Below are 919,792 nucleotides of genomic sequence, written 5' to 3'. Positions count from 1 at the left end.
CCTCCACAAGGGCAGAACCAACAAGGAAATTGCCGAAATCCTCGACCTGAACCCAGCGACCGCGCTGCACCACGTGCGGACCCTGCTGGCCACCGAGTTCCTCGCCGCAGAAGAGCCCCGTACCGGTAACCGTGGAGCGAAGGAAATCCCCTACCGCGCGACAGGTTTGTCGTGGCGCAGCAGGATTCCCAATGCCGCACCGGTGCTGGTGGAAACGTTCCTGCAGGAGATTGACGGTCTGAACCCGTCCGAAATTGATGTCTGGCGCCTCGGAGTACGACTCAACGAGGACAATCGCACCGAGATGATGCGCAGGATCCGCGAAATCCTCGAAGAATACGCGGTGCGTGACTCCGACACCGACGGCACCGCAACCTCGATCATGCTGGCCCACCACCTGGACCGCAGCGCCGACTAGGCAAAAGCTACACGGCGCGAAGCCTGTTTGGGCGCCGGGGACGCAGCGCCCACCAGGACACCAGGGTCGCCAGGAGCGTGGCGACGGCCACTCCAAAAACCCAGACACTTCCGGCGATTGCCGCTGGCAGCGCCGGATCCGCTCCCGTATCGGTCAGGACCAGGGGATAGGTCTCGACGGCGGCAAACCACCCCACCACGAGGTACGCCACCCCGCCGACCACGGGGCTCAAATACACGTTCCGGGCACACACCGCAGCGAAAACAGCAGTGCTTCCCACCAGGACGATAGCGGCCAGGGCCCCGAGGGGCACGGTCAACCCAGCCAGATCCCATCCCCGGGCGTGCAGCGCGGTCCCCAGGATGGCTGCGGCCACCCCAGCAGCGACCGAACCTGCCAGCGAAAGCCAGCGGGACGCGGGACGCCGCGCAGAGTTCCCCCGATTACGGTCACCAGGGGTACTGCCCCCCGAACGACCGACGACGACGGCGGCAGGGCGCCGCGCGTCGTCGTCAGTCAGTCCCGGAGGAGGATCCTGCAACGTCAGCGACCCTAGACGCGGGCGCGTGAACGAGCCGCACGCATCCGCTCGTTGGCGTCGAGGATCAGCTTGCGGATCCTGATCGACTCAGGGGTCACCTCGACACACTCGTCTTCGCGGGCGAATTCCAGCGACTCCTCCAGCGTGAGCTTGCGGGGAGGGGTCAGGTTCTCGAAGGTGTCAGAGGAGGCCGCACGCATGTTGGTGAGCTTCTTTTCCTTGGTGATGTTCACGTCCATGTCGTCGGCGCGTGAGTTCTCGCCGACAATCATGCCCTGGTACACCTCGGAGGTGGGCTCCACGAAGAATGAGCCGCGCTCCTGCAGGTTGATCATGGCGAACGGGGTGACAACTCCGGCACGGTCAGCGATCATCGAACCGTTGGTGCGGTACTCGATGTCACCGGCCCACGGCTCGTAGCCCTCTGAGTACGAGGAAGCGATGCCGGCGCCGCGCGTGTCGGTGAGGAACTTGGTGCGGAAGCCGATGAGGCCGCGGGCGGGAACGATGAATTCCATCCGCACCCAGCCGGTGCCGTGGTTGGACATGTTGATCATCCGGCCCTTGCGGGTTGCCAGGATCTGGGTGACGGCGCCGAGGTACTCCTCAGGGACGTCGATGGTCATGTGCTCCATCGGCTCGTGGACCTTGCCGTCAACCATCCGGGTAACAACCTGTGGCTTTCCGACGGTCAGTTCGAACCCTTCGCGGCGCATCTGCTCCACCAGGATGGCAAGAGCGAGCTCGCCACGGCCCTGGACTTCCCAGGCGTCGGGACGCTCGGTGGGAAGAACCTTCAGGGAGACGTTGCCGATCAGTTCACGGTCCAGGCGATCTTTCACCTGGCGCGCGGTGACCTTGGCCCCCTTGACCCGGCCCGCGAGGGGCGAGGTGTTGATACCGATGGTGACCGAGATGGCCGGATCGTCGACGGTGATCAGCGGCAGTGGCTGAGGGTTGTCAATGTCGGTCAGTGTCTCACCGATGGTGATGTCTTCGATGCCGGCGACGGCGACGATCTCGCCCGGTCCGGCAGAATCGGTGGGCACACGATCGAGGGCGCGGGTAGCTAACAGCTCGGTGATCTTGACTGACTTCATTTCACCGTTGTGACGCGCCCAGGCAACGGTCTGGCCCTTGCGCAGGGTGCCGTTGAAGATACGCAGCAGGGCGAGACGGCCGAGGAACGGTGAGGCGTCCAGGTTGGTCACGTGGGCCTGCAGCACGCCCTCCGGGTTGTACCGTGGCGCTGGGATGTGATCGATGATGGTCTTGAACAATGGCTCAAGGTTGTCATTCGACGGAACCGTTCCATCGGCGGGCTGCTCAAGCGAGGCTGCGCCTTCGCGGGCTGCCGCATACACCACGGGAACGTTCAGCACCGAATCGAGGTCCAGGTCAGGAACTTCGTCGGACAGGTCTGACGCGAGGCCCAGGAGGAGGTCCATGGATTCGCTGACCACTTCGTCGATCCGCGAGTCGGGGCGGTCGGTCTTGTTGACCAGCAGCACCACGGGGAGCTTCGCGGCCAGCGCCTTACGCAGGACGAAACGGGTCTGGGGAAGAGGGCCTTCCGAGGCATCAACCAGCAGAACGACGCCGTCAACCATCGACAGGCCGCGTTCCACCTCGCCGCCGAAGTCGGCGTGGCCGGGGGTGTCAATCACGTTGATCGTGATGGTCTCACCGTTAGCCGACGGGCCGTCGTAAAAGACGGTGGTGTTCTTGGCGAGAATGGTGATGCCCTTTTCGCGCTCAAGGTCGCCCGAGTCCATGACCCGGTCTGCCACGTCGCCGTGGGCTGCGAAGGAATTGGTCTGCCGGAGCATGGCATCAACCAAGGTGGTCTTTCCGTGGTCAACGTGGGCCACGATGGCAACGTTGCGGAGGTCGCTGCGAACAGCTGTGTTGCCTGTGGTTTCAGACATGCGTAATGACTCAATTCAGTAATCTTGAGGGGAATCTAGCGTTATGAGGACGGCGCCTGCTTGTACCAGTCTAAGCTCTCAGGAAAAAATGGCCTAACGCAGGGACCATTTCGGGTCAAAATCACAGCCCTACCGGGCGTCACCGCGACGCACGACGGCGGCCCACCCCCAGGGAGCGAGCCGCCGTCGGACCGGTCGGTGACCAGCAGTTGGCGCTAGGCGGCGTCCGGTGGCAGCACCAGTCCGGCCCCGGGAATCGCGTCGAGCAGCGCCCGCGTGTAGGGGGTCTGCGGGTGGTCGAAGACGTCGTCGGTCGCCCCCTGTTCCACCAGCTTCCCCTTCTCCATGACGCACACGTGGTCGGCGATCTGACGGACCACGGCCAGGTCGTGGGTGATGAACAGGTAGCTCAGCCCCAGCTCGGCCTGCAGGTCCGCGAGGAGGTTCAGGATCTGTGCCTGAACCAGGACATCGAGGGCTGACACGGCTTCATCACAAATCACCACCTCCGGGTCGAGGGCCAGCGCCCGCGCAATGGCAACCCGCTGCCGCTGCCCCCCGGAGAGCTCGTTGGGAAACCGGCGCATCATCGATGCGGGCAGTGCCACCTGTTCCAGCAGGTCCCTGACCTTGCGCTCCCGGGACTTCGCGTCGCCGATCCCGTGCACCCTCAAAGGCTCCTCAATGGTTCTGAAGATGTTGTACATGGGATCCAGCGACCCGTACGGGTCCTGAAAGATCGGCTGCACCCGGCGCCGGAAGTCGAACATCTTCTTCCGGCTCAGGGTGGTGATGTCCACCCCGTCGAAGTCGATGCTGCCCCCTGTCGCAGGTTCGAGTCCCAGCACCATCCGCGCGACAGTCGACTTGCCGGAGCCGGACTCGCCGACCACCGCCGTCGTCGTCCCGCGTGCGATGGAGAAGGACACCCCGTCGACCGCCTTGAAGTCGGTCGACTTGCCCCAGCTGCCACGGATCTTGAAGACCTTGGTCAAGTCCTTGACTTCGATGATCTTGTCGACGGCGCCACCGACCGCGGTTGGCTCCTCGGGTGCGAGCACCTCGGTGGTTGCCACGCCCAGCTTCTTGGCGGATTCAATCCGCCGGGAAGCCAGGGACGGCGCCGACGCAACCAGTTTCTGCGTGTAGGCGTGCCGCGGGTTGGTGAGCAGTTCCATCGCTGGGCCGGCTTCCACCACCTTCCCCTTGTACATGACGATCACCTTGTGGGCCCGTTCTGCGGCCAGTCCCAGGTCGTGGGTGATCAACAGCACCGCCGTCCCCAGGTCCCTGGTCATGGTGTCCAGGTGGTCGAGGATCTGCCGTTGAACGGTCACGTCCAGGGCCGACGTCGGCTCGTCAGCAATCAGCAGGCGGGGCCTGCAGGACAAGCCGATGGCAATCAGTGCGCGTTGCCGCATACCGCCCGAGAACTCGTGGGGGTACTGGTTGGCGCGTGATTCGGCGTCGGGGAGGCCAGCCTCCGCAAGCACCTGCGCTACGTCCTTCTTGCCGTGGGGCAGGCCATTGGCCCGCAACGTTTCCTTGACCTGGAACCCAATCTTCCAGACTGGGTTCAGGTTGGACATGGGGTCCTGCGGGACCATTCCGATGGACGATCCACGCAGTTCCACGATCCGCTTCTCGTCCGCATGGGTGATGTCCTCGCCGTCGAACAGTACCTGTCCGCCGGACACGCGGCCGTTCGCCGGCAGCAGGCCGATCGCCGCGAGGGCCGTGGTCGACTTGCCGGACCCCGACTCCCCAACAATGGCGACGGTCTCGCCGGGCATGATGGTCAGCCGGGCGTTCTTGACTGCCTCCACGTCCCCCTGCGAGGTGGTGAAGGTGATCGCGAGGTCGCGCAGCTCAAGGAGCGGGGGCGCCGGCGTGGTTTCCGCAGTGGTGTTCTCTGGAGTGTGTGTCATCGCTTCCGGGCCTTTGGATCGAGTGCGTCCCGCAGCGCGTCGCCCAGCATGATGAAGCTGAGGACCGTCAGGGAGAGCGCGAGGGCTGGCCAGAACAACGGCATGGGGTTGGTCCGCACCGTGGGTTCCGCCGAGAAGATGTCATTTCCCCAGGACATGACGTCGGGTGGCAAGCCAATGCCCAGGAAGGACAGCGTCGATTCGGCGACGATGAACGTCCCGAGCGAAATCGTGGTGATCACGATCACCGGAGCCAGCGAGTTGGGGATCACGTGTTTCAGCAGAGCCGAGAACCGTGAAACACCCAGCGAGCGTGCCGCGGTGACGAAGTCGGCGTTCCTCACCGAAATCACAGACGCCCTGGTGATACGGGCAATCTGCGGCCAACCGAAGGTCACCAGAATCACCACCAGCGTCCACACGCTGCGGTTCTCCCGGAAGAAGGGCAACTGCACGACGACGATGGCCCCCAGGATCAGGGGCAGTGCGAAGAAAATGTCTCCCAGCCGGGCGAGGATGGCGTCGATCCAGCCACCGTAGAATCCAGCGATGGCACCGATGGCGCCGCCGATCAGGAGGACGCCCAGGGTGGAGAACATTCCCACCATGAGCGACGACTGGGTTCCGTAAACCACCCTCGACAGCACATCACAGCCCTGCTGGGTGAAACCCAGCGGATGCCCGGGAGCGGGACCGCCACCGGAATTGGCCAGCAGGCAGTTCTCGTTGGGTGGTTCGTTGGTGAAGATCCCCGGGAACAGGGCGACGAAAATGACCGCCAGGATGAGGATGCCGCTCAGAATGAAGAGCGGTTGACGACGTAGGTTGCGCCACGCCTCGCTCCACTGGCTCCGCGGTGCATCGTCGGTGGTTGCACTGTCGGTGGCGACGACAGGGGTGTCCTCGGCGTCGGCCACGAAGTGCTCGATGGGGTATGCGGCCTGCTTGGGTGCGACCACGCGTTTGGGTGTGTTTTCCATATCAGGCATATCGAATCCTCGGGTCAAGCCATGCGTACAGCAGATCCACCACCAGATTGGCGATGCAGAATATCAGGATCAAAACGGTGACGATTGCCACCACCACCGGGGCTTCACCGTTGAGGACGGCGCGGTACAAGGTGTTGCCCACTCCGTTTACGTTGAAGATGCCCTCGGTGACGATCGCGCCACCCATCAGGGCGCCCAGGTCCGCACCCAGGAAGGTGATGACGGGGATCATCGAGTTGCGCAGGATGTGCACCGTGACCACGCGGCGCCGTGAAAGACCCTTGGCGGTGGCGGTGCGCACATAATCGGCGTTCACGTTTTCGATGATGCTGGTGCGGGTCAGCCTCAGCACGTAGGCGAAGGACACCAGTCCCAGCACGACGGCGGGCAGGATCAGTTCGTTGAAAGGCGCCGCACCGCTCACTGTGGGGCTGGCCCACCCGAGCTTGACGCCGACAATGAACTGCATGAGGAACCCGAGAACGAAGATGGGAACCGCGATGACAATCAGGGAGACCACCAGGATGGTCGAGTCGAAGATCTTTCCCTTCCGCAGGCCGGCGATGAGGCCGAACAGGATGCCGAAGACGGCCTCGAACACGAGGGCCATGATGGCGAGCCGGGCGGTCGTGGGGAAGACTTCGGCAATGATCGTCGCGATCTCCCGACCCGCGAAGTTGACGCCCAGGTCAAAGGTGAGAACACCCTTGATGAAGAGGAAGTATTGCACCCAGAACGGCTGGTCCAGGTTGTATTGCTCCCGCAACGCCGCCTCGACGGCTGGGGTGCAGCCCCGCTCGCCGCAGATGGCGGCGGTGGGATCACCGGGAAGGCTGAAGACCAGGAAGTAGACCAGCAGGGTGGCACCGAGAAAGACGGGAATCAGTTGCAGAACACGCCGGATGATGTACCAGGCCATCAGGCAACACCCCCGGCGTAAAGCGTCCCCAAGGAACGCTGTTGAAGCTTATTCATCTGTTGTGGACCTTTGGATTTGGAGCAAACTGATGGGGCCCTCCGGAGAGGACCCCATCAGTTGTTCGGTGTTACTTGGTGGTGATGGCGTTGTACAGGGGAACGCCATTCCAGCCGAACTCGACGTTGTCGACGTTCTGGCTCCAGCCGCCCTGGGCAACCTGGTACCACAGCGGGATGGAGGGGAGGTCCTCAAGGAGCGTCTCCTGCGCCTTGTTCATGGCCTCGGCTCCCGCCTCGACGGAGTCCGCCGCGAGGCCATCGGAAAGGGCCTGGTCGAACTCGGGGTTCTCGTACACGGAGTCGTTGGATCCGGCGCCGGTGGCGTGGATGGGTCCAAGGAAGTTGTACAGGGACGGGTAGTCTGCCTGCCAGCCGGTGCGGATGGCACCGGTCAGCGTCTTGTCGGTGGCGTTGGTGCGCAACTCGGCGAACGTGGAGAACGGCAGACCGCTGACCTCGAGGTCCAGGTTGTTCTTCAGCCCGTTCACGACTGCCTCCACCCAGGTGCGGTGGTCGCCGGCGTCGGCGTTGTAGGCGATGGTCAGTGGCTCGGAGTCGTCGTAGGGCTCGATAGCTTCTGCCTCTTCCCACAGCTCGACCGCGCGCTCCGGGTTGAACTCAAGGTTCTCGCTGCCGGGCAGGCTGTCGTTGTAGCCTTCGAGCACGGGGGCCGTGAATTCCGTGGCTGGGGTGCGGCCGTTGTTGAAGATCACCGTGGTGATCTCTTCCCGGTCAATCGCCATGGAGATTGCCTGGCGGCGAAGCTTGCCGTCCTCGCCGTCCCAGTTTTCCAGGTAGTAAGGGATGGAGATGGTCTGGTTGCCCGCATAGGGGGATTCCAGCCAGCGGTCGTCAAGGTCATTCTTGAAGTTCTGCACGTCGGACGTAGGGACCGTCTTAAGAACATCAAGGTTGTCCGAGATGAGGTCCTGGTAGGCGGTGCTGCCGTTCTGGTACATCTTGAAGGTAACGCCAGCGTTCTGCGCGGCCTGGGGGCCGTCGTAGTCCTCGTTCGGGACGAGGGCGATCTGCTGGTTGTGCTCCCAGGCACCCTCGGCTGCGAACTTGTAGGGTCCGTTGCCGATCGGGTTCTCGCCGAAGGCTTCGAAATCCTCGAAGGCAACCTCGGGCAGTGGGGAGAACGCGCTGTAGCCAAGACGGAGCGGCCAGTCCGACTCGGGCTGGCTCAGGGCGACCGTGAAGGTGCGCTCGTCTACAACGGTGAGGCCTGACATTTCCTCGAGGTCGGAGCCTTCGGCGCTGACCTCGTCGTAGCCTTCGATGCTCTCGAAGAAGTAGCTGGACAACTGGGCGTTCTTCGCCGCCGCGCCATAGTTCCAGGCGTCGACGAAGGACTGGGCCGTGACTGGCTCCCCGTTGGTGAAGGTTTTGCCCTCGGCCAGCGTGATCGTGTAGTTCTGGGCGTCCTCGGTCTCGATGGACTCCGCCATCTCGTTCTGGGATACGCCATCAGCGTCGTAGCTGACCAGACCGGAGAAGATCAGGTCGACCACTGCTCCGCCGCCTACCTCATTGGTGCTGGTGGGGATCAGTGGGTTCTGTGGTTCAACGCCGTCAACCACGATGGGCCGCTCGGTGTTCGACGCAGCGTCCTCGCCACTGCCGCCACACGCACTTAGTGCCAGCGTCGCAGTCAATGCAACGCCGACAACCTTGGAATACGCGCTAAACGCATTCCGCCTCCTTGTGTAATTTGATAGACCGGATCGATGTTTCCGCCCGGATTTGAGACAGGACGCTGTTGTACATGTCCTGGCTCACAGTGGACAAGCTTAGGCCTCTAAAGTTGCCTGACGAAACCGAACGTCCGGGGGCACACAAAAGCGGCCCGTCCCAGAGGGACGGACCGCCGTTGCTTCCTGCGCTACCTCAGGCCGCAGGACGTGTTCGGAGAAGTCTAGGACCTCTTCGAGCGGGAGAGCTTCCAGCGCCGGGTGGAGTTGGTGCCCGCCGAACCTGAGGCTTCCTCGAGATGGTAATCCGCAAGCTGGTCCTGGATCTGCTGATCCATCCGATCGGACATGTGCTCGTTGACCTGGTCCGTGACCTGATCGGCGAGGGCGTTGCGGGCCTGGCGTCGCTGGGCACGCAGGAACTGCTGGTGCTCGTCGTGGAAGGCCTTCGCTGTCGCAATGCACATGAAGATCATCACCACGCTGAACGGCAGGGCCGTGAGGATCGCGGCGGTCTGGATCGAGGCCAGCCCGTCGTCCCCCACGAGCAGGAGCGCGATCGCCACTGATGCTGCAGCAACGGCCCAGAACGCACGGATCCAGTTCTTCGGATCCGGGTGTCCGCCCGTGGAGATCATGCTCATCACCAGCGCGCCGGAGTCCGCGGAGGTGATGAAGAAGATGGCGATCAGGATGATCGCGCCGATCAACAGGATCGGCCCACCGGGAAGCTCGGTGAGCAGCCCGAACAGGGCGTTGTTGGTGTCCACCGCTCCGTCTTCGCCCACGAGGCCGCCCTGACCGAACAGTTCGCGGTAGAGGGCTGATCCGCCGAGCACCGAGAACCACAGGAAGGTGAGCATGGTGGGTACCAGTAGCACGCCGGCAACGAACTCGCGCACGGTGCGGCCCTTGGAGATGCGGGCAATGAAGATACCTACGAACGGGGCCCAGGAAATCCACCAACCCCAGTAGAAGGTGGTCCAGGCGGACTGCCAGGCTTCGCCGTCGGCCCCGGCGAACGCTAGGGTGTCGAAGGTCAGTCCGATGACGTTCTGCAGGTAGTTACCGATCGACTGAACGAATTCGCGCAGCAGGAACAGGGTGGGACCAGTGAAGAGGACGAACAGCAAGAGGACGCCGGCCAGCACCAGGTTGGTGTTGGAGAGCCACTTCATGCCCTTGCCGACGCCGGAAATCACCGAGACCAGGGTCAGCGCCGTGATGCAAAGGATCAGGCCCACCTGGGTGAACTTGGTTGCCTCGACAATGTTGGCGGTATCTAGACCGGCGGACATCTGGAGTACTCCCAATCCGAGGGAGGTGGCGACACCGAAGAGCGTACCGACGAGGGCGACGACGTCGATCGCGTCGCCCCATTTGCCCTTGACCTTGTCGCCCAGCAGCGGCTCAAGGGTCCAGCGGATGGAGATCGGGCGGCCGCGGCGGTGTACGGCGTAGGCAATGGCGAGGCCCACCACCACGTAGATGCTCCAGGCGTGCAGTCCCCAGTGGAGGAAGGTCTGGGTGAGGGCCTGCTGGGCCAGCTCGATGCCAGTGCCTTCAGTGCCGGGAGGCGGAGCGGCGAAGTGGTTCAGCGGCTCGGCGACACCCCAGAACACCAGGCCGATGCCCATGCCAGCGGCGAAAAGCAGCGCAAACCAGGACATCAGTGAGAACTCGGGACGATCCTCGTCCTTACCGAGCCGGATATCCCCGAAGCGGCTCAGGCCGACCCAGAGGGAGAACGCAACGAACATGGCGACGATTGCCACGTAGTACCAGCCGAACCCGCTGATGACGTTCGTCTGGATGGCGCCAAACACCTCTGCGGCCGTGGAGGGGAAGATGAGGGCGAAGCCCACGAACACCACGATGAGGGCGGCGGCCGGAATGAACACCGCTTTGGACAGCCGTGAGGCTGGCTGCGGTTTTCTTTCCGTGGGGTGGCCGTCTGGCTCGCCGGGTGGACTATCGGTTGCCGGATTTCCGGACCTGAGGGACATTCGAGTTACTCCTCGTACGTTTCGATTTAAGGTGAGAATGACTATTGACACGCTGCTGCACAGGCAGTAAGGCCTACCCCACCCTACAGAAGTATGGGACTCTATGCATAAGGTCCCCCCTTAACCTACGAACGACGGCGGCCCATCCCGGCAGGGACAGGACGCCGTCGTTCGTGGCGGTTTCGTGCGGAACTACTCGGCTGACGCCAGGAGTTTCGCCCGCAGTTCGCGGCGTTCGCGCTGCTTCTCCGGGTTGGGCAACGGCACCGCTGCCAGCAGGCGCTGGGTGTACGGGTCCTGTGGTCGCCGGAGAATCTGGTCCCGGGTGCCCTGCTCCACAATCTTGCCGCGCCGCATCACGCAGATGCGGTCGGACATGAGGTCGACGACGGCGAGATCGTGGGTGACGAAGAGACAGGCGAAGCCCAACTCCTGCTGCAGGTTCTTCAGCAACTCCAGCACGGTGGCCTGCACCGAAACGTCGAGCGCCGACGTCGGCTCATCGGCGACCAGCAGCTTGGGCTTCAGGGACAGCGCCCGGGCAATACCTACCCGCTGTTTCTGGCCGCCGGACAGCTCATGGGGGTACCGGTTGCGGTAGGCGCGCGGCAGTTCCACCTGATCCAGAAGGGTTTCGATCCGCTTCTGCAGGTCCGCCCCCTTGGCTACCTTGGCGAGAAACATGGGCTCGCCGATGCTTTCACCCAGAGGAAGGCGAGGGTTCAGTGATGAGGAGGGATCCTGGAAAACCATTCCTACATTGCGTCGCAGCTCGAAGAGTTCCTTGCGGGTGGCGTTGGAAATTTCCTTGCCTGTGACGGTCAGGGAGCCTGCGGCGACGGGCAGAAGACCAACCGCTGCACGGCCGATCGTGGTTTTTCCTGACCCCGACTCCCCCACCAGGCCGAGGATCTCCCCCGGATAAATTGCCAGGTTCGCTCCTTCCACTGCGCGGAAGGCTGGCACCCGGCCCTGTTTGGGATATTCGATCGCCACGTCCGTCAGCTTGAGGACTGCCTCACCCCGCGAGGTATCGGCCGCCCGTTCCTTCTCCTCCAGGCGGGCCTGGTTCTCGCGTTCGCGGCGCATCAGTTCGTCGTGGTCCACCCCGCGCAGCTCGGTGGACGTGGCGGCGGCCAGCGCCGCGGTGATGTCCACCTCATCGGTGCCTTCGCCGCCCTGCCCGAGGTGGGGCACGGCTGCGAGCAGCTTACGCGTGTACTCGTGCTGCGGGTTGTGGAAGATCTGTTCGGCGGTGCCAGCCTCGACGATCCTGCCCTTGCTCATGACCACAATGTGATCGGAGAGGTCGGCGACGACCCCCATGTCATGGGTGATCAGCACGATGGCACTGTTGAGCTTGCTGCGAAGGTTGCGCATCAGATCGAGGATTTCTGCCTGGACCGTCACATCGAGGGCGGTGGTTGGCTCGTCAGCGATCAGCAGTTTCGGGTCGCAGGAGAGCGACTGGGCGATCATGGCGCGCTGCCGTTGCCCACCCGACAACTGGTGCGGATAGGATTTGAAGGCCTTGTCCGGATCCGGCAGTTCGACCATCTCCAGCAACTTCAGGGCGCGCTCTTTCGCCTCTTCAGGTGAAATCTCGTTGTGCAGCCGGATCGTCTCAACGATCTGGAAGCCGATCGTGTAGACCGGGTTCATCGCCGTCATCGGCTCCTGGAAGATCACGGCGACGTCGCGGCCGCGGATCTGCCGAAGCTTGCTCCCCGTCAGGCCCAGGATTTCCTTGCCATTAAGCTTGACGCTGCCGGAGGTGCGGCTGTTTTCGGGCAACAGCCCCAGCAGCGACATCGAGCTGGCGCTTTTGCCGGAACCGGACTCACCGACGATTGCGAGTACCTCACCGGCCCTGACCTCGTAGTTGAGGTCGATGGCGGCAGGCACCCAGACCTTGTCCACCCCATAGTCAACGCTGAGGCCCCTGACCTCCAGCACTGGCACGTCGCTTCGTGGTGTCTGCCCTGGGTCCGAGTTGATGATGACGCCGTCGGTCATGATTCTGCTTTCCTTCCGCCCGTGGCCTGCCACATTCTGGTGATTAGTGGCCTGGCCCGGAATCCTGAAACTATATGGGTATGAGTCGCCCGAATGATGCCGCCAGCCCCGTTGTGTTCAAACCCCGGTTCGGCAAGTGGTTTGCGTCCCTGACCTGGGTGCTGGCGGGGATCGGCATTGTGCTGTCGGTCTTCAGCGATGGCGTCGAGGGCCTGGTGTCCGCGTGGCCCCTGCTCGCCCTGGCCTACTTTGGCTGGTTGCTGTTCTGGTATCCCTCGGTGGTTGTTGCCGACGATGCTGTCACGCTGAATAACCCGGTGCGGTCCATCTCCGTCCCGTGGGCGGCGCTCATCCATGTCGACACAAAGTTCGCGCTCACCCTGGTCACCGTCCGTGGCAGCCATACCGCGTGGGCAGCACCGGCGCCCGGGGTGTGGGGCACGCACCGGGGGAAGCCCGAGCATGTCCAGGGGCTCCCCGAATCCAGTTACGGTCCTGCCCAGTCGATCCGGCCGGGAGACCTGAAGAACACCGACTCGGGTGCGGCAGCCTTCCTGGTGCGAACCCACTGGGCGACGCTCGTCGACGGCGGCCTGATTGACGCTGACGCCACTGAAACGACCACTGTGACGTCCCGCTTCCACTGGATTGCTATCGGTTGCGCTGTTGCACTGATCGCCGCCAATGTGATCGCCTTCTCCATGGTCTAACCGGTGGCCGCGGCGCAACTGCACCGCTGCCACACCCACCGGATGAACCCTGCGCCTCGGCATCTTAGGCCTCGGGACGGCTGGGATCGGAGATGTCGCCCGAGTGCACTGCCTTCTTGGCATTGAACTTCTTCTGCCGCGGGTCAAACGCATCCCGGAGACCGTCACCAATGAAGTTGATCGACAGACAGATCAGGATGATGAAAAGCCCCGGCCACCAGAACAGCCAGGGGCGGGTGTTGAATGCCTGCTGGTTATCGCTGATCAGGCTGCCCAGGGAAATGTCCGGAGCCCTCACACCGAGCCCCAGGAAGGACAGCGCGGATTCGAGCAGGATTGCCGAAGCCATCACCAGGGTGGTGTTGACGATAATGACGCCGACGGCGTTCGGCAGGATGTGCTTGAAGATGATCCGGGTGTCGGATGCGCCGGCGATCCGGGCAGCATCAACGAACTCGCGCTCTCGCAGGGAGAGGAATTCGCCGCGGACCAAACGTGCGAGTCCGGTCCAGATGATGAGACCCACAAAGACGCCCAGCAGAATCACTCCGGCGCTGCCGCCCATAATGGTCCGCAGGAAGGTGCCGTTCCCGGTGAGGTTGTTGCCCACGCTGCCCAGTACGGCAGCGAGGATGATCAGGGGGATCACGATGATGACGTCGGTGAACCTCATCAGCACTGCTTCGACCCAACCGCGGAAGTACCCGGAGACACCACCAATGATTACTCCGAGGATGCCTCCGAGGATGCCGATGATGAACATGATGATCAGGGACAGCTGGGTCCCACGCATGGTCATCGCAAACAGGTCACGACCAACGCGGTCCTGACCGAAGGGGTGGTCACCGAAGTCGAACGGCAGGACCCAGGTGGGAGCCCCGTTCGGCGTCGCCAAAGGAAGCGTCTGGACGTAGTTCCACTTCCACCAGCCGGGGATACCTGCGTACCCAATCGAGGTGAAGGCCATGATCACCACGAAGACGAAGACAACCATACTGACGACGGCAGCGGAGTTGCCAAAGAACCGTTTACGGACGATCTGACCCTGGCTCAGACCGATCGAGTCGTCCTTCGCCGGGGTGGGCTTTCTCTTGTTCTCTGCTCTCGTGCTCATGCTTTTACCCTCACTCGTGGGTCAAGTACCGAGTAGACCAGGTCAGCAACCAGGTTGAAGACCAGGGCCAGAATGCCGGTAATCAGGAAGACTCCCATGATGGGATTTGGATCAACGCGTCCTAGGGCACCGATGAACAGTTGGCCCATGCCACTGAAGGCAAAGACTTGCTCGGTAATGATGGCGCCGCCAATCAGACCGCCGATATCGAACGCCACGAGGGTGGCCAGCGGAATGAGCGCGTTGCGGAAGGCGTGACGCATGACCACTGTGCGCTCCCCTAGGCCCTTGGCCCGGGCGGTGCGGATGTAGTCCTGATTCATGATCTCCAGCATTGACGCGCGGGAGTAGCGGCTGTAACCAGCCAGGGAGATCAGCATGAGGGCGATGGTTGGGAGCAGCAGGTGGGTGAACGTGTCGATGCCCATGATCCAAAAGTCGCCGTCAAGATTCGGGGTTGACGAACCGAGGGTAGCGATTGGCCTGCCACGGATGCGGTTGTTGTCCGAGTACAGCGGCCAGGACTGCATGAAGCGATCGAGCAGGATAGTGAACCCCATGAGGAACGCTGTCAGCCCGGCTGCATTCATGCTCTGACGCCGGTCGTAGCCGCCCATGAAGTAGCCGACCGCAACGCCGACCAGGACAGTGACGATGGCCAGTAGGACGATCATGAGCGGGGTGGCCAGATCCAGGAGTGGCTGGACCGCAAAGTAGGCGATGAGACCGATTCCCACGGTGATCAGGGAGGAGTAAAGGGCCTTACGGTTTTTGAGCCCGGCAGTCAGCAGGGTGATCCCGTAGGCGATGCCAACGCCGGCGATTGCGATCACTACTGGGCCGAAGCCTGGCGAACTGAACCACTGCGTGATGTCAAGGAAGAACAGGATGGCAGCCGCAAAGGCGAACCCTGCGGCGGCTGCGATGAGTCGCTTCTTCAATGTTCCACGTGCCACCAGATACCAGATGAACGCACTCGCCAGGCTGGTAATGAGGATGGCTGTGAGAGAGATATTCGGATCGGCGAGGAACGTATTGAAGCTGATGGCTCCGTATTCCTTGAGGAGAACCGCCACCCAGAAGATGGGGAGAGAGAAGAAGAGGAATGCCATGAAGGTCACGCCGTAGTCCAGCCCGCTGTACTGCCGGAGGGCGGTGATGATTCCCAGCGAGATACCGATGAGGATCGCGAGGACGGTGGCACCGGTCACCAGGAGAATGGTTTGTCCCATTGCCCGGCCCAGGAGCTGGGTCACCTCGATGCCGGCGATGCTGCTGCCGAGGTCGCAGGTAGCGGCGAAGGGGATGAGGCAGCTTGCGGCGCCACCCAGCCATTCGAAGTAGCGGATAGGGGCGGGGACGTCCAGACTCAGGAGGTCTGTCCGCAGCTGGATGAGCGTGTCCCGGTTGGGGACGTTACTCTCGCGCAAGTCCCTCAACGGATCGCCTGATGCTGCGGTCAGCATGTAGACGATGAAGGATGCGCCCAGCAGGATGAGTACGGCAGCAACTAAGCGCCGGACGATGTAGGTCACCATAGTGTTTATAACCTCAATGTTAAGGTTCCGGGGATCACCCGGCGTTGTGGCAAAAGTGTAATGCACCTAATAGGCAGCCGATATTTGGGAGATCCCAATCGCTTTCCTGGGCACGTCTTCGGGTACTTCAGGCACTAGAAAAGCGCTGGGGCCAGTGGTCCGGCCCCAGCGCTTTCAGATCTAGCACATTAGGTCGTGGGTGTGGCCGAATTACTCAGCAACGTTCCATTCCCAGAAGTTCCACCAGATTCCTTCTTGGGTCGGGCTGAAGCCGACGCCTTCGATGGAGTCGCTGGCGGCATTGATGCCGATCGACTGGAACAGTGGCAGGCCGTAGCCGGTGTCGAACAGACGGGTGTCGACGATGGTCTGCAGTTCCTGCTGCTCAGCTTCATCAGTGGTGACGATCAGCTCATCCATAGCGGCCTGAGCTTCCTCATCGCAGAATCCGCTGAAGTTGGATGCCGAACCACAACCGTACAGCTGCGGAACGCCGGTGACGCCGACGCCGGTGCTGACCCAGCCAAAGATGGTCGCGTCATAGGTGCCGGTTCCGAGGGCAGAACCCCACTCGTTACCGGGGAGACCGCCGTCAACAACTACGAAGCCTGCCTGCTCGGCGCTCTCAGCGATGAGGGTGTAGGCGTCAACACGGTTGGGGTTGTCGACGCTGTACATGATGCGGACCTCTGGGGTAGCACCGTCAAGCAGCTCGGTGGCTCCTTCGATGTCTACCTCGTCGTACATATCCGAACCGTTTTCAGGCACTGCGGCTTCGTAGCCGGGGGTGCCGACGTCGAAGATGTGGGAGTTCCTGTGATCTGCTTCGGGGTCGAGCTGACGGATGGTTGACTCAACAATCGCATCGCGAGGGATCGTCATCATGAACGCCTTGCGGACGTTCTCATCTTCGAAGACACCGCTGTAGTTGAGGTCAAGGTGATCGAAGGAGAGTTCGTCACCTTCGAAGATGTTGACGCCATCGAGGGCTTCGAGTGAAGCCAGCGTGTCGGCGGATGCCTGCGGCTGGATGACGTCGACGTCGCCGTTCTGCAGGCCCTGGACCTGGGCAGTGGCGTCACCGATGTAGCGGATGGTGATTTCGTCGAGCTGGGTCTCGGGGCCCCAGTTGTAGTCCTCGTTCTTGACGAGGGTCATCGACTGGTCGGGCGTCATTGCGTCAACGATGTACGGTCCGCTGGACAGGTACATGGCTGGATCGTCAGGAAGGGTGGTGGTGTCGAACGCGGTGTTCCAGATGTCGGCAACAGGCTGCAGATCGGGACGCTCCTGGGGATCCTCCGGGTCACCCTCAGGGGTGTTCTGGATGAGCTCAATCAGTGCATCTTCGTCAGCCAGACCAGCCTGGGTGGCGACCACGTGCGCTGGGGTGTCGATCACGCCGTAGGCGATTTCCCAGTCGGCGTAGGGCTCGGTGTATTCGATGGTGATGGAACGGCCATCTTCACCCAGTTCGGGGAGGAGGGACAGATCCAGGCCAGCGGTGCTCGCAGCAGTGAAGTACGTAGTGCCGGTTTCTGCTTCGGCGTCTGCATCATCGAAGTAGCCGGAGCTGACGGCCCAGGAGAACAGGAGGTCCCCACCGTCGATGGGCTCGCCGTCGGACCAGGCGACACCCTCGTTCACGGTGTAGGTGACCGTCAGGGGATCCTCGGAGACGACTTCGTAGGATCCGAACTCTTCCCGGGGAACAACCTCGAGCTGGTCGTTGATGTAGTTGAACCCCGACTTGGTCAGGTAGCTGACCTTGCCGTTGATGTCCACGTTGCCTGTGGCGCTGTCTGAGTTGAACGAGGTAAACGGGTTTACCTCGGCAACGCTGACGACGCCGCCACTTGAGGCTCCGGTGTCACCGCTTGCGTCTGGGTCAGAATTGCCGTCGCCGCTGTCAGTGCTGGCGCAGGCGCTGAGTGCAAGTGCAGCGATTGCTGCGACTCCAACAGCTTTGGAAGTACGTCCGAAACGCATTCCGCCTCCTATTTCATGTTCTGGAAATAGCTCAATGTGGTTTTACAAAGAGCTGACACGCCCCCTCGAGAGGAGTGGCGTGCCTCACATGAGTAGAAGCCTAAATGCTAATTGTTGCGGCGAGGTGTCATAACCCCCGGCGCGTCCGGGTTGTTACCGAGATGCAACCAAATTTATTTACAGCCATCGCACAGCTGATTCCCAGCCGTTTGGCGCAGCTGAGCGGAGGTGATCGGCGGCGGTTCATTTAAATCACAACGGGGCTAATTGACCCCTTATATAAGGACTCAGACAGCCCATCCCTAGAACTCCTATAAGGGGGCTAGGGACCGGTCAATCATTCGGTTGCCGCCACGGGCCCCATTGCTCGACACCAGGCACATCGCCGCGGGTCCACCACTGGGTCCGGTACACCCTGTCCTCGAAGACCACGCGGCGGCCCTCGGTGTACACCTCGTTTTCGTCCCACGGAACGGGTGCAACGTCCGCTGCCCCATCGACAGACAGTGACGGGTCGGAGTCCGCCGCACCCTGGGTGGCCGAGTCCTGGGCAGCGGTCGGCGTACCGGGTGCCGACGTCGGGCTGGATGGCTGGACTGTTGGCTCGGGCATCACCCGGTCACGGGCGGGGCCCGTCGGAGCCTCGCGCAGTTGATCGGACAGCACAGCAAAGAGCGAGCCGTCCCGGTTGCCGGCCAGGTCCCACCACATTCCACCGCCCAGTCCACGCTCCAGGATGTAGTCACTCTTGAGGCGCACGGTTTCGGGGTTGTCGTAGCTCCACCACTGATCGCCGTCGAACCGCCAGGCCGTACCCAGGGTCGAGTCGGTGAACTCCTCGCCAACCTCAAGCAGTTCGTCGTAGTCCTCAAGGCCGGGTTCTTCCCCACCCGGTGCGGGCCCGGTGGCCGTACCCCAGGGCTCTGCGGAGTCAGCGCCGGACCACCCCCTACCGAACGCCGCGAGGCCGAGCCCGAGCTGGGCGGGATCGATCCCTGCATCGAGATAGGCACTCACGGTCCGGTCGACCGAAAAACGTTCACCATCTTCACGAGGATCGTCCGGATCGTCGAAGAGGTTCACCTGGTGTCCGGTGAGGTTCGGCCCCCAGGTTCCCCATAGGTCGTAGCCCTGGATGTTTCCAAAGTCCAGGTACTCGAACAAGGCAGGGTCGTTCCACCCGCCAGCCTCGATGACTACTGGATTTGCGGGCAGGAAGGCGCTCAGGGAGTAGGACGCACCGGTGGTTGAACCGTAGGCGTCGAGCTGTGTCCGAAACTCCTGCAACAGCAACCGGAAGTTCTCGGCGTCGTTCTCGGTGTCCACACCGTTCCCTTCGAGACCCTTGTCGGTGCCCGGCCACTCCCAGTCGATGTCGATGCCGTCGAACAGGCCGGCAGCGGCGCCGTCCCCTCCCCTGCCCTCAATAACCGGAAGGTTTCCCTTGATGTACAGGTCGATGCAGGAGGCCACCAGGGCTTTCCGGGTTTCATCGGTGGCGGCGGCACGAGAAAAGTTTTTCGACCAGGTCCATCCACCGAGCGAGATTACGGCGCGCAACCCGGGGTTGGCTGCTTTCAACTGCCGCAGCTGGTTGAACGATCCGGCCAGCGGTTGCTCAGCCGTGTCCGGCGTACCGGCAATCGAACCGGCGGCGTCGTAGGTCATGCCGTAGTCCGCCCAGGCATCGGATGCGCCGTCCGAGCCATCCGGTCCGCTTTCCTGGGCCTTGTTTGCCTGGAAGCAGGTGAGGGTCTCGTGGTGGATGTTGCCGAAGGCATAGTTGATGTGGCTCAGGTTGCCCGCCGCGCCCGAGTCCTGAAAGTCCTTCATTGTGTATTGGCGTCCGTAGACCCCCCACTGGGGGAAATAGCCAACGCTCCGGTAGCCGTTGATGAGAGCAGGAGTGGTGGCTGCGTCGTCGGGACTCTTTCCCTCCGAGGAACCATCGAAGGAACAGGCGGCGATGCCGCTGATTCCCAGTAGGGCGACGACGGCCAGGACGACGATCCGTTGGGATCGGCGCGGGCGCACTCGTTTCATTCTTTCCTCCGGCATGTGAGACCAGCACCGGCAGGCAGCGGCTCTTCTAGGCTACTGGATGAAGCTTGCTGGCTAACGCGCCCGGCTAGAGGAGACGAGAATACTGGCCAAGTGGCAGAGTTCCGGCAGACCGGGGCGCGGTTTCGTGCCCTATTTCTGGCTGAGCACCTCGTCGATCGGGCGACCGTTGACAAACACCCGAGCATTCGTTGCTCCGGCAGCGGTCATGGCGGTGTATTCCAGCTGCGCCTCTGCTCGCGGTATGTCGCAGACACCCCCGAGCATGAACTGCCCGGTGAGCCAGATGGTGACAGTACTGCCGTTCAGCTCGCCGCCAACGTACGTGAGACCGGACTGGTACAAGACGTTTACGAGCCCCGACATGCCCACGTCGCGGCTCTTGTTGGCGAGCAGAGTCTTCATGCTAGGGCCAACCTGGTCCGTGAATCGGACAGGAGCCGTGGTCGTAGCGACAAGGCTGTCGCCGCAGCCGATCACAGGTCCTGAAACACCGTTATTGTCGACGGCAACATAGTAGATGGTCAGCGGAGCAACCTGCTCAGGAAGTCCCGTGGGCGTTGGTTCCGCAGTCTCGGGCGCGCTTGCGGGGGCAGTAGAAGGCGATACTGCTGGTGAGGTAGGAGAGGCCGACGGAGTGATCGGCGCAGGAGGGCTCGGCGCGGGAGGGGTCGCGGTCGTCACGGACTCGCTCACTGTCGTGGTTGGAGCGGCTTGATTGCTTGTCGGTGCGGCGGCCGGTGGGCCGAAACACCCTGTGAGCACGATCAGGCTGGAAAGCCCCAGAATCCTGGCTACCGAAGATCTGCTCATGGCGCTCCCCTTGGTGCGGCCCCGCCCCGTTGCGAGACCGCACTTTCAAGCTACGCCCGCCGGTTCCTGAGAAACAGGGACTTTAGTCCGGTGTCGGCGGGCACATCCCTTATGGCACCAGCCTCCCGGCCTGGGGTCAATGACGCAATGACCAGGCTGATGCCCGGAGGGTTCGTCAATCTGGGATCAGCAAGAAGTCGCGTTCTATCCGTCAGCCAGGTGGGATAGTCGGGCGTGCCGACACTCCCTCGGCGCGGACAGACAGCGTCTTGTCGCCCTGGAGCAGGGCGCGGAGCAACCGCCGCGCTTCCCGCGGGAGCCAACGATGCGCCTGGCCGCGACGCAACACCATTCCCCCGTTTGGAGCCGCGTACCGCTTCCGGAGATTGTCCAGCTCTCCAGCTTGCAACAACGCGACGGTGCTTCCCGCCGCCGAGTCGATGAGGCGGGCCAGCGCGGACGGCCCCGTCAGATCGGTGGCGACGACGCGTTGACCACTGGCGGTGAGAATCGCCTTCTGCGCTGCACGAGTGACCACCAGCGGACGTGACGGACCATCCAGCGTGTTGGCCAGCACGTTCGCTGCAGCCTCAGGGCGACCGATTCTCCGCGCGGCCGCCTGCATCCGCTGGAGCCGACCCGGCTCGCGCAGCACCTCGTCGATCTTCCAACCGATTGTCGCGGCGGTGTTGCAGCGGACGGCTGCCCCCTGCTCCATCAGGTAATCGCCGTTGCGAACCTCCTGCCCCGGGATGGGGTTCACCAGCACCATGGGGAGCCCGGCGGCCATGCATTCCGACGCCGATAGCCCACCTGGTTTGCCCACGAACAGATCAGCACGCTGCAACAGCTGCGGCATTTCCTCCGTAAATCCGAGCACGCGGTAGCGGTCCCCAGCGGGCGCTACCAGCTCCTCGATGCGCTGCCGCAGTGCATCGTTGTGTCCGCAGACGATCGTGGCGGTGAAGGACGAACGCATGTGCATCGTCTGCCGCACCACCGAGACCGTATAGTCGCCGCCGGTCGCGCCCGCCGAGATCAGGAGCATCGGGGGCTTGGTGCTATCGCGCAGCGGCGCAGGCGCGACGTCGAGTGGTTTGGCGATCGGGATGCCCGAGGCGACGACCCGATCGGGAGGTAGACCGAGCGCCAGCAGCTCCACCCGTGCCTCCTCCCGGGCCACGAACAGGGTGTGAAACGCGCTCGGAAGCCACAGGCCCTGGAAATCGTAGTCCGTCGTCACGACAGCGGTTCTCGCCTCAGTCACACCCCGGAGGAGCAGCGACGCCAGGAGCTGGGCTGGCAGGAAATGCGTGCACACGATCGCGGTCGGCCGGAATCGCTTGATTGCGCTAATGACCGGAACAGCGTTCGCCCGTGTCCAAGGGTCGATGGGGCCGCGGCGTCGGAAAGGCGGGTCGCTCATGTCATAGCCCCAGTCAACCAGCCAGGGTAGGCCCTCAACCAGGACGAAGTAACCCTTTCCAAGGAGTGCGCGATAGAGCACGCTGCTCACCTCCAACACGTCCAACACCTGCACCTCGGCGATGTCGGAACGCCTGGCGCACTCCTGCTGGATCGCCGCCGCAGCGCTGTTATGCCCCGCCCCCACCCCGGCGGACAGGATCAGGACCCGCTCCCCTCCTTCGGGGCGGTGTCCACGTGCCGACGACTTACGCATGAAGAGAGGCTAGCAGCCGCTATCGCACCGCACCCGGGGTCCCGACGGAACAGCGCCTAGGAAGCAATCAGACATTGAACCTAAATTCCACCACGTCGCCGTCGGTCATGACATATTCCTTGCCTTCGATCCGCACCTTGCCACGGGACTTGGCCTCGGCCATCGATCCGGCGTCAACCAGATCGGAGAATGAGACCACCTCGGCCTTGATGAAGCCGCGCTGGAAGTCAGTGTGAATGACTCCCGCAGCTTCGGGGGCGGTAGCACCCTTGGTGATTGTCCACGCCCGCGTTTCCTTGGGGCCGGCCGTCAGATAGGTCTGCAGTCCAAGGGTGTGGAAACCGACGTGTGCCAGCTGATCGAGACCGGATTCACTTTGGCCATTCATTTCGAGCATCTCGCGGGCTTCTTCCTCATCCAGCTCCACCAGATCGGATTCGAGCTTGGCGTCCAGGAAGATGCAGTCGGCGGGGGCAACGAGTTCGCGGAGCGCTGCCTCCTTCTCCTCATTGCCCAGCACCGAATCGTCGGCGTTGAACACGTAGATGAATGGCTTGGCGGTGAGCAGGCTCAACTCCCGCAGGTGCTCCATTTCCAGCTTGTCCTTCGCCACCGACGCGAAGATGGTGTCGCCGCGTTCCAGCACCGACTGGGCCGCGATCATGGCGGCCAGCTGCGCGGGCTCCCGCTTCTTGATCTTGACTTCCTTCTCGACCCGGGGAATGGCCTTCTCGAGGGTCTGGAGGTCGGCAAGAATCAGTTCGGTGTTGATGGTCTCCATGTCGGAGCGTGCATCGACCTTGCCATCCACGTGGATCACATCGGGGTCATCGAACACGCGGATGACCTGGGCGATGGCCTCGGCCTCCCGGATGTTGGCCAGGAATTGGTTGCCCAGCCCTTCTCCCTCCGATGCACCCTTGACGATTCCCGCAATATCCACGAAGGAGACGGTGGCTGGCAGGATGCGCTGTGACCCATGGATCTCCGCCAGCTGGCCGAGACGCGCGTCCGGCAGACTGACCACCCCCACGTTCGGCTCGATCGTTGCGAACGGATAGTTCGCCGCGAGCACGTTGTTGCGGGTTAGCGCGTTGAAAAGGGTTGATTTGCCGACGTTGGGCAGTCCGACGATGCCAATAGTAAGAGCCACGGGAATAGAGTCTACCGTTTGCCCCGGCTTCCACCGCGCCGCCACCGGATCCACAAAATGTCGGTGCCAACTGTCAGGGTAGTGCCATGGATGGATTCATTGTGGTTCTGATCGTATTAGCACTCCTGGTGGGGGCAATCTTGGGCGCCGCCGGCATGGGATGGGGGGCTCGCCAGCGGGTTCAGCGGCTCGCGGAGGAGCTGGACGACGTCGGCGGCCGCCTGGGCAGCACCACCGCGGCCCTGGCGACGGCGACGGCGGAGAACCGGATGCTGGTGGCCCAGAACCGGGAACTCACCAATCGATCAGTCGGCGACCAATCGGTGCTGCGCGCGTTGGCCCCTGTGGCGGACAAGCTGAACCACCTGCAGTCCCAGGTGGGGGTTCTGGAACGCGACCGGGTGGAACAGTTTGGCCAGCTCGCGGAGCAGCTTCGCGAGGCGAGGCACTCGGATGCACAGCTGCTGTCCACGACGCATTCCCTGACCGCAGCGCTCCGCAGCAACAGCGCGCGCGGACAGTGGGGTGAAGTGCAGTTGCGCCGGGTGGTGGAGGCCTCCGGGATGCTGGCCCGCGTCGACTTCCTGGAACAAGCGACCATCACCCTCAACGCCGGCGCAAAAGATACTGCTGCCCGGCCGGACATGATCGTGCAGTTGCCCGGCGGCAAGCAACTGGTGGTCGATGCGAAAGTGCCGCTGGCCGCCTTCCTTGACGCCCATGAACTACCGGAGGGATCCGAGACCGCAGAGGGGAGCGTACTAGGCCAGCGGGACCTGCTCCTGCAACAGCATGCGAAGGCTCTCCGCGCCCACATTGATGCCCTGGCCCGCAAAAGGTACTGGCTCGGAGTGGAGAACACCCCCGAACTGGTGGTGTGTTTCATCCCGGTGGAGTCGGTGCTCTCGTCCGCTCTCCGTGCTGATCCGGGACTCCTCGACTACGCCTTCACCCGCAATGTCGCACTGGCATCACCGGTGTCGCTCCTGACCATTCTCAAGGGTGCGGCGTACAGCTGGCGGCAGGATGTGCTGACCGAGCACGCGAAGGAGCTTTTTGATCTGTCCCGGCAGCTGTATGACCGTCTCGGAACGATGGGCGAGCACGTCACGAAGCTTGGCAACTCGTTGAAGTCCTCGGTGGAGAAGTACAACTCGTTTGTGGGTACCCTCGAGACCCGGGTGCTGCCGACAGCACGCCGGATCAACGACTTCGACTCGGCGTCGCTGGGCGCCTCATCCCAGCCAGAGGAGAAATCCGGGCCCCTGCGGGTGTCCCCAGTGGAATCGACGCCCCGGCTCCTGGGCGCCGCCGAACTACTGAACGAGAACACCTCCGACAGCGACGGCGACCGCCGCAGCGCCTAGGGACGGCGGCGGAAAAGCTGGTGATCGAAGCTCAGCGCTTCGGCCGGGGCCCTCTGCCACCGATCCCGCTGGTGGAGTCCCCCATCGCCTTCAGCGTGGCGCGGATCTCCTTGGGCAACGAGAAAATAATGTCCTCCTCGGCAGTCACCACTTCCTCGACGTCGCCGTACCCGTAGTCTGCCAGCAGACGTAAAACGTCCTGAACCAGATTATCGGGCACTGACGCACCCGAGGTCACGCCGATCGTCGAGACACCCTCGAACCAGGTCTCGTCGACCTCGTTGGCGAAGTCGACCCGGTAGGAAGCCTTGGCACCGTACTCAAGGGCCACTTCCACCAGCCGCACAGAGTTCGACGAGTTGGCCGATCCCACAACTATCACCAGGTCAGAACTGGGCGATATCTTCTTGATCGCGGCCTGGCGGTTGGAGGTTGCATAACAAATGTCGTCGCTGGGGGGATCCTGCAGGGTGGGGAACCGCTCCTTCAGGAGGTTCACGGTCAGCATGGTCTCATCGACGCTCAGCGTGGTCTGGGACAACCAGATCACCCGCTCAGGATCGCGAACCGTCACCTTGTCCACATCTTCGGGCCCATTGACGATCTGGATGTGGTCCGGAGCCTCCCCCGCAGTTCCTTCCACTTCCTCGTGCCCCTCATGGCCGATCAGCAGGATGTCGAAATCATCGCGAGCGAAACGGACAGCTTCCTTGTGCACTTTGGTGACCAGCGGGCAGGTGGCATCAATGGTTCGCAGTCCGCGGTCCTCGGCCGACTGGATCACGGCCGGCGACACTCCGTGGGCGGAAAAGACCACCAGTTCACCCTCGGGCACTTCCTCGTTCTCTTCAACGAAGATGGCACCCTTGGCCTCCAGCGTGGTGACGACATGCAGATTGTGGACAATCTGCTTACGGACATACACGGGGGCACCGTAGTGTTCCAGAGCCTTCTCGACGGCGATCACGGCTCGGTCCACTCCCGCGCAGTAGCCGCGTGGAGCGGCAAGCAGGACTTTGCGTCCCCCATCGACGGGCTGCGCGGCCTCGATCTCGGCAGGCGAACGCCGCCTCCGAGGAACCGAAGGCATGGGCACTGAGACTGCTGTGCTGGTCATCCCTCAATGCTAACGGCTCGAAGCCGCACTACCCGAAGCCGCCAGCCGTGATCCGCTCAGAGCTAATCTGGCTAGGCAAATCCGGCCGGGTGAACTCGGCCGGGCCAACTCGGCCGGGTTCATCCGCAGAGGCTAGTCCTGCTGGGTCCGAGTCCGTCCACCTGCAAGGAGTCTCGCCGCCACACCCATCACGCACAGCACCACACCCAATCCAAAGACCGCCAGACTCAGCGGTTGGGCATCCTCGACCGCCCTCGCTACCAGGCCCTCCCTGAACAGTGCAGCAATGGGGCTTTCAGCGTCGGCGTTCTGCGCGCGGAGCTGTTCAGCGCCCCCCGGCGCGGCGCCGGAAGCCAGCCAGTAGATCCCGCCGAGGACAGCGATTCCGACGCCAAGCAGCGCCAGTGTAGTGCCACGCCTGCGCGCAAGGACCAGTGCGAGCAGCGCGGTCATCCCGGCCGCGGTCAGCAGAAAGGGCCAGAGGCCGGAGATTGCCGCCAACTGCCCCAGTGCCACCTGCTGTTCGGCCGGACCGATCTCGATGAGAGTCTCTGCGGGTTCCGGAACCTCGATACCTATACCCGAGCCGACCTCCTGGAGCGCAAGGGACACCACAGGCGTCAGGTCGAGCCTCAGGGGTTGTGGCGACTCCACGCCGGTGCTCACATTCACTTCGGTGGGAACGCTCAGGTCATGGGAACGGCGCAGCGTATCGTCCCAGGCTGCGGGGTACCCCGGCAGGGCAGCGACGGTGGCTGCCGCGTCGGCTATCAAGGGCTCGATGATGCCTGCGAACGCTGGCGGAAGCTCGGCAGCAGCGGTCGCCTCAGTAGCGAGGGCATCGGTCAGTCGGGCCTGGAAGTCGGGATCAGCACCGAGCGGCCCAGCTAGTTCCACAAAACCATCAGCCTGCACGAGGTTTCGTTCAATCCACGCACCCGGCAGGGCGACGCCCGCCAGTATCAACGCGATCAGCACCAAGAGCGCTGCACCAACTGTCCGCATGTGTTGTCCCTGGCTTGTAGTGGCAGAAGTATCGATTATGCACTTCCCGCTGCACTATTCCTCCACACCGACCCGGTGTGGACACTCAGAGGGGGCGCAAGCTGATAGACATTAGGAGAACAGGCGTGGGGTCAGAAGGTCTACTACCCGTTCCCGCCACGAGCGTTGGGAGTGTCAACTGATGAAGAACGAAGGCGCGGCGCAGCCGCCGAACTTCGCTGCGGGCGCGGCAACAGGGACGCCGCCGCTGGTTGACGCCAGGCAGGGCGGGCCGACGACGCTGCCCGCCACCGCCGCTGAAACTACCGCCGAACGCCCCTGGCCACTCCACCTTCTGTCCGAGAAACTCAAGGCGCACCTCGAGCGGGCCCCCGCGGCGTGGGTCGAGGGACAGGTGATCGAGGTCAACCGCCGGTCAAACATGTGTTTCGTGACGCTGCGGGATGTCGACGCCGAGGTGTCCCTGCCCCTGACCATCCGGGGCAATGTGCTCTCCCGGCTGGAACTTCCACTGGAGCACGGTTCACGCGTGGTGGCCCAGCTCAAACCCGATTTTTGGTTGAAGACCGGACGGTTGTCCATGCAGACCTGGCAGATCCGGCAGGTGGGACTGGGCGACCTGCTGGCCAGGATCGAACGGCTTCGCCACTTGCTGGCCGCGGAGGGCCTCTTCGCCGCGCGGCTGCGCAAACCCTTGCCGCTGCTGCCCCATCGGATCGGCTTGATCACCGGGCGGGGGTCGGATGCCATGAAGGATGTCCTGCGCAATGCCAGCCTCCGTTGGCCAGCCGTAGAGTTCGAGGTCCGGGAAGTCGCGGTCCAGGGGGTTGGGTGTGTGGGGCAGGTGACCGCTGCGTTGGCAGAGCTCGACGCCCTACCCAGCGTCGACGTCATCATCATCACCCGCGGCGGCGGGTCGCTGGAGGACCTCCTGCCCTTCAGCAGCGAGGAAATGGTCAGGGCCGTCGCCGCCACCCGCACCCCGGTCGTCAGCGCGATCGGGCATGAGGCCGACCGGCCGCTGATTGATGAAGCTGCGGATCTGCGCGCTTCCACCCCCACCGACGCCGCGAAGCGTGTGGTTCCCGACGTCGCCGAGGAGTTCCAGCGGATCCGCCAGTCGCGGGCACAGTTGTCCCGCGCCATCGACACCCTGGTCTCCCGGGAAACGGAGCGGCTCAATCACCTGCGATCGCGTCCTGTCCTGGCCCAGCCCGAAGGCATGGTGTCGGTGCGCTCGGACGACGTCGAACGGCTGCGTGGGCGGGCCCGTCAGGCGGCGACCTCGGCAGTGGCGCGCGACGTCGATAGGGTGCACCACCTCCGCTCACAGGTAAGAGCCCTGTCACCGCAAAACACCCTCGACCGAGGGTACGCGGTGGTCCAGCTGGCCGACGGATCCATCGCCCGGGATGCTGCAAACGTCTCCCCCGGGACACTGCTCAAAATCCGGCTGGCACGCGGCGACCTGGCCGCGTCAGCGCTCGCCCCCAGCCCCGATTCCCCATCCACCGAAACGAAAGACATCCCATGAGCCAAACCACAGGACCTTCGACCGGCGACACCGGACCGGAGGCAGAAGTCAGCGGCCTCTCCTACGAACAGGCACGGGAACAGCTTGTCGCCGTCGTCAGCCAACTGGAGGCCGGCGGGGTGACGCTCGAGCGATCACTCGCCCTCTGGGAACGCGGTGAGGCGCTGGCAGATCACTGTGAATCCTGGCTCGAAGGCGCCAAGAAGCGTCTCGCCGCTGCACGGGACAAAGCTGAACAGTCGGGCTGAACGGTCGAACTGAACCGGAGTGTCACAGCGCCACGCTGAACCGTGGCATGGAGGGACGCAGCTGACCTGGCGGGCGGATCCTGGTCAGGACTTGGCCAGCCGCGCCTTCTCTGCTTTGACGTCGAAATCCGCACGTGGCCAGCTCAGCTGCATGTCCTGCAGCGCATCGATGATCAGCTGTTGCACCGCAATACGCGCGTACCATTTGCGGTCCGCAGGGATCACGTACCACGGGGCGTCGGGGGTCGCTGTCCGTTCGATGGCCACCTGGTACGCCGCCTGGTACTGGTCCCACAGCTGACGCTCGTCGAGGTCACCGGTGTTGTATTTCCAGTGCTTGTCCTTGCGCTTCAGCCGTTCGGTCAGGCGTTCCTTCTGCTCCCGGGGGCTGATGTGCAGCATCACCTTGATGATGCGGGTCCCGGACTCCGTTAGCTCGGCCTCGAAGTCCCGGATGATGCCGTACCGCTCCTCGATCGTTGCGGGCTCCGCCATCCCACGGACCCGCTGGATCAGCACGTCCTCATAGTGGGACCGGTCGAAAACGCCGATCATTCCCGGCCCGGGAAGCTGTTTCCTGATCCGCCACAGGAAGTCGTGGCGCTTCTCGGCCCGGGTGGGGGCTTTGAAGGCATAATGATTCACACCCTGCGGGTCAACGGCCCCCACCACGTGGCGGACGATCCCGCCCTTGCCTGCCGTGTCCATAGCCTGCAAGACCACCAGTAGGGAGATTTCGCTGCCGAACCTGCTCTCGGCGAACAGTTTCTCCTGCAGCTCCGAGAGCTGGGCGCTTCCCGCAGCAAGTTTGGCTTTGCCCTTCTTCTTGCCACCGGAAAACCCCGGGGTGGAGCGCGGGCGGATCGAAGCCAGGTCCACATCCGGCCCCACCATCAGGGACTGGGTGGGGCTTGTCTTGAACGCGGGAGCAGACGACATGGTGATCCTTCCGAAGGCGGACTAGGGCTTGTAGGTACTCAGGAATTCGGCGAGCCGACCGATGGCGTCCTCAAGATCATCAACATTGGGCAGGGTCACCATGCGGAAGTGGTCGGGGTTGACCCAGTTGAACGCCCGGCCGTGGGAGATCAGGATCTTCTGCTGTTTGAGCAGGTCGAGGGCAAACTGCTCGTCGTCCTTGATCGGGTAGACCTCAGGGTCCAGCCGCGGGAACAGGTAGAGGGCCCCCTGGGCCAGTTCACAACTGACCCCGGGTATCTCGTTCAACAGCTGGTAGGCCTTGTCGCGCTGCTGCTTCAGCCGGCCCCCAGGCAAGATGAGGTCATTGATGCTTTGGTGGCCGCCGAGCGCCGTCTGGATCGCATGCTGGGCCGGCACATTGGCGCACAGCCTCATGTTCGCGAGGAGGTTGATGCCCTCGATATAGTCGGCGGCCTGGTGCTTGGGCCCGGTGATGGCCATCCAACCGCTGCGGAATCCGGCAATCCGGTAGGCCTTCGACAGGCCGCTAAAGGTCAGGCACAGGACGTCGTCGCCGGTAACGGTGGCAGCGTTGATGTGGACGGCGTCGTCGTACAGGATCTTCTCGTAGATCTCGTCAGCGAAAATGATGAGATCGTGTTCACGCGCCAGCTTTACCATGCCCTCGATGATCGAACGGGGGTAAACGGCACCGGTTGGGTTGTTGGGGTTGATCAGCACAATCCCCTTGGTGCGGCTGGTGATCTTTGCGGCCACATCCTCCAGATCGGGCCACCAGTGATTCTCCTCGTCACAGAGGTAGTGCACAGCGGTTCCCCCGGCAAGGCTCGCTGAGGCAGTCCAGAGGGGGTAATCGGGTGTGGGCACCAGAATCTCGTCGCCGTTATTCAGCAGCGCCTGGAGTGAAAGAGTAATGAGTTCGCTGACCCCGTTGCCCAGGTAGACGTCGTCGACGTCCATATGGGTGAGCCCGCGGCTCTGGTAGTACTGCACCACAGCGGTCCGGGCTGAGAAGATGCCCCGGGAATCGCTGTAGCCCTGGGCCTTCGGGAGGTGACGGATCATATCGACCAGAATGGCTTCCGGAGCCTCGAATCCGAATGGTGCTGGATTCCCAATGTTGAGCTTCAGGATCCGGTGCCCCTCCGCCTCCATGAACTTGGCATGGTCGAGCAGCGGCCCCCTAATGTCGTAGAGAACGTTGTGGAGCTTGGTCGACTGCTTGAATTCTGCCATTTACACAGGATGCCACAGTGACACCGTGGGACACATGATTCTCGCCCCCGCCACCGAAAGGCTTTAGGTCTGCCGGAACCGGTTGCGGTGGTCCTTGGCCATCGCAGACTCCTTCGCCTGCTGGTGTGATCCGCGACCTCGGGCACGTCTGGCGTCGGTCTGACGCAGGTGAAGAATCGCCAGCTCCTGCGCCATTTTCTGGTAGCTCAGCCAGCGCCGCTCCTCGAGCACCCCACCGGCGAGGGCCTCCTGGACAGCGCACCCGGGTTCAGGTCCGTGGCGACAGTCGGCGAACCGGCAGCCGGCGAAAAGTTCCTCAATGTCTCCGAACACCTCGTCCAGGCCGTCGGTGGCGTCCCACAGGGCAAACCCACGCACCCCCGGCGTGTCCATCAGGACCGCACCTCCCGGTAGGGGAATCAGCTCCCTCGACGTGGTGGTGTGTCTTCCTCTTCCATCGCCAGCCCTCACCGACCCGGTGTTCTGCACGGCCCTGCCAAACAGTGCGTTGACCAGGCTGGACTTCCCCGCGCCGGAGGGGCCCAGCAGCACAGCTGTGACGCCGGGAACAAGACGCGACAGCAGTTCATCCAGGCCATCGCCGGTATCCGCTGAGGTGGTGAGCACCTCAGCCGCTCCGGCTCGTTCGACAGTCTGGGCGACGACCTCATCGAAACGGGTACTCAGGTCCGCTTTCGTGAGAATCACGAGGGGAACCGCACCCGAATCCCAGGCAGCCACCAGGGTGCGCTCCAGCCGGTTGGACGAGATCGGGCGATCGAGGGGGACCACCACGCCGACCAGGTCGACGTTCACCGCAAGCACCTGAACCTCAGCAAGCGGATCATGGGCCTTCTTGCGGTGCAGGACCGAGTACCGGGGCATCACCCCCACGATGGCGGAGTGCGTGGGGTCGGCACCCGCCAAGGCCACCCAGTCACCCGTCGCGACGTCGGGACGTGCGTCATGCGGTTCAATGCCTCGCGCCGTCGCGACCAGCATCCGGCTGCGGTCAACCCTGACCACGCGCCCCGGCCCGATCCGCCCGTCCGGGAAAGCACCCGCGAAGAGCACGCTAATCCGGTCGGTCAGGCCATACTGCTGCAGCGCGTCCATCGGCGGGCCTCAACCCTGGTTGACCATCGTCAGAGCGATATCGACCAGTCCCACCCGGTTCAGGGTGGGCAGATCGGCGAGATCCACCCAGGCAGCCCTATCGGTGGACCCGTTAGTCTCGTGCCGAAGGACTCCGCTGGTGGTGTGTGCACGGTAAACAATTCGCAGGGCGTGCATCGGCCGGCCCGACCCGTTGTGCCGTGAGGCTCCGGGAATGTGCAGGCTATCCACACCGAGAAGGTCCTCCAGCAGCGCCGTGTACCCGGTTTCCTCCTCAATCTCGCGGACGGCCGCGGTCGGCGCGTCTTCTCCCTCCTCCAGTCCCCCACCCGGGAGGGTCCATCCGGTAGAGCCGCCCTCATTCCAATGTGCCAGCAGTATCTTTGACTCCTTGATGATCAGGCCATAGGCCCCAACCCGCGTGTCCCATTCAGCACTCATGGCGGCAAGTCTAGCCAGATCGTGAAGAATCGCTCCCCGACATACTTGACGTGGACCCGAAAACGTTAACTACTTAACGGTATGGATCTTCGACAGTCGACGGTGTTCAAGCTGCACCGTGCAACTTCACTAGTGAACCGCGTCTCGGATGAGTATCTCCTTGCCCGCCACGGCATCCACTACGCCCCGTTTCTGGTGCTGCTCGCCGTGCGGATTGCCGGGCCTTCCTCCCAGCAGAAAATAGCCCAGGCCCTGGATGTGAGCCGCGCATCGGTCACGCAGCGGATCCAGCAGTTGACGGGACGAGGATTGGTGGATGTCACGATCAGCACCTCGGACTCCCGTGCGAACGTGGTCACTCTGACGATTCCCGGCCGGCGACTGACCGATGCTGCCTGGCATGGGCTCGAAGCGGCGTTGGACGCCGTCGACCACGGGGTCGACGACGCCGTCCTGCGTAGCCAACTGGATCGCTTGATCACCAACTGCACCACGGCACTGAACGCGGACGACTCGTGAGCGCTAGGGTGGAGACAACCGCAGTAGCTCATCAGGAAGTGGCTTGCCCATGGCACACGATGCCGCACCCGAACCATCAGGAACCCCCGCGCGGCCCAGGGACCCGATGACGCTCGACCACACCGACAGACTGATCCTGCGCGAGTTGGTGGCTGATGCCCGGATAACCAATGCCCAGCTGGCCGAGCGCATCGGGGTAGCACCATCCACCGCCCTGCTGAGGACAAGGCAATTGGTGGACCGCGGGGTCATCAGTGGCTACCACGCCCAGCTCGACTTCGCGTCCGTCGGCCGGGCGGTGCAGGCGATGGTGTCGGTACAGCTCAAGGGTCACAACCGGGAGGAGATCGACCGGTTTACCGCCAGGGTCCCCCTGTTGCCCGAGGTGGTGTCCACCTTCCATGTGGCCGGGTCGGTGGACTACCTGTTGCATCTGGCGGTCCCCAGCACCGAGGTCTTGCGGGACTGGGTACTCGATCACCTGACGACTGATCCGGTAGTGGGCCATACCGAAACAACCCTGGTGTTCAACCATCTGCCCGGTAATTCTGGGGTACTCCCTTAGCTCCAGCTGATCAGGAACCTACGCGCGGAGGTCAGCCCTAGGGCAGCAGACCTGAATGATGCTGCGCCAAAAGATCCCGACGCCGTTCATCGTGGGCCACCACCGCCTCGCTGTGGCGGGCATGGTTGACGGCCATCCGCTCGCCGGCGGAAATCAAGCGGTGGCCGATGCGGATCAGGAGAGCTTCGAAGCCTGTTGGACGTATTGAGGGCACAGAGGTAACAAAGGTGGTGGTCATGGCTGCATCTTTCTAATTCTTCGTTGCGGTTCAGTAAGGGTTATCCCGTTGCACTGGTGTGTCGAACTGCCCCTGCAGGATCGGGAACGCGTTGAAGTGCATTTGTACGGCGCGGGCGTTCGGATCGGTGGTGCCGCTGACGCGGTATTTTTCGAGAAGCGTCCTGGCATGGCCGAGCATCTCCTCGGTGATTTCGGTAAGTTGTTCGGCTGTCAGGCGGGCATTCATGGTGGCGATGACCGACCCGTTGAACCAGTTCTCTGGAAGAAACTCGTACCCCTGCTCCATGAAGTCCTGCAGGAGGACGGCCCGGTGGTGCTCGAATTCCCGGTTCACGATCTTCGAGGCGTGCAATGCTGCTGGATCTGCTGCAAGATTCTTGGAGAACAGCGTGAGAGCCCCCGGAGGTCGTTCCCACCACCGCTCCCGGGCGGACCCCCGTCCCTCTACCTCCCGGACCAGCGAATGCTTGGCGAGCTGGCGAAGGTGATAGCTGGTGGCACCGCTGGACTCCCCCAGACTGGCGGCGAGCGAACTCGCCGTCTGCGGACCACGTTGCGACAACTGTTCAAGAAGCTGGATTCTCAGCGGATGGGACAGTGCTTTTAGCCCCGCCAGATCAAGAGTGCGGTCGTCTGAGCGGTCCGTTGGCTCGTCTCGAGGATTCATCTCTCAAGGATAGATCTGCAAAGGTTTCTTTGCAAGCAATTCTTTGCAAATTAATCTTTGTGTTTGTGAACCTGAAACGCAGGGCCGATCAGTCCACCGGCCGTGAGCGCAGAGTCCGCAGAAGGCTAACGGTAGCCAGCAAGAGACTGGCGAACGCAATCACTGCCGCAAATCCCAGGACTGCCCGGTCCAGTCCCCACCGTTCCACCGCAGCCCCCAACCCCACCACCGGGGCGGCGCTGCCGAGATAAGTCAACACGTAGAGCGTGCTGATGATCTGGGAATGCTGGGACGGCTCGACCTGGAGGGCAACCTCGTTGAAGACGGTGCGAAAAGCGATTCCCTGGCCCGCCCCGGCCAGGAAGCAGGCCAAGACCAGCAGAGCGACGCTGTCCAGCGCACCTGCGACCGGAATCAGTGCCACGCCAAGGCCCAGAGCCGTCAATCCGACTGCGACGACATGCCTGCCCCGCACCCGCATTAATTGGCTAACCGCCGACGATCCCAAAACCAGAGCTGCCAGGAGACCAATTAGTGGGCGGAAGTCGGTACCGGCCAGGGACGCGAAGTAGGTCGGGGCGAGGCTCAGCGTGAAACCGAAGACCGCGAAGCTCAGGAATCCGACGGCCGATGCATTCCAGAAGGCACGCCCAGCAGCCCGCGAGACAACGGGCCGGCGGGGCCTGAGCGCCTTGAAAGGCGACGAGGCATCGGCGGCACGGATTGCCGGCCGAGCCTTCAAGGTCAGGAGAGGCAGCAGCAGGGCAGCCAGAACCAGTGAGTACAGTGCGAAGGGCGTCCGGGTGGGATCCGGCAGGAGGGACAGCAGCCCGCCGATGACGGGGCCGGCCGCAACCCCTCCTGCCGACGCAAGGAGCGTGAATCGAGAGGCCCAGTCGGGTCTATGCGGCAGGAGATCGCGCAGGGCCGCGGAACTGGCTCCTGTTGCGAGAGCGACAGATGCGCCCTGGAGACACCGCCCCAGGACCAACATGGGCAACGACGACGCCGCTCCAAAGACGCCAGCCCCAGCGAAGCCGATCACAATGGCCAGGACAAGGGCCGCCCGTCTCCCGACGTGATCCGACCAATGCCCCACCATCAGCAGGCCCACCACCAGCGTCACCACATAGGCCGAGAAGGCCACCGTGACCTCGAACGAAGTGATATCCAACTCGGCCTGCAGCAGCGGGTACAGGGGAGTCGCCAGATTGGCGCCAATGAGCAGGGTGGAAATGACCACCGCCGCAAGGACCAGCCTCGCCCTCACCGACGCATCCCAGCCCCAGCGCACCTTCTCCGGCGGCTTCATCCGCAGCTCGCTCAGCACGCTCACAACTTCTCCATACAGTAGAACAAACAGCACATCTCCCCTATATTCTCCGGGCCACAGGATTATTGGGAACATATTTGTCGTTAGACTTGATCAAAATCATCAGTTTTGAGCCATCCAACTGATTGGAAGTGCACGTCGTGAGCAAATTGGACCTGGTCGATATCCGTCTCCTCCTGGAGCTGGTCCGGGACCCCCGAGCCCAGATCGGTGAGCTGAGCGAACACCTCGGAGTGGCCCGCAACACCGCACAGTCGCGGATTCGACGGCTGCTCCGATCCGGCACCCTGCGCGCCAGCGGGCGTGAGCTCGATCTGGAGGCCCTCAACTACGATGTCGCGGCATTCGTAACCATCGAGGTCTCCCACCGCGAACTTGATGGGGTGATCAGTGGGCTACGCCGTCTCCATCAGGTACTGGAGGTTCACGAGATCTCCGGTCGAGGGGATGTCTGGTGCCGCGTGACGGCCAAGGACACCCACCACCTCCAGTCAGCACTCCGGTCGATTCTGCGGATCAAGGGAGTCATTCGTACCGAGACAGTCCTCGCCCTACACGAGCACATTCCCTACCGGACCGAACCGCTACTGCGGACCCTCGCGGACGAACAATGACCTGACGGACTCTCATGTGCATCTCATCTTTTGTCGGGATACTTAACCCATGAAGTCTTCGGAGCTCCATACCTGGGTGGTGGGTGTGGCCTGCGCGGGTGGAGTGGTTGCGGCGGCGATAGGGATTATCGGTTCGCTGGCAGATCCCGTGCCCGCGGACCTCGGCTCCTCGTTCACAGATACCGCAACCCGAACGCCCGGATCCCCACCGTCTTCCCCCGGATCGGCACCGTCCACCCCGGCGTCCACGCCGTCTCCGTCCGACGCGTCGCCGTCGGATCCCACTACCGAGCCAACCGGTCTGGCGGTCGAGGTGGTGCCTCCCCCACCACCCATCCCGGGAGACACCGATGACAACTCCGATCCTGGCGGAGGTGACGACGACGGCGACGACGTAGGAGACGACGACGACGACGCTGACGACGACGCGGGCGACGACGGCGACGACCTCGACGATGGTGAGGACGTAGGAGACGACGGGGATGACGGGGATGACGGGGATGACGGGGATGATTAAACCGCAAGGCCGCCCGACCACCGAGGTGCTGCGTTCCGCCCATTCCCGCGGGCCTGATGGCGCGCCCCACACCCAGCCCACCCGCTCCCCCACCAGGCCTGCGGTAGTACCGCAACTCGATCCTGCTGCTACGAACCTCTCCGGGACGGCTGACGAACCAGCCCCGGGTGCTTCCGGAAAGCGGCGGTCGATCTGGCGGCGGCTTTCCACCGCGTTGCGCGGCAGTTGGACCGTCCGGACCCGGGTGCTCGGAGCTGTTCTTGCCCTGTCAGCGTTGGGGTTGCTGGTCGCCGGATCGGCAGCCTACGCGCTGCAACGCAGCGACATTAACTCGGATACGGACAATTCGCTGGAACGAAACTTTCTGGAGTTCGAGTCCCTCCTCGACAACGGAATTGACCCGACAACCCGTGAGGACTTCACTGAAGCCCAGGAACTTGTTTTCGTTGCCATGCAACGCACCCTCCCCGCGTCCAACGAGGGGATGCTGGGCATGCGCGACGGCGAGGTTGTCCTGCTCGCCAATCCGGCAGTGCAACTGCGGTTGGAGGACGATGCGGAGCTGGTCGAATTCGTGGCCACCCAGGCCGATCCCAGCCGGGTCAGCATTTCGAGTATCGCGACGTCCATGACCACCTATCGCGCGCTGGTTGTCCCCGTGCAACTGTCCGCCGACACGACCCCCACCCAGTATGTGCTGGCGTACGACGCCCGCGCCGAGCATGGGCAGCTCAACCAGACCTTTGCGGCGTTCGCCCTGATCAGCTTCGGGACACTGGTCTTCATTGGCGTGGTCGGCTGGCTGTTGGTGGGCAATCTCCTCGCGCCGATCCGCCTACTGCGGAACACCGCCCAGCACATCGGGGACTCTGACCTCTCTGAACGGATTCCGGTCTCCGGGAATGACGACCTGTCGGACCTCACCCGTACTGTCAATGCAATGCTCGAACGGCTGGAGGGGGCCTTCACCTCCCAACGCCAGCTGCTCGACGACGTCGGGCATGAACTGCGGACACCCATCACCATTGTGCAGGGGCACCTCGAGCTCCAGGATTCGACCGACCCGGCTGATGTCACAGCAGTGCGTGGTATCGCCCTCGATGAACTGGACCGGATGCGGCTCCTCGTGGACGACCTGGTGACCCTCGCCGGAATCACCCGCCCTGGGTTTGTCCGGCAAGAGACGGTCGACGTCGGCCGGCTGACCGATGACGTGCTGGACAAATCCCGTCCGCTGGGTACCCGGCGCTGGACCATCGATGCGCGGGCAGAAGCCTCCTGGCTGCTGGATCCCCGCCGGATCACCCAGGCCTGGCTGCAACTGGTAGTCAATGCGGTGAAATTTTCCGACGAAGGGTCGACGATCGCCGTAGGCTCCCGGTTGGACCCCGGGGGGTTGCTGCTGTGGGTCCGCGACGAAGGTATTGGAATTCCAGGTGGGGACCAGGAGCGCATCTTCGACAGGTTTGCCCGCGGCACCCATGGACGCCGCACAGAGGGCTCGGGTCTCGGCCTGACGATTGTCAATGCGATCGTTGGAGCCCACGGAGGTACGGTTCATCTGGTCTCCACCCTCGGCCGAGGGTCGACATTCACCATGGTGCTGCCGCTCGACGCGCGCACACCTGACACATCAGAGGAAGTACGAGATTGAGCCAGATCCTAATTGTCGAGGATGAGGACCGCATCAGTTCGTTCGTTGCCAAGGGACTGCGGTCCGCAGGCTATGTCCCGACCGTCGCCGACAATGGTAGAGACGGGTACCACCTGGCCCAGACGGGTGACTTTGAGCTGATCGTCCTTGATCTCGGGTTGCCCGACCAGGATGGGTTCACGGTCCTGCGTCGCCTCCGCGAGTCCAGGAATACGACCCCGGTCATCATCCTGTCCGCCAGAAGTTCCATCGACGACACGGTGGCCGGTCTGGAGGGTGGCGCCGACGACTACATGGCCAAGCCCTTCCGATTCGAGGAGCTTCTGGCCCGTGTTCGGCTCCGGCTCCGGCAGGACACACCCACCGCCGACAGCTCGGTCCTGAACCACCAGAACCTGCAGCTCGACCTGAGAACCCGCCGGGCGGCGGTCAACGGCAGGGAAGTGGACCTGTCGGCGCGCGAGTTCGCACTGGCCGAGGCCTTTCTGAGAAACCCCGGCCAGGTGCTGAGCCGTGAACAACTTCTCTCCCGGGTGTGGGGTTACGATTTCGACCCGGGGTCCAACGTGGTGGACGTCTACGTGCGCTATCTGCGCAACAAGCTCGGAGCCGAGCGGTTCACCACCGTCCGCGGCATGGGGTACAGGCTCTCCTCTGACGAGTCCTGAACGCCGCTTACTGGCGGGATCCACCGCTGCGAGGGCGGAGTAGGGCCGCGGGGAGGATGGTGTCAACGCGTCCGGGAGGAAGATGGCCGGGCGGGTTGGGATTCCGGAATGCTGGGGGAACACTCCGGAATCCCGCCATAGGGCGTTGGATCCACCCTCTGGGCGGCACCAACGCTCGAATCTGTCAGCCGCCGCTGGAAGCGCTCGGTGCGGACACCCCGCTTGGCGCCGAATAGCCCGAATCCACTGACCCGACCGGCGGTGGGACCGGGGCGGGTGCCGGGACCACTACTGGGGCTGGTGCGGGAGCGGGAGCCGGGGCGGGCGCCGGTGCGGGTGCTGGGGCTGGGGCAGGAGCGGGCGCCGGGGCAGGTGCGGGTGCTGGGGCTGGGGCAGGAGCGGGTGCTGCAGGTGTTACCGCCGACGGAGCACTTGCCGCGGTCGGCGCCGTGGGCTCCGCGCTCCGGGGCTCAGTGGTTGGCGATGGTGTGCGGCTGCCCGCCGAACCGTCGTCGTCACCGACCTGTTCACGGTTCAGGTTGGACTCATTGCGTGAGCCATCGGGACTGTCTGTTCCGCCACTGTTGCTGGCGTCATCAGTGCCGGTGGCGACGTCGTCACTGGACCTGTTGATGCTGGAGCCGAGGTCCCGGGGGTCGTGGGTACTATCGGCGACTGCAACGCCCAGACCGAGGGCCATCACGCTGAGAGAGCCGGTGGCGATCCAGATGTTTCGCTTGTGCACGGTAGGTTTCCTTTCCCGATCGGCGGTGTGGGCCATGTGTACAACAGTGCACGGCGAATGTGAGACGAAGAGGAACTGAAGATGAGAGACCTCTCATCTTCAGTTAGCTGCGGCGGGCCAGGGCCGCGTCGGCCAGCGACTCGGCAATCGTCAGTCGTCTGAGTGCGTCAGCGTGCCAGGCATCAGGGTCGGCCGGTGATGCCCTGTGCTTCGCCCCCGCCACCAGCGTGAGGGCAACGCCAGCCGCACGACCGCGGAGTGCCGAGGGTTCGACGGCGCGATCAAAAGCCGCCAGGAACCGGTCCAAGGCTGCCGGGATGTGGATGTAGCGGCTATCCAGGGAGGGTAGGACCGCCAGGTGACCGATGAAACAGGCGAGGTCGTCCACCAGGTGGCCGGGACCCAGTGCATCAACATCCAGGAGTCCCGAGATGCTATCGCCCGTGACCAAAAGGTTCGCCTCATAGAAATCCCCGTGGGAGGGCACCTTCGGACCGGCGTCGACCGTGGCCACGAGATGGTGCACCTTGTCGGCCAATGCTGTGATCCGCGCCTGCTCCTCCGGCAGGACAGCTGCCGCGCCCATGGCGTAGTCGCGCACGCGCGCAGCCCAGGCGGGGCGCTCCGGTAGCCTCATCGACTCGGGCGGGAGCTTTTGCAGCAGGTCGATGAGGGCGCCCGGCTGCATCGACTGTGCGCCGTCTCTCATCAGCCGTTCGGCCAGGGGCGCCCCAGGAGCTCGATGCATGGCCAGCACGTCCGGTGCTGGCACCTCGATCAGTTCTGGGGCTGGAATTCCGGCCCGGGTGAGCAGGAGGTGGCGTTCAGCGAGACGCCCTGCTTGTCCATGACGCAGGACCTTCAGGTACCGGCGTTCCCCGAGGTACTCGGCGGTCAGGACGGCTCTCCGCAGCGGTCGATAGCTGACGGTTGCCAGTTCAGGCACGGCGCTGTCGGTTTTGCTACCCGTCCGGAGGCCAAAGAGTGCGGCCCCGACCTTCGCCGAGTCACAGGCCCAGGGCAGACCCGGCAGCAGCGGGTCATGGGGATGACGCCACACGGTCAGGGCCAGGCCGTCCGCCCCTGTCAGCTTCACGGTGCCATCCGCTGGGGCGGTCAGGGCTGCCGTACTGATGCAGAGGAATTCGGTGGTCACCCGGTCGTCACTGGCTACGACGTCCACCTGATAGATCCCGGTGGCGCCAGCGCCGGGACGGTGATGGACCTGGACGAGCGACCAAGTGGACGCACGGCAACCAAGCGTCTCCAGCGCGAGTCGGAGGGGTTCGGCCGCACCAACGCCTTCCAGCAGGCGCAGCTGGGCGGTTTCTGCTCCCGGTTCCGGTGAAGGGGCGTTAGGCCCGGCGACGCTGCAGGACGTCATCCAGGTTCAACCTGCCGGTCGGCGGTGCAGTGGTGGCGTTATCAACTGTTGGCTGCTCTGAAATTTCGACGACGGGCGGGACAGCGCCTTGTTTCAGGCTGGTCTTGGCCTGGGCCTTGGGAGCGTCGGGAAGCTCAAGCGGTACCGGCGCCTGCCGTTCGGCTTTGGCGGCTGCAACGTACATGGGCTTGGGTACCTCAACTGGCTCCCAGGTGGCGCCACCCGGGTGGACCGCGGGGGTAGAGCCTGCGGGTGCTGTGGGGCCGGTGGGAGCCGCCTCACCCGCTGCGCCACCATCCGCACCGGAAGCTACCGCAAGCGCCGCCTGGCGCAGCTCGGTAGCGGTCAGGGGCGCCGCCGCAGCCGGCCGATGCTCCTCAGCCACTGAATTCTCTCCGGTAAGGCTGCTGGAGGTTTCGGCGTCGAACAGGCTCGTCTCCCGTCGGGGAGCATGGAGGACCAAGGGGGTGGGCTGGGCTGTCACGGTGGGAGCGTACATTGCCTCGGCAAAGGCCGCGTTGACCCGACGGCGACGGTCTCTAACGGCGAGGAGGCGGAGACCAGCAACCGAAAGCAGGAACAGGAGGAACGCAGCCGAAGGTGCCAGGGCTGGAACAACGGAAAGGATAGCCAAGGGAAGGCAGACAATTGCCGCGAGCAGTGACACTATGCCGACCACTGCGATGGCGGTTCGGGCGGGTCGGATCACGAACCGTTGCTGGCTCGATGCGGATCGCGGGGAGAACCCTGCTGGCCGTTGCTCGGCAGCATCGCTACTGTGACCGGAGCTACTGTGACCGGACATTTCCATAATGCTCCCCTGAGAGACGCTGCTCTCGGCTGTTACGGGTGGGACAAGGGCTGACGGGGCGGCCGTTTCGGCCAGCAGTGCTGGCCTGCGGATACGCAGTACAAAGGGGGCAACCCAGATCAGCCACAGACCAACGATCGCGACAAGCACCACCGAGCTGTTCATAGAGAAGTCCACGTCTAAAACGGTAGGTCGTACACCCTCGTCACGAGTGTATTGATGGCGGTGTGTCGCCTCCGGGTTGGCGAATGCCGCCATCCTGGCCCCGTCGGCGTTGCGACTGCCAGCGGGCTAACAGGCCGCCGGGCACTTCGTCCCCGGTGAGAGCGAAGCTTCGATGGTCCGTCCACTCCCCTGCGATGTGGAGGTAACCCTTACGGAAGCCCTCGTCTCGGAAGCCAAGTTTCTCAACGACCCGAAGGCTGGCCGAGTTCTCGGGGCGGATGTTGATCTCCATCCGGTGCAGTCCGAGGCTCTTGAAGCAGTAGTCGGTCACCAGCGCGACGGCGGTCGGCGCGATCCCCTGCCCCGCACGGTCGCGGTCCACCCAGTAGCCGAGCGTCGCTGTCATCGCCGAACCCCAGACAATGGTCGACACCGTCAGTTGACCGACAATCGCAGGTTGCCTGAGGTGCCCGGTCCGCTCGGTGATCAGGAACGGAAGGCCGGTCGCCGCCCGGGCCTGCTTCCGCAGCGACCGGACCATCTCGGGGTAGCTGGGCAGGTATCCCCCCGGCGCCGGGTTGGATGCCTCCCAGGGCGCGAGCCATTCGGCGTTGCGTTCCCGAACAGCCGACCATTCCTTCCGGTCACGCAGCCGTACCGGCCTCAAGACGAGAGTGTCGGTCTCGAGGGTCACCGGCCAGGCGAACTGCCCGCTCACGGGACTGTGCTAGCCGTTCAGGTTTTGGGTGAAGCTCTTCAACCAGTCCTGGAGGTCCGGTCCCAGATCCTCGCGCTCTGAGGCCAGGGTCACGACTGCCTTGATGTAGCTGAGCTTATCGCCGGTGTCGTAACGACGGCCACGGAACACGACGCCGTATACGCCCGATCCTTCGCCCTCTGCTGAGGCGAGAGTCTGCAAGGCGTCGGTGAGCTGGATTTCGCCGCCCCGGCCTGGGCCGGTGGTTTCCAGGACATCAAAAACGCGTGGGTGCAGGACGTACCGGCCGATGACGGCAAGGTTGGAGGGGGCCTCGTCGATGGCTGGCTTCTCCACCAGTTCGCTGACCCTGACATAGTCCTCGCCGTCAATGGCCGAGATGTCCGCGCACCCGTAGGCGCTGATCTGGTCCGGATCGACCTCGATCAGTGCGATAACTGATCCGCCGGTCTTCTCCTGTACTTCGATCATGGTCTGCAGCAGGACATCGCGCTCGTCGATGAGGTCGTCGCCGAGGAGAACGGCGAACGGCTCTTTGCCGACGTGGAGCTTTGCGCGGAGGACGGCGTGGCCGAGTCCCTTCGGATCCCCCTGCCGGAGATAGTGGATGTCACCCAGCTCGGACGGACGGCGGACGGCGGCCAGCTTCTCATGGTCGCCCTTCGCCTCGAGGGTCTGCTCGATGAAGGGCACCCGGTCGAAGTGGTCCTCGAGCGAACGCTTGTTTCGCCCAGTGATCATCAAGATGTCGGTCATTCCGGCGTTGACTGCCTCTTCGACCACGTACTGGATCGCAGGCTTGTCGACTACTGGAAGCATTTCCTTGGGCATCGCCTTCGTGGCGGGGAGAAACCGCGTGCCAAGTCCCGCAGCGGGGATAACGGCCTTATTCACTCGTGAGGTCATGCCACCACCCTACATAACGACAGTGGCCTTTCTATGCAAGCCTGCAGTCGCCCGGAACCGTCGGGTCCCACAGCTGGGGGTGCGGGACTCGGTAAACTATGCCGATATGGGACCCCAATCGCCTGCAACCGGCAAGGATGCTGCCCGGCAACACTTCCGGGCGGCCCGGCTGGCGATGGCCCCCGAGGAGCGGGCTAAAGCCTCCGCCGGGCTCCGGCAGCAGGTTGAGGGGTGGCTTCTGCCGGGCTCCGACCGTCCCGGTCTGATCGCCGCCTACCTGTCGGTGGACCCAGAGCCAGGGACCCTTGATCTCCTGGCATCGCTGGCCGGGAGTGGCTACGAGGTGGTGGTGCCGATTTGCGAGTCCGCCTACCAGCTTTCCTGGTGCAGCTGGTCGGCGGGAGTCGAACTGCGACGCAGCCCCCGCGCACCCGTGCTGGAGCCGGTGGGGGAACGCCGGCATTTCACCGGGCTGCTCACTGGTGGGCGCTCGGTGTCGCTCCTGCTGGTCCCGGCACTAGCGGTGGACCGCAGCGGCAGCCGGCTCGGCCAGGGCGGCGGCTACTATGACCGGTTTCTCGCGCAACTTCGGGCAGTCGATCCGGCCGTCCCCACCCTCGGGTATGTGTACGACCACGAACTGCTGCCGGCCGGAACGCTGGCTGCCACGCCACTGGACATGCCCCTCGCCGGCGCCTTCACGCCGTCGGCCTGCCACCGCCTGGAGACGCGTCGGGACGCGGTGTAGGCGAGACGTCGCCGCGACATCGTCTGGTCACCGGCAGTGTAGACTTGGCACTCGGACCACTAGAGTGCCAGCCGAATCGGGTTGGTGATCCAGTTCCGGGAATCACGCTCGTCCAGGAGGATTTGCTTTGCCAACCTACGCATACGCCTGCAAAGACTGCGACCATGCCTTCGATATCCATCAGGCCTTTTCTGACAACTCACTCACCGAGTGCCCCGAATGCGAGGGATCGCTGAGGAAGAAGTTCAACAGCGTGGGTGTGGTGTTCAAGGGGTCGGGTTTTTACCGTAACGACTCGCGCGACAGCAAGAAGTCGGTTGACCCGGGAACGAGCAGTAGCAGCCCGTCATCCGGCACCTCCTCCGATCAGTCCTCCCCGGGGTCCGGCGCGGCCAAGACCAGCCCGGGCAAGGATGCTTCGACGACAGTGAAAAAACCTTCGGAGAGCTCCAAAACGACTGCCGCCGCGAGCTAGGCGCGGTTAGCTGGCACGACCCGTCCTCCACCCCCCCCCGTTACCTTTCTTATAGCCCCTAAACGAGCAAGAATCGGGGTTGCTGGCCTGTCGGTCCTGGCATGATTGAGTCCCCCAGTCGAATGTATGATCCGGGGGTGTTGTCACCGGGGTTCGATAGGCGCCAGAGGATCGCTAATGGGGACCGGACCAGCTGCAGACACCATCGTGGTAGGTCGGCCGTAACGTGGATGCCGAGCTCTGGGGCCGCAGGACAGACCAGCACGGTCTCATTGGGTTTCACCTCTGGAGGTAGTAGTGATTAAGGATCACGAACTCGTCGATGTGTTTATCGGCGTCGATGTCGGTAAGTCCAACCACCACGCGGTGGCGTTGGACAGGAACGGCAAGAAACTGCTCGATAAGGCACTGCCGCAAGACGAGGCGAAACTGCGGGCGATCATCGACAGTCTCACCAAGCACGGCACGCTTTTACTCGTCGTGGACCAGCCGGCCACCATCGGTGCACTGCCGGTCGCTGTGGCGCAGGCCGCCGGTATCCTCGTCGGTTACCTGCCGGGCCTGGCGATGCGCCGCATCGCTGACCTGCACCCCGGTGAGGCCAAGACGGATGCCCGAGACGCTTACATCATTGCTGAGGCCGCCCGGAGCATGCCGCACACGCTGCGCTCGATTGCCGTCGCCGATGAACAGGCCGCAGAGCTGTCAATGCTCTGCGGTTTCGACGACGACCTGGCCAAGCAGGCCACCGCCGCCTCGAACCGGATCCGCGGGCTCCTCACGCAGATCCACCCGGCCCTGGAACGGGCCATCGGCCCGCACCTGGACCACCCCGTAATGGCCGAACTGCTGCGGAAATACCCTGCCCCTGAGGCTCTGCGCCGGGCTGGCCAGAGCCGGGTCGCCGCGTTCATGGCCAAGTCCGCGCCGCGGGCCGGCAGGCGCTGGGCAGAAGAGATCTTCACCGCTCTGGGTGAGCAGAGCGTAGTCGTGGCCGGCACTGGCGCCGCCGGCGTCGTGTTGCCCCAACTCGCCGCGCAGCTGACCCAACTACGCACCTCTCGTGCCGAGGTTCTGACCCAGGTTGAAGCCATCGTGGAGGCCCACCCTCTTCACGAACTCCTGACGTCCCTACCGGCGGTCGGCGTCAGGACGGCAGCACGGATCATTACCGAGGTTGCAGGCAAGGAATTCAAGACCGCCGGGCATCTGGGATCCTACGCCGGACTCGCGCCGGTGACGTGGCGATCCGGTACCTCGATCCGAGGAGACCACTCCTCAAAAAAGGGCAACAAGATCCTCAAACGGGCGTTCTTCCTCTCCGCATTCGCGGCCCTGAAAGACCCCGTCTCACGGGCGTACTACGACCGCAAACGAGCCCAAGGCAAACGGCATAATCAGGCCCTGATCGCCCTCGCCAGACGCCGCCGCGATGTACTGTTCGCGATGCTGCGCGACGGAGTGCTATACGAGGCACCCGCAGTCAAAGCCGCCTAAACAACCAGCCCAGCAGCCGGCCGACCACGCGCCACCGGCCACTCCCTCCTGCCCAAAAACCCGGCAAACCCCAATCTCCGAAAACCACCCAACCAGCTTGACAAAAAACATAGGGACACCCCGTTACCTTTTTAGTAGCCCCTTGTTGAGTAAGAATTGGGGTTGCTGGCCTGTCGGTCCTGGCATGATTTTTGCCCCCAGTCGTTGATGATCCGGGGGGTGTTGTCACCAGGTGCCGATAGGTGTCAGGTGATCGCTGATGGGGACAAGACCAGTCGCGTTTTTAGGGCGACAAGTCAGCCGTAACGTGGATGCCGACGCTTGCCACCGCAGGACAGACCAGCACCTTTTTACTGGAGTTCTAAAGGCTGGAGGTTTGCGGTGATCAAGGGTTATGAGAGCGTCGACGTCTTCATCGGAGTCGACGTCGGTAAGAGTGACCACCACGCGGTGGCACTGGATAAGTCAGGTAAGAAGCTCCTCGATAAGACGCTGCCCAATGACGAGGCGAAACTACGCGCAATCATCGGCTCCCTGACCATTCATGGGAACCTGTTGTTGGTCGTGGATCAGCCGGCCACCATCGGCGCGTTACCGGTCGCTGTTGCCCAGTCCGCTGGAATCCTGGTCGGCTACCTGCCCGGCCTCGCCATGCGAAGGATCGCTGACCTGCACCCCGGCGAGGCGAAAACTGACGCCCGCGACGCCTACATCATTGCTGAGGCGGCGCGGACCATGCCGCACACGCTGCGTTCCATTGTCGTGGCCGATGAACAGGGCGCTGAGCTGTCCATGCTCTGTGGTTTCGACGACGATCTGGCCGCCCAGGCCACCGCGACATCCAACCGGATTCGGGGCCTACTGACGCAGATCCACCCCGCGCTGGAACGGGTCATCGGCGGGCATCTGGACCACCGAGCCATGGCCGAGCTATTGCGCAAATACCCGACACCCGCGGCCTTGGCGGCCGCCGGCAGAACTCGGGTGGGCACCTTCTTAACCAAATTCGCTCCACGGGCCGGCAACCGGTGGGCGGAGGAGATTTTCGCCGCCCTGGGTGAACAAACCGTCGTGGTAGCCGGCACCAAAGCCGCCGGGACCGTGCTCCCACAACTGGCCGGGATGCTCCTCGGCCTGCGCGACGCCCGCGCCGAAATCTATGCCCAGGTAGAGGCCCTCGTGGAGGCCCACCCTCTTCACCTCGTCCTGACGTCAACACCGGCGGTCGGCGTGAGGACAGAAGCCCGCATCCTGACCGAAATTGTTGGCAAGGATTTCGCCACCGCCGGCCACCTGGCCTCATACGCCGGACTGGCCCCAGTAACGTGGCGGTCAGGGACATCGATCCGCGGCGACCACCCCTCACGGAAAGGCAACAAGATCCTCAAACGCGCCCTGTTCCTCTCCGCGTTCGCCGCGCTGAAAGACCCGGTATCCAGGACCTACTACGACCGGAAACGCGCCGAAGGCAAACGCCACAATCAGGCCCTCATAGCCCTCGCGCGCCGCCGCACCGACACGCTCTTCGCCATGCTCAGAGACATGACTCTCTACGAGGAAAAACTCCCCAAACCAGCTTGACAAAGAACATAGGGACACCCCCCCCGGGCTGTTGGTCTTGTCCACATTCCGGGTCAATCGTTTCCGTTGGGTGCAGGACCTCCCTAGCGTTGGTGAATGGCCAACGGCAAGAGCCCCTCACGACGTACCGGGTTCCCCCTGGGCGTCCGGAGGCTTGTCTTCCGCCATCGCCGGTTTCTCGCTGCACTATTGTTCTGCCTTGCCGCAGCGGTAATTGTCGAAGCCCTCATTCCGCCGGAGCAATCACTTTCCCGGGTGGTAGCGGCGGCCGAGGATCTTCCAGTGGGCACCGTGCTCACCCCCGCCCACCTCACCACTATCGATCTGCCGCCGGAGGCAATCCCGTTCCGGTCGTTCACCGAGATCCCGGCCGTGGTCGGGGAACAGCTGGCCACTCCCCTGCATCGCGGCAGCGTCCTGGCAGAGACCTTTTTGGTGGGCACCGGGCTACTCACCGGTTCCCCACCGGGATCGGTCGCGGTCCCCCTGCGCCCCGCCGATGAAACCACCGTCCAGTTGCTCTCCCCCGGGCAGCATGTGGATGTGGTTCTCAGCACCGGAAACGGCTTCGAGGTCCCGGCAACTACCAGCGTGCTCGTCCGGGCGGCACCGGTGCTGTGGACATCAGGCTCCTCCGCCGGATCCGCCACCGGATGGCCCAACGCCACGGACGCCGAGGGGCTGGTGGTGATAGCGGCCGATCCATCCGACGCCGCCGCCCTCGCCGGCGCGTCGAGCACAGGAAAGGTTCATCTGGTGCTTACCGGCGCACCTCCGGTAGACCAGTAGAACGGTTCAAGCAATCCTCGTATGCCGCTGAACCGTGCTCACCTCACCCGGGGCCTGGCCCTGAAAGCGCCTCAGTCCCAGTGCGGTGGACGCTGGTCTTTCAGCCACTCCTCGTGCGAATCCTCAGCGTCGCCCCAGGACCTGCCCTCGTCTTCGGCAGCGTGCTTCGGGAGGACACCTCCGGTGGACGCCGCTCCGCTGGCAGGCAGAACGCTGGCCGAAGCACCGTCGTCGGGGGCCCCCTGGGGAGGCCTTTTGACCTGCGTTCGAGCATCCTCGACGATTGCTTCGCTCGTTCGACCCAGCCGTGAAGCGGGACCCGTCACAGGGCGGCGCCCAGCTGCTGGCGTGTCGGGGAGTCCGAGGTAGCTGCTCACCAGGTCTGCGCATCCATTAGGGTCGGTGAAAACTTCGATGGTCCAGAGCGGCATGTACCGCCACCCCATGCGTTCCAGCAGCTGCGGGCGGAGTCTGCTGCGTTCCCTGACGGTCATGGTCCGGTACCGCTCCGTGCCATCCGATTCAATCGCCATCGGCGGAATCTGGGCACTGCTGGCCGGGTCCTTGGACGTGTCCGCGGCGCGGACACTCCCCGTCGCAACAATGTCGAGGACCCCATCGTAGTGGTCAAGGACATGGGCGCCCCGTTCACGGAGCCGGCTCACCAGGTCAGCGACCAGCGGATCCGGGTTCGGTGCCTCATCCGATGACCCTTGTCCGGGTGCTGCGTCGGGTACCCGTTCGCCCAGTTCGCGTTCCAGCAGCCCATAGAAATCAAGGGCACCGTGCTCGAGCCGGTCGGGATCGAGGTCGCTGGGAAGGAAGCAGGTCACCACATGCAGCCGTTGACGTGCCCGGGTCATAGCGGTCACAAACCGCCCCCGGCCGTCCGCTCCGGAGAGCTGGCCAAAGTTGTGGAGCGCCCTGCCGTGCGGGGTCCTGCCGAACCCGAGGGAGAAGATCACGCAGTCGCGCGTGATGCCGGCTGCCCGCTCGACCGGGACCACCCGAAAGGATTCCCGTCCGGGGGCGAAGAAATCGGCAGACCACGGGAGATCGGTCATCCGCTGTCTAATTGCCTGGCCGATGCGGCCGGCGTGGCGGGGGCTGGCGGTGACGACGGCCAGCGAGCTGCTGGGCCGGAGCCGGATGTGCTCAAACACCAGGTCGGCGACGCGCGCCACCTCGGCGTCGACACTCTCCACGCCAGCCTGGTCGGCGCTGGGCATACCCGTGCCGTCCGGCAGATACTCCACCGTGAGCGCGCGACCGGCGCCAGTTATTTCCGAGCCGTGGGGGAGGCGTGAGAGCCTGCCCTCGTAGAAGGTGTCGCTGAGGTAGCTGGTCAGCGCCTTGTCGACACATCGATAGACCACGCTGAGGTCGACCGTCGGGAAGATGGTCGCGAGGGCGGAGGAGGCACTCGTCAGCTGGTTGGCTTCCGGCGTCGCAGCAGCGGTTGACCCAACGCTGAACCCCTGGGGGCCGCCCAGCCGGTCGTCACCGAAGGCGATGACCTGGCGGGCGCGTGCGATCGCCGGGATAGCCGACTGCAGGGAGATCGACTCGGCGTCGAGAATGATCACCGCGTCGAAGGTCTTACCTGCCGGCAGCACCATGGGCAGCATCAGAGGACTCGCGGCCCATACAGGCATGAGCGCTGTCACCAGCTCGTCGTTCTGGGCACTGAGCCCCGGAAGATCCAGGGTGCCGGTGCGCAGCAGATCACGCAGCTTCTGAGATTCGTCAGGCTGCGAGGCAACTGCCGACCGCCACCGTTCCGCCAGGGCAAACCGGAGCCTGCCCGGCCCGGAGGCGATGTGCGCGTTGTCCGCCAAGCGGTAGTCGGCCTCCAACCGCCGGAGACTGCCGCCGTCCGACATGGCCAGGTAGTCGTCGCCGCTGATCATGGCGTCGAGGGCGGACTGCCACCAAGCCAGTTCCAGCTCGGAGCCAACCTGTTCCGGGCCCACCTCGCGGCTCGCCAGGTCGTCGAGAAGGTCGCCCAGGCCGTGCTCACGCATTTCATCCAGCAGCAGGGTGCGTTCCGGCAGGGTCGCGAGAGTCTCTTCGTCCCTGGCCAGTCCGGCCAGTCGGCGACCGAGGTCGTCCAGCGGCATGTCCGCCAGGTCAATGTGGCCAGGCGTGGTGGCGAGCACGCGGTTGAGCTCATCCAGCTGCAGGCTGATTCTCTGGTGGAAGCTGTTGATCTCGGCGAGACCGGTGGGGACCGCGGGGTGCCGTTCGGTGGTCGCGTAACGGGTCCAGCGCGTGCGCTGCTGCTGCACTTCCACCAGCGATGCATGGAGATCCGCGATGTGGACCCCGGGACGCACGTATTCCTTGGCTACCCTGCGGAGCCGTGAGCGGGTCATCGAGCTCATTTCGATGGCCCGTTCGCGGCGCCACGACGACGGCGCGGTGGCCGAGATGAGGTCGGTGACCGGCCGGTCGAAGATGTCCGGCGTGAACTTGTCCAGACTCCCGCGGACCGCTGCGAGGAGGTCCAGCTGCTCGCCCCACTCAGTGAAGGAACCACCGAGCCGGATCTGCGAATAGTCTGCGACCCGCAACACCTTTTCCCGAAGCAGCGGAGTATCCCGTGCCAGCTCAACGGCAAGCTCGTGAGCGCGCTCGGTTTCCTTGCGGTTAAGCAGTTTCGCCCCGAACCAGGGACTATCAACCGCTGACGCGCTGAAGCTGCCCAGTTCGGCAGCCCGGCGAAGCCGCCCGGTGAGTTCGGCGCGGTCAGAGATGCTGTCCATGACGCTACGGAGCAGCCGCACGGTGGTGGCGGGGGCCGGGTTCAGCGCGGTCAGCTCAGCCAGCGACTGCATCGCCTGGTAGGGCGAGCAGCCCCAGCGGCTTCGTACATTGTGCAGAGACTTGACGTGATCCTGCAGCTGATGGCGGTTCTCCACCAGGGTCTGATGCAGGCCAGCAAGTTCGGGCTGGGTAGCCTTCTCATTTCTCACAATGGCGCGGATCAGTTGGTCCTTCAACTGCTGCTCATTGATGTTGGCGTTGAGCTGCAGCACCAGGGACCCGAGGTTGAGCGTGTCGAGTTCCTCCACCAGTTCGTTGAGGGTTCCGCGGCGTTCGGCAACAACCAGAACGCTCTTACCCTGTTCGGTGAGCCCCGCGATAGCGTTCAGCGCCGTCTGGGTCTGTCCTGATCCCGGCGGTGAGGAAACCACCAGCGAGTGTCCCTGGCCGATCTGGTCCAGGACCTCCTGTTGCGTTGAGTCCGCGTCCCGGATGAGCACCTCTTCCGCGGGGTGGCGCTCGTCAACAGGTGTGACCCGGTCGGTGAGATCGGTGGGGCCGGACGACGGCGCGGCCTGGCCATCGCGTGCCGCCTCCATCAGGGCGGCCAGAACCGGGTGTTCGCCCCGGATGGCGGCGTCGTCGGCAAGGTCGCCGAGATCCGCGAACGTAGACACCAGGAGGTGATGCTCGATCGCCATTCCGCGGACACCCTCGGTGACCGCACGGAGACGGTCCAGCACGGGGAGCGGATCGAAACGGGCGGTACCGTAGGCAAGCCGTGCAATGGCCTCGGCGTCGAGTGGAATGCCCTGAACGCCCCGCAGGTGCCGGACCAGTGCCGGGTTCAGCCGTGCGTGCTCGGTCAGTTGCAGCTCGTAGTCGTCCTGGGAGGCGTGAACGGTCAGCGAGACAGCCGTCAACATCACGGGCGCAGTCAACGCTTCAGTCCTGCCGTCGTCGTCAACGCTGCGCCAGGCAGCGGTGCCCGCCGCCAGGTATCCGACGTCGATCCCCCGTTCGGTGCCCAGCTCGTAGATCTTGGCGCGCAACACCTGGGCCGTTTTCATCGCCGCGGCGTACTGCGCCGGGTCACGCAGGAGCGTGGACAGGCGGGTACGACGACCGGCGAGCAGCTGCGCTAGACCGGAGGGGTGTGCGTGGGTGAGATCGATGCTGTTGGTCGAGGCAGGCGAGAAGTGCAGCAGGGTGTCCGTCCCGGCGTGGGCTCCGAGCTGTTGGAGCCACGGCAACAGTGAAGTCCCAGCGGAGTCCCCTGGTTCCTGCACTGACACGGCGGTCTCCTTTTCTACGGTTATTTTCGACGGTCTGGACCAGAGGGGCATGTCTTCCAAGCTATCCGACTAGGGCGCTGCGGCGGGGCCGCAACACCGGGGGCGGGAAAATACCCGTTCCCTTGAGGGAGGGGCTACTCCCATTCGATGGTGCCGGGCGGCTTGCTGGTGATGTCCAGCACCACCCGGTTGACGCCCTCAACCTCGTTGGTGATCCGGTTAGAGATGCGGGCCAGGAGATCGTAGGGAAGCCGTGACCAGTCAGCGGTCATCGCATCCTCGCTGGATACCGGACGCAGCACAATCGGGTGGCCGTAGGTGCGGCCGTCACCCTGAACCCCGACGCTGCGGACGTCGGCGAGCAGGACCACCGGCATCTGCCACACCTCGTTGTCCAGTCCTGCGGCGGTAAGCTCAGCGCGGGCGATAGCGTCGGCGCGGCGGAGCAGGTCCAACCGCTCCTGGGTGACGTCGCCGACAATCCTGATGCCCAGCCCGGGGCCGGGGAACGGCTGACGACCAACAATTTCGGCGGGCAGGCCCAATTGGGCTCCGACTGCCCGGACCTCATCCTTGAACAGCGCCCGGAGGGGCTCGACCAGTTCAAACTGCAGGTCTTCGGGGAGCCCTCCCACGTTGTGGTGGCTCTTGATGTTCGCCGCGCCCTCGCCACCGCCGGATTCTACGACGTCGGGGTAGAGGGTGCCTTGCACGAGGAACCGGATTTTCTCGCCGTGGGCTTGCGCCTGGGCGATGATCGCCCGCTCGGCCTCTTCAAAAGCGCGGATGAATTCACGGCCGATAATCTTGCGCTTGGTTTCCGGGTCGCTGACGCCGGCGAGCGCCTCCAGGAAGCGCCTCTGCTCATTGGCCACGTAGAGGTTGACGCCGGTGGCCGCGACGAAGTCCCGTTCCACCTGCTCGGCTTCCCCTTCGCGGAGCAGCCCGTGGTCCACAAAGACGCAGGTCAACTGATCTCCGACCGCCCGCTGCACCAGGGCGGCAGCGACCGCCGAATCCACGCCGCCGGAGAGCCCGCAGATCACGCGGGCGTCTCCCACCTGCTCGCGGATGCGTTCCACCTGCTCCTCGACGATGTTGCCGGTGGTCCAGTTCGCATCCAGGCGGGCGCCCTTGAAGAGGAAGTTCTCCAGCACCTGCTGCCCATGATCCGAGTGCTTCACCTCGGGGTGCCACTGCACGCCGTAGAGGCGCCGTGACTCGTCCGCAAAGGCGGCAACCGGTGCGCCAGCCGTACTGGCGAGGACCTCGAAGCCATCAGGGGCAGCCTGCACGCTGTCGCCGTGGCTCATCCAGGCGTTCTGGTGCTCGGGGATCCCGTCCAGCAGCGATCCGGTGCTGGACGTCGCGGCGACGTCGGTCGATCCGTACTCGCGGAGGCCGGTCTTCGCAACGGTTCCGCCGAGAGCCGAGGCCATCGCCTGGAAGCCGTAGCAGATTCCCAGGACGGGCACCCCAGCGGTGAACAGCTCCGGGTCAACCCGGGGCGCGCCCTCCGCGTAGACACTCGAGGGTCCACCGGAGAGGATGATCGCGACCGGGTTCTTCGCCAGCAGATCAGCAGTGTTCAGGGTGTGGGGAACCACCTCCGAGTACACATCCGCGTCGCGGACCCGCCGGGCGATCAGCTGGGCGTATTGCGCGCCGTAGTCCACCACCAGCACCGGCCGGTGGCTGGTTTCGCTGGTCCCCTCAGGGGAGTCGGGGGTGGAGTCGGCATGGCCAGAAATTCCGGGTCCGGGTGCGGGAATAGTCACGCGTCAACAATAGTCGCCACGGGCACCCGATCGCACATCACTACGGCCGGGTACCCGGCTAGTACCGGGAGGCTGCTTCGGGGTGTGCTTCCAGCTCCTGCTCCACCTGCCGGTGGATCCGGCGCTCGACAATGAAGGACAGGAGCGGCACCACCCCTCCCAGGGCCATCACGATGAACTGCTTGAACGGCCACCGCATCATCTGCCAGAGCCGGAAATCTGCGATCAGGTAGACCACGTACATCCACCCGTGGACGATCAGGACAGTGGTGGAGAAGTTGAATCCCGCGGCGGTCTCGGAAAAGTTCTTGTCCGTCAGCGAGAAGAGCCCTTCGGGTCCGCCGATCATGATGTGGGATCCCATCCCGTAGGCCGCGATCATTTCCACGACCACCAACATCAGCATGATGCCGGTGGCGTAGGCGAGCACCTTGTAGAAGGTCAGCGCCGAAAGGATCTGCGCATGGGTACCGCCGAACCGCCGCTTGGGCTTCCGGGCAGCACCGGGGGTGCCACTTCCTGGCGCCGGTCCATTCACTTTGGGTGTACTCACTGTCGTGCCTCACTCGTTGTTGGGCCCTGCGCTGCGGGGTCAGGGTGACCCGTACTGCCATCGTCGTCGTCGTCGTCGTCGTTTAAGTTGTCCGCCTCCGCGGCGCTGTCCTCCGCCTCTTCGAGGGTCCTCCGATGGTCGTCGGCGACCAGTCGCCACCAGAGGAAGAAAGCGAACCCGGCGAAGACGAACCATTCCACCGCGTAGAAGATATTCAGCCAGTTGAGCGGGGTTTCCTGCGGCTGGGGCCCTACCGTGACGGCCTCCAGCGGAGCTTCGGGGAGCCAGTCCAGCCCGCCCACGGCGGTGGTGGTGGAAACCACGAAACCCGCGTAGATGGGACGGTCCCAGCGGTTGGTGAGCTCGGCAGTGGCGAGGGTGGGGATCTGGTCGGCAACCGACCGTTCGGCGACCGGGCCTTCGGCGGGCAGCAGTCGCCCCACCACCGACGCGGAGTCGACGGGTTCGCGCACCTCGGCGGCTGCCTGCGCATCCGGGATCCAGCCATGCACCACCGGGATCACGGGCGGACCGGCCGGATCGTCTGCTGCGCCCTCGGGGACGCCGTCGACGGCGAACGCCGAGATCAACCAGAAGCCCTGGCTGTCACCCTGCAGGCGGTCCTGCACCAGCACCGTCGTGTCCGCCAGGAATTCCCCGTCCATGGTGACCATCTGGTCGGCGACAGGTGCGGTCATGGGGACACCGGGACTGAACACGTCAGTCAGTGCACGCTCCCTCTCGGTAGTGCTTTCCGGCGGCGGCGCGTTACCGGTCGAGCTGGAGAACTGCCACTGGCTCAGGAGCACGAAGACCGCCGCAATCACCATGGCAAGGATCAGCGAAAGGATCCAGCGGGGCTTCAGGGCGGTTTTGAGCACATGTTAACGGTACTTCGTCATCGTGTAGAAAACCGAATGCCCGCCCAGCAACCTTGATCACGGCACGCCTCAACACAAGTGATTGGGAAATGTCTATCACTTTTGCGTCCTGCGGACTAGGATGGTTGATCGTGCGCTCTTATCCCTACCCTGATCCCGGAACACCGGATCTCCGCTCCCCCTCCCGCTACCTGCTCTGGCTGGCATCGAAGCAGAAAGCCACCCTCCTCGCGGGGGTGGTTTTCGGCACCGCCTGGATGGTCGCGCAGGCGGTGATGCCCTTCGTCCTGGGCCGGGCCATTGACGAGGGGATCGTTGCGGGAGAGTTCGACCGGCTCCTCCTCTGGGCCGGAGTCCTGATCGGGCTGACCGTGCTCCAGGCCGCCGCCGGCACCCTGGAGCACCGGACCGCGATCAGCGGCTGGCTGCAGGCGGCCTTCCACTCCATCCGGTTGATCGGCTACAAGATCACGCGGACCGGAGACGCGCTACCCCGGAAGCTCTCCACCGGTGAAGTGGTATCCACGGCCGCCTCGGATGCCACCCGGCTGGGTGAGATTTACGCAGTATCCGCCCGGCTAGCCGGATCGGTGATGGCCTGGCTGGTGGTGTGCGTGCTGATCTCCCAGACGTCGCTGCTTCTCGGGATCATCGTCCTCGTGGGGGTACCAGCCTGTTGTGGACTGCTGCTCTTCGTGGTTCGCCCCCTGCAGGCCCGCCAGCGTGAGCAGCGCGAGGCGTCGGGCAAGATGACGGCCGTCGGCGCGGACACCGTCGCGGGACTGCGTGTCCTCAGGGGTATCGGTGGGGAACACATCTTCGTCAACCGCTATCGGGAGCGTTCAGTAAAAACCCGGGATTCGGGTATCCGGGTAGCCTATTCGCTCGCCGATCTTGAAGCGTCCCAGGTGTTTATTGCCGGCGCCTTCAGCGTCTTGTTCACCTGGGTAGGGGCAAACCTGGCCCTCGCAGGAGAAATCGAACCCGGCCAGTTGGTCGCACTCTATGGCTACTCAATCTTCCTGATGACCCCGATCCGCGCCGCAGCTGACAGCGTGGCCCGGTTCATCAGGGCCCATGTCGGCGCACGCAAGATCATCGCAGTGCTCAGCGTCGACCCCGATGTTGCCGACCGGGCGTCCACCCTGTCTGCCCCGCCACCGGGGTCCCTGTTGCGCGATGCCCGGACCGGAACCGTCATCCAGCCGGGCCGAATCACCGCCGTCGTCTCGGTGGACACCTCGGCCTCGGCCGACCTGGCGACGCGGCTGGGGCGCTTCGAGGATGAGGTCCTCGAAACCGCTGAAGTCCGCTGGGGAACGGGCTCCCTGCAGCACATTGCCCTCCGCGACATCCGGCAACGCATCGTGGTCAGCGAGGCGAATCCCCAGCTTTTCACTGGCTCCCTGCGATCCCAGCTGGACCCCCGGTCCCGGCATAGCGATTCTGGAATCCTTGCGGCACTCGACGCCTCCAGCGCCCTGGACATTCTCGACGGCGTCGACGACGGCCTGGACCATGAGGTCACCGAGCGCGGGCGCAGCTTCTCCGGCGGCCAGCGACAGCGTCTTGTCCTGGCCCGCGCCCTCCTGACCGAGGCCGAGACCCTGGTGCTCATTGAACCGACCAGCGCCGTTGACGCACACACGGAATCCCGTATTGCCGCCCGCCTGAAGGGAATGCGGGGCGGCACGGACCAGACCACCGTGGTGGTGACAGCCAGCCCCCTCATGCTCGGCGTGATGGATCACGTCGTGTACCTCGAAGATGGCCAGGTCGCCGCCGAGGGAACCCATCAGGAACTGTTGTCTTCTCAGCCCGCCTACCGAAATGTGGTCATCCGAAGTGAGTGAAACAGCAGCTGGCACCGACACCTCCGGGAAGCTTCCGGTCGCCGAGCCGGCCCAGGTCCGTGCCGAGGCCGCGCGGCTGATCAGGCATCACCGCGGCGGGCTCTCCCGCGTCGTGGCCCTCTACGTGGGGTCGGCTATCGCCGGCCTGGTGGGGCCGGTTCTGCTCGGGCGCGTGGTGGACGCGGTGGTGGAGGGAACCACCTCGAACTACATCGCCATCGTCTCCCTGATCATGCTGGCCTTCCTGATTGTGCAGTCGCTCCTGCGGCGACTGGCGGTACGCGCCGGAATGGTCTTCGGCGAGACCGTGTTCGCCGAGCTGCGGGAGGACTTCATGGAGCAGGTCACCTCCCTGCCGCTGTCGACGGTGGAGAAGGCAGGGACGGGAGACCTGGTCTCCCGCACCACCAACGACGTCGACGCCGTCTCCCACACCGTGCGGTTTGGCGTCCCGCAGGTGGTGGTCTCAATTGTCACCATCCTCCTGACGATCGGAGCAGCAGTCATCACGTCCCCGGTGCTTGCGCTGGCACTACTGGTTGGGGTCCCGGTGCTGTACCCCGTGACCCGGTGGTACCTGAAGCGGAGTTCAGCCGGTTACCAGAAGGAACGGGAAACCTACGCGGTAGTCAACGGATCGATCACCGAGACCATCGAGGGTGCCCGAACGGTGGACGCCCTGGGGCTGGGTGCCCTGCGCCGCGGGCGGATCGACTCGGCCCTGACCGGCAGCTACCGCGCCGAACGGTACACGCTCTGGCTCCGGACAGTGCTTTTCCCCGCCGCCGATTTCGCGTTCTGGCTACCGGTGGCCGGCGTACTGCTCTGGGGCGGCTGGCTGGCCTCCCTGGACGTGGTCACGCCCGGCGTGGTGGCAACAGTCGCACTGTTTGCAGTGCGACTGATTGACCCGGTCGACCTGCTCATCATGTGGACCGATGAGATCCAGGTGGGAGCTGCTTCCCTGGCACGCATCGTCGGCATCAAGGAGGTGCAACCTGACCGGCACGCCACCGACCATGAGCCCCTGAACGAGGACATCCTCGTCTCCAAGGCGAGGTACGCGTATCGTCCTGGCCACGATGTGCTCCACGGCGTGGACCTGGAACTCCGCCGCGGCGAACGGCTCGCGATGGTGGGACCCTCCGGTGCGGGCAAGTCCACGCTGGGCCGACTCATCGCCGGTATCCATCCTCCGACCGCAGGCACGGTCACCGTGGGCGATGTGCCGCTGGTTGACCGTCCACTGAACGCACTCCGGCGGGAGGTCGCCCTGGTCACCCAGGAGCACCACGTCTTCGTGGGATCGCTGGCCGACAATATCCGGCTCGGAAAGGACGACGCGACGGAAGCCGAGCTGATTCAGGCCCTGGACGACGTCGGCGCCCTCGGCTGGGCCCTCGGGCTCCCGGAAGGCCTCCGGACGGAGGTCGGTTCGGGCGCGCATGAGCTCACTCCGGCGCAGGCGCAGGAGCTAGCGCTGGCGCGGCTGGTGCTCGCCGATCCACACACTCTGGTGCTCGATGAGGCGACGTCCCTCATTGACCCGCAGGCGGCCCGCGACCTGGAACGCTCCCTCAATGCGGTGCTGGAGGGACGCACAGTGGTCGCCATTGCCCACCGGTTACATACGGCGCACGACGCCGACCGGGTGGCCGTGGTGGAAGGCGGGAACATCACCGAGCTGGGGTCCCACGACGAGCTTCTGGCGCTGGACGGCTCCTACGCTGCCCTGTGGAAGTCCTGGCGCTCGGAGTAGCGCAGCGAGCTACCCTACTGGTCGACAAGCGTAAATCTCACGTTGACGCTTACCGACCGTCAATCTAGCATTTACAAATGATTGGCAGTGGGTGTCCCCGCGGGCAGAATGGGGGGATGTCGCCGGCCGGGGCTGATTCATACCCCTGATACAACGGGAAAACCGGGCGCTTCGCGGGCATGCTGATCCTTGATCTGGACTCTGAGCGGGTGTCCATCGTACTCAGGAGCGCCTCGGGTCCGGTGGATGAACCAGGCATGGGCCTGGTGGCGGGAGTGGAGCAGCGATCGCTCTGGTGGCCCGTTCCCTGACCGCCGCCGGCTGGCTGGTCTTCGGCGCCATCCTGACCCGCTTCACTGTGGCGGCACCAGCGCTGTGGAATCTGGCGGCAGCCTTCGTCCTGGCGGGCACCATCACGCTCGCAGTGCGGCGGCATTCCCTCCGGGACCGGACGGCCGCAGTGACCCGCCGCGGCTGGACCCCCTCGCCGTCACCCTTGTCGGCGCCGCCGCGCTCCTGGCCGTTCGCCTAACATAGCTACTGTGTCTGCCCCCGATCCTCCGTCTGACGACCGCGACCACCATGGTCAGCCCTCCCCTGAGGCAAACGAACCGGGAACCGCCGAGGCCCTCCGGATCGTCGAGACCCGCGCGGAGACGGTGCGCGACCTCCTGGGTTACGAACCTTTTGGGCTGACCGCCCCCGATGCGCTGCGGGCCATCGTTGAACTGAACGACGGCGTTGATCACCTGCTCCGCGAAACGGTCCACCAGGCACGCCGCCATGGCACCACCTGGCAGGACATCGGCGCGGTGCTGGGCATCAGCAGGCAGGCAGCATTCCAGCGCTTCGGCCAGCCCGCCGGCCACGCACCTGCCACCGGGAAGACCCAGCGCCGCAGCATGGCCGCCCTGATCGGCGTCGCAGAACGCATTTTCGCCCAGTGCGCCGACGAAAACTGGCCTGCAGTGAGGGAACACTTTGCTCCGGTCATGCTGGAGGCGGTGACTGTTGAGGGGCTTTCCTCGGTGTGGAGCTCGGTAGTCGAGGCTGTTGGCCAGTATGAGCTTCCGGGCAAGGTGACCACCAGGAAAAACGGAGTGCTGCAGATCGTTGACCTGGAACTGATCTTCGAGGCTGGTGAAATGGCCGGTCGGATAGCGTTCGACGGCGACGGCCGGGTGGCGGGCATGCTGATCCTCGACCCCAGCATGCTCCCCGGCTGACGTACTCCAGAAGAACCTCAGTGGTCGAAAAACACCAGCGTCGAGTTGATGAGCTCGGCGATCACCTCGGTGTCGTGAGCCCGCCTGAGCGATTCCCTGAAATTCTCCTTGAACAGTGACCTCGCCAGTGTTGCCAGCACCTCGAGGTGCTCGGAGAAGGACTGCGACGGGGTGGCAATCAGCAGAATGAGCGTCGCCGGTCCGTCCACTGCACCAAAGTCGAGGCTATGTCCGTACTTGGTGATCCCCACCGCAATGCTGGTCTGGGTGACATAGTCGCTGCGCGCGTGGGGCAGCCCCACGCCACCGGGAAGCCCGGTGGCCATCTGGTGTTCGCGGGAGTTGACCTGCGCCAGGAAACCATCGAGGTCGGAAATCCTCCCTGCCTCGAACAGTCTGGTGGCCAGCTGCGCCGCCGCGTCTTCCTTGTCGGCGGCGACCATTTCGAGGACCACCAGCTCAGGGGTAGTCAGGATGGCGTCATGAAATTCCAGGGATCGCTCGGTCACGGTAGACCTCTCGCGGGTTGCGTTGGACAGGCGGTGCGGCGTCCAGACCGCGATCCTAGCTTAGCGGCACAATATCCTCGACTCCCATCCGGGCGCTGTCCGCCAGGATATCGTCGGGCTGCTCCTGGCTAAGCCGTTCCGCTTTGACCCTCGCCAGGTAGTGCTTGACCTCGCGGTCCACCTGCGCGTCACTCCACTCCAGGAAGGGCGCCATCAGCGCGGCGACGGCGGGCGCCGCCGACACCCCCCGGTCCCACGACTCAATGGAAATCCTGGTGCGCCGGGTGAGTACATCGTCGATGTGGCGCGCGTTCTCGTGGGTGACCGCGTACACCACTTCAGCGCCGAGGTAGTCGTCTGCACCGGGCAGCGGCTCGCCGAGGGACCGATCCTCGCGGATCAGCGAGAGGACATCCTCGGCGTGGCTGCCGTAACGCTGCAGGAGATGCTCCACCCGTGCCACATGCACGCCCGAGCTTTCGGCCATCCTCGCCCGCTTGTTCCAGGCGGCCTTGTACCCCTCGGCGCCTAACAGAGGGACGGTTTCGGTGCAGCTGGCGGGAACCCGCTCGTCCAGTGCGCGGGTGGCTTCATCGACAGCGTCCTTGGCCATCACGCGGTAGGTGGTCCATTTGCCACCGGCGACCACCACCAGCCCGGGGACCGGGTGCGCGACGACATGCTCCCGGGAGAGTTTCGCCGTGGAGTCGCTCTCACCGGCCAGCAGGGGGCGCAGCCCGGCATAGACGCCCTCCACGTCCTCGCGGGTCAACGGGCGCCTGAGCACCTTGTTGACGTTCTCAAGAATGTAGTCGATGTCCTTGGACGATGCGGCAGGGTGGGCCTTGTCCAGGTCCCAGTCGGTGTCGGTGGTTCCGATGATCCAGTGCCGGCCCCAGGGGATGACGAACAGGACTGATTTCTCGGTCCGCAGGATGAGCCCGACCGTTGACTGGAAGCGGTCGCGCGGCACCACCAGGTGAATGCCCTTGGACGCCCTGACTTTCATTTGGCCCCGGTCGGTGACCATTGCCTGGGTTTCGTCGGTCCAGACGCCGGTCGCATTGATGACCTGCTTCGCACGGATATCGAACTGCTCCCCGGTTTCCTGGTCCTTGACGCGGGCGCCCACCACGCGTTCGCCTTCGCGCAGGAAGTCGACGACGGTGACCCGGTTGGCGACCTTGGCACCGTAGTGCCCGGCGGTGCGCACCATGTTGACGACATACCGGGCATCGTCCACCTGGGCGTCGTAGTAGCGGATCGAGCCCACCATCGCGTCGTCCTTCAGGCTGGGCGCAGCGCGCAGGGTGCCACGCCGGGACAGGTGCTTGTGCAGAGGGACTCCGCGTGAATTACCTGAGGTCATCCCCATCGTGTCGTACAGCAGGATCCCGGCGCCAACGTAAGGGCGCTCAAAGAACCTCTTGGTGAGCGGGTAGAGGAAAGGCACGGGTCGGACTAGGTGCGGGGCAATCCGCTGGATCAACAGCCCCCGTTCCTTCAGTGCCTCCTGCACCAGGGCGAAGTCCAGCATTTCGAGGTACCGCAACCCGCCGTGGATCAGCTTCGAGGAGCGTGAAGAAGTGCCGGAGGCCCAGTCGCGGGCCTCAACCATCCCCACGTCGAGGCCCCGGGTCACCGCGTCGAGCGCCGATCCGGCGCCGACGACGCCTCCGCCGACGATCAGAATGTCCAGCTCCTTGCCGGCTTCCGAGGTGGCTTTCAGCGCTGCTAGCGCGTCTTCACGGTTTTTCGGGCTGAGTGCTCCTGATGACATGGCGGCGATCCTTCGTCGGGTTCGATACTACGTCCCTCAACCTTAGCAATCAGCCGTTGGAAAGGTAGGGGGAAAGGACCACTTCCACCCGCTGGAACTCCTTGAGATCCGAGTAGCCGGTGGTGGCCATGGCCCGCCGCAGGGCGCCGATCAGGTTGGAGGTTCCATTGGTGTGGTGGGACGGCCCCCACAGCACCTCCTTGAGCGGACCAACCGTGCCGATGTTTACCCTGTCGCCGCGGGGCAGCTCATCGTGGTGGGCCTCCTGGCCCCAGTGCCAGCCCTGACCGGGTGCTTCTTCTGCCCGGGCGAGTGCCGATCCCAGCATCACGGCGTCGGCACCCATCGCGATGGCCTTGACGATGTCGCCGCTGGCGCCCATCCCGCCATCGGCAATGACGTGGACATAGCGTCCGCCCGACTCGTCCATGTAGTCACGGCGGGCCGCCGCCACGTCGGAAATTGCGGAGGCCAGGGGTGAGTGGATGCCCAGTGCGCGGCGGGTCGTGGTGGTCGCTCCTCCGCCGAATCCGACCAACACCCCGGCTGCGCCGGTACGCATCAGATGGAGGGCTGGGGTGTAGCCGGCGGCGCCGCCCACAATGACCGGGACATCTAGTTCGTAGATGAACTGCTTCAGGTTCAACGGTTGATCATTCTTCGAAACGTGCTCGGCCGAGACGGTGGTGCCTCGGATCACGAAGATATCGACCCCCGCCGCCAGCACGGTCTTGTAGAACTGCTGGGTGCGCTGGGGTGTCAGCGAACCAGCGACGGTGACACCAGCCTCGCGGATTTCGGCCAGGCGGCTGGTGATCAGGCCCTCCTGGATGGGGGCGTTGTAGATTTCCTGCATCCTGCGGGTGGCCGCCGGGCTGAAGGCTTCGTTGCCCAGATGGGCAATTTCGTCCAGGACGGGCTGTGGATCCTCGTATCGGGTCCACAGGCCTTCCAGGTTGAGCACTCCCAGCCCGCCGAGGCGGCCCATCGCGATCGCGGTTGCCGGCGACATCGCCGAGTCCATCGGAGCAGCGATGACCGGCATCTCGAACTGGTAGGCGTCGATCTGCCATTGCACTGACACATCGTGTGGGTCCCGGGTCCGACGGGAGGGGACCACCGCCACGTCATCGAGCGAATACGCCCTGCGTCCGCGCTTGCCTCGGCCAATCTCAATCTCGTTAGTCACTCACCAAGGTTATCCCAGCGCGGCCAGCAAGGACTCCGCAGCGTCCTGTTCAGCCTGGGCGAGCAGGTCCTGACCGTCAGCAAAGATCGCGAAGTGGCTGCTGCGGGTAGCCATCGGACAGGGGGCGAGCGCTGGAATGCGCCGGTTTTCCAGCATATTACCCAGACGGCATACTTCGCCAGGGCAAGACAAATAGGCGGTGGAGTTTCAACGAAGTCCGCCAACAGGTGCTAAGCGTGCTTTCCTTTCCGGCGGTGAGGAGGCTAGGGTGGATGGCATCCCGGAAGCGGAGCCCGAACGGTCTGAGTCCACCGATCCCACCACTGAAGGAAGTGTCGACATGCAGGAGTTGGAGCAATGGCCCACCGGGAGGCTATTGACCACCGCGGCGCGTCTGGTCGACCATGCGTGGAATGCGGGCCTGGTCGATCTGGGCCTCACCCATGCTGGCTACACCGCCTTACGGGTCCTGCAGGATCAGGGCCCCATCAACCAGACAAAGCTGGCCCTACTGATTCGGGTGCAAAACCAGACAATGGGTAAGACGATCGAAAAGCTGCAGGCGAACGGGTATGTCAACCGCACCAGGGGTGCGGTCGATCAGCGGATCCAGATGGTGTCGGTGTCCGACTCCGGCCAGCGAGCCCTCGCCAGTGCCGAGAAGATCGAGCAGTCCCTCATCGCTGGAGGCGGGTTGCTGTCGGAGACCCTCCGCGCCGAGCTCCGGAACCTGATCGAAGAGTTGGGTGCGGGCCGGAACTCCGGATCCCGGGCCGCTGGCTAACACAGGCCCCCATTGGACGTAGACTGCCTGTGCGAAAAGTTTTCGAACACCATTGGCGAAAGGGCAGGCTATGGGCGACAAGAGCAGGCTTTCTCCGGAGCAACCGTTCCCGGTTGACCTGGCACCGCTGGAGGACAGCCAGGTCGAGATTCTCAACAGCAAAATTCACCGTCAGTTGGATCGTGAATACACGGTAGATCATGAACCGGACCCCGAGACTGAATTCCGGCATGAGGAGCTGAAGGCGGAGCTGGATTTCCGTGCCGCCGAGGACCACCAGCCGCCCGAGGATGTCAGCGCGGTGCAGGCCGTGGTGCAGCCCGTGGTGCCGCCCGAACCCAAGGCATCAACGCCCGCGCCACAGGCCGCCGCACCCGATCCCAAGGACAAGGCTCCCGCCTGAGCAGTGCGGCTAGTGGCCGGTAGTACCCGAGTCTGGCTCCGGATCGCGAGGCTCCGGATCGAGTCCCAGCTGGCTCTCGAACATCCTGAAGTACCGTCCCCGGAGATTGACCAGTTCCTCATGGGTGCCCGACTCGGCCACCTCCCCTGCCTCCATCATGTAGATGACGTCGGCCTTCTCGATGGTCGCCAGCCGGTGGCTGATGGCAATGATCGTGTGGTCCTTGTCGGCAAAGAGACGGCTGAAGATGCGATGCTCGGCGAGGGCATCGATCGCCGACGTCGGCTCATCCATGACAATGAACGGCGCCCCGCGATAGAAGTTGCGGGCCATCGCGAGCCGCTGCCACTGTCCCCCGGACAGCCCACTTCCCTTGCGGCCCCGCGGATCTTCCATCCAGTTGCTGACATGACTCTCGAATCCGTTCGGCAAGCGATCAATGAAGTCGGTGGCCTCGGCGTCCGCAGCGGCGCGCTCCACCCGCGGGTCTTCTCTGGGAAGCGAGACGTCCCCGAAGTAGATGTTGTTGGCTGCCGTCGCAAACTCGTATTTCAGGAAGTCCTGTGACATCACGGCCAGAGGCCGGTGCCAGGAGGCAATGTCGAGGGTCCGGAGGTTCTGCCCGTCCAGCAGGACCCGGCCGGACTCGGGCTGGTACAGGCCGGCCAGAATGCGGATCAGCGTCGATTTCCCCGCGCCGTTCTCCCCCACGATCGCAATGTGTTGACCCGCTCTGATGGTCAGGGAGACGCCTTTGAGGACCTGGGTGCTCCCCGACGTATACGTGTAGGTGATGTCTTCGAGCCGGACTTCGGCGGGCGGCCCTGTCAGGGGTTTCCCGCCGCCGACCGCCGTCGGGAACTTCATGAACTCTTCGTAGTCCTTCAGATTGGCGAGATCCTCGTCGATGGAACTGAGCGAAGTCACCAGCTGATTTGCCGTGGATAGGGCGCGGCTGACGATCTGCTGAATATAGAGGAACTGCCCAACCGGCTGGGCCCGGGCGATAATCTGCCCCACCACCCAGATCAGCGCCACCACCTCGGCACCGTACTGGAGCGCATCGGCGAGCAGTTGCTTGGGGATATATCGTTTCTGGAACTCAAGACGGCGCAGTTCGTCGGCGTCGCGCAGCCGGGAGCGCAGGTCCATCAAGTACTTCACGACGCCGTACAGCCGCATCTCGGCGATGTGTTGCGGGCGGATGAGGTTCGTTTCGATCAACCGCCGCTGCCGGCGGGAGTCCCCCTGGGTGTTCCAGTGGGCCATCTGCTCGCGGGAGAGCTTGAACTGGAGGTACACGCTCGGGATGATCGCGATCAGGACGATCAGGGCCACCCACCAACTGACCAGCAACAGCGCCCCGATAGCAAGGATCACCGACATCAGCTGCGTGAAGATCGCGGCGATCCGGTCGAGCACGCGGGCGTAGGAGTCCGAGAACCTTTTGGCCCGGTCGTAGAGGTCGACGGTGTCCTTGTCGTCGTACCGCCAGAACTCGAGGGCCAGAAAGCGCTCATACATCAGGTCCCCCACCACGGCGCCGACCCTGAAACTCATCACCTGCTGGATATATCGGTCCACACTGGTGAATGCACCCCAGAGCAGTCCCAGCCCCGCGGTGATCAGCACGTAGACCACCGCTTGCCGCCCCGCGTCGGGATTGCCCGCGTACGCCTCCGCCAGCGCGGTGGTGGTGAGCGCCGCAAAGTAGGTGGTCACCAAGGGGAGCACCGCGGCAATCAGCGATCCGAGCACCTTCATGACGACGGCGCCCGGAGAAGCCATGAAGCTCACCCGCAGGACCTGTCCCACGGCCCGAGCGTACGGGCCGAGGGACAGCCGAGACCGGGGATCCCGGGCCGGACGAAGCTCACTGTCGGTCATGACTCACCGCTCTTCATCCTGGCTGAAGGCGCCGAGCACAGCCCGCAATACCCGCTGCCCGTCACGACGTGCCTCAGTCATGGAGTCCAGCTATTGCCTTCCCATGGGACGGGACGGCTACTTGGAGCCGTAGTTCGGCGCCTCAACGGTCATCTGGATGTCATGCGGGTGCGACTCCTTCAGCCCGGCCGAGGTAACGCGGACAAATTTGCCCTTCGACTTCAGCTCGTCGATGGTGCGGGCGCCCGTGTAGAACATCGTCTGGCGGAGCCCCCCAACCAGCTGATAGGCGACTGAGGCCAGCGGGCCGCGGTAGGCTACCCGCCCCTCCACTCCCTCGGGGATCAGCTTGTCGTCGCCCGTAACGTCTGCCTGGAAATAGCGGTCCTTGGAATAGGAGGTGTTTTTCCCGCGGGTCTGCATGGCACCCAGGGACCCCATCCCGCGGTAGGTCTTGTACTGCTTGCCGTTGACGAAGATCAGCTCGCCCGGGGCTTCGGCGGAACCCGCCAGCAGCGACCCGAGCATGACGGTGTCCGCGCCTGCCACCAGAGCCTTGCCGATGTCCCCCGAGTACTGCAGGCCACCGTCGGCAATGACTGGCACGCCAGCCGGAATGGCCGCTTTCGCCGATTCGTAGATGGCAGTCACCTGAGGTACTCCCACCCCCGCGACCACGCGGGTGGTGCAAATGGATCCAGGGCCTACTCCCACTTTGATGCCGTCGGCTCCGGCGTCGATCAGGGCCTGGGCGCCGTCGCGGGTGGCAGCCTGGCCGCCGATGATGTCGACGTGGGCCAGCGACTTTTCGGCCTTGAGCCTGGCGATAATGTCGAGCACCCCAGCGCTGTGACCATTGGCTGTATCGACGAACAATGCATCAACACCGGCATCGACCAGGGCCATGGCGCGTTCCCAGCCGTCCCCGAAGAAACCGATCGCGGCGCCGACCCGCAGGCGACCCTCCTCGTCCTTGGTGGAGAGCGGATACTGCTCGGCTTTTGTAAAGTCCTTAACGGTTATCAGTCCCCGCAGGACGCCGTCGTCGTCGACCAGGGGAAGCTTTTCGATCTTGTTCGTGGCCAACAGGCCGATCGCGTCCTCACCGCTGATCCCAACCCGGCCGGTCACCAGGGGCATGGGGGTCATGACGGCGCGGACCAGGCGATGCGGCCACTCGTGCTCGGAAACAAAGCGGGTGTCGCGGTTCGTGACAATGCCCAGCAGGTGGCCAGCATCGTCGACCACGGGGAGGCCGGAGACACGGTAGTGTCCGCACAACTCATCGAGCTCGGACAGGGTGGCATCAGGTCCGATGGTCACCGGGTGGGTGATCATCCCGGACTCGCTGCGCTTCACCCTGTCAACCTGTTCGGCCTGGTCCTGGATGGAGAGGTTGCGGTGGATTACCCCGAGACCGCCCTGGCGGGCCATTGCGACGGCCATTCGCGCCTCGGTGACCGTGTCCATGGCCGAGGAAAGCAACGGGGTCCGGACGGTGATCCGCTTTGAAACACGCGAACTCGTGTCAGCTTCGGACGGGATCACGTCGGTCAGGCCGGGCAGGAGCAGGACGTCGTCGTACGTCAGGCCAACGAATCCGAACGGGTCGTGGGTTTCGTTACGCGGGGACGGGTAGCTCACTGCGTCGCCTCTTTCTCAGATGGTCTGTTGGTAGAAGCTGGCCCTTGGATGATCAGAGCGCCAGACTCTCATCCTAAAACCATTGCCGGGCGCGCCCTATTCCGCTGCCCTTCGGACGAGCGTGAAGTCGCTCACTGGTCCGTCGGCTAATCCGGGCCCACGCCTGCTGCATTCTGTTCAGCCGTCACCCAGGCGGGCCGCATGAACCGCGGTAGCCAGGCGGTGCTCAGCAGCCATACCAGGATGCCGGTCATCGCCAGCCCAGCGTACGACGACACCCCCGGTCGAAGAACCGGGGGTGTCGACGTTACTCAATGGCGCTGCGCCCCTGGTGGGACGCGAGGCCGGTATTACTAGTGGCTGTGACCTTCTTCGTCGTCGGTCTCTGGCTTCTCGACCACGAGGGTTTCGGTGGTGAGAATCAGAGCCGCGATGGACGCCGCGTTCCGCAGTGCTGAACGGGTGACCTTGACGGGGTCGATGATGCCGGCGTCGACGAGGTTCTCGTAGTCGCCAGTGACGGCGTTGAAGCCGTGACCTGGCTCGAGTTCCTCGACGCGGTGCACCACAACGTAGCCTTCGTGGCCAGCGTTTTCGGCGATCCAGCGCAGCGGCTGGGCCAGGGCGCGGCGCACCAGGTTGATGGCCGTGGCTGCATCGCCCTCGAGGGCGAGGACGGCTGGATCGGTGTCCAGAGCCTTCGACGCGTGGATCAGCGCAGCGCCGCCACCGGCGACGATGCCCTCGTCGAGAGCCGCACGTGTCGCTGACACGGCGTCCTCGATGCGGTGCTTCTTTTCCTTGAGCTCAACCTCGGTGGCTGCGCCGACCTTGATGACTCCGATGCCGCCGGCCAGCTTGGCCAGGCGTTCCTGAAGCTTCTCGCGGTCCCAGTCAGAATCGGTGCGCTCGACCTCGGCGCGGATCTGGGCAACGCGGTCAGCAACGTCGGACTCGGTGCCAATGCCATCGACGATGGTGGTGGTGTCCTTGGTGACGGTGATCCGGCGAGCCGAACCCAGCACCTCGAGGCCTACCTGGTCCAGCTTGAGGCCGAGGTCAGGCGAAACGACCTGCGCACCGGTCAGCGTCGCGATGTCCTGCAGCATGGCCTTGCGACGGTCGCCGAAGCCAGGTGCCTTCACAGCGACCACGTTCAGGGTGCCGCGGATCTTGTTCACCACGAGGGTGGACAGCGCTTCGCCGTCGATGTCCTCGGCGATGATGAACAGGGGCTTGCCTGCCTGCAGCGCCTTCTCCAGCAGCGGCAGGAATTCCTGCAGCGAGGAGATCTTGCCGGAGTTGATCAGGATGAGTGCGTCTTCGAGCACTGCTTCCTGACGCTCGGCGTCGGTGATGAAGTACGGGCTGAGGAAACCTTTGTCGAACTGCATGCCCTCGGTGAGGACCAGTTCGGTCTGGGTGCTGGAGGATTCCTCGATGGTGATGACGCCATCCTTGCCGACCTTCTCGAAGGCTTCAGCGATGAGTTCGCCGACCTCGGAGCTCTGCGCTGAGATGGAGGCTACGCTGGCGGTCTGCTGACCGACAACCTCGCGGGCGTTCTCGAGCAGACGGGTGGCAACGGCTTCGATGGAAACCTCGATGCCACGCTTCAGCTGCGAAGGGGCAGCCCCAGCCGCGACGTTGCGCAGGCCTTCGCTGACCAGTGCCTGAGCCAGGACGGTCGCGGTGGTGGTGCCGTCACCGGCGATGTCGTTGGTCTTGGTGGCCACTTCCTTGGCGAACTGCGCGCCAAGGTTCTCGAACGGGTCGTCCAGTTCGATCTCGCGGGCGATGGTCACGCCGTCGTTGGTGATGGTGGGGGCGCCCCACTTTTTGTCCAGCACGACGTTGCGGCCGCGGGGGCCGAGCGTCACCTTGACGGTGTCAGCCAACTTGTTGACTCCCGCTTCCAGCGCGCGGCGTGCAGCGTCGTCAAACTTCAACTGCTTTGCCATGATGTGTTTCCTCTTCCATTGTGCAAAATACTGCTTGTGCAAATCCTGGTACTGCCAGATGGTTCCTGGTGCGGCTACGCGCACCGACGAGAGAACCCCGGCCTGTGCGGCCGGGGCTCTCTCGGGGAAAAACTACTTAACGACGATCGCCAGAACGTCGCGGGCGGAGAGTACGAGGTACTCGGCGCCGCCGTGCTTGACTTCGGTTCCGCCGTACTTGGAGTAGATGACAATGTCGCCTTCGGCTACATCGACAGGTACGCGGTTTCCGTTGTCATCGACGCGGCCTGGGCCTACTGCAACAACTTCACCCTCCTGGGGCTTTTCCTTGGCAGTATCCGGGATGACCAGACCCGAAGCAGTGGTCTGCTCGGCTTCCAGTGGGCGGACAACAATACGATCCTCAAGAGGCTTAATAGAGACCGACACTCGGACCTCTCCTTCGCTTGGGTGACAAATGGAAATAAAGGGCCTTCGGATGGCGCTGACCGTCGTCGCGGTGCCGGCTCACGCGTCCCTGAAGGAATTAGCACCCTCATGGTGAGAGTGCCAAGTCCGACTTTATGCATTGGTTAGCACTCGGTCAAGGCGAGTGCTAAATTGCGCTCCCAGCGCAGCCCAATGTCCGGCCCAGATCACTCAGGGATTCACGTTGCGGATGATCGCCGCACGGCCTACCCCTGCAGAGATCCCGACGACGACGGCGAGGATGGCAGGGAACGTTGAGCCCGTCCCCGGTAGCACCAGGACGGTGGTGGCAGCCGCCAGGCCAGCGAAGACCACGGCGAAGGCCGCCACGTGGACCCACTGATTCAAAACACGCCGCAACAGCACGCTCAGGATCAGTGCCAGCGGTGCCGCGATCACGATCGCGACCAAAAGGCTGACCACCATGGCGATGCCCCAGAACGTTACAGCGCCAGAGTTCGGGCCAATGATCTCGCTGAGCGTGCTGAAGACAAGGGTGGAGAGGCCCCAGACTCCAAAAGTCACGATCCACCCCTTGAGGAAGGCATGCGGCCCGAGGACCACGCGTCCGCCGTCGAGCCCGGGCTTCCGGCCATACCGCCGCCCCATGCCGGCAGGAGTGCCGGGCTGGTGGTTGTCGGGCTGGTGGTCCTGGTACTGCTCTCCCCCGGGTCGCATCCCTGAACCCTAGCGCCTCCTGCCTGTTCCTTGAAGCGCCCGCAAATCTGCCTCGGCTAGACTGGGGAGCTGGCTTACCCATCGCCAATCCACTCTCTTTCGAAAGCAGTTTCGTGACCCAGCAGGTACAGGCCACCGCCCGGAGCAACAGCGGCATTGTCCAGGAGGCTTCCCGCCGTCGGACCTTCGCGGTCATCTCGCACCCCGACGCCGGCAAGTCGACCCTGACCGAGGCCCTGGCCCTGCATGCCCGGGTGATCGGGACGGCCGGTGCCACCAATGGCAAGGAGAACCGTCGGGAGACCGTCTCTGACTGGATGCAGATGGAGAAGGACCGCGGCATTTCGATCAGTTCCACGGCCCTGCAGTTCTCCTACCGGGACACCGTCATCAATCTGTTGGACACCCCCGGCCACTCCGACTTCTCCGAAGACACCTACCGTGTGCTCGCCGCAGTGGATTGCGCGGTCATGCTGATTGACGCCGCCAAGGGCCTCGAAACACAAACCATGAAACTGTTCGAGGTCTGTCGCCAGCGGAATATCCCCATCATCACCGTGATCAACAAGTGGGACCGGCCCGGGCTCGACACCCTGGCACTGATGGACGAGATCACCGAGCGCACCGGCCTGATTCCCATGCCCCTCACCTGGGCGGTCGGCATTGCCGGTGACTTCCGCGGCGTCTGGGACCTGAAGCGTAACGAGTTTGTCCGTTTCACCCGGAAAAACGCCGGCGCCTCCCTCGCCACGGAGGAGCATCTCACCCCTGAGGAGGCGCTGGCCCAGGAGGGTGACGCCTGGACCGATGCTCTCGATGAGGCCTCGTTGGTGATCGAATCGAACCAGCCGTTCGATAAGGAAAGCTTCCACGCCGGAACCGGCACTCCGGTGCTGTTCTCCTCAGCAGTCCTGAACTTCGGCGTCCAGCACATCCTCGACACCCTGGTTAACCTGGCGCCCGCCGCCTCACCCCGCAAGGACATCGACGGCAACCCCCGCCCCGTGGATGCCCCGTTCTCGGGCTTCGTCTTCAAGGTGCAGGCCGGCATGAACCGCGCCCACCGCGACCACGTGGCCTTCATCAGGGTCTGCTCCGGCGTCTTCGAGCGCGGCATGGTGGTCACCCACGCCAACTCGGGCAAGACCTTCGCCACCAAATACGCGCAGCAGCTGTTCGGTCGCGAACGCGAAGTGATCGACGAAGCCTGGCCGGGCGACGTCGTCGGGCTGGTCAACGCCTCTGCCCTGCGGATGGGCGACAGCCTCTACGTCGAGGAGCCGGTCGAATACCCGCCGATCCCCCTGTTCAGCCCCGAACACTTCCGGGTGGCCCGGTCCAAGGACCCCAGCCGGTTCAAGCAGTTCCGGCGCGGGATCGAACAGCTCGGCCACGAGGGAATCATCCAGGTGCTCCGCTCGGACCTCCGCGGAGACCAGGCACCGGTGCTGGCCGCCGTTGGACCCATGCAGTTCGAGGTGGTCGCAGACCGGATGGAACATGACTTCAGCGCACCGATGCGCATGGAACCCCTGCAGTATTCGTTGGCCCGGCTTACCACCCACGACGCCCAGGCCGCGCTCAGCGCCATCCGCGGCACCGAGGTGCTGATCCGGTCCGACGGCGAATACCTGGCCCTGTTCAACGACATCTGGGCGCTTCGCCGGGTCGAGAAGAATTCCCCCGAGATAACGCTGAGCACCATCGGCACCGATGCCGGGGACGCCCGAGGTTACTGAGATGGCCTCCAATGCCGCAGCCGCGGCTGCTTCCCCGGATCCCATCGCGCCGCTCCTGACCCCTGCCGGTTGGGAACTCTTGAATTCCTTGGCTCCGTACAACGAAGCCGACACGATGCGTCTGAGCACTTCACTGCGCCGGGCGGGGCATGACCCGGTGGTGATCTCGGCCGCTCTCACCCAGTCCCGGTTGCGCGCCAAGGCGGAAACGAAGTTTGGGCCCTTTGCTGCCCGTATGCTGTTCACCGCCGCCGGTTTGGAACAGGCCACCCGCCTCGGGGTGGCTGCCCGTCATGCTGAACGCTATGTCACGGCTGGCCTCGAACGGGTCGCCGATCTGGGCTGCGGGATTGGTGCTGACGCGATCGCCCTGGCCAGCCTGGACCGCCAGGTCACTGCTGTGGAGATCGACGAGACGACCGCCGCCGCAGCGACCATGAACCTGATGCCCTGGCCCAATGCCACTGTGGTGGGTGGCGACGCCGAGTCGTTCGACCTCACCGGCTACGACGGCGTGTGGCTGGACCCGGCCCGCCGGACCACCAGCACCTCCGGCACCACGCGGATCTTCGACCCGGAAGCCTTTTCCCCTCCCCTCTCGTTCGTGGAACGGCTGGCAGGGAGCGGCACCCCCGTCGGGGTGAAGCTAGGACCGGGCATCCCGCACGAGGCGGTGCCTGCCGGGTGCGAGGCGCAATGGGTCTCGGTGGATGGGGACGTCACCGAGGTGACACTCTGGTTCAACTCCCTGAAGCGCCCTGAGGTGCGCCGTTCCGCGCTGGTGATCAGCTCCCATGGTGCCGCCGAGCTCACCAGCGCCTCCGACTTCGACGCCGACGGCCGGCCGCCTCTCGGCGCCCCCGAAGGCTACCTGTACGAACCGGACGGCGCGGTGATCCGCGCCGGACTGGTGGCCGACGTCGCACGTCAACTGGATGGCCATCTGCTGGACCCGCGGATCGCCTACATCTGCGCCCCGACTTTGCAGGACACGCCGTTTGCCCGTGCGTACAAGGTGATCGACGTGATGCCGTACAACGTCAAGGCACTAAAGGCGTGGGTCCGCGAGCAGGGAATCGGCGTGCTGGACATCAAAAAGCGCGGTACCTCGGTGACCCCGGAGGAGTTGCGGAAGCAGCTCTTTGCCGGGTCGGGGAAGGCCCGCAAATCAGCCGGGAAGAAGAAGGCAACCCTGGTCCTCACCCGGATCGGCGAAGACCGGGTGGCGATCGTTGTCGACCCGGTCACCGGCTGACGGCGGCACCTGCCCCCACTCCCCTCCATTTGGTGAGCAATCTGGACATCGGTGGGCAAGATCTCGCCCACGGATGCCCAGGTTGACCCCGCCGGTCCAGGTTGCTCACCAAAACGGGCTCCTGCGGTGCCCAATCCCGTCGACGGCCCAGTCCCGTCGTCGGCGCCGCCCCATCTCCTCCGTAAACTGTCGGTGCCGGATGGGACAGTTGGGCATGGAAACGGACATTCCCCGTATCGATGTCATTCTGCGAACGTTCCTCGAGGACGTCAGCGCGGGTCGGAGCAACTCAGTCGGCGCGCGGTATTACCGGGTAATGGTGCACCTGTACTGCTATCTGGAGTCAGTCGACGCCGACGCAGTGCTGGGCACTGCAGCTGGGACCCTGCTCGCCGCGGAGCGTGAGTTCCACCCAAGCGGTGCCTTCCTCCGGCTGTTCACGGCCCACGATCTGGTGTTCTGCCTACCCGGCTTCCTCGACAACCGGTGGCTGATGCAGGATCCGGCTGATGCGCGGACCCAGGTCAGCCTGACGGACCGGTTGCTGCGGTGGATCAGGCACCGGTACCCACGGGACCTTTACTACTGCTCCAGCGGAATCCACGAGTGCACCGTGGCAATCAGGCAGGCCCGACGGCGACTGCGGAGATAGTGCCCTGCCACCTCGCTAGGCCGAACCCCGCCACATCACTGAGGTCTCAAGCACTTGTGCCGGGCTGGGCAGGCCCCGAATCTGGGCGAGCACCAGCTCCGCCGCGCGCTCCCCGAGGAGGTCGGCGGGCTGCCTGACCGTGGAGAGCTGAGGCCTGCACCGCAAAGCCCAGCTGCTGTCGTCAAAACCGACGATCCCCACGTCCCCCGGGATCTGACGGCCGGTTTCCTGTAACGCCGTCATTGCGCCCGCCGCCACGGCGTCCGAGGCGGCGAACACACCATCCAGGTCAGGGCGGCGCCGCAACAGCTCCTGCATCCCTTCCAGGCCAAACCCGTAGGTGTATAGCGGATATTCCACCACCAGCGACGGGTCAAACAGCTCACCCATCGCCGCCTTGAACCCCGCAAGCCGGTCCTGGCCGGAGTCTCGGTCCAGCGCGCACGCGATCATCCCCACCCGGGTTCGCCCCGTGCCGACGAGGCGGGACGTGATGGCCTCGGCCGCGGCCACGTTGTCGATCGCCACATAGGGGATATCCGGGATGCCCGGCGGGTGGCCCACAAAAGCCGCTGGAACTCCCAGGTTCCTGACAGCCAACGCAATCGGGTCCGATTCCCTGGCTGACACGATCACCGCGCCGTCCACCAGGCCGCCCTGAAGATAGTCAGCAACGCGCCGACTGTCCCGCGCGGAATCGATGATCAGGGTGACCAATTGGAAGTCGGCGGCGGAGAGCACCGCGTTGGCACCCAACAGGATCGACCCGATATTGGGGTCCTCGAACAGCAGCGAGTGGGGTTCGTGGATGATCAACCCGATGGCACCCGACTCCTGCCGAACGAGGTTCCGGGCCATCGAGTTCCGGACATAACCCACCCTCAAGATTGCTTCCTCCACGGCGAGCTTCGCATCCTCGGACACGTAGCGTTCCCCGTTGACCACCCGGGAGACCGTTCCACGGGACAGCCCCGCCGCCGAGGCGACATCATTGATGGTCGCCCTTCTGGTGCGCGTGCGAGTCGACTCCATACCTGTACTTTAGCCGAGCAATCCCTTGGCCCGCGGTGCGATGATCCGTACGTCCCGCCGTGGCAGTGCGTCCCTTTCCGTTGACAACCAAATGTGACGTGCCTTACTCTGGGAACGTTCACAGATTATCTCGATGGCGAGCTTTCCACTCGGGTCTGGGAGCGTTCACAGAATGCTTCCCGATACGCTGCCTGCCCTCGGCATGAACATCCATGCATGACTACGAGGAGCCGGGTTGAAACCGAGCACGATGACCGTCACTGACCTCTCCGGCACCGGAGACCTGGTCTTCGGCTGTGACTACAATCCGGAGCAGTGGGACCCATCCGTGTGGACCGAGGACGTCCGGTTGATGAAAGAGGCGGGCGTCAACTTCGTCGCCATCAATATTTTCGGTTGGGCGGAGCTCGAACCCTCTGAAGGGAGCTTCGAGGTGGACCGCCTCGATGAGGTCATCAACCTCCTGCACGCCAACGGCATCTCGGTGAACCTGGGCACCGGCACCTCGTCCCCGCCGCCCTGGCTGACCACCCTGCACCCGGACATCCTTCCGCAGATGGCCGACGGCACCCGCCGGTGGCCGGGCGGGCGCCAGGCCTGGTGCCCCAGTTCGCCGGTGTTCCGCGAGCGCGCACTGCGGCTCGTGGAACAGGTGGCACGGCGGTACGGAAGCCACCCGGCCGTCAGGCTCTGGCATGTGTCGAACGAACTCGGCTGCCATAACGCCCTGTGCTACTGCGACGCGTCCGCCGCTGCGTTCCGTCTCTGGCTGCAGGACCGCTACGCCACCATGGAGGCGCTCAACCAGGCCTGGGGCACCTCCTTCTGGAGCCAGCGGTACTCCGACTGGTCCCAAATCCTCCCCCCACGGGCCACCATCTCGGCGCACAACCCCACCCAGGTACTCGATTTCCACCGGTTCAGCTCCGATGAGCTGCTGGAGTACTACCGGGCCGAGGCCGCTGTGATCCGGAACCACAGCTCCATCCCCGTGACCACCAACTTCATGGTCACCGCCCACATCCGCAACCAGGACTATTGGACCTGGGCCCCCGAGATGGACGTCATCGCCAACGACCACTACCTTGACCACCGGCTCGATGCGCCGCTGGCCGAGCTGGCTTTTGCCGCCGACACCACGCGGGGTCTCGCCCAGGGGAACCCGTGGCTACTGATGGAGCATTCCACGGGCGCAGTGAACTGGCAGCCTCGGAACATTGCGAAAGGTCACGGGGAGATGATCCGCAACTCCCTCGCCCACCTCGCCCGCGGGGCGGACGGACTCTGCTTCTTCCAGTGGCGCGCATCGCTGCAGGGCAGCGAGAAGTTTCACTCGGCCATGCTGCCGCACGCCGGCACCGATTCACAGACCTGGCGTAACGTCGTCGAGCTCGGCGCATGCCTCCGGAAGCTGCGCGAGGTCGCGGGTACCACGGTGCAGGCGGAGGTCGCGATCATCTTCAGCTGGGAAGCATGGTGGGCACACGACCAGGAGTCACACCCCTCCGGTGACATCAGCTACCTGGGCCAGGTCCATGCTGTGTACCAGGCACTCTGGGAGTCGGGGCTCACGGTCGATGTGGTGGCCCCCGGCGCGGACCTCGCTGGCTACCGGATGGTGGTGGTGCCCAACCTGTACCTGGTGCGCGATGAGCACGCGGCGGTCATCAGCGACTACGTCGACGGCGGCGGATCCGCCGTCGTCACCTTCTTCAGCGGGATCGTCGACGAGAACGAGAGGGTACGCCCCGGCGGCTACCCGGGCGCGTTCAAGGACCTGCTGGGAGTCCGCACCGAGGAATTCTTCCCCCTCGACCCGGCACACCCGCTCACGCTGGACAACGGCTCCCCCGCCGCCCTGTGGTCAGAGGCGCTGCGCCTCACCACAGCCGAGGCGTACCTCAGCTACGCGGCCGGCACCCATGAGGGGACGCCCGCGGTGACCCGCAACCGGTTCGGCGCTGGCGTTGCCTGGTACGCAGCGACCGTGCTGGACCCTGGTGTCCTGAAGGACCTGCTGCTCCGCGCGGCTGTGGGAGCGGGAATCCTCCTCCCCGATGCGCAGACCGGCCTCGAAGCGGTCACCCGCCACGGGAACGGTCACGAGTACCTCTTCCTCATCAATCACTCCGCCGAGGATCGCAAGCATCGGGTCACCGGCATCGAGCTTCTCACCGCTGAGCCGGTGAACGGCGTCGTTGTCGTTCCCGCTGGTGCGGTCCGCGTCATTCGCACTACCCCAGAGATCCCCGACACCGACGGCCCCACCCCGGGCCGAAAGGATGCAGGCAATGACAGTCCCTAGCACGTCGGCCGAGGCCCCGAAAGCGCCCCAGGTCGCGAGGAAGACCCGTTCGGCGAGAGCGCAGCGCCGCGCTGTGGCCCTGTTCATCGCGCCGTTCGCGGTGCTTTTCCTCGCCTTTTACGCCATCCCGATCGTCTACGCGGTCGTACAGTCGCTGCTCACCGTCGAGCGTGAGGGTACGTTCGGCGCCCCCCGCCAGGTCTTCGGTGGCCTGGTGCAGTACGAGCAGGTCTTCCAGGACAACGCATTCTGGGCCTCGGTGGGCCGGGTCCTGCTCTTCGGCGCGGTACAGGTGCCGATTATGCTCGGTCTCGCACTTCTGTTTGCGCTGCTCCTGGATTCGCCGCTGCTCAAAGGCAAGAAGTTCTTCCGGCTGGCGTTCTTCGCCCCCTATGCCGTGCCCGGTGTCATCGCCGCCATCATGTGGGGGTTCCTCTACTCACCGTCGCTGTCCCCCTTCAGCGCCGTAACGTCGAACGTTGAATTCCTTTCGGCCGAACTCGTGCTCTGGGCGATCGCCAACATCGTGACCTGGGTCTACGTCGGGTACAACATGCTCATCATCTACGCCTCGCTGCTCGCTATCCCGACAGAGATCTACGAGGCCGCACGGCTCGACGGTGCTAACAACGTCCAGATCGCCTGGCGCATCAAGATCCCCCTCGTGGTCCCGGCAATCATCCTCACGGCCGTCTTCTCGATCATCGGCACCCTGCAGTTGCTCGCCGAACCGCAGACCCTCCGCAGCTTCAGCTCGGCGATCAACAGCACCTTCACCCCCAACCTTGCCGTCTACACCACCGCTTCGGTCCCGAACTACAACCTCGCCGCTGCGTTCTCGGTGGTCCTGGCACTCGCCACGTTCATCCTCTCCTTCGTCTTCCTGAAGTCGACCCAGCGGAAGGTTACCCAGTGATGTCTTCCCCCACCACCGCCCCCAGGCGCCCACGCGGAGCGGGTCCCACCGAACCGGATGGCGCCGTGGACCACGGTCGCGGGCCACGCCAGAGCATCATGTCGCGCAGCGCCGCAATGCTGGTCATGGGCGTCTTCACCCTCTACTTCCTGACCCCCATCTGGTGGCTCCTCACCACATCGACGAAAACGGGCGGCGAGATCACCTCGACCGTGCCCCTGTGGTTCACCGCCAATTCCTTCGGGACGTTCTTCGACAACCTGGCGCGTCTGTTCACCTACGGGGACGGGCTCTTCGGACGATGGCTCATCAACTCGGCGATCTACGCCGGCGTCGGGGCGCTGATCGGCACGATCGTGGCCGCAATGTGCGGGTATGCACTCGCCAAGTACGAGTTCAAGGGTCGCGAGGCGATCTTCAACATCGTGCTCAGCGGCGTCCTCGTTCCCGCCACCGCACTGGCCCTGCCGCTGTTCCTGATCTTCAGCCAGGCCAACCTGACGAACACCATGTGGGCGGTGTTTCTACCCAGCCTGGTGAGCCCGTTCGGCGTCTACCTGGCGCGGATCTACGCGGCGGCCAGTGTCCCCGGTGAACTCCTCGAAGCCGCGAGGCTTGACGGTTCGGGAGAGATCCGCACCTTCTTCACCGTGTCGACCCGCCTGATGGCACCCGCTCTGGTGACCATCTTCCTGTTCCAGTTCGTGGCGATCTGGAACAACTTCTTCCTGCCGCTCATCATGCTCCGCGACCAGGCGCTCTTCCCGGTGACGCTGGGGCTCTACGCCTGGAACAGCCAGATCAGCCAGATCCCCGAACTCCGCATCCTGGTGATCGTTGGAGCACTCGTCTCCATCGTGCCCCTCATCATCGCGTTCCTCGCGCTCCAGCGTTTCTGGAGCAGCGGGCTCGGCGCAGGCGGCGTGAAGTAACACCCACAAATTCATATGACCAGCACCACTGGTGCGGGAGCGTCCGCTTCCGCACTGCACTACCACCGATAGGAAAGACAATGCGCGCGCATTACGGAAAAGTCACCGCGGCCTTTGCCATCTCTGCGCTGGCTCTCACCGGCTGCTCAGCCGGCGGGGACAGCACCGACGCCGGAGCCGAGGCAGCAGCCTGCGAAGCCTCCGAAGGCCCGGTCGAGCTGACCTTCACCACCTGGGTTCCGGGAATGGACCAGGTCGTCGAGCTGTGGAATGAGGAGAACCCGGACATCCAGGTGACGGTGCAGACCGGCCCCAACGGCAACTCCGGCACCTACCAGAACTTCTTCAACCAGATCCAGGCGGGCAACGCCCCCGATTTGGGCCAGATCGAGTACGACGCACTGCCCAACTTCCGTGTCCAGGACGGTCTGGAGAACATCGCCGAGTGCGAGAACGTCGCGGGGTCCGCGGACCAGTTTGTGGACTGGACGTGGGGACAGGTGACCTTCGGTGAAGAAGGCTCCGTCTATGCCATCCCGCAGGACAGCGGCCCCATGGCCATGTACTACCGTGCCGACCTCTTCGAGGAGGCAGGCATCGAGGTCCCCACCACGTGGGAGGAATACGCTGCCGCCGCCGAGCAGATCAAGGCCGAGGGCGCCTACATCACCAACTTCCCGAAGACCGACGTCAACTGGTTTGCCGGAATGGTCTGGCAGAACGGTGGCCAGTGGTTCGCCAACGACGGCGAGAGCTGGGACGTCAACCTGACCACCCCCGAGTCGGAAGAGGTCGCCACCTACTGGCAGGACCTGCTCTCCGAGGACCTGGTCTCCACCCTGCCGTCCTTCTCGGATGAGTGGAACGCCTCCTTCAACGAGGGAGAGCAGTGGACCTGGGTCTCAGCAGTGTGGGGTGCCACGACCCTCTCCGATGGTGCGCCCGACACCGCCGGCAAGTGGGCTGTCGCCCCGATGCCGCAGTGGGAAGCCGACACTCAGAACGCCGGCAACTGGGGTGGGTCGTCCACCGCAGTGCTGAAGGGCTCTGAGCACCCGGCTGAGGCCGCCCAGTTCGCCCTGTGGCTGAACACCGACCCGGAGGCCCTCGCACTGGCCAACGAGCTCGGCGGACTGTACCCGGCAGCGAAGTCGGCAGCCGATCTTGACGCCTTCGCCGGTGGAGTGGAGTTCTACGGTGGACAGGAAATCTACGATGTCTTCGCTGAAGCGTCGGCCAATGTGGACCCGAACTTCACCTGGGGCCCCACCATGACGCAGACCTACACCGACGTCTCTGACGGTTTCGGTGCAGCAATCGGCGGGTCCGGCACGCTGATGGATGCACTCGCCGATGGCCAGCAGAAGACCATCGACGCCCTGAAGGCCCAGTCAATCCCGGTCAACGAGTAGCACACGCCGGCTAACCGCTGAGGACGAGACCTGGAGGGGCATGATCGCCGCCCCGCCAGGTCTCGTCGTCGTTAACCGGCAGGTTGCAGGAAATCGGTCGTGACACGGGCGAGGGCGAGGCGGGCAGCCTCGTCGGAAATGGTTGGGTCACCGTCGCCGAAGATGGAGCTGTAGGCACCGAACTGGCTGTGTTCCATACCGTTGATCTCGACCAGGTCGGCGCTGATCCCGGCATCGGCGAGGCGCTCCCTGACCACCCGGGTGGGAACGATGCCGTCCCTGCTGCCCGTGACCGCCAGCACCTCACGGCCGGCGGCACCGGTAAGAACCACCTCGTCGTCGGGAAACGCGGCCCACAGCAGCAGCCCCTCAAACTCCGGATGGGTGTCGAAATAGTGGGCCGCGGTGATCCCGCCGAGCGAGTGACCACCGATCCACCACGAGGTGACGTCCGGTTCGGCGGCGAGAATCCCCGCTGCCGCGTCGTCGCGTAGCGACGCGAATCCGAACGGCATGTCGGCGAGGTACACCGCGACTCCCGTCGCCTCGACGATCGGGGCCCACGACGCCAGATACGCCTCAGGAGTGGTTCGTGCGCCCGGGTAGAAGACGATCCCCGTTCCCGTCGTCGTGCCGACCGGCAGCAACGCCAGGTATCCGTCCCGATCGAGGACCTGCACCGCCGGGTTGTTCCGGACCGCTGCCGCCGCGTCCTCCTCGGCCGGCGACGGGGTGAGCACCACCGCCGCTGCGGTGACCACCACTGCCAGGAACAGGAGAACGAGCACCAGCAGTACCCGTCGGATTAGCCGCCACTTCGTCTTCCGCGCAGGCGGGTTCCGCACGGGTGGCGGCGCATCGGCTGGCATGATCCAAGGGTACGCGCGACGGTTTCGGGCTAGCGGCTCAGCATCCGGTGCCGGCGTCATACCCGGCCGTCGCGACGGGCAGCCGTCCGGGGGCGGCCGCCGCACCCGTGAGCACATCCAGCACCGCGGCGAAGGCGCCCGGCGTGTTGGAGTACGCGGCGATCTCCACCGGAGCGTCAACCGCATCCAGTGACCACGGCGCATCCAGTGCAACCGCGATGTCCGCCGCAGCACCCGCACCGTCCGGACCCACGAGGGCGACGGTGGTGCCACCGGCACCCACAATGACCCCGCGATCGGCTGCGGCCGCGGTGAAGCGTTCGACGTCGGCGGCGGTACCTCCGATGATCGACGCGGTCCCGTTCAGCAGATCCCCCTCGCACGCTCCGGTCAGGACGGTGATTCCCGCCGCGGAGGCAGCCTCACTGGCCGGTCCATGTTCCCCGGGTGAAGCGGTCTCGGCGTCGTCGGCGAGCTCGGCCTGCCACATCATCAGGGTGACCACCCGGGTGGCGGCTTCGGCCAGTCGTTCGCTGGGCAGGGTTCCGTCCTGGATTGCGGCAACGATCCCCGCGTGGGCCGCGTAGGCGTCGGTGGGCATCAGCAGCAGGTCGGCGCCGGCCGCCAGGGCCCGTGCCGCCGCCTGGCCACCCGGGTAGAGCTGCTCCACCGCTGCCATGTTCAGGGCGTCGGTGACCACCACCCCCTCGAAGCCCAGATCGCGCAGCGCGTCGTAGTTGGGTGCCGACACGGAGGACGGCACCCCGGGGTCGAGGGCTTCCACCGCGATGTGGCCCATCATCATCACCGGCACCCCGGCCTCGGCCGCAGCCCTGAACGGTGCCCAGTCACGGTCCTCAAGCTCCGTGAGCGAAGCGGTCTGCACCGGTAGTTCCAGGTGGGAGTCGGCGGGGACCGAACCGTGCCCGGGGAAATGTTTGACGCTGGGCAGGATTCCCGAGGCGAGCATCCCGGTCACGGCCGCGGGGCCCAACTCGGCCACCAGCTCCGGGTCGTCCGAGTAGGCGCGGGCCCCGATGGTGGGGTCGTCGGCGCCGGTGGTGACATCCACCGACGGGGCGTGGTTCATGGTGAAGCCGAGACCTGCCAGCTCGGAATTCATCGCGGTCATCGAGGTTTCAAGCAGGGCTGGGTCAGCTGCCGCACCGTAGGTCATGGGGGTGGGCCAGGACGTGAGCGGGGAGCCCAACCGTGCGACCTGACCGCCCTCCTGGTCCACCGACACCACCGCCGGCCAGGTCCTGCCATCCGCGGCCACCGCCTCCGTGAAGCCCCGGGTCACTGCGGTCATGGCCACCGGGTCAACCGCCCCGTCGGCGGTGAGCGGCACGTTGTCGCCCATCACGATGCTGCCGGCAAGGTGCAGATCACGGATCGCCTGCTCCTGTGACGCAGGGTCGGTGCCCGCGTAAAAGCCGACCATCACCTGGCCAGCCAGCTCCTCGGTGGTCATGTCCGCGACGGCCGCGACGGCGTCGTCGTAATGCTGGGTGCTGGGGCCCCAGGACAGCCGGGCACCGGCGGTCGCCGTTGGCTCGGCGGTCGCAGGCTGGGAGGCTGGCGGGCCCGACGACGACGTCGGGGGCGTCGCGGAGGGGGCGCCGGCGCCACCCCCACCGGGGGTGCACGCCGACACGAGCAGGAGGGTCAGGACCGCCAATCCCAGGTGGCGTGAGCCCCGACGGCGTGGCTGATCCCCGGTGTTCGCCCGATGGGCTGCGCTTTTCACCCTATCGATGCTACTCCTGCACTAATATTGGGACAGTTCTCTTCCGCGGATGCCGCGCTACCGAGGCACATTTCCCTTTACAGTCCGGTACCGGTCAGGAGCCAGCTAGATGAAGATCGAATTCGCGCAGTCAGCGCAGTCCACGCTCGGAGTGGAGTGGGAGCTGGCGTTGGTGGACCGCTACAACGGTGACCTGGTGTCGGTGGCCAACCAGGTGTTGCGGGGGGTGGCAGCCAACCATCCGGAGCTCCAGGAGGATGAGGAGCACCCGCACATCAAGCAGGAGCTGCTCCTGAACACGGTGGAGCTCGTCACCGGAATCTGCCATACGGTCGCCGATGCTAAGGCGGACCTGTCCCGCTCGCTGGCCGCGGTCCGTGAAGTGACCGACCCGATGGGTGTGGAACTGTTCTCGGCCGGGTCGCACCCGTTCAGTGTGCCCCGTTCGCAGCCGGTAACCGACAAGGAACGCTACTTCAAACTCATCGACCGCACCCAGTGGTGGGGCCAGCAGATGGTCATCTACGGCGTGCACGTTCACGTGGGACTGGACCGCCGGGACAAGGCGATGCCGGTGCTCGACGGGCTCGTCAACTATGTGCCGCACTTCCAGGCACTGTCAGCGTCGTCGCCGTTCTGGGGTGGCGACGACACGGGCTATGCCTCGCAGCGCTCCCTGATGTTCCAGCAGTTACCCACCGCCGGGCTTCCCTTCCAGTTCCCCTCCTGGGCCGAGTACGAGTCCTACGTGCAGGACATGTTCGCCACCGGAGTGATCGACGCGGTGAACGAGATCCGCTGGGATATCCGACCCGTCGCCAACCTGGGGACCATCGAGATGCGGGTGTGCGACGGCCTGTCGACCCTTCAGGACGTCGGGGCGATTGCAGCGCTGACCCAGTGCCTCGTCGACGAGTTCTCGACCACCCTCGACAACGGTGGGACCATCCCCACCATGCCGCCGTGGCACGTGCAGGAAAACAAGTGGCGCGCCGCCCGGTATGGGATGGAAGCCATCATCATCCTCGATGCGCAGGGCAACGAGCAGCTGGTCACCGATCACCTGGTCGAGGTGCTGGACCGGCTGCAGCCGGTGGCGAAGAAGCTGGGCTGCGTCGAGGAGCTCGGTGACGTGGAGAAAATCCTCGCCCGGGGCGCTGGCTACCAGCGGCAGCGCCGGATTGCCGCCGAAAACGACGGCGACCTGAGCGCCGTCGTCCTCGACATGGTGGCGCAGCTCCGGGAGTAGCCAGCCCCTATCCCCCGGGTCATGGAAAACGGGGGTCAGGCGTAGACGCTGGTCACCGGGAGCGAGGAGTCGGTGGCGAACCCCAGCCCGGTGGGCTCCCCACCGCCCATCACGATCTGCGCGCCCAGGGCGGCCACCATGGCGCCGTTGTCGGTGCAGAGGGACAGCGGCGGAACGGTGAGCGTGATCCCGGCGGCGGCACAACGCTGGTTGGTCAGGGTCCTCAGCCGGGAGTTGGCGGCCACCCCACCGCCGAGCAGCAGACTGGTGATCCCGTGTTCGCGACACGCCAGCACCGCCTTGGACGTGATGACGTCCACCACCGCCTCCTGGAAGGACGCGGCAATATCCGCCACGGGGGGCTGGACGCCGTCGGCCTCGTACTGCTCGACGCAGCGGGCGACGGCGGTCTTCAAACCGCTGAAGGAAAAGTCGTACCGGTGCGGGCCGGGCTGCTCCGCCGTGCCGAGGTACTTCGGTTGGGTCAGGCCGCGGGGGAAGCGGATCGCCTGGGGATTCCCGTCGGCCGCGATCCGGTCGATCGCCGGACCACCCGGGTAACCGAGACCGAGGATGCGCGCCACCTTGTCGTACGCTTCTCCGGCGGCGTCGTCGATGGTGCAGCCCAGCAGCTCGACGTCGGAGGCGAGACTGTTGACCCTCAGGATTTCCGTGTGGCCTCCCGAGACCAGCAGCGCACCGAGGTTCGGTGGCAGTCCCTCCGGGAATGCCGCGTCAAGCACCCCCACACCCACGTGCGCGACCAGGTGGTTGACCGCGTAGAGGGGTTTCCCGGTGGCCAGGGCCAGGGCCTTCGCAGCGGAGACACCCACCATCAGCGCGCCGGAGAGCCCCGGACCGGAGGTCACAGCAATCGCATCAAGGTCCGCGAGGGTGACGCCAGCTTCGGCGAGCGCCTGCCGCAGGGTGGGTACGAAGGCGTCGAGGTGTGCCCGGGAGGCGATCTCGGGGATCACTCCCCCGAACCTGACGTGTTCGTCCATCGAGGAGGACACAGTGTTGGCGAGCAGCTGCGTGCCGCGCACGATTCCGACGCCGGTTTCGTCGCAGGAGGACTCGATCCCCAGGACCAGCGGATTGTCCCGGTTCACAGGATCAGCCTCATTACCCAGGCGTCGACGCCGTCGCGGTAGTACTTCCGGCGGGTGTGGATGTGCTCAAACCCGTTGCGCACGTACAGCTCCTGTGCCCGGGGGTTGTCGGCCCGCACTTCCAGCAGGACTTCAGCGGCGCCCCGCCGTCGTGCCTCGGCGAGCAGTTCGGTCAGCATGGCGCTGCCGATGCCCCGGCCCTCGCACTCGGGGAGGACGCCGATCGTCTGAATGTCGGCGGTTGTTGCCACGACCATGACCCCGGCGTAGCCGACCATGCGGCCGTCAACCTCGGCCACGAGGTAGCGGCGTGTTTGCGTCTGTGACACCTCGTCGAGGAAGAGCTCCAGCGGCCAGGCATCCACGGGGAACAGCTCCAGCTCGAGCTGGGCCACGGCGGGCACATCCTGCAGCAGCAGGTCGCGCAGTGAAAAAGTCATGCGGTGGCTCTCTTCCGGGGGCCGGGGACCCGCGCGTCGGACTCCCTGAGGTACAGCGGCGAGGTGTCGAGGAGGTCCAGCCCGGCCGTCAGCCGGCGGTAGGCCGAGCGGCCGAGGGCGGCGGCCGACGGGTGGACATCGGTGAATCCGTCCACTCCGGCGAGCGCCCCGGGGTAGAGTCCGGCGCCCTTCCCGTAGGCGGGGAGCGATGGCAGGGACGACGGCGCGCCCACCGCGGGGCCGGCCAGCAGCTCCGGGAGGCCGTCGGCGGCGCGGTAGCGGGCCCAGTAGACCTCTTTCCGGCGGGCGTCGGTGGCGACGAGGAACTCGCCGGACCCGAGGTGGGCTGCAGCGTCCTCGGCGATCGAGTCGAGGCTCATCACACCGTGCAGGGGTACATCCCAGACGTAGGCGAGGGTCCGGGCCGTGGCCAGTCCTGCCCGCAGCCCGGTGAAGGGTCCGGGCCCCACACCCACCACGATCGCGTCCAGGGCCGCTCCGGCGATCCCCTCCCGGGTCAACAGCCCGGCGACGGCGGGGGCCAGCACTTCCGCGTGGCTCCGGGTGTCCTCGGTCGCAAAATTCCCGGTCACGACGCCGTCCCGCACCAGTGCGGCACTCGCCGCGGCGGAGGTATCGAGGGACAAGATCAGCATCCTGCCAGCCTAATCGAGCCGGCTGGCGGCGGGCGGCGTATTCGCCCAGCGCTGACCGAAGGCCGTGATGAGCACCCGGCGGGGTTCGTCGTCGTCGTTGTCGGTCCCGGGGGATTCATGGGGGACGGTCTCGGACCCCACCGGCCGCTCCAGACGGATCTCCAGACGGCTGGCGGCCAGGTGCTCCACCCGCCCGGCGCCCCATTCCACCACGGTGACGCTGGTGTCCATCGTCGATTCCAGGTCGAGGTCGTCAATATCGGCGGCGGATTCCAGCCGGTAGGCATCTGCATGCACCAGGGCCGGTCCGTCGGAGAGCGGCGGGTGCACCCGGACCAGCACGAAGGTCGGCGAAATAATGCCGGGACGGACCCCCAACCCCCGCCCAAGCCCCTGGGTGAAGGTGGTCTTGCCTGCGCCCAGTCCGCCGGTCAGGATCACCAGGTCACCCGAGGCGAGGTCGCCGCCGAGATCGGCCGCGAAGCGCTGCAGTTCGGCCGCCGAGTGAACGGTAAGGGTCCTGGTCCACTGCTGGCCTTCCACTCCGTTACTGACCTGCACTGGCGTCCGCTCCGTTGAGATAGATGCGCTGGACGCGTGCGCTGATCCGGGTCACGATCTCGTAGTTGATGGAACTGCTGGCGTCGGCCCAGTCATCGGCCGACGGTTCACCGGCGTCCCCGCCGAACAGGACTGCCGGAAGCCCGAGGACGCTTTGCCCGGTTCCGGCGATCCCGGTGGCCTGCAGATCGATCACCAGTTGGTCCATGGCGATCTTGCCCACCACCGGATAGGTGCGACCGCCCACCAGGACCGGGGCGCCGGTCGCCACCCGGGGGACGCCGTCGGCGTAGCCCACCGGGATCAGCGCGAGGGTGGTGGGCCGGGTGGTGCGGTAGGTGAGCCCGTAGGAGACCCCCTGTCCGGCGGGAACCTCCTTGCAGCTGGCCACCGATGTCACGAACCGCATGGCGGGGCGCAAGCCGAGCCCGGCGGAGTTCTGACCGTGGAACGGCGACAGTCCGTAGATGCCGAGACCCACCCGCACCAGGTCGAAGTGGGTGTCGGGGCGGGACAGGGCGCCGGGCGTGTTGGCGAGGTGCCGGAGTTCCACGTCGATGCCACCGTTCTCAGCGGCGGCGACGGCCTCGCGGAACCGGCGGACCTGCTCATCGGTTTCGTGTCGGTCCGGTTCGTCGGCGACGGCCAGGTGGGAGAAGATTCCGACCACGCGCAGCAGGCCCTCTTCCTGGTACTGCAGGGCAAGGCTGACGAGCGCCCCCCACTGCTCGGGCGGGCACCCGTTGCGGCCCAGACCGGTGTCAATCTTCAGGTGGACGCGGGCTGGCCTTTCCTCGCGCCGGGCGGCTTCCGCCACGTGCCCCAACTCCCACCCGGAGACGCCGATATCGATGCTGTCCCGGATGGCTGCACCGAAGTCGGACTCGACGGTGTGCAGCCAGGCGAGGATGGGGGCCTCGATGCCCGCCTCCCGCAGCTGGAGCGCCTCGGTGATGTGGGCGACCCCCAGCCAGGTGGCGCCCGACTGGAGTGCCGCGCGGGCAACGGGGAGCGCCCCGTGCCCATAACCGTCGGCTTTGACGACCGCCATCACCTTCGCGGGACTGACGACGTCGGCGATGTGCCTGACGTTGTGGCGCACCGCGGACAAATCGATCTCCACCCGGCGTTCAACAGGCGGGGGAACAGTAGAGAAACTCACTGGTCCATTCTGTCATTCCCGCCGCACACGGGACGCAGCCTGGCCCGCGCGCTGACCCGGGAGCGCAGGTCAGGCGTCAGATTGGTGGGCGATGGTCGCCGAGGCTCGCCGGACGGCCCCCGGCGGGACCCCTGCGATCATTTCCTCAAGGAACTCGTAGCGCCGAAGCCATTGTTTCCGCACCTTCTCCCGGGAGGCGCTCATCCGGTGCCACCAGTCGGCGATATCGCCCCACCCGGGCGCTGCCAGGGAACCCCCGACCTCCTGGACGGAGAGCGCGGCGCACAGGTTCGCGAACCGGAGCCGGTCCGCCAGCGAGAACCCGGCGAGGTCCCCCATCACGAAGGCCGCGCCGAAGCAGTCACCCGCACCGGTCGGGTCGTACGCCTTCACCGGCAGGGCGGGCACCCACTCCTCCTCCCCCGTGATCGAGTCGATGGCGATCGCGCCCTGCTGCCCCACGGTGACCACTGCCACCGGCACCCGGTCGGCGAGCGCGTACAGCGCCGCCCACGGGTCGTCGGTGCGGGTGTAGGCCATCGCCTCAAGGTCGTTGGGCATGAACGCGTGAAAGTACTGCAGGGTGTCCAGGGCACTGCCCGCCCACTGGCCGGTCGGATCCCAACCCACATCACCGAAGAGTCGGGTCCCGCTGGACTGGGCCGCCAGGGCCCAGGGGGCCAGCTCCGGTTCAACGCTCACGACGGCGGCACGGCAGCGAGGGGGCGGGTCACCGATCAGGTCGGTGGCGGACATTGGCGACGGGTGGCCGTGGGTCACCATCGAGCGGTCACGCTGGACGGACAAGGACACGGTGACCGGTGAGTGCCAGTTCTCGAACGTCCTCGACCGGGACAGGTCAACATGCTCCTGGTCGCGGAGGATGCCCTTGTTGTAGTCGCCGTAGCCGTCGTCACCGAACGCGGCCGACAGGGTGGTGCGTAACCCGAGCCGGCTCGCAGCGATCGCCTGGTTTGCGACGCCGCCTGGGCAGGATCCCATCCCGTCCGCCCATACCTCGGTGCCGGGGGACGGCAGGTGTTCGAGGCCCGTGAAGACAATGTCGAGGAACACCGACCCGCTCAGGAGCAGGTCAAATTCCGGGTCGGCCGCGGTGCGGCTGTCGGCCAGTGGATCGAAACGATGCGCGGTGCCCATGTACGGCACAATACTCTTAGGCTCACCGCACCCGGCAACCGGAGCGGACCCGGCCTGACCGAAGGGAACACCGACAGCGTGGAGGGTGAATGAAACTGGTCATTGTGGGTGGCGGCGGGTTCAGGGTGCCCCTGGTGTACCGGGCTTTGTCCGCGGGGCGGTTCGCCGGGCTCATCGACCAGGTGGTGCTGCACGATTCGGAGCCCACCCGGTTGGACGCAATCGTCCGGGTTTTGCACACCATGCCGTTGCCTGCCGGCTCCACCCGCCCCCACCTCGCGACCGAGACCCGGCTCGACGTGGCGCTGGCCGGGGCGGACATCGTGTTCGCCGCCATCCGCAGCGGTGGTGCTGCGGGACGCGTGATCGACGAGCGGGTGGCGCTGGCTGAGGGGCTGCTGGGCCAGGAGACGGTCGGGGCGGGCGGGATTTCCTATGCGCTGCGGTCAGTGCCACAGATGCTCACTGTTGCCCAGTCCATGCGGCGGGTCTGCCCGGACGCGTGGCTGATCAACTTCACCAACCCGGCGGGCATGGTGACCCGGGCCGTGCAGGGGGTGCTTGGCGACACAGTGATCGGGATCTGCGATTCGGCCTCCGGGCTGGTGTCGCGGGCCGCCCACGCCGCGGGGGTGCCACTGACGGAGGGGTCGCTCGCCGGGGTGGACTATGTGGGGCTGAACCACCTGGGCTGGCTGAGGGGACTGACACTTGACGGCACCGACCGACTGCCAGCCCTGCTGGCCGACCCGCAGCGTCTCGCGTCCTTCGAGGAGGGCCGGGTCTTCGGCCCGGACCTGCCTGGGCTCCTGGGTGCCATCCCGAACGAGTATCTGTTCTACTACTACTTCCACCGCGAGGCCGTACGCTCGCTCGCCGGCTCGGCGGAAACGCGGGGCGCGTTCCTGCACCGCCAGCAGGAGGGGCTCTACACCGAGCTGTTGTCCGCTCCTGAGCCCTACGCGGTGTGGGAGGGTGCGCGCCTCGCGCGGGAGGAGGGTTATCTGGCGGAAGCCCGCCCGGACACAGCCGTGCGGGACGAAGCCGACCTCGCCGGAGGAGGCTACGAACGGATTGCCCTCGCGGCGATGCGGGCCCTGCTCACCGGACACCCCGCCGAGCTGATCGTGAATGTTCGCAATAACGGTGCGCTGTCCACGCTACCGGCGGACGCCGTCGTCGAGGTCCCGGCACGCCTGGACCGGACGGGTGCGACGCCGCTGCCTTCCAAACCCCTGGCCCCGCATCAGCTGGGCCTGATGGCACAGGTGCTGGCCGTCGAGGAAGCGGTGGTGGAAGCGGCGGTGCACGCGGACCGCGACGCGGCGCTGCGGGCCTTCCTGCTGCATCCACTGATCGATTCGGCACACGCTGCCACCCGGCTGTTGAAGGGGTACGAGCGGGAATTCCCCGCACTGGCCGCCTTCTGGAAGTAGGCGGCCACCGGCGTGGAGTACCCCGGGGAGGTCAGAGGTCGCGGAACATGATGTGCAGGCCGACGAACCCCGCCACCGGGTGCCTGAACGCCCCGGGCACCGTGGTGAGGATCCTGAAGCCGAGGGACTCCCACAGGCGAACCGCCCGGGTGTTGGTCGCCACGACCGCGTTGAACTGCATGGCGCGGTACCCCTGCACCCGGGCCTGCGCGAGGACATGTGCAGCAAGTGCCCGGCCGACCCCCAGGCCGCCGGCGTCGCCGGCCACCAGGAAACTGGCGTTGGCCACGTGTGCCCCGCCTCCGCCCCGGTTCGCGTGCAGCTGCGCGGTCCCGACGACGGCGCGGTGTCCGTCGGCTCCTCGGGTGGACTGGTCAGTCACGGTGGAGGCCCCGGTGAACACTTCGGCCACGTAGACCCGCATCGTCGGGTCGGCGGGAGCCAGCCATTCGATCCGGGCCTGGGCTTCCGACAGGCCGGTGTCCCAGCAGTAGGTTTCCCCCGCCCGCGCCACCGGTTCCATGATGGCCCAGAGATCGGGCCAGTCCGCCTCGGTGGCAGGGCGGAGGTGCAGCGCACCCGGGGTGGACATCAGCGGCGCTGCTTAGGCGTCGAGGGCCTTGGCCCACAGGTTGATGTCCGATTCGACAGCGAACTCGTCGATGCTGGTGAGCTCGTCGTGGCTGAACTCGAGGTTCTTCACGGCGGCGAGGCTGTTCTCCAGCTGCTTCACGCTGGACGCGCCGATCAGCGCCGAGGTGATGGCACTGCCCTTCGACTGCTCCCGCAGAATCCAGGCGATCGCCAGCTGGGCGAGCGACTGGCCGCGGCCCTTCGCAATCTCGTTCAGGCCGCGAACCCGGCGCAGGTTGTCCTCTGACAGGTGGTCTTCCGACAGCGACTTGTTGGACGCCGCACGGGAGCCCTCGGGGATGCCGTCGAGGTAGCGGTCGGTCAGGAGCCCCTGGGCCAGCGGCGAGAAGGCGATCGAGCCGACGCCTTCCTGCTCCAGCACCTCGGGGAGGTTGGGGGTACCGTTCTCCACCCAGCGGTTCAGCATTGAGTAGGAGGGCTGGTGGATCAGGAGCGGGGTGCCGAGGTCCAGCAGGATCGCTGCCGCCTCAGCCGTCTTCTCGGGTGAGTAGGAGGAGATGCCCGCGTACAGGGCACGCCCGGAGCGTACGGCGGTGTCGAGGGCGCCCATGGTCTCCTCGAGCGGCGTGTTTGGATCGGGACGGTGGCTGTAGAAGATGTCCACGTAGTCCAGGCCCATCCGGTTCAGGGACTGGTCGAGACTCGCGAGCAGGTACTTGCGTGAACCCCATTCGCCGTACGGGCCGGGCCACATGTCGTAGCCGGCCTTGCTGGAGATGACCAGTTCGTCGCGGAACGGCGTGAAGTCGTCCTTGAGGTGCCGACCGAAGTTGGTTTCGGCGCTTCCCGCGGGTGGCCCGTAGTTGTTGGCCAGGTCAAAGTGGGTCACCCCCAGGTCGAAGGCGCGTCGCAGGATGGCACGCTGGTCAGCGAACGGCTTGTCATCCCCGAAGTTGTGCCACAGGCCCAAAGACACCGCGGGCAGCTGCAGGCCGCTGCGTCCCACTCTGCGGTAGGGCATGGAATCGTACCGGTCATCGGCGGGGTGATACGTCATGAATGGCTCCTGGGTCTGGGGAAATGGGGGCGGGGGCGCGAACTGGAGGAATCAGCTGAGGATCGCTGACCCGCGGGCGGGCAGGGACAGCCGTCCGGCGTCGAGCCTCTCGCCCGGGACGGTGGACAGCAGCACCTGCGCCGCGTCGACGGGGAGGGTGCGTTCCTCATCGGCAAGATTGACGACGACGACGGTCCCTCCGCGGCGCAGGGCCAACCACTTCTCTGCCTCGCTGAATTCGACCGACACGGCGGTGAAATCCGGGTTCATCAGGTCGGGGGTGTCCCGGCGCAGCCGGATCAGTCGGCGGTACAGGTCCAGCAGGCGGGTGTGGTCGCCCGTCTGAACCTCCGCCCAGTCAAGCTTCGCCGAGGCGAAAGTAGCCTCGTCCTGGGGGTTGGGCACCGTGTCGGCGTCCCAGCCCATCCGTTCAAACTCGCGGAGGCGGCCTTCGGCGGTGGCCTTGCCCAGTTCCGGTTCGGGGTGGGAGGTGAAGAACGGCCAGGGGGTGGATGCACCGTACTCCTCGCCCATGAACAGCATCGGGGTGTAGGGACCGGCCAGGTTCAGGACGGCCGCCTGCGCCAGCTGGGCGTAACCCACCGTGGCGCCCATCCGGTCGCCGGCAGCACGGTTGCCGATCTGGTCATGGTTCTGGGTGCAGACCACCAGCTGGTGGGTGGACACCTGGGCCGGATCGATGGGTCGCCCGTGAACGCGTTCCCTGAACGACGAGTAGGTTCCGTTGTGGAAGAACCCGTGTTCGAGCACTTTGGCCAGCGCGGCGACGGAGCCGAAGTCCTCGTAGTAGCCATCGGTTTCACCGGTGACGTTGACGTGGACCGCGTGGTGGAAGTCGTCGCTCCACTGGCCAGCGAGCCCGTAGCCACCGGCGGTCCGCGCCGTGATCAGCCGCGGATTGTTGAGGTCGGATTCGGCGATCAGGAACAGGGGCTTGCCCAGCTCCTCGGCGCACGCGTCCGTTTCGGCCGCGAATTCTTCGAGAATGTGGACGGCCCGCTCGTCGTGCAGTGCGTGCACCGCGTCCAGGCGCAGGCCGTCGATGTGGAAGTCCCTGAAGAACATCGCGATGTTGTCGAGCACATACCGGCGGACCTCGTCCGAGAAGGGTCCGTCGAGGTTGAGGGAGTCCCCCCAGGTGTTGGCCTTGCCCTCCGTGAGGTAGGGCGCGAACTGGCCCAGATAGTTGCCGCTGGGTCCCAGATGGTTGTGCACCACATCCTGGATAACGCCGAGGCCGCGCTGGTGGGTCGCGTCGACGAACCGCTGGTATCCGGCGGGTCCCCCGTAGGTTTCCTGCACGGCGTGCCAGAGGACGCCGTCGTAACCCCAGTTGTGGGTGCCGTTGAAGGCGTTGACCGGGAGTAGCTCAACATACTGCACACCCAGATCCGCCAGGTAGTCCAGCTTCCCGATGGCCGCGTCGAAGGTGCCCTCGGGAGTGAAGGTCCCGATGTGCAGTTCATAGATGGCCCCGCCGGCCAGACCGGGTGAGACCCAGGAGCTGTCCTGCCAGGTGTGCGCGCCGGGATCGAACGTCCGGGAGAGCCCGTGCACGCCGTCGGGCTGGCGACGCGAGCGGGGATCCGGGATTGGCGACTCGGCACCGTCCACCAGATAGCCGTAGTCGATGTCCCCGGTACCCGTGGGTGCGGTGTCGGCGGTCCACCAGCCGTCGTCGCCCCTGGTCATCGTGGTGGTGGTGCCCGCCGCCGTCAGCGACAGGGTGGTGGCCTTGGGTGCCCAGACGTCGAATGGTTTCCTCATGATGCGTCCTCCCGGATCAGCAGTGCTACGGGGTAGGTTTCGAAGATGGTTCCGGCGGGCACGGCGCCCCCGGAAAAGGTTGCCCCGGTGATGGCGCAGCTGTACTGGCCCTCCGGCAGGACGACGGCGGTGTCCTGCCAGCCGCCGCGTCGCTGAAGCCCCAGCGGGAGCCGGGTGAGAAGGGCGACGGCTCCCCCGCGGTCGAAGCCGAAGACGTGATCGGCCGCCGCACCGGTTGCCGGGACGGCCGCGTAGCCGTCGAAGAGTTCCGGCCGGTCGCGGCGGAGTTTCAGTGCGCGGGAGACGACGAGCAGCTTGGCCACCGCGCCGTCGTCGACGGCGGGCAGCGCACCGAAGGCGAGGTCCACCAGGGACTGCTTCCGCGCCTCGAAGTCCACCGGGCGGCGGTTGTCCGGGTCAACCAGCGAGTCTTCCCAGAATTCGGAGCCCTGGTACACGTCCGGGACACCGGGCATGGTCAGCTGCAAAAGCTTGGCACCGAGCGAGTTGGACCAGCCGTAGCCCTTGATCTTTTCCACCAGGTCGGTGACCAGCGCGTTGACCGCCGGGGTGTCGTAGGCGGCGTCCACTGCAGCGTGCATCCGCTCCTCGAAGGCCTCGTTGGGTGCCGTCCAGTGGGTGCTGGAGTCCGCTTCGCGGGACGCCTTTTCCACGTAGGCGTGCGCCCGCTCGCGGCTCAACGGCCAGGCACCAATCATGGCCTGCCACAGCAGCGACGAGAAGGCCGGGTCACCGAGGGGCGCAGCGTCGTCGAGCTGGCCGAGCACGATGGCCCAGTCGTCAGCCATTTCGGACAGGACGCTGATCCGGGCCCGGGTGTCCTCGCTGCGTTTGGTGTCGTGGGTGCTGAGCGCCGTCATCGAGAGTGGGTTGTCGCGCTGGCGGCGCAGGAGGCGGTTGTGCATTTCCACCCGGTCGATGGCGAAGATCGACGGGTCGGCGCCCACCTCGTTGAGGGAGGTCAGCCGGTTGTACCGGTAGAACGCCGTGTCTTCGACGCCCTTGGCCATCACCATACCCGAGGTCTGCTGGAACCGGGTAGCCAGCTCGGTCATGGGGGTGTCAGCGTCGGCGGCGTCAGGATCAGCCAGGTAGGGGTTGAGCAGGGGGTGCAATGCCTTCAGGGTGTCGGCGAGGTCCGGCCGGTGCACCTGGGCCGCGACGACGGCGTCGTCGAGGTAGTCGGCCCCGCCGGGAAGGTAGCTCCGGTAGACCGGGAAGCAGGCGAGCAGTTCGGCGATGGCGTCGGCGGCCCGCTCGTGGTCAAGACCAGCGTCGGAAGGTACTAACCGGGTGAGGCGGAGCACTTCGGACCGGAGGATGCCATCGGCGATGCCGCGTTTCGTGCCGTGGATCATCGAGTGGAAGTCCTCGGCCGGTGCCACCTGTTCCAGGGTGGCCTGTCCTGCCGGGTCCACGAACAGGCGGTCGATGTCGGCCAACGCGTCGTAGCCGGTGGTTCCTTCGCTGGCCCAGTCGGCGGGGAGGGTCTCCCCCGGCTCGAGAATCTTTTCCACGAGCACGTAGGCCCCGCCGGTGAGCTCGCGCAGCCGGTCAAGGTAGCCGGCGGGGTCGGCGAGCCCGTCCGGGTGGTCAATTCGGAGCCCGTCCACCAGGGATTCCTCGAACCAGGTCCGGATTTCGCTGTGGGATTCGTCGAACACCCGCGGCACTTCAACACGCAGGCCGGCCAGGGTGTTGACGCCGAAGAAGCGGCGGTAGTTCAGTTCGCTGTCCGCCCGGCGCCAGTTCACCAGCTCATAGTGCTGGCGGGCGTGCACCGCCTGGGCGGTGTCACCGGTTTCGTAGCTGCCGTCCGCGATGGGGAACCTGTGGTCGTAGTAGCGCAGCTCCCCGCCGTCGAGCTCCAGGGCGGCAAGCTCGTCCCCGCCGTCGCCGAGCACCGGCAGCCGGATCTTCCCGCCCGCGGCTTCCCAGTCGACGTCGAACGCCTCGGCGTAGGGCGAATCCTGACCGCCCTTGAGCAGTGAAGACCACCAGGGGTTCTGGGCGGGGGTCTGCACTCCCAGGTGATTGGGCACAATATCCACGAGGACGCCGAGGCCTGCGGCATGCGCGGCGTCCGAGAGCGCCACAAACGCGTCACGTCCGCCACGCTCAGGGTCGATTGCGGTGGGGTTGGTGACGTCGTAGCCGTGACCGGATCCCTGTTCAGCGGTCAGCACTGGCGACAGGTACACCCAGTCCACGCCAAGATCCCGCAGGTAGGGAACCACCGCAGCGGCATCCCTGAGATCGAATTCGGATCGGATCTGCAACCGGTAGGTCGACTTCGGGGTCCTCATGCATGTACTCCTGAACTGGGATGCTGCGGTTGTGCGGGGTGAGCCGGCTGACCCCGGCGGGGCCGGGGTCAGCCGGATGGAACCTTGGGCCAGCAGTGGTTAGGCGCCGCCGGGCTGGTGCGAGTTTGCCAGTGCGGCCAATGATGCCGCGACCGAGTGATCGAGATCCTCGGTTTCGGTGTGGGCGCGCAGGACCACCATTGATTTGGCTTCCAGCGTGATCGTGGCTTCCGAGGGAATGGAATCCGAGTCGGCGAACTTGCCGGCGGTGTCGATCACTTCGTCCCAGGCCGGAGCGTACTCCCGCGGTGGGAGGGTGAAGTCGACCGGCTCGTCGCTGGCGTTGAACAACAGCAGGAAGTTCTGGTCGGTGATCCGCTGCCCACGGGCGTCGCGGCCGGAGATGCCCTGCCCGTTCAGGAAGACGCCGATGGAGCGGCCGAACCCGGTGTCCCAGTCCTCCGGCGCCATGACGGTGCCGTCGGTGCCCAGCCACACGATGTCCGGCAGGGCTTCGCCCTCGCCGCGTCGCACGGGCCGTCCGTCGAAGAACCGGCGACGCCGGAACGTGGGGTGCTCGGAGCGCAGCCGGTTCACTGCGGCGGTGAACTCCAGCAGCGGCTGGTCCACCTGGTCCCAGTGAATCCAGCTCAGTTCGGAGTCCTGCGCGTAGGTGTTGTTGTTGCCCTGCTGGGTGCGGCCCACCTCGTCGCCGTGCAGCAGCATCGGGACGCCCTGCGAGAGCAGCAGCGTCGCGATGAAGTTCCGCTGCTGGCGGACCCTGAGGGTATTCACCTCGGGGTTCTCGGAGGGACCTTCCTCGCCGCAGTTCCAGGACCGGTTGTGGGATTCGCCGTCGTTGTTGTCTTCACCGTTGGCATCGTTGTGCTTCTCGTTGTAGGACACGAGGTCGCGGATGGTGAAGCCATCGTGTGCGGTGACGAAGTTGATCGACGCGACCGGACGGCGGGCCGACTGCTCGTACAGGTCCGCTGAGCCGGTCAGGCGAGACGCAAACTCGCCCAGGGTCGACGCTTCTCCACGCCAGAAGTCGCGCACCGTGTCGCGGTACTTGCCGTTCCACTCGGTCCACTGTGGCGGGAAGTTGCCCACCTGGTAGCCGCCAGGACCCACGTCCCACGGCTCCGCGATGAGCTTGACCTGGGAGACTATGGGGTCCTGCTGGACCAGTTCGAAGAAGGCCGACAGGCGGTCGACGTCGTAGAACTCGCGGGCCAGCGTGGACGCCAGGTCAAAGCGGAAGCCGTCAACGTGCATTTCAGTGACCCAGTAGCGCAGCGAGTCCATCAGCAGCTGCAGGGAGTGCGGGTTGCCGACGTTGAGGGAGTTACCGGTACCGGTGTAGTCCATGTAGTACTTCTTGTCGTCTTCGACGAGCCGGTAGTAGGCCGAGTTGTCGATGCCACGCATCGACAGGGTGGGGCCCATGTGGTTGCCCTCGGCGGTGTGGTTGTAGACCACGTCGAGGATCACTTCGATGCCGGCGAGGTGGAGTTCACGCACCATCGCCTTGAATTCCTGAACCTGCTCGCCGGTGTCACCGGCGGAGCCGTAGGTGTTGTGCGGTGCGAAGAACCCGATGGTGTTGTAGCCCCAGTAGTTGGTGAGGCCCTGTTCCTGCAGAGTGCTGTCGTTGACGAACTGGTGCACGGGCATCAGTTCGATGGCGGTGATGCCAAGCTTCTGCAGGTGCGAGATGACCGCGGGGTGGGCGACACCGGCGTAGGTGCCGCGCTGGTCCTCAGGGACCTCGGGGTGCAGCTGGGTGAGACCCTTCACGTGGGCTTCGTAGATGACTGACTGGTGGTACGGGATGCGTGGTTTGCGGTCGCCGTCCCAGTCGAAGAACGGGTTCACGACGACGCCGAGCATCATGTGGGGTGCCGAATCATCGTTGTTGATCGAGTTTTCGTCACCGAAGTTGTAACCGAAGAGGGCTGGATCCCAGTCGATCTGCCCGTGAACTGCCTTGGCGTAGGGATCCAGGAGCAGCTTGTTCGGGTTGCAGCGGTGGCCCTCCTCCGGTGCGTTGGGGCCGTGCACGCGGTAGCCGTACTTCTGGCCGGGCACGATCTGCGGCAGGTACCCGTGCCAGACGTAACCATCGACTTCGTGGAGTTCAATGCGGGTCTCGACGCCGTCGTCGTCGAGCAGGCAGAGCTCTACCTTGTCAGCAATCTCGCTGTACAGCGCAAAGTTGGTGCCGGTGCCATCATAGGTGGCGCCCAAGGGGTACGCTTCGCCGGGCCAGAGTTCCATGTATTCTCCTGAAAAGTGGGTAAATCGTGGGTCGAAAAGTAAACGGTCCAGCTACCTTCATAGCGCAACCAGGTGACTATTTGGTGAATTGTGTCCTATCGGGCGGTCCCGTCAGCAGGTCCGCGAGGACCGCACCGACATGCTTCGGCAGGTCCGAGACGACCACGGGCCCGAAGGCGGCCGCCCTCGTCCCGGCGAGGCCATGCAGCAGGGCTGCCGCCGCCGCGACGGCGGCCCAGGTGTCGGCCTCGGGCACCCCGAGGCGGCCAGCGGCCGCACCGTCGTCGTCCTCGGCAAGTGTCGCCGCGAGGGCTCCAAGGATGCCGGCCAGGGTGTCACCTGATCCGGCAGTGGCGAGCCACGGCGTTGCGGCGGCCTGGCTGAAGAGCGCGCCCGACGGCGAGGCGACCACCGTGACGGCACCCTTGAGCAGCACCGTCGCACCGGTGAGCTCCGCGGCCTTGCGGGCGTAGTCGGCGGGCGCCGACTCAATGTCCTGCCGGGTTACCCGGACCTTGCGGCTGGCCAGGACCGTCTGCAGCTCACCGGCATGGGGGGTCAGGATGACATGAGGTCCCAGCCTGCGCGGCAGCAGGGGCAGCGCTCCGGCGTCGACCACCGTGGGCAGACCCGAGGACATGGCGTCGCGGGCCCGCCGTCGCTGGTCCGCGTCGTCTTCGGCGCCGGGTCCGACCAGCCAGGCCTGGACCTGGGATGACCTGACGGATTCCTGGGAGCAGACGGCTGCCGGGTGGCTCCGGTTGATCAGACTGGCGACGGGCTCCGGTCCCAGGTACCGCACCATGCCCAGGCCGGTAGCCAGGGCAGCACCGGTGGCCAGCACCGCGGCCCCCGGGTACTTCACGGAGCCGGCGGCGATCCCGAGTACCCCGCGGGTGTACTTGTGATCGCTGGCGCGCGGCTGTCGGTAGAGTGCCGCGAGGTCGGCCGGCTCCAGCCGGCGGATAGCCGGTTCGGGGAGCGTCGCGCCGAGCCCGATGTCGATGACCGTGACCCGTCCTGCTGCGCGGGCACCCGCACCGGTGAGGAGCCCGGCCTTCAGCGCGCCGAACGTCACGGTCAGATCGGCGGGGAGCACCGGTTCGTGGACCATCCCGGTGGTGGCATCCAGCCCGCTGGGCAGATCGCAGGCGATGACCGTTCCCGTTGCGGCGGTGGCGAGCTCGCGGACGAGACTCGCTGCCGGTTCGCGCAATCCGCCGGATCCGCCGATTCCCAGGATGCCGTCAATGATCAGGTCCGCAGCCGCGCACAGTTGCACGAGCCGGTGGAGGATTTCCTCGGAAAGCCGCTCGACGCGGCCGCCCGCGCGTTCAAACGCCGCCAGCGCGGCGGGGTGGGTGGTCCCGGCGGTGAGCACCGCGGTGGTGCGTACTCCCCTGCCGGCCAGGCGGGCCGCCGCGAAGAGGGCGTCACCGGCGTTGTTGCCGCTGCCCGCGAGGACAAAAGCGTTGCGCCCGTAGCAGCCTCCCCGGGAGGCAAGGAGCTCGGTGGTCGCGGCGGTGTAGAGGCCATAGGCCGCGTGTTGCATCAGGGCGTCGCTGTGCCCGGCCGTGAGGAGGGGGGCTTCAGCCGAACGGATCGCACTGCCCGAATAGGCGCTAAGCATACTTAGGAGTCTATCCCGCCAGAAAGCGATGCCGGTGCACCTTCGCCGGCTACGCCCTCTCCCACCACCATGGCGGTGGCTACCCCGCCGTCATGGCTGAGGGACAGATGCCAGCGGCGCACGCCCTTGAGAGCCGCTGCAGCAGCGACCGTCCCCTTGACCTCGATCGACGGGCTACCGGCAGTGTCGACACCGATCCAGCAGTCCTGCCAGTTCATCCCCGCGGGTGCTCCCAGCACCTTGGCTACCGCCTCCTTGGCAGCAAACCGAGCAGCCAGGGAGCGCAGGTTGAGCACCCGCTCGGCGGGCACGAACAACCTGTCCCGCAGTCCGGGGGTGCGCTCCAGCTGGCGGCCGAACCGCTCGATGTCGACGACGTCGACGCCGATACCCACGATCACCGGCGACTACTCAACGGTGACTGACTTGGCCAGGTTGCGGGGCTGATCGACGTCGTACCCCTTCGCAGAGGCCAGCTCGCAGGCGAAAATCTGGAGCGGGACGGTCGTCAGCAGCGGCGCAAGCAGGGTGGGGGTCTGCGGCACATAGAAGACGTGCTCGGCGTACGCCTCGACCGAGGTGTCCCCCTCCTCGGCGATGACGATGGTGATGGCACCGCGGGCGCGAATCTCCTGGATGTTGGAGACCACCTTGGCGTGCAGCGAATCCCTGCCGTGCGGTGACGGGACAACGACAACGACAGGCTGGCCGTCCTCGATCAGCGCGATCGGGCCGTGCTTGAGCTCTCCTGCCGCGAATCCTTCGGCGTGGATGTAGGCCAGTTCCTTCAGCTTCAGCGCACCCTCCATCGCGACAGGGAAACCGACGTGCCGGCCCAGGAAGAGCACCGACTTGGCGTCGGACATGTCGCGGGCGAGCTTCTTGACCTTGTCAGCGTTGTCCAGGATGTTCTGGATCTTCGCCGGCATTTCGGCCAGGTCGGCGAGGACCGCAGCGATTTCGTCGCCGAACTTGTTGCCGCGCAGCTGGGCGAGGTACAGGCCCAGCAGGTAGGCGGCGGTGATCTGCGCCAGGAACGCCTTCGTCGAGGCGACGGCGATTTCGGGGCCGGCGTGGGTGTAGAGGACGGCGTCGGATTCGCGCGGGATGGTGGAGCCGTTAGTGTTACAGATCGCGACCACCTTGGCGCCCTGCTCGCGGGCGTACCGCACCGCCATCAGGGTATCCATGGTTTCCCCGGACTGGGAGATGGCGACCACCAGGGTCTTCTCGTTGACGATCGGATCCCGGTACCGGAACTCGTGGGACAGCTCCACCTCGGTGGGGATCCTGCACCAGTGCTCGATGGCGTACTTCGCCACCTGCCCCGCGTAGGCCGACGTGCCACAGGCGAGAACCACAATCTTGTCGACCGAGCGCAGGATCGACTCGTCGATGCGCAGCTCGTCGAGCACCAGGCGGCCCTGGGCGTCGGAACGCCCGAGCAGGGTCTGGCCGACGGCGTCGGGCTGGTCATTGATTTCCTTCTCCATGAAGGACGGGTAACCGCCCTTCTCGGCTGCCGCCGCATCCCAGTCGACGTGGAATTCCTTGCCGACGGCGGGAGCCCCGAAGAAGTCGGTGATGATGACCTCGTCGGGGGTGATAGTGACAACCTGGTCCTGCCCGAGTTCGACGGCGCGCCGGGTGAAGTCGATGAAGCCTGACACGTCGGAGCCGAGGAAGTTCTCTCCGTCACCGAGACCGACGACGAGCGGCGAATTGCGCCGGGCGGCGACGACGACGCCCGGGGAATCCTCGTGCACGGCGAGCAGGGTGAAAGCACCCTCCAGGCGCTGGCTGGCCTGACGCATGGCATTGCTCAGTGGGTCGGTGTCACCGGCGAGCGCGAGCTCCCGGTAAATGCTGCCCAGCAGGGTAGCCGCCACTTCGGTGTCGGTCTCCGAGAGGAACGTTTCGCCCTGCTCCAGCAGAGTTGCCTTCAGTTCAGCAAAGTTCTCGATGATGCCGTTGTGGATGACGGCCAGTCGCCCGTTGTCGGCGAGGTGCGGGTGGGCATTGAGGTCGTTCGGTGCCCCGTGGGTGGCCCAGCGGGTATGGCCAATCCCGGTCATCGACGCTGGCAGGGGGCTGGCCTCCAGCTCGCCGATCAGGTTGCTGAGCTTGCCTGCCTTCTTCCGTGATGCGATACCGGAAGGAGTCAGTACTGCTACCCCAGCCGAGTCATACCCCCGGTATTCGAGACGCCGCAGCCCCTCCATGACAACGTCCAGCGCGCCATGCGTCGCTGCTGTTCCGTCGGATGACACTGATGACCGGCCTACGTAGCCTACGATTCCACACATGGGTTTAAGAGTACCGTCAGCGGCGAGGTAACAGCTGCAGCCGGGCCCGCGCGGGGCCCCCGGGTAAGGAGTAAGTTCGCTTATGGCCGCACCAACAGGCACAATTCCTATGGTGAACGAATCAAATGCCGGGGAGGCCGCAACCAATGGTGCGGAGAGCAATTTCACACCGTTTGTCGAACTCGACCGGCAGACCTGGGCCCGGCTTTCCAACGAAATCACCTCACCTCTGGGCCTGGAAGACATCCTGCGGCTGAAAGGCTTGGGCGATGAGCTCAACCTCGACGAGGTACGTGAGGTCTATCTTCCCCTCTCCCGGCTCCTCTACCTGTACGTCGCCGCCGCAGGGGAACTGCATGCCGCGACCACCACCTTCCTGGGCGAGCAACGCACCCGCACCCCCTTTGTCATCGGCGTGGCCGGCTCGGTCGCCGTCGGCAAATCAACCACCGCCCGCGTGCTCCGGGAACTGCTCAGCCGCTGGCCGGACACCCCCAATGTGGAGCTGGTGACCACCGACGGGTTCCTGTACCCCAATGCCGAGCTGCAACGACGCGGTTTGATGCAGCGGAAGGGTTTCCCCGAGTCCTACGACCGGCGGCGCCTGCTCAGGTTCGTCAGCGAGGTCAAGAGCGGTGCCGAGGAAGTGCGGGCACCGTGGTACTCCCACCTTTCGTACGACATTGTCCCGGACCGGGAGGTGGTGGTCCGGCGGCCGGATGTCCTGATCGTCGAGGGCCTGAACGTGCTCGCCCCCGCCCGCACCCGGGCGGATGGCCGGTCCGGCCTGGCGCTCAGCGACTTTTTCGACTTTTCCATCTATGTGGACGCCAAGACCTCCTACATTGAGCAGTGGTATGTGCAGCGGTTCCAGTCCCTGAGGACCGGCGCGTTCGCCAATCCGCAGTCGTACTTCCACCGGTACGCGTCGCTGACCGACGATGAGGCGAAGGAAACCGCCCTCGGGATCTGGAAGCGGATCAATGAGCCCAACCTGATGGACAATGTGCTCCCCACCCGCGGGCGGGCGCAACTGGTCCTCACCAAGGAAGCCGACCACTCGGTGCGGCGAATGCTGCTGCGGAAGACGTGAGCCAGTCCCGGCGGCCCGTGCGAGGGCTCCTGGCAGCCGCCATCGTCCTTGCCGCCGTCCTGTCCGGCTGCGGGGCAACCGACCCGGACCCTGCAACGTCGGAGATCCCCAGCCTTACCGTCGGGGAGATCCCCGCGCCCGCCCAACGGGCGCCGTCGTCTGCGGGCCCTGCCCCCTCCGCTCCCGCGACCAACTCCGTCCCGTCTGTCGTGGCGGACGCGTTCGCCGACCCCGCCGCCGTGACCGTCGTCGTCAACAAGCGCCGTCCCCTTGACCCGATCGACTACGTACCCGACGATCTGGTCCTGCCCGCGGTGGCCCTCGCCGTCGACCAGGCAAATGCCACGTTGCGCCCCGACGCCGCGCAGGCGGTGGAGGAGATGTACGCAGCGGCAGCCGCCGACGACGTCGGACTCACCCTCGTGAGCGGTTACCGCTCCTATCCGGTGCAGGTGGATACCTATAACTACTGGGTGAGCCTTAATGGCAGTGCTGAGAACGCCGACAACTACTCGGCCCGCCCCGGTTTCTCGGAACACCAGACCGGGCTGGCCTTCGACATCGGGCAGGACGACGGCGCCTGTACCCTCCGATCATGTTTTGCGGAGACAGCCGCAGCAGCCTGGGCAGCGGAGAACGCCCACAGGTTCGGCTTCATCCTGCGGTACCCGGAGGGTCGCCAGGACACCACCGGGTTTCTCGCCGAGTCATGGCACTACCGGTTCGTTGGAGCGGAGACCTCTACCTCCATGTGGGATGACGGGGTCCAGACCCTCGAGGAGTACTTCGGGCTGCCCGATGCGCCCGACTACGGCTAGCGAAGATATCCTTGGCGGATGCTCAACGGATTCAAGACATTCATCATGAAGGGAAACGTCGTCGACCTGGCCGTCGCCGTCGTTCTCGGCTCTGCCTTCGGCGCTGTGGTCACCGCACTCGTCGATTCGGTTCTCATGCCGCTGATCTCGGCATTGGTGGGATCCCCGAACTTCGATGATTTCGCGAAGGTCACCATCGATGGGAACGACATCATGTTCGGGGTACTCCTGACCGGAATCGTCAACTTCCTGCTCGTAGCGGCAGCAATCTACCTCGTCGTCGTGCTGCCCATGAACAAGATGATCGCGCGCCGCAATCGGACCCTTGGCATCGTGCAGGAGGAGCCTGCCGTGGACCCGCAGATCGCCCTGCTGACGGAGATCCGGGACAGTCTGGCGACCCGCCCCTAAGGGGCAGATATTCCAGGCTGGCCGCTGTCTGCTGCGGACCCTGGGGCCCGAACCTACGCTGAGGCCAGAGCCAGCCGGAGCGAGACCGTCTCGGCGAGGCGGTCGGCGGTCAGCTGGGCGGTTGCCATGTCGGCTGCCTCCACCATGACCCGCACCACGGGCTCGGTGCCGGATGGTCGCAGGAGCACCCGACCGGTCTCCCCCAGCACGTCCTGCGCTTCGAGGACTGCCTGCTGGACATGCTCGTTGGTGGTCACGGCGCCCTTGTCGACGCCCTTGACGTTGATCAGCACCTGGGGAAGCTTGTTCATGATCTGGGACAGCTCCTTGAGCGTCCGTCCGGTCCGCGCGACCTGGGCCGCCAGTTGCAGACCGGTCAGGACGCCATCACCGGTAGTGGCGTACTCGGCAAAAATGACGTGACCCGACTGCTCGCCGCCGAGGCTGTAGCCGCCGTCGCGCATTCCCTCAAGCACATACCTGTCGCCAACACCAGTTTCCCTGAGGCTGATGCCAGCCTCGCGGAGAGCGAGCTTCAGACCGAGGTTGCTCATCACCGTGGCGACCAGGGTGTTGTCCTTGAGTGTGCCGGCAGCGTTCATCGCCACGGCCATGATCGCCATGATCTGGTCGCCATCAACGATGTTTCCTTCGTGGTCGACGGCAAGGCACCGGTCGGCATCGCCGTCGTGGGCAATACCCAGATCCGCGCCATGCTCAAGCACCGCCGCCTGCAGGGGGCCGAGGTGGGTGGACCCGCACCCGTCATTGATGTTGATCCCGTCGGGGTCGGCACCAATCACCACAATCTCGGCGCCCGCATCGGCGAAGACCTGGGGCGAGCAACCGCTGGCGGCTCCGTTGGCGCAGTCGAGCACCACTTTGACTCCCTCCAGCCGGTTGGGGAGGGTCTGGAGCAGATGGACCACATAGCGGTCCTCGGCATCGGCGAAGCGCTGGATCCGTCCGACATCACCCCCGGTGGGCCGAAGGGCTGGGCGGGTCAGCTCCAGCTCGATGGCGTCCTCGATCCTGTCATCGAGCTTCTTGCCTCCGCGGGCGAGGAACTTGATGCCATTGTCGGGCGCCGCGTTGTGGGAAGCGGAGATCATGACACCGAAATCGGCGTCCAGGTCCGCCACGAGGAACGCTGCGGCAGGCGTGGGGAGAATTCCGGCGTCGAAAACGTCAACGCCCGCCCCGGCCAGGCCGGCCTCCACTGCTGCGGCAATGAAGTCGCCGCTGATGCGGGGGTCACGGGCGATGACGGCGGTGGGCCGTCTGCCATTGGTAAAGCGGTGCCCCAGCACCACTGCCGCCGCCTGTGCCAGCTGCATTGCCAGCTCGGGCGTGATCAGTTCATTTGCCAGTCCGCGGACCCCATCGGTCCCAAATAATCTACTCATCGATGTACATCCTAGTTCAGGGGGAAACGATCCCGATCTTAAACAGCCAACGCCCGTCCGGAACCCGGACGGGCGTTGGGAAGCACACAGGACCAGTCACGCTTGAGGAAGCGGGCCGATCCACGCGGTGCTCTAGCGCTTGGAGTACTGAGGTGCCTTGCGAGCCTTCTTCAGACCAGCCTTCTTACGCTCGATCACTCGTGCGTCGCGGGTCAGGAAGCCGGCCTTCTTGAGGATGGCGCGGTTGTTCTCGCGGTCAATCTCGTTCAGGGCACGGGCGACGCCGAGGCGAAGCGCACCAGCCTGGCCGGATGGGCCACCACCGTGGATACGGGCGATGACGTCGTAGGAGCCGAGAAGTTCAAGGATCTTGAACGGATCGTTGACTTCCTGCTGGTGCAGCTTGTTCGGGAAGTAATCGGCCAGTTCGCGGCCATTGACGACCCACTTGCCGGTACCGGGGACGAGCCGGACCCGTGCAACTGCTTCCTTGCGACGGCCGACGGCTCCGCCGCCGACGGTCAGGGCGGGACGTTCCTTGGCGGTTGCCTCGGTGGTCTCGCCGGTTTCTGAGGTGTAGCTCGTAAGCTCCTCAGTTGGTTCATTCAGCTCTTCAGTGTTCTGAGCCACGGTTCTCCTTGAATTAATTTCTTAGTGTGTGGTGGCCAGGACTACTGGGCGACCTGGGTAATTTCGAAGGTCTTGGGCTGCTGGGCAGCGTGAGGGTGCTCGGCACCGCGGTAGACCTTCAGTTTCCCGATCTGCTGGGCAGCCAGGGAAGTCTTGGGAAGCATGCCTCGGATGGCCTTCTCCACAGCGCGGACCGGATTCTGTTCCAGCAGCTCTGCGTAGTTGACTGACGAGAGGCCACCCGGGAAACCGGAGTGGCGGTATGCACGCTTCTGCTCGAGCTTGGCGCCGGTGAGGGCTACCTTCTCGGCGTTGATGATGATGACGAAATCGCCCATATCCATATGGGGTGCAAAGGTCGGCTTGTGCTTTCCGCGCAGCAGTGTTGCGGTCTGGCTGGCAAGTCGGCCTAGGACAACGTCGGTGGCGTCAATGACGTGCCACTGGCGGTTGATGTCGCCTGGCTTCGGGGTGTACGTACGCACGGTTTTTGCCTTCGTTTCTTGTTCGGTGACGCCTCCACGAGAGGAAAATGATTCCCACGCGAAAGCTCAGCTTATGCATGCGCTACCGGAACTTCAGGTGAGGGCTGAAAGCCAGTGATCCCGGGTATCTCGGCCATCCCCGCGGGCCAGGTGACTCTGCAACCGAGTCGCCACGCGGGCATGGACGTATCGAGGAGGGATACGCACAACGACTACCAAGATTAGCGCGAAGCTGTGCCTCAGGTCAAAGCGGGATCAACCGGCAGAAAATTGGACGACGCCGGCCGTACCTGGGCTTGGACCTGCTCCAGACACTCGGGGTGTGGATGACCGGCGACTTTTCCGGCATCCTGAGGGGCCGCTACGAGCTGCTCTGGGTTGCGTTCGCCATGACGGTCATCGCCTACCTGGCAGCCAACAGATTCACCGTTGCCGGGCTCGGCCAGCAGTTCACGGCGAACGCGGGGCTTAACTATGGACGCCTCCTCACGTTCGGGCTGGTGATCGTTTCGGTTGTGAGCGCCGTGGTGGTGGTGACGGCCGGCGTCGTCCCGTTCCTGGGCCTCGTCGTCCCCAATGTGGTGAGTCTCATGGTGGGCGACAACGTCCGGAAGTCCATGCCCTGGGTGGCTGTGCTGGGAGCTGGATTCGTGCTTCTCTGCGACATGATCGGACGCCTGGTGCGCTTTCCCTACGAAATCCCGCTGGGTGTCGTGGTCGGTGTAGTGGGCGCCGCGATCTTCCTGTACCTCCTGCTCAGGAGCCCCAGCCGTGTCCACTAATCTGTCGACATCCTCATTAGTGACTGCCCGACGACGGCGATTCACCCGCCCTGCGATGGTCCTCGTGGTCCTCTGCGCGGTGGCACTCGGCAGCATCATCTGCTTCCTCACCGTCGGCATTACCGGGAGCTGGGACTTCGCTGTGCCGTTCCGGGCCCGCAAAGTAGCAGCGATGGTCCTGGTTGCCATTGCCGTGGGAGTATCGACGGTGCTTTTCCAGACCATCACCAACAACCGGATCCTGACGCCGTCCATCATGGGATTCGATGCCCTTTATGTGCTGATTCAGACGGTAATCGTTTTCGGCTTTGGAGCACTGACCCTGTCGACGTTCGACGACCGCCTGAAATGGCTTCTCGAGGTGGGTGCAATGGTGCTCTTCTCCACCCTCCTCTTCAGCTGGCTCTTCTTCGGTGCACGGCGCAGCCTGCACCTGATGATCCTGGTGGGCATTATCCTCGGCGTCCTCTTTCGCAGCATCTCCGGTTTCCTCCAGCGCATGCTGGACCCCGCCGCCTTCGCCGTCCTGCAGGACTCGTTCTTCGCCAGCTTCAACGCCGTCAACGAAGACCTCATTGTCATCTCGGCTATTGCCGTACTAGTTTGCGTGCTGGTCGGCGCACGGTTGATGTCCGTGTTCGACGTCCTGGGCCTAGGCGAGCACCACTCGGTGGGACTGGGGGTCAATTACCGCCGAACAGTTCTCGGCATTCTGGTGCTCATTGCGGTGCTGGTGTCGGTATCGACCGCCCTGGTAGGTCCAATCACCTTCTTCGGCCTGATCGTCGCCAACCTGGCCTATGGCCTCACCGGAACCAGCCGCCACCTGGTGGTGCTTCCTGCGACTGTCCTGCTGGGAATTATCGCTCTCGTCGGTGGACAGTTCGTTCTTGAGCAGGTCTTCGGGTTCAACACCGCCTTGAGCATCATCATCGAATCTGTCGGTGGCATCCTGTTTGTCGTTCTTCTGATCAGAAAGGGACCCCGATGATCACTCTGCGAGGGGTAACAAAAACGTACGGGTCGGTCCCTGTGGTCGACAGTGTCGATCTGGATCTCGGCCGAATCGGGGTGACCTCGATCATCGGACCCAATGGGGCTGGCAAGTCCACGGTGCTCTCAATCATCGGCCGGCTGCTCACCATGGATGCGGGCGCTGTCGAGATTGACGGGCTGAACACCAGGACGACGTCGGGCCGGATCCTGGCGAAGAAGGTTGCCCTGCTGCATCAGGACAACTTCCTCACGGCCCGGCTGACGGTCGGCGAATTGGTAGCTTTCGGACGCTACCCCCACTCCCGGGACCGGCTGACAGTGGATGACAAGTCGCGGATAGCCAATGCCTTGGCGTACCTCGACCTGACGGAGCTCCAGACCCGTTTTCTTGATGAGCTTTCGGGTGGGCAAAGACAGCGGGCATTCATCGCGATGGTGCTGGCGCAGGACACTGACTATGTCCTCCTCGATGAGCCGCTGAACAACCTCGATCTTCGGCATGCCGTCGAGATTATGCGGCTCCTCCGCCGCGCCGCCGATGAGATGGGAAAACGCGTGGTCCTCGTCATGCACGACATCAACTTCGCCTCGGTCTATTCGGACGAGATTGTGGCGATGAGCAACGGCCGGATCGTCCGGCAGGGGCCGGTCGACGACATCATGCAGCCGGAAGTACTGTCGTCGATCTACGAGACGCCCATCGATGTGCAAAGCATCAATGGAAACCGGATCAGCTTCCACTACACCTGAGCCCGATCTGAGCCCTTGACCGCCCGTATGGGTCGGAACAGTGCGGAATCTGCGAAGGATTGGCGCATCAATACGGGCCAAACCGCAGTGTTTGCACAGGATAGGAATCACGCCCGTATTTGGCCGATTGCTAATGCTACTTTCTATTCAGCGGCGGAATTGATCCCCCGCTTCCGTTCACTCACATTTTCCAGGAGCATCCCATGGTCTCTCTCTTTGCCACCCTCCACGTCCTCGGCCTCAAGGCCACCGAACGCCTTCGCCGCGAAGAAACCGGTGCCACCGCAGTTGAATACGGCCTGCTGGTCGGCCTGATCGCAGTAGTTATTACCGGTCTCATGGTGGTCTTCGGTCCACAGCTTCAGGATGCATTCACGGACATCCTCCCGGCTGTCGACTAACTTCACTCAACTACAACTGGCTTTGGTCCTCCCGGCCCGCTGGGGAGGTCGGGATACAGATCGAAGCAGCGGCGTACAGCACCGCTGCTTCGATCTGCTTAACAGCGGAACTAGATTCAAGGAAAGAACCCCATGAGACGATTGCGTTCCGAATCCGGAGCGGCTGCGGTCGAATTCGCGCTCGTGGTGCCCATTCTCCTTCTGGTCCTGTTTGGAATCGTCGAATTCGGGCGGGTCTACAACGCCCAGCTTCAGGTGACCTCGGCTGCCCGTGAGGCGGTCCGGGTGATGGCCATCCAGAAGGACTCTGATGTCGCCGTGGCCGCAGCGATTCTCTCGGCACCTGGCCTCCAACCCGCTTTGTCTTCAGGACAGGTCACGGTCACGCCCTGCGAAAGCGCTACTGAAACGACGGTTACGGTGACCTACTCGGTCGATCTGCTGTCCGGACTATTCGCCGATGCAGTATCCGTCACTGGAAGGGGAGTGATGCGATGCGGCGGCTGATGAAGAACGAGGACGGCGCGGTGGCGGTCATGGCGTCGCTCCTGATGGTGCTGGTACTGGGAATGGCCGCGCTGGTCATCGATGTCGGAATTGTCTTCGCCGAACGCGCCCAGTTGCAGAACGGTGCAGACGCCGCGGCTCTCGCCATTGCCCAGGAGTGCGCATATAAGGACTTGTGCGATCCAGGAGTGTCAGCTGTGACCGCAGCAACTCTTGCCAGCGCCAACGCCAATGACGGCCGCGCGAGCGCAGTCGTCGACTTGTCAGTTTCCAACACGGTCACCGTCACCACCAATACCCTCACCATCGATGGCAAATCGGCGGTCCAGTTCTGGTTTGCGCCGGTGCTGGGCATCGAGTCGTCGGCTGTACAGGCCAAAGCACGGGCGTCTTGGGGCAGCCCCTCCAAAGCGACTGTCTTTCCTTTCACCGCACCGAAGTGTCTCTTCGATCAGACCCCCACTGACGAAGAGATCTGGATAACCGTCGACTCCAGTTGCACGGGTACGGACGGCAAGTCTCTACCGGGAGCTTTCGGCTGGCTCGATACGCTCGACAAGAAGAGCTGTAGCGCAACAGTCGATGTCGACGAGATCATTGCAGGGGATCCAGGAAAGAGTGGCCCCCAGAATTGCGATATCGATGGGAAAACCATCTTATTGCCTGTTTACGTGGCGAAGTCAGGCAACGGCAATAACGTTAACTACGTGATTGACGGTTTTGCTGCGTTCTACACCACAAAACACAGCTGGCCCGGTGAATCCATCAAGGAGACCGGCTGCAACAACTGCGCCGGAATCAAGGGCAAATTCATTACCCTGGTCTCCCTCGAAGACCTCGAGTCCTTCGGCGTCGAAGAGCTCGGCGGAGACGAGTTAAACGCCTTCTTTGTCACGCTAAGCCAGTAAGGGAATTTCCAGTGAAAAGCCGAATCATCGGTGCGATAGCCGCCGTCGTCCTTGCAGTGATCGGCGCCGTGCTCCTGGTGCAATACGTCAGCGCCTCCGAGCAGCGGGCTCTGGCTGGCACCGAAACCCAGACAGTCCTGGTGGTCCGGAACGGAATCTCAATCCCCGAGGGCACTACTGCCGAGGGCATAGTCGAGCTGGTGAGCGAGGAGGCAGTCCCCGCCAAAGTGGTACCCGCAGACGCAATCGTGAGCCTTGATCAGGTCGCCGGCCTGGTAACCAGTGTGGAGTTGGTAGCTGGTGAGCAGGTGTTGAGCAGCCGGTTTGTTGACCCGGCGGAGCTCAGTGAAGACTCAGTGGTCGAGGTGCCCGAGGGCATGCAGGAAGTCACCATTCTTCTGGAGCCCCAGCGTGCCGTTGGTGGCCAGATACGTCCCGGGGACACGGTCGGCGTCTTTATATCGCTGGAAGGCGGCGGTGAAGAAAATCCGCTGGCTGTAAGCCACCTCACCCTGCATAAAGTACTGGTCACAAACGTTCAGGGCTTGCCAGAGCAGGTGGAGGAATCGAATGTTCCAGGCTCCACCCCAATTCCTGCCGGAAGCGTCTTGGTGACGGTAGCCCGCCCAGCACCTGACGCCGAGAAAGTCGTCTATGGGCAAGAATTTGGCAGGATCTGGCTTTCAAAAGAACCGGCGACAGCCACCGAGGACGGCACCCGGCCGATCACTGCAGATGAGATTTACGAATGAGCCGCTACGCGATAGTCACCGCAGCTCCTGACTTTCTCCAGCGACTCACGGAAGCGGCGTCGGGAGTACTCGAGGGAGAAATACATTCCTGGCCGGGCTCGGCTTTTCCGACGGGTGCGCAGGAGCTGGTTGCCCAGCTTCCAGATCCCCGGCTTCTCGACGTACTGATGCTCGGGCCAGGGGTTCCCCTCGATGACGCACTGCAGCTTGCCGACGAGTTTGAGGTGCAGTTCCCCGAAGTCAGCGTTCTTCTCGCCACCACCCCCACCCCCAGTGTGGTGCTCAGCGCCATGCGCGCCGGGATCCGGGACGTCGTTGAACCCGAGGCCGAGGTTGCCGACCTGAGCGTGCTCCTTCATCGGGCCACCCGCAGCGCGGCCATTCGACGACGCTCAGCCAGCCTCTCGTCCGGCGATACCGCTGGCACTGCCAACGGTCGGGTAATCGCAGTGGTTTCTCCCAAGGGGGGAGCCGGAAAAACTACTGTTGCAAGCAACCTGGCGGTCGGACTGGCTGCATCAGCTCCCCACGCCACGGTACTGGTCGATCTCGACCTGCAGTTCGGGGACGTGGCGAGTGCATTGACAATTTCCCCGGACCACTCGGTGACCGATGCGGTTCATGGTCCAGCCCGCCGCGACACCATGGTGTTGAAATCTTTTCTCAGCGCCCATCCAACCGGGCTATTTGCCCTGTGCGCCCCCGATCTTCCCGATTCGGTGGATCAGGTCTCCGGCGAAGACGTATCGCATCTACTGGACCAGCTGGCAAGCCAGTACCGCTACGTGGTGGTCGACACCTCCCCCGGGCTGTCCGAGCACACCCTCGCCGCACTGGACAAGGCAACCGACTATGTCTTTGTCAGCGGCATGGACGTACCCAGCGTGCGGGGGTTGCGCAAGGAACTCGATGTGCTGCGGGAGCTGGCACTCATTCCGATCACCCGTCATATTGTGCTCAACAATGCTGACCAAAGGGACGGCCTGACCCTCGCCGACGTCGAGAAGGCACTCAGCGTCAAGGTCGACATCGTCATCCCGTCCTCCCGCGCCGTTCGGCTTTCCACCAACCAGGGGGCACCCCTGCTCGAGAACAAGCGACGGGATCCCGCGAGCAAGGCGCTGCGGAAGCTGTTGCTCCGCTTCGCACCGCCCGTCGTCGCCGTGAAAGCCAAGGGTCATGGACGTCATCGGGGAGGAAAGCAGTGAATCTTGCCGAGCGTCTGGAAGCCGCCCGTCGATCGTCAGGAACAGGGTCCTCTCAACCAGCAGCGCAGGACGCGCCTGTGCTGGCCGCCGCTCCTCAGCAGAAACAGTCATTACAGCCGCGCACGAGGGAAGGGCAGCCGCCGCGAACTCCCAAGCCGTCGGCGTCAGCCCCGCCACCAGCTCGCGACGCCTTGGCCAAGCTGAAAGACAGGGCCGGCACCATTCTCTTCGAACGGCTCGGAAACCGGCTACTCGATTCAGCCCTGACCGAGGATCAGCTGCACGCCCTGGTACAGGAAGAACTCACCCAGGTGGTCGAGGAAGAGGAGGTGCCCCTTTCCAAAGATGAACGTCAGCGGCTGATCCGTGGTGTCAGCGATGATGTTTTGGGCTACGGTCCGTTGCAGCACCTGCTCGACGACGAAAGCGTCACCGAAATTATGGTGAATGGTCCGAACATGATCTATGTGGAGCAGCACGGCAAGCTGACCCGCAGCGGGGTCCGGTTTGCGTCAGAGGAACACCTCCGGAAGGTAATTGAACGCATCGTGTCCCGGGTGGGCCGACGGATTGACGAGTCGTCCCCGCTGGTGGATGCTCGTTTGGCCGACGGTTCCCGCGTGAACGCCGTGATTCCGCCCTTGGCGGTGAATGGATCCTCCTTGACCATTCGAAAGTTCGCCACCGACCCGTTTCAGGTTCACGACCTGATCGGCTTCGGGACCCTATCCCCCGACATGGCTGAGCTGTTGGATGCCTGCGTCAAGGCCCGGTTGAATATCATCGTGTCCGGCGGCACTGGCACAGGGAAGACCACTCTCCTGAATGTCCTCTCCTCCTTCATCCCGGAGGGCGAGAGGATCGTTACTATCGAGGATGCGGTGGAACTGCAGCTCCAGCAGGACCACGTGGTGCGGTTGGAGAGCAGGCCCAGCAACATCGAGGGCAAGGGTGAGATCACCATACGGGATCTGGTCCGCAACTCCCTCCGTATGCGGCCCGACCGCATAGTGGTGGGGGAGGTCCGCGGGGGCGAGACCCTGGACATGCTGCAGGCCATGAACACTGGCCACGACGGATCCCTCTCCACCGTCCACTCCAACTCACCCCGCGACGCAATTGCCCGGCTGGAAACTCTCGTTCTGATGGCTGGGATGGACCTTCCGCTCCGTGCGGTCCGTGAGCAGCTCGCTGCTGCAGTGGACGTCATTGTGCAGCTCACCCGTCTGCGTGATGGTACCCGTCGGGTCACCCATGTGACCGAGGTCCAGGGCATGGAGGGCGAGATCGTGACCCTGCAGGATGCCTTCGTCTTTGACTACAGCGCGGGCGTCGACTCCAACGGCCGGTTCCTTGGCGTTCCGGTGGCAACCGGAGTACGCCCGAAGTTCACCGACCGGTTCCGGGACCTCGGCATTGAACTCTCCCCCAGCGTTTTCGGGTCCCCTGTCAACGGGAGGAGTGAACGATGACGCCTGAACCACCGGTTATCCAGCTCCTCCTTGGAATCGTCGCCTGTTTCGCCGCACTGGGCGCCGCCATCTTGCTCGTACTCATCCCCCGTCCCCAACGGAATTCGCTAAACCGCGCCAAGTCGGCTGCCCCACCCTCCCCTATCCAGCTGACCCAATTGGCGAGCGTGACCATCAGCCTGGTCGACAGGCTCCTCAAGAGACGCAACCTGATGGCGGGAACAGCTGCGAGACTTGAAAGCGCTGGCGTGACGATCCGACCAGCCGACTTCGTTGTGCTGACCGGCATCGTCACTGTGCTCGCCGCCTGTGTGGGGCTGATCCTTGCCGGACCGTTCTTCGCCATCATTCTGGCTATTGCTGCCCCGCTTCTCGTCAAGGTGACCCTCGGCATCCTGACGTCCCGCCGTCAGAAACAGTTTGCAGAGCAACTCGACGACACCCTGCAATTGCTGGCAGGAGGTTTGCGTGCCGGGCACAGCCTGCTGCGCGCAATCGACGCCGTTTCAGCCGATTCGGAAGCTCCGACCACCGAGGAGTTCACCCGTATCATCAACGAAACCCGGCTCGGTCGTGACCTGGGTGACGCACTGGATGACGCCGCCGATCGGATGCAATCCGAGGACTTTTCCTGGGTGGCGCAAGCTATTGCCATCCATCGTGAAGTGGGTGGCAACCTGGCCAAAGTGCTCGATCAGGTGGGTCAAACCATTCGTGAACGCAACCAGATTCGTCGGCAGGTAGACACGTTGAGCGCTGAAGGCAAGCTGTCGGCCTACATCCTGATGGGTTTGCCGTTCGCCATGGGTGCAATTCTGATGGTGGTCAGTCCCGGGTATATGGATCCGATGTTTCAGCACCCCATCGGCTACCTGCTGATCGGGGTTTCACTGATACTACTTCTGGTGGGTGGGGTGTGGATGAAGAAGGTGGTCTCGTTCAAGTTCTAGCCCACTGTCAATCGGGTCGGCCCCCTGGAAGGAGGATCGCATGCCGCCATTGGTAACACTCAGCATTCTGGCCATCGTGGCTGCCATCCCGCTCTTTGCATGGTCGATCGTTGGGCATCGGGCGCCGGGACGAACCCAGATCCAGCACAATCTGACCCGCGGTCTCCCCAATGAGACAAAGGCGAAGCAGCGTAACGGCTCCTCGCTCGAAACCTTCGCCAGCCGCTTCACCCCTGACCGTCTGGTCGCGAAGCTCGATCGGCGCCTCGCACTGGCAGGACGCCCAGCGGGATGGCCACTGAAACGACTTGTCACCGCCAAAATCCTCCTGGCTATCGCAGCCGCGGTTCTGGGAGTTCTTTACGTCGGCGGCGCACCGGGGGCCCGGAGCGTCCTGCTCGCATTGGCCCTCACCGGGATTGCCTATTTCGTGCCTGATCTTCTCGTCTACAGCAAGGGCACCGAACGTCAGGCTGCCATTGCACTCGAATTGCCAGACACCCTCGACCAGATGACCATCGCTGTGGAAGCCGGGCTCGGCTTCGACTCCGCCATGGCGCGTGCCGGCCAAAATGGGAAGGGCCCACTCTCGGCCGAGCTGGTCCGGACCCTCCAGGACATGCAGTTGGGGATGGCACGCCGTGAAGCCTATGCGGCCCTACTTTCCCGCACCAATGCGCCGGATCTGCGTAAGTTCGTCAACGCCATAGTCCAGGCCGACCGGTACGGCATCTCGATTTCCAGTGTTCTTCGAGTGCAGGCAAGTGAGATGAGACTTAAACGCAGGCAACGGGCCGAAGAAAAAGCTATGCAGATTCCCGTGAAGGTCTTGTTCCCACTAATGGTCTGCATCCTCCCGGTGTTATTCATTGTGGTGATGGGACCAGCAGCAATCCAGCTTGTGGAGACGCTAGGGTAACGACCGCTCAGCGGCGCCTACCTGATGCGCCGCGAACCATCCGGGCACCTCGTCGGCCGGCAACGCTGGCGACCACAGGTAACCCTGGGCAAATTGGACCTCCATGCGGGACAGTTCCCTGAGCTGCTCAACGGTTTCCACCCCCTCGGCGACCACCCGTAACCCAAGCGCCCGCCCCATGGCGGTTATGGCCTCCACAATGGGGCCAGCGTGCGCATCGCTTCCCCCAAGCCCCTCGGTAAAGGAGCGGTCAATCTTCAGCGAGGTGACGGGGAAGCGCCGGAGATAGCTCAGCGACGAGTACCCGGTTCCAAAGTCGTCAATGGCTATCCCGATGCCCAGGCCCCGCAGTTTCGTCAGGGTCCTCAACGATTGGTCGGCGTCGCCCATCAGCACCGACTCGGTGATTTCCAGTACCAGGGCGGCCGCGTCGATCCCTGCCGTCCGGATCGCCTCAGCCACTGCGGCGGGCAGTCCTGGGTCCTGGAGTTGCCGCGCGGACAGGTTCACCGAGATCCGCCAGTTGGCTGCGCCGGGCACTTCGGATTTCCAGAGTTGCGCCTGCTTCAGTGTCTGGTTCAGGACCCACAGGCCAATCGGCACTATTTGGCCAGTCTCCTCGGCCACCGGAATGAACGAGTCAGGACCAATCAGCCCATGCTCCGGGTGCTGCCATCGCAGCAGCGCCTCAAATCCGATCGGCTCACCGCCGGCAACGTCCACCACCGGCTGATAGTGAATCTTCAGTTGATCCCGTTCAATGGCGCGGGGCAATTCCGATTCCACCGCCAGGCGCAGTTCAGCCCGCCGATGCATCGCCTCGTCAAAGAGAACTGCCTTCTTCCTGCCACTCCCCTTCGCCCGGTACATCGCGGCGTCCGAGTTGCGCAGGAGTGATCCAGGGGTGTCGTCCGCGTCCGAGATCGCGATCCCGATACTCACATCGACAAACACCTCCCGTTCCAGCAATTCGAACGGCAGCTGCACCGCGGTCCGGATGCGGCGGGCGAGCTGCGTCGCACTTTCTTCGGTCAGGTCCGTACACACGATCACAAACTCGTCACCGGCAAAGCGGGCCAGGGTGTCGTCGGGGCGCACCGCGTGCTGTAAGCGGGCAGCCAGCTGGACCAGAAGACTGTCGCCCGCCGCATGGCCCAGACCGTCATTGATCACCTTGAACCGGTCGACGTCGAGGAAGAGCAATCCCACCCGGGTACCCCGGAGGGCACAGTGGGAGAGCGCCCTGTCGATGCTCTCAGTGAGCAGCGCACGGTTCGCGAGCCCGGTGAGCGGGTCACGGAAAGCCAGCCGCTCGAGCGCCTGTTCGCTCAGCTTGCGCTCGGTAATGTCCATCGCGGTTCCCAGCATTTTGACCGGCCCGCCGTCGCTGTTCCTCTCCAGGGTGCCGCGGGCGAACACCCACCGCGTTTCCCCTTCGGGCGTCCTGACCCGATAGGTGAAGTCGACCGGCCCCCCGCGGGCAATCAATTCATCCCAGATCTGGACCACGCGTCGGCGGTCGGCAGGATGGACGGCTTGTACCAGTGGTACCCGCGCACCTGCGGACGTTACCGGGATCCCATGGATCCGGCAGTACTCGTCGGACCACCAGACACGACCCGAGCCTGCATCCCATTCGATCGAGCCCACATGGGCCATCTCCTGGGCAGCGGCCAGCCTGTCCCGCTCCAGTTCGGAGGCCGCACGCAGATTGTTCAGCTCCGTAACATCACGGGCAATCGCCGACGATCCGATCAGCTGACCCGACGCGTCATACATGGGCGACAACGTCAGGGAAACATCCATCAGCGTGCCGTCCTTGCGCATTCCCCGGACGTACTGGCCCATGACCGCTTCGCCACGGCGCAGCCGGTCGCGCAGCTCCTCATCCGCTCTGGAACGCTCCACCGGGGACAACATCGCGACGCTCTTCCCGATGGCCTCCTTCGACGAGTAGCCGTACATCTTCTCGGCCCCGGAGTTCCAACTGGTGATGATACCGTCGAGAGTGGCACCGTTGATTGCATCATTCGACGATTCGACGAGGCTGGACAGGCGACCCATTTCTGCCTCGGCTTGCTGGGACTCGGTGGTGTCAGTGGACACATCGATCACCGCGATCACTTCGCCCCGGGAGCCATACAGCGGCGTGACAGTGGAGTAAACCGACAACCGGCGCCCGCTGCGGTGCTTCGTCCAGTGCTCGCCTGACCAAGTCCCGCCGGCGGCGACCTGGGAGATGATCGCTGCCGCCTTGGATCCGCTCTCAAAGAGGGCGAGATCGGCAAAGTGTCGGCCCACCGCCTCCCCTGCATTCCAGCCCAGCATCCCCACTGAGGCATCGTTCCAGAAGGAAATCCTGCCATCCAGATCAATGGCAATCACTGACTGCCCGACCGCGTTCAGCAGCGACGCCTGAAAGGATATTTCCTGCTGCCCAAGCATCTGCCGCGAAATGTCGATATGGGTGACGAGCAGTCCGCCGCCGTCGATCCCGCAGATCCGGGTCCGAATCCAGCGTTCACCGCCGCGCGTTGGATACTCCAGGGCCAGGTTCTGTTCGTCCCCGGCTAAGACCGTGCGCAGGCCGCGGGAGACCGCTATCGCCGCATCATCCCCGCGTACTGCGGCATCGTCGCACGCCGCGGTGTAGGACTCACCCGCTCCGTGGACCCCTCCGATCTCATCGAAGGGCTGAGGAAATCTTTCCCACTCCCGATTGACTTCGGTGATCACACCGTGTGCCGAGAGGAGGGCCACAGCCACCGGCAGAGCATCCAGGGTCTCGCTCAACCTCGGCTCTGCCCGAGTCAGCGGCTTGCCCCCGGGCGAGACCGGGGGACGGTGCGTGCTCATCATCACAGCCTATGCCACCGCACCAGTAGATAATGGGGGAATGAAGCGGCAACGGGACACTAAATCGGGGCGCGTGGTCCTGCCGCGATCGGTGCTGGACCTTCCCCCTGCGGTGAGGCAATGGACTGGTCTGATAACCGCTGTGTTGTGCGCGACGGTGTTCTGGCGGCTCGGGTGGTCCCCCGCCACCCCGGCCTTTCTGGCACTCCCTGTTTTCTCGGTGGTGCTGGGGGTCGTGGATCTCCGCACCCGTCTTTTGCCGAACGCGCTTCTGCTGCCCTTCGGCGTTACCGCACTGGTCCTGTTCACGCTCGCCAGCCTCGTGTCAGGCGAATGGGACCGGTTAGCGGGGGCGATCGTCGGCAGTGCCGCCATGTTCGCCCTCTATCTGGTCCTGGCCCTGGTCTCCCCCGGGGGCCTCGGTATGGGCGACGTGAAACTCGCCGCAGTCCTGGGACTCTACGGTGGCTATGCAGGTATGACCGCGTGGACGGTGACGGTGCTGGGGGGTTTTGTGCTCGGGGCTCTGATCGGCGTGTTCCTGCTCCTTGCACAGAAGGCGTCCCGCCGCTCGGTATTCCCGTTCGGGCCACCAATGCTCATGGCCTGCTTCGCCGGGGTCGTGGGATTCGCCTGACCACTCGTGCAGGTCCTCTGGTGGAGCTTCACGACGGCGTGCTGGTTCGCGATCAGGACCTGTCCCCACGCTAAGAGCGGTGGTGGATACGCACCATCTGTAGGAATGGCGAAGCTTTTGCGCAGGGTCTGGGCACTGCCATCCCCAACGGGCACTTCGAACGTATTCTAATGAAATGTTGAAGACAGAATACGCCGGGCGTCAGGCGGTGATCATGGTAATTTCGGTGGCTGCGTCTGCGGCGGATTCCGCGAAATGCGTGTGGTGACCGTCCCGGAGCGTGAAGAACTACCCTTGGTTGATCGCCAGATCCTCGCTCTCCTCGGAGATCACATCGACAACCCCACGGCTCTGAAATCGTTTGTACTCGACTTCGTCGACGCCTGGGACGACAGGTACCTGCGCCTGACCACCGATCTTGAGGACCACAGTGGCGTAGCCGCCGTGGATGCCATCCTCAGTATCAAGACGACGGCGACCATGGTGGGAGCCTCCCGGCTCGCCGACCTCGCAGCTGACCTGGAAAACCTGATCAGAGTCGACGAGTACCCCGCGGCTGCCGCATTGTTGCCTCGCCTACATTCCTGCGCGCTCCAAACCATCGAGGCTCTTCTCCGGGAGGCTGAAACCAACGGCTAGGTCCGGGACGCCCCTGAAGATCTTCCCGTCAGTCAGTCTTGGCTGGGCGCGAGACGGTAGCCAACGCCACGCACGGTGAGCAACCACTTTGGTTCCCGCGAATCCTCGCCAAGTTTCCGGCGCAGATTTCCCATGTGGACTTCCACCGCCCGCTCGTCTGCGTCACTGATGAAGGCATCGTCCCGGTAGTGGTGTCCGCGTACCACCCTCACCAGGTTGGCCTTGGTACGAACCGCTCCACCACTGCGCAGCAGGTCGTGCAACAAATCGAATTCGCTTCGGGTCAGGCTGAGTGTGGTGCCGGGGAGGCTTGCCGTCCGCGTCTCATGGTTGAGGGTCAGCCCGTTGTGTTTGAGGAGCCCCGATTCACTGTCGAGAGTTTCCTGGGGCGCCGCTCCCATGCCGACCGGTCCCTGGTCACGTGGACGGCGAAGCATCGCGGCTATTCGGGCCCTCAACTCCCGCGGGCGGAACGGCTTGGTGATGAAATCGTCAGCCCCGGATTGCAGTGCCGTGAGGGTATCGAGTTCGTCGGTGCGGGCGGTGAGCATCAGCACGTAACAGTCGCTGGTGGCCCGGATGCGCCGCAGCACCTCGTACCCGTCAATGTCCGGAAGCCCTACGTCGAGAGTGACGATGGTGGCGCCGTGTTGTGAGACAAGCTCAACCCCGTCGCGCCCGAGGCCGGCCGAGTGAACCTCAAAACCTGACTGCGTGAGAACCGCATCGAGCAGGTTCCTCACATCATCATCGTCCTCGATGACAACTGCTACTCCGGGATCGCTCATATGTCATCCCCTCGTCTTCACTCGAACCTGGCCTGTGGTGGTAGTGCGTCACTTATGACGTACCTTGCATTTCACAATACTCATCTTTGGCTCCCAACACACTCGTTCGCACTTGAAACTAATCCTCCAAGGTGGCTATCGCTCTGCGTATCGGGGAGGATAATAGGCCTATGCATCGCCTACGGCCCGGGGACGCCGCAATTGTGCCAGAGCAGAAACTTTTCAGCGAGCCTAAAACGACAGAGCCCTTTTGGCTCCTTGGTGACGGAAAGTTCGAGCGCCATCTTAGCCTGCGCGGGAAGACCGCGCTCTACCAATTGCCACTAACGTTATGTGTAGTTCTGATCGCTGGCACGGCACCGCTATTGAATCCAGGAATTCTTCAAAGCGAACCTTTTCTCGCTGGCCTTGTGATGATTGTGCTGCTCTTCGCTGCATGCCTGGTGACGCCCTGGGAACGTCTGCCAGTCTGGTCCGTGCTCGCTGTCCCGTTCCTCGATTTCGTCGCCATCGGACTATGCAGGAACGGCGCCTACGAGGATCTGCCGGGTCTGGGCACACTGGCTGTTTTTCCCGTGATCTGGCTTGCCGCATCCGGACGTATTACCTTTGTCGCCGCTGTCATGAGCTTCGTTGCGCCCTATCTCATCATTCATTTCCCACAGCTCGCCACCTTTTCCATGACAAGTTCCCGCGCCGTTGAGACTCTGCTTCTTCCGACAATGATGTTGGCCACCTTCCTCACCATGCACATCCTCAGCATGCGCGTCATCCGGCAAAGGGTGGAGCTGGACCGGAAAAACCAGGCGGTCAGTGTTCTGGAGGCTGAGAGCGGGAATCGCGAACGGCTGCTCGCCACGATCCTGGACACGGTTGGCGTCGGGGTGGTCGCGGTCGATGCGGAGGGTAGGATGCTCCTTTCGAACCGGCAACAACAGCTATTCCACCAGGTAGCGGACCCGTCGGACTCGACGGACGAGGACGTGCTCCCGTTCTCGGGCAGCAAGGGTGCTGCCCGGCTGCCCGGCTCCAGGCATCCGATCCGCCGCGCAGTCAACGGCGAGTCGTTCTCCAACAACCTGCTCTGGCTCGGCGAAGGGGAAGCCCAGCGGGCAGTCTCGACTGCTGCACGACCAATGACCGATACGAACGGTAATCTCGTCGGATCCGTCATCGTCTTCAACGATGTGACTGAACTGGTTGGCTTACTCACGGTCAAGGAAGACTTTGTTGCGAATGTGACCCACGAGTTCAGTACCCCCCTAACCTCGGTCATCGGCCACCTGGATCTGGTCCTGGAATCCCAAGAGTGCCTGTCTCCGTCGGCGCATCAGTCACTCGTGGTCGCCCGGAGGAACGCCCAAAGGTTGTCGGTGCTCGTGTCCGATCTCCTCTCATCCACCACCGCCGCCATGAGTATCCATCCGCAATCCACCGAACTGTCAGAGCTCATCTCCACCAGGCTGCGTTCCGCCCGCGCCCATGCCGACGTCGCTGGGGTGACTCTGGTGACTGAGCTCCCCGACCGGCTGTGGGTCATCGCCGACCCGCTGAGATTGGGCCAGGTCATGGATAACCTGCTCTCCAACGCGATCAAATACTCCCCCGGTGGCGGCGAAATCGTTATCCGTGCCCACGCAGGTGAGGACACCATCCAGGTTGAAGTTCAGGACAACGGCATTGGAATGACGCAGCGTGAGGCCGGCCTCGTCTGCGGCCGCTTCTTCCGCGCCCGGAGCGCCCGCGAGGCAGCCATTCCCGGCGTAGGGCTGGGGCTGGCGGTGACCAAGGCGATCGTCGAGGGACATGGCGGGACTATCAGGTGCTCCAGCTCCCCAGGCGTCGGGACCACGTTCACCGTCACCCTACCCACCACTGTCGCTAACACTGCGACGGCCGCCGCCTCGCATTCCTGAGCCCCTCGGTGCATCAGCGATCAGGAAAAACGACCACTGTGCCGGCACGCCGGGCGCGGGTCTCTTCGGCCCGTAGCCCGATAACGGCGTCGTCGGGATAGCGGACCTCTTCGAGGATCAACGGGTGGGGAGCGGCAAGCACCGAGCGGGCTTCCTTGCTGCGTGCGTTCAGCCGTTCAAGGAGCCAGGACGGCTCCTTCTCTCCGGCGCCCACACGCAAGGCCGATCCGATCAATCCACGCACCATGTTGTGACAGAACGCGTCGGCCTGGATGGCAACGGTGATGATTCCGTCCTCGACTCGTTCGAAATCGAATCGCTGCAGTTCACGGACTGTCGTCGCCCCGGGTCGGGGTTTCACAAAGGACCGGAAGTCCTGCAGCCCAAGAAGCTGCCGTGCGCCGTCGTTCAGTCTCTGAACCTGTTGTTCTTCGGGGTGCCAGAGGGTGACCCCGCGGACCAACGGGTCCCGCAGCTCGGGCCGGTCGGCGATCCGGTAACTGTAGCGGCGCCACAGCGCTGAGAACCGGGCATCAAATCCGGGAGGGGCAAGGGAGACCTTCCGGACGACGACGGCCGGAACCTGGTGACGCTGCCGGTCCGATTTTTCCAGTTCGCGGCTGATTGTAGCGCCAAGCCGCCGCAGCATTGCGGTTTCCGGTGTCATCTCCTTGCCCCTGCTGAGTCCGTGCCACTCCTCAGGCGTGAGATCCACGTGCGCCACCTGGCCCCGGGCGTGGACGCCGGTGTCGGTGCGTCCCGCGACGGTCAGCCGTCCGGGTCTGCGTAGCAGGGTCTGAAGCCCAGCCTCGATCACTCCCTGAACGGTGGGCAACCCGGGCTGTACCGCCCACCCAGAGAAGTGCGCCCCGTCGTAGGCCAGGTCTAGCCGGACACGCAAAAGCCCGCCATCCACAGCAGGGACAGCGGGCTTTTGCTCAATCACGGTACTTACCAAGCGGCGGAAGAATTACTTCTTGCCGTCGTCCTCGGTGGTGCCTTCTTCAACGACGACAACCTCGTCGGCGCCGGCCTCGGCGCTGACGTTCGTGTCTTCAGCGGCGACCTCTTCGGCCGACGGTGCTGATTCGGCTGACTCAGGTGAATCCGGAGAGTCGGCTGACTCAGGTGAATCCGGAGAGTCGGCTGACTCAGGTGAATCCGGGGAGTCGGCTGACTCAGGCGAGTCGGCCTTCACCGGTGCGGCAGTAGCTGCGTTGGCTTTGGACTGCTCAGCTTCTGCAACGACTGACTGCTTCGCTGACATTGGCTCAAGAACCAGTTCGATGACAGCCATCGGAGCGTTGTCGCCCTTGCGGTTGCCGATCTTGGTGATGCGGGTGTAGCCACCTTCGCGCTCGGCAACGGCCGGAGCGATGTCCGTGAACAGCTCGTGGACGATGCTCTTGCTGCTGATGACGCCAAGGACGCGACGACGTGAGGCGAGATCGCCCTTCTTCGCGAAGGTGATCAGGCGCTCGGCGTAGGGACGAAGCCTCTTCGCCTTGGTCACCGTGGTGGTGATGCGCTTGTGCTCGAACAGTGAGGCGGCCAAGTTGGCGAGCATCAGGCGTTCGTGCGCCGGACCGCCTCCGAGACGTGGGCCCTTTGTTGGTGTGGGCATGATTGTTTCTCCTCTAAGTGGTCCTGTCCGCCGCTAGGAGCGGCGGACAGGTCGTTCTAAATTGTTAGAGCTCTTCGTCGCTGTACGCGGCGTCGTCCTCTTCAATGGCTGCTGCGCGAGCCGCGAGGTCGAACCCTGGAGGGGAATCCTTCAGGGACAGGCCCAGCTCAACGAGCTTGGCCTTGACCTCGTCGATGGACTTCGCACCGAAGTTACGGATATCCATCAGATCTGCCTCGGAGCGGGCAACGAGCTCACCCACGGTGTGGATACCCTCGCGCTTGAGGCAGTTGTACGAACGAACAGTCAGCTCAAGATCTTCGATCGGGAGCGCCATGTCGGCTGCCAGGGCAGCGTCAGTAGGCGACGGGCCGATCTCAATGCCTTCAGCGGCGGTGTTAAGCTCGCGGGCCAGACCGAACAGTTCCACCAGGGTGGTACCGGCCGAAGCGACGGCATCGCGGGGGGCGATGGCGTCCTTGGTTTCGACGTCGACAATCAGGCGGTCGAAGTCGGTGCGCTGCTCAACACGGGTTGCTTCAACCCGGAAGGTGACCTTCAGGACTGGTGAGTAGATCGAATCGACCGGGATGCGGCCGATCTCGGAGTCACCGGACTTGTTCTGGGACGCCGACACATAACCGCGTCCACGCTCAATGGTCAGTTCGAGCTCGAACTTCCCCTTTGAGTTCAGGGTGGCAATGTGCAGATCCGGGTTGTGGAATTCGACACCTGCTGGAGGCGCGATGTCCGCTGCCGTGACGACGCCGGGGCCCTGCTTGCGCAGGTAGGCAACGACTGGCTCGTCGTGCTCGGAGGACACAGCCAGATTCTTGATGTTCAGGATGATCTCAGTGACATCTTCCTTGACACCCGGAACCGTGGTGAACTCGTGCAGCACACCGTCGATGCGGATGCTGGTGACAGCTGCACCCGGGATCGATGAGAGCAGGGTGCGGCGGAGTGAGTTTCCGAGGGTGTAGCCGAAACCGGGCTCAAGCGGCTCGATGACGAACCGCGAGCGGTTGTCGGCGACGACTTCTTCAGTCAGGGTGGGGCGCTGTGCAATAAGCACTTACATTTCCTTTCAGGGAGCATCCGCTATATGACGCAACACAAATGGTGGAAAGGGACAGCTAGCAAGCAACGCTTATTAGCTTAAGGATCGGTGTCGAACGCCGCCCCGGAATGATCCCGGGACCGGGATCACCCTCAGAGCGGCATTCGACGCCGGAAAAGCTAATTAGACGCGGCGACGCTTCGGAGGCCGGCAACCGTTGTGGGCGCTGGGGGTGACGTCCTGGATGGAGCCAACCTCCAGGCCGGTGGCCTGCAGCGAGCGGATAGCCGTTTCGCGACCTGAGCCTGGGCCCTTGACGAAAACGTCGACCTTCTTGACGCCGTGTTCCTGCGCACGCTTTGCAGCAGCCTCGGCTGCCATCTGCGCGGCGAACGGCGTCGACTTACGAGAGCCCTTGAATCCAACTTCACCAGCGGAGGCCCAGGAAATGACTGCTCCTGACGGGTCCGTGATGGACACGATGGTGTTGTTGAAGGTGCTCTTGATGTGCGCCTGTCCAAGCGCGATATTCTTCTTGTCCTTGCGACGCGGCTTACGTACCGCTCCACGAGTCTTGGGGGGCATTGCTTCTCCTACGAAAGGTGATGGGTGAGGTGCCGGGACCTGAAGGTCTGGCGAGCAAGCGGCTGGCTAGAACCATAAGCCCCTACAACAGGGGCCTCCGCTGGCGAGGGTTCCCTGGCCGGACGAGCGCTAGCGAGTCAGGTTAGGGAGCCAGTGGGGAACTAGCGCGCGGCCTTCTTCTTGCCGGCTACAGTGCGCTTGGGGCCCTTACGGGTACGCGCGTTGGTCTTCGTGCGCTGTCCGCGCACTGGAAGACCGCGGCGGTGCCGGATGCCTTCATAGCTTCCGATTTCCACCTTCCGGCGGATGTCGGCAGCTACCTCACGGCGGAGGTCACCTTCGACCTTGTAGTTGACTTCGATGTAGTCACGAAGCTGCAGCAGCTCCGCGTCAGTGAGGTCCTTGACACGCGTATTCGGGCTGATCCCGGTTTCTGCGAGCGTCTGGTCTGCACGGGTCTTGCCCACGCCATAGATATAGGTAAGCGCTATCACTACCCGCTTTTCGCGGGGAATGTCTACGCCAGCGAGACGTGCCATAGTGGCGGTTCTCCTTTGGTGATACTGGAGGTCTGAAACAGAGCGGCCTGCTGAGGTTTTCAGCTCCCCGGCCTCCGTGCCCGGGGGTGTGCTCCCCTCAAGCGAGGGGAACTGCTCTGCCTTTATGGATGTACTGCTGCTGCGTGCGGGGCTCTTCTCGAAAGGAGAAGAACTATCCCTGACGCTGCTTGTGGCGCGGGTTTTCGCAGATCACGAGTACGTTGCCCTTGCGGCGAACCACCTGGCACTTATCGCAGATCCGCTTGACGCTCGGCTGGACCTTCATGGTTTTCCTTTGCGTTGTTTGCAGATTGTGCTGTAACTACACTCCCTACCCTGAGGCAGGATGGGAGAATTCCTTATTTGTAGCGGTAGACAATACGACCTCGGGTGAGGTCGTAGGGGCTAAGCTCCACTACCACCCGGTCCTCAGGGAGGATCCGGATATAGTGCTGACGCATCTTGCCCGAGATGTGGGCAAGGACAATGTGACCGTTGGCCAGCTCAACGCGGAACATCGCGTTGGGCAGAGCCTCGTTCACAGTGCCTTCAATCTCAATGACACCGTCTTTCTTGGCCATATCCTCCGCTAACGTCTATGCCCACCGCTTGCACGATGAACGAATGGAATGGTAATTGTTGGCTTACTTCCGCCTCAGCACCAGAACCGGACTTCCCGATTTGTGCAGGCGTGGGCGCCCGAAATGGGCACACGAGTAGAGACAACCAACAGGCAACTCTACGCTACCGCTGGGGAAATGTTAAATCTGCGACCGGCGGCTGAACCACTAGGACAGCGGAACGGGTGTGACCCCCAGCGGCTCAAGCTTTGCAGCACCACCGTCGGCTGCGCTGAGAACCCAAATGCCACGGTCATGCACCGCCACCGTGTGCTCCCATTGGCAGGAGCGGCGGCCATCTGTCGTGACGACCGTCCAATCGTCGTCGAGCAGGGTTGTCTCGAGGCTACCGAGGACCAGCATCGGTTCAATCGCAAGGCACAGCCCGGGTCTGATTTTAGGGCCCCGGTGTCCGCTTCGGTAGTTCAGAACGTCAGGCGCCTGGTGCATCTGGGTGCCGATCCCGTGTCCCACATAGTCCTGCAGGATACCCAGTGGTGCGCCCTCAAGCCCGCTCACGTAGTCATCGATCGCATTGCCGACGTCGCCGACGTTGCGCCCACTGGCCAGAGCAGCGATGCCGTGCCACATGGCGGACTCAGTGGCGTCGGAGAGACGCTGATCTTCGGGCCGGGGCTGACCGACGATAACCGATCGTGCGGAATCCGAATGCCAGCCGTCCACTACTGCGCCACCGTCGATGGAGAGGATGTCGCCATCCTGAAGCGCATAGTCCCCGGGGATACCGTGGACCACTTCATGATTGACGGAGGCGCAGATGGACGCCGGGAAACCGTGGTAGCCAAGAAAATTGGAGGTGGCACCAGCCGACTTGAGAACGTCCGCGAAGACTGCGTTCAGTTCACCGGTAGTGACACCTACCGCTGCCGCGCCGATAGCTTCGTCCAGAGCCGCCGAAAGAACCAGTCCCGCCTTGCGCATGGTGAGGATCTGCTGGTTGCTCTTGTACTCAACCTTAGGCTGGCGGAACATCGACAAGTTACCGCGAACCGTTCAGTGCGCTGACCACGCGCTCGGTAACCGTGTCGATCTCCCCGATGCCGTCGACACGCCTGACGATGCCGCGTCCTTCATACTGCGACACCACACCCTCCGTCTGCCCGTGGTAGAGGTCCAGGCGGTGACGGATGACGGCCTCGTTGTCGTCGCTGCGTCCATCGAGCTGCGCACGATTGGTAAGCCGGCGGACCAGTTCCTCGTCAGGAGCTGTCAACTGCAGGACCGCATCCAGGGCCACTTCGTTCTGCTGCAGGATGTCGTCGAGCTCGGTCACCTGCGCGGCAGTCCGGGGGTAGCCATCGAGCAGGAACCCGTCACGGACGTCAGCCTGTTTCAACCGATCGCGGACCATTGAGTTGGTGACACTGTCGGGGACGAAATCTCCGGCATCCATGAACTTCTTGGCTTCCAGCCCCAGTGGTGTTTCGCGCTTGACGTTGTCCCGGAAGATGTCTCCCGTGGAGATTGCTACGACCCCGAGCCGTTCGGAGATCCGCGCCGCCTGTGTGCCTTTACCGGATCCGGGAGGACCGATTATGAGCATGCGTGTCATCGCAACAACCCTTCGTAGTGACGCTGCTGTAGCTGAGCGTCGATCTGCTTCACCGTCTCGAGTCCAACGCCCACCATGATGAGAATTGAGACGCCGCCGAACGGGAAGTTCTGGTTGGCGTTGATCAGCACCAGGGCGATCAACGGGATCAGTGCTACCAGGCCGAGGTAGAGGGCGCCGGGGAGGGTGATCCGGGACAGCACATACTGCAGATACTCGGCCGTCGGCCGGCCAGCCCGGATGCCCGGGATGAACCCGCCGTACTTCTTCATGTTCTCGGAGACCTCGTCCGGGTTGAACGTGATCGCTACGTAGAAGTAGGTGAAGAACACGATCATGGCGAAGTACAGGGCCATGTAAAGCGGGTGGTCCCCGTTTGCCAGGTAGGTGGTAATAAAGTTGACCCATTCCGGTGGCGGTGTCTGCCCATCGGTTGGCGTATTGAACTGCGCAATCAGGCTGGGCAGGTACAGCATCGACGAAGCGAAGATGACCGGGATAACCCCGGCCATGTTGACCTTGATGGGAATGTAAGTGCTGCTGCCGCCGAGGGTGCGCCGGCCGACCATACGCTTCGCGTACTGCACCGGGATTCTCCGCTGCGACTGCTCGACGAAGATCACCAGGGCGACGACGACCAACCCGATGGCGATGACTGCCACAAAGACGGTCCAGCCCTGGGTCCGGAGGATTTCGCCCAGCGAGGTGGGGAAGCCTGCAGCGATGGCGGTGAAGATCAGCAGGGACATGCCGTTGCCGACACCGCGTTCGGTGATGAGTTCACCCATCCACATGATCAGGCCTGTGCCAGCGGTCAGGGTGAGGATCAGCAGCAGGATGGTAATGATGCTGTCATCAGGAATGATCGGCACCGGACAGTCGCCCAGCAGCGCACCGGATCGCGCCAGGGAAACCAGGGTGGTCGCATTCAACAGGGCCAGTGCAATCGTCAGGTAACGCGTGTACTGGGTCAGAGTGGACTGGCCCTGCGCGCCTTCCTGATGCAGTTCCTGGAAACGCGGGATCACCACGCGGAGCAGCTGGGTGATGATGCTCGCGGTGATGTAGGGCATGATGCCCAGAGCAAAAATGGATACCTGGAGGAGTGCGCCACCACTGAAAAGGTTCACGAACTCGTAGAGCCCGCCCTCGGTGTTCCCAAGTTGCAAACACTGCTGGACGTTGCCGTAGTCAACACCGGGCGCGGGGATGAAAGCACCCAGGCGGAAAATTGTGATGATTCCCAGCGTGAACAACAGCTTGCGCCGTAAGTCTGGCGTCCGGAAAGCCCGGCCAATAGCGCTAAGCAAGCGTCCTCCTGAAGGTCTTGGTGTCCATGGCGGACAGATACTCAACAACCGAGTCTAACGGTTGAAACCCGGTGCATTGGACCCGGGGGCAACTCCGTGCGGCAATATGGCCGTAAAAAAACTCTTGGTGGGCCGGAATCTTCCGGCCCACCAAGAGTCTAGTTGCTAGATCGGGTAGATCACAGCAGATCTACCTAAAGTCCGGTGACCGAACCGCCAGCTGCAGTGATCTTCTCTGCAGCGCTAGCTGAGTAGGCGTGCACCGTGACATCAACCTTGACGGTGATCTCTCCGGTGCCCAGTACCTTCACGGGCTGGTTCTTGCGAACCGCACCGTTGGCAACCAGGCTCTCGACTGACACCTCGCCACCGTTGGGGTACAGCTCCGAGATCTTGTCCAGGTTGACAACCTGGAATTCGACCCGGAAGGGGTTCTTGAAACCGCGCAGCTTGGGAAGGCGCATGTGCAGGGGAAGCTGTCCACCTGCGAAGCCTGCCTTGACCTGGTAGCGGGCCTTCGTGCCCTTCATACCGCGACCTGCGGTCTTACCCTTGGAACCTTCGCCACGGCCCACACGGGTCTTGGCGGTCTTGGCTCCGGGAGCTGGACGCAGATGGTGGACCTTGAGCGCGTGAACGCGCTCCGAGTCCGCAGTAACCGTGGCTGCTGCCACATTCTTCTCTGCCATTAGTTGGCCTCCTCAACCTTCACGAGGTGCGGAACCGTGTTGACCATGCCAACGGTAACGGCGTCGGCGGTACGGACAACGGTGTGTCCGATACGCTTCAGGCCGAGGGACCGCAGCGTGTCACGCTGGTTCTGCTTGCCGCCAATGGCGGACTTGGTTTGGGTGATCTGAAGCTGCGCTGAGCTTACTAACACGCGCTTGGGAGTTGCCATTACGCACCTGCCTTTTGTTCCTGCATTGCGCGCAGCATCGACGAGGAAGCGACCTGGTCCAGTGGCAACCCGCGACGGGCGGCTACTGCCTGGGGCTCTTCCAACCGCTTCAGGGCGTCAACGGTTGCGTGAACAATGTTGATGGCGTTCGAGGAGCCGAGTGACTTCGACAGCACGTCGTGGATACCGACGCACTCCAGTACGGCGCGCACCGGGCCACCGGCGATAACACCGGTACCTGGGGAGGCCGGGCGAAGCAGGACTACGCCTGCAGCCGCTTCACCCTGTACCAGGTGAGGAACGGTGCCGCCGATGCGGGGGACCTTGAAGAAGGACTTTTTGGCCTCTTCAACGCCCTTGGCGATGGCTGATGGAACTTCCTTAGCCTTGCCGTAACCGACGCCGACCATACCGTTACCGTCACCAACGACAACCAGGGCGGTGAAGCTGAAGCGCCGTCCACCCTTGACCACCTTGGATACACGGTTGATGGCGACGACGCGCTCGACGAACTTGTCCTTGTCGTCACCACGACCGCCGTCACGGCCACCACGGCCACCGTCGCGACCGCCACGGCCTCCGTCGCGGCCACCGGCGCCGCTGTTGCGGCCACCGCGTTCTCCGCGGGCACCACCCTTGCGGTCGTCGGCAGTTGCCGTTGCGGGTGCCTCTGCAGCCGGAGCTGTAGCAGCAGGCTGTTCAGTACCTGTACTCAATTCAGGTTCCTTTGCGTTGTTTTCCTCGGTCACAGTGCCAACCCACCTTCGCGGGCGCCATCTGCGATGGCGGCAATGCGGCCGTGGTACTTGTTGCCGCCGCGGTCGAAGACGACTGCTTCGATACCAGCGGCCTTGGCACGCTCTGCAACGAGGTTGCCCACGCGCTTGGCCTTGGCGGTCTTGTCACCGTCGAATGCACGGAGATCCGCTTCGAGGGTGGATGCCGAAGCAACCGTGACGCCCAGTCCGTCGTCGACAACCTGAACGAACATGTGCCGTGCGGACCGGTTGACTACCAGACGCGGGCGGACCGCTGTTCCGGTGATGCGCTTACGCACACGGAGGTGGCGGCGTCCACGCTGGGCGGACTTGCTCTTGGAGCTTCGCTTCTTGTTAATGCTGATAGCCATGATTATTTACCAGACTTTCCGACTTTACGGCGAACAACTTCGCCTGCGTAGCGCACGCCCTTGCCCTTATAGGGGTCCGGCTTCCGCAGCTTGCGGATGTTTGCGGCGACTTCGCCGACCTGCTGCTTGCTGATGCCGGAGACGGAAACCTTGGTAGGTCCCTCAACGGTCAGAGTGATGCCCTCCGGTGCCTTGACGGCTACCGGGTGGCTGAAGCCCAGTGCGAACTCCAGATCGGAACCCTTTGCCTGCACACGGTAACCGGTGCCGACAATTTCGAGGTTCTTCTTGTAACCGTCGGTGACACCAATGATCATGTTGGAGATCAGCGTGCGCGTCAGGCCGTGGAGCGAACGCGATTCGCGCTCGTCGTTCGGCCGGGTGACGGTCAGGGTGTTCTCGTCGAGATCAACCAGGATCGGGCTGGGCACAGTGTGGCTCAGCTCCCCCTTGGCTCCCTTGACGGACACCAGGTTACCGGTGACTTTTACCTCAACACCCGCGGGAACGGAGATGGGGAGACGTCCAATACGTGACATGTGTTTACTCCTTCTCTGTTCCGGCTACCAGACGTAGGCGAGGACTTCCCCACCCACGCCCTTCTTGGATGCCTGGCGGTCTGTCAGCAGTCCGGAGGACGTGGACAGGATTGCGATACCAAGTCCACCCAGTACGTGCGGCAGGTTGGTGGACTTCGCGTAAACGCGCAGTCCCGGCTTGGAGATGCGGCGGATGCCGGCGATTGAACGCTGGCGCTCAGGACCGAACTTGAGGTCGATGGTCAGCTTCTTGCCGACCTCCGCTTCCTCTTCCTTCCAGCCCGCGATGTAGCCTTCAGCCTTCAGGATGTCGGCGACGCGAGCTTTGAGCTTGCTGTATGGCATGCTCACGGTGTCGTGGTATGCGGAGTTTGCATTGCGCAGACGTGTCAGCATGTCTGCCACAGGATCTGTCATTGTCATGTGGGCTCTTGCCCTTCCTCGTAACGGTTTCCGGGGCCCGGTTTAGGGTGTTGGACTTGCGCCCTGCCCTGCCCGGTACGGACCTGGAACGTAGTTAGATTAATCTTCGGATTTGAACGGGAAGCCAAGCGCCTTGAGCAGCGCGCGGCCTTCGTCGTCGGTCTTTGCGGTGGTGACAACGGTGATGTCCATGCCACGTACGCGGTCGATCTTGTCCTGGTCGATCTCGTGGAACATTGACTGTTCCGTGAGTCCGAAGGTGTAGTTGCCGTTCCCGTCGAACTGGCGGCCGCTGAGGCCGCGGAAGTCGCGGATACGGGGAAGGGCAAGCGAGACCAGGCGGTCAACGAATTCCCACATGCGGTCTCCACGCAGAGTCGTGTGGCAGCCGATGGGCATTCCCTCGCGCAGTTTGAACTGTGCGATGGATTTGCGGGCCTTCGTGACCTGAGGCTTCTGACCGGTGATCTGAGTCATGTCCCGGACAGCGCCGTCGATGAGCTTGGAGTCCTTGGCGGCATCTCCAACACCCATGTTGACAACAACCTTCACCAGGCGTGGAACCTGGTTGACGTTGGTGTAACCAAATTCTTCCTGCAGTCCCGACTTGATTTCAGCGGCGTAGCGCGTCTTCAGGCGCGGGGAGATCTTAGTCTCTACGGCTTCGGTAGTCATGAGAGATCCTTCCCTGATGCCTTGGCGACGCGGATCCGGACTGTGCGCTCTTTACCGTCTTTTTCGACGGTATCGATGCGGTAGCCGACGCGGGTCGGCTTGTTGGTCTCGGGGTCAACCACTGCAACATTGCTGATATGGATGGGGGCTTCAATGACCTCGATGCCGCCGGTCTTGGAGCCGCGCTGCGACTGTCCAACCTTGGTGTGGCGAGTAACGCGGTTGATTCCTTCAACGAGGACCCGGTTGTTCTCCCGGAATACCTTCAGAACCTTGCCTTGCTTGCCGCGGTCTCCGCCGCGCTCCTGCTTGGCTCCACTGATGACCTGAACCAGGTCACCCTTCTTGATCTTGAACTTCACTGCTTTGTTCGCTCCCATGGGTTAGAGCACCTCCGGCGCCAGCGAGATGATCTTCATGAAGCGCTTGTCGCGAAGTTCGCGACCGACGGGACCGAAGATACGCGTACCGCGTGGGTCGCCGTCTGTCTTCAAGATCACCGCAGCGTTCTCATCAAACTTGATGTAGGAACCATCCGCACGGCGGCGTTCCTTTTTAGTGCGGACGATAACCGCCTTGACGACGTCGCCCTTCTTGACGTTGCCGCCGGGGATTGCGTCCTTGACGGTGGCGACGATCACGTCGCCGATGCCTGCGTAGCGGCGTCCAGATCCACCGAGAACGCGGATGGTCAAGATTTCCTTGGCACCCGTGTTGTCGGCGACCTTAAGCCGCGACTCCTGCTGAATCACTGATTACTCCTGTCGTCGCGCTGGTTCTCTCTGCGAGCCTTGCGGAACGGATATGGGTTGGCCCCGTAATACTGGTCCTCAGCCTGTGCAGGCACGCGAACACGCCGGCACAAAGAAGCTGAACAAGATTATCGGGCTTTTGTCTCAATCGCCGGTGTGGAAGCTAATACCTCTAACCCACCGGACAGACAAGATTTTCATCTTATCGCGAAAGCGCCCCGGACGCGAAATCGCTGCTGCGATATCACGTCCGGGGCGCAATTCGTAAAGTGCTTGGTTATCCTTGCAGCCTACTTGGCGCGCTCGATAACCTCGACCAGGCGCCACCGCTTGGTAGCGGACAGCGGCCGGGTCTCGCTGATGAGAACGTGATCGCCGATGCCGGCGGTGTTCTCTTCATCGTGGACCTTCACCTTGGTGCTGCGGCGAAGAACCTTGCCGTAAAGCGCGTGCTTCACGCGGTCTTCAACCTGCACCGTAATGGTCTTGTTCATCTTGTCCGAAACTACATACCCACGACGGGTTTTGCGGTAGCCGCGGGCGAGATCGTCCGACATCGTTGCTTCACTCTTCTGTTCACTCACTTGGCGTCCTCCTTAGATGCCTCGGTGCCCGCATCCGGGGCGTCTTTGGTGGAGGCCTTCTTGGACTTCTTGGCCTTTTCAGGCTTTGCTTCCTCAACGGGAGCAACGTAGTCAGGCCGAATGCCGAGCTCACGCTCACGCATCACCGTGTACAGGCGTGCGATATCGCGCTTCACTGAGCGCAGACGCCCGTGATTTTCCAACTGACCCGTAGCGGACTGGAAGCGGAGGTTGAACAACTCTTCCTTGCCCTTCCGGAGTTCCTCGACCAGGCGATCACGATCGAAACCGTCCAGCTGCTCGGATGTCAGTTCCTTTGAACCTATAGCCATGTCTATTCACCACCCTCACGACGCACAATGCGTGCCTTCAACGGCAGCTTGTGGATTGCTAGGCGCAGGGCTTCGCGGGCTACCTCTTCTGATACACCGGAGAGTTCGAAAAGAACCCGGCCCGGCTTGACGTTCGAAACCCACCACTCGGGGGAACCCTTACCGGAACCCATGCGGGTTTCGGCAGGCTTCTTGGTCAGTGGGCGGTCAGGATAAATGTTGATCCAGACCTTGCCGCCACGCTTGATGTGGCGGGTCATGGCAATACGAGCAGCTTCAATCTGACGGTTGGTGACGTATGCCGGGCTCAGCGCCTGGATACCCCATTCACCGAAGCTGACCTCAGTGCCACCGGTTGCAGCGCCGGAACGACCCGGGTGGTGCTGCTTACGGAACTTGACTCGACGTGGGATAAGCATTTAAGCCTGTCCTCCTTCCGCTGCTGCCGGAGCTGCAGCTTCAGCCGGAGCGGCAGTTGCCTGCGACTCGGCGGGAGCGGAACCGGCCGGGTTACGACGACGACGGTCTGCACCGCGGTCACCGCCACGGTCAGCTCCTGCTGGTCCACGGCTCGGGCGGTCGCTTCCGCCGCCACGTCCACGCGACGGTGCTGCTGCAGCCTGCGCCGCGAGCTCCTTCGCGGTGATGTCGCCCTTGTAGATCCAGACCTTGACGCCGATGCGGCCGAAGGTGGTCTTCGCTTCAAAGAAACCGTAATCGATGTTCGCTCGGAGGGTGTGCAGGGGCACACGGCCTTCACGGTAGAACTCGGAACGGCTCATTTCAGCGCCACCCAGACGACCGGAGCACTGGACACGGATGCCCTTGGCACCGGCCCGCTGTGCCGACTGCATTGCCTTCTTCATTGCGCGGCGGAAAGCCACACGTGAGGAGAGCTGCTCAGCAACGCCCTGAGCGACAAGCTGAGCTTCCATCTCGGGGTTCTTGACCTCGAGGATGTTCAGCTGAACCTGCTTGCCCGTCAGTTTTTCCAGCTCGCCGCGGATGCGGTCTGCTTCGGCGCCGCGGCGGCCGATCACAATGCCGGGACGTGCGGTGTGGATATCCACACGAACACGGTCACGGGTGCGCTCGATCTCTACCTTGGCGATACCGGCGCGGTCCATGCCCGTAGCCATGAGCTGACGGATCTTGATGTCCTCGCGGACATAGTCCTTGTACCGCTGTCCGGGCTTGTTGCTGTCGGCAAACCAGTGCGAACGGTGGTCCGTGGTGATACCGAGCCTGAACCCATGCGGGTTTACTTTCTGTCCCACTAGCGGACCTGCGCTTTCTCAGGGGTTGCTACTACAACTGTGATGTGACTGGTCCGCTTCAAGATGCGGAACGCACGGCCCTGAGCGCGCGGCCGGAACCGCTTCATCGTGGGGCCTTCATCAACAAATGCCTCGCTGATGATCAGGTTATCTTCGTCGAATGCGATGCCGTCCCGGTCCGCGAGGACCCGGGCGTTGGCGACCGCCGACTGTACTACCTTGAATACCGGCTCTGAAGCTGCCTGTGGGGCGAACTTCAGTATTGCCAGAGCCTCATTCGTCTGCTTGCCACGAACCAGGTTGACGACGCGCCGGGCCTTCATAGGCGTGACACGCGAAAAACGCGCAACTGCCTTGGCTTCCATTGCTTTCCTTCTCTCGTCTTCTGCCGCTACGAGCAGCGCCTAGCGGCGCTTGCCCTTGCGGTCGTCCTTTACATGGCCGCGGAAGGTCCGCGTCGCAGCGAATTCGCCGAGCTTGTGCCCGACCATTGACTCTGTGACAAACACCGGGATGTGCTTGCGCCCGTCGTGCACGGCGATCGTGTGCCCCAGCATGTCGGGGATGATCATTGAGCGGCGGGACCACGTCTTGATGACGTTCTTGGTGCCCTTGTCGTTTTCACGAGCTACCTTTACAAAAAGGTGCTGATCGACGAAGGGGCCTTTCTTCAGGCTGCGTGGCATGTCTCCAGGCTCCTATCGCTTGTTCTTGCCGGAACGACGGCGACGCACAATCAGTGAATCGCTCTCTTTGTTTGGACGGCGGGTACGGCCTTCGGCCTTACCGTTCGGGTTCACCGGGTGACGGCCACCAGAGGTCTTACCTTCACCACCACCGTGTGGGTGGTCAACCGGGTTCATGGCAACGCCACGAACGGTTGGGCGGACGCCCTTCCAGCGCATACGGCCGGCCTTGCCCCAGTTGATGTTGGACTGTTCTGCGTTTCCAACTTCACCAATGGTGGCCCGGCAGCGTACGTCGACGTTGCGGATTTCACCGGAGGGGAGGCGGAGCTGCGCGAAGCGGCCCTCTTTCGCAACCAGCTGGACCGACGCACCGGCTGAACGGGCCATCTTGGCCCCGCCGCCTGGACGAAGTTCCACAGCGTGGATCACGGTACCAACCGGGATGTTCCGCAGTGGCAGGTTGTTGCCTGGCTTGATGTCAGCGCCGGCTCCGGCTTCCACCATGTCGCCCTGCTTCAGGCGGTTAGGTGCAACGATGTAGCGCTTGGTGCCGTCAACGTAGTGGAGCAGCGCGATGCGGGCCGTGCGGTTGGGATCGTATTCGATCTCAGCTACACGAGCGTCAACGCCGTCCTTGTCGTGGCGACGGAAGTCAATCAGGCGGTACTGGCGCTTGTGGCCACCACCCTTGTGACGGGTCGTGATCTTACCGGTGTTGTTACGACCACCCTTTTTAGGGAGGGGACGTACCAGGGACTTCTCCGGTGTCGACCGAGTGATTTCTGCGAAGTCAGCAACGCTGGAGCCGCGGCGGCCAGGCGTTGTTGGCTTGTATTTACGAATAGCCATGTGTCATTTCCTCGTTAAAGTGGTCTCCGCCCTAACCGAGCGGACCGCCGAAGATGTCGATCGTTCCTTCTTTGAGGGTCACGATGGCACGCTTGGTGCCCTTCCGCTGACCCCATCCGAAGCGGGTGCGCTTGCGCTTACCCGAACGATTGAGTGTGTTGATCGAGTCGACCTTGACGGAGAAAATCTTCTCCACCGCCAACTTGATCTCTGTCTTGTTCGAGCGAGGGTCGACCAGGAAGGTGTACTTACCTTCGTCGATCAGGCCATAGCTCTTTTCCGAGACGACCGGCGCAAGGACGACGTCGCGGGGATCTTTGGAGATGGTCGCGCTCACTTGGCGTCCTCCGTAGCTGTTGTGCTCTCGTCAGCATCTACGGTCGTGTCGGCTGAGCCGATAAACGTGTCGTAAGCGGCCTTCGTGAAGATCACGTCGTCCGAAACCAGCACGTCATAGGTGTTGAGCTGGTCAACATAGAGGACGTGTACTTCCGGGACGTTCCGCACGGACAGTGCCGTGAGATCGTTGGCGCGCTCGATAACGATGAGCAAGTTGGGACGCTCCGAGATGCTGCGAAGCGCTTCGATTGCACCCTTGGTGGACGGCTTGTCGCCGGATACCAAGGACTCGAGGACGTGGATACGGCCGTTGCGCGCCCGGTCAGAGAGGGCACCGCGCAGGGCGGCAGCCTTCATCTTCTTGGGGGTGCGCTGGCTGTAGTCGCGGGGGGTAGGTCCGTGGACGACGCCGCCACCGGTCATGTGAGGAGCACGGATCGAACCCTGACGGGCGCGACCAGTTCCCTTCTGCTTGAACGGCTTGCGGCCTGCGCCGGATACCTCGGCACGGGTCTTCGTCTTGTGCGTACCCTGGCGGGCAGCAGCAAGCTGTGCCACGACGACCTGGTGCAGCAGGGGCACGTTGGTCTGCGTGTCGAAGATCTCTGCGGGGAGATCGACCTTTACGGTGTTGACAGCTGAGTTGGTGACCATTCTGGTCATGCTCCCTTCACGGCAGTGCGTACAAGTACGACCTGGCCGCGGGCGCCGGGGACGGCACCCTTGATCAGCAGCAGCGACTTCTCGGCATCCACGCCGTGAACCGTGAGGTTCAGGGTGGTCTGACGAACGGCACCCATACGGCCTGCCATTTTCATACCCTTGAAGACGCGGCTAGGGGTGGACGCGCCACCGATCGAGCCGGGCTTGCGGTGGTTCTTGTGGGCACCGTGGGATGCGCCGACGCCGTGGAAGCCGTGACGCTTCATGACACCTGCGAAGCCCTTACCCTTGGTGGTGCCGATGACGTCGACCTTCTGGCCGGCTTCGAAGATCTCAACAGAGAGCTCCTGGCCCAGCGAGTAGGTGTCAGCATCGGAGGTACGCAGCTCAACCACGTGGCGGCGAGGCGTGACGCCTGCCTTTTCGAAGTGACCGGCCAGAGGCTTGGTCACCTTGCGGGGATCGATCTGGCCGAAGCCGATCTGGACGGCACTGTAGCCATCCTGGTCCGCTGAGCGGAGCTGGGTAATGACGTTGGAGTCAGCCTGGACGACAGTAACCGGCACCAGCAGGTTGTTCTCGTCCCAGACCTGGGTCATGCCGAGCTTGGTGCCCAGAAGACCCTTTACCTGACGCGTAAGTGAAGTAGACATTATGATCCGCTCTCCCTTACAGCTTGATTTCGATGTTCACGTCCGCAGGCAGGTCGAGACGCATCAGCGAATCAACGGCCTTGGGCGTGGGGTCAATGATGTCGATCAGACGCTTGTGCGTGCGCATTTCGAAGTGCTCGCGGCTGTCCTTGTACTTGTGCGGTGAGCGGATAACGCAGTAAACGTTCTTCTCCGTCGGCAGGGGCACTGGGCCAACTACCGTAGCGCCTGCGCGCGTCACCGTCTCAACGATCTTCCGTGCTGATACGTCGATGACCTCGTGGTCATACGACTTCAGCCGGATGCGGATTTTTTGTCCCGCCATGGCGTCTCGACTCTCTCTCTCAAGAATTCTTGAATATCTGTCAGTTCCTGCACGTGCTGCGCCCGTTGCACTGGCGCTCCTCCCACAGACTGAATCCGGATAGTTCCGGGTTCCTCACCCTGTGGAGGTACCGACCCCCGCGCTCGGGCGTGTCGCGGATTCTTCGCAAACTAATCCATCGGTTTGCATCCACGTTTCCAGCCGAACTGAAATGAGGGTGGCTATATTTGGGCTAACCGCCCGGTGAACACTGACCCTGCATCAGGCATTATCCTGATCGGGACGGTATCTCAAACCGCGCGCGCAAGCGCTTGAACAACTTGTCCAGTTTGCCAGATATCAGGGCATAAGGCTAATTGGAGGCCCGACACGCCTTCGGTGTGATGAACATTGCCCCGCCCACTCCCCTGCGATCTGACATCCGCCGCCAGGAAAGTGCCGCCGGCGCAGAACCGCTGTGTCCCCACCACGTTTCTGCGGGTAGCCCACTTTTTTGCACGCGTCCCTGGCTGACATTGACCCAAAAGGAAAGGCCCCGCTGCAGTGCAGCGGGGCCTCTCCTCAGTGACTCGTGAAGAGTTACTTGATGATCTTGGTAACGCGTCCTGAACCTACGGTCCGGCCGCCTTCGCGGATAGCGAAGCCGAGGCCCTCTTCCATAGCGATTGGCTGGATGAGCGCAACGGTCATCTCAGTGTTGTCGCCAGGCATAACCATTTCAGTGCCCTCGGGGAGGGTAATGACACCGGTTACGTCAGTGGTGCGGAAGTAGAACTGCGGGCGGTAGTTGGAGTAGAACGGGTTGTGACGCCCGCCTTCGTCCTTTGCCAGGATGTAGACGTTGGCATCGAAATCAGTGTGCGGGGTGATTGAACCCGGCTTGACGATAACCTGTCCACGCTCAACATCTTCGCGCTTGATTCCGCGGAGCAGGAGACCACAGTTCTCGCCTGCCCATGCTTCGTCGAGCTGCTTGTGGAACATCTCGATACCAGTGACCGTGGTCTTCTGGACCGGACGGATGCCGACGATCTCGATTTCCGAGTTGATCTTCAGGGTTCCACGCTCGGCGCGGCCCGTTACAACGGTGCCACGGCCGGTGATGGTGAAGACGTCTTCAACAGGCATCAGGAACGGCTTGTCCTTGTCGCGCACGGGGTCCGGAACGCTGTTGTCGACTGCGTCCATCAGGTCCTCGACGGACTTGACCCACTCGGCGTCGCCCTCAAGTGCCTTCAGGCCGGAGACGCGCACCACTGGTGCCTCGTCGCCGTCGAAGCCCTGCGCGCTGAGGAGCTCGCGGACCTCCATCTCGACCAGGTCAAGCAGTTCCTCATCGTCGACCATGTCGGACTTGTTCAGCGCGACCAACAGGTAGGGAACACCAACCTGGCGGGCAAGCAGAACGTGCTCGCGGGTCTGAGCCATCGGGCCGTCGGTTGCAGCAACCACGAGGATTGCTCCGTCCATCTGAGCAGCACCGGTGATCATGTTCTTGATGTAGTCAGCGTGACCGGGGGCGTCTACGTGTGCGTAGTGGCGCTTCTCGGTCTGGTACTCAACATGCGAGATGTTGATGGTGATGCCGCGCTGCTTCTCCTCGGGGGCCGAGTCGATGGACGCGAAGTCGCGTGCCTCGTTGAGATTGGGGTACTTGTCGTACAGCACCTTCGAAATGGCAGCCGTCAACGTCGTCTTTCCATGGTCAACGTGACCGATGGTTCCGATGTTAACGTGCGGCTTAGTCCGCTCGAACTTTGCCTTCGCCACGGGTTCCTCCTAGAACGTTTTGAGAAGATTTGCTTCCCAGCCGCGCTGTTCGCGGCTGAAACTGTTGCAAGTCTACTGGGGGCTTTTACTTTGATGAAATTACTGCATGCTTCAGGAGCCGGATGGCTCCATCAGCTGGTCTGCGGAAAAGTTATTCGCCGCGGGTCTTCTGGATGATCTCGTCGGCAACTGCCTTCGGAACCTCCGAGTAGCTGTCGAACTTCATCGAGTACACCGCGCGGCCCTGGGTCTTCGACCGCAGGTCACCGATGTAGCCGAACATCCCCGACAGGGGCACCATGGCCTTGATGACCTTGACGCCGCTGGCATCCTCCATGGACTGCATCTGGCCACGGCGGGAGTTGAGGTCACCAATAACTTCACCCATGTATTCCTCAGGGGTGCGGACTTCAACTTCCATCAGCGGTTCGAGCAGGACAGGGTTAGCCATCCGCGCGGCTTCCTTGAACGCCATCCGGCCGGCAATCTTGAATGCCATTTCGGATGAGTCAACGTCGTGGTAGGCGCCGTCAAGGAGTACTGCCTTGATGCCGACAACCGGGTAGCCGGCGAGCACGCCGTCGTTGAGGGCATCCTGGATGCCCGCATCAACGCTCGGGATGTATTCGCGAGGGATACGTCCACCGGTGACTTTGTTGTCGAACGCGTACAGGACGCCATCTTCAACTTCCATCGGCTCGATGGCGATCTGGATCTTCGCGAACTGGCCGGACCCACCCGTCTGCTTCTTGTGGGTGTAATCGTGCTTGGCCACGGCGCGCTTGATGGTTTCGCGGTAAGCAACCTGAGGCTTGCCCACGTTGGCTTCGACGCGGAACTCGCGACGCATGCGGTCCACGAGGATGTCCAGGTGGAGCTCGCCCATGCCGGCGATGATGGTCTGACCGGTGTCAACGTTGAGGGAGACCTGGAAGGTCGGGTCCTCAGCGGAGAGTTTCTGGATAGCCGTGGACAGCTTCTCCTGGTCACCCTTGGTCTTCGGTTCAATAGCAACCGAGATCACGGGATCAGGGAAGCTCATCGACTCGAGGACGATCTGGTTGGCACTGTCGGAGAGGGTATCGCCGGTGGTGGTGTCCTTCAGACCAATAGCTGCGTAGATGTGGCCAGCACGTGCTTCCTCAACGGGAATTTCCTTGTTGGCGTGCATCTGGAACAGCTTGCCGATCCGCTCCTTCTTGTTCTTCGTGGAGTTGGTCACCTGCGTGCCAGCCGAGATATGGCCGGAGTAGACGCGGATGAACGTCAGCTGTCCGAAGAACGGGTGGGTGGCAACCTTGAACGCCAGGGCCGAGAACGGCTCTTCGGTGCTCGGCTTGCGAGTCAGCTCGATCTCCTCGTCCCGGGGATCGTGACCGATCATCGGGGGAACATCGAGCGGGTTCGGCAGGTAATCGACAACAGCATCAAGCATCGGCTGGACACCGCGGTTCTTGAACGCCGAGCCGCAGAGGACCGGGTAGATCTCCGAAGCGATGGTGAGCTTACGGATACCGGCCTTGATCTCCGCAGTGGAAGGCTCTTCGCCAGCAAGGTACTTCTCCATGAGCTCATCGTCAGCTTCGGCGACGGCCTCGAGCAGGCTTGCCCGGTACTCGTTCGCGCGATCCACGAGGTCAGCAGGGATCTCTTCGATCTCGTACTTGGCACCCATGGTGACGTCACCCTTGGAGTCGCCACGCCAGGTCAGCGCGCGCATTTCCACGAGGTCGACGACGCCTTCGAAGTCGTTCTCAGCACCGATAGGCAGCTGGATAACCAGGGGCTTGGCGCCGAGACGGCTGATGATGGTGTCGACGGTGAAGTAGAAGTCAGCGCCCAGCTTGTCCATCTTGTTGACGAAACAGATGCGGGGGACTTCGTACTTGTCGGCCTGGCGCCAGACGGTCTCGGACTGAGGCTCTACGCCTTCCTTGCCGTCAAACACTGCGACGGCACCGTCGAGGACGCGCAGTGAGCGCTCAACCTCAACGGTGAAGTCGACGTGACCGGGGGTGTCGATGATGTTGATCTGGTTGTCGTTCCAGAAGCAGGTCACGGCGGCGCTCGTGATGGTGATGCCGCGTTCCTTTTCCTGTTCCATCCAGTCGGTGGTCGAGGCGCCGTCGTGCGTCTCACCAATCTTGTGGTTTACACCCGTATAGAACAGGATGCGCTCGGTAGTAGTGGTCTTGCCGGCATCAATGTGGGCCATGATGCCGATATTGCGGACCTTGTTAAGGTCGGTAAGCACGTCCTGTGCCACGGTGTCTCCCTTATTCTTGGGTTTCTAGAAGTCGGAGTCTGGTTACCAGCGGTAGTGTGCGAAGGCCTTGTTCGACTCGGCCATCTTGTGCGTGTCCTCGCGGCGCTTCACCGCTGCTCCGAGACCGTTCGAGGCATCCAGGATTTCGTTCATCAGACGCTCGGTCATGGTCTTCTCGCGGCGAGCCTTCGAGTAGCCAACGAGCCACCGCAGGGCAAGAGCCATGGAGCGGCCGGGCTTGACCTCGACGGGTACCTGGTAGGTCGCGCCGCCGACTCGGCGGGAGCGAACCTCGAGGGAAGGCTTGACGTTGTCCATCGCCTTCTTGAGTGCTGCGACGGGGTCGCCACCACTCTTGGCACGGGCACCCTCAAGTGCGCCGTAGACAATGCGTTCTGCTGTGGACTTCTTGCCGTCGACGAGCACCTTGTTGATCAGCTGAGTGACCAGGGGTGAACCGTAAACGGGATCTACAACGAGCGGCCGCTTCGGGGCCGGGCCCTTACGTGGCATTACTTCTTCTCCATCTTCGCGCCGTAGCGGCTGCGAGCCTGCTTGCGGTTCTTGACACCCTGGGTATCAAGCGCACCACGGACGATCTTGTAGCGGACACCGGGCAGATCCTTCACACGACCACCGCGCACCAGCACGATGGAGTGTTCCTGAAGGTTGTGACCGACGCCTGGGATGTAAGCGGTAACTTCGATGCCGCCGTTGAGGCGCACACGTGCGACCTTACGGAGCGCCGAGTTCGGCTTCTTGGGGGTGGTCGTGTAAACGCGGGTGCAAACGCCGCGCTTCATGGGGCTGCCCTTCAATGCGGGCGCCTTGGTCTTGACGACCTTAGGTGTCCGGCCCTTACGGACCAGCTGGTTGATAGTAGGCACTTCTGCGTTCTCCGTAATGTCTAGAGATATTGACTGTCGTTTGCGCCGAACCCACAGGGGGAAGCCGAAACGACTTGACCGTAGGCGTGCGAAAATGTGGCATTCGTTGTACAAGTTCCCTACAACGCGGAGATACGTCCGCTAGGACGCCGATCCTCTGCCACACAAACAATTACCTCTACTCTAGCAGAGATCGGGCGGGGCCCCGATTCGGTGGTACCCCCGCCCCTCCCCCGCTGTCGGGCCCTTGCACGGACCCCTTGCACGGTCCGGTTGCACGGTCCGGTTGAGGGGACGCGGTTAACGCGGTCGGCCCCGCACATCCGAAGGTGTGCGGGGCCGACCGGAATAGGTCCGTTTAGCGGAACTCGGAACCCATGTCGTAGTCATCCAGAGGGATGGCGTGGAACTCGGGAGTCATCGAGCCCTCGACACCTGCGTAGTCGAAGTCGCTGAACGCGCTAGGACCGGTGAACAGGTTGGCCTTCGCTTCCTCAGTCGGCTCCACGGTGATCTTCGTGTAGCGATCCAGGCCGGTACCGGCCGGGATCAGCTTGCCGATGATCACGTTTTCCTTCAGACCCAACAGAGGATCGCTCTTGCCTTCCATGGCGGCCTGCGTAAGAACACGCGTGGTCTCCTGGAACGATGCGGCCGAAAGCCACGACTCGGTGGCGAGCGACGCCTTGGTGATACCCATGAGCTCGGGACGGCCTGAAGCCGGCTTCTTGCCCTCGGACACCACGCGACGGTTCTCGTCCTCGAAGCGGCGGCGTTCTGCCAGCTCTCCGGGAAGGAGGTTCGACTCGCCGGACTCGATCACCGTGACGCGGCGAAGCATCTGGCGGACGATAACCTCGACGTGCTTGTCGTGGATACCCACACCCTGGCTGCGGTACACGGTCTGTACCTCATCGACCAGGAATTCCTGGGCCTTACGGGGGCCGAGGATCCGGAGGATCTGCTTCGGATCGACAGCACCAAAGACCAGCTGCTGTCCCACCTCAACGTGCTCGCCGTCCGTGACCAGCAGGCGCGCACGCCGCAGGACAGGGTAGGCGATCTCTTCGGAACCATCGTCGGGGGTGACAACCAGCCGAAGCTGCTTCTCGCCGTCCTCGATGTTGACGCGACCCGCAACCTCGGAGATCGGAGCGACACCCTTGGGGGTACGCGCTTCGAAGAGCTCCTGGATACGAGGCAGACCCTGGGTGATGTCCTCCGCCGACGCGATACCGCCGGTGTGGAACGTACGCATGGTCAGCTGTGTGCCCGGCTCACCGATCGACTGTGCAGCGATGATGCCAACGGCCTCACCGATGTCGACGGTCTTGCCGGTGGCCAGCGAGCGGCCGTAGCAGAGGGCACAGGTGCCGACGCTCGACTCGCAGGTCAGCACGGAGCGCACCTTGATGTCGGTGACCCCTGCGGCAAACAGCTCGCCGATCAGGACATCGCCGACGTCGGAGCCCGCCGGAGCGAGCACCTTGCCCTTGGCGTCAACAACTTCGCTGGCCAGGGTGCGTGCGTAGGCCGAGTTCTCGACCTCTTCGTGCAGGACCAACTCGCCGTCGCTGTTCGGCACCGCAATGGTGACGTTCAGTCCACGCTCGGTGCCACAGTCGTCTTCGCGAACGATGACGTCCTGCGACACATCCACCAGACGACGGGTCAGGTAACCCGAGTTGGCGGTACGCAGCGCGGTATCGGCCAGGCCCTTACGGGCACCGTGGGTTGCGATGAAGTACTCCAGCACCGACAAGCCTTCACGGTACGAGGACTTGATCGGTCGAGGGATGATCTCGCCCTTGGGGTTCGCTACCAGACCACGGATACCCGCGATCTGACGGACCTGGAGCCAGTTACCACGTGCGCCGGAGGACACCATGCGGTTGATGGTGTTGTCCTTCGGCATCGCGCCGCGCATGGACTCGGCTACCTCGTTGGTGGCCTTGTTCCAGATGTCGATCAGTTCCTGACGACGTTCCTCATCAGCGATGAGGCCCTTGTCGAACTGGGACTGAACCTTGGCGGCCTGCTTTTCGTAGACCTCCATGATTCCGGCCTTGTTGATCGGGGCGGAGATGTCCGAGATCGCCACGGTGACACCTGAGCGGGTTGCCCAGTAGAAGCCGGCATCCTTCAGGTTATCCAGCGTTGCAGCGGTGACCACCTTCGGGTACCGCTCGGCGAGATCGTTGACGATCGTGGACAGCTGTCCCTTGTCGGCAACCTTCTCAACCCATGGGTAGTCGGCAGGCAGCGTGTCGTTGAACAGAACCTGCCCAAGGGAGGTTTCGATCAACGCCGGCGTTCCTTCTTCCCAGCCTTCGGGCGCAGCGATATCAGCGCTGGGCACGAAGTGTGGGATGCGGATCCGGACAACCGAGTTCAGGTGCAGGACACCCATGTCGAAGGCCATGATGGCTTCGGCCGGGGTGCTGAATACGCGGCCTTCGCCTGCTGAGCCCTCACGCTTGGTGGTGAGGTGGTGCAGGCCGATGATCATATCCTGCGAAGGCAGGGTCACCGGACGGCCGTCCGAAGGCTTCAGGATGTTGTTCGAGGAGAGCATCAGGATGCGCGCCTCAGCCTGGGCCTCAGGGCTCAGCGGCAGGTGGACTGCCATCTGGTCGCCGTCGAAGTCGGCGTTGAACGCACCACAAACCAGTGGGTGCAGCTGAAGGGCCTTACCTTCAACCAGCTGCGGTTCGAACGCCTGGATGCCCAAACGGTGCAGGGTAGGTGCACGGTTGAGTAGCACTGGGTGCTCGGTGATGATCTCTTCGAGAACATCCCAGACCTGCGGGCGGTAACGCTCGACCATCCGCTTGGCGCTCTTGATGTTCTGCGCGTGGTTGAGATCAACCAGACGCTTCATCACGAACGGCTTGAAGAGTTCCAGCGCCATCTGCTTGGGCAGACCACACTGATGCAGCTTCAGCTGAGGACCAACAACGATCACCGAACGACCCGAGTAGTCAACGCGCTTACCCAGAAGGTTCTGGCGGAAACGACCCTGCTTGCCCTTGAGCATGTCGGAGAGCGACTTCAACGGACGGTTGCCCGGCCCGGTGACGGGGCGGCCACGACGACCGTTGTCGAACAGGGAGTCAACTGCTTCCTGGAGCATCCGCTTTTCGTTGTTCACGATGATCTCGGGCGCACCGAGATCGAGCAGGCGCTTCAGCCGGTTGTTGCGGTTGATCACGCGGCGGTACAGGTCGTTGAGGTCGGAGGTCGCGAAGCGGCCACCGTCCAGCTGGACCATCGGGCGCAGTTCCGGCGGAATCACGGGAACGGCGTCAAGCACCATGCCGAGGGGGCTGTTGGTGGTGGTGAGGAACGCGTTGACAACCTTCAGGCGCTTCAGGGCACGCGTCTTGCGCTGGCCCTTGCCGTTCTGGATGATGTCGCGGAGCATCTCGGCCTCGGCTGGCATGTCGAAGTTCTCAAGACGCTTCTTGATCGCTTCGGCGCCCATTGAGCCCTCGAAGTACAGTCCGTAACGGTCGCGCAGTTCGCGGTAAAGGCCCTCGTCACCTTCAAGGTCAGCAACCTTGAGGCTCTTGAACCGGTCCCAGACCTGCTCGAAGCGCTCGATCTCGATGTCGGCGCGCTTACGCACGTTCGCCATCTGGCGATCGGCCGAGTCACGTGCCTTCTTCTTCTCGGCAGCCTTCGCGCCTTCGCCTTCAAGCCGTGCAACCTCATCCTCAAGGTCCTTGGCGATCGTGGCGATGTCGGAGTCGCGCTGGTCGATCATCTGCTTCTTCTCGAGGTCGTGCTCGGCCTGGAGGTTCGGCAGTTCGGCGTGACGGTTTTCCTCGTCGACGGCGGTGATCATGTAGGCAGCGAAGTAGATGACCTTCTCGAGGTCCTTCGGTGCCAGGTCCAGCAGGTAGCCCAAGCGCGAAGGGACGCCCTTGAAGTACCAGATGTGGGTGACGGGAGCAGCAAGCTCGATGTGTCCCATGCGCTCACGGCGTACCTTGGCGCGGGTCACTTCTACACCACAGCGCTCACAGATAATGCCCTTGAAACGGACGCGCTTGTACTTGCCGCAGTAGCATTCCCAGTCGCGGGAAGGTCCGAAGATCTTCTCGCAGAAGAGGCCGTCCTTCTCAGGCTTGAGGGTACGGTAATTGATGGTTTCCGGCTTCTTGACCTCGCCAAAAGACCAACCACGGATTTCGTCCGCAGTGGCAAGGCCGATTCGCATGAGGCCGAAGGAGGATTCGCTGGACATATGGTCCCTGTTCTCTCTTTGTTCTCTAAATTCTTGAAGTCTTCATAAGGGGCGGGGAGGGAGCGGGCGGTTCCGGCGCCCGCTCCGGTACCTGGAACGGCGGCAACGAAATTTCTTCGGCCGCGGACGGCCTCTGAAATATTAAAGCCGCCTTACTCCAGGCACCGGAGTGGGCTAAATCCGAAGGTCGCCTTAGACTTCCTCGACAGAACTTGGCTCGGCCCGTGACAGGTCGATGCCCAGTTCCTCCGCGGCCCGGAAGACTTCTTCATCCGAGTCACGCATCTCTATCGTGGTTCCGTCGGTGGAGAGTACTTCCACGTTCAGACACAGCGACTGCATTTCCTTGATCAGCACCTTGAAGGATTCGGGGACACCCGGCTCTGGGATGTTCTCGCCCTTCACGATCGCTTCGTAGACCTTCACGCGGCCGTGGATATCATCCGACTTGATCGTCAGAAGTTCCTGCAGCGTGTAGGCCGCGCCGTAAGCCTCGAGGGCCCAGACTTCCATTTCACCGAAGCGCTGTCCGCCGAACTGTGCCTTACCACCCAGCGGCTGCTGGGTAATCATGGAGTACGGCCCGGTGGAGCGTGCGTGGATCTTGTCGTCCACCAGGTGGTGCAGCTTCAGGATGTACATGTAGCCGACCGAAATGGGGTCCGGGAACGGCTCGCCGGAGCGGCCGTCAAAGAGCAACGCCTTGCCGGAACCGCCGATGAGGCGCTTTCCGTCGCGGGTTTCCCGGGTGGAGTTCATCAGACCAACGATTTCGTCCTCGGTTGCGCCGTCGAAGACGGGGGTCGCAACCGTGGTCGAACCGCTTTCGCGGGGCAGGTTCGGGAGGTTCTTCAACCATTCCGGCTCGCCATCGATCTTCCAGCCCTGCTTGGCCACCCAACCGAGGTGGATTTCCAGAACCTGGCCCACGTTCATGCGGCCTGGGACACCCAGCGGGTTCAGCACGATGTCGACGGGGGTGCCGTCTTCCATGAACGGCATGTCCTCGATCGGAAGGATCTTGGAGATGACGCCCTTGTTGCCGTGACGCCCTGCGAGCTTGTCGCCGTCGGTGATCTTACGCTTCTGTGCCACGTAGACGCGGACCAGCTGGTTCACGCCGGGGGGCAGTTCGTCGTCGTTGTCGCGGTCGAAGATGCGAACGCCGATGACCGTACCGGACTCACCGTGGGGAACCTTCAGTGACGTGTCGCGGACTTCGCGGCTCTTCTCACCGAAGATGGCCCGTAGGAGACGTTCCTCGGGGGTCAGCTCGGTCTCACCCTTGGGTGTGACACGGCCAACCAGGATGTCGCCTGCTTCAACCTCGGCACCGATGTGGATGATGCCGCGCTCGTCCAAGGCCCCCAGGACCTCTTCGGAGACGTTCGGGATGTCGCGGGTGATTTCCTCGGCACCAAGCTTGGTGTCGCGGGCGTCAACCTCGTGCTCCTCGATGTGGATCGAGGTCAGGACATCGTCGGAGACGATGCGCTGGGAGAGGATGATCGCGTCCTCGAAGTTGTGGCCTTCCCAGGACATGAACGCGACGAGCATGTTCTTGCCCAGCGCGAGTTCGCCCTGGTCGGTTGAGGGACCGTCGGCGATGATCGTGTTGTATTCAACGCGGTCACCGTCTGCAACCAGCACGCGCTGGTTGTAGGCGTTGCCCTGGTTGGAACGGGCGAACTTCATGATCGGGTAGTTCGTTTCGGTGCCGTCGTCGTTGAGGATGCTCACCATGTCGGCTGAAACTTCCTTGACCACGCCAGCCTTGACAGCGGTGACTGCGTCGCCGGCGTCGACAGCGGCATTCTTCTCCATACCGGTGCCCACCAGGGGGCGCTCGGAGCGGAGCAGCGGGACAGCCTGACGCTGCATGTTCGCACCCATGAGCGCACGGTTCGCGTCATCGTGTTCCAGGAACGGAATCATGGCCGTAGCGACCGACACCATCTGGCGCGGTGAGACGTCCATGTACTCGACCTCGATGGCCTCGACCAGAACAGGCTCGCCTGAACCACCGCGGGTACGCACCAGAACCGTAGGTTCGATGAAGTTGCCCTTGTCGTCGAGCGGGGCGTTCGCCTGGGCAATCAGGCGCTCCACCTCGTCGTCGGCGGTGAGGTAGTCGATCTGCTCGGTGACGATGCCGCCAACTACCTTGCGGTAGGGGGTTTCGATGAAGCCGAAGGTGTTGATGCGTCCGTAGGATGCCAACGAGCCGATCAGACCAATGTTCGGGCCTTCAGGGGTTTCGATGGGGCACATACGGCCGTAGTGGGACGGGTGGACGTCTCGAACTTCCATGCCTGCACGGTCACGGGACAAACCGCCCGGGCCCAGCGCTGACAGGCGACGTTTGTGCGTCAGACCGGCCAGTGGGTTGTTCTGGTCCATAAACTGCGACAGCTGGGACGTTCCGAAGAACTCCTTGATCGCAGCGACGACCGGGCGGATGTTGATCAGGGTCTGAGGCGTGATGGCCTCAACATCCTGGGTGGTCATCCGCTCCCGGACCACGCGCTCCATCCGGGACAGGCCGGTGCGGACCTGGTTCTCGATGAGCTCGCCAACCGCACGGATACGACGGTTGCCGAAGTGGTCAATGTCGTCGACCTCGACGCGCAGTTCGACGTCGCCGCCGTCGCGCTTGCCGGTGAGGGTCTTCTCATTGGCGTGCAGGGCAACCAGGAACTTGATCATCGCGACGATGTCGTCGATGTTCAGGACCGAGGCGTCCTTATCGTCAAGGTTTTTGTCGATGCCGAGCTTGCGGTTGATCTTGTAACGACCAACCTTGGCCAGGTCGTAGCGCTTGGGGTTGAAATACAGGTTGTCGAGCAGCGTCTTGGCGGCCTCGACCGTGGGTGGCTCTCCCGGGCGAAGCTTCCGGTAGATGTCCAGCAACGCGTCTTCCTGCGTTTCGGTGGTGTCCTTCTCCATGGTGGCGCGGATGGAGTCGTACTCACCGAAGGTCTCGAGGATCTGGCCCTCGGTCCATCCCAGTGCCTTCAACAGGACCGTGACCGACTGCTTGCGCTTGCGGTCAAGGCGAACGCCGACCTGATCACGCTTGTCGATTTCGAGTTCGAACCAGGCGCCACGTGACGGGATGATCTTCGCGCTGAAGATGTCCTTGTCACTGGTCTTGTCGGCGGTGCGCTCGAAGTAGGCGCCCGGCGAACGAACCAGCTGTGACACGACGACACGCTCGGTGCCGTTGATCACAAACGTGCCCTTCTCCGTCATCAACGGGAAGTCGCCCATGAACACTGTCTGCTGCTTGATCTCGCCAGTGTTGTTGTTCATGAACTCGGCCTTGACGTACAGCGGGGCCGCGTACGTAGCGTCGCGGTCCTTGCACTCGGCCATGGTGTACTTCGGATCGGCGAACTCCGGCTCCGAGAAGCTCAGGGACATGGTGCCCTGGAAGTCCTCGATCGGGGAGATCTCTTCGAAGATGTCAGCGAGACCGGATGTGGAGGCCACACCCTGGAGCTTCTGTTCCAGAGCTTCCTGCACGCGCGCCTTCCAGCGATCGTTTCCTACCAGCCAGTCGAAACTGTCGGTTTGGAGCGCGAGGAGGTTAGGAACGTCCAGCGGTTCGTGAATCTTTGCGAATGAAAGCCGGGGGGCGACGCCGTCGGCGTCGACCTGGCTGGTAGCGGTTGCATTATTAGAGGTGCTCGAGGCGACCAAGAGGGATCCTTCCACAGACCTTCGGCTTGTTCAGCTATATCCGCCCTCTTTGCACTGCCGCCGCGTATCAACGCGGGGATTGTGTGTGCGAACCAATTGCCTGCGGTCATACCGGACAGTGAATCTGCCGTTAAATGACTAACGCAAAACAAAGCCCACCGCTATATGAAGGCCGAGGTTAAGAGGAAAGACGCAAATATCTACTGTACTGCAGAGCGCCCGCCCTGTCCAGCCGGGGTGTGGTATACGTGATCCGGGTCAGCCCGGCCCGGTCAACCTGCCTGGGTCACCCAGATCAGGAGCATGGTCACCAGGAACCCGGTGAGGAAGTTCAGCCTGATGAAACGCCGCCACCCCTGGTTGGCGCTTTCGCAGTCCTCGTCGCGGAGATCGGCGAAAGGCAGGATGCTCAGGATGTACGGCAGGGCCAGCAGTCCACCGAGCATTGCCGGCCAGGGCGTCATCAGCATCAGCAGTCCGCTCAGCAGGTAGGCGAAGACGGCGAAGCGCACGACGGTGCGTGCCCCGAGGACCGTCGCAATCGAGGCGATGCCACCTTCACGATCGGCCTGGATGTCCTGCACCGCACCAAAGGCCTGGCTGGCGACGCCCCAGAGGAAGAACGCCCCCAGCACCGCCCAGAGGCCGACGTCGAAGGTGGCGCCTGCAAGCACCAGCCCGAATACGGCCGGACTGACGAAGTGGGTGCTGGAGGTGACCGAATCGAGGAAGGGTCGCTCCTTGAACCGGAGTCCGGGAGCGCTGTAGGCGATCACCGCGAACACGCTCACCGCGAGCACCAGCGCAGACAGCGGGTTGCCCAGCAGCAGCAGTGCCACCAGGAACGGGACATTCGTCAGCACTGCAGCCCACAGGGTGACGCGGTGGAAGCTGCGGTCCAGGACGGCACCTTCCACCCCGCCCTTGCGGGGATTCCGGAGATCCGACTCGTAGTCGAAGACGTCGTTGATGCCGTACATGGCCAGGTTGTAGGGGATCAGGAAGTACAGCGTCCCGAGAACAAACGCCAGATCGATGGACCCGGTGGTGAGGAAGTACGCGGCCGCGAAGGGGAACGCCGTGTTCACCCAGGACACGGGGCGGGAGGACACCAGCAGCATCTTCGCGGTCCCGGACAGGCCGGTCCTGGCGTCGGCGCTCATGCGCGGTTCCGTTCAGCCCGCGCCGTAGCGGCCAACAGTATGACCAGGTAGGGGGCAGGAATCATTGCCCGTCCTTGCCCACGGCGGCCTCTGGAACGCCCGCCCGGGCAACCAGGGGCTCCGCCAGCGGACCGGTGCTGGTGTCGGAGCGCAGCCGTTTGATCAGCAGTTCGGCGCTGATCAGGCACATGGGGATGCCGATGCCCGGAATGGTTGAGCTGCCCGCATAGTAGAGCCCCTCGACCTTGCGGCTCTTGTTGCGGCCCCTGAAGAACGCGCTCTGCCTGAGCACGTGCGCCGGGCCCAACGAGGTGCCCTGCCAGGCGTTGAAGTCCCCGACGAAGTCCTGCGGCCCATAGGTGCGGCGGACGACAATGCGGTCCGCGAGATCGGGGATATCCGCCCACTTGCTGATCTGGTCGATCACTGTGTCGGCGAGGCTCTCAATGCCGGGATCGCCCGCGCCGTCGATCCCGCCAGCTCCCAGCCCGGGGTCAGCAGGCACTGGCACCAGCACGAACACGTTCTCATGGCCTTCAGGGGCCACACCGGGGTCGGTGGCACTCGGCCGGCACACGTACAGCGACGCGGGGGTCGGCACCGAGGTGGTCTTACCGAAAATCCGCGAGAAATTGTCTTCCCAATCAGCGGTGAACAAGAGGGTGTGGTGTTCCAGTTCGGGCAGTCCGCCCTTGACGCCCAGGTACAGCAGCAGAGCACTGGGGCCAGCCGTCCGGCTGGACCAGTATTTCTCCGGGTAGGTCTGGTCCGCGGGTTGCAGGAGCTGCGTTTCGGCGTGGTGCAAGTCGTTGGCTGCGATCACCGTGTCCGCAGCGGTAGTGTGCACGGCGCCGTCGGCCGCGACCCAACGGACGCCGGTCACCCGCGCCTTCTGGGACCGCCCATCGCCGGGCAGGGTCAGGATTTGATCCACCCGCGCTCCGGTGATGATCTCCACGTTCCGGCTCCGGGCCTGCGAGTGGATGGCTTCGGTCAGCCGGGTAAACCCACCCATCGGGTACAGGACACCGTCGTCGAGGTCCAGGTGGCTCATCAGGTGGTACATGCTGGGTGCCTCGAAGGGGGAGGTACCGAGGAAGACCGCCGGGTACCCCAGAATCTGGCGCAGCCGGTTATCAGTCACCGTTGCGGCGGCGAGCCTGGACAGCGGTTGCAGCAGCAGGCGAACCAGCTTGGGGACTCGGCTGAGGACATCCGGGCGTAGGAACGGCAGGAACGACTGGAAGGTGGTGTAGAGGAAACGCCGGGTAGCCATGGTGTAAGTTTCACTCGCCGAGTCCAGATACTTCTCCAGGGCCTCCCCCGCCCCTGGTTCGATGTCGTTGAACAACTTCACGACGTCGGCGCGCTCAGCGGGAACGTTGATGGGCTGGGTGTGCCCCTCCGAGTACACCCGGTACCCCGGATCGAGTTTGACCAGGTCCAGCTGCGCGGTGGCGCTGGTGCCGAGCAGCTTGAAGAAGTGATCGATCACCTCGGGCATCAGGTACCAGGACGGGCCGGTGTCGAACCTGAACCCATCCTGTTCCCAGAGGCCCGCCCGCCCGCCCGTGGCTGCCTGCTTCTCCAGCACGGTGACCTCGTGGCCCTCCTCGGCGAGCAGGGCAGCCGAGGCGAGGCCAGCGATTCCGCCGCCGATGACTATCACCTTCCGACGTGGGCCGTTCACTGGGCTGTTCAGGGGTGCGTGGGAGTTCATGGCAGCCTTCCGGTGGTCATCAGGGTGTTTCATCAGGCTGCGGGACACGGCCCGCCAGTGCCCGGGCGGCAATTCGGAGTTTCACCGGGTTAGGCACCCGGACCCGCGACGTCAGGAGTTCTTCAGCAGGGGTGTCGCGTAGCCGCGCGGAAAGCTCGGCGAAGAGCCCCTGGGCCAGAGCGACGGCGCGACGGCTGGAACCCGGCAGCTCCCGAAGTGCCTCGGCAGACACGGCCAGGTCAGCTGCAATGTCATCGAGGAGCCGGTGCTTGTCGGCTTCGCCGAAGTTTCCGGGCCTGATACCGGGAAAGTAGCTGCGCCCCAGCGACTTGAAGTCGTCGGCAAGGTCGCGCAGGAAATTGATTTTCTGGAAGGCAGCTCCCAGTCGGCGGGCTCCGTCGACGAACTTTTGTTCCTGGGCGGCGCTTGGCTTGGTTACCTCTTGGTACAGGAAGCATTTCAGGCACATCAGGCCCACCACCTCGGCCGAGCCGTAGACGTACTCGTCGAAGGACTCCTGCGTGTGCTCGGTCCGTTCCAGGTCGGCACGCATCGAGGCGAAGAAGGGTCGGGTCAGCTCGGCGGTGATTCCGGTTTCCCGTGCGGTGTTGGCAAAGGCGTGAACCACCGGGTTGGCGCTGTACCCGGTAGCCATGGCCCGCTCGGTTTCGCTCTCCAGGTCATCGAGTACCTCCCGCGTCTGATCGGGGTTGAGCCCCGCTGCGGCAGCCGCGCCGTCGACCACCTCGTCGGCAACCCGGACCAGGGCATAGACCGTCTCAACGTGCTGGCGGACGTCACCACCCAATAGCCGGGAGGCCAGCCCAAACGAGGTGGAGTAGGACTTGATCACCACGGCCGAGGTGCGGTGGGTGACATCGGTGTAGAAGGCAAGGGCGTCGTGTGGCTGCATGGGCTAACGCACCCTCGCCAGGACGGCCGTGGCGACGTGGGCCAGCCCGTCGCGCAGTTCAGCCGGGATATGCGCGGCACCCAGATGCTCCTGTGCCCGCTGCGCATAGTCTCCTGCCAGCGACACCACGTGATCCAGTGCCCCGCTGGACCTCAGGACTCCGCGGATCTTCTCGGCCCCGGCGGCCGAGAGCTCCGGCGATCCGACCAGTGATGAAATCTGCTCCCATTCGGCCCGCTGGGCGACGTACGAGATCAGGGCGGTCCGCTTGCCCTCCCGCAGGTCCCCCCAGGTGGTCTTTCCGGTGGTCTTCTCGTCCCCGAAAACGCCGAGGATATCATCGGCCAGCTGGTAGGCGATCCCCACATCCCTGCCGAAATCACCGAGGGAATCGATGATGGCTTCATCGGCACCCGCCAGGACGGCACCGGCCTTGAGCGGGCTTTCGAACGAGTACACAGCCGTTTTCAGCCGCGCCATCTGGAGGGTTTCCTCGGACGATGCCACGTCGGAGGTTGAAGCGTCGACGTCGAGCAGTTCCCCCGCCGCGGAGGCGAACACTGCGTCATCAAGGAGCTCACCGAGCCGTTCCCGCGTGGCGGGGTCGGTGCGGACGCCATCGAGCAGGCGGTGGGCACTGGAGAGGGCCAGGTCCCCGGCAATGAGTCCCATGGACAGTCCGCGGTGCGCGGCGTCGTCGGGTGCGAGGCCTGCGTCTTCGGCCAGCAGCCGGTAGGTACCCGACACGTTGGGGATGCCCCGCCTGACGAAATCCCGGTCGATCACGTCGTCGTGAACGATCAGTGCCGTGTGGAGCATTTCGAAGGACGCTGCCACCAGAGCTGCGTTGTCCCGGTCGGTCCCGGCGAGGCAGTCGTAAGCGGTCATGACCATGCGCGGACGAAAACGCTTGCCGCCAGCGGCGCAGTTCTCGAGTGTTTCCCACAGGTGGTGGTACGTAGGACCAAGGGTCGCCGCACGGGCCTTCGAGCGGGCAAAACTGTTTGAGAGGACACTTTCCACCTGCTCCAAGCCGCGGGAGTCGACCAGCAAGGTTTCCATGTCCATAGGTAAAGTAAACACTGACCTCACATTCTTTAGCTAAACGACTCAGGTCAGGGAGCAGTCAGACAGTGCTTGAAGCAGACGGCGGTTCGGGATCCGGTACTGAACTGGTGGTCCTCGTTGACGAATCCGGGGCACCCACCGGCACCCAGGACAAGGCGGAGGTGCACCACACCTCGACGCCGCTGCACCTGGCCTTCTCCACCCACGTGTTCGACGACGACGGGCGGATCCTCGTCACCCGCCGGGCGCTGTCCAAGCGCACCTGGCCGGGCGTCTGGACCAACTCGTTCTGCGGGCACCCAGGACCGGGCGAATCCACCGTCGACGCGATTGCGCGGAGGGCCGGCTACGAACTGGGGATTGCCGTGACTGACCTTTCCCTCGCGCTCCCCGATTTCAGGTACCGGGCCGTGGACTTCTCCGGGGTGGTCGAAAACGAGATCTGCCCCGTCTACACCGCCCGTTGCGTTGGCGAGCTATCCCCACGGGACTCGGAGGTCAGCCAGTGGGAGTGGGTAGAACCCCACCAGCTGGTCGAATCGGTCCGGCTCACCCCCTGGGCGTTCAGCCCCTGGCTGACGCTCCAGCTTCCGCTGCTCTACCCCGCCGGGTAGTCCCCGAGGCACAGCCGGTCGTCGCGCTATCTGGCCGCCGGGCGGTAACGGCCCGCCCACCGCTCCCACGGTGGCGAAACCCTCCAGTGCAGCGCAATCGTGCGAAACGCACGGACGAAGCGGCGTCGCAGGTCGGCTCCCCCGATGAGCGCCCGGGGCGAAATCCCGACCCGAAGCGAGAAATCGCACGCCGTTCGATGCCCCGGGGCCAGTGCAAACGCGAGGTCGACGTCGTCGTGCACCTCGGGGTCGGTTGAATGCACCCGGGTACGCACCGCTTCCCACACCTCGGAGCGGAAGGCCATATTGGAGCCGAACAGTGGCCAGTGCGCCATGGCCGCACCCATGAGGACAAGGTAGGCCCGCATGTACAGCAGGTCCGCGGCGGCGCCCCGCCACCGGGAAACATCGTAGAACTGTCCGGGTCCCGTGAGCGCTGCGAGCCCGACGTCGTCGGCGAAGCGGGTGGCGATCTTCTCCAGCCAGTCCCCGGACGGCACCGAGTCGGCGTCGCATCGGACAATGATGGTGCCCTGGGCAGCGTTGTAGCCAGCTGCTGCGGCTGCCCCGATCCCGATCACCGGTTCGGTGACCACCCGCGCCCCGTGCGCCTCGGCAATCGCAACTGTCGAATCGGTCGAACCATTGTCGACGACTATCACCTCCAGCGGGGGCCGGGTCTGGGCGCCCAGAGCCTGCAGGCAAAGGGCCAGGAGGTCACCGTCGTTGCGGCACGGGATGACCACTGAAAGTGTTGGGGGCATGCCATTGATACTAGGGTGTTTTACATGATTGACGATCTACTTCGACCTGCGTCAACCCCCTGGGCGGTGACGGCCGACGTGATCCGAACGGCTGCCTTGCTCAGCGTCATCGCTGTGTTGCTCTGGTGGGGGCCCGTTGAATTCGCAGTGCTGTTCCTTGTGCTCGGTGGCGTCCTTGTGTCCCGGATGGTTCGCGTTGATCCCCGGGTCGATGCCGCCTACGGAGCTACCCTGCTTGTTGCGGGGTGGAGCGCCGTCATCGACCTGTACGAGCTCATCTCGTGGTGGGATCTTGCCGTCCATACGCTTGCCACCGCGGCCATTGCCCTCATCGCCTACCTGCTGCTCCTGCGGATGCGCTATCTCCCTCGACCTGCGCCCGGCCGTCGGACCGCAACCGGGGTCACCATCATCACCCTTGCCCTGGGTCTGAGCCTGAGCGTCGTGTGGGAGTTTGCCGAGTGGGCGGGGAGCAAGTACATCACCCATGAAATCAATGTGGGCTATGAAGACACCTTGAGCGATATAGCTGCCGGTGGAGTCGGTTCGTTGGTGGCTGGGGTGCTGCTGGCAGCCACGCTCTCGCGGAGTCGGCAACCCATTTCAGTTAATGTTCACTAGCTGAGCTGGACCGGACAGAGTAGCCTTGACGCAACTGCTTCAAAGACGAAAGTGAGCGTTCCCCTCGATGAACACTGAAGAAAAGTCCCCGACCGACGTCGTCATTGTCGGGGGTGCGCGAACCCCGCACGGCCGCCTCAACGGGCAACTGTCCTCCTTCACGGCTGTCGACCTGGGTGCCATGGCAATCGCCGGCGCGCTGGACAAGGCAGGGGTCGACGCCGGCTCGGTACAGGCAGTGATCATGGGCCATGTCATCCAGGCAGGCTGCGGCCAGAACCCCGCAAGGCAAACCGCGCTCAAGGCCGGTATCGGCTGGGATGTCCCCACCGTCACCCTTAACAAGGTCTGCCTCTCAGGCCTCACCGCTGTCATCGATGCCGCCCGGTTGATCCGTAGCGGCGAGGCGACGGTGGTCATCGCCGGCGGCCAGGAGTCAATGACCCGCGGACCGCACCTCCTGCCGGGATCGCGGCAGGGTTGGACGTACGGCAACATCCAGGCAATCGACTCGGTAGCCAACGACGGCCTCACCGACGCCTTCGACAACGAATCGATGGGCGCCTCGACCGAACGGGGCAACACCGGGCTGGGGATCAGCCGCGAAGATCAGGACGCCGTGGCCGCGGCTTCGCATCAGCGGGCAGCCGCTGCCATGGAGTCGGGCGTATTCGACGTCGAAATCGTCCCGGTCACTGTCCCCCAGCGGAAGGGTGAGCCGGTGGTGCTGACCCAGGACGAGGGTGTCCGCCCCACGACGACCGTGGAGTCCCTGGCCGGGCTGCGGCCCGCGTTTGATAAGGCAGGATCGATTACCGCTGGCAACTCGTCCCCACTCTCCGATGGAGCCGCAGCGCTCGTGCTGACCACCCGTGCCCACGCCGAGGAGAAGTCGTTGACCATCCTCGCGGTGGTGGGGCAGCCGGGTCAGGTGGCCGGGCCCGACAACTCCCTGCACTCGCAGCCGTCGCGCGCGATCGAACAGGCGCTGGACCGCGCCGGCTGGCAGAGCTCCGATCTGGACTTCATCGAGATCAATGAGGCGTTCGGCTCGGTTGCTTGCCAGTCACTGCAGGACCTGGACTACCCGCTGGAGAACTGCAACATCCATGGCGGGGCAATCGCCCTGGGCCATCCCATCGGCGCCTCGGGTGCACGCCTCGCGTTGCACGCTGCGCATGAGTTGGGGCGGCGCGGCGCTGGCCGGGCGGCCGTGTCGCTGTGCGGTGGCGGCGGTCAGGGCGAGGCGCTGCTGCTTTACCTGAACTAGGCGGCGTGGGGAATCACCCCGGGCCCATCAGCTCGGGGTGATCGACCGCCCCCGGACACAAAGAAGCCCCGGACTCGTGGAGTCCGGGGCTTCTTTGAATAGCTGAAAGAGCCTACTTCAGGGTTACCGTCGCGCCAGCGGCCTCGAGGGATTCCTTGGCCTTCTCGGCAGCATCCTTGGTTGCGCCTTCCAGCACAGCCTTGGGGGCGCTGTCGACAACGTCCTTTGCTTCCTTCAGACCCAGTGAAGTCAGGGCACGAACTTCCTTGATCACTGCAATCTTCTTGTCGCCTGCTGCTTCGAGGATAACGTCGAAGGAATCCTTCTCCTCTTCAGCAGCTTCGCCTGCGCCGCCGCCGGCAGGTGCAGCTGCAACTGCAGCAGCGGTGACGTCGAAGGTCTCTTCGAACAGCTTGACGAACTCGGAGAGTTCGATGATGGTCAGTTCCTTGAAAGCTTCAATGAGCTCTTCGTTGGTGAGCTTCGCCATGGCGAGAGCCTTCCTTCCTATAGTGGTGCCGTGCATCGAATGTGATGCTGGGTACCGGAGTTTGGTGGATGAAGAAAATTACTTTTCTTCAGGCGCTGCAGCAGCTTCGGGAGCCGCCTCTGACTCGGCGGCTGCGGGTGCAGCTGCTTCCTCTGCAGCAGGAGCGTCAGCGGCTGGCGTCTCTGCTGCTGCAGGCGCTCCACTTTCCTCCTCTTGCTTGATGCGCAGTGCATCAAGGGTGCGGGCAAGTGCTGCCATGGGTGCTTGCAGCACTCCGGCAACGCGGGCCAGCTGAAGTTCGCGCGACTCAAGAGCAGCGAGAGCCTTGACACCGGCTGCGTCGAGGGCTTTACCCTCGAAGACGCCGGTCTTGATGATGAGCTGTGGGTTGGACTTCGCGAAATCCGTGAGGCTCTTTGCCGCCGCGATGGCGTCACCCTTGATGAAGGCGATTGCAGTTGGTCCGGCAAGCTGGCTTTCGAACGCGTCGATGCCGGCTTCCTTGGCTGCAATGCCCGTCAGGGTGTTCTTGACGACAGCGTATTTGGTGTCCTGGCCGAGTGAACGGCGCAGTTCCTTGAGCTGTGCGACGGTGAGCCCGCGGTATTCGGTTAGGACTGCAGCATTTGAGTCTTTGAAATCGGTGACGATTTCCTCAACTGCGCTTACCTTGATTGCGGTTGCCATAACCCTCCTTCCGGGGAATTGATGCCGGCTGCGACTGCCCCAATAAAAAACGCCCCGCGCAGATGCACGGGGCTTGATTCAAAACTACGGCTGGGCCGTCTATTCCGAGAAGCTTCGTTCACCTGCGCTGGCCGCCCTGTTACGGGAACCTTCAGACGCACACCCCGAACCTCACACCACAGAAAAATCCTGCGAGCTAAGGGTGGGATACGCATCGACCGACGGTCTTTGGTTCTTCAAGGGTACGTCACGGTCCGGAAGGTAGCCAAATCCCCCTTCCGCACGGCTCCCCGATGCGACCGCAGACGAGAAAAGTGGTTCAGCAGCAGGATAGTGGTCAGGTAACCACTATTCTGCAGCTGAACCACTCGCCTGTGACCCGAAGGGGACAGACGGGACCGGACGGGCACTACACCTGGTGCTGGGCCACGCCGTCGTCACTCTGGTGCTGAGTCACGCCGTCGTCGTCGGCCTTCTTCTGCCACGCGGCGGTGTATCCGGCTGGCACAAATCCCATTGACACGTTCACGGCAAGCATGTGGGCGTTCTCCTCGGCGTTCCAGGTATAGACCCGCAGGGCCTCGGGCCACACCGCCGGCACATCCAGGAGGTTCGCCGCCTTGAGCCACATGCCCAGCCGCCGGCCACGGTGCGCCCGGAGGACCAGAGTGTCGTCCTGTGAGACCACTTCAGGCCTTGCTGGCTGGTATTCGAGGATGGTGTGGCCGGCAAGCAACCCGGTGGGTCGATGGCGGACCGCCCTGACCAGGGAGAATCCACCGGTCCGCAGCAGCCTCTCCTCCCCCTCACGGATTCGGGCGGCGTCCCAGACCTCTTCCTCCCAGTCAAGGTCCCCCATCGGCACATCCGTGCTCATCGTTTGGCGCAGGAGCGCGTACTGCTCCACCAGGTCATCCGGGCAGCGATTTTGCCATCGCACCAGTTCATAGTCCGGCCCTGCTGCATCCTGGGCGGCCTGGGCCAGGGCGCCAGCCTGTGGCAGTGATGTCGCGAGATCCAGCACACTGCACCTATCGATCTGCGCCAGCTGAAATCCGTTCCGCAGGGCCAGCGCCGTCGTCGCGCTGTTCCGGGGGAATGCTCCGGCGCCCGTAGCGGGGACCAGGACGTTGCCCGGGTCCAGGTCAAACCCGGCGGGCTCGTCGGCCCACGCCATAATGGTCGACCGGCCGATCCCCGCCGCGTGACCCTCCAGTGCGCGGTACAACCCGGTACCGATTCCCTGCCCGCGATAGTCAGGATGCACGGCAACGAACACGTAGCAGGTGCCCAGATTGTCGGTCAGCGGAATATCGACGACGCCCTTCCCCACGACACTGCCGCCGTCCCGCGCCACGAACATCACGCGCTCCTCGTAGTCGCTGGGCTGCGAGGACTCGTGCCGCGCCTGGGGGCTGTAATAGTGGTCATCATTCCCCCAGAGGTCCCGTTCCACGAGGTTGCTCAGTTCAGCGGCAGCGATGAAATCCGCACCGCCCGGCAGGTCCAGGGATGACGGGCGGGGCAGGACGTCGATGGTGACGGCTGAGGTTTTCATAGCTGAAGTCTAACCGAGTGATTGGTAACTGCCAATCACTAATTCTCCTGATGCTTCTGACTATCTGTCCCCATCCCTTACACCGCGAAGGGCCGCAGCTCTGTGCTGCGACCCTTCACTTATTCAGCAGTGATGCTGCGCCCGACGGCGGATAGAACCCTATGCGTCGGCAAGAACCTTGGTGACGCTTGGGTCCACGGTGATGCCGGGACCGAAGGTGGTGGAGACAGTTGCCTTCTGGATGTAGCGACCCTTCGAAGCGGAAGGCTTCAGGCGCAGGACCTCTTCCAGTGCCACCGCGTAGTTCTCGGCGAGCTTCTGCACATCAAACGACACCTTGCCGATGATGAAGTGCAGGTTGGAGTGCTTGTCCACGCGGAAGTCGATCTTTCCGCCCTTGATGTCGGTGACAGCCTTGGTGACGTCGGCGGTAACCGTGCCGGTCTTCGGGTTCGGCATGAGGTTACGGGGACCCAGTACCTTACCCAGACGGCCAACCTTACCCATGAGGTCAGGGGTGGCGACGGCGGCGTCGAAGTCGACCCAGCCGGCTGCAACCTTTTCGATCATGTCATCGGAGCCAACGAAGTCAGCGCCGGCAGCGATTGCCGCTTCAGCCTTTTCGCCGGTTGCAAAGACCAGGACGCGCTTGGTCTTGCCGGTGCCGTGAGGAAGGTTGACGGTGCCGCGGACCATCTGGTCGGCCTTACGTGGGTCAACACCCAACCGGAACGCTACCTCGACGGTCGCGTCGAAGCTGGAAGGGTTGGTTTCCTTGGCCAGAACTACTGCCTCGAGCGGGGCGTACTGCTTGTCTGCCTCGATCTTGGCTTCGGCCGCCTTATATGCTTTGCTGCGCTTTGCCATCTGCTTTTTCTCCTTATGCAGTTGTGGTCAGCGGACCGCGCGGGCCCTGCCACACTCCGACGTCCGATCCCGCCTGATTGGCGGCCCTGACGTCTACGTTTTGTTGTTTGGGGTGCACGGTGAATTGCTCAGCCGTGCGGTGGGTGGAAAGGGTTAGCTTTCTACCGTGATGCCCATTGAGCGGGCGGTGCCAGCGATGATCTTGGCAGCAGCCTCGATGTTGTTGGCGTTGAGGTCTTCCATTTTCATGGTGGCGATCTCGTTGACCTGGTCCTTGGTCAGCTTGGCAACCTTGACGGTGTGCGGCGTGGCCGAACCCTTGGCAACTCCGGCAGCCTTCTTGATAAGCTCGGCAGCTGGAGGAGTCTTGGTGATGAACGTGAATGAGCGATCCTCATACACAGTGATTTCAACGGGGATGACGTTTCCGCGCTGTGATTCTGTCGCAGCGTTGTACGCCTTGCAGAATTCCATGATGTTGACGCCGTGCTGGCCAAGTGCTGGACCAATGGGGGGCGCTGGGTTGGCAGCGCCTGCATTGATCTGCAGCTTGATCAGGCCGGAGACCTTTTTCTTGGGGGCCATGAAGGGTCCTTCTTTCACATTACGTCCATAGGACAGGAGCGTCCCATGGGTTGTTGGTCACCATGGCGTGATGACCTACCGCACCACCTGAGCTAAGCCGGCCCTGGTGGTACGAAGCTTGATTACTGCAGCTTGGTGACCTGGCTGAACGAAAGCGTCACAGGAGTTTCGCGTTCGAAGATCGATACCAGGACAACGAGCTGCTGGGACTCCGGCTTGATCTCGGAGATGGTGGCCTGCAGCGTCTCGAACGGGCCCTCGTTGACCGTGACCGGCTCGCCGACCTCGAAGTTGACCGTTGCTGGAGTCAGCTGGTTCTTCGCTGGCTTGCCGGACTCTGGGTCGGTGTGGACCACCGTGTGCTCAAGCATGGAGAACACTTCACCCAGACTCAGCGGGACGGGGTTGTGGGCGTTGCCCACAAAACCGGTGACGCCCGGGGTGTGCCGGACGGCGCCCCACGATGCGTCGGTGAGGTCCATACGCACCAGGACATAGCCCGGGATCCGGACCCGGTTGACGATCTTCCGGGTGGTGTTCTTGATCTCCACCACTTCTTCCATCGGCACCTGGATCTCGAAGATGTGCTCTTCCATGTCCAGGGTCTGGATACGGGTTTCGAGGTTCGCCTTGACCCGGTTCTCGTAGCCGGCGTAGGAGTGGATGACATACCAGTCACCCTCCTGGCGGCGGAGCTTGGCCTTGAACAGTGCGACGGGATCTTCAGCCGGAGCCGCATCCTCGTCGTCGCCTTCAACGGCGTCGTCGCTGTCGGTTGATTCGGCATCCTCGGACATTTCGTCATCCGTGGAAACCTGGTCGTTGGCCTCTACCTCGACATCGCCCGTTTCGGGCTCTGCTGCAGTCTCGGGCTCGCTATCTGCCGGGGCGTCACTGTCAGCCGGGGTCGTTTCGACACCGGAATCAGCTACCTGATCCTCGTTCTCCAGATCATCCTCAACAGAAGTGATCTGCCGTTCGAGTTCTTGCTCGGACACCTAGCCGCCTGCTTTCTAAGATTCATCAGCTTCGTTTACTGCATTACCGCGCGGGTCCAGCTATGCGCCGCCGAAGACCCACACCGCAGCCGTCCCGAACAGGAAGTCCAGGGCGGTCACGATCAGCATCATGATGATCACGAAGACCATCACGGTGATGGTGTACCGCACGAGTTCCTTGCGGGTCGGTACAACTACCTTCTGGAGTTCAGAGATAACCTGCCGCACGAAGAGGAAGATCCGACCGAAGAAGCCCCGCTTGGGAGCCTTCTTGTCGGAAGGGCTACCCTGTGAGCTGCCCGCAGCCGTTTCGGTCACCTTCAACCTCTTCCATCTGTGTCGGTTTCTGAAGTCCGCAAGGACTTTTTGTTTACGCCTAATGCGCAGGGCAGACAGGACTCGAACCTGCAACCTGCGGTTTTGGAGACCGCTGCGCTACCAATTGCGCCACTACCCTATGGAGAGAATCCGCCGATCCCGCTGCGCTGGCGCAGGCATGGACCATCATGGCGATTTCAACACCGAGGAACAAGTCTACGCAATCACTGCCCCAACGTCGAACCGGCGTGCCCTGGCTTCCGGAGCGGGCCCAGATCGCGGCAACGGCCTAAGCTGGGATGACGTCCCAGTCCACCGCACATCGACCCTAAGGGAACACTATGGCTGCCACCTCCGACGCCACCTCACCGGACTCCTTCACCCCTCCCTCGCGGCGAATCTCGCAGCGGATCGCTGCGATCGCGGAGTCGGCCACGCTGGCGGTCGATGCCAAGGCCAAGGCACTCAAGGCCGCGGGGCGACCGGTCATCGGGTTCGGTGCCGGTGAACCGGATTTCCCGACCCCCGACTACATTGTCCAGGCAGCGATCGACGCCGCCCGGCAGCCACGCTTCCATCGGTATTCCCCGGCCGGGGGCCTCCCGGAACTGAAGCAAGCCATTGCCGAGAAGACTCTCCGGGACTCGGGTTACGCAATCGATCAGTCCCAGGTGCTGGTGACCAACGGTGGCAAGCAGGCCGTGTATGAATCGTTTGCCACCCTCCTCGACCCGAATGATGAGGTACTGGTGCCCACCCCCTTCTGGACCACCTACCCCGAGGCCATCCGGCTGGCAGGCGGTGTTCCGGTAGAGGTCTTCGCCGGACCGGAGCAGTCCTACCTGGTCACCGTCGACCAGCTTGAGGCCGCACTGACCCCGCGCACCAAAATTCTCCTGTTCGTCTCCCCCTCCAATCCCACGGGTGCGGTTTACAGCCCGGAGCAGGTCAAGGAGATCGGTGACTGGGCTGCCGAACGTGGGCTGTGGGTGGTGACCGACGAGATTTACGAGCACCTCACGTACGACGGCGTCCCCTTCACCTCGATTGCCACCGCCTCCCCCGCAATCGGGGATCGGATGGTGATCCTCAACGGGGTCGCCAAGACGTATGCCATGACCGGCTGGCGGGTGGGCTGGATGATCGGACCGAAGGACGTGGTCAAGGCGGCCACCAACCTGCAGTCCCACGCCACCTCCAATGTGTCCAACGTGCCCCAGATGGCAGCGCTGGCCGCCGTCGCCGGCCCGCTGACCGCGGTGCATGAGATGAAGGTGGCGTTCGACCGGCGCCGCAAGGCGATGGTCGAGGGCCTGAACGCGATCGACGGCATCGAGTGCCCCGTCCCGAAGGGCGCCTTCTACGCCTACGCCGACGTGCGCTCCCTGCTGGGTCGGGAGCTCGCAGGTGTCCGCCCGGTGACGTCAGCGGAACTCGCGGCTTTGATCCTGGACAAGGTCGAGGTTGCGGTGGTTCCGGGTGAGGCCTTCGGACCCAGCGGCTACCTGCGCCTCTCCTATGCGCTGGGCGACGCCGACCTTGCCACCGGCGTCGGCAGGTTACAGGAGTTCCTGGCAACGGCGCGGTAGCTCGCGACAGCTGTCGAACGTCGCTGTTACAGCAGGCGCCGTTCCGCCGCCCACCGGGTGAGCTCATGGCGGGAAGACAGCTGCAGCTTGCGAAGCACCGCCGAGACATGGGTCTCGACCGTCTTGATGGAGATGAACAGTTCCTTGGCCACCTCCTTGTAGCTGTACCCGCGGGCAATCAGGCGCATCACCTCGAGCTCGCGGGCGGAGAGGCGGTCGAGTTCGCTGTCGACCGACGCCACCGCCGCGGTGCCGAAGGCGTCGAGCACAAATCCGGCCAGGCGTGGCGAGAACACAGCATCACCTGAGGCAACCCGGAGAACGGCGTCGGAGATTTCGGCGCCGGAGATGGTCTTGGTGACATAACCGCGGGCACCAACCCGGATGACGGTGACCACGTCCTCGGCTGCGTCCGAGACGCTCAACGCCAGGAACTGCGTTCCGGCCAGCAGCGCCGTGCACCCGGCGATCACTTCGGCTCCACCTCCGCCGGAGCCACCGGGTAGATGCACGTCGAGCAAGACAACCTGTGGCCGGTGCTCATGAATCATCGCTATCGCCTCGACCACCCCCGCGGCTTCGGCCAGCACAGCGATTCGACTGTCCAGGTCAGCACGCAGCCCGGAACGGAAGATGGCATGGTCGTCGACCACCACCACGGTGACTGGATCCTGAGTAGTATTCACTGCGCTCCATCCGCGGGACTTTCGGGCATGAACAGTTTAACCTCGGTGCCGTCGGCGTTGCTCCTGATGGAGACGTCGCCGCCGTGACGGTGCATCCTGCTGTACAGGGAGACGCGGATCCCCATCCGGTCGGCAGGAACCGCATCCGGGTCGAAGCCACGTCCACGGTCCCTGACGAAGATGGTGGAACTGGTGGGGCTCGCCTCAAGGTAGACGGAAATGCTGCCGCCGGCGTGCTTGGCGGCATTCAGTACGGCTTCCCGGGCCGCCTGGGCCAGAACCTCCTGCTGCGCCGACAACTCCGTATCACCCACCACCACCACGTTGATCGGGGTACCGTAGCTGTCCTCGATCTCGGCCGCCAGGGCACGGATCCGTGCGGCAAGGTTCCCGGACTGGTGGGTGGCGTCGGCATACAGCCAGCTCCGCAGCTCCCGCTCCTGAGCACGGGCCAACCGGATGACGTCCTGTTCGGAGCCGGCCCGGTTCTGGATCAGCGCGAGGGTCTGCAGCACCGAATCATGGAGATGGGCGGCTATCTCCGCCCGCTCGGTCTCCCGGGCCCGCCCCGACCGCTCGGTTTCGAGATCCCGCCAGAACTTCAGCCCCCAGGGTGCCAGCACCAGGAAGACACCGGCCAGGACCGCCCCCGTCGCAATCAAGGTGGACCACGTGATCTCCCAGGCAATGGAACCGGAGACCAGAATCAGCACCCCAACGGTGACCAGCAGCAGACCCGCGACGAGGCGGGCCAGTCCACCCGCCTGCGAGGCCCCGGCGCGGTTCATCAGGCCGGCGCGGCGGCTCTCATCCAACTGGGTCCAGGCCAGGACGGCGCCAGCCGCGACCACCCCGACCGGGAGCAGCGTATCCAGTGGCAGGTTGGCGCCCAGCTGCTGGGCAATCGCCACCGCCGCCACCAGCAGGAGCGCCGTGCCCAGCAGTACCTCACGTTTGCCAATCCAGGACTGGGCGCTGCTTCGGGGACCAGCCCACTGGTCCGCCGTCGGACCGCCAGCGGAACGCCCACCGGTGTCCGGGCGTCCGCTGATGCCTTCCGCCTGTCCTGAGGACTTGGGGAAGGCAAGGCGCGGACCCACCAAGGTGGGCCCTTTGCGGAGCTGTTCCTCCTGGGTAGGAACCAGCACCCACAACCACCCGTACAGGAAGATCCCGGCCCCGCCAGCGAGCGCCAGACCCACCATGCCGATCCGTGCCACGTTCACGGTGATGCCGAGGTGGGCGGCAAGGCCCGCGCAGACACCAGCGATCATCGCGTCGTTGGAACGGAGCAGGGCTGGTCGCATACCCCCATCCAAACACGATCATGGCTGGGTCGGGGTGGGATTCAGGGAAAGACCCGCACCGTTCAGGGGTAGGTCAGGGGAGGCCCCGATAGCGACTTCCCTTCCCGGTGGACAGGATTGAGGTATGAACCCGCATCAGGAACCGAACGACCCCCGGCCGGAGCCGGCGCCGGAAACCCCGCAGGACCCAGGTGAGTCCACCTCCGGGGAAGCACCGGCCTCGCCCGAGAGGAATGAGGACGACGCTGCTCCTCCGACCCGCCCCGCTGACCAGACCCCGCCCCCGACCCCGGCCCCGACCCCGACCCCGACCACCGAACAACTGCCACCGCAGGGCGCCCGTGCGTCGTCGTCTTCATCCTCGTCCCCGTCGTCTTCGTCTGCGCCGTCGTCCTCGTCTGCGTCTGCGCAGTCATCGTCGTCGTCGTCATCCGCTGGCACCAACTTCTTCGGCTGGCTCCGCGGCCTCGGCGTGGTCAGGGGCCAGGACCGCTGGATCGGCGGGGTCGCGAGCGGCGTCGCCGCCAGGACCGGACTGGACCCGGTCCTGATCCGCGGCGGGTTCGTGCTGCTGGCCATTTTCGGCGGAGTAGGGATCCTGCTGTATGGCCTTGCCTGGGCGCTGCTCCCCGAACCTGACGGACGGATCCACCTTGAATCCGCGACCCAGGGGAGCTGGACCTCGGGAATGACCGGCGCGCTGATCCTGACCATTGCGGGGATCGGGCGCCCCAACTTCCCGTTCTTCGTCGGCGACGGCGCGTTCTTCTGGACCCTTTTCTGGGTCGGAGCAATCGTCTTCGGGATTTATGTCGTGGTCGCGGTGTCGAACAGGAAATCGGATGATTCCTCCCCCACCAGTGCCACCCACGCCGGCGCTGCTCACACAGTAGCCACCGACAAACCGGGACAGGTACCTCGCGCGAGCACACTCACCCCACCTCCGCTCTACAGCGAGCTTCCGCCGCTTCCTGCACCACGGAACAGCCCACCCGTCCCGCGCAAACCTCCCATCCCCAAACCAAGCGGCGCCGAGTTGGCCCTTTATCTGGGTGGCGCGCTCATCGCCGTTGGCGCGGTCCTCGCCCTCGATTACACCGGGGTCTTCAACCTTGGCAACGCCGCAATCCCCGTGGCAATCGCCGCTGGCCTGATCCTCCTGGGGGTAGGCATCGTTGTACTGGGACTGCGTGGCCGCACCTCGGGCTCCCTCGGGTTCATGGCAGCGGTTGGCGTGGTGGCGGCGGTCGTGACCAGTTCCACCTTCGCTACCGGAGCACTCACCATCGGCAGCAGTGCCGTCTGGACCGCCGCCACGCAGGGACCGGCCAGCGAGGGGTACACAGTGGTAGCTGGCCAGGGCACGATCGATCTCAGCAACCTCACCGATCTCGACGAGGACATCGTGGTCCCGGTGAACTCGCTCGCGGGGAACGTCGGCATTCTGATTCCCGACGACGTGCCGGTCGAGGTTCGCTCCTCGATCGCCCTGGGAGCCCTCAGCACCGTGGACAACGGCCAGGAGGCGACGGCCGGCGGCATGTGGCACCCGGCTGAAATCGACCTCAACCAGAACGCCTCAGGACCCTCGATCATCCTCGAGATCCGCGGCGCGATGAGCCACACCACCGTTGCTGCCAGCCAGACCGAACTTGAAAACGTAGGAGGCATCTCGCGATGAGCACACCCGAGCACACCGTAAAGAACGACGACGGCGGCAGGCCAGTCCGCGCCGGAACCGTGGTCTGGGGGCTGATAGCGATCACCGTGGGCATCTTGGTGCTGCTGGCGCAGCTCGTCGACATCAACCTGGACACCGGTCTGGTGCTGATGGGTCTCCTGGTCGGCACCGGCATCGCCCTGGTGGTCGGCGGCCTCGTCTCGATGGCCGGCCGTAAGTAGCTCCGGCCGAATACCAGCCCCGCACCACCCCAGCAGCTTTCAACCTCTCACTCCTCAACCGCTGAAACGGGTTAACCTAAACCATGGACAAATTCTTCGAAATCCTCCGCAAGTCCCCTATCAAGCGCGCACCGGGCGGCTGGCTCGGCGGGATTGCCTCGGGCATCGCCGCCCAGTTCAACTGGCCGGTGGCCTACGTCCGGATTGGCATCCTCCTCAGCTTCCTCCTCCCGTTCATCAGCATCCCCATGTACTTCGTGCTGTGGCTGCTCCTGCCCAAGACCGATGGCACCATCGCCCTGCAGAAAATGATCGCGAGCAACTAACCCGCGCCGGTGGTTCCACCGCCCGCCCCCGCCGAGTCATTCTTCGGCGGGGGCGGCGCTCGTTAAACCCTCGGGTGCCTGTCCTGCTTCAGCAGTACAGGCACACTCAATCTGCCGGACCTTCTCCCCCGCCCCGATGGGTGCCACGCTAGGGGTATGAAACAGCCAGCCACCACCCACAGCACCGCAGCACCCGCCGCATCCGCTGCTCCAGCACCAGCGTCGCCGCTGGGCGATCCACGGCCGGACGCCGTCGTCGTCGATTCTCTGACGAAGTCCTACCGGCAGCCGAAGAAGGAAGACCTCCTCGCCGTCGACCACTTGTCCCTGACCATCCGCGCCGGCGAAACCTATGCCCTGCTGGGTCCCAACGGTGCCGGGAAAAGCACCACCATCGAGATACTGGAGGGACACCGCAAGCCAAGCTCGGGCACCGTTTCCGTCCTGGGCCAGAACCCGTACCAGGCGACAGCCCACTTCCGGTCGCGCATCGGCATCGTGCTGCAGGAAGCCACCGACATGGGCACCCTCAAGGTCTCCGAGGCACTCAAGGACGCCGCCGCTTTCTATCCCAACCCGCGCAGCGTCGAGGAGGTCATGAGCGCTGTGGGGATCGAGGAGAAGGCCGGATCGCTCATCAAGTCGCTGTCCGGTGGGCAACGCCGGCGGGTCGACGTCGCCCTGGGAATGATCGGTAACCCGGAGCTCCTCTTCCTGGACGAGCCCACCACGGGCTTCGACCCGGCCGCCCGACGCCGGTTCTGGGACCTGATCCGCGGCCTCGGGCAGGACGGCACCACCATCGTGCTGACCACCCACTACCTGGATGAGGCCCAGCACCTGTCGGACCGGCTCGGTATCATCGCGTCCGGGCGGCTGATCGCCTCCGGTACAGCCGATACCGTCGGCGGGCCCGATCTGAGGATTCCCCGCGTGCGGTGGACCGACGACGCCGGTCGGCATGAGGAAGCAACAACGTCCCCCGGCGCACTCGTCCACAGGCTGACAAACGGTGGCACGCGTGAGCCGGTCAATCTGGAGGTTATCCGGCCGAGTCTCGAGGACGTCTACCTCGAGCTCCTGCGACGTCACGACGACGGCACAACAGTGAACCCCGTGACCGACACGGTCACACCCCGTGAAGGAGCCCAGGCATGACCACCATCGAGACGGGCCGGCAGGCCGGTCCAGCCCAGAACGCTACCTGGCGTCCGAGCATCCTCGCCCTGGGAGCCCGCAGGGCGGTCACGGAGATCAAGGCGTTCAACCGGGACGGGCTCTCCCTGATCCTCATTCTGTTCTTCCCGATCGTGATGATGGCCCTGTTCGGTACGGTGTTTGGCAGCGACCCGTCGGTCGGACCACCGGGCTCCCAGGTCACCATGGCGCAGTACTACTTCCCGGGCATGGTGGCCCTGGGCACCATCCTGAGCGGTTTCCAGAATCTCAGCGGCTACGTCGCCGCTGACCGGTTCAATGGCGGCATCAAACGGCTCGCCGGTACGCCGCTGCCCATGCTGTCCTACTTCATCGGCAAAATGGGCGTCACCCTGTACCTGATAGTCGGACAGACCACCATCCTGATGGTGGGTAGTTCCCTGTTCCTCGGCGTCGACCTTCCCACTTCCTGGAGCGATTGGCTCACCATCACGTGGCTGTTGCTGGGTGCGACGGCGGCCTGGGCTGTCGCCGGCACCGCGTTCGCCTGCCTCGCGAAATCGACTGAAAGTGCGACGACGCTGGCCGTCCTTCCGGTGCTCATCCTCTCCTTCATCTCAGGGGTCTATTTCCAGTTCACCGGCCTGCCCGAATGGCTGCAGTCGGTCGCGAACGTGACACCCCTCCGTTGGACCGCCAGCGGCATGCGGAGTGTGTTCCTGCCCGAACAGTTCGAAATGGCCGAACCGGGTCAAACATGGGCACTGGGAATGTCGGCGATGGTCATCGCGATCTGGCTGGTCGCTGGCCTGATCCTGACGCGGGTGACCTTCAAGTGGCCACCCCAGAAGTAGGGGAAAAGGAAGTGACGACTCATCTGACGCGGCAGCTCCGGAGCCGTAGGGTGTTGGCATGAGCACGAACCCCGACCGGGCCGACCGGCTCCTACCCGAGAACTCGGTGTGGATCCACGGGATGAAGTGGTGGCACATCGGTTTCTATACCGCACTTGCAGCGGTAGTGATAGTTGTTCTCAACGGCGAACCCAACCCCAGCGTCAGGGCGATGATCCTCGGAGCGATGGCACTCCTCGCCGCTGCCTACCCCTTCCTGACCCGCCAGCGTTACCTGGACACGTGGCGCCCGGTGGCCTACGTGGTGCTGCTGGTCCTGGTTGTGGGATTCCTCGCCTTCCTGCCGGGCTCGGGGGCTGTCCTTCTCTTCGTGGCATTCCCGCAGATCTGGATGTTCTCAGCCACCGCCCGCGCGGGTCTGATCAGTACCGCGGCAATCTGTGTCGCGGTGGCCCTCGGGCAGCTCTCCCGATTTAGCGGAGCCTCCGAAGACCTGGTGGGGATCGGTCTGCAGGCTGGCCTGTCGTTCCTGGCCTCGACCATGCTGGGGCTGTGGATCTACAAGATCATCGACCAGAGTGAAGACCGCGCCCAGCTGCTCGCCGAGCTCAATGCCGCCCGGGCGGAACTCCAGCTCGCCGACCAGCGGCAGGGAGCCATGGCCGAGCGGGAACGGATGTCCCGCGAGATCCATGACACTCTGGCGCAGGGCTTCACCTCAGTGGTGATGCTGTCGGAAGCAGCACTGGCACAATTGCGGACGGCTCGACCGGAAACTGGTGCGCGGCAGGACCTGACCACCCGGCTGGAAACCATCAACGCCACCGCCCGGGACAATCTGCAGGAGGCCCGCGCCCTGATTGCCTCGACAGGCCCCTCACAGCTTCAGGGCGGTGACCTGTTGGGCGCTCTGGAGCGGCTCGCTGCTGCGGCCACCCAGGGAGGGATCGAAACATCCTGCACCCTCCCCGAGAAACTGCCGAATCTCACCTCCAATCAGCAGATCGCCCTGCTCCGCTCCGCCCAGGAAGGGCTCACCAACATTCGCAAACACGCCGCCGCCTCCCGGGCTCATCTCACCCTGGACCGCGCCGGGACCGAGCTCCACCTGACGGTCACCGATGACGGAGTGGGCTTCGACCCCGGCCTGGACACCTCCGGCTATGGCCTGCAGTCCATCAGCGCCCGACTCGGCGAGATCGGCGGACAGCTCACCATCCACACGGCTGTGGGTGCCGGAACCACTCTTGGGATGGTGGTGCCAGTGACCGAGAACGGCACCACTCCTGGGCCCCGCCCGGCCCCGGAGACAACTGCCTTTGGGGAACCACACCAGGAAGAGGCGGCGCACAGGGAAAGCAAGATCAGGTCAGCACAGGTGACAACCCCTGAGGCGAAAGCGCGGGCGGAAGCTTGATGACCGTCCCCTCGGCGGGGAACAGTTCCCCGAACGCGGACACAGTGCGGCTGCTGGTCGTCGACGACCACCCGGTGGTGCGCGCCGGGTTGATCAACCTGCTCTCCACCGATCCCCGCATTGTGGTGGTGGCCATGGAGCGTGGGGACCTGTTTGGTCACGGACGTCACTGAGGATAGGGGGTCCCGGGAAAAGTGTGTTTAGAATCATAGCTGGGCTCAATGGGGCGCTCTGACCTATCAATACTCCCCACAATGCAAGGACTCAGTTCCACATGAAAATCGGAATCCTCACCAGCGGCGGCGACTGCCCTGGGCTCAACGCCGTGATCCGTGGAGCGGTCCTCAACGGCATCAAAACCCACGACCTGGAATTCGTGGGCTTCCGGGACGGGTGGCGCGGCGTCGTCGACGGCGACATCATCGACCTTCCCCGCAGTGCCGTCCGCGGCATTTCCAAGCAGGGTGGCACCATTCTGGGCACCTCGCGCACCAACCCGTTCGAGGGCAACGGCGGACCCGATGCAATCAAGGCCGTCCTGGAGCGGCTGGGCATCGACGCGATGATCGTGATCGGCGGCGAGGGAACCCTCGCCGCGGCGAAGCGGCTCACCGATGCTGGCCTGAAAATTGTTGGCGTCCCCAAGACCGTCGACAATGACCTCGACGCCACCGACTACACCTTCGGCTTCGACACGGCCGTCCAGATCGCCACCGAAGCGATCGACAGGCTCCGCACCACCGGTGAATCCCACAGCCGCTGCATGGTCGCCGAGGTGATGGGACGCCACGTGGGCTGGATCGCCCTGCACGCCGGGATGGCGTCCGGCGCCCACGCCATCCTCATCCCCGAACAGCAGACCAGCCTGGAACAAATCTCCGAGTGGGTTACCGAAGCCAATCACCGTGGCCGCGCCCCCCTCGTGGTGGTGGCGGAGGGCTTCGTCCCGGCCCATCTCGACCAGGCCCACTCCGAGCGGGGCCTCGACACCTTCGGACGGCCACGCCTCGGCGGGATCGCCGATCAGCTGGCACCGGAGATTGAATCCCGCACCGGCATCGAGACCCGCGCCACGGTGCTGGGCCATATCCAGCGTGGCGGAGTTCCTTCGGCCTTTGACCGGGTCCTCGCGACGCGCCTCGGCATGGCGGCCGTGGACTCGGCGATCGACGAGGCCTGGGGCACCATGGTGTCGCTCAAGGGAACAGAAATTGCGCGGGTCGGCTTTGAATCCGCCCTGGGCAATCTCAAGGTGGTCCCCCAGCACCGGTATGACGAGGCGGCCATCCTCTTCGGCTAACGTTGTCGGGATGGAACTGGATTCAGGCACCGTCTCAATCATCCAACTCGGCTGGTCCCGGCTGTTGAAGCTGGACGACACCGCGTTCGCCGAGGCTGCCGGCGAACGGATTTACCACCGGGACGACGACGCCGAGCTGGTCACCTTTGTGCGGCTGTTCGGTGCGGAAGCGATTGTGGGTCCCGGCTGGGCCCTCGACGCGGCAGCGGAGCTCGACGGCGACAACCTTGCCCACCACTCGACCCTGCTGCAGCTCACCAGGGACCAGGGCGGCCGCGGTCTGGGCGCGGCGAACCTGTACTTCTGCGACAGCCTGCCCGCCCTCAACCCGCGTGACGATGCGGCCGTCAGCGATGACCACGCGTTCGCCGTCGCCCTGGAACGGCTCTGTCCACCGGACGATACCGCCGAGGTGGGGCTGAGCGACCTCGAACACCGCGCCATCCTCGTGGACGACGCACAGGCTCCGCCAGCACCCTTCGCCGGCGCCGGCTATGCCATCTGGAGCGGTATCCTCGCGCACATGGGAGTCCTCACAGCGCCGGACCACCGGGGTCAGGGGCATGCCACCTACATTGCCAAAGTGGCTGTGGAGGAGGCGATGGCGGCGGGGCTGATTCCCCAGTGGCGCGCACGAACCGACAACACAGCGTCCATCAGGACGGCCCTCAGCGCCGGCTTCGTTGAATGCGGGAGCCAGACCAGCGTCCTGCTGTCGAAGTAACCTCCGGCGGGTGGAGGCTAGGCCGCGCCGAACAGCTCGAGCAGATCCTGGCGCTTGAACATCTGAGCTGTTTCCGTCGCAGTGGGCCGACCCCGATCCGGATCGGCTCCGGCCCCGATCAGCACCTCGGCCACCTCGGCGTACCCCTTGAAGGCCACGCCAGCCAGCGGCGTCTGGCCCTTGTCATTGACGGCGTTGACGTCGACACCACGGCCTGCAAGGTCAGCGACGATGCCTGCGTGCCCGTGGTAGGCGGCGAGCATCAGCAGGCTGTCGCCACCACTGTTGGTCAGGGTGGCGGGGACTCCCGCATCGAGGTAGCGGGTCAGGGTTGCGCCGTCGCCGGTACGCGCTGCGTCGAACAGCTGGTGCGCCAGCGCAACAGCCTGCTCCGCGCCCGCCTGCTCGGCGTCTTTCCCGTCAGTGATGCCCGGGTTGTCGTCGGTGGAGTCGGTCATGGTTATCTGCGTCCTTTCAGGAAGCCCGTGGCCCGGCCCACCACCTGGCCCGCGTCGGGCGCCACAATGATTTCCTGGGCTGCGGCGTAGATCTCGTCGCCATCCTGCACCACCAGCTCACCCAGCGGGTCGACGGAGCGTTTGATGATGGCCAGCGCCACCGCTCCCATTTCGTAGTGCTGCGCAACTGACGTCACAGTGCCGACCGTGCGTCCACCGGCGACGACTGCGCTTCCCACGGCAGGCAGGGTGTGCTGGCTGCCATCGAGCTGCAGAAAGACGAGACGACGTGGCGGATGGCCCAGGTTGTGGACCCGCGCGACGGTTTCCTGGCCCTTGTAGCAGCCCTTGGACAGATGGACCGCGGTACGCATGAGGTCCAGTTCGTGGGGGATGGTTTTCTCGTCTGTCTCCGCGCCGGAGCGTGGGCGCCACGCGGCCACCCGCAGCGCTTCTGAGGCCATTGCACCGGCAAGGCTGAGGCCCTGCTCCGCCAGGTCAGCGACGATGGTGGCGAGGTCAGCCTGCGGCACCAGGTACTCGAACCAGGGCCTCTCCAGCCCGGGGTGATCGTCCTCGGTCACCACCGAATAGGCGTAGCCCCCCTCGGCGACCCGCGGCCACGGATCGACCCACACAGTGCGGTCGGCGAAAGACTCGATGGGCTTGACCGAGCCCAGGACCGCCCACGAATCGGATACATCGGCGACCTCCACGCGGAGCATGAACTTCATCCGGTCCAGCCAGGCGGCCAAGCCTTCGGCTTCGGGGCCCTCAACGATCAACCAGGTAGTGACTCCGTCATCAACCACCCGGGCGTTGTAGTCAATCCTGCCCTGCACGGTCAACAGGAGGGTTTCCGAGCTGCTGCCGGGTTGCAGCCCGAGGAGCAGCTGGGAGGAAAGGGTGTTCAGCCAGCTCAACCGGTCGGGCCCGGTCACGGTGACCACGCCCCGGTGGGACAGGTCAACGACGGCGGTTCCCCGCGCGAGGGCCCGCTGTTCCTTGAAGGGGTCACCGTAATGGGAAGCGGTACCCAAATCGGGTGCACCGGAGGCGACGGCGCCGGGCAGGGACAGCAGCGGGCTGAGATAGGTCATGGTGGTATCAACGCTTCCTGAGGCTAGGCGTATTCCTTGACCCTATGATCAGGCCCCGGTTTGGGTCAGGACTCTTTCTTCAGAATCCCTGACGCGTGGGCCTCCAGCGAGCGGCCGTCAGCGGCGACGTCCCAGCGCCAGTACAGGTCGCCGTCCACCAGGCCGTACAGCCTCGTGGCCGCGGTGTACTCCTTCGAGTTCTGCCCGCGCATCACCAGGTCGGTGCTGAGCTGTATCTGCGGCCCCTTGATGACACCGTAATACAGCTCTGCGATCCCCCCGGGGTGCACGATCGTGGCGGTGATATCGAAGCCGTCCTCGGCGTTGCGGAGTTGTTCCACCTCGTCGGCACTCTTCAACGCCGGCACGATATCGGCTGGGGAAAGCCCCGGGCCGCCGTCGGCGTCGTTGAGTTTGCGGTCCAGCGCCCAGAAGCCCGTCTCGACCGAGAGGGGGCGCAACCGGGTGCCCTGCTCGTCGGTCAGCCAGGTCTCCGCCGTGTACTGCAGGTAAGGCAGCCCATTCTGGGTGAAGGTGACTCGCTGTTCGAAGTGTTCCGACTCAGCTGAGCCCTCACCCAGTCTGCCGGAACCCTTCCAGGCCCCGAGGAGCCAGGACAGGGGGACCAACTCGGGCGTGAGGTCGGTAGGAATTTCGAAAGACATGGTGAGGTGAAGCCTTACCGCTGGCCCTTGTAGAGGCGGCTAATGACCAGCCACGCCACTCCGGCCATGGCCAGCGAAGCGAGCACCAGCAGTCCGATGAAGAAGATTTCAAGCGCAAGAATCGACATGCGTCCATCCTAACGCGACCTCTCAGTAGCTCTGAACCCCGCCGCGGCCAACCCGGCGTGCTAACCGGTGAACAGTTTGCCCAGAAAGTAGGTGAGTGAGCCGATGACGAGGATGGGAGCTGCCCCGATGGATAGGGCAGCGGGCACGTTCAGGGGTGCGTCCCTGGTCAGGAACAACCTCCGGGCGGCAACGATCACCGCGCCGCTTGCAGCGCCGATGAAGCCCGCCGCCAGCCCCGGGACATCGGTGAAGAGGATGGCGCCCAGTGGTCCGGCGGTGGTCGCGAGTGCAATTCCCAGCGGCGCGACGAACCGGTCTGGCCAGGGCAACAGGGATGCCGCCAGTGCGATCAGCACGCTGATTCCGGTGACCAGCATCATCGAGGTGTTTCCCGCGTCGATGGCCAGCCGGTCGGCCGCCACCCAGCCGGACGCGAGACAGGCCAGCAGCACACCCACCCCCGCTCCGAGCGTCGATTCCAGCCGGTGGCTCTGGCCGGTGCCCCGGAACAGCTGGATGAGGAACACCGCGCCCAGGCCGAGGGCGGTGGTCACCGGCATCCATGTCATGAAATCGGTATCGGTCGCGGTGAGAGCGGCGCCGGTCGCGGCCAGGCCACTGAGGGCGATCACGGCGGACTGACTCTTCTTTGCGGGGACACCGAGCATGTGGGGCCAGCCGATAGCGGCCACCAGGATCAGGACGGAGGTAACGGCCGCGACGGCGGTCACAGAAAGGTAGGAAGCGGCCACTACTGAGCTGACGGCTGCTGCCGCCGCGACGGCCACAATCCTTACTCTCACCCCAGCAATACTGCCCTACCGGTTCGGCATGTGAAAACTTGGCGCTCCGGGTGCGGCGCATCACACCCGGTATACTGGATCAAACCTGCAAGGGCTTCGGACGGGATCAGCTGGCCTCTGACCTGGCCTGGTTGCCCGACCCAGCCGCCCGATGATGCGCGTCCAAATTTATGGAGGACACATGCCGCACATCCTGATGTTGACCAATAGCCCCGGTTCGTCGGTGGGTGTCCTTCCCGCGCTCGAATTGCTCAACCACAAGGTCCATATTCTGCCCGCCGAGCCCACGGCGCTCCTCGAGACAGAACCGTGCGACGTGGTGATGGTGGACGCGCGCAAGGATATGGTCGGCGCACGGTCCCTGACCCAACTGCTTAAGGCCACCGGCCTGAGCGCCCCTTTGATGCTGGTGCTCACCGAGGGCGGCATGGCTGCAGTGGCTGCCAACTGGCTGGCGGACGAAGTCGTCCTCGACTCGGCGGGGCCCGCCGAGGTGGAAGCGCGGTTGCGGTTGGTCATCGCGCGGTCCAGTGCCGCCGAAACGGAAACCAGCAACGAGATCCGCGCGTCGGGCGTGGTGATCGACGAGACCAGCTATACGGCACGGGTCGGCGGGGAGCCCCTGAACCTGACCTACAAGGAATTTGAGCTGCTGAAGTACCTGGCGCAGCACCCGGGCAGGGTGTTCACCCGGGACCAGTTGCTGCACGAGGTTTGGGGCTACGACTATTACGGGGGAACCCGCACCGTCGATGTGCATGTCCGTCGCCTGCGGGCCAAGCTCGGCGCCGACCACGAGCAGCTGATCGGGACGGTGCGCAACGTGGGCTACCGGTTCACACTGAACCGGGCCACCGAGGACCGCCCGGCGGTCGACGCGTAACCCTGCCGTCCGTCAGTAGTCGGCTACCCTCCGGTTAACCGCGAAAAGTCCCTCCGCCACAGTCGTGGTTTCGGGACTTTTCGGGTCTTACTCGTGGAGGACATACGGGTCGAACGTATCGCGGGCACCCCACTGGTGCATCCCCCCTGAACGATCTTTTACACTACCCCACCCGCCGGAGTGTGCCAAAACGGAGCCCGGCAGAATCTTCTCCCGTTCGCCTGGTCCGGAGGGTTAGGCTGGCACCATGACCACAGCCCACGTCCCCACCTGGCCCATCCTCCGCACCACAGGCGCCCCCGAGCCCCGGCTCCTGCAGGACATCCTCGACCTGGCGGCAGCCGCCGCTGAGGCTGACGGGAACCCGCCCCTGTCCGAGCAGACCCTGGTCAACCTCAGGGCCGCCGACGCCCACCCGGACTCTCTTCTGGTCTTCGCGACCTACGCCGTCGACGGCGATTCCCCGGCTGTGTCCACCGGTGACCCGGCTAGCGCCTCAGGCGACGCCGAGGAGCTCGCGGGGGTAGCGGTGGTCAGCCTGCCCCGCGACGAAGCCGCGGGCGAATCCGATGCGGGGGTCCTCGAACTGGTGGTCCGGCCGACCTACCGCAGCCAGGGCGTCGGGACGGCGCTGGCCGGTGCCGTCACCGCCCACAGCCTCCCCGCCCTGCGTGCCTGGTCCCACGGCAACCACGCGGCAGCGGTCAGCCTGGCCGCGAAGAACGGCTTTGAACCGGTCCGGGAACTGTGGCGGATGCGTCAGACCCGTGCCGCACTGGAGGCTTCCGTGCTGGCTCCGGCGTCCGACCAGGTCACCCTGCCCGACGGCGTCGTGCTGCGTGCCTTCCAGCCGGGCGTCGACGAACAGGCCTGGCTCGCCGCCAACCGGGCAGCGTTCATCGACCACGCCGAGCAGGGAGCCACCACCCTCGAGGACCTGCAGGCCAGGATGGCCGAGGACTGGTTCGACCCCGCCGGGTTCCTGCTGGCCGTGCGGGAGTCCGACGGCCAACTACTCGGGTTCCATTGGACCAAGGTGCATCCCCGGTCAGGCAGCCACCCCGCAATGGGTGAGGTCTACGTGGTCGGCGTGACCCCCGAGGCACAGGGCATGGGGTTGGGGAAGGCTCTGACCATCGCCGGCATCGAGCACCTCCATGCCCTGGGATTGCAGGCAATCATGCTGTACGTCGACGCCGACAATACCGCCGCGGTGGCCCTCTACCGCAAGTTGGGCTTCACCCGGTGGGACGTTGACGTCATGTACGCGCCGCAGGTTGCCGGGGCAAGCTTGTAAGGTGGATCCTGATGCCGTAATACCCGCACTTTCCGGGATGAAAAACGGCAACCCACCCGCCGTCAGGAGACACCATGGAATCCGAAATCGCAGCACGCGTTCCGGCGCGGTACGGCTCATCCGAGGTGGCACCAGCGCGTGCCACCCAGGACCGTATCGATATCCCGGAATTCGCACCCAGCCTGCTTCCCTCGGGTGCCATCACCCCTGACCGGTTCCTTGACCGGGAATCGAGCTGGCTCGACTTCAACGCCCGTGTCCTTGAACTGGCCGAGGACCCGGATCTGTACCTGTTGGAACGGGTCAGCTTCCTCTCGATCTTCGCGTCCAACCTGGACGAGTTCTTCATGGTGCGCGTCGCCGGGCTGAAGCGCCGCATCGCGACCGGGCTCGCCGTCCCATCCGCTGCGGGGCTGAGCCCCATTGAGCAGCTCGAACAGATCATGGCTGACGGCTACAAGCTGCAGCAGCGCCACGCAGCGGTCTTCGCCGAGAACATCCGGCCAGCCCTGGCCGAAGAGAACATTCACCTGACCACCTGGGATGAACTCGACGACACCGCCCGCGCCGAACTGACGACCCTGTTCGCGGAGAAGGTCTTCCCCATCCTGACGCCCCTGGCGGTGGATCCCGCGCACCCCTTCCCCTACATCTCGGGGCTCTCCCTGAACCTCGCCGTCGTCGTCCGCAACCCGGTCAGCGAGAAGGAGCTCTTCGCCCGCGTCAAGGTGCCCGACCAGCTCCCCCGCCTGATCTCCGTGGATGGGCCCCGCGCGGGGAATGTCACCGGTCGGACCGCCCGGTTCATCCCGCTGGAAGAGGTCATTGCGGTGCACCTGGACCAGCTGTTCCCGGGAATGGAAGTACTTGAGCACCACACCTTCCGGGTGACCCGGAACGAGGATCTGGAGGTCGAGGAGGACGACGCCGAGAACCTGCTGCAGGCCCTGGAGAAGGAACTGCTGCGCCGCCGGTTTGGCCCACCTGTCCGCCTGGAAGTCACCACCGACATCAATCCCAGCATCCGCGCCCTGCTTTCCCGCGAACTTGGTGTGGAAGAGGACGAGGTCTACGGACTGCCCGCGCCTCTAGACCTGCGGGGCCTCAGCGTGATTGGCAGCATCGACCGGGGCGAGCTCCGGTACCCCAAGCACGTCCCGCACACCAACCGGGACCTGAAGGAAAGCGAAACCTCGAAGGCGGCCAACGTTTTCGCTGCCATGCGCCGCCGCGACATTTTGCTGCACCACCCGTACGACTCGTTCTCCACGTCGGTCCAGGCGTTCCTCGAGCAGGCTGCCGCGGACCCGAAGGTGCAGGCAATCAAGCAGACGCTGTACCGGACGTCCGGCGATTCACCGATCGTTGATGCACTGATCGACGCTGCCGAGTCCGGCAAGCAGGTGCTGGCCCTGGTGGAGATCAAGGCACGCTTCGACGAGCAGGCCAACATTTCCTGGGCCCGCAAGCTGGAACAGGCGGGCGTCCACGTGGTGTACGGCATCGTGGGACTGAAAACCCACTGCAAGCTGTCCCTCGTGGTCCGGCAAGAAATCGACGGCCTCCGCCGGTACTGCCATATCGGCACCGGAAACTACCACCCGCGGACCGCCCGCTACTACGAGGATTTCGGGTTGCTGACCGCCAACGAGCAGGTTGGCCAGGACCTGTCCCGGTTGTTCAACCAGCTGTCAGGGTACGCACCGAAGTCCACGTTCAAGCGCCTGCTGGTTGCCCCGCGTTCGGTGCGCTCCGGCCTGATCGACCGGGTTGAACGGGAGATTGCCAACCAGAAGGCTGGCCTGGCGGCCCGCGTGGTGGTGAAGGTCAATTCGATCGTCGACGAAGCCGTGATCGATGCTCTCTACCGGGCATCACAGGCTGGTGTGAAGGTGGACGTGATCGTCAGGGGTATCTGCTCGGTCAGGCCGGGTGTGCCGGGACTCAGCGAGAACATCACCGTCCGGTCGGTGCTGGGCCGCTTCCTCGAACATTCCCGGGTCTTTGCCTTCGCCAATGGCGGGGATCCGGCGGTCTTCATCGGCTCGGCCGACATGATGCACCGGAACCTCGACCGCAGGGTGGAAACCCTCGTCCAGTTGAGCGCACCGGAAGACATTGGCTACCTCATGTCACTGCTCGACCGTTATATGGATGAGGGCACCGCGAGCTGGCACCTGGATCGCGACGGCGGGTGGACCCGGCATCACAAGGACGCCGAGGGCGGCCCCCTGAGCGATGTCCAGAGCTACCTGCTGGCGTCCCGTGCGCGCAACCGGTCAGCGATTCGCCGCTGATGGCCACGACCGACGAGGCTGTCTCCACTGCAACCCGGGACACGGAACCCGCGGTTGTTGCCGCGGGTGCCATCTGCTGGCGGAAGGAGCAGGGCCAGCTCGAGGTGCTGCTCATCCACCGCCCCCGTTACACGGACTGGTCCTGGCCCAAGGGAAAGATCGACCCCGGCGAGACCACCCCCGAGTGCGCCATCAGAGAGGTCGAGGAAGAGGTTGGCATCAGGGTTTCACTGGGAATCCCTCTGGCCTCCACCCGCTATCCCGTCGGATCGGGCATGAAACTGGTGCACTACTGGGCAGCACGTACCGAGCGCATGGTGGTGCGGCCGGATGGCAAGGAAGTGGACAAGTTCCTCTGGGTCTCCCCCGCCCGCGCGTCCGAGCTCCTAACCAACCCCACGGACCGGGAACCCCTCGAATCACTGATAGCGGCGTACAAGGCCGATCAGCTGGCCACCTGGCCCCTGATTGTCGTCCGCCATGCCAAGGCGAAGCCTCGGTCCTCGTGGACCCGGGCCGAGGGTGAACGCCCCCTGGCCGCGACCGGCCGCCGCCAGGCGGTGGCGGTGAGCCGGCTTCTCGAGGCCTGGCATCCGTCCTGGGTGGTGAGCAGCCCGTGGGAGCGGTGTATCCAGACGGTCGCGCCCTATCTCACGTCTAAGGACATCAAGCTCAAGCTCGCCGATTCGATCACCGAGCGCAACGCTGGCCGCAAACCGGACAAGGCCTCCGCCACTGTCGAGAAGCTTTTCGACAAGCGTCGCCCGGTGGCGCTCTGCACCCACCGCCCCGTCTTACCAGTAGTTTTCGGCGTCCTCCGGCGCCACATGACGAAGGAGCTGGCCGCAGCCCTACCGGTCGATGACCCTTTCCTGGCCCCCGGCGAGGTGCTTATCAGCCATGTCAGCAGCACGGTCCCCGGCCGCATCGTCGCCGTTGAACAGTTCAGGGCCTACGACGACTAAACCGGACCAGCCGTTGAGCGTTACTGCGCGGAGATTCAAACTCTTCCCTGTTTGAGACCTTCAGGACAATTCGTCGCGGATGAATTCCTCGTTTTCCGGGGCGGCGACGCGTGAGTAGAGGTAGCCGATCACGAGGACGACGAACGGCAGGGCAATCAGGACCCAGCCCAACGGGCTCAGCCCCCACGGCGTCACCGAGGGATCCACGCCCTCGGCGGTTGTCCCGGCCAGCAGACCGAAGCGGGACATGAGGAGATATTCGCCGATCAGGAGTCCTACGAATGCCACAATCGGGGCAATGATCGTTACGAAGATACCCTCCGTGCCTTTGTTCTTGCGGAAGAACGCGATGACAGCGAGACAGACCATCGCTTCGATCAGCACAATTGCTACCACTGCCAGGCCGCTGAACCAGTAGAACATGTTCAGGATGGGCTCGAGTTGGAACAGAGTGAAGAGCAGGATCACTATCCCCGTGACGGCGGACGTCGTCACGGAAGCGCTTTGGGGAGCACCTTTGACATTGACCCGTGCCAGTGGGCGGGGCAGCACTCCGCCACGGCCGAGGGCAAAAACGTAGCGGCTGGCCGCATTCTGAAATGCGAGGAGTCCTGCAAACAGGCTCGAGAGTACGAGCACACTCATCACCGTGGCCATCCACCCGCCCACGTATTCGGTGGCCAGGGAGAAGAGCACGGCGGCTGGGTCGGCTAGCGGAACGCCGTCCACCGTCGAATACTCCACCGTGGCTTCGACCACCCGCGACGCTCCCATCCCCGTCACCAGCGCGAATGCGGTGACAGCGAACAGGACCGTGATCAATCCCACCGCCAGGTAGGTGGCGCGCGGCACAATCCGCTTCGGGTCCTTGGATTCCTCGCCATAGATCGCTGTTGCTTCAAATCCGATGAACGACGCGAAAGCAAAGGCGAAGGCGATCCCGGCAGAGCCTGCAAGTCCACCAACCAGGATGGCCTGGGGCGAGAAGGAGGCCACGAAGTCGTAACCCTCGGGGCCACCGTCGATCAGGATGGCAACGGCGGTGATCGCCAGGGCGAGCACCTCGAGCAGCATCAACGCTCCGAGCACCTTCGCACCCACATCGACGCTTGCCATCGACAGGACAGTGACGAGCGCCCACGCGCTCAGCGTCCACAACCACCATGGCAGTTCAAGGCCGAGCGCACCCATCTGTCCAGCCATCAACCCGCCGAAGAAACCAAAGATCGCGAGCTGGATGGCCACGTAGGCGATCAGGGATACAAACGCGGACCCGAGGCCGACGTTCGGTCCCAGACCACGCCCAATGTAGGCGAAGAAGGCGCCAGCATTGGTGACACGCTGACTCATCGCTGAATACCCAACGCTGAAGAGCAACAGCGTCAGGCCAACCACCAGGTAGGCTCCGGGTGCGGCTGCGCCGTTTCCCAGCACAATCGCAATCGGGACGGCGCCGGTCATGCCAACCAGTGGCGCCGCGGCGGCGACGACGAAGAATACGACGCCGATGACTCCCAGCCTGCCGCGGCGCAGCATGGTCCGTGATCCATCGATGGCGCTTGATCCGCCGTCGGAGGCCGTAACGGGTCTGTTCATGGTCTATCTCCTCAATGAGCTGTCCCGACGATGCGGAACCCTTTCCGGAAGCTTCCTCCTGCGCACGAGTACTTTTCTGCTGCTCTCTTGGAAGCAAATTTGTGTGATGCAGTTGCCGGTTGACCAGTGAGTCAGTCTTACCCGTTGATGACCTGCGGGACTGCCACGCCCTTCAGCCCTTCGACACCGAACTCCAGCCCGTACCCGGACTGCTTGATGCCGCCGAACGGGATGCGGGGGTCCACGGCGCCGTGCTTGTTGATCCACACTGTGCCAGCTTCGATCCGCGCGGCTACTTCGCGTGCAGCTGTGACATCCGACGACCAGACGGAGGCGCCGAGACCAACTTCCAGACCGTTTGCTTTCGCAATGGCCTCATCGATCGTGCTGTATTTAATGATCGGCAGGGCAGGGCCGAACTGCTCCTCGGCAACGAGCGGGTTGTCGTTGTCGATGTCAGCGATAAGCGTTGTCGGGTAGAAATATCCCGGCTGATCCGGATCAGGGTTGCCACCGGTCAACACGCGGGCTCCGGATTCCTTCGCGGCATCCACCAGGCGAGCCACGATGTCGTACTGCGGCTTGTTCTGGAGCGGTCCAAGGAGGTTAGCTTCGTCGAGCCCAACTCCCATGGGCATTGCCTCGGCGACTGCGGTCAGGGCTTCGCAGACAGCGTCGTAAATATCCTCGTGCACGTAAAGGCGCTTCAGTGCGGCACAGGTCTGGCCGGTGTTGATAAAGGCGCCCCAGAAAAGTCCCTCGGCGATTGCTTTGGGGTCCGCATCGGGCAGAACGATGCCGGCATCGTTTCCGCCCAGCTCAAGGGTGAGCCGCTTGACGCTGTCAGCGGAGGACTTGATGATCGCCTTGCCCGTGGCGGTGGATCCGGTGAACATGATTTTCCCGATCGCCGGGTGCTCCACCATGCGGCTACCCACCTCGCCATCACCACAGACAGCGGCCAGCAGGCCGTCCGGCAGTTCCTGATTGAGCACGTGAATCAGCGCAAGAACGCTCAGCGGGGTGTACTCCGACGGCTTCACGACGACGGCGTTCCCCATCCTGAGAGCGGGAGCGATCTGCCAGATTGTGATCATCATGGGCCAGTTCCAGGGTCCGATGGCCCCGATCACGCCGATGGGGCGGTAGTGAATCTGCGCGAAGGTCTCGCCGTCGTCGGCTACAGTTTCCGGCTCGAGGACCGCGGTGGCGGCGGCGCGGAGCCATGCCGAACACGCGCCGACCTCGAAGCGCGCGTTGGGGCCGTTGAGTGGCTTGCCCTGTTCCCGGGAGAGCAGGATGGCGAGCTCCTCGGCTGAGCGGTCGATCGCGTCGGCAGCCTTCAACAGCATGTCGGTGCGCGCTGCATGGCCGAGCGAAGCCCATTCCGGCTGGGCGGCTGAGGCTGCCGCGATCGCAGCCTCCAGATCGGCGACGGTGTGTTCCGGTGCCTCGCCGACGGTTTCACCCGTCGCGGGGTCCTGGATAGCCCTCGTGGGCCCGGATGCCGGGGTAATTGATTTCAGTAGCGCGTCGTAGGTTTCCATGAATACTCCCCTTTGAGTAGTTGGGCCAGGTGTCCCTGACAGCGACCCGGAGGCTGTGGTCCCCCCGTGAAATGTGTTCTGCAACACATTGGCTACAGAGTAGACCCGGCGACCCTCATTCGTCACCTTTTTTCGACAGCGGGCGAATTTCCGTTACGACAGATTCTTCAGAAACCCATCCAATTGGTCGGTATAGGCGGGGAGATTGTCCTCGGGCAGTGATAGGGCTGCCGTGATCTGCGCACCCAGGAACAGGTTCATGAGTTGCTCGCTGATGACGGCGTCCGGCACCGCGCTAGTAATCGCACCCACCTGCCGCGCCTCCCCGAGATGGCGCTTCAGCGCAACCCGCCACTGCTCCATCGACTCGCGGTGAATCGCCATCTTGAATTCATCCGTGACGGCCTTCTGCCAGAACGGAATGACAACGCGCGCCTCGCTGATTTTCTCTTCATCGATGGGGAGAACTTCCATCCCCAAGGCACGTATAGCGTCAAGCCCGGTCTGGTTGAAGGTAGTCAGGGCAATCCGGTTATTCGTGCGATTGAAGACATGTCGGAACGCAAAGGTGAGCAGATCATCCTTCGTGGGGAAGTAGGGCTTCAGTGCACCGTTCGAGAATCCGGCCTCGAGGGCGATGTCGCGCATCGTCGCGCCCTCGATCCCGTGCCGCGCAATGATCCGCCAGGTCGCATCCACCAGCTCCAGTCGCCGCTGGTCATGATCAACAATCTTTGGCACTGCGCAATTCTCCTTCGAGGATCTCTTGTGATCCATCTTACCTTCGGCATAGTCTACAAACAGAGAAAAACCCCTGACTGAGGATTCCCATGACAACGTCACCCACAGCGACTGCCAATTCCTACGCGCTGGCCACAGCGGACGAAATCCTCGAGGTCAGGCGCGTCCTGCAGGATCGGGGCCTTCTCGGTTCAACGAGAAGGATCGCGTATCTCGGACTCGTTGATCCCAGCCGTTCATCGGGTGCGGGCGAGGAGGGCCGCCGGTTCCGCGTGTTCCTGCACGACACCTCGGGTTCCGCGCCGCTGGATGTTGTCGTTTCGACGACCACATCAGCGGTGTTGTCCAGCGTGGAACTGGATACGGCGGTGACCGGTGAGCTCCCGGTACTTGAGGAGGAGTTTGCGGCCGTGGAGGAACTGCTGTCGACCGACGAGCGATGGCTTGCCGCCCTTGCCGCCAGAAACCTTGACGTCGCCAGTGTACGCGTTGCACCCTTGTCAGCCGGTGTGTACGAGTACCCCGAAGAAAGGGGGCGCCGCATCCTCCGCGGGCTCGCCTTCGTCCAGGAGCACGAAACGGACAGCGCGTGGGCGCACCCGATCGACGGGCTGGTGGCGTACGTCGACGTCGTCAGCAAGGAGGTCACGCAGGTCATCGATCTAGGCGCGGTGCCGATACCCAGGGAACACGGCAACTACACCGATCCCGAGCTAACGGGGCCGCTGCGCACCTCGCAGAAGCCGATCAGCATCACCCAGCCCGAGGGGCCCAGCTTCACCCTCACCGGGGGTAATCACCTGGACTGGGAGAACTGGAGTGTGGACGTTGGCTTCGATGTCCGTGAGGGCGTGGTGCTCCACAACCTCTCCTTCAACGACAAGGGCCGGGTTCGGCCCATCATCAAGCGGGCATCCATCGCTGAAATGGTGGTGCCCTACGGTGACCCCTCCCCTGTTCGGTCGTGGCAGAACTACTTCGACACCGGAGAGTATCTGGTCGGTCAGTACGCCAACTCACTGGAACTCGGTTGTGACTGTCTGGGTGACATCACCTACCTCAGTCCCGCGGTCAGCGATGCCGCCGGGAATCCGCGGGAAATCCGAAACGCAGTGTGCATCCACGAGGAAGACTGGGGTGTCCTCGCCAAACACAGCGACCTATGGTCGGAGATCAACTACACACGGCGCAACCGTCGCCTCGTGATTTCGTTCTTCACCACGGTGGGCAACTACGACTACGGATTCTTCTGGTACCTCTATCTCGACGGCACCATCGAGTTCGAGGCCAAAGCCACAGGCGTTGTTTTCACCAGCGCCTATCCGGAGGACGGGTCGCCGAACATGTCACAGTTGGCGCCGGGGCTTGGAGCACCATTCCACCAGCACCTCTTCAGCGCCCGCCTCGACATGGCCATCGATGGTTTCACCAACCGGGTGGAAGAAGAAGACATCGTCCGGCAGGCCATCGGACCAGAGAACCCGCGCGGCAACGCGTTCTCCCGCAAGCGGACGGTGCTGGCCAGGGAGTCCGAGAGCGTGCGGGAAGGAAATCCGCAAAGTGGTCGCACCTGGGTGATCTCCAACCCGGAGTCCCGTAATCGCCTCGGCGAGCCGGTGGGGTACAAGCTGCACTCGGAGGGCCAGCCCACCCTGTTGGCGGATCCGGAGTCCTCCATCGCGCGTCGTGCGGCTTTCGCCACCAAGGATCTGTGGGTGACGCGGTTCGCTGAGGATGAGAAATACCCCACCGGTGACTTCGTCAACCAGCATGGCGGCGGCGGTGGACTTCCGGAGTATGTGGCTCAGGACCGCGATCTCGACGGGCAGGACCTTGTGGTGTGGCATACCTTCGGACTGACGCACTTCCCCCGGATTGAGGATTGGCCGATCATGCCGGTGGACACCGTGGGTTTCAAGCTCCGCCCGGAGGGCTTCTTCGACCGTAGCCCGGTCCTGGACGTCCCACCGAGCGCGCCGGCTGCTGGCGGGCACTGTCACAGCTGACCGCGCGCCTTTTGAGGTGTAACACGCCCACCACTAGAGTGGTGGGCGTGAGTTCACAACCCATCCACACACCGTACGAAGATCTCCTGCGCGATGTGATGGCCAACGGAGTGGTCAAAACCGACCGTACCGGCACCGGAACGCGCAGCGTGTTCGGACGCCAACTGCGCTTTGACCTCGCCGATTCCTTCCCCCTTGTCACCACCAAGCGCGTGCACTTCAAATCGGTCGCCCTGGAACTGCTGTGGTTCCTCCGCGGCGACTCCAATGTGTCCTGGCTGCAGGAGCGCGGAGTGAAGATCTGGAACGAGTGGGCCGCCGACGACGGCGAACTTGGCCCGGTTTACGGCGTCCAGTGGCGCTCGTGGCCCACACCGGACGGCGGGCATATCGACCAGATCGCCCAGGTAGTGCAGGACCTTAAGGACAACCCCGACTCACGGCGCCACCTCGTCTCGGCCTGGAATGTCTCCGAACTGCACAACATGGCCCTGCCACCGTGCCACGCGTTCTTCCAGTTCTACGTGGCGGACGGCAAGCTGTCCTGCCAGCTCTACCAGCGCTCGGCCGACACCTTCCTCGGTGTCCCGTTCAATATTGCCTCCTACGCGCTGCTGACCCTGATGGTCGCCCAGCAGGTGGGCCTGGAGCCGGGGGAACTCATCTGGACGGGCGGGGACGTGCACATTTACGACAATCATGTCGAGCAGGTGAACGAACAACTGAACCGGCAGCCCTACCCAAGCCCGCAATTGCTGGTCAACCGTAAACCCGAGAGCATCTTCGATTACACGCTGGAGGACTTTGACGTGGTGAATTACCAACACCATCCCACCATCAAGGCGCCGATCGCCGTATGAGCTCCCAGAATCGCGGCATCATCGACGCCATAGGCCGGGAACCATTCATCGGCATGATCTGGGCCCAGACCGAGAACGGGGTCATCGGCAAGGACGGCGGCATGCCATGGCGCCTCCCCGAGGACATGGAACACTTCAAGCGAACCACGCTGGGCCACCCGGTAATCATGGGCCGGCATACCTGGCAGTCGTTCCCGGCCAAGTACCGCCCGTTGCCGGACCGGACCAACATCGTGGTGAGCAAGCACGGACTTGAGGCGGGCGAGCTGGCGGGCGCCGTCGTCGTCGACTCCCTGGACGATGCATTCGTGGAGGCCCGGCGCAGCCCTGGTGCGGAGCAGATCTGGGTCATCGGCGGCGGGCAGATCTATGAGGCGGCGCTGCCGGTTGCCCAGGCTGCGGTGGTCACGGTCATCGAGTCGACCACCAAGGGCGACACGTTCGCCCCTACGCTCGGCCCGGACTGGCAACTCGACGGGGTGACCCCGCAGCAGGGGTGGCTCTCCGGAGCCAACGGCACCCGTTACCGGATCAGCCTCTGGACCAAGGGCACCGACTAGCGGCTCCTGTCACGGTCGCTTCGTAACCCAATCGGAGCTCGTGGACCCGCTCGCCTAGACTTGCAGCATGACTACAGCAGTAAACAGTTCATCGTCCCTGCCCAGCGTCGGTTTTGTGGGCTGGCGCGGCATGGTGGGATCGGTCCTGATGCAGCGGATGCAGGACGAGGGCGACTTCCGCCTGATCAACCCCGTGTTCTTCTCCACCTCCAACGCGGGAGGCGCCGCGCCGTCGTTCGCTGAGGGCGCCCCTGCCCTTCAGGACGCGTACGACGTCGATGCGCTGGCGAAGCTGTCCACCATCGTGACTGCCCAGGGCGGTGACTACACCGCCGAGGTGTACCCGAAACTACGCGACAGTGGCTGGGACGGCCTGTGGATCGACGCCGCGTCGACGCTGCGGATGGAGTCCAGCTCAATCATCGTGCTCGATCCGGTCAACCGTGATGTCATCGACGCGGGGCTCTCCCGCGGTGTACGTGATTTCGTGGGCGGGAACTGCACCGTCTCCTGCATGCTGATGGGTCTCGGCGGACTGTTCCGCAACGGCCTGGTCGAGTGGGGCACCTCGATGACCTACCAGGCGGCTTCCGGCGGCGGTGCCCGCCACATGCGCGAGCTTCTGAACCAGTTTGGTGCCATCCATGGCTCGGTGGCCGCCAACCTTGAGGATCCGGCGTCGGCCATCCTGGCCATCGACCAGGCGGTCCTCGCCCAACAGCGCAACCCGGGGATGGATGCCTCACAGTTCGGGGTACCGCTCGCCGGTTCGGTGCTGCCCTGGATTGACGCCGATCTGGGCAACGGCGTGTCCCGCGAGGAGTGGAAGGCCGGCGCCGAAACGAACAAGATCCTGGGCACCGATGGCGCCGGGGGTGCACGGATCCCGTTTGACGGCCTCTGCGTCCGGGTGGGTGCCATGCGTTCCCACTCCCAGGCGCTGACCCTGAAGCTCACCGAAGACATTCCGCTCGCTGAGATTGAGCGACTGATCGACCAGGACAACGAGTGGGCCACGGTCATCCCGAACACCAAAGAGGCAACACTGTCCCACCTCACCCCCGTCGCGGCGACCGGTTCCCTGACGGTTCCTGTGGGCAGGCTCCGAAAGATGGAGATGGGGCCGCAGTACCTCAGCGCCTTCACTGTGGGCGATCAGCTGCTGTGGGGAGCCGCCGAACCCCTGCGCCGGATGCTCCTCATCAGCACGGGAAACCTCTAGGGCTGGAGCGCGCAGCCGATCAGCAGCGGCTCGGGGTGGAGGCGGATCCCGAACTGGTGGTCGACGCCGTCAGCTACCAGAGCGGCGATGGCCAGGAGATCTGCAGCCGAGGCGCCGCCGCGGTTGGTGACGGCGAGGGTGTGCTTGGTCGACAGGGATGCCCTGCCACCAGCGGCCGCGAACCCGTCGTCCCCTGCCAGTCCAAAGCCCTTCCCAAAGCCGGCCTGGTCGATCAGCCAGGCCGCCGAGAGTTTCACCTGACCGTCTTTCGCGGTGGGATACCGCGGGGCGTTCTCGGGCAGCGTCGCCGCTGTCCCCGCATCCACGATGGGGTTGGTAAAGAAGGATCCGGTACTAAACGTGTCCCGGTCCGCCGGGTCGAGCACCATCCCCTTGGCGGCGCGCAACTTCAGAACTGCCCGCCGGACGTCATTGGCATAAGCCCGCTCGCCGATGTTCACACCGACCTCCCGCGCCAGCTCGGCGTACTTGACCGGGGCGCTCATCCGTCCAAGCGCCAGCTGGAATTCAACGGTCAACACCACGTAGCGGGGCGAACCGTCAACGGTGGTGTGCTTCAACAGCGAGTCCCGGTACCCAAACTTCAATTCATAGTTTGTAAAGGACTTAACAGTTTTGGTCTCGCGGTCCCAGGTGCGGACCGTCGCGAGAGTCTGCGAGACGTCGGAACCATAGGCCCCGACATTTTGCACCGGGGTCGCTCCGGTGGACCCGGGAATCCCTGACAGCGCCTCCAGCCCGGAAAAGGCGTGCAGCACGGTGTACTCCACCAGGGCATCCCAGTTCTGGCCAGCCTCCGCCGTGACCATGACACCGCCACAGGTGGCGTTGTCGTCGTTCACCGTAAATCCGGTGGATGCCAGCCGCACCACGGTGCCGGCAAAGCCGTCGTCGGCGATGATCAGGTTGGACCCACCGGCGATGATCAGTAGCGGCTCGCCGGAATTATCGGCGGACCGGACGGCGTCGATGATCTCCGCTTCGGAGCGGGCCTCCACGTAGGTGCGGGCGGGACCGCCCACCCCTGCTGTGGTCAGCGATGCAAGCGAGGTCACCAGATGTGCACCACTGCCTGCGCCTTGACCAGCACCTTCAGCCCGGCCGACAACACAGTGAGGTCCACGCGGACGGTCGAATTGTCAAGATCGATGGCACCGATTTTGCCGGCCACCTCGATTACCGCGCCGGGAGTGCCCGCAGCGGTGGTGTCTTCGACGATGACCGGCTTGGTGAACCGCGTCTGGTAGTCGACGACGGCGGTGGGGTCGCCCACCCAGTCGGTGACCAACTGGACGGCGGCGCCCATGGTGAACATGCCGTGGGCGATCACGCCCGGCAGGCCAACACCCTGCGCGAAGTCGGCATTCCAGTGGATCGGATTGAAGTCACCCGAGGCTCCCGCATATTTCACCAGGTCCTGCCGGGTGACCTCGACGGTGGCGGAGCCGATCTCCTGGCCGACGGTGAGGTCGGCGATAGCAATACCCATTACTGTTCCTCCCCGCGCACCAGCAGCGACGACGTCGTGGTGGCGGTCTTTTCGCCGTCGGTAGTCGAGATCTCGGCGCGGGTAGTGATCATTGCGCCGCCTCCCATGGCCCTGACCGTATCAACGTGGAGTTCGGCGACCAGTTCGTCGCCCGCCACGATGGCGCGGTGGTGGATGAACCGCTGGTCGGCATGCACGACTCGGGAAAAATCGATGCCCGCATCCGGATCGGAGACCAGCTGGGCATCGGCCAGCTGGGCGACAATGATCGCGAAGGTCGGCGGTGCCACCAGGTCGCGGTGGCCCAGCTCGCGGGCGGCGTCGACGTCGTAGTGCGACGGGTGGGTAGCCTTCACCGCCCGCGCGAATTCGCGGATCTTCTCGCGGCCCACCGTATAGACGGCGCCTGCTGGATAGCTGCGGCCCTGCAGCTCGGGATTAATGGTCATGGTGCTCCTGCCGGATGCGATCGACGTTCGTATCCCAGCCTAGTGCAGGGCAGGTTACTTCTTTGGAGCGCGGGCCTGATGCCGGCGTCTGGCATCCCGTGTCCTGACCACGAGGCCAGCAAGGTGGGTGATGAGACCTGCAGCCAGCACGGGGATTCCGGTGAACACCGTCGCATTGCTACCGGTGACGGCGCCGAGCACGGCAATCAGGATTCCCGCGCCGGTCAGCACCAGGGCAGCGATCACCAGCCGACGGTACAGATCCGATCCGGTGTCCCAGGGGGTGTTCAACATGAGATTCAGTTTACTGGGGATAGGCGTCCGCCCCGCATAGGCGGAGGCATCGGGAGCCAATCCGTGGTCACCACCAGCCTGCTCGCGGCACTTCCCGCTTCATTCACCGTGGCTAGGCCCGGATTCACTGGGGGGTTCAGGGGTGGAGCTTCGGGACGTGCCAAGAAATCCACGGAGCAGCGAGGCTGTTCCCTGCAAATGATCCTCGGTAGCCTCATACGCTTCCTCGGAGTTACCGCTCAGGATGGCATCGACAATTCTCTGGTGCTGCTTGTTGGAATGCTCAAGATTAGGCTCCAGCAGGGGTATACAGTCCAAAAGATCGCTGACTCTCGCACGGGCATCAGCCACGGCAGTTGCCAGGCTCCGCGAGCCGGCTACTTCCGCGATGGCCACGTGGAATCTCGCATCCTTGGGCCGATAGGCATTAGCCGACGCCCCTGCCACCTCCGCCAAGGTATCGAGTAGGTGCCGACGCTGGGGAGGGGACAACCTCGCCCTGGCGGCAAGGGAAGCCGCGGCCGGCTCCAGCACACCGCGGAGGATCAGCACATCCTCAACCTCCTCGGGGCTGATGTTCGGATATGCTTCCGGCCCCGGAAGGCGGTTCTGTGCGATGTAGGTGCCACCGTAGCGGCCGCGTTTGACCTCGACATATCCGGCTTTGTGCAATTCGGCGAGGGCCTCTCGGAGGGTGGCACGTGACACCCCCAGCAAATCGGCAAGCTCACGCTCGGGGGGAAGCTTGTCGCCGGCCGCAAGAATTCCCAGTTTGATGTTCCGCAAGAGTCGCTCGATCGTTTCTTCAAAGGCGTTCCCCTGCCTGACCGGTCGAAGGAACCGAGCCGCTCCCTCAAATGATTCGGCTTCCATGCCACCATCCTATTCAGGTCTGCAACTAAAACGATTGCTATCGGAGCCTGATCGGACGTAGGCGGAAACCATTGACGAACTTCGTGATTTAGCTCACACTGGGATCAACTTCATGGACTAATAAAAGACCATTAAGATCGAAGAGAGGGACCGGCATGGCATCGAAACAGCCAGACTCCGAAAAAACATACCTTCAGCACCGCCAACTCAAACGTGGGGCCGCCGGGTGGGTGCTGTTAGCCGGTCTCGGGGTGGCGTACGTTATCTCAGGGGACTTCGCGGGATGGAATCTAGGCCTCGCGCAAGGAGGCTGGGGTGGGCTCCTCATCGCCTTTGTACTGATGGGAATCATGTACACATGCATGGTTTTCGGTCTGGCCGAACTATCGTCCACATTGCCTGCCGCTGGCGCAGGATACGGGTTCGCGCGGCGCGCGCTGGGGCCCATGGGAGGATTCGCCACCGGGATGGCCGTGCTGATCGAGTATGCAGTTGCCCCAGCGGCCATTGCAATCTTCATCGGTGGTTACGTCGAAGCCCTAGGACTCTTCGGTCTGACAAACTCCTGGCCCGTTTATCTGGTGACGTACGCGATTTTTGTGGGAATCCATCTCCGGGGCGTGGGCGAGGCCCTTCGGCTGATCTTTGCGATCACGGCTATCGCCGTCGTGGCGTTGGCGGCCACGGTAATTGGCCTACTCCCACACGTCAGTGCGGCGAACCTTTTCGACATCGTTCCGGATGGTTCCCCCGCTTCCAGCGCATTTTTGCCGATGGGAATCAGCGGCGTCGTGGGCGCCCTCGTCTATGGGATCTGGTTCTTTCTGGCGATCGAAGGTGTTCCACTAGCCGCCGAGGAAACGGCGGACCCGAAGAAGGACATGCCGCGCGGAATCATAGCCGCCATGCTGATCCTTGTGGTTTTCGGCGCGCTGATGCTTGTTCTGGTACCGGGAGCAGGCGGGTCGGAGGCCATGAGTACCTCCGACAACCCCCTCCCGGAAGCTCTGCGACATGTCTACGGTGAAAACTCAGTCCTCGCCGAATTCGTCAACTATGCGGGCCTTGCGGGTCTTGTGGCCAGCTTCTTCTCGATCATCTACGCCTACTCACGCCAGTTGTTCGCCCTGTCCCGTGCCGGGTACCTTCCCCGGTGGCTGTCGCTCACGGGCAGCCGACGCACGCCCTACTGGGCGCTGATCATCCCCGGCACCGTGGGATTCATCCTGGCCGCCGCCACGGGTAACGGCGGACTCCTGATCAACATCGCAGTATTCGGCGCCACCGTGTCCTACGTCCTGCTCAACCTTTCCCACATTGTGCTGCGGAAGAAAGAACCTGACCTTCCCCGTGGCTACCGAACCCCCGGAGGCGTTGTGACGACCTCCATTGCACTGGCGCTGGCCGCCGTCGCTGTCGTTGCCACCTTCGTTGTCGATGTGCTCGCGGCATCGATAACGGCAGGAATCTTTGGTGCGGCCCTGCTGTACTACTGGTTCTACAGCCGCCACCACATTGTCGCCGGCGCTCCCGAAGAGGAATTCGCCCGGCTGGCCGCGGCCGAGGCGGAGCTAAAGAACTGAGCACCGCGTCACCCAGCTTTCACCCCACCCATCCCCGAACCAAGTCGAAGCGACGGATAACAGATGACCGATCAGGCAATTGGCACACAGGCACAACTGAGCATCGATGAGTTAAGGGAGCAGGTCGCCGCCGGAAAGATCGATACCGTAGTGGTGGCCATCACCGATTCTCTGGGCCGCCTTCAGGGTAAACGCTGCGGCGCCCGTTCCTTCCTCGAGGACGTACTCGGGCACGGGGCAGAGGGCTGCAACTATCTGCTATCCGTCGACGTGGAAATGAACACCATCGACGGTTACGCGATGTCTTCCTGGGAGAACGGCTATGGGGACATGGTCATGCGACCCGATGTCTCCACGCTACGGCTTGTCCCCTGGCTGCCGGGTACGGCGATGATCCAGTGCGACATTCTCTGGCCAGACGGCCGTCCGGTGAGTCAGTCCCCCCGGCAAATCCTCAGGGCGCAGATCGAACGGCTCGAAGCGATGGGCTACCGCGCCCATATCGGCACTGAGCTTGAGTTCATCATGTTCGATGACACCTACGAGGAAGCCTGGAAGACAAACTACGAAGGCCTGACCCCTTCCACCCGGTACAACATCGACTATTCCCTTCTCGCAACGGCAAAGCTGGAACCAGTCATCCGAAGTATCCGCACAGGTATGGAGAAGGCTGGCCTGATCGTCGAATCTTCCAAGGGCGAATGCAACTACGGCCAACAGGAAATCACTTTCCGGTATGCGCAGGCTCTAACCGCTTGCGATAACCACGCGTTTTACAAGAACGGTGCCAAAGAGATTGCTGCCCAGCAGGGCAAAAGCATCACCTTCATGGCAAAGTACAACGAACGGGAAGGCAATTCCTGCCACATTCACTTCAGCCTTACTGACCTCGATGGGAAACCCGTCCTAGCTGGCGACCGCGAGCACGGCTTCAGCCCCGTCATGGAACACTTCATCGCGGGCCAGTTGGCCTCTCTGAAGGAGATGGCCTATTTCGTAGCCCCTAACATCAACTCCTACAAACGGTTCGTTGAAGGCAGCTTCGCGCCCACCGCAATTGCATGGGGCCTAGACAACCGCAGTTGTGCGCTGCGAGTGGTCGGGCACGGAGCTGGCCTGCGGGTGGAAAACCGGGTGGGCGGTGGAGATGTCAACCCCTACCTCGCCGCCGCTGCACTTATCGCTGCGGCCATCCATGGCATCGAAAATGAGCTCACGCTGGAGGCAGTTACCCAAGGCAGCGCTTACCAGTCGGAGGCCGACCGGATTCCCACAAACCTGCGCGACTCCCGTGAACTGCTGGCAGCCAGTGAGATTGCCCGGAAATCCTTCGGCGACGAGGTTGTTGACCACTATGTGCACGCCGCCGGCGTGGAGCTGAAGGCCTACGACAGCGCTGTTACGGATTGGGAGAGGAGGCGTGTCTTTGAGCGCCTCTAAGCCCTACCGCCCGCGTATCGGGCTGACTACCTACTACCAGGAGGCCGCATGGGGAGTGTGGACTGCGAACGCCGCCCTCCTCCCGGGCACCTACGTCGACGCGGTTGTGGCAGCGGGGGGAACACCTGTGCTCCTGCCGCCCATCGGCTCCGACCCCTCTATTATCGATCTGCTAGACGGGTTGATCATTGCTGGCGGCACCGATGTCGGCCCTGAACACTATGGCGCCCGACCACATGCGCTGACCTTTGCGCAACCCCACCGGGACAGCCATGACCTCTCCCTGACCCGCGCGGCTATGGCGGCGGACCTACCACTGTTTTCCATCTGCCGTGGTGCCCAGATCCTCAACGTCGCCCTGGGCGGATCGCTCATTCAACATGTCCCTGATGTGTTGCCTGACTCGCGATATCAACCCGCGCCCGGCGTCTTCGGAACTGTCGAGTTCACGACCACACCCGGCAGTATATGCGCATCCCTGCTGGGGCCGCGGGCCACAGCCCCCTGCTATCACCATCAGGCTCTCGACCGGGTTGCCGCCGAGCTCCATGTCACCGCAAAGGCGGCTGACGGAACCATCGAAGCCGTCGAAACGACCTCAGGAGGATGGGTCCTTGGCGTGCAGTTCCACCCCGAACAGGGCCCTGAAGATCTCCGGCTGTTTGAGGGATTCATTGAAGCCGCCCGCGCCTACTCCAGAACACGAACGGAGAGAACCATCAATGTCGACCACCACATTTGACGTCCTGAACCCGGCCACCGAGGAGATCATCGACACCGTTTCCTTGGCCAGCCTGCAGGACACCGACCATGCGATAGCCAAGGCGGCGACGGCCTTCGAGGCCTGGCGACACGTTGCCCCGGCCGACCGCGGAATGCTCTTGCGCCGTTTTGCCGCGGCCGTGGACGACGACCTTGAAACCCTCGCCCAGCTGGAAGTCCGGAACGCCGGACACACCATCGGCAATGCGCGGTGGGAAGCAGGCAACGTTCGAGATGTGCTGAACTACTACTCCGCCGCCCCGGAACGCCACCTTGGCCAACAGATTCCAGTACACGGCGGCATCAACGTCACCTTTCACGAACCTCTCGGTGTCGTTGGCGTGATTGTGCCCTGGAACTTCCCGATGCCCATTGCAGCCTGGGGATTCGCTCCCGCGCTTGCCGCTGGAAATACTGTTGTCCTGAAGCCCGCCGAGGTGACCCCGCTGACCGCACTACGGATCGGACGGCTCGCTCTGGAAGCTGGTCTTCCCGAGGGAGTGCTGCAAATTATCCCGGGCAAGGGTTCTGTGGTGGGAGAGCGATTCGTCACCCACCCGTCGGTCCGGAAGGTGGTGTTCACCGGGTCGACCACGGTTGGCAAGCGAATCATGGCCGGCTGCGCCGAGCAGGTCAAACCGGTCACTCTTGAACTCGGGGGTAAAAGCGCCAACATCATCTTCGGCGACGCCGATCTCGAGGAGGCAGTCGCCGCTGCGCCCGGCGCGGCCTTCGACAATGCTGGCCAGGACTGCTGCGCCCGCTCCCGAATCCTTGTACAAGACACTGTGTACGAGAAGTTCCTTGAACTTTTGGAACCACTGGTGAAGTCGCTGAAGGTCGGAGACCCCCGCGAGGCGAACTCGTTCATGGGTCCGCTGATCTCCGCCGCACAGCGCCAGACGGTTTCCGGCTTCGTTCCTTCCGGCACCGCCATCGCCTTCCAGGGGACCGCGCCGCACGGTGAGGGCTTTTGGTTTCCACCAACGGTGCTGACTCCTTCCCGGGATGACCGGGTAATGCGCGAGGAGATTTTCGGGCCGATCGTGGCGGTTGTTCCCTTCACCGATGAATCCGATGCCCTCCGCCTTGCCAACGATTCCATTTACGGGCTTTCGGGGTCCATCTGGACCAGGGACATTGGCCGTGCTCTGCGGATGGCGCGCGGTCTGGATTCCGGAAACCTTTCGGTGAATTCCCATTCCTCAGTCCGGTACTCCACGCCCTTTGGGGGCTTCAAGCAATCAGGACTCGGCCGCGAGCTCGGCCCCGATGCCCTAGATGCCTTCACCGAAACCAAGAACGTCTTCATTGCCACTCACCCGTGACTCCGACATCAACACTAGGGAGCAAGAAATGACCCAGCAGATCATCTCCAGCCGCCTCGAGGGCCGCAGCGCCGTAATCACTGGTGGCGCTAGTGGCATCGGTTTGGCGACCGCCCGCAGATTCGCCGCTGAAGGAGCTCATGTCGTCATCGCCGACGTCGACCCGACCGCCGGCCTGCGTGCCGCAGAACAAGTCGGTGGTCTCTTCGTCAAGGTCGACGTGACAAACGAAGAGGAGGTCAAGAACCTTTACGCCATCACGAATGAAACCTATGGGCGTGTGGACATCTCCTTTAACAACGCCGGCATTTCCCCTGCCGCGGACGGTTCAATTCTGGAGACCGGTATCGATGCTTGGCGTAAGGTGCAGGAGGTGAATCTCACCTCGGTGTTTTACTGCTGCAAATACGCCATCCCCTACATGCAGACCCAAGGCAAGGGCTCGATCATCAACACGGCATCGTTCGTCGCCGTCATGGGTGCAGCAACATCCCAGATATCCTACAGCGCATCCAAGGGAGGGGTCCTAGCCATGAGCCGAGAGCTCGGCGTCGAATTTGCGCGTCAGGGCATCCGAATCAATGCACTATGCCCCGGTCCGGTCAACACGCCGCTCCTGAAAGAACTCTTCGCTAAGGACCCCGAGAAAGCCGCCCGCCGGCTGATTCATGTCCCGCTGGGCCGCTTCGCTGAACCGGAAGAACTCGCCGCTGCGGTAGCGTTCCTCGCCAGCGACGATTCCTCCTTCATCACAGCATCGACCTTCCTCGTAGACGGAGGTATTAGCGGCGCGTACGTAACACCCGAGTGAGACTTGCTCGTCAGAACGACGCCTCCTGGACTTCGGGAACCACCGATTGATACCTTCCCAACTCGATCCGTTGCCCCTTCAATCGGGCCAGGTCGACGAGGAACGGCACCTCCGACCCCCGAATCAGAACCAGCGCGGCGGCGCCGACCATGGCCTCGACCTGAAATCCGTGCTCACCGGCGGCGAGACTGTGCGGGTAAAGCTGCGGTCCGGTACTGGCAAGCAACCGGGACCACGACGACGGCGCCACCCACTTTTCATCGATCACCCGAAACCCTGATAAGTCCAGCCCGTCGCGGAGCAGTGCCCTGACACTTCCAGCGAACTCCGCGTTGATCCCGTCGAGGGTTGCCCCGTCACGCGGCAAAGCCAGGGCAGCGGTCTTCGCCGCCGACCGCACGGCCTGAGCCAACCCGACAGCGCGGGTCACCGCGTCTTCCAGGACGCGAACGATCTGCCCGTCGTCGGCGGAGGCCACATAGCGCGCGACGACGGCGCCCTGTTCAGCGAGCCGATGCCATTTACGGAGGTCCGCGGCCGTTCCGACCTTGGAGGCGCCGTCTGCGAACGTTGCGACGTACAGCCAGTGGTTCTGGGCAAGGTAGCTGAGCAGGCCCGCCGGCGCCACTCCGGACCGGTGCACGTCGTGCATGAACCGCAGGTCGTCGCGGGCGAAGCAGGGTCCGCACTGGTACCCCCGGGCGGCTGTGTCCTGCCGTGGGCAGGGCGTGTGCTCCCGCGCGTCGGGCCCGTAGACCCGGTGGAACCCCAGACAGTACCGTTCCCCGAATTGACTCAGGATCCGGAACCCCAGGTCCACGCCGCCCGGGCCGGCCGCGGCTGCCTGATCCAGGCTCAGTTCCTGGGCGGTCCCCTCCGGAGTGGCAAGCGACAGCACCGGCCCTTCCCGATGCCAGCTCACCCCCCGGCACAGGAAAAGTTCGGCAGCCATGCCTCTACTGTAGACACCCAGGGGACGGGCCCGGACATGCTGAAGGACCGGCGGTTTCCCACCGGTCCTTCAGTCAAACGCTGTGTACTCGGTCAAACACTGTGTCCTCGTTTAAACACTGCGTCCTCGGTTAAACACTGTGCAAAAGGTTACCTAGGCGGTCTGGCCTTCGTGCTCGCCTTCGGCGATCTCTTCGAGCATCTTGTCGTTGAAGGCGGGAAGGTCGTCCGGGGTGCGGCTGGTGACGAAGCCCTGGTCGGTGACCACTTCGTCGTCGATCCAGTTGGCGCCAGCGTTGCGGAGGTCAGTCTGCAGCGTGTGGTACGAGGTCAGGTCGCGGCCGCTGACCACCCCCGCATCGATGAGCAGCCACGGTGCGTGGCAGATCGCTGCCACCGGCTTGTGCTGGGCGAAGAACGCGCGGGCGAACTCCTGGGCGTCCTTGTCGACGCGTAGGTGGTCCGCGTTGATGACGCCGCCGGGGAGCACCAATGCGTGGAAGTCCTCGGCTGAGGCGTCCGCTACCGACAGATCAATGGTGAAGGTGTCACCCTTGTCGGTGCCGTTGAAACCCTGCAGGGTGCCGCTGCCTGGCGCAACGAGGACTGGTTCGCCGCCAGCCTGCTTGACGGCATCCCAGGGGCTGGTTAGCTCGATCTGCTCCACGCCGTCGGTGAGTAGGAAGGCAACTTTTTTGCCGGAAAGATTATGGGGGGACATGGTTCCTCCTGTGTCAGAACGTCGATGTCGTACCAATCAACCCTATGAAGCCCGCGGGTGATAAGCAAGCTGCCTAGTTTTCGGTGTGAGGGAGGGAACAAAAAAGCAGGCCAGCGGCTCGGGGCCTCTGACCTGCTGTATCTGTAGCGGTGCCGGGACTCGATCCCGGGACCTCACGATTATGAGTCGTGCGCTCTAACCAGCTGAGCTACACCGCCACAAATGAGTGTGCCCGCAGCCGGACCATTTGGCCTGCTTACGGGACTCCCATTTGAGAGCCCCCCACCGGAATCGATCCGGTGACCTCGTTCTTACCAAGAACGCGCTCTACCACTGAGCTAGGGGGGCAACAGCAAAAAACTTTACCAGCTTCTGCCATCAAGGCGAAATCAGGATCCGGCCGCTGCGGCCGGGTGCTGATTCCACCGTCGGATCCCTGTTCTACCAGGGATCCGACGGGGTTATTCAGTTACAAAATTACCACTTTTCGCGGCGTCCACCGGCACCTGCTCCGGCACCTTTACCGTGACGTTCCTTACGGTCCCCGCCGCCACCGCCGGCGCTGTGGCCGGAGGAGCGGAAGCCGCCCTCGTGCCCGCGGTCCTTGTTGAAGCCGCCACCCTCGCCTTCACGCTTTTTAAACGGCTTCTTGAAGCCGTCGCGGTCACCTGTTGGCTTGCGGCCCTTGTCCAGCTCGAGGTGGATCAGCTCGCCGCCGATGCGGGTCTTGGACAGGGCACGCCACTGGTCCTTCGACAGGTCAGCGGGCAGTTCCACGAGCGTGTGATCGGCGCGGATATCGATGCCGCCGATCTGCGCGGAGGACAGGCCACCCTCGTTGGCAATGGCGCCAACGATTGAGCCCGGCATGACCCGCTGGCGCCGTCCCACCGCGATGCGGTAGGTGGCGTTCCCCTCGGTGAGGCTGCGTGTTGGTCCGCGTGACCCGAAACCATCCTTGCGCCCCGCCGCGCGTTCCTTCTGCCCTGCCGGGGCTACCGGGATGTCCTTGACGAGGATCGGGTTGCTGCCCTGTGCCATGACGGCGAGGGCTGCAGCGATCTCGTTGGCGGGCACGTTGTGCTCGGTCTCGTAGCTGGTGATCAGGTCACGGAAGATTGAGACATCCTCGGTGGCCAGGGTCTCGGTGATCCGCTCGGCGAACTTGTTCATCCGCAACGCGTTGACGGCGTCGGAGGATGGCAGGTGCATCTGCTCGACAGGCTGGCGGGTGGCCTTCTCGATCGAGCGCAGCAGGTACTTCTCCCGCGGCGTGATGAAAAGGATCGCGTCACCTGAACGGCCAGCGCGGCCGGTACGGCCGATGCGGTGGACGTAGGACTCGGTGTCGTGAGGGATGTCGTAGTTGACCACGAGCGAGATGCGCTCGACGTCGAGCCCGCGGGCCGCGACGTCGGTGGCCACGAGGATGTCGAACTTGCCGTCGCGGAGACCTTCAATGGTCCGCTCACGCTGCTGCTGGGGAATGTCACCGTTGATTGCTGCGGCCTGGAAGCCCCGTGAACGCAACTTGTCCGCCAGGTCTTCGGTCGCCATCTTGGTGCGCACGAACGCGATGATCCCATCGAAGTCTTCGACCTCGAGGATGCGCGTCAGGGCGTCCAGCTTGTGCGGGCCCATGACCTGCAGGAAGCGCTGGCGCGTGTTGGTGCCGGTCGAGGTTTTGCCCTTGACAGTGATTTCGGCGGGGTTGTTGAGGTACTTCGACGCAATGCGGCGAATGGCGCTAGGCATCGTTGCCGAGAACAGCGCCACCTGCTTGTCGTCAGGTGTTCCGGAGAGGATCTGCTCGACGTCGTCGGCAAAGCCCATGCGCAGCATCTCGTCGGCCTCGTCCAGTACCAGGTACTGAAGGTTGGACAGGTCGAGTGAACCCTTGGAGATGTGGTCGATCACGCGACCCGGGGTACCCACAACTACCTGTGCGCCGCGGCGCAGGCCGGCCAGCTGGGGGCCGTAAGGAGCTCCACCGTAAACGGGTAGCACCGTGAAGTTGTCGATGTGCTTGGCGTAGGAGGCGAATGCCTCGGCAACCTGAAGCGCCAGTTCGCGGGTTGGTGCGAGCACCAGGATCTGCGTGAACTTGCTGGGACCGTTGAGATCGGCGAGCTCGGCCATCCGGGACAGCGCGGGGATAGCGAATGCTGCTGTCTTACCGGTACCCGTCTGCGCCAGGCCGACGACGTCGCGCCCTTCCAGCAGCACCGGAATGGTGGCGGACTGGATGGGAGAGGGCTTTTCATAGCCGACGTCACTCAGGGCCGCGAGAACGCGACCGTCGAGGCCGAAGTCGGTGAACTTGATTTCGTCTGCCTCGGGAGCTTCGACATTCTGAGGAGCGTCGACGGCGTCAGGAGGAATGACGGTTTCGGGAGTGTTATTTTCAGGCATGGAGGGATTGACCTTCAGGTAGATGCCGGACAGCTGGAACAAAAGGGGAATTCCAGCCCATGAACATAGAAATCCGGCACTGTTTCAATCCCGCGGCAGGATTTCGCGTCATAACTGGCGGCCGCTATCTCAGCGGTCTGTATGACGTTTTCTTCTAGCCGGCGCTCCCTGATGAATCTGCCCGCATGCTTACTCTGCGAGCCCCAACACAACCTATCCAGCCCAGCAAAATGGGCGGAATTTTAAGGGAATACCGGTGTGGGGGATGTTTCAAGTGTACTGCATGGCTTCACTGGGCCGCACCTATCCGGGCGACGACGGCGCGTGAGCCTGCGCACATCCCCGTGTGACGGGATGGGTCAGTGGTGCTACGCCCGGCGCAGGATGGCGGCAACCACCTTGTGGATCTCGGGGCTGAGCCTCACACCCTGTTTTTCGGCGGAGAGGAGCCGCTGGGCGGCGTCGGCGTCGAGCCCCGCGAACACATCGTGGCCCGTAATGCCGTGCTCCGGGCGGTTGACTACGGTGACGGTGTCCCCCGCCGTGATCTGTCCCTTACTGATCACACGAAGGTAGGTACCAACCCGGTTCTCCTCGGCGAAACGTTTCACCCAGCGCGGCTCCTTGAGGAACCGGGCGAAGTTAACGCAGGGGGTGCGCGGCGCTGTCACTTCGAGGACGACGTCGTCGCCCACCTGCCAGCGTTCGCCGATGACGGCGCGGCTCGCGTCGATTCCTGCCACCCTGAGGTTCTCCCCGAATTTGCCCGGGCTCATGTCCCGCCCCAGTTCTTCATCCCAGTAGTCGGCGTCCTGTTGGGAGTAGGCGTAGAGGGCCTTGGATTCGCCACCGTGGTGTTTCCGGCTGGCCTGGATGTCGCCGGTGAGACCCAGTTTATGGACGGCGACCGGGCCGTCGACGGGCCGCTTGTCGATGGCGGTGACCCCGGTCGAGTCCTGCGTGGGCAGCAGGGCATGGACGCGGCACACGGCGAGTAGGGAACCTGTTGTCATAGCGTCCATCCTAGGGATCCTCAGGGTTCAAAGCGGTACCCCATGCCGCTTTCGGTGATGAAGTACCGGGGTTGGGTGGGATCCGGTTCGAGTTTCTTCCGCAGCTGGTTCAGGTAGACCCGCAGATACTGCAGTTCCTTCGCGTAGGCGGGACCCCACACCTCCAGCAGCAGTTGCCCCTGCGTGATCAGCCGGCCCGGGTGGGCCACCAGTTGGTCGATGATCTTCCACTCGGTGGGTGTCAGCCGTACCTCCGTGGTGCCGCGGAACGCTTGCCGCGCACCGGTGTCGAGCCTGAAATCGGCGGTCTGCACCACTGTCGCGGCGGGTGCCGTCGCCCGACGGCTGGCTGCTCGGAGTCTCGCCAGGAGTTCATCCAGGCCGAACGGCTTGGTCACATAGTCGTCGGCGCCGGCGTCGAGGGCGTCGACGACGTCGTCGGAGCCGTGGCGGGCGGACAACACGATGATCGGGGTTTGGGTCCACTTCCGCAGTGCAGTGATCACGTCCATGCCGTCCATATCCGGCAGGCCCAGGTCGAGCACCACGATCTCCGGGCGGTGCTCGGCTGCCACGGCGAGCGCCGTCGTCCCGTCGACAGCGGTGATCGGCCGGTAGCCGTGGGCGCGGAGGTTGATCTGCAGGGCGCGGAGGAGCAGCGGCTCGTCGTCGACAATCAGGACCGATGTCATGGTGAACCGTGACCCACCATCGGGTGCGGGGTTACCGTGCTGCCTGGCTCGCCGTCGCGCAACCCTGTTGCCAACGGCAGCCGGATGCGCAGGGTCAGCCCGCCGCCCGGCGTCGCCTCTGCAATGAGCTGTCCGCCCATCACCTCGGTGAACCCCTTTGCGACGGCGAGGCCGAGGCCCACTCCTGCACCGGCGGGGGCGTCGCTGGCGCGCTGGAATGGCTGGAAGATGGTGTCGGCGTCGTCCGCTGTGACTCCCCGCCCGTGGTCGACCACCCGCAACTCACCGGCTGGCACGCCGTCGTCGACGTGACCGACAATCCCCTCAACCGACCCGCTGATGACAATGTCCTCGCCGCCCGCGTACTTGTCGGCGTTCTCGACCAGGTTGGCGATGACGCGTTCCAGCATTCCGGGGTCGGCGACGACCGGCGGCAGGTTCCCGGGGATCTCGACCCGGACCCGCTGCGGCGGGAGTCCGATCAGGGCGCCTGGAAGCACATCGGCCCAGTGCACGGCGCGGAGGTGCGGTGTCACGGCGTCGCCCGTCAACCGGGACATGTCCAGAAGGTTGTTGATCAGGGCGTCCAGCCGGTCAGCGTAGTCCTCGATGGTTTCGAGGAGTTCCTTCTGTTCATCGACGGGTAGTTGGACCGCCTCGTGGCGCAGGCTGCTGACGGCGAGCTTGATGCCCGCCAGGGGCGTCCGCAGGTCATGCGAGACGGCCCGCAGGATCGCCGTCCGCATGACGTTGCCCTCGGTCAGGCGCCGGTTGGCCTGGGAGCTGACAACCAGTTCCTGGCGCTGCCGCATCGCGGTGAGCTGGGAGCCGAAAGCGGTGAGGAGGCTCCGCTCCCTCGTGTTCAGGGCCCTCCCGTAGAGGGCGAGGACCAGCTCGTCCGGGAGGTTTTCGGTGGTGTCAGCTGCGAACAGGTCGTCGATTGGGGCGCCCAGCGAAACATCACCCGGCGTCGGGTGGTCGGGCGAGGCATTATCGGGGGCGACGTCACTGGCAAGCAGTACCGGTGGGGGTCCGCCCCGGGCGTCCCGGGTGAACAGACCTACTGCGTCGACCTGGAAGTGGGTGCGCACGTGGGCGAGGAAACCCTGGAGGGTGTCCTCGGCCGCCAGCACGCCGCGGGCCAGTTCCCCAAGCGTCGCCGCTTCAGCGCTCGCCGCCGCGGCCTCCCGGGAGCGGCGGGCAGCCAGGCCCACCACCAGTGACACCGCCACTGCCACGGCGATGAAGATGACCAGCGTCAGAAGATTCTGCGGGTCCGTGATCTCCAGCGAACCGACTGGGTCGGTCGAGTAGTAGTTAAGGACCAGGGTGCTGAATACGGCGGCCAGCAGCGCGGGCCACATCCCACCCACCAGCGCGACGGCGATCACACCCGCCAGCTGCACCAGCACGTCCACGGCGAGGAAGTCGCTGCCCACTGTGACCATTCCCCATTCGAGGAGGGGCGGGAGCAGCAACGCAAGGGCGAATCCGGTGCCCACCCGGGCGAGGCCCAGGTTGCTCATGAAGGTAGAGGCCATGCCAGCATTCTGTCAGTGTAGGCGGTGGTTGGGGGTCAGCTGTCAGGCGGAGAATCCGCCGTCGGCCTTGACCAATTGGCCATTGACCCAGCGGCCGTCCTGGGACAGCAGGAACGCGACGACCCCGCCGATATCTGCCGGAGTGCCCAGACGGCCAGTTGGTTGGCGCTGGGTGAGGTCCCGCCGCACCTCCTCGGTCATCCAGCCGGTGTCGACCGGTCCCGGGTTCAGCGCATTGGAGCTGATACCGCGCTCGCCAAGTTCCCGTGCCGCGGCGATCACAATCCGGTCCAGTGCCCCTTTGGAGGCGCCGTAGGGCAGGTTGCCCGCCGTGTGGTCACTGGTGAGGGCAACGATCGCTCCCCCGCCGTCATTGCACTGCAGTGCAAACGCGTTGATAAGTTGCCAGGAGGCGCGGACGTTGACCGCAAAATGCCTGTCGAAGCTTTTCAGCGAAGTGGTCAGCAGCCCGGAGTCGACGCTTTCGGTGTGGGAGAGCACCAGCCCGCTGAGCGTGCCGAGTTCGGTCCGGGCGGCAGCGACCAGTTCCCCGGGCGTCTTGGAATCCTCGAGGTCCCCGGGCAGCGCGATCACCCGTGACCCGAGTGCCTCCAGCTCCGGTATCAGCTCCTGCACCTCGGACGCCGGGTTGGCGGTGCCGTTGACCCGCTGGTCGTAGGGGTGCCAGTAACTCAGGGCCAGATCCCAGCCGTCGACGGCGAGGCGGCGGGCAATCCCGGCGCCCAACCCCACCGTTCGTCCAACCCCGGTGATGAGTGCGGATTTCCTTGCCATTGCCTGTTGTCCTTCCCATGCCCGATCGGTTTTCAGTCTAGGCGGCTCACTCGCCCTGCCAGGGAAGCTGACCCCTCACAGGGCGAAGAAGGTAGGTTGGAGATCACATCATTCCCTGTCGAAAGGTCACCACCCATGACTGTCACAGCAATCATCAACGCCCACGTTGTCCCCATCGAGGGCACGCCCTTCGACGGGTCGGTGCTCCTGGAGGACGGAAAGATCGCGGCGCTCGGCGCCGACATCACCATCCCAGAGGGCGCCGAGATCCACGACGCCGGGGGCCAGTGGTTGCTGCCAGGTCTGATCGACGCCCATGTGCACCTCGGCACCCATGAAGAAGGCGAAGGCTGGGCCGGGGACGACACCAACGAAATGACTGATCCCGTCACCGCCGGCGTCCGCGCAATCGACGCCGTGAACCCCTACGACCCCGGGTTCGACGACGCTCTGGCCGGCGGTATCACTGCCGTGAACGTCAACCCCGGATCGGGCAACCCCATTGGCGGCCTCGCCGTCGCTATCCACACCCACGGCCGTTACATCGAAGAGATGGTGCTTCGCTCCCCCAGCGGCCTGAAGTCAGCGCTCGGCGAGAACCCCAAGCGGGTCTACGGCGACAAGAAGCAGACCCCTTCCACCCGGTTGGGCACCGCAATGATCATCCGCAAGGCGTTCATGGATGCGCAGAACTACATGGGCAAGGCCGATGAAAACGCCCGGGACCCCAAGCTTGAGGCCCTCGCCATGGTGCTGCGCCGGGAAATCCCCTGGCGCCAGCACGCGCATCGGGCCGACGATATCGCCACCGCGATCCGGCTCGCCGACGAGTTCGGCTACGAACTGGTCCTGGACCACGGCACCGAGGCCCACCTGCTGGCCGACGTCCTGGCCGAACGCGGGATCCCCGTGCTGATCGGGCCGCTGTTCACCACCAAATCCAAGGTGGAACTGCGGGGGCGCTCAATCGCCAACCCGGGCAAGCTGGCGGCGGCCGGCGTCGAGATCTCCATCATCACCGACCACCCGGTCATCCCGATCAACTTCCTGATCCACCAGGCGACGTTCGCCATCAAGGAGGGTCTGGACCGCGAAACGGCCCTGCGCTCGATCACGATCAACCCGGCGAAGGTGCTGGGGCTGGCCGACCGGATGGGCTCGCTCGAGGTAGGCAAGGACGCCGACGTCGTCCTCTGGAGCGGAGACCCGCTGGACGTCATGCAGCGGGCCCTGACCGTATGGATTGGCGGACGCGCCGTGTACACGTACGACGACGAGACGCGGGCCGGCGTCGTCGTCCCCCGCGGCTAGCATGGCCCGTCCCCCGCGGGTTGCCCGGCCGCCACTGCCGTGGACCCTGAAACTGGCCGTGATTGTGTGGCTGGTGGTGGCGGTCCTGTTCCTGGTGGCGGCCGGCTCGTTCCTGGGGTCTGCCCAACTGCAGGACCAGGACCGCGCCGGTCTGGTGGGGCTCGGCGTCGTGCTCGGAGTGCTGGCGCTGCTGCAGTTCTTCCTGGTGTTCCGGCTGCGACGGGGTAGGCGCAGTGCGCGGGAGTTGCTCACCACCATCGGGATCATCGTCGGGCTGCCGGTCCTGCTGCGCGGCACCCCGGGGCTCTCGGTGGTGGCCGTCGTGATGCTGCTGGCGATCGTGCCCCTGTGGCTGCCGCCCAGCGCCGAATGGTTCGCGACGGTGGACCCGAAGCCGGAGAACAAGTGGGTCCGGCTCGTCCGGCGGACCCTGAGTCCTTTCAGGCGTTAGCTTTCTTAACGACAAACGCGCCCGCAGTATGAATACTGCCGGCGCGTTTTCCGTTGAGGGCTTGTTGTCTGTCTGAGACTCCTAGAGGGTGCTGAAGGCCTGTTCCAGATCGGCGATGAGGTCCTGCACATCCTCGATGCCGACGGAGAGCCGGATCAGGTTCTCGGGAACCGCTAGGTCCGTGCCAGCCACCGAGGCGTGGGTCATGGCCGACGGGTAGTTCATCAGCGACTCGATGCCGCCGAGTGATTCGGCGAGGGTGAACACGTGGGTGGACTCGGCGACCTTCCGCGCCGCCGCCTCCCCGCCCGTGAACGACACGGAGATCATGCCGCCGAAGTCCTTCATCTGGGCTGCGGCGAGATCGTGGCCGGGGTGCCCGGGCAGGCCAGGGTAGAAGACCTGCTCCACCTCGGGACGGCCCTGCAACCACTCGGCGATCGCCCGGGCGTTGGAGCTGTGCCGGTCCATCCGCACGCCGAGGGTCTTGAGCCCGCGCGTGGTCAGCCAGGCTTCCATCGGTGCCGAGACGGCGCCGACGGCGAACTGGATGAAGCCCACCTTCTCCGCGATCTCCTCATTGCTGGTGATCACTGCACCGCCGCTGGCATCGGAGTGTCCGCCGATGTACTTGGTGGTGGAGTGGACCACGACGTCGGCCCCGAACGAGAGCGGCTGCTGCAGGTACGGCGTCGCGAAGGTGTTGTCGACCACGAGAACGGCACCGGCGTCGTGGGCGATGGTGGCGATCGCGGCGATGTCCGAGATCTTCATCATCGGGTTCGACGGCGTCTCGACCCACACCATGGCGGTGTTGTCGCCGACGGCGGCCCTGACGGCGTCGAGGTCCGACATGTCGACGGCAGCATTGCTGATGCCCCACGGTGAGAGCACCCGGTCGATCAGGCGGTAGGTGCCGCCGTACACGTCGTTGCCCATGACGATCCGGTCACCCGGCGCCAGCAGCGCACGGATCAGGGAATCCTCGGCAGCGAGACCGGACGAGAAGCTGAACCCGTGGGTTGCCCCTTCGAGCGCGGCGAGCTGAGTCTGCAGCGAGTCACGGGTCGGGTTGGTGCCGCGGCCGTACTCGTAGCCGTTGCGCAGCTGCCCAATCCCGTCCTGGGCAAACGTGGTGGTCTGGTACAGCGGGGGAATGACGGAGCCCGTGGTGGGATCCGGCGTCTGGCCGGCGTGGATGGCCCGGGTGTTGAAGCCCTGGTTCTCGTGGTGCGTCATGGTGCTCCTTAGAAGGGAAGTCAGATACTCATATACGTCAGCAAGTCATGGCGCGTCAGAATTCCCACCGGTGACCCAACGAACGTCACCATCAGCGTGTCGCTGTCCACCAGACGCTCCCGCGCCGTGGCCACTGACTCCAGCGAACCGATCAGTTGGAGCTTGTCGTTCATGTGCAGGGAGATCTTGTCGGTGAGCTTCGCTTCGCCGTGGAAGAGCTTGTCGGTGAGCAGGCGTTCGTCGACGGAGCCCAGCACCTCGCCCATTTTGACCGGGGGTTCCTGTGACAGGACCGGGATGTTGGAAACGCCGTACTCGTTCATGATGTGAATGACGTCGCGGACCGTCTCGGTGGGGTGTGTGTGCACCAGGTCCGGCATGTTGCCGTTCTTGGTGCGCAGGATCTCGCCGACCGTCGCCTCGTCGCCGCTCTCCATGAAGCCGTACGACTTCATCCAGTCGTCGCTGAAGATCTTGCCGAGGTAACCGCGGCCGCCGTCGGGCAGAATGACGACGACGACGTCGTCCGCCGTCAGGTCCTTGGCCACCCGAAGGGCCGCCACCACAGCCATGCCGCACGAGCCGCCGACCAGGAGGCCCTCCTCGCGGGCGAGGCGGCGGGTCATGGCGAAGCTTTCGGCGTCGGTGACGGCCAGGATGTCGTCGGCGACGGTCTTGTCGTAGGCGTCGGGCCACATGTCCTCGCCCACGCCCTCCACGAAGTACGGGCGTCCGGTGCCGCCGGAGTAGATGGAGCCCTCCGGATCGGCGCCGATCACGCGGACCGGCCCGCTGGCGCGGTCAGCGGAGACGTCCTTCAGATAGCGGCCGGTGCCGCTGATGGTGCCGCCGGTGCCAACGCCCGTCACGAGGTGGGTGATCAAACCGTCGGTGTCGTTCCAGATTTCGGGACCGGTGGTCTCGTAGTGGCTGCGCGGACCGTTGGGGTTGGAGAACTGGTCCGGCTTGAACGCGCCGGGGATCTCGCGGGTGAGCCGATCGGAGACGCCGTAGTAGGACTGCGGGCTATCGGGTGCCACGGCGGTTGGAGTGACCACCACCTCGGCACCGTAGGCGGCCAGCACGTTGCGCTTGTCCTCGCCCACCTTGTCCGGCACCACGAAGACACACCGGTAGCCGCGCTGCTGGGCAACCAATGCCAGCCCGACGCCGGTGTTCCCCGAGGTCGGCTCGACGATGGTGCCGCCGGGCAGGAGCTTACCCTCGGCTTCGGCTGCGTCGATGATCTTGACGGCAATACGGTCCTTGATCGAGCCGCCGGGGTTCAGGTATTCCACCTTCGCCAGGACGGTCGCGGCGATTCCCTCGGTCACGCTGTTCAGTTTGACCAGCGGGGTGTTGCCGATCAGGTCCACTACGGAGTTCACATACTTCATACCTACAAAGTTACCGCGAAGTCCTCTTGTTCCCGGACTCCGCCGAGTCGCCGGGTACCTCGATGGGCCTCGACCACCGGCCGGAAAGGCTGCCTGGAAGCGCCCTTACCTGCTGCCCCAGCCTGCTGCCGGGCAAGCTGTGCTGATGGTGGTCCCTACCCACACCGGACTGGCCGAGCTGTGGGAACTCACACATTGCTGAATGTGACGGTGGGGACCGTCCAGGTGGTTCCCTGCGAACCCGCCACCGTTTTCGTGAGCAACCTAGACATCCGATAGCGACATCTTCCTCACCGTTGTCCATCTTGCTGCGCGCTGTCCAGGTTGCTCACCGGATTGATGTCGGCCTGCCGTGACACCATTGAGGTATGACCGTTTCAGCTGCCAAGAGTGACGATCCTGGGTTGGGCGCAGAGCCCAGCGCTGGTCCGGCAGCCGCACCCGAACGGGGTGCCGGGTCCGGCGCGCACTCGCTGGTGTGGGAACCCGGGGGTCCTTACAGCCTTGTCCGTACCGTGGGGTCGCTGCAGTGCGGTGCGCATGATCCGGCATTCATCCACCACCTGGGTGGCATCTGGCTGGCTTTCCGGAACGACGATGGCGCCGCAACCGTCCGGCTGGAGCAGCGCGGAGCGTTGAACGATGCCCGTGTCCACGCGACGGCTTGGGGCCCCGGGGCATCCGCCGCGATCGAGTCGGTGCCCGTCCTGCTTGGCGCCGACGACGACTGGAGCCACTTCGACACCCCGGGGTTCCAGGCATCCCTGCCAGAGCTCGCCCGGAAGGGCAGGTACCTGTCTCCCGGTTTGCGGCTTCCGTCCACGGGCCGAATGCTGGACGCCGTCGCGCGCGTCATCCTGGAACAGAAGGTGACGGGGATCGAGGCGAAGCGTGCGTGGCGCTGGCTACTGGTGCGGCACGGCGACGAAGCGCCCCGGCCGCAGGGGGCACCGGCTGGCCTGCGGTTGCCGCCCACCGCTGCTCAGTGGCGTCGGGTCCCGTCCTGGGATTGGCACCGGGCGGGTGTGGATGCCCACCGGTCGGAGACCATTCTGAAGGCGGCGTCGCTGGCCTCGGGGCTGGAGCGCCTGGCGGCCATCCAGTCAGCCAGCCAGGTCACTGCCGCGCTGTGTTCGGTGTCGGGGATCGGCCCGTGGACGGCTGCTGAAGTCTTGCAGCGAACGCACGGCTGCCCCGATTCGATCTCGGTGGGTGACTATCATCTGGCGGCCTACGTGGGTGCCGCCCTGACTGGCCGCCGGACCGACGACGCCGGGATGCTTGAGCTGCTGGCGCCCTGGAGCGGGAATCGGCAGCGGGTGGTGCGAATGCTGTATTCAAGCGGGTTCCGTAAACCCACCTATGGTCCACGGCTTGCGCCCGAGGATCATCGCCAGCGGTAGGCTGAATGTCATGAGTGAACCACTTGACGTGACTGCTGTATTTCTCCCCAATCCAGGTGAGGTGTTCCGGGTGAAACTGGCCCTGGACATCGCCATCGAACAGGTGGTCAACGAGCCGGGGTGCATCCGCTACGAAATTACCGACGTAACTGAGGACCGGATCCTCCTGACGGAACGCTGGGAGTCAGAGGAATTGCTGGAAAAGCATTCGCGCGGCTCAGCGGTGCAGGATCTCAACGAGTCGCTCAGCGGCCTGCTGTCCGAGCCGGTGCAGATTACCAAGAGCAACTAACTAGATACTGACTGCACACGAAACCCCCGGTCCTTGAAGGACCGGGGGTTTCGTTGGGTCTAGCTGGTGCCTGAGTCGAAGACTAGTTGGTCTTCTGCTCGCCCTGCACCGGGGCGTCCGCTGCTGGAGCGTCGGTTGGCGCACCCGCCTGAGCGGCTGCCTGCTGCTGGGCTACCTGCTCGTGGACCTCTTTCATGTCGAGGCCCTTGACTGCATCAACCAGTTCGCCGAACTGGGTAGCGTTCATCGCACCGGGCTGGGAAAACACCAGCACTTTTTCGCGGAAGGCCATCAGCGTGGGGATCGAGGTGATCCCGGCTGCTGCCGCGAGGGACTGCTCGGCCTCGGTGTCCACCTTCGCGAAGGTGATGTCGTCGTGCTTCTGCGAAACGGCGTCGTACACGGGAGCAAACTGCTTGCACGGGCCACACCATTCAGCCCAGAAGTCGACGAACACAATATCGTTCGTTTCGATGGTCTCGGGGAAAGTTGCCTCGGTTACTTCAATAGTTGCCATACCTTTAACGCTAACGAGTTTGCCCGCAGATGTCTCCCCGTGTTCGCTCTCAATGAAGAGGGGGCGGAAGTTATGTCATCGGCGGAGGGCGTTCCGGCCTGCCCCTATCGGGTGAACAATGGGTCCTGCAGGGCAGCTGCCTGGGCACGCCAGAAGGTTCTGGAGACGTGTTTGTTGGAGAACAAGGCATCGAAGCCGTGGAACGCCCCGTCAACAATTTCCAGCTCGGTAGGCGGCGTCGAGGACTACGGGCGACTTGTGCTCCGGCGAGAGGCGATATTCGACTGATGCCACGGTGATTCCCAGGGTGCGGGCAATCCTGGCTGTTGCTACCGATGACCATTTCGCCGACATACAGCCAGAGGACCGCCGGCGCGTTACCCCGCAGCGTCTTTGGGCGGATTAGTCGCAGTCCCACGTCGGGCGCACCGGCGGGGCCGGGAATCACGAGGTCATCAACGAGCAGATCCGGGTCGCGGGATCCGCAACCTGTCGCCTAGGAAGTAAAAGGGCAAAAAAGTAGCCCGCCTGGATCTTGGCGAAGATCCTGACGGGCTACTTTCCCGGTATACCGGCGATGTGGCAGATACTGGATTCGAACCAGTGAAGGCGATGCCAGCTGATTTACAGTCAGCCCCCTTTGGCCGCTCGGGTAATCTGCCAAACGTCCTCAAATATGAGGTTCGCCCACGGTAACCGCGGGCAAGACAACTTTACAGAAAATCGGGGCAAGAATCGAATCGCCTCCGGAGGTGCGGTCCCGGGCCTAGAGTCCGGCGTGCACGCGGCGTTCAATCTGGGCATAGAAGGCATCCGCCTGCGCGGTCGTCACCGAGCCGAAGGCGACGGCGTCGTCCAACTCGGATCGCACTCCCGCCAACCGCTCGGCACCGGCCGACGCCTCGTAGGAGACCTCGACCGACGACGACGCCCCGGCCGCCACCGCTGGCGTTGGCGACAGGCCGGTAATCGACACCGCCGATGATGCAACGAGGAAAGTTCCGGCCACCACATGCCGGACTCGAACCTGGTACCGGACACGCGGTTTGTCAGTCATGGCCCTCTCCTGATGGGTTGATCGCTGGACCCAAGACTTTCACCGGCATTTGTGAGTGGACACCGCACTCCCTGTAGATCGGCTGTGAGTCTTAGCCTCAAGCCGATCCATGGAGAACCGATTAGGCTGGGAGCAGTTCCTTCTCACTACCCCTTAGGAGACATTGTGGCGAGCGAATCCACTTTCGATGTTGTTAGCAAAGTAGACAAGCAGGAGGTTGCCAACGCGTTGCACCAGGCGCAAAAGGAAATCGTCCAGCGCTACGACTTCAAGGGCATTGGCGCTGAGGTGGACTTTAGCGGGGAGATGATTCTCATGAAGGCCAACTCGGAGGAGCGCGTCCTGGCGGTCCTCGACGTTCTGCAGTCCAAGATGATCAAGCGTGGCATCTCCCTGAAGTCCTTGGATACCGGCGAGCCCTATGCTTCGGGCAAGGAGTTCCGCCTGGAAACGACTATCAAAGAGGGCATTGCCCAGGACGTTGCGAAGAAGATCAACAAGCTGATCCGCGACGAGGCGCCCAAGGGCGTGAAGTCCACCATCCAGGGCGACGAACTGCGTGTCAGCTCAAAGTCCCGCGACGATTTGCAGGCCACCATGGCACTGCTGAAGAACTTCGACGAGGCCGATCTGCAGTTCGTGAACATGCGTTAGAGCCTCATCCGAGGTCAGGTGGCGTTCCCCTACGGGAGCGCCACCTTTTTTGTACCGCCTGCTTCCCCATCGACATTTGCGGCAGTAAATTTGGTGAATCCTTTGACATTGTTAGCTGTGTCACTCAAACTTTGAAAACAAAAGTTGTCTGTCAGGCTACAAGACGAGTTCGCCGTCGTCGACCTTTCGAAGAAGGACCACACCCTATGACCGATCACACTGGTCTGACCCGGCACGAGGTTGAGACGGCTGCTTCGCGCGTCGTCACGGCGTTCTCCCAGACGGATACCGAAGCATACTTCGCGGCTTTCAGCGAGGACGCGACCTTCATCTTTCATACCGAGGCCGAGCGTCTCCCAAGCCGCAAGGACTACGAAGAGTTGTGGGATTCGTGGCTTGCGGAGGGCTGGCGGGTGACCGACTGCGTGAGCAGCAACCCGTCCATCCAGCTCCTCGGGGAAAGCGCCGTGTTCAGCCACGATGTCATGACCACCATCAACACCGGTGAGACGACCCTTGAGCGCGAGACCATCATTTTCCACCGGAACGCCACCGGCGCAGTGCAAGCTATTCACGAACATCTCTCACCACTCCCACCAGTTGACCCCTCCGACTCCCCCGAAATCAGGTAGCGCCATGACGACCTCCAAACGTACCGGCCCCTCGTCCGGGTCAGCCTTCTCCCGGCTATCCGACCACCTCGAGAAAAACTCCGAGGGCTTCGGCCCGATCCGTGGGACGCTCGGCGCCGGGCGGATGGGCATGATCTGGCTTGCCGCCAACCTGGTGGTCACCACCCTGCTCACCGGAACACTCTTTGTTCCCGGCGTGAGCTGGCCGCTCGCCGTCGGACTCATCATCCTCGGCACCCTGATTGGCGGCGCGGTTCTGGTGCTCGTCGGCAACATGGGCACCCGCACCGGCCTTCCCACCATGTCCCTGACCAAGGGGTCGTTCGGGCTCCGCGGCTCATTCCTTCCGGTCGCCGCCAACGTGGTGATCCTGATGGGCTGGAGCTGGGTGCAGGCGATGCTGGCAGGCGTCACCGTGAATTTCCTCGTGGAGCAGGCGACCGGGTTCTCCAACCCCATCCTGTTCTCAGTGCTATGCCAACTGCTGGTCGTCTGCCTGGCGATCTTCGGTCACGCCGGCATCGCCCGGGTTGAGCCCTGGCTCGCTCTGGTGATTCTCGCGTTCATGGCGTACATCTTCGTCAGCGCGTTCACTGCCTTTGCGCCGTCTGAGTTCATTGACCTGCCCGCCGATCCTGAGCTTGGCTGGTCAGGAGTGGTAGTGCTCGACGTCGTCATCGCCACCGCGATTTCCTGGACAGTCCTGTCGGCGGAGTTCAACCGCCTGGCGAAGTCCCAGGCAGCGGGGATGATCGGCTCGGGCGTCGGCTACACCCTGTCCACCGTGCTCGCAATGGTGCTCGGCGCCACCACCGTGGCGTACCTGGTGCTCGACGGCGGTGAGGCTGTGGCGTTTGATCCCACCGCCATTGTTGCTGCCTTCGGAACACCGCTCGCGGTCGTCATTTTCCTGTCGGTCATGGCGACCAACACCATGGTGGTGTACGGGATGGTCTCATCGGTGGTGAACATGGTTCCGTCCAGCAAGGTCAAGTTCCTGCCGACGGCGCTGGTCCTCGGCGCGATCTCCATCATTGGCTCCACCTGGTTGGCGCTGCTGGACCAGTTCACCTCCTTCCTGGTTCTTATCGGATCACTGTTCATTCCGGTGTTCGCGGTCATGCTGGTGGACTACTACATCGTCCGGAAACGCCATTACAACAAAGACATCCTTCGCGGATCCGGTGGTGACTACTGGTACTTCAAGGGCGTCAACCTGGCAGCTGTTGCCGTATGGGTAATCGGCGCCACAGCGTCACTGATCCTGACGTACTCGGTGCCGAGCCCTATCGGGGCAACCATCCCCACCTTCATCATTTCCGCTGGCCTGTACCTGCTGTGGGCGATTGTGGCTCGGCGGATCGTTTCCGGTACCCCCACCCACGCGCACCTCAGCGATAGCGCTCCCGAAGCCGACAATCTCAGCCATGCGGGTCGTTGATCTCTCGCATCCCATTGTTTCCGGGATGCAAGTCTTTCCTGGTGACCCGGAGGTGACGATCACGGTTGCAGCCGAGATCGCCGCCGACGGGTTCCAGGTGGCCGAGGTGCACGCGGGCACCCACACCGGAACCCATCTGGACGCGCCGCTGCACACGGTGGAGGGGGGCGCATCGGTGGATCAGATCAACCTCGAGCGGCTGGTTGGACCCGCCCGGATCGTCCGGCTTCCCGCCGTCGGGCCGGGTCACGTCTACGGCTGGCACGACGTCGAGGCACAGCTGGCGGATGTTGGATCAGTCGCGATGGTGTTGTTTCAGACGGGCTGGTCGAAACATTTCGGTACTGAGCTCTATCTGCGCCATCCAGCGTTCGACGGCGATATCGCCCGACGCCTCCTGGATCGAGGAGTTTCGGTGGTTGGGGTGGATACCCTCAATCCGGATCCCACCGACCTGTCAGGGGCCGAGGTCGATCTGCCGTTCCACCGTGAGCTGCTGGGCGCGGATGGCGTGATCATCGAGAACCTGACCAATCTTGGCTCAGTCGATTGGGCCGATCCGTGGGTCTCGGTGCTGCCCTTGCCTTTCCTCGGGATGGACGGGTCACCCGTTCGCGCTGTCGCTATCCAGCAGACCGCCCCCGCCGGAGAGTGAAATCTGGCGGGTCCGGCGCGTCCAGACCCGCCAGATTTCGCCGCGCGGCGGGGTATACGATCGCCTAGCGGCAGGGTCAAACCCTAGGTCGATGAGACACTCGCGGTTAGGCCACAGGGGCCTACCGCCCACAATATGAGCTCTATTTATAGCCTCCAAAAATAGTTGAAAAAGTTTGTTGAGCACCCCTCATTTCCCCCTTATTTTGTCAGTGCCGGGTGATGGAATTGAGGTATGGAAAGCAGTGAAGCTTCTTCTACCGGACCGGGATCATCCCCCGATTCTGGCGCGGATTCCGCTTCCGATAGCGGGACTGCGGATACTTCCACGGATATTCCCACAGAGACGGCTGGGGAGACGTCCGCGGATACGTCCGCAGGGGCTTCCTCAGGGTCTTCCTCGGATACGTCCGCAGGGGCTTCCGCAGGGTCTTCCGCGGGGTATGGGCCGGCTGGTCCGTTGGGTGTCGAGTCGGTGTGGACGGCCCCCGTCATCGAGGCGCCGGTGCCCACCGCCGCCACGGACCCCGCCGGGTACGACGCTGATCCGAACCAAGGGGAGACTGCCGGGTCCGATTCAACAGAGCCAGAATCGACGGAGTCAGATTCGGCTGGGTCGGATTCAACTGAACCTGATTCGGGGTGGTTGTTCTCTGAATCGTGGGGTTCCTTTCACCTGGGAGGCGACCCGGATGAACGGGTCCGCTCCAGTAGTGCACCTCCCGCACTGACTGGGCAGCTTCAACTGGCGGCGGTGGGTGGTTTGGATGCCTGTCAGGCGTTGGACACGTTGAAAGACATCGACGAAGCACGGTCCTGGCTCGACGCCCAGGAAGCCAAGATTGTTACCCGGGTCCTTGACCTGCAAACCGAACAGACCCGCCACGACCCCCGCGGTTGGGGTTACGAAACAACCCTCACCGCTAGTGAGGTTGGGGCGGCGTTGCACCTGCCGGACCGGACGGCGGGGTTCCTGGTCGAGCACAGCACGTTGCTGACCCGGTACTACCCGGCCACCCTGGAAGCATTGGAGGCCGGGAAACTCAGCCGGCGGCACGCCTGGGCCGTGGTGGAGGAAGCGACCAGCATCCCCGACACCGACCCCACAGCGACAGCCGAGTTCGAGGCTCGGCTTATTGAGGTGGCGTCCCGGACGACCGTGGTGAAGTTTCGCCAGCAAGCGAACCGGCTCCGGGAACAACTCCACCCCGAAACGATCACTACCAGGCACCGTAAAGCGGTGAAGGAGCGCGGGGTGTACTTGACCCCGAGCTATGACGGGATGGCGTGGCTCGAAGCCTATCTCCCGGTTGATCAGGCTGCCGGGATCTTCCACCGCGTCGACACCGCCGCCCGCGCATTACAAGGCCCCGACGAACCCCGGACCCTCACCCAGTTACGCGCCGACGTCCTCGCCGATGTCCTCACCAGCGCCGGCGCCACCGGGCACATGAGCGTAAGCCCCGATGGCCCCGCCACCGGAGAACCCGCCGACGAGGCCGCGAGCGGAGCCGCAACCGGCGACGGCGCCAGCGAACCGGATGGTCAAGATAGCCCGGATACACCGGATGGAACAGGTGTGCCGGATGGCACGGGTGAGCTGGTGGGCCGTGGCGATGCAACTGCCTACTGGGGTGTTCAGGCGAAGGTCTTCGTTACTGTCCCCGTGATGACCCTCCTCGGCGGGGACACCCCGGGCGAACTCGAAGGGTACGGGCCGATCGACCCCGACACCGCCAGGAAACTCGCCGGACACGCCCAGTCGTTCACCAGGATCCTCACCCACCCGTTCACCGGTGCCAGACTCGGCGCCGACGCCACCACCTATCGGGTCCCCCAGGACCTCAAGGATGCGGTCCGGGTCAGAGACCGAACCTGCAGGCATCCGGGGTGTAACCGGTTGGCAGTGTTCTGCGAACTCGACCACACAAAACCCTGGTCACAAGGCGGGAAAACCAGCTACGGCAACCTGGCAGCACTGTGTAAACGCCACCACAAACTCAAATCCGAAGGCTACTGGCACTACCAACAACCCGAACCCGGAATGATCATCGCCATCTCACCCATGGGCGAAACCTACCTCACCAAACCAGACCCACCACCGGCACCACGGGACGACCCGCCACCCTTCTAACCACGCACGGAGCGCGCCAAAAGCGAGGCTTGCTTGAAGATCAATGGTCGAGCTGGCCTGCCACCTCCACGCTGAACAACCATCAAGCCCAAGCCCAAGCCCAAGGCGCTCAAGCCCAAGACGCTTATACCCAAGACACTTATGGTCAAGAAACCTGCGATCGATGCCACCCGCCAAAGCGCCAAGACTGGCGGGTCGGGCCCTCGCTGACCAGCCAGAAGTCACCGCGCAGCGGAGTGTCTCAGGCACCCCGGCGCGACACTTCAACGCATCAGATGACCTCCCGGCACGCCGATCTAAAACTAGACAGCATACTTCCTAAAACCGCGAAAAAGCGCGTCCGCAGAGTGTGATGCCTATCACTTTATTAGCGAATGGCGCTCGTCTTTGGCATAGTCGACGGCTGCACCCAGCAAATTCCAAGCAAAATATGAGAGGACCTCGTCATGCCCGACCAGACATTCCAAATCATCGCAATGGTGATCTATATGAGCGCCATGCTCGGAATCGGATGGTATGCCTTCAAGAGAACCTCGGACCTCGACGACTACATGCTCGCCGGCCGTGGACTCAAGCCGGGCGTGGCAGCCCTTAGCGCCGGAGCCTCCGACATGTCGGGATGGCTTCTCCTCGGACTGCCCGGAGCCATCTACGTCTCCGGTCTGATCGAGGTCTGGATAGCGATCGGCCTCACCATCGGAGCCTGGCTCAACTGGAAATTCGTTGCTCCACGGTTGCGCAGCTACACCGAGGTGTCGAACAATTCGATTACTGTGCCGAGCTTCCTCGAGAACCGGCTGAAAGACAAGAGCCGCATCCTGCGGATCGTTTCCGGAATCATCATCCTGGTGTTCTTCACCTTCTACGTTTCCTCCGGCATGGTGGCCGGCGGCCTCTTCTTCGAAAGCTCGTTTAACTCCAACTACACCGTCGGCATGATCATCGTTGCCACCATCACCATCGCCTACACCCTCTTCGGCGGCTTCATGGGCGCTACCTTCACCGATGTGGCCCAGGGCTTGCTCATGCTGGTCGCGCTGATCATGGTGCCGATCATCGGCCTGATACAGGTGGGCGGGTTCGACGGCCTCACCACATCCATCCGCGAGGTCGATCCGTCGTTCCTGAACATCGTCGCCGGCGGCTCCACGGTAGCCATCATCTCGGCTGCCTCCTGGGGCCTCGGCTACTTCGGCCAGCCGCACATCATCGTCCGCTTCATGGCCATGCGCACCCCGCAGGATGCCGTTGCCGGACGACGGATCGGTGTGGGCTGGATGGTCATCACTGTCATCGGCGCCATCTCGACAGCACTGGTCGGTATTGCCTACTTCCAGCAAAACCCGGACCTGTCCCTGACCGACCCCGAAGCCGTGTTCCTGGACCTGTCGCAAGCCTTCTTCCACCCCTTCGTCGCCGGCATCATCCTTGCGGCGGTCCTCGCAGCGGTCATGAGCACCATCTCCTCGCAGCTGGTGGTCTGCTCCTCAGCCCTCGTTGAGGATCTCTACAACATGGTCTCCAAGCGCACCCTGACCAACAAGCAGGGTGTCATCCTTGGCCGCCTGGGCGTTCTGGTGGTCGCGATCGTCGCCATCATTCTTGCCTCGGGACGCAGCGAATCGATCCTCTCGCTGGTCGCGTTCGCCTGGGCTGGCTTCGGCGCCGCCTTCGGACCCACCGTCCTTCTGGCTCTTTACTGGAAGAAGCTCACCATGCCTGGCGCCCTCGCCGGAATGGTTTCGGGCGCTGTCGTCGTCTTCACCTGGGGCAACTCGCCCCTGGCCGACACGATGTACGAGATTGTCCCCGGTTTCTTCCTCAACCTGATCGTCGCCATCGTCGTCAGCAAACTCACCTGGAAGTCCAACTCCGAGATCGAAGCCGAGTTCGATCTTGCCGTCAAGGGCACCCGCTCCTTCAAGCGAATCGCTGCTGAAAAGGCCGCCGACGACAGAATCACCACCGCCTAGGTCAGCACCAGAACACCACCACGCACGACGACGGCGGCGCCTCCCAGCCAGGGTGGCGCCGCCGTCGTCAGTGGCCTACAAAGTCAGTGGCCTACCAAGTCGTTTGCATGCTGAGGGACCGGGTTCTTAGCGGAGAGGCTGACCAGCCATCCGCTCCAGCCGCTGGATCCGATCACCCATGGGTGGGTGGCTCGCGAACATTTTCTGCACCCCGCCACCCTTGAACGGGTTGGCGATCATCAGGTGCGACGTATTGACGAGCTGCTGGCTCTGCGGCAACGGAGCCTGCTGGGTTCCCCGTTCAAGCTTGCGCAGCGCGGAGGCCAGCGCCAGGGGGTCGCCGGTCAGCTTGGCGCCATCCTCGTCGGCGTCGTACTCGCGGGTCCGGCCGATGGCCGAGCGCACCAGTACCGCAGCGAAGGGCGCGAGAACGGCCAGCAGGATTGCCGCGATCGGGTTGCCGCCCGAATTGCGGTTGCCGCCCATCATCCCGGTGAAGGCGAACATCTGCGCCACCGACGTGATCACACCCGCTACTGCAGCCGCCATGGAGCTGAGAAGGATGTCCCGATTGTAGACATGCATCAGTTCGTGTCCCAGCACCCCGCGCAATTCCCGCTCATTGAGCAGGGACAGGATGCCCTGGGTGCAGCATACGGCTGAATTCTCCGGGTTACGGCCGGTCGCAAACGCGTTCGGCGCCATCGTGGGTGACACGTACAGGCGCGGCATCGGCTTGTTGGCTTTGGTACTGAGCTCCCGCACAATCCGGTACATGGCCGGCGCCTGCTGCTCGGTCACCGGGACCGCCTTCATCGCGCGGATCGCCAGCTTGTCGCTGTTCCAGTAGCTGTAGGCGACCGATCCGACGCCGATCAGGGCGAAGATCCAGATGAATGACGAGCTGCCAGTGGCCCCGGCAATAACCGCACCGAAAACCAAGAAGATGCCCATGAGGGCACCGAACAACATCACTGTCTTGGGTCCGTTGAAATGATTGTGCACTGAAACTGACAACTCCTTGGGTAACGGTCAATCACCGAGTACAACGCGCCACGTTGCACCGCTGTTCCACACACTCAGCCGGTTCTGCCCTTGACTACGGTTCAGGGTTACGTGAATCGTACTGCGCGAACCGGGGCTGACGCTTCATCAGAATAATCACCAACAGAATGCAAAGGAGCCCGCCGAACACCGCCGTCCAGCCCTCCCCCAGCCACTCCGCGTTGCCGCCAGCCACCATGTCACCCAGCCGCGGACCGCCCGCCACCACCACGATGAACACGCCCTGCAGACGGCCACGCATTGCGTCAGGGGTGGCGGACTGCAGGATCGTGCTGCGGAACACCCCGCTGACCGAGTCGGAGATGCCGGCGAACACCAGGCAGATAGCCGCCGGGATGATCCAGGGGGACAGTTCATCGGACGCGGCGGCCTGAGAGGAACCGGCCATTACCACCACCAGGCCAAACGCACTCACTGAAGCACCCCACCCGATCACAGCCCACATCACCGCCAGACCCTGCCGATGGATGTGCCCCAGCGGGCCCGAGAACAATCCGGCAAGCACCGCTCCGACAGCGACCGACGCCAGCAGTATCCCGACCGTCAGCTCACCGCCACCGATCAGCACCGCGCCGATGGCCGGGAGCAGCGCCCTCGGCTGCGCCATCACCATTGCCGCGAGGTCAATCAGGAAGGTCATCCGGATGTTGGGCCGGGTACCCAGATACCTGAACCCTTCCAGCACCGTCGCCAGTCCCGCCCGCCGCACCTTGCCCTCGGGAGGCAACGGCGGCAGCTTGAACAGCGCCCACAGGGCAGCCGTGAAGGTCACAACATCAACGGTGTAGGTCCAGCCATAGCCCACCTGGGCCACGAGCAGCCCGGCAAACAGCGGGCCCACGGTCATCGCCAGCCCGAAGGTGATCATGCTCAGCGCGTTGGCGGCGGGAAGAAGCTCGGGGCGGACCAGCCGGGGGATGATGGCCGTCCGGGTGGGCTGGTTGATGCCTGCTGCACCGGAGTGGACCGCGACCAGCGCATACAACAGCCAGACATTCTCGATCCCGGCCCACGCCTGTGCAGCGATCGCCATGGTGCTGCCCCACAGGAACACCCCGGAGACCAGGGCTACCTTCCGCCGGTCGTGCGCGTCAGCGATCGCGCCTCCGTAGAGTCCCGCCACCACCAGCGGCACCAGCGCGAACAACCCGAGCAGCCCGACACTGAGGCTGGACTCGGTCAGGCTGTAGACCTGCAGGCTCACCGCGACCAAGGTCAGCTGGGTGCCGACTGCCGACAGCGCCATCCCGAAGAACAGTCTCCTGAACGCGGGACTCTCTTTGAGCGGCGTGATATCAGCTAGAAGTTTGGGCACTCATGAAGTGTAGCGGCGAAGTGGTTTCCTCCAGCAACCACCGATCCCCAGGGTGAGCGGCACTCCGGGAATCACCGTTCAGGCAGTGTGGGGCCCATAGTCGGCGATCGCCCGATCCACGGCCTCGAGCAACCGCCGGTCACCGATGACCCGAAAGTGACCCATTGTTTCCAGCTCAACGTTCTCCGCGCCGGGAAGCTGGCTGCCTTCAGGGATATGGGGGTCGAACCGGCTGTAGACGGAGGTGATCCGTGCGTTGGATCCGATGTTGGCGAGTTGCGTCCGCAGGAACGTGTTCCGAGGCGAGAAGGCCCTGATGCTCGGCAGCACAAAGAAGTTGGCGTAGATCGAACCGGAGAACGGCGTATTCACGGCGATCAGTTGACGTACCCGGTCGCCGCCGTCGGGCTGGGTCATGACGTATTTGCCAATCAAACCACCCTTGCTATGGGCCACCAGGACGACGTCGGTGAGATTGTGCCTGCCGAGGTACTCGGCCACGAGCGCAGCCATGGACTGGACGGTGCCCCGGTTGTAGCCGAGTTGCTGGACCACGTGCACAGGGTGGCCAGCGGCTGACAGATGCGCCGCGACCGGCCGCATGAACTGCCAGGTCTCGTAGATTCCCGGGATGAGCAGCACCGGCGGGCCCGGCTGCTCCGATGGCCCAATCTCCGGGGTCAGGTACTGAGAGGGATCCTCACGGAAAAGGAAGCCATGCACCTGCCAGAAACCCACGTAGACATAGTCCAGGACCCAGGACCATCCGCGCCTAGCGAGCAGCATGTGAGGTTTCACCACTAAAGAATCGGGCGGTGGCCTCGGGCGACCGATACATCATGACGTGTGGCTCGCCGGGGACTTCTCCGGTGGTCACGTCGTTCCCCGCCTCAGCGAGGCGGTGCATCCAGTCGGCAGGAACAATAGGGTCACGGCTGCCGCGAACCAGCGTGACCGGGCAGGTGATCGTGGGCAGAGCGTCCTCCAACCGGTGGCGGAGCATCGACGGGAGGGTTTTGAGATACCACCTCATCCCGGCACGGAAATAGTCGGAAACAACAATGTAGTTGGCCGCCGGGGACTCACGCAGCGTGTCCTGCGCGAGCCGCATCATCTGCGTCGCCACCGTCCGTTCCCGGTCGTTGATGGTCGGGGCCAGCAGGACCAGGCTTGACACCAGATCGGGGGCCGCGCGCACCGCCTCGGCAGCAACCTGGGACCCCATTGAGTGTCCGACGACGACGGCGTCCCGCACCCCCAGGACCCGCATCACCTCAGCAGCAATGCCCCCGAATTCCTTCACGGTGAGTCGGCGACGCGGCGCCGGTAGCGCGGCGAATCCTGGGAGTTCAATGGCGCGCACGGTGCAGGTCCTGGCCAGGTGGGCGGCCATAGGCTCGAAGTAGCGGGCTGAGACCCCTATTCCGTGGATCAGGATCACCTCGCGGCTGCCCGCCCCGACCGTTCGCACAGCACAGGACACCTCACCTACGACGACGGTTTGGGAGTGCTCCCACATGGTCCGGCCCACTGCAACCTCTTTCATCTATTTCCTCAACGGTACCCAACCCCGACCTACCCGACAGCCACGGGCGCGCCTATTATGAGTTTGTCAGAATAGATGGTTGACTGAGGTCATGACCGACATCGCGACACCACCGAGCGCAGCTGTTGCGCAATGGGCAACAGCCCTGCGCGCTCACGGCCGCCGGGTGACGCGTCAACGCCTGGCGGTTCTGGCAGCGGTCGAACTCTCTCCCCATTCCACCACCGAGGATATCGCCGCGAGCGTCCGCGTCGACCTGCCGGAGATCACCGTGCAGTCCGTGTATGTGGTGGTTGCCGATCTTACGGCCCTGGGATTGCTGCGCCGGATCGAAACACCCCACTCCCCCGCCCGGTATGAGACCCGCGTCGATGACAACCACCATCACGCGGTGTGCACCGGCTGCGGTCGTATCGAGGACGTCGATTGCGCCGTCGGTCACGCGCCCTGCCTGACCCCGCAGTGGCCAGCAGGCAGCAGCCCGATGACCATCCAGATTGCGGATGTCGTCTATCAGGGCCTTTGCGCTGACTGCCGCTAAGCCCCCCTCAACCACCCCCATTCCTAACCACAGCAACAAAAGGAGCCAGATGTCTTCGAACTTCAGCACTACCCAATCCGGAGCACCAGTCATTGATGACGCCAACTCGTCCAGCCTCGGCCGCGACGGCGCTATCCCCCTGACCGATCACTACCTGATCGAGAAGCTCGCGCAGTTCAACCGCGAGCGTGTCCCCGAGCGTGTGGTCCACGCCAAGGGTGGTGGCGCATTCGGTACCTTCGAGGTCACCTCGGACGTCAGCGAATACACCAAGGCATCCATGTTCCAGCCAGGCGCGGTCACCGAGACGCTCCTGCGGTTCTCGTCGGTTGCCGGCGAGCAGGGTTCACCCGACACCTGGCGCGACCCCCGCGGCTTCGCCCTGAAGTTCTACACCGACGAGGGCAACTACGACCTGGTCGGCAACAACACCCCCGTCTTCTTCATCCGCGACGGCATCAAGTTCCCCGACTTCATCCACTCCCAGAAGCGCCTGCCGGGAACCAACCTGCGCGATGCCGACATGCAGTGGGACTTCTGGACCCTCAGCCCCGAGTCAGCACACCAGGTGACCTGGCTGATGGGTGACCGCGGACTCCCCAACTCATGGCGCACCATGAACGGCTACGGATCGCACACCTTCATGTGGATCAACGAGGCCGGCGTGAAATCCTGGGTCAAATACCACTTCAAGTCCAACCAGGGCCACGAGGTACTGACCGGAGACCAGGCCGAGGCGCTTGCCGGGTCGGACGCCGATCACCACCTGCGCGACCTCTCCGAGAACATCGCTGCCGGCAACTTCCCGAGCTGGGACCTCAAGGTCCAGATCATGCCGTACGACGACGCCAAGGACTACCGCTTCAACCCGTTCGACCTCACCAAGGTCTGGCCTCAGGGCGACTACCCTCTGATCCCCGTCGGCAAGCTCACCCTGAACCGGAACCCGGAGAACTACTTCGCGCAGATCGAGCAGGCTGCATTCGCGCCGTCGAACTTCGTCCCCGGCATCGCGGCCAGCCCTGACCGGATGCTGCAGGCACGGATCTTCTCCTACGCCGACGCACACCGCTACCGCGTGGGCACCAACCACGCACAGCTGCCCGTGAACGCGCCGAAGAACGAGGTCCGTAACTACTCCAAGGACGGAGCGGCACGGTACGACTTTAACTCGCCGTCCACTCCGGTCTACGCTCCGAACTCGGTGGGCGGTCCGGCCGCTGACCCGGCACAGTACGGCCCTCATGGCGGCTGGGAGAACGACGGCGATCTGGTGCGCGCCGCACACTCCCTCCACACTGAGGACGACGACTTCGGTCAGGCAGGCACCCTGTACCGCGAGGTCTTCTCCGACGGCGAGCGGGCCCGCTTCCTCGACACCATCACCGGTGCCGTGGGCGGCGTGACCATCGACGCCATCCGGGAAAGGGCCATCCAGTACTGGACCAACGTCGACGTCGAACTCGGCGCCAAGCTGCGTGCGGCCCTCGGCGCTGACGCCTCCGGCGGAAACAGCCAGGCCGAAGCCGCCAACAAGGTCTAACCGCTTGGTCTCAACGGATACTAGCCCCTAGCGGGCAACAAAAAAGGCGGGTCCCGGTGGGGCCCGCCTTTCTTGTTGCCTCGAATCTTTGGTGTCCGGCACAGGTACGGAGTGGATCAGTCAGGCCCGCCGCTGTTCCGGCTCGGTTACCCGGTCAAGGTAGTCCAAGAAATAGTCAAGCATCAGCAGCAGCGCGGCTTCCGTCGCCGACCGGTCGCGGTTGACCACGAAGTCATACTGCAGGCCGTAGGTCCCCGACAGGTGCATCCGCGCCGCCGTGTCTGCCAAATCGGAGGGCATGCCCTGAGACAACAGCCAGTCCCTGATAAAGCCATGCCAGTACTCGTACTTCGCCGCCGCGCTCTCGCGTGGTGAATCGCTGACCGCATCGTGAAGGGACGCTTCGAACTCCAGCCTTTGCAGTTGCCGGTTGCGTTCGATCTGCGTCCACCGCCAGGTTGCCAGGGACCACTCCCGGAAGTCCTCGCGGCTGAGATCTTCCGGGCGGGGCACCTTCACCGAATCGTGGCGACGCTCGATATGGGTGACGATCTGGTTGACCAGTTCCTCACGATTGCCGAAATGGTAAACCAGCACGTAACTGCTGATGCCAAGACCATCCGCCAGTGTCCGGAAACTCAGGCCTGCAAGAGTCTTGTCCAGCAGGTGGTCGAGGATCTGGTCAAGCAGTTCTGTCTTGCGTTCCGGGTTCGGTGGTCGCGCCATACTTTGCATAGTACGTTGGCTTATCGATCGGGCCAACACGTACAACGTTTGAGTAACGTTCTGCCTAATTCTTGATGCTCACCCGGTCGGAGCGGCCCTCGTCTGCGCCGTCGGCGACGGGTTCGGTGCGCGACAAACGAGCGCCTTCGACGTCGACGTCGGGCAGGATGCGGTCCAGCCATTTCGGCAGCCACCAGGCGTGTCGGCCCAGCAAATACATCGCGGCGGGCACCAGGGTCATCCTGACCACAAACGCGTCGACCAGCACCCCGAAGGCCAGGCCGAAGCCGATGGGCCGGACCATGGTCAGGTGGGAGAACACGAACCCGGCGAAGACCGCCACCATGATGATCGCCGCAGCGGTCACCACCCGTGCGCCGTGGCTGAACCCCACGCGGACGGCGCTCTTCGCGCTGCCACCGTGAACCCATGCTTCGCGCATCCCCGACACCAGGAACATCTGGTAGTCCATCGCCAGCCCAAACAGGACACCGATCAGGATGATCGGCAGAAAGCTCAGGATGGGCCCCGGGTTGGTCACACCAAAGATGTCACCGAACCAGCCCCACTGGTAGATGGCGACCGTTGCACCGAAGCTGGCCAGCAGTGACAGCAGGAAGCCGGCGGTGGCGATCAGCGGTACCAGGATCGAACGGAACACCAGGAGCAACAGCACCAAGGAAAGGCCGACGACGATCCCCAGGTACAGGGGCATCGCCTCCATGAGCTTCTCGGAGACGTCGATGTTGGCAGCTGTCTGGCCGGTCACCGAGATCAGCACACCGGTGTCCGACTCGATGGCCGATGCCGAACTCCGCAGTTCGCGGACCAGCTCTTCGGTACTCTCGCTGGCGGGTCCCTCGGTGGGGATCACCTGAAAAATGCCCGTACGTCCGTCGTCGCTCACGCCGGCCGGCACGGCGGCAGCAGCGTTGTCGACGGTGGCCAGCCGGTCGGCGACCTCAAGCTGCAGTTCGCTCAGTTCCGCGTCGGTATCGGTAGCCGGAAGATTCGCTACCACCAGCAGTGGACCGCTGGTTCCCTCGCCGAAGTACTCTCCGGCCAGTTCGTAGGCCTGGAAGGCGGTCGAGTCGGCTGGTTCCGAGCCGCCGTCGGGCAGGCCCACCCTCAGATCGAGGGCCGGCAGCGCGATCACAGCCAGGGCTGCAACGCCCGCAATCAGGGTGAGGATCGGTTTCCGGGTGGCAAACCCACCCCAACCACGTCCGCTGGCTGCCTTCCGGTCCTCTTCCGCCTGGACCTGTTCGTGGGAGGCGTCGAGATCGGATTCGGCCTCGGCTTTGGCCCACCGCCGGCGGGAAATGACCTTACGGCCCATGAATCCCAGCAACGCCGGGGTCAGGGTCAGCGCCACGAGGACGGCGACGGCAACGGTGCCCGCGGCGGACAGACCCAGCAGGGTGAGGAACGGCAGCCCGGGGACGGCCAGCGCGGCGAGGGCAATGATCACGGTAATGCCCGCAAACAGGACGGCGTTACCAGCGGTTCCGGTGGCCCTGCCAATCGATTCCTGCATGCCCATTCCCCGAAGCAGCTGGGTTCGATGCCTGTTCACGATGAACAGGGAGTAGTCGATGCCAACAGCGAGGCCCAGCATCAACGCCAGGACCGGGGTGATGGAACTCATCGAGATGACGCCGGTCAGAGCGAAGGTCACGCCCACACCGACCCCAACGCCAACGATGGCCATCAGCAGCGGCAGTCCGGCAGCAACCAGCGTTCCCAGCATGACGATCAGCACGATGACGGCGACCAGCAGCCCCACTATCTCGGCGATCCCGAAGATCTCCGAGATGTCCTGGACGATCTCCTTGCTGTAGAACACGTTGACGCCGGCGTCGGTGACGGTGTCCGCCGCGGCCTGAACCGCTTCGCGGGTTTCCAGCGTGACGGCGTCTACCGCAGAATCGAACTGGACGCTGGCAACCGCTGCGGAGCCGTCGTCGGACACGAACTGGATTCCCGACGACGCATCGAGAGTGCGCTCGGCAAGGTCAATCTCGGCGCTGCCTTCCTCCAGCTGGCTCCGGCCATCCTCAATCTCGGAGAGGGAGGCATCGAGTTGCGCCTGACCTTCGTCAAGCTGGGCTTCGATGGCTGCCGCCTGTTCGGGCGGGAGCAACTCCCGGCTGGCTTCGAACTCTGCGCGCTGGGCATCGAGATCGGCCTGGCCCGCTGCCGCCTGCTCTGCGCCGGCCTCCAGCTCGACGGTGCCCTGCTCGAGCTCCGCCCGGCCTTCATCGATTCCGGCCCTGCCCTCGTCGAGCTGTCGGGAGACGTCGAAGGGATTGATGACCGCTTCGACTCCCTCAACCTGTTCCAGGTCGGCGAGCGCCTCCTCAACGGAGGACTGCTGCTCCTCGGTGATGACCCCATCGGAGTTCTCGAACACGATGGTGCCCATGCCTCCGATGGCTTCGGGCATGGTCTCCCGCAGCTCGTCGAGCACACGCTGTGACTCGGTGCCCGGGATGGTGAAGTTGTTGCTCAGCGTGCCCGAGAACGCGGCCGCTGATCCGCCGACGGCCAGCAGGATGGCAAGCCAGGCTGACACGATCCACCAGCGCTGTCGTGATGCAAACTTGCCTAAGCGGTACAGCAGGTGTGCCATGAAAAGTTCCTCGGTTCGTTCGGTGGGTGGAGGCTATAAAAGCTGGGTGGGGCTGGTCGGCGATGACCGGCGGGCTTAAATGGTGAGCATCGGGCTTAGATGGGGTTGTTGAAGCCGTCGCGCAGCATTGTCAACGCGTCGACAATCTGTTCCTCCAGATCATCGGCCGAGTCGTTGAGCGATTCGTTCGCGGAGGCGGCCCAGACCTGCATGGCTGCTTTGACGCAGGAGAGGACGGCACCGACAAAGGCGAGCAGGTACAGCGGGTCCAGGTTGCCGCCTGTGCGTTCGTCGACTACCTGGCGGATCCGGGCTTCAGCCCGCTCCCAGGAGTGCAGTTGGCTGCGCATCAACTCGGGGCTGCCCTCGGCCATCCGGAAAAGCTCGCCACAGACACCCAGGTTGTCGGTCTTCGAGATAGCTGCCAGCGCGGCGATCATGGCGTCCAGCAGGGGCTCAGCAGTGGGCCGGGCCATGAATTCTGCCGCGGCCAGCTCCAGAAACGCGTCGGTGGAGGTGGTGAGGGCTTCCTCAGCACTGTGGAAATAGTTGAAGAAGGTGCGGCGGGAGACTCCGGCCTCCGCTGCGACCTGGTCCACAGTAAATTTGCCCAGCCCGTGGGTGCGGGCGAGATCGAGGGCTGAGCCCGCGATGGCCCGACGCGTGTCGAGCTTGTTCTGCTCCCGGCGTCCTGGCGCAGTGGCCGCGCCGGAGGTGGTTGCACCGGAGGTGGCCCCGCCGGAAGAGGTGGCCCCGCCGGAAGTGACGGTGTCGGAGGTGCCAGTGCCGGAGGTGGCCGCAGCGGAGGAGCCGGCGTCGGACGTGGTTGCACCGGACGGGTCGCTCGTAGCAGGCATGAGGGCAGGGCCCGTCGCCGTCACTGGACTATTCATATAGTTACACTAAGTGCAAGTTTGCATGCTGTGCAACCATATGACGTGTGCCTCTGCTCACGTTTCGTCACATCCGCCCAACACAGTCGCCGTCGCCGTCGCCGACGCGGTCGCAGTTGCCGTCGAAACCAGCGAACGTTGCAGAACCGGCAGACGCTCCAGAAACCGGCGGACGCTGACCAAACCGGCGGACGCTCCCTGAGTATCGGGCGCGTCCGCCGGTTTCGGCAGCGAGATCGGACCAGCAGCTAGAACATCAGGCGGGAGCGGATGAGGAACCGCTTCCCCTCCGGAGCCTCGACCGAGAAGCCGCTCCCCCGTCCCACCACCACGTCCACCGTCAGATGGGTGTGTTTCCAGTACTCGAACTGCTCACGGGACATCCAGAACTCGATGAGTTGCGTCTCCCCAGGGGTTCCGCCACTGATGTCCAGCACACCCAGCAGGACGTCGGCCTCCGCGGTGATGAACTCCCCCGCCGGGTAGCACATCGGCGAGGAGCCATCGCAGCAGCCGCCCGACTGGTGGAACATCAACGGGCCATGGATTTCCCATAGTTTCCGCAGCAACTCCACGGCTGGCTCGGTCAGTGCTACCCGTGAGAAATCCTCACCGGGTAGGACAATGCTGGCCTCGATGCTCACACCCGCTCCTTAAAAGAAACCCAGCCTGTCTTCGCTGTAGCTGACCAACAGGTTCTTGGTCTGCTGGTAGTGGTCCAGCATCATCGTGTGGTTCTCGCGACCGATGCCCGATGATTTGTAGCCGCCGAACGCCGCACCCGCCGGGTAGGCGTGATAGTTGTTCACCCAGACCCGGCCGGCCTGGATTTCCCGGCCTGCTCGGTAGGCCACATTGCCGTTGCGGGACCAGACGCCGGCGCCCAGCCCATAGAGGGTGTCGTTAGCGATCTGTAGCGCTTCGTCGTAGTCACTGAACCGGGTCACGGACACCACGGGGCCGAAGATCTCCTCCTGGAACACCCGCATGGAGTTGGTTCCCTCAAAGATCGTGGGCTTGACGTAGAAGCCCTCGGAGAGGTCGCCGTCGAGCGTGATCCGCTCGCCGCCAATGAGGATCTTCGCCCCTTCCTGCCTGCCGATGTCGAAGTAGGAGAGAATCTTCTCCAACTGGTCGTTGGACGCCTGCGCACCCACCTGGGTGTCGGTGTCCAATGGGTTGCCCTGGATCATCTTCTCGGTCCGGGCGACCGCGTCCGCCATGAAGGAGTCGTACATGGAGTCCTGCACCAGCGCTCGCGACGGGCAGGTGCACACCTCGCCCTGGTTGAACGCGAACAGCGCGAAGCCCTCCAGCGCCTTGTCGTAGAACGCATCATTCTTGTCCGCGACATCGCCGAAGAAGATGTTGGGGCTCTTCCCGCCAAGCTCAAGGGTGACGGGGATGAGGTTCTGGCTCGCGTACTGGCTGATCAACCGTCCGGTGGTGGTTTCACCAGTGAAGGCGATCTTCCGGATCCGCTTCGAGGATGCCAGCGGCTTACCTGCCTCCACACCAAACCCGTTCACCACATTCAGCACGCCCGGCGGGAGGATGTCGCTGAGGAGCTCCATCAGGACCAGGATCGAGGTGGGAGTCTGCTCCGCCGGCTTGAGGACGACGGCGTTGCCTGCTGCGAGCGCAGGCGCCAGCTTCCAGGTGGCCATCAGGATCGGGAAGTTCCAGGGGATGATCTGGCCCACCACGCCGAGGGGCTCGTGGTAGTGATAGGCGGTCATGTCCTCATCCAGCTGGGACAGGCGTCCCTCCTGGGCGCGGACGGCGCTGGCAAAGTAGCGGAAATGGTCGGCGGCGAGGGGCAGATCCGCCGCAAGGACCTCTCTGATGGGTTTTCCGTTGTCCCAGGTCTCGGCGACCGCCAGCATTTCCAGATTTTCTTCGATCCGGTCCGCGACCCGGTTGAGAATCGCCGCTCGTTCTGCCACCGACGTCTTGCCCCACGCGGGGGCGGCTTTGTGGGCGGCGTCGAGGGCCAGTTCGATGTCCTCGGCGGTACCCCGGGCTACCTCGCAGAAAGCCTTGCCATTGACGGGTGAAATGTTCTCGAAGTACTGGCCCTTGATCGGGGCAACCCATTCGCCGCCGATCCAGTTCTCGTACCGCGGCTTGAAAGTGATCTTGGATCCGTCATGGCCGGGCTGGGCGTACACAGTCATTGTTTGACTCCTTGGGTTCCGAAAGGGACGTCGTCGTCCTTCCTCCGAACTGTAGGCGGGCACCGGTTGCACGGGGGTTGCACCGGCAGTCGCGGACCCGGCACCGGGACGCATGGCGGTGCCGCACCGCGGGAGCGACCGGTGAAGTGTCAGCGAGGCGTCAGCGCAGGCTCAGCTCGGCTTCCAGCCGTTCGACATGCGCGACGACGGCGGCCCGGCGCGGCGAACGTGGAGGCAGCACCTTCAGTGCGGCCGTCCACGCCTGGACGTCGTCCTGCGCTTCAGCGAGCTGCAGGTACTGCAGGACGGCGTCGGCAGCCCCGTCGTTGAGTACCGCCTCGCGGAGCAGGAAGCTGACCTCGGTGCGCAGCCGCACGATCGACGGCGCCTCGGACCGGGGCAGCACGGGGCCGCGGTACAGGTTGAGCGCCATCCGGTGTGCTCCCCGCTGCAGGTAATCAAGCACCTGTGACGCGTCGACCGTCAGCTCGCGCGGCAGGCGGTACGGCCGCGACCATGGCACCAGGGACGGTAGCTGGTGAGCAAGCACCCGTCGCAGGCGCAGCATCTCGGCCCGCACGGTGGTAACCGAGACATGCTCGGGATAGGCCATCGCCGCGAGCTGATCGGCGCTCAGACCGCCGGGGTGGAGGGCAAGCAGAGCGACAAGCTCGGCATGCCGGGCGCTGAGCTCCACCGACCGTCGGCCCAGCTGGATGACCCCGTGATCACGTCCCAGAATCTGCAGCCCGTCCCGGTAGACGGAGTGCGTTTTCGCCGCGGCCCGCTTCCGTGCCGGCTGGCTGGCCCGCAGTCGATGCAGGCTGAGATGTGCTTCCGCTGCCGCGACGGTTGCTTCGATGAGGGAGAGGGTGTGGACTGCCACCGCGTCATCGGTACCGGTAATGTCCACCACGCCCAGCACGATCCCCGTGTCAGGATCATGGACGGGGACGGCGGTGCAGCTCCACGGATGCACCTGGGGGCTGAAATGCTCGGCCCCGGCAATCTGTACGCTGCGTCCGAGCGCCAGTGCGGTACCCGGAGCGCAGGTTCCGACAACCGACTCCGACCAGTCCGAGCCGGCGACGAACATCATCTCCTCCGCGCGACGGCGGAGCTGGCGGTCTCCCTCCACCCAGAGCAGCCGCCCGTCCGCGTCACCCACCGCGACCAGCAGGCCACTGTCGAGACTGGGTTGGACCAGAAGCTTGCGGATGATGGGCAGGACCACCGCGAGGGGGTGCCCCCGGCGGTAAGCTTCGAGCTCCTCGTCCGTGTAGAACAGGGGCGCCCGGGCGGCGTCGGGGCTGGGTAGATGCTGCAGCGACCGGAGCCAGGAGTCCCTGACGAGCGAGCGCACACCGGAAGGAGGAGCGCTACCGAGCCGTTCGTGTGCACGGTGGGCGTACTGCTGCAGGGTTCTCGACGTGAGTCCCCCCGGAATCGGCAGTTGCTGCTGCGTCATCGACACTCCGCTTCATGGTCTCCCCGCCGGTGGGGTTGCATCAGTCTAGTGCCGGCGGAGTCCCGCTGTCGCGGGTGTCTCACGCTTTTTCTTGCACCGGCCGCTGGGGCTGGCTGACCCTGGGGCTGGGTGATCCCGGAAAGGCTAGAGCGCGTCCCCTGGAAGGACCTGCCAGGCCGCCCAGCGTGGGGAATCGTCGCAGGCATCGGGGATCGACAGGTCGGCGTCGTCGCCGCCCCATTCGCTACCACCCAGGCCTACTGTCTCATCACCTGAATACTCCTCACCGTCGAAGATGAGGGTCCCGTCACGCCACTCGGGTTCTGCTTCGGCGCGGAAAACCGGCACCCACCGCTCGGAGAACTCGGGGCTGGTCAGGTAGACGCACCCCTCCTCCAGCACCAGCCGGCCGGAGATCCCCGCTGCATCACCGGCGTCGTCGGGGTCGCTGTAGGTGGCGAGCGGTTGGGTGCCGAGGTCGGGTTCGGCCTCGGCACCGCTGCACCCGACGGTAAGCGCCGCCCCGGCGAGGACGAAAGCTAGCTGCATGTGCCTGCGTGTCATGGACCCAGTCTAGGTCTGCCGACAGCGCACCGACGACGCTCCTGCGCCGATGCACCGGGCGGTACCGGCTTGGGTTGGCAGGCTACTCGTCGCGGGAAATGGCGATCATCTCGTCGCGGGGAACCACCTTCACACGTTCCCTGACCAGCTCGGCATTGGTGCCGCCGTCGGGCACGAAGTTGGCACCGAGCTTCAGCTCATGGGCGTCGAGCTTGAGCCAGCCTTCCCAGGTGGTGTACCGGATGCCGCGTTCGGTGAGGAGGTCGATGATGGCGTCTTCGGACGGGTCCTGGGCCGGGGGAAGGTTCAACCGGTCCTCAAGAAGGAACCCGATGGTCTCCAGCGCGTCGCCCTTGGTATGGCCGATGAGCCCCACCGGGCCGCGCTTGATCCAGCCCGTGGCGTAAATGCCGGGGACCGGGGTGCCCTCCTGGTCGATGACCCTGCCTCCCTCGTTGGGGATGACGCCGCGCTGGCTGTCGAATCCGACCTCGGGCAGCTCCGACCCGAAGTAGCCGATGGCACGGTAGACCGCCTGCACCGGGTAGTCGATGAACTCGCCTGTCCCCCGGACGGTCCCCTCGCCGGTCAGCGCGGTGCGCTCGAACCGGATGTTGGCGACCTTGCCTGGTGTTTCCGGGGAGTCAGTGATCTCGACGGGTGAGTGGAGGAAGTGAAGGTGCAACCGGCGGGAAGCGCCGGTTGGTTCGTCGTCGACCAGCCAGTTGGTGAGGGTCTTGACCATCGTCTTGGTCTGGTTGTTGCTGGCGATTTGCTGTTCGGAGGCTTCATCGAAGTCGAAGTCCTCCGGGTACAGCACAATATCCACGTCGCGGGAGTGCGAGAGTTCACGCAGTTCCAGCGGAGTGAACTTCACTTGCGCCGGGCCGCGGCGGCCGAAGACGTGCACGTCAGTGACCGGGGACGCCTTCAATCCGGCGTAGACGTTGTCAGGGATCTCGGTCGCGAGCAGATCATCGGCGTGCTTGGACAGCACCCGGGCGACGTCAAGGGCAACGTTTCCGTTCCCGATGACGGCAATCTCCTGGGCGTCCAGGGGCCAGTCACGCGGCACATCGGGGTGGCCGTCATACCAGGAAACGAACTCGGCTCCGCCGAAGGAACCCTCCAGGTCGACTCCAGGGATGGCCAGTTCAGCGTCCTTGATCGCACCGGTCGAGAAGATGACGGCGTCGTAGAACTTGCGGAAGTCAGACAGCGTGAGGTCCCGGCCATAGTTAATATTCCCCAGAAAGCGGATGTCGCCACGGTCCAGCACCTTATGCAGGGCGTTGACTATTCCCTTGATACGCGGGTGATCGGGGGCCACGCCGTAGCGGATCAATCCGTAGGGGGCAGGGTGCTGATCGAAGAGATCGATGCTGACCTGGAAGTCACCACCCTGGACTTCCTGGGACTTCGTCAGGATGTCGGCGGCGTACACGCCTGCCGGACCGGCACCGATGATCGCTACCCGCAGCGGTCGCCCCGCAGCTGAGGTGGACACTGATTGGCCTTCTTCCTAGTGGACAAACCGAGACGCACATTTAGCGCACAGTTTCCTATTCTAAATGCCCTGCCGGGGTGTCGTCTAAACCGGTGATACCCGTCTCATAGCAGGATCATTGGTTCGCCGGGAATAAATCACGACCCGTGAGCGCTGGAGCCGACGTGACTCCTACCGAAACCGCTCGCCAGCGTCAGCCCCGAAGCGAAAATTCGACGGGCATCCTCTACGGAATCGGCGCCTACGGCCTCTGGGGGCTGCTGCCGCTGTACTTCATGATCCTGCTGCCGGCGACGGCCATCGAAATTGTCGCCAACCGGGTCCTCTGGTCACTGGTGTTCTGCGCCCTGCTCCTGACCGTGATGCGTTCCTGGCGGACTGTCTGGGCCGCGGCGTCCAATCCACGGATCCTCGGCACCCTGGCCATCGCCGCACTGCTGATCGCCGTGAACTGGTTCGTCTACACGTACGGCGTGACCACTGGCCACGCGATCGAAGCCGCCCTCGGCTACTTCATCAACCCGATTGTTTCGGTACTTCTGGGGGTACTGGTCCTGCGGGAGAAACTGCGGAGGCTGCAGTGGGCAGCGGTCGGCATGGGCATCATCGCGGTGGTGGTCCTGGCCATCGGCTACGGCAACGTGCCCTGGATTGCCCTGACGCTAGCCTTCTCGTTCGGCTTCTACGGTTTCGTGAAGAAGCGGGTCGGGTCCAGGGTGGATGCACTGTCGAGCCTCAGCATCGAAACCGCCGTCCTGACCCCGATTGCCGCCGTGGTCATGATCTGGCTGACCTTTTCCGGGGCTGCGACAGTCCTGACCGAGGGGCCGGGACATTTCTGGATCATGGCGGCCGCTGGAGTCATCACCGCCGTTCCACTGCTCTTCTTCGGCGCCGCCGCACGTCGGCTGCCCCTGACCACGATCGGCCTCCTGCAATACCTGGCACCGGTCCTGCAGTTCCTGTTGGCCCTGTTCGTGTTCAAGGAAGAGATGCCGCTGGAACGCTGGATCGGATTTGGTCTGGTCTGGGTTGCCCTCGCGATGCTCACCATCGACATGTTGCGCACTGTCCGAAAGAACTCCCGCCCCCGCCGCACCCGCGCCGCCGCAGTGGTTGAGGAGACCGCGAAGGTCTGACCGGGAAGCTCTGCTGGTATTGCTGGGCGCGGTGCCGCTAGGCGGCCGGCAGGTTCCAGTCCCGTGGAACGACGATCATCGGGATAGGCAGCGCACGCAGCATTTTGTTGGCAGTGGAGCCCAGGAAAAGTTGGCTCCGCTTGGCCAGCCGGCTCGAGCCGACAAAGACAATCTCTCCCGGATCCCACTCGATGTCATCGATGGCCTGCTCGATAGTCCGGCCGTGAGCCACGGTGATAGTCGTTTCGTGGCCTTCCGGCAGCTGTGCCCCCGCACGGGCCAGCACCGTATTGGCGTGCTGGTGCGCCAGATTGATTGCTTCCCCGGTATCAGCCTGCTCGTTGATGTCCAGTGCCACCAGGGAGATCAGGCGCAACGGCATGCCCCGGCGAGCTGCCGAGTCGACCGCCACGTCCAGAACAGCTTCCGCACCCGCGCGGGTACCGACGGCGCAGGACAGCCGGGTCATCCGGTCGCGGTGACGGTAGCCGCGGGGAGCCAGCCCCACCGGGACAGGGGACGAATGCAGAACTGCATTGGCCACGCTGCCCACGGTGAACCGGCGCAGCAAACCATTGCTGGCCGCGCCAATCACAATCAGCCCAGCTTCCAGTTCCGCGGCAACCTCCAGCAGGCCTTCGGCAAACGAGTCGGCGAGCTTCACGTGGGGAACCACTTCGACGCCGCCGGGGATCCCCTGGATGGCTTCCTCGAGGGCGGCCATCGCACGGCCCGTACCTGCCCCGACGCTGCCGTCCTGCGGACGGTCCAGCACCGTCACCAGGTCGATACTCGCACCCTGCGTGCGCGCAAGCGACGTCGCCAGAGCCAGGGCATCACGGCCACGATCATTGTTGGTGAAACCCACTACATAACGCATACGGCGCCTTCCGGTTCGGATTCTGACCGGCGCCTTTGATCACCGCCGCAGATCTGCTCTACCCTATCGCGGCTGTAGAGAGTGATTTGATCAGGTGGCGGACCGTGGGGTGTTCTACCGCTAGACGTCGGCCGGGGCGCTTCCCTTCCGCAGGGTGTCGCCCTTGAAGAACGCTGGGTTGACCCGGTACATCACCACCATGAGCACCGCCCCGAGGAGGATCACTCCGGTACCCAGGATGAACACCAGTCCAATTCCAGCAATCGACGAACCGGACCCGTAGTCGGGGTCCATCGAGTCGGTGGCCGTCTTCACGAACATCACCAGCAGGATCACGCCGCCGAGCAGCGGTGCGAGGAACTTCAGCAGGAAGCTGCGGGCGTTATTGAATGCGATAGTCCTGAAGTACCAGACGCAGGCCATGGCGGTGATCCCGTAGTAGAAGCAGATCATCATGCCGAGCGCGGTGATGGTGTCATACAGAGCGTTCTCCGAGACAATGCGGGTGACCACGTAGAACCCGGATGCGGCGACCGCCGCAGCGATGGTCGCGTAGCTCGGGGACTTGTAGGTGGGGCTGATCTTCCCGTAGCTTGCCGGCAGGGCCCGGTAGTGGCCCATCGCGAGCAGGGTGCGGGCCGGTGAAACGAAGGTCGACTGCAGGGACGCTGCTGAACTGCTCAACACAGTCAGGGACATCAGAATGGCGAACGGGCCCATCACCGGTCCAGCCAGCACGGCGAAGATACTCCCCTGGTTGTCGACGTTGCCGGCACCGAATTCGCCGTCGCCAATCCCTGCATAGGACAGGGTCGCGAGGGCTACCGTCAGGTAGATCACCACGATGACCAGCACGGTCAGAGTGGCGGCCCGGCCGGGTGTCCGCTCCGGGTCCTTCGTTTCCTCGTTCATGGTGAGGGTGACGTCCCAGCCCCAGTAGACAAAGATCGACAGGGACACCCCGGCGGCGAAGGCCGAGAAGGATTCGACGGCAAACGGATTGAACCATTCAGGGCTGATGGCGGTCGCATCGAAAGCAGTGCCGCCTGCGACGTGCGCAAAGGCGGCGATAGCGAACCAGCCCAAGACCAGCAGCTGGAAACCGACCAGTACGTACTGCACCGCCTTGGTTGTTTCCATCCCGCGGTAGGACACCCAGCAGGCGAGCGCGACAAAGGCCAGTGTGGTGGCGATGTTCAGCGGCAGGTTCAGGGTGAGGTCGGCCAGCGACTCGTTCCCGGTCAGCTGGGCGAGCATGAGATAGAAGAAGTCGACGGCGACGGCCGCCAGATTGGACAGCACGATCACCGTGGCGGCGATCAACCCCCACCCACCCATCCAGCCGATCCACGGGCCGAACGCCCGCGTCGCCCAGGTGAAGGAGGTACCGGCGTCGGGCATCGCATTGTTCAGCTCCCGGTAGCCGAGGGCCACCAGCAGCATCGGGATGAATCCGACGAGGAAGATCGCTGGAAGCTGCACCCCCACCTCGGCGACGGTGGGGCCGAGCGCCGCGGTCAGCGTGTAGGCGGGGGCGATGCAGGAGACTCCGATGACGACGGCGCCCAGCAGCCCGACCGACCCGGAGCTCAGGCCCTTTTTGCTCAGCCCGGTGGACGAATCCTGTGTAGTGCTCACTGTGACACCTCGGTAGGTTGGACGTCCCTGCCCTCACCGGCATCGGAGCGCTTCGTGACAGATCGCTCCGGTTGGAGCGACTGGTTATCGTCGGATCTGTAGTCGCGTGGCACCACAACCATTGGCACGGTCAGGGCCCGCAGGATCTTGTTGGCGGTCACGCCGAGGAATAGTCTGCTGTGCTGGGCCAGCCGGCTCGACCCGACCAGGAGGATCTCGCCCTCATCCCACGCGAGCGCGCCGATGGCTTCCTCGACGGTTGACCCGCTCACCACCTCGACGCTGACCTGGCCTCCCGCTGCGAGCGAGGCGGCCGCCTGGGCCAACCGGGTGTTGGCGTGCTCGTGGGCGGCCTCCACCGCCGCAGTATCGGCTCCGTCAGCGCCTGACGACGGGTCCAGGGCTACCAGCGAAACCAGCCGCAAGGGCAGTTTCCGCCGGGCTGCGGAGTCGACGGCGACGGCGATGACCTCGTCGGCGCCGACCCTCGTCCCCACGGCACAGGTGAGCCGGGTGATTGGGTCAAGCCGCCGGTAGCCCTGTGGCGCCAGGGCCACCGGAACCGGGGATGCGTGCAGCAGCGTCCCCGCGACGCTGCCCACGTTGAACCGCTTGCGCAGCCCACGGGAACTTGCACCGATGATGATCAGCGAGGCACCCGAGTCCACTGCTGCGTCGATCAGGCCGCCTGCCTGCGAATCAGCGCTGATGACGTGCGCACGGGCGGTGACGTCGTCGGGAATCATGGCCAGACCCTCCGCCAGCCATTCCTGCAGCTGTGCGGACAGGATGCTCTCGAAGCCGCGCTCGGGAGGGTAGACGGCGTTGAAGGGTGAGTGTTCGGGCATCACCATGACGAGCTGCAGCTTCGCGTCCTGGCGGCGGGCGAGGGCGACGGCGAGGCTCACGGCGTCGCGGCCGCGCTCGTCAGCCGTGTACCCGACGATGTAGTCCATGCGCCTTATGCTCCTTCGGCTGGTGTGAGGCTCAGGATGTTGCGGGCAGTCGCTTGACCCATTCTGATTGCTCCCTCTACGTGTTGGTAGCCCTCGGCCGCGAGATCCGAACACGACCAGTGGATGGGGCCCACCGGGGTGAGCTGGTCGGGTCCGTAGCGGTGGAGGCCGCCGAGGTCGTAGCTGGTGGCATACGCTCCCCTGGTCCATTCCTCAGAGCCCCAGTCCGACTCGTAGTAGACCTCAGGGGTCAGCGCCTGCGGTCCGAGAAAGCCTGCGATTGATTCGAGGATGGTCCGCTGGCGCTCCGCCGGGTCCAGCCGGAACATGGCGTCGGCCTTTTCATCCGAGATGAACCCCACCAGGGTGCCGCGGGAATCCTCGTGGCTGGTGTTGTCGTACACCTCCTGCACGATCGAGGAGGCGCTGAACCCGGTGCCGGAGAGGCCGTCCGCGCGCCAGAACGGCGTCGCGTACACGGCGTGCACCTTGATGACCAGGCCCAGGGACTGGTGCTGGTGCATCTGGTGCTGGCGGCGCGGCAGGGGCGGCTCGTACGACACCCGTGAATAAAGGTTCGGTGGGACGGCCATGATCGCGTGGCGGGCCTTGACGGTGACGGTGTCCGAGACGGCCGTGACGTGGCCTCCGTCGGTGGTGCCGTCGTCGTTCGAGCCGCCGTACCACCGCAGGGTACGGACCGGGCTGGACAGGACGACGTCGTCACCCAGGCGCCCAGCGAGGCGCTCCGAGACCTGCTGCATGCCGCCGACAACCCGTTTGTCGAGGATGAAGTTTTCGTCCACCAGATTGGAGAAGGACCCGGCCGACGCGGCCATGAGCACGGCCTGCAGGGCAGAGAACGCGTGAGCGGGTTTGGTGAGCATACCGCCGGCGATGAAGAGGCCAATGTTGTTGCAGGCTTCCTCATCGCTGGACTGTTCGCGGAGCCAATGGTGGAAGGAAATCGTGTCCAGCGCCCTGGCCTCCGGGTGGGTCCATGGTGTCTCGGGGCCAGCCTCGGCGGCCAGCCGGTCCAGCAACTCAATCAGGCGGTTCATCTCCGCCTCGGTGTCCGCGGAGACCGGGAACATGTCGCCGGTGTAGCGGGTGCGGGTGCCATCAGCGGCGATGTAGACGGAGTCGCCGTCGCGATACCGCTCGTAGGTCTCCAGTCCGAGCTCAGTCAGCAGGTCCTTGAGGGCGGTCTGGTCCGGGGAGACCCACTGGCCGCCGATCTCCAGCACCGCGCCGTCGACCGTGTCGGTCCAGGTGCGTCCACCCACCCGGTCCCGCGCTTCCAGGACGGCGACGCTCAGTCCCGCCCTGCTCAGCTCCCAGGCGGCGGTGAGACCCGATGGCCCCGCACCCACGATGACTACGTCGCGTTCCAACTGCTTCACAACTACCCCTCACGAACGGTATGGTCCAGACCACAAAATGAACGTCATTCATTTATTGGGGATACTGTAGCGATAATCGTCCGGTTTGGAAAGGGGCCAGCCTGCACTCCTACCGAGTCGACAACGGGTTGGGCGCCGGACCCGCGTGTTTGCCGATGGCGATCCCGGGCAGCAATGATGCCCAGCGGCGGGGATGATCGTCAGAGCGCACAGTATAATGAACGCGCAACAGGGACGGTAAAGGGGCGGTCATGGGAAGTGTAGGAACGCCGGTCGGCCGTCGGCGGGCGGGTCGCCCGCCCCGCGGGCTACTCTCCCGCGACCTCATCACCGATGCGGCGCTGAGCTTGATAGCCTCCCACGGCTACGACGGCCTCACCATGTCTGCCCTGGCACAACAGCTACGAGTGGCGCCATCGGCCCTGTATAACCACGCCGAGTCCAAGCAGGAAGTGCTGCGCTGGGTGGAGGACCAGGTGATGGCGCAGGTGGACTTCAGCGCCTTTGCCGTGGCGCCGTGGGATGAGGCAGTCCGCGCGTGGGCCTGGTCCTACCGCGAGGTTTTCGCTGCGCACACCCCGCTAATCTCGGTGATCGCTGTCCTGCCAGTAACTGGTGCACCTGAAACTCTGGCAATGTACGAGGCTGTCTCCGCCGGCTTCCTCGACGCCGGATGGCCAGAGGACCGCATCATTCCCGCCATTGTGGCCCTGGAGTCCTTCATCTTCGGGTCCGCTTTCGACGTCGCCGCACCGGAGGACATCTTCGAGTCCGGCAGCCTGGGACCCGACTACCCCCGGTTCACTGCGGCCGTGCGGGTGCGAGGCGGCTTGCAGGCCGACTCGGCCGATGCGGCCTTCGCCCTGGGCCTCGAGGCGCTCATCGTGGGCCTGCAGGCGCAGCTCGCAAGCTAACGCCGTTTCACCCGGCCGAACAGACAAAAAGCGGCCACCGCACCAGATACTTCTGGTGCGGTGGCCGGTTCCCTTAGCGCTGAACGGAATAGACGGCGAATGCGAAGCCGACAACGTGTCGGCAACGAGTGCCCGCGTCGAGCGTAGGACTACTTCGCGGCGCGGATTGCCGCCTCAAGAACGTCCAGGCCGTCGTTTAGCAGCTCGTCGCCGATCACAAGTGGGGGCAGCAGCCGAACCACGTTGCCGTAGGTGCCACAGGTCAGGATGATGACACCCTCCTGCAGGCAGGCCGCGGCGATGGCTTTGGTGGCCTCCGGGTTGGGTGTCTTGGTGCCGGGCTTCACGAACTCGAGTGCCAGCATCGCGCCACGACCACGGATCTCGCCGATAATCGACTCGGCACCCAGGTCGTCCTGCAACGCACTCAGACGCGATGTAGCCAGCTCTTCGATCGCCTGAGCGCGCGAGATCAGGTCCTGCTCCTGCATCGTCTCGATGGCGGCCAGTGCGGCTGCGCACGCCACCGGGTTACCACCGAAGGTGCCGCCGAGCCCACCGGGATGGACGGCGTCGAGCAGGTCCGCCCGGCCGGTGATGGCCGACAGGGGCATCCCGCCGGCGATGCCCTTGGCCATCGTGATGATGTCGGGCACCACACCCTCATGGTCGACGGCAAACCAGGCGCCGGTGCGGCAGAAGCCCGACTGCACCTCGTCAGCGATGAAGACCACACCGTTCTCCTTGGCCCACGCGGCCAGGGTCGGCAGGAAGCCTTCGGCGGGAACGATGAAGCCGCCCTCGCCCTGGATCGGTTCGATGATAATGGCGGCCAGTGAGCTGGCCCCAATCTGCTTCTCCATCATCGTGATGGCGCGCTGGGCAGCCTCAACACCGGAGATCGAGGGGTTTTCCTCGCGGAACGGGTAGCTCATCGGCAGCCGGTACACCTCTGACGCGAAGGGCCCGAAGTCGCCAGCAGGTCCGCCCTTGTAGGGCAGGGACTTGGCGGTCAGTGCCATCGTTAGGTTGGTGCGGCCGTGATACGCATGATCGAAAGCCGCGACGGCGGTGCGGCCGGTTGCCAGACGCGCCACCTTGATCGCATTCTCGACAGCCTCGGCACCCGAGTTGAACAGCACGGTGCGCTTCTCGAAATCGCCCGGCGTCAGTTCGGCCAGCTTCTCGGCGACCGCAATGTAGCCCTCGTAGGGGGTGACCATGAAGCAGGTGTGGGTGAAGTGCTCCACCTGTTCCTTGACGGCCCCGACGACGGCGGGATCCGATGCCCCGACGCTGGTCACCGCGATGCCCGAGCCGAGGTCGATGAAGGAGTTGCCGTCGACGTCGTGCACGATGCCACCGTCGGCGTCGGCAACGTACACCGGGACGCCGGAGGCGACACCCTTGGCGACGACCGCAGCGCGCCGGGCGGCCAGCTCAGTGGACTTGGGTCCGGGGAAGTCGGCGATGATCTTGCGTTTTTGCTCGAGCCGGAACTGCGGCTGGGTTACTTGGGTGGTCATAGGGAAACTGCCTTTCTAGACATCCAGCGCGCTCATCACGTGCTTGATCCGGGTGTAGTCCTCAACGCCATACATCGAGAGGTCCTTGCCGTAACCGGAGCTTTTGAAGCCCCCGTGCGGCATCTCAGCGGTGAGAAGAATGTGGGTGTTGATCCAGACGGCCCCGAAATCGAGGTCGCGGGAGACGCGCATGGCCGTGCCGTGATCGGTGGTCCAGATACTGGAGGCGAGGGCGTACTCGACGTCGTTCGCCAGTTCCACTGCCTCGTCCTCGGTGGTGAACTTCTGCACGGTGATGACCGGGCCGAAGGTTTCCTTCTGCACAATGTCGTCGTCCTGGCGGGCACCGGTGATGATGGTGGCCTCGTAAAAGTACCCCTTGTCGCCGGAGCGCTTCCCGCCGATCTCGACCCTGCAGTGTTCCGGCAGGGCATCCATCACGGCGTTGACCGCGTTGAAGTGGTTGATGTTGTTCAGCGGACCGAAGTAGTTCTCCGAGTCGTCAGCGTTGCCGGTCTTGAGCGTCTCGGTGTGCGCCACCATGGCGGCTACCAGGTCATCGTGTACCGAATCCTGGACCAGGACCCGGGTAATCGCCGTGCAGTCCTGGCCGGCGTTGAAGAAGGAGAACTCGGCGATGGCCGCTGCGGTCTTCTTGATATCGGCATCAGCGAAGACGACGGCGGGTGCTTTTCCTCCCAGTTCAAGGTGGGCACGCTTGAGGGTCTTGGCGGCACCGGTGGCGACGGCGATACCGGCGCGGACCGATCCTGTGATCGAGACCAGTCCGGGAACCGGGTGGTCCACCATCGCGGCACCCGTCTGGCCGGTCCCCAGGATCACGTTCAGCACACCGGCGGGCAGGATGCCCTGGGTCAGCTTCGCCAGCACCAGCGTTGACTCGGGCGTTGTGTCGCTGGGCTTGAGGACCACAGTGTTGCCTGCGGCGAGCGCGGGGCCGATCTTCCAGATCGCCATCAGGAGCGGGTAGTTCCAGGGTGCCACCTGGGCGACTACGCCGATCGGTTCGCGGCGGATGTAGGAGGTGTGCCCTTCGACGTATTCACCGGCGGACTTGCCCTCCATCAGGCGTGCTGCGCCGGCGAAGAAGCGCAGCTGGTCGGCACCGACCGCCACTTCCTCAGCGGCGATCAGGTCGCGTACCTGTCCGGTATTGCGGTGCTGCGCTTCGACGAGTTCGTCGCTCGCGGCCTCCAACGCGTCAGCCAGCTTCAACAGCATGAGCTGCCGCTGACCAGGGGTAACGTGCTTGAAGGTGGTGAAAGCTTGCGCCGCCGCTGTCATGGCGGAGTCGACGTCCGACTGCAGCGAAACAGGCGCCTTCGCCACGACCTCGCCGTTGGTCGGATTAACTATGTCCAGCAACTCGGTGCCGGCCGGCGTCACGAACTCGCCGTTGATAAAGTTCTGGAGGGTGGTTACCACGGTATTCATCCCTTTTCTATGATGGGCTGACGGGTCAAATCGGACCCGTCGCAGCGTAAATCCACTGCCGACCCTACGCCTTCACGCGATCCGTGGCCTAGGGTGATGCGCACAACAACTTAGGCTGACTGTGATGCAACCGCACAGTGTCCCCGCTCTATAGTTGAGCCATGGCCATCACGCTCCCCGCCCTCCTCGCCGCCGCTGGCCTCGATCTCCATCCGGTCGGGATGACCCCCGCAGTCGACCTCCCGATCCAGTGGGTTGCGGTGACCGAACTCGAGGACCCGCTCCCCTTCCTTAGCGGCGGCGAGATCGTACTGACCACCGGGGCGCGGCAAAAGACGACGACGCAGCAGCGGGCGTTTGTGCGCCGGGTCCACGAGTCGGGAGCACTCGGCATCGGTTTCGGCACCGGGCTGGGGCACAAGCAGGTCCCGGCCGCCCTGATCGCCGAAGCCAACACCCTGGGGCTCCCCGTCTTCCGGGTCCCCTACGAGACCCCATTCATCGCCATCGGGAAGATCGTTGCCGATTCGCTCTCCGCCGACCACTACTCGCGGCTCGAGAATCTGCTCAAGGGCCACCAGATCCTGGCATCAGCGCTTCTCGGCGAGGGCGGCCTTCATCAGTTGCTGCGAGAACTGAGGGCGATGCTGGGGGCCGACGTCGCGCTGTCCCAGTACGGGACCCGCCTGTTCGGCACCGGACCCACCGGTCCGCCGTCGGGCCACTGGCACCGCCTGCCGGTGGCGACAGGACTGAAGGACCGGTGCACCCTCGCCATCGCCGAGCCCTACACACCCAACGCCATCGTGGCCTACGCGCAGAGCCTGATCAGCGTTGAGCTGAGCAACCAGGCCAGACGACGCGCGAGCGAGCGAGCGGTCATGGGGCAACTCTTCCAGGATGTGGTGAGGGGAACCCTGGCGGGTCCCGACGCCGTCGCACGCCTCGGCGGCGCCGGGATCGACCCCGGGCTGCGCCAGGTGGTGGTGATCGTGGAGGTTGCCTCCGGCCAGCGCCGCGCCCTGCGCACGCTGCCGACCCCTGCGGGATTCGAAGCGGGGGTGGCGGCGCTGGTCGATGAACGCCTGGTGATCGCCGTGCCCGACGCCGACGGCCCCGCCCTGAGCCAGTCGATGGGCGCTTACCTGCATGGGGCGGGGCTGACCGCGAAGGTCGGCTTCGGTGGAGCCTACGCTCAGGCCAGCGGTTTCCGCTGGAGCTACTTTGAGGCCCGCGAGTCACTGACCAGGGGCCAACCGGTCAATGCCCCCGACCGGCTATCCCTGACCTCGCTCCTGATGGCCAGCGAGGACGTGCCGCTCGCCGACCTGGCCGCGGAGGCGCTGGATCCGGTGGCGGCGTTCGACCAGCGCCACCATTCCGAGCTGATGGTGACCCTGGACCGGTACCTCGCCCTCAACGGATCGGTCGCCGCCGTGGCTGAAGCCCTCCAATTACACCGGAACACGGTGCGGTACCGGCTGCAGCAAATCCAGGACCTCAGCGGGTACGACCCGGGCGTCACCGCTGACCGGGTTCACCTGTACCTCGCCCTGAATGTGAGGGGATTAAGGTAACCGTTCGACGAGGTTGATGACAGTTCGAAGATATTTCGAGATTACTCAAAGAATTGCTGGCATTTCGTCAGTCCGCGTGGTCAAATTACTTCAGCCGCACAGCAAACCGCACCCAGCGACGCGCATCCGGCGGATGCCGCTCAAGGGGGACTTGAGGGCCCATTTCGGGGAAAAGACATGCTCTCATGACACACCGTAATCGCTTGCTGACTTTTAGCTCCTGTGCCGCGCTTATCGCCGGCTCAGCGTTCATCACCGCAACTCCCGCTGCGGCGGCGCCGAACTCTGAGTCGTGCGTCACCGCGCAGGTAGCCCTCGCGGGCGTCCTGGACTCCGCGTCGGTGGATATCGCCCTGGCATACGAGCTGAAGGCCGCGCTCACCGCGGTGGAAGCGGCTTCGCTTGCTCTCGACGAGGCATGGATGGCCGCCGACGCTGCCGCCGCCGAGGAATACGCGGCCTACGAGGTGGCAATCGAGGCCTACGAATCCGCCATCGTCGCGATCGAAGCCACCCAGGTGGCACTGGATGCCGCTCAGACCATCAAGATCCTCGCAGACGATCGGGTGATCGCTGCCGAGCTGGCGCTCGCCGCGGTGGCGGACGGGGACGACGATGCTCGTCTGGCAGCCGAAGCGGAACTCGCGGCGGCCCTGATCGCCCAGGCCGACGCTACCGCAGCTCTCTCCGCACGGCAGGCAGAGCGCGACGCCGCTCCCGCCGCTTTTGATGCAGCCGACGCCGCCCTGATGGACGCTCAGACGGCCCTCGACAACGCTCTGTACACCGAGGCTGTGCTTACCGCGGAGAACAATTACTTTGCTGCCATCGAAGTGATCGAGGGCGTGCTCTCAGCCCTGGGCGGCCCGGGCACCAGCGTCGAGGAGGTCCAGGTACTGGTCAACGCCGCGATTGCCGCCTGCGCCGCGACCGGTGCCGGGACGGGACAGGAAATTGAAGTGCCCGTCGTCAATATCGTGCCCAGCACCCCCGCCGCACCCGGTACCGCCGCCCCAGCGGCCGGGCGGGGTCTGAACGTCCAGACCGCAGCAGCTGAAACATCGGCGACCGACGGTGGGGCACTGGCGATCGGCGGACTGGCGACAGGAGCGTTGCTGCTCCTGTCGGGTGCCGCAGTATGGCTGCGCCGATCCACACGGGCATAACGGTGACCGGCCGACGGCGTCGCGCTGCCCGCTGGACGGGACTGGCGCTGTCGGCCGCACTGATCGTTACCGTTTCCTCGGTGGCTGGTGCAGCATCTTCGGCGCCAGCCACGTTCGAGCGGCAGGCGGTGGCAGTCGCCTACGCTCCGGCTCAGCCTGCTGCCCCCGAACCGATTGTCACTCCACCCGCCTCAGATGCCACCCCCGCGGCATCCCCGCCGGGGTGGTTGACGGTTGAAGCGGCCGGAATCGACCAGTCGATCCTTCCGCTCACGCCGTCGTCTGAGGATTTCGCCTCCCAGTCAATAGTTCCGCCCCTGACCGAGGACGCCTACTGGTTGACTTCGTTCGGGTCTCCGGGCAGCGGCTCCGAGGACACCACCTACCTCACCGGACACAGTTGGGAAGGCAAGGACGCTCCCTTCAACCGGCTCAGCACCGACGCGGAGGTGGGTGACTCCATTCAGCTGACCACCGAGACCGGTGTCCTTGACTACGTCATCGATTCGATCACCACCCTCGACAAGGACACGCTCAAGGACAGCGAGATCTGGGACATCGTGCCCAACCGCCTGGTGGTGATCAGCTGCTACACCGAGGACATCTGGGGTAAGAACGTGGTGATCACTGCTACCCCCGAGGAGTAGCAGGAGCACGGGGTGAAACGCACCTTGCCCCGCCGGCGACCGCGAGAGTCAGGGCCGCTTCATCAACGAGCGCTCGACGACGCGTGCCCAATACAGAACGCGGTCCATGGCCGGGCGTCGAGCCTCCCCACGGCAATGGGATCCCCGCAGACCGCGCACCGACCGTAGGTGCCGATGTCGAGCCTTTCCAATGCCGCCTGGATTTCGGCGGCGCGGGCGGTGGCGGCCCGCGAGAGCACCGACATCTGGGACAGTTCGGATACGATAGTGGTTCCCTCAGGATCGTGTTCGTCGTCGACGTTCGAATTGTCCCGGGCGGCGCTCACCGAGCGGCTCTCCGCGGCAAGCGCCGCCGAGCTGGCACGTGCACGCTGCAATTCCTCGAGGAGCAGCGGACGATACCGCTGCAGCCCATCCTCTGTTGCCATCCAGCCATGCTACGGCTCTTCCCCTACCCCACCCTGGACGACACCACCGTCAGATTCGTGGACCGACCCTCGACCTTCTGACCGGCGCGGGATGGGTTGTGAGAAGCCCGCCCGGGATATGGCTGAAGCCGTTTACAGATAGGTGCGCTGCCAGCCGGTTCGGTGGCTGGGGGAAATGACCGAACCGGCTGACAGCGCAAGTTGTCAGGTTGCCATCAGCGCCGATGTACCTCATCGACTACCGACCGCGGTTTAGCTGCCATATGTTCTCCCTCTAAGAGTCGTTCGACCGTCTCAGACTTCATATTTCATCTACTTACCCAGATCCGACGATGCTGAGGATCCGCCCTGCTGCCAGCAAATGGAGCGCCGTAATCGGCTCAGCAGGAACCCTCCGCCTGGCAAAGAAACATCAGGTCCGGGGACAGAGAAATACCCCAACCAATTTGCTTCCGCGGAATGCACATAATCAACACGGTGCCGGGGTCTGGGGCAGTACACCAATCGTAATCCTCCAGGGCTGTTGCGTCTACGGTTGGGGCTTTTCTTCTCCCAGCGATCTTTTCGCCTGCATTGTCTCGGCAATATCAGCGAACACCGCGCGCGATTCGCGGAGCCACGGCAAGCCGACAAACACGTGGAATGCCCCGGCAAAACGGTGCAGCACCACGTCGCCTCCGGCATCGATCATTTTTCTTTGAAAAGCGAGTGCATCCGCCATGCAGATATCCCGGGTGCCCTGATAGATGGAAGTCGGCGGTAGCTCGGCCAGCGCGGTGGGAGGGGCGAAGACCGGGCTGACTGATGGGTGCCGCGGATCCGCTTCTCCTGCCCACCACCTGCCAGCCTCGACAGCACCCGGCACCCCCAGCATCGGGTCCACCCGATCGTACTGCGGAATATCCGGGTTGGTACCTGTGACGTCCAGCCACGGGGAGAACAGTACCAGCTGGCCGGGTCGCGGCAGATCCACAGCGGCGAAGTGCAGGGCCTGGCCCACCGCCAATCCAGCGCCCGCCGAATCGCCCGCCAGGCAGACGTCGTCGGAGGCGGTGGTTTCGAGCACCCGTTCGTAGACGGCGGTGAGATAGCAGTAGGCCTCAGCGAACGTGTGCTCAGGTGCCAGCCGGTACAGCGGCACCGTCACCGTGGCACCGGTGGACCTGATCAGCGCTGCGATGATCCACCAGTGGGGAGTGGTCAGTTCGTTAATGTATGTGCCGCCGTGGGTGTAGATGATGTGCCGTCCCGAGCCGCCGGACCGCGGCCGCAGCGTCACTGTGCGCACGCCGTCGAGAAGGTAGTCCTCGACGCTGCACAGCCGGCGCAGTGCCCGGGTCAGCGACGCGGGGCTGGGATAGGTGCGCTGCAAATACTGTCCCCGCATCCAGTCGACCGAGTTGTAGTGCCCCTTGGTGGGCGTCAGGCGCAAAGCGGCGCTGGCGAATCGCAGGGGCATGCTCGGACGATCGGGGGTGGTCCGGTTGGTCGGGGTCATGGGCTTAACTCTAGGGGCCTAGCGGAGGCGGGCGCCGCTGCCTAAGGTGAGAGGATGGCAAACCCAGCACACACCAGCCTCCAGCACAGCTGGCAGGGCGAGGACGATCCCTCCCGGATCGACACGGCAACGATCAACCTTGAAACCGACCGCCTCACCGCGCACGGCACCTCCAGGACTGCCGACTACGCGATCAGCTGGGCACTCGGGACGACGTCGGGCTGGGTCACCCAGCGGCTCACCGTGACGGTCCATGGGCAGGGGTGGAGCCGCCACCTTGAGCTGGACCGGACCGAAGCGGGTGAATGGTCCTGCGTTGCCCAGAGTTCCGGGGATTCCTCCCTTCCCGAGCCCGGGATCGCTGATCCTGACGCCTTGGCTGGCGCATTGGATTGCGATCTGGGCCTGTGCCCGGTCACCAATACGATGCCGATCCTGCGTCTGGACCTCCTGACGGGGGACGCTGCCCCGGTCGATGAAACCGAGCTGACCATGGCCTGGGTTGAGGTCCCCAGCCTGCGCGTGATCCCCAGCCGTCAGGTGTACAGCCAGGTGCGATCGGCACGTGAGGATAGTCCTGCCATGGTGTTGTTCAGTTCGGGCAACGGCGGCTTTACGGCTGAACTCACTGTTGACGACGACGGCGTCGTGCTCGACTATCCCGGACTCGCCCGACGGATCGGCTAGCGCCCGGCCGCCTGCGGTAGCCCGCACTGGGTAAACTCGTGCAGGCCGGTAATGCATCTGGCGCAGACCAACCACGTGCAACCCGGACGGCGAGGAATCCATGACCAACGCGGTAGACGTTGCCCTGATGATCGACCTGTTGGGGGTCTTTTTCTTCGCCGTTTCCGGCTCCCTGCTGGCAGCTCGGAAGGGGTTCGACCTGGTGGGGTCCCTGCTGTTGGCCTCGCTCGCCGGACTGGGCGGTGGTGTGGCACGGGACCTCATCATCGACACGGTCCCCGCGGCATTCTCGAATCCCGCCTACCTGATTCCCCCCGTGCTCGCCACCCTCCTGGTGTATTTCCTGTTCTCCGGGGTGGAACGGGTCAGCAACCTACTGGTGGTCTTTGACGCCGCCGGCCTGGGGCTGTTCTGCATCACCGGCACGGTCAAGGCGCTGGAGTTCGGGTTGCACCCGGTGGCGGGGATCCTGCTCGGGGTGACCACCGCCGTCGGCGGCGGATTACTCCGCGACGTCGTCGCGAATGAGATACCCCAACTGTTTGACCCACGGGACATCTACGCCCTACCCGCGATGCTGGGCGCCGGGCTGACCACCCTGCTGGTAGGCACTGGAGGGTTCAACGTGGTGACCGGAGCCGTCGTCGCGACGCTGGTGTTCGCGCTACGGGTCCTCGCCTGGCGCTTCAGCTGGCGTGCACCCCTCGCGGTGCTCGGCTGGAAGCGTTCAGGCACTGCGTAGCCGACCCGGCGGCGGGGGCTAGGATGGAAGTATCCCCCACCCCCACCCCTGGAGTTCCAAGTGACTGAGCTATTCCTGGACAAATTCCGTGCGCTTGTCCCGGCGTACTTCGACGACCAGTGGTCGGCGGAGGATGGACTGTCGAAGGAAGAGCTCCAGGACCTCATGGAGGACCAGGACTTCGACCTCCCACTTGCCCTGCGCGACTTCTACCTCGCTGTTGGCGCCGTCGAGGACATCATGGAGGCCTACCACTTCTTCTGGGATCCCGACGAGCTGACCATCGAAGACGGCCACCTCCTTTTCCTCGAGGATGAAGAGGAAAAGTACACCTGGGGAATCCGCGTGGACCAGCTGGATGTCCCGGACCCCATTATCTGGCGTCGCAACAATGCCCGCGGAACATGGAAGAGCGAAGAGGGCACGTTCAGCGAGTACGTCCTCGACATGTTCGAGTGGGTGTTCGAGGAAGACACGGACGAGCAGTGACCGAGTGGGTGCGGCACGCGCCTGACGGTTACCAGTGCCCGTTCTGCGACTTTGCTGCCGGGGATTTCGGTGCCCCCAAGAACCTGTGCCGGCCAGGCGATCTGATCTACTCGGACGATCTGGTGCTGGCCTTCATTGCCTCCCACGGATTCGAACCGCACCCCGGCCATGTGCTGGTGACCCCGCGCGCGCACTTCGAGTTGTTGTACGAACTGCCCGACGACGTCGCCGCCCGCATCATGACCGTCACCCGTGACATGGCCGTCGCCATCAAACGGGCCTGGTCCCCGGACGGTATCTCCACCCGCCAACACAACGAACCTGCAGGCAGCCAGCACGTCTGGCACTACCACCAGCATGTCCTCCCCCGCTGGCACAACGACGGCTTCTACTTCACCCCGAAGCGCCCCGTCGTGGACCCCGCGGTCCGGGCGCGGAAGGCCGACGAACTCCGCGCCGTCCTGTAACCCGGCCTGCGGGGTCTGGCCTCGCGGGCTGACCCGTGGCTGTGGAGGTAAAGCCGGGCGGAAGCCGTGCAGGTTTCCCCAGGTTGTGGGCGTCACACCGCGTGTCGGCGCGCGCCACCCCGATGACGTGGGAGTTGGGGCGTGGAACCTGGGGAGAGTTGCACCCGGTCAGCGGATGACGCGGCCGGAAAGGACCTGTCGGATCTCCCGGAGCACTTCCTCTGGATGGAACATGATGTCCTCATAGCTGTAGCGCAGCACCAGGTACCCGCCGACAATGGCCCCATTGTTTCGCCGGAGATCCCGACGGAGGGCACGCCGGTCGGAGTGAAAGGCGGCACCATCCACCTCGACCACCAGAAAGCCCTCAAGCAGGAAGTCAACCCTCCCGACGCCGGCCAGTGGCACCTGAGTCTCAACGTGGAATCCTGCGTTGATGAACAGGACCCGTGCCACCACCTCCAAGGGAGACTCGGCGGCGCACGTCACCAGACCCACCGCCGCGCGGGCGGGGGCATTCCGTTCCCCGGGTAACCGATCCAGCAGAAAGCTACGAATCGTGTCACCCCGACGGAGCGCACACTCGACCATGACGGCGGCTTCAAGTGGCGGAAGACATCTCAGCGCGTGGACCAGCACATCCACCAGTCCCACCAGCGGCAACCGCGGATGGGGAGGGACGGTGCGTTCCCGATGGTTGGTGTAGCCGGCGCCATGCCCATGCAGGCAACTCAGATGCAGGGAGTTTGCTGGCGTTACCGTCCACAGGTCGTACGTCGCGGCTGCTGAAACACAAGTCAGGCGACCGTTGTTGAGGACGGCGGCCACATAGTCGGGACGCGCGTCGGGCAGTGAAATCACCCCCGTACGGAGTCGGAGTATCTCACCGCGTGCCACGTGGCGATCAATCTGGCGGCGGGTCGGACCTCGTTTCAACACCTCGCAGCAGCGGGCGACCGACCCCAGACCCCTGAGGGTGGTGATGGCATCCATCTGGCCAGTGCAGCCGATCCTGGCCCGTTCCGGTCTTCGGTGCGGCCCTATGTGGGCAGGCGCAGCGACAAACGGCCGCGGGATAGGCCTGTGGAGGTAAAGCCGGGCGGAAGCCGTGCAGGTTTCCCCGGGTGCTGGGCATTCAACCCCGTGGCGACGGGCAACACGCCGTCTAAGGGAACCTTGCGGCGGAGAACCTGGGGAGACGTGCACACCAGCGAAAGGCTGAGACGGGAACCTGTTGGGACTAGACGTCCCGGGTGACTACTGCCTGGGCAAACGCGGTCAGCGCCTGCTTGACGGTGCTCTCGGGCAGGGGCTCAAGGGCGGCGACGGCGTCGTCAGCCCACTGGTGCGCTACCGCCCAGGCCTCCTGGGTGGCCGGGTGGCCGCTGACCGCGGCGACGGCCGTGGCGAGCGCCTCGTCCGAGGTGAGGTCCCCATCCACCAGATCCAGCACCGCTACGGCCGAGGCGTCCCCCCGCGCGGCAGCCTGACGGATCAGGAGGACAGGCAAGGTTGCCACGCCTTCGCGCAAATCGGTGCCGGGCGATTTGCCCGAGGTGACCTTGACGCCGGTGACGTCGATGACGTCGTCGGCCAATTGGAAGGCCACTCCGACCCGCTCACCGTAGGCAAGCATCACGTCGATCGCCGCCTGGGGTGCGTCACCGAACAACGCACCCAACTGCCCGGATGCAGCCACTAGCGATCCGGTCTTGTCCGCGATGACCGAGAGGTAGTGCTCCACGGGGTCCTCGTCGTCGCGGGGGCCCACCGTCTCGTGCAGCTGTCCCAGGCAGAGCCGCTCGAAGGTCCGCGCCTGGATACCGAGCGCCTGACCACCCAGCTCCGACACCAGGATTGAGGCACGGGCGAAAATCAGGTCACCGGTCAGGATGGCCACCGAGTTCCCCCACACCTCGTGCGCTGTCGGGGCGCCGCGGCGGTAGGGCGCAGAGTCCATGACGTCGTCATGATAGAGCGTGGCCAGGTGGGTGAGCTCGACGACGACGGCGGCCTGCACCACCTCGGGGCGGCTCGAGTCGCCCAGGTGCGCGGCGAGGATCGTGAGCAGCGGCCGGATCCGTTTGCCGCCCGCTTCGACAAGGTGGCGGCTGGTGGCGTCTGCCAGTGGGTCGGAACTGGAGATGGCTTCTCGCAGTTGCTTCTCCACCTCGGCGAGGCAGGAGGAGACGGCAGGACCCAGATCGGGATCATCGGCAATCAGGGCGAACCCAGGGGGAAGCTTCAGACCGGTGGCAATGGCTCCGATGGCAGTATCGAGCTCGGCGCCGTCGGAGCGCGGGTGCCCAGCGCTGGTCCAGCCGGGGTTCGCAGATTCTGTCACTGTCTAAGACTAACCAGTAGAGCGCGCGGAGCTGGCATGGGTCCGGGTGCGTGGATGGGATTGGTTGCTGACGGCGGGTACCAGCTGCTCCAGCAAGTGAATGACGCGGTCCTCGAAACCCTTGCCACCGGTGTCGGTCAGGTTGGCGAGCATGCGCACCACGAAGCGCATCAGCACCGGAATGGGCATGCCGGTCCGCAGCGCCAGGCGCAGGATCGCTGGCTTACCGATAAGCTGCGCGAAAATGGTACCTAGCGTGAAGTGGCTGCCCCACAGTCCCCGAAGGTGCGGTGCATAACCGGCCAGCACCTGGTCGCGGCCCAGCGGCGACCGGACCTGTTCGGCGTTGATGATGAACTCGGCAGCGTAGCGTGCCGACTCCATTGCGTAGGAGATACCTTCCCCGTTGAACGGGGAGACCATTCCGCCGGCGTCGCCGAGCAGCAGCATTCCGGGACTGTAGTGGGGTGTCCTGTTAAACCCCATCGGCAGGGCGGCGCCACGGATCTCGCCCACCTGCTGCTCGGGCACAAAACCCCACTCCGGGGGCATCCCGGCAGTCCAATCCTTCAGGACCTGCTTGTAGTCGATCTTCCCGAACTCGGCCGACGAGTTGAGAATCCCCAGGCCCACGTTGGAGGTCCCATCCCCCACGCCGAACACCCAGCCATAACCGGGGAGCGGACGGCCGGAGGCATCGGGCAACTCAAGCCACCCTTCCATCCACGGGTCCTCGTGACGCGGGGACGTGAAGTAGGTGCGCACCGCGACGCCGAGCGGGCGGTCATCGCGCTTCGCCAGGCCCAGGCTGACGGCGGTCCGGGTCGAATTGCCGTCGGCTGCCAGGACGGTGTCGGCGTGGAACTGCCGGGTCTCACCCGTTTTCCGACCGGCTGCGTCAAGGATATTGACGACGACGCCCTTCACCCGTCCGGCGTCGTCCCGGATTGCGGAGGTGACTGAGTGGCCTTCAAGGATGACCGCTCCGGCGGCGCGGGCGTGCTCGGCAAGTTCCTCATCGAATCCGAGCCGGGTGCGGACCAGGCCGTAGTCGGGAAAGTCGGTGAGCTCTGGCCAGGGCACCTCGACCGTTCGCCCGCCAGCCCGGAGCCGCAGGCCGACGTTGCGGCGCCATCCTGCCGTTTCCTCGTGGGGTAGCCCGAGCAACTGAATCTCCCGCACCGCGCGGGGGGTGAACCCGTCGCCGCAGACTTTTTCCCGGGGGAAGACCGATTTTTCGACGACGGTCACGTCCACCCCGGCACGGGCCAGGTAATAGGCAGCTGTCGATCCCGCGGGGCCAGCCCCGACTATCAGTACCGACATCTAGTTGGCGGGCCGTGCGCTGCGGCGGCCAGCACGCGCCTTGACCGGTGTTGTCGCTGGAGAGCCCAGTGGCTTGGTGGCCCGGTGGATGGCCACGATACCGCCGTTCAGGTTGCGGTAGGCCACGCTTTCCCAGCCGGCGTCGGCGAGCCACCCGGCTAGAGCATCCTGGTCGGGCCAGGCCCTGATGGACTCGGCAAGGTACACGTAGGCGGTGGGGTTCGAGCTGACCTTGGTGGCGATGGCGGGGAGGGCCCGCATCAGGTACTCCGTGTACATGGTGCGCCACAGCGGGACGGTCGGCTGGGAGAACTCGGCAATGACCAGTTTGCCGCCTGGTTTGGTGACCCGGAGCATCTCGGCGAGCGCCAACTGCGGGCGGTGCACATTGCGCAAGCCGAAGGAGATGGTTGTCGCGTCGAAGGAGTCATCGGCGAATGGAAGGTCGGTGGCGTCGCCGGCAATGAAGTCGATGTCCGGGCGGCGGCGCTTCCCCACCCGCAGCATGCCGAGCGAGAAATCACACGCCACCACGTACACGCCGTTGTCGGCGAACGGCTCGCTGGATGTGCCGGTGCCTGCCGCGAGGTCGAGGACCCGCTGGCCCTTCACGGCACCCACTGCCTCCACCACAATGCGCCGCCAGCGGTGGGTCTGCCCAAGGGACAGGACGTCGTTGACCACGTCGTATTTGGGCGCCACGTCGTCAAACATGGCTGCTACTTCTTCGGGACGCTTTTCCAGTGATGCACGGTTCACCCCTCCATTGTCTCAAACAATTGACAGGTCCCTAATCGATCGTTCACCGACCGGCTGCCATCGGCGCCTGCAGTGCCCCTGACACACCCGCTCCGAAGGCAAGAGTAGGCTTGGAAATCATGAGCACCCCGTCCCCCATCGCGGTCGCGCCGCCGCTGACATCAGCGCACGGCCTCCGCAGTATTACGATCGAGCGGGGACAGCTCGACGACAGCACCGGACTCCTCGACTACGTGGCGCGCAACGACGTTCATACCTGGGTCCGCCGCGGCGACGGACTGGTTGCCTTTGGCGAGACCACCCGATTTACCGCGACGGGACCAGACCGGTTCGCCGACGCCCAGGAATGGTGGCGGACCGAGTTGGCGGCCGCCGACGTCGTCAATCCGCTCAGTGTTCCCGGCTCCGGGCTGGTGGCCTTCGGCTCATTCGCGTTCTCGAAGACCTCCGGGCACCCGTCCCGGCTGATCGTTCCGCGGATCGTGGTCGGTTGCCGAGACGGCCATAGCTGGCTCACCTACATCACCGACGACGCCGACGCGGAGCTGAGCGGGGCCGCAGCCGAGGCTGCACTGGCCGGGTATCTCGACGAGACAGCTGTCGAACGGGTACCCAACGCTGGAGACAGGCTCACCTCGGGGATCCTCTCCGAAGAGCAGTGGATGACCGCGGTGGAGCGGGGGATCGAGCACATCAGGTCCGGAGAGCTGAGCAAGCTGGTGCTCGCCCGCGACGTGGTGGCCGAACTGGGATCCCCGGTGGCCACGGCCCAGGTGCTGCGCGAGTTGGCTGTCAGGTATTCCGATTGCTGGACCTATTCGGTGGACGGGCTGATTGGCTCGACGCCGGAAATGCTGATCAAGGTGGAGAAGTCGACGGCGCGCGCCCGGGTCCTGGCAGGCACGCTGGACCGCAACAACGCTCCCGCGGACGACCCGGACTACGCACAGCGGGTCCTGGCCGGCTCGGAGAAACAACTCCATGAGCACCAGATCGCTATCGACTCGCTGACCCAGCAGCTTGAACCGTTCACCAGCTCGATGACCTCGCATAGTGAGCCCTTCGTGTTGGAACTGCCGAATGTCTGGCACCTGGCCTCCGATGTCACAGCTCAGTTGGAACCCGGGGCTGATGGAAGCGTGCCGACGTCGTTGGCCCTGGTCGGCGCGCTGCACCCCACTGCCGCCGTCTGCGGCACTCCCACCACGGTGGCAGGCGCCCTGATCCGCGAACTGGAACACCTGGAGCGCGGACCCTATGCCGGACCCGTCGGCTGGATGGACGCCCGCGGCAACGGGGAATGGGGAATCGCGTTACGGGGAGCTGTGATCGAAAGCCCCACCCGGGTGCGGATGTACGCGGGGTGCGGGATCGTTGCGGCCTCGAATGCCGCCGCCGAGCTGGCGGAATCCTGGAGCAAGTTCCGGCCCATGATCGAGGCTTTGGGGATTCGCCGCTAACGAGAGCTTCCTCCTACATCACACTCCGCGCGGGCGCGAAACCTGATGGTTACCTATACGCAATAGCTGTAGCCTGTGATGCACATCTCGATACGACTACACTGTGAAACGAAGTTTTCCCCGTCCACAAAAGAGGTAGCTGTATGTTTGCCAAGCGCTCAACCGTTCCCAAGACCCTCGCCATCGCGGCCATCGGCGCGCTCGCGCTCAGCGCCTGCGGTGGCTCCGACGAGCCAGCCGCCGAGGAATCGGGTCTCGGCCTGGTCGCCGAGGGTGCCCTCACCGTGTGCTCGGACATCCCTTTCGCACCCTTCGAATATGAGGAAGACGGCGAGTACGTCGGCTTCGACATGGACCTGATGCGGGCCATCGCCACCGGCATGGACCTTGAGCTCGAGGTGGTCGACGTTGGCTTCGACGGCCTCGCCAGCGGTGCGGTACTTGCAGCCGGCCAGTGCGACATCGGCGCGAGCGCCATCACCATCACCGAGGAGCGCTCGGAGAATCTAGCATTCACGGAGCCGTACTACGACTCCCTGCAGTCGCTGCTGGTCCCTGTCGATTCCGACGTTGCCTCAATCGACGATCTGGCCGGCGAGTCCGTCGGGGTGCAGGCTGGCACCACCGGCGAGACCTACACCCGCGAGAACGTCCCCGAGGACACCGAGGTGGTGGCCTTCCCCAGCGACGCTGAACTGTACTCGGCGCTTCAGGCCGGCAACGTTGCCGCGATCCTGCAGGACCTCCCGGTGAACCTCGTCCACACCGAGGACGGCACCTACACGATCGCCGCAGAGTTCGAGACCGATGAGCAGTACGGTTTCGCCACCACGAAGGATGGCAGCGAGGATCTCCTCGCAGCCGTCAACGAGCAGCTCGCCGAGTTGCGGGACAATGGCGAGTACGACGAGATCTACAACACCTACTTCTCGGAGTAGAAACCCCTCGTCCGGAACCCGCCACGGCAGGACTTATCCTGCGCAGCCATGGCGGGTTCCGGGCCGTATGTCTTCTGAGAGAGATTGGCCCCCGTGAAACGCTCAACCCGCAGACGCCTGACCCGCGGCGCCCTGTACGCAGTCTTTATCCTCGCCGTCGTCGTCATCGTCTCGCTGGCTGACTGGGGGGCAATCCGAAGCAATTTCTTCGATGTGGACGTAGCCATCCAGGCCTTCCCGGAGATCCTGACAGTGGCGGCGAAGAACACCGTCCTGTATACGGCCATCGCCTTTGTCGGCGGACTTCTCCTAGGGTTGATCCTCGCCCTGATGAAGCTCTCCCCCGTGTTGCCATACCGCTGGGCAGCGACCGCCTACATTGAGCTCTTCCGCGGGCTACCAGCACTGCTGGTGATCTTTGGCTTCGCCTTCGCTGTACCGATTGCGTTCGGTTGGCGGCCGCCCGGTGGCAGCGCCGGAGCGGGCCTGATTGCTCTGATCATTGTCTCTTCGGCCTACATTGCCGAAACCATCAGGGCTGGAATTGAAGCAGTCCCGCCGGGTCAGGTAGAGGCTGCCCGGTCGCTGGGAATGCACCCTTCCTGGACCATGATCTCCGTCGTGCTCCCTCAGGCATTCAGGATCATCACCCCGCCGCTGACCAACGAGCTGGTGATCCTGATCAAGGACACCTCGCTGTTGTTCATCGCGGGAATGGCCCTGGGCGACCGCGAACTGACCACGTTCGCCCGCGACATGGTCTCCTCTTCCGCCAACGCGACCCCGCTGGTCCTCGCCGCCCTGCTGTACCTGATCATCACTCTGCCGCTCACCCAGCTGGTGGCCAAGCTCGAACGACACAACAAGAGAGGGCGGTGAGCGAAGTGACTGAACCAACGCTCCGCACAGGCGTGCCTGCCATTGAGGTCCGGAACCTGCACAAGAATTTCGGCGACAACGAGGTCCTGAAGGGCATCGATTTCCATGTTGACCGAGGCGAGGTGGTTTGCGTGATCGGGCCGTCGGGCTCCGGGAAATCCACCCTCCTGCGCTGCGTGAACCGGCTGGAGGAACCCACCAGCGGCACCATCATGGTGGAGGGCGTCGACATCACGGACGACGAGACGGACCTGGACAAGGTACGCACCCGCATCGGCATGGTGTTCCAGCAGTTCAACCTTTTCCCGCACCTCAACGTGACCCGCAACCTTACCCTGGCGCAGATCCGGGCAAAGAAGCGCAGCAAGTCCGAGGCAGGCGAGGTCGCGGCCCGCAACCTCGCCAAGGTGGGGCTCGAGGACAAGGCGACGGCGTTCCCGGCCCAGCTCTCCGGCGGTCAGCAGCAGCGGGTGGCCATTGCCCGCGCGCTGTCGATGGATCCGGACATGATGCTGTTCGACGAACCCACGAGCGCCCTGGATCCCGAGTTGGTCGGTGACGTGCTGGACGTGATGAAGCAGCTTGCCAAGGACGGCATGACCATGATGGTGGTGACCCACGAAATGGGGTTCGCCCGTGAGGTGGGGGATCGGGTGGTGTTCATGGACGGCGGAGTGGTGGTCGAGCAGGGCAAACCCGAGGACGTCCTCGGCAACCCGCAGCACGAACGTACCCGCGAGTTCCTCTCCAAGGTCCTGTAGCTCGACGGTCCTGTAGCTCGACGGTCCTGTGGCTCAACAGTGCTGTAGCTCAACCCCGCGCCGGGCCCTAGCGGCAGGCCCGAACGCGTGGGACGATCAGTCCACCTGACCAACCAACCGCGGGAATCCTCATGCCCTCACCCACCCAGCCCGCAAGGCTTCGCGCCCGACTGATCAGCGTCGTCGCCCTCTGCTGTGCCCTTCTGGGCGGGATGCTCACAGCCCAGCCTGCGACCGCGGCCCTTCCGGTGGGCGACGCCAACAGTTATCACGTGCTGGTGACCAAGTCCCGGCCCTTGAACCCGCTGAACTACATCGCTCCGGATCTGGTCTACTTCCCGGGCACCAACTATGTGATGCGCAGCGCCGTCTCCGCGAACCTCACGAACCTCTTCGCCGGTGCCCGCAACGCCGGGGCGCCGCTGAGCGTGGTGAGTGCCTATCGTTCCTACGACGAGCAGGCGGCCCTCTACAACTACTACGTATCGACCTACGGCCAGGCGGTCGCGGACTCCCTCTCGGCGCGGCCCGGGCACAGCGAGCACCAGACGGGACTCGCTGTCGACGTCGGGAACGCCAACGGTTCGTGTGGACTGGGATCCTGCTTCGGTGACACTCCGGGCGGTCGGTGGGTGGCGGCCAATGCGTACAAGTACGGCTTCATCATTCGCTACCCGGACGGCTACCAGTCCACCACCGGCTACACCTACGAGCCCTGGCACCTGCGGTATGTCGGACGCCCCCTGGCCACCGAAATGAAGACCCGTGGCTTCCCTACCCTTGAACACTATTTCAACGGTTCCAACCCAACGATCAAGAGCTCCACGGACCTCACCGCGGTGGACTCGGCGGGAGTGCTGTGGAACTACCCGCCGACCTGGTCCGGGGGGCTGTCCAAACGCTCCCGGGTGGGGAGTGGCTGGGGTGGTCTGAAGGCCGGATTCGCCACCGACTGGAACGCTGACGGCGTCCAGGACATCCTTGCCCAGTGGCAGGACGGCAGGCTGACCCTCTACCGCGGACTCCGCGGGGGCGGCTTCCAGACACCAATCCGGATCGGGAGCGGATGGGCCAACCACGAAATCACCGTGGGTACCTGGTGGCGTGGAAGCAAATATCCCTCGGTTGTCACCAAGGACGGTGCGGGACGGCTCTGGCACTATGCCAACAACACCGGCGGCGCCCTGTCCTCTCAGGCGCGTGGGCAGATCGGGTCGGGTTGGCAGAACCTGCGGATCACCCTCGCCGACTACGACCGGGACGGCAACCAGGACGTCCTGGGAACCCGTGCCAGCGGCGAGCTCGTGCTCTACCGGTCGAACGGTCTGGCCCGCTTCATTCCGGAAAGCCGCAGAACCATCGGTTCCGGCTGGCAGCACATCGAGAGCACACGGGCTGTCTCGGGATTCCAGGGTCCGGGCTCCTACGGGCTGACCGCCCGCACCAGCTCGGGCCTCCTCAAGCACTATCCGATCACCTCCAGCGGGTGGGGCAGCTCGTTCACCATTGGCACCGGTTGGCAGGACTACCGGTTGTTCCGGTAGTTCCGGTCCGACAGAAAAGGATCCAGGCTCCGGCCGGGCGTCTTCGGGCGGCCGGCCGGGCTATTCGGCAGGCCGCCAGGGCTGGCCGGGCGCCTTGGGTAGGCCGGGTAGGGCCAGCAGGCCGTCACCAACCTCTGTGGTCGATACCGCTAGACGACCCGGGAAACGCTCGCCTTGATCGATGTGTGAAGTGCACGGAGACCGGCGCGATCCGCCCGGACTTCGATGATGGAGCGGCCCTCGATGGCAGGTTCCAGAGCCGCCTCCAGTGCGGGGGCCGAGTCGACGAGGGTATGCCGAACGCAGTAGCCGCGGGCCAGCGCGCCGAGATCGGCTGCGTGAGGGGTTCCGAAGAGCCGTTCGACCACCCCACGATGGCGTTCCAGGTTTTCCTCCGCGCCGTGTTCGAGTAGCCCAAATATTCCTCCCCCTGAGTCGTTGAGGACCACAATCTGCAGGTCCGCTTCCTCCTCGCCCGGCCCGAGAAGCAGCCCCCCGGCGTCGTGCAGGAACGTCAGGTCTCCCACGAGCAGCCGCGTCGGGATCCCGGTGGCGAGCGCCACTCCGGCGGCGGTCGACAGTGTCCCGTCGATGCCCGCGAGACCACGGTTGGCGTACACCTCGAGCGGGTGCCAGCCTGGGGAGGCGATCAGGTCGGCGTCCCGGATGGGGTTGGAGGATCCCAGGACCAGGTTGCCGTCGGTGTGTTCCCAGACAGCATCCGCAACATGCAGACCGTTCAGGGCCCTGCGCTCCGCGAGCAGTGAACGGACAGCGGCGTCGGCGTGTGTTCCGGCGACCTGCCAGCGTTCCAACCAGCCGGGTTCGCCCGTCCCGGCGAACTGCAGCAGGTCATCAAGGGTGGTGATGATCTCCTCCCGGCGTCGTCCTTCCTCGAACCAGGCCACCGGTCCGGGAAGGTAGAGGGCCTGTGCCACGTCGGTCCGTGACAGCAGTGCCGCCACCGGCCGGGAGAGCGTGGGGCGCCCGAAGACGACCACCCGTTCGATGTCAGCCCCCAGATGCTCGAGGAGTAGCCGGTACTGGGCGACGGCGTTCGGTCCGAAACGGGCGTTCGAGGAGGGCTCGGCGAGGAGCGGGAGGCGCAGGTGCTGCGCGACGACGGCGGCCAGCTCGCCTGCACCGTGTCCGGCAACCACCACGGTGCGGGCCTGCGATGTCGGGGTTGGCTGGGTCCGGCGCGGGAGGACTCGTTCGGCTGGCACCACCGGACCGCCGTCGTGCACGGCGCCACCGGAAAGGGAAGCCGCGGCAGGGTCCGGTGCAGCAGAAAGGAGAGCCGCAGCAGGATCCGGTGCAGCAGAAACGAGAGCCGCAGCAGGATCCAGTGCCGCAGCGGGGCCGGGGATCAGTGGGTCGCGGAAGGCGAGATTCAGCTGGACCGGCCCCCGCGGCCCGGACGCGCCCCGAGCCTCGGCGAGGGCCCGGGCCACGAACGGGGAGGGATCAGTACCGGCCGGAACATCGAGTGCGCACCGGACGTGAACACCGTAGAGGTCGATCTGGTTGGTGGTCTGATTGGCCCCGCTCCCCCTGAGCTCCGCGGGGCGGTCCGCGGACAACACCACCAGCGGCACGGCGGCGTGATTGGCCTCCATCACGGCGGGTAGCAGCTCCCCCACTGCGGTGCCCGACGTCGTCAGGACCGCCACCGGCGCCTGCGATCCCAGGGCGAGGCCAAGTGCGGTGAACCCGCCCACCCGTTCATCAATCCTGACGTGCAACCGGACGGCACCGGCCGCTTCCGCCTCGGCGAGCGCGTACGCCATCGGTGCGCTGCGCGACCCGGGCGCGACAACGACGTGACGCACACCCGCGGCCGTCAGCGAGGCTACCGCCAGCCGGGCGGCGTCGATGGAGTTCAGCTGCTGGTTCACGCCTCCATCCTCACACAACCCAGCGGGCGCCCTGGCCTTCCGGACCGGGATGGCATGAAGCTACGGTGAGGCGTTGCTATGAGAGGCCCTTCGCGTCCCGACCGCCCCGGTGGTGGTCCCGGCGCGGCCTCCCGTCTCCCCGACCCCGGCCCCGCGGTTTGTCATTGCCGGGGAACACCTGCACCACTGAGGGCCGGGGCACTGCCGCGTCCCCTCGACGGGGTGCGCTGCCCGCTGCGACATAGTCCGGGAAAAGGGAGGTCTGGTTTCCCCAGACCCCGTTTTCCCCGGGATGCTGGACGGCAACGAACACATGCTTGTCCTTGTCCCTGATAATCGGCCCACAGGTTTCGCTGTCCCTTGGGACAGCCAGGAACTGCTCAACCTTGCCGCGGTCCTCACCGTCAAGCGTGACCTGAAACAGTCCGTCGCAATACCCGATGGTGCCGGGTTGCCCGTCGGTGGAGATCCACAGATTGCCAACCGAGTCGAACGCCAGGTTATCGGGGCACGAGATGGGCGACACCTTGTTCGCCGGAAAACCGCTGAAGTACACGGTGGGGTCGTTCGCTGGGTCGCCGCAGACCAGGAGCAGGTTCCAGGTGAAACGGGTTGCAGTCTGGTCTCCCCCGCGCTCGATGATCTCGATGACGTGCCCGGTCCGGTTGCCGGTCCGGGGATTGGCTTCGTCGGCAACGGCATTGGCTCCGACCCCGCGGTTGGTGTTGTTGGTGCACGCAACGTACACCTTGCCGGTCAGCGGGTTCGGTTCCACATCCTCGGCACGGTCCATCTTGGTGGGACCCACCTTGTCTGCCGCCAGCCGGGTATAGACGGCTACCTCCGCGGCGCTCATCCCGGGCACCGCCGACTTGTTGTTCACGATCAGCGGCAGCCATTCGCCGACGCCGTCGAACGCCCCATCGGTGGGCACGGTGCCCGAACCATCAATCTCGGGTGTCGAATTGCCCTGAAACCGGGCCACATAGAGCGACCCTTCGGACAGCAGCGTCATGTTCCTTCGTCGGGCGGCCGGCGTGCCTGCCGTGTCCATCCGGTTCTTGGACACGAACTTGTACAGGTAGTCGAAACGCTCGTCGTCGCCGGAGTACGCGACCACCCGGCCGTCGTCGGCCACTGAAACGTTCGCGCCCTCGTGCTTGAACCGGCCCAGCATTGAGTGTTTCTTCGGCGTCGAGGTTTTGTCGAACGGGTCCACCTCAACGATGTAGCCGAAGCGGTTGGCTTCGTTCCCGTAGCCGGCGTTGCGGGTGTCCAGCCGCGGTTCGTCAATTTCCCAGCCGCGGGCGGTCGGCGCCGCGGTGAGACCGTAGCGCCGGTCTGATGCGCTGGTTCCAGGGCTGACGAAATAGCCATTGAAGTTCTCCTCCCCCGACAGGATGGTCCCCCAGGGGGTGGTACCGCCCGCACAGTTGCCCAGGGTTCCGCGGATGGTGCGGCCTGCGGGATCGTCGACGGTTTTGACCAGGTCGGATCCGGCGGCGGGACCGGTGAGCTCGTAGGGGGTAGCCAGCAGGAAGCGACGGTTCAACGGTGCTCCCTGGACGTATTTCCAGGGCTTGGACGCGTTCTGCCGTTCCAGTTCGACAACCGTCAGCCCGTGCGCTGCGCGGCCGATGCCACGCACCTCAGCGGCGGGCATGCTGGGCGGAACCATGATGGGTTCGTTGGTGTACTCGTGGTTCACGAACATGACGGCCCGCTTCCCCTTGCTGCCGGGCAGGTCAAGGATCTCCGTGTAGTCGCAGTTGTAACCGAACTGGAGCTCCTGCGCGGCTTCGGACTGGTTGAAGACATCAAACGCCGGGGAGCTGCGGAACAGTGGGTCGCCCCAGCGAATGATCGGCCGCCAGGTGAATCCCTGGGGCACAGTGAAGTCATCTACCAAATCGTCTACCGGGCGGATCGGCGAATATTTGAGGTTACTGCGTGGGCCGCGCCGCTGGACCGCGACGGCAGGTGCCAACGGTTGACCGGGCGCCTGCAGTGCGGTGCCCGCCTGGCCGCCGACGATCAGCGCCAACGCCCCGACTGCGCCCACCCCGAGCATGTTCCGGCGTGAAAATTCGGACGAGGCAATGTCCCGGAAGTAGCTGTTGTCGGTGGTGTTGCAGACAGCCGAGGCGCAGGCGTTGTCACACTTCAGCGCACAGGTCACCGGGCTGCGCTTCCCGTTGGTGTGGCCCAGCATGGGCAGGAAACGCTTTTTCGTGTCAGTCATGGGGTGCCTTCCAGCAGCGGAGGGGAGAGAGCCGCTCCTACCCTGTCCCGCCCAGGCAAACTCCGCGGGCCATCAAGATGGCCGGCGGGTGAACTTCTTCCAGGATCGGTTCAACAGGGGTTTTGGCTGAGGATCGAGGTCACCCGGTCCAGCCGGTCCAGCCACCAGGCCGTCCGCTGCGGATCGGCGGCGTACCGGTCCAGCAACTCCTCGGACACGTCCACCAGCCCCACGGGCAGCCATCCGCGGTCGGGCACCAGCGACTCCGCCGTGATGTCCCCGTTCATGAGGGTCACGGTGCCCAGTCCGCAGGCATAGGGAAGCTCCGGGAGCGCCGCCGCTAGGGCTACGCCGGCGCTGATGCCCACCGACGTATCCAGCGCCGAACTGACGACGGCGGGAAGCCCCGCCTGCGCAACGATATCGAGCGCCCGCCGCACCCCGCCCAGGGGTGCCACCTTGATCACCAGCAGATCGGCTGCGTCCTCCCGTGCGACGCGAAGCGGGTCGGTTTCCTTGCGGACTGATTCATCCGCGGCAATCAACACCGGGGCACCGCGACGGCGCAGTTCAAGCCTGACCTCCCGCAAACCAGCGATATCCATCACCGGTTGCTCAGCATATTCAAGGGTGTGCTCGGCGAGGGCTGTGAGCGCGGTGATCGCAGCCGGGACAGTCCAGCCGCCGTTCGCGTCGACCCGCAGCCCCGCGGCGGGGAGCAGTCTGCGCACCTCAGCCACCCGGGACAGATCGTCGGCGAGACTCTGGCCCTTCTCCGCGACCTTGACCTTGACGGCGGTGACCGGCCCAAAACGGGCCAGCACCGATTCCACCTCCCCAGCGGATACAGCGGGGACGGTGGCGTTGACCGCCACCCGGTCCCGCACCGGTTCGGGGAAGCCCTCCCAACCAGCTTCAATGGCGGCCCGGAGCCAGGGGGCCGCTTCCGCGTCGTCGTACTCGGGGAAGGGGCAGAACTCTCCCCAGCCGACAGGACCCCGCACCAGCACGGCCTCGCGGTGGCTGACCCCGCGGAACTTCACCCGCATGGGAATCGACACCACCCGGGCGGAAGAGCGGAGATCGGAGGCTGGGACGAGTGTGCTCACGCGTTCAGATTACGCGACGGATCGGCGGCCGCCGGATGGGAGCGACAGGGTTAGGAGACGGGCCGCAGGGCCGACTGCACCACTATCAGGTCCGGGCCGTATTGGAGGTTGTAACGTTCCTGGAGAGTTCCGTCGTCGTACGCCACGGTGACGAACAGGTAGCCGTTGACCACCGAGGAGGTCAGCATCAGCGGTTCGGCCTCAAACAGCTCCGCCTGGAGTTGCTCCAGCTCCGCCTCCTCACCGCCCCCGGGGTTGGCCGGATCCAGCCGGGGATCAATGTCGGCAATGGGGTCGTAGAGGGACAGCGGGATCGGGTCGCCGGTGCGGGTAAAAGCGGCGCCGTCCCACGTCCCCTGCACCGCGTAGGTTCCCCAGGTCACCCCGGCAGCGGTTTCGGACTGCTCCACCGCCAGCCAATCCCAGCCGAGGAGCTCCGGTCCGGAACACTGCGGCGGGTAGGACTCGGCCACGCCGCCGAGGCACAGTTGTGGCGGAGCCTCACCCTGCTGAAGGACGGCGCCCTGCGCTAACACCTCACCCGGGGCTGGGATACCCCGCGCGTCGCCCGCCGAAGGCACGGCCGACCACGGAGAGGTCGGCGCTAGGGAGGTACCCGGGGAGTTCGCAACGGGAGAATCCGGACTGGTCGACCCTGGACTGGTCGACCCCGGAACTCCCACTGCCCCGCATCCGGCCAGAACCACGGCGACCAGAGCCGTCGCGGCAAACAACAATGTCGTCGTCGCTGACGACGTCGGCCGGAGCGCGCGGTGCCGTGTCATTGACTCATTGTCCCGGCTCCCCCTCGCGGCAGGATCCACGCAAGATCACAATTGGATTACAGAAGTGCGGCGCGCATGTGGAAGTCTTGCAGGGTGAGCTCCAGGCAATCCACGAACCCGTACACGCGGCGACCCCCCGCCGCGCGCAACCCAGCCTTATTCCTGCTGGGTTCGCTCCTGTGCGCCGTGGCTCTGGGCTGGACCTACTGGGCATTTGTCCGCACCAGTACCGGGCAGTTCGCCGATGAATCCGCCTGGCGGGAGGCGGGTTTCGCCGCACCCGACTCGCAGCAACCCTTCCTGCGGTTCCTGGACAGCTTGCCCGCACTGTCGGTCCTGATTGCGGCCGGGGTGATCCTCTTCGTCACCCTGCGCCGGGGCCGGTGGCCGGCTGCGGTGATCGCGCTGGGGACAATCGCCGGAGCCAATCTGACCACCCAGCTCCTGAAGAATTTCCTGCTGGACCGCCCGGACCGTGGCGTGCCAACCCTCGATTTCAACTCGCTTCCCTCCGGGCACACCACCCTCGCCGCGTCAGCTGCCGCCGCCATCTTCCTCGTGGTCACCCCGCGGTGGCGGCCGTTGGCTGCTGCGGCCGGAGGCACCTACGCGGTGGCTGCGGGCGCAGCGACCTTCCTCAACCTCTGGCATCGCCCGGCGGACGTGGTCGCCGCCTTCCTGGTAGTCGGCGCGTGGACCCTCCTGGGAGGACTGCTGACCATGCGGTTCGGCAACGACTGGAACGTCTGGGACGGGTTCGGAGGGCACTGGGCGGCGTCGAAACTGTGGCTGACCTTCTGCTGGGCGGCAGGGGTGGCGGGCCTCGCCCTCGGCGTGATTCTCTACCTGTACGTGCAGATGATTGGCCCTGCCCCGGTCCCGGGGACAGCGAGCATTCCCCTCTTCTTCTGGTCGGGGCTGTCGATGATTGTGGGGGTCGGATTCACGCTCAGCGCCGCTGCCGGATGCCTGTTCGGCCACCAGGCACGACGACGCCAAGCCTGAGCCGGACCACGGCCCGCCTCCTCAGAGGTTCTGCCACCGAGTCCCCCGTTCAGCTGTGCGGGGTCATCACCGTTCGTTCCTCGCGAGTGCTGTCGGCCGGTGCGGCGGTATCCAGAACCAGAGGACCACAGCAGCGAGCACACCGAGACCGCCTGTGGCCCAGATACCCGCCGACAGGGTCGCGACGACGGTCACCCCCGCGAGGATCCCGGGACCGGTCATGGTGCCGATGTCGCTGAGCAGCCGCCAGATCCCCAGGAACTGCGGGCGGCCGGGGTTCGGGGAGAAATCGGCACCGAGGGTCATGACAATGACCGACCCTATTCCGTTGCCGAACCCGATGAGCAGCGCTACCAGCAGCAGCCCGACGGCGTCAGCCGTGAAGGGGAGCAGGATCAGGGCGACCCCCATGATCAACATGCAGGGCACGGCGACCCAGCGGCGTCCCTTGACGTCCATCAGTTTCCCAGCGGGGTAGAAGATCAGCATGTCGATGCCCCCCGACAGTCCGTAGATCAGGGCCGTCGTGGTGACGTCGAGCCCAATGTCCTGGGCCCAGAGTGGGAGCACTGCCTGCCGGGTGGCCCGGATCGCAGCGATCAGCAGGACACCAATGCCCACGGTGGCGAAGACCCGGCGATGAGAACGCAGGATTGACCGGACGGTCGGCGCGGGCTGTGGTTGGCCCGCCGTCCCTTCGATCCCTGTCGACCCGGCCATTGCCAGCCGACCGGGTGCAGCCAGTTCCGGGACTCTGCTGCTCAGCATCGCGGCCAGGAGGGCCGCCCCGGCGCCCACCCAGTAGGCGCCAGCGAGACCGGCAGAACTCATCGCCAGGGCTGCCCCAAACGGACCAAGGAACACCCCGATCCGTGTCACGCCGCCCAGGGTGGAGAGGGCACGGGCCCGGAAATGGAGGTGAACCACTTCCGTGAGGTAGCTCTGGCGCGCCAGGCCAAACACTGCGCCGGCCATTCCGACCATGAAAATGGCTGCCGCGAACACGGCGAGGTTTGGGGCCAGCAGCCCCAGCACCATCGCGGCCGAACACCAGAGTGATGCACCCACCAGCGACCACCGTTCGCCGAACCGGGTAGCTATCAACGTGGCGGGGACGTTGGTGACCAGCGAACCGATACCGGTCAGCGTGATTACTAGGGCAGCGGTGGCAATGTCGGCTCCCAGACTGCGCGCCGACAGCGCGATGACCGGCAGGATGGCACCCGTCGCCACTCCGTAGAGGAGGGATGGACCATACGCGCCGACGGCGATCGATTTCAGGTTGAACGATTCGGCCGGCACGGTTCTACTGTAGTCACCGGCTCGCTGGTCCCCGGCACCGGTGACTGCCAGGACAGCAACCATCGGAAGGGTGCCAGCATGGCAGGGCCAGCGCTGGAGTGCCAGCGCAGGCCTAGGGCGTGTCTCCTAATTCGTTGAGCCAGATGGTTATCGCGCGGAGCAGGACTCCTCCGCGGTAGGTGAGTGCGAGTTTGTCGTAGCGGGTCGCGAGACCGCGCCATTGCTTGAATGTGTTGAATGAACGTTCAACGACGTTTCGGCGCTTGTACGCCTCTTTGTCGAGGCCGATGGGTCTGCCGCCGTTGCGGCCACGGCGTTTCCGGTTTGCTTCCTGGTCCGAGCGTTCCGGGATAACTGCCTGGATACCACGGCTGCGCAGCAGTTCCCGGTTCGCCTTGGAGGAGTATGCTTTATCGCCCAGCGCGCGGTCCGGCCGCGAGCGGGCTCTGCCCGGGCCGATCCGGGGAACATGGAGTGAATCGATCAGGTGCAAGAACATCGGGGAATCACCGCCCTGCCCCGGCCCGATCAGCATGACCAGTGGCCGCATTTTCCCATCGCACAGGTGGTGGATCTTCGTGGTCAGTCCGCCTCTGGAGCGCCCGACCGCATGGTCAGGGGGTTCGTCGAGCAGATTCGTGTAATTCGATAGCTCCCCCTGTGGTGCGGGGAAGGTTGGTTCCGTGCTGGTGGGCGCGGTTCACCGTGGAGTCCACGGAGACCTCCCAATCGATCATCCCGGCCGCGTCGGCCTCGGCCAGAAGCCGGGTGTGGATCTTGTCCCAAGTGCCATCGCCGCTGAAGCGGCGGTGCCGCTTCCATACTGTTTTCCACGGTCCGAAACACCCGGGCAGATCCCGCCAGGGCACCCCGACACGAAACCGGTAGATGATGCCCTCAACGATCAGCCGGTGGTCACCGAACGGTCGCCCGCGGCATCCATCCGAACTCGGCATCAAGGGTTCAATCCGAGCCCATTGGGCATCGGTCAACGTGGCTGTGCGCGACATCCCTCCAGCATTCCAAAAAGATCAGAAACCATTTGGGAGACACGCCCTAGCCCTCCCGGGTACTCCGCCCCAGGAGGAAGAACGCCACGAGGGCGAGGATTCCAGCTAAGCCCTCAGCGACCGCGCTCAGGGTTTTTTCGAAGAACCAGATCGGCTCATACATCGCGGGAATGGGACCGATGGCGGGAAGCTGTACGTACGCCGACACCACCACGGCCACGAATGCTGATAAAGCCACTACCGCGGCAATGAGGTAGGACAACCTGCTGCCTCGGAGGAGGACGTAGAAAGCCGCCAGCACCGCTGCGGCCGCCTGTAGCCAGAACAGCGTGCCACCGCCCATCCCACCTGGATACGCGATCTGATAGTTGGCGGCGAGCTGCACATGGACGAAGGCATCGATCGCCAGTCCGATGGCGATGGCTACGCGAAGACCGACCAGCACCGGGCGGTTGCGTGGGAGTACCCGGTTGCTCACCCTTCGACGACCAGTGTGCTAATCATGGCCGGGTGCGGCATGCAGAAGAAGGAGTACTCGCCGGCGTCCTCGGGAGCCGTGAAGGTGACAGTTTCGGTCGGCCCGACGGGCGTGTCGAACACGCCTTCCTCATCCGAGGTGACAGTGTGGCCGACTGCATCATTGTTGATGACAGTCACTTCGGCGCCCGGAGCGACCGGTCCGGAAACTTCGAACTCAAAGTCTGTGATGGTGATGACCACTTCTTCGGCCGCCTCGGCCGGGGCCTCAGCTGACTCGGTGGTCTCGGCCGGCGCGGCAGCTGGACTGGAGGCGGCCGGGGTGCTGGTGGCTACCGGAGGTGCGCTCGGCCCCTCCGTCTCGGTGCTCCCCGAGTCCTCAGCGGTCCCACAGCCGACAAGCCCGACCAATGCTGCGGTCAACATTATTCCTGTGATGCTCTGACGGATTTTCATGGCTGTCCTCCGAAGAATTGCAGTCGGAACGCGGATGAACCCGGGTCCCGGCTGGTTTGTGGATCATAGTGTCATATGGTCTTCGTCACAGCCGGGCCTGCGGATTGTCCTCCGGCTGCCTGAGGGTGAACCCAGTGGGCGGACAGGGACCAGCCAGGATCAGGGGGTGGCGGTCTTGTGCCACTTCCAGTGCGCGAGGGTCCGCAGCCGGATCAGCAGGGCCCGGGACTGTTCGGGACCGTAGGGCAGGATGGGGATTGCCTTCGTCATGTCCACCGATGCCTCGTCCATGGCCACCTTGGTGACCCGGACAGCGGTTCTCATCTTGTACAGCTGGGCGGTGACAAACTCCACCCCCACCGGATTGCCGTGGCCCGGGACAAACACCTCATAGAGGTCTTCCAGCGCCGCGATCTTTCCTAGCGTGCGAATCCAGTCCGCCGGATAGGAGTCCTCGAATCCAGGGTCCGCTCCCTCTTCGACCAGATCGCCCGTGAACAGCACATTGCCAGCACCCACGAGTAGATCGTTGTCAGTGTGGCCACGCCCCAGATGGAACAGGGTCACGGAGATTCCGCCCAGATCCAGGTCCACGGGGCTGCCCTCCACCAACCGGTTGGCCGGATGAATGGCCGTGTGCGGGCCGGCGTCGTTGGCCATGTCCGGCTCAAGGTCGGCCACAAGCCCCCGCTGTTGATCACCCGTCTGGGCGAGGTCCTCGGCACACCGCACCGTTGCCCAGATGTCTTCGACACCGTGGGCCGCAAAATAGGCGTTGCCGAACACATGGTCGAAGTGCGAGTGGGTGTTGACGGCGGTCACCGGGAGGTCCGTCAGCTCGCGGACAGCGTCGAGGATGCGAACCGCCTGGCCGGGACCAGCGCCAGTATCGATGACCAGGGCACGCTCCGTACCAATCACCAGCCCGGGGTTGATTCCGTAGCCAGCATCCCGCAGGATCCACGTCTGGGGACCCACGCTCCGCCATCGGGAGTCTGGATCAACTTCATGCGTGTCGGACATGGATTCCTCTCAACTGCTGTCGCTGCGCAGTACCTCGTGCGGGCATTTACGAGCCGGTGCGGCCACCGGGTATCAGGACTGCCTGCACCGGCGCGTGATCGGACGGCCACGCACCACCGTACCGGGTGACATTGATTCCTGCTCGCTGCACGCTGAAGTCGGGGGTGGCAAGGATCCAGTCGATGCGTTTAGTGCCCCGCTGCGGTTTCCCATAGTGGGGAAACGTGCCCCACTGCTCGGTGAGCTGACGGTTCGCCGCTCTCCAGGTGTCCACCAACCGGCCACCCTGGGTGAGAACGTCGTAGGCACCGGAGGGTGCATCGACGTTGAAATCGCCCGTCACGATCCCCGGCCGTTTTGTGTCCTGCACCAGGTGACGCAGGGTATCGGCTGAATAGAGGCGGGAACGCTTCGAAAGATGGTCAAGGTGTGTGTTGATGACCGTGAACTCCTGCCCGGAACCGACGTCGCTGAACACGGCGCGGACCGCGATCCGGGGGATCCGGTTGCCCCACGAGGTGGACCCGGGAACGTTCGGCGTGTTTGAGAGCGCCAACTGCTCCCACTCCAGCAGGGAAAGCCTGGTCCGGTCGTAGAACAGCGGGCACTGTTCACCCATTCCGTCGGCGTTCCGCCCGTGACCGATCCCCGTGTAGGCGGACCCCAGCCCTGACTGGACTGCATCCAGCTGGGTGGGGAGAGCCTCCTGCACACCGAGCAGGGTTGGCTGCTCATCCCGGAGCAGGCGTGTCACCAGTGGCGAGCGGACAGCCCAGGAGTCACGATGCCCGGGCAGCAAATGCGGCATTGACCGTCGGATATTGAAGGTCATCACATGGTATTCAGGGGCCGCCACCGGACCGATCAGCGGTGTGGTCGCCGCCCGACGGTGAGCTTCAGAGGTCCGCAAGCACTGTGCCTGGATTCTCAATCGCATCCGCAACATACCGAAGGAAGCCACCGGCCACCCCGCCGTCGCACACCCGGTGGTCGAAGGTCAGGGTGAGTTCGGTGATCTTCCGGACGGCCAGCTCGCCGCCGACCACCCACGGGCGGTCGATGATCCGCCCGATGCCCAGGATCGCGGCCTCCGGGTGATTGATGATCGCGGCGCTGCCGTCCACACCAAACACGCCGTAGTTGTTCAGGGTGAAGGTGCCCGAGGTCAGTTCGGCGGGGGTCGCCTTTCCTTCCCTGACGACGGCGGTAAGCCGCCGGATCTCGGTGTCCAGCCCGCGCGCGCTCAGGGCATCGGCCCGCTGCACACAGGGCACCATCAGCCCGCGAGGGGTCTGGGCTGCAATCCCGAGGTTCACCCCATCAAACCCGAGGATTTCCTGGCTCCCTCCCTCGTCGGTGATGATCCTGGTGTTCAACTCCGGGTACTTCGCCAGCCCGGCCGTCACGAACCGCGCTACGAAGGCCAACAGACCGGGAGTGCCGTCCGGATCGGTGCTTTTGAGCGAAGCGCGCAGGTCCATCAGTGCCGTGGCGTCGACGTCCACCCAGACCGTTGCCTCGGGTATTTCGCGCCGGCTGCGCGACATGTTGTCGGCGACCGTCTTCCGCACTCCCTTCACGGGCGTGCGGGTGGAGATGCCCAGGCCGGATTTGCGATCGGTCGAGGATTCCGCGGAGGGAACGCCCGGAGCTGCGGTTGCCGGAACGTCGGTTGCCGGAACGGCGGGCGCGGAAACAGCCGCGGTGGCTTCGCCGTCGGACGGCGGCTGGGCGGCGGACCGGCCGAGGTGCAACTCCACGTCCCGGCGCAGGACCATGCCGTCGGGGCCCGAACCGGTGAGGTCGACTGCCCGCAGGCCCGCATCCCGCGCGAGTTTGCGGACCAGCGGGGAGATAAACAGGGGTGCCTGGCGAGTGGACACCTCACTGGCGGCGGCGTGGGGGGTGACGGCGACCTGCTGCGGGTTTGCGGCCGCACCCTGATGCTTGGGACGTCGCCGCCTCCCGGAGGCGAGCCCGCCGGGGGTGCCGTAGCCGATCAGGACATTTCCGGACCCCTCGTCGGGCGCAGGTGCGGCCACGGGTTCGCGGTCCTGGGGCGGGGTGATCCCGGCACGCTCTTCTTGCCGGTAGGTCTCTTCGGCCGCCGAAGGCGACGTGACTCCAGCCTGGTCCGCGGGGCGGACTGAGATGAGCGGCTTCCCGACGTCGATTGTCTCTCCCGCGCTGCCGTGGAGTTTCTCGACCACCCCCGCGAACGGCGACGGCACCTCCACGACGGACTTCGCGGTCTCCACCTCTGCGATGGCCTGGTCCACCACGACGACGTCGCCCTCGGCGACCAGCCAGTTCACCAGTTCCGCCTCGGTCAGGCCTTCGCCCAGGTCGGGGAGATTAAAGACCTGCATCCCAGTGGCCGGCGCCGGTGCGCTGGCAGTTGTAGCGCTCACGCCTGATCCTCCCACTGCAGTTCGTCGACGGTGTCAAGGATACGGTCAACGCTGGGCAGGAAGAAGTGTTCCAGCTTCGGTGACGGATACGGCACGTCGAATCCGGTCACCCGGCGCACAGGCGCCGCCAGCGAATGGAAGCAGCGCTCCTGGATGCGGGCCACGATCTCGGACGCGACGGACGCGAACCCGGGCGCTTCAGCGATCACCACAGCCCGTCCCGTCTTGCGCACGCTCGCGCAGACTGTTTCGTCATCGAACGGGACGATCGACCGCACATCGATCACCTCGAGCGACCGGCCTTCCTCAGCCGCTGCGGCAGCGGCGGCCATCGCGGTGGGTACCGACGGCCCATACGCGACCAGGGTCGCATCAGTGCCGGCGCGGGCCACTACGGCCCGGCCGATGCTCGGCGCCGCGGTGCTGGCTTCGAAGGTTTCCCTCAGTTCCGCCAGGTCCAGCACTTCCTTGGACCAGTACAGCTTTTTCGGTTCCAGGAAGACCACCGGATCCGGGTAGCTGATCGCCTCGCGCAACATGGTGTAGGCGTCCCGGACCGTTGCCGGCGCAAGGACTGTCAGACCAGGGGTGTGGGCGTAGTAGGACTCAGAGGAGTCACAGTGGTGCTCGACCCCGCCGATGCCGCCAGCGTAGGGGATGCGGATGACTATCGGCAGTTTGACCTTGCCCTTGGTGCGGTTCGGCATCTTGGCGACGTGGCTGACCACCTGCTCGAAGGCCGGGTAGGCGAACGCGTCGAACTGCATCTCGACCACGGGCCGGATCCCGTTCATCGCCATCCCGACTGCCATCCCCATGATCCCCGCCTCCGCGAGCGGAGTGTCGAAGCAGCGGCTGGTGCCGAACCGTGCGGTGAGCCCGTCGGTAATCCTGAACACGCCCCCCAGTGCGCCGACGTCTTCACCGAACATGACCACCGAACTGTCGGCTTCCATGGCATCGGCCAGTGCTGCGTTCAGGGCCTTGGCGAAAGTGACTGGCCCAGCGATGCGCGCCTCGGCCTGCCCCGGCTCGTTCAGCTCTCCGGCCTGCGGCGCGTCGGGCAGCTCCGCCGCAGCGTCGATCACCCGTTCGGTTGTATCGGTCATGGTGTCACTTCCTCGGAGGACTCTTCGCGGCTAAGTTCCCCGCGCAGGAGATCCGCCTGTTCGCGCAGCTGGCTGGTCTTTTCGGTGAAGACGAAGTTGAACAGGTCCTCGGGGTTCACCACTGGGTCAGTATTCAGGCCGTTCCTCAGGCTCGCAGCCATCTCCTCGGCGGCCGCGGCAATGCGGGCCTCGCCGTCGTCATCAAGTACTGCCAGTTCCCGCAGATAGGTACGCATGCGGCTGAGCGGGTCCTTGGGAATCCACTTTTCCACATCGTCCTGGGAGCGGTAGCGCGACGGATCGTCGGCATTGGTGTGGGCCTGCATCCGGTACGTATGGGCCTCGACCAGCGTCGGTCCGCCACCGTCGCGTGCCCGTGTCACTGCCTTCCCGAGAACGGAGAGGAGGGCGGCGAGATCGTTGCCGTCCACCCGCTCGCCCGGCATTCCGTACCCGATCGCCTTGTGGGCGAGCGACGGTGCGACGGTCTGCGACTTCAGCGGGACCGATATGGCGTACTCGTTGTTCTGGATGAGGAAGACCACCGGGACGTGGAATACTGCGGCGAAATTCAGCGCCTCATGGAAGTCCCCTTCGCTGGTGGCACCATCGCCGCAGAGAGCCAGTACCACGGTGTCCTCGCCTTTGAGCTTCGCCGCGTGGGCCACCCCAACAGCGTGGAGCAGCTGAGTGGCCAGCGGGGTGGCCTGGGTGGCTACCTTGTGTTCCAGGGGGTCATACCCCGAATGCCAGTCGCCGCGCAGGAGCGTCAGCACCTCCATCGGGTCCACCCCCCGGGTGATGACTGCGACGGTGTCCCGGTACGTGGGGAACAGCCAGTCCTGGCGATCAAGGACGACGGCGGCAGCCACCTGGCAGGCTTCCTGGCCATGGGAGGAGGGGTAGACGGCCATCCGGCCCTGCCGCACCAAGGCGTTCGCCTGATCATTGATCCGCCGTCCGACCACGAGCTTGCGATACGCGGCCAGGAGGCTCCCGCCGTCCGGCAGCGGATAGTCCGCGTGCGGGGTGTGGGTTCCGTTGGGGTCCACCAGTTGCACCGGTGTCGCCGAGGGAAGCATGGCTGCTTCAGCCGATTCCGGCTGCTCCGATGTCTTTGCGGTGCCGGGTGCCCTGTTGGTACCGGTCGAGATGGTCATGTCCGCCTCCGTCGCACCGCCCCGGTAGGGCGGTTGTTCTCCTGATCCGAGGGGCCCAGAAGATGCCGGGCACTGGATGCTGTGTAGTCCAATTATGGTCTGGGGTAGCTATTCGTATCTACCAACGGGCACATCTCTGGACTTCTACCAGATAGAGGCATAATATTGTGGACGAATTGCTATTGTGAGCTGCGTTACGTAGGAAGGTGTGGACAAATAATGGACCAGCCCTTGGACGAAGTGGACCGGCGTATTCTTGCCGAGCTCACCAGGGATGGGAGGCTATCCGTTACCGCGGTTGCGGAGAATGTCCACATTTCCCGTGCACACGCCTACTCCCGTATTGCCCGCCTCACCGAATCAGGTGTTCTGACCAAATTCACGGCCCTCATTGACCCCATCAAAGCCGGTCTTCGGTCCTCTGCCTACGTCACCCTGAAGGTGCAGCAGCACGCGTGGCGGGAACTCCGCGAACAACTCAGACTGGTTCCCGAGATCCATCACATTGCCCTGGTCGGCGGGGACTTCGACGTCATCCTGTTAGTGCGGGCCGAAGATAACGTGGGCCTCCGGCGCGTCATTTTCGATCAACTCCAGTCCATGCCCGGAGTGATGGATACGCAGACCTTCCTGGTATTCGAGGACATTGACACTCGGTGATCTGCGGGGCGGCTGCGGGACCTCAGGTGATTTGGTGTGACCAAGGGGCGATCCTGACTGGTGGTGACATCCCGTTCTGAATGTCACCCTCCCCCATGAGACGCTGCGGAACCGCCCCTTGGCCACACCACCAGTAAAAGTCATTGCCTAGGTAAAATACTTTGAAAGTAGGCTTTCATCGGGAATATTCTCCCAAAAGTTATAAACAATTGAATCCGTTAGACGCCGGACGGGCCCGGCTGAGACTACGGGTATGATGGATACCTGAGCTCGGTCCTCAGCCGGTGAAAACCGGCTTGCGCTTCTCCTGGAAGGCCGTGAAACCCTCGGCATAGTCCTCGCTGCTGCACAGGACCCCCTGGGCGGTGTTTTCCTCAGTGATCGAATCCCAGAGGCCGAGCCGACGGTCGCGGATACTTGCCACCAGAGCTTTCGACGCGCGGAACGCCCCGGTGGCGCCCGAGGCCACCCGCTGCGCCGTCTCTCGGGTGCGCGGCAGGAGTTCCTCCGCCGGCATCACCCTGCTGAACAGGCCAGCGGCGACGGCGTCGGCGCCGGTCATCAGCTCGGCTGTGTAGATCAGGTCGAGGGTGCGGTGGGCGCCCAGCCGCTCGGTGAACAGCCAGTGCCCTCCGGAATCGAGGGTCGCCCCGAGATTGGCGAAAGGAGATCCCAGTTTCGCCGTGTCGGCGACATAGACCACATCCGTCGCGACCAGCAGTCCCAGTCCGACGCCGAGGCACGCCCCGTGTGCCGCTGCGAACGTGGGCGCCGGGAAGTCCGCCATTTTCCGGAGCAGGGGTGTGACGAGGCCGTCCAGGTAGGCGACGGCGTCGTCCGTTGCCGGTTCCACCCCCGAGATGTCGCGACCGGCGCAGAACGCCCTCCCCTCCCCGCGCAGGACCAGCGACCGGACAGCTCCGGTGGCGGCCTTGGACGCCGCCTCGTCGTAGGCGCGTGACAGCTCGGCAATGCCTGCTTCGTCCAGGGAGTTCAGTTTTGTAGGGGCATTGAGCACTATCTCGGCGACATTGTTCTGATAGGTCAGGTCAATCATGGTCGGGGCCTTCCGGTCGGGTGGATTCCAGCCTAGCGGGGACCGCACGCGCAGCGTCCTGCCGGGACGCTGCGCCCACACCGGGAAACCCGCCCAGAAGGGCATCCACCCGCCGGTTCGGGCCTGGTGGGTCCCTAGCTTGCCGAGGCGGACAGGGTGCCGCGGAGCACGCTGACGCCTGAATGCACCGGATCGCCGTCGAGCGGTTCATCCGAGACGTCCACGATGGGGAAAGCCGCCAGGTCAACGCTGTCCGGGATGGTGAAGGAGCTGGTACCGGCCCCGACCACCCCGAGGCTGTACATCTGCTGCAGGTCCGGCGCGATCAGCCACACCTCCTGGTAGCCAGCAACCTGGTCGTCGGTCACGGTGATTTCCAGCGTGCCGGCGCCGTCGTCATCGGCGTAGACGGTGGCGCTGCCCTGCGCGGTGAAGCCTTCCAAAGGATCCAGTTCACTCTGTGCCACCACGGCGGGGGCGGATTCCGCGCCCAACTGCTGCGCTGCCCAGACCGCTGCCGCACCGGTGAGGACTCCGACGGTCACTGCGGCGACCAGAAATCGTGAGGTGAACGTCCGCCGTCCGGCCCGCGGCTTGAGGGCCACCACGGTCGTATCGGGCTCCGCAGGATCGGCCGCGGTGGTTTCGGTGATTGGGTGTCCGGGCACTGTCGTGCTGGCCTGCGGGGTATTGCTGAGCGGGTCAGGGAGGAGGGAAGACTGCAGGCCCAGTTCCTGGTGGATCGCGGCCCACACCTGTGCGTCCGGCGATTCCAGCGGGGCTCCGATCACATCCCCCCGGGCGGCGAGGACCACACTGTTCAACTCCAGCACCTCGCCGGCGCAGGTATCACAGCGGTTCAGGTGACCCTGCGCCGCTGCGTCCAGGGGTTCGTCGAGGGCAGCCATACTGATGGTTCCCGGGTCAAGGTGCTGCATTCCAGGTCTCCAATCGGCTGCGTAGTTAGGTGAGGCTTCGGCGAATATGGCTCTTGACGGTTCCGAGGGGCAGATCCAGCCGTGAAGATATTTGTTGATGTGTTAAGTCTTCGTAGAAGGCGCGCCGAAGGATTGATTGCTGGGGTTCACCCAACAGCGAGAGTTCGGAATCGAGCACCTCCCGATTGGCCGACTCTCGATCTCGTCCGCACCCTGTTCGCTCACCCGGTGCTCTCCCACGGTGTGGGCCCGCTGCACAATTTTCTCGCTCTTCTAGCGAGCACCCTGCGCATCGGACACCACATTGCGGCTGATACCGAGCAACCACGCGGGCAGGCTCCCCGCCTCCGGGCTGTACCCGGAGCGGAACCGCCACGCCCTGACAAACACTTCCTGGGTAACATCGGACGCCGCCGCTCGGTCACCGAGCGAACGGAGAGCTACGGTGAAGATCAGCGGGGAGAAACTCTTGTAGGCGAGAGCCAACGCGTGTTCATCACCCGCCGAAAATTCGACATCGCGCTGCCGTGTCCAGTCATGGCCTGGAGGTGTCAAACTACTCTCCTTACGGCGCGGCCGCGTCTCTGGTGCCCTCTGAAATGGCATCCACGCTACTGGCCGGTCGCTCGTGCACGGACCGTTCAGAGCGGGGAGGCCGTCAGCACAACATTATCCTCATAATCATCTTTGTCTGCTAGCCAGTCCCCTCCGCAGGTGAGGATCATCAGCTGGTGCTCGCCGTCCCGCTGGAAGATCTGCGAAGTATCGAGGGTTGCCTTCGGTACATGCCTGACGTCGGTGACCTGGTACTGGACTGGCTCAGCGTTCTCGCGTCCGACGGTGATGATCGTGCCCATCGGCACGTCTTTCAGCTGGGTGAACGGCATCATTTCCGTCCCGATGTCTATGTGCGCGGCGAGAACAGCGTTCCCCGCGTCGGCACCCGGCACGGGGCCGTACCGGTACCACCCCGCCTCGTAGAAGCTGTCGGGAATTTCCATTTCGTTGTCACTCGCGATGCCTACGTCGATGACATCGACGGTGATGTCGGTGCCCGCAATATCAAGCGAAACAGGACGGGGCAAGGCTTCCGCCAGGGCTCCGGTGGCAGGGCGGATGTCGACACCAGCGGTGTCGACGTCTGCTTCAGGAGTGGCCGGAGCCTTCGTTTCCGGCAGTGCCGGCCCACTGGTTTCGCTCTCCGGGCGATCGCTCGCCTCGATGGTCGCCAGAGGTGTCGACCGTTCGACGGTGGTCGCGGGTTCGGCTTGGCCTGCGGGGTTGGCGCATCCACCAGCGAATAGTCCACATGACGTGGCGAGAACCATTGCAGTGAGGCGGAGGGACTTGTGCGGCAAGAGCTGGGGCTTTCGTGAGGGAGAGGTGGACAGGCGGGCAGGGTAAGGAGCGAGAGGGAGCCCCAACCCTGCCCACACTGGTTTACTTGCCGGCGCGGGCGGTACGCACCCGGGCGGCGACAGCTGCTCCCGACAGGAGCACGAGGCCGAGGGATCCCGCTCCGAGGATGGCTGCGGTATTGTCCTGCGCTGGACCGGCCTGTGCGCCGGGGACCGCCGCAGGGTCGGAGTGCAGTCCCTCGATCACCTGGGTGGCGAGGGCGAGATTGCCGTCCTCGAGGCTTCCCCAGGCGTAAACGATGGTCGCGGTGCCTTCACCGAGGGTCAGGTCTGCCGGGCCGATCACGGGGTCGGTGGTCCCGGTGGCCGCCACGGAGGCGGAAATGGTGCCGGGACGGTGGTCAGGGTTGCCTCGTCGGGATTGCTGAGGTTCTCCACCACCGCGGCATCGCCGGCGAGGACGTCGACCGCTGGCGCAGCGGCGGTGTGGCGGACGGTGAGCCGGGGCTGGCCGGCTTCCACAGCCGAAACGTCGTTCGTGCAGAAGTTAGCTGTGGGGGCGCCCTCAGCATCGAGGTTGGCGGTGGCGGTGTAGTTGCCACCCGCTGCCAGCGTCACTGCGACAGGGCCGATCACGGGTTCACTGGCGTCAGCGGCGTCGGACGCCGTCACTGCCAGTTCGTAATCCCCAGCTGGAAGTTCGAGGGGTCCAGCCAGCTCTCCGGGGGTGAAGTCGTCGAGGGTCAGGTCACCGTTGACGTAGACGTCGACCGTCAGGTCGGGGACAGCGTGAAGGACTGACAATGAGGCCGTGTCACCGGTTTCGGCGGCTACAGCCGGTGCTGCGACGGACGCAGCGCCGAGAACTGCTACTGCTCCTACTGCGTAAAGACTCTTTCGCATTTCTTGCTCCTCACTCGGGCCCAGAGGGCCTCCAACTGATGCTTACACCGGTACTACCGTCGGTGGCGGCTCTTTGGATGCAGAAACATGAAAGTTTATGAAATAGCTCAGGCGTCGTAGTCCACCGAGACTGCGTCGCTGGTGGGTCGGGACTGGCAGGTGAGCACGTAGCCCTTCTCGATTTCGTCCGCCTCCAGCGCGTAGTTCTCTTCCATCTCCACGGTGCCGGAGACGAGTTTCGCGCGGCAGGTGCCGCAGACACCGCCGGCGCAGGCGAACGGCACATCAGGGCGCACCCGGAGCGCCGCGTTGAGAATTGACTCCCGGGCATGGGTGGGGCTGGCCACCTTGCCCTGCAACCCGTCGAGGTTGAAGGAGATGGTGTAATTGTCACCGCTATCGTCGGCGCGGACCGGACGGCCGATCTGCCCTTCCGGCCGGGTAGGCTCGCCGGTCGAAAAGAGCTCGAACCGGATCTTTTCGGGCGCCACACCCCGCTCCCCGAGAGTGTCTCGACACAGCTGGACGAGTTCAAAGGGCCCGCAGAGGAACCACTCGTCAACATCGTCGGTCCGGATTACCGTGCCCAGCAGCTTCTCCAGTTTGTCCGCGTCGATCCGTCCACTGAGCAACGGCGAAATCCGTTGTTCGCGGGACAGCACATGGTGCAGGGCAAACCGTGCCGGGTAGCGGTCTTTGAGGTCAGCGAGTTCTTCCAGGAACATCACGTCCATCGCTGCCTTGTTGGCATAGATCAAATCGAAGCGCACAAAATCGTTGGCGGCCAGGACCGTCCGGGCGATAGCGATCACCGGTGTGATGCCGGACCCGGCAGCCACGGCAACAAAGGTCGACTCCCCAGCGACGGTGAGGTTCTGCTGGAGGTGCTCGGGCCGGTTGAGCTCGTTCATTTCATGCTTGGAGATGAACTGCCCCATCGGGCTCATGACGTCGAGCCGGTCGCCAGCCTTCAGCGATTCGTTCGCCCAGCTGGAAAACACGCCGCCAAGGTCTTTCTTGATCGCCACCCGGATTTCCCCAGGCACCGGTTCGGCGCAGATGGAATAGCTACGGCGCACTTCGACGGGTGAGCCGTCGAGATCGAGGGTGGTGCGCAAGGCAACGTACTGGCCCGGCAGGTAGTTGTACTTGTCGGTCAGATGGTCGGGGACGGCGAAGGTGACCTCGATGGCGTCGCCGGTGAGCCGTCTAACCTCGGCGACGGTGAGTTCGTTGAAGGCCGTGCGGCGCTGGGTGGACGGGGCGAGCTTGACTGCCATCTAGAGCACCTTGAAATAGTCGAAAGGTTCCTTGCAGTCCTGGCAGACATAGAGCGCCTTGCAGGAAGTGGAACCGAAGCGGGTGAGTTCGCGGGTATTGAGGGAGGAACACTGGGGGCACTTCACGCTGAGTCCCACCCGGATGGGTCCCGCCGCAGCGAGGCCGGTGGGCGGGGCAATGCCGTACTCGTCCAGTTTGGCTTTGCCGGCACTGGTCATCCAGTCGGTGGTCCAGGCCGGAGCGAGCGTGAGCCGCACCCGGACATCGCTGTACCCGTGTCCGGCGAGCGCACTCGTGACGTCATCCCGGATCGCGTCCATGGCGGGGCAGCCCGAATAGGTGGGCGTAATGGTTACGGTGACGGCGCCGTCGTCGTCGACCGTTGCCTGGCGCAGGATGCCCAGATCCTCGATGGTGAGGACCGGGATCTCGGGGTCCACCACGGTGGCGGCGATGTCCCAGACACGGGCGGTCTCGGCGTCGACGGGGCGATGCGCGGTGTTGGTACTGCCAGTGTTGGTGCTGCCAGTGTTGGTGCTGCTGATCTCAATGCTCATGGCTGTAGCCTCCGTTACCAGGTGGCGCCGGGGTGCTCGCGGGCGAGCACCTGCATTTCGGCGAGCAGGTAGCCGAGGTGTTCGCTGTGCTTGCCGGCGCGGCCGCCACCAACCGCAGCAGGTACCTGGGGGATGTCCAGTTCGGCCTCGGCGAACAGTGAACCGATGAGGGAGTCGAACGGCGCGCGGAGGGTGCTCGGGCGGACCGCCGCGTCACCGAGGGTGTCGATGAGCTGGTCGTCGACGAACAGTTCCTCGACGTAGGGCCAGGTCAGTTTCAGCCCGGCGATCATGCGGCGGCGGGACTCGTCGGTGCCCAGGGCAAGGCGCAGCACCCACTGGGTGCTGTGGTCGCGGTGGTAATCCACTTCCTTGACGGCCTTCGCGGCGATAGCCGCCAGGGTGGCGTCGGACGAATGCATCAGCCGGGAGTACAGCTCGAACTGGTAGTGCGAAACCACCAACTGGCGGGCGATGGTGCGGGCGAAATCGCCGTTCGGCTGCACAAACAGGTGCGCGCAGCGGAACTGAGGTTCGCGGCGGAAGTAGGCCAGATCGTCCTCGGTCTTGTCGAGGCCATGGCCTGCATAGCTGAGGAAGGACCGGGCGTGGCCAATCAGGTCCAGGGCAATGTTGCCCAGTGCCACGTCCTCTTCCAGTTCCGGTGCCCGTGAGATCCACCAGCCGAGCCGTTGGGCGAGGATCAGCGAGTCGTCACCGAGGCGCAGCGCATACTCGGCGACGTCGGTACTCGGCCGCAGGTCCGCGGCGGCGATATCCTCGGGGCGCAAGGCGTTCCCCGGGGTGATCCGGGTGGCGCTGGTGTTGGATTCATTCACAGGTGCTTCACCCCATCGCTCTTCGTGTAATAGGTCGCATGCCGGTAGTCCTTGCCCTGCGGGGATTCGAAGAACTGGCCCTTGGCGTCGGGATCGCTGGTGATGATCGACGACGCCGGCACCACCCACAGACTGACGCCCTCGTTGCGCCGGGTGTACAGGTCCCGTGCGTTCCTGACGGCCATTTCGGCGTCGGGGGCGTGCAGGGAGCCAGCGTGAACGTGCGACAGACCGCGGGAGGATCTGACGAAGACCTCCCATAGCGGCCAGGGCTGGCGCTTCTCGGGAGCTACCGGGGCTGGTGCTACCGAACCGTCGTCGCCTGTGGTTGAACCGCCGGTCATCTAGGCCGCCTTCTGCTGTGTTGCCGCTGCAGCTCGTTTGTCGGCGTAGGCCGCCGCTGCTTCGCGCACCCAGGCGCCATCTTCGTGGGCTTCACGACGGCGTTCCATCCGCTGGGCGTTGCAGGGACCCCTGCCGGCGAGAACTTCCTTAAACTCGTCCCAGTCGAGTGGGGCGTGCTCCCACTGCTGGGTGTCCTCGTTGAACCGGATCTGGTCATCAGGGAGGGTCAGGCCGAGGACCTTGACCTGCTCCACCATCATGCCCACAAAGCGTGAGCGGAGTTCGTCGTTGGAGAACCGCTTGATGTTCCAGGCCATCGACTGCTTGGAGTTGGGCGAATCGTCGTCGGGCGGGCCGAACATCATCAGCGAGGGGGCATACCAGCGGTTGACGGCGTCCTGGGCCATTTCCTTCTGGGCCGGGGTGCCGTTCGCGAGTTCCAGCAGGATCTCGAAGCCCTGGCGCTGATGGAAAGATTCTTCCTTGCAGATCCTCACCATGGCGCGGCCGTAGGGGCCGTAGGAGGCCCGGCAGAGCGGCACCTGGTTGGCGATCGCGGCGCCGTCGACCAGCCAGCCGATGGCACCCATGTCCGCCCAGGTGACGGCGGGGTAGTTGAAGATGCTTGAGTAGCGGGCCTTACCCGCGATCAGATCCTCGGTCATCTTGTCCCGGGGCGTGCCCAGGGTTTCGGCGGCCGAGTAGAGGTACAGGCCGTGGCCAGCCTCGTCCTGTACCTTGGCCATGAGGATGGCCTTGCGCTTGAGCGAGGGAGCGCGGGAGATCCAGTTGGCCTCGGGCTGCATGCCGATGATCTCGGAGTGTGCGTGCTGGGAGATCTGCCGCGCAAGGGTCTTCCGGTAGGCCTCGGGCATCCAGTCGCGGGGCTCGATCCGTGAGTCCTCGCTGATGAGTCGCTCGAACTGTTCCCGTCCGGCGCGCTCGTCTTCGGTCTCGTTGGCTGATTCGGCCGGCGTCTGGCCAACTGCTGGTGCTGTTGCCATGGTGGTCACCTCACTGTGAGCGTCAAAAGTACGCGATGTCGGCCGCAGGGTAATTACCGACCGTTCGTTCAGGATATCGGGACGGCCACCGGACAGTCAACAGTCAGTGAAGTTATCCTCGAACTAGGTAGACAGCCTGACTAGTTAGTGCAACTATATAGCCGTGACTGACAAACACGTGACTGACAAACAATGGCCCAGCGAGTGGATGCGGGGCGTACTCGGCATGAGTGTGCTCAAGGTCCTCGACGGCGGACCCACCTACGGCTACGCGATTGCCGCCGCCCTGGCGGAAGCGGGGTTGGGCTCGATCAAGGGCGGCACCCTGTATCCCCTGCTGACCCGATTCGAAGCGGCACAGCTGGTCACCACCGAGTGGCGAGCCGGGGACGGCGGCCCGGGCCGCAAGTACTTCTCGCTCACCGACGCCGGCCGCGCCGAGCTGGCTCAGCAAGCCACCGACTGGCGGGCCTTCACCGCCCAGACACTGACCCACCTGAACGGAGACACCCAGTGAACGACACCAAAAAGGACCAGCAGTGGTTGACGGATTTTGTTCTTGAGCTTTCCCACCGGGGAGTCAACGGCCGGGATATTGGTGATGCCAAGGCATCAGTCGAATCCCATCTGGCCGATAGTGGGGAATCTGCTGCGGAGTCCTTCGGGGACCCGGTGGCCTATGCGCAGGCCCTCGAGCTGCCCACCACACCGGAGCCAGGTTTCCCCCGGATACTCATCCCCGCGTTGCTGGGCATCTTCGGACTGCTAATCTACCTCCCCTCGATCTCGGCTGCAACCCAGGGCGAACCGGTGAGCTTCAGCGGGGTCGAGTTCGCCGTGTTCCTGGTTCTCGGGATCGCCATGCTCCTGATTGCGAGGAACATTTTCACGATGGTGAGGAAGTGGTGGGTGCTGCTTGCGATCTGGCTGGCGGTCGTGGGCTTTGGCGTCCTGGCATCGGTCCTGCCGGGACTTCTCGGTCTTCCACTGTGGGAAGCCCCGGCCGTTCCCGCGTCCATCCTGTCGGGCGCAATAATCATCGGCGCTGGATTCTGGACCCGTGCGTCGGTCAATAGCAGCGAGGGAATCGTCCGCCCGGCCAATGCTGGCGTTCCGGAACAGGAAACGGCCGTGGAACGAGCGGTGGTTGCAGCCGTGCCTTGGCTGATGGCCATCGGCGCGGGCATTTTCACCGCTGGCGCCTTCCTGTCCGCCTGAGCCGCAACCCCCGGCTCTCTGACACCCCACCAGGGCGTACCGGATCCCCCAGGTGCTGCCGCCGTCGTCGGCCATTGACCGGCGCGTCGCAGCCCGCCACGCGGTGTGGGCCGCAGAACCTGGGGAAACCTGCACGCCGGAGTCTCTGGCAGGATGGATTCCATGACTGCAGAGACGCATTTTCCCGCCCCGCCCGTCGCCAAGAAGGTTCCGACGGAGCGCGTGCACCATTCGGACACCTTCGTGGATGAGTATGAGTGGCTGCGGGAAAAGGAAAGCCCCGAGGTGGTTGCCCACCTCACCGCCGAGAACGAGTACACCCAGGCCGTGACCGCTGGCCAGGAGAAGCTCCGGCAGGACATCTTCACCGAGATCAAGAACCGCACGCAGGAGACCGACCTGTCGGTTCCCTCCCGCAAACGGGGCTGGTGGTATTACGCCCGCACCGAGGAGGGCAAACAGTATGCCATCAACTGCCGGGTCGCTGCCGCTGACACCGGGGACCTCAACAGGGACTGGACCCCACCGGAAATAGTCCCGGGCCAGCCGATCGACGGCGAACAGATCATGCTGGACGGCAACGCCGAGGCCGAGGGAAAGCCGTTCTTCTCTCTCGGCGGGCTGGCTGTCACCGAGGACGGGCACCTGCTGGCCTACTGCGAGGACAACGCCGGCGACGAGCGATTCACCCTGCGGATCAAGGACCTGCGCACCGGCGAACTGCTTCCCGACGTAGTGCCCCACATCTTCTACGGCCTGGCATTCTCCCCTGATGGCACCCAGGTGTTCTACACGGTGGTCGACGACTCGTGGCGCCCGTACCAAATCAAGTCCCACACCCTCGGCACCCCGGTGGAACAGGACGCTGTGGTGTACCAGGAGGACGACGTCGCGATGTGGACCGGTTTCGACCTGTCCGCCGACCGCTCGCAGCTCATCATCGGCATCGGCTGCTCCGAGTACAGCGAGTACCGCGTGCTCGACCTGGCCAACCCGTCCGCCGGTCTCCTCACGCTGATCCCGCGCAGCGAGAAGGTGCTCTACGAGGCGGATCCAGTGACGATCGACGGCGAGCGCCACTACGTGCTGACCCACAACCGGAACGCCAAGAACTCGATGGTCAGCCTCGCCGCCGAATCCGAGTTCAGGAAGCCGCTCGCCGACCAGCAGTGGCGGACCGTGGTGGAGCACGACGACGCCGTCCGCGTCGGTGGCGTCGCCGTCACCTCCACACACCTCGTCGTCTCTGTCCGCAAGGACACCATCGAGCGGGTCCAGGTGCTCCCGCTCGAGGGGCTCGGGACCACCACCCAGCCCGTCCCCGAGGAACCAGCATTCGATGAGGAGCTGTTCACCTGTCACCTGGCCGACGCGGAGTTCGACTCACCGATCATCAGGCTCTCCTACACCTCGTTCTTCACTCCCCCACGCGTTTACGACTATGTGCTCGACACCGGCAGCCTGCTGCTCCGCAAGCAGACCGAGGTGCGCGGCGGATACCGGCCGGAGGACTACGTGGCCGAGCGGCAATGGGCCACCGCCACCGACGGTACCCTGGTGCCGCTCTCGGTGCTGCGGCGAGCTGACCTTCCTGCGAATGGCAGCAACCCGGCGCTGGTGTACGCCTACGGCAGCTACGAGATCAGCATGGATCCCGGCTTCTCCATCTCGCGGCTTTCGCTCCTGGACCGCGGCGTGGTCTTCGTCGTCGCGCACATCAGGGGTGGTGGCGAGATGGGCCGTACCTGGTATGAGGGCGGCAAGAAGCTCACCAAGAAGAACACGTTCACCGACTTCGTGGACGCCACCCGCCACGTGGCGGCGTCACCCTTCGTTGATCCGGCCCGGATCGCCGCCATGGGCGGGTCGGCGGGTGGCCTGCTGATGGGCGCCATCACCAACCTTGCACCCGAAATGTACCGGGCGGTCGTGGCCCAGGTGCCGTTCGTCGACGCGCTGACCACCATCCTCGATCCCGAGCTGCCGTTGTCGGCCCTGGAATGGGAAGAATGGGGCAACCCCATCACCGACCCCGAGGTGTACCGGTACATGAAGGAATACACCCCCTACGAGAACATCCAGTCGACCGCCTACCCCCGGATTGCCGCGGTAACCAGCTTCAACGACACGCGGGTGCTGTACGTGGAGCCCGCCAAGTGGGTGGCTAAACTCCGTGAAACGACCACCGGCAGCGAACCGATCCTCCTGAAGACCGAGATGGACGGCGGACACGGCGGCGCCAGTGGCCGGTACGAGAAATGGAAGGACGTTGCCTGGGACTACGCCTTTGTGGCCGCCGCACTGGGCGCCGAGGAGCGCCTCACCACCAGTTCAGCGGGATAGATGACCGGATCAGGGTGGGTGCCAGGCGCTTCGATTTCCTCGAGGAGCATGGCACCCGCCTTTGCTGCCATCTCCGCCATCGGTTGGGTGATGGTGGACAGGGTCGGGTTGGCCAAGGCTGAAATGCTGTGGTTGTCGTAACCCAGGAGCGCTACATCGCCGGGCACCTGCAGGCCACGATCGCGAAGCACCTCGAGCGCTCCCACGGCCATCAGGTCAGAAGCAGCAAAAATGGCGTCGGTTCCGGGCACAGCATCCATCAGCCGCCGGGTTGCTGCTGCTGCCCCCACCGTGGTGAAGTCAGCGAACTCGACGGGGCTCGGCGCCAGGCCTGCCTCGCGTAGCCCGGCCTGCCAACCGCGAAGTCGGTCCACTGCTGCGGTCATATCGGCGGGGCCCGCGATAGTGGCGGGGCGCTTACTTCCCGCCGCGATCAGATGACGCGCCGCCTGGATGCCTCCCCCGTAATTGTCGGTGTCGACATAGGTCAGGCCCGGACCGCTCTGCCATGGCCTGCCGATGAAAATCATCGGCAGGCCACTTTCTGCAAGTGGACCAACCCAACTGTCACCCTGATGGTGAGAGACCACGATTGCCCCGTCCACGTGACCACCGCGCAAATAGCGGACGGTCCTCGCGGAATCGTCGCTGCGCGACATCAGCAGGACCATCTGCACATCGGTATCTCTGAGTGATTCGGTAACACCGGTAATCACCATCGCAAAGAACGGGTCCATCATGACCCGCATGTCAGGTTCGGGAATCACCAGCGCTATGGAGGAGGTACGCCGGGTGACCAGCGACCGGGCGGCGCGGTTGGGCGTGTAGGCGAGGGCGACAACAGCAGCGTCAACCGCCGCCTGGGCCTCGGGGCTCACCCTGCTCCCACCATTGATGGCGCGCGACGCCGTCGACCGGGACACGCCGGCGGCCGCCGCCAAATCCTCAAGAGTGGGAGTGGACTTGGCAGCCAACGGCTGGGCAAGTCCGAGACGCTCTGTTCGTCGCTGCTGATCTTCCATCATTTAGAGGATACGACACGATGGCCGCCGGTGAAGCTCACCGGGGGACGGTTGCCATGACCTCCCCCGGCCCTGCCGCCCCCTCCATGGAGGCACTATCGATGGAGCGCGCTGAGGGCGGTAGCGCGTTTGTCTTAGCTACCTGCGAAAACCACAGGGCACTTGCTTTGGGGATCCGCTGTTGGGTGTCATAGTCAACCCGGACCAGACCGAAACGCTGGTGATAGCCCCAGGCCCACTCGAAGTTGTCGAGGAAGGACCAGGCAAGATATCCGCGGACATCGGCACCATCGTTGATCGCCTCCTTCACGGCGCGCAGGTGCGCCTCGAAATAGGCCAAGCGGTCCTGGTCGTCCACATAACCGAGGTCATCGGGCAGGTCGTCGTAAGCAGCCCCGTTCTCGGTGATATAGACCGGGATCCCGGCAGGACCGGTGTATTCCCGGTGGACGCGTCCCAGGAGCCGTCGCAGCCCCTCGGGTTGCACCTCCCAGCCCATCCCGGTGACGGGGAGACCCCGCGGAATCGAACGGATCCCGTCGGCCGCCACGTACGGTGACGAGACAGGCCGCCCCTCCGGTGCTTGACTGCCGCCATCGGCTGGGTCTGCTGACGCTGTGACTGCCTCGCCGTGGTAGTAGTTCACTCCCAAAAGGTCGAGAGGCTCGGCAATGATGGCCAGATCACCGCTCTGAATGAAGTCGTCCAGACCGAGGTGGCGGACGTCGTCGAGCACATCCTCGGGGTATTCTCCCCGGAACACCGGATCAAGGAAGATCCGGTTGAACTGGCCATCGATGCGGCGAGCGGCATCGACGTCGGCATCACTGGCTGGATCCACAGGATCCGGCACCGTGAGATTCAGGGTAAGACCCAGCTCTACGGATGGGTCGCGGCGACGTAGCTCCTGCGCGGCCAGGCCGTGTCCCAGGAGCAGGTGGTGCGCGGCCGCCAGTGCCGCACGCGGTTCCTGACGTCCCGGCGCGTGGATTCCCCCTGCATAGCCCAGGAATGCGGAGCACCACGGCTCGTTCAGTGTGGTCCAGATACGGACCCGGTCGCCAAGGGCCTCATGCATTACCGCGGCATACTCGGCGAACCGGTAGGCGGTTTCACGATTAGCCCACCCACCCTGGGCTTCCAGAGCTTGCGGCAGGTCCCAGTGGTACAACGTCAGCCAGGGCTTGATCCCTGCGGCGACGAGCTGGTCCACCAGCCGTGAATAGAACTCGATTCCCTCGACGTTGGGAGTCACACCGTCCGGCATGCACCTGGCCCAGGAGGTCGAGAAGCGATAGGCCTGAAGGTTGAGCTGTTTCATCAGAGCAACGTCCTCAGCCGACCGGTGGTAGTGGTCGCAGGCGATGTCACCGTTGTGCGCATCGGCCACCGCGCCGGGCTCCCGAGAAAACACGTCCCAGATGGAATCCTGCCGGCCGCCCTCGTGGGCCGCCCCTTCGATCTGGTAGGCAGCCGTGGCTGCACCCCAGAGGAAACCCTCTGGAAAGGTGATGGGTGTAGTGGTCATCCTTTAACTGCTCCTTGCATGATTCCTGAAACGAGTTGGCGTCCTGCAATAACGAATACCAGCAGGAGCGGAATGGTCGAAAGCACTGCACCTGCGAGAACCACTGAGTAGTCGACGAAGTGTGCTGCCTGCAGTAGCTGCAGTGCCACCGGAAGGGTGGGGTTACTGGGATCGAGCACAATGAACGGCCAGAAGAAGTTGGTCCACGTGGCCATGAAGGTGAAGAGGGCCAGCATGGCGGCGGCGGGCCGCGCGGCCGGAAGGCCCACATGCCAGAACGCCCTGATCATTGACGCGCCGTCCACCCGCACCGCCTCGATCAGCTCATCGGGCAGGGCTTCCCTGATGTACTGGGTCATCCAGAACACACCGAACGCCGTCACGAGGGCCGGGATGATGACCGCCCACAGAGACCCGGTCCAACCGAACCTGGACATGACGATGAACAATGGCACCACACCGAGCTGGGTCGGCACAGCCATGGTGGCAATGACGAACACCAGCAGCCATTTGCTGCCCCTGAACTTCAGTTTCGCGAAGGCAAACCCCGCCAGCGTGGAGAAAAACACCACCGAAAACGCCGTGACGGTGGACACCACCAGGGAGTTGCCTAGCGCTTGCCAGAACGGGATGCTATCCATCACTTCTGCCGCGTTGGCCAGGAAGTTGCCTCCCGGGATTAAGGGGATCCCTCTCGAGAGAACAGTGCTGTCGTGACTGCCGACGAGGAACGACCAGTACAGCGGAAACAACGAACCCAGCAGGACTGCGCCGAGGAAGCCGTAGGTGATGAAACCCGGACGCCGGCCGGTCCCCCCTGGACCCGGGCGCCGTCGGCGGCCGCCCTTACGGGCGGCAGCCTTCGCCGCTCCCTTGCCGGCTGTCTGTGCGATCAACGGTATGGAACTCACTTGGCACCTCCCTGGTTAGCGATGCGACGGGTGATGAAGAAGTTCAGCACAGCGATCAGCACGATGATGAGGAACAGCAGCCAGGCAACGGCTGACGCGCGTCCAAAGTTGCGTTGCCCCCACCCGAGTTCCCAGATGTACATGGTGAGGGTCTGCCACTGTCGGTCTGACCCGCCCAGCCCATACTGGTCGAAGACGCGTGGCTCATCAAAGATTTGAAGTCCGCCAATGGTGGAGGTGATCACCACAAAGATTACTGTGGGTCGCAGCATTGGGACCGTGAGGGAAAAGAACTGGCGCAGCCGGCCCGCACCATCGATCGCTGCTGACTCATAGACGTCCCTGGGAATCGCCTGCATAGCGGCGAGGAAGATCAGGGTGTTGTATCCGGTCCAGCGGAAGTTCACCATGGTGGCAATGGCCACATGGCTGGCAGTGGCATCAGAATGCCACCGGATTCCCTCAAACCCGAGAAACCGCAGGATTTCGTTGACCAGTCCAAATTGGTCAGCAAAGAGATTGTTGAAGATCAGACCAACAGCAACGGGCGCGACGACGAAGGGAATCAGGACCCCCATCCGCCAGAACGTTTTTGCCCTGAGGTTGGCGTCAAGGAAAGCCGCAATGACCAGCGCCGCCACCACCTGAGGCACCGAGGACAGCAGGAAGATACTGAAGGTATTGCCCACTGCATTCCAGAAGAACGGCTGGGACAGGACGAACGAGTAGTTTTCCAATCCGGTGAACTCCCCCTGCCCGCCGATCAGGTTCCAGTTATGAATGGAAACCCAGGCCGTGTATCCCAGGGGGAAGAGACCGGTGATGGCGAACAGGAGGAAGAACGGCGAGATGTAGAGGTAGGGGGAGAACTTCACATCCCAGTGGGAGAGCCGATGGGAGAAAGCTATTCGCCGGACCCTCCTTGACTCTGGTGGGCGCCGGGGCGGGGCTGGTTTCAGCCCGCGGTCAGTGATGGCCATGATGTTAGAGAGCGTTGACCGCGGTGACGAACTTGTCCCAGGAGGATGCCTCGTCGTCTGTCTGATCGACATCGACTCGCGTCAGGGCCTGCTGCATCGCATCATTGATCGGGAAATACTTCGGCCCCTTGAAGGGGGTGACATCCACGGCCAAAGCCCTTTCGGCAAGGATTTCGCCGGTGGGTGCTTCGTTGAAGAATTCGTTGGTTGCGCTCAGCAGATCCGGGCTTTCGAGAGCATCAACCTGGCTTGGGAAGGTTCCCTTCGAGGTGAACGCCTTGATCTGTTGCTCGGGTGCGGTGAGCCAGTCCGCCAGTTTCTTGGCCTCGGCCTGGTTTTCACCCTGTACCGGAACCGTCAGATAGGATCCTCCCCAGTTGCCGCCGCCGCCGGGAAAGACGTTGGCGATGTCCCATCCCTCTACGCCGTCGGCATTGCCTTCAATCACACCGAGCATCCAGCCGGGACACAGCATGGTGGCAAACGCATCCGACTGGAATCCTGCGGTCCAGTCTTCGCTCCACTGGCCCAGGTGTGCCGAAAGATTGTCGTCAACGGAGGCAGCGAGAACCGTTTCGTAGATCTCCTTAACCTCAGCGTTGTCGGCGGCGATGATGGTGCCGTCCTCAGTTTCGTAGGCGTTTTCGACCTGATTGATCATGCCCTGGTAGGTGGCTCCCGCCGAATCGAACCACGCGACTCCGTCGCTTGCGGCGACGAAGTCCCGGCCAGCCTCGAAGTAGCTATCCCAGGTACCGCCGAGCATCGTTGCGACTTCCTCCCTGTCGGTGGGCAGACCGGCTTCCTCAAAGAGGTCGGACCGGTAGCAAACAGCTTGGGGGCCAACGTCGGTGCCATACCCAATGAGCTTGCCGTCGGGGGTAGTGGCGGCCTCGGTTTTCCAGTCCAGCCAGCGGCCGTCGACTGCCGGGTCGGCGAGGTCAGCGAACTGGTCGGGGAATTCCATCAGTTCGGCCAGCCAGTCAACCTCGATGGCTTCGACGTCGGACAAACCTGATCCTGCGGCGAGGCGGGTCGTGAGATTATCACGGGCCTCGTTGGAGGTCGCCGCTTTCTTGTGTTCGATGGTGACGTTGTCGTTGAGTTCTTCATATTCGGTGAAGAGGTCCTCGTACCCGAACTCGTTGAAGGTGGCAACGGTGAGGGTGACGTCTGACTCGCCGGTAGCGTCGTCGATATTGCCCGCCGGGGCTGAATTGGAACCGCAGGCTGAGACGGCGAGGGCCAGGCAAACTGCGCTGGCTGATAGTGCGGTGAATCTTGCTCGATTGTGCACGGGGTGACTCCTTTGTCGGGTGTTGACCTAAATCGTCATGGGAGCGCTCTCACGTTCTTGATTCATCTTTGAGTGACCTGCGTCTCATGTCAAGTGGGAGCGCTTCCACGGATCCATTTCGGGATCACTTCGAACCAAAGCTCCTAGTCAGACGAGCGTGCTCGAATCGGCCGTAATCAAATCGTTATGCGCCATGGAACGCGTCCGGCCACGCGGGTGCGCCATCGACCCGTCCGCTAGTGCGTCATCTCTTGACACCGTCCCGCCCGCGGGATTATCTGAATGAACATTCGGTCACTAAAATGAATCACCTATCAGCGATACCTAAGTGAGGCTCCAATGGCGGACACCGGCGTCCAACCCACGCATCCGATTCTCGAACGGGACCACGCCTCGCGCTGGCTCGGGATCGACGTCGTTGCCCTCGACGACGGTTACGCGGTGATCACCATGACGCTCCGCCACGAAATGCTGAACGGGTTCGGGATAGCTCACGGCGGGATGGTGTTTGCGTTCGCCGACTCGGCGTTCGCCCTGGCCTGCAACCCGGTCGGTAAGACCGAAACTGCCACGGTGGCCTCGGGCGCGGACATCACCTTCCTCGCATCCGCGCAGCCCGGCGACCGACTGACTGCCACCGCCACCCGCCGCGCGTCGGCGGGGCGCAGCGGTCTCTACGACATTTCGGTGACCGCCGAGAACAGCGAGGGCACGCGTGCGATTGCCGAGTTCCGTGGGCGGTCCCGCACCATCCCGAATCCGCAACGCATCATGCCCAACAACGCAACCTCCGACAGCTCCACCGGCACCAGGACAGAAAAGAGCCTCCCATGACCAGCACGGCACTCAAGGCCACCGCCGCGGATCCCGCAACCCTCGACGCCGAGGAGCTGATGTCCCGCGATCAGATCGAGGCTCTTCAGCTAACCCGCCTGAAGCACACCGTGCAGTACGCCTACGAAAACGTGCCGCTGTACCGGGACAAGTTCGATGCGGCGGGGGTGCACCCCACCGACCTCAAGGAACTCAGCGACCTCTCGGCCTTCCCGTACACCACCAAGGAGGACCTGCGGCGAACCTACCCTTTTGGGATGTTCGCCGTCCCCCAGAACCGGGTGGCGCGGATCCACGCGTCGTCGGGCACCACTGGCCGCCCGACGGTCGTCGGCTACACCACCGGTGATCTTGACCGCTGGGCCACGCTGGTGGCCCGGTCGCTCCGCGCGTCGGGCGTCAAGAAGGGCGACAAGGTCCACAACGCGTACGGCTACGGGCTTTTCACCGGAGGCCTCGGGGCCCACTTCGGGGCCGAGAAGCTCGGTTGCACCGTGATCCCCATTTCGGGCGGGCAGACCGAGCGACAGGTCCAGCTGATCTCCGACTTCGAACCCGACGCGATCCTGGCGACCCCCACCTATTTGCTCACCATCCTTGACGCGATGGCTGCCGCGGGCATCGACCCCGCCAGCACGTCCCTGAAGACTGCTGTGCTCGGCGCCGAGCCCTGGACCGAGGAGATGCGCCACGAACTGGAGAGCCGGATGGGGTTCGATGCCTGTGACATCTACGGCCTGTCCGAGGTGATGGGCCCCGGTGTGGCAGGTGAATGCGTCGAAAGTAAGGACGGCTCCCACATCTGGGAGGACCACTTCCGGCCCGAGATCATCGACCCGTTCACCGACAAGGTGCTCGACGACGGCGAGCACGGAGAACTGGTGTTCACCTCCCTCACCAAGGAGGCGCTACCCATCATCAGGTACCGCACCCACGACCTGACCCGACTGCTTCCCGGCACCGCGCGGCCCGGCATGCGCCGGATGGGTCGCATCACCGGACGCAGCGACGACATGATCATCCTCCGCGGGGTCAACCTCTTCCCTACCCAGATCGAGGAGATCGCGCTTCGCATCCCGGCGCTCAGCCCGCATTTCCAGCTGGAGATCACCCGTCCGGAAGGCCAGCGGATGGATGCCATGACCGTCAAGATTGAACCACGGGAAGGGGTTTCAGCGCACGACGCCGAAACAGCGGCCAGCCACCTCAGCGAGCAGATCAAGATCCACATCGGGTCCAGCTGCGCGGTCACCGTCGCTGAGCCGGGTTCACTGGCCCGGTCGAGCGGCAAACTCCGCCGCATCTATGACCTGCGACCCAAGGGCGGCAGCTGATGCCGACCGCTTCCCCGCAGACGGGCAACCGCCGCGGGCGGCCCGGCTACGACCAGCAGACCGTCCTGACGATCGCCGTCGACGTGTTCAACCGACACGGCTATGAGGCAACGTCGATGGGCATCCTCGCCGAGAACCTGGGGATCAGCAAGTCCGCCATCTACCACCATGTCCCCTCCAAGGGGGACCTGCTCCGCCTCGCGCTCGATCACGCACTCGGCGGGCTGGAAGCCGTGCTGACCGATCCAGCCGCCACCTCGGGCAAGGCAGACGCCCGGCTGGAGTTCGTGTTGAGGGGCACCATCGCCGTGCTGATCGAGCGGCTCCCGTTCGTGACCCTGCTGTTGAGGCTTCGGGGGAATACCGAGGTGGAGCGCGGCGCCCTGGAACGTCGCCGGGCCTTCGACCATCAGGTGGCGGCACTGGTGGACGCCGCGCGCACCGAGGGGTCCCTGCGCTCCGATATCGACCCACGCACCACCACCCGCTTGCTGTTCGGCACCATCAACTCGATTGTCGAGTGGTACAAACCCGGCGGCGCGGTGTCACCGGATCAGCTGGCCGACGACGTCATCACGATGGTCTTCGACGGGCTCCACAGCACCTGATCAGCTGCATCGAGGACCCGGCCAACCCCGTCCCCCGAACGGTGAGATCTGGTGGGCCAGGAACCCCCGGACCCACCAGATCTGGCTCCTCGGCGCAGTGGTGCTACCCCCGATTGGGGTCGGTTCGCAGGTAGCGGCCTACTTCTCGACGAGGGTCAGGACGTCGTAGGTGGCGACGATCTCGTCGTTCTGGTTGTGCAGCACCGCATCCCAGGCGACCTCGCCGTATTCTTCGTCTTCACGCGGGGTGATCCGCTTGGACGTCAGGGTGACGCGGATCGAATCACCGGCGGCCACCGGGGTGATGAACCGCAGGTTCTCCAGCCCATAGTTGGCGAGCACCGGACCCGGAGCGGGGTCGACGAACAATCCCGCACCCCAGGACAGCAACAGGTACCCGTGCGCCACGATGCCGGGGAAAAACGGGTTGGCCGCCGCGGCTTCCTCGTTGGTATGCGCGTAGAAAGTGTCCCCCGTGCTGTTCGCGAACGCGGTGATGTCCTCGAGGGTCACCTGTCGCAGCTCCGAGCGGACGGCGTCCCCAATCCGGAGGGTGGCCAGATTTTTCCGGAACGGGTGGGCGTCATCGAACCGCTGGTCGGCCCCGGTATGCCACACACCGGTCACCGCGGTGAGCATGTTCGGCGATCCCTGGATCGCAGTGCGCTGCATGTGGTGCAGGACCGAGCGGATACCACCGAGTTCCTCGCCGCCGCCGGCACGCCCCGGCCCGCCATGGACCAGGTGAGGCACGGGTGAGCCGTGGCCGGTGGAGCTGCGGGCATCTTCCCGGTTGAGCATCAGTACCCGGCCGTGGTGGGCGGAGATACCCAGGACCAGTTCGCGGGCGACGGCGGGGTCGTTGGTGCAGACCGTCGCCACCAGTGACCCGGCGCCGAGGGCGGCGAGCCGGACGGCGTGGGCGGCGTCGTCGTACCCGATCACCGACGCCACCGGACCGAATGCCTCAACAGTGTGCAGTTCGATCGCCTCGGCGTTTTCCCAGGTCAGGAGAACCGGGGACATAAAAGCACCGTCGGTGACGGTGTCCACCGTGCCGTCGGCGCGGGTGACGCGGGGAGCATCAAGGGTGCCGTAGGCCAGCTCACCGCCGGCCGCGATCATCGTCTCGACGGCACTTCTGACATCCCTGAGCTGGTCCAGCGATGCGAGGGCGCCCATGGTGACACCCTCGGCCCGCGGGTCGCCGAGGACGACGCGCTGCTCAATGCGCTCCTTCGCCGCCGCGACGACGTCGTTCACCAGCGCCTTGGGCACGATGGTGCGGCGGATGCTCGTGCACTTCTGTCCAGCCTTGACGGTGATCTCGGTGACCAGCGACTTGATGAACGCGTCGAATTCGGGTGTGCCCGGGACGGCGTCCTCACCGAGGATCGCGGCGTTGAGGGAATCGGTTTCGGAGGTGAAGCGGACTCCCCCGTGCACCACGTTGTCGTGGGACTTCAGCTTGTTGGCGGTCGACGCCGATCCGGTGAAGGACACCAGGTCCCGGTAGTCCAGGTAATCCAGCAGGTCACGAGCGGACCCGGAGATCAGCTGGAGCGCCCCCTTCGGCAGGATGTTGGACTCGATGATGAACTTCACGACGGCGGCAGTCAAGTATCCGGTGGGCGTAGCCGGTTTGACGATGGTCGGCACTCCGGCCAGGAAGGCAGGAGCCAGCTTCTCCAGCATGCCCCAGACAGGGAAGTTGAAGGCGTTGATCTGGACGGCTGCACCGGGGATCCGGGTGTAGATGTGCTCGCCAAGGAAGGTGCCATCCTTCGAGAGAATCTCCGGCGGCCCGTCCACCACCACGTTCGAGTTCGGCAGCTCGCGGCGACCCTTGGACCCGAAGGTGAAGAGCACCCCGATCCCGCCGTCGATATCCACCATCGAGTCAATTTTCGTGGCACCGGTCCGGGCCGACAGTTCGTACAGCGAGGTGCGCTGGTCGTTGAGGAACTGCGCCAGCGCCTTGAGCATCAGCGCGCGCTGGTGGATCGTGAATTCGCCCAGCGTCCGCTGACCGGTGGTGCGCGCGTAGTCGACCACCCGGGCGACGTCGAGGCCCTCGGTGCTGACTACCGCGAGTGTTTCGCCGGTGCTGGCATCCCTGACATCCGCACTGTTGCGGTCGGTCAGGGAGCTGGTGTCGGGCGTCCACCAGGCATCCTCGATAAAACTGGGAACCGTCTGAACGCGTACCGCTGTTGAAGTCATCGTCGACTTACCTTTCGCCTCTGGGTGTCTCAAGCGCCCGCCGCCCCCTGAAGGAGGATAACTGAACGGACGTTCGGTAATATGTCCAGCGTACATTAGTCGACATTTTCCGCACCCGTTTCTTTCCTCCCTAAGGAGCCCTCCGTGACCCATCAGGTCTGGCAGATTCAGCTTGGCGAACTCGACGAGAAGATGGGCGTGAAAATTCTTGAGCAGTCGGTTCAGCGGGTGGTAGCCACCATGCCGGTGGAGGGCAACCGGCAGTCGTTCGGTCTGCTGCACGGCGGTGCTTCCCTCGCCGTGGGCGAGGCTGTGGGGTCCTGGGCAGCCGTGATCCATGCGAGCACCATGGGGAAGACAGCCGTGGGCGTGGATGTCTCAGCCACCCACCACAAGTCTGCCCGCGAGGGTCTGGTCACGATCACCGCCACCCCGATCCACCTGGGCGGCACCCTCACCACCCACGAGGTGGTCCTCACCAACGACGACGGCGCCCGCCTGTGCAGCCTGAGGATCACCAACCTGATCATCGACCGCCGCTAGGTCATCCGCTAGCGCTTCCTTGCCAGCCGGTAGGTGAGCCCCGCCAACACCTGCGGCCACTCGGCCGCGACGATCGAGAACACGACGGTGTCCCGAAGACTTCCGTCGGGCCCCCGCCGGTGGGCTCGTAACACGCCGTCCTGTTTGGCCCCGAGCCGGGCGATCGCATCCCGCGACTGATGGTTCATCCAGTGGGTGCGGAATTCGACGGCGGTGCACCCGATCTGGTCGAAGGCGTGGGCCAGGAGCAGCCACTTGCTTTCGGGGTTCGTTCCTGTGCCCTGGATGGAGGCACGGTTCCAGGTGTAGCCGATCTCGACCCGCGGGGTGTCGGCATCGATGTTGCAGTACGTGGTCATGCCGAGAACCTGGCCGTTGTCATTCCGGCGGAGGGTGAAGGGCAGCATGGCGCCCTGGGCCTGGAGCGCCAGCCGCCGGTCGGTCTCCGCTGCCATCGTCTCGGGGGTGGGGACCGAGGTGTACCAGAGATTCCACAGCTCGCCGTCCCGGACGGCATCGACCAGCCCGTCATGGTGCTCAGTCGAGAGCGGCTCCAGGGTGATTGTTGGGCCGGTCAGCGTTACGGGCAGCAGTGCGGTCATGGGCTCATTCAACCACGCGATCCATCCTCCCGGGGGCTGCGCTGAGGAACCACTGGCTGGGTAGGTCAGCCGGCCAGGCTAGCCGGTCAGCCGGGCCCTCAACGCTGCCAGTTCCGCCGCGGTGAGGCCCGCATCCAGGAGATACCGCTCGGCGTCGAAGACATCCAGCAGCTCCCGCAGATGGGCGACCGCACCGTCAAGACGCTCCACCAGCTCAGTTTCGGACAGCGGAACCTCTCGGGGAGTCTCCTGCGTGGAGTGGAACTCGTTGATCCCCCGGACGCCCCTGGCATAATCCTGGACAATCTCGTCGGTAGGGACCCCCGCGGCTGACAGCATCACCGTCACCACGAGGCCAGTGCGGTCGCGGCCCGCCGAACAGTGGACCACGACTCCGCCGTCAGGTGCGTTGATCACAGCCCTCACCACTGCGACGATCTTTTCCGGCCAGCGCCGCAAATTCTCCAGATAGTACTTCGGTGAGCTCAGGTACGGGCCGACCAGCTCCATGAACTCAGCGTCGGACTGGTCCTCTGTGGGGCGGTTGACGATGAAGAAACGGCCCATGGCTTCATCGGCAACCGCCGGGTCGCTGTCCCGCCGGCCAAACTCGCCGGGATTCCGCAGGTCGACGACGGTGCGGACGCCGTCGTCGTGCGCGTGCTGCCAGCCGTCAGCGGTGATCCACTCGTGGCGGCCCATCCGGTAGATCCGGCCCGGTTGAATGAGGCCGCCTAAGCCGCCAAGATCGCGGGCGTTGACCGCGCCGTCCCACCCGACAATTCCCGCGCGGGAGGGGTCGGTGGCCTGGTCTGGGTGCGGGGTCATGCCCCACCCTAACAAGTGTCGGCCGGGTAGCGGGTTCTTCCCGCTACCCGTATCCAGGAAGCCCTTTGCAGGAGTACCTTGAATCCATGAAAACTCCCGTCTGGTCCCTATTGGGACGCGGCACTGCCGCCACACTTCTCGCTTTTGGCCTGGTCGCCGGCACCGTCGCCGGCCCCACCTCGGCCACCACCCCCGACCGCCACCGGGTGTCGGCCGACTATGTTGCGCTGGGGGACTCCTACGCCGCGGGATTCGGTGCAGGCTCCTATGTCAACGCCTGCGGACAATCACCGCTGGGGCTGCCTGGTCTCCTCGATGAGCGGCGGGGGATCGAACTGACCTTTAATGCCTCCTGCAGCGGAGCGAAGGCTTCCGCCGACCGTACTGACGCCGTCCCTGACCTTCCCGAGCAGTTGGAGCAACTCGTCGGCGCCAGGTTGATCGGACAGGGCACCGATCTGGTCACCCTTTCCGCGGGAGGCAACGATCTCAACTTCGGCTCGGTGGTGGGCGCGTGTGCCTCTCAACCACTCGCCGTCTGCGAGCAGGTCATTGATTCCCGCACGCTCCAGGCTCAGACCACCCTCGCCGCCGCCCTGGATGACCTGTATGGGGACCTCCGCGCCGCCGCGCCGACGGCGGAGATTGTGGTCACCGGCTACCCTCACCTGTTCTCGCCACGATCGGGCTCCGAAGTACTCCTCAGCACGGAGGCGCAACGATTGTTCAATGACGGCACTGATGCGCTCAATGAGGTCATCCGCCACAACGCCCAGGCCAACCGTCTGCAGTACGTGGACGTGGTCCAGAAGTTCAAGGGACACGGCATCGGGACCAGGGACCCCTGGATCACCTATACCGGTTTCACCGCAATCGACGATCTGCACCCGAACGCCAGGGGGTATGAGCGGGGCTACTTCAAGGCGGTCCGCAGCATGGTCAACCTGTCCACCCTGGCGCGCTGAACGGGACCCGGCACCGAACGGCTCCGGCGCTGGGTGAGACACGGCTATCGGAGCAGCTCGTAGAACCGCCAGAAACCGAAGTCCTCGATCGGTAGCGTCCTGATGCCGGCAAACCCGGCCGCCACCGCGTACGCGTGCAGGACGTCGCGGCGCATCACCGTCCCGGTGGCGGTGCTGAGTTTGTGCGACATGCCATCAGGCAGGCAGACGAGCAGGCTGACTCCGTACATGAGCCGCTCCAATTCATCCCCCGGTGCGGTGAAAGTGTCGGCGACAGCCTCGTCCATGACAATCACGGTGCCATGCGGGGCGAGCGCCTGCCGGGCCGCGGCGAGGACCTCCACGGGGTGGGGCAGGTCGTGGATGCACTCGAAGGCGAACACGGCGTCGTAGGACGCTGCGGGGAGCGCCTTGGCGTCCGCCTCCCAGAAGCTGACCCGGTCCTGCATGCCCGCATGGGTGGCATTGACTGTCGCCAGTTTCACTGATGCGGGGTCGACGTCGAAGCCCTCCACCGTGGCGTTCGGATAGGCGCGGGCCAGGGCGATGCTCGACCATCCTCCCCCGGCGCCCACATCGGCTATCCGGGCCCCGGGGAGGCGCAACCGCGCATCAAGGTGTTCGATCCCCCGCAACGCGCCAGGCAGGACCGACTCGAACCAGGGCCGGTTCATATCAGCTTGCGACTCCCGGGCGTCAGCGCCGAAGTCTGACCATCCCACGCCGCCTCCGGTCCGATAGGCGTCCAGCAGGGATGGCAGTTGTACCGCGGCGCCCGCAAACATCCTGGCCAGCGGGGCGAGGTAGTTCAGGCTGCCCTCATCGGTGAGCGCCTCCACCGCGCCCGGGGGGATGCTGAATCGCCGCTCGCGCGCTGCGGCGTCTACACCGTCCGCCGGTCCGGAAGCGACGGACAGGATTCCGGTGACCGCCTGCTGCTCCAGCCATTCCCGGGTATACCGCTCGTTCGTCCCGGATCGCTGGGCCAGCTCAGCTGCTGTCGCGGGTCCGCCATCCCGCAACTGCCGGTACCACCCCAGCCGGTCTCCCAGATGGATGGCCAGCGCGTCGACCATGCCAAGGGACGCATCGAGCACACGCTGTGCCACCGCCTCCGCGGTTGGGGTCGTGTGCTCGTGATCCTGTGATTGTTGGCTGGGCTGGCTCAAAGGGTGCCTCCTGGAACACCTCACCGGGTGTGGCGGCTCCTCAACCAAAGCCGTCGGTGGATTGCCACTATGGCCCACCTTGCGGTCGCTGGCAAGGCCTTCGCCCTGGCTGGTGGAAACCAGTCGACCAACTTCAGCAATCCTCGACCCTCCCCTGGTTTACTCGGTCCAGTCAAAGAAGCCTTTGCCCGACTTTCGGCCCAGCTCTCCGCGGGCCACCTTGTCCCGCAGCAGCTGAGGCGGCGCGAACCGCTCCCCCAGCGTCGACTCCAGGTACTCGGCAATGCCGAGCCGGACGTCGAGACCCACCAGGTCGGTGGTCCGCAGCGGGCCGACCGGGTGCTTGTAGCCCAGTACCATTGCGGTGTCGATATCCTCGGCCGAGGCAACACCGTCCTCGACCATCCTCATGGCCTCGAGCGCGATCGCAACGCCCAACCGCGAGCTCGCAAACCCAGGCGCATCCTTCACGACGACGGGGGTCTTCCCCAGCTGCTGCACCCACCCGCGCGCTGCGACGGCCAGCTCGTCCGATGTCTGCCGTGCCAGGACCACCTCGATGAGCGTTGAGGCGGGCACCGGGTTGAAGAAGTGGAGCCCGCAGAAGCGATCGGGACGCTGCAGTCTCTCGGCCAGGTCGCTGACGGACAGGGACGAGGTGTTGGTCGCCAGCCACGCGGTGGGAGCCAGCCGTTCCTCGACGGCGGTGAGGGCGGCTGACTTGAGGTCTGTATCCTCAGGAACCGCCTCGACCACCAACCCGCATGACTCGAACGCTGCGTAGTCAACGGAGACGGACACCCGTGCCGAAAGGGTGTCGAGGGTCTCTGTCGTCGTCCCGCGCTGCACGCTTTTTCCGAGTGCGTCGAGGACGCGTTGGAGGGCTGCCTCGGCGGCGTCGCCGTCGCGCTCGACGACCACAACGGTGGCACCCGCCGTGCAGAACGCATGGGCGATACCCGCCCCCATCCGGCCGCCGCCCAGGACGCCGACGAGGTCGGGGATAGGAACCGTGTCAGGGGTTTCCGGTGATGGTGTCATTTGTTCTTCCTGTCGAGGAATGCCTGCATCCGGTCGAACTTCGCCTCGGATTCGAACAGTATTCCCTGGGCCAACTGGTCGATGACCGGGTGGGCTTCGGGCGGGGCATGGAACACGGACTTGGTGATCCGGACGGCCAGCGGGTCCTGCCGTCCGATCCGGACGGCCAGCGCGTTGGCGGCGGGGAGCAAGGCGTCTGGCTCATGGATCTCGGTGATGAGCCTGGCGGCGAGCGCCTCGTCAGCCCCCAGGATCCGGCCCGCGAGCAGGATCTCCTTGGCGAGCGGCTCGCCGACCAGCTCACGCAGCCGCCACGTTGCACCGGCCGCGGCGAGGATGCCAAGGCCGGTCTCGGGATTGCCGATCTTCAGGCTGGGCGTACCGATCCTGAAATCTGCTGCGTAGGCAAGCTCAGCACCTCCCCCGAGCGCGTACCCGTCGAGCGCGGCGATCACCGGCATGGGCAGCCGGGCGATCCGGGCGAACAGGGTGGAGTTGATACCAGCAAGGGCATCGTCCCGGCGTCGCTCGCGCAGTTGCGCGATATCCGCCCCTGAGGCAAAGACGCCGTTGCTCCCGGCGAGGATCAGGACCCGGGGCTCTTTCTCCAGAAGGACGCACACTGCATGCAGTTCATCGACCATTGTCTGGTCAATGGCGTTGCGAACCTCCGGCCGGTGCAGCTGGACCGTGAGGCGGTCGCCGTCGTCGCGCACCTTCAGCGTGGTGAACCCAGCCACTAGACGCGCTCCAGCAGCATTGCGGTGCCCTGGCCGACGCCGACGCACATGGTCGCCAGTCCGATCGCCCGTCCCTCGCCGCGTGCCTCACGTTCGAGGCGGCCCAGCAGGGTGATGGCGAGGCGCGATCCGGAGGAGCCGAGGGGATGTCCGAGGGCAATCGCGCCGCCATCCCGGTTCACCACTTCCTCATCGAGTCCCAGCCTGCGGATGCAGGCGATCGACTGGGTGGCGAAGGCTTCGTTAAGTTCGACGGCGGTGAGGTCGCCGATGCCCAGGCCGGTGCGCTGAAGCACCTTCTGGGTGGCGGGGACCGGGCCGATGCCCATGATCGCCGGCGGCACGCCCGCCGATGCGCCATCGAGAATGCGGGCGCGGGCTGCGAGTCCCAGTCGGTTTACCGCCGCTTCTGAAGCGACGATGATAGCGGAGGCGCCGTCGTTCAGGGAACTGGAGTTGCCGGCCGTGACCACCCCGTCGCGTTTGACGACCGGGCGGAGACCCGCGAGTACGTCGAGCGTGGTGTCAGCGCGAGGACCCTCATCGGTGTCGACGAGGACCTCCCGCTTGCCTGCACGGGTGGGCACCGGCACGATCTCGTCGCGGAAGTGGCCCGCCTCGATGGCGGCGAGGGCCCGTTGATGGGACCGCAGGGCGAAGGCGTCGGCTTCGTCACGGGTGATCCCGTCGACCGATGCGAGCTCCTCGGCCGTCTCAGGCATGGAGTAGGTGGTCTTGTGCTGCGCCGCGAAGATCGGGTTGGTGAAGCGCCACCCAATGGAGGTGTCGAAGACATCGCCCGGCTTAGCGAAGGCCTTGGCGGGTTTCTCCATTACCCAGGGGGCACGGCTCATGGATTCCACGCCGCCGGCGACGACGATATCTGCTGCCCCGGACTTGATCATGTGGGAGGCCATAATGATTGCTGACAGGCCTGACGCGCAGAGCCGGTTAACGGTGATGCCGGGAACCGTCTCCGGCAGGCCGGCGAGCAGGGACGCCATCCGGGCGACGTTGCGGTTTTCCTCACCGGCTCCGTTGGCGTTGCCGAAGATTACCTCGTCAATTTCCCCGGGGTCGATTCCCGCGCGGGTTACGGCTTCGCGGATCGCCAGCGCCGCCAGATCGTCGGGCCTGACTCCTGAAAGGGCCCCGCCGTAGCGTCCTACCGGGGTGCGAACCCCGCCGACCAGAAATGCCTCGGCCATGCCTGCCTCCAGAATCATCAGCGATTTTGTTAGTCCTTCGGCCAGCTCAATTACTGACCGTTCGTTCTATATTACAGACGTGCCCAAAAAAGTGGCGCTACTGCACAGGCGTTGTTGCCACACCACTCGCCTGCTGGTGAGGCACTTTCCCTGGGCGGCCCGGGTCTAGCTGGGCGATCCTGCGACCCGTCCGGATTCCAGCCGCAGCTCACGCCCCGTGGGGAGGGTCGAGAACCACCGCCGCAGCTCGCGGTCGTGACTGGCGATCACCAGCGTCCCTCCGTAGCCAGCCAAGGCCTCCTCGAGTTCCCCTACCAGGACGGGCGCCAGATGGTTGGTCGGCTCATCGAACAGGATGACGTCGTAGCGCCCCACCAGCAGGCGGGCCAGTGCGAGCCTCCGATACTGCCCGGCGGACAGCGATCCCACAGGCACCAGGAGATCAGCGGTGCGGAACAGGCCCAGGTTCAGCAGGCGATCCGCATGCTCCTCCAGATCCCCGATGAGCCCGGAGGCAAAGGCTGGCAGCAGGCGCATTGACGGTTTCCGGTGTGGACGCAGTTCCTGCGGAAGGTACCCCAGGTGTCCGCGCTGGGCTAGGGTGCCCCGGTCCACGGGACACACCCCGGCCATGACCTCGAGAAGGGTGGTTTTGCCCGCCCCGTTGGGTCCGGTGACCAGGAGGTTGTCCCCCGCTCCGACAGCCAGGGCCTCCACGGCGAGTCGGTCGGCTACCGCCGCGCCGTCCAGTTCCAGGACTGTACCAGTGAGCGACTGGCCCCCGAACTGTGCTGAGAGTGTCAGTGGCTGCGGTGGCCGGTCCACCGGGTGTTCCTGGAGTCGGCGCAGGCGTTCCAGGGCGTTGCGTTTCTGGCTGGTGATTGCTTCCTGGACCGTTCCCTGCTTGAAGTCGTAGCCCATCTTGTCCCCGTCGCGTCGCCGACCGTAACCCATCCGGCCCTCGACCGCCGCGGCCTTGGCCCGTTCAGCTTCCTTGGCGTCCATCCACTGCTGGTAGTCCTGTTCCCAGCGGCGCCGCTCGGCGGCCTTGGCCTGCAGATACCCGTTGTACCCGTCACCGTAGCGGCGCAGCTCCCGTCGGTCGCCATCGACCTCGATGATTGTCGTGGCGAAGGTGCGCAGGAACGAACGATCGTGGGAGATGGCAACGACCGCGCCCCGGTGGGCGGCCAGCTCGCGCTCCAGCCAGGCGACGGCGTTGTCGTCGAGGTGGTTGGTCGGTTCATCCAGCAGCAGGATGGCGGCGGGATCCGCGAGCAGGCAGGCCAGCGCCAGACGTTCCTGCTCCCCACCGGACAGTGTGTCGAGGGTGCGGTTCCGCTGCAGACCACCCAGGCGGAGCTGGCTGAGTGCAGCATCGACCCGAGAATCGACGGCGTAGCCATCATGGAGGTCGTACGCGGATTGGGCCGCGCCATAGCGTTCAAGCTCGTCGGAGTCAGCGACAGCCAACGCGGCCTCCCGGGTCCGCAGCTCCGCCTCGATGGAGCGGATCCTGGCCAACGCCGTATCGATGACCGTCTGCACCGTGTCGGTCGGAGCATGGTCGAGGGTCTGCGGCAGGTGACCGACTGCCCCGTGCACGGAGACCTGACCGCCGTCGGGAGACTCCAGCCCCGCGATGAGCCGCAGGAGGGTGGACTTCCCGGCACCGTTTTCACCGACCACTGCTACCCGTTCGCCGCTGCCGATTCTCAGGTTGACGTGATCCAGCAGCAGGCGATCGCCGTAACCATGGGACACCTCGGATAGCTCTATGTGTTCGCTCACGGGGGTTCCTCGTACTGTGGAAGGGGGCACCGGTGGGACGGCGCGTCATTGTCACGGCGCACGGTGGGCACCGACGGGACGGGCGGGGCGGCTAATTCCACATGCCCCTAGCGTGCCCCGGGACGGTGGGCCCGTCAACCCGCTGGTGTGACGGGGAGCCCAGCTATCGGATCCAGTGTGACCACCCCAGGGCTTGTTGCCAGCCCTGTGAGGCCCTACCCTAGTCCCATCCCTCGGGGACAGCGATGGAATCGGCACGTCAGGAACTCCTCTCCCGCAGGAGTGATGCCTGAGACACCACTTTGCTTTCCCACTACTGATGAAACTGGCGTTCCGGCCGGGAATTGCTCGCACCCTCCTAGGAGTTCACATGACCGACCCCGTTCCCAGTCTCCCCAGCCGAGTGTGGGCATTTGCCACGGGCGACCCATCCCGGCGCGTGCTCACGTGTGCGGCCGCTGCCGCCCAGGTCCTCTTGCCAACGGTCTACGGTCCACGCTTCAACGGGGAGAACGCTCCACCCAACGTGATTCAACCGGCCCCTTACACCTTTACCGTTTGGTTCCCCATCTTCGCCTCGTCCATCGCCTACGCGGTCCATCAGGCCCTCGGCCCGGCCCGGAACCTGGACATCTCGCGTGCAGTGGGCTGGCCTCTCGCCGGGGCGTTCGCCGCCACCGGTATCTGGGCGCCACTCGTGCGATCCGGCAAGTTCTGGAGCGCCCAGGGAGCGCTGGTCACAATCGCTGTGCTCGCAGAGTTGGGACGCCGCCGAATCGCTCATGCAGAGCTCAAGGGCGATCTGACCACCGCAGAAGTGGCTGCGGCCGCCCCCGCAGCGGGAATGCTCGCGGCCTGGGGTCAGGCAGCATGCGGAGTCAACCTGGCAGCCATGCTCGTCAGCAACAACATTGTCCCCGCCGGGCCGAAAGCCGCCACCGCAGGAGCGGCGCTCCTCGCGGGGCTCGGTGTGCTCGGCACCAGAGCTGCGGCCATGCCGGAACGCACCAGCGTCTCCTCCCGTTTCTACATCGGCACTCTCCTCTGGGCATTCGCCGGTGTGATCATCGGGCAACGCGGTCGTTCCCGGTCCGCAGTTGCAGTGGCGGCCGGAGCGGCCGCCACTATATTGACCGTCACTGTATGCGGGCCCACCGGGAAGCGGTCGGGACGGAAACTGGAACCGTTCAGCAGCCCGACGTAGCGGCCAATCATCATCGTAGGTATTGATGAGTCAACGCGTTGTCTTGCCACTATCCTCGGACGAGCGTAAGTTGCCGTCCATGGCAAAGGATCCCGTCGAGACAAATCCTGAGAACTACCGCGTTGTATTCGAAAATGAGCGAGTCCGTGTTCTCGAATACACGGACGAACCGGGGAACGTCACCACAGAACATCATCACCCGGATAGCGTAATGATCACTGCCAGCGATTTCCGCCGTCGTATCTCTGCCAATGGAAAGTCAGTGGAGGTTGACCTTCCCGCCGGGGTTGTCCGCTGGTTGCCCGCCCAGGATCACGTAGGGGACAATATCGGGCAGTCGAACACTCATTCATTCTTCGTAGAGTTGAAGGAACTTACACCCGCAGCACCTGACGGGTCTGACGCCATTCTCGGGCCCGCCTCCGCCTGGAAGGGCTGAACAGTCCCAGAAGCGAACAGCGTCGCTACTCACTCGGGCGGGGCGCGTGTTGTCCGGAGTCCATCAGGAGACCTTCGGTCTGAACCATCCATAGTGCTGATTCCCCCGAACAGTCCGGTCGGGGTCAAGCCCGGATAGGGGTGACTGATCCCGAGATCAGGGCGGTGGTGGCGAGGAGTTCCACGTTGATGTGGCTGCGGCGTCCCATTTCGACTCCTTGGGTGATCGTCAATGTGTCACCGGTTGTGGCACGGCCAAGCTTTGCAAGGTAACCGGCGAAGGCTGCTGCCGCTGCACCTGTGGCTGGGTCTTCGATGACTCCGCCCCACGGAAACGGGTTCCGTGAGTGCCATTGCCCAGCCCCGGTGGGGGTGATGAGCTGGACGGTCACCCAGTTTTGCGCCAAACAGAGGGCCCGGAGTTTCTCAAAGTCATAGTTGAGCAGCGCAAGCCGCGATGTGTTGCAGGCGACGAGCACCGGGTGATGGTTGCCGCCGAATCCGATCGCCGGCGGGAAATCCGGATGCAGGTCTGTGCCGTCCCACCCGAGATGGTGGAGGACATCTTTGAGCTGACCAGCAGTTATGGGTGCGCTTGAGATGGTGGGGCTCTGGAATGCGCCGCTGGTCCCTGCGTCAGTGGTGGTGGCTGACGCAAAACGTTTCCCACCCTGGTATCCAGTGTGAAATCCCCGAAACCTAGTTCATGTCCCAGCGCGACAGCAGTGGAGATGGTCGCATGACCACAGAAATCGACCTCGCCCCCGGGTGCGAAATAGCGGACTGTCAGCGCGGTGTTGCGCTGGAGGGAAGAGATCACGAACGCGGTTTCGCTATCTCCCACATCGGCCGCGATGCGCTGCATGTCCTCGACGCTCAGATGCTGTGCGTCGAGGACAACTCCGGCGGGGTTTCCACAGTCGGCCCGGTCCGAGAAAGCGGCATACCGGCCGATCTGAGGAGCAGGCATGATGGTCAAGGGGTCTCCAATCATTCGGCGAGGCCCCGTTGTGGACACCATCACTATTCCACCCTTTCAGGCACCGTCACCGGAAACGAAGCATCCACCGCCCTGTAACACGCAGGGTTACAGTCGCAGGGCTACAGCTCAGACTTTCGCTAGCCCTCTTATCAGGACTCCTCGATTTCGAGACTGAAGGCTAGCTTGAGCGCTTTGCCGTCGCCACGGCGTGGTCGTCCTTGTCATCGGCTCCGCGGGTTTTGAGCAGACTCGCGACGGTCGCCACAGCGATGGTTGCGGTGATGAAGAGCAGCGAGAACCAGATGGGGATTTCTGGTACCCAGAGGAGCGGTTCCCCGCCGTTAACGAAGGGAAGCTCGTTGACATGCAGTGCGTGGAAGACGAGCTTCACGCCGATGAAGCCAAGGATAACGGCCAGACCCTGGGCAAGGTAGACCAGGCGCTCAAGCAGCCCTCCGATGAGGAAAAACAGTTGACGCAGACCCATCAATGCGAACGCGTTGGCGGTGAAAACGATGTAGGCCTCGTTGGTCAGACCATAGATGGCGGGAATCGAATCGACAGCGAATATGAGGTCCACAAAGCCAATCGCGATGATTGTCAACAGCATGGGCGTGACGAACCGCTTCCCGCCCTGCTTCACAGTGAGTTTGTCCTCGTGGTACTCATCCGTGACCGGCAGGAACCGGCGTACCAGTGCCATGAACTTACCGTTAGCCGGATTGGATTCGTGGCTGCCAAATGCTTGCCGGTACGCCAAGACAAGCAGCAGAGCGCCGAAAATATAAAAAACCCAGGAGAAGTTCTCGATCAGGGCCGCCCCGATGGCGATGAACCCGCCACGCAGGATCAGGGCAATGATGATCCCGATCATCAGCACCTTCTGCTGGTACTTCTTTGGCACAGCAAATCCGGTCATCACGATGAGGAAGACGAATAAATTGTCGATCGAGAGTGCCTTCTCGGTGAGGTACCCGGCGAAGTACTCGCCACCGAACCTCCAGCCGGAGACCACTCCGATTCCGACGCCGAACAGTAGCGCTAGTCCGATATAGAACGCGGACCAGCGCGCCGATTCTCCGATGGAGGGTTCGTGGGGTTTACGCACGTGGGCGAAAAACTCGTACACGAAGAACAGGATCGTCACAGCGATTGTGATGAGCCAAATCTGAGGGGTGATTTGCATGAGGAGACTCCCAGGGGTTTAGGCGTTGAACAAATACGCCAAGGTCTCCTCCGCCCGGACGGCACCGGTACTGACGACCCGGGATGCTTCAGTGCATCCGTATTGACGGGCCAATCACAGACGGGAGTACTCCCCTTGATAAGAAGATTCTAGCTCACCGAAAACCATCCTCTCAACTGCCAGTAACCGGTACCTCCCGGGCCAGCACAGTGGTGGAAGTAGCTGCTGCCAGGGACGGCCCACTCCCACGGACAAATGCTGTCCGCTATGGGGTGGTTGCCGCAGCCGTACTTCCCTAGTGTCGGTGCATGACCTACAACATTCAGATCACTTTCGACTGCACCGATACTCACCAGCAGGCGGATTGGTGGGCTGAAACGCTTGGCTGGGTAGTGGAGCCCACGAACCAGGCCTTCATCGATGACGTGCTTGCCAAAGGCTGGGCTCAACCTGACGAACTGGTGGTGCACAACGGGGTGCGGGTCTGGCGGGACGGCGCAGCTATCTGCCGTCCCGGCGAGGAGGGCACCCCGGGCCGGTTGCGCATACTCTTTCAACCGGTCCCCGAACCGAAAACCGCAAAAAACCGCTGCCATCTGGACATCAACCTCGAAAGCGACGACAAGGACCAACTCCGGTCCCGGCTTGAGGGACGGGGCACCCGGTTCCTCTACCAGGCGAACCAGGGGCCGCACATCTGGTACACGATGGCCGACCCCGAGGGCAACGAGTTCTGCATTGGCTGACGCTGGCTAAACGTCCCGCCTCCGCAACACCACGCCCGCTGCTGCAAGGCTGAGAGCCCCAGCGGCGGCTCCCGCGATCGTGGCCGTCACCCCGGGCAGAACGGGGGGCGTGGACACCCCCGTGTCGACCCCTCCCACGGGCAGCTGACCCACCTGCGGTGCGGGGTCCGGCGTGGGCGACGCAAAATCGATGAAGCAGGGGTAGGTTCCATCCGGGAACACAATGGAACCGGGGTTGACGGCACACAGATTGTTTCCGTTGGCGTCAAGCAGGCCCCCGGTCACGAAGGTGACGGTGTTCGGGTCGATCACCGTCGCCTCGTCAAAGGGAACGAACACAATCTCATCGGGAGCTCCGAGGGCCGCCGGGGCGCCCGTGAGAGCGATCACAGCCGAGGCCGCCGCGATGGTGAGGATTTTAGTGAGTCTCATGACTCCCCCTTGATGTCGGCTGCCCCTCTTGGCCAGCTCTCACGCGCCAGCTAACCAAACACCAAGAAAAACCGCCAGCCCTCGTGGTTTCCCTCTTCCGGCCGATCCCAGCAGACCGACCTGATCACATGAAGGGCCCGCCGCGAAGTTACACTCGATGGGTGACTATCGACCTTCCCCCACAGGTTTCAGACCTCTTCGACCCTGCCCGCTGGCGACTCGTCTCCGGGTTTGGTGACCTCCAGGACATCACCTACCACCGGCAGGTTGAGCGGGCCGTGGATGGGAAGACGCGGGATCTCCCCACCGTGAGAATTGCCTTCAACCGGCCCGAGGTCCGCAACGCCTTCCGCCCCGGGACCGTCGATGAGCTGTACCGGACCATGGATCATGCCCGGATGACCTCCGACGTGGCCACCGTGCTGCTTACCGGAAACGGTCCGTCGCCCAAGGACGGCGGTCACTCCTTCTGCTCCGGCGGTGACCAGCGGATCCGCGGGCGCGACGGCTACCGCTACGCCGACGGCGAGACCAGCGAAAGCGTCGATCCGGCCCGTGCGGGACGGCTCCACATCCTGGAGGTGCAGCGACTGATGCGCACCATGCCCAAGGTGGTCATCGCCGTCGTCAACGGGTGGGCAGCCGGCGGTGGGCACAGCCTGCACGTGGTGGCGGACCTCACGATCGCGTCCCGCGAACACGGCAAGTTCAAACAGACCGATGCCACGGTGGGCAGTTTCGACGCCGGTTACGGGTCTGCCCTGCTGGCCCGGCAGATCGGCCAGAAGAAGGCCCGCGAGATCTTCTTCCTCGCCCGCGAATACTCAGCGGATGAGATGGTTGCCATGGGCGCCGTGAACGAGGCGGTGGACCACGCGGAACTGGAGACCACTGCGCTGCAGTACGCCGCAGACATCGCGCGGCAGAGTCCACAGGCTATCCGGATGCTGAAGTTTGCGTTCAACCTGGCCGACGACGGCCTCGCCGGCCAGCAGGTCTTCGCTGGCGAAGCCACCCGGATGGCCTACATGACCAATGAGGCGGTCGAAGGCAAGGAAGCCTTCCTGGAAAAACGGGCACCAGACTGGTCCGCCTACCCCTACTACTTCTAGGCCACCATGGAACTGCTCCCACTTCACACCCCGCCCGGATCCGACCCCCATGCCCTCCTCACTCCGTTGGCTGCTGCCCTCGCCGGTGAAGGCCCAGCCATTGCTCCCCATCTGGATCAGGGGCAGACCTTCGATGGTGAACTGCCCAACGACGAGATAGCCGCCGTCCTCAGCACCTCCGGCTCGACCGGGACGCCCAAGCAAACCATGCTCAGCGTCGACGCGCTCGCCGCCTCGGCGATGGGCACAGCCCTGGCACTGAAGGCCGAGGGCCAGTGGCTTCTCACCCTTCCCGTGCACTACGTGGCAGGGTTCCAGGTCCTGGTCCGATCGCTGTACGCTGGCACCCGCCCCTGGGCCATGGACCTGGCGGCACCGTTCAGCGCCGAATCGTTCACCGCAGCCGCTGGCGAGCTCACCGACAAGGTTCGATTCACCTCGCTGGTACCCACCCAACTGCACCGGTTGCTCCAGGATCCCCGTCCGGAAACACTCCAAGCGTTGCGCCGGTTCAACGCGATCCTCCTCGGTGGCGCGCCCGCATCGGCGAGCCTCCGTGAGGAAGCGCGACGGCAGGGGCTGAACCTGGTGCTCACCTACGGGATGAGCGAGACCTGCGGCGGCTGCGTCTACGACGGCGTCCCGCTGGAGGGAGTTGACCTGATCAACGAGGACGGCCGGCTGTGGATCAGCGGTCCGGTCCTGGCCGACGGCTATCTGGGACAGCCCGAGCTCAGCGCCGACCGGTTCAGGTTCAACTCGGGCCGCCGCTGGTTCAGAACCGATGACACCGGTGACCTTACCGGCGGGAAACTGTCAGTCTCCGGCCGGATCGACGACGTCATCGTTACCGGGGGCGTCAAGGTGTCTGCCACCGCCGTCGCCTCCGCCATCGAGTCGATGCCCGGGGTGCAGTCGGCTCTTGTGCTGGGCATCGAGAGCGCCGAGTGGGGCTCGGAGGTGGCGGCCGCCGTCGTCGGCCAGGTAAGCCCTGACGACGTGCGCCGGCATACGAAGGCTGCCCTCGGCGCGCACGCCACGCCGCACACCATCCTCACCCTCGCATCGCTGCCGGTGCTGCCCAACGGCAAACCCGACCGGCTCGCCGTGCTGGCCCTGCTCGAACGCGCCGGCGCCTAGACCTCCCGCCCCGAAACAAAGGACAACACCGTGGCTACTGCCGCACAATGGCTTGAGGGCGCCCGCCCGCGAACTCTCCCGATGGCTATCGCACCGGTAATCGTGGGCTGTGCCGCCGCCTTCGACCTCGGGGCCTTCAAACCCGTCAACGCTGCCCTGGCGGCCTTCGTCGCCATCCTGCTGCAGATCGGCGTCAACTACGCCAACGATTACTCCGACGGCGTCAGGGGCACCGACGCGGACCGGGTCGGCCCGCTACGCCTCACAGGATCCGGGGCCGCGCGGCCGGAACAGGTGAAGCGGGCAGCCTTCGCGTGCTTCGCGCTCGCGATGATCGCCGGCGGTGGGCTGGTCGTACTGTCCCAGGCCTGGTTCCTGCTGCTCGTGGGAGTGGGCTGCATCGCGGCGGCCTGGGGCTACACCGGCGGCAGGAAGCCGTATGGGTACCTGGGTCTGGGCGATGTCTTTGTGTTCGTCTTCTTCGGGCTGGTCGCGACACTCGGCACCACCTACACGCAAGCCGGTCAGCTGAGCGCTGCGGCGTGGATCGGCGCGATCAGCACCGGCCTCATCGCGATGGCGCTCCTGATGGCCAACAACGTCCGGGACATCCCGACCGACCGTGAGGCGGGGAAGATCACCCTGGCTGTCCGACTTGGTGACACCACGGCGCGGATCACCTACGTGATGATGCTTGCCGTCGCGCTGCTGCTTCCGGTGCTCCTGGTCTTCAACCACCCGTGGGTGCTACTGGTGCTGCTACTCGTCCCGGCCTGCCTGATGCCGAGCCGGTTGATACTCAAGGGTGAGCAACGTAGCAGCCTGATCCCGGTGCTCAAGCAGACCGGCCTGATCAACCTCGGGTTCAGCGTCCTCTACGGGGCCGGCCTTATCCTGACGACTATCATCGTGTCCTGACGCTTCCTACCCTGGGGACCCCGGGGCCTAAGGGCTGGGTTTGCGGTCGGGGTTCACCGCTGCGTTGGGGTCGTACGCGTCCTCAGCGGCGGCGTCGTCGAGCTCGGCAGGGTTGCGCTGCGGCGGCGCTCCGTCCCGGAACCGGCGTTGCAGGGAGGCTGCGGCGGCGTCCCGCTGGGAGCGGAAAAACAGGTAGGTCACGCACCAGGCAAGGATTGCTGCTGCGACGGCCGAGAAGATGGCGCCAAGGCCGAGCCAATAGGCAATAACGAAGAACACCACGACGAGGCCGAGGCGGAGGGCAGTGAATTTGAAGAAGGGCACTCATCAAGTTTACTCGCCTACAATTGATAGATGCCTCGCCTGTTGTTGTTTCTCATCCTCGTTGCAGTTGCCGTTATCGTCTACGCTCTGATCGACTGCATCATGACCAAGGCGCACTCGGTGCGCAGCATCTCCAAACCCGCGTGGATCCTCACCATTGCCCTGGTACCGCTTCTCGGTGCGGGACTGTGGTTCCTCTTCGGTCGTCCCCGGCCCAGTGGCACCCGCGGACGCACCCGCCCCGCTCCCCGCCATCCCACCGCACCCGACGACGATCCCCAGTTCCTCCGGAACCTTGAGGCAAAGCGTCGGCAGCAGGCCCGCGAGAAGGAAATCCGGCGCAAGGAGCAGGAGCTGCGCGCAGCCCAGGAGAAGAAGGCCCGCGAGGAACAACAGAAGAAAGACGGGGAAACCGACCCCGAACCGGGTAGCCAGACCGCCTGATTCCTTCGCCGTCACGCACCTCCCGGCTACGTCGTGGCGGACCTCCCTGCGGCGCCGTCGTTGTCGGATTGGTGACACCTGAGGCCCACCGACCGCCCGAGACAAAAAGTGCAGCCACTCCGTAAGGGGTGGCTGCACTTTTCTGACTGGTCGGTTGCCTCGCTAGGCGTAGCTGTGAAGGCCCGAGAAGTAGATGTTCACGATCGTGAAGTTGAACACGATGCACAGGTACCCGATGATGCACAGCCAGGCGGCGCGGATGCCGGTCCAGCCACGGGTGGCCCGGGCGTGCAGGTACCCGGCGAAGACGACCCAGATGACGAAGGTCCAGACTTCCTTCACGTCCCAGCCCCAGTAACGGCCCCAGGCCTCTTCAGCCCAGATGGCGCCGGCCATCAGGGTGAAGGTCCACATCACGAAGGCGAAAGCGTTGATCCGGTAGGAGAGGTTCTCAAGGCTCAGAGCCGACGGAACCAACCGCATGAACGGGGCGCGGTCCACACCGCCGGCGGCAAGCTTGCGGATCCGGCTCGTCTGGATGAGCTGCAGGACTGACATGGCAAAGGTCAGGGTGAACAGCGCCGAGGCGGCTACCGCCACCGAGACGTGAATAATGAGCCAGTAGCTCTGCAGGGCGGGAACCACGTTGCCGGCCGGGGTGAAGAAGCCGATGGTCGCAGCGCAGAGCATCACCAGGGTCAGACCGACCACGAACGTGCCGAGGAACCGGAGGTCCTTCCGAATCAGCGCGATGAGGAAGACGAGCACCACCACGAGGGCGCCGGTGGTACAAAACTCGTACATGTTGCCCCAGGGGACCCGGTTGGTTGCCAGCCCGCGGGAGATCACCCCGGCCGCGTGGATCAGAGCGGCGATGACAGTGAGGACGACGGCGATGCGCGCCAGTTTCCGCCGGCCCGAGTAATCCATCGAATCGTCGGCGGTGGTGTCAGCTTCGAGACGGGCAGCGCCGCCACGTGCCGAGGGGCCACCGGTACGGTCCGCCCCCACCAGCACCTTCTGCTCGGCCTGCTGGGATGCGGCGAGATTCTCCTCCACCGCGCGGATTCGCTTACTGCTCTTTACAAGGTCAAGCGTGAAGACAATGAAGGCGACCGTGTAGGTGAGCGCAGCGAGCAGCATGAAGCGCTCACTGAACTCCCCCAGGGTCTGGCTGATTGGTGGCATTAGCTTTCCTTACCGGTTTCTTGCCTGGTGTGACGCGTGTTCGATGTTCGTGCTGCCTGGTGCGCCAAGCTTCCCATTTTGCTCCTCAACGGGCTCGTCCACCAGCCACTGCGCTCGGAGCGCCTTCTCGATCGCAGCTCCCTCACCGGTCAGCCTGTGGTCCTCGCCCCGCGCGAGTAGTCCGTACTCGAGCATGGTGCGGCCATCGGCGTGGGTGCCGGTTCGCACCCAGACCCGCCGCCGTCCGATAAACAGCGATGCCGTCAGCCCGGCCAACGCGAGGGAGGAGAACACGAGGGCGCCCAGCTGCCCGGGATCGTGGCGGATGTCGACGGCGATGTAGCGGTCCAGCCCATCGAAGGAGATCGAGCCCTTGCCCTCGGGAAGATCGTAGGTCTGTCCGGCGCCAAGGACAATCCCACCCTCATCGCTGGTGCGGCTGTTCAGCTCGGTCAGGTCCTCGGTGTCGAGGACGTAGACGCTGCGCGGTTCGCCGTCGTCGAGACCGAGGTCACCGTAGTAGGAGTTGAGGTTCAGCTGGGGGTTGAACGGGTCAGGATCACGGGAGAAGGCTACGCCGTCCTCGCCCACAAAGGCTGTGGGAAGGAAGAATCCGACGAAGCCCAGCTGGTCTGGTGCGGCGTCCGGGGCCTTGACCACGACAAGGGAGGTGAAGAGTCCGTCCTGCGGGATGGTCACCACCGGACCCTGCATGGCGATGTCGCCGTTGCCGTCGCGGACGGTGACCACCGGCGCGTAACCGTTGCCCACCAGGTAGATGCCGGTACCGCCGATGCTCAGCGGCGAGTTTACCTTGAGGACCTGTTCTTCCTCGTCGGCGTCCGGCCCGTCCTTGGTGGTGACGTTGGCGGTGAAGTCGAGGGGCTGCCCGTAGTGGGTTTCCTGGCGGTCGAACTGCACGTCGAAATTGTCGAGGCGCAACGAGTAGGGCTCCAGCTGGCCGGCGGTGAAGTTGGCTCCGGGGGTGAACGTGTCGTAGCCGACGAGCGTATTGACGAAACTGTCACCCTCGACGATGATTTTCTGCCCGCTGTAGCCAAAAAGACCGCCAACTGCCACTGAGACCAGCACGCCGATCAGCGAGAAGTGGAATACCAGGTTGCCGACTTCCTTGAGGAAGCCGCGTTCGGCGCCGACGGAGGGCTGCGCGGAGGCGGCATCCCGGAGGTCCACCCGGTAGCCGCGCTTTTTCAGCATCGCTGCGGCGTCAGCGGCAGCGGACGCCGCAGTGATCGGGGAGCCGCCGAACTGTGTGGAGGCAGGAAGGACCAGGGTGCCGTAGATCGGCATCCTCGAGAGCTTTCGGGGTGTCCGGGGTGGCTTTGATTTCATGGCCCGGCCGTGGGCGAGAGCCCGCGGGATGACGCAACCGATCAGGGACACGAAGAGCAGCAGGTAGATCGCCGAGAACCAGACCGAGGAGTAGACATCGAACAGCTGGAACCAGTCGAGGATCGGCCCGGTGTCCGGGTTGTCCTGAATGTACTGGGTGACTACTGCCGGGTTGGCTGGACGCTGAGGGAACAACGATCCGGGCACCGCTGCGACCGCAAGGAGCAGCAGCAGAAACAGTGCGGTGCGCATGCTGGTGAGCTGGGTCCAGCCCCAGCGCAGGCTGCCGAGGAAGCCGAGGGCCGGTAGAGCGACGTCGGGTTTACCGCCGTCGGGAGTGTCGGGGGTCATTGTCTGCCCCCTTTCAAAGTGGTCAGAAGTCATTAGATGGGAAGGGTCACCCCGCCGAGCCAGTTCTGCAGTTCATTGATCCAGAGCGTCCAGACGCCGGTTGCCATGAGCAGGCCAACCACCACCAGCATCCCGCCTCCGAACCGTTGCAGGGCCAGGCGGTGCTTCCGGAAGAACGCCATGGCGCCCATGCCGCGCCGCACCCCTAGCGCAATGAGCAGAAACGGCAGGCCCAGTCCGAGGCAATATACGAAGGTGAGGGCGGCGCCCTTCGCGGCGCTGGCGTCGTCGTTCGAGAAGGCGAGCAGCTGCACCGCCGACAGGGTGGGCCCGATGCAGGGTGCCCAGCCCAGCCCAAAGGTCAGACCCAGCAGGGGCGCACCCCAGAGTCCGGTCGGTACTTTGGTGTGGAGCTTCTTCTCGGTCTGGAACCAGGAAAAACCTCCCATGAAGATCAGGCCCATGAGCACTACCACCACACCCAGCACCGGGATGAGCCAACTCTCCGACCCGACCATCCAGGCGCCCAGCTGGCCGAACAGGGCGCCGTACGCCATGAAGACCAACGAGAACCCGAGCACAAAGAGGGCGATCCCGGTCAACATCCGGCCGCGCTTCTGCTGTTCAAGATCGACGCCGGTCAACCCTGTGACATATCCCAGGTAGCCCGGGACGAGCGGCAGGACGCACGGTGAGGCGAACGACACCAGGCCAGCCAGCAGGGCCACAGGGAGCGCCAGAAGCATCGACCCGTTCAGCACGGTGTCGGCGAACGCGTTGGAGGTAGCCGTCGGAAGTGAACCCCCGACGGCGGCATTGAGGTGCAGCTGAAAAGTCACTTGTGTCTTACTCGGCCAACGCGGCGTCGATGAGAGCGGCCAGCGTGCTCTTGTCGGCCAACCCGAGGATCCGCGCTGAGACACGGCCTTCCTTGTCGATCACCAGCGTGGTGGGGACCGCCTGCGGGGGCACATAGCTGGTCATTGCCAGCAGTACCCCACCATCCTGGTCGTCCAGGCTTGGGTAGGGAATGTCAAAGCTGCGCTCGAAAGCCTCGGCTGTGCGCTGCGTATCGCGGATATTGACCCCGTAGAACTCGGTGCCAGCCGACGCGTATTCGTCATGCAATGCCACCAGGTCGGGCGCCTCCTCGCGGCAAGGCGCACAAGCCGCGTACCAGAAATTCACCACCGTGACCTGGCCGGCCCACTCCTCAGAATCCACTACCGTGCCGTCGTACTGCGTGCCGGTGATGGCGAGCGGCTCACCGCGGTCACTGGCAGCGTATTCGGTCACCGATCCGTCGCCAGCAATGTAGTTCTTGTTGTCCCCGACGGCGGCTTGCTGCGCGAGGGGGTCGTCAGCGGCGCACGCCGAAAGGGCGAGTGAGGCAGCCAGCCCAAGGGCCAACGCGGCACCCAGCTTTTTCAGGCGCCCGGCAGATCGGTCAGATTTCTTCACAGCTTCTTCCACAGTTCTACAACGTGTAGTAATTCTATTATGCTCCCGGCAGGTTCGCCGCACCGGGCAGCAGATCCGCGCACGGCTCGTGGTAGCGCACCCCGGTCAACCGCTCGCCATCAAAATCCAAAGACGTGACGGAGGTGAGGGTGCACTCGCGGTCACGGGGGTCGTGCCAGAGCCGACGATCCTCAGCGGCCAGGCGGGAAACCCAAATCGGCAGCTGGTGGCTGACCACGATCGCCTCGGCCGGGCCGGAGGTTCCGGCAGCTTCTGCCAGCGTGACAGCGCTCCTCCGCGCGTCATCCACGGCCGACTTCATCCGCGCGACCTGCTGGCGATAGGGCTCCCCCCAGGATGGCCGGAAGGGATTTGCAAGGAGCGGCCAGTAGCGGGGGTGCTTGAGCTGACGGACTACCTGCGACATGCCCTCGAAACGGCTGAACGCCTCAATCACACGCCCATCCGTCCGCACTTCCAGGCCAAGCCGTTCAGCGATCGGAGCAGCGGTTTCCTGCGCACGTGTCAATGGTGATGCCACGATTCGCACGATGTTTGCACCCTCGGCGGCGCTTTGCGCGAAATGCCCGGCAACCCGGGCTGCCATCTCATGCCCCAACTCGGAGAGGTGAAATTCGGGCAGCCGTCCATAGAGGACGCGGTCGGGATTATGGACCTCACCGTGGCGCACGAGGTGAACGGTAGCTAGGGACATGCCTCTAGTTTCTCAGAGTTCGCTCATGCCTCGAAATCCGTGCCGGGTGTAGCTCAGGAACCATTTATTTGAACATTCAAGTAACTTGAGGAATAATCAATGCAAATGCATGCTTATTCTGAGTAGCGGCCTCCCGGCAGCGACAGCAGCATCACCTAGACGGCACCACGATCAGGAGAACTACCATGGCAATTCCCACCGGACTGAACAACGGCACCTGGACCCTCGATGGCTCGCACAGCGAGGTCGGCTTTACCGTGCGGCACGCTGGCATCAGCAAGGTGCGCGGCAACTTCGACACCGTCGATGCAGCCATGCAGGTGGGCTCCTCGCTGAGCGATTCCAAGATCACCGCGACCATCAAGACCGCATCCTTCAACTCCAACGACGAGAACCGCGACGCCCACGTGCGTGGCGAGGACTTCTTCGACGTCGAGCGTTTCCCCGAGATGACCTTTGAGTCGACCTCCATCGACGGCTCCGGCGAGACCTACAAGCTCTCAGGCAACCTGACCATCCGCGACACCACCCTTCCCGTAGTCTTCGAGACCGAGTTCAACGGAGTTGCAGTGGATCCCTTCGGTGCAACCCGCGCCGGCTTCTCCGGCAAGACCGTGATCTCCCGTAAGGACTTCGGCCTCACCTGGAACGCAGCGCTCGAAGCAGGCGGCGTCCTGGTCGGCGACAAGGTCACCATCAACCTCGATGCAGCGTTTGTAGCACCAGCAGCCTAAGCATCCCTCTCAGTGGCTGCCCTTCCCCATGGGAAGGGCAGCCACTGTTGTTTCATGCTGCCTCTTGTCTAATGCTGCCGACGCTCGGCCCTCCGGGCTAGGGTTGATTTTGGGACCCCGCAGGGTCTGCACCAGTCAGTCTCAAGTGAAGAGGAAACGGCAATGAGCACACCTCCCAACGACCCCAACTACGGCCAGGATCAAATGCCGCGCGATCCCTCGGCGGGACAGTCCGCCCCAGGCCAGAACGCGGCGGGCCACACTTCGTCGCCGTACGGATCGCCCAGCAATCCGCCCGCCAGCTACAACTACCCGGGGAACATGAGTCAGGTCGCCATGACGGAAAAGGGCCCGGCCCCCCAGGAAGTGAAGCGGGCTTTCTGGTTGATCATTGCTGCGGGCGCGCTCAGCCTGATCTCCAGCATCCTCAGCGCAACGTCAACGCAGCTGGAGGGCCTCGGTGCCGGCGCGGCAACCGCGATTACCGTGGTCTTCGCCGCCATCGCGACCGGCATCTACATCCTGCTGGCGATCTTCATCCGCAAGGGTCACAACTGGGCGCGGATCACCGCGGCGGTGCTGGCCGTTCTCTCGGTGCTGAGCTACCTCTTTGGCCTGCTGTCGGCATCAATCCTTGAGGGCAGTGAGCTGTTGCAAGGCCAGGAGATGGTCACACCAGGGCCGCTGCAGACCATCCTGAACATCGCTGTGCTGCTGCTCGGGATCGCCGGCGTCGCGATGACCTTCCTGAAGCCGGCCCGGCCGTACTTCCAGAAGCAGACCGCTCCCGGCCAGTATTAGATAGGCCCGAGCGGGAAACCGACTGCGCGAAACCTTCAGGCCTGAAACCTGCTGGGCCGAAACCTACTGGGCCTGAGACCTACTGGGCCGAACGGGCGCGGGAGCCATCTGTGATCTCCGGCTCCTGCGCCCGCTGTGCGTGATAGGCAAGGATTTGCAGCTCAGTGGCCATGTCGACCTTGCGCAGCTGAACCCCATCTGGCACCTGCAGCACCACCGGGGCGAAACTCAGAATGCTCGTGATTCCTGCCGCGACCAACCGGTCACATAGCGATTGCGCCACCGCCGCCGGCACGGCGAGGACCGCCATGTTGGCCCGGGTCCGTTCCAGCACCTGCTCCAGGTCGGTAACCGGGCTGACCCGCAGCCAGCCCACCTCCGCTCCGACAATGAGCTGGTCGGCGTCAAAGAGGGAAACAATCTCGAATCCCCGGGACTCAAACCCGGAGTAACCGGCGAGCGCCCGGCCCAGGTTGCCCGCCCCCAGGATGGCTACCCGCCAGTCATGGGTCAGGCCGAGCGCCGCCGAGATCTGCCGGTTCAGATATTGCACGTCATAGCCGACACCCCGTGTGCCGTAGGAGCCTAGGTAGGACAGGTCCTTGCGCAGGATCGGAGAGTTGACACCAGCGGCCTCCGCCAGGCGATCGGAAGACACCCGTTCCGTGCCTTCCGCCAGAAAGGAATTCAGGGCGCGTAAGTAAATGGTCAGGCGCGTCAGGGAGGCGCTCGGGATCTGGCGTGCGGCGTTGCCGCTCATCGACAGTCTCAGCTCGGGTACTTCCGGCGTCGTCACTTTCCATCGCTCCGTTGCTATCCACCAGCCGCTCAGGCGGCAGGGTTGCACGACGCCGGACTAGCCGATGCCGTGGGTAACTCCACTGTAGGGTGCCGAGTGGACCGCACAAAGCTGGCAGTGGCCGACCGAACAGTCACGGGGTCAGCAGCGACCGAAGTCGCCGTTCGTCAATCTTCCAGAAGTCCCGCTGCACACCATCAATGAACAGCACCGGGATCTCCTCGGCAAACTGGTCGAGCAGATCCGCCCTCTCCGCCGTCGACAGTTCCCGCCAGGGCATACCTAGATCGCCGCATACCAACTCGACCACGGCCCGGGCATCGGTGCACAGATGGCAGTCGGGCCGGGTGAGCAGCTCCACACGGCGTGCGGGTGCCCCGTTCCCTGGCGAGCCGGACTGGTGTGTTGGGATCATGCCACCAAGTTACCGCCTCTCCGATCACCGCGCGGCATCGGACCGGGCCCAGACTCAAGTGATTTAGACTCAGAGCATGTCCGTTGCCAGCACCGGACCCCTGCGCGTGATCCCAGGGGTAGCCGACACCCTCCCCGGCCCAGGAGGAGATGCCGCTTTCTTCGACGTCGACAACACCATGATGCGCGGCGCCAGCCTTTTCCACGTGGGACGGAAGATGTATCAGCGCAGGGCATTCACCCTCCGGTTCGCTACCGGGCTGGCGTGGAAACAACTCCGCTTTGTCATGCGTGGCGAGAACATGACCGACATCAATTCAGTGCGTGATGCGGCATTGGCCTTCGCCATCGGCATTGCCCATGAAGATGTGAAGGCTCTGGGCGAAGAGGTCTACGACGAGATGATCGCCTCCAAGATCTGGCCCGGCGCCCGCGCCCTGGCCGAACAGCACCTCAAGTCAGGGCGACGCGTCTGGCTTGTCACCGGGACACCCGTGGAGGTGGCCAGCGTGATCGCCAACCGGCTGGGTCTGACCGGCGCGCTGGGCACGGTAGGAGAAGTGGCTGATGGCCTGTACACCGGGAAGCTCGTGGGCGAGTTTCTCCACGGGCCGGCCAAGGCGGTTGCAGTTCGCGCCCTGGCGGAGAAGGAGGGCCTCAATCTGCGGCGGTGCTGGGGATACTCAGATTCTTTCAATGACATTCCACTGCTGAGCATCGTGGGGCATCCGGTAGCGATCAACCCGGACCGCAAACTGCGGCGGCATGCCCGCGAGAACAACTGGCCAATCTACGACTTCCGCAGTGGCCGCCGGGCCGCAACCCTGGGGCTGAAGGCGGCCACGGGCGCGGGGGCGGTCTACGGACTCTGGCGCGGGTTCACCAGGATGCGCGGGAACTAGGCAGCGCCCGGTTAACGCTCAAGGGCCCGTCACCGAAGTGACGGGCCCTTGAGCAAAACTGAAACTACTTCTTGTTGCGACGCTGGTGACGGGTCTTACGAAGCAGCTTGCGGTGCTTCTTCTTGGCCATACGCTTGCGGCGCTTCTTAATTACTGAACCCATAAAGTCCTCACAAACTGATCTTCGATTTCCGACCCGGCCCGGGTGGGGCCAAGGACCGGATTCTGACAATAACGCAACTACCTACGCGGATCGGCCTTCCCGCAAGGCGGGCACACAGCCAACAGCGCGTAAAACGCTCCTTAACAGGGTACCGCTAATTGTGACCTCTCCCGACCGGGCCTACATCGTGCGCATCGGGCACCTGGGCACCCGAGGACAACTAGCCAGTTTCGGAGTGATCGTCCACTACCGCGCCCCGGACGAACTGTTCGACCGCCGATTCCGGGACCCGGTAGGACCGGCCGAAGCGTACTGCTGGCATTTCACCGGCGTGAATCAGGCGATAAACGGTCATTTTGGAGACCCGCATCATGTCGGCCACCTCGGCTACGGTCACAAACCGCACATCCGAGAAGTTGCTCACTTCTACCATCACACCTTGCTCCTAAAAACTGAGGCTTGCACCCCCAACGTGTGCAGTCTGAGGCGTGCCTTGTGGCAGACCAAACGGCGTTTCACCACGTGAAGGGAAGATTCCGCCACCTAATATTCTAGTGGCTGATGTGACTAAAGTGAAAGTGCCATTGGACCCTGTAGGGCGAGGCGGGAGCCGCCGTGTCAGTCGCGTCGACGCCGCAGTTTCGGCAGTTGCGCGAAGAGATCAGCAGCGCGTTCGGCCGCCCTCCCCACGGTGCGCCCGAACGCCTGCTGACCGGCTAGATCGGTGGCAGGGTCAACGGCGGTCGCCAGCACCGTTGACGGGCGGGGAGCAACTCCGGCCAGTTCAGGCTCCGCTGGCGTCCGGGCCGGGAGGTCGAACGAACCCAGCCAAAGTTCTATCTCTCGCAGAGGCGCGGGGTTCAGTGAATAATAACGGCGCTGTCCCTGGGCCCGCATGGACACCAGGCCTGCAACGCGCAACACCTTCAGGTGCTTAGATACTGTCGGCTGGCTGACCTCGAGCTCGTCGACCAGCTCGCCAACCGCCTTGTCCCCCGCGCGGAGCGACCCGAGGATCTCCCGGCGGGTACCTTCGGCGACGACGGCGAAAACATCCTCAATGACCATTCCATTACCCTAGCGGCATATATGCGGTCGATGCTAGTCAAACCACGGATCAAGCCCGTGCAGCGGAAAAATTGCCTTGCGGGTGGCCATCACCGTGCGGTCCAGCTCATCATTCGGATCGTAGCCGACCTCCCAGGAACGCCACCAGGTATCAGCGCCGTCACCCATCAGCAGGGGCACGGTCGCCCCGTACTGCTCGAGCACGTATGAACGCCAGGCCTCGGGCACCGGGGTATGGGGACCGATTGACGCACCGGCGGCCACCGCGACCAGTGTTGACCAGACGCGGGGCACCACGCTGGTGAGGTTGTAGCCACCTCCGCCGGTGGCGATCCACCGCCCCTCGCAGATCCGTGCTGCCAGGTCACTGATACTGACCATCAGGTCGCGTTGGGCATCAACACTGATTCTGAGGTTGGTCAGCGGGTCGTCAACATGGCTGTCGCAGCCGTGCTGGCTCAGGATCACCTCGGGCTGGAATGCCTCTGTGAGCGGCGGAACCACCGCGTGGAACGCCCGGAGGAGGGCGCCATCGCCGGCCAGCGTCGGAAGCGCGACATTGACCGCGTATCCTTCGGCCCGCGGCCCTCCGATTTCGTTGGCAAACCCGGTCCCCGGGAACAGGGACATGCCTGTCTCATGCAGTGAAATGGTCATCACCCGCGGGTCATTCCAGAAGATACTCTGGGTTCCGTCACCGTGATGGGCGTCGACGTCGACATAGAGGACCCGTTGTGTCCCTGAGTCGAGCAGCCGCTGGATGGCGGCGGCGGCGTCGTTATAGATACAGAAGCCACTGGCCAGTGAACGGCCGGCGTGATGCATCCCGCCACCGAAGTTCACCGCGTGCACTGCGCGCCCAGCGACGATTGCGTCGGCGGCGGCGAGTGATCCCCCGACCAGCCGCGCGCTGGCCTCGTGCATGCCGACAAACGCAGGATTGTCCGCGGTGCCCAGGCCCATGGCCTGATCCGCCTGCCCGGGATCCACTCCGGCTGTCCGCACGGCGTCGATGTAGTCGTCGTCGTGCACGGTCGCCAACTCGGTGTCGCTGGCCACGAACGGTGGGGTGAGGGTGACGGCCTGATGGTCGAAGAGCCCCAGGTCAGAGGAAAGCCGTGCCGTGAGCGCCAGCCGCTGCGGGTTCATCGGGTGCGTCGGGCCAAAGTTGTAGGCCAGCATTGAGTCGTCCCAGACAACGCTGGTGGGGAACGACGCGGATTCGCTACTCATCACTGACAGGGTACGTGATGTGCGGGATGTCTGGACACGCTGGCCCCCCGAAAGTGGTTTACTACTCGGAGGACATCTGGTGTAATCCAGCCGAAGTCGAGACCGCGGAACCGGGGCAAAGCGAACGCTATGGCAAGACAACAGCCGTCCTGGCTGCGGGAAGAGCAGAGCGTGTACCTGCGGCTGCTGGCTCGCATCCGGGATTTCGTCGACGGGGTGGCGAACAGTTCACCCGCCCGCGTCGCGCTGATCATCTTCTTTAGCGTTATCCTCATTTTCACCGCCCTTCTCAGCCTGCCGATAGCGACCGCCGGCGGCGAGGCCGCCCCCCTGCACGATGCGATGTTCACAGCGGTATCGGCGGTCTGCGTGGTGGGGCTGACCGTGGTCTCCACTGCGGCGTACTGGTCCTTCTTCGGCCAGCTGGTAATCCTGATTGCCATTTTCGTGGGCGGCCTGGGCACCCTGACCCTTGCCTCGCTGCTCGCGCTGATGGTGAGCAAGCGGCTCGGCGTGCGCGGCAAGCTTCTGGCGCAGTCGGCCCTTAATAACGCCAGCCGGCTTGGCGAGGTGGGAACACTGCTGCGGATCGTGATCACCACGTCGGTGGTGGTGGAGATCGTGCTCGCCCTGATGCTGATCCCACGGTTCATGGTGTTGGGGGAACCGTTCTGGCTCGCCGTCTGGCACGGCGTGTTCTACTCCATTTCCGCTTTCAACAATGCGGGTTTCACGCCGCACTCGGACGGGCTGGTTCCCTACGAGACAGACCTGTTCATACTGGTCCCGATCATGCTCGGAGTGTTCCTGGGTAGCCTCGGGTTCCCGGTGATCCTGGTCCTGATCCAGTACCGCCACCGGGTCCGTAAGTGGACCCTCCACACCAAGCTGACGATCAACGTTTCGGTGATCCTCCTGGTTTTGGGTGCGCTCGCGTGGGGGGCGATGGAATGGTCCAACGACCGGACCATCGGGGCGTTTAGCGGCAGTGACAAGGTGATCCATGCCCTCTTCGCCTCGGTGATGACCCGCTCCGGCGGGTTCAACCTGGTGGACCAGTCGGAGATGGGCTCGGCGACGATGCTGCTCACCGACGCGCTGATGTTCGCCGGCGGCGGGTCGGCCTCCACCGCGGGCGGAATCAAGGTGACCACGATCGCCGTCATGTTCCTTGCCATCGTGGCTGAAGCCCGCGGCAACTCGGATGTCAAGGCCTACGGCCGCAAGATCCCCGAGGGTGTGATGAGGGTTGCCATCTCGGTCATCTTCATGGGCGCAACCCTGGTGCTGGTTGGCTGTGGAATCCTGCTCTGGATGACCGAGGAGGACCTCAACAGGGTGCTCTTTGAGGTGATCTCGGCGTTTGCCACCTGCGGGCTGAGCACCAACCTCAGCGCCGAGCTGCCACCGGAGGGCAAGTATGTCCTGTCCGCGCTGATGTTTGCTGGCCGGATGGGAACCATCACGCTCGCCTCCGCGCTTGCCCTGCGGCAACGCAGTACCCTGTATCACTACCCCGAAGAGAGGCCAATCATTGGCTGAAAGACCAGCACATAACGCACCGGTCCTGGTGATCGGACTCGGCCGCTTCGGCTCAGCCACCGCCGACCAACTGGTGAAGCAGGGCCGCGAGGTCCTGGCAATTGAACGCGACACCCAGCTCGTCCAGAAATGGTCGGGGGTCCTCACCCATGTGGTCGAAGCCGACGCGACCAACATCGACGCGCTCCGCCAGCTGGGGGCGCAGGAGTTCACCGCCGCCGTCGTGGGCGTGGGAACGTCAATCGAGTCCAGCGTCCTGATCACGGCGAACCTGGTGGACCTGGGCATCGACCATCTGTGGGTCAAGGCGATCACCCCTGCGCATGGCAAGATCCTGAAACGGATCGGTGCCAACCACGTCATCTACCCCGAGGCGGACGCCGGGGTGCGGGCGGCCCACCTGGTGGGCGGACGCATGCTGGACTTCATCGAGTTCGACGACGGCTTCGCGATCGTGAAGATGTACCCACCCAAGGAGACCCAGGGGTTCACCCTCGGCGAGTCAGCGGTGCGGTCCAAGTACGGAGTCACGGTGGTCGGCGTGAAATCGCCGGGCGAGGACTTCACCTACGCGCGTCCGGACACGAAGGTGACCAGCCGGGACATGCTGATTGTCTCGGGCCACGTGGACCTTTTGGAGCGCTTCGCCGCCCGCCCCTAGCCCGGGAGCACCCGGAGGGGCGGGGCAGTGTCAGCTGTCCAGCTCCTCGCTGATCGCCTTCGCACGGTTGCTGGCAGACCGGGCTCCCGCGGCAACGATCACGGGCAGGTCCAGCCGGTCGAAGGTGGCGATCGCCTGCTCGGTGGTGCCATTGGGGCTGGTCACTGCCCGCCGAAGCGCGATGGGATCGGCCCCCGGCTCCGCCAGCATCAGACCGGCCCCGGCCACCGTCTCGGTGGCCAGGACCTTGGCCAGGTCGGGATCCAGGCCCAGCTCCACGCCGGCCGCCGCCATGGCCTCAGCGAGGTAGAACACGTATGCGGGGCCGGAGCCGCTGACCGCTGACAGGGCGTCGACCTGGCTCTCCGGAATATCCACCACCGTTCCGGCCGAGCCAAGGATCTCCCGCGCCTGCGACATCAGGGCCGTATCAGCGTGTGTTCCCGCCGAAATGGAGAGAACCCCCCGGCCGAGCCGGGACGGCGTGTTGGGCATCGATCGGATGACCGGCTGGCCGTCCGGGAGCGCAGCCTCCAGCATCGCAAGGGAGATGGCGGCGGCGACGCTCAGGACGGTGGTGGTCGGTTTCAGTACCGGCCCGATCTCGCGGGCGAGGTCGATCGTTCCCACTGGCTTGACACCCATGATGACGACGTCGGCTCCCGCGGCCGCCACACGGTTGGCCTCCGGGTCTTCCGACGTGGCGAGCACCGTAATGCCATGTGTGCTGCGCAGCTCTGCCGCCCGTTCCGCGCCCCGAACCGTCGCTGTCACCCGCTCGGGTGGGAGTCCGCCGGCGAGTAATCCCCGCAAAATTGCCTCGTTCATGGAGCCGCAGCCGAGGAAGGAAATCGTGGGTTCAGGGGTGTTTTTCATGAATCCATCCTGCCACGGAGAAATTCACAGCGATATCCCAGCCTTTTCGGGGTAATCCGCGAGGCAATAACAGTACACTCGTTATTGCCTCATAAAGGTGCGAGTGATGACGGATCGGACCCTCGTGGTCTGATCCGTCTCAGGTGCCGGTGAGCGACTCAGGCTTGCCCCCCACTTGCCTGGACAGCTTGCCGGCACCGTTTCTTTTAAGCCCAACACTCAGGTACCTCACGGCTAACACACAAATAGCGGTCCTAGTGTGGGTAACACCTCCTTGAGGTGCGAGTGATATCAGTCAGGCTTCCTTGGCCTGACCCAGGTGCCGTCGAGCAAAAGCAAGTGTTTCACCCAACCACTTGTCCCGCTCGTCGGCACCTTTCGCTTTTCTGGTACTGACCTCCACCGCCACCACACCGGTGAATCCCGAATCAGCGAGGAACTGCAGTGACTCGGCGCAGCGTTGTGTGCCCTGCCCGGGCAACAAATGCTCGTCCCTTCCATTGGGCGTGCCGTCGGTCAGGTGTACATGCGACAGCCGGTCGCCCAGCGTCCGCATCTCGTCGAGCGAATCCATCCCGGAGATCGCCGCGTGGGAAAAGTCCCAGGTGACGGCGTCATAGGCCTGCGGCACCGGGTTCCAGTGCGGCAGGTAGGCCTTCGCCTCACGCCCGCGGACCCGCCATGGATACATGTTCTCGACGGCGACCGTAACTCCGTACTCCGCGGTGATGCGGAGCACTCCCTCCGCGAAATTCTCCGCGTAGCCGCTTTGCCATCGAAATGGGGGGTGCACCACCACCGTGTCGGCGCCCACCTCCACAGCCATCGCAGCGGACATTTCCACCTTGGTCCACGCTTTGCCCCACACCTGCTGGGTGAGCAGGAGAGTCGGCGCATGGATCGCCACAATCGGCTGGTCGTACTGCCGGCTGAGAGCACTGAGCATGTCCGGGTTCTGGCTCACATGATTGTTGGTGACCATTACCTCCACGCCGTCGTATCCCAGGCTCCGGGAGACCGCAAAAGCCTCATGCACCGCGAGGGGGTAGACGGACGCGCTGGAGAGAGCGATCCGCACCCCGTTCCGCTCCGGTGCAGACTCCCCGCTCACAGCGCCGCGCGCCCTGCCCACGGGGTGTCTTGGAGGGCAGAGTTGAGTTGCACGTGACCCACGCCGACAGCAGGCATCGGTTCCTGGGCTTCGAACATCAGGGTGTCGAACCTTCGGAGCAGTAACCCTTCCCGCAGCGCCCACGGGCAGATCTTGATGCTGTCCACCCTGAACGCCTTGAGGGCTGCCTCGGCCACCAACGCACCCGCCAGCACCTGCGCCGCCCGGGCCTCAGAAACACCGTCAAGGTTGACCCGGTCCTTCACGGACATGGCTGCCAACCGCTTGGTCCACAGGGACAGGTCCTCAAGGCGGAGTTCCCTGCCCACAAACGGCCCCGCCGCCGACGGCGCAGCCCCGGCCAGCCTGGCCAGCGAACGAAACGTTTTCGATGTCCCCGCCACCAGATGTGGTTCACCGAGGGCGGCGAACTCGGTAGCCGCTTCCTTCATGGTGCCGCGGATGTACCTCCGGACGTCCTTGACGCTCTTCGCACTCGGCGGGTCCTCGGCCAGCCAGTCCCGGGTGAGCCGCCCGGCTCCCAGGGGCACTGAGATAGCGACCTCGGGCAGCTCGTCGGCTCCCATGGCCATTTCGAAGGAGCCACCACCGATGTCAAGGTTGAGAATTGAACCGGCGCTCCAGCCGTACCAGCGACGGACGGCCTGGAACGTCATGGCCGCCTCCTGGTCTCCACTGAGCTCCTGAAGCGCTACGGCCGTCTCCTCTTTGACCCGCTGCAGCACTGCGGCGCCGTTCGCCGACTCCCGGATCGCTGAGGTGCAGAACGCGAGGAAGTCCTCAGCTCCGTGCCGATCGGCAAATTTCCTGGCCTCCCGGACAAAACTGATCAGCTCGACCTGACCCTGATCGGTGATGGCGCCGTCGGCGTCCAGGTGCGCCACCAACTGGAGTGAACGCTTGTGGGATGCGAAGGGCACCGGTCGCGCCCCGGCATGTGCATCAACCAGGAGCAGGTGCACGGTATTTGACCCGATATCGAGGACGCCTAGACGCATGGTTCCATTATGTCTCGTTAGCTACTTTCGTTGACGACGCGCCCCCACGACATCCTGTGACTGATCCAGACCTACCCAGTGGCGCACGCCACCAAACCCCTACTTCCGCGCAGCAACCTTACGCTTGGCGGGGGCACGGCTGGCCGTCTTCTTCTTCGGCGCCGGCCCCTTAGCGCGCTTCTCTGCAAGCAGGTCCAGCGCCATCTCACGGGTCAGCTCCTCGATGGCCATCGACCGCGGAACGGTGATGTTGGTGACGCCATCGGTGATGTACGGGCCGAAGCGACCGTCCTTGACCACTACCGGCTTCTCGGAGACCGGGTCATCGCCAAACTCGGCGAGCGGCGGGGCAGCCACCCGTCCCCCACGCTGCTTCGGCTGCGAGTAGATCTCCAGTGCCTGCTCGAGGGTGATGGTGAAGATTTCCTCTTCCGACCCGATGGATCGCGAATCGGTCCCCTTCTTCAGGTAGGGACCGAATCGCCCGTTCTGGACAGTGATCTCCTTGTCCTCGTCGGTTCCGAGGACCCGGGGAAGGTTCATCAGCTTCAGGGCATCCTCGAGCGTAACCGTCTCCAGGGACATCGAAGCAAACAGGGACCCTGTCCGCGGCTTTTCCTTCACCGGCTTCTTGGGCGGCTTCGGCTTGCCGTTCTTGTAGTACTCGACCGGCTGTTTGGCCAGTTCCTCCTCGGTGACCTCCGGGATCAGTTCGATCACATAGGGTCCGTACCGGCCGTCGCGAGCCACGATCGAGCGCCCCGTCTCGGGATCCTCCCCGAGAACGCGTTCTTCGGTGCCGGACGAGTTCATCAACTCGATGGCCTTCTCGACGGTCAGCTCATCGGGGGCGAGGTCCTCCGGAACATTCGCGCGTTGCGGCTCGGTGCCTTCCTCGGCGTCAGGGTCGAGCGGCTTCTCCAGGTAGGGGCCGAACTTGCCGACCCGCAGGGTAATGCCCTCGGCGATCTCGATGGAGTTGATCTTGCGTGCATCGATTTCGCCCAGGTCGTTCACGATGGTGTGCAGCCCGGTGACCTTGCGGTCCCCGTAGTAGAAGTGGTTCAGCCAGTCGACCCGGCCGGCCTCGCCGCGGGCAATGCGGTCCAGATCCTCTTCCAGTTCGGCGGTGAAGTCGTAGTCGACGTAATCGTGGAAATGCTCCTCCAGCAACCGGACCACCGAGAAGGCAATCCAGCTGGGGACCAGGGCCTGGCCCCGGGTGCGCACATACCCGCGGTCCATGATGGTCGAAATGGTCGCGGCGTAGGTGGAGGGACGGCCGATGCCGAGCTCCTCCAGCACCTTGACGAGGGACGCTTCGGTGTAGCGCGGCGGCGGCGAGGTTTCGTGTCCGACCGCGGTGACTTCCTCGGCGCCCAACTTGTCCCCCGCCGTGAGGTTCGGGAGCCGTGCTCCCTGCCCACCGTCGTCGGCCGTGTCCTGTTCGTTGCGGCTGGCGTCCTTGCCCTCCTCGTAGGCGGCCATGAAGCCGCGGAAGGTGATCACGGTTCCGGAAGCCGAGAACTCAGCGTCGCGCGTCTTGCCGTCCGGTCCGGTCGCCAGCGCTCCCAGCCGGAGGGTCGCCGTCGACCCCTTGGCGTCCGCCATCTGGGATGCGACGGTGCGCTTCCAGATGAGCTCGTACAGCCGGAACTCGTCGCCACGGAGCTGCCCCGCCACCTGGGCGGGGGTGCGGAAGGAGTCCCCCGCCGGACGGATGGCCTCGTGGGCCTCCTGCGCGTTCTTCGACTTGCCCTTGTATACCCGGCGGGCGTCCGGTACATATTCGGCGCCGTACAGTTCGGACGCCTGGCGGCGGGCAGCGTTGACTGCCTGGTCCGACAGGGCTGGCGAGTCGGTTCGCATGTAGGTGATGTAGCCGTTTTCGTACAGCCGCTGCGCCACCTGCATGGTCACCCGGGAGGAGAAGCGGAGCTTCCGCGCCGCTTCCTGCTGCAGGGTCGACGTCGTGAACGGCGCCGCCGGGCGGCGGGTGTAGGGCTTGGTGTCCACTGAGCGGACCGCAAACTCTGAAGTCTGGAGTTCGGTCGCCAAGGATTCGGCGGTCTCCGCGTCGAGCCGTGCCACTGTCGACGACTTCAGCTCACCCAGGTCGGTGAAGTCCTTGCCGGTGGCCACGCGTGCACCGTCGAGGCTGACCAGTTTGGCGCCGAACGATTGCCGCTCCCCACCACTCAACGGTGAGAATGTTCCGGTCAAATCCCAGTAGGAGGCGGCGCGGAACGCCATCCGCTCACGTTCGCGTTCCACCACGAGCCGGGTGGCGACGGACTGTACCCTGCCGGCGGAGAGACCGCGGGCAACCTTGCGCCAGAGCACGGGGGAGATTTCGTACCCGTACAGGCGGTCCAGGATGCGACGGGTCTCCTGGGCATCGACCATGGGGGTGTCGAGTTCACGCATTTCCAGCAGCGCTCGCTGGATGGCTTCCTTGGTGATTTCGGGGAAGGTCAGCCGGTACACGGGAACCTTGGGCTTGAGGACCTCCAGCAGGTGCCAGGCAATCGCTTCACCTTCACGGTCACCGTCAGTTGCGAGATAGAGGGCTTCGGCGCCTTTGAGTGCTGCCTTGAGTTCCGCAACGGTTTTTTTCTTGTTGGCGGACACCACGTAGTAGGGCTCGAAGTCATTGTCCACATCCACCGCGAACTTGCCTACACTGGTCTTCTTCAACTCAGCGGGAAGGTCGGAGGGCTGGGGAAGATCCCGGATGTGCCCCATGGACGCCGTGACCTCAAAGCCCTCGCCAAGATAACCCGCAATGGTCTTGCTCTTCGCGGGTGACTCAACGATGACGAGCTTGCGGCCGGGCTTCTTGTCCGTTGCCTTAGTGGGCACTTCTCTCCTATATATAGGTCGCTGATTTTGGTGGTGATTCAGCGTGGTTCGTGACGGGACGCCACTGGTTCTCTGGCCCCATACCCTTCACAGTATGCGGTATGCCTTCTTGCAATAGGGTAACGGCTCCTGTGTAGGGGTGGTCACAAAAGCGCAATAACTGTGTACAACCTCTCGTCGCCGGAAGCCCCGCGGGGGTGGCCACCGCAGGCCCTGGACGGACGCATCCTGACCCTATTGATCGTCGGCCGGGATGAGGAAGCCGTCGAGGAGGATTTCCCGCACCTCGGCGAGAAGCGCGTCCCGGAAGGCCGCGTCGTCCTGGCCGAGGAGGGCACCGAGTGCCATCGTGATCTGACCGGCGGAGAGCTCGCCGTCGCAAGCGGAGACAAAACCAGCCAGTTCCGTGCTGAGGAGGTTGGTGCGCCGGAATCCGGCACCCTGCCGCAGCAGGATCACGCCGGGATGTTCCGCGCCGGGGCGCTGGTGCCGTTCCTCGGTAACATCATCAGCCACCATCAGGTGCTGTTCGGCGAGGTCCTCGGCGTGCGCCGTCGACCAGTCCTGCCGCCGCAGGGCAGCACCGATGTGGGGGCCGATGGGTTGCTCCAGGGGGTGGGTGATCTCCTCGAACCGGCGCAGCGGTGCGGTCACCGCCTGGCCGACGCTGCGCGGTGAGTGCGCCCGGAGCACTACCGAGCCGAAACCGATGGATTGAACGTCCCGGGTGGCGAAGTCAGCGAGATACGCGGAATAGCGGTCAGCAAACCGGTGTGGGTCGCGGGTTTCTGCGGCGTCCCGCAGCCAGGTCAGGGCATATCCCGACGGCGTGAGCTGTTCCCGCTGGATTACCCAGCCGTCCACTCCGGCCGGAATCCAGGACTCAATCCGCTCGTACCATGCGCCGCCGCCGGACGTGATCTCCCAGTTGCCCAGAAGCTGGGCGGTTCCACCATCGGTGAGTAGCCCCGGGAGGTCCCTGACCAGGGTGGAGACAATGTCGTCTCCCGGCAGACCGCCGTCGCGGTAGGTGAACTGGTTGTCGGCGGTTTCACCGGGCAGGCGCGGGGTAATGACAAATGGTGGGTTGGAGACGATCAGGTCGAAGGTCTCCCCCGCCACGGGATCGAGCAGGCTGCCCTGCCTGAGGGTGACCCGGGCGCCGAGATCCGTGGGGTCGAGGTGGAGACCCTCAGCGTTCAGGAGCAGGTTGAACCGGGTGAAAGCGAGAGCTCGTGCCGAGATGTCGGTGGCGGTGACGTGCCGTGCGTGATCAAGAAGGTGAAAGGTCTGGATTCCGCAGCCGGTGCCCAGGTCCAGGGCACGGTCGACGGTCGGCCGGATGGTCAGTTGGGCGAGGTTCAACGAGGCTTGACCGATTCCGAGGACATGATCGCGTCGGAGGACGCCAGGCCGCTGGTGCTGCCCGAGGTCGCTGGCAACCCACAGGTCCCCGCTCGTGTCCGAGGTATAGGGCCGAAGGTCGAGAGCTGCATGCCATTCGTCTTCGTCAGACGGCTCAGCCAGTCCCAGGCGGTGCAGTCCGGCCGGTTCCGTGCGGGGGAAGGCTTTACCCAGTTGTTCGTCCGATACCCGCTCGCCGAGCATCCAGAGCAGGACAGGGACTGCCAGCTGGCCACCGGTGGTCTCCGAGTGCTGGCAGGCGAGCAGCGCCGGGATGAGCTGGTCCTTCTCCAACGCCTGCCAGGCCTCGATGCCGACCAGGTCAGCGACGCCGTCGACCGTGTAGTTCAATGCCAGAAGGTCAGCGGCCAGCTGCCTGAGCAGCGCCTGGTCGTTGCTGGCCGGTGCGTCGGGGACGTCGGCCGTGAAGTCCGGAGGGGTCACGCGGCACCCGCTGCGGTGGCCTCGGACTCGTCGGATTCGCAGCCCTGCGGGCAGCGCAGGGTCGAAGGAGAGGCCGCGCAGTCGGCGCAGTAGAGCGTGAGGTTCCGGCAGGCAAGGTTGGAACAGTTCTCGAACTTGTTGGTGGGTGTTTCGCAGCGGACACACTTGCCGATGGTCTTCGCGTCCTTGGAAAACTCGACGTGCATGCGTTTGTCGAACACGTACAGCGACCCTTCCCACAGGCCTGAGTCACCGTATTCCTCGCCGTACCGCACAATCCCGCCGTCCAGCTGGTACACCTCGGTGAAACCACGGTTGATCATCAGGCTGGACAGCACCTCGCAGCGGATCCCCCCGGTGCAGTAGGTGACCACGGGTTTGTCCTTGAGGTCGTCATACCGGCCGGAGTCCAGTTCGTTGACGAAGTCCTGGGTCGTGGCCACGTTGGGCACAATGGCGTTCCTGAACCGCCCGATCTGCGCCTCGAGGGCGTTGCGGCCGTCGAAGAAGACGACTTCCTCCCCGTTGGCCTTCTTCGAGTCCACCAGCCGGTGCAGGTCAGCCGGCTTGAGGTGGGTACCGCCTCCTACCACCCCCGAGTCGTTGACTTTGAGTTCGTTCGGGGCACCGAAGGACACGATCTCGTCCCTGACCTTTACGCTGAGGCGTGGGAAGTCGTTCGCGCCACCATCCGACCATTTGATGTCCATCTTCTTGAAAGCCGGGTATTCGCGGGTGGCTTTCACATACTGTTTCATCGCGTTGAGCTCACCGCCCACTGTGCCGTTGATACCGTCTTTTGACAGCAGGATGCGTCCCCGCAGCCCGAGCTTCTCGCAGAGGGCGCGCTGCCACAGGCGGACGGCTTCCGGATCGGGCAACGGGGTGAAGGCGTAATAGAGCACAATGCGGTTCATGGACACGCATTTAAGCATAACGGCCCCTGTCATGGCAGGTCTCAAATGCGCTACGGCCGGGTAATTCTATGTTCAATATCTCTCGTACAAACTATGGTCATTGCATGAGCGCAACCCTCTCTGAAGATTTGATGAAAACGTGGATTTCCGGTTGGTCCGCCTGCCGGGGTTATCAACCGCATGACGATGGCCGGACGGTGTCCGTTTTGCTGACCGACACCGGTAACCAGCTCGAACACTTCGTCTATGAACCATCCGATGAGGAGGCGCTGGCGCTCGCCACCGAAACGAAGGCCGATCCGAACCGTCTCCTGACAGTGGTCACCACCAGAATGAATGATCTGTTGACGACGCTGCGTCCCCTCGGGCTGCGCGTGATCGACAACCGTCAGGCACTGATGACCGTCAATATGGACGGCCAGGATGTGGAGGAGCCACGGGTGCCGGACGAGGTGTTCTCCCTGACCCACCTGCGTGAACCATCGTGTCGGCGGGTGATGGTGACAGCCAATGGTGAGGAAGCCGCCCGCGGCTCGGTCGCCGTCGAACAGGAGTTCGCGGTCTACGACCGCATCATCACCAACGAGGCGTACCGGCGACGGGGGCTCGGCAGCTTCGTCATGCGGGCGCTCACCTCGGCGGTCCTCGAGGATGACGTGCAGGACGGGCTACTGATGGCCTCAGCAGATGGCCAGCAGCTGTACCAGTTCCTGGGCTGGACCCATCTGGCCGACGTGTTTGTGATTCGCGCCTGATCGCTCCGCCCGGGCGGAGCGGACCCGCGCTCCCCGCGGGTGGGGGGCAGCCGGAGTGACACAATGGCACCGTGGCCCAACATGACTCCCTCATCCCCCTGCTTGGTGGGGGCGCCGAACCGGAGCAGCTGGTCCACGTCCGGCAGATCCCGGCCCGGCAGGCCGTCACCGAGCCATGGCCGGCCTGGGCGCACCCCGACGTTGTCGCCGCCTACGGCGCACTGGGGGTTCCCACGCCGTGGCGGCACCAGGTCACCGCGGCCAACGCCGCCCATAGCGGGCAGCACACCATTGTGGCCACCGGAACGGCATCCGGAAAGTCACTCTGTTATCAGTTACCGGTCCTCGACGAGATCCACCGGACGGCACTCGGAGACCAGGTTTCCTTACAGCCCACCGGCTCGGTGGCCCTGTACCTCGCCCCGACCAAAGCCCTCGCCGCCGACCAGCTGGCCGCCGTCAAGGCTCTGAACATTCCAACGGTGCGGGCGGAAACCTACGACGGCGACACGGATCCCACCGCCCGCCGCTGGATCCGGGATCACGCGAACCTGGTGCTGGCCAACCCTGACATGCTGCACTACGGGATCCTCCCCAACCATGCCTGGTGGGCCAGGTACTTCCGACGGCTGAAGTACGTGATCATCGACGAGGCGCACAGCTACCGGGGAGTCTTCGGGTCCCATGTGGCGAACCTCCTGCGGCGGCTGCGCCGGGTCTGCGAATACTACGGCGCCTCCCCCGTCTTCATTGGGGCCTCCGCCACCTCGGCCGACCCCGGGGCCTCCTTCGGGAAGCTGATCGGCGGCGAGGCGACCCCCGTTGTTGAGGACAGCTCGCCCCACGGGTCCACCACAGTGGCCTTCTGGGAACCTGAGCTCACCGAGCTCCGCGGGGAGAACGGCGCCCCCAAGCGCCGGACCGTCATCGCCGAGACGTCTGACCTGTTGACGAACCTGGTCTCCGCGCAGGTGCGGACGATCGCGTTCATCAAGTCGCGACGGGGCGCCGAGAGCATCGCGGCGATGTCGAAACGGTTGCTCCACGAGGTCCATCCGAGCCTGCCTTCCCGGGTTGCGGCCTACCGGTCGGGTTATTTACCCGAAGAGCGCAGGGAACTGGAGGCGGCGCTCCGCAGCGGGCAACTCCTTGGCGTTGCGAGCACCCCCGCCCTGGAACTGGGCATCGACATCTCAGGGCTGGACGCGGTGCTGGTGGCTGGCTGGCCGGGCACGCGGGCGTCGCTCCTGCAGCAAATCGGGCGGGCCGGGCGTTCCGGTCAGGATGCCCTCGCCGCTTTCGTCGCGAGCGACGACCCACTGGACACGTACCTGGTGCACCACCCGGAGGCGGTGTTCGACGTTGGGGTGGAAGCCACCGTGTTCGACCCGACCAACCCGTATGTGCTGGGCCCTCACCTGTGTGCGGCGGCGGCGGAGCTTCCGCTGACCCCCTCCGAGTTGCCCCTTTTCGGGGTGGGTGTCGAAGCCCTGCTGGGCAAACTGGTGGCGCAGGGGTATCTCCGGCAGCGACCCGCGGGCTGGTTCTGGACCCATCCGCAGAGTGCAGCCGCGATGGTGAACCTTCGCGCGGACGGCGGTGGACCCATCAGCATCGTCGAAACCGGGACCGGCACGATGCTCGGCACCATGGATTCGCCGCAGAGCCACTACCAGGCGCACGCCGGCGCGATCTATGTGCACCAGGGGCAGACCTATGTGGTGGACGAACTCAACGAGCAGGATCATTGCGCGATGGTGACCCGCTCGAACCCTGACTACTACACCCAGGCCAGGGACATCACCGAGATCGAGGTGATCGGGACTGACCGCACCCAGGACTGGGGTGGAGTCCAGATCCGGTTCGGTGAGGTGCTGGTCACCACCCAGGTAGTCTCCTTCCAGCGGAAGGCCTTCGTCTCCAACGAGATCCTCGGTGAGGAACCATTGGAGCTGGGCGCGCGTGACCTCCACACGAAGGGGGTCTGGTTTGAATTCGACCAGCGGTTGCTGGAGGCCAACGGCCTGACGGCAGCCGATCTGCCGGGAGCCCTACACGCCGCCGAACACGCCGCGATCGGCCTGCTACCTCTCGTGGCGTCAAGCGACCGCTGGGACATCGGCGGAGTGTCGACCGCCCTGCACGCCGACACCATGGTGCCGACCATCTTCGTCTACGACGGCCACCCGGGTGGGGCAGGCTTCGCCGAACGGGGGTACGACGCCGTCAGGATCTGGATCAAGGCGACCCTCGATGCGATTCGCGCCTGCGAGTGCGACACCGGGTGCCCCTCCTGTGTGCAGTCACCCAAGTGCGGGAACCGGAATAACCCGCTGAGCAAGTCAGGTGCCACCACCCTGCTTGCCCTCCTGCTGGCCCAGGACCCGGGCGGCAACCCCAGCAATCCTGGTATCCCGGGCTAGGGCGTGTCTCCTTATTGTTCGGTGAGGTCTTTGGGATGCTGGTGGTATGTCACGTACTGCTGTTTTGTCGGATGCTCAGTGGGCTCGGATTGAGCCGTTGATGCCAAGCTCGGACGGAAGCCCGGGCCGCCCCTTCAACAATCACAGGCTGGTCGTTGAGGGCATCGTTTATCGGTTCCGGGCAGGAATCCCGTGGCGGGATCTGCCGGAGTGTTTCGGGTCGTGGAAGACGGTGTGGAAACGCCACCGCCGGTTCAGCAGCGATGGCACCTGGGACAGGATCCACACCCAGTTGCTGGCAGAAGCTGACGCGGCAGGGATGATCGATTGGGAGGTTTCCGTGGACTCGACAGTGAACCGGGCTCACCAACACGCAACCAACCTTCCGCGCACCACAGGGGGACCTGTCGAATTACATGAAACTGCGCGAGGAGCCTCCTGACCACGCGATCGGCCGCTCCCGTGGCGGGTTGACGACGAAAATCCATCATCTCTGCGACGGGAAAATGCGGCCGTTGGTGATGCTCATCGGACCGGGCCAGGGCGGGGACTCACCAATGTTTCCGCTCTTGCTCGATGCGTTGCACGTCCCGCGGATAGGCAAAGGCAGGGCTCGGACCAGGCCGGACCGGGCGTTGGGAGATAAGGCGTATTCTTCCAAAGCTAACCGGAACCTCCTGCGTTCCCGCGGGATCCAGGCGGTCATCCCGGAACGCTCCGACCAGCAAGCGAACCGTAAACGCCGCGGCCGCAGTGGTGGAAGACCCGTCGGTCTCGACAGGGAAGCCTACAAACGGCGCAACGTCGTTGAACGTTCCTTCAACACCTTCAAACAATGGCGCGGTCTGGCCACCCGGTACGACAAACTCGCCCTCACCTACCGCGGAGGAGTCGTACTCCGAGCCATCACTATTTGGCTCAAAGAATTAGGAGACACGCCCTAGGCGGATCAGGGCGGCCATCCCCAGGTTGACGGGTCAGGGCGGCGATCCCCAGGTTGGCAGATCAGGGCGGCCACCCCCAGGTTGGCGGGTCAGGGCGGCGGCCCGGCACGCGCCCGGCCGGTCGCGTCCGGGACCAGCGCGAACCAGTGGGCCGCTGGGCCCACCCTGACAGAGGTGCGCACCTCCACGACGGTGCCACCCGGTCCGTCCCTGCTGCAGGACTGCAGGGTTGCCCCATGTGCCGCTGCGGTTTCGGCGGCCACCGTACAGGGGTCGCCGGGAAGCAGTCCGCGGGACGCGTCCGCGGCGGCCAGCGCTGCCAGATCGGCAGCAGTGGCTGCCCGGGACGCCGTAGCGCCTGCCTGGGCCAGCAGAACCACCGCGGCAATCAGGGACATGAGCAGCACTGCGAGCCCGCAGGTCAACACTGTCCCGGCTCCCACCTCCGCGCCAGCGCCACGGCGCCGCCGCTGCGTCCACCCCCTCATCAGGCGTGCACCGCGGGTACCTGACAGGGCGTTGCCGGGCAACCACCCCGACGGCTACCGGGGTCGGGACGGCTACCGGGGCCGGGAGAGCAAGCGGGGCCCGGAGGACAAGCGGTGCCGAAAGGGCGAGCGGTTGAGTCATTACCTGCGACTGACGCAACCGGATCCGGCGTCCGGGGGGCTTGCTCCTGGAGTTCGGCCCGGGCCGTGGCGGACGCCGACAGGTCCCATCCCAGAAAATCCATCCCGGGCAGGGAGACACTCGACCCGACGGTCACCGTGGTCCAGACACCCTGCTCCGCCACTTCCAGCCGCGACTGCGGGCCCGCGAGCCTGCGCACCGTTGCCTCCACCTGATCCGCTGGCTCTCCCCGGACCACTTCCCGGGCGCCCGCCCGGGCCGCCTCTTCCAATCTGAGCTGGGTCAGTCCAGCCGTGGCGGCGCCTAGAAGCAGTGCCAGAAGCAGGATCAAGGACGGCAGTGCCACCGCCACTTCCGCCGTCACCGCCCCGCACTGGGATTCGGGCCGTCGCGGGCACTGTGCTGGCTCACGGCGGGGCACCAGACCGGTCCCGCGCCGAGGCCGACGTCTCATTGGGTGGGGGTGGGGGGACACCGTGGGCTACCCGAAGCTGAGGGCCGAGCTGATCAGGTTCATCAGCATGCCCCTGACCTCACCGCTGGACAGAATCGCCACCAGCAGGGCAGCGAACCCCACCGCAGCCAGGGTGGCAATGGCGTACTCCGCGGTTGCCATCCCCGCCTCTGACCTGCCCAGACGACGTACCTCCCTGGCCAGGCGCCGGCCGCTGCTTGAAACGAATACCTTGATTGACGACATATCTTCCTCCGTGTGATCCATCTGGTGAGAGCCCCGCCCCTCGGGGTCTCGATCGGCTAGGACGCTGCTGTGTCCTGCTGAGACTCTGCCCGTTCACGCGGGGCTGCGGTTCGCCCGCACTCGTTATGTGGATAAGTCGCCGACAGTCGGCCACCCGAGCGACTGCCACCGTCATGACGATCGCCACGCTCACGGTCATGGCAACGGCAAACGCCCACGGCAACGGCAACGGCAACGTTGACACTGCGTTTACTGGACTGCCGGTGCTGGCCCTGCCCCGGGTCACGCCCAGCGCGGAAGCAGCGCCAGGACCACTGGAAGCACCCCCAGGCAGATGAAGGCCGGCAGATAGCACAGCCCCAGGGGAACTACCAGGCGAACACCGAGGGTCGCGGCACGCCGTTCTGCCTCACCATTTCTCCGGCGCCGCAACAGTGCGGCGTAGGAGTGAACCATCCCGGCCGAGGATGCACCGGTCAGCGCGGAGAATCGCAGCGCATCCCTCAGTTCCGCCAGCACCCGACGGGTGGGGCGATCTGCTTGCGACAGCGCTGAGTTCCAGGCCGCGTCCCAGTCCGCTCCGAGGGTGAGAGCCCCCGTTACGCACCGGAGCCCCCACGCCAGGGGCGGCGGGCAGGAACTGGCAAGCGCTCCCAGCGCATCCCCAACCGGCGCACCCGCAACCAGCATTGCCCCCAGCAGGTCGATCATCACGGCCGGGTCGAGCGGATGGACCGCTTCCTCCGGATGATCGCGGTCGCGGAATGGGTGCCACCCCTGTCGCCGACCGGTACGCGGCGGATTGAACTCCACGCCTGAGACACCGCCGGAGTACCAACCTTCGGAGTCCAACGCCGCGATCCGGAAGCGAAATGAGCTGGCCAGCAGCCAGAAACCGGTGAAGGCCAGGAGAAAGACCACCACACCGGTCATCCCGACTCCTTTCCGGCCGCGGCGACCAGCCGTCCGGACCAGAACCGCCCCAGCAGCATCAGCAAGACTCCCGCACACAACACCGTTACCCCGGCAGCCGATCCAAAGAGGACGGCGAGCGGCTGAAGCCCGGTCAGATAGCCCAGCCCGAGTCCGACCATGGGTAGCCAACCGAGCAACCTGGCCGTCGCCGTCGGACCCGCCAGGGCGGTCGCACGGGCTGATGCCGAGTCGAGTGCAAGGTCGAGCTGGGACGCGTATCGACTGAGGACCTCGGTCAGCGGTGCGCCGCTCCGTTCTGAAACCTCCAGACACACTGCCAAATCCCGCCATAGGCCGGCGCACACCGAGGGTGGCGTTCGCGCCCGGCCTGGCCTGAAGCCGCTGGACCTGGGTGGCTCGGCGGCCGCGGTCCGAAGCACCTCCGGGACACCCGCGCCGATGGCTGCCGCCTGCTGGGCGGCCCTCAGCACGGGTGCCGCGAAGTGGGCGAAGCCGGCTGCAGCCCTTCGCCCGTTGCCGTCGTCGGTCGCCGGGTAGAGCAGGGCAATGTCCTGCCACAGTTGGTGCGGTGACCTCCCGACCTGCAGCAGGGTGGTGAGTTGATGCACGAACAACGGCAACTCTGCCGGATCGACGGCGGCTGGCCGCGCGGAGCGCCTCCAGCCGATGACCCCGCTGGTCCGCCGAGGAACCAGACCGTCGCCACCGTCGGAGGGGAGGGCAAGGATCAGGAAGCTCGCCAACAGGAGAGCGCCGACCATGGTCCCGGTCATCGGGACGGCCCGTGCCCGAGCAGGTTTTCCAGCCGGGGCCAGCCGGGTGCCCTGTCGCACCCGCCGGCACTCCGGAGCAGAGCCGGCCGCACCACCAGGTGGCTCGCCTCGTCCAGTTCCACGAGGCCGATTGCTGCGACCCGGCGGCCACTGATGGTGCGGACCAGATGCACGACGACGTCGAGGGCACTGGCCGCCTGCAGGGTGACGGCTTCGCGGCTCAATCCCGCCAGCGATCCCAGCGCCGTCAGACGCCCCGGGACTGTTTCAGCCGAGTTGGAGTGAATCGTTCCGCCGGCTCCCGAATGGCCGGTATTCATCGCGGCCAGCAGTTCCCGGACCTCGGCTCCACGGCACTCGCCGACAATCAACCGGTCCGGTCGCATCCGGAGCGCCTGCCGGACCAGCTCTGCCAGGTCCACGGTTCCGGCGCCCTCCACATTGCCGTGACGACACTGCAGCGGCACCGTGTGGGGATGCCGCGGGGTCAACTCCGCCGAATCCTCGACGGTGATCAGCCGTTCGGTAGGGGCGCTCAGCGCCAGCAGAGTCGACAGAAGGGTGGTCTTGCCGGTGCCGGTGGCGCCGCTGATCAGAAAGTTGAGGCGCTGTTCCACCACCGCGCGCAGCACCTCCGACATTTCCGTCTCGAGGGTGCCGGACCGGGTCAGCTCCCCCAGAGTGAACTCGCGGGGGCGCTGGATGCGGATGGACAGCAGCGTTCCGCGATTGGAGACGGGGGTGAGGACAGCGTGCACCCGGAACGTCCTGAACCGGACGTCGGCGCAGGGGTTGCCGTCGTCGAGCCGCCGCCCACCCGCCGAAATGAGTCGAACGGCCAGCGACCGTACCTCGGCGTCCGCGTCGAAGCTCACCGCGGCACGCCTCAGACCGTCGGCGCCGTCCACCCACACCTCGTCGGGCCCGTTGACCAGGATGTCGGTGACCATGGGGTCAGCGAGAAGATGCTGCAACGGCCCTAAACCCTGCAGCTCGGCCTGCACCCGGTCCACGGTGCGGAGGGTCCCCGCGGACCCCAGCAGCTTGCCGGTCGACTGGACCGCCGCTGCCAGGCGGGCACCGGTCAGTGGGAGCTGATCCGCCAGGACGGCCCGGCGCACTTCGCTGACCATTGACCTTCCGACGTCGCCAGGTAGGCGGTCGCCACGGCGGATCGCCGGCCGGTCGCTCATCTCCGTGTCCGCCCAGCCACGTCCGGCAGCGAGTCAAGGAGGGCGGACGTGAGCCGCCGGAGAGCCCGCTGGGACCCGAGTTCCAGCAGCCGCCCCTGATGTTCGGCGGTGTACACGCCGCGCAGCTGGGGAAGGTAGCCAGCCAGCGGTAGCCCAGTGAGCTCAGCCACCCGGTGTGGGTCCAGCCCCGAAACCAGCGGGCCGCGGGCGACTACCGAGCCAGGCAGGTGCTGGGTCTGGTGCGCCAGGGAGCGGGCTGCCGCAATTGATCTGGCACGGCCCGGAACCAGCAGCACTACCGCGTCGCAGACCTGCAGCAGCGGCCCGCCTGCCGGCCAGCCCGACGGCAGATCGACAACGGTCAGCGTGAAGGCGGTGCGGACGGCATCCACCACCGACGGCGCGGCCGGGGAGGCAAGGATGTCGGACTCGGCTGCACCGGCTCCGCTCATGGACAGGATTGAGACACCCGACACCGTGGGCAAGGCGCCGACCAGCTGATCGGGATTGAGCGTGCCGCTGACTTCACCCAGGTCCTCCCACCGCACACGCGGCCCCCGCCCGGCCCCCAGCGCCAGATCCAGCCCTCCCCCACCCGGATCACCATCGAGGAGCAGGGTGGATCGGCCGGAGCGGGCGGCGGCGAGCGCCAGCCAGCAGCTGAGGGAACTTGCCCCTGCCCCGCCCGTGCTGCCCAGCACTCCCAGCAGATGACCTGCCGGACCCCGGGTCCGTAGTGCAGCGAACCTCCCGGCCAGCCAAGGTGCCGCGGCCGGTAGCAGTGCGACCTGTGACGCGCAGATCCGTGACGCCACTTCCCACGCGCTGGTCTCCTCTCCCTGCAGCCCCACCAGGATCAGGTCACTGTCCGACGTCGGCCCAGTCGCGCCGATGTCGGTTCCCACCAGCAGGACTGCTGGCCGCTGCATCCGTGCCTCAGACAGCGTCCCGGTGACCGTCAGCTCAAGACCCGCGGCAGCTGCCACCCGTGCCGTCTCGTCGCGGATGCGTTGCGAGCCAGTCACAAGCGCCGCACCCCCGTCGTCGGGTGCCGGGAGCCACGGTTGGCCAGTTGTCATGCCCTTAGCGTGCCGCGGGAAGCAGCGCTTACCCTGACTGCTCACTGCCAATGTGGACAAAGCGTCCGACGTCGCATCCGGTGGAGGAGGAGTGCCAACGGCTGCCCCTGCCTGTGCAGGAGGTAGGGCTTCGCAGGGGAGAATGTAGCCATGTATGTAGTTGTCTCAGCCCCATCCCCTCGCGGGGCCGAGGCAGCCCCATCGCCGGGACCTCCGGAAGCCGCGTCAGCTGTGCAGATGGCGGTGTTGCAACCCGCCGATGGGACAGGGGCCCCCGCGGGTGACGCAATCGCCGTCGGACAGGGCGACTTCCCCGCGGCGGTCCGCCACTTCGAGGGACAGAGCGTGCGGTGGGTGTGGGAGTCCACCCGCGCCTGGTACCCGGCCCTGCTGGCGGCGGGGATCAGTGTTGAACGCTGCCATGATCTGAGCCTGTCCCGGGAGATCCTCCGCAACTCCAGCTTCAGCGCCGACCTGCCCTACGTGACGGACCTGCGGGACCGAGCGGACGCACCGGACCAGCAGCCCGCCCGGCAGCTTCCGCCGCTCCCTGAACAGGCCGGCCAGTTCAGCCTCTTCGACACACCCAGCGCCCCCAGCGGTCCCGGCCCCGAGGCTGTCCTCGCAGAGTTCCGCCAGCAACAACAGGCAGTGTCCACCGGCAGCCAGCCCCAGCGGCTGGCGTTGCTGCTCGCCGCCGAGTCCGCCGGTGCACTGCTGGCCGCGGAGATGGAGGCGGCGGGGATCCCCTGGCGCCGCGACCTGCACGAAAAACTGCTGGAATCCGAGCTGGGTCCCCGACCCCGCGAGGGCACACGACCACGCGAGTTGGAGCGGATAGCGGGCGAGTTGCGCGGTCATCTGAACAATCCCGGGTTCAACCCTGATTCACCGCAGGAGCTGCTACGGGCACTCCACCGGGCCGGCATCGAGGTGACCAGCACCAAATCCTGGGAGTTGGAGCAGCACCACCATCCCGCGATCGAACCGCTGCTGCGCTACAAGAAGCTCTCCCGACTACTGACCGCCAATGGCTGGACCTGGCTTGACGCCTGGGTACAGGACGGCCGCTTTCGGCCCGAGTACGTCGTCGGAGGCGTGGTGTCCGGCCGGTGGGCCTCACGGGGCGGCGGGGCGCTACAAATCCCCAAACAGATCCGCGACGCCGTCCGCCCGGACCCCGGTCACCGGTTTGTGGTTGCCGACGCCGCCCAGCTCGAACCGCGGGTACTGGCCGCGCTGGGCCGCGACTCGGCGCTGGCGACGGCCGCCCGGGGGAAGGACCTGTATCAGGGGATTGCCGAGCAGGGCTTCGGCGACCGGGCGAAGGCGAAACTCGCCATGCTCGGGGCCATGTACGGAGCGACCACCGGCGAATCAGGACGTCTGATGCCGCAGCTGGCCCGCACCTACCCCCAGGCGATACAGGTGGTGGAGGGTGCAGCGCGCATTGGCGAAGCGGGCGGCGTGGTGACCAGTTATCTGGGCCGGGGCTGTCCCCCCGCGACGGATGCGTGGGTGGCCGCCCAGCAGACCGCCAGCGCCGATGAGCAACGCCGGGCGGACAACCTGGCCAGGTCGCGCGGCCGGTTCACCCGTAATTTCGTGGTGCAGGCCACCGCTGCGGAATGGGCGCTGTGCTGGCTGGCCGAGCTCCGCCGCGAGCTGCGCGCGGCGGCAGTGCCCGCTCCGGTGGACCAACTGGTGTTCTTCCTTCACGACGAGGTGATGCTCCATATCCCCGAAGCACAGGTCGACGAGGTCTGCCGCCTCGTGACGGCGGCGGCCCAGTCGGCGACCCGGCTCATGTTCGGCGACATCCCGATCGAGTTCGCCGTCAACGTGATGGTGGTGGACTCCTACGCCGATGCCAAGTGACAGCCCCTGGTTAGAGCGGCGCCGGAATCACGGCGGAGGCGTCCCAGGGAATGGTCCACCCGAGGTCATCGAACAGGCCGTCCAGCAGCATCGCGGTGAAACCCCACACCGTGACGTCACCGACCAGAAAAGCCGGGGTCGTCCACCTCACGCCGTTCCTGCTTCCGACGACCGACCGTCGACCCGCAGGATCAAGAAGGTCTGCGACCGGGAGGCGGAACACGTGTTCGGACTCCGCCTCGTCGACGGCGGTGACCGGTGATTGCCGGGTCCACCACGCCAGCACCGGGGTGACCAGAAAATTGCTGACCGGGAGCCCGGATTCCGGGAGCGGCCCGAGCACTTCGATGCCGCCCGGGTCGACGCCGGTTTCCTCCCGGGCCTCGCGGAGGGCTGCCGCAACCGGGCCGTCGTCGTCGTCATCGATCCGTCCACCGGGGAAAGCCACCTGGCCGGGATGATCGGTGAGCGACCCGGACCGCAACACCAGCAGGATGTCGAGGTCCTCCGGCACGGCTGACGCCTGGAACTGCGCGGGCCGGTCGTCGAGTGCACCAAACAGGATCAGGACGGCAGCGTGGCGCGCCGACGCCGGGTCGACGCCGCGCAGAGTCCCGCACAGGTCAGTGGACCGTGCCGCGAGGTCCAGCAGTTGTTCCCGGGCGCTCATGGTCCGAGGCTGTAGCCGGCGGCCTGCAGTTCGCGTCGCGTTGCGCCATCCTTCATGAGGCGCAGCAATTCTTCCCTGTCGGGTGCCAACTCGTATTTAAGCGCTTTGGTGGCCTTGACCGGGTCCACCTCGCCCTCGCCGTAGGCGGGGCAGAGCGTCGCCAGCGGACAGGCGCCGCACGCGGGCTTCCGTGCGTGGCAGACACGCCGGCCGTGGAAGACCACGTGGTGGGACAACTGGGTCCAGTCCTGCGGCTCGAACAGGCGGGCGACGTCGGCCTCCACCTTGACGGCGTCGTCGGAATCGGTCCACCGGAAACGCCGCGCCAGCCGCCCGAAATGGGTATCGACGGTTATCCCCGGGATGCCGAACGCATTGCCCAGCACCACATTCGCCGTTTTCCGCCCCACCCCGGGGAGAGTTACCAAATCCTCCAGCCGCGCCGGCACGACGCCATCAAACTCGTCGACCAACCGGGTGGACAGCGCCAGCAGACTCCTCGCCTTGGCACGGAAGAACCCGGTGGGCTTGATCAGCTCCTGCAGGAGTGTTTCGTCGGCTTCCGCCAGGCTGCGCGCGTCAGGGTAACGGGCGAACAGTGCGGGCGTGGTGAGGTTCACCCGCACATCGGTGGTCTGGGCTGAGAGCACTGTCGCGATGAGTAACTCGAACGGGTTCGTGAAGTCGAGCTCCGGGACGGCGTACGGGTATTCCTCCGCCAACCGCCGGTGGATCCGACGTGCGCGCCGCTTGACCGCCAGCGGCGAAAGGTCCGCCCCGACCGCGGGAGTCCTGCTGACCACCGCGCCTAGCCGTCGCTCGGGGCGCGCTCGATGTTGCTCAGGTCCCGCATGACTCCGACACGGCCGGTGCGCTTGTCCTGTACCAGGAATTCCTCACCGCGATCCTCGATACCCACTTCCCAGTCACCCGGGCGCAGGACGAACAGTTCCACCCCTGAGGCCTCGTCAACCACGGGGCGGGGGGTTCCTACCGCGAACCAGAACGCTTCGACGACGGGCCCCTCGTCCTCCGACTTGGTGGCCGAGATGGACTCGTGGTTTCCGCTGCCGCGGTGCTCCACCACCGGCTGCGCGGTGGTCGCTGCGGCTGCAGCGGCGGTGCCAGCGGCTGCTGCAGCGCCGGCTGCAGCGCCGGTGCTGGCGGCGGATCCGCCGGCGGTTCCGCCGGAGACGGCGTCCTGCCGGCCGGTGTCCGCCGAGGCCTGCTCCGCTGGGCGGGATCCGGCGTTCGTTCCGGTACCCCGGTCGGCGTCGCGCTCTGCGCGCTGGTCCCCGGTGGATTCCCGCTGTTCGGTGGAGTCCCGCTGCCCGGTGGAGTCCCGCTGCCCGGTGGAGTCCCGCTGCTCGGTGGATTCCCGCTGAGCAGTGGCCGCGTCATCGTTTCCGGCATTCGTCGGTCCGGTTGGGGTGGCCGCCCCGGTTGGAGTGGCCGTCCCGGCTGGTGCTGCTGAACGAGCTGGTTCCTCTTTGTCGGAGGACGACGTCGCCCCGGCAAGCTTCACTGAATCCGGCGACTTCGCCGAATCGGCCGACGTGGCGTAGGGGGCGAAGTCCTCGTCGGCGAACCGGGGGTAGCCCGAGGAGTCGGCGTCGGAAATTTCCTTGTCCTGGACCCCGGGAACCGCAGCGACCGAACTGTCGAGGTGGGCGTCGGGGGTGCTGCGGGATGGATCCGTGGCTGATGCTTTGGCAGCAGCTCCGAACCCGAGCTTGTTGCGCAGCGCACTGCCGGGCTTCTTCGGGGTCCCCGGCTGGCGGCCTTCCGCTGATGATCCCGCGGGTGACCCGGCGGCGGCGCCGGCAGCAGCGGCAGCACCTGTCCTTCCGGCTCCATCGCTCCACTGGGTGACCTCTTCGGCCGATTCCGACTGGGTAGCCGTGTCCGTGGGTGCCTTCGGTGCTTTGGGCGCTTTGGGCTTGGCCGGCAATACCTTCCGCGCCATGACATGGGCCTCGGCGGACGGACGACCGGCGAAGTCGACCGCAAAACCGGGCAGATGCGGTCCACCGACCGTCGCCGCCAGCATCCCGAGCGAACCGATCAGGCAGATGAGGGGACCGTAATGGAAGGAGGTGACGGTCTGCAGGAAGAAGAAGGCGGTGGCCAGCACGGCGACCACTGAGGCGAACTGGTCGACCGACAGGGAACCGACCCGCGTGTCCGTGCCGAGCCGCCGAGCCGTCAGCAGGCCTGCGGTGGCGATCGGCAGCACAATCCCAATGGCCAGGAAGAACAGCGAGGACGAGTTCCAGAGGTTGCCGAACCGCCCCATGGCTTCGAAGAAGGGCAGAACAGAGCCAATGAAGATGACCAGGACCGACCCCCCGATCACCGTTTCGCGGAGCGTGAACGGCCCCGCCACCGCCTCGCCGCCGGTCCTCCCGGTCTCGACGCGGGTGCTGCCACTGGTGCCGGAACTCCGGCCGGTCTGCGGATCTGTCATGTCGAAATTCCATTCGTCGCGGCGGCCGGGCAGGCCGCAGTCGCCAGCGTTCTCTTCTCGCACCAGCCTAGCCACCCCACCCCTCCTTCACTAGCCATTCGGCGGTGCGCCGACCCCGCGTCCCGCCGCTCACCGCAGAATCTCTGCCTTTCACATCTGGGAGTGTGAGCGCGCGCACATTTCCACCGCATCCCCGGTTAGTCTGATCAGCAGTATCGCGGTGCGGCGTGCCGGTTCGAACCGTCTGGCTCACCGCCCCAGAGAGATCATCGGCAGAAGAAGGGCAGAACATGTCGGAGAACACCCAGACCACCACCCAGGGCGACGCATTCGAGAACCTCCTCCTGGAGGAGCGCAGCTTCCCTCCGACCGAGGAATTCGCCGCCAACGCGGTGGCACAGCCGTCCCTGTACGAGGAGGGCAAGGCCGGCCCGGAGTTCTGGGCCGCCCAGGCGAGGGCACTACTGAGCTGGGATGAGGACTTCACCGAAGCCCTCGACTTCTCGGACGCACCGTTCGCCAAGTGGTTTGTCGGTGGCCGGGTCAACGCCGCCTACAACGCGCTGGACCGCCACGTCGAGGCGGGACGCGGAGACCGCGTGGCCATCCACTTTGAGGGCGAGCCGGGCGACACCCGCTCCTACACGTATGCGGAGCTCACCGAAGAGGTCAAGAAGGCCTCCAACGCCTTCCTGTCGCTCGGCGTGGAAAAAGGCGACCGGGTGGCGGTGTATCTGCCAATGATTCCCGAAGCAGTCATCACGATGCTCGCCTGCGCCCGGATCGGCGCCGTCCACTCGGTGGTCTTCGGCGGCTTCTCCGCCGACGCGCTCCGCAGCCGGATCGACGACGCGGAAGCAAAACTGGTGGTCACCGCGGACGGCACCTACCGTCGCGGCAAGCCCAGCTCGCTGAAGCCCGCCGTCGATGGCTCCCTGGAACGTGAGGGCCATACGGTCACCAACGTGGTGGTCGTCAAGCGCAACGGTGAGCCGGTCGAGTGGACCGAGGGCCGGGATGTGTGGTGGGACGACGTCGTCGGCACCGCCTCCCCCGATCACACCGCAGAGGGCCACGACTCGGAGCACCCGCTGTTCATCCTGTACACCTCGGGTACCACCGGGAAGCCCAAGGGGATCCTGCACACCACCGGCGGTTACCTGACCCAGACGGCCTTCACCCACAAGAACACGTTCGACCTCCGGCCGGAGACCGACGTGTTCTGGTGCACGGCCGACGTCGGCTGGGTCACCGGGCACAGCTACGTCGCCTATGCGCCGCTCGTCAACGGCGCCACCCAGCTCATGTACGAGGGCACACCCGACACCCCGCACCAGGGCCGCTGGTGGGAGTTGGTCGAGAAATACAAGGTGTCGATCCTGTACACCGCGCCGACAGCTATCCGGACCTTCATGAAGTGGGGCCGCGACATCCCGAAGAAGTACGACCTCAGCTCCATCCGGGTCCTCGGCTCCGTCGGCGAACCCATTAACCCCGAGGCGTGGATGTGGTACCGCGAAATGATCGGCGGCGGCAGCGCACCGATCGTGGATACGTGGTGGCAGACCGAGACCGGCGCGCACATGATCGCCCCGATGCCGGGTGTCACCCACACCAAGCCGGGCTCCGCTCAGGTGGCGGTGCCGGGCATCTCGGTGGACGTCGTGGATGAGATGGGGCAGTCGGTCCCCAACGGTTCGGGCGGGTACCTGGTGGTCCGCGAACCGTGGCCGTCAATGCTCCGTGGCATCTGGGGCGACCCGCAGAGGTTCAAGGACACCTACTGGTCCCGCTTCGACAACATGTACTTCGCCGGCGACGGCGCGAAACGCGACAAGGACGGCGACATCTGGCTGCTGGGCCGGGTGGACGACGTCATGAACATCTCCGGTCACCGGCTCTCGACCACGGAGATCGAATCGGCACTGGTAAGCCACCCCTCGGTGGCGGAGGCCGCCGTCGTGGGCGCGTCCGATGAGATGACCGGTGAGGCAGTGGTGGCGTTCGTGATCCTGCGTGGCTCCGCCGTCGACGACGACGACATCGTCACCACCCTGCGCAACCACGTGGGCAAGGAGATCGGTCCGATCGCCAAGCCACGCAACATCCTCGTGGTGCCGGAACTGCCGAAAACCCGCTCGGGCAAGATCATGCGCCGCCTGCTCAAGGACGTCGCCGAGGGCCGCGAGGTCGGCGACTCGTCGACCCTGTCCGACCCGACGATCATGGCCCAGATCGCGCAGTCCCTCAGGAAGTAGCCCCCCCGGCCCCACCCTTGACCGGGCACCCGGTGACGCGCCTGCAGGCGCCTCACCGGGTCTAGGGGACCGATCTGCCGGACCCACCCCCAGGGGAGGCCGGCGCGGGATGTGACCTGCATCCCGGTGGCGTGTGATCTTGTCCGGAATAGATGGCGTAGCCCCTCGGCCGCCGAGGACAATTTCCAAGCGTGTCTACTACTACTGCCCCCGCGATCCCCGGGCCGCCGCCAGCCGCCAACCGCAAGATGGCCAGGAAGTCCGCGGCCGCCTCGTTTGTTGGCACCACCCTTGAGTCCTACGACTTCTACGTCTTCGGAACGGCCGCCGCCCTGGTATTCAACCAGGTGTTCTTCACCTCCCAGGACCCGCTGGCCGGAACCCTGTCGGCGTTTCTGATCTTTGCGATGGGTTTTGTGGCCCGCCCGCTGGGTGCCATCCTGTTTGGACACCTCGGCGACCGGATCGGCCGCAAGAAGACCCTGATCTGGACCATCGTGCTGATGGGGCTGGCCACCGGTTCCGTGGGGTTGCTCCCGGACTACAGTGTGATCGGCGTGTGGGCTCCGATCCTCCTGACCGTCCTGCGGCTCCTGCAGGGGCTGTCCCTCGGCGGTGAGTGGGGCGGATCCATCCTGATCGCCACCGAACACGCCGAGCCGCGTAAACGGGCGCTCTACGCCTCAATCCCCCAGCTCGGCTCCCCGGTGGGCACCATGCTCATCTCGCTTGTGTTCCTGATCCTTGCGGTGGCTGCACCGGACGTCATGACCACCTGGGGCTGGCGCATCCCGTTCCTGCTCGCGTTCCCCTTCCTGGGTATCGCGCTCTACCTGCGGCTCGCCATCGACGAGACACCCGTGTTCAAGTCGACGGTGCAGACCCAGTCGCGCGCCAGCATCCCGTTCTTCGAGGTGATTCGCCGCCAGCCGGCAGCGATCGCCGTTGCCGCCGCCGCAGCCGTGCTCGGCATTGGCTCCTACTTCCTGATGGTGTCCTATACGCAGGCCTACGGTACCGAACGGTTGGGGCTGGAGCAGGCGACCGTCCTGAACGCCGCACTGATCGGCTCGCTGCTGCAACTGGCGACCATCCCCGCCTTCGGCTACCTCGCAATGAAGATCGGCTCAGCCAAGGTGGTGGCCGGTGGTGCGATCGGCACCGCTCTGATCGCGTTCCCGCTGTACTGGGTGATCAGCATCGCTGACGCGCCCACCTATACCGCCGCCATTCTGCTGGGCGGCATTCTGCCCACGGCAAGCTGGGCCGCGCTGGGCGGGTTGATGGCGGATCTCTTCGAGCCGCGCACCGGCTTCACGGCCCTCTCGTTCGCGTACAGCCTGGCAGCCATCGTCGCCGGTTTCGCACCCTCGATCACCCAGCTCCTCGGACAGGCCACCGACGGCGCCTGGTGGCATCCCGGTATTGTGCTCGCGGTAATGAGCCTGGTGACGGTAGCCGGCGCGCTCGCGGCGGTCCGCTTGCGCCGGAAGTCCCAGGGGGTTGAGCCTGCCGCCACCGTTGCGGCAGACATTAGCCACTAACCCCGCCCCGTGTCGGGCAGCCCGGGGGCGTGGGGCATAGTTAAGCCATGCCGAAGACCACCACGCTCCTGATCATCAACGGACCCAACCTCAACCTGCTGGGCACCCGTGAGCCGGCCACGTATGGGACCGCCACGCTGGCCGACGTCGAGGCCGTCGCCGCCGACGCCGCCGGACGGCACGGCTGGGCTGTGACCTGTGTGCAGTCCAACCACGAGGGTGAGCTGGTCGACGCCATCCACGCCGCCGCCGGCACCGCTGACGGCATCGTCCTGAACGCCGGGGCCTACACCCACACCTCGGTCGCACTCCGCGACGCGATCGCCGCCGTCGGCCTCCCGATGGTCGAGGTCCACCTCAGCAACGTCCACCGGCGCGAGGAGTTCCGGCACCACTCCTACCTCTCAGGCGTTGCCGAGGCGGTCATCGTCGGCGCCGGGATCAGCGGCTACCGGTTCGCCGTCGACCTGCTGATCGAGAAACTCTCGTCCGGATCCGCTGGTTAGAGCCCGATATAGGGGACGATAGGACCATGATCGACATCACACCCATTGACGGCGACCCGTTCGACGCCCCGCTCCTTGAGGTCAAAGACCTTGCCGTAACCTTCAGTACCACCTACGGTGACGTGACAGCGGTGGAGAACGCCAGCTTTACCCTGCGGCGCGGCAAGACCCTGGCGATTGTCGGTGAATCGGGATCCGGCAAGTCGACGACGGCGATGGCATGCATCGGCCTGCTGCCCTCGAACGGCCGCGTCACCGGCGGGAGCATCCAGTTCGAGGGACAGAACCTCGTGACGCTGCCCGAAGCCAAAATGCGCGCGATCCGCGGGCGGGCCATTGGACTGGTCCCCCAGGACCCGATGTCGAACCTCAACCCGGTCACCAAAATCGGCACCCAGGTGGCCGAGACCCTTCTGGTCCACGGAATGGCGACCAAGAAAAACGTGAAGGACCGCGTCATTGAGGTGCTCACGGCCGCCGGATTGCCGGACGCCGGCGACCGGGCCAAACAGTACCCCCATGAGTTTTCCGGCGGCATGCGCCAGCGCGCCCTGATCGCCATCGGAATGGCATGCCAGCCGCGGCTGCTGATCGCCGACGAGCCGACCAGCGCTCTCGACGTCACGGTGCAGCGGACCATCCTCGACCAGATCGACCAGATGACCGAGCAGTTGGGCACCTCAGTGCTGCTGATCACCCACGACCTCGGCTTGGCGGCTGAACGGGCCTCCGATCTCGTGGTGATGCACCGCGGCCGGGTGGTGGAGACCGGTCCGGCGCAACAGCTCCTCACCGACCCCCAGCACCCCTACACCCAGTCACTGGTCCGCGCGGCGCCCAGCGTGGCAGCCGTCCGCCTCCAGCCGGGAACGTACCACGCCGACGCTGCCCAGCGGGTCGAAGCCGCGGGCGCTGCGTTCGCCGAACACCAGACCGAGGCACCCACGGAAATCGCCGCAGCTGCGACAGCGGGCCGGAACATCGTAGAGATCCGCGACCTGACCAAGGTGTACAAGCGGCGAGGCAGTTCCGAGGACTTCTACGCCGCGAAGAACGTCACCCTGGATGTGCCCCGCGGCCAGACCGTCGCCATCGTTGGTGAATCAGGATCCGGGAAGACGACGACGGCGAGGATGCTCCTGAAGCTCATCGAGCCGACGTCGGGCACCATGACCTTCGACGGGATGGACGTGGGGACGCTGGATAAGGCGCAACTCGCGGACTTCCGGCAGCGGGTTCAGCCCATCTTCCAGGACCCCTATTCCTCGCTGAACCCGATGTTCACCATCGAGCGGATCGTCGAGGAACCCCTGAACGCTTACAAGCGGGGATCCAAGAGTGAGCGGCGGGCCCGGGTCCGCGAGCTGATGGACCAGGTGTCGCTGCCGCAGGCCGCGCTGCGCCGGTACCCGTCGGAGCTCTCCGGTGGGCAGCGGCAGCGTGTCGCCATTGCCCGTGCGCTGGCGCTGAAGCCCGAGCTGATCATCTGCGACGAGCCGGTCTCCGCGCTCGACGTCCTGGTGCAGGCCCAGATCCTGAAACTGCTCGGCGATCTGCAGGCTGAGCTCGGCCTGAGCTACCTGTTCATCTCGCACGACCTGGCTGTGGTCCGTCTGATCTCGGACTACGTCTGCGTGATGAAGGACGGCGAGCTGGTCGAGGCGGCGAGCTCCGAGGAAGTGTTCCAGAACCCGCGCCACCCGTACACGAGGAAGCTGCTCGCATCGATCCCCGGCAACGAACTGAACATCGCCTAGAACTGCCCTGATCAGCGCAAGACCCCCGGCACCGATGGTGCCGGGGGTCTTGCGCTCCCTTTCCGTCCCGCTACTTTTTCCGGGTCTTGGGATCCAAAGACTCGCGCAGCGATTCGCCCAGGAGGGTAAAGCCCAGGGCTGTGACGGCAATACAGATACCCGGCAGGAAGGCGAGCTGCGGCGAATTCGCCAGTTCAGCCTGCGCGTAGGTGAGCATCCGCCCCCACTCGGCCGTTTGCGGTCTGCCACCGCCCAGACCAAGGAATGACAGCGCTGCGGCATCAATCACCGCGGTGGCGAGGGTCAGGGTCGCCTGGACAATCACCGGCCCCACACTGTTGGGCAACAGGTGGCTCATGGTGATGGTGGAGCGGCTCAGTCCAAGCGTCTGGGCGGCAAGGATGTAATCCGAGCCCCGCTGGGAGAGCATCGACGCCCGAAGTAGCCGCGCAAAGATGGGCACCTGTGAGACACCGATCGCGATCATCACCGCGTAGGGTCCCTGGCCGAGGATCGCCGCGATACTGACCGCGAGCAGAAGGTTCGGCACCGAGAGCAGGATGTCCACGAACCGCATGATGACGCTGTCCACCCAGCCACCGAGGCCGCCAGCAAGCAGCCCCAGGATCATGCCGCCCACGAGGCCGAGCGCGGTCGAGACGACGCCGATCAGCAGGGACGCCTGCGCGCCCCAGATCAGCTTGCTGAGCAGGTCACCACCGAACCGGTCGAGCCCCAGCGGGTAGGCGTCAAGCTCACCGGGCCCAGGGATGTTGGTGGGGGTGATTTCCGTCCGGCCCGGCAGTTCGTCACCGCCAAACGGGGCTAGCACCGGCGCCAGAATAGCGACCAGCAGGAAGAGTCCCACAATGACGGCCCCAGCGATGGCCTGCGGGTTCTTCTTCAGCCGCCGGAAGGCGTCTTTCCAGAGGCCGGTCCCGGCGCCGTCGGGAATCGTCGGTTCGGCGGGTGTCGGCCCACCGCCGGCGGACGGAGGCAATGTTGTACTCAACTCACACGCACCCTTGGGTCGATGATGCTGTAGGAAATGTCAACGATGAGGTTGATCACCGCGTACAGGATGGCAATGATGATGATGAATCCCTGGAGGACCGGATAGTCGAGGCCGAAGATCGCGTCACGCAGGAACCTGCCGATCCCGTTGAAGGCGAAGACCGTCTCGGTGAGCACTGCACCGGAAATCAGCAGACCCACCTGCAGTCCGATAGTCGTGACCACCGGGAGCATCGCGTTGCGGAGGATGAAACGGTTCCGGATGGTCTTCTCCATCAGGCCCTTGGCGCGGGCGGTACGGACGTAATCGGCGTTCTGGACCTCGAGGACCGATGCCCGGGTGATCCGCACAATGATCGCGAGCGGAATGGTGCCCAGGGCGATGCCCGGCAGGATGAGGTGCTGAAACGCATCCCAGGCCGCATCCCATTCACCGGTAAGGATGCCATCCAGTACATAGAAGTCGGTCACATGGGTGGCGTCCATCCGGGGATCCTGGCGTCCGTCCGGAGGGAGGATGGGCCATTGGATGGCGAAGAGGTACTTCAGGATGAAAGCCAGGAAGAAGACGGGGACGGTGATACCGAGCAGGCTGAGGACAACAGAACCGTGATCCACGAACCGGCCGTAGTAACGGGCGGCCACGTATCCCAGCGGGATACCGATGCCGATCGCGAAAATCAGGGCAACGATGGTGAGTTCGACGGTGCCGGGGAACCGGGTGGCGAATTCCTCGAGCACGGGGCGACCGGTGTTGATCGAGGTACCGAAGTCACCCTGCAGCAGCTTGCCCATATAGGTGAAGTACTGGGAGATGATCGGCTCATTGAAGCCGTAGAGCTCATTGACCCTTTCCACCGCTTCAGGGGTGGCCCGTTCGCCCAGCAGTGCGGTGGCCGGACCGCCGGGAAGATTGCGTACCCAGAGGAACAACAGGATCGACAGGCCGATCAGAGTGGGTACCAGCAGCGCAAGGCGCTTACCAATGACGCGTAGCACGGGGTCCTTTCAGGAACGGATCAAACACTTGTCCAACGAACAACAGGAGAGCCGGGCCTTGTCGGCCAGGCTCTCCTGTCATCAATAAGTGTTACTCGTTGAGTTCGATCATGTTGAAGACCTCGTCATTGACGGGGCTTGCCGGGTACGAGTCAACACGTGGGGCGAAAGCCAGCGAGGGTGCGGGGTGGGCCAACGGGATCGCCGGGTTGAACTCGGCAATCTGTTCGTTGATCTCCTCGTACGCCGTCGTCTGTGCTTCGCGGTCGGTCATACCGCGTGCCTCGTCCAGTGCCGCGAACAGCTCGGGATTGTCGAAGCCGAACTCGAGCTTCTCCTGGCCGAAGAACACACCGATGAAGTTGTCCGTGTCGTTGTAGTCACCGGTCCAACCGAGCAGGTGGATCCCATGATCGGTAGTGCCCTGGATCTTGTCCAGATAATCGGGGGTCCACACATCAGGAGCAGGCGTGGCAGTGATGCCGACAGCTGAGAGCTGATCGGTCAGGTTGGTGAAGACCTGCTCGGGGGTTGGCATGTACGGCCGCGACACGTTCGTCGGGTAGTTGAACTCGACCTCGAAGCCGTCAGGGTAGCCTGCCTCTTCCAGCAGTTCGATGGCTCGCTCGGGATCGTACTCGTAGGTGGTCACCTCGTCGTTGTAACCGTCAACAACGTCAGGAATGAACTGGGTGGCCAGCTGCGTTCCTTCGGGAAGCGTCTGGTCGATCAGTGCCTGCTTGTCGATGGCGTGGTGGATCGCCTCGCGGACCAGAGGATCGCTGAGTTCCTCGACCTCATGGTTCAGGCCCAGGTAGAGGATCGTGAACGGATCGCGGGGGACAATCATGAATCCCTCGTCTTCAAGGGTGGGGATGTCAGCAGGCGAGACGAGGTCGAACCCGTCGACCGTGCCGGCCTGCAGCGCCTGCGTGCGCGCCTGAGGGTCATCGATCACGCGGAAGATGATGGTCTGCACATCCCCCTGATCGCCCCAGTAGTCCTCGTAGGCGGACAGCTGCAGCTGCTCGCCGACATCCCAGGAATCGAATTTGAACGGCCCGGTTCCCACCGGGTTGTTCTCGGCGTACTCGCTGAGAGCTGGCGCTTCGGCGGAGCCGCCAATGTCATCGGCAGCGAACTCCTCGAGCGCCGTCGGGCTCTGCATGGCGAACGCCGGCAGGGACAGTGCGGGGACGAACCCGGCGAACGGCTGCGCGAGCGTCACGGTCGCCTCAAGGTCACCGTTTACTTCACAGGATTCGTAGACCGCTGCATCAGGTGAATCAGCGAACCCGCGGAACAGGTTGTTGTAGTAGTACGACACCGACGGCGCCTGGGCAACCCCGGTCCAGTTGTACCAGCGGTCGAAGTTGAAGCAGACGGCCTCGGCGTTGAACTCGGTGCCGTCATGGAACGTGACGCCTTCCCTCAGCGCGAAGGTGGTCGACAAGCCGTCCTCGGAGGTTTCCCAGGACTCGGCGAGCAGTGGCGCGGGGTCGGCGGTGCCGGGCTCGACGCCTACGAGGCCCTCAAAGAGTTGACGGCTGACCCGGAAGGTCTCGCCGTCGCTGGCAAATGCGGGGTCGAGGGACGCGGGATCGGACGACGCAGCGAACACGAACGTCGAATCGACAGTCGCCTCACCGCCGTCGGCGGTCTCGTCGTCCCGCTGGCTTTCGACGCAACCGGAAAGCAACAGCGCACCGATTGCCAATCCAGCCGTGACCACAGCGGCCCGCTTTTTCGCGGGGCGTGAGCTGCGCGGCGGTGTGGCGCTTTCTTGCATGTTGAGCTCCTCATGTACGAGTGGGGAGGCAGTGCACGTGACGTGATGCCCTGACGGCTCCGCGCGAGCGGAGCAATCTGTGGAATGAGCCTATCCCTGAGGAAGGTCCCTGATGGGATTTACATCACAGATGAGGTTACGATTTGGTCACGCGTTGGCGCCTGCACACAAGGGCGCAGATTGGCTGGGTGGCTGTTCACCCAGCACTGGCGGAGGGACTGGCATGGTGGAGAAACTCGACACGGCGGGATGGTATCGGCGTTTCGCGCTCGTCGAGACCCGTGGATACTCCCCGACCTATGACCGGTGGTGCACTGGAATCAGCGAGGACCCGCGCCTCCTCGCCCTGCTCGAGGACCTGCCGGCCGCCAAACGGCAACCCAACCTCCTGCTCGGCGCCGCCCGGTTCCATGGGGCCCCTGCGACGCCCTACCCCCAGTTCCGCGCGTTCCTTCTGGACCACTGGTCGCAGCTCAGGGAGACGATGCTCACCCGCAGCACCCAGACCAATGAGGCGGGCCGCTGCGCGGTCCTGCTCCCGGCGCTCGCGAGGATCGCGGCCGCCGAGGGACGCCCGCTGGCGTTGCTTGAGGTGGGCGCTTCCGCCGGACTGTGCCTGTACCCGGACCGGTATGGCTTCGCGTACGACGGCGGCCCGGTCCTGTCCGCCCGCGCAGTCCCGGATGCGCTGGTCATGGATTGCGCCACGACAGGCCACCCGCCCCTGCCGGCGTCGCTGCCCCGGGTGAGCTTCCGTGCGGGCATCGACCTGAATCCGCTGCAGGTGGGGAACGATGACGACGTCGCCTGGCTGGAAGCACTTGTCTGGCCTGAACACACCCGACGACGGGACCGGCTCCGCGCCGCCATCGAGGAGGCCCGCCGGGAGCCGCCACTGCTGGTCCGGGGCGACCTGACGGTCGACCTGCAAGCCCTGATCCAGCGGGCCCCGGCGGACGCCGTCGTCGTCGTGTTTCACAGCGCGGTGCTGGCGTACGTCGAGGAATCCGGCCGGGAGGCGTTCCGGGACACCATGCTCAGGCTGACGGCCGACCGGAGCCGGCCAGTGCATTGGCTGTCCAACGAGGGCTACGGGGTGCTGCCCGGCGTCGAGGGGGCGCTACAGAAGGCTGACGGTGAGGTTGATCGACTGTTTGTGCTCGCACACAATGGCCAGGCAGTCGCACGGACCGGAGGGCATGGCCAGTCGCTTCACTGGCTGGGGTGAGCCGCAGATCGCGGTTGCACTGCCCGAATGTCAGCGGCGGTTGCACTGCCCGGCGGAAACGGTATCGGTGAACACCCCGGCCTGTTCTGCGATCGGGCGCAACTCCCCGAGCGTCAGTGCGTATCCGACGGGAGCATCCTGGGTCGATTTCGCGAAGATGACACCGGCGACCCGGCCCTGCAGATCCAGCAACGGCCCGCCGGAGTTCCCCTGCTGGACGTTCGCCGCGAGGCTGTACACGTTCACCGGGGACGGGTCGGCGCCGTAGATGTTCGCTACCAGAACGTCGCTGCGGTTCTGGATGCTTGCCGGCTGGATCTGGAAGGGTCCTCCCGCGGGGAACCCCGCAAACGCGGCGGTGTCGCCGATCGAGAGGTCCTCCCCGAGCGGCAGTGCCGCCCGGTCCAGTCCGTCCACGGCGAGGACAGCGAGGTCGCGGACGGCGTCGAAGTGGACAATCCGGCCGGGCAACGCTCCCCCACCGGGGATCTCCACGACCGGCTCGTTCACCCCGGCGACGACGTGGGCGTTGGTCACCACCCGACCGGGGGCGATGATGAAGCCCGAACCGGTCTGGTTCTGACCGCACTGGAACGCCGTCCCGGCAATCCGGAGCACCGATTCGGAGGCAACGGCCAGCTCGGGGGTATCAACCGCCGCGTCCGGCACCGGCGCCGGAGCAGCAGGAGCGACACTTTCGAGAAGGGTGGGGATACCGTCGTCGACGGCGATGGTGCGCAACTCGGCCATCCAGGTACGCACGGGGGCAGGAGTGAGGTTATCGATCGTGCGAATGACCTGGGAGGAAGCGATGGACTGGGAGAGGAACGGCACCCCGAGGGTGCCGATGCTGAAGGCGAGCATCGACATCACCAGCGCCGCTACCACCACGTTCATTGCCCCGCCCAGCAGGCGGTCGACTGTCCTGATGGGGCGGAAATCGAGGGCCCGCCGGATGCCGGAGCCGATCCGCGATCCGATTGCCTGGCCCACCACCACCAACACCAGGGCGGTAAAGATGATTGCGGGGAGCCGCCAGGCGTCGTCGGGTACCCACTCGCTGACCAGGGGGATGGCGAAGAAAGCCGCGACTGCCCCGGCCACGAAACCAGCGATTCCCCCGAGTGTCACCAGAAAGCCATTCCGGAGCCCAGCGACAAGGTATCCCAGCAGCGCGAGCACCAGCAGGATGTCCAAGATGGTGAAGTCCGGCACGTACGCTCCCTGATCCTTGAGAGGCGCTCCGCCTCCGTTCTACAGGCGAGTCTATCGGGCGGTGCTGACAGTCCCCTGAGCGGGAAGGCCCCACTGTGTGACTCTGCTGTTTCCGGTCAGCAAACCCTCCGTTGACCCCAAATGGCAGGCAAATCGGCTATTCCGACGGCGAACACGCGTGTAGCAGGTGTCACAAGTTCGTTATGTACGGCAAGATGGAATGAGCCGACAACTATCAGGAGAATTCATGGATATCGAGGTACTGCGCCGCGCGCCACTCTTCGCTTCGCTGGGCGACGACGTCTTCGCCGCGCTCACCGATGAGCTGACCGAAGTGGATCTCTCACGCGGGGCATCGGTCTTCCGCGAAGGCGATCAGGGCGACCAGCTGTATTTCATCGTGTCCGGCAAAATCAAGCTCGGCCGCACCGCCCAGGACGGCCGCGAGAATCTGCTGGCCATCCTCGGCCCGGGCGAACTGTTCGGTGAGATGGCCCTGTTTGATCCGAGCCCACGAACCGCGACGGCCACTGCTGTTTCCGAGACGCGCCTCGCCGGGTTGAAGAACGAGAATCTGCGTACCCTGCTGGAAACGCGTCCCGAGGTCTCCGCCCAGCTGCTGCAGGCCCTCGCCCGCAGGCTGCGCCGCACCAACGAGTCCCTGGCCGACCTGGTGTTCTCCGACGTTCCGGGCCGTGTCGCCAAGGCCCTGCTGGATCTGGCCGACCGGTTCGGCCGGCCGGCAACGGATGGGATTTTGGTTGCGCACGAGCTGACCCAGGAAGAGCTAGCCCAACTGGTCGGCGCCTCCCGCGAGACGGTCAACAAGGCGTTGGCCGAGTTTGTGCAGCGGGGATGGCTGCGCCTGGAAGCACGCGCCGTCGTCATCCTGGACATCCAGCGCCTGCGGCAGCGCAGCCGCTAACACCACCTCCTTCAGGACGTCGTGATCCAGACGCTCACCTTTGCTTGAAATAACCCTTGGCTGGAGATTCTACAGAGCGTAGAATTCTTCCACGCACTGTGCGGAACGGGATGATTTCCATCATCCGCCGCCATGCAGGGTTTACCTCATGTGCAAAGGAGCACAACCATGATTCCTGATGACCTGACCCAGAGCCAGTTCGACACTGTCTACAACTTGCTCTCGCTGGTTATTGCTTCACAGCTCTTCACGGCCGTCTTCCTCATTCTTGTGCTGCCGCGCGTCCTTCCCCGGTACCGGCAGGCAATTGTCATTGCGGCAATAGTCTGCGGCATTGCCGCATACCACTACTTCCGGATCTTTGACTCATTCAAGGACGCTTTCATCACGGACGCCGTCGGCGGTCGTGGAACATATTTACAGGCCGAGGGCGCGTCGTTCAACGAGGGATACCGGTATGTTGACTGGTTACTCACCGTGCCGCTGCTGCTGGTAGAGCTGATTGCTGTTTTGGCTCTCGCACGAAAAGTGCAGACCAGCCTGCTGTGGAAACTGGTTCCCGCTGCCACTCTGATGATCCTGCTCGGGTATCCAGGAGAAATCAGCACCTCTGACGGAACGCGCGTCCTGTGGGGGATCCTCTCCACCATTCCCTTTATTTTCATTCTGTACGTATTGTTCGTCGAGTTGACGAAGTCGCTTGATCGCCAGCCCCCGCAGGTTCGGGCGCTGATCAGCCGTCTCCGGATCCTGCTCCTGGCAAGTTGGATCGTCTACCCGCTCGCCTATGCGTTGCCACTTCTTGGCATCTCGGGCGCCGACGCCTGGGTCCTGAAGCAGGGCGGGTACTCCATCGCGGATATTGCAGCCAAAGCGGTATATGCCCTGATCATTTATCGCATCGCGAGGCTGAAGTCCTACGCTGACGACCCCGAATTCGCGAGGATCGAAGAAGGACATGAGCCCATCGGGGAACCGGAGGTGTCCCGCGAGCCGCGCTAGGGTGTCCTGCTCCGGGCCGGAACTGGTCGCGGTGGACGTGGGTTCGGGCTAGCGGCCGCGCTGGCCCGAACCGCCCTCGGTGGCCACGGAGCAGGCGACTTCGAGCATCGGGTCGGCAGATTCATCGGGCGTGACCAGGTGCGGGTAGTACACCTTCATGGGTCGCTTGTGCGTCAGGTAGGCGATACAGCCCTTGGAAGACCCGATCTTCTCGAGCATGAGCTCGACGGCGGGGACGGCGATCTCATCAAGGGTGCGTCCCACCGAGTTGGGCTGGCCCACCTCGTCGCCCAGCGCAATGCTGTCGGCCCGGGCAACTTCCCTCGCTGCGCAGCGCCATTCCCCCCAGATTCCCTTGCTGGCGAGGATGGTGGCTTCCTGGCCGGTAGGCTGCGCGGCGGCGAAGTAATGGGTGTCGAACCGGCGGTGGGCGAAGTCCGGGCTCAGCCAGTGCGCGAGCGGCTTCAGTAGATCTGTCCGGAGCCCCAGACCGCGGCGGGTCAGGATCTCGGTGAAGGAGCGCTCCTGCGTATTGATGTCCTCGCGGGCCTTCATCCACTCAGGACTCCGGCTACCGTCGACGAGCGACACTGCGTCCGGGCCGGCCAGCAGGACACCAGTTTCCTCGAATAGCTCCCTGATCGCCCCCACCACATGCCGCCGTGCCACGAATAGGTCATCAATGCCCATGGCCTTGGCCCACTGGGCGGGCGAGGGTCCAAACCAGGCGACGTCGTCGTCGTCGGACTCCTCGATACTGCCGCCGGGAAAGGCGACAATACCCAGCGGGGACTCGCCACGCCGGTAGGAAAGGTAGGTTTCGGTGCCACCGGGGGCATCACGGATCAACACGACCGACGACGCCGGACGCGGTTTCACCGGCGTTCGTTCGCCATGCTCCACCCAGCTTCGCGCTGCGCCAAGCTGGTCTTCCGGAACCGGGAAATGACGGTTAGTAATACGGCCCACAGAAATCAGACAAACTCCGCAATAATTTCGATTTCCACGGGCGCATCCCGGGGAAGTACGGCGACACCGACGGCGGAGCGGGCATGTGTTCCCGCGTCGCCGAGGACCTGACCGAGGAGGTCTGATGCGCCGTTGATGACCTGGGGTTGGCCGGTGAAACTGGGATCGGAGGCGACGAATCCCACCACCTTGACGATTCGGCTGATCCGGTCCAGATCGCCGATTTGCGATTTGATCGCGGCCAGGGCGTTCACGGCGCAGGTGGCCGCATACTCCTTGGCAGCTTCGGGGGTGACCTCGGCGCCCACCTTGCCCAAAGCTGGGAGTTCCCCGTTAATCAGGGGAAGCTGCCCAGCGGTAAAGACGTAGTTACCGGAGACCACCGCGGGGACATAGGACGCCAGCGGCTGCGCCACCTCCGGCAGGGCAATCCCGAGGTCCTGTAACCGGCGTTCGACAGCCGAGGCGGGCGCGTCGGCGCTGGTCACGACTGGTTCTTCTCTCGTTTCAGGTAGGCAACGAGGCCCTTGCCGTCCGGCCCGGGAACTACCTGCACCAGTTCCCAGCCGTCTTCTCCCCACTGGTCCAGAATCTGCTTCGTGGCGTGGATGATGAGCGGAATTGTCGAGTACTCCCATTTGGTCATGGTTCACAGACTAGCGCGTGCTTGTAAACTGGAGTAATGGCTGCTCGTAAATCACCGATCTTTGACACAGCAACCACCCTGGGGAAGTTGATTGCGTTTCTCGGAATCAGTGCTCTGAGCGGTGTGCTTGCTGCGGGTTTACTGGTCCCTGTCGCTGCGGCGGCGGGCACCGGTGCTTCCGCCTCAATTCAGTTCTTTGAGGAACTGCCTGCGGAGCTGGAACGGGGTGCACTCGCTCAGCCGTCCACCATCCTCGCCGCCGACGGTTCAGTGATCGCCACCCTCTATGAGGAAAACCGGCAGCCAGTGACCCTGGACGAGATCAACCCCACTATGGTGAACGCACTGCTGGCCATTGAGGACGCCCGGTTCTACGAGCACGGCGGCGTCGATTTGCAGGGCATCATGAGCGCCGTGGTCAGCAACGTCAGCAGCGACACGACCCGCGGCGCCTCCACCATCACCCAGCAGTACGTGAACAACGTCCTGATCGACGCCAGCCTGCAGGCCGGCGACGGGTCGGTGACGTTCAGTGGCGGGAAAACCCTCGGAGACAAGCTTCGCGAAGCCAAGCTGGCCATCGCCGTGGAGAAGGAACTCAGCAAGGACGAAATCCTTGAGGGCTACCTCAACATCGTGCCGTTCACCGGCACTACCTACGGGGTCCAGGCGGCGTCGAGGTACTTCTTCGATGTTGCGGCCGCCGACCTGAACATCCAGCAGGCAGCGCTGCTCGCCGGCGTCGTCAACGGCCCCACCTTCTACAGCCCTGAACTTAACCCCGAGCGTGCGCTGGAACGCCGCAATTTGGTGATCGGCGCCATGCTCTCGAACAACCACATCACCCAGGAGGAGTACGACGCCGCCGTCGCCTCCGACTTGGGGCTCAATATCACCCCCACCTACAGCGGCTGCGTCGGCGCCGCCCAGGCACCCTATTTCTGTGACTATGTCACCCACCTGATCCTCAACGATCCGGCCTATGGTGAGACGCTTGAGGATCGGACCGATACGCTGTACCGCGCTGGACTCACGATCAAGACCACCCTCGATCCCGTGGCGCAGACCGCCGCGCAGACCGCCATCCAGGAGACCGCCGATCGCGCGACGACTGATCCGTCAGTGGGACACTCAATGGTCAGCATTGAGCCGGGGACCGGAGACATCCTGGTGATGGCCCAGAACACGCGCTACATGCCAGGAACCGAAGCGGGCGATTCAGTGCTCAACTTCAACGTCGATCTCTATCAGGACGGCGACCCCGCCCAACCACTCGGTGGAGTGGGCGGGTTCCAACCCGGATCCACGTTCAAGCCGTTCACCGTCGGAGCCTGGCTCGAGGACGGCAAAGCGCTGAACACCGTGATCAACGGCGCGAAGAGGCTTTACCCCCAGGGTGACGAGTGGGAAGCAAGCTGTTTCCCCGACGGAGCCTACGTGCTGCCCGACGAGGATGGCTACGAGCCCCAGAACTACGGCGACATCAACTACGGCAACTACACCGTCCTTGAGGGGCTGGCACAGTCCTACAACACGATCACCATGGAAACCGCGAGGCAGGTTGACCTGTGCAAGCCGTTCGAGATCGCAGCGGACCTCGGCCTCCACGATGCCAAGAGCGCGGAGGGCGGTTATACGCCGCTGCAGGTGTCTCCTTCAGCCTTGATCGGCGGCGGCACCGAAGTGTCCCCGCTGTCCCAGGCCACGGCCTACGCAGCACTGGGAGCGGAAGGCCTGACCTGCGAGCCTCGGGCACTGACCGAGGTAGTCGCCGTCGATGGCACCAGCTTCCCCGTTCCTGAACAGACCTGCGAGCAAGTAATTCCCAAGGAACTGGCGCGCGGGATGAACTACGCCACCGAGGAAGTCATGGAACGCGGCTCGGGCCAGCTCCTGGAATACGGCGACGTCCCCATGGCCGGGAAAACCGGAACCAACGATGACCGGTCACAGACCTGGTTCATGGGGTACAACTCGGGGATGGCTACCGCCACCTGGCTCGGAAACTGGAAAGAGAACAGCGTAGGCCTCGGCGGGCTGCAGATCGGCGGTCAGGTGTACCCCGAAATCGATGGTTCCTTCGTGGCGGCGCCCTCCTGGGAACGGTTTATGCAGCAGATCCCGGACCGCTATCCCGCCGAGGAGTTCGTGAACCCACCGCAGCGGATGCTCACCGCACAGCGCTCCCCCACCCAGATGACTCCTGGCGAAGATAATCGGGTCGAACAGCTCGACTTCGACAACAACGAAGACGACGACAACGAAGACGAAGGCTAACCCTTGAGTTCATCGAAGCTGCTCGACGCCACGACGATCGCGTTGGGAGGTACAGCCGCGGTAGCCGTCGCCGGTCTGGGCTACGCCTCACTGGTGGAACGGAATCTGTTCCAGCTCCGCGAGGAGAACCTGCCGATCCTTCCGCCAGGGAGCCGGCCGCTGCGGATCCTGCATCTGTCCGACATCCACATGGCACCCCACCAGGCAGCCAAGACCCAGTGGCTGAAGGGGCTCGCCCGGTTAGAACCCGACCTCGTGGTGAACACCGGCGACAACCTGAGCCACCGCAAGGGTGTTGAGCCGTTGCTGGAGGCCTTGGGCCCGCTGCTGCAGTTCCCCGGGGTGTTTGTTCCGGGGTCCAACGACTACTACGCACCGGTCCTCAACAACCCGCTGAGGTACTTTTCGGGTCCGTCGAAGCACCGCAGCGACCGCCAGCCCAAGGCGCTCCCCTGGGCCGAAATGTTCAGAAGCTTCGGGAATGCTGGCTGGATCGACCTGTCCAACCGGTCCCAGTCGGTTGCGATGGGCAACCTGCGTCTCGACTTCACCGGCGTGGACGACCCCCACATCGACCGGGATAACTATGCAGGCTATCCGGCCGGGAGCAGTACCTCCCCCGACGCGCGTCACTTGCGGATCGCTGTCGCGCACGCCCCCTACCAGCGGGTGCTGGACTACTTCACCGCCGACGGCGCCCACCTCATCCTCGCGGGCCACACTCACGGCGGACAGGTTTGCATCCCGGGCTACGGCGCGTTGGTCAGCAACTGCGACCTTCCCACCTGGCGGGCACGAGGCCTGACCGATTGGGAACACGAGGGACGCAGCATCCCGCTCAACGTGTCAGCCGGGATCGGTACCTCACGGTTTGCGCCGGTACGGTTCGCCTGCCGGCCCGAGGCTGTCCTCCTGTCGCTGACAGCACGGTAAGAGCCGCGGAACCAGCGGCACCCCTCGGCCGCTCGGGACAGCGGTTGAGCTCTGACATAGGATAGTTGCTACGGGACACAAAGTGTCCGCTCCTGCCAGATCCGCCTTCCAGTGTCAAGACAGAAGTATGCAGACTCAAACCACTCTGTGGGAATCGCTCGGGCGACTGTACCCACACATCAAGCCCATCCTGCCGCGGCTGATCCTGGGCCTTGTCTGCGCGCTGGGCGCCAGCCTGATGGCCCTTGCCATCCCGCAGGTGTTCCGCGTGCTCATCAACGATGCCCTCGCCATCGGCGGGGCATCGTCGACCGTGTGGATTGCTGCCGGTGTGGTGCTGCTACTCGGCGTCCTGGAGGCAACGTTCGTCGCCCTGCGCCGCCAGTTTGTCATCGCCCCGGCGACGACCGTAGAGACGAACATGCGGACGTCCTTCTACCGCCACCTGCAGGACCTCACCGTCGCCTTCCATGACCGGTGGGGCAGCGGGCAGCTACTGTCCCGTGCAATGACCGACCTGAACCTGATGCGCCGCTGGATGGCGTTCGGGCTGATCATGCTGGTGGTCACGTCGCTGACCGTGGTGATCGGCGTCGTCATCATGTTCCTCACCTCCTGGGCACTGGCCCTGATTTTCCTGGCCGCCGCGCTGCCGATCATGATCTACGGATTCCGGTTCCGCACCTCCTACAGCAAGGTGTCCCGCAAGAGCCAGGACCAGGCCGGGGACCTGGCCACCACCGTCGAGGAATCCGTCCATGGCATCCGGGTCCTGAAGGCCTTCGGCCGAAGCCGTGAGGCGCTGGAGGGGTTCAACCTGCAGGCCGAGGAACTGCGGCAAACCGAAATCTACAAGGCCCGCTCGCTGGCCAACTTTTCCCTGATCGTCACCCTGCTGCCCGAGCTGGCGCTCGGCGCCTCGCTGGTGGTGGGTGTCCTCTTCGCCGCCAACGGGGACCTGTCCATCGGCGCCCTGGTTGCCTTCTTCGCCACCGCCGCGGTGGTCGCGACACCCGTCGAGTTCATCGGGCCGCTCCTGGCCATGACCTTCACCGCCAAGACCGCCATCGACCGGCACTACGAAGTGATGGAATCGGTCAACACGATTACCGATCCGGAGGAGCCGGTCCGGCTGATCGATCCCCGCGGTGACGTGACCCTCACCGACGTGCACTTCCGCTACCCGGACGCCGAGGAAGGCACCACCGATGTGCTCAACGGCATCAACCTCACCCTGCGGGCGGGTGAGACGATGGCGCTGGTCGGGGTGACCGGGTGCGGCAAAAGCACTCTCCTGCAACTGGTCCCCCGCCTGTACGAGGTGACCGGCGGATCCATCAGGATCGATGGCACCGACCTGCGCGACATTTCCCTCACCGACCTGCGGACCCACGTGTCGGTCGCCTTCGAGGACACCACGCTGTTTTCCAGTTCGGTCCGCGAGAACGTCCTGATGGGCGCCGAACCACGCGACGACAAACACGCCGCGGAAATCCTGGAGGAGGCGCTCGACGTCGCTCAGGCCCACTTCGCGTACTCGCTGCCCGACGGCGTCGACACCCTGATCGGCGAGGAAGGACTGAGCCTCTCCGGCGGCCAGCGGCAGCGGATCGCGTTGGCCCGCTCCATCGCGTCGAAGCCCCGGGTCCTGGTGCTCGACGATCCATTGTCCGCGCTCGACGTCCGGACCGAGGAACTGGTGGAGGAGGGCCTGCGGAACGTACTCGACCAGACCACCACACTGATCGTCGCGCACCGGCCGTCGACGGTCGCCCTCGCTGACCGGGTGGCGTTGCTCGAGGACGGGCGGGTGACCGACGTCGGCACCCACACCGAACTGCTGGCCCGGAACACCCACTACCGGTATGTGATCGCCAGCCTGCCGGACGGGCCCACCGATCTGGACTCCGAGCTCGAAGACCTGAAGAACGACGACGAGGGGGCGCTCGCGTGAGCACATCACCACAGCCGGAGCACGGATCCGCGCCCGGCAAAGGAACACCGGCTGGCGCTACCTCATCGGGCACCACCAACGAGGACGATGTCCTTCTCTCCAAGGCCCAGAACAAGTCAGTCCGCTCCCGCTCCTTCCGGCTGCTCGGCTCGCTGATCCGCCCCAACCGGCGCCAGTTCATCTGGACCATCTCCCTGGTGGTCGGATCCCAGGCAGCGCGCGTCGCCGGTCCGGCGATCATCGCCTACGGCATCGACAATGCCCTGCCCGCGCTGCTCGACGGCGACCCGACCTTCCTGTGGCTGGCCGGGATCACCTACCTGATTGCCGCCGTCCTCACCGCCTTCCTGACCGCGGGCTACGTGCGGGCGACGGCACTGCTCAGCCAGGCGATGCTGCTGGACCTGCGGTTGCGGGTCTTCCGGCACACCCAGCGGCTCAGTCTTGAATTCCATGAAAAATACACGTCGGGGCGAATCATTTCCCGGCAGACCTCCGATCTGGAGGCACTGCGCGAACTGCTGGACTCCGGGGTCAGCTCCCTTGCCTCGGGCGTCATGTACATGCTGTTCACCGCGATCACCATCTTCGTTCTGGACTGGCGGACCGGGCTGCTGATCCTGGTTGCCGCGGTACCCATGTTCTTCCTGGCCCGCTGGTACCAGAAGCACTCCCAGATCGCGTTCCGTTCCTCTCGGGTGGTGTCGGCACGGTTGATCGTGCACTTCATCGAGACGATGACCGGCATCCGCGCGGTCAAGGCCTTCCGCCGCGAAGAAGCCAACGCTGCGAAGTACGACGAGCTGGCCGAAGATTACCGCCGGGTCACCGTCCGCTCGATCAACCTCAACGGCATCTTCCAGCCAGGCCTGGTGCTGATCGGTAACGTGACAGTGGCAGTGGTGCTGCTGGTCGGTGGCTTCCGGGTGCTCGACGGTACCCTGGCGGTCGGCGCCCTCCTTGCCCTCCTGCTCTACAGCAAGCGGTTCTTCCAGCCGGTCGACCAGATGGCCATGTTCTACAACTCGTTCCAGTCGGCGTCGGCCGCGCTGGAGAAGGTGTCGGGGCTGCTTGAGGAGGTGCCGACCGTCCGCCCGCCAAAGCACCCCGTGCCGTTGAAGGATCCCCGCGGCGAGATTAACTTCGACGGCGTCGAGTTCCGTTATGGGGACGGCCCCCTCATCCTGCCCACCATGGACCTGCGCATCCCGGCCGGTCAGACGATTGCCCTCGTCGGTCAGACCGGTGCCGGCAAGTCCACCCTGGCAAAAGTCATTGCCCGCTTCTACGACGTCTCCGCCGGAAGCATCACCCTCGACGGCGTCGACATCCGCCAGGTCGACCCGCGGGACCTGCGTCGCGCCATCGTCATGGTCACGCAGGAAGCGTTTCTCTTCAGCGGTTCGGTGGCGGACAACATCGCCCTCGGCAAGCCCGAGGCCAGCCGGGAGGAGATCGAGGAGGCGGCGCGTTCGGTGGGGGCCGACGAGTTCATCAGGTCGCTCCCCGATGGCTACGACACCGACGTGAACAAGCGCGGCGGCCGGGTGTCCTCCGGCCAGCGGCAGCTGATCAGCTTCGCCCGTGCCTTCCTCGCCAACCCCGCGGTGCTGATCCTGGACGAGGCCACCTCCTCCCTGGATATTCCCAGCGAACGGCTGGTGCAGGAGGGGCTCCAGAAGCTGCTCGGCAACCGGACGGCGCTGATCATCGCGCACCGGCTGTCGACGGTCGCGATCGCCGACCGGGTGCTCGTCGTGCACGACGGCGAGGTGGTGGAGGACGGCACCCCGGCGGAACTGATCGGTGGGGACGGGCGCTTCGCGACTCTGCACGCCGCCTGGCAGCAGACCCTGGTGTAGCTTTACTTCCCCGGGTGCTCGGGTAGTCTTGAGAGGTTGCTCTGGCTTCCGCTTCGTGCGGTCGCTCGGGCGCATCGGGGTGTGGCGCAGCTTGGTAGCGCGCGTCGTTCGGGACGACGAGGTCGCAGGTTCAATTCCTGTCACCCCGACCAGTTTCAGGGTCCTGCGGTTCAGTTGAACGCAGGGCCCTTTTTCATGCCTGCTCCATGCCCTGTCCGATACAGCTGCTCACCAGGGTGAAGGAGCCAGCGAGCATGAGCGTTTATGCCCGGTAGGGCTGGCAGGTGGGTGAGCATTCGTGCACCAGAGACCCGCAATCGCGGCCGCTCCGCCAGGAAAACCCACCGGTCGGGCGCGTTCACTGGGATAGTCCAGACAATCCCACTGACGGATACCGGCCGGTGGGAAATTGCGTGGCGGGACAGCCCCAAACAGGCTCAGGCGAAGGTAAGGCCCGTCAGCCGCTCGTAGGCCTCGATGTACCGGGCACGGGTTTTCTCGACAATCTCAAGAGGCAGCTCGGGCGGGTTCGAGGTCTTGTCCCACCCGGACGCGTCCGAGGTGAGCCAGTCACGGACAAACTGCTTGTCGAAGGAGGGCTGCGCCTGACCCGGCGCGTACAGTGAGGCATCCCAGAACCGTGACGAGTCAGGGGTCAGCACTTCGTCGCCCAGGGTGATCTCCCCGTCACCCGACAGTCCGAACTCCACCTTCGTGTCCGCCAGGATGATCCCCCGGGACCGGGCAATCTCCTCGGCGCGGCCATAGATCGCCAGGGTCAACCGCTGCAGCTCCGACGCGACGGACTCGCCGACGGTGGCGACGACGTCGTCGTACGCAATGTTTTCATCGTGCTCCCCCACGGCAGCCTTGGCTGACGGTGTAAACACGGCCGGCTCCAACCGGGACCCATCCACCAGCCCGGGCGGCAGCGGAAGCGAACAGACAGTTCCCGACGAGCGGTACTCCAGGAGGCCGGACCCGGTCAGGTAACCGCGGGCAATGCACTCCACTGGGAACATCTCGAGCTTCCGGCAGATCATCGCCCGGCCAGCGACCGCGTCGGGCACCTCGGTCGAGAGCACATGGTTGGGCACCTCGGCAAGCTGGTCAAACCACCACAGGCTCAGCTGGGTCAGCACCCGGCCCTTGTCGGGAATCTCGGAGGTCAACACGTGGTCGTACGCGCTGATCCGGTCGCTCGCCACCACGAGCACCCGATCGTCAGGCCCGGTCAGGGGCAAGTACAGGTCCCGCACCTTCCCCGAATAGACGTGCTTCCAGCCCGGAACCTCCACGAATGATGGGGCGAAGACCACGCTCACTCCCCGGCTGGGGTGGAGGCGGACCCGGCGGAGAACGCCGTGACGGGCGAAGGTGCCGGTGAGGCCACGACGATCCCGCCCTGCGCAGCAACCAGGGCGATGTCGCTCCGGTACTGCCCGCCCTTCAGCTTCACTTCGGCCAGGCCGCTGTAGGCCTTGGCCCGGGCGGCCGCGAGGTCGTCGCCGAGCCCGACGACGGCGAGCACCCTGCCCCCGGCGGAAACCACCTTGCCGAGCTTCCTGGCGGTTCCCGCGTGCAACACCTGCACGCCGTCGATTGCCTCGGCCTTCTTCAGCCCGCGCACCCGGTCGCCGGTTCGGGGAGCATCGGGGTAGTTCGCCGACGCGAGGACCACCGACACCGCCGTCTGGGGCGACCAGTGCAGCCGTTCCACCCGGTCCAGTTCGCCCTTCGCCGCGGCCAGCAGCACCCCGCCCAGCGGCGTCTTCAACCGGGCCAGGACGGCCTGGGTCTCGGGGTCGCCGAAGCGGGCATTGAATTCAATGACCCGCAGACCGCGCGTGGTCAACGCCAAACCAACGTAGAGGACTCCCACGAACGGGGTTCCGCGGTGGGCCATCTCGTCGATGGTGGGCTGCGCTACCCGGGCGATGACCTCATCGACCAGTCCAGGCGGCGCCCACTCCAGCGGCGAATAGGCGCCCATGCCGCCGGTGTTCGGGCCCTGGTCGCCGTCGTGAATGCGTTTGAAATCCTGGGCGGGCGCGAGGGGCAGCACGTTCAGGCCGTCCGAGAGGACGAAGAGGGAAACCTCGGGTCCGTCGAGGAACTCCTCGATCACCACCGTTCCGCCCGCGTCGAAGCAGGCCTGCGCGTGGGCGAGGGCCTCGGCCCGATCCGCGGTGACCACCACTCCCTTGCCCGCAGCCAGCCCGTCATCCTTGACGACGTAGGGGGCTCCGAAGATATCGAGCGCGTCGGCCGCCTGCTCGGCAGTTGAGGCTACCCGGGCCATCCCGGTGGGAACGTTGGCCGCCGCCATGATCTGCTTGGCGAACGCCTTGGAGGCCTCCAGTTGCGCGGCCTCCCGGGACGGACCGAAGACCGGGATACCGGCGGCCCGCAGCGCGTCGGCAACCCCGGCGGCGAGCGGCGCTTCCGGGCCGATCACCACCAGGTCGGAGCCTAGCGACTCGGCCAGGGCTGTCACGGCGGCGGGGTCGACGGCGTCGACCGGGTGGGTGGGCACGATCGCGCTGATTCCCGCGTTGCCGGGGGCGGCGTGCACCTCGTGCACGAACGGATCGGCCAGCAGCGCTCGGACAAGGGCATGTTCGCGGCCGCCGGGGCCTATCACTAGAACCTTCACAGTAGATCAGCGTACTGTCTCCGCTGAGTCCTCGCGAAGCTGTGACGGGCCGATGTGGCCTATGACAACCCATACCCGTGCCCCACGACTACGAATGAAGGTCATGAAAGCTTTACAACGCCTCGGGCGTAAGGGAACCATGCTGGCCGCACTCGCCGGGATCGTGGCGGCGGGTCTGGTGCTGGGCGTTGCCGAATTGCTCGGTGCCTTCCTGACCGCCCGCGCCGCCCCTCTGATCGCGCTGGGCTCCACCTTCATCGACTTCACGCCGCCGTGGCTGAAGGACTTCGCGATCGCCACCTTCGGCACCAATGACAAGGTGGCCCTGTTCGTCGGCATGGGCGTCACCATCGTCATCCTCGCAGCTATTCTCGGTGTGGTCGCCTACCGTCGATGGGCTTTCGGCGTCGCAGGTGTAGTGCTCATGGGAGCTATCATCGTGGCCGCCGTGATCTCCCGCGCCGGGGCCACCCTCGTGGATGCCATCCCTACCGTGATCGGCACCGCGGTCGGGCTGCTCGCGCTGCGGTTCCTTATCCGGGCCCTCCATGCCGCGCACGACGACGACGCCTCACCTGCCGCACACGACGGTGACCCCGCAGCACACGGGTTGGACTCCACCCAGACGAACTCCAGGCAGGCAAAAACCAGCGGGACCAGCCGCCGCACCTTCTTCGCTGCCGCAGGCATCACCGCAGTCATCGCGGGTGCCGCGGCCGCCGGAGGACGCGCCATCGCCGGTGCCCGCAACACGGTCAACATGGCCCGCGAAGCCCTCAGCTTTCCTGCGCCAGCCAGCGCTGCACCGGCCATCCCTGCCGGGGTGGAGGCCGGCGTCGACGGCGTGGTCCCCTGGGTCACCCCCAACCCTGACTTCTACCGCATCGATACCGCCCTGAGCGTGCCGCAGATCGACCTGGAAACCTGGGAACTGCGCGTCCACGGAATGGTCGAGGAGGAATTCACCATCACCTTCCAGGACCTGCTCGACGCCGACCTGATCGAACGCCACATCACCCTGACCTGCGTCTCCAACCCCGTGGGCGGGAACCTGGCTGGCAACGCCAAATGGCTCGGCTACCCCCTCCGCGACCTGCTGGCCCGGGCCCGGCCCACCGGTGGTGCCGACATGGTGCTGTCCACCAGCACCGACGGTTTCAGCGCCTCCACTCCCCTGCCGATCCTGCAGGACGACCGGGATGCGATGCTCGCAATTTCAATGAACGGTGAGCCGCTGCCCCTGGAACACGGCTACCCCGTCCGGATGGTGGTTCCCGGCCTGTACGGCTACGTTTCCGCCACCAAATGGGTGGTCGACCTGGAGGTCACCCGGTTTGCCGACAAGACGGCCTACTGGACCGACCGCGGATGGTCGGAAGAGGGCCCCATCAAGACAATGGCCCGCGTTGAGGTGCCCCGTTCCTTCGCCCAGGTGCCCGCCGGGACCTCGATGATCGGCGGCACGGCCTGGGCCCAGCACCGCGGCATCACCAAGGTGGAAGTCCAGATTGACGGCGGTGACTGGGAGGAAGTCACCCTGGCTGCCGAAGCGTCGGTGGATACCTGGCGCCAGTGGTCCCACGAGGTCACCCTTGATTCCGGTTCACACACGGTACGCGCCCGGGCCTACGATCCCGACGGCGTACAGACCGAGGAACGCGCCGATACCGTCCCCAACGGCGCGTCCGGCTGGCAGTCGGTGCAGTTCTCCGCCGAATAGCCTGCCACCCCCCACTTGTGCCCACCGGATGTCCGTTCCCTTCGGTGGGCACAAGCTCCACCCCGCAGCCGATAAGCGATACTTGTCTCATGCCTCAGACCTTCTCCACTTCCGACGCCGTCGACCTCGCCGTCCTGGAACGCAACGGTTTCATCGAATCCCGGCACCTGGGTTCGGCAGTGATCCTGGCCGCGGACGGGACAGTCGTCACCGAACTGGGAGATATCAACTCCCCTGTCTTCCCCCGCTCCACCCTCAAGCCCTTCCAGGCCCTCGCCGCGATGCAGTCGGGGGTGCCGCTGCGTGGCCCCCAGGTGGCCTTGGCCGCTGCCAGCCATGTGGGTTCCCACGAGCACATGGACGTGGTCCGCACCATGCTCAGCGCCGCCGGAGTGTCCGAGGAACACCTCCAGTGCCCGGCCGACTGGCCCCAGGATGAGGAAGCCCGCAACTGGCTGATCCGCACCGACCGGGGAAAGCAGCGCATCGCTTTCAACTGCTCCGGCAAACACGCCGCGTTCCTGTGGGCGTGCACCGAAAACAACTGGGACCACTCCACCTACCTCGACCCGTCGCACCCGCTGCAGCAGCGGATTGCCGCGGTCATCGAGGAGTACACCGAGGAGAAGGTTGCGCACTGGGGCGTCGATGGCTGCGGCGCCCCCCTGGCCGCGGTCTCCCTGAAGGGGCTGGCCCGCGGTATCGGCAAGTTCTCCCGGGCGCCGTCCGACAAGCACGCTGACGCCCGCGCGGCGACCATCGCCACGGCCATGCTCGATTACCCGTGGGCCGTTCACGGCCGCGGCCGCGAGAACTCGGTGGTGATGGAAGATCTGGGCATCATCTCGAAGAACGGTGCCGAAGGGGTGCTCGTGATGGGCACCGACACCGGCGTCTCCCTGGCCCTGAAGATCCTGGACGGCAACATCCGCGCCACCACGCTGGTGGGCCTGACCCTGCTGGCGGCCGCCGGTGCGGTCGACGTCGACAAGGTGGGCGCCGTGCTGGACAAGGTGGTGCCGCCTGTCCTCGGCGGTAACGAGCCGGTCGGCAAGCTCCGGCTCGCCGCACCGGTCATGGCCTTGCTGGACTAACCACTATGGCACGACGACGGATCCCCGCCACAGCGGGCCAACCTGCCCTGGACGCGGTGCGGTCCGGCACGGCTGCGCGGCCCGATACGGCAACCGCAGTCCGCTACACCCTCGAAGAGCTCGCCGAGCGGGTCCCAGGGAACAGCGTCGAGGTGCGGGTGCCTCCCTTCGGTGTGGCGCAGTGCGTGCCCGGGCCACGCCATACCCGGGGTACCCCGCCGAACGTGGTGGAAACCGACGCTGCCACCTGGCTGGGGCTGGTCACCGGAACACTGGCCTGGCCCGACGCCGTCAGCGCCGGCAAGGTCGCCGCGTCCGGTCAGCGGGCGGACCTGAGTGAATGGTTGCCCTTGTTTCCGACCACCGGCCGCCACACTCCGTGAGCGTCCAACACTCTGCGCACCGGCACTCCTTCATCGCTGACGGTCTCCGGTCGACGGGGTCGGCGTTCCGTCGGCAGCCACCCGCCGCACTGATCACAGCCCTCACGGTCACAATCATCTACACGGTGTTCTCCGTGGCGCAGTGGAACCGGATGGACACCCCCTCGTGGGACCTCGGCATCTTTACCCAGCTGGCCAAGGCCTACGCCGGTTTTGATGCGCCCATCGTCCCGATCAAGGGGGACGGATTCAACCTGCTGGGCGACCACTTCCACCCGCTGCTGGTGCTCCTCGGCCCCGCCTACGCCTTCTTCCCCTCCGGGCTGACCCTTCTGGTGCTGCAGAACATCCTGATCGGAGCATCGGTCCTGGTGATCGCCCGTCTGGGCATCCGCCGCCTGGGAACCGTTGCCGGCATCTGTCTTGGCGTGGCCTACGGTCTGTCGTGGGGCTTGCAGACCGCGGTCGCAGCCCAGTTCCACGAGATTGCGATCGCCATCCCGCTGCTCGCCCTGGCGCTCGAAGCGATGATCAACGGGCGGCTGCGCGCCGCCGTCGTCTGGGCCGGCCTGCTGGTATTCGTCAAGGAGGACCTGGGGCTGACCGTCGCAGCGATCGGGTTAGTCATCGCCTGGCGGCACCGCGACCGGATCGGCCTGTGGCTCGCGGCCTGGGGACTGGGCTGGATGCTGCTGTCCGTGGCGGTGATCCTGCCCCTGCTCAACAGCGGCGGCCAGTACGACTACTCGGACCGGATCGATGTCCGCGGGATGCTTGCCGACCCGGTCGGTGCTGTGGTGACGATCTTCTCCGCCAGCGCGAAATACGAAACCGTGTGGCTGCTGCTGCTGGCGGGTGGGGTCCTTTTCCTCAGGTCCCCGCTCACACTGATCATGGTTCCCACCCTGGCCTGGCGTTTCGTGGCCGAAAACCCGGTGTACTGGGGCACCGAGTGGCACTACAGCGCCGTACTGATGCCGGTCCTGTTCGCCGCACTGATCGACGCCATTGACACGTCCCGCCGGTCGGAGCGGCGGTGGGTGCGGGCGGCCGGGACCGCCGTCGTACCCGCCGTAACCGTCGTCGCGCTGCTCCTGCTGCCCACCCAGCCGCTCGCCGCCCTCGCCGACCCGGAAACCTACCGGCAGTCCGAGCGTTGGGAGACGGCCCAGCGCCTCATGGATCAGATCCCCGAGGGCGCCACCGTGGAGACCGGGGTGGTGCTGATGCCATACCTGGTGCCCCACACCGAGGTGTTCTGGCTGGGCTCCGAGAATCCGCCCCCCGATTTCCTCATCGTCGACACCCAGGACTGGAGCTGGGGCCCCACCCATCCGGAAGACGCCGCGGCCCACGCCGAGGACACCTACCCCGGCGAGTCCTACGAGCCCGTCTTCCAGGACGATGGGTACCAAATGGTCAGGCGGAACGGCTAAACGCCGGTAGCCTTAAAGCATGAGCTCAGAGCAACCCCCACCCCGCAACGGGGACGCAGATGTGCCAGCACCCGACGCCGCGACCCCAGCCGACGAAACGCCTGCGACGGACAACTCCCTTGTCGGCGCCTCTGGTAACACCTCCGACAACGCCCGGGGCCAAGCCCCCGCCCGCCGTGAGGTGACGGTCCGCCGCGCACCGCGGTTCGCCCCGTTCATGGGACTCGGCGTGCTGGTGGGAGTGATCATCGCTGCGATCGTCGCCTACGCTGGCCCCGGCGATCCCACCCTGACCCGCGAATCGATCTTCGGTTTTTTCATCATGGTGTTCGCGATTCCCGGGCTCCTGCTCGGCGCGCTCCTGGTCCTCGTCCTTGATCGAATCAGCGTCCGGCGCTCCCGCAGGACCGTTGCAGAGCGCACTTACGACGACGAGTCACATACAGACTGACTATGGAACTGCTGGGGCCAGCGCGTGAGAGAATGATGCAATGGCTCGCGGTGACGGTACTCTTTCCCATGACCTTCTTCCAGGCGAGAAGGGACCCCAGGATGCCTGCGGTGTCTTCGGTGTGTGGGCCCCCGGCGAGGAGGTGGCCAAGCTCGCCTACTACGGTCTGTACGCGCTGCAGCACCGGGGACAGGAATCTGCGGGCATCGCCACCAGCGACGGTACCCGGATCAGCGTCTACAAGGACATGGGCCTCGTGTCCCAGGTCTTCGACGAGACCACACTCAACACGCTTGAGGGGCACATCGCCGTCGGGCACTGCCGCTATTCGACCACCGGGTCTTCCAACTGGGCCAACGCCCAGCCCACGCTGGGGGCCACCGCGGTCGGAACCGTAGCGCTCGCCCACAACGGCAACCTCACCAACTCGGCAGACCTGTACCAGATGGTCCTCGATCGCCACGGCAAGCCCCGCAGCGGCGAAATGGCGCAGGGCAACACCTCGGACACGGCGCTGGTCACCACGCTCCTGGCAGGCGACGACGGCCGGTCCCTCGAGGAGACAGCCCTGGAACTGCTTCCCAAGATCAACGGCGCCTTCTGCTTCGTCTTCATGGACGAGGGCACCCTCTACGCCGCCCGCGACCCGCACGGCGTCCGCCCGCTCGTCCTCGGCCGGCTGGAACGCGGCTGGGTGGTCGCGTCCGAGCAGGCAGCCCTCGCCACTGTCGGTGCCAGCTTTATCCGGGAAATCGAACCGGGCGAGTTCATCGCCATCGACGAGGATGGCGTCCGCACCCGTAAATTCGCCGAGCCCACGAGGGCCGGCTGCGTCTTCGAATACGTCTACCTGGCCCGGCCCGACGCCGCCATCGCCGGCCGCTCCGTCTATGAGGCACGCGTGGAGATGGGCCGCCAGTTGGCCCGCGAGAACTCGGCCGAGGCCGACGTCGTGATCCCCGTCCCCGAGTCCGGCACCCCCGCCGCGGTGGGGTTCGCCGAGCAGTCGGGTATCCCGTTCGCCCACGGATTCGTCAAGAACTCTTACGTGGGCCGGACCTTCATCCAGCCCAGCCAGACCCTCCGGCAACTCGGCATCCGCCTGAAGCTCAACGCGCTGGAGTCGGTCATCCGGGGCAAGCGGATCATCGTGGTGGACGACTCGATTGTGCGAGGCAACACCCAGCGGGCAGTAGTACGGATGCTCCGCGAAGCCGGCGCGGCGTCGGTCCACGTCAAAATCTCCTCCCCACCGGTCCGCTGGCCCTGCTTCTATGGGATCGACTTCGCCTCCCGCGCAGAACTGATTGCCAACGGTGCAGCGGTGGAACAGATCAGCAACTCCATCGGCGCCGACAGCCTGGCGTACATCTCCGAGGATGGAATGATTGCCGCGACCGAGCAGCCCCGTGAACGGCTCTGCACCGCGTGTTTCACCGGCGACTACCCCATCGCGCTTCCCGCCGAGGAACGGCGGGGGAAAAACCTGCTCGAACGGGTCGATCCGGCAGAGGACCCCGGCTCCAACGGATGCGACCCCGGGCCCGACAGCGAGTTCGAGGCAGTCCTGACCGACGAAGACAAGAAAGAACGGGTATGACCACCAACTCCCCCATCACCTATGCCAGCGCCGGAGTTGACGTCGAGGCCGGTGATCGTGCCGTCGAGCTGATGAAGGATGCGGTCCGGGCGACTCACGGCCCCCAGGTTATCGGCGGGGTCGGCGGTTTCGCTGGCCTGTATGACGTGTCACGGCTGCTGACCTACCGCAAGCCCCTCCTGGCGACGTCCACCGATGGCGTCGGCACCAAGGTCGCCATCGCGCAGGCCATGGACATCCACGACACCATCGGGTTTGACCTGGTGGGCATGGTGGTCGACGACATTGTGGTGGTGGGCGCGGAGCCCCTCTTCATGACCGACTACATCGCGTGCGGCAAGGTGGTACCTGAGCGCATCGCCGACATCGTGCGGGGTATCGCCGCGGCCTGCTCGGTCGCCGGGACCGCGCTGGTGGGCGGCGAAACGGCCGAGCACCCGGGTCTCCTGGGCGAACACGAGTACGACGTCGCCGGCGCCGCCACCGGCGTGGTCGAAGCCGACGCGCTACTCGGCCCGGACCGGGTGCGGGCTGGGGACATTGTCATCGGAATGGCGTCGTCCGGCCTGCACTCCAACGGTTACTCCCTGGTGCGCCGGATCATCAACCAGGCCGGCTGGGCTCTGGACCGCCAGGTCAGCGAATTGGGCCGCACCCTCGGCGAGGAACTCCTCGAACCAACCCGCGTCTACGCCGCCGATTGCCTGGACCTGGCACGCTTCCTGCCGGTCACCCACGACGCCGGCGTCCACGGCTTCAGCCACGTCACCGGTGGCGGTCTTGCCGCCAATCTGGCCCGGGTGCTCCCGCATGGACTGGAAGCCACCGTGGACCGGTCCACCTGGGAACTGCCAGCCATTTTCAAACTGGTGGCCGAGCTTGGCGCCGTCCCGCTGCCTGACCTAGAGCGCACGCTCAACCTTGGTGTCGGAATGGTCGCCGTCGTGTCAGCGCCCGCCGCCGACGCCGCCATTGCCCGGCTGACCGAACGGGGCGTCCCCGCCTGGGTGATGGGACAGATTGCCGACGCCTCCAACGAGTCCACCGACGGACCGGATTATGTGCAGGGCGCCAAGGGTGTCGATGGCGGATCCGTGCGCCTGGTCGGCCAGTACGCCTAGGCCAGGCGCGGTTCCAGCACAAAAAAGTGGGGTACCTGCAGAATCGCCGTCAGCTGACGGCTATTTTGCAGGTACCCCACTTTTTTGAAGGAGATTAACCGGTGCGGCGTGATCCGCCGTCATCCTCGTCATCATCGACCACATCAGCGTACTTGTCCGCGTAAGCCGAGTAATCTGGTTCGACCGGCTCCATCGGATCCGCCGAACGTTTGGAGGCTCGCTCGCCCGGGCCTGTGAGCTCTCGCTGCAGTGCCGTGTAGTCAGTTGCGGGACTGAAATACTTCATGTCCCGAGCCTGCTTGGTAGCTTTTGCCTTTTGACGGCCGCGCCCCATGGCGTGACCCCCTTTTGCGTCGATCCGGAGGTGGTCACTGGGGCCCTATCGGCCCAAGGCTGCAGCGAGGCCCCGGAGTATTTGGTCAGTTTGTCGTACCTATAGATTACATGCTTTCGCGACCGCCGCGTGCGCCGCCGCGGCCACCCGTAAATCGCGCTAACCACGACGCCGGAACTGGAATCTCCGGCCCCCGCGTGACGCAGGCAAAACTTGGCTAAAGTCGTACTTATGGAGCCGATAATCTGGGCGGACGCGAGAGAACATCGAAGGCAGGGCGGGACACCATGAGCGATCAGGAGCACACTCCTCGGGACTCCGAAGCTGAGCCGGACCACAACGACACGCAGCCACCGCAGGTTGACCCGTTTCACGTGGACGAACCCCAGCTGGTGGATGCGGATGCCGTCGAGCTTGCCGACGCCGAGGTATCCCCCGAAACCGTTGAACCAGAATTGTCAGTCTCCGCCGACGACCTGCACCTCGTCGAACCATCCCTGAACCCGGCGAGAATCAGCGAGGACACGGCACGCGCCGCATCACTGGAGGAGACTGCGGCCGAGGCCCGCAGGGTCGAGCAGGAAGCGCTCGATGCCGGGGCGCTCGTCGCGGGAACCGTTCCCGCCTCCGACCCGGCGTCCCAGGCGGCACCAGCAGGCACTGCTCCTGCCGGCGGAGCAGCCGGTGATACCACTGCGGAGGTTCCCGCCGCTGCGGGCGAAACCCCTGACGCCGACGCTGCTGCAAGCACCACACGGGGAACGCCAGAGGTCGACGGCACCTCCGCCACTCGCCCGGCCGAAGCTGCCATTGACGGTTCCGCTGAGGATGCGAACGGGGCGCCAGACTCCGACGCTCCAGAATCCGGAGCTCCAGAATCCCGCGGCCCAGGTTCCGACATTGCAGCGCCCGACGCTGCTGCTCCGGTTGCCGATGCTCCTGCTGTGGGTGATGCTTCTGTAGGTGAGAACGCAAACCCGTTCGGTGGCCCTCTGGACAGCAACGACACCACTCGCTCCCTTCCGAGCTTCGCCGCCGACGGTGAGGCGCCACGGTGGACCCCCGCCGCAACAGATGAACAGCGATGGGACGAACTCTTCGACCAGACTGAGCACGGCACCCAGATGGGAACCACCCCGGATTCCCCCGACGCCGATTCCGCTGCGCCCGGCGCTCCCCCCGCCGTCGTCGTTGGCACCGCTCATGCCAACCCCGGCGCTGCACCGTCCGAAAAAGCACAGTCCGGCGCTGCACCGTCCAAAAAAGCACAGTCCGGCGCTGCACCGTCCAAAAAAGCACAGTCCGGCGCTGTTCCATCCGGGGGCCCCTACGGCCTCCCGGCGGCTGGCGCCCACCCCGCCCGTGGTGAGGGACGGCAGGACCCCGGCAAGAGCCCTCGCAACCGCAACCTCCTCATCGGTGGTGCCCTGCTCGGCCTGCTGGCGCTCGGCCTGCTGATCTGGGGACTGATCGCCCTGATCGGCGGGCTCACAGCCACTCCTGACCGGGAGCCAGTGGTCAACGGCACCCCCGGAGCCGACGGCATCATCGCCGAGAACGTGCTGCCTCTCGACATCGAGGAGGGCCAGTGCCTGCGGGACTTCGTGGATATCAACAGCGAGTCCACGGTGGTCACCTGCTCAACCCCGCACAACGCCCAACTCCTGGCCACAGCGTTCTACGCCGAGGGCGATGCGTTCCCTGGCGATGACGCGCTGGCACTCCGCGCGCAGGAGGTGTGCGACGGCGTCGACCTGGATGAAGGCACCGCCGCCCGCTACGAAAGCCTTGAGCTCCTCCGCGTGACCCCGCGCCAGGGGTCCTGGTCCGAGGGCGACCGCCGGGTGGACTGCGTGGTGACCAGCAGCGAGGGCAACATCATCAGCGACACACTGATCAACGAATAATCGGAGACGCCAGCCACCCCAGCACTTTTTACACCGAAACCTCGGCGGCGGCGACGTTGAGCCCCTCCCCGTCGCTGGCGCGATCCACCAGCACCGTGTCACCGTCGTTGATGCTCCCCTCGAGGATACCGCGGGCCAGCCGGTCCCCGATTTCCCGCTGAACCAGGCGACGCAGCGGCCGCGCACCATAGGCGGGATCGAATCCGGTCAGCGCCAGCCATTCACGGGCGGCATCGGTCACCGAGAGGTTGAGACGGCGCTCGTGGAGCCGGGAGGCTAGCGATTGGACCTGCAGGTCGACGATGCGGGACAGCTCCTCAAGGCTCAGCGCATCGAAGAGGACCACATCATCCAACCGGTTCAGGAACTCGGGTTTGAAGCTCGCGTTCACGACAGCCATCACGGCGTCGCGTTTCGCCGAGTCCGACAGCGCTGGATCAACGAGGAACTGGGAGCCGAGGTTCGACGTCAGCACCAGAATGACATTCCGGAAGTCGACCGTCCGGCCCTGCCCATCGGTGAGCCGGCCGTCGTCGAGCACTTGCAGGAGAATGTCGAAGACCTCCGGGTGGGCCTTCTCCACCTCGTCGAGCAGCAGCACGCTGTAGGGGCGGCGGCGCACAGCTTCAGTGAGCTGACCGCCCTCCTCGTAGCCGACATAGCCGGGAGGGGCACCCACCAACCGGGAGACGGAGTGCTTCTCGGAATACTCGGACATGTCGATCCGGACCATTGCGTGTTCATCGTCGAACAGGAAGTCGGCGAGCGCCTTCGCGAGTTCGGTCTTTCCGACGCCGGTGGGACCCAGAAAGAGAAAGGATCCGGTGGGACGATCAGGGTCGGAGATGCCCGCGCGGGCACGTCGGACAGCGTCCGAGACGGTGGATACGGCCTTGGTCTGCCCGATCAGCCGTGAACCGATGACCTGTTCCATATGCAGAAGCTTCTGGCTCTCCCCCTGGAGCATGCGCCCGGCAGGAATGCCGGTCCAGGCGGAGATCACCTCGGCAATGTCAGCGGCGGTCACATCCTCGGCAACCATGGGCAGCGGCGTGTCTTCCGGCTCGGCCTCCTGCGCCGCGTCGAACTCCCGCTGCAGCGCAGGTATCTCCCCGTAGAGCAGCCGCGAGGCATGTTCCAGGTCGCCGTCGCGCTGGGCACGCTCGGCCTGTGAGCGAAGGTCTTCGAGCGCCGCCTTGAGGTCGCCCATCCGGTTCAGGCCGGCCTTCTCCGCCTCCCAGCGGGCGTTGAGTGCGGCGAGTTTTTCCTTTTGATCGGCCATGTCGGCTCGCAGGGCATGCAGCCGGTCCTGGGAGGCGTCGTCGTTCTCGCCCGCGAGCGCCAGCTCCTCCATGGTCAGGCGGTCCACCGAGCGTCGCAGCTGGTCGATCTCCTCCGGGGCAGAATCGATCTCCATCCGCAGCCGGGAGGCAGCCTCATCCACCAGGTCGATCGCCTTGTCCGGGAGCTTGCGCCCGGAGATGTACCGGTTGGACAGTGTGGCCGCCGCCACCAGCGCGGAATCGGCGATGGTCACCTTGTGGTGCGCCTCGTAGCGTTCCTTGAGGCCGCGGAGAATGCCGATGGTGTCCTCGACGCTGGGCTCACCGACGTAGACCTGCTGGAACCTGCGCTCCAGGGCTGCGTCCTTTTCGACGTTCTTGCGATACTCGTCGAGCGTGGTGGCACCGATCAGCCGGAGCTCACCGCGGGCGAGCATCGGCTTGAGCATGTTGCCCGCATCCATTGACCCCTCGGAAGCCCCTGCCCCCACCACCGTGTGGAGCTCATCGATGAACGTCACCACCTGGCCATTGGCAGACTTGATCTCCTCCAGGACAGCCTTCAGCCGTTCCTCAAATTCGCCCCGGTACTTGGCGCCGGCGATCATCGATCCCAGGTCGAGACTGATCAGCGTCTTGTCCCGCAGTGATTCGGGGACGTCCCCGGCGACGATCCGCTGGGCCAGTCCTTCCACCACGGCGGTCTTGCCGACACCGGGCTCGCCGATCAGCACCGGGTTGTTCTTGGTGCGACGTGACAATACCTGGATCACCCGCCGAATCTCGCTGTCCCGCCCAATTACGGGGTCAAGCTTCCCGGACCGGGCCACCTCGGTGAGGTCCACGCCGAACTTCGCCAGCGCCTGGAAGGTGTTCTCCGGGTCTGGGGTGGTCACCCGCCGGTCGCCGCGGATGCCCGGCAGTGCGGCCGCGAGGGCTTCCCTGCTTGCCCCGGCCCCCTGCAGAATCGTGGCCGTCGGCCCGACGCCTGCCGCCATGCCCAAAAGCAGATGCTCGGTGGAAACGAAGCTGTCACCCAGTCCTTCGGCCTCCTGCTGGGCGGCTTTGATGGCCTGCAGGATGTCACGAGAGAACTGTGCCTGCGCCGTGGTTGAGCCCGACGACGACGGCAGGGCCTTGATCGCAGCGCTCGCACGGACGCTGACGGCGTCGGGATCCGCCCCCGAGGCCTTGAGCAGGGCCACTGCTACGCCCTCGCGCTGATCCATCAGGGCCTTCAGCAGGTGCGCTGGCTCGACCTGGGGATTTCCCGCTGTCGAAGCATTCATTGCCGCGGCGGACAGGGCTTCCTGGCTTTTGGTGGTGAACTTGGCGTCCATGACTCAACCTTTCGAACAGCTAGACCTTAAGTTGAGTGTACCTCGCTCAACTCCGCCGCGGTTGTGGTCCTGCAGCTGGTTCGCTGAGAGCAAACCAGCACCACACCCGGTTCAGTAGAGCACCCCAGCCGGGACAGGGGTAGGGCCCTAAGCCTCTCTTCCCTGCGAAACCCAGCCCCGGTCGGCGCTGCGGTCTCCCACCACCTGGGCGGCCGCACCAGCCAGCACATCAAGGTGGGCCTCGGTGAGTACCACTGCGGTGGCGTCGGCGTTCTCATCGATCCGCTGTGGCTTCCGGGTGCCGGGGATGGGGACCACTGGCAATCCGAACCGCTGGCCCTGTGCAGCCAGCCAGGCTAATGCCACCTGCGCCGCAGTGGCACCGGCGTCGGCAGCAACGCCCTGAATTGCCTCGACAACTGCCGCGTTGGCTGCCATGGCTTCGGCGTCGAAGCGGGGCACCCGGTGGCGGAAGTCCCCGTCACCCAGCGAGGCCGCCTGAACAGTGCCGGTCAGGAAGCCCCGACCCAGCGGCGAGTACGGGACGAACCCCACACCCAGCCGCGCCGCCGCCGGGACCACGGCGGCCTCCACATCCCGGCTCCAGATGGACCACTCACTCTGAACGGCAGCGATGGGATGAACCGCGCACGCCGCCTGCAGCTCGTCGGCGGTCACCTCGGACAGTCCCAGATGGCGCACCTTACCCGCCGCCACCAGGTCCGCCATTGCTCCCACCGTTTCCTCCAGGGGCACGCTGATGTCCCTCCGGTGCAGGTAATACAAGTCGATCACCTCGGTACCAAGCCTCCTGAGGCTCGCCTCGGCGGCTTCGCGGACGTAGGCGGCGTCACCGCGGACCCCCGAATAGCCCTGTGCGGGGCTGCCGATGATCCCGAACTTGGTCGCCAACTCCACCTCGCCCCGCCGATGCCGAAGCAACCGGGCAATCAGTTCCTCGTTGCTGCCAGCCCCATACACGTCTGCCGTGTCGATCAGTGTCACCCCGATATCCACCGCGTGGTTCAGGGTCGCCAGCGCCTCGTCACTGGGCAACCCACCGTAGACGTCGGTGAGCGCCATACCGCCGAAGCCTTGGGCACTAACGGAGAAGCCGGGGGCAAGTTCAATCCGGGAGATAGTCATGATCCCACCCTTAGCCCTTGCCTCGGGGGAAACAAGAGCGAGTTGCAGATTGGTCACAATCGCAGTTGAGCGAAAACCCCACTTGGGGTGCAGGAGCACGCTTGATAGCGTAGATAAGCCCGCCATACCTATAACCGTCCACTTAACTTCAAGGCAGCTGAGGCGCGGCACCAAACAACTGTGAGGCGAATGATGAGTCAATCGATCAAGAATCGGCCGGACTCCCCCGGCGAGCCGAGTGCAGAACCAAACCCCTTGCCACGAACCAGAGTCAACAAGACGGTCTTTATCGGCTCGGCCGTCGGCATTCTGGCTATCACCGCCTGGGCCATCATCGCCCCGGGCAACGCTGAAGCGGTCATCGGCACCCTGGTCACGTGGGTCTCAGTCAACATGGGCTGGTATTACTTCCTGATTGTCACCCTCGTGGTCATTTTTGTCCTGGTCGCGGCGCTCTCCCGGGTAGGGAAAGTCAGGCTTGGACCGGACCACTCCAAGCCACAATTCAGCATGTTCACCTGGGCTTCGATGCTGTTTGCCGCCGGCATCGGCATCGATCTGATGTTCTTCTCGGTGGCTGAGCCCATTACCCAGTATCTTGCGCCTCCGCAGGGCGCCGGCGAGACTGTCGAGGCCGCCCGCCAGGCGATGGTTTGGACCCTCTTCCACTACGGGATTACCGGTTGGGCTCTCTATGCCCTGATGGGCCTTGCCCTCGGCTTCTTCGCCTACCGCCACAACCTGCCCCTGAGCATCCGTTCAGCGCTGTACCCCATCCTCGGCAAGAAGGTCGAGGGGCCTATCGGGCACACAGTGGATATCGCTGCACTCCTGGGAACCATCTTCGGCATCGCCACCTCCCTGGGCATCGGCGTCGTACAGCTCAACTACGGGCTCACCCTCATGTTCGGTTTGCCGGAGAACCTCGCGGTCCAGATCGGCCTCATCACCGTCGCCGTCGTCATGGCAGTCGTCTCGACCGTGTCGGGTGTTGAGAAGGGCATCAGACGGCTGTCCGAGCTGAACGTCCTGCTGGCCGGCGCGCTCATGCTCTTCATCCTGATCGCTGGCAAGACCAGTTTCCTGCTCGACGGGATCATTCAGAACACGGGCGACGTCCTCAGCCAGTTCCCCGGCATGACCATGGACACCTTCGCCTATGACCGGCCCGACGAATGGTTGAGCTGGTGGACGCTGTTCTTCTGGGCCTGGTGGATCGCCTGGGCCCCCTTCGTGGGGCTCTTCCTGGCACGTATTTCCCGCGGCCGCACCATCAGGCAGTTCGTCCTGGGCGTCATGATCGTGCCCTTCACCTTCATCGTGCTGTGGATCTCGATCTTCGGTAACAGCGCCCTCGACATTGTCATGGGCGGCAACGCCGAGTTCGGCGAGGTGGGCATGAACTCCCCGGAGCGGGCCTTCTACGGACTGTTGGAGCAGTATCCATTGGCCCCCCTGATCATCGCGATTGCCACCTTCACCGGCCTGCTCTTCTACGTCACCAGTGCCGACTCCGGCGCCCTGGTAATGGCCAACTTCACTTCCCACCTCAAGGACGCCAACTCCGACGGGCCCAAGTGGCTCCGGGTGTTCTGGGCGGTGGTCACCGGCGCTCTCACCCTGGCCATGCTCTCGGTCGGCGGGGTCCTGACACTGCAGAACGCCACGGTGGTGATGGGGCTGCCACTCTCCATCCTGCTGCTGTTCATCATGTACGGGCTGTACAAGGCGCTGCGGGTGGAAGGCTCCCGGATGGACAGCTACCGGTCGTCCCTGCCCGGCATCATCTCCAGCCGGTCAGGTTCCGAGGCCCGCGGCGGACGCACCTGGCGTCAGCGGCTCGCCCATGTCCTGACCTACCCTGGACGTAAACAGGCGCAGCGGTTCATCGACGAGGTTGCGCGGCCCGCACTCCAGGAAGTCCACGACGAACTGGCCGCCCAGGGTGCCGACGTGACGTTGACCTCCGGAAGCGCCGGCCCGGGTGGGGTTGGCCACGTGGACCTGACGGTCAACCTGGGCAGCGAACGCGCGTTCAAATACCAGGTGTACCCCGTGCAGTACGACACTCCGTCGTACGCGTTGAAGAGCGCCTCCACCACCGACAAGTACTACCGGATGGAGGTCTTCTCCCTCGAGGGCAGCAACGGGTATGACCTGCTCGGATACACCAGAGAGCAGGTCATCACCGACGTGCTGGACCACTACGAGACGCACCTTGAATTCCTGCACAGCAACCGTGCAACGCCAGGAACTACGGCGATCACCGACGACCATTTGGCATCCGACAACTGGGAAGCCGACTTCACCACCCCTGAGGAGCGCTCATGAGTACCGCAACACTGTTCATTGATGGCCACTGGGTGCCGGCGTCCGACGGCGGCACCCGGGAGATCCGCTGCCCCGCCGACGGCACCGCAGTGGGGACCGTCTCGGAGGGGACCGCCGACGACGCCGTGGCCGCCATCGCCGCCGCACGACGGGCGTTCGACGGCGGCGAATGGGCCGCCGTGCCAGCTCCTGAACGCGGGGACTTCCTGCTGAAGGTCGCCGCCCGCCTGCAGGAACGCAAGGCCGAGTTTGCCCGTGCCGAAACGCTTGACACCGGCAAGCGCCTGGTCGAAAGCGAAATCGACATGGATGACATCATCGGCTGCTTCACCTACTTCGGGAAGCTCGCTGGCCAGAACCAGGGACGGCTCGTCGACCCCGGTACCGCCTCCGTGGTGAGCCGGATTGAATACGAGCCGGTCGGCGTGTGTGGGCTGATCTCGCCCTGGAACTATCCGCTCCTCCAGTCGGCCTGGAAGATCGCCCCGGCTCTGGCGGCCGGCTGCACCTTCGTGCTGAAGCCCAGCGAGCTCACCCCGCACACGTGCATCCTCATGATGGAGGTACTGGACGAGCTGGGGTTGCCGAAGGGGGTAGCGAACCTGGTGCTCGGCGCCGGGGCGACCGTCGGCGCACCACTGTCCGAGCACGTCGACGTCGATCTGGTCTCCTTCACGGGCGGCCTCGAAACCGGGAAGAGGATTGCCGCCGCAGCGTCGGCCACCGTCAAGAAGGTGGCGCTGGAGTTGGGTGGAAAGAATCCCAACATTGTCTTCGCCGACGCCGATTTCGACGCCGCGGTGGACAACGCGCTCAACGCAGCGTTTGTACACTCCGGTCAGGTCTGCTCTGCCGGGGCCCGACTGATCGTCGAGGAATCCATCGCCGAACGCTTCACCGATGAACTGGTGCGGCGCGCACAGCTGATCCGGTTGGGGGGACCCTTCGATGAGGACGCCGAAACCGGCCCACTGATCTCGGCGGCGCACCGCGACAAGGTGACCGCCTACGTGGAGAAGGGAGTCGCTGAGGGGGCACGCCTGCGCTGCGGCGGCACCTGGGGCACCGGCGACCTGGAACAGGGTTTCTACTACACACCCACCGTGCTCGACCAGGTGGAACGGGGCATGTCGGTCGTGGTCGACGAGGCATTCGGACCGGTGGTCACCGTCGAGACGTTTAGCGGGGAAGACGAGGCAGTGGCGATCGGCAACGACACCCACTACGGTCTCGCCGGCGCGGTCTGGAGCCAGGACGCCGGGAAGTCCCAGCGGGTTGCCCGGCGGCTGCGCCACGGCACCATCTGGATCAACGACTTCCACCCCTACCTGCCGCAGGCCGAGTGGGGCGGGTTCGGGCAGTCAGGCGTGGGGCGCGAGCTGGGGCCGACAGGCCTGTCCGAATACCAGGAGGCCAAGCACATTTACCACAACATCGATCCGCAGGTCACCGGCTGGTTTGCGGACCGTGAAGAGGAGCAGTAACCGTGTCTGATCCAATAACAGTGACTGACCAGATCGAGAGGACCGACTTCGACTACATCGTGGTGGGCGGCGGCTCCGCGGGCGCCGCCGTCGCAGCACGCCTCAGCGAGGACCCTGCCGTGGAGGTAGCCCTGGTTGAAGCCGGGCCGGACGACCGCGGCGTGGACCAGATCCTCCGCCTCGACCGGTGGATGGAACTCCTCGAGTCGGGCTACGACTGGGACTACCCCATCGAACCGCAGGAGAACGGTAACTCCTTCATGCGCCATGCCCGCGCCAAGGTGATGGGCGGCTGCTCCAGCCACAACTCCTGTATCGCCTTCTGGGCGCCGCGGGAGGACATCGACGAGTGGGAAGCGAAGTTCGGCGCGGAGGGGTGGAACGCCGATACCGCTTACGCGCTGTACCAGCGCCTGGAAACCAACGAGGACGCCGGCCCGGATGCTCCGCACCACGGCGATTCGGGCCCCGTGCACCTGATGAACATTCCGGCGTCGGACCCCTCGGGCAAAGCACTGCTTGACGCCTGTGAACAGGCGGGCATCCCGCGGGTCCACTTCAACACCGGGGCGACGGTGATCAACGGTGCCAGCTTCTTCCAGATCAACCGCCAGGCCGACGGCACCCGCGCGTCGTCCTCGGTGTCCTACGTCCACCCGATCATTGACCGGTCCAACTTCACCCTGCTCACCGACCTCCGGGCGCGTGAACTGACGTTCGACGCGGACAACCGGTGCACCGGCGTCGACGTCGTCGATGCCTCCTTTGGACGCACTCATTCCCTCACCGCGCGGTCGGAGGTGATCCTGTCGGCTGGGGCCATTGACTCACCGAAACTGCTCATGCTCTCCGGTATCGGCCCCGCCGAGCACCTGACAACGCATGGCATCGACGTTCGGGTGGATTCCCCGGGCGTCGGTGAACACCTGCAGGACCACCCGGAGGGTGTCATCCAGTGGGAAGCCAAGCAGCCAATGCCCGAGACATCGACGCAGTGGTGGGAGATCGGGATCTTCACCACCACCGAGGAAGGCCTGGACCGGCCTGACCTGATGTTCCACTACGGGTCCGTGCCCTTCGACATGCATACGCTGCGGCAGGGGTATCCCACCACCGATAACGGGTTCTGCCTGACTCCCAACGTCACTCACGCGCGGTCGCGCGGGACGGTACGGCTGCGCAGCCGGGACTATCGGGACAAGCCGATGGTGGATCCGCGCTACTTCACCGACCCCCATGACATGCGGGTCATGATTGCGGGAATCAGGAAGGCACGGGAGATTGTCGCCCAGCCGGCCATGGCGGAATGGGCCGGCCGCGAGCTCTATCCCGGCCAGGACGTGCAGACGGACGAGGAGATCACCGACTACATCCGCAGGACCCACAACACGGTTTATCACCCGGCCGGCACGGTGCGGATGGGGGCGCCCAGCGACGACCTGTCGCCGTTGGACCCCCAGCTGCGGGTGAAAGGCGTGACGGGTCTGCGGGTGGCTGACGCGTCGGTGATGCCCGAGCTGACCACAGTGAACCCCAACATCACCATCATGATGATCGGTGAGCGCTGCGCTGATCTGATCAAACAGACCTGGGCCACCTAGGCACGAGGGGTTCGTCCGGGCCGGGTTTCTCTATCCGGCCCGGACGAAACTCACAACCCGGTTCCGGCCTGCGGCTTTGGCCGAGTACAGGGCGTCATCGGCTTCTTTGAGTAATTGCCCGCTGCCGACTGGATGGTCAGCGGTGAAGGTTGAGATGCCAGCGCTGATCGTGAGCACCTGGCGGGGGTTGCCCGCGTGCACGATACCCAGTGATTCAATACCGGAGCGGATTCGGTCTACCGCGGCCTCCGCGTCGGCTGCTCCCTGGTCAGGCAGGATCAGCAAAAACTCCTCGCCGCCGAAGCGGTAGACACCGTCTGTGTCCCGTGCCAGCGCGGCCAGGGTCTTGGCGACCAATTTCAGGGCATTATCGCCAGCCGGGTGACCCTGCAGGTCATTGAAGCTCTTGAAGTAGTCAACGTCGCACAACGCCAGGGAGTAACGACCGCCGTAGCGCTGGCTACGGCCATGCAGCAAATCCAGGTCCTCGGTGAGTTTCAGCCTGTTGTCCAGATGGGTGAGAGGATCGGTTCGCGCCTGCCGGGTGAGCTCCTGCCGGTACTTTCCGAGTTGCGCGTGCAGGGCAGTCACCCGGCGTGCCACCAGGAGCCGGGTGCGCAGGGTGAAGGGGTCCAACGGCTTGGTGACGTAATCATCGGCGCCGGCCTCCATCCCGGCGAGCACGTCGTCCTGCGAGCCGAAGGAGGTGAGCAAGACGAGGTAGGTGTAGGAGTCCTCGGCGACCCTTCGGATCGACTCACACAGCTCCAGGCCATTCATGCCTGGCATCACCCAGTCGGTAACCACGACCTCCGGTTGATGCAGCTGGAACAGCTCCCACGCGGTGTCCCCGTCGGCCGCCGAGAGGCACTCGTAGCCGGCATGTTCCACCACCGCTTTCGCGACCATCAGCGAACCCGGATCATCGTCCACGACCAGTACCTTCACGGTGCTCCCACCACTGATTCGGCGAGCGCAACGGATACCAGTTCCAGTTCCGCTTCCAGCTCTGTCAGCTTTTCCGGGTGCACCCCGCTACCGCCGCGTGAGGCGTCCTCGAGCTCCGCGCACAGCGCGGCTACGCCGTCAGCACCGATATTTGCGGCTGCCCCCCGGAGCTTGTGCGCGGCGTCGCCCAATCCTGTGCCTCGCTCGAGCGCCTCGCGGAGCTCCGCGAGATCGCCGGGAACAGCGCCGAGGAACGCGGCGGCTGCAGCGGGCAGCACACCCCACCCATCATCGGCGCCCAGCCCACGGAGCACCTCCAGCCGGGCGGGGTCCACGACCTCCCGGGGTTCGGCGTGTACGACGTCGGCCGCGGGCGTCGGCGCTGTCGTGACGGCGGGGGCGACGGCGGGGGTGCCCACCCACCGGAGCAGGGTGGTCTGGAGCCGGGTGATGTCTACCGGCTTGGCGAGGTAATCGTCCATCCCTGCGGCGCGGCATCGTTCACGGTCCTCGCTCAGTGCTCCAGCGGTCATGGCGATGATTGGCAGATGGGCTCCTCCTCGACCCCTGATGGCGCGGGTGGCTTCGAACCCATCCATCACCGGCATGTGACAGTCCATCAGCACGGCCGCGTAGGTCTCGTGGGACGTGGCCTTGACCGCTTCGGTGCCATCTCCGACCAGGTCCACCCGATATCCCAGCTTCAGCAGCATCGATTCGGCGACCAGCTGGTTGACCGCGTTGTCCTCGACCACCAGGATGCGGGCATCCGAACCGTACTGGGCATCCTGCAGCTGGACGGTGCGGGAGCGGACAGTCTCCGGCGCCGGTTCGGCGTCGGTTGCAGTCATCAGGTGCATCAGGCGGTCGTAGAGCGCCGAGCTCCGGACCGGTTTGGTCAACCATTCAGACACCCCGGCAGCGGCAAGCCGGTCGCGGTCAATATGCCCGTTGGAAGTGAGGAGGATCAACCGGGTAGCTGCCAGCTCGGGGTGGCTGTTGATCGCCTCAGCCAGGTCGATCCCGTTGATATCCGGCATACACATGTCGAGCACAGCTATGTCGAAAGGTTCTCCCGCGTCGGCTGCGGCAAGGAGTCGCTCAATTGCGACGTCACCGGTCTCAACAGCTGCAGTGTTCATCCGCCAGGACCCCAGCTGCGATTCCAGCACCAGCCGGTTGGTCGCGTTGTCGTCGACCACCAGCACCCGTAGCTCGTCGAGCAGGTTGGATTCCGGTGCCGTCATGCTCTTCGACCCAGCGAGTGGCAGGGTGAACCAGAAGGTGCTGCCTGCACCGGGGGTGCTTGCAACCCCGATGGTCCCGCCCATCGCCTCAGTCAGGCGCCGGGAGATCGCCAGTCCCAATCCGGTTCCACCGTACCTGCGGGTGGTCGACGCATCAGCCTGCGCGAAAGATTCGAACAATCTCTCGTGGTCAGTTACCTCTACTCCGATGCCCGTGTCCTGCACCTCGAAGCGGATCATCGACCGGTGGTCGCCGCCGTGGGTATCGGCGACATCCACCGGGTGCACCCGGATGGCGATCTCTCCGGCCGCCGTGAACTTTACCGCGTTCGAGAGCAGATTCAGGAGCACCTGACGGATCCGCCCGGCGTCTCCGACCAGATGCTGGGGCACCTCGGGAAGGCAGTAGGCAATCAGCTCCAAATTCTTCCGTCGTGCACCCTCCGCGAGGAGGCCAGCCACTTCGTCGATGAGGTTGCGCGGGTCGAAGGACTCCATCTCCAGGTTGATCCGGCCGGCTTCGAGTTTCGAGAAGTCGAGGATGTCATTGATCAGCAGCAGCAGCGACTCTCCGGCACCCTTGACCCCCTGGGCGTACTGCCGCTGGGTGGAATCCAGCGGGGTGTCCAGCAGCAATCCCGTCAATCCGATCACCCCGTTCATCGGGGTGCGGATCTCGTGACTCATGGTTGCCAGGAATTCCGACTTCAGGCGGGTCGCCTCCAGTGCCGCCTCCCTCGCGTTGCGCAGCTCGGTCTCCGCAGCGCGCCGATCGCTGATGTCCTGGGCAATGGTTGCCATCCCACGCATCACCCCATCGGTGAACACCGGGGAGATAGTCATCGAGACCTGCACGACTGATCCGTTGCTGCGCAAACGTTCCGTTTCGAAACTATGACCCTCCCCGCTTGCGGCCACGAGAGCCTGCGCGGCCTCATTGTCTGCTCGTGCCGACGCCGGCACGAAGAAATCTTTGTCCCGGCCGATCGTGTCAGCCGCCGGGTACCCGAAGATCCGTTCCGCTCCGGGGTTCCAGCTGACAATCTTGCCGTCCGGGGTGTAACCGAAGATCGCGTCCGAGGACGAGGTGACGATCGCACCGAGCCCCTCGAGCTCCGCCGTGCGCGCCGCCACCTGGTCAGCCAGTCCGCGGGTAAGGGTCACATTCTCGATGACGATCAAAACCTGGCGGACCACCAGTAGCACCAGTGCCACCAACCCAATGCCGAGCTGGACTGGGTAGGTGCCGACAGTGATGTAGCCCGACACCATGATCGCCACAACCACCGGGACGTAGGGCACCAGTTCCAGCGCCACCGCATACCGGTGGCGATCGCCCTCCACTCGCGTGCTGCGCGGTACAAACGGCGCGAGGGCGATGAGCCCGAAGGCGAGCATCCAGCCGATGGCGAGCGGGGAACCGGTGGACCCTGTCGCGCCCTCAAAGACCAGGCGGACGTAGACGCTGTCGGTAACGGCGAGGACAAGCAGTCCACCCCCCATACAGAACCAGCGCAGCCGGTCACCCACCGGGCGTCGGATGCCCAGCACGAGCACCAGGGAAATGATGATCACATCGACCACCGGGTACGAGGTGCCGGTAAGTTGCCCGATGAATGCCTGCTCGGAGGATCGATAAGCGGGTCCAAGAACCGTCGCCCAGCTGATAAACAGCACAGTTGCGGCGATCACTCCGCCGTCGAGCAGGGTGTGGAGGCGGGACACAAGGGTTGCTGACGGCCGAGGAAACAGGAATAGTGCGGCAGTGGCTGGCACGGCATAACCAATGAATCCGAGGTCAGCAATCGAGGGGAAGGGATAGAGGTGATCGCGGGTGATTCCGAAGTAGGTCCATGCCAGCATCCCGCCAAACCAGGCGAGCATTGCCGTTGCCAGCACCCACCATGCCTTAGCCGAGTCCTTATCGCGCCGGGCACCCGCGGCGCAGCTGATGGCGGCGGCGAGGCTGAACGCCAGAAGGCTGATGTTCCCGATGCTCTGGGCCATCGGTGTGCCACTGTTCACCGTCAGGTAGTAACCGATCACCATGACCAGCGCCAGAGCACCGCCAGCGAGCCACCAGAGTCCACTCCGCCAGCGCATGGATGAAACCCTCGGTGCAACTGCGAGAGTATTCACATGGATCCTTTCGGCGGCTCAGTAGCGACGTACCGAGCGCTCCCCCACCAGGGGATCCGTCACTGCGCCGTCGTGCCTCTATAACCTCCTGCTACTCTAACGTCCCGCGGTCTAGGAACCGGGTCCCACCAGCAACATGTCATCGTTTCGACATCGGAGTGACCGGGCCTACCGGTAGGCAATAATGACCCAATGGGGAAACGTCGACGTACAACATCAGTGGCAACCATCGCAGCGCTCGCACTGACTCTCACCGCCTGCACGGATACCGGCCCAACGGCAGAGGACGCCGCCGCCGTGTTCGCCGAGGGGCTCACCGCCCTCGACGTCACCGGTTCCACGTTCACCGCCGGTTCGGTAGCGACGGTGAATGAGGAACTCGCCGCGATCACTGCGGCACTCGATCCGCTCACTCCCACCGTCTCAGTCGGGGCGGTGGAATCTCCGTCCGAGGGCACAGCCACCGTCCAACTGGACCACGTGTGGGACCTGGACGACAGCGACGACGACTGGGCCTACACCACCTCCGTGGAGCTTTCTCTCGTCGATGACGTCTGGCAGGTGGCCTGGGATCCGGCGGCTGCCGTGGACGGGCTGGAACCCGGCCAGGTCCTGACGAAGTCATCAAATCCGGCCGAGCGCGGAGACATCCTCGGCGCAGACGGCGAGATTCTGGTGACTGACCGTCCTGTGATCCGCATCGGCATCGACAAGACCCAGCTCGAGGCTGACCAGTGGGCCGGATCGGCCGAGGCCCTGGCTGCGCTGCTGGGAGTTGACCCGGAGGCCTTCGCCGCCCAGGTCGACGGAGCGGGGCCGGAAGCGTTTGTTGAGGCGATCGTGTTGCGCGACGACGATTCCCGCGCTGTAACCGACGCGGAGCTGGCCGCCGTTCCGGGGGCCCTCGCGCTCCCCGACGAGCTGGCCCTCGCCCCCACCCGGACGTTCGCCCGTGAACTGTTGGGGTCGGTGGGCCTGGCGAGCGCGGAAATGATTGAGCAGTCCGACGGCGAACTGGAGTCTGGCGACGTCACTGGCCTGTCGGGACTGCAACTGCAGCACAACGATCAGCTCGCGGGTACGCCCGGTCTGGTCGTCTCGGCGGCACCCGCCGAACAAACCGGCGACGCCACCGGGCCGGTGGTGCTGTTCGAACAGGACCCAGTGCCAGGGGAACCGCTGACTACCACCCTCGACCAGACGCTACAGTCACTTGCCGAGGGTGTGCTTGAGGAGGAGCCGTCGGCGTCGTCAATCGTGGCGTTACGCCCGTCCACCGGGGAAATCCTGACCGTAGCGAACGGACCCGGCAGCGCCGGCCTGCAGACCGCGCTGTTGGGCCAGTACCCGCCGGGCTCAACCTTCAAGGTAGCCACCTCCTTAGCCCTGCTGCGGGAGGGGTTCACGCCCGAATCCGGCACCCAGTGCACCGAGGAACTCGTTGTTGACGGTAGATCCTTCAACAACGCCAGTACCTACCCAGCCGCGTTTCTTGGTGAGATTCCGCTGCTGCAGACCTTCGCCCAGTCCTGCAACACCGGGTTCATCGCCACGCGCGACGTCGTCTCCCAGGAAGAGCTGGCCGCTGCCGCCAGCGATCTGGGGGTGGGGGTCGAGGCCTCCATGGGGATCTCCGCGTTTTTCGGGTCAGTGCCCGAGACCGCCGAGGGCACTGCGCACGCGGCTTCAATGATCGGGCAGGGCGAGGTGCTGGTGTCCCCGCTGGCCCTCGCGGTGATGACCGCGAGTGTCGGCGCCGGTGAACGTGTTACCCCCACCCTGCTCGCAGCGGATTCGGCTAACGAGACAGCGGGCGAGACGGCCGGCGAATCCGACCCGTCGCCGTCGCCGGCTGGTACCCCGGGCGCGCTCACCGCCGACGAGGCGGGAACGCTGCGGACCCTGATGGCCGCGGTCGTCGCCGAGGGCGGCGCCACGGTGCTCGCCGATGTACCCGGGGATCCGGTCCTGGCGAAGACCGGCACCGCAGAATTCGGGGATGAGGACCCACCACGAACCCACGCGTGGATTGTGGCACTGCAGGGTGACCTTGCGGTCGCGGTGTTTGTGGAGGAGGGAGAGCTGGGATCCACCTCCGGCGGCCCGCTGATGGACGCTTTCCTGCGCGGCGCCGCGCAGTAGCAGGTCAGGGTTTTTCCATGGTCAGTCGAGAACAATCGTGGCATGGCCGTCGACAACGTACCCCCCGGAGCGGGTTCCGCTCGCACCCGCACGAGGTCGGGACTACGCCACCGGGCCCTAATCCCGGTCGTTTTGCTCCTCGCTGTCAGCGGCCTTGCCGCCATCGCCCTGTCCCAGGAGAAAACTCCTAGCGTTCCACTCGGTGCCTCCGCGGCCATCGCTGGCGGCCTAAGCCGTATTAACGGAATCATTCCCCTCGAATCGGACAGCTGGAACCCCGCAGGAAGTCCCGGCTGGCTTGACGAGCCCATGGGAGACGGCTCGCATCGGGTCAGGGTAATACTGGAACTGACGGCGCTGGAACTCGGCGGTATGGACTTTGCAGCCGACGACTACTCTGTTGCGGGGGTAGGAACCAGCCGCTATAACGTGGTGTGGGCTCCAGTCGAATCGGCGTTCGTCAATCAGGGAGAGAACCTCAGCGTTGCCTTGGTCTTTGAACTACCCGATCAGGCTGTCCTTTTGACCCTCGATAACGACGACGACGTACGTCTTTCGCTCGGCACCGACCACCACTCCGGCGGGCAGTAAACAACCCTCAACTTTGGGGGTGCACACCACCCAGATGGGGCTTATTTGGGGGGGGACGAAGAGCGGAAAATTTGAGCCATCCACTTTAGGGGGTTCATCATGGATGCTACTCATCAACCAATGGCCAACCGTCCTGGCCCAGCACCCGTTCACCTATCAATTCAGATCATCGGAAAGCTGCGGGTCCGCCGTGGCAATGAAGTCCTGGAAGCCGAGCACTTCGGCGGTCCCAAACCGCGCCAGATCCTTGAGATCCTGTTACTGACACTTGGAACACCGGTGTCGAAAGATCGACTCGTCGAAAAGCTCTGGGGAAACCACCCCCCAGCCGAGTCCATGGCGACGCTGGAAAGCTACGTCAGCGTCCTGCGACGCCACCTTCAACCGGGCGAAGGCAAGGCAGGGCCCCTGCGCACATCAAACGGCGGCTATGTCATGGATCCGTTTTTGGTGGATCTTGATCTGGACCGATTCAATTCTTTGATGCGTGCGGTGCGGGCTTCTTCACCCGCGGCTGCCTATCCCCTGCTCCAGCAGGCACTTGAGCTGTCAGCGGTCCCGCTTCTGGCCGACGAGCTTCGACCCGAATGGGCGCAGGAGGAGCGTGCCCTGCATTCCGCCCGGGTCACGTCTGCCCTGATCCTCGCCGCCGAAATCGCGTGTGTTCTGCACCAGCCCGACGACGGAGTCCTTTGGGCGCGGCGTGCCCTGGACGCCGATTTCCTCAACGAGGGCGCCTGGACGGCGCTGGTTTCGGCGTTGGAGCAGTCGGGGCGCCATGCGGAGGGTCTCCAGGCGTACGAGCGGTGCCGGCGGGCCCTGGATCTTGAGCTCGGCTGCACTCCCGGACCCAAACTTCGGGACGCCCAGCTCCGGTTGCTTCGCGCCACGGCTGACGGCCAATCTGAGTTGGCTGAAGTGCTTTCGGCTCTGCTGGTGTTGCATGGCCGGGTGGAGCAGCGTACAGGCCGAAATTCGGTGCCACCCGAGTCGTCCCTTGGGAAGACCGTCCGCACCGCAGGCGAGGTGTTGTCTTCCTTCCTACTGAAAGCTCTAGCAACCTCCTGACCCGCCGCTCAGTTCCCGCCGATTTGCATCTGCCGTCACTGGAAGTGGTGCTTGCAGGTATGAATTGGGTTCCATCCACGCGTCGGGGGGCTCGCCCAACCCCACCACCCGACCATCAAGATGACTGCCGTTTGTATCAGCATGCGGGTTTCTCCTGTGCTTCCCAACATTTACCCATTTTTTCCACAGGATTTGCTGGTTTTGTCACCCCTGAGGATGCATACTCGGACTACACACAGCTGTTGGGGCGTGACACCGTAGGGGTGATTGTCATGACAGTTCTTGCAGCCGATTCTGTTAGCGTCGAGCTGAAGCAAATTCGTGTTCTTATCGTCGATGACCACGCAACCTTTGCTGAATTGCTGGCCCAGGCCCTCGCCTGGGAACCCGATCTGGCCAGCGTCGGATTCGCTACCAGCATTGGCACTGCAATCAAGCAGTTCATGTTGCTGCACCCCGACGTCGTCGTCATGGATTACCACCTGCCTGATGGCGACGGCATCACCGCAGCCGAACAGGTCCTCGCCGTGGCCCCAGATACCCGTGTGATCATGCTGACAGGCGATCCCAACCTGCAGGCACTTGGCCGGGCGGCCAACAGTGGCATCTGTGCCTTCCTCCCGAAGGACGGTTCCCTGATGACGTTGCTTGAGACGATCAGGCATGCCAGGAACGGTGGCATGATGGTGCATCCGCTTCTCGTTACTCAGCTCGCTGCACGCAGGAAACGGCCACCTTCCACCGGCTTTGCCTCGCTCACCCAGCGAGAACTGGAGGTCTTATCGTTAATGGCCGCAGGTAGCGATGTGCGTGCCAATGCGAAAGCACTGGGGATTACCGAGAACACTTGTCGAGGGTACGTGAAGTCCATTCTTGTGAAACTGGGGGCCCACTCGCAGCTCGAAGCAGTTGCTGTTGCCACCAGACTGGGCCTCCTGATTGAACCGCGGCATGGGTAAACGCCTCTGGCCTCGACACATAGCGGACGGCGGTGTGACCGTCTCAGAGCGCTCAGAGGTTCGCAGTGCGGTGGGGCGCTTCCTTTTGACCGGGCTGCTTGTCATGACACTGATTGCCACGCCTGTCGCCTTTTGGATTCGGGCTGAAGCGGAGAACCATGCGCTCGATAACGCGCAGCGCATTACCCAGCGCCTAGCTGACTATGCGGTCAGCCCGTTGATCAATGATCGCCTGATCGCTGGCGACCCCGCGGCGATCGAGGAACTTGATGTACGGCTGAAACCGTGGCTGGAACGGGGCGCCGTGTTGAGGATCAAGGTGTGGGACGGCGACGGGCGGATTATCTATTCAGACGTGCCGTCCCTGATCGGCCAACAATTCGACCTCCCCGCGCCCGCCCTGGGTCTGCTCGCCGGAGCTAGCGGAACCACGTCCCTGGAGGACCAACAAGGTCTGGAAAATGAGTACGAAGCAGACTCCGGCGAGTTGGTGGAGGTGTATGTGGGGTCGCTGGCGGCCACTGGAGCGCCCCTGATCTTTGAGGCGTACTACGACGACGACGGCGTTCGCGAAGAGCAGACTCGGGTGCTTTTGGCGATCACGCCGATCTTCCTGCTCGCCTTCGGCGTCCTCCAACTCGCACAGTTGATACCCGCTGTCCGGCTCGCCCGCCGGATCCAGGCACACGAGGTCTCCCGTCGCAAACTGCTGCAATACGCTATTGAAGCCTCTGATCTGGAGCGTCGACGGATTGCCAGGGACCTTCATGACGAGGTAATCCAGGACCTTGCGGGGCTGTCCTACGCGATGGAGGCCGAAGAGAAACGGGGTGCGGCCTCTCAACGTCCCCTGTTTGGCCGGGTCCGGTCCATTCTCCAGGAAAACCTCCGGACACTCCGTGCCATGACGAGTGAACTCTATCCCCCGGACCTGGACACGTTGGGGCTGCCGGCGGCTCTGACCCGGTTAGCAGAGTCTCTGCGCGAACAGGGCATCGACGTGGCGCTTCAGGTTCCGGACAACTATGAGATGGACCGCGACCACGCCGTCATGTTGTACAGGGTGGCCCGGGAGGTACTGACCAATACCGTGAAGCATGCCCATGCGAACTCCGTCCATCTTTCGCTGCTGAGGGAGGACGGTAGTACCGTCCTGACCATCAGGGACGACGGCCGCGGTTTCAACCCAGAGGATGGTTCACCCGAAGGCCATCTCGGCCTACGGCTCATGCATGACACCATCCGGGAGGCAGGCGGCTCCCTTCAGGTGTTGTCAGGCGGAGGCTGCGGTACCTCAGTGATCGCAACACTCAGCCGCATCCCCTCCGCCGCTTAGCTGGGGCCGAGCGGCACAGGGTTTCTCCAAGGGCGGTTTGACATCATCGAGCCACTTGCTTCGAAGGGAGATACCAATGTCCATTTCACGGCGACAAGTGCTGCTGGGGGGCGGCCTGATGGGGGCCCTCGGCGCAGGCGCCCTGTCCCTGCCGGCTCGGTCCATCGATGCCAAATCGATCAGCCGTCTGGCTCCCGGGGACATGCCCCGCCCGTTTCAAACACTTCTAACGCAGGCCCCCATCCTTGAACCATCCTCCACGGGCATCGATCCGGTGGATGGTGCTCCGGTCAGTTATTTCACGCTCACCGAGATGGCGGCTACCGCCGCCATCCTCCCTCGGCTCAAAACCCCGATCCTTGGCTACGACGGGATCTTTCCCGGCCCCACGATCAGCCTCGAGCAGGGCACCAAAGCCGTTCTGCGCATACGTAACCAACTGCCGGCTGTCCACCCCTTTGACGGCCACCCCCTAACGACCTCAACGCATCTACACGGGTCAGCGTCGTTGCCGCAGTACGATGGGTACGCCAGCGATATCACCAGCCCCGGGTTCCGAAAGGACTATCACTACCCGAACTTCCAGCCAGCCCGGACCCTCTGGTATCACGACCACGGCGTCCATTACACAGCGCTCAACGTATACTCCGGACTCGTCGGGCAGTACCACCTTCACGATCCGCTGGAGCGCGCGCTCCTACCTCAGGGACGATTTGATGTGGCGCTCAGCATCTCCGACGCCATCTTCGCGGCAAACGGCACTCTCAGCTACACGGACGACAGCCATTCGGGGCTCTGGGGTGACGTCATTCTGGTCAATGGCCGGCCGTGGCCCGTATTGAAAGTACAGAAACGCATCTACCGATTCAGGATCCTCAACTGCTGTATCTCCCGCTCGCTACGGCCCGCCCTGAGCACCGGAGACCCGGTCACCTTTGTCGGCGTTGACGGTGGGCTGCTGCCGCTGTCCCAGACCGTGGCAAGCTGGCGGCACGCCTCTGCGGAACGTTATGAGATCCTCATCGATTTCCGGAAATACAGCACCGGGCAACGGATCGTGCTGCGGAACCTGTCCAACCCAAACAATGTGAACTATGACTACACCAACAGGATCATGGCATTCGATGTTACCGATGAACCGGTTGATACGAGCGACCCGACCTGGAACACTATTCCGGCGCAACTCGCAACCAGCAATCCTGTGATGGCCCTCAACCCATCCGAGTCCCGTAAGGTCCGCAGGTTCCGGGTCAAGCGCGACGACGTCACTAATATGTGGATCATCAACGGGGAAACCTGGCAAGACGTCATCAGCAGCGGCTACAAAAGGGTCATCGCGGATCCGGGGCTCGGGGACGTCGAAATCTGGGAATTTGAGAACAGCTCCGGCGGATGGTTCCACCCGCTTCACATCCACCTCATCGATTTCAAGATCCTCAGCCGCAACGGCCGCCCGCCGTTCGCCTACGAGAAGGGGCCAAAGGATGTGGTCTACATTGGGGAAGGAGAGACGGTCCGGCTGCTGATGAAGTTCGGGCCTCACAAGGGCCGTTATATGTTGCACTGCCACAACCTTCCGCACGAGGACCACGACATGATGGTTCAGTTCAGGGTGGGGCCGGAAGACAACTTTGATCCTTATGACCCGATCACTGCGGCACCCGCTACGTGGGATGGCTAGGACCAGCACCCGGCGTTTCGTGGGGGCGGCGTTGATGGGTATCGCCGTCCTCCTCGGGCTCCGACTGTGGGTCGTCGAACCATTCACCGTCGCGTCGGACAGCATGGAGCCCACCGTGCCGCAGGGCAGTACAGTGGTGTTATTCAAGGGACCTCCATCAGGCGAGGCGCGTTCCCTCGTAGCCTTCCCCAACCCCGTGGACAGTACCCTCACCCTCAAACGCATCGTGGCGGTCGGGGGGCAAATTGTGGCAATCAAGGATGCGACGCTCTATGTCGACGGTATCCCTCCCGACGAATCCTTCGTTGATTATGAGAGCATTGACGCAACGTACTTTGGGCCCGTCACAGTGCCGGATGGTTATGTTTTTGTGCTGGGAGACAACCGCGCGGTATCCATAGACTCTCGGGATTTCGGGCCGGTTCCCAAGGAAAGCCTCACCGCATCTGTGATCTGGCCGGCTTCTCAGCCCTGACCGCTAACGCAGCTGTGGAACCGTGCTGCCGCGGGTCTCGATGATTTCCTTGCCGAGTGGCGTTAGCGAGATCGGGATCATTTTCAGGTTGGCGATGCCCAGGGGGATGCCGATGATGCTCAGGAACATGGGGATCGCCGTCAGCACGTGCCCGATGGCAAGCCAGATGCCTGCGACAACTATCCAGATGACGTTGCCGATACCGGACAGCGTCGACGCTCTGCCTCCCCGATCCACAATCGTTCGGCCGAAAGGCCAGATGGCGTAGGCGGCGATCCTGAAGGACGCAATCCCGAACGGGATCGTCACGATCAGCAGGCAGCAGATCACGCCCGCCAGAACATACCCCAGGGCAAGCCAGATGCCGCCGAAAATCAGCCAGATGACATTCAGAATTACGTTCATGGGTTCAATTTTCCTTTAGTGCACTGCGGCGGTCTATGGGGGACACCCCTGAGTTTGCCGATCGTCCAGTGCGTTTCGGGGACAGGCAAAAAAGTGCCCTTCCCGCGGACGGGAAGGGCACTCATTGGTCAGAGCCTAGTTGCTCCGGCGGTCGTTCGACGCGGGCGCGGTGGCCCGGCGGGGTCCGCTGGAGCGGCGTCCCGCCCCGGCCGACGGCGTGTGGTTGCGCTGATTACCCGGCTCCTGCTTGGCGCCCGCGTTGCTGGAGCGGTGAGGTGCCTTGCCCTGGGGTGCGACGTCGGCAGCGCGTGCACCGGCTGGACGGCGGGTGCGGTTGCCGCCACCCGTTCCCGAGCCGGCGGGACGGTCGTCGTCACGACGGCGTCCGCCACCGTTGGAGCCGCCAGCTGATGCGCCGGCCGTAGCGCCAAAGCGGGGACCGCGTGGCTGATCCTGCCGACGATCGGACCGGTTGCCCGTCGACTCGGCGGAAACCTTCCCGCGACCGCCGCGGCCGCCACGGCCACCCGACGAGGGTGGAGCCGTGCCACGGCGCTTGCGCTGTGCGTTGGCTCCGGTGGAGGTGCCACCGCCGCGCTGCGCTTCACGTGATGCAACCAATGACGCGCGGGTTCGCGGGTCGATCTTCTCGGCGACATCACCGATCAGCTTGCCGACCAGCGGAGAGGTGGCCTTCACGTTCTCAAAGGCAACGTCGACTCCCGCGGCGCGCATCAGTTTCTGCACCTCGGACTTCTGCTCCGGCAGGGTGATCGTGACCACGGTCCCTGACGAGCCGGCACGGGCGGTACGGCCCGAGCGGTGCAGGTAGGCCTTGTGCTCGGTGGGGGGATCGACGTGGACCACCAGTTCGACGTCGTCCACGTGCACGCCGCGGGCGGCGACGTCGGTGGCGACGAGCACGCGCACGTCGCCGGAGGAGAACTCGGCGAGGTTACGGTCGCGGGCGTTCTGCGACAGGTTGCCGTGCAGGTCGACGGCAGGGATCCCGGCGTCGGTCAGGGTCTTGGCCAGTTTGCGTGCGTGGTGCTTGGTGCGCATGAAGAGCAGGCGGCGCCCGCTGCCCGAGGCGAGCTGAACGATCAGCTGCTTCTTCTGCGTCTGGTCGCCGACCAGCAGGACGTGGTGCTCCATGGTGGTCACCGACGCCTGGGGGTCATCCACCGAGTGAGTCAGCGGGTTGGTCAGGTACCGCTGGACGAGCTTGTCCACGCCGTTGTCCAGCGTGGCGGAGAACAGCAGGCGCTGGCCCTCCTTGGGGGTGGTGTCCAGGAGCTTCTTCACGACGGGCAGGAAGCCGAGGTCGGCCATGTGGTCGGCCTCGTCCAGCACGGTGATCTCGACGGCGTCGAGGGTGATGAGCTTCTGGCGCATCAGGTCCTCGAGGCGGCCCGGGCAGGCGATGACAATGTCGACGCCGGCGCGCAGGGCCTTCTCCTGGCGGGCCTGGGAGACACCGCCGTAAATGACCGTGGTGTTCAGGCCGAGCACGGTGGCCAGCGGTTCGATGGTCGCGTTGATCTGGGTGGCGAGCTCGCGGGTCGGAGCGAGCACCAGCGCCAGCGGGCGTCCGGGCTTCCGCCGGTACGCGGCTTCCTGCTCGGCGAGCCGGGCCACCATGGGGAGCGCGAACGCGAGTGTCTTGCCGGAGCCGGTGCGGCCGCGGCCGAGTACGTCACGGCCAGCCAGCGTGTCGGGCAGGGTCTTGACCTGGATGGGGAATGGTTCGGTGATTCCCTGGGCGGTAAGGGTTTGGACCAGTGCCTTGGGCACACCGAGTGCAGCAAAAGTAGTCATGTAGGTACACGAACTTTCTTCTCATCTTCCCCACGAATCGGTTGACGCGAGGGGTTCGCCGAAGAAAAGTCAGACAGTGTCAACCGCGCTCACAATGTTGGGAGCTCAAATGCGGGACAAAAGAATGCGTTCATCGACGCAAGCTGCGCTGGTTTCCAGCAGGTGTGGAGTATTTCCATCCAGGCTGGCACGCAGACAAGTCCCCCAACTCTATCAGCGTTGGCATCGCCTGACTTGCGCCATGGCCCGTTTGACCGTGAACTGGGGGTGAACGTGATTGACACCACAGCGACCCGGAGGCCGCCATGACCCACCCCGACCACTCAGTGCTCGACGACGCGCAGCACCTCCACGACGACCTGGTGCGGCTGCGGCACCGCCTGCATCAGGAACCCGAAACTGGCTTGACCCTGCCCCGCACCCAGGAAAAGGTACTTCAGGCGCTCGACGGTCTCCCCTATGAGATCACGCTCGGGACGGACACCACCTCGGTGACCGCCGTGCTCCGCGGACAGGGCGGCCACGGGTCGGCCACTGCAGCAACGGACAGGCCCGCCGTGCTGCTGCGGGGCGACATGGATGCGCTGCCGGTGCAGGAACAGACCGGCGTCGAGTACACGTCGAGATTCGACGGCGCCATGCACGCGTGCGGGCATGATCTGCACACCGCGATGCTGGCCGGGGCGGCCACCCTACTGGCGGAGCGGCAGGATCAGCTGGCGGGCGACGTCGTCCTCATGTTCCAGCCCGGTGAGGAAGGTTTCGACGGTGCCGGGGTGATGATCCGGGAAGGGGTACTCGAGGCGGCCGGGAGGACCCCCGACGCCGCGTACGGCCTGCACGTGATGTCGGCTCAGCAGGCGAACGGACGGCTGGCAACCCGTCCCGGCACCCTAATGTCAGCCTCCGACGGGTTGCATGTCACCGTGCACGGCGCTGGTGGCCACGGCTCCTCCCCGCACCTGGCGAAGGACCCTGTCACCGCAGCGGCGGAAATGGTGACGGCATTGCAGGTGATGATCACCCGGCAGTTCGACATGTTTGATCCGGTGGTGGTGACAGTCGGTGTGCTGCGGGCCGGCACCAAGCGCAACGTCATCCCGGAGTCGGCGGTCTTCGAAGCGACGGTGAGGACCTTCTCCGAGGCGAACCGGGAGAAGATGCAGACAGTGGTGCCGAGGCTGCTGGAAGGAATTGCCGCCGCCCACGGCCTGGAGGTCACGGTCAACTACTCGACCGAGTACCCGTTGACAATCACCGACGACGCCGAGACGGTGCGGGCCGAATCGGTCATCGCGGACCTGTTCGGCTCGGACCGCTACTCCCGGATGGCCCAGCCGCTCAGCGGGTCCGAGGACTTCTCCCGGATTCTCGCAGCGGTCCCGGGCAGTTTCGTTTTCCTCTCCGCGGTGGCACCCGGAGCGGACCCGCTAACCAGTGCGTACAACCATTCCCCGTACGCAACCTTCGACGACAGCGTCCTGGCCGACGGAGCGGCTTTGTACACCCAGCTGGCCCTGGCGCGGATCGCCGAGCTGGCCGCCGTCGTGCAGTAGTTGCGCTAGGTGATCAGACGGCCCACGACCAGGTAGATCAGCGCTCCGGCACCGAGCACCCGTCGGAAGGGACTTTCTCCCTGCGCCAGCTCCAGATACGCCCAGGTGAACAGGAAGGCCGCGCTGAAGAAGGACAACGTGGCTGACATGTCCGGATCCGGCGCCAGTGCGGCGGCCACCATCAGCACGAGCCATCCGATGATGGGAATATTAGGGACCTGGCCGATGACCAGGTTCCCGTCACGGTCGGAGAAGAACCGTCGCAACCCGTGTGTGGCGCCGCCCTGGGGTTCTGGTGTCATCACCCGAGTCTACGGACGGATTCAAGATGCGCTGCCAGTACTCCTCGCCTAGGCTGGCAACAACGACTAGAGGAGTTCCCCATGAAAAAAGTCCTGCTGGTACTGACCAGCGTTTCCGAACTCGGCGACACCGGTGAGAAGACCGGTTACAACGTGGCCGAGGCTGCCCACCCGTGGAAGGTTTTCAAGGATTCGGGTCACTTCGTTGACTTCGCCTCCATCAAGGGCGGCGTCCCACCCCAGGACGAGGTTGATACCTCCGACCCCATCCAGGTCGCCTTCACCGAGGATGAGACCACCAGGGCAGGCCTCTACAACACGGCCCGCGTTGACGTGGTTGACCCCTCCCAGTACGACGCCGTCTACCTGGTGGGAGGGCACGGCACCATGTGGGATTTCCCCGAGAGTGAGGGCCTGCAGAAGCTGGTCGCCAGCGTGTACAACACCGGCGGCGTGGTCGGCGCTGTGTGCCACGGACCGGCCGGTCTCCTGAACGTCGAGCTGGAGAACGGTCTCCGGCTGGTCGAGGGCAAGCGCGTTGCCGCGTTCACCAACGACGAGGAAGTCGCTGCCGACAAGGACAAGATCGTCCCGTTCTTCCTGGCTGACCGCCTCGAGGAGCAGGGTGCCACCCATGTCTCGGCGGGTGTCTTCGAAGAGAAGGTCATCGTGGACGAGCGTCTCGTCACCGGCCAGAATCCCGCGTCAGCTGCCTTGGTAGCCAAGGAGATGGAGAAACTTCTCGCCGAGGTCATCCACCAGGAAAAGGCCGAGGAGCAGGACGAGTCCGAGGCACTGCGGGCTCAGAAGGACGCCGAAAAGGCAGCAGCAGCCGCCGCGGAAGCGGAATCCGGCCACTAGATTCCCGCCTGAGGGGCCAGGCAGCAGTTCCTGCGCCGGTCCCGGGAATCCGTAAAACGAATGCGCCCTTAGTGAGGGGTGGAGTTGGTCCGTAACAGCGGGCCATCCCACTGTCCACTGCGGGCGCTTTTCGTTCGCTTGGATACCCTTAGAACAATGAGCACTAACCCAGCAGCCCCCTCGCCGACCCCCGGCCCACATCTTTCCCAGCCCGTGTCCTTCGTGCGCCGTGGCTCACGGCTTCAGGGCCGACGCCGTCAGGCGTGGGCTGAGCTCGACGGGTTTGTGGTCGAGGTGCCGCGCAACACGATGGCCGACACCTCCGTCGACCCTGACTACCGGTTTGACGCCACCGCAGAGTTCGGCCGCGAGGCACCGCTCGTCGTGGAGGTCGGTTCGGGCCTGGGCGAGGCCATCACCCACGCGGCCGAGCTGCAGCCACACACCAACTTCCTTGCCCTTGAAGTCTACAAACCGGGCCTTGCGCAGACCCTGCTGCGGATCGAGCAGAAACAGCTCACCAACGTCCGCGTCGCGCAGGCCAACGCCGCCGAGGCCCTCGCCACCATGCTGCCACCCGGCTCGGTCAACGAACTCTGGGTGTTCTTTCCCGACCCCTGGCACAAGACCCGCCACCGGAAACGCCGCCTCGTCAAGGACGACTTCGCCGAGGTCGCGGCGCGGGTGCTTGCCGACGGTGGCCTCTGGCGCCTCGCGACCGACTGGTCCGACTACGCCGTGCAGATGCGCGACGTCCTGGCGGGTGCGGAGCACTTCACCAATGTGCACGACGGCGAGCGCACCGGCGCCGAGAGCCCGCTCACCCAAGTGTGGGAGAGCGGCGTCGAACTGGTGGTGGGCGGGGCGCCCGTCCGCGAAGGCAAGGACCCGGTCAGCACCGGGAACACCGGTGTCAACGAGGGAATCGACACCCGCGGGGGTTGGGCCCCGCGCTTCGATGGCCGCATCCTCACCAGCTTCGAGAACAAGGCCCACGAGGCCGGCAGGATGATCTTCGACCTGACCTATCGCAAGATCTAGGCGTACAGGTTTGCCCATCATCCCCGCGCCTTCACGCCCGCACCACGGCGTGCCGCCGACGACGCACCGAAGGGCCCTGCAGAAGCTGGGGAAACCTGCACACGGCGTACGCCGGTGAACCCGCACGAGGCGTGGGAGGGCCACCCAAAAGGCAGCCGCGCCTATAACCGGATGCTCTGGGCCCTGTTTTTCGCCGGGGTCGCAACTTTCTCCCAGCTGTACTCGGTGCAGAGCGTCCTGACCAGCATCGCCAGCGACTTTTCCGTCTCGGCTGCCCAGGCAGCGCTCACCGTCTCCGCTGCGACCATCGGGCTAGCCCTGGCCGTCATCCCCTGGTCCTGGGTCGCCGACCGGGCGGGCCGGAAACGGACCATGACCTGGGCGATCAGCGCCGCCGTCGCCTTCGGACTGATGGTCCCCCTGGCCCCCACCTTCGAACTGATGCTGGTGCTGCGCTTCCTGGAGGGCACGGCCCTGGGTGGGATCCCGGCCATCGCGCTGGTCTACCTCAACGAGGAAGTGCAGCGACTCCATGCCGCCGTCGCTGCCGGCACCTACGTTGCGGGAACGACCATCGGCGGGCTGTCGGGGCGGCTGGTCTCCGGACCGGTGGCGGACCTCCTCGACTGGCGGGCCGGAGTTCTCGTGGCGAGCCTGATGGCAGCCCTGGCAGCGGTGGCCTTCGTCTGGCTCGCGCCGGCACCACGACGGTTCGCACCGGTGGTCCGCGGTATTGGGCCAAAACTCTCCGAGCGGATTGTCCACAATCTCCGGTCGCCGCGCCAACTCGGCCTGTACGCCCAGGGGTTCCTGCTGATGGGCGGATTCGTGGCAGTCTACAACTACCTGGGATTCCGCCTCGAACTGCCACCCTTCGGGCTTCCCGTCGCCATCATCAGCCTCCTCTTCCTGGCTTACCTGGCCGGGACGGTCAGTTCGCGGGTGGCCGGCACGCTCGCGGTCCGGTTCGGGCGGCTTCAGGTGATGGTCGCCGGTATCCCGGTGATCGTGCTTGGCCTGATCATCACGCTCGCCGACTCGCTCCCCTTGATCATCGTGGGGCTGATCATCTTCACCGGCGGCTTCTTCACCGTCCATTCGGTGGCGGCCGGCTGGACGCCCCGGCTCACCGACGTCGGCCGCGCCCAGGCCTCCAGCCTGTACAACTTCTTCTACTACGCCGGATCCAGTCTGATCGGCTGGACCGGAGGCTTCTTCTTCGACGGCTTCGGCTGGAACGGAGTGGCCCTCTACGCGGCGGCCCTGGCCGTGCTGGCCGGGGCTCTCGCCGTCGGGACCCTCCGCGGCGCACCCAATCACTAGCACTCCCCCACTGGGGCATGCCTGTGCCCGGATAGGTCAGACCAGACCTGCTGCGACCCGTTGCTTGACCATCCAGGCACTGAGCTCCCCGGCCGGGATGGGCTTGCTCAGGTAGTACCCCTGGATCAGGTCGCACTCAAGGCGGGCCAGCTCTGTGTACGCCTCCTCATTCTCGACTCCCTCCGCCACGATCCGCAGACCCAGGCTGTGCGCCAGGTCGATGATCGATGCCACCAGGCTGGTTGCTCGACGGTCCTGGTTCATCGGAAAAATAAACGACCGATCCAGCTTGAGCTCGTCGACGGGAAGGTCCCGCAGGTATGCGAGGGAGCTGTAGCCCGTCCCGAAGTCGTCGATCGAGATTTCAACGCCCCTCGCCCGCAGCTCCCGCAGGACCCCAACCGCCCGGGCGCCGTTCTGCATGAGGATTTCCTCGGTGATTTCCAGCACCAGCACCGAGGGTGGCAGGTTTCGGGCGCTCAGCATCTGGGTGATCTGGTGCGGCAGGTCCTCCCGGAGGCAGCTCGCTGACACGTTCACGGCAATCGCCAGGTCCAGTCCCTCGGACCGCCAGCGGACCACCTGGTCCAGCACCTGGTCCATGATCACCTCGGTGAGCTGCGGCATCAGTCCGGCCTCTTCAGCGAACTGGAGGAAGGCGTCGGGGTAGAGCAGCCCACGGGTGGGGTGGTTCCAGCGCACCAGCGACTCCACATCGGCAATTTCGGGACCGCGGGGGGAGATCTTCGGCTGATAATGCATGACGAATTGGTGCTCGGCGATGGCGGTCCGGAGCTCCTGCATAGTGCGGAAGCGGATTTCGCGGTGGTCGTCGTAGTCCAGCTGGTAAAGGTGATGCCCGCTGTGGTCGGCTTTCGCGCGGTACATTGCGACGTCGGCACTGCGCAACAGCGCGTCGAGGTCGGTGCCGTGGCTGGGGTAAAGAGCTATACCCAGGCTTGCGCTGGACTGAACCATCGTGCCGCCAATGGCGAACGGTTCGCCGAGACACTTGTAGATGCGCGCGGCGGTTTCAACCGCCGCTTCCTGCGACACGTCCGTCAGGAAGACGGCGAACTCGTCTCCACCGATTCGCGACACAATATCTGGAACACGAACCTGTTCGGCCAGTCGACGTCCTACCTGATGCAACAGATCGTCGCCAAAATGATGGCCAAGTCCGTCATTCACATCCTTGAATCGGTCCAGATCCATGAGTAGGAGGGCTCCACTCCGGCCCGGTTGCAGGTGGGCTGGCACATCCGAATGGAGGGCTCGCCGATTGGGCAGCCCGGTAAGGTCATCCGTGTGGGCCAGGGTCCTTTGCATTTTGTGCCGGAAAGTCATCGGAACGGCTGCGGCAGCGAGGGTAAGCCCTGCAAACAGAACGGCAATGGTTGGTATCTCTGTTTGACTGGCCAGCACCAGGACACCGAGCGCGGCACCGATCGACACTACAGGTGCGGCAAGCGCTGGCATGACCGCTGTGGTTTCATCCGTCGCGATGACCGGCCGGGCAGCACCGTCAACCCAGAATGCTGCCGCGACGACGCCGATGAGCCACCCTGCGTCCAGGACGGATCCAACAACATACCCGCTAACGTCCAGCGCATAAATGACATCAGAGGCAGTGAACAGGGCCAGCCCCGCCAGGAAAAATGGCCATCGTCTTCCGAGGTCCAATCCCTGCGATGCAAGGATCCCGGCGATCACCGCGATGATCGCGATATCAAGGATAGGGTAGGCGATCGCGATGATTGATTCGGGCGACATGGGTCCGCTCGATGCGGATTTCAAGGCGGGTGTCAGAAGGATCGAGACCACCGAGGCGGCAGCAAGTGTACCGACAAGGCTATCCAGGAGGACCGGCCAAAGCCGGTCACGCATCTGACGATGGATCACCACACTGAGAGATCCGATGATCAACACAGCAAACAGCAGATAAGCCAGATCAGCGAAAGTGACGGTGCCGGTCTCTCCCTGCAGAGCGGTATATGTGTAGATCGAGTCACCGACAAGGTACAGAGTGACAGCAGCAGCCCCGAGGGTTACTTCCAGCCGTCGGAATCCTGCGGCCCGGACGGCCATCCAGCATAGGGCTGCCGCGCAAGCTTCTGTGAGCGGATACAACACAGTGGATGGCAGGGTGCCGATAGCACCCTGAGTGATGGGAAGAAGGGAGATCACAGTGATCGCCAGGAGCACCCCCGTCGACCACAAAAGCCACTGACGACGGCGGACGGGTACGCCGATCTCATAACGATCGCGTTGTATTTCGATGACCTGTTGCATGACGCCCTGACTCGTGGCCCCCAGCCGATGTTCACACAGCATAGAGCCAAATTTCGCCTATCCGCCTGCTGTGCGGATCAGCCAGAAATAACTGCGATAAAACTGGCCTAAAGGAGCGCGTTTCCTCAGCTAAGACAGCCAGCAGAACCGATTGTTTCGTGCGGCGTCGTCATAAACGGTTGCCGATCATTGCTGCCACCCCATTGCGGAACCGTTTCAGAACGCACTGCAGTTCGGCCCGCCGGCATCCATCACACTGGGAGTGGGGTCGCTCAACACGCCGAGCACCTCGAGATATTCTTCCGGCTCGAGCTGGCACAACAATAACGATCCATATTCGTCGAGAGCATGGATGGATTGCTGGCGGAAACATCAATCTAAACACCGGCGGTTGTTTTCGGCCGCTCCTGGGGGGATGGGCGTCACTGCCCCGAGATCGAACTGCGCGCTAGCTGAACGACGACGCCGGGAGGTCCTTCTCGCCGTCCGCGATCGCCCGGACAATCCGCTCCGCGACGGCCTCCGGGTCCTTCCCGGCGGGAAGCCGCGGGGCGGAGCCGGCAATTGCGCGGTTCACCAGCCCGGTCTCGGTGTGCGGCGGCCGGACATCGAGCACCCGGGTCCCCTGCCGGCGCACTTCGAGCGACAACGCCTTCCCGAATGCGCTTAGCGCTGCCTTGCTCGCCGAGTAGGCAGCCATTCCGGCGGTTGGGCTTTCCGCGACCACAGCACTGATCTGGACCACCACTGAATCCCGCTGCAGCTGAGCGGACACCGCGCGGACGAGCCGGATATAACCCAGGACGTTGACGAGGAGCAGCTCATCCAGAGTCTCGTCATCGAGCTCCGCTACCGGCCCGAACGCGACTACTCCCGCCGCGTACACCAACCCGTCGACGTCACCGCAGACCTCGGCTATTTCGGCCGGAGTGTTGGGGTGGGTGAGATCGGCGACGACGGTTCCCGCCACCGCATCTCCCAGTTCGCCAGCCAGGCTCTCCAGTTTCGTTGCGGATCGGCCAGAAAGTGTCACCCTCGCCCCGGCACCTGCCAACTGCCTGGCGACGGCGGCGCCCAGAACACCCGTCGCACCGATGACCAGGAAGTGGCTGCCACTGATAGTTGTCATGTGGCCGAGTCTACCCACCCCCGGGTGTCCATCCTGCGATCTGGGGCAACGGCTAGTCGCGGAGGCGCCGGTTCTTCAGACGTTCCAGCTTCCGGTCAGCGGCAGAGCTCGCTTCCAGTTCCTCGAAGGCCTCCTCCACACGCCGGGAGTTGGGATCGGTCCAGGACAGTTCGTCGTGGGCTGAGGCCTGGGCCTGGACCCGTCGGGCCTCCAGCTCAGCCTGCCGTGCCGCGGCCTCGGCCCCCGCTGCAGCCTGTCCGGACCCGTTCAGAGCGTCCTGCATGCCGAGTTCGGCCTGGGCAGCGCCGTGCCTGGCCTTCAGCGTCTGATACCGGATGCCGTTGTCCTCCACCCGGTTCTCCAGCCGCTGCAGGTTGGAGTCGAGCTGGCGGACCTGCGAATCGAGTTCGTCCCGTTGACGGGTTAGCGTCTCAAGCCGCTTCGTGACGGCGAGGCCGCGGCGGAGGGCGGCCCGGGCGGCGTCGTCGTCGCCCGCGTTCACCGCATCCATGGCCTGCTGTTCCAGGTGGTCCAGTTCGGCGCGCGCCTCGCCGGCGAGCAAATCCAGTCGGTGACGGTTGGCGGCGAGGTCCGCGACGCTGCGGCGGGCCTTGTCCACCAGGTCCAGCTGCTGCCGGTGGGCCTGCTCGACGGTCTGAATAGGATCGGTGGGCTTCTCTTTCGCGGCAGTGCGGTTTGCACGAACGATACGGGAGATGCGGCGGCCTAGCGACATGGTGGTGGTTCCTTGAGCCCTCTACTGGATCTGGTCGCGGGTGCCGTAGGCCTTGCTCCATGCCTGCAGCACATTGATCTCGCGTGTCAGGTGGGTGCTCGCCCGTTGGATTTCGGCGCCGCCAGCCGGTTGGCCGGCCTGCATGAGCGACCGTCGGAGGTCTGCAGAGAGGGTGCCGTAGGACTGGACCTGCTCACCGATGCGGCTGGCCAGATCGCGTTTAAGCTGGCGGTCGGGTTCGCGTTCGGCGAGGCGGAGCTGGTCCTCCAGAGCGCGTTCGGCCCGGAACAGGTCCTCCGCCACCATCGGAAGTTCCCCGATCGGACCGCCGCTGCCCGCGACGGCGTCGAGGGCCCGGCGGGTGGCCTGACCGGACCGCCGCAGGTCGAGACGGAGTCGGGCAATCCGGCGGACGCCGTCGTCGACGGCGTACGAACGAGCGGTGAGAACGCCGTTGGAGAAGCCTCGCTGCACCACTCCTGAGCGGCGGAGACGCCGGACAATCAGCCACGTGGCCAGGGCCATTCCCAGACCGATGACCAGCAGCGTGACCCCGCCGAAAATGAGGAGCTGCATGAGCATGTCGCCGAAGTCACCGGCGTCGGAGAACTGTTGAGGCATGCTCCCAGTCTGCACCGTAACTGCAGCGGTTTCCAGCGGTGGGTCCAGATGTCCGCTCAGGGCATGACCAGCCCAGGGAGGCGCCATACCTGGACGCTGGGCCCCCTGCCCGAAAGCACTAGTGTCTCATCGGCCAGCTCCCCGATGGCGTCCGGCCATCCCAGGACAACCTGGTCGGCGTCGGCCCACGAACCCGGCAAGAGATCAAGCGGAACGGTGAGACGGTCGTAATCCGCCCTCGCCGCCGCAATCACGAAGCATTCATCCTCATGCTCCCGGGCGAGCACAACCACGTCCGGCGTGATGGCGAGCCAGCGCACCGTGCCTTCCCGGAGTGCCGGGGACCCCGCCCGCAGTGTAGATAGCGCGGCAATGAGCGTGCGAAGGTCATCGGGCCTGTCAGCGGCAGCCTGCCACGGCATTGGCGTACGGGAGTCCTCCCCGTTGATGCCGCGCAGCCCAAACTCATCCCCAGCGAAGAGGGTAGGCAGGCCTGGTAGCAGGAACACCAGGGCCATGCCGACGGCGGGGCCGCCCTCGATCATCACGGTGCCGGCCCGCGCCGTGTCATGCGTGTTCAACGCGCTCATATTTTGTGTCCGCGCACGCCAGGAGAAACCTGCCGAGAGGGCAAGGTGCGTCGCCACGAAACCCTGACCATCGATGCGGGGAATGCCGGGGATAGGAGTTCCGAAGAAGTTGGCTGCCGCGTTTTCACGTGCAAACCATTGCCACAGCGGCCGGGTGAAATTGGAGTAGGTCATGGCGCCATCCCACGCCTGGCTGGTCAGATTCTCGGTGGCGTCCCCGGTGCACTCAGCGAGGAGCATCAGTCCCGGTCGCACCTCGTCCATGGTGGCCCGGATCAGGGCGGCGACCTGATGGTTCACGTCGACGTCTGAGTTGCGTCCCATCATATTGGCAACGTCGATCCGCCACCCGTCGAGATTGAACGGCGGCAAGAGCCATTTGGCCACCACCGAGTCCGCTCCCTCAACGAAGCGTGTGCGCAGCTCGGGGGAGGCCCAATTCAGTTTCGGCAGACTCGGCACGCCGAACCAGCAGGCGTAGTCGGTGGTGTCCTTGTCGAAGTAATAGAAGCCTGCCTCCGCGCTGGTCGGATCGGCGCGCGCCTTCCGAAACCATTCGTGTGCGTCACCGGTGTGGTTGGCCGTCAGGTCACCGATCACTGCAATGTTGCGGGCGTGGGCTGATTCCACCAGACGGACCAGGGCGTCATCCCCGCCCAGGAGAGGATCGACGACGTCGAAGGTTGTTGCGTCATAGCGGTGGTTGGAGCGCGCAGGGAAGAAGGGAGTCAGGTACAGGACCGTGACGCCAAGATCAACGAGGTGGTCGAGGTTTTCCGTTATCCCGTCGAGGTCACCGCCGTAGACCTGCCGGGGAGTGAGCTCGCCCCGGGGCTCGACCGGGTCTTCCCAGCCACATGCTATCGCCCAGCCGGGGAGGTCCACCGGTTGGCGCTGCTGTGACCTTGCGAAACGATCAGGGAAAACCTGGTAGATCACCGCGTTCCGGGCCCACTCAGTCGGGGCGGCCCGGCAATGGATGACGAAATCGTCCCGGTCTGGGGTGTCCCAGGGGGATGCTCCGGTGGCGTTAAACCAGGACCAGCGGGGGCCCCGGGCGTCGGCCTCCTCCAGCAGGAAGCGATACCTGAGTGTCGGATTGGCCACTGTGACGTCTGCCTCCCACCATGACCAGCCGTCGACGCTCGGGAGGGTACGCGCCTGGTCGTAGTGCGGTTCGCCGTCCCTCAACGACCGAAGGAAAACCCTGCGCGGAGTCCCCCAGCGCGCAGGAACCCGCAGCCGCACGGCAAGGATATCGCCTACAACAGGTGCCTGGTTCCTGACATATTGTGGCGAACCGTCGTGGTGGGGTGAGCACAGGCGTGCATCATTCACGGCTCAGCCCTTGACGGAACCGGCCACGAGACCGTTGGTGATGTACTTCTGCAGGAACAGGAACAGGGCCATCACCGGAACAGCTGCGAGGACTGCGCCCGCCGCGAAGACTCCCCAGTTCTCGGACCGCTGCTGCGCTACATAGGAGTAGAGGCCCACGGCGAGGGTCTGGGAGTCCGGGTCGGTCAGGACAACACTGGCAATCACGAATTCGCTGCTCAAACCGATGAAGGCAAGCAGCCCAACCACCGCGAGGATGGGCGTCACCAACGGCAGGATGATGGTGAAAAAAACCTGGACGTGAGATGCTCCGTCGATCCTGGCTGCCTCATCGAGCGACTTGGGCACGGTGTTGAAAAAACCGTACATGAGGTAAGTGTTAACGCCCAGGGCCCCGCCGAGGTAGACCATGATGAGTCCGAGCTGGCTTCCGAGGCCCAGCCACGGCACGATATCCGTGATCGCATTGAGCATCAGGAAGATGGCTACCACTGCCAGTAACTGGGGGAACATTTGCAGGATCAGCAGGGTGAGCAGGCTGAACCTGCGCCCGGTAAACCGCATGCGGCTGAACGCGTAGGCAGCAAGCGCCCCCAGGAAAACCGTCGCCGCGGACGTGACCACACCGATGACCATCGTATTGATGAACCACCGGCCAAACGGCCGGCTCGGGTTGGTGAACAGCGCTTCGAAGTTGCCGCCGTCAATCTGACTGAACAGGGCGTTGGAACCGACCATCGTTCCGTTCGAGTTAAGGGCAGCTGAAAGGACATAAATCAGAGGGAAGACGGCAAAGAGCGTGGTCACCACACCAACCACGTGCCGCCACCCTTTGTGCCTGAACCACTGGCCGAAGGTGCGACGACGATGCTCGGGGATCTTGCCCGCAGGTTGCGGCTGGGGTTCGGCGGCGGCGGCCGCCCGGGGGTCGGTAAATGTAGTCATCAGTTGATGTCCTCTAATGCCTTGGTCTGCCGGAAGCTGATGGCCGAGATCACGGCGACAATGATGAAGATGATGATGGATAGGGCGCTGGCCAGGCCATAGTCACGGCCTACCCCGGTGCCGAAGGCGATCTCGTAGACCATCGTGATGAGGATGTCGGTGTGCCCGACATTCGCCGTCGTATTGTCGAAGCGGGGCCCGCCGTCGGTCAGCATGTAGATGACATTGAAATTGTTGAAATTGAAAGCAAAGCTCGCGATGAGCAGCGGCGCCACCGAGACGAGAAGGAGCGGCAGCTTGATGGCGGTGAAGGTCCGCCAGGCCGAGGCACCGTCCATGCGGGCCGCCTCGTTGACCTCCTCGGGCAAGGATTGTAGAGCGCCCGTGCAGACCAGGAACATGTACGGGAAACCGAGCCACAGGTTGACGACGAGCACGCTGACCTTCGCCAGCAACGGATCGGTCAGCCACGGAATGTCCGCTCCCCCAAAGAAGGTGTTGTTGACGAAACCAAATTCCGGATTGAGCAGTCCGGACCAGACGAGGCCGGCGAGGAAAGCCGGAAAGGCATACGGAAGGATCATCAGGATGCGATAGGTCCGTTTGCCGCGGAGGTCGGAAAGATTGAACGCGTTGGCGAGGAAGAGCCCTAGTGCGAAGGTGGAGAGAACGGAGACGATCGCGAAGGTGAAGGTCCAGAGAACCACCTGCACCAGCGGTCCTCGGATGTTCTGGTCAGAGAAAGCCTTGGCGAAGTTATCGAACCCGACGTTCACCTTCCACCCGGTACTGAGCTGCTCACCGTCGGCCGAGGTGAACGAGCCCTCACCCGAATCGGTGTAGGTGGCTCCGGTTTCGAGGTTGGTGAACGTACTGGTCGCCTCATCAAAACTGAGCGAGGGACGGTAGACGTAGGCACTCGATCCATCACTCGTCTTGAGGCTGCCGTCTTCGGGGTCATTCGAGAAAGGGACTGTGACGGCCAGGATGTCCGCCTGGTTGGTGAGAATTTCAGCGAAGCCCAGTGTCCTGTACCCCTCCAGTTCCACCGCCCTACCCGTCGAATCCGTAACAGCTTCGTCTGTGGCTTCGAGCGGCGAGCCAGTGGCGCCAACAGAAGTATCGCCGTCGGGATCGGTGGCGAGAAGGTGGAGTTCGCCGTCGCGCTCCAGGATGGAGACACGGTAGGCGGGCGAATCGGGCACCCGTTGCTGCGCCGATAACTGGATGGCGCTCACGGCGTCGGCTTTGGTGCTGTTGTGCCCGTCGCCGTAGTTTGTGAACGCAACGTACCCGCTGTACAGCATCACGAACACCTGGAAGAGAACCAGGAAAAAAATTCCCGGTGCGAGGTACTTCGCCGGTAGCCCGCCCTTCCTGAGATAGATCCAGTTAATGAGCAGTGTCACCGCAGCGGCGAATATCAGGATCAGCCACTTCTCCTGAAAGAAGAGCGTAATCATGACGTACACGGCGAAGGCATCAACCAGGCCGAGCAGCGTAATTTTGACCAGCAGCCCAAAGGTGGAATCCGAGTGCGAGCTGGGCTTCTTCCGTGGCAGCGTTGCTGACCGGTCGGGAGGGGCAAGAGTAGACATCGAAAAGGCTTTCGTTGATAGGCCGAGGGCGGCCGCTGCGGTGAGATGATCCGCCGCGGACCGGAGAAGGGCACCGGCCTGCGGCGAACAGGGTGCTGCCGGAGCAGCCAGGGGTGGCGCCCGTCCGCTGAAGGACGGGCGCCGTGTTGTTACTGCCCCGCGATCTTCTCTTCGATGTTGCTGACCATGGTGGTCCAGGCAGCCTCAGGATCGCTGCTGCCCTTGATCAGAGCGAGCTCGGTTGCTCCCCAGTCAGCCCAGACGGCCTGCATTTCCGGCAGCGCTGGCATCGGCACACCATTGGCTCCGATCTCGCCGAACGCCGCAACGATCGGATCAGAAGAAGCCTTGTCGAAGCTGGCGTTGAGGGCCGGTGGACGTCCTCCGACGGCGTACATAGCGTCCTGTGCTTCCTCGGTACTGAGGTAGTTGACAGCAAACTCATTCGCCGCGAGCGCGTTGGCACTCTTCGAGGAGATGAAGAAACCATTGACACCGATGAAAGGCTGCGCGTCTTCCTCCCCGACGGTGGGAAGCTTGTCGACAGCGACGTTCAACCCTGCGGCCTGGGCATCAGGCACGTTCCAGGGACCGGTCAGGAAGTAGGGCGACTCGCCCGCGTTGAACTTCTCCTTCGCGATATCACCGGTGATGTTCGAGTTGATGATTTTCGACCCTTCGTCGCCCCACTCGACAAGCTTCTTCGCGAACTCGACGCCGTTGGGCTCGCCCAACAGCAGTTCGTCCGCGTTGTAGCTGCCATCCTCGTTCTGGCCGAAGACGGGGACCCCCATTGAGGTCTGCAGCGGATACAGGTGGTACGGATCGCCCTGCTTGGGATCCATGCCCACCAGGAAGGGATATTCGGCGTTGCCTGCGGCGACGGCGGCCTCGCCGTTCGCGATGACCTCGTCAAAGGTGGTTGCTGCCTCGGGTACCAGATCGGTGTTGCGCAGCAGTGCAATATTCTCCAGCGCGTAGGGGACGCCGTAGACGCTGCCGTCGTAGGTCATCGCCTGGATGGCGGATTCCTGGAACTCGGCGGCTTTGTCGCCGAGTTCCACCGGTGCCACCACGCCGTTCTGAACGAAAGTACCCAACCAGTCATGCGGACCAACGATCAGGTCCGGACCCTTTCCGGTAGGCACCTGGGTGATGAAGTCATCACGTACCGCGGCGAAATCCTTGACCGCGAGCTTCACTTCGATCCCGGTGTCCTCCTGGAAGGAAGCGGTGATCTCCTCGAGGGCGGGCGCCCGCTCCGCGTCAACCCACATGGTGAGCGTCGTGGCGCCCCCCTCTGAGAGGTTTTCCGCGGCGGGGGTGCTGCTGGTTCCGGCTGACTCGGAAGCTCCGCCGCCACAGGCGGTGAGGGCCAGGACTGCAACGGACAGTAGTCCGGTGACTAGGTTGTGCCGACGCATCGGCTGGGTTGATCGCACCTTCATTGGTGTACCTTTCGTGAACGTCTTCGGTCAGTGCCCGGGCATCAGAGCGGTATATCCGCTCACCGGGAAATGTCTATGCCAGCAACCTGCCCAATTGGGCAGTTGGTGATAAGAGTCACAACTGTAAACGCTTGCACAAAATATTCCAATTATCAGAAAAATCCAGGAGCGAATCCGACCCTAAACCGAGTTGCCGCAGGCTGAGCCGGGGCAAGCGCTTCCACTTTCGGCGGGTTTGCGGTCTAGGATAGTCGGCATGCCTGAGATTGTTCCCGTCCTGAGCAGCGATCGCCTGTCCTCGCCTGCCTCCTTCCACGACCCATTGCACGCTGCGTGGGGGGATGCCGAGTGGTGGCGCTCCTCTGTCATCTATCAGGTCTACCCGCGCTCGTTCCGGGACTCGAACGGCGATGGCACGGGGGACCTTCCTGGTGTCCTGGCCGAATTGGACCGTCTGGCAGAGCTCAGCGTCGACGCTGTTTGGCTATCCCCGTTTTATCCCTCCCCCCACCGCGACGGCGGCTACGACGTCGCTGACTACTGTGATGTCGACCCGATGTTTGGCACGCTAGCGGACTTCGACGCCCTTGTTGCCGGTGCGGACCGTCTCGGGATCCGGATTATCGTCGATCTTGTACCGAACCATTGCTCCAGTGAGCATGCACTGTTTCAGGCGGCGTTAGCTGCTCCAGACGGCTCGCCTGAGCGATCCATGTTTATCTTCAGTGACGGCTCGGGCTGCGGCGGCGACGAGCCCCCCAACAACTGGCAATCCCATTTCGGCGGCCCTGCCTGGACGCGGACCACCGCCCCGGATGGCTCCCCGGGCCAGTGGTATCTTCACCTTTTCGATTCTTCCCAACCCGACTTCAATTGGGACAACCCAGCCGTCCGGGAGGAGTTCGAGCGGATTCTTCGTTTCTGGCTGGACCGCGGTGTGGCCGGGTTCCGTGTGGACGTGGCGCATGCCCTCATCAAGGCCAAGGGCTTGCCGGACTGGGGCGGCCGTGCCGACGGCGGATCCTCGGAGGGATTCCCTGGTTCGGACGCGCCCATGTTCGGGCAGGATGAGATCCATGAAATTTATCGTCGGTGGCGTGGCATCCTCGCCGAGTACGACGGCGACCGAATCCTTTGCGCCGAAGCATCGATTGACCCCCTGCCCCGGCTAACCGATTGGGTGCGCCCGGACGAGATGCACCAGGCCTTCAACTTCGCTTACCTCCACCACCCCTGGAACGCTCACTCCCTCCGCCACGTAATCTCGACCTCGTTGTCCGCTTTCGACGCAGTCGACGCGACCACCACATGGGTGTTGAGCAACCACGACGTCGTCCGGCACGCGAGCCGTTTCGGCCTCCCCGAGGGTACTCCCCGTGGGGGTGACGGCATCGGAGGGTCCGATGCGCAGCCCGACACCGCGATAGGACTGGCCCGGGCCCGGGCTGCTTCCCTCGCGATGTTCGCCTTACCGGGAGGCATCTATCTGTATCAGGGCGAGGAGCTTGGCCTGCCTGACCACACTGCCATGCCTGAAGATGCTCGACAGGACCCCACCTTCGCCCGAACCGGAGGCGAGCGGCTCGGCCGTGACGGCTGCCGGGTTCCGTTACCGTGGGTCGCAGATACGCCCACGTTTGGTTTTGGGGCAAACCACGGGGGCGCTTCCGATGAAGCATCGACCCCCTGGTTGCCACAGCCAGAGGAGTGGTCCAGCTACGCCCGCGACCGCCAGTCGGTGGACCCCACCTCAACGCTTTCCCTGTATCGGGAGGCCCTCCAGTTGCGGCGTGATCTGCTGCTCGGTGCCGGGTCCCTGAGCTGGTCCCGCGAGTACGAAACGACCGACGCCGTCGCGTTCCTCAACGGCGAAGTGATGGTGGTTCTCAACATGGGTGAATTCGCGGTTCCGCTTCCGCCGGGTGCCATCATCGTCGCCAGCACACCGGAAGCGGGGGAAAATCGAATGCTTCCACCTAATGCCTGCGTCTGGCTGATGCTCTCTCCGGATAGCACTTTCGCGCCGACTCCGCGATGATCGAAGGAGGCACAGTCCAACTGGGGTGCACCGAGTAAATCCACTGGGAGGGAGACCATGGCCGGCATCAAGGATGTCGCCCAGCTCGCCGGGGTCTCCACCGCGACCGTGTCACGAGCGCTCAGCGGCAAGGGACAGGTTTCGGAGCGAAGCCGGGCTCGGGTTCTGCGAGCCGCAAAAGAACTCGGCTTCGTAGTGAGTTCGACTGCGTCCTCGTTGGCCTCGGGCCGTCACCGCAATGTGGGAGTCGTTGTGCCGTCGGTGGCCCGCTGGTACTACTCGCAAATAGTCGACAGCGTTGCGGCAACGTTACTCACGTCCGGCTACGACCTCACGCTGTACAACCTGAACGAGGACGCCGACCACCGCGACCGCGTCCTGTCAGATTTCCTCTTACGCCAGCGGTGTGACGGGATGATTCCCGTCTCCCTGGAACTTGGCCGTGGCGAATTGGATCAGCTCCTGGCCGTAGGAAAGCCGGTGGTCGGCATCGGCGGGCCCCTTCCCGGGGCAGAGACCTTCAGCGTCAATGAGGGTGAAATCGCCCGACTCGCCACGGAGCACCTCATCAGGCTCGGGCACCGGCGGATCGCCCACCTTGGTGGCGCCGAAGCTTTTGAGAACGATTTCCGGGTTTCCGGCACCCGCAGGAACGGCTATGAGTCGGCCATGAGGAATGCGAACCTGGACATTGTCGACTCCTGGCGCGTCGACGCCGACTTCACCATTCAGGGGGGTTATGCCCAGGCAAAGCAGCTCCTGGGTTATCCTCGCGATACTCCATCGGCGGTCTTTTGCGCGTCAGACGAGATGGCGATAGGCACAATCCTCGCGGCGCGCGAGCTCGGCTTGCGCGTCCCAGAGGACATCTCGGTGATCGGGATCGACGGGCATGAGCTCGGGGAAGCTCTTGGGCTGACCACGGTGGCCCAGTTCCCGCGGGAACAGGGCCAGCGCGCCGTCGAACGCCTCCTGGAGATCCTGCAGGACCCGGATGCCTATGGTTCGACCGACCACGTTGCCCGAACGGCGCTCATTATCCGGTCGAGTACTGCCGCGCCAGCAATGTAACCCGGGCCGCGGTCACGGTCTCCACACGACCATGGCCTGACTGCGGGGGCGGGGGCGCTGCCCCCGCGAGAGGGTGACGACGTCGCCGGCGAGGCCGGCAGCGAAGACCCTGCTGGCGTCGGGCTGGCGACGACGGGCGGCCAGCTCGTCGGTCAGCTCCTGTACCCGATACTGGAGCGCAGCCACCTGGTTCTCAAGCTGCAGGATGCGGCGGATCCCTTCCAGGGAGACGCCCTCCTGGGAGAGCCGCTGCACCTCACGGAGCGTGGTGACATCCCGCTGCGAGTAGCGCCGGGCGCGGCCCGGGGCTCGGCTGGGGGTGACGAGCCCCAGCCGGTCGTACTGCCGGAGCGTCTGGGGGTGCATGTCCGCCAGCTCGGCGGCCACGGAGATCACATAGATGGGCAGGGTTGCATCAATTGCCATCGTGACCTCCTTTCAGGCAGTTTGGGCTTTAGAGTTTGGCCTTCGCGGCAAGACCCGCCCGTGGATTGGCGTCGGCCGTTGCGGCGGCAAACGCTTCGACGGCCGCCTCGGCATCTTTGTTCAGCTTCTGGGGGACGACGACGACGATGGTCACCAGCAGATCACCCGTCGCCTTGGCGGTGGAGACCCCTCGTCCCTTCACGCGCAGGGTGCGACCGGATGGCGTCCCGCCGGGAACCTTGACCTTGACCATGTCACCGGTGAGCGTGGGCACGTCGATCTGTGCGCCACGGGCAGCCTCGGGGAAGGACACTGGAACGTGCACCCGGATGTTGTCGCCGTCGCGCTGGAAGAACGGGTGGGGTTTGACGCTGACGCTGACCATCAGGTCACCGTTGCCTGCCGCACCTGGCTGCCCTTTGCCTCGGACGCGGACCTTCTGACCGTCCTTGATACCCGCTGGCACGCGGACGTCGATCACCTCACCGGACGGCTCACGCAGCCCGATGGTGGTGCCGTTGATGGAGCCGGCGAAGGAAATGCTGGTGGTCGCGGTGCGGTCGGCACCCTTGCGTGGGGTGGGCTGGTAGCCGCCGGGGAATCCGCCACCCTGGCCGAAGCCACCGCCTCCCCCGCCCTGACCGAAAAGATCGGCGAACTCGGGTGGCAGGTTGCCGTAGTTGGGGGCGCCACCGCCGCGTTGGCGGCCGGCGCCGGGACGGCTTGCGCCCTGGCCGAAGAGGTTGCCGAAGATGTCCTCAAAACCTGCTCCGCCCGCACCACCGCCGGGACCGCCGGCGGTGAACCGTGCGCCGCCGCCCATGGCCCGGATGGCGTCATACTGCTGGCGATCCTCGGGGTCCGACAGCACCGAATAGGCCTCGGAGATGTCCTTGAACATCTTGTCGGATCCGCCGGTTGCCTGGTTCTGGTCCGGGTGGTGCTTGCGGGCCAGCTTCCGGTACGACTTCTTGATGTCGGCCGCGGATGCATCTTTGGGGACACCCAGAATCTTGTAGAAATCCTTGTCGACCCAATCCTGACTAGCCAATTGGCGTCCCCTTTCGTATATGAATTCAAAGCATAGGTGAGTAGTTACGGAGCCGGAGCAGTGTCCGACCCGGCGGCTTTAATATTTCAAGCGAGCTCTGCGAGCGATGAAATTTCGTTGCCGCCGGTCGGGCACTGCTCCGGCTTGCCAAGCAACTACTCAGGTACTGCGACGATAACCTGCGCTGCGCGCAGCACGCGGTCGCCCTTCTTGTAACCCGACCGCAGGATCTGGCTGACACTGTCGAACTGCACGTCTGCACTGGGCTGCTGGATGAGAGCCTCGTGGATGTTCGGGTCGAACTCCACTCCGGTCTCGTCGATCCGGGTCAGGCCGTAGGTCTTCAATGCGTTTTCCAGTTTGGTGGAGATCGCAGCGAAGGGTCCGTCGGCCAGGTCACCGTGTTGACGGGCAGCGTCGATGTCGTCCAGGACGGGCATCAACGAGTTCAGCACTCCGATGACCGCCATGTCCCGGGCCACGTCGCGGTCACGTTCAACACGTTTCCGGTAGTTGACGTACTCGGCCGAAAGGCGTTGCAGGTCGGTGCGCAGCTCGGTCTCCAGGCTGGAGGCCGATTCGGCGGCGGGTTCGGTGAACCCTTCGCCGTCGATCCCGTTCAGGATTGCTTCGGCCTGGGCCAGGGCGTCGCTGCCGTCGGCAGCCTGCTCTCCGGCGTCGGCGTCGGCTTCCTGGACTGGATCCTGAACAGAGTCCGGGGTAACAGGCTGGTCGCTGGGACCAGCCTGTGAGCCGTCGTCGTCCTGCTGCTGCCCACGGACCTTGCCTGTCTCTGGATCGATTTTCCGCTTGTCGCGGAAGCTAACCGGTTCGGACTGGTGCTCTTCTTCGTTTCCGTGGTGCGGCATGGCTACTTCTTTTCGGTGGTGTCGTCTTCGTCGACTACCTCGGCGTCAACGATGTCCTCGTCGTTCGAGGATGAGTCGGCGCCCGGCGTCGTCCCCTCCTGAGGGGCGTCGGCTCCCGGTGCGGCGGCGTCCTGCTGTGCCGCTGCGTAGATTGCCTCGCCGAGCTTGGTCTGGGAAGCCTGCAGCTTCTCAAATGCTGCCTTGACCGCGTCAACCGATCCGGCTTCCTCGGGGTTGGCTTCCAGCGCCTTCTTGAGGTCGTCGACGTCGGCCTGGACCTCGGTCTTGACGTCCTCGGGCAGCTTGTCAGCGTTGTCGGCGATCAGCTTGTCGACCGAGTAGGCCAGCTGCTCGGCGCCGTTGCGGGTATCGGCTGCCTCGCGGCGTTCCTTGTCCTCGGCTGCGTGCTCCTCGGCTTCGCGGACCATGCGGTCGATGTCTTCCTTCGACAGCGCGGTGCCGCCGGTGATGGTCATCGACTGCTCGGCGCCAGTGCCCTTGTCCTTGGCGGACACGTGGACGATGCCGTTGGCGTCGAGGTCGAAGGTGACCTCGACCTGCGGCACGCCGCGGGGAGCCGGCGCAATACCGGTCAGCTCGAAGGTACCCAGTGGCTTGTTGTCCCGGGTGAACTCGCGCTCGCCCTGGAAGACCTGGATGGCCACCGATGGCTGGTTGTCGTCAGCGGTGGTGAAGGTTTCGCTGCGCTTGGTGGGGATGGCCGTGTTGCGCTCGATCAGCTTGGTCATCATGCCGCCCTTGGTTTCGATCCCGAGGGACAGAGGGGTGACGTCGATGAGCAGCACGTCCTTGCGCTCGCCCTTCAGTACGCCGGCCTGGAGGGCGGCGCCGACGGCGACTACCTCATCAGGGTTGACGCCCTTGTTGGGCTCCTTGCCGCCGGCCAGTTCCTTGACCAGTTCGACGACGGCTGGCATGCGGGTGGAACCACCCACGAGCACGATGTGGTCGATGTCAGCAACCTTGATGCCGGCTTCGCCAATGACGTCGTTGAACGGCTTCTTGGTGCGGTCCAGCAGGTCCTTGGTGAGGTCCTGGAACTTGGCACGGGAGAGGTGCTCGTCCAGGTGGACCGGGCCGTCGGGGGTGACGGAGAGGTACTGCAGGGAGATGTTGGTGGAGCTGGCCGAGGAGAGTTCCTTCTTGGCCTGCTCGGCTGCTTCCTTCAGACGCTGCAGGGCAATCTTGTCCTTAGACAGATCGACACCCTTGGCCTTGGCCTGCGACAGCAGGTAATCAACGACGCGCTGATCCCAGTCGTCGCCACCGAGGCGGTTGTCACCGGAGGTGGAGCGCACCTGGATGGTGGAGAAGTCGTCGTCGTCCTTGCCGACCTCAAGCAGGGAGACGTCGAACGTGCCGCCGCCAAGGTCGAAGACGAGGATGAGCTCGTCTTCCTTACCCTTGTCCAGGCCGTAAGCGAGTGCTGCAGCGGTTGGCTCGTTGACGATACGCAGGACGTTCAGCCCGGCGATCTCACCGGCTTCCTTGGTCGCCTGACGCTCGGCGTCGTTGAAGTAGGCGGGAACGGTGACGACGGCGTCAGTCACCTTTTCGCCCAGGTAGCTCTCGGCGTCGGTCTTCAGCTTCTGAAGGATGCGCGCGGAGATTTCCTGTGGGGTGTAGTTCTTGTCATCTACCTTGACGTTCCAGTCGGTGCCCATGTGGCGCTTGACGGAGGCAATGGTGCGATCAATGTTGTTGACGGCCTGACGCTTGGCGATTTCGCCAACCAGTACTTCGCCACCCTTGGAGAATGCAACGATCGAGGGCGTAGTCCGTGCGCCTTCAGCGTTGGCGATAACGGTGGGCTCGCCACCTTCGAGTACGGAAACCACTGAGTTGGTGGTTCCGAGGTCAATACCTACTGCACGTGACATGCGTATTTCCTTTCAACAGCCCGTAATGAGGGGAATCACTCGACCCCTTGTTTGACGATTATTCGTCTGAAAGCGGGACCTTGAGCGTTCTTCACTCAACTGTACTCTCGGTGGGGGGAGAGTCAAATTTAACTTGAGTCGAGTGGACTCAAGTTCCTGTATAACGTCGGAGTTGTCCGCGGATTCATTGGGATCCCGGGCGTTCAGCCGTGAGAGAACGACTTACCTCGGCCCCTGGCGAATGCGCCCGTGGGTGCGGTGGAGGATGACCTTGTATCTCGGAGGGATCGGACGGTCCGGTCTGTCTCGTGTCTCTGAGGGCCCTGCGGGCACGGTTCTTGGGGGCCCCGCGGGCACAATGCTCGACGCCGAAAATTAGTAGAAGAAAGTTTCCTGAGAGCCCCTCGATCGCCCCTTATTTTGTCAGTGCCGGATGATGGAATTGAGGTATGGAAAGCAGTGAAGCTTCTTCTCCCGGACCGGGATCGTCCCCCGATTCTGGCGCGGATTCCGCCTCCGATAGCGGGACCGCGGATACATCCACGGGGACGTCCACGGGGGCGTCCACAGGGTCTTCCTCGGATACGTCCGCAGGGGCGTCCACAGGGTCTTCCTCGGGGTATGGGCCGGCTGGTCCGTTGGGTGTCGAGTCGGTGTGGACGGCCCCCGTCATCGAGGCGCCGGTGCCCACGACCGACACGGACCCGGCTGAGGCTGATCCGAACGATGCAGATTCTCCGGAGTCAGAATCCACTGAGTCTGAATCAGCAGAGTCTGATTCGGCGTGGTTGTTCTCTGAATCGTGGGGTTCCTTTCACCTGGGAGGCGACCCGGATGAACGGGTCCGTTCCAGCAGTGCACCTCCCGCACTGACTGGGCAGCTTCAACTGGCGGCGGTGGGTGGTTTGGATGCCTGTCAGGCGTTGGACACGTTGAAAGACATCGACGAAGCACGGTCCTGGCTCGACGCCCAGGAAGCCAAGATTGTTACCCGGGTCCTGAACCTGCAAACCGAGCAAACCCGCCACGACCCCCGAGGTTGGGGTTACGAAGCAACGCTCACCGCCACTGAAATTGGGGCGGCGTTGCATTTGCCGGACCGGACGGCGGGGTTCCTGGTCGAACACAGCACCCTGCTCACCCGGTACTACCCGGCCACCCTGGAGGCATTGGAGGCCGGGAAACTCAGCCGGCGGCACGCCTGGGCCGTCGTGGAGGAAGCGACCAGCATCCCCGACACCGACCCCACAGCGACAGCCGAGTTCGAGGCTCGGCTTATCGGGATGGCGTCCCTGACCACTGTGGTGAAGTTTCGGCAGCAGGCGAACCGGCTCCGGGAAAAACTCCACCCCGAAACGATCACCACCAGGCACAAGAGAGCCGTGAAGGAACGCGGGGTGTACTTGACCCCTTCCTACGACGGGATGGCCTGGCTCGAAGCCTACCTGGGAATAGCAAGTTGATTTGGCCCCGGGTTCGCCGCTTGTTTTGGCCCCACCCTGTTGGTGTTCCGGTCAGTTTTGCCGGGACTTGTTGATGGTCTGTTGGGTGGTTTTCAGCCGGTAGGAATCGGTGCCGGTGTTGATGATGTGGCCGCGGAAGGTCAGCCGGTCCACGACCGCCGCCGCGAGGCGCGGGTCGGTGAACGTCTGGCCCCACTCGCTGAACGGGGCGTTGCTTGCGCAGGCGATGGACGCCCGTTCTTCCCTGGCCGTGATGATCTGGAACAAAAGCTCGGCGCCGTGGGTATCGAGCTTGACGTAGCCGACCTCATCGAGGCAAAGGAGATCCAGGCGCGCGTATTTGCCCACCAGCTTTGATAGCTCCTTGTTGTCGGCAGCCTCGACGAGTTCGTTGACCAGCGCGGCCGTGGTGATGTAGCGGACCCGCCGTCCCTGCTCGGCGGCGGCCATGCCCAGGCCGATGAGCAGGTGTGTTTTCCCGGTCCCGGAATTGCCGAGGAGTACCAGTGGTTCCCCGGCATCGATCCACGCGCCGGTGGCCAGGTGTGTCAGGGTCGCCGGCGGCAGGTCAGGGATCTGGGCCAGGTCCAGGTCTTCGAGGCGTTTGCTGCGAGGGAACTTCGCTTCCTTGATCCGCCGGGCCCGGGCGCGGTTATCGCGTTCCTCGCATTCATAGGTCAGGACCTCGGCGAGGTAGGCCTGGTGGCTGAGGCGCTGCCGGGCGGCTTCGGCTGCCATGGACCCGGCGACCTGCGCGGTGCCTCTCAGATACAGGGTTTTGCAGGCTGCGCCGATCGCCGCCGCGGCGGCGGGCTCACTGAGCTGGCCCATGGACGGTCCTTGCCCGGCGCTCATCGGCTGCCCGCCGCGGCCAGCAGCCCGTCATAGCCGGCCAGCGAGGGCTCCCAGCGGTCGGGCAGGTGCCTGATCCGTCCGGAAACTTCATCAGGTAGCGCCGCCGGGACGTGGTGGAAGCTCTGGCTGGCACGGGCGTCGATGGCCAGATGATCGGGGTCGAAGTCCCCGGTCCTCACGGCGTTCTCCATGGCGCCGGTGACCGCGGCGGCCGGCAGGGTCCGGGCCATCAGCAGGACCTCGATCAGGGCCTTCGTGCCGGCCTTGTCGCCGAGCGCGGCCCGGGCCCTGTCCCAGTATTTCTGGTGGGCTCCGGTGAAGGCCCCGGAGGCGCGGGCGGCCATCAGCGCTGTTGCCCCGGCCAGGGCGCCGGGTTTGCGGGTGAGGACCTCAAGGTAGTGGTCCAGTTCCAGGACGTAGGAATACTTGTGGATGGCCCGGACGTGGGACGCGATCCGGGCGCCTTCGGCGAACATCTCGATGGTGCGGGCACCGAGCCGGACGCTGACCCGGCGCCCGGCATAGCGGGCCGGGACCGAGTAGTAGGACTGGCGGACGCAGACCTGGGACTTGTGGTCGGCCTTGAACGAGAACGTCGAGGCGGCCTCGAACGTGTCCGCCGGCAACGGCCGAAGCATGCCGGCTTCCTCCGCTGCCGCGGCACCGACGGTGACGGGGCGGCCCGTGATGACGCGGTGGTCGTCTTTGACATCGCAGCCAGCCATATACGCGTTCAGCCCGGCCAGGGTATCGAACTCCGGAACCGGGGTCAGCCAGCGGCGGCGGAACCTGCCGACTTCACCTTCGACGCCGCCCTTTTCGTGGGCGCCGTCGATGCCGGGCAGGCAGAAGAACGAGTCGAACCCGTAATGGGAGCGCAGGGCGATGAAGCGTTCGTTTTCCAGCCGTTCACGGCCCAGGATCACGGTGGTGACAGCGGGTTTGAGGTTGTCGTAGCGGATCATTTTGGCCGGGATCCCGCCGAAGCGTTCGAACGCGGTGTTATGCCCGTCCAGAAAGGACTCCTGCGACTGGTTCGCGTAGGCCACATGCGCGGCGCGTCCGGAGTAGGACAGCCGCATCACGAACATGAACAGCTTCGCCTGCACGCCGCCGATCACGGCCTGGAACTCGCCGAAATCGACCTCGGCTTCCCCGCCCGGGGTGTGGGTCTGCGGGACCGCGACGTCAGCCTGCGTGTCGACGAGCCCGCGGCGGATCCTGGCCACAGCGTGGGCGACCGTGGACTCGGCAACCACGACGCCGTGTTCATCGACCAGCCGCTGCCAGATCCGGCGGGCCGTGTGGCGCTGTTTGCGCGGTGACTTCTGGTCCGCGGTCAACCAGGCCCGGATGGTGTCCTCCCAGGGCCCCAGCTTCGGAGCCTTCCGCTCCGGCGTCTTCCGTGCCGGCGGCGTGGCCTCCGCCAACGCGGCCCGGACGGTACGGCGGTGAACGCCGTGCACCCGTGCCAACTCTCTGACCGACATATCTTTATCCCTCGCATCAAGGCGGATACGCTCGAATTGCTTCACTCTCGATCTCTCTTTCAAACCCGTTCCGATCTCTTCGTCTTGGCCGACAAAAAGAACGCTACGGGCGGGTCGAGGGTGGGGCCACTTCAAACGGCTAAAAGTCCCCTAAGTGGGGCCATTTCAGAGTGCCATACCCACACAAGAGAGCCGTGAAGGAACGCGGGGTGTTCCTGACCCCTTCCTATGACGGGATGGCCTGGCTCGAAGCCTACCTCCCCGTTGATCAGGCTGCCGGGATCTTCCACCGCGTAGACACCGCCGCCCGCGCATTCCAAGGCCCCGACGAACCCCGGACCCTCACCCAGTTACGCGCCGACGTCCTCACCGATGTCCTGACCAGCGCAGGCGCCACCGGCCACATGAGCGTAAGCCCCGATGGCCCCAGCACCGGACAACCCGCCACCGATGACTTCAACGGCGACGGTGCCAGCGAACCGGATGGCCCCGATAGCCCGGATGGGACGCACGTGATGAGCGAAGGGCTTGATAGCCTAGCTGGGCTGGGTGGGCAGGTCGGCCGTGGTGGTGCAGGTGCTTACTGGGGTGTGCAGGCGAAGGTATTCGTCACCGTCCCCGTGATGACCCTCCTCGGCGGGGATACCCCGGGTGAACTCGAAGGGTACGGGCCGATCGACCCCGACACTGCCAGGAAGCTCGCCGGTCACGCACCATCTTTCACGAGGATCCTCACCCACCCCTTCACCGGTGCCAGACTCGGCGCCGACGCCACCACCTACCGGGTCCCCAAAGACCTCCAGGACGCAGTCAGAGTGCGGGACCGGACCTGCCGGCACCCGGGGTGTAACCGGTTGGCGGTGTTCTGCGAACTCGACCACACAACGCCCTGGTCACAAGGCGGGAAAACCAGCTACGGCAACCTGGCAGCACTGTGTAAACGCCACCACAAACTCAAATCCGACGGCTACTGGCATTACCGACAACCCGAACCCGGAATGATCATCGCCATCTCACCCATGGGCGAAACCTACCTCACCCGACCAGACCCACCACCGGCCCCGCAAGACGACCCGCCACCCTTCTGATAGAGGTCACCGCGGCTTCAACCAGCGCTGCAGATCGGTCAACCCATCAATGAACCACCGGGAGGCAGCCCGTTGCCTGGCCGCCTGACCGACTTGCCAGCTGCCTGGCCGCCTGACCGACTTGCTAGCTGGCTGGCTGGCTGAATACATCTAGTCAGCGGTGCTGGGTGACCGGTCGATGGCGGCGGCGAATACCGGCAGGCTTCGTTCGAGCATCTCCTCATTGGCTGTCAGGGAGATCCTGAAGAAACCAGGGGTCTCGAACAACGCGCCGGGCATAACCAGGACACCCCGGTCGGCCAGGGAAGCGACGAACGCCTCATCGTCCGGGTCGGGAGATCCCACAAAGAGATAGAACGTTCCTTCCGGACGACTGACCCTGTAGCCCATCTCCCGCAACGCGTCGACCATCCGATCCCGTTTGCGTTGAAGCGAAGCCACATCGATGGAGAACCGTTCAAGCCTCGGCAGGGCATGCTGCAGCACCGCGTTGGGGTAGATCCACCCCATCGCCAGCTGAAGCGCTGCAAGCGCACCAACCAGCCCGTCCCGCTCCGGCAAAGTTGGCGGCAACGCAAGGTATCCAATCCGCTCCCCGGGCGACAGGTGGGTCTTCCCATAGGAGTACGCCAGGAGAGTATGGGGATAGAACTCGACCGGACTGTGGAAGCGGGCACCGTCGAACACAATGCGGTTGTACGGTTCGTCCGAGATCACATAGACGCGGCGCCCGATACGAGCCGAAGCCTCCTCCAGCACCGCTGCAAGACCCTGCAGGACAGCGGCGGGATAGATCCGACCGGTCGGGTTATTCGGCGTATTGACGATGACTGCCCGGGTGCGAACGGTAATGGCAGCCGCAATCTGGTCAAGATCGAGGTCAAAGGTCTCTAGATTGACCGTGACCTTCACGGGCACCAGGCCCGCCTCAACCACGATCGGCTCGTAACAGAACCACGGCGGGAGACTGTAGATCACCTCGTCGCCAGGATCTGCCACAGCCTTCAGAGCTAGGGCAATCGCAGCGAACCCGCCGGTGGTGAGGTGGATATCCTCGGGCCGGAAGGGCACCCCCAGGAGGCGCTCAAGGGACGACGCCGCGGCTTCCTGCGCTTCGGGGGTGTTCTGTTTGTAGGCAAACCACTGGTCGTCGCGCGGGAATGTGGCCTCCTGGAGCGCCTCAACGTAGGCGTCCTGCGGCATTTCGTGCGGGTTGCCGAAGGTCAGATCGCAAATATCCGGTTCATTTTTCCGCTTGGCCCACGGCGACGACGTGAAGAACTTATTCAGCAGCCGGTAGGGCAGGACCCCCTCGATGGCGGCGGCTCGATCTGAGACAGGCGACCGTGATCCCGGCGTGCGCGCCACCGACGTGTTCATTGGACCTTGGCTGTCAGGATCGGGTAGTCCCATTCAATGTCTCTGTTGCTTTGCGCATACTTTCGGGCTACTTCCACGAGCGCCTGATCCAGAGACGAGACGCGTGCGACGTCGTCCCCTATATTGCGGTACACGGCGATATAGGGGCCATACCTCGTCTTGAAGTAGTCACGGAACCCTTCGGCACTGCTGAAATGGTCCACCCGTAGGGTGGCCTTCGGCTCCTCAATGGTGGTGACGCGCTCCCCCACCAGCTTCTTGGCGACCACGCTGGCACCCGCGAGCACCGCGGGGATGGCTGCGTTGCCGGTTCCGGCGGCAACATCTAACACCCTGTCGCCGGGTTGCACCCGGGCGGCTTCGACGAGCACGGCGCCAAGAGTAGGAATGATGTCGGCGGCCAGCGCAGGGTAATCACCCAGGGCCCACAGGGCCCGATATCTGGCCTTCAGCGCGCGGTTTTGCTCCGACGCGGTCGGGGTGGTTTCGTCAGTTTCGCTTCGGTTCTCCAGATCATTCATGATGGCTCCTCGGCTGGCGGATTGCAGCGCGCTGAATCAGTGGAGGCTGTGCTGCCACAATGGCCCTCAACCGCGCCTCTGTAAAGGCCTGCCCAGACCGCGCGGAACCCGCCAGCCGAGCGGTGAGAGAGCGTGCCCGGGGCGTTTCGGCCCGCCAGCTCTCACCGCTCGGCGGAAGGCAAGGGGTTACCCGCGGTGAGCCGGTTCGGCCCGGCGCTGACGCTCCTTGGGCTTGGACGCGAGCCCAGTGCCCGACGAACCCGCCCGGTGCCCCGGTCCGGCTGTCCGGCCGAGGCGCGACGGCCACCAGATGCGGTGCCCAATGTCGTACGCAAGTGCAGGCACCAGCAGCGACCGGACAATCAGCGTGTCGAGCAGGACACCGAAGGCCACGATGAACGCGATCTGGGCCAGGAACAGGATCGGGATGACGCCGAGGGCCGCGAACGTCGCCGCCAGGACCACGCCCGCCGAGGTGATCACGCCACCGGTCACGCCCAGACCCCGCAGGATCCCCGGTCGGGTGCCGATCCGCAGGGACTCCTCCCGCACCCGCGTCATCAGGAAGATGTTGTAGTCCACTCCCAGCGCCACGAGGAAAACGAAACCGAACAGCGGAACGGATGCATCAGCACCCTCGAACCCGAGCAGGTTGTTGAAGACCAGTGCCGAGACGCCCAGCGCCGTCGCATAGGAGAGCACCACGCTGAAGATCAGCAGCACCGGAGCGACCACCGAGCGCAGCAGCAGCATGAGGATCAGCAGAATTACCACCAGCACAATAGGAATGATCTTCACCAGGTCCGCCTGCGCAGTGTCATTGGTGTCGATGGCAATGGCGGTCACCCCACCCACCAGCGCTTCCGGGCTGGCGTCGTCGAGCGCGGTCCGTAGTTCGCGCACCACGTCCTCGGCCTGCTCGGAGTCCGCCTGTGCCTCAAGGGTTCCAGTGATCAGGACGTTGCCGTCGCGAACGACGACGTTGCTCCCGGGTTCGGGTGATTCAACAGTGAGTGCCGCGTCGGTAATGCCTGCCTGGTTCTGCACCACTTCCAGGGCTGCATCCTGGTCCTGCTCTGGGGCAATGACCGAGACCGGGCTGCCGGAGCCGGCGTCGAAGTGGCGTGCCAGCGCATCCTGGCCGTCCACGGCATTGGATTCCGTCAGGATCAGGGCTGACTGTGGCACACCGTTCGCCTGCAGCTGGAACAGTCCCAGCGAGCCAGCGGCCAGCACCAGGAATGAGGCAATCCAGACGGTGCGCGCCCGGCGGGAGACAAGGGTGGCGATCCTCTTCCAGATCCCGCGGAGACCTTCCAGGCCAGTGACCTCGACCCCCTCGGGTTGAACGTGGTGCGTGCCAGCCTTGGGGCGCAGGGGCCAGAAGGCTGCGCGGCCAAAGAGCAGCAGAAACGCGGGCAACAGGGTCAGTGCAGCGGCGAGGGAGAACAGGATGCCGATCGCCGCGATCGGCCCGAGGCTCCGGTTGGAGTTCAGGTCGGAAAAGAGCAGGCACAACAGCGCGATGATGACCGTCGCCGCCGAGGCCAGAATGGGTTCGAATGAACCGCGGTAGGCCACCCGCATCGCATCCCACTTGGACTCGAACTCGCTCAGCCCCTCCCGGTACCTTGCAACGAGCAGCAGCGCGTAGTCGGTAGCCGCTCCGATGACCAGAATCGACAGGATGCCCTGGCTTTGGCCGCTCAGCTGGATCCACCCCCAGCTTGCCAATGCGTAGACGAGCAGGATCGAGGTGGCGAGCGCGAACACCGAGGTGAGGAGCACCAGGAACGGCAGGATCACCGACCGGTAGACGGCCAGCAGAATGACAAAGACGGCGGCGAGCGCAACCCCGAGGAGCAGTCCATCGATTCCAGCAAAAGCGCTCACCAGATCGGTGGCGAAACCCGCTGGTCCGGTGACATAGCCGGTGGTGCCCTCCGGGATTTCGGCGGTCAGCACAGCACGCAGTTCCTCGACAACTTCCCCGAGCTCGGCGTCGTCGGCCACGAAGGCGATGTACTGGATGGCGAACGAGTCCTCGGACGGTACCGGGCCGACGACTGCCGGAGCGCCCTCCTCGGGTGGTTCCAGACCCTCGACCGCGGCAAGAGACGTCGCCAACTCTTCGTAGGCTCCCAGCTCAGTCGGCGGGATCTCGGTTTCGGACTCCACCACGATCACCGCTGGCAGCGCATCCGAATCGGTGAACTGCCCCTGCAATTCCGCTGCCTCCGTGGACTCGGCGCTGGCCGGCAGGAAGGAGGCCTGGTCATTACTGGAGACCTCCTCCAGCTTGCCGAACGTCGGGCCACCAAACGCCGCTCCTAACAACCAGATCAGGACGACGACGGCGGGGAGCAGGACCCGTAACCACTTGCTGTGCATGATGAACGCCTCTCAAAGTACTTATCTCTAAAGGAGACTATATCCATCATGGAGATAATTGGGTAGACGGACTAGAGTTGACTTTGCTGCAACTGTTGGACCGACGAGGTGAAAGTAACGATGGCAGAGAATTCCCAGCCCGAACTGATGGCGTTGCTCCAGCAGTTCACCGTGGAAACAGACCGCTACGTGGATGCTGTCAGCGCGCGCGACTCGCTTTACCGGACCGACCTCAACGCGCTCGGGGTCATGATGGGCGCTGCACGCGCGGGGATGACCGTCACCCCCGGGATGCTGCGCTCCGAACTGCACCTCAGCTCCCCCGCGACCACGGCCCTGGTGGACCGCCTCGATAATGCCGGCCACGTCAAACGCTCGCGCAGCGATGTCGACCGGCGCCAGGTCCATCTCGAAATGACCGAGAAGGCGATGCTCACGGGTGGACAACTCTTTGCCCCGTTGGGGCGGCATATCCGCGGCGCGCTGAAGAACTTCTCCGAAGAGGAGCAGCGTCTCCTGGCCGACATGATGCGCCAGATCACCGCAGCAACCATCGCCGCACGGGACGACGTCGTCCGTCCGCCGGCCGAGTAGTCGCAGTTGCCCTCCGGCCGAGTAGGCGCAGTTGCTACGCTCAGTGAATGGAGCACACATCAGGCGGACATGAGCACTTCGATGTAGTAGTGGTGGGTGGCGGACACAACGGCTTGGTTGCCGCCTCCTATCTGGCGAAATCGGGGCGGTCGGTGGTGGTGCTGGAGCGCCAGGACCAGGTGGGCGGAGCTGCCGTCTCGGCGGAACCTTTCCCCGGCACCGGCGCAAGGATTTCCCGCTATTCCTATCTGGTCAGCCTGTTCCCGCAACAGATCATCGACGATCTGGGCCTGGACCTAACGCTCGTGCGCCGACGCTATTCCTCCTACACCCCGCTGCCCGGGAGCGAGACGGGGCTACTGATCGACAACGAGGACCACCAGGCCACCCGGGACAGCTTCCGCCGGGTGGGTGCAGGTGAGGACGCGGACAAATTCAACACCTTCTACGCCCGCACCGCGGTCCTGGCAGAGAAGCTCTGGCCCACCGTCACCGGGCCGCTGCTCCGGCGCTCCGAGGCCAGGAAGTTGGTGGGCGACGACGGGATCTGGAACGACTTCATCGATCAGCCCCTCGGCCAGGTGATCGAGCGGACCGTGGACACCGATCTGGTCCGCGGGGTGCTCCTCACGGACGGATTGATCAGCACCTTTGCCCGCGCCCACGATGAGGACCTGCAGCAGAACAAGTGCTTCCTCTATCACGTGGTCGGCGGTGGCACCGGCGACTGGGATGTTCCCGTCGGCGGGATGGGTGCCGTCAGCGGCGCGCTGGAACGCGCGGCGCTGGCCGCGGGGGTGGTGATACGCACCCAGGCCGAGGTGACCGCCGTCGCGCCGAACGGCGTAGTCCATTACCGGGAGTCCGGTGTTCAGGGGCCGGTGCTGAACGTCACCGGTGGGCATGTGCTGGCCAACGTCACGCCCGCGGTGCTGGGCCGGCTAATGGGCGGCCCGGGAGCAGAAGGGTTCGCTACCACTGCCCCCGCGGCTGAGGGTGCGCAGGTGAAAGTCAATCTCCTGCTGTCCCGGCTGCCGCGGCTCAAGGACCCGACGGTGCAACCCGAGCAGGCGTTCGGGGGCACCTTCCACATCAACGAACTGTACTCACAGCTTGATACCGCCTACTCGGAGGCCGAGCAGGGCCGGATCCCGTCCCCGCTCCCGATCGAAATCTACTGCCACTCGCTGGCGGATCCGTCGATCCTGTCGGACTCGCTCCGCGCATCGGGCGCGCAGACCCTGACCGTCTTCTCACTGCAGACCCCACACCGGCTGACGGTGGGAGCCGACCACGCCACAGTGCGGGCCGAGCTGCAGGCCGCCGTGTTGGCGTCACTGAACAGCGTGCTGGCAGAACCGATCGAGGACTGCGTCCTGCTCGACGGCGACGGCCGGCCCTGCATTGAGACGAAGACCACCCTTGACCTGGAGGAGGCCCTTGGGCTCACCGGGGGCAACATCTTCCATGGCCGCCACAGCGCGGCCATGGCCGTCCTTGAGGAGCAGTAGGAACCACCGGCAGACGGGAGCCTGACGGGAAAACGCCGGGCGGGTCAGGTAAACGGGGCCGCGGCGGTCACGACAGTACAGTGGAAGTCAACCAAAGATTCTGATCTACACGAGCGACCGCACCGGTGTGGAGCATCGGTGCCGGCGCTCACAATTCTTGAGGCTAGCTTGAAAGACAAAACCCACGAGGGGCGCCGAGCCCTGGTCATCAGCACCAGCCGGGACAGGGGTGCGCTCGCTGCAGTCCGGTCACTGCGCCAGTCCGGCTGGCTGGTGGGTGTTGGGACTCCCGACGGCGGCGGCATGCTGGGCGCATCGGGCGCCGTCTCGGCCCGGCACGTGGTGCCCCGGCCGCGGCGGGACGGTGCAGGGTTCATCGAAGGTGTACGCCGCGCGGTGGCTGCAGGATCCTACGACGTCGTATTTGGCGGCGGCGACGACTGGATGGCAGCGCTCGCTACCTACCGTGACGATATTCCGACCCGGGTGGCCCACCCGTCGGCTGACGTCGTGAATGCCGCGCTGAACAAGGTGGGGTTGTCCGACCGGGCGAACCGCACCGGTCTTGCAGCACCGCGAACCGTTCCGGCGTCAGCCCAGGCCATTGCGGACTGGGAGGGGCCGGTGGTGGTCAAGTGCCTGACCCATTGGGCACACGGCCAGACCCGTCCGCACCGGATCGAAGCGAAGCTCTTTCCCGACACCGTTTCCGCCGGACCGCAGATCGAGCGGATCCGGAAATCCGGGGCCGAACCAATCCTCCAGCAACCCGTCAAGGGTCATCTGGGCGCGCTGATCGGCGTTTTCCATGACGGCCACCTCGATGGGCGGGTGCAGCAGGTGACCTCCCGCCTCTGGCCCACCCCCAACGGCGTATCCACCCGGGCAGAGACGGTCCCCGTGGACGAGGACCTGGCCGCCCGTGCGGAGTCCCTGCTCCGCGACCTCGGCTGGTGGGGGCTGGTGGAGTTGCAGTTCCTGATTGACGACGACGGCACCCATCACCTCATCGACCTCAATGGCCGGTTCTTCGGATCCATGGCCCTCACCAACGCTGCCCGGCCGGGCCTGACCGACCTGTGGGGACGGCTGGTCCTGGGAGAGAAAGTCGACAGCCTGCCCGACGCGGCGGTGGGCAAGCGCTATGCCTGGACCGCTGGGGACCTGCGGCGGGCCGGCGTCGAACGCCGCGGCGGCCGGATCCCTGACGTCGTGGACACGTTGCGGTGGGCCAGCCAGGGCGTCCACAGTGTGTGGGACCTTCGCGACCCCGGGCCCACCCTGCACCTCGCCTCGGCGCGGCTTCGTCGGGTGGACCGCAAACCGAAACCAGCCGCCGCAACCACCTGAGCCGTCGCCAGTTAGCCCCGCCGGCCCTTCCGCACCACTGACTTGACCATGTCGAGCGCGAGGAGCCGTTCGGGCGCGCGCAGCACAATCAGACCCAACAGGTAGACGCCGCACACTACGAGTGCTGCTACCCCACCGGTAATGATCGCGGGCTGGCCGTCGATCAGTGCCAGCGCTCCCACTCCAGCCGCGCCGGCCACGGCGGCGAGGAGCAGTGCCCGCGCCAGCAAGGCCACCGCAGCCCCCAGATCAAGACCCTGGTGGCGACGTCGCAGGAGCCAGCTGTTCGCGAGGGCGGCGAATACCAACGATGCGGTGGTCGCCAGCGCGATGCCCGCAATCCCCATCAGCGGGGCAAGCAGGATGTCACCGACCACGTTGATGACCATCGCAATCACCGCCACCACTACCGGGGCCCGCGCATCTCCAATCGCGTAGGAGGTGCTGACCACCACCTGCCGGCAGCCCAGCGCCAGCAGTGCCGGCGCGTACCAGGCCAGGGCGGTCGCCGTCGCGGTGATGTCATCACCCGTGAAGGCGCCGCGGCCGAAGGCCACCTCCGCCAGTGGCTGGGCGGCGATAATCATCACCACGCACAGGGGTGTGAGGACGCTGACTGCCACCGCCAGCCCCCGTCCCACCAACCGGCGTATTTCGACGATGTTCTTCGAGGAGGCGCTCAGCGCCGGGTAGAGCGGAACCAGCAGGGAGGCGATGATCAGGGTTTCGGGAAGATTGACGAGCCGCCAGCCGTAGGACAGGGCAGTGATGGCGCCCTCCTCCAGGGTGGATCCGACGGCGCGGTCCACGAGCGTGTTGATGTTGCCGATGGCGCTGCCCACCAGCATGGGCGGCATCAGCCGTGCCATTTCGCGGAACCCGGGGTCGCGCAGGTTCAGCCGGGGGCGCACCCGGGTGCCCAGGGAAAACAGCGGTGGCAGCTGCAGCAGCAGGCGTGCTCCCGAGCCGACCACGAATCCGACGGCGAGTGCGGCAATCCCGTAGGTAGGCCCGAACAGGCCAGCCGCACCGATCATGATGATGTTGAACGGCACACCCTGCAGGGCCGACCAGGCCACCCGTCCGTGAGATTGTGACAGTGCCGCCAGCAGGTCGGTGCCAGCGATCAGCACGGTGGCGATCAGCACGATCCGGGTGAGCGATTCGGCGAGCTCCGCCTGGGCGCCGTCGAACCCTGGGGCGATGACCGCGGTGACCGGTCCTGCGAAGATGCTCATCACCACGCCACCCACACCGAGCACAATCATGGTGACGGTGATCGCGGTGTCGAAGCCCGGGTGCCCCCGGCAGCCATCGACCTCCTCGGCAGCCTCACGGGAGGTGACGGGAATTGCCGCCCGGGCCATCGCGTAGGCGATCAGGCCCAGGACAATGTTCATCAGTCCCTGGGCCACCAGGTAGGCGTCAAGTGCGGCGCCAGCCCCGAAAACCGCAGCGATGACGACGTCGCGCACGAAGCCGAACAGGGTGGACACAGCGGTCAGACCGGTCACCAGCAGGGCTGCCCTGCGAATACCTGGCCTAGTCACCCTATGACGATACATTTCGTGGCCGGGATCGCCCGCACCGGACGGCACCACACCGCCGTAGAATCATCTGGTGACTTTTTCCGTCTGGCTGGCTCTGCTGGGAGCGCAGGCCCTCATCAGCTTCAGCCCCGGTGCGGGGGCAGTCAACACCATGAGCAACTCGCTCACGGTGGGGTTCCGCCGTTCAATGTGGGGAATTCTGGGGCAGCAGGTGGCCCTCCTGGTGCACATCGCGGTGGTGGCGGCGGGCGTGGGGCTGCTGGTCGCGAGTTCACCGGTGGCATTCAACGTCATCCGGTTCGGTGGCGCCGCGTATCTGGTCTACCTGGGGATCCGGAAACTGCTCCAGACCCCCGACCTTGAGGAAGAGGCTGCCGTTCGCCAGGCCGAGGGTGCCTTCTCGCTGTTTCGGCGCGGCCTGTGGGTGAACCTGCTGAACCCGAAGGCCATCGTGTTCTTCCTCGCGTTCATTCCCCAGTTCATCAGGCCCAGCGAACCGTTGCTGGGCCAGTACGGTGTCCTGGCGGGAACCGTGGTGGCCATCGACGTGCTCGTCATGTGGTTCTTCTATGCTGCCGCCGCCAAATCCTTCAGGCGGTTCACCCAGAATCCACGGGGCCAGATCGTTCTTAACCGCGTCTTTGGCCTACTGTTTGTAGCCGTGGGCATCCTGCTCGCCGTCGCCTGACGCCACCTCGAAGGATCCGCCGCCCATGGCACCCAAAGCCGGGACCGCCGTCGTACCGTTGATCATCGCCGTCGACGGTCGGTCGGGTGCCGGCAAGACCACTCTCGCCGTCGAGCTGGCCGCCCTGCTCCGCGAGCATCACACCGTGAGCCTGTTCCATCTCGAGGACATTTACCCAGGCTGGGACGGTCTGGAAGCCGGCATGGATCGTTACGTTGCGGGGGTGCTCACCCCACTCGCCGCTGGTCGTACCGCACGGTGGCGGGCCTGGGACTGGACCACCGACGACGACGGCCCGGAGCACAGCACCGAGCCAGCCGACGTTGTCATCGTTGAAGGAGTGGGTGCGGCCTGCCGGGCGGCCCTGGAATTCCTGGACGTCAGTATCTGGGTGCACGCCAACGAAGCGGTCAGGCGCACCAGCGCACTGAAGCGCGACGGTGACACGTTCGCCCCCTTTTGGGAGCGCTGGGCGCGGCAGGAGCAGTCCTGGCTCGACCGTGACGAGCCGCAACGGACCGCCGACCTGGTGGTGGACGGCCACCAGGATCCGGCTTCACCCCAGCGGGTCCGGCTGGCCCTCACGGGGTTGCCTCAGTGCGGGACGTTGCTCGCCGTGGAGCGGGCACAGCGTCGCGCGGTAACGCTGGAGGTGGAGCGCCTGCCGGGGCGACCGGATGGTGGCGCCCTCTTCGCCGCGCTCTACGGCGGCTCGGCGTGCGCTCTCTGGCTGGACAGTTCCGACTCGACGCCGGGCGGCGGCGGGCGGAGCCGGTTCAGTATCCTGGCCGACAACGGCGGCCAGTTCGGTCAGCTGGCCCGGCACACCGCGGGAACCACGGAGGTTGTCTCGGGCCCGGTCACCGCCCGCATTCCCGGCCCGTTCTTCCGCTGGCTGGATGGGACCTGGGGCCGACGCTCCGTGCCGACCCCCGCCGACTACCAGTGCGGTTTCACCCTCGGCTGGCTGGGCTACCTGGGCTACGAGCTCAAACGCGAGACCGGCGGCAGCTCGGCGCCGGCTGGCTCCCTCCCTGATGCGGCGCTCCTCTTCGCCGGACGCGCGGTCGTCATCGACCATGAGCAGGAGGTCACCTACCTGCTCACCCTGGCCGGTCCCGGCCGCGATGAGGAAGCCCGGGGCTGGGCCGCTGCGGCACGCCGAGCGGTCGAGGCGGCCTCCACACCGTTGGCAGCCCCGGCTAACAACCAAGATGAGGCTGCCAGCCAAGATGAGACTGCCCCGGTTGGGCACCCCGCACCGGTCTTCACCGCCCGGGACACCCGGGCCGGCTACCTGACCAAGGTCCGGCGCGCGCAGGCTGAGATCCGGGAGGGCAACACCTACGAGGTGTGCCTAACCACCGCGTTGCGCGCCCGCACCGCGGCACCGGTGAACGCGTTGGCCACCTATCTGTCCCTGCGGACGGCCAGCCCGGCACCCTTTGCCCACTTCCTGCAGTTTCCCGGTTTCGCGGTCGCCAGCACCTCGCCGGAACGGTTCCTCCGCCTCGGCGCCAACGGTGCACTGCGTGCCGAGCCGATCAAGGGGACCCGCCGTCGTTCACCGGATCCCTCGACCGACCTCGCCCTCCGGGAGGACCTGCGGACGTCCCTGAAGGACCGCGCCGAGAACGTCATGATCGTTGATCTGCTGCGCAATGACCTGTCCCACGCCGCGGTGCCGGGCAGTGTGAGCGTGAGCCGGCTGTGCGAGATCGAAACGTACGCCACCGTTCATCAAATGGTGAGCACCATTGATGCCCAGTTGCGTCCGGGGGTGTCCCGCGCGGAGGCCGTGGCGGTAGCGTTCCCTGCCGGATCGATGACGGGGGCGCCCAAGATCAGCACCATGGCCATCCTCGATGAGCTGGAAGGCGCACCGCGCGGAGTGTATTCGGGCGCCGTCGGCTACTTCTCCCTGAACGGGGCGGCGGACCTCGCCGTCGTGATCCGCACCCTGGTGTTGGAGGACGACGACGGCGGCACCCGGCTGAGTCTGGGCGTCGGCGGAGCAATCACCGCTGATTCCGATCCCGCCGACGAGTGGGAGGAAGTCCGCACCAAAGCCTTCGGGGTGTTGTCCGGTCTCGGCTCCGACTTCCCGGACAGCTGACGGCTCATGGCACCTCACGCACCCGAACTGTCGGTGGAGCTGGTCACCCGGTTGGTCGCCGGCCAATTTCCCCACTGGGCCGGGCTGGCGGTGTCCGAGGTGCTGCCGGGCGGAAATGACAACCGGACGTTCAGGCTCGGTGACGAGTTCCTGGTCCGGATGCCGAGTGCCGCGGGTTACGCCCCCCAGGTGATGAAGGAGCACCGCTGGCTCCCGATGCTCGCCGCGGAGCTGCCGTTGCCGATTCCCCAACCCGTGGCGCAGGGCGCCCCCGACGACGACTACCCGTGGCCCTGGTCGGTCTACCGGTGGATCGACGGCATTGCTGCGAGCGACACCGGCTCGGTGGATCTGGCCGACTGCGCCGCTTCGCTGGGAGACTTCCTTCGGGCGTTGCACCGGATCGAGACGAACGGTGCTCCCCTGCCGGGTGAACACAATTTACACCGCGGCGGACCGTTGGCCACCTACGACGCGGAGACCCGTGCTGCGATCGCCGACCTGGGGGAGGTGCTGCCCGGGGGTGCCGCAATGGTGGTCTGGGAAGCCGCCCTGGGTGCGCCGTGGACCGGGCCCCCGGTCTGGGTGCACGGCGACGTAGCGGCGGGGAATCTCCTGGTGGACAGCGACGGCCGGTTGGCCGCGGTGATCGACTTCGGCTGCTGCGCGGTCGGCGATCCGGCCTGCGACCTGACAATCGCCTGGACCCTCCTGGACCAATCCGGCCGGGAAGTGTTCCGCGACCGGGTGCGCCTCGATGACGGGACCTGGGCGCGGGCCCGGGGATGGGCACTGTGGAAGGCCCTCATCACCCTGGTCGAATGCATCGGCACCGGCTCCGACGGGGAGTCAGCCACCCGCCGGGTGATCAGCGAAGTGCTGAAGGACCATCAGGGACAGCCTTAGCGGCGGACCTTCCGGCGGCCGCTCATGCCCTCGGCCACACCGATCAGCAGTACGGAGGCAATGACCGCGACGACGAAGCCAAGCACGTTCAACTCAAAGATCTGCCCGGTGCCCAGGAGGCTGGCGATCACTCCACCGATCACCGAGCCGGCAAGACCCAGCAACAGGGTCGCGAGGAGGCTGAGGTTCTGCTTGCCTGGCTTGATGAGCCGTGCCAATGCGCCGATGATGAGTCCAGCGACGATGAATCCGATCACGATAACAATCCGTTCTGTGGGGGCTTTCCCGTTCCGGCGGGAAAAAGTGCCATTTGGTAACACTACTGATGAAATTCTATCGGGAGCGCACTGCCCAGTGAAACCGGCCAGTGCGCCGCCGTCGCCGTCGGCAGGTACCCAACTAAGCTGATCCCATGACTGTTCTCGTATTCCTTGATCCCGCCTACGACGACGGTCGCGTGGCCGACGCCACCCAGCCGCAGATCATGGCCACCGACCTTGGCGCGACGCGCGGAGACGGCATTTTCGAGTCGCTTCTGGCCCTCAACGGTGAGGCCCGGAAAGTGCAGGCGCACCTCGACCGACTCGCGTCCTCGGCGCGGGCGCTGGACCTTGACCTGCCCCCACAGGAGGCATGGCGGCGGGCAATTGCTACAGCGCTCGACGAGTACACGGCGGGTGCTGACGTTCTGCCGGAGACCGAGCTGACGGTGAAGCTGGTAGTGACCCGCGGGGTCGAGGGGGCCACGACGCCCACCGCCTGGGTGCAGGTGGCGCCGGTCCCCGAGAAGACCCGGCGGCAGCGGCGGGACGGGCTGGCAGTGCTGCTCCTCGACCGGGGGTATGACAGCACGGTGGCCCAGCGGGCTCCGTGGCTACTGATGGGCGCAAAAACCCTTTCCTATGCGGTCAACATGGCCGCGGTCAGGTACGCGCAGGCCCATGGCGCCGACGATGTCATCTTCACCTCCTCCGACGGCAAGGTGCTGGAGGGTCCCACCTCCACGGTCCTGCTGGCCCGGGTCCGGGACGGCGTGAAGACGCTGCTGACCCCCCAGCTGGAGAGCGGTATCCTGCCCGGAACTTCGCAGAGTGCGCTCTTCGAGGTGGCGAAGTCTGCCGGGTGGGAACTCGGGTACGGTCCGCTGGTCCCCGCAGAGCTGTACGACGCCGACGGCGTCTGGCTGATCTCCAGTATCCGGCTGCTCGCCCCAGTCAACTCGCTCGACGGACAACAGCTTCCCACCCCGCCCGAGCTCACCGAGGAACTGTCGGCACTGGTAGCGAAAATATCCTGACGCCGGTTGTCGATTTCCGCCCGGGTGAGCCGTCATGGACATGAGCGGCGCAACAGGGCGCCTTCGGAGGACACGATAGGAGCTTTCAGATGAGAACTGAATACATCATCCTGCTGCACGACAACGAGCGCGCCTGGCTCGACGCGACACCCTCACAACGCGCCGAGACCTTCGCACGCCATGACGAATTCACCCGGCGCTGCGGCGAGGACGGGCACAAGATCACCGGAGGCGCGGAACTGCAGCCGTCCGGGACCGCCAGGATTGTGCGGGGCGGCAGCGTCGGCATCACCGATGGGCCCTACACCGAGACGGCAGAGCAGCTGGGCGGTTTTTACCTGGTGGAAACTGACAACCTCGAATCCCTTGCGCATTTGGTCAGTGAGCTGCTGGCCGACACCACCGGGCCCGCCGAGATCCGGGCCACCATCCCACCCAGTGAGGGCAGCTAGATGAAAATCGCAGTCTTTCTCTACCAAGACGAGTCGATCTGGGCGAATGCCACCGAAGCCGAACAGGAACAGTGGATGGGCGAACACGATGCCTTCTCAGAGGCAGCCCGCCAGCGAGGGACGATCATCGCCGGGGAAGCGCTGGCCGCCGTCTCGACAGCGACCACCGTGCGGCGACGCGGGGATCAGGTGAGTCTGACCGATGGGCCGTTCGCTGAAACCGCCGAACAGCTGGGTGGTTTCTACGTGTTGGACGTTCCGGACCTCGACGTCGCGGTGGACCTGGTGAAGCTGCTCCCCGAGTACACGGTGGAGCTGCGCCCCATCACCGAATACTGATCTATCACCGAGAACCGGTCCATCACCGAATACCAGGGAGCACACCAATGCCGGTTCCGTCCGGGGACGCACACGCTGCCCTCGAGCGGGCCTGGCAGGACCATTGGGCCAGGCTCCTCGCCCTGCTGGTGGGCCGGTTCCGCAGGCTTGACCTCGCCGAGGATGCGCTGGCCGAAGCGTTCGCTGCGGCGGTCCGCACCTGGCCGCGGGACGGAACCCCCGACTCCCCTGCGGCCTGGCTGCTCACAGCCGCCCGGCGTCGCGCCCTGGATCAGGTGCGTGCCGAGGCAATCGCGCGGCGGCGGGAACCGCTCATGGTGGTCGACACCGAAGTGCGAGCCCACGCCGCTCAGGCAATCCACGCCGGCGGCCACATACCCGACGAGCGGCTGCGCATGCTCTTCACCTGCTGTCACCCGGCGCTCTCCGCCGATGCCCGGGCGGCCCTTGCACTGAGGTTCGTCAACGGCCTCAGTGTCACCGAGATTGCCCGCCTGTTCCTGGTCCAGGAGTCGACCATGGCCGCCCGGCTCACCCGGGCTAAGAAGAAGGTGGCGGCGGCGGGGATTCCGTTCACCCTTCCGGCAGCGGACCGGCTGGCCGAACGGCTGGAGGTGGTGGCCGCCGTCATCTACCTTGTCTTCACCGCCGGGTACGCTCCGGCCACCGGTGAAGACCCGGTGCGCACCTCGTCCGCTGCCGAGGCGATCCGGTTGGCCCGGCTGCTCGATGACCTGCTCCCCAACCAGCCGGTGGTCCTCGCCTTGCTCGGCCTGATGACTCTCCAGCATTCGCGGCGGGACGCCCGGGTAGCAGCCGATGGCTCGCTGGTGCTCCTCCCGGACCAGGACCGGACCCGATGGCATACCGCCGAGATCCGGTCCGGGCTGGACCTGCTGGGCAGGGTTCCCCCGGGAACATCGGGGCTGGCGTTGGAGTACCTGCTCCAGGCCCGGATCGCCGCCGAGCATGCTGTCGCGGCCCGCGCAGCCGACACCCGGTGGCACCGGATCGCAACCCTGTACTCCGAGTTGGAAGCGCTGACCGGCTCCCCCGTGGTGCGGCTCGCGCGCGCCGTTGCCGTGCTGGAGGACGAAGGCCCCGTGGCAGGTCTCGCGCTGCTGGCCGGGCTGGAAGAACGGCTCCCCCACCACCATCGTCTTCCCGCGGTGCGGGCCGAGCTTCTGGCACGCGCGGGTCGGGCACCGGAGGCGGCTGCCTCGTTTAACGCCGCGATCGCACTCTGCGGTAATGCTGCAGAACGGGACCACCTCCGGCGTCGGGCCGCCGAGGTCGGCGAACAGGCGGGCCGGGGCAACGAGCCCTCCGGCTAACTGGCGTCGAGGAGGAAGTTCCAGGTCCCGGCCAGCACCGCGGCGGTGACCGCTGTTCCGGCGATCAGCACGCCGACCAGGCAAACCCAGAGGTCCAGCCGGGTGAAGGTGCTTTCCCTCGCCCAGGTGCGGTCCCCTGCTCCGAACCCGCGCGCCTCCATGGCCACCGCCAGCCGGGTGGCCCGGCGGATGGCCTGCACAATCAGCCCGAACCCCTGCCCCAGGAAGTTTCGAAACCGGGCCACGGGGTTGCCTTCAAACCCGACCCCGCGGGCATGCCGGGCCAGGCCGAGTGTCCGCCACTCGTCCACCAAAAGACCCACCAACCGCAGCCCCGCAAGTGCACCGAGCACAAACCGGTGCGGCATCCTCAGTTTCTGCGCCAGCGCGTCGGCGAGGTCCGTCGGGTCGGTGGTCGTCAGCAGGAAAATACCGGGAAGGGCGATGGCCAGCCCACGCAACCCGATAGCGATCCCCGAGTTCACCGAGTCCTGGGTGAAGAGCACCGGACCGAATTCCAGGAGCACCGCTCCCGTCTTCTCCGCCAGCAGGGCCGTGCCATAACCTGCGACCACCGCCGCCACGACCAGCGGCCACGTTCGCTTCAGCAGTTGCCAGGCGCTGATCCCCAGCAGCGGGAGCAGCAGCAGTTCGCTCCCCAGCACGACGGCGGCGCTCACCCAGTCGATGCTGAGCATCACCACCACTGTCACCAGGACCGCAGCGAACAGTTTGGATAGCGGGTTGGCCCGCGGCAGGAGCCGGCCGGTGAGCTGCGGCGTCAGCACATCAACGCTCACGAGGCCGCCTCCGGTACTGCCTGGCTATCGGCGACACGCAGCAGCCGGCTTCCCAGCGCCTCGGTGAACTCCTGGTCGTGGGTGACGGCCACCAGGCTGCCACCGCCTTGGATCAGTTCAGCCATCAGGGCTACCAGCTCCGCCCAGGTGTTCGCGTCCTGCCCGAAGGTGGGCTCATCCAGCACCAGGATGTCGGGGTTCGTGGCCAGCATGGTCGCCACCGACAAGCGGCGCTTTTCACCGCCGGAGAGCGTGAAGGGGTTGGCATGCAGCAGCGATGTGAGCCTGAGCCGCTCAGCGATCGGATCGACCCGCCGCCGGAGGGTCGCCTCGTCGCTGCCTTCCAGGCGGCGCGGCCCGAATTCGAGTTCGTCGATCACCCGGTGGGTGAGGAACTGGTGTTCGGGTTCCTGGAACACGGTTCCGATCCGGGTCACCAGCTGGGCTGACTTCCAGGCGTGGGGGTTGGTGCTGGCGCCGCGGGCGAGCGCCGGAGCGGCCTGAAGCACTCCGCCCCGCGGCGGAAGGAGCCCGGCCAGGGTCAGCGCGAGCGTGGATTTGCCGCCCCCGTTGGGTCCGACAATGCCCAGCGACGCCCCCGCCTGCAGGTCAACGTCGACGCCGTCGAGCACCACTGGACCGCGCCTGGTCCGGGCGACCGAAAGCCCACGGGCTGCCAGCAGCGGGTCCCCGGGGGACGGCAGCAGCCCTGGCACGGCTGGCTGGTGCCCGGGGATCCACACGCCGGCCTCCGCCAGCCGCTCGCGGGTGCGGGAGTCAGTGAGGACGGTGCCCGGCGGGCCATCGGCGAGGATACCGCCGTCGGCCGCCAGCACCACCACCCGGTCCACCACGTCAGCCCAGACCGCCACCCGGTGTTCCACCACCACGAAGGTGGCACCGGTTCGATCCAGGACACGGACGACGGCGTCCCGCACCTCCAGGACACCCTCGGGGTCGAGGTTGGCTGTCGGTTCATCCAGCAGCAGCAGCCCGGGCTGCATGGCCAGCACCGCGGCGAGAGCGAGGCGCTGCTTTTGCCCGCCGGAAAGCGCGGTGGTGGACCGGTCCAGGGGAACGTCCAGCCCGACGTCGTCGAGCGCCCACCACACCCGCTCCCAGATCTCCGTGCGGGGGACGGACTGGTTCTCGGCCCCGAACGCCACCTCGTCGCCCACCCGGGCGAGGACGATCTGCGTGTCGGGGTCCTGCAGGACCAGCCCGGCGCGTCCCCGGACCCGGCCGGGCGGGCTTCCGTCGAGGGTGAGGGAACCGTGCTCCTCGCCCTGACCGTCGTCGCCGAGCACGCCCGCCAGGCCATGCAGCAGGGTGGACTTCCCGGAACCGGACGCGCCGAGCAACAACACCCGTTCCCCGGGCTCGACCACCAGGTCAATGTCCTGGACCGCTGGTCTCTTGCGCCCGGCGTGCCGCCAGCTCCAGCCGCAGGCTGCGATCCTGACGGCTGCCCGCTCCCTCGTTTGCTCGGCCATACCGGTTAGACGTCAGCCGTTCGTCCGGCGGCGAAGGCGGACAAGACGCCTGTCTTAGCCAGTCCCCGGACGGCCAGCCACGAGAGAAGCCCCGCGATCACCACACCGGAGATGGATGCGAAGAGCACGTACATGAGCTGCCATTCCACGGCCCAGAGGGCGTTGTAGAGGATGTTCTCGGAGATGGCGAGGGCCAGTCCAGCACCCAGCCCGGCGAGCAACGCCACCCCGAGGTTCCATTTGCGGTAGAGGAACAGCAGGAAGATCAGTTCCGCCCCCAGTCCCTGGATGGCACCGGAGAGCAGGGTGGTCAGGCCGAACTGGGTGCCGAGGAGTGCCGAAACGGCGGCCGCCAGCACCTCGCAGTAAATGGCCGCGCCGGGTTTCCTGATGATGAGGCCGCCGAGAACCCCGGCGATCAGCCACCCTCCGGTATAGAGTCCTGCCAAGGGCGGGAACGCGCTGGTGATCGCTGCGATGCCTGTGTAACCGGCGGACCAGGCGAAGAACACCACCCCGACGGCGACCGCCACCACCGACGCGACGACGATATCGACCACGCGCCACTGATAGTTGGGGCGTCGGGTGGGGGTGTTACGGGTTTGTGCTGGTGATGAAGCCATGTTGAATTCCTCCTGAGGTACAGGAGGGGAGGGCACCTAAGGCCTGCAGCAATGCCACTGGCCGGGCACCCTGAGATACTCGACTCCCTTCGCCGGTACTAGCCGGATCAGGTTCGAGGGTCTGCGGTAGTCCGCACTCTCAGCGCCCGCTCATGATCTGAGCGGCGCTCCCCTGTCGTATGTTTAGCATTTTCCAGCGTACACCTGATCGTTTCACTCCGCCCCCAAACCACCCAGCGTTCGGCGACGGATGCGTCGTTGTCGACGAGGCGAAACGCTAGGCTAGGAAAAAGAGCAACCATCGAAGGAGACACCCATGAACCAGTTTATGAAACTGCTCGGCGTAGCACTGAGCCTCGGAGCCGGAATTGTCGGCGCCAAGCTGGTGGATTTCATCTGGCACAAGACCACCGGCAAGGCATCACCCAAGGATGAGGACGCCCTCGAGAACAGCCTGCGCTCCGCCATCGCGTTCGCCCTGATTTCCGGGGCCGTCCGAGCGGTCCTGCAGGTCCTCACCAACCGCACCACGCAGAAGGCAGCCCTCCGGTTCGCGAAGACCCGCGACCTGACCTAGGCGCCCGCTTTACGTCTCGTCGGGGCGCTCGGCCATATTCGGGTCGGGCGCCCTTTTGCCGGCCGCCTTCTCTACGACCTCATCGAGTTCGTCCATGCTGAGCAGGTCACGCCGCATGTGCTTGGTACGGTAGCCTGCCCGTCCCACCATGTGGGCCGAGACGGGGACGGTCAGCAGCATGAAGATCCAGCACAACAACAGCACGGGCAGCAGGACCCAGCTGCCCAGCTGCAGTGCCATCGCCAGCAGGAACAACAGCAACCCCAACACCTGGGGTTTGGTGGCCGCATGCATTCTGGCCAACAGGTCAGGAAACCGGAGCAGCCCGACACCGGCAGCAACGGACATGAGGGATCCGCCGATCAGGAACACGGCGGTCAGGGCGTCATTCACTGTCTCGTTCATGTCCTATTTCCTGTCCGTCACGAAGCGCGCCACGGTGACCGAGCCGATGAACCCGATCACCGAGATGGCTACCAGGAGCACCACGTTGTCCAGGTGCCGGTTGACCGCCATATCCATGGCAAGTGCCCCACCGATGGTGGCGAGCAGCACGTCGATGGCGAGCACCCGGTCCAGGATGGAGGGGCCCCGGGCAATGCGGTACAGGGCGCACAGGGCGGCGAGGACGAGCAGGCCCGCAGAGATAATGATGGCGACAGTCATCATGTGCTGGCCCCTTCCTGACGGGAGTCGTTCTCCTCATCGAACCGGTCCTCGGCTGTCAGCAGCGCCAGATCGTCCCGCGTTCCCATGATCCTGATCAGCCAGGCTTCGGTGGCGCGCACGTCGGACCGGATTTTTGCAGCATCTTCGGGGGTGACGACGTTCAGGCAGTGCAGGTACAGGGTTGAGGTGGAACGGTCCACCTCAATCACCAGCGATCCGGGGATCAGGGACAGGGCATGCCCTGTGGTGGTGACCAGCAGGTCTGACGGGCTACGCAATTGCACGGCGACGACGGCGTTCACAAGGTGCGGCCCGCGGGTCAACGAGAGCCAGAACACCTCGAAGCTTGCGACCACCAGCTTGTAGATGAACCGGACCGCGAACGGCACGGCGTAGAGCACGTTGAACCGTCCGCTGAGCTCCACCGGGGGCAGGTACAGCAGATTGGCGACGGCGTAGGCGATCAGGCCGCCGAAGATGAGGTTACCCGGGCTGAAGTCCTGCCAGAGTGCACCCCAGACAATGACCAGCCAGATGATCAGAGGCAGTTCGGTGATGAACGGGATCTTCTGCCGGGTCATGGTGCGCTCCCCTCGCCGAGGACAGCCTCAATGTAGTCGGTGCGTTCCAGCATGTTTTTCGCTGCGTTGTCGCTGATCTCGAACAGCGGGCCAGCCAGCAGGGTGAGCAGCAGGCCGAGCCCCACGAGTCCCATGGTCGGACCGACCATGGTGCGTGGCAGCAGGTTGACGGGGTTGCGTCCGGAGAACCGGCCGGTCGTTTCACCGTTGACGCGCTGCGAGGTGCGGACCGCTGAACCGTCAGCCTTGGTTGCCAGCAGGATGGGGTCGGGATGGAGGGCGTCTTCCGGGCGGCGCCAGAACGCGCGGTTCCAGACCCTCGCGATCGCCAGAAGTGTCAGCAGGGAGGTGATCACGCTGGCGCCGACGGCCACGTAGGCGATCGGCGAGCCCAGCTCGACGCCTGCCTGCAGGATCCCCAGCTTGCCAAGGAAGCCGGAGAACGGCGGGATGCCGGCAAGGTTCATGGCCGGGATGAAGAACAGGATTCCGAGGAGCGGAGAGAGTTTGGCCAGACCGCCAAGGCGGTCCATGTTGGCGGTCCCGCCACGACGTTCAATCAGCCCAGTGACCAGGAAGAGACTGGTCTGCACGGTGATGTGGTGGGCCACGTAGAAAATGGCAGCACCCAAGCCGACCACCGTCGAAATCGCCAGCCCGAAAATCATGAATCCGATGTGGCTGACCAGGGTGAAGGAGAGCATTCGTTTGATGTCGGACTGTGCCAGGGCACCGAGGATACCCACCACCATGGTGAGGATCGCGACCACCATCAGCAGCGTATTGATCCGGTCGCCCGGAAAAAGGAGGGTCTCGGTGCGAACCATCGCGTACACGCCCACCTTGGTAAGCAGGCCAGCGAACACTGCGGTCACCGGTGCTGGCGCCGTCGGGTAGGAGTCGGGCAGCCAGAAGGAGAGCGGGAACACCGCAGCCTTGATCCCGAACGCGACGAGCAGCATCAGGTGCAGCATCATCTGCGTCGCCGGGTCGATTTCGCCCAGTTTCACGGCGAGGTCGGCCAGGTTGATGGTGCCGGTAGCCGCGTAGATCATGCCGATCGCGATCAGGAACAAGAGGGAGGACACCACGCTGACCACCACGTAGGTGACGCCGGCACGGATTCGGGGTGTGGTTCCGCCCAGGGTCATCAGCACATAGCTTGCGGTCAGCAGGATCTCGAAGCCGACGTACAGGTTGAACAGGTCACCGGACATGAACGCGTTGGAGACGCCCGCCACCAGGATGAGGTAGGTGGGGTGGAAGATCGAGATCGGCCCGTCCTCGTCCCCGTCGGTCATTCCCTGCCCGGTGGCGTAGACCAGCACGGCCAGGCTGATTGCCGTCGAGATGACCAGCATCAGCGCCGAGAACTGGTCGACCACCAGGGTGATCCCGAACGGCGGCATCCAGCCGCCAATGAACACCGCGGTTGCGCCGTTCACTGCAGCGTTCTGGAGCAGGAACAGTTCGAGGATCAGGGTGATGCTCAGCGTGGAGATGCTCACCGCACGCTGTGACCTTGAGTGGCGGATCAGGAGGAAAGCGATTGCCGCACCGAGGAAGGGCAGGACTACCGCCAGCGGTGCGTAGCTTGCGATGTTCACCGTGGCTCCTTCGGGTCGGCAGAGAGGTCGAGGACTCCTGCGTTCTGGGATCCGGGGGCTTCCTCGGCCTCCTCAAGCGGCGTGAACTCGGTGGTCTCCTCGGGCACATCGGCGTCGTCTTCGGCGTCGAAGCTGCTCTGACTGGCCACCCTGCGGTCCTCCATGTCGTCCTGCACCTCATCGCGCCTGCCCAGCACCCAGGACCGGTAGATGATGCCCAGCATGAAGGCTGTGACGGCGAAGGAGATCACAATGGCCGTGAGGATCAGCGCCTGGGGCAGCGGATCAGAGTAGGCGTCCGCGGGGATTTCCTCTGAGTACAGCGGTGCGACGCCAGCCCGGCCTCCGGTGGAGAGCAGGAGGATGTTGGCACCGTTGGCCAGCAGGATCAGGCCCAGCAGGACCCGGGTCAGGCTGCGCTCCAGCAGCAGGTAGATGCCGCCCGCGAAGAGGGCTGCCATGACCACCAGCAGGGTGATGTTCACGCTCATCGGGCCACTCCCTCGCCGGACTCGGTATGTTCTTGTTGCTGCGCCTGCATGTCGTCCGGATCGGTCGATGCGGAGAGGCCCTCGCTGCGTTCGTCAATCTCCGAGCCCAGGCTGCGCAGCACGTCCAGCACCAGCCCAACGACCACCAGATAGACGCCGATGTCGAAGATGGTCGAAGTGACGAACTTGACGTCCCCGAACACTGGCATCCAGAACTCCAGGATCGCGGTCTGGAGGATCTGACCGCCCAGCAGCAGCGGGATCAATGCGCTGAGGGAGGTGGTCGCCATACCCGCACCGAGCAAAACCCCCGCACTGACCGGGCTGGCTTCCGCCAGCTCGAAGCGCCCACCCGCCAGGTAGCGCACGGTCAGTGCCAGCCCGGCCATCAGCCCACCGGCGAATCCACCGCCCGGCAGATTGTGGCCCGCAAGGAGCAGGTAGATCGAGAAAATGATGATCGAGTGGAAAAGCAGCCGGGTGATGACCTCGAAGATGATCGACCTGCGCTCGGGTGCGAGGGTCCGTCCGGCCACCAGCCACGCGTCCCGCGAGACCGACGAGAACTTCTTCGCCAGCTCCAGCGCCGCGGCTTCCCGCCCGAACACGCCCAGGGGTTCCTGCCCGCGATCGACCGAACCGGATTTGACGCTTTCGGCCCGCTGGCGGGTGTCACCGCGCCCGCGGATGAAGATCAGGCTGGCAATACCGGTGGCGGCAATGGCCAGCACCGAAATCTCGCCGTAAGTGTCCCAGGCCCTGATGTCCACCAGGGTGACGTTGACGATGTTCTCCCCGCCTCCGCCCTCGTAGGCCAGGCCCGGATATTCAAGGGACACCGGGGCGGCGATACGTGAGGCCATGGAGGACATCGCGATTGCCGCCATGACCAGACCGAAGGAGATCCCCAGGACGGCGCGGAGCAACCGGTACCGTCCCGGCTCCTTTTGCCACAGCCGTGCGGGTAGCGAGCGCAGCGCGAGCACGAAGGCGACCAGCACGATCGTCTCGACCAGCATCTGGGTCAACGCCAGGTCGGGGGCGCCCTGCAGCGCGAAAATCAGTGCCATTCCATACCCGGTCACCCCGACCATGAGCACCGCCATGAACCGCTTGGTGGCGCGGATCGCAGCGAGGATGCCAAGGATGATGACGACGCCGGCCGCCACCTGCGCCGGCGAGTCCGCGTAGTGCCACTGGTCCGGAAGCGGCGCGTCGTAGAACACGATCGCCGTCAGCGGAGTGATGATGGCCATGGTCAGGATGACGAAGAGGTAGAACGCCAGCGAACCTCGCTGGGTGCGTCCGGTGATCCAGACGGCGACGTCGTCGAGCGTACCGATCGTGTATTTGTAGCCGCGTTCGGCGTCGATCAGGGCCGGCACCCTGGACTGTGTCCGCTCCACCTGGGCGCGGAACCAGAACAAGAGGACGCCGACGACGATGGTGACCACTGACAAGGCGAGAGCTGGGGTGAAACCGTGCCACAGGGCAAGGTAGCTGTCCTCGCCGTCGGCCTCGAACAGCGTCACGTACGGCTGAATGATGGCGTCCAGCGGGGCCGGCCAGAGTCCAAGCCCCACGGTGAAGACGGTGAGGAGGGCCGGGGCGAAAAGGAATGACTTCTCCACGCGGGTGAACTCAGTGGCTTCCTTCCCCTTGCAGGCGAATCCGCCCCAGACAAACCGGGCGCTGTAGGCGAAGGTGAGCGCCGAGCCGGCCACTATGCCGATGAGCAGCAGGGTGCCGATGGGAGTGGGATCGATCTCTGCCTGGTGGACGAAGGTCTCGAAGATTGATTCCTTGGCCACGAAACCCAGCAGGGGTGGAATGCCGGCCATTGATGCTGCGGCGATGGTCGCGATGACGGCGAGGGCGGGGGCAGTTTTGCGGATTCCAGCGAGCTTGCGGATATCACGGGTGCCAGCCTGGTGGTCGATGATGCCGACCACCAGGAACAGCGTCGCCTTGAACAGCCCGTGCGCCACGAGCATGCCGAGGCCGGCGAGCGCCCCGCCGGGCCCGCCCAGGCCTACCACCATGGTGAGGAATCCGAGCTGGCTGACGGTACCGTACGCGAGGATCAGTTTCAGGTCGTGCTGGCGCAGCGCCCGCCACCCGCCGATCAGCATGGTGGCCAATCCGAGGATCATGATCATCGGCAGCCAGGAGGCGGCGTCGGCAAACCCCGGGGCGAAACGCGCCACCAGGTAGATGCCGGCCTTCACCATCGCTGCCGCGTGCAGGTAAGCGCTCACCGGGGTGGGAGCGGCCATGGCGCCGGGGAGCCAGAAGTGGAACGGGATCAGCGCCGACTTGGTGACCGCTCCGACCAGGATCAGACCAATCGCGACGTCGACCACCAGCCCGTTGGACAGCAGCGATTCGGACTGGGCCATGATGTCCGAGATCCGATAGGTGCCAGCGGTCTGGCCCAGCATGATCATGCCGACCAGCATCGTGAGCCCGCCGAGGGTGGTGACAATCAGCGCTTGCAGGGCGGCGCGGCGTGCCGCAAGACGGTGCCGGGAGTAACCGATCAGCAGGTAGGACAGGACAGTGGTCAGTTCCCAGAAGATGAACAGCAGGATCATGTCGTCGGCGGTGACCAGCCCGAACATGGCACCGGCGAACGCGAGGAGCTGAGCGCCGAACGGCCCCAGATTGGGGTCGTTCTGCTTGAAGTACCGTGCGCAGTAGAACAGGACCAGGGCACCGATTCCGAGGATGAGGAGCGATAGCACGGCGGCCAGCGTGTCCATCCGGAAGGCCAGTTCCAGGGTGAGGCTCGGGATCCACCGGAAGATGATGGACGGTGGAGCGTTGGGCTGGCCCTCGAGGAGGTTCTGCCCCTCCCCCGTGTACTGGTCGAAGGTGATGACCAGCCAGACGAACGCAGCAGCGGGGACGGCGGCCAGCACGTAGAAGGCCGAGCGTCCGAGCCGGCGGAAGATCAGGGGCGCAACAAAGGCTACCGCGAACAACGCGATGAGCACGATTAGCACGATGATCTCCTGATCTCTCAGCGTGAGACGGTCAGCTGTTGACAGCACGGACGGTCAGGGGCTTCGACTTATTCTACCTGTGGAATACAGGGCATCCCGCCGGGTTACGCCGTCGGCAGTGGAGATGATCGGCGCGGAATACCTGGTGGCGGTTACACGTTTAGTTCCGTCACGGCCTTCTACCTCAGCTGCGCAGGGGGCAACGCGGGATAGCATTCACCCTATGAGCGTGGAATCCCCCCAGCCGGTACCGTCCCAGCACTCCTCCAGCGCCCGGGAGAAGGACGCGGTTCCAGGCCAGGCGAGCGGTGCGGGCAGGCTCCTGTCGCGGCCAGTACTCGCGTGGGCGTCATGGGACTGGGGGTCGGCCGCGTTCAACGCGGTGATGACCACCTTCGTGTTTACGGTGTACCTCACCAGTGACGCCTTCGGCGGGGAAGCCCGGGCCTCGGTGGTGCTGGGCTGGGGCCTCGCCATTGCAGGCGCCATGATCGCTTTACTCGCGCCGGTGACCGGCCAACGCTCCGACAACGGTGGACGGCGGAAGCTCTGGCTGGGGGTGAACAGCCTTTTGGTGGCCCTGCTCACCGGCCTCTGCTTCTTCGTCTTCCCCCAACCGGAGTTCCTGCTCCTGGGCGTCGCCCTGATCGCCCTGGCCAACATTTTCTTCGAGTTCGCCGGCGTGAACTACAACGCGATGCTGACCCAGATCTCGACCCCACGCAGTATCGGGCGGATCAGCGGGTTCGGGTGGGCGATGGGTTATGTCGGCGGAATTGTCGCGCTCATTCTGGTGCTGGTCGCGTTTGTGGAGCCAGCCTTCACCTGGTTTGGCTCCGACACCACTGACAGCCTGAACATCCGGTTGGTCGCGGTGTTCTCGGCCCTCTGGTTCCTGGCATTCGCGGTGCCGGTGATGTTTGCGGTTCCGGAAGTCCCGCGTCAGGACAAGGCAGCGCAGCTGGGCTTCCTCGCGTCCTATGGGTTGTTGTTCCGCCGGGTCAGGGCGATCTACCGGACCAGCCCGCACACCATCTTCTTCCTCCTGGCGAGCGCCATTTTCCGTGACGGTCTTGCGGCGGTTTTCACGTTCGGCGGCATCATCGCGGCGGGTACCTTCGGGTTCACGCTGAGCGAGGTGATCGTCTTCGCCATCGCCGGGAACCTGATCGCCGCGGTCGGCGCGATCGTCGGTGGCTTCCTCGACGACCGGGTGGGCCCGAAACGGGTCATCATCGTCGCGCTGATTGGCCTGCTGATTGCGGGCTCCGCCGTCCTGATCCTCGGACCGGGCACCCACGAGGTGCTGGGCTTCACCTGGACCGGAGACGTGACGTTCTGGGTGTTCGGGCTGATGCTGACCCTGTTCGTCGGTCCGGCGCAGGCTTCCTCCCGCGCCTACCTGGCCCGCCTGGCGCCTGCGGGAGAAGAGGGTGAACTGTTTGGCCTCTACGCCACCACCGGCCGTGCGGTGAGCTTCCTCGCCCCGGCCCTCTTCGCCGCGTCGATCACCATCTTCGGTGAGCAGCGGTACGGGATCATCGGCATTCTGGTGGTGCTGCTCGCCGGGCTCCTGGTGCTGCTCCCGGTGAAGCCACCGGCGAAGGTGGCTCCCGCCGTCGTGCCGTCCTACTAGGTCTCAGATAGCGGTGCGGTGGAAGTTCTGGTGACTGCGCGACGCCGTCGGGCCGCGCTGTCCCTGGTAGCGGTTGCCGTACGGTCCTGACCCGTAAGGATGTTCCGACGGGGAGGTGAGCCTGAAGAAGCAGAGCTGCCCTATTTTCGATCCTGGCCACAGCTTGATCGGCAGGGTGGCCATGTTGGAGAGTTCGAGGGTGACGTGACCGGAGAAGCCTGGATCGATGAAGCCGGCAGTGGAGTGCGTCAGCAAGCCGAGTCGGCCGAGGGAGGACTTGCCTTCCAGTCGGGCGGCGATGTCGTCGGGCAGCGTCACGGTCTCGTAGGTTGATCCGAGCACGAACTCGCCGGGGTGCAGAATGAACGGCTCATCGGCGTCCACCTCCACCAACCGGGTCAGGTCGGGCTGGTCCTCGGCCGGGTCGATGTGGGCGTACTTGTGGTTGTCGAACAACCTGAAGTAGCGGTCAATCCGTACGTCCACGCTGGAGGGCTGGACCATCGCCTCATCATAGGGATCGAGCACAATGCGCTCGCGGTCAATTTCGGTTCGGATGTCGCGGTCGGAGATCAGCACGGTTCAAAAATACCGCAGTCCAAGGCGTTAGTGGTTATCGACCGATCTCGGTGCGCACGGCGTACAGCTCGGGGAAGAACGTGAGCTCAAGGGCCTTCTGCAGGAAGCCGACACCCGAGGACCCGCCTGTGCCGCGCTTGAATCCGATGGTCCGTTCAACGGTCTTCAGGTGCCGGAACCGCCAGAGCTGGAAGTTGTCTTCAAGGTCCACCAGTTCCTCACACGCCTCGTACAGGTCCCAGTGTTCGGCCGCGTTTTCGTACACCGCCTTGTAGACCTGGACCAGATCCGGGTTGAAAACGTGCGCCGTGCGGACGTCCCGGTCGAGCAGCTCGGCGGGAATGGCGTGGCCCCGGCGGGAGAGCAGCCGGATGAACTCGTCGTAGATACTCGTCTGGTCCAGGAGCTCCGAGAGCAGTTCCCGGGCTGCCGGGTCATTGGTGAAAACCTCCAGCATGCCCGCGTTCTTGTTGCCGAGCAGGAACTCGACGGCCCGGTACTGATAGGACTGGAATCCGCTGGACGCCCCCAGGTCTCCCCTGAACTCTGCGTATTCGGAAGGTGTCAGGGTGGCCAGTACCGACCACTGCTCGGTGAGGGAGCGCTGAATGTGTTTGATGCGTGCGATGCCCTTCATCGCTGAGCGCAGGTCATCGCCCTGCAGTTTCGCATGGACGGCGCGCATCTCATGGAGTACCAGCTTCAGCCACAGCTCCGACGTCTGGTGCTGGATAATGAACAGCATTTCATCGTGGTGCTCCGGCCGGCTCACCGGGTGCTGGGCGGACAGCAACTCATCCAGCGACAGGTACGACCCGTAGCTCATCTTTGCTGTGAAATCCTTTTCGATTCCCGCTTCGATGTCCCGGGTGTTCTTCTCGACGCTCATGGTCTTAGGGTACCCACACCGGTGCGAGCCGGGGGCTGGGAGTCACTTCCACTTCGGCACGGTGATTGGACCGCTTGCCCGAGGCTGCCTGTCCGTACCCCGGGTTTTCCCAGGTCACGTGTTTTCGCAACGGTGAGGTTGGGGTAGGCTGAATCTCGTTGTTTTTGCCGGGATCAGAGCCGCAGTGTGGCCTGGTCTCCAGGCGGGCGTAGCTCAATGGTAGAGCGCTAGCTTCCCAAGCTCGATACGCGGGTTCGATTCCCGTCGCCCGCTCCAATCTCCCCGGGAACGCTTCTGGCTTTCTTAGGCTCTGAATTCAGACCACCGGCCGCGGCGCAAATATGATGATCGCCACCCCCACGAGGCAGAGCGCAGACCCGGCCAGATCCCAGCGATCTGGGCGGAACCCATCGAAAACTACTCCCCACGCGAGCGAGCCAGCGACAAAGACCCCTCCGTAGGCTGCGAGGATCCTGCCGAAGTTGGCGTCCGGTTGCAGGGTCGCAATGAACCCGTAGGCGGCGAGAGCCATCACCCCAAGCCCCGCCCACCACCATGGCCTGCCCTCACGGATGCTCTGCCAGACAAGCCAGGCACCGCCGATTTCGGCGAGCGCGGCGAAGACGAAAAGAACCACAACCAGGGCAACTGTCATAGTGCATTATCCCGCCCACCCTCGGAGCCCGGGCGACGGAAGGTGCACGGGGCTCCAGGTAGATGCGTCCCCCGTCAGACAGCTGCGTGGCGCCGCGCTGCGGGATCCTTCGGGACGATCGCCACCAGCCGTCGTCGGCTCTGGGAGGTGTGGGTGTAGCGGAACCGCAGGGTCAGTTGTCCCTTCCGGGCGAGGACGACGGCGATCACTCCGGACGCCAGCAGTGGCACGCCACCAGCGATCAACACCGTGGTGGAAGCCCCGATGTTCTCAGCCAGCCAGCCGATCATCGGGCCGCCGATCGCCTGCCCACCGATGAGCACCATCATGTACAGGGCCATCACCCGGCCCCGGATCGCGAGGTTGGACGAGATCTGCACCAGCTGGTTGGCGCCGGTGATGAACCAGAGACAGCCGATCCCGGCAAGGAACATCAGGATGGCGAAGACTGCCTGGTTCGGGGCAACCGCGCCGAGGGCCATGAAACCACCAAACGCGGCAGCACCCCCGAGCACGCCCCTCAGCCTCAGGGTGGTCCGTCGGGTGGAGGCGAGCGCACCGACCAGCGACCCGGTGGCCAGCGCGGTGTTGAGGAATCCGTACCCCTGGGCGCCGGAGTCGAATACGGTGTCCGCGAACGCCGCCATCAGCACGGGCGTACTCATGGCGAACACCGAAACGAACGCTCCGGTGAGCATGCACCAGAAGATCGCGGGCTTCCGCATCACGTACCGGGCGCCTTCGCGGAGCTGCCCCTTGGCCCGGGGCACCCGGGCGGCCACCGACAACTGGTCGGTCCGCAGCAGTGCGAGGGTGATCACCGTGTAGAGGCATGCGACAGCGTTCACCGCGAACGCCCAGCCGCCGCCAATCGCGGTGATCAGCACACCGCTGATCGCCGGGCCCACCATTGCACCCACCTGGAAGATCGACGAGTTCAGGCTGATGGCGTTGCGCAGGTGCATTGGGCCCACCAGGTCATTGACGAAGACCTGTCGCGCCGGAGCATCGACCACGGTGACCAGCCCCAGGGTGAACGCGATGACATAGACATGCCATACCTCCACAAGCCCGGTCAGGGCGAGGACAGCCATCACCGCGGCCATCAGTGCCGCCAGGCTCTGCGTGATGATCAGGAGGATGCGTTTGGGGTAGCGGTCCGCGATGATCCCACCGTAGGGCCCCAGGAGGAGGAACGGGGCGAACTGCAGGGCCACGGTGATGCCGACGGCAGTGACCGATCCGGAGAGCTCCAGCACCATCCAGTCCTGGGCAATTCGTTGCATCCACATCGCGATGACGGCGATCAGGTGGGAGATCGCGAACCGGCGGAAATTGGGGATGCGGAGGGAGATGAAGGTGTCGCGCCAAGCAGGGCGCGCGCTGGTGATCGGCATGGGTGCGGTCAGCGTGGGGTCCCCGGCCGGGCCGGCGGAGGGGGGTGGGGGTGCCAAGGTGTCTTCCTGTGCTGGGAGTGGGGGAACGCTTTCCACGCTACGCACCGCCGATTCATCATGAAAGCGTATGGTGGCTATAACTCGTATTCGAAAACGTAATAGATGGGCCCGCCATTGTATGACCCGGTTCAGCTCAGAACGTTCCTCGCCGTGGCGGAAACCCTCAGCTTCACCGGCGCAGCGGGCCGGTTAAACCTGAGCCAGCCCACGGTCAGCCAGCACATCCGGAAGCTGGAGGAGGCCGCGGGGCGCCAACTGATCTTGCGGGACACCCGGGGCGTCAGCCTGACCGACAACGGTGACGCGATGGCAGGGTTCGCCCGGACCATCCTCGCGGCGCAGGAACAGGCCGTGGCGTACTTTTCCGGCTCGGCCATGCGGGGCCGCCTCAGGTTTGGCGTGGCCGATGATCTGGCCGTCACCCAGCTTCCCCGCATCCTCCGTCATTTCCGTCAGCTCTACCCGCAGATCAACCTCGAGCTCACCGTCACCCAGAGCCCCCTGCTGCTGCGCCGGCTGCGGGCCGGCCAGGTGGACCTGATTTTCATCAAGTACATGAGCGGCACCGGCGAGGGAACCCTGGTGCAGAGCGACCAGCTGGTCTGGGCAGGTCACGGGAAGACCACCCTGGAGGACGGCGCACCGGTTCCGTTGATCGTCTACCAGTCCCCCAGCCTCACCCGTCAGATGACCATCGATGCTCTGGAAAAGGCCGGCAGGACCTGGCGCATCACCTGCAACACCCGGGAGATCAATGGGGTCCTGGCCGCAGCGCGTGCCGGCATTGGTCTGGCCGTTTTCCCGCAATCCCTCATCCCTGAGGACCTGGTCCAGGTCAGCAACCGCTTCGACCTCCCCGCGGTCGGCGCCGTGGACTTCACCCTGCTCAGCAACCCCCTGGCCAACCAGGAACTGGTGGCCGCGCTGACGTCCGCGATCATGGGCCGCGCCCTCCGGAAGGCCCCGGATGCGTGAGGGGCTGGGCCGTGCAGGTTTCCCCTGGTTCTGGCACCCGAGGGGCGTGTCTTCGGGGGACACTCCTGGTTCACGACGTCGTCGGGCACCAGGAAGTGGGAGGACCTGCACGCTACGTCGACCAGCCGCCCGCAACCCGCTGGAGCCAACGCTCGGAAAGTGGGAGCGGGCCAGTGTGGATGCGGTCGAGCTGCCAGTGCGCAACACCACATAGCCGGTCCTCCGCGGCGACCGTATACTTGATTCTGATGAATCGCACAATGTTTAAGTCCAAAATCCACCGCGCGACGGTAACCCACGCCGACCTTCATTACGTGGGGTCCGTCACCGTGGACCTTGACCTGCTCGAAGCGGCAGACATCCTCCCCGGAGAGATGGTCTCGATTGTCGACGTCACCAATGGCGCACGCCTGGAGACTTACACCATCGCCGGTGAACGCGGTTCGGGAGTGCTGGGCATCAATGGTCCTGCGGCGCATCTGGTCCACCAGGGTGACACGGTCATCCTCATCACCTATGCGCAGCTCACCGACGCCGAAGCGCATGAGTACCTGCCCACCGTGGTGCATGTCGATGGGCAGAACCGCATCGTCGACCTCGGCAACGACCCCGCCGAGAGCGTTGTCTACGGCCTCGAGCGGCCACCCCACGCGCTGAATAATTCAGCACTGCTTCAGTAAGCGCTTACGTTCAGGGGCACCTTTCCACCTCAACCCTGCCCGGATTGCAACCTGATGTTGTGGCGAATTTCGCACACAGGGCATATGGTCTCAAAGACAAGGTTGCTCCGGATCGCCTACTGTACCTAGGGCGACCGGGCTATCTACAACGATGTGGAGGCACGGTGGGAATGCCGATCAGGCGAAGGAAAATCGATCCAGTCCGGAGCAGGCCGAAGGCGGCGGCTGTGGCAACACTGGCAATGGGAACGATGCTGCTGACGGGCTGTGGTCCGGCAGAAAGCGTCACGACGCTGACCTGGTACATCAATCCCGATGCGGGCGGGCAGGCAGCGATTGCCGCCAGCTGCACCGAAGAGGCCGACGGCGCCTACCGGATTGAGACGTCGCTCCTCCCGACCGATGCTGCCGCCCAGCGCGAACAGCTCGCCCGCCGTCTCGCGGCCGGGGACACGTCAATGGACATCATGAGCATTGACCCGCCGTTCATCCCCGAGCTTGCGGAGCCCGGCTTTCTGGCACCCATCCCCGAGGATTCGGTGGACCTCTTCTCCGAGAATGTCCTCGAAGGCGCCCTCGCCGGTGCCACCTGGAAGGACGAACTGGTGACCGTCCCCTTCTGGGCCAACACCCAGATCCTCTGGTACCGCGAATCGGTTGCCGAGGCCGCCGGGCTGGACATGTCCCAGCCGGTCACCTGGGACCAGCTGATCGACGCAGCCACCGAGCAGGACAAGCTCCTCGGGGTCCAGGGTTCGCCAGCCGAATCGATGACCGTCTGGATCAACGCACTGGTGGAATCCGCCGGTGGCCAGATCCTCGAGAACCCCGAGGCCCCTGCCGACGAACTGGAGCTTGGCCTCACCTCCGAGGCCGGCCAGGAGGCGGCACGTATCATCGGGACCATCGGGACCGAGGGCCTCGGCGGCCCGGGCCTGCCGACCTCCACCGAGAACACCTCGTTGACCCTGTTCCAGGGCGACGACGGGTCCTTCATGGTCAACTACCCGTTCGTCTGGCCCGCCACCCTTGGCGCCGTCGAAGCGGGGTCGATTGACCAGTCTGTAGTCGACGACATCGGCTGGGCCCTGTTCCCCGCCGTCACCGAAGGCGAGGACGCCGCCCCACCACTGGGCGGGATTAACCTTGGCGTCGGCGCAGACAGCGACAACCCGGACCTGGCCTACGAGGCAATCGAATGCATCGTCCAGCCGGAAAACCAGACCGAGTACTTCATCACCAACGGCAACCCGCCGTCCAACTCGGAGGCGTACGAGGACCCAGCCATTGAGGAAGACTTCCCGATGGCGACGACAATCCGGGACTCCCTCGAACTCGCAGCACCACGCCCCCAGACACCGTTCTACAACGAAATCTCCACCGGACTGCAGCAGGAATGGTCACCACCGAACGAAGTGGATCCTGACACAACCCCCGAACGGTCCCAGGAGTTCATCACCGCAGTGCTCAGAGGGGAGAGGCTACTGTGAGTAGCTCAACGATCAACAAGCCCGACGCCGGCAAGACACCGAATCCGGACAAGGACAAGAGGGCGAAGAAACAGCACAGCGACCGGGTCAGAGCCGAGCGGCGGATGGGCTGGTACCTCGCGGGCCCCGCCTTCGTGGTGATGCTGCTGGTGACGCTCTACCCGATCCTGCAGGCGTTCTTCGAATCCCTGTTCGCGTTCCGGCTCACCGCTCCCGATGAGCGTGAATTCATCTGGTTCGCCAACTACATCACCATCCTCGGGGACAGCGTCTGGTGGCAGGGCCTCCTCGTCACCGTCCTGATCACCGTGATCACTGTCGCCGTCGAACTGGTGCTTGGGTTCGCCCTGGCATTGGTGATGAGCAAGGCGCTGAAGTCCCTCAAGGGCATTCTCCGGACCGCGATCCTGGTGCCCTACGGCATCATCACGGTGGTCTCCGCCTACGCCTGGTTCTACGCGTTCGATATCAACTCGGGGTACGTGAACGCCTGGTTCGACTGGGTGCCCGGCATCGACTCGGACCTGAACTGGTTCGCACAGACCGGCACCTCGCTCTTCGTCATTATGGCTTCCGAAATCTGGAAGACCACCCCCTTCATCTCCCTGCTGCTGCTGGCCGGTCTGGCGCAGGTCCCCGATGAGCTGACCGAGGCCGCCAAGGTCGACGGCGCCACCTGGTGGGAGCAGATGCGCAAGGTGGTCATCCCGAACATGAAGGCGGCCATCATGGTCGCCGTGCTCTTCAGGGCCCTCGATGCGTTCCGAATATTCGACAACGTGTTCATCATGACCAATGGCGAGAACAACACCGAAGTGCTCTCGCTCCTCGCCTACCGGACGTCGATCAGCCGCCTCGAGATCGGCCTCGGCTCGGCCGTGTCGGTCCTGCTGTTCCTCTGCGTCATACTGATCAGTTTCGCTGCCATCAAGATCTTCAAAGTGGATCTTGCCGGCACGAGAGGAGAAAAATAATGTCTTCCCGTCGCGAAAAGATCTGGTGGGCGGTCATCTCGGTCCTGGTGCTGGTTTACGCACTGTTCCCGGTGGCCTCCATCCTGGCCACCTCCTTCAAGTCCCCCAGCGACCTCACCAACGGAAGCTTCCTTCCCTCGTCGGGGGCCGCCACCATCTCCAACTACGAGCAAATCCTGGTCGGCGACGCGCAGGAGTTGTTCCTGACATCACTGCGGAACTCAATCGGCATCTCGCTCATCGCGACGGCGATTGCGGTTGTCCTGGCCACCCTGTGCGCCTATGCGATTGCCCGCCTCGATTTCCCCGGGAAGAAGCTGGTCCTTACCACCGCGCTGGCGGTCTCGATCTTCCCCGTGATCTCGATCGTGACCCCGCTGTTCAATCTCTGGCGCAACATCGGGCTGTATGACACGTGGCTCGGGCTGATCATCCCCTACCTGTCCCTGACCCTGCCGATCTCCATCTGGACGCTTGCCGCGTTCTTCCGGCAGATTCCGTGGGAGTTGGAGCAGGCGGCACAGGTCGACGGCGCCACCACCTGGCAGGCCTTCCGCAAGGCCATCGTCCCGTTGGCCGCACCCGGGGTCTTCACGACGGCGATCATCGCGTTCTTCATCGCGTGGAACGACTTCGTCTACGGCATCTCGCTGACCTCCACCGAGGCCGCCCGGCCGGTCCCGGCGGCGCTGGCATTCTTCACCGGCGCCTCGCAGTTCGAGTCACCCACCGGTGCCATCTCGGCCGCTGCGATCATCGTCACCATCCCGATCGTTCTGTTGGTACTGCTGTTCCAACGCCAAATCGTTTCCGGCCTGACCTCGGGCGCCGTCAAGGGCTAGAGGCGCAGTCCCAGCCACTTGCGCCAGATATATAGAAAAGGATCACCAGAAAATGGCTTCAATTACCCTCAACAACCTGGTCAAGAAATATGGCGACGGGTTCCCCGCCGTCAATGACATCAGCATCGACATCGCCGACGGCGAGTTCATCATCCTGGTGGGCCCCTCGGGCTGTGGCAAGTCGACCCTCCTGCGCATGATCGTGGGCCTGGAAGACATCACCGACGGCGAGCTGCTGATCGACGGTGAGCGCGTCAACGACAAGGCACCCCGGGACCGCAATCTGGCCATGGTGTTCCAGAACTACGCCCTCTACCCGCACCTGACGGTGTACGAGAACATTGCCTTCCCGCTGCGCCTCGCGAAGGGCAAACACAGCGAGGAGCAGGTCAAGAAGCTTGTCACCGAGGCTGCGTCCACCCTTGAACTGACCGACCACCTGCAGCGGAAGCCAGCCAATCTTTCCGGTGGCCAGCGCCAGCGGGTTGCCATGGGCCGGGCCATCGTGCGCCAGGCCGACGCGTTCCTCTTTGACGAGCCACTCTCCAACCTGGATGCAAAGCTGCGCGGGCAGATGCGCTCCGAGATCTCCCAGATGCAGCGTCGGCTCGGGGTCACCAGTGTTTACGTGACCCACGACCAGACCGAGGCCATGACCCTGGGCGACCGGGTGGCAGTGCTGAAGATGGGCGAGCTGCAGCAGATCGCTTCCCCGCGTGAACTGTACGAGCAGCCACGCAACCTCTTCGTGGCCGGGTTCATTGGCTCGCCGTCTATGAACTTCATCCCCGCGACCATCGAGAACGGCAAGCTACAGACCGTCCTCGGCGAGCTCGATGTTCCCGCCGACAAGCTGGCGAAGGTCGAAGGCAAGAAGGTGGTCCTGGTGGGTGTGCGGCCCGAGTTCTTCGAGGACGCGAAACTGGTCGAGGAGTCCAAGCTGCCCCACGGCTCCATCTTCACGGCCACCCTCACCCACACCGAGTGGCTCGGCAACGAACAGTACGGCTACATCAACTTCAATCCGGACCCGGAGATGCGCGAGCTGCTCAACAACCTGGCTCGCGAGATGGACGCCGATGAGCTGCGCCCTCAGATTGTGGTCACACTCGACGCCGCCAGCCGCATCCGCGGCGGTCGCGAGGCCGAGATCTGGCTCGACACGCGGAAGCTGCACCTGTTCGACCCCGAGTCCGGCGAGAACCTCACCCGTGACGCCGAGGCCGGCGCCGCCCTCACGGCCGAGGCAGGCGAGGAACGCGCCGAGGAGATCGCCACCGCCCAGGAGGCCGACCGGGTAAACGGCCACGGCTCGGGCGGCTCGCAGGCTGCTGCAGCCAACGGTAATGACGGCAGTGATCAGAACGGTGGCGGCAAGCACGCCGCAGCCAGCTGACCTTCCGCGGTAGGCCATGACGGAAGATGAGGAGATCGCACCGCCTGAGGAGTCGGAGCTGATAGCCGGGATCATCTCCGGCTACACGTTCGAGGGTCCTTCAATCCACCTCGGGGCGGCGCTGCTCGACGGCACGCCGTACCCCGAGGCGGAGGTGCGGCTGTTACTGGCCATGATGAACCGTCATGGGTTGGTGGCGGGTGCCGGCGGACGTGCTGGCCCAGCATGCCAACCGGCGAACTTATCGACTTCGCGCTGCAGGCGGCGGGAGCGATCGGAGCCGAGCTGGCACGAGGGTTATTCGGAACGCTGCGGAGGCGCAGCCGACGTCGTTGGTAGGCACGCCGCGCTCAACAGGTAACGTGATGAGCGTGCAAACGTCCTCGGTGATCAAAGTCCTCGCAGCCTGGCTGCTTGGGCTGCTGTTGGTGATCGCGGGGGCGATCACGGCGGTGGTGGTTGCCAACTCGTTTATTTTCAGCCCTGAGGAGCAGGTGCACGACTACCTTGAGGCCCTCTCCAACGGCGACGGCGAACGCGCGCTGGGCCTGCTGAACGCCTCCGTGCCAGCCGCCAACGCGGCAATGCTCGACGGCGCCCCGCTCCAGCAGTCAGCCGCTGCGGTCGAGGACGTCGTGGTCGGCGACGCGGTGCCGGTCGGGGACAACCGGGCGGACGTCACCGTCACCTACACGGTTCGTGGCACCGAGCACGCCACGACCTTCCCGCTGGAGCGTACCGGCGCCGAATGGCTCTTCTTCGATACGTGGGAGCTCGTGCCCACCATGCTGCCCACCGTCGACCTCACGGTCATTAACCAGGGCGAAGCCACCCTCAACGACACCCGGGTCGCGATGCCGGAGGGCAGGAACCAGTTCGCCGTGTTCTACCCGGGCAGCTTTGAAGCCCACTACACCAGCGATTACTTCGCCGCACCGGCGCAAACGGTGGCGGTCACCGAGCGTTCTGAGGGCCACCAGATGGCCCTGTCCACCGCTGCCACCGACGTTCTGGTGGAAGAGGTCACCGCCCAGGTACGGCGCTTCCTCGACGAATGCGCGGCACAGACCGTTTTCCAGCCGGCGAACTGTCCATTCAACTTCCAGACCGAAAGCCGGGTGGCCGGAGACATCCGCTGGGCCATCACCGAGTATCCGACAGTGGCCATTGAACCGTTTGACGGCAGCTGGGAGATAGAGCCGCTCTCAGGCACCGCTGAACTGACCACCTCGCTGCAGGACCTGTTCACCGGCACCATCGAGGCGGTCACGGTTCCCCGCGAATTCGGATTCACCGCCCGCTTATCAGTGGACGGCGACGACGTTACCGTCACCCCGGTCGTCCAGTACTAGCGGTCCAGAACTGACCGGACCGGTGCCTGCGGGCCAGAACTGATTGCACCGGTGAAAGTGGACCGGGTCTAGTCGAGGCCGCGCAGGTCCAGCGTCAGTTCAGTCTCACCGTCAGAGCTCAACCGCACCGGGATACCCCAGTCCTGCTGGTACAGGTGGCAGGCCGCGTGGTCGGGGATCTCGCCGCCCGGCTCACCGTCGCAGGCGGCCGCCCGCGCGGTGATGTGCAGGACACCCTCGGTGACGGCGTCGTTCAGAATCAGCTCGCGGGTCAGGCCCACCGACGTCCCACCGCCGGAGAGCAGCAGCGTCTCGGGTGACGAGGAGATCTTCAACTGCGTGGGGTCGCCCCACCGGTCGTCGAGCTTCTGACCCTTCGGGGCGGCGAACCGGACGGTCAGCGCGTGCGTGCCCGGAGCGACGGGGGTCTGCGGGCGCTGCGTCTGGGAAGCCCCTTCGTCGACGGCCAGCGCCTCCTTGGGGATGGGCACCCGCACCAGCTGGTGGCGGTTGGCTTCCACCACGATCAGGAGCGGCTCGCTGCCCGACGCGGTGGGAGTGAGGTCCACGAGGACGTCGCACGGCTCTGAGAGCCCGCGTGCCAGGGTTGAGACCTGTCCGGTGGCGGGGTCGAAGCGCCGTACCGCGCCGTTGTAGGTATCGGCGATGGCGACCGACCCATCGGGGAGCGCCGTGATTCCCAGGGGGTGCTGCAGGCGGGCCTGGTCGGCTGCGCCGTCCCGGAACCCGAAGTCGAACAGTCCGGTCCCGACGGCGGTGCGCACCTGGGTGCGCCGGTGGCCGTTGATTTCAGGGAAGGACAGGGTCCGGACCGCTGAGGTTTCCGAGTCGGCGACCCACAGGTTGCCGGCGGCGTCCTCGGCGAGGCCCGAGGACTGGGCGAACCAGGCCTCGGGCGCGTCGCCGTCGAGCAGTCCCTCCAGCCCGGTGCCCGCGAGGATGTCCACCGCGCCGGTGAGCGGGTCGAAGGTGAACAGCTGGTGGGTTCCCGCCATGGCGATGACCACCCGTTCCAGCACCGTTGACCAGAGGACGTCCCACGGCGAGGACAGGGAAACCTGCAACGGCTCGGTGCCCAGGTGGGTGTCGGTGAGGCGCGGTGTGGCGTCCTCGGGGGTGTCGACGTCGTAGGCGCCGAGCTGGTCGGGGCTCTCCTGCAGTTCGGCCGGGCGTGCCTTGACGTGGTTTCCGGCGTCGAGGAGCCGCTGCACGCCGTTGCCGGCGATTGTGCTGACTGACCCATCGGCGAGGGACACCGCCCGGAGGAGGTGGTTCACGGAGTCGGCGACGACGACGTCGTAGCCCACCCGCTGTGCAACCTCCGGTGGGAGGACGGCGAGGCCCTGCGGCTCGTTGAACTGGGCCTCGGCGGCAGTGCCGTCAGCGGCGCCCTTCTCCCCCGAGCCGATCGTGCGGTGCACAGTGACGAGGTCGGCGTCGAGCTCCACCAACCGGTGGTGGCCGGTATCACCGACGAGCAGGGTTCCGCCGGCCAGCGGCACCGCCTTGCCGGGGAAGCGCAGATCACCGGCGGTGGTCTCGGCGGGAACGTAGGGCCCGTCGCCGCGGTGCAGGGTCCCCTTGGCCGAGTGTTCCTCGACGAGTTCCTGGACCAGGGACTCCAGTCCGGCAGCGTGGCCCTCACCGGAGAGGTGCGCCACGATGTACCCTTCCGGATCCACAACCACCAGGGTGGGCCAGGCGCGGGCGGTGTAGGCCTGCCAGGTGGTCAGCTCGGGGTCATCCAGCACGGGGTGCGCGATGTCGTAACGTTCCACGGCAGCGGCCAGGGCATCCGGATCGGCTTCGTGTTCGAACTTGGGCGAATGGACGCCGACGGTGACCACGACATCGCTGAACTTCTGTTCCAGTGGCCGCAGCTCGTCCAGAACGTGCAGGCAGTTGATGCAGCAGAAGGTCCAGAAGTCGAGGATCACGATTTTTCCGCGCAAATCCTCCAGAGTGAGCTGCCGCCCGCCGGTGTTCAGCCAGTTGCGGCCCACCAGTTCGGAGGCGCGCACCCGGTAGTCGGTGCGGATCGAGGTCTCAGTCATTCACGTGCTCCTGGTCGGTCAGGCTTCTGGGATGGTGCTGGCTTACCGGGTCCCGGTGTGCCTGGACCGCGTCGGTTGTCGCGTTCCGCCAGCGAAGCGAACATGTTGTTGTAAGCGGTCAGGTCGGCGTCGTTATTCCTGTCCGCGGCGCGGTCCGTCCGTTTGGACTCCCGGGCGTCGTCGCGCGACCACATGATCGCGACGCCGATCGCCACCAGCAGCGTCGGAATCTCGCCGATTCCCCAGGTCAGTGCGCCGCCCAGTTGTTGGTCCTCAAGCGCTGAAGGGCCCCAGTCGCGGCCCATGTTGCCGAACCAGCTGGCCTGGAGCAGCGACGTCGACCCCATCAAAGCGACGCCGAAGAAGGCGTGGAAGGCCATGGTGGCGAAGAGCAGCAGGATCCGCAGCGGGTACGGTGCCCGACGCGGCACCGGGTCCGAGCCGAGCATTGACAGCACAAAAATGTAGCCGGTGATGAGGAAGTGCACGTACATCAGCTCGTGGCCCACATGCTCACGCATGGCGAACCCGAACAACGGCGAGTAGTAGAAGATCACGATGGAGCCCGCGAAGTTGGCTGCCGCGAACAGCGGGTGGGTGACCAGGGCTGAGGCACGGGAGTGAACGATCACCAGGATCCACTCGCGGATCCCCCGGGATCCGTCGCCGCGTGGCGTGAGGGCCTTCAACGCGAGCGTGACCGGGGCGCCGAGCACCAGGAACAGAGGAACCACCATGGTCAACGCCATATGGCCCACCATGTGTGAGCTGAACAGCACCATCCCGTATACCGCCAGCGGGCCGGACGTGATGTAGGTCAGGAGGGCGAGTCCGATCAGCCAGCAGGTCAGCCGCAGCAGGGACCAGGTGTCTCCGCGCCGGCGCAGCTTCACGACACCCGAGATGTAGGCGACAGCGACGACGGCGGCGAAGGCGATCCACAGCCAGTCGAACCGCCACTCGGTGAGCCACCGTTCACCCGTCAGCTCAGGGGGCAGCTCGTAACCGGTGAGGATTCTGGCCGGCGATGCGTCGGGGGCGATCCCGTCGCTGACCGGCGGTGCGGTGCGGGCCAGGGCGACGGCGACTCCCGACACCGCACCCATGATCAGCAGTTCCACAGCGATCAGCTGCCAGAGGACCCTCCGTGCGGAGAGCTGGCCACCGCTCAGCGACCCTGTCCCTTCGCCCAGCTGGGGGATGATCCATTGCCTGTGCATCAGGCCGATCCCGCCCAGCAGGAGGGTGGCGATCGTCTTGAAGGTGACCAGGAGTCCCCACTCAGATCCCAGCTGGCCAAGGTTGTCGATCCGCAGGCTCGCGTTGATCACCCCGGAGAGCACCACCAGGATGAAGGCAAACCCTGCCAGCGCGGAGAAGCGGCGCAGCACGCTCGGGGTGAGCGACCCCAGGCGTCCGCCAATCACGGCCAGGACGGTGATCCCGCCGATCCAGAGGCAGACCCCCACCAGGTGGAGGGCTATCGAGTTGATGGCGGCGTAGTGGTCATCGCCGCTGGAGGAGTGGCCGATAAGCGCCATCGGCAGCAACCCGACCAGCGACAGGATGCCGGTCAGTGCCAGCCATCCGCTGGATCGGGCGCCGAACGTCATGGTGGCCACTACTGCGGCGATCATGACCGTCGACAGCCAGGCCCTGCCCGTGTCGAAATCAATGAGGTAGGACGCCAGGCCCTCGGTGTAGCCGGGGTCGCTGCTCAGCGGCAGCCCGGCGGCGTCGGAGTAGGTGAAGAGCAGCACGCCGACGGCGGAGAGGGTCCATGACACCGCGGCGACCGACGCAAGGGTCATCACCGCGCTGAAGGCGGGGTGTTCCTCGCCGGGCTGTCCGGCGTTGGAGCGGCGGTGGGTTGGGCTGACCCGGCGCGGGAGGATCATGACGGCGAAAACCAGTGAGCCGATTACCGCGGCCACTGAGATGTTGTTCAACGCCTTCGCCGCGGGCAACCCCCAGCGGGTGAGAGGCCCCGGGTCGCCGAGCTGCCGCGGCCCCGCGGCACCCGAGAACAGGAGGGCCAAAACCAAGGCCACGACGACGGCGGCCCCGCCAGCAATCAGCCAGCCCACCTTCACCCCGGGGGTATCTGTTCCCGGGCGGTCGGTCGGCCGGGGCACCTTGGTTGTCGTAGCCACGCTTCCTATTGTCTACCCTGCGTAGAAGGGGTAACAATTCGGCTGAGTCATTCCCCGACACCGTTCCCTCGGCGGGTAGCAAGCCGGGGCGCCGCGGGTTATCTACGCTCCGGGTTAAAAAGGAAGGCCGCCACCGGAAAGGGTGGCGGCCTACAGTCCTTAGCGGACGGCGTGAGTGACTACTTGACAGCAGCCTTCAGCTTGGAGCCGGCGGTCAGCTTGACGCTGCTGCCTGCTGCAATCTGGATGGTCTCGCCGGTCTGAGGGTTGCGGCCGGTGCGGGCGGCACGCTCGGTGCGCTCGACAGCGAGCCAACCTGGGATGGTGACCTTGACGTTGTTGGCAGCTGAGGTTGCCAGTACATCGAACAGTGCGTCAAGAACGCCGTTAACGGCGGTCTGGCTGGTGTCAGCCTTCGCTGCTACTTCTGCTACCAGTTCGCTGCGGTTCTTGGTTTCTTTCGTTGCCAATTTACGTCCTCCTGGACTTGTGCGTTTATTTGTAAAGCCTTCACGGTTCTGAAAGCCTCTGTGCGAAAACTTACCAGCTTGAGCACCAAATTCCGGTCGTTTCCGGCGTTTTTGGGGGTTTTTAGATGCCAAAGGGCACTATTTTGGGCTCATTCGGGGAAATCCCTGTCTGGCGCCAGTGAACACGACCACTAGCGCGAGGAGTGTCAGCGCCGCCGCGGCGAATCCGATCACCGAGGGATCGCCCACCAACAGCATTTGTGCCCCCACGAGCGCACCCGCGCTGATCCCGATGTTGAAGGTCGAATTGTGGACGGCGGCCACCGTGTCGGGGTGGTCGCGGAAGGCGCTGAGCGCCGCGGTGGTCACGTAGGAGGGCACCGGCCCGTACAGCAGACCCCACACGATCACCGCGGCGAGCGTCCACGCCGGGGCGCCGCCAAGCAGGGCGATCGCCAGGAAGCAGCCGGTCATCACCAGCAGGGACAGCAGGAGGGCGGGCCGTAACGCCGTGTCGGTCAGCCGGCTGCACAGCAGCAGCCCCAGGACCCCGGCTCCCCCGTAGGCGAGAAGCGCAAACCCCACGTTCGTCGCTGTGAACCCGGACTGCACAAGCACCGGGGTGATGAAGGTGTAGAGGGCGAACTGGCCGGTCATCATCACCACCACCGCGACGATCACCCGCCGGAGTGCGGGTTCTGCCAGGGCTTCCTTCAGCTGCGTCCCGCCGGACACAGCCGACCCGCGGATCGCTGGCATCACGACGGCGGCGCCGACCGCGAGCAGCAGCGCGATGATTGCGGCACAGCCGAAGGACCATCGCCAGCCCACTGTGGCACCCAGCCATGTGCTCAGCGGCACCCCGACCGCGATAGCGACGGCGTTTCCCGCGTTGACCAGGGCAACGGCGGCGCCCATCCGGCCCGGTGGCGCCAACCGGGTGGCGTAACCGAATACCACCGCGAAGAACAGTGCGTGGCAGGCGCCCGCGATCACCCGGCCGGTCAAGGCAACCGAATAGTCCTGCGCCAGGCACAGGATCACATTGCTGAGGCCGTAGCCGGCCAGCAAGCCCACCAGCAGCGGCTTGCGGGGCAGTGCGCTGGTCCAGGCGTTCAGGGGGATCGACGCGAACACCACCACTGCGGCGTACGCGGAGACCAGGAGCCCGATCAAGGACTCGGTGACGCCCAGGTCCTCGGCCATCAGGGGCAGCAACCCGATGGGGAGCACTTCGGTGGCGACCGCCAGGAACCCGCCGACGGCCAGGAGCAGCATGGGTGGTTGGAGCAGTTTCTGCTGCGGCACGGCGTTGACCTTTCAGGCCGGGGATTCGGTCACCGACGTACCCAACTTAACGCACGGGCCTTAACGCACAAGGACGACGACCCGTGGGTCGTCGTCCTTGTGCGTTGCTGGTAGCTACCAGCCAGCGGGGGTTACCAGCTGGACTTGGTTACACCGGGCAGCTCGCCACGGTGGGCCATGTCGCGAAAGCGGACACGGGAGATACCGAACTTCTGGAGCGTTCCGCGGGGGCGACCGTCGATCTGGTCGCGGTTACGCAGGCGCACTGGCGAAGCGTTGCGGGGAAGCTTCTGCAGGCCGAGGCGTGCTTCTTCGCGGGCTTCGTCGGTTGCGTTGGCGTCAACCAGGGTCTTCTTCAGTTCGAGGCGCTTTGCAGCGTAGCGCTCAACAATTACCTTGCGCTGTTCGTTGCGGGCAATCTTGGACTTCTTAGCCATGTGTTTAGCGCTCCTCTCGGAATTCGACGTGCTTACGGATCTTGGGATCGTACTTCATCAGAACCATGCGGTCCGGGTCGTTGCGGCGGTTCTTGCGGGTCACGTAGGTGTACCCGGTGCCAGCCGTGGACTTCAGCTTGATGATCGGGCGTACGTCTTTATCTTTTGCCATTAGAGCTTCACTCCCCGGGCCAGGATCGACGCGACGACGGCGTCAATACCGCGCACATCGATGGTCTTGATGCCGCGGGCAGAAACCTGCAGCGTGACATTGCGGCGCAGGGACGGAACCCAGTAGCGCTTCTTCTGGATGTTCGGGTCAAACCTGCGCTTGGTGCGGCGGTGTGAGTGGGAAATGCTGTGCCCAAAGCCCGGCTCGGCTCCAGTCACTTGGCAGTGAGCTGCCATGACGATCCTCCAAAGAGTTAAATGAAATGTACCTAGGTACCGGCAGTCTTACCCGCCTTGGAATGCGGCCAGGGGCGCCCAAAACAACAGTCGAAACTGTAAGGATTATTAGCGGTTTTCGCGCAACTTGAGCCCCTAACTACCGATTTACCGGGAGATGTGTCCCGAAAAATCGGAGCAATTGCGCACGCTCCGCCACCTGATGCCCTTCCATTCTAGGAGTTGGCGCCGGTTATGGCTAATCGCTGGTGATGTCGCCGTCGCGATCCACCACCGTGACAGCGACGTCGCTGCCGATCCGGGCGCCAACGTGGAGTGTGGCACCGGAGTCCACGATTGAGCGATGAACCCGGGCGCCCGCCGGGACGGTGACACCGTCCAGCAGGATTGAATCAACGACGACGGCGCCAGCTTCCACGACCGTGTCCGGCCCGATCACGCTGTGGGTGACCTCGCCGAAAACCTTGCTGCCGGGTGCCAGCATCGAATCGGCGACGACGGCGCCCTTTCCCACGAACGCGGGCACACGCCGGGGGCTGCCGGTGATGATGGGCCAGGCGGGGTCGTCGAACCGCAGGCCCTCGCCATCGAGCAGTTCCATGTGCGCGCGGTGGTAGTTATCGGGGGTCCCCAGATCCAGCCAGTACCCCTCGAGGCGGTGCTCCACCACGGTCGAGTGTTCCACCAGGTGGGGCAGCAACTGGTCCCCGTAATCGTCGAGGCCGCCCTCTTCCTTCTCCAGCTCCTCCAGGGTGTCCAGCAGGTGCATGGCGTCGAACAGGAACACTTCGGTGGCAACCAGGTCCGTTTTTGGCTTCTCGGGCTTGTATTCGAAGCCGGTCACGGCACCATCGGACACCTCCACCACCCCGTGGTCGGAGGCGTCGCCGTCGAACCGTGTCGTCACGATCGTTGCGGTGGCCCCGGCGTCCAGGTGAGTCTGGACGACGTCGCGGAAGTCCAGCTGGTACAGGTGGTCAGCGCTGAGCAGAAGCACCAGATCGGGGTTGAACTCCCTGATGAATGCTGCCTGCCGGTGCAGGCTGTCGGCGTTGCCGTCGGCAAACCCTTCGCCGTCCCGCCCCTCGAACGGGGGCATCACGCGCAGGCCCCCGTTGGTCCGGTCGAGATCCCAGTGCCTGCCGTTGGCCAGGTGATCGTTGAGGGAGTTCGGCTGATACTGCTGCACCATCCAGACATCCGAAAACCCGCTGTTTGTGCAGGTTGGACAGCGGGATGTCAATCAGGCGGTAGGTGCCGGCGACGGGCAGGGCCGGTTTGGCACGCTTGTCAGTCAGCGTTCCCAGCCGGCCGCCCGACCCTCCGGCCAAGACAATGGCGAGGACTGAAGGTGGCTTCACGGTTGTACTCCAGGTGAGGGTTCGTTCAGGATCCAGTGGGTGTCGTCGAGGCTGGCGAGGATCTTCTTGCCGATCCGCTCCAGGTCCCGGACGTCGTCGTCGGTCAGTGCATCAAAGACTGCCTGCCGCACGTGCTCCACATGCTTGCGGGCCAGCGACTTGAGATTTTTCAGCCCGTCGTCCGTGATGGTGGCGGTGGTCACGCGGCCGTCGACGGCGCTGGGGCTGCGGGACACCCAGCCCCGCTGCTCCAGCTTCTTCACTACGTGGCTGAGCCGGGACAGGGAGGCATTCGACCGGGCCGCAAGGTCGCTCATGGCGAGGGTCAGCTCTTCGGCCTCGGAGAGCATCGCGAGGACGTGGTAGTCGAAGAGAGTGATTTTCGCCTGCCGGAACAGGTGCCCATCAAGGGATCCCGGAAGGATGGTGGTTACCGCGTAGAGCGCCAGCCAGGCCTGCCGCTCTTCGGGATTCAACCACCTGACACCATTCATCTCGTCATTCTGGCACACACCGTGTCGCACGCTCCTGCCCGCGAAGGCTTCGGTGACTACTGCCACACCGGGCGAGTCAGCTCCGGGTACTTGGCCGTCAGCACATCCCCCGACGAGACCCCACGCAGCCGGCGGCCCACCCAGGGTGAGAGGTAGTCCCGGGCCCACTGGGCGTCGGCCCGCAACTGATCGATTCGGGACACGGCCGGCGCAGCCTCCAGCTCGGGCAGGTCAATCTCGTGGGAGGCCCGCAGCACTTCGAGGACCCGTTTGGCCATCAGTGTGTGACCGGCGGCGGACATGTGCATCCGGTCGGTGTCCCAGTAACCCCAGTTCTGGAACTCCCTGAACCGCCAGTAGTCCACCACATCGGCGTGGTGGCGGTCGGCGATCTCACGGACCAGTTCGTTGTAGATGGCGGTCCGGCCGCGGGTCTTCCCGAACACCGCCGAACCCACTGAGTCGAACCCGGTGAACAGCACGACGGCGGCGCCCGAGCCCGCCAGCCGGGCCACGCCGTCGTCGTACGCTGCCATCAGCGCGTCGATGTCGATGCGTGGCCGCAGGATGTCATTGCCGCCAGCGTAGACGGTGATCAAGGTGGGCTCCAGGGCGAGTGCACGGTCCACCTGCTCGTCGAGCACCTGGCGCACCTTCTTCCCACGGACCGCAAGGTTCGCGTACCCCCAGGTGCTGTCGGCGAGGATCAGCTGCTGGGCCACCCGGTCCGCCCACCCGCGCACCCCGTTGGGGCTCGCGGCATGCCAGTCGCCGACACCTTCGGTAAACGAATCGCCAAGGGCCACATAACGCTGAGAGAATTCCACTAGACGAGGCTACCTGCTCTTGCCGGGGGATAAGGTGGGTAGCAAGTATGCTGACAACTTCTCCGTGCAGTATCCCCGCCCCCAGATCCATTCAGCCAAGAAGGACATCATGACCCAGCCCTCCGATACCCGGGCCAAGCGCGCCGCGCTGATCATCAACCCGGTCAAGAACACCGGCGCTGACATTCGTGCGATCGTTTCGGAGCTCTGCACGGCCGAGGGCTGGGAAGACGTCCTGTATCTGGAGACCAGCGTCGACGATCCAGGCCGCGGCCAGGCCCAGGAGGCGGTCGACGCCGGCGTCGACGTCGTCATTGCCGCCGGCGGAGACGGAACGGTCCGCTGCGTCGCCGAGGTGGTGGCTGGCACGGGGGTCGCCCTGGGGCTGATCCCGCTCGGCACCGGCAACCTGTTGGCCCGGAACCTGGACATTGCCGTCGACAACCCGCAGCAGGCCGCCAAGGCCGCCCTCTTCGGCACCGAACGCGACGTCGACGTTGTCCATGTCACCGTGGACCGCGCCCAGGACTCCCACGTGTTCCTGGTGATGGCCGGGCTGGGCTTCGACGCGTCGATCATGGCCGATACCCGCGATGATCTGAAGGACAAGGTGGGCTGGCTGGCCTACGTCGACGCCGGCATCCGGAACCTCGGCGGCAAGCCCGCCCGCACCCGGATCACGCTCGACGGCGGCGAAACGATCACCCGCCGGCTGCGCAGCGTGATGGGCGGAAACTGCGGCAAGATCATGGGCGGCCTGGAGATCTTCCCGGGAGCAAAGATCGACGACGGGCTGCTCGACATTATGACCGTGGCCCCGAACGGCCGGCTGGGCTGGTTCGGCGTCGTGGGCAAGCTGTTCGCCCGGGGCAAGGGCAAGGACCCGTCGCTGGAGTACTTCCAGTGCAAGACCGCCGAAATCGAGCTGGACGAGCCGCAGGAGATCCAGCTCGATGGGGACCCCCTCGGCAAGGGAACGCACATGGCCCTGCGGGTGGACCCGAACTCGTTGCGGTTGCGGATGCCCTACGGCAAGAAAGACCCAGCGGTAGTCACCAACCCGACGCCCTAGGGCGGTTCCAGCCTGACCGGGTTGCAAATTTTCCCACTGGCCCGTCGCGGTCAATGGGATTGTCTGGACAATCCCATTGGCTGGGCCCGGTCGGCGGGAAAATGGCGGGATGTTCGCCGTGGAGCCCGACGCCGTAAGGCTGGGTCATCCTGCTAGAGCCTGCTTTGCGGGTCAACTTTCTCGCCGTCGACCAGGAGTTCGAAGTGGAGATGGCAGCCGGTCGAGTTGCCGGTGTTGCCGACCGCGCCCACGTTCTGCCCCTTGGATACCTTCGTGCCGACGTTGACGCCGAGCACGCTCAGGTGGTTGTAGGAGGTTTCCAGACCGCCGCCGTGGTCCACCCCGATCCGCTGGCCTCCCCCATAGGCGTGCCACCCTGATTCGACCACCGTGCCGGCCCGCGAGGCCAGAACGGGCGTGCCGCAGGCGCCGGCGTAGTCGGTTCCGGTGTGCAGCTCGTTGCCGAATCCACCCATGGGGTTGACCCGGTACCCGAATGACGAGGCGATTGCTGCGCCCTTGATGGGTGGGGCGAACGCGGCGTCGTCGACGGGCGTGGACAGGACAGTGGTCTTGGGTGCCTTGGTCGCGGTGGTGGCCTGCGGTGATTCCCTGCCGAAGTCGATCACGGCCTGGACATCAGCGGTGACGGGCGCTGCCACGGCGGGGCCATCGCCTGCGGTGGGAGTCGCCGTGGGCGACACCTCCGGGGAAGGGAAGAATGCAGTCAGCGCGATTCCCGCTGCCGCAGCGAGAGCAACGGTGGCCAATGTGGCGGACCGGCGGGTGGATGTGGGCTGGGCGGGCGCGCGGCGGCGTCCGGACGTGACCGGTTGAAGCACAACGATTACCTCTCTCAACGCCGGTGGGGATAGCTGTCGGATTCGAGCACAGGAGGGCTCGGTCCACTGCTGCGACTCCCGCGAGAGGGAGGTAAGATCCGCGGAGGGCAACGGCGCTTTGGTCAGCCAAGGCTGCCGGAAGGCAATCCTCCACCCCTGCCACGATGAATTGGGGGCCGGCTGCTGGCAGGGTCAGGCGTGCAGACGGAGAGCCAAAAAAATGCGGTTAGCTCCCACCAGCGTAGGCGAGTTGCTAAAGAGTTACAATTTCGTTACTTCGGTTAGAGCGTGGCGATTAGGTTAATTCAGACCGTCCACGTCGCCAGTAACCCATGAAAGCCACCTGCTTGCGGTCGATGCCCACGTCACGGACCAGGTAGCGCCGGAGCCCGCGCACCACGGCGGCCTCGCCGGCAATCCAGGCGTAGAACGGGAGTGCACCGGAGGGCCGGTCCGGGTTCATCGACATATTCAGCGTTGAGGCGTTGAGCCGCTGCGGGGTTTCCCACAGGATCGTCTCGTCGATGTTGACTTCCTCGGGCTCTGGTCCTGCAGCGGCGGCAGCCGCCGCGGCGAGAGTCAGCCCCGCCCGTGAACTGGGATCCACACCGACGGCGAAGGGCGCGGCCAGGGACACCCAGCCCGGCACCCGGACGGCGTCGCGCACTGCGGCGTCGAGGAGTTCCCCGTGGGGCCGGGTCCCCCGGGCCAGCCAGGTAATCTTGACCGCTGAGGTGGTTCCGACCTCCTGGAAATCGGAGGGGTCCGGCACCTCAAGGAACGCATGTCCGCCAATGTCGGCGGGGAGGGATTCCAGGATGGCGCTGATGGCGGGGACGGCTGTCTCGTCACCGGCGAGCAACACGTGCTGGGCCAGTCCGGGACGCCATTCGATACCGCCGTAGGAGCCGGCGGTGGTGCAGGTGGCGGCGTGGACGTTCGGGCCGATCACCCAGATCCGGTCGCCGGGGGTAGCCGCGGCGGCCCATAGCGATGCCGGCCCCCCGTTGCCGTCGGCATCGAAGTGCATGACGAAGTCGACGTCAATTTCGGGCTCTTCGGCGCCGCACCGGGTTTCCCGGACCGTGTAGGTGCGCATCGACCCACGCTCGGCGGGGTCCATGGCGAGCCACTGCTGATACCAGCCGGGCCCGTCGGTGGGCGCCTCGAGCAGTTCGCGCAGGTTCAGCCGGGGCGCGTCGCCGTCGCGCGTGGCAGGGATCATCACCTTGATCCGCAGGTCGAGGGTGGGACCCAGGACGCCGAAGTCCCGGAGGTGGGCTCCCCCGAAGGTGATCCGCTGGAAGTTGTCGCTGAGGCGTTGCACCCGGGTGACGACGACGTCGAACGCCGTCACTGCCGCGGCGGCGGACTCGGTGCGCTGCGCGGTCCGCTGGCCCGGCCGGGCGGTCCGGTTGCTGACTTCGGTCATGATGCTGCCTCCAGATAGTGCGCGGACAGCGTGTCCTGCGGGTTAGGCAGGAACCCCTGCCCGGTGGTCGATTCGGGTGCTGCGGGAGTGCTTCCGTCGCCGGAGTGGTGCCGGCCGACCGGGACCACCATGGGCGTGCCGGACACGGGGTCCGGGATGACCCGGCATCGCAGGCCGAAGACGGCTGTCACCGTCTCCTCGGTGACCACCTCGGCGGGGCTCCCCTGGGCGGCGATCCGGCCGTCGGTCATGGCGATGAGGTGGTCGGCGTAGCGTGCCGCAAGGTTGAGGTCGTGGAGCACGATGGCCACGGTGGTGCCGTCGCGCCGGTTCAGGTCGGTGATGAGGTCGAGCACCTCCACCTGGTGGGTGACGTCGAGGAAGGTAGTGGGTTCATCCAGGAGCAGGATGTCGGCCTGCTGGGCCAGCGCCATCGCGATCCAGACGCGCTGCCGCTGGCCGCCGGAAAGTTCGTCGACGAAACGGTCCGCCAGCTCAAGGGTGTCGGTGGCTTCCAGCGCTGCGGCGACGGCGGCGTCGTCGTCGTCGGTCCACTGGCGGAACCAACCCTGGTGGGGGTAGCGTCCGCGGCCCACCAGGTCCGCGACGGTGATGCCATCCGGTGCCACCGGGGTCTGGGGCAGCAAGCCCAGGGTGCGTGCGACGGCGCGGGTGGACAGCGAATGGATGTCCTTGCCGTCGAGGCTGACGACGCCGGCGGATGGCTTCAGCAGTCGGGCCAGCCCGCGGAGGAGCGTTGACTTGCCGCAGGCGTTGGCGCCGACAATCACGGTCACCTTGCCGGCCAGCAACTCCAGGGTGAGGTCCTGGACCACTTTGCGGTCGTCGTAGGCGAGTGTCAGCTCGCTGGCGGTCAATGCCATATCAGCCTCCCTGGCCTGAGCGGTTGGCGGTGACGAGCAGCCAGAGAAGGAACGGTGCGCCGAGGACGCCCGTCACCACTCCGACCGGCAGCGAGACACCGGGAATCATATTGGCGGCCACAAAATCAGCGGCAAGGACGATGACCGCGCCGACCAGACCGGCGGCGGTGAGGGACACCGCGCCCTTGACGAGACGGCGGGCAATCGGGCCGGCGAGGAAAGCGACGAAAGCCACCGGGCCGGCCGCAGCTGTGGCGACGGCGGCGAGGGCCACTCCCACGGTGATCAGGCCGAGCCGGGACGGCTCCACCCTCAGTCCAAGGCTGGCTGCTGTGTCGTCGCCGAGCTCCAGTCCGCGCAGTCCGCGCAGTCCGCGGGAGAGGATCGCGGCGGCGGGAATCAGCAGCAGCAGGGCCAGGAACAGGATGGTGGCCCGGTCCCAGTTGCTCGAATTGAGGGAACCATTCAGCCAGACCATCGCATCCGAGGCGGTGCGGATGTCCGTGCGGGTCAGCAGGAAACTGACCAGTGCGTGCATGACGGCGGCGAACCCGATCCCCACGAGGATGAGCCGGTACCCGGCCACCGATCCGCGGCGGGAGAGCAGGTAGATCGCGCCGGCGACGGCCAGCGCCCCGACGAGGGCGGAGAGGGACACGGCCACCCCGGCCGCGCCGAACAGCACCATCGCCGCGACCGCTGAGGCGCTGGCACCGTAGCTGATCCCGATGATGTCGGGACTGGCGAGCGGGTTGCGGAGCATGGTCTGGAAGATAGTGCCCGCGAGGCCGAAGGCCACCCCGATCAGAACAGCGATGACCGCGCGTGGCAGCTTGTTCTCCATCACGATGAAGGTGGCCCCGGGGATCTCCGCACCGCCGAGGATCCTGAAGAAATCGGGGATGGTCACCGTGTAGCTGCCGAGCAGTACGCTGACGATAAACAGCACCGCGGTGATCGCGGCGAGGATCAGGATCACGCGTCGGCGTTGCGCCGACTGGTGCCGCCGGGCGCCGCTCAGGATGGCCTGGGTGTTCCTCACCGGGCCGGTTGGCGTGACGGGCGGGGAGGTCTGCAGGCTCACAGCTGGGCCAGCTTCCGCGCTCGAACCAGCCAGATGAAGACCGGGGCGCCGATGACGGCGGTCATGATTCCCACCTGCACCTCGCCAGGGGGCAGGATCAGGCGGCCGACAATGTCGGCGCCGATCAGGAGCACCGGTGCCAGTACTACCGAGAACGGGAGAATCCAGCGGTAGTCGGGGCCGGTGAGGACCCGCACGATGTGGGGAATCACCAGCCCGACGAAGGCGATGGGCCCGGCGGTAGCGGTGGCAGCGCCGCACAGAATGACGACGCCGAGGGCTGCGACACCGCGGGCCACCGCAACGTTCTGGCCGAGTCCCCGGGCGATGTCGTCGCCGAGGGAGAGGCTGTTGAGGGCCTTTCCGGTCGCGAGGGTCAGCAGGGTGCCGATGATCAGGGACGGCAGCACCGGAAGCAGGATGTCCCAGCCCCGGCCTGACACGGTTCCCACCTGCCAGAACCGGAAACGGTCGAGGGTCTCCTGGTTGGATACCAGGACGGCGTTCATCAGACTGCCCAGGCCGGCGGAGAGCGCTGCGCCGGCGAGCGCCAGTTTGAGCGGGGAAGCGCCTTCCCTGCCCAGACTGGCAATGGCGTAGACGACGACGGCGGCGAGTGCCGCCCCGCCGAAGGCGAACCAGATGTAGCCGCTCACGTCGGCCACACCGAAGAGGTAGATGCCCATCACGATGGCAAGCGCTGCCCCCGCATTGACGCCGAGGATGCCGGGGTCGGCGAGCGGGTTACGGGCCACTCCCTGCATGGCTGCACCAGCGAGGCCGAGGGCGGCACCCACCATCAGACCGGTCACGGTGCGCGGAATCCTGGAATGGACTACCGCATGATCGCCGTTGGTCGGGTCGTAATCTGTCAGCGCAGCGATCAGGACGTCGAAGCTGATGGGCCGGGATCCGAACGCGAGGGACGCGGCGCAGACCAGGGCGAGCGCCAGCACGGCCCCACCCAGCTTGAGCATCCGGCGTCGGCTACGTGGCTTCGACGGGGCGGCGGGATGGCTCTGCGGGGGCGCAGGCGCAGTCTGCACTGCCATGGCGCCTCCTTCTCCGTCTGTGTCGTCCTCAACCGTCCGGGCCGTCGATCGCCGGGAACAAAACTTCGACCTAAGTAAGGCTAGCCTAGGGTTACTTCCATTAGGAAACGGTTGTGTTCCTTAATTCGGTCCCTGCTCAGTGGTTTTCCGGCCCGCCCGACGTCGGCGGCGTGCAGGTTTCCCCAGGTACTGCAGTCCGCCGTCGTCGTTCCACGGCGTGTTGCCCCCGACACGCAGAAAGCCCCGCCGGTAGCCGGGGAATCCGGTACGGGCGGGGCTCATGACTGAGGATGCTTTCCACTCAGTCATACTTTCGAGAAAGCTAGGCGGGAGGGGTGCCGTTTCCGAACGGTCGCCCGCCGAGGCGCTCCCGACCGTGTTCGGTGTGCCAGTTGGCCAGTTCCGGGCCCTTGGGCACGATGCCGGTGGGGTTAATGTCCTCGTGCACGATGTAGTAGTGGTCCTTGATCTGGTCGAAGTCCACGGTGTCACCGAATCCGGGAGTCTGGAAAAGATCCCGGGCGTAGCCCCACAGGGCTGGCATCTCGGTGAGCTTGCTCCGGTTGCACTTGAAGTGGCCGTGGTAGACGGCGTCAAAGCGCACCAGGGTGGTGAAGAGCCGGACGTCGGCTTCGGTGATCGTATCTCCGACCAGGAACCGCTGGTGGCTCAACCGCTCCTCAAGCCAGTCCAGCGCCGCGAATAGGCGGTCGTAGGCCTCGTTGTAGGCCTCCTGTGAACCGGCGAAACCGCAGCGGTAGACGCCGTTGTTGACCTCGGTGAAGATCCTCTTGCTGACCTCATCGATTTCAGCGCGCAATTTTTCCGGGTAGAGGTCGGGTGCACCTTCGCGGTGGAAGTCTTTCCACTCGGTGGAGAAGTCCAGGGTGATCTGCGGGAAGTTGTTGGTAACGACCGCGCCGCTGGGCACATCAACGATCGCCGGCACGGTGATGCCGCGCGGGTACTCGGGGTCCCGCTTGAAGAATGCTTCCTGCAAACGTTCGATACTCAGGACCGGGTCGCGGCCGTCGGGATCCAGGTCGAAAGTCCAGGACCGCTTGTCATGAGTGGGACCGGGAGTGCCGAGGGAAATGGCGTCTTCCAGTCCGAGCAGCCGACGCACGATGATGGCGCGGTTGGCCCACGGGCAGGCGCGGGCCGCGATCAGCCGGTAACGTCCCGCCTCCACTGGGAAGCCGTCCGCACCGTCGCGGGTGATCCGGGTTTCAATGTAAGTGGTGTCGCGGCTGAATTCCTTGCCCGTGTTCACATAGGCGCCGCGCATGCTGTGCTCGTTGTCAGTCATATCCTCAGCCTAATATCCCGCTGCGGGCTGTCGATCAGAACAGCCCGCAGCGGGGGGTGGAGTTAATCACTGTGAATGCCGGATGGCACTCAGCTGTCGTTGCTGTGCTGAGTGGACTCGCGCTCGTACTTCCGGCGCAGTTCCCGGCCCTTGTCGATGTCCTGGAGTTCCTTGTCGTGCTTCTTGCGGCTCGCAGTGTCGTCCCGTGGGGGAAGCTGCAGGGTTTCCTCAGCTTCAATACCGGCCTGCAACTGACGCCCACGCTCCAGTTCGGCGTCGAACTCGGCACCGAACAGGAGGGAGAGGTTCGCCAGCCAGAGCCAGAGCAGCAGCACGATCACGCCGGCGATCGCGCCGTACGTTTCGTCGTAGCTGCCGAAGTTTCCGACGTAGAAGGCGAAACCAGCGGTGGTGATCGCGAGGACGAGCAGCGCCACAAGCGACCCCATGCTCGTCCAGCGGAATTTGGGCTGCTTCACGTTGGGTGCGCCGTAGTAGAGGATAGCGATCATCAGGACGGCGAAGGCAACCATGACCGGCCACTTGGCAATGTTCCACACCAGCAGCGCCGTATCTCCCAGCCCAATCACATTTCCGACCGATTCAGCGATCGGGCCGGAAAGGATCAAGAGCAGCGCCATCAGCACCACCAGCAGGAGGACGACGGCGGTGATCAGGAGCATCACCGGGCGCAGCTTCCAGATTGGCCGGCCCTCTTCCACCTCGTAGACGCGGTTCATCGCCCGGCTGAAGGCGTTCACATACGCGGATGCGGACCAAAGGGCGCCGAGGATACCGATAACCAAGGTGATTCCTGCCCCGGAGGAGGAGGCAAGACCTCGGATCGTGGTTGTCAGCGTCTTGTTGTCTGCGGCGCCGGGCGCGACCCCATCCAGGACCTCCAGCACCGTATCGGTGGTGGTCTGCGCCTGCCCAAACACACCCAACAGTGACACCAGTGCAAGCAGGGCCGGGAAGATGGCCAGCACCGCGTAATAGGTGAGCGCGGCCGCCAGATCAGTGCACTGGTCCTTGCCAAACTCGCGGACGGTGCGCTTGAATACGTACCCCCAGGCTGGCTTCTTCAGATCGGCAGGACTATCGGGTTTCCGATCGTCGTCGGGATGCGGCGCGTTCTGCGCCTTGTCCTGGGTCTGCGCTTCGGGGGAATCCGCCGCTGTCCCGCTGCTCTGTACCAATTGGTACCTCCACGTTGTCTGCTGTGCCCCTGACCAAATCGTAAGGACGCTTACTAGTACCTAAGCGTACCTAAGGATTACCGTTGAGGCATGGCCCTTACCCCTGAATCTTCTGCCGAACCTCTGCGCGTTGCCGTGATTGGTGCGACCGGCAACGTCGGAACCGCTGTGCTGCGTCGGTTGCAGCGTGCGAACCAGGAACGTCCAGGTGGCGTGAAGATCCTGGGCTTCGCCCGCCGGCTTCCCGACACCACCCAGGCACCCTATGCGGGCTGCGAGTGGCACGCGCTGGATGTGGGAACTGATGACGGTCGACGTGCACTGACCGCCGCGCTCGACGGCGTCGACGCCGTCGTGCACCTCGCTTGGGCAATCCAGCCGAACCGCAACGAAGCGGCAATGCACCGCACCAACGTCACGGGCACTGCTCATGCCCTGCAGGCAGCGGCCGATGCCGGGATCCCGCATTTTGTCTGTGCGTCCTCGGTCGGTGCGTACCTCCCCGCGAAGAAAAGCGAACGGGTGGACGAGGGATGGCCCCACGGCGGCATCAAGACCTCGCATTACAGCCGCCACAAGGGGGAACAGGAGGCGCTCCTCGACAACTTCGCCACGCGACACCCGGACACGGTTGTCACCCGTCTCCGCCCGGGGTTGATCTTCCAGCAGGAGGCGGGCAGTGAGATCGGGCGGTACTTCCTCGGCCCACTGGTTCCGAAGTTCCTGCTGGACCACCTTCGCCTGCCCCTGCTTCCGATCCCGGAACAGCTGGTTTTCCAGGCTGTCCACGCCGACGACGTTGCCGACGCGTACTGGCGCGCCGTCGACCGCCGCGTTCCGGGTGCGTTCAACATCGCCGCCGAACCGGTCCTTACACCCACCCGGCTGGCCTCCCAGTTGGGCGCCCGCCGGGTCGTGGGGCTTCCTGTGCGGCTGTTGCGCGCCGTCGTCGGCGTGACCTGGGCTCTAGGACTGCAACGCACCGATCCGGGGTGGATCGATATGGCAGCCCAGTCGCCGCTGATGGAGACGGACCGTGCCCGGACGCTGCTCGGGTGGGAGCCCGAGCACTCCTCGCTCGACGCCTTGAGCGCCGCCCTTACCGGGCTCAGTGCGGGCGACGGCGTCACCGCCTCCCCCGCACTCAAACCCCGGAACTGACCCTCGGCCCCTCAAACCCCGGGGCTGACCCTCGGACCCTCTCCCCGGCGCTACTCCTTCACTGCCCCGGCAGAGGCGTTCATGATCTTCTTCTGGAAGATGAAGAACACGATCGCCACCGGAATGGTCGTCAGGGCCGCCGCCGCCAGTTTCAGCGGGTACTGGGTCCCCTGGCTGAGCTGGCCTGACGCCAGCTGCGCCACGCCCTTGGTGAGGGTCGTCAGGGCTGGGTCCTGGGTCGAGATGATGAAGTGGTTCAGCTCGTTCCAGGAGCCCTGGAAGGACAGGATGACGATGGTCATCACCGCGGGCCGGGCCATCGGCAGCACAATCGACCAGAAGGTGCGGAACGTCCCCGCCCCGTCAACGCGCGCCTGTTCCTCGACGCTGGGCGGAATGGATTCGAAGAAGTTCTTCATGATGAAGACACCCGCGGCGTCGGCGAGCAGCGGCAGGATCATTCCTGCGTAGGAGTCGTAGATACCGAGCTGGTTGATCACCAGGAACTTCGGGATCAGGAGGACGACGCCGGGCACCGCCATGACAGCGACGAGCAGGGCGAACACCAGTCCACGGCCACGGAAATTGATTCTGGCCAGCGCGTACCCGGCGAGGCAGTTAAAGAACACCCGCCCAGCGGTCACGAACACGGTGACGATGAACGAATTCCGACCCCAGATTGGGAAGTCGGAGTTGGCGAACAGGGTTTCGTACGCGGCGAACGTCCAGTGCTGCGGGATCAGGCCCAGCGGGTCCTGCGCGGCGTCGGGCTCGGTTTTGAACGACGTCGCCACCTGGGTCAGGAACGGGAAAATATAGATGATGGCCAGGATGATCAGCACGACGTAGGAGATCCAGACGCCGCGGGTGACCTTCTTGCGTCGGTTCTTGATTCGCTGCGGGACCTCGGGCGCCGAGGCGGGCTCGGGTGCCGGGGATGGGGCTACGGTGGTGCTCATCGCCGGTCTCCTTCTGTGGTGCCAGTCTGGTTGGTGCCGCCCGGGCTGGAGTCTCCCGGACCAGTGTCACCGGGATCCCGGCCCTTCACGCGGTCCGCGTGACGGACACTGGATTGCGCTGCGGCGGCGGTCCTGGGGTCAGCGCCGACCGGGACCATGCGGCTTCGTTTTGGTACGTCCCGCTCCCTGAGCGCGTACCGCTGCAGGATGGTGAGCACCACGATGATGCCGAAGAGGATGAAGGCAATGGCGGCGCCTTCGCCCCACCGCTGATTGTTGAAGGCCGAGTTGAAGGATAGGTAGGCGGGCGTCAGGGTGGTCTTCGCCGGTCCACCCTGAGTGCCGACATAAATCTGGTCAAAGACCTGCCAGGTGCCGATCAGCCCCAGGGTCAGAACGGTGAAAAGGGTGGGACGAAGCATGGGGAGAGTCACCTGCCAGAACCGCTGCCAGGCGCTGGCGCCGTCGACCATCGCCGCTTCCTGCACTTCCCCACTGATGTTCTGCAGAGCGGCGATGAACAACAGCATGAACGTGCCGGAAGTGGTGAAGATGGCCATCAGCACAAAGGCACTCATCGCGACGGAGGGTCCGGCCAGCCATTCCCAGCCCGGAATACCCAGGAAACCGGGGTCCTGCAACCCGGCGGGCGCCTGGTTCAGACCGAAGACCGAGAAGAGGATGTGGAAGATCCCGCGGGGATCCTGGAACCAGTTCGGCCCGGAGATGGCGAAAAAGGACAGCACCTTGTTGACCACGCCGGTGGCGCTGAAAAGGAACAGCCAGAGGACGGTGATCGCCACGGAGCTGGTGACCGAGGGAAAGTAGAAGGCGGTCCGGAACAGACCGCGGCCCTTCAGGACCTGCTTGTTGACCATCACTGCCAGGAACATGGCCAGCGCGGTCTGCAGCGGAACCACCAGCAGCACGTAGTAGAAGTTGTTGCGGATCGCGGTGCCGAAGTCCCGGGCGGATAGTCCTTCGCCGCCGAGGATGGCCGAGAAGTTCTCCCCGCCGACGAAGGTGACGTCGCTTCCGAAGGGGCTGCCGCGGCCGGTCCAGTCCGACATGCTGACCCAGGCTGCCATCAGGACGGGAATCACCAGGAAGAGTCCGAGGATCAGCACCACCGGGGAGATGAAAAGCCAACCGGTCAGGCCGGTGCGGCCCTGGATTCCCGTGCGGCGGCGGAACGCAGGAGGTGCATCCTTGGTGCCGGACGGCTTCTTTGCCGCTGTACGTCGTGCCACTGCGTCCTCGTTCTGTTACCCCGGGGGTGAATTACTGAGTGGTGAATCGCTGGTGGTGAATTGCTGGTGGTACCGCAGGAGCACCCGATCTCTTGGACGGTCAGGGTGCTCCTGCGGTTGTTTGGTTACCGGTTATCCGGCGTCCGCCACGACTGACTCCATGTCGGTCTGGAGGGTGTCCAGCAGCTGCTGGAGGTCGGCGGTCTTGATCGTCTCGAGCTGGGCGTTCAGCTCTGCAAGCACGTCCGATGCACCCTGCTGGGCTGGCAGGTTCTGCGCGTAGTCGCCACCGGCGATGAACGCTGCCAGGTCGGGGTACTGGGTTGACCAGTCCTCGGCTGCTGACTGCAGTGACGGCATGACGCCGAAGGCCTCAGCGAAGCTGAGTTGGGTCTCGGCGGTGGTCAGGTGTGCGACCAGTTCCTTGGCGCCCTCAATGTTGTCGCTGTCGGCGGCGATGCCCCAGCAGTTGGTGAACTGCAGGGTTCCGGGGCCGGCAGGACCCTCGGGCAGCTCGGCGACCTGGTAGTCGACGTCGGGGAAGTCGTTGCTCATCGCACCGGCGATCCAGTTGCCCTCGATCACCATGGCGGCCTGGCCCTTACCGAAGGCCTCACCACCCCAGCCCGAACCGAGGTCTGATGAGAACGCGGCAACGCCGTCGTTCATCATCTTCTGGACAAAGGTGAGACCCTCAACGTTCTCGGGGCTGTTGACGGTCGCTTCGCCGTCGGTCACGAGTCCGCCACCGGCCTGGGCCGTGAAGACTCCCAGACGCTGGAACTCGGGGCCGTAGCCGAGGCCGACGACATCGTCGGTGGTCAGCTGCTCAGCCACTGACGCCAGTTCTTCCCAGGTGGTCGGCACGTCGTCCTCGGTAAGGCCGGCTTCTTCCCAGAGGGCGTTGTTGATGACCAGGCCCAGGGTGGAGAAGTCCTTCGGTGCGCAGTAGAGCTGGTCCTCGTAGGTGAACGCTTCCTGCAGTGCGGGGTAGAAGTCGTCCTTGTTTTCCAGGTCGTCACCGTACGGCTCAAGGGACCCGTTGGCCGCATAGCCAGCGAACAGGTCGGTGGAGACGTAGAAGACGTCGGCGGGTTCGCCCGAGGCGAAGCCCTGGCTGAGCTGCTGGGGCAGGTCGGAGGCCACGCTGACGCTGGCGTCCATGCCGGACTCGGAGGCCCACGCGTCGACTGCCTCAGTGACGGAGGTGGTCTCGGCTTCGCCGGAAGAGCCGATCAGCACCGAGATCGGTGCGTCAGTTGCGCCTTCCGCCTCGGCTGATTCGCCCTCGGAGCCCGAAAATCCTGATCCGCCGCAGGCGCTTAGTACCAGGGCTGCCGCGGCTGTCACGGCGACGGCGAGCGTCTTCCTGCGGGTGCGGAAGTTTCCAGTCTTCATTGTCTGATTCCTCATTCTTTTGTTTATTTCGGGCTAACTAGCGTTTGTTTTTTTCGGGCTATCTAGGGGGATGGGCGGGTGGGGTCACGCCAGCCAGCCGTCGCCGGCCAGCGGGTGCGGGAAGCGCTGCGCCAGGGTGGGCGTGAGCAGCAGGTGTTTGTCGGGTCGGCCGCTCGCCGCGTCACCCGAGAGTGTGTGGGCGAGCACCCTAATGATGTGCCGCGCGGCGTCCTCGATTGGCTGGGCAATGCTGGACAGCCCGACGGCGGCGGCCACCGGAGTGTCGTCGAAACCGATCACATCCGGGGTGGTGGGCGCCGGATACCGGCTCCGGAAGGTGGACAACGCCCCGAGTGCCAGACTGTCGCTGGCGCACACCACTGCGGTGGCCCCGGCGGCAATGACCTGCTCGGCAGCCCGCGCCCCGGCGGGGACACCGTCGGGCACGCGGAGCTCAAGCTGGTCAGCGGACAAGCCGGCGGCACTCACTGCACGGCGCCAGCCGTCCCGGCGGTCATCGCCGGCACCGGAACCTGCCGGCCAGCCGATGAAGCCGATCGCGGTGTGTCCCTGAGCGATGAGGAGGCGGGTGGCCTGTTCGGTGCCAGCACCACCGTCGACGTCCACCCAGGGATGCAGGGACGTGAATGGGTCCTCGGTGTCGCTCCAGGGGCGCCCGAAGGAGGCGAACGGAACCTCGTTTTCCAGCAGCCAGGCGGTCCGCTGGTCGCCGTGGTGGGTGCCGGTGAGGACAAAACCGTCCAGGTCAGCGACGTTGAGGAGGTCCTCGTACTGGCGAACCTCGTCGTCGTCGGTGGCGGCGCTGAAGAGGGTCAGGCGGTAGCCCTCCTCCTGGGCGGCCTCCGTCAGGGCGTGCAGGAAACGGTCGAGGATTGATCCGTTGATGCCATCGACCACCGGCATCATCCGGATGCCGAGGTTCATCGAGCGGCGGGTCCGCAATTGCCGGGCGGCGGCGCTGGGCCGGTACCCGCTTTCGGCGATGGCGTGTTCCACCCGCAACCGGGTTTCCGGTTTGACGCGGTGGGGCGCGTTGATAACGTTGGAAATGGTCTGCCGGGACACGCCGAGGGACTCGGCCAGGCTGACCAGCGTTGTCTTCGCCATTGCACTCCCTCGCGCTTCACTCTCACGGCAGCTTTCGACCGGCTGCCTGTTTACAAGAATATGAACGTTCAAATATGATGTCAATCACTAAGTTGAACGATCAAATAACGTTTTGACGATAGTGTCAAGGCGACAACATCCACTATCCAGGAGTTCATGTGGCCTACCGCCAGCCTTATCTGCACAACCTCACCGGCGTTTTCAGTGCACCGGTCCAGGCCTGGGCTGACGAACATGGGCAGATTCGCGGCCATGGTGCCCAGGGCATCCACTGCGGCGACGACCGCGTCCTCAAGCAGGCAATCCTGACCGTCAACGGCGAAGAGCCCGAATGGGTGTCCACCCAGGTGCGATCAGCCAGCCGGGTGGACTACCTCTACTTCGTCCGGGTCCAGTCCCCCGTCGCAGACCCGTTGCTGTACCTCACCCGGTCCCGGATCGCCGATGCCCAGGGCATCAGCGAGGAGATCAGAATCGAGTCGGCGCACAGCTTCCTGGCCCACCTCGAAGTGCAGTGCCGCCTCGTCGCCGACAGCACCCCGATGGAGAAGGTGAAGTCCGGCGCCGCCACCCAGGCCGACGTCACAGTCGTTGGCCCGCAGTGGAACTGGCGTGGCGCAGACACCACGGTCGCGCTGGAGTCGGGCGGCGCGCGCACCGAGTACAACGGCAACCGGATCAACCTCACCTGGGTGACCGAGGTGGAGCCGGGCGGCTCCGTCGTCCTGCCCTGGCGGGTCTCCCTGACCGACTCCGCGGCCCCCATGGTGGCTCCGAGCACTGCTCCTCTGGCGTCTCCGCGGCTCAGCGAACCACGGCAGAACAGCCTGCTCAGCCAGTCGGTTTCCGACCTCAACGGGCTGCGGATGGCTACCGCTGACCGACCGAAGGACACCTTTCTGGCAGCCGGCGCTCCCTGGTTCTTCACCATGTTTGGGCGCGATTCCCTGATCGCCGCACGGATGCTGCTGCCGCTCGACACCGCCCTGGCAGGTAGCACCCTGCGCGCCTTGGCCTCCCGCCAGGGGGACAGCACGGATCCGGCGACAGCCGAGCAGCCGGGCAAAATCCTGCACGAGGTGCGGCGCGGCACGCTGCAGTTCGAGGAGAACGGCACCGGGATCTCCCTGCCGCCGGTCTACTTCGGCACCATCGACGCCACTCCTCTCTGGATCTCGCTGCTTCACGACGCCTGGCGGGCGGGACTGCCCACCGCTGAGGTGGAGGCCCTTCTGGACCATCTGGAGGCCGCGCTGGTCTGGTTGCGCGACCATGGCGATTCCGACGGCGACGGGTTCCTCGAGTACCTCGACACCAGCGGCCACGGACTCGCCAACCAAGGCTGGAAGGATTCCGGGGACTCCATCCGCTGGCACGACGGCGCACTAGCCGACGGGCCGATCGCGCTGGCGGAGGTGCAGGCCTACGCCTACGAGGCAGCGATGGGCGGTGCCGCGCTGCTCGAGGCCTTCGGTCGACCCGGCTCCGGCGACTGGCGTGACTACGCCACCAAGCTGGAGCTGCGGTTCCGAGAAGCATTCTGGTGCAGCGACGAGCTGGGGCCCTACCCGGCCATCGCCCTGGACGCGGCCAAGCGCCCGGTCGACGGCGTGACCAGCAACATGGGACACCTGCTCGGCACTGGCATCCTGAACATCGAAGAGCAGGCAGCCGTGGTCCGCCGCCTGATGGATCCCACCATGTTCTCGGGCTACGGCATCCGCACCGTCTCCACCACCAACGGCGGCTTCTGGCCCACCCGCTACCACGCGGGATCGGTGTGGAGCCACGATACCGGGATGATCATCAGCGGCCTGGTCAAGGATGGTTTCGCCGAGGACGCACGCACCCTGGCGACCGGGCTGCTCCGTGCGGCCGAAGGCTTCGACTGGCGGCTTCCGGAACTGTTCTCAGGACACTCCGCGGACGATGTCTGGCCGCCGGTCCCGTACCCGTCGTCCTGCCGCCCGCAGGCCTGGGCAGCGGCGTCGGCGGTGCCAATCGTGACGGCGCTCGGCGGCTTCGCCTAACCGTCTGTCAGTCGGTGAGGGCTGCCTCCGAGTGGACCGCTTCCCAGCGCTGCCGCGGCAACGCCTCGCGGTGGTGCGTCTGCAGGAACACCACCATTGACTCGCGGATCAGGCACTTCAGGTCCCACAGGGCGTCGTTATCGGCAGCGCTGACCAGGACCCTGGCTCGCACCATCCCGTCAGTGGCCTGCGTGATCTGCAGGGTGCTGGTGCGCCCATCCCACAGGGTGGTCTCGTCGAGCACGGCGACGAGGTGTGCCCGCATCGATTCGATGGGGACCCGCCAGTCGAGGTCCAGGTCAACCGTGCCCAGCAGCTCGGAGCGGCTCCGCGTCCAGTTCTCGAACGGGGTGGTGGTGAAGTAGGTGGACGGCAGGATGATCCGTCGGTCATCCCAGACCTTGACCACCACGTAGGTCATGGTGATTTCCTCGACGGTGCCCAACTGGTCCTCCACGAAGACCGTGTCGTCGATGCGCAGGGCGTCGGTGAAGGCCAGCTGCACCCCGGCGAACACGTTGGCGAGTGAGCTCTGCACGGCGAGGCCAGCGACGATCGAGATCAGTCCGGCTGAGGCCAGGATGCCCGCGCCGAGCGCCCGCACCTCCGGGATGGTGAGCAGCACACTGGCCAGCGCGAGCGTGATCACCGCTGCCACGCCCAGCCGGCGGGCCAGCATGATCTGAGTCTTGAGGCGGCGCATGCGCCCGTGGTCGGCTGTGTCCTTCCCATACTTCCGCAGCGCGACGGCCTCCACCACGAGCAGGAGCGAGACGATCAGCCATGCCACCGCCCCGATCAGGGCCAGCACCAGCGCGTAATCGACGGGCGGGAACCACGCCGTGTTGCCGGCGGTCACCCCGAGGGCTACGCGCACCCCAACAATCGCGAGCACCAGCCGCACCGGGTTCAGCGCCCGTCGGGACGCCCCCTGGATGGCTGGGACTTTGCGCAGGGTCCGTGCGGCGATCCGGCGCAGCAGCGACGCCAGAATGACTGCCGCGAGCAGTGCTCCCACGACGGCGGCGACCGGCGCCAGGGTGTTTAGTAGTTCGTCCATGACCTCACGGTCTCAGATGTGTGCGGGTGCCTGTCCAGCCGGGCCGCGGAACTGTGGGGAGGCTCTCACCGCGAGCGCGTCACAAACGAGGCCACTGCCCACTCGAGTAACACACCGGAGGAACCGGGCAGCTGAACAGTCGACGGAATCAGTACAGGAAGATGTCGAACCATTCCCGGTTGTGGGCGTGAATCAGCACCAGGAAAAGCACGAAGTCGAAGAGCAGGTGCACCGCCACCACATAGCTCAGGGACTGGGTTTTCTTGAAGATCCATCCCTGTACCAGGGCGAAGGGGTAGATCAGCAGCGGGCCCCACGCATGGAAACCCAGCTCCCAGAGGAACGAGGTGAACAATACCGCCTGCAGCATGTTGGCCTGCCAGTCGGCGAGGTGCCGGCGCAGCAGGGTGAAGGCGGTGCAGATAAAGAACAGCTCATCCCAGATCCCCAGGACGTTGGTACCGAGGAACAACCGCGCCACCGTGCTGCCGTCTGATGCTGCCGGCCAGTTCTCGTACACGCCGGTGGGAATCATATAGACGGGCAGCAGGAGATAGCCCATGACGACGACGGCGGCCAGGTACCAGCGTTCGGTGCGGGTCCACTTCTGGCCGGTGAGCACCGGGAACCTGATGGCGTGGTCCTTGAACACGAACCGGGAAATCGAATATGGGAGACCCACGGCGAAGAACATGGCCGTGCCCATGATCAGCATGTGGCTGAAGCTGATGTCAGTGGTGATCGGCACCAGGGACATGATCACCAGGCCCAGCGCCAGCAGGCCCAGATCCTTGAACAGCTGCCGTCCAATGAAGAACGCTGACACCAACGCCGCGGCGAGGAGCAGGTAGCCCAACCACCGCTGATCCAGTCCGAACATGGCAAATCCCGAGGCCGCGACCAGCACCGCCGGAATAAGGTTCGCAGCGGTCTTTTGTGTCTGACGTAACGCGGCCGGCTGGGTAGTCATACCCATGAGGTTACCTAAGTCGGGCATCAGGACGGGAGTTTGGAGCGGTTTGGCGCTATACAGGAAGCAGTACTGCACACCTGTCCAACTTCTCACCGGGAGCAACTCATGGAATACGACTTCGACGTCCTGATTGTAGGGGCCGGCCCGGCGGGGATGGCCGCGGCCGTGCGCGCGGCGGAGCTGGGCGCACGGGTGGCGGTGGTGGAGCGCGCGCGGCTCGGCGGCACCTGTGTGAACTCCGGCTGCGTGCCCACCAGGGTCCTGGCGAAAACGGCCCGGCTCTACCGGGAGGTGCGCACCGCCTACGACTACGGGATTGTCGTCGTCGAACCGGCCGTCGACTGGCAGCAGATCGTCCGGCGGGTCCGGTCGACGGTGGACCGGGTGCTCGCGGCGAAGGATTACGACGCCGTCGCCCGCCGGTTGGGCATCGAACTGCTGACCGGCGACGCCTCCTTCACGGGCCCGCACGCTCTGGACGTCGATGGCCGGACGGTGACCTCCGGTTCGGTGATCCTCGGTGTGGGCGGCAACGCACGCAGGCTCCCCATCCCGGGCGCGGAGCACGCGGTACTCCCGCCCGAGGTGCTCGACCTACCGACGTTGCCGCGCACCCTCGGCATCATCGGCGGCGGTCACACGGGTGCGCAGCTTGCCACCATCTTCCATGCGCTCGGGACCCAGGTGCTGCTGTTGGACCTGGCGCCGCGGATCCTCACCACCGAAGACGCGGACGTGTCCGCCGCCGTCACCGACGGCTTCCGGGACCGGGGGGTACGGGTGGAGACGGGGATCGCCGGGATCGAGAAAATCATCAGGGACGACGACGGCGCGCTGCACCTGCACTGGCGCAATGCCGCTGGCGACCATATCGAAGTGCTCGACGCGGTGGTGATGGCGGCGGGCTGGCCCGCGAACACCGAAGCGCTGGGGCTGGCCGCTGCCGGTGTCGAGGCGCACCGGAATGCGATCCCAGTGGATGAGTATCTGCGCACCAACGTCGAGCACATCTTCGTGGCGGGCGACGCGAACGGCTCCAGCATGCTGGTACAGGCGGCCGTGTTCGAGGGTGAGACGGCTGCGGAGAACGCCGTGCTCGGGACGCAGCGGACCACCCCACACCATCTGCTGCCCGCCGGTGGTTTCACCGATCCTGACTACGCGGGGGTGGGCCTCACGGAGGAGGCGGCCCGGGTGCGGGACCGGGAGGCGGCTGTCGTCGTCGTACCCTACGGGGACGTGGAACGACCGATCATCGACGACCGCGAACAGGGGTTCCTGAAACTGGTGGTGGATAGGCATCGGGAGCTAATTCTGGGTGCGCATGCGGTGGGCGAGAATGCCGTCGAAGTGATCCAGGCGGTTGCAGCAGCGATGGCGGCGGGGACCGATGTGGCGACGCTGGCCCGGGTCAAGTTCGCCTACCCCACGTACACGGCCATCATCGGCGACGCGGCGCGCGCAGCGCTGCGGCGCGAGGCCGCCGGGTAGTAGCGCGTGGGTAGGGGCTGGGTGTTGCGGTGTCGCTCCTTTTCTGACCTGCTAGCCGACGGACCAGCTACCCGACGGGCTGCTCGTCGCGCAGGGCAGCGTTGCGCGCGTCCCGACGGCGCCAGTAGGCGGCCAGTATCGCCCCTGAGACGTTGTGCCAGATGGAGAAGATGGCACCAGGCAGCGCGGCCTCGGGGGTCAGGTACTGGCGGGCGAGGCCAGCGGCGAGCCCGGAGTTCTGCATGCCGACCTCGATCGCCGTCGTCCGCCGGGAGGCGACCGGAAGTTTGAAGAGGCGGGCGGCGCTGTAGCCCAGCGCGTACCCCAGGCCGTTGTGCGCGACGACGGCCACCAAAACCAGCAGTCCGGCGGAGAAGATGATGCCAGCACTGCCGGAGACTACCACGATGACGACGAGGGTGATCGCCCCGGCCGACAGCCAGGGCAGCGCGGGAAGGCACTTGGCGACCAGCCCGGGCAGGAAGCGGCGCACCACCAGGCCCAGCAGGACGGGAAGCAGAACAATCTGCACAATCGAAAAAGCCATGGAGCCGGCGTCAACCGGCAGGTACTGGCCGGCGAGCCAGAGCGCCAGCACCGGGGTGAACAGGGGTGCGATGAGGGTCGACACCGAGGTCATCGCCACGGACAGGGCAACATCGCCCTTCGCCAGGTAGGCGACCACGTTGGAGGCAGTACCGCCGGGGCAGCATCCCACCAGGATCACTCCGGCCGCCAACGCCGGTGGCAACCCCAGCGCGGCTGCGATCAGCCAGCCGAGCAGAGGTATGATCATGAACTGGGCCACCACCCCGATGGCGACAGGGATGGGGCGTTTGGCGATCAGCGCAAAAGTCCGGCGGGGTGAGGGTCAGCCCCATCCCGAACATGATCAGCCCGAGCAGCGGGTTGATCATGGGGCCCATCCCCGCGAAGGTGTCAGGGGTCAGGACAGCCACCGCGCCGCCCGCAAGAATCAGGAGCGGAAACAACGTGACGGCAATCCGGGCGCTGCGCTCCTCGCCGGCGGGCGGGGCATCAGTGCTGGATGGGGGCTTTGGCCCGTCTGGGGAGGAAGACAGATCTACTGGACTATCACGGCGGCAGACGGTGCCCGCAATTGCCAGGTCAATGTTAACGACTGTGCTGCTAGGGTTGGATCATTCCGAAACTGCACAGGGGACTTACCATTCTTTGATGCGGGGTATGAATTTGCTGCCCCGCTGGCGTTCCCGCTGCAGAGACCTAAGGAGCACAATGGCAACTATGGATAGAAAGTTCTCTGTAACCGAGGAATCGTCGAGCAAGCATCCCCACGACTGGGGCCGCGCCATGGCTGTGGCCATCAGCCGGCTGGTGGAAATGGCCCACGAGGCGGGTGACGTGGTTGAGGATGAGAACCTCTACGGTGAAGACCTTCACCTGTTTGTTCGTGAAACAGAAGAGGGCGCGGATATCACTATGTCCTGGACGCCGCGTGACACAAAAGACCCATCACCCAAGAGGTCTGATTGGGAAATCTAGGAGGAACTGCATGACTGGAGAGAATCCCGATCCACAAGGTGACAAGGTCACCGGGCTTGAGCCGGGCGGCGGCGTCCCACCGGGTGAGACCCCTCCTGGCGAGTCCTCAACGGTAGGACCGCAGGGTCATGACGAGGGAACCTCGAAGTCCAATAACCCGCTCCCGTGGTTGATCGGCATCGGCGTGGTCTTCGTGGCCTGCATCGCCCTGTTTGTGGTCGGCCGGCTGATCGAATTTTTCTAGAGCCCGGAGTTATGAAGCACTCACTTCCAGAGCCCGGAGTGACAAAGCATCACCACGCAAACGCGCCCACAGTCAGCTGGCGATAGCGGACCATACAGGGCCGGTATCTCCCATTGACCGTGGGCGCGTTTCTGGCTTAACCAACGCCCGCGACGGGCGCAGGCCCTAGATCCCGTAGTACTCGCGCAGGGAAGCCATCTGCTCGTCGGTGAGTTCCGACGCCGCATCCAGGTCCGGGGCATCGGTGATCTTGTCCTTGGTGTACGCCACGTGGATGTCGCCGCCGTCGAGCAGCGCCCCCTGATAGGGGAAGAAATGCTCCCGGGTGTTGAACAGTCCCAGCGACACGGTCAGCCATACGGGTTCGCCGGTGCGGGCGTCGAGGTGGACCTGCGACACCTCTCCCAGCTTTTCGCCGTCGGCGTCCCAGGCGGTGGCTTCCTGCAGTTCCTGAATGTCCGGCTGTGCCATGGTGCATCTCCATCGTCGATAAAACTAAGTGGACTGATCCTATTTCATCCGAGGATGCCCCTGCGAGCAACTGGAGACGCGTCCACACCAGGTGCACCCACAGAAACGGCCCCCAGGGCAAGGCCCGCCGAGTGCAACCGGCGATTCTTGCCCTGGGGGCCGTTTGTGCGAGGGAAGCCTAGCCCTCCGCCTGCTGGGCCGCCTCATCCAGCATGGGGAGGAAGGTGTCCAGGGCCCACGGCAGGCTCAACGGGTTGGCTGCCGAGATGGACAGGGTGAGGGTGTTGTCGGGATCAGCAACGAGTGCGCCGGATTCCACTGCCGGGATTTGGCTCAGCAAAGGGTCCTCGCCGATGGCCTCGATCGTGGACTCGTCGGGCACCCAGGTCACGAAGATGTCCGATTCCAGCTCGTTGGCCCGTTCTGCGGACCAAGGGATGAAGAATTCTTCCGAACCCTCAGTGTTTTCGGTCACGACGTCGGCCTGGACCATACCGATCGACTCCAGGAACCGGGGCCGGTTGTCATTGGCGGTATAGATACTGACGCCTTCTGCGCTGGCGGGCTCGAGGTTCCCATAGATGAAGGTCTTGCCCACGATCGCAGGGTAGTCGGCCGCAGCGTTGGCAACGGTCTCTTCGGTTTCGGCTACCAATTCTTCAGCTTCACCGGCCAGGCCGAGCGCTTCACCGATGATGAGCGTCGATTCCTGCCACGGGGTGCCGTAGGCGACCTCGGGGAACGCGACGACCGGCGCGATGGCGCTCAGGGTGTCGTAGTCCTCCTGTGTCAGCCCCGAGTAGGCGGCCAGGATGACGTCGGGGTTCGTCGCTGCAACCTCATCGAACGCGTACCCATCAGCTTCCGAGTACTGCACGGGAGCGTTCTCCGTGCCGATCGCGGCACCAAGCTCTTCCAGCTTGGCGTCCTTCCACGGCGTAGAGGCGTTCTCGTTGCCGCCGTATTCGTCGCTCTGCATGCCAACGGGCACGACGCCGAGCGCCAGGGCGACATCCGCATTGACCCAGTCAACGGTGGCCACCCGCTCGGGCAGTTCCTCGATCACTGTCTCGCCGTACACGTGTTCGATCGTGACGGGGAACTGATCTGCGGCGCCGGCCGCTTCGGGGGCTTCGGAACCCGAACCGCCATCGGCGGGACCGGTGCTGCAGGCGGATAGGGCCAGGATTGCTGCGGCGGCCGTAGCTGCCGCGGCGAAACCGCGCATGCGGGTGGGGGCCATGGAGGGCTCCTCGACTTTCGGGAAACTGTGACTCACGCCCGTTCGGACGGACGAAGTAAGGCTACCCTACCCTCACATCGATTACGAAATGTTTATGTTGCGTAATTGGCTTAGGCATCAGGCGCGCGGCGGGTTTCACGGTCGTTGGCCCGCTGGATGGCCTCCACCAACTCGGTCTTCGTCATCCGTGAACGGCCCGCGACGTCGAGCGCGCGGGCTATTTCGTACAGGTGCTTCCTGGAGGCATTCGCGTCCACGCCGCCGGCCGTCTCACCGGGGTTCCGCCCGCCGCGCTCGGCGGCTGCATCCGATGGGCCGCTTTCCTCTTTCGGTTCCCAATGGTCGCCCACCTTCTCGTGGGTGTGTTTCAGCGAGCTGAACGCGGTCCGGCTCGCCCGCTCACCCACACCGTACTCCTCCTCCGCCGACTCCAGGGTCTTGCCGAAGGTGTCCTGAGCCTTCTTCCCGGAGCGCTGCAGCGTGCTCGGCAGGTCGCTCTTCTTCATTGCTCGGTTCCTTCTCGCCTCGACGTCGAGGACGGCCACGCATTCCTGGGCCGCGGAAAGTCCTCGAGTACCGCGTCCCGTGCGCCTACCCTAGCGAAGTGCGGGTTCGGGCGCAGGGGCGGTAAGGCCGGACAGGTACTCAACGAGCGCGCCGGGCGCCGAGCGGGGCGCCTGGGCTTCGACCACTGCGTTGTAGTTGGTGTTGGTGTTCACGTCGTAGGTGAGGACCCGGCCGTCGGCGGTCTCGATGAATTCGATCCCGCAGACCTCGATGTTGTTCCGGCGTGCGAACTCAAGGTACTTCCCGATGATCGGGTGATCGAAGCCCTCGCGGAGGCTGAACAGCTGCTGGCCTTCCGCGGGTTCGATCGTGGCCCCGGGCGGCATGATGGGTTTGCCGGTGACCGGGTCAATCGCGCAGGCGTCGGCTGGGCACAGCTGGAAGCCGCCGCGCGCCGTGTCTGCCTGGATGGCGTAGATGAACTCGCCGCCGACGATTTCCACCCGGGTGATGATGGGCTCGGCTGCCTGGATGAACTCCTGGATCAGGGTGATGCCGTCCTGGGGTTCCTCGAACTCGGACGAACCGACGTACTCGGCAAGCTCCTCATGGCTCTCGAACTTGCGGACGCCCAGGCCCTTGCCACCCTGGTTGTGCTTGGTGATGAAGGGGGTGGGAAAACCGGCCGCGGCGTCGAGGATCCGATCCTTGCCGATGGCTGCGACGGTGCGCGGCGTGTCGATGCCCGCAGCCTTGAGCGCCGTCAACTGGTCGATCTTGCTCATCTCGAGCTCAAGGATGCGGCGCCCGTTGACGGTCCGGCGTCCGTGCGCCTCCAGCCAGGACAGGACAGCGCGGGCGTAGTCCTTGGAGAGGTGGTGGTCGCGGGTGTGCGAGGAGGCGCTGATCCGGGACCAGAAGATGCCCTCGGGTGGCGCCTGGTCGAGATCGAGCACGCCGTCGGTCAACAGCCACTCTTCCACTTCGACGCCCTCGGCTTCGAAAGCCTTGGCGAAGGGTGGGAACCACTCAGGGTTCTCGTGCAGGGCAAAAATCTTGGTCACGACGTACCTCCAGCTTGGGTTCGTTAGGCACAACCTCCCGGCCGGCGGGCGTATTCCGCCAGCAGGTCGGCCCAGCGAGGACTTTGTGCCCTAGCAGCCGCCAGGTTATCCCGGTCTCATAGGTACTACGCCAAAGATTCGGCATGAGAGGCAAGGTGCCAGACCAATGAAGACTCACACACCGTCACCAGAAACGGGTGCCTCTGGCGGAACACAAGGTGCGGCTGGCATCTGGGAGGAAACACCCCGCGAGCGTGCCATGGCAGCACACCCCTCGGCCTCCCAACGAAAACTGAAAATCCTCGTAACCACTGATGACAACTTCATCAGTGTGCACATTCGGGTGCACGGATGCGTCTCCCCGGTCAACATTCACGGCCTGGACCTGGTGGTGCGACGGGCGAGTGCACTTTCGCCGCAGGCACGCGTCATTCTGGATCTGAGCGAAGCACATACGTGGGAATCGCTCCGGTCGGAGTTGAACGAATTGTCGATTTTTGCGCGCCTCAAGCCAACCCTGACGGCTCCCGAAAGGCTTCGTTTGAGTGTGGTCGCCCCTGCGGACTAGCGGGACCCACTGGGCTGGTTACTCGGGCAGAAAGATGCCGTTACCCGGTCCGAGCGGCAGGTCAAGGAAGAAAAACACGCTCAGGATGGCCACCCAGGCGAGCCAGAAGGGCACCACGAAGGGCAGCATCCTCGCCATCAGGGTGCCGAGGCCGGCGTCGGGCTCGTACTTCCTGAGCATCGTCAGGAGCACGATCATGTAGGGGTTCAGCGGGGTGATCACCTGGGTGGCCGAGTCACCGACCCGGAACGCAGCCTGGATGAAGGCTGGCTCGTAGCCGAGCAGCACAAACAGGGGCACGAAGACGGCGGCCATCAGCGTCCACATCGCCGATCCGGAAATGATGAACAGGTTCAGCAGCGAGGCCAACAGGATGAACGCGAGGATCGCCGGATACCCGGTCAACCCGATCGCTTCAAGCCCGCCCGCGCCAGCTACTGCGATCCACTGGCCGATGCCCGACCAGTTGAACAGGGCAATGAACTGGCCCAGAATGAACGCCAGGACCAGGAACCCGGCCATGTCCTTGATGGCCTCGCCCATCACCCGCGGGATATCCCGTCCGGTGGTAATGGTGCCAACAATTTTCCCGTACACCAGCCCCGGCACCACGAACATGCTGAAGACCACGAACACGATCGAGCTGAGCAACGGCGACGTGGGCAGGTACCCGCCCTCCTCGTTCCGCCAGGGCGAACCCGGCAGCACGAACGCCAACACCAGGACGACGGCGAGGGTGACCCCTCCGATCAATGCCCACCGCAGACCCTTGCTTTCCCGGGGAGTCAGGTCGGCGCTCAGCTCGGCGCTGGTGGGCGCAGCGGGGGCGTCCTCATCGACGGTCTCTTCGCGGGGGATGCCCTGCCGTTCCAGGCGCGGTTCAAGGATCTTGTCAATCACGAAACCGGCAATCGCCATCAGGACAATCGATGCCACCACATTGAAGAAATAGTTCGACACCGGGGTCACCGGGGACCCCGCATTGGGCAGGGTCTCGGTGACCGCCGTCGTGATCCCTGCGAAGAGAGCATCGAGGCTGGTGACCAGGATGTTGGTCGAATAGCCGGCTCCAGCGGCGGCGAAACCGCCGAGCAGCCCGGCTACCGGGTGGCGGCCAGCGGCCTTGAACACCAGTGCGGCCAGCGGCGGGATCACCACAAACGCTGCATCGGACATGATGGAACCGGTGACGCCCACAACACCGACGGCGTAAGGCAGCGCCCAGCGGGGCGCGCTGCCGAAGGCCTTGCGGATCATCGCACCCAGCAGACCGGACTTCTCGGCGACACCGACCGCCAGAAGGATCGGCAGCACGGTGGCCAGTGGCGGGAACCCCAGATAATTCGCTCCCAGGTTGGTAGTCAGCCAAGTGAGCCCCTCTGCGGTGAACAGTCCCTTGATCTCGGTGATCTCGTCGCTGCCGGGCAGCTGCACGGTGACGCTGGACCAGGCCATCGCCGTCGACACCACGGCGGTGATGCCGAACAGGATAAGGAAGAGCATGAACGGGTCGGGAAGTTTGTTGCCGACCCGTTCCACCCCGTTGAGGAACTTGTCGGTTAATCCGCTCGGTGCGCTTGCGGTGGTGGACATGGGTCGTGCTCCCTTGACGTAGGTCACGCGGGTTTCAGTGGCGGAGGGTTCGTGCCGGTGGCGCAGGAGTTCAGTCGAAGTAGGAGGGCACGTCGATGGCCCCACCCTGATCGTCGAACTCCTGGCGGACCTGCTGCTGAAGCAGCGGATCCATCAGGTAATCCAGGGCGGTCAGCGCGAGCCCGGCGGCGCCGTCGTACGCACCCTGCACCGCTGCCTCGGACGCGGCCGCGGCTGCGAAGTCGGTGGTGTGCAGCGCGGTGCTCTGGTCGGCAATCTTGATCAGCGGGTGGATGCCCGGGATGCGGTAACTGACGTTCCCGAAGTCAGTGGAGGCGGCGAGCGTGTCAGAGACCACGCCGGCGGGCAGCGGGCTCCGTCCACGCCGCTGCTGTGATTCGACCCAGCGGCCGGTGAGAGCGTCGTTGGTGCGGATTGGGAGCGACGGCGGGTGCTGGTCCCAGTCCAGCTCCACGGTGGTGCCGGTCATCAGCGCTGCACCGCGGGCGATGTCCTCCAGCCGTTTGCTGAGATCCTTCAGCGTTTCAGGGTACTTGGAGCGGGCGTAGAGCTTCATCACTGCCTTCTCCGGAATGATGTTGGGGCTGCGCCCGCCCTCGGTGATGTTGCTGTGGACGCGGTCCGATGGTGGCAGCTGCTGGCGGAGCAGTCCGATGCCCTGGTAAGTGAGGCTGGCGGCGTCGAGCGCGTTGCGTCCCATGAACGGCTGGGCTGAGGCGTGCGCGGCAATACCGGTGAACGTGATGGTGAGCAGTCGGCGTCCCAGCCAGACCTGGTCTGCCAGGTCGTAGCCGTACGGGTGGACCATGATGGCGGCGTCGACGCCGTCGAACGCACCGTTGCGGGCCAGCATTTCCTTGCCGGAGTGACCCTCCTCGGCGGGGGTGCCGAGGAAGACGACGGTGCCGTTGAGCCGGTCCCGGACCCCGGCGAGTGCCAGGAAGGCGCCCACACCGGTGGCAGCAATAACGTTGTGGCCGCAGGCGTGCCCGATACCCGGGAGGGCGTCGTACTCGCTGAGGACGGCAATGGTGGGCCCGTCGCCTGTCCCCCGGATCTCGGCCCGGACGGCGGTGTCGACGCCGTGGACGCCGAGTTCGGCGTCGATCCCGTGTTCGGTGAGAATATCGGCGATCAGGCGGGCGCTGTCATGCTCCTGGAACGCGGTCTCCGGGTGGGCATGCAGGGTGTGCACGATCCGTTGCAGGTCGTCGTGGAGAGCCGCGATATTGCCGTCGACGGCGGCGCGGAGGTCTTCCGGCGCGCCGTCGAATTCCGACGTCGGGGGAACGGCTGTGAGGAGGCGGCGCTGGGTATCGGCGTCGATCTGATTAAGGTATGCCGGGTCCGGCAAGGCTGGTTCGGTCATCCTGGTAGCTTAGGCAACTAATTGCTGGCATGGCAGCCGCGGAGCGCAATCCTGGGTAATAATGCGGGTCCTGGCACGGCAGCACGGTCCTGGTCGCGACAAATTCACCGTGCTGAAACACCCCCGCAACACCATAGGAGTTGAATAAAACCATCGGCCGGACCTGCCTGACCCGGCCACAGAACCAAGGAGTCACCATGCCCCTGCTTACCGCCACCGCCATCATCCGCATCCATGACCTCGGCATGCTCCGCCGGGGGGATGAAATTGAAGCTCACCGCAACCGCGAGGTCCACTACAGCGGCTACGTGGAAGACACGGCGCCCGGCCTCGGGATCGTGTGGATCCGCGACCTCTCCGACGGCCGACGGGCCATCCTGCATGCCGACGAGTACGCGATCTGGCAGATCAGCGCCGAGTAGCAGCACCGTCCCAGCAAGTCTCCGTGAGTGCGTTTTCGGGCCCTGCCTGCGGCGGGTAGGACCCACGGCGCGAACTTGGGTGCGTTAGCCATCGACTGATTGCATCGCTAGGGTTGATGGCTGACCTGGCCCTGTTCGGCCCTTCCTGAAGATGGCGGACCGGGCCCACCTTCAGGGACGGAGACACCAGTGACTGCCGACAATCAACCACCCCACAGCGGGTTCGATGCTCCGGAGAGTGATACGCCGGAGGGCGAGAAAACCATCCGCCGGGCCATTGGCGCCTCGGCAGTAGGCAACGCGACCGAGTGGTACGACTACGGCGTGTATGCGGTGGTCCTCACCTACATCACCGCGAACTTCTTCCCGGGCGGGGCGGAATGGGCGCTCGCCACCTTCGCCATCTCGTTCCTGGCCCGGCCCTTCGGCGGGTTCATCTGGGGTCCGCTCGGAGACCGGCTGGGCCGCAAAGCGGTGCTGTCGCTGACCATCATCCTGATGGCTGGCGCCACCTTCTCTATCGGGCTGCTGCCCACGTTTGACCAGATTGGCTACTGGGCCCCCGTCCTGCTGGTGGCGCTGCGCATCCTGCAGGGCTTTTCCACCGGTGGAGAGTATGGCGGAGCTGCGACCTTCATGGCCGAGTACTCTCCCGACAGGAAACGCGGCTTCCTCGGCAGCTTCCTCGAATTCGGCACCATCTTCGGTTTTGCGCTCGGCACCGCCGTCACCCTGTTCCTGCAGATCCTCCTCGGCGCTGAGGCGATGACCGACTGGGGCTGGCGGATCCCCTTCCTGATCGCCGGACCCATGGGCCTGATCGGCTGGTACCTGCGGTCCAAGCTGGAAGACACCCCGGTCTTCCGTGAATTGGAAAACGAGTCCGGCACCGAAGACCGCGGACCCACCACGCTCAAGCACCTGGCCAGCAAGTACTGGCGTCCGGTCCTCACGATGGCTGGCCTGGTCATCGCCCTCAATGTCGCCAACTACACTCTCCTCAGCTACATGCCCACCTATCTGCAGAACCAGATTGGCCTGTCCGACGACGGTTCCCTCACCCTGATCCTGATCGGCCAGATAGTGATGATGCTGCTGATCCCCTTCGCCGGGGCGCTCTCGGACCGGGTGGGGCGCAAGCCGCTCTGGTGGGTCTCCCTCGTAGGGCTGTTCGTTGCCGCACTGCCGATGTACATGCTGATCGGCACCGGGTTCACCGGGGCGCTGATTGGGTTCGCCGTGCTGGGGATTCTCTATGTCCTGCAGTTGGCCACCATCTCGGCGACCTTCCCCGCGATGTTCCCGGCCCATGTGCGGTTCGCGGGGTTCGCTGTCACCTACAACCTCGCGACCGCCCTGTTCGGCGGCACCGCGCCACTGGCCAACGAGGCGCTGATCGAATCCACGGGTAACCTGCTGGTCCCCGCGTTCTACATGATGGGCGCCTGTCTGATCGGCATGATTGCGATGCCGTTTGTCCGCGAGACCGCCGGGGAATCCATCAGAGGCACTGAGATGCCGGGCGACCCGACGGCCGCCGAGCTGGCTACCACCCGCAGCTAGCCAGCGTTTGAAAGTCGCCGGCACCGCAACAAAAGGGCGACCCCGCAGTGATGAACTGCGGGGTCGCCTTTGCGTTAGGGTCCGTCTCGGACCTGGGTGGTTCTGAGTTGAGCCGGTTAGAGCCTGGTTGGACCGGTCACACCTGACTCGTGGTTCGGCTCCCGATCGATAGCCGCACCATGGGCTTCGTGGGCGCGCCTGATCAGGTCCATGAAATCGGTCTCGTTCCGGATCAACCGCTTGTACTTCTCGGGGAGCTTGCGGAGCATATTCTCTTCATCCACCATGCGGTTGTAGATCTTTTCGCGCTCGTCAAAATCTGTCTCGTAGTCCAGATCCATGTACTCGACGGCGTGGCGCCTCGCGCCACTGACAGCAGTCTTTGCCTTGCCCTTGGGGCTGATGACCGATGCGACGACCGTAACGATCAACACTCCGAGGATGACCGTGAGGGACAACCCGGTGGCGATTTCCACCACCGGAACCGGCTCGCCGTCGTTGATGAACGGCAGGTTGTTCTCGTGCAGTGCGTGGAGGATCAGCTTCACGCCGATGAAGCCCAGGATGATCGCGAGGCCGTAGGACAGGTAGATGAGGCGGTCCAGCAGACCGTCAATCAGGAAGTACAGCTGGCGCAGCCCCATCAGGGAGAACGCGGTGGCCGTGAAGACGATGAACACGTTCTGGGTCAGGCCGAAAATAGCCGGGATGGAGTCCAGTGCGAACAGGATGTCGGTGCCGCCGATGGCGATCATGACCAACAGCATCGGGGTGAGGACGCGTTTGCCGTTCTCGATGGTGAACAGCTTGTCGCCGTCGTAGTGATCGGTGGCTGGCAGGAAGCGCTTGGCCAGGCGCACCACGATCATGTCACCGTGGTCGTCCTCGGATGTCGGCTTGAGCAGGTTACCGGCGGTCAGCAGCAGGACCAGACCGAAGATGTAGAAAATCCAGGCGAACTGGTTGATCAGTGCGGCGCCCAGGAAGATGAACCCGCTGCGGGCAATCAGTGCGAACACGATGCCAAAGAGGAGCACCTTCTGTTGGTCGGCGCGTGGCACCTTGAAGCTGGCCATGATGATGAGGAAGACAAACAGGTTGTCCACCGAGAGAGCCTTCTCGGTGACATACCCGGCGAAGTACTCGGTGCCCATGGTGGGTCCACCGAAGACCAGGACGCCCAGGCCGAAGAGGATCGCGAGGCCCACATAGATTGAGGACCACACCGCCGCCTCTTTCAGGGTGGGAGTGTGCGCCTTCCGGACGTGGAAGAAGAAGTCGAAAAGCAGCAACCCCACAATTCCGGCGATCGTCAGAGCCCAAACAATTGGGGATACGTCCATGCGGTTTTTTCTCCTCGTGCAGGTGGCGTGTACTCACGGTAGTTTGCCGAGGGAGTGGACGGCAAGACAGCTTCAGGCCGTACATTGAACCCATGAACCCCTCCACGATGCGCAGCGCCGTCCTCTACGAAGCCGGTGCCGGCCGGCCCTACGCGGACAGCACTCCCCTCCACCTGCAGGAACTGGATGTCCCGTCGCCACGATCGGGCGAGGTACGCGTAAGGATTGAACGGGCAAGCCTCTGCCATTCCGACCTGTCAGTGATCGACGCCTCCCGGGTGCGGCCGCTGCCGATGGCGTTGGGGCATGAGGCGACCGGCGTCGTCGATGTGGTGGGCCCGGATGTCGCTGATATCACAGTTGGCGACAGGGTGGTGCTGGTGTTTGTGCCCAGTTGCGGGTCCTGCCGCGCGTGCGACGCCGGCCGCCCCGCCCTCTGCCACCGCGCGGCCGAGGTCACCGGCAGTGGGGACCTGCTGCATGGGCCCGCCCTGTTGCAGACCGCTGACGGTGACCGGATCAACCACCACCTTGGCGTCTCGGCGTTTTCCGAGTACGCGGTGGTGGCCCGGGAGTCGGTGGTGGTAATTGACGACGACGTTCCCTTCGATGTGGCGGCCATGTTCGGTTGCGCGGCGCTCACCGGGATCGGCGCGGTGTTGAACACAGCCCGGGTGTCCGAGGGCCAGTCGGTCATCGTGTTTGGGCTCGGCGCGGTGGGGCTGATGGCCGTGATGGCTGCCGCGCAGGTTCCGGGCACCACGGTGATAGCGATCGACCCGCTGCCCGCGAAGCGTGACCTGGCGCTGCGCTGCGGGGCGACCACCGTGGGCGCCCCCGACGAAGCATCGACGCTGGTGCAGGCCCTCGGCAGAGACGGGGTAGACGTGGCGCTCGAAGCGGTCGGCAGTGCACGGGTGATGGAGGCCTGTCTGGCGCTGCTGACCCGGGGCGGAGCCCTGGTGTCGGTGGGCTTGCCGCACCCCGACCAGACGATCACCACCCAGGCGCTGCAGTTCGCCGGGGCCGGTAAACGGCTGCTCGGCTCCTACATGGGAGACTCGGTCCCGGCCCGGGACATCCCCGCCTACCTTGCCCTCTGGCGGGAGGGAAAGCTGCCGGTCGAGCTGCTCCACACGGATACCCGGGATCTCGGTGACCTGAACGAGAGCCTCGACGCCCTGGCCGACGGCCGGGTAGTTCGTCGGATCTTCACCCTCCGGTAGGGCTTAGCTGCCCGGTAGAGCCAGCCACCCGCGGTGGGCGCTGCCGGTGAACGTCGCGGGTCAGTAATCGATGGTCCCGATCAGGCCAATGATCCGGTCGATGGTGGCCGGATCGGTCTCCTCCGGCATGGCCCCCGTCCCGGTGAGCGAGGCGTTGAAGTAGATCCCGTCGCCGAGCAGCATCACCAGGTGGACCATGTCCTCATGTCCGACCGCGTCCATGAGCACGTCAAACCACTGGGTCCGGCACCTGGCGAGCAGTTCGTTGGCCTCCGGATAGGATCCCTGCGCCAGCCGGGTGACAGCCATGTTGCACCTTTCCAACGGACTCTCGACGTCGAGGGAGCTTTTCACGTAGTAGGTGGCCGCTTGCCCGGGATCGGCCCGCATCACCTCGAGGTCCGCCTCCACCAGCGCCTGCAGCCGCTCGAACAGCGCGGACGCCAGTTCGTCCTTGGACTTGAAGTGGTAGGTGAGACCGCCTTTGGAGACTCCGGCCCGCTGCGCGATGGCGTCGAGCGTGGCGCTGCGTTCGCCGTCGGACACCAGAATGTCCTGGTAGGCGTCAATCAGGCGGTGAACAGTGCTCGGAGCGTGACCCATGGGCTCGATTCTAGGGCCTTCCAAAAAAACCGACTAGTCGGTATAGTGACTTGCGTTACAGGGTTACCGGCCAACGACGCCGGCCCACCGGACATCGGAGGCGCACCATGAGTCACGCAACAGTTGGGAAGGACGCCCCCGGCGCGCCGTCGGGCGAGGGAAAGGGACTTGCCACCGGCACGCTCGGCGTCTGGGGCTCGGTGGTGATCGGCCTGGCATCGACGGCCCCGGTGTATTCGCTGGCGGCCTCGCTTGGTTTCGTGGTCCTTGCGGTCGGGGCGCAGGCACCCATCGCCTTCATTCTGGCGTTCATCCCCATGCTGTTCATCGCCTTCGCCTACCGCGAGCTCAACCGGGAGATCCCTGATTGCGGCACGTCTTTCACCTGGGCCACCAAGGCTTTTGGCCCCTGGGTCGGCTGGATGGCTGGCTGGGGAGTGGCTGTTGCCGGGATCATCGTTCTGGCCAATCTCGCCCAGATCGCCGGGATCTACCTGTGGCTGCTGATCGGCGACGGGTCCCTCGCTGACAACACCCTTCTCGTGACCGCGACCGGAGTCTTCTTCATCGCCTCGATGACGTACGTCAGCTACCGCGGCGTTGAAATCGGCGCGAAGCTGCAGAACGTACTCCTGGGCATCCAGTACCTGGCATTGGGTTTGTTCGTGGTGTTCGCTCTGATCGGCATCGCCAACGGCACGGCCGAAAACGCCACCGCGCCCTCGCTGGACTGGTTCAACCCGTTCGCCTTCGAAAGCGTTGAAGGGTTCACCGAGGCGGTGCTGCTCGCCCTGTTCATCTACTGGGGCTGGGACGCCTGCCTGGCCCTGAACGAGGAAACCCGCGATGCCCGCCGGATCCCCGGCCGGGCTGCACTGATCTCCACGGTACTGCTCCTCATCACCTACGTGGGGGTAACCGTCGCTGCGATGATGTACGCCGGGGTGGGCGAGGAGGGATCCGGGCTCGGGAACGAGGTCAACGCCGAGGACGTGTTCTTCGCCCTCAAGGACGCAGTGCTGGGCCCTGCCGCCTGGTTGCTGGTGGTGGCCGTACTCGTCTCAGCGGTTTCCTCCACGCAGACCACCATCCTGCCCACCGCCCGGGGCACCCTGTCCATGGCCGTCTACCGGGCACTCCCGCACCGGTTCAGCACCGTGCACCACCGCTTCAAGACCCCCTCCTTCTCCACCCTGGTGATGGGGGTGGCCGCGATCGGGTTCTACGTGGTGATGACCCTGGTCAGCGAGAATATCCTGGCGGACTCGATCCTGTCCCTGGGACTCGCCATCGCGTTCTACTACGCCATCACCGGGTATGCCTGCGTCTGGTACTTCCGCCGGGAGCTTTTCAACTCACGGCACAACTTCTTCTTCCGGTTCCTGCTTCCCCTGCTGGGTGCGCTGATGCTCACCGCCGCCTTCATCAAGTCGGCAATCGACATGGCCGACGTCGACTACGGGTACAGCGTGCTGCTCGGCGTCGGCGGCACCTTCGTGGTGGGCATCGGCTCCCTCGCCCTGGGGCTGGTACTGATGATTCTCTGGCGGACCCGCTCCGGGTCACTGCCCTTCTTCCGGGGGAAGAGCCTAAACGCCGACACCCCCGTGCTCGTCCCCGATTCCCCCGATACCTACCGACGCTCAGTTGATGGAGGCTTGGCCTAATGCGCATTCTCATTGTTGGTGCCGGAGGTGTTGGATCCGCCGCTGCGCGGATCGCCGTCCGGCGCTCGTTCTTCGACCTGCTGGTGGTGGCCGACTACGACCCCGCCCGGCCACAGGCCCTGGTGGATGCACTCGATGATGACCGGCTGGTGGCCACGCAGGTGGATGCGTCGTCGGCCGAGGCGGTTGCCGCCGTCGTGAAGGAACACCGGATCACCCACGTCCTCAACGCCGTCGACCCCCGGTTTGTGATGCCCATCTTCAACGGCTGCTTCGCGGCGGGCGCCACCTACCTGGATATGGCGATGAGCCTGTCCGTCAGGCACCCGGAGGAGCCATTCGCCAAGACCGGGGTGATGCTCGGCGACGAGCAGTTCGCGCTGGCACAGGAGTGGGAGGACGCCGGTCGGCTGGCCCTGGTGGGCATGGGCGTGGAGCCGGGCCTGTCCGATGTCTTCGCCCGCTACGCGGAGGACGAGCTGTTCACCTCGATCGACGAGCTGGGGGTGCGCGACGGCGCCAACCTCGTCGTGGCGGGGGCCGACGGCGAACCGGCCTTCGCGCCGTCGTTCTCCATCTGGACCACCATCGAGGAGTGCCTGAACCCGCCGGTCGTCTTTGAGCGCGAGACCGGCTGGTACACCACCGAACCGTTCAGCGACCCCGAGGTCTTCCGGTTCCCCGAAGGAATCGGCGAAGTAGAGTGCGTAAACGTGGAACACGAGGAGGTCATCCTGATGCCGCGCTGGACCAAGGCGCGCAAGGTCACGTTCAAGTACGGCCTCGGCGACGAGTTCATCGACGTGCTCAAAACCCTTCACAAGCTGGGTCTGGACTCCACCGAGCCTCTGACGGTGAAGGGGGTATCGGTGTCACCCCGCGACGTCGTTGCGGCGGCCCTCCCCGATCCCGCCTCCCTGGGCGAGAGGATGACGGGGAAGACCTGCGCCGGACTGTACGTGACGGGTACCGGCAAGGACGGGAAACCCCGCGCCGTGTATCTGTACCACGTGGTGGATAACGAGTGGTCGATGGCCGAGTACGCGTCACAAGCGGTGGTGTGGCAGACCGCGGTGAACCCCGTGATCGCGCTGGAGCTGCTGGCGAACGGAACCTGGCAGGGTACCGGCGTCCTCGGACCGGAGGCATTCGACTCCCGGCCGTTCCTGGACCTGCTGGCTGCAGACACGCCGGTCGGGTACGGGTCCCCCTGGGGGCTGGAGGAACGCTAGCCCTCTTTCAGGTCGACCCTGTCCAGAGAAACGGCCCCAGACAGGGTCCGCATCAACCCGCCGCCCCCCAGAAACGGCCCTCAGCGCAAGATCCGCCGGTTGCTAGCGGCAATCCTTGCCCTGAGGGCCGTTTCTGGCTGCACCAGGTGCTCACGACCGGTGAACATGGTGTTCCCGCAGGGTAAGGAAACTGCCGGTGAACGGTAGGCGAATTGCTCAACTACACCCACCTCGCGCGCTCCCGCAGCCACACCACTTTTCCCGCACGCAAGGGGACACACATAGGATGTCCACCATGACTGAACTGCCTGTAGCCCTGATCACCGGCGCCTCGCGGGGCATCGGCCTCGCCATCGCCCGCGAGCTCGCGCCTACCCACCATCTGCTCCTCGGCGGTCGCGACGCCGATGCCCTGCAGGACCTGGCCCGCGAGTTCCCCTCCGCCGAGCCGTTCGCCGCCGAACTCACCGAGCTCACCCCCGACGCTGTCGAAGGCATCACCAGCCTCGATGTGCTCGTCCACTCAGCGGGTGTGCTGCAGATGGGACAGGTGGCCGAGCTGACCCCCGAGCAGTGGCGGAAAAGTTTCGAGGTCAACGTGTTCGCTGTGGCGAATCTGACCCGGCTGCTGCTTCCCGCACTCCGGGCCGCCAAGGGGCAGGTCATCGCGATCAACTCGGGTTCCGGATATGCCTCCGGCGACGGCTCCGCCCTGTACAGCGGCACGAAGTTCGCGTTGCGCGCCCTCACCGATGCCCTCCGGCAGGAGGAACGCGGCAACGGGGTGCGGGTCAGCTCCATCCATCCCGGCCGGGTGGCCACTGACATGCAGCAGGAACTGCACACCTTCGAGGGCAAGCCCTACCGGCCCGAGGAATGGATCCAGCCCGACCAGGTGGCCAAGGCCGTCCGTCTCGCGGTCGACGCGTCCCGGGACTCCACCATCGAGTCACTGAATATCCGCCCCTCCGGGATGGTCTGACCCCGCCCTGCGGAAAGCTGGTTGACGCGTGACTAGCCGCGCCGGATTACCCGGGGCTTACCGAACTGCGTCTGCACCCCCGGCGAGTACAGCACCGATTCGGGTGGCCCGGTGACGGTGATCCCGGCGGCGCTGACCAGCCCGTCGTCGAGATAGTCGATGGTCGCCGGGTGCAGGGGCCAGGGCGCGTGGGTGTTCGGGATGAAGAGCGTCCTCCCCGCCAGCTGGGAGTGCAGGCCAAACCGCGCGGTCACGTTGATCGTCAGCGGATCGTTGGCGATCACCGCCCGGTTCGGCCGGACCGCGAACGACGACGACGCCCCGCCCCGGAACCGCCGCACCGTGTAGCCGGCACGGCCCTGGTCGGTCACCGGTGCGCACCGGGACCAGACGTACGGGATGCCGGCCGCCCGGGCCACCAAGACCACGGCCAACCGGGATGCGTCGAGGGTGAGAAACACGACCCCGCGGGTCCCATCGGGTTCCCGGGAGTACAACCGGACGTTGATTTCGCTGAAGGACCCGAAATAGGGAACGGGCATCCCGGAGCCGATCCCCGCACCGACCATCCGAAACCCGATCAGCCCCACCCACGCGTCGCCGTCGAACACGTCGGGTTCGGTCCCGGGCGGCATGAAGCCTGCGGCTGTCTCCACCGGGATCCGCCAGTGCAAGAAGACGGCGTCCAGCCACGCCTGATCCATGATGGGCCAACTGACCAGGGGCGGGGCCGCCGGCCAGGCGATTGCGTCAGACATTGGAGTCCTCCCTGAAGAATTTCGGTTTCATTCGGTTGTCGATCTGCAGCGCGGCGAAGCCGAATCCCACGAACATGGCTCCGATGAACACACAGTTGATCAGCACTTCCAGCGGGTCGATGATCCTCAGGTCGACAAAGGGGTACGGGTACCAGGTGACCGCCGCCCCGCGCAGGAGCGTGTAGACCAGCCAGACCCCCGGGAAAACCAGCGAGAGCCAGACCGCCTGGATGGTGAAGCACGGCCGGGGGCCGAACAAGAGCCACCCGAGCACCGTCAGGATCGGCACCACATAGTGAAGCAGGGTGTCGGAGAGCCGGCCCAGGCCCACCAGTGCCTGCACCTCCGGGAGACGCCGCAACAGCGTGAAGGCGATCAGCCCGGTGACCGAGATATTGACGACGGCGTTCAGCCGCAGCACCCGCCACAGCGTTGACGAACGGCCGGACGGGTGGAGGGCGAGGTCCGCGTTGATCACGAGGACCAGGATATTGCTGAGGATGGTGAAGTAGCTGAAGAAGTTCCACCAGGACATGGCGGGCCCGAGTACCGAGTAGTTTTCCCCGTTGATCAGGGCGACAACCTGGGCGCCGAGGCCCACCAAACCGATCAACGCGACGACGCCGTGCCAACCCCTTGCTGCCAACCCCATCGGTACCCTCCTGCACTGGCGGACAATTCTTCACTGATCGTATGCCCAGTAGGCTGTCCCAGTGAACGAAGAGACACTTTGGGCGGCAGAAAACCGCGAGCACCCCGGCCACTCCACCCGGTACATCCAGCGCTTCGAGGTGATGCGCGCGGAGGGCCGGGACCTGCATGGTGAGGCGCGGGTTCTCGACGCGATGGCCGCCCGCGGCAGCCAGATCCTCGACGCTGGCTGCGGCACCGGCCGGGTCGGCGGGGAACTGGCCCGGCGGGGCCATCAGGTCACCGGCGTCGACGCGGACGCCGAGCTGATCGCCGCCGCGCAGCGCGATCACCCTCAATCCCAATGGCAGGTCGCGGACCTGAGCACGCTCGCGCTCCGGCGGACCTTTGACCTGATCGTCTGCACTGGAAATGTGTTGCCGTTCCTGGCACCCGGCACCGCTCCGGACGTGCTGCGCCGGCTGCACGCTCACCTGGTTCCGGACGGCCGGCTGGTCGTGGGGTTTGGCAGCGATCGCGGGTATTCAGCGGAGAGTCTTTTCGCCGATGCGGCCGCTGCGGGCCTGGCATCCAGCGCACAGTTTTCCACCTGGGAGCTCCGGCCGTGGGAGCCGTCGTCGTCGTTCCTGGTCTCGATCCTCACGCGCACGAATTAGGCAATACTTTTTCCGGCGACGACGCCTGCCGACGTCGCCCCTTAACGACAAACAGCACCCGGCGAGAGCCATGAAGGCTGCTCTCCGGGTGCCGTCAGGCGGCACTGGATTGCCCAGCACCGGTGTGACCCGTGCTGGATCAGGCGCGGCTGATGCCAGCCCGAGCCATCGCGTCAGTGTAGGCGGCCTGCATTTCCTGGCGCCACACCTCCTGCTTCGCCGGAGAGCCCGCAAACGCGCGATCTCCAGTGGAACGCACCTTGTACACCTTGAAACCGCGGCGCTGGATGGCCCGGTTTTCCAGCTGCGTGAGGCGGCGCGCCACCTTGTGCGCATCGGTGCCGTGAGCCACCAGGGCTGAGGCACGCGAGACACGCTGCAGGAATGCCAACAACGGCTTGACGCCCTCGTCGATCTGCTCGGGGGTGAGCGCCTTCTCCTTCACCTCTGTGACATACCAGGGGTAAACGTTCCAGGGCATCACGAACTTGGGCTGCAGCCCAACGCTCTCGTAAATCTCGGCAGTGCGGATGGCACTCTGATCGTCGTTCTCCGCGGACACAAATCCTGAGGCGAGGTTCGCGCCCGGGTTGGAGAACAGACTCACAATGCGACATTCGTCAAGGTCGTGTGCCGGGTCAATGTAGGGAAGTGAACGGTCCGGCTTCTGCTCGGCCAGAGTGTCACACATCCGGTTGATTTCTTCGATATTCGGGTCGTAACGTCGTTCCCATTGCTGTGCTCGGTAAGCCGGGTCCGCCATGCGTCGTGCCAATTTTGCCTCCTCGCGGACAATGCCTGAAGTGGCAGTAATTTTGTCCGCAGTCTTCCAGCTTACGCGCCCAAGCTGGACGGGGAGTCATCAGGTCTCCTCCGGGAACTAATCTCACACCCGCAGAATCCCCCAGCTCCTCCCGACGACGACGGCGTGTCGCGCCAAACACGCCGCATTTCCGCGAGCCGGGACGGTGAAGGTGGGGAAACTTGCCCGGCCTGCACCGAGGGACTGAACCTCGCGGGTATCAGGATGGTGCTGGTGCTGGAGGCCGCCCATGGGAAGTTGCGCGACGAACTGGATGCCGCGGAATAGCGGAAATCCGACCCAGCATCCGGGAGCGCTTTAGGCGCGCCCCTTCAGAATCAGCTTCCAGTAGACGTGGGGCAGGATGCGGCGTTCAAGGACAAAGGTGGCCCGCCGTTCCCGCATGATGCCCTTCCACGGAATGGACGGCTTCGCCCGGTACTGGTCGTCAAACTCGGAGAACACCACCGTGGACCGCGACACCGTGAACGGGCACGCCGAGTAGTTGTTGTACTTCGCACTGACCTTCTTGCCCTTGAGGACTGCCCTCAGGTTCTTGGCCACCACCAGGGTCTGCTCACGGAGCGCGGCACCCGACTTCGAGTTCAGGGTGGCTGCCGCGTCTCCGAGAGACCAGACGGCCGGGTACCTGATGGACCGCAGGGTTTCCGGGTCCACCTCGACGAACCCCGAGGGGTCTCCCAGGGCCGGGAGATCGGTTGATTTGAGCCAGTCAGGAGCCGACTGCGGCGGAACGGCGTGCAGCACATCGTAACTCAGGGTTTCCGTCCCGCCGGCCAGGTTGTCCTGCACTGTGACGGTTCTTCCGGCGGCGTCGACCGCGGTGACCTCGCTGTTGCAACGCAGCTCGATTCCGTACTCGGCGATCTTGCGGTTGAGCTCCTCGTTGGCCACCGCTTCCGCAAAGACCGTGGGGGTGGGAACCACCAGGACCACCCGGATGTCAGCCAGGACTCCCTGCTGGGCCCAATAGTCGCAGCCCAGGTACATGGGCTTCTGGGCGGCGCCCCCGCAGGTCAGGGGACCCGGCGGCAGGTTGAATACCACCGTTCCGCTGCGCAAGGTGCGCAGCAGGTCCCAGGCCTTGGGCGCCAGCTCAATCTCGTAGTTCGAGGCGCCGTACTCCGAGGCCATGGCGTCGGCCAGACCGGGCACCGCGTTCCAGTCCTTCTGAATGCCGGGGCAAACCACCAGCTGGTCGTAGCCAAGCCGGGCGCCGGAGGCCAGCAGAACTGTGTTGTGGGCCGCGTCGACGTCGACCGCGGCGTCCTGCACCCAGGTCACCCCGCGGGGAATCACCGATCTTTGCGGCCTGATGGCCTCAGCAGCCTGGGCGGTTCCGCCGGCAATATGGGAAAACAACGGCTGGTAGAGGTGGTCGGAGCTGGGCTCCAGCACAGCAATGTCCTTGGCACCGTAACGGCGCAACCGTGCTGCGAGGGAGATCCCGGCGTTCCCCCCGCCGATGATGACTATCTGATGGTGGGTCACGGCCGCATCGCTGTCCGCAGCAGCCACCGCTAGGCCGACTTCTCGGTGAGGGCGCTCGCCTTGTGGGCAGCACGGGCCCCTGTTTTACCGGACTCGACGATGTACTGTGGCTCGTCCTCGCTGGCGCGGTGCGTGTTGCCGTCCAGCTGGAAGTCGCTGGTCTTCTTCTCGACAATTTTCCCGTAGGTGGTGCCCTGCGGAGTGTTCCACTCCACGGACGTGCCTTTGCTCAGTGCCACAGTGACTCCTCGGATTGACAGTGTGCTTACCAGCCTACGGGCAATTGCAGCGCCCGACGCCGGTCCGGCTCCGGAAAGCCGGCGGATCCACCTATGAAAAGATAAGGACTACGTGAAACACGCTGTCCTGAACCCAGGAAGCATCAACCTCCAGGACGGCGAAGGGACTTTCATGATGGACCGCGAAGGCACCGCAGTCCGCGGTCGCCGCCGGGAAGCACCGGCCACCCCGCCGCGGGAGGGGTACCGCCCGGAGGTGCAGGGTCTTCGCGCGCTTGCCGTTCTGATGGTGGTGACCTATCACATCTGGTTTGACCGGGTCTCGGGCGGCGTCGATATCTTCCTGCTCATCTCAGCGTTCCTGATGACCCTGACGTTCGTCCGGAGGTCAGAGCGGGGAACCCCTTTCGCCCTCCTGCGGCACTGGGTGCACCTGTTCAAGAGACTGTTGCCCGCCGTCGCCGTCGTCTTGATCGCCACGCTGGTCGCTTCACTGCTGTTCCTGCCGCGGGCGCGCTGGTCCATGGTGCTCGACCAGTCGTGGGCCTCGCTCTTCTACTTCCAGAACTGGCTGCTCGCCGCCGAGTCAGTCGACTACTACGCGGACACCAGCGTGGCCAGCCCCCTCCAGCACTTCTGGTCCCTCTCCATCCAGGGACAGGTGTTCGTGTTGTGGCCGCTCCTGTTCCTGGCGGCGAGCCTGATCGCCCGGAGAGTCAACGCGAGGTTCCAGAGCGTCGCGGCAGTGATCTTCGGTGCGATCTTCGTCGTGTCCCTCAGTTTCTCCATCTACCAGACGAATACCAATCAGTCCTTCGCCTACTTCGACACCCGCGCCAGGCTGTGGGAATTTGCGTTGGGGACGCTGCTCGCCCTGGTCCTGCCGCGGGTCAACCTTCCCAAGACCATCGCCGTCGCGGCCGGCTGGATTGGGCTGGCTGGCATGCTCAGCGTCGGTTACGTGCTCGACGTCGAAGGCGAGTTCCCAGGTTTTGTTGCCCTCTGGCCGCTTCTGTCCGCAGCCCTCATCATCGCCGCAGGGCAGACGGGAAGCCGTCTCGGGGCGGACCGCTTCCTGTCGTGGGGGCCGCTGGTCAAAATGGGCGACCTGTCCTATGCGCTCTACCTCTGGCATTGGCCAATCCTTGTCATCTACCTGGTGTACCGGGGGCGAGAGACGGTCGGACCCCTCGGGGGGCTTGCCATCATCGGCCTGTCCCTGGCCCTTGCCTACCTCACCACACGCTTCGTCGAGCGGCCGCTTCGCAGCCAAAAGAGGGTTGAGGCGAGCAAGGTGCGGAGCCTGGCGGTGATCGCGGTCTGCATCACGCTGATCTCCGCCTCGGTGGCGAGTGTTCAACTGGTCATGAAGACCCAGGCCCAGGCCCTCGTGAGCCAGGCTCAAACCGAGAATCCCGGCGCCTACTCCCTGCTGCCCGGCTTCGTCGACCAGTCCACGGGCGATTCGCCGCCGCTGCCGGATCTGGGGAGCCTGGACGCCGAGTGGGGTGTTCTCGGCGAAAAGTGCGAAGGCGAGCATGTCCCGGTAGGAAACGACAGAGCTGTCCGCGGGTGTTCCTTCACCCCGGCGGACGGCGAACCGGTGAAAGAGATTCTGGTGATCGGTGATTCCCACGCCGAACAGTGGCTGGAACCGATCGAGCTGATGGCCCAGCGGAACAACTATCAGGTGACGGCTTTGCTGCTCGGCGGGTGCAGTTACGGCACCGAGAGCGACGCACGCAACGAGGTTTGCAATACGTTCAACGACGCCGCCACGGAGTACGCGCTGCGAATGAAACCCGACGCCGTGTTCACCATGGCGACCATTTCCACCAAGGACACCACTGAGGAGCGGTCCGTGGCGGGGATCGGTGAGGCCAGTGCGGTTCTGGGCGATGCGGGCATCCCGGTGATCGGAATGCGGGATAACCCCAGGTTTGAAGTGAACATGATCTCCTGCATCGAAGAGCACGGGCAGGATGCCGCCGAGTGCACCTTCCCGGTCGGCGAGAAACTCGCCGCAACAGCGCCGGTGCCGTCAGCTCAGGAAACCGGCGGGGCACTCCGGCTGATGGATCTCACCGACCTGATCTGCCCCGAGGGGGTCTGCACCCCGGTGGTGGGCAACGTCTATGTCTACCTGGACGACAACCATCTCACCATCACCTACACGGCCACCACGCTCCCCGAGTTTGAGGAACGCTTCCACGCGGCTCTGGGCTGAGACTGACAGGCGGTCGGCTGAGACTGGCCCGCTCTGAGCTGAGACTCGGTGGGGCGGCCGGCGGCACTTCTGTCCGGGCACACGAAGAGGGACAGGGCCGATGGCCCTGTCCCTCCAGACCGGATGGGTTACCCCGTCCGGATCATGCGGTGTTGGCAGCGAACCGCCCGGAGACCTGCTTAGCGGCGCTTGGTGAGCCCGGTCAACAGGTTCGCGGGGCGCTGCTGTTCGCCCTGCTGCGCACCGAGCACGATGACCGCGCCGCTGACAACGGGAAGTGCCCACTGAACGATCTTGAGCTGCTTCTGCGCTGCAGCCAGTTCAGGCGAGCTCGATGGGCCTGGTTCGGTTGCACCCTTCGCGCCCTCATCCGCCAGTTCCCCGACCTTCTTGCCGAGGATCCCGGCATACAGTGACAAGCCCATTCCCGCGACCGTGATGACCGACTTGACGACGGTGTTGGCCAGCGCACCGTTCTGGCCGGCGACCCGGCCCTTGTTGCCCAGGATCAGGCCGACGCCGCCAACGGCGTGTGCGCCGAAAGCTGCAGCCTGAACGGGAGTCCATTTGGCCCACCCAATGGTTGCCAGGCGGGTCCGTTCCTTCGGATCCTTCGCCTCGGCTGCTGCACCGTTCAGTCCGACGGCACCCATCAGAGATCCGCCGAACCATGCGGCAGCACTCAAATCGTGAACGGATCGTGCCAGTAGATTTCCAGCCATAGTGATCACTCCTTCAACTAGGTACTGCGTCAAGATATCTGCAGAATCGGGATAACTGCAGAAAGTATCCGCTAAGCATACTTACTATTGGCCCGCAATGCACATGATGACCCCACGGGGTGTTCGCAGTGCCCCTCCGGCCACGGTCGAAATAGACTTTCCCCATGAGCCGCACCCCGCGCGCCACCCCGGCAACCGCCGCCCTGGATGCCGCTGGCATTCCCTTTACTGTCCGCACCTATGTCCCCGACCCGAGGGCTGAGAGCTACGGCACCGAGGCCGCAGCGGCGCTGGGCGTAGCAGCGCCGCGTGTTTTCAAGACGCTGATGGTGGACGTGGACGGCACCCTGACTGTCGCCGTCGTCCCGGTCTCCGGCACGCTGAACCTGAAGGCACTCGCGGCTGCCCGCGGAGGCAAGAAGGCGGTGCTGGCCGCTGGCGACGTGGCCGAGCGGCGCACCGGCTACGTGCTGGGCGGAATCTCACCCCTGGGGCAACGACAGCAAAGCCCGGTGGTCGTGGACGCGTCGGCGCTCCAGTTCGACACCGTCCTGGTGTCCGGCGGGCGGCGGGGACTGGAAATCGAGCTGGCGCCCGCGGACCTCATCCGGGCCAGTGGCGCCGCAGTGGCTGCCATCTCCCAGCAGTGAGGCAGTGAGAAAGCTGGGCGGGCGCCGGTGCCCTCCACGAATCTTCGCCATTTCCGTGACAATAGTTACCTCTGGAAAGTAACCTTCTGACACCCGCCCTTCGGGCGGTCGTACCTGACAGCGAAGTCAATGGAGGAATTCCGGCATGGGAAAATTCTTTAGATCAACCAAACTTTGGGCTTTGGGAGCGGCCTCGGTAGTTGCACTCCCGCTTCTCGGCAGCGGCCCCGCCCTGGCGGACGCGAACTTCCCCTCCACAGAGGGCAAGACCAGCACGGCAAGCATCCTCACCTACGACGACATGGTGAAGGACCTCAAAAAGCTGGAACGGAACAGTCGCTACGACGTGGATGTCTTCACCCTGGAGGAGGCCGGCACCGAGGTGAACAAGAGCGAGCAGGGCCAGGATCTCTACGTTGCCACGGTAGGAAATGGGCCCGAAGATGTGTGGGTGCAGGGTCGCATCCACGGCAACGAGCCGTATGGAACCGAGTCCATTCTGAGTCTTCTCAAGAATCTGGGCAGTAACGGATCAAGCGATTACCAGGAGATCCGGGACGCCTTCACGATCCACTTCATCCCGATGTACAACCCGGATGGAAGTGAAATGAACATTCGGCAGACCGTCCTCTGGGACGACACGACGAACGCGCCGCTGTTGGACGCTGCGGGAGCCGAGCAGCGCGTCGACCTCAACCGCGACTGGGTGGCAACCCAGTTCCGGGCCAGCGAATCCCTCGCGTTCTACGAATACTGGACCATGGTCAAGCCGGACTATGGCATCGACATTCACCATCAGGGCCTCAAGCAAGAGTATGGAACCGGCGACGACGTCACCCTGTCCCTAGGCATTTCCCTTGCGCCCGGCGGACCCACCTTGCCCACACTCGCAAATGGCGAATACGACATTCTCACCCGGCAGATGCACGGCTACGTGTACGAGGAACTCAGCAAGACAGGCTTCATCAACATGGACCGCTACCAGGTAGGAGGCGGCCTCGAGATCGACATCAAGGGGGGCGTGGTGTCAGCGATGATGCTCGGGCTCGACTATCAGGGCCTGAACCCGACCGGGCACTCCAACCCGGTGGTGTTCTTCGAAACATCAGGCAACACCAGCGATGGGTCGCTGGGGCAGAAGGCGAGGGGCAAGAGCATCCAGCAGAACATTCTCGCCATGGAGACCCTCCTGCTGGGACTGGCCACCGAGGAGGTGCGGGACGTCGACCCTGACGTGTGGGACGACATCCCGCACGCACCGGTCACCGGCTACCTGACCGACTATGCAGGAATCGTGCCGGTCACTCCGTAGTACCGGTCCAAGCCGCTCCGGTGATGCGACTTACAGTCGGCGCATCACCGGAGCAGCCCGGTGAAGATAGTCTCTACCCGGACATTAGTCCAGAGTGGACGGCGATTTCCGACCCATTTCACTCAAAATAGTTTCATTGCCTAGCGCAATCGATATCATCCTTCTACGGTCTGGTTACGGTCGCCCATAAAAGCTCATCAGGACCGGTACATCAGATTCCACGAGAGGTACAGGCTTATGAAGAAATCGATTACGGCTGCCGCGTTGGCTGGAGCCCTGTTGTTCACGGCAACTCCTGCAGCCATTGCGGTAGGTGAAGGACCGGGGTACGGCGGCAAGGAAACCATCAACACGTCGATTCTGCGCACCTACGACGAGATGGCGCAGTTCCTGCAGACCCAGGATGCGAAACAGCCCCACATGGAACTGGAGGTGATCGGCCAGTCCGTCAAGGGACGCGACCTCTACCTGGCGAAGTACATCCAGAACCCCGACAATCCCACCATCCTCTTTCTGACCCAACAGCACGGCAACGAGCAGCTGACCACTGAGGGAGCCCTTGAGTACATCAAACGCCTGGGCACCGGCAAGACCGGCGATGTTCTCGACGGCGTGAATGTCCTGGTGGTGCCAATGCTGAATGCTGACGGCGCCATGGGCGATGTCGATTTTTCGCTCGACGACTACATTGCCAGCGGTGACCGGAATCTCACCCGGTTCAACGCCGTCGGCGTGGATTTGAACCGCGACCACATCACCAAGATTCAGCCTGAAACGCAGGCCCTCCACGACAACGTGCTGGCGAAGTACGACGTCGATTACATGATCGACCTTCACCACCAGGGCGCCAACAGCGAGCGGGATGGACGCCTGGTCTCCGGCTCAATCCTGCACCCGACCACGCCGAACGTGGACCCCGAGGTCCTGGAAGGGTCCAAACGGCTGGGGGCAGTGGTCTTCGATGCCGTTGACTCCACCGGGTGGGGGCACCTGGGTAAGTACGCCGGTGGCTCCGCTGAGACCATCAGCCGGAATGGAATCGCCGTCGAATATGGCATTTCCACGCTGCTTTTCGAGATGCGCGGCATGTCCGACCATTTCAACGAGGGAGCAATCCTTGGTCAGAAGAGCAATGGCTACCTGATCAAACAGACTATTACCACCCTGGATGCAACCGTGAGCGCGTTGTCGGACGGTTCAATCGACGACGCCGATACCTCGTTCTGGGACACGCTGGCTGAACAGACCACCCGCGCCGAGTAAGCCGATAGACAGAGGGCTGCTCCCGCCGGTCATCCGGAACGGGGGCAGCCCTTTGTGCTGCCCGGCGATGCCGCATCGAGGGTGATATCCGGCAGGAATAGATCCGTAGTCACTACAGTTGACGTAGTTACTACCGCAATGGAAGTACACGACCGAAGGGAGCGCACGATGAATGATCCAGTCATCCCTGCCCATCAGGCGGAGGCCGACGGCGGGGCGTGCCCCTCGTTCGTCGCCGCCATGGACGTCATCGGCAGACGCTGGAGCGGCATCATCATCGAGGCGATCGGCAAAGGGAACACCGGTTTCGCCGACGTCAGCCGCTTTGTCCCCCAGATCGGCGACACCATGCTGGCCAAACGCCTCCGTGAGCTCGAAACAGACGGCCTCATCCAGCGTGAAGTGATCGATGGGCGCCCCATCAGGGTGCGCTACTCGCTCACCGTCGCCGGGCTGGCGCTGCTGCCCATCCTCCGGGACATCACCTCGTGGGGACACGCCTATTCGGTGACCGAGCAGGCCACAGCACTCACAGCACGCGCGGCGCCCACAGACCACAACCTCAGCAAGGGACGATAAACGACTATGGCTTTCGAACTTGGCATCCTCACCTTTGGTGAGCTGACCACCGATCTCACCACCGGACGCATGCCCTCCCCCCAGGAGCGGATGGCGCAAACCATCGAACAGGCCCGGGTGGCGGATGAGGTGGGCCTCGACGTCTTCGGCGTGGGCGAGCACCACCGGTCGGACTTCGTCGCCTCCGCCCCCCACATGGTGCTCGCGGCCGCCGCCATGGCCACGAAGAACATCCAGCTCACCAGTGGCGTCACGATGCTCAGCTCCTAGGATCCGGTCCGGGTGTTTCAGAACTTCGCCACGCTGGACCTGCTCTCCGGTGGCCGGGCGGAGATCATCGCCGGCCGCGGCTCCTACACCGAGTCCTTCCCCCTGTTCGGCTACGACCTGGCCGACTACTCCGACCTGTTCCGGGAAAAGCTGGACCTGCTCCTGGCCATCCGTGCCCAGAACCCCGTCTCCTGGCAGGGGACGCTGCGAGCGCCCCTGATCGACGCTGATATCGCGCCGCGACCGGTCAGCGAACTCCCCATCTGGGTGGGCGTTGGCGGGACACCCGCCTCGGCGGTCCGCACCGGACAGCTGGGATTGCCGCTGGCACTCGCCCTGCTCCTCGGGCCCATCACCCAGTTTGAACGTCCGGTGGACTTTTTTACCGCCAGGCCTACGCAGCTGCCGGGCACGACCCCTTCACCCAGCGGATCAGGTTCAACGCGCACGGCATGGTCGGCAAGACCAGCCAAAACGCCCGCGACGACTTCTACCCCTACTTCACCCGCGGGCTGGGTGAGAACTACCACCAGCGCGGCGCCAGCTTCAACATGCCGCGGAACGCTTTCGAGGCCCAGGCTTCGCCAGCCGGTGGCCTGCTGGTGGGCAGCCCCCAGGAGATCATCGACAAACCGCTGACCTATCACGACCTCTACGGCGTCTCCCGTGCGGTGTTCCAGATGGGCTTCGGCGGGGTACCCCTGCGGACCCACCTTGAGGCCATCGAACGCCTGGGCTCCGAGGTGGCACCGGTCATCCGCGCCGAAATCGCCTCATGGGAATCGGTCAACGCGTGAGCAGGCCGCTGCGCGTCGTCGTCGTCAATGGCAGCCCCACCGAACGGTCCAAAACGATGGGCCTGGTCCGGCTGATCACCGATTCGCTGGCGCAGAAGCTGGAGATTGAGGTCCATCAGACCAACGTCTACCAGCTGGGACCGTCCTTCACCGGGGCCACGTCCCGGGAGGACCTGGACGCGTCGGACGAGGAGGAGTTCGCGGCCGTGGAGTCCGCTGACCTGCTCATCGCCGCCACCCCCGTGTACCGGGGTTCCTTCGCGGGCATGTTCAAGCACTTCTTTGACCTGGTGGGCCAGTACGCGCTGACCAACAAGCCAGTGATCCTGGTCGCCACGGGAGGCAGCGACCGCCACGCCCTGGTGATCGAACACGCGCTGCGGCCACTCTTCGGGTTCTTCCAGGCGGCGACCACCCCGTGGGCTTCTACGCGAACTCAGGCGATTTCGACGGCGACATGGTGCTCAACGCCGAGGTGTACAGCCGGATCGAGGTGAGGCTGGGCGACATCATCGATAGCCTCCGGATCCTCGCCACGGTGCGGTGAGCACAGTGGACATTCGATAGGGAATTTCCCTATCGAATGTCCACTGTGACCCCCTCGGCCCGGATTCCTCACCGGAATGGGGTCCGCTGATCCGCCCCCGGGGTATTCGGCTAGAGTTATACAGGTGAAGAATGGCCTGCGGACCCCCGGTGTAGCGTGATCGACGACGCCGAGACGGACTCCAGGAGGCCCATCACCGCCCCCGCTTTTGTGCTTGCACAGCTGCGTCGCGCCATCATCGCCGGTGAACTCCTTCCCGGACAGGCACTCCGGCAGGACGCTCTCGCCGAACGCTTCGGAGTCAGCCGTGTCCCACTCCGCGAAGCCTTCAAGGTGCTGGAGGGCGAAGGCCAGGTGGTGTACGCCCCGCACCGCGGCTACAAGGTTGCCACCCTCTCGCTCACCGACCTCCTCGAGGTGTACCGCATCCGGGAGATCCTCGAGGCCGAGGCCGTCCGGGTGTCGATCAGGAGGTCCGACGACGGCGTCGTCGGCAGGCTGCGCGCTGCAGCACTGGAGGTGGAGACGGCGAGCGCGTCCGGTGACCTGCTGGCCATGACCGAGGCCAACCGCCGGTTCCACTTCTTGATGGTGACCGCGGCCCGGATGCCGCGCCTCGAGAAGCTGATCCAGGTGCTGTGGGACGCCACTGAAACGTACCGGTTTGTCTACTACGGTGACGAAGTCAACCGGCACCGGGTGGAAGATGAACACCGCCGCATCATCGACGCATTCGTCGCCCGCGATGCCGAGCAGGTCATCACCCTCCTCAACGAACACCGCGACCACGCGGTCGATGCGCTCAGGACCTTCCTGAACGCCAGGTGACCCACCTCACGTAATATTTGTGACCGGCGTTACACTTTGTGGATTAATTGGATACAGTATCCAAATGATCTGGTCACCGCCGAGCAAATCTCTACTGCCTTCCCCCTTGTTGCCCCGGGTACCCAAGTGGTGTGCGCCGCAGCCCGGGGAGAACGTTGGCGGGGATGACCTTCATGAGTGACTGGCTCGGCCTGGACGGTCAGCGGGTCCTGGTTGCCGGTGCCGGCGGAATCGGCAGCGCAGTGGCCGAAGCCTTCGCCGACGCAGGGGCACGCGTGCTGGTCGCAGACGTCAACCCGACTGGCCTGGCGGCCCTGGACCCGCGGGTGCAGGCGCTCGAGATCGACCTGTCATCCACCGCCGGGTGCGAGGACGCCGTCGCCCGCGCCGCCGCCGAACTCGGCGGCCTCGACGTGCTGATGCACGCGGTAGGCGTCAACCACCGGGTCCCCATCCTCGACACCACCGACGATGACTGGGACCGCATGATCACCGTCAATCTCACCAGCGCCTTCCGCCTGGGCCGGGCTGCCGGGAAGCTGATGGTGGCCGCCGGGTACGGCCGCCAGGTGTATTGCTCCTCGGTGTCGAGTCTCCTCGCCCACCCGGACCACGGCCCCTACGCCGCCAGCAAGGGCGGGCTGAACCAGCTGATCCGCGTGATGGCCCGCGAATGGGCATCTTCCGGGGTAACCGTGAACGCCGTCGCCCCCGGCTATGTGGAGACCGACCTGACCCGCGGACACCTGGACAAGCCGGGCGTCCGCGAGCACTACACCTCCCTGGTCCCGGCGGGGCGGCTGGGCTCGACCGGCGACCTCACCGGCCCTGCCCTGTTCCTCGCCTCCCGTCAGGCGGCGTTCGTCACCGGTCATGTGCTCTACGTCGATGGTGGGCGGACCCTTGTCTAACCAACCGGAGGTTGAGCTGCAGACCGAGACCCCTCAGACCGGGGCCCGGCCGGCTGATTCGCTGCCGGCCGAGAAGGCGCACGGCGGCCGCTTCCCGCTGCTGGCTCCCGACGCCCTCGACGACGATCAATTGGCCCTCTACAACACCATCGCCGGCCCGCCCCGGGCGGGCGGTCCGTTCCTGGTGGTCGACGACGACGGCCACCTCGCCGGTCCCTTCAACGCCCTGCTCTACGCACCGCAGATCGGCCACGCCGTCCAGGCGCTGGGCGCGGCACTGCGGTTCGGCGGGGAACTATCCGACCGGACCCGCGAATTGGTGATCTGCGCGGTCGCCGCCGAGCGCGCCTCGACCTACGAGTGGTACGCCCACAGCCGGGTCGCCCTCACCGTCGGCATCACGCCCGACGAACTGGAAAGCCTGCGCGGCGGGTTTGTCCCCCCGGGCCTGCCCGACGACGAGCGCTCGGCCCTGACCTTCACCGCAGCCCTGCTGAACGGCCGGACCGTCTCCGCCAAAGACCACGCCACCGCCCTCACCCAGCACGGCCACTCGGGCATTACCGAGCTGTCCGTCCTGGTGGGCTACTACCGGGCGCTGGCCGGCCTGCTCGCAGCGGGCGCCGTCGAGGCACCAGCTGCCAGCGCGCCACCTGCAAACACGCCGGTGACCCCGGCGCCGGACAGCCCACCGGCAGACACCGAGTCCACCCCCACTAGCCAACCTCATTCACTCACCACCACCACCACTAAGGGAGAACATTCATGACAACCTCACCTCTGCACCGTCGCAGGGTACGGCTTGCCGCAGCCGCACTGACCATCCCCGCGCTATTCCTGTCCGCCTGCGGAAGCCCCGATACCAGCGGCGGCGGAAGCGGCGGCGGTGAGGCCAGTGGCGGCGCCGACGGCGGCACCCTCTCCATCGCCACAGGCGGCACGGGCGGCGTCTATTACCCCCTCGGCGGCGGTTTCGCCACCATGATCCGCGACAACATCGAGGGCTACGACGCCACCGTCCAGGAGACCAACGCCTCCGTGGACAACATGCTCCTGATCGAGAACGGTGCAGCCCAGCTGGCCTTCGCCGTTGGCGACGTCGTCTCCGACGCCGTCGAGGGTGTCAACGACTTCGACGGCAACGCCATCGAGATCTGCTCACTCGGCAACACCTACAACAACTTCATGCAGGCCGTCACCGTTGACGGCACCGGCATCGAGGGTGTCGCCGACATGGAAGGCAAGGTCGTCTCGGTCGGCGCTCCCGGGTCCGCCACCGAGGTTGCCGCCCTGCGTATCCTCGAAGCCGCCGGTATCGACCCCGAGTCGGGTTTCGAACGCCGCCAGCTCGGGGCCGCTGAGACCGTCGCCGCCCTGCGCGACGGCACCATCGACGCGGGCTTCTGGTCCGGCGGTCTACCCACCGGCGCGCTGATCGACCTCGCCAGCGACGGCGACATGAGCCTCCTCAACATCGGTGAGTATGCCGAGCAGCTCGCCACCGAATACGGCGAGTACTACGTAGAGGAAGAGATCCCCGCCGACACCTACGAGGGCCAGACCGAAGCGGTCTCCGCCATCGCGTCGCCGAACATCCTCGTCGCCAGCCCCACCATGGACGAGGAGCTGCAGTACAACATCACCGCGGCGATCTTCGACAACGTTGAAGCCCTGACCCAGGTGCACCCCGCCGCCGTAGAACTGGATGCCGCCACCGCCGGCGACATCGCCTACGTCGACACCTGCCCCGGCGCCCAGAGGTACTTCGACGAAAATGCAGGCTAACCACTGATGCGCAAGCCCGCCGTCGTCGTCGCCGTCCTGGTGTGCCTTGGCACGCTGGGCGGTGGGGCGTTCGCGGTTGCTGCCCAGGATGCGTCCGGCCAGGACGATTCCAGGCGCAGCATCGTGATCACCAACGACGACGGCGGGCTGGCCACGGTGGCCCTGCCCGGCGACACCTTCGCGGTCAGCTACCGCAACTCGCTCTACGGAACGCTCGCAGAGGAACGCTACACGGTCCTCCCCGACGGCAGTTTCCGGCTTGACCAGATCGCCGCCGACCAGCTCGCGGTGCTCGAGGAATATTACGGCGTCCCCGGCGCCCCCACCCCCGCGGACCCCACCGACCGGCGGAAGTACGTGGTCGACCCCGACCCGGAGCACCCCGCCGTCTTCAACGACCTTTCCATTGCCGCCACCGACCTCGGTGAACGCACCCTCCACCTGCCCGGAGCAGCGCCCGTTTCGCTGTGGTCCCTGGTCGACGACGATCAGCCCTTCATCCTGCTAGACATCAAGGAGACCCCATGACCGAGCGAATTGACGGCGACGGCGCCCTCAAAGCCGGCACGCCGCACCGCCCCACCCCGAGCGAGACGCTCGATCCGAGCCGTCGCGACGAGGCTCGAATACCTGACGATGCGCAGGTCAACCCAATCGACCGCAGCGACGAGATCGATGAAGACGCGCTGATCGCCGAGTTTGAGGCGGAGAAGCCTTCCCGGCAGCTGACCGGAATTCCGGCTCTGGTGGTCAAGATTGGCGGCGCTGGGCTTTCCCTGTTCGCGCTGTACTGGGTGTTCAACCCGATGGCGACCCAGTTCTACCTGCCCGCGTTCCTGATGATCGGGCTGTCCCTGACGTTCCTCGTATACCGGGGGTGGGGCCGGTCGGCGAAGGCCAAGGATGCCGGCAAGTCCGACAATCCGCATCTGCTCGACTGGGTGCTCGCCGCCGTCGCCATCGTCCCGTTCGCCTACATCATTTCCGACTGGGACCCGTTCTTCCGCCGGGCCATCGTGCCGACCTACCTCGACCTGATCATGGGCGTCATCGCCATCCTGGTGGTCCTTGAGGCAGCCAGGCGCACCGTCGGCATCCTGGTGCCACTGGTGGTGCTGGGGTTCTTCGCCTACGCCTACTGGGGCCCGCTCTTCCCCGCTCCGTTCACCACCTCGTCCTTCGACTGGATCCGCCTGGTGGGCCACAACGTGATGGGGACGCAGGGGATCTTCGGCGTGCCCACTGACGTCGCCGCCACCTACATCATCCTGTTCACCATTTACGGTGCGGTCCTGGGCGCTTCGGGTGCCACGAAGTTCTTCATTGACCTCTCCTTCTCGGCGTTCGGCCAGTCCAAGTCCGGCCCCGGCCGGACCGTCACCCTCGCCGGCTTCCTGCTTGGTACCGTCTCCGGCTCGGGCGTCGCCACCACCGTGACCCTCGGCGGCATCTCCTGGCCGCTGCTGCGGAAGGCCGGTTATCCGAAGGAACACGGCGGTGGCATCCTCGCCGCCGCTGGTATCGGCGCGATCATGTCCCCTCCGACCCTCGGCGCAGCGGCGTTCATCATTGCCGCTCTCCTCGGAGTGTCCTATCTTGAGGTGCTGATCTGGGCGACCATCCCCACCCTCCTCTATTACTTCGGCATCATTCTCGCCATCGAAATGGACGCCCGACGGTTCAAGACCAAGGCCGTCGTCATGGACCACAAGCCCGTGGGCAAGCTCCTGCTGCGCTTCGGCTACCACTTCAGCTCGCTGCTCGCCATCGTGGTGTTCATGGCCATGGGCATGACGCCGTTCCGTGCCGTGGTTTTCGCGACCGTGCTCGCCTTCGTGCTGAGCTTCTTCGACCGTGAGTCGTGGATGACTCCGAAGAAGATCTTCGACGCACTGGCTACCGGCGCCACCGGCGCCCTCTCCGTCATCCCCGTGATGGCTGCGGCGGGCCTGATCGTCGGCATCATGACCCTCACCGGCCTCGGCCTCAAACTCGCCAGCATCATCGTCGACTTCGCCGGCGGCAGCCTGCTGCTCACCGCGATCTTCTCGGCCACCGCCGTGATCCTGCTCGGCCTGGCCGTCCCGGTCACCGCGAGCTTCATCATCTCCTGGGTGATCATCGGGCCCGCCCTGCAGGATGTGGGAGTGGCACCCTTCGCCGCCGCGATGTTCATCTTCTACTACTCGGTGCTCAGCGAGGTGTCGCCTCCAACGGCGCTTTCCCCGTTCGCTGCGTCCGCTATTACCGGCGGCAAGCCGATCAAGACCATGTGGCTCACCTGGCGTTACACCCTGTCCGCCTTCCTGGTGCCGTTCATCTTCGTCCTTTCCGGCTCGGGCGTGGGTCTGTTGCTCCAGGGCGGCGTCGCCACCGTTGCGCTCGCCTTCTCGGTGTCGCTCCTCGCGGTGGCGTCGCTCGCGGTCTCCACGGGCGGCTGGCTGCTCGGACCGGCACGCTGGCCGGAACGGGTCATCCTGGCCATCGGTTCCCTGCCGCTGCTCACCCTTGACCCGTTGTACATCGGGATCGGCGTCGCAATCATTGCCGTCGGCGTGGTGGTGCACCTGATCGGACGGAAACGGCATCCGTACGATCCGGACACCGACCCACCCGTCGCGGACGCCGGTACTGCCCATTCGGCTGGTACTACTGGTACTGCTGACACGGTTGAGGGTGCAGAAGCCAAGGCCACCTCAACCGGTACGACGTCGGCCGCCTCCTCGGGGCGCGGGGCGCACCGCGCGCAGTCGTCATCCTCGTCAGGGTCGCCGTCGTCAGGGTCACCGTCCTCGCCGGCGTCGAACACCGCCTCAACGAAGACAACGGATCCCACCGCTTCATGACCACAGCACCGTCGACGCATGCAGCAGTCACCATGCTGCAGGCCGTCTCCGTCACCACCACAGGGGTGCTTCCTGCCTTCCTGCTGGGTGCGTTGGCGGTGCAGATCCGCGGGGATCTGAACATCGGTCCGGCCGAAATGGGGATGGCAGCCGCCACCCTGTTCACCGTGTCCGGTGTGCTGGCCCGCCCGCTCGGCGGGCTGGTACAGCGGATTGGTGCGGCGAAGGGCATGGTCGCGTCGGCCACCCTCGCCGCCGTCGCGCTGGCCGGTGCCGGTCTGGCCCCGACATTCGCGCTGCTGATCGTCGCCCTGTTTGTCGGCGGGCTGGCCAACGCCATGGCCCAGCCGTCGGCGAACCTGGGCATCTCCCGGGCGGTCAATCCGAACCGGTTGGGGTTGGCGTTCGGCGTCAAGCAGTCGTCCATTCCGGCGGCTTCGATGATCGCCGGGATCGCCGTCCCGGTGATTGCCCTCGCCGTGGGCTGGCGGTACGCGTTCCTGCTCGGCTCGCTGATGGCCATTGCTATCGCGGTCTGGGCCTTCTTTAGCGCACCCGGGACCCGTCCGACCCAGCACGGGGAAGCCCCGAAGGCTGACCGCGGCACTCCCAGGGGTGGCCTGGTGATGCTGAGCGTGGGCGCCGGGCTCGCGGCAGCGGCGGCCACGTCGCTGGGCGTCTTCCTCGTGGACTCGGCGGTGCAGTCCGGGATGGCACCCGGAACCGCTGGCCTGTTGTTCGCTGGCGCAGCGCTGCTGGGACTGGTGATCCGGATTATGCTGGGCCTCGCCATGGACAGGTATCCGCACCGCAGTCCACTGGTGCTGATCACCAACCTGCTGGCCCTCGGCGTGATCGGGTACCTGCTGCTCGCCCTGGGCACCAGTTCCCTACTGTTCGTGGTCGGGGCGCTGCTGGCCTACGGCGCCGGGTGGACCTGGCCCGGTCTGGTGCACTTCGCCGTGGTTCGGGACAACCGGGCCAACGCTGCCACCGCCACCGGGGTGATCCAGACCGGCCTGTCCCTCGGTGCCGCAGCTGGTCCGCTGTTGTTTGGACTGCTGACCGCCGCCACCTCGTATGACACTGCCTGGCTGGCGGCCGCCGTCGTCGCCGCACTGGCCGCCGTGACCTTCACGGTGGCGCGGCGGATGATCCGCCGGTCGCGGGCACTGACCGCTGCCGAAACGTCAGCTGCCGAAGCCTCGGATACCGCTGCCGGAGAACCAGACCACACCCTGACCCCCATGGAGGAGAAGAGATGACACCCATGCGTTTTGCAGTGGTGGGAGGTGGCATTGTTGGTGCCGCCGTCGCCCGCCGGCTGCTGCAGGTCCAGCCCGACGCCGAGGTCACCGTGCTGGAGAAGGAGCCCATCCTCGCCGGGCACCAGACCGGCCGGAACTCCGGCGTGGTGCACGCCGGGCTGTACTACACGCCCGGATCGCTGAAGGCACGGCTCTGCCGGCAGGGCGTGGAAATGCTCAAGGAGTATTGCGAAGAGAAGGGCCTGCCCTACGACGAGTGCGGCAAGGTGCTCGTCGCCCGCAATCCCGTCGAGGAGGGCCGGCTCGGCGACATCATGGAGCGTGCCGTCGCCAACGGGGTACCCGGTGTCCGCATCATCAACCAGGCCGAACTGCTGGAACTCGAACCCCATGTCAAGGGCACCTCGGGGCTACACTCGCCCCACACCGCGATCGTCGACTACGGCGCCATCACCCGTTCTCTCGCCATGGATGTGGAGGCCGCCGGTGGCACTGTCCACACCAACTTCGAGGTCACCGGTCTGACCGAACGCGCCGGGCAAACGGTGGTTACGGGCAAGCATCGCGGCATCGAAACGTCCGACGCCTACGACACGGTGATCGTCTGCGCCGGTCTGCAGGCGGACCGGGTGGCGAAGCTCGCCGGCGACGACGACGACCCCAAGATTGTGCCCTTCCGCGGCGAATACTATCTGCTCCGCCCGGAACGCAAGCACCTGGTCCGCGGACTGGTTTACCCGGTGCCGGATCCCCGGTACCCGTTCCTCGGCGTGCACTTGACCCCGACCACCGACGGCGAGGTGATGGTGGGCCCCAACGCGGTGCTCGCCCTGGCCCGCGAAGGCTACAAGTGGTCCACCATCTCGCTCCGCGACCTCAAGGACGCCGTGATGTACTCGGGCTTCCGGTCCTTCGCGAAGCAGCACTGGCGTACCGGTGCCGCCGAGATGCTCGGGTCGCTGAGCAAGCGCCGATTCATCGCGGAGGCCCGCAAGTACGTCCCCGAGATCACCGCCGACGACGTCGTCCCCGGCCCCCGCGGCATCCGCGCCCAGGCGCTGACCCGCGACGGTTCGCTGGTCGACGATTTCCGGATCACCCGGCAGGGCTCGGTGCTGTCCGTCAGGAATGCGCCCTCCCCCGCCGCCACCTCTTCACTTGCCATCGCCGAGCACATTGTCTCGCTGGCACTCGAGAACAGCTCCGACCGAAAGGACACTTCGTCCCTGTGACTACAAACCCTTCACCCAACTCCCCCGTCTCCCCGCTCGCCCGAGGCCTCTGGGGCGTGCTCGCCACCCCCTTCCACGGCGGTGACTTCGCCGTCGACACCGAGTCGCTACGCAGCGAGGTCCGCCTCTACACCGGGCTGAACGCCACCGGCATGGTGGTCCTCGGCGTCTTCGGTGAAGGCGTAACCCTGGACACCGCCGAACAGACCCTGATCGTTCAGACCGTCGCCGAGGAGGCCGGTGACACCCCGCTGGTGGTCGGCCTGTCGGCACGGTCGACGGCGGTCGCCGTCGAGCAGGCACGCACCGCCGTCGCCGCCGCTGGCAGCAACCTGGGTGCACTGATGGTGCAGGCGAACAGCGCCAACCCCGAGCTGCTCGCCTCCCATCTCTCGGCGATCAACGAGGTCATCCCCACCGACACGGGCGCCGGGATTGTGCTGCAGGACTACCCGGTGGCCTCCGGTGTGAAGATCAGCGCCGCGCAGATCCTGACGGTGCTGGGGCTGTGCCCGTTCATCAGCGCGGTGAAGTCCGAAGCACCGCCGACAGCCGTCCCCATCGCCGCGCTCACCGCAGCCACCACGGTGCCGGTGTTCGGTGGACTGGGAGGCGTCGGGCTGCTCGATGAGCTGGCCGCCGGTGCCGCGGGCGCCATGACCGGCTTCTCCCACCCGGAGGGGCTGCAGGCGGCGCTGACCGCGTTCGCCGACGGCGGTTTCCCGGCGGCCCGCGCAGCGTTTGCCCCGTGGCTGCCGCTGGCGAACTTCGAGGGTCAGCCCGGGATCGGGCTCGCCGTCCGCAAGGAGATTCTGCGCCGCCGCGGTATCATCGCCGACGCCGCGGTGCGCCCGCCCTCCCCCACGTTGCCGCCGGCGCTTGCCGACATGATCGACGCCCACCTTGATGCTGTGAAGGAGATTGCCTGATGGATACCGGACTCAAGGGGAAGAATGTACTGGTGCCGGGCGCGAGCTCGGGCATCGGCCTGGCCATTGCCCAGGCGCTGGCCGACGAGGGCGCCAACGTGGTCCTCGCCGCGCGCCGCGAGGACGTGGTGCAGGCCGAAGCGGCCAAGCTGCCCTCCGCCGTCGGGATCGCGATGGACCTGACCGACGACGGCGCCCCCGCCGCGCTGGTCGAGGCCGCCGGGAAGGCTTTCGGGCCGATCGACGTGCTGATCCTCAACAGCGGCGGCCCGCCTCCCGGGGGTGCAGCTGACGTCAGCGACGCACAAGCCCTCGCCGCCGTACACCAGCTGCTGCTGCAGCACATGCGCCTGACCAACCTGGTGCTGCCCGGCATGCGCGAGCGCGGCTGGGGGCGCATCGTCGCCGTCGGGTCCAGTGGCGTCCAGCAGCCGCTGCCCAATCTGGCACTCTCCAATATCGGCCGGGCCGGGCTGGCCGGCTACCTCAAGACGCTCGCCGCCGAAGTGGCGGCCGACGGCGTCACCGTGAACATGGTGCTCCCGGGCCGGATCGACACGGACCGGGTGGCGTCCCTCGACGCTGCGGCGGCCAAGCGGACCGGCAGCACCCCCGACGAGGCCCGCGCCGCGTCGGAAAAGACCATCCCCGCCGGCCGGTACGGAGCGCCCGAGGAGTTTGGCGCCGTCGTCGCGTTCCTCGCCAGCGTCCCCGCCGCCTACGTGACGGGCGAGCAGATCCGCTGCGACGGCGGCCTGGTCCGCGCGTACTAGCCGCTGCTGTTCCTGACCTTTCGTGACCCCCTCGACTCTGTATCTCTCGACTCTGAACAGAAAGAAGCTCTGACCATGCATCTGGCCTCAGTCCGCGAAGGCGGCGACGAACTCGCCGCAGTGATCCACCCCGAGCGCGGTGTCGCGCTGGTGCGCGACCTCATTCCAGGCTTCACCGGTGACCTGTTGGAGCTGCTGGCCACCGATTCGCTCGGGAAACTGGAGTCCTTCGCCGAGTCGGCGGACAACGCGGTGTTCCGTGACCGCGGCTCGGTAACCTTCGGCGCCCCGTACCGGCATCCCCGGATGCTGTGGGGCATCGGCCTGAACTATATGGAGCATGCGTCCGACCTGTCCGAGGGCGTCCCGGACGAGCCGGCGTCGTTCATCAAGGGGGACCACACCATCATCGGGCCGGGCGAAAACATCACCATCCCGCACCAGAGCGTGCGCACCACCGCCGAAGCCGAGCTGGGCCTCGTCATCGGCAGCTACTGCCGCGACGTGGAGCCGGAGGACGCGCTGTCCTACGTGGCCGGCGTCGTGACCCTGCTGGACCAGACGGCCGAGGACATCCTGGAGAAGAACCCCCGGTTCCTCACCCGGTCCAAGAACTTCCCCAGCTTCTTCTCCTTCGGGCCGGAGATCGTGCCCCTCTCTGAGGTGGCCGACGACGCCGGGTCGCTGGCCGCCGTCGAGGTGTCCACCGTGATCAACGGCGAGGTGCACCGCAGCAACGTGGTGGGCAACATGAGGTACTCCCCCGAGTACCTGGTCAGCTTCCACAGCAAGGTGATGCCGCTCTACCCCGGCGACATCATCTCCACCGGCACCCCCGGCGCCGTGCACATCAGGGCGGGCGACGTGGCGGAGTGCCGCATTCCGGGCGTCGGCGTGCTCAGCAACCCGGTGGTCGACCAGGAAGCTGGCTCTGGTCGGGAAGACAGCGTTCATCAGGAAGGCCATGGCGGTCATGAGTAGCCCCTCCGACGACGGGTTCCCGGCGGGACCCCTGGACGGCATCAAGGTAGCCGACTTCTCCCGGGTGCTCGCGGGACCGTTCGCCTCAATGATGCTGGCCGATTTCGGGGCCGACGTCATCAAGGTGGAAAGCCCCTCCGGTGACGACACCCGCAGCTGGACGCCTCCCGTGGACGAGTACGGGGTAGGCACCTATTTCTCCAGCGTGAACCGTAACAAGCGCTCGGTGGTGTGCGATCTGACCACTGAAGAGGGGCAGGCCGCTGCGCTGGAGATCGCGTTGACGGCCGACGTCGTGATCGAGAACTTCCGGCCCGGCATCATGGAGCGGTTCGGGCTGGACTACGAGTCCCTTAATGACCGGCGCCCGGACCTGATCTACTGCTCCATCACCGGGTTCGGGAGCGCCGCCGGCGCGCACCTGCCGGGCTATGACCTGCTGGTGCAGGCCGTCGGCGGGCTGATGAGCGTCACCGGTGGGCTGGATTCCGAGCCGAGCAAGGTCGGCGTCGCACTGGTGGACGTGGTGACCGGGCAAAACGCCGTCGTCGGGATTCTCGCCGCCCTAAGATCGCTGGAGCAGACTGGTGTCGGTCAGCGGGTGGATGTGAACCTGTTGTCGTCGCTGCTGTCGGGGCTGGTGAACCAGGCGTCGAGCACCCTGGCAACCGGTGAATCGCCGCAGCGGATGGGCAACGCGCACCCGAGCATCGCGCCGTATGAGACGCTGCGAACCGCCGATGGTCCGCTGGCCGTCGCCGTCGGGACTGACAAGCAGTTTGCCGGACTGGTCCGGGTGCTCGGCGTGCCCGAGCTCGCCGACGATGAACGGTTCGCCGGGAACTCGAACCGGGTGGCCAACCGGGTGGTCCTGAAGTCCCTGCTGGAAGAGCAGCTGGGCTCGAAGTCCGCCGCTGACTGGTCGGAGCTGCTCAGTATCGCCGGTGTGCCCGCCGGGAAGGTGAACTCGATTGTCGAGGCGCTGGAACTGGCGGACACGCTGGGCCTCGCCCCCGTCGTCGAGATCGCCAATGCTGACGGGTCACGGACGAGCCAGCAGGTCGCCAACCCCATCCACCTGTCCGGGACCCCCGCCCGCTACCGGCGTCCGCCACCCCTCCTCGGCGAGCACAATGGCGCCGCCTTTGCCCTCCCCGCCATTCCCGCACTCCACCACCTACAGTGAAAGCAGGATCCCCAGTGACCTCCTCAACCATTGAAAGCAGAACCATGACTGACATATCAGACCTGATCGGTATTGATACGCTCCTCTCCCCCGAGGAAATCACCCTGCGGGAGACCGTGCGGTCCTTCGTGGACAGCGAGATCAAGCCGAACATCGCCCAGTGGTACGACGACGCCGTCTTCCCGATGGAGATCGTCCCGCAGATGGCTGAGCTGGGACTGCTCGGCATGCACCTGAAGGGCTACGGCTGCCCCGGGAAGTCGTCGGTGGAGTACGGCCTGGCGGCGTTGGAGTTGGAGGCTGGCGATTCGGGTCTGCGGACCTTCGTGTCGGTGCAGGGCTCGTTGGCGATGAGCGCCATCTACAAGCACGGCTCGGAGGAGCAGAAGACCGAGTGGCTGCCGCAGATGGCTGCCGGTACCGCGATCGGCGCGTTCGGGCTGACCGAGCCGACTGCCGGGTCCGACCCCGGCGCGATGCAGACCTTCGCGAAACGCGACGGGTCCGACTGGATCCTCAACGGTGCCAAGCGCTGGATCGGCCTGGCTTCGGTGGCGAAGCTGGCCATCATCTGGGCGATGACCGACGACGGAATCCGCGGCTTCGTGGTGCCGACCGACAGCCCGGGGTTCGTGGCGACGCCGATCAAGCAGAAGCTCTCCATGCGGGCTTCCATCCAGTGCGACATCACCCTGACGGACATCCGGTTGCCGGAGGGCGCGATGCTCCCGAACGCCAAGGGACTGCGCGGCCCGTTCGAGTGCCTGAACGAGGCACGCTACGGCATCATCTGGGGTGCCATGGGTGCTGCCCGCGATAGCTACCTCACGGCGCTGGCCTACTCGCAGGAGCGTCTGCAGTTCGGGAAGCCGCTGTCCGGCTACCAGCTGACGCAGGAGAAACTGGTGAATATGGCGTTGGAGATCAACAAGGGCACACTGCTCGCGCTGCAGCTGGGCCGGTTGAAGGATGCCGGGACCCTGCAGCCGTACCAGATCTCGGTGGGCAAGCTGAACAACTGCCGCGAGGCGATTGCGATCTGCCGTGAGGCGCGGGCGATGCTCGGCGGCAATGGCGTCACCCTGGATTACTCGCCGCTGCGGCACGCGAACAACCTGGAGAGCGTCAGGACCTATGAGGGTACCGACGAGGTGCACACCCTGATCCTGGGCAACCACATCACCGGCGTCCCCGCGTTCCGGTGAGTGAAGCCGCTGCCCGCGCGTCTTCAGCTCCCGGCGGTATTCCCGCCACCGGCATCCGCAAGGGTCTGACCAACTACGGGGACGCCGAGTTCTCGCTGTTCCTGCGGAAGGCGTTCATCAAGGGTGCCGGGTATTCCGACGACGCCCTGGACCGGCCGGTGATCGGGATCATTAACACGGGCTGCGGCTTCAACCCGTGCCACGGCAACATGCCGGCGCTGCTGGAGGCGGTGAAGCGTGGGGTGATGCTCGCTGGTGGGTTGCCGGTGGACTTCCCCACGATCTCCATTCACGAGAGCTTTTCGCAGCCGACCAGCATGTTCCTGCGGAATCTGATGTCGATGGACACGGAGGAGATGATCCGGGCCCAGCCGATGGACGCCGTCGTGCTGATCGGCGGCTGTGACAAGACCGTGCCGGCCCAACTGATGGGTGCTGCGTCGGCGGGGGTGCCGGCGATTTCGCTGGTGACCGGCTCAATGCTGACCGGCGGCTACCGGGGCGAGCGGGTGGGTGCGTGCACCGACTGCCGAGCGTTCTGGGGCAAGTTCCGGGGTGGGGAAATTTCCAAACCAGAGATCGACGACGTGAACTCGCGTCTGGTCGGCAGCGTCGGTACCTGCTCGGTGATGGGCACTGCCAGCACCATGGCCTGCCTGACCGAGGCGATGGGGATAGCGATGCCGGGATCGGCGTCGGCTCCCGCGGTCACGGCTGACCGGGTGCGGATCGCTGAGGCGACCGGGACCCAGGCTGTCGCTTTGGCGGCGGCTGGGACGAAGATGAACACCATCCTGACCCGGGAGTCGTTCGAAAACGGGCTGCGTGTGCTGCTGGCCATCGGCGGATCAACCAACGCGATCATCCACCTGACCGCAGTGGCTGGTCGGCTGGGGATCCGGTTGTCCCTGGAGCAGCTGGACCGGATGAGCACGGAGACACCCGTGTTAGTGGATCTCAAACCCTCGGGGAAGTACTACATGGAGGACTTTCATCGGGCGGGCGGCGTTCCCGCAGTGCTGCGGGAACTGGGGTCGATGATTCATCGGGACGTGCCAACCGTGACCGGTAGGACGCTGGGTGAGGAGATTGACGACGCAGGCCCCGGCTTCCCGCAGGACATCATCCGACCGCTCTCCAACCCGGTGTATCCGGAGGGAAGCCTCGCGTTCCTTCGCGGGAATCTGGCTCCGGGCGGGGCGATCATCAAGCAGGCCGCAGTTTCGCCAGCACTGCTGGAGCACACCGGACCCGCTGTGGTGTTCGAGAACACGGCAGACCTGGCGGCGCGGATCGATGACCCCGATCTGGACGTCACCGCCGATTCGGTCCTGGTGTTGAAGAACATTGGACCGGTCGGAGCACCCGGCATGCCCGAAGCCGGATACCTACCCATCCCGAAGAAGCTCGCTTCCCAGGGTGTCCGCGACATGGTGCGCATCTCGGACGGCAGGATGTCCGGCACCGCAGCCGGCGCGGTGGTGCTGCATGTGACACCGGAGTCTGCTGTAGGTGGTCCGCTGCGGCTGGTGCAGACCGGGGATACGATCACACTGAGTGTGAGCCGGCGGCTGATCCAATTGGAGGTATCCGATGCTGAACTGGCTCGACGTAAAGAGTCGATCGGTCCGGCAGTCCCAGTGGTTCCGGAGCGTGGCTATCGGAAGCTGTTTGTCACTGAGGTAACCCAGGCGGACGAGGGCTGCGACTTCCGCTTCCTTCAGGGCCGGATCCAAGAGATCTGATTCGGTACCGACTCCTAGCCGCTCTTATCCGATCTCCTTACTGACGATCCGTGGCACAAGGGAACTATTGATTTCCACTCCCGGCACTACGGCAGCATCCAACGGAACTGTCTCGTGCCAGGGTCATGCATCCATTAGGTTTTCGAGACCCACTGGGACGGTCTGTGATCCGATACGGCTTTCGTCAGGTGAGGGAAATGACCTCGTAGGTATGGCCTGCGGAGCGCAGCCGCTCCACCAGGACGACGCCGAGGGCAGTCGCCGGGGTCAGCGATCCTGTGATGGGCGGCAGGCGGTCGCCGTCCAAGGCAAGTGAGAGCGCGGCCTCACCGGCCATCACGGCGGTGGCGGCGTATCCCGGGTCGCCGGGCCCGGCTGCGACGACCCGGTACCGCCGGCCGCTCTCCGTGGAAGCAGTCACCTGAGAATGGAACCAGCCTGAGCGTCGCGCGGCCTCACTCGGGCCCTCACCGGACGCCGGAAGGACGCGGTCCAGTAGTTTCCTCGTGAGAGGAAGGGCCAGCGCGGCTCCGAACACCCGTAGACCGAGCGCCGTCGCTCCGGCAATGACGGCGCCGACGGGCCCGCGCCCCATGCCCATCACCTCGCTGTATCGCAGGGACCTGCCGTAGGCCCAACTCTGCAGGGCGTTACTGCGACGCACGATCCGCGTGTTTGCCGACGCCATGATGAAGGGAGCGGTCCGCTGGCCGTCCTCCGACCGACCGACCCACCCCAGATCCGACGGCTGCCTGGTCGGGGGCTCCGCCGTCCGGTCCGGACTGAGGGAGTAGGGATCGTCCGCGAGCGATCGCAGTACAGGGTCCGCCCGCATACCGTCGAACTGCCCACGCATCGACTCGATAGTGCCGCCGCTGAAGCCGCCCTTCGCCCTGGCGACGAGCTGCACCTCGGTTAGTCCACCCGCACCATCGGCCTCCGCAGCCTGGTGCAGGAGAAGCACCGCGAGGTCGGACGGGACGGAGTCGTAGCCGCACGCATGGACGATCCGTGCACCTGTAGTCCTTGCCAGGGCGTCCCAACGGTCGATGGCTTCACGGACGAAAGACACCTCACCCGTCAGATCCCCGTAGTGGGTGCCGGCGCGGGCACACGCCTCGACAACCGGCAGCCCATACTTCGCGTAGGGACCCACCGTGGTGAAGAGAACCCTAGTGCCCGCGGCAAGCGCCGCGAGCGAGTCAGGACGCTCCGAATCGGCCTCAATGAGGGCCCAGTCCTGTGCGGCGGCGGGCAGCCTGGAGCGTACGGCCTCGAGCTTCACCCTCGATCTCCCCGCCAGTCCCACGCGCAGGTCCGGAGGAGCATGGTTCGCAAGATATCCGGCGATCAGTTCACCGACGAAGCCGGTCGCGCCGAAGAGGACGAGGTCGTGATCGCGCGCTAGAACCTCCATGCCAGCAGTCTTCCACAGCAGAAACTATCAATTCCAACTGTCACCTGAACCTTCAGCAGTCCCACCCTTCGTCCGCTGCGGGACTCTTCAACGCCGATACTCAACCAGACACCGACCGGAGCAGGCGCAGTATTCGTCGTTTAGCTGACGAGGATCGTGCGCAGCTCGTCGACGATGCTCGTGGCCCTTTGGTCGTCGCCGGCTTCCATCCAGTTGGTCACGAACGCGATGCTGAGACCCAGCTCCGGTTCGGCGAACGACACCTGCCCTCCGGCGCCGTCGTGACCGAACCCGTTGGCAGAAACGTAGTGCCGCGCCTCCGAGTCGAGCTGGAAACCAGCGCCCCAACGCGGCCACGGTGCGGGTGCGAGGAACACCGGTGAACCTTCGCTTCGTGCCTCGTTAGCCAGCTTGAGGACGGTCGGGTCGAGTCGCCGAGTCGTGGCAGTGTCATGGATGACCGACGACCAGGCAGCTGACATCCCTCGGGCGGTGGCGATGCCGCCAGCTCCGGGGAACGAGCCAGCCCTGACATCGGACCGATTGAAGCCGGAGTTGGGGCTCACCAGTTCCTGAGGGAAGGCCTCCCCCAGTGTCATGGCGTGGTTCGGCCAGTCAATGACCCCGGGTTCGGCAGCCGCAATCTGCATCTCGACCAACTCACGCAGGCTCTCCCCAGCCTCAAGATGCGCAATATTCAACTGCTCGTGCACAGGCACGCCTACCCTCAGGTCGGCACCCAGCGGCCCTGCGAGGGTTTCCGCCAGATACTCACCCGGCATTTTTCCAGTGACACGACGGATAATCTCACCCGTAATCCAGCCGTGAGTCAGCGCGTGGTACCCGTAGCCGGAGCCGGGCTCCCACAGCGGTTCCTGACGAGCGAGCAACTCGGTCATGGTCTCCCAGTCGAGTGCTTCCTCAAGTGTTACCGACTGTCGAGGCGCCGATACTCCTGCCCGATGGGACAGCGCGTCACCGACGGTAACCCCGCCCTTACCGTGGGCGCCGAACTCCGGCCAAACGTCGGTGATCGGTGTTTCGTAATCCAGTCGGCCGGCTTCAACGAGCCGAGCGATGAGGATTGACATGATCCCCTTGGTGCAGGAGAAGACCACCGTTGACGTGTCGCGGGTCCAGGGAGTCGAGTCGCGAGCGTCAGCCACCCCGCCCCAGAGGTCCACCACGAGCTCACCCTGATGGTGAACCGCCAAGGCTGCACCCATCCGGGGCCGCCCCTCGAAGGCAGCCGTAAACGCGTCCCGCACCGGGGCGAAGCGCTCATCGACTGTGCCTTGAATACCGTTGATGTCGCTCACGCGTTGACCTTTGCTCGTGCAGTTGAAAGTGAAAGTGATCCGTCCGTCGCCCAGGACAAAGGTAAGGGATCCGAGATACCGCTGATGAAGGTGCCGTCCCGGTCGACGTTCTCGAACGCTAGCAGCACCCACTGCCCCGACCGGGTTTGCACCGCACGTCCGGCGTAAAGATGCTGGTTGGTCAACCGAACCGCAGCGGCAGTGTCAAGTGGTCCCTCCAGAGAGTCGGACTCGAGGGGCAGCGCCCAAATCCCGCCCTGCGCGCCGTCCGCCTCGCGCGCTCCGGCGAGGTGCCCGGTATCGCAGGAGAAGAGGAGCACTGACCGGCTCTCGATGGTCACGAGCTGCACAACCTCGATGTGCGCAAAGCCGGCACCCGGCTCACTCAACGGCGACTTGGTGGTCCAGTGCTCCAGATCGGGCGACGTGACATGCCCTATGACTCCGCGGTCGCGGTCCACACCCGAGCGGGCCCGTGCGGTGATTAGCATGTGCCACAGCCCGGTGGAGTCCCGGTGGATCCACGGGTCCCGCCACGTCTCTTCATGCCAACTGCCGTCCGGAAGGGTCTCGTACCAGCGGGGATCCGCCGAAATCCGCTCTGGCTGCTTGGTCCAGGACGCCAGATCCGATGACACAGCCCGACCGACCGTCTCCACATTGGTGATGGCATCCGGGGACAGGAACCGCGAACCGGTGTAGAACATGTTCCACACGCCGTCATCGCCGCGGATCACGCTGCCGGTCCAGGTGGCGCTCCCATCAAAGGAACCGGACTCCCCCGGCTCGAGCACCACCCCATGGTTTTTCCAGGTCGTCAGATCCGTTGAGGTTGCGTGCCCCACCCGTGCGTTACGGTGCCGGAGATGGGGATCCCCCAGCGACTTCGGGGCGTGGAGGTAGAAGAGGTGGTGAGTGTCGCCGTCGTCGGCGTGCCAGAAATCCCAGACCCAATGGTCGGCGAGAGCGAAGCTCATGGTGGTGGTCCTTGATCGAAGCGGGAGGTGAAGCGGAGTCAGCCCTTGACGGCACCCTGGAGCAGTGCGCGGACAAACTGGCGCTGGAAGATCAGGAACACGATGATGGCCGGGGTGATGATGAGCAGCGCCCCCGCATTCAGGAGCGGAATACTCAGCGAGTACTGCCCCTGGAAGAACGTCAGCGCACCAGCTACCGTTCGATCGAGCGGGTTGGCGATCAGCACCACCGGCAGGAGGAACTGGTTCCAGGTCCAGAGGAACAGCAGGATGGCGAGCGCCGAGAGAGCAGGCACGGCAAGCGGGAGCTGGATCTGCCGGAACTCCTGCCAGATCGAGGCACCGTCCACCCGGGAGGCTTCGGAGAGTTCGCGCGGCACATTGATGAAGTGGGCGCGCATCCAGAACACGCTGAACGGCATGAACAGTCCCAGCAGCGGGAAGATCACTGCCCACTGAGTGTTGAGCGTGCCCATCGCCTGGGACTGGTAGTACAGCGGGATAATCAGCGCTTCGAACGGGATGGTGAGCCCGGCGACGAAAAAGATGAGTATCGCCCGGCCACCCTTGGGCGCCAACGCTCCCAACGCGTAGCCCGCGAGGGTGGCGATCAGCAGCGACGCCGGCACCACGCCCAGCACGATGAACGCGCTGGACTGCATGAGCCGCCAGACGTTGCCCACCTCGAACGCGGTGATGAAGTTGCCCCACTGGGGGTCGGTGGGCCAGACGAGTCCGGTGGGATTCCGGTCCGCGGGCTGCAGCGCCGCTGACAGCATGCTGATCAGGGGCAGGAGGGTGAGGATGATGGCTACTGCCAGCAGCAGTCGGCCCAGGAAGAGTTCGCTACGGCTGGTACGCATCAGTCGTTTACCTTCGAAAGTCGCTGGATGGGAAGCACCACGAGCAGGACGAGCACCATCAGCACCATGCCGAAGGCCGATGCCAGTCCGACGTCGCTCTGGGTGAACCCGATCCGGAAGATGGAGATACCGGGCACCAGGGTGGCGCGGCCCGGTCCCCCCTGGGTGGAGGTGTAGATGATGTCGAAGCTGCTCAGCGCGGCAATGATGGTCAGGGTCGCGAGGACGGCGATCTCCTGCCGCAGCCCGGGCAGGGTCACGGTGAAGAATTCCCGCCACCAGCCGGCGCCGTCGAGCCGGACGGCCTCATAGAGCGACGAATCGATCTTGCCGATACCGGTCAACAACAGCACCGTACACAGTCCGGTAAGGACCCAGGAGCCGATAAGCCCGACGGCGGGAAGCGCCGTATCGTAATCGGCCAGCCACGAGCGCGTGATGCCGCCGAGGCCGATCGCGTTGAGGAACTGGTTGACCGTGCCGGTCTGGGCGTACATCCATGACCAGGCGATACCCGCTGCGGCGAGGGGAACGATCTGCGGGAGGAACAGGATGGTTTGCGCCGCTGACGACGCCGGCCCCTGACGCATGGACCGGATCAGGCTGGCCAGCATCAGACCGGTGGCAATGGGGATCAGGGTGAAGAAGAGGATCAGGGTGATCGCGTTCAGGATGGACCCCAGCAGAACGGGGTTCGTCAGCACTTCGACGTAATTCGCAAGACCGATGAAAGTGGAAACACCGACGCCGTTCCAGTCGTAGAACGAGTACTGCAGGCCCATCAGCATCGGGAAGATCACGAACCCGATGTACACGGCGAGTGCGGGGAGCAGCATGAGCCAGGCCGAGTAGCCTGCCCGTCCTACTGATCTGCGTTTACGCTGCTTGGGGATGGCCACTACCGGCCCTGTCGGTGCCGAACCGGTGGCTGCTGGTTCGCCTTGCCCGGTGTCGCGGACAGGGCCGGTGGTGGCCTCCTGCATTACTCGCCTACTTCACTCTCGTAGAACTCCTGCACACGAGTAACAAACTCTTCGCCAGTGATCATGCTGGTGACGAGCAGCTGCGACTCGGGGATGATCGCTCCAGCGTAGATGCCGGCCGTGGTGTTGGACATGAAGTCGACCTGGCCGTTCTCTTCACCGATCTGAGCTGCCATTTCGAGTGCGTTGGCAATCAGCGATCCCTCTTCAACGGTGGGCTGTTCCAGCGCGGGGTCGCCACCGGGGGAGGCGCCGGTCACATCGGTGATGATCTGGCGGGCCGCTGGGTCGGTGTGGATCCAGTCGAGGAAGTACGCGGTGGCGTCCAGGTCGTCCGAGCCGGCGGCTACGGAGAACGAGTTCGCTGCACCCATGGCAACGTGGTCGCCACCTTCTTCAACGGGCGGGACAAGGAAGAATTCGACGTCGTCGCCCAGTGCCTCCTGGTAGTTGGCTGCTTCCCAGTTGCCGTTGAAGGCGAACAGGCCTTCACCTTCGGAGAAACGGGTCACGAAGGTGAAGTAGTCAACGGCGTTGATGTCCTCGGGGAAGTAGCCCTCGTCAGCCCAGGTGCGGATGAGCTCGGCGCCCTCGATGTTTCCCTCGGTGTTGTAGCTGCTGCCGGGTTCGTTGAACATCCAGGACAGGAACTCGTCCTTGTCGGCGTATTGGTTCATGGCTGCCTGGACCACGAAGTTCACGACGCCGTCCTGGTCGCCGGCCATGATGGGAACCTCGCCGGCTTCCTTCGCCGTCGCGAGGTCTTCCTCCAGCTCGGCCATCGTCTGCGGAGGTCCGTTGATGCCGAGCTCCTCGGCGATGGCGGTATTCATGTAGATACCGGTGACGCTGTAGCCGAGTCCCACCTGGTAGAGCGGGCCGGAGCCGCGGGTACCTTCGTCATTCATCCGCAGCGGAGCAAGCTGCGTTTCGGGCCAGGCGTCCCAGCCGTAGGCCTCGGCGTAGGGGTCGAGATTGGCGAGCAGTCCGTCATTGGCGGCTTCGCCAATGGTCGGCAGGCGGATCAGGTCCGGTGGGTTGTCGCCGGCCAGCAGCCGGGGTGCGTTGGCGGTGAGGTTCTGGAACGTGTCGCGCGTGATTTCGAACGTGACATTGGGATGCTGCTTGGTGAACTCTTCAGCCAGCACGTCGGTCACCGGGAAGCCGGTTTCGTCAGCGATGGTCAGCGTGACCTCTTCGGTGGTGAGCTCGGTGCTGACCTCTACGGCGGCTGCTTCAGACGCGTCCTCATCTGACGGTGCGCTGCCGCCGGGGGCACAACCGGCCAGGGCAAAGCCAGCGGCGGCCATGAAGGCTACTACGGCAACGGGTCGACGGCGGCCAGGGCGCCGTAGTGGTGAATTCATGGGTGACTCCTTCGTCGATGACTCTCTGCACAAGATCCACAGGGGTGAATGCTAAATCGATTCAGCAACCAGCTGACTGCCTAAATCAGGATTGCGCAAGTAGTTTGCCAAGTCGTTATCTACAGTTAGCATCGAGCAGGAGGATTTGATGACCACCAAGCGTGTGACCCTTGCCGACGTCGCACGTCGGGCAGGTTTGTCGTCTTCTGCTGCCTCGATGATCCTCAACGGCCGCCCGGATACCCGGCTGTCCCAGGACGCCCACGATCGGGTCAACCGCGCCGCCGCGGAATTGGGGTATCGGCCCAACGTCGCCGCCCGCAGCCTCCGCGTCGACAAGACCCAGACCATCGGCTTCATCTCGGACACCGTCGCCACCACCCGTTTCGCGAGCGGCCTGATCAAGGGCGCCCTCGCCGCCGCCGAACAGGCGGAACACGTCATCCTGCTGGCCGAAACCGGCGGGGATCCGGCCCGCGAAACCGAGGCCATCGCTGCGCTACTGGACCGGCAAGTGGACGGCATTGTCTTCGCCACCATGCGCTCACGGGAAGTCGAGGTGCCCGCCCTTCCCGGAAACACCCGCGTGGTGTTGCTCAACGCGCTCAGCGATCGCTACACCACCTCGGTGCTGCCGGATGAAGAGCAGGGTGGTCGGGCCGCCGTCGCCCTCCTCGCGGATGCTCGCCACCGTGACGGAATTGTCCTCCTGGGCCACAATGCAGTGGTCGAACGGGATCTCTTCCGGTCAACCACCGTCGCCCGCCGGCTCGCGGGCATTCGGGCCGAAATGCACGACCGCGGTTTGAGCTTCGCGAGCGAGGAATCCGTCTGGGACTGGGTCCCCCACAATGGGTATGCCCTCGTGGATGCCCTCCTCGCTGACGGGGCTCTCCCCCGGGCTTTGCTGTGCCTCAACGACCCCCTCGCGTTTGGTGCCTACCAGGCGCTGACGGAGCACGGGCTGCGCGTTCCCGACGACGTCTCGATCGTCTCGTTTGATAACGACGAAATCGCGTCGTACCTGCGCCCCGGCCTGACCACGATAGCCCTGCCCCATGAGGAAATGGGGGCACGCGCCGTCGAGCTGCTGCTGGATGGATCGGCGACGCAGGGCGAGCATCTCGTCCAGATGCCCGTCGTCGTGCGCGACTCCATCCGCCGGGGCTAGCGAAGAACCGTGTTATTGCCGGTATTCATTCCGTAGGTATCTCAATAGCGCAGGATAGCCACTGCCTCTGTATCCGCGGGAAGGTCGTCGACCGACATCACATGGACGTCCCCTCCGTGTTGCAGGGTCTCCGTTGCGGCGACATCTAACAGATCTTCCGATACGTTTCCAGGAGTGAGATCCATCTCCACCTTATCGGTCTTTCGGTCATAGCGCCCCCAGGCCGGCGCGCCGTCCCGGAGAAGCAAGGTCCTGATCCGTCCCTGATGTGAGGCCCGAACGATGTCCGCTAGGCTGTTCGTCGCTGTCGCGTCTCCCCGGCCCAGAAGTGCAGCGGCATCTGACAGGGATTTCATCCGCCCGCGATCCAGCCGCTCTCGGACCTTCGCATAGGCCAGACGGTGCAGCTCGTGAGGATCCAGTGCATGCGGGTTGGTGTCGACCGTGCCTGCAAGGAGTGGTCCAAGATCATTTGACTGCTGGAAATGTCCGCTGATTTCCGCATCAGCAACGAGCACAAAGGGTTGTGGGTGGGCGGTCAGGATATGCTCTGCCGCTTTCGCGACGTTCGCGACGAATTCCAGTAGACGTGTCTTTTTGAAGTCGGGGGGGGCTATCTCCGTAAACCTGAGCATTCGGAATGTTCGCTGAACCGACGTTGGGACGCGCGGGAGGGCTAGCCTGTACCGGATTTTCATAGTCACTCTCGATTGGCTCCCTCGTGGGCAGATCGACAGGAGCGTCCTCGGTCATTTGGAACCGTGAAGCATTGAACAGAGTTGCCTTTTCGGCGGTCACAGTCAGGACGGAAAATTGGCCGTCCGCCTCGAGCAGCGGCAATAGGGGCCTGAGATGAAATCGGTCTCCCACAACGACGCCTTCGTAAAGGTTCAACGGAACCCGATAGTCGAGTGTCTGTCCTTCATCGATGAAGAGTGCCAATCCTCCGCTTTGGTGCTGCCAGAAATCGCGATCTTCAAGGAATGCTGTTGCGGGGGAAAGCATGGGATCGATATCTGTGTCGGTTAGGCCCGCCGCAGCGAGTTTCGATCTGGCATCCGCCAGCAGGTTCTTCAGACGAATTGGGTCCTGCCTGATTTCTTTTCCTTTGGGGTGCGTCTGCATGAATATGGACACCGCGGCGGATGGATTCCTGGTCATCAAATGGGTCAGATCGGTTTGCGTGAACAAGGCGATCTCCTTTCGCTGGTTGTGCCCGACGCCGCTCTGGCGCGCACCGCTCAAGTGGCTAAACATCAAAGACCAGCAAACTTTTCGTCGCCTTCGACGCTACCAATTCCTGCTGACCAGGAACGGCATCAGGCATCCTCTCCTTGTCTTTCGATCCTAGAGGGGAGGCTGGCGGTAGGTCACCCCTTTTCGCGGGCTCAAGGTTGCAGCCCTACGAATTTTCGCGTGCCAGCGTCGTGGGTTGTGATTCTTCATATGAGCTACCGTTCCTTCGGCGGCAAGCGCCGCCCCGTCGGTCGCATAATGATAGGCAGCGACTCACTGGCCGGCGCAACTAGCATCCGGCACCTCTAGTTTCAGGACCCCGGCGTATCGAGGTCTCCGACACTGAACGTATCGCAGGCATTGCCCGCTACCCGAAATCGGCCTTCCTGATGACCCCATGAACGCCGACGGTGCGATCGACGACCTGGGACACTCCAAAGTCCGCGGCCGCGGAAAGGTAGGCGTAGGCGACGGCCCGGTCCATGCCCCGATCGTTCTGCAGGAAATCCAGCGCGTTGACGATCGCCCGGCGCATCGCGACGTTCAGGTCCCCGCCGACCCCGCCGCCATCCAGTCCGTCGGGATCCGACAACCCGATCGGAATCCAGGCGTCGCTGGTCTCACCGAAGGGGTACTTGTAGGCAACCGAGGGGGCATCCCCGGATCCGGGTTTACAGACGGTCAACCGGAAGGTGCCGCGCAGCGACCCTTCCATCGCGGTCAGCGCTACCTCGCCGTCGCCCATCCCCATGTGCGGATCACCGACGTAAAACAGTGCCCCGTCCGCCTTGACCGGGAGGTAGAAGGTCGACCCAGCACCCAGATGCCGGATGTCGATATTGCCGCCGCCAAGCGTGGGCGGTACGGAATTCGCCTCCGGTGAGGTCAGCCCGTCCGTCTCGGCGAAGGCCACGCCCATCATGCCCATGAAGGGACGCAGCGGGAACCGGACGGACATGTCACCGCTGGTCATAACCCCTTTGCCGTCTTCGATGGCCGTGAAGACTGAGACGTTCCCATAATCCGAGGGGACACCGGAGGACCTGTTGTCTGTATCCACGGGAGGCATCACTTCCTCGAGGCTGATGCCGTCCGGCGGCTGGACCTCCGGTTGCACTGCAAGGCCACCCTTGCCATGCCTGCTGGAGACCACCCCGTAGGGAACCCGCGGCACAGCTTCGAGCGTTTCGATCTTCAGCACGTCGCCCGACCGCGCCCCTTCGACAGCCACCGGGCCGGTCGCGATATGTGGCCCGTCGACGTCAAAGTCCCGCGGCGTCCGGTTGTACTCGGCGGCGATGCTCACCGCGTCCTGGAGGATGCTGCTCTCGAGCACCCCTAGTCCGCCGAAGTACTCGAGAGGGTTCCGGCCCTGGTCCTCAAGGATCCCTTCGTGGGACATGGCGTCGATGGTGACCGTCTGACCCGAGCGGATGGACATCACCGGTGTGGCGTGCACCGTGGGCACGTACCCCCACAGGACATCCTCGGGGGTGGAGGCCAGGTAGGCGTCACCCATGATCGTGCCGCTGTTGGGTTGAAGGATCTGCCCGAATCCACTGGCAGATGCGGTCTTTCCACTGCCGCCCGAGGCCCCAGCAGCCGCCGGCACCGCCGACAACGTGGAACCGGTCGATCCCGCTCCCACCGCCTGGGGCGAACATGCCGTGACCGCTGTCAACGTTCCGAACGCTGCAACGACGCCCATGAACCGCCGCCTACCCAACCCCTTGACCAGGGTTTCAGCTGCTTCCCTCTTGAAACTGTCAATCATGATCTTTTCCCTCCGGAGGTCGTTTTGTTGACCGTACTGAGGGTTTGTGTCGGGCGAATTTCTAGTAGAAGTCCCTACGGGGTTTCAAAGATCCCGCTTATGCCGGGGCCGTCACGGTTAGCCGGAAACCTGATCTTGGCATCGTCCCGCCACAGTGCTTACCCTCCGTAGTCCATTGAGAATACTTAGCTGCCACCATCTTCTGAAGTTGCCTGAAGGCCGTCGGCGCTGACCCGCGTGCCTAGATGGCGGTGGTGGGGGCAGCGTCCTCAGTCCCGGATTCCCGGAGCGCCTTGCGCTTCCGTGCCCGGTCCAGTGCGTTGATCATGGGTGCGGCGGTGACGCCGTGGAGGAGGATAGACATCACAATCACCAGGCCTACAATCCGCCATAGGACTTCGTCCTCTCTGGCGAACTCTCCTTTGGAGAGTGCGTAGCTGAGGTAGTAGATGGAACCGATGCCGCGGACGCCGAAGAAGGAAATGACGCCACGTTCCCAAGGCCCAGTGGTTCCTCGGGCGAGGCTGATCCAGGCGGCAATGGGCCTAACCAGCAGAAGGAAAGCGAGGGCCAGAAGGATTTCGCTGGCGGTAACCCCTGCCAACAAGCCTCTCGCAACGGCGCCGCCCAGGAGAACGAGAACCACCACGGTGAGGAGGCGCTCAAGCTGCTCGATGTAGCTGTGCAGTATGCCGTGGAACCCGTGGGTCTGCTCTCCTGACCGGATGGTTACCGCGCACACGAAGACGGCGATGAAGCCGTACCCCTCGATCATCTCGGTGACCCCGTAGGTCAGGAAGGTAGCTGCGAGCGCAACGAACCCCTCCGAGTGGCTCGCCATCCGCGCGCTCTCAATCCGGGACCGGAAGAAGACGCGGCCCAGAAGCTTCCCCATCCCGTACCCGAGCAGGCATCCGATGCCAATCCGCCACATGACGTCCAGGGCAATGAACTCGGGGAACCAGGCAGAGGGGGCAGCACCCACCAAGCTGATGGCGATGGCGAGATAGACGAACGGAAAAGCCAGGCCGTCGTTCAGTCCCGCCTCGGAGGTCAAGCCAAACCGCACCTCATCCTCAGATTCGAGGTCCTCCTGCGTCTCAGACGGCTCCCCGACCTGCACTTCCGATGCCAGCACCGGATCAGTCGGTGAGAGAGCAGCCGCGACGAGGATCGCTCCGGCCAGCCCCAGGCCTAGCACCCACATCCCCAGTAAGGTGAAGGCGATCAGGCACAATGGCATGGCGATACCTAGTAACCGCCAGGTGGTCGCCCATCTCTTGCGGCCCACCTTCCTGTCCAGGGCCAGTCCTGCACCCATGAGAGAGACGATCACACAGATCTCGCTGAGGTGGATGGTGATATCGCTGTAGGCAATGGGGTCTGGATCCGGCAAGTCCTTGGCAAAGGTGAACGTCAGGAAACCGGCAGCCAGGAACATCATGGGCATTGACACCGGAGCACGCATCAACAGGCGGGGCAGCAAGGCGGCGGCGAAGACCGCCAGGCCTGCGGCAACAAAAACCAGACTTGGTGCTTCGAACACCGGTGCCTCTTTCTATCTGTGGATCGGTCACGCTGTGTGAACCCTGTCAGAGCGGCTTCGCCGGATCCTCGGATCAGATCTTACCGCCATCCGCCCCACGCGAAGTTGCCGAGACTTCTCGCCTGCGATCCCATCGCCAGGATCCTCCGCTTCAACCAGGTCGCCGACAGCTAGTCAGCGAGGGTGCAACTGTTTCCGTCGATAATCAGGCTCATGGTCGGCAGCTCGGACGTTAGCTCAGCTTCAACAGTGCACAGCGACACTGCGGTGATCGTGACGGCACCCAGGGGGATATCCCCGATCACCACGCTATGTCCGGTGCTCATCTCCTCGGCGAGGATCATTTCCTGATCCGGACCGACAATCTGTATTTCGTAGGTGGCCAGCTCGAAGTCCGGCGCAACAGCCCTCACCTCAACTTCGACGCTGCCTGGCGTGGACGTACACCCGCTCATCATTCCAGCCAGCAGAAGTAGGGTGACGCAACCGGCGGGACGTCGAATGACCATGCGCCAATCCTGCAGCAGAAGCTATCCAACGGCAATGTCCGCAGACCCCGAACATTGCCTTGGCCGGGACCTCGTGGTCACAAAAGTGGCGGGCCGGAACCGGGACGGGGGACGATTGTTCTGTGATCACCCCTACGTACCGATCACTATTTGTCGCGGTTGCCGGATTACACCATCAGCAGCACCGTCCGGCGGGCTCTCCGCCCGTGAACTGACTTCCCGAGGATCTGACCAATGAACAAGACCGTCAAAGGGTGGCTCCTGCTGGCCACCGCGATTGTTGCCGAGGTGACCGGGTCCCTGTCCCTCAAAGGCGCCCTTGACCACCCCGCGCTGTACGCCGTAGTCGTCGGCGGTTATCTTGGGGCGTTCATTCTGCTCGCCATCGTGCTCCGAACCGGGATGGCGTTGGGCGTCGCCTACGGCATCTGGGCAGCGGCGGGCGTTGCCCTGACCGCTATCGGATCGCTCGTCGTGTTCGGGGAGCCGATCACCCCGCTGATGGGCATCGGCATCGTCGTCATCATTGCCGGGGTGCTCTGCGTCGAGCTGGGCTCCCAGGCCGCACACGAGAAAGCGGGGGTGGCATAGTGGCCTACCTGTTCCTCATTGGAGCGATTATCTTTGAGGTCGCCGGCACCGTCTCCCTCCGTCTCGCGGTTGACGACAAGCGGTGGTACGGCGCCGTCGTCGTCGGCTATCTCGTGGCCTTTACGATGCTCGCGCTCACTCTCGCCGGCGGTCTTCCCCTCGGTGTGGCCTACGGGATCTGGGCGGCTTCCGGCGTCGCGTTGACCGCGATGATCGGCAAATTCCTGTTCAAGGAGCCCTTCACCTGGCTCATGGGGCTCGGGATCATTCTGATCATCGGCGGCGTCCTGCTGATCGAGCTCGGCGCAACCCACTGAGATGCTCTGCACCCCTCCTACACAGCTCACGGCGGCGTTCTTCGTCGCATCCGGGGTGAGGAAGAGCTGGGTTATTCTGTGGCAGGTGGTGGCCATCATCCTCTGGACCGGACCGGACTGGTCGCAGCAGCTGATCTGTGTTTTCTCAACCTCCTGGGGTGGTAACGAGGCGGGCCTTCGCCTGAGGCGTGTAAATACCTCAACCGGGAGGGCCTGCAATGGTCAGTACTCTTAGGTCTTATGACCACTGAAATCCTTGTTGCCGGCGCAACCGGCGGCCTCGGGCAACGCATTGTCAGAGAACTCCTTCTCCACGATGTCGACGTTCGGGTACTCACCCGTCCCGGCAGCCGACTGGCTGAGTACCTCTCCGGTTCACGGCGTAGTTGTGGAGGCCGCTGTCGACGGCGGAGGCTCCGCCGCATGGCGATCGGTTCGGCCTGGAATCAGCGCCCACAGCGCCGGCAATAGAATGCAGGCGCCGACGGTATACGCGAAGTCCTCGACCGGGGCCAGTGCCAACCGGACACCGAGGATGAGGTCAGGGTTGTAGTCGACGATGCCGATGCCGATCAGCACATTGTCGAACACGGCAGTGGCGGCCAGCAGCACAATCAGGGTAATTCCGACGGCCCGACGGCTGGGAAGCTGACGGCGTCGCGTCCGGTAGGCCCAGGCGGCGATGGCCAGAATCGGGACGAAGAAGATGATGTTGAGAACCAGGTACGTCATGCCGCCACCTCCCGGTCACGCTTCTGGTCACGCTTCCGGTCAAGTGCTGCGACCGCGCCCAGCACATTGAGGGTGGTGTAGCAGAGCAGCGCGAGGAAAAACACTTCCTCGAGGGGCAACTCGGGGGCCAGAAGAATTCCCGTCATCAGGTCAGTGACGCCGCGGAAAAAAATCCCGAGCGCAATGCCGAAGAGGTCCCAGACAAGGAAAAAGGTGATCCCAAGAATCATGGTCCAGGTCGCCTTGCGGGCGTCCCTCCAGAAGGTGAGGCCAAACCGGCGGTCCAGGACCACCATGCCGCTCAGGGAGAAGAGTAGCGCTCCCAAATAGATCAGGCCCATGTTCCACCGCTAACCATCTGCCGTTCGCGTTCGGCACCCAGAAGTTGTCTGCTCATGCAGTTTATTCTTCCGCACCGGCCCCCCATCACCTTCCAGGTGTCCACGAAACACGGCGTTGACCGCTTCCAGAACGTGTGGCATAGTTTGGAATCGATTCCATGGAAACGATTCCATGGCGGTTGAGGAGCAACAGGGTGCGATCACTGACGATCAAAGACGTCGCCGACAAGGCGGGTGTCTCAGTAGCAACTGCCTCCCGCGTGCTCTCAGGGCACCCCTCTACCTCCGCCGAGGCCCGCACGGCCGTCACCGAGGCAGCGCAGGGACTCGGCTTCCGGCCCAACGCGCAGGCCCGCTCCCTCCGCAAGACCACCACCGAGACCATCGGCCTGGTCCTCCCCGATGTCCGCAACCCCTTCTTTGCCGACCTTGCGCACGCCATTGAACAGCGCGCCCGTGACTTCAAGTACCTCACGCTGTTCGGCAATGCCAACGAGAGCGCCGAACAGCAGGACCGCTACTTCGATGTGATGCTTTCACAGCGTGTTGACGGCCTCATCGCAGCTCCACTCGGCGACCTCGCCAGCCTTCGCAGCATCCTCGACAGCGGCATCCCCACCGTCTTCGTTGACCGCGTCATCGCCGACACCGACGTCCCCAGCGTCACTCCCGACAACGTCACCGGGGTCCAGGAAGCCGTCCGCCACCTCACTGACCAGGGTCACCGCCGTATCGGCTACATCGCCGGACCGCAGTCCACCTCCACCGGCCGCGAACGTCTCGCCGCCTACCAGGATGCCCTTGCCAGCACCGAGGCCGACGGCGACGCCGAGCTCATCTTCTTCGGCGACTTCCAGGCCGCGAGCGGCGCCGCCGGAGCACGGCACCTCCTCGAACTCCCCCAGCCGCCGACAGCGCTGCTGGCCGCTGACAGCCTCATGAGCATCGGCGCCATCGGCGTCTGCAACGAGCGGGGCGTCGGCATCGGCACCGACCTCGCTTTTGTGGCGTATGACGACATCGACGCGTTCACCCTCCTGAACCCGGCGTTGACCGTCATCGCACACGACGTCGACGCCATGGGTCGCCAGGCCGTCGAAATGCTCACCCAGGTCATCGCCGGCGAGACCCCCGCATCAGTCATCCTTCCCAGCAGGCTCATCATCCGTGGCTCCACCCCGCCCCTCCCAGGAGGCACAGCACTGTGAACACCCAACCCATCCTCACCCTGGACAGCGTCACCAAGTCTTTCGGACCGGTCACCGTCATCAAGGGGGTAACGGTCAACGTCTACCCCGGCAAAGTGCAGGTGCTACTCGGCGAGAACGGTGCCGGTAAATCCACCCTGATCAAGATGATGGCCGGCGTGCACCAGCCCGACGGCGGCCGCATCCTGGTCGATGGCAAGGAAGTGAAGATCACCGACACCAAGGATTCCGAGGCCCTTGGCATTGCCACCATCCACCAGGAACTCAACCTCGTGGGGTCAATGACGGTCGCCGAAAACATCTCGATGGGCCGCTTCCCCCGTCGCTTCGGCCTGGTGGACAAGCGAAAAATGCGTGAGACCGCACGGGAAGCCCTCGCGATGATTGGCCTCGACATCGACGTCGACCACAAGGTGGGCGACCTGGGCATCGCCCGCCAGCAGCTCGTCGAGATCGCCAAGGCCCTGAGCCTCAACGCACGGATGCTGGTCCTTGACGAGCCGACAGCGGCCCTCACAAAACGGGAAATCGCCGCACTGTTCGCCGTCGTCGAGGACCTCCGCAAACGCGACGTCGGAATGGTCTTCATCTCCCACCACCTGGACGAGATTGCCTCCATCGGCGATTCCGTCTCGGTGCTGCGCGACGGCGAATTCATCGCCGAGGTACCCGCAGACACCCACGAGGACGAACTGGTCCGCCTGATGGTGGGCCGCTCCATCGAAGCGCAGTTCCCCCGCCGCCGCGAATGGGACGGCCCCGCCGACACCCTGCTGGAGGTGAAAGGTCTCTCCACCAAGGGAGTCATCAACGACGTCACGTTCTCTGTGCGGGCCGGTGAAATTGTGGGTCTGGCTGGTCTGGTCGGCGCGGGCCGCACCGAGGTCATTCGCGCCATCGCCGGAGCCGACCCGTACGTTGGCGGCAGCGTCAAGGTTCGTGGGAAGGACCTCCCCAAGTCCAATATTGGCGCGGCCATCAGGGCCGGCGTCGGGCACGTCCCCGAGGACCGGAAGGGCCAGGGCCTTGTGCTCGGCGCGACGGTCAACGAAAACGTTGGCTATGCGACGCTCGCGTCGACGTCAAAGTCCGGCCTGGTGGACCGGTCCGGCCAACGCAGCCGCGCCCAGGACATAGCGGACAAGCTCCGGATCCGGATGCACACCCTGGACCAGCCGGTTGGATCGCTCTCGGGCGGGAACCAGCAGAAAGCCGTGTTTGCCCGATGGATCGTAGCGAATTCGTCGGTGCTGCTGCTCGATGAGCCGACCCGCGGCGTCGACGTCGGCGCCAAAGTGGAAATTTACGAACTGATGAACGCGATCACCGCAACCGGTGGCGCCGTCGTCATGGTCTCCAGTGAACTCCCCGAAGTGCTCGGGATGAGTGACCGGATCCTGGTGATGAGCGGCGGACATATTTCAGGTGAACTGGCGGCCGAGGACGCTACCCAGGACGCCATCATGACGCTCGCCGTCCGCGACGTGCAGCGCGATCTCGAAGACAAGTCAATGGAGGACGGGCATGAATAAGGTAGCAACCACCACCGCACGGAAGCAGGTGTCCGGCGGTGCGAAGGCAAAGAAGTTCCTCGCCGACAACGGGGCGCTCGTGGGCCTGGTGGTGCTGGGCCTCGCCCTGTTCATCGCAACCCCCGACTTTCTTACCGGCCCCAATCTCCTGAACATCGGGATCCAGGCCTCGGTGATTGCGGTCCTGGCGTTCGGACTAACCTTCGTGATCGTCGCGGCGGGCATTGACCTGTCGGTCGGCTCCGTGGCGGCGCTGTCCGCGATGGGCTCCGCCTGGATCTTCTCGACGGGTTCGATGCCCGGGTGGGTTGCCGTTGTCGGCGGCCTCGCGATCGGCACGCTGAGCGGCGCGGTGAGCGGGTTCGCGGTGGCGTTCGGCCGGTTGCCGTCCTTTATCGCCACGCTGGCAATGCTCAGCATCGCCCGCGGCCTGACCCTGGTCATCTCCGACGGCCGCCCCATCGCCACCGCGCCCGCGGTGTCCTTCCTTGGCGGGAACCTTGGGATCATCCCGATGCCGATCGTGGTCCTGGTGGTCGCTGGCCTGGTAGCCGCGTTCATCCTGAACTTCACGGTGATGGGCCGCTACATGTACGCGGTGGGCGGGAACCGGGAAGCCGCACGACTCTCGGGCGTTCCGGTCCGCAAGGTCCTGGTAACGGTCTTCGCCCTGTCCGGGTTGTTCGCCGCCGTCGCCGGTCTCCTGCTGTCCGGTCGGCTGGATTCCGCCCAGCCGCAGGCAGCGTCCGGGTATGAGCTGGACGCGATTGCCGCCGTCGTCATCGGTGGCGCATCGCTGGCAGGCGGCGTGGGCCGCATCACCGGCACCCTCGTTGGCGCGCTGGTGCTCGTGGTCATCCGCAACGGACTGAACCTGCTGAACGTCTCCTCGTTCTGGCAGCAGGTGGTGATTGGCGTGGTGATCGCCGTCGCCGTCGGCATCGATTCCCTGCGCCGCAAGAACTCACCGCACTAAAACTTTCCTCCTTAACCCGTTCCACCACTCAAGTAAGGAAACAACAATGAAGTTCACTTCCCGCAAGACCGCTGCACTGACCGTGTCCCTGGCACTTGCCCTGAGCATGACCGCCTGCAACCGCGACAGCGGCGAGAGCGCCGAAGGTTCGGCGTCGGCCACGCTCGCCCTGTCCACCCTGAACAACCCCTTCTTCGTGGAACTGCGCGATGGTGCCGAAGAAGCGGCCGAGGCTGCCGGCATGGAGCTCGACGTCGTCGACGCGCAGAACGACTCCGCCACGCAGACCAACCAGCTGGCCACCGCCGCCACCAGCGGCACGGACGCCGTCCTCATCAACCCGGTGGATTCCGACGCCGCTGCCGCCTCGGTGGCACCACTGATCGAGGCGGACATCCCGGTGGTCGCTGTCGACCGCACCGTCAACGGCGCCGAGGTCCAGTCCCTCGTCTCCAGCGACAACGTGGCGGGCGGCCGCCAGGCAGCCGACGAGCTGGCAGCAGCCATGGGCGAAGAGGGCGAAGTGATTGTCCTCCAGGGCGTCGCCGGCACCTCAGCCAGCCGTGACCGCGGAGCAGGCTTCGAGGAAGGCATGGCTGCCTACCCCAACATCACCGTTGTGGCGATGCAGACCGCCAACTTCGACCGCGCCGAGGCGTTGAACGTCGCCACCAACCTGCTGCAGGCCAACCCCGATGTCACCGGCATCTTCGCCGAGAACGACGAAATGGCGCTCGGCGCCATCCAGGCCCTGGGTGACCGCGCCGGCGACGACGTCAGCGTCGTCGGCTTCGACGGCACTGAAGATGGTCTGGCAGCCATCGAGGCAGGCACCCTGACCGCGACCATCGCTCAGCAGCCCGCTGAACTGGGCAAGCAGGCAGTCGAGGTCCTGGAACAGATCCTCGCCGGGGAAACTGTCGAAGAGACCATCCCCGTTCCGGTCACCACCGTGAACGCTGACAATGTCGGAGAATTCACCGAATGAGCACTGAGCCGTCGGGCGTCGTCGTCGTAGGGTCCATCAACGCCGACCTCGTAGTCACCCTGGAACGCCACCCCCAGCCGGGCGAAACCCTGCTGGGGCGGACCATGACAGTGATGCCCGGCGGCAAGGGTGCCAACCAGGCCGTTGCTGCGGCGAAGCTTGGCGCCCGCACCGTCATGATCGGCGCAGTCGGTCAGGACACCTACACCGAGATTGCGCTGTCCGGGCTGCACGACGCCGGGGTGGATACCGGGGCTGTGCAGCGCGTCGCCGGGATTAGCACCGGTGTCGCCATTGTGGAGGTCGACGACGACGGCGAGAACACCATCGTGGTGATCCCCGGTGCGAATGCCGAGGTGACCCCCGAGCTGGTCGCCGCCTCGTCGCAGGTCATCGCCGACGCCGCTGTGCTGGTGCTGCAGGGTGAAATCCCTGCAGCGTCGGTAACGGCGGCGGTCGGGGTGGCCCGCGGCCGGGTAATCATCAACCTGGCGCCGGTGATCACGTTGGACCGTTCGACGCTGCTGCAGGCAGATCCCCTGGTGGTCAACGAGCACGAAGGCGCGCTGGTGCTGGAGCAGCTCACCGGTTCAGCATCTGGTGCATCTGAGCCGTCTGTCGCCTCCGACCATGCCGCGACGGCGCGGGCGCTGGTGGACTGCGGCTTCGCCTCTGTCGTCATGACTCTCGGCGGGAGCGGCGCGCTTCTGGCCTCGGCCACCGATCTGCTGGAAATCCCTGCGCCGAAGGTGCCCGTCGTGGACACCACCGGGGCTGGTGATGCTTTCACTGGAGCCCTGGCCGCCCGGTTGAGCGCCGGAGATTCGCTGCCCGACGCCGTCCGGGTTGCCGTGTTGGTCGGAGCGTACGCCGTCGGGACCGAAGGTGCGCAGCCGTCCTACCCGTCGCTTGATGATCCGCTGCCCGCAGCGCCGGAAACTACCGCAGATTCACTCACTGGTGCACGATCATTTACTGGACAGGACCCCGCCGCGTGAAGAAAACCGGAATTCTCAACGGACCCCTGAACGGAATTCTGGGCACCCTGGGTCACGGGCATCTGGTGGTGATTGCCGACGTGGGGATGCCGCTGCCTGATGCCCCTACGGTGGTTGATCTCGCTCTGGTGAAGGGCATCCCGTCTTTTACCGAGGTGCTGCGGGCGGTACTGACTGATGTGCAGATCGAATCGTCGCTGTTGGCCTCCGAGGCATCCGGGTCAGCCGTCGAAAGCATCGTCCGCGCTGAGGGGCTGAACCCCGACTATGTCAGCCACGAGGACCTGAAGTCGCTCCTCCCGTCGGCCCGATTGATCATTCGAACCGGCGAAGCAACTCCGTACGCGAATGTGGTGCTGCGCTGTGGGGTCACCTTCTAACAGCTGCCTGGCAAGTCTGAGCGCTCAATTGACAGGTCTACCTTGCTCCCGGGTCGATCGGTTGTTCAGGGACGATCGGTTGTTCGGTGGCGATCGGTTGTTCAGTGTCAGCACCTCAGCACCCCAGCACCCCAGCACCCCAGCACCCCAGGACAGTAGGACAGTAGGTCTCCGAATCTCGGGAACAGATCCGGCTGATCTCTCGGGTCTTGAAGATGGCACTTCCCTAGAAGGGTGGTGGGACCTTGGGTGGTGGTGCTGGTGGCGGGTCTGGCCTGGTGACATAGCTGTGACCGGCGGGTGAGGTCGCGATGATCAGTCCGGGTTCGGGTTGTCGGTAGTGCCAGTAGCCTTCGGATTTGAGCATGTGGTGGCGTTTACATAGTGCTGCGAGGTTGCCGTAGCTGGTTTTCCCGCCCTGCGACCAGGGTTTTGTGTGGTCGAGTTCGCAGAACACGGCCAACCGGTTACACCCCGGGTGTCGGCAGGTCCGGTCTCTGACCCGGACCGCATCCTTGAGATCCTGGGGGACCCGGTAGGTGGTGGCGTCGGCGCCGAGTCTGGCACCGGTGAACGGGTGGGTGAGGATCCTCGTGAACGACTGGGCGTGACCGGCGAGCTTCCGGGCCGTCTCGGGGTCAATCGGACCATAGCCCTCCAACTCGCCTGGGGTGTCCCCGCCGAGGAGGGTCATTACGGGGACAGTAACGAACACTTTCGCCTGCACACCCCAGTAAGCGTCTGCGTCACCACGGCCGGCCAACCCACCCGTACCACCCGTACCATCCGTCCCACCCGGCATATTCGGTGCATCCGAACTCACGGGGCTTCCGGGTTCGATGACCCCGTCAGTCCTATCCGGGCGGCCCGATTCCCTCATCCCGCCGCCGGCAAGGTCGTCGGTGGCGGGATCTTCCGTGGCGGGATCTACGCTGGTGGGTTCTGCGGTGGTGGGTTCTGCGGTGGTCATGTGCCCGGTGGCGCCTGTGCTGGTGAGGACGTCGATGAGGACGTCGGCGCGTAACTGGCTGAGCGTGCGTGCCTCGTCGGGGGCTTGTAACGCCCGGGCCGCGGTGTCGACGCGGTGGAATATCCCGGCGACCTGCTCGGTGGGTAGGAAGGCGTGAAGCCAGGCCATCCCGTCGTAGTCCGGATTAATTGACACCCGCCGGTCCTGGAGGGCCTTCCGCCGCCTCACCGTGATCGATTCAGGGTGCAGGGCCTCCCGTAACCGGACGGCCTGGTAGGTGAACTTCGCGACCGTCAACTGGCAGGCCAGATCGATCAACTGGGCCTCGAACCCGGCGCACACCCCGGGCACGGTGTCGGGGATGCTGATCGCCTCCCCGACCACGGTGACAGCGTGACGCCTGGTGATCTTCCCATCTTCAAGCACCCGCAGGGTTGACGGGTAGTCCCGGACCAGGAACTCGCTGGTCTCGATCAGGGCACCAGCGGTCCGGTCCGGCAAGCGCAGCGCCGCACCGATCTCGGTTGCGGTGATTGTCCGGCCCAGATCCTGCGCTCTCTCTTCCACCCACGGGTATTCTGCCCGGGTCAGATCCCACAGGTGGGTGACCGCTTTGGCTTCCTGCGCATCAACCCACGACCGCAACCCATCCAGGGCCTGCAGCACCTCAAGGGTCTGGGACGCATCAGAGTCCACCAACGCCGCCAAAGACACCCACCCCGTCAACACCGCCCCACCACCAGAAGCCGACTCACCACCAGGAACAGCCTCCTCGTTGGCAGTAGCGGGATCAGACAACGGTGCGTCCGCTAAGTCCAGCGAATCAATCCCCGCCGGGGAGGAGGCTGCCCCAGATGGGTCACCAACATAGGACGGGTCTACCGGGTCGGTTGCGATTGGTGAGACGGTTGGCGTGACCGGGTCAGAGGGTGTTGTCGGGTCAGAGGGTGTCGTCGGGTCGGTCATCACGGACGGGGCGGGCGCGGGCGCCGGGGCCTGTCCCGGTGCCGGTGCCGGGAACGACCACACCGCACCCTCACCCAACGGCCCAGCCGGACCGTAGCCAGAAGAAGCTCCCGCAGCAGCTTCCGCGGTCCCGCTATCAGATGCGGGATCAGCGCCGGAATCAGAGGGAAATCCCGTCCTGATAGAAGAAGCTTTGCTGCTTTCCATACCTCCATTCGATCATCCGCCACCCCCAAAATAAGGCCCCAAAAGGGGGCCTGGGCAAAAGAATTTTGAACATTTTTCAGGGGTCGATAAAGGGCCTGGAAAGATCCGGTCCGATGCTCCTAACCGCTCGGTAGGCCGAAAAACTCAGCGAGTCCAGAAATCACAAAACGGTGGATCCCCTAAAGGTCTTCACGGCAAATCGCCGCCTGATCCGGCGCAAGACCTGCTCGCGCATGCTGGACCACACCTCGGTTGGATAAACGGAAATCAGGCGTAGCAGCCCCGACGCTGCCGCACCCGATGAGCCCATCTGCGCAAGTTCCGTTGGCAGGCCTGCACAGTCACCAGTCACCAGTCACCAGGCTCAGGCGGCCCACCCACGGGCAACGGCGTCGAGCGCCGCACGGTAGACCGCAGCCCAATCGGCGTCGGGACGTCCCATCTGTGCCAGCTCCAGACTGACTATCCCGTGCACCTGTCCCCAGATCGCAACGGCTACCAACTCAACCGGTGCCTGCACCAACACACCCGCTGACTGCGCCGAGGCAACCGCGTCCATCAGGGGCTGCATCGCATTGCTCGCGGCGTCAGGGCTGGGCTGGCAATCGGCATACGCTGCCAAGGCCCCGCCGAACATCAGGCGGTACAGGGCCCGATGCTCCAGCGCCCAGGTCCGGTAGGCGACCCCCAAAGTATCCAACCCGCCGTCGGCGGCGGCGAGCTGCGAGTCATGGAAAGAGCGGAACCCATCGTCCACGACGGCCGTCAGCAGCTGGGATTTCCCACCGAACAGCGAATAGACCGCAGAGGTGGACGTCCCGGCTGCCGACGCAACATCGCGGAGCGTCACCCGCGCGGGCCCGTCACGGTCAATCAGGTCGGCGGCGACGGCCAATAGATCCTGCCGCAGGGAATCGTTATGTACTACGGGTCTTGCCATAAGAACCAGTGTTCCATAACATTGTTCTGTAACAGCGTTACAGAAGTCCGGCAGACCGAGGGAGTTCCGATGGCACAGCAAATATTTGCGGGCCGCCACACTGCGGATCTGGGGAGGGACACCATCACAGTATTCCTGATCGGGATGCGCCCCAATCGGTGGTGGAAGATCGCGAAAGTCAGCAGGGTCGCTGCCGCCATGCCGCGCATGCTGCAGCATCTTGCTACTGATCCTGACGCGGGCATGCTTGGCTACGAGCAGTGGTTCGGCCGCACCACCATGCTGCTCAGCTACTGGGAGAGCCCGGAGCATCTGCGGAGGTTCGCGGCGGACAAGGAATCGCCCCATCTGGCACCCTGGCGACGGTTCATGAAAGAACTCTCGGGCACCGGCGATGTCGGCATCTGGCACGAAACGTATCAGGTCCCGGCCACTGGAATCGAGACCGTCTACAACGGAATGCCGCTGTTCGGTCTCGCGAAGGCGACGGCGCACGCTCCCATCGGGGCACGCAACAATACGGCGAAGCAGCGAATGGGCCGGGCACCGGGACCGAAGGTCCCTTGACAGAATCTCCCTCTCGTCTCATATTCAAAGGGCATCCGTAACCGAGGGGGTTGCCGTGGTCAACACTTCTTCATCGCGAGACTATCTATCCGAACGGCTTCGGGACCTCCTCGCCTCCTATCCGGACGCGCGGGAGATCCGAATGTTCGGCGGCATCTCCTTCATGGTGAATGACCGCATGGCGGTCGCCGCCGATCGTGCCGGTGACCTGCTGGTGCGAACCAACCCTGCGCACTACGACGATCTCCTCCGACGGGGCGCGGTTCCCGCACTGATGGGCCAGGAGAAACCGATGGGGCGCGGCTGGCTGACCGTGCCACGCCACCAGCTCGACGACGACGCAGAGCTCGCGTACTGGGTGAACCTCGGCATCAGCTCCGGGGAACCTATCGGAGGGAAATCCACCGCGGGGAAACCTGTCGGAGCTGAAGCCGGTAACCTCAACCAGCAATAATCGCGTCCTGAATCACTCAGAGCTCACGCTCACTGATCTGCTGGATGGTCCAGCGGTTGCCGTCCGGGTCAGCAAAGGTGCAAAAGCCAACGTTGTTGAGGTCATCCTTGGGGAGCCGCGGACGTAAACCATCCCGCGCGTAGACCTCGATCTCGGACAGCTCAACCCCGCGTCCGGTGAGCTCCTGATGCGCTGCATCCAGGTCCGTCACAACCAGCTGGAGGCCCTCAAGCGATCCTGGGGCCATGCGAGTGAGACCCCGCCCGATCTGAATTGAACACCCCGACCCGGGCGGCGTCAGTTGCACGACGGAGCCGTCGATATCGAAGTCGAGGATGAAACCGACCTGGTCAGCGTAGAAAGCCTTGGCGCGCTCGACGTCGCTTACCGGCACGGGCACCACTTCGAGGGTGTATCTCATCTGAAAGACTCCATGCTTGGGCACCTCGTCCGTGGTCGGGCGGCTTGTGCCCGATAGGATACTGCTGCGCGACCCGGCGGTAAAGGAGCGAAGCTACCCACCCTGTGCAGCAATCGGTGGGTTCCCTATGCTGGCCCCATGACTGAACGAGAGCCCGGCAGCCGCGCTGGACGCCCCGCGCCTGATGCCCGACGGCGTAGGCCACCAGACACCGCCCCGCACGTTCTGGCCGGAGCGTGTCACGGCGATCGCTAGACTCACGAAAGAAATACTGGACGGCCAAAAGGGGACATCGTGACGATCAGCAGAAGTGCCGGAGGAGCCGCAGCCACCCTGTCGATGCTGCTCCTCGTACTCACCGGATGCGGCAGCAGCGAACCGTCGACGGTCCCGGAGCGCCCCGCCGGGGGCACCGTGCTTGACGTTGCCGATGTCCTGACGACGGCGGAGGAAGAAAGCCTCAATGCTCTGATCGAGGAACGAAACAGCAGCACCAGCGGCGCCCGCGTCGCCGTGCTCACCGTCGAGAATGCCGGCGGGTCCATCGAGGACTACTCCCGCAGCGTCGCCACCGAATGGGAAGTGGGCGATGCGGGGGCAGACAACGGTGTGCTCGTGGTTGCCGACACCGCCGAACGGGAACTTCGGATCGAAACCGCCGACGGCGTCCGCGAACAGTTTTCTGATGACGAAGCGGCCGCAGTGATCGAGGACGTTCTTGAACCGGCGTTCGCCGATGAACAATATGCCGAAGGCCTCACCGAGGCGGTGGAGCAGATCTACCTGTACGCAGACGGGCAGGAACCGGTCCAGGAACCGTTCAACTGGGCCGTCCTCGCATGGGTCGTGGGTGTCGCATCTGCAGTGGTCGGCCTGATTATCTACTTCTTTTCCGTCGACTCCCGCCGTCGTCGTCGGGTTGCCGACGACGAGATCCGGGAGGCGGAAGAGAAGGATCCAACCTTCCGCCTCACCGAGGAACAACGCAAGGCCTACCGCAAGTACCGCTACAGCAAGCGCGGCGATGACGCCGTTAACTACCCGCCGACCTGGCTTCCCCTCTATATCGCCAACCCCGCGCTGTATTCGGGGTCCAGCACCAGCACGCAGTCCGGCTCGTCATTCGGCGGGGGTGGCGGGTTTACCGGCGGAGGCGCATCCGGCAGGTACTGACAGTTCTCATTACACTCGGTGCATGGATGACCTCGAACTGTCGATCGGTGGTGAACTGTTCCGCATCAGCGAGAGAAACCAGCCGCCGGGACGATTGAGCTACCACTTCGCCTGGCTCAACGGTCCGGACCAGGGGACGTATGGTTTCAACGTCGGATTGAGCCAACCGAGCCCGATGTCGAGGGAAGAGTTGATGGCCGAGGCGCGGGGGTTCGTTGAGGCGTTCTATGAACCGGGCGGGATTGGCGAGGAAGACTTTCCCGATCACAAGCCGGCACCCGGCGACAGGCCTCCGTCGGCAGGATAGCCAGCAGCGTCACCAGGCCAGCCGGTTGGACAGTCAGCGGCTCAGCCATCCAGTGCCCGCGGCCTCGCTGGCCCTGACTGCATTCTCAGGGTGGGAGCAGAAAATTTCCCGTTCCCACCCGCGCCCCGGGAAGCAGGAACCTACCTTCCGGCGTCGGGCCAAATGTCACTCCGGCTGATTCAGGGCAGCGTCGATTGCCTGCTGCGAGGTTTTCATTCCCAGCGCGACAGCGTCCTTGGTTGCCACCCCGCGGAGAATCATCCCCAGCACCCCCGTATGCACAAGGAGCAACTGCTCGGCCAGGTCGGCAGCTGAGTCAGGCCCCACCACCGCGATTGCTAGTTCGCGCAGGCGGGTTCTAAGAAGGTGCGTGTCACTGGCCAGTGCTTCCTGCAGCCCGTCGCCGGGGTGCGGGGATTCGGCGGCGACGCCGAGAAATGGGCACCACCGTGCCGGGGTGACACTCTTCCGGTAGCTCTGTAGCCCTGGCAAGAACGCCATGAGGCGCTCCCGCGGCGTCGACGCCTCATTCATTGCCAACTGCCAGGACTCGTCCCACCGGCCTAACCGGCGTTGCAGTGCCTGGACAATCAGCCCTTCCTTATTTCCAAAGTGGGAGTACAGCGTGGCCGGAGCAACATTCGCCTGTTTCAGGATGACATCCACCGGGGTGGCTGCAACGCCCTGGGTGAAAGCCAGATCCTCCGCCGCGTCCAGAAGACGATCTCGTGCGCTGAGTTGTGAAGACATGGCTTAACCATATAACGTTCGTTTCAATGAAACGCACGTTACAGTCTTCTCAAACCGCCGCCAGCCCCTTCCTTTCAGTGATGGCGCTGGCGCTCATCGCTGCAACCTATGGCCTGGCCCGCCTCGGATACGGCCTCTTCCTTCCTGCGTTCTCCGCCACATTTGAGCTCACGCCGACGGTCGGCGGCCTGCTGGCCTCCGGCGCTTCGGTGAGCTATTGCGTGTCGGCGCTAATCGGGTTCCGGTTTGCGCCGACCAGGCCACGGCTGGTGGCGATCCTCGCAGGATCGACGGCAGCGTCCGGCAGTGCGGGTGTTGCCACCGCTCAGGACACCCTCGTCTTCGCTGCGGCAGTGCTGATTGCGGGAATGGGGGCTGGCTTCGCCACCCCTGCCCTGGTGGAACTGGTTCGCCGGAACATCCCGGCCGCACAGATGAATAAAACCCAGTCGGTGGTGAACTCGGGGACCGGCTTCGGTGTGGTGCTTGCAGGTGCCTTGGCTCTGCTGGTCGGCTCCTCCTGGCGGGTGGCCTGGGGGCTGATCGCCGTCGTCGCACTCGGTGCTCTGATCGGCGTGCTGCGGACCGACCGGTCGCGCACCATTGGGGGAACCACCGATCATCTGGTGACGTCAACGAGGACGAGTGCAGAACTGCGTGCCCTGTGGCACCCGATCATGGCAGCTTTCGTCTTCGGCGTGGGGGTCTCCGCCGTCTGGGTGCACGGCCGCATCCTCCTTGAGGACCAGGGCATGGCGGTAGCGCTATCGGCGGGAGCGTGGATTGCACTCGGCATGGGCGGCGCCGTTGCTGTCCTATCGGCACCCTGGCTGGCCCGCCACTCAATCCGGACCACCTGGCTAGCGACCGTTGTGGCATCGGCGGTCGCTACGGTGGTGTTCGCTCTGGCTCCGCAGTACATACCCCTCAGCTTCGCCGCGGCGGCCCTGTTCGGCCTGGCCTACACCGCGGCAAGCTCCGTCCTGATCATCTGGGCCACCCATTCGGCGACGCACAGCGCCGCCGGAACGTCGATCCTCTTCACCAGCCTGGTGCTCGGGCAAGCCGTCGGCGCCACGCTGACCGGTTCAATAATCGAGGGAATCGGTTTTACGGCCGCCTTTGCCATCGCCGCTGGCATCTGTCTGCTCGGCGTCCTGAAGCCGGCGCCGCGGCCACACCCCACAGGTCGGGGTCAGGCCACGACAAATCAGGATCGGGCCACGGCGCCGGCACTGGAGACTACCGCCTGAGCGCCTTCCGGGCGAGTACGTTCCCCAGGAGCTGGACCGCCTGCACCAGCAGGATAATCACAATCACTGCAGCCCAGGTGACCCAGGGGTTGAACTGCCGGTAACCGTATTGGATGGCGAAGTTGCCCAACCCTCCACCGCCCACATAGCCAGCGACGGCCGACATGTCGACCAGCGCCACGAAGATAAACGTGTAGCCAAGGATCAGCGGTCCCAGGGCTTCCGGGATGATGATGGTCAGGATGATCCGGAGCCGGCCGGCACCTACTGAGCGTGCCGCCTCGATCACTCCGGGCTGCACGGTCAACAGGTTCTGCTCCACAATGCGGCTGATCCCGAACGCGGCGGCCAGCGACAGCGTGAAGATGATGGCGCTGTTGCCGATACCGGTCCCCGTCACAGCCCGGGCCAGGGGTTGCGCCGCGGCCAGGAAGATGATGAACGGGATGGGCCTGAAAATGTTGACAATGATGTTCAGGGTGCTGAACACGGCGCTGTTCCCCAGGATGCTGCCGGCCCGCGTGGTGTAAAGGCCGATACCGAGGAGCAGCCCACCCAGACCGCCGAAGAATAGGCTGAACCCGACGATGTAGAGGGTCTCGTAGGTGGCCTGCCACAGTTCCGGGCTGAGATCGATCAGGGAATCCATCAGCTGAGCTCCTTCACAGTGGTGCGGGTGGCGAGACTGGCCAGTGCGGCGTCGATCGCGGTGCCCGGTCCGGTAAGCGCGAGGGTGAGGTGCCCGAACGCGCGGCCCCTGATGTCGTTGATGCCCCCGTAGATCAGCTCGAACTCGACCCCCGCAGCGGCGAGTTCAAGGAACACCGAGGCCTGGGACGAGTCGCCGTCGCGGAAGGAGAAGGTGACGATCCGACCCGCATGCCGCTCGCGCAGCACGGCGACCTCGTCGGGTGACGGGATGCCCCTGACCACCGTGGAGACGAACCGTTGCGACGAGGCCTGACGCGGGTTGGAGAAGACGTCGAAAACGTCACCTCGCTCGACGATCCGGCCACCGTCCATCACCGCCACCTTGGTGGCGAGGGTCTGGATGACATCCATCTCGTGAGTAATCACCACAATGGTGATCCCCAGCTCCTCGTTGACCCGGCGCAGCAGGCGCAACACCTCGTGGGTGGTCTCGGGGTCCAGCGCCGAGGTGGCCTCATCGGCCAGGAGAATCTTCGGTGACGTGGCCAGCGCGCGGGCAATCCCGACGCGCTGCTTCTGCCCACCGGAGAGCTGCTCAGGGTAGTTCGATGCCTTGTCTGCCAGCCCCACAAAGTCGAGGAGCTCGGTGACGCGCGCCTGGATTTCCTCCCGGCTCTTCCCTGCGACGCGGAGCGGGTAGGCAACGTTGTTCCAGACCGTCTTCGCGTTGAACAGGTTGAACTGCTGGAAGATCATGCCAATGTCGAGGCGCAGCTTGCGCAGCTGGCGGTCGGGCACGTTGGTGACCTGGTGTCCGTCGACGATGATCGTGCCGCTGGTCGCCTTCTCCAGCGCGTTGATCAGCCGGACCAGGGTGCTCTTGCCGGCACCCGAGTACCCAATGATCCCGTAGATCTCGCCGGCCTCAATGTCTAGGCTGACGTTGTCGATAGCGTGCACAGGATCGTCACCGCGCCGCCCCGGAGGGAAGCTTTTCGTGACGTCCTGCAAAGAGATGAGGGGCATGGTGCTCCTTGCTGGAAGAGCCCTGCGGCCAGCCGGGATCGCCGGCCGGCCGCAGGAGTTGGCGGGGCCTGGCTAGCCCTGGGCGGCGGTGTCTTCCTCGACAGTGTCGAGGGTTGACTGCAGCTCCTCGGGAGTTACCACCAGGAACTCGGCCGTCCCACCGGAGGTCTCCTGGACGGCGTCCTGCACCTCCTGGTTTTCCTGGTAGATGCTCACCAGCTTTTGGTAGGTCTCGTTGGTCTCCTCACCGGCACGGGCGGCGAACACGTTCACGTACGCAACGGCGGCGGGATCCGTCGGATCGTCCTGCGCGATGGCGTCCTCGAAGTTCAGCCCCGCGTCCTGAACGAAGTCGTTGTTGATGATCGCGGCGGCGACGTCGGGCAACGACGTGGGTGTCAACGAGGCCTCGAGGGTGGTGACGGTGACCTTGGAGGCCTCCTCGTCAATGTCGTCGATGGTCGAGAAGGCACTGCCGCCGCCGTCGAGCACCACCAGTCCAGCGGACTGGAGCACGAGCAGGCCCCTGGCCAGGTTGCTCTCGTCATTGGGGACGGCGACGGTGGAGCCCTCGGGGATCTCGTCGACCGAGCCGTACTGGGTGGAGTACAGACCCAGAGGGTAGATCGCTGTGGACCCGATCGGGGCGAGCTCCGCACCGCTGGAAACGTTGTAGCGCGCCAGGTACACCAGGTGCTGGAACTGGTTGAGGTCGAGTTCGCTTTCGCTCAGTGCGGGGTTGGGCTGGGTGTACTCGGCGAAGTCGATGACCTCAAGGTCAATTCCCTCCTCCGCCGCGGCTTCGGTCAACAGCCCCCATTCCGGGTCGCTGGCACCGACGACGCCGAGGCTGATGCTTTCGTTGCCGGAGTCGGAGCCTTCCGACGAACCGCAGGCGACGGTGAGGGCCAGAAAGGGGACTACGGCAAGGGACAGGAGTTTGCGGGAATTCATGGGTTTTCCTTTGAACGGTTTACTTGGGAAAAGGACCAGCGGGCAGGCGAAATCGGCCGGAAGCTCTGCTGGATCGGCACTAAGAAAAGAAAAATGTGAAGGTGCTGCGTAAACTGCAGCGACAATCGGGCGGGATTCCTCGGGTGTTACATACTGGCTCGCTTCGAGATCGCGGGCGGTATCACCGAGACCCTTGCGGGGACTCTCCTGGATACGCCGTACTTGCCATCCGGGGACTTGTTCCGGTGGCCGAATCTTCACCTGAAGCACCCCACTACGGGAGAGGGTTGCTGTTCAACCGGCCAGGGAGCCATTGGCTGAACTCTTGATTCTGAGTTCACGCTAAAGCAGATAATTCGCAGGGTCAAAAAATGGTCTCGAAGGATCGTCACAAATGGCCCGGCAGAGAACTGCTGGCGAGCCGGTTCCTCGGCATGACCACCCAGCAGGCCCTCATAGCCTGGTCGGTCATCGCGACCGCCGGTGATCCAGCGGCGCGACTAGCCGGTGAGCTGCTCCCGGGACATGATCTGGTTGTCCGGACGCGGAACGAACCAGGGTTCCAGATCTACCGCGGTCATGGGCCGGGTGTAAAAGTAGCCTTGCGCCAGATCGCAGCCAAGCCCCAACAGGGCTTCCAGCTGGCCGGCCGTTTCGACGCCCTCGGCCACCGCAGACATGTTCGTCGCGTGGGCGAGCTGGATGCAGGAGGTCACGATCGCGTGGTCCTTGGTATCGGAGGTAAGGCCCGCGATGAATGACCGGTCAATCTTGAGCTCATCGATTGGGAAGCGCCGCAGATAGACCAGGCTGGAGTGGCCGGTCCCGAAGTCATCGATGGACAAGCTGACGCCCAGTGCGCTGAGCGCGTTGAGCGTCCGGAGCGCACTTTCGGGGTCGACTGTCAACGCCGTCTCGGTGATCTCGAGGGTGAGCAGTCCCGCCGCCACGTTGTGACGTTCCAGAGCTGCAGTCACGATGTCCGCCAGATGGGGGTCATTCAACTGAATGGCCGAAATGTTCACTGACATGCGTACCGGTGCCCGGCCGGGTGAGGAACGGTGCCAGGCCGCCTGCTGCGCCACGGCGGCGTTGACGACCCAGGCACCGAGGGGCAGGATCAGCCCGGACTCCTCGGCGAAGTCGATGAAGGATCCCGGGTCCAGCAACCCCCGGTCCGGGTGATCCCACCGGACCAGCGCTTCAAAACCGCTCATCTGTCCGTTGGCCAGGTCGATCTGCGGCTGGAAGAGGAGGAGCAGTTCGCCGTCGTCGATCGCCTGCCGCAGTTCGCCTCGGCGCTTGAGACGACCATCTGTCGGGTCCTTGGTGCTTCCGATTTCCACTTCAAACCGGTTACGCCCCAGCTTCTTCGCCCGGTTCACGGCGGTGGTGGCCCTGCCTAGCACGCCGTCGGTCGTATCGCTGGAACTAGCCATCGCAAACCCAATGCTGACCGAAAGATCGAGCGTTGACCCGCCCACAATCATCGGCGCGTTGAGGGCCGCCAGCAGCAAGGCTGCCGCCTGACACGCGGCTGCCGTGTCAGCAAAAGTATCGACGACGGCAAACTCGTCTCCATCGAGGCGCGCGACAACCGCAGTGTCGCTCATTGTGGACCGGAGCCGCCATGCCACGATGCTGAGTGCCTCGTCGCCGGCAGCGATACCCAGTCCCTCATTGACCGCCATGAAGTGGTCAATGTCGAGGATCAGGACGCCCACGGGAGACTGGTCGGTGCCATCCTCGGCGAGGAGGGCCCACAGCTCGGAGAGGAAACCCGTTCGGTTGACCAGCCCGGTGAGGGGGTCGTGGCGCATCAGGTGCGTCAGCCCGGCCTGGGCAGCCGCCGGGGTGGGCTGAGCCTCAATGCCGCGACGCACGTCCTCGAGGGCACGCTCATATGGCCGGGCCTCGGGGCCCGCCATGGACGACTCGGTGTATTCCCGATCGGAGGGGGTGTCCTGAAACAGTGCGGCGGATGAATCACTTGCGGGGTCGGGCATAAGTGCAATTCGCTTTCGGGTGAATCAACGGAAATCTGAAGTCCCCAGCGGTGGCGAATCCATGACCGATGAGGTGCTTCCACGGCGAGAGTGCCGAAAAGACGCTTATCTTCTGCATGACAAATTGTGGGCCGGGGTACCGCTGATTGCGCGGCAACACTCTGTGGGTCGATTGGCGATCAGTCGTCGACGACAAGAGACGTAGTGCATGAGAGACCTTCCTGTGGGGTGGCGGAAGGTCCCGTGGCCCGCCCAGCCGAACGATATGCTTAATCAGTGGTGTTGTTCTTCACGTTTCACCACGTTCGCGCCGGTTTTCCCAGTGTAACCCCCGGGTAAATACGAAGGCGCCTTACTTTGAAGATCCTGTGCGAATCCTGCGCAGCACGCCCAACACCTCCCGAAGGAGAACCCCTCCGTGACCATTTCATCCTTGCTCCCGGCACCCATCGGGTTCGGCACTGCACCGCTGGGCAACATGTTCCGGGCCATTCCCGAGGAAGAGGCCACGGCCACTGTCGCAGCCGCCTGGGACCAGGGCATCAGGTACTTTGACACCGCACCGTTCTACGGTGCTGGCCTCGCCGAGATCCGCCTCGGCGATGTACTCTCCGCGCACCCTCGGGGTGACTATGTGCTGAGCACGAAGGTGGGCCGTGTGATCCTCGACGAGACCGAGGACGTCTCAGCACGCGACATGGGAGAGAAGGGCGGATTGTTCGCCCACGGCCGCCCGAACAAGGTGGTCAACGACTACTCGGCAGACGCCACTCTCCGTTCGGTGGAGGACAGTCTCAAACGACTGAAAACCGACCGACTGGATATCGTCTGGGTTCACGACATTGCCCAGGACTTCTACGGCGATGAGTGGCTTGCCGTCTTTGAATCGGCCCGGACCGGCGCTTTCCGCACCCTGACCCGGTTGCGGGACGAGGGCGTCATCAAGGCCTGGGGTGTGGGCGTCAACCGTGTGGAGGCACTGGAGCTGACACTCGATCTGGACGAGCCCCAGCCCGATGCCTTCCTCCTGGCCGGACGGTATACGCTCCTCGACCATGATCGTGCCCTGGAGCGCCTCCTCCCGGCGGCAGTCGATCACCAGGTGGATATTGTGGTGGGCGGACCTTACAGTTCGGGCATTCTTGCTGGCGGCAAGCACTTCGAGTATCAGGAAGCGTCGGCCGAGATCATTACCAAGGTGGAACGCATCAAGGCACTGACGGCTGAACACGGAATCGGCATCAAGGCGGCAGCGCTGCAGTTCTCGCTCGCCCACCCGGCAACTACCGCGGTGATACCGGGCGCCACCAAACCGAGCCGCATCGCGGAGGACCTCGCCGCACTGCAGGAGACGGTGCCCGCCGCCTTCTGGGATGCCCTGCGCGAGGAACAGCTCATCTCGCCGCTGGCTCCCGTTCCGGCGAACTAGCTACAACAAGTTCGCCCCTTCCTCAATTTCGCTCCCCTTCGCCGAAACGTGAGGACTGGCAGGGGCAGGGCGACGAATCGCCCGGTCTAACCCGTCAGGGGCGACGTGAGTGGTCAGCTGACGGTCCAGTTCGGCGATGACCGCGTCGAGCCCCAGGGCAAAAGCCCTGTCCTGTCGCCGGGCACCGGTTTGAGTCGCCAGTGCTCGTGACAGGGAGGGATGCGCAAGTTCCGACGGCTCCCACGGCGGTTCGGGAGATCCCGCGTCGATCGCAGAACCAAGAACCAGCAGATCAACGAGTGAAAGAGCGTCAAGGAGCCGGCCGTCCTGGAATCCGGCCGACTCGAGGATCTGCGCCAACGTTTCGTAGATCTCGAGGGTGGGCGCATCGTCGACAGATTCGCCCACCAGCGCCGGAATGGCCATCGGGTGAAGCCCCAGCGCGTAGCGGTAGTTGATCGCCCAGCGACGCGTCTGCTCCTGCCAGTTTCCCTCTCCCGGCGGGAAATCCCCACGGTCGTGAGCGTCCTGACTGATGAGGGAACGGATTCCCTCGATAATCTCGGTCCGTCCTCCCTTCACATGGTGATAGAGGGAGGACGGACTGACGCCCAGCCGTTTGGCAAGCTGTGGGATGGAAAATTCCTGACGCTCGTCGAACCGTTCAAGGGCCGCCCGGAAGATCTTGCCAGGAGTGAGGATCCGGGTAGTAGGCCTGGCCATAAAGTTCCTTCGTGGTTGCGGGCCGCTAAAACACTATGACACTGCGTGCTCGCTCGCCACGGCGCATCGCCTCGAAGGCCTCGTTGACCTGGTCGAGGCGAATCCGGTCGGAGATCAGCTCATCCACCGGTAGTTTGCCGGCCAGATAGAGTGCGGCCAAACGAGGAAAGTCCCGGCCGGGAACTGTGGAGCCGTAGTTGGACCCGACAATCCGGATCCCTCCCTCGGCCAGTGCCAGGCCATCAAAATTGATGGTCTGGTCAGCTGGCGGCAGGCCGACCAGGACGGCAGTGCCCCCACGCACCAACAGGCCAGGCAGCGACTCGATGGTGTCCTTGCGTCCGATCGCCTCGAACGCATAGTCCGCTCCACCCCCGGTGATGCTCCGGATCTGCTCCTGGCTGTCCGGCCCGGAAATCACCGAGTGCGTGGCACCAAAACGGCGAGCTATCGCGAGCTTTTCCTCACTGAGATCGACAGCGATGATGGGGTGCGCCCCCACCAGGTTCAGTCCCATAATGATCGACAGTCCAACTCCGCCGGTCCCGACGACGACGGCAGACCTGCCCGGCGCCACCATCGCATCGTTGACCACCGCTCCTACACCGGTAGACACCGAGCAGCCAAGGAGCGAGGCAACCTCAAACGGCACGTCCGACGGTATCTTCACGGCTGCCGATTCGGGGACGACCGTGTATTCGCTCATCGACCCGACGGCAAGATAGGGATACACAGGTGTTCCGTTCTCCGACAGGGGCGTGCTGCCATCCGGGAGGAGGCATTCCTCTGAACGGCTGCCCGTGCAGACGAAGGCCCTGCCGGAAAGACAGGCAGTGCAGCGCCGGCAGGGATAGAACCAGCTGAGGACGACATGGTCTCCGACTGCAACGTCTTCGACCCCCTCACCAATAGCTTCGACGACCCCCGCTCCCTCGTGGCCCATGACGGTGGGGGAAGGCATCTCCCATTCGCCGTCGAGCACATGTCGATCGGAACCGCACACGCCGGACGCCCCAAGCCGGACCAGCGCTGTCCCTGGCCCGGGTGCGGCCACCTCGATTTGGGTGATTTCCAGCGAAGATCCGCCGCGGTGCACCGCGGCCCGTGAACTGATGGTCATGACCGTGACCCTTTGAGGTTGTGGGACTTGGCCAGGTTGAACCCGCCCACTCCGCGGTTCCTATAAAGCACCACGGCCAGGATCCAGTACACGATCCCGCCGAGAACGGCGGCGGGCAGTGAAGCAGAGATGACGTTGAAGACCGGCTGGGTTTCAAGCGTGACGGGGTTGTAGATCCACAGGTAGAACACTGCGCCAGCGACCACCGCCACAATCCCTGCCCAATTGACCCCACCCGGCAGGTGATAGGCGCTTTTGGCGCCTGGGGCGTACAGCTCGGACAGATCAATGTGCTGCTTGCGCAGAATGAAATAGTCGACGATGATCGCGCCGCACATCGAGGCGAGGAACGCCCCGCTGAGCGTGACAAACAGGACAAACCTCTCGTACATAAACTGCGGGAAGAAGGCGAGCAGAGCAGGCAGTACGAAGAATCCAGCACACAGCCATTTCCAGTGCAGGCCGGTGAGCAACTCGCCGCTGGACTGCCTCAGTGCGAGAACAGTTGAGTAGACAATCGAGGACATGCTGGTGATGTTGGCGAAGCAAATGAACAACAGGATGAACGCTCCGAGCAGAGGACCGCCAAAGGGGATCATCCAGACGGTGGGGTCGGAATCCCCCAGGGTCAGCGCCGCGCCCATTCCAACAATCTGAGCCAGCAACGTCGCGATCAGTAATCCTCCATAGGCGGGCCAGATTGCGGCCTTGGGTGATGTGGTCATCCGGGCCAGGGAGCCCATCACCGGATACCACGACACTCCAACAGCAACGTTGAATTCGACGGCGATCATGAAGTTCAGCTGCGGATCATCAAAAGGGGCGAGCGGGGCGGCATCCAGAAGGGCAGCCCACGAGGTATTGATCACCAGGAAAACCATCAGGAGTGCGGTGATCACCAGAAGCCCCGGAGCAATGAACTTGTTCAGGCGACCGATCGTGATGGGGCCGCGGGAGAGGATGTACCAGGCGACGGCCAGTGCTACCAGCGCCCCCAGCGTGACCATTAGCCCGTATTCATCGAATTCCATCCCGGTAGCGACCCCGGCCACCTGTGTGGTTGCCCGGCCCACCATGATGCCCAGCAAGGACGACCACCCCATCTCGGTGATCAATACAACGGTGAAGACGAGCGCTCCTACCCCTGCCACCCCGAAGACCGGCCGGAGGATCGTGTACTGCTCCACGCCATACCGTTGGCTGGCCACTGTGCTGGCGAGCACCATAAAACATAGCCCGATCGCGTTGCCGATAATCATCGCCGCGATCCCCTGCTGAAATCCCACAAACGACGCGGTCGCCCCGCCCACCAGGAAGGCCCAGGTGGCGATAGCCAGTGCAACGTTTACCCAGCTGAAGTCCAACGCGCTCCAGACCCGCTCGGATTTCAGCAGGGGAAGGGATCCGAAAGTGTTGGCATTCTCGATTTCTTCGGTTCCGGTGTCGTTGGGGCGGTTCACAGGACCATCACCAGCAGTCCGAGCAGGCTGATCAATACGGTAACGCCGACATACACGGCCAGGTCAGCGCGGCTGAGCGCACGCCGAGCCGGGTCAGCTCCTTCGACCGTCCTGATTTCCTCTATGCGACGATGTAATTCCTGCTGTACCTGGGCGGAATCTCTGGCCACGAGCGTCTCCTCAACAACTAATCGAATATCTTTCGGTTTCCAGGTTCATAACAGACCCAAACACATCGAAGTGTCAATAGAATTGGCGAAAGCTGTCCAATATGAAGGAGACATAGTGGTTCGGATCGGCGTCTGGCAGGCTACTGGAACGGTAGCCAGTACCCAACAGAATCTGGCGCGGTTGGACCGGATGGCGGCGCGAGCGGCCCGGGAGGAAATCGACGTCGTCGTTACCCCCGAGCTGTTCGCCACCGGTTATGCCCCGGCGAAAATTCATGGCCTGGATGGCGGTGAGGTCCGCGAGAGTCTCGCCGCCGCTGCCCGGCGCCACGGGATAGCTATTGTCGGCTCCAGCGTTGATGAAGCGGACGGCCTGCGGTACATCAGCGCATCCTTCTTCGACCCGGATGGCGTGGAGATGTCGCGCTACCGGAAATCACATCTATTCGGGGCGGAAGAGAAGTCGGTCTTCGTGCCGGGATCCGAGCCAGCCGACGTGTTCGGATACGCTGGCCTTCACCTGGCCCTGGGCATCTGTTATGACATTGAATTCCCGGAGTTTGCCCGGGCGGCCACGGTGCGCGGCGCCGACGCACTCCTGATTCCCACTGCGGTGCCGCGCACGGGCGACGTTGACGGGTTCCCCTCCCAGCGAACGTACAACGCCGAGCGAATCTCAACCATCATGGTCCCGTGTCGGGCACTGGAGAACGGCATTTACATTGCCTACGCCAACCACACTCCGCCGGATTTCACCGGCCTCAGCTGCATTGTTGGACCCCACGGAAACGTCCTTGCGCAGGCGGATCAATCCGAGGAACTCCTCGTCGCGGAGATCAGTCAGGACGAAGTGCAGCGAGCCCGCCGCATCAACACCTACCTGCCCGACCTGGGCTATGACGTTCCCACCTCCGCCGAAGCGTGAGATCTGGTGGGTCGGGGCGTCCAATAAGTCGCTCGATCTAACTCTTCTGCGGAGAGGGGTAACGCCGGACCGCTGAAACGAAATCAATCGGCCGGGATCAGGCGGTGAATCAGCCCTTCGCCTTCGCGGCAGCCTTCGCCGCACGCTTGGTTTCGCGCACCTTGGTCAGCGACTCAGGATCCACAATGTCGGCAACTGAGCGGAAGCTGCCCTCCTCGCCATAGGCGCCGGCGCTCTCACGCCAGCCGTCGCCGTCGTACCCGTACTGCTTGCCCAACAGTGCCAGGAAAATCCTCGCTTTCTGTTCCCCAAATCCCGGCAGGGCCTTGAGCCGCTTGTAGACCTCGGCGCCGTTGGGGTTGTCGCGGGTCCAGATCTGGGACGCGTCGCCATCCCACTCATCCAGGAGCGTGGCGCAGAGGGTCTGGATGCGTCCCGCCATGTTTCCCGGGTACCGGTGGACGGCGGGAGGGGTGCGGCAGAGCTCAACGAACTCGTCGGGATCCTTGTGGGCGATGGTCGCTGCGTCAAACGCGCCCAGCCGGTCCTTGATCTTCGCGGGACCAACGAACGCCGTCTCCATGGCTACCTGCTGGTCCAGCAGCATCCCGATCAACAGGGCGAGTGGCTCCTCCGAGAGGAGCTGATCGGCGGCGGGATCGTCGGTGATGTTCAGGTGCGCAGTCATAACCCCGAGTTTAACGCGCAAACCCCCAGCGGGAGTAGCTCCCGCTGGGGGTTCATGAACGCTGAAGCTTAGTTCAGTGTTGCTGTGTCGATGACGAAGCGGTAGCGGACGTCCGAGGCGAGGACGCGCTCGTAAGCCTCGTTGATCTTGTCGGCGGAGATGACCTCGATCTCGGAGCCCAGGTGGTGCTCCGCGCAGAAGTCCAGCATTTCCTGGGTTTCGCGGATGCCACCGATCATGGAGCCGGCGAAGGAACGGCGTCCACCGATCAGCGCGAAGGCGTTGACGGGCAGCGGCTCGGCCGGTGCGCCAACGTTGACTAGGGCACCGTCCAGGGAGAGCAGACCCAGGTAGTCGCTGATCGGGATGGTGGCGCTGACGGTGTTGATAATCAGGTCGAACGAGCCGGCGAGGTCGGAGAAGGTGTTCTCATCGCTGGTCGCGTAGTAGTGCTTGGCGCCCAGACGCATTCCATCTTCCTGCTTCTTCAGCGACTGCGACAGGACGGTGACCTCGGCGCCCATCGCGGCAGCCAGCTTCACGGCCATGTGGCCGAGTCCGCCCAGCCCGACGACGGCGACCTTCTTGCCGGGTCCGGCGCCCCAGTGCTTCAGTGGCGAGAACGTGGTGATGCCCGCGCAGAGCAGCGGCGCGGCGACGTCGAGCTCGATGCCCTCGGGGATCCGGACGACAAAGTCCTCGGTGACGACAACGTGGGTGGAGTAGCCACCCTGGGTGATGGACCCGTCGCGGTCCTCGGCGCCATAGGTGCCGGTGTTGCCCTTGAGGCAATACTGCTCTTCGCCAGCCTCGCAGTTCTTGCACTCGCCGCAGGAGTTGACCATGCAGCCGACGCCCACGCGGTCGCCGACCGAGTGCTTGGTCACGTTGGACCCAACTTCGGTGACGATGCCGGCAATTTCGTGGCCGGGCGCCAGCGGGTAGGACTGTGGTCCCCAGTCGCCGCGGACGGTGTGGATGTCGGAATGGCAGATTCCGGCGAACTTGATGTCGATCATCACGTCATCGGGGCCGACGTCGCGGCGCTCGATGGTGGTGGCAATAAGGTCTTCGGAGGCCGAAGGCGCAGCGTAAGCGTTGACGGTCGTAGGCATAGATGACTCCTGCAGATTGGTTGCTGGAAAGTTTTGGTTCCTTTTCAGCAACGTCAGCGGGCGGCAGCGTATTCCCCGCTACCTAAGAGACCGAGGGTCAGGGCAGCCGGGAGGGGCGGCGGAGCGTGGCCTCCCCGGCGAGCGCCGCCTGGAGCGGGACCGGGCTGATCAGCACGGCCGGACCGCGGTGCAGCACCCCGTCGGAGACCGGTTGGCAGCGCACGCCACCGCGCCCCCGCATCGCCGCGTGGGCTCCGGGGGCGAGCATCCGGTCCATCCAGACGCAGGGATGGGCTGGCCGACCGGCCAGCAGCCGCACCGCATCGCCCTGTGAGTGCAGTTCGAACTCGTGACCGAGCAGTGGGTGCAGCTGGGCGCCCCTCACGATGACGTTTCGCCGGGTCAGCAGGGGATCAAACGATGCGGCGCCCAGGAGCGAGGCAATGCCCTCGAGCGCCTCCACGGCCATCAGTGTCACGGCGGCGTCCATGTGCGCGGCCTTCCCAAAGAACCGGTCCCCCACAATCCCCTTGCCGGCAACCACCTCGGCCCGTTCGGCGTCGACCGTGGGCACATCGGCGGCGCCGTCGCGGGCACGGCCGAAGTAGGCGTGTGTTGGGGAGACGAGCAGGTGCAGCACCTCGACGTCGTACCGGTAGGTTTCACTCATTATCCAAGGCTATCCCGACCGTTGTTTTGAACTACTCAAAACAACTGGTACGGTTATGACATGGCCACCGGCACTGAACCACAGACTCACCCCGAGGAGCTCAAGAGCTCCATCAGGGCCTCGGGCCTGAAGGTGACGGCCCCTCGCGTCGCCGTGCTGGAGGTCCTCCAACACGCACCGCATTCAAGCGCGGAACAGGTGTTTGCCGAGGTACGAAAAACCCTGAGCGGAACCTCCGCCCAGGCAATCTACGGAATTCTGGCGTCGTTCACCGGCGCCGGATTGGTGCGGCGCTTCGATCCACCCAACTCACCGGCCCTGTTCGAGTGCAGGGTGGGCGACAATCACCACCACCTTTCGTGTGTTGGTTGCGGGATGATCCAGGACGTCGACTGCGTCATCGGGGAGGCACCCTGCCTCACCCCGTCGGACGACTCGGGCTTCACCATCTATTCGGCTGAAGTCACCTTCAATGGTCTATGCCGTTCCTGCCAGACCAACGGGCAGCCGAAAACCGGCTAGACCACAGCACTTTCCCCAGGGAATCGCCGACGCGGCACGCCGCGATTGGTTATGCCCACCTACCCTTTCAACGCTGAACAGCCCGGCCACTTTGCCGCGCCCAAAAAGGAGATTCATCATGTCAGTTCTGAACCGCACCGCCCCCGCACACGCAATCACCCGCCGCACCGTCGACGGACCGGTCACCCCCGGCACCTCATCTGCGCCCCTGCCCCTGCTGGGCGGACGCTACGTCACCACCCGGCGCCCCGGCTCAGCAGCCGAAGGAACGTATGTCACCACCGGCTCACGCGCTGCGCTAGTTTCCCGTGGCACCTACGTTACGTCCGCCAGCCAGCCCACCGGGCGCACAGAAGGCCGATACACCGACCGAGGCTAGGAGAACCTCCCGGAAGCCCAATCGGAGGGGTGGAACCAGGGCCTGAAGGCCCTTCAAATAAACCCTGATTGATGCTCTTCTTGAGCCATGACCGGTTCCCCCTCCCGGGCGAGCGCTGTGGCGGACGATGAGCCCGTGAAAGGCAGCCCCCTCGACACAGCACTGTTCGTCTTCAGCGGCCTGACCGCTATCTGGTTGGCTGCGCTCCTGTTTCAGGAGAGCTTCCAGTTGAACCACTGGTGGTTCAGCATCATCTTCTGGGCGGTGCTCGCCTATCTGGTGCTCCCCCGGCTGCACCGGATCCTGAGCCGGATCTACCTGCCCGACTACTTCATCGGCAGGGGACGCACCAGCGATGGACTGCTGGGCGATCCCATCAATGTGACCCTGCTCGGTTCCGATGCCGCCGTGCACACCGCAATGCTCAGAGCCGGTTGGACCCGCGCCGATGAGATCGACGCCACCAGCACCCGGCGCATCATCGTTTCCACAGTCACCCGCCGGAGCTACGACGAAGCGCCGGTCAGCCCCCTGTTCGTCTTTGGGCGGCAGCAGGATTTCGCCTACCAGCAGGAGGTGAATGGCAGCCCTGGGAAACGGCACCACATCCGGTTCTGGCGCTGCCCTCCTGAGTGGGTCCTCCCGGGCGGCACCGACGTGGACTGGCTGGCGGCCGGCACCTACGACAAATCGGTGGGGTTCTCCCTCTTCTCCCTCTTCACCCTCCAAATCACGCACAAGATCGAAACCGACATCGATGAGGAACGCGATTACGTCATCGACTCCCTCACCTCCTCCGAGCCGGGCGCGACGGTGCGGATCCTGCGGAACTTTTCCACGGGATACCACTCCCGCAACGGGGGCGGTGACAACATCCAGACCGATGGACACTTGCCGGTCATCGACCTGCGTCCCGTCGACGTGGGCTCCCCACCCGCGGCCCTGGCCCCCGCCGACAGTCGGGACCGTCGCCCTGCGCCCACCACCTTCGGCGCCTCCCTGGTGTTTCTGCGTGGACTGACGGCACTCATGCTTGCGGTCTCGCTTTGGACCGGAGACCTGACAGTCGTGGCGGGGCAGGAGGTCGACGAATACGTTTCGGTGGTCGCCGGCGTCGTCGGTGCCTTCGCGCTGGTTGAGGTTCTTCTGGCGTGGCTGTTGCTGCGCGGAAGCAACCGGGTGCGGATCGCGGCCATGCTGCTGAGCGTGGCAGCAATCATCGCTGCGGCGGCCGACGTCGTCAACGGCGGACCGGGGATCACCCTCAGCACCAACCTGATCGGGTTGGGCCTGGACATTCTCCTGATCATTGCCCTGACCAGCCAGCGTTCCCGTACCTTTGCGCATCGGCGCAGCAGGAGCCGTCGCAGGAATCGGCGCCTCCGGACTACGACCGAGGGAATACCTCAGTCCACTGATCACTTGCACGAAGTATGACAACTATTGCAATTATCGGAGCAGGAGCAGGTCTCGGAGCCGCCGTCGCGCGCAAGTTTGGCGCTGAAGGCTACTCGGTGGGCCTCATCTCACGGAACCAGGGTCGCCTCGACGCCCTGGCTGACGATCTCGCCAAGGACGGGGTGCACGCGAACGGATTCGTCGCCGACGTGCGTGATCCGGACTCTATTGCCAAGGCGCTTGAGCAGGTGACCGAAACCCTCGGCCCCATCGAGGTCCTCCAGTACAGCCCGCTGCCGCAGAAGGACTTCATGCGCCCGGTGTTGGAGACCACTCCGGCAGACCTGGTGGGACCTATCGAGTTCTCCATCTATGGCCCGGTTGCCGCCGTCCACCAGGTGGTGCCCGGCATGCGCTTCCTCGGCGAGAACCGGGGCACCATTCTCTTCGTCAACGGCGGTTCGGCGGTCAAACCGGGCCGCGGGGTCACCGGAACCTCGGTCGCCTTCGCCGGCCAGGCAGCCTACGCCCAGCTCCTCAATGAGGTACTCGGCGAGGAGGGCATCCAGGTGTCGCAGCTGATCATCGGCGGGCGCATCGAAGCCGGCGACCCGGAGAAGGATCCCGCCGTCCTCGCGGACATCCTGTGGGACCTGCACACCAAGCGTGACCGCTTCCGTCACCAGGTCAGCGAAGACTAGGCACCTTCCGCTTCGGCGGGCGAGGAGGGATCCATGATCCGGATTGAGCTCGATACCCCAGCGCGCGACGACGTCGCGCGGCTTCTGGATGAGCACCTCACCGATATGTTGGCCACCTCGCCCGCCGACAGTGTTCACGCACTCGACCACACAGCGCTCTCCGGTCCGGACATCAGGTTCTGGACCGCCCGGGACGGACCAGCCCTGCTGGGCTGCGCCGCCCTCCAGACGTTTCCGCCCAACGCCGGCGAGATCAAGTCCATGCGCACTGCCACCGCCGCACGAGGCCGCGGCGTCGCCTCATTTCTGCTCACCCACCTTGTCGACGCCGCCCGCCAGGCCCGACTCGATGGAATCTATCTGGAGACCGGAACCCAGGAGTATTTCGCTCCTGCCCGCCGGCTGTATCAGCGCCACGGCTTCACCGAATGCCCACCGTATGCGGACTACCGACCGGACCCGAACAGCGTTTTCATGCACCGCGCCCTGCCCGCCTTCCCCTAGGGTCCGCCGACGAAGCATGCTAGCCTGACTGCGTTGCAGGAAGCCTGCCCGCGAGTAACCGTTTCCCCATTGACTGGGATTGATCAGCGGCGAAGATTGCAGAGCATCACCTGCCCCCGTACGGGTGGAAAACACCCAACAGATCGGTAGGCCGCGCGCCGCCGAGGGACCGAGCTATGCGCTCTGTTTGATTGCCTCAGGTAATTGTCTACGGGATTGACGCGTTTGCGCCCGAATCTGGGCTCGGTCTCCGCGCCTGAAAACGCTTGCGGAGGGGACGGCCCACAGGAGGCCAGCGTGATGACGGTGTCGAGTTTCAAGCGTTACTCGTCGTGACGAAGGGATGACAGTGCCTAACGATGCTGATTTGTATCAACTGAGTGGCTGGATAGTGATTCTGCTCGTGGTCCTGGTTTATGGTGGCACCCTGCTGGTGTCCGCCTACATCGGAAAGAAGAAGGAGAACGCCGACGGCTACATGACGGCCGGCAACAAGGTGGGCTTCGGAATCTCTGCGGCAAGCATGACCGCCACCTGGATTTGGGCGTCGTCCATGTACGCGTCCGCCACCGCCGGGTACACCTACGGCATCTCGGGCCCCATCCACTACGGCCTCTGGGGTGCCCTGATGATTCTCTTCATCTACCCCTTCGGCAAGCGCATCCGCGCGGTTGCACCGAAAGCCCACACCCTGGCCGAGGTGATGCACGCCCGCCACGGCCGGTCCAGTCAGTTGATGCTCGCCGGGTCCAACATCGTCGGAAGCGTCATCAGCCTGACCTCCAACTTCATCGCCGGTGGCGCCCTGGTGGCGCTGCTCTCCCCGTTCAGTTTCGGGCAGGGAGTCCTCGCCGTCGCCGTCGGCGTCCTGATGTACACCCTGTGGTCGGGTTTCAGGGCCTCCGTCCTGACCGACTTCGCCCAGGTGGTCGCCATGCTCGGCGCCGTCGCCGTCATCATTCCGGTGGTGTTCTTTGCCGCCGGGGGTCCGGCCATGTTTGATCAGGGCGCAAGCAACCTGACCCCGCAACAGTCCAACTTCTTCTCCAGCGATGCCTTCCTGAACCAGGGCGCACCCTACATCGCCGCCGTGCTGGCGTACGCCATCGGCAACCAGACCATCGCGCAGCGGCTGTTCGCCGTCCGTGAGGACCTGATCAAGAAGACTTTCGTCACCGCGACGGTCGGCTACGGCGCCACCGTGATCGGTATTGGCATGGTCGGCGTCATGGCCCTGTACCTGGGCGTCAGCCCGGTTGCCGGCGACGTCAACAACTTGATCCCGCAGATGGCCTCGACCTACCTCGGTCCCGTCCTGCTGTGCCTGTTCTTCGTCATGATCCTCGGCGCGCTCTCGTCCACCGCCGATTCGGACCTGTCGGCGCTGTCCTCCATCATGATGGCCGACGTCTACGGGAAGAACATCGCCAAGAAGGCCAACCCCAAGACCATGCTGCTGGTCGGACGGATCACCATGATCGTCGCCACCGCTGCGGCACTGGTCTTCGCCAGCCAACAGATGGACATCCTGGATCTGCTGGTCTTCGTGGGTGCACTGTGGGGTGCCCTGGTCTTCCCGGTCATTGCCAGCTTCTACTGGGACAAGGTGACCAATAGGGCGTTTACGACGTCGGTGATCGTCGCGCTCGCCGTTTTCATCCCGGTCCGCTTCTCCTGGTTCTCGATGGACGGGGTCACTGGCATCTTCTTCGACATTCTCTCGGCCGCCGGGATCGGCATTGTGCTCGGCCTGATGGTGTTCGGTTTCTTCGGGCTGAAACCGGCGAAGATTGTCGGCGCCCTCGCGGCGGTCGCCTCGGCCCCGTTCGTCATCGGCTTCCTGCACGACTACACGGTCCTCACCGGGTCCCTGGTGGCCTACGCGGTGAGCACCATCGTCTGCTACCTGATGTCCGTCAGGAGCAAGCAGAACTTCGACTTCGCGCTGATCAAACAGCGCATTGGCGACTACGACCCCGTGGCCGACGACGCCACCGCCCACCCGGACGACGACCTGGACGGCGTCACGCTGTCCGCCCGACAGTAGGAGATCACCATGGAAACCATCCTTCTCACCGTCTATGTGCTCATCTGGCCGATCATCGTCGCGGGGGTCCTCTGGACCGTGTGCCGCGGCTTCCTGAAGGACTGGGCCGAGTCCCGGAAGGCCGGGCGCAGCATCATCTAGTGGCGTAACCGGGTCCGCCGTCGCTCCACCATGGACAGTGCGACGGCGGACTCTGTCCCGAAGATGAAAGGATGGTGCTGATCCCCCTCAAGGAAGGACCCTCCTCAATGGACGAGATCGTCGCCCAGGATGCGCGGCAGCATGTGCTCGCGGCACTTGCCGCCCAGCCAACGTGGATGGCGGACGACGACGGCGCCACGTTCCTGCGCCGGTTCGACGAACACTTCCCCGAGCTGTGCCGGTTGTTCCAATCGCTCTACGGATGGCAGAACGACTGGCTGGACCAGCTCACCCAGCTGGTCCTCGAAGGCGCTGATTCGTGGCGGGAGCGTCCCACGGATCTGAAAGCTATCGACGCTGCCAAGGAAACGAACCCCGGATGGTTCCTTTCCAACTCGATGCTCGGCGGTGTCTGCTACGTCGACCGGTACGCGGAGAACCTCGACGGCGTCCGCGCGAAAATCCCCTACTTCAAGGAGCTGGGGCTCACCTACCTGCACCTGATGCCGCTGTTCCTCGCACCGGAGCCGCACTCCGACGGCGGGTACGCCGTCTCCAGCTACCGCGAGGTGAACCCGGCGCTCGGCTCGATGGAACAGCTCCGCGTACTCGCCGCTGAACTGCGCGCGAACGGCATCTCCCTGGTAGTGGACTTCATCTTCAACCACACGTCCAACGAGCACGAGTGGGCGCGCAAGGCGGCCGCCGGGGACCCCGAGTACAGCGACTACTACTGGATCTTCCCGGACCGCACCATGCCGGATGCCTTCGAGCAGCATGTCCGGGAAATCTTCCCGGACGACCATCCCGGATCCTTCGTCCCCACTCCCGACGGCCGGTGGGTGTGGGCGACGTTCCACAGCTTCCAGTGGGACCTGAACTACTCCAACCCGGCGGTCTTCAGGGCAATGGCCCGGGAGATGCTGTTCCTCGCCAACCAGGGCATCGACATCCTGCGGATGGACGCCGTTGCCTTCATCTGGAAGCAACTGGGCACCACCAGCGAGAACCTCCCGGAAGCGCACACGCTCCTGCGGGCCTTCAACGCCCTCTGCCGGCTGGCCGCGCCGTCGCTGCTGTTCAAGTCCGAGGCCATCGTGCACCCGGACGAAGTGGCACGCTACATCGACCCCGCGGAATGCCAGCTCTCCTACAATCCGCTGCAGATGGCGCTGATCTGGGAGGCCCTCGCCACCCGCGACGCGTCACTTCTCAGTCAGGCGCTGGAACGGCGGCATGCCATCCCGGAGAACACCGCCTGGGTGAACTACGTGCGCAGCCATGACGACATCGGCTGGACCTTCGCCGACGAGGACGCCGCTGAGCTGGGCATCAACGGTTTCGATCACCGCAAGTTCCTGAACTCCTTCTACGTCAACCGGTTCCCCGGCAGCTTCGCCCGTGGGGTGCCGTTTCAGGACAACCCCCGCACCGGGGACTGCAGGATATCCGGGACGACGGCGTCGCTGTGCGGGGTGGACCACGACGAGGCGGCCGCCGTCGAGCGCATCCTGCTGGCCCACTCGATTGTCTTCAGCACCGGGGGCATTCCCCTGCTGTACCTCGGTGATGAGGTGGCCCAGGTCAACGACGACGAGTACATGTTCGAGGACGGCCACGCCGCCGACAGCCGCTGGGTGCACCGCCCCCGCTTCCCGGAAGACCGCTACGCCCGCCGTCACGACTCCAGTACCGGCGAGGGCGCGGTGTTCGCCGGTTTGCGCCGCATGATCGAGGTCCGTGCTGCCACCGCTGAGTTCGCCGGCACCCGGTTGGTCGACTTCGCCACTGGCAACCGCAGCGTGCTGGGCTACCAGCGGCCCGGCGCGGACTCATCGATCCTGGTGCTGGCGAACTTCAGCGACCAGCCACAAACGGTGGGCGCGCTGACGCTGAGCGGATTCGCGCCCGACGTCGTCAATCTGCTGACCAGGGGGACGCTGCGGATGGACGGTGGGATCACGCTCGAACCCCGCAACTACCTGTGGCTCCGGGTGTAGCCCCGCTAGGGAATGCCGCCCCGCCCGCAATGGTTTGCACCGGGTATGAAGCGAATCGGTTTTCTGTCCTTTGGTAACTGGTCCTCGGTGGAGGGATTCCGGACCCGTACCGGCGGCGAGGCGCTGCTCCAGGCGATCGAGTTGGCCGTTGCAGCTGAGGAGATCGGAATCGACGGTGCGTCCTTCCGGGTCCACCATTTCGCCCGCCAGCACGCCTCGCCCTTCCCGCTTCTCGCCGCCGTCGCTGCCCGCACCAGCCGAATCGAGATCGGCACCGGCGTCATCGACATGCGATATGAGAACCCGCTTTACATGGCCGAGGAAGCTGCGGCTGCGGACCTGATCAGCCGCGGCAGGTTGCAACTGGGCATCAGCCGGGGATCACCCGAGCCGGCGCTCAATGGAGCCGCGACTTTCGGCTACGTACCGGCCAACGGCGAGGAGTACGCCGACCTGGCCCGCCGCCACACCGAGGTGTTCAGGTATGGGATCAGCGGCGCAGGTATCGCCGAGGCCAACCCCCGGATGGGGGCGGGGCTACTGCCGATCCAGCCGCAGTCCCCCGGGCTGAGCGAGCGGATCTGGTGGGGTGCCGGAACCCGGAAGACAGCTGTCTGGGCAGCCGAGCAGGGCATGAACCTGATGAGCTCCACCCTGCTGACCGAGGACACCGGAGTCCCCTTCGACGAGTTGCAGACCGAGCAAATCCAGATGTTCCGTGACACCTGGGCCGGGCAGGGGCATGGCTTCGAGCCACGGGTGTCGGTCAGCCGGAGCGTCATCCCCCTCGTCAGCGACGAGGACCGCCAGTACTTCGCACTGAGCGCGCTACGGGAAACCCGTGACCAGGTCGGAGTGCTCGACGGCGCCCTGTCCCGCTTCGGGAAAAGCTACATCGGTGAGCCGGACGTCATCGCCGAGCAACTAGCCAACGACGCCGCCGTTCAGTCGGCGGACACCCTGATGCTCACCGTCCCCAACCAGCTGGGCGTCGACTACAACGCCCGGCTGCTGGAGAACGTTGCCGCTCACGTTGCCCCAGCCATCGGGTGGCGGCGCTCCCCACACCTCGAGGACGCCGCCAGCCGGTAACTCTAGGGAATGAGCTTCTCGGCGCGGTAGCGCTCGAAGAGGTCGGTGAACGCATCGAGCGTCCGGCGGTAGCCGGTGAATCCGGCGACCCGGCTCTTACTCATGTCCGCGACGACCTCAAGGTTGCGACCCAGATCGCCGTCGGTGTGCCACCAGGACGCCACCCGGTCCAGGCGGGGTTCGGCGAGGCCATGCGCTGCAACAAGCTGCTCCCACTGTGGCTCCGCTCCGGCCATCTGGACTTCCAGCGTGCGCGGCCCGTCCTTGAATCCTTCGGCTTCCACCCCGAAGTACGCGGCCAGCTGCTGCCACATCCAGCGCCACCTGAACACGTCGCCGTTGACCACGTTGAACGCTTCATTGGCACCGGTGGGGGTGGTTGCGGCCCAGACCATGTGGTCGGCGAGGAGCCCGGCGTCGGTCATGTCGGTCAGGGAGTTCCACTGGGTAGCGGATCCGGGGAAGATGAACGGCCGGCCGGCCTCCTTGCAGAGGGCCGCGTAGGCGGCGAGGGTCAGGCCCATGTTCATCGCATTGCCGACAGCGTGGCCGATCACGGTGTGCGCCCGGTGCACCGACCAGGTGAAGCCCTGATGTGCCGCAGCGGCCCACAGTTCATCTTCCTGGGCGTAGTAGAAGTTGTTGACCGGCAGGCGGGGCTCCTCCTCGTGGAAGGGTGTGTCCGGCATCTCCCCTTCTCCGTAGGCTTCGAACGGGCCGAGGTAGTGCTTCAGCCCGGTCATGAGGGCGACGTGGGCCACCGGCTTGTCGGCGAGCGCCTCCAGCAGGTTCCGCAGCATCGCGGCGTTCACCCGGATGTTCGCCTCCTCGGTGTCCTGGCGCGCCCACGCGGTAAAGAACACGTGGGTGGGTGCAACCTCCGCCAGCGCGTCGCTGAGCGACTGGGGTGAGGAGAGGTCAGCAGGGACGTATTGCACGTTGGCCCTGGGCGAGCCAGCGCTGCGGGACATGGCGAGTACCTGCCATCCCTCCCCGGTGAGCTTCTCTACCAGGGCGGACCCTGCAATGCCTGAGGAGCCGACGACCAGTGCGGTGCCGTTTGCTGGCCCGGCGGATGGGGATGATTGTTCACTATTGCTCATGGGTAGTCTCCTTGCGTTGAACCTGGGGTGACACTGGCATCCTGGCGGAATGCCGGTGTCCTACCTACGCCAAGCCGGTTCCACGCCGAATAATTCCGCTCCCGAAACCCATGACCGGGTCTTATGGCACTGCCACTAGGGAGTGTCGCCGTCGATGATTGAACAACTGAAGGATGATGAAAGACGATGATGACACACGACGCGCCCAGTTCAACCAGCCCGGTGACAGTCTTCCTGCTGGATGACCACGAGCTGGTCCGCCGCGGGCTGCGGGACCTGCTGGAAAGCGAGGGGTTCTCGGTCATCGGGGAGACTGATTCAGCGGTGGAGGCCGTCCGCCGCATTCCGGCGCTGGCACCCGATGTGACCATCCTTGATGCACGTCTGACCGACGGGAACGGCATCGAGGTGTGCCGGGATGTCCGCTCCGTGGACCCGACGCTGCAGTGCGTCATTCTGACCAGTTACGACGACGACGACGCCGTCCGCGGCGCGATCCTCGCTGGTGCTGCCGGGTACATCCTCAAGGAGATCCTTGGCTCGGACCTGCTCGACAAGGTGCGCCGCGCTTCACGGGGGGAAATGCTCTTCGACGAGGAGGTCAAGGCCCGGGTGATCGCCGGTTTCTCGGCGGTGCAGCCAGAGGATCCGCGCCTCGCCGGGCTCACCGTCCAGGAGAAGAAGGTGCTGGCGCTGATCGGCGCTGGCATGACCAACCGGGAAATCGGCGCCGAACTGTTCCTCGCCGAGAAGACCATCAAGAACTACGTCTCGTCCGTTTTGGCGAAGCTGGGGTTCCTGCGCCGCACCCAGGCGGCCGTCTACATTTCCCGTCCACAGACCTCGGCTCCACACCCTTAACGCTGGTTCGGTGAGCAACCTGGACCACGGTGGCCAACATGTCCGACCCGAAAGTCCAGGTTGACCCCGGTGGTCCGGGTTGCTCACCGGATTCTCAGCCCAACGGGTCGTCGGCACCAGGATTCTCAGCCCAGGGGGAGTGTCACGTCAATGGTGGTGCCGTGACCCAGCGAGGATTCGATGGTTACCGCTCCGCCCAGTGCCTCAGCCCGGTGCTGCATGTTTCTCAGGCCACTGCGCCTCCCGTTCTGCTCAAAACCTTGCCCGTTGTCGGAGATCCGTAGGTTGACTGACTGCTCGCCCGCGGTCAGTTCGACCGTGATCGTGGTCGCCTGGGAGTGCTGCAGGGCGTTGGAGAGGGATTCACGGAGGATCGCCTCCACCTGCGTGGCTGTCGCCTCCCGAACGGCCGTATCCAGGGGTCCTGAAAAGTGGATGACCGGTTCAACCTCGGACCCATCGAGCACCCGGCGGACCAGTGCGAGGATCCGCGAGCTCAGCGCATCCGAGCTGTGGGTGACGGATTGCAGGGAGTAGATGGTGTCCCGCAGTTCGCCAATGGTGGCGTCGAGCTCAGTGGTGACTGAGGCGATCCGGGCGAGAGGTTCCTCCCCCACCACATGCTTTCGGAGACTCTGGATGCTCAGGCCAGCGGCAAACATCCGCTGGATGACCAGGTCATGCAGGTCCCTGGCGATCCGGTCGCGGTCCCCGAAGACCGCGTCCTGTTCCCGCTGGATCTGCATCTGGGTCAGTTCAAGGGCAGTTGAGATCTGGGACGCGAAGGCCGCGACCATCCGCTGGTCCACCGGTGAAAAGGGTGGATCTTCCCGGGTTCGAACAATCACCAGGAAACGGGCGTGGGTTCCCCGGTCGCTGATTCTGGTGGACATCGCGGCATCGAATGCGGTGGCTTCGGTGGCGGGCAGCACATTGTGGAGTAGCTCTCCGTTCAGCACCGCAGTGTCCCCGAAGGGAGGCATCACCTTGCACAGGGCCGAGCCGTCACCGAGCAGCCTCCCGCGGAGACTGTCGCTGTGCAGTCCGAGCGCAACCTCGCAATAAAGGGATTCGTTGGGCTCCATCCGGGTGAGGATCAGCACCAGTGAGGACCCCGAGGCCGCCTTCGCGTGCTCGGCGACGAGTTCCACATCGCTCAGGCTCCGCTCCGGGGACGTGTTCAGGACCGTCCGCACGGCATCCTGCCCACTTTCGAGCCAGCTGGACCGCCGGGTTTCCGCTTCGAACAGGCGCATATTCTCGATGGCGACACCCGCGGCAGCTGCGAGCGCCACCGAGAGATCCTCATCGGATTGGCTGAAGTCCCCGCCGCCGTTCTTCTCCGTCAGATACAGGTTGCCGAAGACAGTGTCGCGGACCCTGATCGGCACGCCGAGGAAAGATGTCATCTGAGGGTGGCCCGGCGGGAAACCGAATGCTGCTGGATGTTGGCGGAGGTCTTCGAGCCGCAGGGGCTTCGGCTCGGTAATCAGGAGACCGAGTACCCCGTGTCCTACCGGCAGGGGACCGATCCTGCTGATCTGGCCCTCATCCAGGCCCACGGTAATGAAATGACTCAGCGCACCGTCGGGGCCGATCACGCCCAACGCCGCAAACTTTGCATCCACCAGCCGGCACGCGGCGGCTACCACCCGCTCCAGGACGGTCTGCAACCCTTGGTTCTCGGCGATTGCAGCGAATCCGGCAAGCAGGTGGTCGATACCACCGGCGGGGGGACCGGTGGGGGGAAGCGAATCATCGGGATCGGCGACCTGAGCGTTTCGTGCGGGACTCATTTGCGGCTCCACTGGTTAAACCCTGAACCTTCAATCCGTCAGCATGCTGGATGTGAAGGCGCCTGCCTAAGCTGACCCAGCGGATAAGGTCTTCCGGCCCTAGCGGAACGGGCCGAAGAATCATACCGTCGGGCTATGGACTCCGAGGATACACCCACCACCGTTTTGCCCGCCCACAGCTGCTGGGAGTTACTCAGGGGTTCCCCCTATGGCCGGCTCGCGCTGTGCGTTGACGGTCAGCCGGAGATCTTCCCGATCAACACCCAGGTGGACCACGGCACTCTGGTTTTCCGAACAGCCGAGGGAGCTAAGCAGCGCGCGGCCGAGGGTGCGCCCATTGCGTTCGAAGCTGACGGCTTGATGGCGGACGGGGCCCGGGCGTGGAGCGTAGTGATCAAGGGACATGCGTCAACGATCCAGCTGACCGCCGAACTGATCGCGACCATCCACCTCCCCCTGCACGCGTGGGAACCCGGGCGCAAAGACCGTTTCATGCGGATCGTTCCGGCTTCCATCACCGGGCGGAGCTTCACCGTTACCCCCGCTCCACTCCAGCACGGGGAACCGGTAGCCAGCGACGAGTGACTACCGGCGGGTGACCACCAGGGTGGGGCACTGCGGAGTCAACAGGAGCGTATGCGTCACCGAGCCCAGAAGAATGCCGGGCCGTGCCCCACGTCCGTGCCTGCCGATTACCAGCAGGTACGCACCGGCCGCGTGAAACGATAGCGCTTCTGTCGGCGCCCGCTCACGGTCAACCACCTGCGACAGCACCAGGCCCGGGTGGGCAGCCTGCACCCCAGCGAACACCTCCTGGGTTTTACCATCCTCGAACGGGTCGGGGGCGGAACCTTCGACGGCTGTGACGACCACCAGCCCGCGATCCGTGCTCGATGCTTCGACGGCAGCCGCTCGGAGCGCCGCTAGGGACTCCTCGGAACCGTCCACACCTACCACCACCGCTCCCGCCTCCGGCAGCACGGCCGGACCGTCCCGGGGGATGACAACCACCGGCGCGATGCTTCCGAGCACCACCTGCTGCCCCACTGACCCCAGATACTCGCCGTTCCGTTGATCCATCCGATCGGCCCCCACCACAATGAGGGAGGCGTCAGCGGAGAGACTCACGAGGGCGTCGACAATGTCACCGGAATGCACGTTCGCGGTGACGTGCGCCGCCGGATAGTCGGCGCACACCTTCCTCGACTCCTCATCCAGCGTCTGCCGAGCCGCGGCAATCAGGCTCCCATAGGGGGTCCCGCCAGCCGCCACTGGAGGGATCAGCGATGGATCGGGGATGGCGTGGAGAACCGTCACATGGTGCCCGGTGAGCGTGCCACGCGCCACCGCCCAACGCAGGATCGCCGGACCCGTGGCCTGGTCCCTGAAGGCGACAACGATTGGACGCTCACGGACCGGGGATGAGGGCCGTGAATCGGTCATTCCGTGCTTCCCTCGGGAACGATGACCGCGCGGCCACGCAGGGTTCCGGCCCGGAGGCGTTCATACGCCGAGGGAGCCTCGGAGAGGGGAAACCTTTCAAACTCGACGTGAATCCTGCCCGCGCGCGCCAGCTCCACTACCTCGATCAGTTCGGACCGGGATCCCCAGTAGGGTGCCCGGGCCTCGGCATCCCAGGGGGTCGAGAAGAATCCGACGTCGACCGTCCCGACTCCCACACCCACCACGGCAACGTCCCCGCCCACAGCGACGACCCGGGAGGCGAAACCGGTGGTGACGGGGGCGCCGACGAAGTCGAAGACCACTGTGGCCCCTTTGCCGCCGGTCAGGGCACGGATTTGCGTCTCGGCCTCCTCGCCCGGCAGCAACGCGTGATCAGCGCCGACGTCGAGCGCCAACGCCAGTTTCTGTTCTGCTGTGTCGATGGCGATGATCGTCGTTGAACTGATGGCCCGGAGAATCTGGACCCCCACATGCCCGAGCCCACCCACGCCGATGACGACCGCCGTCGAACCGGGAACCAGTTTCGGCAGGCTCTGTTTGATGGCGTGATACGGCGTCAGGCCAGCATCAGTGAGTGACACACTGGCGACGGGGTCAAGGTCGCCGAGCGGCACCAGGTGGCGGGGATCATCGACGATGAGAAACTCAGCCATTGCTCCCGGCGCGCCGAGTCCCGGGGGCTGGATGCCCCGTGCTGCCGCCACTTCGCAATAGTTTTCCTTCCCCTGGGCGCAGGTATAACAGCGGCCGCAGCCCCACGGACCGTAGACCAGCATTGCGTCCCCGACCTCCAGACCGGTGACGCCCTCGCCCCAGGATTCGACGGTACCGGCACCCTCATGCCCCAGGGTCAGTGGGAGTCCGTAGATGTACTGCTCTTCGGGCAGGTCCATGATGAACTGGTCCGAGTGGCACACCCCGGCCGCCGTGACCCGCAGCAATACCTCTCCTGGACCGGGCACGGGCGTCGCGATCTCCACCAGCTCCGGCGCAGCGCCGACCGTGCGGTACTGCAGAGCCCTCACGCGGCGTCCTCGGGCAGCTCTGCGGTGGATCCTTCCACCACCAGGACCGGGCACTTGGCATGCGCCACGCAGGCGCCGCTGACTGAGCCCATGAGCAATCCCCTGAAGGTACCGTGACCACGGCGACCCAGGACCAGCATCACTGCACCCTCCGCCGCCTTGATCAGCCCTTTGGACGGGTGGGAGAAAATGACATGCTTCTCCAGCCCCTCCGGCGGGTTCTCCCCATACGCGGATTGCACGGCTGAATCGAGATGCTTCCCGGTAATTTCCTCGAAGTTGTCGCTCCCCATGGGGACATAGCCGGCATACTGCGCCGGATATTCCCAGGTGCTGACCGCCTGGATCACGGCCCCGAAGGGTTGCGCGAGCTTCTCCGCGAAGCGCAGCGCGGCGATCGATTGTTCGGAACCGTCAACTCCGACGACGATGCGGGGCGAGGTGGATGCGTCCATGGTGTGCCTCCCGGGTCAGCGCGGCATGGTTGCAGCAGCTCCTCCCAGTGTCACCCGCAGTTCCCCCGGGCGTTAGGGTCTTAGGGCCCTTCCTCAGCATGAGCAGGTGACGCAATGTCCTTCAACGCCCGTACCAGGTTCGATGTTGTTGGCTCATCATGGCTTCGACCCTTCACTGTGCAGCCGCCGGCGGTGGTACCGGAACAGGATTTCGATGGCTGTCACGCCGACGAGGACGACGACGCCGGACGCCCTCAGGTGCGACTGCCCGGGCACCGTGAAGTCGAAGAAGTCACTGAGGAAAGGCACGGTGAGCACACAGCCCAGCGCCGTGTACATCGAGACGATGATCAGCACCCGCCAGCGGTTCAGCGGGCGGGAGAGGACAACCAACACCCACAGCGCAATCAACGCCAGCACCAGAGCCGAGGAGGTCCGCACCTCGGCGGGGGTGCCTGTGCCTGTCACCACCGAATAGGTGGTGATAGCCAGAACCGCAAGCGAAATAATTGCCCCCGCGGGCACGGCGAAAGACAGCGAACGGCGCAGGAACCCGCTGTGGTAGCGCCGGGTGTTCGGCATCAGAGCCAGGAAAAACGCCGGAATACCGATGGTGATGCCGTCCGTTGCCGACAGCTGACGGGGCAGGAAGGGGAAGTCCCACAGCAGCAGGCCAAACGTGATCGAGAGCATCACCGCGTAGGCGGTTTTGGCCAGGAACAACATCGACACCCGCTCAATGTTCGCGATCACACGACGTCCCTCCGCGACCACCCCGGGTAGCCGGTCAAACCGGCCGTCCAGGAGTACGAGCCGCGAGACGGCCTTGGTAGCTGCTGCAGCCGAGTCCATGGCGATGCCGATATCGGCCTCCTTCAGGGCCAGCGCGTCGTTGACCCCGTCACCCGTCATCGCGACCACGTGGCCGCGTCGCTGCAGCGCCCTGACCATTGACCTTTTCTGGACGGGCGTGACCCTGCCGAACACGGTGTGGCGATCCATCACGTCGGCCATCTCCTCGGGATCGTCCGGAAGCTCCCGGGCGTCATAGCCTGCGCCGGTGGCCACCCCAACTTCTCTGGCGACCGCAGCAACCGTGCGGGGGTCATCACCGGAAATGATCCTCAGTGCGACGCCCTCATCTGCGAAGTAGGCGAGGGTCTGCGCGGCGTCCGCCCGGACCTGCTCCCGAAAGGTCAACAGAACCACCGGCACCGGCTCAGGCGGCAGTGCCGCGTCATCATCGCCGTGGACCACCGGCGGGGCCGGTGAGTAGGCCAAAACCAAAGTGCGGAAACCGGCCCCGGCGAGCCCCGCCGCGGCCTGCAACGCAGCCCCCGCACCGGGGGTGTCAGGGTCGAGCACCATCTCCGGCGCTCCCAGGAGCCAGGTCCCCGCCTGGGGTGATCCGCTGGGAAAACTGACCGCACTCCATTTCCGGGCGGAGGAGAACGGGACGACTCCGGTCGGGTGCAGCGCGGCGGCCTCCTCGAAGGCCGACGTCAGACAGCGGGCCGTCGCGTTGGCGTTCGGGTCCGCCCCGAACCAGCCGAGCACCGGCTTCCACCCCTGCTGCGGAAGAGTGCCGGCGTCGTGCACGGCATCGAACACGATGATGCCCTCGGTCAGTGTGCCCGTCTTGTCGAGGCAGAGAACATCCACCCGGGCCAGACCCTCGACCGCTGCCAACTCCTGGATGAGCACCTGCTGGCGGGTCAGGCGCACTGCCCCCACCGCGAACGCGACGCTCGTCATGAGCACCAAACCCAGTGGAATCATCGCGATGACGCTGGCGACGGCGCCCACGGCTCCTGTCCGCCACCCCCCGGTGGTGATCGCCTGCTCCCATCCGCCCTGGCTTTGCATCTGACCGTTGATAACAATGACCATCACGGGCAGCAGCGCCGCGGTGATCCAGCGCAGGACCCGGTTGAGGCCCTGCCGGATCTCCGAGTGGACCAGCGAGAAGCGTTTCGCCTCGGCGGTGAGGCGGCTGGAGAAGGAGTCGGCGCCCACCCGGTTGACCACCGCCCACCCCTGGCCGCTCACCACACTGGAGCCGGACAGCACCTCGTCGTCGATGGACTTGTCGACCGGTTCGGACTCTCCCGTGAGCAACGACTCGTCAATCTCAAGCCCCCTGGTCTCGAGGATCACCGCGTCGGCGGGCACCTGGTCCCCGGCGCGAAGCACCAGAATGTCATCCTTGACGACGTCCGCGACGTCGATTTCCTGCACCAGGCGGTCCCGGAGCACCCGGGCCCGCGGGGCGTTGAGGACGGCCAGGCGATCCAGCGAACGCTTGGCCTTATATTCCTGCACGACGCCGATCAGGGCGTTGCCGACGGCGGCGAATCCGAAGAGCGCGTCCCGCCACTGGCCAAGAAAGAGCAACAGCAGGAAGCTGCCCGCAACAATGGCGTTGAAAAGCGTCAGCACGTTGGCCTGGAAGATGTCCCAGAGACTGCGGCTTGACTGATCGGGCACGTTATTGGTGAGGCCCGCCTCCACCCGGACGGTGACCTCGGCTGAGGAGAGACCCGTACGCGGGGTATCTTCTGTGTGATTGCTGGCCATCGCAGCGCCCCCGGAGCGTAGACCTGTCATCTCCCCTGCTTCCATGATGTGCACCTCTCGTCAGCACGGCAGGATCGCAGCAGCTTCATCCAGTGTGGTACCCGCAGCTTCCGCAGAAAAGAGTCCTTCGACCCCTCTTGAATGATAGAATGATCAAACAGTCAATTAGATGGGGCAGTGTGTCGATGGATCAGAAACGCCAGCCGTCCGGATTCGGTGACTTCCGCGCCCCCCTCTACGAGGTGAAGGCGAACCTCTTCAAAGGGCTCGCTCATCCGGTGCGCATCCGTGTCCTTGAGCTCCTCTCCGCCTCACCCGAGGTGTCAGTGTCCGATCTTCTCTCGGCAACGGGGCTGGAGGCCTCCCACCTGTCCCAGCACCTGTCAGTCCTGCGGCGCTATCGACTTGTGACGTCAGACCGCCGGGGACTCCAGCAGTTCTACACCCTTGCCGATCCCCTCGTGGCGGAGTTGCTGGCGGTGGCCCGCGGGCTCCTTGAGAACATGCTCCAGGTGACCAAGGTGAACCTTGAATCAGCGGTTCCCCCCGGCCCTTCACCCGCTGCCCGAGACACCCAGTGAGGGTCCTCCCGGCACTCCACGCCCTGCTTCCCTCAATGAAGGACTATGCCCAGCTGCCCCGCACCTGGAAGGGGGACCTCATTGCCGGCCTCACAGTCGGGATTGTCGCGTTGCCCCTGGCACTGGCGTTCGGCGTCAGCTCGGGCGCCGGGGCGGCCAGCGGCCTCATCACCGCCGTCGTTGCGGGCCTGGTCGCGGCAATCTTTGGCGGTTCGCATGTCCAGGTTTCCGGTCCGACCGGGGCGATGGTCGTGGTGCTGGGGCCCGTCATCACGACCCACGGAATCCAGGCCCTGGCGCTGGTGAGCGTCCTGGCCGGGCTGATGGTGGTCGCCGCCGGGGTAGTGAAACTGGGGCGCGTGGTGTCCTTCCTGCCCTGGCCCGTCATCGAGGGTTTCACCCTGGGGATCGCCATCATCATCTTCCTGCAGCAGGTACCCGCCGCCATGGGCGCCGACGCCGGCCCCAGCAGCAATGCGGCCATCTCCGCGCTGCAGGCGGTCGGCGGCTCGTCGACGGCCGAGTTCCTGGCGGCTGCGGCACTCGTCGCGCTCGTCGCGCTCGTCATGGTGGTGGCACCGCGGATCCACCACCGCATCCCCGGCTCCATCATCGCAATCATCGCGGCCAGCCTCCTGGCGGAACTGCTCGCCCTGCCGGTGGCGCGCATCGGCGCGCTTCCGGATTCCCTCCCCGCCCCCACCGTGCCCGGCTGGGACTGGGAACTCATCGTCATGCTGGCGGGACCGGCCGCCACCATCGCGATCCTCGCCGCGATCGAGTCGCTGCTGTCCGCGCGAGTGGCCACCTCCATCTCCGACACCGGCCCCTATGACGCGGACCGCGAGCTCTTCGGGCAGGGCTTGGCATCGGTAGCGTCCGGATTCTTCGGCGGCATGCCTGCAACGGGTGCGATCGCCCGGACCGCCGTAAATATCCGCTCGGGTGGCCGTACCCGGCTCGCCGCCATCACCCATGCCCTCATCCTCCTGTTCGTGGTCTACCTCGCAACGGGGCCAGTGTCCCGGATACCGTTGGCCGCCCTCGCTGGCGTCCTGATGGTGACGGCAGTCCGGATGGTCTCGTTCTCCACCCTGCGCAGCGTCGTCGGGTCGACCCGCGGGGACACCGTGGTCCTCCTCGTCACAGCGGTCGTCACCGTCTCCTTCGACCTGATCCAGGCAGTGGGCATCGGAGTGCTGGCAGCAGCGTTCTTCGCCCTACGGGCGCTGGTGAAATCCGGCGGGGTGCACCGCGAGGAGATCACCGGCCCTGCCCAGGACGGTGACGCGCGGATTGCCGTCTACCGCATCGAGGGTGCACTCTTCTTCGCCGCCGCCGAGCGGGTCCTGGAACGGGTTAGCGACATCGACAATGTCGAGGTGGTCATCATCCGGATGTCCCAGCTGCAGTCCCTTGACGCGACCGGGGCGAAAGTCATTTCGGAGCTGATCACTACACTTGAACGGCGCGGCATCACCGTGCTCGTGAAGGGGGTCCAGGAGCACCACCTGCGCCTGATCACCAAGGTGGGGGTGCTTGAGTCCCTCCGACATCGCAACCATCTCTTCACCTCCCTGGAACCCGCCATCGAGCACGCCCGCAGCCACGTCTCCCGTAACCGGGAAACACCCGCCGCTGTCCCACCTCCCGCCTAGATTCCCCGACAGTTGCAGGACCAAAGCCTCTGGACTGGCCCACCCGGACGCACGACGCTGGGAAAACAGTTGACATCGGCCGGGAAGGGCAGTCATGGAGCACCACATCGTCGTCGGCGTCGACGGGTCGCCGTCGTCCGTTCTCGCGCTGCAATGGGCGGCCCGGCTGGTTCCCACCGTCGCCGGCTCCATCACTGCAGTGGCCGCCTGGCAGGTACCATTCACCTATTACGAGTTCCCCATCACGGGGTGGGACCCACAAAGCGTCGCCCGGACCATCCTGTCCACCGCGTTGGACAAGGCGTTCGACGGCGAACCGCCACCGTTTATCGCCTCCGAAACCCGCCAGGGACCGGCGGCCGGTGTCCTTCTTGACGAAAGCCGGAACGCCGAGATGCTCATCGTGGGCAGCAGGGGGCACGGCGGGTTCGTCGGACTTTTACTGGGGTCGGTGAGCTCGGCGGTCGCCGAGCACGCCACCTGCCCCGTATTGATCGCCCATGGACCAGAAAAGCACTCTCCCCCTAGCGGAAGCAGCACCGAATGAAGCACAGCATCGTCGTTGGCTACGACGGTTCAGATCAGGCACGCCTGGCACTCGAGTGGGCCGTCCGGCAGGCGGTGCTGGAGGAGCGGAGCCTGCATCTGGTGCACTGCTGGATCTGGCCGCTGTTCACCGATGACCTGGGGCCGGTGGAAGGCGTGGCTGACAGCGGGTTGAGGCACGCGGCCGAGGCGATTGTGGCCGAAGCCCTCGCGGAGGCGAAAAAGCTCGCCCCCGACCTTGAGGTGAAAACGAGCCTTGTCTCAGGGGTCTCCTCGGCGATCCTGGACCGGATGTCGCGCACCGCCCACCTGGTGGTGGTGGGCAGCCGCGGGCTGGGCGGATTCATGGGTCTGCTGGTCGGATCGGTCAGTCTCAAGCTGGCAGGAACCGCTCATTGTCCCGTTGTGGTGGTGCGCTCACAGGCGAACCCCGCCGGACCTGTGCTGATCGGCCTCGACGGTTCGCCGAAGAGTGACACCGCGCTGGACGACGCCATCGCGCTGGCCACCGTATGGAAGGCGCCCCTGAAGCTCCTGCACGTTCGCGACGACGTCCGCCTTTTTGGGCGTAACAACTCCTACCCGGGGTCTGACGTGCAGGCCATGCAGATCCTCGCGAACGCGGCGATCCGCGCCCGGGCGACCGCGCCCGGCATCGAGCTCGAGTCGGTGCTGGTCACCGGGCATTCAGTCTCCGGCACCCTCCTTGAGGCTGCAACAACCGCCAGGATAATGGTGGTGGGCGAGACGGGTCAGGGGAACTTCCTGGGCGCGGTTGGCTCGACCGCGCAAACCATCCTGCACCACGCACCCGGAAATATCATGATCTCCCGGAGACCCCGGGGCTAAGGATCTGCTTTCGCCACCATCCCGGCGGCCGCTGACCACATCTGGGTGAAAGCGGCCGGGGTCAGGGTGAACTCCGCAGGCTTAGGTCCTAGCGGACCACTGCCAGTTCCTTACCTCGGGGAGGTCCTCGCCGGCGGTGCGGATGTAGTGGTGATGGCTGATCAGCTTGTCCTTCAGTTCCTCGCGCGCATGGGAAGAGACGTCCCGGAGGCGGGGCACCCGGTCGATGACGTCAATGGCCAGGTTGAACCGGTCGATCTGGTTCATCACGCACATGTCGAACGGTGTGGTGGTGGTGCCCTCCTCCTTGTACCCGCGCACATGGAAGTTGTCATGGTTGGTGTGGCGGTAGGTCAGGCGGTGGATCAGCCACGGGTAGCCGTGATACGCGAAGATCACCGGTTTGTCCTGGGTGAACACCGCATCGAATTCAGGTCCGGACAGGCCGTGCGGATGGCTGCTTTGGTCCTGCAGCCTCATCAGATCCACCACGTTGACCACCCGGATCCGGAGGTCCGGGAAATAGTTCTGGAGCATCTCGACGGCGGCGATGGTTTCCATTGTTGGGACATCACCGGCACAGCCCATGACGACGTCGGGTTCCAGTCCAGCGTCGGAGCTTGCCCACTCCCAGATACCGACGCCCTTGATGCAGTGCTGGATTGCTGCCTCCATGTCCAGGTACTGCAACTGGGGCTGCTTGCCGGCAACGATGATGTTCACGTACTGACGGCTGCGCAGGCAGTGGTCGGCCACCGACAGCAGGGTGTTTGCATCCGGCGGCAGGTACACCCGGATCACGTCCGCCTTCTTGTTGACCGCATGGTCAATGAAGCCCGGATCCTGGTGGGAGAACCCGTTGTGGTCCTGCCGCCAGACATGCGAGGTCAGCAGGTAGTTCAGCGAGGCGACCGGGCGCCGCCACGGGATGCTGTTGGTGGTGCTCAGCCACTTGGCGTGCTGATTGAACATCGAATCGATCACGTGGATGAACGCCTCGTAACAGGAGAAAAACCCGTGGCGGCCGGAGAGGAGATAGCCTTCCAGCCACCCCTGGCACGTGTGCTCGGACAGGATTTCCATGACTCTGCCGTCACGCGCCAGATGATCGTCGCCGGGAACCACCTCGGCATTCCACGTCCGGTCTGTGGTCTCCAGCACTGCATCCAAGCGGTTGGAGTTGTTCTCATCGGGGGCGAACACCCGGAAGGAGTCCATGTTCGACGACATGATGTCCCGGAGAAATGTGCCCAGCACCCGGGTGGACTCCACAGCGCCGGTTCCGGGAGCACTAAGAGGCACGGCGTAGTCCCGGAAGTTGGGCATCGTGAGGTCCCGGAGCAGCATCCCGCCGTTGGCATGGGGGTTGGCGCTCATCCGGCGTGGGCCAACCGGGTGAAGCTGGCGAATGGCGGGGACGGGGGCGCCGGCGTCGTCGAACAGCTCCTCCGGACGGTAGCTCCGCAACCACTCTTCAAGAATCTTCCGGTGCCCCGGGTTCTCGCGCGCCTTACTGAAGGGCACCTGGTGCGCGCGCCACGTGCCTTCCACCTTCACGCCGTCGACCTCGGCGGGCCCGGTCCAGCCCTTCGGCGAGCGCAGCACAATCATGGGCCAGAGCGGGCGATGACCGTCACCCTCGATCCGGGCGCGGTGCTGGATTTCCTGGATTTCGTTCAGGCAGACATCCAGGACCCGGGCGAAGTCCTGATGCATCTGCTCCGGGTCGGAGCCCTCCACATAGTGGGGGGTATGGCCGTAGCCGCGCAGCAGCGCGTCGAGTTCCTCATGGCTGATCCGGGCGAGGACTGTGGGGTTGGCAATCTTGTAGCCGTTGAGGTGCAGGATCGGCAGGACAGCCCCGTCCCGCGTCGGGTCAACGAACTTGTTGGAGTGCCAGCTTGCGGCGAGCGGGCCGGTCTCGGCTTCGCCGTCGCCAATAATCGCCGCGACGGTGAGATCCGGATTGTCGAACGCCGCACCGTAGGCGTGGGACAGTGCATACCCCAGCTCGCCGCCCTCGTGAATGGAGCCGGGGGTCTCCGGTGCCACATGGCTGGGAACACCGCCCGGGAACGAGAACTGGTGGAACAGGCGCCGCATCCCGTCGCCGTCGAAGGAAATATCCGGGTAGGTTTCGCTGTAGGTCCCTTCGAGCCAGGCTGCGGCGACGGCCGCCGGCCCGCCATGGCCGGGTCCCATGATGTAGATCATGTCGAGGTCGCGGGCCATGATCACCCGGTTCAGGTGGGCGTAAATGAAGTTCAGCCCGGGGGTCGTCCCCCAGTGTCCCAGTAGCCGGGGTTTGATGTGTTCCGGTTCAAGCGGTTCCTTCAGGAGCGGATTGTCCATGAGGTAGATCTGTCCCACTGACAGGTAATTGGCCGCCCGCCACCACGCATTGATGGTCGACAGTTGGGCAGGGTTAAGGACGGATGTCTCACTCATGGGCTTCAGCTTGATGGCAATTCGGTTGCCGTTCCAGTGCCGAAAGACCCTTATCCTGGGTGACTTGTTGCAGCTACGGTGGGGAAATGGATATCACATTCAGGGGGAAGAAGCCCCGTAAATGGAGCGATCTGACCGCGAGGCAACAGTCTGCGATCCTCGCCCTGGCGGCTGTGCAGCTGTCGCTTGCTGCCACTGCCTGGACCGACCTGACGAATCGACCGGAGGCTCAGATCAATGGGCGTAAGAGTCTGTGGGCGATAGCGATAGCCTTCAATTTCGTTGGCCCGGTGCTGTACTTCCTCAAGGGAATCCGTCGCTAACTGCCCGCCACACCACCATTGAGCGCCGGAAAGGTACATTAATGAGCTCCTCCACCGTGAACGACGAATTCTGGGACGCCCCCGGGCTGCTCCGCGCCTCCGAGTCGCTCAGCACCGACGAATGCTGGGCCCTGTTGGCCGGGCAGACCACCGGGCGGATCGGGTTCCTGAACGAGGGGCTGGTGACAATATTTCCCCTGAACTGCATCGTCTACGACCGGGGCGTGTACTTTCGCACCGCCGAAGACGGTGTAATCGCCCGCAGCGGTTTGGAACGGGGAGCATTCCAGCTCGACCACATCGACACGGTTGCCCGGAGCGGTTGGACCATCCTGGTCAACGGCAGGGTGGAGCGGGTCACCGACCCTGAGCTGCTGAAGACGCTGTGGGGTCGGCCCACTGACGAGCCGTGGGCCCCCGGCCAACGCAACCTCTTCTTCGGCATCACCGCTGACAGGATCAGCGGACGGCGGGTCCGCCCCACCCACTAGTTACCCCTCGGGTCGGGCCGGGTCCAGGAGTTGCGCCAGGTGGATGCCGCGGCGCTCACTGAGATCCTCAAGTTGGGTCCGGCAGGAGTACCCGTCGGCCAGCACGACGGCGTCGTCCGCAGCACCCCGGACTGCCGGGAGGAGCTGCTGCTCGGCGACCGCCACCGAAATGTCGTAGTGTCCACGCTCCACGCCGAAGTTGCCGGCAAGGCCGCAGCACCCGCCGAGCTTTTGCAGGGTGGCTCCGGCCCCTTCGAGGAGAGCGGCGTCGGGGCTCCAACCCATCACTGCGTGGTGGTGGCAATGCGGCTGCGCAACAACCGTGGTTCCGTCAAGCGATGGTGGGGTGTAGCCGGGGGCCTTCGCGAGGAACTCGGCGAGGGTGTGGGTGGCCGCTGCCACCCGACCGGCCGTCGCCTGCCCAAGCAGCTCGACGGCGTCGGACCTCAACACCCCCGTGCAGGACGGTTCCAGGCCAACAATCGGGATGCCCTGGTCCACCGACTCCCCCAGCACCGTGACGCTGGAGCGCAGGATCCTCCGGGCGGCATCGAGCTGACCGGTGGAAATCCAGGTGAGACCGCAACAGACCGGCGCGTCGGGGATCATCACCTCATAGCCGGCGGCTTCCAGCACCCGCACCGCCGCCTGGCCTACTTCAGGCGAGAAATTGTTGGTGAACGAATCCGCCCAGAGCAGCACCTGCGGCCGGTTCTCGCCGCCATTGCCACCTGCACCGGTGCTGGCCTGGGCGCTGGACCGTGCGGTGAACCAGGAGTGGAAGGTCTGCGGGGCGAACGCGGGGATGGAGCGCCGCTGGTCGACGCCAGCCAACCGGAGCCCCAGCTGACGGACGCCCGGTAACCGGACCACTGCGTTCACGAGTTTGGGGGCGAAGGACGCCAGTTTCGCCCAGCGCGGTAACCAGCCCAGGGAATAGTGCGACGCCGGCCGGATCCTTCCCTTGTGGCTCTGGTGCAGCACCTCGGCCTTGTAGGCAGCCATATCGATGCCGGTGGGGCAATCCGAGGCGCAGCCCTTGCAGGACAGGCAGAGGTCGAGGGCTTCGTGCACTTCGGGTGCCCGCCAGTTCGGTGCCCCGCCCGTCGTGCCGCCGGTGACCGATCCGTTGATCATTTCCTGCAGCACCCGTGCCCGGCCGCGGGTGGAGTCCTTTTCCTCGCGGGTGGCCAGGTAGGACGGGCACATCACCGAGCTGTTGTCCGCGTGCGACGCCCGGCACAACCCCACGCCGGTGCAGCGGTGGACCGCCTGGCTGAAGTCGCCGTCGTCGTGCAGGTACCCGAAGCCCAGCCTGGATCGGAGCGGACCTGCCTCGGCCACCCGGACGTTCGCGTCCAGCGGCTCCGGGTTCACGAGGATACCGGGGTTGAGGATGTTATCCGGGTCGAGGATGCCCTTGACCTTCCCGAACAGGGAGATGGCTGCCGGCGAGTACATGTAGGGCAGGAGCTCGCTGCGGGCGCGGCCGTCGCCGTGTTCACCGGAGAGGGAGCCGCCGTAGCGGGCCACCAGTTTCGCAGCGTCGGTGAGGAAGGCGCGGAAGACGGTGGTGCCGTCGTGGGCCAGGGGAAAGTCGAGACGGATGTGGACGCACCCGTCGCCGAAGTGGCCGAACGGGAAGCCGGTCAGGTGGTGGGTGAGCAGCAGGTCGTCGAATTCGCGGAGGTAGTCGCCCAGCCGTTCCGGCGGCACGGCGGCGTCCTCCCACCCGGCGTGGGCGGGTGCGCCGGCTGGTGACCGGCCAGCAAGCCCGCCGCCGTCCTCGCGGATCCGCCAGAGCGCTAGGGCTTCCCGCGGGTCGGTGATGATCCGGGCATGCCTCGCCTGCTCGATGGCACTGAGCCGTCCCGCGCGATCAGCGACGTCGACGGCGTCGTCCCCGGAGATTTCGACGAACAGCCAGGCCGCCCCGCCCGGCAGTTCCGGCACCGCCTGCGGTCCCTTCCGGGTCCGCACCACTTCGACGATGCGCGAGTCCAGGCCCTCGCAGGCGGTGGGACTAAACGGCAGGACGCTGGTGACGGCGTCGCCGGCGTCGCCAATGGTTTCGAACCCGAGCACCACCATGGTCTTGTGCGGTGCGTCGGCGACGAGCCGCACCCCGGCTTCGAGCACGACGGCGAGGGTGCCTTCACTGCCGACCAGCGCCCGACGCAGGTCGAAGCCGCGTTCCGGAAGCAGGTGTTCGAGGGAGTAGCCGGAGACCTGCCGGCCGAAGCGGCCGAGTTCGGTCCGGATGGTGCCGAGTTCAGCGCCCACCAGCGACCGGAGTGCGTCGGTTTCCGGCGACGACGGCGTGCCGTCAGCGCCGAGGTAGAGCCGGGAGCCAGAACCGGTGACGACGTCGAGGTGCGTCACGTTGTCGGCGGTGCGCCCGTAGGCGAGCGCCCGCGACCCGCAGGCGTTGTTGCCGATCATCCCGCCGACGGTGCAGCGGGTGTGGGTGGACGGGTCGGGTCCGAAACGCAGGCCATGCGTCAGGGCAACCTTCTGCAGGGTGGCGTGCACGGCACCCGGTTCGACGACGGCCGTGCGGGCTTCGGCGTCGAAGCCCAGCACGCGGTTCAGGTGGCGGCTGAAGTCGATCACCACGCCGGCGCCGATGGAGTTCCCAGCGAGTGAGGTGCCGGCGCCGCGGGAGGTGAAGGGGATACCGCGTTCCCGGCAGACCTCCAGGGTGGCCAGCACCTCATCAAGGTGGCGGGGGAAGACGACGGCGGTGGGCTGCACCCGGTAGAGGGACGCATCGGAGGAGTAGGTGGCCCGTGACGTCGGATCCACCCGTACGTCGGGGACGCCCCGGGACTGGAGTTCGGAAACCAGGGAGGTGGGTGCTGTGAGCGTCGTCGCCATGAGTAACATGTTACTCACCGTGTCCAGGATGCCCACGTTTTCGGCGGAGAAGTTCTCACAATGCCCTTCGAGTGCGGATAGGTGAACGTCACGGGGCGTTTACGTTGCACGCCATGGGTGGAAACGAAGGCTCCGTACCGTCAGGGAAATAGAAACACCAACCCTGGAGGTCTCCGTGAGCATTGACGAAGCAGCACCGGCGGCCCTGAGCGCTCCAGCCGCCACGACCGCACCGCCCTTGATCCATCGGCCCGGCCGGTGGATCGACAACTGGGACGCCGAGGACACCACCCAGTGGAATGGCGTGGGCAAGTCCATCGCCAAGCGCAACCTGCAGTGGTCCATCCTGTGCGAATTCCTTGGGTTCGTGGTGTGGCAACTGTGGTCGATCGTTGTCGTATACCTGCCAGCGGCCGGCTTCACCCTCTCAACGTCGCAGATCTTCTGGCTAATCTCGATGCCGTCCCTCGTCGGGGCGACGCTCCGGATCCCCTATACCTTTATGGTTCCGCGGTTTGGTGGCAGGAACTGGACGGTCATCTCCGCACTGCTTCTCCTGATTCCCACCATCGGGCTGGCTGTCTGCGTTTCGAACCCGGACACGCCCTTCGGTGTCCTGCTCGCTGTCGCAGCACTGGCAGGTTTTGGTGGCGGTAACTTCGCCAGCTCGATGGCGAACATCACCTACTTCTACCCGGCCCGTGAAAAAGGCTGGGCGCTCGGCCTGAACGCCGCCGGAGGCAACCTGGGCGCCGCCGTCGCACAACTCGTCGTGCCAATCGCCGTCGCACTTGGCGCTGCCGCTACCCTGAATCTGCCGCTGGCCGGCTGGCTCTGGGTACCTCTGATTCTCGTCGCCGCCTTCTGCGCGTGGAAGTACATGGACAACCTGTCCAACGCGAGGAGCGACGTTGCGGGGTCCCTCGCGGCCCTTCGCGAACCGCACTTCTGGATCATGTCCCTGCTCTACATCGGCACCTTCGGCTCCTTCATCGGGTTCGCTGGGGTGTTCCCGAAACTGATCGTCGACTCGTTCCCCGCCTTCTCCACCCTCGCGATGGGACCGGTCACCCTGTCGCTGGCTTTCCTCGGACCGTTGGTCGGCTCCCTAGCCCGGCCCTTCGGTGGCCGCCTCGCTGACCGTTTCGGCGGAGCATTAATCACGGTCGCGGCCTTCGCCGTCATGGCCGCGGTCGCCCTCACGGTTGTCTGGACTCTTCCGCTGGCCAACTTCTGGCTCTTCCTCGGTCTCTTCCTCGTCCTCTTTGCCGCCGCTGGAACCGGCAACGGCGCCACCTATCGGATGATTCCCATAATTTTCGCGGTGAGAGGAGCCGCAGCAGGACAGACTGATCTGCGGGAATCGGTCAGCACAGCCCGTAAATCCGCTGCTGCGCTCGGCCTCATCTCGGCGATCGGCGCCTATGGAGGCTTCCTCATCCCACAGGTCCTCAACGCCTCAAAGAGTGCCTCCGGCAGTTACGACTTCGCCTTTTACGGCTTCGTCGGTGGGTATGTGTTGATGCTCGTCGTCACCTGGTTCTGCTACCTACGCCGCTCCTCGACGCTCGGCAAGGTCTGATCACCATGGAACAAACCGACCCCGGACAGCACACACACTGCCCCTACTGCGCGCTGCAGTGCGCGATGACTGTCAGCGCCCCCACCGCCGACAGCGGGGTGAGGGTCGGTGGCCGGGATTTCCCCACCAACAGGGGCGGCCTGTGCCGGAAGGGCTGGTCTGCAGCCGATCTGCTCCGCCACCCGGACCGCCTGACCGCGCCGCTGCTCCGTGGTACCGACGGCGTGCTCCGGGAGGCCCCCTGGGATGACGTCCTGCAGCTCATCAACGACCGCGTCCGCGCCATCCAGGCCGATCATGGACGGGACGCCGTGGCGGTGTTCGGCGGCGGAGGCCTCACCAACGAGAAGGCCTACACACTTGGCAAGTTCGCCCGTCTCGCCCTGCGCACCTCCCGCATCGACTACAACGGCCGGTTCTGCATGTCGTCTGCGGCGGCGGCCGGGAACCGGGCGTTCGGCGTCGACCGCGGCCTCCCCTTCCCCGTCGAGGACCTCGACGCAGCCTCGGTAGTGCTCCTCCTCGGGTCGAACGCCGCTGACACGATGCCGCCTTTTGTGCAGCATCTTCGCGGCGCCCAAGGCGCGGGCGGGCTCATCGTTGTCGACCCCCGACGGTCCGCGACGGCCCGCCTCACCGATCAGGGTAAGGGCATCCACTTGCAGCCCACCCCCGGCACTGACCTCGCGCTCCTCCTCGGGCTCGCCCACGTGGTGGTCGCCGAGGGCCTGGAGGATCGCGCGTTCCTTGAAGAGCGGACCATTGGGCACGACGACGTCGCTCGGGGCCTCGCGCGCTGGTGGCCCGAGCGCGTCCAGAGCCTTACGGGCGTTCCTGCTGCGTCCATTCGGGCGACTGCACGGCTGCTCGCGCGAGGCGCACGTAGCGGAGCCAGCGGTGGTTCAGGTGCCTACATCCTCACCGGCAGGGGCATTGAGCAGCACGCTGATGGCACGGACACCACGACTGCGGCCATCAACCTCGCCCTCCTCCTCGGGCTACCCGGCACCTCCCACAGCGGCTACGGGACACTGACCGGGCAGGGGAACGGCCAGGGCGGTCGCGAGCACGGCCAGAAGGCCGACCAGCTGCCGGGCTACCGGAAGATTACCGAACCAGCCGGCCGGGCTCACGTGGCCAGCGTGTGGGGAGTGCCCGAGGACGCGATCCCCGGCCCGGGGCTTCCCGCCGTCGAACTCCTCGCGGCGCTGGGCCGTCCAGACGGCGTCAGGTGCCTCTTCGTGCACGGGGCCAACATCGCCGTCTCAGCGCCGAACGCGGCGACGGTCATCGCCGGACTGCGCTCACTGGACCTGCTCGTCGTTTCCGACTTCTTCCTGTCCGAGACCGCTGCGCTGGCAGACGTCGTTCTCCCGGTCCTGCAGTGGGCCGAGGAGGAGGGCACCATCACCAACCTTGAGGGCCGCGCCCTCCGCCGCCGGGCCGCCGTGGCACCTCCTGAAGGCGCCCGCAGCGAGCTCTGGATCATGCAGGAACTCGCCCGGCTCCTGGAAGCTCCATCGCTGTTCAGCGAGGACCCCGAGACGATGTTCAACGAGCTCGCCCGGGCCAGCGCCGGCGGCCTCGCCGACTACTCAGGGCTTGACTACGATCTGCTTGACGGCGGAACAGCCGCTTACTGGCCCTACCCATCGGGCGGCACCGGCACGCCCCGGCTCTTCCTCAACGCATTCGCACATCCGGGCGGGCGAGCCGCTCTGATACGGGTTGCCCCGCTGGCCGCGACAACCGGCTCCCGTGTTCCCGCCCCGCTGCTCCTCGCGACCGGCCGCCTCCTCGAGCACTACCAGTCCGGCACCCAGACGCGGCGAGTACTCGAATTGCTGTCGGCTCAACCCGAGCCGCGGCTGCAACTTCATCCCGCCACGGCTGATGACCTCGGCATTGCCCAGGATGATCGTGTGGTCATCACGAGTGAGAACGGCGAAGCCCACGCCCTGGCGGATCTCACGGCCGACATCCGGCAGGACACGGTCTTCCTGGCATTCCACTACGCGGAGGCAGGCAGCGCGAACCGGCTCACGGGCAGCGCGACCGACCCCATCTCCGGAATGCCTGAATTCAAGACAACCCCGGTACGGGTGGCGGCTCTGGCTACCCACCCGTCCCAGTCATTGGCAGACAAGCTGGAGGTCAACGCATGAGTAACCCTGATACTGGTGCCCCGGAGCGGATCGTCATCGTGGGTTTCGGCCCGGTCGCGGCCCGGCTCGTTGAACATCTTGAGCCACTCGTCGCCGCCGGAAAGGTCGCCGTAACGGTCATCGGTCAGGAGAAGGAGGCCGCCTACAACCGGGTGCTCGTCGCCGACGTGGCCGTCCGCCGTAGCCGTGAGGCCGCCATCGGGTTGGCCGACCCGGCTGCGTTGATGGCCCTGGGCATCGATGTTCGTCTCGGCGCCCGGGTAGCCCGGGTGGACCGCCCCTCCCGGCGGGTGTTGCTCGAGGACGGAGAGGCGATCGACTATCACCGGCTGGTTTTCGCGACCGGCTCACGCCCCATCCTGCCGTGCCTCGAGGGCATGGACGAACGCGACAACGGATCGCAGACCTTACCCGCGGGAGTCAGTTTCCTACGCGACCTCGATGATGCCCGCGCCGTGGCCACCGCCCTCGCCTCGCGGGAACGCATCGTGGTGCTGGGCGGCGGCATTCTCGGCATCGAGGCGGCCCTCGCCGCAGCCGAGGAGGGCGGCCGGGTCACCCTCGTGCACCATGGCCGCTCACCGATGGAACGGCTTCTGGGTGAAGGGGCCCTGGTTCTTGCGGCAGCGCTACGAAACGCAGGCATCGCCGTCGTCGCCGGCACCTCGACCGGGGTGCACCTGGCGGACGGCCGGTTCGCGGGATTGGACCTCGAGGACGGGACGAGGGTCGACGGCGGGAGGCTTGTCCTCGCGTGTGGTGTGCGGCCGCGGACGGAACTCGCCGAGGGATGCGGCCTCGACGTCGCCGACGGTGTGCTGGTGGATCACACGCTGCGCGCGGTCGATGCGGGGGGCATCTGGGCGATCGGGGACTGCGCCGAGGTGCGTTGCCGGGACAGTTCCTGCCAGGCCTGCATGAATGACACCGCCCCCCAGGGACTGATCGGTCCAGGCTGGCAACAGGCGGACTACCTCGGCCTGGCATGGGCGGCCGAATTCGCCGGTGTGCCAGCCCCAGCCGTTAGGCTTCCGGAGCGACGCGACGCCGTCCTGGTGCTGAAAGCCCGCGGCGTGGACGCCGTGACGGCCGGCGAAACGGACGCGGATCCCTGGACGGTTCAGGCGGGGCTGGCCGTGGCGGTCTGGGCGGACCCGGGGCACGGACGCTACGTGAAGATGGTTACCCGCGATGGTGTCCTGACAGGCTTGGTCTGCGTGGGGATGCCACGGACCGGCGCCGAACTGGTGCTGCTTTTTGAACGCGGCAGTGAGCTCCCAGCTGACCGCTCCAGTCTGCTGCGGCTCGACAGCGCCGAGGGAGTCGTGGCGGCGATACCTCCCGGACCGGACGCGACACTCTGCCGTTGCGCGGGGGTCACCCGGGGATCGGTGGCAGATTCAGTGGTGAACGGCTGTGCATCTGTCTCCGATGTCTCGGCCAGCACCAGGGCGGGAACGGGATGCGGGGGATGCCACGAGGACATCAGGACCGTAATCGAGCAACACTTCGCGGTGGCGGTGTAGAGCAGCGGCGGTCTAGATGTGTAGCCGGTACCCGCGTTTGACCACTGTTTCGATCAGGGCAGGATCAGGCAGGGATTTCCGCAACCGGTTCACGTTCATGTCCAGTGCGTGGCTGGCACCGGTGCGGGCGAGGAGTTCAATCAGGGCGTCGCGGCCAAGGACGGCGCCCCGCGCGGTCACGAGGGCTTTGAAGAGGACGAGCTGCGCCGGGGCGAGGTCCACCTCTACCTCATCCACCCGGACGGCCCGGCCCCGTACCTCGACGCAGCCGGACGAGGTGGTCAGCTGTTCGACATGGTTTTCCGAAAGGTGGTCGCAGACCAGGCGGATCAGTGCGCCCATCCGGAAGCGTTCCGGCACGAGCGGCTCGATTCCCGCCTCGATCAGTGGTTGAGCGGTGACCGGCCCGACGGCGGCGGTCAGGACAGTGGTGCGAAACCGCTGCACCAGTTCCGTCTGGAGACCCTGCTCCGCCGCAGTGCTGAACAACGCGTCAACGGCCGGCGCGCTGGTGAAGGTCACGCAGTCCAGCTGGCCGGCGCAGATGGCCTCGATCAGGCGGGGCAATCGTTCAGAGCCCTCGGGTTTGACCCAGCGATAGGGGGTGACCGTCAGCAGGGTAGCGCCTGCGGCCTGCAGCCGATCCAGTTGATGAGCGTCGGCATAGGCGTGCAGTTGAACGCCTATGGTCAGCCCCGACAGGTCCTGCTCCAGCAACTGGTCGACGAGGGTCGCCGTCGTCTCGTCGGAGCTGATGCCTTCGTCGTCCAGTCCAGCCGCCCGCACCGCTCCCCTGGCTTTGGGCCCGCGAACATAAATACGGCCTTCCCCCAGCACCTCAAGAAGATCGTCGCCCAGCCCGGCGGCGTCCGCGGCCTCGAACCAGCGGCGCATCCCGTAGGCGGTGGTGATGATGAACAGATCGGGGCGCGCGGCAACCATGGCGGCGGTGTCCGTCAGCAACGCCACATCCTCAGCGATCGGGGCGATCTTCAACGCCGGCGCATGGAACACCGCAGCGCCGCGCCGTTCGAGGGCATCGATAAGGTCGCCTGAGCGGCGGTCGGAGGTCACACCGATACGGAAACCCGCCAACTGTTTGCCAGCTCCGTCCCTGCGGATCGCCCCGGTCACGATGCCAGGGATTCGGTCAGGTGCGCAAGGTGCGCGGCGCCGCCCTGCAGCTCGAGTCCGACACGCACCACCTCACCGATCACGAGGACGGCTGGGGACTGGCATCGGCTGACGCCAGCGGCCGTGACGATTGTCGACAGGGTACCCGCCGTCGTCCGCTGGGATGGGCTATAACCGCGCTCGACGACGGCGACCGGCATGTCATGCCGCATCCCGGCCCGGCCGAGTCCGGCCACCAGTTGCGGAAGCGTCGAGACCCCCATGAGGACCACAATGGTGCCGCCCAACCCCGCGAGATGCTCATGTTCCTCGTCAGTCAAGGGGGCGTGTCCGGACACCACCGTGAACAGGTGGCTGACCCCGCGATGCGTGACCGGGATGCCTGCTGCGGCGGGCACCGAAATCGCCGAGCTGACGCCGGGGATAACCCGGCAGGGGACCTGCGCCTGGAGGCATGCCGCCAACTCTTCGCTGCCGCGCCCAAACACGAAAGGGTCGCCACCCTTGAGCCGGACCACGTGCCGTCCCGCTCGTGCGTGGCTGACCAGGAGGTCATTGATCCCGGTCTGCGGCACCCGGTGATGACCTGGCAACTTCCCGACGTCAAGCAGCTCCGCGGCTGGAGCGAATTCGGCGAGGGCCTCGGCGGGAGCCAGCCGGTCGTACAGCACCACGTCGGCCTCCCTGAGGGCTGCCGCGGCGTCGAGAGTCAAGAGCCCTAGTGCGCCGGGGCCACCACCAATCAGGGTCACATGACCCCTGTCCAACGGCGCTGCTTCCCGGGTGAGGAGGGCGCCAGCGCTGCGGCACCGTCCCCGGAGTGCATCACCGGGGGCGTTCGCCCCGGCGGTGGGCACCGCCGCTATGGGTGCCCCTTCCACGACGACGACGAGGGCAGCACCCTCGAGCACAGGTGACGTGCAGTCCTCAGGATGGGGATATCGCTCGACGACGGCGCCCGCGGAACGGTACCGCGCGAGGGCCCGGCGGGTGGTCCACTCATTTCCGATGACCACTACGCGGCGCCCAGACAGATCGATCTCGAGATGCACGGCTCAGCCCTCCATGGTTTCCGCTGCGGCGCGGACGGGGATCGCCGCACCGAGGTTGACGCGTCCTGCGCCGGCCTCAATCTCTGCCGGGGTGGCCGGGCGGCGCTGGCCGCGCTCCTCGACAAGGACGATCGACTGGTCTGCTGCGTCTGGCGCGTTGACGAAGGACCTGAATCGCCGGAGCCGGTCGGGATTGTTGAGGGTCGCCGCCCACTCATCTTCGTAATGCTCCACATGACGGGCCATCGCGGCTTCGAGGTCGGCTGCGATACCGAGGGAGTCGTTGATGACGACGTCACGGACGTGCTCCAGGCCACCGTCGAGGTCGTCCATCCAGCGGGCCGTCCGCTGCATGCGGTCGGCGGTGCGGATGTAGTACATGAGGTAGCGGTCGATGTACTGGATCAACGTCGCGTCGTTAAGGTCCTGGGCGAGGAGTTGGGCGTGGGCCGGTTGGAAGCCGCCGTTGCCGCCGACGTAAAGGTTCCACCCCTGGTCGGTCGCGATGATGCCCACGTCCTTGCCGCGCGCTTCGGCGCACTCACGGGCGCACCCGGAGACCCCCATCTTGAACTTGTGCGGCGCGCGCAGCCCGCGGTACCGGAGCTCCAGGTTGATCGCCATGGCCACCGAGTCCTGCACCCCGAACCTGCACCAGGTGGACCCGACGCAGGATTTCACGTTCCGCAGGCCCTTGCCGTACGCCTGCCCGGACTCGAACCCCGCCTCTACGAGAATCTTCCAGATCTCCGGCAGCTGCTCCAGCCGGGCCCCGAACAGGTCGATCCGCAGGGCGCCGGTGAGCTTGACGTACAGGCCGAACTGCTCGGCCACCTGTGCGATGACGGCGAGCTTCTGCGGCGTGATTTCTCCGCCGGGGATCCGCGGCACCACCGAGTAGGTGCCGTTGCGCTGCATGTTGGCGAGCGCACGGTCGTTGGTGTCCTGCAGGGTGCCGCGGCCGCCGTCGAGCACGTACTCCCCACGTTGGGTGGCGAGGATGGAACCGATGGCCGGTTTGCAGATGTCGCAACCGTGCCCGGTTTTCGCCTCGTCAGTCGCCCCGAAGCGCAGAATGATGTCCTGGAAGGACGCCAGGTCGAGAGCCTGGATGGCTTCGAACAGGTCCGGCCGCGACATCGCGAAGTGTTCGCAGATGCCCTTCGAAACGGTGCGGCCGGCCTTGGTGAGCTCGGCGTCGAGCAGCTTTTTGAGCATTGGCACGCAGGAGCCGCACTGGGTTCCTGCGCGGGAACACGCTTTGAGTGAGGGCATGTCCAACGCCGGGTCAGTCGCCTCTCCGTTGGCGTCCAGACCGTGCACCGCTGAGCGGCAGGCCCCGGCGGTGACGTTGTTGCAGGAGCAGAGGACGACGTCGTCGGGCAGTTCCGACGGTGGGGCGTCGCCGTTGCCCGCCGACGAAAGATAAGCGCCCGGCTCGGTCGGGAGTTCACGGCCGAGCAGCGGCCGAAGCGCCGAATAGGGCGCTGCGTCCCCGACGAAGATGCCGCCGAGCAGGATCCGCGCATCGTCTGTGACCACGAGCTTCTGGTAGAGCCCACGGGCGGGGTCGGCGTATACAATTTCGAGGCTTCCCTCCGTCTCCGCGAGCGCGTCCCCGAAGCTCGCGACCTCAACGCCGGAGAGTTTCAGCTTGGTGGCGGTGTCGAACCCGGGGAAGGTGGACAGCCCACCCAGGATGCCGTCGGCGCAGACCTCGGCCATCGCGTTCGCCGGAGCGACCAGCCCCATGCTGACCCCCTCGTAGCTCGCCACCTCGCCGATCGCCCAGACTCCCGGCCGAGCCGTTTTGCAGGCATCGCTGATGACGATTCCGCCGCGGGGTGCCAGGTCGAGGCCGGCCTCCCGAGCGAGTTCATCACGGGGCCGGATGCCGACCGAGAAGACCACGAGATCGGCGGGGAGGACGATGCCGTCGCTCAGGGTCACACCGGTGACACGGCCGTCGTCGTCGGCGGTGATGCCGGTTGGCGCGCCACCACAGTTGATCCCCAGCCCCTTTTCGGCGATGAGGCGCCCCAACGCCTGCCCACCACCCTGGTCAAGCTGCGCGTTCATCAACCACCCCGCCCTGTTGACGACGGTCGACTCAGCGCCGAGTTGCTGGAGGCCTCCCGCCGCTTCAAGGCCAAGGAGCCCACCGCCGATGACGACAGCGCGCGGCGCCCTTCCGAGATCGATGGCGAGCCGGGCTGTCTCCGAGCGGAGCCAGTGCATGTCGTCGACCGTGCGGTACACCACCGCATGCTCCCCGCCCGGCAGGGGCAGCCGGACTGCTTCCGATCCGGTGGCGAAGACGACGTCGTCGTAGGGGTACCGCGTGCCGGAGGCACCGGTGACGCACTGGGCGTCCAGATCCAGCTGAACGGCGCGCTCGCCGGTGACGAGGGCGATGGCGGGCTCGCGCCACATGATGGACTCGCCGAGGCTCAGGTCGACGTCGTCGATCAGTCGCCGGCTTAGCGCCACCCGGTCATACGGAGCATGAGCCTCCTCCGTGAGGACGGTGATAAGTAGCCCGTCCGTGCCTCGCCGCCAGAGCGCCTCAACGAAGCGGTGCGCCGCTGGTCCACCGCCGATGACGACGATGCGCCGCTCCTGCGGTGGGGTGGCATCCTCAGCGGGCCGGGATGATCGGGTCTCGCTCATGTGGTGCCTTCCGTCAGGACCGGGCGGTCCCGTCTTTCGCTCCACATTATGAGGGGGGAGTGTCGCTTATGTGTCGTGAATGTATCGCAACGTTAACAATCGACTCACGGTGCGGCGGATGCCCTGTGAGGTGGTTGTTACGCGGGCGCAACGCCCCCGGGACTCGGGCGACATGTCCGCGGCCTAGCGTTGTCCCCAGTGCAATATCCGTTATCGAGGAGAACACCATGACAGAGCTCATCCTGCAGCGTCCCGGCATCCCGGAGACAACCGCCGAGCTTGCCTGGGAACAGATCTGCCGGCTCGACGACCTCGAGGAATGCTGGGGGGAGGCTGCCCTGGTGGGGACGGTTCAGGTTGCCCTGTTCCGGTTGCCCGGTGACCGGCTCCACGCCGTCGGGAATATCGACCCAAGAACGGGTGCAGCCGTGATGGCCCGCGGTATCGTCGGGTCGCGTGGTGCCTCACCGACGGTCGCCTCGCCCCTTCATAAAGAGGTGTACGACCTTGCCACTGGAGCTTCGGTGTCTGGAGGCCAAGGTCTCAGCGCGTATCCGGTGCGGTGCGTCAACGGAGTTGTGGAACTCCTCATCGAGGTCGGGTTCCCTGCCTGAGTGGGCAGCGATGCTCCGATCAATGCTTCAATGGCTGACATGACCTCGCATCTGAAGGACGACGGCGTACCGGTCCTGATCGCCTGCGCGCACGGCACGGACAACGCCCAGGGGCGCCGGGAGATCAACGCGGTCCGCGCCGGTATTGCTGCGCTGCGTCCGGAGCTTGACGTGCTTGAGGCCTACGTCGACGTGCAGAATCCCGACCTGGTGGACGTGGTCGCCACGCTTCCGCCGAACCGTCCCGCAGTGATTGTGCCGTTGCTGTTGTCGGTCGGCTACCACGTCAAAGTAGACATTGCACGGGCGGCGGCGAGCCGGCCAGTGACGGTGTCAGCGCTTCCCCTTGGACCGGATCCGCGCCTGGCGCAGGTCCTGCAGCAGCGACTGATCGAGGCAGGGGTGACCGACGGTGACGCCGTCGTCCTATCGGCTGCAGGCTCCTCCGACGCCTGTGCTGCCGAGGACGTCGCCGAGGTTCGATCAAGTCTGGCAACGCTCAGAACCGGCCCGGTACGCCCGGGGTTTGGTTCGAAGGCCTCTCCGTCCGTCCCGGACGCCGTCGCAGCCTTTCGGGACGGCGACCCGTCTTCGCCGGTTGCGCTGGCGTCCTACCTCCTCGCGCCCGGGTATTTCCATGACCAGCTGGCGAAGGCCGGGGCCGACGTCGTCAGCGCTCCCTTGCTCCCGAGCCCCGTGATTGCTGGGATCGCTCTATCCCGGTACGACGACGCCGTCGTTCGTCTGCTCAGCGGGTCACGACCGGACACGGGCCCGTGCCTCCGACCGTGTCGGGCGCGCGTGGCAACGTGTGTCCGAAGCGGTCTGGTGCCGGCGGCCTGAGGCATTCCACCCATTGTGGAACCCCCTGGTGCCCCGTTTTGGCGATCCTGCTTGCGCTGACCAACGAACTCATCATTGGGCGACGGTGGATGGCGCACAGGGCGTTCATCGGCCAGTTCAGCCCTAATCCCACCCTGGCTCACGCCTACCGCGAGGGTTTCTAGCCGCCTCTTCGCCCCGGCACGCTCTTTCTTTCGGCGTGCACTAATGCCGTCGAGCATTACCCTTGGAGTCATGTCACCCGCCGCCGACGACGCCCCCGCCCCCGCTGCGCGGCCGCCGTCCCTCACCGACCGGACCATCGAGGCCGTGCGTGAGGGGATCCGGAACGGCACCCTGGTCCCTGGCGAGCTGTATTCGGTCTACCGGCTGGCGGATGAACTCGGCGTCTCCCGCAGCCCGGTCCGCGACGCACTGCTGCGGTTGGCGGAAACCGGGATGGTGGCGTTCGAACGCAACCGTGGTTTCCGGGTGGTGGTCCCGGGGGCGAGGGAACTGACCGAGATCATCGCCGTCCGGCTGGCCCTTGAGGTGCCCGCAGCTGAGCGGGCGGCGGTCCGGGCCACCGACGTCGACCGGTCAGCCCTGCACGCCGAGCATCTGGCGATGCAGGAGGCGGTGCTCGCGGGCGACGAGACCGCCTTCATGCTGCACGACCAGCGGCTACACGGACTGCTGCTCGATCTCGCCGGCAATGCGCATGCTGCCCGGATCATCGAAAATCTCCGCGATGCCACCCGGCTGGTCGGTGCGTCGACGATCAGGCAATCGCGGTCCCTGGACGATGTTTACCGGGAGCACCGGCCCATCCTGGACGCGATTGACGACGCCGACCCGGGTGCCGCAGGGGCTGCCATGCGTCGGCACCTGGAGTCCACCGGGAAGCTTCTCCTGCGGGGGGCCGTGGGAGGTCAGGATACGTCGCTGTGGGAAGACCTGGTTGATCCAGTGTCCAACGCAGGCGACAGGTAGCCGGATGACCGACGAGGTGGAGCGTCACCCTCGGGGTGGGCTTGCCGCCCTGTGTATCACCCAGACCACCAGCTGGGGGCTGCTGTATTACTCGTTGCCCGTGGCCGTGGTGCCCATCGAACTGGACACCGGGTGGAGCGCAGCAGCGATCACCGCCGCGTTCTCTGCAGGGTTAATTGTCTCGGCGGTCGTGGGGATCTGGGTGGGTCGGTTGCTGGACCAGCGCGGACCGCGACGCCTGATGGTGACCGGCAGCCTGGTCGGTGTGGCTGCACTGTTGCTTGTCGCCACGGCTCCGAACCTGCCCGTCTTTGTAGCCGCCTGGCTGGTGGCAGGGCTGGCGCAGGCGGCCGTGTTCTATCAACCCGCTTTTGTGGTGCTGACCCGCTGGTATGGGCCGGCCCGGGTGCGCGCGCTGACCATCCTGACCCTGGTCGCCGGGTTCGCGTCACCGATCTATGCGCCGTTGACGGCGCTGCTGATCGAGAGTGTCGGCTGGCGCTCCGCCTACGTGGTGCTTGCCGTCGCGTTGGCGGTGGTCACCATCCCCTTGCACTGGTTCTTCCTGAATGCCCACTGGTCGGTACCGGTACCTGTTCAACCACGGCAGGCAGTAACCCGTGACGTCCGGATGACGACGCGCAGCCGCCGGTTCATCATGCTGCAGGTGGCGGTCGCAGCGGCCACCCTTGCCCTCTTCGCAGTAACGTTCAACCTGATTCCCCTCCTGCTGGAGCGCGGTCTTGACTACCGGACCGCGGTGCTCGCGTTCAGCCTGATCGGGGTGGGCCAGGTCATCGGCCGGCTGTTCTTCGCCGTCCTCCCCGGCAAGGCGAACCCGGTGCGCCGTGCGGTGCTGTTGCTGAGCGCAGGCGCGACCAGCCTGTGGTTGCTGGGCCTGCTGCCCGGACCGGCGTTTGCGCTTATCGCTGTGACGGTGCTGGCGGGCGCGGTCCGCGGCTGCGTCACCCTGCTCCAGGCGACAGCAGTTGCCGACCGGTGGGGCACCGCGAACTTCGGTGCCGTGCAGGGCGTGTTCGTGGCGCCGGTGACTGCAGTCGGCGCACTGGCTCCTGCGGCTGGGCCGCTCCTTGCGGCGCTCCTCGGAGGGTATCCGGCGATGGCGCTGGCCATGGCAGGGGTGGCAACCCTCGGCGTGCTGGCTGCGGCACGCTCATGATTGTCACCCGTTCAGATTTCCAGGACGCCCGCACTGTTCTAGTCTGGTCGGCCCGCTCTAGTAGGCCCACTCTGGTCGGCCTGCCGCGACTTCTGGCACGATGGGGTGGTGGAATCCCAACCTGTTGCCCCCGTCAACCAGCACGCCGGTATTCGGATGTGGCAGGACTATTGCGCCGCCCATCCCGAGGCGGTGGCAGCATCGCCCGAGTACACGATCGAACATTTTGGTGACACCCGGCGGCTAGCGGATGAACTGCTTGGTCTTGTCCTCAGCGGACGGAAGCGGGCCACGGCTGAGCTCGTGCGCGATTTCATCGCTCGAGGTAACCAGGCTCTTCATAATTGAGGGTGTAGTCGGGGTCTGAAGCCGCCGGTTTCCAGGAGTGAGCGGGCGATGTAGTTGGCGATATTGCGGAAGCCCAGGGCTGAGCCTCGGAGGTGTTCGAGGCGGCCGTTCATGGCTTCGGTGGGTCCGTTGCTGGTGCCGGGCCGGTCGAAGTACGCCAGGACGTCGGCGGCCCGGCGTTTGAGGGTCCGGCCCAGAGTGCGGATCTCGGTGAGCGCGGCCGGGACACCGTCGCTGACCGATTCGATAAGTGCTTGCATCAACTCGTGTCCTCGGGCCCGGTCCTCGTGCCGGTAGGCAGCAATCATCCGCTGGTAGATGCCCCAGGTTGCCTCGACTTGGACGTGAGTGTCCGTGGTGAACAGGTCGGTGAGGCGTTGTTCCTGTTTGTCGGTGAGCAGGTCCGCCCCCGTATGCAGGGTCCGCCGTGAGCTGTAGAGCGGGTCGCCCTTGCGTCCGCGGTGACCGCAGGTAGCTTGCTGGATCCGGCGTCGGCACCCATCCAACGCGTCCCCGGCGAGACGGACGACGTGGAACGGGTCCATGACCGCCACCGCGCTGGGAAGCTCCTCGGCGGCCGCGGTTCTGAAGCCGGTGAATCCGTCCATGGCGACGACTTCCACCCCGTCCCGCCACGCCTGTGGGCGTTTGGCTAACCACTGCTTGAACACGGCCTTTGAGCGGCCCTCGACCATGTCCAACAACCTTGACGGCCCAGTCTTTTCGCGAATCGGCGTGAGATCGATGATGACGGTCACGTACTTGTCCCCGCGGCGGGTATGCCGCCACACGTGCTCATCGACGCCGATCACCTTCACCCCGTCGAACCGGTCCGGGTCATCGATCAAGACCCGCTTTCCCTCGGCCAGGACCGCGGTGTTCGCGGTATTCCACGACACCCCAAGGCCCTCGGCGACCCGGGCGACGGTGAGGTGTTGACACACGATCCCGGCCAGCGCCCAGCGCAGGCCCCGTCGGGAGAGTTTCGCCCGCGGCTCGGCGGCCTTAGCGGTGTCCTGCCGCCACACGTGAGCGCATCCGGTGCACCGGTAGCGGCGGACCCGGATCAGCAGCGTCGTTGGCCGCCAGCCGAACGGTTCGTGCGCCAGGCGCCGGGTCACCATGTCCCGTGCAGCGCCTTGGGCTCCGCAGCGCCGGCACCACGAGTCCGGTTCCACTACCTCGCAAACCAGCACCGCACCATCGGGCTTCACCTCCTGACCGATGGCTTCCAGACCGAGTTCATCGAGTCGGCAGAACGTGCTCAGATCGGGTGCAGCGAAGGTAGCGTTGAACACGTTGAGGTCTTCCGGATGGCGAGCGTGAGAACTTCCATCATCGGAAGGCCTCGACCCCTATCCCGTGACCGACGCGCCCATCCCGCTCACACCCCGACTACACCCTCAATTGCGATGAGCCGGTAACCAGGTGCCCCGCATCGGATCCCATTGGATTGCCTGTGACGGAGATGGGAGTCCTCGCATCATCATTCGCAGTGTGGAGCTCCGCATTGGTGACTTCACCAGTGCGGATGCGAAGTTTGCCGTCGACGAAGGCGAGGATGATCTAAGCCTGGAGAGTTGGCGGCGCGAACACCGCCGGTACTGGACACGGGTTTCAGCGGCACAGGACCGCCAATGGACGGAAAGTGATGAGATCGTGTTCGAGCGTTTCAGCGTGGTCTGGCCGCCCGAACATGCGGACTTGGCTTCCACCTAGCCAGTTATTAGCTTCGGCACCCTGGGCCGCGCGCGGCCCGAAACAGTCACCATCACTGGCTGGCTATTTAGATTTTCCGACTCGGTAGCGCTGGGGCACGAACTTCTGGTGGTTCATGGGCGGTCGCTCGTAGATCCGGTTCTGGCGCTCGGGCAAGTGGATGTCCGGCAACGCTGGCCGCTCGTAAGGCAACAGCGATAGCAAATGGGCCATCAGGTTAAGCCGGGCTTCCTTCTTGTTATCGGCGTCCACCACCCACCACGGGCTGCGCTCGGTGTCACTGAATTCAAACATTCGGTCCTTGGCCTCTGCATAATCAACCCAACGGGCTTGCGCCTCGAGGTCCATGGGACTCAACTTCCACCGCTTAGCGGGGTTGTCGATGCGTTGCTGGAATCGACGGCGTTGCTCGGAGTCGGAGAGGCTCAACCAGTACTTCACCAGGACGATCCCATCGGAGATCAGTGCCTCCTCAAGCATGGGGGCCGCGTCGACGAAGTCGGCATACTGTTCATCAGTGCAATAGCCCATCACCCGCTCGACTCCGGCCCGGTTGTACCAAGACCGGTCGAACAGCACAATCTCCCCCGCCGCCGGCAAATGGGCAATGTAACGCTGGAAATACCACTGCGACCGCTCGCGCTCAGTCGGCGCCGGGAGAGCGACCACCCGGCAGAAGCGCGGATTGAGCGCCCCGCTAATTCGTTGGATCGTCCCACCCTTACCGGCGGTGTCACGACCTTCAAAAATAACTACCAGCCGCGTGCCTGTTGCGCGCACCCACTCCTGCAACGCGACCAGTTCCTCCTGCAACCGCAGAAGTTCTTTTTCGTAGTCCTTCTTGGACAGGACCTGGGAGGTTGCCTCGCGGCGCGTTTTCTTGACCACAACTCACATTGTGCCTCAGACCGTGCACTTCAGGGAGGTGCTTTGGTAAGGAATCAGGGTAAAGCTTCGTTCGACTCGTGTTCGGGGTGCCATAGAAATTCTTTCGGCTGAAATCTTTGGGCAGGCGCCCCGTTACGAGGTAACGACAAGATCTTGATGACCATCGAAGAGCTCACGCACGATGTCCAGGTGTCCCGCATGGACGGACGTCTCAACAAGTACGCGAAAGAGGACCTCGTGCCCGTCACGCATTGGTGGTCCGCCGTAGACATCTGCCGGGGGTATCCAGCACGGCGGTGCGTCGAGATCGACGCCACCAAGGATGTCGTCGCTGCGAACGATCTCCCGCCGGTAGGCGGTGATCGCTTCTGCTCCGGTCATCGGTTCCGACGCCCAGCCATTGTGGAGGCGTTCGATGGCTCCCTGGTCACCGCCGAGAACGGCCGAAATCCAGAACATCTCATCATCGAATGCGAGGTGATTAAGGAGGCTGACCACCGACCAACCGGACGGGACCATCACCCGGTGGAGCGCCTCCTCTGGTAGCCCCTCGACGGAGCGGAGTACGTGTTCTCGGCCAGCGGTCAGCTGTGAAAGCAACTGTGTGTCGTTCACGCCTCGGGTTCATAACCGACGAGCCAGTGAAGTCCGTGCCGGTCGACGACCTGGCCGTCGGATGCGCCCCACGGCTTCGGTGTCAGAGGGTCGATGACAGAGCCGCCATCAGCGAGCTTGTCGAACCACTCATGCAACACTGCTGGTTCCGCGGTACCCAGGAGCGAAAGCATCATCCCTTCACACCGGACGGTTCTTTCACCTGCAGCGCCATCCGATCCGGCCAAGGCCCTACGTGTCAGGGTGAGTTGAGGCCAGTGGCTCATAGCAAGTCCGTCTAATTCGTAGGGCGAGAATCAGGATCAGAACCAATGTCTATCTCCACAATTTCCCGGGTGCGGGAAGATGGGTCCATGAGTAATTCTGGCCCTCGTGCCGGCGGTCCAAGGCCTCGAAGGTCGTTTACCCCGGCGCAGAAACTAGCCCATCTGGCCGCTTACCAACAGGCCTGTGACGATGGCTCCGGAGGCGGGGCGTACCTTCGTCGTGAGGGCATCTATTCCTCCCAGATCACTGAGTGGCGCAAACTCCGTGATGCAGGTGTGCTCGAGGGTAGGAAGCCCGGGGAGAAGATCGGCAAGCTTACCGCTGAGCAGGCCGAAATCGCCCGTCTACGCCGGCAACTGGAGGTGAATGAACGCACGCTGGCACGGACTCGGGCAGCGTTGGACATCATGGGAAAAGCACGGCAGCTTTTGGAGGAAATCTCCGAAAGCGAGGAGCAGCAGTGGTACAGGAAACCCTGATGGGGGTTTATGCCGAACTCACAGGTGCGCATATCCCCACGCGGGAAGCGGCGGTCTTGGCCGGGATACCGCGGGCGACCGCAACCCGCAGCCCGCGGATCCCGCAGGCCGGGCCGATGCCCGTGTCTGTCCCGGCAAACAAGCTCGACCCGGACGAACGCGCCGGTATCCTCGCTGCCGTGAACTCTGCCCGCTTCGTGGATCTAGCCCCGGTCCAGATCTACGCGCAGCTGCTGGACGAGGGGACCTACCTGTGCTCAATCTCAACGATCTACCGGATATTGACTGAGAATAAGCAGGTCAAAGAGCGCCGCCGGCAGGCACGCCATCCGCCCAGGACCGTTCCGGAATTGACAGCGGCTGGCCCCGGGCAGGTCTACAGCTGGGACATTACCAAGCTTGCCGGCCCGGTCAGGGGTAAGTACTTCGATGCCTACGTGATGCTCGATATTTACTCCCGCTACATCGTGGGCGCATACGTCCATGCCCACGAATCCGGGGAGTTGGCGGTGGAGATGATGAAGGGAATCTTCGGTATCCACGGCATCCCGGAAATCGTGCACGCGGACCGCGGGACTTCTATGACGTCCAAGACCGTAGCTGTACTGCTCTCCGATCTGGAAGTCACCAGGTCACACTCCAGGCCCCGCGTATCCAATGACAACCCCTACAGCGAGGCGTGGTTCAAGACCTTGAAATTCGCTCCCGTGTTCCCTGAACGATTCGGCTCCCTGGCCGATGCGAGGGCCTTCATGGCGACTTTTGTCGAAGGATACAACCACAGCCACCGCCATACCGGAATCGGACTAAACACCCCGGCAGACGTCCACTACGGTCTTGCCGCGACGAAGGCCACCGAACGCTCCATCACTTTGGCCGCCGCACGGCGGAAGAATCCCGAACGATTCAGCACCGAAACGGACCCAAAAATACTCACCGTCCCCGGCGCGGCATGGATCAACAAACCATCCCAGGAAACCCAGACAGAAGCAGCCGCCTAACTCCCACTGGCCCCATTCACCTTGACAACTTCCGAGGCGACCACACCGGTCAGGACCCCGTGCGCGATAGCGTTTCCGGGTCCGTCGCTGCGCCCGAAATCTTCGTATGTGTGCAGAGTGAGTTCCCCACCGAAGACGTCAGCGTAGAAGCTCAGCGCTTCACGGGCTGTACCGGGGAAACTGACATAGATCTGGGGAGCGGTCATGCGCACACGCTCAATAGGTCGACGGGGCGAGGCTGGACTGAGTTCATGGTCTGGTTCCTATCTGTCAAAGGTAGGGATGAGAGTATTCCAGCGTCGATACGAACCTCAAGTAAAGCCTCACGAGGGAGAGGGGAGGACGGGACCATCCGGCCCTGCACTGGACTCCCTACACTGGCACTCTGAGCCACCTAACAAACACCGCTACCGCACAAGCACGACATTCATCTTCAAGGAGACACCACATGCCCGGTAAGACCATTGTTCTCACAGGCGCCAGCGATGGGATCGGAGCCGCTGCCGCCAGGAAGCTCGTCGCTGACGGGCACACTGTCGCCCTTGTCGGCCGCTCTGCAGAAAAGACCAAAGCACTGGCCCGGGAACTGGGTGCAGACCACTTCGTCGCGGACTTCACGAAGTTCGAAGACGTCCGCACGCTGGCGGCCGCACTCAAGAGCGCCTATCCGCGCATCGACGTCCTGGTCAACAACGCCGGCGGCATCTTCGGAGATCAAACCCGCACCACCGATGGGTACGAGAAAACGCTGCAGGTGAACCATCTGGCACCGTTCCTGCTGACCAACCTCCTCATGGACAGGCTCACCTCGAGCAGCGCCGTCATCGTGAACACCGCGAGTGTCGGCGCCCGGATCTTCGGGAACATTGACCTCGATGACCTCAACAACGACAAGAAATACTCCGCGAACAAGGCCTACGGTGATGCGAAGCTCGCCAACATCCTCTTCGCCAAGGAACTTGACCGCCGCTACGGAGGCAAGGGCATCTCCGCGGTTTCCTTCCACCCAGGGAACGTCCGGACGAACTTCGCCTCCGACACCACCAGCATCATGCGATTCATCTACCAGACACCGCTAGGCCGGCTAAGTGGCCTCATCAGCCCGGAAAAGGGCGCAGAACTCCTCGTCTGGCTCGTCGAAGGAACCCCCGGCCACGACTGGATATCCGGGGAATACTACGAAAAGCAAAAGCCCGCCAAAACAAACCCACAAGCTGCCGACACCCAGCTCGCAGCCAACCTCTGGGACAAAAGCGCAGAGCTCGTCGGCCTCACCCCCACCCACTGACCAACCTTCTCTGTCGCACCAGCAAGACAGCCCGCCTTTCGTCAAAGGATTCCTTGATACCGACGCTTGCATTCGCTACACCGGGGCATTCAGCCAGGTCGAACGATCCGGTCATCATCCGGAGGGATAGGACGGCTGCCCAGCCGCGTCGATGCGGGTCGGAAAGCAGTGGAAAGGAGCTAAGGTGATTGATCAGCCGCTTTCCGGGATGATCAATCACCATCCGCGTTTCGGGCCTTAGCAATATGGGGAATCAATGCAGAAATTTAGTCCGTCGTCGGTATTTTTCGCGCGAAAGCGATTTCGCTTTCCCACCGCGTTAATTGTGGCGGCTTCTGTGGTGGCTGGGGCATCAGGATGCGGTTCAGTCAGCTCGGATGCCCAGACGGGCGAAGTGGTCCGCGTCATTGACGGCGACACCTTGATCATCAACTTCGACGGCGAGGACCAAAGGGTCCGGCTCCTCAACGTGGATACCCCCGAGACCAAACACCCAGACAAAGCGGTTGAATGTCTCGGCCCGGAGGCGACCGCCTTCCTGGAGAGCATGCTTCCACCTGGCACCCCGGTGGGTTTGGACTTCGATGTGGAGAAAACTGACCAGTACGACCGTGTCCTTGCTGCAGTGGCTGTGGAGAATGGCACGTTGGTCAATGCCGAGATTGCCCGTCAGGGATTCGGTGTTGCGGTCCTGTTCGAACCGAACAGCAAGTACTTCGACGTCGTCAAGGAAGCGCAGGCTGAGGCAACCGCCAACGAGGCGGGTCTCTACGATCCTGCCGTGGAATGCACCGTTCCGGCCGAAATAGAGCAGGTGACGGCGACTATCGCCGAAGCGATGGAAGAACCGGTCGGCGAAACTGCCGCGGCCGTGGCAACGACCGTCGGCGCACTGGCCGCCGCACTGGCAGCAGCAAAAACGTTGCATGCCGCGCTGGAAGCGGGCGAGGACTCCCTGCGCTGGCTTGCACACTCAACCGCTGCCGGGGTGACGCTTCTTGCCGGGCTCGCATCCACGATTGACTCAGGTGAATCCCAACTCGTCGCTCTTGAGTCCAAGGTCAAGACGTTGGAATCGGAGGAAGCTTCGGCGAAGGCAGCTGCTGAGAAGGCGAAGGCTGCCGAAGCGAGAGAAGCTGCTGCAGAGAAGAAGCGGGTGGCTGAAGCTGCGGCGGAGAAGAAGTGGGTGGCTGAAGCTGCGGCGGAGAAGAAGCGGGTGGCTGAAGCCGCCGCCGATCGGGAACGCCAAGAGGCGGCGGCGCGGGCGGAGACAGAACGGATGGCGGCTGAGGCTGCCGCTGCTGCGGAAGCTGAGAGGCTTGCCGAAGCCGAGCGCGAGCGTGTCCGGAATCTCCCGGCCCCCTATGTTCCCCCGGCGCCACAGCCCTACGTTCCGTCTGCCCCGCAACCATCGCCCCCGGTTGTACAACCTCCCCCGGCCGTTCAAGAGCCGTACCCGGGTTATACCGGGCCCCGCTGCTACGCGCCCGGCGGGAAAACGTGGAAGCCCTGCCCCTAACCCGTGAGATGGTTTGGGAGCCGGTTACCCGGCGCCCTGCCACGGATTTCCAGTAGCTCCCGCGCATGAGCCTCCAGCCGGCGGTCCTCCTCCGACCGGGGGATCCACCCCGGTACCGCCACAGCCGTGCCAGTCTCATCCCGCGCCACCATGACCGTCAGACAGTACGTCGTCAGGTGCATCTCATCCTCCGTGGGCTTCCCGGACCTGACATGAACAGCAATGTGCATGCCCTTGTTTCCGGTGTAGACCAGCCGGGCCTCCACCTCGACCACGTCGCCGATCAGCAGCGGACGGTAAAACCGCACCCCACCGGAGAACACCGCCACGGTGTCCTGCCCGCAATACCGTGCGGAGCAGACGTAGGCGGCCTCGTCGATCCAGTCCATCACTGTGCCGCCGTGCACCTTTCCGCCCCAATTCACGTCGGTGGGCGCGGCGAGGAACCGCAGGATGACTTTCTCGGCCGTTCCTTCATCGGTATAGACCTGCCCGCGCATCGCCTCGACGATCTCTTCGCGGACAGCAATCCTGGCCACGGCCGCGTCGCGGCGGCTGATCTCCTCAGGCGTTGACGGCTCGTACGGTGGGACCGGGAGCGGTTTGCCGTCCTCGCCGACCGCCACGAAGATCACCAGGCACCGGCTGCGCATGGTGGCACCGCTGCCCTTGACGTCGCCCGAGGACACTACCGTCTGGATGTGCAGCGACGACCTCCCGGTGTACACGATGGTCGCTTCGACCTCCACCATGTCGCCCACGTTGACAGGGTCGGAGAAGTGGATGTTGCCGACATACGCGGTGACACAGTAGCTCTTCGCCCACCCGACCGCCGCGGCGTAGGCGGCCTTGTCCACCCACTCCAGCACCGTCCCGGCGTCGACGGACCCGCTGTGCCCGAGGTCTGTGGGCGCGGCCAGAAAACGCAAGGTCACCGAGTTGGTCTGATCCATGGAGACAGTATTGCTCACAACCGCCCGGCAGCGGCTATCTGTGTCGGCAGGCAGACGTCACCAGACCGGTGCGCGTTCCACGCTCTCGGCGATCTCCGCGAGGCGGTGCGCCCGCGCGGATTCCGCCAGGGTGAACGGCTCGCCCGCCCGCCGGAACAGGAGCGGCCCGTGCCAGGCGGTCGGGATCTTCAGGATCGTCCGGTCCGCCGACGACGGCGGCACCTCGCCGGGGTGCATCACCTCCGCCGACAGCAACTCGGCCACCACATGCCGCAGCTCGCTGGGGTCCCGGGTCAGCCGGGCAGCGAGGGTCAACGCCTTCGTCTGCCCATCAGCGAGGGCGAGTGCCGTCGTCGGCCAGATACTGGCAGCCCGCCCACCGGCGTCGTGCAGTATCCCCAGAATGTCATCCTCACGGAGGCCGCCGGGGGCGGACAGCACAAACTCGTCCAGGGTGCCCAGCTCGGCGGGGTGCACATGGATGCTGAGGATGTTGATGTCGAGCCGGGCCAGCCTGCGGGTGATCCGCTCCAACGCTCCCGGCTCATCCCGCACCAGGACGCGCGCCCGCCACAGGGCTGCCGCTGTATCGAGCCGACGGCGACGCCGGATAGCCGGCGCGTGCAGGAAGGAACGCAGCAGCCGGGCCGCTGCCGGGTCGGCCACAAAGATCACCAGGGCCGTGGCAGTCACCGCCAGCACCAGCACCTTGGCCAGGTACGGCAGGTCGGTGTTGACCACCGCGGCGTGCACCAGCAGTTCGATGGGAAGCATCACCGCCACGTTGGCGAGCGTCACCCGGGTCTTTCCCGGTTCGGGAAGTTGACCACACAAATCGCAGATCAGGTCGGCAGTCGCTGCATGGGTGAGATGTCGCTTCATACCTCCAGCATGCAGGCCCGCTGTTTCGCCCGCGTTGCGACGTCGTGACCGTTTATCGCCAAACGCCACGGGGACGATATTCTGGAGATACCACCCGCGCACCACCGAAGCCCCCGACACCGTCGTCCGGGCGGACCGCGCGACTGGGCCAGCACCCGTAACCCGGGTTAGCCCGACAAGGCGACTGGCCGGACACAGCGCTGGAACACCCAGCGGCAGGAAGGGACAGACAGTGCATCGCGACCCATCGGAATGCCTTGACACATGGATGAGCCGAGAGGCTCTCGCCGAGGGAATGATCCCCGTCATCGGGCGGCTGTACCGTGAGAACAACGTGGTGATCAGCATTCACGGCCGGAGCCTCATCAACAAGTCGGCGATGAACATCCTCAAAGCCCACCGGTTTGCCCGCAGGATCAGCAAGGAAGAGCTGTTCCTGGAGGAGACCGCACCGCTGCTGCGCACCCTGGTGGACCTGGACCTCGGTGCCGCGGCCATCGATATCGCCCGACTCACCCAGAAGTTCAAGGCCGACGGCGGCGGGGCCTCTCTGGAGGACTTCCTGCGGGTGGAACTGGCCGACGTGGTCGACAAGCGGGGGGCCGACGAGCGCACCAGCACCGACGTCGTCCTCTACGGGTTTGGCCGGATCGGCCGGCTGGTGGCCCGGCTCCTGATCGAAAAGGCCGGCGGCGGGCACGGTCTGCGGCTGCGCGCCATCGTGGTCCGCAAGGGCGCCGACAATGACCTGATGAAGCGGGCAAGCCTGCTCCGCCGCGACTCGGTGCACGGCAGCTTCGAAGGCACCATCCGGATTGACGAGGACGCCAACACGATCACCGCGAACGGTGTCCACATCCAGGTCATCTACTCGAACGATCCGTCCACCGTCGACTACACCGCCTACGGCATCAAGGACGCGCTGCTGGTCGACAACACCGGACGCTGGCGCGACGAGGAGGGGCTGTCGAAGCACCTGCAGAGCAAGGGCATCGCCCGCGTGCTCCTCACCGCCCCGGGTAAGGGCGCGCTGAAGAACATTGTGCACGGCATCAACCACAACACGATCCTGCCCACGGACCAGATCGTCACCGCCGCCTCGTGCACCACGAACGCCATCACCCCGGTGCTGAAGGCCATCAACGACCGGTTCGGCGTGGTGCACGGGCATGTGGAGACGGTCCACTCCTTCACCAACGACCAGAACCTGATCGACAACTTCCATCAGGGTGACCGGCGCGGCCGCTCGGCGGCGTTGAACATGGTCATCACCGAGACAGGCGCCGCGAAGGCCGTCGCCAAGGCCCTGCCCGAGCTCGAGGGCAAACTGACGGGCAGCTCCATCCGCGTGCCGACCCCCGACGTCTCGATCGCCATCCTCAACCTCACCCTGGCCGACGGCACCAGCAAGGACGAGGTCAACACCTACCTCCGCGAAACCTCGCTGCACTCCGATCTGCGCAAGCAGGTGGACTACATAGACTCGCCCGACGTCGTTTCCACCGACTTTGTCGGCTCGCGCCGGGCGGGGATTGTCGACGGGCTGGCGACCATCGCGAACGGCACCAACCTGGTGCTCTACGTCTGGTACGACAACGAATTCGGCTACAGCTGCCAGGTGGTTCGGGTGATGGAGGAGATGGCCGGAGTAAACCCGCCGTCGTACCCCGCCAAGGAACCCGTCGCGGCGACCGTGCGGTCCTCGGCGGTCTAAGACACGCCGCCCGCACTACAGCGTCCAAGCACCACAGCACCAGAATCGCCGGTTAGGGTCAGGTTCGCCGCTTGCAAGCGGCGGATCTTGCTCTAACCGGCGATTCTGCGTGGGGAGCAGTCTCAAGTCGGGGGCAGCCTAGGTCAGGGGGAACCTTGAGCCAGGGGCAGCCTTAAGCAGACCGGTGACGGAGCCAGTCCTCGAAGGTGAGTCCGTCAACCGGGTTGTCGGGGGCCAGATTGTCGCCGCTACTGAAGAATCTGCCCAGTGCACCGGGCAGGGGGATGGCGACCTGCCGGCTGGTGGTTCCGGTCACGTCACGGTAGATCCGGGCGAGCTCGGCCATGTCGAGCACCTGCGGGCCGCCGACGTTGATGACCCCGGTGGGAGCAGGCTCGTGAGTTGCTGCGTCGGCGAGGGCGCCCGCCACATCCTGGACAGAGACCGGCTGAAACGCAGCCCCTTTCAGGACCGGCAGCACGCCTACCTTGCCTCCGGCGTCAAACACGCCGGCCACAAAATTGTGGAACTGGGTGGCGCGCACGACGACTGAGGAGACGGCCGAGTTCTGGTAGATCTTCTCCTGCCGCACCTTCGAACGATAGTACGAGAACGCCGCGCGATCCGCGTTGACGATCGAAAGCAGTACCGCATGGCGCACCCCGCCCCCGCGGGCGGCTGCAAGCAGGTTCAGTGCGCCGTCGTCGAGCGCGCGTAACCCCTTGCCGACATGTCCGTCGAGAACATCGATCAGGACGTCGGCCTCCTCCATTGCGGCGGCCAACCCCTCTCCGGTTGTCACATCAGCCTGGAGGTACGTGGCCCCGGACACCCACCGGGACGAGTGGTGGGCAGGAAGGTGCCGGCCGACTGACCGCGTCTGGTGGCCGCGCCTGACGCATTCGTCCACCACGTGGTGACCCACCAGGCCAGTACCCCCGACAACCACTATTCTCGCCATGGCCCTCAGGCTACGCCAGGGAGCAGGTGCGTGCCAGAGGGCGGGAGCTACACAGATCCCCACCCCTGGAAACCGGGATTGCGCCCGGCGTGTTTGCGGGATTGGCCGGGATACTAGAGTCGAAGCATGGAACAACGAACTCTAGGCAAAACCGCACGCTCCGTTTCGACCGTAGGGCTGGGAACCTGGCAGCTCGGCGCTGATTGGGGGGACGTCGACCCGAAGGACGCCACCGCAATCCTCCACGCCGCAGTCGACGCGGGCATCAACTTCTTCGACACCGCCGATGTGTATGGCGATGGACGCAGCGAACAGACCATCGGCGCCTTCCTGGCGGACAACCCCGGGCTGGACATCACCGTCGCCACCAAGATGGGCCGCCGGGGGGAACAACAGCCGGAGAACTACACGCTGGCGAACTTCCGCCAGTGGATCGACCGGTCGCGTACCAACCTTCGCGTGGACACCCTCGACCTGGTGCAGCTGCACTGCCCGCCGTCGTCCGTGTACTCGGACGCAGAAGTCTACGATGCCTTGGACACCCTGGTCAGCGAGGGCGCCATTCGCAACTACGGCGTCAGCGTTGAACGCACCGACGAGGCCATGGCAGCCCTGAAGCACGGCAATATCGCCACCATTCAGATCATCCTCAACGCGTTTCGGCTCAAGCCGCTGGACGAGGTGCTGCCCGCAGCGAAGGCCGCGGATGTCGGCATCATCGCGCGAGTCCCCCTCGCCTCGGGTCTTCTCTCGGGCAAGTACTCGAAGGACACGACGTTCGCCGAGAACGACCACCGGAACTACAACCGCACCGGGTCAGCCTTCGATGTGGGCGAGACCTTCTCCGGTGTCGACTTCAGCACCGGCCTCACCGCGGTGAAGGAGTTTGAGGGACTGGTTCCCGACGGCGTCACCACCGCTCAGGCGGCCATCGCCTGGATTATTGCGCAGGACGGCGTCACCAGCGTGATCCCGGGCGCCCGCACTGTGGAGCAGGCACGCGCCAACGCCGCGGCCGCCGACACCGGCGCTCTCGGCGCGGAGCTCAACAAGGGTGTCAGCAAGATCTATGACCGGCATTTCCGCGAAGCGATCCACCCCCGCTGGTAGCTTTCGACGTCTGGCTGGCAACGCGTTAACGACGGCGGCCCCCACCCTGCGAGGGTGGGGGCCGCCGTCGTATGCGGTGCCGTTAGGAGCCCAGCGTTAGCCGCCGAACAGTGCCCAGACGCGGGTCATAGTTTGAGCGATTCCATACGCCAGGGGTACGACCACAAGGGCCCATACGAACGTGGTACTGACTGCCTTCATCTCATGCCTCCATTGCTGGTTCTTTGGTGGACGTCCCGGAATCGGGCTTTTCCTTTGGTTCATGGAACTTCGAGTCGACCGGCTTGATCATCAGGTTGGCGATGAAGCCGATGATCAACAGACCCACCATGGTCAGCAGTGCCGGCTGGTAAGCAGCCGCAGTGAGCTCGCCGGGGGTGCCCTGGGCGTCAAGGAAACCATTGATGATCAGGGGTCCGGCAATACCGGCTGCGGACCAGGCGGTCAGCAGTCGACCGTGGATGGCACCAACCTGGTAGGTCCCGAAGAGGTCTCGCAGATAAGCCGGTACGGTCGCGAATCCACCGCCGTAGAACGAGATGATGAAGAAGGCCAGGAACACGAAGAGGATGGTGGTACCTGCACCGGCAAGAGCCAGCGTGGTGTACAGGATGGCGCCGACGCCCAAGTAAATCATGTAGATCTTCTTGCGGCCGATGATGTCCGAGGTGGAGGACCAGACGAAGCGTCCCGCCATGTTACCGATCGAGAGCAGACCGACGAACCCACCGGCCACCGCGACAGTCACGGCTGTTGAGCCGTCTGCTTCGCGGAAGAAGTCCTGGATCATCGGGGATGCCTGCTCGAGGATGCCGATGCCGGCGGTCACGTTGCAGAAAAGCACAATCCAGACCAGCCAGAACTGCTTGGTCTTGATGGAGTTCTTGGCCGAGACGTTATCGGAGGTGACCAGAGCCTTGGTTTTGACCGTTGAGGGGTCGAAGCCGTCCGGCTTCCAGTCCGCTGCGGGAACCTTGATGGTGAACGCCCCGAACATCATGTACACGAGGTAGACGGCAGCGAGTGTGAGGAAGAGGAAGCCAACCGCTTCGCCGCTGGCAACCCAGCCCTCGGCACTCGAGTTCGGGTCGTACATCCGCAGCAGCTGGGTAGAAAGGGGGCTGGCGATCAGCGCGCCGCCACCGAAGCCCATGATGGCCATGCCGGTGGCCAGTCCTGGCCTGTCCGGGAACCATTTGATCAGGGTGGAAACTGGCGAGATGTAGCCGATACCCAGGCCGATGCCACCGATGAACCCGTAGCCCACGTAGACCAGCCACAACTGGTTGGTGAAGATGCCGAGCGAACCGATGAGGAAACCGCTGGTCCAGAACAGGGCCGAGGTGAACATGGCCATGCGTGGACCGTTTTTGTCCACCCAGGTGCCCATCACGGCGGCGGAGAGACCAAGCATCACGATGGCGATCGAGAAGATCACACCGATCTGGGTCAGGCTCGCGTCGAAGTGCTCAACCAGTGCGGTCTTGTACACGCTGGTTGCGTAGGCCTGGCCGATACACAAGTGCACCGCCAACGCTGCGGGGGGAATCAGCCAACGGTTAAACCCGGGCGGGGCAATGGTGTGTTCACGGGCAAGCCAGCTCATCTAGTACTCCTTCGTCACGGAGATCGTGGGGTGCAGCCAGGGCGGCAGCCACGGACGCTACGTTCAAATGTTCAAAGTTCAACTTTCTAAGGGTAGACGAAGATCACACTGTCCGTTGAACAGCGGGCACCGGCCCCACAGCGCGTGGATCAGCCTCGTGGCGCCAGCACGGCGTAGTACCCGGGGATCTGCTCCGGCTGGCCCTTCGTCGTCATGTCCGCCGCATCGATGGTGACCGCCCCGTCCTCCAGCACCGTCCACCCGTCGTCGTCGAAGGCTGCCAGCCGTTCCAGGGGCCCAAAGTGTCCCGGCTTCGGCAGGCCGGAGATCGCCAGTTTCAGCGGCCGGGGAATCTTGCGGGGCGAGGCGCCTAGCCGCGAGATGTAGTCCAGGGCATTGCCGCGGAAGTTCGTTTCGACGAGGAAAACCCGCCCCTGCCGACCCACCAGCGGTAGCAGGTTCGCGGCCAGGGCAATCCGCGCCCCGGGGTCGAGGACGTGGAAAACCCCGCGGACAAACACGTTGCAGTCACCCAGCTCAGTGGCCAGCAGCTCCCCCGCACCGGCCACGGTGCAGTCGAGGGTCCGGAATTCCACGCTGGGCAGGTCGGTGTTCTGGTCCCGGGCCCGCGCAACCGCGCCGGGTGCGACGTCGACGCCGAAGGCCCGCGGGAAGTGACCCGCCAGCAGGCGGGTGAAACTGCCATGGCCGCATCCCACATCGACGACGGGCAGGTCGGGGTTCAGGGTCCGTTGTAGTGCCGGGAGATAGCTGGCGAACTCATGGTCGTTGCCGGCGTCCCACAGCACGTCACCACCGGAGCCGGTCTTCTGGATCCTCCCCCAATAGCCCTCCCAGGCCGTGTTCCGGTTCCTGGGCACCCGTGAGGACAGCCTGATGATGGAGGGCAGCAGGAGGTACTTCTTCAGGGATGGCACCCGCCTAGACTATGCCCTGAGGTTGCCGATGGTCCGATCCGCCTCCGGGTCACCGCCGCCGGCTGTGGCCCCCAATCCACCCGTAATGACTGCCGCCATGTCCGCGGCCAGCATCGGCCTGCCGAAGAAGTAGCCCTGCCCGTAGCAGCACCCCAGCTCGGTCAGGATCCGCGACTGGTCAGCTGTTTCGACTCCCTCCGCGATGGAAATGAGCCCGGCCGCCTCGATCAGTTGCAGGACGGCGGCAATGAACTTTCGCTGCCGCGGATCCGTGGCGATGTCTTCGATCAGCGAGCTGTCCATCTTCACCGCCTGGGCGGGAAGTTTCCTGAGGTAGCTGATGGATGAGTAGCCGGTACCAAAGTCGTCGATTTCGACACCGACGCCAAGCTCCCGCAACTCGAGCAAGTTCGCGGAGCTCGCTTCCGGATCCGTCATCAGGGAAGTCTCGGTAATCTCGACGATAAATCGATCGGTGGGAACAGCATGCTCGGCGAGGGCCCGGTCGATCAGATCAGCCAGACCGGGGGCCCTGCTTTCAGCGGTGGACAGGTTAATTCGGACGGCGAAATCCCGGCCATCCAGAACATCCCCCCAGTTTCCGAGCTGAGCAGCGACGGCGTCGATCATCCATCCGCCGATATCGACGACCAGTCCACTTTCCTCAGCTATCCCAATGAAGTTATCCGGATACAGCAGCCCACGGTCCGGGTGCTCCCAGCGCACCAGAGCCTCCGCACCAATAATCGTGGAGTTCCGGAGTAAGACCAGCGGCTGGTAATAAACGCGGAGCTGGCCCGCCGGAATGGCCTGACGCAGCTCCTCAAGAATGGTGAAACGCTCGTGCGTGGCATGCAGCATGGCCGGATGAAACACCTGGACGTTGCTGCGGCCAAGGTTTTTCGCCACATACATGGCGGTATCCGCGTCGCGCATCATGTCTTCGCCCGACTGTCCAGCTTCACCGCACCGGACCCCGATACTCGCAAGGATGTGGATGCTGGTTTCGGCGACGATCATCGCCGGCCGCAACGCATGAAGGATGCGCTCAGCGATGTCGCAGGCAATCTCGTCGGTGGTTTGCGGCAACAAGATTGCAAACTCGTCGCCGCCCAGCCGTGCAACGGTATCGGTTTCCCGGACGGTCGACTCAAGACGGCGTCCCACTTCGATCAGCACCTGGTCGCCGGCAGAGTGGCCAAGGCTATCGTTCACAGCCTTGAAGGCGTCAAGATCCAGCAGAATCAAGGCGGCGGGTTGCGACCTTACGGCGGCGGGCAGCGTTTCGTCGTCAATCCGTCGGCGCAGCAGGGTTCGGTTCGGGAGACCGGTGAGACTGTCATACATAGCCATCCGTTCCAACTCAACCTGCGCCGCGTGCAAGCTTGCGGTCCGGTCACGGACCCGCTGCTCCAGTTCTTCGTAGAAAACTTCGAGTTCCTCGGCCAAGAGGTTCACGCCGCTGATGACGGCGTCCATTGAGTCTCGGGCGGGTGAAACTTCCATTCTGGCTGACAAGTCCCCGGAGGAGAGCCGGACAATCCCCTCCACCAGGGCGTCGAGCCGCTTGTCCACAAACTCTTCCGCCATTCACCCCTCCTTCAGCCAGACAAGCGCGGCCGGTTCGGAGGTGAAGAATTTTGTGGGGCACGGGAGCGAGCTCACTCCAAGAATGAAGTTGGCGATGACCTTATCCACCTGGGAGGCGCCCAGGAGAGCGATTCGCGAGGCCGAGCAGGGCAACCCGAACACCGTTCGCGCTCCCCGGCTGACTGCCTTGGTTGTGGCCATGTCAACGAGCATCGGGTGGCGTGCGCCGTCGCAGAGATCATTCACCCGGTCCATCGCGCGGCGGGCGTCCTCCTCGGCGATAGAGATTCCCCTCTCCCACCTCAGACGCAGGATGCTGTCGGCCCCCAGGGCCAAGGTTGCGCCGATCCCGTCGATCTCGTCCGGCGGGAGCTCACCCACGACGGACCCTTCGGTACTCCAGCGGGTGACAGTGCGGATGCGAGAGGAAGCATGATTCGGCTGAGACCATGGGTACAGCATAGATCTCCCCGACGCCCGCCGGGTATCTGAGTGCCGCGCGAATCAGCCAGCCATCACCCGGGCCAGGGCAGCAAACCGTTCGCTGCCGGCCAGGTCCTCGATCAGCACCGACTGGCCCTCCGGACCGGCGAGCGGGATCCGCCAGTTGGGGTACTCGTCCTTGGTGCCCGGCTGGTTCTGGGTGCGTCGCTCCCCCACCGCATCGGTCAACGCGACACCCAACAGGACCGACGGTGTCCGCACGATGAACTGGTGCAACGCCACGACGGTTTTCTCCACAGTGTCTGCTGACCCCTCGGCTGTCGGTCCGGTCACTGACCGCACCAGGGACAGCACCGATTCCTGGGCCGCCTGATCGGCGGCCCGCTCCTCCTCGACGGGACGGTTCAGCAGGCCCAGCGACTCGCGCAGGTCAACGTGCTCACCGGCCAGGTAGCCCGCGGTAGGCGGCAGGTCGTGGGTGGTGACGGACGTGAGGCACGCCTGACGGTAGCTTTCGGGCCGGCGGGGGCCGTCGTCGTCGTGCTCGAACCACAGGATCGAGGTCCCGAGGATCCCGCGCTCGGCCAGGTAGTCCTGCACCCCGGGCTCAAACACGCCGAGATCCTCGCCGATGACGACGGCGCCCGCCCGTTGCGCTTCGAGGGCGAGGATGCCGATGAGGGCCTCGTGGTCGTAGTAGACGTAGGTCCCGTCGCCCGAGGCGCCGCCCGCGGGGATCCACCAGAGGCGAAACAGCCCGAGGATGTGGTCCACGCGAATGCCGCCGGCGTGTTTGAGGACGGTGCGCAGCATGTCACGGTACGCCGCGTACCCGGACTCGGCGAGACGGCCCGGGTGCCAGGGCGGCTGGCTCCAGTCCTGGCCCTGCTGGTTGAACATGTCCGGTGGCGCGCCGACGCTGATCCCATCGGCCAGGACGTCCCGCAGCGACCAGGCATCGGATCCGTGGGCGTGCACTCCTACCGCCAGATCGTGAATGATCCCGATGGTCATCCCCGCGTCGAGGGCGCCGTGCTGTGCGGCCGCCAGCTGTTCGTCGCAGAGCCACTGCAACCACAGGTGGAACCGGATCCGGTCGGCCAGTTCGATGCGCTGCGCATCAATGTAGTCGGGGTCATCCCACGCGGCAGCCCCCGGGGCAAGGGTCTCGGCGAGCGCGCACCACAGGGCGAAGCTGTCCAGCCCCGGCCCTTCCTGGCCAAGGAACTCGTCAAAGCTGTGCTGCCGCTCGGCGTTGAGCGGTACCCGGTGGATGGCTTCCAGGGCACTCAACTTCGCGGCGTAGCTGCTGTCACGGTCAAGGATCTCCGCGTTCTGGTTGGCTTGTTTCAGCGCGGCGGCCTGCTCTTCAACGGCCTGGCGCTGCTCGGGGGCAAGCGCGGTGAACTCCGGCACATCCTCCACCCGCAGGTAGAGCGGGTTGAAGAACCGCCGGGTCGAGGGCAGGTACGGGGATGGCTCGACCGGGGGCGCGGGCTCCGCAGCGTGCAGCGGGTTGATCAGCACGAAACCGGCGCCACGGCTGGCCGAGAACGCGGCCAGCGCCCCCAGATCGGCGATATCACCAATACCCCAGGAGTCCTGGGACCGCACCGAATACAGCTGCGCCATGAGCCCCCAGGTCCGGGTCAGGCGTGCTGTGGTGTCCAGCCGCTGCGGGGTGATGACCAGCGTGCACTGCGCGGCCTCGCCGTCATCCGCAGGTCCGGCGTGCAGGGTGTGCCAGCCGAGGGGCAGGTCCGCTGGAAGGGCGAAGTGCAGGCGCTGGCGGGCGGCGCCGTCGACCTCCGAGTGCTCCGTGGGCACGTCGGCCAGGGCCAGGTCCCGCTGCCCACCGTCCTCAAGCAACACCCGAAGGGTGGGCGTCGTTCCGGCGGGCACGGTGACCGGGACATCCTGTGCCACGGATTCCCTGCCAACGACGACAGGGGGAAGGGTCCGTCGCCACGGCGAGGTCTCGGACTCGCTCAGCGATCGGGCGGCATCGTCCCCGGTCTCGCAAGCCACGCCGAGTGCTGTGAGCACTTTCGTGAGGGTCTGCGGGCTGACGCTCTTCTCGGCGCCGTCCCAGCCACGGAAGGCTGTGCCCACGTGGTGAGCTTCGGCGAGGCGGTGCAGCAGGTCGGGCTCGGGCGGGGTGGACGAACGGGATTCTTCTGTTGCAGGCATACCCTCAAATCTAGGGGGTCGGAGGGCGGTTCGCTACGCTGGAGTGATGGATGACCAGCAGCGGACCCGGCTCACCGCCACCATCAGCGGAACCGTCCAGGGGGTGGGATTCCGCTACTACACCCGCGAAAAGGCCCGCCAGTTGAACCTGACCGGGGTCGCCTCAAACCGGCCGGACGGGTCGGTGCTGATTGTCGCCGAAGGGCCGGAGACCGCCATCCGCTCGCTGGTCGGGTGGCTCAACTCCACGGGCGCCCCGGGCAGGGTGGAGAACGTCGTCGAATCGTATAGCGAGCCCGCCGGGGAATTCACCGATTTCCGGACGGAATGAAGCTACCCGGGAGTAGCATAAGGGCACAGCTCCACTGGGTCACCGACCCGCGGCGACCCAGCTGAGCAGAGGGGTCAGCCATGAGCGCCGAAACGCAGCCACAGTCAGACCAGTTACTCCCCGACGCGACCCCGCCGGTTGCGCCGGACACTGGTGGCCCGCCGGTCACCGAGCGCAGGGCGCGGGAGGTGGCGGAGGCGGCCCGGGAAACTGGGTGGACCCGGCCCAGCTTCGCGAAAGGCCTGTACCTGGGCAACTTCGACCTGCGGCTGATCCATCCGCACCAGGTGTCCACCACCGCAGACCGGGAGCGCGGCGAAGCGTTCCTGCGGGACCTGACCAGCTACGCCGCCACCCTGGACGGCGGTCGCATTGAACGCGACGCGCAGATTCCGGACGAGTACCTCAGCGGGTTCGCCGCCCTCGGCGTCTTCGGGATGAAGATCCCACGGGAATACGGCGGTCTCGGACTGTCCCTGACCTACTACGGTCGGGCGTTGATGCTGCTGAGCTCAGTCCACCCCAGCATCGGGGCGCTCATCTCGGCGCACCAGTCGATCGGGGTGCCCGAGCCGGTGAAGATCTTCGGCACCCCTGAACAAAAGCAGCAGTATCTGCCGCGTTGCGCCGCCGGCGCGGTGACGGCCTTCCTCCTGACCGAGGCCGACGTCGGCTCCGACCCCGCCCGGATGGGCGTCACCGCAACGCTCGACGGCGACACCTACGTCCTCAACGGCAGCAAACTCTGGACCACCAACGGCGTCATCGCGGAACTGGTGGTGGTGATGGCGAAGGTCCCGGCGCACGACGGCGGGAAGGGCGGCATCTCCGCCTTCGTGGTGGAAGCCGACTCCCCCGGCATCACCGTCGAAAACCGGAACACCTTCATGGGGCTCAAAGGCATCGAAAACGGGGTCACCCGGTTCGACAACGTCAGGGTACCGGCCGCCAACCGGCTGGGGAGAGAGGGCCAAGGCCTGAAAATTGCTCTCACCACGCTGAACACCGGCAGACTCTCGATTCCGGCCATCTGCGCCGCGTCGGGCAAGTGGTCGCTGAAGATCGCCCGCGAATGGTCCAACGCCCGGGTGCAATGGGGGCGCCCGGTAGGACAGCACGAGGCCGTCGGCCAGAAAATCGCGTTCATCGGCGCGACCGCCTTCGCCCTGGAGGCGGTCTTCGAGCTCTCCGCAGCACTCGCCGACAGCAACCAGGTGGACGTCCGGATTGAGGCAGCCCTGGCGAAGCTGTGGTCGAGTGAAATGGCGTGCAAGGTGGCCGACGAACTGGTCCAGATCCGCGGCGGGCGGGGTTACGAGACCGCCGATTCCCTGCGGGCCCGCGGGGAGCGTGCGGTGGCCGCCGAGCAGCTGCTACGGGACCTGCGGATCAACCGGATCTTCGAAGGATCCACCGAAATCATGCACCTGCTCATTGCCCGGGAGGCAGTCGATGCTCACCTGTCGGCGGCCGGTGATCTGGCGTCGTCGGACGCTGACCTGGCCGCAAAGGCGAGAGCCGCGGTCGGGGCGAGCGGGTTCTACGCCCGCTGGCTGCCCAAGCTGGTGGCGGGCCAAGGCCTGAATCCTGCGGCCTATGGTGACTTCGGGAGCCTGGCCAAACATCTGCGCTTTGCGGAACGGTCCTCCCGGCGTCTGGCGCGCAACACCTTCCTCGGGATGGGCCGGTGGCAGGCCGGGCTGGAGCACAAGCAGGTGTTCCTCGGCAGGATTGTCGACATCGGTGCCGAGCTTTTTGCGATGGCGGCGGTCTGTACGCGCGCTGAGCTGCTCCGCTCGGAGGATCCGGACGAGGGCCGCACCGCCTATCAGCTGGCAGACGCGTTCTGCCTGCAGTCCCGGGGTCGGATCGGGCGACTCTTCACCGACCTGTGGAGCAACACCGACTCCTCCGACCGCCGTTTGTCCCGGCAGGTCCTCGACGGCACCTACACCTGGCTGGAGAAGGGGATCATCGACCAGTCCGAGGGCACCGGACCGTGGATTGCGCCCCGGCCGGAGGGACCGTCAACCCGGCCCAACCTGCACCGGAATTACCGCTGACACTAACGCGCCCCGCGCTTCCGGCCAACGTGGCGCCGGGACGCTCGGGCGCTATGCCAGGCTGTTGCGGAGGAGCCGCCCGGACGGAGTCGAATAGTCGATGACCCGGCCGCGGAGGAAGGTTCGGCGCACGACACCCGAGAGCTGCTTCCCGGCGTACGGGGTGATGGGGTTCTTGTGGTGCAGCTTCCCCGGGTCGACGACAAACACGTCGTCGGGCGCGAAAATCGCGAGGTCCGCGTCATAGCCGACCGCGAGGCGCCCCTTCGTGGTGAGCCGTGCCAGCTGCGCCGGCCGGGCGGACATCCAGTCGCTGACCTGGTGAAGGTCGATGCCCCTTTGCAGCGCCTCCGTCCAGATCAGGGAGAGGCCCAGTTGCAAGGAGGAGACCCCTCCCCACGCCACCGCGAAGTCACCGTTCTCCAGGTCCTTCAGATCGAGGGTGCTCGGTGAGTGATCGGAGACGATGCAGTCAATGGTGCCGTCCCGCAGGCCTGCCCAGAGCAGCTCGCGGTTGCTCGCTTCCCGGATGGGTGGGCAGCATTTGTAGGCGGTGGCACCATCGGGGATCTCTTCGGCCGTGAGGGTCAGGTAATGGGGGCACGTCTCGACCGTCAGTCGGACGCCGTCCCGCTTCGCCGCGGCAATCAACGGTAGGGCATCCGAGGATGACAGGTGCAGGATGTGCGCGCGTGCACCCGTGCGACCGGCCCGCTCAATCACCTCGGCGATGGCTACGTTCTCGGCCCCGCGGGGCCGGGAGGCCAGGAAGTTCCCGTAGGCCGTTCCTGCCGCCGAGGGCGCCCGCTCGATCGCTCCCGCGTCCTCCGCGTGCACGATCATGACCGAGTCGAAACCCGCCAGGACCGCCATGTCCTGCTCCATTTCCGCGGGGTCGAGGGCGGGGAACTCGTCCACCCCCGAGTGCAGCAGGAAACACTTGAACCCGAAAACCCCCTCGTCGTGCAGTGGCCGCAGGGCGTCGGTGTTCCCGGGAACTGCCCCTCCCCAGAACCCCACGTCGACGAACGCCTGGTCCTTCGCGACGTCCTGCTTGGTATGGAGGGCCCCGGGGTTGGTAGTCGGTGGAAGGGAGTTCAGCGGCATATCGATGATGGTGGTGACACCGCCGGCAGCCGCGGCCCGGGTGGCGGAGGCGAATCCCTCCCACTCGGTCCTGCCGGGCTCGTTGACGTGGACGTGAGTGTCTACGAGACCGGGAAGGAGCACTTCGGTGCTGGTCAGTTCGACGATCTCGTTGCCCGACAGTCCACTTCCGAGGGGTTCGACCGCGCTGACCCGCCCGTCCAGGATTCCGACCTCGCGGGGGAGCTCGCCAGCGGGCGTCATGATGCGCTCGCCCCGGATCACCAGGTCAAAGTGCGGCTGCGTTCCTCCCGGTGAGCGCGTTTCGGTGGCGTGGGGCATGCTGTCTCCTGACGTCCGTCTGACCCATCAACGTACCCGGTGCTGCTACATTCACCTAGACAGATACTTCCACTCAGTAGGCAGTGGTATCCATCAGGCGAAATCGTCGCGAGGAGATCCGGTGAATAATTCCCTCAGCTTCCCTGCCGGGACGTGGGTGAGCCGATGACCGAGCCCACGCTGAGCGCTGCCGACTACAAGGCAATCGACACCGTCCTGCAGTCCACCGACCGGCTGCTGTCCGAAAACTACCCGGGGGATGACGGCACCCGCCAGCCCGTCCACACGGTCTACGTGCCAGCCGACCGGTTCACCGGAACCCTGGTTGCGGAGTGGGGTGCTGGGGCGCTCGCTGCCCTTCGCGCGCAGGGCGGCATGGAGGCGCTGTCCGCCACGATGGGCCTGCCGGCTCCCCTGATCGACCAGATCAGCGCGCGGGTCACCGCCAAGCTCCACAGCGAACCGATCGAAGACCTCCGGCTGGATTTCGAGGACGGGTACGGGCTGCGTGCTGATGCGGAGGAAGACGGCGATACGCTGCGGGTCGCCGACCTGGTGGCTGCCGCCGTCAAGGATGGGACCAGCCCGCCGTTCATTGGCATCAGGTTCAAGAGTCTTGAGGAATCCACCCGGGCCAGAGGACTGAGGACCCTCGACCTCTTTGCCGCCCGGCTGATGGAACGCGGCGGCCTGCCCGAGGGGTTGATTCTCACCCTGCCCAAGGTCAGCACCGCGGCCCAGGTCGAGGGGATGGTCTACGCCTGTGAGAAGCTCGAGCACTTCCACGCCCTCCCGGCGGGCCGGCTGCGGTTTGAAGTGCAAGTGGAGACCCCGCAGCTGATCCTCGCCGCAGACGGGACAGTGCCCGTCGCGAAACTGTTGCAGGTGGGCAACGGGCGTGTATCGGCGCTGCACTATGGCACCTACGACTACAGCGCATCGCTGGAGATCGCCGCGGCTTACCAGGCCATGGATCATCCCGCGGCCGATTTCGCCAAGCAGGTCATGCAGGTGGCCGTCGCGGGCACCGGCGTGCGGTTATCCGACGGCTCGACGAACATCCTGCCGCTGGGCTCGGACGAAAATGTCCTCAGTGCCTGGAAACTGCATTCGGCCCTGGTGCAACGATCCCTGGAACGCGGGTACTACCAGGGCTGGGACCTGCACCCGGCCCAGCTTCCCAGCCGTTTCGCCGCGACCTACCTGTTTTACCGGCGTGGGTTCGGTGCTGCCGCCGCACGCCTGCGGAACTACGCACACCGGCTGGAAAGCACGGTGCTCGATGAACCTGCCACCGCGCGTGCCCTTGCCCGTTTTCTGCAGCGGGGGCTTCTCTGCGGTGCCGTTGATCCGCAGGAAATCGACGCTGCAGTCAGTCTTTCAGCGCACCAACTCGCAGCGCTGGCCCAGTCCGGGTTGATGCCCACCGCCAAGGAGAATAATGACTGATCCCACCTACTACGCTCCGCAGACCGGGCTGCCCCCACAGTCGGCGTTGCTTACGGACCGCGCCATCGTGACCGAGGCGTACACCGTCATCCCCCGGGGAGTCCTGCGGGACATTGTCACCAGTGTCCTCCCCGAATGGACGGGCACCCGTGCGTGGATCCTCAACCGTCCGGTGGCCGGCGGCGCGACGACGTTCGCCCAGTACCTGATGGAGGTCGCCCCTGGTGGCGGTTCGGGTGCACCCGAACCCCAGCGGGAGGTCGAGTCGTTTGTCTTCCTCCTCGCCGGGGAGCTCGCCGTCACCATTGACGGCGTGGTGCACTCGCTGACGCCCGGAGGGTTCGCCTACCTGCCCGCCGGGTCTCACTGGCAGGCGGAGAACCGTGGCGCTGACCTGGCGAAGTTCCAGTGGATCAGGAAGCGCTATGAGCCCCTGGCCGGTCACACGGCCCGGGCCGTCGTCGGCAATGAGCGCGACGTCGAACCGGGTGCAATGCCGGACACCGACAACAAGTGGCGCACCACCCGCATGCTCGATGTCCAGGACCTCGCGTACGACATGCACATCAACGTGGTCACGTTCGAGCCGGGTGCGTCCATTCCCTTCGCGGAAACGCACGTCATGGAGCACGGACTGTACGTGCTGGAGGGCAAGGCGGTGTACCGGCTGAACGGGGACTGGGTGGAGGTTCAGGAAGGTGACTACATGTCCCTGCGGGCCTTCTGCCCGCAGGCTTGCTATGCCGGCGGGCCCACCAACTTCCGCTATCTGCTGTACAAGGATGTCAACCGTCAGATTATCCTCTGACCTACCAGCGCGACCCGGCGAAGGATGTTGCCAGCGAATGCTTGACACATCCGGCGTGACAGGGATTACACTTTCGTGAAATAGGTATTCCGCACTGCAGAAACATCGAATCAAGTCGATTCGTCGATGGTCAAGGGTGTTCAGCGCTGCAGTGGACAACGACGAAGGCTGACACCCATGCGCCTGAGCGACTTCAATTCGGCCCCTTCCACAGCTGCTGCCGCCTTCCTTGGTCCGTGTGCGGATGTGCCCCGCTGGATCACCGCCATCGTCGAGGCCCGCCCTTATGCCACGCGTGCCGACCTTCTGGCCCATGCCGCCGACGCGGCACCCGCCTGGACCGAAGCGGAGCTGGACCGGGCGCTGCAGCACCATCCACGGATCGGGGAACGCGCCCAGGGCGCCTCCGCGGAAAATGAGCTGTCCCGCCGCGAGCAGTCCGGCGTCGACAATTCAGCCGACACAGCGGAACAGTTGGTCGCCGGCAACCGGGAGTACGAAGCGAAGTTTGGCCGGGTATTCCTGATCCGTGCTGCCGGCCGCAACGCCGAGGAAATCCTGACCCACCTGCAATCCCGGCTGAACCATACGCCCGAGAACGAGTTGCCGGTGGTTGCCGAGCAGCTCAGGGAAATCGCCCTCATCCGCCTGGAAGGCCTTGTCACATCATGACCCCGAGCCATATCACCACCCACGTCCTTGACACCGGCACCGGCCGTCCCGCGGAGGGCATCACCGCGCAGTTGTCTGCACAATCCCCCGCCGGATGGGAACCGGTGGCGGCGGGAACCACCGATGCCGACGGCCGGATCCGGTCTTTGGGCCCGGAACAGGTGGACCCCGGAATCTACCGGATCACCTTCGCCACCGGCGAATACTTCGGCAGTACCGGCACCGGGACCTTCTTCCCTGAGGTGACCCTGACCTTCAGCGTCACCTCAACCGAGCACTACCACGTACCGCTACTCCTGAGCCCATTCGCCTATTCAACGTATCGAGGGAGCTAACCATGACTGCAACGAGCCACCAGGACACCGTTCACACCCCCGGTGCTGATTCCGCTGACACCGGACGCATCGTCCTGGGGCGCAACCAGTACGGGAAAGCCGAGGTACGTCTGGTCCGGATCACCCGGGACACCGACCGCCACACCATCGAGGACCTCAACGTCACCTCTCAGCTGCACGGCGATTTCGAGGCCGCCTACACCGACGGCGACAATTCGCAGGTGGTCGCGACCGACACCCAGAAAAACACGGTGTACGCATTCGCGAAGGAAGGCGTCGGCTCACCCGAAGCCTTCCTCCTGCGTCTCGGCGCCCACTTCACCACAAGTTTTGACTGGGTAACCGGCGGGCGGTGGTCAGCGGAGCAGTACCGGTGGGACCGGATCAACGACCACAACCACGCCTTTTCCCGCAACACCTCAGAAACCAGGACCGCCCTCCTGCTGGTCGAGGGCAGGCATCAGCACATCGTCGCCGGAATCCAGGGCCTGACAGTCCTGAAGTCCACCGGATCCGAATTCCACGGTTTCCCCCGTGACCGCTACACCACCCTGCCCGAAACGACTGACCGCATCCTCGCCACGGACGTCACCGCCAGGTGGAGGTACACCCCCGGAGACACCGCCGGCATAGATTTCGACGCCGCCTACGACAGTGTGCGCGGGATCCTCCTGGACACGTTCGCCCAGACGCACTCGCTGGCCCTGCAACAGACCATGTTCCAGATGGGCAAGAAGGTCCTTGAGGCGCACCCGGAAATCCAGGAAGTCAGGATGTCCCTGCCGAACAAGCACCACTTCCTGGTGGATCTGGCGCCGTTCGGACTGGAGAATCCGAACGAGGTCTTCTTCGCCGCCGACCGTCCCTATGGCCTGATCGAGGCGACGGTTGAGCGCGAAGGCGCAGCCAGCGAATCAGCCGTCTGGGCCGACACCCCCGGATTCTGCTAGACCCGGCATGTTCGACGACGGCGACCACTACGATGGCGGCAAGCTCATGATGGGCCACCCACCGGGCAGAACGATTCATGAGGTACATCAGGGGAAATGGTGAGGAACGGGATGGAACGGATAGAAGTTACGGTCAATGGTCAGGTTCGGTCGTGCGACGGCGTCAGCCCGCACACCAATCTGCTCGACTGGCTGCGGGACGGTGGTTTGACCGGTTCCAAGGAAGGCTGCGCGGAGGGCGAATGCGGTGCCTGCGCGGTAATGGTTGCCCGCCCGGACGGCCCCGACGGCAGCCGCTGGACCTCGGTCAACGCGTGCCTGCCCCCTGCGCTGGCCTTCGACGGCCAGGAAATTGTGACGGCCGAGGGACTCGGCAGCGCGCCCGGAGCCCGCGCCGCGAGACAAATGCACCCGGTCCAGCAGGAAATGGCGGAACGGGGAGGATCCCAGTGCGGCTACTGCACCCCCGGCTTTGTCTGCTCCATGGCGGCGGAGTACTACCGCCCCGAACGCACCGTCAGCACCGCCGGTGAGTCCGGTGGAGCTGTTGACCCGGTTGCAGAGGGACAGGCCCCGCAGGAGACGTCCGACACCGGAACCTCCGCCGTCGGCGAGGAACACACCACCGACCACGAGACGGGCCCCAACGGGTTCGACCTGCACGCGCTGAGCGGAAACCTTTGCCGCTGCACCGGCTACCGGCCCATCCGTGACGCAGCTTTTGCGCTCAGCACCCCCGACCAATCAGATCCACTGCTGCTCCGCCAGGACAGCCCGGCGCCGGCGGCCCGTCCCACCCACAGCGCCGTCGACGGTGCAGAATTCGTGCGGCCACACACCATGGCTGACCTGTTCCAGCTCCTCGCGAGGGATCCCGAAGCCAAGCTGGTGTCCGGCAGCACCGATCTGGGCGTGGAGATCAACCTGCGGCACTCCCGGCCCGCGCTCGTGCTGGCCATCGACCGGCTTGAGCCCCTACGCGCCCTCACCGTCGGCGCCGACAGCATCGAAATCGGCGCAGCCCTCACCCTCTCCGAGGTGGAGCGTGGGCTGAACGGGCGGGTCCCCCTCCTGGACCAGCTGTTTCCACGGTTCGCGTCCCGGCTCATCCGCAACGCGGCGACCTTCGGCGGCAACCTGGCGACAGGTTCCCCCATCGGCGATTCGGCGCCGGTACTGCTGGCGCTGGACGCCGTCGTCGTCCTGGCGTCGGCGGACGGCGACCGGGAGGTGCCGCTGAGCGAGTACTACACCGGATACCGGCAGAGCGTCAGGGAGGCCGGTGAGCTGGTGCGCGCGGTGCAGATCCCGCTCCCTCTCGCCGAACAGAGCGCCTTCTACAAGATTTCCAAGCGCCGCTTCGACGACATTTCAAGCGTTGCCATCGGCTTCGCCGCCCATCTGGATGATGGCGTCGTATCCTCGATCCGGATTGGGGTCGGCGGAATCGCGGCCACGCCGATTCGCGCCCGCCGGACCGAGGAAGCGCTGCAGGGTCACCCGTGGACCCAGTCAAGCGTCGCTGCCGCCGCCGCCATTCTGGCCACCGAGGGGACCCCGATCGACGATCTGCGGGCCAGTGCCCGCTACCGTTCCGCCATGCTCGAGCAGTCACTGCTCAGGTTCTTCGCGCGGACGCAGGACGCCACGCCGGAGGTGGCCCGGTGAGGTCCCTCGCGAACCGCCCCGTCGATCCTGTGGTGGGCCAGTCCGTCTCCCATGAAAGTGCTGACCTCCACGTCACGGGGGAGGCGCTCTACACCGATGACCTCGTGGTCCGCAGCGCGAACGTGTTGCACGCCTGGCCCGTCCAGGCGCCGCACGCCCACGCCCTGGTCGAGTCGCTGACCACCGACGTGGCGCTCACGGTGCCGGGGGTGGTCCGGGTCCTGACGGCGGAGGACGTGCCCGGAATCAACGACGCGGGCATCAAGCACGACGAACCGCTCTTTCCCACCGAGGTCATGTTCTATGGCCACGCGGTGTGCTGGGTGTTGGGGGAAACCCTTGAGGCAGCCCGCCTCGGAGCCGCGGCCGTGCAGGTCCAGTACCGGCTGCTGCCGTCCCTCCTGACCCTGACCGAAGCCATCGGGGCCGAGAGTTTCCAGGGCAACCAGCCGACGCTGAGCAGGGGCGAGGCGGATGCCGCACTGGCCGCCTCCGCGCACCGGTTCAGTGGTGACATCGAGTTCGGCGGCCAGGAACACTTCTATCTGGAGACCCATGCTTCCTTCGTGTACGTCGACGAGGGCGGGCAGGTTTTTGTTCACTGCAGCACCCAGCATCCCTCCGAGACGCAGGAAATCGTCGCCCACGTGCTCGGTATGCCAAGCCACGAGGTGACGGTGCAGTGCCTGCGGATGGGCGGCGGGTTCGGCGGGAAGGAAATGCAGCCCCACGGTTTCGCGGCCATTGCCGCGCTGGGCGCCACCCTGACCGGCCGCCCGGTGAGGCTGCGGCTCAACCGGACCCAGGACATCACCCTTTCCGGCAAGCGGCACCCGTTCCACGCCCGCTGGGAGGCCGGATTCGATGAGGAGGGACGGATCCAGGCGCTCAAAGCCACGCTGACCAGCGACGGCGGGTGGAGCCTTGACCTGTCGGAGCCAGTCCTCGCCCGGGCGCTATGCCACATCGACAATTCCTACTGGATCCCCAACGTGGAGGTTCATGGCCGGGTGGCCAGGACCAACAAGACCTCTCAGACCGCGTTCCGCGGATTCGGCGGCCCCCAGGGCATGTTCGTCATCGAGGACATCCTGGGACGCTGCGCGCCGCTCCTCGGCGTCGAGCCCGGTGAGCTTCGGAAGCGGAACCTGTACGTTCCGGGGCAGACCACCCCCTATGGCCAGCCGGTCCGGCACGCCGAACGGCTGCAGGCCATCTGGCAGCAACTCCACGACAGCGCCGACGTGGTCCGGCGGCAGGAGAAAATCAGGGAATTCAACGCCAGCCACCCGCACCTCCGGCGTGCCCTGGCCGTCACACCCGTCAAATTCGGCATCTCCTTCAACCTCACCGCGTTCAACCAGGCCGGCGCGCTGGTCCACGTCTACAAGGACGGGTCAATCCTCATCAACCACGGTGGCACCGAGATGGGGCAGGGGCTGCACACGAAGATGCGCCAGGTGGCGGCGACGGCACTCGGCGTGCCGCTGGCACTGGTGCGGCTGGCGCCCACCCGCACCGACAAGGTCCCCAATACGTCGGCAACCGCCGCCAGTTCGGGCGCTGACCTGAACGGCGGGGCGGTGAAGAACGCCTGTGAGCAGATCCGTGACCGTCTCGCCGAGGTGGCCGCGCGGAAACTGAACATCCACCCCGACGACGTCCGCTTCGTGAAGGGCGTGGTCACCGGCATCGGTTTCACCGACCGGGAGATCAGTTTCGCGGACCTGGCCCGCGACGCGTACTTCCAACGCGTTTCCCTCTCCGCCGCCGGGTACTACCGGACCGAGGGTCTGCACTGGGACATCTCGCGCATGCAGGGCGAACCGTTCAAGTACTTCAGCTACGGGGCGGCGGCCTCCGAGGTTGAGGTCGACGGGTTCACCGGGGCCTACCGCCAGTTGCGCACCGACATTGTGCACGACGTAGGCGACAGCCTGTCACCGCTCATCGACGTGGGACAGATCGAGGGTGGTTTTGTGCAGGGTGCCGGCTGGCTGACCCTCGAGGATCTGCGCTGGGATGTGTCCGACGGGCCGGATCGGGGTCGGCTGGCCACCCAATCGGCGAGCACCTACAAGCTGCCCAGCTTCTCCGAAATGCCCGAGGAGTTCAACGTGCACCTCTTCGAGCGGGCCACCGAGGATGGGGTGGTCTACGGGTCGAAGGCGGTCGGCGAACCACCGCTGATGCTCGCCTTCAGCGTCCGGGAGGCGCTCCGCCTCGCGGCAGCCGCGTTTGGGCCGGGCGGTCGGGAGGCCCAACTGGCCAGCCCGGCTACTCCGGAGGCGGTCTTCTGGGCGCTCACGCAGGCCCGGGACGCGCAGGCAGCGCGCGACGGCGGAACCACCGGCGCGCAGGATGATCGACCGTTCCTGCCAATCCCCGAGCCAGCGCACCAGGGTGGAATCCAGGGTGACTGACTGGGACGGATCGGCTGAGCTACATTGACTGACATGGACTGGTTGGAAGCGCTGCAGCGTCTCCGCTCGACGGATCAGCCCGGAGTGCTCGCCACGGTTACCGGGGTACGCGGCCACGCGCCACGGGAGGCCGGTGCGAAAATGCTGGTGGGGGCAAGCGAATCGTGGGACAGCATCGGCGGCGGCAATCTGGAGGCCACCGTGATCGACCGTGCCCGTGCCATGCTCGACGGCGGCGCCACCACCCCCGAGAGCCTCACCTTCACGCTCAATGAGCGCGCTGTCACCCAGCACGGGAAGCAGTGCTGCGGCGGCGTCGTCGAGGTCCTCCTCGAACCGTTCCTGCCCCGGCCCACCGTGGCGGTGTTTGGTGTGGGTCACGTGGGCCATGAGCTGGCGCGCATTCTGTCCCGGCTGCCCGTCCACCTGTACCTGGTGGATAGCCGGGCGGACCAGGTCAGCCCCGACCGGCTCGCCGACGTACTCGGCGGGGTCGCGGACGTCCACCCCGTGCATAGTCCCGTGCCGGATTCGGTGCTGGGGACCCTGCCCGCCGGGGCCCATGTGCTCATCATGACCCATGACCACGCCGAGGACTTCCTGCTGTGCGACGCGGCCCTGCACCGCAGCGACCTGGGCTCGGTCGGTCTGATCGGGTCCAGCGCCAAATGGTCACGTTTCCGGGCGCGACTGCAGACCGAGGGCCATCCGGGCGAGACGATCGAGCGCATCAGCTGCCCCATCGGACTACCGGACATCGCTGGCAAAGCGCCTGCCGTGATCGCGATCAGCGTCGCGGCCCGGCTGCTGCAGCTCCTTCCAACTGCCGCCCCCAGCGGGGCGACGGCGGGCAGACGCTAGCGGACCCAACTGTGGGGTGCGGGACGGCGGGTGCTGGGGAGGGAGTTGTTGAGCCGCCACTCGTGAATCCACTCGGGGAGCACCAGATCCGCTGGCGGCTCGCCGAAGGCGGCGAAGATGTCCTCGTTGCTGACCGGACCGCTCCTGGAGACCAGGCGGGTGGCGATGACTGCCTTCGCGTAGATCTCGCCGGCGCTGACCATGCGCTGCTCAAAGTAGATGGCCCGCTCGTCGAACCCGACGATCCGGGTCTCGATCGTATAGCGTTGCCCCAGTGTCAGGGATTTGCGGAAGCTGATGGTTTCGCCGTTGGCCACCGGGCTCCAGCCCCGTCGGCGCATCTGGGACCAGGTGCCGCTGCGGATCATCAGATCGAAGCGGCCCAGATCCATCAGCGAGAAATACATGCCGTTGTTGACATGCATCGCAATGTCGATATCGGTGGGCAGCACCCGCAAGGGCAACGACGACTCTCCCCAGATGCTGAGGCGCGGGCGGCGCCGGGAGATGAACAGGGTCAGCAGGGTCCGAAGCAGAAGATGCATACCCCTACATTACCGGCCAGTAACATGCCTCGAGCCTGCCCGGCGTGAGCGGCAGGGTCACCGCCTCCGGGGCTGAGGACCGCGGGGTATCTAGACTCGGGTAATGACCGCACCGTACCCGTATGCCCTGTCCTTCGATCGATACCGCGCGCTGTTGGACCGTGATCATGCCCGGATGGTCGAGGTGGCGGCCGCCGCGCTCACCGCGCAGGTGCCGGCCTGCCCCGGCTGGTCCGGCGAGGATCTGATCCGGCACACCGCGATGGTCTACCTGCACAAGGCCGAGTCCATCAGAACCGCTGCCAAGCCAGCCGGCACCTGGCCACCCGCAGAGCTTGCCCAGCTGGAGCCGGTTCACGCGCTGCGACAGTGCTACGCCCGCCTGATGGACCAGTTCGATAGCCACTCACCGGGCGATCCGGCGTTCACCTGGGTCAAGGACGATCAGAGTGTTGGCTTCTGGATCCGCCGGCTGGCCCACGAGACCTCCATCCACCGTTACGACCTCGAATCGGCGCTGGGTACCGCGTCACCGATCGACCCGGACCTCGCCGTCGACGGGATCGATGAGGTGCTCACCGTCATGCTGGTGCGCAGCAAGCCCGACGACGGCGCCACCGGCTCGACGGTCACCCTTCGGACTGCTGGGCTCGCCTGGACGGTGACGATCAACCCCGCGGTGGTAACACTGGAGCGGCTGGTCAGCGATCGGGCAGACGCCCAAATCAGTGGAAAACCAACGGAGTTGCTGCTCTGGCTCTGGGGTCGGGGACCGCTTCCCGAGGGCGCCCCACCCAGCGACGCAGCAGCCGAGCTGCGCCGCCGGCTGGCGACGGCCACCTAGCCTCCGCACGCCGGAACCATCCCCGGCCAGGACCGCCAGACGACCCTTCGGGAGGACCGGCGGCCAGACGCTGGCTTCTAGACGTTGATGCCCTCCCCCTGGAAGAGCTCGCTCACCGACTCGCCGGTGTGAATCCGACGGATCGCCTCGGCGAAGGCATTAGCCACCGAAATCACCTTCAGCTTCGGATGGGACTTGTCAGCCCCGATCGGGACCGTGTCGGTGCAGAGGACCTCGATGACGTCGTCGCGCTCGGCGATGCGTTCCACCGCCCCGTTGGAGAAAATACCGTGGGTGCACACCACCCGCGCCTTCCGCGCGCCCATCTTGGCCAGGTGGTCCAGCAGTTCCAGGACGGTACTCCCGTTGGCGATCTCGTCGTCGAGCACCACGATGTCCTTGTCCCGCACATCGCCGATGATCGACGTGATCTGCACCCTGTCGTTCTCGAACCGTTCCTTCGCCCCCGCCGCGACGGGGGTGCCCAGGAGGCGGGAGAACGCCGTCGCGGCCTTGGCGTTACCCAGGTCCGGCGACACCACGATGGTGTTGCTCAGGTCCAGGTCCTGGAAGTGCGCGGCCAGTTCGCGCAGGGCGTGCAACTGATCGACGGGCACCCCGAAAAAGGCCTGCACCTGCGGGGCGTGCAGGGTCATGGTGAGCACCCGCGAAGCACCCGCCGTGGTCAGCAGGTCCGCCACCAGCTTGCCGCCGATCGAGATGCGCGGGGCGTCCTTCTTGTCGGAGCGGGCGTAGGAGTAGTGGGGCATCACCGCGGTAATGCGCCCGGCGGAGGCACCGCGGGCCGCATCGATCATCATCAGCAGCTCCATCAGGTTTTCCTGCACCGGTTTGACCAGCGGCTGGACAATGAACACGTCCCGTTCCCGGCAGTTCTCCAGCAGCTGCACCTCCAGGCAGTCGTTGGCGAAACGCTGCAACCGGGAGGGGAGCAACGGCACGCCCAGGTGCCCGCAGATCTCCGCCGCGAATCCCCCGCTTGCTTGTCCACTGAAAACGGCAATCTCTTTGATCAACGACTTACCTCTCACGGCAGGTGGTGGGGATCGTGCTGTGCACACCATTGTCGTACACATTGGCCCGCTGCGGTTCCCGGTGTTGCGCGGTGAAGTAACGTTGATGCCGGATCGGGGCCCCCACCGAACCGACAACGACGTCACTTCACAGGAGAACACCACCATGGCACCCTCTGGTCCCCCCTCAAAACAGCAGACATCAGCAGTGTCGGCGGCCATGCGTCCGATCAACTCGGTGGTTGAACGCTTCCTGCCCAGCGCCCTGGTGTTCGCGGTGGTCCTCAGCCTGGTGGTTGCTCTCGCCGCCCTGGTCTTCACCGACGCCGGCCCCGTGGACGTCCTCACCGGATGGGGCGACGGGTTGGCCGGGCTGCTCGCCTTCATGACCCAGATGGCGCTGATCCTGCTGCTGGGGCACGCACTCGCCCATACGGGCCCGGTCCGGAAACTCCTGGCCCGCCTCGGCGGGATCCCCCGAAGCCCACTGCAGGCGTACGTCTTCGTGTTTGTGGTTGCTGCCGCCGCGTCTCTGATCACCTGGGGGCTCGGCCTCGTCGTCGGTGGTCTGCTCGCGAAGGAGGTCGCCGCGCAGGCCCGCGAGCGCGGAATGGCCTTGCACTTCCCGATGCTCGTCGCCGCCGGTTTCTCCGGCTTCGTGGTGTGGCACATGGGGTACTCGGGATCCGGCCCGCTGACCGCCGCCACCGAAGGCTCCTTCATCGCCGAGCAGCTGGGGCGCACCATTCCCATCACCGAGACCACCTTCTCCTGGTGGAACATCACCGCCGCCATTGCCACGATCATCCTGGTGGCCGCCGCGCTGGCGCTCGTCTCACCGCGTGCCGGGGATCAGATCACCGAACTGGAGGTCGACGCCCGCCGGTCCGACGATGTGAAGCTCGACGACGAGGTTGTCACCCCCGCCGACCGCATCGACGCCAGCCGGATCCTCACCACCGTGGTGGGCGTGGCGCTGGTCGCCTACCTGGTGGTCCACTACGTGCAGGGCGGCACCGCCACTCTGGACATCGTCAACTGGACCTTCCTCGCCCTGCTGTTCCTGCTGGTCCGCAGCCCGTTCGAGCTCATCGCCCTCACCAAGAACGCCGCCTCCAACGTCGGTGAGATCCTGCTCCAGTTCCCCCTGTACGCGGGGATCATGGGGATAATGACGACGACGGGGCTCATCAACCTGGTTTCCGACGCGATTGTGAGTATCGCCAGCCCGACGACGTTTGGCTTGTTCGCGCTCCTGTCCGCCGGTCTCGTTAACTTCTTCGTGCCCTCCGGTGGTGGCCAGTTCGCGGTCCAGGCACCGATCATGCTCGACGCCGCTGAACGCCTGGGCGTGGACCCGGCGATCGCGATCATGGCGGTGTCCTACGGTGACCAGTGGACCAACATGATCCAGCCGTTCTGGGCGTTGCCGCTGCTGGCCATCGCCGGGTTGAAGATGCGGGACATCCTCGGATACACGATGGTGACCCTGATCGTCTCGGGTGCGGTGTTCGCGGCGATCCTGCTGATCGTCGGGGCCGGGCTGGTGGGCTAGCCCGGACGGTTACCTTACCGGCGCCGTCGACGGCAGACCCTCATCCCTGACCAGCCGGCGGAGGCCACCCTTCGGCGGCACCACCACCGGGTTCGGCCACCGCGGCGGGAGGTTGTCACCCAGGGTGACCCGCCGGATCTTGCGGCCCGCCAACGGGAGCACCCAGTCGTGGATCCACCGCCGTTGCTCGCGCTCCCATTCCCTGAACGTCTTCGGGACTGGCGGGTCCCAGTCCGTCAGCTTCACCGAGTGCGGAACTGCCAAGAGGTCCAGCACCTGCGAGGCCATATACCTGTGGCCGGCCTTGGACATGTGCAGCCGGTCCGGACCCCACATCCGCCGGTCCTGGTAGGCGCTGAAGGACCAGTAGTCCACCAGGTCCGCGCCATAGGCGTCAGCGATCCGCCGGACGCCGTCGTTATAAAGCTGGTGCCGCTTCCGAAGAAGCCGGAGGGCGGGTGTCACGTCGACGTCGTACCCGGTGAAAAGCAGCAGCCGGGCTCCGGTGGCGGCCAGGGGTGCCACCAGCTCCTCGTAGTCGGCCAGGATTTGCGGCACGGAGGTCCCCGCGTCGAGGATGTCGTTGCCCCCGGCATAGAGCGTGATCAGGGTGGGGTGCAGGTCCACGGCCCGCTCCAGCTGTTCGGCGGCGATGTGGCGCAGTCGTTTGCTGCGCACGGCCAGGTTCGCGTACTCCCAGCCCGGCTGGTCCTTGGCCAGCTTCTCGGCGACCCGATCGGCCCAGCCGCGGACCCCATTGGGCAGGTGCTTGTTCGGGTCACCGACCCCCTCGGTGAAGGAATCACCCAGGGCGACGTACCGTAGCGTGGGCCCGCTCATGTAGGGCCAGCGGCCCCGCGGTGAGGGGCAACGGCGGGTGCTTCTAGCTCAGAGGCGCAGCAGTGCATGTTCAAGCAGGACCTCCTCGTAGTGCTGAATGAGCAGTTCGCAAAGCACCGGCCAGGTGCGGCCCTGCACGCCCTCGAAGGCGGCTTCGGCGAAGGCGAGACGCTTGGCGTCGTCGCCGATCAGGTCCACCACCTGGCGGCGCAACTGGTCCAGGTCGCCCGGCCGGTAAAGCCACCCGGTGCGGGAGACGTCCACCAGATCCACTGGTCCGCCCTTACCGGTGGCCACCACCGGTACGCCTGAGGCCATTGCCTCCTGGATGGTCTGGCAGAACGTTTCCAGCTCACCGGGATGCACGAAGAGGTCCAGGCTGGCCACCGCCGTCGCCAACTCTCCGCCACCCAGGAAACCGGTAAAGACGGCGTTAGGGAGCGTCTCTTCGAGGGTGCTCCGCAAAGGACCATCACCGATGATCACCAGTCGGGTGTTCTCGATGTCAGCGAGGACCCTCAGGTCCTCGACCTGTTTTTCCGCCGCGAGCCGGCCCACGTAGCCGATCAGCCGTTCTCCGCCCGGGGCAAGCCGTGTCCGGAGTTCCTCGTCGCGCCGGCCGGGATGGAACCGGCCCGTATCGACGCCCCGGCGCCACAACTGAACCCGGGGGATGCCGTGGCCTTGCAGTTGGTTCACGGCAGCGGTGGAGGGTGCAAGGGTGCGGGCGGCGCCCTCGTGGATGTTCTGAACCCGCTGCCACGCCCAGTTGGTCAGGAACGGTACACCGTACCGTGCCGCATACCCGGGAACATCAGTCTGGTAGACCGCGACCACCGGGATCCCGAGTTGCTCAGCGGCCCGGGTGGCACGCCATCCCAGCTCGAACGGTGACGCCAGATGAATGATGTCGGGTGCAAAGTCGGCGAGAATGTTCCGCACCCTGGCGACCCCTCCCAGGGCGACCCGGACAGTGCCGTAGCCCGCCAGGGGAACCGCTGGCAGCCGGTGGACGCGCACCGTTCGGCCGCCGATTGGCTCCTCGGTGGCACCCGCGCCTGAGGGGGCAATCACCAGCACCTCGTCGCCGCGGGCGGCGAAGTGCTCGAGCATCTTTTGGACGGAGTGGGTGACCCCGTTGACGGCGGGCAGGAATGTCTCGGCAACAATCACGATCCTCACGCCACAACGGTGGCAGTCCCGGGTGGTGAGCCGGTGACGGCCAGATGACCGGCGGTGGAAGCGTCAGTGAACAGCGGGAGATTGTGTCTTCGCCAGCCCGTTGCCGTGTCCGGGTCCGTGCCGGGCCGAATCCTCACCGGGCATGGCCCGGCGCGGTTAGCCTAGGGCCAGAGCAGGGTGCGGGACCAGCCAGCACCGTCCCGGGCATACCGGAGCCGCAGGTGGCGTCGTTCCGGGTCGGCCTGCCAGAACTCGACGCTGTCCGGGGACACCGTGTACACGGTCCAGGTGGTCGATCCGGGTGTCGGACCGTCCCCTTCCAGTCGTTGCACCTGGGTTGCGACGGCGTCGTCCAGTTCGTCCCGGGAGCGCAGGACGCTGCTCTGCTCGCCGGCGAGCACCAACGCCCGGGCTACGGGATGGCGGCGGCGGAAGTCGGCGTCGTTCTCCTCCGTGCCCGCCGGGCGAACAGAGCCCCGGATACGGATCTGCCGGCCCACCGTCGGCCAGAACAGGGTCAACGCCGCAGCCGGTGCGCCTTCCAGTTGCCGGCCCTTGGGACTGTCGCTGCTGGTAGCAAAGGAGAAACCGTTGTCGTCGACGTCCTTCAGGATCACCACCCGGGCGTCCGGGATGCCGTCCCGGTCCACGGTGCCGAGCGTGAGAGCGTGCGGCGCTGCCACGCCGTCCTCGACTGCCGCGGCCAGCCACTCAAGGAACAGGTCGGTCGGCGAACCCGGTGCAGCGGACGGGTCAAAGGCGGGCAGGGAGTCGGGGAACGCGGGGACCCCGCGGAGGAGGTCACGCATCGATTGGTGTTCACTCATGACACCAGCCTAGGCCCCGCTGTCGCGCTAAAGTCGAGAAATGACACCCGAGAAGGACAGTTTCACCGGCGGCAAGGATTACACCCGCTGGACCACGCCCGTGGGGCGCTTCCTGGTCCGGTGGGTCCGCGTCCTGGCCGGCTGGATCGGGCCGCACTGGGCGATGTTGCTGATCCTGGTGGTCGGTGGCGGGCTCGCGGTTTCGCTCGCCGTCGCATCAGCCGAAGTGTATGAGGCGGTTGCCGAGACGGACGGCATAGCCATCATTGATCAGCCAGCCCTGGATGCGTCGGTGCAACTGCGCAATCCGGCATTGGTGGCCCTGGCCACCGGGTTCACGTTCCTGGGCGGACCGATTGCGATGCCGATCCTCACCGCCGCAGCCATTGCCGCGCTCTGCTTCCGGCGACGGTCGGTCACCCCGCTGATCCTCGTGGCAGTCGCTGCCGCCGGTTCCCTCCTGATGACTGTCCTGGGAAAGAACGCGATTGGACGGTTACGTCCGCCCCTTGAGTTCGCTGTTCCCCCGTACGAATCGTCGCCGTCCTTCCCCAGCGGGCACACGCTGAACGCAATGGTGATCACCGGGATCATCGCCTACCTGCTGGTCCTGAGCGAACACCGCAAGCGAACCCGGGCCCTCATCGTTGCTGCCGCGCTGCTGTTCACCTTCCTGATGGCCGCCACCCGGGTCTATCTGGGCCACCACTGGGTGACCGACGTGGTGGTCGCTGCGACCCTGGGACTCGGGTGGCTGGCAGTGGTTATTACTACGCACCGGTTGTGGCTCACTTTGTCCGACAGGCATAGCGACAGGTAGAGCCAGAGTCGCTCCCGCTAGGGTGGTGAACCGCTGATTCATCAGTAGGGCGGAAGTTGTCAAGGTGAATGGGGCCAGTGGGAGTTAGGCGGCTGCTTCTGTCTGGGTTTCCTGGGATGGTTTGTTGATCCATGCCGCGCCGGGGACGGTGAGTATTTTTGGGTCCGTTTCGGTGCTGAATCGTTCGGGATTCTTCTGCCGTGCGGCGGCCAAAGTGATGGAGCGTTCGGTGGCCTTCGTCGCGGCAAGACCGTAGTGGACGTCTGCCGGGGTGTTTAGTCCGATTCCGGTATGGCGGTGGCTGTGGTTGTATCCTTCGACAAAAGTCGCCATGAAGGCCCTCGCATCGGCCAGGGAGCCGAATCGTTCAGGGAACACGGGAGCGAATTTCAAGGTCTTGAACCACGCCTCGCTGTAGGGGTTGTCATTGGATACGCGGGGCCTGGAGTGTGACCTGGTGACTTCCAGATCGGAGAGCAGTACAGCTACGGTCTTGGACGTCATAGAAGTCCCGCGGTCCGCGTGCACGATTTCCGGGATGCCGTGGATACCGAAGATTTCCTTCATCATCTCCACCGCCAACTCCCCGGATTCGTGGGCATGGACGTATGCGCCCACGATGTAGCGGGAGTAAATATCGAGCATCACGTAGGCATCGAAGTACTTACCCCTGACCGGGCCGGCAAGCTTGGTAATGTCCCAGCTGTAGACCTGCCCGGGGCCAGCCGCTGTCAATTCCGGAACGGTCCTGGGCGGATGGCGTGCCTGCCGGCGGCGCTCTTTGACCTGCTTATTCTCAGTCAATATCCGGTAGATCGTTGAGATTGAGCACAGGTAGGTCCCCTCGTCCAGCAGCTGCGCGTAGATCTGGACCGGGGCTAGATCCACGAAGCGGGCAGAGTTCACGGCAGCGAGGATACCGGCGCGTTCGTCCGGGTCGAGCTTGTTTGCCGGGACAGACACGGGCATCGGCCCGGCCTGCGGGATCCGCGGGCTGCGGGTTGCGGTCGCCCGCGGTATCCCGGCCAAGACCGCCGCTTCCCGCGTGGGGATATGCGCACCTGTGAGTTCGGCATAAACCCCCATCAGGGTTTCCTGTACCACTGCTGCTGCTCCTCGCTTTCGGAGATTTCCTCCAAAAGCTGCCGTGCTTTTCCCATGATGTCCAACGCTGCCCGAGTCCGTGCCAGCGTGCGTTCATTCACCTCCAGTTGCCGGCGTAGACGGGCGATTTCGGCCTGCTCAGCGGTAAGCTTGCCGATCTTCTCCCCGGGCTTCCTACCCTCGAGCACACCTGCATCACGGAGTTTGCGCCACTCAGTGATCTGGGAGGAATAGATGCCCTCACGACGAAGGTACGCCCCGCCTCCGGAGCCATCGTCACAGGCCTGTTGGTAAGCGGCCAGATGGGCTAGTTTCTGCGCCGGGGTAAACGACCTTCGAGGCCTTGGACCGCCGGCACGAGGGCCAGAATTACTCATGGACCCATCTTCCCGCACCCGGGAAATTGTGGAGATAGACATTGGTTCTGATCCTGATTCTCGCCCTACGAATTAGACGGACTTGCTATGAGCCACTGGCCTCAACTCACCCTGACACGTAGGGATATGGCAATCAAACCGGGACCACCCCTAACACCGGCAACACCACCTACAGCTGGCATGGAGCAGCACAACGCGCCCTCGATACATCAGGTCTCATTCTCATGGGAGCCCGCCTTTACAACACCTCCACGGGGCTCTTCACCAGCCGAGATCCGATACCCGGTGGCAACACTACAAGCTACACATATCCACAAGACCCCATCAATAAAAAGGACACCACGGGCGAATGGTGGGTCCTTGTCTTCTTGCCCGTCATCGTCCTGGTGCTGGTCTGGGTCGTTGTGTCTTACTACTGGTGGTACTTCTGGCGCCCTATCTACAGCCCACGCTGGCAATGGCGGCAAATTTGGCGACCATCATGGGTATGGCAGGTCCCCTGGGGGGTATGGTTTTCGAAGCCAAAACGTACGGGCGCCAAAAATGCCGATCGAGACGGGCACGGCGCCAACTCTGGAAGTAACGCGGGTGCACGGAAAAACACGCACGATAAGCACTCCAAAGCTCAGGGGCACGGCGGGAAGAAGAAATGGGTTAACCCCAATCAACCCAAGAATTCAAAGCGGAAGGCCACGTAGGTTTTTAGAGTCGAAAGGAATTAGTTCATGGGTGACATGCAACCTCAACTGGCAATATTCCGCTCATCACTGGAGTTGATTCTCTCAGGTGATCCAGCAGGTTTGTTCAACGCTGCCAATGACCTGCAACAAATTTCCAAGTCCGAAGCAATCGAAATCCTGTACCTGCTTGCGATCGAGCACAGAGAGGAGGAAGCACTACTCAACTACGGATATTTTCTCTGTGAGAGAGGACGCCCTGACGAGGGGATCGTTTATTTCGAGAAAGCTTATGCTTCCGGTGATCCAAAGGCAGCTTTTGCCCTTGGCCAAGAGCAACTCGAGATGGGTAACCCCCTAGAGGCGATCAAGTGGTTACGCATTGCGGGTGAACATCCATATGTTCCGCTCCGGCTGGCGATCGCTTACCGAGCAGTTGGGGACGAAATGTCAGCGGTAGAGGTGCTGCGTGCTGGTAGCGAGCAGAGCGCGGAAGCAGCAGTAGAACTCATCCAGACGACAGACCAGCTCGATACCGACAGCTCTATCCGCCTCTTAGAAAAGCACCTTGAAAATGGAGATGTTGACGTTCTACTTCCGCTCGCAGACCTATACTCGAAGGTCGGCCGACATGCCGACGGCATTGAGCTCCTTCGCCGCAGCGTTGCGGCAGGTGAACCCCATGCGCTTCATAATTTGGGGGTGGCTCTTTGGGAAGACGGACAGACAAGCGAAGGTAAAGCCACTCTCAAGAAAGCTGCTCAGAAAGGGGATCGTTTAGCAGTAGAAAAGCTGCATCAGATACGACGCAACAAACCATGATTATCTTGGAATGTCTAAGACAAAATAGGTCGACCCAGTTGCTAATCTGCAGGTGCCGCCAGGTGCTTCGGTAACCCCTCACCACACCGATGCCGACTCTGTGTACCGTTCTAGCGGGCCGGTCCGCCTCGACTCTTGTCTTTGCCCATCCCTGTCCCCAAGTTCGCTTTACGGGCCTTCGGTGCCTTCGCTGGGCCCTTCACGGCGTCGCCTGGGTGTTTGGCTTGGTCCGTTGCGGCCAGGACTCGGCCCTGTATGTGTTCCTCGTTCGCTGACCCTTTCAATGAGTTGGCGAACTCCTGATTGTGTTGGGCTGAACCGTAGGCAGCAGCCGATGACGCTCTAGCGTCTCCGGCTTGTCCGCGTAGGTTCTCGGCGTTGTCTTTGAGTACGTCGCTTTCGATGTCTCGCCCCATGGGTCCGATCCGGTCGAACAGCTCTTTTTCGCTGTTCCCGTATCGGGCTTCTAAACCGGTGTTGCCTTTCTCGAGAAAGCCGCCTTCTGCGAGGGCTTTTGATTCGTGCCAGTCCTTCGCCGCGTTCACGAACTCGGGATCTTTGAATAGGGAGTCGTCTGCTCCTGAATAGTTCTGCCCGATTTCCTCGCGCAGCTGCTCGATACTCGGACCGTTCACGCCGTCCTTCTCAATCAAGTACATGCGTTCGGCAACTGCCCGGTCTGTCTCTGCTGTGGCCTCCGGTCCAGTCGCTTCGCGGGAGTTGTTCAGCGCTTCCACCAGCTCGGGGTTGGCTAGGTAATCTTCGGGCACCTGGTGGCGCTCGATCTCTGGGCGTAGCGCTGCGGCGTTGGCGCGAATTTCCTCAGCTTGGGCGGCGGCGATCAGTGCCATAGATCCCTGATGGTCGCGCACCGCTTGTGTGCGGGCCTGCTCGGCTTGCTGCGCTTCGACAGCTGATCCGAGATATTGGCTGTCCCCGTTGAGGTCGTGGGTATTGATCCCGTAACGGCGTCCCACTTCTTGATTGATTCTCTCCGACGCGGCCAGTGCTTGCGGGTCGTGATCTTTCCACGCCTCTGCCGCCTGGTATGCCTCGACCACTTGATCCGGGGTGGCCTGGTCCCACCAACGGCCATGTTCTGTCGGTGCCACGGTGGCACGCATGGCCGTCCGCTCGGCGGTGATCTGTCGCTGCGCTTCGGTCTGGGAGCGCTCAACCTGGTCTTGGCGTTGCCGCATGGATTCCTGCCGTGCCCGCGCTAGTCGCTCCGCGATCTGTGAGGCGAGCATCAGCGATTGCCGGAACCCTCCCGATACTGCGTCATCAATGCCGTCTGACTCACTCATGATCTCTCCCCCTGTGTGCTGGTTACGGCGTGGACGCTTTAGCGCCCGTAGCCCTTATCCGGTTCTGGTGTGGTCGGTTGGTAGCGTTTCGCCGGTTCGGTTTTCGATGGGACGACACTGCCTGCCCTGGTCGCCGCGAAGTCTCCCCCGGCAAGTTCCGCCGCTGTGAGCTGTCGGCCCTCGGCCTGCTTCGCTGGCGTGCCAACCGTGGCTGCTGGTGCCTGTCCTGGTCCAGCCGTGACGAGAGCGGGCATGGTCTTGGAGAACGGGGCAAGCTCCGTGGTCAGTACCCGGTAAAGGTGCTGGCTTTCCCGCAACCGGCCCGACTGGTTGTGCATGTCGTACACGGCGCGGGCGGTGCGCATCAGCTGGACCATCATGGCTGTGTGCGCCGCTGATTTGCTCTTGCCGTTCGCTGCCATGAGCAACATGGCGGACCCTGCCAGGGACGGCAGAGCTACCGGCTTTGAGTGTTCGCGGGGGTTGCGCAGCTGGGCTGTCTTAGACAGCTCAGCCGCCGTCGCGGCCAGCGGGCCCGGCTTCTGTTCGAACTGTACCGACCACGCCGCGAATGTTCCTGACGCCTGCCGGGCAGCTTTCGCCCACGTCGCGTGATCGGTCGGTGGGATCTCGCGTAACTGATCTGCCAGGGCCTTAGCCTGCTGGGTGTGCTTCTCCCACAACTCAGGTGTAGGTGCTGCACTGACTGTCTCGGGTGCGACTTGTCGCTTGTTGCGAGCGGCGGCGTTCCACTCCGCAGCGGCAGCGGTCGCATCCTGGGGAGTGTCGGGCCATTCCTTGCGCAGCTGACCTAACCCAAGATCGCCGGCTAGCTTCCCGCCGCCGTACCAAACGGGGCGCTCCCCTCGGGGCGGGCGTTCGGCTACCGAGTAGCCCACCACTACATCAGTGGTGCCCTTCTCATACCGTGGGCGCATCAGCAGCCCCGTGTCACGTCCCCGGCGGACGAACTGCGCTTCGGACTGCGACGACGTGGCAGCAGCCCGGACTTTCCGCGACAAAGAATCCCGGTACATTTCCCGATCATTGCGGACAGCTATTTGCGGTTCGGCCCGCTCGTATCCCCTGGTCGCGTGGACTGAGGACAGTTCCTCTAAACCGTGCTTGGACTCCAGCTCCCGGCAGGTTCTCTGTGCACGGCGGTAGTCGCCATGGGTGGATGCCTTCGTGCCGTCCTCGCGCACCAGTGACACGGCAATGTGTATGTGGTGATTGCCATTGGTGCTCACTCCGTGATTGACCGCAGCCCACCGGCACTGTGCTTTGCCGCTGGCTTCGGTGAAACCCATTTCATCAACGAACTCGTTGGCGATATCGCCCCACTCTTGATCCGTCAGCTCACGCTCACCAGCTCGCAAACTCAACGAACAATGCCACACGTCGGCCTGCTTGTGGCCGTGGTCCACGCGCTGCTTAGTCGCTTCGTCCCAGCGAAGATCCTTTTGCAAGACCTCCACGCCGAACTTACGGTGCGGCTGATCCAAGTGCTTAGCAATAGCTAGTGCATCGTCGCGGCCTATCGTGCCGTCGTCGTACCACGCCATTATTGCCGCATCCCCGGCTACCAGGTGCGGGTTGGTGTGTGCGTTCTTCGTCTTGTCCGCGTCTGTGGATGCAAGGTAGACCATCAGCCCACCCATCCGAGAACCACGGGTAATGTTCGGGATCACGGGTTGATCCCCTCAACGGTTGCATCAATGCGCTGGGCGACCTCTCGCACATACGCCAGCGCAGCTGCGGCATCCTTCGGGAACTCATCCCCAGCGTTCGCGTGACGGGCGATCTGGTTGACGTTATTCGACACTCGCCCCAGCAACGTGTGAACCGCCATAAGCTCGGCCACAATCGCACGGCGCTCCGTGGGAGTCTCTACCGCATCAGAGGTAGCAGCACTGATCAAAAGCTTAGGAACGGTCACGCCTTCACGCTCGGCCCGGATCAACAGCTGAGCTTCTTCCTCAGCTGTCACCCACACCTCACGGCGCTTCTTCGTCCCCTTCGGGGCGTTCTCACGGCGGCGCTTCCCAAAGCGCGAACGCTTCTCCATGTCCTCAGACATGCAACCACCGCCTCTCAGATGCCCAGCGCAGCGACCCCGAACCTCGGGGACCACACTCCCAGTGTGCCGCACGAGACACCCTGTGTCGAGAGCAAGAGCAACTTATGCGGGCATAAGTATATAGCTTGCTCCGTTTTACTCCGCTTTAGCGGAGTCTTCGCGACTGCAATTGATAGATCAGTTACGCCGTTCCGTTTCGGCTTGTGAATGTACTGTCTGCCCTTTTCTTGGCAAGTCTCCACTGGGCGCTTTCGCGGCATATCCTCACTCACTACGCTCCCTTGCGGTATTCCACGGTCCCCTAGATCCAACTTGCCAATTCACCTCGCAGCCAAGTGATGACGGCGTTGCCGAAAGGAACGGTGGCAAGGATGACAAACAGGAGAACACAACCATGGCTCTCATCTCACCTAAGAGCGTGGAACGTAAATACGGTGTCAGCACCGCTGACCTGGGCCGGTGGCGGCAGACAGGAGAAGCCCAGAGTATTACCGAATCTCGCCCCGTTTGGTTCGGTACGGGACGGACGATTTAGACAAGTGGTTCCACGATCCAGCGAACGCAAACCTACACGATCTCCCACTGAATGAGTCGGACTACTTGTGCTCCGTATAGTGCCAGCCCGGCTGCATCAAAGTTAGGGTGGAGGTATGGCAACTATCAGCATTGAACAGGCACAGACTCAGGCTCGCGCTCTCCTGGATACCCGTATCGAATCTGTGACCGCTTTGGTGAAGGTGCGGCAACGAGTCGCTGACCTCAAAGAGCAACTTGCAGAAGCGGAGAAGGACGACAAACGTGCTTACGTTCGTGCCACGAAAGACGGCTGGACCGCCGAACAACTTAAGAAGCTCGGACTAGAGAACAGCGCTGCCGGTCGGCGACGCAATGCCCGGCGCTCCACTCCATCAGACATAACACAGCAACCTTCACCAGACGATTCGCCTGGCGCAGAATCCTAGTCCTCATCTATAGAACGGGAATCAATAATGAGTCGCTTCCTACTGATCCTCGACGTACACCACCAGAACCAGCGCTAAGCCCGAATTTTTCATCGGGCGTTTGATCGGGTTGGATGAGTGAGTTTGCGTTGCTGGTCGGATGGCAACCGTTTTTTAGGCATGGCGGGATGTCCCTTTATCCGCCGGGTGGGGCGCCGGTTCCACGTGCGGTCGGTGTGTTTTTCCTGTCTTTGTGGTGGTCATTGACGGCCCGTGAAGTCAGGTTCGGGCGATCTTCGGTTGTCGTTCGGTCAAGCTTTTGATGGCCTCGATGACGGTAGTGATGAGGTCTCTTTCCGGCGTTTATTCGGGCAGCAGAAGGGTGATTTGCCTGCCGTGGCGGGTGAGTTTACCGGCGGTGGCGAAGAGCCGGTAGCGGAAGCGTTTCACGTCCCAGTGGACTGCAGTGGAGATTCACCGCGATAGCGGCAGCCCCTATCGGATGCACGATTTTAGGTGACTAGCTTTGCGTAGACGACGTAGTTGTCGTCGAATTCACCGGTATCCGGGTCATAGCCGTCGCAGGTTATCAGGCGTAGTTCGGATCCCTCGGTGTTGCCGTAGACCGTCTGGGTCGGGAACTCGTCTTTGGGGTACTGCTCGCCGCGATCAAAGACGAACGTTGCTGTGGTGCCGTCTTCGCGGGCGACTTCGATAGTGTCGCCGGCCTTGAGGCTGCGTAGGTCGGCGAAGACGCCTGGGCCGCCGTCGGTGGCGTTGACGTGGCCGAGGAGGACAGCGGGTCCGCGTTCACCGGGTGTGGGGGAGTCGTTGTACCAGCTCGCGGGGGCGCCGGGGCCATCGGGTGGGACTTCGAGTGAGCCGTTGTCGCGCAGCCCGAGGCTAAGGAGCTCTGATCCCGCGCCGATTGCGGGGATGCTAAATGAAACCGGGGCAGACTCGGGCAGGACCGTCAACTGGGTAGGAGCGGGGGCCGACGCCACGGGAGTTTCAGGTGCGGGCGGCGCAGATGTCTGCGCGGGAGCCGGCACCGCGGGCGTGGAGGAAACCGTCGGCGGCGACGCCGTTTCCTGGCTTTGGGCCGGGGCCTCTGTTGCGCAGCCTGTAAGGATGAGGGCGGCAACTGCTGCTGAGGCAAAGTACCCTCCGCGACGTCCGCTGGGTGAGCTAAGCATGATGGGCTTTATCCAATCAGTTCGCGGAGCCTGGAGGGCAGTTCCTTGGCGTTGCTGCTGCGAGCCCTAACCGGCGTACCTGACTATTCTTCGAAACAGCCGTTCTCACGGATGGGTTACTCGTGAACCGACCGGCCATCAGGATCACTGGGCGACATCATCGCCGCGAAGCTGCGTAACGAACCGATCAATGATATTGGCACGCGCCGTGGCTGACGGTCTAAGCGATCCCTGAATCCTCCGACTACAAACGAAGCGCCGGAGCCTGATACGCGGTAGCCTCCTCTGACACCGGGGCAGGTGACGGCTTGGTAAACCTTTCACCTACCAAACGAAACGCCGATAACAGTGCAGATAACATAGGGGCGTTGTTCTGGTTAGCGCATTTCCTGGAGGACCTGTAGTGCAGGCCTGCGGGCAGCAGACCTGCCCCGGGGCCCCTGCCAAAAACATAGAGTCATCCCATGGGCGGCCGACCGAGCAGTCCACGGCGATTCGCGACAACTAGCCGCACCCCTTCGCGCATTGCCACGGGTTCCATCAAGGCTCTGATGATCCGGTCTATGTTTTGAGCTTCCAAAACCATTCAAATCCGTGCTACATCACATAGACTGGATTAAGACGGAAACGACGCGGCAGCCGAACCAACAACGGTGGCCAGCGCCGATCCCATCTTGGTAAACGACACTGACCTCATCAACGTTCAACAGGGCTACGGAATCCGCATCCGATAAACTCCCCACCAAACAGCTAGGAGTGTCCAATTGCTCCGGGCCCCGCGGACGGAAGTGGCTGCCGCAGGCTTCCTGCTGCCGCCACTAGGTGCGAGCCGAACGGGTGGACGTGGTCCTCGATCCGCAGTGCCGGGCCAGAGATGTTCAGCGCGGCGATGATCCTGCCCGAGAAGTCCCGCACCGGCGTGCCGATGCCAATGATCTCCGGGTCGAAGATTCGGTTCGCCACCGAATATTGCCGCTGCCGGGACCGTTTGATTTCCTCAAGGAACGCTACCGCCTGGCTCTTTGACCCGTTCGGGTCCGACGCGTGTGCGATCTCCAGGATCTGGTCGTCGTCATGATCCATCAGTAGCGCCATGCCGCTGGAGCTGCGTCCCACCGGGATGGTCCGGCCCACCCATCCCTGGGTCTCGATGGAACGGCGCGAGCTCTCAGACCGCACGGTCAGCACTTCACCGTCGCTGAGGACTGTGAGGTGGGTGCGCTCACGGACATGGTCCGTGAGCTTGCGCATCACTGGGCCGGCTTTCTTGGCAAGATGCTGATCACCGGCACGGGAAGCCAAAGCGTACAACCGCCAGCTCAACTCAAAACATCCGGCTGGGCCCCTAGATACCAGCCCGGACTCCAACAGGCTCTTCAGCTGCCGGGAAACGATTGATTTATCGCGGCCCAACGCCCGGGAGACCTCCGAAACGGTCATTCCGTGGGGGTGCAGCACCGCATCTGCCGTACCTAGCACTTCCAGCACGGCCATGATCTTGGCTGCCCCACTTTGCTTCTGCCCCGTGCTCATGACGCAAAGCCTAGAAGCCAGATGCGATATTTACAACTGTTGATGCAGGAAGCACAACCCTGATTCAGCGGCAGCGGTGGTTGGCGACGGCGTCAGAGGTCGTCCGCCGCCAGCCTGCCAGCCTCGCGGGCAATGAGGTCTGCCCTGGATTCCTGCAGAAGGGGCCACTGGCGCCGCAGGAGCCGCAGCTCCCCCAGATCGAGTTCAACATCCAGCTGGCCGGGGTCTGATCCCAGTTGGCCGAGAACTTCACCGGAGGGGTGGATCACGCGCGAACCACCCCAGAAGTCCCGCTGGTTTTCCTCCCCGCACCGGTTGACGAAGACCACAAAAGACTGCAGTACCACTGCAGCGTGGAGCAGGAGAATTTCCCAGGCACGCTCCGTTGCTACGCCCACGTGGCTCGTTGCGCTATTGACGGGTACCACCAAAACTTCGGCGCCTGCATGAGCGGCGAGCCAGGGAATGGCGGGCTGCCAGGCATCGTTACAGATCAGCACCGACAGGCGGGTGTTCAAAAGGTCCTCACAGTGCAACTGCCCGCCGGGACGGAAATGCTTGCGCTCTTCCCATCCGCGGTACGTCGGCAGGAACATCTTGCGCTGAATCCGGGCCTCGCCGTGGCTCAGCAGGGCCGCACTGTTGAAGGTGTGGTGACGGAAGGCTTCGGCAAAGCCCACCACAGCTGCCGGGCCATGCCTACTCAGACCCAGTAGACGCTGATCCGTAGGCTGCAGCGGCATCGCATCAGGTACCTCGCTCAGGTGGTAACCGTGGGTCGCCAGTTCGGGGAGCACCACCAGATCGCTGTCGGTGGCAGCTGCGATCAACGAGTCAATCTCCCGCAGGTTGCCGTCGACATCGCCCAGCGTGGGATCGGTCTGCAGCAGCCTGACCTTCAGTGTGTCGCTTTCAATGGCCCCATCCTCAGCAGCTTTGCTCACTGGCAAAATCCCTTCTTGAGCGGGATAACCCACCTCGTCGGCGGAGTGAGTGTCACTCCGGTAATCATGTGCATCACTATTCATGGCGGATGCTGAAGCCGCAATCATCAGTGCATAAATCGCAACTCCCCATCCGGGGTTCCACAGCGAACCGTTGGAACCGCACGGCGGAACAGCATAAACCCAAGGTTGCATATTTTGCACCACAGTGTTGTGCAGCTCACATTTCGCTCTTAGAGTCGTCCCCATGAACCCGGGAACAAATCAGAGTGGATTCACCCCGCCCGCAGCGGTACTGGCAGGCAGAAGGGCCTCGGCAGATGTTTGATGTCCACGTCCACGCCGCGCCGGACGTCATTGACCGCATCGGCTATGACGACCAGATCTGCGCCCAGTACGCCGCCGATGGTTTCAGCGGCTTCGTGCTCAAGGGGCACCATGAATCAACCGTCGGACGAGCGAAGGCGCTGGCACGCTCGTCGGGACTCGACGTCGTCGGCGGCATCGCACTCAATCGGCCGGCCGGCGGCATCAACCCGGCTGCAGTAGCAGCGACGCTCCACAGCGGAGGCCGTGTCATCTGGTTTCCAACCGCTGACGCGCACACCCAGGAGAGCGCGGCACTGCCCCGGCTGAGCGACCTTCAACCAAGCCTGAACCGCTCAACTCTTTCGACCCCTCCGGTACTGGCGGCCGATGACGAACAGTTGAACAATATTTCCCTGGTTCTGGATCTGATCGCCGAGTTCGACGCCGTCCTGTGTACGGGACACCTGAGCGCTCCTGAATGCCGGTGGCTCTTCGACGAGGCCGGGAAGCATGGAATCAACCGGTTCCTACTCACGCACCCGTCCTATACCGTCCCAGCGATGAGCATGGCCGAGATCGCCGAGCTGGCCGAACGCGGCGCCTACGTCGAAATCACCGCTTACCAGCTCTGGCATCAGCCGGAGATGACCGAAGCGCTGCTGGCCGAGGTGGCCCTCGCGGCCGGTAACCGCCTGATTCTCTCATCCGACGCCGGTCAGCCGAACAGCCCCCAGCCCCCGCAGGCGCTGAGGGAACTCATTGAACGGCTGGCCTCCCGGGGCCTCGACCACAGCTGGCTGCGGGACAGCGCCTCCGACAACCCCAGGAAGCTCGTGCTTTCATGACTTCTCCCCTACCCCTCCACCCGGCACGCCAGAGCGCATGCGCCGGCGAAATCGGACCAGCTGTCGGCCATCCGCCAACAACCACCGGACCGGTGAGCTGAATGAACTTTTTCGAATTCCTCGTCAACCGCAGCGACGACATGCTCGAACTCGGGCTGGGACACGCCGCCGTCGTCGGCGTCTCGGTGCTGCTGGCCACTGTCATCGGTGTGGGACTAGGCATCGCCACCTACCGGCGTCCCCGACCACGCGAGGCGGTGCTCGCCGTCGCCGGCGCGTTCCTGACCGTCCCCTCCTTCGCGCTCTTCATCTTGTTGATCGGCCCGCTCGGCCTCGGGGCCATGCCGGTGGTGGTTGCGCTGACCATGTACGGGCTGCTGCCGATCATCCGCAACACCATTACCGGGCTCCGGGAAGTGGATCCGGCCATTGTCGAATCCGCCAGCGGCATGGGCATGAGCCGCAGGCAGCAGCTGATGCGGATCGAACTGCCCCTGGCGTGGCCGGTGATCATCACCGGTGTCCGCGTGACCTCCCTGGTCTTGCTCGGCATTGCGGCCATCGGGTCGATCGTTCTCGGCCCCGGCTACGGCGAAATGATCTTCACCGGGCTGGCCCGCGTTGGCACGCCAGTGGCCGTTAATCTCGTCCTTGCCGGCACCCTCGGCATCATTGTTCTCGCCGTTCTGTCCGATGTCTTGTTCTACGTCATCCGCAGGCTCACAACCTCCCAAGGAATCCGATGATCACTTCACCCACCGCCACCCAGCCGCCCCGCAAGGTCATGATCCGGCTGGAGAACCTCACCAAGCGGTTCCCCGGCCAGAAGGAGAACGCCGTCGACAACCTCACCCTCGATATCTACGAGGGCGAAATCGTGGTGCTGGTCGGCCCGTCCGGCTGCGGCAAGACCACCACCATGAAAACGATCAACCGGATCATCGAACCAACGTCCGGGCGCATCATTCTCGACGGCGAAGACGTCACCACCGCGGACCCGGACACTCTCCGGCGCCGGATCGGTTATGTCATCCAGCAGGTGGGCCTGTTCCCGCACATGACGATCGGCGAGAACATTGCCACCGTGCCCAAGCTGCTCGGCTGGGACAACAAACGGGTGGCTGCCCGGGTGGATGAGCTGCTTGAAATGGTCAACATGTCCCCTGCCGAGTACCGCGACAGATACCCCAAGCAACTCTCCGGCGGTCAGCGCCAGCGGGTCGGGGTAGCGAGGGCCCTCGGCGCGGACCCTGATGTCATGCTGATGGACGAGCCGTTCGGAGCGATCGACCCCATCACCCGCGACCGCCTGCAGAACGAGTTCCTCCGCCTGCAGTCGGAGGTCCGCAAGACCATCGTCTTCGTCACCCACGACATCGATGAAGCCATCAAGATGGGCGACCGCATCGTGATCCTGCAGGAAGCGTCGCGGATCGCCCAATACGACACCCCCGAACGGATCCTCACCGCGCCCGCCAACCAGTTCGTCGCCGACTTCATCGGCAAGGGGGCGTCGCTGAAGCGGCTGAACCTCAGCCGGGTCGCCGATATCGGCCTGTCCTCCTGGCCCACGGTTCCGGAGAGTACCGACGCTGCCCAGGCGCTGGCTGTGCTAACCAGCAGCGGGCGGGACTCCGTGCTGGTTCTCGACGACGCCGGCCGCCCCCTCCGCTGGGCGAGCAGCACGGATCTGCAATCGGCCTCCGGCACATCGCTCGATGGGATCGGCGTGCCGACCGAGGGCATGGTCGAACCCACTGCGACGCTCAACGACGCACTCAACGAACTGGTCGCCGCACAAAACAGCGTCACCCTGGTGGTGGATTCTGCCGGCTCCTACCAGGGCGTGGTGGACATCCACCAGATCAACGAGGCCATCCGTGCCATGCGCAGCACCTCCGCCGCCCAGAATGCCCCCGATCTCGCGGAACGCCCGACGGCGGGAGCCGGTGACCGGCCATGACCACGCACGCACGCGACCAGGACATCGTCGTCCAGACCCCTCCGCGGGGCCGCCGGCGCTCCCTCGCAGGGTATATGGTCATGCCGGCAATCCTGGCGCTGGTGTGCCTGGGCCTGTACCTCTACGTCAGCTCGCGGGAACTGGACAGCATCGAAGCGCGCTCGCTCAATGCTGCATCGCTCGCCACCGCAACCTGGGAGCACATCCAGTTGACTGCGGTGTCGACCCTGCTCACCCTCATCGTCGCCGTGCCGCTGGGAATCCTGCTCACCCGACCCTTCACACGCCGGATCCGGCCCTACGTGCTGACCATCCTCACGCTGGGACAGGCGGTCCCGACGATCGCCGTGCTGGTGCTGCTCGCCGTCGCGTTCCTGTTCCTCGGCTTCCAGGCAGCGGTGGTGGGCCTGGTGCTTTACGCCATCATCCCGGTGCTGCTGAACACCATGGTGGGCCTGGAACAGGTGGACGAATCTGTTTTGGAAGCCGGCCGGGGAATGGGCATCTCGAAGTTCGGGGTGCTGCGGCGGCTGGAACTCCCGCTGTCCGTGCCCATCATTCTCGCCGGTGTGCGGACGGCGCTGGTCATCAACGTCGGCACAGCCACTCTCACCACCTACATCAACGCCGGCGGCCTGGGCGACATCATCGTGGCCGGGTTGTCCACCAACCGCGTCCTGATTCAAATTGTCGGGGCCGCCCTGACTGCCGTCCTGGCGCTGCTCATCGATTACCTGGCCGGTATCGCCGAAGACTTCCTGCGCCCCAAAGGGCTGTAAGACCATCACAACCACAAGAAGAGGAACCATGAACACAACATCCGCTACGGCGAAAACCCTTACGGCCTTTGGTGCCGGCCTTGTCCTGATGCTGACCGCCTGTGGTGGCGGGGACACCGGGGGTGGTGCAGCCGCCGACGGTGAGCTCGCCGGCGCAGAACTGTCCGTCGGCTCCAAGGAATTTACCGAGTCCATCCTGCTGGCCCAGATCACCGCAGCCGCCTTGGAGAACGCCGGTGCAACTGTCGAGGACAAGACAGGAATCTCCGGCAGCGCCACGGTCCGTGAAGCACTGGAAACCGGCGAAGTCGACATGTACTGGGATTACACCGGCACCGGCTGGGTCAACATTCTCGGCAACACCACGGAGAACGTCCCCGAAGACCTGTACGCCGCCGTCGTCGAAGGCGATGCGGCGAACGACATTGCCTGGCTGGAGCCGGCACCGTTCGAGAACACCTACCGCATTGCCGTTCCCACCAGCTTCGCCGAGGAAAACAGCCTCACCACCATGAGTGACGCTGCGACCTACATCCAGGCGAACGCCGACGACGGCGTGGTCTGCGCAGCCAGCGAGTTCATCAACCGTGACGACGGACTGCCCGGCCTCGAAGAGGCCTACGGTTTCGAGTTCAGCAGCGTTGTTGAACTGGACCTGAACCTGATCTACACGCAGATCGGTGAGGAATGCAGCTTCGGTGAAGTGTTCTCCACGGACGCCCGCATCGTTTCCAACGAATTGACCGTCCTCGAAGACGACCAGGCGTTCTTCGTCGAGTACCAGGGCGCGATGACCCTTCGCCAGGAAACCCTCGACGAATACCCCGCCATCGCCGAGATCATGGCGCCCATCAATGAAGCGCTCACCAACGAGACCATCACCGAGCTCAACGGCCGGATCGACAACGACGGCGAAGAGCCGCGCGACGTCGCCGACGAGTGGCTCGAGAGCGAGGGCCTGATCGGTTGATCAGGCTCCACCCCGGCTCCACCAGACTCTGCATACGAAAACAGAAGGAAACACAGTGATTGAGAAAGAAACCACGTTCTTCAGCGAGGGAAGCCGCCTGAAGGCCACCCTGTACTACCCGGACGACCTGCCGGCCGGCGGCCCGCATCCGGCGTTGATCGTCAACTCCGGTTACCAGGGGTTCAACGAGTTTTACCCGAAGATGTTCGCCAAGAACATGACCAAACGCGGCTACATCTGCCTGGGCTTTGACTACCGCGGGATGGCGGACAGCGAGGGTGCGAAGGGCACCGTCCTCATTGAGCAGCAGGTTGAGGATATCCGCAACGCCATCACGTTCATGCAGTCCCAGGAGGATGTGGACGACCACCGGATTGGGCTGATCGGTTGGGGAATGGGCGCGGCGAACGTGGTCCTCGCTGGCGGCAAGGCCCGCAACGTTGCCGGTGTGGCTGCGCTGAACGGCTTTTACGACGGTGAGCGGTGGCTGAAGTCGATCCACACCTTCGATGAATGGACCAAAATCCTCGACGAAGTGCACATGGACCGTACGCGGCGGGTCATTGAAGGGGAATCACAGCTGGGCGCCACCTTCGCCCACTATCCGCTGGATCCGGCTACCGAGGACTACGTCGGAAAGGAGCTATCCCAGGTGTATGGTTTCGGGCACCCCACCCGGCTGCAGTTCACCGAATCCATCATCGACGTGAAGGTGGAGAAAACAGTCAAGGATCTGGCGCCGGCGCCCCTGTTCATCGGACACGGATCCCGCAACACGCTGCACCCATACGATGAGGCCCTGTCTCTGTACGAGGCGGCGTCCTCCCCCAAAACCCTGTACACGATCGACGGCCGGCACAACGACTTCATGTATGGCGACCACCCGGAATTCATGACCCTGTGCGACCGCCTGCAGGAGTTCTTCGATTCCGCGTTTTCGGCAAGTGCCTCGCCCGCCAGGAGCGTTTCGGCCTAGCCCGGCGGCGTCGGTGGAACCGCCGGAATCCCCGTGTCCGCTCGGAGGTTCCGGCGTTTCACCGTGGCAGGGGTGTCATCTCGGCAGTCCATGCCTTCAACCGTATGCAACGTCAGCCCTCGGCCGGACGAGGACCGATATAGGTTAGGCTTGCAGGTTCGAGTCCTCCGGATACGGCGCACAGCACACCCTGCACCAGGCCACCGGGCAACCGCCGGCGGCCACCGTCCCTACCGACAACCCACCATCAACCACACTTAAATGGGAAGGGCTGCATACAGTCCTATGCATAATTGTGCAGGGTGCCCTGTTGCGCTTAGGCATCGGCTAGCGGGCGCCCTTCGCCCTCAAAGAACATTGCTCAGTGTCATGTTCTGTGGCATTGCTCCTCCTACGGTCGTTGATCCGAGACGTAGGTGTTGGTGTGATATCACCAAAGGATGGTGTCCAGAATCTGATGACGAATTCTGCGACCTCTATTTTCCTCTACTCCGTTTCGGGAGGATCTTGCTCGCCTGAGACTTTATCTTCGGTGTCGGGTCCTTCGGCGGGGTCTTGGGCGTGTTCCCGAGTGTCGGTCGGATCAGCGTTTGTGTCACCCTCAGCAGGTGCTTCGTTGTGATGACGTGCTGTTGGTTCCAGTTCCTCCGTCATTGCTAAAATCTTTCCTTATGGCTCTCGCCCGAAGACCACCGAGCTGCTCAAGCGTGTTGTGTTCAGCGTACACTTCGGCTTCCAGTGCAGGTCAGGTGGTTCTCGCACGACACTGATGGGGCACAGCACGGTAGTAAAGAATGGCAAGGAACGCTGCAGGTACGGGCGGCGTCAGCAACGGCGGAGGTAACCTGCTCCTTGGCAGGTGAGGGCAGAAAGCACTGAAAGTGCTGGTGTCGGAGGCGCTTGTAGGCGCAGTGTTCGCAGTGTTCGCAGTGTTTGTTGTTCGGTCTCACCAGGGAGAATTATGAGCTTGCTGACGCATAAAAGCGATGACGATGATGTTGAAGGTGGCTTCGCTGCAGTGCTCGCGGCTGCCCGGACGGCGACCGCTGATATTGCGCTGATAACCGACTCCACGCAGGCCATTGTGTATGTTGCAGCTTCTTTTACCGCCATGACAGGGTATGAGCAGGCCGAGTTGATGGGCCGAAACTGTCGTTTCATGCAGGGACCTGGCACCGATCCCACCACGACACGCCTCATGCGGGACGTTCTCGCTTCGGGGGAGGTCTTCGAAGGGGAAATCCTTAACTACCGTAAGAACGGCTCCGCCTTCTGGACCGCTTTGAAGATCATCCCGATGCGGGTCGGTGTCAGCACCGCGATCACCCACTATGTGAGTATCCAACGCGATATCAGCAACCACGTGGCCTTGCTGGAGGAGCTGCAGAACCTGGCCCTGCACGACCCTGTGACAGGGCTGCCGAACCGGGCTGCGGCCGAACGGGCTGTGGAGGAAGCAGTGAAACGTGCCCTTAACCGGGAAGTGACGGTGGCGGTTGGCCTGATTGATCTGGATGATTTCCGCCTCGTCAACAACACCCTGGGTCATGCTGCAGGTGATGCGGTCTTGCAGCAGTGGGCGGCACGTATGCTCTCACGTCTGCGTGAAGGCGATGTGCTGGCCCGTATGGGCGGAGATGAATTCGCCCTGATCCTCAAAAACATCCCCCGTAGCACCGCAAATGAAGAACTTCCCGCAATACTCCACCGGATTCATGAGGCAGTGAATGAACCCTTCACTGTTGACGGCGACCAGGTCCGGATCGGAATGAGCTTGGGCATTGCGCTGGTTCCCGAAGACGGCACAGACAGCCGGTCAATTCTTTCCAGCGCCGATGAGGCTCTCTACGCAGCCAAGAAACGAAAGAACCATGGGACGACCTGGTGGGAGACCGCTGAACACGCCAGCGTCCACTCACAAGACACTTACAACAGCGGTAACACCAATGAAAGCTCCAGCACGGGAGAAGAAACAAGTCCGGAAGTCTATCGAGACGCTCTGCGGAGTGGGAACATCCTTGTTCACCTCCAGCCCGTGGTGGATCTTCGTGACGGGTCGGTGCACCTGTTCGAGGCGTTGGCGCGCCTGAAGCTACCCGAAGGACGCGTCGCGTACCCTGATGAGTTCCTGCCTCACTTCGGGACCGAGGAGCTACGCGTGTTGTTCGCAGGCGTCCTCGATCGGGCGTTGGAAATCCTCGCGGCGTGGGACCAGAAAGGTGCCCACCATAACGTGTCTGTGAACCTGCCACCAGCAGTGCTCTTCGACGGCACAACACCGGCTCTGGTCCAAAAGCTTCTCCACAACCATGGCGTCCAACCGGACCGGCTGGGTTTGGAACTGCTGGAATCGGAGGTCATAACCCTCGAGGAGCAGCGCACCACATTGCGCGAGCTCGTTGACTTGGGGGTAGGCCTTGCCATGGATGATCTCGGATCCGGATACAGCAGCCTCCAACGGCTCTCATCCTTCCCGTTCAGCACCATCAAACTCGATCGCGGACTATTCCTGCACGTCACGGACAGGCCCGTGGAAATGCTCAGCGTGATCGCGACCCTCATCCAGCTGGGCAGGGACCTCGGCATGAATGTCGTTATCGAAGGCCTGGAAGATGAAAGCCTGACCGAAGCCTCCACCGTCCTTGGTGCGCCCCTGGGCCAAGGCTACTATTTCGCCAAGCCGATGGCACCAGAAGACTGCCTCCGATGGTCTGAGTCCTTCACCCTCCACTCACACCTATCCCGGATACAAACACCCCTTGGCGCCCTCGCCTATCACTGGCAGTTCGCCCGACTGACAGCACCCCACCCCCTGGCACTCGAGCGTTGCCCCCTCGCCGGGTTCATCAAGGAAACCCAAGCTACCGCCGAGGTGGAATCATGGCATGCACTCCAACACACACCACAGGGGGTGCACCCCGCCTCCAGCCGATTCCTCATCAACTGGCTCACCCACCACATTCGACCACCCAAACCACAAAACTTCCCCTGACGCCCACTTCTCCCCCCTGTAGAAGACCGACTCTCACCTCAAAGGGCCAGCGACCCGCTGACCTCTCGAAGGGAGCAGTGTTCTGCCATCAAACCTGCGGCCGTAAGGGGATGGGGACGGCGACTGGACAGACTGGCGATTCACAGCCGATGCCCGCACCAAGGGACGCACCGCCAAGGATGCCGCACGTCTCGTCGACTGGAGCCGCGCAAAACGGCGGAGCTACACTACGGTTACCGGCACCCGAACAGCCCTGTCAAGGGCCAGTTAAAGGTGCCCACGGGCGGCCAGCATTACTGCCCGCTGGTGGCCATGAAAACTGCCCGGTCATGGCCATTGGATCTGCCCACCGGGTATTCGGCGGCGTTGGCCATGTTCGGGATTTGTTTAGCTCATTGGCGTGACTCCTTGTCCGGCCAGGGCTTGGCTGAGGCGGATCGATTCCCCGGTGGTTTGGCAGACGTGTGCGTGGTGCAGCAGCCGGTCGACCGTCGCGGTGGCGAGGGTTTTGGGCATGAGCTCGTCGAAGCCCGCGGGATGCAGATTCGAGGAGACCGCGATGGAGCGTTTCTCATAGGCTGCGTCAACAAGGCGGTAGAGGCCCTCGGCGGCATCGGTCCCGACCGGCAGGAGCCCTATGTCATCGACCACCACTAAATCCGCGCGCAGGATCCTGGCGACCACTTTCGTGACGCTGTCGTCGGAGCGGTGCGCGCGCATCAGCGCGCCGAGGTCTTCAAGGCGGAACCATGCCACACGCATGCCGGCCTCGACGGCCTGCTGCCCGAGGGCTTCAAGGAAGAACGTTTTCCCGGTGCCGGAGGGCCCGCAAATGACAACGTTTTCCTTGCGCCCGATCCATTCCAGTGTCCGCAGCGCCTGCTGCGTCGGTAGCGGGACTGAGGACGCGGCGGGATCCCAGGTGCCGAAGGTCTTCCCGGTCGGGAACCCTGCGGCTTTACGCCTGGTGGCGAGCATGGACCGGGACCGGCCAGCGACTTCCTCGGTGAAGAGGGCCTTGATGACCTCGGCCGGTTCCCAGCGTTGCGCACGGGCGGTCGCGATCAACTCCGGTGCCAGAGCCCGCGCGTAGGGCATCTTCAGCTGCCGCATCAGCGCCTCCAGGTCCGCCGGCAGGACGGGCGCGGTGACCGGGACCGGGCTCATGCGCTTTCCTCCAGCCCGGTCTCACCACGGCCGGCACCGGGTGGACGTCCGATGGCCGCCCACCCGGCCGTGCCCTGGGTCAAGGACCGGGTTTCGTCCGCGGCGTGGGTCGTGGTGCGGGCGCCCCCGGCGGTCAGGATTGAGGACAGGTCTTTGTGCGCGAAGCGGCCATGGACGGCCGCGGTCCCCAACGCCTGATCGACGTCGGCCTACCCGGCGATCTTCGCCAAGGCCACCGCTTCGGCCATCTTCACGTTCATCCGCGCCGTGCCCGCCGCGGCGGCTTCGAGCAGCCACGCGCGGGCGCCGTCCCCGATGCCAAGGAACTCCGCCTCCGCGGCGCTGCGGGCCTTGACCGCGTAATCGCCTGGGATCTTCGGCCGGTGATCAGGGAAGTGGGCGTCGTTGATCGCGGGGCTGCCCGGGCGGGCGCGGGAGTGCCGGGCGATTTCCACCGGGCCGGCGCTGCCGTGATGGACGATGATGACCTGCTCACCGGGTCCGGCGCCGTGGCTGCGCACGAATACGCGCGCGCCGAGCAGGGCTGCCGGGACGGAGTACTGGCCGTTTTCGAAGGTGACCATCGGCGTGTTCTCCGGCACCGTCCGGGAGAGCCCGAACGCGACCGTGTGCGCGGTGTCCGGGATCCGGTGCAGCCGGGGTGCTTCCTCGGCTAGCATCACCGCTGGTTTGCGGCGGGTGGCACGGTGCTCACGATGGTTGACCTCGTCCATGAACACTTGGCACGCCGCTTCGATCTCCGCGAAGGAGGCGTATTCGGCCCGCAGATTCGTGTCTTTGGGGACGATGTCGGCTTTAGCGACCCTCACCGATGCCTCCACGCCGCCCTTGGAGGCAGGATCCGCCGGCTGGCAGGTCAACACTGTCACACCGTAGTGGCGGGCGAAGTCCACGGTCTGCTGGTTACGCACCGGGACCCCGGCAACATGGGAAACGGTGACCGTTTTCTCATTGTCGGTCAGGACATAGGTTGGCGCGCCGCTTAGGACACGGAAGGTGCGGTCCAATGCCGCGAACACACTCGGCGCCGTCCGATCCCGCAAAGCGATCACGATCCTGAACCGCGACCACGCCAGCCATGCCACGAACAACACGGTCTTCCTCCCCTCGATCAGGGGGCCGTCGCCGAAATCGTACTGAAGCCACATCCCCGGCTCGGTGATCCAGGGCCGGTGCACCCGGACATGACCCAGCCGCCACGCCGCCCGCACCTGGGCGACAGCACGGCGGGTCGAGCGTTCCGAACCCTCATAGCCCAGCGCCCGGAGTTTGTCGTGGGCTTTGTCGGCGCGGATCTTGCCCTTGGAGGCCTCAACCCATTCCTCGATCTTGGGCAGGAACGCATCAGTGACACGGCCCCGGTAGACCGGCTCGGCCATTGGCTGGCCCGCGTCACGGGCCTCAACGTGCCGGGCGACCGTGTGATGCGAACAGCCCGTAAGCTCCGCGGCAGCGCGCAACGACCCGGTCAGATCATAAGCAGCAAGTATTTCCATGATTTCTCCGTCAGACTTCAATTGGGCCTCTTCCCGCGACTTTGGTGCGACTAGACACCGTCATCAAACCCCGGGAAGAGGCTCCCGCCGCGCAAGCGCGGTCAATCCAGTAAAGAAGTGGGCAGATCCCATGGCCACCGGCGGGCAGTTTTACTGGCCATCAGTGGGCAATTCCGTGGCCGCCTATGGGCAGTTTTTCATGGCCGCTGACACAGCCCGAAAGGCCGGGACCGCCGCTAAGAGGAAGCAAACAACCCGCCACCTCCGAAAAAACGCGGTGGCGCTCTGGGCGTTAGCTACCGCTAGGTCAGGAAACGTCTGGGGGCTGGGTAGATCCTGGGCCAGATTAACTACCAAGCGGCGGTTCCGCTGGCTCCGGTAACGCCGGAAGGACACCTGAACCGTTGGAGAACGAGGACAAAACCCAAAGTTCGGTCCTAGAGAGCGCAGTAACACCACGGTGCTGCCGATGGGACACCCTCACCTATGCTGCCGGTACTCATCCTGGGGGGGAGAGCACCGTCAGCGCACCCAACGGTATTCCTAGCAGCGCACAATTTTAGCGTAAAGGTCTCTCACCGCATGGTTACTCGCAACCCACCAAGCCACTCTTACTTGCCGTCATCGGATTTATCTCGGTTGTTGTGCACCCGCCCAACGAGTTCGGGCAGACCTACTATGCTCAAATAGACGCCTCATCAGACGACGAGGTACCCCTTAAGAAGACGCCTAAAACCCGGTACGGTTCGCCCACCGGGCGCACCGGGCAGGCGCTTCTGGTAGGTGATAAAGACCAGCAGTTGAAAAGCCTTACCGATTGAAAGGTGCACCTCATGAGCAACGAGAATTCAGCGGCCCCCACTGGCAAAAAATCCAAGCACGAACTGGAAAAAGTTTCAGGGGAACCATCGAAAGAGGATCGCGAGGATATTCCCCCGAGCCCGAAATCGCCGGTAGAGGACAGCGATGCCACTCCCGAAGGGCTTCGAGATGCTCCCGCCCTTGAGGAAGACGACGACAGTCTAGTCAAACCGGAAAACAGCTAAAATCTTTCGTGTGGGCGATGCCGTTTTGGGCTACCCGTGGTCCTGAAGGGTTATGGCTCCTAATGACGTGTATGGGCTCGGTGCCTGTTCAATGAAAGGACAACATCGATTCGGCGGCAGGAATACCTCGACGGACGCCCATGTTGTCCGTCAGGTCATCCGCGGTGCCTACGCTTGGTGGTGGTCCTGGTTGCGGGTCCACCACGAGGCGGAAGTGTTTTATGCGAAGTAGAGACCCGCAGGGTACGACGCTGATTGGACGGGATGACATCAATGATATGGGACGGCTCTTGTGCTGACAGGTGTAGGGGGTTGACCTAGCCAAGGGTGGCCAGAGCACACGGCAGGCTAGGATCCGGACGTTGGTATGTGCGGCAACCGATTTCACTCCCCCGTCGATTTGTTACGGGATGGGTTTGAGAGTCGTGAAATGGTAGCTCTCCATGCTCGGCTAATCCCCCAGACCTTTGGTGGTGGCATGCAGCGCAGTGAGGGAGTATCCGCCACTTGGCCATGTGCGCAAAGGTGATGACTCCGAATTTCCCATCGGATGGATGATCGTCGGCTTCAATTAGCGTTGCGTACTTCGCCATCTGGGAAATATTCGCGAACACCAGACTGTCGAATTTCCGGCGCACTCCGTCTTTCTGGCGAATCTCGAACGGCCTGAATTTCGAGAAAGTTCGCACGACGGAAAACATCTCCTTAATTGCGCCCTTGCTGCCCTTCTCCAGATCGATGGCCATGATCGGAGTGAGACCAAAGCCGATGTAGGACTGAGCGTACTCAGCGCGAACCGTCGAGTTGTCTCCGGTGCTGACACGCAGCAGGTCGATGCGCCGGACGTTGCCTTCGCTAACGGCCTCAGCCAGTGGCTTCCTGCCCATCACCCGGCTGTGGTCATTGGCATTTCCAGCAGCCAATACAGTGCACACCGCGTCCTGGCTACCGCTGTCCATCACGCCGTTGACCCTTCGTTATACCCACCATCACCACTGACGGACACCACCAGGGTATTGCCAACGGCAGCAGCATCCCGCGACAAATCAATGGCATGCACGGCATGCTCCGTCGGCTGCAACCGGATGTCGGTTTCATCGGGCAGGAGCTCGCCCAACTGCTCATACAGTTCGCTAGCCAGCTTCGGCGCATCACCGGTGCTGTTGGGATTGAAAATGATCGATACTGTGTCGAACACTCGGGGCGAATCCATGGGCGGCCTTTCCTTTGTGGTGCGCTAACAGCACTGCGGATGTGACCGCCGAAACCTAATCACAAGCAGGATTACATTCTCAGAAAAAGATGAACCTTGCACCTGCAGGACACTCAGCTTCGCGTTGCACGTGCAATCACGGGGTGGAGGGTCGGGAATCGGCGTGCTGCTGACTACCCGCCCCTTCAGCGCGCCGGAAAGCTTCTTGAGTGGCGAAGAGATAGTTGCGGATGTCGGCCCGGACGCGGTCGGCGGGCGTCCAGGAGCCGCCGGACCATATGTGGCTCTTCAGAATTGAGAGTGTAGTTGGCGGCGCCGTGAGGAGTCTGGGGCGAGAGGTTGTTTCGGCTGAAGGGAGGGCCTTGGGAGAGAATCGGATTGTCTAGATCTTGATTCCTCTACCGCAAGGCCCTCGTGTTCCACGCTACCTTCCGCAGCCCTGACCTGACCACATTCTGTCGGCTCGACGAACTTGGACTCGAGGCCACGGGGCAGCATCTGAGCCGCGATCACGCCGTTCTTGCTTGCCGTGTTGTTGACCCAGATGACTGGTGCCGTAACTGTGGGTGCCAAGGCGTCCCTCGGGACACGGTGACCCGCCAGCTCGCTCACGAACCCTTCGGCTGGCGCCCGACCACGCTGCTGGTCAAAGTTCGCAGATACAAATGTTCCGGGTGCGGACAGGTGTGGCGGCAGGACACGTCCAAAGCCGCCGATTCACGGGCGAAACTCTCCCGCCGCGGGCTGCGGTGGGCGTTGGAGGGAATCGTGTGTCAACACCTCACGGTCGCCCGCGTCGCCGAAGGGCTGGGCGTGAGCTGGAATACTGCCAACAAAGCTGTCCTGGCCGAAGGTAAGCGTGTGCTCATTGATGATCCGCACCGGTTCGACGGGGGCAAAGTCATCGGTGTTGATGAGCATGTTTGGCGGCACACCCGCCGCGGGGACAAGTACGTGAGCGTAATCATCGATCTGACCCCGATCCGTGATGGCACCGGACCGTCCCGCCTGCTGGATATGGTCGAAGGCCGCTCAAAACAAGTCTTCGCCACGTGGCTAAAAGCACGCCCGCAACAATGGCGGGACAGGATCGAGGTCGCGGCCATGGACGGGTTCTCCGGATTTAAGAGCGCCGCGGCCGAAGAACTTCCCGAGGCTGTTCCGGTGATGGATCCCTTCCATGTCATCCGCCTGGCTGGAGAGGCTTTGGATAGCTGCCGACGGCGCGTTCAGCAACAGTCCTGCGGGCACCGTGGGCGTGCTGGCGACCCGCTGTATTCGGCCAGGCTAACGCTTCACACCGGGGCGGATCTGCTCACCGATAAGCAACGCACGCGTCTTCAATCCCTGTTCACAACGGACACCCACGTCGAGGTAGAAGCGAGCTGGGGGATCTACCAGCGCATGGTTGCCGCCTACCGGGAAGCGGACCGGGCCAAGGGACGGACGTTGATGGAAGCAGTCATCACATCCCTGGGCACAGGTGTTCCCACCGCCCTCGCTGAGCTCAAAACCCTCGGGCGAACTCTCAACCGCCGGGCCCCAGACGTCCTTGCCTACTTCGACCTACCCGGGACCTCAAATGGGCCAACCGAAGCCATCAACGGCCGCCTGGAACACCTCCGCGGCTCCGCCCTGGGCTTCCGGAACCTCACCAACTACATCGCCAGATCACTACTCGAATCCGGCGGATTCAGACCGCGACTACACTCTCAATTCTGAAGAGCCGGCAAAGGGCTAGCACCAGATGCAACTCCGTGGGGTCCACGCGTACCTTTTGTTCTGCTCATGCGAAGGGACCGTACCGGGTGGGCACCGACAACCAGTGCCCTTACTTTTGCTGTCGTGTCTTACGGGTCATCCACCTGTGGGCGGGTGGATGACCCGGGGACCAGCTCAGAGCCGTCCACCTGGGGGTGAGCTGCAATACTCGTGGGGCAGCAATGGCGTCATGTGTGGACGGGCTGTCATCAGTGGCACAAATTCTTTAGTAATCGAAGAAGTCGAGCTTGCCAGCGCCCAGGGCCGCGAACTCGCAGTGCGTCCCGACGTTGTTTTCGCGCCCGGTATTTGCTCGATGGGAAGCTGCTCGGTTTCGGTCGACTGTCCGAGAAAAGCCTCCGGCGGCAGCTCGCTAAAAGTAGGCCTGTGCGTAGGTCTACTATGCGCGATAGGGTTGGTGAAGAGGCAGCCCAATGCGCCGCAGATGACGAAGGCCACGTGGCGGAGGTTTCGGGGCAAGGATTCGTCGAATCGATTGACGGCCAGGATTCCGTGTCCGTTTGCCGATCGGCTGACGGGCGCTGCCCTGCAGAGGGGAATGCGGCCGTTAGGCGTCCGGGGCGTCGATGCGCCTACTCACTTCTGCCACCATCACCGATAGACTGTTATGAAAGCCCTACTTCATAACAAATAGTTCGAGGTGATTGATGCAGCCGAGTCCATACACCCCAGGCGAGGTCGCTCGTGTTGTGCCCGGGAGGGCGCAGCAGCTTGCTGAGGTCGATGAACGCTTATCGACGCTGGTTGACCTCGGTCGGCTCGTCGGCCGGCTCCGGGTCGATCATGCACCCCGTGGATATGGCAAAACATCGTTGCTGCGCGAGTATCAGCGGCGAGCTACGGCACGCGGCGTACTCACGGTCTGGATTACCGCAGGCGAGGAACAGGGCCTGGTCTCGCAGATCGCTCAAGAGATCGATCGGGCCGCGCGGTCGTTCGGAGACTCGGCCCGAACCCGGGTGAAGGGCCTCCTCGACACGCTGACGGTGACGGTGGGTATCCCCGGCGTTGCTCATGTCGCGGGAACAATGCGACGGCCCGGCCCAACAGGAGAACCCGCTGGTGTGCGCACATTCGAGGACGTCATACGGGAGACGGCAGCGCAGAGCCACGGGTTGGTTCTCTTCATCGATGAGATCCAAGCCGCAGACCCTACGGGACTTCGAACGCTCGTGTACGCGTGGCAACATCTCCAGGCGGAGGGCTCAGACGTCCCTGCCGCGGTATTCGCGGCCGGGCTACCCAACGCACCGGAGACGATCGCTGCTGTCGTCACGTTCAGTGAACGCATTGCGTATCGCCCTCTCGGACCGCTGAGCCCAGACGCGGAGGAGATCGCGCTCATTGGGCCAGCGAGGGCACTGGGTGTGACGTGGACTGCACCCGCAGTCGGTCTCGCGCTCTCTATTGCTCAGGGGTACCCGTATTCAGTGCAGTTGATCGCTGATGCCGCATGGGTCGCCGCTGGACGCCCGGACCCAGGTGGCGTCATTAGTGTGGAAGCCGTCGAGCATGGGCGCGTAGCGATGCGCTCCGACCTGGACGCACTTTTCCGGGCGCGATGGGGCAGTTGCTCTCCCGCCGAGCGACGCATGCTCAACGCCATGGCATCGGTCGGGGACGGACAGGTATCGCGGGCGTCGATCGCTGATCTCCTCAGCGTATCGAGCAACCAATTATCGACGCCCCGGGCACGTTTGATCTACAAGGGACTCATTCAACCGGCGGACCGTGGTCAGCTGGAGTTCACTATCCCGGGATTTGCCGGGTTCGTGCGGGAACGCGACGACTGAAAGAACCCCCAAACTGCTGTTCTTCGAAGCCGACCTCCGGGCGGCCTTTGCGCAGGGCAGAGCGGTTCTGGCCGAGCACTTTACAGGCGAACCTTTCGGATGCCCTGAACTTCTCCTGCGCCATGCGGACCGCACGACGCCGGAGTTCAGGGCTCAAAATTTTCCCCGGGCCACCTCGCTCAAAATGTCATTGGCCAGGACCTGATCGGCTAACAGCTTTTTTAGCCTGGCGTTTTCCTTCTCCAGCTACTTAGTCCGTTTCGTGGACTCGGCCTACTCGCCACCGTACTGGTTCAGCCACCGGTACCAGGTCGCCTCGGTGACCTCCAGTTCCTTGATGACCTCAATCATCGGCCGTCCGTCGTTGAACATCTTCTGGCCCCGACGGACCTTCGCGATGACCTGATCAGGGGTATGTCTACGTGCCATAATCTGTGAATTTCCTCCTGCCCCCATTATCGGATGCGAAACTCACACAGTCACCTGATAGGGGTCCCGCTTGTTCCGCCGGTCATATTCCGCCCGGTTCGGCCTGCTGGAAACCGGGTGCGAACTGGAAGTGGATGACAGCGCTAACGACCGGGCCCACCGTAACCAGAACGCGCAGAACAATTCATGGTAATCGGTTGCATGCCTGGTCTGCGGTCGCGTGGTCCCCGACCCCGGGTGGGGCGTGCCCCCCGGTTTCTGGCGGAGTTGCCTGCCCGGTTTATGAGATGACCAGGGCGCCGGACATCTCGGGGTGGTAGGTGCAGATGATCGCGTAGTCGCCGGCTTCCTCGGGGGCGGTAAAGGTCACCGTTTCACCAGCTGGGACGTCGACGTCGAACCCGCCGTCGTCCTGCGCCGTGACCGTGTGCGGGGCGTCGTCCTCGTTGACCACCGTCACCATGGTGCCGGGTGCGATGGTTTCAGGCATCTCGTATTCGAAGTCCTTGATGGTGATCATGGCCTCCTCAGCAGGCGCTGCTTCCGCAGAAGCCGACCCCGAAGCGGAGGCTCCGGGCGCTCCGGTGGTCGCGGTAGCTGATTCCGGTGCCGCGGCTTCGTTGGGCGCCGTGGTCGCCTCGGAGCTGCTTGGCCCGGTCTCTGAACCGCAGGCGGCGGTTCCGGTGAGAAGCCCGGCAAGCAGAAAAGCTGATATTCCGTTACGTACCTTCATGATCGTGCCTCCAAAAGGATGAACTTTCCAGTGATGGGTAGGTGAGGGATTGTTGCACGGTCTCACACGCCAAGATCGTCAAACCCCATTAATCGTGCCCAGTTGACCGTGCCCGGTGGATCGTGCCGGGTTGATCGTGCTGACCCGGGCTGTGTCCGTGCCGGTTCCGGTGATTGACACAATACACAGGGGCCGTAAAACCGCGATGGAAGAGATACGGTTTTACGGCCCATGACGAAGGATCGGGTGGGATTAGGAGTTGCTGCTCCGGCGGCGGACAGCAAAGGTTCCACCGGCTGCGGCGAGGAGGACCAGACCCCCACCCAGCGCGATGATCGTTGACCCGTCACTTGCTTCGTTCATCACTCCGGTATCGGCGCCGCCCCGGGGGACAGCACCCATCTGGTCCATCCCGCTGTGTCCGGCACTGCCGGACTCTGCGACCTCGGGTGCCGGTGCCGCCGGAGCTGGTACTGCCGGTGTCGTGGGCGCTGCCGGGGCCGGCGCCATGGATTCAGCACCGACGGTGAGGGTGCCTTTCATGTTGCCGTGGAACTTGCAGAAAAACCCATAGCTCCCAATTACGCTCGGGGCGGTGAAAGTGGCGCTTTCCCCGCCGGGGATGGTGACATCGAAGGAACCGTCATCGGCGGTCACCGTGTGGGCTTCGCTGTCGTTGTTCGTCACGGTAATCTCACCGCCCGGGTTAACGGTGCCCGGCCCGGAAAACACGAAGTCGTCGATGCTGATAGACATTTGCCCGGTGGTCATCGCCGGCACTGATTGGGAGACCGGGCTAGGGGCGGCCAATGCGGCCCCGGCGGATCCCAGGCCGGCTCCTGCGATCAGGGCTGCGGTGAAAGCGACGCTGAGAACTTTGTTACTGGTGATCATGATGAGGCCCTCCAGGTAGGCGTTTAGGGGAACAACTGTTTTGGCGCATCAGCCGACGTGACACACCGTTGCCGGATAACCACCGCCACATGATATTCGTCACATACGCCGTGGTGGATTGCCTTTTTCCGAAGACCAATGAGCGACAAAAATGACCGTTCTGTTTTGGCGGTCAAAGCCGGTGACCCGCCCATAAGCCGTTGGCTGCCAGTGGTGGCATGACAAAAGCGCCGGGGAACACACGGTGGAGGCCGCTAGTTGTGTTCTCCGACGCTTTTGACCGGATAAATAAACATCCGGCCATCAGTCACTCGCACATGAAGATGAGTAAGACACTACGCGCGTTGCCTGAGCTTTACCTGATGATGCAAGGTTCTTTTCCTTGTCGTGTCCCTGTCGTGCTTGCTCAAGGAGGGCATCGGTTTCTTCCAGTTCCCGAATCGCCGCGCACAGCAACCCTTGAGCGTGCCCCTGACTGGCGGAGGCGGGACCGGCCTGCCCCGATCCGCTGCCGGCAAGCAAAGTGCTCAGCTCTTCACATGCCTGGCGGGCCTCTAAAACCCTGTGGACACAATGACGGCGTCGTGCTTCAAGGTCGATCACCGTTTGCTTCTTCGCGTTGTCCACCAAAAAATCGACCTCGTGATCCGCTTCAAAACTTGTCACACCAAGATCCTCTCCCACCGCATCCTCACAGGCCACACCCGCACCATATCCGACGCGGACAAAATTCGGTGCCAGCAAACCGGTCCGCCCCCTGAATGCAAAGGTGCCGGCTCGAGCGTGACCGCGGACCCTGGCAACCGTGTTCTGAAGCCGCCAGAACAGTGATGCCAAGACGATATGGTTTACGCTCAGTCACTCTGGACCCTCAGCGCCGGGCAGTGGAGGGAAACCGCATTACTGGGATCGGTACGACAAAAGACGCCCTGGCTTGCCTGGCTCTCACCTGAAGACAGCCCAGCTCACACACCGCACCACGTGGGAAGATTACTGACCCCTACGGCAGCTGGCGATCAGGACACATCCGCTGACCTCTACCGTGTGATGTCCCCCGGGTTTACCGGCTCGCCCAACACATAATCGTCGACTCGGCCCTGAACCAGGAAATCATCGCCCTGCGCCAGGAAATCATCCAGGACGTGTCCCTGCAGGTATGGCAGAAAGCCCACACCATTGAGGCACCCAAAGGCCACCTCTGTCGCCTGGCCGTCGCCTGCTTGTCGCCTGGTTGATGATGATTACCCACTGCAGGACCTTGAACCAGAGCGGGGCGGGACCGCGGGACGAGCGCGCCTCGTCGAATCGCAACACCGCCTACGCCGTGGCAACCTACACTCCGGATTTTGATCAGACAGCCGAAACAGCAATCAACCGGCTCGAAGAACAGGAGAGCACCCGATCCCTCCAAACCCTCAGTCCCACCCAACGTGAAGCGATCAATTTGGTCTACTCCGACGAGCTCATCTACCAGCAAGTCGGCGCCGACCTCTGCCTTCCACTATCAACAGCCGAAACCCGCATCCGCGACGGGCTCATTCGCTTGAAAGCAGTATCGAACATACCTAACCCACCTGGTGTGGCTGCTTACTCTTACTCCGCGAAAGGGTAACCCACAGTGGATTTTCTGGACGATTATGCCCTAGCTGGTAAACCTCACCCGCACCATGTGTCACACCACAGCGCTTCCCAACAGGGCCTTGTCACAGGGTCTTGTCCTGCGTACGGTGAGCAGACGCCACTCTCAACGAGCGGTCTCACGTGTTCGGCTGTGAATTGTGTGGGGGAAACCAATCCACACTGCGGAACGCTCCGAATAGAATAGTAAGCGCACTGACTTTGGTGCGTATCCACCGCACAGTGAAGGAATTGATCTTATGAACAAGGCAATGAGTTTCCTTGCAGTACCCACCCTCGCCCTCGGCGCCCTGGCCATGGCATCGTCGCCGGCCATAGCGCACGACGGTGAAGACCACTCTTACTCCTCGACCCTGGGCCAGCTCAACGGCACCACCGGCTCCGGTACCATCACCGTTGATGTCAAGGGCGACCAGGCCACCGTGAACCTCCAGGTATCCGGCCTCGCCGAAACCTTCATGGACGCCCCGTACCCCCACGTCCAGCACATCCACGGCGGAGCCCTCGGCGAATGCCCCATACCCGCTGATGACGAAAACGGCGACGGCATCCTCAACACCTCCGACGGCACGCGCGCCTACGGCGGCATCCTCACCACCCTGACCACCAGCGGAGCTACCGGCCCCGAAGAAGGCTTGAACCTCGAGCTCGGCGGCCAAGGCGGCAGCTACACCATCCAGCGCACCTTCGACCTCAACGCCGAGACCAAGGCTTCCCTCGAAGCCGGCACCGCCGTCGTCGTCGTCCACGGCCTGGACCCAGCAACTGCCGGGGTCTCCGAGGAAGTGTTCAACTCAACCAGTGACATCTCCCCAGACCTGCCCCTCGGCGCCACCTCACCTGCACTGTGTGGAACCCTCGTAGCCTCACAGATGGGCGACATGCCTGCCGGTGGCGCTGACACCGGTGTCGCCCAGGAAACCGGTTCCAACACCGGCGCACTCGCCCTCGGTGGCGGCCTAGTCCTGGCAGCAGCAGCCGGCGGAACCTTCCTGGTTCGCCGCAGCAACGCCGCCAAGGCATAATTTCCATCCAAGCACCACGAACTGATCGGAGATAATACTTCACACGATTAGTTCACCCAGCGACCGTCGCAGAAGCCACCTGGCCTCTGCGGCGGTCGCTGATTTAATCCTCACCGGCTGCGCCACCAACACGACCGCCCAAAGCCAAGGAACGCCAGCGCCGACCCCGACCGTCTCCGCTTCGCCGACGGTGCCGGCCCCAACTCAACCACCCACGACCCCCGCACCCGAAACACCCACACCCACACCCACACCGGCACCGGCACCGGCCCAGTTGCCGGTCCTATCGGCGTCGGACCCGGTGTCGTTCAGTATTCCCGCCATCGGCGCGGGATCGGAGCTACTGAGCCTCGGCCTACGCGATAACGGCTCGCTCGAAGTTCCCCCGGACGGGCCCGGAGCACCCGCCAGCTGGTATAATGACTCCCCCACACCCGGTGAACGCGGACCCGCGGTCCTCCTCGGACACGTCAACGCCACCGACAGCGGCCCCGGAATCTTCGCGGACCTGCGCAAACTCAAGCCCGGTGACACCATCGACGTGCTCCGTGAAGATGGCACCACAGCAACCTTTACCGTCGACCGCGGTGAGCAATACGCTAGAGACGCGTTCCCCACCCAGACGGTATACGGCAACACCGAAGGACCCGAACTACGCCTGATCACCTGCGACGGATACGACCCGGACACCGGCGAATTCGACGACAACTACGTCGTCTACGCAAAACTGGTCACCTAAAATTGTGAATTCGATAATCGCTGCTGCTGTCGCGGTCACGGATTGGCTTATGGACAGGGAGCACGAAAGATGGGCGGGCTACGGCTGCCAGAGCTCAAGCTCTGTCCAGCGCTCAGGCACCCCTATTGATCGAGCGGTGAGGTGAGTGGTGCAGGGGAATGATTCAACAAGCTCCACAATTCTTTCGGGCCAGTCGCTGTCAGGTTCAATCGACCGAAGCAGGTAAGCCATTACCGCTAGAGCGTTGTACAGCCCGAAGACCTCTTTGGCCGACGCTTCGTTTTTCAGGTGATCGAGGACGGGTACTTGCCCCAGGCTGGGCCGACGGGGCGCCGTCACTAGCTTCCGATTGAAGAGCCGCGCGTGATGAGCAGATACGTTCCTCACGTAATTCAGGCAGGCGATCCAGCTCGCCATCACCTTCTTCGTTGGCGCCCCATACGCGGCGGCAATCTCCGTGCCGAGCGATCTACTCAGGCCGGTGTACAGGCGACCGAGATGCCCCATCTCCATAATCTCTGTGAGCGCCCATATAGGCATTTGACCGTTGTACTTCTCGCGGAAGTGACTTACGAAAGCTTCATCGGAACTGTCTTGTCGCTCGCCTATCCGCTCAATCCACTCTTCGTGCTTACTCGGCGCAGGGTCACCTGTCTCAGCATCGACTTGAGGCTCGATGAAAGCGGCGACGAATGTCTGGGGGTCGAGATGAGCGAACGCCGATTGCCTCCCCAGTACCTATCCGATCTGCATACGGAGAGAGACTTCGATTCTCTCGATTCCGTCGAGGACCAGCATGCGCAGCTGGCGATCGAAATCGATGAGAGCGGCGGCGTCGATAATGGCTGAGGATCCGCATCCTCGACCGGCCTTCGTCGTCCACGAAGTTCTCTGTTTCACGAAACGGATAGAGATAGCCAGTGAGCCGGTAATACCCGACCGCTCGAAGGAGCTGCGCGCAACGGGTGTGATCTGGGACCTCCACGCCGCGAGTCGCAAGCTTTTCGACCTGTTCCTCGATCGAGAGCCACTTCTTCGTGTACTCAGTCATGAGTCTCCCTGCAAAAGAAAATCAGCCCGAGCCGTGAGGCGAGCGGGCTGATCATGATGTGTCTAAGCTCACGGACAATGTTCGTGAGCGCACGCACTTGACGGTCCTGAGCGACGGAGAAGTGCTGACCGTCCGGTCCGAGAGTTCATGGCGGTCAATCGAAGCGCAGGGGTGGGTGGGCCGAACGGTCTCCGTGAGTCGAAGTTCCAGTGGTATGGCGTTGCTGTTGGACCATGAGGACGAGCAGATTCTGGAGATTGTCCGCGCCGATCCTCAGGGTTCCAGAAAGCAAGCCGCTGCGTTTCAAGAGGGAATCAAGTTATCGCGGCAGCGCCAGTACACGCTCGCTAACCGGATCTTTGACCCTGAGATCATCGGCATAGGCACACCTGTACGCGATTTCTCAGGAAGGATCATAGCCGCACTGAACATATCCGGTCCGGCGCTGCGGATTGAGAAACACATACCGCTGTTCGTCACGCACCTGCTGGCAGCTGCGGCGAGCCTTCGGCATCCGGATCCGACGACGACGATGGCATCGGGATAGTCCCTCTCCGGGTCGGGGCCGGGTATCCACCTAGCCCAGCAGTTGGACCAGTGCGCAGCAGTGGGCGAGCGTATGCCCCTCGCCGGGCGCTGGATCTGCGCAGGGAGCTGCAGGCCGAGGGGCGTCTTGAATGGATCGGAAGCGGCCGGAACGTGGTTGCCATAAAAGCAGGCTGGTCGGCTGGGTTTTCGTGACCTACTTCGGATCCAAGCCGGAGAAACTTCCTGCGGGACGGGTGCTCCTGTGGGCAAAGCGTTATTCTTGCTGGCCCGCTGGGATTCCTGGAGTTTCAAGCGGGTAACAGGGTCTGTCGGTTTGGATAGGTGGCCGCTCGCTCCGGCGACGACGGGTGGACCACGAGCGAATCCAGCAGGCCTGCGAAGAGCGGCTGGCGAGCCAGCCAGATGCTGGCGCACCGAAATACCCCTCCTTCGGTCTCCTGCAGGGTCCGAACAGAGTCCTCGAGTGGTTGGTGTCCATCAACCGGGAGTTTCCCCAGTCCGGGTTCCTGCCAGCGTGCGTGAGGCGACGATCTTCTCGACCGGATTAGTGAAGGCCTTGAATGGATCGGGTATCAGAGGCATCGGTGCAGCAGTACCTTAAATCCGCCAGTTCCTGACACGGACCCATTGTCGGTAGCTGTTAGCGGGGCCATCACCATTTTTGATCATCAGAGCGGGAGCATCTCGTTCAATCAATGAGTTGTTCCCAGATAGCAAGTTCTTCGTCCTGCTTCCCGCTCTGCCGTAATGCCTGGCTCAGGAGTAACCGCCCTGTCGTCCGCAAATGACAATCCATGGCGATCGCAGCAGCTTCAGGATTAGCTGCCTCAAACGCTTCGACGATGGGAAGGTGATCCACGAGGACTTCCAGCAAAGATCGGTCGGAACGAACGGTGGAGGCCCCCACTAGTCGGGTTGCGTCCCGAAGGTTGTTGATGATGTTTTTGGTGCGGTTGTTGCCTTCGATGTCGATCAGCAACGCGTGCAGTTTTTGATCGTGGTGTTCAAAAGTCGGCTCATCGTCGATCTGTGCCGCTTCTTCCATTGCGGCATACTGTTGCCGCAATGCTCGTCGGTCTCTGATGTCGGCCTGAAGTGTTGCGCGTCGTACCGCCGGAACTTCCAAAGCCAGGCGAATGGCGAATATTTCGGCAATGTCGTGCGGAGTCGGCAACACAACCCGAAAACCACGGTTCCGCTCAAATTTGATCATGCCCGTCTCTGCAAGCCGAAGCAAAGCTTCGCGCACGGGGCTTCGAGAAATCCCGAGCTGCTCCGCAATCCTGTAGACCGAATAAAGCTCGCCCGGGATGAGGGCTCCCGAGCGAACGGCGCCCCGCACCGCCTTGATGGCGCGTTCGGCAAGGGACATCGGAGTTGCATCCAACGCAGATACGGCAGGGGCGAAAGTGGGCACACCGAAGTCTATACCGGTCATTTTTTGTTACATGTAGCATGTTACTCATGACCATTTTAGCAATGCCACAGTCGCTTACCAAAGCCCTGCGTAGTTGTGGGGTGCAGGATGCCCGCGATGACGAGACCACACGTGCCGCATACTCAAGTGATGGCTCCCTGTACCGTGTGCGGCCGGCTGCAGTGGTTTTTCCCCATGATGCTGATGAAGTGATGACCACTTTGGAGGTGTGCCGGGATCGGGGAATCCCTGTGACATCTCGCGGAGCGGGCACTTCCGTGGCTGGCAACGCTATCGGCAGTGGGGTTGTCCTTGAATTCAGTCGTTACATGAACAAGGTGCTACACCTTGACCCTGATGCCCAGACGGCGATTGTTCAGCCAGGCGCCGTGCATGCCGTGTTGCAGCGCAGAGCACTGGCGGAGGGGCTGCGATTCGGGCCTGATCCATCCACCCACAGCCGCTGCACTATTGGTGGCATGATCGGCAACAACGCTTGCGGATCCCGCACTTTGGCCTACGGCCGCACGGTTGACAATGTCAGCCACCTTGATGTGGTGACTGGTTCGGGAACCCGGCTTTTCCTTGGCACCGAGGGAACGCCATCGGGCCCGGAAACAAGCGCGTTGCGCACCCTGGTGCAAAGCGAACTGGGCACCATTCGTACGGAGCTGGGCCGGTTCGGCCGGCAGGTCTCCGGATATGCCCTGGAACATCTACTGCCTGAGCACCATTTCGATCTGAGGCGCGCGTTGGTCGGTAGTGAGGGAACGCTTGCGGTCGTTCTTGAGGCAGGGGTACGGCTGGTCGTTGACCCGGCATACCGGACCATGGTGGTTCTGGGATTCGCCGATATCGGATCGGCCGGTGACGCAGTCATGGATGTCATGCCGTTCCGTCCCACGGCCTGCGAAGGGTTGGACTCCCGGATTGTCGACGTCGTGCGCGCCCAGAAGGGTGCTGCCGCTGTGCCGCCGCTACCCGACGGGGCTGCCTGGCTTTTTGTCGAGATCGCGGGCGAGGACCCATTGGAGGTTGCGGACCGGGCACTTCGCCTGAGCCGGACTGCTGCCTTATCCGCACGGGTTGTCTCCGATGCCCGGGAGTCGGCGGCCTTGTGGAAAATTCGTGAAGACGGCGCAGGACTAGCGGGCCGCTCGACCGCAGGTGTTCCCGCCCATTCGGGATGGGAAGATTCGGCCGTTCCTCCCGAGAAGCTGGGCAATTACCTGAGGGATTTTGATGCCCTGCTGATCGAGCACCACCTTATGGGCTTTCCCTATGGTCATTTCGGCGACGGCTGTGTCCATGTGCGGCTGGACGTGCCCTTCGACCGCAGTGATGGAACCGCATTGTTCCGTAGCTTTATGACCGGTGCCGCAGAGCTGGTCGCAAGCTACGGGGGATCCCTGTCAGGTGAACATGGGGATGGGCGGGCTCGCAGTGAACTGCTCCCTTACATGTACTCACCCGCCGCCCTCGCGCTCTTCGGGAAAGTCAAAGCAGTCCTTGATCCGGACAACCTATTGAATCCGGGAATCATCGTCGATCCGCTGCCCCTCGATGCCGACGTGCGGGTCGCCCAGGCTGCGCCTTTGAAATCCGGCCTCGGGTTTGGTTATCTCCATGACGGAGGCGACTTCAGCCAAGCCGTCCACCGCTGCACTGGAGTGGGAAAGTGCCGCGCTGATAGCTCTGACGGAAGCGGCGTGATGTGCCCGTCCTACCTTGCTACCCGCGAGGAGAAAGATTCTACCCGCGGGCGGGCCCGCGTGCTGCAGGAGATGATTAATAAGGGCGGGGCCGGCTGGCGTTCCCCGGAGGTCCATGATGCTCTCGATCTTTGCCTTTCCTGCAAAGGCTGCGCATCAGACTGTCCCACTGGAGTGGACATGGCTGCCTATAAAGCAGAGATGCTTCACCAAAGCTACCGCCGACGCCTCCGTCCCGCCTCCCACTATTCTCTGGGATGGCTGCCCCGGTGGGCGCGCATCGCTTCCCTCGCCCCCCGCCTGATCAACACCATGTCCAAACTGCCCGTGCTGGGAGCGGTGGGGCTCAGGCTCGCTGGCGTCGACCACCGGCGAACCATACCCCCATTCGCACTTCAGACGTTCCACTCCTGGTTCCAGGCAAGGGCGACATCAGCCCAGCACGACGACGCGGTCGCTCAACACATAGCTGGGGGTGCAGACAGGGGCGTAGTTGCACCCCAAGGTCCGGTGCTGCTCTGGGCGGATTCCTTCACGAACTACTTCACTCCGGAAGTTGGACGAGCCGCTGTCCGGGTGCTGGAACAAGCCGGTTTCGATGTGCGGCTTCCCTCGAAACCGTTGTGCTGTGGTTTGACGTGGATTTCCACCGGCCAGCTTGACGGCGCACGGAGAATTCTCGGCGATACAGTCAGTGAGCTGCAACAATATGCGTTAGCGGGGATTCCCATTGTGGGGCTGGAACCGTCCTGCACCGGCGTGCTCCGCTCGGATGCGATGGAGCTTCTTGGCGAAGTTGCGGCACGCCCCGTTGCGGAAGCCACCCGAACGCTGGCTGAGCTGCTGACTTCGGTTCCCGGATGGACACCGCCACCGTTGGAGGGCACCACGGTGGTTGCCCAACCACATTGCCACCACCACGCAGTCATGGGATGGAGTCCGGATGCGCAAATCTTGGAGAGCGCGGGCGCGAAGGTGCAAAAGCTCGGCGGGTGCTGCGGTCTAGCAGGGAACTTCGGCGTGGAAAAAGGCCACTACGAGGTCTCCGTCGCTGTAGCCGAACAGCAACTGCTTCCCGCGGTACGGTCCGCGGCTCCGGACACTGTGATTCTCGCCGACGGGTACTCCTGCCGCACCCAGCTCTCGGACCTCAGCGATAGGCAGGGCATCCATCTAGCTCAATTGCTGGATGACACAACGCGCAATTCCTGAGGCTCAGGAGATCAACCCCGAAGTTCAGCGTTGCAATGATCGCACCACAGCATTGTGGTTAGCGCATCATTCTCGGATAGAGGAGCTCTAGCATTGTTCGACAATCATGTGCACGCCAGCCTTGAAGTTTCCAAGCGTATTGGTGACGACATCGCCGTGGCGGCGGAGTTTGCGCTGGCCGACTTCTCCGGGTTGGTGCTGGAAGCCCGCAGGCGGACCCCCATTTCATGGGCCACTCACTTGGAAAAAGAAACGGCCGCCGGCTCCCGACGCCGTACAGACGGCTTATTGACCGGCTTTCCGGGTCAATTTCCCCACCATTTCGAAGGTCTTTCGTGAATTCTCAGTATTCGGGCATCACTGACTTCATCCACGGAGTCAGCGGGCAAGACCTTCCTGCCGATGTGTTGCACCAGGCGCGGCGCTGCCTGCTTGACCTGATCGGGGTTGCGGTGGCCGGCACAGCCACTGCGCTGTCTCACATCATTCGTGATCACGCCTACCGCCAGGCTGGCGGATCAGCACAAAGCTCCCGCCTGCTTTTCGACGGTCGGCGAGTCGGCGCCTCCTATGCCGCCCTAGCCAACGCTGGAACCATCGATTCAATGGACGGTCACGACGGTCACCGCCTGGTAAAAGGCCACGCCGGCGCGGCTGCGCTCCCCGCGGTGCTCGCTTTCACTGACCAACGTTCCCTGACAACGGTGGAAGACCTCCTGGCGGGGCTGATCGTTGCCTACGAAGTGTCACTGCGCGCAGGGATTGTTCTCCACCGGACAGCTGCCGACTACCACAGCTCGGGAGCGTGGAACGCCCTCGGCGCGGCCGCCGTGGGCGCCCGCCTGCTCAGGCTGGACCCCGAAGCGACGCGGCACGCACTGGGAATCGCAGAATATTCCGCCCCCCGCGCGCCGATGATGCGGTCAATCGAGCACCCCACGATGGTCAAAGACAGTTCGGCCTGGGGCGCTCAGGCAGGCGTCAATGCGGCATACCTTGCAGCCGGTGGTTTCACCGGAGCCCCAGCCGAGCTGATGGAGGCACACCCGGAAATCGACGACCTTGGTCAACGCTGGCGGATCACAGAACAATATTTCAAGATCTACCCCGTGTGCCGATGGGCGCACCCGGCTGTGCAGGCCGGTCTGTCCATTCGTGCCAATCAACTTATACAAGCTGATCAGATCGACGACGTGGAGGTAACAACCTTCGCCGCAGCAGCACGCCTGCACACCGCGGCCCCGCAAAACACGGAACAGGCACAATACAGCCTCCCCTACGCCCTCGCCGCAGCCTTGGTCCACGGCAAACTGATACCCGAAAACGTCCTGCATCCGAGAACCGACGCAGATGTGCTGCGCCTGTCCCAAAAGATCAGACTGGTCCCATCGGCAGATATGACCGCAGAATTTCCCGCTCAGCGCCGTGCGAAAGTGCAAATCACACTTAAGAGTGGGCACTCCTATTCCGTGGAAACAACCGACGGAAATCCTGAAGTCCCCCTCAGCGATGCGACGCTGCATGAAAAATACCGGCAGAACACGCAAATGCTCGACGGCAGACGAAGCGAGGCCATTTCGGACATCATCTTCGCCGACGCGGCCACACCCCTGAACCAGCTGATGGGCCTGATCACCGAGCCACCGTGAGATTTCGAACCCAACACCGATCGACCTGACACCACAAAACCGTGTACTCACACCGGCGTCCGATAAGAGGATCCCCTATCGCAACAGCGAGTAAGCCGGTTGCTGTTTATTCGTTCCCAGCTGATCCATCGGACGGTTCACCTCAGCATTCATACGGGCCATCATGCGCTCGGTGTCTTCAGGGATGCCGTGCTTGGTCAGGGCGTCCACCCGAACTGCACCATGAAGGCACAACCCATGAGGGCGGCACCGCCTAGTACTGCCAAGATCATCGAGATCACCACGGCGACATGCTTCCGCCAACAGATCTTGCTCATCTTCACCATCTGGTGCGTCAGTACGGGCAGGAGATCCTTTTTCCTTATCGCCCCCGGCAGCACCTCGTAGTCCCAATACTTCAGGTGGCCGAAGTAGATGAAGTTGCTCGGCCATTCCTTCTTGACCTTCAAATAACGCAGTCTAGGGATGACTACCCACACTGAGAATGCAGCAGCAATACTCAGCGCGATAAGACCGCCGAAGTAGAGGATTTCTTGCACTGGACCTTCAAGAGCGTCGAACACTCGCTTGTCGTCGGCTAGCGCAATGGCCGTCGCGACACCGGCTGACTCCAGGGTGAAAGCGAAGGTAGCCTTGGCATCTACCTTCCCGGTCCAGTCGCTGAGTGCACCGTGGATGCGCCAGGCAGTCTCTATGGCCTTGTCATGCTCCTCCTGCGCGATCTCTTCATCAGTCTTACGGCCGAACACTCAAACACCCCAGTAAGCGTGGGAGCGGAAGACTCGTTCGTTCACGCCGCTGTCATTCCGGTTATAAACCTGCGTCCACAGCTTCTTACCTTCTTCCGTGAAGGCGACTTCGTTGTCCATAGCCTCGTAGACCTCTGAAGTAATGGTGAGCTGGTAAGCGTCACGGATTTCACTGAGCTTGGCAGCACGGTTTGGCGCTTTACCTATGGAAATAAGGTCGTTGCGATCACGCACACCGCCGCGGACGATCAAAGCTTCACCGGTATCGATGCCGATTCCGTGGCAGATGTTCGCGAACTTCTCGCCGTCACTCCAGCTTTCTTTGATCTTGGGGCGCAAGACTTCGAACACTGCCCAGTTGATTGCAAGAGCAGCACGAACGGCCTTGGTCTCCTTGTCCACGCCCATAAAGATCGCCATAACCCGGTCGCCGTCGAAGCTCCTGATCTCACCGCCAAAGTTGCGGAGAATACGTGAGGCCGTGTTGATGTAGGCCCGAATGATCTTGGCCGTCGTTTCTTTGTGCAGCGAGTTAGCCATTTTGGATGAGCCAGCAAGATCGGCGTACAGGTAGGTCGCGTCAACGCGCCTGCCTCCGTTCTTCATCACAACGTCGTCCGTCTTTGGCACGACGCGTCCATCTGTGATGGCCCACGGTTCTTTGAAGATGTCAGTGACACTGCTTTCGATGCTGGGATACAAGCTGTCCCCCTAAGTTCTGCTGGTCCCTCAACCCTACCGACGGTCCCCGACATCCGGCGGCGCGCCCTTATCTAACGCCTGCAGCTACGGATGTTTTGCGGCGTACCTCTCAATCATTCCGTTGATCAAGGACTCGGGGTGAACCGGCCCCTCGCGGGGGCTCTCCTCACGGTCCCTGATTGAGCACCCTCCGGAATCAGGGACAGGCACCGGGCTGACTAGAAGAGAATCTCGGCATTTAAGATGCGGTCGATCGTTTGCACAAGCCGGTCGCCCACCGGCCAGCTCGCCACCTTCATGCCTTCCCTTCGACAAAGCCGTTATGCAGGCGCACTCTGATTCCCGTAAGACCCGCCCGCAAAACTGCCCGGTGAAGGTGCCCTAAACGCTCCACTCCAGATCGTCTCGCAACCCATGCGATGCAAGACAAAAGTACGAGTGGGAATAGCAAGTTGATTTGGCCCCGGGTTCGCCGCTTGTTTTGGCCCCACCCTGTTGGTGTTCCGGTCAGTTTTGCCGGGACTTGTTGATGGTCTGTTGGGTGGTTTTCAGCCGGTAGGAATCGGTGCCGGTGTTGATGATGTGGCCGCGGAAGGTCAGCCGGTCCACGACCGCCGCCGCGAGGCGCGGGTCGGTGAACGTCTGGCCCCACTCGCTGAACGGGGCGTTGCTTGCGCAGGCGATGGACGCCCGTTCTTCCCTGGCCGTGATGATCTGGAACAAAAGCTCGGCGCCGTGGGTATCGAGCTTGACGTAGCCGACCTCATCGAGGCAAAGGAGATCCAGGCGCGCGTATTTGCCCACCAGCTTTGATAGCTCCTTGTTGTCGGCAGCCTCGACGAGTTCGTTGACCAGCGCGGCCGTGGTGATGTAGCGGACCCGCCGTCCCTGCTCGGCGGCGGCCATGCCCAGGCCGATGAGCAGGTGTGTTTTCCCGGTCCCGGAATTGCCGAGGAGTACCAGTGGTTCCCCGGCATCGATCCACGCGCCGGTGGCCAGGTGTGTCAGGGTCGCCGGCGGCAGGTCAGGGATCTGGGCCAGGTCCAGGTCTTCGAGGCGTTTGCTGCGAGGGAACTTCGCTTCCTTGATCCGCCGGGCCCGGGCGCGGTTATCGCGTTCCTCGCATTCATAGGTCAGGACCTCGGCGAGGTAGGCCTGGTGGCTGAGGCGCTGCCGGGCGGCTTCGGCTGCCATGGACCCGGCGACCTGCGCGGTGCCTCTCAGATACAGGGTTTTGCAGGCTGCGCCGATCGCCGCCGCGGCGGCGGGCTCACTGAGCTGGCCCATGGACGGTCCTTGCCCGGCGCTCATCGGCTGCCCGCCGCGGCCAGCAGCCCGTCATAGCCGGCCAGCGAGGGCTCCCAGCGGTCGGGCAGGTGCCTGATCCGTCCGGAAACTTCATCAGGTAGCGCCGCCGGGACGTGGTGGAAGCTCTGGCTGGCACGGGCGTGGATGGCCAGATGATCGGGGTCGAAGTCCCCGGTCCTCACGGCGTTCTCCATGGCGCCGGTGACCGCGGCGGCCGGCAGGGTCCGGGCCATCAGCAGGACCTCGATCAGGGCCTTCGTGCCGGCCTTGTCGCCGAGCGCGGCCCGGGCCCTGTCCCAGTATTTCTGGTGGGCTCCGGTGAAGGCCCCGGAGGCGCGGGCGGCCATCAGCGCTGTTGCCCCGGCCAGGGCGCCGGGTTTGCGGGTGAGGACCTCAAGGTAGTGGTCCAGTTCCAGGACGTAGGAATACTTGTGGATGGCCCGGACGTGGGACGCGATCCGGGCGCCTTCGGCGAACATCTCGATGGTGCGGGCACCGAGCCGGACGCTGACCCGGCGCCCGGCATAGCGGGCCGGGACCGAGTAGTAGGACTGGCGGACGCAGACCTGGGACTTGTGGTCGGCCTTGAACGAGAACGTCGAGGCGGCCTCGAACGTGTCCGCCGGCAACGGCCGAAGCATGCCGGCTTCCTCCGCTGCCGCGGCACCGACGGTGACGGGGCGGCCCGTGATGACGCGGTGGTCGTCTTTGACATCGCAGCCAGCCATATACGCGTTCAGCCCGGCCAGGGTATCGAACTCCGGAACCGGGGTCAGCCAGCGGCGGCGGAACCTGCCGACTTCACCTTCGACGCCGCCCTTTTCGTGGGCGCCGTCGATGCCGGGCAGGCAGAAGAACGAGTCGAACCCGTAATGGGAGCGCAGGGCGATGAAGCGTTCGTTTTCCAGCCGTTCACGGCCCAGGATCACGGTGGTGACAGCGGGTTTGAGGTTGTCGTAGCGGATCATTTTGGCCGGGATCCCGCCGAAGCGTTCGAACGCGGTGTTATGCCCGTCCAGAAAGGACTCCTGCGACTGGTTCGCGTAGGCCACATGCGCGGCGCGTCCGGAGTAGGACAGCCGCATCACGAACATGAACAGCTTCGCCTGCACGCCGCCGATCACGGCCTGGAACTCGCCGAAATCGACCTCGGCTTCCCCGCCCGGGGTGTGGGTCTGCGGGACCGCGACGTCAGCCTGCGTGTCGACGAGCCCGCGGCGGATCCTGGCCACAGCGTGGGCGACCGTGGACTCGGCAACCACGACGCCGTGTTCATCGACCAGCCGCTGCCAGATCCGGCGGGCCGTGTGGCGCTGTTTGCGCGGTGACTTCTGGTCCGCGGTCAACCAGGCCCGGATGGTGTCCTCCCAGGGCCCCAGCTTCGGAGCCTTCCGCTCCGGCGTCTTCCGTGCCGGCGGCGTGGCCTCCGCCAACGCGGCCCGGACGGTACGGCGGTGAACGCCGTGCACCCGTGCCAACTCTCTGACCGACATATCTTTATCCCTCGCATCAAGGCGGATACGCTCGAATTGCTTCACTCTCGATCTCTCTTTCAAACCCGTTCCGATCTCTTCGTCTTGGCCGACAAAAAGAACGCTACGGGCGGGTCGAGGGTGGGGCCACTTCAAACGGCTAAAAGTCCCCTAAGTGGGGCCATTTCAGAGTGCCATACCCATACGAGACAGTTCCGCGAGAAACGAGGGCCAATCCACCATGTTCGGTTCAAAGGCCCTATACGCTCGATTCTTCCACTACCCTTCGGCTCTCCCTGACGCGGACTGCACAAATGCACGCGAAATGCGCCGTCGGGTTGAAGGATCGAGCGTTGAGCATCTTGAGCGCCGGATGCGCTGGTTGAAGGCAACACGAGGGTCAAAGATTTAGTTCGCAGAGAATTTTTTCATCTTCCACTCAGTGCCATCGGACAAGGGTACGTGTAGGTAGGTCCGCCCGAAGATGCGGCTTTTGCGCTCAGTGGCCTTCCTCCCACTCAGAATGAAGTCGACTATTTCACTAGCGGTCTCTCTTGCAAATTCAAAATGTTCCTCTATGTCGCTACCGATCGCGACGCGCTCCAGGAATCGCGAGTCGTACACGATGTCAGGAACCTCACTGCCGAGCACGACCTCAAAGGCCGGCGACTTTGGCCCTTGTAGTTTCATATGCACAGAGTGTTTGCGTAGATCCATTGCTCCGCTCACGCCCTCGGGTAAGTCGTCGATGATCCGCTGCACTTCTGACGCAATCTTGACTAGACCGGGGTATGGGTGCGTCTCCTCATTTGTCATCCGCCGTGATTCCTCCCCTCCCGTGTCTTCGACCTCATGCCGCCCATCGTACTGCCGAGAAGTTGCGCCACCGCACCGACCAGCAGTCGCCAGAGGCACCCCCGCCTACATGGTGATTCACGGATCCCTCAACGGACGTCGATCAGGTGGGTATGACGGACGAGCAAGAGTCGCCCACGAGGGTTTTAGCCCTGCGGGATTCCCTGAAGGGCGTTTCTCCATCCACGACCGAGACGGGTTGGTTGTGGATGAGGTGTTGTTGGGTCTCGGATGGGAGTCCTACGGTGTCGACCGGCTCTTCAGGGTGGCGGGTAGGAAGATCGTCCGGTGCCTGGTAACCGGGCCACCGGTCTTGTCAGGAGGCCCGTCATTGTCGAAGAGGAATCCGCGATGAATGGGCATTCCCAAGAACTTTGTCCTGACCAACCAGAGGTCTTCTGTCCGAAGTCGTCTGTAGAAGTCATCGACCCACGAGTTCAGACCTTGAACCCAGACCGGGTATTCATACAATCCCGGCTGGCCCCGTACCAGACCGCGACAGTGTCATATTCAGCCCGGCGACATAAAAACGTGGTTGTCGCGGTAAGAAAGTTGGACTGTGTAGGGCGGGTCTGTTTCGAGCGTCAACTTGTTGGCGGGTAAGGAGACTAGTTCCTCGGCATACTGCTGCAGCACGGGGAAGATCCTCTCGCCGCGCCATAGATGCGAATGATCGTGCCTCTGCTCCCACCCGGCTCTCAGGGACTTTAGTAGGGCCTCGTGAGAGGGCTCTTGCTGTGCCGCGAGGTCATGAAGGGCCCAATCCAAAGCGGCGAGCTCGTCATCGAACGCCAGGGCATAACTGAAGGTCGACCCTACGACGTTAATGCTTAGACGCATCGGGTCACCGGGTCCCTGAGTGGAGTCTGTACCGCCATCCTTGAAGTAGGCGTTTGCTCGTACTGCCCCGCCCCAAGTGAGTGACCCTGTGTGCTTGTCGCTCCACTTCAGGAGAAGCGGGGAACCAGAGTGAGCGGTGATGGCTGCGAAGTAGGCAGAAATCCACGCTCTTGGGTCATCGTGTCGATCTACCATGAATGCCCCGACATACCCGCAACAGAAGCGCTCGATCTTTTCGCTCGAGCAGCTAATGTCACCACTCGAGCTCTCATGTCCTGACAGTACCAACCCCGGCCGCCGCTAACGGAACCGTCGCTGTGGCGGGGTGAACTGCCAGGAAGCAAAGCAATTCCGCGATCGATCAGCGGACTTTAGCCATGTTGTTCCGGCCTCTCCCCTTTTCTCGCGTAGTCGCCCGCGATTTCGAGAAGTCCGGTCGTGTACTCCCTTGTTGCCCTGATGAGCGACCGGAGACGAGTGTCGAGGGGGCCCCAAGGTCGACCTATTACACCTGTTGGTCCAGGAGAGTCGCGTACGTCGGTGACGTCTACGTCGAATTCGAGCTGCAGATCGAAGTTTGTTGGTGACAGCTCCACCCCGTCTGCGACCCTCATGCGAACAAGTTCAGCCCCATCGTCGACTATTCCCGGGGTGCCTGTGTCTAATACCTCGACTAGCTCTTGGTCGGCCCGGAGACGAAAGTTTGATAGATACAGGCCGAGGCCATGCATCGAGCGATGCCGATCCACTCGCGCGAGTTCGTGCAGAATTGCGAGGCAGTTCCAGTCGGGGAACTGTGCCTGATAGGGCTGAATCGCTTCGAGCGCTTCGATAATTTCACGGGGAAGATCTCGATAGCGGGCTGCCTGGCTTTTCCATTCGATTGGCGTGAGTCGAATGGGCCATTCAAGTCGAGCGGCGCTGGGCGGAGGGTTCTGTCCCGAAACGAGGACCGCAACGGCATAGAGACAGTTGTCCAAAGCCGCCCGAAGCTCATACAACAGCTCTCCAAAAGCTAGCGAGAGTTCAACGGGAAGTGGTTCAAGCCGGCGAAGTCGTACAGCAGTGGTCCCATCCTCCTCTGCAGTGTGCTCAAGCAGATGGGGACGGCCCTCAAGGTAATCGGCCCAGACGTGCCCAAAGGTTTTGTAGTGCTCGACCGCGCGGTCGAGCCGCGCATGCAAAAGACGAACATCGAACGCCGTGGCCTCGAAGTCGAGATTCACCGAGTCAGTCATAAATCAACCATCGCTCTGCAGGGCCGAAAATGTGGAAATTTGCCGGGAGATCCTCTCACAAGCACTTCAAGAGTGGAGCGTCCGGTCCGAACGGCGGCATACCGTCATAATCAACCTATGCCCTCGCACCCAGGAGAACCGCTACGTCCAAAACTGCCCTGGGGGCCACGAGGGCAGGATCGAGTATCAGTGGGACTGTGCCGTGCGGGTCTGCATACCGGATGCTACGTCTCTTACTACACCCAGTTCAGCGCCAGACCAGTTTGGTATCTCCTCGAATTCGCGGGACCAGAGTGCATGGTGGAGATCCAAGACAGCGACTATTCCTTCTTCGACGAGAACAAGTCCGAAATGGAGCAACTGCTCGAAATCTCCGACATCCTTTGGTTCACCGGCGACGAGGCCGAATCGGTACTTTTCAGGCACTTTCCGGGCAGTCGACCTAGTGTGATGCGCCGCTTGACCAACTGGATAACACGGCGGCGTGCCTGACCACTTGAACGTCCTCCCTTCTGGCTACGCGCCTGCCAATGGCACCTTGAGCGAACGTTCAACGCAACGCATTTCTGGTCTACGGCGTCCTTATAGATGGCGTTGCGTTCGGGATGCGCGTAAGAGCCGCCCGCAAAAATGTTCTCTGAGGTGCGGCCTCTGGAACATCACCCCTGTGTTGCAACCCTAGAGATACGAGGCGTCTCGCGGCGTAGCTTCAGAAGCTGTCGTTGTTGGCGGAACCAGTAGGGCCTCAGATTCTCATATCTATGCCTCGAAACCCTATGCTCGAATCAGCGTACGAACCATTAGATACGAGACACCTGGAGCGATATGACGAAGCTGATCGGATACGCACGAGTCTCAACTCGGCCTCAGTCGACAGATCGGCAGGAGGCAGACCTGATAGCCGCCGGGGTGCGGCGTGATGACTTGTATGTTGACCAGGGGGTATCCGGTGCACGGGCGATGAGACCCCAGTTCGATCGGGCACTCGCTGCACTGGAGGCCAAGGACACTCTCGTGGTCACGACCCTGGACAGGCTGGGACGGTCAACGCAGAACATGCTCGACTTCGCCCAGGAGCTCCGCGGCCGGGGAGCCGGTCTTCGGGTGTTGAACCTCGGCGGTGGCGATGTCGATACGTCTACCCCTATGGGCTCGATGCTGTTCACGATCATGGCGGCATTGGCGCAGATGGAGCACGACATTAAGCGCGAGCGGATCGTCGACTCGATCGGGAAGCGGCGGGAAGCCGGCAAGGATCTAGGAGGAAGGCCACGCCTGATCAGTGACAGCAAGATCCGAAACGCTCTTCGACTTGTGGAAGGTGGCGAACCAGCCGCGCAGGTCGCCCGTGACCTCGGTATGTCCCGTGCAACCTTCTACCGCCGGTCACGGGAGCTGAACACGAAGTAGAAGACGCCACTTACCGCTGCGAAAACGGCGCCACTTAGCGGTGCGACTCACACGTCGTGTCTCACTCATCGGCGTCTCTGATGCGGCCGTATGGTTTTGTGAGACAGCTTGATTGGAGCCAGCGTTTCAGATGACCGCCCGCAGCAAGAAGAAATACGATGCCACGTTCCGCGATGAATCCGTTCGTCTAGTCCTGGGTTCCGATCGCCCGGTGAACCAGGTCGCCGAAGATATCGGGGTGAAAACGAGCACCCTGGGTAACTGGGTACGCCGGTACCGTCAGGTGAATCCCGAGACCACCGACCGCGCCGATCCCCGCGGGACGGTGCCCTGGGATGAGCACCAGAAAGCGTTGGCCGAGAACGCGAAGCTGAAGGCCGAGGTCGAGTTCCTGGGAAAAGTCAGCGCCTTCTTTGCCGCGAAGCAGAAGTAAAGGACTTCTACGAATTCATCGAGGCAGAGAAGGCCAACCATTCCATCGCCTGGCTATGCCGGGCACTGAAGGTCTCCAGGGCCTCGTTCTACCGTTGGCGTCGACCCGCGGACCGGACTCCTCGGGCCCAGCGGCACCAGCAGCTCACCGAAGCAGTCACCGCGCTTTTCAGCAAGGAAAAGGAACGTGCCGGGAGGGACCAGCTAACACTGATGCTCAACGCGGCTGGCATCAGGGTCTCTGCCCCGACCGTGGGGGCGATTATGCGCGCCAACGGACTGCGTGCGGTGCGCACGAAGGCCTGGAAGGCCACGACTGTGCAGGATCTCCAGGCCAAGACCGCGCACATCGAGAACCACATGCTCGACGCGCACGGCAAGCGGGACTTCGTTTCCAAGGTACCCGGTACCCGGCTGGTCGGGGACATCACCTACTTGAGAACTGGTGAAGGGTGGCTGTTTTTGGCCACAGTGATCGACTTGTGCACTGGCATGGTCATCGGCTGGTCAATGGCCGAGCATATGCGCGCCAGCTTGTGCACCTCGGCCCTGAAAATGGCACGGAACCACGGCCACTTCGCTGAAGCCGGCCCGATTTTCCACTCCGACCGCGGAGCTCAATACACATCTGAGGAGTTCCAGAAGTGGTGTGCCGGGAACGCGGTCACCCAGTCGATGGGCGCCGTGGGAGTGTGCTGGGATAACTCCGTCGCCGAAAATTTCTTCTCGCATTTGAAGACCGAGTTCTACCACCACGAGCACTTCACCACCCGCCTCGCAGCGAGGAGCGCGGTCATGGACTACATCGAGTCCTGGTACAACCGCCGAAGGCCGAATCGTCGGGCCGGAGGCATCCCACCGACAGCGGCCCACGCCGCGCACCAAACCCGCGTCCAGGAACCCCTAGCCGCATAAGGAAAATCACTACGAAGCTGTCTCAAGAACTTGACGACCGCAAACAACCCAAACTCACCAAGTCCCAAGAGGCCCACCTCATCTCCCTATATAAGGGAGGACAACACACCACCACCGAAATCGCCGAACTCTTCAAAGTCGCCCGGAGTACGGTTTACCGCATCGTTCAACGAACAGTGGACGTAACTTTGCAAAGAGAGTAGGTCGAGAAGATCTTGGATGCCCTATTGGGCTTTTAGGTGCCAAGATCGGGTGGCGAACCTATGCTAGGCCCAAAGCTCCAGATACGTGTTTACGGTTGGCGCTCCCTTTGCCATCGCGGTTCGATAGTCAAGCGCCTTGTCTCGCTGAAGCTTCCCCAGGACAACGACTGGATGTATTCCTATCCGCTGGGCGTTGGATTCGATCCATCCCCTCCGCACAGCCAATGGTGGGGTTGGCAGTCCACCTGGAATCTGCCACTGGCCCGCCTTCTCGTCGGCTGCTTTTTCAGCAGGCTCATCAGATGACTCTTCATCAATCACGATACGCTCGGGAGATACGTGTCCCAGAACGAGGTGCGCCACTTCGTGCAGCAAAGTGAATAGGACCATATCGAGACGCTTACCTCTACCCGATAGGGCTATAACCGGTTGTTGTGTGTCCCCGTCTAGGAGGAAGGAAGCGCCGTTTAGCTTGCTCCCGGGGAACGCCTCAACGTAGACCAAGCGGACTCCGACAGCGGAAAATACCGCGGGGAGCGTTGCGAATTTTTCGGGATCCAAGACCAACCGAGATAACTGTTCGGCAAGGCGCTGGAGTCGAGCTGGGTCGTATTCACTTGTTTGTATTCTTTGTGCGTGCTTACGAGCACACGCCAGCCACGCCTTCTGAGTAGGTGTAGGTCCTTCGTCGCGGTTTGAGCGCCGTGCTGCTGCAAGAAAACGCGGAGTATCTTCAATGTGGTCGATCTGAAACAAATCAACCAACTCATTTGCCTGTTCTGCCAACGATTGCCCGGTCAAGACTCCGCGCTTGAGGAGCAAAGACACGGGTGCCAGTTCGTTCATCCGAGCGCGGAGACGAACGTCGTCTAAGTCCTTTCGGATCGAATCATTCTGTGACTGGCTCCAGAGAAGATACGAATTTTGAAGATTCAACCAATACTCTGGACCGGTACCAATAGCGGCACCAATCTGAGCCGCTGATTCTCGGGTGATTTCCTTTTTTCCAGAGATAATCTCCGAGACAAACTGGGCGGGGCGCCCGAGAATTTGAGCGAAATCGTTCTGTGACCAATGGCGTGCTTCGAGCTCCTCGGTCAGAAAATCCCCGGGAGGAAATGCTTCAACGAGCTCGGGGGCCATGGGTTTCACTCCTTCAGTGGTAGTCAACGGCTTCGACGACGATGGCTAGACGTCCACCATCCTGAGTTTGAAACCGAAGAATAAGTCTGTACTGCTTGTCAATCCGAATCGACCATGTTCCCGCACGGTCTCCCTTCAACTTCTCCAGATGAAGAGACTTCAGGGCTCTCAAGTCTTGGTCGGTAGCCGCAGCATGCAGCTGCTGGACTCTTCGCCGATAAGCCTTGGTTACGTTAGGGGCCCATCGTGTGGTGCGATGACCTGGCTCGTAGGCGAGGCTCCGTAGATCCTCGTCCTCGTAGTCCACCTGCATTCTGTAAGCCGTCCTTCACCCCTGATGTGAACAACACGCTACAGGAAAGCTCAACTTCTTATGTTCGAACTATAGTCCAAAACTCGCTTGTTGTCTTCACCCTTGCGCCGATAGCGTGAAGCGACTAACCTAGTGACTGTCGGCGAGCCGATACGAAAAAAGGGCGGACCCCTTGCAACGGTTCCGCCCAACAACTCGAGGTCAGAACCGCAAGTTCCATGGTTAGTGGTAACAGCGATTCTAACGGAGTCCAAGGCGTCCTAACATCGTCGCCCTCCCCTCGGACTAGTGTTCTGAGGAGGACACCATGGCAGTAAGAATCACCCACGTACATCTCGAAGGATTTCCGGAAGATCACCAGCACATCACCAGCTACAGGTGGGTGAACGATTCAGACAACGGTGCTGGAACGAGCAATAAGCCGACGATGGTCGATTGGATTGATGTACAAAAAAACCGGGCATACGTAGGGGTGGGGTCTTCACGTGTGGAGGTAGGGGTAGTCCGCCCCGAGAATTCAACTCCATACCTTCGGACCTACGCCGATCAACAGTGGAATAACAATCTCTTGTCACTGCCTAGGTTTTAGGCCCCGGGTCAGGGCGCTAATCCCGGGATGTTGGTGGGGCCACGGCATCAGCTCACGTCGCGGCCTCATATTTTTGAAAAGCTAGATGCTACAAGTCGACTCGGAATAGATTTCGCGAGTCTGCCGATTCTCAATCAAGGACCTTTATACGCAACTAGAATGGGATGCAACGCCCGGGCGATATAGCAGCACTTAAAGCGGCCGAATCGCCGCCGATTAGAAACTCGATACGAGCAGCAATTTCGGCAGTTATAAGTAGAATTCAGTTCATTAATCAAAATGCCCGTTGAGGGCTCGTCGAAAAGGCCACTTTGGGCCACGGCGCAAGGTTCTGAGGAGGACCAACTTATGTCCCAATGCACAGCCCCCATCAGAGGCCACATCAGAGGCGGCGGCGCTGACTGCCCAGTTCACGGAGGCCGTGGAGAGTACAGCTACTCAAGGCCGTCGTACTCACAATACTCACCACGGCCGGTCACTTCTGTTGTTAGGAGCGGAAGCTCAACGAGCAGCGGAGGTGCACCTGGTGGAGGCCGCACTGCTCGTCCCAGGTGGTCCCCTAGCACTTCCGGTGTCTCTTACACACCGCAGCAGGTGCGCGACCTCGAGCCCATACGCACGGCGGTCGTGGTCCGAACGCAGAGGCACGGCGTGTTTCTCTGCCACGCCTGGCCCGACCGTCAGGCCGATGCGAAAGATGTCTACGATTTGCTCCTCAGCGAGGACGTTTCGGTGTGGTTCAGCGAGGTTGCCCTGAGACCCGGCACGGACATGCGCGTGGCCATCGACAAGGGACTCGTGAGTTCACGCATCGGAATCGTTCTGGTGACGCCAGCAATGCTCGACAAACTGCGGACCGATCGAAGCATCGCGAGCAACGAGCTCAGCGCGCTACTGCGCCGCAACCTCCTGGTGCCGGTTATGCATGGGGTGACGTTTGAGGCGCTTGACCAGGTCAGCCCTACCCTCGCGTCGCGTGGTGGATTCAGTACGGCGGAGGAGCCGATGGAGGACATCGTTGTGAAGATAGCCGAACTCGTCGGGACGCTCGACAGCGAAGAAGCCGACGAACCTAGCCTGAACTCGGGGACCAAATAGCTACAGGTAACGAAGGGCTACGACGACCCGGCAATCGTCCTATAGCCAATCCTTCAACCGGAAATCGCTAGGGACCAAACTGCAAAACGCCACCTGCAAGGCAATGAATGCCGATAACGGTCTAGTACGTCGGCCATAGGGCAGGAAGCCTGCCCGGAGGCTTCCTGCCCTATGGCGCTTGGGTGTACTCCAATGCGACTCCAATGCGACAAGTTCGAAGTGTTTGGAGGATCATTTGTTCGCTGGACAACAGTCTCTACTGGTCAGCGGGTCGATCGCGTGTCAAGTCAAAAATGGCCAACTCAACTTCTGCACGAGTCCGCCCGAAGGGTGTCCCCCACGCTTCCAATAGCTCTACATAGCGGCTGGTTGGGCCCCCGTTAGCAGTCCAGTGGCTATGCGATAGCTGATTGGTTCTCTGCACTCCAGCGTTCCCAGTGTCTTGACGGCGTCAGTCCGTCGAGGGATCCGTGGGGCCGTTCATTATTGTAGATCTCTTTCCATTCGTCGGCCAAGTATTTCGCCTCGGCCATCGTGTCCATGATTTCTCCGGTCAGTTGCTCCCTTCTGAATTGGGCGTTGAATGACTCGGCGAATCCGTTCTGCCAGGGCGATCCCGGGTCGATGAACGCGGTATCGACTCCGGCGGTGGCACACCAGTCGATCAGCGCGGCGGCGGTGAACTCCGGACCATTGTCCGAGCGGACATGGGTTGGCACGATGCCGGTTTCGGCGATGATGTCCTCCAGCACTGCGACCACATCGGTGGCGGTGAACGACCGCCGCGGGATAATCGCCAGGGCGGTGCGGGTGTATTCGTCGATGACGTTGAAGAACCGGATATGCCGACCGCAGGAAGTCACGTCGGATTGGAAGTCGAAGCTGACCACGTGCATCGGGTACTCGGCCCGCAGGCGCTTGTGCTCGCCGGCGCCGGGACCGGTGCGGCGCTTCTTGCGCGCCTTGGGCTTGCACGTGAGTCCTTCGGCCCGCCAGAGCCGGCGGACGCGCTTCTTGTTCAGCGCCACGCCGTCCCACTGCGGTTGCTCGAGCAGGTGCCAGCGCGCCTTGCGCCAACCCCACGCCGGATACTTGCCGGCAACGGCGCGCAGATCAGAGCGCAACTGTGCCTCTTCAAAGCTGACCACGGGTCGGCCTTTGCGCAGCGCTGACCGGTTCTGCCCCAACACCTTGCAGGCGAACCTCTCGGACGCCCCGAACTTCTCCTGCGCCATACGAACGGCGCGGTGACGTGGTTCGGGGCTCAGAATTTTCCCCGCGCCACCTCATTCAAAATGTCATTGGCCAGGACCTGATCAGCTAACAGCTTCTTCAGTCGCGCGTTCTCCTTCTCGAGGTCCTTGACGGCCTTGGCCTGGGTGGCGTTCTTCTCGGACCCGTACTGCTGCAGCCACCGATACCAGGTCGCCTCGGTCACCTGTAACTCTTTGATGACCTCGATCATCGGTCGTCCGTCGTTGAGCATCTTCTGGCCCTGACGCACTTTCGCGATGACCTGATCCGGGGTATGTCTACGTGCCATAATCTGTGAATTTCCTCCTGCATCCATTATCGGATGCGAAACTCACACAGTCACCGGACTCCTACCCGGGGACCCAACCAAGGGGCCGGAAGTCGCGAAGGCGCAAGCTGTTGAATACCACAAACAGGGACGAGAAAGCCATGGCCGCGGCGGCGAACATGGGATTAAGCAACCCGGCCGCGGTCAGCGGCAACGTCGTAAGCGACCGCTCGGTACACGTTGCCCTTGATCGTGCAAAGCGTCCGGCGGGCCAACCAGATCGCTCACTTTGCATGCATATTCGCCACCGCTGCTCCTAGGGCTGTGCCCTTCCCAAACCGCCGGGTGGGGGCGCGATGCTCTGGCCGACAAGCTCAACCTGGAGTTGACGTTCATCCAATTCATGTCCCTCGGTGCAGTGCAAAGCGACGGTGGCGGGAGCTCCACACCCTCGATGAGTGATATTGACGGTGGGGTGCACAGGGGCGTGCTTAGCCCCCCAAACGAAGAGTGCAAGGATGGCCGGCAGTAGGTCTCTGCCAGACTGAGTCAGGCGGTATTCCGAACGGGGCCGAGCCTTCGCCTCTCGATACTCCGTCCGGCGCAAAAGGCCCGCTGCCTCGAGGCTTCGAAGGTGGGTGGAAGCTGTTGCGGGAGCGACGGCCAAATGGTGCACGAAATCATCGAATCGGCGCGTGCCGTAGAACGCCTCTCGCATTATCAGCATCGATGGACGCGAACCGACCACTTGCATTGCAGCTTCAACTGGGCAACCCCACTCGTCGGATTCAGCCGTGCTGAAACCGGTCATCACCTGCCTGACTTCCTTCATTGGTCGCCGTCCTCAACGCCGCTTGTCGTCGTAAACCCATGCTACCTTCTTCCTGACTACAGTTTGCCGAAGTTAGGAGATGCTGTGAACCCATGGACGGCCGCCAAATCTGCCGTAACTAGTGATGTACACGCAGGGCCGTACCATGGCGATCCGGAGCGCCACCGGATGACAGGCGCAGTTCTGTGAACCTCTATTTGCGCTTGTTGCTCCTACGGCTTAGGCGGCGCGGCAAAAAGGCGGGCAGCTTATGGGAGACGTGCCAAACCCGTTTCACTGTCATGCCGAATGACTTGGATCTGCTCGGTCATATGAACAATGGGAGGTACCTGTCGATACTTGACATAGGCCGCATCGACTTGCTGGTTCGTTCTGGCTTCTGGCGAAAGATGACCACCGCCGGGTGGTATCCCGTGGTGGCAGCGCAGACTATCACCTACAGGAAATCCCTACGACTGGGGCAACAGTTTGACGTTTTCACCCGAATCATCGGACTACATGACCGGTGGGTATTCATCGAACAGACGTTCAGGCGCGGTGACGCAATTTACGCGCAAGCTGTCATTCGTACTAGATTCCTCAAGGAAGGCGGAGGAACCGTCAGCTTGGAGGAACTCAACACCTTGGCCGGCTGTCCGCCTGATGACCTTTTGCTCCCGGAATGGGTAGAACGATGGACTACCGATTCGAGGGTCCTCGCGGAAACACCTTAGGCAGATTGAGAAGTAAGTTAACATTGCATTACGGAACGGTCGGGGCCTATGGCGAGTGAAGCAAAGTTCCTGAGTTTCGGAGGCCATGCGCTACCTAGACGCCGGCTGGGCCCGCGGAAAAATCGCCATCACGGTGCACGCCAACTGATTACAGGACAGATGCCCTCTGCGCCCGTAGCCAATCCGGGCTGCTGGCCTTTATGCGAAAAACTCCCGGGGCGGCCAAGGGGATGGTTGTTGTGATGGGGCTTCCGGCAGGGAAACCGCCGGCCCTGCGCTGATTACCCCGGAGGGCGGGCCCGCACTCCGTCTCTAAAGACCCGGCCGCACCGACCGGGGCACCCCGGCAGGATTTTCAAATGGATATGGTTGACAGGACCAGTGGCTGCACCGTCGGAAACGTTCTGCAGAAGAGCCCGCAGGAGCCCCTCCGGGGCGTGCATTCCCGCACGAAGTACTCCCCGTTCCCGGCCATGATGCCCAGGATCACCGGGCCCGAACGGACTCCTGAATACATCGGACGAGTTGCCCACGGGTGGCTCCGGAGCAATTCATGGACCGACTTGGACCGCTTCCGCCCTGCCGCGTTTTTGTGCCGGGGCCGGCCTCGGCGGCAGCCACCTGTGGCTCTTTCCGATTCCGGCGAGCACCTGTGGCAGGGACGGCGTGGGGGTCCGTCTTAGTTCTACCGGGAAGCCTGGGCTACCGGTCCCTGAGTGGGCGTCACGTCGTTGTCCCGTGCTTCTCCCAGGGCATCCAGAACCAGGTCAAGGCCGAAGACGAACTCCTTGGAGTAGCTGTAGCCGGGCTGGAGCACGTGCTTGGCCATCAGTTCGAATAGGTACGGGTATTCGGCGGCAGGCAGCTGGGCGAGAAGCATCTGCGCCATCACCGCGGCCTGCTCCCCGGTGTCGAAGGGCAGCGCCTTTTCCTGCTTTGCGAACCCGTAGACATAGCTGTCCAGCGCGGAGACCGCATGGGCGGTCATGGTCAGGGAGAATCCGGCGTTCCTGAAGGTACCCAGCACCCGGTCGTGATGACGGAGGGTCGCCGGACCGGGATTCGTTCCCGAATCCATCAGCCCATTCGCCCACGGGTGGCTGACAAGCACCTCACGGACCGAAATGGAGCGCTTCCGCAGGGCAGTCTTCCACGGCTGGTCATGCGGGGGCAGTTCGATTTCCGCGAAGAGCGCGTCGATCATGCCGTGGAGCAGGTCCTCTTTGTTGGAGACGTGGTTGTACAGGGACATGGCCTCCACCCCTAGGCCTTCTCCGAGGCGGCGCATGGTGAGCCGCTCGATACCCCCCTCGTCGGCCAGCGCAATGGCTGCGTGAAGCACCCGGTCCCGGTTGAGCCTGGTCCGGCGGTCCGCATCGGGCGTCTTCTTCGTTGTCATATCTTCCTCTTCCCATGAGCCTGTGTTGACAAGCTTACAACGTAGAAGTAGGCTACTTACATCATAAGCTTACGACGTAAGGAAAGTTGATGAGCGGCCCCGCACCCACCTTGATCCCGGCCCCAGGAACCACGCCCGTTATTGCTGGGCAGATCCTAGGCACCGCTGGGACGATGGGACCGCTTCGCGCAGTGGCGGACCGTCTGGATGCTGTAACCGCGGCGATCATGCAGGTGGGCCAAAATCCTGCGTTCGACACAGAGGACCGCGACGCACTCGATTGGATGTGCGCAGCGATTGAGGATCTCTCCGCCACCATCCAAGGGCTCTTGCTCGCCGACGGCCGTCGCTTCTCAGCCCGAATAAATGACCTTAATTCCTCAGCACCCACTGGGGAAACGGATCCGGCGGCCGGCTCCCGCTGGCTCACACCCCACTTCACGCCGCGAGGAGAATTATGAACAGCTCCACAACGACCCTGATTCCGGCTTTAAAAACTATGGTTGTTCCCGCCGAGCGCATTGTCGGCACCGCCTGGACCGCGGAGCAGCTCCGGGCCACGGCCGACTGCTACGACACCATCCGGTCCCACACCCTCTACGCCAGCACCGCAGTCCGCCTGGCCTCCCGCACCCGCCTGATCGACACCTCCGCCGCGCGGTCCATCGTCACCGGAGTAATGGGCGGAATCCACGGAACCTCCTGGATGGTCGCGGCACTGACCACAGCCCAGCTCGCCCTCAGCTTCCCCGAACTGCTTACCGACGAACAAACCGCCCTGCTGCTAGCACCGCTGGCCGCCGACGAAAGCCTCGCCGAACGCGGCGCGGTCCTGCCCGAGGCCGCCTGATGTCCGGATCCACCCGGATGGCGCCGGCGCCGGAACCCCGCACTGGAAGTACCGACGGTGGCTTCTCGAGAAATGCGCGCAGAAGACACCAAGCAGACTTCCAGGACCCTGCACGGATTCTAGACAGGGTAGGCGATGGAAGATCCACCATCGTTCCCTAAACCCCTCCGAGCATCCTCGGCGCTCACCCCGTCGACGACGCCTCCACCCGTGCCTCCGGCACGCAGGACGACCCATGTACGCACCAACCGCTTATCCAAACACTGAAGGATTAATTATGGAACCGCAAAAAGGTCTGGCTAGAACAGCCGGGGCACTGTATCTCGCAGTCGCCATCCTCGCAGGCTTCGCCATCGGCTTCGTGCGAAACAGCATCTACGTCTCCGGCGACCCGGGCGCCACCTTGGAGAACATTGCCGCCAATGAGGGGCTCTTCCGGCTGGGCATCCTGGCAGACCTGACCCAATCGACGCTCATGCTCTTGGTCGCAATGGCCCTCTATATGCTGCTTCGACACGTCAACAAGCACGTTGCCGGGGCGATGGTGCTGATCCTTTCCATCAGCGTGGCAATCCAGACCCTCAACCTCGCGCCATCACTGGCTGCGCTCAAGGTCGCTACCAACCCCGACTATGCGGCCTCGCTCGGTTCCGGCGGTGCGGGCTCCCTCGTGATGGTGATGCTGGATTTGCAGCGGGACGGCTTCCTGATCGCCCAGGTCTTCTTCGGTCTGTGGCTGTTGCCCCTTGGATACCTGGTGCTTAAGTCTGCGATGTTCCCCCGCGGGCTCGGTGTCCTGCTGATGATCGCGTGCTTCAGCTACCTGGCGCACCTGCCCTTCGCGTTCCTCTGGCCCGAGGTAGGGTCCTTCCTGACCCCATTCGTCGCGGTGCCGGCAACAGTGGCCGAGCTATGGATGGTGCTGTATCTGCTGATCAAGGGGGTGCGGAAGCAGAACCCGGCCAAGAGCCCCAGCGTTGCTGTCTGAGTGAACGGTAAATCCAGCAGAGCGCCGCACTACCGGTAAGCCGCCGCTGGCGGGTCATCCTTGCAGGAGGAGGGTGCCCCACACAGTTCCGGTTGCGTGCGCCGGTCGGGCGGCATCACGCCGGCCCGACAGCAGGACCACCCCAGAGACCCCGGATGCCGGATGCCGGCCCCGCATCCGGCCCCCGGCCACAGAGCCGGTGAGTTGAAAGTGGCGCTGTTGCCAGCGGGCCAGCACCCTCGGAGCGCAGAAGGCCCTGCCCATGCTCGCTCCCGCCCGCCGGCTCGGCGGGCCCCTTCCCGCCAGGCACACTGTCCGCCCCATTACTGCCCGCCCCCATGGCTGAGTAGAGGACAAGACGTACCCCATCGGTTCCCCCCGGCTACTTCCTGCAGAACCATCATGCGGAGCAGGCCCGGTTGCTCGCTGCGGCCGAGCATCGCCGGAATGCCGAGCGAAGACACACCCGCACTGACGACCCTCTGCGCGGAACATCCGTACTGTCCAGGCTCCTTCGACGCTATCGAGGCCTCCCGGATAGGCTTCCCAAATCCCCGGATGGTTCATCGGACGGACCCTGGAGCAAGTAGTACTGATGGACCCTCCCGGTCCCGCCGCGGAGCGGGACGGTGCTGATTTCCCACTCCGGTTGAGGGGCAACGCCGGACCGTCGGGTTCAAGAGTTGGTGGAGGCGGCGGGCGACGGGCGGAGGCGCGGTGGCGCCGGGTACCGGTGTGAAGCCGAGCGCCGCCCACACCGGATCCCTCACCTGGCGCACACCAGATTCCCGAGGGAACCGTCGGCGTATGACGTCATGACCCCGAGGTTCGGTCCGCCCCTTCATTCTGATCGGATGTCGATGCCGCCGTTGTCGACGGGTCCATGCCCGGAACCCTTGGGTGTCCGGCACTGATCCCGTGCCCGACCTCTGCATCCCGTGCCCGCTCCAGGGCATCCAGGACCAGGTCCAGCCCGAATTCGAGGTCATCCGCGTAGCTGTAAAGGGGCTGAAGCACATGCAGGGCCGTGAGTTCGTGGAGATACGGATACTCGGCGGCGGACAACCGGGCGAGCAGGGCCCGCGCCCGCACCGTGGCCCGGTCCTCCTCCTCAAGCGGCAGCGCGTTCTCCTGCCGGGCGAACCCGTGAATGTAGCTATCCAGCGCGGAGAACGCATGGGCGGTCAGGCCCGGAGAAAAGCCACCGTGGCGGAAGGTCCCCAATACCCGGTCTTGGTGCCGCAGGATTGCCGGCCCGGGACTGACTCCCGAATCCATCAGCCCGTTGGCCCACGGGTGGCTTTGGAGCACGTCATGGACGGACTCGGACCGCTTCCGCAGCGCCGCCTTCCAGTGCTCATTGTGCGGGGATAGCTCGATGTCCGCAAAGAGGACATCGAGCATGCCGCTGATGAGATCCTCCTTGCTGGCGACGTGGTTGTACAGCGACATCGCCTCAACTCCGAGCACTTCCCCGAGCCGGCGCATGGTGAGCCGTTCGATGCCCTCCGTGTCGGCGAGCCCGATCGCCGAGCGGAGCACCCGCTTCCGGGTGAGCCTGCTCCGGGCTTCCACCGCGGGTTCTTTCCTGCGTGTCATGTTCTCCTCTTTCGCTGTCCCACCTTGACAAACTTACAACGTAGACATAGATTGCTTACAGCATAAGCATACAATGTAAGGAAAGACCATGAGTAGCCCCCCGTACACGCCGACACCAGGGACGATGGGCGCACCGGTGTTCGCCGCTCACAATGTCCGCAAGTCCTATGGCCGGGGCTCCGCCCGCTTCCACGCCCTCGACGGGGTGTCACTTGAAGTTCATGCGGGAGAATCGATTGCCGTAGTCGGCAAGAGCGGCTCAGGCAAATCGACGCTCATGCATCTGCTGGCCCTGCTCGACAGCCCGGACGAGGGCAGTCTGCAGGTCCAGGGCATGGACGCCTCCCAGCTGGGCACCCGACAGGTCAACCGGCTGCGCAATCAGGACTTCGGTTTCGTTTTCCAGCAGTTCTTTCTGACCCCTAGTGCCTCCGTGTTGGAAAACGTCATCCTGCCCCTGAAGATCGCGGGCCTCGGCGCCGGCGAATGCAGGAGGCGTGGAATGGCAGTTTTGGAACAGTTGGAAATCGCCGACAAAGCCAAAAACAAGGCCATTAACCTCTCCGGCGGGCAGAAACAGCGCGTGGTCATCGCCCGGGCCCTGGTGAACAACCCGACAGTGATCTTCGCCGATGAACCCACCGGCAACCTCGACACCGTCACCGGCGAGCGTGTGGAAGACATCCTCTTCTCCCTCAACAAAGACCACGGCATCACCCTGGTCATCGTGACCCACGACCCGGACCTGGCCGCGCGCTGCGACCGGCGGATTTTCATCCGCGATGGGCGTCAGGTCCGCTCCCTCGAGACCCCAGGAGCGTCCGCATGAACCTCACCGAAATCTTCCGTACCGCCATCGCCAATACCTTCAGGAGCAAACTGCGTACCTCCCTGACGGTCACCGCCATCTTCATTGGGGCGTTCACCCTCACGCTCACCAGCGCGGTTGGCACCGGGGTGGCGAGTTATCTCGAGGTTCAGGTGGCAGGTTTCGGCGCCAAGGACGTCCTGGCCCTGACCAAGACGGCCGGCCCGGCAGCGGCGATTGGTGACGGTCCGGCCCCGTACGACCCCGCCGGTGCGACGGCCGCAGGAGCCCCCGGTTCCGACTCCGGTGCCTCTGCGGGTGTCCTGAGTGAGGAGGACCTCGTGGCGATCGCCGGCACTTCCGGAGTCCTTGACGTCAACGCCGTCGTGACGGTCATGCCGCGCTACATTGAACACGACCGGGGCGGCAAATTTCAGCTGGTCGTCAATGAAGCCACGGCGCTCACCACAGCCGATCTGGCCGCCGGGCAACAGCTTTCCGATGATGGCAATGAGAACCGTACCCTGCTGCCCTCCTCCTACTTGGAGACTCTCGGCTTCACCGACGCCGCAAGCGCCGTCGGTGAGAAGGTCACGATCGGCATCAGCGACTACACAGGGGTGATGCATGAAGTTGAAGCCACCGTGACCGGGGTGCAGAACCTGACCCTCCTTGGCGTCGGCGCCCGCTTGAACCAGTCCCTGACCGAGGAACTGTACGCACTGCAGACCCTGGGCGAACCGGCCGGGGCCGCGACGGGTTACTTCACCGCCTCAGCGCACTTTGACCCCGACGCCGGCTCCGGGCAGCTGGAAACCCTGAAGTCCGATCTCGCCAACCAGGGCTATACCGCCCGGACACTGGCCGATCAGATCGGTATTTTCCAGACCATCCTGACCGGCATCATCGGTGTCCTGAACGCCTTCGGAATCATCGCCCTGCTCGCTGCAGGAATCGGGATCATCAACACGCTGCTGATGAGCGTTCAGGAACGGACCCGCGAAATCGGACTGATGAAAGCCATGGGCATGGGGAAAGGCCGCATCTACGCCCTGTTCAGCTTCGAGGCCATTTTCATCGGACTCCTCGGGAGTATCATCGGGGCCGCGGCCGCGATCGGCGCCGGCACGATCATCAGCAACGTGCTGGCCGACACTATTCTTGCGGACCTTCAGGGCCTGCGGATCCTGCAATTCGCTCCGGCTTCCGTCGGTACCATCATCCTTTTGGTGATGCTAATTTCCTTCCTCGCTGCCACCCTTCCTGCCCGCCGGGCCTCCCGCCAGAACCCCATCGACGCGCTCCGCTACGAATAATCTCCTGCCCCGCCCACCCAGCCCCGGCCCCGCCGGCGTATCCGAAGGACCACCCCCATGAAAGCCATGACCTACTCCAGGTACGGCGCACCGGACGTGCTCGAACTCGATGACCTTCCCCAACCCGTCCCGAAGGAGAACGAGGTGCTGGTGCGCAACCACGCCTCGGTGGTCTCGGCGGCGGACGCTCAGGCCCGGGCAGCGGACCCCGCCATCGCCCGCCTTCACTTTGGGCTCATCAAACCCAAATGGCCGGTCCTTGGCGCCACCTTCTCCGGCGTCGTCGATTCCGTCGGCAGCGCAGTCACCCGGTTCGAACGCGGCGATGCCGTATCCGGCGTCAATGTCGCCGGCTTCGGCGCCCACGCGGAGTACATCCTGGTCCCACAGGACGGTGTGGTCACCACAACACCGTCGGGACTGACACATGAACAGACGGTGGCCGTGTTCGACGGATCCCTCACCGCCCTGCCCTTCCTCAGGGACCATGCCCAGCTGCGCCGAGGGCAATCGATCCTCATCAACGGCGCCTCGGGGGCCGTCGGCACCGCAGCCGTCCAGCTCGCGAAATACTACGGAGCAACGGTCACCGCCGTCTGCAGCGCCGCTAACGCAGCATTGGTGCGTTCGCTGGGCGCCGACGCCGTCATCGATTACCACCGTGCCGATTTCACCACCGCGGAGGACACCTATGACGTGATTTTCGACGCCGTCGCGAAAAGCTCCTTCCGGCGAAGCCGCGGGGCCCTGAAAAAGCCGGGAATCTACCTGACGACGGTACCCTCCCCGGCCATCCTGGCGCAGATGCTCTGGACCTCACGATTCGGCAGCCGAAAAGCGAAAATCGCCTTCACCGGACTGGCTCAACCCGCCGCCATGACAGCGGATCTGAAGTTCATCGCCGGGCTCGCGGAATCCGGACACTACGTGCCGGTCATCGACACCGTCGACCTGCTCGAGGACGCGGCAGCGGCCCATCGGCGCGTTTCCTCCGGGAGAAAAGCCGGCAGCGCCGTTCTGGCAATCCATCCCGCGGGCAAGCTCCCCTCGTGACCGCCCGGGCAGGCCGTCTACCGCTGAGGGCAGCAGGACACCACCTCAAGGAAGCTACATGTTCCGCCGCCCACCTCTCATCCTGACCGGTGCCATCAGCGCCGGGCACGCATGGATCCCTGACCGGCACCGCCCCATACACAACACTCTGCTCATCCCGGATGCGCCCCGAAAGGACCACTATGACGGAAAATAACGGCCTTACCACCACCTACCTCCAGACCTGCCGCGACACCCTTACCCGGGATCAGGCCGCAAGCTTCGCCGCAACCAACGGATGGGCGCACGTGGACCGGGACGAAGTCCACGCCGACTGGGACGAGATCTACCGCGAACTCGCCCAGAACATTGACCAGCGCAACCCCGAGGATGACGCCACCCAGGCCCTGATCGACCGGCACTACCGGATCGCCTGCCAGTTCTACACCCCCAGCAAGGAGGCCTATATCGGCATGGCCCTGTCTTACCGGGAGAACCAGGACATGCGCGTGTTCCATAACGGCTACCACCAGGACATGGTCGAATTCCTCATCCCAGCCATCACCACGTACGCCCGGCACCGGCTCTAGAACAACCCGCCTCCGGCCGGGGTACAGCCTCCCCGGCAGGAACAACTCGGCGGGTCATTCCCATCGCAGCGGTGACAACATTAGCGGGCTTGCCGAACCCTTTGCCGAATTTTCCCTGTTCCGTGATCCACCCACGACCCTCGAGGAGTGCCGATGACCAACCCCCCGCCGGCCCAGAGCCCGGATTCATCGACGAAGTACCGGCTGGTGCTGATGTTTTGGCTGTTCGTCCTCCCGGCGCTGACAGCCATTGACCTCGCGTTCGGATTCTGGCTGGCAATGCTGCACCCGGTTCTGCGCAGCGTCGTCCTGGTGGCCATCGCGGGTTCGATCGTGTCGTACGGCATCAGGCCCCATCTTCGGCGGCGCGGCCGCTGAATTTCACTTTCTGCACGCCTCTGGCGTCGGGTGGGAAGCCATACATGTTCCACGGTGTGCCCCATGGCCGGCTATTCGGAAACCACCCGGGTCGGTTGAAGGCGCAGCGCCAGCACCCTGGAACGTCCCGCACCGGTCGGGGCCGACGGGCCCGGGGAGGTCGTCGGACCGGCGGGCGAGGTGGTTCAACCTGTCCTTGACGCCGCAAAGGGCCTTTTGGAGGACATAGCCGCTGGGATCTGCTCCGCAGGTTGCTATTGAGAGAGGAGAAACCGTGCGGGAGGCAGGCGAACCCGTAGACTGCTTTATGCAGATTATCGAACCCATTCGGATCGCCGACGAGCTCTCCCGGGTCACCGACCATTGGACCCCCAGGGTGATCGGGCAGGTGAACGACCAGTACGTCAAGGTGGCAAAGCTGCTCGGCGAGCTTGTCTGGCACGCCCATGAGGACGAGGATGAGATGTTCCTCGTCGTGTACGGGAATCTGCGGATTCAGCTCGAGGGCGGACGTGACGTCGAACTCGCCGCCGGCCAGTTCTTCGTGGTCCCGGCAGGTGTGCAGCACAATCCGGTCGCTGACGAGGAGGTGGGCATCGTGCTCATCGAGACGATCACCACCGCCCATACCGGCTCGGTCCAGGTTCCCGGGACCGTGTCCCTGGAACGTCAACTGCGCTGAGGCCGCCGCCGCGTCCTCCGGGAACCTCCTGCTGGACAGGACTCGACGTGAGTGACCGAGGGGTCAGGGTCGTCGGCGCGTCATCTCTGCGCCCTCGCGGCCGACGAAGGTCCTGGTGTTTGGTGTCCGCCATAGACGCTGACTGCCGCATCGGTATGCTCCACGGCGCGGGTGGATTACTTCTTATGGACGGGGTTGTTGCGAAACTATCCACCCACCCCCGGCCCAGCAGGCAAAGGAGGAAGCATGGCGCAGGGCGGGGTGAAGGCTGGAGATCCCATCTCCCTTCGTCAACTAGCATCGACCCCGTTCGTCAACTAGTATTGACGGATGGAGGTGGACAGAATGAAAACTCTTGTTGGATCGATGGATGGCAAGGGGCCGGCTGAAGCTTTGCAGATCATTGCCGAGCTTCATCGGGAAGTGGGGCGTAGTGAGGCTGGCCTTGTTCGCAATGCCCGTCAGGCGGGACTGTCATGGGAGGCTATTGCCCAAAGTCTTGGCGTGACCAAGCAGGCCGCCCATAAGAAGTACGGCAAACGGTAGCGCAGACCATGTACCCGCTCGGAGCGCGGGGCTTTTCGGGTAGGGGCCTGCCGGGCGCCGGTCTGAACCTGCGGCGATGACGCCCGGAGGGATGACTGCCGTCGGCCTAGGGCCGGAATCGGTGCCCATCGCCATCACTTTCGATAAGTGAGCTCTGCCCCAGCCCAGGCCTTCCGCATGGCGCCCTCACCCTGGGCGAAGGTGAGCACAATGCAGGACCAGACTGCGAACCCCGCCTCTAAAGCCCGAATCGGTGAGGACGTTTCATTGCCCCGCGATCGCGCCGCGCGGCCCGGGCATCGGCGGCGCCGGCCCGACGATGTGCCTGGCGGAGTCCGTAATTGCGGTGCACAGCTTCCATGGTGGCGCCTGGGCGGGGAGGCCGGGGACCATCGGGCGCCGGCGCGACCTGTCTTACCGGTCGATTGAGGCCAAGGCATCCTGACCGAAGATGCGCGGGCACGCGGGCCGGCCCCTGATGTGCAAAACGCCTGTGCCCCTGGTCTCGAAGCCGCCACCGCAGGTCCAGGACTCCACTCCAAACCTCAAGGGAGTCTCGAGGTCAGCAACAGAAGTGGGGCGCACCTCCCTCTACCGCCGTTCCAAAGCATGCCCTGGGAAACGCAGGTGAAACGCCACCAAGCACGAGCGGGGTCAATCAAAGTTGACCCTCGAGGGTGTGTCAACTATGGTTGACTCAGCGGGACCGTCAACAGTAGTTGACGCCGACCGGATGTCGGGCGGATTCCGGTAGTGGACGCACGTGCACCGTGCACTGAGAGGGGAAGTTTGTAGTGAAGACTGAATGGACCGGGGACGCTGACCTTGTGCGCACCGTGGGGCGCGCATTCCGGGCACAAGCGGCAGCCGTGGCGGTGATCTCTCCCGGGCGGGAGTTGACCGCGATGATTGGTGCCGGCAGTGATTCTCTTTTCGAAATTGCGTCGATCTCCAAGGCGCTTACCGGCATGGTGTACCAGGACGCGACGGAGCGCTGCCTCGTTTCGCCGACGACGACCCTTCGCGAATTGCTCCCCCTTGAGAATCACGGGGAGGTCGGCTCCGTGAGTTTGTGTTCCTTGGCCATTCACCGCTCCGGCCTGCCCGGTCTGCCCCCGGGAATGCATCCGCTTCGTCGAAACCTGAAATTCCTCGTCCGGGGTGAGAACCCGTATGGTGATTCGCTGGCCGAGCTTCTGGATCAGACGCGCGGCCTGCGTCTTGGCACTCCCAAACCCAAGTACTCGAACCTGGGTTTTCAGTTACTCGGACACGCCGTCGCCAAAGCCGCCGGCAGCAGCTATGAACAGCTCCTGCACGACGTTCTAGGCCCCGGATTCTCCACCCCCTTCCGCGCCGAGGACCTCGGGGAGGCGGACCTGACTGGATTCGGTCGCTTTGGGCGCCCCATTGCGGCGTGGGTCGGGGAAGCCGTCGCGCCCGCGGGAGGCGTCCGCGCGGACATCAGCACCATGCGCGGCTTCCTTCGGTCAGTTCTCGACGGGACAGCCCGGGGCCTCTCAGCGCTCGATCCCGTCGCGGATTTCACTCCACGGGTAGGTATCGGCGCCGGGTGGATCACACTTGAGCACCGGGGCCGCCCGATTACCTGGCACAACGGCGCCTCCGGGGGATTCAGCAGCTGGATCGGACTCGACCGGGACGCCGGCACCGGCGTCGTCGTACTCTCGGCAGTCCACAAGTCGGTCGACCGCCTGGGGTTCCGCCTCCTGACCGAATTCACTCCGACATCGGAATCGACGACCTGAGATCCCCTGGGAGCGGCGACGCCGCCTTCACTTCACCAATCGACCTGCCGGTGCGGATAAACATCTGTCGTGGATTGGCGGCCGTGTTCGGATGGATGGAGCGCGGATTTCGTCTAAGGGACCACCGATTCCTCCACCGCATGGCCGACCGCGTTCCGGATCCTGCCGACAGGCCGTACCAGTAAAGCGTGATGGTCGGGTGGGAGGTTTTCATCCAGCGTCACCTGACATTTCGCTGGGCGCGTTGCGGTGCCAGTGAGCAGGTGCATCGTCCCGTACGGCCGGCAGATGACTCCCTACGGCAGGCTCCGGTCTCGACATAGACCCATCAAAGTCACGGCAAGGGATCTGCGCTGTGGCGTATGCCTCTGACCATCCCCATAATCTCCGCCTGAGGCGGATGCGGAACAAGTTTACCAACGACATCGATGAGAAGGATTGGCCCATGATTGAAGCTCAGACGCTTACGAAGCGCTATGGCGCGAAGACGGCGGTGGATTCCGTGTCGTTCACCGTCCAGCCGGGGAGGGTGACCGGATTCCTTGGCCCGAACGGTGCGGGGAAGTCCACCACGATGCGCATGATCATGGGACTGGATAATCCCAGCGGCGGGCAGGTGATCATCAACGGCCGGCCCTACGCGAAGCACAAGGCTCCGCTGCATGAGGTCGGGGCGCTGCTCGATGCCAAGGCGGTCCACACCAAGCGCTCGGCGTATAACCACCTTCGGGCGATGGCGGCCACCCATGGCATCCCGAACTCCCGGGTCAATGAGGTCATTGAGCTCACCGGGCTGGGCGCGGTCGCGAAAAAGCGCGTGGGAGGGTTTTCCCTGGGCATGGGGCAGCGCCTGGGCATCGCGGTGGCCCTGCTGGGGGATCCCCAGACGGTAATCCTGGACGAGCCGGTCAACGGTCTCGATCCCGAGGGCGTGCAGTGGGTCCGCCACCTCGCCAAAGACCTTGCCGCGGAGGGCCGGACGGTTTTCCTGTCCTCGCACCTGATGTCCGAGATGGCCCTGACGGCCGATCACCTGATCGTGATCGGGCGCGGACGGATCATCGCCGACGCCCCGATCCAGGACATCATCGACGGTCAAAGCAAGGCCCGGGTCCGGGTCCGCGCGGACCGGCCGCAGGATCTGCTCGGCCCCCTCGCCGGTGACGGCGTCAGCTTACAGCTCCTGGAACCGGAACTGATCGAGATCACCGGCGTCGACCCGCGCCGGATCGCCGAGACCGCCCAGCGGACCGGCGTCCTGGTCTACGAGCTGACCCCCCTGCAGCTGTCCCTGGAGGACGCCTACATGCAGCTCACCCAGGCCGAAGTCGAATACCAGTCCCACAGCCTCTCCCCCACCGCCCCGGACACCCCAGTCACCGAGGCCGCCCCGGCCACCGACCAGATCACCATCCCCGTGGAAGGACTCCGACCATGAGCGCACACACAACCACACCACCCTCATCAGCCCGGCACACCCCCCGGCTCCGGCCCGGCTCGCGCATCACCTTCTCCCGGGTCCTTCGATCCGAATGGATCAAGGTCACCACGGTCCGCTCGACCGTGATCCTGATCATTTCGACCGTTCTGGTCATGGTCGGTCTTGCCGCGCTGGCCGCCTGGTCCTTCACCATGATGACCGAACTGCCCGCGGATGCCCAGGTGCCCACGGAAGGACCGGGCAGCCCCGCCTATGAGGCGCTCACCACATCATCGTCCGGATTGGTTTTCGGGCAGCTGCTCATCGCCTCCCTGGCAGTGGTCCTGGTTGCCTCCGAGTGGGCTACGGGAATGATCCGCTCCACCATGGTCGCGGTCCCCGGGCGCACCCCGGCGCTGCTGGCAAAGACGGCCGTCGTCGCGGCCGTCGCCTTCCTCGTGGGCCTGCTCAGCGCCCTGGTGTCCTACCTGATCGCCCAGCCCATCCTCGGAAGCCAGGACCTTGATTTCGCCCTCACCCAGGACGGCGTCCTGGCGGGCATCATCAACACCGGCACGTTCCTGGCCCTCGTTGCAGTGATCTCCATGTCCCTGGGGATCCTGCTGCGCAACACCGCCGGCGGCGTGGTCACCGCCGTCGGAATCTTCTTCGTCCTGCCGGTCATCATGCAGCTGCTTTCGGGCCTGGCCGACTGGGTCCCCGACGCTGCACGTTTCCTGCCCGGGGAGGCGGGCAACCAGATGGTCGCCGTGACCGCGGCCGAGGACGCCCTCACCCAGCTCCAGGGCGGACTCGTCATGGGCGCCTGGGCCCTGGCATTCCTCGCCGCCGCCCTCATCGTCACCAGGAAACGCGACGTCTAAGGGACCGCCCCGCCCTGGCCCGTGTCTGGGCCTCAATCCCCGGTGAGTTCAGGGCTGACGACTCCGATCAATCTCGGCAACATCATCCACGATTACACCATCGGCTCCGGCTTTCGCGACAACACGTCCTGTTGGAAATCTGACACCGTGTGCGGCGCTGTTCACTTAACTGAAGCGCAGGCTGCGCGGGTGGAGAGAGCCGTCGCGTGTTTGATTCAGTCCGGCCGGTGGGGACACCGGGTCGGTACCGCCGCCTGCGACAAGCCGGCCGGACGCCGATGGCTGTATGCGTTCAGCCGCCAGGTCGCCGACCTCGGTGAAACACACGTTGATGGCGGACGTTATCGAGTAATTATGGAGATGGCTGAAAAATTTGACTGGACGGGGTGGCGATCTCGCCATGGCCTTGGGGGATGCTCCCCCGCCGCGTTTCGCGGGGCGACCTGAAGGCAGGCCGATTGACTGCCCAACCCGTTCCGGTGGGGTCTCTATCAGGGCCGGCCCGGTGAACGGGGGCGGGCTGGCCGCATCGCACGCAGTGCACGCCGAAGAAGCCGGGCGATTGGGGAGTGGCCGCGCATCGGGTCGGGGGTGCCCGTCCGGCGGCGCTCGGCGTTGCGGCGGTGCTCGGCGGCGGTGAGAAGCCGTGCCTGTTCGGCGTGATGGAGCTGCAGATAGTGCTCGGCGGTATGGTGCGGCATGTGGTGTCTTTCAAGGTTGAGGTGGCTGAGGGCCAGGGCGTGGGCTCATCCCGATCGGGTCATGGTGTGAGAGTGGGAGCTGCGGAGGTTCAGGTTTTGGGCTGCCCGGCATTGACGGCGGCTCGGCGGGCTATGGCGGTCATGCCGAGGGCGGAGCCCAGGAAGATGGTGGCCAGAGCCATCCAGCCCGCCATGCCGTTCTGGATGACAGTGAAGGCCATAATTCCTGGGGTGAACATCATGCCGATCGAAAAGGCCATGGCGAACATTCCCTGGTACTCGCCGACACGTCCTGACTCGGCCAGTTCGTAGCTCAGGCCCCAGGTGCCGGCTGAGGACAGGATTTCGGCGAAGGTATGAGCGGTCATTCCGGTGGCCAGGAGCGCAACGGCCAGCCCGGGGCCCACTCCGGCTGTTGCCGAATAGATCCCGCAGGTAAGGGCCATGGTGATGCCGGCAACCGCCACGACATTGCCTGCCCGACGCAGATCGTGGGTGCCCCGCGACAGGGGCATCTGGAGGGCGATGACGAGCACCGTATTGATGATGAGCAGGATGGAGACCGTCACGATGGGTGCGTCCGTGCGGTGGGCGATCCAGAGCGGGAGCCCGACCTCCGCGAGGCCGAACTGCAGGCCGAACAGTGCGGCGAGCACGGCCAGTGCGAGATAGCGCGGGCTTTTCCATACGGAGCGCCCGCCACGCGGCGCCCGTGTGCTGCCTGCGTCACGGGCGGCGTCGACGCGGCCTGGGAGACGCACGGTGATGAACGTGCTTGCGATCGTCGCGGCCGCGGCGACACCGGTGGTGGCGTAGTAGGCCTGCGGCGTGTTGATCAGCAGCGGCACTGCGGCGATGGCACCGCCGACTGCGACTCCGATGTTCTGGACGGTGCGCAGGACCGCCCGGGCACCGACGCGCTCGGACCCAGTGAACGCCCGGCCGATGATCGCGGAGCGGGCTGTGTTCGCGCCGCGGTTCCCTCCGACGACCAGGCACGCGATCACGACGGCCGGCCAGAACGATCCAGCGAACGGGAAACACGCGAGAGCCAGGCCCTCTATGGCGACGAATGACACCAGGAGGCGCCTTGCGCTGACGCGGTCCGCGAGGATGCCCCCGAGCATGGACGTCGCGACACCTACGGCGCTGGCAGCGGTCAGGACGACCGCCACCTCCGCTACGGAGAGCCCGACGATGAAGGTGAGGTAAAGGACGGTGACGGTCATGAACACACCGCGGCCGATGGAACTGACCAAGGTGCCTGCCGCGAGGAGCCGCAGCACCCGGTCCGCGAACACGGCCACGAGCCAGTGACGAGGAGCCGGGGGCAATGACGGGGGCGTCTTACCGGTATCCGTGGTGATGTTTGACGGGGCTGGCATACCTCAGTTCTCCCAGACCTGGGCCTTCCCCCACATTGGAGTAGCGTTACGCTACATGTTGGAGTACACCCTCGCCGAGTCGGACCTCGGAGACGTGCGGTTTAGTGTTTCCCCCCTGTGCCAGATGAGCCTGTCCCTGCGGTCCTTGAAGGACCCGGCGCGTTATCCGCTGCAGCTGCCATGGCTGCAGCGCATTGAGGCGCGCCGCTCCGGCCTGGACCTGGAGATACTGCTCGCCCTGACTAATGACCGGCTGTGGACACCGGATCTGCTCACCCCGCGCCCCAGCTCCCCGTTGACACGGATCGAGGACGAACTCGATGGCCTGGCGCGTGCTGATCCCGGCCGCTTCGTGCACCAGCTCAGCGCACTGCACGGAATCGTCCCGGCGGTTTTGCGAGGCGCCTCGGGCAAGGTGCTCGAACGCTCCGTCGATGCCCTTAATGCCTACTGGGAGTCGTGTTTCCGGCCGGACTGGCTTCGGATGCGCACCCTTCTTGAGTCGGACATCGCCTACCGGGGCCGGCAGATCGCTCAGGCCGGGCTGGCCAGCACGATGAACGGCATCTCACTGAGCATGAAGGTCGCAGGCAACGCCGTTTCCCTGCAGCTGCGCCACTCATCGGATAACTCCCAGCCGGTCGCAGGACGGGGCATCACCTTGGTGCCGACGATGTTTACGACACTGGCCTGCGCGCCGAACGACCGGCGCGAGCCACCGATGATCCTGTATGCGGCCCGGGGACAGGGCGGGATGTGGCAGCCCGAGCGCATTGCCTCCGATGCAGGCGCCATTGAACTTCTCGGGGTAACCCGCGCGGGGCTTCTCACGGCGCTGAAGGAGCCGGCATCCCCGACCGAACTGGGTATCCGCTTTGGTGTGACGGCTTCGGCCGTGAACCAGCATCTGCGCGCCCTGAGGATCGGCCGGCTCGTCACCTCAACGCGGCACGGGCGTAGTGTCCTGTATGCCCGCAGCGAGCTCGGCTCAGCCCTGTTGGGTGCGCCGAGCACCGGGCAGGGCCAGGTGCCCTGATCACGTTCATGGAGCCGGGGTCAGTTCAGGCCCTGCTCTGCGGGGAGGTCGTAGGAGGACATGCTGCGCATCGCCGCTGACCTTGGTTGAAGCGGGAGTGCGGTCCTTACCGAGGTGACGTCCACGTCGGCGCGGGTTCGCCATTTCACGCCTTGGATGACCTCCCTTTCTGCGGGCGTAGGCCGATCGCCTCGGGGGTTGCTCTTTCCCACCGCGGAGCCGGACATGTCCCGGCTTTGCGCACGAACGTGGGCGAGGTGCTGGTCGACGGCAGCGGTCTTCTGTGGTGAGTCTGCGGCACTGGTGGCCGATGACGACGATGCGCGCCGATGCTTGGCGCTTCTCAATTCACACCGAACGCTTGGCCCCCGGCCATTCTTTGGCGAGTAATGACCATACCTGCATGTCGTGGAACACTCCGCTGTTGAGCCATGCCTCGCGTAGGACGCCTTCAAGTGTCATCCCGAGTCGGGCCGCCACGGCTGAGCTTCTGGTGTTGTCGGCCCGGCATCGCCATTCCGCCCGGTGGAGGCCACGCACCTCGAAAGCCCAGCGGAGCAGTTCACGACAGGCCGAAGTGATGTAACCGTGTCCTTCCGCGCCGGGTTCGAGCCAGCATCCGATTTCGCAGGTCCCGGCTGCCGCATTGAATTCGACGAACATGACCCCTCCCACCAGGCGACCTCGGGACCAGATCCCGAAAATGCGGTCGCCGTCGATTGCCGCACTCTCGGCGTATCGGGTGAGGGTTGCGCGGGCACCATCCACATCATTGGGGATAAATGACGAGCCGACCCATGGACGGATGTGCTCGAGGGCGCGCCCCATGTGCTGAGCGAACTCCTCGGACTGCCAGGGTTCGAGGGAACGCAGTTCAGTATTGGGAGAGAGAGTCGCGGTCAGCATGAGTCAGATCCTAAGAGGCATATCGTTGAAGTTGGGATTGGAATCGGCGCGTCGGGAACTTCCCCGGCTTTTGTCGGCTCGGGGTCATAGGCCGCGGTGAGCGCGGTCCGGTTCAATGTTTCATGTTCGATGGGCCTCAGCGTTCCCAGCCGTCGTTGGGCCGGCACCGGTGATATATCCGCCCAATCAACGCCGCAGTTGCCAGCTGAGGGTGCGCATGGAGCCCCGGGGTGCCGTGTCATCTTTCGGGAGCCGCGGCTGCCGTGGATGCGCGTCGGTAGCCGCGGACCCAGTCGATAAGGAATTTCTTGGGATAGGTGGAAGGCGGTCCGCTCTCGAATTCGTACACGTTCAGCATGAGCTGCATGGGGTAATTCGGGGACTGCTGGACGTGGGCAACGAACTGGTCATCGAAGTAGAAACTGACTCCTTCCGGAGTCCAGTCGGCACTGTAGGTGTGGAATTCGGTGACATCGGCAGCCAGCTGAATTTTCAGGAACTCATCCTGCAGGAGCGGGTCTCCGAAGGGGTGTATCCCGAGTCCGGTTGTTGCGGTGTCTGCGCCTATGTCGGAACCGAAAATCTCGAAAATGCATATTTCTGCAGATCGTTCAGGGAGGTCCTCGAAGCCGATCATCCACAGAGCCACCATGTTCGTGGGATCGGCGATGGCAGCAACGCGGGCTTCGACGAGTCCGTAGTGAGGCGTGTACAGGCGCTGCTCCCTCTGGGCCTCGGACACGGTGAGTCCCTGCATGAACTTGTGCTGGCCGATGGTGCTCCCCAGCGGCCCGGAGTAGACCCCGGTCTGAAAGTTGGAAACCCGCAGCTCGCCGTTGTGTTCTGGTGACCATGGCGGCTGGTCCTCGTCGATCATGAGAGCCAGCGCTCCCGGTTCGAACTGGTACCTGGCCCGTGCGATTTCGGTATTGCTCCACTGCGGGAGATAGCTCGGTATCCACTTGCCGCTGTCCAGCTCAGGCCCCTCAAAATCGTCGCTGAACTCCAGAACGTAGTGGCTGCGGTCCAGCCGCTGGCCTGCGGTGTTTTCATCCTTGGCTGTGCGATCACTGTCGTCACTCATTTGAAAGCTTTCCTTTCTCCGGGTTTGCGCGGATCCCCGTCCCTCGGTGATCGGGTGTCGGCGCCGGCTGGGCACATGACCGGGCCGTCGTGATCCCCCCCGGAGACCAGCCCGGGACCACTACCGTGCCGCGATCTACGGCCGGCAGGATTGTCGTGTGGAGCTGCAGCGGACTCCCCTTTCCAACAAGTCAGGCCCACGACCGGGGTAACCGCCAGGTGTCCAAACCCGGCCAATCCAGAGCCACTGGATGGACCGGCCCCGTGGGCCAGCACCGGTTCGAGGAATTCCCGGCCATCGGGCCGGACAGCCTGCTGGGCAGGCGCATCTTCGCTAATCCTCACACAGCACCGGTCGGGACACGGGCTGATGCGTCGGCGAAAACAACGACGCGCAACTCGTTCCTCTGCAGGAGACCGGGCCGGGCCGGGAGGTCCATGACGTCCAGGGGAGTTCGGCGGATAGGCAGGGTTCGGGATGATGATCACTTCACTCGTCCACTCCTCCCCCCCCTACCTCAGGATGCCGGCGCCGGGGTGAACCCGACTCCGTTCACCGCCACCGCTCTCGTCACCGCCGCGGGGCTGCGACGGGTTTCCGAAAATGCACTGGACCCATCCGGACCCCCCCCCCACAGAGAATGACCCCTAATGGGTTCAGCTGCAATTGGGGCCGTTAAATGTCCCGGCGGTTAGTGCTTGCTGAACACCAGGCACACGTTCTGGCCGCCAAAACCGAATGAGTTCGAGACGACCACGTTCTGCGTGCCGTGACGCGGTGCGGTGACAACGTCCAGCCCTATCTCGGGGTCGATGTTTTCGTCGTGGAGATTGCGTGTCGGTGGGATAACGCCCTGCTGGATGCTTCGGACCGCCAGGATGGCTTCGACGGCTCCGGCGGCTCCAAAGAGGTGGCCCAGGGAAGCCTTGGGCGCGGTCACCACTGCATTGTCACCAAACACAGTCCTGATGGCCTTTGCTTCCGAAAGGTCACCGACAGTCGTCCCGGTGGCATGCGCGTTGATGTGCCCTACGTCTGCTGTGCTCAGGCCCGTGTCCCTCAGAGCTTTATGGATGGCGTTGATTTGACCGGCCCCGTCCTCCGCGGGCGCAGTCATATGGAATGCGTCGGAGGCGATACCCACTCCCCGGAGGACTGCATGGATGGCAGCGCCGCGGGCTTTGGCATGCTGGGCGCTTTCCAGCACCAGGATGCCGGCACCTTCGCCCAGAACGAACCCGTCGCGGTCCGCCGCGAAGGGACGCGATGCTGAGCCCGGCTCGGAGGTACGCGTTGATAGTGCCCGGGTCTGGAGGAACGCTGCGACGGTAATCGGAGTGATTGCGGCCTCCGTGCCGCCGGCGATGACGACGTCGGCTTCGCCGGAACGAATCAGCCGGGTTGCCTGGACCAGCGCTTCGGCTCCCGAGGAACACGCCGAGACGGGCGTATACGAACCTGCCTTGGCGCCATAGCGGATACTCACTGCCGCAGCCGGACCGTTGGGCATCAACATCGGCACCGTTCGTGGTGAGACCCGGCGCTGGCCCCGGCGCTCAAGAACATCGTCCTCCTGGAGCAGGGTTCCGATTCCTCCCACACCAGTTCCGACGACCACGGCCAGCCGGGTGCCGTCCACCTCGGGGCTGCCGGCATCTGCCCAAGCCTCCGCCGCCGCAACCATGGCAGCTTGTTGAACGCGGTCGAGCCGCTTGGCCTCCACGGGGCTAAGGGAGGTTGCCGGATCTACCGCCATTGGAGCGGCGATGGTCGTTGAAAGCCCGCTGCCTTGCAGGAAGTCCATGCCGACGTCCCGGATCCCGGAACCTCCGGCCAGGAGCGACTGCCACGTCGCGCCAACGTTCCCACCAAGGGGGGTAGAGGCCCCCAGCCCAGTCACCACAATCTCTGTCGCATCCATCGCACTCACTCCATTCCGCCGATTTTCTTGTATGCCATACAAGATAACCGATTAGTTGTATCGGATACAATTTTTGGATGGAAGATGAACTTAACAAGAGGCGTCGCGCGGACGGCCCCTCTCAGGCGCGTGGACATTCGACCCGGCGAAGGATCCTGGACAGCGCAGAGCGGCTCTTCCTCGCTAGCCCAGCAGGTGGTGTCAGCGTGGCGGCTATTGCTGCAGCCGCTGATGCGTTTCCTTCCCAGGTGACCTACTATTTCGGCTCAAAGGACTCTCTCTTTATCCACGCAGCGTTTCTGGCCCTGCTCCACGACGCCAAGCGCGTTGAGGCCGTCGGGCTCGCCGCGCTGAGTCCGTCATCATTCCGCCGTGCCATGGCCCGAACCGTGCTGATCCTGCCCTCAATGCCGCTTGTTGTCCGCGCCTTGGCAGTCGGAACCTCACGTCCGGACCTTGCACCGGTCGTTGACCAGCATCTGAACGTCCTATTCCGTCAATCCGAGCGGTACCTCACCCGTTTGCTGCGGCAGCGGCATTGGCAGATCCAGCGTCCCCTGCCGGTCGAAACCAGAACCTTTTGGAGCACAGCGTTCGGAGCGGCACTCTTTTCGCAGGCTGGAGTCGCAGGGAACAGCAACGATCTCGATCTTGCGGGCACCCTGACCGTCAGAAGTGGTGATTTATCAGTTCGCGCCATAGATCCCGGCGAGAAGTTTTAAACACGTGGGAGGAAGCCGGTTGGGCCAGCAGTGTCATATGCGCTGTTATCTGCGGTTGCCTTTTTCCAAATGCAGGTTCTTGCAGCTATTGTCCAGTTCGCGACACTTACTTCCTGAAGTACGTCACCCTGCGTCCGAGGTTTATGGGTGAGACAACAGGAATGATGGTGGTTCGGCGGCTATCCGGACAAGCCGACTGGTCAAGAACTCGCTGGCCTAACCGTTTCTCCAATGGGTGCTGATAAATAGATCTCATTTATCCGTGCTGACAAACGACGGCTGCGGGCGAACATAAGCCCTTGAATAGTGGCAGAGAAATCCTCAATCGCTGCGCACATCCAATCGAGTGCGTCGCGGTCCTCCTTTTCGAACCCAGGGTTTTGGCCTACTTTTACGATCGCCGCTGCGGCAGCATCTAGGCGGTCCGCCACAGATTGAAGAGTGCCTGGGTAGGGGTCATGGTTTTCGTCCTGCGGCATGCGGGTGCCTTTCCTAGTCCGAACGCATCGATGGTTTGCCGCTCTGCTGAGTGCGCAATAAGGGGACTGTAAGAAAAACGGTGTGTGAGGGCCCGGCCTGATCCGAGAGGAGACGGCAGTGGACTACTTCATGACTAACAGAACAGAGGCGATCATCGATCCTGTGACGGGAGAGATCATCGATCAGAAGGATCTTGCCGAACGGCTGCTCGCCCAGGCAAAGGAACAGTGCCTGAACCTCGTTGGGCCCTGTTGGCTGCTGAACCAGCTCACGAAGAACGTCCTGGAGACGGAGCTGACCGAGCACCTCGGGCATGAACACGGACAGGCACCGGTCGCGGCAAACATGCGCAACGGCACGAGATCGAAGACGGCACTGACCGATATCGGTCTGATTGAGATCGAGGTGCCACAGGACCGTGAAGGGTCGTTCGAGCCGGTGATCGCGCCCAAACGGAAAGGACGCCTGGACGGGATCGATCAGATCGTACTCCCCCTGTCCGCACGCAAACTGACGATCGGGGAAATCGCTGCGCACTTCGAAAACGTCGACGGGACCAAGGTCTTCAAAGACGCCATCAGCCGGATCACAGCGAAGAGTCGTCGGGGAGCTGGCCGAGTGGTCCTCACTACCACTAAACCCGCTCCACCCCGTCCTGTTGTTCGTCGACGCGATCGTTAGTGAGTGTGTCAAGGTCCGCGACGGGCAGGTGCGCAACACCCCATTTTATGTCGTCATGGGCGTCACCACGAACGGAGAACACGACATGCTCGGCATATGGGACGGCGACAGAGGTGAACGCGCGAGGTTCTGGCTGCGGGTCTTCTCCGAGCTGAAGAACTGCGGCGTCGAGGACGTCTTGATCGCCGTCGACGTGCTCAAGGGCCTGCCGGAAGCGATCACAACAACGTGGCAACACACCGTCGTGCAGCAGTGCATCGTGCACCTGATCCGCAACTCGCCGGAATCAAAGGCTTGGAGGTCTCGTTCCTCAGACCAACAGTCCCCTTCGGCGAGGTTAGATGGAAACTAAACCTTCAGCAGTCCCATAAGTCCTGTTCTCAGTATTGGGATCTCTTGGCGCTGCTCGTCTGCTCCCGTATCGCCAAGGTCGCCAGGATCGCCAGTGGCAGCACAGAGATAATGACAACAATGGTGAGCTGTGGGTTGCTTGCCCCAACAAGCGGTGCAATCACAGAGGCGACAGCTGTCACGCCGGCGGCGGCGAAGAGCAGGCACGGGACAAGGGGCTTACGAGACCTGGGCGTTGCCAGAATCATGATGCCGAAAATGAGCATTCCCAGAGCAGCCACAGCCATGATAGCGCCGAGGTAGGTGACGGAGAAAGCGATCCCGACCGAAACGCTCAGGAGCAGGGATATGAGTCCGACCCATAGTGAGGTGAGCACCGAGACGATGCCGACGGCGACACGGAGGCCGGAGACCTTTTTGGGAGGGCTGGGCAGCAAGTCGCGGGAAGCCCATGGGTCGGGTTGCAGCGGTGACATCACGGGAGCTCCTCAGAGTGGCACTGGCGGATGTTCTCATTCTGCCAGCACTGCGCCCTTTCAAATCGGAAACCAGAACAGCTTTCGTAGGCGCACACCCTGCCATCACAAGCGATCCAAGCTTTTCCAAAATAGGCAGAATCCCCGCTTACATCGCTACCAAAAACTCTTTACGTCCATTCAACTTAGCTTCGGCTTCCGCCTGTTACCTTGACCTCTCACCTGCACTACTTTAGTTTCTGGACCCCTAAATCTGCTTCGAAGCTGCCTTGACTCCACGATGGGCACGAGAGCCGCCGTAACGGCACCGACTAGACCAACCCAAACAGCTCCCAACGCAACCCAAGAAGTTAGTCATCAACTAAACAACGCGGGAAGCCCCTCCGAATGCCAACGCAGAACACCACCCGATCACCCCAAGCACACTGTGTCGCATCACTCCGCCCGGTCAGCCGCCAGTCCGAGGTAACGGTACACCGTGGCCCGGCTGGCGCCGATGATCTTCCCGATATCCGCCGGCGCCAGCCCCTGGGCCTTCAGCTCGTGCGCGCGTCGAACCTTGGCATGATCCGCGGTGACTTCCCGGCGTCCGGCCTTCCGCCCGTGCTCCGCGGCGATCGCCATGCCCGCCCTGGTCCGCTCGGCGAGCTGGTCTCGCTCGAGCTGCGCGAACGCCGACATCACCGTCAGCATCGCCCGCCCCATCGGACCGGTCGTGCTGATGCCCTCGGTCACGCTCCGGAAGTGCACTTTCCGGTGTTCCAGGTCATCGATGAGGGCCAGCAGGTTCCGGGTGTTGCGCCCCAACCGGTCCAGCTTCCACACCACCACCTCATCCCCCGCCCGGAGATGATCCAGGAGCTTGTCCAGCTCGGGCCGGCTCGCACGCGTCCCGCTCACCCCGTGGTCGGTAAAAATCCGTGTGCACCCTGCCGCTTTCAGTGCGGCGTGCTGTAAGTCGGCGTTCTGCTCCAGCGTGCTGACCCTGGCATACCCGATACTTCCCATCCCGACATCTCCCGCACTCATCAAAGGCCTTCTTCTCCTTTGCTGAGAATACTTGATGTGAGACACATTGCTGGGACACGCCGCGGCCACCCGCTCCCCGCCGATGCTGGAGCTAGCCGATCCGGGGTCAGACCCTGTCGGCGGCCCGGTCAAAGGATCCTTTGCTGATATGGCCAGAAGGCGACATGTCCGAAGTCAGACAGTCCCTACACCGGCAACCATGTACCGACCGCGGTGCGTTGACCGGTTGAAACCACCATCCCTTCAGCCACCCCGCTCAGCTAACCAAAAGGGTTTTCCGTCGTAGTCCAAGAGACCTAGCTTTCCAGTGGCCGACTGCTGCGCCTCCTGCCCACATGTGCACGGCAAAAGCTCCCCCACGCTCCGCTGCTTTTCCCGCACACACCTGGACATCAGGAATCAAAAACCCGCCTGCACACACCCACCTGAGTCACCGACACGAAAAAGCTCACTCAAGCAAACGGCGGACGTGCACACCCTCCTTCACGCCGTACCCCCAACGACAAGACCTCAGGATCAAATAGGACCAATAGTGGCAATAGAAACAGACACCGCAGCACCGGAGAAGCGGGCCCAGGCTCTTGGCGGGTCATCCACCTGTGGTCGGGTGGAGCCCAAAGGACAGAGCTCAAAGCCGTCCACCTGCGGATGAAACGCCACAACGATTCACGATCGAAACCACGAACGAGCATCGAAGGCATGCTGCTGTAACCGGGAACGCTCCAATTCGACCTGTCGCGTTGGGGTGTACCCCAAAGCGACGCCGTGGGGCAGGGTGAGGAGTCAACCAATTCTTAGCGATGGCCGACCCGCGAACGCCCGTCGACTCATCGACTCATCGAGCATGCCTCTCTGATTGATCAGGTGCTGCACCCCGCCGATGACTCGGCCCTCAGCTCCTGTAACATAGCTTCGATACTTTCCCAGACACAACACCTGAACATGAACGCCCCCGTTACCTTTCTTATAGCCCCTAAACGAGCAAGAATCGGGGTTGCTGGCCTGTCGGTCCTGGCATGATTGAGTCCCCCAGTCGAATGTATGATCCGGGGGGTGTTGTCACCGGGGTTCGATAGGCGCCAGAGGATCGCTAATGGGGACCGGACCAGCTGCAGACACCATCGTGGTAGGTCGGCCGTAACGTGGATGCCGAGCTCTGGGGCCGCAGGACAGACCAGCACGGTCTCATTGGGTTTCACCTCTGGAGGTAGTAGTGATTAAGGATCACGAACTCGTCGATGTGTTTATCGGCGTCGATGTCGGTAAGTCCAACCACCACGCGGTGGCGTTGGACAGGAACGGCAAGAAACTGCTCGATAAGGCACTGCCGCAAGACGAGGCGAAACTGCGGGCGATCATCGACAGTCTCACCAAGCACGGCACGCTTTTACTCGTCGTGGACCAGCCGGCCACCATCGGTGCACTGCCGGTCGCTGTGGCGCAGGCCGCCGGTATCCTCGTCGGTTACCTGCCGGGCCTGGCGATGCGCCGCATCGCTGACCTGCACCCCGGTGAGGCCAAGACGGATGCCCGAGACGCTTACATCATTGCTGAGGCCGCCCGGAGCATGCCGCACACGCTGCGCTCGATTGCCGTCGCCGATGAACAGGCCGCAGAGCTGTCAATGCTCTGCGGTTTCGACGACGACCTGGCCAAGCAGGCCACCGCCGCCTCGAACCGGATCCGCGGGCTCCTCACGCAGATCCACCCGGCCCTGGAACGGGCCATCGGCCCGCACCTGGACCACCCCGTAATGGCCGAACTGCTGCGGAAATACCCTGCCCCTGAGGCTCTGCGCCGGGCTGGCCAGAGCCGGGTCGCCGCGTTCATGGCCAAGTCCGCGCCGCGGGCCGGCAGGCGCTGGGCAGAAGAGATCTTCACCGCTCTGGGTGAGCAGAGCGTAGTCGTGGCCGGCACTGGCGCCGCCGGCGTCGTGTTGCCCCAACTCGCCGCGCAGCTGACCCAACTACGCACCTCTCGTGCCGAGGTTCTGACCCAGGTTGAAGCCATCGTGGAGGCCCACCCTCTTCACGAACTCCTGACGTCCCTACCGGCGGTCGGCGTCAGGACGGCAGCACGGATCATTACCGAGGTTGCAGGCAAGGAATTCAAGACCGCCGGGCATCTGGGATCCTACGCCGGACTCGCGCCGGTGACGTGGCGATCCGGTACCTCGATCCGAGGAGACCACTCCTCAAAAAAGGGCAACAAGATCCTCAAACGGGCGTTCTTCCTCTCCGCATTCGCGGCCCTGAAAGACCCCGTCTCACGGGCGTACTACGACCGCAAACGAGCCCAAGGCAAACGGCATAATCAGGCCCTGATCGCCCTCGCCAGACGCCGCTGCGATGTACTGTTCGCGATGCTGCGCGACGGAGTGCTATACGAGGCACCCGCAGTCAAAGCCGCCTAAACAACCAGCCCAGCAGCCGGCCGACCACGCGCCACCGGCCACTCCCTCCTGCCCAAAAACCCGGCAAACCCCAATCTCCGAAAACCACCCAACCAGCTTGACAAAGAACATAGGGACACCCCCCCACGAAATTTGCTGTCCGAAATCAGCGCGGCAGCTCACTATTGATTAGGAGAAGGGCGAGTTGATCATCTCTTCAGGAGGGCAATTCAGCAAGGACTACGGGGCCGGTTTACTTGAGGTAGCGGGGCGGAGCGGAAGTTGTCAAGGTGAATGGGGCCAGTGGGAGTTAGGCGGCTGCTTCTGTCTGGGTTTCCTGGGATGGTTTGTTGATCCATGCCGCGCCGGGGACGGTGAGTATTTTTGGGTCCGTTTCGGTGCTGAATCGTTCGGGATTCTTCTGCCGTGCGGCGGCCAAAGTGATGGAGCGTTCGGTGGCCTTCGTCGCGGCAAGACCGTAGTGGACGTCTGCCGGGGTGTTTAGTCCGATTCCGGTATGGCGGTGGCTGTGGTTGTATCCTTCGACAAAAGTCGCCATGAAGGCCCTCGCATCGGCCAGGGAGCCGAATCGTTCAGGGAACACGGGAGCGAATTTCAAGGTCTTGAACCACGCCTCGCTGTAGGGGTTGTCATTGGATACGCGGGGCCTGGAGTGTGACCTGGTGACTTCCAGATCGGAGAGCAGTACAGCTACGGTCTTGGACGTCATAGAAGTCCCGCGGTCCGCGTGCACGATTTCCGGGATGCCGTGGATACCGAAGATTTCCTTCATCATCTCCACCGCCAACTCCCCGGATTCGTGGGCATGGACGTATGCGCCCACGATGTAGCGGGAGTAAATATCGAGCATCACGTAGGCATCGAAGTACTTACCCCTGACCGGGCCGGCAAGCTTGGTAATGTCCCAGCTGTAGACCTGCCCGGGGCCAGCCGCTGTCAATTCCGGAACGGTCCTGGGCGGATGGCGTGCCTGCCGGCGGCGCTCTTTGACCTGCTTATTCTCAGTCAATATCCGGTAGATCGTTGAGATTGAGCACAGGTAGGTCCCCTCGTCCAGCAGCTGCGCGTAGATCTGGACCGGGGCTAGATCCACGAAGCGGGCAGAGTTCACGGCAGCGAGGATACCGGCGCGTTCGTCCGGGTCGAGCTTGTTTGCCGGGACAGACACGGGCATCGGCCCGGCCTGCGGGATCCGCGGGCTGCGGGTTGCGGTCGCCCGCGGTATCCCGGCCAAGACCGCCGCTTCCCGCGTGGGGATATGCGCACCTGTGAGTTCGGCATAAACCCCCATCAGGGTTTCCTGTACCACTGCTGCTGCTCCTCGCTTTCGGAGATTTCCTCCAAAAGCTGCCGTGCTTTTCCCATGATGTCCAACGCTGCCCGAGTCCGTGCCAGCGTGCGTTCATTCACCTCCAGTTGCCGGCGTAGACGGGCGATTTCGGCCTGCTCAGCGGTAAGCTTGCCGATCTTCTCCCCGGGCTTCCTACCCTCGAGCACACCTGCATCACGGAGTTTGCGCCACTCAGTGATCTGGGAGGAATAGATGCCCTCACGACGAAGGTACGCCCCGCCTCCGGAGCCATCGTCACAGGCCTGTTGGTAAGCGGCCAGATGGGCTAGTTTCTGCGCCGGGGTAAACGACCTTCGAGGCCTTGGACCGCCGGCACGAGGGCCAGAATTACTCATGGACCCATCTTCCCGCACCCGGGAAATTGTGGAGATAGACATTGGTTCTGATCCTGATTCTCGCCCTACGAATTAGACGGACTTGCTATGAGCCACTGGCCTCAACTCACCCTGACACGTAGGGGAGTGCGTTGTCAGGGTGGTGTTTGTGGTGATGACCTACACTGGGTGAACTGACGAGAGGATTTGTGGTTATGAGGCTTGAAGGCTGGCATTTGATCATTATTATTGTGATTGCTGTTTTGTTGTTCGGGGCGCCGAAACTCCCTGGGTTGGCGCGTAGCGTCGGGCAGTCTCTGCGGATCTTCAAATCGGAAATGAAGCAGATGAAAGATGACGGCAGCGACGCCGACGACGATAGTAAGCCTTCCCCTCCTCCGGCGCAGGTTATTGACTCATCCGTCACTAATCCCTCGGCCCGGGCTGCGGATACCGCACCCCCGGTAGATACCCACCGGACGGCCACCCCCGAGGGCGGACAAGGATCTGAGAGTGCTACGCCGCCCAGTACGTCATCGCGTCCTCTGTAGGGGTTTTTAGTGCGCAGGGGTGGGCGTAGATCCAACCCCGAGGGGAAGATGGCGCTTGGGGAACATCTAAAAGAAGCACGCAACAGGTTGTTCATCGGCGCTATCGCGGTGTTCGTTGGAACGGTCGCGGGCTTCTTCATCTATGAACCGGTCCTTGAAGAGTTATCCCGCCCCATCCAGGATCTGAATGCGCGCGAGGGTCGCAGTGCGGCCTTGAACTTTGACGGTGTCGCTTCGCCTTTTGACCTCATGATCCAGGTTTCCGTGTTTCTGGGTATCGTCTTATCGAGCCCCGTGTGGTTGTACCAGCTGTGGGCGTTCATCACCCCGAGTCTGAAAACGAAAGAACGCCGCGTCGCGGTGTCGTTCATCGCTGTGGCCGTGCCGTTGTTCTTTTCAGGGATCTTCCTGGCATGGCTGATCCTGCCTAATGCGGTACGGGTATTGACGGACTTCACCCCCGGCGGTTTTTCTAACATCATCACGGTGACCGTGTTTATCACGTTCCTGCTGCGGCTGATGCTCGCCTTCGGCATCGCGTTCCTTTTGCCGGTGGTGCTGGTGGGTTTGAACCTGGTGGGTGTCGTCTCCGGGCGGCAGATCCTTAAGGGGTGGCGGATCACCATTTTTATGGTGTGTCTGTTCGCTGCGATGGCGGCCCCGGGGGCTGACGCGATGAGTATGTTCTACCTTGCGGCGCCCATGCTGTTGTTGTTCTTTATCGCTATCGGGTTGTGCTTACTCAACGATAAACGGCGAGCCAGGAAAAATAAGGCACAGCAAGAACATCTCGAGTCCACAGCCGATCAGGCGTCAGTCATCGACGGGGTGTAGACACCTCGACCATCATGCCCAAAACAGTCACCACCTTTCCTGCCACACGAATAGCCCACACGCGCAGAACCACGGCGGAACCGTGAACAAATACCGGTTGGTGTGAGTGAAGATCCACCTCCAGAGCAACACAGTATTCAGCTAAATTGGGCTCGTTCCCGGTGCCGCACGATTTTTATGGTTGTAGTCTTCTTCTTGTGTTGGGAATCAACGGGATCGAATTCATACTGCTGGGATTCCTTGCTGTCATAATCGTGGGTCCTGAGCGGCTTCCGGGGTACGCGGCGCAACTCGGGCAGCTGGTACGGAACCTGCGCACCATGGCCAGCGGCGCCCGTGAGCAACTCCGCGAGGAAATGGGCCCTGAAATCGACGACGTCGACTGGCGCAAACTCGACCCCCGACAATACGACCCCCGACGCATCATCAGAGAAGCGCTCATCGAAGACCTCGGCGACGACCGCCACAAGGTGATCAAACCCGTCGACGCAGGCACCCCGCAACCAGCCCCAAACCCGCTACCCCCCAACCCCACCGACACCAACGCCTGCATCGGTGTCGGCATCGGTGTCGGCATCTGCTCCGGCATCGGCGCCGGTCTCTGACACTCCACCAGATTCACGGCCGCCAACATCGACTACTCCAACGGTCGCGCCCGTAACCGGCGGGGCATCGGTAGCCTCGGCAAGAGGAGATGGCTGAGCCTCTGATGACGTTGAATGGTGGTGTTGAATGGTGGTGTTGACGCAGTCAGTGGATTCAAGGCATTCCGTAGGGTTGACCGGTCATCAAGAGTGGGATGAGGGCGTATGAAACATAAACAGACCGGAAATTTGAGCTTTACTCGGCGTTCCCTGACGTCGGGCATAGCTGCTGTTGTCTTGGCTGTCGGGATCGGTACCGTTGGTGTTGGATTGCAAAGCGATGCCTCCCCTGGGGCCACGGCTTTCCAAACGCACGTCACCCCATCCTCGCCTCCGGCTCTGATCTCAGCGCCACCCGCACCAGCCCCCGCCGCAGCGCCGGTCTCACCTGGCACGCCCGCGGTACCGGCCCCACCACCAGGCCAGGCTCCTGCAACCGCACCTGTACCTGTACCGCCGCCTGCCCCGGAGACCGGGTCGAAGGCTGCAGCAGAGGTCTCGACTGCCCTGGTTGGGCCGGTCCTTCCCGCCTCGGAGCCTGCCACTGTGGATATTGACATTATTGGTGTGAATTCCGAATTGATGAAGCTCGGTTTGGAAGCCGACGGGACGGTCGCCGTGCCGCCAGGGGACGCTGACTCCCCTGCCGGTTGGTATGAGAATTCACCCACTCCTGGTGAGCTGGGCTCCTCGATCATTCTCGGGCACGTCAACTCGACCCAAACCGGGGTCGGCGTGTTCTACCGGTTGCATGAGATGCAGGACGCGGACCAGGTGTCCGTGACCCGTGCGGACGGGACGGTAGCAGTGTTTCAGGTGTATCGGGTGGACACCTATGACAAGGCATCTTTTCCCGCCGCGCAGGTTTACGGCAATGCTGACCGGGCGGAATTACGGCTGATCACCTGCGGTGGGTACGACCCATCGACGGGGGAATTCAACCAAAACACTGTCGCCTACGCCTACCTGATTTCCAGCCACCCTGCGTAGAAAACACTCATTTTTCTGATCATATGGCAGTAGGCCTTGTAATTATCGGTTTGACCGATAATGATCATGAGTACAAAGGGGGCTGACCTAAACATCTCCCAGTGTTTCTAATGAACGGTTGGTGTTGGGTTATGTTCGATCAGAGTTTTATTGCCAAAGCTATTTCCAGAAGCGCGGAAAACCCGGTAGACCGGCGACGGTTCTTCCGCGCCGCCGGGCTAACCGGTCTGGGGGTTGGTGGAGCGACGATGCTCGCAGCAACACCGGCTCGCGCCGCCACCATGGACATGGAAGGCCCCAGCGATTCAGCGATCCTGAACTTCGCCCTGAACCTGGAATACCTGGAAGCAGAGTTCTACCTGCGGGCACTTGACGGTCAAGGCCTCCCCGATGATCTGGTCGGCGGGACCGGCACCCCCGGCGGTGTCACGGGCGGGCACGCGGTCCCCTTCAAGACCAAAGCGATCGAGCAGTACGCCAGGGAAATCGCCGCAGATGAAAAAGCACACGTGGCTTTCCTACGCACAGCCCTTGGCAGTGCCGCCGTCTCCCGCCCCAGCATTGACATCGGAGCGAGTTTCACCGCCGCTGCCGTCGCCGCAGGGCTGATCAAGGAAGGCGAACCTTTCGACGTCTATGAAAACGAAGATAACTTCCTGCTAGGCGCATTCATCTTCGAAGATGTTGGAGTCACCGCCTACAAGGGTGCAGCACCCCTGATTGATAACAAAACCTTCCTGGACGCCGCCGCCGGTATCCTCGCCGTCGAGGCGTACCATGCCGGTATCATCAGGACCTCGCTGTACTCGAAGGACCTGCAGGTACCAGCCCTGGCAATCTCTGACGCCAGGGACAGCCTCGACGGGCCTGATGACCTGGATCAGGGAATCGGCACCACGGACGAGGCTAACCTCGTACCCACCGACGCAAACGGGCTCGCCTTCAGCCGCACCCCCGGCCAGGTCCTGAACATCGTCTACTTAAACCCGGAACCAGTACGCTCCGGCGGCTTCTTCCCCAACGGTGTCAATGGCGAACTCAACGGCAGCGGAAACCTCGCCCCACAGCCGGGCGGGTCCATGCCCTCCGGCGCCCCCGGAACAGGCATCGAGGGAACCAACACCAGCGGACCCGACCTAGGCCTGATCGGCCTCGGCGGCGGAGCCGTCCTCGCCGCCGGCGCGGCCCTAGCCGTACAACACCAGAAGGGCACCAAGACCGCAGCGGGAACCACCACCGCGCAGTCAGAGTAAGAACACCCGCTCACAACAGCCGCACGATTGGTAGCGGACAGCGACCCCAAGTGCAGATGGTCATCATGCCAATAACGGCATTGATGACCATCTGCACTTAAAACTTGAACACAAAAAATGCGCCACTCCGAAAACGATGAGCCCCAAAGGGGGCCCTTGGTGTCATAGCCTTTTTGCGCCTAATAAAGGGAGGGGCGAAGATTCCGGGCGTTCCCTAGCCGACGCCGCCAGTGAACGGGTACACTCGCACAACCGAACATGGCCTGAGTCTCCGTGATATTTGCTGCAACCGTTGCAGCCAGGCTGGGTAAGCCCACTTGCCAGGAAGTCCCATCGTGTCAATACATGAAGCACGAACGAAACCAAGCCTCGTCCGCTACGCCCTACTCGGCGCCTTGGGCGGCGTTGTCGGAGGCGCCCTGTTCATCGGCGTAACCATGTGGTTCTCAGCAAGCCAAGGCAATCCGGCGGTCGCACCCCTGAATCTCATCTCATCGATTGTTCTGGGCGCTGACTCGTTGATGGCTGGGACAGCTTCGGTGCCCCTCGGCGTTGCCGTCCACACAGTCAACTCACTAATTTTCGGCGCGATTTTCGGGCTTATAGCTGCCCGGCTACCACGGGATGCAACCATCGCAGTGGCCGCCCTCGTGTATGGCCTGATCCTCTACCTCGTCAACTTCCAACTCATCGGACGATTCGCGCTCCCCCAATTCCAAATGCCAAACCAGCCATTCGAAGTATTCGCCCACCTGGCCTTCGCCGCTGTAGTAGCACCGTTCGTGTTCCACTGGGGGCACAACACCAAACACAAAGCCTGACCCACCAGCAACGAAACTACACTGGTAGACCGGATCACGAACCCGCCTACCACTGCCCCTTTCCAGGACCGTCAGTCAACGCAACGCGGCCGTGAAGCCACCACCACATCGTATCCATCACAACCCCGCACAGGTTCGCTAACCTCACCAGTTTCCTCTACCAAGTCCAGACATCATTCCTCCTCCACGCTGTCGGATGTTAATCAACGTTCGCGGCACACGAGGTGCACTGATCTGGAATTTGCTGTACTGGGTCAGCTAAGGATCGGTAGGTAAAGGCACCGGAAGTACCTGACCGCTCGGAACCGGCACCGGTACCGGCGGGTCACTAGGGATAGGTACCGGTATGGTCGGAACAGGCACTGGTACCGGCGGCAGAACCGGCGGGTCACTAGGGATAGGTACCGGCATGGTCGGAACCGGCACTGGTACCGGCGGCAGAACCGGCGGGTCACTAGGGATAGGTACCGGCGTGGTCGGAACAGGAGCCGGGCCACCGGATGGAGGCGCCGGCACTGGTGTGGGGTCGATGGGAACAGTGCTGGGGGGCACGGGCACCGGTGCCGGCGGCACTGGGGTTATTGCTGGAACGCTCGGCGCGGGAATAGGCGGGCCGGGTACCACGGGCACCGGAGCCGGGGCAGCAGGAGGCAGCACGGGCGCCGGCTGTGGTGCTGGGGTCGGCGAAGCCGTGGGCGATCGTGATGGCTCTGCTGTGAATGTTGGAACTGGTAGTGGTTGAACTTGTGCACCGATTCTGGCTTCCAACCCTGCCCGTAGGGCTGCAATAGCGGTTTGGATGCGTTCGCTTCGGTCGGCGGGAACTGAACCGTTGTCGACCAGGACCTCGAGCCGGATGGCGAGGCCGTCCAGGGCCTTCAGCGATGCACTGTAGTCCTCATCGATGGTCTGCCGGGTTATTGTCAGGACCTCCGCCTGGAGCACTTCCGCAGCACGGGCATCGTAGTCCTCTGCCCCGCTACATCCAGCAAGCACCACAATCAACACCGCTATCGCCGCCGCATTCTTGCCGGTCTGGGTGAAGTGGCGAAGGTTGTTGCGGCGGGCGGTCATCAGGGGTCCACGCTTTCCTGCAGGTCAATGAGTAGTTCGCCCAGTTCGCCCAGTTCGCCGGATGCCGGAGGGTAATCCGCGGGAACCGGTGGAGCCTGTCCGTCGAAGACCAACACCAGCAGCACCACGGCGAAGATGATTACAGCTAATGCTGCAAGAACAATCAGTACCCACCGCAGAATATGCTTCTGCTTGCGCACAGACACCAGTAAGTGCGGTTGCGTCGCAGTGTCGGCGGCATCGATCTCGAGCGATTCCGTGATCGGAGAGGACGATGAGGTGTCGTTCTGCAGTGACCCAGTGAGTTCAGTTTCAGTCAGTACACCTCGTCCCTCGGGAAAGATGTGCGCTGCTGGTTGAGAAGCTATGCGCGATCCACTGTGAGGTGAGTCTTCGCTTCCAAAAAGGGCGTCGTTCTGGAGTGCCGCGGAGATTGCGGCAGCTGTCGGACGGTCTGCGGGGTCCTGAGCAGTCATGCGGGTGAGCAGGTGCACCCATGGATCGCCGAGCGTTTCCGGAATCTCAGGGTTGCGGTGAAGTCGCGCTGCAACTGACGCTGCGGCCGGACCAGGAAAAACGGTGGACCCTGTCAGGATCTCCAGGAGGACCAGCCCGAGGGAGTAAACATCACTAGCTGAAGTGATAGCGCCGCCGTGGGCCTGTTCAGGGCTGAAGTACGTGGCCGTTCCGATGGACTGTCCGGTAGCGGTGAGACGGGATTCGTCAAGAATGCGGGCGATACCAAAGTCAGTGAGCTTGTATCGGGTTTTCCCGTGTAAATTTTCATCCTTTGAAATGAGGATGTTCGCCGGTTTCACGTCCCGGTGAATGATCCCGCCCCTGTGGACCTCGGCCAGAGCGTCGGCAATCCCTGCACCCAGGGTCGCCGCGATACCCGAGGCAAACGGTCCCTGCTGCTTGGCGCACTGCAGATCCGTTCCCCGAATCAGTTCCATCACCAGATACGTTTGCGGATGAAAGGTACTGGTATCTGTGCCAATATCAAAAATAGTCACGAGGTTAGGGTGATTCAACCCTGCCAAGACCCTCGCTTCACCATGCTGGCGCTGGGCATCGTTTTCTGTCGTTGAACCTACCCGGAAAATTTTCACTGCCACCTCCCGGCCAAGCAGTTGGTCGGTAGCCTGGTAAACAGAGGCCATGCCGCCCTGGCCGATAAGGACACCCAAGGAATACCGATCACCTAAGACAATGGATCCCTCTGACCGGGAATCGCCCAGCGGGCTGGCAGTGTCGAACCCAAAGCCCTCCAGCTCATCCCCGACACCACTCATTTTTAGACTCTAATCGAAAATACCGACGCCACGTCGACCTATTCCCCAATTCGGTCTCAACGTTTTCGCCCCAATTGAGGAGGCTTACAACCCCTTGCGAAATGGACTAGAACGCCGATAACGTCCTACTACGTCAGCCACCGGGGATGCAGGTCAACTCGCACCCCCGCGGGAACGTGTTGGTTCCCGTTTGCTTCGGATATAGGTACCGGTCAGGACGAGTGGTCGTCCAGGATGGGTCCGACTGGTTCAGGGGAAGCAAACCTGGACAGCAAGACCGGGTCCCGCAGCCAAGTGCTGCGGGGCCAATGCCTCTAAATAACGCACCACCCAGTTGCTTCCTCGTGAAGGCCTCAATCAGTTTGCCCCCACCGAGGCTGGCCACTGATACTGGTGCCGGGTTTTGGTTGGCCGTTATCCCCAGAAAATGGGATCCCCGCTTTCATCCACATGATCCAGCAGTACTTGAAGGCTTGGGCTCGGAGCAAGAAATTGGTACTGATGGAATTTCAGATTCCGGTCGCGCCAGTACAAGGCCCACAACCCTGTCTTCTTCGTGAAATGCATCCGAGCTATCGGAAACCGCGACCACTGCGTTTGCCCATCCCCATCCCACGGGGGACGGCATTCGAGAATCGTGATGTGACGGGCAGCGACGTCGCACTCCACCCGCATCTCAGTACTGAATCTGGCCGGCACCCGTCCGGCACACCAACGGCGCGCACGAGCAACCTCGAGCTCAGGCAATCCAGAAGAAACCATAGTCTCGATAATCCCAGAAGCTCAGCAGCCAAGGAATCCCGGGAAACTTTGGAGGGCGTCAAAGAACCGTGGCCGCAGTGAAACTCAGATGACCTCCACCACGGTCGCTGGATGAATCAGCTGCAGTATGCAGGTCTTGACCGGTTTGTTCCGTTGCTGCTTTGACGATGATCCGATGGCGTTACGGCGACCGGCCATAAAGGGCTCCGCCGACTGCTACGGCCAAGGCAATGCCTCCGCCGATGCCGCACCCGCCGATGTCGACCGCGCGTTTGGTGGATAACCCATCCAACATGGTCGGGGTGACGAATATCCCGGGTAGAGGTTTTATGACAACGGCGTATCAAGCCGACTGATAGCCCGATAGTTGTCCCCCTAGATGCCTCGCCGGAAGGCCTCACCATGATTACCAGGAACAAAGTTCTCAGCGTCACGTTCACCGCAGCCCTGATCGCAGGAGCTGGCCTCGGATCCACCGGGGTAGCCATGGCCGCCCCTGGCCCGGTATCCCAATCAGTACCAGCCATGACCACCGGACAAATGTCCATCAGCATCGATGACTTCGTATTTACAGGACCCGGCACCGTGAACCCCGGCGGCGAAATCACCGTCACCAACAACGACACCGAAGCCCACACCGTGACCGCTGATGATGGCTCCTTCGATGTCACCATCCCCGGCGGAGCAAGCGCTACCTTCACCGCCCCAGACATGGCAGGAAGTTACGGGTTCTTCTGCAAATTCCACGGCAACATGCGCGGCACCCTCACCGTCGGCGCTGAAGCCATGGCACCAGCACCCACCACACCAGCCCCGGCTCCCGCCCCAGCTCCCGAGATTGCGGAATCAGGTAATGCAGGAAACACCGGGATGGACCAGATGGGCGAGGTACCTAAGGGCGGCGCCGACACCGGTGTCGTCACCCAAAACCCAAGCGAGGCACCACTGCTACTCGCCCTCGGAGGTGGGCTGGTCCTGGCCGCAGCAGCCGGTGGAACCTACGCCGTCCGCCGCCGGACCACCAACAACTGAACCCTTCTACCTGAACTGATCGGGGGCTGACTCCTTCCCCGATTAGTTCACCCAAAACGGCCGCCGCGGAAGTCCCCCAGCTCCTGCGGCGGTCGTCTGTCCAAAGCACACCACTCACAACGGACTCAATCAAGCCGAAACGGCCACTCGGCATGCCTTTGTCGTAGTTTTCAGATTCCCTCAATCAAGAGGATGGACCGGGCTGTTGTCGACGAATATTCGGATGTCAGGGGATTACCTTCCTCCTGACGGGAGGCGGTGCTGTAAATCTAGGATCCATTGAGGCCACGGCTATCCTTTAGGCTGATTTTATGTCCACTTCGTTCGTCCTAACCCTCGCTGCTGTCGCATCTATCCTGTTAGTCCTCCGGCTGGTGGTCCCAGGCTTACCCATCAGGCGGTTCGCGCGACAGTTAACCCCGCTGGATCTCGCCCTAACCGTCGTGGGTATGTTGGGGCTGATCCTGCATTGCGCCTCCATGTTCTTCCGCCCGATCGTCGCGGCAATACCAGGCACAGAAAGGGTAATCGAGCAGATCAATTCCATGGGAACGGCGAGCATGATCTGGTACACGGTCCCCGCCCTCATGGTTCTGGTCGGCTTGCGCCGCCAGCATTGGGTATCGCTCATCCTTCTAGCAGCATCGCTACTAGCGGTCGGCGTCACGATGTACAACGGCACCGTGGTGTCCACCCATCTCAATACCATCTTCGCCGCCGGCGTGATCATCGCCGCCACAGTCTTCTTCCTCAGCACTCCTCCCTGGTCCCGCAAACCATGGCCGGGCACAGACCGTCCTCCGGCGCGGTGAACCCCTAAACTTGATGCCAGTGAGTCACTTAACGAAGGTAGGGCCGGCTCCTGCACCACACAGTGACCGGCCCCGTTGTTCTTCCTGTTTTCCCTGCGAAAGGACATCTAGGGGTGGCTTGTGAAAAGGTGAAATATCCAACGCTAAGACCCGTTCGGTCGTCGTGGCGACCTGAATTTGCCAGTGCCAGGCTTCGCGCCCGTGCGCCAGGTGTAGTCGCCGGCTACGCACCAGGGACCCACGACCAACCAACCGCACCCGGGACCCAGACAGGCTCAGATCCTGGTCCAGAGGCCCAGTGACACACAGTGGCAACGGCGCTTCCTGGACATCGAGGAATTTATCAGGCAGAAATGTCAGCGGCCATGAAAAACTGCCCATAGGCGGCCACGGAATTGCCCACTGATGGCCAGTAAAACTGCCCGCCGGTGGCCATGGGATCTGCCCACTTCTTTACTGGATTGACCGCGCTTGCGCGGCGGGAGCCTCTTCCCGGGGTTTGATGACGGTGTCTAGTCGCACCAAAGTCGCGGGAAGAGGCCCAATTGAAGTCTGACGGAGAAATCATGGAAATACTTGCTGCTTATGATCTGACCGGGTCGTTGCGCGCTGCCGCGGAGCTTACGGGCTGTTCGCATCACACGGTCGCCCGGCACGTTGAGGCCCGTGACGCGGGCCAGCCAATGGCCGAGCCGGTCTACCGGGGCCGTGTCACTGATGCGTTCCTGCCCAAGATCGAGGAATGGGTTGAGGCCTCCAAGGGCAAGATCCGCGCCGACAAAGCCCACGACAAACTCCGGGCGCTGGGCTATGAGGGTTCGGAACGCTCGACCCGCCGTGCTGTCGCCCAGGTGCGGGCGGCGTGGCGGCTGGGTCATGTCCGGGTGCACCGGCCCTGGATCACCGAGCCGGGGATGTGGCTTCAGTACGATTTCGGCGACGGCCCCCTGATCGAGGGGAGGAAGACCGTGTTGTTCGTGGCATGGCTGGCGTGGTCGCGGTTCAGGATCGTGATCGCTTTGCGGGATCGGACGGCGCCGAGTGTGTTCGCGGCATTGGACCGTACCTTCCGTGTCCTGGGCGGCGCGCCGACCTATGTCCTGACCGATAACGAGAAGACGGTGACGGTGTCCCATGTTGCCGGGGTCCCGGTGCGTAACCAGCAGACCGTGGACTTCGCCCGCCACTACGGTGTGACAGTGTTGACCTGCCAGCCGGCGGATCCTGCCTCCAAGGGCGGCGTGGAGGCATCGGTGAGGGTCGCTAAAGCCGACATCGTCCCCAAAGACACGAATCTGCGGGCCGAATACGCCTCCTTCGCGGAGATCGAAGCGGCGTGCCAAGTGTTCATGGACGAGGTCAACCATCGTGAGCACCGTGCCACCCGCCGCAAACCAGCGGTGATGCTAGCCGAGGAAGCACCCCGGCTGCACCGGATCCCGGACACCGCGCACACGGTCGCGTTCGGGCTCTCCCGGACGGTGCCGGAGAACACGCCGATGGTCACCTTCGAAAACGGCCAGTACTCCGTCCCGGCAGCCCTGCTCGGCGCGCGCGTATTCGTGCGCAGCCACGGCGCCGGACCCGGTGAGCAGGTCATCATCGTCCATCACGGCAGCGCCGGCCCGGTGGAAATCGCCCGGCACTCCCGCGCCCGCCCGGGCAGCCCCGCGATCAACGACGCCCACTTCCCTGATCACCGGCCGAAGATCCCAGGCGATTACGCGGTCAAGGCCCGCAGCGCCGCGGAGGCGGAGTTCCTTGGCATCGGGGACGGCGCCCGCGCGTGGCTGCTCGAAGCCGCCGCGGCGGGCACGGCGCGGATGAACGTGAAGATGGCCGAAGCGGTGGCCTTGGCGAAGATCGCCGGGTAGGCCGACGTCGATCAGGCGTTGGGGACCGCGGCCGTCCATGGCCGCTTCGCGCACAAAGACCTGTCCTCAATCCTGACCGCCGGGGGCGCCCGCACCACGACCCACGCCGCGGACGAAACCCGGTCCTTGACCCAGGGCACGGCCGGGTGGGCGGCCATCGGACGTCCACCCGGTGCCGGCCGTGGTGAGACCGGGCTGGAGGAAAGCGCATGAGCCCGGTCCCGGTCACCGCGCCCGTCCTGCCGGCGGACCTGGAGGCGCTGATGCGGCAGCTGAAGATGCCCTACGCGCGGGCTCTGGCACCGGAGTTGATCGCGACCGCCCGTGCGCAACGCTGGGAACCGGCCGAGGTCATCAAGGCCCTCTTCACCGAGGAAGTCGCTGGCCGGTCCCGGTCCATGCTCGCCACCAGGCGTAAAGCCGCAGGGTTCCCGACCGGGAAGACCTTCGGCACCTGGGATCCCGCCGCGTCCTCAGTCCCGCTACCGACGCAGCAGGCGCTGCGGACACTGGAATGGATCGGGCGCAAGGAAAACGTTGTCATTTGCGGGCCCTCCGGCACCGGGAAAACGTTCTTCCTTGAAGCCCTCGGGCAGCAGGCCGTCGAGGCCGGCATGCGTGTGGCATGGTTCCGCCTTGAAGACCTCGGCGCGCTGATGCGCGCGCACCGCTCCGACGACAGCGTCACGAAAGTGGTCGCCAGGATCCTGCGCGCGGATTTAGTGGTGGTCGATGACATAGGGCTCCTGCCGGTCGGGACCGATGCCGCCGAGGGCCTCTACCGCCTTGTTGACGCAGCCTATGAGAAACGCTCCATCGCGGTCTCCTCGAATCTGCATCCCGCGGGCTTCGACGAGCTCATGCCCAAAACCCTCGCCACCGCGACGGTCGACCGGCTGCTGCACCACGCACACGTCTGCCAAACCACCGGGGAATCGATCCGCCTCAGCCAAGCCCTGGCCGGACAAGGAGTCACGCCAATGAGCTAAACAAATCCCGAACATGGCCAACGCCGCCGAATACCCGGTGGGCAGATCCAATGGCCATGACCGGGCAGTTTTCATGGCCACCAGCGGGCAGTAATGCTGGCCGCCCGTGGGCAGCTTTAACTGGCCCTTGACACAGAAAGATCGGCTTCCGACATCCCAGACCAGTGACCCAGCTGAACGCAAGCTCTATCGGTGGCTTCAGCTCCAAGGAGAACGAATCGCCTCCCGCACATTCCCGCTGGTCCTCGCTGGTCAGCTCCACGACCTCGTCACCTGATCGGACCACCAGTACCGGCCCGGGATGACCTCGGCCTACAAATTACCGAGCCACAGGTGGTAGCCGACCGCGCAGCTGACACTCTGAGATGCGAAGCTAAGCGTGCTGCGAGGCGTGTGAGCCAAAGAGTCGCACGCCTGCACGACTAGGGCGTGTCTCCTAATTCTTTGAGCCAAATAGTGATGGCTCGGAGTACGACTCCTCCGCGGTAGGTGAGGGCGAGTTTGTCGTACCGGGTGGCCAGACCGCGCCATTGTTTGAAGGTGTTGAAGGAACGTTCAACGACGTTGCGCCGTTTGTAGGCTTCCCTGTCGAGACCGACGGGTCTTCCACCACTGCGGCCGCGGCGTTTACGGTTCGCTTGCTGGTCGGAGCGTTCCGGGATGACCGCCTGGATCCCGCGGGAACGCAGGAGGTTCCGGTTAGCTTTGGAAGAATACGCCTTATCTCCCAACGCCCGGTCCGGCCTGGTCCGAGCCCTGCCTTTGCCTATCCGCGGGACGTGCAACGCATCGAGCAAGAGCGGAAACATTGGTGAGTCCCCGCCCTGGCCCGGTCCGATGAGCATCACCAACGGCCGCATTTTCCCGTCGCAGACATGATGGATCTTCGTCGTCAACCCGCCACGGGAGCGGCCGATCGCGTGGTCAGGAGGCTCCTCGCGCAGTTTCATGTAATTCGACAGGTCCCCCTGTGGTGCGCGGAAGGTTGGTTGCGTGTTGGTGAGCCCGGTTCACTGTCGAGTCCACGGAAACCTCCCAATCGATCATCCCTGCCGCGTCAGCTTCTGCCAGCAACTGGGTGTGGATCCTGTCCCAGGTGCCATCGCTGCTGAACCGGCGGTGGCGTTTCCACACCGTCTTCCACGACCCGAAACACTCCGGCAGATCCCGCCACGGGATTCCTGCCCGGAACCGATAAACGATGCCCTCAACGACCAGCCTGTGATTGTTGAAGGGGCGGCCCGGGCTTCCGTCCGAGCTTGGCATCAACGGCTCAATCCGAGCCCACTGAGCATCCGACAAAACAGCAGTACGTGACATACCACCAGCATCCCAAAGACCTCACCGAACAATAAGGAGACACGCCCTAGTGCGCTGGGTGGCGGTCGCTGCGACGGCCGAGGAAGAATCCGAACGCAATGCCGAGCACGCCCAGAGTCAGATGTATGAGGTTGTCCAACACGGTCTCGTATCCGCTTGGCAGTAATCCGAACATGTTTGGCACAAAAATGCCGAGCACGCCCACGATCAGATAAACGATGCCCAGGCCGCCCACTACCAAGTGGACGGCGCGGTCCGAACCGCGGAAGCCCACCGCTGCCATCAGGCCGCCCGTCACCAGGTGCACGATGTCTTCGGCGATGTCGATGTTAAGGACGCCAAATAGCGATTGTTCACCCAGTATCAGACCGCCGACGCCGATGAGCACGATGACGATGCCGACGACCTTTGCATACATGCGCACATTCATGCCGCCCCTGCCTCTCTTTAGCATCAGGCTAGACGACGCGGCAAGCTCGGGTCAACCGATCGACGAGACACGCCCTACATGGCCTTTCGCGGTGCGGGTGGGGTTGGAAAGCGTCGAGCGCAGTCCGTGCTTTAGCCTGCTGGATCCGGCGCCGACACCCATCCAATGCATCCCCTGCCAGACGGACGACATGGAACGGATCCATGACCGCCACCGCGTCGGGCAACTCCTCGGCGGCTGCGGTCTTGAACCCGGTGAACCCATCCATCGCGACGACCTCCACCCCGTCCCGCCACGCCTGCGGGCGTTCGGTGAGCCACTGCTTGAACACGCCTTTGGAGCGTCCCTCGACCATGTCCAGCAGACGTGAGGGCCCCGTCTTCTCGCGGATCGGCGTCAGGTCAATGATCACGCTCACGTACTTGTCCCCGCGCCGAGTATGCCGCCACACATGCTCGTCCACGCCTATCACTTTCACGCCGTCGAACCGACCCGGATCCTCGATCAGGACGCGTCTGCCTTCGGCCAGGACCGCGGTGTTCGCGGTGTTCCACGACACCCCCAGGCCCTCCGCGATACGGGCGACCGTGAGGTGCTGACAGACGATGCCCTCTAACGCCCACCGCAGGCCCCGCCGAGAGAGTTTCGCTCGCGGTTCGGCGGCCCTGGAGGTGTCCTGCCGCCACACATGCCCGCACCCGGCGCGCCGGTAGCGGCGGACCCGGATCAGCAGCGTGGTCGGGCGCCAGCCGAGCGGTTCGTTCGCCAGGCGCCGGGTCACCATGTCCCGCGCAGTGCCTTGGGCCCCGCAGCGCCGGCACCAATCATCGGCGTCAACCACACGGCACGCCAGCACCGCGCCACTCGGCTCGATGAGCTGCCCGACGGCTTTTAGGCCGAGCTCATCAAGCCGGCAGAACGTGGTCAGATCGGGTGCAGCGAAGGTAGCGTTGAGCAACGTCGAGGTCTTTCGGATGGGCAGTGTGAGAACTTCCATCATCGGAAGGCCTCGACGCCTTTCCCGTGACCGACGCGCCCATCCCGTTCACGCTCCGACTACACCGTCAATTGCGATGAGCCCCCAGACACCGCACGAATACAGACCACTTGAATAACGGCCGCTACCAGTAAGCGACCCCAAGTTGATGTGTTCCCCGCCCATTGGTGAGTCTTTTGACTCAACGCCACGAGCTGGACGCCAAACAGCTAGAGGTCCACCCGAAATATCTGGGTGGCCTCTAGCCATTTGAGGGCGAGAAAGGAAGAGCATAATGCCGAGGCCGAGATGGAGTATCGATAACGATCGTTTGCGGCCGTCAACAGGCTCATCCCTTCTGCCGTTTCATTCATCCCAGTCACCATCCGAAACGCAATACGGTATCTTGATCAAAGGACGGCCTCGGTTACCGTTTTTCGCTGTTTACGACACTTTCCGTCTGACCGCACGGCGAGCTACCACCAAAGGGCACTCGTTATGAACAGACACGACGGCGCACACTTCAACACCGCCGACTACGCAGATCCGATCCCCATACACCACACAAGGCTATGGATCAGCTGATTTTGAACGCGTCCGAACGTAGATCCGCCGGAGTGAACTTTCAGGCAGATCACAAACCACTAGCCGAGCTTCTTCACCGTGCGGGCGAAGGAGACCGGGATGCTTTCACCACGTTCTACCAACTCACATCTCACCGGGTCTATGGTCTTGCGCGCCGGGTCACCGTCGACGCTGAGATAGCCCACGACGCCACCCAGGAAATCTTTCTCATCGTCTGGCAGGACGCCCACAAATACAACCCCACAATCGGTAATCCCATGGCCTGGCTGATGACCATCACCCACCGCCGAGCCGTTGATAAAGTCCGCTCAGAACAAGCCAGAACCGACCGGGACGCGCTCTGGGGTGTCGCGAACCACAGCCCGGACTACGACGTCGTAGCCGAAACCGTTACCACCAGAATAGAAGCCCAATCCGTCACCGCCTGCCTGGGAAGCCTCTCTGCCGCCCAACGAGAAGCAATCAGCCTCGCCTACTACAACGGCCTGACCTACCGTGAAGTCGCCGAACGTCTGTCCATCCCGCTACCGACCATCAAAACCAGAATCCGAGACGGACTCAAACACCTGAGAACCTGCCTAGACGAGGGCCCAACCGAGTGAGCCCTCTCCTTCAAAACCAGACAGCAAACATCGAGCAGACCCCCTCGATGGAAGAACCGGCACGACGGCTCGCCGATCTTCAGTCAGCCCGACTCCACCTGGCACGCACCGTCCTTAGCTTCTTGGCAGGATGTGTAAACACCGATTCGATCTGCGACCCCAGCGCGCACATCACACCAAACACACAACGACTCCTCTGTGCAGCAATACGTGACTTAGTGGCCATAGACGATCAACTAGATGAAGCCCGCAATCCGCTCCCCACACCTTTGCCCGAACGCGTTCAGTAGAAAGTAGAACCGATGGACCACAACAGTAGGATCACGCCAGAAGAGCTATTTCCGGCGGACCTAACCATCCTGGATGACACCGAGGTGGAAGTGCTCAACAGCAAGGTTCGCCGTGAGCTGGACGCCGAATACCTCGATTCCAATCCTGAACCCGAAACTGAAGGACGCTTAGAAGAACTCACTACCGAGCTCAACCGACGCGACCTGGTCACAGCACAACCACCCCACGAGACGGGCGACCCGCTGGAACCCACTACCGGAATTTGTCAAGGTGAATGAGGCCAGTGGGAATTAGGCTGCTGCTTTTGTGTCGTTTTTCTCGGTTGGTTTGTTGATCCAGGCGGTGTTGGGGATGGCGAGGATTTTGGGGTCGTTGTTGGTGGTGAATCGTTCGGGTGTTTTTGCCCGTGCGGCGGCCAAGATTTTGGCTCGTTCGAGGGCTTTGCTGGCGGCCAGTCCGTAGTGGACATCCGCCGGTGTGTTGAGGCCGATTCCGGTGTGGCAATGGGTGTGGTTGTACCCGTCGACAAAGAAGTCCATGAACGCTCTCGCGTCGGGTAGGGAACTGAAGCGTTCGGGGAACGTGGGAGCGAACTTCAGCGACTTGAACCAGGCCTCACTGTACGGATTATCATTGCTGACCCGGGGACGGGAATGGGACCGGGTGACCTCCAGGTCCGAGAGCAGCGCCGCGACTGTTTTGGAGGTCATCGAGGTGCCACGGTCGGCGTGGACGATCTGCGGGATGCCGTGGATGCCGAAGATTTCCTTCATCATTTCCACGGCCAGTTCCCCGGACTCGTGGGCATGGACGTAGGCGCCGACGATGTAGCGGGAATAGATGTCGATCATGACGTAGCAGTCGTAGTATTTTCCCTTGATCGGGCCAGCGAGTTTGGTGATGTCCCAGGTGTAAACCTGTCCGGGTCCGGTCGCGACCAGCTCCGGCACGGCCCGCGCCGGGTGGCGTGCGATCCGGCGGCGTTCCTTGACCTGGCAGTTCTCCTCCAGGACGCGATAGAACGTGGAGATTGAGCACAAATAGACGCCTTCGTCCAGGAGCCGGGCATAGATCTGCACCGGCGGCAGGTCCACGAAATCCTTCGAATTCACGGTCGCCAGGATGTGGGCGCGCTCGGCCACTGAGAGCTTGTTTGCCGGCGCCGGGACCGGCGGAGGGTCTTCCACCGCGATGCGGGGTTTGCGGGTCGCTGTGGCCCTGGATACCCCTGCAATCACGGCCGCTTCCCGGGTAGAGAATAGCAAGTTGATTTGGCCCCGGTTTCGCCGCTTGTTTTGGCCCCACCCTGTTGGTGTTCCGGTCAGTTTTGCCGGGACTTGTTGATGGTCTGTTGGGTGGTTTTCAGCCGGTAGGAATCGGTGCCGGTGTTGATGATGTGGCCGCGGAAGGTCAGCCGGTCCACGACCGCCGCCGCGAGGCGCGGGTCGGTGAACGTCTGGCCCCACTCGCTGAACGGGGCGTTGCTTGCGCAGGCGATGGACGCCCGTTCTTCCCTGGCCGTGATGATCTGGAACAAAAGCTCGGCGCCGTGGGTATCGAGCTTGACGTAGCCGACCTCATCGAGGCAAAGGAGATCCAGGCGCGCGTATTTGCCCACCAGCTTTGATAGCTCCTTGTTGTCGGCAGCCTCGACGAGTTCGTTGACCAGCGCGGCCGTGGTGATGTAGCGGACCCGCCGTCCCTGCTCGGCGGCGGCCATGCCCAGGCCGATGAGCAGGTGTGTTTTCCCGGTCCCGGAATTGCCGAGGAGTACCAGTGGTTCCCCGGCATCGATCCACGCGCCGGTGGCCAGGTGTGTCAGGGTCGCCGGCGGCAGGTCAGGGATCTGGGCCAGGTCCAGGTCTTCGAGGCGTTTGCTGCGAGGGAACTTCGCTTCCTTGATCCGCCGGGCCCGGGCGCGGTTATCGCGTTCCTCGCATTCATAGGTCAGGACCTCGGCGAGGTAGGCCTGGTGGCTGAGGCGCTGCCGGGCCGCTTCGGCTGCCATGGACCCGGCGACCTGCGCGGTGCCTCTCAGATACAGGGTTTTGCAGGCTGCGCCGATCGCCGCCGCGGCGGCGGGCTCACTGAGCTGGCCCATGGACGGTCCTTGCCCGGCGCTCATCGGCTGCCCGCCGCGGCCAGCAGCCCGTCATAGCCGGCCAGCGAGGGCTCCCAGCGGTCGGGCAGGTGCCTGATCCGTCCGGAAACTTCATCAGGTAGCGCCGCCGGGACGTGGTGGAAGCTCTGGCTGGCACGGGCGTGGATGGCCAGATGATCGGGGTCGAAGTCCCCGGTCCTCACGGCGTTCTCCATGGCGCCGGTGACCGCGGCGGCCGGCAGGGTCCGGGCCATCAGCAGGACCTCGATCAGGGCCTTCGTGCCGGCCTTGTCGCCGAGCGCGGCCCGGGCCCTGTCCCAGTATTTCTGGTGGGCTCCGGTGAAGGCCCCGGAGGCGCGGGCGGCCATCAGCGCTGTTGCCCCGGCCAGGGCGCCGGGTTTGCGGGTGAGGACCTCAAGGTAGTGGTCCAGTTCCAGGACGTAGGAATACTTGTGGATGGCCCGGACGTGGGACGCGATCCGGGCGCCTTCGGCGAACATCTCGATGGTGCGGGCACCGAGCCGGACGCTGACCCGGCGCCCGGCATAGCGGGCCGGGACCGAGTAGTAGGACTGGCGGACGCAGACCTGGGACTTGTGGTCGGCCTTGAACGAGAACGTCGAGGCGGCCTCGAACGTGTCCGCCGGCAACGGCCGAAGCATGCCGGCTTCCTCCGCTGCCGCGGCACCGACGGTGACGGGGCGGCCCGTGATGACGCGGTGGTCGTCTTTGACATCGCAGCCAGCCATATACGCGTTCAGCCCGGCCAGGGTATCGAACTCCGGAACCGGGGTCAGCCAGCGGCGGCGGAACCTGCCGACTTCACCTTCGACGCCGCCCTTTTCGTGGGCGCCGTCGATGCCGGGCAGGCAGAAGAACGAGTCGAACCCGTAATGGGAGCGCAGGGCGATGAAGCGTTCGTTTTCCAGCCGTTCACGGCCCAGGATCACGGTGGTGACAGCGGGTTTGAGGTTGTCGTAGCGGATCATTTTGGCCGGGATCCCGCCGAAGCGTTCGAACGCGGTGTTATGCCCGTCCAGAAAGGACTCCTGCGACTGGTTCGCGTAGGCCACATGCGCGGCGCGTCCGGAGTAGGACAGCCGCATCACGAACATGAACAGCTTCGCCTGCACGCCGCCGATCACGGCCTGGAACTCGCCGAAATCGACCTCGGCTTCCCCGCCCGGGGTGTGGGTCTGCGGGACCGCGACGTCAGCCTGCGTGTCGACGAGCCCGCGGCGGATCCTGGCCACAGCGTGGGCGACCGTGGACTCGGCAACCACGACGCCGTGTTCATCGACCAGCCGCTGCCAGATCCGGCGGGCCGTGTGGCGCTGTTTGCGCGGTGACTTCTGGTCCGCGGTCAACCAGGCCCGGATGGTGTCCTCCCAGGGCCCCAGCTTCGGAGCCTTCCGCTCCGGCGTCTTCCGTGCCGGCGGCGTGGCCTCCGCCAACGCGGCCCGGACGGTACGGCGGTGAACGCCGTGCACCCGTGCCAACTCTCTGACCGACATATCTTTATCCCTCGCATCAAGGCGGATACGCTCGAATTGCTTCACTCTCGATCTCTCTTTCAAACCCGTTCCGATCTCTTCGTCTTGGCCGACAAAAAGAACGCTACGGGCGGGTCGAGGGTGGGGCCACTTCAAACGGCTAAAAGTCCCCTAAGTGGGGCCATTTCAGAGTGCCATACCCACCGGGTAGAGATATCCGCCAGGGTGAGGGCGGTGTAGGCGCTCATCAGGGTTTCTTGTACCAGGGCTGCTGCTCCGCGCTTTCGGAGATATCCTCCAAAAGCAGCCGTGCTTTTTCCATTATCGACAACGCAGCTGCAGTCCGTGCCAGCTTGCGTTCACTCACCTCCAGCTGCCGACGTAGACGCCCGATTTCTGCCTGTTCAGCAGTGGGCTTGCCGATCTTTTCCCCGGGCTTTTTGCCCTCGAGGACACCGGCGTCGCGGAGCTTACGCCACTCGGTGATCTGGGAAGAATACAGGCCCTCGCGGCGCAGGTAAGCCCCGCCGCCGGTGCCATCGTCACAGGCCTGCTGGTACGCATCCAAGTACGCCAATTTTTGTGCCGGAGTGAACGACCTACGAGGGGTCGGGCCTCCGGACCTGGGGCCAGGATTACTCATCGACCCATTCTCCCGCGGCGGGGAAATTGTGGAGATAGACATTAGTGGTGATCCTGGTTCTCGCCCTACGAACTAGACGAAGTTGCTACGAAGTACTGGCCTCACCCAACCCTGACACGTAGGGCTACTCCCGATCGATAACCATGGTTTGTTAGACGCGTTCGGAGGCCACCACATGGAAAGCTGTTCGGATGACAGTTAGTAGCCAGCCATGGCAACCTCCAGGAGAAAGAGAATCGAATCTTTCGCTTGTTCTTTACATTGGTCGCTAGCGAGTTAGGGCCGAAGTTTGATCATGGGATAACACGCGGTCGGCGTACAGCAGCATCATTGCCGCAGGGTCAGGATCGTAGTTGTCCGGGCCCTGCCATTCTTTGTGGAGTCCAACTCTTTCGATCGCCCGTTGGGACCGTTCGTTGCGCTCAGCAACAACAGCCGTTATCGGAAGTTCCGGACGAGTCGATTGGGCTAGTCCCATGCCAGCTGAAGCGACTTCCTGAGCGTAGCCTCGCCCCCAGCTTTGGGGACGCAGACTGAAGGATAGGTTCCATGCGATGTCTGCCTGCAGCTGGCAGCCACCCATCCCGACCACCTCGCCCGCCGCGTCACCTTCCAGGAGTACCCACAATCCGTGCCCATACTGTTGCCATTCAGCGATTCTGCGTTGGAGGACTGCTTGGGTATGGGTGATTGAGGGGTGAGCGAGCATTGGGTCACATTCAATGAGGCGAGTGTCTGAGTACATTCGGAACAACTCGTCCGCATCACTAGGAACAGGTCGACGCAATACCAGCCGACCACTTGAAGTATGGATAACGTGTTCGATGTTGGCCCCAGCTTCGGGCATCCCTTCTGACATTTGTCCAGTATCCCAGTTTGAGCTCCGGCCCCGCTTCGGAAGGCTTTTCAATGGTCTGCTAATTCAGACGCTCCAAAACGATCGATATCGGACGGGACACGACTCATTGCCTGCCGTCGAAATCAGCCCAGGATGCGCGGTGACGAAGGTGCGTCGCGCTTGGTCGCTTTAACAGCGGTCCGTCGCTGGTGAGTGGATGCTGTGGTTCGCCCTGGGCAGCGTTGTCACAGCAGTGGCTGTTAGAGTCCATCACTGACAACTGAGGCTGCATCGCGGAGCAGAGACCGTTTCGGCAATGGATACCTAGAGTTTATCTATCCAGGTATCCTCGTCCCGATTTGCCCAAGCGGAGCCTCTGGACTTTGGCCTATCAGCTGATCGCTGTTCGATGGCGATGAGTATCCGCCGCACCTCAACGGCACGGAGCTCAAGCAGTGATGCCACGTCACGAATAACCAATGAATTGGTCAGAGCCTTCCGCTCCCCTTGACCTGCAAGACCCGCTCTATCGAAGGCCTCCCGTATCTGTTGAACCTGTTGTGGACGAATCGGCGTCTCCTGGAGCGCTCCAGGTGCTGCTTTGTGAGGTGCTCCTCGAGAAAGTTGGGAATCTGCTTGAGTTCCGCGATCAGGCGGAATCAACTGAGTACCTCCAGTCCTTCAACCTATGGCCCGACCGGCCAGCCCGTTGAGGCCATGCGGGCCAAGACGCAGACTTCGTAGGCGTGCTGTCGGTAAAATCGCATACTTTCTAGATCGGGACTGCTAATAGTTTCCTTCCCGAGAATGTCATCCTTGCTGATCCTTCCAACGGTTCCGTTTGAACGGCAAATGGCATATCTAACGCCGATAACGGTCTATTACGTCGTGCCAGGAGTTTCGGGGTCCCGGCTATCACGATGGTTGCCTGGGCCCTTGAAGACCTGCCCGGAAAGCGGCGCGTAGTAGTGCATATTGCCCCGCGAGAATTCCTGGAGCTTCAGCTCGTCATCAATCAGTTTAGTGAAGGCCGCCGCGGCGTCGGGATTCGTTGGTGGCATCTTGCTCGCGAACATGGCCGACCCGACGTCGCCATCACAGGAGACGACGAAGCCATCGCCTAGCTCAGTGGCGAGCCTGTCAGCTAATTCTTCGGCCAGGGCCTTGGACGCTTCCGACATTTCGATGAGGAGACCATCGACTCCTCCGTAGGAACTGCTGTCCCAAGCGGTTAGATCTGCTACGAGTTCCTCCGTCAATGCCGAATCGGCGTAATCGACGGGACCGTTCGCCGCCCATATCGGTGAATCTGCATAACCGGAGAACAAACGAATGACATGGCGACCACTATGCGGAGCCATCTCCTCTTCATGCTTTTTCACATTCTCGATCTTCCTGTAGGACTTTCCGGACAAACGATCAATGCTTAGCCGCTCTTGGCTGTGAAAGTCAGGTCTAGTATCTCCTCATGGAACCTTATCGGCGGAAAGACGTCGCCACGCCGGCCTTTTTCGCCCCGGATGGATCTGTCATCGACTACGGCAACCGCTGGGCCTTTGGTGACGGCCCCCCGGAGGACAGTTATAGCCGCATCACGCATCCCGAACGCTTCGCACAGCTGCAGGAACTCGCTAGAGACTTGATTCGGTACCTTGTGTTCCACTTCGATGCCAAGGAAGAGACGCCGGACGGCAGCGATTTCCCCCTTGTTGATCCCTCGATTAACAGGTCTCTGGTCAAGGTCATTCCGGCGGACCCCGCGTGTTCACCGATCACCTTCGAGCTCACCAGCGAAGGCGTTCGCCTGCACTACGGAACACTGATGGGAAGCCACCATCCCCCGTGTAACTGCGATGCCTGCGACGAGACGCTTGAGAGCGCCGCAGCGGACATGGAGTGGACTGTTTTCGCCGTCGTGAACGGTGGCCTGCGCGAGGCAGTCGATCTGAGCGATCCGCTACCGGTCTGGCATGAACTCCGCGGCGATGGCGGCTCACGCTCGGGGTACTCACCCTTGGACGACCTATCTGATCATTGGAAGGATCTGGCCCGTACCATGCACAACGAACCCGCCGCCCGCCACTGGACACAATGGCCACACCGGACAGAACCGCACAACAAAGGAACGGTCCGAAAGAATGGATCGACAACAACAGCGGAAGCCCACCTGCTGCTGGACTCGATCGCAGCACTGTTCGAGAACCAAAGAACCTGGTGGATTCCCGGCTGCGAATGGATTAGAGGTCGGGTCCTAGACGATGACTCAGTCGTGGTCCTTTACCGAGAATCGGCGTCAGGACCAATCCTCGGGCGCCGATACATACTCCCAGAATTCAAAGCACTGTTCGACGATGACCTGTCGATCAAGGACCTTGCGCAAATCATCGTGACGGACGAAATCGGCGATCCCACCGGTCATGGAGAAGTTCTCCCGGTGGATTGGGCCGACGGCCTCGTGCCCGCTGGAGAACATGTCGAATGGACCGGACTCGATACCCGCCAATGGCGGTAAGGAAGCCGGCTCTTGGACGTGCCCAGAAACTTCTCAGTTGGGGTTACTATTCGTTCAACGGCAACCGGTGCCCATTCAGGGGGAATTGCAATGACTAATCCACTTGTCCCAGACGCATGGGAGATCTTCTCTCTAGTCCTTGGGTCCTCGGTAATTTTCCTTATCCTGTGGGCGATCATATCCATTGCCCACAGCCGCCACATCTCTCTGACGTTGCAGCTTCTCTGGGTGGCACTGGTTGTGTCCGCACCACTCATCGGGTCCGTGATCTGGTTCATCTATCGCGCGGGAAGGCCGACCCATGTTGCCTTCGACCCGAGCCCCACACCCACCCTTGGCAGATCAAAGTCCGCACCTCTGGCCTGACACAGCTTTGCTCCCACCGCTGCGGGACGAAGTGCCACACCTTTACTGGGCCAGTGTGGGACGTTTCCAAGCAGAACGCCGATAACACCCTGATACGTCAACCTCTCAACACGAAGCCTGCCCGGAAATTTCCGATTCTTGTTGCGTACGGGTGGACCCCGACGCAACAGCTGTGGTGGTGACTGATGCACGCAGAGCACGGCACGATAAGTGGCCTCGAGTACGGGAATAGAAGTGACCGACGTCGACCGTAACGGCTCAGTACACCCAGGGGACTGCTGTCACCGGATTCGTTGAGGCAACCCTCGACGTCACCCTAAACCGAGGAAGAACTCGACATTGATTTGGGCGATGCTCTGTTCACGGGTTGGGAAGAGGAACGGTTCATCGACGCAACGGAACTTGACACGTCGATCGCCGCCGACGCCGGTGAGGACGGCTAAGACAAACACCGCCGATCCGCTCTCGTTACGAAGTCAAGCGATGATCCCGATGCGAAAGCGTCGAGGTCATCGCCTGACTCATTCCATTGCTGCTTCCGATTGACCGGTTCAGGCCTCTGCCAGAAAGCCGCTGCTCGCGTGCCTCGCGGGCTCGGTTTTAACGGACTCCGTTTGTCGGGCCACCGACAAATGGACAGCAGTATCAGCAACGCGACCGATCGATTCCAGAGACTCGACGATATCCTCTTCGGTATCGGTTGAAATCAAAAGATACCCTTTACGAACCGACGGTGCCCTTCGGCGGGACCTGTTCGCACCAGCTTCAAGTAGCTGCCGACTCCTTGCGCCGTCGTCCAGGATCAGACTCGTCGAAGGTTTAACTCCTTCAGTGAGCTCCAGTGCTTTCACCACACCAATAACCGCTCCGGTCCGGTCCAGCACTGTCATCCCGATACGAATCCTGCTGAGTCGAGTCATCGTCTGTTCCTACCGCTAGAGAGTCAATCGTCCTTTTTCACGGTAGGTAGGCACAATGTCCAAAGTCAGACAGAGCGCTGAAAAGACTGTGCATACCCGCAGGGAATTACCTGAACGGGTGCTGTGCATAGCCTGAATCGTTCAGGCTTCAGATTTCACGGGCCCCATCTATGCCTCCCCTCCTCTTGCGACGTGTCCGCGGTTTGTGGGAACGGGACTTGAAACAAGAGACAAAGCCATACAGCCGTAGCGACGCTCTGGTGAAGGAAGTGTTCTCACTAATACCGAGTTTTCGTCTTGGTTCTATTCATGCGGCCCGTGGCGCCCTTCCTCAAACGCGAAGGCATGGCACCCTCAGCTGACACGGACACTCGTTCGATGATGAGGTGACATTGCAAATGTTCGCGGACGCATAGCGGCGGTTTGTGTTTCGGATACATTGTCCGTGTATCTCAGATATTTGTTTAGGGCCGCGGCCGCGGCCGTGTTCCGAGCGTGAGCAGCACGGTCGCCAGGCTAAGCACGAACAAAATTGTTTTGAGCACGGTCAAGGTAGATGCGAACATCACGGCCTGGGAAGTGATCTGGTCGGCTCCCATGAGCGCTTCAAGGGCAAAGTTTTCTGCGATATTCACTGCCGCGTAGAGCACCGGAATGGGAATGAGGAACCACAGGGTCTTCCGTCCGCGTGCGATCCTTCGCGCAAGCATTGCGAGGGTGAGGGCGAAGGCTATGGAGAAGAGTACGTCCCATAAATAATGGGAAGCACCATAACGTTCCAGGAGCTCGTCGGTCATTTGGGCGTCAACGACGCCGACGTAGTCGACGCCATACCCGAGCAACTGTGTTTCGGGAACTGAAACACCCCCAAGGGACCTCTCGAGGGATGCTAACTGCAACCAGTTGATGGTGGCTAGCACCGCGGTGAGGATGAACCCCACAATGATGACCCAGCCTCGCGTGAACCAGTGGTCCGTCCTTTTTCGCATTGGTTCGGAAGCCATCACATCATTATGTTGGTCTTGGCTTTGCTTCGGTACGAATTTCTTGCGGATATGGCTGATTGTGACCCTCCTACTGGATCGTGGCGCGACTAAAATTGGCTATATACAACGGGATTAAGCGATGGCTCAGGTCCGTGATGCAGGGAGCGGCAATATGGGCCTCGACGTTCGCTGTCGTCATCGTTGCGAATCCCGAGCACCTGTCCGGCCACCTTGCACTTCGCTGCCGGGAATAGTGTCCGGGCCTGGCCGGTCCCCGTTCTTGCGTCGGCAGATAGCTCGACCCAAGAACGGGGACCCATCCTTATGACATGGCAGGGTATTAACGCTTTTGTGGGTTTGAACTAAGGCAGTTCTTCCACATCGTCAGCAACGACGACGAGCTCCCGTTCGTAATCGACGACGTAAGCAGACTCGTCATCGTCAAAATCGAAACCCTCTGATTCGATGTCGGTGAGAATGAAGTTGCGCACGTCACCGGTTACCTGCACTTCATCTCCCTCTTCGAGGGCGTCGGTCATTCCGGTACCGAGAATGAGAGTGTCACCATCTCCAACCGTGAAAACGTTCGACCCCACGATTTCCTGTACCTCGGTCTGCAACGTCACAGTTTCACCAAGTATGGCCGTCACTGCGGCGGGGCCCTCCTCTTCTGCCTCCTCGACAACGGTTTCATCCCCACAAGCCACAAAACCTAACGCAGCGAATGGGAGGATCCCAGCGAACGCCATCTTGCGTGCCCAGTGGTTTTTCTGCTGAATAGCCATGATTCCTCCTTCACCGGGCCCGTGACGCACCGGTCCCGGCAAGTGATTGGACTGTGCTTTCTACGTCCCTTCGACCGTAAGCATGCTTTCTATCGCATTCCACCCCAGTTATCGAACCGTGACCCGCACGGATACCCCAGCCGCCGAACTGTGACTTAACCCGGAATATGCGACCGGACTGTGACCCATTTCCATATACGTGCGGATACTCAAAAGGTCGGTGTTCCTTGACCGATTAGAGCCAATGCGGACAAGGTGGATGGGAACCGTCCATTTAGAGAACAGGAGCCATGATGAACAGCCGGAAGAAGCAAATGTTGGGCAAATGTGCTGTGGTAGTCCTCCTGCCCGCAGCGTTGCTCGGGGTAAGCGGGTGCTCAAGTACTGACGATGACCTCCCTAGCCTCGTCAATGAGGAGACAGCCGAAAGCGATGAAGCACTCGAGGCCTCCACCGAGCCAGCTCAGCCCTACGCCGACTACACGGGGGTCTACGACACCGAGTTCTTCGACGACCTAGAGTTCTATGTTGGCGAGGAAGTGACCGTCGCCGCCATCGTCGGAGAGGTCATTTCCCCCAACATGTTCACCCTCGTCAGCAACACAATTCCACCTCAAGAAGATGTGGTCGACATCGACGCAGTCGTTATCAAGCCCTTGCTGGTTATCCATCAAGAAGACCTTCCTGAACTTGCCCCCGGAATGCCGGTAGGGGTGATTGGTGAAGTGCACGAAGAGTTTTATACAGCAACCGTGGAACAAGACCTACAAGTAGATCTTGATGATGACGCATTCGAGGACTGGGAAGAGCAGCCCTACCTGGAAGCTGTCAGCGCGTCATCCCTAGCTATCGAGTAAAAATCCTCGCCAGCGCAACCAAAGCCGTACGGCGCTTCGGGTAGGAACCAACCACCGCCACTCCCCACGGAGTTTGCTCCGTGTGACGGCAGCCATCCTGTTCGTCGCTATCTTCGGTTGGAGCTTTACGCGATCATTGGGACAAAGCCGCTCTGCCACAGGCAAGGCCCAGCCAGACCGCCGTCAAGAAGACTTCAGTGAATACATGACGCGAAAAGGACAACACTATGGCAGACGAATCAGCATCAAAGAATGACCAGAACCTGTCGCTGACCGGGTCAGTGGCGTTGGGCACAGGAGTCATGATCGGAGCGGGTATCTTCGCTCTCGTCGGCCAAGTCGCCGAGCTCGCCGGCGGCTGGGTACCTTGGGCGTTCTTCGCCGGCGCCGTGGTCGTGGGATTCAGCTCATACTCCTACATCCGCTACTCCGCGAAGAATCCATCCTCCGGCGGCATCGCCATGCTACTGAAGGCCGCGTACGGCCCCGGAGTGGTCGCTGGCTCGTTCTCGCTCTTCATGTACGTATCGATGGTCCTGGCCGAAAGCCTTCTAGGGCGCACGTTCGCCACCTACCTCCTGCGCCCTTTCGGAATGCAGGACTCCACCCTGTGGGTGCCCGTACTAGCCGTGATCGCAATCGCGGGTGCAGCGATAGTGAACCTGGTTGGCAACACAATGGTGGAACGCTCCGCTACGATCACCGCCGCCATCAAGATCGTCGGTATCGCTGTCCTAGCCGTAGCCGGAATCCTCACCGCCGGCATCTCCTCCCTCGGCAAACTTTTCACCAGCGCTGACCGCACCCCGCCAGAAACAGGACTGCTGGGATTCCTCGGAGCGGTCACTTTGTGCATTCTGGCCTACAAGGGATTCACCACGATCACCAACCAGGGCGCGGACCTGCGTGATCCCACACGAAACATCAAGCGGTCCATCATCATCGCCATCAGCCTGTGCACCGTGCTCTACCTGATGATCACCATCGCGGTCACCGGAAGCCTCACCGTTCCCCAAATCGTGGAGGCACGCGACTACGCCCTCGCAGAAGCAGCCGAACCGGCGTTCGGATCATGGGGGGTGAGCCTGACCGTGGCCATCGCAGTCATCGCTACCCTCTCAGGCCTAGTAGCCAGCCTGTTCTCTGTCTCGAAGTTCTACGACATGCTCCGTGACATGGGCCAGGCCCCCGGCCTTCCCGGTAAAGAGGGACACCAATCGCTCTACATCACCGCGGGATTAGCAATCGTCATGGCCGCCTTCTTCGACCTCTCCCAAATCGCGTCCCTCGGCGCTATCCTTTACCTCGTCATGGATATCGCCATCCACTGGGGCGTCATCCGGCACCTCAAAGACGACATCGAAGCGAAAATCTGGGTTCCTTGGGTAGCGATCGTCCTCGACATCGCCGTCCTCCTACCTTTCATCCTTCTCAAAGCGCAATCAGACCCATTCACCCTGATCATCACCGCCGCCGTCGCCCTGATCATCGTGGTGACCCAATGGTTGGTGGTTCGCCGACGGAACGACGAGGATACGCCTTCAGAAGGAACTTCCACCCGCCACGAATCCGAGTAACACGCCTTTAGGTCTGCGCATGACAACAGAACCGCACAGAGTGCACTTGTCCGCAGACAACTTCAGCCCGGCACCTCCAACAAGACAGGTACATCACAGTGGAATTCCAGGAAACGATGGAAGGAATAGGTAAAGCGGTCGATGCTGCAGGAGTTGCCGCGATAGTGATCGGCATCGTTGTCGCGAGCCTGATCGCCGCTCGGGCACTGCTGAGGCGTCGGCAAACTGAAAGCCCCAATACGTACGAGACTTACCGACGACGACTAGGTAGATCCATCCTTCTCGGCCTCGAGCTGCTGGTAGCAGCGGACATCATCCGGACCGTTGCAGTAACCCCCACGTTCGAATCAGTCGGAGTGCTAGGGCTAATCGTCCTGATACGAACATTCCTCAGCTTTTCCCTTGAACTCGAAATCACCGGCAAGTGGCCGTGGCAAAAGCCCCAAGCCACCCAACCAAAAAACCTAAACAGAACCCCTTCTTCAGATGAAGGCATCGCTGAGAGTCCGCACTAACGCCGATACCACCCTGATACGTCAACGAATCAGGATGCCGGTCAAGAACGAGTCCCGCAGCCAAATCGGCCCAGAAACTCCGGAAGACTTGAGAGGCCGTCAAAAACCGTGGCCGCAGCAAAACCGCAGATGGCCTCCACAACGGTCGCCGACTGACTCACCGGTTGTTCCGGTGCTGCCATCTTCTTCCGGGACGCCAGTATTCGCCAGGCTTTGGTGGGTAACCCATCCACCCGGATGTGGGTGACGAATATCACGTGGCAGAGGTTTCATGGCAACGGCGTATCAAGTCGACTGATCGCCCGGTAGTTGTCACCCCTAAACGCCTCGCCGGAAGGCCTTCTCATGATCACCAGGCACAAAGTTCTCAGCGTCACGTTCACCGCAGCCCTGATCGCAGGAGCTGGCCTCGGATCCACTGGGGTAGCCATGGCCGCCCCTGGCCCGGTATCCCAAGCAGTACCAGCCATGACCACCGGAGCAATGTCCATCAGCATCGATGACTTCGTGTTTACAGGACCCGGCACCGTCAACCCCGGCGGTGAAATCACCGTCACCAACAACGACACCGAAGCCCACACCGTGACCGCTGATGATGGCTCCTTCGATGTCACCATCCCTGGCGGAGCAAGCGCTACCTTCACCGCCCCAGACGCGGCGGGAAGCTACGGATTCTTCTGCAAATTCCACGGCAACATGCGCGGCACCCTCACCGTCGGCGCTGAAGCCATGGCACCAGCACCCACCACGCCAGCCCCGGCTCCCGCCCCAGCTCCTGAGGTTTCGGAGTCAGGTAATGCAGGAAACGACGGGATGGACCAGATGGGTGCGGTACCTAAGGGCGGTGCCGATACCGGTGTGGTGAAACAAAACCCAAGCGAGGTACCGATCATGCTGGCTCTCGGTGGTGGGCTGGTCCTGGCCGCAGCAGCCGGTGGAACCTACGCCGTCCGCCGTCGGACTAACGATAACTAAACCCCCTACCTGAACTAACCGGGGTCCGACTCCTCCCCCCGGTTAGTTCACCCAAACGGCCGCCGCGGAAGTCCCCCAGCTCCCGCGGCGGTCGTCTGCCCGAAGCACACCACTCACGAGCACTCCCTGAGGAGAAGACAACCGAGGACGATAGGGTCCCCCGCCTTGAGATTTTTCGTCTGTGGGCGAGCGCAGACGAGGTCTTTCAATATCTGCTCGTCTCGCTGTGCCGCCATCCGGCTTTGCGGGCTACCCACACACCATGGGGTATCTTTTATCGCAGAGGGCGGCCTCGGTTACCGTTCCCCTTTGAGTGTTCACTTAAAGTCCCGTCTGACCGCACGGCGAGCTACCGCAAGGGGAACCGTCATGAACAGACACAGCGGATACGTCAACATCACCGGACCTTAGACGCTGGTACCGCTACCGTGACCCCAACAACGGATAGCCAAACTCTTGCTGGCCTTCTCCGCCTTGCGGGCCAGGGAGACCAGGACGCGTTCACCACGTTCTACCACCTCACTTCGCGCCGGGTCTATAGTCTTGCCCGCCGAGTCATCGTCGACGCTGAAATAGCCCACGACGCTACGCAGGAAATCTTTGTGATCGTCTGGCAGGACGCCCACAAATATGACCCCACCCTTGGCACTCCCCTGGCATGGCTACTGACCATCACCCACCGCAAAGCCGTGGATAAAGTCCGCTCAGAACAAGCCACCATCAACCGACAAACACGCTGGGGTATCGCAAACCACACCCCGGACTACGACGTCGTAGCCGAAACCGTCACTACCAGGGCCGAAACCCAATCCGTGATCACCTGCCTGAAGAGCCTCTCCCCCATCCAGCAAGAAGCAATCAGTCTCGCTTACTACAACGGGCTGACCTACCGTGAAGTCGCCGAATACTTATCCATTCCCTTACCGACTATCAAAACCAGAATCCGAGAAGGACTCAAACACCTCCGGGCCTGCCTGGAGAATGGCGAACCCACATGAAAGCCTTCAACACACCTATCCCGTGACACGCAGCGACTCCTCAGCGCAGCCATACGCGACCTCGAGGACATAGACGATCATCTCGCCCAGAGCCGAGCCCTACCCACAGCAAGCTCCCCTGCCAAGCGAGAGGTAATCACCCCTATGTCTGATCAGCGTGGTCGCGGTGTGCTGCCGACTCGAGGAGGGGTCCGGTTCTGGTGGGCATGACTTCCACCAGGGACATTGCTGTGCTTGTCCGTACGACTCCTTCGATGCTCAGGATTTGGTTGGTGATCCGGTGAAGGTCGGCGGGGTCCCTTGCTGCGACCTTCGCGTGCAGGTCGGCGTCACCGGTGGTGGCGTGCATCTCGATGATTTCGGGGATCCTGCGTACGTGCTCCATTGCTTCCTGGCTGGATGACTGGCTGATCGCTACTGAGATGAAGGCGATCAAGGGTAATCCGAGTGCCTCGGTCCTCACACGCTGGCTGAATGGGCCCAAGCTTCCGCCGGTAAGGAGTCTGCGGAGTCTGGCGTGGACCGTGTTCCGTGCGACACCCAGTTCTCGGGACAGGGCTAGGACGGTGGCCTGCGTGTCATGATCCAGCGCGAGGAGAATTCTGGCATCAAGGGTATCGATCAGGTGCATACTAAGCATCTTGTCACCCTTGTGACTCAAATGACCGGGATCTGTCCTCCAGTTTTTGGCTGTGTTGCGCAGAAGGAAACGTGTGGCTGAAGATCGTTGCATGACCAGTACCTGCAGTCTTCCCGACGCGCCCCGCTTGCGTTCCGTCGTCGCTGATCTTCCTCCCTATGTTGCTGGGCGCAGCGCCCAGACCGCGCTGACGGCTGCGCTGGCATCGAATGAAAGCCACTTCGCCCCCTTGCCGTCGGTGATCGAGGTCATCGCGGCTGAAGCAGGGCGAATCCATCGCTACCCGAACATGGCGTCAGTGGACCTGAGGGAGGCCATCGCAGCTCATTTGGAGGTCTCCTCCGATGAAGTTGCTGTCGGACCAGGAAGTTCCGGGGTGTTGCAGCAGATCCTCTCCGCGGTCTGTGACCAGGATGATGAGGTGATCTTCGCGTGGAGGTCCTTCGAGGCTTATCCGATCCTCGCCGCGGTAGCGGGCGCGAAAGCTGCCCGGGTGCCGCTGCTCCCCGATGAGCACCACGACCTTGATGCCATGGCCGCAGCGGTGACCGACAGGACCCGGGTCATCATCCTTTGCTCACCCAACAACCCGACCGGTGTCTCACTCGGGGCAGCACGCACGGAGGACTTCCTCAGCAAAGTGCCACCGCACGTCCTGGTAGTGGTGGATGAGGCCTACGTGGAGTTTCAGGACGAGATTGGTGAAGTGGACGCCCTCGATCTCTACCACCGTTATCCGAACATCTGCGTCCTGAAGACGTTCTCGAAGGCCTACGGGTTGGCCGGGCTCCGGGTCGGATACGCGATAGCCCGGGCACCGCTGGCGGAAGGGTTACGCAGGACCGCGATTCCCTTCGGTGTGAACCGGATGGCTCAAAGTGCGGCCGTGGCATCGCTGGCCGCGCACCAGGAGATGCGTACCCGGGCCATCGACGTCCGGGTCGAGCGCCAACGGATGATCACGGCCCTGCACAATGCCGGCTGGGACGTGCCCGACAGCCAGGCGAACTTTTTCTGGCTCCGATGCGGTGACGACGTCCGTGAACAAATCCTCTCCGCCCTGGCGGACGCTGACATCCTCGCCCGTGGTTATAAGGACGACGGCGTCCGCATCTCACTGGCCGACCGCGACACCAACGAGCGAGTGCTTGCAGTATTGACCGAGCGCGGGAAGTTCGGGGACCAATGACCGACCCAATGGGAGCAGGAATCACCGTGACCGACGCAGCATCGAGTCAGCCGGCACCGGTCCTGCGTCACTCACCCATCGAAGACGTTCTAGGGATCATCACCGGATGCTTCGCGGCATCCCTGGGTCTGTTCCTCCTAAAATCGTGCGAGGCCGTCACCGGAGGTACCGCCGGACTCGCCCTGCTGATTAGCTACGCCGTGCACCTACCCTTCGGTGTCATCTTCCTCGTAGTGAACACTCCGTTCTTCGCCCTGGCAGCCTGGAAGAAAGGGTGGGACTTCACCCTCCGCACGATCGGCGCCGTCGTGGTGGTGTCGACACTTACCCCTGTCCACTCCGCAGTCATCGGAGACATCACTATCGCGCCGCTCTACGGCGTCCTGGGCGGGAACCTATTGGCCAGCATCGGACTGCTGATCCTGTTCCGCCACAAAGCCAGCCTCGGAGGATTCAACATTATGGCACTGATCTTCCAGGAACGTTTGAACTGGCGGGCCGGCTACGTGCAGATGGGACTCGACGTCGCGATCGTGCTTGCCGCACTCGCGTTCGTCCCACCCCTGATGGTCGCTCTCTCCGCGCTAGGGGCAACACTCATGAACCTCATCCTGGCGCTGAACCACCGATCAGGGCGTTACCTGGCTTCCTAGACACACAATATGCAACCAGAGCAATGAGGCGTCCAACCCACCATGGCCCACATCATTGGCTGTTCAATCACCATTCCGATCACCGGCCACTCAACCACCACTAAAAGGAGAACATCGTGCTATTCATCATCATCGTCCTCGCAACTCTCATCGCCGGGTTCGCAGCCGTGGGCAGGCAAGCAACGCCCTCCATCGAACGGGTCCCTTTGCGCAACTGGACCACACGGGACCTACTCGCAAACTTCGCCCAAGGCCTAAACCTCAGCACACCCAGCAACCCAGCGCTCGAGTACTACACAAGAAAGCACTGACGCACGCGAAACGCGGACCCATCACCTGGCAAGTGATCTCACTCGCGGACAGCGCCCCGCTTTGGCGTCACCGCCGTCCGAGAAGTCCGAAGAGGCACCACCGCTACAACATTTGATGGGCCTACTCGGGCCTGAGCGGCGGTTCGTCACTTCCGACGTGCCATGAACATATGCTTCGGCGGATGGAGGTTAGGTATCTGTGGTGCGCGTTCCAGAACGAATCTGCAGGTGTCCGCCGCGGGTGGAGGCCGCAATGACGTCGACGCAGTCGCGCTCCACGGCAGTCCAGGGGTGCGCGTCAATGTCGGATCCGCCGAGCCAGCACGCCGCTCTGGCCAACGGCGTCAGGGCAGTAGCGAGACCGACTGGTTTTTGCATGTCCACCACACAGAGGGATGCCCCAGGTGCAGCGAGGGAGACTATGTTGGCCCACGCGGTTTCCCAGTCCTTCATGAGGGACAGTGCATAGGTGGCCAGGACGGCGTCGGATTGTGACCGGCCACCCTGGGTTGTGATCCTGGATCCGATGTCGGTGGGCGAAAGCTCGGTTGCATCGGCCTGGATGAGAATGACGTTGGTCCAACCGTTGCGTTCTGCCCGCCGGCGAGCTTGTTCCAGCATCTCTGGGCTGCGGTCGATTCCGACAATGATGCCATCCGGGGTGATCTGGCGCTGGAGGAGACTGAAGTTCAGCCCGGTACCGCACCCGACGTCGAGCACCTGGGCTCCGGAGGGTTGGCGGAGCTTTTGGATGCCGATTTCACGGCCGGCCCGATAGACCGGGTATTCGCCGGACATCACATCATAAAATTGTGCGAAGGTGCTGTATTTTCCGGCGATCGGGATCACTCCATGGCAAGTCGTGGTTCCGCGGACCTGCGGAGATGGTGGTGAGAACAGCCTAGGCTAAGGGAGAACCCGGCCGACATAGTGAGAGGGCAGCCTTGTGAAAGACACCACCGAAATAGTGGACCTGTTGGTTATCGGGGGCGGAACTGCAGGCATTGTGGGGGCGAAAACGGCTGCTCGTCTGGGTGCCCGCACCGTGTTGGTGGAGTATGCCCGCACTGGTGGGGATTGTCTTTGGACCGGTTGCGTGCCGTCCAAAACGCTCCTATCGGCCGGACACTCAGCGGCGGAGCGGTCCCATTCCGGCAGCAGCACTGATTTCGCTGCAGTCCGCCAACGTGTGACGAGTGCCATCGCTGCGATCGAACCGGAAGATTCCCCGGCAGCCCTCGAAACGGCGGGGATCACGGTCATGTCGGGCACGGCGCGCTTCACCGGTCCGGGTGAAGCCGAGGTTCACGGCACGACTTTACGTTTTCGGCAGGCGCTCATCGCCACCGGCAGTGCGCCAACAATCCCCCCCATTCCTGGGCTAGATGACGCACCACGGGTCGTCACGTCGGAGACCATCTGGGACCTGGAAACCCTTCCGGAGCGACTGGTCGTGATCGGAGGTGGCCCGATTGCGTGTGAGCTGGGACAGGCGTTCGCCCGGCTCGGCTCGCAGGTGGTGATCCTGGCACGCTCGGAGATCCTGCCGAAGGAAGACCGCGATGCAGCGGCCCTGGTCCGCGACAGTCTGCGTTCCGACGGCGTGCAGGTCATCGAGCACGCCGCCGTGGAACGGGTCAGCGACGACGGCACCGGCGTCGTCTCCGTGGTCCATACCGGCGACGGCCAAGAATTCCTTGCGGACGTCATCCTCGCCGCCGCTGGCAGGAGGGCCAGGACTACGAGTCTGGGCCTTGACCTGGTCGGAGTGAATTGCGATGAAGCCGGCCAGGTGGTGGTCGACGAAGCAATGCGCTCATCAAACCCGACTATCTGGGCTGCCGGCGATGTCACCGCGCACCCCGAGTTCACCCACCTCGCCGGGGTGCACGCCAGCACCGCCGCCTCCAACGCCATCCTCGGACTCCGCCGGAAAGTCAGTAAAGTCATCCCACGGGTCACCTTCACCTCACCTGAAGTCGCCGCCGTCGGCGTCACCGAGGCCGGAACGAAAACGCAGACAACATCAACCATCCAGCACGCTCACACCGACCGTGCGATCACCGAAAACCAGACCGACGGGTTCACACGGATCATCATCGGCAAGGGCGGGCGTATCCTGGGCGGAACGATCGTCGGCCCGAGGGCCGGAGAGTCCCTGGCAGAGCTCACCCTCGCCGTGGATCAAGGGCTCAGCACCCGTGCCATCGCGGGTGTCACGCACCCTTATCCGACCTACAACGATGCCCTGTGGAATGCGGCGGTAGCCCATGCAAGGTCTGGACTGGAATCACCGGCTGCGAGGGTCGCTGTCAAAGCCCTTGCTGGTTTCAACCGGTGGCGGGCGGACGGTTTGAAACGTCAAAGGAACGCTCAGTAACAACGGTATTTTTGGGGTCTGCCTCAGGCAAGGGTTCGGTAGCCGGCGACAATTCGTTGTGCGGCGCTGATCATCACTAGGCCAGCCCACACCGAGGCTATCTGCCAGGCGGCGGCAGGGAAGAGCAGCCATAGACCGTGGACCAGGACGGTCTCCGCCCCTTCTGCGAGCCCGCCGAGGAAGGACAGTGACCGGCCGTCGTCGATCTGTCGGCCATTCTTTTCCGCGATGGACGAGAACGCCAGAAACACGCTGCCGTTAATGTAGTAGGCGAAGAGCACCAAAAGGAACGGCAGCCAGGGTGCACCGAACCCTGCTGTTACCCCAACTGCCACGCCGATGACTGTCGCGCCGTACACGACGAAATCGGCGGAGATATCCCAGAACCCGCCCTGCCCGGCGTCGTGGTTCGATCCTGGCTGTGCGGCGCGTCGTCGGGCTAGCGGTCCATCCAGGCCATCCGCGAGCCGGCACAGCACCCAAGCTACGAGGGCTGGCAACCACCACTGGGCTGCCGCGAATCCCGCGGATGCCAATCCCAGCAGAAGGTTCAATCCGGTCAACCGGTTCGGGCTGATCCATGGGACATCCAGGGCTGCTGCCGCCCGGTTCAACAGGGGCGCCAGGAGCGGCCGTAGTCGGGTATCAAACATCTGTGCTCCTCGCTTTTTGCCGGGCCCGGACGGCGAGAATGACTCCGGTGAGGGTCAGCCCTCCCAGCACCGCCAGTGCCAGTTGGGCTGGCCAACCCAGTTCGAGACCAAACGCGCCTAGAGCCAGGAAGCTCACCGTACCGGGGAAAATGCCGATCATCGTTCCGAGGAAGTAGGGCCACCATCCGAGCGCTGTCAGTCCCGCAGAGTAGTTGATCGCGGTGAACGGCAGCACCGGGATCAGCCGGACCCCGATGACCGCCGCGAAGCCCCGCTTACTGAGAAGTGCATCGACTTTGGCGACTCGGGTGCCGGTGAATTTTTCGACCGCGTCCCTGCCCAGCGCGCGCCCCAGCCAGAATGCGGCGGACGCTCCGATCATTGCGGCACAGTAGACGATCACCAATCCTGGCCCGAAACCGAACAATATGCCGGCCGCGACGGAGAGGATGTTCTTGGGAAGCGGCGCGAGGGTCAGGGCGGCGTACCCGGCCATGAATCCCACCGGCCCCCACCAGCCGGCGCGCTCTACCAGGTCGCGCATGTCGTCCACGGGCGGGATGGGTACGAAGAGGACAACGATGGTTGCCCCCATAATGACGGCAAACAAGATCACGAGTCTGCGGATCGGTGCTACAGGCCGGGGGTGGCCGTGCACATGTTCTCGCCGCATAGTTTTCCGCAATCCGCTGCTCAGCTGCCGGTTCGGGCGTCGGCCCGCTATCGAGGATACTTGAAGCTACAGCCCCGACCGTCGAAGGATCTCCTGTGTACCCCTCTTTCAGCCCGGAACGTCGGCGTTTTCTGCTGCCTGCTGCTGCGGCCCTCGCACTGGTGCTGACAGGTTGTTCAGGTGCAAGCGTTGAGCCCGCCGAGAATTTTGGTACCTTCGACGAGGTTCTCGCCGCGGCAGCTGGGCAGACTGTCGACCTGTGGATGTTCGGCGGCGACGCGAAAGGTAACGCCTATGTCGATGACGTTCTTGCGCCCGCCGCACAGGATCAGGGCGTCACGCTTCGCCGAGTTCCTATCGCGGACACCCCCGATGCCCTGAACCGGGTATTGAGCGAGCTCCAGGCCGGCCGGAGCGACGGGTCGGTGGACCTGATCTGGGCCAACGGTTCCACCTTCAGTACCGGCAAACAGGCGCAGGCCTGGCAATGCGGCTGGACTGACTTGCTCCCAAACATGCGGTACACCGACCAGGACGATCCCTTGCTGCTCAACGACTTCGGCACCCCGGTTGACGGCTGCGAAGCTCCCTGGCATAAAGCCCAGTTCACGTTCTTCTACAATTCGGATGCCATCACCGACCCACCCACCTCACTTGAAGGCATCCTTGAGTGGGCCCGGGCCAATCCGGGCAGGTTCACTTACCCGGGGCCCCCGGACTTCACCGGCAGCGTCTTCCTCCGCGAGGTCATGCTCAGCACCGCTGGCGGCGCCGATCAGGTGCCGCTCCCCTACTCCGACGAAGCGTTTTCCGAGTACGCGCCCGCGGCTCTTCAAACGCTTGAGGAGCTTGAACCATCGCTCTGGAGGGAAGGTGCCACCTATCCGCGGGACGAACAGGCTCTGAATACCCTCTTCGCCGACGGTGAAGTGGACATCGCGATGACCTACGGCCCTGCCACCCTGACCGATCTGGTCGGATCAGGTGCACTACCGCCGTCAACCAAGGTCCTGACCTTGGAAGAGGGCACGGTCGGCAATGCGAGCTTCCTCGCGTTACCGGTAAACGCCGCAGATGCTGCGGGGGCCATGGTGGTCGCCAACATCGCACTATCCCCTGAGCAGCAAGCCGCGAAGGCAGATCCGGGGACGTGGGGGCAGTTCACCGTCCTCGACACGGATCTCCTCACCCCTACCCAACAGAACCTTTTCGCCCAGCTACCAGAGTCGCCGATCGTCCCGGACTATGAAGAACTCTCACGCAATGCCCACGGCGAATTGGGTTCAGAATGGGTGCCGGCTTTGAATGAGGCGTGGCGGCAAGACGTCGCTTCGGCCCCATGACCGGTCGGCGGGCGTCGACCACCGGTCGCGCCGCCCTCCTTGCCCTGCTGGCAGTGGTCCCGATCGTCGCGGTTGTTGGGGTATCGCTGACCGCCGCAGGGCTGCAAAGTGTTGGACTGATGCCATTTATCGGTCCACCCCAGCTCAGCGCGGACGCCTGGACCAGCGAAACTGGGGAGCTCATCCGTTCGAGTGTCACCTCGGTTTACATTGCCGCAGTTTCCACGGTGCTTTCCCTGGTGGTGGGCTTTATGCTTGCCGCCTATGTGCTCGCCATGCACCGAATGGGTCGGATAGTTGAGACCTTGAGTGCCGCAACGATTCCTATTCCGCACGTGATCGGGGCAGGGGCCATCGGGTTGCTGCTCTCTGACAGCGGATTCCTGGAACGACTCCTCGGGATGCCCGACGCGTTCCCCGCACTGGTTTCCGGTCCGTGGTTCGTGGCCGTCATCGCCGAGTACGCGTGGAAAGAGTCCGCATTCGTCGCCCTGGTCGTCCTCGGCAGCATTTCACGCTCCGTCGGAGATCTGTGCGACGCGGCAGCAACCCTCGGCGCGTCCGCGGGCCAGCGTATCGTTCGGGTGGTCCTGCCTCTGGCGGTGCCATCGCTGGCGGTCTCCGCCGCCATCGTCTTTGTATACACCCTCGGCTCCTATGAAGCCGCCTGGCTGCTCGGTCCCACCTCCCCCGAACCGCTTCCGGTCCGAGCCGTGAGGCTGTTCACCTCCGTCGATCTCGCTGCCCGTCCGCAGGCAATGGTGACCGCCCTGGTATCTGTGGCCGTGAGCGTAGTCGTCATCATTACGGCGGTTCTGGTCCTGCGCCGTCATCGGAGCCTGCGATGATTCCCGTTCTGCAGCCAGCGTCAACGTCGATGCGCCGGACTCTCCCCGGGGGTCTCCCCCTGCGGGTGGTCCTGGGTTGCTTGCTCGTGGCCTGGATCGCGGCGCCAATGGTGCCAGTACTTTTGTGGTCGATCGCCGGTCAGTGGCGCGCCCCGGCCGTCCTGCCGTCGTCGTACTCGTTGCAAGGGTTCGCCGACCTCGCCACCGCAGACACTGCCAGGGCCGCCGTGTCCTCGCTTTCACTCGGGCTGGGAGTCGCGGTGATCGCAACCCCCTTGGGTTACGTGGGAGTACTCGCCGTCCGCGCCCTACCTTCCCTACCAGGCCGCTTCGTTGAGTTTGTTCTGTTGGTCCCGTTAGCTATCCCACCGTTCGCGTTGGTGATGGGGGTGAACGTCGCTCTTCTGCGTCTTTACGTATCACCGACACTAGGGGTGATCCTGGTCCTGGTCGTGACGGCGTTGCCCTACACGGCGTTCATGTTCCGCAGCGCCCTGGCAAGCTACGACCACCAGTTCGAGGAGGTCGCCCGCTCACTGGGAGCCTCCCCCGGGCAGGCCGCCCGTCATGTCCGCTATCCCCTGCTCGCCAGCGCAGCCGCCCGCGCCTTTTTCCTGGCCTTCCTCGTCGGATGGGGCGACTACATCACCACCTTGCTCATCGGCGGAGGACAACTGCGCACCCTGCCTCTACTGCTGGGATCAGCCGCATCGACGACGGGAAACGAACAACTCACCGCAGCACTCTCGGTGGCCATCATCATCCCTCCACTGATCCTGCTCGCAGGACTCACCCTGCCCACGGCAAGGAAAAGACGACAATGAGCTCGCGCCTCGAATTCAACACCATCTCCCGGTCCTACGGCGACACTGAAGTACTGCATCAGATTTCCCTCACCGTTCAACCATCCCGCTGCGTCGCATTACTTGGCGCCTCCGGCAGCGGAAAATCCACCCTCCTAAGGATCGCCGCGGGCTTGGACGAGCCATCCTCCGGGGAGGTGGTCGTTGATGGTGAGAACCTCGATGGTATCCCGTCTGAGCAGCGTGGCGTTGCCCTGGTTTTCCAGAAGCCGCTGCTTTTCCCTCATCTGAGCGTGGTCGATAACGTTGCGTTCTCCGCGAGAATGGCCGGACAGTCCCGCAAAGTGGCCCGGGACCATGCCATGGCGTACCTGAAACTGGTGAAGTTGGCAGACCTCGCACAACGCTCGTCAGGGCGGCTTTCCGGCGGGCAGGAACAGCGCGTTGCACTGGCCCGGGCTCTAGCGAGGAACCCCCGCATCCTCCTCCTCGATGAACCGTTCAGTTCCCTTGATTCCAGGCTAAGAGACGAAATGTATTCGTTGATGGACGATATTCGCGCAGAACTCGCGCCCACCATTGTGCTGGTAACCCATGACCGCCGGGAAGCGTCAGTCCTCGCCGATTCGATCGCGGTCCTTGATAGCGGGCGGATCCTGCAACACGGGCCCGTCGCCCAATTGCACTATCAACCTGCGACGTTGTCGGTCAACAGAATCCTGGGAGGCCTCAACGCCGTACCGGGCAACCTGGCCGACGGTGTCCACCACTCGGCGCTGGGCCGGTTCCCCGTGCAGCCAGGACTCAGGGACGGTCCCGCATTCCTGACCGTCCGACAGGAAGCCATCCGCATCATCGGACCGGCGGACGGACCAGCAACGGTTACCGTGACCGGGATCAAGTCGCTAGGCGCCCACACGTTGGTCCACGTCGCCAGCCTCGGATCACGCAGTTCCGCAGAAACGCTCACGGTCGAGGTCCCGGGCGACCCCGGCATCAGGATAGGTCAGCATGTCGGCTTGCAGCTCGTGAACACCACCGGGTGGGCCGTCACCCAGTAGTAGCTGGGCACACTGTTTCATTCGCCTCGTCCCTACCGTGTCCCAGGTTGCAGAATCTGCACCATCGCGATTCTGACCTGTGATGGGATCCCTTTTCATCCAGCGCTAACGGGTGTCATGAATTTGAGAACCAATCTTGTTATCGCTACTGTTCATTGAGAATGATAATCGTTAGTGACAAGGGTGGATGAGTGTGATGAGTCTTGCCCTCGAAGGGTTATCTGTGCGGATAGGCGGTCGGTCGCTGGTAGCTGGGTCTCGTTGTCTCTCGCGGCTGGCGAAGCGGTGGCTCTCCTTGGGGCTTCTGGATCAGGCAAGTCACTAACGGCAGCCGCTCTGACGGGATCACTACCTGGTGGTTCGCAAACTTCTGGTCAACTCAACGTTTCCGGACGCGACATTTCTCTCGCCACGAAACACCGCCCGGGCATTGCCTCGGTCCGTCAAGACTCGCTCACTGCTCTTCACCCCTTGGTGAGGATTGACCGTCAACTCATCCCTGTAATCCTGCGGTCAGGGGGTGCCCCAACGCGGTCGGCGGCAGGGTCGCTTGCTGTCTCACTGCTGGAGGACGTCGGCTTCGCCAATCCAGATCGTGTGCTTGGTTCTTTTCCCATGGAACTATCCGGCGGGCAAAGACAACGGGTGTGTATTGTGCAATCCCTTGCATGCCGTTCTTCATTCCTGATCGCAGATGAACCAACGACCGCGCTCGACGTCATATCCCAGCACCATGTTCTTTCAGCGTTACGCAAGGCGATAGGTGAAGGTGCTGGCGTCCTTCTGATCACTCACGACGTTGCTGCGGCAGCATCGTTGTGCTCACGAGCGATCGTCATTAGCGGAGGATCGATAGTCGACGAAGGTTCCTTCGAGTATTTAGCTGCCGCCGACAGGCACCCCGAAGTAACTCATCTCATGGGTGCCGCGCAGCGCACCGTGCGTCGTGGAGGCACTGCTGTCGCATGACTTCAGTCCTTTCAGCCCACAATATTTATCTGTCGCTGTCCCGGCCCGGCCGAACCTTCCGTCGCGGTGTGTCCCGGACGATCCTTCATGGGGTGTCTTTGACTGTCCCCAGTGGTCACGGGGTGGGATTGGTGGGTAGTTCCGGATCAGGCAAATCGACCCTGTTGCGTACCCTTTTGGCTATGGAATCGCCGGACTCAGGTTCGGTGGTCCTGCGGGATCGAATGATCCGCCAGGGGTCATTGACGTCGTTGCGATGGTTCCGTCGAGAGGTGCAGTATGTTCCTCAGGATCCTGCAAGTAGCCTCGACCCACGAATGACGGTTGAGCAACTACTGCGGGAGCCGCTGGTCTGCCTCAGCATTGGGGGGGGAATCACTCCGAACAGATTCGCGACGCGCTTCGTCGGGTGGAACTTCCCGAAGCAACCTTCAATAGACGGCCGTCCGAATTATCGGGTGGACAAAATCAGCGTGTCGCGATCGCCCGCGCCCTGGTTGTCCGTCCTGCGATCTTGATTGCGGATGAACCGGTGAGCGGGCTCGATCTCCCACTGCGTAATCAGGTCCTTAATGTTTTACACATGCTGATCAAGGATCAGGGGTTGGGGCTGCTGCTGGTGTCCCATGATCTTGATGCTGTTGCCTCTGTCTGCACACGAACCGCGGTGCTAGCTGAAGGCAGAATCGTCGAAGAAGGACCAACGGGTCAGATTCTTAACGACGCGCGGCATCCGGCCACACGCGAACTGAACGCCGCCCGGGTAGGCCGGGGCGCCCTCTCTCGATGATCGATACCACGCCCCTGAGAAGCCCGGTCTCGGTGTCATTGCTTCTGCCCACCCAACTGATTTTCAATATCGGGTTCTACGCGGTCGTACCGTTCCTAGCCCTTGTCATGACCGACGACCTCGGGCTCGGTGCCGCAGCGGTCGGGATCGTCCTGGGTGCTCGAACATTCAGTCAGCAAGGCATGTTCCTTTTGGGCGGAATAATTGCCGACTATTGGGGTCCGCGCCGCAGCATCCTCACTGGTTGTCTGATCCGAGCCCTGGGATATTTTGGTCTGGCTCTATCCGAAGAGTTCTGGCCCTTTTTGCTGAGCGCTTGTCCTGACTGGTATCGGTGGGGCCTTCTTCTCACCCGCCGTCGAAGGGCTCTTGGGCGCACTCGACCGGACCCAGAAGAGTGAGGGACCGCAACGCAGGTCGCTCTTTGCATGGCTTGTGTTGTTCGGCGAAATCGGCGCCGTGACGGGCCCCTTGGTCGGGATCGCCCTCTTGCCCTTCGGGTTCCCCGTCGTCGCTGTCTCCGCTGCCTGTCTTTTTGTCGCTGTGGGCGTTGTGTTGTGGCTGCTTTTACCGGCAGGACTACCGGTCAGCGCTGATCAAGACGACACACCTGCCGCCAAGGCGGAGCCGCGTGAAACATGGGCGTGCCTGCGGGATCGACGTTTCTTATTTTTTTGTCTGTTCTTCAGCGTCAACCTCCTCGCCTACAACCAGCTGTATTTCGCGTTGCCTCTTGAACTCAACGAAAACGGGACGGGAACTGGGACGCTGGCGCTGCTGTTCGTCTTGGCTTCGGTGCTGACCATTGTTTTCCAACTACCGGCATCGGCCCTGGCCGTCAGAGTAGGGCCAGGTGTAGCGCTACGGACTGGCTTTATCTGCCTGGGCCTTGGTTTCATCACGGTGGCCGTATTCGGGGTTACTGGCATATACGCAGTGCCCGGGATTCCGGTGCTTACTGGCCCGGTAGCGATGGTCGTTCTTCTGAGTTTCGGACACATGCTCATCGTGCCCGCCGGAATGCAACAAGTTCATGGCTTCGCCGGTCCCCGACCTCTGAGCGCCTTTTACGGCCTCCTCGCCAGCTTCGGTGGGCTAGCGGTCCTTATCGGCAACACCTTCGTCGGCACCTTTCGAGACACCCTTGGCAGCTCCGCTGGGTGGATGTTCCTCATCCTCCTTACCATTGCTGCCGCCATTTTCCTTCCCCGCTTCCTACCAATTCACTATCAGAAAGCTCGTCCATGATTTCCCGCCGTACCCGCACGTTGTCCTTTATTGCTGTCTCAACGATCAGTTGCCTCGCCCTCACCGGATGTTTCTCCTCCGCCCCTTCCGGGTCAACGGCCTCCGATGACGAGGATGGGCGCGTATCTTTAGCGATGCTGCAGCCGCCGCGCTCTGGGCTCACCCCGTTGAGCGATGATGCTTTCAAACTTTCACGGTGGTCCACCGCCGAGACCCTCGTTTCCCTTGATGATCTCGGAGAAGCACAGGCCTCATTGGCGACGTCGTGGGAGCAAAGCTCTCCCACGCAGTGGACGTTCACCATCAGGGAAGGAGTCAGTTTTCACGACGGCACACCCCTGACCGCTGAAGACGTAGCCCGCTCGCTCACCGCGGCTGCCACAGCGTCGCCAACGCCACGCATCCTCGACGGCGTCGACATGACAGCGGTCGCCGACAACGAAACAACGGCCACCGTGACCACCGCCGTCGCTGACCCCCTCCTCCCCCAGCGCCTGTCGAGCCCCCAACTGTCGATCCTCGCAGCAAGCGCCTACGAAGGCGGCGCAGTCGACCCGATCAACGCTGGAACCGGCCCCTTCGTTCTCACAGCCGTAGACGGCACCTCGGGTGCCACCCTGGACCGGAACGAGGACTACTGGGGTGAATCCGCCGCAGCATCCGGCATCGACGTCCAATTCGTTCCTGACGGCACCGCACGGGCCGCGGCGCTTCGTACGGGCACCGCCGACGTGGTTGAAGCTATCCCCGTCAGCCAGGTAGCCCAGATCGATGAGGATCTCGTCTATGAAGTCCCGATGCCTCGAACAAACACCTTGTACCTGAACACCGATTCTGGGCCGTTCGCGGATCCCGCCGTACGCGCCGCCGCTAGAGAAGCCATTGATCGGGCGACGATCGTCTCCGGAGTCTACGAAGGCAGGGCCGACGTCGCCGAAGGGCTTCTCGGCCCTGCCCTGCCGTGGGCTGCAGACGAACGCGACGACGACTACCAGGCAGTCCTCGATCAGCGCCCCGAAGCAGCATCCGTGGACGGGGTTCGCATCAGCTTGGGAACTTTCACCGATCGTGCGGAACTGCCTGAAGTAGCCGTGCAACTGGAGCAGCAGCTCGAAGCCGCCGGCTTCATCGTTGAACAAGACGTCCGCGAGTACCAGTACATCGAAGCCGACGCCGTCGATGGTGCCTTCGATGCGTTCATTCTTTCTCGGGCCACTGTGCTCGACTCGGGTGACCCTGTTGCCTACATGTATAGCGACTTCGCCTGCGAAGGGTCCTTTAATATCTCCCAGTTCTGCGACCAGGCGGTAGATAAAGCTCTGGACGAAGCTGCAGCACTTCCAGCCGGACCAGAACGCAGAAGCGCCATCATCGCAGCCGAAGCAGAAATCCTGGCCCGCGACGCCGCTATTCCCATGTTGCATGAACGGGTCATTCAGGGCGAGGCGGTAAATGTCGAAGGTGCTGTCCGCGATCCCCGTGAGCGTGCGCTGATCACCGAGGAAACTTCGGCAAAATAATGGCACGTTTCCCAACTGGTGCTCTGCTCGTCGGTCTATCCAGGGCCGGGGCGCTCTTCGTCGTGGTTCTGATAATCGGGATGTTGCCCTGGCTGTCCGGGCAGCGCCCTGAATACACGGTGTTGCGGGCCCGCTACGCGGATCTGGAAGCAACCCCTGAGTCGTTGGCCATGGTCCGAGCCGAACTGGGCCTCGACCAGGGCCCGGCGATTGTCTTCATTGACTGGTTTTCCGGGGTCCTCGCTGGTGATCTGGGACAGTCCTGGATCTCGAACTCTCCGGTACTCCCAGGAACGCTCTCGGCCCTCGGAGTATCCGTCACGCTCATGATCTGCGCCGGTGCGCTCGCTCTGACAATTGCTTGCCTGCTGGCTATGCCGTCGCTTCTACGAAGCTCCAAAGGAGCGCATCGGCGGGGGTCTGGGGTCCTCGCCACAACGGCGACGTCCCTTCCAGAGTTCCTTCTAGCCTCCCTATTTCTTGTCATTGGCGCGGTCTGGTTGGGTTGGTTTCCGCCCTCTGGTTGGCTCGGCCTGCACTACGCCGTCCTGCCCTCCCTCGCCATGGGTCTCCCCGCCGGCGGACTGATGGGGAAATTACTAGCCGATGCCATCAGCTCAGCCGGAGAGGAACAGTGGGTATCGGCGTGGCTTACAGCAGGGTTCACCCGACGCCAGATTGGTGTCGGACTCCTGCGCCGGGCTCTACCGACCATCTCCAGCCAGGCTGCATTAGTCGTCGTCGGCCTAACCGGCGGGGCAGTAGCGGTTGAAAGAGTATTCGCGATTCCCGGGATCGGACGATCGACACTGGGCGCCGCCACATCCCAGGACATCCCGGTGCTTCAAGCCGGCGTCCTCGCACTCCTCATCCTCGCCATCGCCGCGGGGATCACAGCGGCAATGATCCGCCGAGCGCTCCTCGGACCTGCTGGTCGGCTCAGTGTCGTCCCCGTCGCCTTCGTGTCCCCCGTTTTCCGTCGACGGGATCTCGCCGTACCGTTCACAGCCGCGCTACTTCTGGCAATCATCACCGTGGCCGGTGTTTTTCGCGATCCCTTCGCCTCAACTCATCCACGCCTGGCACCGCCGAGCTGGGCAATCCCCTTCGGCGCAGACGCCAGCGGGCGAGATCTTCTAGCGCGCGTTGGCCAGGGCGCCGTATCTACAATCGGGACCGCCCTCATCGTCGTGCTGGTATCCCTCATCCTCGGGTTGCTCATCGGGTCCTTGCCCCGTCTGGGAACAGGGCCACTCGAGATCGCGAATGCCGCACCGCCGGTAATTGCCGGAATTATTGTCGCCGCTATCTCCGGAGCTTCTCTCGGCGGCGCAGCTCTAGCAGTAGCGTTGGTCAGCTGGGCGCCACTAGCAGCACATACCTCAGCCCTAACCCTGCAGGCCAGAACCCTGCCATTCGTCGCTGTACTACCTATCCTCGGGGTAGGCCCCACCCGAACACTCCTCCGGCACATCTTCCCCCACATCATCGGACCCCTCGTCCAACACGCCATGCTCCGCCTACCGGGTATCGCCCTCGCTCTGGCAGCCCTGGGCTTTCTCGGGCTCGGCGCGAACCCACCCAGTCCGGACTGGGGCCTCATCCTGGCCGAAGGAATGGCCTACGTCGAGCGGGCCCCGTGGACAGTTCTCGCGCCAGCATCGACGCTGATACTCGCCTCAATCCTGGCGGTCTCCGCCTCCGGGCTTACCCTGCCACCAAGTCTCCGTCGCCAAAAAGCCCCCCAGGACGCCACGCGGGCCCTCTGATTCACCCGAACAGAAACGACGCAGCCACGCAATAGACATTGCCAAACCCATGCACACGTGTTTATATGTCTATATGCCTGATGATGAACAGCTCGAGAGAGTCGCTGAACTTTTCAAGGCCTTGGGGACTGCGTCACGTCTTCGGATACTGACGTCTCTCGCCGCCAAGGAAGGCTCCGTGAGCTCCCTGGTTCAAACCACCGGGTTGTCGCAACCTCTGGTGTCGCAGCATCTGCGCCTACTAAGGAGCATGAACTTGGTGACAGTGACCAGATCAGGACGGGATGCTGTTTACGCCCTGACCGATGAGCACGTTGCCCACGTCATCAATGACGCCATCGCCCACACAGGCGAAGCCCCGTCGAAGAACGAACTTGTGGCGTCCATCGCGCCGTAAGTACCCATTGAAGGAGAGACCATCATGACAACGGACATCAAAGCAGAGCACACCCTGGAGGATCACACCCACGGCTCAGCGGATTGCTCCCACGCAACCATCCAGCACGGTGACCACACCGACTACCTCCACGACGGCCACCGCCACGCCGAACACGACGGCCACTACGACGAACACGACGAGCCTGCTGAGCATACCCCCAGCGACCACACCCACGGCTCAGCGGACTGCTCCCACGAAGCCGTGAAGCACGGTGACCACACCGACTACCTCCACGACGGACATCGCCACGCCGAACACGAAGGCCACTACGACGAGCACTAGCTCATCCCGGCCATCCTGATCCGTATCGGCTCGGCTCCCTTGGAGCCCGATCCGATACCTACCAACGGAAACGAATTGGTCCTGCTAGATAAATGCTGTGCCGATCTGATCACAGTTTCCCGGCGGTAGTGACTTTCGGCCCTGCTTCTAGGGTCGGAAAAGTTCCATGGTGGAACTATGAAGAACCGTTCATCTGGCACGCCCCCGGGTGCCTTCACGTCGCGGGAAAATATTCTGTTGCCGCCGTTGACTCTGCCGCAGTCCAGTCAGAACGAAGTGTCTATCAGTACCCCGAGTGTCCACTTTGGTAGTTCTGGTGACATTGATTCGGCGGCAACACAGCGTGTGGTCCTGAGCGCAGTCCGACGAGCCGTAGGCTGCCTGGAGATCACCGTTTCGGTCAAAGATGGGACAGCTTCCCTGACAGGAATCGTCGACTCGCCGCAGGATAAAAGCCGTGCTGGTTTCGCCTGCTGGTGCAGTCCAGCAATCCGAGCGGTACAGAACGACCTCAGGATAGAACCACCCTGCTGACACCAGCCCTACCAACTAGTGACCGTTCCCAACCCACCCCTATCGTTCGACAACGCTCGCTAGGAACCCTTGGCTGGTCGGTGAGCGCTCCGGTACGCCTGAAGACGTCGGGCAAGTTTTCGCTCAGTCTCCCTCCGGCGTTCGCCTTGGCGGGCCAGAAGCGTCCGGTGTCTAACGCCAGGAGGAGCTCCCCATCTCTCGCCATGAGGAACTCCCCAAACCCCAACAATCCAGCCTTACCCTTTTAAGTGGTAGGGCCATCAGACCTTAGTCACATGGTTCATGGATAACCTTCAGACAAGTCACCAGTGCAAAGCCGCTCGGCCTACCCAAATTCTTGGAACCAACTCGGATATTCATGTCCATCTGTCGCCCCACGATCAAGGGACTTTAGTCTCTGTCACGTTTGAAACCGCGAATTCATGCTGAAGGGACCGGGTCACCGCATGATCCGGTGTGAGCCTCTACTTTTCCAGGATTGTGTAGTGTTCCTGACCAACAGAATGGGACTGAACCAGCTATGAAACCCACGCCCATCACGTCACAAGTACCCTTCTGCACCACCTGTGAAACCGCCAAGTTCTTGCAATACGAAGAATTTGTGCCGTTTCAGATCCTCCCGTCAGGGCGCCTCCGGCCTGGCAGCGTGAATTACACCTGCATGAAATGTGGACAGTTCAGTGGCCATAACCCGCCCGCACACTGGGAGCCTCCAGGATGGTTCTGGTACGCCTGAAACTCCGGCACGGATCGGAACTTGACCCGTGGCCCGTCCCCACGTTCAGGGAGCAAACTGCTCTCCGACGAAGAGAACCTGTCAGTAGAAACGAGAAGAAGGACTGATAGCTTATGACGTCACCCGCACGCTACAGAGGTTCACACGTCTCCGGGGCTGATAGGTAAGTCACCTCAGGAACGGGGCACGATTTCGGGCCCTGTTGAGGACTTCAGAAACAGGACCGAGGATAAGGCTGCGGTAAGCGCGGTGATTAACCGGACTGCGTCCCGCGCCCGTTCATCATTCGTCGGCGGCACGGTATTAGCCTCGCTCGTACAGGCCCTCAATGCGTCCACTACTTTGGCGATCCGATCAGGGAACGGGCTAAACCGGTAGTTGCCATACTGAGTGTCCTCCCAAGGCTGCAATATAGTACTGATCAGCACAGCAGCCTGAGACCTTCGCTCCATGCCGAGTTTCATCAGCACCGAGGACACCATATTCTTCACCGTCTTTTCGGAAAGGTTCATCCTCTGGCTAATCTGATAATTGCTCAACCCTCTACCCATGCCATAAGCAGCGGTTTTCTCCTGCTTCGAAAGATTCACCAGCTCCCCGCCCGTTTCCCTACGTGTCAGGGTGAGTTGAGGCCAGTGGCTCATAGCAAGTCCGTCTAATTCGTAGGGCGAGAATCAGGATCAGAACCAATGTCTATCTCCACAATTTCCCGGGTGCGGGAAGATGGGTCCATGAGTAATTCTGGCCCTCGTGCCGGCGGTCCAAGGCCTCGAAGGTCGTTTACCCCGGCGCAGAAACTAGCCCATCTGGCCGCTTACCAACAGGCCTGTGACGATGGCTCCGGAGGCGGGGCGTACCTTCGTCGTGAGGGCATCTATTCCTCCCAGATCACTGAGTGGCGCAAACTCCGTGATGCAGGTGTGCTCGAGGGTAGGAAGCCCGGGGAGAAGATCGGCAAGCTTACCGCTGAGCAGGCCGAAATCGCCCGTCTACGCCGGCAACTGGAGGTGAATGAACGCACGCTGGCACGGACTCGGGCAGCGTTGGACATCATGGGAAAAGCACGGCAGCTTTTGGAGGAAATCTCCGAAAGCGAGGAGCAGCAGCAGTGGTACAGGAAACCCTGATGGGGGTTTATGCCGAACTCACAGGTGCGCATATCCCCACGCGGGAAGCGGCGGTCTTGGCCGGGATACCGCGGGCGACCGCAACCCGCAGCCCGCGGATCCCGCAGGCCGGGCCGATGCCCGTGTCTGTCCCGGCAAACAAGCTCGACCCGGACGAACGCGCCGGTATCCTCGCTGCCGTGAACTCTGCCCGCTTCGTGGATCTAGCCCCGGTCCAGATCTACGCGCAGCTGCTGGACGAGGGGACCTACCTGTGCTCAATCTCAACGATCTACCGGATATTGACTGAGAATAAGCAGGTCAAAGAGCGCCGCCGGCAGGCACGCCATCCGCCCAGGACCGTTCCGGAATTGACAGCGGCTGGCCCCGGGCAGGTCTACAGCTGGGACATTACCAAGCTTGCCGGCCCGGTCAGGGGTAAGTACTTCGATGCCTACGTGATGCTCGATATTTACTCCCGCTACATCGTGGGCGCATACGTCCATGCCCACGAATCCGGGGAGTTGGCGGTGGAGATGATGAAGGAAATCTTCGGTATCCACGGCATCCCGGAAATCGTGCACGCGGACCGCGGGACTTCTATGACGTCCAAGACCGTAGCTGTACTGCTCTCCGATCTGGAAGTCACCAGGTCACACTCCAGGCCCCGCGTATCCAATGACAACCCCTACAGCGAGGCGTGGTTCAAGACCTTGAAATTCGCTCCCGTGTTCCCTGAACGATTCGGCTCCCTGGCCGATGCGAGGGCCTTCATGGCGACTTTTGTCGAAGGATACAACCACAGCCACCGCCATACCGGAATCGGACTAAACACCCCGGCAGACGTCCACTACGGTCTTGCCGCGACGAAGGCCACCGAACGCTCCATCACTTTGGCCGCCGCACGGCAGAAGAATCCCGAACGATTCAGCACCGAAACGGACCCAAAAATACTCACCGTCCCCGGCGCGGCATGGATCAACAAACCATCCCAGGAAACCCAGACAGAAGCAGCCGCCTAACTCCCACTGGCCCCATTCACCTTGACAACTTCCGTTTGAACCGTACCCGGGCGTGATTGTCCGGCAATAGAAGACGCCTGGAATCGTTTGCTGTAAGCGGTGTGCCCGGCGAGGGCCCTCTTAATGAGGCGGAGCTGTTCGGCACTGTCGTCTTGCTTGGACAGACACCCCCACGCGCCAGCTAGGACCGCATCGATGAGGACGGCTTCCTCAGCGCCAGAGGTCAGCAGCACGCATCGGATGCCAGGATCCACCACCGTGATAGCCCGACACACCTCAGCACCCGTTCCGTCGGGTAAATCATCATCTACGATGACCAACCCGGGGTGTAGCGCAGGGATACGACGGATTGCATCAGCCGCCGAACTGGACTCACCCATTACGCTCACACCATCGGATTCCAGCAACAGACGCAGACCCCGACGGATCACCTCATGATCATCGAGGACAAAAACCCCCACGGAACCCGCGCTATGTGCTGGACCAGCCGATCTATTACCTGAAGTGCCGCTATGGTCTCCGCCCATCAGATCTCATCCGTCCCGACGCTCGAGACAAAGAAGCCGCCCGTAATCCATTGAGGAAGCCGTCTTCATCCCCCCAGAATGAAGACGAACCACGCCAGAGTCCCCCTCCAACACAGCCCGGGACTGTCCACACGCAACACAAATCCCGGCAACTCAAACCCTAGGACCGGCCGCCCCTCAGCGTCAGAGGCTTAAGACCCTATCCACCCCCAACCCGCGCAAGCGGTTGCATCATGAAAAGCTCACATGACGAAGTGGGCGCTGGTAGTTCCTCCGTTGGCAACAACAATTTGCGTAGCCAGGGCTCGAAGTTTCATGTTCTGCTGCCGCGAGATGCTCTTCAATCGCTGGATAGCCTCATCCTGGGTGCATCCGGTCCGTCCCATGGTGATGCCTAGAGCCAGATCAATAACGGTACGAGATTCAAGGGCCGCCTTGAGATGCTCCGCCGTATCAACCTGTTGGGCTACCTTTACTGCCAGTTGTAGTGCTTTCGACGCATCGCGGACATGTTCCTCAATCAGGTCGATGACAGCGCTGCTGAAATGGCCCGACTCACCCGAGTACACGTTCAACGCTGCTTTGGTGTTGCCTTCCATGACGAACGGCACGGAAACCACTGAACCGATTCCCTCAGCAACCAGAACCGCCGGATACCCGAGCCACCGCTTCTCCGCCCGCATTTCCGGGACTACTACGGTGATCTGATCCCGGGCAGCAGTCAGACACGGGCCGTCGTCGAACCCGTACTGCACTTCATCGATTCTTTGCGCCCGATCTCCACTGCTGGCCACAGTCACCGCGCGGTGGCGACGTAGCACCGTAATACCGCACAGGACTTCCCCGCCAGAGGAGAGTGGGCTGCTGCGTGAATTTCGGACAGCGGAGTTAGTGTTTTCTCTTACGCTGCCTGGTGCGGCTGCTGGTAACTGTAATGGACATCGTTGGGGTACTGGTAATCGAGGGCGGAATGCCGCCGCCGGCTGTTATAGAACCCTTCAATGTAGCGGATAACGTCCTTGCGGGCCTGCTCTTTTGTGGCGTAGACCGTGCGGTGGACTCGCTCGTTTTTCAGTGCTGAGAAAAACGATTCCGCGGCGGCATTGTCCCAGCACACCCCGGTGCGGCCCATGGAAGAACGCATGCCCAAGTCCTTGACAAGGGTTCGGAACGAGCCGGAGGTATAGACGCTGCCCCGATCTGAGTGCCAGGTAGCGCCGGGCCGGATCATGGTCGTGGCGGCGGCGTTGCGCAACGCGGTTTCGACGAGCTCGGCACGCATGTGGTCGGCGATGGCCCACCCGACCACACGTTTGGAATAACAGTCGATCACGGTCGCCAGATAAATGAACCCCTGCCACGTGTGGATGTAGGTGATGTCCCCGACGAACTTCACCCCGGGCTCGGTGGCGGTGAAGTCTCGCTTGACCAGATCCGGGATCAACGCGGCAGCCTCGACATCGGCTTCGGTGGTGTTCCGGAACGGGCGCGGCTGGCAGGCAATAAGATTTTCATCACGCATAATTCTTCGCGCCAACTCCGGCGAACACTCAATGCCAGCGGCGGCCAGGTCGGCGTGAACACGCCGGTACCCGTACGTGCCGTCGGAATCGTCGAAGAAGCCCTTGATGAGGGCTGCAAGGACGTCCCTGCGGGCTGCTGTGGCCGATTGAGGGCGCTTGAGCCAGTTGTAGAACCCGGAGGTTGAGACGGCTAACCAAAGGCACATCTTCGTCACTGGATTGGTCTCGGCCGGGTCGTTTCGTTGGGAGTCGATGTATTCAAACTTGCTCACTACCGCTGCTCCCTCGCGAAGTAAGCGCTGGCTTTTTTCAAGAAAAGATTCTCCGCCAGCAGCTCCCGATTTTCCTTCTCAAGCACCTTCAGCCTGGCCAGCTCGGCGCCGGTCGCCGCGGCATCAGGACTGTTGTGGGTCTCCCGGTACTTGATCAACCAACGGCGCAGGGTCTCGGCGCCAATGCCATAGGACTTGGCCACATCCACCACCGGCTTGGACGTGCTGATAACTTCACGGCAGAGATCATCCTTGAAGTCCTGGGTATACGAACGGCGTGATCTTGATGCAGACATGCTGCTGGTCTCACTTTCAGTAGAACCCCCATTTTAAGAGGGCTCACTGTCCTAAATCTCCACAGCAGTCCAGAGTCCGTCAGCACAAAACCGAGCAAGACCCTCAAGAAAGCTATCAAGACTCACCGCATCCAAAACCAGATCCAGTAAAGCCCTATGCACCGATCCCTTAGACCACTGTTGCGCCCCGGACATCCGCGCCTCGATTCTTACCTGCCAGCCCGCAAACCCTTGCCCATTTATTTGATCCGGTGAACCACGGACAAGCTCGTTGTTGTACGGGGGCTGAGGAAGTTCGGGCAGCTCATCGCAAGCGCCTCCGCTGAATAGCAGCAGCGCCATCCTGACCACCGGTACTCATCCAGACACTCTTCACACTCGCAAAACCGCGTCCCGCCGGAGAAAGAACTCGTTCCCTAGACCATACCCACACCGGCGAAAGCCTTCACGATGAGGCCAATGCCAGCGTTGGCTTCAGAGTACCGCCGCCAAAGTGAACCCGCCACTATAACCAAGAGCTCGACCAACACACTGCACCACCTGCCAGGCATAAAACCGCGCCGACACATCAGCTGAAACGCCATGGGTGGGAAAGGTGCGTGGCCTGGTCCGGCTAGATGCAGGAACAGCACTCTGAGTCATGCCGAACGACCAAAGAGCCGACTAAGCCAGTTCATCGCTCCGGCACCCTCTTCTTTCGTGGTGGGCGTTCGATCGTTGGCCTTTGCGCAGGTACAACGTTCACGCTCGGGTACACGTCGCATCACCTCGTCGATGTGGTTGCCGCATCCGGACCAAGTGGTCTTGCGGCAATACATACATGTGGTTGCTCGGCACATCGGGCTTCCTTTCGGGGGAACGTCAGAGTCCTTCAATAATACCCGTGGGGGTATTATGCGCAATCCGCCATGCGCTTGCGTTGATACCCCCTTGGGTATTATCGTTAATCCCAGAGCGATACCCCCACGGGTATCGAACTCAAACTATTGGAAGGAAAACTGTGCTTCTTCAGCGTATTTATGACGAGGATCTTGCCCAGGCGAGCTACTTCATTGGCTGCCAGGCCAAGGGCGAGGCGGTCGTGGTGGATGCTCGCCGCGATATTGCCCCCTACCAGGAGTTGGCGGCGGCCAATGGAATGCAGATCGTCGCTGTTACCGAGACGCACATCCACGCCGACTACCTTTCCGGTACGCGGGAACTGGCCGAGGCTACCGGCGCGGCCATGTACGTCTCAGGCGAGGGTGGAGACGACTGGCAGTACGGTTTCGACGCCGAGCGGCTCTACGACGGCAGTGCCATCACCTCGGGGAACATTACGATCAAGGCCGTACATACCCCCGGGCACACTCCGGAGCACCTTGCTTTCCTGATTACCGATGGTGCTTTCAGTGATCAGCCCGGTTACCTCCTCTCGGGGGACTTCGTCTTCTCGGGCGATCTTGGCCGCCCTGACCTTCTGGATGAGGCTGCCGGCGGGGTGGATACCCGCTTCCTCGGCGCGAAGCAGCTTTTCAGCAGCCTCCGTGAGAAATTCCTGACACTCCCCGACCATGTGCAGGTGTTCCCTGGCCACGGTTCGGGCAGCGCCTGCGGCAAGGCCCTGGGTGCCCTTCCATCCACGACGGTGGGCTACGAGCGTCTGTACGCCTGGTGGGGACCCTACCTGGCAGCCAATGATGAAGATGGATTCGTCCGCGAACTGCTGGACGGGCAGCCCGACGCTCACGCCTACTTCGGGCGGATGAAGCGGCAGAACCGCCTCGGCCCGGCAGTCATGGGTCCCCGCGGTGAGCTGCCGCAACTGGATAACCAAGCCCTAGCCGGTGACCTGGCGGAGGACCGCGTCACGTTCGTTGACACCCGATCGAACGATCAGGTGCACCAGGGCACGGTCGCGGGTGCTTTGAACATCCCTGCCGGCACCAAGATGGCCAGCTTCGGCGCTTGGGCTTACGACCCGGAAACCGATAACCGGCCATTGGTCCTGCTGGCACCGGACCGGAAAACAGCGCAGGAAATGTCGGATCACCTGGTACGGGTCGGCATCGACAACGTCGCAGGCTTCACCCCGAATATTGACGGGCTGCCTACCAGCACGCCGAAGGTCATCGCCCCCAGCGACCTCGGAAGCTTCGAGGCAACGTTGCTGCTCGATGTGCGGAACAAAACCGAGCACACGGACGGTCACATTCCGGGCTCTAGGCAGCTCAGCGCCGGCCGGGTGCTTTGGCACCAGGACCAGCTCCCCTCCGAGGGCACGATCGTGACGTACTGCCAGAGCGGGGTGCGGAACTCCGTTGCGGCCAGCGCCCTGCGCCGGGCCGGGTACGACGTCGTCGAACTCGACGGCAGTTACGCGGGCTGGGCAGCGTGGAACGCCTCTCAGGAATCAACCCCCGTCAGCTAAGCATCAGAGCAACCGACAAGCAATGGCCCGCCCTTTGGGCGGGCCATTGCCATGACTGCAACGCGACGATTCCTGGAGGACCCGGTGACCCACCATCACGCAGCACCTACGGCCAGACTCGGGCTGAGGGCCAACGCAGCGCAGTTCAGTTTGCTGGTCGCGGTGAACGCACTCGTTGGAGGTGTGGTCGGCCAGCAGCAGACAGTGTTGCCGATGCTGGCCGCCGAAGACTTTGGCTTGACCGGCTACACGGTCATCTTCACCTATATCGCCGCCTTCGGTATCACCAAGGCTGCCAGCAACTATGCCGCCGGGATCCTCGTCGACCGGGTTGGACGCAAACCCGTCCTCATCATTGGCTGGCTCTTCGCCGTACCGGTCCCCCTGATGCTGATCTTCGCCCCGGACTGGGGCTGGGTAGTGGCAGCGAATGTCCTGCTCGGAACCAACCAGGGCCTGACATGGTCAACGACGGTCGTGATGAAGATAGACCTGGTCGGCCCCAACAAGCGCGGGCTCGCCATGGGGCTAAATGAAGCCGCCGGCTATGGTGCTCTCGCAGTCACGTCGTTGCTGGCCGGACAGCTCGCCGCCGCTCATGGCTTACGGCCAGCACCATTCCTGCTCGGAGCAGCCTACGTGGCGCTAGGGTTGACGCTCTCGACCTTGCTGGTGAAGGAAACCCGTGGCCATGCCACCCTCGAACAAGACCACCCAGCGGGCCACCCCTCACCCAGGGACGCAGCCCCCGTACCGAGCAGCTGGAACGTCTTTGCTCTGAGCAGCTGGCGCGAACCGGCTCTGGCTTCGGCAAGCCAGGCCGGACTCGTCAACAACCTCAACTTCGGTCTTGCCTGGGGCTTGTTCCCCCTCCTATTCGCCACCGCGGACCTATCGCTGAGACAGATTTCGCTTCTCTTCGCCCTCTACCCGGGTGTTTGGGGCGTGGGCCAGTTATTGACCGGGGCACTATCCGATCGCTACGGGCGCAAACACCTCATCACCGCCGGCATGGGCCTACAGACCGTGGCACTGGCGGTCATTGCCATAGCCGACACGTTCGAAGGCTGGGCAACGGGCACCATACTGCTGGGGGCGGGCACCGCTATGGTGTATCCGACGCTGCTGGCAGCCATCGGGGACGTCGCCGCACCGGCCTGGAGAGGACGCGCGGTAGGGATCTACCGGCTCTGGCGGGATCTAGGTTATGCCTTCGGCGCCGTTGTGGGCGGAGTAATAGCAGACCTCATGGGCCTGCACGCCGCTGTGTGGGCCGCCGCGGCGCTCAGCGCCATCTCAGCACTCATCGTTGCTACCCGCATGTACGAAACCCACCCGAGAACACAATAGCCAATGACGTTGGGCGACGTCAGGAGCGGCTCAGGCCAGCGCCAGAAAGAGCTTCTCGAGGTCCTTTTTATCCATGGCGTTGCCACCTTCGGCCATGCACTGCTCCAGCCCTGAGGAAATCATAGCGAAGCCGGCGCGGTCCAGCGCCTTGGAGACCGCCGCGAGCTGGGTCACGACGTCCTTGCAATCCCGACCATCCTCCAGCCGGGTCGCCGCGGCCAGCTGCCCAGAGGCGCGCTTGAGCCTGTTGATCACCGGCGTGAGTTCAGTGGTGTCTAGCTGCACGAAATCCTTCTGAGAGATGAAAATACTCGCCTTCACCTCATACCCCCTAGGGTTTATTGCATACCCCAGGGGGTATGTGGCATTATTGAAGCCGACCGTTCAAAATATATGAAAAGGGAAATCTTTGACTTCCGATACCTCCACCGTGACCACCCTCGATCCTGAAACCCTGCGTGACTGGATCAGCCAGCATGAAGACCTGATCATCATGGATGTCCGCTCTGCCGCAGAGTTCGAGACCATGCATATCCGTGGCTCCTACAACGTTCCGCTTCCCCTGCTCTCCGAGCACGCCGATCAGCTGGCCGAACGGTTGGGACAGCGGGTTGCACTGGTCTGCCAGTCCGGTGTCCGCTCCGAGCAGGCACGCCAGCGACTAGGTGGCGCCGGGATCGATACCGCAGTGATCCTCACCGGAGGAGTGCCCGGCTTCGCCGCCGCAGGCGGGGACGTTGTCCGCGGCGCCCAGCGCTGGGACCTCGAGCGTCAGGTGCGTCTGACCGCCGGATCCCTGGTGATCGCCGGTCTGCTGGCCGGCAAACTCGTTTCACCAAAGCTTCGCCTGCTGGCCGGGGCAATCGGTACCGGGCTGACGTTCTCAGCAGCGACCAACACCTGCGCCATGGGCAACGCCCTGTCGAAAATGCCGTGGAACAAAACAGCCAGCGAACCGACAGCTGCCACCGCGATCAACCAGATCCCCGTCGGCAACTAACAAGACTCCGTGTGCCCTGCCCGGCCCCCATCGGGCAGGGCACACGGTCAGCCAACACCGAGCCCCGGTCGACACAAGAAAAGGAATCACCATGGCCGAAGTCACCATTCACGACGCAAACGCCCGCAGGGATCAGGACCAGATCCTTGACGTCCGCGAAGAGTTCGAGATCGCCGAGGGCATGATCCCCGGCGCCCTGCACATCCCCATGGGGCAACTAATGTCCCGCCTGGACGAACTGGACAAAACACGCCCGGTCATCGTCGTTTGCCGCAGCGGCAACCGCAGCGCCCGGGCCGCAGAAGCCCTCAGCACCGCCGGCTACACCGCGGACACCATGGGCGGCGGAATGCTCGACTGGCACGATGCAGGACTGCCAATCACCCGCTAACCAGCACTAACCGGCCTCCCTGCCTGAAAAGGACACACCCCATGAGCATTACTCTGCTCGCTACCGTACTGCTGTCAGTAGTTATCGGTCTTTCGCTCGGTCTGCTCGGCGGAGGCGGATCCATCCTGACCGTACCGATCCTGACCTACGTCGCCGGGCTTGACCCCAAGGAAGCGATCGCCGCCTCACTCTTCGTGGTCGGCGTGACCTCCGCGGTCAGCGCCATCGACCATGCCCGCAAGAAGCGGGTGAAATGGCGCACCGGCCTCGTCTTCGGTGCCGCCGGAATGGCGGGCGCCTTCGCCGGCGGGCTCCTCGGCGGGCGCATCCCGGGAACCATCCTCATGATCGCCTTCGCCCTCATGATGGTGGCCACGTCCATTGCCATGATCCGCGGCAGGAAGAACAAGACCGCCACACCTCATGACGGTGAGCTCCCCATTCTAAAGGTCGTCATTGAGGGCCTGATCGTCGGCTTGGTCACCGGGCTTGTCGGTGCAGGTGGCGGCTTCCTCGTTGTCCCCGCCCTGGCCCTTCTCGGCGGGCTGTCCATGCCCATCGCCGTGGGAACCTCCCTCGTGGTGATCGCCATGAAGTCTTTCGCCGGACTTGCCGGCTACCTGACCACGGTCACTCTCGATTGGGGCCTCGTCGCGGCCGTCACAGCCGCCGCCGTCGTGGGATCGCTGATAGGGTCCCGACTGACCGGCCGGATCCCGGAAGCAGCGCTCCGGAAGGGCTTCGGAATCTTCGTTCTGTTCATGGGTGTGTTCGTCCTTGTCCAGGAACTCCCCACCCCCTGGGGCGCCGGGCTGGCGGTCACCGCCGGCATCCTCGCGGCCGCAGCCGCAGCCTGCTGGTTCTTCCTACCGCGTTGCCCGCTGCGCTCCTCCGTAAGCTCGAGCAATGTTGCTGAAACACCTACCTGACCGCGCCAACGCATCAGCAACCACTGCCCACGAGGCTCGCACCCGCAAGCGCAGGTGCTATCCACAGGCGAGGGCCACGGGTACGGTATTGTGCAACGGCCATCGCATTCAAGGAGGAATTCACATGGACGTCATCACGATCGAAACCCCGCCACTGGGGGACCGCAGCTACCTCGTCCACGACGGCCAGGTGGCCCTCGTGATCGACCCGCAACGTGACACCGACCGGGTCGAAAAGGAAGCAGCTAACGCAGGGGTGCAGCTCACCCACGTGGCGGAAACCCATATTCACAACGATTACGTCTCCGGCGGATTGCAGTTAGCTAAAGACCATCAGGCTGTGTACCTGGTGAACGCTGCCGACCAGGTCGCGTTTGACCGGACGCCGATCTCCGACGGAGAAACCGTCCGGATCGGACGGATGACACTACGGGCCGTTGCCACCCCCGGGCATACCCACCACCACCTGTCCTACCTCGTTGAAGAAGCGGGCCAGCAGCTGGTCTTTTCCGGCGGAAGCCTTCTCTATGGGTCAGTGGGGCGCACCGACCTCATCAGCAGCGACGACACTTTACCCCTGACTCACGCCCAATACGCTTCGGTCCGTCGCCTGGTCGAAGAAACCACCCCTGATGCTGGCCTCTACCCCACCCACGGTTTCGGATCTTTTTGCTCCTCAGGCCCAGCCAGCGGGGCCGACTTCTCAACAATTGGTGAACAAACTCGGAGCAACCACGCGTTGACAGACCAGGACGAGGACCACTTCGTCCAAGAACTGATTGACAATCTCAGCGCCTACCCGTCCTACTACGCCCATATGGGACCGGCGAACGCTGCAGGCCCCGGACCGGCGAAACTTGACCTGCCCCAGCCTCTGGACGCAGAGCAACTGGCCGACAGGCTTGGCCAGGGCGAATGGGTGATCGATCTTCGGAACAGGGTCGCTTTCGCCCGTGACCATCTGCGCGGCAGCGTCAGCTTCGAGTACGACGACGGGACCAACTTCACTACCTTCGTCGGCTGGGTCCTGCCCTGGGGGCAACAATTCACCCTCGTCGGTGAGCGCCATGACGTCGAAAGCGCAATCCGTGATCTCTCCCGCATCGGCATTGACCAACCCGACGTCGCCCTCGGCTCCAACCCGACTGGTCTTTCACCGCAATCCGCACGAAGCTCATATCCGAGCGTCGGGTGGGAGGATCTCCGCTCCAACCGCGGCCCACACGACGTCGTGCTCGATGTCCGTCGCTCCGACGAATACGAAACACAGCATATTGAAGGGGCCGTCAACCTTCCCCTCCATGAGTTGCTGCAGCGCCTGGACGAAGTGCCCGATCAGAAATTATGGGTTCACTGCGGGTCCGGCTACCGGGCATCAGTTGCTGCGAGCCTGCTGCAACGAGCAGGCAAAGACGTCGTACACATCGACGGCATGTTCGACGACGCCGATGACGCCGGCCTGCCCATGGACCACTGACGCACAACGCTCACCTCAGACAATTAGGAGAATCTCATGGCCTACACGCACACCATCACCTCCAGCCTCCCCTGGCAAGACGCCGTCGAACGCACCCGCGAAGCACTCGCGCAAGAGGGCTTCGGTGTCCTCACCGAGATAGATGTCCGTGCCACCTTCACAAAGAAGCTTGGCCAGAAGGCTGGAGATGACATTGGTGACTACATCATCCTCGGTGCCTGCAACCCTCAGCTGGCCCAACGCGGGATCACCGGGGAACCGCAACTCGGCGCCCTGCTGCCCTGCAACGTCGTGGTACGACGTGCACCTGAAGCCACTGAAACAACCATAGAAACCATCGACCCCCAAACCATGGTCCAGCTCAGCGACACCGAAGCGACCCGCGACGTCGCAAACGATGCCGACAACCGACTCAAACGAGCCCTCCACACCATCACCGAAAAATCACCCGGATCCTGATAGCTTCACTGTCGCCGATTGTCCGTCGAAGTATCTGCCGGCGTGCCTTATGGGGATGGCTCCAGAAGCCATGCGATGGCTTCTGCCTCGTCGGTGAAAAACTGGGTGGGAGTTGCCGAGGTGTAGGCAAAAGCGGTCATGACCATACTCACCTGATCCATCCCCAGCACCGCTGTCTTCGACGAACACGTATCTTCGATCAGGAGCTCGCGGGCCTCCCGTGTGATCCGTTCGACGGAACCAGTGTGAACCAGGAGTGGCCGTCTCCCAGCGCCGGAAACCGCTTCGACAGCTCCAATGGTCTCGCGCACATCGCCACCGGTAATGGTCACACCCGGAGCCCACCTGATCCTGTTGAAATCCGGCTCAAAACTCATGACGAACCTCTTGGCAACCGCCCCCATACTCATTCCCACAGCATTGCACAGGGCACCGACACAATTGGGGGAGAGGAAGAGGTGGGCCGCGTGGGAGTGCGCTAGGTCGAGGATCCGTTCGGCCAACGCAGCAGAGCCGCGATCCGGTGCGGGTCCAGCGCACCCGGCGGGAACAGCACCACGTGAGCGTCGGTGAGAGCCGCGGCCCGGAGCAGGGCCGAGGGCGCCGTGATCGTCCCGACCAGGCGGGTGCCGGCCGTCTCGTTCGTCGATGCTGCAAGCCACGGCTCGGCCGCGAGCGCCAGGAGCCGCTGCTCGCCCCACGCCGCCCGCTCCAGCAACAGTGTTCCCACCTGGGCTCGCTGCAGGGCGTGCACCACCGCACCGAGGCCCACTGCGGACTCCGGGTGGTCGCGGCCCAGCTGGCTGTCCAACCGCTCCAACAACCGCTGTTGCTCCGCGTCGATACTGGCCGCTACCCGTTCGGCGACCTGCCGTGCGAAAGCGTCACGGTCCGCCCCGTCGGTGCGGGTGTGACTTTCGATCACCGACAGGATGGCTTTGCTTGCCTCGGATAGGTGTTCGGCGACCAGATTCCGCGCCCGGATATCCCCGGCAATAATCAACAGTCGCGCCCGGCAGTTGCGGACCACCCGGTCAATCTCGCCCGCCAGCTCTGCGGCGTTGGCCCGCCAAATGTTCTCTGTGCGGTGGAGGTATCCGCCCTGCGATGCCCCGCCACCCGGAATCTTCTTGAGGTTCTCGGTGGAGCCTTCCACTTCGGTACTCACGTCGTCCGCCATGTTGGCGTGATGCAGATGGATGACCCCACCGTCGCGCCCCGCCTCCGCCACCACGTAGGCGAACGCATCCGGGCGGTGATGCACCAGGGGCACCAGGTTGGGGACCGGGCCGACGTCGATCACCTGCGGCATCACCAGCTCGCCGGGGAGAAACTCGTCGAACTCGACCTCACCGTCGTTGACCAGGAGGAACCGCGCCACCGGATCGGGCAAACCCTTCGCGGACCGGGTCAGGGCCACCCGAATCGCCTTGAGGTCTGCCTTGTCCGCGCCCGCCCGGTACAGCGTTCCCGCGATCAGTTCGGGGCGGGCGTCATCGGCGTGCAGGGAATCACCAGCGCCCGTACTGGCGTCGGTGTAGACGGTGACCCACGGTCCGGGCCGCCTATAAAGGCCGGCGTGCGTGTGCAGTGCGCTGCTCACGTCGTCTCCCCCATCGTCCGGCGTTCGCAACAGCGGGGTCGCGACGCTCTGGCTCGTTCTCCTGCGGTGCCCCGCTCATTCATGGCGGGCCTCCTGGTTCCTTGAGATGATCGACTTTCGTCGGACCGGAAATGTAGGGTTGCATTCGGTTTACCACTCATCGCCGACGATGAATAGGCCCAGAAGATGCGAATTACATCGACAGCTCCCCGCAGGTTCCACGACAGGCAGGACGCCGGCCGCCAACTCGCCCGCGAGCTGCACGCGCTGGCCGGAATCCCGGATCTTTTGGTACTGGGTCTTCCCCGCGGCGGGGTGCCTGTCGCGGCCGAAATCGCCCGGGTGTTGCAGTGCCAGCTCGACGTCGTTCTGGTCCGCAAGGTGGGGGTGCCCGGTTTCGCCGAACTCGCGATGGGCGCCGTGGCCGCCATCGGCGGCAACCGCAGCACCGTCCGGAACGAGGGGGTACTGGCAGGGCTGGCCGGCGATGGGAACACCATCTTCGAAGCGGCTGCCTCCCGCGAACGGATCGAGCTGGCACGCCGCGACCTGCTGTACCGCTCGGAACGGCTGCCGCCCACGGTGAAGGACCGCAGTGTGGTGTTGGTCGACGACGGCGTCGCCACCGGGGCGACCCTCCGCGCGGCCGTCGAGACTGTCCGGCAGCTGCAACCCAAGCAGCTGATGGTGGCCGTCCCGGTGTTTCTGGGGCAGTCCCTGGCCGACACTCAAACGGTGGCGGACCGGACGTTCTGGCTGTGGGATGCGCCGTCACTTGGGTCGGTGGGGCAGGCGTACCGGCACTTTGAGCCGGTGCCCGACGAGGAGGTCATCAGGTTGCTACAAGGCGGCCCGCGGGAATAGATGGGATTGGCGTGCGGTTGACATAACTAGATAGCTGGCACGAGCTGGCACCATCGGCTCAACCCCTGGAGGCCCAGCATGCCCACCACCTGCATCAAGACCGACCCCTGCCGCACCAACCCCACGCCCGGCACCGGCAGCCGGATCCGCAGCCTGCGCGCCCTTAAACGGGGGGACCGGATCGAGGCGCGGATGCAGGCCGACGTGCTCTACCGCGGGCTGGTCGAGGAAACCGCCCCCGGACTCGGCACCGTCTGGATGCGCGATGAAACCGCCGATTCACGGTTGGCACTCAGCCAGGACGACTTCACCTTCTGGACCATCTAGACACCCTGCACCCCTCAGGGAACAATTTCGGCCAGAATAAGGGCATGGAATCCTTACTGCCCCGGGAGCGCAGCGAGCCCTCGCCGGGCGCCGTCCACCTGCCAGGGTGGCTCAGCCTGGAGCAGCAGCAGGAGCTGATCGATGCCTGCCGAAAGTGGGCCACGGGCCCTGTCCCCATGCGTGCCGCGCGGATGCCCAATGGCTCAATGATGTCGGTCAAGACCGTGTGTCTGGGCTGGCACTGGCAGCCATACCGGTACACGAGGACCGCCGACGACGCCGGTGGTGGACAGGTCGCCGAGTTCCCCGATTGGCTGGTCCAGCTGGGTCGCGACGCCGTAGCCGCGGCGTACGGCGACCCGGCCCACTATGCCCCGGATGCCGCTCTGATCAATTTCTACAACGACGGCGCCGCTATGGGCATGCACCAGGACAAGGATGAGGTGGCATCCGCACCGGTGGTTTCGCTGAGCATCGGCGACTCCTGCATTTTCCGCTTCGGCAACACCGAAACCAGGAACAAGCCCTGGACCGATCTCACCCTCGAATCCGGTGACCTGTTTGTGTTTGGTGGGCCCTCCCGGCTTGCCTACCACGGCGTGACCAAGACTTATCCGGGAACGGCGGATCCAGCGCTAGGGCTGAAGGGCCGGTTGAATCTGACACTGCGCGAGACGGGTCTGTCGTAGGCCGGAGGGCTGTTCGTCTTCCCGGCGTCCTGGCTAGATCAGCAGGCCGCGCACGTACGCCGCCTGCCCAGCGTGCTGCATGCAGTCTTCCATCACGCTGACCAGTCGCACCCGTAAGGTGACGGGTGGGTCCCAGGACGCATCAACGATGCGGTCCAGATCCACTTCGCCAAGGCCAGCGATGTATTCCAGCGTGTGGGAGTGGACGGCGTCGTAGTACTCCACCAGGAGCTCCGCAGAAGCGGGGCGGACCTTCTCCACCTGTGACGAGGAATGACCGTAACCGGTGTCGGCAGGATCCAGGTCCAGGCCGAACCGCTCCGCCCACCCCTCCCTCAGCCACAGTTCCGGGAGGTGGGCGGCGTCGGCAATGTGGTTGTCCTGGACCCGGGTGAGGTGCCAGATCAGCCAGGCGACCGAGTTTCCCTTGCCGTTACCGGTGGCAGTGGGACGCACCGTGAGCTGGTCGGCGTCCAGGCCGCTGACCGCTCGGCGAATGGCGTCCGGCATCCTTCCGAACGCCTCCTCGAGGATTTCCGTTGAAGTCACAGCTCCTGCCTCCTTCATAGGCTTCGGGTTCGATCCAGACTATAAGCCGGCCTCGCGGTAGAACCCTTCGATGTGCGCGGCAATCAGGGCTGCCGGGTCGCCACCGAGTCTGGCGCCGTCGTCGTCCCCGCGGATCGCCTGATGAATGGCCCGATGCTCCGACCTGAGACGCGCGGCGGTGGTGTTCCAATCCGGGAGGCGGCTGGTGAGTTGCTGGGTGTAGGTTTCGATCGACCCCCGGAGCGAGGACATCATCGCCCCGATCAGCACGTTTCCCGCAGCCTCGGCGAGCGCCACATGGAAGAGCGCGTCGAGCCGCAGGAACTCGGCGGCAGCCAGACCCGGGGCGTCCATTTCGTCGAGTAGTGCCGCGGCGGTTGCCATCGAGGGCGCTGCGGCGCGGGCGTGGCCGGCGGCCCACGTTTCGAGCAACAGTCTGGTCTGGACGATATCCTCCACCGGAAGGTGGGAGCTGGCGACGTGGAAGCGTAGGGCTGAGCCGAGGGCCAGTGCAGGGTTCGCGGTGATCACCGTCCCTGCGCCCGGACCGGATCCCACCCCCGCGCGGACCACCCCCATCGCTTCGAGGACGCGGATGCCTTCCCGCGCCGAGGCGCGGGAGACATTCAGCTGCTCTGCGACAGCCCGCTCGCCGGGTAGACGCTGGCCAACGGCCAGGCGGCCGGCAGCGAGCTCCGCTTCGATCCAGGATAGGACCAGCTCATGGTTGCGCATCCACCCATCGTACTCAGTGGTCCGACCACACACGAGGAAAGTCCGCACAAAGCGCTGCAAGGGTTGCGCGGTCAATCCTGAGGACGGTAGGGTCAACCTCACGCCCTGTGGTCCTACCACACCGGATTAGAGCGAGGTCAGCATGCCGTCCCAGATTCCTCCAGCACTCAAGCGACGCTTCCCGAAGGTCGGTGACCTGGCGCCCCTGATGCAGTTCAGAAAGCCGGAGCTGGGCTCCGCAGCGCGGCTGAAGCGGGCTAGTACCATCTGGGACCTGCGGGATCAGGCGAAGAGGCGAACTCCCACCGCCCCCTTCGACTACACGGACGGCGCGGCCGAAGCTGAGATCACCCTGCGCCGGGCGCGCGGCGCCTTCCTGGATCTGGAGTTCCGTCCAGGCATCCTCCGCAACGTCGAGACCGTCGATTCCTCCGTGTCGGTGCTGGGCAAACAATCCTCCCAGCCGTTTGGAATTGCCCCCACCGGTTTCACCCGGATGATGCAGTCAGAGGGCGAGTACGCCGGATCGCAGGCGGCCGAGGCCGCAGGGATCCCCTACACGCTGTCCACCATGGGCACCGCTTCCATCGAGGATGTCGCAGCGGCCGCCCCCCACGGGCGGAACTGGTTCCAGCTCTACCTCTGGACCGACCGGGATCGGTCGATGGAACTCATCGACCGGGCTGCCAGGGCCGGCAACGACACCCTGATGGTCACCGTCGACACCGCTGTCGCCGGGTCACGGCTGCGGGATGTACGCAATGGCCTCACCATCCCGCCTGCGCTGACCGCGAAGACCGTCCTGGACGCGTCCTACCGCCCGGCCTGGTGGTTCAACTTCCTGACGCACGAACCGCTGGCCTTCGCGTCGCTGTCCCGGTACTCCGGCACGGTGGCAGACCTGATCAATTCCATGTTCGACCCCACCCTGACCTACGAGGACCTCGACTGGCTCCGCGACGTCTGGAAGGGCAACCTGGTGGTGAAGGGCATCCAGACCGTCGACGACGCGAAGAAGGCCGTCGACCACGGCGTGGACGGACTGGTGCTGTCCAACCATGGGGGCCGGCAACTCGACCGCGCCCCAATCCCCCTGCATCTGGTCCCGGACGTAGCTGCGGCGCTCAAGGGCAAGACCACCATCATGCTGGATACCGGGATCATGAGTGGCGGCGACATCGTGGCGGCAATGGCTCTCGGCGCGGACTTCACCCTGATCGGGCGGGCCTACCTGTACGGGCTGATGGCCGGCGGGCGGGCCGGTGTGGACCGCGCCATCGAGATTCTCAGCAAGGAGACCGCCAGGACCATGCAGCTACTCGGCGTGAACCGGGTGGAGGACCTGAACCCGGACCATGTGCGACTGCTCTAGCAACACAGTGGACTAATCTCCCCGTAGTGCGCGTCGGGCATCGGCCTGCCGGTTCCTCCCCTCTTCCACCAGGGCGTCGCTATTCGTGGCGTTCCCCCTCACCTCGGTGGCCGCGCCCTTGATCTCCTCGGTAACGATCTCCAGAACGTCCTGCGGATCAACCTCCACCCCTTCATCCGGGAGTTCCGGGATCCGGTCGATGCCGCCGTCGTCGCCCGCTGACCCGCGGCCGGCATGATCGACGCAGAGGCGCGCCACTTCACGGGCATGCGCGTGCATGACCGAGTGCGCCGCACCCTCCACCTCGAACGCGCTCGAGCTCGGGAGCCGGTCGGAGAGGGCTGCAATCCACTCCGGCGGGCAGACGTCGTCGTACTGTCCGCGGATCAGGAGGGTATCGGCCTGGATCCTGGCTGCCGCATCCTCGATCCGGTAGGCCAGCATGTTGGGCAGCACCCGAAAGAACCAGTTGAAACCGCAGAACAGGTAGGCGGTCACCGCAAGCACCTTCACGCGAAAAGGTTCACGCCAGCTGGACGTAGCGAACCGCCACGCCTGGGCGGGTAGGTTCCGGTGGTCGGCGTCGACCACCGGGCTGATCAGGACGATGGTGCTCAGCCCGGGCCGGCGGGAGGCCAAATCGGCAACCACCTGGGTTCCCATTGAGTGGCCCACCACTACCGGATCAGGAGCGTCCAGGGAGTCGATGACGTCGCCGAGAAGGTCGGCGTACTCGCTCATCGACAGGCCACTCCCGTTGTGGGGCACGCCCCCGAATCCCGGCAGATCCAGCGCATACACGGGTCCAAACTGTTCCAGATGGGGCGCCAACTGTTCGAAGTAGTGGGAAGACACTCCAATGCCGCACACCAGGACGAACGGACGATCCCCGCGGGTGCCGACGGAGCTAACCCGGGTCCAAAGATCTCCGCTATACACACGATCGACGCGAATTCTTTCCGCTTTATTTCTGCCCACGTTCTATTGTCAACCACAAAACTTGCGGACACCCGTTTTGGGTCTAGTATCAGTCTTGAAACCGCCCCTTGAAGCGCGTTTCAATCACAACTGGGGACAACCGAATGGAGCCGGCGGATGCATTATCCGTTGCAGTACCGCCGTGCCCGCGCACTGGTTTACGCAGTCCTGGTGTTCTGGCTGTGGGCCTGGCTGGGGAGCGGCTTTTTCATCACCAACCTCTTCGGATCGCCCGTTTACGCCCTCCTGGCCATGTATGCGCTGGCCGTTGCGATCCTTGTCTCCTTCCCGATTTTTCTGCTGGCCATCCTCCGGATGCTGCTGACCCGGCCACGCCCAACCGGCGCCGTCGTCACCTCCCTCGGCACCAGACGGGGCTCAGCCCTGCCACCGTCTCCCGAGTCCGAATCGTGGTTTTCGGGCAAAGCTTCCTGACCGAGGGAAAACCTGCGGTAATCCTTCGGGTATTTCGGAAAGGCTTTGACAAATTGGGCGGTGCCCGTCGCAATCACAAATCTATGCTTTTGAGGTGACCTTTTAGAGGTTCGGTACCCGTTCGTGCCGAACCTTGTTTTGTGTAGGACCTCCCGGGATCTGCCGCAAAGCGGTCAGGTCTCTCGCCCCGGTTGAGTAAGGGAATAAACATATGCGCGTCTTCACGCGATCCGCCGCGGCCCTCACCGGCCTGATTCTGCTGGCCTCGAGTTTCACCACCATGACCGCCGCACCAGCGATCGCGGCGCCGGTCTCCCCGGAAGACAAAGCAATTGTTGAACCGAATGACGGCACACCGCGCTCCATTCACACCTACGAGCCCGGCTACGACTTCGAAACCGGTGGTCAGCCTCAGGAAGTGCTCGGTGAGGGCGGAGCGGCTCAGCCCCAGGATGTCCCCGCAAACCTCGAACCGATGCAGCGTCAGGGCGTTATCAAGGTCAAGCTGGTGACGGTGCAACTTGCCGACAACGCCGGTCAGATCTCAATGGCCAACGCCGTGAACTCCGTAAATGTCTCGAGCAACTACTGGAAGGCAATGTCCAACAACCGGCTCTCCATGTCGGTCACCTCCCAGGTAGCGGGACACAAGACCAAGGCAAAATCCACCTGGTCCTACAACGAGATCATGAACCAGGTGACCAGCGAGCTGCGCTGGACCTACAGCCCCTACTCGGCCCTCGTCGTCTTCATCCCCTCGGCCCTCCCCGGCGGAATCCTCGGCTACGGCTGGAGCAGCAATGGCACCAGCGGCCGCGTTCTGATGCCGCAAATGAGCAACTTCACCACCAACGTGGTCACCCACGAATTTGGGCACGTCCTCGGCCTCATGCATGCTGACGCACTGCAGTGTGGCAGCGGAGCCTCAGACACCGGTGTCACCAACGGCCGGTTCACTGACCCGACCTGCTACATCCGCGAGTACGCCGACACGATGGACCTGATGGGCTCCGCCCAGTGGTTCCAGACCCCAGTCATCAGCGCTAGCTTCTGGGACTACGGAAAGTTCGGTCGCGGCGACGAAATCCGCAACACCGGGGTTGCCTCCGGACGCAAAACCTACACCCTGAGGCCCTGGGCAGGAACGGCCTCCAACCGGGCAATCAAGTTCACCGATCCGGTGAGCCGCGAGGTGTATTACCTCGAGCACCGGGCACCGGTCGGCTATGACCAGGCGCTTGCAGTCAACGGCAACTTCGGAGTAAAGATCACCCAGCTCGGTGGAGCTGCCCCAAACGCCTCACTGATCCTCATGCCCTCCACCAAGCCGTTCCCCGGTTACTACGCTGCCAACCACGCCTGGAAGCCAGGAAGCACCTTCGTCACCGCAGCCGGCACCCGTGTGACGATCAACTCCGTATCCACGACCGCCGCCACAGTGACCGTCGAGGTCGGCGGGCCCTTCTGGGACATCGGAACCTCCGGGTTCCGCGGCGAGATTGAGTGGCTCTATTCCCGGGGACTCACCACCGGCTACACCGATGGCACCTACCGCCCCCTCGCCACCATGAACCGCGACGCCATGGCAGCGTTCATCTACCGGCATGCCGGAAGCCCCCGCTTCACTGCGCCGGCACGGAGCCCGTTCAAGGACGTGCCCACCAACAGCCAGTACTACAAGGAAATCGCCTGGATGGAATCCGTGGGACTCGCCACCGGGTGGAGCGACGGCACCTACCGGCCGCTGATGTCCATCAACCGCGACGCGATGGCAGCGTTCCTGTACCGGTACACGGCTGACGCCTGCAACCTGGGCGGGGCGGCCGGATTCACTGCCCCCACGGCCGCACCCTTCACGGACGTTCCCCGGGGCGCGGAGTTCTATAAGGAGATCTCCTGGATGAAGCATTCCGGAGTGTCCACCGGATACGACGACAGAACCTTCCGCCCCCTGGAAGGCATCACCCGTGAAGCCATGGCCGCATTCGTGTACCGCGTTGACGGTGTGCAGAAGCAGCTGGGCGGCTGCAAGCTCTAACACGTTAGACAGAAGTACTCCGCAAGGGCGGCAGGGTCACCTGCCGCCCTTGCGGGTTTAACGCTTCCCATCCGCCAGCGCTGAACCGCTGCAGGTCACCGACCGCCCGGAATACGGCATGGTAGCGTACCTTCCAGTAAGGTAAATAGGTGGACTTCTCCCTCGAACTACCGGCAGGCCATGTGTATTCCTGCCCGCTGAACCCGCAGCCAACACTGCAGGCAGCCGAGCGGACCACCACTTTCGACCTGGCGGCAGTCTCCCGCCACCGGGTAAGCGGCAAAGTTGCCCGCGCCCATGAGGGACAACAGATTTCGGCCGGTCACGGCCACCCTGCGGCTATCCGCAGCTCGCACACCCCCATCGAAAACGAGTTAATACTGTGAACAACAAGACCACCCTGAACACACCTCCTAACCTCGCGCGGGGCGCGATGCGCATTGTCGCCCTCGGAGGGCTCGGCGAAATTGGCCGCAATATGACCGTGTTCGAGTTCAACGGCAAACTCCTGATCGTTGACTGCGGCGTGCTTTTCCCCGAGGAAGTGCATCCCGGCGTCAACCTGATCCTCCCCGACTTTTCGGCCATCCGAGACCGGCTCCAGGACATTGTCGGCGTCGTGCTGACCCACGGCCACGAGGACCACATTGGTGGTATCCCCTACCTCCTGAAGGAACGGGCCGACATCCCCCTGATCGGTTCACGCCTGACCCTGGCCTTCATCAAGGCCAAGCTCAAGGAACACCGCATTACCCCGAAGACCATCCAGGTTGAGGAAGGCGCCCGGAAACCGATGGGTCCTTTCGACCTCGAATTCCTCGCCGTCAACCACTCCATCCCCGACAGCCTGGCGGTAGCTATCCGCACCAGCGCCGGAATGGTGCTGCACACGGGCGACTTCAAGATGGACCAGTTCCCCCTTGACCGGCGTATCACCGACCTCGTGGGTTTCGCCCGGCTGGGCACCGAGGGCGTCGACTTGTTCCTCACTGACTCCACCAACGCCGACGTTCCCGGCTTCACCACCTCGGAGAAGGACCTGCTGCCGGCCATCGATACGGTCTTCCGTACCGCCCCGCGCCGGATCATCGTTTCCAGCTTCGCCAGCCACATCCACCGGATCCAGCAGGTCATCGACACCGCGCACCGGCATCACCGCAAGGTGGCCTTCGTGGGCCGCTCGATGGTCCGCAACATGACCATTGCCCGCGAGCTGGGCTACCTCACCATCCCCCGCGGCATCCTTGTGGACTTCAAGAAACTGCAGCAGGCAGACGACCACAAGGTGGTCCTCATCTGCACCGGCTCCCAGGGCGAGCCCCTGGCCGCGCTGTCCCGCATGGCAGGTGGCGACCACGCCATCCGCATTGGCCAAGGCGACACGGTTCTGCTGGCCAGTTCGCTGATCCCGGGCAACGAGAACGCCATCTACGGTGTCATCAACTCCCTCACCCAGCTGGGCGCCAACGTGGTCCACAAGGGCAACGCGAAGGTGCACGTCTCCGGTCACGCGAGTGCCGGCGAGCTGGCCTACTGCTACAACATCGTCAAGCCCCGCAACGTCATGCCGGTGCACGGAGAATGGCGTCACCTCAAGGCCAATGAGGCCATCGCCGTCGCCACCGGCGTGGACCCCAAGAATGTGATTCTCGCTGAGGACGGCACCACCATTGATCTGATCGACGGCAAGGCAACCATCTCGGGCAAGATCCCTGCCGGGCTGGTCTTCGTCGACGGCGACAGCGTGGGCCACACCACCGAGGACACCCTTGAGGAACGGCGCCGTCTCGCCGAGGAAGGCGCAGTCACCGTGCTCGCCATCATTGATGCGAAGACCGGTGAAATGGCCGAACCACTCGAATTCTTCACGAAGGGCTTCGAGTGCAGCCAGGACGACCTCGACAAGGCGTCCGAGGCAATCGAGAAGTCGCTGTCCAACCCGGGTGGGCGCCGCGGTGGCGGCAACAACGATCCTGAAGAGGTCATCGAGCGGGCAACTGCGTCCTGGATGCGCCGGTTCTACAACCGGACGCCAGTGGTGACCGCGATCGTCGTCGACGCCTAACTACCTGAGGAATGCCCGCCGCCCCGGACCCTCTGTGGTGGGGATGGCGGGCATTCTGCTTTCAGGGGGACCTATTGCCACACTGTCCGGAAGTCAGACACAAATTGTCGTAACGGTGTCGCTGGTTGTCCCGAAATTTTGCGCACGGCTCGGTTGGGTAACGCGGAAAGGTTGAGCCGCACAACTTTGTGAATCATTTTCTGCACGGCGATGTAGTCTTCGGACGCTCCGTCAGTGGCCAACCGTGACAGGTAGTCATCCTCGCTTGGGCGATCGTATTGGATGGGCCGACCGAGCACTTCAGTCATCACCTGTGCCACCTGCCAGTACGTCATACTCCGCTCGCCGGAAAGGGTGTAGGCCTTTCGGAGGTGCCCCGGCTCCGAAAGAACTGATGCTGCGACGCGTCCGACGTCGCGCGCGTCGATGAACGCGATGCGCGCGCGTCCTGCAGGAACGAAAATCCCACCTCGAGTGCGAATAGGTTCGGCGTACGTTGTCGAAAGATTCTGCATAAAGAAGTTCGGTCGGAGAAAGGTGTAGGGCGCCTTGATCTGTCGCAGGTACTCCTCGACCGCATGATGTGGCGTCTTACGATTCATCTGGACACCCTGGAGAGAGAGGAAAGCTATCTGTCGGATGCCTTTGCGTTGAGCCGCGTCAATTACCGGAAACAACATGGACCGAACATCGGCTATCGCTGGCGGGCGCATCAGAAAAAGACGGTCCACTCCTTCGAACGCTTCCTCCAGTTCAGCCGGAGCCGCACCGAACGTGAACGCACGGACCTGGGCCGCCTCCGGCACCTCCGCCCGGGCGGCGCGACTGTGCACTCCTGCGATGACCTGCTCCCCACGGCCCAATAGGTGTCTGACGACCGCCGAGCCCACGGTGCCAGTGGCACCGGTTACCAAAATTGCTGTCATGGGGCCCCTGACACCCTGGAGAGAGAGGTGGCAACGTTGACCAGTTCATCGTCGGAAAGATCCCCGAACCACGGCGTGGCACCGACAACCAGTGCTGTTTCAAACGCGTCGACCTGTTTCCTGGCGGGATCGGTCAGGCACAACACTCTTGCGCGGCCGTCGTGCTCCGCAGGTTTCTGTTGCACCAGGCCCGCCGCGCGTAGGTGTTCGACTGTCTGAGTGATCGCACCGCGGGTGACCTGCAGGATGTCTGCGAGGCGTCCCGGAGTGAACGGCTCGCTTCCGTGGGCCAACAGAAAAAGGATGTCCACTTGGGTCCGCGTGAGTGTGACCTCCCCGAAAAGCGTGGACCTCGGTGAAGCCAGTACCCGGGAAAGCCGGACTACCTCGGTGAGGATTGTCCTGATCTGCTGTGATCGTTCGCTAGCGGGCGCCATGCTCATGCGCTGACAAACGGCATTTCCCCGACATGGGAGCGGTCCACCACCTGAGTAACAATGAAGTCCGCGAGATCGTCCCGGCTAATTTGCGTCGAGGCCTCGACGCCGACCCAGCCCACCCGGTAGGACCCGATGCCCGGTTTTTCTGTCAGCCTCGGCCCCCGCACCACCGTCCACTCCAATCCAGAGGCCTTCAACACGTCGAAATGCCCTTCTGCATCCGCGAGGACCTGGCCAGACAGCCTTTTCAACAGGAACCGAATGATCCGGTCCGGCAGACGCGGTTGGTCCAGTGGCGCTGCCAGCCCCCCGCCCGACAGCGTGACGATCCGGCTCACCTCGTGCTGCTTCATGGCCGCCACGATGGTTCGGGTGCCGTCCGTCTGGAGTGACGCCGGGGAACCTTTCACCTGACCGAACAAGCTGAGGACCACATCCGATCCCGCCACCGTTTCGTCGACGGACTGCGGATCCATCACGTCACCGCGAATGACGGTCAGCATCGGCGAAGACATCGGCACCTTGCCGGGGTCACGCACCAAGGCCCGTACTGAGTACCCGGCGGCGAGTGCACGGCTGAGCACTCTCCGTCCAGTCTTTCCCGTTCCGCCGAATAACGCGATTGTCACCATGAATATACTTTAGCTGCTAAACCATTATTCGGCTATGGTTTGGGCCACGGTGAGCACTTTAAGGTTCCCCTCCTTCATCGTTGCCGACTGCCTCGATCCAGTCGATGACTTCATCTGAGAAGTAGCTGTCCGAGGCTTGACCTCATCGGTCGGTCCAGCATCCGAGGGGGCCGGCCCGGGCGATCCGAGGGGACCGCCCCGGGCGCTGACCGGAACTTCGTCATCGGCAGGATCGTTGGAAGGGCATGAACAGACGCATTGTTGTTCCGATTCTGGTTTTTTGGGCCTCGCCGTTGTTGCCGTCGGACTGTATCTGTTCCAGCCGTGGCGGATGTTTACCAGTTCAACCGTCACCGAGGACATTCCTGCCGTTTCGGAGACCGTGAGCCCTGCGCCCACCCAATCCGGGCAACCATCAACGGAGGCCGCTAGTCCTGAGCCCACCCAGTCCGGAACGCCATCAGCTGAACCCTCCGCGATCGCTCCTCGTGAAATTCTCGCGGGGGGCCTCATCAGCCACGAACACGCCAGTACCGGAACCGCGAAGATCATTGAACTCGCCGACGGGAGCCGGATTCTGAGGCTTGAAGGCCTAGATACCTCTGACGGCCCGGACCTTCGGGTGTGGCTTACCGACGCCCCCGTGATCGAGGGAGTAGACGGATGGCATGTCTTTGACGACGGCGCCTACCTTGACCTGGGTGCCCTCAAAGCCAACAAGGGCAATCACAACTACGTGATTCCGCCCGGGGCAGACCTGGCCGCCTATAGCTCGGTCAGCATCTGGTGCGCACGATTCGCTGTCTCATTCGGCGCGGCCGAATTGAGGGGATGAAATTCGTCCTGCGCCAGGGACGGACAAGGCAGATGCATCGATGACTGCCCCTAACGTTTCTCGGGCACAGCCACCCGGATCACGATCAAGAGTGGAGCTTAGGGGAATCGAACCCCTGACCTTTTCATTGCGAACGAAACGCTCTACCAACTGAGCTAAAGCCCCGCAGAAAGTACTGTAGCAAATCGCGGCCAAGACCCGGAGTAACCTCAAAGAATGACCACACAACGCTCCGCTGAGGAGCAGACCGAGATCAACGCCTGGCCAGCCCTCTGGGCGCTGGTCATTGGCTTCTTCATGATCCTGGTGGATTCCACGATTGTCTCCGTCGCCATCCCTGCGATCATGAACGGGCTGAACGCGGATCTGGACAGCGTGGTGTGGGTCAATAGCGCCTACCTGCTCGCGTTCGCAGTGCCCCTGCTGATCACCGGCCGACTCGGGGACCGGTTCGGCCCGCGCCGCATCTATCTGATTGGCCTGACGGTGTTCACCCTGGCCAGCGTGTGGTGTGGCCTGGCCGGGTCAGTGGAAATGCTCATCCTCGCCCGTGTCCTGCAAGGCCTGGGAGCTGCGATGATGACACCCCAGACCATGGCGGTCATCACCCGGATCTTCCCGCCGGAACGCCGTGGTGCCGCCATGGGGCTGTGGGGCTCGGTGGCCGGCGTCGCGACCCTCGTCGGTCCGGTGCTTGGAGGTCTCCTGGTTGACTCGCTCGGCTGGGAATGGATCTTCTTCGTGAACGCGCCGGTCGGCGTCGTCGGGCTCATCCTCGCGTACCGGCTGGTGCCGCAGCTCCCAACCAACAGTCACAGCTTCGACTACCTGGGCGTCGTACTGAGCGCCGCCGGCATGTTCTGCCTGGTATTCGGCATCCAGGAGGGCGAAACCTACAACTGGGGAACCATCGCCGGTCCCATCTCCGTCTGGTCGCTGATCATCACCGGCGTGGTCCTGCTGACGGCCTTCATCCTGTGGCAGCGGTACAACCGCAAGGAACCCCTGGTGCCGCTGGGTCTCTTCAAGGACCGCAACTTCTCCCTCGGCAACACCTCGATCTTCGCGATGGGCTTCGCGATCACCACCGTCGCCATCCCGCTGATGCTCTACGCGCAGAACGTACGCGGCTTCTCCCCCACCGAGGGCGCGCTCCTGCTCACCCCGATGGCGATCATCTCCGGATCCCTGGCTCCCCTGGTAGGCAAGTTGGTCCAACGGGGCAACCCCAAATACATGGCGATCTTCGGTTTCGCGGCCATGTCCGTGTCCCTGTTCTGGTTGGGGGCCATCCTGACGCCGGATGTACCGGTGTGGGCACTCCTGCTGCCGATCTCCCTGCTGGGCCTGGCGAGCGCCGGCATCTGGGCGCCGGTCTCCCTGACGGCTACGCGGAACCTGCCCCGCGCCTCGGCCGGAGCCGGATCGGGCGTTTACAACACCACCCGGCAGGTCGGCGCGGTGCTGGGCAGCTCGGCGATCGCCGCGATGATGCTCTCCCGCCTGACGGCCAACATTGGCGACGGCGGAGCCGAAGCCGTTCCCGGACGGCAACTCCCGGAGACCCTCCAGGCTGGGTACGCGGCAGCGATGGGGCAGTCCCTTTTCCTTCCGGCCACGGCCATCCTCATCGGCCTCGGCGCGGCCCTGTTCTTCGCCCGGCCGCAGCGCCGAACCGGTTGGGCCGGCGAAGAAACCCCGTCGGGCGTTCCGGCGGAGTCGAGCGCAGCCAAGTAGCCACCCAAGGCTCCGATTCGGTGAGCAACCTGGACCGGAGGCATCAATCTGGACATTGGTGAGGGAAAAGTTGACCCCCGATGTCCAGGTTGCTCACCAAACACGACGGGAACACGGCGGGACGACGCCGCCCACCCCGCCACAGACACACCCCGACGCCGACTGGTTGCCTCGGGGAACCACCTGTAGGCTCTAGCCATGGCTGACGAAACCACAGACCCGAAGAGCGCCGACTCCACGACCGAGAAGGTCAACGAGGTCAAGGACGTAACCGACGACTTTGCCACGCGGCAGCACACCACCGCCTCGGGCCTGAAGTACACCAGCACCACCGGCCGGTTGGTCCTGCGTCGTGAGGAGACCAAGGACGGCAAGTCCGACGGCTTCAAGCCCAAGGCCGAGATCTTCATCGTCGCCTACACGAAGGACGCCGAGGACACCGTCCCCGACGGCGGCACGGCACCATCCGAGCGACCGGTCACCTTCGCGTTCAACGGGGGTCCCGGCTCAGCCTCGATCTGGCTCCACCTGGGCCTCCTCGGTCCCCGCCGGGTCGATTCCGGCGACACCGGCGCCATGACGCCAGCACCCTACGGCCTCGTGGACAACCCGGAAACACTCCTCGAGCACAGCGACCTCGTGATGATCGACCCGGTCAACACCGGCTTCTCCCGGGTGGTCGAGGGCGAGAAGTCGGACGAGTTCCACGCCTTCATCGAGGACCGCGACCTGGTGGCCGAGGTCATCCGCCTCTGGACCACCCGCAACAACCGCTGGCTCTCCCCCAAGTACCTGGTCGGCGAATCCTACGGAACCCTGCGCGCCGTCGCCGTCGCCGGCCGCCTGTTCGACGCCTACGGAATGGCCGTCAACGGCCTGGGCCTCATCTCGACGGTCCTGAACATGTCCACGCTGCGGTTCTTCCCCGGCAGCGACCTGCCCTACGCCCTGCATATCCCCACTTACGCCGCGATCGCCCATTTCCATGGCCGCCACCCCGGCCGGGATCTGGCCGACGTCGTCGCCGAAGCCGAGTCCTTCGCCGCCAAGGATTACGGGTACGCCCTCACCCAGGGCAGCCGCCTCACCACGGAGGAGTACGACGACGTCATCGCGCGGCTCGCCGCGATCACCACCCTCGACGAGGGGTTCATCCGGCGCACCAACCTGCGCTGGCAATACGGCGAATTTGCCGCCGAGCTGCTCCGGAAGGACGGACTGGCGGTCGGCCGGATCGACGGACGGTTCACGGCCCAGCCGGTCAGCCTGCAGAACTCGGCGATGACTGATGACCCAAGTATCCGGGCGATCACCGGCCCCTACGCGGCAGCAATGAACCACTACGTGCGGGCGGAACTGGGCTACGAGAACGACCTCCCCTACGAGGTGCTCACCGCGCGGGTCCACCCCTGGAGCTACAAGACGTTCGAGGGCGCGCCCGTCGACGTGAGCCAGACCCTTGAGCGGTTGCTGGTGCACAACCCCACGCTCCGCGTCCACGTCGACTACGGGTACCAGGACGGCGCCACCCCGCACTTCGCCGCCGAGTACGTCTTCGCCCACATGACAATGACCGACCAGATGAGGTCACGCTTCACCCACCACTATCACGAGGCCGGGCACATGATGTATCTCAAGCCCGAGTGCCGCCTGGCCCAACTGGCAGCGCTCAAAGATTTTGTCACCCATACGGACTAGGTGTCAGAGCGTCGCCCGAAGTTTCTTTCCAGCTGAACTCTAAGTAAGCTTAGGGTTCGATGCGGAAAGCCGCAATCACCCAGAAGATAAGGAACACGTCGTGCTGCTGAAGAGAATCCTGTGGACTTTGGTCCCCGTCATTGCCTCCAAGCTGTTGAACAAACGACGTGGCAATAACCAGAACACCCGTGCCAACAAGACCCGGTACAACGAGAAGCACGGCCGCTAACCCCGGTTCGTGACAGACCACAACGAGTTAGCCGACCGTAAAGACGGCTACGTCGACCTGCGATCCTACGCGGCGATCGGCGACGGCCGGACGGTCGCGCTGATCGCGCACGACGGGTCCATCGACTGGTACCCCACCCCTGATCTCGACTCCGCGCCGCCATTCGCGCGCCTGTTGGACGCCGACGACGGCGGCGCGCTGGAGTTGTGCCCTGCCGAACCGTTCACCACCCAGCGAGCGTACGTCGAGGGCACCAACGTCCTGACCACCACGTACACCACCGCGTCCGGCACGGTGCGGGTCACCGACTCGCTGAACACCGGAGTGGCGGGCAGGCTCCCCTGGGGTGAGCTGGCCCGCCGGATCGATGGCCTCACCGGTCACGTACCCATGCGCTGGGCCATCCGCCCGGGCAACTGTTTCCAGACCGCCTCCCCCTGGGTGCAATCCACGGACCACGGTGCGGTCATCCGCATCGACGGCACCGCGCTGGGTGTGCGCGGGATCAATGAGGGAGAAGTCTCGATCGAAGGGCAGGCCATCTCCGGGGCGCTGACCACCAGCCCCGGCTCCCGGCACCTCGTCGGCGTCGTCTCCACCCACGACGAACCGCTGCCGCTTCCCGATCCGCAATCGGTGGACGCCGGCGTGGACCGGACCATCACCAACTGGCAGACCTGGTCCAGGGAGTTCAGCTACGACGGTCCCTACACCGACGAGGTGCTGCGCAGCGCACTCGCTCTGAAGCTGCTGATCCATAGCCCGTCCGGGTCGATTGCCGCGGCGGCCACCACCTCGCTCCCCGAGAGCAGGGCCGGCGGCAAGAACTGGGATTACCGGTACACCTGGCTGCGGGACACCGCCTACACCCTGCACGCCCTGGTGCGGGCCGGGGTGCGCGAGGAGGTGCACGCCGCCGTATCCTGGATGCTGAAGAACCTGCGCACCCAGGGCCGGGACATGCAGGTCTTCACCCGTCTCAACGGGGACACCCCGCAGGGCACCCGCATGCCCGACCTTCCCGGCTGGCGCGGGATCGGACCGGTGGTCGACGGCAACCCCGCCGCGGGTCAACTTCAACTGGGCGTCTTCGGCGACCTCTTCGACATCGTTCGGCTGTACGTCGAAGCCGGGCACGTTCTTGACCCCACCACCTCCCGTCAGCTCGCTGACATCGCCGACCAGGCGTGCGACACCTGGCAGCAGCGTGACGCCGGGATCTGGGAACTCCCGGAAGAACGGCACTACACCACCTCCAAGCTCGGGTGCTGGCACGCCCTGGACAGCGCGGTGAAACTCTCCGAGGCCGGCCAGCTGCAACGACCTGCCGAGCGCTGGCGAGCGGAACGTGACCGGATCCGTGACTGGGTGGAGGAGAACTGCTGGTCGGAGGACCGCCAGAGCTATGTCTGGTATCCCGGCTCGGAGGAACTGGACGCGTCAATCCTGCTGCACGCGATCAGCGGGTACGAACGTGGCCCCCGGATGTCCTCCACCATTGACGCGCTCCGTGACGAACTGGGCGCCGGCCCCCTGCTCTACCGGTACAGCGGCATGCAGCAGGAAGAATCCACGTTCGTCGCCTGCGCCTACTGGATGGTCGCTGCGCTTGCCCAGGTCGGCCGCACCGACGAGGCACGGTCCCAGATGGAGGAGCTACTGCCACTGGCGAACGACGTCGGCCTCCTCGCCGAGATGATCGACGGCGACGAGCGCCACGAGTTCATGGGCAACCTCCCCCAGGGGTTGAGCCACCTGGCCCTCATCACCGCCGCCCTGTCGCTCGCCGACAGCGACTAGCGTCCAGCGTCACAGCTGGTAGTGGGTGAACCGTCCGCCCATCAGGGTGGCCAGTACCTCGATGTCGGCGATCTGGTGGGTGGGAACGTCCAGCGGTGACTCCGCCAGCACCGCGCAATCGGCCAGCATCCCCGCGGCCAGCTTCCCCTTGACCCGGCCAAACCCGGTGGCGTCCGCCGACCCGACGGTGTGAATCCTGAGGGCTTCCGCGGCGCTGAGCCGCTCAGCGGCGGACCCAAAGACGGAGCCGCTGGACGTCAGCCGGTCGACATACGCCTGGAGGGAGCGCAGCGCCGTGCCATCTGCGCATGGCCGGTCCGAGCTACCGGCCAGCCGGATCCCCGCATCGAGGAATGACTTCGCCCGGTAGGTAAACGAGGACCTGCGCGGTCCAAGCGAGCGGGCCATCGCGTCGCCGATCGAGTGGAAGAAGGAGGCCTGCGGTGCCACCGCGACGCCCAGTGCGGCGAGCGCCGCCAACTGGTCCGGCCTGACCACCGCCGCGTGCTCAATCCGGTGCGGCAACCGGGCCGGTCCTTCGTGCCCGGCGCGAACCTGGGCGCGAAGTTGGGTGAAGGTGTCGATCGCGAGGTCGATGGCCGCATCACCGATTGCGTGGGCGGCGATTGACCAGCCGGCCCGGTGCGCGTCCAGCATCTGCCGTTGCAGGGCGACGGGTTCGTCCAGCAGATACCCCTTGTTCAAGGACCCGGTGGCGTAGGGCACGGTCTGGGCTGCGGTCTCACTGGATAGCGCGCCATCCAGGAAGATCTTCGCCGGCCCCAGCGACAGCAGACTGTCACCGAACCCGCTGTACATCCCCAACCCCAGGCCCGCACCCGGGATGGTCTGCAGGGTTTCGATCGCTGGCATCAGCTGGGCTCTGGCATGCAGTTTTCCCGCCGCCCGGGCGTCCTGGAAGGCGCCCAACTCGTCCGGCGCGTGGCCGATCCAACCGCCGCCAACCCCGGCATCCGTGAAACTGGTGATCCCTTCCCGCGCGTACCGGGAGGTCGCTCGATCAATCGCGGCGAGGAGGGTGTGCCGCGGGTAGGGGCGGAGTAGGTCGAGCACCAGTGCCTGCGCCGTTTCCTGCAGCAGACCAGTCGGCTCCCCCAACTCATCCCGAACGACCCTGCCGCCCACCGGGTCGGCGAATCCCGGCACCAGCACGCCGGCGCGGCGCAGGGCTTCGGTATTGGCGATCCCTCCGTGGCCCGAGGTCCGCCTGATGAAGAGGGGCCGTCCGGCCGCCACCCGGTCCAGTGCCGCACGGTCGGGAAACCCGCCACCAAACCGATGGTGGTCGAAACCGCTGGCAACCAGCCAGCCGCCGTCGTCGCCCTCCCCCGCGGGACGGGTTTCGGCGGACGCGTGCAGCAGTGCGTAAACCTGGTCCAGATCGGTGAGCGGGGACAGGTCCACCTCACCGAGGGTGAGGCCGAACCACGCCGTATGACAGTGCGCGTCATTCAGTCCCGGGATCAGGACCTTGCCGTGCAGGTCGACGACCTCCCGGGCCGCCAACCCCGCGAGATCGTCGTCGAGGCCAACAATCCGCCCGTTCAGGATGCCGAGGCTGCCCGCCGTCGGGCGGGCGGGATCCATGGTGATGATCCGCGAGTTGGTGAGGATAAGATCCAGCTGCATGGTTCGCTCCGGGCGGTGAAGGGTTGGTGAGTTCTGGAGGGTGTGCCGTAGTCAGTGGGAATCACACAGGGGCACTACACACTTATTCCTACACGGTGGCGAAGTGCACCCAGACGCCGATCACCCAGACGCTTCCCGCAAGCAATGCGAGGCCAAGCTCAACGAGGATGCCAATGCCGGTGGCTTTCAGCGCTGCCCCGCTGGATGACAGGGCGGGAGCGAACTGACGCTGGCGGGCGAACTCGCTGGCGAACAGGCCCGCGGCAAAGCCGACAAACAGACCGACCACGGGGATCAGGAACATGCCGATCACCCCGGTGACCAGCCCCACCACAACTGAGCGGCTGGGAATCTGACGCTGCTGCAGTTTCCGACCGGTCAGGACGGCCCCGGCGAGCAACCCGGCGACGGCGAGGACCGCTCCGACGCCGAAGGCCACCCAGCCGGCGGTGCTGGAGACCACGAGTGCCCACATCAGGAGCGAGCCGATGATCAGGATGCTGCCCGGCAGGATGGGCACAATGACACCGGCGATGCCCACCACGATCAGCAGACCGCTCAGCACGGTCATCAGGATCTGAAATTCCATAGGGAAAGTCTCTCACTGCCCGGCCCCACTCCGGGCCACGCTTGTTCCGGCCACAAGGCATCACTAAGGTTACTGATAAAGCCCTAGGGCCCGATAGCAGGAGGCACGATGAGCACGCCAGGATCCGAGCACGACCCGTCCGACAGCAATACTCCCCGCGACACCACCCCCAAGCACGCCGGCGGAGCATCGGATCGTCGTGAGCCCAACTCGTCAACGCCCGACGACGGCGATGCCTCGCAGGCGCATACACCCGTCGACCCCTCCCGCGATAACGACGGCGATGCCACGCAGGCGCACACACCCGTCGACCCCTCCCGCGATAACGACCCCGACGCCACGCAGGCGCACAGCCACGTCCCCACCTCGCGTATCAGCGACAGCGACAGCGGCCACAACAATGGAAGTGATACCGCTGCGGTGACCAAGGAACAGCGCTACGGCGATGACCAGCCCACCGAGGTGCACCGGACTACCGACGGCGATCGCACCCGGGAGCACCGGACCCAGCCCGACGGCATGGCTGGCGCAGTCGCCACAGGGGCCGGTGCTGGCGCCACGGCGTCGCCCTCGACCAGGACCCAGCCGGTCACTGCACAGCCGGTAAGCCACACCGCTGATCCCGACGACGCCCGCTACCGGGACTCACATGACGATCGTCCCGCCCTGCCGGCATCAGCTGAACGTGCTGCACTTCTGCAGCATGAGAAGGACACCTATGGCGGCATGAAGTTTGGTTCAGCGTTCTTCGGTTGGCTTACCGCCACCGGGATGGCGGTCCTCCTGACGGCCCTGGTCGCCGCGGCCGGCGCAGTCTTCGGGTTGTCCACCAACACCGACCTCAGCGACGCAGCGGATCAGGTTGCCGCCGATCCGCAGACGGTTGGCATTACAGGAGCGATCGTTCTCCTGGCGATCCTGCTCCTCTCGTATTTCGCGGGCGGATATGTCGCTGGCAGAATGGCCCGGTTCAACGGCGCGAAGCAGGGAGTCGCCGTCTGGCTGTGGGCACTCATCATCGCGGTGCTGGTTGCGATTCTCGGACTGATCTTCGGCAGCCAGTTCGATATCCTGGCGAACCTCAACAGCTTCCCCCGCATCCCGCTCAATGAAGGCAACCTGACGACGGCGGGGATCATCGCCGTCGTCGTGGCCATCGCGGTGGCCCTCATCGGCGCGGTCCTGGGTGGCCTCACCGGCATGCGGTACCACCGCAGGATCGACCGGGCGGACTACGAAAACACCACCAGCCGCTAACGGTCAGCAGCACAGCGCCCCGCTGCGCCCCGCCCGTCACCAGACAGGCGGGGCGCAGATGTCTGTGGCCCCCTGTCCGACAATGAGGAGGCGGCAGGGTCACCGCCCGGGCGACCGCCGCTGCAGGCTCTCGAGGTGCTGGTTGTAGGCGGTGAGCTTGGCGTCGTCGTCCCGGTCGGCGGCGCGGTCCTCGCGGACCGCAGTGCGCTCGTCGTCCTTCCGCCAGGCCATGGCGACCCCCAGGGCAAGGAGAACGGTGGGGATTTCCCCAATCCCCCAGGCGATTGCCCCGCCCCGCTGCTGGTCTGCAAGCAGCGCCGCTGAATCGGTGAGCTGCAGGCTGGCCCACCAACTGGGCGCAAGAATCTCCGTGCCGCCCAGGAGGGAGAGCCCGAAGAATGCGTGGAAGGCCATGGTCGCCAGCAGGATGATGAGCCTGAACGGGTACGGTGACCGGGCCGGTCCCGGGTCAATCCCAATCAGCACCCAGGCAAAAAGGTACCCGGTAATGAGGAAGTGCACGATCATGAACAGGTGCCCCACGTGCGTGGACAGCGCCAGTTCGAAGACCGGCGAATAATAGAACCCCACCATGCTGCCCACGAAGATCAACCCGGCGACAGGCGGCCTGGTCAGGAAATGGCTGAACCGTGAGCGGAAGAGCCAGAGCACCCATTCCCTCAGACCCCGGCTGCCGTCGGTACGCGGCCGGGTCGCCTTCAGGAGCAGAAGTATCGGGGCGCCGAGCACAAACAGTACCGGGGCGTACATCATGAGGCCCATGTGCTGGATCATGTGACCGGAGAAGCTGGTCCTGCCGTACACGGCGGGACCACCGCTGGTGAGCCAGATCAGCAGCGCACAGCCAGCGAGGAACGCGAGGGTGCGGGGAATGGACCAGGCATCTCCCCGGCGCCGGATCCTGATGACCGCGGCGGTGTAGGCGCCCGCGGCGACGAGGATCAGGAGCCCTATCGTCCAATCGGGGTGCCACGATGTCAGGAAGCTGGGGACAGTGAGTGGCTCCGGGAATGGATAGCCGAGGAGGGACCGTTGCAGGTCGACGTCGGCAATTGACCCTTGCGGGACGGGTGGGGGGCTTGCGGCGAGGCCCGCGGACACCCCGATGGTGACGATCATCAGCGCAGCTTCGGACACCCCGAAGATGGTGAACGCCCGCCGGTCCTCGGGGTTGCGGTCCAGACGGGGCAGGATCCTGCGGCGTTGATACCACCCGGCGAGGCCCAGCACCGTGAGGCTGCTGACCTTCACCAGGACGAGGATCCCATAGGGCGTGGCCAGATCGGCGAAGGACCCGAGGCGGAGGCTGGCGTTGATGATGCCGGAGAACGCCACTGCCCCGACGGCCCAGGCGGCCAGCGCGGAATAGCGCCGAAGCACCCGGCCGGTGTCCTTGCCGAGCTGGGATCCCAGCAGCAGCACCGCCCCGAGGCCACCCACCCACACGCAAACCCCGATGAGGTGGAGGGCGAGCGAATTCACCGCATTGCCGTGCTCATCGGACCCGGCGGCATGCCCGGCCAAAGCCAACGGGAGGATCCCCAGCATCGCGATGGCCAGCGCGATACCCGCTCCGGTGGTTGACCGGACCATCGGCAGCATGACCACCAGGACGAGGACGGCCATGAGGGCCACCAGCAGAATCTGCCCCAGCTCCAGTTCCGTCGCGAAGAACAAGAAGATGGAGAAGAAGCCGGGGCTGAGAATCGACTGGCCCGCTGTATCGGCAGCAATCAGCACCAGCGAGGCGACCGAAGACACCAACCAGACGCCCGCTGACACACCTGCCCAACGCAGAGCCTTCCACTGGGCGAACCCGATGATGGACTTGTTACGGTTCGATGCTGGGAGGAGACCCGCACAGAGCACCAGGAAGCCGATGGTCAGGGCTGCGCTCAGGTCCTGGACAACGCGTGCCGCGGGTCGCGCATGCACCACGAAGTCGCCGGGATCCGCCATCGTGGTCCGGTACGTGGTCAGGGCCTCGCTGAAGTACATCGCCAGGATGGCGGCCGCAAGGCTGATCGGAACCGCGATCCCGAGCACCACCCGGACGACGGTGCGCTCCGGGCTACCCGCCTCCGGCAACCGATCCCCGGCTGCCTCATGGGCCGGGTCGGGGTCCGCTTTCGACGAGAGTGGGTCTTGCTGAGGCGCCGAGGGCCCCGAATGCGCTATGCCGGTCATAAATCCTCCTGAATACTCAGTCTAGCTACTTCTACGAAACGTAGAAGTGCGCTTGAAGCATTGCCTACGCTTTGCCGAGGCTTTGCGCGCGGTCGCCGATCAGTTGAGGATGTAACCATGGAGATCCGCACCCCTCGTTTTGCCCACGACCGGCCGTTTGGCTTGCTCCTGGTCGTCACGGGGCTGGTGGGATGGCTCGCGTCCGGGCAGCTGGTTCTGGAGCGGCTTGCCGTCTACGCCGACCCGAACTACGTCACCAGCTGCGACGTCAACGCCTTTGTCTCCTGTGGTGAGGTTTTCAAGACCTGGCAGGCCAGCCTGTTCGGCTTCCCGAACCCCCTCCTGGGCATCGTCGCATTCAGCGTGGTGATCACGACGGGGGCCCTGCTCCTCGCCGGCGCCACGGTAGCGAAATGGTACTGGCGTTCGCTCCAGATCGGCGTCGCGGCGGGGATGGTCTTCACCATCTGGCTATGGAGTCAGGCGCTCTTCGCGATCGGCGTCCTCTGCATTTACTGCATGGTGGTATGGGCGGCCATGATCGTTCTCACCACGTTCCTTACGTCACGAAATTTTCTCCGTGGCGTGTTCCCCGCGGGTGAGCGGTTCCGTGGGCTCCTCGGCGGATGGACCGGCACGACGGCGGCGCTCCTGCTGATCATGACGGCGGCCACCGTGTTTTTCCGCTTTGTCGGGGTGTTCGCCTAGCTACCCGCGTCCGCTGGTACTCCGGAAGCGCAGGGGAGGGGCCGGTGCTTCCGGAGTACCCGTCAGCTTCGGCGGCGCGCCCGCCAATTCCGTGCCGATGGCGTCGCGCCGCCCGGTCCAGAACGCACGGAAGGGCGCAAGCCACTGGTCGACGTCCTGGAGCGGGCCGGCCTCCACCGCGTAGAGGCGGCGGGTGCCGTCCCCCCGCACCCGGGCAAACCCTGCTTCCCTCAGCACCCGGAGGTGCTGGGACACGGCTGGTTGCGAGATCCCGAACTCTGTTCGGATCACCCGGGCAATATCGCCGGCAGACCACTCCTCGCCGAGGAGCAGTTCCAGAATCCGGCGGCGGACCGGGTCCCCCAGGACATCAAACGCATGCATAAGCAGAACCTATCAAAGAGTGCTTATATAACTCTGGTCGCATATTCCTGCCGTTCCGGCCGCGAGCCCAGCGTGCCGGACTTCCGGCCGGAACGGGTGGATCGTCCAAAGTCGTCGAAGACTTACGGCGAAGGCTTACCGCCGTTGACGTTAAGCGTCTCGCCGACTACGTAGCTGGACTCCGACGACGCCAGGAAGACGTACGCCGGGGCAAGCTCGGTGGGCTGTCCGGCGCGACCCAATGGGGTGTCCTTGCCGAACTCGGGCAGCTTGTCCTTCGGCTGTCCATCCGAAACCTGCAGTGGCGTCCAGATGGGACCCGGCGCGACCGCGTTCACCCGGATGCCCTTGGGTGCCAGCTGTTCGGCCAGGCCCTTGGTGAAGTTGTTGATGGCCGCCTTGGTGCTCGCGTAGTCCAGCAACGTCGAAGATGGACTGTAGGCCTGGATCGAGGTGGAGTTCACGATGCTTGACCCGGGCTTCAGGTGCTTCAGCGCCTCGCGGGTGATCCAGAAGAACGAGTAGATGTTGGTCTTGAAGGTCTCATCCAACTGCTCATCGGTGAGGTCCTCGAGGCTCTCGACGGCGATCTGCTTCCCGGCATTGTTCACCAGGATGTCCAGACCACCCAACTGCTCGGCCGCATCGTTCACGAGTGACCGGCAGAATGCTGCGTCGGTCAGGTCGCCCGGAAGCTTGACGGCCTTCTGGCCAGCCTCCTCGATGATGCGGGCAATCTCGATTGCGTCCGGCTCCTCCTCGGGGAGATACGACAGTGCCACGTCGGCGCCTTCACGGGCAAAGGCAATCGCAACTGCTGCGCCAATGCCGGAGTCCGCTCCGGTGATCAAAGCCTTCCGGCCCTGGAGTCGGCCGGTGCCGCGGTACGACTTCTCGCCGCGATCGGTCTGTGGTTCCAGGTCCCGATCCAGCCCAGGCTCGGGTTGATCCTGTTTAGGCGCCGAGATGCTAGGGAACCGTGTTACCGGATCCTGGAAGGTGTACTGGTCTGTGGTCAACGTCTTGTCTGTCATCTATTTCCTCACTGCCGTGCGAATGTACGGTCCGTGCAGACCAGCCGGGGTGCGGATGAGATGTCACGACCCCTGAAAGCTAAGTCTACTGACTATTCTATGGCGTGAGGGCTTCCGGAGACAAGGTGGCACTGGGCAACTAAAAGATCTGGGCGAAGAATCCCGCGCCAATGCTTGCCACCAGGGCAATGATGAGGAGCCAGACGATCGGTACACGATATTTGTTGATGAAGCGCATGGTTCCCCAGTCTAGGCGAGCGCGGCCGAACACCCTCTTTCCCGGAAATAATTGGCGGCCCCGCCACGCTGCAGAGGGTATGAACAACCTTGTCGCGGTAACTGGATCGACGGGGGCCCTGGGCGGCTCCACGGCACGTCTACTCTCGCCGGCCGGGCTGCCACTTCGCCTGCTGGTCAGGGACCTGAGCCGCGCGCCGGCCCTGCCGATGGCGACCGCCGTTCAAAGCAGCTATGCCGAGCGGTCGGCAGCCGTCGCGGCCCTCGAGGGGGTGCACACGCTCTTTATGGTGTCAGCGGGTGAAGCCGAGGACCGCGTCGACCAGCACCTCACGTTCGTCGACGCAGCCCGGGAGGCGGGCGTCCGCCACGTCGTGTACACCTCATTCTTCGGCGCGGCCCCTGACGCCACATTCACCCTGGGACGCGACCACTGGGCCACCGAAGAGCATCTTCGCAACTCCGGGATGGCGTACACCTTCCTCCGCAACAACCTCTACCTCGATGTGCTGCAGCACTTTGCCGACGACGCAGGAGTGATCCGCGGCCCGGCGGGCACCGGCCGGCTGGCAGCGGTGGCCAGGGACGACGTCGCCCAGGTGGCCGCGGTGATTCTCAGGGCACCTACACGGCGATCGCTGAAGGCGGGCTGGCCCGGACCACGACGACGGTGCAGGATCTCACCGGACGGCCAGCCCGGGATCTCGCCAGCGTTCTCCATGAGGGCCGCTAGGCTCAGGCATATGCGCAAAGACTTCAGCAGGGACTCCACCTCAGCACGGGACTTTTACCGCCTCCTGACCTCGACGGTGGTGCCGCGGCCGATCGCCTGGGTGTCCTCCCGGTCGGCGGCCGGCGACGACAACCTCGCCCCGCATTCGTTCTTCACCATCGCGTCAGTGAACCCGCCGGTCGTTCAGTTCACCTCGGTGGGCCGCAAGGACACGCTGCGCAACATCGAGGAGACCGGCGAATTTGTGGTGAACCTGGCCCCCGAGCCACTGTTCGAGCAGATCAATGCGACCGGCACAAACTTCGACCGCGACGTCAGCGAGTTCGACGCCGCAGGCCTCACCCGCGAGCCGAGCCTCACCATTGCCACCCCACGGGTCCTGGAGTCGCCGGTCGCCCTGGAGTGCAAACTCCACCAGGTCCTGCCCATCGGGGATTGCTTCGTGGTCTTCGGCGAGGTCACCCACGCGGCTGTCTCGACCGAGGTGCTCGAGGGCACCCATCCGCTGATGGACCGCCTCAAACCACTGTCACGGCTGGGCAGGGACGAGTGGGGTACCACGGGGGCGATCCAGACGATCAAACGGATCCCGGTCGAAGAATGGCCGGGGCACTTCGGCGGCTCAACGGGTCCCGCGTAAACAGCCGGAGCAGCAGTGCCCTGAAGAACATCCGCTCATCCTTGGGCTACGCGCTGGCCATCAGGAGAGGATTCCTAGTGAAGGTAGCAGCACACTGCTACCTATGCCGCTAAGTGCATACTTGCAGGCGGCGTCCAGCTAACCTGCGTAACCTCAAAGGAATCGCGGGGTTAGCAATCCCTCCGTCTGCTGTGAAGCAGCATCCTACGCAGGGACACTTATTGACTATCGCAACCTCCGGTCGCAGCGTGCGCGTTTCCAAGCCGAACGACATCGTCGCCTCCTACTCCATCCTGCTCAAGCAGGTGCGCAAAGAAGGGTTGCTGAACCGGCGGCGTCGTTTCTACGTCGCGGTCTTCGCCGCTCTTGCCCTGACCATGGGTGCGGCCTGGACCGGGTTTGCCCTGCTGGGTGACACCTGGTTCCAGCTGCTGATCGCTGGCGTGCTGGGCATCGTCTTCACGCAGATCGCCTTCCTGGCCCATGAGGCCTCGCACCGGCAGATCTTCAAGACCCGCGGTGCCAATGACTGGTCCGGTCGAATCCTCGCCGCTGGCGTCGTGGGCATCAGCTATCAGTGGTGGATGAACAAGCACACCCGCCACCACAACGACCCCAACATGGTGGGCAAAGACCCCGACATCGAGATCGATACCATCTCTTTCATCGAGGAAGACGCGGCGAAAGCCAAAGGACTCCATGCCTGGATTACCCGACGCCAGGGGTACCTGTTCTTCCCGCTCCTCACTTTCGAGGGGATCAACCTGCACGCCAAGTCCATCGGAACCCTTTTCCGGCCCGGCGCGGTGCAGGGCCGCTGGATCGAGCTTGCCCTGCTGGCCATGCGCTTCGGTGCCTACCTCGGCATCCTGTTCTGGTTCCTTCCCGTGGGCATGGCCTTCGCCTTTATTGGGGTCCAGATGGCCGTGTTCGGTGTCTACATGGGCGCGTCCTTCGCCCCCAACCACAAGGGCATGCCGATCATCCCGAAGAACAGCAAGCTCGACTTCTTCCAGAAACAGGTTCTTACCTCGCGGAATATCCGGGGCGGCAACTTCGTGAACAACGCCTTCGGTGGACTCAACTTCCAGATCGAGCACCACCTGTTCCCGGACATGCCCCGCCCGCACCTGCGCAAGGCGGCCCTGATTGTCCGCGAGCACTGCGAACGCCTGAAGGTGCCCTACACCGAGGTGGGCGTCGCCGCCTCCTACGGAGCCGTGGTGTCCTACCTGAACCGGGTGGGCCTGGCCGCGCGTGACCCCTTCGACTGCCCCATGGTCAACAAATACCGGCACCAGTAGCCGACGCGTTCCCGCTTTGACGGCGGCCTCCACCAACCCCTGGTGGAGGCCGCCGTCGTTGTTTGTGACAGGATCATTTCATTTGCCTCTTGCCGGATCATTCTCCTGAATTGAAGGACACATACTCATGACTCTCCCGAACTATCACATCGCAGTCATCGCTGGTGACGGTATCGGCACTGAAGTTATGCCCCCGGCCCAGCGATTGCTGGAGGCCGCCGGAGCGCGGTACGGGTTCTCCTTCGAGTGGGAGGAACTTGAGTGGGGCTGCGAGTACTATGCGCGCACGGGCGCCATGATGCCGGAGACGGGCCTGGCCCAACTGGCCGAGTGCGACCAGATCCTCCTGGGCGCCGTCGGCTATCCCGGTGTGCCCGACCACGTCTCGCTGTGGGGGCTGCTGATACCCATCCGCCGCGCGTTCCAGCAGTACATCAACCTACGGCCGATCAAGCTGCTTCCCGGGATCGAGAGCCCACTGCGCAAGGTGCCCGCCGGGGGCATCGACTTCCTGGTGGTGCGGGAGAACAACGAGGGCGAGTACTCCGAGAGCGGTGGGCGCCTGTACCGCGGAAGCCCCCAGGAAATCGCCATTCAGGAATCAGTGTTCTCCCGGTTCGGGGTGGAGCGTGCCATGCGTTACGCCATCGGTCTGGCGGAACAGCGCGAGGGTAAGCTCGCCTCGGCCACCAAGTCCAACGGGATCATCCACACCATGCCGTTCTGGGACGAGATCTTCCGGGAACTCGGCGCCGAGCATCCCCACCTGGAGATTTCCGAGTACCACATCGACGCGCTGGCCGCCCTGTTCGTGCTGGACCCAGCGCGGTTCGACGTCGTCGTCGCCTCGAATCTGTTCGGTGACATCCTCACGGACCTTGGCGCGGCCATTATCGGAAGCATCGGCATCGCGCCGTCCGCCAACCTGAACCCGGAAAAGGAGTTCCCCTCCATGTTCGAGCCGGTGCACGGCTCCGCGCCGGACATTACCGGCCAGGGCAAGGCGAATCCACTTGGCCAGGTCTGGGCGGCATCAATGATGCTCGATCACCTGGGCCACCAGGATGCGGGCGAGGCAATCATGACGGCGATGGGACACGTCCTCGAAGAGACCGAGGTGCGCACCCCGGACCTGGGCGGATCGGCCAGCACCGAAGAGGTGTCCGAGGCGCTCATCAACGCGTTTAACGCCGCTTCACCGGCCTGACTGCCCGAACGCCTGGTCCGGACAATTACCCGTCCGGGCTAGGCGTTCCACAACCCGTACGAGTCGGCCAGGGAGGAAATTTTCTGCGCACGGGCCAGCCTCGGCAGGTACGATCCGTCTCCCACCACCGCACCGGCGGCATGAGCGCTCAGGAGCTCGTAGGCCCACATGATCTCGGACTCGCTGGGTGAGAGGCCCTTGTTGATCGTGTCGGTAGCGTCCGGCAGGAGGCACAGCTTCCCGGTCATCCCCATGGACGCCGTGACCTTGCAGGCCTCAAGCAGGGTATCGCCGAGGGCGCCGACGGTGGGTCCATCGATTGGGCCCGGCAGTTGACCCACCCGTGATGCGACCACCAGCTTCGCCCTCGCATAGGCGAGCGCCATCGGCTCGTCGGAGGCGCCGGTGTCCCGACGGAAATCGCCGACCCCGAACGCCAGCCGGAAGGTGCCCGGAGCGCTGGCAATCGCCGTGGCGTTCTCGATGCCCAGCGCAGACTCAATCAGCGCGAGCACCGGGGTGCCCGCCTGCAGTCGCATGGCGGTGTGGGTGACTTGTTCGGGCTTCTCGGTCATGGCCAGCATCACTCCGCGGAGCCCTGGCGCCTTCGACAGCGCCGCCAGGTCATCGGCCCAAAAGTCGGTTTCAATGCCGTTGACGCGGACCCAGGCGGTCATGCCGGTCGAGAGCGCTTCGACCACCCGCTCGCGCGCCTCCTGCTTGCCGTCGGCCGGGACGGCATCCTCCATATCGAAGACCACCGAGTCGGCCTCCGAGGTCAAAGCGGGCGCGAAGTTGGACTCGGACGCCGCTGATGCAAGCAGCCAGGAGCGGGAAAGCTTGGCAGGAAGCGCAGCAGCGCGGCTGTTTCTTAAGGAAGCCATACTAGAACACTACTGAACCGTCGGAGCCATAATCCACCGCAGCACCGTAGGCGACGTAAACACTACGACCAATTCGCCGCTCGGCCGTCCGTGACTCCGGGTCGCCGGTGACGACGGCAAGCAGAGATCGTCCTACGATCACCGTGGGTGCACGTGTTTCTCCTGGGCAATCAGCCGCCGCGCTGCTGATGGCCATTCTGGGCTTCGACAGACTCCAGGCGGACGGGCGGTCCGACACCGAGCACCGAATCGGTAAGCGAGTCAGGTAACCTAATGGCGCGTTGGCCCGGCGTCCAGCACTCCACCCATTGGCTGAGAGCCGCCGATTTGTCGGCAGATTCCACACCACCCAACCAAACAGATGGTCCCGTCAGCGCCGTCTCGGAGAAGCGAAGTGCTACCGCAGCGACAGCGCCCTGCGCGCAGTGCTGCAGACACCCCGCAGAGATGAGTACGCCACCCGAGGAGCGGGCGACTGCGTCGGCGAGTCCGCCACCGCCCGCGGCCCGCATGAGCGCCGCGCAACGATGGCCTGCGCACAGGGCGACGACGACACCCGCACCCGGCGCGTTGACTTCGCTCATCGGACTAGCCCTGACGGGCTTTCATCCGAGGGTTCTTCTTATTGATGACAAAGGTCTTACCGCGTCGCCTGACAATCTGTGCTCCTGGTACTTTTTTCAGGGCCCGAAGGGAGTTGCGAACTTTCATGATGCTCCTTTAGCGTTCTTGGCCAGGTACTGCCTGGTTGCCAGTTCTGATGTGGGGTAGATCCGTCCCGTCTTCCAGTTCCTCATCGGTGAGGGCGCAGTCGCTGAGTGTCTGGACAATGACCCCTGCATCGATATCGTCGCCGGTGAGCGCAAGGTGCGTGCCCCGGCACAATTCACCATGGGTATCCAGGCTCCATGCGCCACCGTTGCCGAGCGAGATGCGGGGGCCAACTCCGTGGACCGCAATGCGGGTGTTCAGTACGCCGGCGATCCAGACGCTGCCCCTGACGAAACAGCAGCCCTCGGATATGGTGCCCAGCGCGGTGCGGAACCGATCTGGGTGCAAGGGTCGATCGATTCGCAGCTGAAAGGTACTAAACGGCGCGAAGGATGCCGACGGCGCAAAGACTCCACCGGGAAGACTCCGCGCACGGGACGCGGCATCGTCATGCACGCCAAAGTCTTCGGCGACCATTTCACCGGCAGTCAATACCCGGGCGTGGGGCGCCACTTCGCCGATGAGTTGGCAGCCGCGCAACGAAAGCTCTTCGTTTACCCCCAGCAATTCGCTGGTGGTCGTCAGCACCGTATCTGCAAACAGAAGCTCCCCCACCAGGAATTCGCCGGGGGTTCGCGAGTCTTCAGGAACAGCCGTGTAGCCAGAAGCGAACAGGGTGTGATGGTCCCAGAGTTGGTCTTCGACATCTTCTGCCCGCACCGCAACGGCGACAATATCAATACGGAACGCTTGGGGGCTCACCGCATGCAGCCCATCGATCGCGTTCTCGGCAGTGGTCCCTGGCGGCAATCCGACAATGGCCAGTGGGACTGAAGCCTCCTTCAACCGAAGGAGGGCCGGCGCGAGGTCAAGCCTCACAGTGCAGCTGAGGCACCCATGCTCGAGGAGAGTCGATTCCCATTCCACGAGCTCGTTGTCCCGATGGACGCGGCGGGTCACCACTCCCTCGTCCAGCAGGTCATGGCTAATTACCGGTGTCCCCGGATAAAGATTTGCGACCCTCGCCGTCACGCTATCGCGGCTGAGGGCATCGAGAGAAGTAATCAGGATGAGATGCATGAGTCCAACTATATGAGAATCGTTCTCATATAGGAAATCTCTTCCACTGCGTCATGGTTTCCGCGGAGATCCCTCAGTTCCGCGGGGTCACGCGTCCCATCCGCATCGTCGGGGTCGCTAGTGGGCGGTCAACCCCACATGGCGGGCGATGTCCCGGCCAACCTGCTCCAGCAGGGTCGCCGCATTGGCGATGCACCGCTCGACGTCGGGCTCCAGGTCTGTGAGGGCGAACGTGCGCTCGAAGCCCGCCGTCGTCAGCTGCTCGGGGGTCAGGACCGTACGGCCGCAGACGGCCACCGCCCGGACCTTTGCTGCAGCAGCGGCGTTCGCCACTCCCATCGGAGTCTTGCCACCCAGGCTCTGTTCGTCGAGGCTGCCCTCGCCGGTAATCACCAGGTCGGCGTCACGCAGTTTCGCGGCCAGTCCGGTGAGCTCCAGCACGACGTCGATTCCCGGCCGGCGCCGAGCGTTCAGGACGGCGAGCGCCGCATAGCCGACGCCACCGGCCGCGCCCGCGCCGGGTGCTGTCACCATGTGGGCGGCCCTCGGACCCGCCGCGTCCGCGAGGACACTCACGAACCGGGCCAGTGCCGCGTCGAGTTCCTCGACATCCGCTGGGGCCGCGCCCTTCTGTGGCCCGAACACTGCGGCGGCCCCTGTGGGGCCGAGCAGCGGATTGTCGACGTCGGACGCCAGGGTGATGAACGCGGCCTCCAGCCGGGGGTCAAGGCCGGCCAGGTCGATTCGGCTGAGCCCGGCGAGCGCCGCGCCGCCGTGCGGAAGGTCGACGCCGTCGTCGTTCAGCAGCCTGGCCCCCAATCCGGTCAGGACACCTGCACCGCCGTCCGTGTTGGCGCTGCCCCCCACCCCGAGCACGATGTCCGTGCAGCCGCGGTCGAGGGCGAATCTGATCAGCTCGCCGGTTCCGCGGCTGGTGGCGCCGCGTGCGTCAAGGCTGCCCCCCGGCAACACGGCGAGGCCGGAGGCGAGAGCCATCTCGATCACGGCCTGCTGGCCTCGGATCGCGATCGGCGCCTGGAGCGGTTCCCCGGTCGGTCCGGTGACGACGGTGAGGTGGAGGGTAAATCCAGCGGCCACCGCGGCGTCCAGGGTGCCCTCTCCGCCGTCGGCCGCCGGCACCTGGTCGATGGTGAGGTTGGCGTCCGGCCCGGCTGCCGCACGTATCCCGGCGGCCACTGATTCGGCGACCTCGGGGGCGGACAGCGAGCCCTTGAACTTGTCCGGTGCTATCACGATGCGCATAGTGCCATTACATCACTGGCGGCCTGGCCCGGGTCGCTGTGTGTCCTGTCATGAGGCGGCCTCGTGTTCGGGACCTCTGGATCGAGGCGTGAGCTGGCGGAGCACCTTGCCCCGTTCCTCTACCGGGGTGTTCGCCACGATCAGCGCGCCAACGGTGAAGCACGGGCTGGAGTCCACCACCGCCCTTCTCCTGTCTTCAGACTGCTGTCTTCACACAGATTATTTGCCGGACAGCTGATTGATCAGCTTGAACAGGCCGGAGTGGTCCAGATCGCCGTCACCAGTAGCGACGAGCGAGGCAACCAGTTGCGCGGATACGGCACCAAGTGGGGTGGCGACGCCGGCTTCGCGGGCTGCTGAGGTGACAATGCCGAGGTCTTTGTGGTGCAGTGCGAGCCGGAACCCGGGGTCGAAGTTGCGGTCGAACATCTTCTGGCCCTTCTGGTCCAGCACTTTGGAGCCCGCCAGTCCGCCGCCGAGCACTTTCAGGGCGGACGCAGTGTCCACGCCGTACGCCTCAAGGAAGGTGATGGCTTCGGCGAGGACGCCGATGTTCACTGCGACGATCAGCTGGTTGGCAGCCTTGACGGTCTGCCCGGACCCGGACGGACCCACGTGCACGATGGTTTTCCCGACGGCGGCGAAGACGTCCTGGGCGGCCTCGAAGTCGGCCGCGTCGCCGCCGACCATGATCGACAGGGCTCCGTCAATGGCGCCCTGCTCGCCTCCGGAGACGGGCGCGTCGAGAGGGCGCAGTCCGGCATCCCTGGCCTCGTCGGCGAGGCGGGCGGCGACGTCGGGCCGGATGCTGCTGGCGTCGATCCACAGGGCTCCCTGCCGGGCGTTCGCAAACACGCCGCCAGCACCACCGACGACCTCTTCAACGTCGGGGGAATCCGGCACCATGGTGATGACGACGTCGGCATCGGCCACCGCGTCGGCGATGCTGGAGGCACCGCGCCCGCCCTCGGCGGTGAGCTTGTCGATCCGGCCCTGGCTGCGGTTGTACCCGGTGACGGTGTGACCGGCGGCGACGAGGTTAAGGGCCATCGGGAGCCCCATGATGCCGAGTCCGATGACTGCAACGTGTGTCATTGTGCTGATCCCCTACTGCTGACGGTGGTGGCGAGCCAGGAAAATGCCTGGTCGGCGGGTGTCTTGTATTCGAGGCCTATAAGGCCCTGGTACCCCCGGGTGCGGCTGCGGTCGATCCAGTCCGTCAGCGGGAGGTTGCCGCTACCAGGGGCACCACGACCGGGCGCATCGGCGATCTGGATGTGCCCGAAGTCCTGGGCATGGGCGTCGATGACGGCGCCGACGTCGTCGCCGTTCACTGACAGGTGGTAGAAATCGGCGAGGAGCTTGATGTTGGTGGTGCCGCGGGCGTGCACCCGGGCGATCACGTCGAGGGCGTCCTGGGCGGTCTTGAGCGGGTAGCGGTCGGCACCGCTGATCGGTTCCAGGAGCACGATTCCGCCGATCGCGGCGACCGCCTCCGCGGCGAGCACCAGGTTGTCGACGGCGAGCGCGTCCTGCTCCTCCGTACTGACCCCTTCCACACGGTTGCCGTACAGGGCGTTGAACGCCGTGCACCCCAGACGCTCTCCAATCCCGACCACCACAGGCAGGTTCTCCCGAAAGTCCTCGCTGCGTTCGGGCCAGGACACCAGGCCGCGGTCCCCGCCGGGCATGTCCCCAGCGTTGAAATTTAGTCCGGTCAGCTGGACGCCCGCACTGGTGATGGCGTGCTCGAACTCCTCGATCTCAGCTGCCGACGGGGTGGACGTGGGGAAGGGCCACCAGAACTCGACCGCGTCGAACCCGGCCGCTTTCGCCGCCACCGGGCGCTCCAGCAGCGGCAGCTCAGTGAGCAGGATTGAACAGTTCACTGTGTAGGTCATCAGGAACCCCAAATTCTCTTGTTATTCCGCGCACTGGAATGCGTCTTTTATCTGACGAAAGACTAGGTCGGGTCGAAGATGCCCGTCAACCAGTTTCTCGATAGATACGGCCCAGAGAGCAAGATCCGCCGCTTGCAACCGGCGGATCTTGCCCCGAGGGCCGCTTTTGTGTCGGCAGCGGTGCGTGAGGGCCGCTTTTGTGCCGACAACTGCGTGTGAGGGCCGCTTTTGCGCCGGCAACGGCGTGCGAGGGCCGCCGTTGTAGCGGCAGCGGCGTGCAGCTAGGACCGCGTGCGGCGCTAGGCTGCTCGACGCGCTTCAGCTCTCCGAAGGTGAGTGAGGATCCGTGCCTTGAGTTCCGCTTCCCTGAACAGGTCAGACCATTCGATCCGCAGGATGGTCCATCCGAGCTCGACCAGTGCCTTCTCGCGTCGGCGCTCCTCAAAGAGGACCTGGGAAGTGGGCTGATAGTCGAAGTACTTGATGCGACCATCAAACTCCATGGCTGCCCGTAGCTCTCGCCAGGCGAAGTCCAGTCTGTAGTCACCCAGCCTGCTGGAGACCCATACCTGCTGTTCGGGCATCGGAATCTGCTGGGATCGCATGGTATCCAGGGTGAGCGTTTCGCCGGGAGATTCCGACAAATGGCTCGCATTCGCTATCACCCGCCGTGCGTTCCGGATGCCTTTGTGATTGACGAGACTCTCAGTGACGCGTTTCATTCCCTCCCTGCTGGCCCCCAATCTGAGGGCGTGTTCAGCTGTGACAAGTCCCTGCCGATACTGGAGGATCCGTGAGCAGTCCACCACCGTACGCTCCAATGAGGTGACGAGCAGGCCGCGCCTCTGGGTCACCTCCGGGGCCGTCAACCACCCCTGATGTTTGCGCACATCCCGGGCATGGCTCGTCGGCGAAACACTCGACGACTGGGTGATGTGGATCAGGAGATCAGGGTTCAACAGGTACAACCCGTGCAGACGAGCTGCCGAAGTATGGCTATAGACCGGAGTTTCATTGCCCAGGGACCCCCCGACCGCGCGATGCGCAACCACCCGAAGCACTTGCTGGCCGTTCGTCGTCAACGTCTTCCACCGTTCACTGGACTGGTAACAGCCGCGCCGGAGCCGGACCAGCTCCCCCTGCCGGGCTAGGGCGGCGATGGTGGCGGTGGTCAACCCCCGGTTAAGGAGTTCAGGTGTAAGCCATAGCTCCTGTCGCTCCAGCCAATCCAACCTCGTCATGGCAATCAGGATGCCCAGCCAAACCGTGCACCACCATGGGTCTCCTTGGTTATGTGGACAACCCGCTCGAGTCCGTTGCAGGCGGTGGCTGCGACGCATACCTGCAACAGCACGCTTCCGCCTGACACCCGATGCCGCCTGCGCCAGAAACGGCCCTTAGGGCAAGACCTGCCGCGTGCAAGCGGCGGATCTTGCCCTAAGGGCCGTTTTTGCGGAGAACCACCAGGGGACCCCACAAACACGCCGGGAACAATTGAAGGGATCCATGCGTTTGCATCTACATAACGGCGTCCACCGCTGGATCTAACGAGGAGGAAGTGTGACCGCACAAACCGAAGGGCTCCACCACGTCACCGCAATTGCGGGTGACCCCCAGAAGAACATCGACTTCTACATCAAGGGCCTGGGCCTGCGACTCGTCAAGAAGACCGTGAACTTCGACGATCCCGGCACCTACCACCTCTACTACGGCGACGAAGCCGGCAGCCCCGGCTCCCTGCTGACCTTCTTCCCCTGGCAGGGCATTCGAAGCGGCAAGGTCGGCACCGGACAATCCACCACCACCGCGTTCTCTGTCCCCGAGGGCACCCTCGGCTGGTGGCAGGAGCACTTCAAGGCCATCGGCGTCGATTCCTCGATCGCCCGCGCGTCCTCCGAGGAAGAGCGCCTGTCGCTCCGCGATCCGGACGGCCTCCAGATCGACCTGGTGGCGTCGTCGCTCTCTGATCCGCGTAACCCGTGGGACTCCGCCTCCGTCCCCGCCGAATATGCCGTCCGCGGCCAGCACTCATCGGTGCTCACCGTCGAGGATCCCACCGCGAGCCTCGAAACCTTCACCCGGGACCTGGGCATGAAGATCCTCAGTGAAACCGATGGGCGGTACCGTCTCAGCACGCACGACGGCGAGCCCGGCACCGTCGTCGACCTGGTCACCGACCGCCGCGGCGAGCGCGGCCTCGTGGCCGGCGGCACCGTCCACCACATCGCGTTCCGGGTGCCCGACCAGGCTACCCAGGAGGTGTGGCGCCAGGAGCTGGCGGAGCGCGGCTACGCGGTCACGGCCATCCTTGACCGCCAGTACTTCACCTCGATCTACTTCAGGGAGCCAGGCGGCACCCTGCTGGAAATCGCGACCGACACCCCGGGCTTCGACATCGACGAGCCGCTGCTTGAGCTGGGCCGCTCCCTGAAACTGCCACCATGGCTGGAGCCCAACCGGGACGCCATCTCGCACGCGGTCGCGAAGATCAAGGTGCCCGATGAGAACAACCCGTCCATCGCCACCTTCCTGAGCTAGGAGCACCAGATGACCAACGTTGACCAGTGGCCGCACCTCCACGACGCGGGAACACCCGACAGCCCCGTCCTCCTGCTGCTCCATGGCACTGGCGGCACCGAACATGACCTGCTGCAGCTGGCCCAGCGGCTGGCGCCCGGGGCGGGTTACCTCGCCCCACGGGGTCCGGTGCAGGAACAGGGAATGAACCGGTGGTTCCGCCGCTTCGGCGAGGGCAAGTTCGACGTCGACGACGTCGTCCGGCGCGCCAGCGAGCTTGCCGACTTCGTTCAGTGGGCCCGCCAGAACTACGGCCTGGGCGAGCGGAAGGTCATCGCGGTCGGGTTCTCCAATGGCGCGAACATCGCCCTGGCCACGGTGCTGTTGCACCCCCAGGCACTGGCCGATGTTGTCGCCTTCTCCGGGATGTATCCGCTGGGTGACCGGTCGTTCGACGGCGACCTGTCAGGAACCGCCGTCGCCCTCTTCAACGGGGAGGCAGACGCCATGGCGCCGCTGACCAGCGTGACGCAGCTGAAGTCGGTGCTGGACAACACGGGATCCGACGTCCACCAGGTGGTGCGCGAGGGTGGGCACGGCGTGCACCCCGTCGAGGTGGATGCCGCGGCAACGTGGATCGGCTCCCGCACCGCCCCCGCCGCCGGGTAAACCACCTCTACCCCAGCCCACCCAGCCAATCGAGTCGGTCAGGGTGGGTGCCTCGAGGCCGCTGTCCCCCACGCAGCGGCCCCGCGGCACGATTAGTTGGGTGCCCTCCACAGCGAGCACCCGGGTCCGTCGCCGGTCACCGTCAGGCGTGCGCCGCCGCGGCCTGCGGCGCCGTCGCAAGACGAGGCAGCACGTGTTCAGCCCAACGGGCCTTCACCGTCGCAACGGCATCGGCGCCCGGGTGTCCCAGATGCACCGCCGTCGATTCCGTCCCGGGCCTGACCCAACCGGTCATCGGCGAGGAGCCCCACGATCGCAGTCACATCATCGACGACCGCCAACCTCAGGTGGGCAGCACGCCCATGCGCGAGGTCCAGCGCTTTCAACTGTGCCATCGCCCCCAATGTACTCGTCGCGAGGGTGCCCGCGGTTGGGTCGCCCCATCACGCCCTTGTCAGCGACGCACCCCCGACATAGCATCCAGTAATGGATGCTGTTGAGTACACTCCGCGCCGCGATCAACTGGTCTACACGTTTGGTGGCGCCGCGCCGGTGATGACCGTCCAGCCCGGGACGGTGTTGAAACTGTGGTCCGAGGACGCATTCAATCACGCGTTGACCAGTGTCGATGACCTGTCCAGCGAGAAGGTCGACCTGCGGTTTGTGAACCCCCAGACCGGCCCGTTCTACGTGGCTGGCGCGGAGCCCGGTGACACGCTGGCCATCCACATCGTCGATCTGACGCCGGCCCGTTCCTGGGGTGCGTCTGCCACCATTCCCTTCTTCGGCGGGCTGACCAGCACTGACCGGACCGCGTTTCTCCAGGAGCCTTTGCCGGACACCACCTGGATCTATCACGTGGATACGGCGCGGCAGCAGGTCGGGTTCCAGGCGCGATACACCGACTTCGAGGTAGCCTTGCCGCTCGAACCGATGCTCGGCACCATCGGCGTGGCGCCGCCCGGTGGCGAGGTGCGCTCGTCGCTGGTGCCCGAACGGTTTGGCGGGAACATGGACTCCCCCGAGGTCAAAGCCGGTACCACCGTCTACCTCGGCGTGAACGTCGAAGGTGCGCTGTTCTCGATCGGTGATGGGCATTACCGGCAGGGCGAAGGCGAGGCTTGCGGCACAGCCGTCGAAGGCGCCATGAACTCCACCATCATCGTTGAGCTGATCAAGGGTGGCGCGCCCGCCTGGCCGAGGCTCGAAAGCGACAGCCACTGGATGGCCGTCGGTTCCTCCCGGCCCATGGAGGATTCCTGGCGGATCGGTCAGGTGGAAATGGTGCGGTGGTTCGAGGAACTCTTCGGACTGCACCAGATGGACGCCTATCAGCTGCTCACCCAGACAGCGCTGGCACCCATCGCCAACGCCGTCGACGCCAACTACAGCGTGGTCATTAAAGCGGCTAAACACCTTTTCCCCCGGGTACATGCCTTTGACGGAATACATGACGAGCTGCGACGACGCAGCCAGAACCTCTAGGAGAAACCCATGGACCTACAACTCGGCGGGCTGACCGCTCTGGTAACCGGCGGGACCAAGGGGATTGGGCGTGCCATCGTTGACTCCTTCGCGGCTGAGGGCGCCAACGTCGCGTTCTGCGCGCGGGATGCGGCCGAGATCACTGCGACTGAGGAGGCCTTGGCCGGGAGCGGCGGGCGGATCATCGGTACCGCCATGGACATGGGCGACGCCGACGCCGTCGCCGCCTGGGTAGAAGACGCCGCGTCGACCTTCGGCGGGATCGATATGGTGGTGAGCAACGTCAGCGCGCTGGCCATTCCCGACACCGATGAGAACTGGGAAGCCTCGCTCCGGGTGGACCTGATGGGCACTGTCCGGCTGGTCAAGGCCGCGCTGCCCCACCTGACGCAGAGCGACGCGGCGTCAATTGTCGCAATCTCGAGCGTCTCTGGCCGTGAAGTGGATTTCGCTTCCGGCCCCTATGGGACGGTCAAGTCCGCCCTCATCGCCTACCTGGCTGGACTGGCGTTCCAGCTGGCAGACCGGGGGATTCGCGCCAACACGGTCTCCCCTGGCAACACCTTCCATGCGGGTGGGGTGTGGGAAAGCATCGAACAGGGCAACCCCGAGTTGTTCACCATGGCGATGGGGTTGAACCCGACGCACCGGATGGGTACCCCGCAGGAGGTCGCGGACACGGTGGTCTTCGTTTCCAGCCCCAGGTCCAGCCGGACCACCGGAGCCAACATCCTGGTGGATGGTGGCTTGTCCCGCGGGATTCAGTTCTGAACTGCGGCAGCTACATCCGGCCGAACCGCGCCCGGATGACAGCGAAAACTCCGTAGCAAATCAGGCCAGCGGCGATGGCCACCAGGACGGCATCGCCAAAAGGGTGGTCTTGCAGGGCCTTGAGGCTGCCGTCCAACCCTGTCGACTCCGACGGTCGGTTGGTGACCGCCGCGACCACGAAAAGCAGGCCCACCAAGAGGAGCGCCGCCCCCTTCGTCACATGTCCCACGACCCCCATCGCGTCGATCACCGCACCGCGACGCGAGTCTTCGAAGTGCTGCAGCTCCGGCCGAAATGTCCTACGGAGCCCTTTCACCACGAAGTACCCTCCGATCCCCAGCACCGTTCCGCCCACCACAAGCACGGCGAATAGTCCAAGGGGGTACGCCGTGATGGTCCGGGTGAAATCCCTGGTGAACTCGCCGGAGTCGGGCCCGTCCCCCAGGGCAAACCTTCCCATGGTCACCGCCATGACCCCGTAGGTGACCGCCAGGGATCCCGACGAGACGGCTTTCTCCAGCCGCTTCCCCACGGCATTCCGGCGGTACCGAAGCGTGGCTTCGCTGAGCTGCCACAGGGCAAGTCCCCCACAGCCGAGCGAACACGCCCACATCGTCCAGGGACCCGCGGTCCCGGAAGCCAGCTGTTCCAGGGCCCCAGTGGGTTCGGCCTGGCCGGTTCCCCCGAATGCCACCTGCAACGCAATGACACCAATGAGAATGTGGACCACCGCCAGCACCGCGAACCCGAACCGGGCGAGAACGTCCAGTGCCACCCCGTCGGTGATCTTTTCGGCGGTATCCGCGATCCCGGACCCGGTGCTTTCCTCAGCAGCCACGCGTGCTCCCCCATTTTCCAGTCGCTCCACCCTATCCGCGTCGGTGAGCGGCGCGGAAAACGTCGGGGCGACCGGCGGACCGGGGTAGCCCCGGGCGTTGACGCTGCGTCAAGGTCAGGACAGTGAGAAGGCACCCTTTCCGGCCCTCTTCCGGGCGGCGAATGGGCGATGCTACAGTTCGAGGACGAAGCCAACGGCGGGCGTCCTGCACAGGAGCGCTATCTACCAGGTGGACCTGCACCTTGACCAACCCGCAGCTCTCTGGCACCGCCCACGTAGGAATCCCGGCCGGGCGAGTGACGATAGTTGCCCACCACGGGAGAGTTACTTTGAGTACCAACGACGATGAGCGTTTCCTGACCGCGGCGATTTCGCTGGCCGTTGACAATGTCACGAACGACGGCGGCCCCTTCGGCGCGCTGATTGTCACCGGTGACGGACGCACCTTTGACGGAGTCAACCGGGTCACGTCGAACAATGACCCGACCGCCCATGCCGAGGTCATGGCCATCCGGAACGCTTGCTCGGCGCTGGGAACCTTCGATCTGTCCGGAAGTACCCTTTACACCAGCTGTGAACCATGCCCGATGTGCCTGTCGGCGGCCCTCTGGGCGCGGGTGGGGACGGTCGTCTACGCGGCGGACCGATTCGATGCGGAACAGGCTGGCTTCGACGACGCAATTTTCTACAACTTCTTTGCCACTCCCGTGGAGGAACGATCAATGCCGGTGCGGCACTTCGTTCCGGCAACGGGATCATCGATTCCCGCAACGGCGCCGTTCGATGCGTGGCGGAGCCTCACCGCACGGGTGGACTACTGACCCGTGGGCTGCTGGTCATGATCGGCAGGGTGGTGTTTTATGCGGCGCGGCAGGGACTGAGCAGAAGACCCTAGTCCCAGCCGGTCGCGGACCCTATCCGCGCGTCTGCACCCGCGCGGGGCACCATAACGTGTCGTCAGGTCGATGGTGGGCGGGTTCTCATGTCTGTCTCATCCAAGGTCATTACGCTGGTTTTGGCGCAACACGGCGTATTACCGGAGCGGAGAGAAGCTATGAGTCGTTCCCTGGACAGGACCAGACCCACCGGGATGGATGAACCGGCCGATTCAGACGTCTCAGCCGATACTTCCCAGCCGACCGGCACGTCGCCGGACAATGCCTGGGTCCGCATCCGGCTCATCAAGTCGACGCTGATCCTTGCGATCCCCGTAGCCACCCTGAGTTTCCTTAGCGGTGTGCTTTGGCTCGCAATCCACCGGTCGACCCCCGAGAACTTCGACCGGATCCATTTCTGGTTCTACTTCTTCGATGTGGGCAGGGAAATCAACGTACCCACCTGGTTCAGTGCAGGGCTCTGGATTCTTACCGGGGTGGTGGCCGGGTACTTCGCGCGGAAAGCATCGAGATTCCGGAAGTCCTGGTGGCTGTTCGCCAGCGTCTGCGTCTTCTTCTCCGTCGACGAGACCCTTGAACTCCACGAGCGGCTGGATCTGATCGGTGGTCGCATCGCCCTGTTGCTGCCGTTCGAGGTGGGCTTCACCTGGGTGATTCCCGGGATCGTGATTGCCGCAGTGCTTGTCCTTCTCCTCCTTCGCCTCGTGCTGTCCCTCCCACCGGCCGTCTGTAACGGCATCATTGGTGCCGGCGTCACCTTCGTCGCCGGTGCCGTTGTTGTCGAAACCCTGGGCGGCTATTGGCTGGATGCGAACGGCATGACCTGGCACTTTTTCCTTCTGGTGCTTGTCGAGGAAACGCTGGAAATGGCCGGGGTGGCACTGTGCCTCGCCTCGCTCCTGCACCTGCTGGAGTACCGGCGGGTGGACGGTGGCACCGCCTACCGCATGGCGGAGCGCATCCCTGACCCGACCCGACCTCGGACACGCGCCGTCCGGGAGTGAGCTAGCCCGTGGTCTGCAGGTAATCCAGTTGGGCAGCCACCGAAGCCTCAGCGGCACGCCGCACCGAGCTGTCGACGTCGGCATAGACCAGGTCGGTGACTTGCTCCACCGATGCATCAGCCCCGACCGCCGTGAGGGCGGCACGGATCTGGTCCAGCCGCTCCCGCCGATGCAGCACATACGCCCGCGAGATCACTGCCAGGTCCGGGAGCATCGGTCCGTGACCGGGAAGCACCGCGGCAGGGCCCAACCCGGCGAGCCGCTCCAAGGAGGCCAGATAGGGACCAAGGCGCCCGTCGGGGTAGTCAATAATGGTGGTTCCCCGGCCCAGGATCGTGTCACCGGTGAGGACGGAACCGGCGTCGCCGTCGTCGGGCAGGAAAAAGCACACAGAGTCCGAGGTGTGGCCCGGAGTGGCAATCACCCGGAGCCGCACACCCGCGGCGAGGATCTCCTCGCCATCGGCCAGCGGAGGTCCACCATGGCAGTGCACGGGGTCCAGCGCCCGCACCGGCGCACCGGTCAACTGGTGAAAGCGTTCGCTCGACGCCGTGTGATCGTGGTGCCGGTGCGTGATCAGGACCAGTTCCACCCGACCGGTGCCGGCGAGCCCAGCCAGATGGTCGTCGTCCAACGGGCCTGGGTCCACCACCACGACGGGCCGCTCAGCCGGGTGATCTACCGCCGTCGCCGCGATGAGATAGGAATTGGTGCCCTCCAGGCTCATGGGGCCGGGGTTGGGCGCCAGCCGGTATCGGGTCTGTGGGCTGCTGGAAACCAGTCCGGAGGGTGTGGGGTTGGGCATGGGTCTACCCTAGCGAGGTGTTCCGTCCCCTGGCGGCCCGGTCGGATAGAGTGCGCAGCATGAGCAGTCCCTACCGCGGCACATTCGCAGTTCCACGACTGGCGGTCAGCGTCCTGATGGTGCGCGGGAAGGAGATCTTCATCCAGAACCGTTCGCACACCATGGATTTTGCCGCCGGTGCCGTGGTGTTTCCCGGTGGCCGGGTGGACGACGTCGACCGCGTCACCGCGCAGGCCAGGCCCGCGCCGTCGTCGCTCCTGTCAGCCCACGCCCGGTGCTGGGCGGAAACCAGTATCGCTGCCGATGGCAGCGGCGACCCGGCTGCCGGGGCGGGGGTGCTGTTGGCGGCCGCGGTCCGGGAAGTGTGGGAGGAAACCGGGGCCGTCTTGTCCCCCCAGGACCTGACGCCGTGGGCCAACTGGATCACGCCCGCCAGTTACGGCAAGCGTTTCGACACTTACTTTTACCTGGCCGTGCTCGCGCCCTCGCTAGTTCCCCAGCATCAGACCACTGAGGCGGATTCGTCCCACTGGTCGTCGGTGGAAAGCATTCTTGTGGGTGCTGCCGCGGGGACGCTGGAGCTGATGCGGCCCACCGAAGCGTTGCTGCAGGAGTTGGCCGACCTCCCCGGAAGCCTGTCACAGGCACTTGGGCCGATCCTGCGGGCGCCCCGCCGGATCACGCCGGTGGGAACGCTCTAACGCTGTCCATCGAGCGGTCCTACTCGGCAGTCCCACCAATGTCTGGCGTGCAGGCAGTACTCTCTGAGGAAGGTCGCCGTCTGAAACGGCGCTTTAATGGGGGAAATCAATGAACTGGATCCGCACACACCGGTGGTTCACGGGAGGGCTGGGTGCCGCCGTCGTCGGGCTGGCCCTGTTGGTCACCGCCGCGATGACCCAACCACCGGTGGAGTTTGGCTGGTTTGCGTATGCACCGCTGGCTGATGGGGTGTTTCTGCCGGGCCCCGCTGCCGGGGAAATTTTCGGTATCGGCCTGGCGTCGCTGGGACTCATCGTCATCGCCGGGTCGCTGGGATACCTTCGCGGGCGGCGGACGCCATGACCTCGATCACCCTCCGTCCAGTGGCCGTATGGCTCCTCGGCCTGTCGGCTGTGCTGATCCTCGGAGGTGTGTCGCTGCTGGTCGGTACCCACCCGATCACGCTGGCACTCCCGACGTCCGACGATGTTGCGGTGAGCATCGCGTACTCGTCAGACCTGGAGATAGCGTTCGACGGCGAATCGTGGGTAACTGATCAGCTCGCCGTGTGGAGCGGGGTGCTGCTGGTCGGAGGGCTCATGGTAAGCGCGGCGGCCGCCGGGCTTCGGTGGGGACGGACGGCATCCGGTCATGGGTGAGGTGAAACGTGCCCGGATGAATCAACCGTTAGCAGTCCTGCTGGTGGGGGTTGGCTTGTTGGTGGCCGGGTTGCTCCTTGCGGGCATGCCTGGCCTGATGGTGGCCGATGCTGCTCCACATCCAGGCAGTCTTGGCCACACTGCTGGTGGGCTGGCCCTCGGGCCGCTTGGCATTGCACTGCTCACCAGCGGGGTCGCACTTGGCGGGGGCGTGGTGGGCTATTTGTTCGGATCACGGCAGCGGACCGCTGAGGGGTAGGGTCCCCCGTGAGTTGGGGTGAGGTCAGACGTCGGGCCGCCGGCGGTGCTGACACCGGCGTCGCGATGAGCCCAGTCGAAAAAACGGGTGCAACGCTTCCCCTGACGCTGGGCGCTGTTGGCGCCGTTGCCGTTGGTGCAGTCATGCTGGCGCGGTCCCGCACGCGGACGGCCTGACCGCACCTGACGGCCTAACCAGGCGCCGCCCAGGAATGGGTCGGTGTCCCTCGGAACGCTGGGTCCTGCGGGGCGCGTCCGCTCATGCGCCATTTACGCAATTGCGCCGGGAAACTCAGATCAAATTCTCAGGAAACCGGAGTAGCCTCCAGATATAGCCGCGTGAGCTGAATCAGGGAGATAGACGATGAACCGTACCTGGCGAAACTGGGCACCAGCCGTAGCGATCACCGCCGTCGTCGGAGCGGGGGCTCTGGTTGTCCCCCTGACCGCAAACGCGGCCGTGGACCTCCCTGATCTCACTGCTGCCGAAGTCCTTGAACTTGCGGCCAGCACATCGGTTGACACACTCTCCGGCACCATCGAGCAAACCTCCGATCTTGGTCTCCCCGATCTGTCCCTTCTGGGTGGGGCCGGCGGCGGCGCGAACGGGGCCATGGGCGGCACCAGTCCTGCGCCCGGGTCCACAGCTGACGTCGACACCCCGTCAACGCCCGAGGCCTCAGTCCTGGAGTTGCTCACCGCCCCCCACACTGCCCGCATCTACCAGGCTGGCCCGTCGAAGGTCCGCATCCAGGTGCTCGACGACATGGCCGAGCGGAATGTGATCCTCAACGGCACCGACCTGTGGTTCTACGACTCCGAAGACAACGCGGCCGTCCACGCCTCGCTGCCTGACCGGACGCTCACCAGCGAGGACCTCGAATATCTCGAAGGCCTTCCGGACGTTCCGACTCCGGATGAGCTAGCTGCACAGTTCCTGGAGAAGGCGGACCCGACCACGAAGGTTTCGGTCGGACCGGACCGGTCGGTGGCAGGCCGTGCGGCATACCAACTGATCCTGACACCCAGCGCCAGTGACACCCTGATCGAGTCCATCACCGTAGACGTCGACGGCGAGACGGGCCTTGTGCTGGCGATTAGTGTCGCTGCGGCTGACAGTACCGCGCCGGCGTTCAGCGTGTCCTATACCGACATCAGCTTTGACTCCCCACCCGCCGGAATCTTCGATTTCACACCGCCGGCCGGGGCCACCGTCACCGAGGCTCCGGAACACACCACGGAAGGTCGTCACGGTGCCGCGGAATCCACCGCTGTGGCCCCCGTGAAAGACCCGGCGAAGAACCCGGCCGAACCCACGGTCACCGGCACCGGCTGGGGGTCAGTGCTGGAGTTCCCGGCAGAAAGTTTCCCGGCGGACGGCGGTGAGCTGACCACCATGATCGACCAGTTGGGTACTCCCGTCGAGGGCGGTCTCCTGCTACAAACCCGCCTACTGAACGTCCTGATCACCGACGACGGGAGGGTCCTGGTCGGGTCGGTTCCCGCCGACCGGCTCCAGGCAGTTGCCCACGGCGAGTGAGCGAACCAACGCTGATGGAGGGCCCGGTCGTTCAGACCCGGGGGCTCACCAAACGATTCGGTGGGCAGAACGTTCTGGACGGTATCGACCTGACCGTCCCGCGGGGCTCAGTCTTCGGTTTCCTCGGACCCAACGGGTCAGGAAAGACCACCACCATCCGCATCCTATTGGGCTTGGCCACTGCCACGTCGGGTGAGGTAGAGGTGCTGGGGCGCAGCATTCCCAAGCACCTCCCCGAGGTCCTCCCCCGGGTTGGGGCGCTGGTGGAGGGCCCTGGCTTCTACCCCTTCCTGTCGGGACGGGCCAACCTGCACCGTCTCGACGCAGCGGACCGCTTCGTTGACCCGTCGACCCGCCGCTCCCGGACCGACCGGGCCCTCGAACGAGTGGGGCTATCCCAGGCGGCGGACAAGAAGGTGGGGGCCTATTCGCTGGGGATGAAGCAGCGTCTCGGCATCGCCAATGCACTCCTGACCCACCGTGACCTCATTGTGCTCGATGAACCCACCAATGGTCTCGATCCACAGGGCACCCGCGAGGTACGCCACCTGGTGCACTCCCTAACCGCTGAGGGCACCACCGTCTTCGTGTCGAGTCATCTGCTGGCGGAGGTGGAACAGATTTGCTCGCATGTGGCGGTCCTCCGGGCGGGCCGGCTGGTCGCGCAGGGAGCACTCAGCGAACTGCGGGCCACCGGGCAGACCCGGGTTGAGGTTCTCACCCCCGACGTCGATAGCTGCCTCGCTGTCCTGAAGCGCCTGGGGTTGGCGCCGCAAAGATCGGCGCCGGTCCACTACACGCCGCACGCCGGAACTGAAGCAGTCAGCGCACCGCTCCCGGACCAGATGCCCCCACACACCATCGTTGCGGCCCTGGTTGCCGCGGAGGTGCGGGTGACAGGGTTCACCGTCGACCAGATGGGGCTCGAGGAACTCTTCGTGGCCCTCACCGGAGAGGGTTTTGATGTTGTCCAATGACACAGAAGTGCGCAGCACCGGGCGGGGACCGGCGTCCGGGTTAGTATTTCTGGCGTCGGAACTTTCCCTGCTCTTCCGCCGACGACGGACCTGGGCGCTGCTGCTTGCCCTCGCCGCAATTCCGGTTTTGATTGCCGTGGCGGTGCGGCTGACATCAGGTCCACCCAGCGGCCGTGGGCCCGCCTTCCTTGACCAGATCACCCAAAACGGGCTGTTCGTAGCGGTCGCGGCGATCACCGTCGCCATCCCTCTGTTCCTGCCGCTGACGGTGGGCGTGGTGGCGGGAGATACCGTCGCCGGCGAAGCCAGTACCGGCACCCTGCGCTACCTCCTGGTCGCGCCGGTGGGGCGCGGGCGGCTCTTGCTGGTGAAATTCGTGGGGACGGTGGTGTTCTGTCTCGCAGCAACCCTCGCCGTCGTTCTCGCGGGTACCCTCATCGGGGCAGCGCTCTTCCCGGTCGGTCCCGTGACCCTGCTCTCGGGGGACACCGTTGGTGTTGCAGAATCGCTCCTGCGGTCAGCCCTGATCTGCGCGTACGTCACGGTTTCCCTGACCGGATTGTGCGCCGTCGGACTGTTCATCTCCACGCTCACCGATGTGCCAGTGGGGGCGATGGCGGCGACGGTGGTGATCTCGGTTGTTTCCCAGGTGATGGGACAGCTTCCCCAGCTGGAATGGCTTCACCCTTGGCTTCTGAGCCAGTATTGGTTCGGATTTGCGGACCTGCTTCGGCAACCGATCGAATGGTCTTCCTTCGCTTCCAACGCCCTCCTCCAGTCGGGCTACGTGCTGGTCTTCGGTGCACTCGCCTACGGCCGGTTCACTACGCGTGACGTTCTCGCCTGAGCAACCCATGGCGCACGAAACCGCTCGGTCTCCTCAGCGAGGATGCCGGTGACCAGCTCGGGGGTCACCGTGTTCCCGGTGTCGCTCAGGAGCACCTTGTTGCGGATCTGCTGCCAGACCTGGGACCGCGAGATCTCCGCTGTTGCTGCGTCCTCCAGCTGACAGATGGAATCGCAACCTACTTGGATTCCTGATTCCACTCAGTGGAAAATGAGACAATCAGAGAAATGTTTCCACCTCGAGCGTCAAGCCTGCTGATGGAACCTCGAGAGCTGGGAGTGTTGCATGGCCGAGAAAGCGACTGGCGGCGGCGTACAGTCCGTGGAGCGGGTCTTCGAACTGCTCGAACTCATCACTGACGCCGGTGGCGAGGTATCCCTGAGCGAACTCTCGTCCTCCACGGACCTCCCACTGCCAACCATCCACCGCCTCCTGCGCACCCTGGTCTCCAAGGGGTATGCCCGCCAGCTCCCGAACCGCCGGTACGCGCTGGGCCCCCGACTCATCCGACTTGGTGAAGGGGCCAACAAACAGCTCGGCGCTCTGGCCCGGCCGCAACTGAAGCACCTCGTCGACAGCCTGGGAGAGACCTCCAACATGGCGGTCCTTGACTCGGATATGGTCATCTACATTGCCCAGGTGCCTTCACCGCACTCCATGCGCATGTTCACTGAGGTTGGCCGTCGCGCCCACACCCATGACACCGGCGTCGGGAAGGCAATCCTGGCGCAACTGAGCAACGACGCCGTCCGGAGCATCGTTGCCCGCGCCGGGATGCCGACCCCCACCGAGAAGAGCATCAAGACCATCGACGACCTGCTCAAGGAGTTGGACCTCATCCGCGAACGCGGCTACTCGATCGATGAGCAGGAGCAGGAACTCGGTGTCAGGTGTTTCGCGATGGCCGTGCCCAACGCCCCGACCCCGAGCGCCATCTCGGTGTCCGGACCGGTCTCCCGCGTTGATGAGCGTTTTGCCGAGAAGGCAGTGCCACTGCTGCGCGAAGCGGTCCGCTCCATTGCCGAAGAGCTCAACCTCACCTCCTGATCCGTATCGCGGCCCGCAGCCGCACAGTACCCGGGGAATCCGCCCGGGAGTATCATCCTCGGCATGGACCTTGAGGTGCACCCCGCAACGGCTGAACGTTTCGACGACGTCGCGTCCCTGCTCCGCCCGCGTCGTAAGGACGCAGCAGCCTGCTGGTGCCTCGCCTTCCGGCTGACCTCCGGCGAGTTCAACTCCCTGACTCCGGCACAGCAACCCGAGCGGTTGCGGGAACTTTGCCGTCACACCCCACCACCGGGGGTCATCGCCTATCTGGAGGACAAGCCCGTCGGCTGGTGCGGACTGGGTCCGCGGTCCGGGATGGAACGCCTGATGCGCTCCCGCACCATTCCGCTGGTGGACGAGGTTCCGGTGTGGAGCATCGTGTGCTTCGTGGTGAAAACTGGCCACCGCCGCCAGGGGATCGGGCACGCACTCCTGGCGGGGGTAATTGACTATGCCAGGGCCAGCGGCGCACCATCGCTGGAGGCCTACCCGGTCGATCCCGTGGGTGCGCGTATCAGCCCCACCCTTGCGTTCGTCGGCACCACCGGCATGTTCGAAAGCGCCGGGTTCCAGCGCATCCTCAAGACCGAGGCACGCAGCGGCGGTTTGCCGCGGTGGCTGATGCGCCTCGACCTGCGGTCGGCCATCGAAGGGGCAGGCTAACAACCCGGGCCGGTCCCCAAGGAGCTGGTCAACGATCAGGCAGAACGGGCAGCCCACCGGGTCGAGGTGGATCGGAGCCGTGGGTGTGAACCGCATGGTGCCTCCTGTCGTCGGAGGTTTTGGTGCAGATCCTCGCCGGTTTCCGCCCCCATCGGCTCTTCCCTCCGGGATGAAAGTAAGGTGAAGTATGGATGCCGTCGAAGCACTCAACGAAATTGCCTTCTGGCTCGAACGCGAGACCGCGCCCACGTTCAAGGTCAAGGCGTTCCGCAACGCAGCCGCCATCCTGATCGACCTCTCCCCCGACGAGCTTGCAGTCAGGGCCAAGGATGGCCGGCTCAAGCGGATGAAAGGCATCGGAGCCCGCACCTTCGAAGTGGTCTCCCAAGCCGTCGATGGGCAAGTTCCTGACTACCTCGCCGAACTCCGCGAGCACGCTGCCCAGCCCCTCGCGACGGGTGGCCAGGAGCTCCTGAAGGCGCTCCGCGGCGACCTGCACAGCCATAGCAACTGGTCCGACGGCGGCAGCCCCATCCCACTGATGGTGCAGGCCGCCCGCACGCTGGGCCACCAGTACCTGGCCCTGACCGACCACTCCCCCAACCTCACCATCGCCAATGGGTTGAGCGCCGGACGGCTCGTGGAGCAGTTGGAGGTGGTCGCGAAGATCAATGACGACGGCGGCGATGGCTTCACGCTCCTGGCCGGCATCGAGGTCGACATCCTCGAGGACGGCACCCTCGACCAGGCCCCCGAACTGCTCGGCCGGCTCGACGTCGTCGTCGCGAGTGTGCACTCCAAGCTCCGCGCGGACCGGGCCACGATGACCCGTCGGATGCTGGGCGGCGTTCGCCAGCCACAGACGAACATCCTGGGACACTGCACCGGCCGCCTGGTGCAGGGGGCGAGGGGGACGCGGCCACCGTCGGACTTTGACGCCGCCGCTGTCTTCGCCGCCTGCGTCGAGAACGACGTCGCGGTGGAGATCAACTCTCGGCCCGAGCGTCAGGATCCCCCCGATGACCTGATCCGGCTGGCCCTGGACGCGGGCTGCCTGTTCAGCATCGACAGCGACGCCCACGCACCGGGTCAGCTGGACTTCCTGCAGTATGGAGCTGAGCGGGCCGCCGCGAACGGCGTTCCGACCGACCGGATCATCACCACCTGGCCCAAAGACCAGTTGCTCAGCTGGCTGCAGGGCAGCTGAGGTGACCATGCCGCCCCAGACCAGACACGACAGCAGGGAACCGAAATGAATGCAGCACCGAACCCACCGGCCGCCGCGGTGGTGACGGGTGCCGGCTCAGGGATTGGTCGTGCCGTCACCCACCAGTTCCTGGCGGCGGGGTTCGACGTCGTCCTCGCGGGTAGGAGGCGGGAAGCGCTTGAGGCCACCGCCGGCGATCACCCTCGCGCCCACGTTGTCCCCACCGATGTGACCCAACCCGCCGACGTCGAGCGCTTGTTCGCGTTTGTGGGCAACGAACTGGGCTCCTTGGGCGTGCTCTTCAACAATGCAGGGGTGTTTGGGCCGGCCGGTGCGGTCGACGAAGTGTCGCCGGCGGACTGGGCGGACACGGTGGCGGTCAACCTCACCGGGGCGTTCCTGTGCGCTGCCGCTGCCGTCCGCCTGATGAAAAGCCAGCAGCCGCAAGGCGGACGCATCATCAACAACGGGTCGGTCTCCGCGCACTCGCCGCGTCCCCTCTCGGCCGCGTACACCACCACCAAACACGCGATCACCGGCCTGACGAAGTCGATCGAACTGGACGGACGGCCCTTCCGCATTACCTGCGGTCAGATCGACATCGGGAACGCCCACACGCAGCTCATGGAGACCATCGGCGTCAACGGCGGGGCCCTGCAAGCAGATGGATCCCGGCGCCCGGAACCGACATTTCCGGTAGAGGAAGCAGCCCGCGCGGTGCTCATGATGGCCCAACTGCCCTCATCGGCGTCAGTTGGCTCCCTGCTGATCACTGCCAGCGGCATGCCTTTCATCGGGCGAGGCTGATCCGGGCGGACGAGGAGCTCAGGTGTACCAGAACCAGTTCGGCGGGCTCCAGAACGACGGAACCTCGTGCCCGTTGAACCTGCCGCACACCGAGCAGGAGTAATTTACCGACGCCGCAAGTTGTTCGTTGGCCCCCGCTGGAATCCTGGCAGGAACGAAGTCCTCATAGATGAGGTACTCGTCTGTATCGCAGGCACTGCACCACGGCGAGCCTGGTTGAGGTCGTACGGATCGAAGATTGCCATCGAAATCACCACTCCAGCCAGCTGTTTGTGCAGCTTATTTTTTCAGTTTCCCTTGTGAGTGCCCCCACCCTAGTCCTGTCCCGCGAAACAGGGAAGGGAATCAATTAGCCGCCGCTAACATATTGAATTCGGTTGAAACTTCCACTGTGGGCAGTTCTTGGCACAATAGGAGAATGCATAACCGGATTCCACTTTTCACACCTGCCCTCGCCAGCGTCGAGGCCGCGACGCTCCGGCGTGCACTGACCGACCGTGAAGACGTCACCGTCTTTGTCGACGGCACCGCGATGAGGCTGCCCGCCGGGGCCCGGGACGCGGTGGTCGGTCTTCTGCGGCGACTGGCCGACGGTGACGCCGTCACCGTCAGCTCGGCCGTCGAAACCCTGACCACCTCCCAGGCCGCGGCCGCAGCCGGAATTTCACCTACCTACCTACGGAATCTCACTGACGCGGGTGTTATTCCAGTGGAATATCGCGGCACTCACCGGAGGATTAGGTCACAGGATGTGGCCACGTGGCTCGCCTCGCAAAAAAGGGAAGACAAAATCGATTCAGCCGATAAAGGGAAGATTGCAGAATAGTTCCGGCAATAGTTAGATTCGTGGCCGTCTGGCCCATTTTCTGGCTTTCAGCGCCAGGTGAAGTTCCAGTCGCACATGGCCGGTGAGTGGGTCGGCGCCAATAATGGCCCGGATCCGCGCCAGCCGGTTGTACACACTGCTGCGGTGCAGGTGGAGCTGCGAGGCAACGTCCTGGACGGAGCCATTCTTGTCATACAGCAGTTCCAGCACCGGCAGCAGCTCTGCGTTGCGGTCCTGCTCCTCGATCTCGGCGAAGTACACCGAATTGGCTGCCGTGACTTTCCAGCCGCCCGCGGCAAGGAACTGATAGCTGCCGGTGGCCCGGTAGTGGGTGACGGGGCCGAGTCCCTCGTCCACCGCCGATGCCTGGACGGCATGACGGGCCTGGCCGAACGCCTTCGGGAGGTCCCGCAGATCGAGGAACTGCTCGCTCAACCCCAGGAGCGCGACGCCGGCCCGGTCGCCCTCGCGTTTGGCGTGTTCGCTGTCATACCGCCGGAGGATATCGGTGTAACCCCCGCCCGCCAGGCCACCGGTGAGGAGAAGTACGGCGGCCACCGGGGTGCCGGCGCTGAACAGCACCGAACCAACCCCCACCGTGGCCTGGAGAGCGGCACTCCGGTGTGTGAGCATGCTCGCCTGCGGGTCGGCTGGTTCCGGGATGTCTTTCCGCGCGAACAGCACCGCAACCTGCCAGGGCGCCGTGTTGTGCAGCTCAGCCCACCCCGCAAGGTCGTCGGTGGCCGCTGAGGTTCCGTCGCAGGCGGCGAGAAAGATGCCCTCCCGCTTTCTGCGATGTTCAGACGCGGCGGTATTGCCCTCCAGGAGCAGCGTGGCGAGGTGGTCCAGATCCCCGCGCACCTTCGGGAGCTGCCGCAGGATGTCGTCGGGCAGCTCTTCGTTCGCCTCCTGCTGCACCCACAGGTAGCCCACCCGGAATCCCCGGACCAGCAGTGGAACGCACACCCGCCCGAGCATCCCCAGCGAGGGGTTGGCAGGGAGGACCACCGGGCGCACGGCCGATGAGATCCCGTGCTGCAATTGCCACTGGCTGACGTCGTCCGGCACCTTCTTGCTGAGCAGGAAGTTCACGCGCACCCGGTCGGCCGCCGACTGGTGGCTGCTGTAGGCCAGCAGCACACCGTCAAGATCTTCCAGCGACAGGCCCCGCCCCAGCCGCGACGCAATTGCCTCTACGGCTGAATCCACTCCGCCTGATTGCATCGCTCCATGCTACGGGTGACGCTCTCGGGACGACAATTGATGCGCAAAGGGTCGACAGTTGTCGACTTCGAGGTTACCGGGTCATGTGCTAGTGAACTGGGTCACAACCGCCCAATGGTCGCGCAGGCGCCGGATACGGCCGCCACGGGGCTCTCCGGCAGGAGGCTCGGCGATGCAGAACCATGCCCTGTCCCCTGTCCAGGGACCGGGCAGCGTCCGTAGGCTAGGGGCAGGTCCGACAGGGCCCCACCCGCACCATCGAAAGTGAACGGAGAATCCCGTGATCGTCGGCGTTCCAAAAGAAGTCAAGAACAACGAGTTCCGCGTAGCCATCACCGCTTCCGGGGTGCATGAGTTACGCACTACCGGTCACACTGTCCTGGTGGAGCAGGACGCAGGGGTGGGCTCAAACATCACCGACGACGAGTACGTGGCAGCGGGCGCCGAGATTGTCTCCTCAGCTGATGAACTGTGGTCCCGCTCGGACATGGTGCTCAAGGTCAAGGAGCCGATCGCCGAGGAATACCACCGGTTCCGCGACGGGCTGATCCTCTTCACCTACCTGCATCTTGCCGCCGAACCAGAACTAACCAGGGCCCTGCTGGATACCGGCGTCACCGCGATCGCCTATGAAACCGTGCAGGAGGGCCGCTCCCTTCCGCTCCTCGCCCCCATGTCCGAGGTTGCCGGCCGCCTGTCCGTCCAGGTGGGTGCGCAGGTGATGACTGCCCCTGCGGGTGGGCCGGGACTGCTTTTGGGCGGGGTTCCCGGGGTTCGTCCCGCGAAGGTAGTGGTACTCGGTGCCGGGGTTGCTGGAACGAATGCCGCCGCTATGGCCGTTGGAACGGGAGCCGAGGTCACCGTCCTGGACATCAACATCGGGCGGCTTCGCGAGCTCGATGCGCTTTATGCCGGACGGATCAAGACGATCGCGTCGAACGCGTTCGAGATTGAGCGGGCAGTCCTCGATGCTGACCTGGTGATTGGCTCGGTGCTGATTCCCGGAGCCAGGGCGCCCAAGCTGGTGACCAACCAGCTGGTTTCGCGGATGAAGCCGGGAAGCGTGCTGGTCGACATCGCCGTCGACCAGGGCGGTTGCTTTGAGGATTCCCACGTCACAACCCATCAGGATCCGACCTTCACCGTGCACAATTCGTTGTTCTACTGTGTCGGAAATATGCCCGGTGCGGTGCCCAACACCTCAACCTACGCGCTGACCAACGTTACGCTGCGCTATGCGGTGGCACTTGCCAACCGGGGCGTGCGCGGCGCCTTCGAAGCCGATGCCGCGCTGGCACAGGGACTGAACATTGCGGGGGGACAGGTGGCTCACCACTCAGTCTCCGAAGCGCATGGGCTAGCCCTGACTGCCGACTGGCGGGACCTGGTCTAGCTCATTCCTGGTGGGTGGCTTCAATGATCCGCAGGGCGGCGAGGCTGTCCTGCGGATCTACCGGCACCGGAGATCCGTGGAGCACCGCGGAGGCCATCAGCTCATAGAACGTGGGGTATTGACCCTTCTCGGTGCGCACCTTGGTGGCGTCGGCGTCGAAGCCGAGCAGCCCCCACGCCAGCTCATCCTCCACCCCAAACAAAGGGTCGGAGGGCAGCATCCCCGCGACGACTGACGGCTCCTGCACGTCCACTCCCCATTTGGAGTACGCCGACTGTGATCCGACCACCCTGAAGCGTGGCGCCGCCTGAGGCGCCAGCGCGTTCATCCACAGGTGGCTGATGGTCCCGTTGGTGTGGCGCAGGGCGAGGAAGGCGTCGTCGTCCGGGCCGCCGTCGCCCCGGTGGGCGGCGAGTTCCGCGTACTGCAGTTCCGCCGGGCCAAACAGTGCCAGTGCCTGGTCGATCAGGTGTGGCCCCAGATCGTAGAGAATCCCCCCGCCGTCGCTCGCTGGGGCACCCTTCCACGGTTTGGAGAGCACCGGTTTGAAGGATTCCATCCGGGATTCGAACCGGCGGATGCTGCCCAGCAGACCCTCATCGATCAGTTTTTGGACAGTCAGGAAATCCCCGTCCCAGCGTCGGTTCTGGAAGACTGTCAGGACGCTCCCGCGCGATCGGGCCAATTCGATCAACCGGACGCCGTCCGCGGCGTCAATCACAAAAGGTTTGTCGACGACGACGGCGAGGCCGGCGTTCAACGCCTCAGTCGCCAGGAGGGCATGGGTTCCGGGTGGTGTGCTGATCACCGCCAGCTCAAGTTCGCCGGCCCGGGCGAACGCCTCCTGCGCTGTCGACACCACCAGGACGCCCGGATACAGCACCTCGGCCTCAGCCTTCCTGGCGGGGTTGGACGTGACGATGACGTCAAGAGAGTAGTTCGGATCGGCGTGGATGAAAGGGGCGTGGAATGCGCGCCCTCCGAGACCGTAGCCGAACACTGCAGTGCGGATTGTCGTCATGCGCCCAGCATACTGGTCACCGCATGGGGGCTGCCGCCGAGGCGGGCCCCATGCGGGGGTGTTTCCTCAGGCCCAGAGACTGTCAGCCCAGGCAGCGTCGCGCAGGTAGTCACGGGCAGGGCCAACCTCCCACAGTTCCCCCCGTGAGGCGAGAACGCCCAGATCCCGCATGTCCTCGAGGGTGTCCGGCGAACATCCCAAGGCTTCGCTGAGTTCCCGTTCGTCTGTGGCCAAGATGACATCGTTGCTTGCCGCCATGGTGTTCAAATCCTTCCTCGGTAACCTTGGGTGGTTGGGTACTCATCGCGCCTAGTTCTGGTCGTAGGAAGAGACCTCCCGCTCGATGCTCCAGGAGCGGGCGTACAGACCGAGCACTCCCTCTTCGCGGGTGGTGAAACCCAGCCGGTTCAGGGTCGTATGCGCCTGGTAGACGGTGAGGTGTTGTGCGCTGCGGCTGACCCGCATCTTGTCGGCACGGTACAGGTAATTGTCGATTGCCCGAGCGTATCGGCGACGCCAGTTCTGTGCTGCCGACTCCGAGGCCGTCGCCGCCATCAGGCCGTGGAACGCGGGCACCCGGGCTGCAACCTGTGCCGACAACGCGTCCCTGACACCGCCCGCACGCGGCCCCAGGTCATTGGTGCACGTCCGTAGATGGCTGTCCCAGTAGAAGTCCCACGAGATGCGGCGGCGATCGGGCCACCCAGCCGACCGGGGACCCTTCATCATGGCGCGTGCCGAATCGAACAGGATCAGTGCCCCGAACGCTGAGCGGCTCTGCATCTTGGGGAAGCGTTTCGTGGCCCAGGCGGCGAGTTCCGAGGACAGCTCGAAGACTTCTTCGGCCAAGTGGAGCCCGTCGACACCCCCGTATTTCACCAGCTCGGCTTCGAGCCGCGGCTCGACGTCGATGGCTGCGACCTGCGAGGGAAGGGTTCCGGCGGGGCGGGAAAAGTGCTGGCGAACCCTCAGCTCAGATAGGACGCCGGCTGGGCCGGGCCCCGGGTGGCTGCGCAGTGGCCCATTGTCCGGTGCGTGGTTCACGCGGCCATCGGTACCCGCGGGCCTGCCATGCTGCAGTGCGGTGAGGAAGGACTGAAGTTGCGCGGTGACCGCGGGGCAGGCAAGGACGTGAAACTTCACCTGGGCACCGGCTGGTTCCTCACAGCGTGTGAAGAACCAGCGACTGGCACCCAGTTTTTGAGCCTGCGCCGCCAGTGGGGTAACCAGGTCTCCAATGATGCCGTCCGCTACATCGAAGCCACCGGTAAAAACGGAAAGGTGCCACCATTGAGCGCTGTCTGCTGTTCGTGAGGCGATGCGAACTGCTGTCAGCTGGCTCATGGCCCTTTCCTTCCGGATATATGGTCACCGCCACTGGGGCGAGTCTGTTGTGCTGTCGCGCCGATCAGATCCGGCGTGAACAGCGAGCTATTTGGGCCACTCCCAGTTGCTGGCCACCACGGTTTTGGGCCATTCCCAGTTGGCTGCGACGACCGTCTTCGGCCATTCCCAGTTGGCCGCACTCAGTGTTGGGCTTGCGGGCGCGACGACGCCGATGATGACAAGAAGTCCAGCTGCGGTCCCGATAATCTTCTTCACGAGATTCCCCTCCGAGTGGCTGCAAATGGTGCTGAACCGGCAAGGTGTAGCCGGTATCCCTACAATGCGGCGATCGCTCCGTCCCTGTCCAGCCGGATAACCACCCTGTTCCGGACATGGCCTAAAGCGGACTGGACGCGGTCTGGAGGCTTTGGCCTGCCGTCTCCGAAGGCTCCTGGAAACCGGCTCCGACATGGGAATCCGTTACATTTCACCGGTTTTCACGACAGCACGGAGCAATGATGTCATTAAGTGGACATGGCATGATTTACCCGGGTCATTTTTGGGTAAATGAGCCGGCATGGACGACAAATCGTTCGACGGTGAAACGTGTCTGTAGGCTACAGACAGGCGTGCCGCCATGCCGGGGAGGAAAGTTCATGCTTGACGGAATATGCCTGGAACTCTATCGCTACGCCGTCGCCCATCCGGGATGGACACGGCAGCAAGTTTCCGAGGCCCTCGGCTACACCCTGCGGGACATCGACGCAGCCATGGAGCAACTGACCCAGCGCAAGCTGCTCAGTGTCCACGCCTCGGACCCCGACGCCTACGTCGCGGTTTCACCTGATGTTGCGCTGGCTGACCTGGTGGACGCGGACGAGCGCCTGGTACAGGACCTCAGAAGCAGGATCAGCACCAAACGCCGGGAGCTATCCGGTTTGGTCCCGCTCTATCTGGAAGCCCGCAAGGAAGTGATTTCCAGCGCTTCGGTGGAGGTCCTGGAAGATCCGCATCTGATCCAGCGCGTCCTCATCGAGTACGGTCGAGACGTTTCGGAGCAGGTCCTGATGGCCGTTCCGGGCCAGGGCGCCAATGCGGACTTCCAGGAGGAGAACGTCCGGAAAGATCTCGACCTGCTGAAGCAGGGGGTAAGCCGGAGAAATCTCTACGATCTCAGTACCCGCGACCACATGCCGACCCGCAAGGCCGTCAAGCTGATCGCGGCAGCGGGTGGCCAGTTCAGGACACTCCCCTCCGTCCCTTTCCGGATGCTGATCTTCGACCGGAAGCTGGCTGTCGTGGCACGCCAGCTGAACAGCACTGACAAGGCGGCGATGATGATCCGGGATCCCAGCCTGGTCAGTGTTTTCATCAAGGTGTTCAATTCGACCTGGGAGTTCGCTGACCCGTTTGTGGCCGAGGAAGCAACCACCTCGGCGCTCAGTGGAACCCAGCAGGCCATCATCGTAGGACTGGCTGCCGGGTATTCGGACGAAGTCATTGCCCGACGGTTGGATCTCAGTGTGCGGACCTGTCGACGGCACATCGCGTGGATGCTCGAAACGCTCAAGGCCGACAGCCGCTTCCAGGCTGGGGCCAAAGCAAGGGACGCGGGCTGGATCTAAGGCAACACTCGTTGCTCATTGGTTAACCGCTGGCTTAGACTACGTGAGTGAACTCACAGGCAAAACTTGATCCGTCGTCCCTGCCCGCCGAAACCGAGGCGGCGCTCGTTCGTGCAGTCGACTCGGCTCACCGCCACGAGGCGTTGTTCTCCGATCGGGCTGCCAACATCAAGCAGTCGGCGGTGCGGGATGTCTTCGACATTTCCATCCGGCCGGGCCTGGTATCGCTTGCCGGAGGCAGCCCTTACCTGCGGTCCCTGCCACTGCAGGAGCTGGGCAACACGGCCCAGCGGATCATCGCCGAGCAGGGCCTCGAAGCCCTGCAGTACGGCGGCGGGCAGGGGATGGAGAAACTCCGCCAACAGATCTGCGAGGTCATGGCCGCGGAGGGGATCACTGGTGCTGACCCCGACGACGTGGTCATCACTACCGGATCGCAGTCGGCGCAAGACGTCGCCGCCAAGGTCTTCTGCAATCCCGGCGACGTCATCCTCTGCGAGGATCCCACCTACGTGGGTGCGCTGAACACCTTCGAGGCGTACCAGGTGGACGTCCAGGCGGTCGCGATGGACGACGACGGGCTGGTCCCCGAGGAACTGCAGAAACGGATTGCCGAGCTCCAGGCCGAGGGCCGCAAAATCAAGGCGCTTTACACGATCCCCAGCTTCAACAACCCCAGTGGCATCACCCTCGCGGCAGACCGCCGGCAGGTCATTGTCGACATCTGTACCGCCAACAACATCCTGATCCTGGAAGACAATCCCTACGGGATGTTGCGCTTTGACGGGAAACCGTTGACTCCCCTGCGGGAGGGAAACCCTGACGACGTCATCTACCTGGGGTCCTTCTCCAAGATTTTCGCGCCGGGTGTTCGGCTGGGATGGGCGCTGGTGCCCAAGCATTTGCACCGACGTTTCTATCTGGCCTGCGAGGCAGTCGTGTTGTGCCCGTCTCCCCTGACCCAGATGCTGGTCTCGGCCTACCTCAGCGACTACGACTGGCTGGGACACCTGGAAAACACGCGGGCGCTCTACAGCGAGCGGTGCTCCACGATGCTGGCCGCCCTGGAGCAGCACCTGCCCGAATCGGTGACGTGGACCCGCCCGGACGGTGGATTCTTCATCTGGGTCACCCTCCCCGAGGGCATCGACACCTACCCACTGCTCTACAAGGCGATCGATGCAGGAGTGGTGTTTATCCCCGGTGCCGCGTTCACGCCCTCCGATGAGCCGTCCAACAAGCTGCGGCTCGCCTTCAGCGCCGTTTCCAGCGAGGACATCGTCACGGGGATCGACAGGCTTGCCCCGATCCTGCAGGAAGCAATCGAGGCGAACCGTGCGTAAACGGAAGCTAGCGGTCCCGGGAACGCAGGCGATCCAGGACCACCGAGACGGCCAACAACAGGACGGCAAGAATCAGCAGCCGGACAACAAAATTCAGTTCGGGGAAGAGGAACTGCAGCAGGGTTGACCCAAGGAAGGCTGCCAGCAGCATCGGCAGCAACCGCTTCAGGTAGGAGCCGGTGGATGTCGGGGCGCTGGCGCGGTCGTGGTCGGGGCGCCGACTCGGTCTGGGATTATTTGTCATCAGGGTTTCCAGCCTAGGTGACAAAACGTCAGTCGAGCAGCAATGCGGGCTCCTCCAGGATGGATGCGACGTCGGCCATGAACCGCGCGCTGAGATCGCCGTCGACCACCCGATGGTCGAATGACCCGCCCAGCGTGGTGATCCACCGCGGGATGACCTCGCCGTCGAGCACCCAGGGTTTCTGTTTGATCGTCCCGAACGCCACGATGGCAACCTCGCCGGGATTGATGATCGGCGTCCCGGTGTCGATGCCGAGGGCTCCGATGTTCGTGACCGTCAGTGACCCACCCTGCATCTGCGCCGGCTGGGTTTTCCCCGCCCGGGCCGTAGTGGCCAGCTCGTTGAGCGCCACGGCGAGCTCCTTCAGGGTCAGATCCTGGGCGTCCTTGATGTTCGGGACCATCAGACCCCGGGGGGTCGCGGCGGCAATGCCCAGGTTCATGAAGTGCTTGACCAGGATTTCGTCACCAGCCCAGGTGGCGTTGACCGACGGGTTGCGGGCGGCGGCCCAGATCACCGCCTTGCAGAGAATGAGGAGGGGCGAGACCTTGATGCCCTCGAAGTCGCGTGATGCCTTGAGCCGTTTCACGAATTCCATGGTGCGGGAAGCGTCGACATCCACGAAGATACTGACGTGGGGTGCCGAGAAGGCGCTCTCCACCATTGCTTTCGCTGTTGCCTTGCGGACCCCCTTCACCGGCAGCCGTTCGATCCGCTGGTCCTGTGGTTTCTGCGGCGCACCCCAGAACGTGTTGGCACCATCCTGTTCGGCGTCGCGCTGCGCCTGATAGCTCAGGAGGTCACGCTTGGTCACCTCGCCGGAGCGCCCGGTCCCCTCAACATCGGCAAGATTGATGCCCAGGTCACGGGCGGCCTTCCGGACCGGCGGTTTGGCGAGGACCCGCGGGGTCGGGCCCACTTCGGCAGCTGGCGCGGTCGACGCCCGCTGAGGTGCCGCAGCAGGTTCGGTTGCGGGCCGTCGCGACCTCCGCTTCACCGAGTCGGCCTTCGGGCCGGTTCCGACGAGCGGGCCAGCAGCAGGTGCTTCCCGGGAGTCCAGGGGCTCGTCGGCGGTCGACGGGTTGGTGGCCGGCGGGGTGGCGAGCTCACCGGGCATCTGGGGCGCTGGGACGTCGTCGTCACCGTCGGCGACGGAGATGATCGGCGTGCCGACCTCAATGGTCTCCCCCTCGGCGACGAGCAATTCGGCGACGACGCCGGCGTAGGGAGACGAGAGCTCAACCAGTGACTTGGCGGTCTCGATCTCCACAATGATGTCGTTGACCGCAACTACAGTGCCGGTCCGGACCACCCAGCGCACAATCTCCGCTTCGGTGAGACCCTCTCCGACGTCGGGGAGGTTGAATGTGTTCAGTGTCATGGGGTTCCTCTAGTAGGCCAGGGCTCGGTCGAGGGATTCGAGGATGCGGTCGATATCCGGAAGGTAGTGATCTTCCATCCGGGCGACCGGGTAGGGCAGGTGGAATCCACCCACGCGCATGACGGGAGCCTGCAGCGACAGGAAGGCCCGTTCCGACACCCGTGCGGCCAGCTCACCGCCGATTCCCCCGAAGGTAGGTGCCTCATGAGCGATGATCAATCGTCCGGTCTTCTGCACCGACGCAGTCACGGTGTCGAAGTCCATGGGAGAGACCGACCGGAGGTCAATGACCTCGACACTGGTGCCGTCCTCGGCGGCAGCGTTCGCGGCCGCAAGGGCAACCGGTACGAGTGGTCCGTACGCCACCAGGGTGGCGTCAGTGCCTGCGCGGAGCACGTGGGCGGTGAACGGATTGCCCGGGGGTGTGGTGAGATCGACCTCGCCCTTCAGCCAGTAACGCCGTTTGGGCTCGAAAACGATGACGGGGTCGTCACAGTCGATGGCCTGCTGGATCATCCAGTAGGCATCCTGAGGGTTGGAGGGGGTGATGATGCGCAGCCCGGCCGTATGGGCGAACAACGCTTCAGGGGATTCGGAGTGGTGCTCGACGCTTCCGATGCCACCCCCATACGGGATCCTGATCACGACCGGAACCCGCAGCATTCCGTCGCTGCGGGCGTGCATCTTCGCCAGCTGGGTGGTGATCTGGTTGAAGCCGGGAAAGACGAACCCGTCGAACTGGATCTCACAGACTGGCCGGTAACCTCGCAGGGCCAAGCCGATGGCCGTCCCGATAATGCCTGACTCGCCGAGCGGTGTGTCGACAACGCGGTCGGCGCCGAATTCCGCCTTCAGCCCCTCGGTGACCCGATAGACACCGCCGAGCGCGCCGATGTCCTCACCCATCAGCAAGGTGGCGGGTGAGTCCTTCAGCGCGGCTCGGAGGCCCGCATTGATCGCCTTGGCGATGGTCATCACCGGCATCTATTTGCCCCCTTCGTCCGCCGGTACAAAACCGGCCTCATAATCCTGCCACTGCCGCAGCTCCTCCTGGACCAGCGGATGGGGCTCGGCATAGGCGGTGCCGAACCGGTGACTCAGATCCGGGGCCTCCATCGCCAGCACAGCCTTCCGGAGCCGGCCCGCCTGCTCCGTCGCCTCCCCTTCCAGGTCGGTGAAGAAGGAATCTGGGATCCCGGTGGCCCTGAGGTGGCTCTCCAGCCTGCGCAGCGGATCGCGGGGCGCCCAGGACTCCTCCTCAGCGGAGGCCCGGTACTTGGTGGGGTCATCGGCGGTGGTGTGGGCGCTCATGCGATAGGTGAAGGCCTCGATCAGCACCGGGCCGTTGCCGCGCCGGGCATGGTCCAGCGCCCACGCGGTGACAGCGTTGACGGCCAGGATGTCGTTGCCGTCGACGCGGATACCCGGAAAGCCGTAACCCGCCGCCCGCTCGGAGAGGGGTACCCGGGTCTGGACCTCCGAAGGCACCGAAATGGCCCAGTGGTTGTTCTGGCAGAAGAACACCACCGGCGCGTTGAATGAGGCAGCGAACACCATTGCCTCGTGGACGTCGCCTTCCGAGCTGGCACCGTCGCCGAAGTAGGCGACCGTCGCTGCTGCCTCGGCGCCCGGGTCGGTGGCGCGGTCACGCTGGATGCCCATCGCGTAGCCGACCGCGTGGAGGGTCTGCGCGGCAAGGACCAGGGTGTAGAGCTGGAAGTTGTGTTCCCGCGGGTCCCAACCTCCATTGGTGGTCCCCCGGAAGAGACGCAGGATGTCGGGGAGGTCAACCCCCCGGGTCAGGGCGACGCCGTGTTCCCGGTAGGTGGGGAAAGCGTAGTCTGCGGCTTGCATCGCCCGCCCGGACCCAATCTGGGCGGCCTCCTGGCCGGTGAGGGGCACCCAGAGGGCGAGCTGCCCCTGACGCTGCAGGGCTGTGGACTCCTGGTCAAAACGCCGGATCAGGAACATGTCCCGATACAGACTGGGGTAGATTTCCGGGTGCGGGGCGAAGTCGCTGAAACGATCATCCGGGACGAGGTGCCCGTCCTCGGTGAGCAACTGGACCATCGCCGGCTGATCCCGCCGGGATCCGGTCACTGCCCCCGGGGCCCGCCCGGGCTCAAGCCCGGCGGCTGTTGATCGCGCAACGTCCATATGTGCTCCCTCAGCGTCTTTATATACCTCAAATGGAATGTTTCCGGGCACATGCCATCCTGCGCATGTACCTCGTCCACCCTAGCGACGTGATCGTGCGCAACCCATTTATGACGTTCTACGAAACCCCTGGGCCGAACGGATAGGTGGCACACAGCTGGAGGAAGCGGGTGTTTGCCTCCGGCTCGCCGATGCTCACCCGGGCGCCTTCGGCGCCGAAGGCCCGCACCGAAAGCGCCTGCTGCTCCGCCAGCGCCCCAAATCCGGCGGTATTCTCCCCCAGGGCGAGCCAGACGAAGTTCCCCTCAGCGTTCGGGACCGTCCACCCCAGTGAACGTAGGCCGTCGACGACCCGCGTACGTTCATCGACAATTCCCTGCACGCGGTCCTTGACCTCGTCGAAGTGCTCGAGGGAGGTGACCGCTGCCTGTTCGGCGATCTGGGACACCGCGAACGGCACGGCACTGACCCTCAGGTGCTGGGTCAGCTCTGGCTGCGAGACGGAGTAGCCCACGCGCAGACCGGCAAGGCCGTGTGCCTTCGAGAAGGTGCGCAAAACCACCACGTTCTGATACTCCCGGTACATCGCCAGCCCGTCCACGGCCTCCGGATCGCGGACAAACTCCTGGTAAGCCTCATCGATGACCACAACGATGTGTCCGGGCACCCGACGCAGGAAGTCGCTCACGTCGGCCTGCAAGAGGGCCGGCCCGGTGGGATTATTGGGGGTGCAAAGCAGGATTACCCGCGTCCGGTCGGTGATTGCCGCCAGCATCGCGTCGAGGTCGTGGGTGCTGTCCTGCCGCAGCGGGATCTGGACCCCGACTGCCCCGGCCAGGCCCACGCAGATGGGGTAGGCCTCAAAGGACCGCCAGGGGTAAATCACTTCGTCAGCGGCGTCGTAGTCATTCTGCCCGGCGAAGGTGGCGAGGATCTGGTTGAGTGCCCCCAGGCTGCCGGCGCCCGTCACGATGTCCTCGGCGGGAACCGAGAGGAATTCGGCAAGTGCGGTGCGCAGGGCCGTCGTCATCGGGTCCGGATACCGGTTGATGTGGGTCTGGGAGGCAATGGTCGCCAACACCGAGGGCAGAGGCGGCAGCGGGTTTTCGTTGGAGGACAGTTTGTAGCTCTGCAGGCCCTCCACCACAACGGGTGGCTTGCCGGCGGCGTACCGGGGGAGGCGTCCCAGCACACTGCGGGGATGGACGGAAAGTTCCTGTGCCCCGGCGTCGTCGCCCTGGCGCTCTGGTGTTGTCATGGTCCCAGCTTATCGCTGGGCTTGCATCACGCCGTATGACAGCATGGGGTGATGCTGAAGTTCGTTGTCCGGATTCTGATCAATGCGCTGGCACTTTTTGTCGCGGCCTGGCTCCTCCCGGGGATTGCGGTCGGTTCCACGACCGCCGGTGAAGACACCACGGCGGTAGTCCTTTCCTACCTGTTTGTCGGCCTGGTGTTCGGAATCGTGAATGCACTCGTGCGTCCGATCGTCGCCCTCCTGTCCCTGCCCCTCACCATCCTCACCCTGGGTCTGTTTACCATCGTGATCAACGCTGGCATGCTGATGCTCACGGCGTGGCTGACCTCCTTCACGCCGATCCAGTTCTCGGTTGATGACTTCTTCTGGTCTGCCATCCTCGGGTCGCTCATCATCAGCGTGGTATCGATGGTCGCCGGATCACTCACGGGAACACGGCGGTAGGCGCCAGGGCTCCGCTTACCCCTCAGCGGGCCCAGTCATTCCTGCACCCGCTGGTCTGGCGGAGCAGTCTGATCACGGCGCGGCACTCGCCGTACCCGGAACACGTGGCGCTGAGCTGATGCCCGCCCGCCTACCGTACTTCCCAATACACCCAGGGTCGCGACAAGGGATGGGTGCACGCTGGCATCTGCAGTCTCAGCGCCGGCGAGGTAGGTCGAGAGCTTGTGCGCCGGGCCGAGCCCCTTTTCGCTGGCAGGAACCTCGTCGGCGGGCTCTGCCAGCGTTACGGTAACCCTGTTGCGCTCGTCGGGGTTGGCTGTGCCGTCCACCTGATGGACCCAGTCATCCGCATGTTCAAGGTGCAGGTATGTGCCGTCACCACTGGCTTCCCGTCCGGTGGGTGAGCCGGCGGTAAGAACCAGCTCCATCGAGTAGTCCTCGGCCACCTGCGGATGCCGGGCAATGTTGGCGGCATGCATTCCCCCCTGGCTGTACCCGACCATCATGACCCGATCCCCGTGGGAGGCGCCCGACTCCGCGAGCGCCCGATGGACAGCATCGGCGACGAACGTGCTGTCGTAGTGGACCGCCTCGACGATGCCGGTCGGATCGAACGGGTTGTCAGTGGCGGCAGCCGTTGTTCCCTGGGTGCCCGGGAGTACCACCACGAAGACCGGACCGTCGGGGCGTTGCATCTTGAGCACCTCGAAGACACCGGGGCCCTCTGCGTCCAGCGAACCGATCCGCTGCAGCATACCGGCTGCGGTCCCGTCCACGGTGGCGGTTGTGCCTGCAGGGACCCGGTCCAGACTAAGCGGCACGGGTTCCGCGAAATGGCCGGCATTGGCGGTCCCGATGAGCCTGCGCAGGTCATGTTCGATCAATCCTGCCCCCGCATGCGCGGCAGCGGCCGCCACCTGAGCCATCGCCTCGGCTGCCTCGTAGGCCAATCTGCAGTAGTCGATCCGGTGGGCAGAGTCCCGTAATTCGGCGTCGCAGCGGGAAAGCGCGGAGCGCGCCCCGTCGAGGGCGTCCACGGCGGCATGCCCGGCGCCATCGGCCGCCGCCTCGAATGACTTGAGGAGCATCTGCAGCCGCCATTGCAATTCGCCACACTGGTGCAGGATCTCGCGCAGTTCATCCGCCAGGGCCCCGAGAAGGTCCGCCCCGTGGCCAAGTTCGCTCCACTGGAAGCGGATGCTTCCCACCCCACCGCGCACCGCAATACCTCCGGGGCCGTGACCCGGGGGAAAGGGGATAGGGGTCAGATCAGGGGTCGCGGTCATGGGCTGTGTTACTCAAGAAACTGGCGGTACTCGTGAGTGCGGAGGGTCACGGCGAACGCGGCGACCCTCGCTGCGGACTCCCGGAGCTGCTCGCTGGCCAGCCGCACGCCGCCCACCTGCCCCGTCAGGTAGGCGCTGAAGTTCCGGCCAGCTGGCGACTCCCAGTCGAGGGTGGTCACCGTGGCCATGCGTGACGCCACCTCATCGACAGCCTCTGCATATAACAGCACCTGTGAGCTGATCGAGGCGGCGGCCGAGCTGTCCACAGCCCAGGGTTCGCACGACCAGTCCGCCGGGTAACTCACCGGTCCGTCCTCCCTCTCCCCTGATGCCCCATCGCTTCCTTCGCACGGTAGTGCCCGGTGGGCGCGACCGGCACCAGCAGAGTGCCCATTGTGGGCAGGGACAGTGCCGCCTGCGGTTGGGGAGGAGTTGTCACACGGGAGACCGATTCCCACGGATCATGGAATGATCGATGGTATGGCTGATACCGCACCCCCAAGGGTGAACCTCGCGTCGACATCCACCCCGTCGGGCCTTCCCCTGGCACTCGGCCCACTGGACGGCCGGTACAGCGGTGCAGTCGCCCCGCTGGTCGACTACCTCTCGGAAGCCGCCCTCAACCGGGACCGCGTCCATGTGGAGGTGGAGTGGCTGATTCACCTGAGCCGTCACGCCGTGCTGCCAGGGACAACTGCGCTGAGCGAGGACCAGGAAACGGCTCTGCGCACCATCGTCACCGCATTTGACGGCGGGTCGGTGGCGGAACTGGCGGAGCTTGAACGCGTCACCGTCCACGACGTCAAGGCGGTCGAATACTTCATTGGACGCCGGCTCTCCGAGATCGGCATCGCCCAGCTGAAACCGCTGGTGCACTTCGGGTGCACCTCGGAGGACATCAACAACCTGTCCTACGCGGTGGGCGTGAAGGGCGCCGTCGAGAAGGTCTGGCTTCCAGCCGCCCGCTCACTGACCCAACAGATCTCGGACATGGCCCGTGAGTCCGCGGCCGTACCGATGCTGTCACGGACCCACGGACAGCCGGCCACCCCCACCACGCTCGGCAAGGAACTCGCCGTCGTCGCCCACCGGCTGGACCGGCAGCTCCGGCGCATTGAACGCACCGAGTATTTGGGAAAGATTAACGGTGCGACCGGCACCTTCGCCGCCCACTACGCCTCGGTCCCGGATGCCGACTGGCAGAAAGTGTCCCGGGACTTCGTGGAAGGGCTGGGACTGACGTGGAACCCGCTGACGACCCAGATCGAATCGCACGACTGGCAGGCCGAGTTGTACGCCGATATGGCACGGTTCAACCGGATTCTGCATAATTTCTGCACCGATGTTTGGAGCTACATTTCGATAGGGTATTTCGCCCAGGTTCCTGTGGAGGGAGCTACCGGCTCCTCGACCATGCCCCACAAGGTGAATCCGATCCGTTTCGAGAACGCCGAGGCGAACCTGGAGATCTCCTGCTCGCTCCTGGACGTGCTGGGTGCAACCCTCGTAACCTCGCGGTGGCAGCGTGACC

At 64.2% G+C, this 919,792-nt stretch carries 864 protein-coding genes, 7 tRNA genes, 25 pseudogenes and 2 riboswitches (2 of these 898 running past the window's edge); of the genes and pseudogenes, 413 read left to right on the top strand and 483 right to left on the bottom strand.

Annotated elements, in window-relative coordinates; genetic code table 11:
• On the top strand, positions 1–418 hold the 3' portion of the coding sequence (locus tag H4V95_RS04965) for a transcriptional regulator (RefSeq protein WP_196867846.1). Its footprint begins 77 nt before the window's first position; only the last 418 of its 495 coding nucleotides appear in the window; its start codon lies off the left edge, out of view; it ends in the stop codon at positions 416–418.
• A 7-nt stretch (positions 419–425) separates the two neighbouring features.
• Here the strand turns inward: H4V95_RS04965 and H4V95_RS04960 are convergent, their stop codons facing one another.
• The 8 genes from H4V95_RS04960 to H4V95_RS04925 form a co-directional block, all read right to left on the bottom strand.
• Positions 426–959, bottom strand: coding sequence for a hypothetical protein (locus H4V95_RS04960; RefSeq protein ID WP_209729054.1), 534 nt, complete (start codon positions 957–959; stop codon positions 426–428).
• Between the two features lie 11 nt (positions 960–970).
• Entirely contained in the window at positions 971–2,887 is a 1,917-nt protein-coding gene (typA, locus tag H4V95_RS04955) for a translational GTPase TypA (RefSeq protein WP_196867844.1), read from the bottom strand.
• A 215-nt stretch (positions 2,888–3,102) separates the two neighbouring features.
• Positions 3,103–4,815: an ABC transporter ATP-binding protein gene (locus H4V95_RS04950; RefSeq protein ID WP_209729052.1), complete on the bottom strand. Its 1,713-nt coding sequence runs from the start codon at positions 4,813–4,815 to the stop codon at positions 3,103–3,105.
• The gene (locus tag H4V95_RS04945; protein ID WP_245345923.1) at positions 4,812–5,795 is read right to left on the bottom strand and encodes an ABC transporter permease; all 984 of its coding nucleotides are present in this window, start codon (positions 5,793–5,795) and stop codon (positions 4,812–4,814) included. Before H4V95_RS04945 ends, H4V95_RS04950 begins: the two co-directional genes overlap by 4 nt.
• A gap of 1 nt (position 5,796) precedes the next feature.
• Positions 5,797–6,723 (bottom strand): ABC transporter permease, encoded by a 927-nt coding sequence (locus tag H4V95_RS04940; protein WP_209729048.1) that lies wholly within the window; start codon positions 6,721–6,723, stop codon positions 5,797–5,799.
• Between the two features lie 127 nt (positions 6,724–6,850).
• Positions 6,851–8,440, bottom strand: coding sequence for an ABC transporter substrate-binding protein (locus H4V95_RS04935; RefSeq protein ID WP_209729046.1), 1,590 nt, complete (start codon positions 8,438–8,440; stop codon positions 6,851–6,853).
• A 260-nt stretch (positions 8,441–8,700) separates the two neighbouring features.
• Positions 8,701–10,482: a BCCT family transporter gene (locus H4V95_RS04930; RefSeq protein ID WP_209729044.1), complete on the bottom strand. Its 1,782-nt coding sequence runs from the start codon at positions 10,480–10,482 to the stop codon at positions 8,701–8,703.
• A gap of 192 nt (positions 10,483–10,674) precedes the next feature.
• Positions 10,675–12,498, bottom strand: a complete 1,824-nt coding sequence (locus H4V95_RS04925; RefSeq protein WP_209729042.1) for an ABC transporter ATP-binding protein — start codon at positions 12,496–12,498, stop codon at positions 10,675–10,677.
• A gap of 80 nt (positions 12,499–12,578) precedes the next feature.
• On the opposite strand from H4V95_RS04925, the gene H4V95_RS04920 reads away from it, so the two are divergent.
• Entirely contained in the window at positions 12,579–13,208 is a 630-nt protein-coding gene (locus H4V95_RS04920) for a PH domain-containing protein (protein ID WP_209729040.1), read from the top strand.
• A gap of 64 nt (positions 13,209–13,272) precedes the next feature.
• On the opposite strand, the gene H4V95_RS04915 is transcribed toward H4V95_RS04920, so the two are convergent.
• The 8 genes from H4V95_RS04915 to ychF form a co-directional block, all read right to left on the bottom strand.
• The gene (locus tag H4V95_RS04915) at positions 13,273–14,322 is read right to left on the bottom strand and encodes an ABC transporter permease (protein ID WP_209729038.1); all 1,050 of its coding nucleotides are present in this window, start codon (positions 14,320–14,322) and stop codon (positions 13,273–13,275) included.
• Positions 14,319–15,860 carry an ABC transporter permease gene (locus H4V95_RS04910; protein WP_196867839.1) on the bottom strand — a complete coding sequence of 514 codons (1,542 nt, stop codon included), beginning with the start codon at positions 15,858–15,860 and terminating at the stop codon, positions 14,319–14,321. Before H4V95_RS04910 ends, H4V95_RS04915 begins: the two co-directional genes overlap by 4 nt.
• A 210-nt stretch (positions 15,861–16,070) precedes the next feature.
• The gene (locus tag H4V95_RS04905) at positions 16,071–17,849 is read right to left on the bottom strand and encodes an ABC transporter family substrate-binding protein (protein ID WP_196867838.1); all 1,779 of its coding nucleotides are present in this window, start codon (positions 17,847–17,849) and stop codon (positions 16,071–16,073) included.
• A gap of 333 nt (positions 17,850–18,182) precedes the next feature.
• Entirely contained in the window at positions 18,183–19,892 is a 1,710-nt protein-coding gene (locus H4V95_RS04900) for a glycosyl hydrolase family 18 protein (protein ID WP_209729036.1), read from the bottom strand.
• A gap of 150 nt (positions 19,893–20,042) precedes the next feature.
• Entirely contained in the window at positions 20,043–20,315 is a 273-nt protein-coding gene (locus tag H4V95_RS04895) for a hypothetical protein (protein WP_245345576.1), read from the bottom strand.
• A gap of 136 nt (positions 20,316–20,451) precedes the next feature.
• Complete coding sequence (locus tag H4V95_RS04890; RefSeq protein ID WP_209731423.1) at positions 20,452–20,664, bottom strand: hypothetical protein; 213 nt, start codon at positions 20,662–20,664, stop codon at positions 20,452–20,454.
• 270 nt (positions 20,665–20,934) lie between these two features.
• Positions 20,935–22,404: an MGDG synthase family glycosyltransferase gene (locus tag H4V95_RS04885; RefSeq protein ID WP_209729034.1), complete on the bottom strand. Its 1,470-nt coding sequence runs from the start codon at positions 22,402–22,404 to the stop codon at positions 20,935–20,937.
• 67 nt (positions 22,405–22,471) lie between these two features.
• Complete coding sequence (gene ychF / locus H4V95_RS04880) at positions 22,472–23,557, bottom strand: redox-regulated ATPase YchF (protein ID WP_209729032.1); 1,086 nt, start codon at positions 23,555–23,557, stop codon at positions 22,472–22,474.
• 86 nt (positions 23,558–23,643) lie between these two features.
• Between ychF and H4V95_RS04875 the strand changes: the two genes are divergently transcribed.
• A complete protein-coding gene (locus H4V95_RS04875; RefSeq protein WP_209729030.1) occupies positions 23,644–24,924 on the top strand; it encodes a DNA recombination protein RmuC in 1,281 nt (426 codons plus the stop codon).
• A 31-nt stretch (positions 24,925–24,955) separates the two neighbouring features.
• On the opposite strand, the gene H4V95_RS04870 is transcribed toward H4V95_RS04875, so the two are convergent.
• Positions 24,956–26,041: a 4-hydroxy-3-methylbut-2-enyl diphosphate reductase gene (locus H4V95_RS04870; protein ID WP_196865158.1), complete on the bottom strand. Its 1,086-nt coding sequence runs from the start codon at positions 26,039–26,041 to the stop codon at positions 24,956–24,958.
• A 132-nt stretch (positions 26,042–26,173) separates the two neighbouring features.
• On the bottom strand, positions 26,174–27,046 hold the full coding sequence (locus tag H4V95_RS04865) for a hypothetical protein (protein ID WP_209729028.1): 873 nt from the start codon (positions 27,044–27,046) through the stop codon (positions 26,174–26,176).
• Positions 27,047–27,227: 181 nt separating this feature from the next.
• Here H4V95_RS04865 and xseA point away from each other — a divergent pair, with 181 nt between their 5' ends.
• On the top strand, positions 27,228–28,580 hold the full coding sequence (gene xseA / locus H4V95_RS04860) for an exodeoxyribonuclease VII large subunit (protein WP_209729026.1): 1,353 nt from the start codon (positions 27,228–27,230) through the stop codon (positions 28,578–28,580).
• Positions 28,577–28,828: an exodeoxyribonuclease VII small subunit gene (locus tag H4V95_RS04855; protein WP_209729024.1), complete on the top strand. Its 252-nt coding sequence runs from the start codon at positions 28,577–28,579 to the stop codon at positions 28,826–28,828. The genes xseA and H4V95_RS04855 overlap by 4 nt, the downstream gene beginning before the upstream one ends.
• A gap of 84 nt (positions 28,829–28,912) precedes the next feature.
• Here the strand turns inward: H4V95_RS04855 and H4V95_RS04850 are convergent, their stop codons facing one another.
• The 4 genes from H4V95_RS04850 to H4V95_RS04835 form a co-directional block, all read right to left on the bottom strand.
• Positions 28,913–29,767 carry a PPK2 family polyphosphate kinase gene (locus H4V95_RS04850; RefSeq protein ID WP_196865162.1) on the bottom strand — a complete coding sequence of 285 codons (855 nt, stop codon included), beginning with the start codon at positions 29,765–29,767 and terminating at the stop codon, positions 28,913–28,915.
• 21 nt (positions 29,768–29,788) lie between these two features.
• Positions 29,789–31,006: a pyridoxal phosphate-dependent aminotransferase gene (locus H4V95_RS04845; RefSeq protein WP_209729022.1), complete on the bottom strand. Its 1,218-nt coding sequence runs from the start codon at positions 31,004–31,006 to the stop codon at positions 29,789–29,791.
• Between the two features lie 63 nt (positions 31,007–31,069).
• Positions 31,070–32,122: a ribosome small subunit-dependent GTPase A gene (gene rsgA / locus H4V95_RS04840; protein ID WP_209729020.1), complete on the bottom strand. Its 1,053-nt coding sequence runs from the start codon at positions 32,120–32,122 to the stop codon at positions 31,070–31,072.
• Between the two features lie 9 nt (positions 32,123–32,131).
• Positions 32,132–32,563, bottom strand: a complete 432-nt coding sequence (locus tag H4V95_RS04835) for an NUDIX hydrolase (protein WP_209729018.1) — start codon at positions 32,561–32,563, stop codon at positions 32,132–32,134.
• Between the two features lie 81 nt (positions 32,564–32,644).
• Here H4V95_RS04835 and H4V95_RS04830 point away from each other — a divergent pair, with 81 nt between their 5' ends.
• Together H4V95_RS04830 and H4V95_RS04825 are read left to right on the top strand one after the other, a co-directional pair.
• Positions 32,645–33,082 carry a MarR family winged helix-turn-helix transcriptional regulator gene (locus tag H4V95_RS04830; RefSeq protein WP_245345575.1) on the top strand — a complete coding sequence of 146 codons (438 nt, stop codon included), beginning with the start codon at positions 32,645–32,647 and terminating at the stop codon, positions 33,080–33,082.
• Between the two features lie 49 nt (positions 33,083–33,131).
• Complete coding sequence (locus tag H4V95_RS04825) at positions 33,132–33,647, top strand: Lrp/AsnC family transcriptional regulator (RefSeq protein WP_395939800.1); 516 nt, start codon at positions 33,132–33,134, stop codon at positions 33,645–33,647.
• Between the two features lie 37 nt (positions 33,648–33,684).
• On the opposite strand, the gene H4V95_RS04820 is transcribed toward H4V95_RS04825, so the two are convergent.
• The 3 genes from H4V95_RS04820 to H4V95_RS04810 form a co-directional block, all read right to left on the bottom strand.
• A complete protein-coding gene (locus H4V95_RS04820; protein WP_209729016.1) occupies positions 33,685–33,885 on the bottom strand; it encodes a hypothetical protein in 201 nt (66 codons plus the stop codon).
• A 30-nt stretch (positions 33,886–33,915) separates the two neighbouring features.
• A complete protein-coding gene (locus H4V95_RS04815; RefSeq protein ID WP_209729014.1) occupies positions 33,916–34,554 on the bottom strand; it encodes a transcriptional regulator in 639 nt (212 codons plus the stop codon).
• Between the two features lie 88 nt (positions 34,555–34,642).
• Complete coding sequence (locus H4V95_RS04810) at positions 34,643–35,890, bottom strand: MFS transporter (RefSeq protein WP_209729012.1); 1,248 nt, start codon at positions 35,888–35,890, stop codon at positions 34,643–34,645.
• A 128-nt stretch (positions 35,891–36,018) separates the two neighbouring features.
• Here H4V95_RS04810 and H4V95_RS04805 point away from each other — a divergent pair, with 128 nt between their 5' ends.
• From H4V95_RS04805 to H4V95_RS04790, 4 genes are read left to right on the top strand one after another with little or no spacing between them, the layout of a single operon-like run.
• Positions 36,019–36,501 (top strand): Lrp/AsnC family transcriptional regulator, encoded by a 483-nt coding sequence (locus H4V95_RS04805; protein WP_395939799.1) that lies wholly within the window; start codon positions 36,019–36,021, stop codon positions 36,499–36,501.
• Between the two features lie 49 nt (positions 36,502–36,550).
• Complete coding sequence (locus tag H4V95_RS04800; RefSeq protein WP_209729009.1) at positions 36,551–37,018, top strand: hypothetical protein; 468 nt, start codon at positions 36,551–36,553, stop codon at positions 37,016–37,018.
• On the top strand, positions 37,011–38,672 hold the full coding sequence (locus tag H4V95_RS04795; RefSeq protein WP_209729007.1) for a cell wall metabolism sensor histidine kinase WalK: 1,662 nt from the start codon (positions 37,011–37,013) through the stop codon (positions 38,670–38,672). Before H4V95_RS04800 ends, H4V95_RS04795 begins: the two co-directional genes overlap by 8 nt.
• On the top strand, positions 38,669–39,340 hold the full coding sequence (locus H4V95_RS04790) for a response regulator transcription factor (RefSeq protein WP_196865171.1): 672 nt from the start codon (positions 38,669–38,671) through the stop codon (positions 39,338–39,340). The genes H4V95_RS04795 and H4V95_RS04790 overlap by 4 nt, the downstream gene beginning before the upstream one ends.
• Positions 39,341–39,524: 184 nt before the next feature.
• Here H4V95_RS04790 and H4V95_RS04785 read toward each other — a convergent pair whose 3' ends face one another.
• The 5 genes from H4V95_RS04785 to galU all read right to left on the bottom strand — a co-directional run bounded on the left by H4V95_RS04785 (position 39,525) and on the right by galU (position 44,069).
• Positions 39,525–40,085 (bottom strand): hypothetical protein, encoded by a 561-nt coding sequence (locus tag H4V95_RS04785; RefSeq protein WP_209729005.1) that lies wholly within the window; start codon positions 40,083–40,085, stop codon positions 39,525–39,527.
• A gap of 103 nt (positions 40,086–40,188) precedes the next feature.
• Complete coding sequence (locus H4V95_RS04780) at positions 40,189–41,469, bottom strand: phosphotransferase (protein WP_209729003.1); 1,281 nt, start codon at positions 41,467–41,469, stop codon at positions 40,189–40,191.
• Positions 41,441–42,457, bottom strand: coding sequence for a hypothetical protein (locus H4V95_RS04775; RefSeq protein WP_209729001.1), 1,017 nt, complete (start codon positions 42,455–42,457; stop codon positions 41,441–41,443). Before H4V95_RS04775 ends, H4V95_RS04780 begins: the two co-directional genes overlap by 29 nt.
• 28 nt (positions 42,458–42,485) lie before the next feature.
• Positions 42,486–43,163 carry a GNAT family N-acetyltransferase gene (locus H4V95_RS04770; protein WP_209728999.1) on the bottom strand — a complete coding sequence of 226 codons (678 nt, stop codon included), beginning with the start codon at positions 43,161–43,163 and terminating at the stop codon, positions 42,486–42,488.
• Positions 43,164–43,172: 9 nt separating this feature from the next.
• On the bottom strand, positions 43,173–44,069 hold the full coding sequence (gene galU / locus H4V95_RS04765) for a UTP--glucose-1-phosphate uridylyltransferase GalU (RefSeq protein ID WP_209728997.1): 897 nt from the start codon (positions 44,067–44,069) through the stop codon (positions 43,173–43,175).
• Positions 44,070–44,175: 106 nt separating this feature from the next.
• Here galU and H4V95_RS04760 point away from each other — a divergent pair, with 106 nt between their 5' ends.
• The 5 genes and pseudogenes from H4V95_RS04760 (at position 44,176) to cpaB (ending at position 49,159) form a co-directional block, all read left to right on the top strand.
• The gene (locus H4V95_RS04760; protein WP_209728995.1) at positions 44,176–44,817 is read left to right on the top strand and encodes a 5-formyltetrahydrofolate cyclo-ligase; all 642 of its coding nucleotides are present in this window, start codon (positions 44,176–44,178) and stop codon (positions 44,815–44,817) included.
• A 127-nt stretch (positions 44,818–44,944) separates the two neighbouring features.
• The gene (locus H4V95_RS04755) at positions 44,945–45,292 is read left to right on the top strand and encodes an FmdB family zinc ribbon protein (RefSeq protein ID WP_196865178.1); all 348 of its coding nucleotides are present in this window, start codon (positions 44,945–44,947) and stop codon (positions 45,290–45,292) included.
• A gap of 230 nt (positions 45,293–45,522) precedes the next feature.
• Positions 45,523–46,789, top strand: a pseudogene (locus H4V95_RS04750) (IS110 family transposase).
• 381 nt (positions 46,790–47,170) lie between these two features.
• Positions 47,171–48,370 carry an IS110 family transposase gene (locus H4V95_RS04745; RefSeq protein ID WP_395939797.1) on the top strand — a complete coding sequence of 400 codons (1,200 nt, stop codon included), beginning with the start codon at positions 47,171–47,173 and terminating at the stop codon, positions 48,368–48,370.
• A 96-nt stretch (positions 48,371–48,466) separates the two neighbouring features.
• Positions 48,467–49,159, top strand: a complete 693-nt coding sequence (cpaB, locus tag H4V95_RS04740) for a Flp pilus assembly protein CpaB (protein ID WP_209728993.1) — start codon at positions 48,467–48,469, stop codon at positions 49,157–49,159.
• Between the two features lie 71 nt (positions 49,160–49,230).
• Here cpaB and H4V95_RS04735 read toward each other — a convergent pair whose 3' ends face one another.
• The 4 genes from H4V95_RS04735 to H4V95_RS04720 all read right to left on the bottom strand — a co-directional run bounded on the left by H4V95_RS04735 (position 49,231) and on the right by H4V95_RS04720 (position 56,432).
• Positions 49,231–53,271, bottom strand: coding sequence for a DUF4011 domain-containing protein (locus tag H4V95_RS04735; RefSeq protein WP_196865180.1), 4,041 nt, complete (start codon positions 53,269–53,271; stop codon positions 49,231–49,233).
• An 83-nt stretch (positions 53,272–53,354) separates the two neighbouring features.
• Complete coding sequence (gene guaA / locus H4V95_RS04730) at positions 53,355–54,905, bottom strand: glutamine-hydrolyzing GMP synthase (RefSeq protein WP_209731280.1); 1,551 nt, start codon at positions 54,903–54,905, stop codon at positions 53,355–53,357.
• Positions 54,906–55,056: 151 nt separating this feature from the next.
• Positions 55,057–55,551, bottom strand: coding sequence for a DUF3817 domain-containing protein (locus H4V95_RS04725; protein ID WP_312883950.1), 495 nt, complete (start codon positions 55,549–55,551; stop codon positions 55,057–55,059).
• Entirely contained in the window at positions 55,548–56,432 is an 885-nt protein-coding gene (locus tag H4V95_RS04720) for an SURF1 family protein (RefSeq protein ID WP_209728991.1), read from the bottom strand. The genes H4V95_RS04725 and H4V95_RS04720 overlap by 4 nt, the downstream gene beginning before the upstream one ends.
• Before the next feature lie 131 nt (positions 56,433–56,563).
• Here H4V95_RS04720 and H4V95_RS04715 point away from each other — a divergent pair, with 131 nt between their 5' ends.
• From H4V95_RS04715 to H4V95_RS04700, 4 genes are all read left to right on the top strand, one after another.
• A complete protein-coding gene (locus H4V95_RS04715) occupies positions 56,564–58,285 on the top strand; it encodes an ABC transporter ATP-binding protein (RefSeq protein ID WP_209728989.1) in 1,722 nt (573 codons plus the stop codon).
• Positions 58,278–60,044, top strand: a complete 1,767-nt coding sequence (locus H4V95_RS04710) for an ABC transporter ATP-binding protein (protein WP_395939796.1) — start codon at positions 58,278–58,280, stop codon at positions 60,042–60,044. Before H4V95_RS04715 ends, H4V95_RS04710 begins: the two co-directional genes overlap by 8 nt.
• A 295-nt stretch (positions 60,045–60,339) precedes the next feature.
• Entirely contained in the window at positions 60,340–60,576 is a 237-nt protein-coding gene (locus H4V95_RS04705; RefSeq protein WP_209728986.1) for a hypothetical protein, read from the top strand.
• Positions 60,577–60,586: 10 nt separating this feature from the next.
• A complete protein-coding gene (locus H4V95_RS04700) occupies positions 60,587–61,270 on the top strand; it encodes a DUF3887 domain-containing protein (RefSeq protein ID WP_209728984.1) in 684 nt (227 codons plus the stop codon).
• 17 nt (positions 61,271–61,287) lie between these two features.
• On the opposite strand, the gene H4V95_RS04695 is transcribed toward H4V95_RS04700, so the two are convergent.
• The 3 genes from H4V95_RS04695 to H4V95_RS04685 are packed head-to-tail and all read right to left on the bottom strand — an operon-like array spanning position 61,288 to position 64,748.
• Positions 61,288–61,779: a PTS sugar transporter subunit IIA gene (locus H4V95_RS04695; protein ID WP_196865186.1), complete on the bottom strand. Its 492-nt coding sequence runs from the start codon at positions 61,777–61,779 to the stop codon at positions 61,288–61,290.
• 55 nt (positions 61,780–61,834) lie between these two features.
• Positions 61,835–63,559 carry a glycerol-3-phosphate dehydrogenase/oxidase gene (locus H4V95_RS04690; RefSeq protein WP_209728982.1) on the bottom strand — a complete coding sequence of 575 codons (1,725 nt, stop codon included), beginning with the start codon at positions 63,557–63,559 and terminating at the stop codon, positions 61,835–61,837.
• Between the two features lie 49 nt (positions 63,560–63,608).
• A complete protein-coding gene (locus H4V95_RS04685) occupies positions 63,609–64,748 on the bottom strand; it encodes a GuaB3 family IMP dehydrogenase-related protein (protein WP_209728980.1) in 1,140 nt (379 codons plus the stop codon).
• 268 nt (positions 64,749–65,016) lie between these two features.
• Between H4V95_RS04685 and H4V95_RS04680 the strand changes: the two genes are divergently transcribed.
• Entirely contained in the window at positions 65,017–65,532 is a 516-nt protein-coding gene (locus H4V95_RS04680) for a MarR family winged helix-turn-helix transcriptional regulator (RefSeq protein ID WP_312883949.1), read from the top strand.
• Positions 65,533–65,602: 70 nt separating this feature from the next.
• The gene (locus H4V95_RS18235; RefSeq protein WP_245345573.1) at positions 65,603–65,935 is read left to right on the top strand and encodes a hypothetical protein; all 333 of its coding nucleotides are present in this window, start codon (positions 65,603–65,605) and stop codon (positions 65,933–65,935) included.
• A gap of 9 nt (positions 65,936–65,944) precedes the next feature.
• On the opposite strand, the gene H4V95_RS04670 is transcribed toward H4V95_RS18235, so the two are convergent.
• The 5 genes from H4V95_RS04670 to H4V95_RS04650 all read right to left on the bottom strand — a co-directional run bounded on the left by H4V95_RS04670 (position 65,945) and on the right by H4V95_RS04650 (position 72,573).
• The gene (locus H4V95_RS04670; protein ID WP_209728978.1) at positions 65,945–67,822 is read right to left on the bottom strand and encodes an ABC transporter ATP-binding protein; all 1,878 of its coding nucleotides are present in this window, start codon (positions 67,820–67,822) and stop codon (positions 65,945–65,947) included.
• 117 nt (positions 67,823–67,939) lie between these two features.
• Positions 67,940–69,466, bottom strand: a complete 1,527-nt coding sequence (gene guaB, locus H4V95_RS04665; protein WP_196865190.1) for an IMP dehydrogenase — start codon at positions 69,464–69,466, stop codon at positions 67,940–67,942.
• 353 nt (positions 69,467–69,819) lie between these two features.
• Positions 69,820–71,427: a chaperonin GroEL gene (groL, locus tag H4V95_RS04660; RefSeq protein ID WP_196865191.1), complete on the bottom strand. Its 1,608-nt coding sequence runs from the start codon at positions 71,425–71,427 to the stop codon at positions 69,820–69,822.
• Positions 71,428–71,559: 132 nt separating this feature from the next.
• The gene (groES, locus tag H4V95_RS04655; RefSeq protein ID WP_196865192.1) at positions 71,560–71,856 is read right to left on the bottom strand and encodes a co-chaperone GroES; all 297 of its coding nucleotides are present in this window, start codon (positions 71,854–71,856) and stop codon (positions 71,560–71,562) included.
• A gap of 210 nt (positions 71,857–72,066) precedes the next feature.
• The gene (locus H4V95_RS04650; protein ID WP_196865193.1) at positions 72,067–72,573 is read right to left on the bottom strand and encodes a hypothetical protein; all 507 of its coding nucleotides are present in this window, start codon (positions 72,571–72,573) and stop codon (positions 72,067–72,069) included.
• A 113-nt stretch (positions 72,574–72,686) separates the two neighbouring features.
• Between H4V95_RS04650 and H4V95_RS04645 the strand changes: the two genes are divergently transcribed.
• The 3 genes from H4V95_RS04645 (at position 72,687) to H4V95_RS04635 (ending at position 76,219) form a co-directional block, all read left to right on the top strand.
• Complete coding sequence (locus H4V95_RS04645; protein WP_209728976.1) at positions 72,687–74,312, top strand: peptide chain release factor 3; 1,626 nt, start codon at positions 72,687–72,689, stop codon at positions 74,310–74,312.
• Position 74,313: 1 nt separating this feature from the next.
• The gene (locus H4V95_RS04640) at positions 74,314–75,567 is read left to right on the top strand and encodes a class I SAM-dependent methyltransferase (protein WP_196865195.1); all 1,254 of its coding nucleotides are present in this window, start codon (positions 74,314–74,316) and stop codon (positions 75,565–75,567) included.
• Positions 75,568–75,781: 214 nt separating this feature from the next.
• Positions 75,782–76,219: a hypothetical protein gene (locus H4V95_RS04635; RefSeq protein WP_196865196.1), complete on the top strand. Its 438-nt coding sequence runs from the start codon at positions 75,782–75,784 to the stop codon at positions 76,217–76,219.
• Positions 76,220–76,234: 15 nt separating this feature from the next.
• On the opposite strand, the gene H4V95_RS04630 is transcribed toward H4V95_RS04635, so the two are convergent.
• Positions 76,235–77,251 (bottom strand): LacI family DNA-binding transcriptional regulator, encoded by a 1,017-nt coding sequence (locus H4V95_RS04630; RefSeq protein ID WP_196865197.1) that lies wholly within the window; start codon positions 77,249–77,251, stop codon positions 76,235–76,237.
• A gap of 250 nt (positions 77,252–77,501) precedes the next feature.
• Here H4V95_RS04630 and H4V95_RS04625 point away from each other — a divergent pair, with 250 nt between their 5' ends.
• From H4V95_RS04625 to H4V95_RS04610, 4 genes are all read left to right on the top strand, one after another.
• A complete protein-coding gene (locus H4V95_RS04625) occupies positions 77,502–79,556 on the top strand; it encodes a beta-galactosidase (RefSeq protein WP_196865562.1) in 2,055 nt (684 codons plus the stop codon).
• Positions 79,534–80,472, top strand: a complete 939-nt coding sequence (locus H4V95_RS04620; protein ID WP_196865198.1) for a carbohydrate ABC transporter permease — start codon at positions 79,534–79,536, stop codon at positions 80,470–80,472. The genes H4V95_RS04625 and H4V95_RS04620 overlap by 23 nt, the downstream gene beginning before the upstream one ends.
• Before the next feature lie 98 nt (positions 80,473–80,570).
• On the top strand, positions 80,571–81,404 hold the full coding sequence (locus H4V95_RS04615) for a carbohydrate ABC transporter permease (RefSeq protein WP_196865563.1): 834 nt from the start codon (positions 80,571–80,573) through the stop codon (positions 81,402–81,404).
• 80 nt (positions 81,405–81,484) lie between these two features.
• On the top strand, positions 81,485–82,816 hold the full coding sequence (locus tag H4V95_RS04610; RefSeq protein ID WP_196865199.1) for an ABC transporter substrate-binding protein: 1,332 nt from the start codon (positions 81,485–81,487) through the stop codon (positions 82,814–82,816).
• Between the two features lie 71 nt (positions 82,817–82,887).
• Here H4V95_RS04610 and H4V95_RS04605 read toward each other — a convergent pair whose 3' ends face one another.
• Together H4V95_RS04605 and H4V95_RS04600 are read right to left on the bottom strand one after the other, a co-directional pair.
• Positions 82,888–83,685, bottom strand: a complete 798-nt coding sequence (locus H4V95_RS04605; protein ID WP_209728974.1) for an alpha/beta hydrolase — start codon at positions 83,683–83,685, stop codon at positions 82,888–82,890.
• A 37-nt stretch (positions 83,686–83,722) separates the two neighbouring features.
• Positions 83,723–85,435, bottom strand: coding sequence for a glycoside hydrolase family 3 N-terminal domain-containing protein (locus tag H4V95_RS04600; RefSeq protein ID WP_312883948.1), 1,713 nt, complete (start codon positions 85,433–85,435; stop codon positions 83,723–83,725).
• A gap of 109 nt (positions 85,436–85,544) precedes the next feature.
• Here H4V95_RS04600 and H4V95_RS04595 point away from each other — a divergent pair, with 109 nt between their 5' ends.
• Entirely contained in the window at positions 85,545–86,684 is a 1,140-nt protein-coding gene (locus H4V95_RS04595) for a glutamate--cysteine ligase (protein ID WP_209728972.1), read from the top strand.
• Between the two features lie 35 nt (positions 86,685–86,719).
• Here H4V95_RS04595 and tsaD read toward each other — a convergent pair whose 3' ends face one another.
• The 6 genes from tsaD to H4V95_RS04565 all read right to left on the bottom strand — a co-directional run bounded on the left by tsaD (position 86,720) and on the right by H4V95_RS04565 (position 91,773).
• Positions 86,720–87,796 (bottom strand): tRNA (adenosine(37)-N6)-threonylcarbamoyltransferase complex transferase subunit TsaD, encoded by a 1,077-nt coding sequence (gene tsaD / locus H4V95_RS04590; protein ID WP_209728969.1) that lies wholly within the window; start codon positions 87,794–87,796, stop codon positions 86,720–86,722.
• Entirely contained in the window at positions 87,793–88,236 is a 444-nt protein-coding gene (rimI, locus tag H4V95_RS04585) for a ribosomal protein S18-alanine N-acetyltransferase (protein ID WP_196865203.1), read from the bottom strand. The genes tsaD and rimI overlap by 4 nt, the downstream gene beginning before the upstream one ends.
• Positions 88,233–88,892 carry a tRNA (adenosine(37)-N6)-threonylcarbamoyltransferase complex dimerization subunit type 1 TsaB gene (gene tsaB, locus H4V95_RS04580; RefSeq protein ID WP_209728967.1) on the bottom strand — a complete coding sequence of 220 codons (660 nt, stop codon included), beginning with the start codon at positions 88,890–88,892 and terminating at the stop codon, positions 88,233–88,235. Before tsaB ends, rimI begins: the two co-directional genes overlap by 4 nt.
• Before the next feature lie 9 nt (positions 88,893–88,901).
• Positions 88,902–89,453, bottom strand: coding sequence for a tRNA (adenosine(37)-N6)-threonylcarbamoyltransferase complex ATPase subunit type 1 TsaE (gene tsaE, locus H4V95_RS04575; protein ID WP_395939794.1), 552 nt, complete (start codon positions 89,451–89,453; stop codon positions 88,902–88,904).
• Positions 89,440–90,615, bottom strand: a complete 1,176-nt coding sequence (gene alr, locus H4V95_RS04570; protein ID WP_209728965.1) for an alanine racemase — start codon at positions 90,613–90,615, stop codon at positions 89,440–89,442. Before alr ends, tsaE begins: the two co-directional genes overlap by 14 nt.
• Positions 90,616–90,684: 69 nt before the next feature.
• Entirely contained in the window at positions 90,685–91,773 is a 1,089-nt protein-coding gene (locus H4V95_RS04565) for a carbohydrate kinase family protein (protein ID WP_196865206.1), read from the bottom strand.
• An 89-nt stretch (positions 91,774–91,862) separates the two neighbouring features.
• On the opposite strand from H4V95_RS04565, the gene H4V95_RS04560 reads away from it, so the two are divergent.
• Positions 91,863–93,209 (top strand): 6-phospho-beta-glucosidase, encoded by a 1,347-nt coding sequence (locus H4V95_RS04560; RefSeq protein ID WP_209728963.1) that lies wholly within the window; start codon positions 91,863–91,865, stop codon positions 93,207–93,209.
• A gap of 31 nt (positions 93,210–93,240) precedes the next feature.
• On the opposite strand, the gene H4V95_RS04555 is transcribed toward H4V95_RS04560, so the two are convergent.
• The 8 genes from H4V95_RS04555 to glmS form a co-directional block, all read right to left on the bottom strand.
• Positions 93,241–93,801 (bottom strand): GNAT family N-acetyltransferase, encoded by a 561-nt coding sequence (locus H4V95_RS04555; RefSeq protein ID WP_196865208.1) that lies wholly within the window; start codon positions 93,799–93,801, stop codon positions 93,241–93,243.
• Between the two features lie 12 nt (positions 93,802–93,813).
• Entirely contained in the window at positions 93,814–94,860 is a 1,047-nt protein-coding gene (gene mgrA / locus H4V95_RS04550) for an L-glyceraldehyde 3-phosphate reductase (protein ID WP_209728961.1), read from the bottom strand.
• A gap of 51 nt (positions 94,861–94,911) precedes the next feature.
• Positions 94,912–96,648 (bottom strand): malto-oligosyltrehalose trehalohydrolase, encoded by a 1,737-nt coding sequence (gene treZ / locus H4V95_RS04545; protein WP_196865210.1) that lies wholly within the window; start codon positions 96,646–96,648, stop codon positions 94,912–94,914.
• Positions 96,645–98,975 (bottom strand): malto-oligosyltrehalose synthase, encoded by a 2,331-nt coding sequence (gene treY, locus H4V95_RS04540; RefSeq protein WP_209728959.1) that lies wholly within the window; start codon positions 98,973–98,975, stop codon positions 96,645–96,647. The genes treZ and treY overlap by 4 nt, the downstream gene beginning before the upstream one ends.
• A gap of 99 nt (positions 98,976–99,074) precedes the next feature.
• Positions 99,075–101,255: a glycogen debranching protein GlgX gene (gene glgX, locus H4V95_RS04535; protein ID WP_209728957.1), complete on the bottom strand. Its 2,181-nt coding sequence runs from the start codon at positions 101,253–101,255 to the stop codon at positions 99,075–99,077.
• A 76-nt stretch (positions 101,256–101,331) separates the two neighbouring features.
• The gene (locus H4V95_RS04530; protein WP_209728955.1) at positions 101,332–102,885 is read right to left on the bottom strand and encodes an NAD(P)H-hydrate epimerase; all 1,554 of its coding nucleotides are present in this window, start codon (positions 102,883–102,885) and stop codon (positions 101,332–101,334) included.
• Positions 102,886–102,887: 2 nt separating this feature from the next.
• Positions 102,888–103,286, bottom strand: coding sequence for a holo-ACP synthase (locus tag H4V95_RS04525; RefSeq protein ID WP_209728953.1), 399 nt, complete (start codon positions 103,284–103,286; stop codon positions 102,888–102,890).
• Between the two features lie 6 nt (positions 103,287–103,292).
• The gene (gene glmS, locus H4V95_RS04520) at positions 103,293–105,191 is read right to left on the bottom strand and encodes a glutamine--fructose-6-phosphate transaminase (isomerizing) (RefSeq protein WP_196865215.1); all 1,899 of its coding nucleotides are present in this window, start codon (positions 105,189–105,191) and stop codon (positions 103,293–103,295) included.
• A 109-nt stretch (positions 105,192–105,300) separates the two neighbouring features.
• Between glmS and coaA the strand changes: the two genes are divergently transcribed.
• From coaA to mscL, 3 genes are read left to right on the top strand one after another with little or no spacing between them, the layout of a single operon-like run.
• A complete protein-coding gene (coaA, locus tag H4V95_RS04515; RefSeq protein WP_209728951.1) occupies positions 105,301–106,284 on the top strand; it encodes a type I pantothenate kinase in 984 nt (327 codons plus the stop codon).
• Positions 106,281–107,102: a D-alanyl-D-alanine carboxypeptidase family protein gene (locus tag H4V95_RS04510; protein ID WP_312883947.1), complete on the top strand. Its 822-nt coding sequence runs from the start codon at positions 106,281–106,283 to the stop codon at positions 107,100–107,102. The genes coaA and H4V95_RS04510 overlap by 4 nt, the downstream gene beginning before the upstream one ends.
• Before the next feature lie 18 nt (positions 107,103–107,120).
• Positions 107,121–107,513, top strand: coding sequence for a large conductance mechanosensitive channel protein MscL (gene mscL, locus H4V95_RS04505; protein WP_209728949.1), 393 nt, complete (start codon positions 107,121–107,123; stop codon positions 107,511–107,513).
• A 53-nt stretch (positions 107,514–107,566) separates the two neighbouring features.
• Here the strand turns inward: mscL and glmM are convergent, their stop codons facing one another.
• From glmM to rplM, 3 genes are all read right to left on the bottom strand, one after another.
• Positions 107,567–108,919, bottom strand: a complete 1,353-nt coding sequence (glmM, locus tag H4V95_RS04500) for a phosphoglucosamine mutase (RefSeq protein WP_209728947.1) — start codon at positions 108,917–108,919, stop codon at positions 107,567–107,569.
• A gap of 132 nt (positions 108,920–109,051) precedes the next feature.
• Positions 109,052–109,549, bottom strand: coding sequence for a 30S ribosomal protein S9 (rpsI, locus tag H4V95_RS04495; protein WP_196865219.1), 498 nt, complete (start codon positions 109,547–109,549; stop codon positions 109,052–109,054).
• 41 nt (positions 109,550–109,590) lie between these two features.
• Entirely contained in the window at positions 109,591–110,034 is a 444-nt protein-coding gene (gene rplM, locus H4V95_RS04490; RefSeq protein ID WP_019481538.1) for a 50S ribosomal protein L13, read from the bottom strand.
• Positions 110,035–110,330: 296 nt separating this feature from the next.
• Between rplM and H4V95_RS04485 the strand changes: the two genes are divergently transcribed.
• From H4V95_RS04485 to H4V95_RS04435, 11 genes are all read left to right on the top strand, one after another.
• The gene (locus H4V95_RS04485) at positions 110,331–110,816 is read left to right on the top strand and encodes an iron chelate uptake ABC transporter family permease subunit (RefSeq protein WP_312883946.1); all 486 of its coding nucleotides are present in this window, start codon (positions 110,331–110,333) and stop codon (positions 110,814–110,816) included.
• On the top strand, positions 110,806–111,807 hold the full coding sequence (locus H4V95_RS04480) for an iron chelate uptake ABC transporter family permease subunit (protein WP_312883945.1): 1,002 nt from the start codon (positions 110,806–110,808) through the stop codon (positions 111,805–111,807). Before H4V95_RS04485 ends, H4V95_RS04480 begins: the two co-directional genes overlap by 11 nt.
• The gene (locus H4V95_RS04475) at positions 111,804–112,562 is read left to right on the top strand and encodes an ABC transporter ATP-binding protein (RefSeq protein WP_209728945.1); all 759 of its coding nucleotides are present in this window, start codon (positions 111,804–111,806) and stop codon (positions 112,560–112,562) included. Before H4V95_RS04480 ends, H4V95_RS04475 begins: the two co-directional genes overlap by 4 nt.
• 203 nt (positions 112,563–112,765) lie before the next feature.
• On the top strand, positions 112,766–112,963 hold the full coding sequence (locus H4V95_RS04470) for a Flp family type IVb pilin (RefSeq protein ID WP_209728943.1): 198 nt from the start codon (positions 112,766–112,768) through the stop codon (positions 112,961–112,963).
• 132 nt (positions 112,964–113,095) lie between these two features.
• Positions 113,096–113,470: a TadE/TadG family type IV pilus assembly protein gene (locus tag H4V95_RS04465; protein WP_209728941.1), complete on the top strand. Its 375-nt coding sequence runs from the start codon at positions 113,096–113,098 to the stop codon at positions 113,468–113,470.
• Positions 113,470–114,378 (top strand): pilus assembly protein TadG-related protein, encoded by a 909-nt coding sequence (locus H4V95_RS04460; RefSeq protein ID WP_196865223.1) that lies wholly within the window; start codon positions 113,470–113,472, stop codon positions 114,376–114,378. The genes H4V95_RS04465 and H4V95_RS04460 overlap by 1 nt, the downstream gene beginning before the upstream one ends.
• A gap of 11 nt (positions 114,379–114,389) precedes the next feature.
• Positions 114,390–115,130, top strand: a complete 741-nt coding sequence (locus tag H4V95_RS18740; protein WP_196865224.1) for a Flp pilus assembly protein CpaB — start codon at positions 114,390–114,392, stop codon at positions 115,128–115,130.
• Positions 115,127–116,338 carry an AAA family ATPase gene (locus H4V95_RS04450; protein ID WP_209728939.1) on the top strand — a complete coding sequence of 404 codons (1,212 nt, stop codon included), beginning with the start codon at positions 115,127–115,129 and terminating at the stop codon, positions 116,336–116,338. Before H4V95_RS18740 ends, H4V95_RS04450 begins: the two co-directional genes overlap by 4 nt.
• A complete protein-coding gene (locus tag H4V95_RS04445) occupies positions 116,335–117,810 on the top strand; it encodes a CpaF family protein (RefSeq protein ID WP_312883944.1) in 1,476 nt (491 codons plus the stop codon). The genes H4V95_RS04450 and H4V95_RS04445 overlap by 4 nt, the downstream gene beginning before the upstream one ends.
• Positions 117,807–118,760 (top strand): type II secretion system F family protein, encoded by a 954-nt coding sequence (locus H4V95_RS04440; protein ID WP_245345571.1) that lies wholly within the window; start codon positions 117,807–117,809, stop codon positions 118,758–118,760. Before H4V95_RS04445 ends, H4V95_RS04440 begins: the two co-directional genes overlap by 4 nt.
• 40 nt (positions 118,761–118,800) lie before the next feature.
• Complete coding sequence (locus H4V95_RS04435) at positions 118,801–119,679, top strand: type II secretion system F family protein (RefSeq protein WP_196865226.1); 879 nt, start codon at positions 118,801–118,803, stop codon at positions 119,677–119,679.
• Here the strand turns inward: H4V95_RS04435 and H4V95_RS04430 are convergent.
• Positions 119,671–122,535: an EAL domain-containing protein gene (locus tag H4V95_RS04430; RefSeq protein ID WP_209728937.1), complete on the bottom strand. Its 2,865-nt coding sequence runs from the start codon at positions 122,533–122,535 to the stop codon at positions 119,671–119,673. The two genes, H4V95_RS04435 and H4V95_RS04430, sit on opposite strands and share 9 nt — an antisense overlap.
• On the opposite strand from H4V95_RS04430, the gene H4V95_RS04425 reads away from it, so the two are divergent.
• Positions 122,528–123,172 carry an A24 family peptidase gene (locus H4V95_RS04425; RefSeq protein WP_312883943.1) on the top strand — a complete coding sequence of 215 codons (645 nt, stop codon included), beginning with the start codon at positions 122,528–122,530 and terminating at the stop codon, positions 123,170–123,172. The genes H4V95_RS04430 and H4V95_RS04425 overlap by 8 nt on opposite strands.
• Before the next feature lie 255 nt (positions 123,173–123,427).
• Positions 123,428–123,811, top strand: a complete 384-nt coding sequence (locus tag H4V95_RS04420; protein WP_209728935.1) for an Hpt domain-containing protein — start codon at positions 123,428–123,430, stop codon at positions 123,809–123,811.
• A gap of 32 nt (positions 123,812–123,843) precedes the next feature.
• Here the strand turns inward: H4V95_RS04420 and H4V95_RS04415 are convergent, their stop codons facing one another.
• Positions 123,844–124,599 (bottom strand): response regulator transcription factor, encoded by a 756-nt coding sequence (locus tag H4V95_RS04415; protein WP_196865229.1) that lies wholly within the window; start codon positions 124,597–124,599, stop codon positions 123,844–123,846.
• A 413-nt stretch (positions 124,600–125,012) separates the two neighbouring features.
• On the opposite strand from H4V95_RS04415, the gene H4V95_RS04410 reads away from it, so the two are divergent.
• Entirely contained in the window at positions 125,013–126,515 is a 1,503-nt protein-coding gene (locus tag H4V95_RS04410) for a cell wall metabolism sensor histidine kinase WalK (RefSeq protein ID WP_245345903.1), read from the top strand.
• A 13-nt stretch (positions 126,516–126,528) separates the two neighbouring features.
• On the opposite strand, the gene H4V95_RS04405 is transcribed toward H4V95_RS04410, so the two are convergent.
• From H4V95_RS04405 to H4V95_RS04210, 40 genes are all read right to left on the bottom strand, one after another.
• Positions 126,529–127,461 carry a tRNA pseudouridine(38-40) synthase TruA gene (locus H4V95_RS04405; RefSeq protein WP_196865230.1) on the bottom strand — a complete coding sequence of 311 codons (933 nt, stop codon included), beginning with the start codon at positions 127,459–127,461 and terminating at the stop codon, positions 126,529–126,531.
• A gap of 24 nt (positions 127,462–127,485) precedes the next feature.
• The gene (gene rplQ, locus H4V95_RS04400) at positions 127,486–128,139 is read right to left on the bottom strand and encodes a 50S ribosomal protein L17 (RefSeq protein ID WP_196865231.1); all 654 of its coding nucleotides are present in this window, start codon (positions 128,137–128,139) and stop codon (positions 127,486–127,488) included.
• A 64-nt stretch (positions 128,140–128,203) separates the two neighbouring features.
• Entirely contained in the window at positions 128,204–129,214 is a 1,011-nt protein-coding gene (locus H4V95_RS04395; RefSeq protein WP_171583915.1) for a DNA-directed RNA polymerase subunit alpha, read from the bottom strand.
• Between the two features lie 168 nt (positions 129,215–129,382).
• Positions 129,383–129,784: a 30S ribosomal protein S11 gene (gene rpsK / locus H4V95_RS04390; RefSeq protein ID WP_019481517.1), complete on the bottom strand. Its 402-nt coding sequence runs from the start codon at positions 129,782–129,784 to the stop codon at positions 129,383–129,385.
• A gap of 161 nt (positions 129,785–129,945) precedes the next feature.
• Positions 129,946–130,323: a 30S ribosomal protein S13 gene (rpsM, locus tag H4V95_RS04385; RefSeq protein WP_171583914.1), complete on the bottom strand. Its 378-nt coding sequence runs from the start codon at positions 130,321–130,323 to the stop codon at positions 129,946–129,948.
• Positions 130,324–130,495: 172 nt separating this feature from the next.
• Positions 130,496–130,609 (bottom strand): 50S ribosomal protein L36, encoded by a 114-nt coding sequence (rpmJ, locus tag H4V95_RS04380; protein WP_024475611.1) that lies wholly within the window; start codon positions 130,607–130,609, stop codon positions 130,496–130,498.
• Positions 130,610–130,682: 73 nt separating this feature from the next.
• A complete protein-coding gene (gene infA / locus H4V95_RS04375) occupies positions 130,683–130,904 on the bottom strand; it encodes a translation initiation factor IF-1 (protein ID WP_019481515.1) in 222 nt (73 codons plus the stop codon).
• A gap of 207 nt (positions 130,905–131,111) precedes the next feature.
• On the bottom strand, positions 131,112–131,936 hold the full coding sequence (gene map / locus H4V95_RS04370) for a type I methionyl aminopeptidase (RefSeq protein ID WP_209728933.1): 825 nt from the start codon (positions 131,934–131,936) through the stop codon (positions 131,112–131,114).
• A 7-nt stretch (positions 131,937–131,943) separates the two neighbouring features.
• A complete protein-coding gene (locus H4V95_RS04365; protein ID WP_196865233.1) occupies positions 131,944–132,516 on the bottom strand; it encodes an adenylate kinase in 573 nt (190 codons plus the stop codon).
• A complete protein-coding gene (secY, locus tag H4V95_RS04360; RefSeq protein ID WP_026040899.1) occupies positions 132,513–133,826 on the bottom strand; it encodes a preprotein translocase subunit SecY in 1,314 nt (437 codons plus the stop codon). Before secY ends, H4V95_RS04365 begins: the two co-directional genes overlap by 4 nt.
• A gap of 194 nt (positions 133,827–134,020) precedes the next feature.
• A complete protein-coding gene (gene rplO, locus H4V95_RS04355; protein WP_196865234.1) occupies positions 134,021–134,515 on the bottom strand; it encodes a 50S ribosomal protein L15 in 495 nt (164 codons plus the stop codon).
• Positions 134,515–134,727, bottom strand: a complete 213-nt coding sequence (gene rpmD, locus H4V95_RS04350; protein WP_196865235.1) for a 50S ribosomal protein L30 — start codon at positions 134,725–134,727, stop codon at positions 134,515–134,517. The genes rplO and rpmD overlap by 1 nt, the downstream gene beginning before the upstream one ends.
• Positions 134,727–135,443: a 30S ribosomal protein S5 gene (gene rpsE / locus H4V95_RS04345; RefSeq protein WP_196865236.1), complete on the bottom strand. Its 717-nt coding sequence runs from the start codon at positions 135,441–135,443 to the stop codon at positions 134,727–134,729. The genes rpmD and rpsE overlap by 1 nt, the downstream gene beginning before the upstream one ends.
• A gap of 29 nt (positions 135,444–135,472) precedes the next feature.
• Positions 135,473–135,856 carry a 50S ribosomal protein L18 gene (rplR, locus tag H4V95_RS04340; protein ID WP_019481508.1) on the bottom strand — a complete coding sequence of 128 codons (384 nt, stop codon included), beginning with the start codon at positions 135,854–135,856 and terminating at the stop codon, positions 135,473–135,475.
• A 2-nt stretch (positions 135,857–135,858) separates the two neighbouring features.
• A complete protein-coding gene (gene rplF, locus H4V95_RS04335) occupies positions 135,859–136,395 on the bottom strand; it encodes a 50S ribosomal protein L6 (RefSeq protein WP_171583907.1) in 537 nt (178 codons plus the stop codon).
• 24 nt (positions 136,396–136,419) lie between these two features.
• Positions 136,420–136,818 (bottom strand): 30S ribosomal protein S8, encoded by a 399-nt coding sequence (gene rpsH, locus H4V95_RS04330; protein WP_019481506.1) that lies wholly within the window; start codon positions 136,816–136,818, stop codon positions 136,420–136,422.
• A 99-nt stretch (positions 136,819–136,917) separates the two neighbouring features.
• The gene (gene rplE, locus H4V95_RS04325; RefSeq protein WP_196865237.1) at positions 136,918–137,493 is read right to left on the bottom strand and encodes a 50S ribosomal protein L5; all 576 of its coding nucleotides are present in this window, start codon (positions 137,491–137,493) and stop codon (positions 136,918–136,920) included.
• Positions 137,490–137,873 (bottom strand): 50S ribosomal protein L24, encoded by a 384-nt coding sequence (gene rplX, locus H4V95_RS04320; RefSeq protein WP_196865238.1) that lies wholly within the window; start codon positions 137,871–137,873, stop codon positions 137,490–137,492. Before rplX ends, rplE begins: the two co-directional genes overlap by 4 nt.
• A 3-nt stretch (positions 137,874–137,876) precedes the next feature.
• Positions 137,877–138,245 (bottom strand): 50S ribosomal protein L14, encoded by a 369-nt coding sequence (rplN, locus tag H4V95_RS04315; protein WP_019481503.1) that lies wholly within the window; start codon positions 138,243–138,245, stop codon positions 137,877–137,879.
• Between the two features lie 290 nt (positions 138,246–138,535).
• Complete coding sequence (gene rpsQ, locus H4V95_RS04310; protein ID WP_209731274.1) at positions 138,536–138,802, bottom strand: 30S ribosomal protein S17; 267 nt, start codon at positions 138,800–138,802, stop codon at positions 138,536–138,538.
• Between the two features lie 23 nt (positions 138,803–138,825).
• A complete protein-coding gene (rpmC, locus tag H4V95_RS18600; RefSeq protein ID WP_171618254.1) occupies positions 138,826–139,161 on the bottom strand; it encodes a 50S ribosomal protein L29 in 336 nt (111 codons plus the stop codon).
• Positions 139,162–139,163: 2 nt separating this feature from the next.
• Complete coding sequence (gene rplP / locus H4V95_RS04300) at positions 139,164–139,580, bottom strand: 50S ribosomal protein L16 (protein ID WP_019481500.1); 417 nt, start codon at positions 139,578–139,580, stop codon at positions 139,164–139,166.
• Complete coding sequence (gene rpsC, locus H4V95_RS04295; RefSeq protein WP_209728931.1) at positions 139,581–140,438, bottom strand: 30S ribosomal protein S3; 858 nt, start codon at positions 140,436–140,438, stop codon at positions 139,581–139,583.
• On the bottom strand, positions 140,438–140,803 hold the full coding sequence (gene rplV / locus H4V95_RS04290; RefSeq protein WP_024475619.1) for a 50S ribosomal protein L22: 366 nt from the start codon (positions 140,801–140,803) through the stop codon (positions 140,438–140,440). Before rplV ends, rpsC begins: the two co-directional genes overlap by 1 nt.
• 39 nt (positions 140,804–140,842) lie before the next feature.
• Positions 140,843–141,124 carry a 30S ribosomal protein S19 gene (rpsS, locus tag H4V95_RS04285; RefSeq protein ID WP_019481497.1) on the bottom strand — a complete coding sequence of 94 codons (282 nt, stop codon included), beginning with the start codon at positions 141,122–141,124 and terminating at the stop codon, positions 140,843–140,845.
• 12 nt (positions 141,125–141,136) lie between these two features.
• Entirely contained in the window at positions 141,137–141,976 is an 840-nt protein-coding gene (gene rplB / locus H4V95_RS04280; protein WP_171583903.1) for a 50S ribosomal protein L2, read from the bottom strand.
• A gap of 31 nt (positions 141,977–142,007) precedes the next feature.
• Positions 142,008–142,313 carry a 50S ribosomal protein L23 gene (gene rplW, locus H4V95_RS04275; RefSeq protein WP_019481495.1) on the bottom strand — a complete coding sequence of 102 codons (306 nt, stop codon included), beginning with the start codon at positions 142,311–142,313 and terminating at the stop codon, positions 142,008–142,010.
• Positions 142,310–142,978 (bottom strand): 50S ribosomal protein L4, encoded by a 669-nt coding sequence (gene rplD / locus H4V95_RS04270; RefSeq protein ID WP_196865239.1) that lies wholly within the window; start codon positions 142,976–142,978, stop codon positions 142,310–142,312. Before rplD ends, rplW begins: the two co-directional genes overlap by 4 nt.
• Positions 142,975–143,631: a 50S ribosomal protein L3 gene (rplC, locus tag H4V95_RS04265; RefSeq protein ID WP_171583901.1), complete on the bottom strand. Its 657-nt coding sequence runs from the start codon at positions 143,629–143,631 to the stop codon at positions 142,975–142,977. The genes rplD and rplC overlap by 4 nt, the downstream gene beginning before the upstream one ends.
• 16 nt (positions 143,632–143,647) lie before the next feature.
• A complete protein-coding gene (gene rpsJ, locus H4V95_RS04260; protein ID WP_003803825.1) occupies positions 143,648–143,956 on the bottom strand; it encodes a 30S ribosomal protein S10 in 309 nt (102 codons plus the stop codon).
• Positions 143,957–144,535: 579 nt separating this feature from the next.
• Positions 144,536–145,726 (bottom strand): elongation factor Tu, encoded by a 1,191-nt coding sequence (gene tuf / locus H4V95_RS04255; RefSeq protein WP_171583900.1) that lies wholly within the window; start codon positions 145,724–145,726, stop codon positions 144,536–144,538.
• Between the two features lie 151 nt (positions 145,727–145,877).
• Positions 145,878–147,992 (bottom strand): elongation factor G, encoded by a 2,115-nt coding sequence (fusA, locus tag H4V95_RS04250; protein WP_209728929.1) that lies wholly within the window; start codon positions 147,990–147,992, stop codon positions 145,878–145,880.
• A 42-nt stretch (positions 147,993–148,034) separates the two neighbouring features.
• Positions 148,035–148,505: a 30S ribosomal protein S7 gene (gene rpsG / locus H4V95_RS04245; protein ID WP_019481489.1), complete on the bottom strand. Its 471-nt coding sequence runs from the start codon at positions 148,503–148,505 to the stop codon at positions 148,035–148,037.
• Positions 148,505–148,879 (bottom strand): 30S ribosomal protein S12, encoded by a 375-nt coding sequence (rpsL, locus tag H4V95_RS04240; protein WP_019481488.1) that lies wholly within the window; start codon positions 148,877–148,879, stop codon positions 148,505–148,507. Before rpsL ends, rpsG begins: the two co-directional genes overlap by 1 nt.
• Before the next feature lie 358 nt (positions 148,880–149,237).
• Positions 149,238–153,128, bottom strand: a complete 3,891-nt coding sequence (locus H4V95_RS04235) for a DNA-directed RNA polymerase subunit beta' (RefSeq protein WP_196865242.1) — start codon at positions 153,126–153,128, stop codon at positions 149,238–149,240.
• A 192-nt stretch (positions 153,129–153,320) separates the two neighbouring features.
• Positions 153,321–156,830, bottom strand: a complete 3,510-nt coding sequence (locus H4V95_RS04230) for a DNA-directed RNA polymerase subunit beta (RefSeq protein WP_196865243.1) — start codon at positions 156,828–156,830, stop codon at positions 153,321–153,323.
• Between the two features lie 272 nt (positions 156,831–157,102).
• Entirely contained in the window at positions 157,103–157,993 is an 891-nt protein-coding gene (locus H4V95_RS04225; RefSeq protein WP_209728927.1) for a prenyltransferase, read from the bottom strand.
• A gap of 61 nt (positions 157,994–158,054) precedes the next feature.
• Positions 158,055–159,713: a phytoene desaturase family protein gene (gene crtI, locus H4V95_RS04220; RefSeq protein ID WP_209728925.1), complete on the bottom strand. Its 1,659-nt coding sequence runs from the start codon at positions 159,711–159,713 to the stop codon at positions 158,055–158,057.
• A 19-nt stretch (positions 159,714–159,732) separates the two neighbouring features.
• Complete coding sequence (locus H4V95_RS04215) at positions 159,733–160,626, bottom strand: phytoene/squalene synthase family protein (protein ID WP_196865245.1); 894 nt, start codon at positions 160,624–160,626, stop codon at positions 159,733–159,735.
• Positions 160,627–160,629: 3 nt separating this feature from the next.
• Positions 160,630–161,694, bottom strand: coding sequence for a polyprenyl synthetase family protein (locus tag H4V95_RS04210; RefSeq protein ID WP_209728923.1), 1,065 nt, complete (start codon positions 161,692–161,694; stop codon positions 160,630–160,632).
• 65 nt (positions 161,695–161,759) lie between these two features.
• Between H4V95_RS04210 and idi the strand changes: the two genes are divergently transcribed.
• Positions 161,760–162,308, top strand: coding sequence for an isopentenyl-diphosphate Delta-isomerase (idi, locus tag H4V95_RS04205; protein ID WP_312883941.1), 549 nt, complete (start codon positions 161,760–161,762; stop codon positions 162,306–162,308).
• Between the two features lie 26 nt (positions 162,309–162,334).
• Here the strand turns inward: idi and H4V95_RS04200 are convergent, their stop codons facing one another.
• Complete coding sequence (locus H4V95_RS04200; RefSeq protein ID WP_245345570.1) at positions 162,335–163,072, bottom strand: glycosyltransferase family 2 protein; 738 nt, start codon at positions 163,070–163,072, stop codon at positions 162,335–162,337.
• A 24-nt stretch (positions 163,073–163,096) separates the two neighbouring features.
• Between H4V95_RS04200 and H4V95_RS04195 the strand changes: the two genes are divergently transcribed.
• Together H4V95_RS04195 and H4V95_RS04190 are read left to right on the top strand one after the other, a co-directional pair.
• Positions 163,097–163,693 (top strand): hypothetical protein, encoded by a 597-nt coding sequence (locus H4V95_RS04195; RefSeq protein ID WP_209728921.1) that lies wholly within the window; start codon positions 163,097–163,099, stop codon positions 163,691–163,693.
• Between the two features lie 67 nt (positions 163,694–163,760).
• Positions 163,761–164,963, top strand: a complete 1,203-nt coding sequence (locus H4V95_RS04190) for an acetyl-CoA C-acetyltransferase (RefSeq protein ID WP_209728919.1) — start codon at positions 163,761–163,763, stop codon at positions 164,961–164,963.
• 112 nt (positions 164,964–165,075) lie between these two features.
• Here the strand turns inward: H4V95_RS04190 and rplL are convergent, their stop codons facing one another.
• From rplL to H4V95_RS04150, 8 genes are all read right to left on the bottom strand, one after another.
• The gene (gene rplL / locus H4V95_RS04185; RefSeq protein ID WP_209728917.1) at positions 165,076–165,453 is read right to left on the bottom strand and encodes a 50S ribosomal protein L7/L12; all 378 of its coding nucleotides are present in this window, start codon (positions 165,451–165,453) and stop codon (positions 165,076–165,078) included.
• Positions 165,454–165,531: 78 nt separating this feature from the next.
• Positions 165,532–166,140 carry a 50S ribosomal protein L10 gene (gene rplJ, locus H4V95_RS04180; protein ID WP_196865249.1) on the bottom strand — a complete coding sequence of 203 codons (609 nt, stop codon included), beginning with the start codon at positions 166,138–166,140 and terminating at the stop codon, positions 165,532–165,534.
• A 409-nt stretch (positions 166,141–166,549) separates the two neighbouring features.
• Positions 166,550–167,698: a GNAT family N-acetyltransferase gene (locus tag H4V95_RS04175; RefSeq protein WP_209728914.1), complete on the bottom strand. Its 1,149-nt coding sequence runs from the start codon at positions 167,696–167,698 to the stop codon at positions 166,550–166,552.
• Between the two features lie 159 nt (positions 167,699–167,857).
• Entirely contained in the window at positions 167,858–168,565 is a 708-nt protein-coding gene (gene rplA, locus H4V95_RS04170; protein WP_171583884.1) for a 50S ribosomal protein L1, read from the bottom strand.
• A gap of 153 nt (positions 168,566–168,718) precedes the next feature.
• Positions 168,719–169,150: a 50S ribosomal protein L11 gene (rplK, locus tag H4V95_RS04165; protein ID WP_171583883.1), complete on the bottom strand. Its 432-nt coding sequence runs from the start codon at positions 169,148–169,150 to the stop codon at positions 168,719–168,721.
• A gap of 122 nt (positions 169,151–169,272) precedes the next feature.
• The gene (nusG, locus tag H4V95_RS04160; RefSeq protein WP_209728912.1) at positions 169,273–170,148 is read right to left on the bottom strand and encodes a transcription termination/antitermination protein NusG; all 876 of its coding nucleotides are present in this window, start codon (positions 170,146–170,148) and stop codon (positions 169,273–169,275) included.
• A 60-nt stretch (positions 170,149–170,208) separates the two neighbouring features.
• Positions 170,209–170,466, bottom strand: a complete 258-nt coding sequence (secE, locus tag H4V95_RS04155) for a preprotein translocase subunit SecE (RefSeq protein ID WP_196865575.1) — start codon at positions 170,464–170,466, stop codon at positions 170,209–170,211.
• A 66-nt stretch (positions 170,467–170,532) separates the two neighbouring features.
• Positions 170,533–170,605: transfer RNA gene (locus H4V95_RS04150), tRNA-Trp, on the bottom strand.
• A 202-nt stretch (positions 170,606–170,807) separates the two neighbouring features.
• Here H4V95_RS04150 and H4V95_RS04145 point away from each other — a divergent pair.
• Positions 170,808–172,055 (top strand): pyridoxal phosphate-dependent aminotransferase, encoded by a 1,248-nt coding sequence (locus H4V95_RS04145; RefSeq protein WP_209728910.1) that lies wholly within the window; start codon positions 170,808–170,810, stop codon positions 172,053–172,055.
• A 26-nt stretch (positions 172,056–172,081) separates the two neighbouring features.
• Here the strand turns inward: H4V95_RS04145 and H4V95_RS04140 are convergent, their stop codons facing one another.
• Positions 172,082–172,741: a response regulator transcription factor gene (locus H4V95_RS04140; RefSeq protein ID WP_312883939.1), complete on the bottom strand. Its 660-nt coding sequence runs from the start codon at positions 172,739–172,741 to the stop codon at positions 172,082–172,084.
• Positions 172,738–174,048: an ATP-binding protein gene (locus H4V95_RS04135; RefSeq protein WP_209728908.1), complete on the bottom strand. Its 1,311-nt coding sequence runs from the start codon at positions 174,046–174,048 to the stop codon at positions 172,738–172,740. Before H4V95_RS04135 ends, H4V95_RS04140 begins: the two co-directional genes overlap by 4 nt.
• Before the next feature lie 124 nt (positions 174,049–174,172).
• On the opposite strand from H4V95_RS04135, the gene H4V95_RS04130 reads away from it, so the two are divergent.
• The 9 genes from H4V95_RS04130 (at position 174,173) to H4V95_RS04090 (ending at position 181,729) form a co-directional block, all read left to right on the top strand.
• Positions 174,173–175,729 carry a PspC domain-containing protein gene (locus tag H4V95_RS04130; protein WP_209728905.1) on the top strand — a complete coding sequence of 519 codons (1,557 nt, stop codon included), beginning with the start codon at positions 174,173–174,175 and terminating at the stop codon, positions 175,727–175,729.
• A complete protein-coding gene (locus H4V95_RS04125) occupies positions 175,726–175,950 on the top strand; it encodes a hypothetical protein (protein WP_196865255.1) in 225 nt (74 codons plus the stop codon). The genes H4V95_RS04130 and H4V95_RS04125 overlap by 4 nt, the downstream gene beginning before the upstream one ends.
• Positions 175,951–176,033: 83 nt before the next feature.
• Positions 176,034–176,276: a PspC domain-containing protein gene (locus H4V95_RS04120; protein ID WP_192476773.1), complete on the top strand. Its 243-nt coding sequence runs from the start codon at positions 176,034–176,036 to the stop codon at positions 176,274–176,276.
• Positions 176,277–176,432: 156 nt separating this feature from the next.
• Positions 176,433–177,434 (top strand): ABC transporter ATP-binding protein, encoded by a 1,002-nt coding sequence (locus H4V95_RS04115; protein ID WP_196865256.1) that lies wholly within the window; start codon positions 176,433–176,435, stop codon positions 177,432–177,434.
• The gene (locus H4V95_RS04110; protein WP_209728903.1) at positions 177,431–178,288 is read left to right on the top strand and encodes an ABC transporter permease; all 858 of its coding nucleotides are present in this window, start codon (positions 177,431–177,433) and stop codon (positions 178,286–178,288) included. Before H4V95_RS04115 ends, H4V95_RS04110 begins: the two co-directional genes overlap by 4 nt.
• 58 nt (positions 178,289–178,346) lie before the next feature.
• Positions 178,347–179,705, top strand: a complete 1,359-nt coding sequence (locus tag H4V95_RS04105; protein WP_209728901.1) for a sensor histidine kinase — start codon at positions 178,347–178,349, stop codon at positions 179,703–179,705.
• The gene (locus H4V95_RS04100) at positions 179,705–179,878 is read left to right on the top strand and encodes a hypothetical protein (RefSeq protein WP_245345568.1); all 174 of its coding nucleotides are present in this window, start codon (positions 179,705–179,707) and stop codon (positions 179,876–179,878) included. The genes H4V95_RS04105 and H4V95_RS04100 overlap by 1 nt, the downstream gene beginning before the upstream one ends.
• A 101-nt stretch (positions 179,879–179,979) precedes the next feature.
• Complete coding sequence (locus H4V95_RS04095) at positions 179,980–181,005, top strand: 6-phosphofructokinase (protein WP_196865258.1); 1,026 nt, start codon at positions 179,980–179,982, stop codon at positions 181,003–181,005.
• A gap of 10 nt (positions 181,006–181,015) precedes the next feature.
• Entirely contained in the window at positions 181,016–181,729 is a 714-nt protein-coding gene (locus H4V95_RS04090; protein ID WP_209728898.1) for a GNAT family N-acetyltransferase, read from the top strand.
• 17 nt (positions 181,730–181,746) lie between these two features.
• Here the strand turns inward: H4V95_RS04090 and H4V95_RS04085 are convergent, their stop codons facing one another.
• From H4V95_RS04085 to H4V95_RS04070, 4 genes are all read right to left on the bottom strand, one after another.
• Complete coding sequence (locus H4V95_RS04085) at positions 181,747–182,187, bottom strand: ankyrin repeat domain-containing protein (RefSeq protein ID WP_196865260.1); 441 nt, start codon at positions 182,185–182,187, stop codon at positions 181,747–181,749.
• A gap of 2 nt (positions 182,188–182,189) precedes the next feature.
• Entirely contained in the window at positions 182,190–183,287 is a 1,098-nt protein-coding gene (locus H4V95_RS04080) for a folate-binding protein YgfZ (RefSeq protein WP_209728895.1), read from the bottom strand.
• 65 nt (positions 183,288–183,352) lie between these two features.
• Positions 183,353–183,952 (bottom strand): FABP family protein, encoded by a 600-nt coding sequence (locus H4V95_RS04075; protein WP_196865262.1) that lies wholly within the window; start codon positions 183,950–183,952, stop codon positions 183,353–183,355.
• 188 nt (positions 183,953–184,140) lie between these two features.
• Entirely contained in the window at positions 184,141–184,884 is a 744-nt protein-coding gene (locus tag H4V95_RS04070) for a hypothetical protein (protein WP_312883938.1), read from the bottom strand.
• A gap of 181 nt (positions 184,885–185,065) precedes the next feature.
• Between H4V95_RS04070 and H4V95_RS04065 the strand changes: the two genes are divergently transcribed.
• From H4V95_RS04065 to H4V95_RS04050, 4 genes are all read left to right on the top strand, one after another.
• Positions 185,066–185,767, top strand: coding sequence for a response regulator transcription factor (locus tag H4V95_RS04065; RefSeq protein ID WP_196865263.1), 702 nt, complete (start codon positions 185,066–185,068; stop codon positions 185,765–185,767).
• Between the two features lie 247 nt (positions 185,768–186,014).
• The gene (gene mshD, locus H4V95_RS04060; RefSeq protein ID WP_196865264.1) at positions 186,015–187,064 is read left to right on the top strand and encodes a mycothiol synthase; all 1,050 of its coding nucleotides are present in this window, start codon (positions 186,015–186,017) and stop codon (positions 187,062–187,064) included.
• Positions 187,065–187,138: 74 nt separating this feature from the next.
• Complete coding sequence (locus H4V95_RS04055) at positions 187,139–189,361, top strand: RNA degradosome polyphosphate kinase (protein ID WP_209728892.1); 2,223 nt, start codon at positions 187,139–187,141, stop codon at positions 189,359–189,361.
• Positions 189,361–190,326 (top strand): NUDIX hydrolase, encoded by a 966-nt coding sequence (locus tag H4V95_RS04050; protein ID WP_209728889.1) that lies wholly within the window; start codon positions 189,361–189,363, stop codon positions 190,324–190,326. The genes H4V95_RS04055 and H4V95_RS04050 overlap by 1 nt, the downstream gene beginning before the upstream one ends.
• Before the next feature lie 60 nt (positions 190,327–190,386).
• Here H4V95_RS04050 and H4V95_RS04045 read toward each other — a convergent pair whose 3' ends face one another.
• From H4V95_RS04045 to H4V95_RS04035, 3 genes are all read right to left on the bottom strand, one after another.
• Positions 190,387–191,922 (bottom strand): APC family permease, encoded by a 1,536-nt coding sequence (locus tag H4V95_RS04045; RefSeq protein ID WP_209728887.1) that lies wholly within the window; start codon positions 191,920–191,922, stop codon positions 190,387–190,389.
• Positions 191,923–192,059: 137 nt separating this feature from the next.
• The gene (locus tag H4V95_RS04040; RefSeq protein ID WP_196865268.1) at positions 192,060–193,469 is read right to left on the bottom strand and encodes an aldehyde dehydrogenase family protein; all 1,410 of its coding nucleotides are present in this window, start codon (positions 193,467–193,469) and stop codon (positions 192,060–192,062) included.
• Between the two features lie 153 nt (positions 193,470–193,622).
• Entirely contained in the window at positions 193,623–194,210 is a 588-nt protein-coding gene (locus tag H4V95_RS04035) for a TetR/AcrR family transcriptional regulator (RefSeq protein WP_312883937.1), read from the bottom strand.
• A gap of 89 nt (positions 194,211–194,299) precedes the next feature.
• On the opposite strand from H4V95_RS04035, the gene H4V95_RS04030 reads away from it, so the two are divergent.
• From H4V95_RS04030 to asd, 4 genes are all read left to right on the top strand, one after another.
• A complete protein-coding gene (locus tag H4V95_RS04030; RefSeq protein ID WP_209728883.1) occupies positions 194,300–196,216 on the top strand; it encodes a primary-amine oxidase in 1,917 nt (638 codons plus the stop codon).
• Positions 196,217–196,314: 98 nt separating this feature from the next.
• The gene (locus H4V95_RS04025; protein ID WP_245345896.1) at positions 196,315–197,076 is read left to right on the top strand and encodes a thymidylate synthase; all 762 of its coding nucleotides are present in this window, start codon (positions 196,315–196,317) and stop codon (positions 197,074–197,076) included.
• Positions 197,073–197,636, top strand: a complete 564-nt coding sequence (locus H4V95_RS04020) for a dihydrofolate reductase (RefSeq protein WP_196865271.1) — start codon at positions 197,073–197,075, stop codon at positions 197,634–197,636. The genes H4V95_RS04025 and H4V95_RS04020 overlap by 4 nt, the downstream gene beginning before the upstream one ends.
• Positions 197,637–197,703: 67 nt before the next feature.
• Positions 197,704–198,858: an aspartate-semialdehyde dehydrogenase gene (asd, locus tag H4V95_RS04015; RefSeq protein ID WP_209728879.1), complete on the top strand. Its 1,155-nt coding sequence runs from the start codon at positions 197,704–197,706 to the stop codon at positions 198,856–198,858.
• Here asd and H4V95_RS04010 read toward each other — a convergent pair.
• The 5 genes from H4V95_RS04010 to H4V95_RS03990 all read right to left on the bottom strand — a co-directional run bounded on the left by H4V95_RS04010 (position 198,855) and on the right by H4V95_RS03990 (position 201,984).
• A complete protein-coding gene (locus H4V95_RS04010) occupies positions 198,855–199,934 on the bottom strand; it encodes a UDP-N-acetylmuramate dehydrogenase (RefSeq protein WP_209728877.1) in 1,080 nt (359 codons plus the stop codon). The two genes, asd and H4V95_RS04010, sit on opposite strands and share 4 nt — an antisense overlap.
• Positions 199,931–200,368: a MaoC family dehydratase gene (locus tag H4V95_RS04005; protein ID WP_196865274.1), complete on the bottom strand. Its 438-nt coding sequence runs from the start codon at positions 200,366–200,368 to the stop codon at positions 199,931–199,933. The genes H4V95_RS04010 and H4V95_RS04005 overlap by 4 nt, the downstream gene beginning before the upstream one ends.
• Positions 200,368–200,817: a MaoC family dehydratase N-terminal domain-containing protein gene (locus tag H4V95_RS04000; RefSeq protein WP_209728875.1), complete on the bottom strand. Its 450-nt coding sequence runs from the start codon at positions 200,815–200,817 to the stop codon at positions 200,368–200,370. Before H4V95_RS04000 ends, H4V95_RS04005 begins: the two co-directional genes overlap by 1 nt.
• A 54-nt stretch (positions 200,818–200,871) precedes the next feature.
• Positions 200,872–201,111 carry a hypothetical protein gene (locus H4V95_RS03995; protein WP_196865276.1) on the bottom strand — a complete coding sequence of 80 codons (240 nt, stop codon included), beginning with the start codon at positions 201,109–201,111 and terminating at the stop codon, positions 200,872–200,874.
• A 99-nt stretch (positions 201,112–201,210) separates the two neighbouring features.
• Positions 201,211–201,984 (bottom strand): FadR/GntR family transcriptional regulator, encoded by a 774-nt coding sequence (locus H4V95_RS03990; RefSeq protein WP_196865277.1) that lies wholly within the window; start codon positions 201,982–201,984, stop codon positions 201,211–201,213.
• 155 nt (positions 201,985–202,139) lie between these two features.
• Between H4V95_RS03990 and eat the strand changes: the two genes are divergently transcribed.
• The 5 genes from eat to H4V95_RS03965 all read left to right on the top strand — a co-directional run bounded on the left by eat (position 202,140) and on the right by H4V95_RS03965 (position 207,908).
• Positions 202,140–203,567, top strand: a complete 1,428-nt coding sequence (gene eat, locus H4V95_RS03985) for an ethanolamine permease (protein WP_209728873.1) — start codon at positions 202,140–202,142, stop codon at positions 203,565–203,567.
• Between the two features lie 63 nt (positions 203,568–203,630).
• On the top strand, positions 203,631–205,007 hold the full coding sequence (locus tag H4V95_RS03980; RefSeq protein WP_196865279.1) for a glutamine synthetase family protein: 1,377 nt from the start codon (positions 203,631–203,633) through the stop codon (positions 205,005–205,007).
• Positions 204,988–205,749: a gamma-glutamyl-gamma-aminobutyrate hydrolase family protein gene (locus H4V95_RS03975; protein ID WP_209728871.1), complete on the top strand. Its 762-nt coding sequence runs from the start codon at positions 204,988–204,990 to the stop codon at positions 205,747–205,749. The genes H4V95_RS03980 and H4V95_RS03975 overlap by 20 nt, the downstream gene beginning before the upstream one ends.
• Complete coding sequence (locus H4V95_RS03970; protein WP_209728868.1) at positions 205,730–207,097, top strand: aldehyde dehydrogenase; 1,368 nt, start codon at positions 205,730–205,732, stop codon at positions 207,095–207,097. The genes H4V95_RS03975 and H4V95_RS03970 overlap by 20 nt, the downstream gene beginning before the upstream one ends.
• A gap of 28 nt (positions 207,098–207,125) precedes the next feature.
• A complete protein-coding gene (locus tag H4V95_RS03965) occupies positions 207,126–207,908 on the top strand; it encodes a 3-oxoacyl-ACP reductase (RefSeq protein ID WP_245345566.1) in 783 nt (260 codons plus the stop codon).
• 10 nt (positions 207,909–207,918) lie between these two features.
• Here the strand turns inward: H4V95_RS03965 and H4V95_RS03960 are convergent, their stop codons facing one another.
• The 9 genes from H4V95_RS03960 to H4V95_RS03920 form a co-directional block, all read right to left on the bottom strand.
• A complete protein-coding gene (locus tag H4V95_RS03960) occupies positions 207,919–208,860 on the bottom strand; it encodes a DUF2797 domain-containing protein (protein WP_245345565.1) in 942 nt (313 codons plus the stop codon).
• Between the two features lie 153 nt (positions 208,861–209,013).
• The gene (locus tag H4V95_RS03955) at positions 209,014–209,580 is read right to left on the bottom strand and encodes a type 1 glutamine amidotransferase domain-containing protein (protein WP_209728866.1); all 567 of its coding nucleotides are present in this window, start codon (positions 209,578–209,580) and stop codon (positions 209,014–209,016) included.
• A 144-nt stretch (positions 209,581–209,724) separates the two neighbouring features.
• A tRNA-Met gene (locus H4V95_RS03950) sits at positions 209,725–209,798 on the bottom strand.
• A gap of 58 nt (positions 209,799–209,856) precedes the next feature.
• Positions 209,857–209,928 (bottom strand) — tRNA-Thr (locus H4V95_RS03945).
• Positions 209,929–210,057: 129 nt separating this feature from the next.
• Positions 210,058–211,992 carry a DEAD/DEAH box helicase gene (locus H4V95_RS03940; protein WP_209728864.1) on the bottom strand — a complete coding sequence of 645 codons (1,935 nt, stop codon included), beginning with the start codon at positions 211,990–211,992 and terminating at the stop codon, positions 210,058–210,060.
• 368 nt (positions 211,993–212,360) lie between these two features.
• Complete coding sequence (locus tag H4V95_RS03935) at positions 212,361–213,005, bottom strand: MOSC domain-containing protein (RefSeq protein WP_196865285.1); 645 nt, start codon at positions 213,003–213,005, stop codon at positions 212,361–212,363.
• Between the two features lie 20 nt (positions 213,006–213,025).
• Positions 213,026–213,697 carry a response regulator gene (locus H4V95_RS03930; protein ID WP_209728862.1) on the bottom strand — a complete coding sequence of 224 codons (672 nt, stop codon included), beginning with the start codon at positions 213,695–213,697 and terminating at the stop codon, positions 213,026–213,028.
• Positions 213,694–215,238 carry a DUF4118 domain-containing protein gene (locus H4V95_RS03925; RefSeq protein WP_196865286.1) on the bottom strand — a complete coding sequence of 515 codons (1,545 nt, stop codon included), beginning with the start codon at positions 215,236–215,238 and terminating at the stop codon, positions 213,694–213,696. Before H4V95_RS03925 ends, H4V95_RS03930 begins: the two co-directional genes overlap by 4 nt.
• Before the next feature lie 42 nt (positions 215,239–215,280).
• Complete coding sequence (locus H4V95_RS03920) at positions 215,281–216,033, bottom strand: SDR family oxidoreductase (RefSeq protein WP_209728860.1); 753 nt, start codon at positions 216,031–216,033, stop codon at positions 215,281–215,283.
• 135 nt (positions 216,034–216,168) lie between these two features.
• Between H4V95_RS03920 and H4V95_RS03915 the strand changes: the two genes are divergently transcribed.
• On the top strand, positions 216,169–217,344 hold the full coding sequence (locus H4V95_RS03915) for an amidohydrolase (RefSeq protein ID WP_209728858.1): 1,176 nt from the start codon (positions 216,169–216,171) through the stop codon (positions 217,342–217,344).
• A gap of 1 nt (position 217,345) precedes the next feature.
• Entirely contained in the window at positions 217,346–217,795 is a 450-nt protein-coding gene (locus H4V95_RS03910) for a hypothetical protein (protein ID WP_196865289.1), read from the top strand.
• 81 nt (positions 217,796–217,876) lie between these two features.
• Here the strand turns inward: H4V95_RS03910 and H4V95_RS03905 are convergent, their stop codons facing one another.
• Positions 217,877–219,034, bottom strand: coding sequence for a cystathionine gamma-synthase (locus tag H4V95_RS03905; RefSeq protein ID WP_196865290.1), 1,158 nt, complete (start codon positions 219,032–219,034; stop codon positions 217,877–217,879).
• Between the two features lie 20 nt (positions 219,035–219,054).
• Positions 219,055–220,431, bottom strand: a complete 1,377-nt coding sequence (locus H4V95_RS03900) for a cystathionine beta-synthase (protein WP_209728856.1) — start codon at positions 220,429–220,431, stop codon at positions 219,055–219,057.
• A 368-nt stretch (positions 220,432–220,799) separates the two neighbouring features.
• On the opposite strand from H4V95_RS03900, the gene H4V95_RS03895 reads away from it, so the two are divergent.
• Both H4V95_RS03895 and H4V95_RS03890 read left to right on the top strand, forming a co-directional pair.
• Positions 220,800–221,834 carry a DNA-3-methyladenine glycosylase gene (locus H4V95_RS03895; protein WP_245345564.1) on the top strand — a complete coding sequence of 345 codons (1,035 nt, stop codon included), beginning with the start codon at positions 220,800–220,802 and terminating at the stop codon, positions 221,832–221,834.
• A gap of 10 nt (positions 221,835–221,844) precedes the next feature.
• Entirely contained in the window at positions 221,845–222,126 is a 282-nt protein-coding gene (locus H4V95_RS03890) for a putative quinol monooxygenase (RefSeq protein ID WP_196865292.1), read from the top strand.
• Positions 222,127–222,208: 82 nt separating this feature from the next.
• Here the strand turns inward: H4V95_RS03890 and trxA are convergent, their stop codons facing one another.
• The 4 genes from trxA to H4V95_RS03870 all read right to left on the bottom strand — a co-directional run bounded on the left by trxA (position 222,209) and on the right by H4V95_RS03870 (position 223,700).
• Positions 222,209–222,643 carry a thioredoxin gene (gene trxA, locus H4V95_RS03885; RefSeq protein ID WP_196865293.1) on the bottom strand — a complete coding sequence of 145 codons (435 nt, stop codon included), beginning with the start codon at positions 222,641–222,643 and terminating at the stop codon, positions 222,209–222,211.
• Between the two features lie 210 nt (positions 222,644–222,853).
• The gene (locus tag H4V95_RS18875; protein WP_209728854.1) at positions 222,854–222,997 is read right to left on the bottom strand and encodes an alpha/beta hydrolase fold domain-containing protein; all 144 of its coding nucleotides are present in this window, start codon (positions 222,995–222,997) and stop codon (positions 222,854–222,856) included.
• A 226-nt stretch (positions 222,998–223,223) separates the two neighbouring features.
• A tRNA-Tyr gene (locus tag H4V95_RS03875) sits at positions 223,224–223,305 on the bottom strand.
• Between the two features lie 104 nt (positions 223,306–223,409).
• Positions 223,410–223,700 (bottom strand): hypothetical protein, encoded by a 291-nt coding sequence (locus H4V95_RS03870; RefSeq protein ID WP_196865295.1) that lies wholly within the window; start codon positions 223,698–223,700, stop codon positions 223,410–223,412.
• A 165-nt stretch (positions 223,701–223,865) separates the two neighbouring features.
• On the opposite strand from H4V95_RS03870, the gene H4V95_RS03865 reads away from it, so the two are divergent.
• The 6 genes from H4V95_RS03865 (at position 223,866) to putP (ending at position 231,188) form a co-directional block, all read left to right on the top strand.
• On the top strand, positions 223,866–224,354 hold the full coding sequence (locus H4V95_RS03865) for a YajQ family cyclic di-GMP-binding protein (RefSeq protein ID WP_019484312.1): 489 nt from the start codon (positions 223,866–223,868) through the stop codon (positions 224,352–224,354).
• A 206-nt stretch (positions 224,355–224,560) separates the two neighbouring features.
• Positions 224,561–224,986, top strand: a complete 426-nt coding sequence (locus tag H4V95_RS03860; RefSeq protein WP_196865296.1) for a nuclear transport factor 2 family protein — start codon at positions 224,561–224,563, stop codon at positions 224,984–224,986.
• Between the two features lie 4 nt (positions 224,987–224,990).
• Positions 224,991–226,427 (top strand): cytosine permease, encoded by a 1,437-nt coding sequence (locus H4V95_RS03855; RefSeq protein ID WP_209728851.1) that lies wholly within the window; start codon positions 224,991–224,993, stop codon positions 226,425–226,427.
• Positions 226,414–227,082 carry a cyclase family protein gene (locus H4V95_RS03850; protein ID WP_209728849.1) on the top strand — a complete coding sequence of 223 codons (669 nt, stop codon included), beginning with the start codon at positions 226,414–226,416 and terminating at the stop codon, positions 227,080–227,082. The genes H4V95_RS03855 and H4V95_RS03850 overlap by 14 nt, the downstream gene beginning before the upstream one ends.
• 753 nt (positions 227,083–227,835) lie before the next feature.
• Positions 227,836–229,215 carry a DUF222 domain-containing protein gene (locus H4V95_RS03845; protein ID WP_312884085.1) on the top strand — a complete coding sequence of 460 codons (1,380 nt, stop codon included), beginning with the start codon at positions 227,836–227,838 and terminating at the stop codon, positions 229,213–229,215.
• A gap of 446 nt (positions 229,216–229,661) precedes the next feature.
• Positions 229,662–231,188 (top strand): sodium/proline symporter PutP, encoded by a 1,527-nt coding sequence (putP, locus tag H4V95_RS03840; RefSeq protein ID WP_196865299.1) that lies wholly within the window; start codon positions 229,662–229,664, stop codon positions 231,186–231,188.
• A gap of 126 nt (positions 231,189–231,314) precedes the next feature.
• Here the strand turns inward: putP and htpX are convergent, their stop codons facing one another.
• The 4 genes from htpX to H4V95_RS03820 form a co-directional block, all read right to left on the bottom strand.
• Positions 231,315–232,193, bottom strand: a complete 879-nt coding sequence (htpX, locus tag H4V95_RS03835) for a zinc metalloprotease HtpX (protein ID WP_196865300.1) — start codon at positions 232,191–232,193, stop codon at positions 231,315–231,317.
• Positions 232,194–232,287: 94 nt separating this feature from the next.
• Positions 232,288–233,568: an MFS transporter gene (locus H4V95_RS03830; protein WP_196865301.1), complete on the bottom strand. Its 1,281-nt coding sequence runs from the start codon at positions 233,566–233,568 to the stop codon at positions 232,288–232,290.
• Positions 233,569–233,646: 78 nt separating this feature from the next.
• Entirely contained in the window at positions 233,647–234,354 is a 708-nt protein-coding gene (locus H4V95_RS03825) for a triacylglycerol lipase (RefSeq protein WP_196865302.1), read from the bottom strand.
• Positions 234,341–235,114, bottom strand: coding sequence for an alpha/beta fold hydrolase (locus tag H4V95_RS03820; RefSeq protein WP_209728847.1), 774 nt, complete (start codon positions 235,112–235,114; stop codon positions 234,341–234,343). Before H4V95_RS03820 ends, H4V95_RS03825 begins: the two co-directional genes overlap by 14 nt.
• A gap of 91 nt (positions 235,115–235,205) precedes the next feature.
• Here H4V95_RS03820 and H4V95_RS03815 point away from each other — a divergent pair, with 91 nt between their 5' ends.
• Together H4V95_RS03815 and H4V95_RS03810 are read left to right on the top strand one after the other, a co-directional pair.
• On the top strand, positions 235,206–235,655 hold the full coding sequence (locus H4V95_RS03815) for a Fur family transcriptional regulator (protein ID WP_196865304.1): 450 nt from the start codon (positions 235,206–235,208) through the stop codon (positions 235,653–235,655).
• Between the two features lie 49 nt (positions 235,656–235,704).
• Positions 235,705–237,198 carry a catalase gene (locus H4V95_RS03810; protein ID WP_209728844.1) on the top strand — a complete coding sequence of 498 codons (1,494 nt, stop codon included), beginning with the start codon at positions 235,705–235,707 and terminating at the stop codon, positions 237,196–237,198.
• Between the two features lie 120 nt (positions 237,199–237,318).
• Here H4V95_RS03810 and H4V95_RS03805 read toward each other — a convergent pair whose 3' ends face one another.
• The 8 genes from H4V95_RS03805 to H4V95_RS03770 form a co-directional block, all read right to left on the bottom strand.
• Complete coding sequence (locus H4V95_RS03805; protein WP_209728842.1) at positions 237,319–237,924, bottom strand: TetR/AcrR family transcriptional regulator; 606 nt, start codon at positions 237,922–237,924, stop codon at positions 237,319–237,321.
• Between the two features lie 64 nt (positions 237,925–237,988).
• The gene (locus H4V95_RS03800) at positions 237,989–240,556 is read right to left on the bottom strand and encodes an MMPL family transporter (protein WP_209728841.1); all 2,568 of its coding nucleotides are present in this window, start codon (positions 240,554–240,556) and stop codon (positions 237,989–237,991) included.
• Between the two features lie 95 nt (positions 240,557–240,651).
• On the bottom strand, positions 240,652–241,413 hold the full coding sequence (locus H4V95_RS03795; RefSeq protein WP_209728839.1) for a TetR/AcrR family transcriptional regulator: 762 nt from the start codon (positions 241,411–241,413) through the stop codon (positions 240,652–240,654).
• Positions 241,414–241,697: 284 nt separating this feature from the next.
• Positions 241,698–242,093: a DUF779 domain-containing protein gene (locus H4V95_RS03790; protein ID WP_395939792.1), complete on the bottom strand. Its 396-nt coding sequence runs from the start codon at positions 242,091–242,093 to the stop codon at positions 241,698–241,700.
• Positions 242,094–242,102: 9 nt separating this feature from the next.
• Positions 242,103–243,626 (bottom strand): aldehyde dehydrogenase family protein, encoded by a 1,524-nt coding sequence (locus H4V95_RS03785; RefSeq protein ID WP_196865309.1) that lies wholly within the window; start codon positions 243,624–243,626, stop codon positions 242,103–242,105.
• A 160-nt stretch (positions 243,627–243,786) separates the two neighbouring features.
• The gene (locus H4V95_RS03780) at positions 243,787–245,094 is read right to left on the bottom strand and encodes a GAF domain-containing protein (RefSeq protein ID WP_196865310.1); all 1,308 of its coding nucleotides are present in this window, start codon (positions 245,092–245,094) and stop codon (positions 243,787–243,789) included.
• 144 nt (positions 245,095–245,238) lie between these two features.
• On the bottom strand, positions 245,239–245,658 hold the full coding sequence (locus H4V95_RS03775; protein WP_196865311.1) for a hypothetical protein: 420 nt from the start codon (positions 245,656–245,658) through the stop codon (positions 245,239–245,241).
• 82 nt (positions 245,659–245,740) lie between these two features.
• A complete protein-coding gene (locus H4V95_RS03770) occupies positions 245,741–247,165 on the bottom strand; it encodes an FAD-dependent oxidoreductase (RefSeq protein WP_196865312.1) in 1,425 nt (474 codons plus the stop codon).
• Positions 247,166–247,329: 164 nt separating this feature from the next.
• On the opposite strand from H4V95_RS03770, the gene rarD reads away from it, so the two are divergent.
• The gene (gene rarD, locus H4V95_RS03765; RefSeq protein WP_196865313.1) at positions 247,330–248,304 is read left to right on the top strand and encodes an EamA family transporter RarD; all 975 of its coding nucleotides are present in this window, start codon (positions 247,330–247,332) and stop codon (positions 248,302–248,304) included.
• A gap of 37 nt (positions 248,305–248,341) precedes the next feature.
• Here rarD and H4V95_RS03760 read toward each other — a convergent pair whose 3' ends face one another.
• The 4 genes from H4V95_RS03760 to H4V95_RS03745 form a co-directional block, all read right to left on the bottom strand.
• Positions 248,342–249,184 carry a universal stress protein gene (locus H4V95_RS03760; RefSeq protein ID WP_196865314.1) on the bottom strand — a complete coding sequence of 281 codons (843 nt, stop codon included), beginning with the start codon at positions 249,182–249,184 and terminating at the stop codon, positions 248,342–248,344.
• Between the two features lie 120 nt (positions 249,185–249,304).
• Complete coding sequence (locus H4V95_RS03755) at positions 249,305–250,822, bottom strand: APC family permease (RefSeq protein ID WP_209728837.1); 1,518 nt, start codon at positions 250,820–250,822, stop codon at positions 249,305–249,307.
• The gene (locus H4V95_RS03750; RefSeq protein ID WP_209728835.1) at positions 250,819–251,778 is read right to left on the bottom strand and encodes a universal stress protein; all 960 of its coding nucleotides are present in this window, start codon (positions 251,776–251,778) and stop codon (positions 250,819–250,821) included. The genes H4V95_RS03755 and H4V95_RS03750 overlap by 4 nt, the downstream gene beginning before the upstream one ends.
• Positions 251,779–251,783: 5 nt before the next feature.
• On the bottom strand, positions 251,784–253,181 hold the full coding sequence (locus H4V95_RS03745) for an NAD(P)/FAD-dependent oxidoreductase (RefSeq protein WP_209728833.1): 1,398 nt from the start codon (positions 253,179–253,181) through the stop codon (positions 251,784–251,786).
• A gap of 251 nt (positions 253,182–253,432) precedes the next feature.
• Between H4V95_RS03745 and H4V95_RS03740 the strand changes: the two genes are divergently transcribed.
• Entirely contained in the window at positions 253,433–254,095 is a 663-nt protein-coding gene (locus H4V95_RS03740) for a TetR/AcrR family transcriptional regulator (RefSeq protein WP_196865318.1), read from the top strand.
• A gap of 149 nt (positions 254,096–254,244) precedes the next feature.
• Here H4V95_RS03740 and gabT read toward each other — a convergent pair whose 3' ends face one another.
• Both gabT and H4V95_RS03730 read right to left on the bottom strand, forming a co-directional pair.
• A complete protein-coding gene (gene gabT / locus H4V95_RS03735; protein WP_209728831.1) occupies positions 254,245–255,621 on the bottom strand; it encodes a 4-aminobutyrate--2-oxoglutarate transaminase in 1,377 nt (458 codons plus the stop codon).
• 15 nt (positions 255,622–255,636) lie between these two features.
• Positions 255,637–257,076 carry a gamma-aminobutyraldehyde dehydrogenase gene (locus H4V95_RS03730; protein ID WP_209728829.1) on the bottom strand — a complete coding sequence of 480 codons (1,440 nt, stop codon included), beginning with the start codon at positions 257,074–257,076 and terminating at the stop codon, positions 255,637–255,639.
• Positions 257,077–257,237: 161 nt separating this feature from the next.
• Here H4V95_RS03730 and H4V95_RS03725 point away from each other — a divergent pair, with 161 nt between their 5' ends.
• The 3 genes from H4V95_RS03725 (at position 257,238) to H4V95_RS03715 (ending at position 260,466) form a co-directional block, all read left to right on the top strand.
• Complete coding sequence (locus H4V95_RS03725; protein ID WP_209728827.1) at positions 257,238–258,653, top strand: PucR family transcriptional regulator; 1,416 nt, start codon at positions 257,238–257,240, stop codon at positions 258,651–258,653.
• 203 nt (positions 258,654–258,856) lie between these two features.
• The gene (locus H4V95_RS03720; RefSeq protein ID WP_196865322.1) at positions 258,857–259,819 is read left to right on the top strand and encodes a hypothetical protein; all 963 of its coding nucleotides are present in this window, start codon (positions 258,857–258,859) and stop codon (positions 259,817–259,819) included.
• The gene (locus tag H4V95_RS03715) at positions 259,792–260,466 is read left to right on the top strand and encodes a class F sortase (RefSeq protein WP_196865323.1); all 675 of its coding nucleotides are present in this window, start codon (positions 259,792–259,794) and stop codon (positions 260,464–260,466) included. The genes H4V95_RS03720 and H4V95_RS03715 overlap by 28 nt, the downstream gene beginning before the upstream one ends.
• 62 nt (positions 260,467–260,528) lie before the next feature.
• Here the strand turns inward: H4V95_RS03715 and H4V95_RS03710 are convergent, their stop codons facing one another.
• Both H4V95_RS03710 and H4V95_RS03705 read right to left on the bottom strand, forming a co-directional pair.
• The gene (locus tag H4V95_RS03710; protein ID WP_209728825.1) at positions 260,529–260,894 is read right to left on the bottom strand and encodes a TraR/DksA C4-type zinc finger protein; all 366 of its coding nucleotides are present in this window, start codon (positions 260,892–260,894) and stop codon (positions 260,529–260,531) included.
• 529 nt (positions 260,895–261,423) lie between these two features.
• Positions 261,424–262,392, bottom strand: a complete 969-nt coding sequence (locus H4V95_RS03705) for an alpha/beta hydrolase fold domain-containing protein (RefSeq protein ID WP_209728823.1) — start codon at positions 262,390–262,392, stop codon at positions 261,424–261,426.
• Between the two features lie 54 nt (positions 262,393–262,446).
• On the opposite strand from H4V95_RS03705, the gene H4V95_RS03700 reads away from it, so the two are divergent.
• The 4 genes from H4V95_RS03700 to H4V95_RS03685 all read left to right on the top strand — a co-directional run bounded on the left by H4V95_RS03700 (position 262,447) and on the right by H4V95_RS03685 (position 264,777).
• A complete protein-coding gene (locus tag H4V95_RS03700; protein WP_196865326.1) occupies positions 262,447–263,079 on the top strand; it encodes a putative glycolipid-binding domain-containing protein in 633 nt (210 codons plus the stop codon).
• A 100-nt stretch (positions 263,080–263,179) separates the two neighbouring features.
• Positions 263,180–263,821, top strand: a complete 642-nt coding sequence (locus tag H4V95_RS03695) for a trimeric intracellular cation channel family protein (protein WP_196865327.1) — start codon at positions 263,180–263,182, stop codon at positions 263,819–263,821.
• Positions 263,822–263,881: 60 nt separating this feature from the next.
• The gene (locus tag H4V95_RS03690) at positions 263,882–264,310 is read left to right on the top strand and encodes a hypothetical protein (RefSeq protein WP_196865328.1); all 429 of its coding nucleotides are present in this window, start codon (positions 263,882–263,884) and stop codon (positions 264,308–264,310) included.
• Positions 264,307–264,777: an HIT family protein gene (locus tag H4V95_RS03685; RefSeq protein ID WP_196865329.1), complete on the top strand. Its 471-nt coding sequence runs from the start codon at positions 264,307–264,309 to the stop codon at positions 264,775–264,777. Before H4V95_RS03690 ends, H4V95_RS03685 begins: the two co-directional genes overlap by 4 nt.
• Before the next feature lie 168 nt (positions 264,778–264,945).
• On the opposite strand, the gene H4V95_RS03680 is transcribed toward H4V95_RS03685, so the two are convergent.
• From H4V95_RS03680 to H4V95_RS03665, 4 genes are all read right to left on the bottom strand, one after another.
• The gene (locus tag H4V95_RS03680) at positions 264,946–265,770 is read right to left on the bottom strand and encodes a DUF559 domain-containing protein (protein WP_209728821.1); all 825 of its coding nucleotides are present in this window, start codon (positions 265,768–265,770) and stop codon (positions 264,946–264,948) included.
• 247 nt (positions 265,771–266,017) lie between these two features.
• The gene (locus H4V95_RS03675) at positions 266,018–267,121 is read right to left on the bottom strand and encodes a polyprenyl synthetase family protein (RefSeq protein ID WP_209728819.1); all 1,104 of its coding nucleotides are present in this window, start codon (positions 267,119–267,121) and stop codon (positions 266,018–266,020) included.
• A 9-nt stretch (positions 267,122–267,130) separates the two neighbouring features.
• The gene (locus H4V95_RS03670) at positions 267,131–268,447 is read right to left on the bottom strand and encodes a geranylgeranyl reductase family protein (protein WP_196865332.1); all 1,317 of its coding nucleotides are present in this window, start codon (positions 268,445–268,447) and stop codon (positions 267,131–267,133) included.
• Positions 268,448–269,206 (bottom strand): demethylmenaquinone methyltransferase, encoded by a 759-nt coding sequence (locus H4V95_RS03665; protein ID WP_196865333.1) that lies wholly within the window; start codon positions 269,204–269,206, stop codon positions 268,448–268,450.
• Between the two features lie 119 nt (positions 269,207–269,325).
• Between H4V95_RS03665 and H4V95_RS03660 the strand changes: the two genes are divergently transcribed.
• The 5 genes from H4V95_RS03660 to H4V95_RS03640 all read left to right on the top strand — a co-directional run bounded on the left by H4V95_RS03660 (position 269,326) and on the right by H4V95_RS03640 (position 274,788).
• A complete protein-coding gene (locus tag H4V95_RS03660; protein WP_245345562.1) occupies positions 269,326–270,666 on the top strand; it encodes an isochorismate synthase MenF in 1,341 nt (446 codons plus the stop codon).
• A gap of 143 nt (positions 270,667–270,809) precedes the next feature.
• Entirely contained in the window at positions 270,810–271,604 is a 795-nt protein-coding gene (locus H4V95_RS03655; RefSeq protein WP_196865334.1) for a transporter substrate-binding domain-containing protein, read from the top strand.
• Positions 271,605–271,697: 93 nt separating this feature from the next.
• On the top strand, positions 271,698–272,483 hold the full coding sequence (locus H4V95_RS03650; protein WP_209728817.1) for an amino acid ABC transporter permease: 786 nt from the start codon (positions 271,698–271,700) through the stop codon (positions 272,481–272,483).
• The gene (locus H4V95_RS03645; protein ID WP_312883936.1) at positions 272,480–273,244 is read left to right on the top strand and encodes an amino acid ABC transporter ATP-binding protein; all 765 of its coding nucleotides are present in this window, start codon (positions 272,480–272,482) and stop codon (positions 273,242–273,244) included. Before H4V95_RS03650 ends, H4V95_RS03645 begins: the two co-directional genes overlap by 4 nt.
• Positions 273,245–273,375: 131 nt before the next feature.
• Positions 273,376–274,788: a D-alanyl-D-alanine carboxypeptidase family protein gene (locus H4V95_RS03640; RefSeq protein WP_245345560.1), complete on the top strand. Its 1,413-nt coding sequence runs from the start codon at positions 273,376–273,378 to the stop codon at positions 274,786–274,788.
• A gap of 149 nt (positions 274,789–274,937) precedes the next feature.
• On the opposite strand, the gene menD is transcribed toward H4V95_RS03640, so the two are convergent.
• The 4 genes from menD to H4V95_RS03620 all read right to left on the bottom strand — a co-directional run bounded on the left by menD (position 274,938) and on the right by H4V95_RS03620 (position 280,822).
• Positions 274,938–276,686, bottom strand: coding sequence for a 2-succinyl-5-enolpyruvyl-6-hydroxy-3-cyclohexene-1-carboxylic-acid synthase (gene menD, locus H4V95_RS03635; protein ID WP_312883935.1), 1,749 nt, complete (start codon positions 276,684–276,686; stop codon positions 274,938–274,940).
• A gap of 76 nt (positions 276,687–276,762) precedes the next feature.
• Positions 276,763–278,928 carry a PhoX family phosphatase gene (locus H4V95_RS03630; protein ID WP_209728815.1) on the bottom strand — a complete coding sequence of 722 codons (2,166 nt, stop codon included), beginning with the start codon at positions 278,926–278,928 and terminating at the stop codon, positions 276,763–276,765.
• Positions 278,929–279,038: 110 nt separating this feature from the next.
• Complete coding sequence (locus H4V95_RS03625; RefSeq protein WP_209728813.1) at positions 279,039–280,037, bottom strand: o-succinylbenzoate synthase; 999 nt, start codon at positions 280,035–280,037, stop codon at positions 279,039–279,041.
• Positions 280,038–280,087: 50 nt separating this feature from the next.
• Positions 280,088–280,822, bottom strand: coding sequence for a hypothetical protein (locus H4V95_RS03620; RefSeq protein WP_209728811.1), 735 nt, complete (start codon positions 280,820–280,822; stop codon positions 280,088–280,090).
• A gap of 93 nt (positions 280,823–280,915) precedes the next feature.
• Here H4V95_RS03620 and H4V95_RS03615 point away from each other — a divergent pair, with 93 nt between their 5' ends.
• Positions 280,916–281,827: a phosphatase PAP2 family protein gene (locus H4V95_RS03615; protein ID WP_312883934.1), complete on the top strand. Its 912-nt coding sequence runs from the start codon at positions 280,916–280,918 to the stop codon at positions 281,825–281,827.
• A gap of 66 nt (positions 281,828–281,893) precedes the next feature.
• Here H4V95_RS03615 and H4V95_RS03610 read toward each other — a convergent pair whose 3' ends face one another.
• From H4V95_RS03610 to pdhA, 9 genes and pseudogenes are all read right to left on the bottom strand, one after another.
• The gene (locus H4V95_RS03610; RefSeq protein ID WP_312883933.1) at positions 281,894–283,129 is read right to left on the bottom strand and encodes an MFS transporter; all 1,236 of its coding nucleotides are present in this window, start codon (positions 283,127–283,129) and stop codon (positions 281,894–281,896) included.
• 112 nt (positions 283,130–283,241) lie between these two features.
• A pseudogene (locus H4V95_RS03605) lies at positions 283,242–284,139 on the bottom strand (IS5 family transposase).
• Between the two features lie 46 nt (positions 284,140–284,185).
• On the bottom strand, positions 284,186–284,617 hold the full coding sequence (locus H4V95_RS03600; protein ID WP_196865341.1) for a hypothetical protein: 432 nt from the start codon (positions 284,615–284,617) through the stop codon (positions 284,186–284,188).
• Complete coding sequence (locus H4V95_RS03595; protein WP_196865342.1) at positions 284,614–285,072, bottom strand: cupredoxin domain-containing protein; 459 nt, start codon at positions 285,070–285,072, stop codon at positions 284,614–284,616. Before H4V95_RS03595 ends, H4V95_RS03600 begins: the two co-directional genes overlap by 4 nt.
• 159 nt (positions 285,073–285,231) lie before the next feature.
• The gene (locus H4V95_RS03590) at positions 285,232–286,095 is read right to left on the bottom strand and encodes an MBL fold metallo-hydrolase (RefSeq protein WP_196865343.1); all 864 of its coding nucleotides are present in this window, start codon (positions 286,093–286,095) and stop codon (positions 285,232–285,234) included.
• 46 nt (positions 286,096–286,141) lie between these two features.
• Positions 286,142–287,005 (bottom strand): endonuclease/exonuclease/phosphatase family protein, encoded by an 864-nt coding sequence (locus H4V95_RS03585; RefSeq protein ID WP_245345558.1) that lies wholly within the window; start codon positions 287,003–287,005, stop codon positions 286,142–286,144.
• A complete protein-coding gene (locus tag H4V95_RS03580) occupies positions 286,992–288,464 on the bottom strand; it encodes a dihydrolipoamide acetyltransferase family protein (protein ID WP_209731264.1) in 1,473 nt (490 codons plus the stop codon). The genes H4V95_RS03585 and H4V95_RS03580 overlap by 14 nt, the downstream gene beginning before the upstream one ends.
• A 38-nt stretch (positions 288,465–288,502) precedes the next feature.
• On the bottom strand, positions 288,503–289,615 hold the full coding sequence (locus H4V95_RS03575; protein ID WP_281064514.1) for an alpha-ketoacid dehydrogenase subunit beta: 1,113 nt from the start codon (positions 289,613–289,615) through the stop codon (positions 288,503–288,505).
• On the bottom strand, positions 289,612–290,775 hold the full coding sequence (gene pdhA, locus H4V95_RS03570; RefSeq protein WP_196865345.1) for a pyruvate dehydrogenase (acetyl-transferring) E1 component subunit alpha: 1,164 nt from the start codon (positions 290,773–290,775) through the stop codon (positions 289,612–289,614). Before pdhA ends, H4V95_RS03575 begins: the two co-directional genes overlap by 4 nt.
• Before the next feature lie 219 nt (positions 290,776–290,994).
• Between pdhA and H4V95_RS03565 the strand changes: the two genes are divergently transcribed.
• On the top strand, positions 290,995–291,435 hold the full coding sequence (locus H4V95_RS03565) for an Lrp/AsnC family transcriptional regulator (protein WP_196865346.1): 441 nt from the start codon (positions 290,995–290,997) through the stop codon (positions 291,433–291,435).
• Positions 291,436–291,712: 277 nt separating this feature from the next.
• Here the strand turns inward: H4V95_RS03565 and H4V95_RS03560 are convergent, their stop codons facing one another.
• The 11 genes and pseudogenes from H4V95_RS03560 to paaA form a co-directional block, all read right to left on the bottom strand.
• Positions 291,713–292,492: an enoyl-CoA hydratase/isomerase family protein gene (locus H4V95_RS03560; RefSeq protein WP_209731263.1), complete on the bottom strand. Its 780-nt coding sequence runs from the start codon at positions 292,490–292,492 to the stop codon at positions 291,713–291,715.
• Between the two features lie 134 nt (positions 292,493–292,626).
• The gene (locus H4V95_RS03555) at positions 292,627–293,430 is read right to left on the bottom strand and encodes an anti-sigma factor domain-containing protein (protein WP_209728806.1); all 804 of its coding nucleotides are present in this window, start codon (positions 293,428–293,430) and stop codon (positions 292,627–292,629) included.
• A gap of 25 nt (positions 293,431–293,455) precedes the next feature.
• Positions 293,456–293,608, bottom strand: a complete 153-nt coding sequence (locus tag H4V95_RS18220; protein ID WP_312883932.1) for a sigma factor-like helix-turn-helix DNA-binding protein — start codon at positions 293,606–293,608, stop codon at positions 293,456–293,458.
• Between the two features lie 95 nt (positions 293,609–293,703).
• A complete protein-coding gene (locus tag H4V95_RS18215) occupies positions 293,704–293,985 on the bottom strand; it encodes an RNA polymerase sigma factor (RefSeq protein WP_245345557.1) in 282 nt (93 codons plus the stop codon).
• Between the two features lie 86 nt (positions 293,986–294,071).
• Positions 294,072–294,788, bottom strand: coding sequence for a class F sortase (locus tag H4V95_RS03545; RefSeq protein ID WP_245345556.1), 717 nt, complete (start codon positions 294,786–294,788; stop codon positions 294,072–294,074).
• Positions 294,789–294,870: 82 nt separating this feature from the next.
• A pseudogene (locus H4V95_RS03540) lies at positions 294,871–295,691 on the bottom strand (DUF4397 domain-containing protein).
• Positions 295,692–295,798: 107 nt separating this feature from the next.
• A complete protein-coding gene (gene paaE / locus H4V95_RS03535; RefSeq protein WP_209728804.1) occupies positions 295,799–296,971 on the bottom strand; it encodes a 1,2-phenylacetyl-CoA epoxidase subunit PaaE in 1,173 nt (390 codons plus the stop codon).
• On the bottom strand, positions 296,972–297,529 hold the full coding sequence (paaD, locus tag H4V95_RS03530; RefSeq protein ID WP_209728802.1) for a 1,2-phenylacetyl-CoA epoxidase subunit PaaD: 558 nt from the start codon (positions 297,527–297,529) through the stop codon (positions 296,972–296,974).
• A 14-nt stretch (positions 297,530–297,543) separates the two neighbouring features.
• Positions 297,544–298,368 (bottom strand): 1,2-phenylacetyl-CoA epoxidase subunit PaaC, encoded by an 825-nt coding sequence (gene paaC / locus H4V95_RS03525; protein ID WP_209728800.1) that lies wholly within the window; start codon positions 298,366–298,368, stop codon positions 297,544–297,546.
• The gene (gene paaB / locus H4V95_RS03520; RefSeq protein ID WP_209728798.1) at positions 298,365–298,712 is read right to left on the bottom strand and encodes a 1,2-phenylacetyl-CoA epoxidase subunit PaaB; all 348 of its coding nucleotides are present in this window, start codon (positions 298,710–298,712) and stop codon (positions 298,365–298,367) included. Before paaB ends, paaC begins: the two co-directional genes overlap by 4 nt.
• Positions 298,713–299,717, bottom strand: coding sequence for a 1,2-phenylacetyl-CoA epoxidase subunit PaaA (gene paaA, locus H4V95_RS03515; protein ID WP_196865351.1), 1,005 nt, complete (start codon positions 299,715–299,717; stop codon positions 298,713–298,715).
• A gap of 208 nt (positions 299,718–299,925) precedes the next feature.
• Between paaA and H4V95_RS03510 the strand changes: the two genes are divergently transcribed.
• The 3 genes from H4V95_RS03510 to H4V95_RS03500 all read left to right on the top strand — a co-directional run bounded on the left by H4V95_RS03510 (position 299,926) and on the right by H4V95_RS03500 (position 303,278).
• Entirely contained in the window at positions 299,926–300,234 is a 309-nt protein-coding gene (locus H4V95_RS03510) for a PadR family transcriptional regulator (RefSeq protein ID WP_196865592.1), read from the top strand.
• Positions 300,231–300,935, top strand: coding sequence for a hypothetical protein (locus H4V95_RS03505; RefSeq protein ID WP_196865352.1), 705 nt, complete (start codon positions 300,231–300,233; stop codon positions 300,933–300,935). The genes H4V95_RS03510 and H4V95_RS03505 overlap by 4 nt, the downstream gene beginning before the upstream one ends.
• 162 nt (positions 300,936–301,097) lie before the next feature.
• Entirely contained in the window at positions 301,098–303,278 is a 2,181-nt protein-coding gene (locus tag H4V95_RS03500) for a S9 family peptidase (RefSeq protein WP_196865353.1), read from the top strand.
• On the opposite strand, the gene H4V95_RS03495 is transcribed toward H4V95_RS03500, so the two are convergent.
• From H4V95_RS03495 to H4V95_RS03475, 5 genes are read right to left on the bottom strand one after another with little or no spacing between them, the layout of a single operon-like run.
• Positions 303,215–304,303: a LacI family DNA-binding transcriptional regulator gene (locus H4V95_RS03495; RefSeq protein ID WP_196865354.1), complete on the bottom strand. Its 1,089-nt coding sequence runs from the start codon at positions 304,301–304,303 to the stop codon at positions 303,215–303,217. The two genes, H4V95_RS03500 and H4V95_RS03495, sit on opposite strands and share 64 nt — an antisense overlap.
• Positions 304,304–304,337: 34 nt before the next feature.
• Positions 304,338–305,828, bottom strand: a complete 1,491-nt coding sequence (locus H4V95_RS03490; RefSeq protein ID WP_196865355.1) for a GH1 family beta-glucosidase — start codon at positions 305,826–305,828, stop codon at positions 304,338–304,340.
• Complete coding sequence (locus tag H4V95_RS03485) at positions 305,825–306,739, bottom strand: carbohydrate ABC transporter permease (RefSeq protein WP_209728796.1); 915 nt, start codon at positions 306,737–306,739, stop codon at positions 305,825–305,827. The genes H4V95_RS03490 and H4V95_RS03485 overlap by 4 nt, the downstream gene beginning before the upstream one ends.
• Entirely contained in the window at positions 306,736–307,719 is a 984-nt protein-coding gene (locus tag H4V95_RS03480) for a carbohydrate ABC transporter permease (RefSeq protein ID WP_196865357.1), read from the bottom strand. The genes H4V95_RS03485 and H4V95_RS03480 overlap by 4 nt, the downstream gene beginning before the upstream one ends.
• A gap of 4 nt (positions 307,720–307,723) precedes the next feature.
• Positions 307,724–309,016, bottom strand: a complete 1,293-nt coding sequence (locus H4V95_RS03475) for an ABC transporter substrate-binding protein (protein WP_196865358.1) — start codon at positions 309,014–309,016, stop codon at positions 307,724–307,726.
• 339 nt (positions 309,017–309,355) lie between these two features.
• Between H4V95_RS03475 and paaI the strand changes: the two genes are divergently transcribed.
• Genes paaI through H4V95_RS03460 form a run of 3 tightly spaced genes read left to right on the top strand, consistent with a single transcriptional unit; the run spans position 309,356 to position 311,792 of the window.
• Entirely contained in the window at positions 309,356–309,850 is a 495-nt protein-coding gene (paaI, locus tag H4V95_RS03470; RefSeq protein WP_196865359.1) for a hydroxyphenylacetyl-CoA thioesterase PaaI, read from the top strand.
• Positions 309,847–311,184, top strand: coding sequence for a phenylacetate--CoA ligase PaaK (paaK, locus tag H4V95_RS03465; RefSeq protein WP_196865360.1), 1,338 nt, complete (start codon positions 309,847–309,849; stop codon positions 311,182–311,184). The genes paaI and paaK overlap by 4 nt, the downstream gene beginning before the upstream one ends.
• Positions 311,184–311,792, top strand: coding sequence for a TetR/AcrR family transcriptional regulator (locus H4V95_RS03460; protein ID WP_209728793.1), 609 nt, complete (start codon positions 311,184–311,186; stop codon positions 311,790–311,792). Before paaK ends, H4V95_RS03460 begins: the two co-directional genes overlap by 1 nt.
• A gap of 138 nt (positions 311,793–311,930) precedes the next feature.
• Here H4V95_RS03460 and paaZ read toward each other — a convergent pair whose 3' ends face one another.
• On the bottom strand, positions 311,931–314,015 hold the full coding sequence (gene paaZ / locus H4V95_RS03455) for a phenylacetic acid degradation bifunctional protein PaaZ (RefSeq protein WP_209728791.1): 2,085 nt from the start codon (positions 314,013–314,015) through the stop codon (positions 311,931–311,933).
• A 192-nt stretch (positions 314,016–314,207) separates the two neighbouring features.
• Here paaZ and H4V95_RS03450 point away from each other — a divergent pair, with 192 nt between their 5' ends.
• Positions 314,208–314,558 (top strand): PaaI family thioesterase, encoded by a 351-nt coding sequence (locus tag H4V95_RS03450; protein WP_245345874.1) that lies wholly within the window; start codon positions 314,208–314,210, stop codon positions 314,556–314,558.
• 8 nt (positions 314,559–314,566) lie between these two features.
• Here the strand turns inward: H4V95_RS03450 and H4V95_RS03445 are convergent, their stop codons facing one another.
• Positions 314,567–315,160, bottom strand: a complete 594-nt coding sequence (locus H4V95_RS03445) for a GNAT family N-acetyltransferase (protein WP_209728789.1) — start codon at positions 315,158–315,160, stop codon at positions 314,567–314,569.
• Between the two features lie 78 nt (positions 315,161–315,238).
• On the bottom strand, positions 315,239–315,988 hold the full coding sequence (locus H4V95_RS03440; protein WP_209728787.1) for a tyrosine-protein phosphatase: 750 nt from the start codon (positions 315,986–315,988) through the stop codon (positions 315,239–315,241).
• An 86-nt stretch (positions 315,989–316,074) separates the two neighbouring features.
• Between H4V95_RS03440 and H4V95_RS03435 the strand changes: the two genes are divergently transcribed.
• On the top strand, positions 316,075–316,953 hold the full coding sequence (locus H4V95_RS03435; protein WP_209728785.1) for an SGNH/GDSL hydrolase family protein: 879 nt from the start codon (positions 316,075–316,077) through the stop codon (positions 316,951–316,953).
• 44 nt (positions 316,954–316,997) lie between these two features.
• Here H4V95_RS03435 and H4V95_RS03430 read toward each other — a convergent pair whose 3' ends face one another.
• The 5 genes from H4V95_RS03430 to H4V95_RS03410 form a co-directional block, all read right to left on the bottom strand.
• Positions 316,998–318,122, bottom strand: a complete 1,125-nt coding sequence (locus H4V95_RS03430) for a bifunctional 2-polyprenyl-6-hydroxyphenol methylase/3-demethylubiquinol 3-O-methyltransferase UbiG (protein WP_245345555.1) — start codon at positions 318,120–318,122, stop codon at positions 316,998–317,000.
• 159 nt (positions 318,123–318,281) lie between these two features.
• Complete coding sequence (locus H4V95_RS03425; protein ID WP_209728783.1) at positions 318,282–319,163, bottom strand: 3-hydroxyacyl-CoA dehydrogenase family protein; 882 nt, start codon at positions 319,161–319,163, stop codon at positions 318,282–318,284.
• The gene (locus H4V95_RS03420) at positions 319,160–319,903 is read right to left on the bottom strand and encodes an enoyl-CoA hydratase/isomerase family protein (RefSeq protein WP_209728781.1); all 744 of its coding nucleotides are present in this window, start codon (positions 319,901–319,903) and stop codon (positions 319,160–319,162) included. The genes H4V95_RS03425 and H4V95_RS03420 overlap by 4 nt, the downstream gene beginning before the upstream one ends.
• The gene (locus tag H4V95_RS03415; protein ID WP_209728779.1) at positions 319,903–321,111 is read right to left on the bottom strand and encodes a thiolase family protein; all 1,209 of its coding nucleotides are present in this window, start codon (positions 321,109–321,111) and stop codon (positions 319,903–319,905) included. Before H4V95_RS03415 ends, H4V95_RS03420 begins: the two co-directional genes overlap by 1 nt.
• A 165-nt stretch (positions 321,112–321,276) precedes the next feature.
• The gene (locus tag H4V95_RS03410) at positions 321,277–322,902 is read right to left on the bottom strand and encodes an ABC-F family ATP-binding cassette domain-containing protein (RefSeq protein WP_209728777.1); all 1,626 of its coding nucleotides are present in this window, start codon (positions 322,900–322,902) and stop codon (positions 321,277–321,279) included.
• Positions 322,903–323,272: 370 nt separating this feature from the next.
• Here H4V95_RS03410 and H4V95_RS03405 point away from each other — a divergent pair, with 370 nt between their 5' ends.
• Entirely contained in the window at positions 323,273–324,106 is an 834-nt protein-coding gene (locus H4V95_RS03405) for a hypothetical protein (RefSeq protein WP_209728775.1), read from the top strand.
• A gap of 563 nt (positions 324,107–324,669) precedes the next feature.
• On the opposite strand, the gene H4V95_RS18595 is transcribed toward H4V95_RS03405, so the two are convergent.
• The 3 genes from H4V95_RS18595 to H4V95_RS03390 all read right to left on the bottom strand — a co-directional run bounded on the left by H4V95_RS18595 (position 324,670) and on the right by H4V95_RS03390 (position 326,712).
• Complete coding sequence (locus tag H4V95_RS18595; RefSeq protein ID WP_312884084.1) at positions 324,670–325,131, bottom strand: PhzF family phenazine biosynthesis protein; 462 nt, start codon at positions 325,129–325,131, stop codon at positions 324,670–324,672.
• Positions 325,128–325,514 carry a PhzF family phenazine biosynthesis protein gene (locus H4V95_RS18590; protein WP_209728773.1) on the bottom strand — a complete coding sequence of 129 codons (387 nt, stop codon included), beginning with the start codon at positions 325,512–325,514 and terminating at the stop codon, positions 325,128–325,130. The genes H4V95_RS18595 and H4V95_RS18590 overlap by 4 nt, the downstream gene beginning before the upstream one ends.
• A gap of 190 nt (positions 325,515–325,704) precedes the next feature.
• On the bottom strand, positions 325,705–326,712 hold the full coding sequence (locus H4V95_RS03390; protein ID WP_209728771.1) for a TerC family protein: 1,008 nt from the start codon (positions 326,710–326,712) through the stop codon (positions 325,705–325,707).
• A gap of 308 nt (positions 326,713–327,020) precedes the next feature.
• On the opposite strand from H4V95_RS03390, the gene H4V95_RS03385 reads away from it, so the two are divergent.
• Positions 327,021–327,458, top strand: coding sequence for a VOC family protein (locus tag H4V95_RS03385; RefSeq protein ID WP_209728768.1), 438 nt, complete (start codon positions 327,021–327,023; stop codon positions 327,456–327,458).
• A gap of 6 nt (positions 327,459–327,464) precedes the next feature.
• On the opposite strand, the gene H4V95_RS03380 is transcribed toward H4V95_RS03385, so the two are convergent.
• Positions 327,465–327,890: a hypothetical protein gene (locus H4V95_RS03380; RefSeq protein ID WP_209728766.1), complete on the bottom strand. Its 426-nt coding sequence runs from the start codon at positions 327,888–327,890 to the stop codon at positions 327,465–327,467.
• 161 nt (positions 327,891–328,051) lie between these two features.
• Here H4V95_RS03380 and H4V95_RS03375 point away from each other — a divergent pair, with 161 nt between their 5' ends.
• Genes H4V95_RS03375 through H4V95_RS03365 form a run of 3 tightly spaced genes read left to right on the top strand, consistent with a single transcriptional unit; the run spans position 328,052 to position 331,060 of the window.
• Entirely contained in the window at positions 328,052–329,002 is a 951-nt protein-coding gene (locus H4V95_RS03375; protein WP_196865374.1) for a 1,4-dihydroxy-2-naphthoyl-CoA synthase, read from the top strand.
• 6 nt (positions 329,003–329,008) lie between these two features.
• Positions 329,009–330,142: an AMP-binding protein gene (locus H4V95_RS03370; RefSeq protein ID WP_209728765.1), complete on the top strand. Its 1,134-nt coding sequence runs from the start codon at positions 329,009–329,011 to the stop codon at positions 330,140–330,142.
• A 30-nt stretch (positions 330,143–330,172) separates the two neighbouring features.
• The gene (locus H4V95_RS03365; RefSeq protein WP_209728763.1) at positions 330,173–331,060 is read left to right on the top strand and encodes a 1,4-dihydroxy-2-naphthoate polyprenyltransferase; all 888 of its coding nucleotides are present in this window, start codon (positions 330,173–330,175) and stop codon (positions 331,058–331,060) included.
• A 27-nt stretch (positions 331,061–331,087) separates the two neighbouring features.
• On the opposite strand, the gene H4V95_RS03360 is transcribed toward H4V95_RS03365, so the two are convergent.
• Positions 331,088–331,384, bottom strand: a complete 297-nt coding sequence (locus tag H4V95_RS03360) for a DUF4229 domain-containing protein (protein WP_209728761.1) — start codon at positions 331,382–331,384, stop codon at positions 331,088–331,090.
• Between the two features lie 30 nt (positions 331,385–331,414).
• Here H4V95_RS03360 and H4V95_RS03355 point away from each other — a divergent pair, with 30 nt between their 5' ends.
• Complete coding sequence (locus H4V95_RS03355) at positions 331,415–331,828, top strand: PLD nuclease N-terminal domain-containing protein (RefSeq protein ID WP_196865378.1); 414 nt, start codon at positions 331,415–331,417, stop codon at positions 331,826–331,828.
• A gap of 162 nt (positions 331,829–331,990) precedes the next feature.
• On the opposite strand, the gene ccsB is transcribed toward H4V95_RS03355, so the two are convergent.
• From ccsB to H4V95_RS03330, 5 genes are all read right to left on the bottom strand, one after another.
• Complete coding sequence (gene ccsB, locus H4V95_RS03350) at positions 331,991–333,016, bottom strand: c-type cytochrome biogenesis protein CcsB (RefSeq protein WP_209728759.1); 1,026 nt, start codon at positions 333,014–333,016, stop codon at positions 331,991–331,993.
• A gap of 9 nt (positions 333,017–333,025) precedes the next feature.
• Positions 333,026–334,720 carry a cytochrome c biogenesis protein ResB gene (locus H4V95_RS03345; protein WP_245345554.1) on the bottom strand — a complete coding sequence of 565 codons (1,695 nt, stop codon included), beginning with the start codon at positions 334,718–334,720 and terminating at the stop codon, positions 333,026–333,028.
• A gap of 32 nt (positions 334,721–334,752) precedes the next feature.
• On the bottom strand, positions 334,753–335,466 hold the full coding sequence (locus tag H4V95_RS03340) for a cytochrome c biogenesis CcdA family protein (protein WP_209731260.1): 714 nt from the start codon (positions 335,464–335,466) through the stop codon (positions 334,753–334,755).
• 100 nt (positions 335,467–335,566) lie between these two features.
• On the bottom strand, positions 335,567–336,181 hold the full coding sequence (locus H4V95_RS03335; protein ID WP_209728757.1) for a TlpA disulfide reductase family protein: 615 nt from the start codon (positions 336,179–336,181) through the stop codon (positions 335,567–335,569).
• Positions 336,182–336,218: 37 nt separating this feature from the next.
• On the bottom strand, positions 336,219–336,896 hold the full coding sequence (locus H4V95_RS03330) for a histidine phosphatase family protein (protein WP_209728755.1): 678 nt from the start codon (positions 336,894–336,896) through the stop codon (positions 336,219–336,221).
• Between the two features lie 185 nt (positions 336,897–337,081).
• Here H4V95_RS03330 and H4V95_RS03325 point away from each other — a divergent pair, with 185 nt between their 5' ends.
• Both H4V95_RS03325 and H4V95_RS03320 read left to right on the top strand, forming a co-directional pair.
• On the top strand, positions 337,082–337,630 hold the full coding sequence (locus H4V95_RS03325; RefSeq protein ID WP_196865382.1) for a YceI family protein: 549 nt from the start codon (positions 337,082–337,084) through the stop codon (positions 337,628–337,630).
• Between the two features lie 162 nt (positions 337,631–337,792).
• A complete protein-coding gene (locus tag H4V95_RS03320) occupies positions 337,793–338,431 on the top strand; it encodes a hypothetical protein (protein WP_196865383.1) in 639 nt (212 codons plus the stop codon).
• Between the two features lie 79 nt (positions 338,432–338,510).
• Here the strand turns inward: H4V95_RS03320 and H4V95_RS03315 are convergent, their stop codons facing one another.
• Together H4V95_RS03315 and H4V95_RS03310 are read right to left on the bottom strand one after the other, a co-directional pair.
• Positions 338,511–339,191: a redox-sensing transcriptional repressor Rex gene (locus H4V95_RS03315; protein ID WP_196865596.1), complete on the bottom strand. Its 681-nt coding sequence runs from the start codon at positions 339,189–339,191 to the stop codon at positions 338,511–338,513.
• Between the two features lie 172 nt (positions 339,192–339,363).
• Positions 339,364–339,645: a glutaredoxin family protein gene (locus H4V95_RS03310; RefSeq protein ID WP_209728752.1), complete on the bottom strand. Its 282-nt coding sequence runs from the start codon at positions 339,643–339,645 to the stop codon at positions 339,364–339,366.
• 76 nt (positions 339,646–339,721) lie between these two features.
• Here H4V95_RS03310 and H4V95_RS03305 point away from each other — a divergent pair, with 76 nt between their 5' ends.
• Complete coding sequence (locus H4V95_RS03305) at positions 339,722–340,546, top strand: HAD family phosphatase (protein ID WP_245345553.1); 825 nt, start codon at positions 339,722–339,724, stop codon at positions 340,544–340,546.
• 64 nt (positions 340,547–340,610) lie between these two features.
• On the opposite strand, the gene H4V95_RS03300 is transcribed toward H4V95_RS03305, so the two are convergent.
• From H4V95_RS03300 to H4V95_RS03285, 4 genes are all read right to left on the bottom strand, one after another.
• A complete protein-coding gene (locus H4V95_RS03300) occupies positions 340,611–340,709 on the bottom strand; it encodes a 30S ribosomal protein bS22 (protein ID WP_003792170.1) in 99 nt (32 codons plus the stop codon).
• Positions 340,710–340,929: 220 nt separating this feature from the next.
• Complete coding sequence (locus H4V95_RS03295) at positions 340,930–341,142, bottom strand: helix-turn-helix domain-containing protein (protein ID WP_196865598.1); 213 nt, start codon at positions 341,140–341,142, stop codon at positions 340,930–340,932.
• A 185-nt stretch (positions 341,143–341,327) separates the two neighbouring features.
• A complete protein-coding gene (locus H4V95_RS03290) occupies positions 341,328–341,777 on the bottom strand; it encodes a helix-turn-helix transcriptional regulator (protein ID WP_196865385.1) in 450 nt (149 codons plus the stop codon).
• Between the two features lie 33 nt (positions 341,778–341,810).
• Positions 341,811–343,010 carry an acetoin utilization protein AcuC gene (locus tag H4V95_RS03285; protein WP_196865386.1) on the bottom strand — a complete coding sequence of 400 codons (1,200 nt, stop codon included), beginning with the start codon at positions 343,008–343,010 and terminating at the stop codon, positions 341,811–341,813.
• A gap of 129 nt (positions 343,011–343,139) precedes the next feature.
• Between H4V95_RS03285 and H4V95_RS03280 the strand changes: the two genes are divergently transcribed.
• Both H4V95_RS03280 and H4V95_RS03275 read left to right on the top strand, forming a co-directional pair.
• Positions 343,140–344,552, top strand: coding sequence for a TrkH family potassium uptake protein (locus tag H4V95_RS03280; RefSeq protein ID WP_245345552.1), 1,413 nt, complete (start codon positions 343,140–343,142; stop codon positions 344,550–344,552).
• A complete protein-coding gene (locus tag H4V95_RS03275; RefSeq protein ID WP_171585775.1) occupies positions 344,545–345,213 on the top strand; it encodes a TrkA family potassium uptake protein in 669 nt (222 codons plus the stop codon). Before H4V95_RS03280 ends, H4V95_RS03275 begins: the two co-directional genes overlap by 8 nt.
• A 30-nt stretch (positions 345,214–345,243) precedes the next feature.
• On the opposite strand, the gene proC is transcribed toward H4V95_RS03275, so the two are convergent.
• The 6 genes from proC to H4V95_RS03245 form a co-directional block, all read right to left on the bottom strand.
• Positions 345,244–346,089, bottom strand: a complete 846-nt coding sequence (proC, locus tag H4V95_RS03270; protein WP_209728750.1) for a pyrroline-5-carboxylate reductase — start codon at positions 346,087–346,089, stop codon at positions 345,244–345,246.
• A 295-nt stretch (positions 346,090–346,384) separates the two neighbouring features.
• A complete protein-coding gene (locus H4V95_RS03265; RefSeq protein WP_312883931.1) occupies positions 346,385–347,200 on the bottom strand; it encodes a sugar phosphate isomerase/epimerase in 816 nt (271 codons plus the stop codon).
• Positions 347,197–348,219 (bottom strand): Ppx/GppA phosphatase family protein, encoded by a 1,023-nt coding sequence (locus H4V95_RS03260; protein ID WP_209728748.1) that lies wholly within the window; start codon positions 348,217–348,219, stop codon positions 347,197–347,199. Before H4V95_RS03260 ends, H4V95_RS03265 begins: the two co-directional genes overlap by 4 nt.
• A 99-nt stretch (positions 348,220–348,318) precedes the next feature.
• Positions 348,319–351,081, bottom strand: a complete 2,763-nt coding sequence (topA, locus tag H4V95_RS03255) for a type I DNA topoisomerase (RefSeq protein ID WP_209728746.1) — start codon at positions 351,079–351,081, stop codon at positions 348,319–348,321.
• Positions 351,082–351,315: 234 nt separating this feature from the next.
• Positions 351,316–352,929: a class I SAM-dependent methyltransferase gene (locus H4V95_RS03250; protein ID WP_209728744.1), complete on the bottom strand. Its 1,614-nt coding sequence runs from the start codon at positions 352,927–352,929 to the stop codon at positions 351,316–351,318.
• Entirely contained in the window at positions 352,926–353,852 is a 927-nt protein-coding gene (locus H4V95_RS03245; RefSeq protein ID WP_209728742.1) for a rhodanese-related sulfurtransferase, read from the bottom strand. Before H4V95_RS03245 ends, H4V95_RS03250 begins: the two co-directional genes overlap by 4 nt.
• 98 nt (positions 353,853–353,950) lie before the next feature.
• Between H4V95_RS03245 and H4V95_RS03240 the strand changes: the two genes are divergently transcribed.
• The 3 genes and pseudogenes from H4V95_RS03240 (at position 353,951) to H4V95_RS03230 (ending at position 357,968) form a co-directional block, all read left to right on the top strand.
• Positions 353,951–354,601, top strand: coding sequence for a GNAT family N-acetyltransferase (locus tag H4V95_RS03240; RefSeq protein WP_196865393.1), 651 nt, complete (start codon positions 353,951–353,953; stop codon positions 354,599–354,601).
• Between the two features lie 71 nt (positions 354,602–354,672).
• A complete protein-coding gene (locus H4V95_RS03235) occupies positions 354,673–357,024 on the top strand; it encodes a DEAD/DEAH box helicase (protein ID WP_196865394.1) in 2,352 nt (783 codons plus the stop codon).
• 46 nt (positions 357,025–357,070) lie between these two features.
• Positions 357,071–357,968 (top strand): annotated as a pseudogene (locus H4V95_RS03230) (IS5 family transposase).
• 89 nt (positions 357,969–358,057) lie between these two features.
• Here the strand turns inward: H4V95_RS03230 and H4V95_RS03225 are convergent.
• The 7 genes from H4V95_RS03225 to ssd form a co-directional block, all read right to left on the bottom strand.
• Positions 358,058–358,456: an Rv3654c family TadE-like protein gene (locus H4V95_RS03225; RefSeq protein ID WP_196865395.1), complete on the bottom strand. Its 399-nt coding sequence runs from the start codon at positions 358,454–358,456 to the stop codon at positions 358,058–358,060.
• Positions 358,456–359,052 (bottom strand): TadE family type IV pilus minor pilin, encoded by a 597-nt coding sequence (locus H4V95_RS03220; protein ID WP_209728740.1) that lies wholly within the window; start codon positions 359,050–359,052, stop codon positions 358,456–358,458. The genes H4V95_RS03225 and H4V95_RS03220 overlap by 1 nt, the downstream gene beginning before the upstream one ends.
• 27 nt (positions 359,053–359,079) lie before the next feature.
• Positions 359,080–359,298: a DUF4244 domain-containing protein gene (locus tag H4V95_RS03215; protein ID WP_196865397.1), complete on the bottom strand. Its 219-nt coding sequence runs from the start codon at positions 359,296–359,298 to the stop codon at positions 359,080–359,082.
• A 282-nt stretch (positions 359,299–359,580) separates the two neighbouring features.
• Positions 359,581–360,231 carry a type II secretion system F family protein gene (locus tag H4V95_RS03210; protein ID WP_209728738.1) on the bottom strand — a complete coding sequence of 217 codons (651 nt, stop codon included), beginning with the start codon at positions 360,229–360,231 and terminating at the stop codon, positions 359,581–359,583.
• Positions 360,228–360,995 (bottom strand): type II secretion system F family protein, encoded by a 768-nt coding sequence (locus H4V95_RS03205; protein WP_209728737.1) that lies wholly within the window; start codon positions 360,993–360,995, stop codon positions 360,228–360,230. The genes H4V95_RS03210 and H4V95_RS03205 overlap by 4 nt, the downstream gene beginning before the upstream one ends.
• 8 nt (positions 360,996–361,003) lie before the next feature.
• The gene (locus H4V95_RS03200; RefSeq protein ID WP_245345550.1) at positions 361,004–362,200 is read right to left on the bottom strand and encodes a TadA family conjugal transfer-associated ATPase; all 1,197 of its coding nucleotides are present in this window, start codon (positions 362,198–362,200) and stop codon (positions 361,004–361,006) included.
• Positions 362,197–363,279: a septum site-determining protein Ssd gene (gene ssd / locus H4V95_RS03195; protein WP_209728735.1), complete on the bottom strand. Its 1,083-nt coding sequence runs from the start codon at positions 363,277–363,279 to the stop codon at positions 362,197–362,199. The genes H4V95_RS03200 and ssd overlap by 4 nt, the downstream gene beginning before the upstream one ends.
• Before the next feature lie 150 nt (positions 363,280–363,429).
• Here ssd and H4V95_RS03190 point away from each other — a divergent pair, with 150 nt between their 5' ends.
• Positions 363,430–365,157 (top strand): bifunctional 3'-5' exonuclease/DNA polymerase, encoded by a 1,728-nt coding sequence (locus tag H4V95_RS03190; RefSeq protein WP_209728733.1) that lies wholly within the window; start codon positions 363,430–363,432, stop codon positions 365,155–365,157.
• Between the two features lie 10 nt (positions 365,158–365,167).
• On the opposite strand, the gene H4V95_RS03185 is transcribed toward H4V95_RS03190, so the two are convergent.
• Genes H4V95_RS03185 through H4V95_RS03175 form a run of 3 tightly spaced genes read right to left on the bottom strand, consistent with a single transcriptional unit; the run spans position 365,168 to position 368,369 of the window.
• Complete coding sequence (locus tag H4V95_RS03185) at positions 365,168–365,827, bottom strand: CoA pyrophosphatase (RefSeq protein WP_196865402.1); 660 nt, start codon at positions 365,825–365,827, stop codon at positions 365,168–365,170.
• Positions 365,824–366,630 (bottom strand): endonuclease III, encoded by an 807-nt coding sequence (nth, locus tag H4V95_RS03180; protein ID WP_209728731.1) that lies wholly within the window; start codon positions 366,628–366,630, stop codon positions 365,824–365,826. Before nth ends, H4V95_RS03185 begins: the two co-directional genes overlap by 4 nt.
• A gap of 5 nt (positions 366,631–366,635) precedes the next feature.
• On the bottom strand, positions 366,636–368,369 hold the full coding sequence (locus tag H4V95_RS03175; protein WP_209728729.1) for a hypothetical protein: 1,734 nt from the start codon (positions 368,367–368,369) through the stop codon (positions 366,636–366,638).
• Positions 368,370–368,584: 215 nt separating this feature from the next.
• Here H4V95_RS03175 and acs point away from each other — a divergent pair, with 215 nt between their 5' ends.
• The 4 genes from acs (at position 368,585) to H4V95_RS03155 (ending at position 374,359) form a co-directional block, all read left to right on the top strand.
• Entirely contained in the window at positions 368,585–370,552 is a 1,968-nt protein-coding gene (gene acs / locus H4V95_RS03170) for an acetate--CoA ligase (RefSeq protein ID WP_209728726.1), read from the top strand.
• Positions 370,553–370,743: 191 nt separating this feature from the next.
• Positions 370,744–372,096, top strand: coding sequence for an MFS transporter (locus tag H4V95_RS03165; protein WP_209728724.1), 1,353 nt, complete (start codon positions 370,744–370,746; stop codon positions 372,094–372,096).
• 47 nt (positions 372,097–372,143) lie between these two features.
• A complete protein-coding gene (gene aroQ / locus H4V95_RS03160; RefSeq protein WP_209728722.1) occupies positions 372,144–372,602 on the top strand; it encodes a type II 3-dehydroquinate dehydratase in 459 nt (152 codons plus the stop codon).
• A gap of 26 nt (positions 372,603–372,628) precedes the next feature.
• Positions 372,629–374,359 carry an ABC transporter ATP-binding protein gene (locus tag H4V95_RS03155; RefSeq protein ID WP_209728720.1) on the top strand — a complete coding sequence of 577 codons (1,731 nt, stop codon included), beginning with the start codon at positions 372,629–372,631 and terminating at the stop codon, positions 374,357–374,359.
• A 70-nt stretch (positions 374,360–374,429) separates the two neighbouring features.
• On the opposite strand, the gene H4V95_RS03150 is transcribed toward H4V95_RS03155, so the two are convergent.
• The 3 genes from H4V95_RS03150 to H4V95_RS03140 form a co-directional block, all read right to left on the bottom strand.
• Complete coding sequence (locus H4V95_RS03150; RefSeq protein WP_209728718.1) at positions 374,430–375,371, bottom strand: ABC transporter permease; 942 nt, start codon at positions 375,369–375,371, stop codon at positions 374,430–374,432.
• Entirely contained in the window at positions 375,368–376,372 is a 1,005-nt protein-coding gene (locus tag H4V95_RS03145) for an ABC transporter permease (RefSeq protein ID WP_171585744.1), read from the bottom strand. The genes H4V95_RS03150 and H4V95_RS03145 overlap by 4 nt, the downstream gene beginning before the upstream one ends.
• 91 nt (positions 376,373–376,463) lie before the next feature.
• Positions 376,464–378,161, bottom strand: a complete 1,698-nt coding sequence (locus H4V95_RS03140) for an ABC transporter substrate-binding protein (protein WP_245345549.1) — start codon at positions 378,159–378,161, stop codon at positions 376,464–376,466.
• Positions 378,162–378,384: 223 nt separating this feature from the next.
• On the opposite strand from H4V95_RS03140, the gene H4V95_RS03135 reads away from it, so the two are divergent.
• Positions 378,385–379,389, top strand: a complete 1,005-nt coding sequence (locus tag H4V95_RS03135) for a DUF2332 domain-containing protein (protein WP_209728717.1) — start codon at positions 378,385–378,387, stop codon at positions 379,387–379,389.
• A gap of 30 nt (positions 379,390–379,419) precedes the next feature.
• Here H4V95_RS03135 and H4V95_RS03130 read toward each other — a convergent pair whose 3' ends face one another.
• Positions 379,420–380,604, bottom strand: coding sequence for a MarP family serine protease (locus tag H4V95_RS03130; RefSeq protein WP_209728715.1), 1,185 nt, complete (start codon positions 380,602–380,604; stop codon positions 379,420–379,422).
• A gap of 247 nt (positions 380,605–380,851) precedes the next feature.
• On the opposite strand from H4V95_RS03130, the gene H4V95_RS03125 reads away from it, so the two are divergent.
• Together H4V95_RS03125 and H4V95_RS03120 are read left to right on the top strand one after the other, a co-directional pair.
• The gene (locus H4V95_RS03125; protein WP_019483148.1) at positions 380,852–381,529 is read left to right on the top strand and encodes a Crp/Fnr family transcriptional regulator; all 678 of its coding nucleotides are present in this window, start codon (positions 380,852–380,854) and stop codon (positions 381,527–381,529) included.
• Between the two features lie 168 nt (positions 381,530–381,697).
• Entirely contained in the window at positions 381,698–382,531 is an 834-nt protein-coding gene (locus tag H4V95_RS03120) for a bacteriorhodopsin-like (protein WP_209728714.1), read from the top strand.
• A gap of 48 nt (positions 382,532–382,579) precedes the next feature.
• On the opposite strand, the gene H4V95_RS03115 is transcribed toward H4V95_RS03120, so the two are convergent.
• The 3 genes from H4V95_RS03115 to H4V95_RS03105 are packed head-to-tail and all read right to left on the bottom strand — an operon-like array spanning position 382,580 to position 384,146.
• Positions 382,580–383,500 carry an NUDIX hydrolase gene (locus H4V95_RS03115; protein ID WP_209728712.1) on the bottom strand — a complete coding sequence of 307 codons (921 nt, stop codon included), beginning with the start codon at positions 383,498–383,500 and terminating at the stop codon, positions 382,580–382,582.
• Positions 383,501–383,505: 5 nt separating this feature from the next.
• On the bottom strand, positions 383,506–383,988 hold the full coding sequence (locus H4V95_RS03110) for a RidA family protein (protein WP_209728710.1): 483 nt from the start codon (positions 383,986–383,988) through the stop codon (positions 383,506–383,508).
• Positions 383,985–384,146 (bottom strand): DUF4177 domain-containing protein, encoded by a 162-nt coding sequence (locus tag H4V95_RS03105; RefSeq protein WP_019483144.1) that lies wholly within the window; start codon positions 384,144–384,146, stop codon positions 383,985–383,987. The genes H4V95_RS03110 and H4V95_RS03105 overlap by 4 nt, the downstream gene beginning before the upstream one ends.
• Positions 384,147–384,182: 36 nt before the next feature.
• Between H4V95_RS03105 and H4V95_RS03100 the strand changes: the two genes are divergently transcribed.
• From H4V95_RS03100 to H4V95_RS03080, 5 genes are all read left to right on the top strand, one after another.
• Positions 384,183–386,423, top strand: a complete 2,241-nt coding sequence (locus H4V95_RS03100) for a transglycosylase domain-containing protein (RefSeq protein ID WP_209728708.1) — start codon at positions 384,183–384,185, stop codon at positions 386,421–386,423.
• A gap of 3 nt (positions 386,424–386,426) precedes the next feature.
• Positions 386,427–387,356, top strand: a complete 930-nt coding sequence (locus tag H4V95_RS03095; protein WP_196865416.1) for a metallophosphoesterase — start codon at positions 386,427–386,429, stop codon at positions 387,354–387,356.
• A gap of 127 nt (positions 387,357–387,483) precedes the next feature.
• The gene (locus H4V95_RS03090; protein WP_209728706.1) at positions 387,484–389,310 is read left to right on the top strand and encodes an ABC transporter ATP-binding protein; all 1,827 of its coding nucleotides are present in this window, start codon (positions 387,484–387,486) and stop codon (positions 389,308–389,310) included.
• Positions 389,307–391,172, top strand: a complete 1,866-nt coding sequence (locus H4V95_RS03085) for an ABC transporter ATP-binding protein (RefSeq protein ID WP_196865418.1) — start codon at positions 389,307–389,309, stop codon at positions 391,170–391,172. The genes H4V95_RS03090 and H4V95_RS03085 overlap by 4 nt, the downstream gene beginning before the upstream one ends.
• A gap of 75 nt (positions 391,173–391,247) precedes the next feature.
• Positions 391,248–391,324: transfer RNA gene (locus H4V95_RS03080), tRNA-Pro, on the top strand.
• 285 nt (positions 391,325–391,609) lie between these two features.
• Here H4V95_RS03080 and H4V95_RS03075 read toward each other — a convergent pair.
• Entirely contained in the window at positions 391,610–392,491 is an 882-nt protein-coding gene (locus tag H4V95_RS03075) for a phosphoribosylaminoimidazolesuccinocarboxamide synthase (RefSeq protein WP_209728704.1), read from the bottom strand.
• 2 nt (positions 392,492–392,493) lie between these two features.
• Positions 392,494–393,828: a phosphoribosylamine--glycine ligase gene (purD, locus tag H4V95_RS03070; RefSeq protein ID WP_209728702.1), complete on the bottom strand. Its 1,335-nt coding sequence runs from the start codon at positions 393,826–393,828 to the stop codon at positions 392,494–392,496.
• A gap of 103 nt (positions 393,829–393,931) precedes the next feature.
• Here purD and H4V95_RS03065 point away from each other — a divergent pair, with 103 nt between their 5' ends.
• From H4V95_RS03065 to purM, 7 genes are all read left to right on the top strand, one after another.
• Positions 393,932–395,548, top strand: coding sequence for a molybdopterin-dependent oxidoreductase (locus tag H4V95_RS03065; RefSeq protein ID WP_245345548.1), 1,617 nt, complete (start codon positions 393,932–393,934; stop codon positions 395,546–395,548).
• An 89-nt stretch (positions 395,549–395,637) separates the two neighbouring features.
• Positions 395,638–396,642: an asparaginase gene (locus H4V95_RS03060; RefSeq protein WP_209728701.1), complete on the top strand. Its 1,005-nt coding sequence runs from the start codon at positions 395,638–395,640 to the stop codon at positions 396,640–396,642.
• A gap of 5 nt (positions 396,643–396,647) precedes the next feature.
• Entirely contained in the window at positions 396,648–397,025 is a 378-nt protein-coding gene (locus H4V95_RS03055; RefSeq protein WP_196865422.1) for a sterol carrier family protein, read from the top strand.
• Complete coding sequence (locus H4V95_RS03050; RefSeq protein ID WP_209728699.1) at positions 397,022–398,461, top strand: DUF2079 domain-containing protein; 1,440 nt, start codon at positions 397,022–397,024, stop codon at positions 398,459–398,461. Before H4V95_RS03055 ends, H4V95_RS03050 begins: the two co-directional genes overlap by 4 nt.
• A 19-nt stretch (positions 398,462–398,480) precedes the next feature.
• Positions 398,481–398,912, top strand: coding sequence for a hypothetical protein (locus H4V95_RS18205; RefSeq protein WP_245345547.1), 432 nt, complete (start codon positions 398,481–398,483; stop codon positions 398,910–398,912).
• A 40-nt stretch (positions 398,913–398,952) separates the two neighbouring features.
• Positions 398,953–400,512, top strand: a complete 1,560-nt coding sequence (purF, locus tag H4V95_RS03040; protein WP_209728697.1) for an amidophosphoribosyltransferase — start codon at positions 398,953–398,955, stop codon at positions 400,510–400,512.
• Complete coding sequence (purM, locus tag H4V95_RS03035; RefSeq protein ID WP_209728696.1) at positions 400,509–401,633, top strand: phosphoribosylformylglycinamidine cyclo-ligase; 1,125 nt, start codon at positions 400,509–400,511, stop codon at positions 401,631–401,633. The genes purF and purM overlap by 4 nt, the downstream gene beginning before the upstream one ends.
• Positions 401,634–401,727: 94 nt before the next feature.
• Here the strand turns inward: purM and H4V95_RS03030 are convergent, their stop codons facing one another.
• Positions 401,728–401,967, bottom strand: coding sequence for a DUF3073 domain-containing protein (locus H4V95_RS03030; protein ID WP_196865426.1), 240 nt, complete (start codon positions 401,965–401,967; stop codon positions 401,728–401,730).
• A gap of 287 nt (positions 401,968–402,254) precedes the next feature.
• Between H4V95_RS03030 and H4V95_RS03025 the strand changes: the two genes are divergently transcribed.
• Complete coding sequence (locus H4V95_RS03025) at positions 402,255–403,874, top strand: septum formation family protein (protein ID WP_209728694.1); 1,620 nt, start codon at positions 402,255–402,257, stop codon at positions 403,872–403,874.
• Positions 403,875–403,902: 28 nt separating this feature from the next.
• On the opposite strand, the gene clpB is transcribed toward H4V95_RS03025, so the two are convergent.
• Both clpB and H4V95_RS03015 read right to left on the bottom strand, forming a co-directional pair.
• Positions 403,903–406,497, bottom strand: coding sequence for an ATP-dependent chaperone ClpB (clpB, locus tag H4V95_RS03020; protein ID WP_209728691.1), 2,595 nt, complete (start codon positions 406,495–406,497; stop codon positions 403,903–403,905).
• Between the two features lie 147 nt (positions 406,498–406,644).
• Complete coding sequence (locus tag H4V95_RS03015) at positions 406,645–407,643, bottom strand: aldo/keto reductase (protein ID WP_209728689.1); 999 nt, start codon at positions 407,641–407,643, stop codon at positions 406,645–406,647.
• Between the two features lie 189 nt (positions 407,644–407,832).
• Between H4V95_RS03015 and betT the strand changes: the two genes are divergently transcribed.
• From betT to H4V95_RS03000, 3 genes are read left to right on the top strand one after another with little or no spacing between them, the layout of a single operon-like run.
• Positions 407,833–409,974 (top strand): choline BCCT transporter BetT, encoded by a 2,142-nt coding sequence (gene betT, locus H4V95_RS03010; protein WP_245345546.1) that lies wholly within the window; start codon positions 407,833–407,835, stop codon positions 409,972–409,974.
• On the top strand, positions 409,971–411,458 hold the full coding sequence (locus H4V95_RS03005; RefSeq protein WP_209728687.1) for an aldehyde dehydrogenase family protein: 1,488 nt from the start codon (positions 409,971–409,973) through the stop codon (positions 411,456–411,458). Before betT ends, H4V95_RS03005 begins: the two co-directional genes overlap by 4 nt.
• Positions 411,459–411,460: 2 nt before the next feature.
• Complete coding sequence (locus tag H4V95_RS03000; RefSeq protein ID WP_312883930.1) at positions 411,461–413,059, top strand: GMC oxidoreductase; 1,599 nt, start codon at positions 411,461–411,463, stop codon at positions 413,057–413,059.
• A gap of 30 nt (positions 413,060–413,089) precedes the next feature.
• On the opposite strand, the gene H4V95_RS02995 is transcribed toward H4V95_RS03000, so the two are convergent.
• Complete coding sequence (locus tag H4V95_RS02995) at positions 413,090–414,007, bottom strand: diguanylate cyclase (RefSeq protein WP_209728685.1); 918 nt, start codon at positions 414,005–414,007, stop codon at positions 413,090–413,092.
• The gene (locus H4V95_RS18200) at positions 414,004–417,393 is read right to left on the bottom strand and encodes a response regulator (RefSeq protein WP_312883929.1); all 3,390 of its coding nucleotides are present in this window, start codon (positions 417,391–417,393) and stop codon (positions 414,004–414,006) included. The genes H4V95_RS02995 and H4V95_RS18200 overlap by 4 nt, the downstream gene beginning before the upstream one ends.
• 219 nt (positions 417,394–417,612) lie before the next feature.
• On the opposite strand from H4V95_RS18200, the gene H4V95_RS02985 reads away from it, so the two are divergent.
• The 7 genes from H4V95_RS02985 to lepB all read left to right on the top strand — a co-directional run bounded on the left by H4V95_RS02985 (position 417,613) and on the right by lepB (position 425,645).
• Positions 417,613–419,535 carry a penicillin-binding transpeptidase domain-containing protein gene (locus H4V95_RS02985; RefSeq protein WP_312883928.1) on the top strand — a complete coding sequence of 641 codons (1,923 nt, stop codon included), beginning with the start codon at positions 417,613–417,615 and terminating at the stop codon, positions 419,533–419,535.
• A 42-nt stretch (positions 419,536–419,577) separates the two neighbouring features.
• Positions 419,578–420,126, top strand: coding sequence for a hypothetical protein (locus H4V95_RS02980; RefSeq protein WP_209728681.1), 549 nt, complete (start codon positions 419,578–419,580; stop codon positions 420,124–420,126).
• 99 nt (positions 420,127–420,225) lie between these two features.
• The gene (locus tag H4V95_RS02975; protein ID WP_245345545.1) at positions 420,226–421,194 is read left to right on the top strand and encodes a BTAD domain-containing putative transcriptional regulator; all 969 of its coding nucleotides are present in this window, start codon (positions 420,226–420,228) and stop codon (positions 421,192–421,194) included.
• A 131-nt stretch (positions 421,195–421,325) separates the two neighbouring features.
• Positions 421,326–422,153 carry a response regulator transcription factor gene (locus H4V95_RS02970; RefSeq protein ID WP_209728679.1) on the top strand — a complete coding sequence of 276 codons (828 nt, stop codon included), beginning with the start codon at positions 421,326–421,328 and terminating at the stop codon, positions 422,151–422,153.
• Between the two features lie 103 nt (positions 422,154–422,256).
• On the top strand, positions 422,257–423,489 hold the full coding sequence (locus tag H4V95_RS02965) for a sensor histidine kinase (protein WP_196865435.1): 1,233 nt from the start codon (positions 422,257–422,259) through the stop codon (positions 423,487–423,489).
• A gap of 76 nt (positions 423,490–423,565) precedes the next feature.
• Positions 423,566–425,170 (top strand): multicopper oxidase family protein, encoded by a 1,605-nt coding sequence (locus tag H4V95_RS02960; protein ID WP_196865436.1) that lies wholly within the window; start codon positions 423,566–423,568, stop codon positions 425,168–425,170.
• Positions 425,163–425,645 (top strand): signal peptidase I, encoded by a 483-nt coding sequence (gene lepB, locus H4V95_RS02955; protein ID WP_196865437.1) that lies wholly within the window; start codon positions 425,163–425,165, stop codon positions 425,643–425,645. The genes H4V95_RS02960 and lepB overlap by 8 nt, the downstream gene beginning before the upstream one ends.
• Before the next feature lie 3 nt (positions 425,646–425,648).
• On the opposite strand, the gene H4V95_RS02950 is transcribed toward lepB, so the two are convergent.
• Positions 425,649–426,050, bottom strand: coding sequence for a YccF domain-containing protein (locus H4V95_RS02950; protein ID WP_196865438.1), 402 nt, complete (start codon positions 426,048–426,050; stop codon positions 425,649–425,651).
• A gap of 135 nt (positions 426,051–426,185) precedes the next feature.
• Positions 426,186–427,868 (bottom strand): DEAD/DEAH box helicase, encoded by a 1,683-nt coding sequence (locus H4V95_RS02945; RefSeq protein ID WP_209728677.1) that lies wholly within the window; start codon positions 427,866–427,868, stop codon positions 426,186–426,188.
• A gap of 305 nt (positions 427,869–428,173) precedes the next feature.
• On the opposite strand from H4V95_RS02945, the gene H4V95_RS02940 reads away from it, so the two are divergent.
• Positions 428,174–429,424: a M20 family metallopeptidase gene (locus H4V95_RS02940; RefSeq protein WP_209728675.1), complete on the top strand. Its 1,251-nt coding sequence runs from the start codon at positions 428,174–428,176 to the stop codon at positions 429,422–429,424.
• A 5-nt stretch (positions 429,425–429,429) separates the two neighbouring features.
• Here the strand turns inward: H4V95_RS02940 and H4V95_RS02935 are convergent, their stop codons facing one another.
• Positions 429,430–429,726: a hypothetical protein gene (locus H4V95_RS02935; protein WP_209728673.1), complete on the bottom strand. Its 297-nt coding sequence runs from the start codon at positions 429,724–429,726 to the stop codon at positions 429,430–429,432.
• An 81-nt stretch (positions 429,727–429,807) separates the two neighbouring features.
• Here H4V95_RS02935 and H4V95_RS02930 point away from each other — a divergent pair, with 81 nt between their 5' ends.
• The 3 genes from H4V95_RS02930 to H4V95_RS02920 all read left to right on the top strand — a co-directional run bounded on the left by H4V95_RS02930 (position 429,808) and on the right by H4V95_RS02920 (position 432,951).
• A complete protein-coding gene (locus H4V95_RS02930) occupies positions 429,808–430,587 on the top strand; it encodes a type 1 glutamine amidotransferase domain-containing protein (protein WP_196865442.1) in 780 nt (259 codons plus the stop codon).
• Positions 430,588–430,743: 156 nt separating this feature from the next.
• On the top strand, positions 430,744–431,628 hold the full coding sequence (gene trmB / locus H4V95_RS02925; protein ID WP_209728671.1) for a tRNA (guanosine(46)-N7)-methyltransferase TrmB: 885 nt from the start codon (positions 430,744–430,746) through the stop codon (positions 431,626–431,628).
• A gap of 171 nt (positions 431,629–431,799) precedes the next feature.
• Complete coding sequence (locus H4V95_RS02920) at positions 431,800–432,951, top strand: MFS transporter (protein ID WP_196865609.1); 1,152 nt, start codon at positions 431,800–431,802, stop codon at positions 432,949–432,951.
• Positions 432,952–432,987: 36 nt separating this feature from the next.
• On the opposite strand, the gene H4V95_RS02915 is transcribed toward H4V95_RS02920, so the two are convergent.
• From H4V95_RS02915 to H4V95_RS02880, 8 genes are all read right to left on the bottom strand, one after another.
• Positions 432,988–435,285, bottom strand: a complete 2,298-nt coding sequence (locus H4V95_RS02915; RefSeq protein WP_196865444.1) for a bifunctional diguanylate cyclase/phosphodiesterase — start codon at positions 435,283–435,285, stop codon at positions 432,988–432,990.
• 406 nt (positions 435,286–435,691) lie between these two features.
• Positions 435,692–436,372: an SDR family oxidoreductase gene (locus H4V95_RS02910; protein ID WP_209728669.1), complete on the bottom strand. Its 681-nt coding sequence runs from the start codon at positions 436,370–436,372 to the stop codon at positions 435,692–435,694.
• A gap of 52 nt (positions 436,373–436,424) precedes the next feature.
• Positions 436,425–437,108 carry a PspA/IM30 family protein gene (locus H4V95_RS02905; RefSeq protein WP_209728667.1) on the bottom strand — a complete coding sequence of 228 codons (684 nt, stop codon included), beginning with the start codon at positions 437,106–437,108 and terminating at the stop codon, positions 436,425–436,427.
• 21 nt (positions 437,109–437,129) lie between these two features.
• Positions 437,130–437,729 carry a hypothetical protein gene (locus tag H4V95_RS02900; RefSeq protein ID WP_196865447.1) on the bottom strand — a complete coding sequence of 200 codons (600 nt, stop codon included), beginning with the start codon at positions 437,727–437,729 and terminating at the stop codon, positions 437,130–437,132.
• 56 nt (positions 437,730–437,785) lie between these two features.
• Positions 437,786–439,657, bottom strand: a complete 1,872-nt coding sequence (locus H4V95_RS02895; RefSeq protein WP_312883926.1) for a glycoside hydrolase family 13 protein — start codon at positions 439,655–439,657, stop codon at positions 437,786–437,788.
• 3 nt (positions 439,658–439,660) lie between these two features.
• The gene (locus H4V95_RS02890; RefSeq protein WP_196865448.1) at positions 439,661–440,602 is read right to left on the bottom strand and encodes a sugar ABC transporter permease; all 942 of its coding nucleotides are present in this window, start codon (positions 440,600–440,602) and stop codon (positions 439,661–439,663) included.
• Positions 440,602–442,200, bottom strand: a complete 1,599-nt coding sequence (locus H4V95_RS02885) for an ABC transporter permease subunit (RefSeq protein WP_196865449.1) — start codon at positions 442,198–442,200, stop codon at positions 440,602–440,604. Before H4V95_RS02885 ends, H4V95_RS02890 begins: the two co-directional genes overlap by 1 nt.
• 149 nt (positions 442,201–442,349) lie before the next feature.
• The gene (locus H4V95_RS02880) at positions 442,350–443,648 is read right to left on the bottom strand and encodes a maltose ABC transporter substrate-binding protein (protein WP_209728665.1); all 1,299 of its coding nucleotides are present in this window, start codon (positions 443,646–443,648) and stop codon (positions 442,350–442,352) included.
• 256 nt (positions 443,649–443,904) lie between these two features.
• Here H4V95_RS02880 and H4V95_RS02875 point away from each other — a divergent pair, with 256 nt between their 5' ends.
• Complete coding sequence (locus H4V95_RS02875) at positions 443,905–445,686, top strand: alpha-amylase family glycosyl hydrolase (protein WP_209728663.1); 1,782 nt, start codon at positions 443,905–443,907, stop codon at positions 445,684–445,686.
• A 57-nt stretch (positions 445,687–445,743) separates the two neighbouring features.
• Positions 445,744–446,757 (top strand): LacI family DNA-binding transcriptional regulator, encoded by a 1,014-nt coding sequence (locus tag H4V95_RS02870; protein ID WP_196865452.1) that lies wholly within the window; start codon positions 445,744–445,746, stop codon positions 446,755–446,757.
• A gap of 12 nt (positions 446,758–446,769) precedes the next feature.
• On the opposite strand, the gene H4V95_RS02865 is transcribed toward H4V95_RS02870, so the two are convergent.
• From H4V95_RS02865 to dnaK, 4 genes are all read right to left on the bottom strand, one after another.
• On the bottom strand, positions 446,770–447,183 hold the full coding sequence (locus H4V95_RS02865; protein WP_196865453.1) for a heat shock protein transcriptional repressor HspR: 414 nt from the start codon (positions 447,181–447,183) through the stop codon (positions 446,770–446,772).
• A 28-nt stretch (positions 447,184–447,211) separates the two neighbouring features.
• Positions 447,212–448,234 (bottom strand): DnaJ C-terminal domain-containing protein, encoded by a 1,023-nt coding sequence (locus tag H4V95_RS02860; protein ID WP_209728661.1) that lies wholly within the window; start codon positions 448,232–448,234, stop codon positions 447,212–447,214.
• Between the two features lie 155 nt (positions 448,235–448,389).
• The gene (locus H4V95_RS02855) at positions 448,390–449,103 is read right to left on the bottom strand and encodes a nucleotide exchange factor GrpE (protein ID WP_209728659.1); all 714 of its coding nucleotides are present in this window, start codon (positions 449,101–449,103) and stop codon (positions 448,390–448,392) included.
• Between the two features lie 2 nt (positions 449,104–449,105).
• Positions 449,106–451,004: a molecular chaperone DnaK gene (gene dnaK, locus H4V95_RS02850; protein ID WP_209728657.1), complete on the bottom strand. Its 1,899-nt coding sequence runs from the start codon at positions 451,002–451,004 to the stop codon at positions 449,106–449,108.
• Between the two features lie 905 nt (positions 451,005–451,909).
• On the opposite strand from dnaK, the gene H4V95_RS02845 reads away from it, so the two are divergent.
• Entirely contained in the window at positions 451,910–452,467 is a 558-nt protein-coding gene (locus H4V95_RS02845; protein ID WP_245345544.1) for a DUF222 domain-containing protein, read from the top strand.
• 51 nt (positions 452,468–452,518) lie between these two features.
• Here H4V95_RS02845 and istB (H4V95_RS02840) read toward each other — a convergent pair whose 3' ends face one another.
• Positions 452,519–453,298, bottom strand: coding sequence for an IS21-like element helper ATPase IstB (gene istB, locus H4V95_RS02840; protein ID WP_245345517.1), 780 nt, complete (start codon positions 453,296–453,298; stop codon positions 452,519–452,521).
• A gap of 20 nt (positions 453,299–453,318) precedes the next feature.
• On the bottom strand, positions 453,319–454,857 hold the full coding sequence (istA, locus tag H4V95_RS02835; RefSeq protein WP_312883925.1) for an IS21 family transposase: 1,539 nt from the start codon (positions 454,855–454,857) through the stop codon (positions 453,319–453,321).
• Between the two features lie 149 nt (positions 454,858–455,006).
• Between istA (H4V95_RS02835) and H4V95_RS18735 the strand changes: the two genes are divergently transcribed.
• Positions 455,007–455,900: a DUF222 domain-containing protein gene (locus H4V95_RS18735; protein WP_312883924.1), complete on the top strand. Its 894-nt coding sequence runs from the start codon at positions 455,007–455,009 to the stop codon at positions 455,898–455,900.
• Between the two features lie 150 nt (positions 455,901–456,050).
• Here H4V95_RS18735 and H4V95_RS02825 read toward each other — a convergent pair whose 3' ends face one another.
• From H4V95_RS02825 to H4V95_RS02815, 3 genes are all read right to left on the bottom strand, one after another.
• Positions 456,051–457,280, bottom strand: a complete 1,230-nt coding sequence (locus H4V95_RS02825) for an aminotransferase class I/II-fold pyridoxal phosphate-dependent enzyme (protein WP_196865457.1) — start codon at positions 457,278–457,280, stop codon at positions 456,051–456,053.
• Complete coding sequence (locus H4V95_RS02820; protein WP_209728653.1) at positions 457,277–457,801, bottom strand: hypothetical protein; 525 nt, start codon at positions 457,799–457,801, stop codon at positions 457,277–457,279. The genes H4V95_RS02825 and H4V95_RS02820 overlap by 4 nt, the downstream gene beginning before the upstream one ends.
• 186 nt (positions 457,802–457,987) lie before the next feature.
• Entirely contained in the window at positions 457,988–460,192 is a 2,205-nt protein-coding gene (locus tag H4V95_RS02815; RefSeq protein ID WP_209728651.1) for an efflux RND transporter permease subunit, read from the bottom strand.
• Positions 460,193–460,312: 120 nt separating this feature from the next.
• Here H4V95_RS02815 and H4V95_RS02810 point away from each other — a divergent pair, with 120 nt between their 5' ends.
• The 3 genes from H4V95_RS02810 to H4V95_RS02800 all read left to right on the top strand — a co-directional run bounded on the left by H4V95_RS02810 (position 460,313) and on the right by H4V95_RS02800 (position 463,647).
• Positions 460,313–460,786 (top strand): MarR family winged helix-turn-helix transcriptional regulator, encoded by a 474-nt coding sequence (locus H4V95_RS02810; RefSeq protein ID WP_196865460.1) that lies wholly within the window; start codon positions 460,313–460,315, stop codon positions 460,784–460,786.
• 47 nt (positions 460,787–460,833) lie between these two features.
• A complete protein-coding gene (locus H4V95_RS02805; protein ID WP_209728649.1) occupies positions 460,834–462,297 on the top strand; it encodes an NAD(P)/FAD-dependent oxidoreductase in 1,464 nt (487 codons plus the stop codon).
• Between the two features lie 168 nt (positions 462,298–462,465).
• Positions 462,466–463,647: a hypothetical protein gene (locus H4V95_RS02800; RefSeq protein ID WP_209728647.1), complete on the top strand. Its 1,182-nt coding sequence runs from the start codon at positions 462,466–462,468 to the stop codon at positions 463,645–463,647.
• 11 nt (positions 463,648–463,658) lie between these two features.
• Here the strand turns inward: H4V95_RS02800 and murJ are convergent, their stop codons facing one another.
• Complete coding sequence (murJ, locus tag H4V95_RS02795; protein ID WP_312883923.1) at positions 463,659–465,197, bottom strand: murein biosynthesis integral membrane protein MurJ; 1,539 nt, start codon at positions 465,195–465,197, stop codon at positions 463,659–463,661.
• Positions 465,198–465,267: 70 nt separating this feature from the next.
• Here murJ and H4V95_RS02790 point away from each other — a divergent pair, with 70 nt between their 5' ends.
• From H4V95_RS02790 to H4V95_RS02780, 3 genes are read left to right on the top strand one after another with little or no spacing between them, the layout of a single operon-like run.
• Positions 465,268–465,885 carry a LysE family transporter gene (locus H4V95_RS02790; protein ID WP_196865463.1) on the top strand — a complete coding sequence of 206 codons (618 nt, stop codon included), beginning with the start codon at positions 465,268–465,270 and terminating at the stop codon, positions 465,883–465,885.
• Positions 465,886–465,910: 25 nt separating this feature from the next.
• Positions 465,911–468,001 (top strand): aminodeoxychorismate synthase component I, encoded by a 2,091-nt coding sequence (gene pabB, locus H4V95_RS02785; protein ID WP_209728645.1) that lies wholly within the window; start codon positions 465,911–465,913, stop codon positions 467,999–468,001.
• 6 nt (positions 468,002–468,007) lie between these two features.
• Positions 468,008–468,907, top strand: coding sequence for an aminoglycoside phosphotransferase family protein (locus H4V95_RS02780; RefSeq protein ID WP_209728643.1), 900 nt, complete (start codon positions 468,008–468,010; stop codon positions 468,905–468,907).
• On the opposite strand, the gene H4V95_RS02775 is transcribed toward H4V95_RS02780, so the two are convergent.
• A complete protein-coding gene (locus tag H4V95_RS02775) occupies positions 468,904–469,164 on the bottom strand; it encodes a GlsB/YeaQ/YmgE family stress response membrane protein (protein WP_209728641.1) in 261 nt (86 codons plus the stop codon). The genes H4V95_RS02780 and H4V95_RS02775 overlap by 4 nt on opposite strands.
• Positions 469,165–469,319: 155 nt before the next feature.
• Between H4V95_RS02775 and H4V95_RS02770 the strand changes: the two genes are divergently transcribed.
• The 4 genes from H4V95_RS02770 to H4V95_RS02755 all read left to right on the top strand — a co-directional run bounded on the left by H4V95_RS02770 (position 469,320) and on the right by H4V95_RS02755 (position 472,329).
• Positions 469,320–470,204: an aminodeoxychorismate lyase gene (locus H4V95_RS02770; RefSeq protein WP_209728639.1), complete on the top strand. Its 885-nt coding sequence runs from the start codon at positions 469,320–469,322 to the stop codon at positions 470,202–470,204.
• Between the two features lie 89 nt (positions 470,205–470,293).
• The gene (locus H4V95_RS02765; protein WP_196865467.1) at positions 470,294–470,656 is read left to right on the top strand and encodes a YciI family protein; all 363 of its coding nucleotides are present in this window, start codon (positions 470,294–470,296) and stop codon (positions 470,654–470,656) included.
• Positions 470,657–470,995, top strand: a complete 339-nt coding sequence (locus tag H4V95_RS02760; RefSeq protein WP_196865468.1) for a YciI family protein — start codon at positions 470,657–470,659, stop codon at positions 470,993–470,995. It begins immediately after the preceding gene.
• Positions 470,996–471,042: 47 nt separating this feature from the next.
• The gene (locus H4V95_RS02755) at positions 471,043–472,329 is read left to right on the top strand and encodes an RNA polymerase sigma factor (protein WP_209728637.1); all 1,287 of its coding nucleotides are present in this window, start codon (positions 471,043–471,045) and stop codon (positions 472,327–472,329) included.
• On the opposite strand, the gene H4V95_RS02750 is transcribed toward H4V95_RS02755, so the two are convergent.
• The 3 genes from H4V95_RS02750 to H4V95_RS02740 are packed head-to-tail and all read right to left on the bottom strand — an operon-like array spanning position 472,326 to position 475,245.
• Positions 472,326–473,129: an energy-coupling factor transporter transmembrane protein EcfT gene (locus tag H4V95_RS02750; protein WP_196865470.1), complete on the bottom strand. Its 804-nt coding sequence runs from the start codon at positions 473,127–473,129 to the stop codon at positions 472,326–472,328. The two genes, H4V95_RS02755 and H4V95_RS02750, sit on opposite strands and share 4 nt — an antisense overlap.
• The gene (locus H4V95_RS02745) at positions 473,126–474,622 is read right to left on the bottom strand and encodes an ABC transporter ATP-binding protein (RefSeq protein WP_209728635.1); all 1,497 of its coding nucleotides are present in this window, start codon (positions 474,620–474,622) and stop codon (positions 473,126–473,128) included. The genes H4V95_RS02750 and H4V95_RS02745 overlap by 4 nt, the downstream gene beginning before the upstream one ends.
• Before the next feature lie 5 nt (positions 474,623–474,627).
• Positions 474,628–475,245 (bottom strand): ECF transporter S component, encoded by a 618-nt coding sequence (locus H4V95_RS02740; RefSeq protein WP_209728633.1) that lies wholly within the window; start codon positions 475,243–475,245, stop codon positions 474,628–474,630.
• A 67-nt stretch (positions 475,246–475,312) separates the two neighbouring features.
• Positions 475,313–475,429: riboswitch (TPP riboswitch) on the bottom strand.
• 132 nt (positions 475,430–475,561) lie between these two features.
• Between H4V95_RS02740 and H4V95_RS02735 the strand changes: the two genes are divergently transcribed.
• Positions 475,562–475,822, top strand: a complete 261-nt coding sequence (locus tag H4V95_RS02735) for a DUF4235 domain-containing protein (RefSeq protein WP_196865473.1) — start codon at positions 475,562–475,564, stop codon at positions 475,820–475,822.
• A 9-nt stretch (positions 475,823–475,831) separates the two neighbouring features.
• Here the strand turns inward: H4V95_RS02735 and mnhG are convergent, their stop codons facing one another.
• From mnhG to H4V95_RS02705, 6 genes are read right to left on the bottom strand one after another with little or no spacing between them, the layout of a single operon-like run.
• Complete coding sequence (mnhG, locus tag H4V95_RS02730) at positions 475,832–476,227, bottom strand: monovalent cation/H(+) antiporter subunit G (RefSeq protein ID WP_209728631.1); 396 nt, start codon at positions 476,225–476,227, stop codon at positions 475,832–475,834.
• 3 nt (positions 476,228–476,230) lie between these two features.
• The gene (locus H4V95_RS02725) at positions 476,231–476,488 is read right to left on the bottom strand and encodes a monovalent cation/H+ antiporter complex subunit F (protein WP_395939862.1); all 258 of its coding nucleotides are present in this window, start codon (positions 476,486–476,488) and stop codon (positions 476,231–476,233) included.
• Positions 476,488–477,072, bottom strand: coding sequence for a Na+/H+ antiporter subunit E (locus tag H4V95_RS02720; RefSeq protein WP_196865476.1), 585 nt, complete (start codon positions 477,070–477,072; stop codon positions 476,488–476,490). The genes H4V95_RS02725 and H4V95_RS02720 overlap by 1 nt, the downstream gene beginning before the upstream one ends.
• A complete protein-coding gene (locus H4V95_RS02715; protein WP_196865477.1) occupies positions 477,069–478,679 on the bottom strand; it encodes a Na+/H+ antiporter subunit D in 1,611 nt (536 codons plus the stop codon). The genes H4V95_RS02720 and H4V95_RS02715 overlap by 4 nt, the downstream gene beginning before the upstream one ends.
• Positions 478,676–479,170 (bottom strand): Na(+)/H(+) antiporter subunit C, encoded by a 495-nt coding sequence (locus H4V95_RS02710; RefSeq protein ID WP_196865478.1) that lies wholly within the window; start codon positions 479,168–479,170, stop codon positions 478,676–478,678. The genes H4V95_RS02715 and H4V95_RS02710 overlap by 4 nt, the downstream gene beginning before the upstream one ends.
• Positions 479,167–482,175: a Na+/H+ antiporter subunit A gene (locus H4V95_RS02705; RefSeq protein ID WP_209728629.1), complete on the bottom strand. Its 3,009-nt coding sequence runs from the start codon at positions 482,173–482,175 to the stop codon at positions 479,167–479,169. Before H4V95_RS02705 ends, H4V95_RS02710 begins: the two co-directional genes overlap by 4 nt.
• A gap of 124 nt (positions 482,176–482,299) precedes the next feature.
• Between H4V95_RS02705 and H4V95_RS02700 the strand changes: the two genes are divergently transcribed.
• The gene (locus H4V95_RS02700; protein WP_395939861.1) at positions 482,300–483,811 is read left to right on the top strand and encodes an MFS transporter; all 1,512 of its coding nucleotides are present in this window, start codon (positions 482,300–482,302) and stop codon (positions 483,809–483,811) included.
• Positions 483,812–483,814: 3 nt separating this feature from the next.
• On the opposite strand, the gene dcd is transcribed toward H4V95_RS02700, so the two are convergent.
• Positions 483,815–484,390: a dCTP deaminase gene (dcd, locus tag H4V95_RS02695; protein ID WP_196865481.1), complete on the bottom strand. Its 576-nt coding sequence runs from the start codon at positions 484,388–484,390 to the stop codon at positions 483,815–483,817.
• 34 nt (positions 484,391–484,424) lie between these two features.
• Positions 484,425–485,279, bottom strand: a complete 855-nt coding sequence (gene kynA, locus H4V95_RS02690) for a tryptophan 2,3-dioxygenase (protein WP_209728627.1) — start codon at positions 485,277–485,279, stop codon at positions 484,425–484,427.
• A 202-nt stretch (positions 485,280–485,481) separates the two neighbouring features.
• On the opposite strand from kynA, the gene H4V95_RS02685 reads away from it, so the two are divergent.
• Positions 485,482–485,555: transfer RNA gene (locus tag H4V95_RS02685), tRNA-Gly, on the top strand.
• A 40-nt stretch (positions 485,556–485,595) separates the two neighbouring features.
• On the opposite strand, the gene H4V95_RS02680 is transcribed toward H4V95_RS02685, so the two are convergent.
• Entirely contained in the window at positions 485,596–485,934 is a 339-nt protein-coding gene (locus H4V95_RS02680; RefSeq protein ID WP_209728625.1) for a YnfA family protein, read from the bottom strand.
• 74 nt (positions 485,935–486,008) lie between these two features.
• A complete protein-coding gene (locus H4V95_RS02675) occupies positions 486,009–487,388 on the bottom strand; it encodes an MFS transporter (RefSeq protein WP_395939788.1) in 1,380 nt (459 codons plus the stop codon).
• Positions 487,389–487,505: 117 nt separating this feature from the next.
• On the opposite strand from H4V95_RS02675, the gene H4V95_RS02670 reads away from it, so the two are divergent.
• The 8 genes and pseudogenes from H4V95_RS02670 (at position 487,506) to H4V95_RS02635 (ending at position 495,100) form a co-directional block, all read left to right on the top strand.
• Positions 487,506–488,366, top strand: coding sequence for a LysR substrate-binding domain-containing protein (locus tag H4V95_RS02670; protein WP_196865484.1), 861 nt, complete (start codon positions 487,506–487,508; stop codon positions 488,364–488,366).
• A gap of 248 nt (positions 488,367–488,614) precedes the next feature.
• Positions 488,615–489,046, top strand: a complete 432-nt coding sequence (gene panD / locus H4V95_RS02665) for an aspartate 1-decarboxylase (RefSeq protein ID WP_209728623.1) — start codon at positions 488,615–488,617, stop codon at positions 489,044–489,046.
• Positions 489,047–489,288: 242 nt separating this feature from the next.
• On the top strand, positions 489,289–490,536 hold the full coding sequence (locus H4V95_RS02660; protein ID WP_245345850.1) for an extracellular solute-binding protein: 1,248 nt from the start codon (positions 489,289–489,291) through the stop codon (positions 490,534–490,536).
• Complete coding sequence (locus H4V95_RS02655; RefSeq protein WP_395939787.1) at positions 490,533–491,510, top strand: carbohydrate ABC transporter permease; 978 nt, start codon at positions 490,533–490,535, stop codon at positions 491,508–491,510. Before H4V95_RS02660 ends, H4V95_RS02655 begins: the two co-directional genes overlap by 4 nt.
• Positions 491,510–492,352: a carbohydrate ABC transporter permease gene (locus H4V95_RS02650; RefSeq protein WP_196865487.1), complete on the top strand. Its 843-nt coding sequence runs from the start codon at positions 491,510–491,512 to the stop codon at positions 492,350–492,352. Before H4V95_RS02655 ends, H4V95_RS02650 begins: the two co-directional genes overlap by 1 nt.
• A 52-nt stretch (positions 492,353–492,404) precedes the next feature.
• Positions 492,405–493,748, top strand: coding sequence for an ABC transporter ATP-binding protein (locus tag H4V95_RS02645; protein ID WP_209728621.1), 1,344 nt, complete (start codon positions 492,405–492,407; stop codon positions 493,746–493,748).
• Positions 493,749–493,764: 16 nt separating this feature from the next.
• Positions 493,765–493,959 (top strand): annotated as a pseudogene (locus H4V95_RS18195) (ATP-binding protein); the annotation flags it as partial.
• Between the two features lie 154 nt (positions 493,960–494,113).
• Complete coding sequence (locus H4V95_RS02635) at positions 494,114–495,100, top strand: hypothetical protein (protein WP_245345543.1); 987 nt, start codon at positions 494,114–494,116, stop codon at positions 495,098–495,100.
• A gap of 68 nt (positions 495,101–495,168) precedes the next feature.
• On the opposite strand, the gene H4V95_RS02630 is transcribed toward H4V95_RS02635, so the two are convergent.
• From H4V95_RS02630 to H4V95_RS02585, 11 genes and pseudogenes are all read right to left on the bottom strand, one after another.
• The gene (locus H4V95_RS02630) at positions 495,169–497,175 is read right to left on the bottom strand and encodes an NHL domain-containing thioredoxin family protein (protein ID WP_209728618.1); all 2,007 of its coding nucleotides are present in this window, start codon (positions 497,173–497,175) and stop codon (positions 495,169–495,171) included.
• Positions 497,172–499,328: a cytochrome c oxidase assembly protein gene (locus H4V95_RS02625; RefSeq protein ID WP_209728616.1), complete on the bottom strand. Its 2,157-nt coding sequence runs from the start codon at positions 499,326–499,328 to the stop codon at positions 497,172–497,174. The genes H4V95_RS02630 and H4V95_RS02625 overlap by 4 nt, the downstream gene beginning before the upstream one ends.
• 179 nt (positions 499,329–499,507) lie before the next feature.
• Positions 499,508–499,798, bottom strand: a complete 291-nt coding sequence (locus H4V95_RS02620) for an HU family DNA-binding protein (protein WP_019481737.1) — start codon at positions 499,796–499,798, stop codon at positions 499,508–499,510.
• Between the two features lie 138 nt (positions 499,799–499,936).
• On the bottom strand, positions 499,937–501,106 hold the full coding sequence (locus tag H4V95_RS02615) for an MFS transporter (RefSeq protein WP_209728614.1): 1,170 nt from the start codon (positions 501,104–501,106) through the stop codon (positions 499,937–499,939).
• A gap of 131 nt (positions 501,107–501,237) precedes the next feature.
• Positions 501,238–501,543 carry a 30S ribosomal protein S14 gene (rpsN, locus tag H4V95_RS02610; RefSeq protein ID WP_171584607.1) on the bottom strand — a complete coding sequence of 102 codons (306 nt, stop codon included), beginning with the start codon at positions 501,541–501,543 and terminating at the stop codon, positions 501,238–501,240.
• 4 nt (positions 501,544–501,547) lie between these two features.
• Positions 501,548–501,715: a 50S ribosomal protein L33 gene (gene rpmG / locus H4V95_RS02605; RefSeq protein ID WP_019481734.1), complete on the bottom strand. Its 168-nt coding sequence runs from the start codon at positions 501,713–501,715 to the stop codon at positions 501,548–501,550.
• Positions 501,715–501,951 carry a 50S ribosomal protein L28 gene (gene rpmB / locus H4V95_RS02600; protein WP_019481733.1) on the bottom strand — a complete coding sequence of 79 codons (237 nt, stop codon included), beginning with the start codon at positions 501,949–501,951 and terminating at the stop codon, positions 501,715–501,717. Before rpmB ends, rpmG begins: the two co-directional genes overlap by 1 nt.
• Before the next feature lie 238 nt (positions 501,952–502,189).
• Positions 502,190–503,143: a sugar phosphate nucleotidyltransferase gene (locus H4V95_RS02595; protein WP_312883922.1), complete on the bottom strand. Its 954-nt coding sequence runs from the start codon at positions 503,141–503,143 to the stop codon at positions 502,190–502,192.
• Positions 503,144–503,231: 88 nt separating this feature from the next.
• Positions 503,232–503,312 (bottom strand): annotated as a pseudogene (locus H4V95_RS18730) (hypothetical protein); the annotation flags it as partial.
• On the bottom strand, positions 503,309–503,806 hold the full coding sequence (locus tag H4V95_RS02590; protein ID WP_196865493.1) for a MarR family winged helix-turn-helix transcriptional regulator: 498 nt from the start codon (positions 503,804–503,806) through the stop codon (positions 503,309–503,311). The gene H4V95_RS02590 and the pseudogene H4V95_RS18730, both read right to left, overlap by 4 nt.
• A gap of 56 nt (positions 503,807–503,862) precedes the next feature.
• On the bottom strand, positions 503,863–504,633 hold the full coding sequence (locus tag H4V95_RS02585; protein ID WP_196865494.1) for an SGNH/GDSL hydrolase family protein: 771 nt from the start codon (positions 504,631–504,633) through the stop codon (positions 503,863–503,865).
• 109 nt (positions 504,634–504,742) lie between these two features.
• Here H4V95_RS02585 and H4V95_RS02580 point away from each other — a divergent pair, with 109 nt between their 5' ends.
• On the top strand, positions 504,743–505,705 hold the full coding sequence (locus tag H4V95_RS02580) for a diacylglycerol kinase family protein (protein ID WP_196865617.1): 963 nt from the start codon (positions 504,743–504,745) through the stop codon (positions 505,703–505,705).
• A 152-nt stretch (positions 505,706–505,857) separates the two neighbouring features.
• Here the strand turns inward: H4V95_RS02580 and H4V95_RS18725 are convergent, their stop codons facing one another.
• From H4V95_RS18725 to H4V95_RS02540, 8 genes are all read right to left on the bottom strand, one after another.
• Positions 505,858–506,547 (bottom strand): M23 family metallopeptidase, encoded by a 690-nt coding sequence (locus H4V95_RS18725; protein WP_312883921.1) that lies wholly within the window; start codon positions 506,545–506,547, stop codon positions 505,858–505,860.
• A 295-nt stretch (positions 506,548–506,842) separates the two neighbouring features.
• Positions 506,843–507,979 carry a siderophore-interacting protein gene (locus H4V95_RS02570; RefSeq protein ID WP_196865495.1) on the bottom strand — a complete coding sequence of 379 codons (1,137 nt, stop codon included), beginning with the start codon at positions 507,977–507,979 and terminating at the stop codon, positions 506,843–506,845.
• Positions 507,976–508,863, bottom strand: a complete 888-nt coding sequence (locus H4V95_RS02565; RefSeq protein ID WP_209728612.1) for an ABC transporter ATP-binding protein — start codon at positions 508,861–508,863, stop codon at positions 507,976–507,978. Before H4V95_RS02565 ends, H4V95_RS02570 begins: the two co-directional genes overlap by 4 nt.
• Before the next feature lies 1 nt (position 508,864).
• A complete protein-coding gene (locus H4V95_RS02560) occupies positions 508,865–509,887 on the bottom strand; it encodes a FecCD family ABC transporter permease (protein WP_395939860.1) in 1,023 nt (340 codons plus the stop codon).
• 56 nt (positions 509,888–509,943) lie between these two features.
• The gene (locus tag H4V95_RS02555; RefSeq protein WP_209728610.1) at positions 509,944–510,999 is read right to left on the bottom strand and encodes an iron chelate uptake ABC transporter family permease subunit; all 1,056 of its coding nucleotides are present in this window, start codon (positions 510,997–510,999) and stop codon (positions 509,944–509,946) included.
• A gap of 120 nt (positions 511,000–511,119) precedes the next feature.
• Positions 511,120–511,281 (bottom strand): hypothetical protein, encoded by a 162-nt coding sequence (locus H4V95_RS02550; RefSeq protein WP_209728607.1) that lies wholly within the window; start codon positions 511,279–511,281, stop codon positions 511,120–511,122.
• Positions 511,282–511,321: 40 nt separating this feature from the next.
• Entirely contained in the window at positions 511,322–512,308 is a 987-nt protein-coding gene (locus H4V95_RS02545; RefSeq protein WP_196865499.1) for a glutathione S-transferase family protein, read from the bottom strand.
• Between the two features lie 89 nt (positions 512,309–512,397).
• Positions 512,398–513,507 carry a YihY/virulence factor BrkB family protein gene (locus H4V95_RS02540; RefSeq protein WP_196865500.1) on the bottom strand — a complete coding sequence of 370 codons (1,110 nt, stop codon included), beginning with the start codon at positions 513,505–513,507 and terminating at the stop codon, positions 512,398–512,400.
• Between the two features lie 123 nt (positions 513,508–513,630).
• Between H4V95_RS02540 and H4V95_RS02535 the strand changes: the two genes are divergently transcribed.
• The gene (locus H4V95_RS02535; protein ID WP_196865620.1) at positions 513,631–514,668 is read left to right on the top strand and encodes an NAD-dependent epimerase/dehydratase family protein; all 1,038 of its coding nucleotides are present in this window, start codon (positions 513,631–513,633) and stop codon (positions 514,666–514,668) included.
• Between the two features lie 50 nt (positions 514,669–514,718).
• Here the strand turns inward: H4V95_RS02535 and H4V95_RS02530 are convergent, their stop codons facing one another.
• From H4V95_RS02530 to H4V95_RS02515, 4 genes are all read right to left on the bottom strand, one after another.
• Complete coding sequence (locus H4V95_RS02530; protein ID WP_209728605.1) at positions 514,719–515,627, bottom strand: carbohydrate ABC transporter permease; 909 nt, start codon at positions 515,625–515,627, stop codon at positions 514,719–514,721.
• Entirely contained in the window at positions 515,624–516,877 is a 1,254-nt protein-coding gene (locus tag H4V95_RS02525) for a carbohydrate ABC transporter permease (RefSeq protein WP_395939785.1), read from the bottom strand. The genes H4V95_RS02530 and H4V95_RS02525 overlap by 4 nt, the downstream gene beginning before the upstream one ends.
• 132 nt (positions 516,878–517,009) lie before the next feature.
• Positions 517,010–518,275: an extracellular solute-binding protein gene (locus H4V95_RS02520; protein WP_209728603.1), complete on the bottom strand. Its 1,266-nt coding sequence runs from the start codon at positions 518,273–518,275 to the stop codon at positions 517,010–517,012.
• Between the two features lie 84 nt (positions 518,276–518,359).
• Positions 518,360–519,403, bottom strand: coding sequence for a LacI family DNA-binding transcriptional regulator (locus H4V95_RS02515; RefSeq protein WP_209728601.1), 1,044 nt, complete (start codon positions 519,401–519,403; stop codon positions 518,360–518,362).
• A 158-nt stretch (positions 519,404–519,561) separates the two neighbouring features.
• Between H4V95_RS02515 and H4V95_RS02510 the strand changes: the two genes are divergently transcribed.
• Complete coding sequence (locus H4V95_RS02510; RefSeq protein ID WP_209728599.1) at positions 519,562–521,433, top strand: glycogen debranching N-terminal domain-containing protein; 1,872 nt, start codon at positions 519,562–519,564, stop codon at positions 521,431–521,433.
• 7 nt (positions 521,434–521,440) lie between these two features.
• Here the strand turns inward: H4V95_RS02510 and H4V95_RS02505 are convergent, their stop codons facing one another.
• Both H4V95_RS02505 and H4V95_RS02500 read right to left on the bottom strand, forming a co-directional pair.
• Positions 521,441–522,493 carry a mechanosensitive ion channel family protein gene (locus H4V95_RS02505; RefSeq protein WP_209728597.1) on the bottom strand — a complete coding sequence of 351 codons (1,053 nt, stop codon included), beginning with the start codon at positions 522,491–522,493 and terminating at the stop codon, positions 521,441–521,443.
• Positions 522,494–522,641: 148 nt separating this feature from the next.
• Positions 522,642–523,463 (bottom strand): CPBP family intramembrane glutamic endopeptidase, encoded by an 822-nt coding sequence (locus tag H4V95_RS02500; protein ID WP_196865506.1) that lies wholly within the window; start codon positions 523,461–523,463, stop codon positions 522,642–522,644.
• Positions 523,464–523,571: 108 nt separating this feature from the next.
• Between H4V95_RS02500 and H4V95_RS02495 the strand changes: the two genes are divergently transcribed.
• On the top strand, positions 523,572–524,957 hold the full coding sequence (locus H4V95_RS02495) for an NAD(P)/FAD-dependent oxidoreductase (RefSeq protein WP_209728595.1): 1,386 nt from the start codon (positions 523,572–523,574) through the stop codon (positions 524,955–524,957).
• 67 nt (positions 524,958–525,024) lie between these two features.
• On the opposite strand, the pseudogene H4V95_RS02490 reads toward H4V95_RS02495, so the two are convergent.
• A pseudogene (locus H4V95_RS02490) lies at positions 525,025–526,039 on the bottom strand (bile acid:sodium symporter family protein).
• Between the two features lie 175 nt (positions 526,040–526,214).
• On the opposite strand from H4V95_RS02490, the gene H4V95_RS02485 reads away from it, so the two are divergent.
• Both H4V95_RS02485 and H4V95_RS02480 read left to right on the top strand, forming a co-directional pair.
• A complete protein-coding gene (locus H4V95_RS02485; RefSeq protein ID WP_196865508.1) occupies positions 526,215–526,481 on the top strand; it encodes a hypothetical protein in 267 nt (88 codons plus the stop codon).
• A gap of 10 nt (positions 526,482–526,491) precedes the next feature.
• Positions 526,492–526,725, top strand: a complete 234-nt coding sequence (locus H4V95_RS02480) for a DUF6480 family protein (protein WP_196865509.1) — start codon at positions 526,492–526,494, stop codon at positions 526,723–526,725.
• 165 nt (positions 526,726–526,890) lie between these two features.
• Here H4V95_RS02480 and H4V95_RS02475 read toward each other — a convergent pair whose 3' ends face one another.
• The 4 genes from H4V95_RS02475 to H4V95_RS02460 form a co-directional block, all read right to left on the bottom strand.
• Positions 526,891–527,196, bottom strand: a complete 306-nt coding sequence (locus H4V95_RS02475) for a PRC-barrel domain-containing protein (protein WP_196865510.1) — start codon at positions 527,194–527,196, stop codon at positions 526,891–526,893.
• A gap of 178 nt (positions 527,197–527,374) precedes the next feature.
• Positions 527,375–528,439 (bottom strand): iron-siderophore ABC transporter substrate-binding protein, encoded by a 1,065-nt coding sequence (locus H4V95_RS02470; RefSeq protein WP_196865511.1) that lies wholly within the window; start codon positions 528,437–528,439, stop codon positions 527,375–527,377.
• 110 nt (positions 528,440–528,549) lie between these two features.
• A complete protein-coding gene (locus H4V95_RS02465) occupies positions 528,550–528,945 on the bottom strand; it encodes a ChaB family protein (RefSeq protein WP_209728592.1) in 396 nt (131 codons plus the stop codon).
• A 90-nt stretch (positions 528,946–529,035) separates the two neighbouring features.
• Positions 529,036–530,010, bottom strand: a complete 975-nt coding sequence (locus H4V95_RS02460; protein ID WP_196865513.1) for a RimK family alpha-L-glutamate ligase — start codon at positions 530,008–530,010, stop codon at positions 529,036–529,038.
• Between the two features lie 166 nt (positions 530,011–530,176).
• On the opposite strand from H4V95_RS02460, the gene H4V95_RS02455 reads away from it, so the two are divergent.
• Complete coding sequence (locus H4V95_RS02455) at positions 530,177–530,578, top strand: hypothetical protein (protein ID WP_196865514.1); 402 nt, start codon at positions 530,177–530,179, stop codon at positions 530,576–530,578.
• An 18-nt stretch (positions 530,579–530,596) separates the two neighbouring features.
• On the opposite strand, the gene H4V95_RS02450 is transcribed toward H4V95_RS02455, so the two are convergent.
• Both H4V95_RS02450 and H4V95_RS02445 read right to left on the bottom strand, forming a co-directional pair.
• Positions 530,597–532,171 (bottom strand): AbgT family transporter, encoded by a 1,575-nt coding sequence (locus tag H4V95_RS02450; protein WP_196865515.1) that lies wholly within the window; start codon positions 532,169–532,171, stop codon positions 530,597–530,599.
• A gap of 70 nt (positions 532,172–532,241) precedes the next feature.
• Positions 532,242–533,561: a M20 family metallopeptidase gene (locus tag H4V95_RS02445; RefSeq protein ID WP_209728590.1), complete on the bottom strand. Its 1,320-nt coding sequence runs from the start codon at positions 533,559–533,561 to the stop codon at positions 532,242–532,244.
• Between the two features lie 197 nt (positions 533,562–533,758).
• Between H4V95_RS02445 and H4V95_RS02440 the strand changes: the two genes are divergently transcribed.
• Positions 533,759–533,983: a hypothetical protein gene (locus H4V95_RS02440; RefSeq protein WP_209728588.1), complete on the top strand. Its 225-nt coding sequence runs from the start codon at positions 533,759–533,761 to the stop codon at positions 533,981–533,983.
• Between the two features lie 189 nt (positions 533,984–534,172).
• Positions 534,173–535,546: an MFS transporter gene (locus tag H4V95_RS02435; RefSeq protein ID WP_209728586.1), complete on the top strand. Its 1,374-nt coding sequence runs from the start codon at positions 534,173–534,175 to the stop codon at positions 535,544–535,546.
• A 116-nt stretch (positions 535,547–535,662) separates the two neighbouring features.
• Here H4V95_RS02435 and H4V95_RS02430 read toward each other — a convergent pair whose 3' ends face one another.
• Positions 535,663–536,889: a TerC family protein gene (locus H4V95_RS02430; protein WP_196865518.1), complete on the bottom strand. Its 1,227-nt coding sequence runs from the start codon at positions 536,887–536,889 to the stop codon at positions 535,663–535,665.
• A 107-nt stretch (positions 536,890–536,996) separates the two neighbouring features.
• On the opposite strand from H4V95_RS02430, the gene H4V95_RS02425 reads away from it, so the two are divergent.
• A complete protein-coding gene (locus H4V95_RS02425) occupies positions 536,997–538,115 on the top strand; it encodes an alcohol dehydrogenase catalytic domain-containing protein (protein WP_196865623.1) in 1,119 nt (372 codons plus the stop codon).
• A 60-nt stretch (positions 538,116–538,175) separates the two neighbouring features.
• Here the strand turns inward: H4V95_RS02425 and H4V95_RS02420 are convergent, their stop codons facing one another.
• On the bottom strand, positions 538,176–538,718 hold the full coding sequence (locus tag H4V95_RS02420) for a TetR/AcrR family transcriptional regulator (protein ID WP_209728584.1): 543 nt from the start codon (positions 538,716–538,718) through the stop codon (positions 538,176–538,178).
• A 107-nt stretch (positions 538,719–538,825) separates the two neighbouring features.
• On the opposite strand from H4V95_RS02420, the gene H4V95_RS02415 reads away from it, so the two are divergent.
• From H4V95_RS02415 to H4V95_RS02405, 3 genes are all read left to right on the top strand, one after another.
• Positions 538,826–540,385 (top strand): APC family permease, encoded by a 1,560-nt coding sequence (locus H4V95_RS02415; protein WP_196865520.1) that lies wholly within the window; start codon positions 538,826–538,828, stop codon positions 540,383–540,385.
• A complete protein-coding gene (locus H4V95_RS02410; protein ID WP_196865521.1) occupies positions 540,385–541,617 on the top strand; it encodes a saccharopine dehydrogenase family protein in 1,233 nt (410 codons plus the stop codon). Before H4V95_RS02415 ends, H4V95_RS02410 begins: the two co-directional genes overlap by 1 nt.
• A gap of 295 nt (positions 541,618–541,912) precedes the next feature.
• Positions 541,913–542,599 (top strand): SDR family oxidoreductase, encoded by a 687-nt coding sequence (locus H4V95_RS02405; protein ID WP_209728582.1) that lies wholly within the window; start codon positions 541,913–541,915, stop codon positions 542,597–542,599.
• A 32-nt stretch (positions 542,600–542,631) separates the two neighbouring features.
• Here H4V95_RS02405 and H4V95_RS02400 read toward each other — a convergent pair whose 3' ends face one another.
• Positions 542,632–543,357: a YqjF family protein gene (locus H4V95_RS02400; protein ID WP_209728580.1), complete on the bottom strand. Its 726-nt coding sequence runs from the start codon at positions 543,355–543,357 to the stop codon at positions 542,632–542,634.
• Positions 543,350–544,009: a Pr6Pr family membrane protein gene (locus tag H4V95_RS02395; protein WP_196865524.1), complete on the bottom strand. Its 660-nt coding sequence runs from the start codon at positions 544,007–544,009 to the stop codon at positions 543,350–543,352. Before H4V95_RS02395 ends, H4V95_RS02400 begins: the two co-directional genes overlap by 8 nt.
• Positions 544,010–544,070: 61 nt before the next feature.
• On the opposite strand from H4V95_RS02395, the gene H4V95_RS02390 reads away from it, so the two are divergent.
• Positions 544,071–544,664 (top strand): class I SAM-dependent methyltransferase, encoded by a 594-nt coding sequence (locus H4V95_RS02390; RefSeq protein WP_312883920.1) that lies wholly within the window; start codon positions 544,071–544,073, stop codon positions 544,662–544,664.
• Between the two features lie 139 nt (positions 544,665–544,803).
• On the opposite strand, the gene H4V95_RS02385 is transcribed toward H4V95_RS02390, so the two are convergent.
• A complete protein-coding gene (locus H4V95_RS02385; RefSeq protein ID WP_245345542.1) occupies positions 544,804–545,439 on the bottom strand; it encodes a uracil-DNA glycosylase in 636 nt (211 codons plus the stop codon).
• Positions 545,440–545,592: 153 nt separating this feature from the next.
• On the opposite strand from H4V95_RS02385, the gene H4V95_RS02380 reads away from it, so the two are divergent.
• The gene (locus tag H4V95_RS02380) at positions 545,593–545,754 is read left to right on the top strand and encodes a hypothetical protein (RefSeq protein ID WP_209728577.1); all 162 of its coding nucleotides are present in this window, start codon (positions 545,593–545,595) and stop codon (positions 545,752–545,754) included.
• Between the two features lie 30 nt (positions 545,755–545,784).
• On the opposite strand, the gene H4V95_RS02375 is transcribed toward H4V95_RS02380, so the two are convergent.
• Positions 545,785–546,978 (bottom strand): FAD/NAD(P)-binding oxidoreductase, encoded by a 1,194-nt coding sequence (locus H4V95_RS02375; protein ID WP_312883919.1) that lies wholly within the window; start codon positions 546,976–546,978, stop codon positions 545,785–545,787.
• Between the two features lie 29 nt (positions 546,979–547,007).
• Positions 547,008–547,217, bottom strand: a complete 210-nt coding sequence (locus H4V95_RS02370) for a DUF2945 domain-containing protein (RefSeq protein WP_196865527.1) — start codon at positions 547,215–547,217, stop codon at positions 547,008–547,010.
• A 112-nt stretch (positions 547,218–547,329) separates the two neighbouring features.
• On the opposite strand from H4V95_RS02370, the gene H4V95_RS02365 reads away from it, so the two are divergent.
• Positions 547,330–549,444 (top strand): acyltransferase family protein, encoded by a 2,115-nt coding sequence (locus H4V95_RS02365; protein WP_312883918.1) that lies wholly within the window; start codon positions 547,330–547,332, stop codon positions 549,442–549,444.
• A gap of 179 nt (positions 549,445–549,623) precedes the next feature.
• Here H4V95_RS02365 and H4V95_RS02360 read toward each other — a convergent pair whose 3' ends face one another.
• On the bottom strand, positions 549,624–550,166 hold the full coding sequence (locus H4V95_RS02360) for a hypothetical protein (protein ID WP_196865528.1): 543 nt from the start codon (positions 550,164–550,166) through the stop codon (positions 549,624–549,626).
• 164 nt (positions 550,167–550,330) lie between these two features.
• On the opposite strand from H4V95_RS02360, the gene ybaK reads away from it, so the two are divergent.
• From ybaK to H4V95_RS02260, 21 genes and pseudogenes are all read left to right on the top strand, one after another.
• Positions 550,331–550,816, top strand: coding sequence for a Cys-tRNA(Pro) deacylase (gene ybaK, locus H4V95_RS02355; protein WP_209728575.1), 486 nt, complete (start codon positions 550,331–550,333; stop codon positions 550,814–550,816).
• A 145-nt stretch (positions 550,817–550,961) separates the two neighbouring features.
• Entirely contained in the window at positions 550,962–552,128 is a 1,167-nt protein-coding gene (locus tag H4V95_RS02350; RefSeq protein ID WP_209728573.1) for a M14 family zinc carboxypeptidase, read from the top strand.
• 237 nt (positions 552,129–552,365) lie between these two features.
• Positions 552,366–553,391: a M14 family zinc carboxypeptidase gene (locus tag H4V95_RS02345; protein WP_209728571.1), complete on the top strand. Its 1,026-nt coding sequence runs from the start codon at positions 552,366–552,368 to the stop codon at positions 553,389–553,391.
• A 168-nt stretch (positions 553,392–553,559) separates the two neighbouring features.
• Positions 553,560–553,970, top strand: a complete 411-nt coding sequence (locus H4V95_RS02340) for a helix-turn-helix domain-containing protein (RefSeq protein ID WP_196865539.1) — start codon at positions 553,560–553,562, stop codon at positions 553,968–553,970.
• 6 nt (positions 553,971–553,976) lie between these two features.
• A pseudogene (locus H4V95_RS18190) lies at positions 553,977–554,558 on the top strand (LLM class flavin-dependent oxidoreductase); the annotation flags it as partial.
• Between the two features lie 134 nt (positions 554,559–554,692).
• The gene (locus H4V95_RS18185; protein ID WP_245346331.1) at positions 554,693–555,037 is read left to right on the top strand and encodes a hypothetical protein; all 345 of its coding nucleotides are present in this window, start codon (positions 554,693–554,695) and stop codon (positions 555,035–555,037) included.
• Positions 555,034–555,534, top strand: coding sequence for an NAD(P)H-dependent oxidoreductase (locus H4V95_RS02330; RefSeq protein WP_312883917.1), 501 nt, complete (start codon positions 555,034–555,036; stop codon positions 555,532–555,534). Before H4V95_RS18185 ends, H4V95_RS02330 begins: the two co-directional genes overlap by 4 nt.
• 206 nt (positions 555,535–555,740) lie before the next feature.
• Positions 555,741–556,412 (top strand): GntR family transcriptional regulator, encoded by a 672-nt coding sequence (locus H4V95_RS02325; protein ID WP_209728569.1) that lies wholly within the window; start codon positions 555,741–555,743, stop codon positions 556,410–556,412.
• Positions 556,413–556,585: 173 nt separating this feature from the next.
• Positions 556,586–557,323 carry an SDR family NAD(P)-dependent oxidoreductase gene (locus H4V95_RS02320; RefSeq protein WP_196865542.1) on the top strand — a complete coding sequence of 246 codons (738 nt, stop codon included), beginning with the start codon at positions 556,586–556,588 and terminating at the stop codon, positions 557,321–557,323.
• Positions 557,316–558,092, top strand: a complete 777-nt coding sequence (locus H4V95_RS02315; RefSeq protein ID WP_245345541.1) for a carboxymuconolactone decarboxylase family protein — start codon at positions 557,316–557,318, stop codon at positions 558,090–558,092. The genes H4V95_RS02320 and H4V95_RS02315 overlap by 8 nt, the downstream gene beginning before the upstream one ends.
• A complete protein-coding gene (locus tag H4V95_RS02310; RefSeq protein WP_209728565.1) occupies positions 558,089–559,108 on the top strand; it encodes a TAXI family TRAP transporter solute-binding subunit in 1,020 nt (339 codons plus the stop codon). The genes H4V95_RS02315 and H4V95_RS02310 overlap by 4 nt, the downstream gene beginning before the upstream one ends.
• A 6-nt stretch (positions 559,109–559,114) precedes the next feature.
• Positions 559,115–559,636 carry a hypothetical protein gene (locus H4V95_RS02305; RefSeq protein WP_196865545.1) on the top strand — a complete coding sequence of 174 codons (522 nt, stop codon included), beginning with the start codon at positions 559,115–559,117 and terminating at the stop codon, positions 559,634–559,636.
• Entirely contained in the window at positions 559,633–561,954 is a 2,322-nt protein-coding gene (locus tag H4V95_RS02300) for a TRAP transporter fused permease subunit (RefSeq protein ID WP_209728563.1), read from the top strand. The genes H4V95_RS02305 and H4V95_RS02300 overlap by 4 nt, the downstream gene beginning before the upstream one ends.
• Positions 561,951–563,219, top strand: coding sequence for a CynX/NimT family MFS transporter (locus H4V95_RS02295; protein ID WP_245345540.1), 1,269 nt, complete (start codon positions 561,951–561,953; stop codon positions 563,217–563,219). The genes H4V95_RS02300 and H4V95_RS02295 overlap by 4 nt, the downstream gene beginning before the upstream one ends.
• The gene (gene lhgO / locus H4V95_RS02290) at positions 563,216–564,454 is read left to right on the top strand and encodes an L-2-hydroxyglutarate oxidase (RefSeq protein WP_209728561.1); all 1,239 of its coding nucleotides are present in this window, start codon (positions 563,216–563,218) and stop codon (positions 564,452–564,454) included. The genes H4V95_RS02295 and lhgO overlap by 4 nt, the downstream gene beginning before the upstream one ends.
• Positions 564,451–565,383, top strand: coding sequence for a dihydrodipicolinate synthase family protein (locus H4V95_RS02285; RefSeq protein ID WP_209728559.1), 933 nt, complete (start codon positions 564,451–564,453; stop codon positions 565,381–565,383). The genes lhgO and H4V95_RS02285 overlap by 4 nt, the downstream gene beginning before the upstream one ends.
• Positions 565,383–566,156 carry an SDR family oxidoreductase gene (locus tag H4V95_RS02280; RefSeq protein WP_209728557.1) on the top strand — a complete coding sequence of 258 codons (774 nt, stop codon included), beginning with the start codon at positions 565,383–565,385 and terminating at the stop codon, positions 566,154–566,156. The genes H4V95_RS02285 and H4V95_RS02280 overlap by 1 nt, the downstream gene beginning before the upstream one ends.
• A 75-nt stretch (positions 566,157–566,231) precedes the next feature.
• Positions 566,232–567,137 (top strand): fumarylacetoacetate hydrolase family protein, encoded by a 906-nt coding sequence (locus H4V95_RS02275; RefSeq protein WP_209728555.1) that lies wholly within the window; start codon positions 566,232–566,234, stop codon positions 567,135–567,137.
• A complete protein-coding gene (locus H4V95_RS02270; protein WP_209728553.1) occupies positions 567,130–568,323 on the top strand; it encodes a CaiB/BaiF CoA-transferase family protein in 1,194 nt (397 codons plus the stop codon). The genes H4V95_RS02275 and H4V95_RS02270 overlap by 8 nt, the downstream gene beginning before the upstream one ends.
• A gap of 44 nt (positions 568,324–568,367) precedes the next feature.
• A complete protein-coding gene (locus H4V95_RS02265) occupies positions 568,368–569,528 on the top strand; it encodes an acyl-CoA dehydrogenase family protein (RefSeq protein WP_209728551.1) in 1,161 nt (386 codons plus the stop codon).
• Positions 569,525–571,273 (top strand): IlvD/Edd family dehydratase, encoded by a 1,749-nt coding sequence (locus H4V95_RS02260; protein ID WP_209728549.1) that lies wholly within the window; start codon positions 569,525–569,527, stop codon positions 571,271–571,273. The genes H4V95_RS02265 and H4V95_RS02260 overlap by 4 nt, the downstream gene beginning before the upstream one ends.
• Before the next feature lie 184 nt (positions 571,274–571,457).
• On the opposite strand, the gene H4V95_RS02255 is transcribed toward H4V95_RS02260, so the two are convergent.
• The 6 genes from H4V95_RS02255 to H4V95_RS02230 form a co-directional block, all read right to left on the bottom strand.
• Positions 571,458–572,690 carry a trans-acting enoyl reductase family protein gene (locus H4V95_RS02255; RefSeq protein WP_209728547.1) on the bottom strand — a complete coding sequence of 411 codons (1,233 nt, stop codon included), beginning with the start codon at positions 572,688–572,690 and terminating at the stop codon, positions 571,458–571,460.
• Positions 572,691–572,830: 140 nt separating this feature from the next.
• A complete protein-coding gene (locus tag H4V95_RS02250; protein ID WP_209728545.1) occupies positions 572,831–574,009 on the bottom strand; it encodes a serine hydrolase domain-containing protein in 1,179 nt (392 codons plus the stop codon).
• Positions 574,006–574,986, bottom strand: a complete 981-nt coding sequence (locus H4V95_RS02245; RefSeq protein WP_209728543.1) for a glycoside hydrolase family 68 protein — start codon at positions 574,984–574,986, stop codon at positions 574,006–574,008. Before H4V95_RS02245 ends, H4V95_RS02250 begins: the two co-directional genes overlap by 4 nt.
• Positions 574,987–575,024: 38 nt before the next feature.
• Positions 575,025–575,849, bottom strand: coding sequence for a carbohydrate ABC transporter permease (locus H4V95_RS02240; RefSeq protein ID WP_196868058.1), 825 nt, complete (start codon positions 575,847–575,849; stop codon positions 575,025–575,027).
• Positions 575,849–576,832 carry a carbohydrate ABC transporter permease gene (locus tag H4V95_RS02235; protein ID WP_209728541.1) on the bottom strand — a complete coding sequence of 328 codons (984 nt, stop codon included), beginning with the start codon at positions 576,830–576,832 and terminating at the stop codon, positions 575,849–575,851. The genes H4V95_RS02240 and H4V95_RS02235 overlap by 1 nt, the downstream gene beginning before the upstream one ends.
• Positions 576,832–578,199: an ABC transporter substrate-binding protein gene (locus H4V95_RS02230; protein ID WP_245345539.1), complete on the bottom strand. Its 1,368-nt coding sequence runs from the start codon at positions 578,197–578,199 to the stop codon at positions 576,832–576,834. Before H4V95_RS02230 ends, H4V95_RS02235 begins: the two co-directional genes overlap by 1 nt.
• 148 nt (positions 578,200–578,347) lie before the next feature.
• Here H4V95_RS02230 and H4V95_RS02225 point away from each other — a divergent pair, with 148 nt between their 5' ends.
• Positions 578,348–579,370 (top strand): LacI family DNA-binding transcriptional regulator, encoded by a 1,023-nt coding sequence (locus H4V95_RS02225; protein ID WP_209728539.1) that lies wholly within the window; start codon positions 578,348–578,350, stop codon positions 579,368–579,370.
• Between the two features lie 41 nt (positions 579,371–579,411).
• Here the strand turns inward: H4V95_RS02225 and H4V95_RS02220 are convergent, their stop codons facing one another.
• The 5 genes from H4V95_RS02220 to H4V95_RS02205 form a co-directional block, all read right to left on the bottom strand.
• A complete protein-coding gene (locus tag H4V95_RS02220) occupies positions 579,412–579,954 on the bottom strand; it encodes a hypothetical protein (protein WP_245345838.1) in 543 nt (180 codons plus the stop codon).
• Complete coding sequence (locus tag H4V95_RS18180; RefSeq protein ID WP_245346330.1) at positions 579,875–580,561, bottom strand: hypothetical protein; 687 nt, start codon at positions 580,559–580,561, stop codon at positions 579,875–579,877. The genes H4V95_RS02220 and H4V95_RS18180 overlap by 80 nt, the downstream gene beginning before the upstream one ends.
• Positions 580,562–580,973: 412 nt before the next feature.
• Positions 580,974–582,380, bottom strand: a complete 1,407-nt coding sequence (locus H4V95_RS02215) for an acetamidase/formamidase family protein (protein ID WP_209728535.1) — start codon at positions 582,378–582,380, stop codon at positions 580,974–580,976.
• A gap of 241 nt (positions 582,381–582,621) precedes the next feature.
• Entirely contained in the window at positions 582,622–583,926 is a 1,305-nt protein-coding gene (locus H4V95_RS02210; protein ID WP_209728533.1) for a cation:proton antiporter, read from the bottom strand.
• A gap of 170 nt (positions 583,927–584,096) precedes the next feature.
• A complete protein-coding gene (locus H4V95_RS02205) occupies positions 584,097–584,435 on the bottom strand; it encodes a hypothetical protein (RefSeq protein WP_209728530.1) in 339 nt (112 codons plus the stop codon).
• Between the two features lie 234 nt (positions 584,436–584,669).
• Here H4V95_RS02205 and H4V95_RS02200 point away from each other — a divergent pair, with 234 nt between their 5' ends.
• Complete coding sequence (locus H4V95_RS02200) at positions 584,670–585,026, top strand: multidrug efflux SMR transporter (protein ID WP_209728528.1); 357 nt, start codon at positions 584,670–584,672, stop codon at positions 585,024–585,026.
• Positions 585,026–585,343, top strand: a complete 318-nt coding sequence (locus H4V95_RS02195) for a multidrug efflux SMR transporter (protein WP_209728526.1) — start codon at positions 585,026–585,028, stop codon at positions 585,341–585,343. The genes H4V95_RS02200 and H4V95_RS02195 overlap by 1 nt, the downstream gene beginning before the upstream one ends.
• Positions 585,344–585,718: 375 nt before the next feature.
• On the opposite strand, the gene H4V95_RS02190 is transcribed toward H4V95_RS02195, so the two are convergent.
• A complete protein-coding gene (locus tag H4V95_RS02190; RefSeq protein ID WP_209728524.1) occupies positions 585,719–586,075 on the bottom strand; it encodes a lycopene cyclase domain-containing protein in 357 nt (118 codons plus the stop codon).
• Complete coding sequence (locus tag H4V95_RS02185) at positions 586,072–586,416, bottom strand: lycopene cyclase domain-containing protein (protein ID WP_209728522.1); 345 nt, start codon at positions 586,414–586,416, stop codon at positions 586,072–586,074. Before H4V95_RS02185 ends, H4V95_RS02190 begins: the two co-directional genes overlap by 4 nt.
• A 194-nt stretch (positions 586,417–586,610) precedes the next feature.
• On the opposite strand from H4V95_RS02185, the gene H4V95_RS02180 reads away from it, so the two are divergent.
• Genes H4V95_RS02180 through rbsD form a run of 6 tightly spaced genes read left to right on the top strand, consistent with a single transcriptional unit; the run spans position 586,611 to position 592,498 of the window.
• The gene (locus tag H4V95_RS02180) at positions 586,611–587,624 is read left to right on the top strand and encodes a LacI family DNA-binding transcriptional regulator (RefSeq protein WP_196867669.1); all 1,014 of its coding nucleotides are present in this window, start codon (positions 586,611–586,613) and stop codon (positions 587,622–587,624) included.
• The gene (locus H4V95_RS02175; RefSeq protein WP_209728521.1) at positions 587,621–589,156 is read left to right on the top strand and encodes a sugar ABC transporter ATP-binding protein; all 1,536 of its coding nucleotides are present in this window, start codon (positions 587,621–587,623) and stop codon (positions 589,154–589,156) included. The genes H4V95_RS02180 and H4V95_RS02175 overlap by 4 nt, the downstream gene beginning before the upstream one ends.
• On the top strand, positions 589,149–590,132 hold the full coding sequence (locus H4V95_RS02170; RefSeq protein WP_209728519.1) for an ABC transporter permease: 984 nt from the start codon (positions 589,149–589,151) through the stop codon (positions 590,130–590,132). The genes H4V95_RS02175 and H4V95_RS02170 overlap by 8 nt, the downstream gene beginning before the upstream one ends.
• A 46-nt stretch (positions 590,133–590,178) precedes the next feature.
• Positions 590,179–591,120, top strand: coding sequence for a substrate-binding domain-containing protein (locus H4V95_RS02165; protein ID WP_196867666.1), 942 nt, complete (start codon positions 590,179–590,181; stop codon positions 591,118–591,120).
• Positions 591,117–592,118: a ribokinase gene (locus H4V95_RS02160; protein WP_209728517.1), complete on the top strand. Its 1,002-nt coding sequence runs from the start codon at positions 591,117–591,119 to the stop codon at positions 592,116–592,118. Before H4V95_RS02165 ends, H4V95_RS02160 begins: the two co-directional genes overlap by 4 nt.
• Positions 592,115–592,498: a D-ribose pyranase gene (rbsD, locus tag H4V95_RS02155; protein WP_196867664.1), complete on the top strand. Its 384-nt coding sequence runs from the start codon at positions 592,115–592,117 to the stop codon at positions 592,496–592,498. The genes H4V95_RS02160 and rbsD overlap by 4 nt, the downstream gene beginning before the upstream one ends.
• Positions 592,499–592,724: 226 nt before the next feature.
• On the opposite strand, the gene H4V95_RS02150 is transcribed toward rbsD, so the two are convergent.
• Entirely contained in the window at positions 592,725–594,266 is a 1,542-nt protein-coding gene (locus H4V95_RS02150; protein WP_245345832.1) for an HNH endonuclease signature motif containing protein, read from the bottom strand.
• 739 nt (positions 594,267–595,005) lie between these two features.
• Positions 595,006–595,581 carry a TetR/AcrR family transcriptional regulator gene (locus tag H4V95_RS02145; protein ID WP_196867663.1) on the bottom strand — a complete coding sequence of 192 codons (576 nt, stop codon included), beginning with the start codon at positions 595,579–595,581 and terminating at the stop codon, positions 595,006–595,008.
• Positions 595,582–595,650: 69 nt separating this feature from the next.
• On the opposite strand from H4V95_RS02145, the gene H4V95_RS02140 reads away from it, so the two are divergent.
• Both H4V95_RS02140 and H4V95_RS02135 read left to right on the top strand, forming a co-directional pair.
• Positions 595,651–596,148, top strand: a complete 498-nt coding sequence (locus H4V95_RS02140; RefSeq protein ID WP_209728515.1) for a DUF4188 domain-containing protein — start codon at positions 595,651–595,653, stop codon at positions 596,146–596,148.
• A gap of 55 nt (positions 596,149–596,203) precedes the next feature.
• Positions 596,204–596,602 (top strand): TfoX/Sxy family protein, encoded by a 399-nt coding sequence (locus tag H4V95_RS02135; RefSeq protein ID WP_209728513.1) that lies wholly within the window; start codon positions 596,204–596,206, stop codon positions 596,600–596,602.
• 16 nt (positions 596,603–596,618) lie between these two features.
• Here H4V95_RS02135 and H4V95_RS02130 read toward each other — a convergent pair whose 3' ends face one another.
• On the bottom strand, positions 596,619–597,023 hold the full coding sequence (locus tag H4V95_RS02130) for a VOC family protein (protein ID WP_209728511.1): 405 nt from the start codon (positions 597,021–597,023) through the stop codon (positions 596,619–596,621).
• 294 nt (positions 597,024–597,317) lie between these two features.
• On the opposite strand from H4V95_RS02130, the gene H4V95_RS02125 reads away from it, so the two are divergent.
• Both H4V95_RS02125 and H4V95_RS02120 read left to right on the top strand, forming a co-directional pair.
• Positions 597,318–598,196, top strand: coding sequence for a YgcG family protein (locus H4V95_RS02125; protein WP_209728509.1), 879 nt, complete (start codon positions 597,318–597,320; stop codon positions 598,194–598,196).
• 22 nt (positions 598,197–598,218) lie between these two features.
• Complete coding sequence (locus tag H4V95_RS02120) at positions 598,219–598,503, top strand: hypothetical protein (RefSeq protein ID WP_209728507.1); 285 nt, start codon at positions 598,219–598,221, stop codon at positions 598,501–598,503.
• 165 nt (positions 598,504–598,668) lie between these two features.
• Here H4V95_RS02120 and H4V95_RS02115 read toward each other — a convergent pair whose 3' ends face one another.
• Positions 598,669–599,253: a TetR/AcrR family transcriptional regulator gene (locus H4V95_RS02115; protein WP_209728505.1), complete on the bottom strand. Its 585-nt coding sequence runs from the start codon at positions 599,251–599,253 to the stop codon at positions 598,669–598,671.
• A gap of 26 nt (positions 599,254–599,279) precedes the next feature.
• Here H4V95_RS02115 and H4V95_RS02110 point away from each other — a divergent pair, with 26 nt between their 5' ends.
• Entirely contained in the window at positions 599,280–600,506 is a 1,227-nt protein-coding gene (locus H4V95_RS02110; protein ID WP_209728503.1) for an MFS transporter, read from the top strand.
• Here H4V95_RS02110 and H4V95_RS02105 read toward each other — a convergent pair.
• The 4 genes from H4V95_RS02105 to H4V95_RS02090 all read right to left on the bottom strand — a co-directional run bounded on the left by H4V95_RS02105 (position 600,496) and on the right by H4V95_RS02090 (position 605,143).
• Complete coding sequence (locus H4V95_RS02105) at positions 600,496–601,155, bottom strand: methionine ABC transporter permease (protein WP_196867657.1); 660 nt, start codon at positions 601,153–601,155, stop codon at positions 600,496–600,498. The genes H4V95_RS02110 and H4V95_RS02105 overlap by 11 nt on opposite strands.
• Positions 601,155–602,183: a methionine ABC transporter ATP-binding protein gene (locus H4V95_RS02100; RefSeq protein WP_245345538.1), complete on the bottom strand. Its 1,029-nt coding sequence runs from the start codon at positions 602,181–602,183 to the stop codon at positions 601,155–601,157. The genes H4V95_RS02105 and H4V95_RS02100 overlap by 1 nt, the downstream gene beginning before the upstream one ends.
• Before the next feature lie 72 nt (positions 602,184–602,255).
• Positions 602,256–603,137, bottom strand: a complete 882-nt coding sequence (locus tag H4V95_RS02095; RefSeq protein WP_196867656.1) for a MetQ/NlpA family ABC transporter substrate-binding protein — start codon at positions 603,135–603,137, stop codon at positions 602,256–602,258.
• Positions 603,138–603,350: 213 nt separating this feature from the next.
• Positions 603,351–603,468: riboswitch (SAM riboswitch) on the bottom strand.
• A 169-nt stretch (positions 603,469–603,637) separates the two neighbouring features.
• Positions 603,638–605,143: a bifunctional diguanylate cyclase/phosphodiesterase gene (locus H4V95_RS02090; protein ID WP_209728501.1), complete on the bottom strand. Its 1,506-nt coding sequence runs from the start codon at positions 605,141–605,143 to the stop codon at positions 603,638–603,640.
• A 418-nt stretch (positions 605,144–605,561) separates the two neighbouring features.
• On the opposite strand from H4V95_RS02090, the gene H4V95_RS02085 reads away from it, so the two are divergent.
• Positions 605,562–606,572, top strand: coding sequence for an aldo/keto reductase (locus H4V95_RS02085; protein WP_312883916.1), 1,011 nt, complete (start codon positions 605,562–605,564; stop codon positions 606,570–606,572).
• Here H4V95_RS02085 and H4V95_RS02080 read toward each other — a convergent pair whose 3' ends face one another.
• From H4V95_RS02080 to H4V95_RS02065, 4 genes are read right to left on the bottom strand one after another with little or no spacing between them, the layout of a single operon-like run.
• A complete protein-coding gene (locus H4V95_RS02080; protein WP_209728499.1) occupies positions 606,573–607,295 on the bottom strand; it encodes a TetR/AcrR family transcriptional regulator C-terminal domain-containing protein in 723 nt (240 codons plus the stop codon).
• A 25-nt stretch (positions 607,296–607,320) separates the two neighbouring features.
• Entirely contained in the window at positions 607,321–608,415 is a 1,095-nt protein-coding gene (locus H4V95_RS02075; protein WP_209728497.1) for an alcohol dehydrogenase catalytic domain-containing protein, read from the bottom strand.
• Entirely contained in the window at positions 608,412–609,875 is a 1,464-nt protein-coding gene (locus H4V95_RS02070; protein WP_196867652.1) for a cytosine permease, read from the bottom strand. The genes H4V95_RS02075 and H4V95_RS02070 overlap by 4 nt, the downstream gene beginning before the upstream one ends.
• Positions 609,872–610,045 (bottom strand): hypothetical protein, encoded by a 174-nt coding sequence (locus H4V95_RS02065; RefSeq protein ID WP_196867651.1) that lies wholly within the window; start codon positions 610,043–610,045, stop codon positions 609,872–609,874. The genes H4V95_RS02070 and H4V95_RS02065 overlap by 4 nt, the downstream gene beginning before the upstream one ends.
• Positions 610,046–610,160: 115 nt before the next feature.
• On the opposite strand from H4V95_RS02065, the gene H4V95_RS02060 reads away from it, so the two are divergent.
• Complete coding sequence (locus tag H4V95_RS02060; RefSeq protein WP_196867650.1) at positions 610,161–610,970, top strand: nitrilase-related carbon-nitrogen hydrolase; 810 nt, start codon at positions 610,161–610,163, stop codon at positions 610,968–610,970.
• Between the two features lie 109 nt (positions 610,971–611,079).
• Here the strand turns inward: H4V95_RS02060 and H4V95_RS02055 are convergent, their stop codons facing one another.
• The 3 genes from H4V95_RS02055 to H4V95_RS02045 form a co-directional block, all read right to left on the bottom strand.
• Positions 611,080–611,658, bottom strand: a complete 579-nt coding sequence (locus H4V95_RS02055) for an HhH-GPD-type base excision DNA repair protein (protein WP_209728495.1) — start codon at positions 611,656–611,658, stop codon at positions 611,080–611,082.
• Positions 611,659–611,726: 68 nt separating this feature from the next.
• Positions 611,727–612,773 (bottom strand): NAD(P)-dependent alcohol dehydrogenase, encoded by a 1,047-nt coding sequence (locus H4V95_RS02050; protein WP_196867648.1) that lies wholly within the window; start codon positions 612,771–612,773, stop codon positions 611,727–611,729.
• A 97-nt stretch (positions 612,774–612,870) separates the two neighbouring features.
• Positions 612,871–613,443, bottom strand: coding sequence for an MOSC domain-containing protein (locus H4V95_RS02045; RefSeq protein WP_196867647.1), 573 nt, complete (start codon positions 613,441–613,443; stop codon positions 612,871–612,873).
• Positions 613,444–613,503: 60 nt separating this feature from the next.
• Here H4V95_RS02045 and H4V95_RS02040 point away from each other — a divergent pair, with 60 nt between their 5' ends.
• The 9 genes from H4V95_RS02040 to H4V95_RS02000 all read left to right on the top strand — a co-directional run bounded on the left by H4V95_RS02040 (position 613,504) and on the right by H4V95_RS02000 (position 622,227).
• Complete coding sequence (locus tag H4V95_RS02040; RefSeq protein ID WP_196867646.1) at positions 613,504–613,965, top strand: Fur family transcriptional regulator; 462 nt, start codon at positions 613,504–613,506, stop codon at positions 613,963–613,965.
• A gap of 118 nt (positions 613,966–614,083) precedes the next feature.
• On the top strand, positions 614,084–614,344 hold the full coding sequence (locus H4V95_RS02035) for a hypothetical protein (protein WP_196867645.1): 261 nt from the start codon (positions 614,084–614,086) through the stop codon (positions 614,342–614,344).
• Positions 614,345–614,479: 135 nt separating this feature from the next.
• A complete protein-coding gene (locus H4V95_RS02030) occupies positions 614,480–615,781 on the top strand; it encodes an LssY C-terminal domain-containing protein (protein WP_312883915.1) in 1,302 nt (433 codons plus the stop codon).
• Positions 615,778–616,443 (top strand): SDR family NAD(P)-dependent oxidoreductase, encoded by a 666-nt coding sequence (locus H4V95_RS02025; RefSeq protein WP_209728490.1) that lies wholly within the window; start codon positions 615,778–615,780, stop codon positions 616,441–616,443. Before H4V95_RS02030 ends, H4V95_RS02025 begins: the two co-directional genes overlap by 4 nt.
• A gap of 33 nt (positions 616,444–616,476) precedes the next feature.
• The gene (locus tag H4V95_RS02020) at positions 616,477–616,947 is read left to right on the top strand and encodes a GNAT family N-acetyltransferase (RefSeq protein WP_209728488.1); all 471 of its coding nucleotides are present in this window, start codon (positions 616,477–616,479) and stop codon (positions 616,945–616,947) included.
• A gap of 343 nt (positions 616,948–617,290) precedes the next feature.
• A complete protein-coding gene (locus tag H4V95_RS02015; protein ID WP_209728486.1) occupies positions 617,291–618,994 on the top strand; it encodes a sodium:solute symporter family protein in 1,704 nt (567 codons plus the stop codon).
• Between the two features lie 9 nt (positions 618,995–619,003).
• The gene (locus H4V95_RS02010; protein WP_209728484.1) at positions 619,004–619,135 is read left to right on the top strand and encodes a putative transporter small subunit; all 132 of its coding nucleotides are present in this window, start codon (positions 619,004–619,006) and stop codon (positions 619,133–619,135) included.
• 107 nt (positions 619,136–619,242) lie between these two features.
• Positions 619,243–621,135: an amylosucrase gene (locus tag H4V95_RS02005; protein WP_209731242.1), complete on the top strand. Its 1,893-nt coding sequence runs from the start codon at positions 619,243–619,245 to the stop codon at positions 621,133–621,135.
• A gap of 45 nt (positions 621,136–621,180) precedes the next feature.
• Positions 621,181–622,227, top strand: a complete 1,047-nt coding sequence (locus H4V95_RS02000) for an LLM class flavin-dependent oxidoreductase (protein ID WP_196867640.1) — start codon at positions 621,181–621,183, stop codon at positions 622,225–622,227.
• A gap of 2 nt (positions 622,228–622,229) precedes the next feature.
• Here the strand turns inward: H4V95_RS02000 and H4V95_RS01995 are convergent, their stop codons facing one another.
• Positions 622,230–623,330 carry an SDR family oxidoreductase gene (locus tag H4V95_RS01995; protein ID WP_196867639.1) on the bottom strand — a complete coding sequence of 367 codons (1,101 nt, stop codon included), beginning with the start codon at positions 623,328–623,330 and terminating at the stop codon, positions 622,230–622,232.
• Positions 623,331–623,516: 186 nt separating this feature from the next.
• Here H4V95_RS01995 and H4V95_RS01990 point away from each other — a divergent pair, with 186 nt between their 5' ends.
• Positions 623,517–624,191: a response regulator gene (locus tag H4V95_RS01990; RefSeq protein ID WP_395939784.1), complete on the top strand. Its 675-nt coding sequence runs from the start codon at positions 623,517–623,519 to the stop codon at positions 624,189–624,191.
• Positions 624,192–624,316: 125 nt separating this feature from the next.
• Here the strand turns inward: H4V95_RS01990 and H4V95_RS01985 are convergent, their stop codons facing one another.
• Positions 624,317–625,987 carry a GAF domain-containing sensor histidine kinase gene (locus H4V95_RS01985; RefSeq protein ID WP_196867638.1) on the bottom strand — a complete coding sequence of 557 codons (1,671 nt, stop codon included), beginning with the start codon at positions 625,985–625,987 and terminating at the stop codon, positions 624,317–624,319.
• Positions 625,988–626,122: 135 nt separating this feature from the next.
• Between H4V95_RS01985 and H4V95_RS01980 the strand changes: the two genes are divergently transcribed.
• Positions 626,123–626,572 (top strand): pyridoxamine 5'-phosphate oxidase family protein, encoded by a 450-nt coding sequence (locus tag H4V95_RS01980; protein ID WP_196867637.1) that lies wholly within the window; start codon positions 626,123–626,125, stop codon positions 626,570–626,572.
• On the opposite strand, the gene H4V95_RS01975 is transcribed toward H4V95_RS01980, so the two are convergent.
• The 4 genes from H4V95_RS01975 to H4V95_RS01960 form a co-directional block, all read right to left on the bottom strand.
• The gene (locus tag H4V95_RS01975) at positions 626,573–627,430 is read right to left on the bottom strand and encodes a universal stress protein (RefSeq protein ID WP_209728482.1); all 858 of its coding nucleotides are present in this window, start codon (positions 627,428–627,430) and stop codon (positions 626,573–626,575) included.
• Complete coding sequence (locus H4V95_RS01970) at positions 627,427–628,476, bottom strand: NAD(P)-dependent alcohol dehydrogenase (RefSeq protein ID WP_196867635.1); 1,050 nt, start codon at positions 628,474–628,476, stop codon at positions 627,427–627,429. The genes H4V95_RS01975 and H4V95_RS01970 overlap by 4 nt, the downstream gene beginning before the upstream one ends.
• Positions 628,473–628,931 carry a universal stress protein gene (locus H4V95_RS01965; RefSeq protein WP_209728480.1) on the bottom strand — a complete coding sequence of 153 codons (459 nt, stop codon included), beginning with the start codon at positions 628,929–628,931 and terminating at the stop codon, positions 628,473–628,475. Before H4V95_RS01965 ends, H4V95_RS01970 begins: the two co-directional genes overlap by 4 nt.
• Positions 628,932–629,087: 156 nt before the next feature.
• The gene (locus tag H4V95_RS01960; RefSeq protein ID WP_196867678.1) at positions 629,088–631,508 is read right to left on the bottom strand and encodes an HAD-IC family P-type ATPase; all 2,421 of its coding nucleotides are present in this window, start codon (positions 631,506–631,508) and stop codon (positions 629,088–629,090) included.
• 185 nt (positions 631,509–631,693) lie between these two features.
• On the opposite strand from H4V95_RS01960, the gene H4V95_RS01955 reads away from it, so the two are divergent.
• From H4V95_RS01955 to H4V95_RS01940, 4 genes are all read left to right on the top strand, one after another.
• Positions 631,694–632,089, top strand: coding sequence for a helix-turn-helix transcriptional regulator (locus H4V95_RS01955; protein ID WP_196867633.1), 396 nt, complete (start codon positions 631,694–631,696; stop codon positions 632,087–632,089).
• Positions 632,086–633,747: a SulP family inorganic anion transporter gene (locus H4V95_RS01950; protein WP_312883913.1), complete on the top strand. Its 1,662-nt coding sequence runs from the start codon at positions 632,086–632,088 to the stop codon at positions 633,745–633,747. Before H4V95_RS01955 ends, H4V95_RS01950 begins: the two co-directional genes overlap by 4 nt.
• Before the next feature lie 94 nt (positions 633,748–633,841).
• On the top strand, positions 633,842–634,294 hold the full coding sequence (locus H4V95_RS01945; protein ID WP_196867631.1) for a universal stress protein: 453 nt from the start codon (positions 633,842–633,844) through the stop codon (positions 634,292–634,294).
• Positions 634,291–635,142: a universal stress protein gene (locus H4V95_RS01940; RefSeq protein ID WP_196867630.1), complete on the top strand. Its 852-nt coding sequence runs from the start codon at positions 634,291–634,293 to the stop codon at positions 635,140–635,142. Before H4V95_RS01945 ends, H4V95_RS01940 begins: the two co-directional genes overlap by 4 nt.
• Positions 635,143–635,223: 81 nt before the next feature.
• On the opposite strand, the gene H4V95_RS01935 is transcribed toward H4V95_RS01940, so the two are convergent.
• Positions 635,224–637,590, bottom strand: a complete 2,367-nt coding sequence (locus H4V95_RS01935) for a phosphoketolase (protein WP_196867629.1) — start codon at positions 637,588–637,590, stop codon at positions 635,224–635,226.
• An 86-nt stretch (positions 637,591–637,676) separates the two neighbouring features.
• On the opposite strand from H4V95_RS01935, the gene H4V95_RS01930 reads away from it, so the two are divergent.
• Together H4V95_RS01930 and H4V95_RS01925 are read left to right on the top strand one after the other, a co-directional pair.
• Positions 637,677–637,913: a PLDc N-terminal domain-containing protein gene (locus H4V95_RS01930; protein ID WP_196867628.1), complete on the top strand. Its 237-nt coding sequence runs from the start codon at positions 637,677–637,679 to the stop codon at positions 637,911–637,913.
• Positions 637,914–637,954: 41 nt separating this feature from the next.
• Positions 637,955–638,404, top strand: coding sequence for a pyridoxamine 5'-phosphate oxidase family protein (locus H4V95_RS01925; protein WP_196867627.1), 450 nt, complete (start codon positions 637,955–637,957; stop codon positions 638,402–638,404).
• Here the strand turns inward: H4V95_RS01925 and H4V95_RS01920 are convergent, their stop codons facing one another.
• Positions 638,405–641,290 carry an FAD-binding and (Fe-S)-binding domain-containing protein gene (locus H4V95_RS01920; RefSeq protein ID WP_245345826.1) on the bottom strand — a complete coding sequence of 962 codons (2,886 nt, stop codon included), beginning with the start codon at positions 641,288–641,290 and terminating at the stop codon, positions 638,405–638,407.
• Positions 641,291–641,456: 166 nt separating this feature from the next.
• Here H4V95_RS01920 and H4V95_RS01915 point away from each other — a divergent pair, with 166 nt between their 5' ends.
• From H4V95_RS01915 to H4V95_RS01905, 3 genes are read left to right on the top strand one after another with little or no spacing between them, the layout of a single operon-like run.
• Positions 641,457–642,863 carry an MFS transporter gene (locus tag H4V95_RS01915; RefSeq protein WP_196867626.1) on the top strand — a complete coding sequence of 469 codons (1,407 nt, stop codon included), beginning with the start codon at positions 641,457–641,459 and terminating at the stop codon, positions 642,861–642,863.
• A gap of 5 nt (positions 642,864–642,868) precedes the next feature.
• Positions 642,869–645,028 carry a molybdopterin oxidoreductase family protein gene (locus H4V95_RS01910; protein WP_196867625.1) on the top strand — a complete coding sequence of 720 codons (2,160 nt, stop codon included), beginning with the start codon at positions 642,869–642,871 and terminating at the stop codon, positions 645,026–645,028.
• The gene (locus H4V95_RS01905; RefSeq protein ID WP_209728478.1) at positions 645,025–646,554 is read left to right on the top strand and encodes an FAD-dependent oxidoreductase; all 1,530 of its coding nucleotides are present in this window, start codon (positions 645,025–645,027) and stop codon (positions 646,552–646,554) included. Before H4V95_RS01910 ends, H4V95_RS01905 begins: the two co-directional genes overlap by 4 nt.
• A 12-nt stretch (positions 646,555–646,566) precedes the next feature.
• On the opposite strand, the gene H4V95_RS01900 is transcribed toward H4V95_RS01905, so the two are convergent.
• The 3 genes from H4V95_RS01900 to nirB are packed head-to-tail and all read right to left on the bottom strand — an operon-like array spanning position 646,567 to position 651,410.
• Positions 646,567–647,688 carry a uroporphyrinogen-III synthase gene (locus H4V95_RS01900; RefSeq protein ID WP_196867623.1) on the bottom strand — a complete coding sequence of 374 codons (1,122 nt, stop codon included), beginning with the start codon at positions 647,686–647,688 and terminating at the stop codon, positions 646,567–646,569.
• Complete coding sequence (cobA, locus tag H4V95_RS01895) at positions 647,685–648,740, bottom strand: uroporphyrinogen-III C-methyltransferase (protein ID WP_196867622.1); 1,056 nt, start codon at positions 648,738–648,740, stop codon at positions 647,685–647,687. The genes H4V95_RS01900 and cobA overlap by 4 nt, the downstream gene beginning before the upstream one ends.
• A gap of 3 nt (positions 648,741–648,743) precedes the next feature.
• A complete protein-coding gene (gene nirB, locus H4V95_RS01890) occupies positions 648,744–651,410 on the bottom strand; it encodes a nitrite reductase large subunit NirB (RefSeq protein ID WP_196867621.1) in 2,667 nt (888 codons plus the stop codon).
• A gap of 227 nt (positions 651,411–651,637) precedes the next feature.
• On the opposite strand from nirB, the gene nirD reads away from it, so the two are divergent.
• From nirD to H4V95_RS01865, 6 genes are all read left to right on the top strand, one after another.
• Positions 651,638–652,024: a nitrite reductase small subunit NirD gene (gene nirD / locus H4V95_RS01885; protein ID WP_196867620.1), complete on the top strand. Its 387-nt coding sequence runs from the start codon at positions 651,638–651,640 to the stop codon at positions 652,022–652,024.
• Positions 652,025–652,054: 30 nt separating this feature from the next.
• Positions 652,055–652,867: a sirohydrochlorin chelatase gene (locus H4V95_RS01880; RefSeq protein ID WP_196867619.1), complete on the top strand. Its 813-nt coding sequence runs from the start codon at positions 652,055–652,057 to the stop codon at positions 652,865–652,867.
• A 38-nt stretch (positions 652,868–652,905) separates the two neighbouring features.
• On the top strand, positions 652,906–653,031 hold the full coding sequence (locus H4V95_RS18580) for a hypothetical protein (protein ID WP_281064512.1): 126 nt from the start codon (positions 652,906–652,908) through the stop codon (positions 653,029–653,031).
• Between the two features lie 70 nt (positions 653,032–653,101).
• A complete protein-coding gene (locus tag H4V95_RS01875) occupies positions 653,102–653,839 on the top strand; it encodes a GntR family transcriptional regulator (RefSeq protein WP_196867618.1) in 738 nt (245 codons plus the stop codon).
• Between the two features lie 4 nt (positions 653,840–653,843).
• A complete protein-coding gene (locus tag H4V95_RS01870; RefSeq protein WP_196867617.1) occupies positions 653,844–655,019 on the top strand; it encodes an MFS transporter in 1,176 nt (391 codons plus the stop codon).
• A 108-nt stretch (positions 655,020–655,127) separates the two neighbouring features.
• Complete coding sequence (locus tag H4V95_RS01865) at positions 655,128–655,367, top strand: hypothetical protein (protein ID WP_196867616.1); 240 nt, start codon at positions 655,128–655,130, stop codon at positions 655,365–655,367.
• Here the strand turns inward: H4V95_RS01865 and H4V95_RS01860 are convergent.
• Entirely contained in the window at positions 655,358–656,665 is a 1,308-nt protein-coding gene (locus tag H4V95_RS01860) for an ISL3 family transposase (protein ID WP_196868266.1), read from the bottom strand. The genes H4V95_RS01865 and H4V95_RS01860 overlap by 10 nt on opposite strands.
• Before the next feature lie 121 nt (positions 656,666–656,786).
• Here H4V95_RS01860 and H4V95_RS01855 point away from each other — a divergent pair.
• A pseudogene (locus H4V95_RS01855) lies at positions 656,787–657,086 on the top strand (ASCH domain-containing protein); the annotation flags it as partial.
• Positions 657,087–657,149: 63 nt separating this feature from the next.
• Here H4V95_RS01855 and ppk2 read toward each other — a convergent pair.
• The 3 genes and pseudogenes from ppk2 to H4V95_RS01840 form a co-directional block, all read right to left on the bottom strand.
• Positions 657,150–657,974, bottom strand: a complete 825-nt coding sequence (gene ppk2 / locus H4V95_RS01850) for a polyphosphate kinase 2 (protein WP_312883911.1) — start codon at positions 657,972–657,974, stop codon at positions 657,150–657,152.
• Between the two features lie 132 nt (positions 657,975–658,106).
• A complete protein-coding gene (locus H4V95_RS01845) occupies positions 658,107–658,589 on the bottom strand; it encodes a DUF664 domain-containing protein (protein ID WP_196868257.1) in 483 nt (160 codons plus the stop codon).
• Positions 658,586–658,819, bottom strand: a pseudogene (locus H4V95_RS01840) (VOC family protein); the annotation flags it as partial. The gene H4V95_RS01845 and the pseudogene H4V95_RS01840, both read right to left, overlap by 4 nt.
• Positions 658,820–658,942: 123 nt before the next feature.
• Between H4V95_RS01840 and H4V95_RS01835 the strand changes: the two are divergent.
• Positions 658,943–660,336: pseudogene (locus H4V95_RS01835) on the top strand (IS3 family transposase).
• Between the two features lie 35 nt (positions 660,337–660,371).
• Here the strand turns inward: H4V95_RS01835 and H4V95_RS01830 are convergent.
• Positions 660,372–660,542: pseudogene (locus H4V95_RS01830) on the bottom strand (VOC family protein); the annotation flags it as partial.
• Between the two features lie 242 nt (positions 660,543–660,784).
• Between H4V95_RS01830 and H4V95_RS01825 the strand changes: the two are divergent.
• On the top strand, positions 660,785–661,624 hold the full coding sequence (locus tag H4V95_RS01825; RefSeq protein WP_196867914.1) for an SDR family NAD(P)-dependent oxidoreductase: 840 nt from the start codon (positions 660,785–660,787) through the stop codon (positions 661,622–661,624).
• A gap of 340 nt (positions 661,625–661,964) precedes the next feature.
• Positions 661,965–663,143 (top strand): thermonuclease family protein, encoded by a 1,179-nt coding sequence (locus tag H4V95_RS01820; RefSeq protein WP_196867913.1) that lies wholly within the window; start codon positions 661,965–661,967, stop codon positions 663,141–663,143.
• On the opposite strand, the gene H4V95_RS01815 is transcribed toward H4V95_RS01820, so the two are convergent.
• Together H4V95_RS01815 and H4V95_RS01810 are read right to left on the bottom strand one after the other, a co-directional pair.
• The gene (locus tag H4V95_RS01815) at positions 663,140–664,096 is read right to left on the bottom strand and encodes an acyl-CoA thioesterase (RefSeq protein WP_196867912.1); all 957 of its coding nucleotides are present in this window, start codon (positions 664,094–664,096) and stop codon (positions 663,140–663,142) included. The two genes, H4V95_RS01820 and H4V95_RS01815, sit on opposite strands and share 4 nt — an antisense overlap.
• A 57-nt stretch (positions 664,097–664,153) precedes the next feature.
• Positions 664,154–664,978 carry an ACT domain-containing protein gene (locus H4V95_RS01810; protein WP_209728474.1) on the bottom strand — a complete coding sequence of 275 codons (825 nt, stop codon included), beginning with the start codon at positions 664,976–664,978 and terminating at the stop codon, positions 664,154–664,156.
• Between the two features lie 232 nt (positions 664,979–665,210).
• Here H4V95_RS01810 and H4V95_RS01805 point away from each other — a divergent pair, with 232 nt between their 5' ends.
• Positions 665,211–666,692 (top strand): glyceraldehyde-3-phosphate dehydrogenase, encoded by a 1,482-nt coding sequence (locus H4V95_RS01805; RefSeq protein WP_312883910.1) that lies wholly within the window; start codon positions 665,211–665,213, stop codon positions 666,690–666,692.
• A 172-nt stretch (positions 666,693–666,864) separates the two neighbouring features.
• On the opposite strand, the gene H4V95_RS01800 is transcribed toward H4V95_RS01805, so the two are convergent.
• A complete protein-coding gene (locus H4V95_RS01800) occupies positions 666,865–667,653 on the bottom strand; it encodes an SDR family oxidoreductase (RefSeq protein ID WP_196867909.1) in 789 nt (262 codons plus the stop codon).
• Positions 667,654–667,779: 126 nt separating this feature from the next.
• Between H4V95_RS01800 and H4V95_RS01795 the strand changes: the two genes are divergently transcribed.
• Positions 667,780–668,763 (top strand): aldo/keto reductase, encoded by a 984-nt coding sequence (locus tag H4V95_RS01795; RefSeq protein ID WP_209728472.1) that lies wholly within the window; start codon positions 667,780–667,782, stop codon positions 668,761–668,763.
• 202 nt (positions 668,764–668,965) lie between these two features.
• Here H4V95_RS01795 and H4V95_RS01790 read toward each other — a convergent pair whose 3' ends face one another.
• The 5 genes from H4V95_RS01790 to malQ form a co-directional block, all read right to left on the bottom strand.
• A complete protein-coding gene (locus tag H4V95_RS01790; RefSeq protein ID WP_209728470.1) occupies positions 668,966–670,369 on the bottom strand; it encodes an OFA family MFS transporter in 1,404 nt (467 codons plus the stop codon).
• A gap of 149 nt (positions 670,370–670,518) precedes the next feature.
• Complete coding sequence (locus H4V95_RS01785) at positions 670,519–671,307, bottom strand: class I SAM-dependent methyltransferase (protein ID WP_209728467.1); 789 nt, start codon at positions 671,305–671,307, stop codon at positions 670,519–670,521.
• Between the two features lie 9 nt (positions 671,308–671,316).
• Positions 671,317–672,897 (bottom strand): bifunctional diguanylate cyclase/phosphodiesterase, encoded by a 1,581-nt coding sequence (locus H4V95_RS01780; RefSeq protein WP_245345535.1) that lies wholly within the window; start codon positions 672,895–672,897, stop codon positions 671,317–671,319.
• Positions 672,898–673,278, bottom strand: a complete 381-nt coding sequence (locus H4V95_RS01775; protein ID WP_312883909.1) for an STAS/SEC14 domain-containing protein — start codon at positions 673,276–673,278, stop codon at positions 672,898–672,900.
• 123 nt (positions 673,279–673,401) lie between these two features.
• Positions 673,402–675,531 (bottom strand): 4-alpha-glucanotransferase, encoded by a 2,130-nt coding sequence (gene malQ / locus H4V95_RS01770; protein WP_209728465.1) that lies wholly within the window; start codon positions 675,529–675,531, stop codon positions 673,402–673,404.
• 46 nt (positions 675,532–675,577) lie between these two features.
• Here malQ and H4V95_RS01765 point away from each other — a divergent pair, with 46 nt between their 5' ends.
• Positions 675,578–675,862, top strand: coding sequence for an acylphosphatase (locus H4V95_RS01765; protein WP_196867903.1), 285 nt, complete (start codon positions 675,578–675,580; stop codon positions 675,860–675,862).
• A gap of 80 nt (positions 675,863–675,942) precedes the next feature.
• On the top strand, positions 675,943–677,925 hold the full coding sequence (locus H4V95_RS01760; RefSeq protein ID WP_209728463.1) for an acyl-CoA dehydrogenase family protein: 1,983 nt from the start codon (positions 675,943–675,945) through the stop codon (positions 677,923–677,925).
• Positions 677,926–677,976: 51 nt separating this feature from the next.
• Here the strand turns inward: H4V95_RS01760 and allB are convergent, their stop codons facing one another.
• Positions 677,977–679,353 (bottom strand): allantoinase AllB, encoded by a 1,377-nt coding sequence (gene allB / locus H4V95_RS01755; protein ID WP_209728461.1) that lies wholly within the window; start codon positions 679,351–679,353, stop codon positions 677,977–677,979.
• 165 nt (positions 679,354–679,518) lie between these two features.
• Here allB and H4V95_RS01750 point away from each other — a divergent pair, with 165 nt between their 5' ends.
• The 8 genes from H4V95_RS01750 (at position 679,519) to xdhC (ending at position 688,519) form a co-directional block, all read left to right on the top strand.
• Positions 679,519–680,802: a DUF6986 family protein gene (locus H4V95_RS01750; RefSeq protein ID WP_209728459.1), complete on the top strand. Its 1,284-nt coding sequence runs from the start codon at positions 679,519–679,521 to the stop codon at positions 680,800–680,802.
• Positions 680,795–681,610 carry a bifunctional allantoicase/(S)-ureidoglycine aminohydrolase gene (locus tag H4V95_RS01745; RefSeq protein WP_209728457.1) on the top strand — a complete coding sequence of 272 codons (816 nt, stop codon included), beginning with the start codon at positions 680,795–680,797 and terminating at the stop codon, positions 681,608–681,610. The genes H4V95_RS01750 and H4V95_RS01745 overlap by 8 nt, the downstream gene beginning before the upstream one ends.
• A gap of 177 nt (positions 681,611–681,787) precedes the next feature.
• Positions 681,788–682,282: a 2-oxo-4-hydroxy-4-carboxy-5-ureidoimidazoline decarboxylase gene (uraD, locus tag H4V95_RS01740; protein WP_209728455.1), complete on the top strand. Its 495-nt coding sequence runs from the start codon at positions 681,788–681,790 to the stop codon at positions 682,280–682,282.
• Entirely contained in the window at positions 682,279–682,617 is a 339-nt protein-coding gene (gene uraH / locus H4V95_RS01735; protein ID WP_209728453.1) for a hydroxyisourate hydrolase, read from the top strand. The genes uraD and uraH overlap by 4 nt, the downstream gene beginning before the upstream one ends.
• 2 nt (positions 682,618–682,619) lie before the next feature.
• Positions 682,620–683,567 carry a factor-independent urate hydroxylase gene (gene pucL / locus H4V95_RS01730; RefSeq protein ID WP_209728451.1) on the top strand — a complete coding sequence of 316 codons (948 nt, stop codon included), beginning with the start codon at positions 682,620–682,622 and terminating at the stop codon, positions 683,565–683,567.
• Between the two features lie 111 nt (positions 683,568–683,678).
• Positions 683,679–685,235, top strand: coding sequence for a xanthine dehydrogenase small subunit (locus H4V95_RS01725; protein ID WP_209728450.1), 1,557 nt, complete (start codon positions 683,679–683,681; stop codon positions 685,233–685,235).
• Positions 685,232–687,658: a xanthine dehydrogenase molybdopterin binding subunit gene (gene xdhB / locus H4V95_RS01720; protein ID WP_209728448.1), complete on the top strand. Its 2,427-nt coding sequence runs from the start codon at positions 685,232–685,234 to the stop codon at positions 687,656–687,658. Before H4V95_RS01725 ends, xdhB begins: the two co-directional genes overlap by 4 nt.
• A gap of 33 nt (positions 687,659–687,691) precedes the next feature.
• Positions 687,692–688,519 (top strand): xanthine dehydrogenase accessory protein XdhC, encoded by an 828-nt coding sequence (gene xdhC, locus H4V95_RS01715; RefSeq protein WP_209728447.1) that lies wholly within the window; start codon positions 687,692–687,694, stop codon positions 688,517–688,519.
• Here xdhC and H4V95_RS01710 read toward each other — a convergent pair.
• A complete protein-coding gene (locus H4V95_RS01710) occupies positions 688,516–689,064 on the bottom strand; it encodes a thioesterase family protein (RefSeq protein WP_196867892.1) in 549 nt (182 codons plus the stop codon). The two genes, xdhC and H4V95_RS01710, sit on opposite strands and share 4 nt — an antisense overlap.
• 103 nt (positions 689,065–689,167) lie before the next feature.
• Here H4V95_RS01710 and H4V95_RS01705 point away from each other — a divergent pair, with 103 nt between their 5' ends.
• Entirely contained in the window at positions 689,168–689,908 is a 741-nt protein-coding gene (locus tag H4V95_RS01705; protein ID WP_209728445.1) for a maleylpyruvate isomerase family mycothiol-dependent enzyme, read from the top strand.
• Positions 689,909–689,985: 77 nt separating this feature from the next.
• Here H4V95_RS01705 and H4V95_RS01700 read toward each other — a convergent pair whose 3' ends face one another.
• On the bottom strand, positions 689,986–690,942 hold the full coding sequence (locus H4V95_RS01700) for a ribose-phosphate pyrophosphokinase (protein ID WP_209731240.1): 957 nt from the start codon (positions 690,940–690,942) through the stop codon (positions 689,986–689,988).
• 166 nt (positions 690,943–691,108) lie between these two features.
• Between H4V95_RS01700 and H4V95_RS01695 the strand changes: the two genes are divergently transcribed.
• Positions 691,109–692,497, top strand: a complete 1,389-nt coding sequence (locus H4V95_RS01695; RefSeq protein WP_209728442.1) for a short-chain fatty acid transporter — start codon at positions 691,109–691,111, stop codon at positions 692,495–692,497.
• A gap of 9 nt (positions 692,498–692,506) precedes the next feature.
• Here the strand turns inward: H4V95_RS01695 and H4V95_RS01690 are convergent, their stop codons facing one another.
• The 3 genes from H4V95_RS01690 to H4V95_RS01680 form a co-directional block, all read right to left on the bottom strand.
• Entirely contained in the window at positions 692,507–693,337 is an 831-nt protein-coding gene (locus tag H4V95_RS01690; RefSeq protein ID WP_209728441.1) for an SGNH/GDSL hydrolase family protein, read from the bottom strand.
• Positions 693,338–693,385: 48 nt separating this feature from the next.
• On the bottom strand, positions 693,386–694,519 hold the full coding sequence (locus H4V95_RS01685) for a glycosyltransferase family 1 protein (protein ID WP_209728439.1): 1,134 nt from the start codon (positions 694,517–694,519) through the stop codon (positions 693,386–693,388).
• Between the two features lie 161 nt (positions 694,520–694,680).
• Complete coding sequence (locus tag H4V95_RS01680) at positions 694,681–695,346, bottom strand: pyridoxal 5'-phosphate synthase (RefSeq protein WP_245345533.1); 666 nt, start codon at positions 695,344–695,346, stop codon at positions 694,681–694,683.
• A 40-nt stretch (positions 695,347–695,386) separates the two neighbouring features.
• Here H4V95_RS01680 and H4V95_RS01675 point away from each other — a divergent pair, with 40 nt between their 5' ends.
• Positions 695,387–696,166: a phosphatase PAP2 family protein gene (locus H4V95_RS01675; protein ID WP_209728437.1), complete on the top strand. Its 780-nt coding sequence runs from the start codon at positions 695,387–695,389 to the stop codon at positions 696,164–696,166.
• An 84-nt stretch (positions 696,167–696,250) separates the two neighbouring features.
• Here the strand turns inward: H4V95_RS01675 and H4V95_RS01670 are convergent.
• A protein-coding gene (locus tag H4V95_RS01670; protein ID WP_209728238.1) for an IS3 family transposase occupies positions 696,251–697,647 on the bottom strand; the annotation gives its coding sequence in 2 pieces (ribosomal slippage) (positions 696,251–697,296 and positions 697,296–697,647; 1,398 coding nt in all).
• Positions 697,648–697,784: 137 nt separating this feature from the next.
• On the opposite strand from H4V95_RS01670, the pseudogene H4V95_RS18870 reads away from it, so the two are divergent.
• Together H4V95_RS18870 and H4V95_RS01660 are read left to right on the top strand one after the other, a co-directional pair.
• Positions 697,785–698,345, top strand: a pseudogene (locus tag H4V95_RS18870) (RHS repeat-associated core domain-containing protein); the annotation flags it as partial.
• A gap of 27 nt (positions 698,346–698,372) precedes the next feature.
• Positions 698,373–699,146, top strand: coding sequence for a tetratricopeptide repeat protein (locus tag H4V95_RS01660; protein WP_209728435.1), 774 nt, complete (start codon positions 698,373–698,375; stop codon positions 699,144–699,146).
• Between the two features lie 110 nt (positions 699,147–699,256).
• On the opposite strand, the gene H4V95_RS01655 is transcribed toward H4V95_RS01660, so the two are convergent.
• Genes H4V95_RS01655 through H4V95_RS01645 form a run of 3 tightly spaced genes read right to left on the bottom strand, consistent with a single transcriptional unit; the run spans position 699,257 to position 702,533 of the window.
• Complete coding sequence (locus H4V95_RS01655) at positions 699,257–700,453, bottom strand: hypothetical protein (RefSeq protein ID WP_209728433.1); 1,197 nt, start codon at positions 700,451–700,453, stop codon at positions 699,257–699,259.
• A gap of 38 nt (positions 700,454–700,491) precedes the next feature.
• Complete coding sequence (locus H4V95_RS01650; RefSeq protein ID WP_209728431.1) at positions 700,492–702,144, bottom strand: relaxase/mobilization nuclease domain-containing protein; 1,653 nt, start codon at positions 702,142–702,144, stop codon at positions 700,492–700,494.
• Positions 702,141–702,533 (bottom strand): MobC family plasmid mobilization relaxosome protein, encoded by a 393-nt coding sequence (locus H4V95_RS01645; protein ID WP_245345532.1) that lies wholly within the window; start codon positions 702,531–702,533, stop codon positions 702,141–702,143. Before H4V95_RS01645 ends, H4V95_RS01650 begins: the two co-directional genes overlap by 4 nt.
• Positions 702,534–703,183: 650 nt before the next feature.
• On the opposite strand from H4V95_RS01645, the gene H4V95_RS01640 reads away from it, so the two are divergent.
• Entirely contained in the window at positions 703,184–703,495 is a 312-nt protein-coding gene (locus tag H4V95_RS01640) for a hypothetical protein (protein ID WP_209728429.1), read from the top strand.
• 491 nt (positions 703,496–703,986) lie between these two features.
• Here H4V95_RS01640 and H4V95_RS01635 read toward each other — a convergent pair whose 3' ends face one another.
• From H4V95_RS01635 to H4V95_RS01625, 3 genes are all read right to left on the bottom strand, one after another.
• A complete protein-coding gene (locus tag H4V95_RS01635) occupies positions 703,987–704,670 on the bottom strand; it encodes a class F sortase (RefSeq protein ID WP_209728427.1) in 684 nt (227 codons plus the stop codon).
• A 750-nt stretch (positions 704,671–705,420) separates the two neighbouring features.
• Positions 705,421–706,203: an IclR family transcriptional regulator gene (locus H4V95_RS01630; protein WP_209728425.1), complete on the bottom strand. Its 783-nt coding sequence runs from the start codon at positions 706,201–706,203 to the stop codon at positions 705,421–705,423.
• Positions 706,204–706,295: 92 nt separating this feature from the next.
• Positions 706,296–707,147: a carbon-nitrogen hydrolase family protein gene (locus H4V95_RS01625; protein ID WP_209728423.1), complete on the bottom strand. Its 852-nt coding sequence runs from the start codon at positions 707,145–707,147 to the stop codon at positions 706,296–706,298.
• A gap of 320 nt (positions 707,148–707,467) precedes the next feature.
• Between H4V95_RS01625 and H4V95_RS01620 the strand changes: the two genes are divergently transcribed.
• The 7 genes from H4V95_RS01620 (at position 707,468) to H4V95_RS01590 (ending at position 715,981) form a co-directional block, all read left to right on the top strand.
• On the top strand, positions 707,468–708,301 hold the full coding sequence (locus H4V95_RS01620; protein ID WP_209728421.1) for a DUF6282 family protein: 834 nt from the start codon (positions 707,468–707,470) through the stop codon (positions 708,299–708,301).
• Between the two features lie 101 nt (positions 708,302–708,402).
• Positions 708,403–709,047 (top strand): ABC transporter permease, encoded by a 645-nt coding sequence (locus tag H4V95_RS01615; protein ID WP_209728419.1) that lies wholly within the window; start codon positions 708,403–708,405, stop codon positions 709,045–709,047.
• Entirely contained in the window at positions 709,044–710,264 is a 1,221-nt protein-coding gene (locus tag H4V95_RS01610) for an ABC transporter ATP-binding protein (RefSeq protein WP_209728417.1), read from the top strand. The genes H4V95_RS01615 and H4V95_RS01610 overlap by 4 nt, the downstream gene beginning before the upstream one ends.
• The gene (locus H4V95_RS01605; protein ID WP_209728415.1) at positions 710,261–711,043 is read left to right on the top strand and encodes an ABC transporter permease; all 783 of its coding nucleotides are present in this window, start codon (positions 710,261–710,263) and stop codon (positions 711,041–711,043) included. Before H4V95_RS01610 ends, H4V95_RS01605 begins: the two co-directional genes overlap by 4 nt.
• 28 nt (positions 711,044–711,071) lie before the next feature.
• Positions 711,072–712,013, top strand: coding sequence for a glycine betaine ABC transporter substrate-binding protein (locus tag H4V95_RS01600; RefSeq protein WP_209728413.1), 942 nt, complete (start codon positions 711,072–711,074; stop codon positions 712,011–712,013).
• Positions 712,014–712,068: 55 nt separating this feature from the next.
• On the top strand, positions 712,069–712,989 hold the full coding sequence (locus H4V95_RS01595) for an alpha/beta fold hydrolase (protein ID WP_209728411.1): 921 nt from the start codon (positions 712,069–712,071) through the stop codon (positions 712,987–712,989).
• Between the two features lie 961 nt (positions 712,990–713,950).
• Positions 713,951–715,981, top strand: coding sequence for a bifunctional diguanylate cyclase/phosphodiesterase (locus H4V95_RS01590; protein WP_209728408.1), 2,031 nt, complete (start codon positions 713,951–713,953; stop codon positions 715,979–715,981).
• 387 nt (positions 715,982–716,368) lie between these two features.
• On the opposite strand, the gene istB (H4V95_RS01585) is transcribed toward H4V95_RS01590, so the two are convergent.
• On the bottom strand, positions 716,369–717,148 hold the full coding sequence (istB, locus tag H4V95_RS01585) for an IS21-like element helper ATPase IstB (protein ID WP_209728298.1): 780 nt from the start codon (positions 717,146–717,148) through the stop codon (positions 716,369–716,371).
• Positions 717,145–718,686 (bottom strand): annotated as a pseudogene (gene istA / locus H4V95_RS01580) (IS21 family transposase). Before istA (H4V95_RS01580) ends, istB (H4V95_RS01585) begins: the two are co-directional and overlap by 4 nt.
• 812 nt (positions 718,687–719,498) lie before the next feature.
• Here istA (H4V95_RS01580) and H4V95_RS01575 point away from each other — a divergent pair.
• Positions 719,499–719,711 (top strand): hypothetical protein, encoded by a 213-nt coding sequence (locus H4V95_RS01575; RefSeq protein WP_209728406.1) that lies wholly within the window; start codon positions 719,499–719,501, stop codon positions 719,709–719,711.
• Between the two features lie 317 nt (positions 719,712–720,028).
• On the opposite strand, the gene H4V95_RS01570 is transcribed toward H4V95_RS01575, so the two are convergent.
• Positions 720,029–720,670: a diacylglycerol kinase gene (locus H4V95_RS01570; RefSeq protein WP_245345529.1), complete on the bottom strand. Its 642-nt coding sequence runs from the start codon at positions 720,668–720,670 to the stop codon at positions 720,029–720,031.
• Positions 720,670–720,924 carry a diacylglycerol kinase family protein gene (locus H4V95_RS18165; RefSeq protein ID WP_245345528.1) on the bottom strand — a complete coding sequence of 85 codons (255 nt, stop codon included), beginning with the start codon at positions 720,922–720,924 and terminating at the stop codon, positions 720,670–720,672. Before H4V95_RS18165 ends, H4V95_RS01570 begins: the two co-directional genes overlap by 1 nt.
• A 414-nt stretch (positions 720,925–721,338) precedes the next feature.
• Here H4V95_RS18165 and H4V95_RS01565 point away from each other — a divergent pair, with 414 nt between their 5' ends.
• Positions 721,339–722,646 carry an ISL3 family transposase gene (locus H4V95_RS01565; RefSeq protein ID WP_209728404.1) on the top strand — a complete coding sequence of 436 codons (1,308 nt, stop codon included), beginning with the start codon at positions 721,339–721,341 and terminating at the stop codon, positions 722,644–722,646.
• A 707-nt stretch (positions 722,647–723,353) separates the two neighbouring features.
• Entirely contained in the window at positions 723,354–724,499 is a 1,146-nt protein-coding gene (locus H4V95_RS01560) for an ATP-binding protein (RefSeq protein ID WP_209728402.1), read from the top strand.
• A gap of 19 nt (positions 724,500–724,518) precedes the next feature.
• Here the strand turns inward: H4V95_RS01560 and H4V95_RS01555 are convergent.
• From H4V95_RS01555 to H4V95_RS01540, 4 genes and pseudogenes are all read right to left on the bottom strand, one after another.
• Positions 724,519–724,928 (bottom strand): annotated as a pseudogene (locus H4V95_RS01555) (transposase); the annotation flags it as partial.
• Between the two features lie 280 nt (positions 724,929–725,208).
• Positions 725,209–725,661: a cupredoxin domain-containing protein gene (locus tag H4V95_RS01550; RefSeq protein ID WP_209728400.1), complete on the bottom strand. Its 453-nt coding sequence runs from the start codon at positions 725,659–725,661 to the stop codon at positions 725,209–725,211.
• A gap of 252 nt (positions 725,662–725,913) precedes the next feature.
• Positions 725,914–726,555, bottom strand: a complete 642-nt coding sequence (locus tag H4V95_RS01545) for a cupredoxin domain-containing protein (RefSeq protein WP_209728398.1) — start codon at positions 726,553–726,555, stop codon at positions 725,914–725,916.
• A 303-nt stretch (positions 726,556–726,858) separates the two neighbouring features.
• A complete protein-coding gene (locus H4V95_RS01540; protein ID WP_209728396.1) occupies positions 726,859–727,392 on the bottom strand; it encodes a hypothetical protein in 534 nt (177 codons plus the stop codon).
• A 487-nt stretch (positions 727,393–727,879) separates the two neighbouring features.
• Here H4V95_RS01540 and H4V95_RS01535 point away from each other — a divergent pair, with 487 nt between their 5' ends.
• The 3 genes from H4V95_RS01535 to H4V95_RS01525 all read left to right on the top strand — a co-directional run bounded on the left by H4V95_RS01535 (position 727,880) and on the right by H4V95_RS01525 (position 729,957).
• A complete protein-coding gene (locus H4V95_RS01535; RefSeq protein ID WP_209728394.1) occupies positions 727,880–728,167 on the top strand; it encodes a sigma factor-like helix-turn-helix DNA-binding protein in 288 nt (95 codons plus the stop codon).
• Between the two features lie 277 nt (positions 728,168–728,444).
• Positions 728,445–729,218: a CHRD domain-containing protein gene (locus tag H4V95_RS01530; RefSeq protein ID WP_245345527.1), complete on the top strand. Its 774-nt coding sequence runs from the start codon at positions 728,445–728,447 to the stop codon at positions 729,216–729,218.
• A gap of 274 nt (positions 729,219–729,492) precedes the next feature.
• Positions 729,493–729,957: a class F sortase gene (locus H4V95_RS01525; RefSeq protein WP_245345526.1), complete on the top strand. Its 465-nt coding sequence runs from the start codon at positions 729,493–729,495 to the stop codon at positions 729,955–729,957.
• Between the two features lie 78 nt (positions 729,958–730,035).
• On the opposite strand, the pseudogene H4V95_RS01520 reads toward H4V95_RS01525, so the two are convergent.
• A pseudogene (locus tag H4V95_RS01520) lies at positions 730,036–730,755 on the bottom strand (Abi family protein).
• Positions 730,756–731,066: 311 nt separating this feature from the next.
• On the opposite strand from H4V95_RS01520, the gene H4V95_RS01515 reads away from it, so the two are divergent.
• The gene (locus H4V95_RS01515) at positions 731,067–731,555 is read left to right on the top strand and encodes an IclR family transcriptional regulator C-terminal domain-containing protein (RefSeq protein ID WP_312883908.1); all 489 of its coding nucleotides are present in this window, start codon (positions 731,067–731,069) and stop codon (positions 731,553–731,555) included.
• A 690-nt stretch (positions 731,556–732,245) separates the two neighbouring features.
• Here the strand turns inward: H4V95_RS01515 and H4V95_RS01510 are convergent.
• Complete coding sequence (locus H4V95_RS01510; protein WP_209728389.1) at positions 732,246–732,995, bottom strand: GntR family transcriptional regulator; 750 nt, start codon at positions 732,993–732,995, stop codon at positions 732,246–732,248.
• 17 nt (positions 732,996–733,012) lie between these two features.
• On the opposite strand from H4V95_RS01510, the gene H4V95_RS01505 reads away from it, so the two are divergent.
• From H4V95_RS01505 to H4V95_RS01495, 3 genes are all read left to right on the top strand, one after another.
• Positions 733,013–735,898 (top strand): FAD-binding and (Fe-S)-binding domain-containing protein, encoded by a 2,886-nt coding sequence (locus tag H4V95_RS01505; protein ID WP_209728387.1) that lies wholly within the window; start codon positions 733,013–733,015, stop codon positions 735,896–735,898.
• A 93-nt stretch (positions 735,899–735,991) separates the two neighbouring features.
• Positions 735,992–736,237: a hypothetical protein gene (locus H4V95_RS01500; RefSeq protein ID WP_209728385.1), complete on the top strand. Its 246-nt coding sequence runs from the start codon at positions 735,992–735,994 to the stop codon at positions 736,235–736,237.
• A complete protein-coding gene (locus tag H4V95_RS01495) occupies positions 736,234–737,547 on the top strand; it encodes an MmgE/PrpD family protein (protein ID WP_209728383.1) in 1,314 nt (437 codons plus the stop codon). Before H4V95_RS01500 ends, H4V95_RS01495 begins: the two co-directional genes overlap by 4 nt.
• A 197-nt stretch (positions 737,548–737,744) precedes the next feature.
• Here the strand turns inward: H4V95_RS01495 and H4V95_RS18160 are convergent, their stop codons facing one another.
• The 6 genes from H4V95_RS18160 to H4V95_RS01465 all read right to left on the bottom strand — a co-directional run bounded on the left by H4V95_RS18160 (position 737,745) and on the right by H4V95_RS01465 (position 744,711).
• Complete coding sequence (locus tag H4V95_RS18160) at positions 737,745–738,296, bottom strand: Pycsar system effector family protein (protein ID WP_209728382.1); 552 nt, start codon at positions 738,294–738,296, stop codon at positions 737,745–737,747.
• Positions 738,297–738,998 carry an adenylate/guanylate cyclase domain-containing protein gene (locus H4V95_RS01485; protein ID WP_209728380.1) on the bottom strand — a complete coding sequence of 234 codons (702 nt, stop codon included), beginning with the start codon at positions 738,996–738,998 and terminating at the stop codon, positions 738,297–738,299. It abuts the gene before it with no gap.
• 507 nt (positions 738,999–739,505) lie between these two features.
• Positions 739,506–740,285, bottom strand: a complete 780-nt coding sequence (gene istB, locus H4V95_RS01480) for an IS21-like element helper ATPase IstB (protein WP_245345517.1) — start codon at positions 740,283–740,285, stop codon at positions 739,506–739,508.
• Positions 740,286–740,305: 20 nt separating this feature from the next.
• Positions 740,306–741,844 (bottom strand): IS21 family transposase, encoded by a 1,539-nt coding sequence (gene istA / locus H4V95_RS01475; RefSeq protein ID WP_312883904.1) that lies wholly within the window; start codon positions 741,842–741,844, stop codon positions 740,306–740,308.
• Between the two features lie 342 nt (positions 741,845–742,186).
• Positions 742,187–742,594, bottom strand: coding sequence for a hypothetical protein (locus tag H4V95_RS01470; protein WP_209728378.1), 408 nt, complete (start codon positions 742,592–742,594; stop codon positions 742,187–742,189).
• Positions 742,595–743,844: 1,250 nt separating this feature from the next.
• Positions 743,845–744,711, bottom strand: coding sequence for a hypothetical protein (locus tag H4V95_RS01465; protein ID WP_209728376.1), 867 nt, complete (start codon positions 744,709–744,711; stop codon positions 743,845–743,847).
• 297 nt (positions 744,712–745,008) lie between these two features.
• Here H4V95_RS01465 and H4V95_RS01460 point away from each other — a divergent pair, with 297 nt between their 5' ends.
• The 5 genes and pseudogenes from H4V95_RS01460 to H4V95_RS01440 form a co-directional block, all read left to right on the top strand.
• The gene (locus tag H4V95_RS01460; protein WP_209728374.1) at positions 745,009–745,203 is read left to right on the top strand and encodes a hypothetical protein; all 195 of its coding nucleotides are present in this window, start codon (positions 745,009–745,011) and stop codon (positions 745,201–745,203) included.
• Positions 745,204–745,536: 333 nt separating this feature from the next.
• Positions 745,537–746,121, top strand: a complete 585-nt coding sequence (locus H4V95_RS01455; RefSeq protein WP_209728372.1) for a recombinase family protein — start codon at positions 745,537–745,539, stop codon at positions 746,119–746,121.
• A 130-nt stretch (positions 746,122–746,251) separates the two neighbouring features.
• Entirely contained in the window at positions 746,252–746,554 is a 303-nt protein-coding gene (locus H4V95_RS01450; protein ID WP_209728371.1) for a transposase, read from the top strand.
• 17 nt (positions 746,555–746,571) lie between these two features.
• Positions 746,572–747,468, top strand: coding sequence for an IS3 family transposase (locus H4V95_RS01445; protein WP_312884083.1), 897 nt, complete (start codon positions 746,572–746,574; stop codon positions 747,466–747,468).
• A gap of 41 nt (positions 747,469–747,509) precedes the next feature.
• Positions 747,510–747,671 (top strand): annotated as a pseudogene (locus H4V95_RS01440) (helix-turn-helix domain-containing protein); the annotation flags it as partial.
• 63 nt (positions 747,672–747,734) lie between these two features.
• On the opposite strand, the gene H4V95_RS01435 reads toward H4V95_RS01440, so the two are convergent.
• Positions 747,735–748,814, bottom strand: coding sequence for a HigA family addiction module antitoxin (locus tag H4V95_RS01435; RefSeq protein WP_209728368.1), 1,080 nt, complete (start codon positions 748,812–748,814; stop codon positions 747,735–747,737).
• 13 nt (positions 748,815–748,827) lie between these two features.
• Positions 748,828–749,127 carry a type II toxin-antitoxin system RelE/ParE family toxin gene (locus tag H4V95_RS01430; RefSeq protein WP_209728366.1) on the bottom strand — a complete coding sequence of 100 codons (300 nt, stop codon included), beginning with the start codon at positions 749,125–749,127 and terminating at the stop codon, positions 748,828–748,830.
• Between the two features lie 307 nt (positions 749,128–749,434).
• Here H4V95_RS01430 and H4V95_RS01425 point away from each other — a divergent pair, with 307 nt between their 5' ends.
• Positions 749,435–749,716, top strand: coding sequence for a DUF3892 domain-containing protein (locus H4V95_RS01425; RefSeq protein ID WP_209728364.1), 282 nt, complete (start codon positions 749,435–749,437; stop codon positions 749,714–749,716).
• A gap of 627 nt (positions 749,717–750,343) precedes the next feature.
• Positions 750,344–750,814, top strand: a complete 471-nt coding sequence (locus tag H4V95_RS18720; RefSeq protein WP_209728362.1) for a toll/interleukin-1 receptor domain-containing protein — start codon at positions 750,344–750,346, stop codon at positions 750,812–750,814.
• Between the two features lie 395 nt (positions 750,815–751,209).
• Here the strand turns inward: H4V95_RS18720 and H4V95_RS01415 are convergent.
• From H4V95_RS01415 to H4V95_RS18865, 3 genes and pseudogenes are all read right to left on the bottom strand, one after another.
• A protein-coding gene (locus H4V95_RS01415; RefSeq protein ID WP_209728360.1) for an IS3 family transposase occupies positions 751,210–752,357 on the bottom strand; the annotation gives its coding sequence in 2 pieces (ribosomal slippage) (positions 751,210–752,093 and positions 752,093–752,357; 1,149 coding nt in all).
• A 61-nt stretch (positions 752,358–752,418) separates the two neighbouring features.
• Positions 752,419–752,620, bottom strand: a pseudogene (locus tag H4V95_RS18150) (hypothetical protein); the annotation flags it as partial.
• 32 nt (positions 752,621–752,652) lie between these two features.
• Positions 752,653–753,090, bottom strand: coding sequence for a winged helix-turn-helix transcriptional regulator (locus tag H4V95_RS18865; RefSeq protein WP_395939859.1), 438 nt, complete (start codon positions 753,088–753,090; stop codon positions 752,653–752,655).
• A 359-nt stretch (positions 753,091–753,449) separates the two neighbouring features.
• Here H4V95_RS18865 and H4V95_RS01405 point away from each other — a divergent pair, with 359 nt between their 5' ends.
• A complete protein-coding gene (locus H4V95_RS01405) occupies positions 753,450–753,881 on the top strand; it encodes a thioesterase family protein (protein ID WP_281064548.1) in 432 nt (143 codons plus the stop codon).
• 685 nt (positions 753,882–754,566) lie between these two features.
• On the opposite strand, the gene H4V95_RS01400 is transcribed toward H4V95_RS01405, so the two are convergent.
• Complete coding sequence (locus H4V95_RS01400; RefSeq protein ID WP_209728355.1) at positions 754,567–755,280, bottom strand: TetR/AcrR family transcriptional regulator C-terminal domain-containing protein; 714 nt, start codon at positions 755,278–755,280, stop codon at positions 754,567–754,569.
• 89 nt (positions 755,281–755,369) lie between these two features.
• Between H4V95_RS01400 and H4V95_RS01395 the strand changes: the two genes are divergently transcribed.
• From H4V95_RS01395 to H4V95_RS01385, 3 genes are all read left to right on the top strand, one after another.
• Complete coding sequence (locus tag H4V95_RS01395) at positions 755,370–755,741, top strand: hypothetical protein (RefSeq protein ID WP_209728352.1); 372 nt, start codon at positions 755,370–755,372, stop codon at positions 755,739–755,741.
• Positions 755,738–756,130, top strand: a complete 393-nt coding sequence (locus H4V95_RS01390) for a hypothetical protein (RefSeq protein WP_209728350.1) — start codon at positions 755,738–755,740, stop codon at positions 756,128–756,130. Before H4V95_RS01395 ends, H4V95_RS01390 begins: the two co-directional genes overlap by 4 nt.
• A 277-nt stretch (positions 756,131–756,407) precedes the next feature.
• A complete protein-coding gene (locus H4V95_RS01385; RefSeq protein ID WP_209728348.1) occupies positions 756,408–757,118 on the top strand; it encodes a DUF4386 domain-containing protein in 711 nt (236 codons plus the stop codon).
• An 813-nt stretch (positions 757,119–757,931) separates the two neighbouring features.
• Here H4V95_RS01385 and H4V95_RS01380 read toward each other — a convergent pair.
• Positions 757,932–758,717: a TetR/AcrR family transcriptional regulator C-terminal domain-containing protein gene (locus H4V95_RS01380; protein WP_209728346.1), complete on the bottom strand. Its 786-nt coding sequence runs from the start codon at positions 758,715–758,717 to the stop codon at positions 757,932–757,934.
• Positions 758,718–758,805: 88 nt separating this feature from the next.
• Between H4V95_RS01380 and H4V95_RS01375 the strand changes: the two genes are divergently transcribed.
• The 10 genes from H4V95_RS01375 to H4V95_RS01330 all read left to right on the top strand — a co-directional run bounded on the left by H4V95_RS01375 (position 758,806) and on the right by H4V95_RS01330 (position 768,142).
• Positions 758,806–759,546: an ABC transporter ATP-binding protein gene (locus H4V95_RS01375; RefSeq protein WP_395939779.1), complete on the top strand. Its 741-nt coding sequence runs from the start codon at positions 758,806–758,808 to the stop codon at positions 759,544–759,546.
• Entirely contained in the window at positions 759,543–760,841 is a 1,299-nt protein-coding gene (locus tag H4V95_RS01370; protein WP_209728344.1) for an ABC transporter permease, read from the top strand. Before H4V95_RS01375 ends, H4V95_RS01370 begins: the two co-directional genes overlap by 4 nt.
• Before the next feature lie 57 nt (positions 760,842–760,898).
• Positions 760,899–761,894: an NAD(P)-dependent alcohol dehydrogenase gene (locus tag H4V95_RS01365; protein WP_209728342.1), complete on the top strand. Its 996-nt coding sequence runs from the start codon at positions 760,899–760,901 to the stop codon at positions 761,892–761,894.
• Between the two features lie 182 nt (positions 761,895–762,076).
• Positions 762,077–762,463, top strand: coding sequence for a TipAS antibiotic-recognition domain-containing protein (locus tag H4V95_RS01360; protein ID WP_209728340.1), 387 nt, complete (start codon positions 762,077–762,079; stop codon positions 762,461–762,463).
• A gap of 153 nt (positions 762,464–762,616) precedes the next feature.
• Positions 762,617–762,841, top strand: a complete 225-nt coding sequence (locus H4V95_RS01355) for a hypothetical protein (RefSeq protein WP_209728338.1) — start codon at positions 762,617–762,619, stop codon at positions 762,839–762,841.
• 307 nt (positions 762,842–763,148) lie between these two features.
• A complete protein-coding gene (locus tag H4V95_RS01350) occupies positions 763,149–763,523 on the top strand; it encodes a cupin domain-containing protein (RefSeq protein WP_209728336.1) in 375 nt (124 codons plus the stop codon).
• A gap of 345 nt (positions 763,524–763,868) precedes the next feature.
• Positions 763,869–764,069: an AsnC family protein gene (locus H4V95_RS01345; RefSeq protein ID WP_395939778.1), complete on the top strand. Its 201-nt coding sequence runs from the start codon at positions 763,869–763,871 to the stop codon at positions 764,067–764,069.
• 794 nt (positions 764,070–764,863) lie between these two features.
• Positions 764,864–765,838 (top strand): serine hydrolase domain-containing protein, encoded by a 975-nt coding sequence (locus H4V95_RS01340; RefSeq protein WP_312883907.1) that lies wholly within the window; start codon positions 764,864–764,866, stop codon positions 765,836–765,838.
• A gap of 445 nt (positions 765,839–766,283) precedes the next feature.
• Positions 766,284–767,276, top strand: a complete 993-nt coding sequence (locus tag H4V95_RS01335; RefSeq protein WP_209728332.1) for an ABC transporter ATP-binding protein — start codon at positions 766,284–766,286, stop codon at positions 767,274–767,276.
• Positions 767,273–768,142, top strand: coding sequence for an ABC transporter permease (locus H4V95_RS01330; protein ID WP_209728330.1), 870 nt, complete (start codon positions 767,273–767,275; stop codon positions 768,140–768,142). The genes H4V95_RS01335 and H4V95_RS01330 overlap by 4 nt, the downstream gene beginning before the upstream one ends.
• A gap of 491 nt (positions 768,143–768,633) precedes the next feature.
• Here H4V95_RS01330 and H4V95_RS01325 read toward each other — a convergent pair whose 3' ends face one another.
• A complete protein-coding gene (locus tag H4V95_RS01325) occupies positions 768,634–768,843 on the bottom strand; it encodes a hypothetical protein (RefSeq protein WP_209728328.1) in 210 nt (69 codons plus the stop codon).
• An 89-nt stretch (positions 768,844–768,932) separates the two neighbouring features.
• Positions 768,933–770,228, bottom strand: a complete 1,296-nt coding sequence (locus H4V95_RS01320) for an MFS transporter (RefSeq protein WP_209728326.1) — start codon at positions 770,226–770,228, stop codon at positions 768,933–768,935.
• Between the two features lie 55 nt (positions 770,229–770,283).
• Here H4V95_RS01320 and H4V95_RS01315 point away from each other — a divergent pair, with 55 nt between their 5' ends.
• Positions 770,284–771,264: a winged helix-turn-helix domain-containing protein gene (locus tag H4V95_RS01315; protein WP_209728324.1), complete on the top strand. Its 981-nt coding sequence runs from the start codon at positions 770,284–770,286 to the stop codon at positions 771,262–771,264.
• Positions 771,265–771,284: 20 nt separating this feature from the next.
• On the opposite strand, the gene H4V95_RS18575 is transcribed toward H4V95_RS01315, so the two are convergent.
• The 4 genes from H4V95_RS18575 to H4V95_RS01300 form a co-directional block, all read right to left on the bottom strand.
• On the bottom strand, positions 771,285–771,413 hold the full coding sequence (locus H4V95_RS18575) for a hypothetical protein (RefSeq protein ID WP_281064511.1): 129 nt from the start codon (positions 771,411–771,413) through the stop codon (positions 771,285–771,287).
• Positions 771,414–771,612: 199 nt separating this feature from the next.
• A complete protein-coding gene (locus tag H4V95_RS01310) occupies positions 771,613–772,170 on the bottom strand; it encodes a GNAT family N-acetyltransferase (RefSeq protein WP_209728322.1) in 558 nt (185 codons plus the stop codon).
• A gap of 238 nt (positions 772,171–772,408) precedes the next feature.
• Positions 772,409–773,254, bottom strand: coding sequence for a glycoside hydrolase family 16 protein (locus tag H4V95_RS01305; protein ID WP_209728320.1), 846 nt, complete (start codon positions 773,252–773,254; stop codon positions 772,409–772,411).
• 691 nt (positions 773,255–773,945) lie between these two features.
• On the bottom strand, positions 773,946–775,175 hold the full coding sequence (locus tag H4V95_RS01300; RefSeq protein ID WP_209728318.1) for a beta-ketoacyl synthase: 1,230 nt from the start codon (positions 775,173–775,175) through the stop codon (positions 773,946–773,948).
• A 77-nt stretch (positions 775,176–775,252) separates the two neighbouring features.
• Between H4V95_RS01300 and H4V95_RS01295 the strand changes: the two genes are divergently transcribed.
• The 3 genes from H4V95_RS01295 (at position 775,253) to H4V95_RS18145 (ending at position 777,410) form a co-directional block, all read left to right on the top strand.
• Positions 775,253–775,897, top strand: a complete 645-nt coding sequence (locus H4V95_RS01295) for a TetR/AcrR family transcriptional regulator C-terminal domain-containing protein (protein WP_209728316.1) — start codon at positions 775,253–775,255, stop codon at positions 775,895–775,897.
• Between the two features lie 609 nt (positions 775,898–776,506).
• Complete coding sequence (locus H4V95_RS01290) at positions 776,507–777,058, top strand: transposase (RefSeq protein ID WP_245345522.1); 552 nt, start codon at positions 776,507–776,509, stop codon at positions 777,056–777,058.
• The gene (locus H4V95_RS18145; protein WP_395939777.1) at positions 777,036–777,410 is read left to right on the top strand and encodes a transposase; all 375 of its coding nucleotides are present in this window, start codon (positions 777,036–777,038) and stop codon (positions 777,408–777,410) included. Before H4V95_RS01290 ends, H4V95_RS18145 begins: the two co-directional genes overlap by 23 nt.
• 28 nt (positions 777,411–777,438) lie before the next feature.
• On the opposite strand, the gene H4V95_RS01285 is transcribed toward H4V95_RS18145, so the two are convergent.
• Positions 777,439–777,885 carry a hypothetical protein gene (locus tag H4V95_RS01285; protein ID WP_209728314.1) on the bottom strand — a complete coding sequence of 149 codons (447 nt, stop codon included), beginning with the start codon at positions 777,883–777,885 and terminating at the stop codon, positions 777,439–777,441.
• A gap of 435 nt (positions 777,886–778,320) precedes the next feature.
• Positions 778,321–778,914: a recombinase family protein gene (locus H4V95_RS01280; RefSeq protein ID WP_312883906.1), complete on the bottom strand. Its 594-nt coding sequence runs from the start codon at positions 778,912–778,914 to the stop codon at positions 778,321–778,323.
• 1,146 nt (positions 778,915–780,060) lie between these two features.
• Between H4V95_RS01280 and H4V95_RS01275 the strand changes: the two are divergent.
• Positions 780,061–781,327 (top strand): annotated as a pseudogene (locus H4V95_RS01275) (IS110 family transposase).
• A gap of 289 nt (positions 781,328–781,616) precedes the next feature.
• On the opposite strand, the gene H4V95_RS01270 reads toward H4V95_RS01275, so the two are convergent.
• Positions 781,617–783,013, bottom strand: a protein-coding gene (locus H4V95_RS01270) for an IS3 family transposase (RefSeq protein WP_209728238.1) whose coding sequence is annotated in 2 segments (ribosomal slippage) — positions 781,617–782,662 and positions 782,662–783,013 — 1,398 coding nt in all. Because the reading frame shifts where the segments join, the coding sequence is not laid out codon by codon here.
• A gap of 194 nt (positions 783,014–783,207) precedes the next feature.
• On the opposite strand from H4V95_RS01270, the gene tatA reads away from it, so the two are divergent.
• The 6 genes from tatA to H4V95_RS01240 all read left to right on the top strand — a co-directional run bounded on the left by tatA (position 783,208) and on the right by H4V95_RS01240 (position 788,085).
• On the top strand, positions 783,208–783,543 hold the full coding sequence (gene tatA / locus H4V95_RS01265) for a Sec-independent protein translocase subunit TatA (protein ID WP_209728312.1): 336 nt from the start codon (positions 783,208–783,210) through the stop codon (positions 783,541–783,543).
• A gap of 48 nt (positions 783,544–783,591) precedes the next feature.
• A complete protein-coding gene (gene tatC / locus H4V95_RS01260) occupies positions 783,592–784,377 on the top strand; it encodes a twin-arginine translocase subunit TatC (RefSeq protein WP_209728310.1) in 786 nt (261 codons plus the stop codon).
• 197 nt (positions 784,378–784,574) lie between these two features.
• The gene (locus H4V95_RS18140; RefSeq protein WP_312883905.1) at positions 784,575–784,982 is read left to right on the top strand and encodes a Sec-independent protein translocase TatB; all 408 of its coding nucleotides are present in this window, start codon (positions 784,575–784,577) and stop codon (positions 784,980–784,982) included.
• Between the two features lie 204 nt (positions 784,983–785,186).
• Complete coding sequence (locus H4V95_RS18570) at positions 785,187–786,011, top strand: class F sortase (RefSeq protein ID WP_281064510.1); 825 nt, start codon at positions 785,187–785,189, stop codon at positions 786,009–786,011.
• 131 nt (positions 786,012–786,142) lie between these two features.
• Positions 786,143–787,264 (top strand): ferritin-like domain-containing protein, encoded by a 1,122-nt coding sequence (locus tag H4V95_RS01245; protein WP_209728308.1) that lies wholly within the window; start codon positions 786,143–786,145, stop codon positions 787,262–787,264.
• Positions 787,265–787,599: 335 nt separating this feature from the next.
• Positions 787,600–788,085 (top strand): hypothetical protein, encoded by a 486-nt coding sequence (locus H4V95_RS01240; protein ID WP_209728306.1) that lies wholly within the window; start codon positions 787,600–787,602, stop codon positions 788,083–788,085.
• Between the two features lie 1,073 nt (positions 788,086–789,158).
• Here H4V95_RS01240 and H4V95_RS01235 read toward each other — a convergent pair.
• Positions 789,159–790,454, bottom strand: coding sequence for a serine/threonine-protein kinase (locus tag H4V95_RS01235; protein ID WP_209728304.1), 1,296 nt, complete (start codon positions 790,452–790,454; stop codon positions 789,159–789,161).
• Between the two features lie 414 nt (positions 790,455–790,868).
• Positions 790,869–791,129 carry a DUF3024 domain-containing protein gene (locus H4V95_RS18565; RefSeq protein ID WP_281064509.1) on the bottom strand — a complete coding sequence of 87 codons (261 nt, stop codon included), beginning with the start codon at positions 791,127–791,129 and terminating at the stop codon, positions 790,869–790,871.
• A gap of 489 nt (positions 791,130–791,618) precedes the next feature.
• Between H4V95_RS18565 and H4V95_RS01225 the strand changes: the two genes are divergently transcribed.
• The 4 genes and pseudogenes from H4V95_RS01225 to istB (H4V95_RS01210) all read left to right on the top strand — a co-directional run bounded on the left by H4V95_RS01225 (position 791,619) and on the right by istB (H4V95_RS01210) (position 795,923).
• Positions 791,619–792,248: a cupredoxin domain-containing protein gene (locus H4V95_RS01225; RefSeq protein ID WP_209728302.1), complete on the top strand. Its 630-nt coding sequence runs from the start codon at positions 791,619–791,621 to the stop codon at positions 792,246–792,248.
• A 311-nt stretch (positions 792,249–792,559) separates the two neighbouring features.
• Positions 792,560–793,060 carry a hypothetical protein gene (locus H4V95_RS01220; protein ID WP_209728300.1) on the top strand — a complete coding sequence of 167 codons (501 nt, stop codon included), beginning with the start codon at positions 792,560–792,562 and terminating at the stop codon, positions 793,058–793,060.
• A 545-nt stretch (positions 793,061–793,605) separates the two neighbouring features.
• A pseudogene (gene istA, locus H4V95_RS01215) lies at positions 793,606–795,147 on the top strand (IS21 family transposase).
• Complete coding sequence (gene istB, locus H4V95_RS01210) at positions 795,144–795,923, top strand: IS21-like element helper ATPase IstB (RefSeq protein WP_209728298.1); 780 nt, start codon at positions 795,144–795,146, stop codon at positions 795,921–795,923. The pseudogene istA (H4V95_RS01215) and the gene istB (H4V95_RS01210) overlap by 4 nt, the downstream one beginning before the upstream one ends.
• Positions 795,924–796,345: 422 nt before the next feature.
• Here istB (H4V95_RS01210) and H4V95_RS01205 read toward each other — a convergent pair.
• The 3 genes and pseudogenes from H4V95_RS01205 to H4V95_RS01195 all read right to left on the bottom strand — a co-directional run.
• A pseudogene (locus H4V95_RS01205) lies at positions 796,346–797,243 on the bottom strand (IS5 family transposase).
• Positions 797,244–797,289: 46 nt separating this feature from the next.
• Positions 797,290–797,673: a DUF4383 domain-containing protein gene (locus H4V95_RS01200; protein ID WP_209728296.1), complete on the bottom strand. Its 384-nt coding sequence runs from the start codon at positions 797,671–797,673 to the stop codon at positions 797,290–797,292.
• Positions 797,674–797,809: 136 nt separating this feature from the next.
• Positions 797,810–798,670 (bottom strand): annotated as a pseudogene (locus H4V95_RS01195) (ISL3 family transposase); the annotation flags it as partial.
• A 551-nt stretch (positions 798,671–799,221) separates the two neighbouring features.
• Between H4V95_RS01195 and sigK (H4V95_RS01190) the strand changes: the two are divergent.
• Together sigK (H4V95_RS01190) and H4V95_RS01185 are read left to right on the top strand one after the other, a co-directional pair.
• Complete coding sequence (sigK, locus tag H4V95_RS01190; RefSeq protein WP_209728294.1) at positions 799,222–799,836, top strand: ECF RNA polymerase sigma factor SigK; 615 nt, start codon at positions 799,222–799,224, stop codon at positions 799,834–799,836.
• A 302-nt stretch (positions 799,837–800,138) separates the two neighbouring features.
• Positions 800,139–800,405, top strand: coding sequence for a hypothetical protein (locus H4V95_RS01185; protein WP_209728292.1), 267 nt, complete (start codon positions 800,139–800,141; stop codon positions 800,403–800,405).
• 12 nt (positions 800,406–800,417) lie between these two features.
• Here H4V95_RS01185 and H4V95_RS01180 read toward each other — a convergent pair.
• The 6 genes and pseudogenes from H4V95_RS01180 to H4V95_RS01155 all read right to left on the bottom strand — a co-directional run.
• A pseudogene (locus H4V95_RS01180) lies at positions 800,418–801,398 on the bottom strand (DDE-type integrase/transposase/recombinase); the annotation flags it as partial.
• 50 nt (positions 801,399–801,448) lie between these two features.
• Entirely contained in the window at positions 801,449–802,228 is a 780-nt protein-coding gene (gene istB, locus H4V95_RS01175; protein ID WP_245345517.1) for an IS21-like element helper ATPase IstB, read from the bottom strand.
• Between the two features lie 20 nt (positions 802,229–802,248).
• On the bottom strand, positions 802,249–803,787 hold the full coding sequence (gene istA, locus H4V95_RS01170; RefSeq protein WP_312883904.1) for an IS21 family transposase: 1,539 nt from the start codon (positions 803,785–803,787) through the stop codon (positions 802,249–802,251).
• 226 nt (positions 803,788–804,013) lie between these two features.
• Positions 804,014–804,364: pseudogene (locus H4V95_RS01165) on the bottom strand (IS3 family transposase); the annotation flags it as partial.
• Positions 804,365–804,632: 268 nt separating this feature from the next.
• A complete protein-coding gene (locus H4V95_RS18860) occupies positions 804,633–805,211 on the bottom strand; it encodes a GNAT family N-acetyltransferase (RefSeq protein WP_395939858.1) in 579 nt (192 codons plus the stop codon).
• An 872-nt stretch (positions 805,212–806,083) separates the two neighbouring features.
• Entirely contained in the window at positions 806,084–806,584 is a 501-nt protein-coding gene (locus tag H4V95_RS01155; protein WP_209728288.1) for a hypothetical protein, read from the bottom strand.
• A gap of 86 nt (positions 806,585–806,670) precedes the next feature.
• On the opposite strand from H4V95_RS01155, the gene H4V95_RS01150 reads away from it, so the two are divergent.
• Entirely contained in the window at positions 806,671–807,714 is a 1,044-nt protein-coding gene (locus tag H4V95_RS01150; RefSeq protein WP_209728286.1) for a DUF6226 family protein, read from the top strand.
• A gap of 917 nt (positions 807,715–808,631) precedes the next feature.
• Here H4V95_RS01150 and H4V95_RS01145 read toward each other — a convergent pair.
• The 3 genes from H4V95_RS01145 to H4V95_RS01135 all read right to left on the bottom strand — a co-directional run bounded on the left by H4V95_RS01145 (position 808,632) and on the right by H4V95_RS01135 (position 810,771).
• Positions 808,632–809,000, bottom strand: coding sequence for a hypothetical protein (locus H4V95_RS01145; RefSeq protein ID WP_209728284.1), 369 nt, complete (start codon positions 808,998–809,000; stop codon positions 808,632–808,634).
• A gap of 464 nt (positions 809,001–809,464) precedes the next feature.
• Entirely contained in the window at positions 809,465–810,004 is a 540-nt protein-coding gene (locus H4V95_RS01140) for a hypothetical protein (protein WP_209728282.1), read from the bottom strand.
• A gap of 344 nt (positions 810,005–810,348) precedes the next feature.
• Positions 810,349–810,771, bottom strand: coding sequence for a hypothetical protein (locus H4V95_RS01135; protein ID WP_209728281.1), 423 nt, complete (start codon positions 810,769–810,771; stop codon positions 810,349–810,351).
• Between the two features lie 290 nt (positions 810,772–811,061).
• On the opposite strand from H4V95_RS01135, the gene H4V95_RS01130 reads away from it, so the two are divergent.
• From H4V95_RS01130 to sigK (H4V95_RS01110), 5 genes are all read left to right on the top strand, one after another.
• Complete coding sequence (locus tag H4V95_RS01130) at positions 811,062–811,628, top strand: hypothetical protein (RefSeq protein WP_209728279.1); 567 nt, start codon at positions 811,062–811,064, stop codon at positions 811,626–811,628.
• 227 nt (positions 811,629–811,855) lie between these two features.
• Entirely contained in the window at positions 811,856–813,205 is a 1,350-nt protein-coding gene (locus H4V95_RS01125; RefSeq protein WP_209728277.1) for an APC family permease, read from the top strand.
• Positions 813,206–813,303: 98 nt separating this feature from the next.
• Positions 813,304–813,720, top strand: coding sequence for a DUF1622 domain-containing protein (locus tag H4V95_RS01120; protein ID WP_209728275.1), 417 nt, complete (start codon positions 813,304–813,306; stop codon positions 813,718–813,720).
• A gap of 345 nt (positions 813,721–814,065) precedes the next feature.
• Positions 814,066–814,695: a cupredoxin domain-containing protein gene (locus tag H4V95_RS01115; protein ID WP_209728273.1), complete on the top strand. Its 630-nt coding sequence runs from the start codon at positions 814,066–814,068 to the stop codon at positions 814,693–814,695.
• Between the two features lie 428 nt (positions 814,696–815,123).
• The gene (sigK, locus tag H4V95_RS01110) at positions 815,124–815,693 is read left to right on the top strand and encodes an ECF RNA polymerase sigma factor SigK (RefSeq protein WP_209728271.1); all 570 of its coding nucleotides are present in this window, start codon (positions 815,124–815,126) and stop codon (positions 815,691–815,693) included.
• 142 nt (positions 815,694–815,835) lie between these two features.
• Here the strand turns inward: sigK (H4V95_RS01110) and H4V95_RS01105 are convergent, their stop codons facing one another.
• Positions 815,836–816,333, bottom strand: a complete 498-nt coding sequence (locus H4V95_RS01105; RefSeq protein ID WP_209728268.1) for an Lrp/AsnC family transcriptional regulator — start codon at positions 816,331–816,333, stop codon at positions 815,836–815,838.
• Between the two features lie 91 nt (positions 816,334–816,424).
• On the opposite strand from H4V95_RS01105, the gene hisC reads away from it, so the two are divergent.
• Positions 816,425–817,522, top strand: coding sequence for a histidinol-phosphate transaminase (gene hisC, locus H4V95_RS01100; protein WP_209728266.1), 1,098 nt, complete (start codon positions 816,425–816,427; stop codon positions 817,520–817,522).
• Positions 817,523–817,530: 8 nt separating this feature from the next.
• The gene (locus H4V95_RS01095; protein ID WP_245345804.1) at positions 817,531–818,175 is read left to right on the top strand and encodes a YitT family protein; all 645 of its coding nucleotides are present in this window, start codon (positions 817,531–817,533) and stop codon (positions 818,173–818,175) included.
• Positions 818,176–818,675: 500 nt separating this feature from the next.
• Here the strand turns inward: H4V95_RS01095 and H4V95_RS01090 are convergent, their stop codons facing one another.
• A complete protein-coding gene (locus H4V95_RS01090) occupies positions 818,676–819,335 on the bottom strand; it encodes a class I SAM-dependent methyltransferase (RefSeq protein WP_312883903.1) in 660 nt (219 codons plus the stop codon).
• A gap of 97 nt (positions 819,336–819,432) precedes the next feature.
• Here H4V95_RS01090 and H4V95_RS01085 point away from each other — a divergent pair, with 97 nt between their 5' ends.
• A complete protein-coding gene (locus H4V95_RS01085) occupies positions 819,433–820,866 on the top strand; it encodes an FAD-dependent oxidoreductase (protein ID WP_209728260.1) in 1,434 nt (477 codons plus the stop codon).
• Positions 820,867–820,889: 23 nt separating this feature from the next.
• Here H4V95_RS01085 and H4V95_RS01080 read toward each other — a convergent pair whose 3' ends face one another.
• Positions 820,890–821,519: a CDP-alcohol phosphatidyltransferase family protein gene (locus H4V95_RS01080; protein ID WP_196868105.1), complete on the bottom strand. Its 630-nt coding sequence runs from the start codon at positions 821,517–821,519 to the stop codon at positions 820,890–820,892.
• Positions 821,512–822,129: a TVP38/TMEM64 family protein gene (locus tag H4V95_RS01075; protein ID WP_196868106.1), complete on the bottom strand. Its 618-nt coding sequence runs from the start codon at positions 822,127–822,129 to the stop codon at positions 821,512–821,514. Before H4V95_RS01075 ends, H4V95_RS01080 begins: the two co-directional genes overlap by 8 nt.
• 158 nt (positions 822,130–822,287) lie before the next feature.
• Between H4V95_RS01075 and H4V95_RS01070 the strand changes: the two genes are divergently transcribed.
• The 14 genes from H4V95_RS01070 (at position 822,288) to H4V95_RS18850 (ending at position 833,798) form a co-directional block, all read left to right on the top strand.
• Positions 822,288–823,535 (top strand): ABC transporter substrate-binding protein, encoded by a 1,248-nt coding sequence (locus H4V95_RS01070; protein WP_209728258.1) that lies wholly within the window; start codon positions 822,288–822,290, stop codon positions 823,533–823,535.
• Positions 823,505–824,383, top strand: a complete 879-nt coding sequence (locus H4V95_RS01065; protein WP_312883902.1) for an ABC transporter permease subunit — start codon at positions 823,505–823,507, stop codon at positions 824,381–824,383. The genes H4V95_RS01070 and H4V95_RS01065 overlap by 31 nt, the downstream gene beginning before the upstream one ends.
• Entirely contained in the window at positions 824,380–825,207 is an 828-nt protein-coding gene (locus H4V95_RS01060; RefSeq protein WP_196868109.1) for an ABC transporter permease, read from the top strand. Before H4V95_RS01065 ends, H4V95_RS01060 begins: the two co-directional genes overlap by 4 nt.
• A complete protein-coding gene (locus H4V95_RS01055; protein WP_209728256.1) occupies positions 825,204–826,247 on the top strand; it encodes an ABC transporter ATP-binding protein in 1,044 nt (347 codons plus the stop codon). Before H4V95_RS01060 ends, H4V95_RS01055 begins: the two co-directional genes overlap by 4 nt.
• Before the next feature lie 174 nt (positions 826,248–826,421).
• Entirely contained in the window at positions 826,422–827,216 is a 795-nt protein-coding gene (locus tag H4V95_RS18560; RefSeq protein WP_312883901.1) for an ATP-binding cassette domain-containing protein, read from the top strand.
• A complete protein-coding gene (locus tag H4V95_RS18715) occupies positions 827,213–827,734 on the top strand; it encodes an ATP-binding cassette domain-containing protein (protein WP_312883900.1) in 522 nt (173 codons plus the stop codon). The genes H4V95_RS18560 and H4V95_RS18715 overlap by 4 nt, the downstream gene beginning before the upstream one ends.
• Positions 827,626–828,006 carry an ATP-binding cassette domain-containing protein gene (locus H4V95_RS18550; RefSeq protein ID WP_312883899.1) on the top strand — a complete coding sequence of 127 codons (381 nt, stop codon included), beginning with the start codon at positions 827,626–827,628 and terminating at the stop codon, positions 828,004–828,006. Before H4V95_RS18715 ends, H4V95_RS18550 begins: the two co-directional genes overlap by 109 nt.
• The gene (locus H4V95_RS18855; RefSeq protein ID WP_209728254.1) at positions 828,003–828,407 is read left to right on the top strand and encodes an MFS transporter; all 405 of its coding nucleotides are present in this window, start codon (positions 828,003–828,005) and stop codon (positions 828,405–828,407) included. Before H4V95_RS18550 ends, H4V95_RS18855 begins: the two co-directional genes overlap by 4 nt.
• The gene (locus H4V95_RS01035) at positions 828,376–829,254 is read left to right on the top strand and encodes an MFS transporter (protein WP_245345514.1); all 879 of its coding nucleotides are present in this window, start codon (positions 828,376–828,378) and stop codon (positions 829,252–829,254) included. Before H4V95_RS18855 ends, H4V95_RS01035 begins: the two co-directional genes overlap by 32 nt.
• Complete coding sequence (locus H4V95_RS01030) at positions 829,251–830,774, top strand: ABC transporter substrate-binding protein (RefSeq protein ID WP_209728251.1); 1,524 nt, start codon at positions 829,251–829,253, stop codon at positions 830,772–830,774. The genes H4V95_RS01035 and H4V95_RS01030 overlap by 4 nt, the downstream gene beginning before the upstream one ends.
• Positions 830,774–832,543 (top strand): ABC transporter permease subunit, encoded by a 1,770-nt coding sequence (locus H4V95_RS01025; RefSeq protein WP_209728249.1) that lies wholly within the window; start codon positions 830,774–830,776, stop codon positions 832,541–832,543. Before H4V95_RS01030 ends, H4V95_RS01025 begins: the two co-directional genes overlap by 1 nt.
• Positions 832,544–832,592: 49 nt before the next feature.
• On the top strand, positions 832,593–832,940 hold the full coding sequence (locus tag H4V95_RS01020; RefSeq protein ID WP_312883897.1) for a metalloregulator ArsR/SmtB family transcription factor: 348 nt from the start codon (positions 832,593–832,595) through the stop codon (positions 832,938–832,940).
• Positions 832,941–832,964: 24 nt separating this feature from the next.
• A complete protein-coding gene (locus H4V95_RS01015; protein WP_209728244.1) occupies positions 832,965–833,264 on the top strand; it encodes a hypothetical protein in 300 nt (99 codons plus the stop codon).
• 177 nt (positions 833,265–833,441) lie between these two features.
• A complete protein-coding gene (locus tag H4V95_RS18850; RefSeq protein ID WP_209728241.1) occupies positions 833,442–833,798 on the top strand; it encodes a BON domain-containing protein in 357 nt (118 codons plus the stop codon).
• Between the two features lie 909 nt (positions 833,799–834,707).
• On the opposite strand, the gene H4V95_RS18710 is transcribed toward H4V95_RS18850, so the two are convergent.
• Complete coding sequence (locus tag H4V95_RS18710) at positions 834,708–835,178, bottom strand: LuxR C-terminal-related transcriptional regulator (protein ID WP_209728240.1); 471 nt, start codon at positions 835,176–835,178, stop codon at positions 834,708–834,710.
• An 87-nt stretch (positions 835,179–835,265) separates the two neighbouring features.
• Between H4V95_RS18710 and H4V95_RS01000 the strand changes: the two genes are divergently transcribed.
• A protein-coding gene (locus H4V95_RS01000) for an IS3 family transposase (RefSeq protein WP_209728238.1) occupies positions 835,266–836,662 on the top strand; the annotation gives its coding sequence in 2 pieces (ribosomal slippage) (positions 835,266–835,617 and positions 835,617–836,662; 1,398 coding nt in all).
• Here H4V95_RS01000 and H4V95_RS18845 read toward each other — a convergent pair.
• From H4V95_RS18845 to H4V95_RS00985, 3 genes are all read right to left on the bottom strand, one after another.
• Positions 836,659–837,189: a response regulator transcription factor gene (locus H4V95_RS18845; RefSeq protein ID WP_395939774.1), complete on the bottom strand. Its 531-nt coding sequence runs from the start codon at positions 837,187–837,189 to the stop codon at positions 836,659–836,661. The genes H4V95_RS01000 and H4V95_RS18845 overlap by 4 nt on opposite strands.
• A gap of 242 nt (positions 837,190–837,431) precedes the next feature.
• Positions 837,432–838,010, bottom strand: coding sequence for a GAF and ANTAR domain-containing protein (locus H4V95_RS00990; protein WP_395939773.1), 579 nt, complete (start codon positions 838,008–838,010; stop codon positions 837,432–837,434).
• A gap of 80 nt (positions 838,011–838,090) precedes the next feature.
• Positions 838,091–839,280, bottom strand: a protein-coding gene (locus H4V95_RS00985) for an IS3 family transposase (protein WP_209728230.1) whose coding sequence is annotated in 2 segments (ribosomal slippage) — positions 838,091–839,034 and positions 839,034–839,280 — 1,191 coding nt in all. Because the reading frame shifts where the segments join, the coding sequence is not laid out codon by codon here.
• 1,000 nt (positions 839,281–840,280) lie between these two features.
• Between H4V95_RS00985 and H4V95_RS00980 the strand changes: the two genes are divergently transcribed.
• Both H4V95_RS00980 and H4V95_RS00975 read left to right on the top strand, forming a co-directional pair.
• Positions 840,281–841,690, top strand: a complete 1,410-nt coding sequence (locus H4V95_RS00980; protein ID WP_209728228.1) for a rhodanese-like domain-containing protein — start codon at positions 840,281–840,283, stop codon at positions 841,688–841,690.
• Positions 841,691–841,741: 51 nt separating this feature from the next.
• Positions 841,742–843,040, top strand: a complete 1,299-nt coding sequence (locus H4V95_RS00975; protein ID WP_209728226.1) for an MFS transporter — start codon at positions 841,742–841,744, stop codon at positions 843,038–843,040.
• Positions 843,041–843,070: 30 nt separating this feature from the next.
• Here the strand turns inward: H4V95_RS00975 and H4V95_RS00970 are convergent, their stop codons facing one another.
• Positions 843,071–843,325, bottom strand: a complete 255-nt coding sequence (locus H4V95_RS00970; RefSeq protein WP_209731229.1) for a metal-sensitive transcriptional regulator — start codon at positions 843,323–843,325, stop codon at positions 843,071–843,073.
• 124 nt (positions 843,326–843,449) lie between these two features.
• On the opposite strand from H4V95_RS00970, the gene H4V95_RS00965 reads away from it, so the two are divergent.
• The 5 genes from H4V95_RS00965 (at position 843,450) to H4V95_RS00945 (ending at position 847,296) form a co-directional block, all read left to right on the top strand.
• Positions 843,450–844,040, top strand: coding sequence for a rhodanese-like domain-containing protein (locus tag H4V95_RS00965; protein ID WP_209728223.1), 591 nt, complete (start codon positions 843,450–843,452; stop codon positions 844,038–844,040).
• A 91-nt stretch (positions 844,041–844,131) separates the two neighbouring features.
• A complete protein-coding gene (locus tag H4V95_RS00960) occupies positions 844,132–844,431 on the top strand; it encodes a rhodanese-like domain-containing protein (protein WP_209728221.1) in 300 nt (99 codons plus the stop codon).
• Between the two features lie 41 nt (positions 844,432–844,472).
• Positions 844,473–845,360, top strand: a complete 888-nt coding sequence (locus H4V95_RS00955) for a sulfite exporter TauE/SafE family protein (protein WP_209728219.1) — start codon at positions 844,473–844,475, stop codon at positions 845,358–845,360.
• A gap of 124 nt (positions 845,361–845,484) precedes the next feature.
• On the top strand, positions 845,485–846,837 hold the full coding sequence (locus tag H4V95_RS00950) for an MBL fold metallo-hydrolase (RefSeq protein WP_209728217.1): 1,353 nt from the start codon (positions 845,485–845,487) through the stop codon (positions 846,835–846,837).
• Between the two features lie 36 nt (positions 846,838–846,873).
• Positions 846,874–847,296, top strand: a complete 423-nt coding sequence (locus H4V95_RS00945) for a DUF302 domain-containing protein (RefSeq protein WP_209728215.1) — start codon at positions 846,874–846,876, stop codon at positions 847,294–847,296.
• 47 nt (positions 847,297–847,343) lie between these two features.
• On the opposite strand, the gene H4V95_RS00940 is transcribed toward H4V95_RS00945, so the two are convergent.
• A complete protein-coding gene (locus tag H4V95_RS00940) occupies positions 847,344–847,673 on the bottom strand; it encodes a hypothetical protein (protein ID WP_196866928.1) in 330 nt (109 codons plus the stop codon).
• A gap of 101 nt (positions 847,674–847,774) precedes the next feature.
• Positions 847,775–848,899: a Vms1/Ankzf1 family peptidyl-tRNA hydrolase gene (locus H4V95_RS00935; protein ID WP_209728212.1), complete on the bottom strand. Its 1,125-nt coding sequence runs from the start codon at positions 848,897–848,899 to the stop codon at positions 847,775–847,777.
• 186 nt (positions 848,900–849,085) lie between these two features.
• On the opposite strand from H4V95_RS00935, the gene H4V95_RS00930 reads away from it, so the two are divergent.
• The 3 genes from H4V95_RS00930 (at position 849,086) to H4V95_RS00920 (ending at position 850,779) form a co-directional block, all read left to right on the top strand.
• A complete protein-coding gene (locus H4V95_RS00930; RefSeq protein WP_196866930.1) occupies positions 849,086–849,763 on the top strand; it encodes a phosphoribosyltransferase in 678 nt (225 codons plus the stop codon).
• Between the two features lie 78 nt (positions 849,764–849,841).
• Positions 849,842–850,090 carry a hypothetical protein gene (locus H4V95_RS00925; RefSeq protein WP_209728210.1) on the top strand — a complete coding sequence of 83 codons (249 nt, stop codon included), beginning with the start codon at positions 849,842–849,844 and terminating at the stop codon, positions 850,088–850,090.
• A 44-nt stretch (positions 850,091–850,134) separates the two neighbouring features.
• Positions 850,135–850,779, top strand: a complete 645-nt coding sequence (locus H4V95_RS00920) for an alpha-ketoglutarate-dependent dioxygenase AlkB (RefSeq protein WP_209728208.1) — start codon at positions 850,135–850,137, stop codon at positions 850,777–850,779.
• Between the two features lie 33 nt (positions 850,780–850,812).
• Here H4V95_RS00920 and H4V95_RS00915 read toward each other — a convergent pair whose 3' ends face one another.
• Together H4V95_RS00915 and H4V95_RS00910 are read right to left on the bottom strand one after the other, a co-directional pair.
• Positions 850,813–851,328 (bottom strand): mycothiol transferase, encoded by a 516-nt coding sequence (locus H4V95_RS00915; protein ID WP_312883896.1) that lies wholly within the window; start codon positions 851,326–851,328, stop codon positions 850,813–850,815.
• 39 nt (positions 851,329–851,367) lie between these two features.
• Positions 851,368–852,063 carry a FadR/GntR family transcriptional regulator gene (locus H4V95_RS00910; RefSeq protein WP_209728204.1) on the bottom strand — a complete coding sequence of 232 codons (696 nt, stop codon included), beginning with the start codon at positions 852,061–852,063 and terminating at the stop codon, positions 851,368–851,370.
• A 142-nt stretch (positions 852,064–852,205) separates the two neighbouring features.
• Between H4V95_RS00910 and H4V95_RS00905 the strand changes: the two genes are divergently transcribed.
• Positions 852,206–853,435, top strand: coding sequence for an alpha-hydroxy acid oxidase (locus H4V95_RS00905; protein ID WP_196866935.1), 1,230 nt, complete (start codon positions 852,206–852,208; stop codon positions 853,433–853,435).
• A 12-nt stretch (positions 853,436–853,447) separates the two neighbouring features.
• On the opposite strand, the gene H4V95_RS00900 is transcribed toward H4V95_RS00905, so the two are convergent.
• Positions 853,448–854,305, bottom strand: a complete 858-nt coding sequence (locus tag H4V95_RS00900) for an alpha/beta hydrolase (protein ID WP_312884080.1) — start codon at positions 854,303–854,305, stop codon at positions 853,448–853,450.
• 225 nt (positions 854,306–854,530) lie between these two features.
• On the opposite strand from H4V95_RS00900, the gene H4V95_RS00895 reads away from it, so the two are divergent.
• The 4 genes from H4V95_RS00895 (at position 854,531) to H4V95_RS00880 (ending at position 858,951) form a co-directional block, all read left to right on the top strand.
• Positions 854,531–854,848, top strand: a complete 318-nt coding sequence (locus H4V95_RS00895) for a hypothetical protein (protein ID WP_196866937.1) — start codon at positions 854,531–854,533, stop codon at positions 854,846–854,848.
• A 211-nt stretch (positions 854,849–855,059) separates the two neighbouring features.
• Positions 855,060–856,886, top strand: a complete 1,827-nt coding sequence (locus tag H4V95_RS00890; protein ID WP_209728200.1) for an S-layer homology domain-containing protein — start codon at positions 855,060–855,062, stop codon at positions 856,884–856,886.
• A 149-nt stretch (positions 856,887–857,035) separates the two neighbouring features.
• Entirely contained in the window at positions 857,036–857,272 is a 237-nt protein-coding gene (locus tag H4V95_RS00885; protein WP_196866939.1) for a hypothetical protein, read from the top strand.
• 47 nt (positions 857,273–857,319) lie between these two features.
• Positions 857,320–858,951: a ribonuclease J gene (locus H4V95_RS00880; RefSeq protein WP_209731228.1), complete on the top strand. Its 1,632-nt coding sequence runs from the start codon at positions 857,320–857,322 to the stop codon at positions 858,949–858,951.
• A 71-nt stretch (positions 858,952–859,022) separates the two neighbouring features.
• Here H4V95_RS00880 and H4V95_RS00875 read toward each other — a convergent pair whose 3' ends face one another.
• The 3 genes from H4V95_RS00875 to H4V95_RS00865 are packed head-to-tail and all read right to left on the bottom strand — an operon-like array spanning position 859,023 to position 860,949.
• Positions 859,023–859,877, bottom strand: a complete 855-nt coding sequence (locus tag H4V95_RS00875; protein ID WP_209728198.1) for an SDR family oxidoreductase — start codon at positions 859,875–859,877, stop codon at positions 859,023–859,025.
• Positions 859,874–860,314, bottom strand: a complete 441-nt coding sequence (locus tag H4V95_RS00870) for a MarR family winged helix-turn-helix transcriptional regulator (RefSeq protein ID WP_209728196.1) — start codon at positions 860,312–860,314, stop codon at positions 859,874–859,876. The genes H4V95_RS00875 and H4V95_RS00870 overlap by 4 nt, the downstream gene beginning before the upstream one ends.
• Positions 860,315–860,316: 2 nt before the next feature.
• Complete coding sequence (locus H4V95_RS00865; RefSeq protein ID WP_245345513.1) at positions 860,317–860,949, bottom strand: NAD(P)-dependent oxidoreductase; 633 nt, start codon at positions 860,947–860,949, stop codon at positions 860,317–860,319.
• Positions 860,950–861,229: 280 nt separating this feature from the next.
• On the opposite strand from H4V95_RS00865, the gene H4V95_RS00860 reads away from it, so the two are divergent.
• Positions 861,230–861,784, top strand: a complete 555-nt coding sequence (locus H4V95_RS00860) for a DM13 domain-containing protein (RefSeq protein WP_245345512.1) — start codon at positions 861,230–861,232, stop codon at positions 861,782–861,784.
• Between the two features lie 92 nt (positions 861,785–861,876).
• Here the strand turns inward: H4V95_RS00860 and H4V95_RS00855 are convergent.
• A tRNA-Ala gene (locus H4V95_RS00855) sits at positions 861,877–861,949 on the bottom strand.
• 51 nt (positions 861,950–862,000) lie between these two features.
• Between H4V95_RS00855 and H4V95_RS00850 the strand changes: the two genes are divergently transcribed.
• From H4V95_RS00850 to H4V95_RS00840, 4 genes are all read left to right on the top strand, one after another.
• On the top strand, positions 862,001–863,521 hold the full coding sequence (locus H4V95_RS00850; protein WP_209728192.1) for a DHA2 family efflux MFS transporter permease subunit: 1,521 nt from the start codon (positions 862,001–862,003) through the stop codon (positions 863,519–863,521).
• A gap of 198 nt (positions 863,522–863,719) precedes the next feature.
• Positions 863,720–865,219: a S10 family peptidase gene (locus H4V95_RS00845; RefSeq protein WP_209728190.1), complete on the top strand. Its 1,500-nt coding sequence runs from the start codon at positions 863,720–863,722 to the stop codon at positions 865,217–865,219.
• A 100-nt stretch (positions 865,220–865,319) separates the two neighbouring features.
• Positions 865,320–865,448 (top strand): hypothetical protein, encoded by a 129-nt coding sequence (locus tag H4V95_RS18545; RefSeq protein WP_281064506.1) that lies wholly within the window; start codon positions 865,320–865,322, stop codon positions 865,446–865,448.
• 9 nt (positions 865,449–865,457) lie between these two features.
• Positions 865,458–867,248, top strand: a complete 1,791-nt coding sequence (locus H4V95_RS00840) for a glycoside hydrolase family 15 protein (protein ID WP_209728188.1) — start codon at positions 865,458–865,460, stop codon at positions 867,246–867,248.
• 9 nt (positions 867,249–867,257) lie between these two features.
• Here the strand turns inward: H4V95_RS00840 and H4V95_RS00835 are convergent, their stop codons facing one another.
• A complete protein-coding gene (locus H4V95_RS00835; RefSeq protein ID WP_209728187.1) occupies positions 867,258–868,898 on the bottom strand; it encodes an amidohydrolase in 1,641 nt (546 codons plus the stop codon).
• A gap of 88 nt (positions 868,899–868,986) precedes the next feature.
• Positions 868,987–869,487, bottom strand: a complete 501-nt coding sequence (locus H4V95_RS00830) for a DUF456 domain-containing protein (protein ID WP_196866949.1) — start codon at positions 869,485–869,487, stop codon at positions 868,987–868,989.
• A gap of 108 nt (positions 869,488–869,595) precedes the next feature.
• On the opposite strand from H4V95_RS00830, the gene H4V95_RS18840 reads away from it, so the two are divergent.
• A complete protein-coding gene (locus H4V95_RS18840; protein ID WP_209728185.1) occupies positions 869,596–870,744 on the top strand; it encodes a TIGR04086 family membrane protein in 1,149 nt (382 codons plus the stop codon).
• 99 nt (positions 870,745–870,843) lie between these two features.
• Here the strand turns inward: H4V95_RS18840 and H4V95_RS00820 are convergent, their stop codons facing one another.
• On the bottom strand, positions 870,844–872,952 hold the full coding sequence (locus H4V95_RS00820) for a cytochrome c oxidase assembly protein (RefSeq protein WP_245345511.1): 2,109 nt from the start codon (positions 872,950–872,952) through the stop codon (positions 870,844–870,846).
• 117 nt (positions 872,953–873,069) lie between these two features.
• Here H4V95_RS00820 and H4V95_RS00815 point away from each other — a divergent pair, with 117 nt between their 5' ends.
• Entirely contained in the window at positions 873,070–873,660 is a 591-nt protein-coding gene (locus H4V95_RS00815) for a vitamin K epoxide reductase family protein (RefSeq protein WP_209728183.1), read from the top strand.
• Here H4V95_RS00815 and H4V95_RS00810 read toward each other — a convergent pair whose 3' ends face one another.
• A complete protein-coding gene (locus H4V95_RS00810) occupies positions 873,661–874,044 on the bottom strand; it encodes a helix-turn-helix transcriptional regulator (protein ID WP_245345510.1) in 384 nt (127 codons plus the stop codon).
• 122 nt (positions 874,045–874,166) lie between these two features.
• Positions 874,167–875,078: an SDR family oxidoreductase gene (locus tag H4V95_RS00805; RefSeq protein WP_196866952.1), complete on the bottom strand. Its 912-nt coding sequence runs from the start codon at positions 875,076–875,078 to the stop codon at positions 874,167–874,169.
• A 317-nt stretch (positions 875,079–875,395) separates the two neighbouring features.
• On the opposite strand from H4V95_RS00805, the gene H4V95_RS18705 reads away from it, so the two are divergent.
• From H4V95_RS18705 to H4V95_RS00785, 3 genes are all read left to right on the top strand, one after another.
• Positions 875,396–876,688: a flavin reductase gene (locus H4V95_RS18705; protein ID WP_312883895.1), complete on the top strand. Its 1,293-nt coding sequence runs from the start codon at positions 875,396–875,398 to the stop codon at positions 876,686–876,688.
• Between the two features lie 221 nt (positions 876,689–876,909).
• Positions 876,910–877,992: an acyl-CoA desaturase gene (locus tag H4V95_RS00790; RefSeq protein WP_245345509.1), complete on the top strand. Its 1,083-nt coding sequence runs from the start codon at positions 876,910–876,912 to the stop codon at positions 877,990–877,992.
• A 127-nt stretch (positions 877,993–878,119) separates the two neighbouring features.
• Positions 878,120–879,199, top strand: coding sequence for a tartrate dehydrogenase (locus tag H4V95_RS00785; protein ID WP_209728181.1), 1,080 nt, complete (start codon positions 878,120–878,122; stop codon positions 879,197–879,199).
• 38 nt (positions 879,200–879,237) lie between these two features.
• Here the strand turns inward: H4V95_RS00785 and H4V95_RS00780 are convergent, their stop codons facing one another.
• The 9 genes from H4V95_RS00780 to H4V95_RS00745 all read right to left on the bottom strand — a co-directional run bounded on the left by H4V95_RS00780 (position 879,238) and on the right by H4V95_RS00745 (position 886,279).
• Positions 879,238–880,083 (bottom strand): CoA ester lyase, encoded by an 846-nt coding sequence (locus tag H4V95_RS00780; RefSeq protein ID WP_209728179.1) that lies wholly within the window; start codon positions 880,081–880,083, stop codon positions 879,238–879,240.
• Positions 880,084–880,253: 170 nt separating this feature from the next.
• A complete protein-coding gene (locus H4V95_RS00775; RefSeq protein WP_209728177.1) occupies positions 880,254–880,667 on the bottom strand; it encodes a hypothetical protein in 414 nt (137 codons plus the stop codon).
• A 4-nt stretch (positions 880,668–880,671) separates the two neighbouring features.
• Positions 880,672–880,794, bottom strand: a complete 123-nt coding sequence (gene ykgO, locus H4V95_RS00770) for a type B 50S ribosomal protein L36 (protein WP_082471366.1) — start codon at positions 880,792–880,794, stop codon at positions 880,672–880,674.
• 9 nt (positions 880,795–880,803) lie between these two features.
• Positions 880,804–881,874, bottom strand: a complete 1,071-nt coding sequence (locus H4V95_RS00765; protein WP_209728175.1) for a GTP-binding protein — start codon at positions 881,872–881,874, stop codon at positions 880,804–880,806.
• Between the two features lie 117 nt (positions 881,875–881,991).
• Positions 881,992–883,137 (bottom strand): glycerate kinase, encoded by a 1,146-nt coding sequence (locus H4V95_RS00760; RefSeq protein ID WP_209728173.1) that lies wholly within the window; start codon positions 883,135–883,137, stop codon positions 881,992–881,994.
• Positions 883,138–883,185: 48 nt separating this feature from the next.
• The gene (locus H4V95_RS18540; RefSeq protein ID WP_281064505.1) at positions 883,186–883,314 is read right to left on the bottom strand and encodes a hypothetical protein; all 129 of its coding nucleotides are present in this window, start codon (positions 883,312–883,314) and stop codon (positions 883,186–883,188) included.
• Positions 883,315–883,356: 42 nt separating this feature from the next.
• Positions 883,357–884,232, bottom strand: coding sequence for a 2-hydroxy-3-oxopropionate reductase (locus H4V95_RS00755; RefSeq protein ID WP_209728171.1), 876 nt, complete (start codon positions 884,230–884,232; stop codon positions 883,357–883,359).
• Positions 884,229–885,038: a hydroxypyruvate isomerase family protein gene (locus H4V95_RS00750; protein ID WP_196866966.1), complete on the bottom strand. Its 810-nt coding sequence runs from the start codon at positions 885,036–885,038 to the stop codon at positions 884,229–884,231. Before H4V95_RS00750 ends, H4V95_RS00755 begins: the two co-directional genes overlap by 4 nt.
• A gap of 299 nt (positions 885,039–885,337) precedes the next feature.
• A complete protein-coding gene (locus H4V95_RS00745; RefSeq protein WP_209728169.1) occupies positions 885,338–886,279 on the bottom strand; it encodes a type IV toxin-antitoxin system AbiEi family antitoxin domain-containing protein in 942 nt (313 codons plus the stop codon).
• Between the two features lie 319 nt (positions 886,280–886,598).
• Here H4V95_RS00745 and H4V95_RS18700 point away from each other — a divergent pair, with 319 nt between their 5' ends.
• A complete protein-coding gene (locus H4V95_RS18700) occupies positions 886,599–887,576 on the top strand; it encodes a ring-cleaving dioxygenase (RefSeq protein ID WP_196866968.1) in 978 nt (325 codons plus the stop codon).
• Positions 887,577–887,585: 9 nt separating this feature from the next.
• Complete coding sequence (locus H4V95_RS00735) at positions 887,586–888,224, top strand: alpha/beta hydrolase (RefSeq protein WP_209728167.1); 639 nt, start codon at positions 887,586–887,588, stop codon at positions 888,222–888,224.
• 197 nt (positions 888,225–888,421) lie between these two features.
• Here the strand turns inward: H4V95_RS00735 and H4V95_RS00730 are convergent, their stop codons facing one another.
• Positions 888,422–888,619 (bottom strand): hypothetical protein, encoded by a 198-nt coding sequence (locus tag H4V95_RS00730; RefSeq protein WP_209728165.1) that lies wholly within the window; start codon positions 888,617–888,619, stop codon positions 888,422–888,424.
• Positions 888,620–888,710: 91 nt separating this feature from the next.
• Between H4V95_RS00730 and H4V95_RS00725 the strand changes: the two genes are divergently transcribed.
• Together H4V95_RS00725 and H4V95_RS00720 are read left to right on the top strand one after the other, a co-directional pair.
• The gene (locus H4V95_RS00725) at positions 888,711–889,709 is read left to right on the top strand and encodes an acetamidase/formamidase family protein (RefSeq protein ID WP_196866971.1); all 999 of its coding nucleotides are present in this window, start codon (positions 888,711–888,713) and stop codon (positions 889,707–889,709) included.
• Positions 889,710–889,718: 9 nt separating this feature from the next.
• The gene (locus H4V95_RS00720) at positions 889,719–890,480 is read left to right on the top strand and encodes an SDR family NAD(P)-dependent oxidoreductase (RefSeq protein WP_209728163.1); all 762 of its coding nucleotides are present in this window, start codon (positions 889,719–889,721) and stop codon (positions 890,478–890,480) included.
• 10 nt (positions 890,481–890,490) lie between these two features.
• Here H4V95_RS00720 and H4V95_RS00715 read toward each other — a convergent pair whose 3' ends face one another.
• Positions 890,491–891,318, bottom strand: a complete 828-nt coding sequence (locus H4V95_RS00715) for a DUF1206 domain-containing protein (RefSeq protein ID WP_209728161.1) — start codon at positions 891,316–891,318, stop codon at positions 890,491–890,493.
• Between the two features lie 329 nt (positions 891,319–891,647).
• On the opposite strand from H4V95_RS00715, the gene H4V95_RS00710 reads away from it, so the two are divergent.
• Together H4V95_RS00710 and H4V95_RS00705 are read left to right on the top strand one after the other, a co-directional pair.
• Positions 891,648–892,139 carry a nucleoside deaminase gene (locus H4V95_RS00710; RefSeq protein ID WP_245345508.1) on the top strand — a complete coding sequence of 164 codons (492 nt, stop codon included), beginning with the start codon at positions 891,648–891,650 and terminating at the stop codon, positions 892,137–892,139.
• Positions 892,140–892,372: 233 nt separating this feature from the next.
• Positions 892,373–893,218 carry a hypothetical protein gene (locus H4V95_RS00705; protein ID WP_196866974.1) on the top strand — a complete coding sequence of 282 codons (846 nt, stop codon included), beginning with the start codon at positions 892,373–892,375 and terminating at the stop codon, positions 893,216–893,218.
• A gap of 1 nt (position 893,219) precedes the next feature.
• Here H4V95_RS00705 and H4V95_RS00700 read toward each other — a convergent pair whose 3' ends face one another.
• On the bottom strand, positions 893,220–894,023 hold the full coding sequence (locus tag H4V95_RS00700; RefSeq protein WP_196866975.1) for an MBL fold metallo-hydrolase: 804 nt from the start codon (positions 894,021–894,023) through the stop codon (positions 893,220–893,222).
• Between the two features lie 59 nt (positions 894,024–894,082).
• On the opposite strand from H4V95_RS00700, the gene H4V95_RS00695 reads away from it, so the two are divergent.
• From H4V95_RS00695 to H4V95_RS00660, 8 genes are all read left to right on the top strand, one after another.
• A complete protein-coding gene (locus H4V95_RS00695) occupies positions 894,083–894,724 on the top strand; it encodes an NUDIX domain-containing protein (protein WP_196866976.1) in 642 nt (213 codons plus the stop codon).
• A gap of 109 nt (positions 894,725–894,833) precedes the next feature.
• On the top strand, positions 894,834–895,088 hold the full coding sequence (locus H4V95_RS00690; protein WP_209728159.1) for a hypothetical protein: 255 nt from the start codon (positions 894,834–894,836) through the stop codon (positions 895,086–895,088).
• Positions 895,085–895,384 (top strand): hypothetical protein, encoded by a 300-nt coding sequence (locus tag H4V95_RS00685; RefSeq protein ID WP_209728157.1) that lies wholly within the window; start codon positions 895,085–895,087, stop codon positions 895,382–895,384. The genes H4V95_RS00690 and H4V95_RS00685 overlap by 4 nt, the downstream gene beginning before the upstream one ends.
• A 16-nt stretch (positions 895,385–895,400) precedes the next feature.
• Entirely contained in the window at positions 895,401–895,643 is a 243-nt protein-coding gene (locus tag H4V95_RS00680) for a hypothetical protein (RefSeq protein WP_209728155.1), read from the top strand.
• Between the two features lie 8 nt (positions 895,644–895,651).
• Positions 895,652–895,819, top strand: a complete 168-nt coding sequence (locus tag H4V95_RS00675) for a hypothetical protein (RefSeq protein WP_196866980.1) — start codon at positions 895,652–895,654, stop codon at positions 895,817–895,819.
• Between the two features lie 187 nt (positions 895,820–896,006).
• Positions 896,007–897,182 carry a DUF2092 domain-containing protein gene (locus H4V95_RS00670; protein ID WP_196866981.1) on the top strand — a complete coding sequence of 392 codons (1,176 nt, stop codon included), beginning with the start codon at positions 896,007–896,009 and terminating at the stop codon, positions 897,180–897,182.
• Between the two features lie 14 nt (positions 897,183–897,196).
• Complete coding sequence (locus tag H4V95_RS00665; RefSeq protein WP_196867045.1) at positions 897,197–898,159, top strand: ABC transporter ATP-binding protein; 963 nt, start codon at positions 897,197–897,199, stop codon at positions 898,157–898,159.
• Entirely contained in the window at positions 898,146–899,006 is an 861-nt protein-coding gene (locus H4V95_RS00660; protein WP_245345507.1) for an ABC transporter permease, read from the top strand. The genes H4V95_RS00665 and H4V95_RS00660 overlap by 14 nt, the downstream gene beginning before the upstream one ends.
• Positions 899,007–899,020: 14 nt before the next feature.
• On the opposite strand, the pseudogene H4V95_RS00655 reads toward H4V95_RS00660, so the two are convergent.
• A pseudogene (locus tag H4V95_RS00655) lies at positions 899,021–899,206 on the bottom strand (hypothetical protein); the annotation flags it as partial.
• An 85-nt stretch (positions 899,207–899,291) separates the two neighbouring features.
• Between H4V95_RS00655 and H4V95_RS00650 the strand changes: the two are divergent.
• The 5 genes from H4V95_RS00650 (at position 899,292) to H4V95_RS00630 (ending at position 903,559) form a co-directional block, all read left to right on the top strand.
• Positions 899,292–900,053: an IclR family transcriptional regulator gene (locus tag H4V95_RS00650; RefSeq protein WP_196866983.1), complete on the top strand. Its 762-nt coding sequence runs from the start codon at positions 899,292–899,294 to the stop codon at positions 900,051–900,053.
• A 63-nt stretch (positions 900,054–900,116) separates the two neighbouring features.
• Positions 900,117–900,719: a GNAT family N-acetyltransferase gene (locus tag H4V95_RS00645; protein WP_196866984.1), complete on the top strand. Its 603-nt coding sequence runs from the start codon at positions 900,117–900,119 to the stop codon at positions 900,717–900,719.
• A 187-nt stretch (positions 900,720–900,906) separates the two neighbouring features.
• Positions 900,907–901,926: a PHP domain-containing protein gene (locus tag H4V95_RS00640; protein WP_196866985.1), complete on the top strand. Its 1,020-nt coding sequence runs from the start codon at positions 900,907–900,909 to the stop codon at positions 901,924–901,926.
• Between the two features lie 45 nt (positions 901,927–901,971).
• Positions 901,972–902,733: an SDR family oxidoreductase gene (locus tag H4V95_RS00635; RefSeq protein ID WP_196866986.1), complete on the top strand. Its 762-nt coding sequence runs from the start codon at positions 901,972–901,974 to the stop codon at positions 902,731–902,733.
• 418 nt (positions 902,734–903,151) lie between these two features.
• A complete protein-coding gene (locus H4V95_RS00630; RefSeq protein WP_196866987.1) occupies positions 903,152–903,559 on the top strand; it encodes a helix-turn-helix domain-containing protein in 408 nt (135 codons plus the stop codon).
• Between the two features lie 12 nt (positions 903,560–903,571).
• Here H4V95_RS00630 and H4V95_RS00625 read toward each other — a convergent pair whose 3' ends face one another.
• On the bottom strand, positions 903,572–904,783 hold the full coding sequence (locus H4V95_RS00625) for a CdaR family transcriptional regulator (RefSeq protein ID WP_196866988.1): 1,212 nt from the start codon (positions 904,781–904,783) through the stop codon (positions 903,572–903,574).
• Between the two features lie 280 nt (positions 904,784–905,063).
• Between H4V95_RS00625 and ald the strand changes: the two genes are divergently transcribed.
• On the top strand, positions 905,064–906,176 hold the full coding sequence (gene ald, locus H4V95_RS00620; RefSeq protein WP_196866989.1) for an alanine dehydrogenase: 1,113 nt from the start codon (positions 905,064–905,066) through the stop codon (positions 906,174–906,176).
• A gap of 1 nt (position 906,177) precedes the next feature.
• Here the strand turns inward: ald and H4V95_RS00615 are convergent, their stop codons facing one another.
• The 4 genes from H4V95_RS00615 to H4V95_RS00600 form a co-directional block, all read right to left on the bottom strand.
• Positions 906,178–907,197 carry a Gfo/Idh/MocA family oxidoreductase gene (locus H4V95_RS00615; protein ID WP_196866990.1) on the bottom strand — a complete coding sequence of 340 codons (1,020 nt, stop codon included), beginning with the start codon at positions 907,195–907,197 and terminating at the stop codon, positions 906,178–906,180.
• Positions 907,198–907,263: 66 nt separating this feature from the next.
• Positions 907,264–907,455 carry a hypothetical protein gene (locus H4V95_RS00610; RefSeq protein WP_171584765.1) on the bottom strand — a complete coding sequence of 64 codons (192 nt, stop codon included), beginning with the start codon at positions 907,453–907,455 and terminating at the stop codon, positions 907,264–907,266.
• Between the two features lie 51 nt (positions 907,456–907,506).
• Positions 907,507–908,541 (bottom strand): lantibiotic dehydratase C-terminal domain-containing protein, encoded by a 1,035-nt coding sequence (locus tag H4V95_RS00605; protein WP_209728152.1) that lies wholly within the window; start codon positions 908,539–908,541, stop codon positions 907,507–907,509.
• An 87-nt stretch (positions 908,542–908,628) separates the two neighbouring features.
• The gene (locus H4V95_RS00600; RefSeq protein ID WP_209728150.1) at positions 908,629–908,799 is read right to left on the bottom strand and encodes a hypothetical protein; all 171 of its coding nucleotides are present in this window, start codon (positions 908,797–908,799) and stop codon (positions 908,629–908,631) included.
• A 380-nt stretch (positions 908,800–909,179) separates the two neighbouring features.
• Here H4V95_RS00600 and H4V95_RS00595 point away from each other — a divergent pair, with 380 nt between their 5' ends.
• Both H4V95_RS00595 and H4V95_RS00590 read left to right on the top strand, forming a co-directional pair.
• Entirely contained in the window at positions 909,180–910,148 is a 969-nt protein-coding gene (locus H4V95_RS00595; RefSeq protein ID WP_196866993.1) for a helix-turn-helix transcriptional regulator, read from the top strand.
• Positions 910,149–910,195: 47 nt separating this feature from the next.
• The gene (locus H4V95_RS00590) at positions 910,196–911,491 is read left to right on the top strand and encodes a PLP-dependent aminotransferase family protein (protein WP_312883892.1); all 1,296 of its coding nucleotides are present in this window, start codon (positions 910,196–910,198) and stop codon (positions 911,489–911,491) included.
• Positions 911,492–911,498: 7 nt separating this feature from the next.
• Here the strand turns inward: H4V95_RS00590 and H4V95_RS00585 are convergent, their stop codons facing one another.
• The 5 genes from H4V95_RS00585 to H4V95_RS00565 form a co-directional block, all read right to left on the bottom strand.
• On the bottom strand, positions 911,499–911,735 hold the full coding sequence (locus H4V95_RS00585; protein WP_196866994.1) for a hypothetical protein: 237 nt from the start codon (positions 911,733–911,735) through the stop codon (positions 911,499–911,501).
• A 28-nt stretch (positions 911,736–911,763) separates the two neighbouring features.
• Entirely contained in the window at positions 911,764–913,116 is a 1,353-nt protein-coding gene (locus H4V95_RS00580) for a dihydrolipoamide acetyltransferase family protein (RefSeq protein ID WP_196866995.1), read from the bottom strand.
• A gap of 9 nt (positions 913,117–913,125) precedes the next feature.
• Positions 913,126–914,100, bottom strand: coding sequence for an alpha-ketoacid dehydrogenase subunit beta (locus tag H4V95_RS00575; RefSeq protein ID WP_196866996.1), 975 nt, complete (start codon positions 914,098–914,100; stop codon positions 913,126–913,128).
• Positions 914,101–915,273, bottom strand: a complete 1,173-nt coding sequence (locus H4V95_RS00570; RefSeq protein ID WP_196866997.1) for a thiamine pyrophosphate-dependent dehydrogenase E1 component subunit alpha — start codon at positions 915,271–915,273, stop codon at positions 914,101–914,103. It lies immediately after the preceding gene.
• 118 nt (positions 915,274–915,391) lie between these two features.
• Complete coding sequence (locus H4V95_RS00565) at positions 915,392–916,531, bottom strand: histidinol-phosphate transaminase (RefSeq protein ID WP_196866998.1); 1,140 nt, start codon at positions 916,529–916,531, stop codon at positions 915,392–915,394.
• A 51-nt stretch (positions 916,532–916,582) separates the two neighbouring features.
• Here H4V95_RS00565 and H4V95_RS00560 point away from each other — a divergent pair, with 51 nt between their 5' ends.
• On the top strand, positions 916,583–916,975 hold the full coding sequence (locus tag H4V95_RS00560) for a phage holin family protein (protein WP_196866999.1): 393 nt from the start codon (positions 916,583–916,585) through the stop codon (positions 916,973–916,975).
• Between the two features lie 35 nt (positions 916,976–917,010).
• On the opposite strand, the gene H4V95_RS00555 is transcribed toward H4V95_RS00560, so the two are convergent.
• Both H4V95_RS00555 and H4V95_RS00550 read right to left on the bottom strand, forming a co-directional pair.
• Positions 917,011–918,261, bottom strand: a complete 1,251-nt coding sequence (locus H4V95_RS00555; RefSeq protein ID WP_209728148.1) for a hypothetical protein — start codon at positions 918,259–918,261, stop codon at positions 917,011–917,013.
• Between the two features lie 8 nt (positions 918,262–918,269).
• Positions 918,270–918,566 carry a hypothetical protein gene (locus H4V95_RS00550; RefSeq protein ID WP_196867001.1) on the bottom strand — a complete coding sequence of 99 codons (297 nt, stop codon included), beginning with the start codon at positions 918,564–918,566 and terminating at the stop codon, positions 918,270–918,272.
• A 175-nt stretch (positions 918,567–918,741) separates the two neighbouring features.
• Here H4V95_RS00550 and purB point away from each other — a divergent pair, with 175 nt between their 5' ends.
• Positions 918,742–919,792: the 5' portion of an adenylosuccinate lyase gene (gene purB, locus H4V95_RS00545; RefSeq protein WP_196867002.1), read on the top strand. Its footprint extends 380 nt past the window's final position; only the first 1,051 of its 1,431 coding nucleotides appear in the window; its start codon is at positions 918,742–918,744; its stop codon lies beyond the right edge, outside the window.

Origin of the sequence: Arthrobacter sp. CAN_C5 (assembly GCF_017875735.1) — a bacterium.
GTDB lineage: Bacteria > Actinomycetota > Actinomycetes > Actinomycetales > Micrococcaceae > Arthrobacter_D.
This window is presented reverse-complemented; position numbering and strand designations above follow the sequence as displayed.

Bases quoted from the DNA above. Each gene is read 5' to 3' on its own strand.
- typA (WP_196867844.1), bottom strand. From the start codon at position 2,887: ATGTCTGAAACCACAGGCAACACAGCTGTTCGCAGCGACCTCCGCAAC.
- H4V95_RS04950 (WP_209729052.1), bottom strand. From the start codon at position 4,815: ATGACACACACTCCAGAGAACACCACTGCGGAAACCACGCCGGCGCCC.
- H4V95_RS04945 (WP_245345923.1), bottom strand. From the start codon at position 5,795: ATGGAAAACACACCCAAACGCGTGGTCGCACCCAAGCAGGCCGCATAC.
- H4V95_RS04940 (WP_209729048.1), bottom strand. From the start codon at position 6,723: ATGGCCTGGTACATCATCCGGCGTGTTCTGCAACTGATTCCCGTCTTT.
- H4V95_RS04930 (WP_209729044.1), bottom strand. From the start codon at position 10,482: ATGTCCCTCAGGTCCGGAAATCCGGCAACCGATAGTCCACCCGGCGAG.
- H4V95_RS04925 (WP_209729042.1), bottom strand. From the start codon at position 12,498: ATGACCGACGGCGTCATCATCAACTCGGACCCAGGGCAGACACCACGA.
- H4V95_RS04920 (WP_209729040.1), top strand. From the start codon at position 12,579: ATGAGTCGCCCGAATGATGCCGCCAGCCCCGTTGTGTTCAAACCCCGG.
- H4V95_RS04915 (WP_209729038.1), bottom strand. From the start codon at position 14,322: ATGAGCACGAGAGCAGAGAACAAGAGAAAGCCCACCCCGGCGAAGGAC.
- H4V95_RS04910 (WP_196867839.1), bottom strand. From the start codon at position 15,860: ATGGTGACCTACATCGTCCGGCGCTTAGTTGCTGCCGTACTCATCCTG.
- H4V95_RS04905 (WP_196867838.1), bottom strand. From the start codon at position 17,849: ATGCGTTTCGGACGTACTTCCAAAGCTGTTGGAGTCGCAGCAATCGCT.
- H4V95_RS04900 (WP_209729036.1), bottom strand. From the start codon at position 19,892: ATGAAACGAGTGCGCCCGCGCCGATCCCAACGGATCGTCGTCCTGGCC.
- H4V95_RS04895 (WP_245345576.1), bottom strand. From the start codon at position 20,315: ATGAAGACTCTGCTCGCCAACAAGAGCCGCGACGTGGGCATGTCGGGG.
- H4V95_RS04885 (WP_209729034.1), bottom strand. From the start codon at position 22,404: ATGCGTAAGTCGTCGGCACGTGGACACCGCCCCGAAGGAGGGGAGCGG.
- H4V95_RS04875 (WP_209729030.1), top strand. From the start codon at position 23,644: ATGGATGGATTCATTGTGGTTCTGATCGTATTAGCACTCCTGGTGGGG.
- H4V95_RS04870 (WP_196865158.1), bottom strand. From the start codon at position 26,041: ATGACCAGCACAGCAGTCTCAGTGCCCATGCCTTCGGTTCCTCGGAGG.
- H4V95_RS04865 (WP_209729028.1), bottom strand. From the start codon at position 27,046: ATGCGGACAGTTGGTGCAGCGCTCTTGGTGCTGATCGCGTTGATACTG.
- xseA (WP_209729026.1), top strand. From the start codon at position 27,228: ATGAAGAACGAAGGCGCGGCGCAGCCGCCGAACTTCGCTGCGGGCGCG.
- H4V95_RS04855 (WP_209729024.1), top strand. From the start codon at position 28,577: ATGAGCCAAACCACAGGACCTTCGACCGGCGACACCGGACCGGAGGCA.
- H4V95_RS04850 (WP_196865162.1), bottom strand. From the start codon at position 29,767: ATGTCGTCTGCTCCCGCGTTCAAGACAAGCCCCACCCAGTCCCTGATG.
- H4V95_RS04845 (WP_209729022.1), bottom strand. From the start codon at position 31,006: ATGGCAGAATTCAAGCAGTCGACCAAGCTCCACAACGTTCTCTACGAC.
- rsgA (WP_209729020.1), bottom strand. From the start codon at position 32,122: ATGGACGCGCTGCAGCAGTATGGCCTGACCGACCGGATTAGCGTGCTC.
- H4V95_RS04835 (WP_209729018.1), bottom strand. From the start codon at position 32,563: ATGAGTGCTGAATGGGACACGCGGGTTGGGGCCTATGGCCTGATCATC.
- H4V95_RS04830 (WP_245345575.1), top strand. From the start codon at position 32,645: ATGGATCTTCGACAGTCGACGGTGTTCAAGCTGCACCGTGCAACTTCA.
- H4V95_RS04825 (WP_395939800.1), top strand. From the start codon at position 33,132: ATGGCACACGATGCCGCACCCGAACCATCAGGAACCCCCGCGCGGCCC.
- H4V95_RS04820 (WP_209729016.1), bottom strand. From the start codon at position 33,885: ATGACCACCACCTTTGTTACCTCTGTGCCCTCAATACGTCCAACAGGC.
- H4V95_RS04815 (WP_209729014.1), bottom strand. From the start codon at position 34,554: ATGAATCCTCGAGACGAGCCAACGGACCGCTCAGACGACCGCACTCTT.
- H4V95_RS04800 (WP_209729009.1), top strand. From the start codon at position 36,551: ATGAAGTCTTCGGAGCTCCATACCTGGGTGGTGGGTGTGGCCTGCGCG.
- H4V95_RS04795 (WP_209729007.1), top strand. From the start codon at position 37,011: ATGATTAAACCGCAAGGCCGCCCGACCACCGAGGTGCTGCGTTCCGCC.
- H4V95_RS04780 (WP_209729003.1), bottom strand. From the start codon at position 41,469: ATGACGTCCTGCAGCGTCGCCGGGCCTAACGCCCCTTCACCGGAACCG.
- galU (WP_209728997.1), bottom strand. From the start codon at position 44,069: ATGACCTCACGAGTGAATAAGGCCGTTATCCCCGCTGCGGGACTTGGC.
- H4V95_RS04760 (WP_209728995.1), top strand. From the start codon at position 44,176: ATGGGACCCCAATCGCCTGCAACCGGCAAGGATGCTGCCCGGCAACAC.
- cpaB (WP_209728993.1), top strand. From the start codon at position 48,467: ATGGCCAACGGCAAGAGCCCCTCACGACGTACCGGGTTCCCCCTGGGC.
- H4V95_RS04735 (WP_196865180.1), bottom strand. From the start codon at position 53,271: ATGCCCCTCTGGTCCAGACCGTCGAAAATAACCGTAGAAAAGGAGACC.
- H4V95_RS04690 (WP_209728982.1), bottom strand. From the start codon at position 63,559: ATGTCATCAGGAGCACTCAGCCCGAAAAACCGTGAAGACGCGCTAGCA.
- H4V95_RS18235 (WP_245345573.1), top strand. From the start codon at position 65,603: ATGGGCGACAAGAGCAGGCTTTCTCCGGAGCAACCGTTCCCGGTTGAC.
- H4V95_RS04670 (WP_209728978.1), bottom strand. From the start codon at position 67,822: ATGACCGACAGTGAGCTTCGTCCGGCCCGGGATCCCCGGTCTCGGCTG.
- groL (WP_196865191.1), bottom strand. From the start codon at position 71,427: ATGGCAAAGCAGTTGAAGTTTGACGACGCTGCACGCCGCGCGCTGGAA.
- H4V95_RS04650 (WP_196865193.1), bottom strand. From the start codon at position 72,573: ATGCGACCCGGGGGAGAGCAGTACCAGGACCACCAGCCCGACAACCAC.
- H4V95_RS04640 (WP_196865195.1), top strand. From the start codon at position 74,314: ATGGCCTCCAATGCCGCAGCCGCGGCTGCTTCCCCGGATCCCATCGCG.
- H4V95_RS04635 (WP_196865196.1), top strand. From the start codon at position 75,782: ATGGAAACGGACATTCCCCGTATCGATGTCATTCTGCGAACGTTCCTC.
- H4V95_RS04630 (WP_196865197.1), bottom strand. From the start codon at position 77,251: ATGGAGTCGACTCGCACGCGCACCAGAAGGGCGACCATCAATGATGTC.
- H4V95_RS04625 (WP_196865562.1), top strand. From the start codon at position 77,502: ATGACCGTCACTGACCTCTCCGGCACCGGAGACCTGGTCTTCGGCTGT.
- H4V95_RS04620 (WP_196865198.1), top strand. From the start codon at position 79,534: ATGCAGGCAATGACAGTCCCTAGCACGTCGGCCGAGGCCCCGAAAGCG.
- H4V95_RS04615 (WP_196865563.1), top strand. From the start codon at position 80,571: ATGTCGCGCAGCGCCGCAATGCTGGTCATGGGCGTCTTCACCCTCTAC.
- H4V95_RS04610 (WP_196865199.1), top strand. From the start codon at position 81,485: ATGCGCGCGCATTACGGAAAAGTCACCGCGGCCTTTGCCATCTCTGCG.
- H4V95_RS04605 (WP_209728974.1), bottom strand. From the start codon at position 83,685: ATGCCAGCCGATGCGCCGCCACCCGTGCGGAACCCGCCTGCGCGGAAG.
- H4V95_RS04595 (WP_209728972.1), top strand. From the start codon at position 85,545: ATGAAGATCGAATTCGCGCAGTCAGCGCAGTCCACGCTCGGAGTGGAG.
- rimI (WP_196865203.1), bottom strand. From the start codon at position 88,236: ATGACTTTTTCACTGCGCGACCTGCTGCTGCAGGATGTGCCCGCCGTG.
- tsaB (WP_209728967.1), bottom strand. From the start codon at position 88,892: ATGCTGATCTTGTCCCTCGATACCTCCGCCGCGGCGAGTGCCGCACTG.
- H4V95_RS04565 (WP_196865206.1), bottom strand. From the start codon at position 91,773: ATGGGCACCGCGCATCGTTTCGATCCACTGGCCGACAGCCGCACCGCG.
- H4V95_RS04560 (WP_209728963.1), top strand. From the start codon at position 91,863: ATGAAACTGGTCATTGTGGGTGGCGGCGGGTTCAGGGTGCCCCTGGTG.
- H4V95_RS04555 (WP_196865208.1), bottom strand. From the start codon at position 93,801: ATGTCCACCCCGGGTGCGCTGCACCTCCGCCCTGCCACCGAGGCGGAC.
- mgrA (WP_209728961.1), bottom strand. From the start codon at position 94,860: ATGACGTATCACCCCGCCGATGACCGGTACGATTCCATGCCCTACCGC.
- treZ (WP_196865210.1), bottom strand. From the start codon at position 96,648: ATGAGGAAACCATTCGACGTCTGGGCACCCAAGGCCACCACCCTGTCG.
- treY (WP_209728959.1), bottom strand. From the start codon at position 98,975: ATGAGGACCCCGAAGTCGACCTACCGGTTGCAGATCCGATCCGAATTC.
- glgX (WP_209728957.1), bottom strand. From the start codon at position 101,255: ATGGAACTCTGGCCCGGCGAAGCGTACCCCTTGGGCGCCACCTATGAT.
- H4V95_RS04530 (WP_209728955.1), bottom strand. From the start codon at position 102,885: ATGCTTAGCGCCTATTCGGGCAGTGCGATCCGTTCGGCTGAAGCCCCC.
- glmS (WP_196865215.1), bottom strand. From the start codon at position 105,191: ATGTGTGGAATCGTAGGCTACGTAGGCCGGTCATCAGTGTCATCCGAC.
- coaA (WP_209728951.1), top strand. From the start codon at position 105,301: ATGGTGAACGAATCAAATGCCGGGGAGGCCGCAACCAATGGTGCGGAG.
- mscL (WP_209728949.1), top strand. From the start codon at position 107,121: ATGCTCAACGGATTCAAGACATTCATCATGAAGGGAAACGTCGTCGAC.
- glmM (WP_209728947.1), bottom strand. From the start codon at position 108,919: ATGAGTAGATTATTTGGGACCGATGGGGTCCGCGGACTGGCAAATGAA.
- H4V95_RS04475 (WP_209728945.1), top strand. From the start codon at position 111,804: ATGATCACTCTGCGAGGGGTAACAAAAACGTACGGGTCGGTCCCTGTG.
- H4V95_RS04470 (WP_209728943.1), top strand. From the start codon at position 112,766: ATGGTCTCTCTCTTTGCCACCCTCCACGTCCTCGGCCTCAAGGCCACC.
- H4V95_RS04465 (WP_209728941.1), top strand. From the start codon at position 113,096: ATGAGACGATTGCGTTCCGAATCCGGAGCGGCTGCGGTCGAATTCGCG.
- H4V95_RS04460 (WP_196865223.1), top strand. From the start codon at position 113,470: ATGAAGAACGAGGACGGCGCGGTGGCGGTCATGGCGTCGCTCCTGATG.
- H4V95_RS04450 (WP_209728939.1), top strand. From the start codon at position 115,127: ATGAGCCGCTACGCGATAGTCACCGCAGCTCCTGACTTTCTCCAGCGA.
- H4V95_RS04440 (WP_245345571.1), top strand. From the start codon at position 117,807: ATGACGCCTGAACCACCGGTTATCCAGCTCCTCCTTGGAATCGTCGCC.
- H4V95_RS04435 (WP_196865226.1), top strand. From the start codon at position 118,801: ATGCCGCCATTGGTAACACTCAGCATTCTGGCCATCGTGGCTGCCATC.
- H4V95_RS04430 (WP_209728937.1), bottom strand. From the start codon at position 122,535: ATGAGCACGCACCGTCCCCCGGTCTCGCCCGGGGGCAAGCCGCTGACT.
- H4V95_RS04420 (WP_209728935.1), top strand. From the start codon at position 123,428: ATGCGTGTGGTGACCGTCCCGGAGCGTGAAGAACTACCCTTGGTTGAT.
- H4V95_RS04415 (WP_196865229.1), bottom strand. From the start codon at position 124,599: ATGAGCGATCCCGGAGTAGCAGTTGTCATCGAGGACGATGATGATGTG.
- H4V95_RS04410 (WP_245345903.1), top strand. From the start codon at position 125,013: ATGATTGTGCTGCTCTTCGCTGCATGCCTGGTGACGCCCTGGGAACGT.
- rplQ (WP_196865231.1), bottom strand. From the start codon at position 128,139: ATGCCCACACCAACAAAGGGCCCACGTCTCGGAGGCGGTCCGGCGCAC.
- rpsK (WP_019481517.1), bottom strand. From the start codon at position 129,784: ATGCCCCCCAAGACTCGTGGAGCGGTACGTAAGCCGCGTCGCAAGGAC.
- rpsM (WP_171583914.1), bottom strand. From the start codon at position 130,323: ATGGCACGTCTCGCTGGCGTAGACATTCCCCGCGAAAAGCGGGTAGTG.
- rpmJ (WP_024475611.1), bottom strand. From the start codon at position 130,609: ATGAAGGTCCAGCCGAGCGTCAAGCGGATCTGCGATAAGTGCCAGGTG.
- infA (WP_019481515.1), bottom strand. From the start codon at position 130,904: ATGGCCAAGAAAGACGGTGTCATTGAGATTGAAGGCACTGTGAACGAG.
- map (WP_209728933.1), bottom strand. From the start codon at position 131,936: ATGTTCCGCCAGCCTAAGGTTGAGTACAAGAGCAACCAGCAGATCCTC.
- H4V95_RS04365 (WP_196865233.1), bottom strand. From the start codon at position 132,516: ATGACACGCATGCTCATAATCGGTCCTCCCGGATCCGGTAAAGGCACA.
- rplO (WP_196865234.1), bottom strand. From the start codon at position 134,515: ATGGCAGAGAAGAATGTGGCAGCAGCCACGGTTACTGCGGACTCGGAG.
- rpmD (WP_196865235.1), bottom strand. From the start codon at position 134,727: ATGGCAACTCCCAAGCGCGTGTTAGTAAGCTCAGCGCAGCTTCAGATC.
- rplR (WP_019481508.1), bottom strand. From the start codon at position 135,856: ATGGCTATCAGCATTAACAAGAAGCGAAGCTCCAAGAGCAAGTCCGCC.
- rplF (WP_171583907.1), bottom strand. From the start codon at position 136,395: ATGTCACGTATTGGACGTCTCCCCATCTCCGTTCCCGCGGGTGTTGAG.
- rpsH (WP_019481506.1), bottom strand. From the start codon at position 136,818: ATGACAATGACAGATCCTGTGGCAGACATGCTGACACGTCTGCGCAAT.
- rplE (WP_196865237.1), bottom strand. From the start codon at position 137,493: ATGACTACCGAAGCCGTAGAGACTAAGATCTCCCCGCGCCTGAAGACG.
- rplX (WP_196865238.1), bottom strand. From the start codon at position 137,873: ATGGGAGCGAACAAAGCAGTGAAGTTCAAGATCAAGAAGGGTGACCTG.
- rpsQ (WP_209731274.1), bottom strand. From the start codon at position 138,802: ATGTCGGACGATCTCGCCCGCGGCTACCGCAAAACCCGTCGTGGGTAT.
- rpmC (WP_171618254.1), bottom strand. From the start codon at position 139,161: ATGGCTATAGGTTCAAAGGAACTGACATCCGAGCAGCTGGACGGTTTC.
- rplP (WP_019481500.1), bottom strand. From the start codon at position 139,580: ATGCTTATCCCACGTCGAGTCAAGTTCCGTAAGCAGCACCACCCGGGT.
- rplV (WP_024475619.1), bottom strand. From the start codon at position 140,803: ATGGAAGCCAAGGCAGTTGCGCGTTTTTCGCGTGTCACGCCTATGAAG.
- rpsS (WP_019481497.1), bottom strand. From the start codon at position 141,124: ATGCCACGCAGCCTGAAGAAAGGCCCCTTCGTCGATCAGCACCTTTTT.
- rplB (WP_171583903.1), bottom strand. From the start codon at position 141,976: ATGGCTATTCGTAAATACAAGCCAACAACGCCTGGCCGCCGCGGCTCC.
- rplD (WP_196865239.1), bottom strand. From the start codon at position 142,978: ATGACCAGAATGGTCACCAACTCAGCTGTCAACACCGTAAAGGTCGAT.
- rplC (WP_171583901.1), bottom strand. From the start codon at position 143,631: ATGTCTACTTCACTTACGCGTCAGGTAAAGGGTCTTCTGGGCACCAAG.
- rpsJ (WP_003803825.1), bottom strand. From the start codon at position 143,956: ATGGCGGGACAAAAAATCCGCATCCGGCTGAAGTCGTATGACCACGAG.
- rpsG (WP_019481489.1), bottom strand. From the start codon at position 148,505: ATGCCACGTAAGGGCCCGGCCCCGAAGCGGCCGCTCGTTGTAGATCCC.
- H4V95_RS04235 (WP_196865242.1), bottom strand. From the start codon at position 153,128: ATGTCCAGCGAATCCTCCTTCGGCCTCATGCGAATCGGCCTTGCCACT.
- H4V95_RS04225 (WP_209728927.1), bottom strand. From the start codon at position 157,993: ATGAGCGCCGACGCCAGGACCGGCCTGTCCGGGACCGCGAAGATGCTG.
- crtI (WP_209728925.1), bottom strand. From the start codon at position 159,713: ATGAACTCCCACGCACCCCTGAACAGCCCAGTGAACGGCCCACGTCGG.
- H4V95_RS04215 (WP_196865245.1), bottom strand. From the start codon at position 160,626: ATGCAGCCACACGACGCCCTTGCCTTCTACACCGATGTCACCCACCGC.
- H4V95_RS04210 (WP_209728923.1), bottom strand. From the start codon at position 161,694: ATGGACATGGAAACCTTGCTGGTCGACTCCCGCGGCTTGGAGCAGGTG.
- H4V95_RS04200 (WP_245345570.1), bottom strand. From the start codon at position 163,072: ATGCCCCCAACACTTTCAGTGGTCATCCCGTGCCGCAACGACGGTGAC.
- H4V95_RS04195 (WP_209728921.1), top strand. From the start codon at position 163,097: ATGATTGACGATCTACTTCGACCTGCGTCAACCCCCTGGGCGGTGACG.
- H4V95_RS04190 (WP_209728919.1), top strand. From the start codon at position 163,761: ATGAACACTGAAGAAAAGTCCCCGACCGACGTCGTCATTGTCGGGGGT.
- rplL (WP_209728917.1), bottom strand. From the start codon at position 165,453: ATGGCGAAGCTCACCAACGAAGAGCTCATTGAAGCTTTCAAGGAACTG.
- rplJ (WP_196865249.1), bottom strand. From the start codon at position 166,140: ATGGCAACCGCAATCAAGGTAAGCGCAGTTGAGGAAATCGTCACCGAT.
- H4V95_RS04175 (WP_209728914.1), bottom strand. From the start codon at position 167,698: ATGAAAACCTCAGCCGTCACCATCGACGTCCTGCCCCGCCCGTCATCC.
- rplA (WP_171583884.1), bottom strand. From the start codon at position 168,565: ATGGCAAAGCGCAGCAAAGCATATAAGGCGGCCGAAGCCAAGATCGAG.
- rplK (WP_171583883.1), bottom strand. From the start codon at position 169,150: ATGGCCCCCAAGAAAAAGGTCTCCGGCCTGATCAAGCTGCAGATCAAT.
- H4V95_RS04145 (WP_209728910.1), top strand. From the start codon at position 170,808: ATGGCTGCCACCTCCGACGCCACCTCACCGGACTCCTTCACCCCTCCC.
- H4V95_RS04135 (WP_209728908.1), bottom strand. From the start codon at position 174,048: ATGCGACCAGCCCTGCTCCGTTCCAACGACGCGATGATCGCTGGTGTC.
- H4V95_RS04130 (WP_209728905.1), top strand. From the start codon at position 174,173: ATGAACCCGCATCAGGAACCGAACGACCCCCGGCCGGAGCCGGCGCCG.
- H4V95_RS04125 (WP_196865255.1), top strand. From the start codon at position 175,726: ATGAGCACACCCGAGCACACCGTAAAGAACGACGACGGCGGCAGGCCA.
- H4V95_RS04120 (WP_192476773.1), top strand. From the start codon at position 176,034: ATGGACAAATTCTTCGAAATCCTCCGCAAGTCCCCTATCAAGCGCGCA.
- H4V95_RS04115 (WP_196865256.1), top strand. From the start codon at position 176,433: ATGAAACAGCCAGCCACCACCCACAGCACCGCAGCACCCGCCGCATCC.
- H4V95_RS04110 (WP_209728903.1), top strand. From the start codon at position 177,431: ATGACCACCATCGAGACGGGCCGGCAGGCCGGTCCAGCCCAGAACGCT.
- H4V95_RS04105 (WP_209728901.1), top strand. From the start codon at position 178,347: ATGAGCACGAACCCCGACCGGGCCGACCGGCTCCTACCCGAGAACTCG.
- H4V95_RS04100 (WP_245345568.1), top strand. From the start codon at position 179,705: ATGACCGTCCCCTCGGCGGGGAACAGTTCCCCGAACGCGGACACAGTG.
- H4V95_RS04095 (WP_196865258.1), top strand. From the start codon at position 179,980: ATGAAAATCGGAATCCTCACCAGCGGCGGCGACTGCCCTGGGCTCAAC.
- H4V95_RS04090 (WP_209728898.1), top strand. From the start codon at position 181,016: ATGGAACTGGATTCAGGCACCGTCTCAATCATCCAACTCGGCTGGTCC.
- H4V95_RS04085 (WP_196865260.1), bottom strand. From the start codon at position 182,187: ATGACCGACTCCACCGACGACAACCCGGGCATCACTGACGGGAAAGAC.
- H4V95_RS04080 (WP_209728895.1), bottom strand. From the start codon at position 183,287: ATGACCTATCTCAGCCCGCTGCTGTCCCTGCCCGGCGCCGTCGCCTCC.
- H4V95_RS04075 (WP_196865262.1), bottom strand. From the start codon at position 183,952: ATGTCTTTCGAAATTCCTACCGACCTCACGCCCGAGTTGGTCCCCCTG.
- H4V95_RS04065 (WP_196865263.1), top strand. From the start codon at position 185,066: ATGCCGCACATCCTGATGTTGACCAATAGCCCCGGTTCGTCGGTGGGT.
- mshD (WP_196865264.1), top strand. From the start codon at position 186,015: ATGACCACAGCCCACGTCCCCACCTGGCCCATCCTCCGCACCACAGGC.
- H4V95_RS04055 (WP_209728892.1), top strand. From the start codon at position 187,139: ATGGAATCCGAAATCGCAGCACGCGTTCCGGCGCGGTACGGCTCATCC.
- H4V95_RS04050 (WP_209728889.1), top strand. From the start codon at position 189,361: ATGGCCACGACCGACGAGGCTGTCTCCACTGCAACCCGGGACACGGAA.
- H4V95_RS04045 (WP_209728887.1), bottom strand. From the start codon at position 191,922: ATGAACAGACCCGTTACGGCCTCCGACGGCGGATCAAGCGCCATCGAT.
- H4V95_RS04040 (WP_196865268.1), bottom strand. From the start codon at position 193,469: ATGGAAACCTACGACGCGCTACTGAAATCAATTACCCCGGCATCCGGG.
- H4V95_RS04030 (WP_209728883.1), top strand. From the start codon at position 194,300: ATGACAACGTCACCCACAGCGACTGCCAATTCCTACGCGCTGGCCACA.
- H4V95_RS04025 (WP_245345896.1), top strand. From the start codon at position 196,315: ATGGCCAACGGAGTGGTCAAAACCGACCGTACCGGCACCGGAACGCGC.
- H4V95_RS04020 (WP_196865271.1), top strand. From the start codon at position 197,073: ATGAGCTCCCAGAATCGCGGCATCATCGACGCCATAGGCCGGGAACCA.
- asd (WP_209728879.1), top strand. From the start codon at position 197,704: ATGACTACAGCAGTAAACAGTTCATCGTCCCTGCCCAGCGTCGGTTTT.
- H4V95_RS04005 (WP_196865274.1), bottom strand. From the start codon at position 200,368: ATGGGTATTGCTATCGCCGACCTCACCGTCGGCCAGGAGATCGGCTCC.
- H4V95_RS04000 (WP_209728875.1), bottom strand. From the start codon at position 200,817: ATGACCATTAATCCCGAGCTGCAGGGCCGCAGCTATCCAGCAGGCGCC.
- H4V95_RS03995 (WP_196865276.1), bottom strand. From the start codon at position 201,111: ATGTTGAACACCCCCTGGGACACCGGATCGGATCTGTACCGTCGGCTG.
- H4V95_RS03990 (WP_196865277.1), bottom strand. From the start codon at position 201,984: ATGGAAGCCGAATCATTTGAGGGAGCGGCTCGGTTCCTTCGACCGGTC.
- eat (WP_209728873.1), top strand. From the start codon at position 202,140: ATGGCATCGAAACAGCCAGACTCCGAAAAAACATACCTTCAGCACCGC.
- H4V95_RS03980 (WP_196865279.1), top strand. From the start codon at position 203,631: ATGACCGATCAGGCAATTGGCACACAGGCACAACTGAGCATCGATGAG.
- H4V95_RS03970 (WP_209728868.1), top strand. From the start codon at position 205,730: ATGTCGACCACCACATTTGACGTCCTGAACCCGGCCACCGAGGAGATC.
- H4V95_RS03965 (WP_245345566.1), top strand. From the start codon at position 207,126: ATGACCCAGCAGATCATCTCCAGCCGCCTCGAGGGCCGCAGCGCCGTA.
- H4V95_RS03960 (WP_245345565.1), bottom strand. From the start codon at position 208,860: ATGGCTGCCGAACTTTTCCTGTGCCGGGGGGTGAGCTGGCATCGGGAA.
- H4V95_RS03955 (WP_209728866.1), bottom strand. From the start codon at position 209,580: ATGTCCCCCCATAATCTTTCCGGCAAAAAAGTTGCCTTCCTACTCACC.
- H4V95_RS03940 (WP_209728864.1), bottom strand. From the start codon at position 211,992: ATGCCTGAAAATAACACTCCCGAAACCGTCATTCCTCCTGACGCCGTC.
- H4V95_RS03935 (WP_196865285.1), bottom strand. From the start codon at position 213,005: ATGACAACAGGTTCCCTACTCGCCGTGTGCCGCGTCCATGCCCTGCTG.
- H4V95_RS03930 (WP_209728862.1), bottom strand. From the start codon at position 213,697: ATGACATCGGTCCTGATTGTCGACGACGAGCCGCTGCTCCTCCGCGCC.
- H4V95_RS03925 (WP_196865286.1), bottom strand. From the start codon at position 215,238: ATGGCCTCTACCTTCATGAGCAACCTGGGCCTCGCCCGGGTGGGCACC.
- H4V95_RS03920 (WP_209728860.1), bottom strand. From the start codon at position 216,033: ATGGCAAGGAAATCCGCACTCATCACCGGGGTTGGACGAACGGTGGGG.
- H4V95_RS03915 (WP_209728858.1), top strand. From the start codon at position 216,169: ATGACTGTCACAGCAATCATCAACGCCCACGTTGTCCCCATCGAGGGC.
- H4V95_RS03910 (WP_196865289.1), top strand. From the start codon at position 217,346: ATGGCCCGTCCCCCGCGGGTTGCCCGGCCGCCACTGCCGTGGACCCTG.
- H4V95_RS03905 (WP_196865290.1), bottom strand. From the start codon at position 219,034: ATGACGCACCACGAGAACCAGGGCTTCAACACCCGGGCCATCCACGCC.
- H4V95_RS03900 (WP_209728856.1), bottom strand. From the start codon at position 220,431: ATGAAGTATGTGAACTCCGTAGTGGACCTGATCGGCAACACCCCGCTG.
- H4V95_RS03895 (WP_245345564.1), top strand. From the start codon at position 220,800: ATGACCGTTTCAGCTGCCAAGAGTGACGATCCTGGGTTGGGCGCAGAG.
- H4V95_RS03890 (WP_196865292.1), top strand. From the start codon at position 221,845: ATGAGTGAACCACTTGACGTGACTGCTGTATTTCTCCCCAATCCAGGT.
- trxA (WP_196865293.1), bottom strand. From the start codon at position 222,643: ATGGCAACTATTGAAGTAACCGAGGCAACTTTCCCCGAGACCATCGAA.
- H4V95_RS18875 (WP_209728854.1), bottom strand. From the start codon at position 222,997: ATGTCGGCGAAATGGTCATCGGTAGCAACAGCCAGGATTGCCCGCACC.
- H4V95_RS03870 (WP_196865295.1), bottom strand. From the start codon at position 223,700: ATGACTGACAAACCGCGTGTCCGGTACCAGGTTCGAGTCCGGCATGTG.
- H4V95_RS03860 (WP_196865296.1), top strand. From the start codon at position 224,561: ATGACCGATCACACTGGTCTGACCCGGCACGAGGTTGAGACGGCTGCT.
- H4V95_RS03855 (WP_209728851.1), top strand. From the start codon at position 224,991: ATGACGACCTCCAAACGTACCGGCCCCTCGTCCGGGTCAGCCTTCTCC.
- H4V95_RS03850 (WP_209728849.1), top strand. From the start codon at position 226,414: ATGCGGGTCGTTGATCTCTCGCATCCCATTGTTTCCGGGATGCAAGTC.
- putP (WP_196865299.1), top strand. From the start codon at position 229,662: ATGCCCGACCAGACATTCCAAATCATCGCAATGGTGATCTATATGAGC.
- H4V95_RS03825 (WP_196865302.1), bottom strand. From the start codon at position 234,354: ATGCTGCTCGCTAGGCGCGGATGGTCCTGGGTCCTGGACTATGTCTAC.
- H4V95_RS03820 (WP_209728847.1), bottom strand. From the start codon at position 235,114: ATGAAAGAGGTTGCAGTGGGCCGGACCATGTGGGAGCACTCCCAAACC.
- H4V95_RS03815 (WP_196865304.1), top strand. From the start codon at position 235,206: ATGACCGACATCGCGACACCACCGAGCGCAGCTGTTGCGCAATGGGCA.
- H4V95_RS03810 (WP_209728844.1), top strand. From the start codon at position 235,705: ATGTCTTCGAACTTCAGCACTACCCAATCCGGAGCACCAGTCATTGAT.
- H4V95_RS03805 (WP_209728842.1), bottom strand. From the start codon at position 237,924: ATGGCGCGACCACCGAACCCGGAACGCAAGACAGAACTGCTTGACCAG.
- H4V95_RS03800 (WP_209728841.1), bottom strand. From the start codon at position 240,556: ATGGCACACCTGCTGTACCGCTTAGGCAAGTTTGCATCACGACAGCGC.
- H4V95_RS03795 (WP_209728839.1), bottom strand. From the start codon at position 241,413: ATGCCTGCTACGAGCGACCCGTCCGGTGCAACCACGTCCGACGCCGGC.
- H4V95_RS03785 (WP_196865309.1), bottom strand. From the start codon at position 243,626: ATGACTGTGTACGCCCAGCCCGGCCATGACGGATCCAAGATCACTTTC.
- H4V95_RS03780 (WP_196865310.1), bottom strand. From the start codon at position 245,094: ATGACGCAGCAGCAACTGCCGATTCCGGGGGGACTCACGTCGAGAACC.
- H4V95_RS03775 (WP_196865311.1), bottom strand. From the start codon at position 245,658: ATGACACGCAGGCACATGCAGCTAGCTTTCGTCCTCGCCGGGGCGGCG.
- H4V95_RS03760 (WP_196865314.1), bottom strand. From the start codon at position 249,184: ATGCGTTATGTAGTGGGTTTCACCAACAATGATCGTGGCCGTGATGCC.
- H4V95_RS03750 (WP_209728835.1), bottom strand. From the start codon at position 251,778: ATGGACTACATCGTCGGGTACACGGCTGACGAGCGCGGCCGCGACGCC.
- H4V95_RS03740 (WP_196865318.1), top strand. From the start codon at position 253,433: ATGGGAAGTGTAGGAACGCCGGTCGGCCGTCGGCGGGCGGGTCGCCCG.
- gabT (WP_209728831.1), bottom strand. From the start codon at position 255,621: ATGACCACCCAAGTAACCCAGCCGCAGTTCCGGCTCGAGCAAAAACGC.
- H4V95_RS03730 (WP_209728829.1), bottom strand. From the start codon at position 257,076: ATGAATACCGTGGTAACCACCCTCCAGAACTTTATCAACGGCGAGTTC.
- H4V95_RS03725 (WP_209728827.1), top strand. From the start codon at position 257,238: ATGGCCATCACGCTCCCCGCCCTCCTCGCCGCCGCTGGCCTCGATCTC.
- H4V95_RS03715 (WP_196865323.1), top strand. From the start codon at position 259,792: ATGGCTGCGCCGATCCACACGGGCATAACGGTGACCGGCCGACGGCGT.
- H4V95_RS03710 (WP_209728825.1), bottom strand. From the start codon at position 260,894: ATGGCAACAGAGGATGGGCTGCAGCGGTATCGTCCGCTGCTCCTCGAG.
- H4V95_RS03705 (WP_209728823.1), bottom strand. From the start codon at position 262,392: ATGACCCCGACCAACCGGACCACCCCCGATCGTCCGAGCATGCCCCTG.
- H4V95_RS03700 (WP_196865326.1), top strand. From the start codon at position 262,447: ATGGCAAACCCAGCACACACCAGCCTCCAGCACAGCTGGCAGGGCGAG.
- H4V95_RS03695 (WP_196865327.1), top strand. From the start codon at position 263,180: ATGACCAACGCGGTAGACGTTGCCCTGATGATCGACCTGTTGGGGGTC.
- H4V95_RS03680 (WP_209728821.1), bottom strand. From the start codon at position 265,770: ATGGATGCCATCACCACCCTCAGGGGTCTGGGGTCGGTCGCCCGCTGC.
- H4V95_RS03670 (WP_196865332.1), bottom strand. From the start codon at position 268,447: ATGTCGGTACTGATAGTCGGGGCTGGCCCCGCGGGATCGACAGCTGCC.
- H4V95_RS03660 (WP_245345562.1), top strand. From the start codon at position 269,326: ATGAGCACCCCGTCCCCCATCGCGGTCGCGCCGCCGCTGACATCAGCG.
- H4V95_RS03655 (WP_196865334.1), top strand. From the start codon at position 270,810: ATGTTTGCCAAGCGCTCAACCGTTCCCAAGACCCTCGCCATCGCGGCC.
- H4V95_RS03640 (WP_245345560.1), top strand. From the start codon at position 273,376: ATGCCCTCACCCACCCAGCCCGCAAGGCTTCGCGCCCGACTGATCAGC.
- H4V95_RS03630 (WP_209728815.1), bottom strand. From the start codon at position 278,928: ATGACTGACACGAAAAAGCGTTTCCTGCCCATGCTGGGCCACACCAAC.
- H4V95_RS03620 (WP_209728811.1), bottom strand. From the start codon at position 280,822: ATGACACGGCACCGCGCGCTCCGGCCGACGTCGTCAGCGACGACGACA.
- H4V95_RS03595 (WP_196865342.1), bottom strand. From the start codon at position 285,072: ATGAAAATCCGTCAGAGCATCACAGGAATAATGTTGACCGCAGCATTG.
- H4V95_RS03590 (WP_196865343.1), bottom strand. From the start codon at position 286,095: ATGTCCGACACGCATGAAGTTGATCCAGACTCCCGATGGCGGAGCGTG.
- H4V95_RS03580 (WP_209731264.1), bottom strand. From the start codon at position 288,464: ATGCAGGTCTTTAATCTCCCCGACCTGGGCGAAGGCCTGACCGAGGCG.
- H4V95_RS03575 (WP_281064514.1), bottom strand. From the start codon at position 289,615: ATGACCGATACAACCGAACGGGTGATCGACGCTGCGGCGGAGCTGCCC.
- pdhA (WP_196865345.1), bottom strand. From the start codon at position 290,775: ATGACCATCTCGACCGGTACCAACAGGGCACCCGGCACCGCAAAGACA.
- H4V95_RS03565 (WP_196865346.1), top strand. From the start codon at position 290,995: ATGGACCAGCCCTTGGACGAAGTGGACCGGCGTATTCTTGCCGAGCTC.
- H4V95_RS03560 (WP_209731263.1), bottom strand. From the start codon at position 292,492: ATGATTGACCTGACCTATCAGAACAATGTCGCCGAGATAGTGCTCAAT.
- H4V95_RS03555 (WP_209728806.1), bottom strand. From the start codon at position 293,430: ATGCAGCACCTTGACCCGGGAACCATCAGTATGGCTGCCCTCGACGAA.
- paaE (WP_209728804.1), bottom strand. From the start codon at position 296,971: ATGGCAGTCAAGCTCGCCCCGTCCACCCAGCGCCGCACGGCCTTCAAC.
- paaD (WP_209728802.1), bottom strand. From the start codon at position 297,529: ATGAGCATTGAGATCAGCAGCACCAACACTGGCAGCACCAACACTGGC.
- paaB (WP_209728798.1), bottom strand. From the start codon at position 298,712: ATGACCGGCGGTTCAACCACAGGCGACGACGGTTCGGTAGCACCAGCC.
- paaA (WP_196865351.1), bottom strand. From the start codon at position 299,717: ATGGCAACAGCACCAGCAGTTGGCCAGACGCCGGCCGAATCAGCCAAC.
- H4V95_RS03510 (WP_196865592.1), top strand. From the start codon at position 299,926: ATGCGGGGCGTACTCGGCATGAGTGTGCTCAAGGTCCTCGACGGCGGA.
- H4V95_RS03500 (WP_196865353.1), top strand. From the start codon at position 301,098: ATGACTGCAGAGACGCATTTTCCCGCCCCGCCCGTCGCCAAGAAGGTT.
- H4V95_RS03495 (WP_196865354.1), bottom strand. From the start codon at position 304,303: ATGATGGAAGATCAGCAGCGACGAACAGAGCGTCTCGGACTTGCCCAG.
- H4V95_RS03490 (WP_196865355.1), bottom strand. From the start codon at position 305,828: ATGACCACTACACCCATCACCTTTCCAGAGGGTTTCCTCTGGGGTGCA.
- H4V95_RS03480 (WP_196865357.1), bottom strand. From the start codon at position 307,719: ATGGCCATCACTGACCGCGGGCTGAAACCAGCCCCGCCCCGGCGCCCA.
- paaI (WP_196865359.1), top strand. From the start codon at position 309,356: ATGGCGGACACCGGCGTCCAACCCACGCATCCGATTCTCGAACGGGAC.
- paaK (WP_196865360.1), top strand. From the start codon at position 309,847: ATGACCAGCACGGCACTCAAGGCCACCGCCGCGGATCCCGCAACCCTC.
- H4V95_RS03460 (WP_209728793.1), top strand. From the start codon at position 311,184: ATGCCGACCGCTTCCCCGCAGACGGGCAACCGCCGCGGGCGGCCCGGC.
- paaZ (WP_209728791.1), bottom strand. From the start codon at position 314,015: ATGACTTCAACAGCGGTACGCGTTCAGACGGTTCCCAGTTTTATCGAG.
- H4V95_RS03450 (WP_245345874.1), top strand. From the start codon at position 314,208: ATGGGCGTGAAAATTCTTGAGCAGTCGGTTCAGCGGGTGGTAGCCACC.
- H4V95_RS03445 (WP_209728789.1), bottom strand. From the start codon at position 315,160: ATGACCGCACTGCTGCCCGTAACGCTGACCGGCCCAACAATCACCCTG.
- H4V95_RS03440 (WP_209728787.1), bottom strand. From the start codon at position 315,988: ATGACCCCGCACCCAGACCAGGCCACCGACCCCTCCCGCGCGGGAATT.
- H4V95_RS03435 (WP_209728785.1), top strand. From the start codon at position 316,075: ATGAAAACTCCCGTCTGGTCCCTATTGGGACGCGGCACTGCCGCCACA.
- H4V95_RS03425 (WP_209728783.1), bottom strand. From the start codon at position 319,163: ATGACACCATCACCGGAAACCCCTGACACGGTTCCTATCCCCGACCTC.
- H4V95_RS03415 (WP_209728779.1), bottom strand. From the start codon at position 321,111: ATGGCCGAGGCATTTCTGGTCGGCGGGGTTCGCACCCCGGTAGGACGC.
- H4V95_RS03405 (WP_209728775.1), top strand. From the start codon at position 323,273: ATGACCGACCCCGTTCCCAGTCTCCCCAGCCGAGTGTGGGCATTTGCC.
- H4V95_RS18590 (WP_209728773.1), bottom strand. From the start codon at position 325,514: ATGCCTGCTCCTCAGATCGGCCGGTATGCCGCTTTCTCGGACCGGGCC.
- H4V95_RS03390 (WP_209728771.1), bottom strand. From the start codon at position 326,712: ATGCAAATCACCCCTCAGATTTGGCTCATCACAATCGCTGTGACGATC.
- H4V95_RS03385 (WP_209728768.1), top strand. From the start codon at position 327,021: ATGACCTACAACATTCAGATCACTTTCGACTGCACCGATACTCACCAG.
- H4V95_RS03380 (WP_209728766.1), bottom strand. From the start codon at position 327,890: ATGAGACTCACTAAAATCCTCACCATCGCGGCGGCCTCGGCTGTGATC.
- H4V95_RS03370 (WP_209728765.1), top strand. From the start codon at position 329,009: ATGGAACTGCTCCCACTTCACACCCCGCCCGGATCCGACCCCCATGCC.
- H4V95_RS03355 (WP_196865378.1), top strand. From the start codon at position 331,415: ATGCCTCGCCTGTTGTTGTTTCTCATCCTCGTTGCAGTTGCCGTTATC.
- ccsB (WP_209728759.1), bottom strand. From the start codon at position 333,016: ATGCCACCAATCAGCCAGACCCTGGGGGAGTTCAGTGAGCGCTTCATG.
- H4V95_RS03345 (WP_245345554.1), bottom strand. From the start codon at position 334,720: ATGACCCCCGACACTCCCGACGGCGGTAAACCCGACGTCGCTCTACCG.
- H4V95_RS03340 (WP_209731260.1), bottom strand. From the start codon at position 335,466: ATGCTTCTGGCGCTCCCTGTGGCCCTGCTGGCTGGCCTGGTGTCGTTC.
- H4V95_RS03330 (WP_209728755.1), bottom strand. From the start codon at position 336,896: ATGTCCCTAGCTACCGTTCACCTCGTGCGCCACGGTGAGGTCCATAAT.
- H4V95_RS03325 (WP_196865382.1), top strand. From the start codon at position 337,082: ATGGCAATTCCCACCGGACTGAACAACGGCACCTGGACCCTCGATGGC.
- H4V95_RS03320 (WP_196865383.1), top strand. From the start codon at position 337,793: ATGAGCACACCTCCCAACGACCCCAACTACGGCCAGGATCAAATGCCG.
- H4V95_RS03315 (WP_196865596.1), bottom strand. From the start codon at position 339,191: ATGAGCGGCAACGCCGCACGCCAGATCCCGAGCGCCTCCCTGACGCGC.
- H4V95_RS03310 (WP_209728752.1), bottom strand. From the start codon at position 339,645: ATGATCCCAACACACCAGTCCGGCTCGCCAGGGAACGGGGCACCCGCA.
- H4V95_RS03305 (WP_245345553.1), top strand. From the start codon at position 339,722: ATGTCCGTTGCCAGCACCGGACCCCTGCGCGTGATCCCAGGGGTAGCC.
- H4V95_RS03300 (WP_003792170.1), bottom strand. From the start codon at position 340,709: ATGGGTTCAGTAATTAAGAAGCGCCGCAAGCGTATGGCCAAGAAGAAG.
- H4V95_RS03295 (WP_196865598.1), bottom strand. From the start codon at position 341,142: ATGGTAGAAGTGAGCAACTTCTCGGATGTGCGGTTTGTGACCGTAGCC.
- H4V95_RS03290 (WP_196865385.1), bottom strand. From the start codon at position 341,777: ATGGTCATTGAGGATGTTTTCGCCGTCGTCGCCGAAGGTACCCGCCGG.
- H4V95_RS03285 (WP_196865386.1), bottom strand. From the start codon at position 343,010: ATGAGTAGCGAATCCGCGTCGTTCCCCACCAGCGTTGTCTGGGACGAC.
- H4V95_RS03280 (WP_245345552.1), top strand. From the start codon at position 343,140: ATGGCAAGACAACAGCCGTCCTGGCTGCGGGAAGAGCAGAGCGTGTAC.
- proC (WP_209728750.1), bottom strand. From the start codon at position 346,089: ATGAAAAACACCCCTGAACCCACGATTTCCTTCCTCGGCTGCGGCTCC.
- H4V95_RS03260 (WP_209728748.1), bottom strand. From the start codon at position 348,219: ATGCGTCTAGGCGTCCTCGATATCGGGTCAAATACCGTGCACCTGCTC.
- H4V95_RS03240 (WP_196865393.1), top strand. From the start codon at position 353,951: ATGAGCGCAACCCTCTCTGAAGATTTGATGAAAACGTGGATTTCCGGT.
- H4V95_RS03225 (WP_196865395.1), bottom strand. From the start codon at position 358,456: ATGAGGGGGTGGACGCAGCGGCGGCGCCGTGGCGCTGGCGCGGAGGTG.
- H4V95_RS03220 (WP_209728740.1), bottom strand. From the start codon at position 359,052: ATGAGACGTCGGCCTCGGCGCGGGACCGGTCTGGTGCCCCGCCGTGAG.
- H4V95_RS03215 (WP_196865397.1), bottom strand. From the start codon at position 359,298: ATGTCGTCAATCAAGGTATTCGTTTCAAGCAGCGGCCGGCGCCTGGCC.
- H4V95_RS03210 (WP_209728738.1), bottom strand. From the start codon at position 360,231: ATGACCGGTGTGGTGGTCTTTCTCCTGGCCTTCACCGGTTTCTGGCTG.
- H4V95_RS03205 (WP_209728737.1), bottom strand. From the start codon at position 360,995: ATGGTCGGCGCTCTCCTGTTGGCGAGCTTCCTGATCCTTGCCCTCCCC.
- H4V95_RS03200 (WP_245345550.1), bottom strand. From the start codon at position 362,200: ATGAGCGACCGGCCGGCGATCCGCCGTGGCGACCGCCTACCTGGCGAC.
- ssd (WP_209728735.1), bottom strand. From the start codon at position 363,279: ATGACAACTGGCCAACCGTGGCTCCCGGCACCCGACGACGGGGGTGCG.
- H4V95_RS03190 (WP_209728733.1), top strand. From the start codon at position 363,430: ATGTATGTAGTTGTCTCAGCCCCATCCCCTCGCGGGGCCGAGGCAGCC.
- H4V95_RS03185 (WP_196865402.1), bottom strand. From the start codon at position 365,827: ATGAGCGCCCGGGAACAACTGCTGGACCTCGCGGCACGGTCCACTGAC.
- acs (WP_209728726.1), top strand. From the start codon at position 368,585: ATGTCGGAGAACACCCAGACCACCACCCAGGGCGACGCATTCGAGAAC.
- aroQ (WP_209728722.1), top strand. From the start codon at position 372,144: ATGCCGAAGACCACCACGCTCCTGATCATCAACGGACCCAACCTCAAC.
- H4V95_RS03155 (WP_209728720.1), top strand. From the start codon at position 372,629: ATGATCGACATCACACCCATTGACGGCGACCCGTTCGACGCCCCGCTC.
- H4V95_RS03140 (WP_245345549.1), bottom strand. From the start codon at position 378,161: ATGCAAGAAAGCGCCACACCGCCGCGCAGCTCACGCCCCGCGAAAAAG.
- H4V95_RS03135 (WP_209728717.1), top strand. From the start codon at position 378,385: ATGGTGGAGAAACTCGACACGGCGGGATGGTATCGGCGTTTCGCGCTC.
- H4V95_RS03125 (WP_019483148.1), top strand. From the start codon at position 380,852: ATGGATATCGAGGTACTGCGCCGCGCGCCACTCTTCGCTTCGCTGGGC.
- H4V95_RS03120 (WP_209728714.1), top strand. From the start codon at position 381,698: ATGATTCCTGATGACCTGACCCAGAGCCAGTTCGACACTGTCTACAAC.
- H4V95_RS03105 (WP_019483144.1), bottom strand. From the start codon at position 384,146: ATGACCAAATGGGAGTACTCGACAATTCCGCTCATCATCCACGCCACG.
- H4V95_RS03100 (WP_209728708.1), top strand. From the start codon at position 384,183: ATGGCTGCTCGTAAATCACCGATCTTTGACACAGCAACCACCCTGGGG.
- H4V95_RS03090 (WP_209728706.1), top strand. From the start codon at position 387,484: ATGCAGACTCAAACCACTCTGTGGGAATCGCTCGGGCGACTGTACCCA.
- H4V95_RS03065 (WP_245345548.1), top strand. From the start codon at position 393,932: ATGAAAGCTTTACAACGCCTCGGGCGTAAGGGAACCATGCTGGCCGCA.
- H4V95_RS03060 (WP_209728701.1), top strand. From the start codon at position 395,638: ATGCCTCAGACCTTCTCCACTTCCGACGCCGTCGACCTCGCCGTCCTG.
- H4V95_RS03055 (WP_196865422.1), top strand. From the start codon at position 396,648: ATGGCACGACGACGGATCCCCGCCACAGCGGGCCAACCTGCCCTGGAC.
- H4V95_RS18205 (WP_245345547.1), top strand. From the start codon at position 398,481: ATGAGCTCAGAGCAACCCCCACCCCGCAACGGGGACGCAGATGTGCCA.
- purF (WP_209728697.1), top strand. From the start codon at position 398,953: ATGGCTCGCGGTGACGGTACTCTTTCCCATGACCTTCTTCCAGGCGAG.
- purM (WP_209728696.1), top strand. From the start codon at position 400,509: ATGACCACCAACTCCCCCATCACCTATGCCAGCGCCGGAGTTGACGTC.
- H4V95_RS03030 (WP_196865426.1), bottom strand. From the start codon at position 401,967: ATGGGGCGCGGCCGTCAAAAGGCAAAAGCTACCAAGCAGGCTCGGGAC.
- H4V95_RS03025 (WP_209728694.1), top strand. From the start codon at position 402,255: ATGAGCGATCAGGAGCACACTCCTCGGGACTCCGAAGCTGAGCCGGAC.
- clpB (WP_209728691.1), bottom strand. From the start codon at position 406,497: ATGGACGCCAAGTTCACCACCAAAAGCCAGGAAGCCCTGTCCGCCGCG.
- H4V95_RS03015 (WP_209728689.1), bottom strand. From the start codon at position 407,643: ATGACTATCTCCCGGATTGAACTTGCCCCCGGCTTCTCCGTTAGTGCC.
- betT (WP_245345546.1), top strand. From the start codon at position 407,833: ATGATGAGTCAATCGATCAAGAATCGGCCGGACTCCCCCGGCGAGCCG.
- H4V95_RS03005 (WP_209728687.1), top strand. From the start codon at position 409,971: ATGAGTACCGCAACACTGTTCATTGATGGCCACTGGGTGCCGGCGTCC.
- H4V95_RS02980 (WP_209728681.1), top strand. From the start codon at position 419,578: ATGGCCGTCGACAACGTACCCCCCGGAGCGGGTTCCGCTCGCACCCGC.
- H4V95_RS02975 (WP_245345545.1), top strand. From the start codon at position 420,226: ATGGATGCTACTCATCAACCAATGGCCAACCGTCCTGGCCCAGCACCC.
- H4V95_RS02965 (WP_196865435.1), top strand. From the start codon at position 422,257: ATGACACTGATTGCCACGCCTGTCGCCTTTTGGATTCGGGCTGAAGCG.
- H4V95_RS02960 (WP_196865436.1), top strand. From the start codon at position 423,566: ATGTCCATTTCACGGCGACAAGTGCTGCTGGGGGGCGGCCTGATGGGG.
- lepB (WP_196865437.1), top strand. From the start codon at position 425,163: ATGGCTAGGACCAGCACCCGGCGTTTCGTGGGGGCGGCGTTGATGGGT.
- H4V95_RS02950 (WP_196865438.1), bottom strand. From the start codon at position 426,050: ATGAACGTAATTCTGAATGTCATCTGGCTGATTTTCGGCGGCATCTGG.
- H4V95_RS02945 (WP_209728677.1), bottom strand. From the start codon at position 427,868: ATGACTACTTTTGCTGCACTCGGTGTGCCCAAGGCACTGGTCCAAACC.
- H4V95_RS02940 (WP_209728675.1), top strand. From the start codon at position 428,174: ATGACCCACCCCGACCACTCAGTGCTCGACGACGCGCAGCACCTCCAC.
- H4V95_RS02935 (WP_209728673.1), bottom strand. From the start codon at position 429,726: ATGACACCAGAACCCCAGGGCGGCGCCACACACGGGTTGCGACGGTTC.
- H4V95_RS02930 (WP_196865442.1), top strand. From the start codon at position 429,808: ATGAAAAAAGTCCTGCTGGTACTGACCAGCGTTTCCGAACTCGGCGAC.
- trmB (WP_209728671.1), top strand. From the start codon at position 430,744: ATGAGCACTAACCCAGCAGCCCCCTCGCCGACCCCCGGCCCACATCTT.
- H4V95_RS02920 (WP_196865609.1), top strand. From the start codon at position 431,800: ATGCTCTGGGCCCTGTTTTTCGCCGGGGTCGCAACTTTCTCCCAGCTG.
- H4V95_RS02915 (WP_196865444.1), bottom strand. From the start codon at position 435,285: ATGCTGTGTGAACATCGGCTGGGGGCCACGAGTCAGGGCGTCATGCAA.
- H4V95_RS02910 (WP_209728669.1), bottom strand. From the start codon at position 436,372: ATGACAACTATCAGTGGCAGCCACTTCCTGGTCATCGGTGCGACGGGT.
- H4V95_RS02905 (WP_209728667.1), bottom strand. From the start codon at position 437,108: ATGTCGCTAGGCCGCCGCATCTCCCGTATCGTTCGTGCAAACCGCACT.
- H4V95_RS02900 (WP_196865447.1), bottom strand. From the start codon at position 437,729: ATGCCTCAACAGTTCTCCGACGCCGGTGACTTCGGCGACATGCTCATG.
- H4V95_RS02890 (WP_196865448.1), bottom strand. From the start codon at position 440,602: ATGACTACATTTACCGACCCCCGGGCGGCCGCCGCCGCCGAACCCCAG.
- H4V95_RS02885 (WP_196865449.1), bottom strand. From the start codon at position 442,200: ATGTCTACTCTTGCCCCTCCCGACCGGTCAGCAACGCTGCCACGGAAG.
- H4V95_RS02880 (WP_209728665.1), bottom strand. From the start codon at position 443,648: ATGAAGGTGCGATCAACCCAGCCGATGCGTCGGCACAACCTAGTCACC.
- H4V95_RS02875 (WP_209728663.1), top strand. From the start codon at position 443,905: ATGCCTGAGATTGTTCCCGTCCTGAGCAGCGATCGCCTGTCCTCGCCT.
- H4V95_RS02870 (WP_196865452.1), top strand. From the start codon at position 445,744: ATGGCCGGCATCAAGGATGTCGCCCAGCTCGCCGGGGTCTCCACCGCG.
- H4V95_RS02865 (WP_196865453.1), bottom strand. From the start codon at position 447,183: ATGGCAATTGATGCAACCCTGCCCATCTATGTGATCTCCGTGGCCGCC.
- H4V95_RS02855 (WP_209728659.1), bottom strand. From the start codon at position 449,103: ATGCCGCACCACGGAAACGAAGAAGAGCACCAGTCCGAACCGGTTAGC.
- dnaK (WP_209728657.1), bottom strand. From the start codon at position 451,004: ATGTCACGTGCAGTAGGTATTGACCTCGGAACCACCAACTCAGTGGTT.
- istB (WP_245345517.1), bottom strand. From the start codon at position 453,298: ATGGGCCAGCTCAGTGAGCCCGCCGCCGCGGCGGCGATCGGCGCAGCC.
- H4V95_RS02825 (WP_196865457.1), bottom strand. From the start codon at position 457,280: ATGAACACGTCGGTGGCGCGCACGCCGGGATCACGGTCGCCTGTCTCA.
- H4V95_RS02820 (WP_209728653.1), bottom strand. From the start codon at position 457,801: ATGAATGATCTGGAGAACCGAAGCGAAACTGACGAAACCACCCCGACC.
- H4V95_RS02815 (WP_209728651.1), bottom strand. From the start codon at position 460,192: ATGCACAGCAAGTGGTTACGGGTCCTGCTCCCCGCCGTCGTCGTCCTG.
- H4V95_RS02810 (WP_196865460.1), top strand. From the start codon at position 460,313: ATGGCAGAGAATTCCCAGCCCGAACTGATGGCGTTGCTCCAGCAGTTC.
- H4V95_RS02805 (WP_209728649.1), top strand. From the start codon at position 460,834: ATGGAGCACACATCAGGCGGACATGAGCACTTCGATGTAGTAGTGGTG.
- pabB (WP_209728645.1), top strand. From the start codon at position 465,911: ATGGCACCCAAAGCCGGGACCGCCGTCGTACCGTTGATCATCGCCGTC.
- H4V95_RS02780 (WP_209728643.1), top strand. From the start codon at position 468,008: ATGGCACCTCACGCACCCGAACTGTCGGTGGAGCTGGTCACCCGGTTG.
- H4V95_RS02770 (WP_209728639.1), top strand. From the start codon at position 469,320: ATGACTGTTCTCGTATTCCTTGATCCCGCCTACGACGACGGTCGCGTG.
- H4V95_RS02765 (WP_196865467.1), top strand. From the start codon at position 470,294: ATGAGAACTGAATACATCATCCTGCTGCACGACAACGAGCGCGCCTGG.
- H4V95_RS02760 (WP_196865468.1), top strand. From the start codon at position 470,657: ATGAAAATCGCAGTCTTTCTCTACCAAGACGAGTCGATCTGGGCGAAT.
- H4V95_RS02755 (WP_209728637.1), top strand. From the start codon at position 471,043: ATGCCGGTTCCGTCCGGGGACGCACACGCTGCCCTCGAGCGGGCCTGG.
- H4V95_RS02745 (WP_209728635.1), bottom strand. From the start codon at position 474,622: ATGGCCGAGCAAACGAGGGAGCGGGCAGCCGTCAGGATCGCAGCCTGC.
- H4V95_RS02740 (WP_209728633.1), bottom strand. From the start codon at position 475,245: ATGGCTTCATCACCAGCACAAACCCGTAACACCCCCACCCGACGCCCC.
- H4V95_RS02735 (WP_196865473.1), top strand. From the start codon at position 475,562: ATGAACCAGTTTATGAAACTGCTCGGCGTAGCACTGAGCCTCGGAGCC.
- mnhG (WP_209728631.1), bottom strand. From the start codon at position 476,227: ATGAACGAGACAGTGAATGACGCCCTGACCGCCGTGTTCCTGATCGGC.
- H4V95_RS02725 (WP_395939862.1), bottom strand. From the start codon at position 476,488: ATGACTGTCGCCATCATTATCTCTGCGGGCCTGCTCGTCCTCGCCGCC.
- H4V95_RS02720 (WP_196865476.1), bottom strand. From the start codon at position 477,072: ATGACCCGGCAGAAGATCCCGTTCATCACCGAACTGCCTCTGATCATC.
- H4V95_RS02710 (WP_196865478.1), bottom strand. From the start codon at position 479,170: ATGAGCGTGAACATCACCCTGCTGGTGGTCATGGCAGCCCTCTTCGCG.
- H4V95_RS02700 (WP_395939861.1), top strand. From the start codon at position 482,300: ATGATCGGCGCGGAATACCTGGTGGCGGTTACACGTTTAGTTCCGTCA.
- kynA (WP_209728627.1), bottom strand. From the start codon at position 485,279: ATGAGCGTCGAGAAGAACACCCGGGACATCGAAGCGGGAATCGAAAAG.
- H4V95_RS02680 (WP_209728625.1), bottom strand. From the start codon at position 485,934: ATGACAGTTGCCCTGGTTGTGGTTCTTTTCGTCTTCGCCGCGCTCGCC.
- panD (WP_209728623.1), top strand. From the start codon at position 488,615: ATGAATCGCACAATGTTTAAGTCCAAAATCCACCGCGCGACGGTAACC.
- H4V95_RS02660 (WP_245345850.1), top strand. From the start codon at position 489,289: ATGGGAACGATGCTGCTGACGGGCTGTGGTCCGGCAGAAAGCGTCACG.
- H4V95_RS02650 (WP_196865487.1), top strand. From the start codon at position 491,510: ATGTCTTCCCGTCGCGAAAAGATCTGGTGGGCGGTCATCTCGGTCCTG.
- H4V95_RS02645 (WP_209728621.1), top strand. From the start codon at position 492,405: ATGGCTTCAATTACCCTCAACAACCTGGTCAAGAAATATGGCGACGGG.
- H4V95_RS02635 (WP_245345543.1), top strand. From the start codon at position 494,114: ATGAGCGTGCAAACGTCCTCGGTGATCAAAGTCCTCGCAGCCTGGCTG.
- H4V95_RS02630 (WP_209728618.1), bottom strand. From the start codon at position 497,175: ATGACTGAGACCTCGATCCGCACCGACTACCGGGTGCGCGCCTCCGAA.
- rpsN (WP_171584607.1), bottom strand. From the start codon at position 501,543: ATGGCTAAGAAGTCCAAGATTGCCCGCAACGAACAGCGCAAGGTAATT.
- rpmG (WP_019481734.1), bottom strand. From the start codon at position 501,715: ATGGCAAAAGATAAAGACGTACGCCCGATCATCAAGCTGAAGTCCACG.
- rpmB (WP_019481733.1), bottom strand. From the start codon at position 501,951: ATGGCAGCTCACTGCCAAGTGACTGGAGCCGAGCCGGGCTTTGGGCAC.
- H4V95_RS02595 (WP_312883922.1), bottom strand. From the start codon at position 503,143: ATGGTGCAGCAGTATCAGCCGAACTCCCTCAACGATCACCTGGCCAAC.
- H4V95_RS02590 (WP_196865493.1), bottom strand. From the start codon at position 503,806: ATGAATGGTGTCAGGTGGTTGAATCCCGAAGAGCGGCAGGCCTGGCTG.
- H4V95_RS02580 (WP_196865617.1), top strand. From the start codon at position 504,743: ATGACCCAGCCCTCCGATACCCGGGCCAAGCGCGCCGCGCTGATCATC.
- H4V95_RS02570 (WP_196865495.1), bottom strand. From the start codon at position 507,979: ATGACCGAAGTCAGCAACCGGACCGCCCGGCCGGGCCAGCGGACCGCG.
- H4V95_RS02565 (WP_209728612.1), bottom strand. From the start codon at position 508,863: ATGGCATTGACCGCCAGCGAGCTGACACTCGCCTACGACGACCGCAAA.
- H4V95_RS02555 (WP_209728610.1), bottom strand. From the start codon at position 510,999: ATGGCAGTGCAGACTGCGCCTGCGCCCCCGCAGAGCCATCCCGCCGCC.
- H4V95_RS02550 (WP_209728607.1), bottom strand. From the start codon at position 511,281: ATGAGCCCCGCCCGTACCGGATTCCCCGGCTACCGGCGGGGCTTTCTG.
- H4V95_RS02545 (WP_196865499.1), bottom strand. From the start codon at position 512,308: ATGACTGACAACGAGCACAGCATGCGCGGCGCCTATGTGAACACGGGC.
- H4V95_RS02530 (WP_209728605.1), bottom strand. From the start codon at position 515,627: ATGAGCACCACCGTAGCCCCATCCCCGGCACCCGAGCCCGCCTCGGCG.
- H4V95_RS02520 (WP_209728603.1), bottom strand. From the start codon at position 518,275: ATGAAGACTGGAAACTTCCGCACCCGCAGGAAGACGCTCGCCGTCGCC.
- H4V95_RS02515 (WP_209728601.1), bottom strand. From the start codon at position 519,403: ATGGCGAAGACAACGCTGGTCAGCCTGGCCGAGTCCCTCGGCGTGTCC.
- H4V95_RS02505 (WP_209728597.1), bottom strand. From the start codon at position 522,493: ATGGACGAACTACTAAACACCCTGGCGCCGGTCGCCGCCGTCGTGGGA.
- H4V95_RS02500 (WP_196865506.1), bottom strand. From the start codon at position 523,463: ATGACTACCCAGCCGGCCGCGTTACGTCAGACACAAAAGACCGCTGCG.
- H4V95_RS02495 (WP_209728595.1), top strand. From the start codon at position 523,572: ATGGAATACGACTTCGACGTCCTGATTGTAGGGGCCGGCCCGGCGGGG.
- H4V95_RS02485 (WP_196865508.1), top strand. From the start codon at position 526,215: ATGGCAACTATGGATAGAAAGTTCTCTGTAACCGAGGAATCGTCGAGC.
- H4V95_RS02480 (WP_196865509.1), top strand. From the start codon at position 526,492: ATGACTGGAGAGAATCCCGATCCACAAGGTGACAAGGTCACCGGGCTT.
- H4V95_RS02475 (WP_196865510.1), bottom strand. From the start codon at position 527,196: ATGGCACAGCCGGACATTCAGGAACTGCAGGAAGCCACCGCCTGGGAC.
- H4V95_RS02470 (WP_196865511.1), bottom strand. From the start codon at position 528,439: ATGGCCCCCACCCGCATGCGCGGTTTCGCCGCGGCAGCTACGGCCGCC.
- H4V95_RS02465 (WP_209728592.1), bottom strand. From the start codon at position 528,945: ATGAAGAAGAGCGACCTGCCGAGCACGCTGCAGCGCTCCGGGAAGAAG.
- H4V95_RS02455 (WP_196865514.1), top strand. From the start codon at position 530,177: ATGAAGACTCACACACCGTCACCAGAAACGGGTGCCTCTGGCGGAACA.
- H4V95_RS02450 (WP_196865515.1), bottom strand. From the start codon at position 532,171: ATGTCCACCACCGCAAGCGCACCGAGCGGATTAACCGACAAGTTCCTC.
- H4V95_RS02445 (WP_209728590.1), bottom strand. From the start codon at position 533,561: ATGACCGAACCAGCCTTGCCGGACCCGGCATACCTTAATCAGATCGAC.
- H4V95_RS02440 (WP_209728588.1), top strand. From the start codon at position 533,759: ATGCCCCTGCTTACCGCCACCGCCATCATCCGCATCCATGACCTCGGC.
- H4V95_RS02430 (WP_196865518.1), bottom strand. From the start codon at position 536,889: ATGGACGTATCCCCAATTGTTTGGGCTCTGACGATCGCCGGAATTGTG.
- H4V95_RS02425 (WP_196865623.1), top strand. From the start codon at position 536,997: ATGCGCAGCGCCGTCCTCTACGAAGCCGGTGCCGGCCGGCCCTACGCG.
- H4V95_RS02420 (WP_209728584.1), bottom strand. From the start codon at position 538,718: ATGGGTCACGCTCCGAGCACTGTTCACCGCCTGATTGACGCCTACCAG.
- H4V95_RS02415 (WP_196865520.1), top strand. From the start codon at position 538,826: ATGAGTCACGCAACAGTTGGGAAGGACGCCCCCGGCGCGCCGTCGGGC.
- H4V95_RS02410 (WP_196865521.1), top strand. From the start codon at position 540,385: ATGCGCATTCTCATTGTTGGTGCCGGAGGTGTTGGATCCGCCGCTGCG.
- H4V95_RS02405 (WP_209728582.1), top strand. From the start codon at position 541,913: ATGACTGAACTGCCTGTAGCCCTGATCACCGGCGCCTCGCGGGGCATC.
- H4V95_RS02400 (WP_209728580.1), bottom strand. From the start codon at position 543,357: ATGTCTGACGCAATCGCCTGGCCGGCGGCCCCGCCCCTGGTCAGTTGG.
- H4V95_RS02395 (WP_196865524.1), bottom strand. From the start codon at position 544,009: ATGGGGTTGGCAGCAAGGGGTTGGCACGGCGTCGTCGCGTTGATCGGT.
- H4V95_RS02360 (WP_196865528.1), bottom strand. From the start codon at position 550,166: ATGGCTGGAAATCTACTGGCACGATCCGTTCACGATTTGAGTGCTGCC.
- ybaK (WP_209728575.1), top strand. From the start codon at position 550,331: ATGAGCCGCACCCCGCGCGCCACCCCGGCAACCGCCGCCCTGGATGCC.
- H4V95_RS02350 (WP_209728573.1), top strand. From the start codon at position 550,962: ATGGGAAAATTCTTTAGATCAACCAAACTTTGGGCTTTGGGAGCGGCC.
- H4V95_RS02345 (WP_209728571.1), top strand. From the start codon at position 552,366: ATGAAGAAATCGATTACGGCTGCCGCGTTGGCTGGAGCCCTGTTGTTC.
- H4V95_RS02340 (WP_196865539.1), top strand. From the start codon at position 553,560: ATGAATGATCCAGTCATCCCTGCCCATCAGGCGGAGGCCGACGGCGGG.
- H4V95_RS18185 (WP_245346331.1), top strand. From the start codon at position 554,693: ATGGTCGGCAAGACCAGCCAAAACGCCCGCGACGACTTCTACCCCTAC.
- H4V95_RS02320 (WP_196865542.1), top strand. From the start codon at position 556,586: ATGAGTGACTGGCTCGGCCTGGACGGTCAGCGGGTCCTGGTTGCCGGT.
- H4V95_RS02310 (WP_209728565.1), top strand. From the start codon at position 558,089: ATGACAACCTCACCTCTGCACCGTCGCAGGGTACGGCTTGCCGCAGCC.
- H4V95_RS02305 (WP_196865545.1), top strand. From the start codon at position 559,115: ATGCGCAAGCCCGCCGTCGTCGTCGCCGTCCTGGTGTGCCTTGGCACG.
- H4V95_RS02300 (WP_209728563.1), top strand. From the start codon at position 559,633: ATGACCGAGCGAATTGACGGCGACGGCGCCCTCAAAGCCGGCACGCCG.
- H4V95_RS02295 (WP_245345540.1), top strand. From the start codon at position 561,951: ATGACCACAGCACCGTCGACGCATGCAGCAGTCACCATGCTGCAGGCC.
- lhgO (WP_209728561.1), top strand. From the start codon at position 563,216: ATGACACCCATGCGTTTTGCAGTGGTGGGAGGTGGCATTGTTGGTGCC.
- H4V95_RS02280 (WP_209728557.1), top strand. From the start codon at position 565,383: ATGGATACCGGACTCAAGGGGAAGAATGTACTGGTGCCGGGCGCGAGC.
- H4V95_RS02275 (WP_209728555.1), top strand. From the start codon at position 566,232: ATGCATCTGGCCTCAGTCCGCGAAGGCGGCGACGAACTCGCCGCAGTG.
- H4V95_RS02270 (WP_209728553.1), top strand. From the start codon at position 567,130: ATGAGTAGCCCCTCCGACGACGGGTTCCCGGCGGGACCCCTGGACGGC.
- H4V95_RS02265 (WP_209728551.1), top strand. From the start codon at position 568,368: ATGACTGACATATCAGACCTGATCGGTATTGATACGCTCCTCTCCCCC.
- H4V95_RS02255 (WP_209728547.1), bottom strand. From the start codon at position 572,690: ATGGAGGTTCTAGCGCGCGATCACGACCTCGTCCTCTTCGGCGCGACC.
- H4V95_RS02245 (WP_209728543.1), bottom strand. From the start codon at position 574,986: ATGAGCTTCGCTCTCGCCGACCATTGGGTCTGGGATTTCTGGCACGCC.
- H4V95_RS02240 (WP_196868058.1), bottom strand. From the start codon at position 575,849: ATGCGTACCAGCCGTAGCGAACTCTTCCTGGGCCGACTGCTGCTGGCA.
- H4V95_RS02235 (WP_209728541.1), bottom strand. From the start codon at position 576,832: ATGCAGGAGGCCACCACCGGCCCTGTCCGCGACACCGGGCAAGGCGAA.
- H4V95_RS02230 (WP_245345539.1), bottom strand. From the start codon at position 578,199: ATGAATTCACCACTACGGCGCCCTGGCCGCCGTCGACCCGTTGCCGTA.
- H4V95_RS02225 (WP_209728539.1), top strand. From the start codon at position 578,348: ATGACCACCAAGCGTGTGACCCTTGCCGACGTCGCACGTCGGGCAGGT.
- H4V95_RS02215 (WP_209728535.1), bottom strand. From the start codon at position 582,380: ATGATTGACAGTTTCAAGAGGGAAGCAGCTGAAACCCTGGTCAAGGGG.
- H4V95_RS02205 (WP_209728530.1), bottom strand. From the start codon at position 584,435: ATGGTCATTCGACGTCCCGCCGGTTGCGTCACCCTACTTCTGCTGGCT.
- H4V95_RS02200 (WP_209728528.1), top strand. From the start codon at position 584,670: ATGAACAAGACCGTCAAAGGGTGGCTCCTGCTGGCCACCGCGATTGTT.
- H4V95_RS02190 (WP_209728524.1), bottom strand. From the start codon at position 586,075: ATGACGTACCTGGTTCTCAACATCATCTTCTTCGTCCCGATTCTGGCC.
- H4V95_RS02185 (WP_209728522.1), bottom strand. From the start codon at position 586,416: ATGGGCCTGATCTATTTGGGAGCGCTACTCTTCTCCCTGAGCGGCATG.
- H4V95_RS02170 (WP_209728519.1), top strand. From the start codon at position 589,149: ATGAATAAGGTAGCAACCACCACCGCACGGAAGCAGGTGTCCGGCGGT.
- H4V95_RS02165 (WP_196867666.1), top strand. From the start codon at position 590,179: ATGAAGTTCACTTCCCGCAAGACCGCTGCACTGACCGTGTCCCTGGCA.
- H4V95_RS02160 (WP_209728517.1), top strand. From the start codon at position 591,117: ATGAGCACTGAGCCGTCGGGCGTCGTCGTCGTAGGGTCCATCAACGCC.
- H4V95_RS02145 (WP_196867663.1), bottom strand. From the start codon at position 595,581: ATGGCAAGACCCGTAGTACATAACGATTCCCTGCGGCAGGATCTATTG.
- H4V95_RS02140 (WP_209728515.1), top strand. From the start codon at position 595,651: ATGGCACAGCAAATATTTGCGGGCCGCCACACTGCGGATCTGGGGAGG.
- H4V95_RS02130 (WP_209728511.1), bottom strand. From the start codon at position 597,023: ATGAGATACACCCTCGAAGTGGTGCCCGTGCCGGTAAGCGACGTCGAG.
- H4V95_RS02120 (WP_209728507.1), top strand. From the start codon at position 598,219: ATGGATGACCTCGAACTGTCGATCGGTGGTGAACTGTTCCGCATCAGC.
- H4V95_RS02115 (WP_209728505.1), bottom strand. From the start codon at position 599,253: ATGTCTTCACAACTCAGCGCACGAGATCGTCTTCTGGACGCGGCGGAG.
- H4V95_RS02110 (WP_209728503.1), top strand. From the start codon at position 599,280: ATGAAACGCACGTTACAGTCTTCTCAAACCGCCGCCAGCCCCTTCCTT.
- H4V95_RS02105 (WP_196867657.1), bottom strand. From the start codon at position 601,155: ATGGATTCCCTGATCGATCTCAGCCCGGAACTGTGGCAGGCCACCTAC.
- H4V95_RS02100 (WP_245345538.1), bottom strand. From the start codon at position 602,183: ATGCCCCTCATCTCTTTGCAGGACGTCACGAAAAGCTTCCCTCCGGGG.
- H4V95_RS02095 (WP_196867656.1), bottom strand. From the start codon at position 603,137: ATGAATTCCCGCAAACTCCTGTCCCTTGCCGTAGTCCCCTTTCTGGCC.
- H4V95_RS02090 (WP_209728501.1), bottom strand. From the start codon at position 605,143: ATGCCCGACCCCGCAAGTGATTCATCCGCCGCACTGTTTCAGGACACC.
- H4V95_RS02080 (WP_209728499.1), bottom strand. From the start codon at position 607,295: ATGGCCAGGCCTACTACCCGGATCCTCACTCCTGGCAAGATCTTCCGG.
- H4V95_RS02075 (WP_209728497.1), bottom strand. From the start codon at position 608,415: ATGACCATCAGTTCACGGGCCGCGGTGCACCGCGGCGGATCTTCGCTG.
- H4V95_RS02055 (WP_209728495.1), bottom strand. From the start codon at position 611,658: ATGACTGCGCACCTGAACATCACCGACGATCCCGCCGCCGATCAGCTC.
- H4V95_RS02050 (WP_196867648.1), bottom strand. From the start codon at position 612,773: ATGCCTACGACCGTCAACGCTTACGCTGCGCCTTCGGCCTCCGAAGAC.
- H4V95_RS02045 (WP_196867647.1), bottom strand. From the start codon at position 613,443: ATGAGTGAAACCTACCGGTACGACGTCGAGGTGCTGCACCTGCTCGTC.
- H4V95_RS02040 (WP_196867646.1), top strand. From the start codon at position 613,504: ATGGCCACCGGCACTGAACCACAGACTCACCCCGAGGAGCTCAAGAGC.
- H4V95_RS02035 (WP_196867645.1), top strand. From the start codon at position 614,084: ATGTCAGTTCTGAACCGCACCGCCCCCGCACACGCAATCACCCGCCGC.
- H4V95_RS02025 (WP_209728490.1), top strand. From the start codon at position 615,778: ATGACAACTATTGCAATTATCGGAGCAGGAGCAGGTCTCGGAGCCGCC.
- H4V95_RS02020 (WP_209728488.1), top strand. From the start codon at position 616,477: ATGATCCGGATTGAGCTCGATACCCCAGCGCGCGACGACGTCGCGCGG.
- H4V95_RS02015 (WP_209728486.1), top strand. From the start codon at position 617,291: ATGACAGTGCCTAACGATGCTGATTTGTATCAACTGAGTGGCTGGATA.
- H4V95_RS02010 (WP_209728484.1), top strand. From the start codon at position 619,004: ATGGAAACCATCCTTCTCACCGTCTATGTGCTCATCTGGCCGATCATC.
- H4V95_RS02005 (WP_209731242.1), top strand. From the start codon at position 619,243: ATGGACGAGATCGTCGCCCAGGATGCGCGGCAGCATGTGCTCGCGGCA.
- H4V95_RS02000 (WP_196867640.1), top strand. From the start codon at position 621,181: ATGAAGCGAATCGGTTTTCTGTCCTTTGGTAACTGGTCCTCGGTGGAG.
- H4V95_RS01995 (WP_196867639.1), bottom strand. From the start codon at position 623,330: ATGAGCAATAGTGAACAATCATCCCCATCCGCCGGGCCAGCAAACGGC.
- H4V95_RS01990 (WP_395939784.1), top strand. From the start codon at position 623,517: ATGATGACACACGACGCGCCCAGTTCAACCAGCCCGGTGACAGTCTTC.
- H4V95_RS01985 (WP_196867638.1), bottom strand. From the start codon at position 625,987: ATGAGTCCCGCACGAAACGCTCAGGTCGCCGATCCCGATGATTCGCTT.
- H4V95_RS01980 (WP_196867637.1), top strand. From the start codon at position 626,123: ATGGACTCCGAGGATACACCCACCACCGTTTTGCCCGCCCACAGCTGC.
- H4V95_RS01975 (WP_209728482.1), bottom strand. From the start codon at position 627,430: ATGACCGATTCACGGCCCTCATCCCCGGTCCGTGAGCGTCCAATCGTT.
- H4V95_RS01965 (WP_209728480.1), bottom strand. From the start codon at position 628,931: ATGGACGCATCCACCTCGCCCCGCATCGTCGTCGGAGTTGACGGTTCC.
- H4V95_RS01960 (WP_196867678.1), bottom strand. From the start codon at position 631,508: ATGGCCAGCAATCACACAGAAGATACCCCGCGTACGGGTCTCTCCTCA.
- H4V95_RS01955 (WP_196867633.1), top strand. From the start codon at position 631,694: ATGGATCAGAAACGCCAGCCGTCCGGATTCGGTGACTTCCGCGCCCCC.
- H4V95_RS01945 (WP_196867631.1), top strand. From the start codon at position 633,842: ATGGAGCACCACATCGTCGTCGGCGTCGACGGGTCGCCGTCGTCCGTT.
- H4V95_RS01940 (WP_196867630.1), top strand. From the start codon at position 634,291: ATGAAGCACAGCATCGTCGTTGGCTACGACGGTTCAGATCAGGCACGC.
- H4V95_RS01935 (WP_196867629.1), bottom strand. From the start codon at position 637,590: ATGAGTGAGACATCCGTCCTTAACCCTGCCCAACTGTCGACCATCAAT.
- H4V95_RS01930 (WP_196867628.1), top strand. From the start codon at position 637,677: ATGGATATCACATTCAGGGGGAAGAAGCCCCGTAAATGGAGCGATCTG.
- H4V95_RS01925 (WP_196867627.1), top strand. From the start codon at position 637,955: ATGAGCTCCTCCACCGTGAACGACGAATTCTGGGACGCCCCCGGGCTG.
- H4V95_RS01920 (WP_245345826.1), bottom strand. From the start codon at position 641,290: ATGTTACTCATGGCGACGACGCTCACAGCACCCACCTCCCTGGTTTCC.
- H4V95_RS01910 (WP_196867625.1), top strand. From the start codon at position 642,869: ATGGAACAAACCGACCCCGGACAGCACACACACTGCCCCTACTGCGCG.
- H4V95_RS01905 (WP_209728478.1), top strand. From the start codon at position 645,025: ATGAGTAACCCTGATACTGGTGCCCCGGAGCGGATCGTCATCGTGGGT.
- nirB (WP_196867621.1), bottom strand. From the start codon at position 651,410: ATGAGCGAGACCCGATCATCCCGGCCCGCTGAGGATGCCACCCCACCG.
- nirD (WP_196867620.1), top strand. From the start codon at position 651,638: ATGACAGAGCTCATCCTGCAGCGTCCCGGCATCCCGGAGACAACCGCC.
- H4V95_RS01880 (WP_196867619.1), top strand. From the start codon at position 652,055: ATGGCTGACATGACCTCGCATCTGAAGGACGACGGCGTACCGGTCCTG.
- H4V95_RS01875 (WP_196867618.1), top strand. From the start codon at position 653,102: ATGTCACCCGCCGCCGACGACGCCCCCGCCCCCGCTGCGCGGCCGCCG.
- H4V95_RS01870 (WP_196867617.1), top strand. From the start codon at position 653,844: ATGACCGACGAGGTGGAGCGTCACCCTCGGGGTGGGCTTGCCGCCCTG.
- H4V95_RS01825 (WP_196867914.1), top strand. From the start codon at position 660,785: ATGCCCGGTAAGACCATTGTTCTCACAGGCGCCAGCGATGGGATCGGA.
- H4V95_RS01815 (WP_196867912.1), bottom strand. From the start codon at position 664,096: ATGGATCAGACCAACTCGGTGACCTTGCGTTTTCTGGCCGCGCCCACA.
- H4V95_RS01810 (WP_209728474.1), bottom strand. From the start codon at position 664,978: ATGAAGCGACATCTCACCCATGCAGCGACTGCCGACCTGATCTGCGAT.
- H4V95_RS01800 (WP_196867909.1), bottom strand. From the start codon at position 667,653: ATGGCGAGAATAGTGGTTGTCGGGGGTACTGGCCTGGTGGGTCACCAC.
- H4V95_RS01795 (WP_209728472.1), top strand. From the start codon at position 667,780: ATGGAACAACGAACTCTAGGCAAAACCGCACGCTCCGTTTCGACCGTA.
- H4V95_RS01790 (WP_209728470.1), bottom strand. From the start codon at position 670,369: ATGAGCTGGCTTGCCCGTGAACACACCATTGCCCCGCCCGGGTTTAAC.
- H4V95_RS01780 (WP_245345535.1), bottom strand. From the start codon at position 672,897: ATGGCGGAAGAGTTTGTGGACAAGCGGCTCGACGCCCTGGTGGAGGGG.
- malQ (WP_209728465.1), bottom strand. From the start codon at position 675,531: ATGCCTGCAACAGAAGAATCCCGTTCGTCCACCCCGCCCGAGCCCGAC.
- H4V95_RS01765 (WP_196867903.1), top strand. From the start codon at position 675,578: ATGGATGACCAGCAGCGGACCCGGCTCACCGCCACCATCAGCGGAACC.
- H4V95_RS01760 (WP_209728463.1), top strand. From the start codon at position 675,943: ATGAGCGCCGAAACGCAGCCACAGTCAGACCAGTTACTCCCCGACGCG.
- allB (WP_209728461.1), bottom strand. From the start codon at position 679,353: ATGCCCCACGCCACCGAAACGCGCTCACCGGGAGGAACGCAGCCGCAC.
- H4V95_RS01750 (WP_209728459.1), top strand. From the start codon at position 679,519: ATGACCGAGCCCACGCTGAGCGCTGCCGACTACAAGGCAATCGACACC.
- H4V95_RS01745 (WP_209728457.1), top strand. From the start codon at position 680,795: ATGACTGATCCCACCTACTACGCTCCGCAGACCGGGCTGCCCCCACAG.
- uraD (WP_209728455.1), top strand. From the start codon at position 681,788: ATGCGCCTGAGCGACTTCAATTCGGCCCCTTCCACAGCTGCTGCCGCC.
- uraH (WP_209728453.1), top strand. From the start codon at position 682,279: ATGACCCCGAGCCATATCACCACCCACGTCCTTGACACCGGCACCGGC.
- pucL (WP_209728451.1), top strand. From the start codon at position 682,620: ATGACTGCAACGAGCCACCAGGACACCGTTCACACCCCCGGTGCTGAT.
- H4V95_RS01725 (WP_209728450.1), top strand. From the start codon at position 683,679: ATGGAACGGATAGAAGTTACGGTCAATGGTCAGGTTCGGTCGTGCGAC.
- xdhC (WP_209728447.1), top strand. From the start codon at position 687,692: ATGGACTGGTTGGAAGCGCTGCAGCGTCTCCGCTCGACGGATCAGCCC.
- H4V95_RS01710 (WP_196867892.1), bottom strand. From the start codon at position 689,064: ATGCATCTTCTGCTTCGGACCCTGCTGACCCTGTTCATCTCCCGGCGC.
- H4V95_RS01705 (WP_209728445.1), top strand. From the start codon at position 689,168: ATGACCGCACCGTACCCGTATGCCCTGTCCTTCGATCGATACCGCGCG.
- H4V95_RS01695 (WP_209728442.1), top strand. From the start codon at position 691,109: ATGGCACCCTCTGGTCCCCCCTCAAAACAGCAGACATCAGCAGTGTCG.
- H4V95_RS01690 (WP_209728441.1), bottom strand. From the start codon at position 693,337: ATGAGCGGGCCCACGCTACGGTACGTCGCCCTGGGTGATTCCTTCACC.
- H4V95_RS01680 (WP_245345533.1), bottom strand. From the start codon at position 695,346: ATGAGTGAACACCAATCGATGCGTGACCTCCTCCGCGGGGTCCCCGCG.
- H4V95_RS01675 (WP_209728437.1), top strand. From the start codon at position 695,387: ATGACACCCGAGAAGGACAGTTTCACCGGCGGCAAGGATTACACCCGC.
- H4V95_RS01660 (WP_209728435.1), top strand. From the start codon at position 698,373: ATGGGTGACATGCAACCTCAACTGGCAATATTCCGCTCATCACTGGAG.
- H4V95_RS01655 (WP_209728433.1), bottom strand. From the start codon at position 700,453: ATGAGTGAGTCAGACGGCATTGATGACGCAGTATCGGGAGGGTTCCGG.
- H4V95_RS01645 (WP_245345532.1), bottom strand. From the start codon at position 702,533: ATGTCTGAGGACATGGAGAAGCGTTCGCGCTTTGGGAAGCGCCGCCGT.
- H4V95_RS01640 (WP_209728429.1), top strand. From the start codon at position 703,184: ATGGCAACTATCAGCATTGAACAGGCACAGACTCAGGCTCGCGCTCTC.
- H4V95_RS01635 (WP_209728427.1), bottom strand. From the start codon at position 704,670: ATGCTTAGCTCACCCAGCGGACGTCGCGGAGGGTACTTTGCCTCAGCA.
- H4V95_RS01630 (WP_209728425.1), bottom strand. From the start codon at position 706,203: ATGAGCACGGGGCAGAAGCAAAGTGGGGCAGCCAAGATCATGGCCGTG.
- H4V95_RS01620 (WP_209728421.1), top strand. From the start codon at position 707,468: ATGTTTGATGTCCACGTCCACGCCGCGCCGGACGTCATTGACCGCATC.
- H4V95_RS01615 (WP_209728419.1), top strand. From the start codon at position 708,403: ATGAACTTTTTCGAATTCCTCGTCAACCGCAGCGACGACATGCTCGAA.
- H4V95_RS01610 (WP_209728417.1), top strand. From the start codon at position 709,044: ATGATCACTTCACCCACCGCCACCCAGCCGCCCCGCAAGGTCATGATC.
- H4V95_RS01605 (WP_209728415.1), top strand. From the start codon at position 710,261: ATGACCACGCACGCACGCGACCAGGACATCGTCGTCCAGACCCCTCCG.
- H4V95_RS01600 (WP_209728413.1), top strand. From the start codon at position 711,072: ATGAACACAACATCCGCTACGGCGAAAACCCTTACGGCCTTTGGTGCC.
- H4V95_RS01590 (WP_209728408.1), top strand. From the start codon at position 713,951: ATGAGCTTGCTGACGCATAAAAGCGATGACGATGATGTTGAAGGTGGC.
- istB (WP_209728298.1), bottom strand. From the start codon at position 717,148: ATGAGCCCGGTCCCGGTCACCGCGCCCGTCCTGCCGGCGGACCTGGAG.
- H4V95_RS01575 (WP_209728406.1), top strand. From the start codon at position 719,499: ATGAGCAACGAGAATTCAGCGGCCCCCACTGGCAAAAAATCCAAGCAC.
- H4V95_RS01570 (WP_245345529.1), bottom strand. From the start codon at position 720,670: ATGGACAGCGGTAGCCAGGACGCGGTGTGCACTGTATTGGCTGCTGGA.
- H4V95_RS18165 (WP_245345528.1), bottom strand. From the start codon at position 720,924: ATGGATTCGCCCCGAGTGTTCGACACAGTATCGATCATTTTCAATCCC.
- H4V95_RS01560 (WP_209728402.1), top strand. From the start codon at position 723,354: ATGCAGCCGAGTCCATACACCCCAGGCGAGGTCGCTCGTGTTGTGCCC.
- H4V95_RS01550 (WP_209728400.1), bottom strand. From the start codon at position 725,661: ATGAAGGTACGTAACGGAATATCAGCTTTTCTGCTTGCCGGGCTTCTC.
- H4V95_RS01545 (WP_209728398.1), bottom strand. From the start codon at position 726,555: ATGATCACCAGTAACAAAGTTCTCAGCGTCGCTTTCACCGCAGCCCTG.
- H4V95_RS01530 (WP_245345527.1), top strand. From the start codon at position 728,445: ATGAGTTTCCTTGCAGTACCCACCCTCGCCCTCGGCGCCCTGGCCATG.
- H4V95_RS01510 (WP_209728389.1), bottom strand. From the start codon at position 732,995: ATGACCGGTATAGACTTCGGTGTGCCCACTTTCGCCCCTGCCGTATCT.
- H4V95_RS01505 (WP_209728387.1), top strand. From the start codon at position 733,013: ATGTTACTCATGACCATTTTAGCAATGCCACAGTCGCTTACCAAAGCC.
- istB (WP_245345517.1), bottom strand. From the start codon at position 740,285: ATGGGCCAGCTCAGTGAGCCCGCCGCCGCGGCGGCGATCGGCGCAGCC.
- H4V95_RS01470 (WP_209728378.1), bottom strand. From the start codon at position 742,594: ATGACAAATGAGGAGACGCACCCATACCCCGGTCTAGTCAAGATTGCG.
- H4V95_RS01465 (WP_209728376.1), bottom strand. From the start codon at position 744,711: ATGACTGACTCGGTGAATCTCGACTTCGAGGCCACGGCGTTCGATGTT.
- H4V95_RS01460 (WP_209728374.1), top strand. From the start codon at position 745,009: ATGGTGGAGATCCAAGACAGCGACTATTCCTTCTTCGACGAGAACAAG.
- H4V95_RS01455 (WP_209728372.1), top strand. From the start codon at position 745,537: ATGACGAAGCTGATCGGATACGCACGAGTCTCAACTCGGCCTCAGTCG.
- H4V95_RS01450 (WP_209728371.1), top strand. From the start codon at position 746,252: ATGACCGCCCGCAGCAAGAAGAAATACGATGCCACGTTCCGCGATGAA.
- H4V95_RS01435 (WP_209728368.1), bottom strand. From the start codon at position 748,814: ATGGCCCCCGAGCTCGTTGAAGCATTTCCTCCCGGGGATTTTCTGACC.
- H4V95_RS01430 (WP_209728366.1), bottom strand. From the start codon at position 749,127: ATGCAGGTGGACTACGAGGACGAGGATCTACGGAGCCTCGCCTACGAG.
- H4V95_RS01425 (WP_209728364.1), top strand. From the start codon at position 749,435: ATGGCAGTAAGAATCACCCACGTACATCTCGAAGGATTTCCGGAAGAT.
- H4V95_RS18865 (WP_395939859.1), bottom strand. From the start codon at position 753,090: ATGCAAGTGGTCGGTTCGCGTCCATCGATGCTGATAATGCGAGAGGCG.
- H4V95_RS01405 (WP_281064548.1), top strand. From the start codon at position 753,450: ATGCCGAATGACTTGGATCTGCTCGGTCATATGAACAATGGGAGGTAC.
- H4V95_RS01400 (WP_209728355.1), bottom strand. From the start codon at position 755,280: ATGACAACGAAGAAGACGCCCGATGCGGACCGCCGGACCAGGCTCAAC.
- H4V95_RS01395 (WP_209728352.1), top strand. From the start codon at position 755,370: ATGAGCGGCCCCGCACCCACCTTGATCCCGGCCCCAGGAACCACGCCC.
- H4V95_RS01390 (WP_209728350.1), top strand. From the start codon at position 755,738: ATGAACAGCTCCACAACGACCCTGATTCCGGCTTTAAAAACTATGGTT.
- H4V95_RS01385 (WP_209728348.1), top strand. From the start codon at position 756,408: ATGGAACCGCAAAAAGGTCTGGCTAGAACAGCCGGGGCACTGTATCTC.
- H4V95_RS01380 (WP_209728346.1), bottom strand. From the start codon at position 758,717: ATGACACGCAGGAAAGAACCCGCGGTGGAAGCCCGGAGCAGGCTCACC.
- H4V95_RS01375 (WP_395939779.1), top strand. From the start codon at position 758,806: ATGAGTAGCCCCCCGTACACGCCGACACCAGGGACGATGGGCGCACCG.
- H4V95_RS01370 (WP_209728344.1), top strand. From the start codon at position 759,543: ATGAACCTCACCGAAATCTTCCGTACCGCCATCGCCAATACCTTCAGG.
- H4V95_RS01365 (WP_209728342.1), top strand. From the start codon at position 760,899: ATGAAAGCCATGACCTACTCCAGGTACGGCGCACCGGACGTGCTCGAA.
- H4V95_RS01360 (WP_209728340.1), top strand. From the start codon at position 762,077: ATGACGGAAAATAACGGCCTTACCACCACCTACCTCCAGACCTGCCGC.
- H4V95_RS01355 (WP_209728338.1), top strand. From the start codon at position 762,617: ATGACCAACCCCCCGCCGGCCCAGAGCCCGGATTCATCGACGAAGTAC.
- H4V95_RS01350 (WP_209728336.1), top strand. From the start codon at position 763,149: ATGCAGATTATCGAACCCATTCGGATCGCCGACGAGCTCTCCCGGGTC.
- H4V95_RS01345 (WP_395939778.1), top strand. From the start codon at position 763,869: ATGAAAACTCTTGTTGGATCGATGGATGGCAAGGGGCCGGCTGAAGCT.
- H4V95_RS01335 (WP_209728332.1), top strand. From the start codon at position 766,284: ATGATTGAAGCTCAGACGCTTACGAAGCGCTATGGCGCGAAGACGGCG.
- H4V95_RS01330 (WP_209728330.1), top strand. From the start codon at position 767,273: ATGAGCGCACACACAACCACACCACCCTCATCAGCCCGGCACACCCCC.
- H4V95_RS01325 (WP_209728328.1), bottom strand. From the start codon at position 768,843: ATGCCGCACCATACCGCCGAGCACTATCTGCAGCTCCATCACGCCGAA.
- H4V95_RS01320 (WP_209728326.1), bottom strand. From the start codon at position 770,228: ATGCCAGCCCCGTCAAACATCACCACGGATACCGGTAAGACGCCCCCG.
- H4V95_RS01315 (WP_209728324.1), top strand. From the start codon at position 770,284: ATGTTGGAGTACACCCTCGCCGAGTCGGACCTCGGAGACGTGCGGTTT.
- H4V95_RS01310 (WP_209728322.1), bottom strand. From the start codon at position 772,170: ATGCTGACCGCGACTCTCTCTCCCAATACTGAACTGCGTTCCCTCGAA.
- H4V95_RS01305 (WP_209728320.1), bottom strand. From the start codon at position 773,254: ATGAGTGACGACAGTGATCGCACAGCCAAGGATGAAAACACCGCAGGC.
- H4V95_RS01300 (WP_209728318.1), bottom strand. From the start codon at position 775,175: ATGGATGCGACAGAGATTGTGGTGACTGGGCTGGGGGCCTCTACCCCC.
- H4V95_RS01295 (WP_209728316.1), top strand. From the start codon at position 775,253: ATGGAAGATGAACTTAACAAGAGGCGTCGCGCGGACGGCCCCTCTCAG.
- H4V95_RS01290 (WP_245345522.1), top strand. From the start codon at position 776,507: ATGACTAACAGAACAGAGGCGATCATCGATCCTGTGACGGGAGAGATC.
- H4V95_RS01285 (WP_209728314.1), bottom strand. From the start codon at position 777,885: ATGTCACCGCTGCAACCCGACCCATGGGCTTCCCGCGACTTGCTGCCC.
- H4V95_RS01280 (WP_312883906.1), bottom strand. From the start codon at position 778,914: ATGAGTGCGGGAGATGTCGGGATGGGAAGTATCGGGTATGCCAGGGTC.
- tatA (WP_209728312.1), top strand. From the start codon at position 783,208: ATGAGGCTTGAAGGCTGGCATTTGATCATTATTATTGTGATTGCTGTT.
- tatC (WP_209728310.1), top strand. From the start codon at position 783,592: ATGGCGCTTGGGGAACATCTAAAAGAAGCACGCAACAGGTTGTTCATC.
- H4V95_RS18570 (WP_281064510.1), top strand. From the start codon at position 785,187: ATGAAACATAAACAGACCGGAAATTTGAGCTTTACTCGGCGTTCCCTG.
- H4V95_RS01245 (WP_209728308.1), top strand. From the start codon at position 786,143: ATGTTCGATCAGAGTTTTATTGCCAAAGCTATTTCCAGAAGCGCGGAA.
- H4V95_RS01235 (WP_209728304.1), bottom strand. From the start codon at position 790,454: ATGAGTGGTGTCGGGGATGAGCTGGAGGGCTTTGGGTTCGACACTGCC.
- H4V95_RS18565 (WP_281064509.1), bottom strand. From the start codon at position 791,129: ATGCGGGTGGAGTGCGACGTCGCTGCCCGTCACATCACGATTCTCGAA.
- H4V95_RS01225 (WP_209728302.1), top strand. From the start codon at position 791,619: ATGATTACCAGGAACAAAGTTCTCAGCGTCACGTTCACCGCAGCCCTG.
- H4V95_RS01220 (WP_209728300.1), top strand. From the start codon at position 792,560: ATGTCCACTTCGTTCGTCCTAACCCTCGCTGCTGTCGCATCTATCCTG.
- istB (WP_209728298.1), top strand. From the start codon at position 795,144: ATGAGCCCGGTCCCGGTCACCGCGCCCGTCCTGCCGGCGGACCTGGAG.
- H4V95_RS01200 (WP_209728296.1), bottom strand. From the start codon at position 797,673: ATGAATGTGCGCATGTATGCAAAGGTCGTCGGCATCGTCATCGTGCTC.
- sigK (WP_209728294.1), top strand. From the start codon at position 799,222: ATGGATCAGCTGATTTTGAACGCGTCCGAACGTAGATCCGCCGGAGTG.
- H4V95_RS01185 (WP_209728292.1), top strand. From the start codon at position 800,139: ATGGACCACAACAGTAGGATCACGCCAGAAGAGCTATTTCCGGCGGAC.
- istB (WP_245345517.1), bottom strand. From the start codon at position 802,228: ATGGGCCAGCTCAGTGAGCCCGCCGCCGCGGCGGCGATCGGCGCAGCC.
- H4V95_RS18860 (WP_395939858.1), bottom strand. From the start codon at position 805,211: ATGCCCGAAGCTGGGGCCAACATCGAACACGTTATCCATACTTCAAGT.
- H4V95_RS01150 (WP_209728286.1), top strand. From the start codon at position 806,671: ATGGAACCTTATCGGCGGAAAGACGTCGCCACGCCGGCCTTTTTCGCC.
- H4V95_RS01145 (WP_209728284.1), bottom strand. From the start codon at position 809,000: ATGACTCGACTCAGCAGGATTCGTATCGGGATGACAGTGCTGGACCGG.
- H4V95_RS01140 (WP_209728282.1), bottom strand. From the start codon at position 810,004: ATGGCTTCCGAACCAATGCGAAAAAGGACGGACCACTGGTTCACGCGA.
- H4V95_RS01135 (WP_209728281.1), bottom strand. From the start codon at position 810,771: ATGGCTATTCAGCAGAAAAACCACTGGGCACGCAAGATGGCGTTCGCT.
- H4V95_RS01130 (WP_209728279.1), top strand. From the start codon at position 811,062: ATGATGAACAGCCGGAAGAAGCAAATGTTGGGCAAATGTGCTGTGGTA.
- H4V95_RS01125 (WP_209728277.1), top strand. From the start codon at position 811,856: ATGGCAGACGAATCAGCATCAAAGAATGACCAGAACCTGTCGCTGACC.
- H4V95_RS01115 (WP_209728273.1), top strand. From the start codon at position 814,066: ATGATCACCAGGCACAAAGTTCTCAGCGTCACGTTCACCGCAGCCCTG.
- H4V95_RS01105 (WP_209728268.1), bottom strand. From the start codon at position 816,333: ATGCTTAGTATGCACCTGATCGATACCCTTGATGCCAGAATTCTCCTC.
- hisC (WP_209728266.1), top strand. From the start codon at position 816,425: ATGACCAGTACCTGCAGTCTTCCCGACGCGCCCCGCTTGCGTTCCGTC.
- H4V95_RS01095 (WP_245345804.1), top strand. From the start codon at position 817,531: ATGGGAGCAGGAATCACCGTGACCGACGCAGCATCGAGTCAGCCGGCA.
- H4V95_RS01080 (WP_196868105.1), bottom strand. From the start codon at position 821,519: ATGTTTGATACCCGACTACGGCCGCTCCTGGCGCCCCTGTTGAACCGG.
- H4V95_RS01060 (WP_196868109.1), top strand. From the start codon at position 824,380: ATGATTCCCGTTCTGCAGCCAGCGTCAACGTCGATGCGCCGGACTCTC.
- H4V95_RS01055 (WP_209728256.1), top strand. From the start codon at position 825,204: ATGAGCTCGCGCCTCGAATTCAACACCATCTCCCGGTCCTACGGCGAC.
- H4V95_RS18715 (WP_312883900.1), top strand. From the start codon at position 827,213: ATGACTTCAGTCCTTTCAGCCCACAATATTTATCTGTCGCTGTCCCGG.
- H4V95_RS18855 (WP_209728254.1), top strand. From the start codon at position 828,003: ATGATCGATACCACGCCCCTGAGAAGCCCGGTCTCGGTGTCATTGCTT.
- H4V95_RS01030 (WP_209728251.1), top strand. From the start codon at position 829,251: ATGATTTCCCGCCGTACCCGCACGTTGTCCTTTATTGCTGTCTCAACG.
- H4V95_RS01025 (WP_209728249.1), top strand. From the start codon at position 830,774: ATGGCACGTTTCCCAACTGGTGCTCTGCTCGTCGGTCTATCCAGGGCC.
- H4V95_RS01020 (WP_312883897.1), top strand. From the start codon at position 832,593: ATGCACACGTGTTTATATGTCTATATGCCTGATGATGAACAGCTCGAG.
- H4V95_RS01015 (WP_209728244.1), top strand. From the start codon at position 832,965: ATGACAACGGACATCAAAGCAGAGCACACCCTGGAGGATCACACCCAC.
- H4V95_RS18850 (WP_209728241.1), top strand. From the start codon at position 833,442: ATGAAGAACCGTTCATCTGGCACGCCCCCGGGTGCCTTCACGTCGCGG.
- H4V95_RS18710 (WP_209728240.1), bottom strand. From the start codon at position 835,178: ATGAGCCACTGGCCTCAACTCACCCTGACACGTAGGGAAACGGGCGGG.
- H4V95_RS18845 (WP_395939774.1), bottom strand. From the start codon at position 837,189: ATGGGCGGAGACCATAGCGGCACTTCAGGTAATAGATCGGCTGGTCCA.
- H4V95_RS00975 (WP_209728226.1), top strand. From the start codon at position 841,742: ATGACTGCAACGCGACGATTCCTGGAGGACCCGGTGACCCACCATCAC.
- H4V95_RS00960 (WP_209728221.1), top strand. From the start codon at position 844,132: ATGGCCGAAGTCACCATTCACGACGCAAACGCCCGCAGGGATCAGGAC.
- H4V95_RS00955 (WP_209728219.1), top strand. From the start codon at position 844,473: ATGAGCATTACTCTGCTCGCTACCGTACTGCTGTCAGTAGTTATCGGT.
- H4V95_RS00950 (WP_209728217.1), top strand. From the start codon at position 845,485: ATGGACGTCATCACGATCGAAACCCCGCCACTGGGGGACCGCAGCTAC.
- H4V95_RS00945 (WP_209728215.1), top strand. From the start codon at position 846,874: ATGGCCTACACGCACACCATCACCTCCAGCCTCCCCTGGCAAGACGCC.
- H4V95_RS00940 (WP_196866928.1), bottom strand. From the start codon at position 847,673: ATGAGTTTTGAGCCGGATTTCAACAGGATCAGGTGGGCTCCGGGTGTG.
- H4V95_RS00930 (WP_196866930.1), top strand. From the start codon at position 849,086: ATGCGAATTACATCGACAGCTCCCCGCAGGTTCCACGACAGGCAGGAC.
- H4V95_RS00925 (WP_209728210.1), top strand. From the start codon at position 849,842: ATGCCCACCACCTGCATCAAGACCGACCCCTGCCGCACCAACCCCACG.
- H4V95_RS00920 (WP_209728208.1), top strand. From the start codon at position 850,135: ATGGAATCCTTACTGCCCCGGGAGCGCAGCGAGCCCTCGCCGGGCGCC.
- H4V95_RS00910 (WP_209728204.1), bottom strand. From the start codon at position 852,063: ATGCGCAACCATGAGCTGGTCCTATCCTGGATCGAAGCGGAGCTCGCT.
- H4V95_RS00905 (WP_196866935.1), top strand. From the start codon at position 852,206: ATGCCGTCCCAGATTCCTCCAGCACTCAAGCGACGCTTCCCGAAGGTC.
- H4V95_RS00895 (WP_196866937.1), top strand. From the start codon at position 854,531: ATGCATTATCCGTTGCAGTACCGCCGTGCCCGCGCACTGGTTTACGCA.
- H4V95_RS00890 (WP_209728200.1), top strand. From the start codon at position 855,060: ATGCGCGTCTTCACGCGATCCGCCGCGGCCCTCACCGGCCTGATTCTG.
- H4V95_RS00880 (WP_209731228.1), top strand. From the start codon at position 857,320: ATGCGCATTGTCGCCCTCGGAGGGCTCGGCGAAATTGGCCGCAATATG.
- H4V95_RS00875 (WP_209728198.1), bottom strand. From the start codon at position 859,877: ATGACAGCAATTTTGGTAACCGGTGCCACTGGCACCGTGGGCTCGGCG.
- H4V95_RS00870 (WP_209728196.1), bottom strand. From the start codon at position 860,314: ATGGCGCCCGCTAGCGAACGATCACAGCAGATCAGGACAATCCTCACC.
- H4V95_RS00865 (WP_245345513.1), bottom strand. From the start codon at position 860,949: ATGGTGACAATCGCGTTATTCGGCGGAACGGGAAAGACTGGACGGAGA.
- H4V95_RS00850 (WP_209728192.1), top strand. From the start codon at position 862,001: ATGACCACACAACGCTCCGCTGAGGAGCAGACCGAGATCAACGCCTGG.
- H4V95_RS00845 (WP_209728190.1), top strand. From the start codon at position 863,720: ATGGCTGACGAAACCACAGACCCGAAGAGCGCCGACTCCACGACCGAG.
- H4V95_RS00835 (WP_209728187.1), bottom strand. From the start codon at position 868,898: ATGCAGCTGGATCTTATCCTCACCAACTCGCGGATCATCACCATGGAT.
- H4V95_RS00830 (WP_196866949.1), bottom strand. From the start codon at position 869,487: ATGGAATTTCAGATCCTGATGACCGTGCTGAGCGGTCTGCTGATCGTG.
- H4V95_RS18840 (WP_209728185.1), top strand. From the start codon at position 869,596: ATGAGCACGCCAGGATCCGAGCACGACCCGTCCGACAGCAATACTCCC.
- H4V95_RS00820 (WP_245345511.1), bottom strand. From the start codon at position 872,952: ATGACCGGCATAGCGCATTCGGGGCCCTCGGCGCCTCAGCAAGACCCA.
- H4V95_RS00815 (WP_209728183.1), top strand. From the start codon at position 873,070: ATGGAGATCCGCACCCCTCGTTTTGCCCACGACCGGCCGTTTGGCTTG.
- H4V95_RS00810 (WP_245345510.1), bottom strand. From the start codon at position 874,044: ATGCATGCGTTTGATGTCCTGGGGGACCCGGTCCGCCGCCGGATTCTG.
- H4V95_RS00805 (WP_196866952.1), bottom strand. From the start codon at position 875,078: ATGACAGACAAGACGTTGACCACAGACCAGTACACCTTCCAGGATCCG.
- H4V95_RS18705 (WP_312883895.1), top strand. From the start codon at position 875,396: ATGAACAACCTTGTCGCGGTAACTGGATCGACGGGGGCCCTGGGCGGC.
- H4V95_RS00785 (WP_209728181.1), top strand. From the start codon at position 878,120: ATGACTCTCCCGAACTATCACATCGCAGTCATCGCTGGTGACGGTATC.
- H4V95_RS00780 (WP_209728179.1), bottom strand. From the start codon at position 880,083: ATGGCTTCCTTAAGAAACAGCCGCGCTGCTGCGCTTCCTGCCAAGCTT.
- H4V95_RS00775 (WP_209728177.1), bottom strand. From the start codon at position 880,667: ATGAGCGAAGTCAACGCGCCGGGTGCGGGTGTCGTCGTCGCCCTGTGC.
- ykgO (WP_082471366.1), bottom strand. From the start codon at position 880,794: ATGAAAGTTCGCAACTCCCTTCGGGCCCTGAAAAAAGTACCAGGAGCA.
- H4V95_RS00765 (WP_209728175.1), bottom strand. From the start codon at position 881,874: ATGCATCTCATCCTGATTACTTCTCTCGATGCCCTCAGCCGCGATAGC.
- H4V95_RS00760 (WP_209728173.1), bottom strand. From the start codon at position 883,137: ATGCGCATCGTGATAGCACCGGACAAGTTCAAGGGCTCGCTGTCCGCC.
- H4V95_RS00755 (WP_209728171.1), bottom strand. From the start codon at position 884,232: ATGACACACGTTGCAGTCATCGGACTCGGCATCATGGGGCTCCCGATG.
- H4V95_RS00750 (WP_196866966.1), bottom strand. From the start codon at position 885,038: ATGACCTACACAGTGAACTGTTCAATCCTGCTCACTGAGCTGCCGCTG.
- H4V95_RS00745 (WP_209728169.1), bottom strand. From the start codon at position 886,279: ATGACGAGGTTGGATTGGCTGGAGCGACAGGAGCTATGGCTTACACCT.
- H4V95_RS00735 (WP_209728167.1), top strand. From the start codon at position 887,586: ATGACCAACGTTGACCAGTGGCCGCACCTCCACGACGCGGGAACACCC.
- H4V95_RS00730 (WP_209728165.1), bottom strand. From the start codon at position 888,619: ATGGCACAGTTGAAAGCGCTGGACCTCGCGCATGGGCGTGCTGCCCAC.
- H4V95_RS00725 (WP_196866971.1), top strand. From the start codon at position 888,711: ATGGATGCTGTTGAGTACACTCCGCGCCGCGATCAACTGGTCTACACG.
- H4V95_RS00720 (WP_209728163.1), top strand. From the start codon at position 889,719: ATGGACCTACAACTCGGCGGGCTGACCGCTCTGGTAACCGGCGGGACC.
- H4V95_RS00705 (WP_196866974.1), top strand. From the start codon at position 892,373: ATGAGTCGTTCCCTGGACAGGACCAGACCCACCGGGATGGATGAACCG.
- H4V95_RS00700 (WP_196866975.1), bottom strand. From the start codon at position 894,023: ATGCCCAACCCCACACCCTCCGGACTGGTTTCCAGCAGCCCACAGACC.
- H4V95_RS00695 (WP_196866976.1), top strand. From the start codon at position 894,083: ATGAGCAGTCCCTACCGCGGCACATTCGCAGTTCCACGACTGGCGGTC.
- H4V95_RS00690 (WP_209728159.1), top strand. From the start codon at position 894,834: ATGAACTGGATCCGCACACACCGGTGGTTCACGGGAGGGCTGGGTGCC.
- H4V95_RS00685 (WP_209728157.1), top strand. From the start codon at position 895,085: ATGACCTCGATCACCCTCCGTCCAGTGGCCGTATGGCTCCTCGGCCTG.
- H4V95_RS00680 (WP_209728155.1), top strand. From the start codon at position 895,401: ATGAATCAACCGTTAGCAGTCCTGCTGGTGGGGGTTGGCTTGTTGGTG.
- H4V95_RS00670 (WP_196866981.1), top strand. From the start codon at position 896,007: ATGAACCGTACCTGGCGAAACTGGGCACCAGCCGTAGCGATCACCGCC.
- H4V95_RS00665 (WP_196867045.1), top strand. From the start codon at position 897,197: ATGGAGGGCCCGGTCGTTCAGACCCGGGGGCTCACCAAACGATTCGGT.
- H4V95_RS00660 (WP_245345507.1), top strand. From the start codon at position 898,146: ATGTTGTCCAATGACACAGAAGTGCGCAGCACCGGGCGGGGACCGGCG.
- H4V95_RS00650 (WP_196866983.1), top strand. From the start codon at position 899,292: ATGGCCGAGAAAGCGACTGGCGGCGGCGTACAGTCCGTGGAGCGGGTC.
- H4V95_RS00645 (WP_196866984.1), top strand. From the start codon at position 900,117: ATGGACCTTGAGGTGCACCCCGCAACGGCTGAACGTTTCGACGACGTC.
- H4V95_RS00640 (WP_196866985.1), top strand. From the start codon at position 900,907: ATGGATGCCGTCGAAGCACTCAACGAAATTGCCTTCTGGCTCGAACGC.
- H4V95_RS00635 (WP_196866986.1), top strand. From the start codon at position 901,972: ATGAATGCAGCACCGAACCCACCGGCCGCCGCGGTGGTGACGGGTGCC.
- H4V95_RS00630 (WP_196866987.1), top strand. From the start codon at position 903,152: ATGCATAACCGGATTCCACTTTTCACACCTGCCCTCGCCAGCGTCGAG.
- H4V95_RS00625 (WP_196866988.1), bottom strand. From the start codon at position 904,783: ATGCAATCAGGCGGAGTGGATTCAGCCGTAGAGGCAATTGCGTCGCGG.
- H4V95_RS00615 (WP_196866990.1), bottom strand. From the start codon at position 907,197: ATGACGACAATCCGCACTGCAGTGTTCGGCTACGGTCTCGGAGGGCGC.
- H4V95_RS00610 (WP_171584765.1), bottom strand. From the start codon at position 907,455: ATGGCGGCAAGCAACGATGTCATCTTGGCCACAGACGAACGGGAACTC.
- H4V95_RS00605 (WP_209728152.1), bottom strand. From the start codon at position 908,541: ATGAGCCAGCTGACAGCAGTTCGCATCGCCTCACGAACAGCAGACAGC.
- H4V95_RS00595 (WP_196866993.1), top strand. From the start codon at position 909,180: ATGCTTGACGGAATATGCCTGGAACTCTATCGCTACGCCGTCGCCCAT.
- H4V95_RS00585 (WP_196866994.1), bottom strand. From the start codon at position 911,735: ATGACAAATAATCCCAGACCGAGTCGGCGCCCCGACCACGACCGCGCC.
- H4V95_RS00580 (WP_196866995.1), bottom strand. From the start codon at position 913,116: ATGACACTGAACACATTCAACCTCCCCGACGTCGGAGAGGGTCTCACC.
- H4V95_RS00575 (WP_196866996.1), bottom strand. From the start codon at position 914,100: ATGCCGGTGATGACCATCGCCAAGGCGATCAATGCGGGCCTCCGAGCC.
- H4V95_RS00570 (WP_196866997.1), bottom strand. From the start codon at position 915,273: ATGGACGTTGCGCGATCAACAGCCGCCGGGCTTGAGCCCGGGCGGGCC.
- H4V95_RS00565 (WP_196866998.1), bottom strand. From the start codon at position 916,531: ATGACAACACCAGAGCGCCAGGGCGACGACGCCGGGGCACAGGAACTT.
- H4V95_RS00560 (WP_196866999.1), top strand. From the start codon at position 916,583: ATGCTGAAGTTCGTTGTCCGGATTCTGATCAATGCGCTGGCACTTTTT.
- H4V95_RS00555 (WP_209728148.1), bottom strand. From the start codon at position 918,261: ATGACCGCGACCCCTGATCTGACCCCTATCCCCTTTCCCCCGGGTCAC.